The organism is Marinoscillum sp. (assembly GCF_965229915.1).
Classification (GTDB): Bacteria; Bacteroidota; Bacteroidia; order Cytophagales; family Cyclobacteriaceae; genus Marinoscillum.
Genome location: NZ_CBDDJZ010000001.1, coordinates 115,343 through 1,038,088 on the forward strand (window position 1 = coordinate 115,343; position 922,746 = coordinate 1,038,088).

The window sequence follows — 922,746 nt, forward strand, 5'->3', positions numbered from 1 at the left end:
TTCTATCAGGCAGAGTTATTGGAGCGCCAACAATTTCAGTACCCTCCTTTTTACCGAATCATCAACGTTACCTTCAAGGATAATGACAAGCAGACAGCCGGTGATGCTGCCCGATTTTACAGTATGGAAATACGAAAGCACCTGGGTGATGCCCGTGTGAATGGTCCTATAGAGCCACTAATTGGCAAAATAAGGAACCAATACCTTTTTGAAATATTTATTAAAGTAGAAAAACAAGGAATAAACCTCACCGCGTTAAAAGAATTCCTACTTAATTCGCGTAATATATTACTGAGCCAACGTTCCTATAAGAGCGTGCGAGTAATATTTGATGTAGATGCTATTTAATGAATAAGTACTTAGTCATATTAGGAGTTTGGTTATATGTGGCATGGGGATGTGATCCATGTGCAGACTGTGGAGAACCGTTAGTCTATGACCCTACTGTAAAAATGGTTTTCATCAATCAGGACAGCATCAATCAACTATCTGATAGTGTGAATATCAACAAAGACTCCCTTTCTGCTTTGAGCAGCTTAAGGACAGCCGCAAACGACACCATCTCTAACCTTACCGACACTATCTCTGCTCTCCAAGATCTCATTGATGCCGGCAATCAAGAGTATAGTGATGAATTAGCTTATTTTACACAGATTTCGGACTCTATCGAAGATGTAAGAACCCTTCTAAGCAGTAAAACCAAGGCACTGGATAGCCTCAATAAGCTATTAAACGCCGCGATTACCACCATGAACAGTGGCAATGTTCAACTAAAGAATGTAGTACTCCAAAACAATGGAACCGAGCTAGTTTATGAAGATACCATGAGCAGGTTTTCCTTGCCACTCCTACTAGGAACTGTGGGCGAATACATGGAAACGACCTACGACATGACCATAGGCGATGAATCTTATTCTATTAGCATTGGGTATGAAACCTTTGAGACAATAGATGACGCGAGAATAGCCAGAGTGAGAGCTCGTAATACTGACATTGTATTCAGCTCCTTTGACTCACTTAAAGTAAATTGCCCGACAGACTGTATCAGTGATGAAACGACCGTTACTCTATATTTCTAGCTTTTTCATTCTTGGTCTTGCCTGGAGTCAAACGCTTGCTGATATGCCTGCTCAAGACACGATTAGGCAGGATACTCTGGTAGCTAATCCGGTGATCCCCAAAGAGCCAGCACAACCATTCAGTATATCTTTTTTGATTGATTATGGCAAACCGGCAGTATCGCTTATCAGCGATGAACAGCGCTATGAAGGGGGTTTAAATCTGCTGTTCTTTGACCACTACTCCATCATTGCAGAATACGGCTATGGCAGTCTGCATCCACGCAATGCCTTACAGAATGGCAACTACTACTCTGAAGGAAATTACTTTAGAGTTGGTGGTGGTTACCTCAATACGATCGGACCCAAAAGCAAACTTGGATTTAGTGTTCGCTATGGACAAAGTACATTCAAGGATCGTGGTGAAATATTTGTGGAAAGTGCCTCAGGCATTCAGGAAGGTTATGAAACCACTTTTGGCCCAAGAAGCTCAGAAGCAAGATGGATAGAACTAGTGGTTACTTCTGAAAGCCGAATCATTTTCAACAAAGAAAATCAGGATGCGAGAATCAATCACTTATTTTCTCTAGGATTCCACATTCGGCTAAGGTTTATGTCATCCTACGACCGCTACCCTATCTATGATACCTATGCCGTGCCTGGGTATGGACGCACTGTAAACAACCCCAATCCTGCAGTTAATGTCTATTTGAGGTTCACTCCTTTTTAGACATCCCACTCGTCATTGAGTATGCGGATGGCGTGATGTCCTGTGAGATCAAACTGGCAAGGAACCAATGACACATAATTGTTAGCAATGGCCCATTCATCATTATCCTCACCCTTATCATGGTTGACAAAGTTTCCAACCATCCAGAAGTACTTCCGACCGTGAGGGTCTACTCGCTGATCAAAATCTTCTTCCCAACGAGCATTAGCCTGGCGACATATTTTTATTCCCTTAATGGGTTCTTTCTGTTTAGCCGGAATATTCACATTCAGTGCAATCCCTTTTGGGATTCCCTTTTCTAGTGTTTCTTTGGTAATCTGAATAATCTGCTCGTCAAAGTGCTCCAGCTTGGCATCTGTATCATAGTCACACAATGAGAAACCAATGGCGGGTGTCCCCTCAATGGCCGCTTCGATGGCAGCACTCATAGTACCGGAATACAAGACACTAATCGATGTATTACTCCCATGGTTGATGCCACTGACCACCAGATCAGGTTTGCGGTCTTTGAGCAAATGATGCTTGGCTAGCTTTACACAATCGGCCGGAGTGCCACTGCATTCGTAAGCCATGATCTCCTCACCAAACAGCCTGTTTTCCTTCAGACGCAGGGTGTCTCCAACTGTAATGGCATGCCCCATTCCAGATTGTGGACTATCTGGAGCTACCACCACCACTTCTCCTAAAGTAGTCATTAGATCTACGAGTTTTTTAATGCCTTTGGAGGTAATACCGTCATCATTAGAAACAAGGATCAGTGGTTTGGACATAGTTGTTGGTTTATAGTGAATTGTAAAATGCTGTGATTCGTATGAGATCTCTGATCTCGTCGGTTTTCAATTTATTTTTCTTGATATAGTCTTTCACATCGCGCTCATGCTTTGTCATGATCGCAAGTAAATCCGCCTTTTTGCCGGTGTAAGAATCGATGTTTCCTTGCTTATCCAGGAAGTAAAATGTATAATTTACCACATCCCTAACAAAGCTTCCTCCCCAATAGGCCGAGCTATTGGATACTGTCTCCTGGACCACAGCCTCTCTGGAAAGCAGAGATAATGGCCCTTCATACAGCACTTCAAATAAGATCGGAATCTTATAGTTGTAGTTGACATTGTAAGGGATGGAATAGAACTGACGGTAACTGGATACGATCTTGTCATAGATCTCAAAATAAAAGACCTTGTGACTACTGTAGGTCTTGACTATCTGGTTCTGAATCACCTGCACAATATTGGATTCCATATCGTACTTAAGCAATCCCTGAAGGGTATCCTGATCAGAAGTTACCAGAAACCCGTCATGCCAAACTTCACTGGAAAACTCCTGGCAAACTCCCTTGAACGTAAATAACCATAAGAAAATAAGGAAAAATGATTTTCTCATTTAATGTTTCATCTTAAGAATTTCGTGCCCCATCTTGTCGCGCTTGGTTTCAAGATACTTCTTGTTATGGACATTAGGGGTCACCTCAATAGCTACATTTTCCACAATTTCCAGGCCATATCCCATCAGCCCAACTCTTTTTTTCGGGTTATTAGTAATTAATTTCAATTTAGTGATTCCCATCTTTCTCAGGATCTGTGCTCCCACTCCATAGTCTCGCTGATCCATCTTGAATCCAAGCTTTAGGTTGGCTTCCACAGTGTCCAAACCTTCCTCCTGGAGTTTGTAGGCTTTTAGCTTATTGACCAGGCCTATACCTCTTCCTTCCTGATTCATGTATAGTACAACACCCTTGCCTTCTTTCTCCACCATCTGCATGGCGCTGTGGAGCTGATTGCCACAGTCGCAGCGATAAGATCCGAAAATATCCCCTGTAACACAACTGGAGTGAACCCGCACCAAAACGGGTTCGTTTTCTTTCCACTCTCCTTTAAACAGTGCCAAATGCGTTTCCCCGGTGGTGGTTTGTTTGAAAGCCTTGAGTTTGAACAACCCATGTTCGGTTGGCATATCTACCGTGATTTCCTCCGTTACCAAAGACTCTTTTTCCAGTCTGTAGGCAATCAGATCTTTAATAGAAACCAATTTCAGGTTGAACTTATCTGCAATTACACGAAGGTCAGGTAGCCGGGCCATGGTTCCATCTTCCTTGAGTATTTCTACCAGCACACCGCCTGGCTCCAGTCCTGCTAGCCGTGCGAAATCCACTGTGGCTTCAGTATGTCCTGCTCTTCTAAGAACACCACCAGACTTAGCCTTTAATGGAAATATATGTCCCGGGCGACCCAGGTCTTCTGGCTTTGTGTTGGGGTTAACTAAAGCCTGAATGGTCTTGGCTCGATCGGAGGTACTAATACCAGTAGTGGTGCCATGACCCAGCAGATCTACCGAAACAGTGAAAGGAGTCTCATGAGTGGCCGTATTCTTGCCAACCATTAGCTCCAGACCTAGCTCTTCGCATCGCTCTTCCAGTAAGGAAGCACAAATCAAACCTCTTCCTTCCTTGGACATAAAGTTGATAATATCGGGGGTTACCTTTTCTGCTGCACAGATGAAATCTCCTTCATTTTCACGATCCTCATCATCTACCACGATGATGATCTCTCCATTCCGCACTGCCTCTATGGCTTCTTCTATTGGGTCCAGCAAGTGGTCTCTATCCATTGTTGTTTATTTACTATCTATATACAAATTACTTCACTGTCACGTTCCCGAGCATCTTAGCAATGCTCATCTCAATTTTTTTCAATTCATTGATCTCATCCAATATGATATCAATAGCATCTACATCCGCTGATTCTTTGAGTTTCTTCGTTTCCTCTTCTACCAAATGCTGCACAATTCTAAACTTTAACCTCAAAATATTGGAATAAGTTATATCCCGCAGCTTATCAGTCTCTTTGGGCACATAAATCTGAAACTTCTTATTCCAATTTTCACTCACCTCATGTCTTGGAGTCATTAGGTCCACCACCACTCTCTTGACCTCTTCACTACCATGATCCAGCAGGAAGTCCCCATCTATGATGAATCCTTCGTTGAGCTTGGTTTTGAATAATTCCAATATCTCGCGATAGACGGGATTGGTAAACTGGACTTCATCTACCTCGGTGAGAAAGTAAGAGATCAAATCCTGATCAATGGATTCTTGATTGAGGATACTGTGCTTCCCATAGTTGACCAACACCCGAATACTTTCTTTCTCTTGCAGCTCAATGACCTTTAGAATGTCGTTATCACTAAAGGTTTCCTCTTTCCCTTCTAGGAATTCAGTTGAAACCCTCTCCTCTTTAAAGTTTTGCTTGCCATCTTCCTTTCTCTCCTCTTTTGCCCGAATAAGGATCTGTTTGTTGGTTTCTCGCAGAAGAGATTCCATTTGTATTCCAAGAAGGGAACTACATTCTTTAATGAATAATTCTTGTCTGGGGGCACTACGAATTAATGAAAGAGTACGAGCAATTTCAGAAGCTATTTCGGCCTTTTCAAGTGGACCTTTTGCAGTCTCAAGTAATACTTTAGTTTTAAAGGTTATAAAGTCCTCTTTTTGAGACTCTAAATAATGCTTATAGTTAGAAGGGTTGTATTTCTTACTGAGACTGTCTGGATCTTCACCTTCAGGAAGCCTTATTGCTTTTAGATTGAATTCATCTCCCTCAAGTTGCTTTAAAAGAATATCAAATCCTCTAAAAGAGGCTCTAATGCCAGCCGCATCACCATCAAAGATTACAGTAATATTGCTTGTATACCTTCTGATCAGTTTGATCTGCTCCTCGGTAAGAGCGGTTCCAGAAGAAGAGACGACATTTTTGATTCCGGTCTGATGCATGGAAATAACATCAGTATAACCTTCTACCAGAAAGATGTTATCCTCTTTTCTTACTTCTTGCTTGGCTTGATACAAACCATACAGAATCCGACTTTTGTTGTATAGTTCGGTTTCCGGTGAATTGATATACTTCGGCTGCTTCTTGTCTTTGGAGAGCGTACGAGCTCCAAATGCAACTACTTTTCCAGATATGTTATGAATTGGGAAAATGACTCGATTGCGAAAGCGGTCATATACCTTTCCTTCCTCTTTGGAAATGACCAACCCAGCTTCTTCCAGCAATACTTTTTTGTATCCTTTTCCCTCTGCTGTTTTGAGCAAGTCATCCCAGGAATCAATCGTGTACCCAAGTTCAAAGTCTTTTACTGACTCATCGGTGAACCCCCGTTCTTTGAAATAGCTCAGTCCTATGGACTTGCCTTGCTCATGATTCCAAAGCAGATCGACAAAATGGTCCTTGGCGAAGTTGAGTAGGATGAAAAGGCTCTCACGTTTGTTTTGAGCTTCCTGCTGCTCGTCTGTCTGCTCCTCCTCTACGATCTCCACACCATAGCGCTGTGCCAGGTATTTGAGAGCTTCCACATAAGACAGGCCATCTACTTCCATCAAAAAAGTGATGGCATCACCGCCTTTGCCGCTGCTGAAATCCTTGAAAATTCCTTTGGAAGGAACTACGTAAAAGGAAGGTGTCTTCTCGTTGGTAAATGGGCTGAGTGCCTTGTAGCTTGATCCCGAGCGCTTTAGTGTGACAAAATCACCCACCACCTCCACAATATCCATGCGGTTTTTGATTTCTTCTATGGTAGCAGGGCTTATCATTCGCTCGTTAAAAATTGCGGTTTAGGATCGCAAATCTAAGCGATTTCAGAAGAAGGTTTCCTCAAAAAAGATGCTAAGTCTATTCAGACTTGCAAAAGCTGAATTCTACTCCATAATTACATGCTCGCTCGCCTTCACTGACTACTGAATGACCTTGAACAGAACCTTCTCGTCTAATGACCCATTCCAGAAACAGATTGAGATGTTTTAGGTATTTTTCTTCTATTGGTTTGGAGGCCCATTCATGTCCTCCTCCACAATCTGTAAGCAAGTAATAAGGTTTGTCCAATGATTTTAGTTTCATAGCCAAAGGATAGGAGCCGTAAAGCATCATGAAACCCGTTTCATTCGGTTCACAATAATGATGAGGTGCGTTGGAATAAGGAACCAGATTATCACAGGTGCCATGAAAAAAAGCAGATGGAACAGCCGTATCTTCATTGATCCATCGCTCATCCAGCAGTGCACCAGCCATGCTGATCATTCCACCATATCGAAAACCCTCCGGCAATATGCCTTCCCGAGTCTTCTGCCAATACACAGCGTGCAGCACTGCTTCAGCACCCGCACTACTTCCAGCCAGTACTATTTTATTTCTATCTATCCCCAGCTCTTCACTCCGCTCTAGCAGGTAAGCCACTGATTGATTTACATTTTGAGCAGACACTAATAAGGTATTGATCTTGTTTTGAACCGGCTGATCACAACTAAAGGACTGCCCCTTCATGGTCAGGTGATAGGAAATGGTGGCCGTCACCCAACCCTCAGCAGCATACCGTTCACAAAACTCTATGTGCTGTGGTTCATCACGTTTGCCCCCAGAAAAGCCCCCACCATGCACATAAATGAGCACTGGTTTATTCGCATTTTTAGTCATGGGTACGAACAGGTCCATGGATAGCGTATCCTCATAGATGACTGTTTCACGTTTGATTTTTTGGCCAACCAATGATCCTGTAAGAAGCAAGCAGGCCGCAATAATGAAATAACGCATTTAATGTCTGTTAATAAGTCCCTCGATAAATATGATCGAAGCGCTTGCCATAGTCAGGTTTTAAAGGCATGGACTCTCCACCTGTTTCTTCCAGCCAGGTAAAGAGTGCATCTCGCAAGCCTTTAGCCACATCCGCATATGCTTCGTCACGTATCAAGTTACGCATTTCATTGGGATCGTTCTCAATATCATAGAGTTCATTGATATCCCAAATGCCGTGATACCTGATAAACTTGTATTTGGATGTCCTTACTGCATGGACTGTTGGCGTTTGCGGAAAAGGTCTTTCCCAGAAATATTCGTAATAAACCGTATCACGCCAGGCTATAGGCTGATCATACAGCAATGGCTTGAAGGAATTGCCATTCATATGGTCCTTTACTCCTAATCCGGCAAAGTCCATCACCGTAGGTGCTATATCTACATTTTGGACCACTTCACTGAGTTTCGTTCCAGCTGGTAAGTCCCCTCCCATCGCCAGCATTGGCACGCGCATGGACTCCTCATACGCCTGTCGTTTATCAATCAAGCCATGCTCTCCAAAAGAAAAGCCATTGTCACCCATGTAGATCACTATAGTGTTTTCCAATAAACCATTCTGCTCCAGGTAATTAACCACCTTCCCTATGCTTTCATCCACTGAAAGCAGCGTCTCGCAATAGCGCTTGTAAAAATCTTCGAACGATATCTGACCATGATACATATAGTCTACACCATGCCAGCTATTTCTTTGAGCTTTTGCCCAATTTGGCAAATCATCAAAGTTATATTCCTCTTTAGTAACTGTACTACGTTCATGTCCTGGAGGAAACATGGTTGGAGGATAAGCCACCTCCTCGTTTTCATACTTTCCTAAGTGTCTTGGTGCTGGTTTGAAGTCCGCATGTACACCCTTGTGCGAGAGGTAAAGAAAAAACGGCTTGGAGGTATCTCTTTTCTCTATAAAGTCAATGGCATAATCGGTCAAAACATCAGTTACATATGCCGAATCCGTATGAGTCTCCTCCCGTCCATTCACATTCATCACTGGGTTGAAGTACACACCCTGACCTTTAAAACTAGCCCAATAATCAAAGCCAGGACGCTTCCCACTGTGGTGCTCACCCATATGCCATTTACCGATGAAACCCGTCTGATAACCGGCTTCTTCTTTCAAATACTTAGGAAAAAACGTAGTTCCTTCCGGCACCAAAGACTGATTATCAACTACCCGGTGATTGTGCGCATACTGCCCGGTGAGGATACTCGCACGACTGGGAGAGCAAAGTGATGTACTGACAAATGCATTTTCAATATGAACTCCCTCTCTAGCCATCCGATCCATATTGGGTGTTTCCAGAAATGGCACCTTACCGGTAAATCCCATAAAATCATAGCGATGATCGTCACTAAGAATGAAAATAACATTTTTCTGATTTGAGCGATCAATTTTAGGTGAGTTTGGATTAGATGTCTCTGTGCTACAAGCACTTAAAATCGAACAAATAATAATACCTGATAGAGTTAGATAGCGCATTTACGATACTTTTTGGTCAACACTTCTTCACAAATTTGGATAAAAATATGCCGAAGGCAGCAGCATCTGATTCAAGGTGAAATTCGCAATTTTCACCAAGTTGTCTATTTCCTTTACTCACCCTGGATGCTTACAAACCTCCGGCTCGACTGTCGAAAATGATGAAGAAGTATTTAACTAATAAAACGACAATCGTGTAACTACAATTAATGGTAGGCAACCAATTACCTGGACCAGTTGATGGTTGCTATATCAAGGTCTTCAGAATTAGTACCTACCATAATTTCAAAAGCTCCCGGCTCCCATACATAGTTCAACTCATAGTTATAGAACTTGAGATCCTCGGGAGTAATTTCAAATGTTACTTTCTTCGATTCACCAGCCTTAATCAACACTTTTTGAAAGCCTTTTAACTCTTTAACAGGTCTGGTTACTGAACCTACCACATCTCGGATGTATAGCTGGACCACTTCTTTACCGTCTAAGTCACCTTTATTGGTTACTTCCATGGATGCTGTAAGTGTTTGATTACCTGTTAGTTCAGTAGCACTCAAATGGAGCGTTCCATACTCAAAATCGCTGTAGCTTAAACCATAACCGAACGGATACAATGGCTGGTTGGACACATCCAGATAATTGGACTTGAACTTCTGAAACCACTGACCTTCAGGTAATGGACGACCTGTTCGTTTGTGGTTATAATAAATCGGAATTTGCCCAGTATTTTGAGGAATAGAAACACTGAGTTTGCCTGATGGATTCACGTCTCCAAAGAGCACATCAGCAATAGCGTCTCCCGCCTCGCTTCCAGCAAAGAACACATTCAAAATCGACGGAATATTTTCAGACTCCCACTTCATAGCCAGTGGACGGCCAGCTAAAACCACAGCTACAATCGGCTTTCCGGTCTTGAGCAGAGCTTCCATCATTCGGCGCTGGTTTTCAGGGATCTCAATATTGGACATGCTTGAGCTCTCACCAGAAGACTCAGAAGCTTCACCAATGACTGCTACTACGACATCCGACGAACGAGCTACTCTCACTGCCTCACCGATCATCTCAGCTTCTGATCGCTCGTCTCTGTAGGTTGGTTTACCGAAGATGCTGATACGTGACTCCAGGTCGGCATCACCCACCACATTGCAACCACGGGCATACTGAATGGTTGCATTTTTACCAACCGCATTTTTCAATCCCTGCATGATGGAAACTGACTTGGTGAAGTCACCAGCCACACTCCAAGTGCCGGCCATATTCTCCACATTGTTGGCAAGAGGGCCAATCAAAGCAATTTTACTTGATTTGTTCAGAGGCAATATTTTGCCTTCGTTTTTCAAAAGGACAATAGACTCAGCTGCAGTCTCGCGGGCTTTTTGCCTGTTGGCGGTTGTGAATATTTCTGTTTTCGCACGATCCAGGTTGCAGTATTTGTATGGGTCATCAAACAAGCCGAGTTTAAACTTGGCTTCTAAAATTCTTCTACACGCCTGATTTACTTGTGCCTCCGTGACTAAACCTTGCTCAATGGCATTCTTGGTTTGATCTAGCAAAGCATCACTCACCATGTCCATATCGATACCCGCATCAAGCGCTCTTGCAGCTACTGTGAGTGTATCACCAATTCCATGGTCTACCATTTCATTGATGCCCGTGTAGTCTGTCACCACAAAGCCATCAAATCCCCACTGATTTCTAAGCACCTCAGTCATCAGCCATTTATTGGCGGTGGCTGGTACGCCATCTACTTCATTGAATGAAGCCATGACACTGCCTACCCCAGCATCTACTGCAGCCTTATATGGTGGAAAGTATTCGTTATACATGCGAATGCGACTCATATCCACAGTATTGTAATCTCTACCTGCTTCAGGTGCTCCATAAAGCGCGTAGTGTTTCACACAAGAGAGCATGGTGTTATTCGCAGTGAGATCGTCGCCCTGGTAGCCACGCACCATCGCTTTAGCAATCTCGGAACCGAGGTAAGTATCTTCTCCTGATCCTTCGGAAATCCGTCCCCAACGAGGGTCACGGGATACATCCACCATCGGTGAAAAGGTCCAGGCAATACCATCCGCAGTAGCTTCATTGGCAGCAAGTCGTGCTGACTGCTCCACCAAATCCATGTCCCATACGCAAGACATTCCAAGAGGTATCGGGAACAAGGTCTTATAACCATGAATCACGTCCATCCCAAAGATCAAAGGAATACCAAGACGCGTTTCCTCTACAGCCACTTGCTGTGTCTGTCGGATTTTTTCAGCGGTTCGGATATTAAACAATCCTCCTACTTTTCCTTCCTTAATTTTCGCGACTATACCTGTGCTCTGGGCGAGACCCGTATTGATATCTCCGGCGGCCGGTAAGTTGAGCTGACCAATCTTCTCCTCTAGTGTCATCAGTGCCATCACCGAGTCGATTCGAGCGGCATAGGGTGACTCATTCGACAGCTTTTGATTGCCTTCTCTCTGGGAGCAACTCAAAACTGTCAAGGTTATAATCAATAGGACTATATATGTTTTCTTCATCTCAATGAAATAATTCTAATTTTCTCCATTTCAAATCCATCTTGCCACAACAGATTTGTTTCATTCTTTTGATTTAGCAAAAAGCCACTCCATCAAACCCGGCTCTCTAAATGCCGAATCCCAACTATTGTGATTGGCCTCTTTGTACAATGTGTATTTTGCTTCCCCGCCTGCTTTGCGAATAGCAATGACCATATCGGTAGAAAATGAAGGCGGTACCACATTGTCTTGAGCTCCATGAAAGATCCACATGGGCACATTCTCCGCTATTACCTTTGCTCTGTCCAAATGAGCACCACCACAAATGGCAAAAGCTGCTGCAAACATTGAAGGCTTTCTGGAAATCAACTCAAAGGTCCCCATCCCTCCCATGGACAAACCTCCAGCATATACCTGGCTATCTTTGGTGAAAGGCAGACTTTGTATAGAGTCCATAAGAGCCATCACAGCTGAAAGCGCCACGGTCGGTTCTCCGCCTGCATCAAAGTCAAATTTCAATGGCCAGCTACTCCGATCTACTTGCACATTCGCCCAATAACTATCCTCTGGACATTGAGGAAATAAAACGATAGCAGGGTGCTTTATTCTGAAATCAGCATTTAGAAACAGCTCGCTACCATGCGTGAGTTGTTTCTGATTATCACTTCCTCTCTCTCCTGCACCGTGCAGAAACAGTAAAACAGGATAGGATGCTTTTGGACTAAATCCTTCTGGATATAGAATTTGGTAATTCAGTTGAAAGTTGTCTACCTGAAACACATTAGGTTCGAATTCAGGTGGACTGGTCTGAGCTACCGAATACCCAGCAACAAATAAAAGCACCCATGTGATTGGTTTATTCATAGCTAAAACCCAGTTTCTTCAATCCTGCCTGCACTTCTGGTGCGGACATGAACAAGTCCCAAAGTAGTCCACTGCGATAGTTTTCGATCATTACCGGAATCGGTCCCTGGTCTATCGCCAGATATCTTGGCAGATACCACTGACTGGAAATACTAAATGCATCATATGGACCATATTTTCCAATCAAACTATCTCGTTCAGGAGCATAAAGCCACTGGAGCATTTGCATGCTTTCTGTAGGCGTGTATGGAAAAGATGAAAGTGCTGCTGTAGGTGAAATAACACCCAGATCTCTGCCTGGCCGATGACCTGCATAGCCTCGCATACTATAGCTGGAGGTAAGTCCCCAGTTATTTGGTCCGTAACCTTCATAACCCTCTGGGTTCTCTACACAGTAAGCATAATGAGACTTGGCATGACTCTCATTCAATGTCCAGTACTCACCATAGCGATCCGTAAGGTTTTTAGGGTTTAATCCAAGATAAGAATAGTGTGCCCAAAATAGCGGACCAACCTTTGCCTCGTCATGCTCATAATGATTTAAGACAAGGTCATTTCCATAATAGGTCTCATTGGACTCAATGGCTCCATCAAGCGCCCAACCGCTATGATATACCTCCGGAGCAATACCATGTGTGGGTGAGGAAGCAGCTAATACATACATGATCAGACATTCATTATAACCTCCCACTGGGAAGTTCATGTCCCATCCATAGTTTGGTGACCAGTGCCAATAGAGCACATCCTCACCATCCTTGGTATGCCAGTCCCACTCCACATCTTTCCAAATAGCATCTATTCGATCAGCTATTGCTTGCTCACGATCCGTTCCATCCTGAAAATACTGCCGAACAGCCAGAAGCCCCTGCATTAAAAAAGCAGTTTCTACCAGGTCGCCACCATCATCCTTTTTGCTAAAAGGTTTGACTTTGCCTGTATCGCCGTACCACCAGTGGGGATATACCCCATGGAAACGATCTGCATTTTCTAAAAAGGTAAGTATGGTTTCAAAACGCTCCACTGCCTCAGACCTGGTGATAAACCCTCGTTCCACTCCAACCAAGATGGCCATTACTCCAAAACCAGATCCACCTGAAGTAACCACGTTTTTGTCATTACTTGGGTAAATGCCATCCATGTGGACGCGCTCTCTAGCGAGCCCTGAGGTTGGCTCGGCACCATCCCAGAAATACTGAAATGTCTGATATTGCACCTTATCCAGAAGAGAATCCTGGGGTTCACGGGTGACCGCTTCTGATGGTTGCTTTTGCTTGTGACCACAAGCGGATAGCAAAAGAACCAACAGGACCATTCCAAAAAATTGATAAGTATATTTATTCATAGGTAAAACCAAGTTTGTCTAATCCACTTTGTACTTCAGGAGCTGACATGAACAAGTCCCACAGTAAACCTGTGCGGTGATTTTCTATCATCACCACGATGGGTCCCTGATCTATTGCCAGATAAGATGATGCGGTCCATCCTTCGGTAATATTAAATGCATCGTAAAAACCATATTCTCCCCAAAGTCGGTCTCCAAGGATGTAATAAAAATGCCTGATAGCTGCCATGGATTCTTCAGGAGTGTAAGGCAAAGATGAAATGGCCGCCGTTGGAGTAATAACTCCCAGGTCGTTATCCGGTGAATGCGCATTGTAACCTTCGTGGTTATCACTGGCAGTGAGACCCCAACTATAACTAGCGTATCCAACAAAATCCTTCGGATTACTAATGCAATACGCTCGATTAATCAACGTATGATTGACATTCTGATCCCAATAGTTGGCATACTGATCTGTCAGATTACGAGGGTCGAGACCCAAAAAAGAGTAGTGAGCAAAGAAAAGAGGTCCTCCCCGATCACTTCGAAGATCCATCTGATAACCATAGTAACTGCTATTGTTACTATTTACCATGGCTCCATCCCGACTCCAACCTTTGGTATAAACATTCTGATCTATCGAATGAGTAGGCGATGCTGCTGCTAGTACGTAGACGATCAATGCTTCATTCCATCCCTGAATGGCATGGTTTTTCTCCCACTCAAAATTTGGTGACCAGTGCCAGTACAACACATCCTGACCATTTTGAGTGTACCAGTCCCACTCTATTCCTTCCCATAGTTTATTGATCGTTTCGATCATAGCTGCCTCCTGCGTATTGTCCGCATTCAGGTATTGACGCACGGTTAATAACCCCTGTGCCATAAAAGCTGTTTCTACCAGGTCTCCACCATTGTCATTGCTACTAAAAGGCACTACGTCTCCTGTAGTACCATTGAGCCAGTGTGACCAGGCACCATGAAACTTATCCGCATTGACATCTAAAAAATCGATAATGGTCTCTAGTCGATCTATCCCTTCCTGTCTGGTGATGAATCCACGCTCAATGCCCACCAGAATAGCCATGAGTCCAAATCCCGAGCCACCGGAGGTCACAGTTTCACCACTTGTATTGCGCTCACGAGTGAGCCCACTCACCGGATGTCCAAAATCCCAGAAGTATTTGAACGTTTGCTCCTGCACCTTGGTGAGTAACTCCTCATCCGATATCTCTGGAAACTTCAGCGTGGAGTCTAGCTCGGTATAAAACGGTTGCCGATAAGTAGCAAACGAATTACCTGCTTTAGATTTTAGGTTTTGTGAAATGAATAATTCATACCTCTCATATCCATTTAAAGTACTTTGGACGGATACGTCAAAAAGGGTGTCGTTTGTTAATGCGCCAATACTTATCGAGACACTTTCATCCCCACCATTAATCGATAAGTTGTTTTCTAGTTCCTCAACTGCTACAGGAGTGGTAAATGCCAGTTGAATCACTGGAGTACGGCTGACATTCAGAATTCTGTTAGAGGCTTTAGTATCAGTGCCATCAATTGCTACTGATACTATCCCCAAAGGAGTATTTATGGTGGTGAAAGAGACATTGTACCCTGAAAAAGTTTCTTTTTTCGTGCCAGTAAGTGCGTCGCTTATACTGAGTGAATATTCAGTATCTATGTCCAATGGATCAAAACTAAGCGCTACTGTTTTTTGCTCATCCAGATAGCTGTATTGAGTCTGGACTCTGTCAGAACCTTTTCGCAAGACAATCAGGGCAGGCATTTGTGTAGTGTCCAGGGCATGCGAAAAAGTCAATAAAATATTTTTGTCGTTGGGTTGGGGTTTGTTGGGATCTGAAAGCAGATTGGATGTGCCTATGCGCAAACTTACCAGCTGCATTACCTCTGGATCTGGCTCAGTGAGTTCATCTCCACAGCTGACCAAATAGATATTGAGGAAAAGTAGGATTAATAGTATGGTTGATTTGTAAGACATTGAGGAAGATAAATTACAGGGATGACCAGATGGCCATCCCTGAAGTTACGCCTAATAACTAATAAAAACTTAAGGCTTTTCTGCGTTGTAGAGTGTTGACACATTATCTGCAGTGAACGAAGCAGAGAATACTCTTACATCATCCATCAACCCTTTGAAGTGGTTGTTGTCTGGAGTATCAATTGGATTGGCCCAGTCATCTGTAACGATCCTATTCTCACTGCCTTGGATAAAGCCAAATGCAAGCTTGTTACCTGGAGCGTCATTTCCTCTATACCCCATACCAACTGTGTTGTAAAGTGGGTGTGTCTCTCCATAAAGATTGAAATCCTGGCTTTTTCTTAACTCTCCGTTGATGTATATCGCACCAATCTTAGATTCTGCGTCATACGTAACAACAAAGTGTGCCCATTTATCTTTGATGATTCCTGCAAGCCCACCAGAGCCGGATACATCTTGATCAAAGGTCCAACCTTGCCAACCTAAATCACCTTTCGTGGACCACCAAAGATCTTGTCCAGTTACTGTTCCATCCTCTAAAGTGTAGGAAGCTGCCAATTTACAGTTATTATAGTTTGGAGCTATTTCGAATTGCATTCCGTACCAAGCAGCTAGCCCCATAACGAATTGACCTCTTGTTTCATCATTGTCATTGACATCTGATCCATCAGATTTAATCCAGAAACTTAAAGTGAAATCATCGGTATTGAGTAATTCATCGGCTCCTGGAATTTCAATCAAGGTAGCATCTCCGTCAAATGATACGCTACTCTCAGCTTGGCCATGTCTATCAGCGGTGTAACTAACTGCGATGCGATTGTCAGCATTGAAAGCTCCCATCTCATCAGTATCATCACCATCAAACTTCCAATAAGCTACCTGAGCGTCAGCATTTGGAGGAGTGACTTCTGCTACACCACCAGTGCTGAAGGTTCTGCTAACAGCAGTAAACTCACCACCATCAGCTGCCTGGATCTCACCAACAGTCAGTACATAGTCAGTACCTCTTGCCAGCTCCTGAGAAGCAGTCAATGTCACTACAGCGCCATTCACAGTCACGTCAGCAGCAATACCATCTACCGCTACTGTTGTGTTGGTGGCAGTAGCTGCATCTACTTCTCTATCAAAAGTTACGTTGAGTACCAGGTCTACAGGAACACCGCTTGCTGCTGTGGCTCCATTTAAATCCACAGTTGTAGGCTCACCAGTGAGCACATCGGTACCCGTAGCTTCAATACTAACGATGGTCAATGCACTCGGGCCTTCATCCTCTCCACAGCTCATGAGTACACCAATACTGGCAACTGCTACCAGCATTAAAATTGATTTGATTGTTTTCATACTTACTTCATTTTTGGTTTATTGATTCTTACTAATTGATCTATTTTAATTGTTAAAAATTCCAGTTTTAGTATCCAGGATTTTGACCTATTCGGCCTTCCGAGATATCTACTTCCGATTGAGGTATTGGGAACAACTCATTCTTATTGGGAATGAATCCTAAAGGTCCCAGGACTTCCTCAGCTCGATCTGTCCTTACCAGATCCCAAAATCTTAATCCCTCGAAGGCAAGCTCATAGTTTCGTTCGTTAGCGATAGCCTCTCTGACGGTAGCTTTGTCCGTGGCAGTGATGTCAGGCAAGATGGTGTTGTCGCCACCGCGCGCTCTTTGACGTACCTGATTCAGATAAGTCAGTGCCTGAGCTGTTTTGTCATTCTCATTTAGTGCCTCAGCTGCCATCAATAGCACATCAGCATAGCGAATCACACGCATGTTGAAACCGAATGAGCCCTGAGTACCTTCGCCAGAGTGCCATACTTTTTGATTGTAAACTTCTATCTCCACAATCTCTCCATCTGCACGTGTAGTGTCTGGAGTAGATGCATCACCAAGCGTTTCTACTCCGTCGAGCACTTCACCTAAGAAAATGACACTGGCATCCATGCGTGGATCATCATTGGCTTGCATCATCAGAATCCATGAATAAGCTGGGCGGCCGAATCCCCATCCTCGGTTCGGTGTGCCTCTGATCGCCCAGGTGTTGGCATACTGGTTGCCACCCTGACCAAAACCTAATGGCAATGCACCCACCTCAAAGACAGATTCTACACCAAACTCATTGTCCTCACTAAAAGCATCTGCAAAATCATCTTCCAGGTCATATTGATCCGAGTTGATCACTTCCATGGCATAGGTCTCTGCATTGGTGTAGTCTCCCAGGAAGAGGTAAAGTCTAGCTAGTAGCGACTTGGCTGCCCCTTTGGTGGCTCTCCCCATATCTTCAGTATCGTAATCGCTCTTCTCCGGTAGATTATCTACAGCGAATTGCAGATCAGGGAAAATAACCTGATCGTAAATCTCTTCCGTCGCTGTTTTGCCCAGATCAAGAGGTGGGTCAGTTTCCAACACTAGAGGAACATCCCCATAACCCCGAACTAGTTTAGAGTAATAAAACGCTCGCAGAAAACGAGCCTCAGCCTCAAGACGGATTTTAAGGTTATCATCGGTAAACTCAATTTCTGGCACTTTGGTAATCACCAGGTTGGCCCGTCTGATGGCTTTATACAAGGTTTTGTACCATCGCTCGGTGGAACCTTCTGACGCTGTATGAGTGAAGTTTTCATAAGGTGCAATGGCCGTACCATCTCCAGGATTACTTCCTTTAGTCACCTGATCACTCATGATATCCAGCAAAGGAAATCCACCTGTATGAATGTTCCACTCTCGGAGAGAATTGTATATGGCATTAGTTGCCAATACTGCATCAGACTCCGATTCAGGAAAAGTTCCTGCTGTCAGATTACTCAATAGCGGCTTATCCAACGCATCCTCTTCGCAAGAGAAAAGCGTCAATCCAACTAATAATGTGAGGTATTTTAAGTTCTTCATGTCTAATTAAAATGTTAGGTTCAAACCAACGCTGTACACTTTAGTAATGGGGTAGACCCCTCGGTCAATTACCCCATCCAAAGCACTAGAAGCACCTAAATCAGGAGAGTATCCAGAAAAATGGGTAACAGTAAAAAGATTGGTACCACGTGCATAAATCCGGGCCGTTTGAATGCCAGTACCATCCAGTACTCTGTTGGGCATGCTGTAACTCACCGTGAGTGTTCTCAACCTTAAGAATGATCCATCTTCAATGAAGTAATTCGAAGGTTGAAAATTGGTTCCGCCAGCAATAGCTCTAAAATCCTCGTTGGTTGGATTTGATGGCGTCCAGTGATTGGTGTATTTCTCTTCGTAATTGAGCAACCCAAATCGCACGGCCTGCTTACCATTGTAGATATCCACGCCGGTCTGTCCCTGGAAATCTGCGCTTACTCTGACGCCTTTGTATCCCACTTCCATATTGAACCCGTAAACGAAATCCGGGATGGAGTTGCCCAGGTTCACTCGGTCATTAGCATCTATCACACCATCATCGTTTACATCTCTGTAGATCAGATCTCCAACAGATTGTCCAAACAAACTCGGAGTTGTGCTCACCTGCTCAGAAGTTTGGAATATACCAATCGCATCATAACCATAGAAAAACCCGATTGGTAAACCCACGGCAGATCTGGATACCTGCTGACCATTACCAAGATCTCCTGCAACAATCAAAGAATCCACTCCTATGTCCTGACCCAGTTTCAAGACTTCATTCTGCACCGTGGAACCCCGAAAACCTAAGCGATAATTTACATCACCGATATCATCCTGCCAGTCCAAGCTCCACTCGAAACCTCTGTTCTCAACAGATGCTACATTGTACACAATGCTTGAAAATGCCCCCAAACCTGAGTATCCAACTGGTTCCAGACTCACCAAAATATCGTTGGTCGTTTTGATGTAATAATCCAGGTCGGAATTAAGGCGTCCATTAAACATTGTCAGATTCAACCCTACATCAACCTGGGAAGTCTCCTCCCATTTCAGGTTGGGGTTACCACCTGATGAATAGCTTGCTCCAGGAATGTATTGCTCATTACTGCCAAACACCGCACCATAATCTTGGGCTATCTGAGCAAACTGTGCATCATACTGGATTTTATCATTACCAACTATCCCCCAGCTAGCACGTAGCTTCATTACATCCAGAAATGGCATCTGTGGGAAAAAGGATTCATCACTGATGTTCCACCCAAAAGCAAATGAAGGGAATACACCATACCTATTGTTAGGTCCAAATTTGGAAGATCCATCTCTACGATATGTGGCAGTAAAAAGGTATTTATCCATCAGGCTATAGTTGACCCTAAACAGCCAGGACCGAATGGACGAGTGGGCTCCCGAATTACCAATAGTTTGCAATAATGGATCACCATCTCCACTGTTCAAATACCAGAACGTCTCACCATTTCTCAATAAGTTCTGTGCTGATCCGTTTAGAAACTCTGATTTGACCTCTTGAGTGGTATAGCCCCCCACTGCGTTGATACGATGAACTCCAAATTCCTTACTGTAAGACAGAGTGTTTTCCCACAGCACAAAGCTGTTGGTACTCATTCCCTTGCTGATATCACTCGTTTCGTTTTGTTGCAGCGGAGCTACGAAGAATTCTGGAGTAAACGATGTGCTTTTGGATACCCCAAGTGAAAACTGAAAACTACTCTTAAACGTAAAACCATCGAGAAAATCATATGTGGCATACATGTTACCCACACTTTCCAAACTCTTGGTGAAACTGTTGTTGTACTCAATAGCGGCCAAAGCATTACCCCCACCGTTTACTTCTGCAAATACCCGCTCGCCAGTGTTCGGGTCAGTCCTGTACGGCTCATCTATTGGCCATGCACGCAAGGCAGTATTGACTACACCAGGCGCATTCTTTTTATCTTTCAGCGCTACAGACAGGTTTGTACCGATGGTGAGATTATTCACAATCTCATAGTCAGTGTTCAGTTTTACTGTCATTCGTTTCAAACCAGACTTTGGCAGGATACCTTCCTGACTGTAATACCCCAACCCCAGGTAGTAGTTTACTTTTTCTGCACCACCACCGAATGAAAAGGAATAAGACTGAATGGGTGTATAATCTTTGTAAATCAGATCCTGCCAGTTAACACTAGGCAGTTGATCAATGTTGTAAGGGCCAGGTTCGGTGAGGTCTATGTCGTTTACATATTGGCCAAACTCTCGACCGTTCATTACATCAATTTCATTGGCGATTACCTCCCAGCCATAGTCTGCATTGAAGTTAATCCTGGTATTTCCTTTAGAGCCCGTCTTGGTCGTAACAATAATAACCCCGTTGCTACCTCTGGAACCAAAAATAGCAGTAGCCGATGCATCTTTAAGCACCTCCACAGATTCAATATCGTTGGCATTGAGAAAGTCTAGCGGAGTTCCACCGCCGCTGGCTCCGGATACACCTTGCTCGATAATCACTCCATCCACCACGAAAAGTGGATTGTTGTTGTTAAGGGTAGTGACACCTCTTAGGCGCACTACCGGAGCTGCGCCAGGATCACCACTAGGGCTTAACACCTGCATACCTGATACCTTACCTTGCAGTGCCTGCACTGGGCTGGCATTGGGTACTTTCACCAGATCCTCAGATTTCACCGACGATACAGATCCAGTCAGATCGCTTTTACGCACAGACCCATAACCTACCACTACCACTTCGTCCAATTCTTCCAAATTCAAAGTGAGTTTGGCATTGATGGTTGTCCGGTTATTTAAAGGAAACTCCTGCGTTTCATATCCAATGTAGCTGATGACCAGAATAGACCCAGGAGAAACATTCACCTGATAGTTACCGTCATAGTCGGTAACAGTTCCGTTCGTCGTTCCTTTCTCCACAATATTAGCTCCTATGAGTGGCTCACCTGAATCAGCATCTGTCACTGTCCCTGAAACAGTTACTTGCTGGGCCATTGCGGGTGTAGCCAGCATAGCAATGAGAAAGACTTTAGTAAATAGTTTTTTCATTCCACGGGTTAAAAATTGACTTACTTGATAACGATTGCATGATGCAACTTTATCAGTTTCCCAGCTTAATTCAAAAAAAATGCAATTTTAATATCTAGGTATAATACAATATGACAGCATTTTTTTACAATCCTTTTGATCGCTCGTATATCGCTTAAATAACAAGAATAATTTTTATTCATTTCAAATAAAAACATAATTCATCTCATCCGTAACGCTTAAATAACAACAAAAATATAGGTCAAAAATTCTTCTAATAATACAATTAAAATTTTTACCTATTGAGGTAGTTCCTCTAGATTTTTGAAAATTTCGTTAAGATTTACCTTCTCATCATCATTTTTTGAATGGATGCGTTTCTTGAAATCTGATATGGTATTCTTTCTTATTCCAAGTATTTCAGAAAACTCACTAAGAGTATACTGGTCTTTGTTTAGGGTATCATACAGAATGTAAAAGGCTTTCTCCAAAGGAAACCTAATTCCATGAAAGAGTGTGTTGGTAGTTGGAGACTCCTGATAGCCACATTTACTACACCTTCTACTGTGAGGAACACTCCCCTCACTGTAGTGTTGGTTGTCACAGCGCAAACACTGATAACCAGTACCCCACTTTCGTTTACTTAGTGCAACCAGACATGCCTCCTTATCAGGAAAAACCTCTCTGAACTCCTCGTAGGAGAGCTCCTTATTCTGTAGGCGTTCACGCTGTATGGATTTAATATTGTTGCGCAAGCGGTAATTGTCCAAATCCAACAAAGAATTGATCTCAGATATCTCCTGCTTCTGAACTGATAGTAGTTCGTTTTTTTCCTTCAATTCCAATGTACGTTGTTCCACCAGTGATTCTAGACGCGCATTCATGCGATCCTTCAGCTCCGCATTTTCCTCATGCTGAGAGATGATCCGCTTAAGAGCCCGATCCCGATTGGCTTTGAGAATACGCACTCGATCACTGAGTGCGAACGAGAGGAACAGCATCTCAAATACAAAACAGATATGAAGACTATAATAGCTCAAAATATAGAATGGAATAATAGACCACATCAAAAGCGCTTTCAGAATAAATCCCAAAAACAAAAAGCCAAAAGCCACGATGAAGAATCGTGCAGGCATATACCCCCGCTGAAAGACGGAGATACTCCCTGCAAAAATGATTACCAGTGGGATCAATTCAATATTCCTAAACTGAAACAAACTGTTATCAAAAATCAGGGCATACAGGAACAGTGCAATCCGCAAACCAAGCACCCAATTGAGCACCTGATTCATCTTGGGCGAGCGAATCTTCAGGTTGAGAAACTTCTTCGAAAACAGAATCGCCCAGAAAATAATCAAGAACAGGGCTACACCATGCGCTATTTGATTCCAGGCCGGACTATTGTTCCAAATGTACTGATAACCAATACCATCTACACTGATGGCAAACAACCCGACACTCAGTATATAAAAAGTATAGTAAAGGTATTTTACCTCACGCATAGCTGAGTAGATGAGCATGTTATAAAGGGATATGATCAAGATCATTCCATAAAAAATGCCATATAAGTAATACTCGGCCAATGCATACTTCACAAACCAGCCGTAACTCCTTATTGCCACTCGAATATCAGCGTACTCATGACTCACCACCCGAAAATAGACCAGATAGTTGCCCGACTTCTGTAGCTGGATCTCAAAATTTTTATGTGCCATCGGTTTTTCGGTGAATGGCAGCATATCCCCCATTGCATAATGACTAAAAGTACTGTCAGATTCGTGCTTGATGTAGACATGCAACGAATCGATGGTCTGATCAAAAAACTCCAATAAGTACCCATTGTGGGCCTGTTCTACGATCAGCTTCAGCTTCACCCAATAGGCAGAATTGGTATTGTAGTCTTGTGGTACAAAATTGAGGTCTTTGTTGAATCGCGGCTGAAACTCAGGCTTGGAAACTTCGGAAATAGTTAAGGAGCGATCTATGTCTTCTATGAACTCCAGGTTAGTAATCTTTAGCTCTATCTCACTGGTCTCCGGTGTGATCAACACGGGTGCTGAGTAAAGCAATATGTAATAGAAGAGATGAATCATACCTGAGGCCTTTGCTCTTACAAAGATAATGAAGCCAATTTTTGAATAATCAACACCCTATCAAACCATTTTGATTCGAAACTCATTATAAGAGTGCGAGATATACCTTTGACATGGTGCGTAGCTTGATTAACATTGCACCTAAGATTGAACAACTAAATGGAAATTACCAGAGAAAACATCCTTAATGCTTTGAGTGAAGTGCAAGATCCTGATTTAAAAAAGGATTTAGTCACACTCAACATGATCCAGAATGTACAAACATCCAATGATGTCATCAAATTCACCGTAATGCTCACTACTCCTGCCTGCCCGCTCAAGGAGATAATTCGCAAAGACTGTGAAAAGGCGATTGTCAAGCATTTCGGTGAAGATGTTCAAATGGACATAGAGATGTCCAGCAATGTCACCACCATTCGAAACAATACTCCTTTACTTCCGGGAGTAAAGAACATTATTGCTGTCGCATCTGGTAAAGGTGGGGTTGGTAAGTCTACTGTAGCGGCAAACCTGGCCGTGGCACTGGCTAAAACCGGAGCTGAAGTAGGACTAATTGATGCGGATATTTTTGGCCCATCTGTTCCGACCATGTTCAACTGTGAGCATGAGCAGCCAAACGTTACCAGTGTCAATGGTCAAAACAAGATCATGCCCATTCAACAGTATGGGGTCAAATTGATGTCCATTGGATTTCTCGCTCCCCCAGACAATGCGGTAGTGTGGAGAGGACCTATGGCTAGTTCTGCACTCAAGCAGTTTCTAAGTGATGCAGTCTGGGGAGAACTGGACTATTTACTTATTGATCTCCCTCCTGGCACCAGCGATATTCACCTCACATTGGTACAGAGTGTACCCGTCACCGGAGCGGTAATAGTAACCACCCCTCAAAAAGTGGCACTTGCAGATGCTCAAAAAGGTGTCGGTATGTTTAAACAACCTCAGATCAACGTACCAGTGCTAGGTATAGTAGAAAACATGGCGTATTTCACTCCAGAGGAGCTGCCAGACAACAAGTACTATATCTTTGGTGAAAACGGGGGTAAGACGCTTGCTGAAAAACATGATGTACCTTTGCTCGGTCAGGTACCGATTGTGCAGAGTATCAGAGAGAGCGGAGATTCAGGCTACCCGGCAGTCCTCAAAGACGACATTACAGCTGAGGCATTCAATAACCTGGCCGAATCAGTCGCCCAACAAGTGGCTATCAGGAATGCAAGCCAGGCTAAAACCCAAAAAGTTGAAATCAACACCTAACTATGAACACTAAAGAGTTACATCAGCGCATTGAAACCGCCCTTGACAGCATAAGACCCTACTTAGAAGCTGATGGCGGGAATGTGAGGTTTCTAGAAGTGGATAGCAATAATGTGGTGAAATTGGAGTTATTAGGAAGCTGCGGAAGTTGTCCTATGTCTACTATGACTCTGAAGGCAGGTGTTGAAGAAGCCATCAAGCGGGTAGTACCGGAGATAGAAGGTGTAGAGGCTATCAACCTAACCTCCCCCGACGACCCCAATGCCAAGCTTCCTGAAACCATGATGTAACATGAGGGCAATATCAGCTCTGATTTTCTTTTTTTCCACATTAATTGCTGCCTCGCAAGACCGCTGTGCCACAATGCAGCTACCCCAAAATACCAAACGCACAGAGTCACCAGAAGTCTTTGAACAATGGTTAAAAGCTAAAAAACAAGAAAAAGAACTATCAAGAGGAACTGAACTTACACAAGCGGTATACCAAGTTCCTGTTGTTTTTCATGTGATTCATGATGGTAGCTCCATTGGGTTTGGATCCAATATCAGCGAAGCAAAAATCATTGAGCAAGTAGCGATCCTCAATCACGATTTCCGACGAACAAATGAAGATGCTTCGGAAACGCCAGCATCCTTCAGAAACGTAGCTGCCGACACAGAAATAGAGTTTGTATTGGCCCGACAAGACCCAGAAGGGCTTCCTACCAATGGAATCGTAAGGTTACAGGGATCCAAAAAAGTTTACGAACCAGAAGACGACAAAGTACTCATGTCTGAGAGCTTCTGGCCGCATTCGGATTATCTTAACATCTATGTTACTGATATATCAGGTGCAAACCTAGGTTACGCACAGTTTCCATTTTCAAACCTGGAGGGAATCGCAACCGAACTCGAAAATTATGCGAATACGGATGGTGTGGTATTGGACTACAAATGGGTAGGTGTGAATGAAAACACGGGGAGTTTTGATAGTTACGGTCGAACAGCCACTCATGAAATAGGCCATTACCTTGGCTTAAGACACGTCTGGGGAGATGGAGGTTGTGGATTTGATGACTTCTGTGAAGACACTCCTTTTGCTAGCGGATCTTCTACTGGATGTGACACCAACAAATTCTCCTGCGACAGTCGGGATATGATCCAAAACTACATGGACTACACCGACGATGTTTGCATGAATCTATTTACGGTCTGTCAGCGTGACCGAATGCGTTTAGTCCTGGAGCAGAGTCCAAGAAGAAGATCACTGTTGACGTCTCACGGCTTACAAGAAGCAGTGCTCACCGCCAACGATTTAGGTATCAGATCTATAGTATCCCCTATTCAGTCTGATTGCTCGGCTGAAACTACCCCGCGTGTGGAAGTACGGAATTATGGCACCAACGAGATCTCCTCATTTGAAGTAGCCTTTTACCTAAACAGTGAACTACTGGAGCAAAAGGAAAGCGCCGTACCACTAACGACTGGTGAAACCACAATCATCAGCTTTAATTCCATCTCCTTATCAGAATCTCAGGTCAATACAGTCGAGTTTGTGGTAACCGGGGTTAATGGTTTGGTAGATCAAAACAATGCAAATAACCATTTGAAGTTGATTTTAGCACCTTTCCAGGAAATTGGCATTCCTTACCTACAAGATTTTGAAAGCGATCCCGACAATTTCCGCACTACGGAAACTGGAGAACCTAGCTCCTGGATGTACCAGTCCGCGCTATACGGATCAACTGAGAATGTAGCTGCAATGGCTCCATTTTATCAACAAAGTGCCAATTTTGGAGATTGGGATATGTTATTGACCCAGTCATTGGATCTTAGTGGACTTACATCTGCCCAGCTATCCTTTAAATACGCCTATGCACCTCGCCTTCAGGAAGGCACCAACAGTTATTATTTGGATGGCTTACTGATTGCTGTTTCTACAGATTGTGGAAATAACTTTTCACGAAAAGACATAGTGTACGAACGCTATGGCAATTCGCTGCAAACAACCGATCCCGTCAGTACTAGCTTCTATCCTGTCAGCAGATCCTCCTGGGATGAGGTTAATCTGAATATCACTCGCTATGCAGGTAATGATCAGGTGCAAATAGCCATCATAGGAATCAACGGAGGTGGTAACAACCTGTTTGTAGATGATGTGGAAGTGAGTAATCTCAATCTACTTGGCTTTGATATGGGTATCAAGGAAATCAAAGATATACCGGTGGTAAGCTGTGACCTATCTGCCAATCCAATCATGGAGATCAAAAACTACGGCTATGAAGATATCAATGAAATCACCTTGTCACTTTCAGCAAATGGGACGAGTACTGAAATCGTCTACGATAATCTGGACCTGGAATCTGGAGAGACCAAGGATATTTCAGTCAACATCAGCGACTATCTGGTCACCGGTAGCAATGAGTTCTTCTTTGAAATCACCCAACTCAACGGAAGAAATGATCAACGCAGTTCTAATAATTCATACCGCTTTTACTCATTAATCGAGGAGTCGGAAGATGTTTTTCCTGATCAGGAAGATTTCTCCAATCAAGAATGGACTACTTTCTCACCCAATGGTACCAATCAATTCAAATCATTGGCAATCAGAGGAGATACTGTGCTCTACACCGACAACTTCAACAGTACAGCCCTCACGCAGAGTTACCTGGTTTCTCCCACATTGGGTACATCAGGGCTAAGCGAGGCTTCCATGCAGTTTAAATACTCTTATGCCCAGCGATTGGGCAATAATGATAACCTAAAAGTCCTGCTTTCACTCAACTGCGGACGAACGTATGATATCGTACTCCTTAGTCTAAACTCGGAACAGATGGCTGTAACTAACAGCAGTGCTGAGTGGCAACCAACAGAACCAGAACATTGGAAGTCACAGTACATAGATCTTACCGAGTATGTCAACTGGCCAGACTTGCGTTTCGCTTTTGTATTTACCAATGGCAATGGTAACCGACTTTTTCTAGATGACATCAACCTGTACAAAACGAATGACCCAGCAATTCCCGATCTTGATGCTCTGATGACTACTGTTGCCGTCTATCCAAACCCAGCTGTAAATCAGTTCTCCGTTTCGTTCAATTTCTCAGAGAAAAAACAAGTTTACATTCAGCTAGCTGACATAAGTGGTCGTTTAGTCTTCAAGGAACTGTTCTCCAATATACTCAATGACAAAATCTCCTTTCAGGCACCTTCGCAAAGTGGCTTCTATATTTTGAATGTCATAGGAAGTGGAGTGAACCAGTCGAAAAGAATCTATATCAGGTAGGAGAATATTCAAATCCCATTAATTTTACCCACATGAGAATAGGAATTATTTTTGGGGGTCAGTCGCGTGAGCGCGAGATCTCTTTTGCAGGTGGAAGAACGGTTTATGACAACTTGAATAAATCCCTTTTCACTCCAGTTCCTATTTTTATAGACAGTCTTGGCAATTTCATTTTACTGGACTGGCAGTATTTGTATAAAGGTACGATCCGGGATTTTTATCCGTCGGCAGAAACCTTGCCCCCTAGCCCTCATTTCTTCCAAATCTATGCCGAATCGCTTACCAATCAGGATGCCGTAGACAAGAGCATCTCTTCGGTAGGAAAGAAAATACAACCGGAAGAGCTCAAGCAACTCATTGACTTTGCCTTTCTGACCCTACACGGACCATTCGGCGAAGATGGAAATATACAGGGCATACTAGAGTGGTATGGCATACCTTACAGCGGGGCTGGTACGCTTCCGAGTAGCATTGGGATCGATAAGGAAATCCAGAAAAAAGTACTCAGTGATGCTGGTTTTGCTACGCCTGAGTTCCGCTCCGTACATAGGGATACATGGCAACAGACTCCGGATGAGGTGGTTTCCTCCATAGAAGCTCAGTTCAACTACCCTGTCGTGGTAAAAGCGCCTCATCAAGGATCGTCCATCGGAGTGTCCATCGCCTCCAACCAGCAAGAATTAATCGCGGGTCTTAATCGTTCGTTTTTCATTCAAAAAATAGATCCAAAAGAATGGAGTCAGAAAACGGACACAGAGAAGCGACTTTTCCTAATCTCCTTTACAGATATACGCGAGGGCCTTGGCTTTCCGGTACTTACGGAAGATTCCGTCATTTATCATCCTGAGGAACTCTGGTCATTTTTAGATCAGGCTACAGACACGGTGAAACTCCAGTCTCCGGATGGAGAAAACATGGTACTCATTGAGTCCTTCATTTCAGGAAAAGAGTTTTCTTGCATAGTGATACAGGGAGAGGATGGAGAGCCAATTGCCTTACCTCCTACCGAAATTCGCAAGTCTTCCGACCTGTTCGACTATCGATCCAAATACCTTCCTGGAATCAGCAGGAAGATTACGCCTATAAATCTTCCCGATGAGGATATCAAAAAGATAATGGATCAGTGTAAAAAGCTGTTTGGATCGCTACACAGTCAAGTTTATGCGCGCTTAGATGGTTTTTTTACTGATGATGGTAAGGTTTTCCTCAATGATCCAAATACCACATCCGGGATGTTGCCTTCTTCTTTTTTCTTCCATCAGGCAGCAGAAATCGGACTGAATCCGTCGCAGTTTCTGACTTACATTATTTCCCAAAGTATCAACGCAAGAATCACTAGCGGTAAACAGCTCTTCAAACTAAATAACCTGAAGGACACATTAAGAAATCGACTGATAGAAGAATCCAGGCACTCAGGAGAAAAAGTCAATGTAGCCGTGATCATGGGCGGTTTCTCATCTGAGCGACACATTAGTGTGGAAAGTGGTCGAAACATCTATGAAAAGCTGGCATCCTCAGAAAAGTATCATCCAATACCTGTGTTTCTTACAGGTGATGGGTCCAAACACCTTTTATTCCAACTTCCGATCAACATCATGCTAAAGGATAATGCAGATGATATCAAGGAAAAGGTAATTCAACATGGACCTGTTCACCCTATCACAGAGATGGTCAGAGCTCAAGCCAAAGGTATCATTGAGCTATTCAGCTCTAATGAAGCCACTGTTTTAGAGCAGCTGTCCTACACTCAGCTGGCTGATCGCATTGACTTTGCGTTTATCGCACTACATGGTCGACCTGGAGAAGATGGTGCCGTACAGCAAGAGCTTGAAAAATATGGCATTCCTTACAATGGATCAGGAGTGGAAAGCTCTCAGATCTCTATCAACAAGTATGATACCAATGAGCGACTAAAAGCTGCTGGCATAGCTGTAGCAGATCATGAATTGGTCTATCAAGATGCCTATCAACAGGACCCTGACAAGTGCATTGAAAACCTGCTGACCCGTTTTCAACTGCCGTTTATTGCAAAGCCAGCCGATGATGGCTGTTCGTCTGCTGTGAAAAAAATCAAAAGCCGTGAGGAACTGGTCGCTTTCTGCGAAATGATGTTTCGCCCGAATATGGAATTCCTCGAAGGACCAATGCGAACCCTTAACCTCAGACCCAACGAAGAATTTCCACAAAAGAACTTCTTTTTAGTAGAGACTTTGATTGATGCAAACGGTGCAGACCGATTCCTGGAAATTACAGGCGGAATGCTCACTCGCCTAGATAACGATGGCCACATTCAATATGAAGTGTTTGAGCCATCGGAGGCGTTGGCTTCTGGTGAAATTTTATCACTAGAGGAGAAATTTCTGGCAGGTGAAGGCCAGAACATCACGCCCGCAAGATTTGGAAATACCCAGGAAGAATACCAGAGAGTAGCACGCGAGGTGAAGGCCACATTAGAACAAACAGCCCGAGTAATCAATGTGGAAGGATATTGCCGGATCGATGCCTTTGTTCGAATCTATAAAGATCATGTAGAGACGGTCATCATTGAAATCAATTCGCTACCAGGAATGACACCTGCGACAGCTATTTTTCATCAGTCAGCACTCAATAATATGAAGCCTTACGAGTTTATAGATCAGATAATCGATTTTGGATTTAAGAAATCTGGTGTGACCAAAATCTAATCCAACTCATAAGGTGTCTTTTGATTATCTTCGAAACTTTGAGTAACCGGTTAGAACATTCACTATGTCAATATTGAAAATAAACACGTGGAAAGACGCCTTGATTCACTTGACTATCATGGTTGTGATTGCCTGTGTGCTGCTTTTTGGCTTTTTCTACCTATACCTTCCTTACGACACCAATCACGGGGAAACAATTACTGTTCCCGACGTGAGAGGCGTAGCTATGGAGGATTTGGATGATTTTTTAGAAGTTCGCGACCTGCGATATGAAGTGACTCCAGACTCCGGATTTTCATCAACTCAGCCTCCACTTACGGTATTGAAGCAGTTTCCTCTGCCGAACAGTAAGGTGAAGGAAAATAGAAAAATATACGTCACTCTCAATGCCGAAAAACCTCCTTTGGTTCGAATGCCCAAATTGGTAGGTGGATCGGTGAAAAACGCTCAATTAGTGCTAAAAACCTATGATCTAACCCGTGGTGAAATCAAATATGTAGATGATCTGGCGATGAATTACGTGCTGGAGCAGCGGCTGGATGGTCGGCAAGTGCTCGAGGGAGAACGAATTCCAAAGGGCTCTGTAATTGATCTGGTAGCCGGAAATGGATTGGGCAATCAGGCCCTCAATTCTCCAAACTTGTTGGGACTAGACTTAGAAAGCGCACAATTTGCGATTATTGGTTCAGGTCTAAAAATTGGTGAAACAAAATACGAGAAAGAGGGAGAAGCCGTTATCAAGGTAGAGCAGGACAATGGTGACTATGCTTATCGAAAAGAAAAGGTAGCTCCGGGATCCGTATTCAAACAGCAACCAGAACCCGGAGCAGCTATGCGGCTAGGGCAAATGGTCGACTTGTGGATCTACCGTCCCGACTCAATTAATACTAAGCCAACATTGCTTGATCAAGAATAGTGAGAATAGGTTTACTGACCATAGCCATCTTTTCATCTTTAGCGGTCCATGCTCAGCTGAGCATGAAACCTCTCCAGCGTAGCTTCAATCTAACAACTGCTGCTGACACCGTGGTGAATCTTCCATTTTGGGATGATTTCAGTCAGTCAGGGAATGCACCTGATACACTACTGTGGTCTTTTGGGCCCAATGTATACATCAACGCCACTTTAGGTCAGAACCCTCCTACTTACAAGGTAGCCACCTTTGATGGAATCACAGCTACTGGGTTGGCCTACGATATTCAGAATGAAACGAATGGTGCGGGTGATAGCTTGGTGAGTCAGCCTATCGACCTTACCAAAGTCAGTCAGGGAAATAGAAGCACCGTTTATCTCAGTTTTTTCTGGCAAGCAGGAGGTAATGGTGAACTACCTGACGAAAAAGATTCGTTGGTTCTCTATTTTAACAAACCTTTGACTGACAGCACTTTTGTGTGGGATCAGCGGTGGACAGTACGTGGAGGTGTCGCCACAGCACCATTCCAGCAAGTCCTTGTGCCAGTAGACAGTGCTGCCTACTTTCACTCAAAGTTTCGCTTCAAATTTGTTTCCTATAGCAGCCAACAAGGCCCTTTTGATACCTGGCACCTTGATTACGTCTACCTGAATGAGCATCGCAGTGCGAATGACTTCTACGAGTTAGATCAGGCGATTGCAGGTACTCCCTCGCTGCTGTTCGAACCTTACTATGAGCTGCCAGCAGAGGTTTTCTTTGAGAATCCTGATCGCTACTTAAGTAATCAACGCATATTTGTGAGCAATATGGAAAATGATGTAGATCCCACGGTTTACTTCTATTCCTTGCAAAACCTAACGACAGGTGAAGATTTTGGCACTTACCAATCCAATGAAGCCAGTCCCTTAAACCCCTTGGAAGTGCGAGAAGTAGCGGCTCCAGGATTCGGCTCCATCAGTATACCCGTACAGGAAGATCCGCTGGACTCTCAAGTGATTCAGAGCACCTTCAGATTTGCCTCGGAGAACAACCTCTTACAAGAGCAAACAGGTGCTGGAACCACTATCTCCTATCCCATCGATCTTAAACTAAACGATACCCTTCGCCAGCAATATTTGTTGCAAAATTATTATGCTTATGATGATGGGTCTGCTGAATTTGCCATTGCAATCAACGCCAATGGTGGCCAACTGGCTATCCAATACCTACTGGCCAAATCTGACACACTCACACACCTGGATATCTACTTTCCGAATATCGCTCCTGAGAGTGTTGGAAATAGCATTGACCTGGTGGTATGGGACGAATTGACAGACGATGGTATTCTAACTAAACAACCCTACACCATTCAGGAACCAGCTGGGGTGAATCAATTTACCCGAGTAAAACTCTCTGTACCTATCCTAACGCCTGATACGATTTATATCGGTTTTGAACAGCTTACTGAAAACTATATTGGTGTGGGTTTTGATCGTAGCAATGATGCTGCATCCAATAAAATCTACTCCAACACCACAGGTACCTGGGTACAAAACACACAATTTTCAGGTGCGATGATGTTTCGACCTGTCTTTGATTTTGACTCCACATTTTTCTTAAGTTCAAAACCTAAGCTTGTAGAACCCGTAGCTTATCCCAATCCAAGCTCAGGGGAAATCTTCATCAACGAACCTTATGACAAGATAGCGATTTTCGACTTGTCTGGTCATTTGATGAATCAGTTGGGTTACGCTCCATCACATCGACTATTATTGAAGGATGGAATATATTTGCTGAAAATCACCCACAAAAGCAACGTAACAACCCAAAAGCTGATTATTAAAAATGAGTGACATTCAACCCCAGGAACTAAAGCGTCGCATAGAACAAGGAGAAGAGTTAACGATATTGGACGTGAGAGAAACATGGGAATACGAAGAGTTCAATATCGGAGCCAGACTGTTTCCCCTTTACGAATTACCTAAAAAGATAGACCAGCTTGAGTCGATGAAAGACTCAGAAATCATTGTGCATTGCCAGTCAGGTAAGCGCAGTAACCAGGCTAAAAAATTCTTATCACAACACGGATTTTCTAAAGTAAGGTCATTGAATGGTGGATTAAACGCCTATCTTGAGGATTAATGGCATTATTATTGATCCCAAAGTGGTATGAAGCAATTAGTTCTAACCATCACCCTTTCCTTCATTTATCTAAATCTATTTGCCCAGTCTCCATGTGAAAATGGAATGGCCGGTGAGTACCCCTGCAATCAGATCAACTTGCTCGGTCATTTGTCCCCTGAAGATCTGGGTGCCCTACAGCACAATGGCTACTATTTAAATGACCTTTGGGGATGGACCGACCCGGAAACCGGCAAAGAATATGCTTTGGTTGGATTGGTCAATGGTGTAGCATTTGTAGATGTGTCCACTCCTACAGCGCCTTTCTATCTAGGAAAACTTCCAGAGCCTGAGACCGCAAATAACCGAATTTCAGAAGTAGCAGAAATCCAGCATGGCAAATCCACCTGGAGAGACATCAAAACGTATAAGAACCATGCATTCATTGTCAGCGATCTCAATTCAGCTCATGGCATGCAGGTTTTTGACCTGACCAAGCTCAGGGGGCTCGAAGGCACCACGCCTGTTACTTTCCAGCATGACTTTCTCTATGACGCATTCGGTTCCGTACACAACATTGTGATCAACGAAGCAACTGGATATGCCTTTGCCGTTGGGTTTTATGGAGGCAATCCATGTGGTGGAGGCATGCACATCATCAATATTCAAGACCCGAAAAACCCCACCTTTGTGTCGTGCTTTGATGCAGACGGCTATACACATGATGCTCAGTGTGTCATCTATGAAGGGACAGATACAGATTATCAAGGTCAGTCCATTTGCTTCAACTCTAATGAAGATACCTTTACCATTGTGAATGTGGAAGACCCATCTAGCCCAGAAATGATCAGTAGAACCGGCTATGAAAATGCTCAATACTCGCACCAGGGCTGGTTGACTGAAGACCATCGATTCTTCCTGATGAATGATGAACTGGACGAAAATGAATATGGTCACAATGCTAAAACGCTCATCTGGGATATTGCAGATCTGGATACTCCAGTACTCATTGGCAGCTATGTAAACAACGTCACATCCATTGATCATAACCTATACACCCACAACAACCTGGTGTTTGAGTCCAATTACTATAGCGGGTTGAGAGTGTTGAGTACAGATAGCATAGCATCTGGCCAACTACGTGAACGCGCTTTTTTTGATACCTATCCACAGGATGACGCCATTCACTTTGGAGGGTCCTGGAGCAATTATCCCTATTTTCAAAGCGGTACCATCATTGTGTCAGACATGAATAATGGATTATTCCTACTTAGCCTGGACTTACAAGAAGACCCTATTACGACCATGCCTGTAGATCAGGCTGATTGTACTGGAGAGGGATACGAATTTCATGTACAAACTAATGGTGATGTGACTTACCAATGGCAAGTATTTGATGGCCAGGGGTATTCAAACTTAGTTGATGACGAAACCTATTTAGGAACAAATTCAGCCACACTCAAAGCAGAGCAAAACACCTTTAATGAGGATTTGAGCTTTAGATGCCTGGTCACCAATTCAGAGGGTCAACAATTCTACACCTATCTGGTTGATTTTAGTGGAGACGGCACTGCCCCATTGGTAGATTTTGAAATCGGTCCATTTACATTTGGCGGTCCTGAACCAATACAGTTTACTAACCTTACCGAGAATGCCACTTCATACTTATGGGATTTTGGAAATGAAGACACCTCCACTGAAGAGAATCCCAGCTACCTTTTCGCTGGTGAAGGGACTTACGAAGTTACACTAACTGCGTACAATGACTGTGGCAGCAGTTCAATATCCAAAACATTCAACATTCTTACCGAAGCTGATTCGGACATTAAGGATCTCAGACTCTATCCCAATCCGGCTCAACATTATGTAAACATCTATACCGTAGATGCTGGAAGACTTTCAATCTATACGCTATCTGGAGATTTAGTTAAGTCTTTTGAAAAACATGCTGGTATCGACTATTTCAGAATAGACAACCTCGCAAAAGGGTCTTACATCGTACAAATCAAGAGTGATAAAGGAATCACTAGTGCTATGCTCATAAAACGCTAGATCAACTGATCGAAACGATGAAAGGCTGCGGACTAAACGATAGGATGAAAACAACCAGTGCAATCCAGCCGATTAGTTTTCTCCAGGAGTCAAGTGGCCGATTGTCAAACACAGGTGGGTGATTCACACCCAACACCCTTCCGAGAAGAAAGGCAAACAAAAGCCATCCGGAATATCCGCTAATGTGAAAAAGGGCATGCACCATAAACTGAGTAGTAAAAATGATGGCTGCAAACAACCATCTGTCTCGTTTAAGCTCAAACATGGACCTGGCACTCACATACAAAAAGTAGAGATATGCCAGGATCATGAGCAAATACTGAAGAGAGCTCTCAATACCCACATCTGCCAGATCCTCAATTGTAATCAACCCCAGTCCCGCATAGAAGATGAAGACCGTGAAGAGCACTTTAGAAATCATCGAGTGTCTCTTGGCCCCCAACAGCCCAAATAGAATATGCCCCCCGTCCAGCTGGCCAATAGGCAGTAAATTCAATGCAGTGAAAAATAGAGCCAAATAGCCTGCTAGAATATAGGGATAATGGATAATCTCATTAGGATTAGGCAGGCGTTCAGGGTCAGCAACATATTCTTTGAAAAACCAGAAGATCAAGTTGTCACCGAGATGATAAGAAACCATATTTTCTTCTTGATAGACGTGATCGGCATAGTCCAATCCATATTGCTCATACTCAGGATGCACCTCAAAAATATATTCTGGTTCTGGAAGATTGGTGAACCCATACCAGATCACTCCCATCGCCACCACAAATCCTGCTAACGGGCCACTCACACCCACATCAAAGTAGTGTTTGAGAGAGATGATTTGATCTTTGATCCGAATGAATGCCCCCATGGTACCAAAAGAAGGTGCCAATATGAATCCAAGCCACATGGGAATATAAAATGGCAAAGTGACATTGATCTTATGAAAGCGGGCAGTAAAGTAGTGTCCAAATTCATGAACTGTAAGAATCATCAAAAAGGGTATCGAAAACTGGAACCCACTAACGAAGGAATCCCAGGTCAGTTGGGCTTCCTTAGGTACCCAAAGAAGGTATTTGGACAGCATCCACTCGGTACCAGCCAGTGTGGTGGTAATAACAGTAATGATAAAAAGAGCCAGGTGAATGAGAAGCTGCTTCTGCTTTTTAGTCATAGCTTAGGATTTCAAAAATTTGATCAGGATGCATTACCTGTTGAGTTCTTATCCCAACCTCTTTTGCAGCTAATATGTTGTCTTCCCGATCATCCAAGAAGATTGTTTTTTCTGGATTTAATGAATTCTTAGCAAGTACAAACTCATAAATATCATGGTTAGGCTTGCGATAACCAATGTGGTGAGAGTAATAAGCAATATGCGCCAGATCCATCATTTTCATACCTATTCGCTCTTGCATGATGGCTTCAAATTTTTCCTCATGCATGGCGTTGGTATTACTAAGAATTAAGACCTGATGAGTTTCTTTGAGCTTGTTAATGAATTCCAGACGCTGTATTGGTATGTCTTTGATCATGAGGTTCCAGCCAAATTTGAAATCCTCATAGTTAATGCTAGTATTCATCTCCCTGCTCATTTCAGACGCAAAAGTCTGGTCATCAATCTGACCTGTTTCGTATAGAAAAAGATGTGGCGTATTCATCAACACTTCCTTAAGTCCCGCTCCGTCAGTTTTGGTAAGTCTTGAAAACTCCTCTAAAACAGCCCTGGTATTCAGATCTACTATAACTTCTCCAAGGTCAAAAATTATTGTATCTAATTCTGCTAGTCTGTGCTTCACTTCGTTGTATAATTAGCGGCAAATATCTAATATTGCACTCCCAAAACAAAGGCAGTCTGGAAACAGTGCTTTTGTTTACATCACATCGAGCCGAAAGCGAGAAAGTGGTGGTTAGAGCTAGCAACTCTGATGTAAAAAAACTGTAGGGGCTCTGAGGATTTACTGATGTATTTCGGAAAGTAAGGAGACATCCCACACGGACGAAAGTCCACAAAAACACTGTGATAGTTTCGGCTATCACACGGGCCTATAGCTCAGCTGGTTAGAGCACTTGACTCATAATCAAGGGGTCCCTGGTTCGAGCCCAGGTGGGCCCACCCCTTAAAGTCTGAAGAGCCGGTTGTCAGTGATAACCGGCTTTTTTCTTTATATGCATTGGTGTTATATCATTTTCAGCAAAAAACGTAATCGCTACTACATTGGTGAAACATCTGATGTGGCCAAAAGGATTTCTGAGCATAACACCGGCTATTATAAAGGAGCCTATACGAAATCCGCTGATGATTGGACAATTTGCCTCCAACTTGAATGCCTTGATAGATCACATGCACGAAAAGTTGAGACCTTTATCAAACGAATGAAATCAAGGAAGTTCATTGAAAAATGAATTGATAATAAAGAGCTCCAACTTGAAATATTAACCAAGAATCTCTAAGGTTTGAGCCCAGTTCCGAAGCTTCGGGAGGCCCACCCCTTAAAGTCTGAAGAGCCGTTTATCAGTGATAACCGGCTTTTTTCATTATGGAATATTTCGTTTACATATTATCCGCAGGAAACTATAAAAACTTTTACGAAAATCAGTTGCACTAAAAAGAAAAACCCGACCAATGGCCAGGTTCTCCTATCCTCTTCATATATAAAACTTTGATTAGTTAAGTCGCACCAATTCATTGGCCGACTTACCTGATTGTAATCTTCTTATCATCATTGTATGAATATTGATCATGCTATCAAGTTTCCCTAATCTTGATTCCCATAGATCGTTAGTCGTCTCCAGTGTAGCAGACTGCTTGAGTGCATGTCTTTTGATCACCTCCATACAATTGAGGTATTCTCGATGCTCGCTTAAGTTGAGGTTGTTCACTTCTGCAAGGTAGTCCAGGTAAGTATAGTTTTGCTTCATGCAAGTGCTGGTTAATTTGAAACAATAATTAACTTATGGCGGTGGACTTGAGAGAAAAGGTAATCATTTACTTCAAACCAAAAAAGACCTCTCTCGCTTTTTTAGAGCACAAAATATCACAAAATTGAGCTACACCACATTAACTGTCTGAAATACAATTATTTACAACAAAATCCTTTTAGTTAAGAATTAATCTAAATAATGGTTAAATAAACTTTTCTTAACACCAATATTAGATTCCCTCTCTATTTCTGATCAAATCCACGAACTGTCCGATCTCCAGTTTTTTGGCAATGATTCGTTTAGACCCATCCAACAGATAGACCTGTGGCGTGGACCGCACATTGTAGTAAACACGAAAGTAGCTTTTGCCTGACGGATCTATAGCATGGGTCCATTCTGGATTGGCCTGTGAAACAAATTTTTTCCATCGACCTACATCGGTCGTAGTGCACAATGCAAAAATGTTGACACCTAGCTCGTAAAAATCAGCGTCATGCTCTTCAAGTTTAGTGATGGCTTTCTTGCAGTGACCACAATCCGGATCATAAATAAATAACAATGTATAAGGCGACTCAATCTGCTGTAAGTACACGGGCTCCATCAACGTATCAACAATCCCTTCTATTGGTGGCGCCGGCTCACCAATAAGGTTGTGCTGCACGTACGCCACTTCTTCCCTGAGCTGTTTTCTATATTCATCAGATATCCAGTCCGCTCGACCATTCAAATAGTAATTTTTAGCCAGATGAATCATCACCGCATCCATACCCATAATTTTTGATTCCGCATACTTCTTAAATAGAGTTACCAGCCAGTACCTGTACAGCTCATCATTATCCCCTATCCTGGCAAACAACATATCAAGGCCTTTATTGATACTATCGGGAGACTGGATCAATAAATTATCAAAGTACTCCATCACTTTTGAATGAAGCAAAGGGGTACGCAACAGTTCAGAATTGGATAAGTCAATGCCGTCAAAGTAGTGAGCTACCATGTACTGATAGCTCTTTATGCGAGAGACAGAATCTGGTTCACCCTCGTAAGTAGGAGGCTTTATGATTCCCATTAGTCTTAAAAACTCAGCAGTAAAAGTCTCTGGATTGTCCTCTATCAGCTGATTTCTATAGTCAGTCATTTCTTTTGCCAGCGTCTTCAGTTCTGCTTGCGCTTCTGAATCAGCACTTTCCATCAGTCGTCGCTGATCAGCTTGCAAACGAATCATGGTCATTTGAAAGTCTTTGAACAAATCATTTTCTGAACTATTCGTCACCTTCAGTACTTTATAAGGTTCGGATGTAGCTGTTTTCAGAGTGTATGAACCTTCCTCCAGAATAAACTCAAAGTAGAAATTAGGGGAATACAAAAAATACACACCAGTAGTAGCGGAAGTCGTCAGATGAAATCGTTCATTATTCACTTCCAGTGTGTCCAATAGATACTTCTGGTTCCCAAAATGGTAGCCCACATAAATAGTGGAGTCCGAATATCCAGTTACCTCAAAGTCAATTTCCGTCTGAGAGGCGGCCGGATAGACAGCTAAAACACCTGAAATAGCGAATAGAAAGATTATATGTAAATGTTTCATGAGAGGCCAAAGATAAATTGGTAAAACGAACTGTTTATTGAAAGAATTTCAATCAATCATTGTTTCGCAGTATTTTTTACTGATTTTACACCTAAATGATTGTTTTATTAAGTAATTATCAATTTACCCATCCTATTTTTCTTGGATTTTGAAATTATTCAATCAAACAATATCAATATTATTAATATTAAAATAATGTTTGGCGTATTTATCATTTTAATACTTTTTATTTTATCTCTGCCTTCAAATTCAGTATTTTTAGGGTTGGTTTAACGATTAAAGCATAATTATTCATGTCAACTAAAGGACTGTATACCAAAGAGTTAGAGCACGATTCATGTGGAGTTGGGTGCGTGGCAGACATTAGCAATAAGCCATCGCACAAAACAGTGAAGGATGCGTTGACGATGTTAGAAAACATGGAGCACCGAGGTGCTACCGGTAGTGATGAAAATACCGGAGATGGAGCGGGTATCTTAGTGCAGGTTCCTCACCAGTTTTACAAAACCGAATTAGGAAATTTTGGAATTGAACTTCCAGAAAAAGGTTCATATGGTGTAGGGATGATCTTTTTCCCAAAACACTATCAGGTGCGCGAAGAGTGTCGCAAGGTTTTAAATAACTGCCTTCGAGACCTTGGATTGGAGCTAATTGGCTACCGATTAGTGCCTGTAAATGAGCAAGTTCCAGGTCATGAGTCCAAAGCAGCCGAACCTTACATAGAACAAATTTTCATCCAAGTCAACGAAGACCTTACTGAAGAAGAATTAGAGCGAAAACTCTTCGTACTTAATAATTATGCTACTCATGAGATCCGTAATAAAGTCATTAGCCAAAATGGTGACTTTTATATCTGTAGCCTTTCTGCACGAACGGTCATCTACAAGGGACAGCTTAAAACCGAGCAGCTGCAACAGTATTTTCATGACCTGCAGAACAAAGAGTTTAAATCAGCATTTGCGATTGTTCACTCAAGGTTCTCCACCAACACTTTCCCTAACTGGAAATTAGCACAGCCATTCCGATACCTGGCACACAATGGCGAAATCAACACCATTCGTGGTAATGTGAATAAAATGAAATCGAAGGAGGCGAACATGTCCTCTCCTCTTTTCTCGGAAAAGGAGCTTCAGTGGTTAATGCCAGTAACTGATCCAGCCAACTCTGATTCGGCCAACCTAGATGCACTCATAGAATTATTGGTTCTGGGTGGCAGATCTCTACCTCACGTGATGATGATGCTGGTGCCAGAGGCATGGCAAGACAACTCCCACATGGATGCTATGAAAAAAGCATTCTATAAGTATCACGCAGCACTTATGGAGCCATGGGATGGACCTGCAGCACTGTTCTTTACCAATGGAAAGCAACTGGGAGCCACTCTTGATAGAAATGGTCTGCGTCCGGTTAGATACTGCATCACCAAAGACAACCGACTAATCATGGCATCAGAAACTGGAGCCTTGCCTGTGAAACCTGAAAATGTCGTGGAAAATGGTCGTCTTCAGCCTGGTAAAATGCTCTGGTTGGACCTGCCAAACAACAAGCTGTACAAGGACGATGAAATCAAAAAGAAAATAGTAGAAAACAAACCTTACTTTGACTGGATCAAACAAGAGCGCATCAAATTGCGACTACTACCAGATCCTGAAATCAATGAAGAAAAGGTTAGCAAAGAATTACTTAGAAAGCAGCTTAAAGCCTACGGCTATACTCAGGAAGATTTAAAATTAACTGTAGGACCACTTGCTGAACATGCGAAAGAACCCGTTGGTTCGATGGGTGCTGACGCTCCACTAGCTGTACTTTCCAGACAAAGTCAGCATATCTCCAATTATTTCAAGCAGTACTTTGCTCAGGTGAGTAACCCTCCTATCGATCCGATAAGAGAGCGTTTGGTGATGTCACTATTCACTCGTGTAGGTGAGTCATTGAATATTCTGGACGAAACACCAGAACACACCAAGCAGATTCACATTTCTCAGCCAGTACTATCCAAAGAGGACTTCTACAAGTTGACCAATCAGAAGGCACTTGGGTTTGATTATGCAATAGTAGATGCCACTTACAAGCCCAATGAAGTAGATCTCAAGACTGCACTCAAGCAAGTATGTGATGACGCTAAAACTGCCGTTGAGGAAGGTAAGAAAATCATTATCGTTTCTAACCGAAACATTAATGAAGAACGCGTGCCAATCCCAACACTTTTATCAATAGGTGGTGTACACCATCATCTGGTTCAGAATAATATTAGAACCAATGCCGGCTTAATTGCCGAGTCTGGTGATGTCTGGGAAACACATCACTATGCTACGGTGGTCGGGTACGGTGCTAGTGCCATCTATCCATTCAAAGTATATGAAGCGATTCAAGATCTAATAGACGATGAAAAGTTAGACCCCTCAGTCCCACTTCAGACTTATTATGACAACTATGCCAAGGGAATTGGTGGCGGATTGTTAAAAATCCTTTCTAAAATGGGTATCTCTACCCTTCAGTCTTACCAATCAGCACAGATATTTGAATGCGTGGGATTAGGCTCTGAGATCGTGAACACCTGCTTCCGAGGCACTGTCAGCAGAATTGAAGGATTGACATTTGAAGATCTGGAGAAGGAATGTCTGATCAAGCATCATGCTGGGTTCGATTCTGACAACAAGCTATTAGAAATAGGTGGATATTTCCAGTGGAAGCGCAATGGTGAGGCACACCTGCTAAATCCAGAAACCATTCACCTCCTACAGAAATCTACTTCACTGAAAGACTATGGTTTGTGGAAGAAATACTCCGAGGCAGTACATATCCATCAGGAAAACACCATTACACTAAGAAGCCTCTTTGACTTCAAGAAAAGATCTTCAATTCCGATTGAGGAAGTAGAACCAGCAAGCAACATCATGAAGCGATTTGCCACAGGAGCTATGTCTTTTGGCTCAATCTCTCACGAGGCTCACTCTACTCTGGCAATAGCTATGAACCGAATCGGTGGTAAGAGTAATAGTGGTGAAGGTGGTGAAGATGAAATCCGATTTGAGCGCAAACCTAACGGTGACTGGGAACGATCGGCCATTAAGCAGGTAGCCTCAGGTAGATTTGGGGTAACAAGCAACTACCTAAAAGAAGCTGAAGAATTACAGATTAAGATTGCACAGGGAGCTAAGCCTGGAGAAGGCGGTCAGCTACCGGGACATAAGGTAGATGAGTGGATTGCTAAAGTCAGGCATTCAACCCCTGGTGTGGGATTGATCTCTCCACCACCTCACCATGACATCTACTCTATTGAGGATCTGAAACAGCTGATCTATGATTTGAAAAATGCCAACAGACATGCCCGAATCAACGTAAAGCTGGTCTCAGAAGCCGGTGTTGGTACAATAGCTTCTGGTGTCGCTAAGGCAAAAGCAGATGTGATCATGATCTCGGGAGCTGATGGAGGCACCGGAGCTTCTCCTTTGAGCTCCATCAGGCATGCGGGTCTTCCATGGGAAATTGGCCTGGCTGAGGCGCACCAAACACTCCTTAAAAATAACTTAAGAAGCCGCGTAGTAGTCCAAACAGATGGCAAACTCATGACTGGTAGGGACATTGCCATGGCTTGTTTGCTTGGTGCAGAAGAGTTCGGCTTTGCAACCACCGCTCTGATTGTGGAGGGTTGTATCATGATGAGGAAGTGTCATCTAAATACCTGCCCAGTGGGTATCGCCACACAGAAACCTGAGCTTCGCAAACTGTTTACAGGTAATCCAGATCATGTTGTAAATTTCTTCACCTTTCTGGCTGAAGAACTGAGGGAAATCATGGCCGAGCTCGGGTTCCGTACGGTAAACGAAATGGTAGGTCAGTCGAATGTGCTGAAGGTGAAATCTGAGTTGAATCACTGGAAACTTAAAAACATAGACTTCTCTCCTATCCTTCACCAGGTGAGTGTCCCCGGATCGTTTGGTAAGTACAAGCAGATCGATCAGCTCCATGGATTGGAAAAAGTACTCGACCGGAAGTTAATCGAAGATTACATTAAGAAGGGCTACAACAACAAAGAGTACAAGATTGTCAATGTGGACCGATCCGTTGGAGCCATGCTCAGCCACGAAGTGTCCAAATTATATGGAAGCAAGGGTGTCCAGCTCAACCAGTTCAATGTTAAGTTTAGCGGATCCGCTGGTCAAAGCTTTGGAGCGTTTTTAGCGCCAGGCATCAACTTTGAATTGGTGGGTGAAGCCAATGATTACTGTGGTAAAGGACTCTCAGGAGGCACCATTGTGGTAAGTGTACCGGAAGAAGCTTCCTTCCAGCCAGATCAAAACATCATTATCGGAAACGTAGCCTTCTATGGTGCTACATCCGGTAAAGCTTATATCAATGGTACTGCTGGTGAGCGTTTCTGTGTACGTAATTCAGGAGTTCAGGCCGTAGTAGAAGGCGTTGGAGATCATGGCTGTGAATACATGACAGGCGGAAAAGTGATCATCCTGGGTGAAACAGGAAACAACTTTGCTGCTGGTATGAGTGGTGGTGTAGCCTACATATTCGATACTACGGAAACTTTCAGAGACCGAGTCAATCCTGAAATGGTCGGACTGGATCCTCTGGACGAAACAGATATGGAATACTTGAAGACAGAAATAAAAGCACACCACGATTTCACTGGCAGTCAGTTGGCAGGTAGCATTCTGAATGACTGGGATCACATGTCTCAGTATTTTGTCAAGGTGATGCCGAATGACCTAAAACGTGTGTTGGAAGAAAGAAAACTTAAAGAAAAAGTAGCATAATGGGAGCAGTAGACGGATTTTTAAAATACAAAAGGGAGTTACCAAAAAGTAGAAAACCCGAATCAAGAATAGAAGATTATCAGGAAATATATGAGCCATTTTCTGACGAAAAGAAAAATGAGCAAGCTGCCAGATGTATGGATTGTGGTATCCCATTCTGTCACAGTGGCTGCCCATTGGGCAATCAAATACCTGATTTCAATGATGCCGTTTTCCACAAAGACTGGGAAGCAGCTTATGACATATTGACCTCCACGAATAACTTTCCCGAATTCACCGGCCGAATTTGTCCGGCTCCTTGTGAAGGTTCTTGCGTATTGGGGATTAACAAGGACCCAGTTGCCATAGAGCTAATTGAGAAGTCAATCATCGAAAAGGCATTTGAACTAGGGCTCGTAAAGCCTAATCCTCCTAAGCACCGCACTGGTAAATCAGTGGCTGTAGTTGGCTCTGGACCAGCAGGACTAGCAGCTGCTTCTCAGCTCAACAAAGCGGGTCATAACGTGACCGTTTTTGAGCGAGCAGACAAGATTGGTGGACTGTTAAGATATGGTATCCCTGATTTCAAATTAGAAAAATGGACTATCGACCGCCGATTGGAAGTGATGGAGGCTGAAGGTATTGTTTTCAAAACCAATGCCCACGTAGGTGTGAATGTGGATGTAAATGAGTTGAAGAGCAACTTTGATGCAATTCTACTTTGTGGAGGCTCCACAGTACCGAGAGATCTGCCGATCCCAGGTAGAGAGCTAAAAGGAATACACTTTGCGATGGATTTTTTATCTCAACAAAACAAACGCGTTTCTCAGAATCCTGAGATGCTTTTTAATCATAAAGGTGAAGAGTTACCTGAAGAACTGGTCGCCACAGACAAAGATGTGGTGGTTATAGGTGGTGGAGATACCGGTTCAGACTGTGTCGGCACTTCTAACAGACACAAAGCTAAATCCATCACTCAGATTGAACTCTTGTCTAAACCACCAGAATCCAGATCTAAAACCAATCCATGGCCAGAATGGCCTATGACACTGAAGACTTCATCTTCACATGAAGAAGGCTGTGATCGCGACTGGGCGGTATTGACCAAAGAATTTGTGGGCAATAAAGATGGCGAGCTTACCGGACTCAAAATCATAGATATTAAGTGGGGAGAGAATGGCATGGAGGAGATTCGAGGCACCGATCGGATTATCCCATGTAGCCTGGCATTAATTGCTGCTGGTTTTGTTCACCCTGAAAAAATTGGCATGTTGGAGCAGTTTGGTTTGGAAGTAGATGGTAGAGGTAATGTACAGGCCACTAATTATACGACTAACCAGAATGGTATCTTCAGCGCTGGAGATATGCGCAGAGGTCAGTCACTAGTGGTTTGGGCTATATCGGAAGGTAGAGAAGCAGCTAAAGCTGTGGATGAATTTCTACAAGGCACCTCTAGCCTACCATCCAAATCCAAATCATTCTATGAGCTAGCCTAAATCTCGTATTTCAAAATCCTGGCCTCTTCCATACCTGGTAAGGTCAGACATGAGATATGACTCTAGTGTATTTAAATCCTTTAGTTTGAAATCCTCGGGTGGCAACACTTCGAGGATTTCGAATTCATAGCGTTCACCAAAATTCACCAACCAATACTTTTGCCCCGCTCTCAAACTGCTATAACTAATTCCCGCCATTTAAACTTTAGTAGTTTTTTTGGTATAATTGAGTTTAATTTTGACTAACCTTTCAATCGGACTCAAAAAACATTAAAATTGAGAGCAAATAAAAACCTAACCATTGTAAAAATGAACAAGTCATTGCGATTTACACTAACGCTTATTGTTTCAGTTGCCTTTCTTTCAACCATGATCAGTTGTGGTGGAGGATCTTCCAAATCCTCAGCAGATGACGTAGCATTTGAAGAGGCAGAAAAGAAAATTGTGACGGATATGGATCAGGTGATCAAGGATCTACCTTCCCCTACCGAAGTGCCATACCTTTTGCAAGCTACAGGTGCTGACTTTAACAAGGATATAATTAACTCTTTAGACCGACTGCCTAAATACTTGACTAATGAAGATGAATCTGCTCTAAACCTTGGCATCTATGCCACTGACATGGGTTACCTTATTTCATACAAACAGTTAGAAACGGCAACAGATTACCTGGAGTCTTCTCAAAAACTAGCAGAGAGCCTTGGGGTTGCTTCGGTATTCAGCGTAGCTACCGTAGAGAAATTTCAAACTAACCTGGACAATCCAGATTCACTGAACAAGATTTTGAATCAATCCATTTTGGATGTGGAAGATCGTCTTGAAAGTGCAGATCGAGTATCTGTTGCTGCCTTGGTTTTAGCCGGTTCGTTTATTGAAGGGCTTTACCTGGCTATTGAGGTGATCGAAACCTACCCTAAAGATGTATTGGATGCCGACACTAGAAACCTCATTCTTGAGCCGCTAGTAAAGGTAGTACTGGATCAGGAGAAACCTCTTCTTGATGTAATTGGCCTCATGAAAGACTTACCAGATGATGACATCATCAATCACATGATCAATGAATTGGAAATCTTACGTGTGCTTTACGAAACTGACCTTGCTGACGTGCAGGAAAAAATAGCAAGCAACACGGGTGATTTTGTACTAACAGAATCCACTTTAAGTGGAATTAGATCTGAGGTCAAAAGAATCAGAACTGACATTGTTGAGTTTCAATAAACTCTGACCAACCTATCTTAAAAAAAAGCATTGGATGCAATTCCAATGCTTTTTGTATTTTTAGCCTTTCCTAACCTAATAAACACCACCGCTGATGAGCGAAGAAATACTCAATGCCATTATCAATCTCCTGGCTATTGTTGCAAGTGAGGATGATGTTACCTCTGATGAAAGAGCCTCTATTGAAACCTTCCTGAGAAATAACCTGAACGAACAAACCGCACTTGTTTACCTCAATCTTTTTGATGCTATAGCTGCCAATCAGTCAAGTTTGGGTAGTGAAGAAAATAGAATCAAAGACATCTGCCGAAGAATCAACAATGAGCAAACCGCACAACAAAAGGTTGTGATCATATTGAACCTGATCGTGCTGATAGCGGCTGATGGTAGAGTATCAGAAAGAGAAAAGAAACTACTCTACCTGATCTCTGAGGAAATTAATATTTCCAGTAGAATCACTGACTTGATTAAGGCATTCGTTCTGTTTCAGGAAAGGAGTAAAATAAGTTCTCGAAACATCCTGATTATTGATAATGGTAAGAATGAGCTACCAGAAAAGTGTAATCGAATAGTCCGAGAGTCCTTTGGGGATTTCCTGATGATCCTGCGCATACCTGAAGTGGGTGTTTATCTTGCCAAGCACATTGGTGAAGAAGTGGTGACTTTGAATGATGTCCCTATGCGGACCAACCAAATCTATACGCTACCAGTAGGAAGTACATTCAAGTTTAGAAATACCGTACCGATCTATCATAGTGAGATCGTAAACAACTTCAGAGATCTCGCGGAAAACAACCAGCTCACTTTTGTGGCAAGGGATGTGTCTTACAGATTCAAGAATGGAAATATTGGGCTCAGACATATTAACATTGAGGAGGAATCCGGCAGGCTGATTGCTCTCATGGGTGGTAGTGGCGCTGGAAAATCCACCCTACTCAACGTGCTCAATGGAAACGAGAAACCTTCAGAGGGCTCCGTTCGGATCAACGGAGTGGACATTCACCTCAATAAAAGCAAAATAGAAGGGGTACTTGGATACGTACCTCAGGACGATCTGCTGATTGAAGAGCTTACGGTATTTGACAACCTTTTCTATGCGGCTAAGCTTTGCTTTAAAGATCTCAATGATGGTGAATTGCAAAACCTCGCCACCAAAACACTAGAGTCATTAGGTCTGTATGAAACGAGAAATCTTAAAGTTGGCTCACCACTCGAAAAGACCATTTCCGGAGGTCAAAGGAAGCGTCTAAATATTGGTCTGGAACTACTGCGAGAACCCTCTATCCTATTTGTGGATGAGCCTACGAGTGGTCTTTCCTCCCGTGACTCAGAAAACATTATGGACTTGCTGAAGGAGCTTTCGCTAAAAGGTAAAATGGTATTTGTGGTGATTCATCAGCCTTCTGAGGACATTTTTAAGATGTTTGATAAGCTCCTGATACTCGACGTAGGTGGTTTTCAGATATACTATGGCAACCCAGTGGCTGCTGTGTCTTATTTTAAAAACATTGCGAAAATCGTGGATCAGAACTCTGGAGCTAATCCTGAGCAGATTTTCAATATCATAGAAACGAAAGTGGTGAATGAATATGGAAATTTCACCAAAGAGCGTAAAACATCGCCAAAGGAATGGCACGAATACTTCAAAAAACGAATTGAAATCAAACCCATCAAGGAAATTGATGCGGTTCCACCAAAAACGCTTCACATCCCCAATAAAATAAAGCAGCTTGGGGTTTTTACCGTTAGAGATTTCAAAAGTAAACTCAGTAACAAACAGTATCTGCTCATCAACCTCCTGGAGGCACCCGTTCTGGCATTTCTATTGGCATTCATTGTCAGGTACATGCCTGAAGATACCACCACGTACCACTTCAGCGAAAACATGAATATACCAGTTTTCTTCTTCATGAGCGTGATCGTGGCGTTGTTTATGGGATTGACAGTGAGTGCTGAAGAGATCATTAAAGACCGAAAAATACTCAAGAGAGAAGCCTTTTTGAACCTCAGTAGATTTAGTTACATCCTATCTAAAATGATCATATTGTTCGGAATCTCTGGGTTTCAGACCCTTACATTCATTTTGATCGGAAATTCCATTTTAGGAATCGAAGGTATGTTTTTCCCGTTTTGGATGATACTATTCAGTGTATCGTGTTTTGCCAATGTACTGGGACTAAATATTAGTGCCACTTTCAAATCTGCCATCACGGTCTACATCCTCATACCCCTTTTAGTGATTCCACAATTGATATTGAGTGGTGTTGTGGTCAATTTTGATAAGCTCAATCCGGTCATTACAACCGAAGACAAAGTGCCAATGATTGGTGAAATCATGGCCTCTAGATGGGCCTTTGAAGCGATGGCAGTCACACAATTCAAAAATAATGAGTTTGAAAGCGAGTTCTATCCCTATGACAAGATAATGGCTCAGTCAGAATTTAAAACCGGATACCTATTCCCTAGAATGACTGAAGAACTCGAGACCATCCATCATCAGGTGGCAGGAGATAACCAAGAGGAAATGAAAGAGCTCAATTATGTCTTAACAACTATTCGCAATGAACTAAGTAAAGAGTTGCAAAAAGTAGGAGCTGACAAATTTCAATACCTGGATCAGCTCAATACGAAAGATTGGAATGCGAAGGTCTATGAAGAAACACTTCTTTTCATACAGAAGCTGCAAGCCTATTATAACTTAAGATATAAAAAGGCTAATGAGGAAAAGCGTGAAATCATGGCAGATTATATCAAAACTGAAGCTGGACAGGAAGCCTACGAAGAAAAAAAGAAAAAGCATACCAACGAGGCACTGAGTATGTTGGTTAAGAACATGGGAACGGACCATCGAATAATGGAACATAATAATCACTACATTCAGAAGCTCTACCCTATTTATAACGATCCGGAGTTCCCGAATCACTCACTCGATTTCCGAGCCCAGTTTTACCAACCGACCAAACACTTTGCAGGTGTATGGTATGACACGCTCTACTTCAACATTGTAATGATCTGGTTCATGTCACTGATTTTGATGATTACGCTCTATTTTGATGTTTTTAAACGGATCGTCTCAGTGTTTGGATAATGTTTTTCGTAGCATCAAAAATTCTTTCCTTCTTGTATAACCCAATGGTGTGGATCATTGGGTTATTGCTTTTGGGGTTTCTCTCCAAAAAAAGCATTTGGCAAAAGTTGGGTAAAGGGATTGGAATGAGCCTGCTGGTTATTCTAACTAACCCGTTCCTATCTAATCTGGCGCTAAAACAACTAGAGTCACCTCCAAAACCAATAGACCAAATCCCCCTGGTTCAAACAGGAGTAGTCCTAGGTGGAATTGTCGCCTTTCGCGATGATACTGATCAAATACAACTGAATGGAAATGTAGAACGAGTTGAAGAAGCTATCGAACTCTACCATAGAAGCATTGTAAGCAGATTGATTTATTCTGGAGGTTCGGGTTCAGTAATGAATCCAGAAGAGAAAGAGAGTGTAGCTATGGCAGCTTTCATAACGACACGTGGTGTTAGTCCATCTGACTTGTTGCTTGAAAAGGATTCCCGAAATACTTACGAAAATGCGATTAGAACAAGTGAAGTTTTAGATTCTCTTGGCATGAAGAATCAACCCATCCTACTTATTACCTCAGCATTTCATATGAAGCGGGCGTTGCTTTGCTTCGAAAAGCAAGGTATTCAGGCGATTCCATATCCAGTGGATTTCAAAAGTGATTCCTGGAACTGGTCCTTTTCATGGATCATCCCAAGTGCTACCGCGCTTACTACCTGGGAGCTGATCATTCGTGAAGTGCTTGGTCTACTGATGTATCGTATGACTGGCTTTATATAGAAAAAGCCCTGACAACATTGCCAGGGCTTTTGATATCGTAAGTCAAAGGACTGTTACTCCTCAGATTTCTTCTTAGACTCTGCTTTTTTAGCAGGCGCTTTCTTTGCTGGAGCCTTTTTAGGCTTTTCTTCCGCAGGAGCTTCTGCTTTAGCTTCTTTCTTAGCTTCCACCTTTTCAGTTGCCTCTGCCTTAGCTTCAGCAGCTTCCTCCTTTTTAGGTGTAGCTTTCTTCGCAGGAGCTTTTTCGAAACTCTTCTTAATCTCCTCTACGTCCACATTTTTGATAGTAGGAACAGTGTTCAATCTTTTGATTGCATTAACCCTGTTTTTAGCTCTTGACTTATTTCTTCTACCTTTTCTTTCTAATCTTGTAACAGCCATTTTCTGATCATTTCGTTTTAACGAGGTGCAAATTTAGAGTATTAGTTAGTTTTGTCCAAAATTATTCTATGGCAACTTCAAAACCTTCATTACCGAAAGGAACCCGTGATTTCGGACCTGTTCAATCTGCGAAGAGATCGTACATCATCCAGACGATCAAAAGAAACTTTGAAAAGTACGGTTTCAATCAGATCGAGACACCCGCCATGGAGCAGCTATCGGTATTGACTGGTAAGTATGGTGACGAAGGAGATCAGCTATTATTCAAAATCCTCAACTCAGGTGATTATCTTAAGAAAACAACTACCGAAGAGTACACCGCTGGTAGTGCCTCCCTCCTTCCTAAAATAGCTGAAAAGGGCCTACGGTATGATCTGACTGTTCCTTTTGCCCGTTTTGTGGTGATGAATCAGAATGATATTTCGTTTCCATTCAAGCGATTTCAGGTACAACCAGTATGGCGTGCCGACCGACCGCAGAAAGGCCGCTATCGTGAATTTTATCAATGTGATGCAGATATCATCGGCACAGACTCGTTGGTAAATGAGGCAGAACTCACCATGCTCATTCATGATGTTTATGCTGATTTGGGTTACGGTGGGTTTGTTCTCAAAATCAATCATCGGGAAATCCTTATGGAGCTGGCAAGATATGCTGGCCTGGCAGGTAAAGAGATGCCATTCTGCGTGGTGATTGATAAGCTAGACAAAGTTGGTCAAGACAAAGTGGTGGATGAACTACTCGAGCTTGGAGCTAACAATGATCATCTCAAACAGGTCGTGACGGCTTTTGAAGGTCAGCAGGATGCCACTAAACAACTAGCGGATATCATTGCTATTATTGGGGAGAACAAGGGAACCATAGAGCTTCAAGAATATTTCGACTTTTTAAATCGATATGGGCAAAATGATTTAAAAATAGAATTGGACTTTAGCCTGGCGCGAGGGCTCTCCTACTATACTGGTATGATATTCGAAGTGAAGGCGACAGATGTTAAAATTGGCAGTATCACTGGCGGAGGAAGGTATGATAATCTAACTGGAGTGTTTGGAATGGAAGGAATGTCTGGCGTGGGTATTTCATTCGGTTTAGACCGGATCTATGACGTACTGGAAGAGCTTAACCTATTTCCATCATCATTGACCCAGTCATCAGATCTTTTGATTTCTCATTTTGATGAAGCGTGTATGAAACACGGGCTCAAACTCTTACGTCACCTGAGAAATGAAGCCATTCGTGCTGAAATATTTCCTGACACTGCTAAGATGAAAAAGCAATTTAATTACGCAGATAAAAAGGAAATTCCTTATGTACTTGTCATCGGGTCAGAAGAAATGGCTGAAGGCAAATATTCCCTCAAAAACATGAAAGACGGATCTCAAAATATGCTGAGTATTGATGAAATTACTCAACTCCTAAAGAGCAAAATTTAAATGCCGTTTAGTCGTTAAATCATGTAGTTTGATTCGAAGCATTACCCTCATATTGACCATTGTCTCTGCTCTGACGGCACAGGCACAGCACCAAAGTCAACTTGGGAGATTTGCTATTGATTACGACCTTGGATGTGCTCCGCTTACCATCAATGTTACCGCATTGGGCTCTACTGCTGATCTGGAAGGTATCCAGTATGAATATGAAGAAGGTGTAGAATTCAAATCCGACACCTTTCATATCTTCAACAATCCAGGTGATTATCGCATTGTACAAATACAAGGTGATGACGTTACTCCGAAAACGGATACCTTATTCTTTACACTAAGAGCACCTGACGCACCGCAGTATGACCTATTTTATTGTAGCGCAACTGATTTCACCATCAGTTCTTCGGATACCAACTATGATTTTCTAAGATTCAAGTTCGATAACACGGATTCTGTAGATCTGCTAACCAACCAATCAATCACCTACTCTTTTCCATCTGGATCTGGCATGTTGTCTGTAAAGGGATTCTATGATGATGCATTTCCAAACTGTGGTGAAGAAACAAGTTCATTAAATCTCAATGAGGTAGATGCTACTCAACCAGACCAAATGGATTTGATTAATGGCTGTCTCGGTCAGGATTACCTCAGAGTACTTGGAACTGGACTAAATGAAAACCATTTGTATCAATTGGCTTTTGCCATAGACGATGCGTCATTTCAGGTGGTCCATACAGGGATAGTACCCAATGGTGAGTCCCTTTATCCTGTAACAACTAATTCTGGTGACAGTATATGTATCCAACTGCGTACACTCAATGCATGCGATTCTACTACTCTTTTTGTAACGGAACAATGTACAGCGATTGAGTCTTTCACCTCTCTCAATGCGAGTTATGCGAGTTATAGTGGTCGTGATGTGGCGATTACATCTGGAAATGTCCCTGGACTACTCGAACTGTACCAGTCACTCGATGAAAACTACCTGTTTACCAGCACATTCAATGGTTCCACCATCAAACCTCCAATCTCTAATTTCAGACCCACCAGATACAAAATAGTGGAAATTGACACCTGTGGCAATCGGTACGATTCAGCTTTCGTCTCACCTCCCTTTCTCACACTTACGGATAAAGATCTACAGACCAACCAACTCTCATTTTCATTACAAGCTCCAACCAATGATCTTGGCGCTCCTGAAGATTCCATTTTACTTTACAATGAGGACAGCACGACCACACTTACCTTGCCCTACAGCAATAGCGTCAAAATTCCTTCTAACATTGGTGAGTTCATTAATATAAGAAGTCAACACACTTACTCCAATGGCACCCATGTGTATTCTAATGAACTAGAGACAGAAGTGAATATACTGGTTTATGTTCCCGGAGCATTCACACCAAATGGAGATGGGCTCAACGATGAGCTGATCATTTTTGGCCTGCCTACAGCAAACTTTCAAATATTGATATTTGACCGATGGGGAAATGTCGTCCATCAAGCAAATCAAAATCCCGTTTGGAATGGAAAAGACGGCAAGGACAAAGTGAACGAAGGAAATTATTTATACAAACTCAGCTTTGAGTTGGAATCAGGTGAACTTAAATCACAAGTTGGTACTTTTACACTTCTAAGAAACTAAACCTGCAGGATATGTTTGATATGATGAAAATGATGGGCAAACTGAAAGAAGTTCAGGAAAACGTAAAAAAAGCCCAGGAAGGTTTAAAAGACATCACCGCAACTGGCGAATCAGGTGCTGGTATGGTGACAGCTACAGTCAATGGCAACAAAGAAGTCATCGACCTGGAAATAGATGAGTCTCTCATCACCAAAGAAGACTCTGACATGATGAAAGACCTGATCATAGCGGCCATCAACAAAGCAATAAGTGAAGCTGATGTGAAAAGTAAGGAGCACATGAAAAAAGCTACCGAAGGCATGATTCCGAACATCCCAGGCTTTGATCTCAATAACATGGTTTAATGGCGACTGTTGCAGTTGTTATTCTGAATTACAACGGTAGTCACTTCCTGGAGAAGTTTCTCCCCACTCTTATCAACCATTCCTCAGAAGCAACCATCTATGTGGCTGACAATTGCTCTACGGATGATTCTTTAGAAGTATTGCGCAGGTTTCCAACGGTAAAAACCATTGAACTGGCTGAAAATACCGGATATGCCGGCGGGTACAATGCTGCTCTGCGTCAAATCGATGCTGACTATTTTGCTCTGGTCAACTCTGATATAGAAGTAACAAAAAGCTGGCTGCAACCACTGATTCAATTTATGGAGAGAAATCCAGAATATGCCGCTGTGCAGCCTAAAATCAAAGATTACCAAAATCGGGAATATTTTGAATATGCTGGTGCTTCAGGTGGCTATCTTGATTGGATGGGATATCCCTATTGTAGAGGACGTATATTCGATACGATAGAAAAAGACATTGGTCAATATGATACTCGATCTGATGTTTTTTGGACCACTGGCGCATGTTTTATGATCCGTAGGAGCGACTTCCTGCAATTAGATGGTTTCCCCTCGGATTTTTTTGCCCATATGGAAGAAATAGACCTCTGCTGGAGGTTACAAAGTGCCAAAAGAATGTTGGCTTGCATCCCTTCCTCTGTCGTCTATCATGTAGGCGGCGGCACCTTGAATAAGACTAGTCCACGGAAAACCTATCTTAACTTTCGGAATAACCTGCGTCTACTGACCAGAAACCTCCCTAAAAAGCACCTGCTTTGGGTAATCCCGTTGAGAATCTGTCTGGATTGGTTTGCCGGGTTCGTTTTTTGGAAAAAACAATCTTTTGCCCATTTTCAAGCCATACTACAGGCGCATTGGCATGCACTAAAAAGTCTGACTGATGATTTAAAAAAAACCGAGCGAAGCAAACCATCAGGCGTAAAAAGCATCCTGATCCAATATTATTTCAGGAAGAAAAGGGAGTTCAGTAAACTTAGTAGTACCAGATAGAATTATCTCTCCGGCGTAGCATTTTGCGAAAATTCATCACAAACGCAAGTGCCAGATAAATAATGATTGGCGACCCAAAAGTCAGGAAAGAGGTATAAATAAAAAATAATCGTATGCCCGATGTAGGTATTCTGAGCTTTTCGCCAAGACGGGTACAAACCCCAAAAGCATATTTCTCAAAAAACTTTTGCATAATAGACTGGTCATTAATGCCTCAAAGATAACAAAACTGCCTTAGATTTGTTGTAGATGCATTACGAAGTAAGTTATTATTTCCGTATTATTGCATCTTATTACAGGATTCGACCATTATTGTATTTGAAAATCAAAAAAATGATCCACATGCGAAAAATTAACTTTGCTATGGCTTTGGTTGCCGGAGCAATCTTTTTTTCCGGCTGTACGCTGAGTAAAATGATAAAGCTGGCAGCTGACCAAGACTTGCAGGTAACTCCTAACCCACTAGAGGTACACGGCGGTGATGTACCATTCGATGTTTCTGCTGTGCTTCCACCAAAAATGCTCCCAACTGGTAAAGTGTATACAATCAACACTATCTATCAATATGGAGATCAAGAAGTGCAGGTAGGTTCTATTGAATTCAAAGCTGAGGACTTCCCTAATAGTAGTTCTTCAACTTCAAGAAAAACTGAAAGCTTTTCATTCCCATATCAGGATGGCATGAACCCTGGTACACTATACGTAGAAGGTGTGGCAAGCGATCCAAAATCAGGAAAGTCTAAAACTTCTCCTAGAATGGCAGTTGCTCAAGGTCTTATCATGACTAGCGGATTCGTTAAACCAGTTGTATTCAGTTCTTATGCAGATCACGGTTACAACGATAAAGAAGAGTTGGTACCAACCAACGTAAACTTCTTCTTCGAGCAAGGTATTGCTAGACTGAACCCTTCTTTGAAGACAGACGGTACTTCTAACAGAACGAAAAGTAATGATCTAGCAGCATTCATCGCTGAAAAGAACGTTACCAGAACTGTCACGATCACAGGTACTCACTCTCCTGAGGGTCCTGAAAGAATCAACAGTGACTTAGCTGAAAATAGAGCTAAGGCTATAGAGGATTTCTACAGAAAGCAAATGCGTAGATATGACTACAAAGGAATGGCTGACTCTATTAAGTTCATTCTTAAGCCAGTTATTGAAGATTGGAGTGGCTTGAAAAAAGCTCTTGCGGACTATGATGGCATTACTGGTCAGCAAAAAGCTTCTGTAAACGGAATCGTAAACGGTACAGGTTCTTTCGAAGAGAAAGAAGATGAACTGCAGAAACTCGATTTCTATGACAAACTGTTGAAAGAAGTTTATCCAGGTTTGAGAACAGCTAAAACTGAAATTCTTACAGTAAAAGCTAAGAAATCAAACGCGGAGATTGCTGTTCTTTCCAAGCAAGTGGTAAATGGTGAAGCGAAAATGGACACTCTTTCTTTCCAGGAAATGATGTTCTCAGCTACACTCACTCCATCATTGGATGAAAAAGCAGCTATCTACAAAGCAGCTACTAAATCTGGCAATTGGCAAGCACACAACAACCTTGCTGCTGTCTATTTAGATCAAGCTGCTAAGGCAGATGGTTCAGCTAAAACTAAGCTTGTTCAAGATGCGATCACTCAGCTAGAAATCGCAGCTAACAAAAGCCAATCAGCTGTAGTTTCAGCTAACATGGCTGCTGCATATGTTATGCAAGGTGAAAACGCTAAAGCAATGGATGCAATCTCCACTGCTCAAGGTGCTTCTCCTTCTAACACGACTGCAAGCAACCTGTCAGGTATGAAAGGTGCTATTCAAGTAATGAATGCTGATTATGACGGTGCTAGAGCTTCATTTGCAAATTCTGCTAAGTCTGAGACAGTTACTTTTGATAAAGGTCTATCAGAACTACTTGCAGGTAACAATGATGCTGCAAAGAGTGCACTTGGTGAAGTAACCAACAGCGAAAAACTTGGAGCTGAAGCCAATTACCTAATTGCAGTTGCATCTGCTAGAAGCAACAACGCGTCTGACGTAGTAAGCAGTTTGAAAGCAGCTATCAAAAAAGATCCTTCATTGAAGGACAAAGCAATCAACGACTTGGAATTTGCTAATTACACTGATGCCGTTGCTCAAGCGGTTAAGTAATAGTAAATCAAAATAAATAAGGAAAAGCTCTCCATTTTGGAGAGCTTTTTTTATTAATATCAGCCTAATCTTTTAATTTAGCGGGGCAGAAATCAAAGACTAAAACATGCGGGAAATACAATTTAGACAGGCACTGGGTGAAGCGATGAGCGAAGAGATGCGTCGTGATGAAAAAGTGTTCTTAATGGGTGAAGAGGTAGCAGAATACAACGGAGCTTATAAAGTCAGTCAAGGCATGCTAGATGAGTTTGGCCCTAAAAGAGTGATTGACACTCCAATTGCTGAATTAGGTTTTGCGGGACTTGGCGTAGGTGCGGCCGTTAATGGATTAAGACCAATCGTTGAATTCATGACATTCAACTTTTCGTTGGTTGCTATAGACCAAGTGATTAATGGTGCAGCTAAGTTCAAATCAATGTCTGGCGGTCAGTTTAACGTGCCAATCGTTTTCAGAGGACCAACTGGTAATGCTGGTCAGTTGAGTTCACAACACTCACAAAACTTTGAAAATTGGTATGCCAATACACCGGGCTTGAAAGTGGTGGTTCCATCTAACCCGTATGATGCAAAAGGTCTGCTTAAATCATCTATTAGAGATGATGATCCGGTTATTTTCATGGAGTCAGAGCTCATGTATGGAGATAAAGGAGAAGTACCTGAGGAAGAGTATTTGATTCCTATTGGTCAATCTGTCACTGTAAAAGAAGGTTCGGACGTTACCTTGGTATCATTCGGAAAGATGATGAAGGTAGCTAATGAAGCTGCAGAGGAGATGGCCAAAGAAGGAGTACAAGCTGAAGTTATTGATTTACGTACAGTTCGTCCCATTGACTATGCAGCTATTATTGAGTCTGTCAAGAAAACAAATAGGTTGGTAATTGTAGAGGAGGCATGGCCACTGGCATCTATTTCTTCGGAGCTTAGTCACCACGTTCAGAAAAACGCATTTGATTATCTGGATGCCCCTATCCATCGAGTAAACAGTAAGGATTTACCGCTTCCTTATGCACCTACATTGATCGATGAAATTCTTCCTAATGTGAAGCGAACCATTGATGCAATAAATAGCGTTTGCTATAGATAGACGGCTTATTCAAGAATTTTGATATATTCGATAGAGGTACCTTAAAGTACCTCTATTTTTTTGTCCACATATGAGCAAACTACCACTTTTCAATAATACCGAATTGTTTACTGAGCTAAAGCCTCATATGCGATACGATCGGTTTCGTAAAGGTCAGGTAATAGAACAAGCAGGATTCATTTCCAGACGTCTATATATCATAGAAACCGGATTAATTAGAGTCTTTTACAGAGCTGAAGGTAAAGAGGTCTGTTGTCATTTTGCCAAAGAGAGCGAAATCTTAACCGGTATTGACAGTTTTTTCACTGGCAGAGCTTCCATATATACCTCTCAGTGCATCGAAGAGACCACCTGTTACTCTTTGACCAAGGATCAATTACAATGGGCTTTCGATCATGTAGATGGAATGGATCGATTAGGAAGAGAGTTCATCACCTCCGCTTACATAGATCTGGTGGAACGCTATAACTCGCTAGTGACCATGACTGCTCAAGACCGCTATGTAGAGTTCATGAAATCCGAACCTGAGATGCTCAATCGGATTCCTCTAGGCTATTTGTCTTCCTACCTTGGAATGAGTCAGGAGACTTTGAGTCGTATCAGAGCCCAGCGAGTTTGAATACTTGTTTTTTGACTTAAATCAAAAGATCATACACTTTCTCCATCTAATTTCATTTTCTAATTAAACAATTCAGAAATGAAAAAGATTTTAGTCATCTGTGGCCATCCTGACAGGAATAGTCTGAACAGTTCCTTAGCCAACATCTATTTCGAATCAGCTCAGATAAAGTTCAATGTGCGCAAATTGCATCTTCGAGACTTGAAGTTCAATTATAACCTTGAGTTTGGTTACAATCAACGCACTGAATTAGAACCGGACCTTCTCGAGGCACAACAGGACATTAAATGGGCCGATCACCTCGTATGGTTTTTCCCGACCTGGTGGGGAAGCTACCCTGCTGTGTTAAAAGCATTTCTCGATAGAGTATTGCTGCCAGGATTTGCATTTAAGTATAGGGATAACTCCGTGTGGTGGGATAAATTCTTAACCAATAAGACCTCTAGAATCATCTCAACCATGCATACTCCCTACTGGTACTACAGATTGATTTATGGCAATCCATCCATCAAAGCATTTAAGCGGGTAACTCTCGAATTCTGCGGTGTATCAGATGTTAAAACAACCATTTTTGCAGCTACTCAAAACAAAACTCCACCGATCGATCGCTGGAAAAAGAAAGTTGAGCTATTAGGGTATTCAGGACGCTAATAAAAAAGGTCAGAGCCACCTGACCTTTTGTTTTTTCTAATGGTGTTTTATCTCATGAGATTGGAAAGTGCTTTGGCTCCACCCATCTTGTTCATGGTCTTCATCATCTTGCGCATTTGCTCAAATTGCTTCAGAAGTTGGTTGACTTGATTGACACTAGTACCACTTCCCTTAGCAATTCGCTGCCTTCTTGACCCATTGATCAAATCAGGATTTTCTCTCTCCTGTTGGGTCATGGATTTGATGATTGCCTCTATTGGCTTCAATGAATCATCATCAATATCTATATCCTTTATGGCTTTCCCTACTCCTGGAATCATTCCCATGAGGTCTTTTAGGTTACCCATTTTTTTGATCTGCTCCATTTGAGACAAAAAGTCATCAAAACCAAACTGGTTTTTCTTAATCTTTTTATTGATTCTGCGAGCTTCTTCCTGATCAAAATTCTGCTGAGCTTTCTCCACAAGAGACACCACATCTCCCATACCCAGGATCCTATTGGCCATCCTATCTGGGTGAAACAGATCGATAGCATCCATTTTCTCACCAGTACTAATGTATTTGATTGGCTTGGTTACCTCTTTGCGTATTGAAAGCGCCGCACCACCTCTGGTATCACCATCTAGCTTTGTGAGCACCACGCCATTAAAATCTAGTCGTTCATTGAAAGCAGCAGCTGTGTTGACAGCATCCTGACCCGTCATGGAGTCCACCACAAACAATGTCTCCGACGGATCTATTGCTTTTTTAATAGCGGCTATCTCCTCCATCATCTTTTCATCAACCGCCAGACGACCTGCAGTATCTATAATCAATGATTTTTTACCCTGCTCTTTTGCATACTTCACTGCATTCTTAGCAATTTTCACAGGATCTTTTTGATCTGGCTCGGTGTAAACCTCTACTCCTATTTGCTCACCCAGCACTTTGAGCTGATCAATTGCCGCAGGACGGTACACATCACATGCTGCGAGCAATACTGTGCGACCTTGTTTCTTTAACAAATTGGCCAGCTTCCCACTGAATGTGGTCTTACCAGACCCCTGAAGACCTGAGATAAGGATCGTATTCGGATTACCCGTTAAGTCGATTGGTACATTGGTTTCACCCATGAGCAAGGTAAGTTCCTCAGCCACAATTTTAGTAAGCAACTGACCCGGTGATACTGCAATCAGTACATCACGTCCAAGTGCTTTCTCTTTGATGGAATCAGTCACCTCCTTGGCCACCTTATAGTTCACATCGGCATCTATCAGCGCTCGTCTGATTTCCTTTACCGTAGAGGCCACATTGATTTCCGTAATATTACCCTGCCCTTTAAGGGTCTTGAATGCTCTATCTAACTTTACACTAAGATTATCAAACATGAACTATCGTTTTATGAGACTGCAAAACTAATAAACTATGCAATTATCGTAACCTAAATCTGCAAATTCAGTATTATACATAAAGCAGTACCTTGTAATACATAATAACATGAAAAAAATAATTCTCTTTACACTTGTAGCGTTTGTTAGCCTCTCATCCTTTTCTCAGAGTAAGGTAAAATCAAAAGATATTGAAGATAAAACCTGGAAACTGGTGATTAATATCGATGAAGAATTAGATGAAGCTAAGCGAGAGGCTGAGGAAGAAGATTCATTCCTCGGTGAAGTGATTGTCAATTCCGTTTCAGGACTGGTTTCTGGAATTATAGATGAATTGGAGATTTACATGGAGTTTAGAGCCAATGGAGAAGTGAAGGTCACCGTGGAGGCTTTTGGCGAACGGGAAGTGGAGTATTCGGAATGGTCTATAGATAGTAAAGGGAGACTACATATCTCTGATACGGATCGTTTTCAAACGGATGATGACGACTACTGGATGATGGAGGATGGGGTTTTAGTGTCATTTGAAGAAGATGGTGAACTCAATGAGAATGTCTATCTCGTACACATAGAATGAAAAATACCCTTTTCAGGGTATTGACAAATCAACAAATCCTGATTTAATTTGTAAAATCTATTAGTATTTAAGTCAAATATTTATAATTTTACAACGAAATCAGGATTTGATATGAACAACAAAAAAGTCATCAAATTACTTTCGTCACTGACTGCCTATTTTCTACTAATGTTTGGACTTGGCTGTGACCAAAAAATCTTTAGTGAATTGTTCGAACTACAGAACAATTTGGTATCAACCATCTCTTTCGTACTACCTATTTTATAATTGATTTTAGATCTGCTGGCGAGTAGTTAATGGACTTTAATGTCTTGTTATCTCCTTTTCTGTAAACCAGATATTTACCATCTTCCTGGACATAGTACGCCTCTGTGTCTTTATTTTCCTGATAGTGCTTCACAGTTGCTTGGGCCTCTTGTTCCGTGCTACATGCCTTGCTCATATTTGAGCGTTGCACTTCATTAAAAAGCTCCACAAACTTCTCACCAAGACCGAACTCCAGTACAGCTCCTGATAGTACATACTGTATATCACACAATGCATCAGCTACCTCCACTAAATCCCTGTCTTCAATTGCTTGCTGCAGTTCCTTTAACTCCTCAGCGATAAGAGAGACTCTAAGCTCACAGCGATCTGCACCAGGAATCTGAGGATCTTGAAGTACTGGATGCTTAAATGTTCTATGAAATTCAGCTACTTGATTTAACGAATCGATTTTATCCATTTTTATCTTTTTCATTTCTCATTGCCAACACCATGAAATAGACAAATCCACCCACAACAATGGAAACAATAGCAACCATACTGATTATTGAACCTATCGTCATATTAGTTAGTGTTAGCGCAAAACTTATGATACAACCATTTATTTAATAACAAACCTACAACGATTACACTTCCCCATTGAGTGACAATGGAGGCATTGCTGTAGACATCCTTCCAATTCCATGCTCCAGTGTCGGTAAACCATGGGTTAGCACTGTACCCCTGGGACATCCACCAGTAGATTAAGAAAACCGCCATTACTACATTGAAGTAAATGGCGTATTTAAAGTAAGCATTACTTACTTTAAATTCAGAATCAAGATCGATCAAATCAGATTTGAACTTTATCGGGTCATGCAGGGATGTTGCAATGGCGATGAACATTCCACTGACGATCAACCCTAACCCCCATACCCAATCCTGATTGCTGAAAAAATCCAGACTGTAGGCACTTGGCAACCCAAACACTGCGAAAACCACTAGCATCAAGGCAAGAATAGTTCCTCGCTTCAAATCAAGGTTTACAATGTTGGTCTTAAACAATTCCAACATCGGTAAAAAAGAGCTAAATGCCGCCAAAGTGAGCGCTAGAAAGAACACAACGGACATAACAGCCCCACCTGGAATGGTAGCAAATAGCCTGGGAATGATAGTGAAGGTGAGAGCCTGACTTCCTGACTGAAGGTGATTGATGGCTTCTTGCTCAGTACTGGCCAAAGCAAACACTGCTGGCAGAATAGCCACTCCTGCAAGAATTGAAGCAGTATTATTGCCAAAAGCTCCGATGAAGGTATTTAACGTCACATCTTCTTTAGATCTTGAATAAGAGGAGATGGTGATCATTAGTCCCCAACCAGCACCTGTGGACCAGGCAGACTGTGAGAGTGCCTCTAACCAGATAGTAGCATTGCTGAAATCATCCCAATTGATGGCGAACATGTATTCCACCCCCCTCACTCCGTCTTCCATAGAAAGTGCTGCAATTGCCACGACAATTAAAAGGATAAACAAACTTGGAATTAATACCCTGTTGGCTACTTCAAGCCCCTTTTTAACACCCCTACTGACCACAAACACTCCGATGAGTATCACCAAAATGTAAAGTATAACTGTCTGTAGACTTTCGTTGGCAAAGGAATCCCATTGCGCATTGAGATAGTTAGGGTCTTCCACTAGTCGATCGGTCAATGACACGTCATTCACGAGTTTGTCGTACAAATTACCTATCGATACTCCCAAATACTCCAGAGACCAGGCTGTAACAACGGAATAATAAAAGGCAATGCCGAGTGTACAAACGGTAATGAAAAAGCCCATCCAGGTGAGTTTAGGTCCAGCCAATTGGCCGAAGGAACCGATCACCCCGCTACGGTATTTTTTACCTATTGAAAACTCCGCCAGCAACAATGGAATACTCCAAACAAATAGGAACAAAATCCAGAGCACTATGAAACTCCCGCCATACTGACCAGCGAGCCGAGGAAACCTCCACAGGTTACCAGCACCTATGGCCATACCCAATGATGCTAGAATAATGCCCCAACGGTTACTAAACTCTTCTCCTTTGGACATGTACTATTTCTTTGAAACGTTAACTACAGATCTGTAGAGATAGATTAGAATCAACACCAGTATGGCAAGTCCAACTAAGCTACCTCCTATTGGTTCATCCACTAAAGACAGGTTGATTTGGAAGGTGGCCAGTAAGGCAATTAAAATACCCATGAGTGCCTCTCCGGTGATAAGTCCCGATGCGATCAAAAGACCAGAATTTGAAGCGGTATCCTGCTTTTCTTTGGAGATATTATTCTTTCTGAAACTCCTATCAATCAGGTAAGCGATCACTCCTCCTACGAATATGGATGAATCCAGCTCAAAAGGTAAATACAAACCTACTGCAACTGCAAGAACGGGCATTCGGAAACTGCTACCGATCTTTTTGAGGTATTGATCTATAGCAATGATCAATACTCCAATCCCAGCACCAATACTGATAATTACCCATGGCAAATTTCCTCCAAAAATGCCTGTCGCAACGCTCATCATTAATGTGGCTTGTGGTGCAGCGAGCGGGTCGGGATGCTCAACTGTCGGATTGCCAATACCTCTGGATTCTAGCAATAAGTTCAAAACAGGAGCAATTAATAGCGCTCCGGCGATAACCCCAATCATTTGCATAATCTGCTGGTTTCTAGGTGTAGCACCTAACACATGTCCTGCCTTCAGGTCTTGCATGTTATCACCAGCTATGGCTGCCGCACAGCAAACTACCGCGCCAACCAATATTGCACCAGCTGCTCCTCTACTTGGGTCCGAGCTACCCATTAGCAATAGCAGCAACAGAGCGGTACTTAAGATGGTAGCAATGGTCACACCAGAAATCGGATTGTTGGAACTACCAACAAGTCCAGCCATGTAACCAGCCACTGCTGAAAAAAGAAACCCTGCTATAACCATCACAAGTGACATGAAGAGCGTGATGGGTACGTCTTTGATAATGGTGATGTAGATAAAGAACACCGGAACAATCAATACGCCGATCCCAATTAACACCCATGACATTGGGGTATCTAGCTCCGTCCTAAGGGTTTCTGAAACCTTCTGGGCACCTTCTTTAAATGCTTGAACTCCTGATTTGAAAGCTGTGGAAAGTGCCGACCTCAAACTAAGAAGTGCCCAAAGTCCACCAACCACCATAGCTCCAACACCTAAATACCTCATTTTCGCACTCCAAAGTGCTCCGCCCATTGCCTCAGCTGTAACTCCATCAATACTTACAAATTTACCAGCAGCGACCAGCTCAGCGGCTACAGCATCGAACCCATTGGCACCTACATATACAGGTATGGCGATCCACCAGGTAACAACACCGCCCAGAAATACGAGTGTTGATACATTTAAACCAACGATGTAACCTACCGCAACCAATGCCGGGGATAAATTCAGGCTGAAGTAGAGATATAATTTCTGGTTGATAACAGTGGCCTTTTCAAACAATCCATTCCAAAGGCCAAGGGCTTCATAACCCAGTTTGAACAATCCACCGATCAAACCTCCATACACCAGGAACTTGACCGACTTCCCGCCAGTCTGACCCGTTTTTAAAACCTCAGCAGTGGCAACACCCTCAGGGAACATCAGTTTTTCTTTGACAATTAATGCATTTCTTAATGGGATGGTGAATAAAACACCCAATACCCCACCACAAATCGAAATCAAGGTGGTTTCGACGTAATTGAATTCCTGCCAATACCCCATAATAACCAATGCTGGAATGGTGAAAATCACACCAGCTGCCAGGGATTCCCCTGCTGAGGCTGCCGTTTGTACCATGTTGTTTTCCAAAACGTTGGAATTTTTGAAGGCTTTCAAAATAGCCATGGAGATGACAGCAGCGGGGATTGAAGCCGAAACGGTCAAACCAGAAAAAAGGCCAAAATAGGCATTGGCTGCCCCCAGTACTACTGATAGTACGGCTCCTAGAATAATTGACCTAAATGTAAGTTCATTGAGACGGGTTTCGGGACTGATGTAGGGTTTATCCATAGGTTAGTTTTGTTGTATCATTTGAATTTGGAATCTAACAAAAATGTCAATTAATCGAGTAAAAAAAAAGGAGGTACCACAATACATGGCACCTCCTTCGTTTAATTCTTTGCAGATTCTAAATAGTCCGTATTAGCCGCTAGAATCAGTTAGTATATGTCTGATCTCCGCTGGTACTTACGCCAGATATCTCATACTTTCCTCTTCTGATAACTAAGCGATCTTCTCCATCAATACGCCCAGCTTCCAAGTCACCAGATGTAGCTCTTAGATCAAATCCAACATCTTCCAGATCGTTGCGCAACTCCATGTAGATGTTGCCAGAAGTGGACTTGAAGCGACAATCCCCAGAAATGGTAATGTATTCACCTTCTATATTTCCTGAAGTGGATCTGGCGCTGATTGCACCCACTACATCATCCAGTTCAGTATCTCCACTGGTAGTTTCTACATTTAGATCGCCCGTCAACCGTACTACCTCTATATCACCAGATGTAGCTACCGTTCGTAGATTCCCCTTTATCTCAAAATAATTCTGATCTCCGCTAGTCGAACGCATGGATACATCTCCTACGACATTTCTCATCACCACATCACCAGATGTAGATCGAGCACCAACCTCTGCCTTAATCTCCTTTAGGGCCATATCGCCACTGGTAGAGGATACATCAAGAAAGGAACCTTCGTATCCAGTCACCTTGATATCTCCTGAGGAATTATCGATCACCAATTCAACTCCAGTAGGCAACTCCAAATCAAGTCTGGCCAGATCAATGTCATTCCAACCCCAATTTCTATCTCGCTTACGCTCTACTTTGAAAAGCAGGTCATCACCACTCTTCACCATAGCTATGATGTAATCACCTTCATCACCATCTCCTTTGATAATTCCGTCAAAAACCAGTCTACTGCCAGGCACTACCTGTACATCACAAAAGGAGCCAATTATCTTCACTGATTTAACATTGGAGTCTTCGTAGTGCTTTTCAGCAATGATATTTTGGGAAACAGCAATGGTACTAAGGACCATCGCCTGAAACATAATAAGAGCGTTTAGAAGTGTTTTCATAGTAACTGTTTATTAGATTAGATGCCCTCCTTTTCAGAAAGGTTGCATCTTATCCAATTTTAGCCTTAGCCAATTCAGCCAATAAACGCAGCCCTTCTTTTAGATAAGGATCTTCAGACAATTTCTTAGTATGCTCCTCATCCGATAACACTTCACTGTTATTCAAAGAGGTTGATAAATCATCCTGAACATCATTTTGCTCTTCTTGCATTGCTCTGCGATCCTCCAGATTGAGCGAAACTTTGGTCTGACTCCTAATTTCTCTGGCTTTTTCAATATCTGCGACCAGGTCTTTCAGGTCCTGATCTTCATCAAGGTGCTTACCATATAGCTTCTGCAGCTTGTCGATCAATTCACCATCGATTTGATTGGTAGGTTTGAACTTGGCACCAGCGATTTCATCCCATGGCAGTGCGGTCGGTCTACCACTTTCTCCAAAGATTTCATCCTCATAAGGCGATGGAAATTGAATGTCAGGTGCTACTCCAATTCTTTGTGTGCTACTACCAGTAACCCGGTAGAATTTAGCCAAAGTCATTTTTAACTGACCCAATTCCACATCCTCTTGTCGCATATATCGTCCAATGTCAATCAAGTTCTGTACAGTCCCTTTGCCAAAGGTGTTTTCTCCAACGATGATACCTCGCTTATAATCTTGAATGGCACCAGAGAATATTTCTGAAGCTGAAGCACTGTACCTATTAGTCAAAACGGCTAACGGTCCGTCATAGAAGACTTCTCCATGGTCTTCGTCCTTCATCACATCTACAGTATTGTCGGTATTTCTAACTTGTACAACTGGCCCTTGTGGGACGAACAAACCTGTTAGTTCGATTGCTTCTTGCAATGACCCACCTCCGTTATATCTGAGATCAATCATCAGACCGTCTATGCCCTTGTTCTTTAAGCTATCTACCAGTTTTCGGACATCACGTGTGGTGCTTTTGTAATCCTTTACTCCACGATTCATCTCGTCAAAATTGATGTAGAAGCTAGGCACTGTAACTACACCAAGGTTGTAGGTATCATTGCCGTCCATCAATGGAATAATCTCAGCTTTAGCTGCTGATTTCTCCAGCTTGATCTTGTCTCTTACCAAACGCAGGGTATCAGGCAGTGAGTTGATATCTTCATCGTGCTTAATGATTTGTAAGCGTACCACCGATCCCTTTGGTCCACGAATTTTCTGAACCACTTCATCAAGTCTCCAGCCAATGACATCTACAAACTCCCCTTCATCTCCCTGTGCCACACCGATGATCCGGTCATCTTTTTGCAGGTATTTGCTCTTGTATGCAGGTCCTCCAGGTATAATGTCTGCCACTTTGGTGTAGTCCAACTGCTGGGTCAATTGAGCTCCAATTCCCTCAAGAGACAAGCTCATGTCTATTTGAAAGTTTTCTTTAGCTACTGGTGAGAAATAATCCGTATGTGGATCATATGAGCTTGTGTATGCATTGATGAAAGCCTGGTACACATCCTCACTGTTGTACTGGTAAAGTGCCTTTTCTACTCGCTGATATCTCTTGGCTAAGGCATCAGAGATATATTCCCAATCCTTGCCTCCTATCTTGTAACTTAATGACTGATTTTTGATAATCTTTTTCCACACATCGTTCAGTTCCTCACGATTCTTTGCCCAGGGCATCTTATCACGATCAGTTTCAAAATACTCTTCTTCATTGAAGTTGGGCTCTTGATTGAGTAATTCGTGGATGTAGTCCATACGCTCCAATGAACGCTCACGATAGATACTGAACACCTGGTAGGCAAAATCTAAATTCCCTTCTGGAAGGTGGTCATCTATAGTGTACCTATATTTCTCAAAGTAGTCTATATCAGACTGTAAAAAGTAGGATTTATTAGGATCCAACGATTCAAAGTAGTTGTCAAATATCACTGAAGACAAGGAATCATTGAGTGTTACTTTTCTATAATGATATCGGTTGAGTAAATTGACAATGACAAAGGTCTCACTAGCATGCTCTGGTTTTGGTTCGAGTGTCTTGAGCGTGTCCCCATCAAAAACCTGTACAGATTCGACCTGCGCTGAGGAAGTCTCTTGCATGGCCATTTCTCCCACTCCATAGGTCATGATTACTGACCCCAATATCAAAAGCAACTTGTTCATATTTTTCAGATTTTATTCTTGTCCGTTGACAATCTTACCAAACCAACGAAGAAGTACGGAATTAAGTTAGTTAAATTTTACTAACGGCCGGAGGTAATTACGACGAATACCGCCTCATGAGCAACTAACTTAGCTCTCATGATGATTCCATACCAAAGCCGCCGCACCCAGTATTGCTGCATTCTTATCCATCATACCAGAAGGAAGTAATTTCACTTTACCTTGATAGAACGGTAGCAGGTTATCTTCCAAATGCTTTTTCGTTGGTTCAAATATCCATTTGCCAGCTTTAGCTAATCCACCTAGCAAGAAGTATGCCTCAGGATGTGAGAAGGTGGTGAAATTGGCCAGTTGCTCCCCAAGGATACGACCTGTCATTTCAAATGCGGCCTGAGCGATGGGATCACCATTTTCAGCGGCCTGTGTAATGAGTTCTCCATGGAGCTCATGGTATGAATAGTCTCTTAAGACACTTTCATCCATCATATCACACAGCAAAAAGAAAACCGTCCGTTTCAGTCCGGTACTGGAAACGTAAGCTTCAAGTCCTCCTCTTCTACCCAACCCGGTGAGACGCCCGCCTTTTTCAATCATTACATGTCCTAGCTCTCCAGCTTGTGAATCATATCCATAGATCAACTGTCCATTCGCCACAATGCCACTACCAAGGCCAGTACCTAAAGTGATCACCATGAAATCTTTCATGTCGGTTGCATTGCCATAGATCATCTCTCCTATTGCAGCGGCACTGGCATCATTGGTAATGTGAATGGGCAAGTCATACCTCTTCTTCAATTCATCTGTAAACGGCACTACTCCTTTCCACAGCAAATTAGCAGCATGCTCTATCGTTCCTCTATAATAGTTGGCGTTGGGTGCTCCAACACCAATACCAAGCACATCGTAATCGAAATCCAACTGGGACTTCAGTGTTTCTATATGCCCTTTGAGTTCGTCGAGATATAAAGCAAAATCTTTATGATTAGTAGTAGGAAAATCAGTGTGTGCAAAAAGGTTACCTTCTCTATCTACGATTCCCACTTTGGTGAGCGTCCCTCCAATATCTACTCCGATGGCTACTTTTTTAGACATTTGATATGATTTGATTGCATTTATTCAAAAGATGAAATCAAATATATGAAGTTCAGGCCAAGGAACTTATAAATTGACAAAGGGGATTTTCGTGAAAAACAATACAAACGTATGCATTATCGCTCGTAGGCTTCTAACTCATCTACTATTGGTTGTACATCTCTCATATAGCGTCTCATTTTCACTTTGTAAGAAACAAAACTCACAATGATAATATATACCCAGTTGGCATTGGTGACCCAAAACACAAATTCACCAGAGGCGTGATGAAGCAATGAATAGGCATAGGCATTGACTAACAATCCCAGAACTAACCCATAGAGTGGTGAATACTCAATGATCTTTTTGGATCGTCTCAGTTTTTTGAGCCGGTAGGCAGTATAGTCTCTGGCAGATAAGGTGAGTTTCTTGGAAGTATCAAGTGATCGTGACCACAACAGAAAAATGACTCCTACGGCTAGTACCACCACACCAATAATAGACGCATAGAATAACCAGCTTTCTTCTGAGTAAATGAACAATAAGCTTACTAAAAAGATCGCAGTAAGCGACATGTACACAGACGCCATGATATTGGTTCGCCTGACCTTACGCTGATAGGTGGAAATGGATTGATCCATTTGGTGGAGACGATTACTAGTCTGATCACTTACCTGACGACCATTCGATTTCCATATATCCTTCAGTTCATCCAACTCATCCATATTGCATCAGTTTTGTTAACTTTTGTTTGATCCTCCCGATATTTACGCCCACATAGTTGGTGTCCTTACCGATGATTTCTGCTATCTCCTTGTAACTAAGGTCTTCGAGGTACAATCCAATGATTACACGATGTTCAGGTTTTAGCTGCTCAATAGAGTTGAGGAGCTGATTGTATTGTTGTTCTCTTTCTTGCTTATAAATGAGGTCTGAAGTGTCATATTCCAGTGACTCGAGCATGTCATCCGTTCCAGAAGGTCGGCTTTTCTGTTTTCTAAGATGACTGATTGCTGTATTGACTGTCACCCGGTATATCCAGGTAGACAAACTGGAATCTCCCCTAAATTTTGAAATAGCTTTCCAGATATTGATCAGCACTTCCTGATAGACATCATCCAGTTCATCCGAGGCTCCGCAGTAAGCTTTGCACAGACGATAGATGGAAGGCCCTCTTTCTTCTACCAGTTCATCGAATGCTTTTCGGTCCAATCAATTGGTGGTTTTGATCGCCTTGACCATAGATGCTCCTACCTGGCTGGTAAATTCATTGGTGATGGTTTGACCAGCCGACTTCAGACTGTAGGTGAACTTTGGCGCCTGAACATTCGAAAAACTGCTGGTGTAGAATAGCAGAAATGCAATGACTAAACCTAGCAAAATTAAATATGTCCTTAAGTTCTTTCTCATGTGATTAAGATGTCGGATTCAATAACTTAGTTGCGTTGCCTCCAGAATTATTACAGTTTTCTGAAAAAATATTTAGACCGAGTAGAGTGTTTTTGTATTTTAGGACATCACTGAACTAAGATTAACTATGAAAAAAATAATTGTACACGTTGTGTACCTACTGATTATTGGCTTCTTAATCGTTTTATCCAACATCAAATCCTCCGAAGCTCAACAGCAAACTAAACTTGCTGTGGAGAATCAAATAAAGGCCGAAAAATCTGCCGAAGATGCACGAACATCTGCCGCAGAAGCACTCCAGCAGCGGGATATTGCTGAGGAGTTAGCTGCTGAATTAGAAAACTGTAAAGCTGGAAAATGATGAAAAAGATCTTAATGCATGGAGCTTACATATTGTTAATCATATTTCTAATTGTACTCTCTCAAATCAAATCAAATGAAGCTCAAAAGGCCACCATCTTGGCGAAGGAGAATGCTGAAAAAGCCGAGATAGCAGCTGCACAAGCTCGTGATGCAGCTGCACAAGCTTTAATGGAACGAGAGCGAGCGATTGAGGCTCTTAAAGAAGCAGAGGAACAAAGAGTCAGAGCTGAAAAACTAGCAGAAAACTGTAAATGATCAACCCATGAGGAAAGTCTTAACACATGGCATTTATATCCTGGTCATTCTGGGGTTAGCCGTTTATGCACAGATCAAGCGTACCGAAGCAATCAAGCAAACCCAACTTGCTGAAACCAACGCAATGAAAGCAGAGGAAAATGCACAAATGGCACAAATGGCAGCTGCCGAGGCTAGAGCCGCTCAAGACAGAGCCAAGCAACAATTAATGATTGCAGAAGAGCAAGCAGCAATGGCTCAAAAAGCACTCGCCAAATGTCAAGGGAAATAAGCCCATACCTATTCGCATATGGATTTCTAAAAAGGAAATACCACGGAAGCCACAAAACTCAAACCCCCAACTTTGGTCATCGATTTGTGTCTGTGGGAAAAATCCCTGGATCTATCTACAAAGTAGACGTGTTTCCAGGAGTGATCTATGAGGAATCCTCTGATGAAGTAGTGCATGGTGAGGTGTTTGAATTGATCAGTCCTGAGGTGGCACTCAAAATCCTGGACAGATATGAAAACGCCAAACCACTTGTTCACCTAAACCCTGATTACGAGCGCAGGCTGAGGCCAGTACTTACCGAACAGGGTATTGTCGAATGCTGGGTGTATGAATACTTGAGACCAATCAATCCAGCCACTAAAATTCATTCAGGTACATTTTAAGATAAAACAATGAATCAAAAAGAACCCAAGGTAATAGGAATTGGAGGTGTTTTCTTCAAAACCAATGACCCAAAAGAAACTAAAGAATGGTATCAGAAACACCTCGGTTTGGTCACTGATCAATATGGCTCCTTATTTGAGTTTCGAAACACACATAACCCTGAAGAGATCAACTACCTTCAGTGGAGTCCCTTTCAGCACGATACAGACTATTTTGGTGACTCGGGTCAAGACTACATGATCAACTATCGAGTTCAGAACATGGAAAGGTTGGTAGACAAGCTCAAAGCAGAAGGGGTAACTATTTGTGATGACATTGCTGAATATGAGTATGGGAAGTTTGTACATATCCTCGATGCTAATGGGATTAAGATAGAATTATGGGAGCCTGTAGATCAGGTATTTACAGACATGATGGATGGTAAAACCACCAAATAATTCATAGCCTTAAAACGGAAATGACTATTTTAGTCACAAACAGAACCTAACCATGGCTAAAATATTACTCACAAAACTCCAGTGCATCGTAAACGATGAAGTGGATGAAGATGAAGTGTTCTTAAAGTTCAACGGCAACAAAATCTGGCCAGAATCTGGCCTGTACAAAGGCATTGATAATTCTGAAACATTTGAGCTTAACGTTGAACTGACAGTTGACAATCCACACGAGCGCACTGTCATAGAACTCTGGGATTTTGATTATCTCAGTGCCAATGACTTCTTAGGCACTTTTGAAATGACTATCGGCTCGGATACATCGGGGTCCTACTCCACAAGCATGACCTTAAAAGAAAAAGGCTCTACAGCGTCTTACATACTGTTCTGGGAAATTCAGGAATAGACCGCAACTTTTGAGCTTCATTTGGTGTTTGGACTTATTATGTCGCAGTTTCATGAATTAATCAACCGCAATACCCCAACACTTGTGGACTTTTATGCCGACTGGTGCGGACCATGCAAAATGATGCCTCCTATTCTAAAAGAGGTTAAAAACGAGCTAGGTGAATCAGTCAACATACTAAAAGTGGACGTGGATAAAAACCAAAAAGCGGCCAATAAGTATGGAATCAGAAGTATTCCAACACTTATTCTTTTCAAAAATGGTAAGATTATGTGGCGCAAAACCGGAGTTGCACAGGCCAGGGAGATCAAAAATGCGGTGAAACAGATTGCTTAATTCAACCGAACTGGAGGATAAATAGCCTCTGCATTTTTTCGCACTTCATCCAGATCTAAGGTCATCGTTTTGCGCTTCTGATTAACGAACAACAGCATCTGATCGTCATAGTGTGGACTATCTACCTGATTAGAAGCTCCGTAGACATTTACCGTTTCAATAATCGGAAGACCTTGCTCCGGATACCTTACCAGCATAATGTACGATTCCCCCTGGACTGCTCTCACCCGACCGTGCTTGTAAGGTTGGCTATGCATGGCTGTAATCACATCTGGAATCCCATTTACTGGTACTTCCTTATCTCCACGCACCAAAAACTGATAATCACCCAAACGAATAGCAATCCGTTTGAAATGCTTACGCAGATACTTATGAGTATAGCTGATGGCATCTATGATTTCAAACTCAGTAAGTACTCTAGTGCTGTCCAAATAGCTCACCGGATGCTTATTCCTTAGGTACTCATACATAATCACAAATTGGGCTGCACCCAAATTATCAAACCCACTTTGCCCATCCCAGGTTTGTAATATATCGATCAGCTCAGCGTACTTTGGATACTTCTCAAGTGGCAATCGGAACAGCTCTCCAATATCCACTGGATATTGGAGATTGAATGGAAGCTGACCATCATACTTGATAGCTAAAAAATCACTCCAGCTGATTTGATCATAATCGCGTACAAGATCTAAAAAGCGAGTGCTTCGATTGTTCTCAAAAACCTTATACCCCATGGTCTTATCATATTGTTTTGGATCTGGATTTCCCAAAGAATCAGTACACGAAAAAGCACTGTTATTGGTATTGAATACAAAGCCGGATTTTGGGTTCAACTTCTGAGGTAAATCTTCCAACGGATGATAATCGCCGAGCAGTGTTTCTGAAGTGTTTCCCGGGACAGTTTCATTCCAATCAAAGGCAGAATTACGCAATGGGATTTTGGCATTACCGAGATAATAGATGTTTTCTTCCTGATCTGCATACACCATGTTGAAGCCAGGTATGGCTACCATACTCAGCGCCTCTTTAAACTCTGACCAGTTATCAGCCTTGTTCATACGGTACCATTGCTCGGGAGCTCGTAGGTCGTGCAACACGCCAAGATCAAAAGCGAAAAACCCTTTATCATTCTTAATCACTGGACCGTATATGCACGAATATATGCTCTTTTTTACCGTTATTTTAATACCAAATAATATTTTGACACGAAGCTTAACCTCCTTTTTATCAAGCATTTTCCATTCATTGTCAAATCTATACTTTAATTCCTCGTCAGGATGCATCTCCAATTGAAACACGTCGATCTTATCCGGATAATTAACCGTATGTGCCCAACCCAAATGTTCATTAGTGCCATGAAAAATAGTCGCCGCTCCCGGGAACAACCCTCCTAGCGCATTCCATCCTTCATCACTAATCAGATGAGCTTCATACCAGGAGGATGGTCCCTCCAAAGGTTGGTGTGAGTTCACATTTAAGTAGACATAATCATCAGCAGTTCGCTGGCGCGAAAAAGCAAAAGCGTTGCTCCCCAGACCAGTAAGATCAGGAGCTGAACTTACTCTACCATTTACTAAATTAGAGATCACCTGATCGGCACCTGATATGACGGCAAGGGACAAAACATACGCCGATAACACCTCCTCTACTGTCACAGGAAACGAACCATCCACCAACACCTTTTCCGGGTAGCTTTTTGCATAAGCATTGATGCCATCAGTATACCCTCTGATCAGCTGCTGGTACTCCTTCGAAAGACTAGACCACTCCCGCTTCACTATTCCCTTGCAGTCCAGTAATTGTACCACATAATCAATAGCAGCACCTCTCTTCCCCAGGTGAACACCCAACATACCTCTACCAGACAGCATGGTCAGCTGAATGGTCTGAAAGTCATCCTCCGCATGTGCCCAAGCCAGTCCATAAGCCACTTCAGGATCTGTGGGAGCATGCACATGGGGCACACCATACTGATCCCGAATGATCTCAATACGATCAGCATCTATCTGTCCAAATAACTTTATACACCAGAGTAGAGTTAATGTGAGAGTTATGATTCTCATTGATAATTAGAATTACTTTCCTTTGACAAAAGATAAGCAATATAAAATTGGTATTGTTCTGAGTGGTGGTGGAGCAAGAGGTTTCGCACACATTGGAGCACTACAGGCTCTACATGAACAAAAAGTCTATCCGGAAATCATCAGTGGGGTGAGTGCTGGATCAATAGTGGGTGCCTTCTATGCCTACGGCATGGCTCCGGAAGATATTCTAGACCTATTAAAGGAAAAAGGAGTGTTCGATTACTCCACCCTGTCCCTGCCTCTCACTGGCTTACTTTCGTTGGAAGGATTGAAAAAAGAACTAAAAAACAATATTGATTGTGGGGATATTTCTGAACTGAGTAAGCCAGCGTATTTTGCCACAACAAATCTGAATACCGGTAATATAGAATATCTCAACGAAGGCCCAATACCTCTTGTAATAGCTGCTTCGTCTTGCATTCCTATCCTATTCAAACCCATTGAAATGAATGGATCCCTATATATCGATGGAGGCACATATGACAATTTTCCAATTAAGCCAATTAAGGATAAATGTGAAAAAATCATTGGCATCAACATAAGCCCTTTGGAAGATGTGAAGAAGCTCGACTCGATGCTCCAGATAGCAACCCGAGTCTTTCAACTGAGTGTCAACGCCACAGCTCAACCAAGCCTAAGTCAATGTGATGTTCTCATAGAACCCAAGAAGCTCAGTTCATTCAGCATACTGGATAGCAGCGTGGCTGACGAGCTGTTTGAAATAGGATACCATGCGGCTAAAAATCAACTGAAGAATGTGGAATTGTAGCAAAATATTTAGGTCGACGTAACTCAAGCCTTATCTTTGACTAAAAAAAGAGACATGATGAACCCGTGGCACGACGTACGAATTGGAGAGGATGCTCCTGAAGTGGTAAATGGTATCATTGAAATACCGAAAAATACACGTGCCAAATACGAATTGGACAAAGAATCCGGAATGCTCATTCTGGATCGGGTGATCTACTCATCGATGTATTACCCTGCCAATTATGGGTTTATCCCTAAAACATACTGTGACGACCATGACCCACTCGATATTCTAGTATTGACACAGATCGTTGTGGATCCTCTTTGTATTGTTCCTGCCAAAGTCATTGGTGCGATGCAAATGCTAGATCAGGGGGAAAAAGATGACAAAATCATTGCAGTGGCTACTGGTGATATGAGTGTCAATCATCTCAATGATATTACGGATCTTGGCCCTCATTTTGTCAAGGAATTGCAGAATTTCTTCGAAGACTATAAGAAGCTTGAGAATAAAACGGTAGTTATTGAAGACTTCCAAAACAGGCAAACGGCCATTGAGATTGTAGAAAAAGCCATGTCTGACTATGATAAGAAATTTGGAAAGTAAGTCTTAATGTTTCTTATGTATCAGGCGGTGGTCCAGAACCTGTATGACCACTACAGAAATGACAATTATCCCAACCCATCCGATAGATGAAGTAAGTGCATCACGCATTGAGTCGTCCATCATCAGTATTAGCAACACCATAGACACAATAGAAAATCCAGTAATCGCTGCAAAGTGTATCCAACCAAACCGAATTTTCAGGAGTTCTTTGGCCTGGATTTTACGAATCAATCGATCTGTAAAGCTATGTGATAGCTCAAAGCTATCTTCAGATTGCCGCAATGCGCCTTCTATTTTTTTATCCATCGGCTTCATTTTGATCAAATTTCAGTTCCAATATAAGGTTCCATTAGCTCTCTCAGTTTGGCTTTAGCACGGTAAATGTAATTCTTGACTGTGCCTTCCGGCCATTTGGTGATCTCTACTATTTCTGGGTAGGAATACCCATCCAGATAATACAGCAAAAGCACTGATCGATATGCAGCAGGCATTTGATCGACGACACTTCGCACAAAACTAGAGTAATCATTTGCTTCAACTTGCATATCCTCTCTCCCCGGTTCTTTCACAGCTTCCAAGTCACCTGATAGTGCTTTCCTGCCTTTCAACTTCTTCAATCGATTAGCTGCCAAACGAAAGGCAATGGTACCTATCCAGGTGGAAAGCTTGGAGTCAAAATTAAATGAATGAATTTTTTCATAAACCCTCATAAACACATCCTGACACACCTCCTCGCGCTCCATATCATCATCCAACAAGCGGGAGACAATACTAGCCACAAGCCTTTTGTGTTGCTCCACTAGTATAGCAAAGGCTTTCATGTTGCCCTTTAAGACAGCTGCCACCAGATCATGATCGTTCATTCTATCCTTTTGACAACATATCTCCTCACGATGTTGCAGATCAATGGATAAATAATTTCAAAAATTCTTTTGATCAGCTGCAACATTTCGGCTTTTGTGTATTGTCTTACTCATCAAAACACACGAAAATGAAAGAATTAGCACAAGTACTACTGCCAATAGCGATTCTGGGAAGCCTGGGGGTATCATTGTATTTCATCATCAAAGCCATCACTGATTACATCATCAAAAAAAGAATGATAGACAAAGGAATCGTAGGAGCCGATGCATCTGAACTTCTGAAAACCCAAAAATCGGAGAACAAACTCTCTGCTCTGAAATGGGGGTTGATTATTCTTTTTGCTGGTATCGGACTTGTCATCATAGAAGTTCTTCCTGCGGACCCCAGCGATTCGCCATTTCTACCTTTCGGGATATTGGCTATTTGCATAAGCCTGGGATTCTTGCTTTACTTCTTTCTGGTCCAAAAAATGGATCAAGAATAAACCTCTACTCAAACGACTAATAACATGATCAAAAACTACTTGACCATCGCATGGAGGAGTATTAAAAAACACAAATCCTTCACATTCATCAACCTCATCGGGCTTTCTCTCAGTATGAGTGTATGCCTCCTGTTGATCCTGCTCATCTATGACCACTATCAGTACGATGAGTTTCATCCGTATGGAGACAGAACTTACCGGATATTAAGTTTTGAAAAAGGAACGAAAAACCACCTGTTGGGCTCAGCATATGCCACTTCTCCACTTCTATTTGGGGACCGTCTAGCTGATGAGTACTCAGGAATAGCATTACATACTAATTTGAATCATTCATTTCGGGGAGAAATTCGCTCCGAACACAAAGTTCTGAATGTAGAGAGGTCCCTTTTTGCTGATGAAGTATTCTTTCAGGTATTTGGCTTTGAGTTAGCAGAAGGAGATGAAGAGAGTGCCTTGAGAGAGCCATTCAGTGTGGTTCTAAGCCAGGACTTTGCTGAGAAACTATTTCCGAAAGAGAACCCAATGGGCAAATTAGTGGAGCTTGCTGATCACGGATCTTATAAAGTAACCGGTGTAGTTAAAACGCCACCAGGTAAAAGTCATATCAAGTTTGACGCACTGGGTTCGTTCTCTACCATTCCTCAGCTGGTATCGAAAGAGGTTTTGACTTCTTCCTATGATGAGTGGACTAACCTTTGGATGAACTATAATTACATGGTCTTGTCCGAAGGTGTTACCCCTGAGCAAATAGAAGCACAAATCACAGCGATAGCGAATCAAAACATCGAAGTGGAGGAAGGTCATCCCGGGTACGAATTCGAGCTGCAGGGGATTGATGAGATTGTTCCTGGCAGACTTTGCAACAATGAAATCAGCTTCACTCTTCCCAAAATTGCAATCTTCTTTTTTGGTCTGCTGGGTATAATCGTGATTGTAACCGCTAGTATCAACTATGCTAACTTATCGGTGGCTAAATCACTGAGTAGAGCCAAAGAAGTAGGCATAAGAAAGGCCAACGGAGCCAGCAAATGGCAGATTATGGGGCAATTCCTCGTCGAATCCATAGTGCTCTCTTTGCTTTCGCTGGTTCTTGCCATAGGCCTTTATAAATACCTGATCGCTGAGTTTAATTCTATCTGGATTTTTAACCAGATCGGTATTTCGCTGAATGATACTCTGGCAGCTTATGCCATTTTCACTGGATTCACCATATTACTTGGATTGCTGTTGGGAGTTGGTCCATCACTATTCGTAGCTCGGCTGGACACCGTCAGAAGCTTAAAAGGCTCGCTTCTTACCACAATGCACAAAAAAGGAATTGGACGATTTTTCTCCGGTAAAAAAATCATGATGGGTGTGCAATTCAGTCTAGCTACTATTATGCTCGTCACGATTTTCTTACTATCAGATCAGGCAAGGTTTCTATCTAGTTCTGATTATGGTTTTGATCATGAGGGGGTATTTTTTGTGGAGCTACAAGGTCACGACCCTGAGATCATCACATCAGAGTTTAGTAGTATCCCGGGCACCAGTCAGGTAGCACTTACCTCACATCATCCTGCTGTGGGGCGATCACACGCTGATGGTTATCGCTTGAAACCAGAATCAGAAGATCTCACTATCTACCACTTCGGTGTGGACGAAAACTACATTGATGTAATGGGTCTGGAATTACTCGCAGGACGGAATTTTCCAGAAAATGAAGGTGATAATGAAAAGTTCATCATATTAAATGAAACAGCCATCGAAAGACTCGGATTTGAAAGTCCACACGAAGCTGTTGGTCAGACGCTGTTAAAAGAAGACGACTCTCAACTCCAAATCATTGGTGTGGTGGCGGACTACCACTGGGAACCGATGATGAAATCAATTGGCCCACTGGGGCTGCGAGTGATGGTAGATAGCTATGAATATGCCTACTTCAAAATGGAAGTCCAAAACCCCTTGGATTTGAAAACCAACTTCGAATCCCAATGGAAGCGTTTCGATGAGGCCAGGGAGTTTAAAGGTGGGTTTTTAAACGAAGAAATGGATTTATTTTACCAGTTTATGAGCGATCTTGGCAGTATCCTCACCTTTATTGCCATTATTTCTATAGCCATCACCACTTTGGGATTTGTCGGAATGTTAAGTTTTCATCTAAAGACACACACCAAAGAGATTGGAATCCGGAAAGTACTAGGCGCTAGTTTTGGCCAGGTGGCAATTAGCCTGACCAGAGGGTTTATCATTATGCTCTTGATTACAAGTTTGATCTCCATTCCACTAGCCATATTTGCCAATTCTCTCTGGATCAATATTATGGCGGTTCATTCACCTATAGGTATTATCAATGTCGGACCTGCGGTATTGATCATTCTTGTCGTCTGTGTGGGGACCATTCTATGGCAGGTATGGGCCAATACTCAAAACAATCCTGTAGACGCACTGCGCAGTGAATGATCAAACAGCTGACTGATTGGCCAAGCCACATTCAGTGCAGGTAATCACACCCTTAAAGTTGTGGGCACCGCATGCCAGGCACTTGTAGTATTCCACAGTGTCCAATGCGGTGCCTTCATCTGTGTAGTATCTAATGAAAGACTTACAATTGGTACAGGTATAGTTAGCAAGCTTGTCCAGACGTTGATCCCGATGGCATTCAGGGCATCTCACCGTTACACCTTTCTTTATTTTGTTGATCGATTTCACTCGATACCAAAAGAAAAGTGGCACAATGACTATTAGAACACCAATGACCCAGAGATTATCCATTATCAAAGTTTAAAAACTGGAATAAATGGTTTTTACCAATTCACCTATTTGGGAGGGCTCCAACCACCGGGTAACGATGACCAGATCTTGTTCCTGATCCACTACGATGTAATTGCCACCAAAGCCAGCTGCATAGAATAGATGGTCAGGTGTTTCCGACCACTGCTGTTCCCCACGATTGAGCCACCACATGTAACCATAACTCTCCATAGCTGGCGCTGGAGTCTGAATAATCTTGACCCACTCTCTGGAAATAAGCTGGTTGTTGTTCCATTTCCCATCACGACAAAACAATAAACCAAATCGCGCCTGATCATAAGTATTGATGAACATGCCTCCACCATGATGTCCACCACCACTCACACTAGACATCTCTATACCATCAATAACCACCTTGGAGTTTTCATATCCAAACCATCTCCATGTAGTGGACGCTCCTATCGGGTCCATGATTCGCTCTTTCAAAACCATAGGCAATGGCCTCCTCCAGACATTTAGCAACGAGTAGGAAAGTACATTGACACGGACATCATTGTATTTGAAATGGGTACCCGGAGTATGAAGCTCCCGGTATCGCCAGTCGTCCAGTTGACCATCTCTGGTGGGACGATCTGCCCAATCATATAATCCAAACAAAGCTCCCGACCAGTCAGATGTTTGGTGCAGCAGGTGCTCCCAGGTGATTTGACTATTGTGTTTACCAGCAAATGTCCCATCCCATATATACTGATCTACCCGATCATTCACTTCAGAAATCAACCCATTATCAAAGGCCAACCCTACCGTAGTAGACAAATAACTTTTCGTCACACTAAAGGTCATGTCCACTCTCGAAAGATCCCCCCACTCTGCAATGACGTAACCATTCTTGATGATCATTCCTGCAGGTCCTCCCCGCTTCTTTGTTGGTCCAAGAAGCTCATGATTCGGCTCGCGACTAAAGCCTTTCAGAATCGCTAACCGGATGTCCTTCTCGCCCTGATACTCATTAGCCTTAGCAAATGCTACTGCTTCCTGAATCTTCGATTCATTGATCTTAAAAGTGGATGGTGATTTTCTTTCCCATTCAGTGTTGGGGTAGTACTGAGCATATGAGCTCCAGTAGCCAATAACTAAACACGAAATGAGCACTATTTTGATCGTCTTTGACATACTCTGTAAGTATTTAATGATTGGTAACAATTGGAGCTCCGAGGCAAGTATCCGGAATATCAAATCCATCCACAAGCGTAATGGCTTCTTGCCTGATATCTGCACACAATTGATTGACCTGTTGTCTGATGGCTTTGGTTTTGACACCTTCCATGTAATCATGCTCCAGATACCAGCCTTTGTTGGATTCGATGGTGTGCAATGCATAAAGCTGACACAATCTGGTCATGCTATCCTTGAGTGGACCTTCACTGATTTGGTTCACACCCGCTATGAACTGTTCCAACACTACTCGCTCCACATAAGCAAAACCCACGCTTAGCATGTGGTTTTGAGTCTGATTGAAAGCGTCAAATGAGTCCATACCTTCGTCGATATGATGTTTGATCCGCCTCGCAGCTGAATTGAGTATGCTAGACTCGCGATACTTAAATGCACTCAAATGAAAATCAAAATCACGCAAATGCTCTTCATCAGTACTTCGGATGGTTACTGGATTTTTTTCGGTGATGGAAGTTTTCGCCTGGCTGGCCACATAGCTCAAAACTCCAAAAAGGTTAATATCTGAGAATTCTTTTTTGAATTCCGACAATCTACTTTTGGCCACCAGCTGCATCAATACGGTGTTATCCCCTTCAAAAGTGGTGTAAATATCCGTATCATTCTTTAGCCGATCGATGCGATTTTCAGATAGATATCCTTTACCACCACAGGCTTCACGGCATTCTTGCAATCCAGCGGTCACTTTCCATGTGGTATAAGCTTTTAGTCCAGCCGCCAGAGCTTCTATTTCCTGCATGTCTTCATCCGTCCTGTTAAGGAACCTCTCTGTCAGGTATTGAAGTGCAAAATGCAGAGCAAAAGACTGAGCCAGAAGGGGCATTAATCTTCGCTGATGAGTTCTATAGTTGAGAATAGGAACTTCCTGTCCATTCTCTGGCCCAAATTGTTTTCGCTCATCGCCATATTTGATGGCTATGGTCAACCCAGACTTGAACGCACTCAGTCCCGATCTGGGTATTCCTATCCTCCCACCTACCAATGTGCCCAGCATGGTAAAAAAGCGACGATTGTCACTTGAGATCGGACTTTGAAAAGTTCCATTTTCATCTATGGAAGCAAATCTATCCAACATGTCTTCTGCTGGTATGGCCACATGATCAAACCAGATACGACCATTATCCACCCCATTCAGCCCCATTTTAGGTCCGCAATCGGTAATGGTCACGCCTGGGTGTAATACTCCTTTAGCATCTCTTAGTGGAACCACAAATGCATTGACGCCATAGTCCACGCCATCTATAATCAACTTGGCGAATACGGTGGCCTTTTGTCCGTGCAAAGCCGCATTGCCAATGTATTCCTTGCCAGCGTCATGATTTGGAGTATGTATGGTAATTTTTTGCGTATCATGATCGTAAGTGGCTGTGGTTTCCAATCCCTTCACATTAGATCCATGTCCAGTCTCTGTCATCGCAAAACAACCCGGCAACTTTAAGCTGCCTATGTCTTTTAGGTATATCTTGTGATGTCTCTCTGTTCCCAAAAAATAAACACTCATTCCCCACAGCCCGAATTGGACACCAAACTTGATCACCATGCTCAAGTCATGATAAGAAAGGGTCTCCATGATCGTAAAGTAGCCTTTCATATCATCCTGTCCACCAGCATGTTTGGGGAAAGCCATATTGCCAAACCCCTGATCAGCCAGATACTGACACCACTTGAGCACTTGTTCGCGATACTCCGCTTTGGATTCTCCTGTGTAGTAAGTAAACTCTGGATCGGACAGGATCACCTTGACTTTGCGAATGAGCTCTTTACTATCACTATTGAGCAAGTCAGCTACAGCTTCTGCAGTAAGTCCAGATGCGACACTTCCCGACCGATTGGCTGCCGTTTCCTGTTGTTGAAACCTTAGGTGATAGGCCACTTCTCTGGAAAGAACACCCAGAGCCTCTTCCAGATCCGTCAGTGGTGCTCTGGCTGCATCGAGAGACTCACTGGATTGGTTGCGAGCATTCAACCTCGCCAACTCAATACCGATATCCACAAGGCTCTTTTTCATGTCACTAGTCAGGGTACCGGAAACTTTGCTAATCTCCGCTAACCATTTCTTCAGACTTTCTGGTTTTGGAGGGTGCTGAGGGTCCAGATACTTCATAATGAACTGCCGGTCCTCTTTAGTGATCCACACCTGTTGATCCACCAAATCCCTTATCTTCAGTATCTCACTCGGAGTAAGCACTGCATCTGCCCAAACCATGTACATGATGGGCAAAAACGAAAAGAGATGTGGGTTTTCATGGAAGTATTTAGTTTCTATCATCTTGGGATATATAGGTTCTTAGTGATATAACTCACAAGCTATTAATTATTGTTAAAAATAATGCTGCGAATAACTAATCCCGCTGATAATGCGTTTTCTTTGATGAAGTGAAAGCAGGATTATTGGGATGTTTTTTAATTGCCTATCTGGTATCATTTGGTCAGCACCAGATCGAGGGAGTTGTCGTTGACGAAAATGAAGAGCCCATTGGTTTCAGTCATGTCTACAACACCAGTCTTGGATTGGGCAAAGTAAGTGATATCAAAGGCAAATTTGCCGTACTTGCCAATCAAGGTGACACTATCAGATTTTCTTATGTGGGCTACAAAACCCATAAGATTAAAATCAGCGCCTCACATTTGGTCAATTACTTGAAAGTAACCCTCCCTAAAGATTCTGTCTTGCTACCATCCATCACCATCTATGCAGACAAGAATTTTAAAGTCCCAATAAGACGAGAAGGTACTCCTATAATCATACCTGGAGTGTCCATCATTGATCCTCCAGAGCCGATTAAAGCAGGAGACTTCTATGTAGGGTCTAATTCAAATAGCGGGTTTCTAGCCCCATCTATTGGGATTTATGGCCCAATTACCTATTTCAGTAAAGACGAACGCGAAAAAAGAAAAGCGGCAGAAGCCTATGAAGAAACCCGTGAAACGATCAGCTATCAAAAATTCATGGCCCATGATTCTGTTCGTCTCCAACTGTGTGAGCGGTTTAAGCTTGACAGCTTGCAATACAATGAGGTCATTTACCGGTTGCACGAGAGCTTTCCTGGTATCCAGCGTTCGTATCTGAGGAATGAAATCTGGAATTGGCTGCTATCTTATTTCGAACAAACAGCACCAATTGTCAAACGCAACTCCCAAATCAGGCGCTAACGTTTGATTAGATAATAGCCCACTCTAGCTTGAATAGAAGTGTAGGCTCGCATTCCTTCTGCATCTCTTCCATAATAAACACTGTAATTGTCTACAAACTCAGCACCAGCAGTCTCAACCTCGTCACTGATGATACTGGAAAACCCCAATCCCACGTCAGTCTCGATCATCAAATGACTGGATAATCGCTGATGCACACCCAGACGTAAAGTGGCACCATACTGATGGGTTTGTATAGGTTGATCATAATACTCTATGAATGCACATGACTGAGACCATTGATTGGTACAATCATACCCTAAGACAATCTGATCTTGGACCTTCAGGTTTCTGTAAAAAACATTGAGGCCAGTATAGAACTGATCAGATTTTCCTAATGAAAAATAATAGCGAAGCTCTTCCTTCAGCTTGAACCCGTTAAAACTTCCATAGATACGTTCATCCCGAATGGCCGTAATCACCCCTACCTCCTGACTAAAAGACCAAGACGGAGTCAGGAAATACTCAATCCCAAAGAGCAAGGTTTGGTCTTTGGGATTCACCGCATTGGCAAGATCCACCTTCAGCCCTAACCTGGGTGAAGCAAATTCGAGTGAATCTTGTCCAAACAAGTTCAGCACTGAGGTAAATGAAAGAAGGAATAACCAATACCTCATTGGATTGGGCTCAACAGGTAGATTTCATCATTGGCATCACAGCCAAACTGATAAATACCTTCATCCCGAGTAATAATCATCGTATTTTGTAGGGCAATCATGTCATTCGCAGCAATGTCATCATAAAACTCCATTAGCTGAGGTTTGGAAGGATCTGCCAGGCTGAATTTCTTCAATCCGTTATTTCCTTCAGCCACAAACAAATCGTCTTTAAAAAAACACAATCCGCGAGGATTGATCATTTGCTGCTGATCCACCGCTATTGGGTTAGTCAGGTCTGTGATGTCAATAGTAATCAACTGGTTTGCTTCGAAGAGGCCTGTTCCGCAAGTCTCACCAGACCGAATGGTTACGTAAGCAAATTGATCATTGGCAATAACCGGATCACAAGCCGTCTGATGGGTGTAATTGGACAGAAACTCCGGAGTGCCATCCTCATTGATAGAATAGATAAACATGCCTGACTGACTGCCAATGAAGAGGTTTTCTTTGTAGCCGAATATGGTCTCTATGCCCCAACCAATGTCAGTAGTGGTTTGAAAATTCGGGTCACGTACATCCGAGATGTCGAAAACATTCAGGGATGTGTTGTTAACCACATAGAGATGATCACCATGGATGGCAAAACGAGCAGTAGACCCGCCTACACCTACCTGACCGCCATCCAGTGACTGCACATCATCACTGTTCATACCGATATCAGAACAAGCCATGGCACTTAAGGCCATCAATAGAAAATAGAAAAATCGTTTCATGGTCGGAAGCATTTAGGGTTATCAATTTCAGTAAGCTCCCAGCCAATGACAATTCCTTTGGATGAGTCTACGCATTCAAAATAAGAGCGATCCTGAGGCGGTAGTTCGGTGGAGAAAGGCATCACCCCTTCTATTCGCTTCAATACTCTTACCTCTTCAGTGGTAATTTGAATAGCCAACAAATCGGCATAACTGTCCGCATAAAGTATTCCATTCTTAATAGCCACATCATGGTTGCCCGGTATACTCACATACTTCAGCTTAATGGGCTCAGACGGATCAGTGTTGTCATATATATGAACTCCCTTGCCCACCTCATTGACCATCAGTAAGTTTTGATAACTATAAATCTTACCCGCTTTCTCTATTGGTTGAGGGTCCTGGATAGCTATCTGTAGGTCTGAGCTGTCTCCGTACACTGGTCTGTATCCAGAAACCACCCCAATATCTTGTTCCTGCTCTACCCAGGAATCAAAATCGCAACTTGCTACAAGCAGCGTGATTAGAAATAAATAGGTAATTTTTTTCATTAGGCTTATGGATTAAGTGATCTGCTCTATTGACACAGATAAACCAAAAACCGTTGGTTCATAACAATTCCTTAATAATCTGCCTGTCGTCCACCCTGATCAATCATTTGTCTCAGAAACCCGTTAAACCCTTCTTCTTTCAGCAAGTCTTCCAACTTGATATGGAAACGATATTTCCAGTAATGCTGGGAAATAGCCGGCACATTGATGCGCTCTTCCTCCGGATGATCCCTTCGGAGCCTATCATCCATAGCCACCAGATCTTGTATGGGGAAAATGGCCAACATGCTTGGTGAGTGCAAGTGTTGGTTGATCACATCCTTGGCAACCCATGGTTCGCAGTAATAAGGCGCATCGCCCTGTTGTCCCAATATAGAATTGTAAAACCGCTGTGTCTGTGCAGCATCTTCTTGCCACCATTCTCTTAAAGTGGACATATCGTGACTTCCCGTGCTGGTCACACTTAGATATGGGGTATCTGCAGGATGCCAAAATTCCCGATCGTCATTTGGCATTCGTTGTATCGCCAGACTCAGAACCTGAAGTTCATTCATCACTCCCGGAACGCTCGCTGGCACCATACCTAAATCCTCTCCACAGATGAGCATGTCAGTTGCAGCCTTTAGCATTGGGAGCTTCCGCATAGCACTCTCTCGCCAGAAGTCATTATGCCGTCTGTAGAAATAATCGATGTAAAGCTGATCGATACGTTCTTTGGTTCCTGGATCTAATTCACTAAACGAATAGGTGCTATGTAGACCGATGCGTGGATTGAAAGCCTGCCCATTAGTCAATGGTGCTTCCAAAAACAACACTTCACCCAGCAATCGATACAGATTGTTCCTCAACCAGCTATTGAAGTCCTTACTTTCGGGCTCCTCTGCTATTTTGGTATCAAAATGTACTTTGACCTTTCTTTGAGTATCAAAAAGCTCTTTCATCTGAAAGCAACCAGGAGCATACTCATTCAGGTAGATTCTCTTCACGGAATCTGCGTGATTGCCAAAAATATCAAAGATCATGTGCTCTCGGATATAAGGCTTGCAGAACCGATCATAATCAAAATGTACACCACGCTGCGCCAGCTCCTCCAGATAAAAAGGCAAAGCTGGATTGAACCTACCCATCAGACCTTCCACTTGTTCCCAGGGAATCTCCCAAATCCTGAAGAATCCCAGGATATGGTCTATACGGAATACATCGAAGTAATCTGCCATCTTTACCATACGCTCACGCCACCAGCTATATCCGTCTTTGGCCATTTCTTCCCAGTTATATGTTGGGAAGCCCCAGTTCTGTCCAGTGATCGAGAAATCGTCAGGTGGTGCACCCGCCTGCGTATCCATGTTGAACAGATGAGGCAATCTCCATGCATCTACTGAGTTTCTGTAAATTCCAATAGGTATGTCTCCTTTTAGTACTACGCCATTATTCCTAGCATACTCGGTTGCTTCCTTTAGTTGCTTATCCAGGTGAAACTGTATGTAGTAGTGAATAGCCACGTCATCGTAATGCTTCGCCTTGGATGAGACAAATGCTGCCAATTCTTTGTCGGTCATTTTCTCATGCTTGCCCCACTGAGTGAAGTCAGGCGTGTTGTTGCGATCTCGCAAACAACAGAAAGCCGCATAGTCCGGAAGCCAGTTCTCATTGGTTTTGAAAAAAGCCTTGAACTCCTTACTCTCAAGGAATGTCTTCTTATTCTCTTCATAGCTTCGCTTGAAGAAAGAAGACTTAAGCTGCATGACCTGTTCATAATCCACCTCAGGTAAGTCATTGAACGCCTGCGCTTTCTTATCAATATCGGCCTGTGCCTTCTTGTCCTTAAGCTTACCAATGGACTGCATATTGGCATATATCGGGTGAAGTGCGTCTACAGATACCGCTGCATATGGATAAGAGTCCACCCAGGTATGAGTAGCCACAGTATCATTGACAGGAAGGACCTGTATGATTTTCAGACCGGTTTTCACTGCCCAATCGACCAGCATTTTCACATCAGCGAACTCACCAACACCTGCGCTATTACTGGTTCGTAGAGAAAAAACAGGTATTGCCACACCGGCAGCTTTCCAATGACCCACCGGATACCGAAATTCTTCCTCTGATTGAATGATCAGTTTTTGTTCATCAGAAAAATCATGAAGTGGAAAATAACGGTTATCGCCGCTTTCCCAGGTTACGACCTTCTCTTCCTTATCAGAATAGATGACAAACTTGTATTGAAATGGAGTATTTCCTGATTCGATAGGTAAGTCTACTTGCCACACCGGAAAGTGGTCATCATTCATGAGCACTACCTTTTGCTCATCCCAATTTCCAAGTGCTTTGGTACTACCGACTACTCCCATTCGATACCCTGCTCCTATGCGTGGAGCACGTAGTTGTAGTCGTGCGGCATTGGTCTTAACCTTTAGTTGCCTCACTTTAGCTTTTGATTTACCGCGTTTGAAAAAGGCCTTCATAAATGGCGCAGTGAACAGGTTGTTCTCAAAAGCGTGACTGGACCTCCATTGATCCTTGAGGTAGATGGTATCAAAATGATCCGCAGATGTTACCAAACGCGGCACACCAAACTCCCGGTCAATCACATCCCCAACCGAAGATTTAACCAGGTAATAATAGTCAAATTGCTGGTCTGAATGCTCAGCAATGTTCAACTCCCACAGCTCGCCGGAAGCATGCTCCATCTTCACTGCTTTGGACTCATCCATTGCTCCAAGCTCTGACGATGAACCCACCACATACAAATTGTCTCCCCAGTTGGTCCGGTAACCCACCACAAACTTCAACCTCATATATTTTTATTTATACTTTTGTTAAGCGTAAAATCTACAATAATTCTGTTTTCCATCGCATCCGATTCATCTTAAACGGGTAATTAAATAGTGCATCACAAATAACAAACGTTTGAAACCTTTGCAATACCCGATTTTATTGAATTTTCGCTAAAAAACGGACTTTTCAACGTGGTTAAAATAGGAAAATATCAAATATTTACCCCTTGAAATAGAAGAATTTAAATCATAGGGATAGGTATCCGAGTAACGACTTATATTTGTGCGAAATCTAAAACCTAAACATTTTTAAGAATGAAATTCAGACCAGGTGTACTTACGGGAAAAGAAGCGACTGATCTTCTGAACTACGCGAATGAAAATGGATTTGCACTTCCAGCTGTAAATACCATCGGTACCAATTCGATCAACGGTGTATTGGAAGCAGCCAGAGATTTGAATTCACCAGTGATTGTGCAATTTTCAAATGGCGGTGCAGCTTTCATCGCTGGTAAAGGATTGAGTAATGATGGACAAAAAGCTGCCATAGCCGGTGGAGTAGCTGGGGCTAAGCACGTACATCAGCTGGCTGAGATGTATGGTGTTTCAGTTATCCTACACACAGACCATGCAGCACGAAAGCTTCTACCCTGGATTGATGGGTTGTTAGATGCCAATGAAAAACATTTTGAGCAAACTGGCTCACCTCTTTTTAGCTCTCACATGATTGACCTTTCGGAAGAGCCACTAGAGGAGAACATCGCTACTTGCAAGAAGTATTTCGAGCGTATGGCCAAGATGGGAATGACTCTGGAAATAGAACTAGGTGTGACTGGTGGTGAGGAAGATGGAGTTGATAACACAGATATCGACAATAGCAGACTTTATACGCAGCCAGAAGAAGTGTCTTATGCTTACGAGGAACTCATGAAAATCTCACCAAATTTCACTATTGCAGCTGCATTTGGTAACGTACATGGCGTGTACAAACCTGGTAACGTGAAGCTTACTCCTAAGATCCTTAAAAACTCTCAAGACTATATTCAGGAGAAGTTTGGAACAGGACAGAATCCAGTAAACTTTGTGTTCCACGGCGGATCTGGCTCATCTAGAGAAGAGATTCGAGAAGCAATTTCCTACGGAGCTATCAAGATGAACATTGACACTGACTTGCAATGGGCTTATTGGGATGGAATCAAGAATTACTACAAGGCCAAAGAAGGTTACCTACAAGAGCAAATTGGTAACCCAGATGGAGATGATGTTCCTAACAAAAAGTACTACGATCCTAGAGTTTGGTTGCGGGAAGGTGAAAAAACTTTCGTTGAGCGATTAAAAGTTGCATTCGAGGATTTGAACAATATCAATACAAACGCTTAGTTTCAAACGTTTGTAAAAAATGAGAGCCATTCTGACCGCTGTGTCAGGGTGGCTCTCTTTGTTTGCAGTAGTTGGGAAAGGGAGTCCAATCCCTTATTTTTAGCCACACATTAGATGATCCTAACCCCAAAGCTGATGACCAAACAACTCTTATTTCTTTTATTAGTAGCGCTGACTTTTGCATGTAGCAGCCCTTCCAATCAAACCTCAACAGAAGAATCAGAAATGAAACCAACCAAAGAGCGAGTAATCGTCTATCAGATGTTTACCAGACTATTCTCCAACACCAATCAGACCAATAAACCATGGGGAACACTCGAGGAAAATGGAGTTGGAAAATTCAACGAGATTTCTGAAAAGGCTCTGGATGAAATTAAGAATCTGGGGATTACTCATGTATGGTATACTGGAGTAATCGAGCATGCACTACTTACAGACTACACAGCATATGGCATTCCCCTGGATGATGCGGATGTGGTCAAAGGCAGAGCTGGATCACCTTATGCCATCAAAGATTACTATGATGTAAACCCGGATCTTGCAGAATCAGTGGCGAGCAGGATGGCAGAGTTTGAGGAGCTAGTCAAACGTACACATGATGCCGGACTAAAAGTAATAGTTGATTTTGTACCCAATCATGTGGCCAGAGGCTACCAGTCAGATGCCAAACCAAACGGTGTTATAGATTTTGGTGAGGACGATGATACTACGGTGGCTTTTGCTCCAAATAATAATTTCTACTACTTACCAGGCACATCATTCCAGGTACCCGAAGGCTACAATTCACTGGGAGATAACAGCTTCCCAACCAAGGATGGCAAATTTGATGAGACTCCAGCCAAAGCCACTGGAAACGATGTGTTCAATCCATCTCCATCTATCTATGACTGGTTTGAAACCGTCAAACTCAACTATGGCGTGGAATTCCAGCAACAAGGCAGAATCAGGCATTTTGCAGACATTCCAGATACCTGGTATAAGATGCGAGATATACTCCTATTCTGGGCAAGCAAAGACGTAGATGGTTTTCGATGTGATATGGCAGAAATGGTACCAGTGGAGTTTTGGGAGTGGGTGACCAATGAAGTGAAAAACCAATATCCCGAAATCACCTTCACAGCAGAAATTTACAATCCAAACGCTTATCGAAATTACATCAATAAAGGAGGCTTTGACTACCTATATGACAAAGTGGAACTCTATGACACACTGAAAGGAATCATTCAGAACCGGATGAACACCGATGCGATCACCGGCATCTGGCAACGACAAGAAGGAATCGGACCAAACATGCTCAGATTCCTCGAAAACCATGACGAACAGCGCATTGCCTCACCAGACTTTGCCGGAAATATGTGGAAAGGGATCCCAATGATGGCTGTCACATCTTTTATGCACACAGGACCAGTCATGCTGTATTTTGGGCAAGAAGTAGGAGAACCTGGCAAGGGTGAATCCGGTTTTGGAGGAGATGATGGACGTACCACTATTTTTGATTACTGGGGCGTACCAGAGCATATCAAATGGGTAAATGAAGGCGCTTTTGACGGTGGACAGCTTAGCGAGGATCAAAAATCTCTTCGAAAAGCATACCGAGATATCCTTCGCCAATGCAATGAAAGTGAAGCCTTCAGGGAAGGTGATTTCTATGACTTGCACTACTACAACCGAAACAACGATTACACAGGCTATACCGACAAGGTCTATGCATTTGTAAGACATACTGCTAATGAAGTAGTGTTGGTAATAACCAACTTTGACTCTGAACCTCAAACTGCATCCATAAAAGTGCCTGAACCAGCATGGGAAACTTTTGGACTGACCAATAGCGAACTTCAGGCCGATGGAAGATCATTCAGTAAAGAATCAACTCTGAACTACGACACTCCCTCTGAACTCATAGTTGAAATACCAGCAATGAGCTATAAAATCGTGAAACTATCACAATAAGAAACCGCTAACAAAAATGATGAAATACCTACCCCTATTCACTACACTGGCTCTGATTGTAGTCGGGTGTAACCAAAAGAAACCTGAAGCTGATATGGCAGAAGCTCCTGAGAAACTACCGGTAAGGTGGCCGCATGCAGTCACTTATGAAATTTTCGTTCAGTCATTTTATGACAGCAATGGAGATGGAATTGGTGACTTTGAGGGAATGACCACCAAGCTGGACTACCTGCAGGATTTAGGCATAGAAGCTATCTGGCTCATGCCTATCAACCCTTCACCAACCTATCACAAATATGACGTCACCGACTACTACGGAGTGCATCCAGACTATGGCACCATGGATCAATTCAAGGTGTTTGTAGCTGAAGCACACAAGCGAGATATCAAAGTGGTCATGGACATGGTGATCAATCATTGCTCTAGTGAGCACCCATGGTTCAAAGCAGCACAGGACCCCAACAGCAAATACAGAGATTATTTTGTGTGGGCTGATATGGAAGAGATAGAAGCAGAAGGAAAATTAGAAAAAGAGGCTACCGGAGATAGTGACAACACCCATCAGTGGAATGAAGTAGAGGATCAGGAAGAGCTTTATTATGCGTTTTTCTGGAGTGGCATGCCTGACCTTAATTATGACAACCCTGAGGTAAGAGAGGAAGTCTACAATGTCGGCAAGTTCTGGCTGCAGGATGTAGGTGTAGACGGGTTTAGACTAGATGCTGCCAAGCACATTTATCCAGACTATCGGGCGGAAGACAACCACGCCTTCTGGGCGGAGTTCAAACAGAAAATGGAATCTTATAACCCTGACGTGTACCTGGTAGGTGAGGTTTGGGCAGATCTGGACACCCAGCAACCATTCGCCGTTGGATTTACGGGATTATTCAATTTTGATCTGGCATTTACCGTTCTGGAAACAGTAAAAAACGAACAAGTGGTATCTGCCTCCATCCATGAAAGTGCCTGGAAAGTGGATCAGGGCTCTCCTATTGGAATGTACAATGAGAGTATGGAAGCCTTTCATGCGGTAAATCCTGAATTTGTCAATACAACCTTTCTGACAAACCACGACCAAAACAGAACCATGTCTTTTCTGGATAATGATGAGCAAAAAGCCCGACTGGCAGCCTCTATCCTATTGACATTGCCTGGAGCTCCCTATTTGTACTACGGAGAAGAAATCGGCATGCGCGGAATGAAACCCGACGAGCAAATCAGAGAACCTTTCCTTTGGTCAGCCGAAGCTGATTCTGGACAGACTACCTGGATTGAAGCAGAATACTCCACTCCTGAGAGTGTTATTCCTCTCGATGAGCAAATGAAAGATTCTTCATCTATGTATCACCACTATCGAAACCTAATTCATTTCAGAAGAAAATCTGAAATAATGACCTACGGCACTGCTGAGCCCAAAGACCTTTCAGACGATGAATTGATGGGTTTCATACGCCGACACAATGGTAAGGAACTATTGGTGATACATAACTTGTCAGCTGATGTGAAAAGAATGGCAGCTCCGGGTGGTTTCATCAGACCAGTCTTATCCACATTTGATTTGAAGGATGAACCAAAAGATGGGTTAGATTTGCCACCATATCAAAGCGTTATTCTTTCGAAATAACCCAAGAGTAAAACCCAAATAAACCAACAAGAGAACTATGAGTTGTAGCTGATAGTACTCTTAAAACAACAAACAATCAAATGAACAACATTTCAGTAATTGGATCAGGAACGATGGGCAATGGCATAGCTCACGTATTTGCTCAATTTGGACATCAGGTAACTTTGATCGACATATCCGAAAAAGCACTTGAAAAGGGTCTTGCAACCATTGAGAAAAACCTGGACCGACAAGTGGCCAAAGAAAAAATCACAGCAGAAGATAAGAAAGCAGCCCTGGGCAATATCACCACACAAACGGATGTAGCCACTGGTGTTAAAAACGCCGATCTGGTAATAGAAGCAGCGACGGAGAATTTTGAAATTAAAAAACAGATTTTCCACACCATGGATGAGAATGCTCCAGCAAAGGCCATTCTCGCTACCAACACTTCCTCCATCTCCATTACCAAAATAGCCGCAGAAACGAAACGTCCTGGCCAGGTGATTGGCATGCACTTCATGAACCCGGTGCCGGTGATGAAACTGATAGAGGTAATCAGAGGGTATGCCACCACAGATGAGACAACAGCCAAGGTAATGGAGGCTTCTAAAAAGCTGAGCAAAATCCCTGTTGAAGTGAATGACTATCCGGGTTTTGTAGCCAATCGGATCTTGATGCCTATGATCAATGAAGCCATTTACAGCTTGTTTGAAGGAGTGGCTGGTGTGGAAGAAATCGACACAGTGATGAAACTTGGAATGGCTCACCCCATGGGTCCTCTGCAGCTAGCAGACTTTATAGGCCTGGATGTATGCTTATCCATTCTCAATGTGCTACATGAAGGGTTTGGAAACCCTAAATATGCTCCATGCCCATTACTGGTAAACATGGTGACTGCAGGATATAAAGGTGTAAAAACCGGAGAAGGCTTTTACAAGTACACACCAGGGTCTAAAGACCTGGTAGTCAGTGAAATGTTTAAAAAGTAACCAAGAGGCTGTCTTAAAAGAATTGACTGTGTCAGGCTGAGCTTGCTAGATGGTAGCCAGTGCACTTGAAATCTTTTGAGACAGCCTCCTTCTTTGTAACATACATCCGATTGTTCTTATCTTTTGCTCCTAATTGAGTAGCATGCTTTGAAGATCAAACTATTAACACTTCTGACATTATTGAGTTCTCTGGTAGGCTATCTAGAGTGGGGTGCAGATCAGGGTGGACTGCTTATACAACTAGAAATGGAAATATTGGTCAAACTAGCCAATGATCCACTATCAGCAGCACACCCGATGACACTCCTACCACTTTTTGGTCAGGTCCTTTTACTTATCACCCTAGTCAGTTCACGACCAAGGAAATTCCTCGTTTATTCCGGTATCGGATCAATTGGTATTCTAATGTTATTCATCTTCATAATTGGCATTATTGGGCCTCACTGGTTGATTTTAGGTTCTAGTCTTCCTTTTTTATTGATATCCACCCTCACTGTCAAGGAACTGAGGAAAGCCACCGGAAAACAACTTTGACTGTTAAAATTTGTCAAACAACTACCCTTCATCCTTCTGAAACTCCTTTCTTGTAAGCGAGATTGACCTGGATTCTGTGTATTCGTACATTCTACCTGATCAATCAAACTCAAACGAACATGTTCAGGACTTTTCTACTCGTTGCTCTCCGCAACTTTCGTAAAAACACACTGTCTACTACCATCAACACGGTAGGACTTGTACTTGGATTCAGTACATTTATTGTCCTATCCCTATACGTCTACAACGAGCTCTCCTATGATCGTTGGCATGATAAATCAGCACGTACCTATCGGTTTGCAACTATTGATGAAGCGCTGGGTGTGTCTAGCAATATGGTGGCCATCACTAACCCCATGATGCCAGAAGCGGCAGAGGAGAATATTCCAGAAATCGAACTGGCCTCTAGAGTTCTTTATGCTGGGGAGCAGCGAATGGAACGTGGTGATCAGGGATATTATTCAGAACATGCACTCTATGTCGAGAATGACTTTTTTGAGATTTTTGACCTCCCAATCACCAACAGAGAGGAGACCCTTGAAAAATTCAATCAACCCCATAAACTTATCCTCAGCAGAGACTATACAGACAAGGTATTTGGAAAGAACAGCAATCCAATTGGTGAACTTTTAACCATCGATGAGGACTCCTGGGAAGTAGTCGGGTTAATGGACCAAATAGATGGTAATTCTCACCTCGGTTTTGATGTGATGATGTCCCTCTACCCCGCTCAGTCTGACTCTTCCTTGGCGCAGTATCTAAATGGCTGGGGTGGTCTGGGGATGATTGGATATGCCGTGCTGTCTGAAGGAGCCAGCGAAACAGAAGTGGAGAAGAAGCTGAGTGATCTGGCGCTGGCTAATGACGTCAATGACTTTTGGATACCGCAGCTGCAGCCTCTGGAAGAAATTCATCTCGGATCTTCCGGCATTATTTTCGACTATTACCATATCAATAAAGGTGATAAGGTGTATGTCTATGCGCTATCTGGTGTAGCACTTTTTGTACTGCTCATTGCAGCATTCAACTTTATCAATCTCACAACAGCACAGTCCACTACACGAGCAAAAGAAGTAGGGGTAAGAAAGGTAGTTGGAAGCACTAAAGGTCAGCTGATCGCCCAGCACATGACCGAATCAGTCGTGCTATCAGTCATCTCTATGGCTATTTCACTTGTCTTGATTGCTGCTTTGACAAAGCTCTCAGTATTCAACATTGGATTTGACAGTACTGATCTGCTGTTCACTTATCCAGAACTCACATCAGGCTTTATTGTAACAGGTATTCTCATTGGTTTGATTGCCGGTATTTATCCGTCATTTATTTTGTCAAGCATAAAGTCGGTGAATATCCTGCGTGGAAGATTTCAGACAAGCTCAAGGGGTATTTGGCTGAGAAAAAGTCTGGTGGTGATGCAGTTCATCGCTGCTATTGGTATGATCTGCACTACCCTATTTGTAGCACGCCAAATTGATTTTATCAAAAACAAAAGTCTTGGTTTTAACAAAGATCAAGTCATTAACATCAACACCGGTGACCAGGGACTTACCTCCAAACTAGAGAATTTCAAACAGCAGCTCGAGGGAAACCCAAACATCCTTTCGGTCTCCTATTCCAACAATATGCCTGGAAGTACTTTTGGTAGATCCGGTGTGAATCTCGAAGGTAGAGCAGAGGAAGATCCCTGGATAGTGTCAGTAATGTCGATGAATGAAGATTATCTGGAAACCATGGGCATAGAGCTCGCAAATGGCAGAAACTATGACCCAAGCTACGGATCAGATCAACAAGAATCAATCATTATCAATGAAGCCATGATGGAGTCCTTAGGCTGGGATGAGGCCGTCGGAAAGAAACTCGTATTTGGTAACAACACTACCAGAACAGTGATCGGTGTGATCAAAGACTTTCACTTTACCAGTATGCGTCACAAGATTGAACCATTGATGATTTTTTACAACCCAGGACCAAATAGTAATCTCAATATTAAACTGGCAGCAGGAAACACCAGGGAAACAGTCGATTTCATTCAAGACTCATGGGCAAGTACTTATCCGAATTATCCTCTTGATTACCAGTTTTTTGACCAGGAATTTGATCAGATTTTTGCCTCCGACGAACAGTTTGGCAAACTGGTAGGTACGTTTACCTGGCTATCGATTGTGCTTTCGGGTCTTGGTTTGTTTGGGCTTTCCTTTTTCATGGTAGAGCAGCGCAAAAAGGAAATTGGGGTCAGGAAGGTTCTAGGCTCATCTATCTCCCAGATTGTCAAATTGCTCATGCGAGAGTTCGTGCTGTTGATTCTTTTGGCCAATATCATTGCCTGGCCAGTAGCTTACCTGTTTACTGATAGGTGGATCAGTGACTTCCAATACCGCATTGACCTGATGAGCTTTGGTAATTTGAGTATCTATCTATTAGCTGGGGTTGGTGCTTTGGTGATTGCAGTGTTGGCCGTAAGTTATAAGTCAATCTCTGCTGCGATGATGAACCCAGTGAAATCCTTGCGAGACGAATAAGTGTCTCGTTAGGTATGTGTGGCTGCTAGTTGCAGTTTAGATATCGGTACCGGATGGCTGCTCCGGATGTGCCGATTTGTGCAAGGGTACTGCCATTGGCCCCGTACTGATACTGGAACTCTCTGCGTGTGTTATCTATTTGATCTGCCACGATGTTGTTGGGAGAAAAGAACTCCGGTCCAGGTAAACTGAAACTAGAGAAAAATGGCAAAAACAATCCCTGAAGAGGACTTTTGGCCAAGTCATAAAGGAAATAGCGGTCTTCTGATCTGACGAAGGAGTCGGGATTTTCAATCTGACTGAGATAGCTTTCTTGCCTGGTAATATTTCCCGATTCGTCCGTGTAGTAGATACCATAGGCTATGTATGAGTAATCTCCAGTACTTGCCAGGCGGTACATATCTACTCGAAAATGGTCTTCATTGTAAATAAAAAAATGTGTGACCAAAACATCTGAAAGTGGAAAGTGTCGAACAACTTCTTTTAACCGGCCATCTTCATATTTGGCCCTTAGGTAGGGATATTTACCTGGGTTGAGTTGATCAAGTATAACTAACGAATCCTTAAAATACTGAAACTGAAATGACGCTAATGTTTCGGTTCTGTCATTAGTGACATACTCCTGAATCTGACGGTATATCGTACCACCAGAAATGGTTTCAAACCGGTATCGATTATTAGAATCAAACTCAATCTCCTCGAGTATACAAGTAGGTGGCTGGAAACCTTCATCTTCACATCCACTCAGAATGATCAGCAGCAGACAAATAGACAAATACCGAAGTTTCATCATTGTAGCATAAAGATTGTTAAGTGAAAATGTTTCACCTACTCAATATAGCCAAAAATGCCTCCTGAAATCTCAGGAGGCATGTATTACTTAAATTGATTCAGGTAGCGTGCATTCTCGACCTTGATTTTCGGCCTTGAGATATTCCATCAATGGATCAAAGTACTTCAGCATCGCCTTGGCACTAATCCCTTCTCCTGTGGTCTCTTGCAGTAATTGTCTCCAGTCTTTGGTGGCTCCCACCGATAGCAGTTCATGCAAGAATTTCCCTACTTCTTTATTACCATAATAGTCAGTAGCCCGTGGATCAGCATTCAGAATATTGGTGGCAATGTGATCATGCAACTGGAACAGTATAGCATAAGACAAGGCATAATCATAATACTGTGCTGCATCATTATTAATGTGAGTTTTGGAAGCTGCATCGGTAAACTCTTCACCTCGCTCGGATGGAGGAACCATCCCTTGATACTTAGCCGCCAGTTCCCACCAGGTCTTATTATATGCTTCCGGTGAAAGGTCGTTGGCATACAGTTCGTTTTCAAACTGTGTCATCACCCCTGCAGAGAACGGAATAAACACAATGTAATTCAAAGCTTCTTTTAGCAAAGCCTGTGTCTGGTCTGTTTCCGTCCCAGCTGGCACAAGTCCAATTCCTTCCAGAAATGGTTGCTGCATTGCAGCAAGTCCCATCATACTGCCAACTGCTTCATGAAAAGCACGATTGGCCCCTCCACGAAGTAGCGGCGGCACTTCTGGGTTGGTGTACTCCAGATAGTAATAGACATGGCCCAACTCATGATGCGTCGTTTCATACCAGCTGGCATTGGGTTCAACACTCATCAAACATCTGACGTCTTCCTGCAGATTCATGTGCCAAGCAGAAGCGTGGTTGTTTTTCTTATAAGTAACATCCTCAGGCAAGGGATACAAGCTACTCAATTCATAAAAACTATTGGGCAAAGGACTTAGGCCTAAACTGATATAAAAGCGTTCGGCTTGTTCTACCAGCCATTTTGGACCCTTCTGCTCCAAAACGTCATTGAGATCAATACCTTCTACCTCTACCATCTCGGACCAGTCCTGACCCCAACGGTTAGGAAGCCAATGAGCAGGGAGCATTTCAGGTACTTCGGCATTGTATTTTTTTGCTAATTCATAACGTGCATAGGTATGCAGCTCCCGATATAGTGGCCAGATGTCCTTCACGAGTTGATCACAAGTAGCGATCATTTCATCTGTAGTCATACCGTACTCTGATACCTGATAGGCGAAGTAGTTGTCATAGCCTAGTGCTTGTACCGTTTTATTTCTGAGCTGCTGCAGGTTTGCCAAACCATCTTTTAGCTCTTTACCTACTTCCTTACTGGCCTCCCATGCTGTCAACCTTTTATCTATATCAGTCTCTGAATTCAGTATCCCGTCAATCTCGTTAGTGGTAACAGACTCACCATCTATTTGGAAATCAAAACCAAAGAGTTGCTCTGTTTGTGCTGACTCGGCCTTAATTCTGGCCGACACGACTTCTGGAATAATGGCCGGATTGTTGGCCGCAGCATAAAGCATCGTCTCAAGCTGACGTATCTGCAGCGGCTCCAATTCAGCCTGTTTTTTCATTAATGACTTAATACTATTGATATTGGCTTCACTACCTGTGAATGCAGCAAGTGCCTCATTGGCTTGTTGGACCGCAGAAGAATTGGTTGTATCCCCAGGGATGATCCTGGTGTTGGCCATCCACTCTGCTTTGGCTGAAGCGTAATAGAGGTCAATGAACTCCGATGTGTAATCATCAATAAACGTCTGAGCCTCTTCTTTAGGGGTAGGTCCACATCCAATTACTATCAAGGCTATAATTGGGATAAAAATTGATTTGTTCATGAGTTTGTCGTTATCAGTTCAGTTGGTTATTTGCGAAATTTAAGTTTTCTCATTCCATTAAAATATGTTAGCATCATTTTGAGCTTAGATCCGCCTTTTCGAGACATTTCCATGGCGTCCCATAGTTCCTCCGGTACTTGATCCAATTGGTTCATCTCTCCAGCTCCCTTGAGCCATTCACCTCCATCGATGGTAATCACTTCACCATTGACATAAGCCGAAAAATCAGAGACCAGGTAAGCGGCCAGATTGGCCAACTCTTGGTGCTCACCTACCCTACCAACGGGCACCTTGGTAGCTGGATCGAATTTCTTTTTTAAATCCCCAGGCAGCAGACGATCCCAGGCACCCTTGGTTGGAAATGGACCCGGGGCAATAGCATTGGCACGAATCCCATATTTGGCCCATTCCACGGCCAGTGATCGGGTCATAGACAGCACTCCAGCTTTGGCACAGGCTGAAGGCACCACGTAACCTGATCCGGTCCAGGCATAAGTGGTCACGATACTCAGGATGTTTCCAGGATGTTTTTCCTCAATCCAATCTTTACCCACTGCCAGTGTGAAATTATAAGAGCCTTTCAAAACGATATCCACCACGGTATCAAATGCCCTATGCGAAAGTCGTTCGGTTGGGCTGATGAAATTACCAGCTGCATTATTGAGCAAGACATCTATTTTCCCAAATTGAGATTTGGTGTCTTTGATAACTTGCTCAACCTGTTCATAGTCGCGTACGTCACATGCTAGTGGTAAAACGGGACTTCCAGTTTGATTGGAGATTTCTTCGGCCGTTTCTTTCAACACATCGAGTTTCCTACTTGTAATAACCAGATTGGCACCCAATTCGGAAAAATAAGTACCCATGGATCGGCCCAACCCGGTACCACCACCCGTAACAACTATGGTTTTTCCTTTCAGAGCACCTTCGCGGAGCATGCCTTGTGTATATGTCATATCATTTTTGGATTAAGGGTGAAAGATACCAAAAATGAATGAAGCCAGATAGGCGGAATTTACTTCTGAGGAAGCTTGTTCATCACCAGACCATAGAGGAAAGTACCCATAACTGCTGAAAGAAATACGACGGAAAATACCAAAAACCCATTACCAATAATGATGTAGATAGGCCCCGGACATGCCCCGGTGAGAGCCCATCCCAATCCAAAGATGGTTCCACCAATTAACGGCGGCCAAAATCTCTTTTGTTTTGCCGGAATAACTATCGGATTACCGTCCACATCCTTGAGCTTGAAGTACTTGATAATTTGAATAGCAACTACTCCCAACAAAACCGCTGAGCCAATCACGCCATACATGTGGAAGGATTCGAAACGAAACATTTCATAAATCCTGAACCATGAGATCACCTCAGCTTTGGTAAGAATGATGCCAAATACAATTCCCGATATTAAAAACTTCAACTTGTTCATAGGATCACTGGAAGGATAAAATGTGTCACCATAAGACCTCCTATGAAAAACCCAATCACCGCCACCAACGATGGCCATTGCAGATTGCTCAACCCAGTGATGGCATGACCAGATGTGCAGCCATCGGCATAGCGTGTACCAAAGCCAACAAGGATTCCTCCTAAGACCATGAAAACCAAACCTTGCACCGTTAGCAAGTTTTCCCAGTTAAAGATGTTGGTTGGGAGGTATTCTGCTCCGGGGTTTAATATTCCTACTTCCTGAAGCGAGGCAATGGTTTCTGGATTCAGATCGATGGCCTGATCCGGAGACATGTATACTGAGGCTATGTATCCACCAATGATACATCCTGCCACAAAGAACAAGTTCCAAACCGTAGACTTCCAGTCATATCTGAAAAACTCACTGAACTTGCCTGCTCCACCGATAGAGCATACAGTCTTAAGGGTTGATGAGATGCCAAACGTTTTTCCAAAAAAGAACATGGTGACCATCACCAAAGTGATCATCGGTCCAGCTATGTACCACGGCCAGGGCGCTTTTAACCAATCCATTCGCTATCTATTTGATTACTACGGCGAGTATAACACGCAAACAGTCAGTTTTGATCAATAAATCGACGAATAAAATAGAATCTTAGGTCATCTAGCTTACAAAGCACTCATCTTGGTAATCCATTCGCGAATCAGCTCCACTCCTTCTTCATGCTCCATTCTCCGACCTAGCTCTGGCATCATCACTCCTGGATCTAATGACTCAATGCGGTGGACTATAATGGACTGATCTGGTTTACCGGGCACAATGCCATACGTCAAACCTCCTGAACCACGACCGGCGGCTATAGGTGGTTTGTTCACCCCATATCTGTAGGGATCTTTTTCTGAGGCTAGTAAATGTAATCCAGTATTCTTGGCTGGCCCTTCTGCTCTATGGCAGTGCGCACAGTTGATTTCCAGCCATGCTCTAGCGCGCTCATCCAATGTACCGGATTGTGGGTTGTCCCATTGAGCCAGTTTTGGTAGTGAGTTATGAGCAGGTAGAGAGTCAAGTATGGATAGTTGATGCCATTTGATTAATTGATTCGCTGCCCCGTCCTCATAATCAAAGCTTTTATTCAATTGTCTTGCGGACGGGCCTATTGGGCTCATTCTGGCAGAGCGCTCATGACAACTCTTACATTGCACCAGGTTAGGAACCGAGTACTTGACATTTTTCAAGACTCCGTCTTCATTAACCCAGGTTACTGGGACAGTTTTGCCTGCTATTTCTAATGTGGCATCTGTTTGTGAGTCATTCCATACATAAGTCAGCGCATTCCACCCCTGCTTCTCATGAATCAATAAGCGGGTCTCAATCAGTTTTTGATCTTTTTCCTCGTTGGTTTGGTCTAAGTCATAGTAGAAATTCTTGATGAGAATGGTCCCTTCTGCAAATTCCAAAACCTCAGAATGGTTGTAGACGGCTTGCATTCCCTCAGGTACTTTGATAAATCGAGCCTTTAAGGCATAATCTGTGAAAAGCGGAGAATTTAAATCATAAGGTATGACACCAGCAACCGGATTGAGTTGGTTCAAAGGCTCCTCAAATAGCTTCCACTCTGAAAGCGTTTCAGGAACATCCAGCTTAGCAGATCCTTTCAAACTTAACTGTTCAATTTCAACTGGCTTCTTCGGATTCGAGCATCCATAAACCAGATAGGATAAAATCAATATGACGCCAAAACCACTTCTCATAATATTGGATCCAATTGCCGGCCTTCGCAAGTGTAAGGCTCCAGATTCTTGTTCAAATTTTCGAACTCATTAGCCGCATCCAGGTTAGCGAATTTAACAGCTGATTCTTTGATACACATACTGAATGGTACCTCCTTACTGATGATTCCATCCCAAACGATATCCGGAGTGTTTAGTGGAAATTTGTACATAAAAAGCAACCCAAAATCATTGCTAGTGGTAGGAAACCAGTGCTTGTTTTGGAAGCGATTATTGTGAATAAATATGTCCGTGGGATAAGGATCATAGGCGTCATCCACTTTGGACTTTTCGATGTTATCATTCAGTTGTGTTTCTTCACTTGTTGCCATCGCTTCCACCAGTTTATAGCTAGCTATCGCCACACCAGCTGTTCGGTTATCAATCATCTCATTTCCAAAAATCTCAATGGTTCTGGTAGCTAGCAACATCAAGCCGGTACCAGGTGGAACCGTAGCAACTACATTTCCAGCAGGAGCGAAATTTCGGAAATTGTTGCTGATCATTTTGTTGTTGAAAACACGAGTTGTATGTCCTGTCTGAGTGAGACCCGGCATGTCAAAAACCAGGATGCCACCAGTGTTATCATGTGCATAATTATTATACACTTCCACCCATCTGGAGTTCTCACTTTCTATACCTGCTACATTGAAGTACGCTTCGTTGTTTCGGACGATCACACTATCAGACTGACCCACATAAATCCCCGCATCAGATGCCCCAATGGCCACACAGTTTTCAACCAGCACATTTTTACACAATACGGGATAAAAGGCATAAGCACCATTCTCTTCCTTAGGCTCCCCAGTCCATTGAGATTTAATGTTTCGGAAGGTAATACCATCCGTATCAGTCACCTTGATGTTATCACCCTTTGCGTTCTCAATTGTGAAATTTTCAACGGTAATGCTAACTCCATTAGCAATTTTTAACCCTTCAGCACCCTCTTCTTGCATCTCGAAGGAAAGAATTGTCTTATCGATACCTTTCCCTCTAATAATCAGATGTTTATTACCATCCACTAAAAGTGATCGTGTAAACATAAAGTGGCCTTCTGGGAGGTCTATGGTAGTACTATCGCCTGCCGTAATGAGCTGAGCTTGCAAATCACGCTCTATAGATTTCCAATCGGTTCCTTTCTCCTCTATCGTCGGTGAAGAACACGATACCATCACCAATAGAGCTACAAAAAATGGGAATGTTGTTTTCATCCCCATAAGATAATTAAACTTTCAGAAATGGGATTTGGCCGGGACTAATGACTACTGGTTTTTGCCTTTATATATCCCAGAAATCAGTCGACCCTATTCCAGGCATCGGCATAAATCTTCCATAGATCATCAACTTTTTTCCAGACGATCAGGTACTTACCTTTCCATTCAGAAATGCTGCCATCTTTGCGTTTGGTTTTGCCTTCGTAGTACCCAATATCATAGGCAGTCAACCCTACAATCTCGATGGTATCAGGTGTTACTTTATGCAGCAGGACATCCACCCCATCTGGTAATATCCATCGCTGTTTGATGGCTTCTCTACCTTTGATCAGATCAGCTCCTGGTGGGAGAATCATAGCATCCTCCGTGTAGGAAAGAGCCAGACTATCGTATTCCTTATTCATGTAATATTTGGAAAAGGAAGTGATGTTATCCCGAATTTGATTGAGGTCCGTTTTGGTCTGCTGTGCATATAGTCTTGGACACACACAAAATAGTACTATACCAAGAAGTGCTTTTTTCATGATTTTGAGTTTTGATCTGTCTAAAGGTACACATTCCTGGACATTACTCCTCTTCACTTTAACCAGTCGGGTTTGGTAGTTACCACTTTTGCGTTGAGCATATTCAGCAGTTGATACAACCCGAAATAGGTTCTATTGATATACAAACCATGCCTCGAACCTCTGGGGTGTTTAGAGTTTCGAAGCTCCTTCATGTTACCAAGTCGCTCACTCAAATCGTAGATTTGCTGGAAATAGGTGTCGTCAGCAAAGTCGAATTCCTCCACATGGAATGGTTTTCCTAGCAGCATCGTCATCTCTTTGAATATGGAGATATACAGCCTCTTTTCGGCTTCAGTGTCATCTTCATAAATGAAATTAAGGCGATACAATATGGGCAATAGCTCCTCGTCATTCGCAATCAGATCCTTACTCATCAGGCGGAAATAAGCATTGTAAAAATCTTCAGGAATCTCTTTAACACATCCAAAATCTATGATCCCCAAAGTACCATCTGAGCGCATCATGAAATTACCAGGATGCGGGTCTGCATGCACCTCCTTGAGGTTGTGAATTTGATGATGATAAAAGTCCCACATAGCCTGACCTATCTGGTTCTTAACCTCCTGACTTGGATTAGTCGCTAAAAACTCCTTCACATGAGCTCCCTCCAACCAATCCATGGTTATTACTCTTGGAGCAGATAGCTCTTCATAGTACTCTGGAAAAACCAGGTTTTCAATATGTTTACAAGCAAGGCTTATTTTCTTTGATCGATGAACCTCTAGTTCATAGTCAGTTTCTTCTAGAAGCTTCCCCTCTACCTCATCCATGTATTGATCCAGTTCCTTTTCATTCAACCCGAACAAGCGCAGGGCAAATGGTTTTACCAGTTTCAAATCTGACTTTACACTCTCAGCCACTCCAGGGTACTGCACCTTTACAGCAAGTGTTTTACCATCCTTTTCCGCCTTGTGTACTTGTCCAATGGATGCTGCGTTGGCTGCATTCTTAGAAAAACTATCAAAGATATTGGAAGGGTTGTCGCCGAAGTATTTCTGGAAAGTCTTGACCACCAAAGGATATGAAAGCGGCGGAGCACTGTACTGTCCCATCGCAAATCGATCTTGATAAGCCGTAGGAAGTAGGTTTTTATCCATTGCCAGCATTTGAGCTACTTTAAGCGCACTTCCTTTTAGCTCGCTGAGTGAGTCATAAATATCTTCTGCGTTGTCCTGATCTAACTGATCGCGGCTACTATTCCGATCTTTCAGTTTGCGACCATAATGCTTAATATAATTTCCCCCCACTTTTGCCCCTGTTTTGACGAAACGGGCTGCACGTGATACTTTTCCTACCGGGATTCTGCCTTGCTCTTTCATAAATTCTTAATCTTGACCTTGGAACATCCGGTAGAACAAAAAGGTTAAATATTTTTATATAAATATTAAAGATTATAATGAGGTATTTAGTCCTTATAATGACAGTCTTGTTTCCGGGTCTTTCTCATGGTCAACAACCAAACTATCCACCAACCATCGAACGGACAACTGTCACTAACTACTATGGTAAAGAAATCACTGATGAATATCGATGGCTGGAAGATGTAGACCGACCAGAAGTCAAAATATGGGTGGCCAATCAGAGCGAACTGACTAAGAAATTCCTGAAGAAAATAGCCAATAAGCACAACTCAAAAAACCTGATGAACAAATACATGGTGCGGGAGATCAGATGGAATACGCACCACAATATCAACTTTGACAACAACCGAAATGAGAATTACCGGTTTTTTTACCAAAATCAGTTCAGCACCCCATCTATATATTACAAGGAAAATACATTCAATGATTTTAAAGTACTGGTGGATCCACGTGACATTTCCAACAAAGACAGAATAGTTCTTCAATCGTTTTCACCATCCAAAAACAATAAGTACCTGGCTTATTCATTTAACCGAAATGGGTCAGACTGGCGCGAAATACAAATCATCAGCACCTCCAATCAAGGCTCTCCAACTGAATCACTAAAGGATGTCCGTTTCAGCGGCATCAATTGGTGTGGAAACGGGTTTTATTATACAAGGTACCCTCCTTCTTCCATTACTGAAAAGCTTGGAAAACCTGCCATCTATTACCACCAGCTGTTCACTGAGCAAGCTGAAGACTCCCTCATTTTCCAATCTCCCAATCCGGATGATGAGCTCAACCTTTACTCTAATTACGATGAAACGATCTACGTATTAGAAGTTGAAAACCGCATAGATCATCAACACAGCTATTTCTATTATGATCCAAGAGAGGAAATCCGAGCCTTTCGCCCACTCTTTTACAAGGTTAGATTCTCACTCACATTCGTTCACTTCAAGAACGACCGACTAATCATGCGAGCAGCATCGGGCGGCAAAACACAACTGGTATCCATCGATAAAAAAGCTCCGGGAAACCTTAAAACCATCTCACCATCAATCGAGGGTGCCTACCTAACAAATTATGAAATACTTCCTGACCAGATTATCTTAAGCTACCAGGCAATCGATCAACCGTATTTGATAGCCATTGATTATGAAGGAAACATACTAAATAAGGCTAAACTTCCGTCTGGGGTGACTGTGAGCTCAATAAGCTATCAAAAAGCCGATCAGGAGGTTCTTTTTTACCTAGAATCCTATACAATCCCACCAGTGATCTGTCGGTTAAACCGGCAGAATTTTAGCTATAACGTAGTGGAGCGCACTGGTGTTAATTATGATTTTCAGGACTTCAAGTATGAAGTTCGAATGGTCCAATCTGATAGTGTGGAAATTCCGGTGTTTCTCGTCTATAAGGGAGCTCTTAAACCCAATTCTAAAACTCCAGTTCTCCTTAAGTCTTATGGTGGATTTGGAGTGATTAGCACTCCCAGATATGATCCCAACACAATCTATTTTATAGAACAAGGTGGAATATTTGCTTACGCCTATGTGCGTGGAGGTGGAGAAAAAGGTAATCACTGGTGGCATGAAGGCAAATACCTCAACAAGATCAATGGAGTGAATGATCTCATTTCCGTAAGCGAATATCTTATTGATGAAAATCTGACAGCAAAAAAGAAAATAGCTGTAACTGGGGCTTCACATGGTGGACTCCTGGCAGCAAGTGCTCTGATTAAACGCCCTGATCTTTTCGGTGCTGGCGTCTTCCATGCAGGATTGATGGATATGCTTCGTTATGAAAACTATACAGTAGGGCCCAAATGGATTTCCGAATTTGGGACTGTCACTGATTCTGTAGGATTTTATAACCTGATGACTTATTCTCCTTACCACCGGCTAGAACTCCAAACCGACTATCCTCCATCTCTTTTTATCACTGGTCAATCAGACGATCGAGTATCTCCATTTCATAGCTATAAAATGGCTGCACGTATGCAAAATCTGGCTGCTCAGGAAAACCCCATACTTCTTTGGGCAAAACAAGGAACTGGCCACTTCGGGCCAGACAATATGGAAGATCAATTAATAGAAAATGCTTACATCATGGGATTTCTTGACGAGTACATTCTTTCTCAAAATGACTAGCGCTGCTGAAACATAAATTTGGCAAAATCAATCATAGAGTCCAATGGACCTTTTGCAACAAGGTCTAGCCCCAGATTCACCGACTTTTCGATGGCGGCATCAGTACGTTCATAATCTGCACTATCATCATTAGCCCAAAAGCGTGTGATAAATAAGAAATGGATCCAAAATCCTTTTTCATACTGATTGGTAAAAGGTCGCTCAGCAATCTCACTAGTATCTTTTCCCTCGATGATCAGTCCTTTGATGTATTCAGCGAAACCAGACTTTAACTGCTCTAAAAAGTAAGGATTTACCTCATGTTTAGGTATTTCTTCAAAACGCTTCAGTACAAAGCTCCTGTTGTTTTTCAGCACTTCTAACCAGGTAAAATAGAATGCAAGAAGCTTCTCACGAACGGTATACTCCGCATAAGCAGCATCTCCTTCTATGGTGTCTGTTGTTTCCTTTAGCCAATCGCTCCAGATGCTTCGCTCCAACGATCTGAAAGAATTAAAATGCTGATAAAACTCTGCCTCTGTACTCTTCAAGTCTTTGGAAAATGCAAATACAGACGCTGGGTTTTGACCTTTAGTAAGAACTTCTTCAATGAAAGCTTTCTTAAAATCTGTCTTATTCACAGACTTTTTTCGTTTTTTAGTAGCAGTTTGTTCCATATGCGTTGTTAACCTCTTGAATTAGAAAAAAGTTAGTTGCTTAAATCACTTTTTATGAAAATAATCTTCGTAACCACCCTATTTCTTGTGCTCTCTGTTTCATTGGTCTATAGTCAATCACTCACAGCAGAAGACATTATCACCAAATCAATCAATTATCATGACCCAGGTGACAACTGGTCCGGTTTTATCGGAAAACTGGTCATAACAGAAGAACGCGAAGCAGGCGACCGTCTCACCAGATTTTCAATCAACAATCAAATTGGAAGGTTTCTGTTTGAGCGTAATGATGTGTCGCATGGCATGCTCATGGACTCTTGCTTCGTGATCTCAGGTGAAGCTGATTGTGATAGAGTAGCTACTATCCGTAATTACTACCTGTATTTGTGGGGATTGCCAATGAAGCTACAGGATGCTGGCACAAATCTGCAGTCGGAAGTTCAAAGTATTGAAGATTGGCATGGACGATCCGTCTATGTGATTGAAGTCCATTATGAACGGGAGAATTGGAGTTATTTTATTGACCAAAATAACTTTGCCTTGGTTGGCTACCAGTTTATGTTCAACTACAAAGAAGGTGGTGAGTTGATTACTCTAGATGGGGAATTGGAAGCTGATGGAATAAAATTTCCAAAAACCCGGACATGGTATGAGCTGCCGGGAGAAACATATTTGGCAAAGGACATGCTCACAGCCATAGAATAAAAAAAGCCTCCCCTTAAATGAGGGAGGCTCTTAACCAGCGGTGAACAGATACAGAAGTATTCTGTGAAATATGATACTAAGTTAAAGTATGCACTTAGAGACTTCAATACCCTATTTATGGTATTTTTCTACTCACCAATTTTTGCCAATGTTAGGCATTACTTCTTACTCAACTTCACTTGCTGCCTAAATGAACCAGAACTATCACTGAATTCCAGGAAGTATACTCCTGATTCATAAGGAGTTAAATCAAACTCAGCTTGTTGATAGCCCATAGTGGAACGTAATTCTTTTTTGATCAGTACGGAACCTTTCACGTCCCTGACTGTGGCAAACAAATCGTCAATTTTTCGATATACCTGGAATTCCGCTTGCATCAAACCGGCTGTTGGGTTAGGAAAAAGTCGGATATTTTTAAGAAACGGCTTCATGGTCCATAGAACCTTTTTCGTTTCCACTACAATTCCCTCATCAGTTACCAATGCTGATATCTGGAACAGTTGATTCTCCTCATCTCCTCCAACTACAAATTCGATCTCAGAATCTTCATCCATGGGCACCCCAGGATATTCGATATTCAACCGGTATCGACCCTCCTCTATTTCAGTAAACGTGAAGTTACCATCATCATCGGATTCCACATATGCATACAGCTCATAAGTACCATCTTCTTCCTGATTGCCCCTACCTTTAGGAACAAACCTTCTGATGGAACAGGCTGCACGCTTTACTTTTCTTCTTGCATCTATGCGCCCATCTTCTTCATCAGGAGTGTCAGAAATATCAGCTTCCACAGAACCCTGGACATCAGCACCATTCGGATCAGGAGTTGGGTCTGGCTTCAATGCCATGGCTATATCAATATCGGAAGCTGCAGATCTCAGGTACAAGGTATCTGCATTGACCCAATCCGGAGTACTGACATAATAAGTCTGCTGTACATCAGGAAAGGATTCGGGATTATGTCTCACTAGAAGAATAAAATCCCCCAACACCACATCCTTGATTTGATAAAACCCCTGATCATCTAGCTGAGCACTATCTGATAGCTCAAATGGACCATCGTAAATCCGATATATCTCCACCTGCCCATCATCGAGAGCTGTTCCACTCTCATCAGCCAGTACCGTTCCCTGCACGTCAGTAGATGCCCAGATGTTTTGATTCCTTGTTTCCAATATCAAACCAGGCAGGTCCGGATTGGTCGCTCTCAGCCTATACGCTCCCATATTCTCATAGTTGAGATTACTCAAAGGAAGGTTTGTCGTATTAGCTCCGCTAACTTCTACAGCTTCTTCAGGATCAGGAAGGTCATCAAAAATCCATTGGTACAAGTTGCCAGCTCCTGATATCTGAGCCGTGAGCACAAAGCTACTGTCTGCCGGGACTGTATCATTCTTTGTGATCCCAATACGCTTCTGAGGAGCATAGTCAAATTCGCTAATGGACTTGTTCTTAATCAAACTTTCAAATCCAAGTCTATTCTCGCGCACCACCAGTTTGGTGAGGTTTGGTAAAGTGGTCAGATCTGGCAACTTTCTGATATCATTATCAGCCAAATTGATACTGTCCAGTTTCACCAGATTTTTCACAATGTCTGGTAAGTTATTTTGCAGATTATTTGACGGTAAACTCAACCCTACCACTCGCTGGTTATCAAGAGTTACTCCTGTCCAGGACTCAATATCATCTGTTGCCAACCATCCGCCATTATCGGTCCAGTCATCACCACCTAGTGCTTCATAGAGAATTGCCAAAACGGCAGAATCTTTCTCTAAACCAAAGGATAGGACGATGAAATTACCTGGAATAAACCCAGAATAGCTCGAGACTGTATCACTAACTGCGATGTTGTCACTCGCTACTGGATCTCCTATTACCCCAATTGTTGTGAGCGAGCCTCCGGTGGCAATACCTCCACCAATTGACCCTACGTACGCTGTGTTAGCCACTTCCTGCCCAATGGACCAATGCGCCACACCTATACAAAACATGATCGTTAATAATCTTCTCATTTTATGATGAATTTCGATCATTAATTATCTGTCGTCACTTACTCTCCCAGACTGCTCATCTACATTGAGCATAAGCATCTTCTTGATTGATTCAATTTCAGATTTCAATGACTCAATTTCTTCTGAATCAGCGTTTTTGGATACAAGTGCCGCCTTTAACTGGGAGTTCTCACTTTGCAAGCTTGATACTTTGGCATCTAGCTCTTTCACGGCTTCTATCAATACCGCTACCATTTGAGAGTAGTTTACAGACTTGTATCCATCCTCATTGGTGTGCACAAACTCTGGGTAGATTGCTTCTACTTCCTGTGCGATTACTCCGATCTGACGATCTGTTCCTTTAGATGGATCTTTCCAGTAATAGGAAGTACCTCGCAGTTTGCGAGTATTATCTAAAGCTCCAGACAGGGTACTGATTTCTTTTTTATATCGTTTATCAGAGGTCAATGCCACTCCTCCTGCTGTCACCTGTCCAGTCACATCAATATTTCCACTAGAACCATCCAGTGTGATGGTTGTCGAATTACCCGAGTTTCTAAGTTCAAGACCTCCTCCCCCAGTTTCGTTGAGATTTCCATTGACCGAAACAGTGTTAATCTGTACACCATCCTGAATGTCATGTAGGTTTAAGAATCCAAATTCATGAGTACCATCGGATATTCTTGCTACTCCAAAATCAGACCCAGACATGTACCAGCTACCTCCATCCGTTTTCGTACCATATAGGTTGATATTAGCTCTATCATGATCCTCCCATGATTGGGAGCCCATGAAAATATTTGGAGTGGAATCTCCAAACAGATTCAATACACCAGAAGCACCGTCCGCATCAGTACCTGACTGATCTTGGGTGATGGTCATTACGGCTTGTCCGCCACCGTTGGTTCTATTAACCTCCAACATTCCTGTTTGCTCACTGGCATTGTCTCCTAGCTGAGCAACTCTAAACCTTCCAAGACCAAAGTTTTGCTGAGCGGCTCCTTCAATATAAACTTCAGGAGACGTACCGTCAATGAAAGATCCAAGCAACACGGCTCCCATCAATGAGTCCGAATCATCATAACTAACCAACTGAGCAAATCCATCATTATCATAGCCGCCGAACCAGCCTACGTTCACATGACTTTCATTATAGGTATAAAGATTACCTCGCCCATTGTTAGTTACTCTTAATTGAGCACCAATGTTCCTCAGAGAGTCGTACAGTCCAAGAAATCCGCCATATCCTCCTCCAGCACTTCCTAAAATCACTTTAGTAGAATCATTGGCACCATTAAGCACCAGGCTTCCCGCGCTGGTATTGTCAAAAATATTGAGATGCGCCTTTATACTTCCTGCAGAGTCCAGCAATTGAATATCCTTTGTGACAATGCTATCATTTTGTGAAATAGACTGTCCATTGATCAATACATCTCCACCAACATTTAGGTCTCCGGGGAAGGTACCCGAACCGGTACTACCATCTAAATAGAGCATGCTACTGTAGTCACCATTGAATAGTCTCAATACCCCAAAATCATCTGAGCCTCCTGGTAATGTATCTACTCTCAGTTGTACTTTCGACTGATCAAACTGATCATATAAATAAAGCAAACCGCTATTACCACCTGTGATTCCACTGGATCCTAAAATCGCAGTACGTGTAGTGTCACTACCTCCATACAAGACCAGAGAACCCGCATTGTTAGGTTCATAGTAATTTAAGTGCGCTTTGAGGTTTCCTGATGGACTCATCACCTGCACATCGTTTGACTGCAGGCTGTCAATGAACTGATTCATTCCACCCAGAGTTTCTCCATTCACTATTAACTCACCGTTTACATTGACATTACCGTCAAACCAACCAGCCCAGTTTTCATTTGCTCCATTATAAGCCAAGCCATGCACTCCGATGTTTCGAGAGGCGTTTTCACCGGAAGCAATTCCTCTTACTCCGACATGCATTCCAGATCCAGGTCCATAAGCCTCTACATAGGCTCCGACTTGCAGTGTATCTACTGGGGTCACTTGACCTCCGGAGTTAGCTCTACCCCAGACTGCCCAATTGACACCTCCGCCACCAGCATAACCCGATAGACCAACTCCAGGTCCTGGGCCTTCAGCGGTATATTGCGCTTGCATGGCCCGGCCCCCTACGTCCGAATATCCATATAATGAGGACAACTGACCTGTTACATAAGCCTGTGGGTCCGTTAATTCTGATTGGTTATTGATACTTCGGCCATTTTCTGCGTAAGCAAAAACACCCGTGTTTAACCCTTCTCCAGCAGCTTCAATGTAGGCTCCAATTCGCGATCCGGTACCAAAGCTGGTGCCAGTACTGTTGTTATATACATTAAGTCCAATAGTAGTAGTATCAGTTGTTTCTTTAATCACGAACCTGCCCCGTCTGGTGCCTATGGGTGCATAGATGGTTATGGGGGAAAGATCTGTTTCTCCTACAGTGATTCCTAGCTGAACAGCATCCGAATCATCAAACAGCGAATCGGGAATTGGTGTGACACTTCCCAAAACTACACTGTAAAAGCCGTCCAGAACAGAAACACTCTCATGCGTTTCGGTCCAATCGACTGATTGAATACTGAAGGTAAACGACCTGGACCCAGTTACTGGCTCATCGTTTTCGGTAAGCTTACCTTGAAATGGAATCTTCTGAGCAGTAGCCATCACAGCCCAGAAAAGTAATATCATACTAAGTACTCTTCTAATGATCATGTTCACGGATTTTTATGAATAAATATCAACCCGAAAGTTAGACCATGCAGACAGGAGTTGCCATCGCTCGATTTAGGTATTTTACCAATTGCCGACTAAGCTTTGTAGATGCCAATTTAGCTTTTGTGGAAACAAAAAAATGCCCGATCGTTTAATCGGGCATTTTTGCAATCTAAAGACAATAAGTTCTATTGCTTACTTATTTTAATCTGTTGCCTGAAGGTTCCAGAATCATCGGTGAAAGTCAGGAAGTATACTCCCGAACGATAGTCCGTAAGATCCACCTGCACCCTTTGAGTTCCTAGTCTTGGACTCAACTCTTTTTCAAACAAGAACACTCCTCTGGAATCCATCACTTCTAGCTTTAGGTCTTTGAGTTTTCTATACACGAGGAAGTCAGCAGTCATTTTACCCATAGTTGGGTTAGGATATAGCTGCACATCCTTGATGTATGGCTTGAGGGTATACAGGATCTCTTTGGATTCGACTGTAATCCCTTCCTCAGTGATAGTTGCTTTGATTTGGAATTCCTGGTTTTCCTTATCTCCACCTACTTCGAAGAATATATCTGAATCTGGATCCATTGGAACCCCTGGGTATTCAATACTCAGTCGATACTTACCTTCTTCAATATTGGAGAATACAAACTCACCTTCATCATTGGACTCTACATAAGCATACAGTTCATAGGTACCTTCTTCGTCCTGACCGTTTCTTCCTTTAGGCACGAACCTTCGAATAGAACAAGCCGCTCGTTTTACTTTACGTCTGGCGCTAATTCTGCCGTTGCTGTTTTCTTCATCAACCACAGAATCTTCCTTGAAGTCGGACTCAACCAAACCGTTAAATGTCGCACCATTAGTAGCCACATCAGCTACATTGTAGAAGAGCATTTGAATATCTATTCCAGTGACACGTTCACGTACTTCAAGTGTCGTGGCTGCAGTATCGGTTTCCGCTTGCTCATAGTAGGTTTTAATCACATTGGAAGATCCTGGTTCTTCACTTAGCGGATAAACTGTTCGATCAGGAGCAACAAGTACAACGAAATCTCCCAAAATAACATCTTTGAATTGATAAACGCCACCACCGTCGAGATTCACCGTATCCTCTGGAACAAATGGAGCTCCTGGCCTGATTCTGTAGGTAATCACCTCACCATCTGTAAGCAGTGTACCCTGGTCGTCCGCGAAGACGGTTCCGAATACATCTGTTTTCGCCATCAGGTTGCGGTTTCTACTAGTGATCGTCAGGTTTGGCACCAAAGGGTGAGTGATATCCACACGATATGTTCCCATTTTGGCATAATTCACTGCTTCCACTGTGTAAACCCTTGAGTTTGCACCTTGAATAGGTGACACATTATTATTGAATGGCTGCCCAGGAACAAACGGTCCAAACTGCCACTGATACTGGAGTCCTGTACCACTCATATTGATGCTAACAATATAGTTGTTACCTGCAGCAATCGTATCATACTTCGTAATGTCATAGCGTCTCTGTGGAGCATAGTTTATTGGCATTTTCACATTTGGTATAATGTCTTTAAAGGCCAATCTATTATTACTGATGTCAATGGTATCGATCTCCTGCCACTGAGAAACATTCGGGAATGCTCTTAGGTAGTTATCCTTTAAATTAACAGTCACCAATCCACTAAGATCAGCAAATGATAATGGTACTTGCCCGTCAAGTATTCTACTCTGATTTCCATCTGTCAGGTCTGTATCGATTACCGCAGGCAGGATAAGTTCCGTCACACGACCACCAGCTACAGTTACCCCTTCCCAGGTGTCAGTTCCATCAACAAGCTCAGCATCGGCTGACCAACCCGACGGATTGTAAGGAAACTCTCCTCCATTGGTGGCTGCTAAGAATGCCAATAATGCCCTTTTATCTCTTTCCAGGGATTCAATTTTAAGGTTGAAAGGATATGTGGCAATTACGGTTCCCGGGTAGTTGGAGTTGGTAATCGTCAGCACATAGTCACCTTCGTGTTGTGAATCAGGACTATTTATAATAACCTGATTATCAAAAACATCAACCCCTGAAGAAGATTCCAATGTATCGCCATTAAATGTCCACAAATAGGAATTAAATGATCCTCCAACTTCAAAGTAGATCTCCAGAGGAACGGCAGCTGCATGTAAACTATCTACACGTTCAAATAATGAATCCTGAGGAGTAATAAAAAGTCTCTCTGCATCAATCAACGCATTGTTCAGTTCAAAGTCCCCAAAGTCAAGCGAGTTGTTGGTGACTATGATAGAGTCAGCAGTGTTTCCGCTGAAGTCAGTCAGGTCTACAAATCTGTTTCCTGAGGCATTGATGTAGCGCATGGAATCCAGATTGGCAAATGGTGCAAGAGATCCTGTCAGCATGTTGTTGCTGATATCAATAACCTCAATTCCTGTCAGATCGGCTAATTCAGTCGGAAGTTCGCCATTGAATTCGTTGTTGTGAGCTCTTAATTCTAGCAATTCCGATAACTGACTGAGCTCTGCAGGAATACCTTCAGTCAAATGGTTGTCATTGATTGCCAGGATTCTTAAACTACTCATAGCCCCCAGACCAGCAGGAAGAGGTCCTTCAAAATCATTTTGATCAAGACGCAAGATCTGAAGGTTAGAGAGCGTTCCGATTTCTGCCGGTACGAATCCATTAAAACCATTGTTGTAAATCTCAAACTGCTTCAGATTCGTAAGGCCTCCCAGAGTAGCCGGAAGCTCTCCAATAAAAGCGTTATTGTACAAATCAAGATTCTCCAGGCGACTGAGTGATCCGACTGAAGCCGGAATGGTACCCTCCAACTGGTTATCATTCAGCGACAAGTTGATTAACGTACTAATGTTACCAAGTTGCTCTGGTATCTTTCCTGTCAGGTTGTTGTTACTCAGATCGAGAATCTGGAGCGTATCCAGTGTGGCAATTGCCGGAGGTATAACTCCAGTCAGGTTGTTGTCATTCAATACCACAGAGATCAATCGACCATTTGGCGTAAAGAACGTTCCTTCCCACTCCAGTGGAGAACCTTCTCTCCAGCCTTCATTTCGTAACCATCCATCACCATTTGTAGAATCATATAGCGCAACTAGTGCAAGTGAATCTGTAGCATTTACGGTCGGACCGGACGATTGTGGCACTTCCACCATGTTGATCGCCTGGTTGGATGCCTTTGCTGTGTCATAGGTAATCAAACCAGAAGGCCATTGCACCATCACACTATCCGCGGTAATCGCACTGCCTAGTCCAAACTCTGCAGCTAAGCTGTTACCACTACTGATACCATTCTGTGTGGTGATCAGTTGGTACTGCCACTTTCCGTTAGACTTGACCCCAACCTTAGATCCAATACCATAAGAGTTAGATTGAATTCCTTTTAGCCTGACAGTAAGCCAGTTGTTGCTATTGGCATTGTTTCGATAGATGTAATTGCCTCCAGTAAATGACTGATTAGGGAAGAAAATATCCTGGAATCCGTCATTGTCTATATCTGCGATTGATACATGCGAGAAGTTATTGGTGATCGGGAAAGCCTGATCCTTCTCGAAGATAATCTTAAACCTAAGGTTGCCCTGATTCATAGCAGGATATGCGCGATCGTTTACAGTCCAGATCAAATCCACACGACCATCGTTGTTTAGATCACCGCTGGTATATCCTCTTCCAAATCTGATGTCAGTGGAGTTGGCATTATAGACAATTCCCAAGACACTCCAAACAGGTATGAAATCAAATGTTCCATCTCCTCTGTTGACATACAAGCCGAGGGTTTCATCATACTGATCTCCGGTGATCAAATCGATCCAACCGTCATTGTTAAAATCAGACCAGGTATACCCACGACTTCTAACCCCAGGATTAGAAAAGCTGTTTTCCTGGTAAGTGTAGTTACCAGATCCATCATTAATGAATAGCATGTTTTGAACATCAGAGGTGATGTATAGGTCCTGATCATTGTCATTGTCTATATCCACGTTACTAATCGTCCAGAAATAGGCTTCATAGGCTGTGAGTGGAGTATTATCAACGTACAAAGTGTCAGCCAAGACTAACTGTCCAGCTCCATCGTTGTGGTATACCGTACCTATTGACTTAGCCAAATCAAGGAATCCATCATTGTTTACATCCACCCAGACTCCGGCTTCTGATGGACTCCAGAAGTGAAACTCCTCAGAAACTTGTGTATTCGTAATCTCAAAACTTCTACTACCCGTATTTCGATAGACTCTGTCTCCAAAGTCCCTGCTTCCAGGCACATACAAGTCTAAGAAACCGTCGTTATCATAGTCACCCCATGCCGCTGTTCTGTTAAATCCAATTTCAGTGGTGGCAATAGTACCAACGATCTTCTTGAAAGTACCATCACCATTATTTTCGTACATGAAATTGGCCGCTAAATCAAAAGCATTGGATACATAAAGATCATCATCACCGTCTCGATCATAATCACCCCATGCACCTCCATAACTTGTTCTGGTGATATCACTGGTGATTCTATTGTATAGCGGATCAAACAATGGTGATTTATGGATTAGATTAGGTTCGTTAGACGGGAAAGACCGTGAATCAGACTCCATTGCTATTACTCTGTAGTAATACCGCTGACCATCAAGTGTGTTTTCAATGGTATATCTATATGCACCAGATATGGTGTCCAATGTGGTATAGCTCGTCGGGTTACCAACTGATTGCTGAAGAATGAACGACGGGTCTCCAGATCCATAGTACTCCCAGGTCAACATGATACTATCACTGCTAAGTAAACTAGCCGTCAAGTACTCTGGGTTTTGAAGATCAAAATTAATGGTAGAACTTGTTGGCCAGAATTTGGACAAACCTGTAGCTCCATATAACAGCTCTGAGAATTCCACATATAAGGTATCATTGGTGTATTCCATTCCTAATATTTCAGCGTTAAATCCATATTTAGGAATTATAGAATCGCATACCTGCAAGAATTCACGAGGTGCAACAAACTCACCGAATACATCCTGGTAGTATCCTGCTAACACATCAGAGATGTTGAATAAATTATAACTTATTTGGTCCACCTGTACTTCTCTTCCACCAGTCAAACCGGCATCCGGTCCATCTAAAATCTCATATGTACCTGCCCAGCTTTGACCAACAGGAATAGTAGGCTCACAGCTTCCAGTAAATATTATATCAGAATAGTTAGATTCTAATCCTTCTCCAAAAGCAGATAGCAGTGCCTTGGCTCGATAATAGTAATTACCAGGCTCTGTAACTGGATTGGAGTACCAACCCCTGAAGTAAATAGTATCCTGTACTTCAAAGTTTACTCCATCAGTGCTTCGTTCGATGACAAATGAATTAGCGAATCCATCGTATTGAACATCAATCCAAATAGTATTTGGTCCCCCAGCATATGGTGAATTGATAAATGGAGCACCTAACTCATCGCTTCCAGTATCTCCTATTTCGATCGCGTCTACTGAACCATTAGAGACCACAAAGTCCACTTGATCCACAGCAAATGGAGTTTTTGGGAAAGTAATCTGATTCTCATAATTATAGATCTCTCTGTTGACTGGTACAATGATCTCCTCACCTCCAGTACCATGTATGATCATGTTGCCTATATTCAGCTCTGCTCCTGGTGAATGTAACCTTATATAGTTAATCGCTATAGGATCTGTCGCATAAAACATTTTTAACGTATCAAAATCTGGCTCATTGGCATTGTGCCACCATTTATCATAATAGTACCACTCTGCGCCACTGTAACCATATGAACCATCCATTGTCTGTGGTGGGTTATCAGGCATACCCACTGGTCCATTGGGATCAAATCCTAGTGTTCCAGGATCGTCAAATGCGGGAGACTGTTGACTAGTAGCATACCTTTTATCATAGCTATCCACAGCTATTTGCTTCGTTAAGAAAGGTGCTTCTCCATATTGATAATTCGGATTAACGACCATGGCCATGTACTTGGTCACGTCATAATCCTCATTGATGGTGAATGTGTAGCTGGAATCGTTACCCGTGTATCCAATTTCAAAAAAATAAGGCTCAGCATTATTTTTATCTGATCTGTACCAGTAAAACTCATCTGCCGGATCTTGTCTTTCGGCACTGAGTGTCACTTCACCACCTACCGTAGGATCACCACTAAAGGTAATTTCACGAGAAGTTCCCTGGGGATAAAGCGATACATTAAATCCACCGATATTTCCTATTCCATCACTTAGTGCTGCAAAATCGAAGTTATTGTAACTGACATTGACATTGGCATAGTAAACCGCTGAATCCAAATCACTCGCCAAACCTGTTAAGTAGTTTCGATCTACATAGAAGCTTGAGAATTGACCTGTAACAAACCCTGAAGGAATACTACCAGTTAGTCTGTTGGTACTAAGATTTAAATAATAAAGATTGGTCAAATTGGACAATGAAGATGGAATATCTCCTGTCAGAAAGTTGCCACTCAGATCCAAATACCCCAATGAAGTAGCATTGCCAATTTCAGAAGGAATAGGCCCTCCTACATTACTTTGCAAGATGTTGATAGAAAATAAATTGCTTAAAGAGAACAATGAAGCCGGAAGACTAGAACCATTGAAATTGGAATTATAAACATCCAGCATTTCCAGATTTGTCAGGGCTGAAAGGTCAGGGAATGTTTCGGCATAAACCTCATTGACGCTCAGTCCTACCACATTTCCGCCATAAGCAAATACTCCATCCCATGTCTCAACCGGACCTTCAAACCAGTTGAGATCCACACCTGATGGAAGTTGTATTTGAGCGTAGAGGGTCACTAAAGCCGATGAGTCAGCTATATTGACTGGTTCCACCACATTTACACTGAAAATACCAGTCTCAATTTGCAAGCCTGTAAGGTTACTTATTACATCATGATAAGAATAGCCAATATAATCTCCATCATTATCAGGGTTCAATGCATTAGCAATGGTGTATGAATCACCAGAGCCTACATAGCTTCCCCACAAGTACCAATCAATATAGGTCAAGGTATCCGTGTCAATATCCATACTCATGGTGTAATCATCCCCTACTCCGAGAATTACATTCTCTACATCCTGGTTGGTAGGCTTCATGTAGGAGACATCATAGAATCCTGGTCTTTGGCCAAGATTAATTTCTTCAAAATACATTTCGAATGGCAATAAATCCTGAAAGTCAAGTCTATTGCCTTGCAGCGCCAGATCAATAATTGCAGTATCTAGTGCCAACGCTGAGATATCTGTCAACTCATTCTCTTGTAGGTAAATGTATTGCAGATGCTGGTTGAGCTCACTTGGAAGAGCTCCGGTAAGGTCATTGTTTCTCAAATTGAGGTAATAAAGACTGTCCATATTACCGAGTCCGGCCGGCACGGCTCCTGTTAAATTGGCTTCAGGTATTTGCAGTACTTTCAAACTGGTCATGCTCAAAATCTCAGTAGGGAAACCTGATGAGAAGTCAGAAAAACCAGCTACAAAATTTTCTAGATTTGTAAGGTTAGCATAGCTATCAGGTAAGCCACCATCCATTGCTGGCACGCGGATTACAGAAAGCCTTTTCAATCCAGTCAATGAACCTACATGTTCATAGCCACTGGTAAATCTGGAGTTGTCCAGAAAAAGAAATTCCAGATTAGTCAAATTGGAAATGGATGATGGTAATGCTCCAGTTACTCCTGGGTTATTGGCCAGCGATAAGTATGTAAGATTGGTCAAATCCCCAATATTAGAAGGTAATTCACCAACCATATTGGCATTATTTTGTAAATAAAGTAGCTCCAGGTTGGTCAACTCGGTTACTCGCTGTGGCACCTCGAAAAGTTGCAGATTGTATATTCCGAGTAACTTAAGGTTGGTCAGGTTATACAACTCGTCTGGTAATTCAGAAAAACTATTTCCACCTAACCAGAGGGTATCCAGGTTGGTAAGCAGCCCGATAGCTGGGGACAGTTCATCTATACCAATTCCATCCATATCCAGATAGTGCAGGTTGGATAAGCCGTACAACTCACCTGGCAAGTATCTCAATCCGGGATTTCCCCAGATGGCAAGCCACTCCAGAGCATCCAGATCACCAATAGATGGAGGTAAACCACCATCCATATTTTGATCATACAGGTCTAGTCTGGTCACTCTACCAGCTCCATTAAGAATAACACCTTCCCACATTACCAGTGGAGCATTCATCCAATTACCTGCATGATTCCAATATTGACCTCTTGTGGCTTTGTAAATATCTACCAAAGCCAATGAATCCGACTCATCAGCTGGGGCAATTGTCCAAACAGATTTGTCACCACTCTCCAATTCCAAAAAGGTAACGGCATTTACAGAGTCGTTACCAATCAGACACCAGTAGGTTCCTGTTGAGTCCAATTGCAAATTGGCTATGGTAAGTTGCGGATCATTTTTTCCATCCAGATAGTTACCATTGAAATACCACTGGTACGTATTGGCTGCTCCTCCTACTGTAGCGTCGAGTGTGACAGGTTCTCCAAGATTATAAATACCTAACTCGGCATCTGGAGTATACTGTGGATAGAAATCCAAGGTGTATGCCGGTGTTTGAAGTAAAGGCTCTATGTCATCAAACTCAAAGTAGTTATCAAATCCGTAAACTTCACCCAAGGACGACAAGCCACTCAAATCCGGTAGGTTTTCTAACTGGTTACGCTGAATAAATAAAGCTCCAAGTGACGAAAGATTGCTGAAACTGGTAGGGATATCTCCTGGGATCTGGTTTTCATCAACAGCCAGTAGGTACAAATTGGATAGGTTACCAAGTTCTGATGGAAGGGGTTCGTTTAACTCATTGACACTTACATTAATATAGACGAGGGAGGTAACAGAGCCAAGTTCAGCAGGGATGGCTCCAGTAATCTGGTTTTCTTGTAAGTAAAGTTCTATTAGAGAGGTGTCATTTGCCAACTCTACAGGAATTGTTCCAGTAATGTTGTTACCATCCAATCTTAAGACTTGTAGATTCGGAAAGGTGCCAATTGAAGCAGGAATGGATGTAATCCTGTTGAATTCCAACCCTATGTAAAACAAGGATGAAGAGCCTGCAGTAGCAGGGAAAGTTGTGATCAGGTTATCCCTCAAATTGATGTTTTGAATAGTGGTCAATTCAAACAACTCTCCAGACATTCCTGAAAGCTCATTGTTCTCAATTGCCAGATTCCAAAGTTCTGTACAATTGGAAATCTCAGCTGGCACCTCTCCTGTCACGAAGTTTTCACCCATATACAGTTCTCGCAGTTTGGTGAGATTCCCAATACCTGTCAGTGTCCCTGTAATCTGGTTGTTATACAAATCCAGAATCTCAATGGAATCCAAAACCGTAAAGACCGAAAAGTCATTAGCTATGCTATTGCCCCAAAACCTAGCAACCCGTAGGTTGGTCATGGACGACATGTCTGGAAGCGAAATGATATTGTTCTCAGGGGCATTCAACTCATACAATCCGGTGAGTCCGGCAACACCCGTCGGCAATGTAGAAAACAGGTTATTCTGCATGTCCAGAGAATACAAATTGGATAGTCCAGACAACTCATTTGGCAAATCTGACAGCTGGTTCCCCGCTATTAGCAAGAACGACAAATTGGTACAGTTACCAATTGATGCTGGAATAGATGTGAGTTGGTTGTAATCCACATACAGGTCATACATACTAGTCAAGTCACCTATTTCGGTAGGCAGAGTTGTTAGTTGATTACCTCCCAGATAGAGACCAAATAGTGTGCTGAAATTACCAATTGAGGCAGGAAGACTAGTTAGATCATTGCCCCATAGATACAAATATTCCAAATTGACCAAAGCACCAATAGTATCGGGCAAAGTTGTTAGTGCATTTCCACCTAAATCAAGAGACGTAAGGTTGGTTAGAGCACCTATACCTTCGGGAAGGCTAGTTATACCATCGGTCACAAAAATATCACTGTCGTCATATTCGGAGTTCCAAAGAGACAGATTGGTCAAATTGGTTAGAAAACCGATTTCATCGGGAACGAAATCGATAAAGTTTGCTCCTAAGGACAAACTGTTTAGTTTAGTTAGGTTGCCTATTTCAGATGGAATAGAACCAGTGATGTAGTTATCATTGAACTCGATATATTCCAATGAATCAAGATCTCCAATTTCGAAAGGTATTGTTCCATTTAGGTTATTGTTCTGTAGATTAAGACCTACTACAAAGTTTAAAGTATCATAAACAGGAGCACCCATACTGTCAAGGCCTATTTCCACTTCATAGGCACGTGTTTCCACACCTACCCAGTTCTCCACGTCATCTATTTTCCACCCAGAATTATCAAACCAGAAATCACCACCTAAGGCATCATAAATAGCCACCAAAGCCATGGAGTCTGTAGACACTGTAGTAAGATGACTGGACAGACCAGGAATAAATGAAATACCTTCATCTGGAGCCTTGGCCATTTTGGAGGCACTATTAATTGTAAACTTTTTAGTTTTCAAAGGTGATAAACTCAACAGTCTCTGCTCATCAGCTGTAAGCTCTTCCATGGATTGTGAGTTTGCCTTTGACTTCAAACGTTGTATGGCCAAATAGTCAATGGTGGTACGGTCTGCTTCTTCCAGCTGGTAAGATGACTCATGTGTTTTATCCAAAGGTTTCTTTTCAACGTCCGTGTTCAGTCCCTTTTGATCTCCCATTTCAATTGGACGTCTGCTGGCCGCTCTATTCGCAATGGCTCTTTCTTGCATTGCTTTGTTTTGCTCGTGAAGTCGCAATTTTAACTCCTTCACATCATCCACTTCTTCATATGAGTGTTCCTGCTTCTGAGGTTCTTTAATCTCAGGAGCGAACTGAGCCTTAGCGGCTGTCCGCATGGAACTTTGGGATGGCAACCCTCCCTTTTGTCTTGACATGAAAGCGTCCACCATCTGCTGGAAGTTCATCCGGTGCTCTGGTACATGTGCCTTTTCATAATTAGCCGTACCGCTCGTAGCCTCCACCAATTGACCATCCGTTCTTTTGGACAAATCAACCGATGTGCTTTTAATACTCGGTTCAGTTAGAGATGTTTGTTGTGGTGTGCGTCTTTGCTGGATCTCAACTGAGTCCACAGCACTTGACTTTTTCAATTCTTGAGCTTGCACTATAATTCCTGTACAAACAAGAACAAATGCGATGAGGTTGGTTGTAAACTTTTTCATGAATTAAGTTGGCGTGATAACAGGCATACAAGTTATATGTAGCTGCTATCAATTGCAATACCCTAAAATAGGTATTGGACAACCGAAATCAGTCAAAAAACAACCAACTGATAAACAGACACTTATATAAAGTGATGCAGATAAAACAACTAAATTATTCGACGAATGAAGAATTTTGATGAATTGTATCAATTGATAGAAAAGGGGTATTTAATTGATCTTTTCGGCACCCCGAAATACCTGGCCATTTTATCGCATGGAGCGGGAGCAGGAATGGATCACCCATTTATGAATCGCATGGCCGAGCTATTGAGCAAGCAAAGTGCAGCCGTGATTCGCTTTAATTTTAGTTATCTTAAAGAAGGAAGAAAATTTCCTTCTTCCAGCAAACAATCAATTGGTGATATTGACGAGGTATACCATCAGGTAAGAGGCCTGTTTCCTGATCAGCCCATTATCCTGGGAGGTAAATCGTATGGAGGCAGAATGTCCTCGCATTGGCTGGCCCAACAAGAATATCAAAATCAAATAGCAGGGCTTTTCTACTTGGGCTTTCCTCTCCATGCACCCGGAAAACCAGGCACTAAACGGGCAGATCATCTAACCTCCATCAGCATACCACAGCTATTTCTCCAAGGAACCAATGATAAACTGGCGCAACTTGACCTCATAGAAGGCGTAATAGATCAACAAAAAAATGCCACGCTTAAAACCATAGAACATGCTGATCATAGCTTTAAAGCCGCAAAAAAGTATGGAAAAAGTGAAATGCAGATAATGGAAGAGCTGGCCTTGACCATCGATAGATGGGCTTTAGACCAGCTCTAAATCTACTTAAAAGGTTAGGTCAGTAGATTGCTTTAAATAAGATTCGGAACTGGTTCCTACCATGATGTCAAAGAGGCCATCTTCCACAATGAATTCATTGGTATTATCATAAAAGCCCAAGTCTTCTCCGTTCAAAGTGAATGTTACCTCACGAGATTCTCCTGGTTTGAGCGATAGCTGTTTGAAGTCTACCAGTTTTTTGATCGGTTGGGCGAGACTTGCTACTCTGTCGCGAATATAAACCTGCACGGTCTCCTTCCCTGTTATTTCTGACGTATTGGTGACGTTCACGCTCACCTCCACTACACCTCTACTCGTCTTGAGCATTAAATCTGAGTAGCTAAATGATGCGTAGCTAAGCCCATGACCAAATGGGAAGACTCCTTCGTTAGGAACGTCGGTATAATGTGACCAAAAGACCAACCCATTGTCAAATGCATTAGTCACAGGCCTTCCGGTATTTTTCCTATCATAATGGAGTGGTTCTTGTCCTACATTATGAGGGAATGTAACTGGCAATTTACCAGAAGGATTGTACTTGCCAAACAAAACATCAGCTGTAGCATTTCCAGCTTCTGAGCCGGCAAACCATGTTTCCAGGATAGCTGGCGCTTGTTCGGCCAGTTCTGGAATAGCCAGTGGTCGTCCATTCATCAACACCACCACTACATTCGAATTTACTTTTGTGATTTCTTGAAAAAGCTCCAATTGCCTGCCAACCAGCCTGATGTCTGACTGACTTCTACCTTCTCCGGTTTGATAGCAATCTTCTCCTACAGCCATCACTACCACTTCAGCAGATTTGGCCACTTCTATTGCTTCGGCAAATCCCTCTCCTGTATCATTTGCCCATTTCAATTCATGTACAAAATCTCTTCTCCCTTCAGTAATGGTATATCCCTGTGCAAATGTCACCTTGGTTTTTCTAGATACGGCATTGCGGATACCCTCCTCCAGTGATACGGCGCTATTAGGCACTGCTTGGGCTCGCCAGTTGCCCAGAGGTATGTCTTTGCTACCAGCCAGTTGCCCAATCACGGCAATGGATTTAACGTTTGGGTCTAGTGGAAGCAAATCTCCCTGATTTTTCAGCAATACCATGGATTTCCTGGCCACATCTCTTGCAATGGCTTTTGTCTGATCATTGTACACTTCATTCTTCTCGCGAGACGTATCACTGTATCGGTATGGGTCATCAAATAATCCCAATTGATACTTTATGGTCAGTATTCTACGTACAGCGTCATCGAGTAGCGCCTCGTCAATAGCTCCTTTCTCTACCAGTCCCTGCAGGTAATATTCATAAATACGAGCCTCCATATCCATATCACTACCTGCGCTAAAAGCCAATAAACCCGCATGAGCAGAATCCCTGGCGACACCATGAGTCAACAGCTCCCCGATAGACCCCCAATCGGAAACCATAAAGCCGTCAAATCCCCATTTTCCTTTCAAAATATCTCGCTGAAGGTAGCTATCGGCTGTTGCCGGCACTCCACCTACATCATTAAATGCGTTCATAAATGTAGCTGCACCTGCCTCCACCGCTGCTTTGAAAGGAGGCAAAATGACATTGTACAAAGTTTGTCGAGACACATCTGCTGTGTTATAGTCTCTACCCGCTTCCGCAAAAGCATATCCTGCAAAGTGTTTGGCACAGGCTGCTATAGTGGTAGGGTCTGATAGGTCATCTCCCTGATAGCCCTTGATCCATGCTCTAGCCATTACTGAACTAAGGTATGGGTCTTCACCAGCCCCTTCCATGATACGGCCCCAGCGCGCATCATGACTCACATCAATCATCGGTGAGAATGTCCAGTGTACGCCACTTGCAGCAGTTTCTCTTGCCGCCAAGGCGGCACCTTGCCTCACCCCTTCATAATCCCAGGATGATGACTGACCAATTGGTACTGGCAGCATGGTTTTATAGCCATGGATGACATCATATCCAAATATCAGGGGAATACCCAACCGGCTATTCTCAACGGCCATTTTCTGGGCTTCTCTAGTCCCGTCAGCAGTCAATACATTGAGCATGCCTCCTACATAGCCGTTGCTAATGTTGTCTGCTTTCAGTTGATTATTACCGTCCTTGGGCACCGGACCGGTAAACTCCCAGGTCCCATTGTACATGTTCGTTTGTCCTACCTTCTCTGCCAAAGTCATCAACGACAGAAGACTATCTACTTTTTGAGTGATCTGAGCAGTTTTCAGTTGCTGAGAACTAAGTGCTGACGTAATCATCAGCGCACCTACCAAGAGTCTATATTTCATTATTTTGATAAACTTTTACGTAATCAATTTCCATTGTTTGAGGCCAGATAGAGTCATCCACGCCATACTTGCCACCCCAATTGCCGCCTACGGCCAGATTGAGAATGAGGTGGAAAGGTTGGTCAAAAGGCCAGCCTTCATAGTCTTCATTGTTTTTCTCTAGTGCGAGGTACTCTTTACCGTCTACTGACCAAACCATTTTGTTCTGGTCCCAGGCAAGTTCGTACTCGTGAAAGATATCACTGGCATCATCGAGATAGATACTGTCAGACTTTTGAGTTCCAATGACGTGGTTGTATTTCTCTGTATGAATGGTGCCATAAATCATCCCTTGATTATAGCCAACATGCTCCATAATGTCGATCTCACCATCTCTTGGCCATTTCATTTGGCGGTCCAGCGTTGGCAACATCCAAATCGCCGGCCAGGTGCCCTTTCCCTGTGGAAGCTTAGCCCTAACCTCAATTCTTCCATACTGCCAATCACCTTTTGCTTTGGAAATCAATTTGGCACTCGTATAATCTTTCGAGTCAAAACCATCTTTTAATGCAGTGATTTTCAACGAACCATCACTTACTGAAAGGTTCTTATGGTCATCAAGGTAATACTGTAGTTCGTTGTTTCCAAAGCCACAATTTCCAGGACAACCATCACTGACAATTGCGGTCCATTTACTTTGATCTAGCTCGTTTCCGTTGAAGTCATCAGACCAAACCAAAACCTGCTCAACATCGGCGGTGGTACTGGAGCTGGGGGTATCTGCACACTGCACACACAGGCACACCACACCTATCACTACCAGGAGTAATTTCTGCTTCATTATACTATTTTCATTTTGATCTCGAGAGTTAGGAACCTACCCAAATCCCGAGATCCAATCATCAATATATCTATAGAAATAGATGCTGTTTTAAAGTGCGAAACCAAATCAATATCCATCATTTTGCTTCAATACACCATTTGAAAGGTCTATTTCTACTTGGGGAATCGGTAAAAATCCTCTCGTGTCAGCATCGAAAGTCACCTCGTATACTGAAGGATCACCAGTGTAATATGAACCAATATCATTGGTAATGCTTAGTTCTTGTTGTGCAACTGTGACACCTCTTCTCAGAAGGTCGAAATACCTCAGTCCTTCACCTGCCAGCTCTCTTCTTCGCTCTTGAAACAGTGCATTCTCAGAGTAACTACCCAATGCGGATAAGCCAACTCGATTGCGGACCTCATTGAGGTAACTCACACTCTGACTTAGCTCAGCAGCCATCAGCAGCACATCGGCATATCGAATAGCTCTGTAATTGCTCATATTGTGTAGTTCGGGAGTTCCCACAGTCCCTCGATCTACCAAACGTGTCGTGTACTTGTTGTTGTAATAGCCGGTATGCTGATAAGAACCCGTATTCAGCGTTACGCCACTTTCGGCCAGCAACTGTGGCTGAGTGATGATGGTGGCGTCTAGTCTTGGATCCCCTTGCAGGTCTTGATACAGCTTATTTGACACGATAGCAAAAGCCCAACCTCTGTAGAAAGTGCTACCGCCGGTCACTCTTGGTCCCATCATCTGTGCCGCCAGATTGCCTTCCACATATTGCTCTGATCCCCAGTCTCCACCGACTGGCTCTCCAGCGTATGAAATTTCGAAAACACTCTCGATACTAAACTCATTGGCGGCCAGAAATAGCTCATCATAATTTGGTAACAAATCATGTCCACTATTGGCAATCAGATCCTCCAGCTGAGCCAAAACGTAGGCATCATCAATAGTCTGGTTACCTGCCGACATGCCGTTTCCGTATACTCCTTTCTCAAATAAATACACTCTTGCTAGCAGAGCCTGAGCAGCCCATTTAGTCGCTCTACCTGTACCTATTTGTGTAGGCAGGCTTGGTAGTGCATCGACCAGATCAGTAGCTATTTGATTGTACACCTCGGCTGGTGAACTCTGCTTGCGATTGCCATCTTCCAAACCCGATGGAACACTAGTTAATAAAGGTACATTCTCAAAGAAGCGAACCAATTCAAAGTTGAACCAGGCTCTCAAAAACTTAGCTTCGGCAATCAGGCGATCTACTTCGTTGGGATCAGCTCCTTCTAAAGCCGCTGCTTTTTCGATGGTGAAATTGGCCCGGAAGACACCGAAATAATTACGTTTCCAAATGGACCTGACTACATCGTTGGCAGTAGAAATTCTGAATCGATTGAATTCATCTTCCTCCGCACCATCTCCAGCATCCTGGCCTCCGGCATAAGCATCATCAGATAGAATTTCGGACATCACCAGGGTTGGTGACCAGGCCAGCCCGGTTCCCTTTTGGTGTCCCAGCACATCATACGAGGCAATTAACGCTTGCTCCACCTCATCGACGGTACTGAAGTAATTACTAGAAAACAAGGTAGCCTGGGGCTCCAATGTTAAGTAATCTTCAGAGCAAGAAGACAAGATGAGTATTGAAAGGAATAGTGTGAATATCTTTTTCATGATTTTATTCATTAGCATCTTTCAAATATTAAAATGTAATGGAAGTACCTATTCGGAATGTCCGAGCTTGAGGATATATCCCTCTGTCAATTCCCGTATCTCTAATATTGATATTTCCATTGCTTACAGTAGAACCCACCTCTGGATCAGCACCGCTGTATCCCGTGAGCGTCCAAAGATTCTCAGCCGAAATATAAACTCTCCAATTGCTAGCCTTTATTCGATCCAGTAAGTCTCCAGGGATTCTGTAGCCTAACTGAATGTTTTTAAGGCGCAGGTAAGAACCGTTCTCGATATTGATCATATCGGTTGCTCTGGTGTAGTTCTTGTTTGGATCGTTAATCACCAACCTTGGTACTGTCTGGCTAGGATTGTCCTCAGTCCACTGATCCAAAATGTAACTCTGTCTGTTCGACGTAAGTATGTCTGGTCGATTCATGCCGTTGAAGACATCCAGTCCCAGCTGACCGATAAGCAAGACTGACATATCAAACCCCTTATAGTTGGCAGAAAGGTTGGAACCAAGTGTCCAATCAGGCAGTGGGCTTCCGATGATTGTACGGTCTGCATCTGATATCACTCCATCTTCGTTTACATCTACATAGCGGATATCACCTGGTTTAGCATTTGGCTGAAGGACATCTCCCTGTTTACTTATATGAGAGAATACTTCGTTTTGGGACTGGAAGATTCCATCAGTCTTGTAACCGTAAAATGATACAACTGGACTTCCTTCAATGGTTCTGGTTACTTCACCTGAAAGTGCCCATGATGCACCAGAAATAAACCCAGCCTCATTAGCTACTTTGGTCATAGTATTTTGATTGTATGTCGCATTTGCTCCAATGGAATACCCAAAGTCTCCTTTGGATTCTCTCCATTCCAAAGTGATTTCATATCCTTCGTTTTCCATCTCACCCACATTGGCCACACGAAGATCCTGACCTAATGAAGCTACGCTGGTAACCGTTTGCAGCAGATCTTTGGTGGTCTTCTTATAATAATCAAAAGTGGCAGTCAGGCGGTTATCTAAGAAGCCAGTCTCCACTCCTATATCAATCTGCTCTGAAGCTTCCCATTTGATGTCCTGATTCTCCAAAAACGCAGGTATGGCACCTAAGACCGCTCCTGAAGCCATGTTATAAGCTATGTTAAAATCAACCGTAGATTCATACAAGAATGTACCAATTCGGTCATTACCGTTTTGTCCCCACGAGGCACGCAGTTTGAGCAAACTAAGAGCTCTCCATCTTGGAAAGAAAGGTTCTTCGTTGATTACCCAACTGGCACCTACAGACCAGAAGTTGGCGAACTTGTTATTGGCCCCGAAGTTGGATGAGCCATCTCTTCTCTGAGTGACTGATAAGGAAACTCGGTCATTGTAGTCATAAAGCAGTCTGGAGAAAAACGAAGCTCTCGTAGTTCTGGATGCAGTACCTCCAGAGGTCTGTGTGGAATCTACGGTAAGATCCAAATAAATCAGGTTAGGGTTGTCAGTATTGATGCCCTGACCTCCTCCTGCCAGTACCTCCCAGTTGTTGTCGAGAGTGGTAGTACCAGCAAGTAAATTGAAGCGGTGGTTTCCGATCTCCTTTACATAGGAAATGGTGTTTTCCCATTGCAGCACTGAGTTTTTCTGAATCTGATGACTCATACTGGTTGTTGCAGTATTATTGAAGGTACCTGTGAGAAAATAAAGTGGTTGATGTGATCGGATATCCAGGTAGCTCACATCTACTCCCAGTGTCGTTTTCAGCTGCAATCCTTCTATTGGCTCCACCTGAGCAAACACATTACCTAGAATCTGGTCTTTAGTAACCACCTGATTTTGGATTTCGAGTCTTGCTAGTGGGTTAACTACCTCACCTGCCACATACTGTGAAATGCCATAAATATTGCCATTACCATCTGTGACGACAGGCTCTACTGAGTATGGAGCTTGATCAAGAAGCGCCTGGTCGGTTTGAAACACAGGTGTGAGCGGATCAAGATTTAGCGCACTGCTGTAGGCGCCATTAAATGATCCATTACTAGTAACACCTCTTGTTTTCAGGTGAGTGAAAGTCAGGGTATTACCCCAGCTGAATACGTCGTTCACATCCGTTCTGGAGTTGAGTCTGGCAGTATATCTTTCAAATTTAGATTTATCCCCACCGATGATCCCTTCCTGGTTGAAGTAAGAAAGACTAGAGGCAAAAGCTGTTTTGTCATTGCCACCTTCTACCCCGATGTAATGGCTTTCTATCGGAGAGTTGCTGGTAAATAGCTCTTCCTGCCAGTCCGTGTTATGGGTGGGGATTTGGTTGGGGTCAATAGCAGAACCATCCAGCTTTCTCGCACCAGCCTGAGCCATTACCTGCTGGTATTGATCGGCATCTAGTAGGTCTACTTTTTTGGCTGCATTTTGAATTCCATAATATCCGGTGTAAGTGACCGACACCCGACCTTCTTTGTTTCCTGACTTAGTGGTTATTAAAATCACCCCGTTGGCAGCACGTGCTCCATAGATAGAAGTGGATGCTGCATCTTTTAACACCTCCATAGACTTAATGTCAGCAGGGTTAAGATTATCTATACTCGCCACAGCAATACCGTCTACAAGTATGAGTGGATCTGCGTTACCGTCTGTACCGATACCTCTGATACGTATGCTTGGTCGCTCACCTGGCTGTCCAGACTGATTGAGTAGCTGAACACCGGCAGCCCTACCCTGTAGCGCCTGATCAACAGTAACTACAGGCGTAGAGGTGATCTCTTCCGAAGACACACTCTCAATTGATCCGGTTAAAACTTTTTTCTTCTGTACACCATATCCGATGACTACTACTTCATTGAGTTCTGAAATATCCAGAGTCATGGATACATTGATTTCTGATTGGCTGGACACGACTATTTCTTGCGTCTTGTATCCCACGAATGAATAGGTCAGTGTAGCACCTTCTTCGGGTATGGCAAGGGTATAACCTCCATCCATGTCGGTAATCGTACCATTGGAGGTACCTTTCTGCAAGATGGTGACTCCAGGGAGGGTTTCTCCTGTTTCTGAGTCAGTCACCGTGCCTGATACTGTTCGCTGTGCAACAGCCCATATCGAAAAGAGCATGAGCAGCACAGATGTGAATTTCTTTTTCATTTTTACTTGATTTAGTCTCTTTTCAATTTTCCTGGAACACTCTGATATAGTCTACCTTCATCTCTTGAGGAAACTGCGTACTTGAGTTGGGGCTTCCTGGCCAGTTGCCACCTACGGCCACATTCATGATGAGGAAAAAGTCTTGTCTGAACTCGGAGAGTCCGGCGGGAGTAATATCTATGATGTGATACTGCTCATCATTGATCATCCATTTGATGGATGTATTGGTCCAAATAAGACTGTATACATAATACTTGTCGCTGAGATTTCCGGAGGCTACTTTTTTACTACCCGAGTAGGAAGCATATCCGCCATCATCCCAGTGCACTGTGCCATGAGTAACATTATCCCTACCATCTCCACCACCAATCATTTCCATGATATCGATCTCTCCACATGCAGGCCAGCTCACTTGATTGATGTTAGCTCCCAGCATCCAAAGTGCCGGCCATATTCCCTGGCCTTCAGGTAGTTTGGCTCTTATATCTACTCGTCCGTATTGGAATTCAAATTTGTCCTGTGTGGTCAGTCTACTGGAAGTATAGGATTTCCCTGAAAAGGATTGATTCCTAGCCTGAATGGTCAGTTTACCATTACTTACAGATGTGTTTTCTTCTCTATAGAATTGGAGCTCATTATTACCCCAACCACACACATTAGGACATCCATCTCCTATTTCAAAATTCCATTTGCTTTGATCTACACCTTCACCATTGAACTCATCTTGCCAGATCAGATCCATACCATCATAAGAAAGCGGGGTTTCATAACCTTCGTCTCCGTCCACCGGTCCACCATCTCCGATTTCTACAGTGATGCTCTTTTCATAAGCACGATAGCGACCTGATGCTCCATATGCCCGCACTTCTACTGGATACACGCCTGTGGATTCGTACGTATGTGTGAAAGTACCTGACTCATTAGACTGGAGTTCTGATCCATCTCCAGCATCAAAAGTGTACTCCACGGTGTTGTCACTTTGGGCCTCAATGGTGATCAATGCACTGTTTTGCGGATCCACATTGACCATTACATCCAGAAATGTGGGCTCATTAGATGGAGTGGTTTTCTCCTCCTGGCAGCTGATGAAGTATCCTGCGAACAGTATGATGAGATAAATATTTCTCATGGAAAATTTGAGTTTGTAAGGATTGGGAAAAGAAAGAGATGCCCGCAATGGGCAATCTCTTTCCGGTTTTTAAGTTGAGAAGTAATTCCCTTGACTATTGATTATCTCAATAGAAGTAAATGTTGTCTACAAATAGTGTTGGTGAGTCACCAGCACCTGCATCATCAAATTTGAATTGGATAGTCTTAGTTAAGTCCACCACTGAAGTGAACTCACTTAGAGGCACGTCATAACTAACCCACTTGCCTGTTTCAATTGTCAGTGCGTATGGAGTTTCGTTAGGTCCTTCACTAATCAGTGATAGATTCACTGTAGTGGCATCTGCAGTCCACACATCGAGGTGTACATGAGTCTTGCCAGAAACATCCTGCATGTTGCCTGCCCAGTCAATTCCCTGGTAGGTCAAACCTTCCATTTTCAGCGTGTTGTTGTCTCCAATAGTCACTACAGTAGTGTTAGTAGCCTGCCCCCAATCAGGGTCTGTGTTTACGCCATCCACGGCAGTATAAGCATCACTGAAAATAGATACAACATCACCTTCTGCTTGCGTAGGCGCAGGAGCAGCTTCAGCTGGTGACGACTGTGATGTACCACTGAAGAAATAAATGTTATCAAGGAAGATCGTACGCTGACCATCACCTCCATCAAACTTCAACTGGATGACACCTGACAGGTCTACCACTTCAGAGAATTCAGAAAGCGCAATATCGTATCCTTTCCATGCACTAGCAGTAATGGTAAGAGCTACAGGAGTTTCTGCTCCGTCACTAATTAAGAATACATTTACTTCCTCAGCATTGGAAGTCCACATGTCTAGGTGCAGATAATCCATACCTGACAGGTCCTGTGCATTTCCAGAAAAATCAATGCCCTGATAGTTGAATGCAGCAAGTTTTAACATGTTGTTGTCACCGATTGTCTCACCAGTCAAATCTGTAGACTGACCCCAATCTGGATCAAGGTTCACTCCATCGATATCAGTGTAAGCATCACTGTAGATTGAAATGACATCAGCTGCGTCAGCTGTTGGTGTATCAGCGGCCTCTTCCGGTGTGCCACTTTCTGCAACCTGGCATTCACTTACTACTACAGGGCTGGTTTCACCATAGCTCACCAAAGTAGATCTCCAGTAAGCAAGACCAGTTGGTGATCCTTCGTGAGCAAACTCCACCTCCACGATCAGTGTATCCACATCAGCGTCTACTAATTTCACCACATTATAAGTTACGCTTTCTACTGGCGCAGTTACTTCACCATCAGGTGTGGCTTTAGGAATACCAATGAATCCTCCATCAATCTTAAGTGTAGCAGCAGATGCATCATAGGTGAAATCGTGAGTACCAGAGTTCCAGCTGCTCAGATCTTCGCCATTGGCACCTATCCAGTTGTCAGCTACGGAAGCATCAAAACAAGTACCATTGATCTCTTCTTTGAAAGCACCTTCAGCAAATGCGTCACCTTGATTATCAAAAGTGAATGTGCCATCGGTGTTGAATGTCCAGGTATCGTTGAAGATACATGGTCTCTCGCAAAGCTGCACATTCACACCAAGTCCCCACCACCATACAGATCGGTCAGTAGGTCCAACTTCGAAAACGGCATGCATGCCACCTTGTGAATCTGCGAGCAGATGCCACGTCTTGCCATCCTCTCCGATCAAGGTTCTTTGAGCAGCTAGTGGGTCAGTCACCTCTACAGATTCAGATTTAGTTGCAGAAACTCCATCAGCATTAGTGGCAGTCAAAGTCACAGTATATGTTCCTCCCGCATCATAAACATGCACTGGGCTCTCATCTGTAGACAGCTCTGAGTCATCACCAAAATCCCAACTGTAAGTAGTGGCATTCTGTGAAAAATTAGTAAAAGTTACTTCAGCCCAATTCTCTGAACTGACTTCAAATTGAAAGCTTGCTACTGGTTCGCCAACTTCCGGATCATCTTTGTCATCGCCCAATTCACAGGAAGCTGTAAAGACTAAAAGTGCAATTACAGGCAGCCAACGAAAATGCCTCATGTAATCAATCTTCTTCATAATTTTCAATTTTAGATGTTTGTTTTAAGGTCCTTTTTAAGAATTTGAAAACTTGCACACGTTTTCATTATTCAATTCTCAAATCTGACTTATTCACCTGTATTGAATTGAAGAATACACTACATCATTAATACATCAGATACATCAAACCACCTCATCAATACTACATCAAATGGATTCATAATAGCCTTTAACCGTTTATAAAAGGTGTTTCTACATTTTTCTTATTTATCTTTCATTTCTCATTAAACTCATCACCAAGCATCTTATTATTTGCCTCAACCCTAAAATGATGATGTACCGAACAATCTCATTTGTATGCCTTCTTTTGATTAGCATTTCAGTAATGTGCCAGAGGGATCATTATGGATTTTCCAAAATACCGCTGACCAAAACCTTCAACACGAATGACTATGATGGTGGTATCCAGAACTGGAACATCAAGGAGGATAGAAGAGGGTTTATTTATGTGGCCAATAATTTTGGGCTACTGGAATATGATGGAGTAAGCTGGCGAAGGTATGAGGTGCAAAACAATACAAGACTCAGATCAGTATTCATTGACCAGAATGGTCGTATCTATGCCGGCGGACAAAATCAACTAGGATACTTTACTCCTGACTCCACAGGTTTTCTTCACTTTGTGAGTATCAGAGATCAGCTGGACAAGTCTGACAGACCACTGGAAGACGTGTGGAGAATCATCAAATACAACAATTCCATTCTCTTCTCCTCTTATCAAGGCATAATAGAATACGATGGGAAGACCTTGCAATGGATGCCGGAATCCTTCGGTTCGGAAACCGCTTTTGTCATCGGTGAGAGCTTGTATGCTTACCTACCAAAAGAAGGCCTGAGCAAATGGAATGGTAGTGACTTTGACCTTTTAGAAGGGAGTGAAGTATTGCAAAAGAGCACAGTAACAGCGATTCTACCACATAAAAACAACAGTCTGCTGGTATTTCAGGAAGATGGCAACATCTATCTGTACCGACAAGGTCAGTTTGTAAAATGGCGCTTAAAAGCAGATAAGTTCTTGCTGGCATCTCAAATCAATCAGGCCATTCTGCTTTCTAATAACCACATTGCCATTGGCACACAAAACAATGGCTTGCTGATCATGACTAGCGAAGGTGAAGTAGTCAAGCACCTTACGAAAGGAAAGGGTCTAAACAATCGCACGGTCCTATCGCTACATGAAGATAGGTTTTCTAATCTATGGATTGGACTCAATAATGGAATAACGATGGTAGAGCTAGGCTCACCATTCTCCATCGTGGATGAGCAATCGGGTCTGCCGGGTACCGGCTATACGGCTTTACTGCATCATGACCGTATTTACCTCGGCACCAGTAACGGTTTATTCCACCAGGGAATCCAACCAGATCCCATCTCTGAAGAATCTGACCAATACCAACTGGTACAAAACTCAAGCGGGCAAGTCTATAATCTTCAAAACATAGATGAACGATTGTACCTGTCACATCACGATGGCGCCTTTCTGGTGAATGAAGATAGAGCTGAGCAGTTCTATGATGAAAACGGAGTGTGGAAACTGATGAAAATACCGAATAGCAAGCTCCTGCTGATGGGTGGATACGAAGGGTTTAACACCGTACACCCTGAGGAACATTTAGTCTCGGAAAAACTTGGCACCTTCGGAGAGTCTAGTCGAGTATTTGAGTTTTTAAATGACTCTACAGTCTTCATGACCCATGGGTATAAAGGTGTGTATAAACTTACGTTCGACTTCCAATCCAATGAGATACATAACCTGGAGTTTTATGGTGATCAATCCGGATTTCCCTCCAATATTCTAATCAATGTATTCAACCTGAGCAACGAGCTGATTTTTGCAGCGGAGAGTGGCATTTTCACCTATGACCAACAGGCTGACTCCATGAGACACCTCCCTGATCTGGAAGCGTATCTCAGTGCCAGCTCACATATCAGTGAACTGAGTCAAGATGTGGCCGGGAATATCTATTATTTGAGCAATGAAGGCATCGGATATCTTGAAAAAACACCTTTTGGTGGTTATAACACGCATGAGGCAGAATTTAGCAGAATCATCAAATACCTCTCCGATGACCTGGAAAACGTCAGTATCATTGATCACGAAAATGTGTTTTTTGGTGCCAAAGAAGGGTTTATCCATTACAATCCAAGTATCAAAAAGATCCGCGATCAGGAGTTTAAGGCTTTCATTCGCAGTGTGAGTGCTAAAACAGATCAAGAGGAGCGCCTATTCGGTGGAAGCACTTCATTTCACAAGTCTGAGAGCTCAACACCCTCGCTCCCAGCCTATTTTTCTTCCTTACGCTTTCTGTACGCTTCTCCCTATTTTGACGGGCAGGATGACATGGAATTTCAGTTCATGCTGGAAAACTTCGAATCAGACTGGTCAGACTGGAGTGCAGCCACCGAAAAAGAATACACCAACCTCTCACAAGGTGACTACACCTTTAGAGTGAGGGCCAGAAATGTTTTTGGTGATATCAGTGAAGAAGCCACATTTACTTTTCGTGTCTATCCACCATGGTACAGATCCAGAGCTGCTTACATATCTTATGCATTGATATTGGTAGCCATTTTTGGAGTTTCAATGCTTATCCTGGACATCAAGCATAAAAAGGATAAGCAAATGCTCACCATTAATCAAAAACGTGAGTTGATGAAGAAGGACAATGAATTGGTAGAAGTTTCTAAGAAATCAGAAGAGCAAATCACCAAACTTCGAAACGACAAACTACGCTCGGAAATTGATCATAAGAACCGTGAGTTGGCCACCACGACCATGCACCTCATCAATAAAAATGAATTCATGCTCTCCATCAGGGATGCCCTGAAAGAATCCAGCAAGACCAGTAATAAGGATGGTTATAAAAAAATCATTCGAGACATAGACCGAAACCTATCTGAGGATGAAGGATGGGAACAGTTTACCAAGCACTTTGATCAGGTCCATGGTGATTTCCTAACCAATGTCAAAAAAGATCATCCCACACTCACACCACAGGAAATCAAACTGTGTGCGTACCTTAGAATGAACATGACTTCCAAAGAAATAGCCAACTTGCTGAACATATCCGTACGTGGTGTGGAAATCAGCAGATATCGTCTGCGGAAAAAATTGAATATCAGTCGTGATGTAAATCTGGTAGAATACATGATGGAGTATTCTTGACCATTGAATTAACTTTAAACAAAACCCAAAGATCATGAAAGTCCTCTTCTCAATAATTGTCTTCACCTTGGCGCTCATTACATCTGCTCAGACCAGAGATTACTATCAGTTGAAAATCTACCGAATGGTCGATGCAGAGCAAGGCAATGAATTGGAATCCTATTTTGAGTCAGCCTATGTCCCTGCTCTAAAACGTGCAGGAGTGTCTCATGTAGGAGTGTTTAAAAATATTGAATTAGAAGGCATTGATAACCAGGTGGCAGACGGAGCTTACTATGTATTGATCCCTATGGCATCCATGACTGACGTAGAATTACTGGATAAAAAGATCTCCGAAGACCCAAAATACATTCAAAGTGCATCAGACTACCTCAATGCCAATCATGACCAAGCTCCTTATGCCAGACTAGAGATCGTACTGTTAAAGGCATTTGAGGATCACCCAAACTACCGACTACCACAGTTGACTGCTCCAATGGGCGAGCGCATCTACGAGCTTAGGAGCTATGAGAGCCCAACAGAAACGTACTTCCAGAACAAACTAAAAATGTTCAACCAAGGTGATGAAATTGGTCTTTTTAGCCGACTCGGATTCAATGCATCATTTTATGGAGAAGTACTCGCTGGATCGGCTATGCCTAACCTGATGTACATGACTTCTTATAACAATCGTGCAGACAGAGATGACAAGTGGAAGCAGTTTGTCAACGACCCGCAATGGAAAAGCCTCATAGGTGACGAACAGTATGCCAACAACGTATCAAGTGCTGATCTGATCTTTCTCAGACCCCTCTCTTTTTCAGATTTTTAACACCTGGTAAACAACCTGATCAGATTCCCAACGTTCGGAAAGAGAAAAATAACCTAAAGCAACCCTTTTCCCGATTGCTGCATCTGACTTACATGGATCAAAAACTCAATTCACTACTTACTATCTTAATGATCATCTGCACCCAATTCAGTCTGGACGCTCAATCCATCCGTGCAGTCATTTTTGATAAGGAAACCAATGAACCGCTCCCCTTTTGTACTATCGGCATTGCTGGTAAGAGTGCTGGCACGGTGGCTAATGCTGAAGGAAGGTTTATACTAGGAAGCGAAACTTTTCAAGCAAGTGATACGCTGGTTATCAGCCACATCGGATATGAGCCTTACAGGAAAAATGTGCAAACAGTACCCGAAACGATTTACCTCAACCCGGCCTCCATCACCTTAAATGAGGTCTCCATCCTCTCCAGGGAATTAAGTGCCAAAGAAATCATCGCTAAAATTGAGGAGAATTTTAAGGAAAACCACCCTAGTGTCAACGAGAAACGTCGGGTATTTCTCCACGAGTACGAACGCGCAAAGTTTCCCCAAGACAGGGAGTTTACAATCAGAGAGTCTGATTTTGAAGGATTGGAACCAGAGGTCATCCAGGAGCTAATCGATAAACTTCCCAACGAATTTGTAGAATATAGAGATGCATTGGTAGAGCTCTACTTGCACAAACCCAAACCAAAGTTGGTCCCGATTGATGCCATCTCCCTGGAGGAACAATCCATGATGGATCTGGCTAATGAAATGGAAGATAAGTTCAAAGACTTTGGTGAAAGCATCAAAGAAAGCGTGAAAAACGAAGACGAGTATTTCAAATTCCGTACCGGCATTCTATCCTTCAAGGCAGATATCGATACCACCAATGAAGAATCCGCTGACTCGGCAGTATTTCAAAACGATGTAGACTTCTGGACTCATTCCATACTAGGCTACCAACAGCGCTATGCTGATATCAATAGTGAAAACTGGGAGTTCATTACCAAACCCGGCAAATACCGCTACGAAAAAGGTGATGTGACCATCGTCAATGACGAGTTGGTCTATCAGGTAAAATTCAGACCCAAAATGGGTGGCCTCTTCGAAGGCGTTATCTATTGCTCAACAAACACTTTCGGAGTATTGCAGGTGGATTATGCTTACGCTGATGGCAAAAGTGATGAAAACTTTCAGTTGTTTGGAATCGGCCACTCCATGGAAGGGAAACAAGCGCAAGTGATTTACGAACATACCAGGGATGGATATTTGCTGAAATACATCAATGCTTCTGAAAAGGAAACAGCATCAATAGAACGAGGATTCTCCTTTGTGAAGAAAGAAAAGCGTTTTCTATGGGACAAAACAGTCAACAAGCTAAGTATGGACCTGGACCTGTACTTTGACATAGAAGACCGAGTGGAGCTGCTAGTCATGGATCGGGAACCATTGTCTCAGGAAACTTATGACAATATAACTCCTCCTGAAAAAATGAACTTCAGAAAAGAAATCAGCAACTCACCTGACATCTGGAACAATCAGACCATATTAGCTCCCACCTCAGAACTAGCCAAATACAAGCGATCGGAGAAGAACTAATCAATACTAGGCGCCAATACGGCCTTCGTTGCCCATAGTGAAGGGATCATCCAGGTCACACCAGTCTGGATTGGAGATGTGTAAGAGCCTGTAGTGCTGTTTGATACGTTTTTCATCAATCACCAGCTCACCAGAGCTTTTCTGATAGGTCATGTACCATGGAGTGCCATAGTCCGTACACTTCTCTAGCATTTGCATTTCATTTAGGTGCAGATAGTGCTCCCAAATTCCGTCCAGAAAGTGTCGGTCTCGGTCTTTAATCTGCTCCAGAATCGCCACATCTAACGTAGCGTAAATATCCTTTTGCTTGCTGTAAAACTTATGAACGGATTCGATAACGGGCCCATGTCTCCAGGCTTTGACTTTGTCCTTGATCAAAGGTCGTCCGTCAATTGCCAGGTGCCATCCATGGGCGAAATATACAAGGAATTCAGCTTTGTGAGCTGTAATGGGCTGCTGAGTTGATTGGGATTGACTCACGAAATAGTGAGCAACTGTAAGTGCGTTATACATCGTCTGTCTAATTAGCTGGAAAGTCTAAAGTAGACAGGGAAAAACTAATTCGCAAGTTTTTAACTTAAATAATCACTATTTTTTATTGAAATAATATAATTTATTGCTATTTAACCTAATCAACATCTGTAGAGACCTTTCTTCCTTCCGTCCCCTGAAATAAACCACAAAACCGTGTAACCGATAGTTATTAGCTATGTATATTCGGGTCAAACTAAGACTCAAATTGCTTCCCGGACTTTACTACAAATCCGCCATCCTGCTGTTCCTCACGGTACACGGACTAGTACTTACCGTGATTCTACTTAGGTACTATTATAATAATGGCTCGAGACAAGCTCTATGGCTCTCTGCTCTTCTTTTCCTATCAGTTCTAATGCTCTGCCCCTGGATGTTCGGCCATTTTGGTTGGTACAGCAGAGATGGTTTTCGTGAAGCTCTATTTTACATTCCATTCCATCAGTACTACTTTATCGGACCCGTTTTGTACTTGTATGTGTTGAGTCTCACCACAGGCAAATCTCTACCAAAAGCCTGGATACACTTTCTACCAGGACTGATCTACTTGCTTTATTCACTTGTCATTTTCATCACCGATTACCTGATGGGGACTCCTTTTTTCTATGCTGATGGACGAGACAAGGACCTCTCCTTTTCCTATCAGATCTTAGGTATGTTATCCATCACCATCTACCTTGTGTTGGCTATTCGAGATCATCGCAGACATAGAAGATCTATTCTGCATGAAGTAAGCTATGCTGAAGAAGTAAAACTTACCTGGCTCAATCATTTTCTGTCCTCATTTTTACTGATACTAGTATTGAGGATCACTTTTTTTCTACTCTACCCCAATTGGGGTGATTTTGGTGAAAAATGGTGGTTTTATCTGTTTTTTGGACTTATTTTTTATTACATCGGTTGGCAAGGTTGCTTCCAGGTTTTGAGAAATCCAACAGCTATTACCAGACCTCCTATCCCCGAGGAAACTCCAAAGACAAATGCCTTCTCTAAGCAGGAGCTAGAGAATCTCAAAGTGAAAATAGAGTACTCCATGACTAAGGAGCATTTATATAAGAACCCTCATTTATCTCTGGAAATGCTGGCCTCCCATCTTCAGATAAGCCGTCAGGCACTTTCATATGTGATTAATCAGGGGTTCGAAATGAACTTCAACGACTACATCAATAAGCATCGGATACAGGCGTTTCAATTGATGGTTCAGGATAATCGAAACATGCACCTAACCTTGCTTGGTAAAGCTCTTGAGTGTGGCTTTAATTCTAAAAGTACCTTCAATCGTGTGTTTAAAAAACAAACAGGTAATTCCCCTCAGTCTTTTATTCAAGAAATTGAGTCCCAAAAGATCATATGAGACGATGAAATTTGAAATCCACATCATCTTCGGCCTAAAACTCACAAATGAAATCACTGGTAATAACATTCCTGGTATTGGTTATATGCTCTAATATCAGTGCGCAGAGCCTTACTGAAGAGCAAATTTCATCACTTGATAAGCTAATTACTGGCCAGCTATCAGAAGACCTGGCTCCGGGCCTTGGTGTAGGGATCGTGAAAAATGGCTCAGTTGTTTATCAAAAGATCATTGGTTACTCCGACTTGCAGGACTCCATCAAACTGAGCAGCACGACATCTCGATTTAATTATGCCTCCTGTGCTAAGCAGTTCACTGCATTGATGGTCCTTGATCTTGCAGAGAAAGGACTGCTTGATCTTCAGGATGACTTCCGATGGTACCTGCCAGCGTATTTCCCAACCATCAAAGATACGATTACCATTACACAGCTAATCACCCATACTAGTGGGATTCGAGACATCTATGATCTGTGGAGTATTCAGGGGATCACCTGGTGGCAAGAATCATTGAGCAATGAGGATGTACTCGATCTGATCAAAAATCAAAACTCACTGAATTTTCAACCAGGATCAGCCTACAGGTACAGCAACACTAACTATATCCTTCTAACCGAATTAGTGGAGGCAATCTGTAAACAGCCCTTTACCCAATATAGTCAGTCCTTTTTTCATCAGATAGGGATGGCTCAGACCAGCTTTGAGTCCAATCATGAATTCATCATCGATAGAGTCAAACCCTATGGGTTTTGGAAAGGATATACAGAATATCCATGGAACTCTGACATTATTGGTGATGGAGCCCTATTTACCACGTTGCATGATCAGCTCCTTTGGGAGCAAACCCTTCAAATCACTCAGTCCGACCGATTGTCCAGTGGAACTCTGTCCAGATCACAAAGTCCTATTCTATCAGATATTGCCTATGGTTTTGGGGTGGAGTTTGAAGGTGAAAAAACTTATCATCAGGGATCTACTGGTGCTTATGGTTCATTTTTCGTGCGCGTACCCACTGAGAATATCTCTATTGTGGTCATGACGAATTACAGCAATATCAACGTTTCGTCCATTGCTGAAGATATCTACCAGATCGCCTCAAAGGGAAAATTGAAAGAACGCACTATTCAAACAGAACCCACAACTGTAGGTGAGTTTATTTCAAAAGAAGAAGTGGTCGGCACTTACAAAACATCAGGTACCTTCTATTTCAAGTTTTTCATTGAAGAGGATACGCTCTATCTGGACCGAACCTACAGAGATCCGGTGGCGCTGACACATGAACGAGGCAACATCTACCATGAGATTTCGGACCCAGCCTTCAAACAAGAGTTTAAAAGAACGGAATCTGGCCAAATGACTGTTACCGCCTATTATACCAGTCACGATCCTTATACGCTTTTTATGGAAGAGTCTCCCGATGCTTTTCAGCCGGATAGACTGTTGGGAACATATAGCAATGAAGAGTTGAAGCTGTCCTTTACGCTTAGCCTGGATGATGAGAGAAAATTGACGTGCAGTTGGAATGGTGAAACCATTTCATCAGAACTATTTACGCCAGCGTTACTCTTGATTGGGAGTCGGCAGTTCTCCATCCCCAAACATATAAGTGATTTGTTAATCCTAAATACCTCTAGAAATAGCAACATACAATTCAGGCGAAATTAGAAGAAAGAGGACACGACTTCGTGATACACCAATTTCCGAGGAGTATTGAACTGAAGTTTCATTTTGATTATCTTGAAGAATGATCTCAAGGTTACTTTGGATATCCTGTGCCTTAATAGCCAATGTGCATCTTCAGGCTCAACCTGAAAACTACATAAGCTATCACCAGTCCGTCCTGGACATAGAGCAGTTAATTGCCTCCAACCAGTTCAATGAGGCTCTATCCAGATATGACCAACTCTTTCAGCAATACGAATTCGTATTTTTGGAAGACTACAAAATAGCAGCTCAACTAGCAGCACACCTGGGTGATGAATATCGGGCTTTTGACTATCTGGGGCTGGGAGTAGCTAATGGATGGACGCTCAAAGAAATCAAGAAACACCAACTGCTCAAGCCGCTCAAAAAGAATCCTAGATGGTTTGACCTGGAAAAAAGCTATGAAGCACTGAGACAAGATTTTGAAGACCGAATCAATGACTCATTGAGAGCGGTAATCAGAGACCTTTCCAAAGAAGATCAGAAAATGGCCTTCAAGTACTTGCTGAAACCTTCACAAAAGGCACGTGAAAAGTTCATTACACAAGAGGTCATTCCACTTAATGAACGGCAAATGCAACAACTCCAAAACATCCTGGATCAAATTGGATATCCTGGAGAAAAACTCATCGGTAATAGTGTATGGATGAGCACCATCCTTGGTCATCACAACTCCATAAGTCCTGAATATCAACAAGCTGACACCATCTTTCCACGTTTAAAACCACAGTTGCTACAGGCGGTCAATCGCGGAGAAATGGACCCACTAGACCTGGCCATCATTGATGATTGGTACCTGACTGTGAAGTCTGATCACCAGCAATCGTCATATGGCATCATTAAACCGATTACTCCAGACGAAGTTGACCAATGCAATCACTATAGAAGTCAACTAGGGCTGCGTTCTGTTCAGCTAAGAAATGCCCTGGTGGAAATCCAGCAGCAAACAGGTATGGACCTCTATCTGGACATGGGAAGTTGGTTAAAAGGCAAAATACCAACGAATTAGTTCCTTTAGCCCAACCATTACCTTCCATCCTGCGTCTATTACCATGTATGAAAAAACGTAACATTTTTAGCAACTTCCTGATTTTGTTCGTATTCATCTTTGCGGCATGTAGTGAGGATGATGACCTCAACCCCATGTTCTATGGAGAATATGAGGGCTATTATTACAAAAGCACTTCTGCAGAAAGAGCTCTACCCGTACCACTTACACTCCAGTTTGAAAAGCGAAACTATACCGGACTGTCAGAAGACTCACTTAGTCAATCCATTTTTATGGGGCAGTTTGCTATTGAAAAAAACCAGGTAAGACTAACGAACGGCTACAATGCAGTGGCGGATAGTGACTGGGAGCGTATTTTATCTGGTTCCTATACGTTTGAAATCATAGACCATACCATACACATGAGTCGTGACATAGATGGCGGAATGGAAGGTTTTCGTCTCACAAAAAAAGGCGGACTCTAAGCCCGCCTCTTGCAACTGCCAATATGCACCATCTGTCCTGAAACAGGCTGGTGAATTATGGCGATGATATCATTTTAATGCCCAGATTTTTTCGTATCCTTTTCCTTGTTCGTCGGCCTTTAAGTTGACCATAGCCTCCTGAAATAATTCAATCACCCGGTCCACACTCATTACCTGATTGAGTTGATCTACTATATCCTCAGAGTCTGCATATGCTTCGCTTACTCCTTTACCCGGCCCAGTGATGAGCCCATTAGCATAAGTCGTAGGTCCGACTTTCCAGCCATTGGTGGGTCCATCTATCCTGAAGGACATCCTTGGACTCAGCGCACCATCTTCCCAGGCCATAGCACAATCCACAGTCACCGAAATAATTCCATCTACACCCAGTTCCTTCATGAGCTTCACCTCAGGTTTGTCATTTGGGAATGTACTCGTCCTGGATGACCACATTTCGCTTAGAGTAGTTGGTAGTAGTAGCTTACATCCTTTGTATGGTTTGACCACCACCTCTTCGGAGACTGTATCTTCGGTGGCAAAAAGGTTTGCATACTGACTGGCCTTCATGGTCTGCTCAATCGGTACTAGCTCTACATTCATTTCTGCCAGAAATGCCTTTTCAAACTTTGCATAGAATTCATTCACCAGTTGGTCCCAGAACACTTCTGGCACTTCAGGAAATTGCCTGGTTTCAGTAGTTGTAGTGGTCGTTGTGGTTTTGACATTGCCAGAGATGGAAGTGCTAGTAGAAGTCTCCACATGTTGTTGTTTCAGTTCTGTAGCTCTCACTACAAAAGATGCCATAGCGAGTTTCTTCGGCTGACTCAATGGAGGACCCCAGAAAGCATTCGGTTTGTTTGCCTGCACCGTAAACTTATCATCTGTTTTCGTCTCGTATTTGGCGTTGTATTCATCCACTCCTACCCCCAGAAATGTTTTCTGGTCACCTTCCAGTGTAATTGGACTCCAATCCATAGCACCAGTTATCACTTGTGCAGCACCTACATCCGGTAGATTCACCACCTTCTCTTTAGTTCGCTGCACCAGCAGGTAATTGTCACCCTGTTCAAATTTATATGCAGTAGTGGCTGTATGCTTGAAAGCCTCTTTTGGGATGGTGATTTTGTCTACACTTTTAAAGAATCCAATCTCATTGAACCCGCGGATTCCCATTACTTTCCCAAGGATAGCTACATAAAAGTCATCGGTTCCTCCTTGCGGATGCTTGAGTTCCAAAACCAGATCTTCATCCATATTCACAGAAGCCACCTCACCTCTTGGTACTCCGTTGATGCTCACGATCTCGATGGGCTCAATCGGATCAGCCGTTAGCTTAGCCATATCCCCACTCACTGTTTGGATATCTACTGAATGTGAGCCGCTGTTTTTCTCTACAATACCCCCATAAAAGCCATTGGCCACATGCTCAATATCGTTACCATCAATCTTGACACTTCCGTCAATCTTGCTCATGCCAACTCCTTCCTTCTTCAGGAATAACACTCCAGTCATATCCATACCTGCTTCCCAAAAACCGAAGTATTCGGTTTCTACCGTCATGGTTTCGCTTGGGTAGAGGTTTTGCATGTAAAGAACCTGCATGGATAAAGTGTTGAGGTCATCAGTGGTAGAGGTCAGCAGATTCCCAGCTAGCTTTCCGATGGACTTCATCGGATTGAAATTCTTCATTTTGGCTTTGAACTTGCCACCAAAGCCATCTTTCTCATCACCCTCTTCTTCTGAGTCCTTGCTTTCTTCAGTATCGTCCTTTTTTTTGCCAAAAGGCAACTGAGCAGACACCGGATCCACCATCAAAAAAGCGGCGATCGTCAATAAAAATGTAAAAAGTCTTAGTCGGTACATATTCGCGTTGATTAATATCAGAGCACTAAGTTAGGAGGTCGGCTGAGTCAAAAACATACCGTGCATTCGGTATATTATATACGCAATTCCCACCTTTCATCACCTAATAATACTTTCTGACTAACAATCAGCCTGAATTACCAGTTGATACATATACTTTTGAGGCAAATCTCATTATGTGCTATTGACGCAATGAAGTAACAATGAGATCCAATTTTTGAAGCACCCGTACATGAACAAAACATCCAAAAGAATCCTATATACTGTAATCACCCTGGTGATATTAGGAATCATTATTTATCCCAAACTACCAACTGACGGTGAAGACTCAGCTCAGCAAGCTGCTGCGGCAGCTTCAAAATCCTCCAAGCTGACTGTTGATGCCCACGTGGTGTCACGGTCACAGTTAAAAAACACGGTAAATGTAACAGGCTCCATTCTGGCCGATGAATCAGTCATACTGAATAGTGAAGTAGCCGGGAAAGTGGAAAAAATATTCTTTAAAGAAGGCCAAAAGGTAAAGAAAGGTGAGCTGCTGGTACAGCTCAATGATGAAGAAGTGCAGGCCGAAATTGAAAAGCTCCAGTATACACAGCAGCTCAACAAAGACAATGAGTTTCGTCAGAAACAACTGCTTGAAAAGGAAGCCATCAGTCGAGAGGAGTATGAGACTTCTTTGACAACCTTAAACACCACAGTGGCTGAAATCAAAGTGATGCAGGCACGGCTGGATAAGCACCACATTCGATCTCCATTTGATGGTATCATCGGGTTGAGAGACATCTCTGAGGGAAGCTATCTCAACCCAGGTGCCAGAATCGCCGAGCTATATAAAATAGATCCTGTGAAACTAGAGTTCGCAATTCCAAGTAAATACATCGCTCTGGTAAATGAGGGAGATTCGCTGACCTTCACTGTGGATGCTTACGAGGAAGAGTTCAGCGGAAAAATCTATGCCATTGAGCCTCAAATTGATCCGCAAACCAGAAGTCTGAGAGTACGTGCTAAAGCTCCAAATGATCATGCAAAACTCCTTCCCGGACAGTTTACCAGAATTAGCTTAATTCTGGAAACAATCCCTAATGCCATGATGGTGCCTACTATTGCCATTATCCCAGAACTGAACGGTAAAAAACTATACCTCTACAAGAATGGTGTAGTTGAATCTCAGTCGGTAGAAACGGGAATCCGGACCGAAGAGCAACTGCAGGTTCTAAAAGGATTAGCTCCTGGTGATACAGTGATCACTTCAGGTATTCTGCAAATCAATCAAGGATCACAAGTCAATGTAAACCTCAAATAAATGGCTAGTTTATCCAATGTAAGTATAGAGCGGCCGGTGTTGGCTATCGTCATGTCCATTGTGATCATGCTCTTCGGTGTGATAGGCTTTAACTTCTTAGGAGTTAGAGAGTACCCGAGTGTTGATCCCCCAGTCATTACAGTGTCCACAAGCTACACCGGGGCTAGTGCAGATGTGATAGAAACGCAGATCACCGAACCGCTGGAAGAATCAATCAACGGTATCGATGGCATCAAAACACTATCATCTATCAGCTCCGATGGACGTAGCTCTATCACCGTAGAGTTCGGTCTGGAAACAGATCTGGAAACAGCTGCCAATGATGTTCGGGACAAGGTATCACGTGCTATAGGTAATCTGCCTCCGGATGCAGACCCTCCTATTGTCACCAAAGCAGATGCAGACTCACAGCCAATCATTGCGCTGCGCATCTATTCAGAAAAACGAAACCTGCTGGAGATGTCGGAAATCGCCGACAATATCTTCAAAGAGACTTTCCAGACCATACCAGGTGTGAGTGAAGTACGGATCTGGGGAGAGAAAAAATACAGCATGCGGCTTTGGATGGATCCTGACCGACTCGCAGCATATAATCTAACTCCACTAGATGTGCTCAATGCCGTACAAACTCAGAACATCGAACTACCATCGGGTCGTGTAGAGGGTACTACTACTGAACTCACCGTAAGAACTTTTGGTAGGCTTACTTCTCCTGATGAATTCAACAACCTGATCATTCGGGAAACCGACAGGGATATCGTACGATTCAGAGACATTGGCCGAGCCGAACTGTATCCCGAGAACGACCGAACCATGCTCAGAAACAATGGCATACCAATGGTACTCAATGCGATTGTTCCTCAGCCGGGTTCCAATAACCTGGAGATTGCAGAGGAGTTTTACAACCGCCTGGAAAGCCTTCAAAAAAACATACCTGAGGATATCAATACCGAGATTGCTTTTGACAATACGGAATACATTAGCGAATCAATTAGTGAAGTGCAGCAGACCATTTTTGTAGCATTTGGTCTGGTGGTGCTTATTATCTTCTTCTTTTTGAGGGACTGGCGTACCACGTTCATTCCGGTAATAACTGTCCCCATTGCCCTCATTGGATCCTTCTTTGTAATGTATTCTTTAGATTTCTCGATCAATGTGTTGACGCTATTGGGAATTGTTCTTGCAATTGGACTGGTGGTGGATGACGCCATTGTAGTACTGGAAAACATCTATACCAAGATAGAGGACGGCATGGATCCGGAGGAAGCCGGCAAAAAAGGAACAAACGAGATCTTCTTTGCCGTAATTTCAACCACTGTGGCACTTACTTCGGTGTTTTTTCCAATAGTATTTCTACAGGGGTTGACCGGACGTTTGTTTCGCGAGTTTGGGATTACGGTAGCTGTAGCGGTGATCATTTCATCTTTCGTCGCTCTTACGCTCACCCCAATGCTGTCCAGCAAAATGCTGAAAAAACGCGAGAAGAAACAGTGGTTTTATGAGAAAACAGAGCCTTTCTTTATATGGCTCAATCAGTTGTATAACGATGCGCTGGATTCATTCATGGGCAATCGCTGGTTGTCAGGGTTGATTGTAGTCGTAGCGATAGGTCTGATCTACTTACTAGGACAGGTGGTGCCTTCGGAGCTTTCCCCATTGGAAGATAGAGGAGTTTTTAGAATCATTGCTACCGGACCTGAGGGAGCCACGTTTGAATACATGGATGAGTATGTTAAAGAAATTGACAATCTGGTGCAGGAGGAAGTCCCAGAAGCCAACTCGATCATCACCATTACTTCTCCGGGATTCACCTCTGCTGGAGCGGTCAACTCTGCCTTCATCATTGCCAAGTTGGTGGATGCGCAGGACCGAACACGCTCCCAACATGAAATTGTGGAAACCATTAAGCCACAAATTGCAGCCAATACAAAGGCGCGTGCATTCGTGGTAGAACCTGAATCAATTGGTAACCGAAGAGGTGGGCTACCAGTAAGCTTTGTTTTGCAGGCTAGAGAGCTTGATGAACTCAAAGAAGTACTACCAGCATTTTTGGAAAAAGCCAATGCCAGCCCAGCGTTTGACTTTGTGGACCTTGACCTGAAGTTTAATAAACCTGAGCTCGGCGTGAGAATAGACCGGGAAAAAGCACGCAGTATGGGTGTTTCAGTAAGAGATATTGCACAGACGCTTCAGCTAAGCTTGAGCGGCAACCGATTTGGTAACTTCATCATGAACGGTAAGCAATACTATGTGATTGGACAAGTAGAGCGACAGGACCGGAACGAACCTTTGGATTTGAAATCAATCTATGTGAGATCTGGCAATGGTCAGCTTGTTCAAATGGACAATGTCATCTCACTGGAAGAACGCTCCACTCCTCCTCAGCTCTTCCATTATAACCGCTTCACATCTGCCACCATCTCAGCCAGCTTGGCCAATGGATATACACTAGGCATGGGTCTGGAGGAAATGGATAAAATAGCTGCTGATGTATTGGATGACCGGTTCCAAACAGCATTATCTGGATCATCACTAGAGTTCCAGCAGAGCTCAGGTAATTTATACTTTGCATTTGCTCTGGCACTGCTACTGATTTACCTCGTGTTGGCTGCACAGTTCGAAAGTTTTAGAGATCCATTGATCATTATGTTTACCGTGCCGTTAGCGCTTTCCGGAGCATTGATCACCTTGTGGTATTTCAACGAGACACTCAATATCTTTTCCCAAATTGGGATGATCATGTTGATCGGTTTGGTGACTAAGAATGGTATTCTGATAGTGGAGTTTGCCAATCAGCGCAAAGCCCAGGATATGGGAATTATGGAATCCATCAAAGGAGCTGCCAAGATGCGTTTCCGCCCTATTTTAATGACGAGTTTATCGACTATCCTAGGTATTCTTCCTATCGCTTTGGCTTTAGGAGCAGGTGCCGAAAGTAGAGTATCCATGGGGATTGCGGTTATTGGCGGTATGATTATCGCTACTTTCCTGACATTGTTCGTCATCCCAGCTATTTATACATTTTTAACTAGCAAGTCTAAACGAGTTGCCCGAGTATGATCAAGACACTATTTATAGTCCTTTCATTTACCATACATCCTCCACTGCAACAGCCCGATACGGCACTGACTGAAGCAGAAGCAGTGGCAATTGCTTTGGAGAAGAGCTTTGATATCCGGTTGGAGACATACAACATGGAAATTGCCAAAAACAACAATACCATAGGCAATGCAGGATATCTCCCAACAGTAGAAGCAACTGCCAGTACTGGAAGGACCATTCAAAATACAGAATTAGAGTTTGCCTCTGGAGATTCTCAGGCTCGTGATGGTGCCAAGTCCACCTCTACCAATGCCGGTTTAAGTCTAAACTGGACCATATTCGATGGATTGAAAATGTTTGCCACTAAAGAGCGATTGGACCAGATTGAACGATCAAACGAATACATTCTCAAATCGCAAGTGCAAAACACCGTTTCTGATGTGTTGAAAGCCTTTTACAATGCTGGTCTCGAACAAGAGCGCCTACGTCTCCTGAAGAGTAACCTGGAGTTGTCCGAAGAGCGAGTTCAAATCAGTAAAGATAAATACGAGATCGGTAAGGCAAGTAAAATGGAATACCTTCAGGCTCAGGTAGACTTCAACACTGACCAATCTGCATATGTCAAACAACGCGAGGTAATAGCCGTACGGTTGTACGAGCTGCAGCAAATCATGGGACTGTCCGAAACCACTGACTCACTGAAGTTGGCTTTTTCCTATGACTTGAATATGATTTTATCCAGGATCCAGGCAGAAGAACTCGCCTTGTCACAAAACCCAAATCTAAGATCCATGGAAATGGCACGTGAGGTTTCCATTTTGGCTACTAAAGAGCTAGAACGCTCCAGACTACCCGAGCTAGACTTCAATATGGGATATAACTACGCCAAATCAGAAGCGGAGGCGGGTTTTGTTTTGCAAAATCAGTCCACAGGTATCAACTATGGATTGTCTGCGCGTATGACGCTATTTGATGGATTGAATCAAAGTAGACAAATACAAAATGCGCAAATTCAAGCAGAATATGCCCAAACCAGTTTTGAACGATCCAAGACAGTGTTGCTAACATCGGTTCGATCCGCATTCCTTACCTATCAGAATGCAGTGGAGCTGGCTCAGTTGGAAACGCAGAACCTGGAAGTAGCAGAAGAAAATGTGGCGATTGCACTGGAGCGCTATCGTGTGGGCAAGTCAAATCCACTGGAAATTAGAGAAGCCCAAAACAACGCGGTAAACGCCCAGATTAGACATCTGGAGGCTCTGAATACAGCTAAGATTGCGGAAATAGAGTTGCTGCGACTCACTGGAGAGATAGTCAGATAACTACTTTGGCTGGCGTTTTTCCAGGTGGTCTATGATGGCTTTGGATATGTATTCGTTCACGGTCATCCCCACTCTGTCTGCCGCGACAGTCAGTAATTTTAACTGATCGGTTGTCAATTGAATTTTCATGCTTAGTTAAACGTTGTGTAACTATCCAATGTTATGCTTCTAAATTATTTTAAATATTCTGTAGCAACATTTTGGTAATGTCAAAAGCTATACTACTTTTGCAATCCCCTAACGAAGCAAAGGGTTCTGGAAACGTTCAGAAAGGCTTGTTGAAGTTATGAATTAACAAGAAAAAGTAGATTCGTTAGACACATAAATATCGCGGGATGGAGCAGTTGGTAGCTCGTCGGGCTCATAACCCGAAGGTCGGAGGTTCGAGTCCTCCTCCCGCTACTAGAACGAAACCTGATCAATAAAATGGTCAGGTTTTTTTTATGCATTAATTTTTATAGAAGGACGAGAAGTTTATCCGCCGGAAGAATGTAAGTGGAAGTCCTCCTTACTTATCAATCACCCATGATTTATGTTTCAGGCTTTCTTTCTCATCACACCGGACTACTCTTCATCAAATAAGCAAAAACCACAGTAAAAACTCCGTAGACTGCTGCCATGATAATCACTCCAGGATGGCCCACACCTCCCACCACTAGCTTCATCAAGGTGATGGCCACCACTCCAAAGTGCATCAGGTTGGCAACCACCACAGGACGGTTATAGATTCCTCCTATTCTTGATGACTTCATCATCCAGTTGAGCATCGCAAATCCCAGGTAAAGTGCCCCAATAACCTGGAGTATCGTTTGTGAAAATAAATGAGATTCCTGATCAAAGTAATTCAAGAACTCTTGTGGTAAGAAAGACAGCACCAGGCCGGAAACGGTTAAATAGACCGTTGTTGTGATCATCAGTAAGCGAGTAATCATATCTTTTCTTGTTGGACGCAGAGCATCATTATTTATTACGTTTTTTTGTCACGCATCAACTCAAGTATGAACCATTACTTCCATTTTCAAGGCTCATGACACTTGGTTTATACCTAAATTCGTCTCAAATTAAATACACCTAATGAGTCTTAAAGACATCCACGGTCGAGCTATTCGCGACCACTATCAAAACAAGCAGAAATCGCCTTTGCTGTTACATACCTCTTATGGAGAGACTGAAAACATGCCTGTGGAAGTGTTTTTCCGAGAAGAGGAAGACCTGACCGTACTGGAAAACCTGGCATTAATTGAGTGTAAAGGGAAGGTTCTGGATCTGGGTGCAGGAGCAGGTGCGCTTTCACTAATCCTGCAGGCAAGGGGTTTTCAGGTAACTGCATTAGAAAACTCTCCCGGATGTGTAGAGGTCATGCGCCAATCAGGTGTGGAACGCGTAGTAGAACAAGACTACCGGCAGCACCATACAACGTACGATACGATTTTACTACTCATGAATGGATTGGGGCTAGCTGGCAGGTATTCAGGAGTACAGAATATGCTAAAAGACCTGACTAAAATGCTCTTACCCGATGGACAGATTCTTCTAGACTCTTCAGATATTTCCTATTTATTTGATGGTAATGACCTGTCCCCTGACGCTGAGTATTATGGAAACATCTGTTACCAGTATGAATATCAGAAAGTCAAAGGCGATTGGTTTGATTGGGTGTATGTAGACCAACAAACGCTGCAAATTGAAGCTACCAAAGCACAACTAGAGGTAGAAATACTCTATACCGATGAAAACGATCAGTACCTGGCTTGCTTGACCAGAAAGTAACCCCGACAGCATAAGCTGCCGGGAATACTCTTTTCATTCTTGAATGGTATAAGTGGATGTCACATTGATATTCAGGTCAAATCCACCGCCCTGATCAAAAACATTGGTGGATACTGTCAGCTGCAGACCGCAGGTATTAACCAGATCTCCTTCAATATCACTCACCTCCCAGGTGTCACCAAATGCATCGAAAGTCTGAGTCGGTACATCAATGATCAGATTGGTAGGATCAGATGGGTCTACCGTAAACTGGAATGAGAATCCAGGCCCAAAAACAGTTGCTGCATAATCGGTCACCTCATACGTGTTGCCAGATAGTTGCGTAATAGTAGTGGTATATGACCCTCCACCAAATACGTCATCTACTTCTTCTACAGCCACTGTTCCATTATAATCAGCAGCAATAAACGGACAGTCATCATCTATGATTTCCATAGTAAATGCTGACTTTAGAGGAGTACCTGGATACACATCAGCTGGTGTGTCTGTTATTTCAGCGCTAAACGTCAAGTTTCCCACTGTAGACTCATCATAGTTGGGTATGGTCTCTATTTGCACGGCCAACGCAAATGTATCCGCGGGCAAAGTAATGGTAAACGTATTGCCAGAGGTACTCTTAGCATTGACCACATTGAAATGAGTACCAAGCTCTGCAGTTCCCGTCACAGTAAAGGTAATGTCCACATCACTGGAGGAACTGACATCATAAAGCAGTGGTATTTCCACCACGTTACTAGCTCCCGATCCTTCGGTTACGCTAGTAGGTGCCGTTTGTGAGCTTACTCCTACATATTGATATTCCGCACTTGCCAGATCGTCAAACTCCACTCGATCACACGCCACCAGGCATGCTGCAAGAAGGATTATTAAACTATATATGTACTTAATCATAGTATTTGCATTTTAAATTAGTATCCTGGATTTTGCTGTGCTGCCAGCAGCTCGTTGATGGTGACCTCTGAAGCTGGCAATGGCCACAGGAATCGGAAATCACTATAAGGAATGGCCGGGATCACCTTGGTCAGATCCGTATCTCCAATAGAATAGGTACTTCCATCCACACTGGCCGAAACCATTTTTGCTGGAATACCTCCTGTAGAAAAGGTAGGATCTACTGCATTTCTATGAATATCTTTCCAGCGCATACCTTCGGCTAAGTACTCGATCCTTCGCTCCTGCAAGATTCGATTGACCAGATCATTGGCATTGGCAATGTTACCATATGAGTTCATTGTTCCTGCAATCGCACGATCTCTCACAGCATTGAGCAGTGCAGAACCACGTGTCGTATTACCAGTTCGAGCTTCTGCTTCTGCTAAGTTGAGCAGCACCTCAGCATAGCGCAGTATTGGTGAGAAATCCGAGTTGTTCACATAGTCACGGTACTTGGTGGTAAACAGGCGACCATTGGCTCCTCCAGTTACCAGCTGTGATCTTCGCAGATCATCCGGATGCCAGAAAGACTGATTCCATATTATCGGGCTGATAGCTACTTCACCTCGAGCTCCATTTGAAGATGAACCATACATATTGGCCAGAGCCGCATTCACGTTGAGGTTGTCATTGGCACTCATATTCATGGAAAAGATGCTCTCCACACTAGTGTTGTTAGCCCATGGACCATCGGGTGTGGCTGTAAGTGAATAACCACCACCAGTAAATGGAGCTGAAGCAGGCACTATTTTGTTGGCCTCAGTGATGACATCATCCCACTGACCCATGTGCAAATACACCCGCGTCTTCATGGCAATGGCCGCTCCACTGGTGGCTCTTACAACCTGTGAAGAACCGCTCCTTGTAGCCGGCAGATTTAGCTCAGCAAAGTCCATATCTTCTAAAATTTGAGCATAAGTATCCGCCACAGTACCACGTCCCAGCTCTTTGGCTGCTTCCAGCGCTGAAGCACTATTGGCTCCAAAGGTCGGAATGGGTATTCCCATTTCAGCCCCATTGCCATCTAGATAGGGTCTGGAAAAATGAATGACCATTTCGTGAAACGCCAAACCACGCAAGAATCTCGCTTCACCTAGATAAGCATTTGCTGTAGCTTCATCGATCACCCCACTTTCCAAGGCATTGGTCACACCATCTATGAACAAATTGGCCAGATTGACCAACCGATAACCATTCTCCCAGAAATAGCGATTATTCTCAGTTACGGTGGTATAGGTAGCTCTGTAGGTGAAATCGTAAAATGTGTTGATCAACAACATATCTTCACCTCTCATATCAGCCTGCTGTATGTGCGCTGCACCGAATATGTAGCCACGGTTATTGACCTCTGATCCACGATAGAAACCAGACTGGGCAGCATCATACACCCCTACCATCGTACTTTCGATTCGCTCGGGTGTTTCAAATGCGGCCTCCTCGGATATGGAGTCTTCCGGGGATAATTCGATTACTTCCTCCTTACAGCCAAAGCCTATCAGGAGAAGCCCTATTAAATAGATATAATTATACTTTTTCATTGCTTGCAAGAATTAAAATGAAACATTGAGACCTAGTGTCCAGGTGCGCACCAACGGGTTGGTATTTAGATCCACACCAGAGATGATATTCGAAGTAGAGCTCACATTAAGTTCTGGATCTAACCCCTTGTATTTGGTGAAAACGTAAGGGTTTTGGACACTTCCATATACTCTGAGTCGATCCAGCCCGATAGACCGCAAAAGCTGCTTTGGCAGTGTATAACCAAGCGAGATATTCTGCACACGCACATAGTCTCCTTTTTCCACCCAGGTGGATTGCGCATTCCCATTGTTCAAACTTGAACTCAGGTTATAGAAATTGTCATTGTTGAGCGACAAGCGAGGCACGTCCGTATTGGGGTTAGCTGGAGTCCATCTATTTTTAATCTCGGCCAGGTTGTTGTTGAAAAACATCGTTAAACCATTCTGACGAGTTCCATTGAACACATTATGCCCCATAGCATAGGTCAAAACCAGGTTCAGATCAAACCCTTTGAATCTAACCGAGTTAGTCATACCTCCATAGATTTTAGGATTGGTTTGTCCCAGCAGAAACTTATCTGTGGTGGCAGAGAGCGCTGTGGTTGGAGTCAACTCATTTGGGTTCTCAGCATCAAACAGATAGTACGAGTTATCATCTGGATTACCCTGGATCAATCGGCCATCCTGAGTTTCATAGATTGGGTTACCATTAGCTGGGTTCACTCCTTTTCCTCTAAAACCATAAAGCATCCCAATCGGCTCACCTACTCTAACAATGTTGAATACTGAGATGATGTCTGCATCATTGTTGGACAGAGCTGTCACCTCATTTTTAATCATGGTGGCGTTAAAGCTAGTAGTCCAGCTCAGGTCTCCTTTTTGAATATTGGTGGTATTTACTGCAATTTCAATCCCCCGGTTTTCCATCTTACCTACGTTGAGATTGATCGTGTTTCCCGGAATCCCCAAAACCGGTGGTGTTGGTGCGGCAAGAATCAGATCCTTGGTTTCACTTTTGAACACATCTACTGATCCGGAGATTCGGTTACTCAGAATCCCAAAATCAAGGCCGATATTGGTCTTGGTGGTGGTCTCCCACCTTAAGTCGGCATTACCCACATTTTCAAAAGCAATGGCTGTCTGATCTCCATAAAGTTCAGGACCATAAGTACCAAGAGCAGGAAACAAAGAAGCCCCCGTGATTGACGTGTTACCAGTCTCGGCCCATCCAACTCTCAATTTCAAATCATTGACCTGAGCAAAGTTAAAGAAGCTCTCTTGTGCGATATTCCACCCGAGTGAGCCTCCCAGGAAGACATCCTCGCGAGTGTCAACCGGCAGTGAAGAGATGGCATCCTGACGAACACTGGCTGATAGCAAATACCTGTTATCAAAGTCATAGTTTACCCGACCGAATAATGAAGAGAAACCAGTAGCTCCCGTAAATCCGGAAGAGGATTGAGTATTGAAGGAGCCGGTTTGGAGACCTTCTGCAATGAAAAATGGATCTGAAAAATCCGTACCCGCACCAGTGAACTGGTCATAGGAGGTCTTCTGATATTCGGTACCAGCCACCACATAAATAGAATGCATGACAGCAAGCGTTTTTCTCCAGGAAACCGTGTTTTGCCAGTTCCACTGAAGCGTATTGTAATACCCACGATACACACTACCATTCGCACCACGACCATCTCCATGGAGTGGATCCAACGATTGGAAGTCTCGTGTATCTGCATTGTCTACACCTATCTGTGACCGCATATCAATATCAAATGGCAAATGGAACTCCATAAAGGCATTACCTAAAAATCTCATATTGTTGGTGACCTGTTGATTGTGATCCAGCACATACCGAATGTTGGTCAGGTTCAAAGCAATGTTTTGCAGGTTATTTCCAGCACCCAGCAGTGTGTTGTCTGGTGTCAGGTTATAGCCTGTTGGATGATTGTCATCGTATACTGGCACATTTGGGAATGCTTTGAGTGCGTTGCTCACATTACCCGAAAGCGAACTTGACCCAGCGTTGAGACCTTGATTTTTCTGGTGTGATACCTGCAGCTTAATACCTGTAGTCAACCAGTCAGTGGCACTATAGTCCACATTGGCTCGTGTGGAGTACCGTGTGATGGAGTTATTGGTAGTAGAACCCTCCTGATCAGAGTAGCCCAGTGAGAAATAGTAGCGCACATTATCACTACCTCCAGTCACATTCAGACCATGGTTCTGCACAAATCCACGACGGAAAATCTCTTCCTGCCAGTCAGTATCTACATTGCCTGGCCCTGCAAAAGCCTGCGGAGGCAGTCCTGCACTGGCAAACTTTTCATTACTGATTTGAATAAACTCCTCAGCATTCAATAATTCAAACCGATTAGAAGTCTCATTGAAGCCCGCAAAGAAGTTGTAATTGATTTTCACTTCTCCTTTGCTACCTGATTTGGTTGTGATCAGGATAACGCCATTAGCTGCTCTGGAACCATAGATGGCTGTAGCTGCTCCATCCTTTAGTATCTCGTATGATTCGATATCTGCGGGGTTGAGATCAGCAAGAGCGTTGTTTTGGTTGGCAAATGCACTGAGGTTACCATTGGTCATTGGCACTCCATCTATTACATAGAGAGGATCGGTACCCGAACTGATAGAATTCACACCTCGCACACGAACTTTCGGCGCGCTACCGATAAGACCCGATGTGGTCGTCACTTGCACGCCAGCAGCCTTACCCTGCATGGCCTGATCAAAACTCGCCACCGGCATTTGAGCAATCTCACTCCCGTCTACTGAAGATACAGAGCTGATCAGTTTGCGCTTATCCACCTCTCCGTAACCGATGACCACTACCTCTCCCAGCTGAGACACACTGGCCTCCATAGTGACATCCACTACAGAGCGACCGCCCACGCTCACCTCCTGGGTCTCCATACCAATAAAGGAAAAAACCAGTACGGGCTCATCAGTAGGCACTGACAGCTTGTATTGGCCATTTAAGTCCGTGATCGTTCCATTAGTGGAACCTTTGATCACCACATTCACTCCTGGGAGCGTTTCCCCATCACTGTCCAGGACAGTCCCGCTCACCGTTCGTTCCTGAGCATGCACCTCACCTAACAAGAGTAAGGCACACACCATTAGTAGAATTTGTTTCATACTTCTTTGGTTTTTAGTTATTCAAATGATTTAAGCAGGGTAATCTTAGTGGAGACTTATTTCCAATAATTGTAAAAAAGAATAGGCCTGGAGATAGGGGTATTTTGATCGAAAAGAAGGTATCCCCATAAAATGCAAAAACCGGCCAAAGGCTCGGTTTTGCACAACAGTATATTATAAAGAGGAAGGCTAAATAAGGGTTTTGATTCTTGAAGTAATTGTAAAAAAGAACACGTAACCCTGAATTGTAAAAATGCACATGGCTTGATTCGAAGATCGAACCTTAATTTGCTCATATGACAGAGATTCTCATTTTTGGAGTGGTAGCAATGGCGGCAATGTTTTCCTGGCGCAAGATCTTTGGGTCCAAACCCATGAGAACCCCGGACCACAAGACCAGGGCGGAACTGACCGAAATGAAAGAGTACTTCCAAAAGGTCGACGATTGGTTACAAGAAGGTCAGCGATTCAGGGGAAGTCACATCAAATTAGAAACAGTAGCCCGAGCCACACACCTGACCGAAAAGCAAGTATCACAAGCGGTCAACACCGTATCCCAGCAAAACTTCAGTTCCTACATCAACAAACTACGTATCAATGAAGCAAAAAATCTCCTGCTCAATCCAGATTATGGACACTACACCATTGAGGCTTTCGCCGAAATGGTGGGGTTTGCTAACAAAGTTTCTTTCTACAAAGCTTTCAAAAGAGTCTATGGACTCTCGCCTACAGAATGGAAGAAAGCCCAAAACCACCAATCATAACCATACCCTTACGGCCCAAAAGAGAATGATGTAAATATTCCGAAATGTTTACTAAACAATCGTGATAGTTAACTCTTCGACAACCATTTTAATAAGTGTATAAGGAGTTGGAAGCGTCCTGAGACAAAACTCAAGACATGATTACTTCTAATCCAACACCCTTGACCCAGGATTTTTTTCGGGGTTTACAACACATCCGTCATGATCAAGCACTACACGTAAGCATGCCCGACAATCACATACACGCGCTACTGAACCTGGGCCAACCCATCAAAAAAACAGTGGTCGGCCAAATAAGATCTACCAACATTCTCAATGGAGAACTCCACCTATTTGGCTGTCAAAGCAGAAGCATGCTGCTGGAGTGTGACCAGTTGGACTTTATAGAGATTCGGATTGCTCCGGTTTACACCAGGCTACTTTTCCCAAACTGTGACGGATTTCTAATCAACCAAAGTGAGCGTGAGTTAAGTCCAACGCTAACCAACCAAGAGGACCTGATAGATTACCTCCTTACCTCCTATACCTGGGAGACTTTTGAAACAGATTACATCCTGGAGGAAGCTATTGCTCAGATCATTGAATCCAAGGGCGATATTAAAATCAGAAGCATTTATGAACTACTCGGTATCAGTAAGTCCCACCTAGAACAAAAATTCATCCAACAAATAGGCCTAACTGCCAAAGAATTTGCCAAAGTGGAGAAGCTCAACAACTTCATGCGCAACTACGATCAATACAAAGACAGCATGAACCTCACACAGCTCACATTTAGGTCAGGCTACTATGATCAGTCTCACCTGATCAAGGATTTCAGGTATTTTACAGATCAGCGACCGGGTGAATTTCTCAAAACTTACTGCCACTCCTCCTACTCATCGCCTAGTTTGAAATGTCTTAATCTGATGACTACTACATAGAATTAACAAAGATTGGCGAAATTGCGACATGCAAAACGCTGATTTTAAGTCTGGATTTGTTACCATCATGGGCAAACCTAACGTAGGCAAATCCACTCTAATGAACCAACTGACTGGTGAGCGCATCTCGATTGTCTCTAACAGGGCACAAACCACACGTCATCGGATATTTGGCATCATCACCACAGATACCCATCAAATTGTCTACTCAGACACGCCTGGAACCATGGATCCCAGCTACAAACTACAGGAACGAATGATGGGTTTTGTGAAAAAATCGCTGGAAGATGCAGACCTCATCCTGTTTATGGTAGAACTGGGAGAAAAAAATGACCATGCCCAATGGCTACAAATAGCCCGTGAAACTGATGTCCCTGTGCTATTTGTAATGAACAAGATAGATCTTGCCAAGGGATCTCAGGTCTTGGATAAAGTCAACTACTGGAAAGAAGAATACGATTGGGTGGAACCAATAGTGGTTTCTGCCGCAACTGGCGAAGGTGTGCAGGAGCTGGAAAAAACCATCCTATCCCTCCTACCACAGCACCCGCCTTACTTTCCAGAGGACGAAATGACCGACAAGTCCGAGCGGTTCATAGCATCAGAAATCATTCGTGAAAAAATCTTTCTAAACTACAAACAGGAAATCCCCTACAGTAGCGAAGTAGTCGTCACCTCCTTCAAAGAAGATGACACTATTATCCGCATCTCAGCCGAGATCTATGTGGAGCGAGACACTCAAAAAGGGATACTCATCGGTAAGAAGGGCGAAGCGATCAAACGTCTTGGGATAGATTCCCGAAAGGAACTGGAGTCCTTTTTTGGTAAACAAGTGCATCTGGAAACCTTTGTAAAGGTGGAGAAAGATTGGCGCAAAGACGATCAAAAATTGCGTAGATTTGGGTACTAAAAAACTTCTTACCTTTACTAAAGAACCTCCCAGCGAACCAGCAGGTACATATGCAACTGTGTACGGGAATTGAAGACTCATCGCAAGGTGAGTCTTTTTTAGTTACGCTTCTGAAGAAGGTTTGGTTAGGTTATAAACTTTGCAAAATACGTGAATGGCGTTGGACTGGTTTAGGGTATTAGCTATTCTGGTAAGCTCTTCTTCATTGAAGCGATCGAAACCAAAGATTTCATAAAATGATCCATCTATTGTATTGGCTTCTTGTGGGTTTTGGATGAAGTGTTCCCCGTCGAAACAAATTTGATTCTGCATGTAGATTATGTTGGTGTGAAACGACAGATATACGACGTGTTTCATAGCTGTGGATTTAGCGAAATGTTCATCTCAGAGCAATTAGGCAACATACCTATTTTCCCCGCTACGTCTTTCACTCAGGTGGATTACGGGGCTGCTAAGCATAATGCTCTTTTTACCACTTTCGGTATTATGCCATTCATCCTGAAGGGGTATTTCGCGAGTTTTGTCATGGGGTATTTCACTCACCTGACAGGCGAATAGCCTGTAATAAAGAAGCAAAATGTTTTGGTGTAGCTGGAAATATTCAGACAACAAAAATGGTTTAACAATCAATTTTTTATCTTGAGATGGAGATTACCGCATTAACTAAAATGACTGAAATACTACTTGTAGACGACCATAAAATGGTCCGTGACGCTTTCAGTTTCTACTTTGATACAGACTCAGAGCATGTGATCAAAGACCAGGCAGTGAATGGCAAGGAAGCACTGGAGCTAATTAAAAACAATTCATATGATCTGCTGATAACCGATATCAACATGCCTATCATGAACGGCATGGAACTGGTACAAGAGCTTAGGTATGCTAAAATAGACATCAAGATACTGGTGGTCTCTATGCTGGATGACATGAAGCACATCAAGAAAATGCTCAATATGGGTATAGATGGCTACATCCTCAAAGACTCTGGTAAAGACATAGTCATCAACGCAATAGATACCATCATGAGCGATCAGCAGTATTTTGCCAAAGAGGTCACCCAGCGAGTAATGGAAAGTATAGCTGGAACGGCGATTGCTCCCAAAAAGCGTCTCACTGTGGAGATCGAACTCAGTGAGCGAGAAAATGAAGTACTCAAACTGATCATGGAGGAGAAAACCAATCAGGAGATCGCTGACACCTTGTTTATCAGCATTCGTACCGTAGAGGGTCATAAACGAAGTATGCTGGGCAAAACGGGCTGTAAGAATCTAGTGGGGCTAACCATGTATGCGCTAGAGCATAATCTGGTCGAGCTATAAAATAGTGGTGTGTTAAATCAGGTCATGAAGGACCTCCCGCTTGAGGGGCTTGGTTTCATATCCCACTACATTGGGGTATTTAAAGCTACGCTCCACGTCTGTATCAGAAATAGATGAAGTGAGCATGATCACATCACAGTCGATCTGACGCTTGACCAGTGCCTCCAGAAAATCAAAACCACTCATCGACGGCATGTTGATGTCCAAAAGAATCAAATCTGGGCGCACTCCAGAATCAATAACAGGTAGTGCCTGAGTGGCAAGCTCAAAAGACTGGAAGTGGTGCTGATCGAAATGAGGTGTAAGCAGCAACTCCACCATTTTTCGCTGTACGAAATCATCATCTATGTGCCAAATCATTTTTGGTTTGCCAAAAGAGGTCACCTGCGGAGTAGACTGCTCAAAAAAACTAACCATCTCATGAACCTTATGCACGATCTCATCCAGATAGTCTCCGGATTCGATCATCCACTCCACCAACTTTTCCTTACTCAGAAATCCTTCACGCATTAGGTTCACCAGATTATGAATGCGGATCACCCTGGAGCGCAGGTCGTGAGAAGTAATGTTCTTAACCTTTTCCAGACGAGCATCTCTTTCGTTTAGCTGATCTTTCACATCCTGCAGCCGACTGGCCTGGTGATCTAGCTTTTGCTTCTGGCTATTGATGCTTTCCAGCAAATCTTTGATATCAAAAGGTTTGGTCAAATAATCATCTGCACCTAGTGACATACCCTTCCGGACATCCTCTTTTTCGGCACGACCAGTGAGAAATATGAATGGCGTGTAGTCGATCAAATCAGTTTCCCCGAGAAATCGCAGAATATCAAATCCGGTGCCATCCGGCAGCATCACATCACTCACAATCACATCTGCATGATCTGTTGCCAGAAAGGCTAATGCCTTATCACAGTCCTGTGCCACATGCACATCCATCCCTTCCAGTTCCAGCAGATCCTGTATGGTATCTGATATTCCTGGGTCATCTTCAATCAACAGGAGTTTCATGCTGTTCATATTTAGGTAATAACAAAGTGAACGTACTTCCCTCTCCTACTTTACTGGTGACCGTAAATCCACAGTCGTTCAGTTTTAAGAACTCTCTGGCTATGGACATACCCAGACCCGTCCCGGGTATGTTTTTCACATTATCACTTCGGTAAAAATCCTGAAAAATACGCTTCAAATCTTCATCAGGTATGCCCACACCATAGTCTCTCACATGAAGCTTAATGAAGCGATCATCTGAGTAATCAATCGTGAGTTCAGGGTTCCTGCCATCCGGTGAATACTTAGATGCGTTATTGACCACATTGCTCAATGCGTGACGCATCAGATGGTAGTCACCTGTGAACTTCTGAGGATGTCCGACTGTAGATACCTCCAGCTCTCGTCCGTCATTGACTGTCGCTTTTATGTCCAGTTGCACATCCTCTACCAGATCCTCCAAATCAAATAGCTGCCGTTTCGTTTTGAGTTGATTGGACTGTACTTTGCCCAGCACCAGAATATCTTCCATCAATGCAGTAAGGCGATCTACCTCTCTGATGAGTCTCACGGTAACCCTATCTACAATCGGATGTTTGATTTTGGCGGTCTCCAACAGCTGCATGTTGGATTTGATGACTGTCAGAGGTGTACGGAACTGATGAGAAGCCATGGCTACAAAGTTGGAACGCATGCCAGATAGTTCTCTTTCCATCTTTACTGTTTTGGTCAGCTCCTGTTCATAGACCTTTTGAGCGGTGATATCCTCTTTAATTACACATACTTTGATGCTCCCGTCCTTTCCCTGGTATGGGTGAGAAGTAACCAAATGATGGTGCATCGCTCCTTCGGCATCTAGGTAATCGCAGGTAATCGATTCTCCTAGTCCGGATTGTAACGACTCCCTTACCAATTTGGACATTGCTATCCCGTTGGCATCATTCCAGATTTCCTCTACTGCATGTCCCTCAAATTCCGCCGCAGGTATATGTAACTGATGTGGATCACCTATCACGCGTTCAAAATAACCCTCCTGATCAAAAGCGAAAACCAAATTACCAGTGGCTTTGATCAGTGCATTCAATTCACCATTGGCACTGAGTAGTTTTTGTTCATAATGATGATGCTCTGTTATATCCTCAATGACTACACAGAGTTTGGTATCCCCTACCATGCCCTGGTACGGATGGTAAGTCACCCGCAGGTACAACTTCTCACCCAGGTGATTCATATGATCACACTCAAAAACCTCGTAAGTCTGATTGGCAAGGGACTTTCGAACCAGTTTGGACATTTCTATCCCGTTGGGATCATCCCAGATTTTTTCTACGGGATGTCCGATAAAATCAGCAGAAGGAATGTGAAACCGCTCTTCTCTCCCGATGACTCGTTCGAAACGACCATCCTGATCGAAGGCGAACACCAAGTGATCTGTAGAGGTGATCAACGCTTTAAGCTCTTCATTGGCTGTAATTAATTGATTCTCATAGGTGCGCCGTTCGGTTATATCCCGGATAGAAAGACGGACCATTTGCTCTTTGTCTTCGATGTAATTGACTACTGATTCTACCCATACATATGACTGATCCTTATGTTGGAGACGAAAACTTACAGTAGCCGACTTACCCGAATCCAACAAAGATTTGGTCTTCTGAATGTAAGTGATTACGTCCTCAGGATGTAGCATATCTTTAATTGGTCTACCTATCAGCTCCTCCTCATGATAACTCAAGAGGTTATACACTGACTTGGACACATAAGAAATCACTGGTCCACATTGCTCAACACGGAGTAAAACAGTTACATCTCGATTGGTTTCAGAAAGAAGACGATACATCTTCTCGCTTTTATAAAGCGCTTTTTGAGCGTTTCGAACCTCGGTAATGTCTGTGGTGACTCCAAAGACTTTATAGGGCTTTCCGTCCTTGTAAAGTACCTCAGAGCTATTGTTAATGTACCTGACCTGACCATTAGAAATAACAATTCTGTATTCCAGAGTATCCCATTTCCTTGGTAAGGACTTGATATAAAGGTTGATGTCATCCCCAAGAATATCCCGCTCTTTCGGGTGTACTCTATTTAGATACTCTTTGAAATTAGGCTGATGTCCTGGTGTAAAATCGTGCATCTGCAGCCACATGTCCGAAAACTTGCTCTTCTCAGGGTAATGAATATCGTACTCATACCAACCCGTATTGGATATCTGCTGAGCCCAGAGTAATTTTTCCTCTGTTTCTTTGATTTCTGTCACATCTTGAGCTGTGCCGATTACTTTGATCAGCTTGTTGGTCTTATGATCTCGAATAAGTCGTGATTTGCTGAGGACATGTCGTACTCCATCGCCTGTGTTTACCCGATAGGCTATTGAGTACTCAGACTCTGCATTTTGATACTCCTGACGTCCTTTCTCCAGCTTTTCCATATCCTCGGCAAGGATCACGCTGTTGAGTTCTTCCGGAGAAGGAAACCGCCCTAAATGTTCCATGGCATGAATGCGTAGGTAATCCTGGCTGCACTGACTATTTTCTACATTTAGCAGATCATACACAAACCATCCAATACTCGCTACGTGCTGTGCCTGCTCTAATAACTGTTCCTTCGCGGCAAGATCAGAGATATCACTGACCACCAATAAGACCGATTTCACCGAATGGTCATCTCCTCGCTCTACCTCACCCTTACAAAGCAAATACCTGAAAGATCCATCGTCCTTCAATACCCTGTAAACCACATCTTCCCATTGATTCAGGTGATTGTTACGGATATTTTCTGTCAGTTGATTGACTACCTCCCAATCCTCAGGGTGAATAGATCTTAAAAAGGATTGTGGGTGAATGGCTTCTTGTATAGTGTCCAAATGATGCATCTGCAGATAAGTCCCTGAAGTAACCGTTTTTTCTGGATGAAGACTATCTATTTTCATCCATGCCACTTGCGCCATTTCTTGAACATGCTTTAATTGCAGTTGGTGCTGTTCCTCCTCAGTAACATCGAAGACCACTCCTAAGATACTGACCGGTGTTCCGCTGGCATCTCGGTAGATTTCCCCATGACTCTTGAGGTATTTGACCTGACCCTGTGGAGTACGAATCCGGTAGCTCACATCAGTCCATTCTGATTGTTCATTGCCCTCCTGAAAGATCTCCTGAAAAAAGTCGAAAACTGACAAATCTTCCTGAAACACTAACTCCCGATAGGCATTGCCAACATAGACAGGACGATCTTCAATGCCGTGGATTCTGTAAAACTCTTCAGAGCCCTCCAAATGATCATCCACAAAGCTCGCTTCATACCACCCCACTTTAGCTAGGTTCTCAACTTTTGCGTTGCGGTATTTTAGATTGACGCTTTCTGTGATATCCACAATCACTCCAATAGAACGCAGCAGGTTACCTTCAGTGTCCCGTTCCAGATCGCCAAATGCTTTGACATAGCGCATCCGTCCCTGGTCAGTGAAAATCCGAAAGGTATGATCAACCAATTGATTGCTGTCGGCGATCAGACTCTTCACTATTGGCAGGTCTTCCTGATGGACCCTATCAAATACATCTTCTACTTTTAGTTTCTTGCCTTTTGATACGCCAAGGATTTCAAAAAATCTACCTGCCGCATCTATGGTATTATTTTTATAATCCACTTCATACCAACCGAGTCCCGTTATATGCTTGAACTGATTGAGTGTGGACTTTGATTTTTCCAAGTCGGTAATATCACGTATTACGCTGAAGGACTTGACTACTTCACCTTCCCTCCAGATTAATTCTACCTTGATGTTGAACAACCTCAACTGCCCATTCAAAACAAACCGGATATTCTCCTCCACAATAGGGTTAGAAGGATCGGCTTCACTCATACGCTGATTCATCCGATTCCGATCTTCCTGTAGCGCCAGTGACTGAACGTATTCTATTGAAAACTCTTCATCATCACCTACCTGGAATAAATCCCTCATATTCTCAGAATAGGCGACCTCATTGGTCATCTTGTAGTGCTCATACCATGCGATGGCACCAAATTTGGCTACTTTGGCTATAGCGGACCGATCTGCCTGTAGGTCAAAACACCTGTCTTCAGGGTCGTGTTGGCGGATCATCGCCAAACCGTCCTGCAATTGCTTGATATGATGCTGGATGGAATCACTATCATAAAACTGCTGTACCATGTAGGTCTTACCTTCGACATCCGTTCGCTTGCTATGATAAGCAATCAGACATCTGTAGGTGTCTCCATCTTTGACACGAAAACTCAAGGGTATATCAATCATCTCGTCCTGCATGAGCCGATCCCAACTTTCCTGCATTACCTGCTGATCATCAGGATATATACAGGCTAAAATGGATTCCAGAGACACTTCTTCTGTTGGACCAACCAGCTCTATGAGTGATTCAGAGTATTGAGGTCCACTTGCTAAAAAATGAATAGAATAAGGCGAACCAGTTATATCTGTACAAGGCATCTTTATATGAGTGATAGGCGTTCTGCAAGGTTAGCCGATCATCTTCTCACTAAATGACTGTTTACTTCTCAGGTAAAACTTTTACGCCTTTAGTTAACTAATTCTCTGGGAGATAGCCCAAACTGCGCTTTGAATGCTCTCGAGAATGCCGGCAAACTGCTGAATCCTGATGCCGTTGCAGCTTCACTTACGTTGCATTTTCCAGAATCCAACAAGGCTTTTGCTTTGGATAGTTTAAAAATCCTCACATAGTCCTGAAACGTCTGATTGCTGTAGCGTTTGAGCTTCTTTTGCAATCCTGAGGGAGATAGCTGAAGTTGTTCGGCAGCATTTTTCAAACTAATCTGAGATTTTTGATTCTGGATCAGTTGATTGAGTTCCTGCACAAATCGCCACTCAGGCTCAGAGTTGCCCACAGGTGTTACAGCTTCCAGCAGGAGATTTTCCTTGAGATTGATGAGATTTTTGATCAGGTAAGAGAGCTCTCTCAGATCAAAGGGCTTAGTAATGTAGCCATCCGCCCCCATCTTATAACTCTCCAATTTCGTGTCAATGTCCGCCTTTGCGGTGAGCATGATCACGGGTATGGTACATAAATACTGATCAGACTTTAGACGCTCCAGCAGAGTGTTGCCATCCATATGGGGCATCATGATATCTGATACGATGAGATCGGGTCGTTCGGACTCCAGTAACGTAAGAGCTTCCAAACCATTCTTGCTTTCCAGCGCTCTATACTCCAATGATTCTACGATATCTGCTACAGTCTCACGAATCCCTTCGTCATCCTCTACAATAAGTATTCTCTTCATTTACGGCGTTAGTCAATTTCTGACTATTAATTAATCAAGAGAAATATAATCCAATCAGGTCTAAAAATAGCTTAAACGAAGGTTAGAGATAGGATTTTAGGTATTTCACCTAAAGGTGAAAAGAGAGCATTAAGCAAATTACCTATATACAAACGTTCAGGTCATTCCTTTATTTTCAATAGAAAACCAATAGCTAGATTCAAGCCTAATCAATCAGTTTTGCCTAATCAATGTTGGCAGTTTGTAGAGGCGCTATTTTAATACAATTGTATTGGAAGTACCCTCTCCCGGTTTACTCTCAATGTCGAGTTCTCCCCCGATCTTTTCTATCCGCATGAATAGATTTCGCAGGCCACCATTGTTTACTGCCTCCGCCACATCAAATCCCACTCCATTGTCGGTAACAGTAAGTCGTTTGGTACCATCCAATTCTTCAAGCGTCACGGTAATTTGATTAGCTCCCGCATGCTTGACAATGTTGGTCATGAGCTCTGAAATCACTGGTATTAACTCGACACTTTGCTGGAGAGGTGGTTCATCGATCCAATGATAGTAGTCGGCAATTTCTATCTGCGTGTATTGCTGAAAGTTAGCAATCATTCGGTTGAACGTTTCTCTAAATCCTTTGGTCAACAGGTCATGAGAGGCATTGCCATTGATCAGATTTCGGATTTGCAAGAAGGCCACATCCAGACCCTTTTTCAGATAAAGTAGTTCGGTCTTTAGCGCCTGAGGATCGATTTGATCACTATCGATGAGCCGCTCAATACCCATCCGTAAACTCACCACAGTCTGCTGCACATTGTCGTGTATGTCCATACGCATCCGCTCATTCTCAGCTTGCTTGATTAGCTGTATCAGTTCGTCTCTGTGACTCAACCGATAGTGAATACTGGATAATAGATCCTTGTGATCAAATGGTTTCATAATGTAGTCATCAGCACCCAGATTCATCCCAGATCGGATATCGCTTCCTTCCGATTTAGCGCTAAGGATGATGAATGGAGTAAACTTGCTTTTACCATACGACCGAACGGCTTCTAATAGATCAAACCCGGACATCTTTGGCATCATTAAGTCTGAAATGATCAGGTCCGGACTTTCCTTGAGTACTTTGAAGAAACCAGCTTCACCATCGTTGGCTGTAACTACCTTATAGCCGCTGCACTCCAGCAGGTCTTGCAGGGTTTCTCTTATATTTTCCTCATCCTCCACTACAAGGATTTTCTCCATCTTGTTGTTATTCATTTCGCGGTATGGTTATAGTGAATGCAGATCCTTCGTTTAGAGTACTCTTCACATCTACAGTGCACCCATTTACTTTTAAAAACTCACTGGTCACAGATAGCCCCAAACCTGTGCCTGGTATATCTGCCACTCGCTCTGAGCGGAAAAAGTCTTTGAAAATTCGTGAAAGGTTCTCTTGATCAATTCCCATTCCATAGTCTTCAACCTTCAGATAGACAAAGTCGGGCTGGGTATAATCCAATGTCAGTTTAGGAGAAGGTCGCTTCATGGAATACTTGAATGCATTGGTGACCAGATTGAGAATCGCCTGGCGCATCAGACCTTCATCCAACATTAATGAAACTGGCTCTCCAGCTTTGCATATCAAGAGTTCACGACCATCAGTCTGAGCCAAATCTACATCTCGCTTAAGCCTCTTGACCAGAGTGACGAGATTAGTTGGTTTGCTTCTCTTTTGGATAGCACCGCTCTGGACCTTACCCAAAATAAGAATATCTTCCATCAGGCTTACGAGGCGATCCACTTCCTTAGTAAGTCTTCTGGACACTTTTTGGCTCAATGCATCTTGTCTACCGGAGGCTTCCAGCAGTTGCATGTTGGACTTAATCACGGTAAGTGGTGTCCTGAACTGATGTGACGCCATAGAAACAAAACTCGCGCGCATTCTGGACAGCTCTCGTTCCATCTCTACTGTTCTTTTCAGCTCTTCCTCCGCTCGCTTTTCGGTGGTAATGGTTTCAATTACCACACTGACCCGAAGCTGATGATCATATCCCATAAAAGGATGAACTTTTGCTCTGTACCAATTGAACTGACCTTTGATCGTATATGGGTAATCATACTGTTCAGACACGCCCAGTGTAATTGCCCGATAAACCATTTTACAAAGAATCATGCCCGTTTCATCCTCCCAAATTTTGCCTATTTCTTTTCCAATAAACTGATCTATCGGTTGATGCAGCTTTTGCTCATCATTGCAAATAACAGCTTCAAACCGTCGGTCTTTTGTGATGGTAAAGACGATATTATCGGATGCTTTGATCATCGCATTCAGGTCATTATTGGACCGAATGAGCTGCTGTTCGTACTGCTTTCTGTCACTGATATCCCGTACTGATAACTGGAGCTTTACGGGCACTTCCTCCAGTATCACACTAATTGCAGCCTCCACCCACCGATAGGAACCATCTTTACAAAACAGTCTGAATGAAATGGTCATATCTTCTTCACCAAAAACGAGCTTAGGCAAAACGTCTTTGGTAAACCACACGCGATCTTCACGATGCATCAGTTGGGTGGCTTCCATGCCCAGAAGTTCATGCTTGGTATAGCCAGATAATTTCTCTGAGTAGTCAGAAGCAAAACTGATCAACATCTGATCTTTTTTAGACTCTAATAAAAGAATGGCATCCCTACTGTTTTCTGATATCAATCTGTACTTTCTCTCACTCTCTAACAGCGCACGCTCTGTTATTTTGGTTTGAGTGATATCCTTTGTAGTGCCAAAAATCTTTACAGGTTTACCATCCATGTGAATGACTCGTGCATTATTGCTGATGTGTCTTTTGAAGCCATATTGATCCAGTATGGTATATTCCAACCCGTTCCATTCACTTGGCATCCCATGTAAAAAGGTATCCAAACTCGGGATCAGGTTTCGATCAACAGGATGTAACTTATTTAAAAACTCATCGATGTGCTTTGGCTTCTCCTCAAAGCAGTGCATGTCCAACCACTGTTCAGAAAAGCTGCTTAGTTGAGGTTTTAGAATATCAAATTCAAACCAACCGGTATTGCTGACGCTCTGGGCTTCCTGCAGCTTCTCCTCCAGCATTTTAAACTGCGTAATGTCTTGAACCGTACCCACAACTTTGGCAAGCTCACCCGTAGAAGGATCAGACTCATATTGACCTATATTCTGAATGTACCGGTAGTCACCAGACTCCAATACGATGCGGTAAGTAAATGAATAGCCGTTTTGATAATTTCGATATTCCTCGCTGACCTTGTCTAATTCCTTTCGATCGTCTGGATGAATTTTATTCCGCAGTGCATTGTCACTGAATGTTTTCAATTCATGGATATCTAAAAACTCCTGAGAAATCCTGTTTTCGAACGTTCGCATGTCATGCTCATACCAGCCGAGCTTGGCAAGCTGCTGAGCCCGGACCAGCTGGCTCTTCTTCTCCTGAAAATCGGTAATATCACGAATGATTCCCAGTACTTTGAAAGGTCGGTCATCAAAGGGTGATTGAGTGACTTGTCCTGTGCTCTGGAGGTGCCTTATGGCCCCATTGTCGAGAACTACCCGGTACTCAAAAGGTGGCCAGTCTTTGTATTCAGCATACAGCTTATTTCTTGCCTCAACGATTTTTTCGTGATCTTCTGGATGAACCACAGATAGCAGTTCATTGAGAGAAGGCATCCTTCCGAAATACTCTAAACCGTGCATTCGCAGGTACTGTGTGGAAGCAAGCGAATGCCTTTTATCAAACAGGTTAATCTCATACCAACCTACGTGAGTGGTCTCCTGTATGATTCTAAGCTTTTCCTTGGATTGATGCTCGTAGGTAATGTCCTCAAAGCTCCCAATCAATTTGACCATGCGGTCTCCATCCCATATGGAAGTACCTCTACTTAACCCAACAAACAGTTGATCATTGACTATATGACGTGCAGTATATTGAAATTTGGGAGACTCCGGACTCAACCCTGCCACAGTATTCTCAAAGGTTTCGAGATCCTCGGGAAAACAGGACTCGCTGTATGATTCAAAACTAATCGATTGCTCTAGAGATACTCCAAGCATTCTATAGACTTGATCTGACCATACCATATGATCGGCATCAGGCGTATATTCCCAGTAACCAATCCCTGCAAAGAACTCACTCAGAGATTGCTTACGAGTAAGCTGGTCAATAGACAAAGCGTGGGACCTGTAGGAATCAGCAAATTCAAACACTGCAAGTAACCCCTGACCGTTACCAATCTGATCTATCTGGAGCATAGCGGTAACATACTTCACCTTTCCCGAGGAGCACATTGCACGAAATCGGAGAATCGGCTGATTATTATTCGCATCTAAAAGCTGCTGGTACTGCTCGAGTACTCTTTGTCTGTCTTCCTCGTGAATGACGCTGAGCATGAGTTCAAAGTTGGCAGTTATCCCCGGATCTAATTCCAGCATATGATAAAGAGACTCGGACCAATAGTGCACATCAGATCCTGGAGGCAAAAAAGCAAAAGGTCGCGAATGACGACTCTCTTTTCTTCTTTCCTCAAAGGTGTTCTGTGTGTTTGAATTCATGTATGGCAAACTTATGGGTATTAACTACTGCTATTTGCTCAAGTACCTCTGCAGTCAAACATTTACATCTCAGCTAAAATTTTTGAAGGTGAAACCCCATAGAATGATTTGAAGGAATCGGAGAAATGTGCCAAATTCTTAAAGCCGCTTCTGGAGGAGGATTCGCTGACGTTACACACGCCAGATTCCAAAAGTGCCCTGGCTCGGCTAAGTTTGTAGCGCTTCAGGTATTCGCTAAAGGTATGCTCAGTATGATACTTTACCTTTTTTTGAAGGCTTGATTCAGACAGGTTCAACTCCTTGGCCACCTTACCTAGATGTGATTGATGCAGATTGATTTGAATGGCAAAGTTTAGCTTATTTAAAAACACATGCATATCCAGTGGGCTAGTACGATTCAATGATTTGCTGAAAATGTTTTCCCTAAGCGCAATCAGGTACTTTATTCGAAAGGTAAGATCCTTGATCTCAAAAGGCTTTACCAGATAATCATCCGCCCCAATCTCATAGGCTCTCTCTCGATCCTCATATTCAATTTTGGCAGTCAACATCAATACCGGGATGTACCAATAGTTTTCATCAGATTTGACCCGCTTTAAAAACTCCATACCACCCATTACAGGCATCATGATGTCACAAATAATCAAATCCGGTTTACCCGCCATCAGACATTCCAATCCCTCCTGCCCATTAGATGCCGCTTTTACAGAATAAGACATAGTGATCAACAGATCACAGAGTGTCTCACGTATACCAGAATCGTCTTCAATGACTAGAACTTTATAATTCATACAGCAGCAATCAACCAAAATATGCTCATCGTAAGATCCAGTATAAGTCTCTACGACTAAAAAATTGCACTCACACAATTTAAAACTTTGGTGGCTGAACTCCTTTCCTAGGCAATCACCTTTCCAGATACACCAAAATTTATAGGCGTTTTACCTACAACTCCATGATAAAATCCTGTGATTTTGCTGTTGTTATGCAACCAGCCTTACTGGCTGGGAGGTTACTATCCACATATCGCTCCGCCTCCAGCTCCTATTTCAGTTATGATTATTGCCAGAATGCACCTTTTAGCAGATCATTAGGACTAAAAACTCTACCTTTGCGCCCAGCATGGCAAATATCGTAGCAATAGTAGGCAGACCCAATGTAGGTAAATCGACTTTTTTCAACCGATTGGTGGAGAAAAAACAGGCGATTATGGACAATGAAAGCGGGGTCACAAGGGATAGACATTACGGGTACTCTGAGTGGAATGGAAAGTCATTTACCGTTATTGACACAGGTGGATATGTGGAAGGATCTGAGGATATTTTCGAAGGAGCCATTCGTGATCAGGTAAAAGAGGCACTACATGAAGCTAATGTGATCTTATTCATGGTAGACTGCCATACCGGACTTCACGGTTTGGATCAGGACTTTGCCAATGTGGTTAGGGAGATCAAGAAGCCGGTCATCATAGTAGCTAACAAGGCTGACAATGCGGAGCGCTCGTATATGTCCAGTGAGTTTTATCAGTTGGGCCTTACAGAAGATATTTTCCCGATTGCTTCCATCAGTGGATCAGGTACTGGGGACCTGCTAGATGCGGTGGTAGAGCACTTCGATCCAGAACCAGAACCTGATGAGGATGCTCCAGCTTTGCCTCGGGTAGCTATAGTTGGTAGACCTAACGTGGGTAAGTCTTCGTTCCTGAATGCACTACTCGGTAAAGACCGTTCTATTGTCACCAATATTGCTGGAACTACTCGAGACGCGATCGATAGTCGATACAATCTATTTGGAAAAGACTTCATCCTGACAGATACTGCGGGGATTCGTAAGAAAGCAAAGGTTAAAGAGGATATTGAGTTTTACTCCGTACTAAGAGCTATTCAGGCATTGCAAGATTCGGATGTATGCATCGTGATATTAGATGCAATGAACGGATTAGAAGCCCAGGACCTCAACATTATCAACCTCGCACACAAATACAAAAAAGGATGCGTGATCATGGTTAACAAGTGGGACTTGTACACCAAAGACACCAAATCCGCTGATGAGTACAAAAAACACATTGCTGAAAAGCTGGGGCCGCTAGGTTACATCCCGGTGGTATTCACCAGTGTGCTGAACAAGCAGCGTATTTTTAAAGCCATCGAAGTGGCACTGGAAGTAGCTGAAAACAAAAACAAGAAAATCAGCACCTCTCAGCTCAACAATAAGATGCTGAAGGAAATCGAAAACTACCCACCACCTGCAGTCAGAGGTAAGTACATTAAGATCAAATACATTACCCAGCTCCCTACTCCTTCACCAACTTTTGCGTTCTTCTGCAATCACCCGAAAGACATCAAAGAGTCTTATGAACGCTTCCTGGTGAATAAACTTCGAGCACATTTTGGTTTCGAAGGAGTACCCATCAAAACAGTCTTCAGACAGAAGTAGGCTTCAATTAATATTTGGAGTTGTCATAATTCAGTATAATTCTGCTACCAGGATTAGCTTGTTTTCATTTTCTTTGAGTCCGTGACTGCAGAAGATGTGTTTAGGCGATTCGTCCCTGCTCCAGCAGTGGGTTACTGCGCCAAGCTGTATACTTACTTTGGATTTGAGTTTAAAATCAAAAGAAATCGCCAGACCAAGCTCGGTGATTATCGCTACTCGCCACAAACGAAGAAGCATACCATTACCATCAACAATGATCTGAATCCTTACGCCTTCCTGGTGACGTACCTACATGAAGTGGCTCACCTGGTAACATTTGATGAACATGGCCGCAAAGCTGCTCCGCACGGTATGGAGTGGAAAAATAACTTCAAGCGGGTAGCCAAACCAGTCTTAAATGAAGAGGTATTTCCACCTCCGGTCCTACTGGCACTGAATAATTATTTTAAGAATCCAAAAGCTGCCAGCTGTAGTGACCCAGTTCTTTACAACATACTCAGGGGCTTTGATGGACCTACCGATCTGATTCCACTTAGCAAAATCGCCATCGGTGAGCTCTTTGATTTTCAGGGGAAGCACTATGTGAAACTGGAGAAAAAGCGCACTCGCAGCGTCTGTCAGGCTGTGGAGAGTAAACGAAAATACCTGATATCAGAAATTGCAAGAGTGAAAAAACCAGATTCTGAGTAGCACAATCCTATCAATCAAGGTGAGTAAAAGCAAATGCTTGAAGTTCTGATCCCTGGATCATAAATCACAGTGGAAACCGATGAAATGGACGTTTTTAATTAAAATTTACTACAAATTAGGTATGTAGTTCTTTGCCGAGGCTTGACATCCATTGGAATATCACGTGTGGGAGCAGGCAACGCCTGTTTCACAATATAATAATTCCTTTATATTCTATAACTATTCAAACTGTGACGTACATTGATTAAATTGAACTCAAAATAACGCTTTATGGCCAATACTATTTCCATCTATAACTTTAAAGGAGGCGTGGGTAAAACGACAACTGCACTCAACCTTGGAATTAGTTGGTCCAAATCGTTTAAAGTCTTGCTGGTGGATTTCGATCCTCAGTGCAATCTCACCAACTCCATAGCCGGAGATCACCAAAGCACTACGGTATTCACTTATCTCAAAAAAATCATGCACGATCATGATGTGAACCCGCAGCCTGAGGAAATCACTCCATATCTCCATTTGATTCCTGGAGATCTACAAATGACACAAACAGAAAGCAATAATCAGTTCATTTCTTTTGGGCGAAGCATGATCGAAAAATTGCTCATGCATTTTCGTAATGATTACGACTTCATCATCATGGACTGCCCTACTAACTTCGGGGTGCTGGTAAAGTCTATAATCGGTGCCTCCAAAAACATTCTCATTCCGGCCATTGCAGACAACTTTTCGCTTACAGGAGTACAGACCCTTATGACCTATCTGGCCGCTGTGGAAAATCAGTCACTGAACATCCTAGGGGTGTTTTTCAATATGTTTAATGGCAGTATGAATCTGACGGCCAAGAAATTTGAAGAGTCTAAAGCTACTTTTGGTAGCTTGATACTTGACTGCACGGTCAGTAGATCCATTAAAGTAGGTGAGGCCAATGATATCGGCAAATCCATAGGCGACTATTCTCCTGACAATACAGCTGCTCATGATTTTATGAAGCTAAGTGAGGAGCTACTTTCTAAGTTTCATAGTCAAACACTCAATCCAGACTATGTACTGCCTGAACTGCTGGAAAAAATGAGGGATTAGACCCCAAGTCTCCGCTGCATCATGGAATTGACTACTGCATAGAGTGCCCTGGGGGTCATGGTGCGCCAGTTGATGATCTGAAGTTTACCACCAAAGTTGATGTAATTGTCAATCTCATAAATGGACATCTCACTTTCTACAAAATCTCGAAAGCAAATAGCAGCAATCCATCCCTCCTCTACCTCTTCGAACCATTCTTCGTAGTAGCTATCATCACTTCCATGAAAGTTGAGGATGTTTTCACCGATGAGAATAAACTTATTGACGCCCATGCTGAGGATGTGTTCAACAACATTGCGTTTGAGATGCATGATGTCATTGTTGATAGCGTCATTCCACTCACCGATAAACTCCATCACGATGAACCCTTCCTGATAGTCTGCATACAGAACCTTGAGGTAGAGGGTCTCTGATCCAAAAAAGTCCCAACCCGGATCTATGAAGTAGCCATAGATGTTTTCTGAGTAGAGATCGTAGTTGTACTCCTTTCCATAAAAAGGAGAACGCTCATCATGACTGGCGTCATAATGAGCATTCCACCCAAAATATGGTTCTATTTCGTGCATTATTTTTTAATGACTTTAAAGACTTTAGTTTGTGTTCCGTTTACTACTTGAACAAAATACAATCCTGCCTCAAAATCGTTCATGGAAATTGAATTTTTACCCTGACCGAGCACATAATTCTTCATCACCTGCCCATTCACATTATAAATGCTCACCTCTACAGGATCAGTAACCTCCACTGTTAACTCATCAACTGTAGGATTGGGATATGGTGTGAAAACTGACTTGCTGATGGCTAGCACCTCTCCTGTTCCTGCTTCAATGAGATCATCATTGGATCGGGGTGATATCTGATAATCAGACCCGAATTGGCCCACAAAGCCTATGACATCCCAGGTTCCCTCGGGCACCGTGGTACCAACCAGTGGGTGCGCTGATGAACCTATTCTTAAAATCAAGCTTCCTGTACCATCTTCGATAGTGAAGTTACCAGCAGATCCTCCACCTTGAAACAATCCACCCGGACGATCAAATCGGATCCCTTCCAAGCGAATGAGCTGTGACTCCAACTCCTCTCCCACATCTGAGATGGATACCACCTTGGGATCTGGTAAGTTGGCCCCCTGCATTACCAATGTGATCACGATTGGTGATTCTTCTATTTGTAGCAATTCATTATACTCAGATAAGCCTCCACTTACTACGACACTGTCTCCCTTGACTAGTGGCGCTGATTCATTTCCAGCGTCAAAGCTCCTGACCACTATACCGGCCGTTCCGTCATAGATGACTCTGCTATTGCCACTGTTATTACCTTCGTCTATGACTACTCCGGTTACCTGCACTACTGTACCCAGATCCTTAGTTCGAGCATCTGCAATAGAGAGAATCTCCACTGTTCCTTCTGTCCCCATCACATTGAGGCTAACATCATTGGCCCCGGAGGAGCTGTGAGTCACTTCTCTCTGATAAGAAGCACCATCTTCGGTTTCAGGCGCAAACTGTAAATAGACTGTGAACTCTTCACTTGTTTCTCCTGCAGCATGAACAAATGTGGCTTGATCAGCATAAGACTGACCATCTGCCGATACCTGGAATGGTGCGGTTACCGTCACAGTCACATCTGCCGTCAGGTTATTGGCAGCTAGTGTATACTGCTGAGAAAAAGTAGACCCGGCAGCAACCGTTCCAAAATCAGAAGCAAAATTGAGCTGATCTACTACCAGATAAGGATCACTGCTACTACCCCAGACTTCTGCCACCCATTCCGGGTGATCAATGAAGGGGTTTCTGTTGCCTTGATAGCCATAAGCCTTCTCATGTCGATCTATTTCATATTGATCCACAGGATCGTCTTCATGCCACTTAATCAATGTACTCAGCACGCCAAGTTCGGGATCTCCTGTGTAAGTGGCTCTATCTACCAGGTCCAGATCCAATCTAGAGCTTTCATAGCGCATGTCCATATAGAATAAAATTCTGGCCACGTCTCCTTTGATTGCATCTCTGGGCTCGAAAAAATCCTCATCGGTGTAGGTGTCGGGGGCTTCACCCTCCTCATTTTCTGCAATATCTTCTATGTCCTCAAAGTCCTTGTTGCTTTTCGAAACATTCACTGTTGCATCAGACGGACGAAGGTTGTGGACATCAGTGTAGGCCGTATCTGAGTTGTCTGAAAACCCATGAGATGATGGCCAGGTGTGCTCGCGGTTCCAAAAGTCGGGCTCGTTGTTTGAAGCAAAGTTCTGTTTTGGGATGGAGGCGTTTTTGTAGAACAGGATGATATGGTCTTCATTGTCGGGGTCTTCGTCCAGGTCGGGTAGTATTGTGTCCCTGAACTCTCCATAGGCACGAACGGTATGTCCTCTGGAGATTTGATGAAGTTTATTTTTTAGATCCTCGCCGCTTAGCCCCTCGGTGCCGTCATAGTAGCCATCTGGAATTGACTGGGACATCAGACTTCCGCTTAAAAGGACAAATAAGAGTGTAATGATGTTTTTCATAAAATCAATTAAAGCCAAAAAAGGGGAAGCGCTAGCTTCCCCTTTAAGTTTAGAATATTGTGAGATTATTGCTCGAATGGCACGAATTCACCACCCTCGAAAATCACATAAAGTGATCTGGAACCAGCACCTGGCTCCCAGGTAGCGTAGGTTACCAAATATTTCTGACCTTCCTCTGTATCTGGATACACTTCAAGAAGTCTTCCAGTAATAGCATCAAATCGTTGCTGATCTGTCCAAAGAGTTACATCAAAGTTTCTGTATGCTTCTACTGATTCTGCACCTTCAGGGTTTTTGTCTGACCAGTTAGCAGCAATCCACATCCAGTCATCAAAACCAAGATCTAGTTTGATGGTATTGTCTGGCACCCACTCTCCGTCAATCAATCCGAATGACAAAGACTGAGCAGTTACCTGGAATGCCGCTCCATAAATTACCCACTCACCATTAACCAAAGTGTAGTGTGCCAGGTCTTCCTGAACACCACCATCGTAGTACACATAACCTACCAGGATGCTGGTTCCATCCTCAGCAAACTTGAATGTATCTTTTAGGTAATAAGGAATTTTCTCTTCAGCTTCGTCAGTGTTGCTGAAATTAGAGAATGACTCACCAAAGTAGTCTCTGTATGAATCAGATGGCAAAGGCCAAACATACATCCATCCGTAAGGAGCTGTTTTCACTACTCTGCTTTCCACATCATATTCCACAAAGCTTCCATTATAATAGTCGTGAGTTACATCAATGTACGCTCCTGTAGAGGCATCTGGCATTTTATAAGCTGCATAGATTGGCAAGTCACCCTCCAAGTCATCAAAGTTTCCATAGGAGTAACCTAGCTCATCGTACTCAGCGTCTGTTACTGTCGCTTCAGAGCCAGCTGCCAAATAAGGAGAACTACCATTGTATACGTCATAAGTCACTAGTGCAGACGAACCATCAGCCAGGTACGTGTACAACTCAGCCATAATAGTAGGCACTTTCTCTTTGGCTTCATCTTCACCACTAAAGTTAGGGAAAGACTGATCTACGATATCATAGTCATCTTCTGTAAGGGTGTATTCAAAGTCTTTAACAACATTGATTGGATCACCTTCTTCGTTGATCTCTAGCTCGGTGTAGATATCGTCTAGAGACTCCTCACATCCCGTAAAGAGAAAAGTGAGTGCTGCGAGAGAGTATATAAATAAATTTTTCATTGTTCTAATTCTTTAGAAGTTTACTTTAATAGTAGCTGTCCATGTTCTACCAAGACCGTAGTACACTGTAGCTGTTCTGGCAACGCTTCCCTGACCGTCAGTAGCATCTGAGATGTATTCGGTATCAAGAAGGTTATTGATGTTGCCAAGGAACTTCGCATCGAATGGACCAAATTTGAAGTTGTAAACCAATCTCATGTCTACAGTAGAGTAAGCTGGTGCTTCCCAAGGCTGCATTACTGCTCCATTTTCTGGGGCAGTGTTTCTGTTCGTTACGCTATAGTCAGCATACATATTACCAAAGTAGTTGTAAGAGAAACCTAGTTTTAGGTCTTTGATGATGTAGTAGTCTAGATCTGCTGCGAAAGTGGTTTGCGCAGAGTTACCTACTTTCAGGTCTTTGATGAACAATCCATCAACCGTTGCGTCAGGAAGTACATCTCCTGTGTTCTGATCACGAACGATAGTAGAATCCACGTTACTAGCCCAAGTCCAGTCACCAAGTGAAGCCATACCACCGATTTCAAGAGCAGAGAAAGGCTTGTATTTGAAATCAAACTCAATACCCTGGTGAAGTGCATCTACACCCAGGATGTTGGCGTATCCGTTTTCAGTTCTTACACCAGCACCTACAGCCACCTGATTACCATCTGCATCAAGATCGTAAAGCGGCACTGTAGCAGTGTAAGCTTTATCCAACCATGAAGTTCTGTAAGCATTGATATTGGCACTGAAGAATGTAGACTTGTAACCATAACCAAGTTCAAGACTCATTACTTTTTCGTTTTTAGCATCTACGTTGATAGTTGCTTCGGCATTGCTTCTTTCGCTATTGAAAACGGCATCATAGATTGGTGCTTTTTCGAAGTATCCTGCATTTGCAAACACGTTGTGATTCTTAGTCAGGTTGTAGTTTCCACCACCTTTGATCTGATAACCAAGGAAGTTGTACGTATCAGACGTTCTGTTTTCGTACATTCTTTCTTCCATCGCATAACCTGTGTTGGAAACTGACAAGTTAACGAAAGCCGCAAGGTCACCTTGCTCATATTCAGTTTGCAAGAATACACCTTGCCATCCTACAAGACCTCTGTAGTCTTTGCTGTATCGACCACCTTCACCGATTGCGCGATCCACACCGTCTTCATTGTCATCACTGATCACGTATTCTGCACCGAGAAGGTCAGTTACAGAGTAGTAGTGAATACCTGTATATTGTCTTAAATCCAAACCAGCCATGATGTTTAGATTGCTGGTCAGCTCTCTTGAATAAGTACTCAACACTCCAAACCACTTGTGGTCGTTGTTTGATGCAGCAATCCAGCTGATCGCTTCGCCACCATTGGCTACGTTTCTGTCAAATGCAGCAGTGTAGTCATACTGACCATCTACGATAGGCACATCGTCACCACCATCTCTTCTACCTCCACCAGTACCAAAAGATGCGTATAGTGAAGTTGATAATTCTGATTTAGAATCCACAGTCCAGTAGTGGTTCAACGAGAATTGTGGCTTGTGGTAGAAGTTAAATGATCTGTTGTATACCTGACCGTTCAGATAGCCCCAGTCTGGATTGTATCTGATGCCATCAGGGTGACTTTTCCAGTCCTGAATAGATTGTCTAGTACTTCTTTGACCGTGAGTTTGTGGTGCACCAAATCCAGTCAATGAAACTGTGTGGTTTTTACCGATTGCTTTACTCAAATTGAAGAAGTAGTTGTAAGCGTCGAAATTAAGTCCTTCAGTCCAGCCATCACCAGTAGTTCTGGAACCATAGATGGTGAAAGCCCATCCTTCGTCTGTCAATCCAGTAGAAAGTGATAGACCAGTGGTTGTCCAATTATTGTTACCGATACCGTAGGTGATGCTGCCACCTTTTTCCTGATCGGCAGCTTTTGTCACAATGTTGATAGTACCCCCGATAGATGGCACAGCTACCTTAGCTGCTCCAAGACCTCTTTGTACCTGAACACTCTGTGCCACAGCAGTCAAACCAGCCCAGTTAGACCAGTATACAGCTCCGTTTTCCATGTCGTTAACAGGGATACCATTGATCATTACTGCCACGTTTTCAGATCCAAATCCTCTAACGTTTACTCTAGCATCACCAAATCCACCACCTTGTTTGGTAGCATAAACACCTGGTGTACTTTTAAGCAATTCAGGGAATTCCTGGTTACTGGCTCTTTCTACGATCAAATCTCTCTTAATAGAAGAAACTGCAACAGGAGTCTTTCTCTCTACTGCCACAGAAGCGATAATTTCAAGTGGAGACAGCTCATTCCCAGCTGAAAGGGCGATCTTTCCTAATGATTGAGTTTCGCTTAGATTGATTGTCTTTTCTTCCGTTTGGAATCCAACGAAAGAGATTACTACAGTTGCAGTTTGACCTTCAACTGACAAACTGAACTCACCGTTGTAGTCGGTGATTGTTCCAGTGGTTGTTCCTTTAATGAACACACTTGCTCCAGGTAGACCTTCTCCTGTTTCAGCATCGATTACAGTACCTGTAACCTTGCTTTGAGCGAAAGTCACCAATGATGTCAAAGACATCACCGCGAACAGTGCATAATTGCGTAAAGTTTTCCTCATTGCGTTTACTGTTTGATTTAAATTTCTCCTGCAAAAGTAGAACTATTGATTGCTATGGAGTTTTCAGAATAGTTAAGTTTTAATGTAAATTTATAAACTTAGGATAACATTCCTTATCAACCTTCTATAGTTAATCCTTATTTTTTGGTATTCTTAGAAAGTTATACTCATTATTGAAAGAGATACAAAACACCCTATTTCAATACCACAACTAATCAAAATTTTATACTTAACATTCAGGTAACATTAGGAATAATAAGTTCACATTGACTTTTTATAGGCCTCAATAGATCCCCGTACACTCCCATTTTTTGTCAATAAGGCAAATGCCTCTTTCTCTGAAATATCCAATTCATCCATCAGCATCCTGACACCTCTTTTTTCCAGTTTGGTGTTGGTCAGTTGCATGTCCACCATTTTGTTGCCCTGTACTCTTCCCAGCTGGATCATTACGGCTGTGGATATCATATTTAGGACCATTTTCTGTGCAGTTCCGGCTTTCATCCGTGTACTACCTGTAATAAACTCGGGCCCTACCACTACCTCTACCGGAAACTCTACAGCCTCGCCTAATGGTGATCCTGAACTGCAAGCGACACACCCAGTAAGCAATCCATTTTCATGTGCTTTCTGAACACCTCCTATCACGTATGGAGTAGTGCCCGAGGCTGCTATCCCAACAACTGAGTCTTTAGAGGTTGGTTGATAAGCCTGTAAATCCTTCCAAGCTTGCTCCTGATCATCTTCAGCAAACTCCACGGCCTTGCGGATAGCTCCATCTCCCCCAGCTATTATACCAATAACCCAATCATGAGGTACTCCAAAGGTGGGTGGGCACTCGGAAGCATCGACAATCCCTAACCGACCGCTTGTTCCTGACCCTATGTAAAACAATCGACCTCCTTGCTGCATGCGCATGGCTATCTGATCGACGAGGGCTTTTATAGCCGGCAAAACTGCTGACACCGCATGGGCTACCGACTGATCTTCCTCATTGATGTGATTAAGAATCTCCAGCGTATCCATCTTCTCGATGTGATCATATTTGGAGGTTTTTTCGGTATCGGGAAGTTTGCTCATAATCTTTGGTGGTATAATGTTAGACCTGCTATAGGGCTTTGAACAGTTCTCTGAATGCTAATTGCCCTGCTCCTTGCTACCTTTTGAAGAATATTACCCAGCAGAAACCCGACTGAGCCCGAAAACGCAATGGTCTCTGGTGACTTGTTCTCAAAATAAGCCTCAAAGTATCGTTCAAAACAATATGCGACAAGCTGATGAATTTCTGGATGAGACTGGTTGTCTACCAGGAAAGGAACAAACTGACTCAAATAAGTTTTCATGTTTCCATTTTGGTATACCTCATCCAACATCTGTGCTTCACTAATCCCGGGGAAGGTCCTTTCGATCACGTGCTGTAGCTCTTTTGAAAGAAATCCCCTGACATATCTCTGAACTAACTCTTTGCCTAAAGCCACTCCACTGCCTTCATCTCCAAGTAGGTATCCAAGAGAGGGTTTGCGAATGGAAATAGTCTTTCCGTCGTAATAAAAGGCCGCACTGCCAGTACCTAATATTCCAACCCAGCCAGCATCTGCGCCCAACAACCCCCTGGCAACTCCAAGTGTATCTGGATAAACAAACACATTTGATTGTACAGTATGTTTCTGAAGTAATTCTTTCACCGAACTACCAGTGCTATCTGAGATACCAGCTGCATAATAATGCACCTGATTTACTTTACTCCAATTGATTTCCGATGGCAAACTTGCGGTCAACTGTTTGAGTGAATGAGTTTGGGCATTAAAGCCACCTGAAACATATTGCAGCACTCGACCATTATCGATCAATCTCCAATCCGTTTTACTTCCGCCCGCATCCGCTATTACCATCATGTTGCTAAGATGCCTATTTGTTCATATCTGTCAAAAACTTTCTCTGTATGAGGTGCGTCAGGAAGTTCATCCGTCAGGTCCTGACCAGCCCAATGCTCATAGTGCTTACCATCTCTCCAGAGTCGTGAGGCTGTTACATCATAAATCCGACCCTGATAGGCTATCCATATTTCCTCCCGGTCTTGTCCGTTTCTTAAAGCGAGTTGAGATCTGGTGTAGGTTTTCATTATTCCAACTGATCCTGCGCCACAATGATTTTCTCCAATTCGGCTAAAAAAACATCCACTTTTTCCAGAGTTGGCAAGACTACTGACTCATCAAAATCTATGAAATCCCCATAATCACCTTCATTACGCCAATCAAAGAGATCTGCGTAAAGCTGACCAAAGTCCTTTGATATTCTCTGGGTGACTATAAAGTGCTTAAAAAACATCGTATGCACTCCGGAGTGAGTTTTGGTCTGTATTCGCTCTTTGACCAGCAGAGCAAAAACCATGTAAAAACATGCATAGTATAATCTGTTGATACATGAATTCCATCTCTTTTTATCCGCTAGAATCTCAGAATCATTAAAAGTCTCACGGGACCTTTCTATTCGATAGTGAATGTAGGACTTAAGTGAATCTTTTCTCATTTCAAAAAGATTCCCTCATTGGCAACGTTGGAATAATAGGGAGTGACAGAAAGTTGATTTTGCCATTTCTGCTTTGAATGCGCGTAAATCGAAATGGGTTGATCAATTCTCAATTCAAGATCAAATAAGTGGTGTCTGATTTGCTGCTCTTTCTTCAGCGTAACTTCTTCGGAATCCAGAAGCACCAAAATATCCCAATCGGAATGTTCGCCAGCATCTCCTCTGGCACGCGAACCATATAAGATGATCTCTGCATCTGGTTCTAGCTCTTTGATGAGGCGACTGATCTCTTGTTTGATTTCTTCTTGGGAAAGCATGATATTAATCAACTCTTGGACAAAAATAACTACTTAAAGGTAACTAAAGTAATTCCACTTCCACCCATTTCCACATGTTCATCCACAGCACTCCCAACGCTGCTGTGGCCTTTGAGATGTGTCCTGATCACATCCCGGAGGATTCCGTGCCCTTTTCCATGAATGATACGCACCTGATCCGTTCCCAGTAGCAATGCTGAGTCAATGTATTCGTCCACTTTCATCAGTGCCTCATCAGCACGCATCCCTCTCACATCCACTTCGCCGTTAAACTGAGTCATTTTCTCCACCATATTAACTCCTCCTACTCGACGGGAGCGTTTCTCTTGTTGCTGATGAGAGACCTTGGCTTTTCTCAGCTTCTTTAGATCAATGAAAGAGATAATATTTCCAAATCGAACCTGAGCTTGCTTGCCCTTAACATTCATCACCTCCCCAGAAGTATCCTGGCCTTCAATGGTGACGCTATCTCCAACCTTAATTTCTTCCTTCTTCCTTTTGTTTTCGTCCTTTTTAATGGAATTGTCTTGAGCCGACTTATATTGATTCAGTCCTTCCCGCAACTGTTTGGTTTTGACTTTGTCGGCTTTGCTTTCCTGAATGCCACGAATAGTGTTTTCAATACGCTTATTGGCTTCTTCCACGATCCGCTTAGCCTCATGCTTAGCTTCTTTGATTAGACGCTTTTGCTCTTCCTGAAGCATTTCCCTCAGGTTTTCGTAATCCTTCTTGATCGAAAGCACATCACTTTCCTCCTTCTCTAGCTTTTTGGTCAACTTCTCATACTTGCCGCGTTCCTTTTCCAGTGAGTTGAGTAGATGCTCGTAATCAACCTGACTTGTCCCCACCATTCCTTTGGCATCCTCAATGATGTTTTTCGGCAAACCAATCTTCTTGGCAATCTCAAAAGCAAACGAACTTCCGGGCTTCCCAACCTCCAATTCGAACAATGGCTCCAAAGCAGCCACGTCATATTTCATTGCGCCATTAACCACTCCTGGTTTGTTCTCAGCAAACTTCTTCAGATTTTGATAGTGCGTAGTAATTACCCCAAAGGACTTGCGGTCATTGAGTTGCCCCAAAATGGATTCCGCAATAGCCCCACCAAACTGAGGCTCGGTCCCAGTACCAAATTCGTCAATCAGAAAGAGCGTGTTGCGATCAGCCATCTCCTGAAAGTACTTCATGGCCGTGAGATGCGAACTGTATGTACTGAGATCGTTCTCCAATGACTGGGTATCACCAATATCCAAAAAGATGTTTCGGAATACTCCAAAGGTGGATGCTTCACTCACCGGCACCAAAAATCCACACTGAAACATGTACTGTAGCAATCCCACTGATTTCAATGCCACAGACTTACCACCAGCATTAGGTCCGGAGATGACAAGAATTCTGTTTTCCTGGCGGCTAAGTTCCAGCGAAAGTGGTATGGTCGGTTTGCCAGCGGCTTGATGAGCCAACCAAAGCAAAGGATGTTTCGCACTATACCACTTCACCTGGGGGTTCTTGCTAATCTCCGGCTTCACTCCATCTACCTGCAAAGCAAAGGCAGCTTTGGCGTGAATAAAATCCATTAAGCCAATAAAAAAAGAACCTTTCTCCAGGTCCTCCATAGACTCTCTGACCAAATCGGTGAGTCTGGTCAGGATCTTAGCGATCTCTCGCTTTTCCTGGTATTGCAACTCACGAACTTCGTTGTTGAGCTGTAGCGCCTCTGTTGGTTCCAGATAGACCGTCTGCCCGGTTGCTGACTCATCATGAACGAACCCTTGGATTCGTCGCTTGTGTTCAGCTTTCAATGGAATGACCAATCGTCCATCACGTACGGTCACCGCACTGTCTTCATCTGTAAGTTTATCCTGAATGGCTTTTCGTAACACTTTGTTGATAGCCGTACGTACCGCCTTTTCCTTTTGAATCAGTAAAGCTCTAATTGATGCGAGTTCAGGACTAGCAGTATCTCTTACAATACCTCGTTCATCCACTATCTGATCAATCTCATTGATCAGTTCCTTATCAGCGATAAACCCATAGGTCAGTGCACATAATTGTGGACAATCATCCTGATGTTTCTTGACATATTGAGTCCAATCATACAGCAAGGTGAGTAAGGACTTGAGCACGCTAAAATCCTCTCCCTGAAGGAAAGTACCTTTTACTTTGATCTTTTTGAGGTACTGTCTCAGGTCCTGAAAGTCTCTGGAAGGCAAGTTATCTCCTGAGGAAAGAATCCGTACCATTTCATGGGTTTGATCCAGCCACTTGGCAATGTCATCCGCCCGAGATGAAGGTTTCACCTTATCAAGGAACTCCACACCATAATTGGACTTGCACTTGGCTTTGACCAGTTGCAATACCTGATCCATTCCTAACTTCTCCTGAATATCGCTAGGGTATTCCAGCATCAATTAATGTTATTAGATTTTTGTCTAGACAATAAGCTATCCACTACCTGATCATAGATTCCTTTCATGGTTCCGATATCATCCACATAGAAACTCATGGATTCAGTGTATTGCTCTTTGGTAATTCCCATTTCGTCAAAGAGCATTTTTTCGTAGTGGTTGTAAATCAATTTGCTGCTATCTCTCGGCAGATACAACTTTTTGACTTTGGCCTCCAAAATATGGACGTCAATGAGAACCCGAACCATTTGATCTCGTGTAAGTACATTTGGAGGTCTCTCCGGTTCTTTTTTGGAGCAATTAACGAATATTAACAGAACCAGAATCACAAAAAAAGAATTTCTCACGAGCTTAAGTCTATGTGTTCGTATAATTTTGTACAAATGTATCGGATCGATAGAAGCCAAAAATACTTTGCATGAAGGAAATCCTTAAAAAGCTGAGAAAATATGAAATACGGGTGCGTAAAGCCATCAATTCTCAGATGCAAGGTGATTTTCACAGCATCTTCAAAGGCTCAGGTCTTGAATTTGATGACGTCAGAGCCTACCAATACGGTGATGATGTAAGAACCATCGACTGGAATGTAACGGCAAAAGGACACGGAACGTTTGTCAAGACTTTCATTGAGGAAAAAGAGCAAACGGTCATGTTCATACTGGATGTGTCAGCATCCCAGGAAATAGGCTCTTCTAAACGCCAAAAAATAGATACCGGAAAAGAAATTACTGCTCTACTGGCTCTATCTGCTGTGAAAGAAAGCAGTGCTGTCGGGCTGCTTTGCTACTCCGACCAGAAAGAAAAGTACATCAAGCCAGGCAAAGGAATGAAGCACTCCTATGAGTTGCTATCCAGCATATTTAAACTAAAACCCACCTCCAGGAAAACCAACCTGGATGAGGCCATTAAAACCACCCTCGGTATCCTCAAACGCCGGGCAGTTATTTTCCTCATCTCAGACTTTATAGACGAAAACTACATGCACAGCCTGAAGGGAATGGCGCGAAAGCATGACCTGGTCGTAGTGCAGCTCTTCGATAAACGTGAATCTCAGATGCCTAACCTGGGAATCATCCCTCTGCATGAAAAAGAATCTGGCAAAACTCTATGGGTCAACTCCTCTTCCAGCCACTTCCGCAATGTGCTGAATAAAACCTACGGAAAAAACACAAGTGAACTAGAGACCTTTTGTCGCCGCAACGATGTGAGCTACCTCTCGGTTGAAACAGGTGATGATTATGTCCCAAAATTGGTACGATTGTTTAGACACAGGAATAAATCCAATGCGCAACGTTCTAGATAAGTTTTTAATTCTTCTGTTTAGTATCATACTATCAGCTACCGCATATGGCCAGCAGATTGCCGTAAGAGGTGGCTTTCTACAGGACAGTGTGAAGATTGGTGAAAACATTACCTACTGGCTCACAGCCGAGTACCCTCAGTCCATCGACTTGATCTTGCCAGACACGCTATATGATTTTACTCCCTGGGAGTTTTCTGGTAAGCAGTACTTTCCCAGTCAGTTGAAAAATGGTCAGGTGTTTGACTCGGCAGTATACACCCTCCAGAGCTATGAAATTGACGAGGTACAGTACCTGGGCTTACCTGCTTTTGTGGTAAAAAGCAAAAGTGATACCACCACCATCAAAGCAGCACTAGATTCCATTTATTTTCAGACGCTCATTCCTGCAGCATCTGACACCTTGCGTCTCAAAACAAACCTGGATTATCAGGATGTAGATTCCATCGTTAACTATCCTTTGATCTGGATCATAGCAGGCGCTTTTCTGGTAATTGCTCTGATTGTCTTTCTGGTATTTGGAAAACGAATCAGAAAAATGTTAAAACTTCGAAGGTTGAAAAAAGACTATATTCGATTCTCTGAAGAATTGAGTACAAGCATTCAAACGCTGAAGAAAGACCCCAATCAGAAGCTCGCTGAACACACATTGGCGGCATGGAAATTATTCCTTGAAAAAATGGAAAAGAAACCTTTTTCCACGCTCACCACCAGAGAGATCATGGCCATGGAATATACAAGTGAACTCAATGGCACGCTTAAAAGTATCGATCGATGTGTCTATGGAGGAATCAACGACGACAACCTTTACAAGAGCTTTCAAGCCATTGAAGATTTCACGCAGCATAGATATACAGTGATTTCAGACCAAATTAAAAACAGCTAGCAGATGGAGGTATTGGAAAATTGGTTTTCTCTGGACTGGTTTACCTGGACTAAACTTCAGTCTTTTGACTGGGAGCAGCCACTGTGGTTCTATGCCCTGGGCATTATTCCAGTCATACTACTACTCCGTTGGATCATTCTCTCTCAGTTTCGCGACCGCCTGCCGATAGCTCTGACAAAGAATGACATTAAAAATGATCCTGTCAGCCTTGTTCGTTTCCTACCTCCTATTCTATTCTATATGGTGCTAGCACTAGTGATCACTGCACTGGCCAGACCACAATCTACCAATGAACAGGTGGAGCAATGGAGCGAAGGTATTGATATCATGCTGACCATAGACATCTCTGAGTCGATGCAGATAGAAGACTTCAAACCCAACCGACTGGAAGCTGCAAAAGACGTGGCGAGGAACTTTGTAGCTGGTCGCTTTCAGGATCGAATTGGACTGGTGGTATTTTCAGGCGATGCCTTTTCCAGATCGCCTTTAACCACTGACTATGAATTGTTGAATAGTTACATCGATGATATCTCATTTGACCTGATTGAAAACCGTGGCACTGCGATCGGTAGTGCTCTAGCTGTTTCCACCAACCGACTGAGAGAATCAGACAGCATGTCTAAAGTAATGATCCTGCTGAGTGATGGAGATAACACTGCCGGTAACATAGACCCAATCACTGCCGCTAAATTGGCACAGGCCTATGACATTAAGATCTATACAATAGCAATAGGTAAGGAAGGCAAAGTTCCTTTTGGTACGGACTTCTTTGGACGCCCGCGGTATGTAGAAAACACTCTGGACGAGACCAACTTGCGAGAGATCGCCGAGATAGGAAATGGCAACTTCTATCGGGTTTCTGATAAAGAGGCATTGCAGCAGGTTTTTGACGAAATTGACCAGTTAGAAAAGGCTGAGATTAAAGAGACACGCTACAAAGACACCACCGACTACTATGCGATTTACTTGCGATGGGCGTTGGTTGTTTTAGCTTTGTGGTTGCTGACCAAGTCGACCTTTATCAGCAATGCGATGACCGACTAAACCATATGCGTTTCCGACTGTTAAGTGCATATGAACTACCGCAAACTCCCTAAAACCAACTTACGAATCTCCGAAATAAGCTTTGGCTGTATGTCGCTCGACCTGACCCGAGATGACAATGAACACCTACTGCGAACTGCAACGGAACGAGGTATTAATTACTTTGATACCGCTGATCTGTACGATCGTGGGGCTAATGAGGAACTCGTTGGAAGTGCCTTGAAGCCGGTAAGAGATCAGGTAATAATCGCCACCAAAGTAGGAAACCAGTGGTTGCCTGATGGATCAGGATGGCAATGGAACCCTACAAAGCAGTATATCCTGGAAGCTGTCGATCAAAGTCTGAAAAGACTGCAAACAGACTACATTGACATTTATCAACTTCATGGAGGCACCATCGATGACGACCGACAAGAAGTCATGGAAGCTTTTGAGCAGCTGAAGCAGCAAGGGAAAATCCGATACTACGGCATCTCTTCTATTCGACCAAATGTGATCGATGCTTACAAACAGACCGGAATAGTGAGCAACATGCTGCAATACAGTCTACTTGACCGACGACCGGAAGAAGAAGTTCTGGATATACTCCAGCAACATGAAGTGGGCGTGATGGTCAGAGGTGGCTTGGCCAAAGGGTTATTAGGTGGAAAACCAGCAAAGGACTATTTAGAGCATTCTACTGCAGCCGTATCTAGCTTGCAGAATGGCTTGAATGAAATCAAAAACGAGCGGTCTTTGACACAAACAGCCCTAAAGTACGTACTGAGTAATTCAGCGGTCACAACAGCCGTAGTGGGTATTCGCACGATGGAACAACTAATTGATGCGGTAAAAACTTCTGATGCTCCTGACCTTAGCATGGAGGAGCTGGATCGGCTAAAGAATATCCTTCCCGCTCAGCGCTACCAGCAACACCGCATTCAGTAAGCAACCACCTGATACTGATCCATCATGCGCGTAATACTAGCTACCAACTGTTGCTGGTGAGTCCATGGCTTTTCCTGACCAGAGTACCCTTGCCAGATCATGCGATTGGTTTTAGCATCAATGAAGTAGACAGAATAAGACCCTGCAGGTAAGTACACCGTCTTCCTTTCATAGCTTTTCTCACGATTGGATAGATTAGCTACATCCATGCTATTTCTCAGCCAATGATTTAAATGGTATTGACTGAATCCAACAATCCGAGTGGGTTGATAATGAAATTTGTAGGAAACCAGCAAGTCCGGGCTTTCATCATCATGTCGGTACCCCATCGACTCAAACCGCTTTTCAACAATGCTCTTTAGAATCTCCTCCTCTGTAGCTCCTACTGGTGAATTGGAGATATGCATAAATGCAAATGATCGATACTTTCTAAAATCTCCAGAAAAATCAAAATCAGAGTCCAGTATAAAACGTTCGGAACTACAACTGAATCCAACCAAACTAAGGAGAAGTAGAATTTTACATATTTTAATCATAATGGCTATTAATTTCTTAATAGCTAATTTATTGAAGATTAAACATGTTTTTATCTAATATAAATTCTATTTTATTGTAAATATTAAAAATTATAATTTACCTAGTTTCAAGGTTTAAGTCACGTTGCTAACAATCAATTGTGAGTAGAAATCGATTTCATATTGATGATTTAGCACACCGTTGTATTCACTATTAAAAGCCAGTCATTTAGCTTAATCGTGATTGATCAATCAAATTATAATCTTTATTAATTATATTTGTATTTTATAACTTATTTTAATTATATTAAGAAATATCACTTAATTAGGTTGTAATTATGAACTACGCAGTATTGACCGGAGACTTAATGGCATCCAGACAAGTGGAACCCGGCGAGTGGATTCATTTACTCAAGGACGTATTATCCAAGTATGGCCAACCTACCACTGAATGGATGATTTACCGTGGAGACAGCTTTCAACTAGAAACCACTCCAAAAATGGCTTTAACAGCCGCCATTCATATAAAGTCTGCTATCAAAACAATCCAACACCTGGACGTTCGAATGGCCATTGGGATTGGCACCAAAACCTTCAGTGGAAATCAGGTCACCGAATCCAATGGAACAGCTTTCCAGCATTCAGGAGACTGCTATGAGAGTCTGCAAAAAAGAAGCCTGGCAATTAAAACAGGTGTAAGTGAAATAGACGAAGAACTCAACCTATATTTAAGGCTAGCCTGTCTCACCATGGACAGCTGGGCATATAAAACCGCGCTCACCGTGAAAGTAGTCATTGAAAACCCAGATCGAACACAAAAAGAACTCGAAAAACTGCTCCACACCAAACAGAGTGGTATCAGTGCTAGCTTAAAAAGAAGTGGATTTGAAGAAATAGATCTGATGATCAGGCGCTACAAGAAAATCATTACCAACTTATGAATCAGCTCTTACTACAACTACTTCTGGCTCATATCATTGGCGACTTTTTGATCCAGCCCAAAAAGTGGGTAGAAAGTAAGCAAAAACATGCCGTACGCTCCAGATACTTGTACCTTCATTTGTTGGTACACCTATTGGCATTACTGGCTACTCTACAGTTTCAGATTGGTCAGTATTGGCAAGTGATTGTTATTATCATCATCACACACTACGCCATAGATCTGAGCAAAATATATCTCCAACGCCATGTCAACAGGGTTTTACTCTTTGCCCTCGATCAGTTGGCACACTTGGTGGTCATTCTGCTTATATGCCATGCGTACGATCCTTTCGACATAGGTGGGCTTAACATATCACAACCGCAGCTACTTCTGACACTGATTGCCTTGCTCTGCCTCACTTCGGTAGCATCTATCATTATTAAAGTGATCACCAGTCAGTGGAAGTTTAAAGAAAAGAAATCGCTGAAAGGTGCGGGAGCTTACATTGGTATGTTGGAGCGCTTGTTTGTTTTTCTATTCATTATCTATGACCAATGGGAAGCAATTGGCTTTCTGATTACCGCCAAATCTGTGTTTCGTTTCGGTGATCTTTCCAAAGCAAAGGATCGAAAACTCACGGAATATATTCTTATCGGCACACTTCTCAGCTTTGCATTGGCCGTGATCATAGGACTCACTTACTTGTACTTACTGCAACAGATATAATTACCTCAAATTCTCTTGAATATATCTTTCCACCTCTGTGCGCAGCTCATCCAGCGGTATAGATCCATTTGCTAGGATTACTTCATGGAACTGCTGTAAATCAAAATTCGCTCCCAGTTCTTGCTCTGCCTTAGCCCGCAATGATTTGATGGTTAGTTCCCCTATTTTGTAACTGACAGCCTGCCCAGGCCAACCAATGTATCGATCAATCTCAGTTTTCACTTCATGAAGGGAAAGCGCAGTGTTGTTGGCTAAGAAATCGAGAGCTTGCTGACGCGACCATCCCTGGTAGTGCAGCCCTACATCCACCACCAGCCTGCAAGCACGCCACATCTCATAAGTGTACCTGCCAAAAAGCTCATATGGAGTAGTGTACATTCCCATCTCCTCTCCTAAATACTCCGCATACAATCCCCATCCCTCTCCATATGCACTGATGTAGTAATTCTTCCGGAAGTCAGGAATATCAGTGGTCAACTCAGCTGCCACCATGATCCCCAGGTGATGACCGGGGACCGCCTCATGCAAAGTCAATGCAGGCAGCGTATAAAAAGGCCTGCTGGAAAGATCGTAAGTGTTGACCCAATAGGTCCCAGGTCGATTCTGACTTCTACTCCCAGGCACATACCTCCCTCCTGTGTAATTGGGAGCAATGGACATGGGAACAGGAGCCACTGTAAAGGGCAATTCGTACAGCGTCTTGAACAATCTAGGCAGCTGGCCTTCTGCTTTCTTGCTGAGCCAGGCAGCATGATTCAATAGCTCCTGAGCACTTCCAGCATAGAACTGTGGATCTGTACGGAGAAACTCAATGAAGTCTTCAAAACCACCTTCAAATCCAACATCTTCAATGACCTGCTCCATTAGTGAACGAATACGGATCACCTCTGACTGTCCCAAAGCAAATACCGAGTCTGGAGTAAGGTCTTGAGTAGTATAAAACTGAATACGATCTTCATAGTACTTTTTACCATTACTTACACTGCTGATTCCAGGACTAGCTGGTGCTTTTGGTAGGTACTCGGATACCAGGAAATCCTTTAGCTGCTGGTAACGAGGCATCAGTTCCTTCCTGATGATAGATCGGCCATTGTTTTGCAATTTGGTTTGTTGCTCATCGGGTATGGCATTTGAAAAAGTGATATATGGTTGGTAAAAAACCTGATTCTCTACCGCTCCTAACCATGGTTCCAACAAAGAAATAGTATTCTCGACGATGACCTTTGGACGCATCACACCAGCATCAACTCCCTTTTTAAGTAATTCCAGATTGTAATCAAGATACACCCCAAATGAGCGCATCCACTGCTCATAGTTAGTATAGTCATCCGTAGTGCCAAACGATCGATTGCTCAGACTAAATGTAGGATTATTGTAAAAACCGCCTTCGGCATTGAACGGCATCAGGTATGTTTTGAATTTGACTGTACTTAGCTCATCATTCAGTTTCAATAACAACGTGGAGCGGGTTATTTGATCTTGGCGGGAAAGTAAGGCTGGGTCCATCCTATCCAGTGTTTCAAGCTCTTTTTCCTTAGCCTTTGCCTGTGTGATCACCTGCTCCTCTCGTAAGAAATAGTAACGATTAGATGAACGGCTCTCATCATATACCTGATCTATGGAATCCAGGTTGGCAAGTACATTCAGTAGAGTGGAATTGCTCTGAGCTCCAAGCAAGGTAAAAACAAACATCAAGACACAAGAAAGAGTAGACTTCATTGGTATAATTAGTTAGGTTTTATAAATCTAAACATCTTTGAGGCGTCAACTAAAAAATCATGAGTAAAGCCTATTTTGACGAAGAAGTATTTGAAGGAATGGAAAAGGAACTGCAGCCAGGTGAATATACTGACTGTCAATTTGTAAGGTGTTCACTTGCTAACTCAGATCTGTCAGGATACGTTTTCGAAGATTGTGAATTCACAGAATGTGACCTCAGTAACATCAAACTGAAGGATACTGCGCTGAAGAACGTAAAATTTGATCAATGCAAAATGATTGGGTTACAATTTCATGATTGTCATGAATTTCTGTTGGAAATGTCTTTTAACCAGTGTCAGCTAGACTATTCTTCATTCAATGGTCTCAAAATCCCCAATACACAGTTCACTAAATGTGAGTGCAAGGAAGTGGATTTTGAAAACTCCAATTTGAGTAAATCCGTATTCAAAGAAACCGACTTGCAAGGGGCTGTCTTCATCAATTGCGACCTAAGTAGAGCGAACTTTACCACCGCTAACAATTTCTCCATCAATCCAGCAAATAATATTTTAAGAAAAGCAACTTTCTCAAGATTTAATGTAATAGGATTGATCAATCACTTAGATATTAATCTGAAATAAGCCTCACAATTACCGCACACATAAATTCTAACCCGTAGAACCTACAGGACCTACCATTTAAACGATGATCAGACCTTCCGAAGGCTATTAGTCGTTAAACCAAGCAGATCAAAACTAAACTCAAACTAAAATGAAAAAGGCAATTTTATCGATAGCCGTAGTGGCATTGGTATGCTCTACCGCTATCAGCAAAACAGACCCATCAAGCACCAATTCTTCCAGCAAATTATCCCTAAGCACAGTAAAAAACGCCCGGTTCGCACTGAACATGGCAACTGATAGTCCAGGAAAAGTCAGACTAAGAATTAGCGATGATCAGGGCAACTTGATCTTATCCCAGAAAGTGGATTTTGATAAATCCTTTAGCCTCCCAATAGACATGTCATCTATGAAGCAGGGCAATTATATGGTGAAAGCTGAATCAGCAGAAATCTCTTTAGAGCAAGAGGTATTCATCAGCAAACTTCATGAAGATGATGTAGCTGCATTCCTCACTGACAATGGCAACCGAAATTATTCACTTAGGGTATTTAGAGAAGATGTTCCTGTATCCATCAAAGTGCTGGACGATCGAGGAAACCTCTATTACAAAAACACTGAAATGTCCTCTCAAAATTTCACTCAAAAGTTTGACTTCTCCACAGTCGATACAGACGCGAAACTGGAGATTCACATAAGTGGTAAGAAAACCCGTATTGTGAAGGCAATCTAAGAAATTAAGAAATCCTCTTCATATCAAGGTACCTTGTGGGTTATGCCCCCTGGTACCTTTATTTTTTAATTCAACACATAATTGTCTACCAAAAAATAGATCATCTGGCAACCAAATAGAATCAAAATAACACCCACAGATCGATTGAGAATCAAGATCTTCTTAGGGGTAACCGCAGCTCTTAATCGGTAAGCCAAAAATGCTTTGATGATATCCGTCGACAGGATGGTCGTGAGTACTCCGGCGAAGAAATAAACCTGTTGGATAAATGAGTAATCATAATTGGAAGCGACCAACCCGATAATGCTCACCCAAAAAACAATTAAAAATGGGTTCAGCCCATTCAAAACAAAGCCTTTTAATACATACTTCAAGTAGGAAAGGTCTTTTTTGGTCTCTATTTCATTCTTATAAATCCGAGGCTTTTTAAACCAACTGTACACACCATACAAAATCAGAATGATGGTACCGATAATCCCCAGCCACATTCTAGTTTGTTTCTCTTCCAGCAGTGAGGCAACTCCCATCAATGCCAGATATACATAGAGAATATCGCTAAGACTAATACCTACAGCAAGTAACACGGCTTTTTTGAACCCTTTTTGCACACTGGTTTGTAACAGTGCAAAGAAAGCAGGTCCAAGAAGAACTATGAACACAAGACCTGATAGTAATCCTGTAAAGTAAGGATGCATTAGAAGTTCTGTTTTTGGTCTGACAGAAAGCTTTTCCAATTCTCGGATTTCTCTTTCTTCAAAACTCTCGGAAACTTATTCTGACCTCCCTCCTTGCCTTGCTTTTTCATCCAGTCATAAAACACAGCTGATGGCAACACGTTGACTGAGAAGTCTTTGAGTGCGTGACCTCTTTCTACTTTGTAATCGTCATTTAAGGACATTAGCTTTTCGTCTAGTGATTTGGTCAACAATGGCTCGTCTACTTCATCATCAGTGCCAATGTACCAGCGATGAGCAAACAAACTTCCACTCGGCTCACCTATCACTGTAAACTCACGAATGTCAATATTGAGCTCTTCGCTTACCAGCTCTATTGCCTTGTTCATGTTGTCCAGTGACAAATGTTCGCCACACAAGCTGAGGAAATGTTTGGTGCGACCCGTTATTTGAATCTCTGCTTCCTCAACCGAGGCAAATTTAATAACATCTCCAATAAGGTATCTCCAAGTACCAGCATTCGTTGTTAGTAACAAAGCATACTCCTTATTCTCTTCGACCTGTCCTATATGATAAGTCTCAGGGTTACCCCGTATGGACCCATCTTCATCAAAGTTTTTAGAATTAAAAGGAACAAATTCATAGAATATGCCATTATTCAAAACCAATTTCATTGATTTTCGATCTGGAAAAGCCTGAAAAGCAATGAAGCCCTCACTGGCCAGATAGGTCTCCATGTAAATTAGTGGGTGTGCCACCAGCTTCTCAAACCCCTTTTTGTAAGGTTCAAAAGAGACGCCTCCATGAACAAAGATTTTTAAGTTTGGCCAGATATCATGAATAGTCTTCACTCCATAGTAATTGACTATTTTTTCCATCAATATCTGTAACCATGCTGGCACCCCAACTATGATTCCTATATCCCAATCTTTAGCTTTCTTGGTAATATCATCGAGTTTAGAACCCCAATCGCTTGTCTTGGCTATTTTTTTGCCCGGTTTATAAAAGTGTTGGAACCAGAAAGGAATTTGGGCTGCCGTGATCCCACTCAGATCTCCTTCGAAATAAGTTCCATGCTTTCTCAGGTTGGTACTTCCTCCAAGCATAAGGATTCCTTTCGTAAACAGTTCATTGGGCAATTCATATCTGGATAGTGATAAAATCTGCCTGACACTCGTTCTCCGTATGGACTTGATCATGTCTTTCGTGATGGGAATGTACTTGGAAGTAGCCCCGGAAGTACCACTGCTCAGTGCGAAATACTTGATCTTACCAGGATAGCAAACGTCTCGCTTTCCATTCTTAGCCTCTTGCCACCACTCATCAAAAATTTTATCATAATCAAATAGCGGAACATGCTGGCAGTATTCGGTATAAAACTGATCTACCCGACCTTTTTTAAACGACTTGAGAATCGTACCAAACTGATATTTCTCTCCAAACCTTGTTTGCTTAGAGTGAATCAGCAGTTTTCTCAGCTCTTGCTTTTGTAAATCCAGCGGAGATGTATATTGTTGCTCAAGGCTCTCGCCAAGGGTGATCCCTTTTTTCAGCAGCGTACCTAAAATTGCCATAGCCAGTTACTTTTCAAGAGTGTAATTTTACATTAATTTGTTCTACTACCGTCTAAGTTGTTAAAGTAAACCAACAAGTGTACAAACCAAACCAGGAATGAGCAAAATAGCAGACAACTTAAGAAAACTTAACACAGAGCTCGAGCCATATAACGCACGCCTCATTGCCGTGAGCAAAACCAAACCCGTCAATGATATCAAGGAAGCTTACGAAGCGGGTCATCGCGATTTTGGAGAGAATAAAGCTCAAGAAATGACCGAAAAGCATGATAAGTTACCATCAGACATTCGGTGGCATATGATTGGGCACTTACAGCGCAATAAGGTCAAATACATTGCTCCTTATGTATACCTCATCCATTCCGTAGATAGCGAAAAACTTCTACGAATGATCGATAAGGAAGCAGTGAAAAGCGACCGTATGATCAATTGCCTACTTCAGGTACACATAGCTGAAGAGAGTACCAAGTTTGGTTTTGATGAGCAAGAATTGACCACTCTTTTGGAGAACGAATTACTGAAAGAAGTTCCCAATGTGCGAGTGGTTGGTCTTATGGGCATGGCGACCAATACTGATAATGAAGCCCAGGTAATTCGCGAATTTCAGGGATTGAAACTGCTGTATGATGACCTACAGGACAAATACCGCTCAGACCATTTCAACCTAAAGTACCTCTCAATGGGCATGAGTGGTGACTACTCAATCGCCCTGGAATGTGGTAGCAATATGGTCAGAATAGGGAGTTCAATATTTGGAGAACGAAATTATGGGTAAAAGACACTTAATCATCGGAAGTATACTAGGAGCACTTGCAGTAGGACTGGGAGCATTTGGTGCTCACGGATTGGAAGATACACTGGAGGCTAATGGACGGGTGGACACATTCGAAACTGCTGTACAGTACCACATGTTTCATACACTGGCCATTTTAATGGTGGGAATACTGATGCAACAAAAAACTCACCAATTATTAAAACTGGTGAGTTTCCTATTTTTGATGGGCATCCTTATTTTCTCAGGATCCCTGTACGTTTTATCAATCACCAACCTGACAGTACTTGGATCCATCACACCTCTGGGTGGTGTATCCTTTATTGGAGGTTGGATATTGTTGATTGTATATCTTGTGAAGACTTACTGACCATCCTCAGCCTCAGCTTGTTGAGGCTTCACATTGGCAGTGATCTTGATTCTCTCAGTGCTGTTAACCGCATTGGAAAGTACAGTGATTATTTTATTTTGTACACCCATTTTACCTCTACTGTTGAATCTGATAGTCATTTCAGCAGTTTCGCCAGGAGCAAGAGGCTCTCTGTTCCAATCTGGTGCGGTACATCCACATGAAGTCCTTACATTGGAGATCACCAAGGCCTCATTGCCAGTGTTCTCATACTTAAAAATGTGAGTAACCACATCACCTTGCGTGATGTCACCAAATGCATGTGAAGCTTCAGCAAAAGTGATTTTGGGTCCATTTTGGTCCTTTTCTTCGTCGGCACTCTGTGCCACTACACCAAACCCTACGAATAAAATGAATAAACTTGCTAATACTCTCATAGTCTTGATTCTGATTTTTCAGTAAAGGTAACGAAGAGTTGAATAATATGTTGGTAAATCATGAGTGAATCAGTCAGTAAGCAGCTCTACGAGCAAAAAGTCCGGGTCAGAATCTGTGGTATCTTGCAAGAAGGAGATGCCATTTTGCTATTGAAACACGAAGGGATCGGCAGTGCTGGATATATCTGGTCTCCACCAGGAGGTGGATTGGAATTCGACGAAAACGCTCAAGAAACACTTGTCAGAGAGTTTCAAGAAGAGACTGGCCTAATCATTCGCGTCAAAGAGATGCTCTTTGTAAATGAGTTTAAAACTGACACTCACCATGCAATTGAATTGTTTTTTCGGGTTGAACAGGTTTCAGGGGAGCTTAAATTGGGAGAAGATCCTGAAGTACCAAAAGATGAACAGATTCTATCAGAGCTCAAATGGTTGTCATTTGAAGCGCTTCAACACATACCAAATCAGCATCTTCACAATATTTTTCATGAATTAGAACATCCCAGCATGATACTGGAATCATCAGGCTTTTATAAATTTGAAGGTATTTCAAAAAAATAGGGTTTTACTAACAACCTAATTATCCTTATTATTGCAAAAAACCTAAACAGTAAATGAGCAAGACAAAAATCTTCACCATAGTTTTCGGAATCCTTGCATTGTTCTTGGCATGGTATCTTTACAATTCAATTAACTCAAGTATTGTGGAGTCAGAACGAATAGCGCGAATGGAAGCCCGAATCATTGAACAACTGAAAATGATCAGAGAAGCTGAATCTGCTTACCTCGCAGTAAATGGACAATATACCAGCGACTGGGACAAACTGACTTCTTTCGTTGATACAGGTAGATTTTATATCACTTCCAAGAAGGAATTCATCAAAACATTGGACTATGGCGCTGATAGCACCTGGTTTGAGGTGGATACTTTGGGGACAGTTCCTGTGAAGGACTCCGTATTCACTAAGGCAAAATGGCCGAAATTCAACCTTGCTACTTTACCTTACGTGCCAGGCGTAGAGCCTCCAACTAAGTTTAATATATGGGCTGATAAAATTGACAAGAGCGGTGTGAAAGTAAACGCTATCGAAGTTGTCAATCCAAGTCCAATCAACCCAGCTAGAGATGAAGAGAGCGAATATCAAACTAGAAAACCTTTGAGATTCGGATCCAGAACAAGTGTAACAACATCCGGTAACTGGGAGTAATTTGAGTACTGCGACCACATCAAAGAACTATAAATTAGTTAAAAGAATTAAGGCTGGGGGCTTCAGTCAAGAGAAGCTCCCATCCTATTCCCTTTGTCTACAAATAGGCACAAGGGATTTTCAATTTAGTGTGGTCAACAAACAAACAAGCAGTTGCTTGTACGTGGAAGATTATCGTCTGGAAAACATCCGAACGATCAACACGCGCCTTGAAGCTATCCAGGAAATAGTGAAGAAGCACCCGTTTCTTGGTTCAGACCTATGGGACAACATTAAAATCAGCTTCAAATCACATAAGTTCTCCTTAGTTCCGGCTCCCTATTTCCTACCTGAGGCGGCAAGTGATTACCTGGCGCTTAACTCAGAGATCAAAACTAAAATAGAAGAGGTTTACTACTACAAGCACATCGCCAGTAGTGCGGTGAATATATTTGCCTGCGACCGAAAAGTTATCTCCTGGGCAAAATCCAGGTACCAGCAAAAGAGTATCCAAGTGGTACATCAGGGAAGCGCCCTGATCGAAGGCATTCTCAAATACGATGACCATTCGCACGAAAAAACCATGTTTTGCTTTGTAGATCGTGGGATACTTCATATTGCAGTGAGCCAAAAGCAACAACTGCATTACTATAATCAATTCGCCGTGCGTAAAAGCGACGATTATTTGAAGTACATCATGCTGGTCTTTAAGGAGATGAAAATGTCTCCCAAATCCAACAACTTGATAATCTGGGGAGCGATCAAAAACGATGCTCCACACCTAGAATTACTCAAAAAATACATTCGAAATATCTCTCTGGGTACCAAACCCAACTTCCTGAAATTCGGACCTGCCTTTGACGAAGTGCAGGACCATCGGTATTTCGACATCTACAGCATATTCCTTTGTGAATAATGAAGAAGGTAGCCATCTTCCCCGGTTCGTTTGACCCTTTTACCAAAGGTCATGAAGACATTGTATTGAGAAGCCTGAGTCTGTTTGACGAAATCATCATAGGAATAGGCCATAATACGAAAAAGAACCGATATTTCGATCTGGATTACATGGTCAATAAAATTGAAGAAGCCTTCAAGGATTATGACAATGTATCAGTGATGGTTTATGATGAATTGACTGCCATTTTAGCCAAAAAATATGAGGCCAAATTCCTCATAAGAGGTCTTAGAAACACCACTGACTTTGAGTATGAAAACAGCATCTCTCAGATCAACAAATACCTCAATACAAAGCTAGAGACCGTCTTCTTGATCACCTCACCAGAGCTGGCCCCTATCAGCAGCAGCATTATCAGAGAGGTGCATAAATATGGTGGAGATGTGGACCCATTCCTCCCTTACAAGCTTTGATCGTGGATTTTTAAGAGTTTGTGGTATTCTTGAATCACCACTCGAATGGATCGGTAAGAGTTATATAAAGCTGCCCGCAATTCACTCAATGTCATCCACCTCACTTCTTCAATATCCTCCTCTGTCTGTGGTCCTAACCTGGTGTCGTCCTCACATTTCATCACATACCAGTGTGTTTTTTTAAGAATGTATTTCTTCTTGTTCACGTAAGTATGCCAGGTCGTATTGATCTTTTTTTCAATAGACACCTTCACTCCTGTCTCTTCCTCCACTTCTCGTATCGCACATTCGCGTTTCTTCTCCCCCTTTTCCATCTTCCCTTTCGGAATGTCCCATCTTCCTTTTCTGTAGATCAAGAGAATCTTTCCTGCCTTATCCACTACACCACCTGCAGCTTCTATTACTTTAAATTTCTTCTTGATGTACTGGACGATACCCTCCTTGTCTGAGCTGGTGAAGGTAATGGAATCTACACCCTTCAGTTTATTGTCGGTCATTACATGCAATAATTCATCGACTTTCTCCGGGGAAGCATCTTTGATCAACACATCGTCAATCAACTTTTTGGGCTTGATCTTACTAGTGGCACCATCAATGATCAGGTCAAAATCCTTCAGGGAGTTTAACTCTTCATTGCTGATAATACTAACAGGAATATCGTTGATAAAAATTTTCACGAGTAGGTTAGCTTTGCATACAAATAAAACATAAAAATGCTGGGGCTAAAAAGTGAGACCTCAAGAATTTTCCAAAAAATAATATTACATGTCTATTCAACAATTTGACGCTCCTCTAGCAGCGGATATCGCCAATGCCTTAGCGAGCATTGAAGCTATCAAAATACAACCCGAAAAGCCCTTTACCTGGGCTTCAGGCTGGAACTCACCCATCTATTGTGATAATCGACTGAGTCTGTCCTTCCCTGAGATTCGAACAAAAGTAAAAAACGCGCTGGTTCAGTTGATAAAAGACAAGTATCCACAGGTGGATTGCATAGCCGGTGTAGCCACTGCAGGAATCCCCCAGGGAGCTCTGGTAGCAGAAGCGCTGGACCTCCCGTTTATTTACATTCGCTCCAAATCAAAAAGCCATGGTATGGAAAACCAAATCGAAGGTGTGGCTAAGAGAGGTGCAAAGGTGGTTTTAATTGAAGACCTGGTATCTACTGGAGGAAGTTCTCTGCAAGCAGCAGAAGCTGTTAGAGCCGCTGGTATGGACGTTTTGGGTATGGCGGCCATCTTTACATACGGTTTTCCGATCTCCGACGACAACTTCCAGCAACACAATATTGATCTTTGGTATTTGAGTGATTACTCTACCTTGATCAATACCATGATCAGTGATGGACGACTAAAACAAGAGCAGCTAGAAACACTACAAGCGTGGAGAGACAATCCCGCCCAATGGGGAAACTAGAATTTCTCTTCTACACCTAAGCCAAATAGTGCAAAATCATATTTAACTGGATCCTTTGGGTCCAGTTTTTTCAAGTTCTCAGTAAGCTCAATGGCTGTGCGCCAGTCCGTTTGTTTGCGGGAAATCAACCCGAGCTTGCGCCCCACCCGATCCACATGAAGATCACATGGACACACCAACTGATCCATCCTGATACGTTCCCATAGCCCAAAATCAACTCCAAAGTCATCTTTACGAACCATCCACCGCAAGTACATATTCAGTCGTTTGCATGCAGACTTACGCTCAGGCGTAGGTATGTGTTTGTAGGTTCTTCTTGGGTGATCTGGCAATGAAAAGAAGTTATTGAAGAAGGTGATCAGGTGCGATTCTGTGGTGGGTTCGGATATTTTGGCTCCTTCTAAAAAAGCATCTTCTAGCGTATCACTGCGCCGGTAATGGTGCCTAAAAAATTCTATGAAATACAGCGCATCTGTCGGATTGAATGTGCGATGCTTAAATGAAAGAAACCGTCGTAGATCCGATTCTTTGTGATTCAAAATGAAGTCATGGGGAGCATAGTCCATCAAGTTGAAAAACTCTTTGCACTTGTTGATGATCGTTTTTCGCTGCCCCCATGCGAGCACTGCAGCCACGAAACCGGCTATCTCTACATCCTGCTTTCTGGTGAACAAATGAGGAATAGAAACCGGATCATTAGCAATGAAACCAGGCTGATTGTACTCAGTAACTTTGAGATCTAAAAAGACTTTGAGGTTTTGCAGGTCACTCAAATCAGTCTTCGAAGTAGGTGAGCTCAACACGTGTCATGGGGTCAATCACACCTAATCGATCAAAGCAAATCGGTGTGAGTCTAACCAATACATTTTTATTCAAACCAGTTTCGGGAAGTTTGCCCACTACCCTGACGAAAATCTTCTGGTTATTCATGAGGTTTCTAACTTCGATCATCGTGCCGATTGGTAGCGAACGATGCAACGCCAGGTATTTCTGAGTTTCCACCACGTCCTCAATTTTCCTGGCCGAACCTTCTTCTATAATTTTCACTAACCCACTTGGGTCAGTAATTTTTCTTCGAGTACCATAGCCCAGTTTTTCAATGTTTTTACGCTTGTTCATCGTCTCCCGATCCACCTCTCCGCGGATCAGTAGTTTCTGTCCTATGGTTAAGTATGAGTTGGGAAGTTTGTTCCATATGACAATGCTATCTGGACGCACCTTGTATTTGGCGGCTATGGTTTCCAATAAGTCACCCGTTTGCACATAATAGATATTAAATCCATCGGGAATCTCAGTCTCGGGTTCTTTCTTTTTTGGCTTCTTCTCCGTATTCTGGACCTGGGCCTGGGTTTCAGTGGACTTTATCTCTGATGATGCTTTATCAGAGCCACCTCCGATTCGCAGTTCCTGACCGATAGAGATATCTGTTCCAGACAGGGAATTCCATTTTTTGATATCAGGCACCTCTACTCCATAGATTCTACCGATTGAGTAGAGCGTCTCTCCGGGACTAACCGTATGCGTTCGGAATGATGATGGATTAGGATGAGAATCTGACTCCTGAGGTGATGATACTGGAGCTGTACTTGGGATTCTTAATTCTTGCCCAAGGTCGATATTGGTCCCATTAAGGTCATTGGCAGCCTGGATCTTTGGCAACTCTACACCATATCTTCTGGCTAAGCTGTAGAGAGTCTCACTCTGCTCCACTTTATGAATGATGAACCACTCATCTCCTAGTTTCTCTGTGCGCAATGAGTCTAAAGAACCAGCCTTAGTGCCTACTGCGAAAAGACAAACCATACCTAAAAAGCAAACAATTCTATAATTCAACGCCATGTATTTTAATCCTGTTTTCAATAAATACCAATAACCGATCCAACACAAAAAAGCCTCCGGAGGCAAATCCATCCATTTCTCTATCAATACGACTGTGGTAAATCTCGCATTCACTCTTAATCACCATGAGCCATCTATCAAACTTTGTACCTAAACGAACATAATAACAAATTATGATGAAATCACCCTCCTCTAAATACTCACAACCGAGTCCACTGGCAGGTATATCAAGGAACTCTTCCACTAGCTGACAGCTCTCTGATCCAGATGGATAATACACTGGACTCCTCATATGGTAGGTGTTCGACGTATTTAGTGTCCTCAAAGTGTATGCCTTTTCAATCTTAGGATCTTTAGGGTCTACCCCAATCAGCTCTAATCCACTTCTTTCTTGAAACTGAAACTGTGAGATTTCCGCCTCCACTGTCTTATTCAGCACATCATAAATCATCAAATCCTTAGTAGATGGATCGTTTGGATCTTTGAACTGCTCCAGTAACAAATACGGATCACAGTAATGAAGGATACTCGTCCACAAATCCGATTGTTGGATGGTGAAAGATTCTTCTTGATCACAGCCCACTAAGTCAATCAGATGATACTTCGTAGATTGTGTTTCCTCATTCCGAACCTCAGCAATCAGTTTACCCGTTTCCTCAGACAGAACTACCTGCCAGATTTTATCTGTCAATTCCAAAGAAAACCGAAAAGTTGCTGCCTTCACGTCCTAATTCGCGTATTTTTATACAAATTTGATGGTTGTAAAGTTAGACCAGCCGCTATGCTAAAAAAACATCTGCCCGTAATCTTATTGATCTTTTTCGGATACATATCTATGGCACAGGATGCCGTGAAAGTCATGCATCTGAAGATCCAGGATAACATTGACCCAAGAACTAACCGATATTCTGAACTGGGCCTGATAGCTGCCGAAGAACAGGACGTGGATTATGTCATTCTCGAACTAGATACCTACGGAGGTGCCCTCAATGATGCAGACGAAATACGCACACGAATTTTAAATTTTGAAACGCCTATCTATGCTTACATCAACAAGGATGCTGCCTCTGCGGGTGCGCTGATTTCCATCGCTTGTGACAGCATCTACATGGCTCCAGGCTCCAGTATTGGTGCTGCCACTGTGGTAACCCAAGACGGGTCTGCCGCTCCTGACAAGTACCAGTCATACATGAGATCCATTATGCGATCAACTGCTGAAGCAACAGGTCGAAATCCTCAGATTGCTGAAGGGATGGTAGATGAAGATATTGATCTGGATAGTATCGCCACCCAGGGAAAGGTGGTTACATTCTCGGTGACAGAGGCTATCCAATATGGATTTTGTGAGGCCAAAGTAAACAGCATTCAAGAAATTCTAAATCGATCAAATATTGACAACTACGAGGTAATTGAGTATAAACTAGGTACTGCAGACAAAATCATCCAGCTCTTTTTGAATCCATTTGTCAGTGGCATTCTGATTCTGGTAATCATCGGAGGCATCTATTTTGAATTGCAAACACCAGGTGTCGGATTTCCAATACTTGCATCAATCATAGCCACGGTCCTTTACTTCACTCCTTACTACCTCAATGGCTTAGCTGAAAACTGGGAGATTATTGCGTTTTTCGCTGGTGTGGCGCTTATTGCTGCAGAGATCTTTGTTATACCAGGATTTGGCGTTGCTGGTATTTCTGGACTGATTTTAACACTGGGATCCTTGATACTCGTAATGCTGAACAACGACGCCTTTGACTTTTCCTTTGTGAATATGGATGACATCTTCATCGCGGTAGCCACTACACTGGCGGGGCTGCTAGGGTCCATCATCATCATGTTCCTGGGAGGGGTTCGCTTGGCTAACAGCAAAGTATTCCAACGCATAGCACTCAGCGATGTACAAAATCACGATCAAGGATTTACCTCCAGTTTTTATAAGGAAAAATCCCTCGTGGGTAAAAAAGGCAAAGCCTACACCATACTACGCCCCAGTGGCCGTGTGGAAATAGATGGTGAAATGTATGACGCTTTCACAAGAGGCAACTACATCGATGCGGGCACTGAAATAGAAGTGATTTCTGATGAAGGCACTTCGCTCAAAGTGAAGGAGGTTCAATGAAGATTTTGGGAATCATTCCTGCTCGGTTTGCCTCCAGTCGCTTTCCTGGCAAACCTCTTGCCTCCATTGGTGAAAAAACCATGATTCAGTGTGTTTACACACAGGCATGTCAAAGCAGTTTGCTCGATGAAGTGATTGTGGCGACCGACGATCAACGCATATACGATGAGGTTATATCATTCGGTGGACAAGTCATCATGACCAGTAGCTCTCATAAGAACGGAACAGAACGATGTGCTGAGGTAATTAATCAAAGAAAGGATATCGATTACATAGTGAATATTCAGGGTGATGAGCCGTTTATTCATCCAGAACAAATAGATACTGTCTGCAGAATGCTCACTGGTCAAGTGGAAATTGTCACTCTGGTGAAGCCAATTCAAAACTATGACGAACTGGATGATCCTGGTGAGATGAAGGTTGTTTTTAATAACAAGAACCAAGCGCTCTATTTCAGCAGAGCATGCATTCCATTCCAGCGAGATGTTAGACCAGAGCTACGAATGGAACATCACACATACTACAAGCATATTGGTATTTATGCCTACCGATCTGATGTGCTTCCTAAGCTTGTATCCCTTGACTCCAGTTCTTTGGAGACAGCAGAATCACTCGAGCAACTTCGCTGGCTTGAGAACGGTTACTCCATCCAATTGGGATTTACTAATTTAGAAAGCCATATGATTGACACTCCAGCCGATTTGGCCAAACTGCTAAACGAAATCGAATTATGAGAAAAGGTCTTAAAATCATCACCTGGGTACTGATGATTGTCGCCCTTGTGTTTTTTTGGTTGTCGCTAAGATCCACCGAAGGCAACTTCGAATACACCCTTTATGCGCTCGGTTTTATCGTTGGGGCGTGGAGTACCAACTATTTTTTGAGAAAATATGAAAAAGAAGAGAAGGAAAACTGAGGTCTGTCTCAACTGTGGGTACAAACTAGACCCTTCTTTTGAGTACTGCCCGTCCTGTGGCCAGGAAAATACTGACAATCAAATCTCATTTGCCAAACTGGTGAATGATTTCTTTGCCAATTATTTCTCACTGGATTCACGATTTGGACGAAGTATCAAACCGTTTTTCTTCAAACCAGGTGTATTGACCAAGGAGTTTATGGATGGCAAACGTGTTAAATATGCGAACCCCATCAGACTATATCTTGTCGTAAGTCTCATTCACTTTTTTTTCATGAACATGTACCTCAACAGTAGTCCGAAAGAGGGCAAAGTGTTAAGTGGAGGTATTAATACTGATGAAAAGGCTGTCTTGGACAGTTTAAAAAAAGAGGCCCAAACCGACAGTCTCTTATCAAAAAATATGGAATCCGTAGAACCATTAATTGCTAAACTGGATGTGGACACGGTGACCGATGAATCATCAGGTTGGCCTATGTCTGAACGGAACTGGAAGACGATGTATAAAATGTCTAAAGAAGACTTCACAGTACAACAAATTGAAGACTCCATTCACAACGAAGAGCGGGGTTTCATGGCGCAAAAAATCAATCGGCAGGTCATTAAAATCATCAAGTCTGATCAACATACTCTGAATATGTTTATCGTGAAGAACATCCCCATTCTAATGTTCTTTTTACTGCCACTTTACGCGCTAATTCTGAAGGTATTTTTTAGGAAGAAGCTTTACATCAACCATGTGGTCCATGGGTTACACATCCATTCGTTTGTGTTTATACTAATGACCCTTTATTGGATTTTGGCGATGGTCTGGAAACCTGCTACAGACGTGGTGGAACCATGGATATTCCTCACCCTGTTGACTTATATTGTGATATCCTTTAGAAACACCTATCATATCAAGTTCGTCACATCCTTCTTGAAAGTAGCATTCTCAGGTTTTCTATATACTATAGTGCTAACTATAGGGATGTTACTCGAAGTTGCTATTAGTCTGTTTTTCTATTGAATATGCCAGCATACACTGAAAGGATCCAAAGCTTTAGTGCACAATCTCAGAAACATAGTGGAGAAGCATTGACCTACTCATTGCTTCGTGGTTTCTCATTTATAGGGCTGGTGGTATGTGGGATTTTCTACTTTCAGGAAAGCGATCCATACTGGCTAATTGGTGCCGTACTTCTACTAATAGGTTTCATCCTGTTCATTGGTCAGCATAGAAAGCATGAGGCCTTAAAGGAATACTACGAAGCACTAATCGGAATCAATCAAGAAGAACTGCGGCGATCTGATTTAAAACTCACCGAATTTGAATCGGGTGAGGAACACCTGATTGACAACCATCCCAATCAACACGACCTGGACACGTTTGGAAAACACTCCCTTTACCAACTAATCAATCGGTGCGCTACCAGTGATGGTAAGAAGTTGTTGGCGCGGTGGCTGTCAATGCAACCGAGCGATCAAGATATCATTGAAAGGCAAGAGGCCATGAAGGAACTGAGCAATGACCTGGACTGGCTGCAACGAATGCAAGCTAAATCCAGAATCAGTGTAGGAAAGAAGAAGAAAAATGAACCAACGGTTACAGCAGACGATTTGCTAGGATGGTCTGTTCTTAAATCAAATACTGGGAATAGAATGCTGTGGCAAGCGATTGGGAGCATTTTGGTGTTGGGGATTGTCACTACTTCGATCTTTGTCATTCTCGACAAACTCCCCTATCAGGTAATATACCTCAACATTTTCATCAACTTGATTGCTCTAGGTAGCATATTCAAAAAGCTGAACCTGGAAATGAAAGGAATTGGCAAAGCACAGTACCTGATCAATTCCTATTTGGAAGTGCTTCAAGTAATCCAATCAAAGGCGTATTCTGCCTCTTTGTTAAAGAAGCTTACAGCTAAATTAACCCAACCTCGCAAGGCTGAAATTGGCATCAGAGAATTAAATCAAATTGGCCACAGAGTCAGCGCAAGGGACAACATGCTCTATGGAATAGCTGATCTATTGGTGGTGCCTGACATCTTTCTATTGCTTAGAATTTACCGTTGGAAAGCGACCTATGAACGAGACATTTCTAAGTGGCTGGATGCACTGCATCAATTCGAGGTGCTCATGAGCATTGCTAGTTTTGCGCATCAACATCCTAGCTACCAATATCCTCAGTTAAGTGAATCAGATTTCGAACTGAGTGGAATAGCAATCGGGCATCCGCTGATTGCTTCAGACATTCGCGTTAACAATGATTACGAAATCAAAGAAACGGGTGCTGTAGATATAATCACTGGATCTAACATGTCTGGTAAATCCACCTTTCAAAGGACGCTCGGTATCAATATTATCCTAGCCAGATTGGGTGCTCCTGTATGCGCCGAATCCTTCCGATTTAGCAACGTAGAGGTATTTACCAGTATGCGAACCAAAGACAACCTCAGCGAAAACACTAGCTCGTTTTATGCAGAACTCAAACGGATCTCTCAATTACTTGAGACCGTGGAAAAGCAGTCTACATTCTTTTTACTAGATGAAATACTCAAAGGAACCAACTCGGAAGACCGACACCTTGGTGCTGTGGCTTTGGCGGAAAAATTATCTACTAAAAATGCCTTTGGTCTGATCAGCACTCATGACCTGACCTTGGGTGCACTGGAACAGACGAATAATCACATTCGTAACTTTAGTTTCAATAGTGAGATAAAAGGCAACAAGATCATATTTGATTACCGATTGACCCCTGGGCCGTGTAAAAGCTTCAACGCTTCGCAGCTCATGCGCAATATGGGTATAATCGAGTGATGCAGGCATGATCTCCATCATCACACCAGTCAAAAATGTCGACAGATGGATTGATGATTGCTATAGATCCATCCAGCAGCAGAGCTATAGCAACTGGGAGTGGATTGTAGTCAACGATCACTCGTCTGATAACACTGCAACTATCATAAATCAATTTGCCTCAAGTGATCATCGAGTAAGACCTATCGAGAATGATGATAAAGGCATTATCAGCGCTCTACAAAAGGCATTGGTTAATGCTAAGGGCGAATACATCACTAGAATGGATGCAGATGACCTGATGCCACCCAAAAGGTTGGAACAGATGTTTGGTGCAATACAAGATGCTCCTGCAAACACACTTATCACTGGTTTAGTGAAGTATTTTGATCAAGAAATAGTCAGCGAGGGGTATCAGGTGTATGAGGAGTGGCTCAATGAAATCAACCTCCGAGGAAACCAGTGGTCGCAAGTGTATCGGGAGTGTGTTATAGCCTCACCTAACTGGCTAATGAGAAAAATGGAACTTGATTCCATTGGGGGCTTTTCGGGACTATCGTACCCTGAGGATTATGATCTCGTGTTTCAACTTTACAAACACAATTTCCAAATTGAGGTGATTCCAGAAATCACACTTTATTGGAGAGAACATCCAGACCGTACATCTAGAAACTCACCAAACTATCAACAAGAAGCTTTTTTTGAATTAAAGGTCAGGCGATTTATAGCAATCGATTATCATGGTGGACCACTCATCGTTTGGGGAAACAATGTCAAGTCAAGACTGTCAATGGACTTACTCAAACAACACGGTCTTGTCCCGATTCAACAGGATTTGCAGAACTACCGACTAATAGAAAAAATCGATTCTCCACAACTGCTCATCGCTGTATATCCAGAAAGCACAGAAAGGGACATGATCACCTCGTACTTGAAGAGTATCGGCATGATTGAAGGCATAGATTGGTGGTGGTTGTAAATAAAAAAACCATCCTGAAATCGTCAGGATGGTTTTTTTTAATCAGTTAAAACTGAGCTTAATTACCATATCCATCATTTTGTCTTAAATCAGGATTGATATTACGCTCTCTATCAGGAATTGGGAATACCAATTCATTTGCATCATATGCAAACCCATCAGTGGTTCCCTGCAACCTCTTGATATCATGTATACTATGACCTTCAAACGCGAGTTCCAGCTTTCTCTCCATTAGAATATCATTCAGAGTTGGAGTAAGGTTTGGCAGTAATCCCGCTCTGCCTCTGATTCTATTCAAGTCATTGGCAGGAGTATCGCCGATAGCTGTACCTTCTCTGAAGTTAGCCTCTGCTCTAGTTAGGTATAATTCAGCCAATCGGATATAAGTCACATTTGCAAATTGATCAGTCCACTTGGAAGTTCTGGTGTCCCCAGTAGCAGCATCAGTATAGAAGAATGAACCTCTTACGTCACCTGCTTCATACATGTCTAGATGCTTCTGCTGGATTTCAATATCTCCTCTTCCTCCAAATGAAGAAGCTGCAAAGAACAACTGCATGTTATTAACACCATCCTGAGTAGTCACCTGAATAGAAAACACGTCTTCAATACTGTTAGACTGATTGTTGAAAGCGCCTGCAAAGGTGGTTAAATCATACACACCATTTGCAGCAGTCAAAGCTGCATTTGCTGCATCACGAGCTCCAGCATAATCGGCCATTTGCAGGTATACCCTTGATAGGATTGCTCCGGCAGCCACACTGTTGGCATACACGCCATTTTCAGCAGGTAAGTTGGCTATAGCAAATTCCAAGTCATCAATGATGAAATCGTACACAGCTTGTACACTCGCGCGCTCTACTGGATCAACATTGTTGGGTTCTGTTACCAATGGCACACCTGGCAGAGATGAAGGGCTTCCTTCCGCATATGATGGACCGAAGAACAGCACCAACTCGAAGTACATCAAGCCTCTAATGAAACGCGACTCTGCTTCCACCAATGCCTGATCTTCCTCATTGACAACTTCAAGACTGGCAAGTATATTGTTAGCAATATTAATGGTATTGTAACCATCTAGCCAAAGGTCAGCCACATCTCCGTTGATCACAGTCATCTCTTTCCTCCAGATGTCTGATGGATCACCAAATGTACCTGAGAACTGTAGTTCATCGTCTGCCCCTAGTAGTTCAGAATTTCGCTGAGTATTTCCCCCGAAGAGGTCCCCGTCGCTCAGTGCATCATAAGCACCAATTAGAACGGTTTTCACATTGGCATCTGAATTCAACGCAATACTGTTATCAATATCCTGCGGAGGATTCAAATCCAATTGATCTGTACATGATCCAAGCACTAAAAAGCTTAGAAATAGTATGGAGTATATTTTAATATTTTTCATATTTCAGTTCGTTTGTCGATTAAAATCCTAGCTTAACACCGAAAGTAAAAGTCTTCGCCTGCGGCGCAGAGTAGAAGTCATTTCCAAGGAAAATGTTACTCGCCAAATAATCTGTATTTACTTCTGGATCCCATCCGTCGTAATCTGTGATGGTTACAAGATTTTGACCGCTGAAGTACACTCTAGCACTAGAAATGAATGTTCCACTTAGAATACTTCTTGGGAAATTGTATCCAAAAGTCAATGTTTTCAAACGCACATATGATGCATCAGAAAGGTATCTACTAGAAGTCTGTGCTCCGTTATTGGCATACAACCTTGCTTGTGGCACATCAGTGATGTCACCAGGCTCTTGCCATCTATCCAGCTGATCTGTGGTCTGATTGTCCTCATAACGCGCGTTGGCAGTCATGAATGTCCCTCCACCAAGGAATACTTTATTTCCTTGCTGACCCTGGATCAAGATGCTCAAGTCAAATCCTTTAAACTTAAAGTTGTTAGTCCATCCATAGATAAAATCTGGATTAGGGTTACCTAAAACCTTAGATTCTGCAAGGTTGAAGTTATCTGTAACGTATCGATCACCCAGATGATCTACGGTGAAGACGCTTCCGTCATTTAGTTCTTCAGCAGATGGGTCTCTGTTTAGGTAGAAAATCGCATCACCATTGTCAGGATTAGCTCCAGCAAACTCCACCCCATAGTGTACACCAATTGCTTCACCTACTAATAAGGCGTTCATATAACGTGAGCTAGTTGGCCCAATTTGCTCAGTGTCACCATACAGCTTTGTTACTTTGTTCTGATTAGCTGCGTAGTTCAAACTTGTACTCCAAGAGAAATCATTGCCTTTAATGAGGTCATAGTTTAATACCACTTCAATACCGGAGTTTTCTAGCTCTCCAATATTTTGGGTTTGTGTCGCAAAACCAGATGTTCCAAGTACCGGAACAGCCAAAAGAAGGTCAGATGTATTCTTTTTATAGTAATCTAACTCACCAGAAAGCCTATCACCAAATAAACCAAAGTCAACTCCAACATCAATCTGAGCTGTTTTCTCCCACTCAAGATCTGGATTTGGAATCTGTGAAGGTATTAGTGCAGAAGCTCCATTATATCCTGCAGCTATGTAAGTACCAAAGTGATCATAGTTTCCAATACCAGCATTACCTGTAAGTCCATAACTAGCTCTTAATTTCAAAAAGCTAACTATGTTTGAACTAGCCAAGAAACCTTCATTGGTAATGATCCAACCAACCGACGCTGCTGGGAAAAATCCGTATCGATTATTTTCACCAAATCGTGAAGACGCATCAATACGACCGCTAAGTCCTAACAGATACTTATCATTTAACTTGTAGTTAAGTCTTCCGAAATAAGACAAGAATGAATACTCATTTAACGTACCTGACCAGTTAGCAACCTCTGCCGCTGAACTCAGTGTTTTCAACTCGTCCAGTGGATATCCCTGACCTGCTGCTAAGGTTTGATGTCTTGTTGATTTCTGAAACTCAGTACCTACTGTGAAGTCAATAGAGTGAGCATCAAATACTTTGTTGTAGTTCACAAAAGCTCTTGAGGTATAGTTGAAGATACGAACCCATCTATCTTGTCCATAACCTCCGATTGAGTTTCCAGTTTGAGTCAAACTGTTTTGATAGCGTTGCTCCAACTGAGTCAAAAGGTCAAACCCATACTCACCTGTGACGCTCAATCCATCAATGATGTCATAAGTAGCACTAGTGTTTACTAGATTTCTAAATACTGTTGTAGTAAAGTCTGCATGTTCCAATTCCATGGTAGCAGGATAGTAGAACATAGCTGGATTCACATTATTATCATAAAGTACGCCATCTTCATCTCTAACCGGAGTGATTGGAGCTTGAGCAATCAACTGCAGTGGAGTGGAGAACTGATTGTCATCCGTTACACGATTGTTGAGAGATCTACTGATTCCGGCATTCAAACCTACAGTTAGTTTGTCAGAAACATCCTGCTCTAGATTAAGTCTACCAGATATCCTCTGAAAACTATTGCCAATCAAAATACCATCCTGATCGGTAATTGATCCTGAAAAGAAATAACGGGTATTCTCTGTTCCCCCTCTTGCAGAAAGATCATAGCTCTGAATGGTGGCATCCTGAAAAGCTTCTTTCTGCCAGTCTGTTCCCTTCCAATTTGGATCAGCAGCAGACTCGGCTCTCCAGTCTCTGTAGCCTGATAGGTAGTCAAAGGTACCTTCCATGTATTCTAACCATGAACCTGGATAATCTGCTGGATTATTAACAGGATCAAATCCGTCGGCCAGATCGTTGTTGTAAGCTGCTTCTGTAAACAAGTCTATGTACTGACCTGCATTGATGAAGTCACGTTCCCGAGTTGGCTTACTCCATCCATATTGTGCATTGAAGTTGAATGTGGTCTTACCAGCTTTTCCTTTTTTAGTGGTAATCAATACCACACCGTTCGATCCTCTGGAACCGTAGATAGCAGCAGATGATGCATCTTTCAATATTTCAATTGATGCAATGTCATTGAAGTTGATATCAGCTAGTGGATTGGTCGCTGCACTGGTCAAAGACTGGTTGTCTGTAGTGATCGGAATACCATCCACCACATACAAAGGCTCATTACTTGCAGATATAGATGAAGCTCCCCGAACCCGGATATTAATTCCTCCACCTACTTTACCGTTTTGAGAAGTAATTTGAACACCAGCTGTTCTACCTTGAATCGCTTGCTCAAATGTAGGTACCGGAATATTCTCAATATCCTCGCCAGATACTTGAGCAATGTTTCCTGTCAAATCTTGCTTGATCTGTGTACCATAACCAACCACCACCACTTCTGACAGTTCGGTTACGTCCTCACTTAAAGTCACATCAATCACAGCCCTTGATCCGATTTCCACTTCTTGGGTTTCAAAACCAACAAAACGGAAAATCAGCGTCCCGCCATCTTCTGGAACAGAAAGTCTGTATTTGCCATCCAGATCCGAAGTAGTACCATTAGTAGTACCCTTTACAAGCACGTTCACTCCAGGTAGAGTAGAACCTGCTTCATCGCTTATAGTACCACTCACCACTCTTTGTGCATAAGCCCCAAAGGAAGTGAAGAGTACCGCTACGAACATTAGTAGTAAAGCTTTCCTCATAGTTCACATTTTAAGTTTAGAAAATTGTTAATCTTTCAATAATAAAGGAGATTAATTAAATATAATAGTAATAATTAGCGCTATTTCTGCTAATATAATATGTGAAATCCATATTATCACCACATATGTAAATTGAATAACCCTTAATACTTGCTTAACAACACTCAGGGAAATTACCCTAACCATTCATCCGTAAAATCACTTATTTCGTACCTTCGTACTATGAGAGACTCAATTTATGTGAAGGCTCTAAAACTAGAGAAGGGTGGTAACTGGGAGGAAGCTCACAGACTCATACAAGATTTGCCTGACCAAAAAGCAGCATGGATACATGCTTACCTTCATAGAGTAGAAGGAGATCAGTGGAATGCCGAATATTGGTATAGAAAAGCTTCTAAACCGGTATTTGAAGGTAGTCTCGAAGATGAGTGGCAATACCTCTTCGAGACTCTATCGCAATGAACTAACCTAGTAAGGCTCTCAGGCTCTCGTCATTGGCATGAATAATCTGCTCAATATCTTCATCGGTGAGTATGGCAGAAACAAATAAGGTTTCAAACTGAGATGGAGCCAGATAAACTCCTTTTTGAAGCATCAGGTTGAAATATTGCCCAAATAAGGACGTGTCGCACTTCTGAGCTGAAGCAAAATCCATCACCTGTTCATTTGTGAAAAACAAACTATACATACTGCCAATCTGATTCATCGTGTAAGACAGGCCAAGTGCTTCCAGAGTATCCTTGTAGCCCGATACGATCTTCTTCGTATTCGATTCTAATTTACCATAGGTTTCCGGATGGTCTGACAAATATTTGAGCATGGCATAACCTGCCGCCATAGCCACTGGATTACCCGATAGCGTCCCTGCCTGATAGACCGGCCCCTCTGGAGAGACATAATCCATGATTTCCTTTTTACCACCATAGGCACCAACTGGTAAGCCACCACCTATTATCTTACCTAGTGTTGTCATGTCAGGAGTAATACCTAGTCGCTCTTGTGCTCCGCCTTTCGCGAGACGAAAGCCTGTCATGACTTCATCGAAAATCAGCACTATTCCTTCTTGATCACACAGAGACCTAAGCCCTTCCAGGAAACCTTGCTTAGGTAGAACACATCCCATGTTACCAGCAACAGGTTCAAGAATTATAGCCGCTATTTCGTCTTTATTTTCCGCTACTATTCTTTTGACCGCCTCCAAATCATTGAAGGGTGCCAATAAGGTATCTTGAGCAGTTCCTTTAGTTACTCCAGGGCTATTGGGTGTTCCCATAGTCATTGCTCCACTGCCTGCGGCAATGAGGAATGAATCCCCATGACCATGGTAACAACCTTCAAATTTGATGAATTTATCACGTCCAGTATAGCCACGTGCTACACGGATAGCTGACATAGTGGCTTCAGTACCCGAATTGACCATTCGTACACGCTCTACTGAAGGCACCATTTCACAGATCAACTCTGCTATGAGCACCTCACGCTCTCCTGGAGCACCAAATGACGGTGAGTTTTGAATCGCCTGAATGACTGCTTCTTCCACCAACGGATTGGCATGACCAAGGATCATTGGCCCCCACGAATTGATCATGTCGATGTATGAATTACCATCCTCATCGTACATTTTCGAACCTCGTGCTGATTTGAAAAAAATAGGATCTCCTCCTACTGCTTTAAATGCCCGAACTGGAGAATTCACTCCTCCCGGTATAAAATTTTTTGCTCTACTAAAAAGTGATTTACTTTTTTCGATCTTCATACAAATCCCTGTTAACTACTTCTAGTTTGGCGTTTTTAAATCTCACAATAGGAACAATCTGGTTGTCATTAGCCAAACCATACTTATACCCTTCAAATACTTTACCCTCTACGATGTTACCAGAACGCAATCCTCTTTGGAAATATTTTCCGTGTCTGTGCATCATTCTACCAGCAAACCAAACTGCTTCATATCCTCTATAATGATTTATGGATGGATTTGTTTTGTACCGTTCAATGATTCTGTCCTTGAGATTTTGATACGAAAAGCTATTGATATCCATGTATTCAGGATTGTTCAATGCCACCGCCAATCTATCCAACTGATTATAGGACAGCATGGTAAACTCTAACCAATCACCATAACCATATAGCTTGATGCTGTCCCTTCTACTTTCAGTTACACTGATCATATTATTAGCAAACAAGTTGCTGCGAGTTGCTGCGAGTATGTGTCCTACACTATCAGGTGCCATGTAGAAAGGCTCCTCATAATAGACAATTTCGTATTCTTCATTGTCGTCCAGACTGATAGGCAGCACAAAAGAGGTATCTTTCTTCATTCGTTCCTTTTCGTCCGACCTTACCCGACGGCTTCTTACGAACCGACCCTTTATTTGATTAACAGAATCGGCTTCTTCTTCAGTCAGGTAATTATAATAAGTAGCAGCAAGCGTATCCAGTAATGTCTTGGCATTATCTTTATTGATTGACTGGTAAAGCACCACCTCAAACCCCGCCTGTTCTATTTTGCTCTTGTAGATCGCTGCATAAGTAGAATCACGCTCTGATTCTTCATAGAATATCATGGCATATGGATTATCCTTGTTTTCTTCTATGGCTAGTTCCGCGGTTTTGATAGCAAGTGTACTGTAACTGGGCTTCAGAAGAAATGAAAATGGATTTTTGCCAATCACATCAGCATTGGAAGAAATAGGATTCAGAGTATTCACCTGATTTTCAATCGAATAAGCATTAATTGCTTCATTAGGACCAGGGTAAAGTGGACCCAATATCATGTCATTCTGATCAAACCCAGGGCTATTCAAAATGGTGATCGTTTCATCTTTTTTGCGCCTGGTGTCATAGGGAAAAAGTTTTACCGGCCGGTTGATAGCGCCCAGATCTTCTGCAGCAAGCTGCATCCCTTGATACATGTCCATCACCAGACTATTCTGTGATATGAGACTAGTGTTGTCCAGTGATTCAAATAAAAAAGGCAATACCACGGCTATATTGTAGGTATCTTTTCTTATTACTGGTAAGTCAATCGATTCAAAGTCAGCCAGATCAAATCCCCACTTTGAGACTAACTCATTGATACGAACAAAATCTCTATCCTGATAAGGTTGAGCATTGAGTTTCTTAAGCAAAAGAGTCCCAAGCATCTTATTGTCAGGATAACTAGATGCCAGAGTATCAAGCTTGCCCACGGTCATCTCTGAAAAATACTTCTCCATCAGGAGCTGCTCTTGCTCACTATTCAGGGTTGCTTGGTTGTAGTCCTGACCATATTTCAGAGCTTCATCGAACTTTTCTGTCTCATAGGCAGTAAGCATGAGCCAGAATAGAACTTCCCCTTTTTGTTCCCAATTGGGATATTCAGTCATTAACTGTTTCCAGGAATCTCGCGCCACTTTGGTATCCCCCTGTTTGTACGCACTGAGAGCAAAGTAAAACTGCGCATAACTACCGAACGTTTTGCTTTGGCTTAGTGCTGCAAAAGAGGCTTTTGCACTGCTGTATTGACCATTATTAAACAGCCTCTTGGCTTCCAAATATTCAGATTGTTCTGATTGCGCTGAGGCTATCCAGAAACAAAAGATAAGGCTAATTGCTAGTAGGGTTCTTTTCAAAACTGGTATGGATTAGTTCAAAAATGGTTATTCCCACTCAATGGTGGCCGGTGGTTTACTACTAATATCATAAACTACTCGGTTGACACCTTTCACTCGATTGATTATTTTATTGGAAGTGTTGGCCAGGAAGTCATACGGCAAATGTACCCAATCAGCAGTCATACCATCCAAACTAGTCACTGCGCGCAAAGCAACTACCTGCTCATAGGTGCGCTCATCCCCCATCACACCCACAGACTGCACAGGCAGCAACATCGCACCAGCCTGCCATACCTGATCGTAAAGCCCTTCTTCTTTTAGGCCTTTGATGAAAACATCGTCTACCTCTTGCAGGATTCTCACCTTCTCTGCGGTAATATCTCCCAATATACGGATACCCAGACCAGGTCCTGGAAATGGGTGTCTGCCCAAAATATTTTCGGTAATCTCGAGTGCCCTGCCCACATTTCGCACTTCATCCTTAAAAAGTAAGTTTAATGGCTCCACTACTTTCAGGTTCATCTGCTCAGGAAGGCCGCCAACATTGTGATGAGATTTGATGGTTACTGATGGGCCATTAACAGATACGGATTCGATTACATCAGGATAAATCGTCCCTTGCCCCAACCACTTCACATCCTTAATATTATGTGCTTCACGATCAAAAACTTCGATAAAGACTCGCCCGATTGCTTTTCTTTTATCTTCTGGATCAGTAAGTCCCTCCAGCGCCTTGTAAAAGTCCTCCTTCGCATCAACTCCCTTCACATTCAATCCCATTCCCTCATAGGACTCTAAAACCTCTTCAAATTCATTCTTTCTTAGAAGTCCATTATCTACAAAAATACAGTAGAGGTTTTTGCCTATAGCCTGATGAATCAATGTGGCTGCTACCGAGGAATCCACTCCACCAGACAAGCCCATAACCACTTTGTCATCACCCAGCTTATCTTGAAGCTCGCGTACGGTATTTTCCACGAAGATATCTGCTGTCCAATCCTGAGCTGCTTCACAAATATGAACCACAAAGTTTCTCAATAAGGTTTTTCCATCCACACTATGGGTAACTTCAGGATGAAACTGAATACCATAAATAGGTTTGTCTTCTACCTTAAATGCCGCCACAGGTATACTCTCCGTATTGGCAATGATCTGAAAATCCTCAGGAAGTTCTGTGATGGTATCTCCATGTGACATCCACACCTGACTACCAATTTCAATTTCTTTCAGCAGATCATAATGTGCATTGATATGAGCAAGTTTTGCTCTTCCATATTCTCTATGTTGTGACTTGGATACCTTTCCACCGTGTTTTGAAGCAAGTAATTGCGCCCCATAGCAGACACCCAGAATCGGATACTTTTCCAGGGCTTTAATATTGATGTCCGGAGCACCTTCATCCAGCACGCTACAGGGGCTACCTGAAAGGATGATCCCTTTGGTATACTCGTCAGGTTCCGGGAAATGGCTAAACGGGTGAATCTCACAATACACATCCAATTCTCTTACGCGCCGAGCTATCAACTGAGTGTACTGAGAACCAAAGTCCAGAATAAGTATCTTGTCTGTCATCCCGCAAAATTAGCAGAATCGTTTAAACGTCGAATTGATTTTGAGATTGGATTTGAAAGTATGTGGTTTTTTATTTCTTTAGCTCGCTGAAACCACGCAGATGACGCAGGAGGAAAAACGATTAGAAGCATGTAGAGAAGGTACTCCATGGAAGGAATGGGGACCATATCTCTCAGAACGTCAATGGGCCACCGTACGTGAAGATTATACCGAATCCGGCAATGCCTGGGAAAGCATTGTTCATGACCAGGCAAGAAGTAAGTCTTACCGTTGGGGCGAAGATGGAATTGGTGGGTTTTCTAATTCGGATCAGCGCATCTGCTTCTCCTGGGCATTTTGGAATGGCAAGGACAGTATATTAAAAGAACGTCTATTTGGTCTCACAGGACATGAAGGAAACCACGGAGAGGATGTCAAGGAGCAATATTACTACCTGGACAGTACCCCTACCCACTCCTACATGAAGATGCTCTATAAATATCCAATCAATGAATTTCCCTACTCCGATCTTGTCGTTAAAAATCAGAAGCTCAGTAAAAAGGATAAGGAATATGAGCTATTGGACACTGGGGTCTTCGATAAAGATGAATACTTTGACATCTTTCTTGAATATGCCAAATCTTCCTTTGATGACTTCTTACTAAAAGCTGTCATTCACAATCGAAGTGACAAAGAAGCTGAAATTACTATTTTACCTACATTTTGGTATCGAAATACCTGGTCTTCAGGACGAGACAAAAGAATTCCAGAGATCAAAGAGTTCAGTTCTGATCGCATGCTCATCAAGCATCATCATATCGGAGATTTTCATGTCTATTTGGATCAGTCAGGACTTCAAGAACAGGCTTACTGTGACAATGCCACCAACCGGGTCAGACTCTATGGAGTGGCTAACAAGCAATCAGACTTTCCTAAAGATGCCATTAATGATTATGTAGTCAATGGCAAAGCCACTGTAAACCCGGACAAAGTAGGCACCAAAGCATCTGCTATCTACAAACTGAAAATACCTGCGGGTGAGTCACGGTCTGTGAAGGTAAGGATGTCTCAGCTGGAAATGGAGAATCCCTTTGAGCAGTATGATGAAATCTTTGCGAAGCGTATTGCAGAGGCCGATAGCTTTTACCGCAATATTCATGGCAAAGTAGTCGACAAAGATCTGAAAAACATCCAACGACAGGCTTTTGCTGGAATGATGTGGAGCAAGCAATTCTATTACTACAATGTACGCAACTGGCTCTTTGGCGATCCGGGAAGAATGAAACCTTCTGCCACCAGAAGGAAGGGAAGAAACTCAGACTGGCAGCACCTGTACAACTACGATATTTTGTCCATGCCAGATAAGTGGGAATACCCCTGGTATGCCGCTTGGGATCTGGCTTTTCACTGCATTCCGATAGCCAGAATTGATGCAGATTTTGCCAAAAATCAACTGTTGCTCTTACTAAAAGAGCGGTACATGCATCCTAATGGACAGATACCCGCATATGAGTGGAATTTTACAGATGTAAACCCACCTGTGCATGCGTGGGCAGTACTTCGTGTTTTTCAGATCGATCGAAAAGCAACAGGTAAGGCTGATTTGGACTTTTTGCAAAAAGCCTTTCATAAGCTGCTCTTAAATTTTACCTGGTGGGTCAATCGAAAGGATGCTAATGGCAACAACGTATTCGAAGGTGGCTTCTTAGGTCTGGACAACATTGGAGTATTTGACAGAAACCACCAGATCGTAGAAGACGCACGTCTGGAGCAGGCCGATAGTACCAGCTGGATGGCGATGTTCTCGCTAAATATGCTGCGTATAGCACTGGACTTATCCATGGAAAGCCCCGTTTATCAGGACATGGCCATTAAATTCTTCGAGCACTTCTTATATATCTCAGGTGCGATGAATAGCATTGGCGATACGGATGTGGATCTGTGGGATGACGAAGAAAACTTCTACTACGATGTGATGCACACACCATCCAGCCCGAATCAGCGCATGAAGGTACGATCGATGGTGGGATTGATACCACTTTTTGCTATTGAAATCTTAAGAGCTGAGGTGTACAATAAACTCCCGGAGTTCCGAGAGCGACTAGACTTCTTTTTGAAAGAAAGACCCAAGCTAGCGTCCCTTGTTTCGCGATGGGAAGAACCCGGCCAGGGAGAACGCCGACTATTGAGTATACTCAGAGGCTTTAGAATGAAGAAAATTCTGGAACGCATGCTTGATGAAGATGAGTTTCTTTCCAAGTATGGCATACGAGCACTCTCCAAATACCACGAAAAACATCCATACAAAATGGAGATCGCCGGTGAAAAGTTTGAAGTTGCTTACTTGCCAGGCGAGTCAGACAGCTCATTCTTTGGAGGAAACTCCAACTGGCGAGGGCCTATTTGGTTTCCAGTGAACTACCTCATATTGGAGTCTCTTTTGAAATTCTCGTATTACTACGGTGAAGACTACAAGGTGGAATTCCCAATTGGTAGTGGTGAAGAGCACACTCTGCTAGATGTGACTCGCGAAATATGTGATCGATTGATCAGCATTTTCAGAAAAGACAAGGATGGTAACAGACCTGTATACGGAGACTCCAAAAAACTTCAGACTGATCCGCATTTCCGAGACTATATCCTCTTTTATGAGTATTTTCACGGCGATTCAGGATTAGGGCTAGGCGCCTCTCATCAGACGGGATGGACAGGACTGGTTGCCGAACTTATTCACCGATATTACAATTAACTCAAATAACATCGATTTAAAATAACGGTAACATTCGCTGATTACCTTGCAGAAAAAGATCTTTATGAGACTTACTCTTCTATTTATTATCACACTCCATTCAGGATTCTTATTTGCACAAAGCAAATCGCCCAAACTAGTTGTGGGTATAGTGGTAGACCAAATGCGGCAGGATTATTTGCAGAGGTTCGACTACCATTTTAGTGAGGGCGGATTCAAGCGATTAATAAATGACGGCTTCACAGCGAGAAATAACCATTACAACTATATTCCTACATACACTGCTCCTGGGCACGCCTCCATATACACTGGGACCACTCCAAGATATCACGGCATCATAGCCAATGACTGGTACAGCAAAATACTAGACCGGTCGGTTTATTGTGTGGGAGACTCGCTAGCAAGTGCAGTAGGTGGCAGTGCCATGAATGGCAATATATCACCACGTAACCTACAGGTCAATACCATCACGGATGAGCTAAAACTCTCTACCAATTTCAGATCTAAAGTGGTGGGAATTTCGATCAAAGATAGAGGAGCTGTGCTTCCTGCAGGACATACACCAGATGGTGCGTACTGGTATGATTCCCGTACCGGCGAATTCATGACATCAGACTTTTACTCCAAAGTACTACCTAAATGGGCCTCAGATTTCAATAAGAAGAAGCTATCCAATCAATACTCCGATCGGGTTTGGAAGACATTATTGCCCATAGAGGAGTATGTGCAAAGCACAGCAGATGACACGCCATACGAACGTGGCTTTAAAGGTAAGGACACTCCCACCTTCCCCTACAACCTGGCCGAACTCAGAAAACAAAATGGCCCCTACGGACTGATCCGGTCTACTCCTTTTGGAAATACTCTCGTACTGGAAATGGCTAAAGCGGCGATGGATGGAGAAAAGTTGGGACAAGATGATATTACAGATTTTTTAGCAATAAGCTTTTCGTCTACAGATTACGTCGGTCACAACTTTGGACCAAACTCTATAGAACTTGAAGACACCTATCTACGACTGGATAGAGACATAGCTAACTTGCTCAACTACCTGGACCAAAAAGTTGGAGCTGGTGAATACCTGGTATTCCTGACAGCAGATCATGGAGTGGTGGCCAACCCACAATTCCTGGTAGATCATCATCTTCCAGGTGGCTTCCTGAACAATGATCAGGCCAAGGAGCCTATTTTGGAACTAGTGGATCAACTGGGTGGTGATGAATATATTCTGGATGTTTCTAATGATCAGATATTTCTGGATAGAGACTTAATCGCTTCTAAAGGTGAAAACCTGGAAAGTATCCAGCGCCAATTTGCCGAAGCTGCCATGAAAGTGGAAGAAATAGCCGAAACATTTACAGCTACGGATCTATCTAGACTAGACTACACCGATCCACTTCGTATAAGCATTCAGAATGGTTTCAACCGCAAACTATCTGGTGATGTACTTGTACTGAAAAAGGCCGGTTACCTATCCGGTGATTACGGGAATGCAGGTACTAGTCATGGTTCAGGGTACACATATGATACGCATGTCCCGCTCTTGTTTTATGGTGCGGGTGTTAAGAATGGATCTACTGTAGAGAAGACATTCATTACAGACATAGCCCCTACTTTGGCCATGCTACTGAATATATCAATGCCCAATGGTGCGGTGACAGGCCAACCGATCGAAGAACTATTTGAGTAGTTTCCCTGCTCATACTATTCACACAAAAAACAGAATCAATGCAAATTGGATTAATATTTGACATGGATGGTGTCATCGTGGAAAACCATAAGTACCACTATCTGGCATGGCAAAAAACGGCCGCTAAGCATGGAGCCAGTATAGACGAAGACTTCTACCGAGAAAAGATGAATGGCCGCACGCTCAACAAACTGATGAAGGTGGTTTTTGATCGGGAGATGTCAGCAGAAGAAGCAAAAACAATCGGATCAGAAAAAGAGGCGATCTATCGTGAGCTATATCGTGACCATCGCAGACCCACAACTGGTCTGGTTCGGTTCCTGGAAGCAGCTAAAGCCAAAGGAATTCCCATGGCAGTTGGCACCTCAGCTCCAAAGGAAAATGTGGTTTTCACACTAGATGATCTGGATTTGAGGAAATATTTTGTGGGTGTTGTGGATGATAGCATGGTAATACACGGCAAGCCAGACCCTGAAGTTTATCTAAAAGGTGCTGAACTTGTTGGCAGGAAACCGGAGCAATGCATTGTATTCGAAGATGCGGTATCAGGAATTGAGGCCGGCAAGGCAGCTGGTGCCAAAGTGGTAGGTTTGGCCACATCACACTCCAGAGAAGAGTTGGATGCTGATCTAATCATCGATAACTTTTCCCAGCTCAAATGGGAACAATTGGAGGACTTATTGAGTAAATAGAACATATGTTTAGAATTTTCTTGTGTGTCATTTTTACTTGCTCCTATCTATTTGGCGAGGCTCAGTCATTGCGCATAGCCAAGCTAAAATACGATGGCGGAGGTGACTGGTATGCAAACAAAACAGCACTTCCTAACCTAATCAACTACTGCAATAGGTACCTGAACACCAATATTGCCAAAGAAGATGACATTGTGGAAGTGGGAAGCCCCGACTTGTTCTTATACCCCTACGTCTACATGACTGGACATGGCAATGTTGTTTTCAATAACCAACAGGCCAGTAATTTGCGTAATTACCTCACTTCAGGTGGGTTTTTACACATTGATGATAATTACGGCCTGGACACATATGTTAGGTTGGAAATGAAAAAGGTTTTCCCAAATCTTGAATTTGTGGAGTTGCCTTTTGACCACCCCATCTATCATCAGAAATATAACTTTGAAGACGGTGTACCAAAAATCCATGAGCATGATGGTAAACCCGCAGAAGGTCTTGGTCTAATCTATGAAGGAAGGCTGGTTTGTTTTTATTCATATGAGGCCGATCTTGGCAATGGATGGGAAGACCAGATTATCTACAATGATCCCGAGGAGCTGAGGCAAAGAGCCTTGAAAATGGGCGCGAATATAATCAGCTACGTATTTTCATCTGAGCTGTAGGATGCGTTACTATTTAGGATTTCTCATTGTGCTTACTGTCGGTTGCGGTGGACCAGATTCACAAGATTCATTGACTATTCAGGGTACCTGGCGACTACTCTCTGGTACTACGATACAGGGGACGGATACCACTGTGACAGATTACACCAGAGATCAGAAGGTGCTCAAGATTATCAATCAAACCCATTTTGCCTTTATCAGGCATGATTTATCCAAAGGAAAGGACTCCACCAATTCCATTTTTGTTGCTGGCGCTGGTGCTTACTCTCTGCAAGGAAATAAGTATACCGAAAATCTGGAATTTTGCAGTTACAGACCATGGGAAGGAAATAACTTCAGCTTCGAAATGGAGTTCAACCACGACACGCTGGTTCAAACAGGAATAGAGAAAATTGAAGAATTAGGTGTAGATCAGATAATCATAGAGCGCTACGTCCGAAACAAGTAAAGGCCGCACCACTATGGCACGACCTACTACCTGATAATACGTTCAAGGTCTATCCTCTTCTGCGCTTTCTACCGCGAGGTTCTATTTCTCTGACAGTGGTCTCGCCATTGATAGTGATCTCTACAAGGTTATCACAGGTTCCATCACCAAAGTTGATAAGCACTACGTCCTCCCCTGCTCTAATTTCCTTGATTCCTGATACCGGAATCACCACGCGTTCATCTCGGCATCCGTGCTTGTAGATGATTTCCTCTAAAATGGTTACCGTGTAGGCAGTCCCACTTCGCAATACACCCTGTGCTGAGCCAGTGATGGCGGAGTATGCCTCAGATCTGTCTTCTGTAATGTATGAAGTACGCTCATGTTCAGCATCACGGGTAATAGTCGATTCATCTGGAAATGATAGTTTACCACCTTCCAATAATACTTCGAAGGATCGACTTAGTGAATCCGCTTCCTCAGAAATATTGGTGATAGTACGGGTGCCTTCCACACCGACACTATCCACAAAAAAGTCTTCGAAACTGACAATCCTATAAGCTCCAGGTACATTCCTCAACTCATTGTAGGCTATTTTGATAATCCCACTTCTGACAGTTCCCTGAATGTCTTCACATCCCTCTCCAAAATCAATCGTGATTATTTGATTGACGGTGTCCCTGGTTATTTCGGTACAGTCCGTTAACCTTCCAAACCGATAGTTTCCAAACCTCCCATGCCTTCCGTCTGAGTTTTGAGGTTTGTTGTAGCAGTGTTCGATACCATCCTCTACTATTTGATCTACTTCCTCAAAGCTTGCCGACATTCCGGCCTCCGAGGCAACGTCAATTTCACTTGCTATCAGGCTATCTAACGCATCATCACCGGGTTCACAACTGAACAACCCCAGGGCAACGATCAAAGCGGTGAATACTGAAATCTTTTTCATAATTCCTCAATTTAAATTCTCATTGTTTGCCCTTTTGACACTCACAGTTATGGAAGGTTTAATGGTGGTATTAAAAAAATCCTAAAAATTCCTTTTAACTTTGAATTTCTAACAACTCATTCTGTTAGATACCGGCTAAACTCTAACTGAACCTATGCGCTATTTTTTCACCTTCTTAATGCTGCTTTTGGGATTCAAGGTAGTTTCTCAAGGATGCAGCGATGCAGGTTTCTGCACCATGGGTGCCATGAAACCCGATCAGGCTTACAGCAAACAAATCGATTTCAAACTTCGATCACTCGAATTCAACTACTATCACGGAAAAACGCTGCTCAGTCCAATTATTACTGTTTACACGGCTGACATGAACTTTTCCATCAACGACCTGTATTCACTTCAAGTGAAGGTGCCCTACCAAACAGTAAGCGGTAACCTGGGAGAAACATCCGGAGTGGGAGACCTCTCCCTGAGTGTATCGAGAGGATTTTTGTTACAAAACGGATTCACTGCTGGAGCTACATTAGGAGCCAAAATTGCGACGGGAACGTCAGACATTGAGAACAATGACACTCCATTTGGTACCGGTGGAGACCTTCCCATGTACTATCAACTGAGTCTTGGCACTTACGACCTGGTGCTTGGTGGATCTCTAATCAATGAAAAATGGCTCTTCGCCACGGGACTCCAAATGCCTGTCATTCACAACAACAAGAATGATTTCAGATGGGGAGAATGGTCAGAATACCCAAATCAGGAAGGGTATCTTCTCAAACACAACCTGGCCAACAATCTGAAACGAGGTACGGATGTCATGCTAAGAGCTGAGCGCAATTTCCGATTTATTAACTACAATTTTGGCATTGGTGTACTAGGAATCTACCGAATCACCAAAGACGAAATCTACCTGTTTAGAGAAGATCGCAGAGCTAAACTTGATGGTACTACCGGTTTGGCACTAAATGTACTTGCAAATTTTGGATATAACTTTAATATCAACCATAGCGTGAAGCTAATCGGTGGACTAAAACTGACTGATCGTCAGGTAAACCCAGATGGTCTCACTCGAAAGCATGTAATCAGCGCTAGCTACGTATATAGATTCTGATGATGAAGTATTTGATTCCTTTTACTTTGTGTCTCCTTTTGAGTCGTCTGGGGTGGGCTCAAGATTCACTGCTAGTTCAGTCGGCAGAGTTGTTCCAGCAAGGAAAGTATGACCAGGCTATAGTCACCTACCGACAGGCCGGGGAGCTCCTACTCGCCAAAGAAGATCTTCCTGCTTATGCATCTTGTCATCTTAATATTGGCCAGTGCTATTTGGAGACTGGAAATATCCTGCCAGCCGTAGAGCAGACAACCAATACCGTTGAGTTCCTAAAAAGCCAACTTCCTAACAATCAGGATCTTTTATTTGAGGCGCTACTACTGAACGGTGAGGCGCTACTGAAAAGCGGTAGAAATGATCAAAGTCTCGAGGTACTAAAAGAAGCAGAACGAATAGCTGATAGTCAGGAGAAACTTGATGCCGCCAAGTGCTACAATGACCTGGGAGTCGCTTACTGGAATAATGAAAACAAAGAACTGGCTCTGGGATACCATGAAAAAGCACTAAAAATCCGCTCAGAAGTACTTGGCGATACTTCTGTACAAGTAGCCAATTCCTATATCAATCTGGGTTTGGTTTACCTAAAGGAAGATTTTTTGGATGCAGTGATTGCCTTCACAGATGCACTCACTATTTATAAAAAACAACTCGGAGAACAACACCCTCAGGTGGCGCTGAGTTACAGCAACCTGGCTCTGGCCAATAGTGGTCAAAAAAACTACGGAGCGGCTTTGCGCTATTTGGAATTGACCATGGACATCTGGAATCAAACATTCAAAGGTGACCACCCCAATAAAGCCTTTACACTTTCCAATAAAGGAAGAATACTGGAGGCTCAAGGCAAATACGATGAAGCCCTCCTTGCTGAGCAAGAGGCTTTGCATATGTACCTACGATTGTTTGGACCTAAACATCCGGAAGTAGCCAATACTTATGCTCTGATCTCGTCTATTCAGTCCAAAAAAGGAGCGTTTGAACTAGCTCTGGAGAGTATTCAGCAATCGATCTATGCCAACTTATTTGATCAATCGTACCAAGATCTATACGAGCTACCACAGTTGAAAAACTACTTCAATGCAGATATACTCCTGTCATCGCTCTATGGCAAAGCACAAGTGCTTGAATCGCTGCACTTCAACAAATCGCTGAGTCCCAAAGACATTAAATCTACCCTAAAGACTTATCGATTATGTGATGATTTGATATCAGAGATTCGGCAAATTCGGCTGAGTGAGGCTGACAAAATACGCATCGGGGAACTCTCATCGGACATTTATGACAATGGCATACGAATAGCGCTTTATCTGGCGGATAAAACCTTCCATAAAAATGAATACCAGGAAATCGCATTTAACTTTTGTGAGCGATCCAAATCAGCAGTCTTGCAAGCCGCTATCAATGATACCAAAGCCAAAGACTTTGCCGGTATTCCCTCTGAAATGATTTCCCGAGAAGATGAATACCAAACACAGATCAGTCTGCTGGAACAGCAGCTTGAAGATGATGTAACCAACAGCGCCATCAGATCGCAGTTATTCGAGGTAAAACAGAACTATTTCGACTTCATCAAACAACTAGAATCCACATATCCAAACTATTACAACCTCAAGTATCAGAGAGACCTGCTCAGCACTGCCGAACTACAGAAAAACCTCCCCAAGTCAGCAGCGGTTATTTCCTACTTCATAGGCAAGCAATCAATCTACATATTTGTCATCACTCCTGGTAAGGTAGATGTATATGCCAACAGCAAACCAGACAACTTCCTACAAAAGGTCAATGCGCTGAGAAATAGCATCAAGTACCGGATCAATGAAATGTATGAGTCCACTGCGGCATCTCTCTATTCAGACCTCATACCAGATATACCTGCTCAGGTCAATCAGCTGATCATAATACCAGATGGTATAGTAGGCACCGTTCCTTTTGAAGCTCTGAAGCAAGCAGATCAGGACAAATTTCTGGTGGAACGGTACGGTATTTCCTACGATTACTCCTCTTCGCTAATCAATGATCGATTGTCTATGGAGTCCAGCAGCGCTACAGGTATACTATTGGCCGCACCGATTAGTTTTGAAGCCAATGATACACGAATGGCCACTCTACCCGGATCGGAATCAGAGGTGAAAGAGATCCGTTACCTCTTCATGTCCACGGAAAACGAACCCAAAATCTTTTTCAGAGACCAGGCATCAGAATCCATGATCAAATCATCTGAGTTGGGACAGTACAAGTACCTTCATTTTGCTACACACGGCATGGTCCACGAATCAAAACCTGACTTGTCGCGAATCTTCCTATTCCCAGATCAGCAAGAAGACGGCAACCTGTATTCTGGAGAAATCTATGCACTGGATATCAATGCAGATCTGGTCACGCTATCTGCTTGTGAAACTGGCCTTGGCAAGATCGCCAAAGGTGAAGGCATCATCGGCCTGAGCCGCTCTTTGATGTATGCTGGAGCAAAAAACCTGATTGTTTCTTTGTGGCAAGTCTCTGATGCCTCCACTTCACAGTTGATGATCGATTTTTACCAACAGCATCTAGTACACTCAGGAAACATGCAGTTTTCTGATGACTTGCGGAAAGCAAAACTCAAGCTGATCAACTCCGAAATGTATTCGGACCCCTATTACTGGGCACCGTTTATTTTGATAGGTAAGTAAAAGAAGCAACATTTCTCAACCCATGGCACTGTTTAGCACAAGGATTCTTGTTACTTGACGTGTGGGAGCATCCCTTGTGAGGTTTAGAGATTACGACTTCTAAACTCGCGGGGCGTACAGCCATTCAGCCTAAGGAAAGACGCATTGAATCTACTGATGGAATTGAAACCAGATTCATAAGCAATCTTGGTAATACTGTCTTTTGTAGATGCCAATTGTCTTTGCGCATGTGATATTCTCTCCTCGGTCAAATATTCACTCAATGTCCGCCCAAATGCTTTTTTAAAGATTGCATTAGCATAATCTGGATGTAGTCCAACTGCCGTTCCAATATCTTCTACTTTTATCTGTTTAGAATACTTTTGAGCAATGAACAAAGCGATCTTTTCTACTGGCTTAATCTGATCATCAAAGATCACACTACTCCCCTGCTGATCCAAACTATTGGTAAGCGCCAACCTCCTAAGCCGTGCATGTATTTCTAAATCAATCAATTGATGTAAATCCACTTGGTCAATATCCTTCACCCAATTTTTGAACAAGTTCAAATCCACTTCTACAGGTGTTTCAGCCGAATCTATGATCAATTCTCCATTGATGATTCTTTCTACCAAGCTTCCAGGCAGGTTCCATTTCAGAAATTGACCAAAAGGCACAGTGCATACGTAATATGGATTTTGAGTATCATAATCCACTATTTGATGCGGACTCAATCCCCAAAACAAAATCAATTTACCTGGAGGAATGTATATCCGTTGATTTTTGAGTAAATAGGTAATCCCTCCTGCTAAACAATAATTCAATTCGATTTCATTATGTCTATCAGGTCTATTCATGATTGATGGTGTCCATAACTGACAAGAAAGACCATAAGGGCGAAACAACTCTCTAGACTCATCAAACGAACCAGACATCTCGGAATATGACATATTTTGACCTCTATTTAGATATTTTTAATAAATATACGAGACTAATTTTGTCAGATACACGAAAGAGATGAAAAACACGAAATACTTCCAATGATGAAATTGAGCAAAATTGTATGGTATTTTTTTATCATACAACTTGTACCCATTACTTGTATGGCACAATCGGCCAATCAACGCGTCATCGTGTTGACAGACATTGAAGCAGACCCAGATGACACCCAGTCTTTGGTTAGGTTCCTGCTCTATGCCAATGAAATAGACATTCAGGGACTAATAGCGACCACATCATGCTGGATGCAAAACGAGATCCACCCAGAGTCCATTAAAAGGGTCCTAGCTGCCTATGAAAAGGTACAACCCAACCTGACAAAGCACTCAAAAGGATACCCAAAAGCAGGCGAACTTGAAGCTCTCATAAAAAATGGCCAATCATCTTATGGCATGGCTGCTGTAGGAGAAGCCAAAGACTCAGAAGGATCTGAATGGATTATCAAAAAATTAGAAGAAAATGACGAACGACCACTATGGATCTCCATTTGGGGCGGTTCCAATACGCTTGCCCAGGCACTTCACAAAATCCAAAGAACCAGGAACAAAACAGAAGTCAAAAGCCTGGTGTCAAAACTACGAGTGTACACCATTTCAGATCAGGATGACAGTGGTATCTGGATTAGGAATACGTTTCCTGATCTTTTCTATATTGTGAGCCCGGGCGACGACTATGGCAGTGCTACCTGGACTGGCATTCATACGTATTTTGAAGGCATAGACAACACGTCTATTAGCAATAACTGGCTGGCTGAGAACATTCAGCAGGGACATGGCCCACTGGGCGCTGTATACCCCGATGTTGCATGGGGAATGGAAGGAGATACGCCCGCATTTTTATCACTTATTCCAAATGGACTAAATGATCCAGAACATCCCGATTGGGGTGGCTGGGGTGGACGCTATGAGCTATATAAGCCGGACTTCAACGACAAGGATGGTAGCTCCATTGTGAAACCAGCACCAGAAACACGCCCCATCTGGACTAATGCCGTAGATCAGTACATACCATACGTACACAATGCCTATGGCCGGACGATCAAACAAGCCGATCAGTCACAAAAAAATGATAAAGCCACCATTTACCGCTGGAGAGATGAGTTTCAAAATGACTTTGCTGCCAGACTAGATTGGACCATCCAGGATTATGAAGACTGCAATCATGCTCCTATTCCAATTTTATCACATTCGGAAATATTACAAGTGCAATCAGGTGATTGGGTACACCTGGACGCCCTGAATACTACAGATCCGGATGGGGATAGTTTTAGCTTCTTGTGGTTTCACTACCCAGAGGCAAGCACTTATAAGAAACGGATCAACCTGGGTGCAGAAAACATACATAAGGTTGGTTTCAGGGCACCGGAAACGAAACAAAAAGAAATCATCCACATCATCTTGAAAGTTACAGACAGGGGAACACCTAACCTGACCGCTTACAAAAGGGTTGTGTTAGAAGTGAATCCAAAAAGCTGATAGATTAAGGAATAAGTTATCAAAGCTAAGAACACTTTAGGCAATGGAAATTTGATTTGAATAGATCAGACAAACATTCGCTATGAATAGCGGCCAAATCACACGCTGTATTTAATCGTAGGTCGCTAGCTAAACCTTAGAATTGTAAGAACAAACTTCAAGTTCAATCAAAACGCTTTAACTTTGCGCTCCTATGAAGCGAGTGGCCTTTTATACGTTGGGATGTAAGCTAAACTTTTCGGAGACTTCCACCATTTCCCGGATGTTTGAGGATAAGGGATATCAAAAAGTGGACTTCACTGACAAGCCTGATATCTTTATTATCAACACCTGTTCTGTGACTGAAAATGCAGATAAGAAGTGTAAGAAGATCGTAAAAGAAGCTAAGAAAATCTCACCCAACAGCTTCATCACCATTATTGGCTGTTATGCCCAGCTAAAGCCCAAAGAAATAGCTGAGATCAAAGGAGTAGACGCGGTGTTAGGTGCAGCGGAGAAGTTCCGGTTGTTTGAATACCTGGACGACTTCACCTCCAAAAATGAACCTCAAGTCTATGCATCAGAGATTCAGGAAGCAAAGGCATACAATGCCTCCTACTCCTATGGAGACCGCACCAGAACATTCCTGAAAGTCCAGGATGGCTGTAACTATGGCTGTGCGTTTTGTACCATTCCGCTAGCCAGGGGGAAAAGTAGAAGCGCCAGTATTGCAGAGATTGTAGCTCAGGCAGAGGAAATCGCTGCTTCGGAAGTGAAGGAAGTAGTGCTAACCGGAGTAAACATTGGTGACTTTGGGATTCAAAATGGCAAGCGAAAGGAAAAATTTATCGACCTCATCAGAGCACTTGACGGAGTAGCGGGAATCGACCGTATTCGTATCTCCTCCATAGAGCCCAATCTATTGAGCAACGAGGTGATTGAATTTGTCAGCCAATCTGATCGATTTGTGCCACATTTCCATGTACCGCTGCAATCAGGAAGTGACAAGATCCTTCAGCGCATGAACAGACGATACCTGAGTGGCTTATATCGGGAGCGTGTAGCAACCATCAAATCGTTGATGCCACACTGCTGCATTGGAGTGGATGTAATCACCGGCTTCCCGGGTGAGACCGAGGAAGACTTCCTGGAGACCTACCAATTCCTGAATGAGTTAGATGTCTCGTACTTGCATGTATTTACGTATTCAGAACGAGCCAATACCCAGGCACTGGACATGGATGGAGTAGTACCAATGAAAGAACGCCAGCGACGATCCAGCATGCTAAGAACGCTCTCTGAAAAGAAAAAAAGATTTTTCTACGAACAACATACCGGTAATTCCGCCACGGTACTCTTCGAAGATGATGTAGACAATGGCATGATGCATGGATTTACCGAAAACTACATCCGCATCAAAGCCAAATACGATCCGATCCTCATCAATGAAACCAAACAAATACAGATGGTACGAGTTGATGAGAATGGTTTAATGGAAGTAGAAGAACTGGACGAAGTGCTCGTTCATTGATATATGAAAATAATCTGCATCGGAAGAAATTACGCCGAACACATCACTGAGCTTGGAAACGAAAGACCTGAAAACCCGGTCATCTTCATGAAGCCCGACACGGCTATTTTAAGGAATAATGATCCCTTTTATTATCCAGAATTCTCGAAGGACATTCATTATGAATGTGAACTGCTTGTAAAAATCAAAAAGGAAGGCAAGTCTATAGATGCCAAATTCGCTCACAAATACTACGATGAGATTGGACTTGGGATTGATTTCACAGCCAGAGACCTTCAAGCTCATGCCAAAGAGAAAGGACTCCCCTGGGAGCGAGCCAAGGCATTTAATGGATCGGCCCCAATTTCAGATTTCATTTCAAAAGAAGGACATGACGCGACCAATCTCGGCTTTACACTAGAAGTTAACGGATCTACTGTTCAGACAGGAAACACGTCACTGATGCTTTGGCCTATCGATGAACTGATTGCATATGTCTCCAATTATTTCACTTTGAAAACAGGAGACATTATCTTCACGGGAACCCCAAAAGGTGTAGGGCCTGTCAAAATTGGAGATCGCCTCAAGGGCACTTTAGCCGGTCAGGAAATGTTCCAATTTGAGGTCAAGTAGCACCCTCATTCACCAATAGGTAAATAGAAACGCTGTTTATGCGATACACTCTCATTGCTATACTGAGTACTATTCTACTGAGCCACCTAGGAGGACAATCCATCTCTGAAGGTTATTTTCAATTTCCCATCAGGCCTGGACAACAGAGCTATCTGGCTGGCACTATGGGAGAGCTCCGATCTTCTCACTTTCACGCAGGCTTAGATATCAAAACGGGAGGTCAAATAGGATGGCCGGTACATGCCGCTGCGGATGGCTATATCAGCCGAATAAAGATTAGCAATGGCGGATATGGACATGCGCTGTATGTGGCACACCCTAACGGCACTACTTCTGTCTACGCCCACCTAAGTAAGTTTAGTGACGAGGTAGCCGAATATGTTTTAAGTGAGCAGTATGAGCAGCAAAGCTTTGAAATTCAACTATTCCCAGATAAAGACCAGTTTCTGGTTAATAGAGGAGATGTAATAGCCATGTCAGGAAACACCGGCTCGTCTACTGGACCACATTTGCACTTTGAGATTCGTGATCGTAACCAACGAATTTTAGACCCCTTGGAGTTTGATTTTTCAGAAATTGAAGATCAGATCGCACCTCAGGTTAAGAGCATTGCTTTTGTCACATTAACCGGTGATGCCAGAGTCAATGGCATGTATGGTCGCTACGAATTTGACCTACTTAAGACTAACAATACCTACTCCACCAGATCCCCAATTCAACTATCAGGTAAAATAGGCATTGAATTATACGCTTATGATTTGCTCAATGGGGTTTATAATCGAAATGGAATTCCTGAAACGACCATGATCATCAATGGTGATACTGTCTTTCAGGAAGTAAAAAAAAGCCTCTCATTTGCCAATCAACGGAACATTCTGGTTCATATGGACTATGAACGCTACCGTGAGGGTGGTCCTAAGTATAACAAGCTTTTTATTGATGAAGGCAATTCTAATGACATCTACGCAGTACCCTCAGATGGACATGTTTTCGCAGATAGCACTGCCTCCTCTATTACTATTTACCTAAAAGACAGCTATGATAATATCTCTATAGTAGACGTACCAATCAACAACCGAAAAGTGGTCAATAAACCCGATCCATTCATTCGGAATTTTGATTTGATGCGCAATCATCTGCACTTCAAATCCTTTTTGGATTCTGCTGACGGTATAGTGACCGTGTACCATGCTGGCTCAGAAAAGCAACTTACTCCCTACAGAGAAACCTCCAAGGTAGCTTATGCCCTCTATGACTTGCGTGATGGCATCCCCGATTCCATTTACCTGCATGGCAGGATAATGCCCACCGATCTTTACGCTATGTTACCCCCTGCTAATGATATGACTTTTTATAATCATGATTTTGATCTGGCATTGCGTAAACGATCCCTGTTTGACACCTTGTATCTGAGGTTCCGAAAGAGCCATGACAAAATTGCGGACTTGGAACTGTTCGAGTTTCCTATGCGAGAAGTTCCATTCCAGAGTAGCTTCACCCTTACTTTAAAGCCAGAACGCACCTATCCAGATAGTACAGCCAGAGTATATGCGGTATATGGTGGAGATAAACTCAGCTTTGTTGGTGGAGAATGGAACAATGGCATGATTACTTTTGATAGCCGCAGCCTGGATACTTACACCATTGCCGAGGACACCATAGCTCCTACCATCACACCGAGAATTATTAACAGTAAATCCCTCTATTTTAAGATCACGGACGATCTATCGGGTATCAGACACTATCGAGCCACATTAAATGGCGAGTTTCTTCTGATGAGCTATGAATACAAAGATGACCTCATCTGGGCTACTCCAAAAAATCAAAACATCCCATTGATGGGTGAGTTTATATTGGAAGTTACCGACAATACAGGTAACAAATCAGTGTATCACAATAACTTGAATCAATAAACAGACATGCTAAAAGAAGGTGACAAAGCTCCGAATTTTGAAAGCATAGATCAAGATGGTAATCCAATCAAACTATCTGATTATGCTGGGAAGAAAGTGGTCTTATATTTCTACCCGAAAGATAACACTCCGGGGTGTACAGCAGAATCCTGCAATCTGAGAGATAATTATGAAACCCTCCAAAAACAGGGATACGCAGTACTCGGTGTGAGCGGTGATAGCCCCAAATCCCACAAAAAGTTTATCGAAAAGTATGAACTGCCATTTCCGCTAATTGCAGATGAGGACAAATCTGTACATGAAGCGTTTGGAACCTGGGGTGAAAAACAAATGTATGGCAAAACCTACATGGGCACTTTGAGAACTACCTTTGTCATCAATGAAGAAGGAGTAATCGAAGAAGTAATTGCCAAAGTAAAAACCAAAGAACACACCGCACAGATACTCAAGTAAAGAAAAGGGGCTATCTCAAAAGCGGTGCTCTTGTCATCCTGAACTGGTTCCGCATGGAATGTCAGGATCTACAATGCATTGATATTCAACTACATAGATTCTGAAATAAACCTGTCTGCCGACAGGCAGGTTCAGAATGACACCAATTTCAGACTTTTGAGACAGCCCCTTATTTTTTTTGTGGTTTCACTACCACTCAGTCTTCTGAACTAGTAGACTTCACCTTTACTTTTGATGGATTTCCAAACAAGAAGTTGATACCAAACTTCATATTGAGACCTCTCGCTTCGGGTATATTCATAGTCCCAAACAGATGATCCACTGATACATAAGTTTGGAAAAACCCTCCACGAAGCATCAAGCCTAATCCCATGTCCACACCTTGCTGAGAAGCTGCGGAGAACGTTGCTGAAGCAGCCAGCCAATTGCCCAGGTTTTGTGTATAGCCCACACCAAACGCACTTTTCATTTTACCTTGTGTGAAATAGTTGGCCAGGGTGGCATGAGCGTATCCATTTTCTGTGAGTCGGTAGCTACCGCTCAGGTAAAGTTTGGAATTGAGAGTAGTAGTAAAACTTGCAGCCACCGTGTCTATCGCCAAAGACTCAATAGAATCAGCAATGGCATCAGCCAACTGATCCATGTTGTCAAAACTGCTACCTGAAATGGAAAAACTTGTACCATCGAAGCTTGCCGTCTCAGAGTAATCTTTCCACTTGATGAATCCAAGATCAACAGCTGAAATCCCAACTGTGATACGATCTGTCAGGTCCATTTGTCCGCCAAGATCTATTCCAAAGCCCGTATTGCCATTAAACCCAAAATAAGCAAAGTCCTCCTGATCAAGCGCATCCAGACCAGCTGTTCGGCTAAGACCGCTCTGCATGTTTACTTCCACCGAGTAGTCATCTTCATTGGTGTAAATGGACATGTTTAAGTTATCCTTAATCGAGCCATGAAGCATTCCGTTGAGGAGTTTTAAACGTACACCCAGATTAGTGTTGAATCCGAAGAGTTCAAAACTACGGCCATAGCCAACGCCCATTTCGCGGTAATGACTGAAGTCATACGAAACATCATCGATGTTGTAGTTCTTACCTACATAATCCGCATTACCATTCCAGATAAAACTTACCAGCTTCAATGGATAGAAATAAGTAGCGTCTATCCGTTCATTGACAAACAATGTGACAAAACCATTTTCACCGGTTCTGAAGCCAACCATTAAGTCGGTGATATTTGCCATTGCATTGAAGTAGGCTCCTTCTTTCTGATTCAGTAAGAATCTATTGATGTCAATCAGGGTAGAGTCGCCAGTTTCTGTCAACACATCCATCATCCCAAAGCTGTTATTGACTGAAAGATCTATCCCGGATATACCAGGCAAACTCACGAATGACTTGGCCTTGGGGAAAACCGCCGGATTATAGTTCGTATTTTGTGGAGTGGCTCCTTGCATCTGATAGAAGTTCAGATTGAACTGCCCAAAACCCATAGTGGCAACTCCAAGAAAAATTATTGTTAGATACGTTTTCATATTAATTGCCATTTATGTCTACAGATACTGTTCCTGAAACTCCGATTTTAAGCTGCAGATCATAATCCGCAAATACTTCAACAAACTCGCCCTGAGCGGCATTATAAGAGTCCAATCGGATAATAAACTTTAAAGTGCTGGCATGGATCAGATCGTCAATAGCCTGAGCATCCAGACTGATCTCGGTTCTGTTTTCTGAAGGCTCACTCACTTTTCCACTAGCATCAAACTGTGTAGGTGTCGTGAGCAATACAGATCCTTCAATCGAATTCATGACCATACTATCTTCATCGAGCATGTACAAATCAAGAATACCATCAAAAGGAAACTCACTGATTGTATTAACCAACAAGGTCAAATCCTTAGTACCCTCCAGGTCAGATAGATCATCCAACTCAACCTCATTGTCAAACTCAAACCCATCCATGCTGAAGCTCAACGGTATCGACACTTTAGCAGTAATGTCCATGGCAGATTCATCATCAAGCCAGTTGGACTGTGAAGATTGATAGTTGGAAAATCCTCTAAGGTTAAAGACCATCTCATCAGGTGATCCTTTCAGCAAATCCTGAATGTTAGAATTGGTATTGTCGATAATTAGCGATGTATTCACATAATCACCAAAATCTGCTACAGGTGCCGCATCTGCAATCTGCGGAGTCTCAGGAAAAGAGCCCGTGAAGTAAGTTGTATCATCACCTTTGATGGTGTAGACATTGGAGAAATCAATACCTATTGGCAGTCCAAAGCCATTGTTCACATTGAACTGAATGCTTGGCGCTTCAAAAATGATTCCTTCACCACCCAGGTCTTCAAAAAAGCTTAGGTCTACTCGTTGCTGATCTACTCTGAACGTGTCTTCTCCAAAAGATCCAAAAATCACATCAAACTGTGGATTAGTGATGTCAAGGTCGAAGAACAACTCCTCCGAACCGGTAAGAATAGTCCCTGCCTTTAGCTTAACTGTGGCATCTATATTGACCAGAAATCGGTTGGAATCGGATTCAGTGATCAGGTTGGTTTTGTAGCCATCCAGGCTTATCGACTGATAATCACTAGAGCTAAATCCATTGGTATTCACCACTGTTGATTCAATATTGATGGTGTCGCCAGCATCATTTTTAAAAGCCGAGGTGGAAAATGTATACTCAACATCAGCAGAGAATTCAGAAATAACCGTCAACTCAAAAAGTGCCGAATTGTAGTATAAAGAATCCAACTGCTCATCTTTAGTAGCCGGAAAATTAAATGCCACTCTCCTGGATATATTAACATCCACGTCATTGGGAAGTGGTATGCCATTGGTACTACCTAGTGGGTTATCAAAGGATTTTCTGTTCTTGAAGCTCTGAATCTCTACAAAGTCAGATCCCACATTGAAATCTGTATCTATATCGTAGCTGAATATCACACGTTCCTCCGAGGTAATGTCGTAAGTACTAGTATCAGAGATATTGTCTTCTAAAAACTCGCGAATGGAGATGGTATCATTTACCAATAATAAAGCAATACTCCCCTCATACTTAGGTAGATACGCATTATCTAAATTGGGAATCTGATCCAAATTGCAAGAATTGAGCACTAGCATTCCGATGCATCCCGCAAGGAATGGCCTTAACTTGGATAGGCGGTTAGTCAAAATATTTTAATGATTAATTGAAAAAACTATTCGATTGACAAAAATCGACAGGTTTTCTTAACAATCAAATTAATTTCGCCCAATCCGTCAGATTACTATACAAATGGTAGAAAATACTTTGTTAGTCCCGAATTACACCTGATGGATAAGATACTACACTCTCGTATCCATTGGCTCCGACAGCAGTCACTCCAAACAGATAATTGTCAATGACGACTCCTTCCAGGGTGAAGGAATCCACATCACCCACATATCTACTGTACTGCCAAACAGGCGAAGTAGTGTCCCGCCAATAGATTTTATAACCTTTGGCCCCGTCCACCTTGCTCCATGCTAGCTTGGCACTAGGCTGTACTATCCCTCCTACTTTTACTTCAGAAGGACCAGCAGGTCCACTGGCCAAAGCAGCCAGTGTAATCGCGTTTACTGCAGTCATCTTCTTGCAGTAATCAAAGTTGACTCCCTCGATCACATCACCATAAGCAATGCCATCCTCCGTTCGGATATCCTGGTGCTGCCGATTGTAGTTTTCATGGGCTTCCATGATCCGTACACCAGCAAATCCGGCTTCATTGAATGGACGGTGATGACCTCCTCTACCGAACCTGTCCAACCGATAAATCAATATAGGGTTCATTTCTGGCATGTAGGCTTGGGTAGTTTCATAGACAAATCGTGCCAGTTGTCTGGACTCACCATCATTTTCTCCGCCGTAGAAACGTTTGAGCATCAGACTTCTTTCACTACTTAGACTGTTGTATGGCTCTGAGAAAATCCTGAAGCTTCGGTTGTCGATTACACCATCCACTCCTTCTATGTTTCCGATCATGTCGTTATTCAAAATCCCAATAATCTCCCATCCTTCCTCTTTCGCCTTTTCGGCCAGGTGCTTACCTCCATACAAACCTTGCTCTTCTCCAGAGAGGCCGGCATATATGATTGAGTTTCTAAATTGATAGTTGGATAGTACTCTTGCCGCTTCGATGGCTCCTGCCATTCCAGTCGCATTATCATTGGCTCCAGGCGCGTCAATGGTATAGTTTTTTACATCTGAAGCCCGGCTATCAATGTCCCCACTCATGATGGCAAACCGGTTGGGTGACTCTGTTCCTCGCTGTATCGCATACACGTTGACAACATAGGTGTCTTCATAGATTCGTGTCTCAGGATCCGCCTCCACAAGTGTGCGCTGTTCGTATACCTCCAGGCATCCATTGCAGGCCTTCGATATCTTCTCAAACTCGGCCTTGATCCAGCGTCGTGCCGCTCCAATTCCTCTAGTACCGGAAACCGTATCAGACATGGTGTGTCGTGTCCCAAAACCAGCAAGTTTTCGAATGTCTGTTTCTAACCTGTCCGCACTCACTGCATCGACAATCTCGTACATTTGTGGGTCATCCGGCATCTCCTGGGCATTGACCTGATAGAAACTGAAAAGTGTTAAAAAGCTGATAGCGACTGTTGTTTGTCTGATCTTCATTACTTGATAGGGTTTGTTTCTGAACGACTAATTAATCACAAAATCGCCAACTTTGTTTAACCACTCATATAAAACAGATGTAAGTTCAATAGGACAATGACCTAAGCAACTTTAAGCAATCGTCTGTCTCGCTTTATTAACTTTGCGGTATGCTGACAAACCGACAAGTATTTCTTGACCATCTGGCGCAAACGACTGACTTTCCGCTCATGATTGAAATAGAGCGTGCGGAAGGAATCTATATGTACGACCCAAAGGGTAAAGCCTACATCGATCTGATATCAGGAATTGGTGTGAGCAATGTGGGTCATCGTCATCCCAAAGTGGTAGCTGCATGTAAAGAACAGCTAGACCAGTACATGCACCTGATGGTATACGGTGAGTATGTGCAATCTCCACAGACCAAACTAGCTAGCGCACTTGCGCAAACATTGCCAAAAGAACTGCAATCAGTCTATCTGGTCAATTCGGGTAGTGAGGCAGTAGAAGGTGCTTTGAAATTGGCCAAGCGTTTTACCGGACGACCTCACATCCTATCATGTAAAGATGCCTACCATGGTTCATCGCACGGAGCACTCTCCTCTGGAGGCAACGAAATCTTTAAGCAGAACTATCGCCCGCTTCTTCCTGGGCATTTCCATATTCCCTTTGACGATTTATCAGCACTGGATCAGATCAATGATCAAACGGCTGCCATCATAGTGGAGACCGTCCAGGGCGAAGCTGGAGTGCGCTTAGGCAGTTCCGATTACTTCCAACAGCTAAGAAAGCGATGCGATGAAACCGGGACTTTACTCATATTAGATGAGATACAGGCTGGTTTTGGACGTACGGGTAAATTCTGGGCTTTTGAACACTACGGTATAACACCTGATATCCTGGTAACGGCAAAAGGAATGGGTGGAGGAATGCCGATCGGAGCGTTTATTAGCTCTAAGGCTATTATGGATAGTCTGAAAGAAAATCCTATTCTAGGTCATATCACCACTTTTGGCGGTCATCCGGTTAGTGCTGCTGCTTCACTCGCCACTATCAACATAATACAGGAAGAAAACCTGGTGGCAGAAGTCGAACGAAAAGCCAACTTATTCAAATCAGAACTAAACCATCCAGCCATCATTGAAATACGCAACAAGGGTCTCATGATGGCTGTTGCATTCGAATCGTTTGATATACTCAAACCGATCATAGATCGGGCCATCGAACTAGGAGTTGTTACAGACTGGTTCTTATTCTGTGACAATGCCATGCGTGTGGCTCCTCCGTTGATCATTACGGATGAGGAAATAAAAAAAGCCTGCAAGATCATCTTACAGGCTATCAATGAGGTATTAACCAATTAAATACTTTAAATCAAAGGTTTGAGATCAAGCGTCACTTCACTTTCCTTACCTTCTTGTTTGATCTTAAGCTTTACGCTCTTTCCTGAGTCCATTAGCATCTCACGCATTTCAGGAAGCTTCATCTCAGTAACTGATTTGCCATTGATACTTAAAAGCTCTGCATCCACCTGGATACCCGCCATTTCAGCCGGGCTGCCTTCAAATACACGGTGAATCATCACAGCAGTCATTCCTTTGCCGTACTGAAGATTCATTCCACTGGCATTGACTGGATAAGGCTTATCGAAATTGGCATTTGGCTCCAAATAGACCATTTCAGAAGAATAGTCGTAGGTGATATTGAAATGCTTTAATACGCCGTTTCCTATTATTCCGGCAGTCTTCTTATTGTGCTGGATGCCGTGTTGTGCCTGACTAATACCAATTGGTAACTGCTCAATATCAAAAGAACCAATGCTAAGGCTCTGAATTCTCCCTTCATAGTGCATGGTTTCTTCGTCCCCAAGACCCGCTACAGGGTATGAGTAATGCTCACCTGTTTTTGCTATCACATCATGCTTAGACGCAAATGGAGTGTTGAAATCAAGCGTTGTACCTGCACCCGTATTTAGAAAAAATGCATCGGTGTAAGTTTCTCCATTGTTTAAGGTCACAGAAGCCTCAATGGTAGGAATGTAATTGACAAGTTTGAACTTAAACCCTTCTACATATCCTTCATTTTTGTAACCCTGCTGAGCGTACAACTTAATCTTCATATCAGAATAGTCCACTTTTACTACGTAGTTCTTCAGTAAATCATACCCGATAATGCCGTCAATATTTCTACCGATGGTGCGCTCCAGATGACTAAGATCAGTGGTGTAAAGTTCTATTTCCTCCAATTTCACGTTATTGATCTCAATCTTATTGTGTTCTATTAAAGCACCACTTATGGTTCCCTGGGCACTGGTTTTGCTCGATTGGTGATCTGTTTTCAAGTTGAGCTTTTTAGCCACGTCCAAATCCAATACAGCAAGTCCATCACCGGTATCCAAGATGAAATCTACTGGCTCTGAATCATCCACTGATACAGATACAAAAATATGATCGCCATACAGTTCAAATTCTGTCTCCGTGATCAACTCCTGAGCCGACAAATTAAAAGCGGCTGTAATTAGGGCAAACGATAAGATTTTTTTCATTGTAATAGGTCAGAATTTTGATGGTTCAATTTAAAGACAGAATTTATTCTTTGCTACAAAAGTCATTAATTTCCCGTTTCATACTCACTGAAAAAACAAACATCCATGATTGATCAGGTCAAAGAAACTGTCAAATACCTTGAGAACAGAGGTTTTAATCATCCAGATCTAGGGATTATCCTGGGCACCGGATTAAGTGCACTCACTAACCACATTGAGATCCTGGAGGAAATCTCCTATGAAGATATCCCCAATTTTCCCATAGCCACAGTTGAATTCCATAAAGGTAAACTGATCTATGGCAAACTAGAAGGGAAATCAATTGTGGCCATGAGTGGACGTTTTCACTTTTATGAAGGATATACGATGCAAGAAGTGGTATTTCCGGTACGGGTGATGAAATACCTGGGTATCAAAAAGCTGCTGATCAGCAATGCCGCTGGTAATATGAACCTCAACTGGAAGAAAGGGGAACTCATGCTCATTGACGATCACATCAACCTACAACCAGACAATCCTCTGAGGGGGAAGAATACAGGCACCTTTGGACCAATATTCACAGACATGAGTCAGCCATATGACGCGGAAATGAATGCCCTGATGGAACAAGTAGCTGCAAAAGACCAGATACCTCTCAACAAAGGAGTGTATGTGGCAGTAGCGGGACCAAACCTGGAAACAAGAGCAGAATACAGGTATCTCAGAAATATTGGAGCAGATGTAGTAGGTATGTCAACTGTTCCTGAAGTGATTGCTGCCAACCAAATGGGACTACCAGTGAGTGCCGTTTCTGTGCTGACAGACGATTGTGACCCTGACCACTTAGAACCAGTCAACATTGATGATATCATAGCTACTGCAGCATCTGCTGAAAAACACCTGGTAGCTCTATTCAAAGAAGTAGTTCAAAACCTATAACCCCATGCAAACAAAAGAAATAAACGGCTACACCCATATTCGGTACGAAGGACAAACATTCCCTAAAGAGGAGATGCTGACCAGGTCCCGGGAATTCTATGAGTTTATGGACAAGCGCAGGTCCGTGAGAGAAATCAGCTCCAAACCTGTAGATGAACAAATCATCGAAAACATTATTCAAACGGCCTCTACTGCTCCATCTGGCGCACACAAACAACCCTGGACCTTCTGCGCTATATCAAGCTCTTCCATTAAAAGTCAAATCAGAGAAGCCGCAGAAAAAGAAGAGTATGATAGCTATCACGGCAGAATGAGCGATCGGTGGCTCAAAGATCTGGAACCCATCGGAACGGACTGGCACAAACCTTTTTTGGAAAAAGCTCCCTGGTTGATTGTCGTTTTTAAAAAAGTGTACGAGGTGGCAGACGGTGATAAGGCCAACAACTATTATGTGAATGAATCAGTAGGCATAGCCTGTGGCATGCTGATTAGTGCCATCCATCACGCAGGTCTGGTCACCTTGACCCATACCCCTAGCCCAATGAACTTTCTCTCCAAAATACTGGAGCGTCCGGCGAATGAAAGACCCTTTCTACTTCTGCCCGTGGGGCACCCGGAAGTGCCCACCTACGTGCCAGATCTGGAGCGCAAGTCATTAAATGACGTTTCTGTCTTCTTTAAATGAGATCAAAAACCTTCGTTTATCGTGAATAAACGAAGGTTTTTTCATTTTGGCAGTCAGGTAAAGTGATTTGGCAGTCACAATTCATTTTTCTTTTTCAACTTAGCTTCAAGAATTTAAAGAGAAACAACGTCCCGTTATCGGGATTCTTGTCTATAGCTGGTTGGAACCCTGGAAAGATAATTTCCAGGGTTTTTTTATTGGTTAATTCCTATTAATTTCAGGAATCACCAAACGCTACTAACCAAATGAAACTGATCACACCCCTGATCTTTCTACTTGCCACTTCGTCTTTTGCACAAATCGAAGGTAACTCACAGAAAATCAACCAAAACAACAAACCAAAGTATGTGCTGGAAAATGCCACTATCAACTATGTAATATCTGGAGACGGGACAGGAGATGCCGTACTGCATTTTGATCGAAATGGCTGGCGAAGCATAGAGAGCAGAAATCTCACCATATCCAGGTATGGAGTAACCAGCACTGAAAAAACCATTGAGCTGATTGACGGAGATTATATCTATAAAGCAAATATAGACTCCAAAAAAGGCAAGAAATCCATGGATAAGAGCTGGAGCGGCTTATTGAATTACAAGTCAAAAGAAGAAACCCTGGCTGCCATTATGCAAAGCCGAGGTGCGACCAAATCTGGAGAAGAGTCATTACTCGACAAGACTTGCACCGTCTGGCAGTTTGAATCTGGAACCATCACTGAACTATGGGAATGGGAAGGAGTACCCTTGAAAATCGTCAAAAAACTTCCTGGCATCAACTATGAAATAACCGCTCAATCCATCGAAGAACTGGAGGAGATGCCTCAAAACCTCTATCAAGAACTGGAAATGGTGAGTTGGAGTCAGTAATTATACTTCTATTAGATCGGCATACTTACCCTTGCTGTAAGTTTTGCAAGTCATGGCATTGCGCAGTACTGCCGGTTTCAGCATGGACTTACCGAGTAGCATTCGACCGCATTCTTGTATTCCCTCTATAATGGATGGATGTGGATGAATCAATTCCGCAAGTTCCTTAATACCTCGGTCCATTGATATGAGTAAAGCTACCGCCTGGATAGCGCTCGAAGCATGCTCTCCTACCACACGCATGCCCAGAATCTTCTGCTGGTCATCATTGGTAACTAAGATCTTGATGAATCCCTGGGTGTTTCGCATGGCTATGGCTCTGGGGATACAGGAGTAATCGATACTCACCACTTTGTAGTCGAGATCCTGCTGCTTGGCCTGAATTTCATTCATTCCTACTCCCGCCACCTCAGGCGACAGAAACATGATAGTGGAGATGTTTTCATAGATCAATGGTCGCTCTGGTTGGCCGAAGATTCGCTCTACAGCAAACCTTCCTTCCAACTCCCCTACATTCACCAGAGAGATATCTGCAGTGATGTCCCCTACAGCGTAGATGTTCTTAATACTCGTTTGGGTAAGATCATCGATAATGCCTCGGTTATCTACTTTAAGACCCAACGATTCGTCACACAGATTTTGGTAATTAGGCACCCGACCGACTGATACAAGAGCCTTCTCCACTCTAAATACTTCTTTAGAGCCATCCGTATATTCCAGTGTGTAGACCACCATACCATCGTCGATTTTCATATCAATCAACCTGGAATTACGATGAATCAATACATTTTTTGCTTCAAGATTACGTTCTATTACTCTCACTACATCTTCATCTTCAAAAGGCAGAATACGATCTCCTTTATCAATCAGATGGACTTTGGTGTGACCAAAATTGGAAAAGATGGTAGCAAACTCACAACCAATAACTCCAGCACCTACAATCACCATGCTCTTTGGGAAATCTTCCAACTTATCCAGCCCATCGCTAGTAAACACATGCTCCTCATCGATCGGTATCTCTGGTAATTTGCGTGGAGTACTCCCAGTGGCTAGAATGATGTAATCACCTTCTATCGTTGAGGTATCATTCAAACCTGTGATTTGCACTTGATGCTCATTGATCACTTTGGCATTGCCATGAATAAAATCAAAAAGTCCTTCCTCTATACTCACATTGATGTTGTGCATGTGATGTTCCAGCTGCTGCATACGCTCTTGTACTGCTCTCCGCACTTCTGACTGCACCCGCTGATAGTTGAAGGTAATGCCGCCAGTATTTAATGCATCACCATGTTTGCGTAGCATAGAAGCCTCTCTGCTAAGTTCCCACCAGGTTTTACTCCAGAGGGCTCCATGATGAATGCCAGCACCTCCGAGTTGTTTCTTTTCTATTAAGGCTACTTTCTTTTTGAAATCAACGGCACGCATGGCTGCTGCATATCCTGCAGGACCCGCACCGATTACGATAACGTCGTATTTTTTCATGTTTGAGGTCGGTGATAAACACCTTAATCTAGCTAATTGTACAGGTCAAAGCAAATTCCAAGATTTAATTGTGGGATACAACGAGCCACAGATCCGAATAAATGCGGAGCGCCCTCTCAGAGTACTGGCATAAAGGAGTGGATATAAAGTAATTTCAATATAATTTTAACCATTTGGTTAATTTTTTATAAATTGCTTTCAGAATGAGTGAAGAATCCACAGAAAAGAAAATCAAAGAAGCGGCGAGAATCCAGTTTATCAAGAAAGGAATGACTGGCGCACGCATGCAGGAGATTGCCGATCAGGCAGGTATCAACAAAGCGCTTCTTCATTATTACTATAAGAGCAAGGAGCAATTATTCTACTCCATATTTGATGATGTCATCCAGGACATGCTGCCACGACTGGTAGCCATTCTCAACAGTGAGCTACCACTCGAAGTAAAAGTCTACCAGCTTACGGACAAATACATTGAGTTCTTATCCGATCGACCAGAAATGCCTTTATTCGTCCTAAATGAGCTTCAAAGACACCCAGAAGAACTCATTCAGAGACTACACTTGCAGAAAGGGATCGATCTTTCAGTGATCAAAGATCAACTGAAAACAGAAGCAGAAAAAGGAACGATTCGGGAGATCTCCGTGGAAATGTTCTTGTTAAACATGATCAGCTTACTCGTATTCCCTTTTGCTGCCAAGAGTTTATTCCAGGCAGTTGCCCAGGTTAATGAAAATCAGTTCTCACAATTCATGGAGGCAAGAAAAACAGAAGTACCTAAATACATAATGAATGCTTTAAGACCCTAAAAAAATTTGCCATGAAATTAACCAAAAGGTTAAACTATACACTTGTTGTTTCAGTATTGCTTGCATACACGGTAGATAGTGGTGCGCAATCACTGGATTTGCAGGAATGCTACCGAAAGGCAGAAAACCTAAGTCCTATCAAACAACAAGAGGTATACATCCAATCCATTCAGGAGCTGAACGATGAGATCGCGACCAATCGCTACCTACCAGACGTCTCTGTCAAAGGGTCTGCCACTTATCAATCGGATGTATTTCAGCTACCATTTGAACTCCCCAGCACTCCCACTCCTGAAATACCTAAGGATCAATATCAGTTAACACTCAACCTCACGCAGAACATCTACAGTGGTGGAGCAATCAAAGCGGCACAAGAAATCCAACAAGCAGTATCCGCTGTAAAGAGTAGTGAACTGTCGGTATCACTGTACCAAATCAGGTCAGTGATCAATGAACTCTATTTCGGCATTCTATCCTTACAAAATGCAGAAAGCATCTATCGAGAAGTACTAAAAGAGCTCAGTAATCGAGAGCGTTCTATTCAGTCAGCAGTTAACAATGGCGTATTGCTTCCCACAGCTAACCATCAGATCAAAAAGGAACAATTGAAAACCCAACAGGCATTAAATGCTGCGGTATTACGAAAACAAGCCTTACTTAAAGTCTTGAGTGACTGGATTGGCGAACCACTTTCAGTAGCCGATCAACTCTCTTTGCCGGATTTCGCCAAAGCTCCAGAAAATGAAATTCACAGACCAGAACTTGACGTTTTCACCAACAAAAGCAATCAAATAGCTGCTTCAAAAAATCAAGTAAAAAGCCAATTGCGACCTAAAATTATGGCTTTTGCCAATGTAGGATACGGCAGTCCAAATGCCCTCAATTTCTTTGAAACCAGTTGGTCTTCTTATTACATGATTGGTGGTCGAGTGGAATGGAAAGTTTGGGACTGGACATCTTCTAACAAACAGCAACAGGTTCTGCGGCTCAATGAAGAGATCGTCCAGTCTGAAATGGAAAATTTTACCAGAAACGTCAGAAATGAACTGATTAAACAGCAGACTGAAGTAGATATACTACAACAAGCGATCATCACCGATGAGGAACTGCTCACGCTTCAAGAAGAAATAACCTCAACAGCTAGTGCTCAATTGGATCAGGGGACCATCACTGCCATAGAATACCTAACCGAACGCAACAACCTGACCCAAAACCAACTGAAGTTAGCTCAGGATCAAATCAATCTGGCCAAAGCACAAGTAGAACAACTCACCATATCAGGAAATATGCCATGAAAAAAATCATTTACACTACCCTACTCCTTTCGTTGCTGCTCGGTGGCTGTCAAAATGACGATTCTCCCGCAGACGCTTTCGGAAACTTTGAAACTACCGAAGTATTCCTGGCGGCTGAAGTGCCTGGAAAAATCCTTCAAATGACTAAGACTGAAGGCCAATCATTCCTTCAAAATGAGCAACTTGCCAGCATCGACACCAACCAGCTGCATCTGAAAAAACAGCAACTACTAGCCACCATTGATGCGCTCAAGAGTAAACTGCAAAACGTACCGGTTCAGCTAGAAGTGTTCTATGACCAAAAGAGCAACCTGACCCGAGAGTTGAATCGTGTGAGCCAATTACTGGCTGATAGTGCAGCCACACAGAAACAATACGATGACCTCAAAGGTCAGCTGGAGGTAACCAACTCTCAGATAGCCGCTACTGAAAGTCAACTCTCAACAGCCAATAGAGGCTTGTTGGCAGAGATAAAACCCTTGCGCTGGCAAATAGCCCAATTAGAAGATCAAATCCAGCGATCACAGGTGAAAGCACCGATATCAGGTATCATATTGGAGCGTTACAAAGAACCTGGTGAATTGGTCAACCCGGGGCAACCTCTGTACAAAATAGCCAATATGGACCAGCTTGTATTAAGAGCCTATGTTGCCGAGGATCAACTTACTTCATTTCAGACAGGAGATCAGGTGACCGTACGTGCGGACAAAGGTGCTCAGCTGCAAGATTATAAAGGAACAATCCAATGGATCTCCCCGAAAGCGGAATTCACTCCTAAAATCATACAAACCAAAGAAGAGCGAGTCAACCTGGTGTATGCTGTGAAAATAGCAGTGGTGAACGATGGGTCGTTAAAGCTGGGAATGCCTGGAGAAGTGATCTTCACCAAACCATGAGCGCCATCAGCATCCAACATATCGAAAAAAGCTACGGACAGACATTGGCTGTCTCTGATCTTTGTCTTGAAATAGAGGAAGGAGAACTTTTTGGACTAATCGGGCCAGATGGTGCTGGGAAAACCAGCCTGATCCGAATGCTCACTTCACTCCTTCTTCCTGACAAAGGCTCTATGCACGTCATCGGATTAAATCCTGTAAAAGACTACAAACTACTTCGTACCAAAATAGGCTACATGCCTGGCAGGTTTTCACTTTATCAAGACCTGAGCGTGGAAGAAAACCTATCCCTATTTGCCAGCCTGTTTGAAACCACTATCGATGACAACTATGGACTGATAGAAGACATCTACGTGCAATTGGAACCATTCAAAGACAGAAAAGCCGGAGCGCTATCTGGCGGCATGAAACAAAAGTTGGCGCTTTGCTGCGCTATGATCCATCGCCCTGAGATACTCTTCCTGGACGAACCCACCACTGGCGTAGACCCCGTTTCCAGGAAAGAGTTTTGGGAAATGCTCAAAAAACTCAATGCTGATGGCCTGACCATATTCGTATCCACTCCATACATGGATGAAGCTGGTCTTTGTGGTCGGGTAGGTCTGATTCAGACGGGCAAACTACTTGCGGTAGATTCTCCTCAGGCGATCAATCATCAGTTCGGAAATCCACTATTTGCTGTTAAAGGCAACAACAAACACCAACTGCTCCAGCTACTGAAAACACATCCAAAGTGCTTTTCTGCCTATTCGTTTGGCTCTGAGATCCATTTCACAGCCACTGACAGCCTTCAGGTACAGCAGCTATCTGAATGGCTCAATGAGCACACATCGGAGGAAACTAGCATAACAACCATCACTGCCGGTATTGAAGATTCATTCATGAAACTCATGTCCAAATGAAGGAAGAAGCCATCATATCGGTTACCAACCTGGTGAAAGCCTTTGGCAGTTTTCATGCTGTGGATAGCATCTCCTTCGAGACATACAAAGGAGAGATCTTTGGGTTTCTTGGTGCCAATGGAGCGGGCAAAACCACGGCTATGAAGATGCTAACAGGACTGCTAAAACCGACCAGCGGTGAGGCAACCGTTGCAGGGTTTGACGTATTCAGGGAAGCCGAGCAGATCAAAAAACGCATAGGTTATATGAGCCAGCGGTTTTCTTTGTATGCCGACCTTACGGTGAAAGAAAACATCCAGTTATTCGCAGGGATCTACGGGTTGAGCAATCGTGAGATCAAATCCAAAACGGAGCAACTCTTAAATCAACTCGGCTTGCAGTCGTCTGCCAAAACGTTGATCAAGAGTCTTCCACTCGGGTGGCGACAAAAGTTGGCCTTTTCTGTGGCGATGATTCATGATCCGGAGATCATCTTTCTGGACGAACCAACCGGTGGTGTAGATCCCATCACCCGCCGACAGTTTTGGGACATGATCTATGAAGAGTCGGCGAAAGGCACTACTATTTTTGTAACGACCCATTACATGGACGAAGCAGAATACTGTGATCGCATCTCCATGATGGTCTCTGGGAAAATTGCCGCGCTAGGTACACCTGATCAACTAAAAGCAGGCTTCAATGCGGCAAATATGGACGAAGTATTTGTTGGAATAGCCAGGGAGGGGCGCACACTGATATGAAGCGTTTTCTATCCTTCGTGAAAAAAGAATTTTTACACATTCTTCGAGACAAACGAACACTTCTCATATTGTTTGGAATGCCCGTGGCCCAGATATTACTCTTCGGCTATGCCATTACCAATGAAATTAGAAATGCCAATATTGGATTTTTGGACTTCAGTCAGGATGAGCGCACAGTGGAGTTGAAACATAAGATGCTGGCTAACAGCTACTTTCAGGAAGGTGCCGTTATTAGAAACGAATCGGACATTGAGCAGGCTTTTAGGGATGGCAGTGTGAAGTTGGTAGTGGTTTTTGAAAGCGGCTTTGCCAATAAGCTGGAGGGTGAGTCCCAAGCATCAGTACAATTGATTGCAGATGCTTCTGACCCTAATACGGCCAACTCACTGGTCAATTACCTGCAAGCGATCATTGGTGACTACACCATGCAGCTGAATCAATCGAGCACACTTCCTTTCACCATCGAATTGCAGTCCAGGTATTGGTATAACCCCGAGCTCGATGGTGTTTATTATTTCGTTCCGGGTCTGATTGCCATTTTGCTCATGTTGGTTTCGGCCATGATGACTTCCATTTCCATAGCCCGCGAAAAAGAACTGGGAACCATGGAGGTCTTGCTCACCTCTCCCATGCAGCCCGCCCAGGTAGTGCTCGCCAAAGTAGTACCTTATGTGCTCCTGTCCTTGCTCGATGCGTTGATCATTTTAGCATTGGGTAAATACGTCTTCGGAGTACCGATTCATGGTAATTTGGTCCTCCTCTTATCAGAAACCCTGCTGTTCATCATATTGGCTCTAGCTCTGGGTATTTTGATCTCTACGGTTGCCGAGACACAGCAAACCGCCTTGCTCCTATCGCTGATGGGACTGATGCTACCAACCATCTTGCTATCGGGGTTTATTTTCCCGATTGAAAACATGCCACTTCCCTTACGGATTGTGTCCAACATCGTGCCTGCCAGATGGTTTATCGTCATCGTAAAATCCATCATGCTCAAAGGCAGTGGGTTTGGATTGATCTGGAAAGAAACACTTATACTCTGTGGTTTTATTCTGGTTTTTATCACGGTGAGTATTCGGAAATTTAAAGTGAGACTAGAATGAGGACGATTCTGTTTTTAATCCGTAAGGAGTTCCTGCAAATCTTCAGAAACAAAGGTATCCTACCCATTCTGTTTGTGATGCCTGTAATCCAGCTATTGGTGCTGTCATATGCTGCGGATTTTGAAATCAGGAACCTGAAAATCTACTGGATTGATAAGGACCAGTCGGCTGCCAGTAAGCTGCTGTATCAAAAACTAGACGCTTCCGAATATTTCATTTTATCAGGAGCTTCATTCGATTCAGAAGCTGGTGCGGAAGCCATCAATCGGGGCAAAACCGATTTGGTTTTAGAAATCCCTGCGGATTTTGAAAGGCAGCTAATCAGAGAGCAAAAAGCTGATTTACAGCTCATTATCAATGCCATCGACGGTACAAAAGCCGGGTTAGGCACCTACTATGTCAACCGGATTGTCCAGGACTTCAATAACGAACTGCGCAGCAAATACCTCACCAAAGCACAAGTAGTGCCGGTAGAAATTAATCGCATTAACGTGGAGTATTCCTACTGGTTCAATCCTGACCTGAATTACAAAACATTCATGGTGCCAGGCATCATGGTGATGCTAGTGACTATGATTGGAGTATTCATTTCCTCCATGAACATTGTTCGGGAGAAAGAGCTGGGGACCATTGAGCAACTCAATGTCACACCGATCAAAAAATACCAGTTCATCCTGGGAAAACAGTTTCCTCTCTGGATTATAGGTTTGTTTGAGTTGACCGTAGGTTTACTGGTGGGCAAAGTCATCTTCGATGTACCGATGATTGGAAGCTTACCGGCACTCTATGCCTTTGCTGCAGTATATATTGTCATGGTACTAGGCATGGGCTTTCTCATCTCCACGCTCACGGATACGCAACAGCAAGCCATGTTTATCTCCTGGTTCTTTTTGGTGATTTTCCTGCTGATGAGTGGGTTATTTACCGCAATCGAAAATATGCCTGATTGGGCCCAAAAAATTACCCTGATCAACCCCGTTCGCTATTTCATAGAAGTGGTCCGGCTAGTTCTGCTGAAAGGTGCAGGCTTTGCAGATATTGCGGGACACTTTCTGATCATCAGCCTCTATGCGCTGATCATCAATGCGTTAGCCATATTCAATTACCGAAAAGTCAATTAGGAGCTATATTACGGCAGATTTCTTGTTTTATGAAGTACTATTCTGCCATTGTCATACTCACTCTCCTGTTAGCCTGCAGCAAAAAAACAGTGGTCACAACCACCACAGCTACTGCTGATACGGCACGAACCAAAGTAGCAGTGGTTCCCTTGATTCTGATGAATGACACGATTTTTCACGGTAGTCTGGAGGATATCGATCGCCAAACCATCGGCGAAATGGACCTGATCAGAGACACTGTAGAAAGCGTGTCTCGCTATGGTGCAGCGGGCCGCAATGGTGCTGTAATCCTCTATACAAAGGACTATCTGACCTATTTGGATTCGATTGAAAATCATGTAGACTCCCTGAAGCTCCAGTTCGTCGGTGATGTGATGGGTCACAATGGGCAAATCAATTCGGCTTACAACTCCAAAGACGGTAGTTATGACTACAATCCAGTATTTCAACAAATGAAACCCCTTTTCGAGAGAGCCGACTATACGCTGGCCAACCTGGAGGTGACACTGGCCGGAGCACCTTACGCAGGATATCCAGAATTCTCCTCTCCTGATGAGCTGGCCATAGCTCTAAAGGAAAATGGAGTAGACGGACTGGTCACCGCCAACAACCACTCCTGCGATCTGGGAGGCCCTGGATTGGTACGAACGATTCGTGTGTTGGACAGCTTGCAAATGGATCACACAGGGACCTTTCTTGATAGTGCGGATAGAGCGCAAAACAACCTGCTCATTATCGACAAGAACAATATTCGAGTAGGCGTACTAAACTACACCTATGGCACCAACTACCTTCCCAACCCACCACCAACACTGGTCAATCGCATCGATTCGGCACTCATTCTCAATGATCTGAAGGATGCCAAGCTGGCAAAGCTGGATAAACTCATTGCCTTTATGCACTGGGGAAAGGAATACCAACACGAACCGAATACAGAACAGCTAATTCTCACCTCGCTACTATTTGATCAAGGAGTGGACATTATCATTGGGTCGCATCCACATGTCTTGCAAAAAATGCAGTGGATCAAAACAAGCGACACCACCGAGTACCTGGTTTGTTTCAGTCTTGGGAATTTTGTCTCAGATCAGCGGACAGCCCCTCGAGATGGCGGAGCTATTTTTGAGCTGGATCTTCAAAAAAAGCATGGTGAAACGCATATCTCCAACACAGGATATTACCTCACCTGGGTACACAAGTACCGAAAGCATGGTAAAAACAACTATGAAGTGCTCCCTGCCGCTAGTTTTGAAACGAATCCAGATTCTACACTGAGTCCTTACAACCTCCACAAAATGCAATCTTTTCTCAAGGGCTCCAGAGCACTGTTGGACTCTTCCAACATTGGCATTCGTGAATTGAAATACGTCAGCAATGACCCGTTGGAATCGGATAGCCTGAGTCTCCATAAATAATCCCCCGAAAAACAATCCATTGGCAGAGGGGTTTCACTTCTAGTCTATAAATTACATGGACAGCACCCCAAACTTTTTTCAAAAAAGCTCACATTCTCTATGAATCCTACTATCAAAACGATTAACAAACTTCTGGTAGCCAATCGCGGTGAAATTGCTATAAGAGTGCTTCGGGCAGCTTCAGAGCTGAAAATCCGAACCGTGGCGATGTACACCTACGAAGATCGCTACTCGCTACACCGATACAAAGCCGATGAAGCCTACCAAATTGGTGCGGATGCAGACCCTTTGAAACCCTATTTGGATATCGAAGAAATCATCGCATTAGCTAAGAAAGAAGATGTGGACGCCATCCACCCAGGATATGGCTTCCTTTCAGAGAATGTACATTTTGTGAGACGGTGCAAAGAAGAAGGGATCATCTTCATCGGACCAGAGCCAGAAGTAATGGATCAGCTCGGTGATAAAGTGAAGGCCAAGCAGGTGGCACTAAAAGCCAAAGTACCATTAATAGAAGACAGTCAGCGTGAGCTCACCTCCTATGAGATAGCCAAAGAAGAAGCAGACCGTATCGGATTTCCGGTAATGGTCAAAGCGGCCGCCGGGGGTGGCGGACGTGGAATGCGCGTAGTGCGAGAAGCAGACCAACTGGAAGGCTCTTTCCATGAAGCCAGGAACGAAGCGAAAAAAGCATTTGGTGATGACACCGTCTTTATCGAGAAATTCATCGATAGTCCGAAACACATCGAGGTGCAGATCATGGGTGACAACTATGGCAACCTGGTACACCTCTATGAACGAGACTGCTCAGTACAGCGCCGCTACCAAAAAGTGGTAGAAGTAGCCCCATCAATCGGCTTGAAAGATGAAACTCGCGAAAAACTGTATGAGTATGCTCTCCGCATTACCAAAGAAGTAAACTACAACAACGTAGGTACGGTGGAATTCCTGGTGGACGCAGATGAAAACATTTACTTCATTGAGGTCAATCCGCGAGTACAGGTAGAACATACCATCACCGAAGAGATTACCGGCATTGACATAGTTCGCTCTCAAATCGAGATAGCTCGTGGCTATCCGCTGGATGACAAACGCATCTTCATCAAGAGCCAGGAAGACATCCAGAAAAATGGATATGCCATCCAATGCCGTATCACTACGGAAGATCCTGAAAACAATTTCAAACCAGATTACGGTCGAGTGATCGCCTACCGTTCTCCAGGTGGTTTTGGAATAAGACTCGATGCTGGTAACTGCTACGCTGGGGTAACCATCTCCCCTTTCTTCGACTCCATGTTGGTGAAAATCACCGCATCAGGCAGAACACTTGTTGGTGCTAGCCAACGACTGCAGCGGGCACTTTCTGAATTCAGAATCCGTGGAGTGGTGACCAACAAAGGATTTCTGGAAAACGTCCTCAACCACGAAGTTTTCTTTAAAGGAAAAGCCACGGTCAAGTTCATTGAAGATCATCCGGAGCTCTTCCAGATGCGGCGCTTCATGAACCGCGCCACCCGTCTGCTCAATTACCTGGGTGAAGTAGCGGTAAACGGCAATCCAAGTGTCAAGCGAATAGATCCGTCGGTGAAGTTCCGTACACCCAAAGTACCAGAATACGACCGTAGAGCTCCACATCCATCAGGCACCAAGCAGATACTGGATGCCGAAGGACCAGACGGCCTGGTGAAATGGATCAAAGATCAAAAACAAATTCTATTTACCGATACCACATTGCGCGATGCTCATCAGTCGTTGCTAGCTACACGCATGCGCTCGCTAGACATGCTAAATGTGACCCAGGGTTATGCCAAGAACCACCCCAATGTGTTCTCTATGGAAATGTGGGGCGGTGCCACGTTTGACGTGAGTATGCGGTTTCTCCATGAGAATCCATGGGATCGACTGAAAAACATTCGAGAGGCTGCGCCAAATATTTTGTTGCAAATGCTCTTCCGAGGATCAAATGGCGTTGGCTATAAAGCCTACCCGGATAATTTGATTCAAAGGTTCATCGAGAAAAGTGCAGAAAATGGTATGGACATCTTCCGAATCTTCGACTCGCTCAACTGGGTGGAAGCGATGAAGGTGAGCATCAAAACCGTACGAGAACGGACCAACTCGGTAGCAGAAGCCTGCATCTGCTACACCGGAGATGTGATGGACAAAAACTCCAAATACAACCTCCAGTATTACCTGGACATGGCCAAAGCCCTGGAGGATGAAGGCGCCCACATTCTAGCCATCAAAGACATGGCTGGACTATTGAAGCCTTATGGAGCGACTGAGCTCATTGGTGCGCTCAAAGACCATGTGAATATCCCGATTCACTTACACACCCATGACACGTCTTCCATGCAGGCAACTACTTACCTCAAAGCAATTGAAGCAGGAGTCGACATTGTGGATGTGGCCATAGCATCCATGTCAGGCCTAACCTCCCAGCCCAACTTCAATGCGCTGGCCAAAGTGCTGGAAGGACATGAGCGAGATCCGAAAATAGATGTAACTTCTCTCAATAAGTATTCTAACTACTGGGAAGACGTGCGTCAGTACTACTACCCATTTGAGAGTGGATTGAAGGCTGGGACCGCAGAGGTTTACGATCACGAAATACCAGGTGGACAGTACTCCAATTTGCGACCACAAGCCGCTGCACTCGGACTTGAGGATCGATTCGAAGAGGTGAAGAAAAACTACGCCATCGTCAATGACCTATTCGGAGACATTGTGAAAGTAACGCCTTCCAGTAAAGTGGTTGGAGACATGGCGATTTTCATGACCTCTAACAACCTGACAGTGGAAGACCTGTTCGAACGTGGGGATTCGCTATCCTTCCCTGATTCCGTGATCAGTTTGTTTAGAGGAGAGCTAGGTCAGGCACCAGGAGGATTCCCCAAAAAGGTTTCTGATATCGTGCTCAAAGGGGAAAAGCCGTTTACCGACCGGCCAAATGCGCACCTTCCAGAAGTGGAGTTCGAGAAGGAATTCAAAGCCTTCCAGAAAGAGTTTGATGAATATTGTGATGAGTTGGACTTCCTTTCTTACAAGCTCTATCCGAAAGTATTCAAAGATTTTTACAACTACTGGAAGAAATATGGCGCCGTATGGCAACTGCCAACCAAGGCGTTCTTCTTTGGCATAGAGCCAGACGAGGAACTGTATGTGGAAATCGGTAAAGGCAAGCACATCATCATCAAACTGCAGTACATCTCCAAAGCTGATGAAAGTGGCATGCGCAAGGTGTACTTTGAGCTGAATGGACAGGCGCGATTGATCGAGATCAAGGACATCAATGTGCAAGTAACCAAAGCACAGCACATCAAAGCTACTGAGCCAAATCACGTAGGTTCACCATTGCAAGGCAGACTGGCCGAGGTAAAGGTAAAAGCAGGCGATCAGGTCAAAGCCAAGCAACCATTATTCATCATCGAGGCAATGAAGATGGAGTCTACGGTTACTTCCACCAAAGATGGAACGGTCAAAAAGGTACACCTGCTGGGTGGAGACATGGTAGAGCAAGATGATTTGGTGATTGAATTAGACTGATTAATGGTGTAGCTTTAGCCAAAAGCTACTTCGATGATCGTCACTAAAAACATTACACTAGGTAGAGTGATGCAGTTTTCAGCGCATCATTTTACCTGGTTGATTCCATGGATGCTTACACCTGTGCTCCTGCATGAGTATGCTAATTTTGAATGGTTTTATATCCCATGGTTGCCCATCTCCCTGATAGGTACGGCAGTGGCCTTTTATGTAGGTTTTAAAAACAATAGCTCCTATGATCGGATGTGGGAGGCCCGCAAAATCTGGGGAGCCATCATCAACAGCAGTCGATCCTGGGGAATGTATGTGCGGTCTTTCGTGACCAATCAGTTTGCAGATGAGCCCGTGGATGAACATCACCTACGGACCACCTGGAAACGACTCATCTACCGTCATATCGGTTGGTTATATGCCTTGAGGAGTCAACTGCTAATGGCCACCGAGTGGGAACATACCTCCCAAAAAGGCCTGGTAGGCAAGTATGCCAAGCGCTACCAGCGCAAGTTCGGAACGGGACTAATCGATGATGATGTAACGAAAGACGAGCTCAAAAACTTCCTGCCAGCTGAAGAGTACGAACGACTCATCAACTACCAAAACACCGCAACCCAGATCATTGATCAGCAGGCTCAGGATTTGAAAGCACTGCGTGAGCAAGGGCTCATCGAAGATTTTAGACACATGGAGCTGCAAGCGTTGCTCAAAGACTTTTACGATCACCAAGGCAAGTGCGAGCGCATCAAGAAGTTTCCCATGCCACGGCAGTATGCCAACATGAGCTTTATCTTCATTGCCATTTTCATCTTCCTCCTACCCTTCGGCATGGTGTCTGAATTCTCCAAACTCGGTGCCTGGGGCATCTGGTTGTCCATTCCCTTCAACGTGATTGTGGGCTGGATCTTTGTGATGATGGAACTGGTGGGTGATTATTCTGAAAACCCGTTTGAAGGACTGGTCAATGACATTCCCATGCTCTCACTGTGCCGGGTGATCGAAATAGACCTAAAGGAGATGCTGGGAGAAGAAAACATTCCGGAGGCGATCAAATCAAAGAACGGGATTTTGTTGTGAAGTAATGGGGTCAGCTTATTTGAGGACAGAACAATAGATCAGTTAGCTTATGCCAATTCACGCAGTTCGCATATTCATTTTAGTCTTTGTTCGGTGATTTTTTCAAATTAACTTCTCTAAAAAATGTGGAATTATAAGTTTCACTCTCTTTGAAAAAGTTTAGAAGTTCTTGGTTCAGTTCTAAATAGGTCTCAAATTGCCAAGCCCCACTAATTGAATCATCCATAAAAATCTGCTCGCTGTAAACGTTTCTGATAACACCCGTGCTCGTGAATGCTTCATGACTCAAAGGGTCCTTTAATACTAAAAATTCAAAATTCTCAGGATCGATCAAAGTGAAGGGTTCAAATTTGGGTTCAGGTGTAGTCTCGTATTCGCCATTCTCTTTGTAAGTTTTTAATGAGGTTATGACCAATGTCTTAGTTTTAAAATCATCTGAATGGTTGCGAAATATTGAATCTAATTCAGGATAATATCTTCCTACCTGTTCAAGTGTTAGTGTAAGCTTCCCTAAAAATAGGACTGTTTGAAAGGCGACAAAAATTGTACATTTAAACAGTCAAGATGAAAAAGCGAAGAATATCAGAGGCGCAGATAGTCAAAGCGCTCAAGGAACATGAATCAGGCAGAGATCAAGAGAGCATCTGCCGTGAATATGGCATCCATAAGTCTACCCTCTATAACTGGAAAAAGAAATACGGAGGTATGGAAGCCAATGAGTTAAAGAAACTCAAGGAGTTGGAAGAGGAAAACAGACGCTTGAAACAGATGTTTGCCGACTTAAGTTTGGACCATCAAATACTGAAAGACGTACTGTCGGGAAAGATCTAAAGCCCTGCATTAAAAGGGAGAAGGCTGACATCATCAGAGAACGTTTTACTGTTGGTGTTGGCAGGGCTTGTAGGATACTGAGCCTATCCAAATCAATGTATTATTATCAGAGCAGAAAGGATGATCATGAGGTGATTGATGTCCTTAATCGATTAGCTGACAAACACCCTACAGAAGGGTTTTGGCAGCTGTTCGACAGGCTTAGGAAACAAGGTCACCCCTGGAATCACAAACGTGTATATCGAGTCTATAAATCGATCGGAATGAACTTGAAGCGAAAGCGTAAAAGAAGGCTTCCAGCGAGAGTTAAGCAACCATTGGAAGTTCCTGCATCACCTAACCATACATGGTCAGCAGATTTCGTTTCCGATAGCTTGATTACTGGACGGAAGTTTAGAGCTTTTAATCTCATTGATGATTTTAACCGTGAAATACTGGCCATTGAAATCGATACTTCTTTACCTGCTGAAAGGATCATTAGAGTCCTTGAAAAGACTATTTTCTGGAGAGGTAAACCACAACGAATCCGAACAGATAATGGCCCTGAGTTCATTTCCAACACACTGAAGAATTGGTGTCAGGAAAAGCATATTGAATTAGCTTATATCCAGCCTGGAAAACCGATGCAGAACAGCTATATAGAAAGGTTTAATGGAACTTACAGAAGAGATATACTGGATGCTTATTTATTTGATTCACTTGAATCGGTAAGGAAGAAGACCAGTGAATTTGCTGAAGACTATAACCTAGTCAGAGGGCATGATTCCCTGAGCAAACTATCTCCCGTTCAGTATCTGAAATACCAAACTAAGAATGAAAACTACCAGAATGAATTTTGTAAATATTTAGAGAATTAGTCTATTTGATCCCAGTCCTAATAATGGGGAGGTTACATTAGCTTTTCTAATGTGTTATCCAGTAGAATAAAGGATTTGAATGAATGTCTACCTGATTGATTCAGGATCAATCCGATTTGAGCTCCCCAGCTGTGCCCTAGAAAATACATTCTTTCTGAGTCAGTAAAGGATAAACGAGCAGCAAAATCAGTCGCAAACATTAAATCATTTATTAGGTCTTCTAAATTCGTGCTCTGTTTTGGCCAATGATAGTTACTTGAAACGATAACAAATCCATGAGAAGCTAAGTACTCGAATAAAACAGAGTTTTCTTCTTTTGAACCACCCATGCCATGGTGATAAATAATAACGGGGTACTCTTTTAACGGGTGCTCTAATACTTTTTTGGCGTTTACTTTGGTCAAAATGATTTTCTGAAAAAGTTGTTGCTCATTTTGTCCGTATGGTCTGTCTTCCCAAGAATCCAATCTATTTTTTATTCCATAGTCAATAAAAGATTGTTTTCGCATTTGAATTAAAGAGTCTCTTAAAGCAATTCCCAATTGCGTTGCTTCAAAAGCTAAGTATTCAGCATATTCTATTTCGGCACTATTTGTTTCGACCTCTAAGGGAAACCAAAAGCTTACCAAATACGGCTTAGGACCTTCATAATCTAAGTATGAATACTTTTGCTGTTCGTTGTAAATTATAGTATCAGAATACCCTACACCATACGAACCTTGCTCTAAATTACCCCAAAAGGGAAATTCTTGACACCAAACGCTAATGGGCAGGAACGTAAAGAGTAAAGGGATAAATTGAATTTTCATCAGATGTTTACTCATAACATTCGCTATTAACGAACTGATATAGGTAATGTGCACCAGTTGTTGCTCACCTATATCAGCTACACTAGGTTTCAAATTCGCAATCCGCCTGATTTACTGTTTATTTCCTCCAAAATAGAGGAATAAACCAACAATACCTATCCTTCTCCAAATGGAACCGTATGTAACGCCTCGCGGAACCGTATGTAAAGGCCTGCGGAACCGTATGTGTTTTCACTCAAGAAGGATCCAGGATATTTTTCGTTTTCATCATGCAATAGTATCTACTACTGGTCGGGATAAGAACGACCTGTGAACACAAAAAAGCTCCCAGAGAGATCTGAGAGCTTTGATTGAGGAACTAGAAACTGATCTAATTAATCATGATTCGCTCGTTGTAAGATTTTCCCGCTCTTTTGATGCGCAGCAGATAGATTCCTTTGGGTAAATCACCGATGTAGAGTTTATGGTGGCCAATCACCTGATCCTTCACCATCACCGTGCGACCATCAATGGTGAGCAAGGATATGTTGCCGGACTCAGGTGTATCCATCCGAACATTCAGGTAATCCCTGGTCGGGTTGGGGTATATGAATACCCGCGGTTCTGTTACCTCTTCATTGGCATTTTCTGCAGCGAGTCTACTGGAGGGATTGTCTACATAATACTTCCATCTCGGGTGGCTGAATGGATTGGCAATTGGGTTTCCTCCCGGTCCAGAGCCCAGAATCTGGTCATTGAATGCCGCATTAACGACCCACGCCGGTGAGTTGGCTGTCAGTCGGAATCCCGGTCTCATTGGGCGGACCATGCCATAGGTAGCCACCCACACATTTTTGCTTTCAAAAGCATTGTAAAACTGATCAAACCAGTTGTTCTGGTACCAGCCACGGGAGTTCCAAAAGCTTTTCCATTTATTAGGACTGATAGGATTGTTGTTTTCTCTTCTCACCATACAGTCATTGATAAACTGCCAGATCTTCATGCCACTGGAGTACCCGTTGTTGGCGCCCCAGTTACCGAGATTGGTTCCCATCTTGCTACGCACCAATCGGTGAAGTGAGAATTCAGTGCAGATTAGTTTTTTGTTCATTCCCTTGTTTCTGAGAGCTGTCAGATCAGCACTAATCTGGTTATAAGCAGAGACATGAATGTGAATGTCCATACCGTCCACATTGTTATTGGTCTTAGCAATATCAATCGTGGCATTCGCAATTCCATCGTTGGTTTTATTGGAAAAGTCATTTACAGCACCCGTGAAGATTTCATAACTCCAGTTGTTATTGCCACGGAGCAGAGCCATCTGATTGATCATTTTGTCAGTAAACGACGTATAGTTGGGCACCCCAAAGCTGGGAGTCTCATACATTGGCTCGTTGCCCACCGTGAGAATAGCCAGGTTCTTACCTAGCTTTCGGCCACCCGCATTTCTTTTGAGCAATTGGACAATGGCATTTTTGATGTGGGTGAACTCCGGCGTGTTATGTAGCGGTACACGATTCCCCAGCAGGTTCTTAAAATCAAATTTCAAGCTTAAAATCAGGTTGGCGTTGTGTTGTCGGCAGTCCAAAAATGGTCCAATCTTGGTATTATTAACCGCATTTGTGTTCACTCCGGTAATGGTTCCAGCATTATTAATATTAACCAATGTTAACACATTGACAAAAGCCCTCACCCATTTGGTTCCCGACTGGTTAATTAAACCGGGATCAATTTGATCCAGGTTTTCATTGTAATTCGCACCCATCTGCTGTGCCAATGAGACCTGACCAATCAGTAAAATGGAGCATAAGAGAATGATCCGATGCATGCGGTTAACCTTTAGGAATGGTGGCGGAGATTTGTACTTGTTTGTAAGATTCATAGTGAATAGGTTTTGTTAAGGATTATTAAAAAACTTATGATCCTCAATCTCCCTAACCCACCTCAAACCTAAAAGGAGCTTTATTCAGAAATACTGGACTATTGTTTAATTAATACTTAATCCTAGCATTAATTGCATTATTGGTAATTGGGAGATAAATACAACCTTCGAAATGCGATTATTTCAACATACACCTCAAAGGTCAATAGGAAATGATTGTTTTTTTTAAATAACGCTTTAGTAGAGTTTCCACTATATGTTGTAACATGACCTAACTAGAAATTTGCAAAATACTCCATCACCCACTCCATCAGCTCCTCACCATGAAGGTTCTTAGCCACCACCAATCCTTCCCTATCGACAATGAAGTTAGCCGGGATGGTCTGCACGCGGATCTGTCGCAGAAATAGCGCATCATCTCCCTGGAGGTCTGATCCATGCTGCCAGCGGTCAGCACCATCGCGGAGAACGGCCTTTTTCCAGACCTCCACGTCACTCTCCAGTCCATAAGCTACTATCTGTAGTCCTTCCTCATGGTAGTTCTCCCAGAGCGGCACCAATACCTCTCGGTTCTCCTTCCGACAAGGTGCGCACCAGGATGCCCAGAGGTCAACTATAGTCAAGCGCTCTCCTAACAAATCATGCAGCATAGCAGTATCTGACGCAAGCATCGGCAGCTTGAGGTTAGGAAATTGATCACCGATCAATACAGGTAGTTCTTCAGGATTGGCCAGTGCACAGAGTTGCTTTACCCAGGGATGGTTTGGCTGCTGCTCATGCCATGTATTGCACAGCTTCACGAGAAACTCCGGCACGCGTTCGTAATTACCCTCCGGACTTACCAATCGCATCGCTACAAGGGCCAGAATCAGCTCGGTGGTGCGATCAGCAAAGGCCATGAGTTCCTTCTGATAGTCTCGTACGGCATGCTCCTTTTCAAGCAATTGGCTACCATCGCCTGGTTGCCATTGCTTTCCTAGCAAGTGATTTTGATAAGCCTCTTGATGCACATTCCGTAGCTTCAAAAGCTCCTGATTGACGAAAGATGGATTCTTGATTGTAAAGCTCTTTTGAAATGTTTCTTCCCTGGTTTGTATGGTGATCTTCTCTCCTGATTGCAAGACGATCGGCATGAAATTGGACCTGGAGGGATCGGTTGTTTCCAGAAACTTAGCTGACTTTCCTGATTGCCCTAAGACCACTTCCAGCAAAGTTGGCTTTTGGAATGTCGGTGGGTTCGTAAATGCAAATGTTCCATCCGGTTGGACCTGGGCTGAATCAATCACCTCACCAAAGTAAGCAGCACCAACCTCCTGCAAAGTCGTAGGTTGAATCAGGTACACCACCTTATCATTCGGGTGCTTTGCCTCCAAGTGCCCTGAAATAGGCGCTGGGGATTCGCAGGCCAATACTGCGATCAAAAGAAACAACCACAGAACATACCGGTGGAATTTCGAGATCTTCATAGAGCTTTGAAGTGATTGAAGTTCTTAAAGCTAAGCACTTCTTGCTCCATTAAAAACCACTCGTACGATTCCAACCAAAAGAATCAAATAAAGGTCTTAAATACATGAGACTAGTAGGTATGATGCTATTGATCGTCCTTGCTACGGGATGTAGCGAAGATGAAATGGTGAAGTTGGAAAGTGGTGTGTATTCCGGGTCTTTTACGGCCATGTATGACGTAGACAAATCCCCTTTGATACATGATGTTTCCATTACCATAGATGGCAATCGGTTTACCTGTTCTTCCGGTCCCCAATACATTCCAGCTGGAGGAAGTGGCACTTTTCAAGTGGAGGGTAACGAAATCACATTTGTTGATGAAAATGTATGGACAGCTAATTTTGATTGGGGTCTAATCCTCAACGGCACCTATCTCATCCGGGAAAACAATGGTGAGTATCTAATCCAGTGCGTGATCAATGACGTGGTGCGATATGAATATCAAGTCAAAAAGGAATAGTCGTTCATTGTTTGTGATGACTGGTTTGTGAACGAGGTGAATCCTTCGTAGCTTAAATGATCCTAACAAACCTAAACAATCATGAAAAGAATCTTTATTCCGCTGTTTGCAGTAGCCATTTTTAGCTGCCAACAGCAACCTGAGAAAACCCTTCCCTCTCAGCAGTACACCATTGAACAATTTTACCAAAACGTGAATATCAGCGGTGGCAGTTTCTCACCGGACGAATCCAAACTTTTGGTCAACAGCAATGAAACGGGCATTTACAATGTCTTTGAGATCGATATTGCCACTGGTGAAAAAACGCAATTGACAAGCTCTACTAAGGACTCTTATTTTGGTCAGGGCTATTTTCCTAACGATGAACGCTTCATCTTCAGCTATGACGATGGTGGTAATGAAAACTACCAAATCAACGTGATGACTACTGAGGGTCAGGCCAAATCCTTAACCCCAGAAGATAGTGTGCGCAACGGATTCTATGGCTGGAGTCGTGATGAAGAGAGCATGTACCTTGCCTCCAACCAGCGAGATCCTCGCTATATGGACATCTACAAAATGGCCGTGGCCTCTGTGGATGAGGAAATGCCCATCAAAGAAATGATGTACCAAAACAGCGACGGCCTGGATGTAGGTGCCATTTCGCCCAATGAAAAATATTTAGCCTTGACCCAGGCGATCACGAGTGCCAATGGAAAAATGTATCTGTACAATCAGGAAACTGGTGAGAAAATGGACATCTCCGAACACGAAGGTGATGCGACTTATTCGCCACAGTTTTTTAGCTTGGACAATGCTTACCTCTACTACACCACGGATGAAGGTGCCAACTTCAGTTACCTGGCTAGACGTAATCTGGAGAGTGGTGAAGTAGAAAAAGTATTTGAAACGAACTGGGATGTATGGTATGCCTATGACTCCTGGAATGAAAAGTATAGAGTCATTGGCATCAATGAAGATGCTCAAACCGTGGTGAAAATCATCGAACTTGCCACGGGAGAGGAAGTGCAACTCCCAGAAATAGCTGGTGGCAGCATCGCCTCGGTTAATATTTCAAAAAGTGAAAAACTAGCCAGATTAACGGTTAGCACTTCTGCTTCACCAAGCAATATGTATGTCTACAACTTTGAAACAGGGGACCTGAAAAAGCTTACCAACACGCTTAATTCTGAAATTCAATCTGAAGACCTGGTCGAAGGAAAAGTGGTGCGTTACAAGTCCTTTGATGGATTGGAAATCCCGGCCATTTATTACCAACCGCATCAGGCATCAGCTGCCAATCAGGTGCCGGCACTCGTTTGGGTGCACGGAGGTCCTGGTGGACAATCTCGCCTCAACTACTTTGCATTGATCCAGTATTTGGTAAATCATGGTTATGCCATTCTGGCGGTTAACAATCGAGGGAGCGGTGGTTATGGCAAGGAGTTTAACCACCTGGATGACCAAAACCATGGTGACAAAGATCTAAAGGACTGTGTGGCTGGCAAAGACTTTCTTGCCTCAACAGGCGTTATTGACATGGACAAAGTGGGCATCATTGGTGGATCTTATGGTGGATACATGACCATGGCCGCTTTGACTTTTGAGCCAGAAGCCTTTGAAGTAGGTGTGAACATTTTTGGGGTCACCAACTGGTTGCGAACTTTGAAGTCAATTCCTCCTTATTGGGAAAGCTTCCGCAAGGCTTTGTACGATGAAATGGGTGATCCTACCACAGAAGACTCGGTCCGACTTTATGAAATCTCTCCATTATTTCACACAGAAAATGTCACCAAACCACTCATGGTGCTACAAGGTTCCAACGACGTTCGAGTGTTGCAGGTAGAATCTGATGAGATCGTAGAAGGCGTACGGGCCAACGGTGTTCCTGTCGAATATGTAGTATTTGATGACGAAGGGCACGGTTTCCGCAAGAAGGAGAATGAAATAGAAGGGTATGGCCAGATCAAAACCTTCCTCGATGAATACCTGAAAGGTGAAAAACCAATAGAATAACCTTATCGGGACAATTACGGGTCTCTGTATTCGTGATTGTCCCTTTAATAAACAACCTTTTCTTTTGAAAGCACGCTCTCTTTCCTTCCTTTTGACCTTTACACTATTGACTCCATTGAGTTTAGTTGCTCAGGTTTCTGCAAACCATGCATGGAAAAAGGACATCAATGAGTCCACTCCCAATCTAAAGAACCTCTACACGCCTAATGCTGTGAGAATAACTCCAGAGCTGGAGCTGGTTACTGGTGTTTCCGCTATAGCCAAAAGTTGGCTTGCAAAGGACCTCACCATCTCCGAAATACAAACGAAGCAAGTGATACAGGCTAATCCCATATACGATTATGAAATTGGGACGTTTACCACTTCAGATGGTCTTTCATTTAGTCACTTGATCATTTGGAAAAACGTCAATGCTACTAAAAAACGTGAATTCGAACTAGTTTACGAGCGCACTGATCAACAACCAGACATAAAGGTGCTTGACCCAATTCGAGAGCTCTGGATGAAGTACGCCAACCAGCACGAACCGATGAAACTGGTCCAGGCAACTTATCATGAAAATGCCTATTACTACAACCACCGTCCCATGATCATTGGTGTTGCAGCCATTGGTGAAACCTATGCCTACATGAAGCGCGAGAGCTATGAGCTGCACCTATCGCCCATAATCGTGGAGCCTGTGAATGAAAACATCATCTATGAAATTGGGCAGTGCTCCGGGTCCTATGGAGGAAATTACATCCTGGTGTGGAAAAGGGGTGCAGGTGGTGAATGGAAAATCATGTTAGACTCCAATATCTAAAGGCCTTGCCCTCATACTTCAACCGGACTTGAAATTGTGATGCGTATCCTTTTGGATAAAACAGGTAACTATACCGATAAAATTGGACTTTGTCGATCCGCATTCTAAATGCTAAGCTTTAACAGTCCACGTTGCAAACGAGAGCAAGTGGAGCCTCGTCCGTGTTTGCAACGCGGATGCTTAAATCATCAATTTTATAACTTGTATTTGATATGAAACTTAGAATGAAGCTGTACTAAACGAACTCAATATTAACCAACCCTTTAATACCAGCGTAATCACGAGCTGAACTGAATAAATAGTACTCCGGCTCTTCAACAATCATCGCCTTCACTGGATTGTTATGGATATAATCAAGTCTCTTGTCTATCATAGTTCCGGATAGTTCAATTGCATGATTATCATCTTTCCAAAACTTGTAATTGGTTATTCGATTTAGGTTTCTCCCAGCGTACTTGAATTGATTGAGCATCCAATCCTGTCTACTTTCGGGACTATTTTGAATAAGATGAACTATCTTTTTTGAGGTGAATTTTTTAAAATCTCGAATGATATCAGAAATTCTGAACTCATCTCTAGCTCTGATGATTAAATGAACATGATTGCTCATTATACACCAGGAATAAACAATCAAGCCTTTATTCTTAATGCAGTAGTTGAGCGCGTTTACAATTTCTATCTTATATTCCTTTCGTGTAAAAACATCTATCCATCCTACTACGGTAAAGGTCACAAAGTAAAGCGCATTTTGATCCGATATAAGATAACGGTCTCCTGACATAATACAATAATATTCAAAATATTAAATTGAGTGGTAACAGATCATATATGTTTGAAATCATCAAACTGGGATCTTGTCGATCCGCATTGAAAATGCTTTACTCTAAAAGTCCTCGTTGAAGACGAGGACTAATGAGTCTCGTCCGCGTTTGTAACGCGGATGCTTAAATTATCAAGTTTGTAACTTGTAAAAAAAAAGAGTGCATAAAATATCTACTCGGTGTAAACACTGGTGATATAGCCCAATGCGATCTTTACCATCCGCATTCTAAATGCTAAGCTTTAACAGTCCTCGTTGCAAACGAGGACTAGGTTAAGCATTTAAAACGATGAATACTAGAAACGAGGACTAGTTGCTATCGAAGGTAATAGGACTTATTTCATATCCTCGAACCTGTAGTTGATGTATCAATCCACAGTCAAACATTAGGTGACTAAGCCCTACGGCAATAAAACAATCCTTCGTTTCTATTGCCTGGATCAATTCAGGCATCCATTGATTGTTCCTGTCGGTCAGCAATAATGCATTTCCACATGGATTCTCCAGTTGGTAATCCATATTCATGGAACGATACCAATCAGTCTCATCGCAGCGTGAGGATGCTCCCGACTCAAAGGCATCAATAATTGACTTGAGTCGTCTTTTGTGAACTTTCCGAGGCATTCCGGTTACATCCTGATTGATGAGTAGTAATTGCTGCTCACGCGTTTCCAGACCCAGTTGTTGTATTTGATTCTGTTCTGCTAACCACCCGATGTAGCCATCGAGTGAATAATAGGCATCACTGTCTGCTTTGGCCTGACAATAACGTTCTTTAAAGATTCGACCAAGCATTTGATACATTTCTGCAGGTGTGATTTTATGCCAATCGACCTGGGATTTCTGAAATATTTCCTCAATGAAGCTGACGTCATTTTTAGATAAATACCGTTTCCAATCAGTCGTTTTTTCTCTCTTGTTAATGATGGTTTCCGTAGACTCTTCGGGTGTGTTAAGGCTTTCCAAAATGACCAACCTGGAATCCAGTAGTTTTTGCTCTACACCGTTTAGTGAGTGAAAAAATGACTCTCCGAAAGCGTGATGAGTCCCAAATAAATAAGAGGTATGGTCCTCGCTTCTCACCTCAAATAGAATGGTTTGGAATCGGTATTCACTTTGAAGCTTTTCCTGAGCCAAAGAAGAGGAAACCTTCAAACCCAACAGGCAAACAATCAAAAAAACCTTCCTATAATATCGCATGGATGCAATTAGTTGACTTCCTAATTCAACTGACATAAAGGCATCTCGGTTGGAGGATTTACATTAGCGGTCATAGGTGTCGAGACTATCATAATTGATCCCTACAAAATCAGCCCAACTGCTACTCCGAGGTTTGTGGAAAAGGGAAAACAAACTGAGAGTTTGATGATACTATCTAAATACATAAGCAACACTCATCCCTCCTTCCACACCACTGGCTTGTCTCAAAGTGTAGAATTGGGAGTATTCGCCGGACCAGTTGAGGTGCCATCTATCAGACAGATGCAACCGCATCATCAGACCTAAAGAAGCTGAAAGCTCTCCTTGACTATCAAAAGACCTTAGGCGACATAAACTGTAATAAGGAATAAACTCTTGCTTTTCACCCAGACGTATGTGATACCCCATGCTCTCTACTGAAGTTGCTACCGCGAGTAGCATCCCAAAGAACTCACCCAGAGTCTTTTCTTCTCCACCACTCATAGCCCACAATCCAAGAGGAGCAAAAATCGTCCCTAGCCCTATCTCAAAGTAATCCTTCCCGAATGCCAATGGAAAAAAAGCGCTCACCCGATCACCATAGTGAAATTCTCCAAGTAAGCCACCGGAAACGTAAGTTCCTAAAGAACCAGCGCCAATGTAATCAGCAGTTATGTGTAGATCGACACGACTGTTCCTTTCTGAAACGGGCACCTGACCTTGACAGAATACTCCTAACACACTAAACAGCGCAAACAGTGTAATTCTCAATGTCTGACAAAACATAACTATCAGGTGCTTGTGAAGTATTGAAATTAATCGATTTACCTGATTTTATTAAACGGAAACCTATAAAAATAGAACAGACCGAACTAAAAATCCGGCCCGTTCTTACCAACCAGCTATGAATACTATTTGTATTATATATGCCTATTCTTACGGTGAACCGGGTTCATAAACAATTTCACAAGTGCAAACCACTACCTAAGTTGCGATATTATTGTCGTCAAATTTCAACAATTGAATGATTGATTAAAATACCGCATAGCTGGTATTTTGATCCAGTAAAAAGGGGGATTAAATCTTAACTTTCGGAAGTATACATCGGCAATTTGATGGTAAAAGTAGTGCCCTCATTTGGCTTACTTTCCACTTCTACACTGCCATTATTAAGCAGGGTAAATTCATAGACCAATTGCAGCCCAAGACCAAGGCCGGGCTCACCTACCGTACCTGCAGTGGATATTTTTTCGTTGAGCTTGAATAATTTACCTAGTTTGTCAGCAGGCATACCCACTCCATCATCGGTCACCTTTATGATCCATAGCTTCTTCTTCGTATCAGGCTGTGCACTGATCTTCACTGAGCCGGCCAAATCCGTAAATTTGATCGCATTGTTGACCAGATTTCTAAAAATCGTTGAGACAGTATTCTTATCAGCGAGTAGGTATCTTGGCTCATCTGCCTCATATTGAAGCTTAATGTTTTTAGCAGCCGCATTGTCCTGAAACATTTCGATCACTCCAGTTATCACGGTATTCAAATCGAGTTTTTCTGGAACATAAGGAAAATGTCCTCTTTGCTGCAATGCCCAATTGAGCAATGTATCTAACAATCTGGTCATATGATGAATGGAATCCTCCATTCGGTCAACCATATCCACTATTTGTTTGGGATTTCCATCTTTAAGATACATTTGGCAAACATTGATGAGTCCACCGAGTGTATTCACAGGACCTCTCAAATCGTGTGATATAATGGAGAAGAATTTGTCTTTGGTTTGATTGAGCCCAGCCAAATCCACATTTTGCTTTTCCAGCTGAATAGTGAGTTTTTGCTTGGATCGGAATGATGAAAACACCACTATGATCAGCAAAACGAATGCAACCAATAACACTCCGCCGGTGATGAGTAATGTTTGTGTGTTTCGCTGTTTTTCCAACAACAAATCCACTTCTTTTTGCTTAAGCCCTACTTCATATTCGGTCCGCATATCACCCAGTCTCTGAGTGGTCTCCAGGTTTTGTATGCTATCCTTATAAGCGTAGTATTGTGTTTGGTAGTCTATTGCATCCTGTAGATTGCCCCGCTTTAGGGACAGTTTATAAAGTAAATAAGAAGCATCTCTTGCCTGCTCTTTGAGTCCTGCATTCTTGGCAAGCTGGAGTCCTTTCAGCGTATAGTCAAAAGCCTCATTCTCAGCCTTTTCTTCCAGGTAAATATTTCCTAACTGGTTATAATAATCCGCCATCCCATAGTCATCGCCGATAGGCTCCAACATGGATAACGCCTTGAACAAATCTTCTTTAGCCTTTTCTCTATCGCCCTGTTTCCAATAGATTAAGGCCCTGTTTCCTATCACATAAGCAGAGCCCTGCTCAAACCCGACTCGCTCCAGTATGGGCTCAGCCTCGTTGTAATAGGCCATAGCTGAGTCGTAGTTTCCAACAAGATAGTAGTCATACCCGGCATTCAAGAGCGTCAAAGCCAGGTATTGTCTGCGGTTGGTTTGTCTAAGTATATTGATTGATTTGGAGCCGTAATAAAGTGCATTTTCAAAATCCCCGTTTTGGGTGTAGCACGTAGATATTTCGCCATAGATGTCCTCCGCCAGGATATTTCTGAACTGCTCCTTACCGGCTGCCTGATCCGCTGCTTTGAAAAGGTACTCAAGAGCTCTGCTTAGATTACCCATAAAGCGATGGGCAATTCCTATTTTGCAATTGGCTTTGATTTGATATTCTAAACTCTGCGCTTCTTCCGCCAGCTCGAGTAGGTGCTCGCCGTATTTTAGTTTATCGTAAGCGTCACTTGTAAAGGATGACAACCAATAATAAGCTTCTAACTCCTGACTGGGAGATAATATGCCCTTGTCAATTACATCTTTGATACTATCAGCCTTGATCTGGTTTTGGGACCAGGTGTAATGGCTGACCAGAATGCCGAGAAGAAGAACGGTTAGCTTAAGTACTTTCATTTCACTGGGATCAATGTAACATTACTCTCCGTCTGTTTCTGTATCTGTATCGGTGTCTACAGTTGTACTTTTGATTTGTATTTTAGGATCAAGTCTAACCTTTATCCCGGCATTTTCTCTAGACTCATATACAATGTCGTATTTTAGGTGCTCGTGATCTGTATCATAATCCTCGGGTACCTGGATAACCCACATATCAAAATCGTGTAGGTAATCAGGTAGGTCACCTAGAAATGACACATCTTCCTGAGCAAAATCAATACTATCTAGCGATTTGAGTCCTGCACCCGCAAACCAGAATATCAATTCTCCGGGCTCAACATGAGCTGTAACAGTTGTCTCACCAACCACCTCATATCCAGAGATATCATCGGTATTCGTTTTGTAAACCAGGTTTCCTCTATAAAATTTCAGAACTGTAATGGATACATCAATGGCATCAATGTCATCTGTTTTAACTCTTCTACCTTTAGTGGTTCCATAAGAATCAGTCCTTGTGGCGAGGTAATTACCTACCAGTTCGGTAGCCAGTTCCATATCCTTGTCCGTCTCGTCAATTAATTTATCTGTCATATTGTTATCAGAACAAGACAGAATAGTAAGTACAATGAAGAGTATGCAAACTGTGTTTAAAATACTTACACTTCTAAGTTTGGATGGAATCATGGTGGTTTGGTTGACGTATAAAATGGCCATCCAATTTGGATGCTTTGTATTATTCAAACATGAATATAATAACAATTGATAGTATCAAATCACCCCCTTAGACCAATCAAAGAATTGGGTCCATCAACCTGTTAAAATACTAGACAAAACATTTATCAAAGAACCAGAACAAAACTTTGAATGCACCATTTGTCCACTTCTAGCTGTTAGATTTGATTAAGCATAACGGGCAATAAGAGATGCCTTTGCGCACAATTACTATCAAATGATAGCACATATCATGCTTAATTGTTACCCAGATACCGTAGTATAAACTTGAAGAAACCAGTATATTTTGCCTGTATTACTTCCTATGCCTGCCCTCCAGCACCTTCACCACATCATCCAAGGAGTAGCCTTTGTGAGCTAGCAATACCATCAAGTGAAATAGTAAATCCGCAGATTCATTGAGAAAAAGGTCTTCATTGTCATCCTTTGCTTCGATAACGACTTCCACGGCCTCCTCGCCTACTTTCTGCGCTACTTTGTTGATGCCTTTTTTGAAGAGACTGGCTGTATAGGACTCATCGGAAGGATTTGCTTTTCGATCCTCTATAATATCTCGCAAGTGGTTTAAGAATGTGATTGGATTTTCATTCACTTCATTAAAACAGGTATCCGCTCCAGTATGGCAGGTTGGTCCCTGCGGTTCTGCTTTAACTAAAATGGTGTCCTTATCACAGTCCTCTGCGATATCCTTTAGGATCAGGAAGTTGTTAGACGTCTCCCCTTTCACCCAGAGTCGTTCCTTCGAGCGACTGTAGAACGTCACCTTTCCAGTCTCCTGGGTTTGCTTCAATGCCTCCGCATTCATGTAGCCCAACATCAGTACTTTTCCTGTAATGTGATCCTGCACAATGGCTGGTAGCAGCCCTCCTCCTTTTTCGAAATCTGGTGACATTATAATCGTATCGGTAAGTTTTGTTTTGCTAATTCGTTTTTGAGGTGGTTGATTTCCACCTCTTTGTAGTGAAAAATACTCGCCGCTAAAGCCGCGTCAGCTTTTCCATTTTGGAAAATATCGGTAAAGTGCGTTTCATTACCGCCACCGCCGGACGCTATAACGGGAATATTCACAGCTGCTGCAACCCTTCTGGTCAGATCCAGCGCAAAGCCTGCTTTGGTGCCATCGTGATCCATGGAGGTTAACAAGATCTCTCCAGCTCCACGTTCCGCGACTTCCTTCGCCCAGGCGATGGTTTCGAGTGTTGTCGGCTTGGTCCCACCGTGTGTGTGCACCAGATCCACCCCATCCACATGCCTGCTATCGATGGCTACCACTACACACTGTGATCCGAATTCCTTTGATAGTTCATTGATCAAATCAGGATTTTTTACCGCTGCGGAATTGATGGATACCTTGTCAGTTCCAGCTTGGAGTAAAGCTCTTACATCGTCTACCGAACTAATCCCTCCACCAACGGTAAAAGGTATGTGAATAGCAGCTGCTACTTTCTTGACCAGTTCGATCAATGTCTTGCGCTTTTCCAGCGTGGCTGAGATGTCCAAAAACACCAACTCGTCGGCTCCTTCCTGGGTATAACGCTCGGCCAGCTCTACTGGATCACCTGCATCTCGCAGCTCCACAAAGTTGACCCCCTTGACAGTGCGACCGTCTTTGATGTCCAGGCATGGTATGATTCTCTTCGTTAACACAATTTTCAATAGTTTTTATATGAAAACCTTTATTGGTTATTGACACCAACTGGCAAATGATCAGCTCATATGGATACCAACTCTTCCAAAGTTACTCTTCCTTCATAATATGCTTTTCCAACTATCGCGCCGTAGAGACCTTGCTGCTTGAGCTTGACCAGGTCGTCCTTTCCAGAAACTCCTCCACTGGCAATAAGCTTCAGTGTTGGAAAATGCTTCAGGATTTTCTGATATAAGTCAAAAGAAGGTCCTTGCAGCACACCATCTTTGCTGATGTCTGTACAGATGACATATTCGATTCCAAGAGTGATATAATGCTCCAGAAACTCCATTAAATCCAAATCAGAGGATTCCTGCCAGCCTGAGACCATTACTTTCTCGTTCAGTACATCTGCACCGAGAATAATCTTTTCCGCTCCATATTCTTTGATCCAGCTTTCCACCTCCGAACGATTATTTGCGGCAATACTTCCAGCAGTCACCTGTTTAGCTCCGGCAGCCAGAACCTTTTCCAGATCTTCACGGGTCTTCACCCCTCCTCCAAAATCCACATCCAGATCCGTGCTAGATGTGATGGACTTCAACGTATCCAAATTTACCACATGCTTTGCTTTGGCTCCATCCAGGTCCACTACATGTAAGCGCTTGATTCCAGCGTCTTCAAGCCCTTTGGCTATAGCCGCCGGATTATCGGAGTATTCTTTTTTCTGATTGTAATCGCCTTTCGTCAGGCGAACACATTTGCCACCAATAATGTCAATGGCTGGTATGATGTGCATCTTATAGTTTTAAAAAGTTTTCTAACAGTTTCATTCCGGCCTCTGCACTCTTCTCAGGATGTGGCTGGATCGCATAATAATTGTCCTTATTCAGTGCGGCACTAAACGACTGAGGATACTCGGCCACAGCAATGGTCTCCTCACATACAGGCACGTAATAACTGTGAACAAAGTAGAGGTAATCCCCCTCCTGAATGTCCTTCATAATTGGTGACTTCAGCTGATGAATGTCATTCCATCCCATGTGCGGCACTTTTACTTCACTTGAGTCAAACCGAACCACTTTCTGTGGGATGATACCAAGACACTCTGTGTTATTCTCTTCAGAAGATTCGCACATGAGTTGCATCCCCAGACAAACCCCAAGAAAAGGCTGATGGAGACTTCTCAGCACTCGATCCAATCCTTTTTCTTTCAGGCTTCTCATGGCAGAACTTGCCTCTCCCTGTCCAGGAAAAATCACTTTATCGGCGGTCTGTAAAAATTCAGGATCATCTGATAAAACAGGTTCAACACCTAATCGATTCAACGCAAAAGTCAGGGACTGCACATTGCCTGCATTGTATTTTACGATGGCTACTTTCATCTAGGCAACAACAGCTTTGGATTCGTGTTTTTCGACCATTTCGGCAAGGACGGCCTTCACTTCAGGAATGCTCTCATACAATTGCTCATAAGAGTCAATCACGAAGTAGCGATCCTGAAAAACATCTTTTCTATAGGACGTATTGGCAATGGTTTGGACATCAAATGGATGCTTCGGTGGCTTTTCACTCAGACAGAATTTGGTCTCTCCGGCACTGGATAGAATACCTGCTCCGTAAATTCTCAACCCTTGTTCCTCCTGAATAAGCCCAAACTCTACCGTAAACCAATAGACTCTGGAGAGGATTTCAATGGCATAGTCATTGCCAACATACTGCAGGCCGATATTACTTAGCTCTTCCAGAAAGTCTACAAACGACTGGTTGGCCAAAAGCGGCACATGAGCAAACACGTCATGAAACATATCCGGCTCCTCCAGATAATCCAGTTCTTTCATCTTCCGCAACCAGGTAGTAGCTGGAAATCGCTTATTGGACATCAATTCAAAGAAGGTGTAATCCGGAACGATGCCTGGAACCACAGCCAATCGCCATCCAGTCTGAACCTGAAGAATGTCGTTGGTCTCTTCAAACTTCGGAATCGCTTCTTCCACAAAGTTGACATGATCCAATCCCTCCAGATAGGCAGTACTCGCAGCGGTTGGAAGGTTCCCCATCTGTCGCTTGTAGAGGAGCTGCCATACTTCAAAGTCCTCTTTGGTGTAGTTTCCGTAAATCTGTTTCATCTGTTATGCTATTGGCCAATTGGCGTTTTAGTCTAATTCTGTTAATGCTTTCATCTTGCGGATCAGTCGCGCTGACTCTTCAAAGTCAAGGGTTTGCTGACCGTCAGAGAATGCCTTTTCTGGTTTCTCGTGAATCTCAAAAATCACTCCATCAGCACCTGCCACAGTTGCCGCAAGAGCTACCGGTTCAACGTGATCCCGAATCCCAATACCATGTGAAGGATCAGCAATCACTGGTAAATGGGTTTTTTCTTTCAAAATAGGAATGGCATTAATGTCAAAGGTATTTCGGGAAGCCTTTTCGTAGGTTCTAATGCCACGCTCGCACAAGAGCAATCGCTCATTCCCTCCGGCAAAGACATATTCTGCGCTGTACAGCAATTCATCTATCGTTCCAGAGATTCCTCGCTTGATCATCACTGGCTTATCCACTCGACCAAGCTCGTCCAGAAGGTTGAAGTTTTGTGTGTTTCTGGCTCCCACCTGGTAGATGTCCACGTAATCGTACATCTCTTCAATCTGGCTTACCTGCATCACTTCTGTCACGATCTTGATACCCGCTTCTTTTGCCGCCTTGTACCACATCATCAACCCATCGATTCCCATACCTCGGAAAGAATATGGAGAGCTTCTAGGTTTGTAAACCCCGCCACGCATAATCCGCAAGCCATTCTCTTTCAGGTGATTGATCGTCTTCTCAATGTTTTCTTCTCCCTCGATGGAGCACGGACCCGCCATCATGGCAAAGTTGCCATCGCCAATCAGCACGCCATCACCCAGATCGATTACTGTTTGATTGACTTTCCACTTTCGTGAAACCAACTTGAAATCATCAGAAACAATGTGGATGTCCTTGATTCCTGGTAGGTGCCCGATGTTGCGCACATCAAATTTCTCTTTCCCAATACCGATGATGTATTCGCCCATTTGGGTTTTCACATCGTTGGTTTTGTATTTCAATGCAGATACCTGAGACTTCAAAGCTTCTCGCTGTTCTGCTGTTATGGTGGGTTCTAGTTGTATAATCATGATACAGGTGATTTAACTCCGTGGATATAATTCTTAATGTTTTCTGCAGATGAATCTTGTTCTAACAACTTAATGAATGCACTTCCTATAATCGCACCATCCGCATATTGACAGGCCTTGCTAAACGACTCGTTATCCGATATTCCAAAACCTATCATTCGCTTGTTCCTTAGGTTCATCGATTTAATCTTTTGGAAATAGTTAATCTGCTCTGAGGAGATCCCTTTTTTGGCCCCGGTGGTACTGGCAGACGAAACCATGTAGATAAAGCCTTTGCTCAGTTCATCAATTTTTTGAATGCGTTCTTCCGAAGTTTGTGGAGTGATGAGAAATACGTTGTACAATCCATATTTCTCCAAAACTTCCTTGTACATCTCCTCGTATTCGTACATCGGCAAGTCTGGCAGGATCAATCCATCCACACCTACCTCCGCACACTTAGCACAAAACTTCTCAAACCCATACTGCAGTACCGGATTGATATAGCCCATCAGCAATACCGGAACACTCACTTCCTTTCGTAAGTCAGCAAGCTGTTCGAATAACTTATGGAGCGTCATTCCATTTGCCAAAGCCTTCGTGGAGCTGTCCTGAATGGTAGGTCCGTCAGCCACAGGATCGGAAAACGGCAAGCCAATCTCAATCAAGTCCGCGCCACCAGCATCCAATGCCTTAGCAATGTTCAAGGTATCCTCGAGATTAGGAAATCCTGCCGTGAAATACACATTGAGTAAACGCTCTTTTTTATCTATAAATGCCTGATCTATTCGGTTCATGTTTCTTAGTTTTTTAGTTTGATAGTTCAAAGTCCATAGTTCGTTACCAGTAGTCGGAAACTATGGTCTATGGACTTTAGCTATCGACTAACTCAATATTTTCCCCACTTGATGTACGTTTCCAAATCCTTGTCTCCTCGTCCAGATAGGTTGATCACTACCACATCCGACTCCGTCAAACTCACCTTCTCCAAAGCGGCAATGGCATGCGCACTTTCTACTGCAGGGATGATCCCTTCCAGCCTGCTAAGCAATATGCCAGCCTTCATCGCTTCTTCATCAGTCACCCCAACAAACTGTCCGCGTCCACTGTCAAATAAATGTGCGTGAAACGGCCCAATTCCTGGATAATCCAGTCCGGCTGAAATACTGTAGGGTTCAACCACTTGCCCATCATCTGTCTGCATTAACAGCGTGCGACTGCCATGGAGGACACCTTCCCTTCCCAGCGCGGTAGTGGCTGCAGATTTTCCCGTATTGTTTCCCAGTCCTGATGCTTCTACTGCCACCAGATTCACCTCTTCATGATCTAAATAATGGTAATAAGCACCTGCCGCATTGCTACCTCCTCCTACACATGCAAATACATGATCCGGATTTTCTTTTCCTTCTTTCTCTTTGAGCTGCCACTTGATCTCTTCGCTGATGACGGACTGGAAGCGTGCCACCATATCTGGATATGGATGAGGACCTACCACCGATCCGATGATGTAATGTGTATCCTGCGGGTTATTGATCCAATGTCGCATGGCTTCATTGGTAGCGTCTTTTAAAGTCTTACTACCACTTGTAGCGGGTCTTACCTCTGCACCTAAGATCTTCATTCGCTCGACATTCGGTTTCTGACGCGCCATGTCCACTTCTCCCATGTAAACAATACAGTCGATTCCCATCAAAGCACACACCGTAGCAGTAGCTACCCCATGCTGACCGGCGCCTGTTTCGGCAATGATTCGTTTTTTCCCCAAAGCCTGAGCCAGCAATATTTGCCCCACGGTGTTGTTGACTTTATGGGCTCCTGTATGGCACAGATCTTCACGCTTTAGGTAAATCTTTGCTCCAAAGGTCTCTGACAATCTGCCTGCGTAGTAAAGTGGTGTTGGTCGCCCTACATAGTCTTTCAGCAATTGATCAAAATCCTTCCTGAATGCAGGAGACTCAATAATCTCCAGATAGGACCTTCTAAGCTCCTCCACATTGGGGTAGAGCATCTCAGGGATGTAAGCCCCGCCAAACTTGCCAAAGTAGCCTCGCTCGTCTACCAAATACTTTGATTTCACTTCGCTCATAGTTGCTGCTTAAATGCTTTTATCTTCTCAATGTCTTTTACTCCCGGTTCTTTCTCAAACCGACTGTTAATATCCACCGCATACAACTGTGGAATATTTAACTGCTTAATGGTCTCCAAATCCTCCAAATCAATTCCTCCACTCAGGAAAAATGGTGTTTTCAGGTTATAACCTTTCAGAATGGACCAGTCAAACTTTTCTCCACTACCGCCATACTTAGGTGTCTTGGTATCGAAAAGGAAGAAGTCCACTTCATTTTCATAAGCCTTCATCTGCTCCATGGGCAAAGAATCAGTCACACTAAAAACCCTAATCACCCTGAAACCCAGCGACTTCAAGATGCTTGCTTGCCCAATTGGTTCATCCCCGTGGAGTTGTATCATATCAAAACCAAACTGCTCAGCCTTCCGCTGAATCACCGTGATGTCTTCATTAACAAACACGCCTATTTTGGTCGCCGATATATCCGTTTGCGGCACTTCACTCACATAACGTGAGCTTTTCGGATAGAAAATCATCCCCATGAAGTCCGGCTCCAAAGCCATCAACTCCCGGATGTTTTCCGTTTCTCGCATGCCGCATACTTTTAATTTCATGTTTTTAACCACAGAGAATTAGAGAGATCTAAGATCATCTATAATCACTTCTCTCTTTATTCTATATAATACTTATTGAAAACTCTTCTAATACCGTCTTTGACTCTGTATTCATTAAAATTGATCAGCAATCCAATTTTGCAATTTGCCAACTTTAAGTAAGTGAGAATTTGAGCCAAATGGATATCATCCAGTGCCTTTACGCCTTTAATTCGACAATAACTCTATTCTCAACAAACAAATCCACTCTATAACCACATTCAAGTTCCACTCCATGGTATACCACCGGCATTGCCTTCTCTTTTTCTACACTAAACCCTTGTTCTCTCAATTCGTAACAAATACACTCTGAATAGGTGGACTCCAATAATCCAGGGCCCAACTTGCTATGCACCTTGATTGCTGCTCCGATAATTGCATTCGTTATGTCATTGATCTCTACCACGGTTCTCTGTTAACTCAGTGCTCTCAGCGGTTTATCAAACCTTGCACCTTCCTCACAAAATCCCGACACGCCTTCTCGGGACTACCCTTGGTCATGAAATGCTCTCCAATCAAAAAGCCTTCATAGCCATGCTTCATCAAATCCACGACTACAGCCGGATCGCTGATTCCACTTTCTGAAACCTTCACAAATTCATCAGGGATCAACTCCGCTAAATCCTTAGATGTTTGGACCGTAGTTTCAAAAGTGAAGAGGTTGCGATTATTAACTCCCAGCAGATCAATGTGAGGATTAATTGACCGCTCCAATTCCGCCTTGTCGTGCACTTCCAATAATACTTCCAACCCCAGGTTTTGTGCAAATGCACCAAGTGACTTGACCTCTTCAGGACTCAAAGCAGCTGCTATCAACAAGATCACATCGGCACCAATTGACTTGGCTTCTATGATCTGATACTCATCAATGATGAAGTCCTTTCGGAGTATTGGACAGAAATTGAAACTACGTGCGGTGATCAGGTCTTCATTCTTTCCACCAAAATACTTGGTATCAGTAAGTACCGATAATCCAGAGGCTCCTGCCTGCATGTACCCAATGGTGGTCTTTTCCACTTTGGCTGCTGAGTTGATCACTCCTTTCGATGGTGATTGCCGCTTGAATTCGGCAATGACTCCTACTTTATCTTCTCTTCGGATATACTTTTTGAGTGAAACTGGTTTGCCCTTAAAAAAGGTACTTTGCTCCAGCAACTTGACCGGATATAAACTCTTCCGCTGAGCTACCTCTTCCCTCTTATGTGCTATGATCTGATCCAGTATATTCATTAGTTGTTTACTGCTAAAAAGTTCTTAAATGATTCCATGGCTTTGCCGGAGGCCAACGATTCTCTGGCTTGCGCAATTCCTTCCTCAAAGGATATTTGCTTACCTGTGGCTATGGCCAATCCTGCATTAGCTAGTATGGCCTGCTGCTGTGCCTCAGTTCCTTTGTTTTCCAATACATTCTGGAAGATGCTGGCTGCATCATCAATACTCTCTCCTCCATGCAATTGCTCCTGAGTGAGGCGCTTCAAGCCAAGATCCTCAGGCTCATAAACAGCTTCCTGATTATTGGAAATGACCTTAAACCCACCAGTAAGTGATACCTCATCGTATCCATCCAATGAATGCACAATGACAAAGTTTTTGTCCGTATTCTGATAGAGGTATCCATACAGTCTGGCCAACTCCAGGCTAAACACTCCAACTAGTTGATTCTTAGGGAAAGCAGGGTTCACCATTGGACCAAGCATGTTGAAAAAGGTTTTGATTCCCAATTCCTTACGAACTGGACCAACGTTTTTCATCGCTGGATGAAATAAGGGCGCATGTAGGAAGCATATTCCAGATTGGTCCAGGCTCTTTTTGATAGTATCCACATCGTTGGTAAACTTTGCTCCCATGCTTTCGAGCACATTGGATGACCCACTAACAGAGGATACTCCATAGTTTCCATGTTTCACCACATTTTGCCCAGCTCCCGCTACCACAAATGAAGAGATTGTGGAGATATTAAAGGTGTTTTTACCATCTCCACCCGTACCGCATAAATCAATTGCATCGTAATCTTCTCCAGGCACTTTCACACAGAGTTCAAGCATTGCATCACGAAATCCCTCCAATTCCTCTACCGTGATGGATCGCATCAGGTATACAGTCATGAAAGCAGCCATCTGGCTGTTATTATACTGACCGGTAGCCAGGTTAGAGAGGATCGTATAAGCCTCTTCTCTGCTGAGCGACTGGTATTTAAATAGCTTGTTGAGTACTTCTTTCATCTATAGTTGGTGATTATAGTTATTCTTTAATCCAATTGTCCATCATCTGAATCCCATGCTCGGTCATGATCGACTCTGGGTGAAACTGCACGCCTCGAACTTTGTATTCAGCGTGCTTGATGGCCATAATGTTGCCTTCATCATCCACTGCCGTGACTTTCAATGACTCAGGCAGTCCGCCAGGAGTTACTGCCCAGCTGTGATACCTACATACATTGAAGTGATCTGGCAAACCGTTGAAAAGCATATCTTGCTCCCTGGTAAGCTTAGTCTCAGTAGCTACACCATGAAATACGGTTGGTAGATTGAATAACTTCCCTCCAAATGACTCAGCAATGCCTTGATGACCCAGACACACCCCTAAAATACTTTTGGAACTGGCGTATCGTTTGATGACCTCTGGCATGATGCCAGCATCTTTAGGCAAACCAGGTCCAGGAGATAACAAGATCTTTTCAAACCCATCCACGTAATCCACAGAGATCTTATCATTTCTGTGTACTTCCAGTTCATTATCCAAACCCAGTTCTCTAAGGATGTGCACCAGGTTATAAGTGAATGAATCGTAATTATCGATGACTAGTACCTTCTTCATTTAATCGTTGATATTTTCTGCCATTTTCATAGCTGACTCCAATGCTGCCAACTTATTGTACACTTCCTGAACCTCACTTTTCGGATCGGACTTAGATACGATTCCAGCACCCGCCTGGAAAAACAGTTTATTGGCCTTGCTCATGAATGTTCGAATCATGATGGCATGATTAAAGTTGCCCTTGAAATCAAGAAAGCCGATTGCTCCACCATAGAAGCCACGTGCAATGTTCTCATTTTCATCGATCAGTTGCATTGCCCGGTATTTCGGCGCACCCGAGAGTGTACCGGCAGGGAAAGTACTAGCTACTATTTCCAACGGATCCGCATCTTGTCGCAACTGGCCAGTCACTTTGGAAACCAGGTGAATAACATGTGAGTAATACTGAATCTCTTTATAAGTTTCCACCTTCACATTATCTGAACTCTTGCTTAGATCATTCCTGGCCAGATCTACTAGCATGATGTGTTCTGAATTCTCTTTAGGATCTTCCAAAAGCTTCTTGGCCAATTCAGCATCAGCCGCATCGTCACCTGTACGTTTGAAAGTCCCAGCAATTGGGTAAATAACCGCTTCCTGGTCCTTTACGACAATCTGAGCCTCCGGTGAGGACCCGAAGATCTTGTAACTACCATAATCGAAGTAGAATAGATACGGAGATGGATTAATAGACCGCAGGGCTCGATAAACCTGGAATTCATCTCCCTTGAAACCGGTATTGAACTGACGGGAAAAAACCACCTGAAATACATCACCCAAATCACAATGCTTAATTCCCTTTTTGACACGCTCCAGAAATTCTTCGTCAGTAAAATTGGATACAGTCTCGGTGGATTTATGAAAACTGAATGAAGGAATGTTGCGTTGTGAGAGAACATTTAACAGCTCCGAAAAACCAGTCTCATTGGGCTCATCTAAATAGCATTCAATCAAATGACATTCATTCTTGAAATGATCCAATGCAATGATGTATTTGAAAAGGCTGTAATGGATTTGAGGAATCTGAGCGGATTCGGTCTTTTTATTTTTAAACTGAATGTCTTCAAAATGCTGGACAGCATCATAGGCTATGTAGCCAAAAAGGCCTGTTTGTATGTGTTTGACCTCTTCATCCGCTACATTAAACCGACTCAAAAATGACCTCAGTGATGGTAAAACGTCGCTTTCCACCAAATGAGTCTTTTCGTTGGTTCCATCTGGAAACGACAACTCCACCTGACCATCTTCCAACTTAAAAGTGGCCATTGGGTCGCAGCAGATATAGCTAAATGCGTTCTCTCCTCCATGATAATCAGAGCTTTCCAGAAGGAATGATTTGGCAAACTTGTCGCGGATTTTCAGATACAACCCAACTGGCGTAATGGTATCCGCCAGCAGCTTCTTCTTCCGTATTTTCAGTTCAAATTGTGTTTCCATTGTGAATTTTGATCAAAAAAAAACCCGCTGCGAACAGCGGGTTTTCCTATGTGTTATATTTTAACATACCACTACTGTTCACAGTCCGCTAAGAGCTATGTGCCACCAGTAATATGCGTGAATTCTATTCATGTCGCTAAAGTAGTAACCGAATGATTCTAAATCCAAGCGATTCAATAAAATATTCTGAAAAAAAATCATTTCACAGTCGAATAGTTCAAGAATGCCTGGAAACTGACCCAGTGAGCAGGAATATTTTTCGTAGATTTAGACACAATACATTTTCATTCGTTAGTAAGAATTGAATTTGAATTTTTAATTTATCTTCACACCCATGTTACCTGTAGAAGAACAACTAAGTATACTCGTTCATCTTTCAATGGCTGATAAATTTCTGGCTGAAGAAGAAAGCAAGCTTATTCACAAAATAGGCGAAAGATATGGACTCAGCACAGAGGCTGTGGAATTGGTCATGGATAATCCCAAACCCATTCCAAACCTGAAAGATTTGCCGCCTGATGAGAAATTTGAATACCTATTTAATGTGATCCAGCTGATGAAAGTAGATGGGAAAATCTACCAAAGTGAGATCGAGTTTTGTGAACGTCTGGCAATAGCTCTGGGATATAAACCCGGGGTAGTGGCTGACCTCTCCGCTTATATTTATTCAGATCCGGCCATCATGACAAAGAGAAGTTATCTAAGGTCCATTGCTGATCAGCATTTGGTCCCTAAAAAAGGTTGATAAATAAAAAAGGCTCACGATGTGAGCCTTTTGTTTTTAGTGTTTCGATTACCCTGATTACTTCGACTTTACAGCTTTAGTCAGATCATCGATCAATTTCTTAGATACTTTTCGTGGATTGCCCTTTTTGAACTTTTCCAACGCTTTTTGAGCCTCAGCTCCTTTTACAAACAGTCCCTCAGGATTGTGATCGTGCGCGTAACTGCCCAAACACCACTCAATTTCAGAAACTAATTGCTCTTCAATTCCCAACTGAGTGAGCTTGTCCTTTGCTTCAATTAATACTTTTTCCATTTTCTCGTCAGACATTTTAAACGGTAGCTTTTGTGAATATTTACGCAAAGTAAAGTGAATATTTAATAAATATTCAACGTTTTTATAAAATAATTAATAAATACGTAACTAATGTAACGATTTCTTAAAAATGTCAATTTTACCATCCATCACTTTAAACCACAGTGGTGGCACTGTAGCCAACAACATCATACCCGGATACCCTGTAGGCATCTGGGGGCTAGCTTCCATGTGCCGTAGTACCTGGTATTTTCGACTGGCGATGTAGTGGTGATCCGAATGCCTGGACAGTTCGAACAGCATGATTCTGCCAACCACGTGGTCCGAATTCCAGGAGTGTTGCGGCATCACTCGCTCGTATCGTTCTCCCTTTTTATCACGTCTCAATCCGTAGTGTTCGATATAGTTGACCGTTTCTAAAAGTAAAAACCCGATAACAGCGGCTAAAACGAAATAAACAGCAACTATACCACCAAACCACCAGTAGATCAACGCGACAAATGAGACCTGTATGATCTGAAATAATAACATTTCATTATGCCATGATAGTTTCCGCAACCCTTTCTTTTGCAATCTATGAGCCTCCAGGTGCCATGCCGACCGATAGGCATTGATCACGGACCTTATCCAAAACGCATAAAGGGACTCCCCTAGCCTTGCCGACGAAGGATCTTCATCGGTGGATACATTTTTGTGATGTCCGCGATTGTGCTCGATGAAAAAGTGCATGTACAGAGAAGTCATTAGCAGCAGCTTCGCCATAAACTGTTCGTACTTATGCTTTCTATGCCCAAGCTCATGAGCCACATTGATCCCCATCACTCCACACAAAAGCCCCATGGCTGAGATTCGACCAATAATAGATATTGGACCTAATGTTGGGTCAGTCATTGAGTGGAGGAAAACCCAAAGCAAAGCAAACTGTACTGGCACCACCAGATAAACCGATAAGTCGTATAGCTTATTCTGCAACAGTTTTTGTTCCTCTTCTGCAGAATGGTTATCAGGCTTGGGTTGAAAGAATAACTCCAACAAAGGAATCAAAGCAAACGCCTCCAGTATAGGCAAATAAGTCAACCAACCTTCATTGGTAAACGAAACGTAAGCTAACACCGGAAGTGAAAAAACACTCAAGTACTTTAAAAAACCGAGCTGTTTCATAAGATTATGGGGCTAAATGTTGCCCAATAAAATTACTGCGAAAATTCCATTTTCCCGAATGGAATCAGGTAGGATAAGGTAAAGCCCCCCAAGTAGTGATTGGTCAAATCAGGTAGGCGCTCTGAGAAATCTTCTGTACGAATAAAACTACTGGCACTATAAGATAAAAAGGCATCCAGATGAATCGCACCAAAGGAAAAATCTCGATGCACTCCCAGGGAGAAACGAATACCATACCCAAATTTTTTATCTCGGTTAGGTTCGTAGGTGTAGAATTCCTGGCCTCCAATATTTGACGTATTCGGATCTGGATCTTTGTCATAACTCAACAGTTGCTCCAAGAAAACACCAAGTGTGCCAAAGTATTTCGTTTTGCGTTTTCCAGCGTAAATAATGGCTTCTATTGGAAAGTTGAGGTAGTTCATCCGAACATGGTAGGTAGGTTCATCTGTATCAAAAGTCTGACGCCAGCCCTTGGCTTCATAGAGCAAGCCACTCTGCAATCCAGCATTCAAAAAAGAGGTGGGAGATTGATTGGTAAACAACTTCAGCATCACTCCACCGTGATATCCAGGCTCAAAACCGGTATTCATCACAGTATTATATAGTGTATGCTCTATATAAGTTGTGCTAAAATGCCCACCTCCACGTACACCCAGATAACCTTTCACTTGTGCATTGAGGGCACTTGAAGCCAAAACAATCACTAATACAACAACTATTCTCATTCAAATACCCTCAATTACTCCATTATTTTTTGGCTGAATCATCGTTCTTACGGCCTTTTTTGGGTCTTCTGGCTCCATAAGAACTGTTGGCAATTTTACCTCTTTTTGTCTTTCTGTCTCCTTTTCCCATAATGTTTATGAATTTTAAAATGAAACAATAAGCAAGGCACTACCTGTAACGAAAGCAATGGCAAAACCTTGCTTTACACTTCAAAAGTACAACATCTAACTGATACCAATGTTCCAGATTATCCGAAACATTTCCTCAGAACCATCTTGTACACAATGCTGAATTTTTAATGTAGAGGTAACACGCATTTAACTGCGATACCTACTTAGCTAAGGGTGTTCAACATAACTTCGTCTTCGTAAAACCAATTAGTATGGAAAAGCTAGATCACGATTTTCTCTCAGATGATTTCTCCGAACTGGACGATGTGCTTGATCGATCATTTTTTAATGACGCTGAGGAATTAATTGACTGTGAGGAAGATGAAGACAACTACGAAAACAAAAGCGACGAATTCAGACCAATTTCTGAATTATAATTTCTTCTAAGTCGCATTGTTTACTAACTTTGCACCTCGGCAAACGGATGCGACCAGCTCCTGCTGAATCCCCCAGGACCGGAAGGTAGCAAGGGTAGGCGGTTGTAGCGGTGCGACATTTCGTTTGCCTTTTTTATTATCCCTAATTTTACCGCACCTTTACTACTTAAATCCACAGCAATATGAAATTCTTTATAGACACAGCAAATCTAGACGAGATCCAGGAAGCCTATGACATGGGTGTATTGGATGGTGTAACGACTAACCCATCACTAATGGCCAAAGAGGGCATCACCGGAGAAGAGAACATCTTGAAGCATTATAAGGATATCTGCAACATAGTGGATGACAATGTGAGTGCTGAAGTCATCTCCACGGAATTTGATGCGATGCTGGCTGAAGGTAAGAAACTAGCTGCTATTGATGACAAGATTGTGGTGAAAGTGCCAATGATCAAAGATGGCGTGAAAGCAATCAAAGCACTGACAGAAGAAGGAATCAGGACCAACTGCACCTTGATCTTCAATGCAGGTCAGGCAATCCTGGCTGCTAAAGCCGGAGCCTCCTATGTATCTCCATTTATTGGCCGACTAGATGATATTGGATCTGATGGACTAAATCTGATCGAGCAAATCGTTCAGATTTTTGACAACTATGGATTCGAAACAGAAGTACTTGCTGCATCCATTCGCCACAACATGCACCTAATCCAGTGTGCTGAAATTGGAGCAGATGTGGCCACGTGTCCGCTTTCTGTTATCACCGGCTTACTCAAGCATCCACTTACAGATAGTGGACTGGAAAAATTCCTGGCGGATTACAAAAAAGGTAACCAATAAGGTCAATTTCGAGTTGATGGTACAAACTGCGTACTCAGATATGTATATCATCAAGGTAAAGGGAAAAGCAAAGATCCCTGACTACATCCAACTGCGGGATGACAAGTTCGTCTTGATCGCTTACTTTAGAGCAGATAGACCTCTTCAAAAATTGGAGAAATTTGGACTGGAAGGCAAAGAAGATGCACTCGAAAAAGTGATCAATTCATTGCCCTTTGGTAAACTGCAAAAACTAGAACTATAAATGTCATTCTCAGAAGAACCGGTTGTACAAATCACCAATGCCACCATCTTTCAGGACAATGCCACCGTACTGAGTGAGCTAGATGTAGCAATAGGCAAGGGGGAATTTGTGTACCTGGTGGGTAGAACAGGGAGCGGCAAATCGTCTTTGCTGAAGACACTCTATGGAGACCTCCCCTTGAGACTTGGAGATATCAAAGTGGTGGGATATGATATACGAGGAATCAAACCTGCGGATGTGCCTTTTCTGCGGAGAAAAATTGGTATTGTATTTCAGGACTTTGAGCTTTTCTATGACCGTAGCGTTGCAGAGAACTTAAACTTTGTCATGAAAGCTACCGGCTGGAAAGACAAAGCCAAAATGAAGAGCCGACTAGCCGAGGTGCTCATGCGTGTTGGTCTGGGTGCCATCAGCAACAAGATGCCACACCAGCTCAGTGGTGGAGAACAGCAGCGTGTAGTGATCGCACGGGCACTACTCAATGAACCTCAAATCCTTTTTGCTGACGAGCCCACTGGAAATCTGGACCCTGAAGTCTCCGAAGGCATTATGAAATTGTTTTTGGAAATCAACAAGTCAGGTACAGCTGTGATTATGGCTACTCACAACCACCACTTCATCGAGCAGTTTCCAGCCAGAGTGCTGAAATGTGAATCAGGCAAGATTAGGGATTCGGCTAAAGAAGACTTTGAGTTGACTGGTATCTATTGAAATTAAAAAAGGCCTCTCACGAGGCCTTTCGCTTATTTAACTCTCAAGTCGCCATAACTCGATTTAACTATGATTCGTTTGTCGGGACTCCCTTTACCAATTTTGGCTTTGTATTCATTCCTGTTGTCATCCTTCACCTTATAGTAGACATCTACCTGATTGCTGCTTGCGCTCATGTTGGCAAATGAAAACTCTCCCTCCAGGTCTGCGTTGGTTCCATCTTGTAATCGAATGGTATAGGAGCTAAACTTGCCGTAAATCTCCACTTTGCTGAATTCCTTACTCAGCTCATCTATCTGAAAATCAGAAATATAACTCGCCTCCAGGTAGAGACTTTTATTGAGCTTTTCGATAGAAAATCCGGAGAACTGTGCGTCTGACTCTACCACATCTACTTCTCCAAGTTTAACATCTCCGTACTTGCTCTCCAGCTCCAGATCCCGCACTTTATTTAAGCGTACCTGAGAAAACTGCTGCTCCATCTCTAACACATCCGCAGACTCAATATCCAGCTCACTATATTTCACATCCACCTCGGCTTCTGCAAGTGCTCCAAGTGAACCTTTCCCAAAGGACAGCTCCAGATCAAGAAAACCACTAAAGTTCTGCGTCTTCAAATTACCATAACCAATTTCCAACTCCGCTTTGGCTTTCCAGTCAGCTATGTAGGTGTCACCGAACCGGTTTTCTATATCGATAGCGTTCGTAGCAGGGAAATTAATCCAGTAATTGATCTCAAAACTTTCGTCGCTTTTGGTATTCATGTTGCCATTGAGCTCTGTTTCAAAAGTGATGGTACTACCTTCACTAATATCCACACTGATCTTGTCTAATAGCTTTTGGGCCCGGTCATCCGTTTTACCATTTACCAGGATCTCTATCTTCACCTTCAATTCAGACTTATCCCAACTCTCCACATGTACCTCTCCAAACTGATTGGACACCTTCAAAACTGTGGATGAGTTTACTGGGTAAGACTTGTTGATGACCTGCCTTTTTTCTTCCAGAGTACCAGCCAAAACCACTTGTATTCCCAGAAAAAACACGAACAGTAAATTAAATTTCAACACTTGTATTGGTTTCATTTTCCTTGTTTTTAAGTTCTTTAAGTATTTGCACCTGCTTGTTGAGTATTTCTATTCGCAGCTGCAGATTTTTGATCATCATGTCTGAAATGAGATCACTTGAATTCTGTCTTGCATAAGTCTGTTTGAGCTGGGCGTATAGTTGATCTAATCGCTCAATTTCCAGGATAAATTCGCGACTGAGGTTGGTCTGACCATACGTCGATATTTCTGATTTCTTTTGGGAGATCAATTGGGTATAATACTGCTCTACCTGTTTGAACTCCGAATCAATCGCCACATCTCGACTGCTGGTTGAATCCAACTGTCGCTCTACCACCAGATACACCGTAGACATCAACAGCACTACTGCGGCAACTTTCCAAAGCCCCAGCCAGCGGCCTGCTTTAGTTTGGCCTTGATGAATCGACCTCCACACATTTTCCGAAGGCAACTCACTGTCAAACTCCTCTCTGTTAGTTTGTATAAATCGCTCTAATTGGTCACCCATATTTCACCTCTTGTTTCAAAATGATTTTTAATTTGTCCTTAGCTCGCTTGTACTGACTTTTGGAAGTCGATTCGGTGATGCCCAGTATGTCACTGATCTCTTTGTGATCATATCCTTCAAATAGATAGAGCGATAACACGCTACGAAATCCTTTGGGTAAATCCATCAAAGCTGTTTTCACTCGCTCCACACTCAGTCCTGTTACTTCATCACCAATAGACATTGACTCTTCTTCCAGCTCAGCGACTTCTTCCATCATTAATGTTTCCTTTTGATTTTTCCTCAAACTTGTAATGGACTTGTTCACGACTATCCTTTTGAGCCATGCACCGAACGTGGCATCCTCCCGATAAGAATCGATGTGCTTAAAAGCATTTAAAAAAGCCTCTTGCAATACATCCTCAGCCTCCTCCCGATTACCACAGATGCGCAAAGCTGTATTGAACATAGCTCTACTATACAGTCGATAAAGCTCATACTGCGCACCTGGATCACCTTCCTTGCACCTATTGATCAACTCTACATGTATATTTATCGTATTGCTTTCCAAGCCTTATCAGACAAAATTCATCTCAATGACTGAAGTAAATTAATAAGGTTGCATTTGCTGTGAAAAATATCTAATCAACTAAGTTTACCCTATGAAGAAACTCATCCTTGGCGTACTTTGCTCTATGAGTTTTCTGTGGCTTAATGCGCAGCAAACAGCTTCGGATTCCACCCTGACAACCGCGGATACCGTAGTTCAGGAGATTAAAGAACCTTTGATCAATTTTGAATCAGGCATATTCGTAGAAATCGGAGCAGACTTTACTCCCACATTGAATACCTACCGATTGATGAGTTCAATTGGAGCGGGCCTGCAATACAAATTTCTGTATGCTGGATTTGCAGCTGAGGAGTTTGAGGGTGGAGTGACTACCACGCTGGTGTTCCCCAATGATTTTAACCTCAGATCCAAACAAGGTAAAGTCTTTATCGGAACCAGGGTCATGAACACCCGGTTTGTTGAAGTAGATCTAAGGATAAGCTATGGCCTGGGTGATATGGTCTGGGAGCGAGATTCAAACAATGAAAATTTCATTCGGAGTGAGTACTCTTCTTTTCAACCTGAAATCCGAGTTCTAGGAACACCGTTTGATTGGCTTAAAGCTTATGCTTCTTGTGGATATAAAAGAATTAGTCATCTGGATATACCTAAGATAACTAATGATGATTTCAGTGGTTTTATTTTCGGAATTGGATTGAGATGCGGAATCTATCGTTAATCATATGGACCATATGCCTCAGCGCATGCTATGTCTCCGACGACTTGCCTCCAGATCAGAAAGCCTGGCAGTATGACTTACCATCGTCGGTGGGACTGAGCAATCTAGAATTAACTAACCTGGACTTACTCATAGAATCTCGAAACTTCGGTCAGGTTAATGGTATGGTGATCATCAAAGATGATCACCTCATTTTTGAAAACTACTACAATGGCACCAACCGACAAACAATCCATGAAATAGGTAGGGCGACATGTGCTGTAGCTGTGCTCACCCTCGGTAAGCTAATTGAGGATGGTCTTATTGCTAATCTAGACGTACCCATTGCCAATTTCTTGCCAGAATACGAAGATATTTTCAATGCCGAACCTCGCAAACGGAACATTACATTTCGGCACATTCTGGAGAATAAAATGGGCATTCCATGGAATGAATATACCGTAAATACCAGTACCTCCAAGAGTCAGTTTTACCAAATGAAAAGGGAAAGCGACTGGGTGAGGTTCGTGTTGTCACAGACATTAGAAGCAGACCCTGGTCTACGCATTGTATTAAACAGTGGATCTGCAATGGTTCTTTCCAAAGTGTTCGAAAACATCCTACTGAATGAGACTCTTGAAGAATATATAGATCGTAACATCTTCAAACCCATCGGCATTACAAATTATGAATGGGTACGTGATCCCTCAGGCAGCCTGGATTTGGCCACTGGCCTGAGTATCTCCACATTGGATTTCACTCGAATTGGTTACTTGATGCAGCAAGAGGGTCGCTGGAGTGATCGAAAACGAGTCATTGATCGATTCTGGATTTTGGATGCTACCCAACTAGTCACACCATTTCTCGAAAACTTTGGTTTTGGCTATTATTGGTGGGTGTTCACGGATGCTTTTAATGAAGAAGTATTTAATGGTTTGCGCACTTACTCTATCAATGGCTATGCGGGACAGTGTATCTATGTGGCCCCTGATGACAATCTGGTTGTTTGCATCATGGCTGACAACCCCTACAGTGATTCTGTATATAACCCATCTTTGGACATCTATAGAAGGATACTGACCGCAGTGACTACTACCACCGAGGACAATTCATGAAAGAGGTAGAAGATAGTGAGCTATTTGAACGTGTTAAACAAGGCAACCTCGCAGCTTACGAACAAATATTCAAGCAGCACTATGGACCTCTAGCACGGTATGCAACCAGCATCATCCGTGATATCACCATGGGTGAGGAAATAGCCCAGGAAGTGCTCATGTACATTTGGGAAAAACGTAGCCAGATCAACCTGAGCAGTTCGCTAAAAGCATATCTATTCTCATCGGTAAAGAACAAGTGCATTAATTACATCAAGCACGAACTACCCAGACTCCAGTCTACTACCGATTTGAGTCAGGTCAGGGGAATAGAAAACAGCCCCATGACTACTGACGATGCGGAACTGATGAAAAAGAAAATACAGCATGCTATTGATCAACTCCCTGAGAAATGTAAGAATATTTTTGTGCTGAGTAGATATGGGGGATTGACCTATGCAGAAATCGCCGAGGAGCTTGAAATCTCCGTAAAAACTGTAGAAAACCAGATGAGTATAGCACTAAAAAAACTCAAAGAATCTTTGAGTGAAGAGCTAAAAGAATATCGATTGAAATAAAAATTATGATGATATTAGGGGTACCCCAAAAAACGATTGCCTAATAAACGATATGCCCGCTAAATGGTTTGAAAAATATTGCCAAAAACACTATTCGCAAGATAGTGACCCTACGGAAGATTCAGAATTTGAGCTCTTTTACGAGTTAAGTGAATTCGATCAGGAAGTTGATTCGGAAAAAGCCTGGAAAAATGTCTGTAGTAAACTGAATGTTCAAAAGAAATCCTGGACTGCTGTATGGAAAGTAGCTGCTGCTGTCCTACTGGCAGGAAGCTTGTCTTTGGTTACTTATCAGCAACTCTTCACTTCAGATCACCAGTTGACTGAACTAAAAGCACCGAATCGACCTACAAAATTCCGATTAGCAGATGGCTCGGACGTAGTTCTTGCCCGAAATTCCCAATTGTTAGTGGACGAAAAAGAGTTTATGACTTCACGTCAGGTTACACTTAAGGGTAAAGCCTTTTTTGATGTTGCCAAGAACCAGGGAACCTTTACCGTATTGACCACAAATGGAACAATTGAGGTATTGGGTACGCAATTTGATGTGAACTCTGCTCCAGACGAACTAGCAGTGGCTGTGTATGAAGGACTTGTAAAAGTGAGCAATAATCAAAACTCAGCTCAACTCGCTGAGGGTGAAAAAGCCTACCTCACAGCCAGCAAACTCATTAAGGGTAAGATCAATAGTTCAAATGAAGAAGGTTGGAGAACCGGTGATTTTAACTTTGATAATGAACCGCTCAAAAAGGTCATTCCGCTGTTGGAAGAATACTACAACGTTGACATTCAATCTTCTAAAGCACTTTTAGAGTGCAAGGTAACGGCTTCTTTCAGTCAAGAACCACTTACTGATGTGATCAAAACGCTAGCAACTGTACTTAATGCCAAGTCAAAAAAATCTGGCAATAAGATTTCCTTTACTGGAAAAGGTTGTTAAATCCTCTCTATTTTTACATCAAGAACCAGACGAATCCGCCTAAAATTCGTAAAGTGATTGATGTCAATATTCCAACAAGGGACTTTTTTATTGCTCATGCTCATGCTAATAGGCATCAGCGCTTCAGCACAGGACCGAGACATCTCAGTGACCCAGGGAACCTATTCGGTTCATGAATTGCTCCGCAATGTGCGCCAACAAGGCGTTCCTTTAGCTTATAGTCTAGATAGAATTCCAAATTCAACTTGTATCCTACCAGAAGACATCAACAGTCTGTCGGAGCTGTTTACTTTGTTACAAAACCAGGTGGGACTGACCATTTCTGCAAGTAATCAGCAATACCTACTCACCTACACGCCACCGGCTAACCGGCAGTATATCAGAGGAATTATCCGTGATGCTTCATCAGGTGAAGTGCTGATTGGAGCCACGGTTTATATGAAGAGTTCTGAATCTGGGGTGAGTTCCAATACTTATGGATTCTACTCCCTGGAAGTTCTGGAGGGATCACATATTGTAGAAGTCAATTATATAGGATATCACCCTTTGGTGGATACGATAGAAGTGAACGGCTCCAATCAAACACTCGATTTTAATCTGACACCCCAGCCACAGCAGCTAAATGAAGTCGTGGTATCAGCCTACGAACCCAAATTGAACGTTACCAGTCCCATACCAGGTGTCAACACGCTCAACCTGAATACCAAAGGACAGATACCTTACTTCCTGGGAGAGGTAGACGTACTGCAAGGAGCAACACTTCTTCCAGGAATCACCACCCTCGGTGAGGATGCTAACGGACTCAGTGTGAGAGGTGGTAATGTGGACCAAAATCTAATTCTCCTAGATGAGGCCACCGTTTATAACCCCAATCACCTTTACGGGATGATTTCCATATTCAATCCAGAGGCAGTCAATAAAATTGAAATCATAAAAGGATTCATCCCCCCATCCTATGGTGGTCGAGCTTCCTCCGTGATGACTGTACATCAGAAAGAGGGAGATTATAATTCCTTCCATGTCACCGGCGGAATCGGTATTGTATCAGCCAGAATCATTGCTGAAGGTCCTCTCAAAAGAAATAAGAGTTCATTCATCGTATCAGCACGCCAATCGCTCTTCGATCTAACTTTGGACCAAAATACCACCAACTATTTTCAAGACTTCAATGCGAAAACTAACTGGAAGGTAAATGCCAAGAATACGTTCTATCTCTCTGGATATCTGGGAAATGACCGAAGCACCAATGTGTTTGATACGGACAGGGTATGGGGTAACCGCAATCTATCAGCCCGCTGGAATCATTTGTTCGGGCATCGCGTTTTTGCCAATTTCTCAGCTATAGTAAGTCAGTACAACTACAAAATTACTCAGCCCAGGGAGGCTGCCAGTTTCATTGGTCAGTCCCAAATCGTTGATTACACACTGAAGTCAGACTGGGGGTTTATCATTAACAATAATCATGAAATCAACTTTGGAGGAAGCTCGGTGTTTCATAGACTGAAGCCTGGAGAGCGCATTCCTTTTGATGAAGAGTCCTCTTCAGACACACTGATTCTGGATACTGAGACGGGTTTGGAATCTGCCTTTTACCTGTCCCATGAGGCCAACCTCGATCGATTCAAGCTGCTGTATGGATTGCGACTCTCTTCACTAATCAATTATGGACCTGGAGATGTGTATGAGTATACACCAGACCTTCCACTGCTGGATGAGAACATCACTGATACCATGTCCTATCGTTCTTTTGAACCTATAAACACCTATGTAGGCCTGGAACCAAGAGCTTCCATTGTTTACCAATGGAATCAAAACCTCAGCACTAAAATCAGCTATACCAAAACTTATCAATACTTACATCTGATATCCAATACCGTCACCCCTACTCCTACAGATATCTGGAAGCTGAGCGATTCTTATATTAAGCCCACACAGTCTCATCATATTTCACTCGGTTGGTTTTTTAACCTGAAAGACGATAAGTATGAGGCTTTTGTGGATGGATATTATAAACTACTGAATGATCTGCTGGAATACAAAAATGGAGCTGACCTACTATTCAATAACAATCCTGAAACGGAGCTGATCAGTGGAAAAGGCCGAAACTATGGAGTTGAATTCTTTCTAAAGAAAAATGCAGGCAAGGTCACTGGCTGGCTTAGCTACACCCTTTCCAGAAGTGAGGTGCGAATAGACAGTCCATTCGGGTCGGTCAATAATGGAAACTACTTTCCTTCCAACTTTGACCGTAAACATGATGTCACTCTCGTTGGAATCTATGAGATAAGTCCCAGACTATTCGCCTCACTCACCTTCAACTATAACTCTGGCAGGCCATTCACTTTACCACAAGGTAAATACAAATTTGAAGATATTCAGGTACCACATTTTGAATCGAGAAACCAAAGCCGCTTGCCGGCCTATCATCGCCTGGACATTTCCCTCAAATGGCACACGAAAAACACCCATTCAGACGGTTCACCGAAGCGCTTTAATGACTACTGGACCTTAAATGTGTACAATGTCTACGGCCGAAAAAATGTCTATTCGTACGTGTTTGATCAGAATGCCAGCGGACAAACGACCGTGACCCCATACTCGATTATAGACATTGTCGTTCCATCTATAACCTACCATTTTAGATTTTGAGAAGGCTCCTTTACATAGCGATATTTGGTGGTCTACTTACCTCCTGCCAAAGTGATGAGGTGCCGGAGTTATCAGCAGCTAACCTAGTGGTAGTGGAGGGTTGGCTGACCAATATAGATACCATTCAATCGGTCAAATTAAGTACCTCACAGAGTTTTTTATCTGATGAACCAGAGCTAATCCTACAGGATGCCCAAGTCTCCATATCAGGAGACAATGGAGAGACGATCAACTTCCAATATGCCGAAGGTGGGAAATACCTATCTACCCGACGAGTAGCGGGAAAAGCAGGAGTGAATTACACCTTACGTGTCATACTTGCTGATGGCCGAGCCATTACGTCGGGAAGTGAAACAATGAATACGGCGCCTACCATTGATAGTTTGGGCTATGACTCGTATGAAAGACAATCAGAAGATGTACCCAATCTAATCGAAACGGTGTATTACCCAGTTGTCAAGTTTCAAGATCCGGAGGCCGAGACTAATTATTATCGCCTGAGAGTGGCTAAAAATGATACTCTTTTTACTGAAGCGTCAGAAATCGTACTTATAAATGATCGCTTCTTCAACGGAAATGCACCATTCATTGAAAATGAACTCACCATTTTTGAATTTGCTGCTTCTGATTCTATCAGCATAGAGCTACAGGAAATCTCAAGAGCAGGATATGAATTCTTGCGTGTACTAAAGGCTCAAACTACTTCTTTGGGTAGCACTTCTTCCATTACACCGGCTCCAGTTTCAGGCAATTTGCGGTTTGTAGAGTCCGATGAAACAGTCCTTGGCTACTGGGGCACCACTTCGATCCAAAAAGGTGGAATAAAAATTATTCAATAAAAATTCTATTTTCTTTAGGGGTAACCAGCCAATCCCTTGCCATGCATGTGATATGTTCAAAAAATTAGCTGTTTTTATGATCACATTGCTTTTTACCACTTTGGGTATCAAAGCAGTACGAAGAGCCAGAACAGACTCTAACGATCAATTCATCTATTACTGAAAACGACATGTTTGACAGAGAAAATAAAATATCAAAGGGATTGGACAAATTGCTGAACAGCAACCGCAACAATCAATTTCCGACAAATCAAGATGTATTTGTTGGAGATCCTGCTATGCGCAACAACTATTTCGAATCCTTCTATCAGGCCCAGCTGGCTGAGATTGCTTATTCCAAGAATAAGTTCTAATTAAGCTTCGGCCTTTAGAACATCTGCAGGCTTCACGCCAAACTTCTTTTCATACTGCTTGCTGAAAGAAGTGACATTTTTCAAGCCTATGCTTCGTGCAGCCTCTGAGGGGTTTCTCACTTTATTCTTTCTGATGAGATAGTCCACATACTTCATTCGAATTTCTGCCACATATTCAAAAGGAGTCATCCCCGTCAATTTCTTCACTAATCGATAGACTTGTCTTTCACTGGCTGCCATGGCATTGGCCAGGTCAAAAACTGACAGGTTTTCATCGTCTATTCGTTCCATTATCACTTGATCGAGCTTAGACAGTATATCTTTCTCCACTGCGTCCAAACTTGACTTATCGAAGAGTTTGGAGAAGGTTTCATTTTCTGATGATCCGTAACTCTTTCGTGTTTCCAAAAGATTATTGATTCGCAATTTGAGCTCCTTCTTTTGGAATGGTTTCTGGAGATAATCATTGATGCCTTGATAAAGTACCTTCTCCTGATCATTTTCAGAAATCCTGGCAGAGACAACCAGAATTGGGATTTTATTGAATTCCTCATTGGCCTTCAAAGCCTCTATTAATTCAAAACCATCCATCCAGGGCATCATCAAATCGGATACAATTAACGACACTTCATTATGCTTGAGCAGTTCCAAAGCTTCAATCCCGTGAGCTGCTTCAATCACATGGTAATCATCTTCCAAAATCTGCCGAATATGATAGCGTATTTCGGGATGATCGTCCACTATCATTATGGTCATGTTCTCATCTTCCTGTTTTGGTAAACTCACCCCAGCACGCTCTTCACGATTTATTTCATCATACAAATGCTTACGCTCAGAAACATAGGTGAACGTACCGCCCAGTGCTTTCTCTTCCCCGAAGACCGTAGCTTTTGGAAACTCCATCTGAAAACTCGTTCCCAACCCTAAGGCACTTTCTACAGCTATTTTGCCACCGTGCAGTTCTACTAACTCCTTCACCAAAGCCAGACCAATACCCAAGCCTTCCTTGGTCCGGTATTGATTGCTCTTGGACTGATAAAACCGATCAAACACATATTCCAAACTCTCTTCAGGTATACCTTCACCCGTATCAATAATATTGAGCAGGATGTTATCACCATTCTCGCGAGTTTCCACAGTGATCTTATCGCCTTTGGAAGTGTGCCGGATGGCATTGGACACCAGGTTATAGAAGATCTTCTCAAACTGCCTCGGGTCAATGAAAACCGCCTCCTCACGTTTGATATAATTTTTACAGGTAAGCGAAACACCTTTGTATTCAGCCGTACCAATAAACATGTCCGTGAGCATTTCCAAATAGGAACTAATGCGAACTACCTCCTGCTTAAGGCTAATTTTACCTTCTTCCAGTTTAGTCAGGTCATTGATCTCATCCGTGAGATAAAGCAGACGCTTGCAGTTTTTATAACCAGTTTCCAGGTTTTTAATGGCTCCTGGTGTCAATACGACATCTTCATCCTCCTGTAGCATCTCCAGGTTACCCATGATCAGGCTTAATGGAGATCTCAAATCATGTGAAACGTTAGCGAAGAATCGGGATTTAGCTTCATCCAGCTCCTTTAGTTTGTTGGATTGCTTTTCAATCACCTCTTTGTCGGTTTGAATCTTATCCCGCTGACGACTGATCTTATTAGAGAGCTTTTTCTTAACCAGATAAGCTCTGACCGATACCGCAGCAACAATCAAAAACAGCACAATACCTACGACTGTCAATGTGATGATGATCTGTTGTCTGGAGATAATTTCCTGATTCAACTCAGCTTGCTTTCTCAAAAACTCATTCTCAGCTTCCTGCTGCTCCATTTCATATTGCCCCTTGAGCTGCTCAATCCTGCGGATGTTCTCTTCACTGAAAAGCTGCTGATTGAGCTCGCCATAGCGTACGTTTGTTTCATAGGCATTTCGGAAATCTTCACTGTTTGCATAAATTTTACTGAGGTTTTCCAGTACGTTTTTCTCCTCATACCGACTACTCACATCCCGAGTTATATCGATCGCCTTGAACGCGTACTCCTTGGCCTTTTCCAACTCATTTTTGGATAAGTAAATCTTTGAGATGTTATTGTAAACCACTGACAGCATTCGTGGATTGGAGTCCTTCCCTATTCGATCAATCAGACTTAAATGGTATCTTTCCGCTTGTACCATATTACCCTGTAGCATGTAAGTCTCCGCCAGATCTATTTCAGCAGCCAGAGTTCCATATTCATCACCCAGTTTACCTCTAATATCTATGGCTTGTTTGTAGTAGAGTTCTGCTTGTCCATACTCTGCTATTCCTTTGTAGGATCTACCCAAATTCAAAAAACAATAGGCAACCATGCGATTGTCAGCAAGAGCTTGGGCTTGATCCAGGGCCTGAATGAAATACTTAATAGCACCTTGAAAATTGGTTTGGTACAGGTAGAGATTGCCCAGGTTTATCAGAGAATAGCCACGTTGTTCTGGGTTTTTTCGGTCTTCTGCCAGTTTTAAAGCTTCCAAATACTTTTCGAAGGCCTTGGAGAAATTACTGAGATTTCGATAAGCCACACCGATGTAATTGATGGACTGAATTTCCAGATCTGAAAAGTCATTCGCCCGGCTCAGTCTTAAGGCTTGATTAGCAAAGTACAATGCAGAATCAGGTCTGATATCCCGATACTCCCATGCCAATGCATTACTCACTTCTGCAACTGTCTTTACTTCACTGGTAGGTGTTGTACTGAGTTTAGCCCTCAAACTATCAACCTTGATTTCCTGCGAATAACCAAACACAGCAAACAAAGCGACGGTCAATAGCATGCTACTGAATCTCTTGACTATCATATAGGTTGGAATTGTGCAAATTAAAGCTAATCAAAGAGATGTTAATAGCACTGCTGAAAACACAGTATTTCGACTAATTTTTAAGAATTGCATTACGAGTTGAACTGATGCTCAAATGCATAATCCTCAAAGAATTGAAGTGATTCAGGGTTGCGCATAGCGCCTAGATTAGCTGCATTCTGCTTGTTTTTACCCATCAGAATCTTCTTCACCGGTGCTTCCATTTTCTTACCACTAATCGTATAAGGGATATCCTTTACCTCTATCACCTCATCAGGCACATGGCGTCTGGAAAAATCATTGGTCAATTGTCTATTAATTTCTTCTTTGACTTTATCAGTAAGGTGGGTGCCTTCTTTCATCACCACAAACAATGGCATAAAATGCTTACCTCCAGCCAGCTCCAGATTGACGATAAGACTGTCCTTAATGGATTCTAATTTATCCACACTTTGATAAATCTCTGCGGTACCAATGCGGATTCCGTGGCGATTTAACGTAGCATCGGATCGACCTTTAATCACCAAAGTGTTGCGGTCTGTGATCAGCAGCCAATCTCCATGTCGCCATACACCGGGGTATTCCTCAAAATACGATTCTTTGTAACGCTCTTTACGGACATCACCCCAAAAGTAAATAGGCATAGATGGCATAGGTTTAGTCACCACCATTTCACCTACCTCATTCACCAATGCCTTGCCATGATCATCGTAGGCAAACATAGCGCATCCCAGGGCACGTCTTTGTATTTCACCCTCATATAAAGGCTCCAAAGGACATCCTCCAACGAAAGCAGAACAAACATCAGTGCCACCACTCATGGAGCACAGCCAGACATCCGACTTCACCTTTTCATAAATCCAGTCAAAACCCTCAGGAGGCAAAGGAGAACCTGTGCTGCTGATTGACCGAAGGCTCGACAAGTCAAATTTCTTGCCTGGTTCTAACTTCTTATTCATGCAAGCCACAATGAACGGGGCACTGGTACCAAAATGGTTGATACCAACTTCTTCACTAAACTTCCAAAGAGCATCAAGTCCGGGATACCCGGGACTGCCATCATACAAAACGATTGTAGCGCCAGCGAGTAAAGTCGATTGGACAAAATTCCACATCATCCAACCAGTGGTGGTAAACCAAAAGTATTTTTCGCCGGCTTTCACATCATTGTGAAAGGTGACGTACTTTAAATGCTCTAGCAAAACTCCTCCCTGTGAGTGTGTTATGGCTTTGGGCTGGCCAGTGGTACCCGAGGAGTAGAGTACCCAAATAGGATCTGCAAAATCCACCGCTGTAAAGTCAAGAGAGGCATCCTGACTGACTACATCATCCCAGGTTGCCGCATAATCCACAAAAGCAACCTGGTGCAGATATGGAATCTGGAGAACGGATTGAATGGAAGGTAGTTCAGAGAGAATTTGATGAACGGTCTCCACTCTGTCATGACTTTTTCCCTGATACCGATACCCATCAACAGTAATCAGTACTTTGGGCTCTATCTGCTTGAAACGATCCACCACACTGTTAGCACCAAAATCTGGCGAACAGCTGGACCAAACAGCCCCTAGCGAACAGGATGCTAAGAAACCCACCACCGCCTGCGGAATGTTTGGAATATAAGCCACCACACGATCGCCTTTAGTGACACCTTGTGCTTGCAAATAAGCTCTTACCGCCGCGACTTGCTGCCGCAATTCACCCCAGGACATGCTCACAGTCTCATTACCTTCCTGTTTGAAGATTATAGCGTCTTTTCCCGCTTGTTCCTGCCGGAAAATGTGTTCTGCATAATTGATCTTACTTCCTTCAAACCATGTGGTTTCTGGCATTGGAGCATCATCATGTACCGAACGGCACTCTCCATGGTCTATGATTTGAAAATACTCGTAAAGCGACCCCCAAAAGTCCCTGGTATGATCAATGGACCATCTCCACAGTTCGTCATAGTCTCCAAAAGACAATTCTTTTTTGGATCGGAGCCAATCCATGTAGGCTTGTAGATTGGACTCTGATTTGAAGGATTGGGAGGGTTCCCACAGTTTTTTTGGGGTAGTGGACATGCTGCGAATATGAGTTTTTGGGGTTGTTGCTATTCGGATAACAAGTCTCAGTCATTTTGTTCCCATAAAAAAATTGTGTGAAGATTTTCTCTAGAAATTTTCTCAACAGATACGGAAATCTATCTTTGCAGCCCTTAAGTATCAAACCAAAAAACAGCTCAACATGAAAATCTGGTATACCTGTAAGATCAAGCACACGAAAGAATTAGAAGATGGTATGATGAAGCAGGTAACGGACACGTTTTTGCTAGATGCGGTATCCTACACAGATGCTGAGTCCAGGGTGTATGAGATATGCGAGCGTGACATTCATGGAGAGTTTGCTGTCACGCAGATCACCAAAACCAACATAGCGGAAGTGATCAATCATGAAGATGCTGAAAAATGGTTCAAGAGCAAAGTGGTGTATGCCACAGTAGATGGAGATAGCGAAAAAGAAGTCAAGATCAATACCTACATCCTGGTAAGTGCTGAGAACGCTAAGCAGGCTTATGAGCGCATTGAAGAGCATCTAAACAGTATGCTGGTACCATATGACATACCATCAATTGCGCTAACGAATATCCTGGAGGTTTATCCATATGATCCTGAGAGCCAAATTCCTTCGAACCTTAAACCGCTATCCGAAGTAATGAACGAAAGCTCAGAATCGTAGTTTACGCTCCCAATAGAGCGCTTCACGATCATCGGCTATTTTCTTCTGAACAGTTTCTAGCCCGAGTAGTTCGTGCTCAGGTCCTTTGGAGGTAAAATGCCATTGACCACAATCCTCACACTGATACACATTGATAGGGCCGCTTCCCTTTCGATAGTTATTTCGGGCACGTAGATCAATTAGAGCGTCTATTGCCTCGCGTTCCGTGTCGTAGATTCGCTTGCCAGTACTACACTTCATACAGTCTTTAACCATAAAAGTAACGGAACAGTTTACTCTTCCAGGAAGTGATGGCGCTTAAAAATATTTCCAGGAGTAACACGATAATCAACCTCACCACTATTGGTGTAATGGACAATTCGCATATCATCGAATCCAAAGATGTAGATATTCATCTCCACATTCAGCTCCAAATTGTGCGTAAAGAGTTTTTTCATCAATCCCCAGGATTTCATTATTTCCTTCTTTTCACTTTTGTCCATCTCGTGCGTGTTAAGCGAAATAGAATTGGTAGAAATGTAGCTCTCATGAAGTCGCACCTGCACCTCAGCAGCTCTCTGGCCCTGTTCAGCCATTACCTGCTCAAACATGTGAGCGGTGATTAGGTCGTGATTTAAGTCTGCCAGAAGGTCTGATCTCACCGAATCATCAGAGATGTCGTGAAAGTAATACTTCTCCTTTAAGAAATCATTGCTCACTTCCACCACCGAAAACAACAAGGTATCATAGATCATCAACGGATATATATCTACTGGCACGAGTAGCATGGTGAAGTTCTGATGCTCAGTGAAGTGCTTGACGTATACATCAATATCCTTCCCAACACTGATGTCCTTTCTGCGAAGCTTAATTGAGTCGCTTTGGATATTGTGGCCTTTTTCCAGGAGGTACTGCAGAAACACCTTCGACTCAGTAAATTTATGGACAATGTCTTCGATATCTTCCAGGTGATTTTCCTTGATATACGCTTCCATAGACTCACCAACCTCCTGCACATCATTGGATGCACCAAAGCGCTGCTGTGCATAGGTGTTCACAAAAACACATAGAGAAACCATGAGTATAGCGGTGCGATTGATCATATAGGCCAGTCAGGATTAATGACAGACAAAAATAACCGTAATTATATCAACACAAAAAAAGTTGATTTAAAGGTCCTTTACACATCTGAAGCCCGTATGATTGAAACCGGAGTCTTTGGATGAGCTCATTCTTCTGGCCACGCGGTATCCGCTACAGTAGCTGTCATTACAGAGAAATGAACCGCCTCTTATCACATGTTTGGGGGTGTAGGGTTCTCTGGGATCATAATAATTCTGTGAGCCCTGAGGGTTTTTCACCTGTTCCTGATTGGCATATTGCTCATAAGCTGCCAAATCATACTTGTCTTCGCACCACTCCCACACATTTCCAGCCATATCGTATAAGCCATAGCCATTCGCTGGAAAGGATTTGACAGGAGCAGATCCCTCATATCCATCCAATGCATAGTTTTGATACGGGAATTTCCCCTGCCAGAAGTTAGCCTTATCCGACGCCTCTTCAATGCTGGTATTGCCCCATGGGTATTTGACATCATCTCTTCCTCCCATTGCAGCCCACTCCCACTCTGCCTCTGTGGGCAAGCGCTTACCCGCCCACTTGGCATAGGCCTGTGCATCTTCCCAAGCTACATGCACTACGGGATGGTTCATTTTTTCTTCAATAGAACTTTCTGGTCCTTCAGGATGCTTCCAATCTGCTCCGATAGTCCATGCCCACCACTGAGCATAGTTGTTAAGATCTACAGGACCGTCAGTACCTGCAAAAACCAACGATCCGGCTTTTAACAGACTATCAGCCGGTTTAGGAGTGCCTGGAGGTACTTGCTTCTTGATTTCCTCCCAATCAATATCTTGCTCAGCTATGGTCACATAACCAGTTGCTTCCACGAACTCCTTGAATTGCTTATTTGTAACTTCAGTAATATCCATGTAGAATGGTGATAACTTCACTCCATGCCTGGGAAACTCATCTTCATACGCCTGATCCGACTTACCTCCCATGGTGAATTCTCCTCCGGGAATTAACACCATACCATCAGGGCTTTTGCTATTCATTACGCTTGAGGCATCCTGATCCTCTACGTCTTCTATAGAATTTGACGGATTATTTGAGGAGCTACAAGAAGTTAACCAACCACTTAATAAAAGTAGGCCTGCACCTACAACGATACTCGATTTCATCATAGCTCAAACTTAGCCAATAAACGTTTGCGGTATGTTTGCTATAGTCCCAAAATATGGTCTCATTATTCCAAACCTCCATAATAGGTAAGCTTACCAGCAATTAAGTGCGAATTTTCACATAGAATCCCTTCCTGTTTCAAAAGATTCATATTACTTTGCAATGCCAGGATTAACTTATTCTATATCTTCATACTGGTTTTCCAGTTGCGCCTTAGTAGTTAGATAAGTAATCAGGTATAAAACTGAACAACTACTAAATTAATTACAGCAATGAAACTTCTAAAAAATCTAACCTTATTCGCTTTAGTACTATCTATCGGAGCACTTTGGTCTTGTAACCCTGATGACGGTGATGATCCACAAACTCCACAAGAGCTTACTCTGGAGGCATTGCAGGGAACCTGGAACTTAGACGCTTCCACGTCACAGCTGGCCAACACTGGCATTGATGGCTCAGGAATCAGCGTAACGATCACTTCAACTGGTTTTACACTTTCAGGAGATCTGACAAGCTATTTGGACAAAGTTTCTTACTCAGTAAATGAGGACGGAGAGTTAGAAAGCCCATCGGTCAACATTACCTCAAGTGACATTGAGCTAGATGGAAATGTTACGGTTTCCCTAAACGGCGCTATGGATACGCTGACAGTGTCATTTTCAACCAAACTGGCTGAAGGACGTGTGGACGGACTTGGAGACTTTAAACTGGTTTTCGTAAAAGCCAGCTAACCCATACAAACAAAATTAACTATTGAGCCTCGCTTTTAGCGGGGCTTTTTTATTTGGCGCAATGCCATAAATGACGAATATCAATTAAGTAGATTGATTTCAGTCATATTTTTATTGCTTCCTATTCATGATCTTGTACTAGCCACTAAACAACCCCGATCATGAAAACCTCAAACGTACTCCTGGAAATTGCCCCAATAAATGTCTGCTGTGATAGCTGCGGCATTGAGATCGAAACAGGTAAGCAGTTTATTGCTGACCTGAATGAATCCACCATTCACTGCATGATGTGCAGCAGCCAACTCCAACTACTGAGTGTCAACGAATCAAATACCCATGCCGTCAACATCAAGCTACCGATCAATTGAACAAAGAGAAAAGCAATATGAACTTAGACGTGCAAATAAAAAAGCACTTACAATTTTCACATCGTAAGTGCTTTAATTTGATCCGGGCCACGCAGGCAGGACTCGAACCGTAATGACGGCCCGGCTGGAACCTCCCATTCGCGGACTACTGCTTAGAAGTCGTTCGCTGTTGCGACAGTTGCTCCATCCTCCCGATGGCTATCGGGAGAGCTATGGAAGCATTAACTACGATTCACGGATTAATATGTATTTTTAGTGGATTTCACTAGTCAGAGAAACACCTCAGAGCACAAAAAAAGCCCTAACTTTTACAGTCAGAGCTTATCTTCGTGATTCCACCCGGGCCACGCAGGCAGGACTCGAACCGTAACGACGGCCCGGCCGGAACCTACCATTCGCGGACTACTGCTTAGAAGTCGTTCGCTGTTGCGATAGTTGCTCTATCCTCCCGGTGGCTATTGGGAGCGCTATGGAAATATTAACTATGGTTCACTGATTAATCTGTATTTTTAGTGGATTTCACTAGTCAGAGAAACACTACAGAGCACAAAAAAAGCTCTAACTTTTACAGTCAGAGCTTATCTTCGTGATTCCACCAGGACTCGAACCTGGAACCTACTGCTTAGAAGGCAGTTGCTCTATCCAGTTGAGCTATGGAACCTCCTAGCTATCAGAGCTTTTACACTCCTCTAGACATTTTCCTTTTCGCGAACTAAAGACTCAAAAACTAAGCGGAGAGAGGGGGATTCGAACCCCCGGTACGGTTTCCCGCACGCATGTTTAGCAAACATGTGGTTTCAGCCACTCACCCACCTCTCCGTAGGCTTTCCTGAATCATTTAGGCTTCTCATTTGAAGCCCCTCACGCCTGCTACAGCATGAGCTCCTCTGAAAAGGACTGCAAATATAGTAATCCCAATTAAAAATTATAATCCCCAACAATTAAAATTATCCACATACCACTTATCCTTAAATTTCGTTAAAAGGTCCGGTCCCACATTGGGTAGTATAAACGGTATATGTATTTTTGGGCCGCTTATGACTTGGGCATATTCTTTAGACACATTCGAGATCACTATCATTGCCATTTTTGCGGTTCTCTACATCCTGTATGTAGTGAGACTCACACGCATTAAGGCCAAACTAGATGTACCAATTAGTAAATGGTTGATCAAATTCACTGTACGCACACTTTACTTCCTAATGATCCTGGCAGCCTTATTGGGACCTTCTTTTGGTGACACTACGCGTGAAATCAAATCAGTCGGTAAAGACCTATTTATCTGTGTGGACCTGAGTGAATCCATGAATGCCTTTGACATTCAGCCTTCCAGGCTTGAAAAAGTAAAGTTCGAGCTGAAAAATATCGTAGAAGCCTTTAGTTCCGACCGAATCGGTTTGATCATGTTCTCTAATGAGGCATTCATGCAGTGTCCGCTTACCTATGATAACAATGCGCTCAACCTGTTCATACAGGCAATGAACACCAACCTTGTACCTAGCAGTGGCACAGATTTTGGACCTCCATTAGAAATGGCTCTGAATAAACTAACCAATGAAGCCACCTCAGTTACCCAACAAAAATCCAAAATCATCATTTTGATCAGTGATGGTGAAGACTTTGGTGAAGAGACTGATCAAATAGCTGAGGAAGTAGAATCATCAGGAATCAAATTGTTTACTTTAGGTATCGGTACTGAACGTGGTAGCAAAATCATGACAGGACGTGGCTATAAACGCAACAATCAAGGTGAAGAAGTGGTTAGTAAAATCAATACAAAATCTCTTAGAAAACTAGCCTCTGATACCGGTGGAAAATATTTTGAGATAAACGAACGACAGAACGATGTGGAACGTTTAATTAACTCAATCAACGATATAGAAGGTGAACTGCGAGACGCGAAGCAACTGGATGCAAAGGCCAACAAATATTTTTATTTCTTGATTGCCGCATTGGTACTGATGCTGGTTGATGCACTCATAACTGTAAAAGTTATCAAGCTATGAACAAGCTATTGATCTTATTGCTAATTATCAATTCTACGGATCCATCAGAGATCTCAAGATATAACCGACTCAAAAACAAGGCAGAGATTGCCTATGAAAATGGGCAATATGATGTGGCTGCCAATAATTATAGTATGCTCTATGATTCCTTGAGTGCTGATGATCCTGCTATTGCTCTGAATCTGGCTCATAGTTACTACGCACTGGGAGACAGCTCCAATGCCATGCTCAAATACCAGGCTGCAGCTACTTCTAATAACAACACTATTAAGTCAGTTGCTTACCAACAGCTGGGAGTCATGAATGACAAACCAGAGACTCTAAATGAAGCATTGCAGTACTTGAAGTCTTCGTTGAAAGCCAACCCATACAATGAAGAAGCTCGCTTCAACTATGAAGTAGTCAAGAAGAAACTGGAACAACAAAAGCAGAATCAGAAAGATCAACAAAAACAAAACCAGGACGATCAGGACAAGAAAAACGAAGATCAGGAGAAAAATCAGGACCAACAAGATCAGCAACAAAACGATCAGGAAAAACAAGACCAGGAGAATCAAGATCAACAAAACCAGGACCAACAGGATCAGGAACAACAAAACCAAGATCAGAAGGATCAGGAAAAACAGGATGGCGAACAGAAAGATGGTGAGCAGGAAGAACAGCAAAACCAGGAAGGTCAGGAACAGTCCGAACAGGATCAGAAAAACCAGGAGATGAGCACCAAAGAGAAACTGGAGCAAATGAACATCAGTGAGGAAAAAGCTCAGATGATCCTGGAGGCGATGAAAAACAATGAAATCCAGTACATCCAGCAGCAGCGCCGTAAGCCAACCAAAGCTCCGGATAGCGGAAAACCCGACTGGTGATCGTTAAGTTTTAGGTTCTAAGTTTTAGGTTCTAAGTATTAGGTTAGCGTGATACTGTAGCGAATTCCCATAACTTTGGAACTAAAAACTCAGAACTCAAAACTTATAACTTAGAACTCAAAAACTTACAACATTAGCAAACCCAAAAATTAAGAAATGGAAGAAGTATACATCGTATCAGCGGTCCGCACCCCTATCGGCAGCTTTGGAGGAAGTCTTTCAGGATTTACGGCAGTAGAGCTTGGGAGTAAAGCCATCAAAGGAGCATTAGAAAAGTCCGGTGTAGAGGCCGCTCAGGTCAACGAAGTACTAATGGGAAACGTGGTTTCGGCGGGACTTGGACAAGCACCAGCCCGACAAGCTGCTATTGCAGCGGGAATTGGCCACAATGTGCCCTGCACCACAGTCAATAAAGTTTGTTCCTCTGGAATGAAAACTGTCATGTTCGGAGCTCAGTCCATCATGCTCGGTATCAACGATGTGGTAGTAGCTGGCGGAATGGAAAGCATGTCCAACATCCCCTACTATGTACCTAAAGCACGTTTTGGATACAAGTACGGTCATGGACAAATGCTGGATGGCCTCATGCACGATGGTTTGTGGGAAGTCTATAACCAGTTCCCGATGGGAAGCTGCGCGGACAACACAGCCAAAGAAATGAACATCTCACGTGAAGCTCAGGATGAATACGCGATCAACTCATACAAGCGTACTGCTGCATCTACAGAAGGTGGTAAATTCAAGGACGAGATCATTCCTATAGAGATTCCACAGCGCAAAGGTGACCCGGTTGTCATGGACACGGATGAAGAATATAAAAATGTAAATTTTGATAAAATCCCTGGCCTTCGACCGGTTTTCAATAAAGATGGATCAGTCACTGCTGCCAACGCTTCTACGATCAATGATGGAGCTTCTGCTTTAGTTCTGGTAAGTAAAAAGAAAATGAAAGAGCTAGGCCTTACTCCTATTGCTAAGATAAGAGGCTTTGCGGATGCAGCACAGGAGCCTATCTGGTTTACCACTGCTCCTTCAGAAGCCATTCCAAGAGCCATGAAGCATGCAGGCGTAGAGAAATCTGATGTAGATTACTACGAAATCAATGAAGCATTCTCTGTGGTAGCTCTGGCCAACATTGAGAAGCTTGGATTGGACGCTAGCAAAGTCAACGTAAACGGTGGTGCTGTAGCCATGGGACATCCCCTAGGTGCATCTGGAGCCAGAATCATCACCACGCTCAACTCCGTACTGACTCAAAACAGTGGTACTATTGGCGTGGCTGGCATCTGCAACGGTGGTGGCGGTGCTTCGGCCATTGTGATTGAGAAGGTTTAATCAATCCAATGCATTAGACAAGGCAGTCTCAAGTGTTATTTAGAAGTGTCAGGCTGAGGTACTCGAAGCCTTTTCCGGTGGGAACGTCTCATTTCGACGACCTCATGTGGCCAATTCTGATCTACCAACTTTTTGAGACTGCCTCTTTTTATGGCCTTTTGAAATACTTCGGAATGTCACTCAATAGTGAAGGCCACCAGGGCTTAAGTTTCAGATACTTTCTTCTTAAACTAACAAGGACAAAACTCCCTAAAAAGACATAGAACCCAGAAGCATATACGCCCTTTTTCAGCATTGCGTACCCAACTGTAAGTAAAATCCCCATACTGATCAAAAGAACTGTTCGATTCATTCCTTTAAATCCATATCATAAATAACCGCCTAATCCGTTCTTTCAGATGTAGTACCTTTACCTAAGTGTTATAATAAAGTAGTGTTATGCGATTTCTCTTACTCAGCTTTCTAGTGGGTGCATCCTTTTGGCTTTCAGCCCAAACGGTGGTGAAGACCTATCATGAAGCAAACCCATCCAAGATCAAAGAAGTCTACACGATTCTAAATAGCGACTCTTCCATGATCGATGGCGAATATAAAATGTATAGCCTGAACGGAAATGTGGTACTAAAAGGAAACTTTGTAAAAGGACAGAAGCAAGGTGACTTCATACACCTGAGTGAAACAGGTGAGGTGCTACGCCGCACACCGTACATTGACAACCTCAGACAAGGCACTGCGATCGTTTACGATATCGAAGGCAATGTCATTCAGGAAGCTACCTTCTTAAACGACACCCTGACTGGTGAACTCAAAGTTTTTGACGCTGAAGGCAACCTCAAAGGGGTAACCACCTTCGATCAGGGCAAACCGAATGGACTGGTTACTGAGTATTACGCAACAGGTGAAGTGAAAGAGAAAACGGCCTATGATGATGGAAAACCCAACGGGAAAACTATTCATTACTATCAAAACGGCAACAAAGAACTGGAAGCCGAATACACCAATGGGCTGCTCAATGGATACTATAAAACCTACTACCCTTCAGGTCAACTTGAAATGGAAGTGTTTAACGATCGTGGCAGAAGAGCCGGATCAGTGAAGTATTACCATGAGAACGGACAACTGATGTCACTGGGTAAATATGAAGATGGAGCGTTACAGGGAGAATACATCGCCTACTATGACGATGGCAGCATTCACAAAAAACTGGATTACACAGATGGCTATCGTGTTGGTAAAAATGTGGAGTACCACCCTAATGGCAAACTGAAGTATGAAGGAGTCTTCAGTAACAAGGGTATGAATGCCAAAATCACCGAATACAACGAAAAGCAGGAAATCATTGCTAAAAAGGAGTTAATGAACGAGCTTCCTCATGGTCAATGGATCACCTATGATGACAGGGGGCGATTAATCAGTGACCTGACTTATCAGAATGGTAAGCTTCATGGGATTAGCAAACAATATGAGAAAGGTGACCTGATCTCTGAAATAAGATATGCTTTTGGAAGTAAGGAAGGTGACGCAATCACCTATTTTAACAATGGACAAATCGAAACCAAAGCCACTTACAAGTTGGATAGACTTCAAGGACCTTTCGTCCGATTCTTTAAAAATGGTGAGAAAGAATATGAAGGAGAGTATGTTCGTAACAAACGACATGGAGAATGGCTCACATACGACAAAAAGGGAAACCTTATTCAAAAAGACACCTACCAATCCGGTGAATTGATCAAATCAGAAAACATGCAGCCCAATTGATTTGACTAGAATGCTTTGCCTATGATGATTTGATGTAATTTAGTGATCCAATATTTTCAAACTAGATCACTATCTTTGCCCACCATGTCAAAAGGCATCAAATACACTGACTTCAACCTACCCAAGCAAACCAACAAGTATGTTGGAAAAGTGCGGGATGTATACTCTTTTGGAGACACGCTATTAATGGTCGCTACTGACCGGATTTCAGCATTTGACGTGGTGCTTCCTGAACCGATTCCTTTCAAAGGACAAGTGCTCAATCAGATAGCAGCGATCATGCTGGAGAAAACCAAAGACATAGTACCGAACTGGGTGCTGTCGGTTCCTGATCCCAATGTGACTATTGGTAAAAAATGTGAACCTTTTCCCGTGGAAATGGTCATAAGAGGGTACCTGACAGGTCATGCATGGAGAGAGTATCGAGATGGTAAACGAACGCTTTGTGGAGTTCCATTGCCGGAAGGCCTCAAGGAACACGATAAGCTACCTAACCCGATCGTTACGCCTACTACCAAGGCGCATGAAGGACACGATGAAGACATCTCACGAGAAGAAATCATCCGTCAGGGGCTGGTCTCAGAAGCAGACTATGTGAAACTGGAAGAGTATACACACAAGCTGTTTGAGCGTGGAACGAAACTTGCCGCTGAGCAGGGACTGATATTGGTGGATACCAAGTACGAATTTGGAAAATTTAATGGCACCATCACCTTGATTGATGAGGTGCATACGCCTGATTCTTCCCGGTACTTTTATGCCGAAGGCTATGAAGATAGGCAAGCCAAAGGAGAGCAGCAGAAGCAGCTATCCAAGGAGTTTGTGAGACAGTGGTTGATTGCCAATGGGTTTCAAGGTAAAGAGGGCCAGCAGATTCCTGAAATGACGGAAGAATTTGTGGACTCAGTGTCCGAACGATACATTGAATTATTTGAACGCATTACCGGGATGATGTTCATCAAAGACACCGCTGAAAACATCCTGGGAAGAATAAAGAAGAACGTATTAAAGACGATAGAAAAATTATGAAATTTTCAATAGACAGACAGGACGAATACACCATCCTTCAGATCGATGAGGAAAAACTAGACTCCACAGTAGCCCCAGAGGTGAAATCAGAGTTTGTGACGTTGCAAGCTGAGGGTGTGGAGAACGTAATCCTCAACATGGAAGTGGTCAAATACTCTGACTCTTCCGGTCTAAGTGCCATTTTGGTGGGTAACCGATTGTTCAAAGACAATGGATCTTTTATCCTTTGTAATGTGAATGAACACGTGATGAAACTCATCAAAATCAGCATGCTGGACAAAGTGTTGGACATCCTACCAACGGTAGAAGAAGCTGCAGATGCTGTGGCCTTCAATCAAATCGAAAAAGGATTAAGAGAAGAAGGTGGAGAAGAGTAAAGAGCTATTTTGGCAATAGAACTACAAATACTTGGATCCAATTCAGCAGCCTTTGCCCACAATCGCCATCACACCTCTCAGTTGCTAAGAGTACAGGATAAGTATTTCCTGATCGATTGTGGGGAAGGCACTCAATTACTCATCAAAAAGTACAAGATTAAACTATCCAGGATCAATGAGATCCTGATCTCACACCTTCATGGTGACCATTACTATGGCTTGATGGGCTTGATCTCCACACTACACCTTTATGGTCGCCAAAGTGACCTACATATTTATGGGCCTCCGGGGCTTTCAGAGATCATCACCTTACAGCTTAAGTACTCTCAAACCAGGCTTAGCTACGACATCAAATTTCACGAATGGGTACCTGAAATAGCGCAGGTGATCTATGAGGACACCAAACTGACGATCACCACCATTCCTCTGAATCATCGGATTCCATGTTCTGGATTTTTGTTCAGAGAAAAACCGAAAAAACGAGGCATCAACAAATCCAAAATCACCCAAAAGCTAACGCCAGTACAAGCCTCTAAACTGAGAAACGGTGAGGACCTTTATTCGGAAACCGGAGAAATACTTTACATAAATCAAGAGGTAACGTTTAAACCGAAAGAGCCCTACTCATATGCCTACTGCTCAGATACCAAACTGATCCCTGAGCTTGCCAACACACTGAAAGATGTAGATCTGGTATATCATGAATCCACCTTTATGGACGACATGGAAGACCGAGCAGCTAGTACTTTCCATACCACAGCAAGACAAGCGGCACAGTTGGCCAAAGATGCCAACGTTGGTAGACTTCTTCTAGGGCATTTCTCTACCCGATACAAAGATCTGAATCCACTACTGAATGAAGCCAGGTCCGTATTCCCAGAGGCATATCTAGCCGAAGAAGGTAAAAAATTTGTGATCAACCACTAACTGATGAAAGACAAAAAACAAACCCTCTTCATCGTACTGGCTAGTATTTTCCTGACCAACGCCATCCTTGCTGAGATGATCGGCATCAAGATCTTCAGTGCAGAAGCTACATTGGGAATACCACCTGCCAACATTCCACTTTTTGGTGAGTGGGTACTTGATTTTAACCTGACAGCAGGGGTGATCATCTGGCCAGTGGTCTTCATCACCACAGACGTAATCAATGAGTACTTTGGCAAGAAAGGTGTTCGGAAAATCAGTTATCTGGCGGTAGCCTGCATTTCTTATGCATTTCTCGTCATATATTTAATTACATTGCTCCCTCCTGCAGATTTTTGGATGGAGGTTAATTCTACAGATTCTGAGGGAAACCCGTTCAATATCAACTACGCCTTTAAAGTCATTTTCCGTCAGGGTCTGGGTATCATCATTGGTTCTCTTGTTGCCTTCCTTATCGGTCAACTATTAGATGTGTTTGTCTTCCAAAAGCTTCGAAAGCTCACCGGCTCTAAAATGATCTGGCTTAGAGCTACAGGATCTACTCTCATTTCTCAGTTCATAGACAGCTTTGTCGTTTTAGGGATTGCATTTTACATCCTGGCTCCTGAGTCTAGCAGGTGGAGCTTACCTCAACTCATATCTGTAGGTACTATCAATTACATCTACAAGTTTGTGGTGGCGATTGCTCTCACACCGCTCATCTATCTGGCACATAACCTCATCGATAAGTATCTGGGTAAAGAACTCTCGGAACAACTGCAAGAGGAAGCAGCGGCAGGGAGTGAGGGTTTTTTCTAAGGTATGAATTCCTAGCTGAAAAAATCGTAATTTGGTCTGTAAGCAATCATGAATAGTGATAGAGACATACAGATCACCTTTCTGGAATGGGTAAAGTCCAAGAACCCCGATACCAGATTCGCAGATGAACTAGGTAGCCTACTGGACATCAGCAAGGATAGTGCTTATAGGAGAATGCGCGGGGACACCCTTCTCACGTTCAACGAAATCCGAAAAATCAGTCAGCATTTTGGGGCCTCACTGGATACCTTCTTTAACCTTTCAAAAGATACAGTGCTATTCCAAAAAAAGATGCTCAATGTAAACTATGGGTACATTGACTTTCTGAAATCTGTATTGCAATCCGTAAGAATGATCGGTCAGAAGAAATCCTACCACATGACCTACATTGCTAAGGACATCCCACCGTTTCACTACTTTCGATTTCCTGAGCTGAGTCGATTCAAATCCTATTTTTGGATGCAAACCATACTTAAAGAACCCTCACTTTCGTCCAAACCTTACGACCCTCAGGTAATCAGTAAAGAAATGATGGAGGTCTGTTCTGCCATTTGGGCTGCTTACCAGGAAGTCCCCTCTCTTGAAATTTGGAGCGATGAAACGTTCAACATTACCCTGCGGCAAATAGAATACTGTCACGACACAGGAGTTTTGAACCATCAGCAATTCAAAATACTGGTAGATGAAATCCGTCAATTGCTGAATATATTAAAAGTAGAAGCAGAGGAAGGTGTCAAAAAGCACCCCGACCCAAGTCAACGTATCCTTAGCGGAAAGTTTGATCTGTACTACAACGAAATTGAAATTGGTGACAACACCGTTTTCTTTTCAATGGATGATCGACGAATGGTGATGAAAACCTACAACATGCTGAATCTGCTAAGTACCACGGATCCGGTGTTTTGTGAAAACATTGAAAGGTATATCAAAACCATCTTACAGAAATCCATTCCGATCAGTAGCTCATCAGAAAAGGAACGCATTAAGTTCTTCAATGCAATGCATGCCAAAGTCGATGAATTCGAAAGACGTGCAGGCTGACCTTGCGATAATTGCTTGAGATCTTTCCTATCTAACCAGGAGTTGCAATAATTGCAACTTCCTGATCATCTTGTATGAAAAGTCAATTATGATCAAGTCGTAAAGTTGTCTTGGTTTGAGTCATGGAATAATGCTTACTACCATGATACGATATAACCAGATTAAGAATCATGAATTTTTTGTAGTACTACGAGGTAGAGTCCAAAACTATTTTAAAGACAATGGACTATCCATCTATGCGGAGGATCGCGCATATGCCAAAGCATTGATACTCGTCAGTTCATATGTGCTGTGCTATTACGCCATGCTTCACACCAATACTTTTGGACAATACATTGCACTCTGTGTGGTACTGGGCATGCTCAAGATATTTGTGGCGCTGAATGTAGCCCACGACGCAGCACACCATGCCTTCTTCAGAAGTAAAAAACTCAATGATCTGTTACTCTTTGTGTTTGACGCATTGGGAGCCAACGGCTACATGTGGAAGCTCCGACACGTGCATTCACATCATGCTTACACCAATGTACCCAACTATGACGCAGACATCAAACAGTCAGCTCTTGTAAGAATTTTTCCATCCTCTCCATTGAGATACCTACATCGCTTGCAACATGTTTACATGCCAGTGCTTTACGGATTCTATTCGTTGCACTGGCTACTTTTTCGCGACTTCAAGGACTTTTACGATACACCGACCAACAACAGACAAATATCAGCCCACCAAACGGTGGAGCTGATCAGATTGATCATGGGCAAGCTCGTTTACTTCACTATGATGATTGGAGCCCCATACCAGTGGCTTGCTCTGGAGTTTTATCAGGTTATTCTGGGATTTATAGTCATGCAATTTGCCGCGAGTTATACCGTAGCTATTGCTTTGGCGTCAGCACATGTAGGCCATGATGCTGAATTCCCAGAACCTGATGACTCTAACGTTCTCCCTCACTCCTTTCTAATGCACCAGATCATTACCACCACTGATTTTGCAACTAAAAATCCACTGGTCACACATTTATATGGTGCCTTCAATCACCATGTCATTCATCACCTTTTCCCACATGTATGCCATATTCACTATCCAGATCTCACCACTATTTTGAAATTTACCTGTTCTGAATATGGAATTCCCTACAAAGAGAATGACACACTGATGGATGCTATATATGCTCACTATCAACTACTGGAAGAGCGAAGTAAAGCAGAATTGGAGTTGGTATTGCCAGAATTTTAACCCCTACCATTATGACCACCATAGAACTTATAGAAGTCACACAAAAAGAGCACGTCTCACAATTTCTGAACTTACCTAATGCGATTTACGCTACAGATAAGAACTGGATTCGACCTTTGGATAAGGATATCGAGTACGTATTTGACCCAACTAAAAACAGCTTCCATACTCATGGGATCATCACCCGGTGGATTGCCATGTGTGGGTTGACCTGTGTAGGTAGGGTGGCTGCTTTCGTCAACTTTAGAACCTCATCGTCTTTTAAACAACCAACCGGAGGTATGGGATTTTTTGAGTGTATCAATAGTCAGGAAGTAGCATTCAAACTCTTTGATACCTGTAAATCATGGCTTGAACAATACCACATCCAGGCAATGGATGGCCCTATCAATTTTGGTGAGAACAACGCCTGGTGGGGACTAGTCGTGGAAGGCTATGAGCCACCACTCTATCGCAACAATTACAATCCGACATACTATAAGGAGTTTTTTGAAGCATATGGATTCAAGACCTATTTTGAGCAGTATTATTATACCTTCGACTTTAAGAAAGGGCTGGCTCCACGCTACTATGAGTTTGGAAAACGACTGGCACAACGTGAAGAGTTTCACTGCGAAAATGTGGATTTATCCAACATAAGGCGCTATGCAGAGGATTTCAGAACAGTCTATAACCGTGGCTGGCAGACTCATGACAATTTCAAGGAAATGTCTAGCAAGAGGGCCATTTCCCTGTTCAAAACGATGAAACCTGTAATCGACAAAGATCTGATTTGGTTTCTGTATCACCACAATCAACCAGTAGGGTTCATCATTATGATTCCCGAACTCAATCGCCTACTTCGCAATTTCAGAAATGGAAAATTTGGTCTCAAAGAGAAACTTCAACTAAAAGTGGGACTTACCATGAAAATGTGCAAGGTGGCATATGGCTCTGTTATTGGCTTTGTTCCGGAATTCCAGAACAAGGGACTGGAAGCACTTCTCTTTTATCATATTCATGAGAAACTCGTCCCAGAAGGTAAGTATGAGACCTTGAAAATCGGTTGGGCTGGAGATTTTAACCCCAGAGTGGTCAACCTTTATCGAAAACTGGGTTTCAAACGGGTACAGACAGCAGTTACCTATAGATTTCTATTTGACTCATCGATGGCCTTCGAAAGGGCACCAATCATTAATTAGATTCCTCCTCCTAATGAAACCTGGATCAGCAATCCCACTGAAAGTGGATTGCTGATTTCTGGGTTTGTTCCTGGATTGAGCACATATTGGACATCTGGCTGTATGGTCAGCCATCTTCGAATTGGAAATGAATAGGTTAACTCAATGGCCGTTTCGGGAGCGTCTAGATTAGTTTGCTCGGTGAAATGAGTCCCATTAAAAATTGTAGAGAAAGCGAGTCCTAAATAATCAGTAGCATCGCTAGTGGAAGCCGCAAAAACCAGTCCACCTGATAAAGCTGAACCAACTTGATTGTAAAGATCATTGGCCACGCCATATCTTGCAAAGAATGCAATGTAACGATCATCGTATTTGGAGTAAAACCAGTACTTCTGACTGCCGATATATACACCCCAATTCCCTCGACTCATCGTGCTATCTTGTATGGATTGAAACTGTGATGTGTAGTACCATCCACCAATATTAAACTTATCGTTGGTAGGAATCGAGTGCTCTCTCCCAACTTTCTTCCTCCTGGTGACATATCCACGCTGCATGGTGAGCTCCTCAGAAGATTTAGGAAAAAAAGAGCCCTCAAATGCGATCAAAGCACCTTCTTCTTCTGAAAGCTGTATGCGGTTAGACCTGACATTCATTGGATTACCGGGCACTCCGTCCAAAACGGCTAGCTTTAATTTCAGCTGATTCCCAAAGGTAGTGGCCACCCGTGCTCCCAGCGAAGAAACCGGAAAAATGGAAGGCCCGTTGAGCCCTGTTTGTGCGTATTCTGCTCCTATTCCAAAAGAGCTATTGATAAAGATGGTTCCCGGTCGTAGTACATCAAACTCGGAATTGAGATCGTAAAGTCCAGCTAAAACAGATACCCTATCATCGAGAAAATTTTGCTGTATCCAGGCTTCAAACAATCGCCAGGCTTTGGGTGCTTGAATATTGCTAGCCACCTGGAAGTCTCCCATCAGATCTGTGGCTCTTTCACCGTGATTTCCCAGACCATACAAGAAAACCGAAAAATCCTGCTCCCAATCAAACAGTACATCGAAATTGAGCTTTGCGGTCACATCAGCATTGTCCATGTATACAAACCCCTGCTCAAGGCCTCCTCTGGCATTGTACCAGGGCAGCGACGAGTAGACCAATTCATACTCAAGAAAGGGTTGTTGCTCCTGCTGAGCACTGCACACGTGAAAACACAAGATGGATGTAAGAAAGCAGAAAAGCTTTTTCTTCAAGTTAGGCATCCAACAATAAACTAGGAAAGATTACCTCTTGTTAGAAAAAGCTTTTAACATTACTTTTTGACTCCTCCGTCTTCCAATTCAATGATTCGGGTACCATACTCCGCAAACTTCTCGTTGTGAGTTACTTGAATAATGGTCATTCCATCCTTGTTTAATTGCTTCAAGAGGTCCATTACTTCTTCCCCTTGTGATGAATGCAGGTTACCTGTTGGCTCATCGGCCAATAGCAACTTGGGCTTACCTACAATAGCTCTGGCGACTCCAACTAGCTGTTGCTGACCACCGGATAGCTGCTCAGGGAATAAATCTCTCTTGGCTACCATGTTGAACCGATCGAGCATTTCTGCCACCATACTGGCTCGCTCCTTTCGTTTCACACCTCGATAGAGCAAAGGCGTCTCGATGTTTTCATACACATTGAGTTCGTCGATCAGGTGGTATGCTTGAAAGATAAAACCGATGTGTTCTTTGTGGATCTTGGAAGTTTTGCGCTCGCTAAAGAGGTGAACTGGCTCGTCCATGAAGTAGTATTCACCCTGTGATGGTTTGTCCAGCATACCGATGATATTCATCAAAGTAGACTTACCGGAGCCACTGGGACCCATAATACTCACAAACTCTCCCTGCTCTATTTTGAGATCGATGCTTTTCAGAATAAAAACACGCTGATATTTTGATTCAATAAACTTATCAACGTCCTTGAGATGGATCATATAGTTGAATTTGATGTGTTGTTAGCGTATCAAATGAGATACCAAAATTGTAACGCCTTGATTCTGTTGTAGTTAAAAATAGACTGATTTTATCATTGCACCAAAACAAGACAATACTTGTACGAAAACGAACATTAAATGGTTGATACTAAATCAGGAATAACTTCGTGTTTTCCATCAAACCAAATAACCTCAGGCTCCTTTCCAGTCAGAGCATTCAATTTAGCTTTTTGTTCGTCTTCCATGCCTTCTTTATAAAACGGATCTTGTTTCCCGGTAAAGTACTTGAATTGTTCCTGTCCAGCCAGAAAGGTAAAATCATTTGCTTCCAGCTCTGGTGGAATGGTACCTGCCCAGATAATCATCTGATCGAAGCGTCTTTTCGCATGAGCCGCATAACGGCACATGGTAGCTACGCCTTGTGAAAACCCAAAATAAATGAATTCTACCTTCTCTGCATCAAAGGGCTCATTCGCCAAAACTGCATCCAGATAACTATACTGATTCTCGATATCATTCAGCCGATCCTCTTTTGTCATCCAGCTAGCTCCTACTCGGCCATAGAACCCTTCCAAATAGTACTTATGCAACCCTTGAGGTAAGATCACGTAATTCTCATCTCGATCCAGTTTTTCAAACTTGCGTATAAAAAACTTAGCTAGTTGGCCGTAACCATGAAATACCAGCCATATTCTTTTGGTTTTAGCCGTCAGCGTATTCAGCTTGTAATAAGGAGCTGAGTGTTGAAAGGTAATGTGTTGTTCTTCCATAGCTTAAGGGGTTACCAATCCCATAAGGATACCACAAAGCCACGCACCATAGGTTCCTAATACGTATCCGAGTACGGCCAGCAAAACACCTACCGGTGCTAATGCCGGATGAAAAGCGGCAGCTACAACTGGCGCTGACGCAGCACCTCCTACATTAGCGGTACTGCCCACTGCCACAAAGAAATACGGAGCTTTGATCAACTTGGCCACCAAAAGAAGTAAGGCGACATGAATGAGCATCCAGGTTAGCCCCACAAGGAACAGTCCCGGATCATCGAAAACAGCCATCACATCCATGTGCATCCCAATAGTGGCTACCAAAATGTAGATAAACACACTGCCAATCTTTGATGCGCCAGCTCCTTCCAGATCTTTGGCTTTGGTGAAGGACAGGATCACTCCAAAGGTGGTGGCAAAAACGACTATCCAAAAGAAACCAGACGTCAGACTATACTTATCTAAAAACGGATAATTCTCCGCTATAAATGGCGCAATAAAATCGCTAAGAAAATGCGCCATACCAGTGCAAATAAACCCAACCATAAGAATCAACATCAGGTCTGTCAAAGTCGGCATTTTAGCTATGCTCGTCTGATAGGCATCCATTTTGTTTTTCAACGTCTCTATAGCTGAGGCATCTGCTTTGAGCTTTTTATCGATGATTTTGGAATAGCCAATACCTGCCAGCAACAAACCTAACCAGGTATTACCCACAATGATATCTACAGCCACCATCTTTGAGAAAAGTTCGCCATTGACCTCAAACACCTCCTTCATAGCCGCCTGATTGGCTCCTCCTCCTATCCATGATCCAGCAATAGTGGTCATGCCTCGCCATACTTCGTTGGGCGGTGGAGCGCTGACCAGATCAGGTGCTACAAAAGAAAAAATCAAAATGGCAATTGGTCCACCAAGAACAATACCCACTGTGGCGGTAAAAAACATAATCAGGGCCTTCGGACCCAGTTTGATGATTTCTTTAAGGTCTACACTGATCGTGAGCAACACTAGAGATGCTGGCAACAGGTACCTACTTGCTACAAAATACAGCCTGGATTTAGAAGGGTCAATGATTCCGAAAGTGCCTAAAAGCGATGGTAGGAAATAACACATCAATAACGCAGGCACCACACCATAGAACTTTTTCCAGGTGGGGTGATCGCTGGATGAGGTGTAAAATACAAATCCCAAAATCAACATAATGATGCCGAAAATAACCGCATCATTGGTGATTAGTGCTTCAGTCATAATTCTTTGATTAATGTCACAAATTCGCTCAACATCATAGCAGTAGCTCCCCACACCACTCTGCCATTCAGGTCAAAGTAGGGTGAATGAAGGCGGTAGCCATGGGTAGTCACGATTTCTTTTTCTTTGATCCGGTTGATGTCTAGCAGCTCATCGAGAGATGCCTCGATCACCTCATCCACTTCGTATGGATCTGGAACAAACGCTGGCCTACTCTCAGTAAAACTGATCACTGGTAGTACCAAATGATTGCTGGCGCTCACCATAAACTCGCTCAACTGCCCTATCACTTGTACTTGCGAAGGGTCCACTCCTACTTCTTCCTTTGCTTCTCGCAAAGCAGTCTCTACCAGGTCTTTATCTTCTTCCTCATACCTTCCGCCAGGTAGAGCTATCTGTCCGCTGTGCACACCTTCATATTGAGGTCGCTGGATGAGCGGAAAATAGACACTCCCCTGATGCTCATATAACAGGATCAAAACCGCACCACGTCGGGGCTCATCTTCATTGCGGAAACGGACACGATTACCACCTGGGATTCTGGGAAGCATTTTTTCATGAGCTGGAGTGCCAGGCAGTGGGTCTTGAAGTCGTTGCTGTAGTCTACCAATCAGGTCCTTCATCTATTGTCAAAAATATGGATTTATCATAGACTCACATTACAGAATGTCCATTTAAAAAAAGGAATTTACTTTTTTTGAAAGAATTCATATATTGCTGGAAAGACTTGGAACCAATCAGCCACATACCATCCTATGTTAGTCTCACCTTCATTGCATGTGTGCTCACGTGTGTTGGCTTTCTTTACTATGCTACCAATACGCTGAGTGGTGAGAAGAATAATGCACCTGTAATCACCACTACATTCGTAGCGATTTGGCTCTTCATCATTACTATATTATCGTTACAAGGCTTTTTCCTTGATTTTGATTTTCGGCCACCTAAGCTCTTCATCTTTTTAGGGATTTTAATGCTCATCATTATTGGTTTGTTTGCTTTCCCACGGACCAGGGCCATTATTGCTCAAATGCCGATAACCACACTCACCTATCTGCACATCGTGAGAGTGCCAGTGGAGATTGTTCTGTGGTGGCTGTTTATCCATGGAGCTGTAGCCGAATCCATGACTTTTCAAGGTGTTAACTATGATATTCTTTCTGGAATCTCCGCTCCTTTTGCTGGTCTATTTCTGGTAGGAATGAAAAGTAAAAGCAAACTAGCAGCCATTATTTGGAATGTATTGACATTGGGTTTGCTCGTCAATATCGTTTCGAGAGCTATTCAGGCTACACCTTATTTTCACAATCCACTGATGGATGCGCAACCTAATATTGCGGTGTTTTACTTTCCATATGTGCTGCTACCCTTATTTGTAGTGCCAGTGGTTTTTTTCTGTCACATTGCCAGTTTCTACCAACTCATTTTTATCAAAGAGGAAGAGGAATAGTTATTGACAAAATGCTTGTGCCAGATGTTTGGATCGAAGCTCCTGCTTTTCGATTCCGATCTGCCACTGCTCACAAGCTGAGGTCATATCGTTTTTCATTTGATAGGCTTGTCCCAAATAAGAATGCACCTCATCTACAAGGTCTTGCTTAGTAACTGCACGCTCTAGCAACCTAATCGCATCATCAGGATTGCCTTTTAGTAAGTAATAGATTCCTTTGTTCCGATAAGCCCAAAGATTATCAGGATCCTGTAATATACTCTTATTGATATCTTCCAGGCCTTTTTCTAGTTCACCCATCTCCAGGTAAATCTGACCTCTGTTGTTAAGAAAGTAAGGTTCTGCAGGTTGTAAGGATAAGGCTCTATTGATGGTCACCAATGCGTTCTGATAGTCCTCCTCCTTCAGATAAATCTGACTCAAAGTATTCAGGGCATTTAGTTGCTGCGGATTCACCTTCAGAATTTCTCTTAAATAGGATTTGGCGGTATCCAGTTCCCCTTTAAAGTAATACAACGTGGCCACATTGATATCAATCTCTTCATTGGCGGGATCAAGCTTACGTGCCTTGTCAAAACTTGCCAATGACTGATCGTATTGACGCATTTTAGATTGAAGTAATCCCTCATAGAAGTAGACATAGGCTGAGTCGGGATGATAGGTTTTAACCAGAGCCACGTCATCCAGAGCATCTTCTATTCTGCCGACTTCCTCATAAGCATAGGCGCGATTAAATAGTGCTCCTACATAGTCCGGCTCCAATGCAAGGGCCAGGTTATAATCCTGAACAGCCTCATATGGATGCCCACTCTCAATACGAGCGACTCCACGGTTATTATAGGCTCTGGCGAAATCCTTATCAATACTCAATGCCTGAGTGAAAAATTCAATAGCCGTTTTGTATTCTTTGTTGTTAAGCGCTTCATTACCCTGCAAGAAAAACCGATCTCTCCTCACCTCATCACTGGCACACCCTGCCAACAAAACCAAGCCTACTATCCAGATCTTCTTCATGCTGCAAAGAAACTTCACCCAGCCATAACTGTGAAGAAGAATGAATAAAAAAAGCTTCGCAGGATTACGAAGCTTTCAAACAATAAGATAGATCATATAAAATTAGGATCTTCTCACAGACCCTCCGCTTGACGAATCAGCGTCTACATATCGTGGATTTCCTTCATAGCGGATGCTACCACCACTACTCGCGCGGGCATCTAGTTTTTCTTTCACCGTGAGCTTTATTGATGCACCACTGCTTGCTCTCAGGTCGGCCTCATCGCATGAAAGATCGTAGGCGTCTATGTCTCCTGAGCTACTTGCATTGGCATCCACATACTTAGCCGTGCCTTTCACCTCAATATCACCAGCACTGGACACTTCCATATCTAGCTCATTTACGGCAATTGTCAGATCTACATCCCCTGCGCTGGAAACATCGATATCCATCTCATCAGCTTCAATAGAAGCCTCTATGTCTCCGGCACTGCTGCATCGGATATCAAAATCCCCAGAAGTCACCACTTTATCTTTTACTTCAATAGAGCCTGCAGAAGAAGCTTTCAAACCATCAAGAGTCACATAAGTCACGTAAACAGTCACCTCTACATTGCGATGATTATCACCTTCCAATTCCAGGTTCAATGTGCCTCCAGAAACATCTGTGATCACATCTTCTATATCGATTCCATCAGCCTCGATTCGTGCAGACTCTTTGTTTCCTTTCGTAAGAATGGCTTCAATACCTTCCTGAGTTGAAACTTTAGTAAATGAGGACAGTGAACGTGTGGCTCCAGACTGGGAAAACACAGATAAGCTGATAAGAGCAGCCATTGAAAAAAGGAATATCTTCTTCATAGTCTTATTATATTTTTAGTTCAAAGACTCAGCCCAATCTGAGGGGTTGCAAAATCAAAGAGAAGATTTGAAGTTTTTCTGATATTCCTGCCAGGCCACCTTTTGCTTGTACTTGTCATCACCAATGTAAGTAATGATGGGTTCGAGTGCTTTGGCATCCATATACCCAGGGATGGGCTGAATGATACGGAAGTCTTCATCCATAAAAACGGTGGTTGGATAACTAAGCTTGTTGTTAGTCAATGCAGCCGCCAGCTCATGTACACCCCTTCTTCCCTGGTTCACAAATTTGAATGTATGTCCATCAAATTCAATATCTGCCTTTTGTTCGGCATTGAATTTTACTGGATAGTAATTCTTATTGATATATTCAGCAATAACATCATTGGCATAAGCCTCCTTGTCCATCTTTTTGCACCAGCCACACCAGTCCGTGTAGATGTCTATCAAAAGTTTTCGAGGTTCTTTTTTAGACTTGGCCACTGCCTCTTCAAACGATAGCCACTCAATTTCCTGCGCCTGGGATGTAAATGCCACACCTACCAAAAAAATGAAAATAAATAGTCTTATTGCTGCTCTCATAATTCTCAAATCTATTGAATTAAACTCAAACCCGTGAACAAAGGTTCACTCCATACAGCCAAATGAAAAGAGCCTGACATTAATTATCAGGCTCTTGTGGCTTTAGTTATAGTAAAGAGAAACTCAATTACCCAAAAAGTAAGGTTTACCCTTAAATACTTTTTCATGCAAGGCTGGATCCATCCAGTACTCTGCCGAATTGGTGGAAGAACTCACACCACCTCCTACATGTGCGGTGATTTGCTTATCAGCGCCTGATTTGTTTTGAAACACCACATCGTATTGAGCTGGAGCATCTGGATTATCTGCGAAATTTCTGCTAGTAAGGATGCGAACTCCCTGTAGATACTTCGCGACTGCTGCACTATCTGCCGGCTGATCATCCAACATCCAGCCGGACTCTTGTCTGCTCAAAACGAATGCAGAATCAGGATAATTGAATCGAATCGAGCTTACAGAATCTTTGTTCACTTTCAGCAAGTCGTCATTGCGATACGCTTCACTACCTGTACTAATGGACATTTTCATGAAGTCTTTCGCTACGTACACATCTGATTCCTCTTCCAGACGAACATAAGAGTAAAATGACCGCTGACCTTCTACATTGAAGCGGCCCAAGATGATATCCAGTGTCTTATTGCCATTTTCATAAGCTGCGACCCTGGTACCTGATTCATCCACCTGAAAATCCTTCCAGGTATCCTCCGATCTGGAAGCCAATCTGCTAGGCTTGATCCCTTTCAGTGTGTTGAGCAGACTGGAAACTGAATTGGGATCAGCGGTAAACTTTCCATTCACAGTCCAGATATCTCCATTCTTCATGAGGTATGTGGTGTCGGATGGGCTAAAAATTTCGACTTTGGTCACCTGATCATTGTCAATGGTTACCAACTCACTTCGAAATGACTCACTTCTTCCACTGCTATCAGTAAACTTGACCACCAGGTAAATACCAACTAGCAATACAAGTATACCTAGCAACAACATCAATTTATTTCCTCTCATCATCATAACAATCAGTCGTTAGTAATCATAATTTCCTTGCATCCACTTTTGTCGACGTCTGTTACTCTGTTGCTTTCTGACAAACGCATAAATCAAAAGCAAGAGAATTGGCGCCAGCACATTGCCATACTTAATCAGCGTTTTCGTACTGTCCTCCACTTCTTCCAGAGGCCTGGATGTAACGCCTTTTGTACGCAAATTGATCAATCCTGTATCATCAGCTATCCAGTCTATGGAGTTCGATGCAAAATTCACATTATCAGCGTTGAGCTGCTGAGGTCGCTGGCCCTCCCCATTGACTATAAACTGGCCATTAGAAACCGCTACAATTTTCGCAGTGCCTTTGTCAAGCCCCGCAGCTAACATTTGCTGCCCAGCGAGGAAATCAGCCTTTGACCACTTCTTCTGAATGTCCACATAGGAAGGAAGACTCACCACGCCGGAGTTTTCTGAAGAGTACATCAGTGGAACCTGTGACCAGGAAGTGTCTGACTGAGTAAAAGTAAGTGGAGCGGCAAATGGCAGCATCACTGTCTCGATTCCTTCAGTAATTGCACTCTCCGGGAAGTTATTAAGCTGTGGAAAATAGGGGAATTCTTTCTGAGATGTCATGACCATAAATCCATTTCGCTGCTGTACACTGACAGTGGCGCATTGCGCATCGATCACCATTTGATCCTGAAACTGGAGACCTTTCTGAGCCAACCAGCTTTTTATTCCTATATCTCCACTTTTTGACAGCAATCCTTGCTGTAGATCTCCCTGCACATGTTCGTGTGCCAGGAAGAGTCCTCCACCTTGATCAAGGTATTGATCAATTTTGGCAAACTCAAGTTGCTTCACTGTATCCATTGGCGCTACCCAAACCAGTGCTTTATAGTAAGACGGAACACTAGCCGTGTCTTTGATTCTGAATGGCTCCACTTCATAGAGTACCGACAGCTGCTCCATTAACTGAGGCATTGCCTGAATCGTAGGCTCCCCATATCCCTGAATGAAACCAAGCTTTGGTTTGTCCGCAATGGATACTTTTTTTAAGGCAGTGGTAAGAGAATACTCCATCGCAGCCCCTGGCTGAATGACCGGAATGATTTCTGTGCGATCGTCCATTTTCAACACAGCTCCTAGATAAGCACGCATCTGCTGCACTTGATCGCGCTCACGTACGTTGATCATAACCGGACTGATTCCATTCTGCTGGGCGTTTCTTTCCGTTTCCTCACTTTCATTGGGGTTGACAAATTCGAAAACGATACTCCCTTCAGATAAATTCTCGTATTCCACCAACTGATCCATAAAGTCTTGCCTAGTCGTCAAAAGTTGTGGTGGAAGATCTTCTGAGAAATACGCGGTGATTGTGACCACTCCATTGAGTTCATCGATCACCTCTTCTGTCGCTTTACTGAAGGTATATCGATTATCCTCAGTAAAATCCAGTCTGAAGTACAACTCCCTGGACAGTAAATTGGCCACCAAAATAATTGCGATGACGATGACCAATTGAATGATGATATTCTTTTTGTTCATTGTTGCTCTTATTTAGGATTGCCAGTTTCTTTTCGAAAGCATCACCTGTGATGACAAGATGCCAATAGCGATGATGGATATAAAATACACCAGATCTCGGCTATCCACCACACCCCTGCTCATTGACTCAAAATGAGTGCTCATACTCAGGTAATTGAATAGTTCGCCAAAAAAACCACGCACCGATCCTGACAATACACCAAACACAATATGAAAAAACACTCCGATGAAAATAGCTGTCAGAAAGGCCACAATCTGGTTTTGAGTGACACTACTGGCGAACAGTCCAATGCTGATGTATGATGCTGATAATAAAATCAATCCTAGGTATCCTCCAATCACCGCTCCATCGTCAATATTCCCTAACTGAGATATGGTGATGTAATAAGGGAGCGTACACACCAAAGCTATTAATACTAAAATCAGACAAGCCAGAAACTTTCCCCATACAATTTGAGAGTCTGTCACTGCTTTGGTAATCAACAATTCAATTGTTCCAGCTTTGTTTTCCTCCGCAATCATCCGCATGGTTATCGCTGGAATAAAGAAAAATAGCGACCAGAACGCAATGCTAAAGAACACTTGCATATTGGCCTGGTTAATGAAAAAGACATCACTACCAAACAACCAGGTAAATGCTCCACTGAGTCCTAGGAACAAGACAATCATCACATAGGCAATCAGTGAATCGAAAAATGATGCAAGTTCTCGTTTCGTTATTATCCAAACTTTGCTCATAATCTATTTCGTTAATTTTTGGAATACGTCTTCCAGTCGGGTTTCCAGACCAGACATTTCCATCAAATACCACTTATTTTTCACGCAGAGATCAAAAATCTCTTTTCTGGAAGAAGCATCAGGCTTGCTTTGCACATTAAACCAACCTTCTTTCCCGTCGATGGCAGTTACTTTCTCTACCGAGGCAAGACCTCTGACTGCTTTTTCTACGTCTTCGGCTGAAGCTTCAATATTGATCTTTAACAGTTCCTGACCTTCTGACTGGCTTCTCAAAGTAGCTGAAGTGCCATCTGCTACAATCCTTCCTCTGTTGATGATCAAAATACGATCACAGGTAGCTTCTACTTCGGAAAGAATGTGACTACTAAGGATTACGGTCTTCTCCTTTCCCAGGTCTTTGATGAGTTTTCTAATCTCTACAATCTGGTTCGGATCCAATCCAGTGGTAGGTTCATCCAATATGAGGATTTCCGGATCATGGATCATGGCCTGTGCCAAACCTACTCTTTGGCGATACCCCTTGGAGAGTTCGTTGATGTTCTTGTGTTTCTCCCGATCCAAACCACAGCGGTCAATCATTTCCGCGATGCGGGATGGAATGTTGGCCTTAGGAACTCCCTGAATCTCGGCAGTAAATCGCAGGTACTCCACCACTGGCATGTCCAGATACAGCGGATTGTTTTCTGGCAAATAGCCTATCTTCTTTTTGATCGCCTCTGGATCTGTATGAATGCTGTCACTGTCCAGACGCACGTCACCTGAGCTAGGAGCCATGAAGCATGTGATGATCTTCATTGTAGTACTCTTTCCTGCGCCATTTGGCCCAAGGAAACCGACTACCTCCCCGGTTTTAATCTCAAATGATATGTCGTTGACAGCCTTTTGCTCACCATATTTCTTGGTGAGATTCTCTACAACTATTGACATTGTTCAACTTGGATTAATCTGATAATCAACTGTTTAAATGAGAACTCTATTTGAAAAAAAATAGATCGCAATTATAGCATTCATGTAGTACTTTTTCAAGAGGTCAAGTCTGTTAAAAAGTGTTAACAGTTATTAAATCCAACTGGGTTACAACTCCAATCAGCATCCCCGTGTCTACAGTTAAGAATACTTTTTTTTGACTCATTAACCAAATTCATGAAAAAACTACTCATTACCTCCTTGATAGTCATCACCGCTCATTTCACCCTGGCACAGAAGAGTATTGGCATTTCCTATTTAGGGCTGGGATCCAATGACGCCATACACCTCACCAGTCTTGCCGGGGCTGCTTCCTATTCGGGAGAGAGCTACTATGGCGTTCAATTGGATTACCTCGCACCGATCAATCAAGTTCTTTCTTTCGAAACAGGAATAGGTTATCGACATCACGAACTGTTGCAGCACCCGAATGTACCCCCAAATATGGATACTGCGCCAAATGATGTTAATGCAAGTATCCTGACGATTCCTGTAGGTGTAAGAGTGAATTTTCTCAAATATCTATTCATTAACCCTGGATTAATACTGAATGCGGATCTAGGCAGCTCAGGTAATGTATCTGGTCAGACAGGAGTTGGATTCAATTTAGGCGTAGGATTACAGTATGAATTTGCTTCAGGATTAGGAGTATATGTCAATCCCTACACAGCGATGCACTCAACATTAAGCTTATCGAGTGAGAACTATCCAGAAAGAATAACTGAAAGTGGATTGAAGATCGGAGTGACTTTTAAGATCAAATAATGTTCACCTCAGTCTCTAGCTGGATTCCAAACGTTCCCTGAACCGATTTTTGAATGTCTTTGGATAACTGTACCAGCTCTTTACCTTTTCCACCTCCAAGGTTGACCAGGACGAGGGCTTGTTTGTCGTGCACTCCCACATTTCCGAAGCGCTTGCCTTTCCACCCACACTGGTCGATTAGCCAGGCAGCAGGTACTTTGGTAAACTCTTCATCTAGTCGATAGCCCGGTATCTCTTCAAAGGCTGCACGTAAAGAATCAAAGTAGGTGTTCTCCACCACAGGATTTTTGAAAAATGAACCGGCATTGCCAATTTGTGTTGGGTCAGGTAGTTTGGATTGCCTGATATTGATTACCGCCTGACTTACTGCTTTCAATGAAAGCTCCTCCACTCCCATTTCATCCAGTGTCTCCTTGATGGCCCCGTAGGAGATGTTAAATGATGGCTTTTTTGAAAGTCTCAGATAAACCCTGGTGATGATGTATTTATCACGCTGTGGTCCTTTAAATACCGAGTAGCGATACCCAAACTTGCAGTCTTCGTTATAAAACCGAACGATTTTGCCCGTTTTGATCTCGTAGGCTTCCAATGAATGAAATACCTGATTGATTTCTACCCCATATGCCCCAATGTTTTGCATAGGCGCCGCTCCTATAGTGCCTGGAATAAGTGATAGATTCTCTAAACCACCATAGCCCTGCTCTACTGCCCACATGACACATTGATGCCAGTTTTCTCCCGCTCCAAATCCTACCAGGATCGAATCATCTGCTTCCTCTACCACCTCTATTCCTCGCACCTCCATTTTCAGGACCATTCCCAAAAAGTTTCTCGTAAACAGGACATTAGAACCTCCACCTAGGATCATTTTCTTTTCCCTGCGGTAGCGATCAGCCTGAAACAATTCCTTCAGATCTTCCGGGTTTTCAATAGAGGCCTTGAGATTGGCAATAACATCCAGCCCAAAGGTGTTGTGAGGCTTTAAAGAAAAGTTCTCTTCTACTAGCAAACTGCACGTGGTTGATGAGGTGCAAACGTACCGAATTAAATACTAATTGCGATAGACCACTTCACCATCAATAATGGTCATGACCACACGGGTATTGAGAATTTCCTCTTCTGGAATACTCATGATGTCTTTATCCAGAATGGTGAAATCTGCCAGCTTTTCTTCTTCGATGGACCCTGTTTGGTCTTCCATAAAAGCTCCATATGCGGCCCAAAGGGTGTAAGACTTCAATGCCTCTTCCCGAGTCATTTTCTGTGTAGGCTCATAACCACCTTCCGGCTTGCCCTGCAGCGTTTTTCTACTGACAGAGGCATAAAAGCTCGCCAAAGCACTAACCGGTTCCACTGGAGCATCTGTGCCGTTAACAATTTTAGACCCATTATCGATCAACTGACTCCACATGTAAGCTCCGTTTTCAATACGCTCTTTGCCTAAACGATCTATTGCCCAGGGACGATCAGAAGACATGTGAATGGCCTGCATAGCTGGAATCACACCCAACTCTGCAAACCTTGGAATATCTTCTGGATGAATGTGTTGCGCATGTTCAATTCGGAAGCGATGGTCCTCAGAAATGGCAGGTTTCGCATTAATGGCTCGCTCATAGATGTCTAGAACCTCCCGATTTGCTCTGTCTCCAATAGCATGCGTACACATTTGGAAGCCATTTTCTAGCCCAGCTTTGACAATCCCTTCTATTTCTGACATAGGAGTAACATTATGTCCATGTACACCTTCCGCATCACTATATTCTTCCAGCAGCCACGCTCCTCTTGAACCAAGGGCACCATCCGCATACAATTTGATCGACCGGATGTTTAAGTGATAATCATACAAACCAATCTGCGGACCTTTTTCAAAGTACGCATTGAGTAAAGCAGAATCTCTACCATGTAGCATCACATGCAGTCGCAACTTCAACTCGTCATTGGTTGCAAAATCTTCGTAAACCTCTATTTCTTTAAAACCAGAACCCGCTTCATGAAAACCGACAATTCCATTTTTAAGGCATTCATCTATAGCCAATTGCAGTTTTCTAGCCCTTAGCTCCTTGGTCTCTTCCGGGATCACTTTGCCAACTAGTCCGCTTGCCGTTTCATTGAACAAACCTGTTGGCTGACCAGTCACATCTTTAAACACTTCTCCTCCATTTGGATCTGGCGTATTTTTATCCACTCCGGCCAGTTCCATCGCTTTGGCATTGGCCAAACTCGCATGTCCGCTGGCGTGTTTTAAGAAAACCGGATGATTAGGAACCGCTTCACTCAACTGATGATGAGTCGGGAAACCCTTAAATAAACGTTCTGGGGTTTGATTCCATTTGTCCTGATGCCAGCCTCTACCGATGATCCATTCGCCTTCTGGTGTTTCATCGGCACGCTTTCTTACCATCTCGATTACCTCATCATAGCTCTGAGCACCCATCAGATCCACATTTACCAGGTTACTACCGATTCCCATAATATGTGCATGCCCCTCAATGAATCCAGGATAAACATATTGGCCATTTAGATCCATCACCTCCGTGCTGTCACCCTGGTATACTGCAAGATCTTCTGCAGATCCCACCTTCACAATTCGACCATCTCTCACGGCAACCGCTGTGGCCGTTGGCTGAGCATCGTTGGCAGTGTAAATCGTAGCATTGGTCATCAGCAAATCTGCTGGCTGAGGTTTATCCTGACAGCTGAAAATCAATGAGATAAGTAAAATGGGTAGTAATTTTCTGTAGGTCATATTTCTATTGGTTGTTCACTTGAGATAATGAAATCGAAATTACTCTTTTTTGTTTAAAAGCTTTAGCTTTGCGCCTCCATTCGAGTGAATGGCTTCTAAACCTCAGTGTTTGGATGTATTGAAAACCAAAACCTTTTATCTCAATGACTCGGGGGATAAAGGCGTATATTCAGAGTCGTTTTTTATTATGGCAGAAGAAAAAAAAGAAGAGCTACAGGAAGAAAAAGTAGAGAAGACTGAAGCTCAAGCCGAAGAGTCTACAGAAGCTAAAGCTGACGAAGCAAAGGCAGAAGAGACCAAAGAGGAATCAGCAGCTGCAGAGACAGAAGCTGAGCCAGCCAAAGAAGAAGTAAAGGAAGAGAAAAAAGAGGCTAAGACTGAAGAAGTGAAAGCTGAAAAAGAAGTTCCTTTCACAGAAGAAGCAAAAACTCCAGAAGTAGCTGCACCTATCGCAGAGCCTGTAACTGACGTTTGGGATACTGCACAGGATGATGGTTTCGGCGAGGAGTATTCTGAGGCTGACAGAAAGAAAATGGAGGCTCTTTATGAGGCTACATTGAACCAAATCACTGAAAAAGAAGTGATGACCGGTACCGTAGTAGGTATCACTGACAGAGATGTCATTGTAAACATCGGTTTCAAATCAGATGGACTAGTATCTCTTTCAGAGTTTAGAGATATCGATGGTCTTAAAACTGGTGACGAAGTAGACGTTTACGTAGAAGAACAGGAAAATGCCAATGGCCAGCTTGTTCTTTCCAGAAGAAAAGCCAAAATCGTTAAAGCATGGGAAAACATCCAGAAAGCATTGGATGAAGACCTGGTAATCGACGGTATGGTGAAGAGAAGAACAAAAGGTGGTCTTATCGTAGATATTTACGGTGTAGAAGCTTTCCTTCCAGGTTCACAAATCGATGTGAAGCCTATCAGAGACTTTGATGTGTTTGTAGGTAAGAAAATGGAAGTGAAAGTTGTGAAAATCAACTACACTAACGATAACGTAGTAGTATCACACAAAGTACTGATCGAGAAAGATATTGAGAAGCAAAAAGCTCAAATCCTTGAGAACCTTGAGAAAGGTCAGGTACTTGAAGGTGTGATCAAAAACATGACCAACTTCGGTGTATTCATCGACCTTGGTGGTGTAGATGGTCTACTACACATCACAGATATTTCTTGGGGACGTATCAATCATCCAGAAGAAGTGCTTTCACTTGACGAAAAAGTTAACGTGGTGGTACTTGACTTTGATGATGACAAGAAGCGAATTTCTTTGGGTATGAAGCAGCTGACCGCTCACCCTTGGGACTCACTGGATAAAGACCTTGACGTAGGATCGAAAGTAAAAGGTAAGATCGTAAACGTAGCAGATTACGGTGCATTCCTTGAAATCATCCCTGGCGTAGAAGGATTGATCCACGTTTCTGAGATGTCATGGTCTCAGCACTTGAGAAATCCACAAGATTTCATCAGCGTTGGAGACGAGCTAGAGGCAGTTGTATTGACTATCGATAGAGACGAAAGAAAAATGTCTCTAGGCATCAAGCAATTGACTGAAGATCCTTGGACTAAGCAAGATGTATTGACCAAATACGCTGTTGGTACCAAGCATTCAGGTATCGTGAGAAACCTAACCAACTTCGGCTTGTTCATCGAACTAGAAGAAGGTATCGACGGTTTGGTACACGTATCTGATCTTAGCTGGACAAAGAAAATCAAGCATCCATCTGAATTCGTGAAAGTAAATGACGAATTGGAAGTAGTCGTAATGGAGCTTGATGTAGAAAACAGAAGATTGGCTCTTAGCCACAAGCATCTGGAAGAAAACCCTTGGGATACATTCGAAACAGTATTCACCAGAGGATCAGTACACAAGTGTACAGTGATTTCTACCAACGATAGAGGTGCTATCCTTGAGCTTCCTTACGGAATCGAAGGACAGGTTTCTACTAAGAACCTTCAAAAAGAGGAAGGTGGAAACGCTTCTGAAGGCGAAACATTAGACTTTAAAGTGATGGAATTCTCTAAAGATGACAAGAGAATCGTTCTTTCACACACAGCTACATGGAAAGAAGGCGCTGAGCAACCTGCTCCTGCACCAGCTCCATCTGCTAAGAAGAAGTCTAAAGGCAACACCCTGAACAAGATCAACAACGAGTCTGAGAAATCAACTCTAGGTGATCTGGATGCACTATCTGCTCTGAAAGAGAAGATGGAAGCTGGTGAAAAGCCTGCAGCTAAGAAGAAAGCAGCTCCTAAAAAAGCCGAAGAACCAAAAGCAGAAAAAGAAGACAAAGCAGCTGACGCTGATGATTCAGCAGAAGAAGCTAAGGATTCTGAATAATATCTTTAAACCGGAAGCGATTTTGCTTCCGGTTTAATTTCTTATTTGCTTTATTTGCAATCGCAAAAACAAGAGGTCAGCAAACGAGTTGATCTAATACCAAAAAGGTCCTGTGGCCGCCCGCCTGCCGGCGAGGCAGGAGTGGCGATAGCCAAGAGGCCAACAAATTAAAATAAGGTCCTGTGGCCGAGTGGCTAGGCAAAGGTCTGCAAAACCTTGTACAGCGGTTCGAATCCGCTCGGGACCTCTAAACCTCACGAGTTTATCGTGAGGTTTTTTTGTACCTACTCAGATCCACTCGAAATAAATTCATTAATCGGCAAAGGTTCGCGCCGCGCAGACTGCAACCCCTATAGCTATCGGGGTGTACAGCGGTTCTTTCATTAGAATTTCTTCGGTACGGGATCTCACACCAGGAGAAGCTACCGCCTTTCTTTTGCACAACAGAATTCACTCAACACCTTTAATTCAATAAAATTTACCTTATTTTGAGCTAGGATGACTAAGCAGGTAATTGTTGGTGTATGTTTACTGATGCTGGCGGTAACAGGTACAGGTCAGAACTTTCTTTCTGCCACGCTGAATGATAGATATTATTCAGCTTTTGCGGGAGTGGGGTTTGCTTCGTATCGTGGAGAGCTGAAGCACAATGGCAGTATCCAAAACGAAGTTTCCAATCTATCTATAGGTGCTGAAGTGCGTCTTTGGTCTAGAGTGTCAGCACGTGTCGAACTGGGAAGGTACAGCATTCGTGGACATGACAAACATGCCTCGGACAGCTCATTTGCCCGTCAGCGAAATCTTTCATTTGAGAGCACTAACTACGAAGCAACCATTCAAGGCATATTTTTCTTGCGACCATACAAAGGAGTCTATCACCGTCGCTGGCGACTGGATCCATACATTGCTTTGGGAGTTGGCACAACCTTCATCAGCCCGCAAGCAAAACTAGGAGATACGTATTTCAATCTATATGAATTGGATACGGAACAGGACCCTGACTACAGCAGGTTTACCTTGATTCTTCCAGCTGCTATTGGGTTGAAGTGGAAAGTATCCTCCGCACTCAACTTTGTTACGGAGATCGCATACAGGTACACCTTCTCGGATTACCTGGACGATGTGTCTGGCAATTTCCCACAGTCTTACCCGGATGCTACCACGGAAATATTGGCGAATAGAAAAGATGAAGTGGGATTAATCAATGAAACTGCTTACGAACAGCTGTCTGCCGGAAATCCCCGTGGCGACAGCTCCAATAAAGATGCTTATCTGTTCCTAAACCTGAAATTTGAACTCTTTTTATCAAAGGACATGTTCAAACGGAAACCCAAGCCATCAAAGCGATAGCATAACCGAGCAAACCCGGTCTATCTCCCGCTCGGTCATTCCGGCACCACTAGGTAAGCATATTCCGGTATTGAACAGCTTCTCGGACACTCCATTAACCTCCATCAATGCATCTTTATGTAAGGGTTGTAAATGAAGAGGTTTCCAGAATCGTCGTGCTTCAATGTTTTCTTCTGTCATTTTACGAACCAAATCTGATGGAGAAATACCGTCTAGTAGTATAGGATTTACCCAATGATTTAGCGTCTGCTTGTCAGATGAGTCATAGAAAATCACACCAGCAGTAGACAACCGGTTCTTATAAGTATCAGCAATCCTTTTTTTTCGGATTAACACTTCGTTGAATTTAGATAACTGACCTAGTCCCAGTGCGGCTAGTATATTGCTCATACGGTAGTTGAATCCCACTTCCAGATGCTCGTAATGATCTTCATGTTCTTTGGCCTGTGTCGCCAGTTTAAGTCCTCGGTCTCTCTCTTTCTTACCAGATAGCACCAAAGCCCCTCCTCCACTAGTCGTAATGATCTTGTTTCCATTAAAGGACAATCCGGCAAATGCTCCAAAAGTCCCTACATCTCGGCCGGTCCACTTACTCCCAAGTGCCTCTGCAGCATCTTCTATCAGGACGATACCATACTCCTCACAAATCATCAGCAACTCATTCATCAATGCGGGAATCCCAAAAATGTGCGTTACAATAATCGCTTTGGGTTTAATCTTAGCATTTTGAACATATTCTCTCAGCAATTCCGGAGATACATTCCAGTTGTGAGTATCACTGTCGATAAACACTGGAACGGCTCCAAGGTAGCTCACCACATTGGAGGCCGCAATAAAGGTAAAAGTCCCTATCAGCACGCGATCACCGGCGGATACACCGGCAAGCAACAAAGCCAGATGCAGGGCTGAGGTACCAGAGTTTACCGCCAAAACCTCCTGATAGCCAAATCGCTCTTTTAGCGCATTCTCAAACGCGTCTATATGTGGACCTGCCGGTGCAATCCACCCACTATCAATCGCTTTCTGCACTTCCTCCAGATCACCAGCATCAACAAAAGGTGGCGAAAAATGAATTGGTGGCTTACTCTCCCCTTCCATATTCCATATTGTGATAATCTGCGCCACTCGTATCGAACACTCTTCTGGCCGTTTTCATCAAGATCACCAGGTCCAACCAAAAAGATACATGATCAACGTAATAGAGGTCTTTTTGTAATTTCTCTTTCAACATCAAATGATTGCGTCCATTGATTTGGGCAAATCCAGTAATTCCTGGCATTACCTCGTGTCTACGGTGTTCATCGTCAGAGTATTCTTTCAAATATTCTATTAATAGTGGTCTGGGACCCACAAAACTCATCTCACCTTTCAGAATATTGAAGAGCTGTGGCAGTTCATCAATAGAAGACTTTCGAAGAAGGCTGCCAAACCAATCACTCCCACCATTGGTCATAGTAGTAAATTTCAGCAAATGAAACAGTCTACCTTGATAACCAGGCCGCAAGTGATAAAAAAATATAGGTGTACCTGACAAAAATAGGATTAGCGCTATTAGACCCATAACGGGAGCTAATAAAAAGAGAAGCAACAGTGCCACTATTTTATCTGCCAATGGCTTCCAAAAATTAAGATATTTTGACTTTTCCTTCATTGCTCTTGCATCAAATCTATGCAATCTGATCTTTTATTGATATTTTTCCGATATGATTCCTCAATTTGGGGAATGGTTGATTACCCACCGCCTCATCAACCTGGTTTCACAGCATTGATTTAACTCAAAAATGAAAACGTTCCGGTTCGTATTTTTTGTAACCATTACACTGGCTTTTGGCATTGTTCTTAATTCAAAAATGGGTAGTATACCACCTCTGGGCAAGTTTTTAAGTCCATTTCGAGGTTTTTGGACCAATGCAGAAGAGCCCGGTGTTAATTATACCGAAACCCTAAAAATCGACGGTTTAGATAATGAAGTAAAGGTTTATTACGACGAACTCCGAATCCCACACATCTACGCTGATAACGAAACCGACCTCCATACCGTTCAGGGTTACATCACAGCCAGGGATCGTCTTTGGCAAATGGACTTTTTTTCAAGGCTCGTTCTGGGTAGACTATCTGAGGTACTCGATAATCCAGCCGTATTGAACTATGACAAATACAATCGACGGATTGGTTTGAAGCGCATGACTTATGAATTTTATGAAAAAACCAAGAGTTCACCTGAACTCCATGCCGTCATTCAGGCTTATAGCAATGGAGTCAATGCCTACATCGACCAAATGAGTAGCAGTGATCTACCACTGGAGTTCAAACTTTTGAATTACAAACCAGAAAGGTGGTCTCCTGTGAAAACATGCCTAGCTTATGCCATGCTCAGCAATACGCTATCTCGGGGTGAATCAGATCTTGAAAACACCAACGCATTGATGCTGTTTGGTCGTGAATTGTTTGATATTCTATACCCTGAGCAGCTCGGAAATATTGATCCTGTAATAAGGAAAACACGTAAATGGAATTTCTCACCTGTACCTGTAGTGAAACCCGATATTCCATATCCCCAGATATTAACTGAGTCTACAACAGAGAAACCTCACCCGCTGAACGGAAGCAACAACTTTGCCGTGTCTGGCGCAAAAACGAAAAGTGGCAATGTGCTCTTAGCCAATGAACCGGATTTAGAACTCACCTCGCCATCCATCTGGTATGCATATCATCTCAACGATGGACATAAAAACGTAATGGGTGTGACGGTTCCTGGAACGCCAATTATTCTAATTGGGTTTAATGATTCCATTTCCTGGGGAGTAACTAACTCACCTCGGGATCAGGTGGACTGGTATGCGATTGAGTTTAGAGATGATTCTCGAAAAGAGTATTTATTCAATAACAATTGGTTCAAGACTGAGCAGGTAATTGAGGAGTTTCAGCTAGCCGATGGCAGCACCGCCTATGATACCATCATTTATACCCACCATGGACCTGTGGTCTATGATCGAAATTTCAGAGGGGATAACCAGAAATCAAATTATGCGATGAAGTGGATTGCGCACTTTCCAAGCACCACTTTTGATGCCATGTATGAAATCAATCAGGCATCGAACTACGACGAGTTTGAAAACGCCATGAAAAAATTTCAAGGGCCTCCCCAAAACTTTATTTTTGGTTCAGCACAAGGTGATATCGCTCTTTGGTTGCCAGGAAAATTTCCGGTAAAGTGGGAGGAACAAGGGAAGTTTTTAATGGACGGATCGGAGCTAAGTCATGAATGGAAACAGTACATACCATTTGACCACTACATGTATGATCTAAATCCTGAGCAAAATTACCTGACATCCGCTAACCAACATCAGGTCGATTCCCTTTACCCCTATTATGTATACGACCATAACTATGAATACTACAGAGGTCGTCGAATCAATGACCGGTTGAGAGTACTCGATGACATTTTACCTAAAGACATGATGAGGCTTCAAAATGACAACTACAACTACATGGCGTCTGAGAGTCTCCCAATGATGTTATCTGCATTAGACACTGCCAGATTCGACAACAACCAATGGACGATCTATAAAACACTGGCTGAATGGGATTATTTCAATGCTCCAAATTTGAAAGCTCCGACAGTTTACCAATTGTGGTGGGATCTGCTGTATAAAAACACCTGGGATGAATTTGACACCATCAGTGTGGAGGTGAACAAACCTCATAGGTATGTTACGATCGATCGGTTCAAAAATGATTCAACTTTTGCTTTTGCAGACATTTTAGAAACACCTACCAGAGAGTCCACTTCTGAGCTTATGGCTCTTACTTTTGACATGGCGCTTGATTCTTTGGATGCCTGGGTAGATGCAAATGGTGAAGACTACAGTTGGTATCGCTTCAAGAATACGACTATCAAGCATCTGCTGAGATTAGATCCATTTTCTACGTCGGAGGTTCCGGTGGGAGGCTATTCAGGCATCGTCAACGCGGCCAGCAAAGGACATGGACCTTCCTGGCGCATGGTAGTGGAGTTAGATCCAAATGGCACCAAGGCCTGGGGAGTATATCCTGGTAGTCAGACTGGCAATCCAGGCAGTCCTCTGTATGGACAAATGATAGAAAACTGGGCCACCGGTAATTACTATCAGTTACTCTTCGACCGGGAGGTTGATGGTGACGAGAAAGTCATTTTTACCCAGACAATTGAACCTAAATAGCATGAAACTAATCAGTAGAATCATTCTCATTATTGCCATTTCGTATCTACTGTCCCTTTATCTACCCTGGTGGATACTTATAGTGGTAGCTTTTCTGGTCGGATTTAGCATCCCAGGTCATGGTATTAATGTGTTTATTGCTGGTTTTCTAGGTGGAGGATTGCTTTGGATGAGCTATGCATGGTACATAGACCTGAAAACTGAAGCCATTTTGTCCAATAAAATCGTACAGCTATTTCCTTTTCAGGACGCCATATTTCTTCTGATCCTCACGGGAGTAATCGGAGCACTAGCCGGTGCTTTAGGAGCTTTATCTGGCAACAGTTTCAGGCAATTATTTCTGAAGAAAAAGACAAAGAGCTTTTATAGCTGAGCTGGTTTTTTGATCAATACTCCAGATGCCACGATAGACACTTCCTTCAGATCTTTTGCGGCATCAAATTCTCGACCTGCATCATCAGCATAATGTCTTGCGGTCTCCTCGTCCAGCTCACTTAGAGATGCCAGTCCGTCTATAATCACTTCTCTTCCAGCAGCATCTTTAGGTACAAAAAAGCCGTAATCTTTGAAAGTAACGCGAATTCGCTCGCCATTCTCAGATTTTAAGGTCATCCAGCAGCCTTTCATTTGACATACCTCTTCGATTTCCCCTACAAACTTCACATTGGTTGTGTCCTTTATAGAGACCTGCTGTAGCATGCTTGCTGTTTTTGGCACATCTTCTACTGCGATTTCCTCACCAAAAGACTCCCATTCTTCGGTCGGGTTTTGACAACCTGACATAATGGCAATGAATAACACTGTTATCGTAGTGATAACACTCAATTTTGTGGATAATAACCTTGACATAGGATTAAAACTGTTTATAAAACACTGATTTTAAGAGAATTACTTGTTTGTAAATTGTTCAATATTAACGGTATATGACAATTCAATACATTGTAAATTTAAGAATTATCAACAAAAACATTTTAATGCTATGAACAGATTAAAAAGATTCTCAGTACTTGTAATTTTTGCAACAGCTTTTACACTTGGCGCGTGCTCCCAGGACGAAACCATGGATGAAATAATGGATAATACGGAAATTGGCAAACCAATTCATGCCGATGACTCCACCGGTGAGAATAAAGAAGATAAAGACAAACCAGGCGTTGGAACAGGAGGATAATTTCCATAAAACGCTTTTGTTAAATAATTCATCGAAAAAGTCATGATAGTTATCATGACTTTTTTTTATCTTTCGACAATAAATTATTGATTCGGTTTGCGGAAGTATTTCATACTGGTCTTATTGTTCACTACGATTGTTTCCTCTGCGTATTCCTCGGATTTAGCCTCGGAATACACGAGAGTCATGGAAATATTTGGCTCTGATGACTTGGAGCAAACAAGAATTGAAGCCCTGAAGGTTCTTCAAGAGGCCAAACTACAACAAGACTACTACCATTTAACTCAACTTTATTTTGTTTTAGGTTATATAGCCGAAAATACTGATGATTTTGGGAATGCAATCATCTATTATTTAGAAGGTTCTAGAATGGGACTCTTATCTGATGATGTTTCAGTAAAGTCTTCAGTAATATCTATGCATAAGAATCTTGAGTCAATTCTTACTGATTACAAGCATTATGACCTTGCCAAGAAGTTTATTAAAGACGGAATAGAGTTAAGCTATAAATACAATAACGAAAAGCAAATAATCAGTCTTACCAACAACCTTGTATACGTATATCTTCAAGAGGAAAAGTATGATGAGGCCCTTTCGACCATTGATTCGCTAAGAAGCAAATTCAATCTAGACCAGGATAAAATAATTCAACTTAAGAATAAAGAAGGTACTGCATATCTTAACCTAGGTGATCTAGAAAAAGCAGCTTCTTGTTATCAGTATATAATAAGTAACGACCCAGGTACTGATAAAGAAATGTATGCACTTAGTAAGCATAACCTGGCTTTAATCAGCATTAAAAAAGGCAAATTCGAAGAAGCAATTTCATTTTTGGAAGATGTGATAAGATATAGTGAGGAGAAAAAATTGAACTATCGTTTATTTAGAGCTCTTCAGGAATTAGGCCAAACTTATATTAGTTTAAATGAAACACACCTCGCTCTTGAAAAATTCTTAAAAGCTGAAGACATAATCAAAAACTCATTCACTAATAATGCAGAGACTTATTCAGTCTATCAGCTCTTGAGCACAACCTATGAGATGCAGGGCAATATAAAGATGGCACTGCATTATAAAGAAACATACAGTGAAAAGTTAGAAGAGTATATCGCAAAGCAAGAAGAAATTACTGAACTTGACAAAAAATACAATATCCAATTATTGACGGATCGCTATTACGACCTACTTGCTGCTGATCAGGAGAAGAAAAATACGGAGCGAATAGCCAAATTTGGAATCAGCGGGACGGCATTTATCTTCCTTTCGATCGTACTAATGATGATGTATCGTCAGAGGAGAATGAAGCAAAACCTTGCCAGAGAGCTTTACAACATCGAGCTAACCTCAGATGTCTAAGGAAAGCTTATTTCTCAAAAGCTCCAGAATTCTATCCTGCTTGGTGTAAAGGGCCTGAATCTTATTTCGCTGATGCATGTTCTCCTTGAGCAATGTTCTGATCAGCTCAGATAGCTCCTCAAGTGAGGGATTCAGACCGAGTTCAGATCTCAAGCTATCCACCAAACTCACAATCCGGTTCTCAATGCTCTCGTATCCTTCATCCAGGGCAATGCTCTCTTTTTCTTCACGCCAGATATCACCCTCACCCTTTAGCAACCAATTGGCATTGATTGCACTGTAAGTAATAAGAATTTTTTGTAGAAGATCATAGCTGGGCTTGCTTCTACGACCTTTGATGATGTTGTAAATAACCGGACTCTTCACTCCTATTTTGTCGGCGAAGGAATTTGGATTAGTCTCCAGGTTCGTAATTAAATCCGATATACGGTCGTTGATATCCATTTGAAATTTAGCTGTTGGTTAAAAATAAGTAAAATACCCATAAAAAAGAAGGGTTACTGCTTGTAACCCTCCCTCATTAAGAACCAGCTATGGAAAATAGATACTCACTATCTATATGTGGTAAAGATACTATCATTTGATAGTATTTCAAAGCATTGAACGTGATTTGCGAAGATTTTTTATTTCAAATGATAAAAAAAGGCCACACTAGAAGTAGTGTAGCCCTATTTTCCACCGCTGATCAGAATGATCAATTACCTGAAAGATAACGCAATCGATAATTCTTTCAAAAATGTACCTCATAAATATCATGCTCCTGACATGTGATTTATCCCCATATTTTCTATTATTTTGAGTAGATGGCCGCCAGCAATAAAGCAATCAGCAAAATAATTCTAAGGGTCACACTAATATTCTTTAGTGTTGCCACTATCGCGTCTTCCTACTATTTCGTCTACATATATGGACCGGAACTCTCTGGCAGATTGGTTCGTGAACTGGTCAAAAGGCAGTCCGACCAGCAATATGAAGTGGACTTCCTGCTACTGGACATCTCTATTCTAAAGAAGAGACTTGAAATCACCGATCTCGATTTAACGCCAATTGAATCTGGAAATAGTAAAAGAACCTATCAACTCCATATTCCGAAAATTGAAATTTCCTTGAAATCGCTATGGGAAGTTTATTGGAATCGTACGCTTACATTCGAACAAATTGTCATCATAGACCCTCAGATCCTTATCACAAAAACAGAATTGGATCAAACACAAACGACTTTGTCTATAGAGTCTGGAGACCTTTATAAATTGATTGAAGAAAACTTGTACAAGCTAGAGATCGACAGTCTGGGCATAAAGAACGCCTCCCTGACTTACCAAACGCTTACTGACGAAGATTTTAAAATTCTTTTAAAAGAGCTTGATTTTGGTATCAGTAAATTCAGTCTGGATAGCACCACACAAACGGATAAGTTTCTCAACACGGACAATATTACCTTAAGGCTTACTAATCAGCACTTTTTACTCGAAGACAGTATACACCAGCTGGATATAGAGTCACTCGATATCTCCACCCAATCGCAAAATATTCTATTCAAAAATATAGAGTTGTCTCCTAGAGAAGGTGCAGCAGCAATCACATCGAGTAACAACTACCAATTGAGCATTCCAGGATTAAATTTTAGAGGGCTCAACTTCCAAAAAGCATACACGGAGAATCATCTGCAACTAGACTCGGTGCGAATGCTATCTCCAAAAATCCGACTCCTGCATCGTACCTCCACTCAACGAAAGGCAGATGTCGTGCCTTCTATTTTCAAACTGTTCAATATCATCGAAGTAGGAAAACTATTCATTGAGGATGGAACCATTGATTTTTCAGAATCTGCAGATGGCAGTGATTTTGTTTTTCAGTCTCAAGGAATCAATGTGGAAATACATGACTTCTTTGTAGACTCCAGTTACCTCCAAAACCCAACCCAACAGCTCTTCTTTCAAGACTTTCTGGTAAATGCGGAGGAAGTTGGTATAAGAAATCGCGATTCGAGCAAACACATAGCAGTACAGCAGATTTTGGCCTCTTCCATGGACTCATTGCTGGAGGTAAGCCAATTTAAATTTGTTGCATTAAATGAGACGCAAAGTCAAAGTACTATCAATGTGGATGTTCCCAAGTCACGTATTTTGGGTTTTGACTTTCGAAAAGCCTGGCTCGAGCACTCATTTTCTGGGCGAGTGGTATCATTAGATCAACCGGCTATAATCGGACAACTCGACCAACAAGTTGATAAAAATGGTATTTCTCTGCTCCGATCAATTTCCCTGGACCAAATCAGAATCAACGAAGGAAAATTTGATGTAAGCCGAAACGAAGAAAACATTAAAATCAATAGCCTTACTGCAGTAGTTAATAATATTTCAGCCGCTCTTGACTCTAACTCTGTTCTTCGGTTTAGAGATGATTGGAATAATGCGGATATTGAAATAAATGACTTGCAACTGAGCGGAGTAAATGGCGCCCTGGCGGTATCTTCCATCAATGTGACTCCTGATTTTGCTGAAACCAGGATTTATGACCTGGCTCAAATCAAGAATAATAACCGACCCATTGAAATTGATACGTTGATAATCAATGGACTTAAAAAAGACAGCCTCATACATACGGGGTTTATCATATTTGATTCACTTACCGCACATGGACCTCATTTCCTGATAGACCTGGATCAAGAATCAAGTATTTCCAAAGATCGGGTCAATGACATCATTCACAAGGTGTTCTTTCAAAAAGTACGGGTAGATCGTGGAAAAGTCAATGTTGTCAAAAACCAGCGTGTCATTTCTCATATGGACAGTATAAGCACTGTTTTAAGTAGCTTTCATTACGATACTATCATCAACGAATACTTCACGGGCATCGATTTTCATGCAGACACTATTCACATTTCATTTAATGATATACACCATGGACTATCGGGAAACAATATATCCATCTCACAACGAGATTCCACCCTCGACATCAATAACCTAGCCTTACTTCCTTACTCTCTTGATAGTAACTACAATCATTACAAAGTAATATCCAGCGAGCTCAAACTCCGTCAACTCAATTTTCATCGACTGATCAACGATCAAGAAATAGCATTTAGTAGTGGGTTTCTGAAGCATCCAAATGTGGAAATTACCATAGCAACTCCCAAAGACACCTCGTCAAGAAAGGAAGCCAAAGACCTGATCAGCTTTGAATCATTCAATATCGGCAGTGGTAACCTCAGTTTTTCCAATAACCTGACAGGGTTCACGCTTGAGTCGAGAGATTTTGACGTCTTGATCCATGATTTTGATATGCTGAATGATTCGAATCTGTTTTTCGCTAACAACTACTTATTTGATGCTAAGCAAACATCCATAGGCATTCGCAAGCTTGATGACAATATTCGCATAGGTCATTCACTGATAGACACCAAGACGGGCAATTTATCGCTGCAAAATCTCTCCTACAAGCATTCCAACATTCTAGACCTTAGCATTCCCAAAATGCAAATCAAAGGCTTGGTAACCAATCACTTACTAGACCATGGTCAGTTTACAATGGATTCGCTAGCGCTTGATCAGCCCTCTATCAAATTTGGAGTTAAAGCACAGCAGTCTAAAGCATCTAACCCTCCAAACATTGCGATCAAAAACTTTTCTTTGAAAGATGGTAAAATCAATTTGCATAAAGATGAATTGAACCATGGCGATTCATTAGAGTTTCACGGTCTGAATTTGACCATAAATGAATTCATCTACGATTCACTGATCCGTGTGGAGTTTTCTCATCATTTGTTTCAGAGTCTCGATCTAAGCGGGTCTAACCTCAGCTATACACTACCTGACAGTTTGTATCGCGTGAGACTTGGACACTACGCTTATGACCATACCGACAAACATGTGGAACTGAAAGACCTTCGTCTTATCCCGCTTTTCAATCGTGGGGAGTTTCAGACAAAAATAGATTTTCAGAAGGACTGGCTGGATGGATCAATAGCCAGTATCTACCTTCATGATTTTGATATCGATTCGATAATCAACAACCAGCTTTTGCTAATAAGTAAGGTTGAAATTGATCAGTTTAACTTGGATACGCATCGTGACAAGCGACTACCCCGACCTCCAAACCAGGAAAAACCCCTACCTGCATCCTTATTGCAAATGGCTCCTATTCGCCTCAAAGTGGATACACTGCTGGTGCGAAATGGCTTTGTCAATCACTCTGAGTACTCCGAAACAGGTGAGTTACCTGGAACGATCTATTTTCAGAAAATCGATGCAAGCCTTACAAACATTACTAACGATCCAAGTCAGCTGACGATTGATCCGAACATGGTGTTTAAAGCCACTGGGGTACTGATGGAAACAGGAGACTTCAATCTTACCTCTACATTTGATCTGACATCTACTGTAGATGCTTACTCACTATCTGGGCAGGTAGGAGATATGAACCTTACGGAGTTGAGTAAGTTCCTGGAAAACACTGCCTTCGTACAAGTCAGGAGCGGCACCTCACAGATGGTTGATTTCATGTTTGACGCCAATGATCAATATGCCCTGGGAGAGATGACATTCTACTATGACGATCTTAAAATAAATGTACTCAATCAAGAAAGCTATAATACCAAAGGTTTTGGTGCATCTCTAAAAACCTTTTTTGCTAATACGTTTGTCGTAAACACCAAAAACCCACACTTCATTTTTGTGAGAGATGGCAGTATCTTTCACGAAAGAGATCAATCAAAATCAATCTTTAATTATTGGGGCAAAGCACTGCTAAGTGGCGTGGTGAGCAGTATCGGCGCTAAAAACAATAAGAAAGAAATTAAACAACAAAACGAAGAAATACGCCAAAAATATGACGCACTCAAAAAAAATCGCTAGGACTTAATCAGAAAAGCCATTTCGCTTGTGTGTACCATCACAAAAGGGTTTGTTAGAAGAGCCTCCACACCTACACAAGGCCACTTGCTCTCTTACTTCCTCCTCACCGTCTACTTTGCAGACTACCACCTTACCTCTGATGATAAGTGGACCTGCAGGTGTCACCTCCACACGTTGGTACTCTTCACTGTCTCTTTCCGGTTGCTTGATACTCAATGCTCCAGAAGGACATCTCCCTACCTGATTGACTATATCCTCTACAGAGGCACCTTCCATATTGATCCACGGACGTTCCTTTGGATTAAAAACTCCGGGTAACCCTCGAAAACACTTTTCAGAATGAATACAAACATCAGGCTTCCAAACGACCGTCACTCCATCTTTTTCATACTCTTTTACACTCATCACAAAACGTCGTTAAATTCAGGGAATTTGTTGAAAACAGACTTTGCAAAAGGACACAGTGGGATAATCGAAATACCCTTAGCTCTGGCGAACTCCACGGCATTTTTAACCATCTCGAATCCGACACGCTTGCCACGGAATGCATCATTCACCTCTGTGTGGTCTATAATTATCCGGTCATTACCCGCCCAGGTGTAGGTCATTTCTCCGGCAATCTCATCACCTTCTTTGACAAAAAACCGACCTTTAGTTCCATTATCTTCCTGATCAACTTTCATAGGCATTATTTTTCCAGTATTTCCATTGCCACACCTTCTAGAGCCAGTCGCTCACTCAGCGCACGAAGTTTCATCTTGCGTGACTTCCTCACGTCTCTAATGTAAACCTTGCTAATACGATGTGGGTACTCAGCGACTACCGATTCATAGATTGCCGGATCCTTCTGGCCGCTATCTCCTATCAAGATAAATGAAGCGGATGGATATGTAGCAAGCAAGCGATCTATTTTTTTTCGCTTGTGCTGATGGCTACCTCCTCCACTATTCAATAGGTCTCGTAGCCCAGATTTGAGCTCCTGGAGTAGAAAAACACCGTTAGGAAATCCATTGTAGTTCACAAAATCCTTGAGAAAATCGTACAAATTCCACTCACTACTACTCACATAGAATATCTCACCCGTATTACCCATTAAGTCTTCATATAGACTCACAATTCCATCAAAAGCTCTTCTGCGTTGGTAGTTCTTCGTAAGCAGTAAATACATTTTTTTCAATAAACTAGTGGAATGAGAAACCAGCAGGGTATCATCGATATCGGTCACGATAATTTTGTCCGGATTTTTCGCTACATAGCTGACCTGTTGAGTTAAATCAAAATTGGGCAGTCTCACTTGAGCCTCGCATGAGAGTTCGGTGGTTTTGTATGCAAATTCAAAGTAACCATCACGCTCAGTGTAGGTCACCCTCGTTTTCCCACCTACTACTAATTCTACCTCTGTGTTTTTAATACCTTTCACCCGATACCTACGTACCATCTCCAGGGCGTTCTTAAACGGGTTTTTGGTAATGCGATCACGTTTCTTTGCTGGTGAACGTAACACATGCCCCATGATGTAGGTTACCTCATGGCTGGCATATGGTTTGTAGAGTTTTATGAATGGCCTGTTTTCTGACATACTTTCGTATATAAGATGAAAAAATACCTTTTTGTTATCAATCCTGTGTCTGGTGGAACTGACAAAGAGCAACTCATATCAGAATTAAAAAATACATTCTGCAATGACAAAATTGCTTTTATGTACACCACTGGTACTGACGACTCAGAGACACTCGATCAAGAAATCAAATCATTTCAGCCAGATGTGGTGGGAATAGCTGGTGGAGATGGCACCATCAATCAACTGGTTATTACAGTAGCTAAGAATGATAAAACGTTAGCCATCATACCCTCAGGGTCTGCCAATGGATTGGCCACAGATTTGGGTATTAATTTGGAGAATGTATCAGCCATCATGAAGGCAGACCATACCCTGATGATGGATATCATCTTGATCAACGATCTACCAATGATTCATATGGCTGACTTAGGGTTGAATGCTTCACTTATCAAAAGGTACGAACAAGAAGAACGACGTGGATTCCTTGGATATGCGGTAAGCGCAATTCAAGAATTACCAAACATTAACCAGCAGTTTGAGGTATCTATTGAGTCCGGAGATTATCAGGTGAAAACGCATACCAGCTTCCTCGTTATAGCAAACAGCAGAAGGTATGGTACAGGCTATTTGATCAATCCTAAAGGTCAAATCAATGACGGACTCTTCGAACTCTGCATGATGAAAGAGCTTTCGCCAGATTCTATTTTCAGCAGTTTGTTTAACGAAGAGTCCAATGATAACCAGAACTCAATATTTGAAGTGCAATCTGTCAGCTCGGCAACCATCAAACTAAAACAGGCAACGAACTTCCAGATCGATGGAGAGTACATGGGCACGGCCTCCACACTGCACATCAGGAGACATTTAACTCCTGTCAAGGTCTTAACTCCTCCTGAAGATTATTGAATGGATAGCACAAAACTCACATCAACATCCGTCTCACCATCTGAAGCCCCTGAAGTAGTCGATTTGATACCATCAGGCTGATGCTTCAACACTAGGCGAAACGATCCAAACCCGCTAGAGTTACCTACCACCCATGAAGTAATCAATCCCAAAGGCAATCCATTCGCATCCTCATCCAGGTAGTTAACCTGGCCATCGTCTTTTATCAAGTTTCCAGCTCCTGTAGGACTTTCAAAAATGCCTTCAGTAAATCCATAAAAAATCTGATGCTCATCACTCTCATCCTTAACCTCTTCGGTTATATCTTCTTCGTTGATGGTGTTTTCAAAGCTTACGAATAAGTCGTAACTCTCCCCACCCTGAAGCTCAATTTGGCCGGAAGGCTCGAGGTTATTGGGTCCAGCACCATCATTATCTACAGCGGTAACAACAATTGGAGCTCCGCCACTTTTCGGAGAAAATAATAACTCAACCTTGGTGATCATTTCTGGAGCGTCTTCTGCCTCTGGCACATCCTCGTCGCAGGATACCAATATCAATCCAGATAGCAAGAGAAGTGATAATAGTGTCTTTTTCATAGTTTTTTATTCAATGCTTAATTTATATAATGCAATAATATTACACTAATGTCTTATTTGCAACTTTATTGCATTTATTGAAATTGGAATTTGACGCTCACCTTGAAATTACGACCTATTTGATCCGAAAAATACCTTAAACGGTCTGTATTCATGCGATAACTCGTATTCAATACATTGTTGGCACGAAACAGCACCTGTACCTTTCGAAAGGAGCTTTGAACTCCAATATCTACCAAAAAATATCCTGGAGGAGCATCCATTAAGTCAAAATTACCTTCATTGGCTACCTCATCTGTAGATCCCAAACGAAATGCATCTGGAGCGATGGTTCGTGGTTGCTGCCAATACTGACACCTGTAAGTTCCTTTGGCAAAGAACTCAGGAAACCCTATTGCTTTCCAATTGGATTGATAACTCCACTTTGTGCTCATCATCAATGGAGGAATCTCCACAAAGTTGTCACTATTCAGCACGTCTTTAGCAAAAACATAGCTAATCTGATGTTCTCCTTCTACATTCTCATGAATACTATGGCGATATGTCATATCCGCCCCAGCTATAACAGCGTTGGTTTGGTCATAGATGAAGTATGGATAGACGCCGTTCACAGTAGAGGTAACTCCGGCCGGCTTTGCATACAGGTAATTGAAGATATAATTAGCATAGCCTGTGAGCTCCCATGACGTATTTGCTTTGTCTGAAGACAAAGTATGTATCCATTTCAAGCCTGTTTCTGGATTCACTCGCTTCTCAGACTGATTCAGCACATTGGCTGACTCTATACCTTCGTCTGTTTGACGATATCTCCAGAGACCATATTCAATATTCACTCCATGTTTGCCAAAACTGTAGAGTTCCCAAATATTAGGGATTCTCCATCCCATACCCAGGTTGGAATTATAGGTCATGGTACGATTGATCGGAAACATAAACCCGAACGAACCTGTCAACTGAGAAAACTGGAGTTGATCAGCATAGTTATTTTCATATTGATCAATGCCCCTGATATGCTGATATTCAAAGTTGTACCGCAAGCCCAACTCCAGTATACTCTTGTCAATTTCCAGAGACTGTATCGAGAACAACCCAAGACTCACTCCGTTATAATTTGGCAAAAACGGTGTAGTTCGTGTACCTGGCAGGACGTTATTGTCCCTGTAAGTGGTTTGAAGGCCATAAGAACTCTCTACCGCCGAACCTTCCCGATTCCAGACCAAATCCAGGCTGTGTGTACCAAGGCCAAGATTAATGATCGGGAAAGAGGCCAACGAAGATCTACGTACATCAAATTCCTGCCTGTTATTCTTCTGATAAGCGTATTGGATTTCCAAATCCTGATGATCAAACACCCAGGAGGCTTTAAGTTTCAGTAGGTCATGAGTCACCACCTGCTTTGGGTTGTCTATTTGATAAGAGAATGGCTGAGTGTTAGCTGGTATGGTCCGATCCAAAGCCTGCTTAAAATCATCCAAATTGCCACTTACTGAACCTCTCAGAATGCCCAAATCCTGAGAAAAATGACTGTAGTAACCTTCCAAATCAAAATTACGAAAATGATACTTACCGAGAATAGAAAAACTATACTCTTCCTTCCCTGTATTGGTCAATTGATACTGTGGTGCGTGCAAATCACCCTGGCGTTGGTAAGAGCCATTCACCCCAATCGCCAGTTGATCCCAACCTTTCTGCAAAAGCAACTGCCCTCCATAAGCCCTACCGTTAGTCGCAGTATTGGTTTTTAATTCACCATGCAGATGTGAGGAAAGCTCTGGCTTTTGAGGGTCAATCAAGAGCACTCCTCCTAAAGCATCGGGACCATAGCGCACAGTGGCAGCACCCTTCACTACCTTGATAGAATTGGCGGAAGAGGGATCAATCTCTGGAGCATGCTCCACTCCCCAGTTCTGAAATTCGTGACGAACACCGTTGTTAATTATCAATACTCTATTGCTGTGCAACCCATGAATGATTGGCTTCACAATATTCTGTCCCGTAGAGATGGTAGACACCCCCGAGATAGTCCCAACCAATTCCCCAAAATTCGTTGACTGTTGGCTGGAAATGTGGGCCTGATCTATTTGATCTACTGTTATGGTTTTAATGGCGGAGGGATAGTACTCACCTTCTACAACCACACTTTCTAATAGCTGATCATCAGCAGCGAGATATATTACTGGCTCATCATGATAAGCATCATGGTGATGGGTCGTTTTTTTATATCCTAAATGACTGATGATGAGCTCTACTTCACTATCACATAGGTGCTCAATCGTGAATTGACCATGCAGATCAGTAACTGCCCCCTTACCCTTCTCTGAAGACAATACCGTGACAAACGGAATAGGCTCTTTTGTTTCAAAATCCAGCACCACCCCTGAGACCTTTACCTCACAGTCTTGTGCGATCAGCTGTAGTGTCGTCCAGAAGAATAACAATAGCAATATGATTCTCATCGATTATTTGGATTGCATTTTTGGCATAATCCAGATAAGATCAGATTGGCCTCATGTACCTGATAACCAGGAATGCTGAAATGAGGAATGTGCTCATCCACACATTCGATCACACCACACTGGGTACACTTAAAATGCATGTGATTGTGATGGTGTTCGTTATGATCGCAAGTTTGATAGCAAACACCATATGTGGCAAAGCCACTGTCGTCTGGAATTTTATGCAAAACTCCATTGTCAGTGAATGAATTTAAGGTGCGATAAAGAGTCACCCGATCATAATCCTTGAACTTAACCTCCAGATCTTTGAACGAAAGGGCCTTCTCCTCCTTCACAAAATACTCCAACACGTCCATGCGCGTATCAGTAACACGCAACTTATGGTTTTTTAGTACTTGCTTTAAATCGCTGTATTTCATATCTGCTACAAATATAATAATTGCAACAGACTTGCATCTTAGTAATGTTTAATTTATTGGATCATCAAGTAACTGCTCCCATGAGCCCTCAGTAGTCGTATCTCTTTGCGTACGGTTTTTGCACCTTTTTGAGTTTCTTGCCTTTCTTTTTATCTAGTTCTCTGGAATGCTTCAAGTCTGTCCAGGAATAATTCTTGGTGTTAGAAGCAGCGCATGAACTGAACAAGGTCAGTATACTCAATAATAGGATGACTGCCAACAACTTGACTCGTGCTGGTCTTAAATGATATGAATACATAATATAGCTGGTTGTTAAAATGTAAATATATCAATATTTTTTTACACTTTTTTAATAGTCCAGCGAAATAAAAAGTAACCCCCACAAGCATGAAAAAAGAAGTTTTGATTTTTTTTCATCATCTCTTTTTCTGCTTTAAAAAAGTTCTATATTTGCATCCTGATTTGAGGCAGAGGGGTAGAAAGAAGCGGTCAAATCAGCAAATTTTTAAAAGTTCGGGGTGTAGCACAGTCCGGTTAGTGTACCTGGTTTGGGACCAGGGGGTCGCAGGTTCGAATCCTGCCACCCCGACTCATTAGCTTCGAAAGAAGCCTAAAGCCTCTAAATCTTATGATTTAGGGGCTTTTTTGTTTTTATCCTACCAATTAATATCAATCAATTTCAACGAAAATGTGCCCTATTCGGTGCCCCATTTTAAATCTTATATTTGGGGTACAATATGTTTTTAATTATCTGCTTATCAGTTAATTAAGTCATATTCTTTGGTTTCAAATATTACCGTTTGAAGACTGAAAACGAGTTGGGGCACAGCCCGGGTCATCAGATGGACACAAACCAAAAGTTGAAATATGATGGACACCAGTACAAACACTTTCGGAGTAATCTTCTATTTAAGGAAGTACAAAGCCAAAAATGGCAAAGCACCAATCTACGCACGCATTACAGTAGATGGCAGACGTGTTGATCTTTCGATCAAACGTTCTATTGAAGAATCCAGTTGGAACAGCAGCCGAGGCATGGCCAAAGGCAGCCGAGAAGAAATCAGAAGCCTGAATCGATACTTAGAGCAAGTACGAGCCAAGCTGGTAGAGCATTACCAAAGCATGGTACTACAAGGCAAGCTGGCTACAGCTGATGCAATCAAGAACCAGTTTCTGGGCATAGACAAACGAGAACACACATTGTGTAAACTTGTGGAATACCACAATACAAAGATGAAAGATACACTTGCCTGGGGTACGATGAAAAACTACTTCACCACACAGAAATACCTCGAACGCTTCCTTAAAATGAAATGCGGTACCACAGACGTTTTTTTGACTCAGATCAACTACAAGTTCATTACTGACTTTGAATTCTTCTTGAGGGAGTGGAAACCAGTCGACCATCATAAACCATTGGGTAATAATGGTATAATGAAACACATGGAGCGTTTCAGGAAAATGATAAACCTGGCCATTCGTATGGAGTGGATGAACAATGATCCATTTGCCAAGTATCAGCCTAAATTTGATAAAGTAGAAAGAGGCTACCTGAGTGATGAACAATTACAGACAATTGAACAAAAAGAGTTTAACATTACAAGACTACAGCAGGTAAAGGACCTTTTTGTATTTAGCTGCTATACAGGCCTGTCTTATATTGATGTAGTAAATCTTACACCCGATAATATCACTAAGGGAATTGATGGAGGTTTATGGATCTCTACTAGTAGGCAGAAAACCAGCAATGCAGTTCGTGTACCACTTCTTCAGCAAGCATTAGATATTATATATAAATATCAGGATCATCCCAAAGTATTAAATGAAGGCACCTTGCTTCCAAGCATGTCCAACCAAAAACTAAACTCTTATTTGAAAGAAGTAGCAGACTTGTGCGGTATTGAAAAGAACCTAACGTTCCATTTGGCCAGACATACATTTGCTACTACAGTTACATTAAGTAATGGCGTGCCTATAGAATCAGTAAGCAAAATGCTAGGGCACTCCCGAATATCAACTACTCAGATATATGCCAAAGTGGTAGAGACCAAATTAAGCCATGATATGAATATATTAAAAGAAAAGCTTTCAAAAAACATCACCTACTCTAACCAAATGAAAGCAAAGTAAATGCTTATAAACTTTGCAATACCATTGCATTATCTAAATCACTATATTTGTAATCAATGAAAATCACGTGCTACATATTGAGTTTTTACTTTATGTCCCTGGCTGGGCTAGCATGTGCTGACACTTTACCTTTAGACAATACAAAGGATAATGTTTCAGTTATTAGCAGCACTGATGGGAATCATAACCACGAGCACCAAAGCGATTGGGACGGATGCTCCCCGTTATGCGTTTGCCATTGCTGTCATGTACACTTCGTTTCAGCAGCCGGAGTTGATTTCACACACCTCGTGAAATTACCAGCGGTTTACACTTCTTATTTTCAGGATTTCAGCAACGCTGATATCTCTGGTTTTCTTAAACCTCCAATGTCATAATTTCCTGCGTTTAGAAGGATCAGTATGTCTGACCGATAAAGTCTTTTATCAAGATGCAAGGTCTTTAATCATCCTGATAGCTCGCTAAACATCCCTTCATATGCCTTTTTTCAAAGGCATTCCTTTATTCATGTTCAATTCTATTTGTACAGCTTGAAAAAACTGAATAAACACAAAAAGAAAAAAAGGAAAAGGAGAAGGAAGAAAATCACACTGAAACTGGTGCTGAAGTGGCTTTTCATTGCGCTTATTAGTGCAATTCTATTGGTAGCCATCATTCTAAGGTTTCTTCACTTCTTCTCTGTCCATGTGAAATAATTTAATAAATGGTATGATCAATAAAATAATTTCTTTTTCAATAAAGAATAAATTCATTGTGGGCTTGCTTACGCTGGCCCTCATCGGAGTAGGTATCTACTCCATGTACACGGTCAATTTGGGTTCAGTACCTGATATCACCAACAATCAGGTGCAGGTAATGACTGTATCTCAAAACCTGGCCACAGAAGATATAGAACAATTCGTCACTTACCCTGTGGAATTAGCCATGGGAAATCTGCCGGGCGTTACAGAAATCCGTTCAGTATCCCGTTTCGGTCTTTCCGTGGTTACTATCGTATTTGAAGACGATATGGGGATATACAAACCCCGGCAACTGGTGCAGGAAAAGCTTAATGAGGTAAGGGATAAAATCCCTGAGAAATTTGGCAGCCCGTCTATGGGGCCTATAACCACGGGACTCGGTGAAATCTACCAATATACCATCAAGCCTAAGCCAGGATATGATACAGTCTATACCCCTACAGAGTTGCGAACCATTCAAGACTGGATAGTAAAACGGCAAATGACATTAGTAGATGGTGTGGTGGATGTCAATGCCTTTGGTGGAAAGATCAAGCAATATGAAATCGCTATCAATCCAGAAAAACTTAATGCTCTTAATGTATCCATCTCAGAAGTTTTTGAAGCCCTTCAGCGTAATAATGTAAATACTGGAGGGGCTTATATAGAGAAAAACAACATGGCCAACTTCATTCGTGGAGAAGGTCTTGTGCGTTCGCTTGACGACATTCGGGATATTCTGGTACGGAATGAAAACAACATTCCTATCACTATTGGCGATGTAGCTGAAAAGGTGCATTTTGGAAATCAGGTTCGCTATGGAGCATTCACCCAGGATGGCCAAGAAGCTGTAGGTGGAATGGTGTTAATGTTGAAAGGGTCAAACCCTAACTCGGTGATCCAGAATGTGCAGGAGCGCATGGAAAAAGTGCAGAAGTCTTTGCCTGAAGGCTTGGAAATAAAACCATTTCTTGATCGTAGTTCCCTGATTGAAAGAACTACCAGCACAGTAAAAACAAATCTTTTGGAAGGAGCACTCATTGTGATATTCGCCCTTGTAATATTACTGGGGAGTGTTCGTGGGGGTATAATCACTGCTACCACCATTCCTCTTTCCCTGCTATTTGCCTTTATTCTGATGAAGCAATTTAATGTATGGGCCAATCTGATGAGCCTGGGGGCTATTGACTTTGGGATTATCATTGATGGGGCAGTGATCATTATTGAAGGTACGGTATACGAGATACAGAAGCGGATCCGCTCGGGTAAAATCAAATTCAATCAGGGCGTAATGGATGAAGTGGCTTATGATGCCGGAAGTACCATGATGGGATCAGCATTTTTTGGACAGATAATCATTCTGATTGTTTTCGCTCCTATCCTTTTCCTCACCGGGGTTGAGGGTAAAATGTTCCAGCCTATGGCCTATACCTTCGGTTTTGCCATGATAGGTGCCATTATCCTTTGCCTCACTTACGTTCCTATGATGTCAGCTTTATTTATGAAGCCCATCCAGAACAAAAAGAACTGGTTTGGGAAGTTTGAACGCTGGCTGGAAAAAGTCAGTGATAAAATTATTGGGGGAATCCAATGGGCTTATTTGCCATTGCTTAAAGGTGCTTTAAGGTTCAAGACCATTGTCATCATTGTGGCTATTGTGTTACTAGGGCTTTCAGGATTCATTTTTTCACGTATGGGCGGAGAATTTGTACCCCAGCTGGATGAAGGGGATATCGCCATGCAGGCTTTGATACGTCCTGGAAGCGGATTGAGTGAAGCCATTGATGTTTCTACTAAAATTGAAACGCTTCTTCTGGACAACTTTCCTGAAATAAAAACTGCTGTAGCCAGAATCGGTGTAGCCGATATTCCTACCGACCCCATGCCGATGGACATAGCCGATATGTTTATCATCCTGGAAAAGGATATGGACAAATGGACAACAGTAGAAACAAAAGAAGAACTCATTTCAGAGATAAAGGAAATGCTGGATGAAAAACTGACGGGTGTCAACCTTGTTTTCAGCCAGCCTGTAGAGCTTCGTTTTAATGAGTTGTTGACTGGCGTGCGTGAAGATGTAGCTGTCAAACTCTATGGTGAAGATTTAGATGTACTTGCCCAAAAAGCTGAGCAAATGGCGGAAATAATCCAGACTATTCCAGGTGTGGGTGATGTAAATCCGGAACGAACTTCTGGTTTACCTCAAATGACCGTTCGTTACAACCGTAAAAAGATTGCCCAATATGGACTGGACATTCAAAAGCTGAACGAATACGTGAGTGCCGCCTTTGCCGGAGGAGTAGCCGGGGTGATTTTTGAAGGAGAAAAGCGATTTGATATGGTCATCCGCTTTGATGAAAAACACCGAAGGAGCATTGATGACTTACGTACCTTATATATTGACCTGCCCGATGGTACACAAGTACCTATTAAAGAAGTAGCTGACATTAATTATGTGCCAGGCCCCATGCAGATTTCCCGTGATAATACTTTCCGCAGGACCTATGTGGGTGTCAATACCAGAGGGCGTGATGTAGAGTCGGTAGTAACGGATATACAAGAAAAATTAGATGCAGAGCTTGATCTCGCACCCGGTTACTATATCACTTATGGAGGTGAATTTGAAAATCTTCAACGGGCCAAAAGCAGGCTGCAGATCGTTGTGCCTATCGCACTCTTCCTAATCTTTGTGCTGCTATATTTTGCCTTACAGTCATTTTCACAATCTATTATGATTTATATGGCCATTCCCCTGGCTGCCATTGGAGGTGTTTTTGCGCTATGGTTGCGCGGGATGCCATTTAGTATTTCGGCAGGTGTAGGCTTTATCGTTTTATTTGGGGTAGCAGTGTTAAATGGGCTGGTACTGATCAACCGATTCAATTCCCTAAAGGAAGAAGGGGTCACCAGCATCAGAGACCGCATTCTTACCGGTACCAAAGAAAGGATCAGGCCGATCATGCTTACGGCTACTACAGATATATTCGGCTTCTTGCCGATGGCATTTTCAGGTTCTGCCGGAGCTGAGGTACAAAGGCCGTTAGCCACAGTGGTAATTGGTGGAATGCTTACAGCTACACTGCTTACATTGGTGGTGCTTCCGGTACTTTACACTTTTGTGGAAAGCAGAAGTGACAAAAGAAAAAGCCTGAAAGGGCCAAATGCCAACGTGATTATTGTACTGCTGGTTTGTGGAGGTCTATTGGGGCTGCCTGCCTTGGCCAATGCCCAAAACCAACAACAACCACAAGACAGTTTGCCAACGATCACGCTGGAGCAGGCCAGAAAACGTGCGGTAGAAAGCTATCCGAAAATCCAATCGGCAAGACTAGAGATAGAAAACCAGGAAGTGCTTAAGAAAACAGCCTGGGACTTTGGTAATACGCAGGTATTTACCGGAAAGGAAGAAGTGGGCAATGGTTCTGATGGAATCTATACTCAGTTCGGCATCCAGCAACAACAAATTGATGTTTTCGGTATTGCTCCTAAACTTAAGTTGCAAAAAGAACGGATAGCACTTGCTGAGAAGGCACTTGATCTATCAGTTATTGAACTGGAGCGGGAAGTAAGCCAGGCTTGGGCCATGGTATTTGCTACCAAAAACAATTACCAGGTTTATGAACACTTGGATTCGGTATTTGCAGATATTGAAAGAGCGGCCAGGATTCGCTTGGAAACGGAAGCCACATCTAAACTGGAATACCTGGCTACTTCCAACCAGGCCAATCAGGTACAGATACAAAAAGAGCAGGCATATCGGGATTATCTGAGTGCTTTACAGCGCCTGAACCTTTGGTTTGCCAATGACACGCTGTATACCGTACCGGATGTCCCAACCAGTCAATTGGACGAACCGCTCAATTATGTAGCTGATTCATTGATGAACCATCCTTTGCTGAATGTATCAAAGCAACAGGTAGATGTAGCGGATGCCACCATAAAAGAGAGGCGTTCGCAGTTCTTGCCTCAATTACAGGGGCAGTATGGGCGACAGCAGATTGCCGGGCAATCTGGATTTTATCAGTACCAGGTAGGTGTCAGAATCCCTTTGTTTTTCGGACCTGAGCTGGGCAGGACACAGTCGGCCAAAATCCAACGGGATATTGCGGGTCAAAACCTGCGCCAAAACCAGTTGGAACTGAATGCCGCCTATCAGGACATGAGAGAACAATACCTGAAGTGGCTCAATTCATGGAACTACTACCGGGATGAGGCACTTCCGCTGGCCCAGGAGCAACGGGACGGAGCTATTTTGGCTTACCGGGAAGGGGCTATAGATTATGTCACCTTCCTGCAAAATATCCGGGATGCCATTCGCATAGAAGTTGATTCCTGGAATGCCTTTGGTAATTACCTGAATAGCCGCTACCAACTGGAATACTACTTAAGAACATCAAACTAAAAGTAAACTGATCATCAGATATAAAAATAGAAGCACAATGAAAAAGCAAATCATATATATAGTGGCACTGGTACTTATGGTATCGGTATTTACGGGCTGCGGCAGCAAGTCGGCTGAGAACTCCGGTGAAGCATCTCACGAAGAACACAATGAGGGCGAGGCTGGACACGCAGGTGAAGAAGGCGGACATGAAGGCGAAGAAGGAGAACATAGTGAAGAAGGAATGGCCGAGCTTCACCTTTCTGATATGAAATTTGAAAGTTTGGGTATTAAGGTAGATACCCTGCCAACCCGGGCTCTCTCGGGCGTGGTGGAAGCCAACGGCCAGTTGGAGGTACCACCACAGCATGAAGCAACTGTTACGGCCATATTGGGCGCTAATGTTACCTCCATCAAGGTGATTGAGGGCGATCAAGTAAACAAAGGTAAGGTGTTGGCGTATCTCTCACACCCAAACCTAAGCAAACTTCAGACAGATTATGTGCGGGCATACAGTCAACTACAGTTTCTGGAGAAGGAAAACCAACGGCAGAAAAGGTTGTACGAAGAGGAAGTGGGTTCCGGAAAAACCTATCAGCAAATTCAGGCGGACTATCAGGCCATGAAAGGAGAAGTGAAGGGCTACGAAGCACAGTTAAGGCAGCTTAGCCTCAACGTGGAGAAAGTCCAAAGTGGTGATATTTATCAGTATGTGCCTGTAGTAAGCCCTATTGATGGTTACATTGAAAAAGTGGAAGTCCAACTTGGGCAATATGTAGACCCGCAAACCGAGATGTTTATGATTGTCAATACTGACCACATCCATGCTGACCTGATGGTGTTTGAAAAGGATGTCCACAAAGTGAAAAAAGGACAAAAAGTATCCTTTACTGTGGAGTCAGTTCCAGGAAATACCCTAACTGCCAAAATTTATTCTGTCGGGAAGCAGTTTGAGCAAAACCCTAAAGCAGTCCATGTGCATGCGGAAATAGATCAAAAAGAGGATTTTCTTATTCCCGGCATGTACATCAATGGGAAAATTCGCACCGGAAATAACCCTGTAAAGGCTTTACCTGAAAGCGCGCTTATAGAGGAAGAAGGAAAGCCGTACATTTTCATGGCAGAAGCGCATGAAGAAGACGGAAAGACCGAATGGGCGTTTAAAGCCATAGAAGTGCGCACAGGTATCACCGAAGATGGTTGGGTAGAGATCAAATTATTGGAGCCACTTCCTGACGGTGCTCAGGTGGCATGGAATAACGCCTACTATCTGATCTCTGAAATGAAGAAAAGCCAGACTTCTCATAGTCATTGATTTAGTTGATTAGGCAAGGGCAGTTGGTAAATGTCATTTGCTAACTGCCAACTCTCAAATATTAAATTATAAAAAACAAACACATGAAATGAGCATAAACTTAGAGTCCTTAACATACCAACCAAGTATGAATAAGTTTATCGCGAATTCCATGTGACCGTTGGAATTAAACACATACACATGAAAGAAATAAAAGCATTTATAAAACCTAAAAAAGTACAGATAGTAGTTAAATCGCTGCGAGATGCAGGATTTGAAAGTGTAACCCTATCCAAAGGAGAAGGTACCGGAGCTCATAAAGATTCTGGTGCATCTCCATCATTGGATTTTCATTTTACCGATAGCCCGATTGTTAAGCTGGAACTGGTCTGCCAAAATGAGGAAACGGATAAAGCCATTCAACTGATCTGTGGCAAGGCTCAAACACCTGAACCGGGCGATGGCATTATTTACGTTTCAGAAATAGATGATGCTTATCGGATCAAGACTGGAAAATCTTTAAAACAATAAAGACAGGATTATGATCAAACAGCTTGAAAAAAATCTGAAATCTCATAATATCAAACCCACGGCAATGCGGTTGTTGGTATTGGAACTCCTTCTGGACAGGGAGGCTGCGGTCGGTCTTACCGAACTATATAGAGCTTTTGAAAAGTCTGATAGAACTACACTTTATAGAACATTAAAAGTTTTTGAAGAAAGCGGCATGGTACATAGTATTGATGATGGTACCGGTGTACCCAAGTATGCACTTTGCTCAGATGCCTGTGACCCGGGGCACCATGACGATGCCCACATTCACTTTCATTGTGATCTATGTGGAAAGACCTACTGTCTGCCCAAGTGTAGGATACCGCGCTTTGAACTACCTGAAAAATTCAGTAAAAGCGAAGTAAATCTCGTAGTAAAAGGTAAATGTGCGGATTGTGAAGAGTGAACAATGCAATTCCTATGCACTGTTTATTTGCATATCTTCATGAGAGAATCATAAAAAAACATTGAAAGAGACCTTGATAATGAAAAAACTACAAATAAAAATACCACTCATCCTGCCCGAAGTGCCTGATGAAAAAGACCAATGCGTAGATAAACTGATCCACCAGCTTCAGGACAAAGATGGGCTTGAAAAAGTACATGTAGCTGATGAAACCGACAATGGTGTACCACAACTCTGCTTCCATTATGATCCGGAGTTGATCTCTATTGACCGGATCCAAAAACTGGCGGAACAAACCGGTGCTGAGATCACCGAAAAGTTTGGCCATAAACTTATTGAAGTGGAAGGTATCAGACATACACGCCATGCCCGAAACATAGAGCGAAACCTTAGAAACAAAGCGGGCATTCTGGAAGCTTCTGTCTCAGGTTCCGGCATGGTAAGACTGGAATTTGATACCACCAAAATAGATGAAGCGGAGATACTTAAATCATTAAGGAAAGAAGGTCTTGATATACCCGATACGCAGGTAAGTGCTGAGCGATTTCTTCAGCAAGCCAAGAAATCTGAACAACAGGAAACCCAAGAAAAAGAAGATGAGCATTCACATGAGGAAGGTGAAGATCATGACCACTCACACGGTGGTATTTTCGGCAAAAATACAGAGCTGATCTTTTCCATCATCTGCGGGGCATTGCTTGGAATAGGTTTTGGGCTTTCATATGTAGAAGCTATTCCTTCATGGGTAAGCTTGACGCTCTACATCGCAGCGTATTTCTTTGGTGGTTTTTATACCGCGAAAGAAGCTATAGAAACGGTTTCTAAAGGAGGTTTTGAGATTGACTTCCTTATGTTAGTAGCAGCTATTGGCGCAGCTATTTTGGGCGAATGGGCAGAAGGTGCACTGTTGCTGTTCCTGTTCAGTATGGGCCATGCTCTGGAGCATTATGCCATGAACAAGGCCCGTAAATCCATTGCCGCTTTGGCAGAACTGGCTCCTAAAACCGCCTTGCTCAAGAGAAATGGAAAAACAGAAGAAGTAGGTATAGAAGAACTGAGCATTGGAGACATCATCATAGTGAAGCCTAATAGTAAAATTTCTGCTGATGGTGTGGTAGTAGATGGTCGGAGTAGCGTAAATCAAGCACCTATTACCGGGGAAAGTGTGCCCGTAGATAAAGAACCTGTAGATGATCCCGATAAAGACTGGTCACAGGAAAAAGACATTAAGGACGAGAACCGTGCCTTTTCCGGTACGATCAATGGCAATAATACACTGGAAATCAAAGTGATCAAAGTAGCGAAGGACTCTACGCTCTCCCGCCTGGTGAAACTGGTGAATGAAGCCCAGACCCAGAAATCGCCTACCCAGCAACTTACAGACAAATTTGAGAAATACTTTGTGCCTGCTGTATTGGTACTGGTAGTATTGCTCCATTTTGCTTTTCTGGTCATTGACGAGACCTTTAGCGAAAGCTTCTACCGCGCCATGGCCGTACTGGTAGCTGCGAGCCCTTGTGCTTTGGCTATCGCCACCCCGAGTGCGGTGCTCAGTGGAGTAGCCCGGGCAGCCAAAAGTGGGGTACTTATCAAAGGTGGCCGCCCATTGGAAGATTTAGGCGTACTTACTGCCCTGGCTTTTGATAAGACCGGCACACTAACAGAAGGTAAGCCTAAGTTAACGGAGGTGGTAGCCTTGGAGGATGTGAAAGAAGAAGAACTACTGAGAATAGCAGTTGCGGTAGAGGGTCTTAGTGATCACCCACTGGCAAAGGCCGTAGTGCGTGACGGGAAGGAGCGACTGAAGGGTGCTGACATACCTGAGGCGAAAGACCTGGAGGCAGTGCTTGGGAAAGGGATCAAAGCCACATTGGGAAGTGACAAAGTCTACATTGGCAACCTGGACCTGTTTGAGTCGCTGGATGAAAAGAAGCCATCAAAGGAAATAGAAGAAAAAGTAAAATCCTTAGAGTCTGATGGCAATACTACCATGCTCATCCGGCAGAATGACGATTACATAGGCATCATCGCCCTGATGGATACGCCAAGAGAAGAAGCGAAAAATACCTTAGCGCAACTGAAAAAGATCGGCATCAAACGCATGATCATGCTCACCGGTGACAATCAGAAAGTGGCCGATGCGGTAGCCAAAGAAATCGGTCTCACGGATGCCTGGGGCAGTTTGCTGCCGGAAGAAAAAGTAGAAGCCATTAAAGAGCTTAGACAAAAAGAAGACAAAGTAGCCATGGTTGGCGATGGTGTGAATGATGCCCCGGCCATGGCCAACAGTACGGTAGGAATAGCCATGGGAGCAGCAGGAAGTGATGTGGCTCTGGAAACAGCCGACATTGCCCTGATGGCCGACAAGCTGGAAACCTTGCCTTTTGCTATCGGTTTAAGCAGAAAGGCCAAAGGCATTATCAAGCAAAATCTTTGGGTTAGTCTGGGAATAGTGGCTTTGCTCATTCCTTCAACCATTTTTGGTCTGGCCAATATCGGTATTGCAGTGCTTATTCATGAAGGTTCAACCTTGGTGGTAGTCTTTAATGCATTGAGGTTGTTGGCGTACAAGAAACACCTCTAACAACAGATTTAACTATTAATAATAATATGAGCATAGCAGAAGATATACTTCAGGATCATGGCATTCTTTCAACTGATACTCGTTCCAAAGTCATTGAATACATTCTTAGGAAGGAAACAGCTTGTAGTTTGAAAGAACTTCAACATGCTTTGGCTATTACTTCCAGGCAGGAAAAGCCGGTAAATAAAACAACTTTTTATCGCACCATAGACCTTTTTGAAGAAAATGGAATTGTACACAGGGTTGATGATGGTACAGGAATAGCAAAATATGCCTTATCAAAGCATGACTCTGCCGAAGGGAAATGGCATCTCCACTTTCGCTGTGAAGTGTGTAATAGAACCTTCTGTTTACCTGATCCTATACCAAATGAGCTACTTTCAATTGGGGGCAATCATCATGTAAAGAAGGTAAATATGGTGCTCCAGGGTATCTGTGAAAAATGTTGTGAAAATTTACCGAATGAATAAAAGCACATTCAAAATAAACAAAATGGACTGCCCCTCTGAGGAGCAAATGATCCGCATGAAATTGGAATCTCATTTATTAACCAGGATCAAACGCTAATGTAATAATTGTTACAGTGTTTTTGCTTTTAATCCGTTAGGTTATTACAGAACTAAAAACCATATAAAATGAAATACTATAGTGAAAAAACATTGAATGATGTAAGCTTTGAAGAAGCCATACAAATGGTCACTGAAGCATTGAAAGCAGAAGGCTTTGGGATACTCACTGAAATAGATGTGAAGGAAACCATGAAAAAGAAGCTGGATGAAGATTTTCGGCCTTATAAAATCCTGGGAGCATGTAACCCTCCCTTCGCCTTTAAAGCATTACAAGCTGAGAATAAAATCGGAACCATGCTTCCCTGCAATGTTATTGTGCAACAAACTGATGCTGGTGTGGAAGTAGCGGCTGTAAGGCCTAAAGCTTCAATGGCAGCTGTAGATAATGCAGAGTTGGCCGTTATAGCCAATGAAATTGAAGCCCGTCTAAAAAAGGTGATAGCATCATTATAGTATGGAAGTTTTCAAAAACGTCCGATAAATGAAGGCTCTACATTGGTGGTGGTCTTTAATGCACTGAAATTATTGGCTTATGAAGAATAAGAAAAAAGAATAAAAGCACATTCAAAATAACCAAGATGGACTGCCCCTCTGAGGAGCAAATGATCCGAATGAAGCTGGAGGGATTTCATCTTAAAAGTATGGAAATATGGAAAAATATGATATTGTAATTGTTGGTTCGGGTCCGGGCGGCTATGTATGCGCCATACGTGCCGCCCAGCTGGGATTTAAAGTGGGATTAATTGAAAGATACAATACCCTGGGCGGCACCTGCCTCAATGTAGGCTGCATCCCTTCCAAAGCCTGGCTGGAAGCCTCGGAACATTACTATAAGCTCAAACACCAATTCGAGGATTTTGGCATTGGTGTCAAGGAGGCGAATGTAGATATGGTAAAAATGAACCAAAGGGTTCAGGATGTCGTGGGGGAAATCATCAATGGGGTAGCCTACCTGATGAAGAAGAATAAGATTACCGTTTATGAAGGCCACGGGACCATCAAGGATAAGAACACGATTGAAATTAAGGGCGAAGATAAAACACAAATCATAGAAACGGATAAGATGGTCATCGCTACCGGGTCAAAACCCGCGTCCCTGCCGAACATCGAAATAGATAAAAAGAGGATTATTTCCTCTACGGAAGCCCTTGCTCTTACAGAAATTCCCAAACACTTAATGGTCGTTGGAGGTGGTGTTATTGGGGTCGAGATAGGTTCTGTTTTCGCCAGGTTGGGGTCAAAGGTCTCCATAGTGGAATATCTTGATGGGCTTATCGCCACTATGGACAAATCCCTGGGGGATCAATTATATAAATCATTGAAAAAACAGGAGATGGAGTTCTACCTGGAGCATAAGGTCACCAATGCTTCTACCAAAAACGGTACGGTAAGCTTGGAAGCACTGAACAGGAAAGACGAAAAGGAAATGCAGTTGGAAGGTGACTATTGCCTTATGGCCATAGGACGAAAACCCTACACCGTCAATCTGGGACTTGAAAATTTGGGAGTGGAAACCAACGAAAAGGGACAAATAAAAATAGATGATAACATGGAAACCAATATCAAAGGAATTTACGCCATTGGCGATGTGGTAAGGGGCGCAATGCTTGCTCATAAAGCGAGTGAAGAAGGTGTTTTTGTGGCTGAACGCATTGCGGGACAAAAACCGCACATCAATTACCCCTTTATACCGAACATCGTCTATACACAGCCCGAAGTAGCCGGTGTGGGACTTACCGAGGAGGAACTTAAAGAAGCAGGAAGAGCGATAAAGACGGGTAGCTTCCCATTTAAGGCCAACGCCCGGGCAAAGATAAGTATGGATACGGATGGATTTATAAAGGTAATTGCCGATAAGGAAACCGATGAGATATTGGGAGTGCATATGATAGGCCCGCGAATAGCCGATAGTTACACCGAAGCGGTGGTGGCAATGGAATTTAGGGCAGCTGCCGAGGATATCGCACGTATGTCTCACGGGCATCCCACGTTTTCAGAAACTTTCAAGGAAGCCTGCTTAGCCGCTACCGAAGATAGGGCTTTGCATATTTAAGCTTTATAAGTGATGAAGAAAATCTCAGAAGCTAGCCTAGAAATTCAATGAGTTTGACAGAAAGTTATTTCAATGACCAATATAAATAAAAGCACATTCAAAATAACCAAAATGGACTGCCCCTCAGAGGAGCAAATGATCCGCATGAAGCTGGAACCTCTCAGCCAGGTAAAGCACCTGGAGTTTGACATTCCGGCACGCAAGCTGGAAGTCTTCCATCAGGATGAAGTACTGCCTATACAAAATGCTATCAGTGAACTAAACCTCAACGATCAACTCCAAGGTACTTCTGAGGCAGAAATGCCCATTGCCGAAGACGAGACCAAGCACAAGAAAATACTCTGGTGGGTGCTGGGCATCAATTTTGGATTTTTTGTAGCCGAAATGACCACCGGATGGATATCCAGCTCCATGGGCCTGATAGCCGACTCGTTGGATATGCTGGCTGACTCAATTGTTTATGCCCTGAGCCTTTTTGCGGTGGGAGCGGCTATTGCCCGCAAGAAAAAGGTAGCTAAGCTCAGTGGTTACTTTCAGATGGGCCTGGCACTGCTTGGCTTTTCGGAAGTATTACGCAGGTTTTTCACCCAAAGCGAAACGCCCCTTTTCCAGTGGATGATTATCGTTTCCCTGCTGGCTTTAGTGGGTAACCTCGTCTCATTATGGCTGATCAACAAGGCAAAAAGCAAAGAGGCCCACATGCAGGCCAGTGCAATTTTCACTTCTAATGACATCATCGTCAACGGAGGGGTAATACTGGCTGGTGTACTGGTTTATTTTCTGGAAAGTAAGTGGCCCGACCTGGCGATTGGGGGCATTGTTTTCGCCTTTGTAATGCGAGGAGCAGTAAGGATTTTAAAGTTGGCAAAATGATACCCAAACAACTGAATATATGAATGCATGGTTATGGGCAGGCGTGTTAGTACTGGCCGCATGGGCGGCTCATTGGGGGGCAGATCAACTGCTGACCCCTTTAAAATTGCTGCGTAAACAATGGGGGCTTACCGCCTCGGCAGGAGCGGCATTTCTGGCCATTGTCACGGCCAGCCCGGAGGTGGCCATCAATATTACCAGTGCGGCAAGGGAAGTATCCGATATTGGTCTGGGTAACCTGCTGGGGTCTAATATTATTTCTATTCCTTTGATGATTACCATAGCCTATTTCGCCTCACGTAAGCAATTCAAAAACAATCCTAAGCATCAGGAACATTTGGATGCCAATATGCTGGCACTCAATAAGCGCTCTGTACCCGTTCTGTCATTGCCCTATTTAGGGATAATCGCTTTAGTAGCCATTTTGACTATACCCAAAGCGTGGCGCGGGTTACAACCGGTGGATGGCTGGATTATGCTGGGGGCTTATGCCGCTTTTTTGGCGCATGCCATTATCAGGGGGAGAAAAGAAGGAGAAAAAGTAAAGTGGACTCAAAAGAAAATATGGCTTTCCATAGCAGGTGCAATTGCTATAGCAGCCGGGGCTTTTTTCATTGTAAAAGCGACAGAAAACATCGTTTCGGCTTTGGGTATATCCCAGATTGTGGGAGGGCTGTTCATTACAGGTATCATGACCACCGCACCGGAAGTGTTTAAGACCTGGAGTGTGGTCAAAGGGGGAGAGGTGACCGCAGGTACCACAAGTGTTATAGCCGACAATGCCATTACCATGACGGTTGCATTCTTCCCCCTGGCACTGGTCAGCACTCCGGTACAGGATTTTCAATTGTATTGGGTTAACCTGGCCTTTGTTGGCTTGATGCCACTGCTTTACAGCCTGTTTGTTCATCAAAGCAAAGACCTGCATGGTTTCAGTAGATGGCAGGTATTCGTTTTTGATGGAGCTTATTTGGCCTATTTGTTTGTTATGGCATTTTTTGTCTTAAAACTTTTTTAACCGATGAAGGAAGAACTATTCAAAGACTACCAAAAACGCCTCAATGCCCTGGAAGAAGGCATCAGGGATGCAGTCCTGAAATATGCCGAAGAGCTCTACCTGAATCAAAAATGCTCTAAAGATGAAGCCATTGATCGGGCCATTGCTAAGGTTGAAATGGAAAGAAGAAAATTGTAACTAATAATATAAACCAACATGCTAACAATATTAGAATTTACCAAAAACAATGTAATAGCTACGAAAGCTCAGGAAAACCTGACTGAAGCTGACATTCAAAAAATTCACCCGCTGATTCATAACATCGTGAACCGTGGACAGAAAGTACGGTGGTACTTTGAGATGGAAAATTTTTCCGGATGGAAATTCAATGCCTTCTGGAAAGATTTAAAAATGGATATGTCTCACGCTGACGATTATGAAAAGATTGCTATGGTGGGCGACAAAAAATGGCAGGATTGGATCACTCAGTTCATGAAGCCATTCACCAATGCTGAAATCCGATACTTTGATAGTGAACAAAAAGAAGAAGCAAAGGAATGGATCAATCAGTAGATAGGAATAATACCGGGTTAGCATACATCAGAGAGACTGCCCGCAAGTTTCTGGATAGGGAAACCTCAGGTGGTTTGCTTTTAATTGCAGCTACTATTTTCGCTTTGGTTTTGGGCAATTCCCAATGGGCCGATGCATATCACCACTACCTCACTGACGAATTTATTTTTGAGTTTTCAGAGCATTTCAGTTTTGGACTGACCATAGAAGAATGGATCAATGACGGGCTGATGGCCATATTCTTTTTAGTAGCCGGTATGGAGCTGAAGCGGGAAATTATGGTGGGTGAATTGTCTTCCTTCAAAAAAGCTTCAATGCCACTTTTGGCTGCCTTAGGTGGTATGACCATACCGGCTTTGATTTTTGTCAGTCTCAATACTGGAACAGAGAATATTAGCGGTTGGGGAATACCTATGGCTACCGATATTGCCTATTCCTTGGGTATCATCGGTTTATTGGGCAAAAGAGTGCCGTCACAGCTTAAAATCTTTCTGGTTGCTCTCGCTATAGCTGATGACTTGGGAGCCATATTGGTCATAGCCCTGTTTTACAGCAATGAGCTGAGTTGGTTATTCCTTGGTACTGGGGTCGGCATATTTATATTATTAATGCTGTGCAATCGGTTTGGTGTAAAAAGCTTAATCTGGTATATTTTAGGAGGCTTGGCCTTGTGGTACTGCTTTCTCAATTCCGGGGTGCATCCTACAATAGCAGGGGTACTCTTCGCCATCACCATTCCAGTAAAACCCAAACTGGACAGCAAAATCCTGAAAGAGCGTACCGCTAAGAATGTGGCCGCACTTGAAGAAACGGACATTGAGAACCGCGACCCCATGCAGGATATTCGTCAAAGAAAAATACTAAAGGACATAAAAACAGATACTGAAAACTCAAGGCCTCCTTTGCTTAAGCTGGAGAATGCATTGATCAATTTTAACGCCTTTTTTATCATTCCTGTATTTGCCATTGCCAATGCCGGGGTGAAGTTGGATGTTGGGCTTTTAGAAGTGGCTTCCAGTTCTTTAGGCTTGGGTATTGTTTTAGGTTTAGCAATAGGAAAGGTCATGGGAATCAGTCTTTTTGCTTTTATTGGTGAAAAGTTCGGCCTCTCAGAACTTCATGCCACTCTGCGCTGGAAGCATATTATCGGCATGGGCATGATAGCTGGTATAGGTTTTACCATGTCACTTTTTATTACGAATCTGGCGTTTACAGACCCTGCGTTGGTGAAGGTCTCCAAGATCAGTATTTTAATTGCCTCATTGATTGCGGCTGTGGGAGGAGTGACCACCTTATTATTTACAAAACCCAAAACTGAAAATTAATGATACATTTAAGAATATTTCTGCCTGTATTTTTCCTGCTTTACTTTTTGCTCACATTTTTGATGTACGCGCCAAAACGAAAAGATAAACCACCAAAGCTTAAAACAGTTACTTTATTAAATAACCTGATATGGCTTTTGGTGATTGCTCTTACTACAATTTTCTCGCTGTTTCCTGAGATTTACCATCAATATGTTGTGCCTTTTGAAGCCTTAAAAACCCATACGCTAAGTTGGGTAGCTATTGGAATTATGACCGTTGCTTTCATGATTGTATTTTCTGCCAAAAACTATCAGCGACTGTCCAGAGGCAGTGAACGAAGAGGTTGGCTATTGCTTACAAAAGGCATCTATTCTAAAACAAGAAACCCGCTGCATCTGGGGCAATTAATCACGCTGATAGGCTTTTTTCTCTGTATTCCCAGCATCTATTCAGGTATTATATTATTACTTGGAGCCTTTATCGTATTTGTCCGGGTTGGACTGGAAGAAAAGGTGATGGAGAGTGTTTTTGGAGAAGATTACTGAACATACAAGAGCAAAGTAGTGCCACACTACACCGCTTTATGATAAGTACTTGTTTGCTTAATGGAATTATATACCTATAACTCAATAAATAAAAAACGTGAACTATGAATTAGAAATTCTTGATACACTCATATCATATGACATAGAACCTTCAAAGTTTAAAACATATTCTTTCGATAAAAAAAAATTAGGCTATTGGAAAAGCATAGCCCAGAAGGAAACTGAGCGGATAAAAAAAGCTTTTGTGAAAGAAGCATTCAGTTTGAAAAAAGAAAAACATATTGAAATTTACATTCAACAACATCAGAAAGAGTTAATTAGATTAACTGATCACCTTTTGAGTTATATTTCAGAAGAAGAAAAACTGAAAGTATATGAAATCAATGAAAAACAAAATCTTACCAACCTTTACAAGGTAGTATACATCTGTTTGGAAGACCTCATCACCTATGTAGAAAAACATTTTTCCAAGTATTTCAATCAGGAAACTAAAATACCGGATAGCTACAATATCATAGCCATTCGAGATATTAGAGAAAAGATTCATTCAGTGGAGTCATCTTTTAATGCCAAAGAACTTCATAAAAAGTTACTTTTTTTAGTACTCCTACCTCTCAAGAGGTATATCAAGGGGAAATATGTTGATGATATTTCTTTCCGCAGATTAATTTACCTTAAAACCTTATTAAAGGAACTTTCAGAATGGTCAAACTCTGATTTTGAAAAAGATGATCTTAATCAAAAATTAATTTGTGCTATGGTTTATCTGAATTATAACTCATATAAATTTTTTACCCTTTGCACCGAACATATAAAAGCACAATACCAACAGGGAGATACTTTGTGTAGCCAAATTGAAAAGCTCGCATGGTTTTATAAAAACATAAATCAAGCACAGGAAAAACCGGGCTTTGCATACAAACATAAACACAAGTCTCTAAAAGATAGTATTATCGAATGGATAGATGAAGAAATGAGTTTTCTGGAAAAGCGGCAACAACTAACATTAAATATTGCAGTAAAACCAAGTGAAAGTTTGCCTGATGATTTTAAACTGAACACTAAATTATCAGTTCCTCAGTTGGCTTACCTCATTAAAATATTCATTGAAAGTGGTGTTTTACAAAACCGGAACCAAAGGGAAGTCTTAAAATTTCTTGCCCAGTTTGTAAGAACAAAAAAAGCGGAAAGGATATCAGCAGAGAGCCTAAGAACCAAGTATTACAATGTAGAAGAAAACACAAAAGAAGTAATAAAAGATATCTTGATTGAATTGCTAAATCGGATAAGGAAAGGTCTTTAATCTTCTACCAAATCCTCAAGCCCAATATTTGTCAAAAAAGAAATATATTCGGCTAATATTCTGTAATTAAATAGAGGGTGTTTCTGTAATACCTCAACAGGTAATTCAACCATCTGTGATAAGGTGCTAAAATGATTTACTCTGGCCATTTCTTTAAATTCCGTACTAATGTCAAGGAATTGTATAGATACATGCAATTGTTTATTAGCGGTACTCATTCTTTCTCTTCTTTTCGGCCCCACTACCACTAAAAAAGTAGCGTGGGACATCAATCATTGGTCCTAGAGGTACCGCCAAGCACCCACCGTACACAATAAACTGAGCCCACGCATAGCATGAGCGATCAGCTTATTTCCTTTGTACGGCTTGAAAATTGGCGGTTTCCTAGAACGCAGAAAATAGCTTTCGCTATAATATTTTAATTCAATATGTCTTTTTCTATTCCAAAGGTAGCGATTTGCTAGCATCGCGTCCAGAATTATATTTTAAAACTCATGAAGCAAAAGTTTTTAAAACTTTTTTATTACTGAATATCAATGAGTTGAAAAGGGTCCTGCAACCCGAAGGACTGTTTTCTGATTAGTCAAATCACGTGCTTTGTCACCATACTAAACGAAATCAAAAATTATGGCAACAGAGATTATTACTACGGATGATCTAAGAGAATTTAAACTGGAACTCCTCGATGAGTTCAAAAAATATTAAAAGAATATTCTGGTCAACCAACCAAGAAATGGCTCAAATCCCCAGAAGTCAGAAAAATACTTGACATCTCTCCAGGTACGCTTCAAAACCTACGCATCAATGGAACATTACCCTTCACCAAGATTGGAGGAGTGATCTATTACGATTATCAGGACATTCATAAAATGCTTACCGAAAACAGAGTTCATAACAACTACTGAAGAGATGCCGGTCAATGAACTTCATCAAACATTATCTGGAAGTCATGAACAAGATCACTATGGATGACAGGCTTCATGCTACGCATGTTAGCCTGTACATTTCCCTTTTCACTTTGTGGAATTTAAACAGGTTTGAAAACCCAATTTCTATTAACCGGGAGGAAGTAATGAAGATTAGCAAAATAGGGTCTAAACACACCTATCATAAATGCTTGAAAAACCTCAGTGAATACGGGTATTTAAAGTACTACCCATCTCATAATCCGTTACGGGGAAGTAAGGTATACATGTTCAATTTCAGTACAACTGATGAACAGGTAGTGAGCCAGACTAGTGCTAAAATCGGTACAAGTAATGAACAAGCACTGCCCCCTTCATTAAACAGTTTAAACAATACAAACAATAAAAAGAGCTTAAACAGGCATAAGCCAAATTCTAAAAAAAGAACGACTTAAAAATAGAAGACTTTATAGGGGATGATAAAAAAATGATCCCTCCGGAAAATGGAGAAGTGATCAGCTTTTTCAAAGCTGAAAAATACCCGGAAAAGGAGGCTAAAAAATTCTTCAACTACTTCCAGTCCGTGGGCTGGAAAGTCGGAAAGAACAAACCTATGGAAGACTGGCATGCCGCGGCCCACAACTGGATGCTAAACACCACGCAATACAATGAAAAGAAAAACTCAAACAACTTCCACACCAATCCCAACAAAGACTATGGTGAACCACTCTAATAAACCCGTACGAGTAAGGCTTGCAATAATCGGTAGCAAGCAGAGGACTAAATTTTATTTGGCCTTAAATCATGAACGCCCGAAGAAATTGGGTCTGAATAATTAAGATGCAAAAGCACTGTTTGACCGGAGGGAGATTGCTTTTGCTTACGGAATCAACCCAATTTCTTAGTGAAGGATTTACAGCCCTGATCTCTTTGCATACTTTCTGTATCAAGACAGAAATCAACGATTCGCGAGGGCCTGTGCGGCATGCATACGTGTATGAGCAAAGTATGGGCCTGTCCGGCCAGAGGACAATAACTCAAAATCCATATCTATGAGTCAAACCCATCAACTACATAGCAACACTATCCAATTCGACAAATGCCTCGAATTCCTCGATAAGGCGGGCAAAGAATTCTTTCATCCTAAATTTCGAATATGGGAAGAGGATCATTATATCATTTTCAAACTACTGGTCTATTTCTACAAGGACAAAGTCAATGCTGCAAAGCATGATATTGATTTGAATAAAGGTATACTTTTAACAGGGCCAGTGGGATGTGGTAAAACCTCTTTGATGACTATCCTTCGCTTTATACTGGCACCAAAAGAACAATATATCATGAAGTCCACCAGGGACATAACCTTGGAATTTATTCAGGACGGGTTCCCCGTCATTTACAAATACTCCAAATCATCCTTTCAACAAAAAAGTGGAGAGCTGGTACCAAAGACCTACTGCTTTGACGATTTGGGAGTAGAGTCCAATATCAAATACTTTGGGAACGACACCAATGTCATGGCCGAAATCCTCCTGAGCAGGTACGACATGTTCATTAGTCAAAAAATGCGAACGCACGCCACTTCAAACCTTTCCGCCAGTGAAATAGAAGAACAATACGGCAACAGAGTAAGAAGCAGACTGAGGCAAATGCTGAACATTATAGCCTTTGATGCTGATGTGGAGGATAAAAGAACATAGTTCAGCATTCGCTAACACCATTGCAGATATGTATTTGAGAGAAATATTGAGCCGGATAAAGTTTGATGCGAAGGGGTCTTCATAAAATGAATGTATTTTTATATTGTATTGATTGTCAGTGTTTAACCTGACATTGTTTCATTTTAGCTTTGTTGTTAATTAATAAAGTAGACAAAGTGTCTCATTTAAGTAGTTGGTATACTTAATGATAGGAAGAACAAGTCTGAAAATATCGGGTGATGATTAATATAACTTTTACATATTGAGTTAAGTCTAATAGTTGTAATTATGTTGCTTTTTGAGAGGTATTCAGATCGGTGTACGCTCCAAACCGAAATTAAATTGGACAAAAATAACAGCTATGGCTTATCTGTTAAAAGAGAACCTTTATTCAAAGGTAAGAAGTAGGTTTTATTCCGATTTTTCTGTCGAGAATGCAGCGAAAAGAACGCTCAATGAAACGGTGAATGCACAAAAAAGATATTCAACAAAAAAATATGACGTATTCCTATCGCATAGTTCAAAAGATGCATCTCTAATTCTTGGAGTAAAGTATGAACTCGAAGAAAAAGGGTTCAGTGTCTATGTAGACTGGATTGATGATTCTGAAATAGATAGATCAAAAGTAACTGCTGAAAATGCAGCAATGTTAAGAGACAGAATGCGTAATTGTAATTCACTGATTTATGTTTATACAAAAAATGCAACTCAGTCAAAATGGATGCCGTGGGAATTGGGGTACTTCGATGGTTATAAAGGAACCGTAGCTATTCTGCCTGTTCTTGATTCAAAACATGAAACTTTTAAAGGGGTAGAATTTGTTGGTGTCTACCCCGTAATTGAGTTGTCTGAATACTCCAATTATTTCAGAGTCAATGAAGCCTATGGAAGATCACCTTATTTAAGCGACTGGATAAAATAGATATTATGTATAGAGGCTTCAATTTAACACTAGATGATTACAATGAGATTAACTACAATGTAGGAAGAACCATTTTTGATAGTCACCAATCCAAAATAAAGAAAGGTTTAGAGCATTTCATCGATAACGATGGCAGCATTGACGGGCAACAACTTTCAGAGGAATGGTTTCCAAAAATACAAGCCAATTTGTTTATTTCTCATTCTCATAATGACGAGAAAAAAGCTCTCTCTTTATCAGGTTGGTTATATCAAAAATTTGGACTGACTTCATTTATAGACTCAAGTGTCTGGGGGTATTCAAATGATCTCCTAAAAATCATCGATAATGCTTATTGTAAGACAGGGGAATATTATAGCTATGAGAAAAGAAACTATTCAACCAGTCATATTCATATGATGTTGTCGGCTGCTATTACCAGAATGATAGATAGTTGTGAATGTTTGTTCTTTTTAAATACACCAAGCTCTATGAAAGCATCTAGTACTATTTCTGGTAGAACTAATTCACCATGGATTTATTCTGAATTGGTCACATCGAAATTAATAAGGAAAAGACCTCTATTACATTATAGGCCGGATTTGATTAAGGCAGTATTTGAATCAAGAGAATTTAGTGAGGGTTTGGGTTCTATCATGCACAAAGCTCCGTTAGATCATTTGACCGATTTAAATAAATCAGATTTATCTAATTGGGTTAAGGGCTGTGGTGAAATTACACATGATGATCAATACCCTTTGGATGTTTTATATTCAATCAAACCACAAAAAAAATAGATATGTTTTCCCATGATATAGAATCATTCATTTCTTCATATTTGAAAGAATTAGAAGAAAATAATGCAGCAATTTTTGCGGGAGCTGGATTATCAGCCGGTTCAGGACATGCTGATTGGTCGGGATTAGTAAAGGATTTTGCTGATGAGTTAAACTTAGATATTAAAAAAGAAACTGATCTAATAGCCTTAGTACAATATCATTTGAATGCAAACGCACATAATCGTCACCAACTAAATCAAAAAATTGCGAACGAATTTCATCATGGGAAGCAACCCAATGAAAATCATAAAATTCTTGCCAAATTACCTATAAATACATTTTGGACAACCAATTATGATAGGTTAATTGAAACTGCTCTCACGAATGAAAATAAAGTTGTTGATGTGAAGTATGTAGAAAAACATTTAACAACGACCATTCATGGGAGGAAGGCTGTCGTTTACAAAATGCATGGTGATGTAGAGCACCCAGATGATGCAATTCTTTCAAAGGATGATTATGAAAGATACCATAAAACTCACGCAACTTTTTTAAATGCTCTTGCTGGAGATTTAGTTTCAAAAACATTCCTGTTTGTTGGGTTTAGTTTTACAGATCCCAATTTAGAGTTTGTACTAAGCAGGATTCGAGTAACATTTACAAGCAACCAAAGACCCCATTATGCAATTTTTAGAGAAGTAAAGCAGGATAAAGACGAGCCCAAAACAGATTTTGAATACAGAAAAATCAAACAAGAATTGTTTATTCAAGATTTAATGCGCTTCAATATTAAGGTTTTACTGGTCAAAGAGTATTCACAGATAACTTCAATTTTGAATGAGATTGAAAATAGATTCAAGAGAAAAACGATTTATATATCTGGAAGTGCTCATGAATATGGTGGCTGGGATTCATCTACTGCTGAATCATTTATCTCATCGCTTTCTAAGAAACTAATAGAATCCGACTATAAAATAGTATCTGGATTCGGACTGGGAGTAGGTAGTTTTGTGATTAATGGAGTTCTCGAAGAAATATACCTTAACAAGAAAGAGAATCTTGAAGATCAACTTTTATTACGCCCATTTCCACAAGGAAAAAAAGGCAAAGAACTGTGGCCAACTTACAGAAAAGATATGATATCTTATGCAGGTGTATCACTTTTTGTGTTTGGAAACAAGCTTGAAAATAATGAGTTAGTAGTAGCTGATGGTGTCAGAAAGGAGTTTGAAATTGCTAAACAACAAAACGTTTTACTCATACCAGTCGGTGCTACTGGCTCCATGGCAAAGAAACTTTATGATGAAATCTCCACAGACTTTGAAAAATATTTTGAACTAGGGGTTAAGAGTGATTTTGAAAAATTAGGAGATTCTTCTTTAACTCCAGAAGATTTGATTGAGTCAATATTAACTTTTATCGATAAAGTAACTAAATAAATGAGCATTAAAAGGCAAATATTTTACAGCTTCCATTTTGACAACGATGTTTTCAGAGTTCAACAAATTCGAAATATTGGTTTTATAGAAGGCAATCAACCAGTTACTGCCAATAGATGGGAAGAAATCAAAAGGGCTGGTACAAAGGAAATTGAGAAGTGGATTGATGATAATATGAAAGGTAAAACTTGTGTTGTTGTCCTTGTCGGTGAAGGCACAGCAAATCGTCCATGGGTTCGTCATGAAATCACAAAGGCATGGAAAGACGGTAAAGGAGTCTTGGGTATTTACGTCCACAATATTAAATGTGCCAGAACTGTAAGAGAAAACCCTTTTTCATCAGGGAAGTGCTCTAAAGGTCAAAATCCATTTGAAACATTTAAACTGGGAGATGAATCATTGTCATCAATAGTAAAATGCTATAATCCAAGTTCAAGCGATGCTTATAACGATATAAAAAACAATATTGATAAATGGATTGAGGACGCAATTAATACCCGTAAAAGATATGCCTAATGATAAAGGAGTTTAAAAAGGACTACACTAGTGTTTATATCAGTAGTCATAAATCCGCTATTAATTTAGGTTTTAAGATCTTTCAGGAAGATATCAATGAGGGAGTGATCAATTTTAAAGTCCCTATGAGTTGGTGGTCATTTGGAGAAAATTTCAAGATTTTGATTACAAAAAAGGGTGATCAAACTACTATTGTCGAACTCGCCTCAGAAGGTGTCGTTGGGTTACAATTTTATGATTGGGGTAAGAACAACAAGAATGTTACCAACTTCTTTAAAACATTAACCAACCAATTAAAAGGATGAGAATTTACTGTCACTGTAATCATTGTAATAAGAAGATGTATTTAGCTTCACAATCAAAGAGCAGAGTTCAGTTAGCTAATTCGTGGGGTAGAAGCTTTAGAGTCAAATGTAATGTATGTGCTAGTATAAGTTTAATTGATGTTAATCTGGTGTCTGCAGAAATAACTAAACAAAATGCTCCTTTTATGAGAACCTTAGGAGGTGGAGTACTTGGAGTTCTTGCCGGCCCTTTGGGCATCACTATAGGTTTAGCTACGGGAAGGGTATCTGGTGGTATCGTTCGAGAAAACGATATTGAAGACGTAAAAAGGTTTAACAATTATTTTATTTAGAAATCCGGCAGTTTGTGGGGTTGTTGACTTATTTATTCGAGATATATCAACAAAGTCTCTTCTTTACTATGAATTCCAAAATACTCTGAGGGGTAGTTTTTTCATTAAATCAAGGGTTTTTAATTTTTACTAGAGTTAAAAAAGTAATGATTTGCAAAAAGTGTTGAAAAGTGATACTTTTCGCAAAACAAAACTCTAAATGGCTGCTTCAGGCAAATTACCGACTTTAGAACAATGGATCAATAAACTACTTGCATCCGGAAAAGTTGCTTTCTCATTACCAGGAGTAAAAAAAGAGCTGCCTCATTATTCTGATATAGCCATAAAAGAATCCTTAAAGAGGCTTTCAAAAAAGGGAAATATACTTTCCATCCACAAAGGATATTACCTCATTATCACACCGCAATATGCTTCCAGAGGAGTCTTGCCCTCTCAGCTTTTTATTGATGGTTTGATGAAATACCTGGAAAGGCCATACTATGTCGGTTTGCTTAGTGCAGCAGCCATGTACGGGGCAGCCCACCAACAACCTCAGGAATTCTATGTGATCACCACAACGCCAGCATTGCGACCAACCCACAAGAAGACTTTGAAAATCAACTATATTACTAAAAACAGTATTCCTGAAAAGTTTCTCGTTCAGAAAAAGACAGAAGCCGGGTATATCAAAGTCTCTTCACCAGAGCTCACCGCATTAGATTTATTATGGTATGAAAAACGTGCCGGAGGATTAAACAGGGTGGGTACAATATTAAATGAACTTATTGAGGAGTTTAAAGCAGAAAGAATAGATCAAGAATTTGTGAGCTTAAATTCGGCAACATCAGTTCAACGTCTCGGCTATATGCTCGAAAATGTGGTACAAGGAAAAGAGTTTGCAGACAAATTATTTTCGGAGAGTAAAAATGCAAACATTAAATTCTATAGAACACCATTAGACGGAAGTGAAGAAACTCAGGGCTACTCTTCAAAAAATAGATGGAATGTAATTGTAAACACAGAAATTGACATAGACGAATGATTCCTCAGGCATATATCACCGAGTGGAGCAATACAGTTCCATGGCAAACCAATGAACAAATAGAGCAAGACCTTATTATTTGCAGGGCACTAGTAGCACTCTTCTCAGATGAATTCCTGAGTGAAAACCTGGCCTTTCGTGGAGGTACAGCCTTGCACAAACTTTACTTGAACCCAGCTCCTCGGTATTCAGAAGACATCGATCTGGTCCAGATTAAAGAAGGACCGATCAAACCCATTTTAAAACGAATCGATGAAGTGATCACCTTCTTTGAAGAAGACAGGGTAGTCAAGGTCAAAGCCAACAATAACACCTTGCTGTATCGCTTTAACTCGGAATACTCACCAGACATTCGCCTAAGGTTAAAAATTGAGATCAATTGCCGGGAACACTTCAATTTACTGGGATGGAATTCATTTCCTTTCTCTGTAAAAAGCGAATGGTTTACTGGCCAATGCGATATTACTACTTATCATCTGGACGAACTCTTAGGAACCAAACTTCGGGCATTATACCAACGCAAAAAAGGAAGAGATCTATTCGATCTATATTATGCCGATCAACATGCAGAGCTTGATTATGATAGAATCATTCACTGCTATAACGAATACATGAAATTCGTGGTAGGCAAGCCACCCACTCAAAAAGAATTCCGGCTCAACATGGAGCTAAAGAAAAAATCAGCACAATTCTCAGGCGATATGCAAGGGCTTCTAAGCCCTAATTTGGAATACAACCAGGACGAGGCTTTTGAGTGGTTAATAAGTGAAATGATTGATTACATTTAATTTTTATAATCTTTTTTAGTTCAAAAAGGATGTTAATAATGTGAAAAAGAGCTGGTTTTAGATGAAAATATATTCTAATATAGTTAGATAATTATCTATAAATTTTTGAAGTAACCATGTGGAGTGATAATGATACCGTTATAGATCTTTTAGACTATCAATACTTAGTTTCAGCCACAAATGATATTATATTCAACCAATCATTACTTCCGTGTACAATAGGTGTTTATGGAGATTGGGGGAGTGGGAAGTCCAGCTTGATGCGTATGGTTGAAGAATCTCTAAATTCAGATGATGAGGTTCTTACTATAAAGTTTAATGGTTGGTTATTTGAAGGTTATGAAGATGCTAAATCAGTCCTAATGGGAACTATTTTAGAAGAAATAGAAGAGAATAGGACAATACAAGGCAAGGCAAAAGATTTATTTGTTAAGATGCTTAAGCAAGTTGATTACATGAAAATTGCTAAAAGCGTTTTGAAGCATGGGATTAGCTTTGCTACAGCTGGACCTGCCGGATTAGCAATGTCAGGTTTTGGTGATGTTATATCAGCTGCTCAAAATATAGATCCTGAAGACTATATAAAGGACGATAATAAAGAAAAGGAAGATACTCTCCGAATGAGTATCAGAAAGTTTCATAAAGACTTTGCTGATCTATTACAGCATCTAAAAATTAACAAACTTGTTGTGTTTATAGATGATTTAGACCGCTGTAATACTGATACAGTTATTGATACTTTAGAGGCGATAAAGCTATTTTTATACGTGCCTAATTCAGCTTTTGTGATTTGTGCAGATGAGAAAATTATTGAGTATGCTGTAAGAAGAAGGTTTCCAGAAGTTCCAGGGAGAGGTTTAGAAGTAGCCAGTGCGTATCTTGAAAAGTTAATCCAGTTTCCAATTAGGTTACCAAGGTTAAATGAAGTGGAATTAGAAACATACATTAACCTTCTTTTTTCGCAATTGTATTTAGAATCGGACAACTTTACTAAAGTTAGAGAAGGAGTTATAAACAATAAATCTGTCAGTGAACTTCATGTAAAAAAAATTGACAACGACTTTTTTGATGAACTAGGGATTAGTATTTCAAATGATCTTCAAAAAGCTCTCTTGCTTACCAAGCAGATTACCCCAGTTTTAACTATCGGATTAGATGGGAACCCAAGGCAATCAAAAAGATTTATGAATATGCTTATGATGAGAATTGGAATGGCTAAGTCAAGGAATATTGAATTAGAAATTCGTGTTCTAGCCAAACTAATGTTACTCGAGTATTTTAAGAAAGAAACATTCATAAAGCTTCATCAGTATCAAGCTGAACAAGGAGGGAAGCCAAAAGAAATTGGCCTTTTAGAAAAGGAAATTAGTACAGATTCAACATCAGATAATGCGAGTGAAAATGACTTGCTACATACTTCTGAGGTTGAAATCTGGAAAAAGGATGATTGGATAAAGAGTTGGGTAAATACAGAGCCTAAATTGAGTGGTTTAGATTTAGGTTCATATTTTTACTTTTCCCGAGATAGGCTTAATTCTATGACTGGAACTAAGCAACAAATGAGTTCTCAAGCTTTAGCTGCATATCACGACTTGACAAGTGGAAGTGACGGATTTGTAAAGAAGGCCCTACAAGATTCTTCCAGTCTTAGTGCCTCAGACTCATCTGCAATATTTGAGGAATTAAAAGACAAGCTGTTGCAAGAAAGTGGTAGCAGTGAATCATTGAACAATTTTAGATTACTTTTTTCATGGGTGAAGGAGAGATCTGAGTTGATATCACAACTACTCACCTTTTTAAAAGGTATCCCAACTGATAATATTCCATCATTGGCAGTATCAGAACTCCTCAAAGTAATAAAAAGAACAACTTACGAAAAAGATGGTGCTGATTTAATTAAAACGTGGGCTAGTAGTGAGTCAAATAAAGATTTAGCTAAGATTGCTAGTAATAGGATAAAACCAAAAAAATAATATGGGTACTTCAAGTTCTTTCGGAGGGCCAAAGGGTAAATCACCTTTGCTTCCACCTTGGGCACAAGATGTTGATTCAGATAGTGAAGATAATAATGACACAGGAAGTGATCAGCCAATTGAATCAGAAGCTGATTCTCAGGAGAATGAAATTTTTGGAGACTATTCTAGTGCTAAGCGTTCCTTGTCTCGATTTATCAATGACCGACCTGGGTATACAATTAAAAGTGCCTCAAAGTCATATGTGAGATCATTAGGAGGAGCAAAAAATGCATCTCGTTCCTCAAGTAGCGGTAAAAGAGCGGTAGCAAGCTTTGGAGGGTTTCTTGGTAATGTTGCAAAACAGGGGGTTGAGCAAGCATTAACCGATTTAGGATTACAAGATTTAATAGGTGAGACTTCTGAAGTTGTTTTTGCAGGTATTGTTGATGCAATAGCTCCAAATGGTTCTACTAATGAAGAAGCTGATGCAAGACAGGCTATTATTGATACATTAGATAAATTATACGATAAGTTCGAGCTTGAAGATAATATTAATAAGCTTGACTCATTAAGTGAAGCAGATATAAAAGAAGCTGTATTAGATAGTGTTAAGGCTTATATCTATGAAAGATGGTTGCAAGAACTCAGTTTATGTATTGAGAAAAATAGTTTAACTCCTAGTGATGCCATTAGAAAGGAGGCCGATATTAAAGAGCATATCAAATCTAGTGTAGAGTATGATTTTGAGGACTATGATGTATTAAATATGGATTTTACACAAGGAGACGGTAAAAACTTGATAGAAAGTATATTTCAAGAAGCATATCAAACACTGGAGTCATGAATATCTTTAATATTATTTATCATAGCAGTTCGACAGATGAGTATACAGTTGTTGAAACAGACGATGCGAAGAGTATATATGTTCCGTCAGGTAATAATCGAGCCACAGATAAAAGTTTACAACATAATATTCATTCAATTCTGGAAGAAAAGAAACTCTGTCCTAATGATGAGGCAATAGATTTTTTAAGTGCTGCAATTTCCATATATACTGCTGATCAGTTAGTTCCAAGAAGCAGCTATGGTTTTAATAATTGGAGTAGATATTTTAGACTACACTTACCAGTGGTTGATTCCCATAAATGGGAACAGGCAAAAATATACTTTGAAGATGCTCTTAATTTTCTGACCGGTGATCATTGGGAACTATTCTTTAGATCCAGATCTTCAACTTTTACTCCTCCGGAGGAGTGCAACTCAAATACTATATCAAAAGTCTCTTTACTTTCTGGAGGTTTAGACTCATTTATTGGAGTAACAGATTTGCTTGCATCAGGTTGTGATGTTGCGTTAGTAGGTCATCACAAGTCACAAGGATTTGAGAATATGACACAATCGAAGGTCATTGACTTACTAAAGTCAGAATATAAGGACAGGTCTATTGAAGACTTTTTGTTTAATGCTCAGCCTATTCAGCATAACAATAAATATGGGAAGGAGTCTTCGTCAAGATCAAGGTCTATCCTATTTATCGGCCTTGGTATTTCTGTAGCGAATTCTTATGGCGACAATGTGCCACTTTATATTCCGGAAAATGGTTTGATCTCTTTGAATATCCCTTTAACGCATTCAAGAGTTGGTAGCTCAAGTACACGTACTACTCATCCCCATTTTTTGCAGCTTTTAAGAAAGGCTCTTACGGCATTAGGGATAAATAATACGATAATTAATCCGTATCAATTTATGACAAAAGGTGAGATGGTTAGGGGTACTAAAAATCCACAATTCATCAATAGGTATTTTAACGAAACTGTTTCTTGTGCACATCCCAATTCAAAAAATGTTAATGTAAAAAGAACCAATACCAATGAGCAAAAAAACTGCGGGTACTGTACACCATGTATTATCAGGAGAGCAGCCTTAAACTTTGCAGGTTTGGATGATGTAAAACACTATGTTTATAAATTTAATGATTCACAATTGCCATACAAAGACGATATAGGTAGAGATTATAGAGCTTTTAAAATGGCGGTTGCCAGATTAAAGAAAACCAAACCCAAATTCTCTTTAGAGGTACTTCGATCTGGGCCCCTACCAAATAAAAAAGAAGACCTTTATAAATACACAAGAGTTTATGAAAGAGGCATGAAAGAGGTAGAGGAACTTCTAAAATAGAGCTATAAATAAATGTATTTAATCGATACCCACTTTCACCTAGATTTATACCAAAATCCAGCTGATTTATTAGCTAAAATTGAGAGGGAAAAGGTTTATTCCATTGCCGTCACAAATACACCTTCTGTATATCATTTTACCCAAGGAATTTGTGAAAACACAAAATATATAAGGCCTGCTCTTGGGCTTCATCCTGAATTAGCTGAAGAAAGGTTGACAGAACTTAATCAATTTAAGCACCTCATAAAAACGACTAAGTATATAGGCGAAATAGGGCTGGATAATATTAAACGATGTTCAGTTTCATCGAAATTAGCTCAAAGTGAAGTGTTTAAAAAAATAATTGAAATCTGTGCCTTTGAAAAAAATAAGGTTTTAACAATACATTCTAGAGGAAGTGAAGAAGAGGTTCTAAATATTGTAGGACAGAATTTTCCTGGAAAAATTATCCTCCATTGGTACTCAGGAAGCTTACAGAATCTAAAAAGAGGTCTGAATTATGGTTGCTACTTTTCTGTTAATTCCTCGATGTGTAAATCAAAAAGTGGGCAAAAAATTATTCAAAACATCCCATTATCAAGACTTCTCACTGAATCGGATGGTCCATTTATAAAAGGTAAGTCAGAAATAAATTCACCTTTACTAATGAAGAAAACAATAAATCAAATTTCAAGACTGTTAGACCTATCAGAGGAAAATATTTCACAAACAGTCTATGAAAACTTTAAAAAAATACTCGTTAGTTAAGTCATCCAAACTTCCCTCCAGTCGGCTCATTCCGTTCCTCCATTCACCCACTTCCGGTCAACCCACAGCAAGAGTAGCCCGTTACTCCATTTCGCAAAGCTGCATTCCATACCGTGCCACACTTGCTTTTTCCCACCGCACCCCAACACGCAGGAAAAGCGGTGTTCGTCTTCCGCCCTCGGCAAAGCATCATGCCAGGCCATCACAGCACATTTTCTGTAAATGTTATTTATTCAAAGGTCAGAAAATAAGCCATGCTGCCCTTCGGGTGGCTATCGCCAGCCTGTCATGCTGCTTGCAACTCAGTTGTCATCCTCACGGCAGCCTACTCTGTCTGCTTATGTAACCTCTCTCCATTTCGCTGAAGCTCCATTCCGTTCAGCCACAACACATCCACCGGCTGCCAGTGTTTAAGCTCGCCTGCGGGTCGCTGCGGGCTGCGGGCTGTCATGCTTTTTGCAACAACCCTAAGGTATCCAACAGCACAAGCCATCACTTATACCAGGCCGATGCTCAAAGGCAAAAAATCACGCCAGCCCTTGTGTAGTTCCGTTTCATTCCGGGCTTTTTGTAGAATTAAAAAAAATTACAAAAAACCTGCATTCCACTTCACACATAGCCAGTCTTTCACTGTAGAACAGTTCTCAGTCTGGCACCTTTGCTCCACTCGCAGGGCGGCTCGCGATGCTTGTCTGTCGGGCTGCAACCCGCTGCGTTACACTTCGCTCATTGCATCCGCCAGCCAGCCTTTTTTGGTTTTCCTGCGTTCCCACGCTAAATTCAATCAAGCACATAACAATATTTCAACTATGAATTGCAGAACCCGAAAGAAGAAAGAAGTTTTTTGTAAACAGTATTATATTCAGCCAGTCAACTATATCAAACTTTTAAATGGCCAAAATAAAGAGGGGTGCTGTGGGCCACTGGACGATAAATACTACACGTTTTCATATAAACCTAAAGGTGATTATGAAGCTCAGGCGAAGTACTTTTTTGTAGGCACGCATTGTGCCAATGAATTCCTTGATATAATCAGGCAGAACCCTTTACCACTTTTTAATCCACTCACTCATGAGCAAAACTCCAACACAAGTAGTGGTAATTCTTCTGGTTTGGGTAATAAAACGCAGAGAGTACACCCCTTTAATCAGGAATTGTTAACGGCTATCAATATGCTTTGTATTACCTGGGATATTATTCCTGAGTCAGGTCTAGAAAGCATTATTTCGTTCACTCGAAAAAGGTCTGGTCAGCCCAATTACAAGGGGCTTGAATGGTTTAATAAAATGGTTGCAAAGGATAGTCAAGAAAGATCACTCAGAAAAATGATTGATGAGTTAAGAATGACCAACGAACTTAAGCAAATGGACTTTAAGTTATTGAACCAGTACCTTAATGATATTGAAATTAAAAATCATATCGGTTGAATAATCCTAAACAAAAACAAAGAGAGCAGCGAAGTTAGGCAGGCCCCACATACCCATCTCTGATTTGGTCCGTCAAGGTCAGGCCCTTCGGGTTTTTGAAAAAATCTCCTCCGCTAATTGGCGGAAGTATTTTTCCAAAAAACCTTGACACCCCAAGCCCCGCCTGCCTAGTCAAAAAGCTTTCTCTTTTCTTTTTTTCCTTTTTCTTTTCTCTTTTGAAATGTGTGCGAAGCGGAGCGAGCTAAAATTTAAATGCTCGTACTATGCACAATTTCCAGATGAAAACTTATAGGGATGGACTCATTAATGAAAAGCCTCACTTTTTCATGCTCTCCAGAGGAAACAATGCCGGTAAACCTCTAGAAAATCCTTGTCCAAATTGTTTTGTGATAATAACCGAGACGCTGGAAGAAAGGAATTTCTATTTCTGGTTGGCTTATGGATTATGGCAGGCTCAAGGATTTTATCCTCACCTGATCGGTTCGGCCATTTCTTTTTTAAGAATTGGTGATGCTAAAGCAGTCTTGTTGGCAGGAGCTGAGAAAGCCATAAAAGATCGAAGTAAATACTTGAAGTCATTGGCTTTATTGCAGGACTTTGATAAGAAAAGTAAGGTTTTGGAAAAACAAGTGGAACTCGTAAAACAGGTCAAAAGAGCAATAATGTTTCGGATACTTCTGGAATAAAAAAAGGCTCCGTGATTCACGGAACCTTTTTGGACACAGTAACCGGCTTTCGGATCGGTATCAGCCAGGCTTTTCCGGCCGATTTCTTTTGCTCAGAGCCTTGATCAGCCATTTTAATATGATGGACACTGTAAAGCTGACCAAAGCTCCCACAGCGGCCAATACTGATGTGTGAACAAGGTCTCCGGTACTGATATTGGACAATACTGTCAGCAGAGTGCCACCAGCCGTACCGGCTTTCGTACCTGTTCCACTAATCAGATTAGCCATCGTTCTTTGACGTTTTGACCTCCTGATCATCTTCTACCGTTACCTGACTAACTGCGGTCAATACACTGCCGCCTACAGCCAGATAACCTCCCAGACTAACTAATGCAGCTGGTAAGCTGACAGGAGCTGCAAGTAAAGCACCACCTGCAGCAGCTAAACCAAGGCCGATAGTACGTAACACTTTGAAAAATTTAGGAGTTGGGGCTTTTGCCCTTTGAATGATATTCATGTTGCTATTTTCTTTAATCGTGATAAAAACTTTCTCTTGTTGATCAATCGCTCCAAAAACGAACTTCTCGAACATCTTTGTTGCATATCTGGACTCAATGCCTTTACCGGGACCAGTAAGCCTGGAAGCCGGAGCAATGCAGCCCTTCAGTTCCATCAGGGCATTATTGGCAGGATGAAAAAGTATCCATGATCTGCCCGGGACATCCTTCACAAGAATATGCCAGCCTCTAGTTTCGGTATATCGCTTTATAAGCTCATATCGTCCCTCTGATATGCAAGAGACATTTCGTTGATTTTGAAGCCAGGGGAGCTCTATCGTATAGCCAATAGACTGACCGTTGATCCAGAGCTCCCCATTTGTGCCTTTAGGATAATATGTCCTTTTCAGGATAAAATCCATTAGGCACCTCCATCCACTGCCACCAGAGATAAAGCATTGTAAGCCCCATTTTTCAATGGATAGAAATTCCCGTTTACTTCTTGATAGAACTCAATGCCAAATACCAGGAACAAGGGAGAGGCACTCCCGGCAGGTAAAGCATTGGTCAGGTTCACGGCAGCTTCTGTTTGTGGTCCGATCTCGATTTCTCCACTTTCAGCTGTAACCAGATTGAAAGTGTCCTCCTCAAAATTGATTTCTGCACCTGCGGAAACCAGTTTCATATGTGTAGCACCTTGCGGTGCTGCAATGGTGTTTTGAGGTACTAACCCTGGAACGTTAACCACAGCCTCACCAGAAGCCCTGTCTATACTTACATCAAAAGGAGCATACACTGTAGCACCTAAGCGGCCACTGATATTAAACTCAAATCCTTGAAGCATTTCCAGCTCACCATCGAGAACGTTTCGTTCCCCTCTGGCATTGGTACCATCGGCCTTAATAACCTTTACCATCTCTTTAGTCAATCGAGAAGTGACACGGCCGTCTGACGTTCTTAAGAGCAATGGTCGAAAGGCTGTCCTTAGCGTTCTACCGGCAGCACCGGCACGACCAAACTCAGCTCCGTTTTCACGGGTACGCTGAAAGGCCGGATCATTCTGTATCCGCTCTTTATCCACCCCGCCTTTTTCTCTGGCCAGGTAGCCATCTTTGGTTTTGTAGAAAGACATGTCTCCGACTTTGCCCTTCAGTTTGATAATTCCTGCTTGTCTTGCCATAATTATAATTGTTTGATGAAGTCACCAAAGTATGAGGAGCTGAGAGAGGAGGCAAAAAGTAGCTTCCGGCAATGGTCTTCTTGTCTGAACTGTCAGAAAATGTCCATCAGTTTGGTGTGGTTTCCGTATATTAAAGCCATAGATAAAGCATAGATAGAGTATGAGTCATGCGTTTAAACAGAAGTTGCATATACCCTAAAGATGTGCAGCGGATCACAGGCAAAAGCGAACGATCAGGAAGGAGACTCCTTCAGAAGATAAAAGAAGAGCTGGGCAAGCAAGATCACCAGTTCATCACCATTGATGAATTCGCCTCATATACCGGAATCTGTCCTGGTCTGGTCCGTGAATACATTACAGATTAGCTCAAATTTCTAGGGTTCTAATCGAAGATTTTCCTGCTCCAAAACCATAAAATTTGGCTGTTTTTGTGTATATTTATGTAAAGAAAATTAGTTCTTTGCAATCATGTTGACCCGCATTTGAGGCACATATAAAAGCAATGGGAATCAATAAAAATGTACCCCATTCGGTGCCCAAAGTTGAATTGGTTTATGTAACTAATTGGTATATAAGATATTAGAGGTGGCGGTTATAATCCTGCCACCCCGACTTATAAAGCCACGATTTTCGTGGCTTTTTTTTATGATTTATCAGTAACTTTTGAGGGCATATTCGAGCAATTTTGAATATGCATATAGATAGTGTTCGGGGTGTGGCTCAGTCTGCGCGACCCGGTCCAGTTAGAGTACTCGCTTAGGTTGCTCTACAATATAAAAAAATATTCGGGGTGTGGCTCAGTCCGGTTAGAGTACCCGCTTAGGGTGCGGGAGGTCGCTGGTTCGAATCCAGTCACCCCGACAAGTTTACAAAGCTCTGGAAGTTTCCAGAGCTTTTTTTATGAACTGAGATTCAAGCCTGGATGTCAAAAATCATAATCAACCCTAATTAAAATCCAGAATTACTCCAAATTCGATTCGTATCTTGGCTTTACTTACTTGACGTGAAAAGCCATGAAACTAAAATTCCTAGCCAATATTGGAACCCTGCTTTTTTTGATTAGCATATTCTACATCATTCGTTTGTTTGATCACAGCTACGAATCGCAGCACCCAACGCTCAATGAACACACCATGTCTCCCGATATTCACCTAAACAATGTGAGACATTATACCAGAGAGGTAGATCTAAACAGAAGTCTATACCATTTGGATCAGGCCATTCAAAGCATCCAGTATCTGGAGTCGGATGTGGATTTAAACACTAGTGCCATCGTAGATGAGGCGGTTGAAAAGCTCATATTTATCTACGAAGAAATCAAAGAAGACACTCTGGTTTCTGATGACATGAATCATGCTTTTGAATTTGCATTGACCAGCCTATCACTGGCAGAGTTGAGAGTTTCAGAAAGATATGCTGAGTCTAACCAACTGGACTTATCTCGAGTGGCTCTAAAATATTCCAAACTCCATCTAAAGCATGCACTGGAATACGCTAAAAACGATAATGCAACTAGCTACGAAAAGCATGTATATCACGAAATTGATTCACTGCTAGCTCACTATGAAGACGCACCAGTAATCATCACAGAGAAAATAGATGACATGATCAACGAGATGGATTCACTCATCAATCTGGAACGTCAACAAACCACACGCATCACAATGAATTAATGAGGAGAATAGAATGTTTTGTACCAGTTAACAAATGCTTTTACACCTTCCTGTATGGACGTTTTTGGCTGATAACCCACGGCTTCTTTCAGTTCGGACGTGTCTGCATGTGTGCTGACCACATCTCCATCTTGCATCGGCATAAAATTCATTTTCACTTCCTGATCTAACTCTTTACCCAGCACATCTATAAAATCCATCAACTGTACGGGCTGACTGTTCCCAATATTGAAAATACGGTATGGCAGACCATTATGATTGGGTGTAGGCACTGTCTCCGTCACTCGACACACACCGTCTACGATATCATCTACAAAAGTGAAATCTCTGGCCATCTTGCCGTTGTTATAAACATTAATAGGATCCCCATTCATGATCGCCTTGGCGAACAACATGGGTGCCATATCTGGTCGGCCCCACGGACCATAAACCGTGAAAAACCGTAGACCAGTGGTAGGTATCTGGAAAAGATGACTGTAAGTATGTGCCATAAGCTCATTACTTTTTTTGGTGGCAGCATAGAGGCTGGCTGGCTGATCCACCTTATGATTTACGCTAAATGGCTGCTCTTTATTCAGCCCATACACACTTGAGCTACTGGCATAGACCAGATGCTTCACTGGGTAAGTTCTGCATGCCTCCAGTATATGGTTGAATCCAACCACATTTGACTGAATGTAGGCATTAGGGTTGTCAATGCTATACCTTACTCCGGCCTGTGCAGCCAAGTGGATAACATAATCAAATGACGACTGATGAAATAGATCTATGATTGATTTTTCATCCGTCAAATCCATCCTGATAAAATCAAATCGATCGTGCAGCTTGCTGGAAGTCTTTTTACCATATCGGATAAAATCTGGGTGAATCCCCAGAGCCTTGAGACGCTCGAACTTCAGCGTCATAGGATAATAATCGTTGATATTATCAAGACCAACCACCTCGTAATCAGTGGTATCCAAAAGTCTTCTGACTGTATGAAATCCAATAAAACCTGCAGCTCCTGTGACTAATACTTTTGTGCTCATTGACTTTCGGAATTTACTTGTTTAGTGACCACCACTCCTTTTCAAAGTAACGGTACAATGTATTGTTATTTGAATTATCTGAGTTTACCGTACGAGAAAGGCTTACTTTAGTTGACTGCCTCAGCGAAACAAATCTTCCAAACCGAAATGGTGCCGGAACCACATAGACTGGTGAATTGTTTCTGGACAGGTTGCCACTAAGCCATATATCATCTACAAAGAATGCCTCACTGGGTGCATTGTCAAAGTCAAAAACGCGCTCATCGAAGAGTTTGGGCTTCACCGCAAAACTTGCCGCTCCTTGCAAACAATCCACCCGTACAGGGTTAGTAACCGAAGTGTCTGGCCTATATACTCTTACGATAGCACCATATAGTTGCTTTTTATCTCCATGATCAAAAGAATCGGGTACTACCCAGCCAGAGAGCGTCAATGCAGCATCCGGTAGTTGCTCTGAGTTGTTCACATAATTCTCTACCATTCCCTGCGGGTAGATCTGATCATCATCCAGCACAATGATCAACCGCTCAGGCTCGTCTTTATACAATTCGAGTGTTGGCAGAATCTTAGTGGCTGGCCCCATATCCTCCTCTATCCAATTGATGTGAATAAGTGGATGATTCTTGACATAATCGGGAATCTCATAGTTGGTTTTATCTCGCTTGAATGTTCTGGGCAGGTTGATAATGATCTTTTCTGGCAAGACGGTTTGATCAGTAATAGAATTGAGAGTGGGCTCAAAATGCTTGAACCTGGCCGGCAAAACAGAGAGGGATATTACCGCTTTGGAGGAAGGTTTACCAGGTAAATGGTCAATCCACTTTTGAGGCTTTGTAGACCTCATTTTCATCAATCGGATTATCTCTGTAACTATTCGCACGCGTACTTATTCAAATGAGGTTGCAAAAATAGTTTTTATTAACAGATTACAAGCACCAGTACCACATCAATACACATCTAACCATTGACAAAGATTGCATAAGTTTGCAGTCCTTAAACTGTTTTATGCCCTTAAACACTGTAGATAAAGCACATTGGGTGAACCCCGAAATCAGGGTCAATTATTACCTCAACAATCAACAGACATTCGAGCTAAACCTTAATAAACTAAGGCAACTAAAGCAACGCGACTATTGGACAAAAAAAGAAGTTAATTACTTATCATTCAATGACTTAAAAGGAAGTACCAAACATATTTACAGCAGGTACCTCATGCCGCTTCCATTGATTCGTGAGCTTCGAGCTCTACCCTTCTATAAAAATTACCGAGATCTTCATTCGATCATTGACTTCTTATTGCCATTCAACCATCTTCCCAGTGATATTGCTGACGTGAAGTTTCCTTTATACTATGGCGAACATGGTGATACGGACGCACTACCAATCATTAGGAAAGCGAGAAAGCTAACAGACCAGCACAGTATGCTCTATGATTTTAGATCGCTCCGATACAATACTCCATGCCTGGAAGTGAACAAACACGACATTCCCTGGTCAAATAAAAAAAAGGATGTAGTCTGGCGTGGAGCAACCACCGGACAGATAAAAAGGGAAGCATTCGTGACGAATTATCATGACCGCTATAACGTGGGGTTCTCTACTGCTAAGCAAAAACCTCACCTTGCTGAGATGATCAAACCTCGCATTACCATAGCGGATCAGTTAAAATCACAATTCATCGTAAGTCTTCAGGGAAATGACCTGGCCAGCAATATTCGGTGGGTTTTGTTTTCCAATTCAGTACCCATCATGCCAAAACCAGAATGGACCTCCTGGACCATGGAGGAAAAACTAGAACCGTTTGTGCACTACCTGGAGCTGGATGGCGATCTGACCAATCTGGATGAGTTATTAACCTGGGCGGACAATCACCCAAGAGAATGTGAGCAAATCGCACAAAATGGCAAAAGCTATGTTAGTCAGTTCCTCGATAAGAGACATGACACTCAAGTGAGAATGATGTTTTTAGAGGAATATGCCAAACGAGTGAATGTGATCGAATAACGGGTGGGGCTCGTTATTTGAAACCAATCATTACTTCATCTATTTCACTTGCCCAGGTTCTCCTCTGAAAACCATGGAATAATTCGTTTTGGCGCCTCGTGAGTAAACCATTCTTTTGTTGGGTAGATCTCTATCTCCATGTTTTTAGAATCGATGGTAATCTCATGGAGTACAGATACACGATTGGTCGACTGGTCCATGATCTCGTTTTGAGCAAAACACTTCACCATAGCTCCAAAAAACGTCGTGTAAAGACTCCTGGCCATCAGCACGTCCGTATTGAATTTTTTGAATGGCAATACTTTGGCATATTTAACCGAAAAATAGGCATATCTAAACACACGTTTAGCTGCTCTTGGTGTCAATAGATACGCACCTGTGAGTGTCGACCATGGAAATATCAGAGAACACTTCCGCACTTCCTGACTTCCCAGATAGCCTAATACCTTATATGGAGTGGTCTTTCCATCAAATTTCTTGTCAAACAGTTTGTTCTGATTTCTCGTCAGGTGTATTGCCTGGATGTTTTTAGGCAAGCCAGCGAGCATCTCCTCAAAAAGAGACATGAAGGTGGAGGCCTCAAACTCATCTCTAAGCTTGATATCGTCTTCCATGATCAAATACCAACCATCCTCTTGTTGGGAAATATGCTTCCACAGACTCATCTGAGAGGTAAGGTTGCCAATTTTGCCCTTTTGGAAATTATTAGGATTGTGAATGGTAGCACCATGAAGTGCCTTAAATCGGTACACGTTTTCGCGTAACCCGAGCGATTCAAACAGAGCAGTCATATGCTCTTTCCTATCAGCGGATCTATCTAAGTTGTTGCAGTAAATCGCATTAATCATCTACCATTCTTTAGTCACTAAAATAATTTGAATACAAACTTATGCCGATTTAACCTAATTATTTGGGTATTGTGCAATTAGAGACCTGAATGTGCGGGTGCTAAGGTCACTAATTATAAATTTGCAAGAATTTGAAGATAGGCTGTAGTGTCCATTTTATCTGAAAACTGACAACCCATAAAGTGATCAAAAAAGACAATCCTTCCAAGAAACTCAAAGTAGATGTCCTAATGTTGGCAACCAGCCACATTGATATTTACACCCAGTATTCCATCCCTATGTGGAAGAAATATTGTGACCTTCATGATTACCAATTTCACCTCTATCAGGAACAACTACTACCTGATATGGCCTTTACCTGGAGCCGAATACAGATGATGCTGGATCATCAAAAACAAACAGATGCGGATTATCTCATGATGGTAGATGCAGACACCTACATTTATCATAATATGTATGACCTTTCTGTTGACCAGATATTAGATCAGTATCTACCGGAGGGCAAGCAGATCCTATTTCAGAAAGATGGCTCGGATCGATTTGGGATGTATTTTTCTCACAATTTCAAACTAAGCTACGAGCTCAAAAGGTGGACCTTACCGAACGCTGGTTTTAACATTATGGCCAACACACCGGAAGTGAAGCAATTTCTAGAGATGTGGATCGACTTGGGTCAGGGTAGACTCAAACATCTGGCTGACATTCACCCGCGTACGCAAAATGTATTGATCAGAGGGGTGCTTCAGGAACCTGAAATGGATGATCTGGTGGCCTACCTCCCATCAAGACTCGTTAGTAAACGCAACACCAAGTTTGTCCGACATCTATCCGCCTTGAGCAAAGAGAAAATAGCTGCTGCTATCAAAAAAGAATTCGATAAAACCTTCTAGGTAGTTATGAAGCAAATATTTCAGTTGGTCAAAACAAGACTCTCACTGTTTTTAACAGGATGTATTACTGCATTGGTCGCAGGATTGTTCACAGCCAAGGTCATCGACTATATCAATAAAGGACTTAAAAACCAGCAAGATATCGACCTGGAGTTTTTTGGAGGAATCTTGCTGTTCAGCATTCTGGCTGCAGCGATTGGTGTTTCTTCCTCTTACTTCATCTCCAAGATGAACATTATCATCGTTAGAGATTTGACCAAAAAACTGGTCAAGAAAACGCTGATGGCCAAATTTGAATTTATCGAAATGGTATCCGACAAGGTACTCCCGATCATCACCAAGGACATCTCGGACATTTCCAATTTCGTGGATAAGATTCCAACTTTCCTTATTGCCTGTACGACGGTTTTGGTCACACTGGTGCGGCTCTTCATGATTGACGCGGAGCTCACTTCTTATTTCTTCATAGTATTTGCGCTTCAAGCACTGCTAGTTATCATTCTCATCCCGAAACTCAAACGCTATACCCGAATAGCCGTCAAGTACCGAAACTACCATTATCGCAACCTGGGCAACATGATCAGGGGGCTGAAGGAACTAACGCTCAATAGAGAAAAGAGAAATCACTACCTGTCTGAGGTCATTTCGGATGATATGAAGCACATGAACAATGCTTTCCTCAAAGGACGTGTGACCAATGGAACCACTCAACGGATTACGGATCTGCTAATCTTCCTTTTTGTGGGGACTTTCATGTTCATGAGTGTGGATTATCTGGATTTTGACTTTGAACGATTCAAGATCTTTTTACCGATCATCCTTTTTGTGACACCTTATTTCGCAAAAATTAGCGGCTTTTTTCAAGACATGAAAGCTGTGGATATAGCTTTTGAGCAGATCAACTCGATTAGTCAGGAGATCGACCAGTATTCCATTGCCAATCAAAAAACAATCGGCTGGGATGACCATGGTGATCACATCTTGAGTTTTCAGGACATTCAGTATCAATACTTACAATCCAGACACGACCATCAGCTTTCCTTTGGTCCACTTTCACTAGACATCCAGCGTGGAAAAATCACATTCATCATCGGTGGTAATGGCAGTGGAAAAACGACTTTTGCCAAAATCCTCACTGGTCTTTATGAACCACGAGGCGGAAAGATTCTCTACAAAGGAACCCCGATCGATGAGAATACATTGATCGATTATCGCAACAAATTCTCAGCCTATTTTGCTGACTCCTTTACTTTTGAGCAGCTTGGATACATAGATGATGAGCACCTGCAAAAGAACGCTTCATCGGTCATTCAACTACTGGAGATGAATGCTAAAGTGCAGCTAGATAAAAAAAACAACTTCTCCACAACTAGCTTGTCCTTTGGTCAAATCAGCAGGCTATCGCTCATTACCAAGATCCTGGAAGACAAAGAAATCTACCTGTTTGATGAGTGGGCAGCTAATCAGGATCCGTACTTCAAGAACATATTTTACCACGAGATCTTGCCACTTTTAAAGTCGAATGGCAAGACAATCATTGTCATCTCTCATGATGAGAAATACTTTGATGTAGCCGACGAGATCATTGAACTTAAAGAAGGTATGACGCGATAATCATCTGAACGGTTTGGTCAACAGAAAGGCTATTTCTTTCAGAAAAATCTTAAACTCCACCTTTCGTTTGTATGCCCTCAAATGCTTAAGAGCCGTATTTAGATCTGTCAATTTTTCCTTCCCTGGCAAACTCAAAAAACGGGTGGAATCTTGCAGTTTTTCACGAATCAATGCATCCTTTTCCTCTTGAGACATGGACGTATCCTTTTGAAATCGGGCCAGGTGGTGGTTGACACTATGCATGACCCGCTTTTCTAAAAAGATCCGATCCGACTCCAACCTGCCTTGCTCTTTTAAAAAATCCTCAATGATTTGAAATACTACCGGTAGATCCGTTAATAACTTCGCATACTTGGAAGTCAACGAACCCTTTCTGTTGATTCGATAATTGTAAAGAGGCTTTCTGACAAGGGCCACACGATCCACGAAGTACAGCAATCGAGTCATGGTGGCTACATCCTGAGAAGCGATCTTTTCAGGATACAGGATATTATTATCCAGATACAAACGTGTCTTGTACACTTTGTTCCAGGCCAGCACATTGATCGCGTTCATCTCATCTGCCTGATGACGGAATGCTTTCAAACGCTGTACTCTTGTCTTGCCTTCCTGCTGCTGATAAAAATAACACTGAGCGATATCCGCATCTTTTTTGATAGCTGCCCTATAAAGCTCCTCAAACATCGTCGGCTCCAGCCAATCATCACTATCGATAAAGGCTATGTAAGGAGCCTTTGCAGCAAACAAACCTGTATTTCTGGCCCCTCCCAGTCCTTTATTCACTTCATGTTTGATATAGGAGACGTGCTCATTTTTTTCGGCATATTCCTGGCAGATTACGTGATCCTCTGGATCTGGAGATTCATCATTGACCAGAATGATCTCCAAATCTTCCATGGTCTGATTCAGTATGCTATCGATGCACTGTCGGAGAAACTGAGAAACATTGTAAATAGGAACGACTACTGTGAGCTTAGGTGAATTCATTTTTGATCAATTAAGAGCTCTACAAAACTAGGATTCTGAATCAGAACTTTTGACTAATCGCTTATATTCATCAAATAGCTGACTGCTAAGCTTCTCCCAGGTTTGTGAACTGGCATAGTCCAATGCATTCTTCCTTATTTGTTGATACAGCGCTGGATCATCTATCAGTTCCTCTACCTTTTCAAAGAAAGCTCGTTCATTCTTAGGCTCCACCAGAAAACCGGTATGTCCATCCTGAATGATATCGGAAGGCCCTCCGGCATTTGCAGCCACCACTGGCAGCCCCGAGGCGAGGGCTTCCAATACTACATTGCCAAATGTCTCAGTAGTAGAAGGAAACACAAATACATCCCCCGACGCATAAGCTGTGGCCAACTCCATGCCGGTCAGCCGTCCTTTGAAGATGGCGTTCGGCATTTTTTTTTGCAGTTCATTTCTGGTAGGGCCATCGCCTACTATAATCATGTTGAGATCAGACCTTTTTTGATCCATCAATTGATAAAGTCTTACCAGTGTTTCTGGTTCCTTTTCCCTAACCAGACGACTTACGAAGAGCACTTTTTTATTCCCCTTAGGTACTGGATAATAGTTCTCTTCTCTATGTTCAGGACTGAACCGCTCCAGATTCACACCTCTACCCCAGACAGATAAGTTAGACTCTTTGATTCCGATACTCTCCAGATACCTATACATGCTCGGCGTAGGCGCAAAAATGCGATCAGCTTTGAAATACATGGCATAGAGCCATTTGAATATCGGGTTGAAGTACTTTTCAATATTGGGAATGAAACGAATATAATACGAAACGAAACTGGGATAGTGTGTATGATAAATGGATACTACCGGAACGTGATGACGCTTAGCATATTTAGTAGCATAACTTCCCAATGGTGTTGGACTACTGTAATGCAATATATCCGGCCTGAATGCATCCAAAATCCCATGAAGGTTCTTCATCTTCTTGGGTAAGGCAATGAGATACTCCTTATCGCTTTCAGGCAGTTTGAACGAAGGAGTCAAATGAACTGGAAAGCCTATGTCCTCCGAGGGAGGCTGGGGCGTCACAAAAATCGCTTCAAACTGGTCCCTGGGGATTCTACGAATGATCTGATGCATGGTGATAGCCACTCCATCAAAGTCTTCCTGCATGACATCCAGAAAAAAGGCAATTTTGATCTTGCTCATGTATCAGTTTTTGAACGCACAAAAGTAGTATTTCTTCAGTCTCTACTTATTTTCTTCCCAAAAAAACCTTCTTTTGCCACTGAATGGAACTGCTCATCATTTCTCATAAGTACCCTCCTTCCATTGGAGGAATGCAAACACATTGTTTCAAGTTAGTTCAGGAGCTGCGAAAAGAACATACCGTCCATGAGTTGATTTGGAAGTCCAATTATCCGCGGGTCCTGTTCTTTCTCTCGGTAGTGATTCGGGCACTTGTGAAACTTCGCAAGCACTCGGAAACGAAGGTTATCTATATGAACGATGGTCTAATGGCATTGATCTGCACTCCCTTGCTGTTTCTCACCAAAGTACCTTTAGTGGTGACCATTCATGGTCTGGACATCAACTTCCCCTCGCCCTGGTATCAAAAATGGGCTCGCAAATACTTGAATCGTTTTAGTCAGATCATAGCCGTCAGCGAACCAACTCGCGAACTTTGCATCTCCAAAGGAATTCGTCCAGAAAAAGTCACGTTGGTGGAGAATGCAGTAGACATCACTTTTAAAGAGGAGGAACTGGCGCCCGACTTCAGAGATCAACTGAGCAAGGAAGTCGGAGTAGATCTACAAGATAGATTCATTCTCACCTCTTTAGGTCGAGCGATTCCTCGGAAGGGGTTTAATTGGTTTGCCAGGAATGTGGTGCCACAACTCAATGATGATATTATCTACCTGGTATTAGCACGTAAATTTCCTCAAGAAAAACTTTTTAAATGGATTAAACGGTTAACACCTAAAGCAATCTTCGAAAAAATCAGATTGCTCGTTGGGGCAGAAATTGATGGCGCAGCACTGGAACAGACCATTGCAGAGCTCAACCTTCAGGGCAAAGTGCTTCCTCTCAGTCAGTTTACCAATTCGAGATCCAGAATCTTTCAGATCATCAAGAGCAGTGACCTGTTCATTATGCCCAATATCGAAATACCTGGTGACTATGAAGGTTTTGGGTTGGTAGCCCTGGAGGCTGCCTCTCAGGGTACGCTCACCCTGGCAGCTGATGTAGATGGCATTCCCTCCGCCGTGAAAGATCAGGTCAATGGACTTCTAATCCCACCAGGCGACTCCAATGCATGGATAAGCACCATTAAATACTACCAGCAAAACCCTGAATTGCTCATCACCAAAGCGCTCGAATACAAAGAAAACACCTTAACGAAAGGAAAAAGTTGGGAAACAATGGCAGGAAATTATGTGCGTGTGTTTGAACAAATTACCACATAGAGTTTGTTGGTTATTCTGACTTAATCGAGTCATCATGTGATCTTTTGGGTTCATTTATTCTAATGTATTAACCAGATTTCTAATCAATTCGTGATAATTTTACGGGTTATTATAAAATCATCATTTTCTGAAGAAAGATTTTAAATGAGTAGCATTCTAAGCAAGCGATATACCAACTATCAGGAACCACAAAAAGTAAAAGCACAAAACCTCTATCCCTTCTTTCGAAACATTCAGTCCGGACAGGATGCTGAAGTGATTGTAGAGGGAAAGAAGGTGCTCATGTTTGGTTCCAATAGCTATTTAGGGCTGACAGTACACCCGAAGATCAAGGAAGCTGCCATTGAGGCAGTGAAGAAATATGGCTCTAGTCTGAGTGGTTCGCGCTACATGAATGGTACTAGTGATTTACACACCGAGTTGGAAAGCAGACTTGCCAAATTCTTGAACAAAGAGGCAGTCGCTCTTTACAGTACTGGATTTCAAGTGAACATCGGTATTTTACCAACTGTAGCTGGCAAAGGAGATTATTTATTTCTGGATCGACTTAACCATGCTTCCATCTTTGAAGGAGCCAAGTTGTCAGCAGCACAGTCTGTGATTTATCGGCACAACAACATGGAGTCACTGGAAAGCAAGCTGAGTAAAGTTCCTATCGATGCCTTTAAGTTCATTGTGGTGGATGGTATCTTCAGCATGGAAGGCAATATTGTCAAGCTTCCAGAAATCATAGCGCTTGCTAAAAAATACAACGCAGCTGTAATGACAGATTGCGCCCACGCCATTGGTGTCATTGGCGAAAATGGCCGAGGCACTCCAAATCACTTTGGCTTGACTGACGAAGTAGACATCATTGGTGGTACTTTGAGCAAATCTTTTGCATCATTAGGCGGCTTTTGTGCATCTGATGCTGACACCATCAATTACTTAAAGCACCATTCCAAATCGATGATTTTTGCTGCAAGTATTACTCCTGCATCCATAGCTTCCGCTCTGGCTGCTCTCGATATCATGGAAACCGATGACTCTTACAGATTGAGGCTTTGGGATAATACACATTACACCTTGAAGGTGATGAAAGAACTGGGATTTGATACGGGCGCATCTGAAACTCCTATCGTGCCGATCTTTGTCAGAAATGACTTGAAAGCCTACAAACTCACCAGAATGTTGTTTGATCGTGGTGTGTTTGTCAATCCAGTAGTTTCTCCAGGCGTATCTCCCGAAGATTCTCTGATTCGATTTTCCATCATGTCTTCACACACTCATGAGCAAATAGATAGAGCGGCAGAAATCCTTTATAAGGCGGCAAAGGAGATCGATTTATTTGAAACAGCTTAATTATGAGGGTACTGGTTACAGGAGCTAATGGATTCCTGGGCAGTCATATAGTAGAGCGCGCACTCCATCACGGGCACGAAGTGTTTGCCCTGTTGAGAAAAGGTTCGGATACAAGCAACCTTCAACATCTGGATGGTTTTAAAACAGTCATTACGGATTATTCCACCAGCAGTGCTATTGATGATTCACTCCAACAAATTGGGAAAATTGATCTGGTCATACACAATGCAGGCCTTACCAAGAGCTATACACTAGATCGGTACCTCAAAGTAAATACCGAGCTAACTGAGCGTCTGATTGAAGCATTACAGAACTACCCCCAATTGTCTGAAGACTTTAAGTTTGCCTACGTGTCTTCACTTGCAGCGCGTGGACCAGTTGGGAATGGCGGACCTGCATCCAACTATGGCATCAGTAAACTGAGATCAGAAGAAATAGTCAAAAACTCCGGACTTAACTACCTTATTTTTCGTCCGGGTGGTATCTATGGCCCCCGTGACGTTCAGTTTGTGCCATTGATCAAAACAGCCAAACTGGGCATTTACCCAGGCATGACTCCTAAGCACCATAAGATGACCTTCATCTATGCCAGTGATGCCGCTGACAGCATCTTGGCCTGTTCATTTAACCATAGCAATGTGATTGTGCACCTAGAAGACGGACAGATATATGAACATGATGACCTTCAGAAAGTACTAGAAGATACTCTCAGTAAAAAACTTACCAAATTGATAGTAGGTCGGCCAATAGTTAAGAGTATCTTGTTTTTAACCGATATAATAGATCGGAACCTGGGCAGGACACCAACTCTATCCAGGGAACACTACTCGGAAATCTCTCAGGATTGGAACTACGACTTCCGGCAAGAGCGAGAGAGCATTCCACTTGTTATTGAGCACTCCCTGGATAAGGGGTTCCAAAAAACGGTCGACTATTACCGTACTAACAGTTTAATTTAATTCACCTATGAGTGTTGAAATAAGAGAAATTACAGACAAAAAAGGCTTAAAGAAATTCATCACCTGGCACTGGAGTCTATACAAGGGAGTGGAACAATTCGTCCCTCCAATGATGGAGTTCGAAATGAGCACCATGTCGAAAGATAAGAACCCGGCATACAAACACTCAAAGGGCAGATTTTGGATGGCTTACAAAGACGGTCAACCAGTTGGCAGAATAGCTGGTATCATCCATGGAGAAGAATCAAAAGCTACGAAACACATTCGCTTTGGTTGGATTGACTTTATTGATGACATGGAGGTCAGTAAAGCGTTAATTCAGACAGTGGAGGATTGGGGAAATGCTGAAGGACTGAACAAAATCCATGGACCACTGGGGTTCACCGACCTGGATTTTGAAGGCACACTGATAAGCGGTTTCAATCAACTTTCTACTCAAGCCACACTTTATAATTACCCCTATTACCAGCAGCATTTTGAAGAACTTGGTTTTGAAAAAGCCATCGACTGGACTGAAGGAAGAATAAAAGTGCCACTTGAAGACAGGGAGTTCATTGAGGGCATGGATAGGAAGGCTGAAATTATCAGTAAACGCTATGGGTTGAAAATTAAGGAATTCAAATCGGGCAAGGAAACCTTAAAATACGCGGAAGATTTTTTTCAGCTCCTGAACGATACTTACAGCGAACTCTATGGATATTATAAACTCACAGATGAGCAGGTTAAATATTACATCGATTCGTATTTTGGATTTGTACAAAAAGACTTCATCTTGATGGTAGTGGATGAAAACGACCAATTGATTGGAGCAGCAGTGACCTTTCCATCACTCTCCAAGGCCTTTAAAAAAGCAAAAGGTAGAATGTATCCTTTTGGATTTGTCCATGTGCTAAAATCATTCTATTTCAATGATACCATTGACTTTTTCCTGGTCGCCACGAAAGATGCCTATAAAAATAAAGGGGTAAATGCACTCTTGTGGAAGAGATTACTGGCAGCTTGTGCCAAGCATGGTATTGAGTACATCTTTTCCGGTCAAATGCTGGAAGACAACAGCAGTGTAAATAACCTCTGGACAAAATATGAATCAGCTAAAGACGAAGAGATCAGACGGAGATGTTACACCAAATCCATCGTTTGATCATTGTGTGAAATTTCTCCAATTTTCCTAGGGGTGAATACACTTTCTATTGCCCTTTTGGATGATTGGTGAGTTAATTTTGCGAACTCTTTAGCCCAGATGATCGTTTGGGATCATTAATAAATTTAAAAGAAGGTTAGAAATTGTCAAGTAAGCATAGAGTAGTAATCACAGGCTTAGGCGTAGTGGCTCCTAATGGTGTCAATGTTACTGAATTTGAAGCTGCCCTCAGGTCCGGTAAGTCAGGTATTAAACGTTGGGAAAACCTTGGGGACATTAATTTCAAATGTCAGATCGGGGGCAAACCCGAAATCACTCAGGAGTACAAAGAGCAGAAACTACCCGACTTTATCGCCAAAAAGGTGCAGAACAATGCGGTGATCTATGCTTGTCTTTCTGGTCTGGAAGCCTGGACGGATGCGGGCCTGGAAGTTGCTCCTGGTACATATGATCGAAAAACAGGAATGATCATTGGCTCAGGAGCATTGGGTCTTGATAGTTTCATAGAGCATAAGATCTATCCTATAGACAATGGGAATCATCGGCGACTCGGTTCGCGATCTGTACCCGAGTCGATGAGTAGCGGTGCTGGTGCCTACCTCAATAGCATCCTGGGACTAAAGGGAAGAATTTTTTCTAACAGCTCTGCATGTATTACAGGTTCTGAAGCAGTTTTGCAGGCTTTCGAAATGGTCCAATCTGGCCGAATGGAGCGAATGCTCTGTGGTAGCACTGAAGGCGATGGAAGATACATCTGGGGAGGATTTGATGCGATGAGGGTGCTCTGCAGTGACTCCAATGAACAGCCGGAAAAGGGCTCAAGACCAATGAGCGCGTCCAGTAGTGGATTTGTGCCAAGTGGTGGATCCGGTGCTCTGGTGATCGAATCACTGGAAGCTGCACAGGCCAGAGGAGCCAAAATCTATGCTGAAATCCTAGGAGGAGACGTAAATTCTGGAGGCCAACAAGGCGGTGGATCGATGACTGCCCAAAACCCTGAGGCTGTGGTAGACTGTATCCAAACCGCTCTTGCTAATTCAGGAGTTAAAGCATCTGAAATAGACCTGATCTCTGGACATCTTACTTCCACCAAAGGTGATCCATATGAGATACAAAACTGGATGGATGCGCTCGGGCTATCTAAAGAAGACTTCCCCATGGTTAACACACCCAAATCCATGATTGGTCACTGTGTGGCTGGAGCTGGATCCATTGAATTGGTGGCATGTGCTCTGCAGTTATCTCAGGGCTTTGTACACCAAAACATTAACCTGGATGAAGTTCATCCAGAAATTGAAAAACTGATCGGCACCACCAAACTACCAACAGAAACCATAGAACAAGAAATTAATACAGTGATTAAATCCAATTTTGGTTTTGGAGATCTTAACTGCTGTATCGTATTAAACAAATTGAAATAACCGTTTGCAAATGAATAGAGAGGAAATTAAGAAGAGTCTATTGGATATTATGGACCCTTACATTGATGAGAAAGGTGTTACCACCAGCATTTCTGAAAGCTCAGATTTGATCAATGACCTGAACATTAATTCTGCCCACCTGGTGGATATTGTATTGGATATCGAGGAGAAGTTTGACATCATGATCGAAGATGATTTTATCGGTAAAATGGACACTGTAGGTAACGCACTGGATATTATTGAAGAGAAACTTAACGCATAAATGCGCATACGGCAAACAGCCAGCTTATTCTTTGCCCTTTTTGCTAATTTAGTTGCTACAAGTCAGCAGGTAATAACACCAGACTCGTACTCCCAGTATTCCTGGGATTTTGAGCGACTCATGGATCGTGACAGCTCTGAACTAATGCTGCACTATACTATCAAGTCTCATGGAGCAGACCCGATCCAGCTGTTAAATCCACTGGTAAGGCTAAGTTATAATTCTACCCTTCCATATGGGTACGATGATGGTGCCGTTTGGCGAGGTGTGGGATACAACATGGAAGCTCATGCTGGGATAAGTGGTTCCAAAGGAATTTTTTCCTACACTTTTCAGCCTGTATTCTTCTTTGCCCAAAATGCTCCCTATCAGTTAGTTAGACTATCTCAAAGTGCCAATGCATACAACTATCAATTTATCCCAGGTAGAATTGACTGGGTACAACGCTTTGGAGACAAGCCATATGCCCAGATTAACCCTGGTCAGAGTGCGGTAAAATTAGCCAAATGGGGCTTTCAGGTATCTATAGGAACTCAGAATTTTAAAGTAGGCCCAGCCATTCACTTTCCTATATTAATGAGCAACAATGCTGCAGGACTCCCCTACCTGAATATTGGAACAGATGGTGGACAAATGATTCATTTTGGTGAATTTGAAATTGGTGAATTTGAATCCAATTTCATCTATGCCAGGATGAAGGAATCTCCATATTTTGATGCGAATGATAGCAATGATAATCGCTACTACAATTCCATGCACTACGGATTTAGTCCAGCTATATTACCAGAGCTGACCATCGGATTCAATCGAGTGCTTTATAAACAGTCCAGATACTGGGCACTGAAAGACCTTGGGGCCCCTTTCTTTGATCAATTTAAAGAGGTCAAAGTAGTTAATGGGGATACGATCACCTCTCCAAACGATTTCTTTGACCAGATGGCTTCTATTACAATGGAATGGAAGTTTCCCACTGAAAACTTCAGAGTTTACGGTGAGTATGCCGTAAATGATCACACGAACAAAACCATAGAACCAGAGCATTCCAGAGCTTATGTACTTGGACTTCAAAAATTATTCTCCATCAGTACTTTAGACCTGATCATAGCCTATGAGCACGCCAACTTAAGCAGAGGTCACACCTATCGTTATAGACCTGAGCCCACTTTTTACCAACATTACTTCAGTCGGCAAGGTTATACCAATAATGGCCAAATAGTCGGCAGTTCTACAGGGCCGGGAAGTACGGCTGATCATGTTGAGCTAAAGGTTAGATCTAGGACTAAACAGTTTTTGGTCGGTATGTTTTATAGAAGGACAGAATTTGATAAGGATTATTTTTCCACTCATAACCCCGATTCTGACAAACACCATATTGGTTTAGATATTGGCCTAAAAGCATTTATTGAAAGAGATCATCTGATTTTTGGGTTGGAAGGAGTCCATACCTATCAGTTTAACCGTTACTATGTTGAAGGAAACAATAAACGAAACTTCTATGTCGGATTTAGCGCATTGGCGAAGATTAATCAATAAGCTACCCCTATTTTTTTATGTTCTGGCTGTTACCCTCACGCTCATCACGGGTTGTAATTCCAAAACGGGAGATGAGGGAAGTGCAGAAAAGATTGATGATAGTGAATTGTGTTACATTCACTTTTACATCATCAACAACCAGGCTAAAATCTACATTGATGGTGAACTGGTTCATGACACACAGCCCATCAATGGAAAAATAAGCTCCGAACGAGATGTCTCCTTGTCAAAATATCTGACTAAGGGAAATCATACCATTAAAATTGAACTATGGAACGGTGAAGGCATGCCGGGAGACGAGTATGACAAATACTGGGAAATCTATTATGAGATCTTCTTGAAAGGCGTTCCGATAGACTACATTCATGAGCAAACAGACAATGGAAAGCCAGGTCTTGTTTGGTCTGGAGAACATGAAATTACGATTGAATAATGCCAGGAATCGACCTCATTGACTTAAGTGATCCGCTGCTCCGAAAACGAGAAAAAAATGCACTCAGGCTGATTACCCACCCCGATGACAAATGTCCAGATGAGTTGGGGTTTTGGTACCTATGGACAGCCAAAGAAGCTGTTTTTAAACTCAGACGGGAGCTGATCAATTTTGACCCTAAGGAAATACCGATCTCTATCATCTCTACAAACGATGGTATAACCTTTACAAGTGGCAATACTCACGGCTTTTTTAAAGTAGACGAGGAAGTGATCTTAGCAGTAGCTCATACCTCCGAAGAGGAAGTTGGCTATGAGTTCATCCAATGTGAAGATCGGGATCAATCAACTAAACTCCGACAAAAACTAACCGATCACCTCCTGAAAAAATTCGACATTGTCACTGAAATCAGCTCGGATGGCGATGGATTGCCCGTAATAAAAGTGAACAATCAACCCGTTTCGCTCACTCATCATTACCACCATATGGCCTTTGCCTACGATGCAGGTCAGATTAAAAAGTACCTAGCCCATTAGCCATTAGCACAGCGCATAATGGAATCAATAGTAAAATAGCCAGTTCGGCATAGATGAGATTTCTGATTTTGGCAGGTAGTGACACGTATTCGTCTTGTTCTCCTTTCCTATTTTTCATGAAAAACACTGTTGGTATGATCGAAAGAATCCCAACCAGCGTAAACAAGACCAGCTTCAAAATAAATATCCAATTGTAAGAATAGAAATCAGCTGGTTTACCAATAGCAAACCAAAGAGTAAATCCTGCTCCTAAAACAACCATAGTGGCCAAACCATACACCATATCTACCCTTGATAATCGCGCAATCTCACTACGTTTAAGTTCTGGTTTTAAAAGTAGTGCCTCTCCTACCAAAGAGCCTACCACGGCAAAAATGCCGATGAAATGAACGTACTTCACCAGTATGAAATCAATCATGCTTTACAAGTTTTATAAATAATTCTCTTCCTGCTCTTGGTTTTATGGAATTGTATGCAAGTTCCATTTTGTCCACATTAAAATGCACTGAAAACAACGAATCATACTCCACAGCACTTCCACCATATGGAGGCTCATCAGATCCAAACTCGTGATTCCACAGCAATCCGATTACTTTTCCCCCAGGCTTGAGCAAATCATAACACTTTCTGGAATAGGCTCTTCGCAACTTTGGTTCCAACGCACAAAAAAATGTTTGTTCTATAATCACATCATAGCTCCCACGATGATCAAAAAAGTCCTCGTTGTGCAGATGGGCACTTGGAAAATCATCTGTTCTTTCCTGGAATTGCTTGATCACTCGATCAGATATATCTAATACGTGGACCCGTTCAAATCCATTTTGGTGGAGGTATTCGGCCTCATATGCGTTGCCAGCACCCGGAATAAGAATTTCAATCTGCTTATTTCCAAGCTGATCAAAGTATTCCTTAAGTGGTGTAGTGATCTCACCTGCATCCCAGCCTGTTCGGTGTTGATCGTACCTGAAATTCCAATAGGATTTATTCAATTCAACCATATCCAAAATCATTATCGTATCTTTGAAACGAAACTGTTTCAATCAAAGTTAGCCCTAGCACCGTACTTCTAACATAAATCAAATAAGCAAGTGAAAGTTTTTGGATACATAGGTTTTGTCGTTTTGTTTTTTTTAACACTATATGGGGTCCATCATTTCATAGATGGCTCTCAACCAGCAACTATCACCAGTGAGGTAGTCGAACCCGATATTCTTCTTTCCAATACCAAAAAGTATTTCCAACAAGATTCGCACGAGCGCAGTATGGAGCACCTGATGAAAGCCATTCGATCAATAGAACGTATTGAGCAGGATATCGATGACTCAAGTAAATTGAAAGTAGATAAGGCTGTAAATGATCTGAAGCTCATCTATGCCGAAATGAGACATGATACTTTCAACATAAAAAAACTCAATGAAGCCAGTGTAAAGGCCCTAAATGCACTGACCTACGCCGAACTCAAAGTGACCGAACACTTTGTGGAATCACATCATCTGGATAAAGCTCGCGTGGCACTTAACTATGGCATTATGCATATTAAAAACGCCCTGATGTTTTCAGAGGGAAGTAAAAAGGACTATGAAGTGCAACTGTACACTGAGCTTGACTCACTAATAGAGCATGGCCACTACACCGACAAGCAACTGATTCAACAGCTCGAAACAATGATCGATAACCTGGATGACGTGCGCATAACCAACATGGATTAGTACGGTTTCATGTGATTGTAGTAACTTATCATGGTCATGGATAAACAGGAGATACTACATCAAATTAACGCCTCAGAAAACAATCGGGTAAAACTAGCTATCGTAGATATTGATGGCGTAGTGAGAGGTAAAATCGTTCACAAAGACAAGTTCATGTCTAGTATTGACGGCTCTTCCGGTTTCTGTGATGTGGTCTTTGGTTGGGATATGGCGGATCAATCCTACGACAATGCCAAAGTGACCGGCTGGCATACTGGATACCCAGACGCAGAGTACACCCTGGACCTTTCTACTTACAGAAAAATACCCTGGGATGAAGAAATACCATTTTTCCTTGGTGATTTCAGCAAGATCAATCATCCTGCCTGCCCCAGAACTTTATTAAAAAAAGTCATCAAAAAAGCTGAAGCCATGGGAGTACGGCCGCTATTCTCTCAGGAGTTTGAATGGTTCAATTTTGATGAAACACCCGACAGCCTTCACGACAAGCAAGGCATAAACCCCAAACCATTGACCACAGGGATGTTTGGTTATTCATTGCTCAGAGCATCACAAAAATCAGACTACTTCAATGACCTATTCACCCTTCTGGAGGATTTTCGCATACCGATAGAAGGTCTACACACCGAAACTGGACCAGGAGTATATGAAGCTTGCATTCAATACACCGATATATTGGAAGCGGCAGACAGAGCCGTATTATTTAAGTCCTCAGTTAAAGAAATCGCCAGTAAACATGGAATCATGCCAAGCTTTATGGCCAAGTGGAACAGCGAACTTCCAGGATGCAGTGGGCATGTGCACCAGAGTCTCTGGAAAACCGGTAAAAACCTGTTTAGTGACAACAAAGATCCCATGAAAATGTCTGACTTCCTCAAGTCTTACATTGCTGGGCAGTTGCTCTTACTACCAGAGATACTACCTATGTTTGCCCCAACAATCAATAGCTATAAACGACTGGTAGAAGGCGCCTGGGCACCAACCACTATTACCTGGGGAATTGATAACAGAACTACAGCATTACGCGTGCTTAATAGCAGTGAAAAATCCACCAGACTAGAGACTCGAGTGCCAGGATCTGATGTGAACCCTTATCTGGCCATGGCAGCTGCACTGGCCACTGGCTTGTACGGCATAGAGAACCAATTGAAGCTGACCATTTCACCAACCATTGGCAATGGGTATGAAGATAAGTCCAACGGAACTTTGCCCCCTGATCTAAAAACAGCAACCGAAAAAATGAAAAACTCGGATGTTGCCAAATCCCTTTTTGGTGAGGGATTTGTTGACCACTTTTGTAGGACCCGCGAATGGGAACACCGTCAGTTTGCCGCCAGCGTGACCGACTGGGAGCTGAGACGGTATTTCGAAATCATCTAAGAAGAGAACATGTATCAGAATATAAACTTCATCAAGATAATTGAAGATGCCTGGCATGAGTATGACAGCTCTAGAAAAATCAAAGCTGTTGAGGACATCAGTGCCAAGGTATCTACCAATCACGTATATCGCATCCGATTTGAAGATGACGATATCACCATAGCCAAGTTATCATACTTTGGAAAGTTTGAGCACTTCGAAGAAGATCACAGTATCATCAACGCTCTGGCAAATAACCTACCAGCACCTTTTGAAAACTTTCTAGCCAAATCACTAACCAAACACGGTAAGTTATTTATCTACCGACATACCGACAGTGTTATGGATGCGTGGGTGGTATTTTACAATCCTATCAAAATCGACCAGAAACCAGATAGAAAACAGTCAAAAGAACAAATCTCGATCCTGGGAGGCGAACTGGCAAAATTTCACAAGGCGTGCTACAAAGTAGTTAACACACTTCCTCCTACGTTTAAGCAAACAGGTGATGACATCAACCACTTGTTAGAAATACTCAAAACAGAGCGAGGTAAATTTGATCACCGTGGACATGAGGATGTGATCCGACAGCAATGCGACCTCTTCATGGAAAACTGTGAGCAAATTGGTGTGTCCAATATGACCTCCATTCCCGTTTTTGTGGACTGGAATATTGGCAACTTCTCAGTGAAAAATGATTACTCTTTTTTCAGTCGGTGGGACTATGACTGGTTCCGGATGAGTACCCGTATGATGGATTTCTACTTCTTCAGCCGGGTGTGTTCAGAAGTTGGGGATCGCACGGTGTTCAGCTATCTGATAAATCCCTTGATGGAAGACCGATTCATGATCTTCCTTAAATCCTACCACAAGGTGTACCCGTTGACCGAACCAGAAATCAGGATATTAAAAGAAACCTATCGATTCTTTATACTGAACTACGTGATTAAAGATGGTCGATACTTTTTCCATGAGTTTTATGCTAGCAGACTCCAGTTTGAAGCCTATGAGACCTATTTCCCAAACATCGACAAAAGCTTCGATGTGGATAAGATTTTAAAAGCCTTAAACCTCTAACATGGACCTGACTTCTTTCAAATCCATCGTAGATCAGTACGAAACCATATTTTTTGACGCATTTGGGGTACTAAAAAACCACAAAGGACTCATACCCGATATCAAAAAGACTTTTGATTATCTCGAAGAGCGAGGAATCAATTATTTTATCCTCACCAATGATGCATCCAGAGGTCCACGGGAGCTAGCTCAGTCATACCAGGACAAAGGCCTTCACCATATCACCATGGACAAAATAGTCTCCTCGGGTATGCTGGCCAGGGAATACCTCAAGCACAAGGTGAAGTCAGGAACCATCGCTTATTTGGGTACTTTCAGGTCAGCGCACTATATCGAAACATTAGGTCTCGATACGCTTTCTATTGCTCACATGGACCTATCCCAAGCTGACGAAATCAGTGCCATGGTATTTTTGGATGACGAAGGTTTTGACTGGTACCATGATCTTAACAAAGCGGTAAACCTACTTCGGTTTACAAACGTACCGGCTATCGTATCCAATACGGACCTCTCCTATCCCATGGATCAAAAACAAGTCGCCATCGCTGTAGGTGGCATTGCCAATATGGTGGAGTCTGTGGTGGGTAAAAGATTCATCCGGTTCGGTAAGCCAGATGCTCAGATGTTCATCTTTGCTCATGAGCATTCCATTGCTTTGGGTGGCACCTCTGACAAGGATAAGATATTGATGGTTGGAGATACTCTGACTACAGATATCATTGGCGGCAATAAGTTTGGATTGGACACTGTACTGGTGTTGACGGGAAACACCCTACCGAAACATGCCGATATGATGATCGAAACGTCTGGTATTGTGCCAACATACTTATGTGAATCGGCAGTTGTATAGAAAAAAAGGCTTCCAAAATTGGAAGCCTCTACGCTTTTATAGAGCCTTCAACGCTCCTTCATAATCTGGCTCATCCACAATCTCACTGACAAGCTGCGTGTAAGTGACCTTTCCATCTGCATCAAGCACCACTACGGATCTGGCAGTCAATCCCTTCAAAGGACCATCCGTCATCTCAATTCCATAATCTTTGGCGAATGTATCACTTCGAAATGCCGACAATGTTTCGACTTTATCGATTCCTTCTGCCCCACAGAATCGAGCCTGAGCAAATGGCAAATCTTTAGAGATACAAAGAACCACAGTGTTGTCCAGCTCAGAGGCTTTCTTGTTGAACTCTCGTACCGAAGTGGCGCATGTACCTGTATCGATACTTGGAAAAATGTTCAGGACAACCTTTTTCCCCTTGAAATCACTTAGAGAAACCTCGGATAAATCAGTCTTGACCAGTTTGAAATCAGGAGCAGCGGACCCAGAAGATGGTAAATCACCGGATGTGGATACTGCATTGCCTTTTAGTGTTACTTGTGCCATGTTTAATTTTATTTAGGAATATAACTAACCATTTTCATATGTGTTTGAAGAGTATGGATAAATCAAAAGCTCTTCCCAATTATTTACCTCAAGTCCATTTCAAAACCTCCATTTCACTGAAGATCAACCTACCTATTGATCAGGTTGCTCCATATTTGGAAAGCATCGACTTTACCCAGGCACGAATAAGCAATTGGTTGTTTAAGCTAAGAGGTATTCAAGTGCCTGATGGTAGTGGTTTTGACACAGGTTCACACGATCTATTTGTCAAGTTACCAGTCAATGAAAAGGACACCCTGGCACTTGGCGTGGTGGGAAAGTTTTGGAGGCCGGATGGCCAGCTTGTAGCTTTGTCGTCAGATGAATTCCTTTCATTCTCGGATCCTGCCTATGCGAAATCTACTTGGATATTTCAACTAAAAGAAGTAAGCAAAGAGCTGACAATACTGAATTTCGTAAACCAGATTTACTGCCCCAATCAGAAGGTCTATCGGAAATTTCAACGATATTGGACTCTTATAAAACCTTTCAGTTATTTGGTCAAACTAGAAATACTGATGAGCTTTCGAAAACAACTGAACCGCTTGGATCTAGAATAGTGCTTACGTGGAAACTCGAAAAATTATCCATATTGACATGGATGCGTTTTATGCTTCCGTGGAGCAGCGTGATAATCCTGAACTGAAAGGAAGACCAATTGCCGTAGGCGGAAATAAAGAACGAGGTGTAGTTGCAGCAGCTAGTTATGAAGCGCGAAAATTTGGGGTAAAATCTGCTATGCCATCAGCTATTGCCGCCAGAAGATGTCCTGGTTTGATCTTTGTAAAGCCACGATTCGAACGGTACCGGGAAGTATCGAAAATCATACACCAGATATTTCATGAATACACTGATCTGGTGGAGCCATTAAGTCTTGATGAGGCCTATCTTGATGTAACCAGCACAAAAATAGGCAGGCCTTCTGCTACCCTCATCGCTAGAGAAATTCGCCAAAAAATCTACGAACGTACCGAACTTACTGCCTCAGCAGGTATTTCCTATTGCAAGTTTCTGGCTAAGACCGCTTCTGATGTCAACAAACCAAACGGCCTGTTTGTGATTCTTCCACAAGATGCTCAAGAATACCTGAGAAAGATGCCCATACATCAGTTTCATGGCATTGGTAAAGCTACTGCCGAAAAAATGAAGGTAGCAGGGATATTCACCGGAGGTGATCTCAGGAAAAAGAGTTTGGAGGATTTGGTCAGGCGATTCGGCAAATCCGGGTCATACTATTTCAGTATCTGTAGAGGCGTTGACAACCGACCAGTCACTCCTGATCGGGAGCGTAAATCCATCAGTGCCGAACGAACTTTTGATCACAACATCATGAAGCTATCAGAAGTACAATCAGAATTAGATCGAATCGCGGAAATCACATTTTCCAGATATGAAAAAACAGAAGCACAAGGCAAGACCGTGACGGTCAAAGTGAAATATGGAGATTTCAAACAGATTACCAAAAGCCATTCCTTAGAGTCAGCCATTACTGAAATTGGTCAACTAAAATCTCAGCTCAACCAACTTGCAACAGATGAAATTCTCCGACCAGAAGGTATTCGACTACTTGGAGTTGGTATTAGCAACTTCCTGGAGACTCAGCCCAAACCAGCTTTCCACAAGCAGTTAACACTTAAATTTTGAACTTAATATACCAATCGGTATATTTGTACTGTGAGAAATCCAGAACAGACCAAATCACTCATTGTAAGCAAAGCCATATCCATTTTCAATAAGAAAGGATACCGGGCTACTTCACTATCAGATATCACCAAAGCAACAGGCATGACAAAAGGTGCCATCTATGGCAATTTTGACAATAAAGATGCGGTGGCAGTTGCCTCATTTCAGTACGCTACTGAAAAAGTATTAGGTGACCTGAGAACAAAAATCAAAGCTGCATCATCAGCTCCCGATAAGCTAAAAGCAATTCTTGACTATTATGATGGATATGTGGAAAATCCGCCTATAGAAGGAGGATGCCCTGTTATTAACACCTCTGTGGAGGCTGATGATGAGCATCCCTTGCTTCGAATGAAAGTGGTGGCCATGATCACCATGATCAAAGACTCACTTAAGCAGATCATTCATAGAGGAATTCAGGAAGGACAGCTTCGAAAGGAAATCGATGTAGACTTATACGCTAACATGTTTTACTCCACCATCAAAGGTGCCCTTTTGATTTCTCGCGTAGAAGGCAATGCGAGAACATTCGATTCGATCAGAAAGGGTCTGTCCAAACAAATAGACGCTATTGCCTTATAAAAAATTTTTTAACCAATAAAATACCAATCGGTATATTATGACCAGAACAATAACCAAAATCAACGCCGGAATTCAAGACACTAGCCGGCCATCAGAGCGACCACCAAAAACCAACTGGAAAACCGAGCTGGTCAAAAAAGGTCTAGCTACTCTACAGCACATTTCGCCAGGTAAAACAGCCGAAGTGGTGTGGCATTACTTTACTAAACCCGGGACAGTACGGTTTAAAGAATCTCACCTTGAGTTACTGGATCAAGCGCAAACATTTTCATCCAATTACAAAGGATATCGCATCCAGGGGTATCGATGGGGAACCTCCGGACCAAAGGTCTTACTGGTACACGGTTGGAGATCGAAAATATCCGATTTCAGGAGAATGATCTTCACGCTGGTAGAGGCTGGATATATAGTGGAGGGCCTAGATATGAAAGCTCATGGCAAATCTGAAGGCAAGCACACGGCCATTCCTGAAATGCGTGATATCATCAAGGATCATTATGTGAAGGAAGGTCCATACCATGCAGTGATTGGGTACTCCATTGGTGGATTAGCTGCCAGCATGGTATTGACAGAGGTAGGACCAGCATTACAACCCAAACACCTTTTTATTATTGCCTCCCCTCCATATGTGCGGTATTTCTTTAAAGACATCATTGATGATCTAGGCTTTAGTAATGAAGTGTATGAAGCAATGGCTAAACTCGTGAAGTCCAATTATCATGAAGACATTGATTATTTCGACTTACGGGATAAACAGCATTTACTACAGAGCGTGGACATGACTCTGATCTATGATGAAATAGACAAAACAGTACCGTTCGAACGTGGGAAAGAGTTGTTTGAAAGCTATCCAGATGCACACTTCGTGCACACGACAGGTTTGGGCCATTACAAAATCATAGCATACGAGGCTGTCTTCAAAGTCATTCTAAAACAAATGAAGTCAGAAATGATTCCTTCATTTACAGCCTAATTTGTTGCTGGAGTTTATCTTTGAATAAAAAAATAAACCAATAATGACTCTACTGGATATCAATGCATACACATTGTTTTTGCACCTTCACTCTGTAATCAGGTGGGTGGTTTTAATACTGGCCGTAATTGTCACTATAAAATCCATGATGGGGATGTTTGGAAACCCTGTATACGGAAAACTGGATAATATTTTTTCAGCCGCTTATGTGGGGTTGATGGATTTAATGTTTCTCATTGGACTGATCCTTTATGTATTTCTCAGCCCAATCACTCAAAGTGCATTCAATGACTTTGGAGCAGCTATGAGTAATGCTTCTATTCGATTTTGGGCTGTTGAACACATTACTGTAATGATCCTGGCCATCGCACTGGCACACATTGGCAGAAGTAAAGCCAAGAAAACTGCTGATGTGAAAAAAAAATACAAGTTCCAGGCCATTTTCTTCGGAATCTCCTTTCTGCTAATGCTTGTAGGTATTCCCTGGGATAGATTTTAAAAGCTACTGCACCAAATGACACTGAGCCAGAAGAAATTCTGGCTTTTTTTATTCTTTCCAGATTGTCTCCAGAAAGTGACCTCATATTTGTCTCAAGTTCTTTGACATAGTGCAGACACTCTAGTAACAAGTGTTACATGCGGTTTTTGAGGATTGTTTCTTTTTGCAAACCAATACACTATTGAAGTGTATTATATTCACAACATCACTTGAAACAATCAAAACATCTCAATTAACCAACATGCTCAAAACCTTTGTAAAAATGAGTATAACTCTGTGGATAGTTATGGCTCAAACATCAGCTATACATGCCCAGGAAGTACATGGAAACCCCAATGTTTGGTATTTGCTATTGGCCAATCACCACCTCACCGATCAGTGGAATATAGGAACTGAGTTGCACATGAGGTATGACGATTGGATGAGTGACAAAGAGCAGTTCCTTTTCAGACCTTATGTCGATTTTAATACCAGGAAGTCACCAAACGTAGTGTACACATTTGGCTACACTTACATCAAGACTTTTCCATACGGAGACTATCCAGTGGCAATTGATAAGCCGGAGAACAATATCTGGGAACAGGTCACTTTCAAACATCAGTATGGCAAGCTGCAAGTTCAGCACCGGTATCGCCTGGAGCAGCGATGGCAAAGAGATATTGTTTACAATCCAGTGGATGATACCTATAGCCTGGACGGGAACACATTTGGAAATAGATTCCGATATCGACTCACGCTTACCCAACCACTGAGTGACAAGGTATTTATCAATGCTTTCGATGAGTTATGGATCAAAGGTGATAAGGCATTGCGTGCAATTACCTATGATAGAAACTGGTTATATGTGGCTCTAGGTTATCACCTTACCCCAGACATTTCGCTCCAGCTAGCCTATCTGCACCAGTACGCAATGAACAACCCAAACTTGTACGAAAGACATCATGGACTGCAGGTCACTGGATCCATCACATTATGACATTAAAGACTTAGGTTAGGTCAGTAGAGGTCAGCCATAGTGGCTGGCCTTTCTTTTTTACTTTTTCCTAAAAAACTTACTATTCCTTAATCCCAAACCTAAAAACAACACACCTGCTGCAGTCATCCCAAACAGGATAAGTTTTTGAGAGGTAGTGGCCTCTGTAGGCTGTGATGAGGACAAACTATCTGTAACGGAGTCCTGTGACCAGCCTACAGTACCAATTAGCAATGTGATAATGGTAATCGATTTTCTCCAGTTCATACATCAAATATAGTGGAGTCGATCACATTGTCACAATGGTAAACTCTACGCGCCTATTTCTCTGACGACCCTCATCAGTTTCGTTGCTATCAATTGGCTTGGCTTCACCATAGCCCTTGGATACCAGTCTGTCTGCTGCTATCGACTTGCTCACCAGATAATCCAGCACTGCCTGTGCACGAGTCTGTGAGAGAACCTGATTGGCAGCATCTGAACCCACATTGTCCGTATGCCCTGCTATCTCTATCGTCATATCGCTGTATTTATTCAATAGATCTACCAGACGGTTGAGATCTGCATACGATGTTTCTCTTAGGGAGGATTTGCCAAAATCAAAGAAGATATTGTTGATCAAAACCGTCTGTCCCACTTCAATAGGTGCCAGGTATAGATTTCTTTCTATTTCCGTATACCCATTGGCTTCTGGAATAGTCAAGTTGTCACTGACGGTGATGAAGTTGTCTTTACTCGCCAAAAAACTGTAGGACTTTCCTGAAGTAAGAACCAGCTTATAGCTACCATCTGATGCCAGTGAAGTAGCCCTTCCGATCTCTTCGCCAGTATCGAGATCTCCATATTGTATGGCAGCACTAAGAGGCTCTTGTGTCTTTTGGTTCAATACTTTACCATAGACCAGCGTCACTGGTTTTGGCTTTGCTGCATCGGGTATTTTGATGCGGTAGATATCAAGATCTCCTTCATATGGCGAGTTGGAGACCACATAGGCATAAGCGCCAGATGCAGGTATAGTATAGTAAGCATCCCAGTTTGGCGAATTGATTTGAGGGCCCAGATTCTGTGGTTCGGACCAGTTGAGCCAGGTGTTGTCCAGCCGCCGGGTCATGAAAATATCACTACTACCAAACCCAGGATGACCGGAGGTAGAAAAATACAAGGTAACATCATCTGCCGCTAGAAAAGGGCTATCCTCATCAAAGTCTGTATTGATCACTTCGCCAATATTCTGAGGCTCTGACCAGGTACTATCAGCCCCGAGAAAGGACACATACAGGTCTTTAGAACCTCGATGATCATCGCGCTCGACTGATGAGATCAACACTTTTCTGGAACTGGAAAGGCAGCTCTCCGTGTAGTCGTTGTAGTTCTGATAGTTATTGACTATTACTTCCTTGGGCACCTCCCAGCCATTATCGGTTTTTTGGGTGTAAGAGAACCCACTGCCTCTCGAACTACCATCTGAATTGTAAGTGTTTCCAATCATCAAGGCGTTGTTATCTGGCGTGACACTGATGACGAAGTTATGTCCAGCGTTATTTACCGGAGCCCCAAACTGCTCAGCTTGCTGCCATTTACCTCCAACAAATCTCGAATACCAGATGTCCGAATGCTCACGATCCCCCGTATTGTCCGGGTGACCATCTCTATTGAAATAGAGGGTTAATCCATCGGCTGAGATCACCGGTGCTTTCTCTGTATAGGGGGAATTGACCTCAGGTCCTAATGGCTCCCTAACCAACTCCACATCATCTATCCCTGGTACGAGATTGATGTCTTTATAGTCTTGCTTTACTTCTATGAAGTCAAATTCCACACGCATCTCATTATTGAGGATAAAACCAATACGCTGGCCATATATTTTAAGATCATTAGCGGACATGGTTTCCAGCACGTTCTTGTTGACAATGAACCGAAACTGATCTCCTTTTCGCTCCAGCACGATCGAGTTTATTTCATTCATCTCATTGATAGCATCATTTGTTTTCCAATCGGTCAGCGCTTTGTAGGTCCCATTGTCATAGCTCGCAATACGGTAGTAACCATTGGAGCTGATGTAAAAGAAATTGGAGTTATTGACATCCTCGGTGGCAAACACTAAACCGTATCCGTGATTGGTGATCCCGCTTGTTTGCCTGGCCTCTATTTCTATACGAAAATCCTTATCGTATTCGGTATATACTTTCTTGTAGAAATACCACGCCCCACTTTCGGTCTTTTTGGAAATGATGTACTTGCCATTTTGTATGTAAGAGGTGTATTCTTCTTTGGTGGCAATAGTCCAGTCATTTCTATTGTCTCTGAAGTCATCCCTAAACACGGTCTTTTGAGCATGTGTAGCATAAGAGAGCATGGAGGAGAAGAAGAGTAGCCAATAATATTTCATGAGATTGAAGATTTTAGGGTAAAGCTAGAAGCCCTGCTGCGGTGATTCCATACCCTCCTGAGGGTATTTTATATCATTTTATTTGAAATTATTATGTAGTTAACTACGTTAATCCTAACTTTATGTAGACGACTACATAAATATGAAAGACTTTGCTAAAGAACTTGGTTGCTTGGGTTTTACCATGCGCATTAAACGCATTAGCGATGCACTCATGCATGATGGCAAAAAAATGTATAAGCAGCTAGGTCTTGATATAGAACCCAACTGGTATGTGATTTTCAGGCTCCTCAAACAGGAAGGTGAACTTTCTGTCACTGAAGTCTCCGACCGAGTTGGAATGGCGCATCCCTCCATCATTTCTCTTACTAACAAAATGATAAAGGCAGGCTACCTGACTTCTAGCCAATGTACAGACGATAACCGGCGAAGACTGCTCACTTTATCTACCAAAGCAGAGGAAAAACTACCTGAGTTCGAACGTGTCTGGAAAGCGGGAGAAGCTGGGGTAATCGATGCAGTAGCAGATACAGAAATCATGAATGCTCTGACGCTGATTGAAGAACGATTTGGAGAGAAAGGATTCAGAGAACGTACACTTGACAAACTAAACAATAACAAATGAATGCCACTAATCAAGATTTGCGCGTTTCGATTCTAGGCTTTGAGTCAGACCTGGCGCATCATTTTTCTGAGCTAAACTACGAATGGCTCAATCAGTATTTTGAAGTAGAAGATCATGATCGCGAAATGCTGGATCATCCTCAATCCTATATCATTGATAATGGCGGTCACATTTTTTTCGCTAAAGTGAATGATGAAATAGTCGGAACGGTCGCATTGATCAAAGAAGACTCTGACACCTACGAATTAGCCAAAATGGGAGTCACGTCTAAATATCGAGGATTACAGATTGGTAAAAAACTAATGGAACATGCCATCGAATTCAGTAAATCAATCGGTAAAAAAAGGCTGGTACTGGAGTCCAACACCAAACTTACTCCAGCCATCAACCTGTACATCAAAGCAGGGTTCAAAGCAGCTCCGTTAAATGAGTGTTCACCGTATGCACGTTGCAACATACGAATGGAGTTGGTTTTATGAGTATTGAAGTGCTTGGTTATCTAGCCATTGCTGTTGGGTTGATCGCAATGTCTTGCAAGGAGATTATTTGGCTGAGGAGTATCCATTCCATTTCTGCACTTATATACATTGTCTATGGTAGTATGATCGAAGCGTTACCGATTGTCGTTGGGGGATCTGTATTCCTCCTCATTCATATGTATCACTTAGCCAGGCGAATCCTTGTCAAATAAAATGGGTAATAAAACATTACGGTACTTTCTGGCATTTGCCGCCATCTATTTGATTTGGGGCACTACTTATTTGGCCATAGTTATTGGCCTTAGGACGATTCCTCCCTTTCTGATGGCCTCTATGCGTTTTGCCATAGCAGCTATCCTGCTGATAGGATATAGCCTGCTGAAAGGTGAGGGAATTCCTTCACTAGCATCTCTAACCAAAAACGCTATCATAGGTACTACAGTGCTGGCAGGTGGTCAGGGGTTACTCATATGGTCAGAGCAGCACATCGCATCGGGTTATGCATCGGTTTTGGTAGCAACTCTGCCGGTATGGTTTATAGTTTATGACAGATCCAACTGGACATACTACCGACAAAAGCCCTCAATTCTGATAGGAGTAGCATTAGGTTTTACTGGTATTGGTGTATTGTTTTGGGAGCAGCTCAATGAATCTGATGACAATACCTCTCACCTTCAAATACTCGCTTCCATACTGGTGCTAGTCGGAGCGATGTGTTGGGTAGCGGGTACTTTATACAATCGGAGCAAACCAGCTGTGGGTAGTATTTACAAAAATCTGGGCTGGCAATTGGCCTTTGGCTGCATTAGTTGTCTGATTATCAGTCTGGTTCTTGGAGAATCTTTCACTAGCCTCTCCTCAGCTTCGCTGGAGTCACTTTTAGCTGTGGTCTATCTTGCAGTGGCCGGGTCTATCATCGCCTATGTGGCTTATACCTGGCTCCTATCTGAGTTTCCTTCAGCCATTGTAAGCACTTATGCCTACATCAATCCGGTGGTCGCAGTGTTTCTTGGGTGGCTGCTTGCAGAAGAGCGAATTAGTACCCAACAGATAGGTGGAATGATCATCATTTTGACCAGCGCTATTCTGATCAATCGAAACCGATAACTCAGCCTTTTGGTATAGTGATCAAAAATCTGGCTCCCCTACCCGATTCGGAAATCAATTCCAGATCTCCATTCAGTTGATTGATATATTTCTTAACAATAGACAGTCCGAGCCCGGTAGACGTCTCTCCACCGGTAGGTTTAGCGGATAGCTTTTGAAACCGCCCAAACATCAACTCCTTATCTTCGGTGGAGAACCCCGGTCCCTCATCTTGTACGGAAAACACAACTTTGTCTTCATGACAGTCTGCCGCCACGGTTACCACAGAGTTTTGTGGAGAGAACTTGACAGCATTGGACACCAGGTTTTCCAATACCTGCAGTAACAAGAGGTGATCTGTGGTGATAAGGTACTGTTCTTCGCACGGGTGGAGGTCGATACTTATCTGTTTGGGTGCGGCCACACTCCTGTATCGCTTAACAATGTCATTTAACAAATGACTGACATACACTGGCTCCTGGAGGATATGATGTTTCTCAAGCGCATTTTCATCCAGCATCTTATTGATCATTTGATTGAGCCGCTGGGTGCTCTTGCTCATCTGCACCAACATCTCCGCCTGATCCTGGTCCAATTCACTCAGTTGTGCTTCCAAAGCACTTGTGAGCCCAATAATTTGACCCAGAGGTGATCTCATATCATGAGCCAGTATATTGACAAGATTATTCTTCTCCTCGTTGATATTGATCAGTTGACGATTTCTATTAGTCAATTGTTCATTCTTAATAGCAATGGCTTTCTGATGGCTTTCGATCTGGCTTTTTTGCCTACTCAATTCTCGCTGTACGCGTCTGTTGTTTATATACAGGAAGATTAAGACAACAATGAATACCGTGGTAATAATGATCCCAATGATTAGCAACTGGCGATAACCCTGCTCCTCTTGCAACTTCAGGTTGGCATTTTTAATGAGCTCTAGCTGGAGCTCCTTCTCTTTGGTCAGAATAGAGGTACTCAACTGATCCGACTCGTAAACGCGATCAATGAAATCATACAATTCCCGACCCAGGTATTTGGAGATGCTTTCCGAGACCAAATCGGCATATTTAGGGTCTTTAAGAAACTCATTGAATGGCTCATCCCAATCACTGTGGACAGGCATAATAATCCCATATCCATCTCCTTTAATGGTGAAAAAGTTTTGACGAGTGAGGTCTCCTCCTCTCTTGATTAGCATCAAATAAATGGGCAAGTCGATAAAACCAAACCGATTGTCGGCACGAGCTATTTCCTCCAGTATATTCTGTCCACTAGGGATGTACTTGATATCAAAATCTACACCAAGCTGATCTTTGAGCTCAAACAACATTTGTTCATAAGTGGTACTCTTGATGGTAACCGCCTCTTTACCCTCCATGAAGTCATCAATCTCCTCGAATGTGCGAACAATCGGCGTACCCTGACTAGAGACCAAGACAGTAATATCTGGCATGTAGGGGTCGGTAAACTTCATCACTTCTGCTCGCTTTTTGGTAATGGAAAAAGCTGATATCCCAAAAACATTTGGTTGTTCAGAAGCCTTCACTCGCTCCATAATGGCAGGAAAATTGGTGTCTTCAAACCAGTTGAGAGTCAACTCCACTTTATACTTATCCCTGACAAACTCTTTAAACTCCTCGAGCATTTCAGCCTCCATACCTACCATCTTGCCCTCCTTTTTCTCCACAAAAGGTCTGGAGGTATACCAGGCAAGGTTAAGAGTAGCTTCACCAGTTGCTTTCGCTTGCTCCCATGATTGAGCATTGATCAGAGTAATCCCAGTAGCTAATACTATATACAGTGTTAGGCGAAGCATCCCATTAAATTCTCTAATAATAAAGGACTGGACAATTGCATCTAAGTGAATGGGAATAATCCATTCTGAATGAGGTAATTCTACTCGTGAGATGACCAAAGCCTCAGGGATATTCTGACTATTATATTTAGTAATACCTATTTACTGATTTTTATGGAAACTCCATTCGTCCTCAACCAAGCATCTAGATATTGTCATAGAACTGCATTAGCCATTGGGTTTCTTCTTTGTACAGCATATACATTTGCCCTGATGAAAAAGAAAAATAACCGACCTATAGAAATAGACCTGATCAATTATGGTCGCTACAGCGAATGGGATCGGGATAATGAAAGTCTACCGAAGTTCATCGAGCTCACAGATACCATAGAGGCCGCTTTGGGAGTAGAGTTTGGTATGATTGTAGAAATCAGAAAAGCCAGAGGCAGATACCTTCAGTTTGAAATTGATCATCCCCCTTTTAAAGATCAAGACGGCAACACAGAACCACCTTTCACCGGAACCTTCCGCGTGAAGCACAATCCATTTCATTTCTTTCTGGGGGACACTGTATGGGATCCCATTGAAGACAAACGAGGCTATTGGAAACTTTCTATACATTTGGATGGTAAGATGTTACTCTCCAAAACCATCAATATCATATAGCTCATGTTAATTGATCCTGAAATCATTACCATTCCGTCAAAAACCATGGCTGGGATGTCAGTAACCACTACACAGAGCTCAGTGCAGGATACCTTTCGGCTTTGGCAATCATTTATGCCTATAAAGAAGGAGATCAAGCACCTTATAGATGATAATCTTTATTCCATTCAGATATACCCGTCAAATCTAGAGATCGCCGCATTTGCTGCCGACACAGCCTTCCAGAAGTGGGCAGCTGTAGAAGTCTCCCAAGAGGCGCCATTGCCCGATGGAATGAAAACTCTGATAATTCCCAAAGGAGAATATGCTGTCTTTGTCCATCACGGTACTGCGGCAAGTTTCCCTAAAACTGCTCAGTACATTTTTGGACTTTGGCTGCCCAACTCAGTCTATGCCTTCGATTACCGGCCACAGTTTGAGATCATGGGTCCCGACTACCTGGGGCATGATCATGAAGACTCTCAAGAGCAAGTCTGGATTCCAATAAAAAAGAAAAACCCAAATTGAATAACCCCATGTGGACTCAAGAAAAAAATAAGAAGAAAGCAATGGCATTTTATGACCTCATGTTCAACAAATGCCAACCTCAAGCTGCGATCGACAAGTATGTTGGAGATGAATACATCCAACACAATCCACATGTTGCCAATGGCAAAGAAGGCTTCGTTGAGTATTTCGAGCGGATGCAAAAAGAATACCCTGGAAAGAAAGTAGTCTTTAAAAAAGCAATTGCAGAAAAGGATCTGGTGGTGCTTCACTGTCTTCAAACCTGGCCGGGAGATCAGGATTATGCCGGTATTGATATCTTTCGGTTCGATGAACATGGTAAAATCGTAGAACATTGGGATGTGCTACAAACCATACCCTCTAAATCAGCAAATGATAACACCATGTTCTGATTGGTTCAGATATCTTAGAATAAAATTTGACATGAAAAAATCAATAATCATTCTACTCCTTTTGGTATGTTTTGAAGTCAGTGCACAGAACTATCAGCCCAAGGTCAAAACCGACCACATCGCCATCGTGGTGACGGATCTCAGTAAGAGTGCGCAGTTTTATGCTGAAATTCTAGGTCTTGGCGAAATCACCAACCAAACTAAAAAATCAAATATCCGATGGTTTTCCTTTGCAGACGGTGTGGAGCTTCATTTGATCCAAACAAGCAAAGAAGGCATCCAGACCAAAAAAGATCTTCACCTGGCGGTTGCTGTAGATAATTTACCTGAGTTCATGAAAATGCTGCAGGCAAAGCGTATTCCCTTTGAAAGCTGGCAAGGTGAATCCGGTAAGTCTAACTCCAGACCCGATGGTGTCAACCAGGTGTATATTCGAGATCCGGACGGCTACTGGATAGAAGTAAATGATGCCAAAAGGTTCTAAGAGAATGGCATGCTGATGAACCACTGGGTAAAGGACTTCCAGAAATCAAACTGGTAAAAGTTCAATACCGAATAGTGATAGATGAGCAATACGATTAAGACAAATGGAAAAACTTTCGAACTCTTATTGGCTCTCCAGTCCCAGATGATCAACCCTAAAATGAGCACATCTGCCAGTAGAAACCCAAAAAACGGAACAATCGGCGCATTCCCAATTCTAGGAGCAAGTGGTACCAGACCAGGCATAAACTGATAGATCAATCGATCCGTCACTGGGGTGAAAAGAGGAAAGATGGTGGCGAGCATATACTTGCCATGGACCATCCGTTCTTTTCTAAAATACATTCCTAACCCATAAATAATCATAAAAGCAACCAAGGCATTGATGATCAATGCCACCACATACATGTGTAACTGGTTGACCTGCTGGACTCTTGCTAACTGAAAATGGATTAGGTTGACGGTGGAGACAATGATGAATGGGACCAATAGAAATGACAACTTACCCAGCTGTGAGTGGAGTTGAAACCTATTCCTCCTTATAAGTGTAGCCTGTGCGATCAGCAATACACACCAAAGGGTCATTCCGATTCCATGTAAATGAAGTCTATAATTGGGGACATTGGATAATCGACCAAAATATCCCGGCCAGAAGGCGATCAATGCCAGCACAGAAAAGACAATGAATACCCAGCTACTACGTCGATAAAGGAAATGTTGCATGATTAGGATTCAGGTTATTGAGAATAACCTGAATCCCTCATAAACAGTTTTAAAATTGTTTGAACCGCTCAAATGCCTCGCGTGTCAGTGTTTCGCGATGATCTGGATGTGCAATATCAATCAAAGATTTGGCTCTTTGCCGCAAGTTTTTGCCATACAGGTCCGCCACACCATATTCAGTAACGATATAGTGAACGTGAGCACGTGTGGTGACCACTCCGGCTCCTGGCTTTAGGATAGAGCTGATTTTGGAGTCTCCTCGAGCAGTAACTGAAGGCAACGCAATGATTGGCTTACCTCCTGGAGACAAAGATGCTCCACGTATAAAGTCCATCTGCCCTCCTACTCCTGAGTACATTCGGGTACCAATGGAGTCAGCACTTACCTGACCGGTAATATCCACTTCTATGGCACTATTAATACTAATCATCTTAGGCATTTTGCGAATGACTGCTGTGTCGTTTACGTATTGGATGTCGAGCATGCGTACCATGGGATTGTCATCCACAAAGTCATAGAGCTTCCGAGAGCCAAGCAAGAAGCCTGACACAATAACATCCTTATGTCGAGTTTTGTATTTGTTGGTAATTACTCCTTTCTCAACCAAAGGCACCACGCCATCAGAAAACATCTCTGTGTGGATCCCCAGGTCTTTATGATTGCCCAAACAACTCAGCACCGCATCAGGAATAGCCCCTATACCTAACTGTAGGGTAGATCTATCTTCAATCAACTCGGCAATGTGTTCACCGATTTTTTGTTCCTCAGCGGTCAATGGATGAGGTGGTAATTCTGGCAAGTCTTCATCCACTTCAATGTAATCAACAAAGCAGCTCATGTGAATAACCCCGTCACCATGTGTCCTTGGCATCTTAGGGTTAATCTGCGCAATAACCGTCTTAGCTACATCCACAGCTGCTTTAGAAGCGTCTACAGATATCCCCAACGAGCAAAATCCATGACGATCTGGTGGTGATACCTGGATCATCGCCACATCAATTGGCACTACTCCATTGCGAAACATTAAGGGTATCTCACTCAAGAAACTAGGGATAAAATCTGCATACCCCTCTGCTGTTGCCGATCGGCAATTGGCCCCTAGAAAGAAGGAATTGACATGAAAAGCACTTTGATATTCAGGTTTCGTATAAGGTGCCTTTCCCTCGGTATGCATGTGATAAATTTCCACTCCTTTCAGCTCATCGGCTCTTGTTGTCATGGCGTCCACCAGGACGTTGGGAGTGGCTCCTGCTGTATGTATATAAACATGATCCCCTGATTGAATATGTTTAACAGCACTGGTAGGTGTCGTTGCTTTTTTCATGTGGCAAAGTTCTTTTTTTGAGACAACTAGGATGCAATGGATGTCACCATCGCCAATGATTTATATCAACATTCAAATTAAGACTTTCTATCCTCTCTGTAAAAAAAACGCCAATCTAATTAGCTATTATCCGGTGGTCATAAATACGTCTAAAGATTGGTAATTACTTGGCTATTATTGCTTTATGAAACACACAATTACCCTACTTATTAGCTTGTTCGTCTTGCTTGTTGTTAGCTGTCAGCAGTCCACAACACAAGACACCCAAACAAACTTCAATGTACCTTTTGAGAAGATCACCTTAGACAATGGACTAGAAGTCATTTTGCACGTGGACCGATCGGATCCTGTGGTGGCTGTGGCACTCACCGCACACGTGGGCTCTGCAAGAGAGCTGCCCGGACGCACTGGCTTTGCTCACCTTTTTGAGCACTTGCTGTTTCTCGAATCAGAAAACCTGGGAAAAGGCGGCCTGGATAAAATGAGTGCGAGAATTGGTGGATCAGGAGCTAATGGATCTACCTCAAGAGATCGGACGAATTATTTCCAAACCGTACCAAATGACGCTTTAGAGAAGATGATCTGGGCAGAAGCTGACAAGCTCGGTTGGTTTATCAATACGGTAACTGAGCCGGTGCTGGCTAAGGAAAAGCAAGTAGTCAAAAATGAAAAAAGACAAAGTGTGGATAATCGACCATACGGACACACCAGCTATGTCATTGATAAAAATCTATATCCAGAGGATCATCCTTATAACTGGCAGGTAATCGGGTCACTTGAAGATTTGCAAAACGCCACACTTCAAGATGTGAAAGACTTTTTTAACCGATGGTATACTCCGAATAATGTAACTCTAACCATTGCTGGAGATTTTGATGTGGCTCAAGCCAAAGAATGGGTACACAAGTACTTTGATGAGATCCCCAGAGGTGAAGAGGTGAATCCGCTGGCCAAAAATCCTGGTGTGCTTTCTGAAACCATCAAGAAATATCACGAAGATAATTTTGCCAGACTACCGGAATTAACACTCACCTGGCCAACCGTGGAGCAGTATCATCCAGACTCCTATCCTCTAACGGTGCTGGCAACCTACCTATCGGATGGCAAAGCCGCTCCACTCAATAAAGTCCTGGTAGAGGATCAACAACTAACAAACAATGTCAGTATGTTTCAACGCGATTCAGAGCTGGCCGGTCAGCTACAGCTTAGAGTCAGAGCTTACTCAGGTACCGCTCTGGACTCAGTGCATGCTGGAATATTCGAAGGCTTGGAGATCTTTGAACAGGACGGAATCTCTGCCGAAGATCTGAATCGGATTAAAGCTGGTCAGGAAACACGATTTTACAATGGTTTGTCGAGTGTACTGGGTAAAGGGTTTCAATTGGCCCAATACAACATCTTCGCTGGTGACCCAGGATTCATTGAAAAGGACATTGAAAATATCCTCAACGTCACTTCTGAAGATGTCATGCGAGTTTATGAAACCTACATCAAAAATCAACCTTATATCGCCACTAGCTTTGTACCAAAGGGTGAGAAAAGTCTCATCCTGACCGGATCCGATCAAGCTGAAGTGGTAGAGGAAGCAATAGTCCCTGGCGCAGAAGAATCCTTTGATGCTTCAGTGCAGGCCGAATATGAAAAAACACCTTCTTCTTTTGATCGGTCCCAAGAACCTCCCTACGGAAAATCACCAGAGTTAAATGTTCCTGAGGTTTGGCAAAGCAGCTTGACCAACGGGCTCAAGGTATATGGCATATACAGCGATGAAGTTCCTTTGGTTGATTTCAACCTCGTGATAGAAGGTGGTCAACAGCTGGATAAACTGGATTTGCCAGGTGTGGCCAATCTTACCGCAGAGATACTTTCCAAAGGTACTGCCAACAAAACCCCGCAAGAACTGGAGGCGGCTATCGACAAATTGGGAGCTTCCATTCGTATCAATGCCTCAGATCGAAATATTAGCATCTCTGGCAATACACTTGCTAGAAATTATGATGCAACCATGAAACTCGTGACAGAAATGCTCCTGGAGCCGCGGTGGGACCAAAAGGAATTTGAACTGCTGAAACAGAGTGTTTCTAGCCAAATCAGACAACAGGAAGCCAATCCCAATGCCATTGCTCAAAACAACTTCAACATCCTGATGTATGGCGCTGAAGACATTCGCTCCATGAACCAGTTAGGCACCCTAAAATCTGTGGAAGCTATCACCATGGACGATCTGAAGCTATTCTATAGTACTAACCTCAGTCCAAAGGTGAGCACTCTTCATCTAGTAGGCGCAATCGACAAAGACCTGGTGCAGAAGAGCTTACAGACACTTGAGCAAAACTGGGAAGCCCGTGAGGTTCAATTGCCTGAGTTGAAACAACCCACACCTGTCACCCAGTCAAAAGTGTACTTTTACGATGTACCCGATGCAAAACAGTCCGTATTGAGTATCGGATATTTAGCTCTAGCTGAAAATGATCCAGAATTTTATCCCGCCTCCATTCTCAATTATCGACTAGGTGGTGGTGGATTTGCCTCGCAGCTTACACAAGAGCTTAGAGAAGGTAAAGGCTACACCTATGGAGTAAGGTCGAGATTTCAAGGATCAACTGAGCCTGGGCCATTTGTCATTAGCTCAGGTGTGAGAACCAACGTGACGCTGGAGTCAACCCTGCTAATCAAGCAGATATTGGAAAACTATGGACCAGAATACACCGAAGAAGACCTGGCTACCACCAAAAGCTCTATGATTAAAAGTAACGCTCGGGCATTTGAAACGTCTCGGGCTAAACTTGGCCTGCTCCAGGACATGAGCCGGTATGGATGGAGTGCTGACTATGTGAAAGATAGAGAACAAATAGTGGAGAATATCACAGTAGCAGACATTCAAGAATTGGCGGGCAAGTACCTAAACGAAGATCAAATGATCTGGCTGGTGGTAGGTGATGCAAAGACGCAGCTAGACCGAATGGAAGAACTTGGCTTTGGTAAACCAATACTGATCAATGACATGACAGGTCCGGAGCAATAATCACACTATCTCCAAACGAAAAAAGGCCAGCTTCCTCGCGGAAGCTGGCCTTTTTGTATTTCTAATATATGGTCTATTGCCAGAATATCGCATAAAGTGCAACGATAATAACCACTATACCCATTGCTCCCAGGAAGAAGGTCTTATCTGTTTTGAACAATTCTGGTTCAAATGAATAAGCCTTATCATCTTGAGTTTTGGAATCAGCATTGGTATACATGATGATGGACAAAAATACCATCATAAACGTCATCATGAAGATGGAATGGAACCCAATATTGCGTAGGCTCATTCCAAACCATTCAGTACCGAAAAGCAAACCACTTACCAAGGTTACTACTGCTCCAATAGCAAAACCAAGACCAGCAGTTCGTAGTTTCTTGCGGTTTTCTGGAGTTACTTCAGGAGCTTGTGTCTTGTGACTGTCCGTCAATACCAGGATCACCGCCAATGAGATTAAGACCATACACACATAACCCATTCGGATTATGAATGGCAAGTCTGGTAACATCAGCTTGAACGCAATACCCGTTGGTAAAGTGGCGATGGTAGTCCAAAGAGCCGCTCTATTGGTGGCACGTTTCCAGAGAATACCCATTCCGAATACCACAACTACTCCCGGATAGATGAATCCAGTATATTCCTGAATGTACTGGAAAGCCTGATCCAATCCTCCCAGCAAAGGTTTGGCCGCAAAAACGGCTATCACCAAAGCAATGAAAGCCGCAATTCGACCGATACGAACCAACTGTTTCTGACTGGCTTCAGGGTTGATGATGTCTTTATAGATATCCAAAGTAAAAATGGTAGATGTAGAGTTGAGCATCGAAGCTAATGAAGATACAACAGCCGCTATCAAGGCAGCAAAGGCCAATCCTCTAATACCCGTCGGAGCAAAATTCCTCAACAACCATGGATACGCCTGATCGGCCTTGTCAATAGTTCCTGACAACCCCTCAATCGAGTGACTTAAATCCGGATGATTAAACATGACATAAGCTGTGATCCCTGGAATAATCACAATAATTGGAATCAATATTTTCAAGTAACCCGCGAAGATCAATCCTCGTTTGGCTTCTTTTAAGTTTTTCGCTGCAAGGCCTTTTTGGATGATGTACTGATTGAATCCCCAGTAGCCCAGGTTAGTGAGCCACATAGCTCCAAAGATCACCGCCAAACCGGGAAGGTCAATAAATGGGTCTTTGGTCCCTCCACTACCATCAGGAATCTCAGATACTCCTTCTTCCAAAATCATGCTGAAATGAAGATCAGAAGGCACCTCACGTACTTTGTTCAAAACAATCATAAAGCCCTCAAAGGCTCCACCCTCATCTCCAGCCACTGCTGATAGGGCAAAGAATGCAGTGATCAAACCACCACCAACAAGGAATACCACCTGGATAACGTCAGTCCATGCCACGGCTTTCAATCCACCATAGATCGAATAAATACCGGCGAAAATCAACAGTCCGGGCACACAATAGATCATAGGCCAACCAAGTATGCCTTCCATGGCCAGCGCCCCAAGCCATGCCACCGAAGTAAGGTTAACGAAGACGTATACCAACAACCAGAAAAACGAGAAGAAGAAACTCACACCCTTTCCATATCGCTCCTTGGCAAACTGAGGGATGGTGTAAATCTTTTTATCAATCATTTGAGGCAATAGGTATTTGGCCACCAGTATCAGGGTGACAGCTGCCAACCATTCGTAGGCCGCAATACCGATACCTACCGCAAATCCTGATCCGGACATGCCTATGAAGTGCTCAGCTGATATGTTGGCAGCAATAAGAGATGCTCCTATCGCCCACCATGAAAGTGAGTTACCGGCAAGAAAATAGTCATTGGCGGTCTTTTCGTGTCCTTTTTCATCACGGGACAGGTAAAGTCCAATGGCCATAATAATCACGCAGTACAGACCAAATACCACGTAATCGATAATTTCAAATCCCATCGTTTTTCAGTTATATGTTAAAAAAAAGGCACCCACAAACTTTGTAGGTGCCATCTATCTTATTGCATTTATTTGTTGCCCTTAGCGTAATCCGCTAAAAACTTCTCCAATCCACTGTCCGTCAAGGGGTGTTTCAGTAATCCTGTGATTACAGAAAGAGGACATGTTGCCACATCTGCTCCAATTTCAGCACATTTGATCAGGTGCATGTTGTGTCGAACAGAAGCAGCCAGTACCTCAGTCTCATAGCCGTAGTTACTATAAATCTGTACAATCTGCTCGATCAGGTCGAGCCCGTCTGTACAGATATCGTCTAGTCTACCAATGAACGGAGATACGTAGCTCGCACCAGCTTTAGCCGCTAGCAAAGCCTGACCCGCATTGAATATCAACGTACAGTTGGTACGAATACCTTCAGAGGTAAACTGCTTGATTGCTTTCACGCCATCTTTGATCATAGGCACTTTTACCACGATCTTGTCGTCAATAGCAGCAAGTTTTCTACCCTCTTCTACCATCTCGGCATAAGTAGTGGAAATCACCTCAGCGCTCACATTGTCATCCACAATGTTGCAAATGTCTTTGTAATGCTTCAGGATATTCTCCTGACCAGTAATGCCTTCTTTAGCCATAAGTGACGGATTGGTAGTTACTCCATCCAACACACCAAGATCATATGCTTCCTGGATTTCATCTAAATTGGCTGTATCAATAAAAAACTTCATTGTTTGTATTTATGTCTTAGTTGATAAATGCTTTTACTTCTTCGTAAACCTTAGGACCCGTATATCCAAACTTTTCATCCAGCACACCTGCAGGTGCAGAGTAACCAAAATGCTCCAGACCGAGCACTTTGCCATTAGCTCCTACCAGACCTTCAAGCGTAACAGGTAGCCCTGCTGTGAGACCCAATTTTGGTAAATCCCCTAGAATTTCTTTTTGGTAAGTCTCCGGCTGATCTCTGAATAGTCCTTCAGAAATGACCGATACAATATTTACAGCAACGCCATCTTTCTCCAACAGGTCTGCCGCTTCTACTAAAGTCGCCACTTCACTACCATTAGCTATTAGCGTTACCTTGGCTGAGTCATTGGACCGAACACGGTAGGCACCTTTCTTGGCACTCAAGGCATCTTGGTATCGAGAACCTGCACTTGGTAGGTCTTTGATATTCTGACGAGAGAAGATTAGGCCCGTAGGTGTTTTCTTATTTTTCAGTGCCATTTCCCAAGCAATGGTAGTCTCTGCTGCATCCGCCGGTCTGAGAGCCAAAAGAGATCTTGCTCCAGAGTGGTTTTTAAGTTTCTCTAATAGACGAAGTTGTGCCTCTTGTTCGATAGGTTGGTGTGTAGGTCCATCCTCTCCCACTCGGAAAGCATCATGCGTCCACAAGTAAATAACTGGCAGCTCCATCAAAGCTGAAAGTCTATAAGCAGGCTTCTGATAATCTGAGAAGATGAAGAATGTACCAATCACAGGAATCACACCACCATGTAGGGCCATTCCATTGGCCATAGCCGCCATGCTGAACTCAGCAACACCTGCATGTAAGAAATTAGCATCAAATGTATGTGGAGCAAATTGCTTGGATTTTTTAAGGAATCCATCCGTTTTGTCGGAGTTAGCCAAGTCAGCAGAGGAAACAATTAGGTTCTCTACTTTATCTGCCAAATAAGCCAGCACGGTAGAAGAAGAAGCTCTGGATGCCTGATCCGCTTTTTGCTCTATAGCTGAGAAATCAATATCAGGTATATCTCCGCTCAAGAACAAATCAAGCTTAGCTGCTAGAGCCGCATTGTCTGCTCTCCACTTCTGCTCCACTTCTTTCTGAGCAGCTGCCTCTTTACTCTTTCTTTCTAAAATTTGCTTGTAGAAATCGGCTACTTCAGGGAATACAGCAAACGGATCATCTACCTTAGCTCCAAGGTTCTCCAGGGTTTTATTGTAGTCTGCTCCGGTGCCACCGATTGGCTTACCATGCAGCTCTACATATCCTTCATATGGCTTGCCATATGCATCTACACAGCCCTTACCCATAATCGTTTTACCAACGATCAATGTTGGGCGTTGGGTCTCGGCTTTAGCACTATCCAAAGCTTTGCGAATGGCGTCATGGTCATGACCATCAATCTCCATTACATTCCAGCCCCAGGCCTCATATTTCTTCACGGTATCCTCAGCAGTCACCTCACTGGTGCTGGTACTCAACTGTACATCATTAGAGTCGAAGAACATGATCAGGTTATTCAAACCAAGGTACCCAGCAATACGGCCAATTCCCTGTGAAATCTCTTCCTGGATACCTCCATCGGAGATAAACGCATAGATGGTATGGTCAGTCCAATCTCCAAATTTGGCTTGAAGAAACTTACCAGCAAGTGCTGCACCAGCTCCCATCGCATGCCCCTGGCCGAGAGGACCTGAGGTATTCTCTACTCCTCTTTTATGATCTACTTCCGGGTGACCAGGAGTTGCAGAACCCCATTGTCTAAAATTGGATATATCATCTTTACTGTAATTTCCCAACAAATGGAGCTGAGCATAAAGCATGGCTGAAAGGTGTCCTGGATCCAAAAAGAACCGATCTCTCCACATCCACTCTGGATTTTGGGGATCAAATCGGAGGTATTCACTGTACAGGATATGAATGAAATCCGCTCCACCCATAGGCCCACCTGGGTGTCCTGAATTCGCTTTCTCCACCATCGAGATAGCCAAAGCTCTGATATTGTCTGCTGCCTGATTGTCTAATTTCTGATTACTCATGACGAAAATTTTTGTCTAATTTAATACTTATAGTCAATTTAACTATAAGGTTCTTTTCATTTTCTATTTAGTGTAAAACTTCATGAGGGTTGTTGTTTGATACGTTTCCCCCGGACTCAAGATAGTTGTAGGAAAGCTCTCTTGATTAGGCGAATCTGGGAAATGTTGGGTTTCTAAGCAAAAACCAGAGCGATGTTTATAGACATTATTGCTTTTACCAGTAATGGTACCATCCAGGAAATTTCCTGAGTAGAACTGAATCCCTGGCTCAGAGGTGTAAACATCAAAAGCCCTACCGCTTGACGGGTCATAAGCAGTGGCTGCCAAAGATAGTTCTTTTGGGTCTTCATTCAGCACCCAGCAGTGATCATATCCACCACCAAATGCTAATTGCTGATTATCTGCACCAATTTCTTCACCGATTTTCTTCGATGTGGTAAAATCAAAAGGTGTACCAGCAACTGGCCTGATCTCACCGGTAGGAATCAATGTACTATCCACTGGCAGGTAAGCATCCGCATTGATCATCAGCTCAGTACTTAAGACGTCATCTTTCATTGCTGAAAGGTTGAAATAAGAATGCTGAGTCAGGTTGACGACTGTTTTCTTATCAGTAGTCGACTGGTAGTCGAATGTCAGGGTATTGTCATCACCCAGCGTGTAAGTCACTGTCACATCCAGATTACCCGGATAGCCTTCTTCCATATCCACACTTTGGTAGGTGAGTTTCAATGCAACTCCTTTATCAGATGGTACTTCTTTTACCGTCCAGTTCACCTTATCAAATCCCGTAATCCCACCGTGGAGGCTGTTGCCAATATTGTTGATTGGAAGCTGATAGTCTACGTCATCAATGGTAAACTTCCCTTTAGCAATTCGATTCCCATATCTACCAATGATTGCCCCAAAATAAGGGCTTGCATCGAGATACCCCTGTAGATTGTCATAGCCCAGCACAATATCTTCCATCTGACCTTCTCTATCGGGCATGGTGAGCGAAGTAATAATCCCTCCATAAGAAATTACCTTGGCTTCCATGCCATTGGTATTAGTCATGGTGTATTGGGTTACTTCAGCTCCACTCGGTAGTGTGCCAAATGGAGCGCTGGAAACAGTAGCTTTAGCTTCTTTCTCCTCTTTCTTCTGAGGAGCACTGCAGCCAATTACCAGAAAAAATAAACCGGTAAGAAAAAACAATTGAGCAATTGAGTTTTTCATGTTATTCGTTTTTATCGTCTTTATTAAAAAAGGTGGTAATATACCTCATTCCATCGAAGGTTATCCTTGAACGAACGTACTTTGGTATCCTCGTCAATCACTAGCAATTCGATATCTGCCATGTCAGCAAAGTCTTCAAAAAACTGTGTATTGATCGCTCTACTGTAGACCGTATGGTGAGCTCCTCCAGCCAGAATCCAGGTTTGCGCAGCTATTTCCAGGTTGGGTTTTGGGTCCCAGAGTACGCTAGCAACTGGTAGCTTTGGTAGTTCCTGATCAGGCTTTACGGCATCCACTTCATTGACGAGTAGTCTGAATCGGTTGCCCATATCCATCAATGCCGCATTGACGGCCGGACCCGCTCCTGCAGTAAATACCAATCTAGCTGGATCTTCTTTGCCTCCTATTCCTAACGGATGCACCTCGCATCGTACGCTACCTTCTGCGATCGTTGGGCAGATTTCCAGCATGTGTGAGCCCAACACTCTTGATCGATCCTTTCTGAAATCATAGGTATAGTCCTCCATAAAAGAAGTACCGCCTTTGAGGCCTTGCGCCATTACTTTTGAGGCATAGACCAACGCACTGGTTTTCCAGTCGCCCTCTCCGGCAAATCCATACCCATCAGCCATCAATCGCTGAGCTGCGATACCCGGCAACTGTTTCATACCGTGCAAATCTTCAAACGTATCCGTGAAAGCACCGAAACCACCATCTTCTAAAAACGCTCTTAACCCAAGTTCGATTCTTGCAGAATCTCTTAATGACTGGCTCTTCAAAACCTCTGAGGTGATCTCATATTCGTCAGAATAGGTTTTAACCAGTTTCTCCACTTCAGCATCAGACACCTGATTGACAAAAGCCACAACATCGCCTATTCCCCAGGTGTTTACCTGAAACCCAAAGCGCATTTGAGCTTCCACTTTGTCCCCTTCTGTCACAGCCACATTGCGCATGTTGTCTCCAATTCGAGCAACTTTCAGGTTTTGGAAAGCATGCCAACCTGCAGCCACTCTACTCCAGTTGCCCAGCTGCTTTCTGCATTCTTCATTTTTCCAGTGACCAACAATCACTTTTCTGTTTTTTCTCAATCTGCTCACCATAAAGCCGAACTCACGTCCACCGTGTGCTGACTGGTTTTCGTTCATGAAGTCCATGTCAATTTCAGACCATGGAATCTCATCATTGAACTGCGTGTGGAAATGCGCCATTGGCTTTCTCAATACCTGCAGACCAGAAATCCACATTTTGGCTGGTGAGAATGTGTGCATCCAGGCAACCATTCCGATACATTTCGGCTCGTTGTTTACCTGCTCACATACCTTAAAAATTTGATCAGAGGTAGTCACTACACCTTTGTACTTAACCTGCACAGGAATATGCTCTGAAGCATCCAATGCTTTGGCTATTTCTTCTGTATGTCTTGCTACATTTTTGAGGGTTTCTTCACCATATAGGTGCTGGCTACCTGTTACAAACCAGATTTCGAAGTTCTTTAAATCAGTCATTTATGAATCAATTTTGCCCGTAATAGGCGTTTTTACCGTGTTTTCTTTCGTAATGTTTATTGATGAGTGCATCCTTCAAGCGAGGAGCTTCAGGGTTGATCTGCAAGGTGAGGTAAGCCATTCTGGCCAGTTCTTCTAATAACTTACTATTGAATACCGACTTGGCAGCAGTCTTTCCCCACGTGAAAGGGCCATGATTGCCAAGTAATACCATTTCCACCTCTTTATAAGAAATCCCTTTGTCATTGAAACAGTCAATGATCTGCTGACCAGTCATGTGTTCGTAGTTGCCTTTGATGAGTTCGTCACTCATGGGAGGAGCACATGGTATGTCTGTTGTCAAATAGTCTGCGTGTGTTGTTCCAAAAATCGGAATATCGCGCTGAGCCTGCGCCCATGCCACTGAATAAGCCGCATGCGTATGACTAACTCCTCCTATTTCTTCCCATTCACGATACAAGAAGGCGTGGGTTTTCGTATCAGAGGATGGTCGCATCTCTCCTTCGACCACATTGTTATCAAAGTCCACAATAACAATGTCATCTGGCTTTAAAAAATCATAATCTACTCCACTTGGTTTGATGGCGAAGACTCCCTCTTTGCGGTCTACGGCACTTACATTCCCAAAGGTGAAGATGACCAAGCCATAAGCTGGCAGTTGCATGTTCGCCTCATAGCACTCTCTTTTTAGTTCTTTGTACTTTGACATCTCGCTATTTATTATTGATGTTATTTTCTATGAATTCTCCAAGCAGCTCATACTTTTCATAAATCGATTCATACTTGGCTACTTGCTCTGGCTGAGGCTCGTAAGTCTTTTCAAATCCATTACCCATTGCTTTGATGGCTGAGTTGGTATCTGGATGAATCCCAGCGGCAACCGCGGCATAGATGGCGGCACCTAAGGCCGGTGCCTGATCAGACACGGCAATTTTGATCGGCATATTCAACACATCAGCCAAGGTCTGCATGATAAAGCCGGACTTCTTGGCTACACCACCGATACCTACTACTGCGTTGATTTCAACTCCTTCTGATCTGAACCGATCTACTATTTTCTTAGAACCGAAACAAATGGCTTCTACCAATGCCCTGAAAATGTGAGGAGCGGTGGTCCCAAGACTAAGGTTCACAATTGCCGCCTTTAGATTTTGGTTGGCATCTGGCGTCCTACGACCATTGACCCAGTCAAGTGCTATTGGTGCACTTTCGTCAATTGGAGTGGCTTCAGCTTGTTTGGAAAGTTCCGCAATCATGTCATTCTTGATCTCTTCAATCTGTTCTGCTGAAAGATTGAAAGTAAGCAGGTTATCCAGAGGCCATGATAGCAGGTTTTTGAACCAGGCTAGCACATCACCAAATGCAGACTGACCGGCCTCTAAACCGATCAACCCAGGGATTACCGACCCATCTACCTGACCGCAGATTCCAGCCACCGTTTTATCGGCAACTACATCTTTGGAAGATACGATAATGTCACAGGTGGAAGTTCCCATGACTCTTACCAAAGTGTTTTCCTCCACCTCAGCTCCTACCGCTCCAGAGTGCGCATCAAACGTTCCCACAGCCACTACCACGTCAGTCGTGAGACCAAGTTTATCAGCCCATTCCTCACTTAAGTGACCTGCCACTTCATCTGAGGTGTAGGTTTCTGTATATAAGTTCTTCTTTAATTCAGTGAGATATGGATCCAGTTTTGATAGGAACTCATCGGCAGGTAGTCCACCCCAACTCTCATGCCACATGGCTTTGTGACCAGCAGCACATCTGGATCGCTTTAACTCCGTCAGGGCTGGCTCTCCGATCAGAAGGTGTGTCATCAGATCGCAATGCTCTACCCAGGAAAAAGCCGCTTTCTTCACTTCCTCATCTACCCTGGCTATATGTAGGATCTTCGCCCAGAACCATTCAGAAGAATAGATTCCCCCTTCGAATTTCGTAAAATCCTCTCCACCCCAGGATCTGGCCAGCTCATTGATCTCATCAGCTTCCTTAATGGCCGTATGATCCTTCCATAAGACCATCATGGCATTGGGGTTTTCTGCAAACTCAGGTAACAAGCTCAATGCCTTACCCTCTTTGTTTACTGGAATTGGGGAAGATCCAGTGGTATCCACGCAGATTCCTTTTACAGAGGCTGCCGGGATTCCTGCCTCTCGGACTACTTCTTTGATGGTATATTCGATTCCTTCAATGTGATCCAGTGGATGCTGACGAAATTGATTCTCTGTAGGCTGACAGTACTTACCTTCTTTCCACCGTCTGTACCAGTGCACCTTACTCCCCAGTGTCTTGCCATTGCTGGCATCTACCAATACAGAGCGAACGGAGTCTGATCCAAAGTCCAATCCAATAACATACTTATTTTCCATATCGAAACTGCAATATTTTTAGTCAAACACTAAAGTAATAAAATTTTATCAACAAGTGTATTATTGACACTTATAAATTTGAAATAAAAAAAGCCAGCCTTAACAGACTGGCCCGAATCCCCAACCAGGACTCTTCCCTAGATCAGTTTTTATAAGTATCTCGGAGCTTTTTGACACCATAAATCCCACCAGCAGCCAGGAGCAAACTCAACCCACCGTCAATGGGCGTGGCTGGTGGTGCTCCCGGCTGAGCCAGGGCGGGAATTACAAACATTAAAGCGGCGATAAGTAAGGTTGATTTGATATATATATTCTTCATGATTGTCTTCTTTTAGATTCGTTAATCAATTAATAGGAGTTTATTTCAATACCACTTTGACTGACTCTGTACCATTGGAAACAAGGTAGACCCCACTCTTGAGGGTATTCAACTCAAACTGAGATTGACCAGTCGCCACGAGCGTTTTCACTTTTTGCCCTGAAAGATTGAATACATAGTATTCAGCAGGTGTCATATCGGAGGAATTGATATACAGGGTCTTCTCAAAAGCATAGACCAGCCCTACAGAAGACTCTGCCTGAAGTACAGAGGCACGCATCAAAACAAACCGATTGTCAAAAGTACCAGGCTCTGTAATAAACGCATACTCCTCCTGAGAAAGGTCAGTGATTTTGCCGGTAAACTGATCCAGTAACCATACCGGCTCGTTTATCTCAGATTGGTTGATCAAACTGATGGCATGCTGTGTATTTTGAGTAGTAGAGAACCCAAGTGCTACCTCTCCTGCATAAGTAGAAGGCAAACCCTGTATGGCCATCCGTTCTGATTGTCCAGGTAGCATAGTATACCATTGGAGGTCACTCCCTCCCATGTATCTTGCATCATAGGCCTTGTCTTTGGCCAAAGTAGCATCATCTGGATAGCCTATTATGGTTGCTTTAGTTCCTAGCCCATTGCTCAAACCGAGTTTGTAAGAAGTTATGGATGATTTTCTGAAGTACCCCTCATCGGTATTGTTGCCCGCAACTTTCATTTCATCAGTAAACTGTAAGGTCTGACCTGAAGCATTAGCTTTCACAAAAAAGCCTTGTGCACTTCTCACAAATCCATCGAAACGACCCTCTCCATCGCCTCGGCTATTGGTTCCAGTATTTCCAAGACTGTTTACGACCAGGTAATCAGCGTTAGTTCCTCGCTCAGTATCTGATCCGAAATCATCCCAGATGTAAATAACCTGATCCATGTCCAACGAACCATTTGCACTCAGAAATTCGGCAACCGAAATAGCGGCAGGATATGGGTTCGAAACCAAATTGAATCCTTCATATGGTTCCTCATCCACTGATCCTTGATCTGTATAGCTCAAGTCTACTTCTACTGTGCCATGATTTGGAGTTCCAGTAAACCAAACCGTACCATTTTCATCACCAGTGAAGGCACTGAAATACCCAACACCTGGCTCCATGCCAACCAACTCAAGCTGTGCCGGAGTGGCAAATCGATTGAGTCCCTGATTTCCGGAATGATGGTATGGGGCAGATTCATCATAGGCATAAACCACTGCCCCAGCGCCTAGTGAATCGAAACTCCCAAGTTCTACAGGTGAACCAACTATACTATATCTACCTGTACTGCTATTGAACGGGGTATTTCGTTCGATTAACGTGCCAAGCAAAAACGCTTCACCATATATATCCAAAATCTGAAAATCCACGGTGTTCAGATCACCATAGGTAAGCAGTGAAGCACCTGATGACACATAAAGAAGTCCACTATTCTCGAGATCTCCATTTACAATCAATGTATCCTCACTGGCAACCTCAATTTTTCCTGAATAGATCAGACTATCAAAGTAAATATTCAGATTGTTCACTTCCAGTGATCCGTATTCTTCCGTAGAATAAGCAGAGAGAATTAACGCATCGTCTTCAGGCTGGGGCACAGCCCCCGCAGACCATTGTAAACTGAGGCCAGCATATGACCAGGTATTTGGCGCTTCATTGACTCGGATAGAAAAGCTTCCTGCCTCTTCTTCACTAGTAAATACCTGAAGTAACACAGGCACACCCGGACCAATTGGTAAGTAGACTTTTTCGGGTAAATCTGCGACACAAAACAAGGAACTACTCCCACAACTCGTATATACCGCCCCGGACAAGCTTTTCGCTGAACCCAGAATAGAGCTGATCTCCACTGAACCTGTGGAAGGCATGGTAAACTGAAACCAAACATCTCGGTTTGTCCCCTCGCTCGCACAAGAAATATAAGACTCGGGAATGAGAGCAAACTCGGTGGAGCTCGAAATGTAATCCCCCTCACCACTAGCATTCACTGTCAGTGATTCGGCTGAGGTACAGTCGTCATTATCTACACCGTAAAAAGTGACACCTAATCCGCTGGATGCCGGTCCTGTGGAATTATACACATTATCAGCAGACAGGTTGGCGAAGGCTGAATCATCAAAATCAAAAGTAATATCTGCGACTGAATGCTCTCCACTATGATTGGTGGCACTTCCTGAAATCGTAAGAGTGGCAATCGCAGATGAAGGGTTGCTGCCTAATAGCCATTCGCTTGGATCGTTTGTAAGCGCTAGCAGCTTATCACCTATAATGAACCCGTTGATGCTCTTTTCAAAGATCTCAGCAGACTCCCAGGCACTACCATCCATAGATCTCAGGATCACCGATTCATCTGTTTCATATTCCGTACCTCCGATGTAGAAGTGACCGTTTGCATAAACTATGTCGTTCCAATTGCCATAAGGGATAGCATGTTCACTCCAACTGACACCATCTGATGATACATAAGCATATTGACTTCCAATAGCTACGAATAGACCTCCTCCAAATGCAATATGATAAACGCTACTGGTAATGGATGAATTACTGGTCATGACCGCCATTCGAGCATCAAAGTCGCCATCAGAGGCAATTACCCAGTTCTGTCCATCCTCTGAGTACATAGATGCAGTTGAACTGGTTCCTACTGCCACGAAGATGTCATTTCCAAAAGCCACATCCTGCCATGATCCATAGACATCCTTTTCAGTCCAATTGATACCATTGGTCGAATGCATCACTCCGTAGCCTTCTACTGCTACGAACTTACCGTTTCCATAAGCTAAACCATTCCATTCTCCACTTGTGGAGCCATTGCTCCAGTTGATACCGTCACTGGAGGTCATCAGGTATTCTTCTCCAACAGCTACAAATAAGCCATCAGCATAGATAACGTCATTCCAATAACCACTACCTACTGTTCCAAAAGTCCAGGTCTCACCGTTAGTTGAGTAGGCAAACCTGCTATCGTTATAGGAGAGTGCCACGTACGTCCCATTTCCATATGCACCTAGTTTCATACCATAGCTCAAGGTTTCAGAGGCAGTTGAAGAGAGCCAGTCGAGACCAAATCGATTTTGTTCTGTAATCTCCAGGGTAGGCGTAAGTCCATCTGGGATACCTGCAACAGAAACTTCACTACCAAGATCGAGGATTCCATCTTCGTCTTCATCTTGAAAATGTTCTCCGGGCAATGAAACGACGATAGAACCTTCTACACTTCCATCATTACTGGAAGATTCCATAAATCCACCGGAGTAGGAAATCGATGGATTATCATCGAAGTTTATCCCGACAAAGCTACTGGCCGGACCTGTGGCATTGGTTACATATTGGGCCGCTGTGTTTGTGAACGCCAGATCACTAAACTCAAAAGTGATATCTGAAACATCATCAATACTCTGATGATTTTCACTTGTCCCAGTAAGCGTTAGTTTAGCCTTAGCATTTGTTTGACTGATAAAAATATTTGAATCATCTCCTGCCTCGGACTGGTATTTATCTCCCAGCACAACCACTCTACCATTCCCATATGCCAGTGCCGTCACTTCATCTGCACCTAATTGCCGATCGGTCCAGGTCACACCATCCGGTGAGGTAAAAAGAGTCGCATAATCATCCTCATAATTCTCTTCACCTAAGACCAAAAAAAGGCCATTGTCATAAATTACCTCTTCCCATGCAATGGAGGATGACACCGTTTGTATTGTCCAGTTTTCTCCATCACTAGAAGACCATATTTCCCCGCCATAGTTTCCTTCGTCATTGGTACTAGACGAACACGCTACGTATATCCCATCGCCATAAGCTATGCTTTGAAAATTGACAGATGGTAGAACAGACTCATGAAGCATCCAGTTTTTACCGTCTGTAGATATGAGAATGTCTCCATTGTAGTCCACAGCAACAAACTGTCCCGAGCCATAGGTAACCGAACGCCAATCGGCATTCGTATAACTTGTTGGCTCTACCCAACTAACACCATCTTCTGAAATCATGATAGAAGAGTCCTGCCCGCTAGCCACAGCTACAAAAAAACCATTAGCAAAAATGACATCATAATAATAGGCATCACTAATATATGAGGGTTCGGACCAGGACACGCCATCTGTAGAACTACTTGAATACCCATCTCCAGATACAGCTACAAATTGCTCTTTGGCATAGGTAACACCATACCAATTCTGCTGTTGGATATCTCCAGACACCCAATTAACGCCATCATTGGAAGCGATGGCAGAGGCTCCTGAAGAATTTGTTAATGCTACATAAGTTCCATTGCCAAAGGCCATAGTTTGCCAATTGGAACTCTCATAATCACTGTCCAGGGAGTAGTACATGATCGTATCAAAAATCTCATTCCGCTCAGTGATCGCAATGTTGGCACTCAGCCCTGAAGGAAGGTTGACATTTACTTCCGAAGCATCCAACACGTCATCACCCTCAGAAAACAAATCTCCCTCCAGCTCGATGAACAGGTTTCCAAACACGGATCCATCATTCAGATAGGATTCACTGAAATCACTTCCACTGTAAGAGATTGTCGCTTGACTGTTTAAATTAATCGTAACTTCCTCCTCGTAATCTTCGCTATCAGTCACCGTAACCGTATAGATACCTTCATCTAATCCGGATAGGGTTTGGGTGGTGGCTCCTGTGCTCCACAGATAACTATAAGGTGGAAATCCATGTAATCCATAAGCACTCAGCTCTCCGATATTTCTTCCCGCTGATTCGCTGGTGACCACTTGAACTCCGGCCTGTAACAAAAGTGGTTCAGTAATGGTGACACTTTCCTGAGCCGTTGCTCCATTGTCATCGGTAATGGTGACGACATAATCACCAGCAGTCAAACCGGAAATGTTGGCCGTATTAGCTCCATTACTCCATGAATACGCGTACGGCTCTACTCCTCCCGTTGCTGAGGCAGTTAGTTCTCCTTCATTACCTCCAATAGAGGTAGCATTTGAGATAACTTCTATGGATGCAACCAATTCATCAGGTTGTGTAACCTCCGCAGTAGTCTGCACCTGTGCGCCAATAGCATCTGTAACCGTAACGGTATAAGTCCCTGCGGACAAATCGGCGATAGTAGCTGTATTTCCTCCATTGCTCCACAGATAAGCATAGGGTGAGGTGCCTCCTGAAGCACTTGCAGTGAGCTGTCCATCAGATGTACCGTAGATAGTCACATGCTGATCCACAGTAATGGACGTTTCCAAAGTGCTGCTAATTCCTGTAAGATCAAATGTATAGGCATCACTGCACCCAGAAACACTAGCAAAACTGAAAGCGGCATTCTTTTCGCCTTCTGAATCTGGGGAGAAAGTAATTGAAAATGTAGTGGAACCACCAGCAGGAATGCTGCTTACCGTTGAGGTAAGATCCAGATCAAATTGATCCGCATCCGTACCACTTAGCGCACTAATCGGATTGGTGGTTAGATCAACTGCTGTGTTACCATTGTTAGAAATAGTAAACACCTGTGGAGCCGAATTTGAATTGGTTAGCTGAGTTCCAAACTCAAAACTACCTCCCCGAAGGATCATCTCCGAACTACTAATGCTGATTGGAAACTCATCCACCCAGGCGGTACTCGCATCCATGTTTTCCAGCGTTCCAGAAGATCCGCCAGAGACCAGGTTAGCTGCTGAGCTACCTGTACCGTCATCCAACGGCCAATAGGCAATTAATCCTGTCTCGGAACCAGACAAAATATCATCTTTATTGTTGGCTATTTCGGATTCTGACCTGGCCACATTCCAAACTCGCATTTCTGCAATGGAGCCACCCAATAGGACGTAATGCGAGTTAAAAGCGCCTTTACTGATACCGAAAGTTGTGGGTCCATCAAGAACCAGGTTTCCTGCTGTGGTCGTATTGATTAGCGATCCATCCAAATAGATGGCCAAAGTGGTCGTACTGCCATCATTGTGCCATGTAGCTGCAACGTGATGCCACGAGTTAGCTGCCAGTGAACTGGTAGATGCGCTAGACGAATAAGAAGCATTATTACCTACATCCGATCCTCCTCCATATCGGAAATGCAAGCCGACCGCCGGATGAAAGGATACATAGAAGGAATTATTCGAATTGTGGCCAAGACCATTGGAGAACATGGCGTCATCAAAAGGGTCTTGCCAGTTGTCTTTACGCACCCAGGCCTCTACTGTGCCCGAAACATAAGAGAAATCTGGAATGGAAACGGAAACTTCATCGTCTACACCATCAAATTCCAGAATACTGCGACTACAGTCACCAGCGGTAACTGGTGGCTGCGCATAGGATACGACTGGAAAATACATGAGTAACAAAAACAGCCAGCTAAACATCTGATGCTTACCAGCCAAATGGACTTCTAGGGAGTGATTGGTATTCATAGTTCTTTAAAAGTTCAGTTGACCCAAATGGGCCTAATTGACTCTAAAGATGTTTATGAATACTCTTCAGAAAGATGCAACCTTCATGAACCTCTCATCTTTATTCATGAACCATAGGAAAGTCTACATTAAATAATTCAAGCCTCCACGGTTTTATTAACTTTACTCAGTTGGAAGGAAATGGTCGTTCCAGTATCTGCGGTCTCAATAGCCAATTCACCTCCATGCTTACGAACAAACTCCTGACACAATAAAAGACCCAGCCCGGTTCCCTTTTCGTTTTGAGTGCCTTCCGTACTCTTCAGTACCTGATTTTTAACTAACTGATTGAGAGTATCTGCAGGAATGCCACTTCCTGAATCCTTCACTGCTATCTGTACACTTTCCTGAGAGTCTGAGACAATGATGGAGACTTCTCCTCCTACCGGAGTGAACTTGATAGCATTGCTCAGCAGGTTTCTTAACACAGTGCTAATCATATTGTAGTCCGCTTTGACAGCATATCGATCTTCCTGCTCCAGTCGAAATTCGATCTCTTTAGCATTCAATGCCTCGCTAAAAATAACCGAGACTTCCTCGAGCAGATCAGGTAGTTCTACATCGGTCGGTTGGTAATTGAGGCCATCAGTTTGTGAAAGCGCCCATTTGAGTAGGTTGTCCAGCAAATGGTTGACCGATGTGGCCGACGCATCTACCTGTGCTATCAGCTCATGGATCCGACTTTCATTTCCTTTACTGGAATAGTATGCCAGCATCCGTCCGATACCCTGGAGTGAGGTTACAGGGCCTCTCAGGTCATGAGCAATGAGCGCAAAGAACTTGTCTTTGGTCTTATTGGAGTCTATTAAATCATTCTGAGTCTTATTTAATGCTTTGTTGATTTTGGTGATCATAGCATTTCGCTTTTCCACCTGCCCTTTGGATTTTCTTAGTTGCACATAACCAAAAACCAAACCTGAGCTCAGCACCAAAAACAATGCAGAAGCAATAAGAAAAAATGTCTTTTGTGATCGCTCTTTATCCAAAGTGAGCTGATCAAGCTCCCTATCTTTCTGCAAGGACAGTATTTCATTGGCTTTTTTCTCAGACTCATACTTCTCGTTCAGTTCGTTTATGGTGGCCAGATCTTCCGAGTTTCTTATGGAATCACGAGCGGCAACATGCTTCCTATAGCTACTAAACGCTTTACTGGTCTGTCCCATAGCTTCATAAAGCTTCATCATTTCCTGATAGAGATTTCGCTGACTGATCCAATCGGTCTGTAGTTCTGGCATTGATTCTGCCTTCACAAAGTATCTTTCTGCTGCGGTGGTGTTGCCCATTTCATGCTCCAGGGATCCCAAGGATATGTATGATTTGAGCATTCCGGCCTTGTTACCCAACTGTTCTTCTAATTCCAGCGATTTGATCTGGTACTTTTTGGATTCTTCCATATCGCCCAACTTCATATAAGCTTCGCCCAAACCACTGTAGCCCCAGGCCTCATTGGTGATCATTTTTGATGTGATAGCGTACTCCACACAATTTTTAAAGCAATAAATAGCTGAATCATAATTTGGCTCCTCCATGAAAATGGCACCTAAGTACTGGTAGGCGTTAGACAGACCATTCCAGTATTTATTTCGCTCATAGATATCTAGTACCTTGTAGAAAAATGGTTTGGACTTGGCTGTCTCCCCAAGCGTGAGGTAAATGAATGCGATGTTCATCTGAGCATCAGCCTTGTCAGTTTCACTTCCCAGTTTGTCGAATATCTCGGCTGCCTGCACGTAGCATTCCATTGCTTTAGTAAAATCAGACTGATACCAATAGTACCCACCAAAATTGAGGATGTTACTAGCTATCAATACCGAATCCCCGGTTTTTTGCGCTAGCTCTTTTGCGCGATCTCCGTAGTATAAAGCAGAGTCTATGTTAGAAGATATATAGAGTCCGAAAAGTGAATTAACCCAACGTGTTTCCACGGAATCATTGGGTGGGTCTTTGAGCATATACTTCAGACTATCCACTAAGGACCTGCCCTGCCCATTTGTCTTAACAGAAAGGAATACCAGGCAAACAGTAATAAAAAGACCAGCTATTTTTCTCATTTTTTTGTTTGTTACAATAACTTAAATCGATCTAACAAATTGGCTTTATATGAACCGCCAAGAGGTAATGATTTTCCACCCATTTCCACGGTCATTTCAAATTCATCAATCTCATGTATTCGATGAATATTCACTATATGAGATCGGTGTATCCGTACAAAAACGGAGGTGTCGAGTTTCGATTCCAAAAGGTTCATGGACGTGCGGATTGGGTAATTACGCTTCTCTGTGACTATATCACAGTACCGGTCCTGACTCACCTGAATCCACAAGATATCCTCCAGAGGAACTTTGGTCAATTTACTTCCTGCCTTGATCAGAAAACTATCGTTGAGTATCTGCTCCTCATGATCAGAAGCAGGTTGAGGTACCTGTCCTTCTGAGGATTGGTTACTCTTAAACAGCGCAAGTTCAATTGCTGCTTGTAACGAAGGTTTTTCTACAGGTTTTATTAGGTAAGCATGCGGATTAGAGTTCAGTGCTCGGTGTAGCGTTTGCTTATCTTCATGTGAGGTCAGAAAGATGATCGGAGTTGGTCGAACCCCCTGAAGTTCACGAGCTAATCTTATTCCATCTCCCTGACCAGCCAGCGAAATATCCAATACAACCAGATCTGGGCTATGTTTTTGGTACAGTTCCTTGATTTCCTCCTCAGTGCTTCCAACACCTACCAGCTGGTAATCGAGCATATCGATTAGCATCTCCAACTTAGAAGCATGCAAGGGGTTATCTTCGGCCAGAAGAATTCGAACGTTACTCATAAATCAAATTGAAGATAAATCAAAAGTACGTTACCAGCTAAAAAAATGATCAAGTACAAATCATTATCCTTAGAACTTCGTTGAATCTATCAAATTTTAGCTCTTTCTTCTTAAACTTTACACGTTCTTTTTAAATCAAGGTCCAATGAGGGTATTTCGAATCGGTGGTGTGCCAGAGTATTTCAACTTACCAATCAAAGCTGCAATAGCTGATACAGAGCTCAAACACAGAGACATAAACCTGCAATGGCAGGATGTAACGGAAGGCACCGGCGCACTGACTAAGATGCTGCATGAAGGTGAGTTGGATCTGGCTATGATTCTACTAGAAGGGGCTACCAAGTCTATACTCGATGGTCAGCGATGCAAAATCATCAAGGATTTTGTGTCTTCGCCGCTTCAATGGGGCGTTCACACCTCACCTAACGTCCATTCACTTGAGACTTTGTCAAGCCGGAGAATTGCGATTAGTCGGTATGGCTCAGGTTCGCATATGATGGCTTATCTCATGGCAGAAAAGTATGGATGGCTCAAAGAAAGTCTGGAGTTCGTAGTGATCAATAATCTAGATGGAGCCATAGAAGCGTTTAACAGGCAAGAAGTGGACCTCTTTCTTTGGGAAAAATATACCACTAAGCCATACGTTGATGCTGGTCATATGAACTGTCGGGACGTGGTAGAGACGCCATGGCCGTGTTTTGTTTTGGCCGCCAACTCTCGAACGGTTTCTGCCTATTCCAAAGAGCTGAAGCAAATCTGCCAGGTCATTAACATCCAATCTGAAAAATACCAATCACTGAAAGAACTCCCTCTGATCATCTCCTCCAACTATCACCTGGACATGGAAGATGCAAGAGCAATTGTCACAAACACCCGATGGTCCACCGAGTTGACCGTAGATGATCAGTCTATTCAAAAAGTAATGAACACTTACAAACAACTACAGGTGATCAACCAGGTGATGCCAACAGAAGCGCTAATCGGTAGCATATAAAAAAAGTGGCTCCCCCCAGAGCCACTTTCAGATCGACTCACCTAACGGGTGAATCTGCCTTAGTTTATCTTGAATTATTTTTTACTAATCTTCTGGCTGTAGGTTCCTTTTGCATTCTCATAGTTTAGTAAGTACAGACCTTTCGGAAGAGCGGATACATTCATTTTATACAGTGCTCCCTGGAACTCGTCTTCTTTAACCAGCCTACCAGAGCTATCATATAATCTCACCTGAGTGGTCCCTTCCAGATGAGAACCCACATGGATTTTTAACTCATCTTCAACAGGGTTTGGATAAACTCCCAACTGATCATCAATTACTTCACTCACCTCAGCTACTCTGTTAGAGGATGCCGACTCAAAACGGAACTGCTGATTGTAGCTAGACGAATAACAGGTGTACTGCATCACGTTAGCGCCATCAGCTGTCGATACGCCACTAATGTCCATGCATTTGTTACTAGCACGTGATCTAATGGAGTAGTATCCTCCACCACGATCTACGAGTTGCCATTTTTGGCAGTCATTATTCAGCCAGGTCCACAGCTGAATATTGGCTGAGTTACTCCCACTACAGCCGTCTAGATCCAAGGCCATATTCGGTGCGTTGGATGGGGAAATGCGATAGTATCCGCCACCGACATCAGTGAAAATCCACTTCTGACAGTTGTTGTTGAGCCAGCTCCATTGGTTTACATTAGTGCCATTGGATGATCCGCAGTTGACCACATCGATGGCCTTGCCACTGTGACGTGGAGTGATGCGATAAGTACCACCAGACGTTACCGGTCCACCGCTACTTGGAGGACTGCCTACATAAGGCCAACCATTGGCAAACCCAAAGTCAGACCTGTTTCTCAGCTTGGCATTGCCATTATCATTGCCATCGTAGAAGTGGTAAGTCAACCGGCCTTCTCCATAGCCGAAATGGCCTGGTCCTACTACATTTCCATTTTGATTACTGATGAAGGTTCGCTCGCCAGTATATGGACCTGTCACACTAGTAGATCGGGCCACCACAATGTAGTACGAACTGCTCAACCCATTGCAGCAAGATCCACGGTTGGTAAAAAGGTAATAGTAGCTACCATTTTTCATGATAAATGGTGCTTCTCTATCCTGGTGGTTACCACCAGCTACCTGTGTAACTCCCCCTGTCGTTTTACCTGTAGATGGATTGATCTGCACCACTCCGATACCTCCGAACCAGGATCCGTAAGACATCCAAACGGATCCATTGCTGTCTTGAAACAATGCAGGATCAATGGCATTAATGGCGTTACTGCTTCCGTTAGAGGAAACTACCACTCCGAGATCTGTCCAGGGACCATTGAGGTTACTGGCTCTGGTTACCCCAATAGCCGACCTTGAAGATCCGAATGTGGAGCATGAATAATACAGGTAATAGTAGCCATTCATCTGGATCACACCCGGCGCCCAAAAATCACCTTGAAATCCTGGCACATAATTGTTAATCCATGAAGGCCACGTACCAGGTGTAAATGGTGTAGACTCTGCTCGCCAGTTGCTAAAGCTAGAATTGCTAGAAGACATGGCCCAGATGCCATTACCAGTGGTAAAGATCCAGTACCTGCCATCAGTATTCCGAACTACTTTCGTTGGGTCATGACTTGGAGGGTATTGTGCCATGCTAATGTGAGCAAACATTGTCAGCAGTAGCACCACTGACCATTGAATCAATTTGGGGGTTGGGGGTTTGGTAAGGCTTCCAAAAACTAAGGTTCTTGTCTTCGGTTGTAATTTCATCATTGATTAGGTTTAGTACGAACTTATTTTTTTAGTCGTTCATTGATTGGCTGATGTTTTCTTTGGTTTATTGCTTTCTAATTTTCTCGGTGAAAGTTCCAGCAGCATTCTGATAGTTGAGCAGGTATATGCCCTTTGGTAAATCCTGCGTATTCAGCTGGTAAACTTCTCCACTGAACTGGACTTCTTTCATCAGCTTACCAGTGCTGTCAAATAGTTTAACATGGGTATTGCCTTCCAGCTGCTGGCCCAACCTGATATGAAGCATGTCTTCTACTGGATTGGGATAGACCCCAGACTCGTGCTCCACTTCGTCGCTCACCTCAGCTACTCTGCTGGCAGAAGTTGACTGAAAGCTAAACTGCTGATTGTAGCTGGATGAATAGCAGGTGTACTGCATCACATTGGCGCCATCTGCTGTGGACACTCCACTGATATCCATGCACTTATTGCTTGCACGTGAACGGATGGAATAGTACCCTCCTCCTCGGTCAACCAATTGCCACTTTTGGCAGTCATTGTTGAGCCAGGTCCACAGCTGAATGTTAGCCGAGTTACTCCCACTGCAGCCGTCCAGATCCAGTGCCATGTTTGGCGCGTTAGCGGGAGATATGCGATAGTATCCACCTCCAACGTCGGTGAATATCCACTTTTGACAGTTGTTGTTAAGCCAGCTCCACTGATTTACATTGGTACCATTAGATGATCCACAGTTGACCACATCTATGGCTTTGCCACTGTGACGCGGCGTGATGCGATAAGTGCCTCCAGAGGTTACCGGACCACCACTACTCGGTGGACTGCCCACATATGGCCAGCCGTTAGCCACCCCAAAGTCAGAGCGAACCATGAGTTTGGCATTGCCATTGTCATTGCCATCATAGAAATGGTAGGTCAGTCGGCCTTCACCATACCCAAAATGTCCTGGACCGATGATGTTACCACTTTGATTGGGCAAAAAGACGCGCTCCCCAGTGTAAGGCCCAGTAATATTCGTTGATCTGGCCACTACCATGTAATAGGATGAATTGACTCCATTGCAGCACAGTCCTCGTTGGTAAAAGAGGTAATAGTATCCTCCAGACTTATAAAGCCCTGGGCCTTCTACATTTCCAGAAACCAGATGAGTGGTACCTGAGATGGGTTTACCTGAAGAGGTGCTTAACTCAATGATATCAATGCCAGACTGCCAATTGCCCCAGGACATCCACAATCGACCATTGTCATATAGTAATGCCGGATCAATGGCGTTGTTTCCTGATACCACTCTACCGCGATCCGTCCATGGTCCGGCCAGGTTCGTAGCAGTGGCCACACCTATGGCCGCTGGAGCCCCATTGCCTGCACAGGAATAATACAAAAAGTAGGTATTCCCAATTTTGATCACATCTGGAGCCCAGAAAAATCCATTGAAGCCATCCACATAATTGTCTATCCATGAAGGGTAAGTTCCCGGTGCAAATGGTGTTGGCTCAGGGCGCCAGTTAGTAAAGTCACGGTTACTGGAAGACATGGCCCATACGCCATCTCCAGTGGTAAAAATCCAATATCTCCCATCGGTATTTCGAATCATGGTGGATGGGTCATGGCTTGGAGGGTATTGCGCCATGGCGAGATGGGACATCATTGCCAGTAGTATTGCTACTGACCATTTCATCAAATTGGGGGTTGGGGGTTGCTTTCGGTTTCCAAAAACTAAGGCTCTAGCTTTGGAAAAGTGTAACATAAATTAGAATTGTTTTGAGTATAACATATACGGTGGAATGATTTAATACCTCTAAAATTGACTGTTTTACTCACATCCGAATAGATTGAACCTTAATGTTTAAAATTAGGAAAATCGTAGTTTCAATGTCGGATAATGTGAGCGATTTACAACTTTTGAATCTATTCTCTAATATAATTAAAATTTCATTTAAGTGTACTATTAACATTTAATATTTTTTGGCTTATTGCAGATACCTTATCGGCATGCAGATCAACCATTCTATTATGGATTAATACCTTTTGAAGCCGTGGAACTTAAGCCCCTCCTAGAAGCTCTTATTGTCACTTATCAATCTCCATTACTCCCTTTTCAGTTGGGACGATTTCTTTCATTGATCCATCATCGTCGAAGTAGGCATAATCCACACAAACAGATCTTCTAAACTCTCCACCACCCTTCAGTGCGGCGTTGTGATATACAAAGTACCAATCACCCTTATACTCCACCACTGCCTGATGATTAGTAGGTGAGTTGGGTACTTCATCAAAGAGTCGGCCCTTGTACACCCATGGTCCGGCAGGACTATCAGCCATGGCATAGTCAATCACCTCAGGAAACTGGGCTGAAAAGGTCAGGAAATACTGGTCGTTCCGCTTAAAAACATATGGACCTTCAGTGAAGGAAGGAACATCAATCACCTCTATCGGACCATCTAGTTCGGTCATATTCTCCTTTAATGGAGCATACTTCAGCACGGTATTGCCCCAGTACAAATGGGCAGTTCCATCAGCATCAATGAATACAGCAGGATCTATATCATCCCAGAAGATATCCGTTTGGGTAGTCATGTCATTGGTAATGAGTGCACTACCTATAGCATCTTCATATGGACCCAGGATATTATCAGACACAGCTACTCCTATGGCCTTGCCAGGAATGGAGGCATGCTCTACGGTTACAAACCAATAAAATTTTCCATCTTTTTCTACCAAATGCGCTGCCCAGGCATCTGCCTTGGCCCAGTCAAACACATCTACCGATAATCTAGGTCCATGGTTGGTCCAGTTGACCATATCCGTGGTAGAATAAACCATCCAATCATTCATCACGAATCCTTCTGCACCTTCTTCCTGCTCATCATGTCCGGTAAACACGAACAGCGTATCGTTATGCACCCAAGCTGCCGGATCGGCCGTGTACATGTCCTGTATGATTGGATTGCCAGCATAGGTCACTTCGGTTTTTGCCGTAGTAGCCTCAGAATGCTGGCCAGCATTCTGACAGCTAAACAGTCCGCCCAGAAGTAAAATCAAAAAGAGGTTCTTCATTTCGCTTTTGTCTGGTTGATCTCTTCCTTATTCACTACTGGCCATCCCTCTTCATCCCATTTCATATGGAGGATCTTGAGTTTGGAATGACCTTCATCACTCAAATCATAAGCATGGACCACCAGGTAGTCCTTGCCATCAAAAGTATAGGCACTATTGTGTCCGATACCGGCCCAGTTCTTATCGCCCTCTATCACCAGGGATCCTCCTCCCTGATCCATTCGCTTTCCATCTTTGTCCAGATAAGGGCCTTCTACATTTTCAGATCTCCCGACCACTACCTTGTAAGTGCTATTTTCTCCCCGGCAGCAATAATCCCAGGAAACAAACAGGTAATACATGGTATCTTTTTTGAAAATAAAAGGTGCCTCGATTGCGCCATCACCCGGATTATCGTCTAAAAGTGAATCTGTTCTTGCTCTTGAAGCCAGGGTCAGCCATTCTTGAGGTTCAGCAATCTTATCCCTGTTGGGTACCAGTTTGACCATTTTGATTCCACCCCAGAATGAGCCAAAATTCAACCAAGGATATCCCTCCTCATCAACAATCAGATTGGGATCTATGGCATTCCAGTAATCTCTGAAAGGAATGGATCGTACTACTGGACCATGATCTACCCATTTGAAGTCGGGACTTGATGGATCCAGCGTTTTATTAGTGACCAACCCAATAGCTGAAGTGTTCTTAGCAAAAGCCGATACGCTGTAATACAAATAGTACTGACCGTCGTAATAGGATATATCAGGTGCCCACACGTGACCTCTAAATCCAGCCACTACATCATTGGTCCAGGATGGAGGTCTCTTAAAAACAGACTCCTCTTTGGTCCATGAAGTCATGTCCTTTGATGACCACACGGATATACCCCACCCTGTACAGAATAAGTAATAAGTATCTCCAGTTTTGATCATAACAGGATCATGAACACTGATGTCAGTTTCCTGACCGACTGCCATGACCGCCACTAACAGCATACATGCAAAAAATAGTTTTTTCATTGTTTTAGCTTAAGTTAATCTACCTTCTTACCCCAAAAAGCGGTGCCTTCTGCATTGAGTCCTGTGTAGAGGATTGTTTCGTCGACTGATTTTTCCCAGTCTCTTCCTCGTTCCACTTTCAGTTTGAATGGTGCACTTTCACCTTCCAGATCAAAAGTCAACCACGGTGCAGAATAGGTCCACGTACCTGTAGATGCTCCAGACAGTGTTCCGTCAGCATTAATGGTCAAATTCTGAGCAATCTGAAAATCAGGTGATGTTTGTTCATCAGCGTATCCAGGGACTACTTGATACCCCAGTATGATTTGCTCCCAGTTTCCAGCTATCTCGCTTTCTGCCACAGCGGTCTCCTCTTCTGCAGCATATCGCTCAGGACTCACCATCGGCCAGCCATCTTCGGTCCAGTGAATCTGACGAACATGGAGCACCATAAAGAACCGATCTGCCCCAGGTCTACCCTGATGTGCGAGGTAAAAGTCCTTGGACTCCTTATCGATAAAGACCGACGGGTGCGAAACGCCCTGCCAACCTGAGTGACCCTGAAAACGATATGGAGCCAAAATCATCGGCAAGTCATCTACCTCCTCGTTCATGTTTCTGCCCAGGTAGTCAAAAAAAGGACCATCAGGATTATCTGATCTACCGACTCGTACATTGTATTTGGATTCTAACCAGTCATAGGCAATGAACATGTAGTACTTATCAAACTCCTCGTTGTAGATAATCTCCGGACCCTCAATATTTCCATTGATGCTGTTGCCAGTAAATGCACGCTGTGCAACACGTGTACCAATATCACCCGGTTCCTTTGGCAGACCGGTGGAAGGCTCCAACTCAATTTTGTAAATACCATCCCACGCTGAGCCATAATAGAACCAATGCGAGCCGTCATCAGCAACTGTCACAGTCGGATCAATGGCATTGGTTTGTCGGGTGGAATTATTCAAAGAAGTGACTACTAAGCCGCGTTCTTCGAAAGGACCATACGGCTTATCAGAAACCATCAGACCCATGGCACTCAAACGCGGTGTGGCCGATGATATCGAATAATATACTCTGTATTCGTCCTGATACTTCATGGCATATGGAGCCCACAGATTGTCAAACGGTTCACCACCGTTGGAGCGGATGTGCTCTAGTCCTAAGGGTGGGTAAGCTCTATCGGAAATTTCACCCACGGGCAGGTTATTACCGCCCACTACCCAGCCTACAAACTCCCACTCTACCAGGTTTTTGCTCCTACGGATGTTATGACCAGGGCGCACCTGTGCTCCATAGGCTACATCTGTGGTATAACAGTAGAAGAAATCACCATTATCGAATATGGATGGGTCATGCACATTGTAGTGTGCCCAATCGTAAATATTCGCCACAGGAGCTAATTGACCATAGGTATCTGTCAGCTGAGAGAAATCTATGGGGCCGTCACCCAAATTGGAATCCAGAGTGTCTGTAGTCGGGTCCTTTACCTTGATCCCAGTAGGACCTGAATCATCCTCGCAGGAGGACACCCAGATCCCTTGTGACACCATACATACGATTACCAAAAATCTAAGGGTAATTCTTTTCATATAACTGGTTTTCATATTTTGTTTATGTAGTTGCTCAAAAACTACTGACTACAAACTCGCACTTATTTTACGTTCAACACTACCACTGAGTAAGCTGGCAGCTTGACGGTAACTTTGTTTCCCTTTTTCTTAAATTCTTTAAACTCCTTTGGAGTGATCTTAGTCGGATTATCGAAAGAATTGTAATCCTGCAGTTTACCAGAAGATAAAATCTGACCGGTTATTTTTCCATTCAAACCCAATTCCAATGTGACCTCATGACTCTTCTCAGGATGAATATTGACCAATGAAATGTTAGCTTCTCCGGATTCCGTTTGTGAGGCAGAGGCTGAAATAGCAGGAAGCTTATCTTCGCCATTTTCGAAATACAACATGTCTGAAATCTCAACTGGGAGCATCGTAGCACTCTGGTGGACATTGTACATTTTCATCACATGATACGTTGGTGTTAAGAGCATTTTCTCCTCATCTGTTAGAATAACAGCTTGCAGCACATTGACTGTTTGTGCCAAATTGGCCATTCTTACCCGGTCTGCATGGTTATGGAAGATGTTTAGGGTTATGCCAGCAATCATTGCATCACGCATGGTATTTTGCTGATAAAGTGCACTCTGCCCTTTTGGAGTATCGTACCACCCACCCCATTCGTCCACTACAAGTGCAATCTTTTTTTCAGGGTCATACTTGTCCATGATTGCGCTGTGTCGGGTAACCAATTCTTCCATATCGATGGCATCCACCATGGTCTGAAAATACTGATCAGTAGTGAATTCGGTATCTGATCCTTTATCACTCCATTCGATCACTGCATAATTATGCAAAGCCACTCCTTCGATCATGTGGTTTGGAATGTCTCGCATCAATACCTCTGTCCAGTTAAAGTCCCATTCATTAGCACCAGATGCAATTCTGAATAGTCTGCTACTGTTGCTCCAATCGGTCATGAATGTGGCGTATTGACGGTAAAGGTTGGCATAAAACTCAGGTTTCATGTTACCTCCGCAGCCCCACATTTCATTTCCAACACCCCAGTATTTTACATTCCAAGGATCTTTGCGACCGTTTTCTATTCTTAAATCAGACATTGGGCTACCTCCTGGGTGGTTCACATATTGCACCCAATCGGCCAATTCCTTCACTAATCCGCTTCCCACATTACCAGCGAGGTAAGGTTCCGCACCAATCGCCTCACACATGTTTAGAAAATCATGCGTTCCGTAGCTATTGTCTTCGATGTAGCCCCCCCACCATTGGTTAACGATAGATGGTCGCTGATCCTTAGGTCCAATACCATCCATCCAGTGGTAGGTATCCGCAAAACAACCTCCCGGCCACCTCAACACAGGCACTTTTAGGTCTTTCAAAGCCTCGATCACATCTGTGCGGACTCCAGCTACATTAGGAATAACTTGATTGTCTTCACCTACATAAAATCCCCCGTAGATGCATCGACCCAGATGCTCTGCAAAATGACCATAAATATTAGGGTTGATTACGTGCTCTCCTGAGCTGTTTATAGCCACGGTAGTCTGTGCCTGAGTGGATAATATGGCTCCGAATACGCAGAGTGTGAGAAGTATTTTTTTCATGGAAATAATCTTAATGATTGTGTAAAAAGCTATGCCCATCTAGATGGGCATAGCCGAACTATGTATGAAGAAGTAATATACTTGGTTAAGAACCCAGGTCGCTCATTTGCACCCTAAGTACCGACATTGAGTAAGAGGCAGACGGAATACTGAAGGTGGTACCACCCACTTTCACTGATCGTTCTTCTGGTTTGACATTTGCTCCATCGAACGAATTCTCGCTGGATAAATCCCCTTTTAATACCAGAAGCTTTCCAGTATCAGGCAAAGCATCCACGCCATTCACTGTAAAATTCAATTGCTTATCCTGACCCGTTGTGTTCACAAACTTGATAATCAAATCGCCAGATTCTTCGTCCTTTGATGCTGTGGCATACAAACCGTTCTGACCTGAAAGGTCTTTACCGTCTTCTTTGATATTGATCAGGTGTGTTCCTCTATTGGTCGAGAATAGCTTCTGCACATGATAATTTGGTGTAGCATAAGCCTCCAGGTTATTGAACCAGATCAGGTCTGGAGTCCACTGCCATCCTTCTGCATGGGCAAACAAAGGAGCATAGGAAGTCATGGTTACGACTTCTGCATTGCGCTCTAACCCGGTAATGAAGGCTGCCTCTGACATAGCTGTCTCCCAGTTGTTTTTATTTTCAGGGCTTGCAACTCCTACACTTTGTGAGGCATATTCACCCACAAACAGTTTTGGACCATTGCGGTCGTAATCATCGTACCAGTCTGCGCTCTCTCTAAACCAATCCGGGTTGCGATAGAAGTGCTCATCTACAATTTCTGGCTGGAGTTTACGCCATTGTTCCCAGAGATAATCGATCTCTTCTTCACCATTCGGGAAGATGGAACCATCAGATCCTGTAGCAGCAATTATTTGCATCTCAGGATATTTTTGCTTGATTGCCTGAACCATCGGCACATATCTTTCGATGTACTGTGGTCCCCACTGCTCATTACCCACGCCGATCATCTTCATGTTAAACGGCTCAGGATGTCCCATGTCGGCTCGTAATTTGCCCCACTTGGTATCTACTGATCCATTGGCAAATTCTATTAAATCAAGTGCGTCCTGAATGTAGGGCTGAAGCTCATCCAATGGTACCAGCTCACCGGTGTTAAACTGACAAGCCATACCACAGTTGATGATCGGCATTGGCTCTGCCTTAAGATCTTCTGCAAGCAAGAAGTATTCATAAAATCCTACTCCAAAGCTCTGGTAGTAATCCGGTGCTGGTCTGTGGTCAAACTCGAAATTCCATCGGTTGATGGTCACCACTCGCTCATCTATGTCTCCCACAGTGTTTTTCCACTGATAGCGCTGTGACAGGTCAAAACCTTCCACAATACATCCACCAGGGAATCGTAGGAAACCTGGTTCCATATCTGCCAGAAGTTGAACCAGATCCGCTCTGAGTCCTTTTTTACGTCCTTTCCAGGTGTCTGTTGGGAAAAGAGAAACCATGTCGATATCAACCACTCCTTCTCCCTCAAACCAGATATTCATTGTAGCATTGGATTCTGTTTTGGAAGGCGTAAATGATGTTTCCAGTGTTTGCCAGTCATTCGTTATTCCGTTGACACGACCTTCAGCGATGACATTGTCTTGTGAGTCTGTCAATTCGATCCGTATGGCCGACACATTTCCTTCAACTCCCCGCACCTGGATACTGAAGTCGTGCGGTATGTTTTCCTTGATCCCCATACCTCTGAAGCCTTCATTTTTAAGTCCTGCTCCAGAACCAGTTTCATCAATTTGGATTCTCAGGTATCGAGGGTTTCTTGGGTTACCTGTGTTCATAGGCAAAGTCCTTACACCAAGACCCTGATCCTTCAGTACGGTCCATCCACGTAGCGGCTTATCAAACTCAAACGATCTGTTTTTGACTAGCTCTGCGTAAAGCCCTCCATCAATTGCGAAATTGATATCCTCGAAAAAGATACCATACATGGTAGGCTGTATCTCGGCAATCACCTCCGACACGTCCACATCGATATTGGATGTGCCTGGTGTTTCCTCAGTTCCTTTCTTTGCTTCAGCAGCTCTGTTTTCACTGCACGAGATACCTATGGTCAGTATCAGGGCTGTAGCGAACAAAGCACCAAGCGATTTATACAGTTTATTCATTTTTTTATTCTTTTATCAAAATCCAAACACCTACTTTCAGCTATAATCCCCAAATGGGGTAACTAGCGACAAGTAGCTGCTTATGAATCATATTCGTTTACCCCAAACCGAAATTCCGGCTGAGTTCAATCCTGAAAAAACGATGGTCAGCTTTCTGGGAGTTGCTTCCCAGTCCACTTCCCGCTCCACATGCAATTTCAGATCTCCAACAGTGAGCACATCATTCACTGGATCAAAAGACCAGTCGCCACTTACAGCTCCTGTTGCCTGATGGTCAGCCGTCAGTTTTAAGTCAACTGACTGTTGTTGATCACGATACTGGTAGTTTAGTGTGATCGACTCCCAGTCTCCCACCAACTCCTCCTCGCTTATCTCTTGCTCGGGCACGCCGGTGTATCTTTCTGGCATCACCACGGGCCAGCCATCCTCCGTCCATCTGATCTTTCTTACATGGCCCATCATGATGGCATTGCTGTAGGCATTTCCTCCTGTGTTTGCAGGAAGTCTAGCCTGTGAGGAGTAATACCAGTCTCCTGTCTCTTCGTTCTGGAACGTGGCATTGTGTGAAAACCCAACCCATCCGGAGTGATTATTGAAAGCATATGGATGCGTGATAATTGGATAAATATCACCTCCATCTGTGATATTGGAACCATCATAAGAGTGGTATGGTCCGGTAACATTTCTGGATCTACAGACTCTGGTATTATAAGCCACAGAGAGCTCATCATAAGCCATGAACATGTAGTAATAACCAGTTTCAGCATTGTAGATAACTTCCGGTCCTTCGGATGCTTGCCACCTTGATCCATCGGTACGTGTGTAGACATGCGTACCCCAGGTGGACTCATCATTGATATCAAATTCGTTCAAAGGCAGACCTGTGTTTGAGTCGATTTGAAGAGCCGCAATTCCACTATGCCAGGATCCATAAAACAACCAGTGATCTCCTTCTGGAGTGATGACATATGAGGGGTCAATAGCATTGTATTGAAAATAGCCACTCCAATTGTTTCTGGATGGTCGGTACCAGTCTGTTCCTCTATCGGAAACAGAACATATTACCATTCCCTTGTCCTCCCAGGTATTCTGAGAAGGATCTGATGTTTCCATCATGCCAATAAAGGCACGTTCAGTCCATGTGTTATCAAAATTCTCTTCTGTATTTGGTAGACCATTACCGATATAGTTGTCAATAATGATGCAGTAATACATGCGATATACGTTGCCAACTTTATGAACTACAGGAGCCCAATGTCCATATCTGGGATTAGCTATTGGATCCAATCCATATGACGCCCGAATACTGGTAAGCGAGTCTTTCACCCATCCTGGAGTATCAGGCATTGAAGCGCCCATATAAGTCCAATTCACCAGGTCTTTGGATTTACGTCCATGAAAATGGCCGTGTCCATCGTGAGCATTGCCATACGAGGCATTGGTAGTGTACATGTAGTAGTACTCCCCATCAAAAATCACACTCGGGTCATGCACATTTGCAAGGTTCCAGTCACCTCTCCTACTCCAGGCCGCCATTGATGAGTAATCATCAGCATATGTCGGGATAGTGTAAGTGGAGTCTGTAATCTCTACTTCAACAGGTTCCTTGGTTTTGATACCTGTGGGGCCTAAGCCATCATCTTCACAACCCATCAATAACAATGCGATGGCGCTGATAAAATGAATGATGAAGTACTTGGGTCTCACTTGTTTCATATTGGATATAGTCCTTATGGATATGAACATTTTTCTAGTCACACAGCTAACTGTGGTATTCAACTCAGCTGCTGGTGGTAAAGACTTCCCTATCGCCATTTGATGCCATGACGATAGGGAGTCCAACTTTTAGGTTGATGAAAACTAATCTAAGTCTACAACCGGATGTACTTTATACCCTTTTTCAAAGAATGCCGGTCCATTATCTTCGTTATTGTTGGCTGAATTGCCTGAAAGATTAGGATTGGCATTGAGTGTTCCCTGAAATATTGGGAAATACTCATTCCCTGGTGTGTAGGTATTGAATGAGGAGTTGCTAGCAGTAGCTTCAGTAAGCGGACTTGTGTTAGCCGTACCATCAGTCACATAGTAAGCATGCTCCACCATCTGTTGGCGACGACCTGCATCGTAAAAGAATCCCCATCTGATCAAGTCTCTACCACGACCGTTTTCACATCCAAATTCCTTTGGACGCTCCACGTTAGCAATTTGCTCAAACAAGTGGTCCGCTGTAGGGAAGTCTGCCAATTGCAAATCTGGAAGAGCTACTCTTCTACGCACCTGATTGATGTAATCAATAGCAACCTGAGTAGGTCCATTGATTTCATTTTCACATTCTGCTGCACGAAGCAATACGTCGCTATAGCGCATCAATCGAAGATTCACTCCACACTGCAGTCCATTGGTAATAGAAGCGTAAAGGTTATTTCTGGCATTGGTATGTTTAGCGATAGAAATACCACCTTGCGCATTGTTTGAAAGGGGAGTTTGAGTGATTTCTTCCTGATAAACAATGTTGCTTCTAGGATCACCATTAGGATAAGCCGCAGTAGGTATGTCTGTGTAAGCATTGTACTCAGGTTCGTAGGTCACCAAAGTCCAGTACAAACGAGGATCTAAACGTCCGTCTGTAGAGTTTTCTGCTTTGAACAGGTTATATAACCATGCTGAACCTGCCAGGTCACCCCAGCTTCCGAGTTCCTGAGAAGCATAGTTACTTTCAACAGCATGCCCTTGTGTTGCATCCGGACTGATATTAACTGGTGTCCACTCTTCGTCAGTACCTCCAGTTCCAAAGTTCATAAACTGAACCTCGAATAAGCTTTCAGCATTGTTTTCGGTGCTTTCTCTGAAGTTGTCACCATAATCTTCCATCAATCTGTAGCTACCATAGTTGCCAGCAATGATGTCTTGCAGGATTGGATATGCTTCAGAGTACTTCTGACGGAACATTAACGCACGAGCCATGTAACCAGCGGCTGCACCACTAGTAGCACGTCCTTGTGCCCACTCTCCACCAGCATCTCTGGAAGGCAACATCTCCATGGCCATACCGAAATCCTCTTCGATCTGATCAAATACTTCATCCTGCGAATTGTTAGGTGCATATAGCTTTTCCAGATCTGAATAATCCTCGTAACTGGTAATAAGCGGAACATCCTGGTAATAGGTAGCAAGATTGTAGTAAGCAAGAGCTCTTAGGAAACGTGCCTGCCCGGCTATTTCATTGTAAGACTCTTCTGACATCTCCACATCCTCGATGCTTGTCAATACAAAGTTGGCACGGCTAACCACGTGGTAGTTATCTCTCCATGGCCACTCATCTCCAATACCTATAGTACCGGGTGAATTGAAGTTATCATACTCCAAATACCACTGCTGAGAAGAGTTCCAAACTTCATCACCGCGGACTGCATCCAAGGTATAGCCTACCCTCGCAAACGTACCCTCAAGTCGGATACGATTGTAGCAGGCGATTATTACTTCTCTCAGATCGGACTCTGAATTTCCGAAATTAAATGTTGTTGGGTTGTTTGGATTCTCAACTACGAGCTCATCCTCACAGGCCGAAGAACACACGACCAAAACCAACATCGTAAGAATTATCTTTAAATTTTTCATATTGATACTAATTATTTGGATCGTTTATTTAGAATGAGAATTGTGCTCCCACAGTCAATACACGCGGTTGTGGATACGAAGCATAATTGTAACCAGGGGTATACAAACCACCAGAGAAATCAACGTTGTATCCTACGTACTGAGTGAATGTGAATAGGTTTTGACCTGTCACATAAACTCGCGCATTGCTGATGTACTCTCCAAACCATTTATTTGGGAAGTTGTAACCCACCTGAATGTTGGCAAGTCTTAAATAGGAAGCATTCTGAATGAAACGACTACTGAATGCGTCATTAGTAATATCTCCATCAGGTCTGTTAGCAACTCGTGGCACTGTAGTGCTAGGATTCTCAGGAGTCCATGCATCCAATAGTTCTACACTTTTGTTGAGCGCACCATAAGAGCTTCTTAAGGTCACATCCACAAAATCCACTACCTGGAAGCCACCAGCTCCGAATGCGAACACACTCACGTCGATACCTTTCCATTCTGCTCGTAGGTTCAACCCGTAGTTGAAATCTGGCAATCCACTACCTAAATAGGTTTGGTCTGCATTGGTGATTTGTCCATCATTGTTGATGTCAGCATAAGCTACATCACCTGGCTGAGCTCCGTTTTGAACAACGGCAGCTCCTTCTGAATTTACTCGATTGTCAATTTCATCCTGTGACTGGAAAATCCCTTCATAGACATATCCGTAGAATCGACCGATTTCTTGTCCTACTTCAGTGCGTGAGTTTCCGTCTGTACGTGGTAAATCATTTATACCCAACTTAGTCACTTCGTTGTTTAAAGTAGTCAGGTTGGCTGATACATCAAACTTGAAAGGACCATTGTCATAGTGATACGCTGCAGTAAACTCAAGACCTGAGTTGATCATGGTCGATGCGTTGAAGTTTTCACTTGTATTAGTAAATCCGCCCTGTGCAGGAATTGGAATACCATAGTGACCACCGATGGTTTCTGCTCTATACCAATCGAAAGTGAAATCTAAACTTCCCTGGAACATAGCAAGGTCCAGACCCACATCTATTGTTCTTTTCTTTTCCCAAATCAAGAACTCATTGTTGAAGTTAGATATGGCCGATCCATTGACTTTATTGTTGTTAAAGCTATAGGTATAATCCAATCTGGACATGGTAGCCATGTAGTCATAAGGGCCCAATACGTTGATGTTACCCAACTCACCATAACTACCTCTGAATTTCAGCAAGTTGATCAGGTTTTCTGAGACCGGAAAGAAACTTTCCCTGTCTAGTCTCCAACCTACTGACGCAGCTGGGAAGAGATCCTGGTTTTCATCTGGAGTCAATCGACTGGAACCGTCGTAACGTACCGTCGCTGACAGGTAATACTTCTGATCAAAATCATAGTTCAACCGTCCAAAATAAGACCATAGTACGGTTTCTTCCTGATAACTGTCCGAGTTGGTTTGTAAGGAATTATTGACCTGTAGGTAGTAGGGCTCAGTTAAGTTAACACCCTGGGCATTTACTGTTTCATCCGTACTTCGCTGGAAGGATGTACCGCCCACCACATTGATGTGATTTTTAGCGATGCTTGCATCGTAAGTCAGGAAGTTTTCGATAAGTGAAGTACCAATGTGTCGATTGGATTTAACCAGTTGTTCATTACTCTTCGTTAGGTAATTGGTGGTACTCTGAATGAATGCCGGTACGAAGGTAAACGACCTAACGGATGTGGTGTTGTATGAAAGGTTCAGGTTGTAATCCAGCTTGTGGTTCTTACTGTCGACACCAAACATGTCAAAGAAATCTACTGTAGCAGTGGCAGATCCAAGCAAACGATCAACCTTGGCATTTCTCTCCAACAAGTTGTTGGTAAGCAACACGTTAGTGACACGCAAGTCACCGTGGATGTCATCGTAGTAGGTACCATAGCCATAAGAATCATAAGAATACTGCGATGCAGCAGAAATCCTATCATCTAGCACCCATGTGGATGGATCATACGCCTTGATAGTAGGTGGTGTAATCAGCGCAGAAGCCATTACTGGATACTGTGCTCCATACAAACCTTGCACAAACTCGTTGGCATTACTCAATGCCATGTTGTCCTGATCACTTTTGCTGTAGACCAACCCTGTCTTCAAAGTGAGGAATTTCGCGTTCATGGTATTGTTCAGTCGGGCTGTATAACGCTCCAAATTAGGACCAGCTCCCTCAATAGTTCCTTCCTGTTTGAAGTAATCGAGTGAAAGGTTGTAGGTATTGTTTTCTCCACCACCGGATAAGTTCACGTGATGGTTTTGACGGACACCTGTTTTGAAGGCTTCTTCCTGCCAATCGGTATTCACCTCGTTTGGATCGATATAATCTGGGTGATTTGGATCATAACCATTAGGTACGTCCATGCCATTGTTGTTAAACGCCATGGTGATGTATCGTCCATACTCTTCTGAGTTCATCACCTCATACACACCATCTGGCACTCGGTCTACACCATAGTAACCGCTGTAGTCCACTTTCAAAGGTTGGTTTTTATCACCACGCTTGGTGGTAATGATCACTACCCCATTAGCAGCACGCGCACCATAAATAGCGGCTGCAGACGCATCTTTCAGTACTTGTACTGATTCAATATCATTTGGTGAGAAGTCACGAATAGTGTTCCCGATGATCACACCGTCAACAATGTACAGCGGTCTGGAATCTCCAAATGACCCAACACCTCGAATACGAATCTGAGGATCTGCTCCTGGCTGACCATCGCTCGTTACTCGTACACCTGCCACTTTACCTTGAAGGGTAGATGAAATGTTGGAGTTAGAGATTTTCTTCATCTCTTCCGTATCCACGATGGCCACCGAACCAGTCAAGTCGACTTTTTTCTGCGTACCATATCCTACCACTACTACCTCATTTAGTTCGGTCATATCTAGTGACATGGTAATAGAGCCTACGCTCGATCTGCCATTTACAGGAATCTCTACACTCTGGAATCCGATAAAAGAAACGACCAAAGTAGCGTCTTCAGGAACTTTGAGTGAGAAGTTTCCATCAATATCTGTGATGGTACCGTTATTCGCTCCTTTTTGCTGGACTGTGGTTCCTGGCAGTGCTTCACCACTTTCATCTACGATTCTTCCTGTGACAGTGATATCTGCCTCCTGGATCATCAGCTCAGTGCCAGAGCTCTCTGCGTATGCTGCTGGCGTGAGTGCCAGCAATCCCAACAGGATTATATATAAATATTTCATAGTTTAATGTTTTTAGCTTAGTGATTATTCAACGATTACGAGATAGGCTCTTTCCAGTACCAGTGCACAAGTCAAATCGGCACTGTCTACAGTGATGCCTTCATACAACTGGAAGTGTGTCTCCCCAGTAGCATAAGTCACGTCGTATCGAATATCTGCTGTATTGTCACCATTGTTAGTGACTGTGATTTCCACCCTAGATCCACTAATGTTAGCTGCAAACACATCAAAGTTCCAGTCATTAGAAAGTGTGGCTGTACCGTAACCATCGCCCCATCCAAAGTTGTCCATTCGCACTACAGCGTTTTCAGTACCGTCCGCTTTGCGAAGAATAGTACTTGGGCTATGCCAGTTATTCACTCCATTGGAATAAGTGTACATAGTGAACTTTTTACTACCCCCAGAAGCTACAGTGAAATCATCTGAGAACTCCGTCCACCAAGCTGTGGAGAAGTCAGTAGCACCTACCTGACTTAATCCCTGTACCAATGTCAATGGAACAGTGATGGTCACGGTACTGAATGCTCCCTCATATGATACATCAACAGTCTGTGCACCAGCTGCTGCTGGGATGGTTCCGAAATCCAGACTTTCATGAGGTATCACACCGGTGGTACCGTCAGAGTAAGTAGCCGTCACCTCTAATCCCTTTGTATTGAAGATGATCGGATCGGTATCAAAGAAATAGTAGGTAGTGATATCTGGCATGGAAGTGATCTCCAAGCTGGATACCGCATTGGTTACCGTCAGATTGTAATAGCTAGATACTGCCTGTGTGAATGCTCCTTGCTTGGTTTTATTATAAGCCACAATCACGGTTTTCTCTCCAACAGTGGTCATGTCAGGAATCACGTTGAATGATAGTTCTGCAGAATCAATGGCTGTAGAAGATCCATCTGCAAATGTTACGGTAGCAACACCGGCACCCCAGAAGTTCTCATTTCCTAACTCCACGGAAGTCGGTGTGCCAGACAGAGACAATGAAACCGGTTCAACATCTTCTATAGCTGTAACCTCAGAAGGGACCAAGAAAGCGTCTTGCATCACAAAATGACTGGCATCACATATTAAGAATACCGAAATATCTTCAGCACTTGCAACTGGTTGGTTATAGGTCATTACGAGTTCTGTACCTTCAGAACCGACTGCTGTTGCGGTCACAAAAACGTAACCAGTAGCCGAATAGTCGATTTCTATAGTCACATCGGCACCCTGCATGATCTGTCTGAAATCGTTCCAGATATCTCCATCTCCATCCAGGTCTGGATAGTTTTGTGATACCACGCCCAGGTCAAAATCCTCATTACCCCAACCGTATGCATCAGATCTAAGCACAAAATACTCAGCATAATTGTCCGCATCGCGATCAGGCTCGTTGGCTACAGCAAGATTCCAATTGTTCCAGTTGTTAACGCCAGAGCCATAGTTCTCGAATTTCATGATCATCTTCCTGTCAATAGGAATGGTGAAATAGTCCGAAAATGCAGTAAACCAGGCAGCACTGTTGTCTTCAGCTCCTACTATCTTGGTAGAAATATCTAAATACGTAGTATCTCCTGAGTTCTGTGCAGCTTTCGCGGCTGCAATGGAATCAATCCTGGCTTGTCGATCTGCGGGATCATCTATTTTGTAGATATCTACATCCTCACAACCAACTAAGCCAAATACTATTAAAACTGCCCCGAATAGAGCGCGTTTTATCAGTTTAGTTGTCTTCATAAAATTAAATTTGATTGAGTTCATTCTTTTGAAAATCTGTTGGCCAAATAGTTCGCAATTGTTCTTCCTCCTCAGTGGATTTGTGATCACAACTCTAGATCAGATGTCTGTCATTCACAGCTATCTTCACTTCTGGACAACACGTTAATTCGATTTACTTTACTTGGTATCAGTTGGTGAGCTGTGCAGCGTTTCGCACAACCCTCCTTTGCTCAGACTTGCCTGAGCGTGAAGGCTACTCTACTCCGGAACCAAAAGACAGGTCGCGAGAGAGATTTTAAATTTTGTAAAATGTCTCATAGGTTATCATTCAGGGTTATTAAATCGATGATTTAAGACGGCTATTTTTGCCATTTCTCTATCAAAGATGCGAGGAAGCGGATTTTTAGGGGTGGATAAATGTTTATAAAAGGTGGACAAACGTCTACAGCTTAAATTAAGTGTACTTTTTACATTAAATGTTGCAATCGTTTGTAACTTATTCAATGAAAAGGCACAATCGCTAGAGAATCGTTACTCCTCTACAAAGAAAGAATTGACAAACTCCTTGGGAGATTGACCGAATGTCTTACTGAACAGTCGGGAGAAATACTTGGGATCATTGTATCCTACACTGTAGGCTACCTCGGAGATATTGAGTTCGTTTTGCTGAAGCAACTGTTGGGCCTTCCTCATTCGCTGGTGGTTGATGAATTCAGCGGCAGACTGATCGGTCAGGCTAGTTAGTTTTTTGTGTAACAAGCTCCTACTGATGCCCATCTGATCTACAAACTCCTTCACTCCAAACTGAGAGTCTGAGAGATTTTGATTGACCGTTTCCAGGGCATGCTCAATGAACTTTTGGTCCTTGGCATTGGTAGTCACTTCTCGTGGTTTTAGCTCGCCAAACTGGCCAAACTGTTCACGCAACTGTTTGCGAGATGCTATCAGATTGGCCACACGAGCTTCCAGCAGATCAAAATTGAAAGGCTTGGCCAGGTAGTCGTCTGCCCCGATTTGCAAGCCTTCTATTTGATTCTCGATGGCACTTTTGGCCGTAAGGAGGATTATCGGTATGTGGCTGGTGATCAGATTGTTTTTCAGCGTGCCGCATAGCTCCAGTCCATCTACATTGGGCATCATCACATCACTGATAATGAGATCAGGCGTTTCTGACTCAGCCAGTTCGATCCCTGCTGCACCATCAGCAGCCTCTAACACATTGTAGGTTTCCTTTAAGCGCAAGGCTATGAATTTTCTGAGGTCGCTATTGTCTTCAACCACCAAAACGGTCGCTGATTTTTTTTCATTGAAGACACCAGTGGAAACATTTAGATCCTCTTGTTCGTGCTCCTCCTCCACTAAAAACTCACTATTTAGCAAGGCTACCTGTTCGTGGATATCTATACTTTCTGTGGTGTTATTTGAGATTTCAGAAGACTGATAAGCATTCTTCAAACAAGGGAATTGGATTTCGAATGTGGACCCATGGCCGAGCTCACTTTCTACGAATATATCTCCATGATGGGTCTTAATCAGCTCTTCTGTTAGTGCAAGACCAATACCGGAACCGCTAATTTTGAATGCCTCTTCGGACTCTATGCGGTAGAAACGCTTAAAAACCAATGGCAGATTCTCCTGGCTGATACCCATACCTGTATCGATCACTTTCAGACTTACCACAGGCTTATCCGACGAGGCAAACTCCTCATCCAGCTTGAGTCGTGATTGCTGCACAGATATGCCCTCAGCTATCAGTTTCACCACTCCATTTTGCCCGGTATATTTGAAAGCATTGGAAAGTAAGTTGTACAGCACATTTTCCATCTTCTGACTATCAAACCAAACTTCCTCGGGAAGATCCCTGGTCTCGAATGTGAAATCAATGGATTTGGTCTCTGCCAATGGCTTAAAGGCGGTAAAGATGTTGGCACAAAACTCTGCGATACTACCGCCATGAACATTCAACTCCAGCCTGCCCTTCTCAATCTTGCGAAAATCCATGATCTGGTTAATCAAATGAAGCAAACGCTGAGCATTTCGATTCATCACTTCCAGAGTACTCTTTACCTCCTCATTCAAACTTCGCTCTCTTAATAGCTTCTGGATGGGGCCAATGATCAACGTAAGAGGCGTGCGAAACTCGTGTGAAATATTAGTGAAAAAACTGAGTTTCAGCTGACTGACTAGTTTTAGTTTTTCATTCAGACTGATCACTTCATCACGCTGCTCGGCTATTTCCTTATTTTGACTTTCCAGCTTCTGGTTCTGACCTTCGATGAGGAGTTGTTTGGTCTCCAGATCGTCATTGTTCTTTTGAAGCTGTATTGCCTGATAAGATAAGGCCTCATTCTGTTGATTAATGCGTTCGGTTCTTTCTTTTACCTGCTTTTCAAGTAACCTCTTCTGACGCTTGAGGTTGTAGGTACGGAACCGCACATATCCAAAAATCACCGCAATAAAAGCCACCAAACTCAATCCCCTAAACCAGGTGGTATCCCAAAATGGTGGGTCGATATGAATGTCTATTTGCCTTACGGGACCGTTGAACTCACCATTGCTTCCTGAGGATTTGATCTTAAAAGTATAATTGCCTGGTTTTAGGTTGGTATAGGTAGCGTAGCGTCTATTGGAAGAAACGTAGTTCCATTCACTTTCAAAGTTCTCAAGGATATACGCATACCGAATCATTCCTGGTTCCTGGTAGTTAAGTGCAGAAAACTCAATTCCAAGTACCTTCTCATCATAGGATAGACTCAAAGAACTCGCTTCATAAATGCTCTCTTTCAGCACTTCCACTCCATTGTATTTTCTACCTGGCACCACAGACTCATTGAGTAGTCTAATATCCGTGATGGTCACTCCCGATCCTTTAGAGTCTTGCTGAATCCAGTCAGGATAAAAGGCGTCCATTCCATTCATCCCCCCGAAGTAGAGTTTGCCCTGAGTATTTTTGAAGACAGCTGACCAGTAATACTGATTGTTCAGAAAACCATCCGCCTTGAAGTAGTTACGAATGACCTCATTTTCGGGATTTAACCGGGACAAGCCATAGTCCGTAGACAGCCACAGGTTGCCGTGCTTATCCTCCTCTATACCATATACCACCGTGTTACTCAATCCATTGTTGGTACCATAAGCCTGAAAGGTGATGGAATCTCCCTTGGAAACAATCTTGTTGATCCCATGCCCATAGGTACCAAACCATATGGTGCCATCACTGGCTTGAAGCAATGAGATCACATAGTTACCACTAATACTGGATGGGTCATCATCATCATGCTGGTATTTAGACACTTCTATATCCGAATCAAAACCATCAGATGACTGCAGGTGATATAGGCCATTTCTGGTGCCGACCCATAAGCTATTTTCGTGATCAAATAACAAGCAACCAACATTAGTAATGCGGGTTGTGGTCTGATCTGAAAAAACTTCTTCATAAACATCTAGATCTGCCCGATATCTCGATATTCCGTCAAGTGTGCCCACCCAGAGGTTTCCCCGTTTGTCTTCTGTGAGGGATGAGATGAAATCTCCCGCCAGGCCAGGCCTGCCCTGATGCCGAATGAACTTACCAGTAGCCTTATCCATGATGTTTAAACCCGACCCCCACGTGGCTACCAACAACCTACCAGCACGATCCCGCCTAATAGCGGTAATGAAATCACTGGATATACCCTCTGGATCATTGGGATCGAACCGATAATGCTTGTATTTCCTGGTGGTCTTGTTGAACCGGTTGAGTCCTCCGCCGGCAGTACCTATCCAAAGATACTGTTCATCTTCATAGACACTATTTATAGTACTGACGGATAAGCTGTTAGGGTTGTCCGATAGGTGCTCGTAGTGCTCAATTTGGTTTTGTCCAGTGTTATAGTAATCTACTCCACCTCTTTCAGTTCCTATCCACAAATTGCCGGACGTATCCTTCAGCAGGCAATTCACAAAATCGTTACTAAGACTATGGTCAGCATTAGGATCGCTTTGGTAATTGGTAAAAGTGTAGGACTCTGTATTGAATTCGCTCAATCCACCAAGTGTACCTACTAACAAGTTACCATTGCCCAACTCCAGCATATCCATCACGGAATTGTGAATGAGACTATTGGGGTTGTTGGGTTGGTTTATAAATCCCTCAAATGCCTTGTCTGACTTTAAATAACGATAGAAACCGAATTCGGTGCCTATCCAAATATCTTTGTTCATGGTTTCGTAAATGGACAGAATCATATTCGAGCCCAAACCTGTACCATCGGCAACCGTAAAATGTTCCAGTCGATTGGTTTTCGAATCCTGTCGATACAAGCCATTGTCTGTACCAAACCATAGGTTATCCCACGAATCGACTAGCACCGAATTGACGATTTCTCCTTCCAATTCCTCTCCTAATGGTAAATGCTTGTTTACTTCAAAGGATCCATTTGCATCATTTATATGCAAAAAGACCACCCCTTTATCACATCCCACCACCAGCAAGGAGTCTTGATAAACCGCTAAATCACGTACTTCCACACTGCTGCCAAGCTTTGGCATTGCAGCATCTCTAAAGGAGTTTTTGGAATGAATAAACGTATGCAGACCAGTCCGGGTACCAATCCAGATATTGCCAAAAGGGTCTTCCTCTAACGCATATATGAAAGTCTCATCCAGTCCCGGGGTAGTGTGATCAAACACTTCGAAATCGTACCCATCGTATCTTGATAGGCCGTTCCAGGTGCCCATCCACAAAAAACCACGGCTATCCTGAAGCATGCAATCCACCAGATTTTGAGGTAAGCCGTCTTCAACAGTCAGGTGCTGAAACCGAGATCTGGTGGTCTGTGCATTCAAAACACCAAATGCTGTCAAACTCCATAAAATGAGCAAGAATTGGGGGTAGTTCTTCATTTATGTATCTGTACGCGGGTTATGCCAAACTTAATATAACTAATAACTATGGCTTTTCCGAAAGTAACCGCACATCATAAATGCGAGGCATCCATTTATCCGCTGGTGCTGAGATGGTTACTTTCATGTTCTTCAAACCCTGTATAGAAAGATATTGTTCTCCAATTCCCTGATCCAGTTGGTAAACTTCTAACTCCTGATCATTTATCTGAATACTAAGTTCATTTCCCTGATCTGCGTCGTATTGGACCCGCAGGTACTTTGCTTTTCCAGACTTGTTGCTCAATGAATAGCTAAACCATCCATTGCCCGCTCGCCAATAGCGCTCATTGGATCCATAACCCATCCAGGTATCTTTTCCTTTAAATTCATGTTCGGACTCTGGTTGCTGCTCTCCCGGGCTCACCTGATCTACAGTGATCTTACGAAGTGCCAACCGCTCCTTCTCCTTAGCTGCCGTCTCGTCTATCATGCGTTCCAAACCCGCAGAATCAACAAACGGCCAATACAGCATGTAGCGCGCTTCATGAATGGAATAAAACGGCACGAGTTCTAAAGAATTGACCTTTCCATACAAATCGTCTATCTGATAGTTAGTTGGTGTGACTTTCGTCAAGTGCTGTAGCAATTCATTTGGCGCACTCACCACCACAGGCGCTTTATCAATAGAATAAAATTCTCCGTTGGCCACATGTCCCATACGACTGTCATCTGCAAAAAGGCCCTCCAAATCAGTGGTATCTGTCACTGCAGCCAATACCACCGGACCTGCCTTGAATGCCACCCAATTGGAACTATCCGGTAGCTGCTCGTAGGTCAGCTGCATCGGCAAACTGATCTCCACCACATCACCATCCTGCCAGGTGCGATCTATTGTCAGGTATCCGTCGGCTAGTTGATTGAAAGTCTTGTCCGCTACGGTTGCTGACATGGTGCCGTCTATCCAATCCGGCACGCGAATGCTCAATGTGAACTGTTTTGGTGATTCCAATGAGATGATGAGTTGTGATGCTTCTTCTTCTGGAAATTGCGTTTTTTGAGAAACTTTTATTCCATTTTCCGACCAATTCAGAGTAGACGGAATGAACAAATTCACGTAGAGGTTATCCCCTTTGTGTGTATAAATCAGCTCGCCGTATTTGGTGTGATTTTCAATCCCGGAACCCACACAACACCACATGGCCTGATGTGGCTGTGAATACACTCGATAATGTCTTGGTCTGGCAGGAGTAAAGTAGACAAACCCACCATCTGGGTGCTGAGAAGATAGAATGTGATTGTACTGTGCACGTTCGTAGTAGTTCAGGTACTTGGTCTCCTCATCAGCGAGGAACAACTCTTTAGAGAGACGCATCATGTTATAAGTGTTACAGGTCTCTGGACCTTGCTCGGAAGTGATCATCGGTCTGAAATTATCCGCGCTATGGAAATGTTCGCGCACACTGTTGCCGCCAATGGCAATTGACCGGTTATTCACTACCGTATTCCAGAAAAACACCGAAGCATCATGCCATTGCTGATTACTTGACTCAGCGGCAACTCGCTCATAACCAATCACTTTAGGGATTTGGGTATTGGCATGCATTCCGGTAAGTTGATCCTTGTTTTCCAACAATGGATTGAGCAGTACCTGATGCGAAAGCTTGTGTGCCATGTCCAGGTACTTTTGATCACCTGTTGCTGCATAGAGATCTGCAAAAACCTCATTCAGTCCTCCATGTTCACTTTTGAGCATCTGCTGAATTTGCTCGTTTGAAAGGTTGGCGGTCATAGTCATCCACCAATCCGACAAGTCCTTCCACATGTCAAAGGCCAACTCTTTGTCCGCATACCAGTAGGCATCTCTCAGTCCCGCAAAGATCTTGTGAATGTTGTAAAGTGGTACCCATCGATCATTCAGTGAGAAGAAATCGGCTCGGATATCTCCTGCGCTAATCTCCTCCCATATCACCTCACCATCAGGGATCCCAGCAAGATACCCATTCAAATTAGCATCCTGCGCTTGCTTCAACTGAGCAAGCATGTAGTTGATTTCCTGATCCAATGTATCGCTACCAGTAGCGGCATACATCATACTTAGTGCAGACAGGTAATGTCCACCAATATGACCATTAAGTCCACTCCCCTCCCAGTTGCCATAGCCTGGTTTGACTGGATCCAGACCAGCCTCAATCAAGTATGGAGCCAACAATTTGTCCACATCCATTTCCAGGATGTACTGCAGGTCAGTCTGCTGTGCTTTTTTGAAAGGTCCATCTTGTAACCGCACCTGATCCAGTCGGAAGCTTTGCATCGATTGGGGCTCCTCTGACTGCTTTGCACACGAAATCAGGGTAATTGATAAGATTAATACTGTTAAATACTTTATCATTTCACTTTCATTACAAATCCACCATTTGCCTTCAGGCCAATCTCGAAATCACCCGAGATGGCTACTTCTTCTCTAATAAATTCAGGATGAGCTGGTCCGTCAGTGATCATGAAGCCGGAGGCACCATTGAGGAAACTCAAATCGAGAGTAAGCTTTTTATCAACCTCCTCACCATTGATTCCTGACACAAACCAGGTATCTCCAGCTCGTCGGGCAATGACTGCCAGCTTACCTGGATACCCCTCGATGAATCGGGTTTCATCCCATAGAACAGGAATGTCCATCAAGTACTCTTGCACATAATCAGGCACTGATTCCATTCCAGAGGGGATCTCTGCAATGTGCTGAACACCAGACAGGAACAACGTGGGTAATGCCAACTCAAACCCATTGGTAGTCATACGCTCGATATTGGGGATATCCGAAAAACACATCGGTGTGAAATCCATCGGGTCAAAGGCATTTCGAGCGAATGGTAGTATCGCTGAATGATTGGCTTCCAGATTGGCATTTTCCTGAGTGAAGGTGATGAACTCAAAACCTTTGATGGACTCCATTGTCATCAGATTTGGATACGTTCTTTGCCAACCTCTCGGTAGCGTAGCCCCATGGAAATTGACCAGTAACTGATGCTTGGCGGCATCCTTTAATATATCATGATAGTATGCGATCATGCTCTGTCCATCACCACCAAAAAAGTCAATTTTAACTCCGGCTATGCCCCACTCCTTTAGTTTAGCAAATTCTTCCTCGCGCTGTTCGTGGGTCAATAGTTTGCTCCTCGGATGATAAGGTGTGGTGTTCCATTCTCCGGCCGAGTTATACCAAAGGATCAAGCCTACATCTTTGGAACGGGCGTATGCAGAAAGCTCTTGCATGCGTTCTGCACCTATAGTTGTATCCCAGTTCACATCTATCAGGCAATACTTCCAGGTCATCCGGTTGGCATAATCGATGAATAGCTTCGACGTATCATAGTTTACAGAGTTATCCTTGAGAAGTGCCCAGCTCCAACTCGCCAAACCAGGCTCAATGTAGTCGGTCGCTGTATCGATCGCTGGGGCAGCCAGGTCCGTACCCAAGGTGGACTCTACGATAGTAGCTAAACTACCAATGGTGATGATCCGCCATGGGCTTACTTGGGGTTCCAATGGAAGGTGTCCTAGATCTGTAAACACCTCTACCGCAGGTGGAAACCCGATTTTCATTACTCTGGTAACTGTATCCGCAACTAAACGAGATCCGCAGTAATCAGAACCAAGATTAGATTCAGTGATTAATGCCCAGGCATCATCCAACTCAAAGAGTGTGGGAAATATCCATCCGGCACCAAGTGGTGAGGCCGTCCCGACAGGTATAGCTTGCTCATAATGCTCTTCATAAGATGGGTTGGATTGCTGCCAACCGGTTTTAGCCACTGACATGGGCTGTGCAAACATCCTGGTGGTTTTGGGGAAATTAAAGGAAGTCAACTCCTCCTCTACGACCGCTCCCGATTCTACCGGAAACTCATATCGAAAAGCTACACCATCATCGCTCACGCGAAATACAATGCTTAATTGCTGACCAGCGTCATTCTTCAAACTGAATGACTGTTCATTGTATTGATAGTCAATAGCCGCTTGCTTTCCCTGCAGCATGCTATACTGCTCCTTTTTTGGGACGATTGATGAAACGCTGACTAACTCCAGCTGATCCATAAAACTGTAAGAAGAACCTTTTATACCAAGAGAAGAAGAATTCAGAATGATGGATTTACCCTTGTGAACTTGATAAATAGGTTCACCAGACGAGTTAATACTGACTTGAACCTTCAACTGTCCATTGGGGCTTGACAACTCATAGCTCCCTGTTGAACTGGCACAGGCACCCATGATTGCTACAAAAAGAACCGTATGCAGCCAAATGGTTGTAGATTTGATCAATCTTTCCAACATAAAAGGATCTTAAGGATTAGTTTTTATTAAGTGTATTATATACATTTATAAATGTAGAAAATATTATTCGTTAATAAAATTGAAGTTTAATTTTATTTCTGACTGAAATCAGATCAACGAGCCCTACGATTTTGAGAATTTCATAATTTAGCGCGATTTCATAAAGCCTATGGTTAGCAATTATCAAGACCAGACCCAGCTTTTAGTAGCTGTAGACTGCATCATATTCGGATTTGACAAGGAAGAGTTGAAAATTCTATTGATCAAACGAAATTTCGAGCCGGAAAAAGGCAAATGGTCACTGATGGGTGGTTTCCTGCAACCGGATGAAACTTCCGAAGATGCTGCCAATCGCGTACTGGAGACGCTAACTGGTCTTCACAATGTCTATTTGGAACAAGTACATGCGTATACTGACCCTAAGCGAGACCCAGTAGAGCGTACTGTTTCCATCACCTATTACGCGCTGATCAATATTGAAGATCACAATGAAGAACTGACCAAACAGCATTCGGCACAGTGGTTTAGCCTAAAAGAAACTCCAGAACTGATCTTTGATCACCAGCAGATGGTTAATCACGCTATCAATCGCTTGCGATATAAGACTTCTGTACAGCCGATTGGCTTTGAGCTGCTACCGGAGAAGTTCACCATGAGACAGCTACAGCGTCTCTACGAAACCATCCTCAATGAGGAAATCGACAAGCGCAACTTTGCGAAAAAAATCAACCAGCTGGACGTGCTCATCAAGCTGGAAGAAAAAGACATGAGCAGCAGCAAAAAAGGCTCGTTTCTCTTCACTTTTGACAAAGACAAGTACGAATCAAAAGCGAGAAATGGCTTTGCTTTCAAGTTATAAGAATGAATTTCTGGGCCAAGTTTCGCGCACTGCATCGCTTCTGGCGGTACCGACTGAGTTCTGAAAAGGACTCGTTGACTTTCCTTCACTCACTTTCCTTAAAAAACACCCTGACTATGGATATCGGCGCCAACAAAGGAGCTTATTCGTTTTGGCTGTCAAAGGCAGTTGGTACTGGTGGCGAGGTATGGGCCTTTGAACCACAACCCGAACTGGGCATCTACCTGGAGCAAATCAGGCAAGATTTCCACCTTCACAACCTTCGAGTGTTTAATCATGCGCTCTCGAAGAATAGCGGAGCATTGAAGCTCGACCGAAAGCATGCCGGCCATGGAGGCGCCAGGGTATCAGCAGAAGGCCAACTATCCGTTCCATCAATCACGCTGGATAGTCTGTTGCCGGAAGTAGAACGGCCTATTTCCTTCCTCAAATGTGATGTGGAAGGCCATGAACTTGCAGTCGTGGAAGGTGGAAAAATGCTTCTTAACCAACATCAACCAATCCTCCAATTAGAAATCCATCATGAAGCCATGCTGAAGGGCAAAGTCATCCATTTTTTAGAGGAGTTGGGTTATACTGGACATTTTATGCAGCATGGTAAGCTCTACCCGATTAGCCTATTCGATCAATTCGACTATCCCCGCTCAGATACACACCGTAATTATTTATTCTTTCCGAGTGAATCTTAATGGCTAACTTCAGGGAATAATGCAACTGACATGCCTTTAAACAAAGCATTTGGCAATTACCTGTTTGAAATTGTGGTCATTTTCATAGGGATCACGGCTTCTTTCATTTTTGATGAAGTCCGCCAAAATTGGGAGAAAAACAACCAGGCCATTGAGATGATGGAGTCTCTGGTGGTGGAACTGGAGCGTAGTGATGAGTACCTGCTATACATCGATACTACCTATTGGCAAACAGAAGCTCTTCTTCAGAAGTACTTGCAGGAGGATGACATGTCACTGGAAGAATTCAATGACCTGATCTACAACCTGACTGAAGAAGTCTCCAAAGCCAGGCTGAGCAGCATATCTTCCTTTATTTACAGCTTTTCTTCTACAGATGAGATCAATATTTTGAGCAAAAACAAAGAGGTGCTTCGCTATCTAAGTTTTCTGGAAAGCCTCTTAGAGGAGCATGCAGACCTCATCATGGAGGTTAATGACCATTCCAAATTATTCTGGCCATATCTTGAAGAAACAGGCTGGACCAATGTACTGGTCAACAATGAAATCTATAGCTTACAAGATACCACGACCATGTTCTTGCCGATGCACGAAGACCTGGAAATTGCAAATCATGAAGAGCTGAAGAGTCTTATGAAGTGGTCATATCTGAAACTCCTAAGACTACAGCAAGTCAACAACGCGCTGCACTACCAAACAGAAAACTTGATTGCCGAATTAGAGAAAGTTATCCAGCCTGAATGAAAGAACTGCTTGATGAGATCACCTCTTGTAACCTGTGTGCAAAGTATCTGGAACTTGGTCCCAGACCGGTAATGAGTGCTCATCCTGATAGCAAGCTGGTGATTATCGGCCAAGCTCCCGGAACCAGAGTACACGCTACAGGTATCCCTTGGAATGACCCCAGCGGAAAAAATCTGCGTAAATGGATGCAGATCAGCGATGTGGACTTTTACAATCCAGAAAAGGTGGCCATCATACCAATGGGTTTCTGCTACCCGGGCAAAGGCAAATCAGGAGACTTGCCGCCCCGACAAGAATGTGCACCGAAGTGGCACCAACAACTACTAGACCTCATGCCGAATGTTCGATTGACTTTGCTGATTGGACTGTATGCTCAGAGGTATTATCTCGGCGATGAGATGAAAAGCACGCTCACTGAAACTGTAAGTAATTTTCGGGAATACCTACCAGAATATTTGCCATTGCCACACCCATCGCCTCGCAACAACATCTGGATGAAGAAGAATCTATGGTTTGAACAAGAAGTATTGACAGATCTCAGAGAACAGGTGGGAAAGATCCTCGAGGCTGATTAATTTCAGTAATAATCCACCAATTGAAGACATAAGTACACCTGCTTCGCAGTAGTAATGAACACTTTTATACACGCTTTTGAAAGCGAATACTTTTTTGCGAACTTTTTAACATTTTTAAAGTCAACAACATCATAATAATCGACCATGAACAAACTTAAAATAGCCCTGGCTCTCACACCGATTTTACTGTGTACCATATTATCGGCTCAAAAAATCAAACCTAAGGATGTAAGGAAAGACATGAAACGTGTTGCCGACTGGCAAATCGAGCACTATAAGGATCCTTATACCTGGGATGAAGTGCATCATCCGCTGGACTGGACGAATGGCGCCCTTTATGTAGGAATGGTCAAGTGGGCTCAAATGGCCAATGACGACACCTACTTCAACTGGCTGAAAGGAATCGGCGAGGAGCAAGAGTGGAAGCTATGGGAAAGAACCTACCATGCAGATGACCACACGGTGGGCCAAATGTATTGTGAACTGTACCGAAAATATGGTGATGAAAAAATGATCGAGCCTACACAAAAGCAGTTCGATTTTATCATGTACCACCCTTCTCAAAGTAAGCTGAACTGGGGAACGCCATTCCATCAGGATCGATGGAACTGGTGTGACGCCTTGTTCATGTCGCCTCCCGTTTGGGCCAAGCTATACAAAATCACTGGAGAGAAAAAGTACCTCGACTTTATGGTATCAGAATACCAAGCAACGACCAATTTTCTATTCGATACCGAGGAGAACCTGTATTACCGGGACGAGAGTTTCATGGGCAAACTGGACAATGGCACCAAGATATTTTGGGCACGAGGCAATGGGTGGGTCTTTGCCGGACTGGCCAACATTCTGGCGGAACTTGATCCCGAAAGTGATGAATATGCATACTTCCTGGGCATCTATAGAAAAATGGCCAATAAGCTGATTGACATACAAACTCCACAAGGACATTGGGCCATGAGCCTCTTAGGGCAAGATTTCTATCCTACCCCTGAGACCAGTGGCTCTTCGTTTTTCATCTTTGGTTTGGCCTGGGGAATTAACAACGGTATTCTTGATTATGACACCTATGAACCTGCCGTGCGCAAAGGATGGAACGCCATGACCAGCTACATTACGAAAGAAGGAATGCTGGGATATGTACAGCCTATTGGAGCCGGTCCGGGCAAAGCATGGCCGGATAAAACCGAAGTTTACGGTACAGGGGCCTTCTTAAGTGCAGGATCTGAAGTGTACAAGCTCTATAGCAAGTAACCACATTAGAACCATCTCGGAAATCTAATCTCCAGACTTAATGGATTCATGTTTATGATTCAAAAGATTCCTACTTACGTGTTATTCAGCCTGGTGTTCGGGCTTGTGTTCCAACTTAAGGTAACAGCCCAACAGAGCGGCTACCTCACCAACGATGGTACGTGGTGCTGGTTTTCTGATCCTCGTGCGGTGATGATTGATGGAAAAGTCGTCACCGGTTGGGTGAAGGAAAATGGAACAGTGGAGGCTGCACAATTTGACCTGAGCGATCAATCAACCACGACAAGCGAGTTGTATTTTATGCTCGAAAAGGACGACCATAACAACCCTGCTTTTGCTACGACTGCATCAGGTGATGCAATAGTGATGTATACCCGTCATGCTTTCAAAGACCTGTTTATCAATCGACTAACGATTAATGATGACCAGTTTCGTTCTACAGGAGCGCAACTAATTCACCCCATCACAGCAGAGGAACTTGATAAATTCCCCAGAGAGACGATTACGTACGCCAACCCCTACCGATTAGCAAATGAGGATAACAGAATCTATTGCTTTGGTCGGTGGACTGGTTTTAAGCCAAACATCATGTGGTCAGATGATGATGGCATGACCTGGTCAAAAAGTAAAGTGATGATTACGAACTATCCATTTGATGGGAACAACAGACCTTATGTCAAATACTACTCGGATGGTCAATCCAGAATTCACATGGTCTTTACCGATGGTCACCCGAGAGTGGAACCGACTAACTCGGTGTACTATGCCTATTATGAAAATGGCGCTTTTTTCAAAGCCTCAGGTGAGAAGATTTGCACAATAGATGAGTTGCCTTTTGAACCAAAAGATGCCTCTGTAGTCTTTACGTCCAATCCTGAGGATGGAAGAGCTTGGGTGGCAGATATTGGTGAGGACGAAAATAACCATCCCGTCATCCTCTACACCAGGAGTCCCGAAGAATCCAATCACGAATACTGGTATGCAAGCTATTCTAAAAAAGGCTGGCAGGATTATAAAATTTGCGATTCGGGTCCATGGTTTCCACAAACTCCGGAAGGCACTCGTGAAAGAGAACCTCATTACTTTGGAGGGATGACCATACACCCGGACGATGCCTCGGTGGTTTATTTATCCCGACAGGTGAATGGAGTGTTTGAAATCGAGCGCTGGCAAACGAATAACCAGGGCAAATCATGGAAGTCTAAAGCGGTCACCCAGGAATCGGAATACGATAATGTGCGACCGTATGTACCAAGAGGATTAGACAAGGCAGATAAGGAAGTGGTACTGTGGATGGAAAACCAGAAATACATTCACTATACCGATTATAAGACCTCCGTCAAATATGCCATTCAAGAGTGAGGCATAAGAATTTGGGGAAATCGAGAGTGACGATGTAATGGTTTGGACAGAAACAACATCTGGATGAGAAAAATCCATGGTATAAAGAACTGGTTCTTGGTGAACTCAGAATCGCGGTAAAGAAGTGCTTCGTGGGGTAACTCTATACTGATAGTATTCTTTTACTAATGTACAAATATCAAACTCTACTACTCCAATTGAAAGCCAAAACCATCTTCCTCGACCTTATAGTTCACATCAATTTGTGGATTTGCCTCCATGTATGATTGCATCACCAAAGGATCGTAGTGGTTTCCAATCACATTTAAGCTTTTGAGATTGGTCAACGAACCTAGCTTAGGGAGCTCCTTCGTCAAGTCCAGTTTATTCATGGATAGATTTAGCTTATTCAGACTGGTCAAATTAGCAATTGACTCAGGGAGTGTGTGGATATCCAGGTTAGTCAGCGTCAACGATCGCAAGTTTTTGAGTTCGCCAACGGATTCTGGCAAATGACGAAAGGGTTTCTTGAGTTCACGAGTTTCATACCACGAAATTGGTGGATAGGTAGACCAACTGCCCTCAGGTTTATCCAACCTAATCGTCAAATCCTTCACCTGGGTTAGCTCACTTATAGTTGATGGGATATCATAGTAGTCTTGCCTGTCAGTCGGCACTCCAAGTTCGTCTAAGTAAATCACGACGGCTTCTTGGTCTTGGTATTCATCCATTGCAAAGATGTTTTCGGGATTATGACAACCTGCTAAAGTGAATAGAAGGGCCGGAAATAGAACATACTTCATGTCTTTCAAGATAATCAATAACCAATTAAAACGGATTTCAACCTCAAGCCAAGTATGTCAATCCCCTAGGGCCGGCAAAATCACTTTACTGGCAATCATAAACGGTAGCTTGTCCTCTTGAGAGTTGTAGGCTCCTCCGGTAAAAACCAGGACCAAATCCAACTCTGGAAATAGCATCAGGTATTGCCCGCCATTACCTGTGGCAGTCTGGGCAATGTAGGTCTGGTCATCAGCCTCCAATGGAATAGACCACCAGAAGTAGCCATAATCCATACCTGAAATCTGAGTTTTGGTAGTAGTCATCTCTCTAATCCAATCCGATGAAACGAGCTGTTGACCATTCCACTTGCCTTGATTGAGCGTCAGCAAACCGATCTTAGCAAAATCTCGAGAAGTCATGTACAAGCGCTTGCCGGAAGGAATCACTTCTTTATTGGAAGTGTGTCCCCAGTTATAATTGGTAATGTTCATGGGATCAAACAGGTACTTTTTAGCAAATGCATCTATGGACATGCTGCTACTCTGGCTAATGATCTCTGCAACTAGTATCGCACCCATGGAGCAGTAATTGGATACCGTTCCAGGATCATTGATCATGGGTAGGTCCAGCGTGTGTTGGATCCAATCCGACTTTCGGTAAACTTTGTCTTCCTGGCCTTTCGATTTTTTGTTCCAATCGTTGCAGTCCCACCCTGGCGACATGGTCAGTAAATGCCGAATAGTGATTTCCGATTTGCGACTGTCCAGGTTCTTTTGAGGACGCTGGCTGAGGTACTTTTCAATCGGGTCATCTACACTCTCCACAAAACCCTGATCTATGGCAATGCCCATGAGAAGCGCTCGAATGCTTTTGGTAGCAGATCGCAAATCATGGGGTTCATCTGCCGTCTGACCATTTAGATATTCTTCTAAAATGAGCTGATCGTTCTTGACTACCAGTACACTATGCAGTTTATTTCCTCCACTGTGTAGCTGACTGAATAAATGATACAACCGACTGGTGTCCTGCGCATAATCAAGCCAATTGGCAGTAGACCAGCCGTCATCAAGCTTTTCGGGAACAGAATAGGTGTAAGAATTCTGTGCTTGACTGACAATAGAAAGACAAAGTGAGGTAAGCATTAGGAGGTTTTTCATGATGGAGATTTGAACGGGAATGAATGGAGAACGTTTCCAGCTCACATCTCGGGTAGCATCAGACGTGACGAAACGACAGCCGCTCCCACAGCTTTCTCACCCGATACCTAAGCCAGGAAAGAAATTTAAGGAATGACAACAAGAGTAACCGTCATCCCACGGATTTCTAACCCGACACTTCGGGGGAGAAATACCGGGGGATCTGAAACAGGATGTTAAACAATCGGACTAGTGTTATTGACCAAGGTGGAAATTCAAGCCATGAAAACTAAATAGATCGTGAACAGTGCTTCCTTCATGAAGATTCCCTCGTCGGGCGCCCCTAGCCGAGCGACTAGCCGGGCGCCCCGGTTTCTGCTCCGCTACACCGTGGAATGACGAAAGGAGAGTAACCGTCATCCCACGGATTTCTATCCGACACTTCGGGGGAGAAATACCGGGGGATCTGAATGAGAATGTTGCATAGTCCGATTAGCTGTTGTCCAAGGTGGAAATTCAAGCCATGAAAACTAAATAGACCGTGAACAGTGCTTCCTTCATGAAGATTCCCTCGTCGGGCGCGACTAGCCGGGCGCCTCTATGCCAGATTCCCCTAGCCGGGCGCCCCAGTTTCCGCTGCGCTACATCGTGGAATGACGAAAGGTGTATCGTCATAAAATAGGTTGACTCTTTGATCAAGACGGCCAACTCGATTTATCAATCAAGTTATAGCCACCAAATAAACCTAAAACCTTCACCCTAAAACTTTTTCTTCACACCCTTTCACTCAGCTCCAGCCAGCGCATTTCTTTTTCTTCCAGCTCGGCTTTTACGCGCTCCAACTCCTCTCCTAGTTTCTGCAGTTCGTCGTAGGCTGTTTTGGTGTTCATCTCTTCAGCCAGTTGTTCCTTCTTTTGCTCCAGCTTCTCCATCTCCTTCTCCAGTCCATCAAACTCCCGCTGCTCGTTGTAGGAAAGCTTTTTCGTTTCTGGCTTTGGCTCGGGTGCTGTAGTACTCGTCTCTTGCTTTTTAGGGCTGCTGGCTTCCTGTTTTTTGGCACTTGGCATGGCTCCCTGCTCCCGTAGATCGGTGTAGTTGCCTGGGAAGTCTCTGACCTGTCCATTGCCTTCGAATACAAACAAATGGTCCGTCAAGCGATCCATGAAATACCGGTCGTGAGATACCACTAGCAGACATCCATCAAAACTCTCCAGATAATCCTCGAGTACATTGAGCGTCATCAGGTCCAGGTCGTTGGTGGGCTCATCCAGGATCAGGAAATTGGGATTATTCATGAGTACTCGTAGCAGCTGCAGTCTTCTTCGCTCCCCACCGCTGAGCTTGCCCACCACGTTAAACTGCATTTTAGGTGGGAACAAAAACTGATTCAGCAAACCACTGGCAGTCACCTGAGAACCATCCGCCAGTTTGATCACCTCAGCTACTTCTTTGATCACATCAATCACCCGAGCCTCCGGATCAAACTGATGTTCTTCCTGCGTGTAGTAGCCAAACTTGGTCGTTTGGCCCACTTCGCGCTTCCCACTATCCGGTGCGATCTCACCGATCAGGATATTCAGAAAGGTGGACTTCCCTACGCCATTTGGCCCCACAATCCCAACGCGTTCTTTGCGCTGGAAGGTGTGGTTGAAATGATCCAGTATTTTCAAATCACCAAAGCTCTTGGAGATCTGCTCCAGCTCCATGATTTTCTTGCCTTGTCGCTCGCCTTTCAGGTTGACTTCCATCTCCTGACGGTTCACATTTTTGGAAGCCACTTCTTTGGTTTCGTAAAAGGCATCCACCCGGTACTTGGCTTTTGTACCACGTGCTTTGGGCTGCCGACGCATCCAGTCCAGCTCTTTTCGAAGCAAGTTTTTGGCTTTGTCCACTGTAGCTGCTTCGCTTGCCTCTCGCTCTGACTTTTTCTCCAGAAAGTGGGAGTAACTGCCTTTGTATTTAAAGATCTGTCCCTGATCAATTTCCAGGATCTCGTTGGTCACCTTATCCAAAAAATACCGGTCGTGCGTTACCATCAGCAGGGTTAGGTTGGCAGTGGCCAAATAGTTTTCCAACCATTCGATCACCCGCAAGTCCAGGTGGTTGGTAGGCTCATCCAAGATCAAAAAGTCCGGGTTGACAATCAACGCCTTGGCCAGTGCCACGCGTTTACGCTGACCACCAGATAGGTCGCTCATCTTCTGGTCCAGATCATGGAGTCCCAACTCACCGAGCATTTGCTTCACATGACTTTCATAATCCCACGCATTCAAGCGATCCATTTCCTCAATCAGCGGCGTGATGTCCGGAGCATTTTCCGGATCGATGGTTGCCTGATGCAGCGCCAATTCATAGTCACGAACGACATTGAGCTCGGCGATATCTTCTGAAAACACCGCCTGCACGATGTTGTCTTCATCATCAAAATCTGGATTTTGGGGAACCATCGCCACTCGGATACCTTTGCGGAAAGAAACCTCACCCCGATCGGGCGTTTCCAATCCGGCAATGATTTTCATGAGTGTCGACTTGCCACAGCCATTGACACCCACCAAAGCCGCTTTCTGACCCTGATCCAAACCAAACGTCAACCCCTCAAACAACTGCCGCGAGTCGTAACTCTTAGCCAGATTTTCCACTGATAAATGATTCATGCCGCAAAGTTAGTCGGCGCTACTCCAATATCTAGCAGGACTGCAAGTATTTAGTATCTTCGAGGTTTGAAAACCAAACCACATTTTATGCGTCTTTTTGGACTACTCCTTCTTTCACTCTTAGCTACCGGTCAGCTATTCAGTCAGGACATTACCTACACTTTGGACCTCTCCAATAGTCAGCACCACGAGTTGAAAATCAGCATTCTATTTACAGAATTAGAGGGTGAGTCCCTGGAAATCCGGATGCCCAATTCGTCTCCTGGAAGGTACGCCCTGCACAACTTTGCCAAGAACGTGTACGAAGAGCAGGCGTTTGATGGAGCGGGTAATGAAGTGGAGCTGGTGCGATTGACTCCCTTCACCTGGGAGATGCCTGTCACTAACGGAAAGGCACGATTTGACTATACCATCTATGGCAATCACGCCGACGGCACCTACCTGGGCGTAGATGCTAAAAAACTACATATGAACATGCCCGCAACCTTCGCTTATGGCACCGGTCTGGAAGATCGAAAAATCAACCTGGTGATACCGAAGAAAGAAGGCTGGTCGGTTGCTACACAATTGGTTAAAGAAAACGAGACCACTTACTCAGCTCCCAATTATTATTACTTCTACGATAGCCCAACCATGGTAGGAAAAATTGACTGGCGCGAGTGGCAGGTAGACGGCCAAACCATACAGCTGGCCATGATGCACGAGGGTACCAATCAGGAGCTAGATGACTACACCGAATGGGTGAAAAAAGTGGTTGCTGAGCAGCAGTCGATTTATGGAGAACTTCCTTCATTTGATTATGGGCGATACACCTTTCTGGTAGCGTACAATCCATGGGTAGATGGCGATGGCATGGAGCACCGCAACTCCACCGTATGTACGAGTACCGGCTCATTGGAAAAAAATGCGTCCGGTTTGATCGGAACGATCTCACATGAATTCTTCCATGCCTGGAATATCGAACGCATACGTCCCAAGTCTTTGGAGCCGTTTGATTTTGACCAGGCAAATCTATCAGAAGCACTTTGGTTTGGAGAAGGCTTTACTTCCTACTTTGATGACCTGTCGCTGACCCGAGCTGGTATTTACAGCCCTGAGCAATATGTCAATAGCTTAGTCGGTGGGCTCAATTATGTACTCAATAGTCCTAGCCGGGAATTTCGTGGCCCGATCAAAATGAGTTACAACGCCACTTTTGTTGACGCTGGAACGGCCAATGATGCTACCAACTACTCCAATAATTTCGTGAGCTATTACAGCTATGGATCAGTGATCGGCTTGGGGCTGGATCTCACCTTGCGCGTAGAGTTCAACAAAACACTGGATGAATACATGCGCATGGTGTGGGAGCAATATGGCAAGCCAGAGATTCCATACACCATGGAAAACCTGGAAGATGTACTGGCCCAGCTAACCAACAAGAACTTTGCTGAGACATTCTTCAAAGAGCAAATCCAGGGAAGCAAAATACCCGACTTTGATGCATTATTTGAGGAGTTTGGTATCAAGATGTCACTTCAAAATCCAAACTCAGCCTACTTTGCTAATCCTAAAATCAATGACAACAACCAGGTGCAAAGTACCGTCATGCGGGGAACCGCTTTTTACGAAGCGGGTATTGAGCAAGGTGACAAGATTATAAGCGTGAACGGCACCACGATCAACACTACAGCGGATTTGAATAGAGAGATCAACGCCATGGAAATCGGCAAGACTTATGCGATTGAATACGAGCAACTGGGCGAAGTAAAAACCGGTAGCTTCACTGCGAAGCAAGATCCCAGGATCATGCTTTCTTACCTCTCAGATGACAAACTGAGCAAGAAGATTGTGAAGCGACGAAATGAGTGGTTAGAGATTAAGTGATTAATTAACCGCTCGGGTCTTAAAAATCTCTACTGAGCTATCTAGTGGGATGCTTAGAGCTATTATCCAATTGACTCATTGTACAACTCACCCCAGAGTTTAAAAATAGAAAGAATAACAATCTATCAAAGGGGGCTGTCTCAAAAGTCTGAAATTGGTGTCATTCTGAATTTATTTCAGAATCTATGTAGTTGAATATCAATGCATTTTAGATCCTGACATTCCATGCGGAACCAGTTCAGGATGACAAGAGCCCGCTTTTGAGACAGCCCCATGGGAAGAGTTGTTTGATATTGCTTATATAGAGATTTTGGGTCATAAACATCAGAATAAGAAATACATTGCACAACGCGCAGATTTTTCTTGGTCCAGCATATTCTTATGGCATTTCAATCTCTGCGATCACAGCTTTCTCGGTGGTTTGATCAAGCTAAAAAAAGAAGACGCAGCCCCCGGGTGGGAGCCACGTCAATCTATCACCGCCTAACCTAAAAAGGTGTCTTTAATTTCTTTAATTCACAAACAACTAATTCAGGGGGTTTAGTTCCGATTCTGTAAAAGAAATCTAGCTTGTGAATCTTCTTGCATGACTAACACCAATAGGCTTGAATATGTTGTGCATGAATCGACAAAATGCAGTAGCCATGACATTTTTTTACATTAACGGGAAAAATCATGTCTGAACAACTCCTCAGAACGTTTGTTTGTACATTAAACTTTGAACCCATGAAACGTTTCTTTTTCCCAATACTGGTTTTTATTCTATTGAGCTGCACTTCTCAGGGTGGCACCAACTCCGAAAACACTGACACTGAGGTGGTTCGTACTGAGTTTGCTCATGCGGCAGCACTGGACACAGCTACTTTCGCAGGTGGATGCTTCTGGTGTGTGGAGGCCTCCTTTGAGCAAATCAAAGGAGTAGCTGAGGCGGTCTCTGGATATGCCGGAGGAAAAGCATCAGATGCCAACTACAAAATGGTAAGCTATGGACGTACCGAACATGCGGAGACAGTTCAGGTCTATTACGATCCTGATGTCATCGATTACAAAACTCTACTAGATATCTTCTTTACAGCTCACGACCCCACACAACTCAACCGACAAGGTCCGGATGTAGGCAGGCAGTACCGAAGTGCTATTTTCTACCATAATGAGCAACAAAAGCAGTTGGCGGAAGCCAAAATGAAGTCACTAGCTGAAGACTACCCGAAACCGATCGTCACCCAACTCAATGCTTATACGGCTTTTTATCCAGCAGAAGATTACCATCAGGACTATGAAGAGAAGCATCCGTACGATCGCTACATCATGAATGTCTCAAGACCAAAGATTAATCGAGTGAAAAAGCGGTTTGCAGCTATTCTGAAGGAGGAATATAAAGACTAAACTCCTGGATCATAAAACGTCAAGCCAGGTGGCTGATACAGCAGCCACCCGGTGAGGCTGTATCGATCTTTGTTGGTCATAAGCACTTCATGCTCCACCTTATCACTGCGCATGATTACGCAACGTTTGGCTACTGGAGCAATGGTCCGTTCTTCTTCATTTAGAAATACTTTTAGCTCACCACCATCCCCTTCTTGCCAGTTTTTGTTGAGATAGAGGATAAATGAAATGAGTCGGTTGCTGCGATGGTTGAACTGATCCAGATGGCGCTTGTAGAAGGTACCTGCTGGATAGTGTGCCATGTGAAATTCCGAACCGGAAAGGCTCAAGTAGCAATACCTATTCAGCACACCGATGGCCTCATCCACTCGGGCGAAGAAATCTGCCAGCTCTACATCCTTGGATCGATCCAGCCAGCGAATGTAATCCCCACGGATCTCTACTTTTTGCTGAAAACCCGCTCCGGTTCCAATTCCGGCCCGTTTGAAATCCTCTTCCTCAAGCGTTTCCTGAAAATAGCTTAAAAAAACATCCAGATCCTGATCGGTGATAAAATCATCAATCACCAGGTAATTGTCTTCTGACAGCTGATCAACCCAGTTGAGCCAGATGTCCTCATCGAATGTATTCAAATAGGTAGTTAAAATAACGCGCGAATGTAGTACGCTTTCTAAAGATAAACGGTTCCATTAAATTACTTTTTTGAACTCAATTTTTCTGATCTATGAATAAGCGATTATTTATCCGCAAAGCTTTATTATCTCTTGGTGCAGTAGGCTTAGTTTCTCATGTTAAGGCTCAGCCAAAAAAAGTCATCAAAGGCCGATTCATTCATATGGTTTACTTCTGGCTTACTCCTGAGGCGAATGCAGATACCTTTATCCAAAATACGGAAGACTTTCTGAAAAAAGTAGACGTGATCAGAGGCTACCACCTCGGAAAACCAGCTGGAACGCCCAGAGAGGTAGTTGATAATAGCTACTCCGTGAGTTTGGTAGTCACGTTTGATAGTAAAGAAGATCAGGACATCTATCAAAAGCATGAGGCGCATCTCAAGTATATTGAGGACAATAACACCCAGTGGACAGAAGTCAAAATTTACGATTCGTGGGGAGCTCTTTAGTAACGGCTCTTCACCACAGAAAACAATAACTGGATACTTCCTTCGGATAGTTTGAACGTAATGGTGGGCTCCTCAGCGGTATGATTTTTAAGCTCCCTGACAATCTCTCCCAGTACAGCTTCTGACAAGTCCTCACATGCTATAATCAATGCGGCACGTACCTCCTGATCTTCGATAGACATACGAATTTTGTGATGATTGCCGGCTTTCTTGATGCCATTGGCCACCAGTGTGAGTGTCAGTGCTACAATAGAAGACCCAAGTGTACGTGGAGTGGAAATCTGAGGGTCAAACTCCAGTTCTGGCAGCAGTACTCCACCGACTTCTTTGGTCACGTGACGTGCCAGTTCACGTCCTGACTCTGCCACTTCTGATAGCATGGTACTAGTGGTGGGTTGGAAAACGTGACCGAGGGCCTCCAGAGAGTCCTCTGTATCTTCGATACTCGCTTCTATGTCGTAGAGGCCATTTTCACATCGTTCGAGTGAACTTCGTGCATCTTCCAGCATTTTGCGGATCTCATTTTTGGATTTAGGCTCGCCATAGAGTGTCATTTCAATAATCCTCAGAAAGGTAGACAACTCTCTGGTAGCCACCATTCCTTCTGATACGCTGCTTTTGATCGGCTTAATCGACCCCATGGCCTCTTTTAGCGCAGGAGAGGCTGCCTTCCCAATCAAATTGCTGTGATCCTTCCTTTTGGATTTGTTTAATTCTGCCAACCGTTCATTAACGAGATCAGCCAGTTTTTTAAGGTTTTCCTTCTCCTCTTCACTGAATGCATGCGGTTCGGTATCCAAAACACAAAGCGACCCGATGACCGTATTATTGGATTTGATCGGCATACCCAGATAAGCGCGAATGCCATATTCTTCTACTATTTGCTGAGGGATACCTTTCATTCCCTGTGCATCTACCAACTCCAACGGCTGTTCGGTGGTCACCACAAACTGGCAAAAAGAAACATCTTTATCAGTACCTCGGGATTTGGCCAAATCCTCAGGCAGCCCATAATGTGCTTTGAAAAATTGCAGTTGTTCCATCACCACAGTCACCAGAGCAATGGGTGTTTTCAACTTTTTGGCCGCATCGTTGACGATTCGCATTAACTGCTCGTCCTCAGCCTCAGCTAACAATTCCCTGGTGAAGGGCAATTCATCAGAGGAGAATCTGGCATCTAGAGCACTTTCCATATACAGTGTGAGTTGTAGATCAACAAATGATCAAGCTGGTGTGGTAAATATAGCTACTAAGACGTAAAACATGCAATAAACCAACCTAACGGCCACAAATGTCTTGATATGGGCAATAGCTGCATTTCTTCAGATCATCTGTTTGATCGAAGGCTACTTCTGGATCAAACATCTCGGTAAGCAAGTCAGAAATGGCCTGCTCAAACTCTGGCAAGTACTGTCGAAACTCCGTTACACTTGTTTTATGTTGTTTATCAAATATCTGCCATTCAAAATCCTTACTGAACAGGTCCTTTGAGTTGAATAAACCTGGCTCAATGACTTCATAGTCACCTTCGTATTTTTTGTAAAATAGGTAACTGTAGAAAAACACCTGAAAAGCCGCCTTACGTCTGGATTTTTCCTGACGGTCTACCAACGCCGCAATGGTGGTAAAGTCTTTATCATCCCGGCCAGTCTTATAATCAATCACCCGAACCTTACCTTCTTTCTGATCAATTCGGTCAATAATGCCTCGCAAACGCACTTTCTTCTCCTTTCCAGCTACTTGAATTGGAAACTCCATGAAATACCCCTCTTTTGTGCTGGCCTCCAGGCCAATGATCTTGAAAGGCGCATATTTCATATCATAATCGAGAATCTTCTCAATGAACTTCTTCAATACCTCAGAAGCAATCAAACTACGCCCCTCCAACTGAAATTTCTTTTCCTTTTTGATCTTATAGTGCTTCTTGAAAGCTTGATTCATCGCGCCTGATATCCCTTCTCGAATCCAGAAAATGTCTTGTGGATAAATCTCCTTGCGTTTCTCCCGATCTGTAAACTGCTTGTAAAGAATCTCCATGGTATCGTGGAGGATGTTTCCAAAGACCATGGCGTCCATTTCTTCCTGGACTTCATCTGGTTCATACAATCTCTCTACGTATTTGAAATAAAACTTCAGTCGACAGTCCAGATAGGCATTAAGTGCCGATGGTGTGAAAGTGCCCGGATGGATGCCTTTGGTCGATTGATAGCCATCGAGGTAGCGCTCCATTTTGGCTTGAATAAGTGGTGTTTTCTGGATAGTAATTGGAGCAGGAGCTGTCGTTTTGATCGGACTGGCCAGAATGCGTTTATTGATCTGGTAGCTAGACTCCACTTCCAGCTGTTGTACCAGTCTACTAAGCTCTCCATTGACATTGAATTCTGCCACGGTATTGTAAAAGAAATGGATGTTTTTAGCGCGCTGCAGCAATCGATAAAAAAGGTACGAGTAAATCGCGTCCTGATGATCAAATACTGGTAAGCTAAAGGCTTTACGGATATTGAATGGTATAAAAGATCCACGACGAGCTGCTGCTGGCCAACTGTCCTCGTTCATATTCAGAATGAAGACATTCTCGAAATCCAGATTTCTAGTCTCCAAAATACCCATGATCTGCAGTCCATTTAATGGCTCTCCTGTAAATGGTATCTTGAGCGTGCGTGCCAGTCGGCGAAAGAGCTTGATCAGAAAATCATACCCCAAATCATCCGCCCGATCACCCATCATCTCACGGAGGTGCACTACATGCTCGTAAAACCGACTGATGAACTCCAGTTCCAGATCATGCCCTTTATCCTTCCAGGTATCATAAAGACACTTAAGGATATTCATTAGATAGGAAAATGGAGAATCGATCTTTTGGAAGATAATCTGAAACACCTCATGTTTCAGCTCCAGATCATCCAGATACAATGTGATCAGGTTTCTACTCTTGATCTGTTGGATCAAATCTTTGATGCGATCTTCTTCGAGTGCGAAAAGCAACGGATGTTCTAGCAGTTCCACCAATGGCTTGTAGTAAAACGATACGCCATTGACCAGGCTTTCCTTGCGCATGTGTTGCAAAACCAGGACACTCTCCAAAAGACTATAGACGGGAGTATCCTTTAGCGGGTAACCCATGGTAATGTTGACCTTATCTACTCCATCCGGAATGGCGTGCAGTGCCGGAAACAACATATGTTCCATTGGAAGAACCACTACGGTATTCTCAGGGTCAAAGGAACCGTCCTTAACTAACCCTTCGAGATGTTCGGCAAGTGCTTTGGTTTGACCAACTTCTAAGGAAACTCCAGTGGCATTAAATGATTTATCCTGCCCAAACCGACTTGGAGGTTCTTTGGGGAATGTATTTCTAAGTACAGAATCACGAGCATATTCGCGAAGGAAAAACCCTGCCTCCTGCTTTGGGTTATTGAAATAATACTCATCCAAATCCCAGATCATCTCGGCTTTGTACTCATGCACGAAGTGTTTGATGATTTTCTCTTCCGCAAAGGTTAATGCATTGAAACCCGCAAAATAGATTTTACTTCCTTCTGCCGGCGCCACATCATGAAGGTTATCTGAAATTTCTCGATAGATCAATCCCCCATAAGCGATTCCTTTGGCTATTAGTCTCTCGCGATAGTCCGCATAAATAGGCCTAAGGATTTTCCAGGTCTCCAGAAATGCTTCCTGACTGGCAGTTGCCTTGGGAAGAAAACTGGACCAAAACGATTGAATGATGCGCTTGTCCTCCTCATCCAGGAAATAAAACTCTTCATCCAGCTCCTTTTGGGTCTTGATACTGGTGAACAGCTGATCGGTATTGACCAGGTATTGATCAATCTCCTCAAAATCTCGAAGGATCATTTCGCCCCAGAAGAAGAATTGATCAAAGCTCTCGTCTTTCTTTTGATGGGCCTTATATACCTCGTAGAGTGAGAAAATCGCCTCAATTTTTTCCACTTTACGCAGCGAACTAAACGACAAGACAAAATCCTCCATACTGATCACCTCTGGCATCCAGATGGGCTTATCGATGTGTTTGGATAGCTCCTTCCGAAAAAACAGACCTGCTCTACGGTTCGGGAAAACAACGGTGACATTTCTGAGTGCTTGAGCTTCGTTTTTCAACACCCGCTCTACCACTTCTGAGATGAATGACTGATTATCCATTGCTCACCTCCTCTACCGATACGTCATACAAATAAATCAAGTGTCCGGAGACTTTTTCGTATCCCATCTCAGCCAATAGCTTCATGTATTCTTTCACCTGATAATGGTCCTTTTTTCGAGGAGTCCCGGTTTTAAAATCAATCACCACTGTTTGTCCGTTTTTTTGATTAAGTCGATCGATGCGTTTGAAATCTCCACCGGGCAATAGAATGGGCACTTCTGTATGCACCTCCCACGATTCATCAAACCAATCGGCCACTTCCTGATGTTCGATGATTTTGGTCAACTCCACGATGTGCTCGAGATTGGAGAATTGGTCCAGGTCCTTTCGGTATTTGATCTGACTGAGAATGTCGTGCAGCTTGGTTCCACGCCGAGTAGCATCGTGTAGTATCGAATCATTAAGCTCTGCGGATCCTTTGATCTGGATACTCACCTTACCCCGCCAAGGGCTCGACAAATAGGATTTTAGGCCATATTCAATCGTGTCTTGTTTTTCATGTGTTGGCTGGCACAACTGACCCAGCTGAAAGGTACCAGCTTCCTCATTCCATGCATCTTGCTCCTGCACATGCTGGAGTACCAACTCATATGCATAATTGAGCTTTGGAGATGAGGGCATTTTAGCATGACCAATCAGCACCTCCACCGACCGGGTAAACGCCACATAGAGCAAATTCAGGTTATCCAGATAGGCCTTAAGCTTCTCTTCATAATACCGCTCAGCCCAAAAAGTCTGTGCGAGTCCTTTGTTGTATTTCAAAGGCACTACAGGCAGTTGATTGAATGGCTCCACTCCCACCTTGCCATCACACCAGAGAATGGTGTCTTTGGTGGCATCATGATCAAACGTCCAACTCATGAATGGCAAGATCACCACTGGAAACTCCAGGCCTTTCGATTTATGGATGGTCAGAATCTTCACGGCGTTGTTATCATCCGAAATCTGGATAGATCGCTCCTTTCGCACTTCTTCCCACCAGGCCAGAAACGATGGGATATCACCACGTTCATTTTTCGCATAATCCAGCACTGCATCCTGAAAACCTTGCAGATAAGTGAACTCTTCGGTTATCTGATTGAGGTCAAACATGCGGATGATGCTCTCCACTAATTCGTACAATGGGAGTGTTTTGAGGTATTCACGCTGTTTGACGAACTGTTTCGGACAAATCTCCTCCCAATGCTCATACTTTGAGAATATCTCACTTTCGGAAAGATCGTTTTGTAAAATGTATCGGTTGTATTCATACAGCCATTCACTCAGCACAATGGTATTTTTCTCATCATTGAGCCATTTGATCAGAGAAACGATAAACCGTACCAAATGACTAGAGGTGAGGTACAATGCTTCGCTACTGACCACTTCATATTTCAGGTCTGGGTCAGCTTCAGCAGAGTTTCTAAACTCGATAAATGCATCAGCAATTCGCTTACCTTCATTAGCATACCGGGTCAGCACAGCAATATCACGTAGTTCATAGCCATTTCTCTGAAGCTGCTCTACCTGATGAATGGTTTTCCGGATGGACTGCTCGATCCAGCTCTCTTCACTTTCCCTGTCTTCTGTAATGAAGTCAAACCGAACCATGCCGAGCTCATCCGTTTTGTGACCGGGGATCTCCTGACTCACATCAGAAAAGGTCCCAAACACCTGAGAAATTTTACCGTGCACCTGCTCCCGAATCTGATCATCGGGGATTTCTGTAATCAATTCTTCGAAGTGTCCATGTGATACTGACATCATCTGATCGAAAAAGGCATTGTTGAACCGAACGATCAGTGGGTCGGAGCGCCAGTTGGTGCCCAGGTTATGGGTTTCTACATGGTAATCGCCAATATCGTGTTTCACCCGATGCTGGAGCAACTCCCAGTCACCGCCTCGAAAGCGGTAGATAGATTGCTTCACATCTCCAACCACCATACTGAAGTTGCCTTCATCGGTGGTGTTTTTGACCAGTGGCATGAAGTTATCCCATTGGAAGGCAGAGGTATCCTGGAACTCATCGATCAGGTAATGGTTGTAGATTGATCCGACCTTTTCGTAGATGTAAGGGGTATCGCTATCACTGATGATCTGGTGCAGAAAGTCGGGCAGGTCAGCAATGAGCATCACGTCGTTCTCATCCCGGTATTTTTCCAGGTATTTGTTGATCTCAGCCAGAATCCCGAAGGTGTATAGGTATCTCTGGACCTCCAATACAGACTTGTACTTGACAAACTCGCGATCTACATAGCTAATCAAATCGCGATAGTAAATCATCACTTGCTCGGTTAGATTGACCAGGTTAGCATCATTCTGATCTGCTTTTTTCAACCATTTGGAAAGGTCATCCACAGCATTTCGCTTGGCTTCAGTGATGTCAAAATTGAGCTCATCTAGTTTTTCAAACAATCCAGCGGGTCCACCTGCCTTTCGGCTAAATGTTTCTACACTTAATCCATTGTCTTCCCAAAACTTAAAAACCTCCCGACACATTTTCTGCACCTGCTTTTCAAACGGGTACTTCACATTGTTTAACTCTTTTCGGATTCGTTCGAAGTATCCCTTTTGATTGCTCAACTCCAGAATTTGCTTCGAATAGAACTTGAACTCGTCTTTCGTGATCTCTTTGGACAGGGCTGTAATGTCTCTCCGAAAGTCCCAGCTTAAACCCTCCTCTACTTTGTGCTCTGCAAATTCGGTCAGCCACTTACGTAACTGCGTCTGCTTTTCTTCACCTATTTCCAGTAAGAGCTGATCAATAACCAACTGCAGAACCTTGTCCAGGTCCAGATCGATTGTAAACGTACCCTGAAGCCCCATCTCTCGGGCAAATGACCTGATTACCGCGTGAAAAAAGCTGTCAATAGTCACCACACTGAATCTACCGTACTGATGCAATATATCACTAAGGGCATCTGCTGCTCTCTTTGACAGTTGTTCATCAGTCACATCCAGTGAATCACAAAGCTCTGAACGCATCGGATGGTTCTCTCCACGAGCCAGTACTTTCAGAAAGGTAACAATGCGACTCTTCATCTCCTCGGTGGCTTTGTTGGTAAAGGTTACCCCCAGTATGTTACGAAAAGCGTTGGGACGAGAAAGAGCTAAAGTGAGGTATGATTTGGCCAGGGTAAATGTCTTTCCTGAACCTGCACCGGATCGATAGATATGAAAGGGCTTGCCGTCTGGTAGGTCCGTCTGAATAATGGCCATTTAGCTGTATTTCAATAATTGAGTAACAAACACTTCTAATAAAAAGAAGCACAGTTATCAAATATACAAGATGGACATGCAACCTGATAAAAAGCAAGTCGCAATTAATTATCCACAATGGATCAATGGCCATTTGATCTGATATAAATCACCATCGATCGAGATTCATGTTAATTCACCAAAAACTTAACATTACTGAATTGTTAATTTGTTAACATTTACATAATATTGGGTTATCAAATAATTAACGAAAGGTAATCATGAAAAAGTCACTCTTAACTATCGCATTTATACTCACTGCAGCAGTAGTATTTGCAGGGTCAGATCCATTGAAACCAACTATGGCTCGTGCGATCAATCTGGATGAGGTGGCTTCATCAATTGAGTACCCTACAGAAAGCAACCATAATGGTGTGGAAGGAACGGTGATGATGCAACTAAGCATTGATGAAAATGGAAAAATCACTAATAAAAAGGCCGTAACCTATCCGTGCAACAAGCTGAAAGAAGCTGTAGAAACGGCTGTGGAGAACTTGAAGTTTGAACCTGCGAAAAATGGTTTTGGCCAAGCAGTATCCAGTACGGTTAAGATTCCTTTTGCTTTCGAGCTAGCAATTGACTAATTCCTAAAAGAAGTTATAATAGTGTAATGAAGAGGGATGCCCGCAAGGGTGTCCCTTTTTTTATTCTTCTTTTCGAAAACGTAAGGGCAGCATGAATTGACGTTTTACCGGTTTTTCGTTGACCATTGCTGGTTGCCAGTCCGGCATTTGACTCACCACTTTACGAATCAGGGACACAACCGTATCCGACTCGACTCCTGATATTTGGATATCGGAAGGACGACCATCTTCTTCAATGTAAAAATAAATCTCCAGTTGATCCGTATTCAGCTGGTCCTCAGTGACTTTGGTGTCAACACCCTCGTAAAGATAACGGTAAAGACTATCGTAACCCACGCTGGGTTGAGCGTCGATGTAGACTGACAGACCTTTGGATGTATCCTTATGCTGGTCCGGTTCATTCTCCTCGGCAACCAACTCACGGTTTTGAGGAGTAGGGTCTACCTGTGGTAGCTTTTCTAACTGTTCCGGCACCTTTTCTTCATCAACAATTAATGGAATGACTTTCTTTTGCTCCAAATCAGACGTTGATTGGCTTTCTATGGGTTGATGGTCCGATCGGACATCCGATTTAGCCATATCCGGGAGTGGTACTGGCAACTCCCTATACTGCTGTGCCAGCGAGTTGGATAGCTCCTCCATTTGTATGGGTTCACGAATGACCTCTTGCTGTGGACTCACATCTACCACCCAAAAGGCAACAGAAAGAGCGGCCGCAGAACCGATAGCTCCTGCAGTTTTCCAAATTTTTACCCGCAGCTTTGCCTTTTTTGCACGTTCTACAATCTGATCAAAGTTCTTCTGTTGACCAACCATCAGTTCGTCTCGCTCTATCCAGCGAATGTTCTTTTTATAACTCATGACTTACTGATGCGTTTTTTTAGTTTATTCAGAATCCTGTAGGTCTTCATTTTCACCGCTTCCTCTGATTTGTTAAAGACCTGTCCCAGTTCCTTGAACGAGAGGTCTTCATAAAACCTCAACTCAATAATTGACAATTCCTCATCACTCAAGAAGGAAAGATGACGCGCCATTTGTTCCTTATCCATAGGATCATCAGTGGCTCCTGGTTCCATATCCAATGCACCTTGAAGGTCTTCGATTCGAAATAGAAAAGTACCCGTCTTACTCTTTCTAAAATGCATCCGCACTTCATTCAAGGCTATTTTATAAAGCCAAGGGGCAAACGAAAGACGCTCTTGGTCATAGCGATCCAGCTTTACCAATGCCTTGTAAAACACATTGGAAACAAGCTCATTGGATACTGCTGGATCACCTGACACTTTGAGTGAAACATACCTGTATATTGGCTCGAAATAGTGCCGATACACCTCTCCGAATAATTCGGGTTCCTTTTTTGCCTTCTTTATTAGCTCTTTTTCAAGTACTGGAGTCCACTCTTTGATCACTAGCTATTCAAAATATCTCACGGCCATTACTTTGACCTTCTCATTCTTGTTTAATTCCATCACTTCACCACTGACCAGATCAATCGCATAAGCGGTTTGCTCATCTATTTCTGAAGACGTCCAAATGTAGTATTGATTGGCCCAGGTTACCGGAAAGTTTTCATATATAAGCCTTGCCTCCTCGAGGGACGGAAGGACCCAATCCGATTGACCGTTGTTGACATGGCTCAGGGATATGTCATAGGCAAAAACAGCAGATGGGCTCTCTGTACACTTATAATCACCTAATGTTGCACAATTATCAGCTCCTGACCCAATACCGGTCGCACTAGCCCCTATTTCTACTTCTGGGCATCCCCAGGCTACATTGGCCATTCCATCATCCAATGTCCAGGGGTTTATGATGGAGGAAGTAACCTCGATAAATCTCCAATCATCGCTGGACTCTCCTTTGTCGTAAAGGACAATACCTCCCTGACCGTAATCACCAATCTCAGGATCAATGCCAGCATTCCTAACTCTAAAGCTACTACTGCATTCATTACCAAGATGATCATCCGCATAGACGCTTACACGCACTTCCTCAAAACCATCTTCGAACACCACCTTCAAAGTACGTGATGTATCAGACCCTATTATTCGAGCTCCCCTTCCAATATCCCATTGTAGACTATAATTCTCACTATCATTAGTTGGCACATTCTCAGAATAGAAAGCACTAACATAGTTCATGGTATCGAGAGACCCAGCACTATACGAACCACAAAGGTGACAACCGGTACCATTCCAACCATCAGGAATAGTAGCCATCATCTCTTGATAGCATGAAAGCTGGGTAGTCTCCTCGGTGATAGCTGGCTCTGGAGCAAGCTCATCACAAGCAATAAAAAGAATGAACAGGGCGAGTAACGTATTTGCTTTATGGTCAATCATTTTTACTTTTTTACTACTTACTATGCAGCTATGACCAAAAAGTAACGGGTAATTCTATTTTTTTTATGAATTGATTGCGAAGTAAGTTATAAATCTGTGAGCTGGAGGTGCCAAGTGAAGGTATTTTAACCGATAAACCGGGATATTCTCACATTCCCCACAGAAAAATTGCTTGATCCTTGACCGGTGGATGGTATTCGAAGGAATCGATAAGAATGTTAGGTCTATAAAAAGAAAAAGGTCGAGGCACCCCTACCTCGACCAGATTCAAATAAACAACATTAACCCAAAAATAGCTGTAGGGGAAGGATTCGAACCTCCACAGAGCGGTTAGCCCCGATGATTCACGATTAAATGCCGAAACATTTAATCGTGAAACACGCGGGATTTATCCCTTATCTCCACCCCCGAGACAGGAGGGCATGTCTGCCAATTTCATCACCCTACAGTGTGTCAACGCATCGTCTTTGCGTTGTTTTGATGATTCAAAAGTAGTACTAACTGACATTCTTTAAAATTTTATTAACACTTTTTGAAAAGATTTACATATCAGATCAAAATTCGATTTTCAAATTTGAAATTTCACAATTTACCCTCATTTAAAAGCCTGAAATTAGATTTCATTTAATCGTCAAGCATACAATTCCAACCATAATTTGGTGTTTACATCCATTCTTAGAATAAAATTCTTCCTTTTTGATAAAAATATCTCTCAAAACATTGAACGACACCAGTAAAATTGACTGGTTGATCTAAAAATCTCAATAGAGTTACCTCAAAAAAAAATAGATTATCTCCACAAGCACTTCTGTTTTAGGCATCATACTGTAGTCCTCGTTTCCAACGAGGACTTTAGTAGCCTCAGAATTACAATGTGAGATATAAAAGATGAAAACTAGAAGATCTAGGCATCTGCCTCATAAAGGCGAATGAGGTGAAACGATGGTTACTTTATTAGCTCCCCCAAAGCTCTCCTTACCTTTTCGAATCCAAACTCCCCTAATTCTCGATCAATCTTGGCTTGGATGCGGTCATTACCAAGGTTACCCAAACTGCCAAGGTGGGTATGCTTCACATTTCGGTTGGCTTTATACTCTCCTGCTTCTACTTGTCGACCTACTTCTTTATAGGCATCACGGAATGGCATGCCTCCCAGCACCAGCTCATTTACCAGTTCTACAGTAAACAAGTAATCGTATTTTGGATCATCTATAATACCCTCCATCACTTTCATCTCACTGATCGCAAACTCTGCAATATCAAGACATTGCTTGAGCATTTGAATGCCTGGAAATAAATGTTCTTTTAACTGTTGCAAATCGCGGTGGTAACCGCTTGGCAGGTTGCTGAGAATTAAGTTTAGTTCGTTAGGCAGAGCCATAAGCTGGTTGCAGCGCCCTCTCACGAGCTCAAACACATCGGGGTTTTTCTTGTGCGGCATGATGCTGGAGCCGGTGGTCAGTTCATCAGGAAACTTGATGAAATTGAAATTCTGGCCGGCATACAAGCACATGTCCATGGCCAGTTTGCTCATGGTAGCAGCTATTGAGGCAATAGCGTTGGCAACCGCCACTTCTGTTTTTCCACGGGTCATTTGAGCATACACTACATTGAAGTTAGGCTCATCGAACCCCAGTAGGTTGGTGGTCAATTCCCGGTCCAGCGGAAACGAAGAACCATAGCCAGCAGCTGACCCTAGTGGATTTTTGTTAGCTACTTCATATGCTCCACGTAGGGCAATCAAATCATCCGAGAGACTTTCTGCATAGGCACCCAACCACAGTCCAATGCTGGAAGGCATGGCCACCTGCATGTGGGTATATCCAGGGATTAATACATTTTTGTATGCCTCAGATTTCTTTAGCAGTTGATCGGTCAGCACCTTTACCTGGTTCGCAATCACCTCAATCTCACTTCGGAAGAACATCTTTAGGTCGACCAGCACCTGATCATTTCGGGATCTACCACTATGGATCTTTTTACCTACCTCCCCAAGATTTGCTGTTAGCAAATACTCCACCTGAGAGTGTATGTCTTCTATTCCTACATCGATGGTTATCTCTCCCGCTTCAGCCTTTTTATACAGGATTTTCAACTCTTTGGAGAGTGAGGCAAGTTCCTCTTTGGTCAACAAATCAATACTTGCCAACATCGTGATGTGTGCCAGTGAGCCCAGGATGTCGAAGGGAGCCAATAGCAAATCCAGCTCCTGGTCGTTACCGATGGTGAATACTTCTACTTTCTTATTGACGTCTGTGGACTTTTGCCAAAGCTTCATAGTTCTTTTTCTTTTATTTTCTTTCACTCTCTATCAGATCTCTCCTGAATGTGTTCATGACTTAATCATTGGAGGAAAATCGAGCCATACTAAAGGAGTCTTCATCATGTGTTCATGGTCAATTTCCAACCCCTTTTCTTTTTCCCCTAATGAAGGTGAAAGAAGTAATAATTCAAATATTAAAAAGAATCGACCTTGATTAATAAGCGTTAATGAATTGGAAGAAACACGTTTAAAAAAGCTATACTGTTTGAGCACTGATTTTATCAGTGCGAGTTTATGGATTTTCAATGTTTGCGAAGCAATTCTAGCGTATTAATCACAGTCTTGATCTTTTGGTGTTTTTGGACGGTCCGCCGCTGCGATCAAGCCAAAAGCACATTACATATTACTTATCCTTTCACCAACTTATTCAACAGCATCAAATACCCCAATATCCCTTCCCTCAATTCTTCCACATAAATGTACTCGTCCGCGGTATGCGATCGGTTCGAGTCACCCGGGCCAATCTTCACCGTCGCAAAAGGCATCAACGCCTGATCTGACATGGTCGGTGATCCAAACGTATCAATACCTAGTTCTGCTGCGGCTTTCACCAGTTCATGTTCTTTGTCAATTCGAGAAGGCTGCAGACGAGTAGATCGCTCCTTCACGTCACAGGACACATGCTGTCGAATGTGCTCCAAGGTCTCTTCATTAGAATAAGCATCAGTAGTTCGTACGTCTACCACAAAGTGACAGGTATCAGGCACCACGTTGTGCTGAGAGCCCGCCTCGATGACCGTCACCGACATCTTCACTGGTCCCAAAGTCTCCGACTGATTTGGAAATTGATAGGTCCTAAACCATTCAATATCTTTCATGGCATTGTAAATAGCATTTTCTCCCTCATCACGGGCTGCATGACCAGCCTTTCCTTTGGCGTAGCAGTCCAGCACCATCAGGCCCTTTTCATTGATAGCCATTTCCATTTGCGTAGGCTCACCTACTATACCAAAGTCTACCTCTCCCAATTCTCTAAGAATACTGCGCACACCACCTGCTCCAGAGATCTCCTCTTCAGCTGTTGCTGCAAGTATCAGGTTGTATTTCAAATCCTTGTGATTGTGGAAGTACATAAAGGTCATGATGAGGCAGACCAGTGGTCCTCCCGCATCATTGCTCCCTAAACCATACAATTTCTCATCTTCGATGATGGCCTCATGAGGATTCTTCGTATAGCCTTCATTGGGTTTGACCGTATCGTGATGTGAATTAAGAAGTATGGTAGGCTTGTCTGGATCAAAGTTTTGATTACGAACCCAGAGATTGTTTCCTTTTCGTTCTACGGTTATTTCATATTCTTCAAAGAAGGCCTGCAGATGATCAGCTGTTTTCTCTTCGTCTCTGCTAAAGCTTGGAATTTCGATGAGTTCGGAAAGGAGCTTGATCGCTACCTGATGAAGCTGGTCAGTACTAAACCTGAAGGAAGCTGCCATTCTGTGTATGTATTTGGTCGTATTTACAAATGCGCACCGATCCTACTCCACTCTCCAATGCCTTAAATGCGTTCTCTAATTTAGGAATCATCCCGCTATGAATCGCACCAGAAGCCTTCATTTCATTGAAAAAAGACTGCTCAAAATTAGTGATCAGGGATTTTGAATCATTAACATCCTTCATCACTCCATCCAACTCGAAGGTCAGAATTAGATTCACCTCATAATGAGGTGCCATAGCACTCGCCATCGTACCCGCCATTGTATCGGCATTGGTATTAAGAATGTGTCCCTGCCCATCGTGAGTTAGTGGTGCTATTACTGGTATGGATCCTTCTTCGATAAGGCTTTTCGCAAAGGTGTCGTTGACCAATTGTGGATCTCCTACCCAGCCATAATCTACATCGTTCTTGATCGGTCGTTTGCTGCTGGTGATCAGATTAGCATCTGCTCCTGTTAAACCAATGGCATTTTCACCCAGTGACTGAAGCTGCGCCACCAGCTGTTTGTTGACCAGCCCACCATAGACCATGGTGACCAGATCAATAGTAGCATCATCCGTCACACGTCTTCCTTCCACCATATTAGCTACAAGACCTAATTTATTTCCGATCTCTGTTGCGATGCGACCACCTCCGTGAATCAGAATTTTTCGACCTTTGAGTGCCACAAACCCGTTCAGAAATGCTTGTTTCATTTCAGGGTTTTCAATCACCGCACCGCCGATTTTGATGATGTGTAGTGTTTCTTTAGCCATGAGCTTCTAGTATTTCCTGAAAGACTGCCTGAGCACTATACACTCGATTGCCAGCTTGTGGGATCACGATCGAATGTTCACTATCTAGTACATCATCAGCAATTACTACATTCCTCCGCACGGGTAGACAATGCATGACTTTTGCTTCATTAGTATTAGCCAATTTCGCCTGATTGACCAGCCAGTCTCCATTCGTTCCCACTTTTCCATAATCATGAAAAGAGGACCAGTTTTTAACATAAACAAAATCGGCTCCTTTAAGGGCCGCTTCCTGATTGTGCTCGATCTTGGCACCTTTCGTAAACTGCTCACTTAGTTCAAACCCTTCAGGCTGAGCGATGGTGAAATCATAGTCTGTCTGAGTTAACCATTGAGCAAATGAATTGGGCACGGCTTGTGGCAATGATTTGATGTGTGGAGCCCAGGTCAATACCACTTTGGGCTTCTCCACTTTCTTGAATTCGGCAATGGTGATCAAATCTGCCAAAGATTGCAGTGGATGCAGTGTAGCAGACTCCAAACTAACTATAGGACATCCAGCGTGCGCTTTGAAAGCATTCATGATTTTTTCACTGTAGTCAGCATCTCGATCGGATAATGAAGGAAAAGATCGTACTCCAAGAATATCGCAATATTGCCCCATGACAGCTGCTGCTTCACGGATATGCTCTGCCGTACCACCATTCATCACTACACCATCTTCCATCTCAATCTGCCAGGAATCTTGAGTCACATTCATGACAATCACATCCATCCCCAGATTAGAGGCTGCTTTTTGGGAGCTCATCCTTGTCCTTAAGCTGGAATTAAAAAAAAGTAGCCCAAGTGTTTTATTGAGGCCCAACGCCTTGTTGGCAAAGGGATCCTTTTTAATGGCCAGCGCCTTCTTGACCAATACCATAGGATCAGCCACATCCTGCACTGAAGTGAAATGCTGCATTATTTAATGTTTTTGATTTTATCGTATGAGACCATCAGACCTTTGATAAGCGCTGAGCTCAATCCCTGATGTTCCATTTCATTTAACCCCGCAATGGTACATCCCTGCGGAGTAGTTACCTTATCAATCTCTACTTCTGGATGATTGCCATTTTCCAAAATTAAGGAAGCGGCGCCTTTGGCGGTTTGAACGGCAATTAACTGTGCTTCATCTGAATGAAAACCCATTTGAATACCTCCTTGAGTAGCCGCACGCAGAAAGCGCATAAAAAAGGCTATTCCACTAGCTCCAAGGACCGTGGCAGCCTGCATCAATTTCTCGTCGATCACGAGCGTCTGCCCGAGTGAATTAAACACCTTCTGCACTGTTAGTGCCAATTCCTTGCTGTCATTGCAGGCTATGCAGGTCATGGACTCACCAATGGCTATGGCTGTATTAGGCATAGCGCGGACCACAGGAACACTGACCTTCAGTAACCCCTTGATCTCCTCTATGGAGACACCTGTAATCACCGAGACCAACACATGCTTTTCAGTAAGAACAGGATTGATTTCCTCTATGAGCGTAGCAAGCTGCTTGGGCTGAACACAGAGAAACACATAACCTGATTGCTCCACAGCTTTTTTATTATCGTCAACTGTGAGATAGCCCTGCTTTGCCAAATAATCAATGTGCTTGAGATTCCTTCGGGTCAAATAAATCTCGTCAGCCTTTTTTAACTCTTCCTCCACGATACCCTGAGCAATGGCAATGCCTAGATTCCCAGCTCCAAGAATCGCGATATTTTGATCTAATACGTTCATAGCTTAAAAATTACTAGCTTTCAATTTTAGGCCTGCCGATTCCTCCAGACCAAACATCAAATTCATGTTTTGAACAGCCTGACCTGATGCACCTTTGAGTAGGTTATCGATGATGGAAATGACTAGAAGTTTATTTCCCTCCTTTTGAACATAAACCAAAGCCTTATTGGTATTAACCACCATCTTCAAGTCTGGATTCTGATCTACTACATGGGTAAACGAATGGTCTTTATAATAGTCACGATAAATATCATAAGCCTGTTTTTGTGAAATCTCCGATTCGAAATAAGATGTCACTATAATCCCACGGGTAAAATTTCCCCTGAAGGGAACAAAGTTGATTACCTGTTCTTCTCCTGATTCTTGTGTCAGACTCTCTCCTATTTCAGACAGATGTTGGTGCGTAAATGCTTTGTAGACACTCATGTTGCCCTCTCGCCAACTGAAATGTGAAGTTGTAGACAGTGATTGTCCAGCGCCTGTTGACCCTGTGATTCCCGTTGTATGAATTTCTGATTTGATAATTCCTGCCCTTGCTGCAGGCAAAAGCCCCACTTGAATGCATGTGGCAAAACAGCCTGGGTTCGCAACCTTTCGAGCCGATTTGATGGCTTCATGATTGAGCTCTGGCAAGCCATAAATAAAGTCGTTGCCTGGTGCCTTCAGTCGAAAGTCATTGCTCAGATCAATGATTCGAACCTCCGAAGGTACTTTGGTGTCCGCAAGAAAGGTCCTGGATTCTCCATGTCCCTTGCATAAAAACAGCACATCTATCTGATCAAAATCCAGCTCTGCATCAAACAGCAACTCCGTATCTCCGATTAAGTCCGTGTGGGTGGAGCTGATTTTCTGACCTGCCTGGCTGCTACTCTGTGCACAGACCACCTCTGCATTTGGATGGTTCAGTAAGATTCTGATCAACTCACCAGCAGTATAACCAGCCGCTCCGTATACTCCTACTCGCAATTTACTCATCGGTCTGGTGTACTTTGTGATAAATCATGTTCTGGTTGCCAAAAATCTTCGAAAAGCCTTTGACATCTTCTCCAGACCAGGAGTTGTTCATTTCGCCATACTTACCAAAACTTGATTGCATCAAGTCGTGATCAGATTCTATGCCAATGACATGAAATCGATAAGGACTCAGCATTACATTAACATCTCCACTAACGAATTTCTGCGTACTCTTAAAAAATGCTTCTATATCCCGCATCACTGGATCCAAATAATGTCCCTCATGCAGCAGGTTACCATAAGTGAGTGCAAACTGATCCTTCAGCAACAATTGGTTTTTGGTAAGTACATGCTTTTCTAGCGCGTGATGTGCTTTGATAAGAATGAGAGGTGCCGCAGCTTCAAAGCCAACGCGTCCTTTGATCCCTATGATGGTGTCACCCACATGGATATCCCTTCCGATGGCGTATGGATTTGCCAGTTTATTGAGCTCTTCGATGCATTCGACAGCAGAAAGCCTCACTCCATTCAACCCAACAGGTTCGCCTTTTTCGAAGACAATATTTACTTGTTTTGGCTCTTCTTTGGTGAGTTGACTTGGAAAGGCGGTTTCAGGAAGGTAATGATTGGAAGTAAGTGTTTCCTTACCTCCTACGGAAGTGCCCCAAAGTCCCTGGTTAACAGAGTATAAGGCTTTCTCCCAGTTACCATTCACACCATGATCAATGAGGTATTGGATCTCTTCTTCTCTTGAGAGTTTATTATCACGGATCGGCGTAATAATCTCCACTTCCGGACACAGAATATTGAAAATCATATCAAACCGCACCTGATCATTTCCGGCACCTGTACTCCCGTGTGCGATTGCAGTTACTCCCAGCTTATTGGCTTCATTGGCAATCGCTGTTGCCTGAAACACACGCTCGGCGCTAACAGAAAGCGGATAAGTGTTGTTTTTTAACACATTTCCGGCAATCAGGTATTTGATCGATTTCTGATAAAACTCCTCTGTCGCATCTACATTGAGATGACTTACTGCCCCGAGTTTTTTAGACTTTTGCTCCAAAGCTGTCAGCTCCTCATGATCAAAGCCTCCGGTATTGACAGTTATGGTATGTACTTCATACCCCAATTCTTTAAGGTAGATGCAGCAATAGGTGGTATCTAACCCTCCACTGAATGCAAGGACTACCTTCTTTTGATCACTCATTTAATTTTCACTTTTTGTTTCCAAAACAGGATTTTCTCTTGCACCTTCTCACTCTTATTCTTCCACTGTCGTTTCTTTTCTTCAGGGTCATAGAGCATGCCGGTGCAAAGACACATTTGATGATTCTTGCGGGTTAAGATGTCGTAGTTGACACAACTCGAACAACCTTTCCAGAAAGCCTCATCTTCCGTGAGTTCTGAAAACGCAACAGGTCTGTAACCCAGATCAGAGTTGATCTTCATTACAGCCATACTTGTCGTAAGTCCGAATAATTTAGCGTTGGGGTATTTCTCTCTTGAGAGTTTAAATGCACGTTCTTTGATGGCTTGGGCCAAGCCATTATTTCTAAAGTCCTGGTGCACAATCAAACCTGAGTTGGCGAGGTACTTGCCATTGCTCCATACCTCTATGTAACAAAATCCGGCTAACCTTCCCGATTTGGTCAGAGCTATGACCGCCTTGCCCTCGTTCATCTTCATTTCGAGATAATCGGGGGTTCTTCGGGCAATTCCAGTGCCGCGTTTGGCAGCACTGTCAGCCATCAATTCGCAGATTTCCTCTGCATATTTTATATGTGATGCATCAGCAACTGATACAACGAACTTGTCCATCTTGGATATTGGTATTTTAAAGAATCAGTATAAAAATAACGAAAAGTCGAAAGGAGGTCACCGCGTAGGTGTCCTAAGAAACATATCAGGCTTGCCGCCTGGGAAATCTAGGCCTTAGTGAGGGAGACGATATGTTCAAATATGTTTTCAACGGTATATTTAATTCTTCAAAGCAAAACTAATTACTATTTTTTCCCAACTCCAAGAATAAAAGAAGTTATTTCAAATTATTTTCCAAATAATTTATTGTTTACGCTTCAGTTCTCCTGAGACTCCACCCGAAACAATGTATTTCATGATTTCAGTATTTCTACCATCTAGTGGAATCAATTTGGTTTTGTCTACTACGAATACATTACCCGAAAAGTTGTATGAATGTGGTAAATAAACGGTAGCCATTCCAGGAAGCCCTATTTCCTCCAGATCCTTCTGAGTGATGAATCCGGGTTTGAAAATAACTCCCTTGTCATCGAAAGGCACCAACACAGGTGTATCAAACTTCTTCTTGTCACCAGCAAAAGCAGTGACCAAATCATTGATAGAGGTGTAGATGAAGTTGACCAATGGTATTTTCTTGAGCAAATCTCCAAATAGATCAAAAAAAGGCTTGGCAAAAATGGTATTGGCCAAATAGCCAATCAGCGATGTAACGACAAAAACAGTAATAATCCCCAGTCCAGGAATCTGAATAGGCAATAAGTTGTCTGTCCAGCTCACCATGGCGATGATCACATAAACAGTAAGACCAACAGGCACTACCAGCAACAAGCCGCGTAAGAAATACCTCAAGAGTGATTGTAAGTTCATAAGTGAAGTTGTCAAAAAATAAAAAAGGCCCTGTCGATTAAAACAAGGCCTTTCATTGAATGTTTTGTGATGTGCTTAAAGAGCTATACCGATAAACGACTTAAAGGCAAGTCCCATCAGACCTGTTATAAGCATAGTGATACCTAAACCTTTCAGACCATCAGGCACATTAGAGTATTTTAGTTTCTCTCTGATGGCAGCCAATGCTACTATCGCCAGAAACCAACCTACACCTGAACCAAACCCATAAGCTGTAGCCTGAGCAATGGTATAATCTCTCTGTACCATGAACAGGGATGCTCCAAGGATTGCACAGTTTACAGCGATCAATGGAAGGAAAATGCCTAATGATCCGTACAATGCAGGGGAGAATTTTTCAATCACCATTTCTACCAGCTGAACCATAGAAGCGATTACAGCAATAAACATGATGAACTGCAGGAACGTAAGATCCACTGTAGCAAAGTCTGCTCCTAACCAAGCCAGTGCTCCCTCTTTTAGTACATACTCTTGCAACAACCAGTTGACGGGTACAGTAATAGTCAAAACGAAGATTACTGCCATCCCAAGACCGAAAGCTGTAGACACCTTCTTAGATACCGCCAGGAACGAACACATTCCCAGGAAGTATGCAAAGACCATGTTGTCAATGAAAGTGGCTTTGAGTGCTATGTTAAAAATATCCATGTCTTTTCTAATTATCTTATTAGTGTTCTACGTAGCCTGTTTTAGATCGCTGGACCCATATGAGGATTCCCAGCACCATAAATGCCCCAATGGAATCTACCATCAAGCCATTGGTTGGGAAACTTTCCCATCCGATAGCTTCGAAGATTTTGAAGTTCATGATAGAACCGGATCCAAATAACTCCCTAAAGAAAGCAACTACTAAAATGATCCAGGCATAACCGAATCCACTTCCTAAACCATCCAAAATAGAATCGTAAGGTTTATTGGCCATGGCGAAAGCTTCTAGTCGACCCATCACAATACAGTTAGTAATGATCAGACCTACGAATGCTCCTAAAACTTTGTACATATCAAAGTAGTAAGCTTTCAACACTTCACTGACCAGTGTAACCAAGGTTGCAATGACTGCCAACTGAACAATGATCCTCACCCTACCAGGTATCAAACCTCTGATCAAAGATATGATCAGGTTGGAGAACACAATTACTGAGATTACCGCAATAGACATCACCAACGTAGGTTCCATCTTGATGGTAATGGCCAGTGCAGAACAGATACCAAGTACCTGTACCGTAATCGGGTTGTCCTCATTCAATGGATCAGAAACGATTCTTTTTCTTCTCTTTGAGAATAAAGCTTCAGAAGATTTTTTTACTTCTTCTTTTACTTCAGCTGTTTCAGTACTCATAGACAGAGTTTTTATTAGTTTAAGGCAACTTTTCCGTCGCCTGATTTTACTTTATTAATGTATGACTGGTAGTACCCAAGGTACGATTGTAGCATGGAGTTCACTCCTTTTCCAGTAAGTGTCGCTCCAGACATACCATCTACCTGATGGTCCGTCAAACCTGAGTTTCCTTCTCCCTTTACCATAGAAACAGATACCAGCTTGCCGCCTTCATAGATTTTTTTACCCACAAATCGATCTCTCACTTCTTCAGAGGTAATTCGCGCACCGAGACCAGGTGTTTCCTGTTTGTGATCAAAAGCCACACCTTTGATGGTGTTAAGATCGTTCTCAAGAGCTAGGTATCCAGAAATCCAATCCCACAGTCCCGCACCAAACATTGGAAAAATGTAGGCATCCACTTGTTCGGAGTTAGGATCATTTTTGAATTTGAAAACTGGGAACAAACGCTCCTCAGGAGCAAAGCGATAATTCTTCTGGATGTTTACTTTCTCTGCAACCACAGGATTGCCTTTATCGTCGGTAGTCACCTCGTCTCCATTGATATCCACGACGATAGACTCCACTTTTTCATCATATAATGCAAGAATATCATTCGGATTCTCGTAAGATGAAATGTCCATAACCGCACCAAGAATCTTCTTCTTGGTATCCAACTCTATCTGCTTTTGCTGGGCTGGTTTAAGCCCCACAGATGCTAGTGACAATAGGCCGCCAAGGATTACCGTAAGTGCGACCGAAAATAGGATTATATAAGTATTAGACCGTTGCACGTTTTAATCTTCTTTTTTTGTTAGCATCTACTACATAGTAATCAATAAGTGGAGCAAAAACGTTCATGAATAGAATCGCCAGCATAATTCCCTCTGGATAAGCAGGGTTTACCACTCGAATCAAAACTGTTAGGATTCCAATAAGAAATCCATATATCCATTTACCTACTTCTGTTTGTGAAGCAGAAACAGGGTCTGTTGCCATAAAGACTGCTCCGAAGGCTAACCCACCAGCTACCAGGTGATAATGTGCCGGGAAGTCCATGTACGGGTTTCCTCCAACCATGTTGAAGATCAATCCCATGAAATAGGCTCCTCCGAAAACGCTAAAAATGATTTTCCAGCTTCCCACTCCGGTTCCAATAAGGATGGCCGCACCAATCAAACACATCAGCACAGAAGTTTCTCCAATACTGCCAGGGATCGCTCCGATGAACATGTTCATCCATTCGAACATTCCATCATACCAATGACCACCGATTTCAGTCAGCATGTTAGTCCCATTTGCCATGGCCGTCGGGCCGTAAGAAAGAACCGTAGCACCTGAGAACCCGTCTACTGCTTGCTTTCCTCCAAGGTATACCCAAACGGTATCTCCTGAGATTTGACCTGGATAGGCGAAATACAGAAATGCCCTGGCTGTCAAAGCTACGTTGAGGATGTTCATTCCTGTACCTCCAAATGCTTCTTTGCCAATCACAACAGCAAAAATGGTCGCTAAAGCAACTTGCCAAAGAGGAATGGTAGGTGGCATGATCAACGCGATCAACATCCCTGTAACCAGATATCCCTCACTAATCGGGTGATTTCTGATCACACAGAACGTAAATTCAGTCAGTAGTCCCACCGCATAGGAGACAATCACAATTGGAATAACCGGAATTGCTCCAGCGATAATCTTATCTAAAAAGGTAGCCTCTTCTCCAATAGAAATGAAGTGCTGATGTCCCACATTCCAAATTCCAAACAATAGAGCGGGAATCATGGCAATCACCACAGTAATCATTACTCTTTTCAAATCCACTGCGTCTTTGATCTGCGCCCCTTTGTTCTTGGTCAAAAGATCAGGTGCAAAAACGATGGTTCTATGTCCTTCGTAAAGGGTGTAGAATTTCTCCCACTTACCACCCTTCTCAAAGTTTGGTTTTACGCTATCAAATAATTTTTGTAATGCCTTCATTTCAATGAATTAGCTATTTTTTATCAACTCAATTCCTTCTCTCAATATCGACTGGAGATCGTTCTTGGATGGATCGATGAACTCACAAAGAGCCACATCCTCTTCCACTAATTCGAAAATCCCCAACGCTTCCATTTCATCATAGTCCTCTGCAATGATTGCTTTGAACAAATAGGTTGGAAGAATATCCATAGGAAGCACTTTTTCAAAAGCTCCTGTCACCACAAATGGTCTTTCTTCACCATGAGTATTGGTATCTATCGTATATTCTTTGTTTTTATTCAGGAATGACAAAAGACCCAACGCTTTGTGGAAACTCAGTTTGGAAGCGCTTGGTTTTAGCCAACCCAGGAATTCTTCATAGTCACCTTCTGGTATCACAGTCACTTGGTTGTGATAGAATCCCAGGTAACCATTCTTTCCGCAATTCTCACCGGTAAGTGGATTTCCGCTGATGAAGCGTACATTTCCAGAAACATCACCTGTCAAATTGCCAAGCATGGCTCCACTGTATGTCTTCACATAACCAGGAGCTGACACTTCTGATCCGGTAACCGCCACCACCTTAGAGGCATCGTATTTACCCTCAGTGAAAAGCTGACCAATCTGGGCCACACCATACGGTGTTACTGTCCAGGCAATATCTCCTTTGTTGATTGGATCTAAGTGATGAATCTGCACTCCTACATTACCCGCAGGATGCGCTCCAATGAATTTGTTTAGCTCTACACCTTTTGCCTGAGCAAAAACCTGCGCAACTTCTGCATTGCCATCTATGTTCAAATGGATCTTACCATCTGTAAATTTCTTAAGAATGTCCAAACCTGTTTGGAAGAACTGTTCCTTGTCTCCAAGTTGATAGGCCAAATCAGGAGCCAACGGGTTAGAATCAAATGCCGAAATGAAGATCGCTTTAGGCTTATCAGCCGGATCCGCCACGATTCCAAACGGACGTTGCAGGATATTAGGCCATACGCCTCCAGCTTTCATGTGTGTAAGAGCATCCTCTTTAGACAAACTTGCGATATCTGAGGCATTGAAAGTTTTGAACTTTTCAAAGACTACCTCTTTGTCTGCCAATATCTTGATCTCTAGAAGTTTACGCTTCTCCCCTCGCTTGATTTCTGCAACCTCTCCACTCACTGGAGAGCAGAAATATACATCCTCGGCAAATTTGTCATAAAGAATTGGTGTGCCGGCTTTTACCGTATCACCTTCTTTGACCAACAGTTTTGGTCGTGACATGTGAGGAAAGTCTGTTGGTTTTAATGCGAAGGTTTCTGAGAGTGATATTTCTGAGATTTTCTTCTCCGGTTTACCGGCAAGGTTGATATCAAAACCTTTCTTTAGCTTGATCGTTTTGGACATTTTCTATAATTGCGCTCTACTTGAAAATCGTTGCAAAAATAGTAAAAAAATGTTCAAATGAAATGTTTGATGCGATCAATAAATTACTGTTTTTTGAACGGTAATTTTTAGTAAAATCAAGCCTCTACCTGTTCATGTTTGGATAGAAAATTAGACACTCGCTCCATTAACCAACGTGGAGTGGAGGTAGCACCGCAAATTCCGATACGGTCAGATGGATTGATCCAGGACAGGTCAATATCCTCCTCGTTCTCTACGAAGTAGCTTCTAGGGTTGTTTTCAAGGCAAACGTTATACAACGCTCGTCCATTGGAACTCTTCTTGCCAGATACGAACAGAATCACGTCATGCTTACTGGAAAAGTCAACCATCTTGGGTTCACGGTTGGATACTTGCCTGCAAATACTGTCATTTGAATTGAAGTCTTCCACTGTCAGAGTACCCTTATGATCTTTGATCCGCTCTTCTATTTGCTCTTTGATGGTGTAAAAACCTTTCGTGCTTTTAGTAGTCTGACTGTATAAGACTACAGGTTTGTTGAAGTCAATTTTATCCAAATCTTCCTCGGAAGACACGATGATCGCCTCGTCATTGGTTTGTCCAGTGAGACCAATCACTTCCGCGTGTCCAGGCTTGCCGTAGATCACTACCTGACCTCCTACTTCCTGGGCTTTGTCATAGGAGTGTTTGATCCTGTTTTGCAGTTTGAGCACCACTGGACACGATGCATCGATCAGTTCGATATTGTTTTCCAGGGCAATCTGGTAAGTCTCAGGTGGTTCACCATGTGCACGAATTAGCACTTTACAATCGTGCAGTTGTTCTAACTGATTTCTATCGATGGTTCTGAGCCCTTTCTGATAAAGCCGCTCCACCTCCATCGCATTATGCACAATGTCGCCAAGACAATACAATTGCTGTCCATCGCTCATTTCGTCTTCGGCCATCTGAATGGCAAACTCTACACCAAAACAATAACCGGAATGTGGATCAATCTCTATCTGCATGGATAATCTCCTTTGCTAACTCTACAATTTTATGAACTTGCTCATCGAAAGTCAAATCAGAAGTATCTATTTCCACTGCATCGTCTGCTTTGATGAGTGGTGATTCTGCCCGAGATGAGTCAATTTTATCTCTCTCTAGTAAATTGAGTTCAATGGTATTAAGTTCCTCCTCAATCCCCTTTTCTAGAAGTTCTTTTTGGCGTCTCAAAGCCCGAACTCTAGGGTTGGCGGTCATAAATACTTTTAACTCGGCATCAGGAAAAACAACAGTACCAATATCTCTTCCGTCCATCACTATGCCCCGTTCTCTGCCTATCTGTTGCTGCTGCGCCACCATTGCTTCTCGTACCTGCCTGATCGCACTGACCTTGCTCACGTTTTCATTGATGCGCATCGTCCGGATCTCGTTTGAAACATTGGTGCCGTTCAACAGAATTTGCGAACCCAGAAATTGGATATCAACACCCTCTAAAGACGCAGCTACTGCATCATGATCATCCAAGTTCACCTCATTGGCCAGCATGAAATAAGTGGTAGCGCGATACATGGCGCCACTGTCTATATAAATATAATGAAGTGCATCCGCCACTTTTTTGGCCGTAGAACTTTTCCCTGTCCCAGAGAACCCATCAAGGGCAACAACAATCTTTTTCATTTAGCAATCCTTAATTGGACAGGGTATTGGCTTACCCTTTTTAATTTGCTTCTTTTTGTAAGAAGAGGAAGGTCCTTTCCTGCAACCACTAAAAATCAAAAGTGCGGAAAGCAAAAAAAGACCTGCTATATTTCTAATTCGTAACATCAACTATTCTAAAGGCTGCCGGTTTCTACACCACCATCTATTTTTTTGACCAACCCCTGTAGTACTTTACCAGGACCACATTCTATAAATGAGGTTGCCCCATCCATAATCATGGATTGGACACTCTGTGTCCATCTGACAGGTGCTGTTAATTGTGCAACCAAATTAGTCTTGATATCATTCAGATTGGTATGACCTTTAGCATCCACATTCTGGTATACTGGACACTTTGGTTCGCTAAAATTAGTCCCTTCAATCGCCGCAGCTAGTTCTTCTCGTGCTGGCTCCATCAATGGTGAGTGAAATGCACCACCTACTGGCAATATCATGGCTCTTTTAGCTCCAGCCTCTTTCAGCTTTTCGCAAGCTATTTCCACTCCTTTCACACTTCCTGAGATCACTAACTGTCCCGGACAGTTGTAATTTGCAGCCACTACCACTTCATCTATACCCTCGCATACTTCCTCTACTGTCTGGTCTGGAAGTGCCAAAACAGCCGCCATGGTAGACTCCTGCATTTCACAGGCCTTTTGCATGGCCATAGCTCTTTGGGAAACTAGCTTCAAACCATCTTCAAAACTCAAGGTACCATTTGCTACCAGGGCCGAGAACTCTCCCAATGAATGACCTGCTACCATATCCGGATGGAACTGGTCAGAAATCAACGCCGTAGTTACACTATGCAAAAAGATTGCGGGTTGAGTAACTTTGGTTTGTTTCAATTCATCAGCAGTTCCTTCAAACATAATTTTGGACAATGAAAATCCAAGTACGTCGTCTGCCTGGTCAAAAAGTTCTTTTGCTTTGGGGTTATTGTCGTATAAATCTTTGCCCATTCCTGGAAACTGAGCTCCCTGTCCAGGGAATACAAATGCCTTCATAAATTCAGGTTTGATTCGTTGATTGATTTGGCGGCAAATCTAAAGAAACATCCTAAGAATCTAGAAATCGATCTCGTAGTTCTGGTGTTGGCATTCGGCAAGAATCTCTTTTGCCAAACCACTTATACCTATTTTTTGCGATGATATCGTAAAAAAAATCTCTTAGTCCTCTAGGTAGGATAATGAAAACTTTCATGACTGGCCAAAGACCACTCAACTTTCCGGCGATGCGTAGTGCTGCATCACTTTTGTAGTAAACAGCAGACGGCTCTACCAAGACAATGCTTTCTAATTGGTTATCAGACAGATTCCGACGGCTCAACAATGTTTGTGCTTCATCTGATTGAAGTGATGCAAACTTAAAATGCCCTCCATCGCGATCAATGATGAAATTCACAGATCCATTGCAGAGATTACAGACTCCATCAAAAAGGATGACGGATTGCTCTACCTTAGCAGCTGTACCCATCCCTTGATCACTTGATTGGCATCATCTGGGTCCAACACATCAAAAACCACTTCAGCAGAGTAATAGTAGACACCGGCTGGCAAGTCTTCACCTATTTTGTTGGTTCCATCCCAGTTGATAAAAATGCCGTTACTGTTTTCGAACGAGTCATAAACGAAGACCTCTGCACCTGACCGATCGAAGACCTTAAAATCAACTGATCTGACAAAGCGTGGACAATCGGCATTGTTAAAACCGGTAATGCCCAGTCCAATATTATTTAATGGTGCAAAAACATCATTGGTCCCATCATTATTCGGTGTAAACACATTTGGGAGTTTGTAAACCGGACAGTTATCTCTGCAGATCTCTTCTGTAGGAGCGCTTTCATTTCCAGACCGGTCCACCGCCGTAATTCGATAACATCCTTTAATACTAGTCAGATCACTTCTTACTAATCTGGTAACTGGCGTGGTGGCTATTAGTTGGTAGTCCTCTTCTCTACCCGTCTCAGATAAATACACATTGTATTCTACCACATCATCGTCACATTGAGCTGACCGATCCACTCCCCAGTTGATCTCCTGTGAGAACAAGTTGGTACCACATGGTAGATTTGACAAGATACTCTCACAATCCTCAGCATCTACCAGGGTCAGGTTAGGGGGTGTACAGGGAGGTATGGTATCATTTGGTTGACCACATGCAATCTGACTGGTATTGAGCAACGGCTCTGGCAGTAGCTCATTATCATAGGACCCCTGAGTAGTTACGTAATAACAATACTCTATTTCATCGTCTAGTTTGGTATCATTGAAGCGACCATTGTCCCAGTAGGTGAAACCTTCTGTGGTCACATCTACTGAATCTATCAATACAATCTCTGAAAGGTCCGACCCTACCTGATCTCTCCATATATAGTGATAAGGATATTCCTGGATTTGATTGGACCAGGGCACATTGGCTGACCAATTGAGTTCGATGGACTCCAATAGTGGCTTTAACTCAAGCCGTACGGTACTTGCGGTGGCAGAAGAATCCACATAATTTCCATTAGCATCATAAGCCTTGACATAATAGCTGTTTTCTTCATTGAAGGTATTCAGGCCATTTTCGACAAACACCGTATCTGTCAAATCCGTGGTGACCGTTTCGAATGATCCACCTTCAGTAGACCGATGTAGGCTGTAAGTATAAGCAGGCGGATACAGTACCTGATCTATTTGGTAAGGAGGTGTCCAACGCACCAATACAGAGCCATCATCTGTATCTGTAGACTGAACATCTACATTTGTGATTACTGGTGCTGTTACATTGAGGCTGTCACATGCTTCAGCACTTACATAACTTAGTCCTCCTTCAGGCTGTCCAAACTCAGTGACTAATCGGTAACAGTATTTGGCACCAGGTGCTAATCCCTGTCCATTGTTATCATCCAGATAGAATGTCTGATTGATTGGGACTCGGTCAATAAGCTGGTAACCAGTGTTTCCTGGCATACCCACTTCACAGTCGTCCACTTCAATATCGTATTCCCCCACTCTTCGCCACACCTGCATGGCGATAGAGTCTGAAGCGTTCAAGCATGTATAGGGATCCCAGTTTAGTTTCATGGCTCTATTTGGCTGAACTTCCACCTCCAAACCGGTCGGTGCTGGTGCTACTACGGTTATTTCTACCGTTGCAAAATCAACAAGACTTGGACCTTCATCTGGATTATCCGTTACTTTAAACTGAACCTGATAAGGACGGGCTCTCACATGTCCACATTGGGTATCCCAGTTGAAGGTGAGGTATCCCGGAGGTCCTTCAAACTGAGCAGGTCTGGGTGAGTAAGTAGCCGGTGAGAATACCTCAAATGGGCCACCAAATGCTTCCAATTTGACTGGGTCTCCATCGGGATCGTTACCCTCAATGATCAACTCCAGGCTCGTACCCGCCTCTACACAAATGTTCTCAGGCACTTTGATTGTGGGACGATCATTATCTGTATCTTCCACGATGATCTGCATGTCACGTGTAACGAAACCAAGTCGAACCCACTGATCAATTGCTTCAATGTACCGCCATTCTTCCACTACGAACGCAACGTTGTATTCTGCCTTGTCTCCCTGATTGAGAACATCGCCGGGCGCATCCCAAACAAGGTCTCCCGTGATCGGGTCTATTGACAATTCTGGAGAATTATTTTGGGCCTGATTGCCTTGAGAAAAGTTGGTATAAAAATCGGGATTATTTAAAGCTCTGTAACCATTTACCACTGCATTTCTCGCCTGCTTGGGAGTGGTGAATTTGTAAGAAAGACTATCTCCATCTGGATCAAATGCACCAGCGTTGTGAATGAAAAGTGACCCAACTGCTGCATAATCAATTGGGGGAACAGTAAGAACAGGAGTATTGTTCGTACCATAGAATGGATCAATGACAACAAGAGATTCAACATAGAATGTCGTGTTGACGGAATTATCCATATTGATGATTTCAGCGTTTCGATACTCCTCCTTGTAGGAAACGATGTATGAATTGGCAGCTTGATAGGTATGGCGAAGTTTGAACTGCACCATTTCGGTTTCATTACCTACAGCCGTTTTTACGATCTGAAAATCTGCATCCACAGAGTTTCCATCACCAAAATCAAAAGTACCTGCACCGAACTCTATCACTGAACCAGAATCTCTGAAGCCAGTGAAGGTAAACTCGTAAGTTAACGTGAGATTATCCACACGTCTGGCAGTGATCTCACCGGCTCTAATGTGAGTGGCAGAGGTTTTCAGTATCATTCCAAAGGACAATACAGCTGTTGCCAATGTTTTAAACAATAAGGTTTTGTCAATTCGAATCATCGCTGTTTAAACATTCCCCACTAAGGTATCCCCTATTTACCTAGAACCTCAATGGATGGTTAATTATTTTGCTAGTGAGATATTAAGGTCGCTACTCACCATTCATTTATTATATGAAATTTCAAACAATTACTTCACACGTTCTGTTCGTGCTACAAAAATTATTCCCTAAATAAACGATGGGTTTTTCATTAGACTATTTAGAAAGATTCAAAATAAGTGTTCGAATTGTCAGATCGATGACTGGGAACTACCTTTGGGTCCGCACAAAAATGAAATTCACAAAATAATATGAGTTGGTTGTCAAGTACTATCGCCAAAAAGTTTGCAATGGCGCTTTCTGGTTTGCTGCTAGTGTTGTTTTTGCTGTCACATTTGACCACAAACATGCTATCGGTTATAAGCCCCGAAGCATTCAACGAAGCTTCGCATTTCTTAGGAACAAACCCATTTGTTCAGTTTCTAGCCCAGCCCATATTGATGCTGGGAGTTGTTTTTCATTTCCTGCTCGGTTTCGTGCTTGAAGCGAAAAATAGAGCTTCCAGACCTATCAAATATGCCAAGAAAAGCACCGGAAATGCTACCTGGATGTCACAGAATATGATTTTCAGTGGTCTGGTCATTCTGGCATTTCTCGCACTACACTTTGTTGATTTCTGGATCCCTGAGATGAATTATAAATACATTCAAGGATTACCCGAAGTGACCGATAGATATTATGAAGAACTTGTTCATAAATTTCAGGATCCACTCCGAGTTGGATTTTATGTACTGGCATTTGTTCTGCTAGCCTTACACCTTCTGCACGGATTTCAATCATCTCTGCAATCCATGGGGATCAATAACAAGTTCACACCCTCAATTAAAAAATTTACCCAGGCATATGCGGTGATTGTACCTGTAGGTTTCATTTTCATTGCATTGTTTCACTATATCAATCATTAATTCTAAGTCATGAAGATAGGTTCTAATTTTCCTGCAAAGACACCGGATGGTCCAATAGCTGACAAGTGGACTAATCATAAGAATAAGATCAATCTGGTAAACCCTGCCAACAAAAGACTTATAGATGTAATAGTGGTTGGTACTGGTCTGGCCGGAGGTTCCGCAGCTGCTACTCTTGCCGAGTTGGGTTACAATGTAAAAGCATTTTGTTTTCAGGATTCTCCAAGACGGGCACACTCTATTGCCGCACAGGGAGGAATCAATGCTGCCAAGAATTATCAAGGTGACGGTGACTCTACCTACAGACTATTCTATGATACTGTAAAAGGTGGAGATTATCGGTCCAGAGAAGCCAATGTATACCGATTGGCAGAAGTTTCTGCTAACATTATCGACCAATGTGTGGCTCAGGGTGTTCCTTTTGCTCGTGACTATGGTGGGTTACTTGACAACCGATCATTTGGTGGAGTGCTGGTATCTCGTACCTTCTATGCTAAAGGACAAACGGGACAACAGCTTTTACTAGGTGCATACTCTGCCATGAACAGACAGATTGGTCGTGGTAAGATCAAGATGTACAACCGTCATGAGATGTTGGATTTAGTAATGGTAGACGGTAAAGCTCGAGGCATTATTGCCAGAAACCTGGTAACTGGCGAAATCCAAAGACATTCAGCACATGCAGTGGTGATTGCTTCGGGTGGTTATGGAAATGTATTCTTCCTATCTACCAACGCCATGGGAAGTAACGTGACCGCCTCATGGAAAATCCACAAAAAAGGAGCATGGTTTGCCAATCCATGTTACACTCAGATCCACCCTACATGTATTCCGGTGTCCGGTGATCATCAGTCTAAACTGACGCTCATGTCTGAGTCCCTGCGAAATGATGGTAGGATCTGGGTGCCTGCCAAGAAAGAAGATGCAGAAGCGATCCGAGCTGGCAAACTGAAGCCAACGCAAATCGCTGAAGAGGATAGAGATTATTATTTAGAAAGAAGATATCCAGCCTTTGGAAACCTGGTACCTCGTGATGTGGCCTCCAGAGCAGCCAAAGAAAGATGTGATGCTGGATTTGGTGTGAATGCTACTGGTGAGGCTGTTTACCTGGACTTTGCAGCAGCAATCGAACGCTATGGTAAAGAGCAAGCTCACGTAAAAGGCCTGGATGAAAACGACAAAGCCCTGGTGACTAAACTGGGTAAAGAAGTGGTCAAGTCCAAGTATGGCAACTTGTTTCAGATGTACGAAAAAATCGTGGATCAAAACCCATACGAAACACCAATGATGATCTACCCAGCGGTACACTACACGATGGGTGGTGTGTGGGTTGACTATGATTTGATGTCGACAATACCAGGATGCTTTGTAACTGGCGAGGCTAACTTCTCCGATCATGGAGCCAACCGACTTGGGGCATCTGCTTTGATGCAAGGTCTGGCAGATGGATACTTCGTATTACCATACACAATCGGAAATTATCTTTCTGACGACATTCGTACTGGACCGATCTCCACTGACCTTCCAGAGTTTGAAGAAGCCGAGAAAGCTGTAAAAGCACAGATTGATACTTTCCTAAACAATAAAGGCTCCAAGCCGGTAGACTACTTCCACAAGAAACTAGGAAAGATCATGTGGAACAAAGTAGGTATGGCAAGAAACGAACAAGGTCTCAAAGAAGCTCTCAAGGAGATTAAAGAGCTCAGAGCTGAGTTTTGGAAGGACGTATCTGTGCCAGGACGTGCCGATGAATACAATGAAGAGTTGGCTAAGGCATTTCGAGTGGCAGATTTTCTAGAATTGGGAGAACTGTTTGCGAAAGACGCCCTTCACCGGGAGGAATCTTGCGGTGGACACTTCCGAGAAGAATACCAAACCGAAGAAGGTGAAGCCAAGCGTAGACCAGAGTTCCAATATGTGGCCGCCTGGGAATACAAAGGAGAGCCTGCTGATGCAGTATTGCACAAGGAGGAGCTCAAATATGAAAACATTGAAGTAAAAGAAAGAAGTTATAAGTAAAACCAGTTTGGTTTAACGATAAAATACCAAGAGTATGGATCTTAAATTAAAAATATGGCGTCAGCAAAATGCCAATGACAAAGGAAAAATGGTGGATTACGACATCAAAGATGTTTCACCTGATATGTCATTCCTGGAAATGCTGGACGTTCTCAATAACCAGTTGGTGGAGAAAGGCGAAGAGGCTGTATCATTTGACCATGACTGCCGAGAAGGAATATGTGGAAGCTGCTCATTACAGATCAATGGTCGACCACATGGACCTGGAGAAGCAATCACTTCTTGCCAGCTGCACATGAGGAGCTTTAAAGATGGAGACACCATTCACATAGAACCGTTCAGAGCTAAGGCATTCCCAGTAATCAAAGACCTTATTGTGGACAGAAGTTCATTTGATCGCATCCAGCAAGCTGGAGGATACATTTCTGTGAATACTTCTGGTAACACACAAGATGCCAATGCCATTCCGATCAACAAAGTGGATGCAGATCATGCCTTTGATGCAGCGACTTGTATCGGTTGTGGAGCATGTGTGGCTGCTTGTAAGAATGCCTCTGCCATGCTATTTGTGTCAGCGAAGGTCTCTCAATATGCTCTGCTACCTCAAGGACAGGTAGAAGCTAAGCTAAGAGCACAAAACATGGTAGCACAAATGGATGCTGAAGGTTTTGGTGCATGTACCAACACAGGAGCTTGTTCGGCTGAATGTCCAAAGGAAATAAGCCTGACCAACATTGCTCGGCTCAATAGAGAATACCTCAAATCGAGCATTTCATAACATTCACTACCCTGACGGAAACGTCAGGGTTTTTTATTTCTTTTCAAAAAAGCTGATCTAATTACTATCTTGCAAAGAAAATCAGCAACCTGTTGAAAAAATTCCTCCTTTTCTTAGCAATCGTTTTATTAATTGGAACAGGATACTTCACTTATGACAAATGGGTGAAGCACGCTGACATAGGACTTTGGTCATTTGTACCGAACAATTCCATAGTAGTCTATGAAACCAACAGTCCTCTTACCACGCTCAAAGAAATACAGGAGACTGCCATCTGGAAGAATCTCTCCTACATTACTCCCGTCTCAGGTATCACAGCAGATATAAACGTGCTGGACACACTGGCTGGCAAGGGCAACTTCACCTCCTTTTTTGAGAATACGCCTACTCTAATCACCCTCAATGTGACCTCCAGTAGTAGTATCGACTTCTTGTATGTGGTAGAAATCCAAAACCTCTCACAGCAGAGCTTTATCAGCAAAGCTCAGGCCTATTTTACGAGCCAGGGTTTTCAAAAAAGAACACGCGAATATGAAGGGTTTACCATTACAGAGCTAATTGATAAGACACCTGGGGAAACATTTACCTATATTTTTTATAAGAACTACTTCATTGGTAGTTTCTCTGCCTTTTTGGTGGAAGATGCCATTCGCACTGTTGGCGACTCGGAAACACCCAACTTCATCACTCAAAATCAGGAACTTACTTCCCTCACCAAACTCCAGAGGGACCAGGGGAATATTTATCTGAACATGGGTCGAATAGGTGATTTGATCAATATTACGACCAACGAAGGAGCTGTGGCAAACCTTGGTAAATCCGGTTTTCTTGACCTGAAAGTCACAGAAGATGTGATCAACCTCACCGGATTTAGCTTTATTGAAGATCAGGATGAATACCTGAGCATTTTCACTCACCTCAATGGAGCTGCATTTGATATGGCAGAGATCATCCCCAATAATACCTCATGGGTCTATCATTTTTGCACAACAGATCCAGCAATGCTTGGCACTCAGCTCCATGAGTACTTACTAAAAAATCAACCTGAGGTAGTAAAAACACGTGAGCAGCTACTTAAAGAATATGAACTGGATGTACAGCACACGTTCACGCTAATAGATGAAGAGATTGGGTTACTCACCCTGGAGTCTACCGTGACTGGCAATAAAAACCAGCTTTTGATTTTGGAGGCGAAGGACATGGGAGAGTCACTGCGATTTTTCAATTCGGTATCCGAAAGAGAAATGCAAGCCACTGGAGACACGCTTTACAGTGAGCAGTTTGGAGATTATGAGATCAGAAAACTACCCGCGCAGCGATTCCCGTATGCACTCCTGGGCAATATCGCCAAAGACTTCAACGACTGTTTTTACCTCCAATACAGAAACTACCTGATCTTCAGTAATAGTCTCCAGCAGCTCAAGAATCTAACATTCAGCATCCAGGAAGAATCCACCTGGACCAAATCGCTTCGTATTAACCGATTCCTTGAAAAAACAAATCAGGAGTCCAATTTTAGTTTGTACGTAAACATGCCAAGAGCATGGAATCAAGTGTTGAAGGAACTGAAGCCCGTTTGGAAATCTGCATTTGAGGAATACCAGTTTTCTATTAAGAATTTGGAATTCATGGCCTACCAATTTAGCGCTGTGGATGATAAGTTCTACACCAATATCAACCTTTATCAACCGGACTTGCCTCAGCGTAGCATTCCTGATCGTATTGCTGAAGTGCGCAGTTTGACAGTGGCAGACTACATCACCTCCAAACCCTACCTGGTGATCAATCACAATGACCGATCACGGGAAGTATTCATTCAGGATACGGCAAATACCATCTATCTGATTGACAACCAGTTTAACGTAATCTGGGACAAGTCAATTGACGGTCAAATAACCAGTGATGTAAAACAACTGGACTACTATAACAATGGGAAACTGCAATATGCCTTTACCACCCAAAAAGAAGTCCACATCATCGACAGAACTGGGACCTACCTACCGGAGTTTCCTAAAAGTTTGCCTGATCAGCGAGAAATCGCTTCATTTGAAATCATAGATTACGATAACAGCAAGAAGTATCGATTCTCATTTTCTGATAAGAATGGTCATGCCTACCTCACCGATAAAAACCTCAACCCTCTGGAAGGCTGGAATCCTATGAAATTTAAGGAGCCACTCGCTATGGCTCCAACTCATCGCAGAGTGAATGGAAAAGATGCAATCATCGCTCAAGAAATAAGCGGTAAAATCTGGCTACTGACCAGACGTGGAGAAAACTACCGAGGCTTTCCAAAAGACCTGAACGTCGACATCACCAACCCATTATTTATTAAAAATGCTAATAGCTTTAGTGAGGCCACTCTGACGGTGCTTACCGATGATGGTGAGCTGGTAGAAATTGCCTTTAATGGTGAATTGATCCAGCGACAACAGCTGTATAAACCAGATACCAATACAGAGTTTGACCTACTCCGTGATGTTACTGGTGATAGCTATCTGATACTGAGAAAAACAGGCAATCGCTATGAGATCCTCAATGAACAAGGTGAGGCACTGTTTCAGAAGGATTATTTCTCCAAATCCCCTTTAATCACCCAATACTATCAGTTGGGTGGCGGTGTGGAGTTCATCATCATGATCGATACAGGGGGAAGCTTCCTTTACATCTATGATCAGAACGGCAACCTGATTAGTGGGCGACCACTCACGGCCAGCTGTCCCATCTCCATTATGCAATATGAAAATGAGTTCCAAATTTACAAAGCCGTCGACCGCAATCTGGAACTCATTTCTATTGGGTATTGATCATCAGATCAGACATCAACCGTCTTCCATTTACCTCTTTTGAACAGCACAATACAGATAACAGCTTGCAACGAATGGCAAAAGGCGATAGTGAAAAACACGCCTTTTGCCTGCCAATCCAGACTTACTGAAAGCCAATAAGCCAAGGGTATTTGTATCAGCCAAAACACAAAGAAATTCACCACCAAAGGTGTCTTGGTGTCTCCTGCCCCATTGAAAGCCTGACTGATAACCATGCCGTAGGCAAAAAACACGTAACCGAAACAGATGATTCTCAAAGCACTGACCCCAATGCCTTGCACTATTGGTCCTTGCTCAAACAATCCAATAATTGGGTCTGCTGCAAGGAAAAACACAATGGATACCAATCCTAAAAAAATCATGTTGTAAAGCGCCGTGTTCCACACAGACTTTTCAGCTCGATCTGGGAAACCAGCCCCAAGGTTTTGACCTACCAATGTCGCTGCTGCATTGGACATACCCCACGAAGGCAATATGGTGAACACTATCACCCGAAAAGCAATGGTATAACCTGCCAAAGCCTCACTTCCAAAGAGCGCCATCACCTTCACCAGGAAAATCCATGAAGCAGTTTCAATCAAAAACTGCCCCATACCTCCGAGTGAGATCTTGACCAATTCGATCACCGTTTTGAACCGGATGATCACATTGTTCCAGCCGATACGAATGATGCCTCTATTATTTAGTAAGCCGACCACCTGATATAGCACGCCGATAGAGCGACCAATGGTGGTGGCAATAGCTGCACCTTCTATACCAAGAGATGGGATAGGTCCCAATCCAAAAATGAGTAATGGATCCAAAATCAAATTGAGACCATTAGCTATCCACAAAGAACGCATCGCAATTGAGGCATCCCCTGCTCCTCGAAAAATAGCATTATTGAGGAATAGTAAAAAGATACTTAAGTTGCCAGCAAACATGATTTTTGTAAACCCGACTCCTTCTCCTATCAAGTCTTCCTCACCACCCATGAGCCGTAGGATATCTTCAGCAAAGATAAATCCAACTACCCCCAGGAGGATACCAACAATCGTTGCCAGAAAAATAGATTGGAAAGCAGCGTCTGCCGCCCTTTTAAACTTCTTTTCACCAATTCGCCTGGCCACTATAGCTGTAGTAGCCATGCTCAGACCCACAGCCACCGAATAAATAATCATTAAGATGGACTCAGTGAGCCCTACTGTAGCTACAGCGTTTACACTTATTCTCGAGACGAAAAAAACATCTGCCACAGCAAACAATGATTCCATGATCATTTCGCCAATCATCGGAATAGAAAGCAGAAAAATGGCCTTATTGATACTACCGGAGGTAAACTCCTTTTCAGTGCCCTTTAGGGCAATCATAAATAGCTTGACAAAACGCTTGAAAAAGCTGATAATAGTTAACATGATAAAATGCAATTAGGGGATTGAACCGAAAAATAAAAAAGAGGATGTATCGCTAGAGATTAGCGATTTCGGACACAGAATATTTCGGCTATCAGCTTCATAGTGAGGCTAAAATAATGACATTTTCTGAATTGCTAGTGATCCCTTTAGAAATAAATCTTTAAATAATGAAATTTAGAAGTTTATAACACTTTGTAAAATTATTGTTTGGATGATCCAAATAAATTGTACTTTAGCAGTAAAGAATAGTTTTAATTCATGATATGATAGTCTTTTATTGTACTTACTCTCCCAACTGATTCATAAGAGTAAATCACTTTATTAACTTTAAATTCATATTTTCATGGTTAATACTTAATTTGGTAAGAATCACAGCCTTATCCTATGAATAAAGATTATAGTGTTTTATTGGAAAACCTAATGGGCAGAAGGTACGATGAAGCACTTCGTGAATCCATAGTCTCGGATGCTTTTGAAGAATGTGAGTATCCAGATGCTATCAAATACACCCTGGAATCTATGGAGGAAATAGATCCCTCCTATGCCTACAAGACCTTTCATATTACCAAAAGGATTCAGGATAAGCTTGACAAGACGTTTGAGGAAATCAAGTTCAAGGTGGACTTTCGCTATCAGGGACCCATCCAAACGGAAACACACATCGTGCTCTATGGAGGTGTGGAGCTCATCTGCCTCACCAGATCTATGGACAAAAAACCCTGGATGCAAGTAACCAGAATGGCCCAGGAGATCATGGGAGTGCTCACAGGCGATCAGTCTTTTAGAGAAATCGACTACAGTAGTAAACTTCGCATCAAGCTGGCCACTTCCAAACCCAAGTGTGAGATCAAAATATTGCCAGCTATCTGGCTAGATAATCCTGAATACCTGGAAACCAAAAGGGAAATAGACCGGGGAGTGTGCGAGTATAACATGCTGAAAAAGACACGACGCAGGTATCTCCCGTTTTTGAACATTGCCCGAATCAACTCTAAAGACAATCGGTGCAACGGAGGCTTGAAGCGAATCATCAGGCTTCTTCTCACTCTCCAGAGAGATGCCCACGAAGAGATAGATCTGAGCTGGTACGAGATAGCATCAATAGTTTATGCCATTCCCGAAAAACAAATGAAGTTTAACAAGGAGTATTCCCTTGGATTACTTGGAGTGGTAGCTGCACAGCTCAATAGAGTGGTTTCTGATAAAAATTACCGACAAAGACTCCTCTCTCCATCTGAAAAAGAGTTGGTTTTTGGCTCACGGCTCTATCTCACCGATGAGGTCGCCAAGCTCAAGACTGAACTTGACCACCTCATTCAGGATCTAAATGAAGAACTTCGTAAAGACGATGGTAAGACCATCTACAGTGAAGTTCGCTATGAACACCACTAGTTTTTTAAACCTGCACGCTCCAGAAGTGCTTCCGGTGTTGGCTCCTGGCCTCTAAAGCTCTTATAAAGCTCCATTGGATGCTTGGTTCCTCCTTTACTCAAGATGTTATTTTTAAAGGAATCTGCTGTCTTTTTGTCAAAGACTCCATTTTTCTTGAATACTGAAAAGGCATCTGCATCCAATACCTCCGCCCATTTATAAGAATAATAACCAGCAGCATATCCACCGCCAAATATGTGTCCAAACTGAACACTCATGTTGGTATTAGGTACTGCAGGGAAAAGATCAGTTGGGGCAAAAGCGGCATTTTCCACGGCCATCACATCCTCAATAGTCCCAGCTTGTTCGAAGGTGATGTTGTGCCAGTTCATATCCAGTAGACCAAAACTAATCTGGCGTACGGTGGCATAAGCCTCATGATAAATAGCACTGTTTTTCAACCGTTGCACATATTCCTGTGGGATCGCCTCACCCGTTTCATAATGCTTCGCGAACAGGTCCAAACATTCCTTCTCGTAGCACCAGTTTTCCATGATTTGTGATGGAAGCTCTACGAAATCCCAGTACACATGCGTCCCAGACAGACTAGCATAAGTCGTATCTGCCAGCATACCGTGCAGCGCATGGCCAAATTCATGGAAGAGGGTGTTGACTTCATCAAATTTTAGAAGTGATGGCGCTTCCTCGCTACTAGGCGTGAAGTTGCAAACAATGCTCACCAGAGGGATCACTTTTTCACCGGATTTGGTGACTCTTTGATCTCTGTAGGAAGTCATCCAGGCACCACCACGCTTCCCTTCACGTGGAAAAAAATCTGCGAAGAAGATCGCTGTGACCTCTCCGTTGGAGTCTAACACCTCATAAGCTTCCACATCCGGATGATAGATGGGTATTTGATGGTTCCGCTTGAATGAAATATCGAAAAGTTTCTCCGCTGTTTGGAAGACTCCAGAAATCACATTTTCGAGCTTAAAATACGGCTTGGTCAACTCATCATCTACGTCATATTTTTTCTTACGCAGCTTCTCTGAATAGTAAGCCCAATCCCATCGCTGCAACTCATGCTCTACCCCAAGCTCCTTCATAAACTCCCGCAACTCCACCACTTCTTCCTTGGCTTTTGGCAAGGCTCTTTCCAATAAATCGTTTAAGAACTCTTCTACTTTTCCCGGCTTCTCAGCCATGCGCTCCTCCAGCACATATTCGGCATAGGTGTTGAAACCCAATAAACTGGCTTTTTCGGCACGAAGCATCGCCAATTTCTTCACAATCTCCTGATTATCTCGCTCATCACCTTTCAGTGCCTTGCTCATAAAGGCTTTGTACAGTTGTTCACGAAGTGTCCGGTTCTCGGCATATTCCATGAATGGCATATAAGATGGCGCTTGTAGGGTGAAGGCCCACTTACCTTCCTGGCCTTTGTCTTTGGCCGTTTTAGCTGCTCGACTAATCACGTCTTTTGGCAACCCTTTCAAATCCTCTTCCTTGTCCACATACATCACAAAGCCATTGGTCTCCGCCAGCAGGTTTTCGCCAAACTCAAGGGAGAGCCTGGCTAGCTCAATCGCTACTTCCTTGTAGCGCTCCTTCTGCTCACCTTGAAGATCCGCACCACTTCGAATGAAGCTTTTGTAGGTTTTGTCCAACAGCATTTCCTGCTCTTCATTGAGATTGAATGAAGACTTGTTATGGTAGACTTCTTTGATTCTGGACCAAAGCTTTGCATTAGTTTTTATCTCATTGTCAAACTCAGATAGCATCGGAGAGGCATCTCTAGCTACTGCCTGGAGTGCATCATTGGTCTCTGCACTGTTTAGGTTGAAAAGTACCGAAGTGACCTTCTCCATCAACTCTCCAGATGCCTCCATTTCCTCAATGGTATTTTCAAAGGTCGGAGTTTCCGGATTATTGACAATTTGATCTATTTGACCTCTTGCCTGCTCAATAGCCTTCTCCAGTGCAGGCATGTAATGATCAGTGCTGATCTGGTCAAAAGGGGGTACATCAAACGGTGTATTATAAGCTTCTAAAAATGGATTATTCATAAGATTTTGTCACAATTTTGAAGTTCAAAGTTAATTGGAATAAGCCTTACCTTTGCTCCGAAATTAAGATTAAGTATGACTAAGCAACTGCTTTTTATTTCCCTTTGTTTATCTGCATTTTTTTGCCAGAGTCAGGACTCCCTTTACGTGGATTTATCTTCTCCCTACGGATCCATTCGTACCCATTTATTTTACCTACAAGACGAACACTACGACGAGCAGAATGCAGCCCAACCCTTTCTTCATCCGGGTGTATCCATAGAAGAAGCAATTAAAAAGGCTATTGAGCTGAAACAGGCGTGGGATGGAGAAGGCACCTTCATCAATATGGAGGAACTTCCACGAGATGCCAATCACCTGGACTCCACTCGAAACAGGTATCACTACGTCATTGACAAACACCATCCTGCCATATTCCTGGAAAAAAAGAATGGCAAATGGCTTTATGCCAAGTCAGCTTTTCCGGTGATCGAAGAGTTCCACGACAATGTGTTTCCCTTTGGCACAGACAAGCTGCTGGACCTCTTACCTAAGATTGGGACACGCAAAATCATGGGCTTGTACCTGTATCAGTATCTGGGAATATTAATCCTGGCACTGATCAGTGTATTGGTGCACAAAGTCTTTTCCGTCCTTTTTGAGGAGATCATCACTCGCCTGTTATTGAAAGCGGGATATGAACGCCTGGCTGATCACTTCATGCTACCAGTAGCCAGACCAATCAGCCTTTTCGTTGTGATTTTGCTGCTAAGAGTATTCATTCCGGTATTGCAGCTTCCACCTGACACTTCTCACTGGATCATGCTGGCGTTGAAAGCCTTATTACCACTTTTCGGCACCATCGTTTTTTACCGACTGGTTGACGTGTTGGCCATGTATTTGGAAAATCTGGCTAAGCAAACCGAAAGCACACTGGACGATCAGTTGGTGCCGTTGCTGCGCAAGACACTCAAAACCTTTGTGGTGGGGATCGGTACACTGTTTATTCTCCAAAATCTAGACATCCCTATCATTCCATTATTGACAGGACTGTCGATTGGTGGTCTGGCCTTTGCTCTGGCTGCTCAGGACACCATCAAAAACTTCTTCGGTTCCCTGATGATTTTCATTGACCGACCTTTCCAGATAGGAGACTGGATCACCTCGGGAGAAATAGATGGGTCAGTGGAAGAAGTGGGGTTTCGTTCGTCCAGAATCAGGACCTTCCGCAACTCACTCATGTATGTACCTAATGGAAAACTGGCCGATAGTACCATCGACAACCATGGGATGCGCCAATACCGCAGGTTTTACACCCAGATAGCCGTGACCTATGATACTCCTCCAGAGCTGATTAATACCTTTGTAGAAGGATTACGAAAGATTGTTGAAAACCATCCTGATACACGCAAGGATTACTACAACGTCTTTTTAAACGATATGGCCTCCTTCTCTCTGAACATTATGTTTTACATTTTCTTTGAAGTACCAGACTGGACAGCTGAGCTCAAAGCTCGACATGAAGTATTGATAGAAATACTTAAGCTGGGTAAAGAGCTGGGGGTACATTTCGCATTCCCAACTCAGACTCTCCATATGGAAAACTTTCCTGGGCAGCAAAGCTTGTCACCAAGCTATGAATCACCTGAGGAAATGAACAGAAAAATGGCTGCCTATTTTAGCACACAGAATCAAAACACATGAGAACCTACACACTTGTCAAAAACGGAAAAGCAGCAGAGGCTTTTAAACTCGAAGACAAACCCACACCCCAACCTGGCGAAGGAGAGGTACTGATAGCATCAGAAGGTTTTGGGTTGAATTTTGCCGATGTAATGGCACGTCTGGGTATTTACCAGGACTGTCCACCTTTGCCCGCCGTGATTGGCTATGAAAATGTAGGTCGTATTCAAGCATTGGGAAAAGGAGTCACTGGCTATATGGAAGGTGACCGAGTGTTGGCTTTTACTAGATTCGGTGGTTACGCTGATCACATTGTTACTCCGGTCATGGGTGTTACGCCAATACCTGACTCACTGAGCGTTGGTGAAGCTACAGCACTCGCCACTCAGTACATGACAGCCTACTATGCTGTAGAGGAATGTTTGAATTTGTATGAAGGAGATCATGCGCTGGTGCATGCTGCAGCGGGAGGTGTAGGTACTGCTCTCATTCAAATCCTTAAGCACAAAGGCGTGACGGTTTTTGGAACTGCGGGATCTGCTGAAAAACTGGATTATCTGAAAAGTCTGGGTGTAGACTACCCCATCAATTATAGAGAAACAGATTATCTGGAGGAAATCAAAAAACTTGGATTCGATCGTAAAATAGATGCCACATTCAACCCAATTGGTGGCAATTATGTAAAGAAAGACTATGCCCTACTCAATGCAGGTGGTGCTGTGGTGATATTTGGAGCATCCAAACTGACAGAAGCACGTGGCAATCCATTCAAAATAATCAGGCTACTATTTGGTTTTGGCTTTTGGAGTCCCATCAAATTCGTAACTGCCTCCAAATCCCTCATAGGATTAAACATGCTACGAATAGCTGATTATAAACCAGCGGCTTTCCAACGTTCATTGAAAGCTGTTGTGGATTTGGTCAATCAGGGAGTGATCAAACCTACAGTGGGGCAAGAGTTTGACCATAGCGAACTAGCTGATGCCCATACCTTTCTGGAAAGTAGAAAATCCATCGGCAAGGTGGCTATCAAGTGGTAATAAATTCCAGGAGGCCATAAAAAGAAATCGCCGCCCTCCGCTGTAAAAACAGCTTCAAGCGGCGACATAACCACTGCCTAACTTTCAATGGCTTCTTACTCTACTACTAATACTAACTATTCTTGCCAGCCGCCACCGAGTGCCCGGTAGATGTTAACAACTGAATGCATTTGCTTCATTTTGGTCTCAATCAAATCAAATCGGGACTCCAAAGCCTCACGTTGGGTCAACAATACCTCCATGTAATCTGCTCTTGCTGATTTAAACAAGGTATTGGAGATGTCTATTGATTCGGTCAACGTCTGTACCTGCTGTGATTTCAGGTCATAGGCATTGGCCAGGTTATCAATATTTGACACCTGATTGGCTACTTCAATGTAGGCGTTCAATATGGTCTGCTCATAATTGACAACCGTTTGGATCTGCCTGGCATTGGCGTTGAGGTAAATGGCCTTAATTGCGTTCCTGTTGACCAGTGGTGCCATGATTTCACCAGCCATAGAGTATAGCAGTGACTCAGGCGTGCGAATGAGGTGAGAAGGATTAAATGCCTGATAACCTACACCGGCTGTAATGCCCAATGATGGATAGAAATTCGCCTTGGCTGATTTCACGTCCAGCTTAGCAGCTATTAGTTCCAATTCTGCCTGACGAACATCAGGTCTGTTTTGTAACAGCTGCGCCGGAATACCCTGCTTGATGCTTTGAGGCACCAAACTGCTAAACTGCGTGTGATCTCTATCGACCGTTTGGGGATATCTACCAATGAGGAAATTAATCCGGTTTTCCGTTTCGATAATAGCCTGCTTAATTTCATACTGCAAACTACGTGTGTTTAGCACCTGCGCTTGAAAACGTTTCACGGCTAGTTCAGTCACTCTCGCTGATTGCTTTTGGTACTTCACTATGTCCAATGCATCCTGCTGGATTTGTATGTTTTGGCGAACAATCTCCAGTTGGTTATCAAGTGCCAACAACTCGTAATAGGAATTAGCAATCTCTGCGATCAGGTTGGTTACCAGAAAGTTTTTACCTTCTACAGATGCCATGTATCTGTTGAATGCTGAAGCTTTTGCATTTCTGAGCTTTTTCCAGATATCTACTTCCCAGTTAGCATAAGCTCCGAAGGTGAAATCACCCAATGGTTCTGGAAACTCCTTACCCGGCTCAATGTCTGTAGTGGCTTCCAATGCACCATTACGGGTGTACCTACCTACCTTATCAGCACCTACACCAGCTCCCAGCCCAATGGAGGGTAGATACTCTCCTTTTTTGGCCATCACTTCATTCCGACTCATTTCTATCTCTTGCAAAGTGATGTTCAGCTCCTGGTTATTCATCAGCGCCGTGTCAATCAGTGCAGCCAGGTATGGATCAGTAAAAAACTCTCTCCATTTGATATCTGCTGAGTTGGTCGTATCGGCACTTGTCTGATACTCATCTGGCAATCCGGTATTGACCTCACGCTTGGTGAGCTCCGGAGTACACGAGAACACTGCAATGGCCAACAAGGCCATTGCAAAACTTTTGATTATATATCTACTAGTCATTTGTCGCTTACTTTTTGTCATCATTATCCGGATCAGATTTTTTCTTGTGCTGTTCTTCCAGCCACTTGTTTTGTTCTTCCATGGTATGGATGTATTCCTCGGACAATGGTTCGTTTTCCTCATCTTTGATCAGGCTCTTACCCTCTACCATCGACCCGAAGATGTAGTACAATCCAGGTATGACCAGCACTCCTAACAAGGTACCGAGTAGCATTCCTCCCATGGCCGATGATCCGATGGTCTTATTCCCAACTGCCCCTGCTCCATGCGAAATCACCAAAGGAACCAAACCAGCAATGAAGGCAAATGAGGTCATCAAAATAGGCCTGAATCGCACCTTTGCTCCTTCTATGGCTGCTTCCAGTACGGTGGCTCCCTGCTGGTGCTTCTGCACGGCAAACTCCACAATCAATACCGCATTCTTTCCAAGCAGCCCCACCAACATGATCAAACCAACCTGGGCATACACGTCGTTGGCCAGTCCCATCATTTTGAGCATGACAAACGACCCAAATACCCCAACTGGAAGGGATAGGATAACCGCCAGAGGCAGTAAGAAACTCTCGTACTGTCCGGCAAGAACCAGGTAGACGAAGATGATTACAATGATGAAAATATAAAGAGCTTCATTGCCACGTCTGGATTGATCATACGACAAATCCTCAAAGGCAATGTCATAACCTCTCGGCAAGGTCGTAGCAGCCACTTCACGAATCGCCTCAATGGCATCACCCGTAGTATAGCCCTTGGCTGGTAACCCTCGAATAGAGGCCGAGTTGTACAAGTTGAATCGTGTGATCTCGTTTGGTCCCTGACGCTTCACCAATTTCATAAACGATGAGTATGGAACCATCTCGCCTTCCTCGTTTTTCACAAAATACTCGTCCAGGTCAGAAGGATATCTTCTGTACTCTGGTGAAGCCTGAACGTGCACTTTGAAGAACCTACCAAAGCGAATAAATCCCTGCTCATAGGTACTACCAATCAGAATGTTGAGGTTTTCCATGGCCTTATCGATGGAAACTCCCTTCTGCATGGCCACCTTGTTGTCTATGATCATTTCATACTGCGGATAGTTAGCCGCATAGAAGGTAAACAGACCGGTGATCTCAGGTCGTGCGCGAAGTGAGTCCATGAACTGCGTGTTGATTCGGTCAAATTCATGATAGTCCGTGGAGTTAGTCTTATCCAACATTCTCATAGAAAACCCACCGGATGTACCAAATCCCGGGACTGCTGGTGGTTCGAAAAACTCGATGATGGCACCAAGGTTTCTGGTCTCTTCTTCCAGCTCTTCCATGATTTCTGTCACGGTCTTCTCTCGTTCGGACCAGTTTTTCAGGTTGATCAGACAGGTACCGGCATTGGATCCACGTCCCTCTGTCATGATCTCATAACCAGCAAGTGCAGACACACTTTCGATACCTTCTACCTCCTCGGCAATTTTCTGCAGTTGCTGAGCTACCTGATTGGTTCGCTCCAGAGTAGCACCAGGAGGTGTCTGAATGATCGCATAGATCGTACCTTGATCTTCGTTCGGAATAAATCCAGAGGACAAGGCACTATTCTGCAGGTAAATACCAATACCGAATGCTATCAGTACTCCCCACGTCACCGTCTTGCGGTTGACGATCAGTTTTAGAATACCTACGTACTTGCCAGTCACTTTTTCAAAACCACTGTTGAAACTATCGATGAATCGATTGATGATCGTGCGCTTACGTTTCTTACCATGGTTGTTTTTCAACAGCATGGCACATAGCACCGGAGTAAGTGTCAAAGCAACAAGAGCCGAAAGAATAATGGAACTGGCCATGGTGATACCAAACTGTCGGTAAAAGGTCCCTACAGGGCCAGGCATGAAGGTAATCGGCAAGAATACCGATACCATTACCAAAGTAATGGCGATGATCGCACCACTGATTTCACCCATTACCTCTCGCACCGCGTTGTACGGCGATAGGTTCTTCTCTTCCATTTTGGCGTGGACTGCTTCCACCACCACAATGGCATCATCCACCACAATACCGATGGCTAGTACCAGTGCAAACAAAGTGATTAAGTTGATCGATAGACCAAACATCTGTAAGATGAAAAAGGCACCGATCAATGATACCGGCACTGCAATAATCGGGATCAAAGTAGACCGCCAATCGCCAAGGAATATGAAAACCACGAGCGCTACCAGGATAAAGGCATCTCTCAAGGTATGTGTTACCTGCTCGATGGATGCGTCCAGGAAGTTAGACACGTCATAACTGATCTTATAATCCATACCGGGAGGAAAAGAAGCTTTCATTTCCTCTAGCTGAGATTTCACATCTGCGATAACTGCAGATGCGTTACTACCCACAGTTTGTTTCAATACAATAGAGGCAGAAGGATACCCATCCAGGTTGGAATAAATATCAAAAAACTCACTACCCAGCTCTACTTCAGCGATATCTTTCAGGTAAATGATTTCGCCTTCTTCATTAGCCCGTATAATGATATCTCCATATTGCTCAGGCTTGTTATACCGACCCTGATACACCAATACATACTCAAGGGATTGTGCTTCTTTACTGTCTGCCCTACCCAGACGCCCAGGTCTACCGATGATACTTTGATCCAGCATTGCCTCCATCACATCTTCTGCGGAGATTCTATACGCCCGCATTCTGTCAGGTTTTAACCATACCCGCATCGCGTACTGACGGCTACCCAATATCTGGGCTCGTGCAATACCATTGATCCGCTGAATCTCCGGAATCATGTTTACGTTGGCATAGTTGTACAGGAATTTTTCATCATCATCCTTATTCGTACTATACAGGTTGACATACATCAACATACTAGGCTGAATAGGTGTGATGATTACTCCCTCTCGCTGTACCAGCGGAGGGAGGAGCGGCAGTACCTGATCCACCCTCGTTTTTACCCGGACCACAGCCTGGTTAGGATCGGTACCAGGTTCGAAGATTACCCGAATGGTGGCTTCACCGGCACTGGTAGCATCTGATGAAATGTAACGCATCCCCTGCACACCGTTGATGGCCTGCTCCAATGGGATCAGCGTGGAATTAACCAATACCTCTGCACTGGAGCCAGGGAAGGCTATGAAGATATTGACAGTGGTAGGTGCAATCTGTGGAAACTGAGAAATCGGTAAGGTCTTGATCGCCAAAGTTCCCACGAATAGTAAGATGACCGATATGACAATCGCCAATACGGGTCTATGTATGATTCTACTGAAAAACATTTTATCGTGTTTTTAAAGGGTTCGTGTTGATTACTCTGCGTACAGTTCCAGGTGTGTAATCACCTCTTTGGGATCCTGATAATCTACGGCAATCTTATCGCCCTCTTTTACTTTTCTTAATCCTTCCAGAACGATCCTATCGGATTCTTTAAGTCCTGCTTTCACTTCATATAGGTGTGGTAGCTCTGCTCCTACCACGATCTGACGGGAATGAATCACGTCATCATCACCCACCACGAATACATATTTCTTATCGAGAATTTCGAAGGTTGCCTTTTGAGGGATGAGCAAAGCATCCTTTAGTGGAGCATCCACCAGTATATTACCAGTCTCGCCATGTCTCAGCAAACCCTTTGGATTGGGGAATGTGGCTCTAAAGGCTATGTTACCAGTCTCATTGTTAAAATCAGCTTCTATAGTATTAACCTCGCCCTCATAGGAAAAGAGCTTGTTGTTAGCCATCTGAAGCTTCACCTTCAATGCACTGTCTTCACTCACTTTAATTTTATAATCAAGGTATTCGGCCTCCGGCACGTTGAAGTAAACCCACATTTCATGATTATCAGAAAGAGTGGTGAGCAACTCTCCTTCTTCTACTAAACTCCCAAGTCTGACATGGAAGTGGTCCATGATACCATCAAATGGCGCGCGAACTTGCGTAAAGTCCAAATGTACCTGGGCCAGTGCCAGTTCGGCTTTGGCTTTATCAAGCTTGGCCTTTGCCAGTGCCAACTCATTTGGCGCGACTACATTTCGGTCAGCAAGGTTTTTAGTGTTTTGGTACTCAATGTTGGCAAAGTTGGCCTCTGCTTCAGCACGTTGCAGTTCCGCCTGGTACAGACGAGGCATGATCTGAAACATCAACTGTCCTTTCTTGATGAACTGTCCTTCATCAACATATATTTTTTCCAAATAACCTCTTTCCAGAGCTCTCAATTCAATGTGTTGGATAGAATGTATCTGACACACATATTCCTTAGTGGTCACTGTATCCATTTTTACCGGACTGGTGACCTGGTACTTCACTTCATGTTCTACATGTTCTTGATGTGATTCACAGCTTGCAAAAATCAAAATGGCGCACAAGCCTGTGAGCATGACAATTCTGTTCATAATTGTATAAGTAATTTTACAGTTGGTTATTCATTATTAAGTCAACACATTGATCCCTGATAATCTAGGTGTGTCTGTGGCTCTCTAATCAAATTCGAGGCGATGATAAAAGTGAATTCTGGATAGAATCTGGATTATGTATGAGCGGCTCATTTTTTTTGATTGAACCGGAATATGTGTCGTTGAAATGATTAGGAAAAGAAGGGTTAACCAGTTAGATCAGCCTATTTGGGTAATGACTGAAATTTCTAAAAATAGATCCAACAAGAACAAATGAGGGTCTGGAAAGGACAATGATTAGCAGTAGTTTTATCGGCAGGTCAGGGTGACTTTATTTTCAAAATCTGATGACCCACCAAACCATGAAGACGGCACTGATTCACGTACGTCAAATTCAAGTGAGCCGAAAGAGGCACCTGCAGGTATGCAACGCATATAAGCGACATAGGTGAATTCACATTTGTTAGACTGTCCGGATTCTTTGATGCAGTGGTTCTCTCCGTCTTTGGACCAATCACCACAATCTAGAAACAATGAATCTGGAGATTCTGATGGAGCCCAGATGTACAAACTATTTCCTTTGGCTGAACCGGCGATAGTAATCCTGTACAAGGTGCTGTCTTCGCAGCCCAGTGTAGAAGTGATGGTCGCACACGAAGACTCACTGATTTCTACCCGACGAATACGCTCTTCATCACAGGCCATCAACCACAGACAGCTTGTAGACAAGAAGATCAAACAAAGATTCAAAAGTGATTTCATCCACTTATCAGTTTACTATGAAGTTAAAGAATATACAGTAATAATCCGATAACTAACTCATATACAGGACTTAAAATTAGATTCAATGAATATTAACTAAATATTTAGTTATTAAACTTGGTTTTGACAAACTAAGCTTTTAGTTTTGAACTAACGATTTAGTTAAGTAGAAGTAATTAATCTACAAACGGAGAGCAGATCGGTCCACAGTATGGTATTAACTAATGAAGTTTACTACAAGAGCTTCCACCTACTGGACCGATGTGATTCTCTGAAAGATCGATTTGAAAACCCGGGTAAAAACAGAATAGATGAAAGAATTAACCAAAGCAGAAGAAGAAATCATGCAAGTCCTTTGGGACTTGGACTCAGCGTTTGTGAAAGAGATTATACAAAAGCTGCCTGAACCTAAACCTGCTTACAACACAGTTTCCACGATAGTGCGAATTCTACAACAAAAAGGATTTGTGGGACATGAGTCACATGGCAAATCGCACAAATACCATCCATTGATCACCAAAGATTCCTACACCAAATCCTTCATGAAAGGGTTTGTGAAGCGTTACTTCAGTGGATCTTATCAGCAGATGGTCTCCTTTTTCACCAAAGAAGACAACCTAAGCCTAAGCGAACTGGAAGAATTATTGAAAGAACTTAAAGACAAAGACTCATGAGCAACTATATCCTTGAACTTTCGGTGATTCACTTGTCCCTGATCGCAGGATACTGGTTTTTTCTGAGGAATGAATCACAATATGGAAAACTAAGAGCATATCTGGTGGGTAGTACCATACTCGCTCTGGGTATTCCCTTTCTGAAACTACCCAAACTGATTGGTGGATTATTGGAGACGAACACAGCTGAACCAACGCTGGAGAGCATCCCGGTGGAGCCGATGGCTTTCACCCCTACTCCTGAGTCCTTCACCTTCGATTTCAGCTGGCTGTGGTATGCATACGCCCTGGTGAGCGCTTACTTCCTCTATCGATTTGTCTCCAGCATCGCTTACCTCATTCAGCTCAACAGTAAAAGCAATAGACTACATGTGGACCAACTGGATATCCGCAAGTCCGATCACATCAAGGGCAGTTTTACGTTTTTTCACTGGATTTTCATCAGCCAGGATGTGCAGGTAGATCAAGAGGAGTATGCTGCGATCTTAAAACACGAAACCGCCCATGCCAGACTAGGACATACTTATGATCTTATCTTCTTTCAGCTATTCAGAGCCTGCTTCTGGTGGCTGCCCAGTGCATGGTACATCAACAAAGAAATTAAAAAAATACACGAATATCAGGCAGATGCCTATGCTCTGAAGAGCTACAATTTGGATCGATATTCGTCTATACTGATCAGTTCTACTTTGAAATCTAATGGACTGAGCCTGGCCAGCTCGTTTCATGATGGTTTAATCTTAAAACGACTAAAAGCAATGAAACAAAATGCAAAACAAGTGAGCCCGTGGAAATTCGGTGCGCTCCTTTCCCTTTTGGCTGTACTCTTCGTGGTGTTTGCCTGTAGCGAAGAAATAGACCAGGACATCAAAAAAATGGGTGAAGTGAATAACTCGATCACCTTCGACCAGCTACCTATAGAAATGCAAGAGAAACTAGCGGACGTAAAAGACAAACTCATATTTACCAAGCTGGAGATAGAGGACAATGAAATAGCGGATGTCAAAGGATCACTGAAAAACGCTGAGGAACTGCAAAACCTGGACCCTAGCACCATTCACTCGGTCAATGTAGACAAAGAAGCCAGTGCAGTATTTATTGCCATCAAAAAAGACGGTGCCAATTTTGACTACATCGCTGAGAAGTCTAAAATGGAGGGTGAAGTATTCACGATCGTGGAAGAGCAACCGGAATACCCTGGAGGTATGAAGGCATTTTACCAGTATGTAGGTGAGAATTTGAATTATCCTGAACAAGCTCGTAGACTTGGCATAGAAGGTCGCGTGTATGTACAGTTCATAGTGGAAAAAGATGGTTCAGTTTCTGATGTCAAGCCCGTAAAAGGTATTGGTGGAGGTTGTGATTCGGAAGCCGCTCGTGTGATTGCTGGCTTGCAGAACTTTGAACCGGGCACCCAACGAGGTAGAGCTGTGAGGGTTCGCATGGTCCTGCCAATCATATTCAAGCTAGATGGTTCCAATCCCGAAGATGTTAAGAATGTGATCATTGTCGAAGAGGTAGAACAATCATCCAACCAGCTAAAAGTAGGTGCTAGCTATGACCAAGGTATTTGGACGGGTACTGTATACGACCCGGAAACTGGTAATCCGCTACCAGGTGTAAACATTGTGGAAGAGGGTACTAACTCAGGTACAGTATCTGACCTAAATGGTACTTTCAAGCTTAAAGTATCTGACAAAGCAAATGACTTGGTACTAAGTTTTGTTGGCTACCAATCCTCCCGGTTAACTACTTCTAAAAACTGATTGTTAAGTACGTTTGAATATGGTTAACTAAAAGGCGGTCTCCATTGGGGACCGCCTTTGTTTTTACTTCTTGCTGTTGATCATCAATGACATGCCGAAGTAAGCCACGTAAAGGATCACAAAGCTGATCATACCATAGATGGTGGTAATGGAAGACACCTTCAACCCTCCAGCCAGGAGTGCAGGAGATGCTGAGCCAGCCTCCTCGATGGCCTGAAAAGCACTATAAAGCCCCAACATCTGGAATAGCAGACCGGCCACAAGCACAAAAAGCCCAATTGATTTAACAAAACCTAGCAAACCCTGGATGTGCGATCGGTCCGAGCCGTTGAGTATTTTGATCAAGGCAAATACCGCTACTATCAAGCCTGCCGTCAGAATAATCGTGAGAATCCCCATATGCAGTGGACCTCCCATTTTATACAATTCAATCATCGTTTTTAGTACATTTAGTTGAAACAAATTGATGCTTCAAAGCTAGGTGTGTGGTGCACCCTACGGCAAGGTCAAATCCGTCCTGAAATCTGCATTTCGTCGATAAAAGTATTCATATTCATTATAATTAGCGATTTTCGAAGCAAATCTCGAGTATGCGACTGGCACAACACATTCTTTTTTGGATACTGGTTTCTGTTTTTCTAATCATCACATTTGGACAAGCTGATGGGGAGTACATCAAGTCATTTTACTTCGTCACGTTTCTCTTACCAATCGCTATTGCCACATCCTACTTCTTCAACTACTGGTTGGTGCCAAGGTACTTACTGACCAAAAGGTATGTCAAGTTCAGTCTCTACTTTTTCTATACGATTGTCGTTTCACTGTATGGTGAGATGATCGTCATCACCATTGCATTTATTGTATTGGCCAATTACCAATATGCCAACCTGAATCCATATTCTTCTAATATTTTCTTACTCACTTCCACGCTCTATCTGATTGTATTTGTGAATGCCTTTGTGCTCCTGATCAGAAGATATCAAAGAAAGGAACACCTACTTACTGAGATGACTGAGCAATCAGAAAAGAACAAGTTAGAACAAATCATTGTGCGTGTGGATCGGCAAAACAAACCCATCGATCTGCAGGACATCCAAATCATCGAAAGCCTGTCTGATTATGTGAAGATTCATCTGATTGATGAACAGGTAATCACCAAAGAGAAAATCAGCGAACTTCAATCTCGGTTACCAGATTATTTTCTGCGCGTTCACCGGTCATTCTTGATCAACAGAAACCACATAGATTCCTTTGGAAAAGAGGAGATCCTGATTGGTGAAATGATTATTAAAATAAGCCGAACCTACAAAAATGAAGTGCTCTCCACTCTGGAAAGCTAGGCCTTGAGGATCACACTGGGTTTCTTACCAAACCGCTTTTCAAACAAAGATGAAAAATATGCAGGTTGCTTAAACCCTACGGACATTGCTAACTCAGATATACTACCGTAGACCTTCTTTCTTGCTAATTCATTGGCCCTGTTGAGCTTAATCTCCTGGATAAACTGCAAGGGAGTGAGACCCGTTGTAGCCTTCAGGAACCGATAGAGCTGTCGTTCGCTCAGAGCAGCCCCATCTGCCATGCGGAGTACATTGAAGTTAGTGTCCTCGATGTTGTTCAGGACTTCCCGCTTCAATCGCTCGATGACTTTCTCGTCATAGGAGATTTCCTCTGCCACCGATTCACTGTCCAGAGAGACACGTTGCTGGTAGTTCATGTACAAATTCCTTACCCGGATGATCAGTTCTTCTGCATCGAAGGGCTTCATCAAATAATCATCAATCCCGATACGGAGCAGCTCCTTTCTCAGGCTCTCATCGGAGAGAGCCGTCAGGTGGATAAACGGCAAGTGCTTCCAAAGCGGATCTGATTTGACCTTTTTCAAAAAAGTGACACCATCCATCTCAGGCATCATGATATCCGAAATGATGAATTTAACACTGTAAGATCCCAGCATTTCCAAACCCATCAGGCCTGTTTTAGCGACCTTCACATCAAAGTATTCCTGTAGCAATGAGGCTATGTAGCTAGCCATGTCCTCATTATCCTCAAGTAGCAGCAGTAATGGCCTACGCTCTTTGCTGATGATTCCTTCAGCTGATACAGACAGGCTTGACTCAGGGGCATCAGATAGTATCCGTTCGGTTCCAAATGGAGGTCTGGTAGCTTCTATCTCTTCTGGGAGCGTAAGGGTAAATGTGCTACCCATACCCGGGGTACTGGTCACTTTCAATTCACCACCATGCATCTCTGCGATCTCCTTGCTCAAAGCCAGGCCAATTCCTGTTCCTCCCCGAACCTCCTGATCCTTTCCTGACGACTGGAAAAATCTATCGAAAACTCGCGTAAGATCCTGCTTGACTATTCCCCTGCCTGTATCCTTAACGATGATTCTAAATCCCTTATTCACTGGTTTGGCGAGTATAACCTCTACCAGTCCTCCAGCAGATGTGAACTTTAGTGCATTAGAGATCAGATTGACTAAAACCTTGTTGAGCTTCTCCCGATCTGCGAGTACATAAGCCTTCACATTGACCTGGCTCTTGAGCTGTATGCCCAACTGATTGGCTCTGGAGTCAAATGCAGAAACGGTATGATTTACCAGCTCATCCAACTCAAAAACCGATTCGTGAAGGGACACGTCCCCTTCAACCATCTTAGACAGATCCAGAATTTCGTTGACCAGATTGCTGAGGCTCTTGGTATTACGCTCTACCAGCTTCAGATCTGCAGTCATATCAGGACTGAGATCAGTGCTTTTCAATATTCGCTGAATCGGCCCTTTGATCAGTGTGAGTGGTGTTCGCAACTCATGAGCTACATTGACAAACCAGCGATTTTTATTGGAGGTCACATCTTCTATTTCGGCCAGGTGTTTCTCGATTTCAGCATTCTTTGTCCGTAGGATGGTATTGGCCCTTTGCCGAAGTACATAGCCTCTATAGATCAAAAACAAGATGAGCAACAAGATGATGACCACAAAGACCAGTATCATCTGCCAGTTGCGTTGTTTGATCAGACTATTTCCTGCTTCCTGTAATTGCAGGTTTTTCTCCGCCAACTCACGATCGCGTTTCTCATTTTGGTACTTTTCTTTCAGTGCTTGCAGCAGTTGCGTGTTTTGCAACGTGTACAGTGAATCGTCCTGCTCCACCATGTTGCGATAAGTGTCATAGGCCTGTTTGTACCTGCCGGTGGAGTAATACACCTGCTCAAGAGCTTCCTGAGCATTGGATTTGAGTTGATCATTGGATATTTGATTGGCGATCTTCAGCGTCTTGTCCATGTAATACTCTGCGGAATCATACTGTCTTTTATAGAAATAATAGAAACCCAGACCCTGATAGCCAAAACCAATGGCTTTCAAATCGCCTATATCCTGAGCAACCTGTAGGGCAAGCAGATGGTACTTGTATGCTTCATTAAACAATTCAAACCTCCGATAAGCCAATCCCAGGCCATGGTATAGTCGGTGGAGCAAGGCCGAATCACCGCTCTGAATGGCCAATGAAATGGATTGATCGTAATAGCTAATCGCCTTTTCCTGATCCCCATCCTGTGAATAAATTCCACCGATATTCTTGAGACAAGAACCTTCAATATCGAGCCTTCCGAGTTTTTTGGCCAAATCGATGCAGTCCGTATAGTAAATCAACGCCATGCTATGATCACTCATATAATCATAATTGATTCCGATATCCTTCAGTGCCAACAGGTAATTGGTTGAATCTCCACTAGCTCGGAATATCTCTAGTGATTGATTTAACAGTTCGATGGCTTCTACCCGATCATCCTCTTCCATAGCCATGTGCGCTCGCAGCATGTTGGCTTTGGCAAATGGAACCGTATTTTGGTTTTTCAAAAGACTCTCATGAGTCTTCAATAAGGAACGGGCACTTGCGAAATCATGCGTTTCATACGCAGAAAGTGCTTGCTGATAATACGTGTTTAAAAGCGAGTCAAGGGATATTTCACCCCGTTCATAGTATGCCACCTGATCGTTAATCAGTGTGGAGTCTATCTGAGAGGTGGATAAACCAAAACCCATGACGTACGTGATCATCAGTAAATGACCGTAAATTAAACGCCTGAACATAAGTGAGTAGATTGCGGTGTATTAGTAAGTTAAACCACTAATGACCAATAAGCAGGCACCTTTTTCACTTAAATTCAATAAATACCAGATTTTGGGTAGTGAATTCTTAGATAAATACAACCCAGCCTGAGCAGGATTCAAACAGTTTTTGGCTACTTAATCACCCGCTTGATCGCTCGCCCAGACTCCAAAAACTCCAGCAAACCTTGATAATCATCATTCTCCAACATGTTTTTGAATTTCTGTGAGTGATCCAAAAATGTATTGAGTGCCTCCAATACCATCTTCTTATTCTCCATAAAAATCGGTCCCCACATCTCAGGTGAACTCTTGGCCAACCGCACTGTAGAGGCAAAACCTGAACCTGCAAGCTCCAGGATGACATGTCCATCCTTTTCCTTTTGGAGTACTGCATTGCTTAATGCATAGGAGGTGATATGACTCAAATGGGAAATATAGGCAAGGTGACGATCATGCGATTCGGCCTCCATGTATTCGAGTTGCATTTCCAGCTTCTTACAGACCTCTTCAAATTGCCTCAGCGCAACTGGATTGGTTTGCTCTTCTTCGCAGACAATCATGAGCTTATTCGTAAACAGATCAGCAAAAGCAGCATCTGGTCCACTGTACTCTGTTCCTGCTATTGGGTGAGCCGCTATAAACCTGGCTCGGGCTTCATGTGCCCTTACTGATTGGCAGATTTTTCCTTTTGTTGAGCCAAAATCGATGACGACTTGTTCCTCTCTGATACCATCCAGAATCTGCGGGAGCATGGTATCAATCACATCTACAGGGATAGATAGGATAATCCAGTCAGCCCAGTCCAGGCCTTCTTTCAAATTGGAAAACTTCTCGTGGATGATTCCTAGCTCCCTGGATCTGTCCAGATTTACCATCTTACGACTATATCCCCCAGCTTCGGTAAGAAGACCATGTTTTTGCATGGCCAACGAAAAACTACCTCCTATTAAACCCGTACCTACAAAAAGGACTTTCATTTGATTCGATTTAGTACTTCTTTCAACACACTTTCGTCCGCACAAAGCGACATTCTTACATAATTCACACCCATTGCACCAAAGATGAACCCTGGAGCTAAAAAGACATCATGCTTGTTTAAAATTTCTTCGATGAACGCTTCTCCATTACCAGGCGCTTTGGCCCAAATGAACATACCTACCTGATCTGATTGGTACTCACATCCTAGTTGATCAAATATCTGTTCGCCAAGCTGACGTCTGGTGGTATAGGTCTTAGTGAGCTGTTCATACCAGGAGTTGTCCAGTTTAAGTGCGGTGATTGCCGCTTCCTGCACTGGTCTGAACATGCCGGAATCCATGTTGCTCTTGATCTGTAGTACGGGTTGAAGGAATTGTTGGTCTCCAACGATCCATCCCACTCGCCAACCAGCCATATTGAAGGTCTTGGAAAGTGAGCTCAATTCTACTGCTACATCTCCTGCTCCCTCCACATTGAAGATACTGTATGGATGCTCGTTTCCTATGAAGCTGTAGGGATTGTCATGACACAGTAAAACTTCCCGCTCTCTGGCATAGTCAACAAGCTTCTTCAGCAAATTCAAACTGCCGCGAGCTCCTGTAGGCATGTGTGGATAATTTAGCCACATCATCTTTACTTTGCTCGTGTCTAGTTCTTCCAGTTTTGACCAATCCGGCTCCCAGCTATCCTCTTGCAACGGGTAATAAATGGCAGTAGCTCCTACCATCCTGGTAACGGACGTATACGTAGGGTAGCCAAGATCAGGTATCAGCACTTGGTCTCCTGGGTTGAGAAATGCCATGGACACGTGCGTGATTCCTTCTTTAGAACCCATCAACGGCAACACCTCCAGATTCTGAACTGTGGCCTGGTATCTATTGGAATAAAAATCCTTGATGGATTGCCGAAACTCAGGTAATCCCTGATAAGACTGATACCCATGCACATCAGCATTGGACGCTGTGCTGGCAAGCTTTGCCACCACTGCCTCAGCCGGAGCGAGATCCGGACTGCCTATTCCCAAATTGATAATCGATCGGCCTGCTGCTTGCAATTGATGGATTTCGCGCAGTTTTCTGGAGAAATAGTATTCGGAAAATAGTTGAGTTCTATCTGCTGGAACAATCATACTTGTTGGCCAATTTCAGCACTAAGAGAAGTAATCAGTTGGTTTTTTCCCAAACCTTTCCTGATAAAGTTTTGAAAAATAAGAGGTGGATTCAAATCCAATTTCTGATGAAATCTGTGCCAGTTTTTCAAATCGCTTACTCACCAGCAGCTCACGTGCATACTGCAATCGCAGTTCGGTAATTAACTTGGAAGGACTCATGCCCACGGTCTCGGCTGTTTTGCGATAGAGTTGACGTTCGCTCAGTCCCAGGTGATGGGCCAACTGCAGCACATTTAACTTTTTATCAGCAATGTGCTCTTTCACAAAATCACGTATTTGGAGGACCATATCATGCTCTTCTGTCAGGTCCGGCTCCTCCTCTTCATCAAATTCCTTGGCCCATTTGATACGCTCTCGCAAATTGTTAATGACGTTGGTGATTCGGACCAACAGTTCATCCACTTCGAATGGTTTGATGATGTAATCATCCACGCCTAGCCTCAACCCTTTGATCCGATCAGTATTTTCAGCAACGGCAGTCAGTACGATCACCGGAATTTTTGACAAGGCCATATCCTCCCGCAAATGCTCAATGAACTCCCACCCATCCATAACAGGCATCATCACATCCGTCAATATAAGGTTGGGTTTGACCTTTTTGAGCTGGTCCAGGGCATCCTGGCCATTTTCTGCCATGAATAATTCGAAGTGGTCCTTGAGGACATCTTGCAGATACTGTTGTAACAGCTTATTGTCTTCCACAATCAGTACTGAAGTATCTGATGGGATTTTTAACAAATCCATGAGCACCTCAGATTCATCCACTGATTGCACCTCCTTTTTATAGACCAACTCATCTTCAATAGATGGTTCCAGGTTAGATATTGGGAAAGTCACCTCCAGTTGTGCCCCACCTTGCACATGATTTTTAGCCTCCACTTTCCCGTTCATCAACTCAACGAGTTCCTTGGAAATGGCCAACCCCAATCCAGACCCTTTTCTACTTTCATTGGCCCCAGCCTGATAGAAACGATCAAAAATAAACGGAATATCACTTTCTGGTATTCCCGAGCCATTATCAATGACCCTGATACTCACCGTATCCGATTGAGCCAAAGTGGTGACCTGGACTTTACCGCCTATACTGACAAACTTGAATGAATTGTACAGCAGATTGTTCAAGACTTTTTCCAACTGAGCCTCGTCCACATCCACTACTAACTGATCAGAAATATCTGATTCATACGAAAGAGCAATCTGATTACTCTCTGCCAATGACGAAAAAGCAGCTACCACCCTGGCTATGAGATTATTGAGGTATATCGGCCTCAAATTCACCATATCCTTCTTCAGCTCCAACTTAGAGAGATCGAGCAGATCATCTACCAGCAAGGTCATTTGTTTCACATTTCTCTTGATCTTTCGAGCGGGCTCCACCGCCTGAACCGGAATCTTGTCGGATCTCAACACCGCCTCGGCATTCCCCTGGATGAGCGTAAGGGGAGTTCTCAATTCATGACTGATATTGGCAAAAAAATTGGACTTAAGCTCATTGAGCTGTTGCAATTTTTCTGATTGCTCCTGAATCACCAGTTTGTCTGCTCGTAATTGATCATTGGTACGTTGCTTCAACCTATAGAGGTAAATGAGCAAGACTAGTATCAGTAGCATGACAATAGCCAGGCCTATGAGCAAGTAATTGATGCGCCGCTGCTGAGTGCTTTCAGTCCTAAGCAGTTCATTTTCAGCATCCTTCTTGGCGGCTTCATACTTGGCAGCCATTTCATTGATGACCTCAGAAGAAGATTCTTTGTTCAGCACGTCCATCACATCCAGTAGTTCCTCAAAATGATCATTGGTATGCTCCACCGTGCCCAGTTTGATCTCCGAAGTGATCAAATAAAGCAGTGCATTTCGTTTGATAGGCAACAAATTGAGGCTGTCGGCAAGTCTCAAAGCCTCCCTGGAATGCATTCCTGAGTTGATGTAATCACTTGCTCGCTCGTAAGTGGCCGCCAGTGTGTTGTGCGTATTGGCGATTCCCCGGTAATTCTTTAATCGCTTTTTGATCTCCAGACTCTTATATCCATAGTATAGTGCACTATCGTAATAATAGGCATTAACGTGCAACAGTCTTTCGTAGCAATTAGACAGGTTGTTGTAATACCGGCTAAATAGCTGTGGGTGCTCATCCTCTTCTAGAGTGCTCACCGCCTCTTTGAATATAGGTATCGCTTCGGCATGACGATCAAGCTCCAAGACCATTAAACCAATGTTGAAAGTGGCACGACTTGTGCACAAGTGATCATCCTCTGGACAAGCTTCTTGCATTTCCTTCAGCATGACTATAGCCTTCTCCTGCTGGCCCATGGCCCTGTAGACAAAGGCAAGCTCATTGTATGATCCCGCAATCTTTTCCACTAATTTGTTTGCTTGTCGCAATCGCAACGATCGCAGGTGGTAATCCAAAGCTTCAAGATATCTGGAATCGTGTTCAGAAATCACTCCCTGCAGGTGAAAAAGATCGCTTTTCAACACATCACCAAGCACCAGAGTGTCCACCTCCTGTAGTAAAATCATAGCCGCAGACGCATTGCCCATCTTGTTGATAGCATCTGCTTTCAGCAAATAAGCCTCCACTTTCAGGCTATCATTCAGGGCACTACTTACCATCAAGGCACTATCCGCATAAGCCAGAGACAGTTCTAAGTCAACTGAGCCGAAATCCTTTGATTGATTATAAAAATGCTCATACAGTGCTTGCTTGGGCTGCGCTACCAACAAAACGGAGTAGATCAAAAAGAGGCAATAACCAAGGATGGCTTTCATTGCAAATGTTTTAGGCATTTGAAGGTTGGAGAAAGCTAAGATACTTGGTTATTGCAGAAGTATGAAATTTACTTATTCATCTCTCAGCATCTCTGCGGGGTTCGTTCTGGCAGCTTTGAAGGTTTGCCATCCAATGGTTAATGCACCTATCGCAAAGATGATAAAGACACCCGAAAACAGTTCGATCACTCCAAAATTCACTCGGTTGACCACATCCGCCAGAACAATGCTGTCAAATAAATAATAAGTAGCAGGAACCGCTATACCGGCAGATATCAGCAGCAGGATTACAAACCCTCTGGATAGCAACATGATCAGTCCACGCTCTGTAGCTCCCAGGACTTTACGAATGGAAATCTCTTTCATACGTGTCTCGGTGGTAAAAACGGCCATACCGAGTAGTCCCAGACTGGCAATGGAAATAGCCAAAAAGGCGAGGAACCCAATGATCATGAAGTAAATCTGGTATTCTTCATATGCCTGCTGGATCTGATCGTTATAAAACTTCGCTTCAAAAGGATGTACTGGATCCACTTTTTTCCAAATGGATTCCATCTTATCAAGCATACCAATCATGTCACTGGTCTGGACTTGGAGGTTGAGCACATAATACTGCTCTGGATCCTGAATAAGCGCTACTGGTTTGATCTCATCACTAATCTTGGCATAATGAAAGTCCTGAACCACACCCACTATTTTCAGCTTCATTTTACCGCCATCAATGGTCAGCAACTCACCAATAGCCGCCTCAGGTGAGCCCATATTGAAGCGATCCATCAGCTTCTCATTGATGATGGCCAGCTGCATGGTGGAATCTTCACTTTCATATGGAAAGGTGCTTCCTGCTAAAAGTTGATAACCATGAAGCTCCAGGTAGTTTTTGTCGATATAGTTGACATATATACTAGACGAATCCAACGGATCATTGTATTTGGCAGACTCACCCCAGATTTCACCGATTCCGGGCACCATACCAGATCGGGAAATATTCACCACTTCGGGAAGTTCTGATAGCTCATTGTACAAGACATCATTGTATGCTCCATGTGGACTGATATTGATGATGTTTTCTGTTTTGAAGCCCAGATCAAAGTTAAGCGAGTATTCGTACTGACGGTAAGCAATAGTCGCAGCGATAATAAACCCTATCGAAAGTGTAAACTGCATCACCAATAGTACTTTGCGCAAGCTCACTCCACTAAAGAGACGGATTTTGGTGGCGTCTCTCAATACCGAGATTGCTTTCAGTTTGGATAGCACCACAGAGGGAATAAGGCCAGCCAGCACGCCCGTAATCAACGCAAACGCTACAAAGTAGACGATCTGAATCGGCTGAAAATGCAAGTCGGCAATATCTCCTTCACTGAGAAGCTCCAGAAACTCTGGACGGATAACTACATAGAGGCCTACTGCAAAAAGAAGCGCTATGCAGGAAATCATGATGGCTTCAAACAAAAACTGTCCAAACACCTGTCTTCGTCCAGCTCCAACGATCTTCCGAATACCCACTTCTTTAGCTCTTCGCAATGACCTGGCTACCGAGAGGTTGGTGTAGTTGAAACATGCCGAGAGGATGACGACCAGGGTCATTGCCACAAAAATGTAAATGGTCGACCATTCAATGGATGGGCCAATCTGATTGGACAAATCCCGACCCGGCACAATGTCATTTATAGATTCCAACTCATGCTTAATGGTGAATCGATCTCCATCCTTAGTGGCGTCAGCCACTATCTGATTTAAGTGATTCTGTACCTGACTGGTAGCACCTCCCTCAGGTAATAGCAGATAGACATAATTCATCCACACACTATTGAAGCTATTGTAGAAATTGGTTGGTGACTCCAGCGTTGCTGCATACTTTTCCAAAGTGCTGAATGAACCCAGTATCTCAAACTGAATATGCGAATTCTTTGGTGGGTCTGCCACTACTCCTGTAATGGTGGCTGACTTGAGGTAATCTTCCTGACGATGTACCTTCACCGACTTACCTACCGGATTTAGATCAGGAAACAATTTTTTAGCGAGTGACTCGGTGATCACCACGGAATTGGGCTCAGTAAGGCATGAGACCGGACTTCCAGAAAGTAGCTTAAACGAGAAAATTTCGAAAAAATGGTCCGAGCTCCACAATCCTCTTGCACTGATGATGTTTTCACCATGTTCGATATCCACATTGAAATTACGGCGCATGATGACCAGTTTATCGTACCCGGTATATTCGTCTTTGAGCTTGTTGCCCATATAGATGCTACTAGAAGCCAGATCAAAGGCATCTTCATTAGAAACCGACTTGTAGTTGGTCAGGACCCTGTAGATGCGGTCCCTGTTAGTATGAAATGTATCATATGATAGCAGCTCACTGATGTAGCTGATCATTAATATCCCCACTGACATGGATATCGCCAGGCCGATCACATTGATGGCAGAGAAGAGTTTGTTTCTGGCAATACTCCGAACTGAAGTCTTGAAGTAGTTGCCCAGCATGGTAAAAAAAGTCATTTGTCCTATTAGTTTTGGTTTTTGAGTAGTGTATATGCGGAAGAACTTGATCACATCGATCAGGTAGATCAAATCAGCAATCAGCTTACCTCGCGTTAGGTTTCTGCCATAGTATTCGTGTAAATCACCCTGGAGATCCTCCAGCAGTGACGGCTTGCAGTACCACTCCAGTAAGCGATCAAAGAGTTTAGGTGGTTTGGAGTCCCTGTTCATCTTACTCCCTTAAATACCACATCAGGGATAGCACTCCAGAGTTGGTCCCGTTGTTCCTTAGATCTCAAAAGGGCACTTTTACCCGCCTGGGTCAATGAATAGAACCGCTTCCTTCTTCCACCTCGTTCCTTGGTAGGTTCTCCTAGATCTGAAGCAATCATCCCCTTGTCTTCCAACCTGTTAAGCACTGCATGCACCACGCCTAACTTGGTGGACCTGCCTGTCACAGATTTGATCTCATCCACAATATTCACGCTGTAAGCTTCTGTCATCAGGGAGGCAATTGTCAGTAAAACAATTTCTTCAAACTCTCCTATGTTGGTTCCTTTCATAAAAACGACTTAATGATTAATTCATTAAATGTATGTAAAATGAAACGAAAGTGAAGTAGGATGGTTTCATTTATTCATATTTTGTATGAATAAAGCATAAAAAAACATCCCGCTAAAAGCGGGATGTCACCTACAAAATTGTTTAAACCAATGTTAACCTAATTCAAAAAAATTGACTGCACAACTTCATAGATTTTCTTAAATAACTTCCGAGAACTTAATTACCCTACGTAAAAATTCACTTTTTGTTGTGTTGGAGGGCTACTGATAAAAGTATAAATGCAAACCTATAGCAATTGATACAACTCAAGAAGGAATTACTCATGATTCGGGGTTTATTTTTTGTGAATGGTTAAAAAATCCTTTTACCCCAAGGTAACGTGTTGCGAAAATTCCAAAAAAGAGACATTTATTCCTCTAACTTTACAGCTAGAAAATAAATCAAATTAGTCAATGAAATTCGGAACCAAGGCCATCCACGCAGGACAAGAACCTGACCCATCTACAGGAGCAATCATGACTCCTATTTACCAGACATCTACCTTTGCACAAGAATCTCCCGGTAAGCACAAAGGCTACGAATACGCCAGAACACAAAACCCTACCAGACATGCTCTGGAAGCAAATCTGGCAGCACTGGAGAATGCTAACCATGGCAGATGCTTTAGCTCAGGCATGGGTGCGACGGACGCTATCTTGAAGATGTTTTCGCCGGGTGATGAAATAGTCAGCACCAACGACTTGTACGGTGGGACCTACCGCATATTTACCAAAATCTATGAACGTTACGGACTGAAGTTCAAGTTTGTGGACATGAAAGATCTAGGTGCAGTGAAAACTGCCATCACAGACCAAACCAAGCTCGTGTGGGTAGAAACTCCTACCAATCCCATGATGAACATCGTGGACATTGAGGCAATCGTAAAACTGGCTAAAGATGCCGGAGCAAAAACGGTCGTTGACAACACCTTCGCAAGTCCTTACTTGCAAAACCCGATGGATCTGGGAGCGGATATGGTGATGCACTCCGTTACCAAATACATCGCCGGACACTCTGATGTAGTTATGGGCTTTGTAGGGACCAATGATCCTTCTCTGGATGAGCAAATAGGTTTTGTACAGAACTCGTCGGGAGCTATTCCCGGCCCACAGGATTGTTTCCTGGTATTGCGCGGTATCAAGACGCTTCACGTGCGAATGGACCGTCACTGCGACAATGGCGAAAAAGTGGCCAGATATCTAAAAGATCACCCGAAAGTAGCGCATGTCTACTGGCCGGGTTTTGAAGACCACCCGAACCATACGGTGGCTAAAAAACAAATGAAGCGCTTTGGAGGGATGTTGTCCTTCATCTTGAAGGATGACAATCAGCAGGCTGCGTTTAAAGTGTTGGAGCAGTTCAAGGTGTTTACTTTAGCTGAGTCACTTGGAGGAGTAGAATCTCTAGCAGGACATCCAGCCAGCATGACCCATGCCAGCATCCCTAAGGAACAGCGACTGGAGGCTGGATTAACAGACTCATTGATCAGACTTTCTGTCGGCATTGAGGATGCTGAGGACTTAATTGATGATCTAAAAAATGCCATTGGATAAATTAAAAAGCTGCCTCGTGCAGCTTTTTTTATACTTTTAATCTATGAAATCAGAACTGAAAGAACTATTTATTCGTGATCTGAATATCCTGATCAAAGAAATCGAGCAATATCCGAATGAGCATTTCATTTGGTTAGTCCCAACAGGGATCAACAATTCAGCCGGCACACTCGCTCTACACCTAGCCGGAAACCTCAATCACTTTATTGGTGCTATTCTGGGAGATACAGGATATGTAAGAAACCGGGAGGCAGAGTTTAGTGATCGGGATGTACCCCGCGCACAACTCATCGATAGCTTACAAGCTACTCTTGATGTGGTGTCATCTGTTCTGACCAATCTCAATGATTCTTCTCTTGACGAGAAATACCCCATTGATGTATTTGGTGATCCTATGACTACCGCAAAGTTTCTCATTCATCTACACGGCCATCTCACTTATCACCTCGGACAAGTCAATTACCATCGAAGATTGCTGGCTCACCCTTAGATTTTAGTCAGGTTACAATAAATGCTTTATATTTCCGGTAATACCAACCTTGACCAAAAACTTATGAAAAACCGTATCGGTTGCTACTACCCTTCACCGCCCATTACAATTAACTCCCTTTGTAAAGTATGTGAGGATAGTAATTCATAAGGTTTGAAGAATTTAATCTCGAAGCTTTTGAGGCAGGAAGAACTGCCCAAGAGGAGCTCATTTTCAGAAGCTGTCTCCTTTCTAGTTGAGTATGATCGGTTCAGAAAGGAGCCCTACTGGGGTGAAAATCTGGAAAGCAAATTCCAACTGATCATTCAAAAATCAGAGGAAGAGCGGCTCAATTACCTGCCTGGCCTGTATTTGCTTCATGAACGGGCGCTAAGCACCCGCTCAGAAAACCCAGCAAAACTCAAAGAACAACATCGCCGAAACTTTCGCATCAAATACCCTTCACTGGCCAACTCCAGCTTGTTTAGCCTGATATTTGAACCTAACGCTGATCAAGAGAAAGGTATGTGCCACCAACTGGTGGATCGGATGAGTGAGGAATTTGTAGACCTGACTGATCAGAGCCTGGAAGTGTGCGCTATGTATCACAAGAAGGTAGATCAGACATTCGAACTGATTCGTAAAAACCAACTATCCAAAAGCGATCTTCAAACGACCATCAAACACGAGGTATCGGCCATCTATGACCAGCTGCGTTCACTCATAGGTGATAAACAGGCCAAATCACTGTTTCAAGGATCGTATGCGTTACTTGCGGAGAATTTTGGTTTGCTGCCTACATTTTCCTTTATCGTTTCCATTCTTCCTGAGTCGGTACTTACAGAGCAGCAGCTAAGCATCCTCAGTAGAGCTCAGATAGAAACCGTGCTCATAGAGAAGACCAGCAAACTGGAAGAAACGAACGAGCGACTACTCAGCGAGATTGGCGAAAAGGAAAAAGTCCAGAAAGCCAATGAAGAAAACGTAGATCGACTCAACCGAATCATCGAAAATGCGATGGATGCGGTGGTGCTCATGGATAGCAATGGATTAATCACCTTTTGGAACAACCAAGCCGAAACCATCTTTAAATGGAAGGCCGAGGAAGTCATCGGCAAACCGCTGGCTGAATGTATTGTGCCGGAGGATCGACGCAAAGAACATGAGCGAGGCTTGAACTATTACCTAAAAGTCGGCAGGCATAAATACCTCAACAGACGAATAGAAGATAATGGGATTACCAAAGATGGGAAGCTGATCCCTTTGGAACTTTCTATTGTAGCCAACCGTGTGGAAGGTGACGTGATTTTCACTTCATTTATTCGGGACATCTCAGACAGAAAGCGCTACGAAAAGGAGCTCATGAATGCCAAAGAAAAGGCGGAGCAGGCATCTAAAAGTAAGGCAGATTTCCTGTCTACCATGAGTCATGAGATTCGTACGCCGATGAATGGGCTGAGTGGTACCATCGAGTACTTACTCGCTGAAAATCCGCGTGAAGATCAGGTGGATTCACTGAAATTGATGCGCCACTCCTGCGAAAGCCTGTTGGTAATCCTCAATGACATTCTGGATTTTTCCAAAATTGAAGAGGGTCATGTGGAATTTGACAACAAGGAGTTTGCACTCCATGAAGTCTGCCAGCACATCATCTCCACCTACAAGCAGAAAGCCGAACAAAAACTCATCCGGCTTCAGCTCAACATGGATGATAAGGCACCTAATCACCTGATAGGTGATCCTGTAAGACTCAGCCAGATACTCAATAATCTGATTAGCAATGCGATTAAGTTTACACTGCATGGCGAGGTGAGCCTTTCGGTATCTGTGCTGAACGACTCAGCCTCCAAAACCAAGCTGCGCTTTCAAGTGAAGGATACAGGAATAGGTATTGCCAAAGGAAACATTGACAAGATTTTTGACCGGTTCACCCAGGTTCACGACCAGTCTCACAATACCCTATCAGGTACAGGGTTGGGTCTCTCCATTTCTAAGAAACTCTTGCAGCTCGTAGGCAGTGATCTGATAGCAGAAAGCGAGTTAGGTACTGGTTCCACTTTTTACTTTGACATTCTGTTTACCAAGTCAGAAACCAGAGAGCAACATCCAAACATAGAAATCAACCAGACGGGCAGCTTAGAAGGGTTAAACATCCTGCTGGTGGAAGACAATCAAATCAACCAGATTGTGGCAGCCAAGTTTCTGAAGAAGTGGAACTGTGAAGTACAGTTTGCCGATAATGGCGAGCAAGCGCTAGATCAGGTAATGACGAACAACTTTGACCTGATTCTCATGGACATCCAGATGCCGATTATGAATGGTTACCAGGCTGCAGAAGCAATCCGCAACATGCCAGCTCCACATGGTGACATCCCAATTATTGCCCTCACCGCTGATGTACTACCAGAAGTGAGAGAAGAAGCGATTCGGGTGGGCATGAACGACCTGATGACTAAGCCGTTCAATTCAGAGAAACTGCATGCGATTATTCTAAAACATCTTCTTAAGGAGAATAAAGAGATTTGATCAATAGATCCTTCTGGGATCTAAAACAAAAAAACTCCTCAGCAATGCCGAGGAGTCTCTAATATCTTGAGGTCTTACTTGGATTAGGCGCTTTGTACGTTCAGCGTCTTCACTAGATCCACCGGACCATAGTTCTTTCTCTCAACGACCGTCTTCTTTCCTTTGATCAACTGGATCTCAGTGTTGGGAAAGTTAAGTGATCCATGCTTTTTCACCACTTTGTGATAAAACATCGAAGCCTGATCAAACTCTCCTTTGCCAAACTCATGTTTGTGCTCAAATTTCTTAACAGGAGTTCCAGGAATCACGTGGTACATATTCACAACCACAGAGTACTTCGGCTGAAACATTCTAATAAGACCTGCTAACGGATTTTTCATATTCTAAGCTAATTAGATTAATCAAGTATCAAGTTTAATAAAATGGAGAATGAAAAGAAATAAAATCGAGACCATTCTCACTTTTAAACAAAAAAAAGAGCGCCGGTTAATACCGTACGCTCTCCGTCATGTGCAGAGTACTGCTTAATCGTTGTGCACTGGAGACAGTCCTTCCAGCTACCTCAAGAGGTATTTATTGCTGAACAAACTGACCAATTCCTTAACGAATCGGCTGATCAGTCCACATTATCATGTAAATACTTGTTGTTGCCAAGTATCTGGTTTTCATCTGTCAAATTGAATTTGGAAATATTACGTTCCGCGCTGTGAGGTACTTTGGTAAAAGTCACCTTTTTGCGCTCGTATGCCGGCACATCAAATCGCTCTTTGAAGTTTTTAGAAGCCATCTCTTCACGTTGAGTGCCTTCCAGCATCTCTTCACGCTTTCTTCGTTGCTCCATTAACTCCAGTTTCTTCGATGCTGAATGTCCCGCCGTGATGCTTTCAAAAGAAAACGGATCTTTTTCAGGCTCTTCTACGGGTTTGCTTTGCTTTTCCTCTTCCTCTGCATCATCGAATACCTCATAATCACTACCCAGGTCAAATTCGAATTCATTCTCAACTTCATCCTCATCTTCCTCCTCTACCGCCTTACGGATCTCTCTTTTCAGGAAATCGTATTTTGGCTTATCATCCTCTTCTTCTTCGTCTTCTTTCTGATTTCTGAATGAAGTCTTGTACTCTTCCTCGTCTTCTTCATCATCTGATCGTTTGTTGGCATCAAACAAATTGATCTGTCTAGAAGACTCCAGGTCATAGACTCTTTTAGAATCTCCCGATGTAGAGGAAGAACTAGAAACAGTCTCCTTGCGACCAATGGGCTTGATCTCCGCATTGTTATCAAAACCCGTAGCAATCACCGTTACCCGAATGTTTTCACCCAGGTTAGGATCCACACCGTGACCGAAGATCACCTCAGCTTCATCACCGGCAAACTCCTGCATGTAATCCGTGATGTCTGCCAGCTCGTCCATTTGCAGCTCTGCATCCTCACCAGACATGATGGAAAGAAGGATTTTCTCAGCTCCTGTGATGTTCTGGTTGTTGAGTAATGGCGAGTTCAGCGCTTCTTCAGCAGCTCTTCTGGCTCTATTTTCGCCATAGGTCTGTGCTGATCCCATCACTGCTGCTCCGGCATTTTTCATCACCGTCTTCACATCTTCAAAATCGACGTTCACATATCCGGGAACGGTAATGATCTCGGCGATTCCTTTAGCTGCAGTTGTCAATACGTTATCGGCCTGACCAAATGCTTCTCGAATCGGAAGGTTGCCAAAAATCTCTCTGAGCTTATCATTTAAGATCACCAGCACCGTATCACAGTTTGCCTTCAGCTCAGCGATCCCTTCATTGGCTGCAGTCATCTTTTTGCGCCCTTCAAACATGAAAGGAGCAGTGACAATACCGACCGTTAAGATGTCCATCTCCTTCGCTACCTCAGCTAGAACTGGAGCAGCACCGGTACCGGTTCCACCACCCATACCTGCTGTGATGAACACCATCTTGGTATCATCGGAGAGCATCTCTCTAATTTCTTCTTTGGACTCCAGAGCCGCGTGCTTGCCTTTTTCAGGGTTAGCTCCCGCTCCAAGTCCCCCAGTGAGGTTGACCCCCAGCTGAAGTTTATTCGGTACCGGACTGCTTTCCAGTGCCTGAATATCGGTGTTACATACCACGAATTCTACATCCTTGATTCCAAGGTTGTACATGTGGTTGACGGCATTACTGCCTCCTCCCCCAACACCAATCACTTTGATGATTGACTTGTGATGTGAGGGTAAATCGAATTTGTACATATTATCTGCCATGACGTTTGGTTTTTATGTAATTATCCTCGGTTAAACATTTATTTTATTTTGTCATCCTGAATTTATTTCAGGATCTTATTTCAATTCAACAGCTCATCATTGAGGATTCTGAAACAAGTTCAGAATGACTACAATTATGAAAACAGTCGGACTAATAGTCTTTTTCATCGTCCAGGTCATCGATCAAAAGCCCTTTTGTTTTTTCCAGAATATTCTGAAAGAATTTAGCACCCTGCTTCGAACCTCCTTTTCGATGATTTTTGACGTTGGCTCGTTCATTGTATCGCTCTTCGCGGATATCGATTGCTCTGAAACCAGACAGTACCAAACCTACTGATGTAGCGTACATTGGGCTCTTCACAGAGTCTACTTTGCTCTTGCCCAGATGCTCGTTTGGATAGCCAATTCTGGTGTCTAAGCCGGTCATGTACTCAAACAATTGCTGCAAGTTGGTGAGCTGAGCTCCACCACCTGTTACCACGATTCCTGCTGCCAGCTTCTTGTGATAGCCAGAGGTAATGATCTCGGTGTGCACCATCTCAATGATCTCTTCCATTCTCGCCTCGATCACGTGAGCAAGATTTTTCACAGAGATTTCCTTTGGAGGTCTGTTTCTCAATCCTGGAATGGATACGATCTCATTAGGATTGGCCTCTTCGGAAATTGCCCGACCAAACTTGGTCTTCAGCAACTCCGCCTGATGCTCCATCACCATGCAACCTTGCTTGATGTCTGAAGTAATGATGTTGCCACCGAATGGAATGACTGCTGTGTGACGAATGATGTTGTCATAGAATACCGCAATATCCGTAGTACCACCTCCTATATCTACCAGGCAAACTCCGGCTTCTTTTTCCTCATCGCTGAGAACCGCCAAGCTTGAAGCCAATGGCTCTAAAATGAGGTTTTCGATATCCAACCCTGCACGTTTTACGCACTTATTGATGTTGTTGATCGCGTTGGTCTGTGCGGTGATGATGTGGAAGTCCGCTTCCATTTTCACCCCAGACATCCCTACAGGATCTTTGATCCCATCTTCATAGTCGATGATGTAATCCTGCGGCATCACGTGGATGATCTCACTCCCAGGAGGAATGACGATACGGTACATGTCGTTATTCAGTCGGTTTACATCCTCTACAGTGATCTCATCATTGGACTCTCGGGTGATCGATCCATGATGAATGGCACTACGAATGTGCTGACCCGCAATCCCCACATTGACTACACGGATGTCAATACCAGACTGCTCACTTGCTTCGTTGACAGCCTTTTCGATGGCATTGACGGTTTTGTCAATATTGGTTACAATTCCTCTGATCACGCCATCCGAGACTGCCTTACCCATGCCGAGTACTTCCAGTTTCCCGAATTCGTTTTTGCGTCCAACTATGGCGCATATTTTGGTGGTCCCAATGTCGAGACCTACGATGATTTTGTCTTCCATTTTACTAAGCAGTTTTTCTTAGTTCATAATGAATAGTAGTTAGCCGATAGCGATTCCGACACATGACTTTGGAGCTATGGACTAAAAACTTGAGACTATGGACTAAGTATTTATTCACAGACGATTTGATTTTGAAATTTTAAATTGACCGAACTGTAGGTATTCCAGCCTTTGTTCGGTAAGATCTCCTTATAGAAGACCATCAGCTTCTGGAACTTTCCATCCAGATCTTCCGGCATGCCAAACAATACCTCTTGCTTGGTTACCTGCGGCAATAGCTTTAATTGACCATCTTTTTCGATGATGATCTGGGCTATTTGCGCTTTCCAGAATTCATCCTTTTCGATATAGTTAAGGAGATTCAAAATGTCGTTTCCGTAATCTGTCTCGGTGAGGCTCCTTTCCCAGCTAAAACTTCTTTCTGTTTCAATGATAGGTACTCTTGCGGTGTGTTTTGCATTAACTGGCAGCAACCGACCATCTTCATCGATGTACTGATCGGGCCCATGTGGGTTGTAAATGCGGGCAATAGGTCGTGCCTGATCCACTTTCACCAACAGGTTGCCTTTGATATCCCGATAGATCTGAGCTTCCTTCACGAAAGGATTCGATTCTACGCGCTCTTCCAGCAGTTTCAAATCAAGGTTATCAACAGACAAGCCAAGTACATAATCTGTACTTTCAGCATTAAGCAAACTGATCACTTCCATCTGATCAGTGAAGTAATCACCATTCTGATCGCGGATCTCCACCAATACATCATTGACTGGCTTGCTGGTGTTTCTCACACCGGTGAAGCCGATGGTCACCACCATCACGATGGCAGCAACAGCAAAAAACACTATGGTTCTAATATCACGACTCACTTTTCAACTTGTTTAAATAGTATTCTTTAATCTTTGGCACTTCCTTATCAATATCTCCGGCTCCTATGGTGACCAGCAACTCTACATCCAGCTCCTTGAGTTTATCCATCAATTCGTCTTTGTTAATCAAGTGACGATTGGGAATGAATACCTTATCAAAAATGATCTCAGAAGAGACACCCGATATCGGTTCTTCCCTGGCCGGATAAATATCCAATAAGATCAACTCATCTGCCAGCATCAGACTATCCGCAAATCCTGCCTGAAAGTCCTTGGTCCTGCTGTATAAATGTGGCTGGAAAACAGCCGTCAATTTCTTCTTCGGGAATAGCGCTTTCACAGATTTCAAAAAAGCTCGTATTTCCTCTGGATGATGTGCATAATCATCGATGTAAATCAACTTTTCATTCTTGATGACATATTCAAATCTTCTTTTCACGCCTCGGTAGCTCTTCATGGCTTCTTTGATCGTTTCCGAATCGATACCCATGTCAATGGCTACAGTAATGGCAGCCAGTGCATTTTCCACGTTGTGGAATCCCGGAACCAACAAGTTGATGTCCTTGATGATTTTAGAACCTTGATAGTTAAAAATGAAGATGCCATTCACAGCACGCAAAGCATGTGCACGAATATCTCCACCATCCAGTCCGTAGGTATAATACAAATGCTCCAGGTGCGTATTGACCTTCTCTGCTGCTTTGTAATGAATCAGCGTTTTTCCTTCCTCGCCCGACTGCTGCAGGAACTGGCCGAAAGCCTTACGCATTTCAGCCTCACTACCATAAATATCCAGGTGATCCGGATCCACAGAAGTCACCACCGTATAGTTCGGCATCAACCAATGGAATGACCGATCAAACTCATCAGCCTCCACTACCACAGGCGCATCCTCATCCCCGATGATCAGGTTGGACTCATAGTTGGTCATGATTCCTCCAATGAACGCCGAACACCCCTTCGCATGGTGTTTCAGCAAATGCGCTACCATAGAGGAAGTAGTCGTTTTACCATGTGTACCTCCAACTGCTATGGTGTAATGGTCCATGGAGATGATTCCCAACACCTCCGCACGTTTTCGCACATCAAATTTCTTGCTTTGGAAGTATTTTAACTCACCATGCTTAGCAGGAACGGCAGGCGTATAAATGATCAGCGTATTTTCCTTATTCAGAAAATGCGAAGGGATATCCTTACGATTGTCTTCGTAATGAATCCACATGCCTTCCAGCGAGAGCTTGGTGGTCAGATTGGTCTCCACACGATCATACCCTCCTACTTTGGCGCCACGCTTGTTGAACCAACGCGCAATGGCACTCATACCGATACCACCGATCCCGATGAAGTAGACGTTATGTATATCTTCTAATTTCATGCGATCAGTTTGATGATTTCGTTTGCTATATCCTTCGAAGCATCAGGATGCGACATGCTCTTGATGTTCTTACTTAATTGTTCCTTTCTTTTCTCATCCTCAATCAACTCCAGCGTAGTTGGGATGAGTGTATCCATTCCTTCTAAGTCTTTTACTAAAATAGCCGCATCACGCTCCACCAGTGCCATGGCATTGATGGTCTGATGGTCTTCTGCCACATTCGGACTTGGCACCAAAATGGCTGGCTTGCCAGTGAGCATCAGCTCGGCAATCGACAAGGCACCTGCACGCGAAATGACCACATCCGCCAGGTCATAGGCGAAATTCATCTCCCTTACAAAATCCTTGATCACGATATTATTGGACTCATGAGGAACCCTTCGCTTCATTTCTTCATAGTAGAAGCCGCCTGTCTGCCACAGCACCTGATAAGGCGAGTCAGCCAGTTGCTCATACCCGGCCAGGATCATCTCGTTGATGGATCTGGCACCAAGGCTACCGCCAACGATTAAAATCGTTTTCTTCTCAGGGTCCAACCCAAAGAAGCGGTGGGATTCTCCTTTCAAGCTATCTCTAAGAAGGATGGTCTTTCTGACTGGATTGCCTGTGACCACTAATTTCTCTGCTGGAAAATACTTTTCCATTCCTCCATGAGCTACACAGATTTTATCCACTCGCTTAGCCAGCAACTTATTGGTCAGACCAGCATAAGAGTTTTGCTCCTGGATCAAAGTAGGTATGCGTTTGGCAGAAGCGGCGTACAACAAAGGTCCACTGGCGTATCCACCTACACCTACCACGGCATCCGGCTTGAATTGGCGCACCAGCTTGAAAGCATTCCAAAGACTGCTCATCAGCTTGAAAGGGAACATGAGGTTTTGGAGCGATAAGCTTCTCTGAATCCCACTGATCCACAATCCTACAATCTCAAAGCCGGCCTCTGGTACCTTGGTCATTTCCATTTTGCCCTGAGCACCCACAAACAGGATCTCCACCTCCTGCAGCATTTCCTGCAAAGACTGAGCGATGGAAATGGCCGGGTAGATGTGCCCACCGGTACCTCCTCCACTGATCATGATCCGAAATGGACGCTGTTGGCTATATGGTTGCTTTGCTTCGATTATGCTGCTTCTTTAATGCGTTCTTTATTAAATGAGTTGGTCATTGGTGACCCGATATCATCGATCTCTCCTCTGCTGACACTCAAGATAATTCCTAGCGCCAGTCCGGTAAATAACTGCGAGGTTCCCCCCATACTAATTAATGGAAGTGGCAATCCCGTGATTGGTCCAAGTCCTACCGCTACACCCATGTTGACCATGGCCTGCATCACCAGTGCAAAGGATAATCCGGCAGACAGCAGTCCTCCATAAGCCCGGTCACTCTCGGCTGCAGCTTTCATGCCCCTATAAAGCAATGCCAGGTACAGCAGGAGCACCAGTATACCGCCAATCATCCCATATTCTTCCAGGATGATCGCAAACACGAAATCCGAATAGGATGATGGTAAATAATTTCGTTGATCACTTTGACCAGGACCTTTACCAAATAGTCCGCCTGTCGCGATGGCAATATTGGCTTGCTTGGCCTGGAATGGAATTTCTTCCGAGTTGATAAAGCTTTCGATACGGCTCTTAGCTGTACCACCACGCTGACCTATCGCCAGTGCAGCACCTCCAGCTATTACTCCAATCACCATCAGCATGGCCAGGTACTTGACCGGTACACGTCCGATGAACAACATCAGCATACAAGTACCGAAAAGTAGCACTGCAGTGGAAATATTGGTCATGGCGATCAAACCACAAATCAACCCGACCCAGATCAAAACCGGAACAATGGCTTTCTGAAAATCATCAATACTTTTTTGCCTCTTAGAGAGCATACTCGTCACAGTAATCAGCAAGGCCAATTTGGCTAGATCTGACGGCTGGAATGCCTGGTTGATGATGGGAATGGTCAACCATCTGGAAGCACCATTGGTATTCGTACCATAATGCCAGGTGATCAACAACAATGGCACCGATAGCCAAAGCGCAATACGTGAGATTTTGGAATAATATCTGTAATCAATTTTATGTGCCAGCCACATGGCAAACAAGCTCAGCAGCACAAGTGACGAATGCTTGAATAAATAGTATTCCGTATCTCCACCCATCATTTTGTAAGCAAGGCTTCCAGTAGAACTGTATACTACCAGGATGCTTAAGATGGAAAGCAAGAATACGATGAACCAGATCACCGGATCACCTTTTAGATTATTGTAAGCCCATTCTTTTACCGAATTCATACGCTTTCCTTTTTAGTTGCCATTAGTTCCTGTACAGCTCTTCTGAACTGATCCCCTCTATCTTCGTAGTTTTTGAATAAGTCGAAGCTGGCACATGCCGGAGAGAGTAACACCACGTCTCCTTTCTCAGCCATTCTGCTGGCTAGCTGTACTGCTTCTATGGTTGATTTCGTTTCTTTTATCTGGTTGACACTTCCACCGAAGTGTGCTTTCAGCTTGGTATTATCTACTCCAAGGCATACAATACCTTTCACTTTTTCCTTCACCAACTCATCAATTTGCTCGTATTCGTTGCCTTTGTCGATACCTCCTGCTACCCAGATGATATTGGCCTTTACGCCATCCAGTGCATAATAGACCGCATCTACATTGGTCGCTTTGGAGTCGTTCACAAAGCGCACTCCATCCACCTCCCCGCACGGCTCCAATCGGTGTGGCGCGTTGGCGAAGGTTTTGAGCCCTCTCATAATGTCCTGGATGGACACGTCCATGTTTAGCGCGGACAGCACTGCAGACATGGAGTTGATCATGTTGTGTTTTCCGATCAGGGCGATTTCCGAGACCGGAATGGTATGTTTCTTACTTTTTGCCTTGAAGCGGTAGTTGAAAATCAGGTGATCGTCTTCCATGTAGGCCTGCCACCTTGGATCTTTCGTCGTTGAGACAGCAAACAAACACGCATCAATTTTTCTTTTGGTTACTTCCTCTGTTACTGGCTCACTATCTGCACAGTAGACAAAAGCCTCTTCATGTGTCAAATTCTCCGTGATTCTAAACTTAGAGGCGACATACTTTTGAAAATCGTAATCATAGCGATCCAGATGATCCGGAGTAATATTCAGTAGCACGGCCACATCAGGCTTGAACTTCACCACTCCATCCAGCTGGAAGCTGCTGACCTCTACTACATAATAATCATAACCTCCCTCAGCCACTAAACGCGCTAAACTTACTCCCACATTGCCGCCAAGCGCTACTTTCAGTCCGGCTGTTTTCAGTAAATGGTGAGTCAGCAAGGTCGTAGTAGTCTTACCATTAGTTCCTGTGATCGCGATGACTTTGGCACCTTCCGGTATGTACCGATAAGCAAATTCGATTTCCGAGATGACTGGAATGTCTTTTGCTAAAGCGTTTTGAATCAAGCTGATCTTGTCAGGAATGCCCGGACTTTTGATGATCTCGTCTGACAGCAGGATTCGATCGACTGAGTGACCACCCTCTTCAAATTCCACCCCATATGAATCGAGCACAGCTTTCCTGTCTGCCGAGATGCCACCCGCATCGGACAAGAAAACGGTGTATCCTTGCTTCATGCCCAGAATGGCCGCTCCGATACCGCTTTCGCCTGCTCCCAATATGGTGATGGTCTTACTCAAAGTAGGTCGTCTTGTTTTTTCATTTTGCGTTCGATGATCTGATCACAGCAGATGGAGTAAAGGGACAGTAGCTCATAGCCTTTCTTTACAAAATCGGTGATCGTTGGTATTTTTCGTTTGCGGTTTGCGTCATCCAGTTTATCAATCATGTAGATCAACTCATCCATCTCCTCTTCCAACGCATCCATTTGATTGTAAAAACTGATCTGACCCTTCGCACTCAATACCTTATGCAGCACCTTGTCCATTTTCTGAGCACTGCGCATGATCGCAGTAGAAAAGGCCAATAGGTTGCTTCCCGGCAGTAGTTCTGCTAACTGAGAAGCTTTGCTCTGGAATTTTTCGTTGAGTTGTGTGAGTTGTTCAAGTGTCATATTCGGATCATCTAAGTTTAAGCGTCGCTAATGTGATTATGGCCAGCAGGATTCCGGATGTCCAGAACCTGGTGACGATTTTGGCTTCATGCCAACCTTTCTTTTGGTAATGATGGTGCAGTGGCGACATGAGGAAAACCCTTCTGCCCTCACCATACTTTTTCTTGGTGTATTTGAAATAAGACACCTGAATCATTACAGATATCGTCTCCACGAAAAACACTCCGCAGAGCAATGGAATCAATAATTCTTTGCGAATCACGAGTGCAAACACCGCAATGGTTGCTCCAAGCGAGAGACTACCCGTATCGCCCATAAAGACCTGTGCCGGATAGGAATTGAACCAGAGGAAGCCAATGCAGGCACCGACAAAGGCTGCTCCAAAAATCACCAGCTCACCGGAGTTGGGGATGAAGGCGATGTTGAGGTAATCGGCAAACACCGCATTACCAGACAGGTAAGCAAAAACCACCAATGTCAAACCAATGATCGCTGAAGAACCCCCTGCCAAGCCATCCAAACCATCGGTCAAATTAGCCGCGTTGGACACGGAGGTAATGATGAAGATCACTGCCAGTACGTAAATGACCCAGGTATAGTCTTCCAGAAAATACGGCAATAACCAGTCGTACTGGAATTCATTGTTCTTAAAGAAAGGTATAGTCGTCACGATAGCGTTGCTATCAGAAACCCCCACACCGCCAAGCTCAGGAATGGCCACATCAGGATGCATCACCATCACCAGCCCAACAATCAACCCAATCACTACCTGACCCACAATCTTGAAATGACCTGCTAAACCTTCTTTGTTTTTCTTCTTAACCTTCAGATAGTCATCCGTAAAACCAATCAGCCCCATCCAAACAGCTGTCACCAGCAGTAGGATCACGTAGATATTGCCAATCTGAGCAAACAGTAAAGTTGGGATAGCAATGGAAGCAATGATGATAATGCCGCCCATAGTAGGTGTGCCGGCTTTTTCCATCTGTCCTTCGAGCCCTAAATCACGTATGGATTCACCCATCTGGAAGCGACGCAGCATGTTGATCAGCTGCTTCCCAAATACGATGCTAATGACCAAAGAAATCAATGCAGCCATACCTGCCCTGAATGAGATGTAGCGGAACACGCTGGCACCCATCAGGTCAAATTGTTTATCTAAAAAATCAAACAGGTAGTAGAGCATATCTTTTACAGTTGAGAATGGAAAATTGAGAATTGAGAATGCATGACTAACTCATCATTTGTTCTCAAACTCCGTATTTTCCAATTATCCATTTTCAATTATTCATTATCCATTAACTGTTGAGCATTTTGCTCAACACTTCTTTATCGTCAAAGTGATTTCTCACTCCTTTTATCTCTTGATAGGTCTCATGACCTTTGCCAGCCACCAGGATGATATCCATCGGGTTGGCCAGGTTACACGCTGTGCGAATCGCCTCTTTCCGATCTTCGATCACCATCGTTTTCTTCTGATCCACTTTGGGTACGCCCGCCATCATATCTGTTAAGATTTGTTGTGGGTCTTCATCCCTTGGGTTATCAGAAGTCAAGATGATCTTATTGCTGAACTGTGCAGCAATTCGCGCCATTTCTGGTCGTTTGCCCTTGTCTCTATTACCACCACAGCCAATCACCGTAATGACCGTTTCTTGTCTGGTTCTTAGGTTGTCGATGGTTTTCAACACATTTTCCAGAGCATCAGGCGTATGCGCATAATCCACAATCGCCAGGATGTCATTCGGATTTTGAACCTGCTCAAACCGACCTCTGGCACCATCCATCTGAGACAAAGCAGTCAGCACCTCCTCCTTCTCTTCTTCCAACAACACTGCCGTGGCATAGACCGCCAGCAGGTTGTAGGCATTGAAGTCTCCGATCAGCTTGAACCAGGTACTCACGCCATCGATATCCAGCTCCAATCCCTGTAGGGTATTGTGCAGTATCTTCGCTTTGTAGTCCGCCATGGACTTCAGCGAATAAGTATTCTTATCAGCACGCGTATTTTGCATCATCACGTGCCCTCGCTTGTCGTCTACATTGACGAGTGCAAATGCCTCTCTGGACAAACCATCAAAAAGCAACTTCTTTGCACGGATGTACTCGTCGAACGTCTCGTGATAGTCCAGGTGATCATGGGTGATGTTGGTGAACACCCCACCAGCAAAATCCAACCCTTTGGTTCTGTGCTGTACTAAAGCATGCGAACTCACTTCCATGAATGCGTGGGTGCATCCTTCCTTCACCATCTGCGCCAACAACTCATTGATGGCGATGGCATCCGGTGTGGTGTATTTCGACTCTAATACTTTGTCATTGATCTTGTTCTCCACAGTCGAGAGTAAGCCCACTTTGTAGCCCAACTGCTGAAATAGCTGGAAAGACAAGGTAGCCGTAGTTGTTTTCCCATTGGTACCAGTAATTCCTACGAGCCGTAGCTTTTTCGAAGGGTTGTCAAAGAAGTTGGCTGCCACAACTCCCATTGCAGCAGCGCTATTCTCCACCTGTATATACGTCGTGTTTTTCCTTAAATCTTGAGGAATCTCTTCACAAACAATCGCTGATGCGCCTAACTCGATGGCCTTATCGATAAAATCATGACCATCCACAGTCAGTCCAGGTACGGCAAAAAACAATCCACCCTTCTGCACTTTTCTGGAATCCAATGCCAACGAAGTGATCTCCTGATCCCGATCCCCGTGGATCTCGATCAGCGACGCTCCAAACAATATGTCTTTTAACAATGGCATTAGCTCAACTCCAGTTTAATGTTGGTTCCTTTTGAAAATTTTGTTCCAGGAAGTAATGATTGGGTACTGACTCGTCCCCGACCATTTACCTTCACTTTTAAACCCATATTTTCCAATACATAGATCGCATCGCGCAACGTCATGCCTCGTACATCTGGAATGTGATCTGGCTTGGGTTGATTGTCTTCCCAAAAAACTGAATGATTGACCACATCGGTAGTCACCCAGGTGGCTTCCGTTTCTGAATGATTGGAGATGCCCAATTGATTGGAGATCATCTGCAACTCATCCTGCTTTCCTGAGCGAATCACTGGAAATACTCCAGCATACTGATCCCGATCGTCCGGTAGTTCCTGGTGCAGCTGTGTTTCCAGAGCATAGATCTTATCAGCAATTTCCTTGAAGACCGGTGCCGCCACATCGCTACCGTAGATGTGATACCCTTTCGGTTCATCAATCACCACGATGCAGCTGTACTGCGGATTGTCGGCTGGAAAATAGCCAGCAAATGAGGTGTAGTACTGATTGGTGTATCGGCCATTCTCCACCTTTTTGGCAGTGCCTGTCTTACCGGCAATCTTATACTTCTCGTTTTTAATGTTTTCGGCAGTTCCACGATCTACCACGCCCTCTAGCATGATGCGTACTTTGCGCAATGTCTCTTTCGAGCAAATACGATCATTGAGCACTTTGGCCTTGTAAACCTCTATGTCTTTGTTGGCTTTCTTTACCTTCTTCACAATCAGAGGCTGGATCATCTTGCCATTATTCGCCACCGCATTGTACAGAGTAAGGGTCTGAAGAGGCGTCATTTTCAACTCATAGCCATGTGAAATCCAAGGCAGGGATATCCCTGACCAGGTGCTGTCCGTCGGGTCTTTGATGTAAGGAACTCCTTCCCCAACCATCTGAAAACCAAGCGGTTTGTCCAGTCCTATCTGTTTGATATAATCGGTATACCGTGATGGGTTATCCCCAAAATGCTGAGTGATCAACTTGGCCGTGCCAATATTCGAACTCTTCTCAAATACCTCCTGCACGGTGAGTGTACCATATCCACCCGGCTTATGGTCTCGCATGGTCTCGTTGAAAAATTTCATTACGCCATTGCCCGTATTGACCGTATCCGTTAGCTCGATATCCGAGTCTTCCAACAGGGCAATCATGCTCGCCAGTTTGAAAGTAGATCCCGGCTCACGTGCGCCCTGACTACCAACAGCATAGTTGTACTGCTCATAGTAATTACCAGCACTGTTGCGGCTCAGGTTGGAGATGGCTTTGATCTCGCCGGTTTTTACTTCCATGAGCACTGCCACCCCATAATCCGCGCGGTGCTTTTGCAAATGCTTTAACAATGCAGATTCGGTCACATCTTGTAGATTAACATTGATGGTGGTCTGGATGTCATAGCCATCTTTCGGACGGATCTCGGTACCGTCGTACACAGGCTTCCAGCCGCCTCCAGCCATTTTTTGAAACAACGCCTCGCCATTCTTACCTGCCAGCTGTCTGTTGAAGGAATATTCCAATCCTACTATTCCACGGTTGTCTGAATTGACCGTACCGATGGTTCGATAGCCCAAATGCGAAAAAGGCAGAAACCTTTTTTCCACCTTCTCGAAGATAATCCCACCAGTATATTGCCCCTCTCTGAAGATAGGCCAGCGCTCGATGCGCTTTTTGTCCTGGTAGTCGATCTCCTGTCGGTTGACGATCATGTACCGCCGACGTTCCTTCCTCGCTTGCGCGATTTTTCGTTTGTACTGCATCTGGGAGAGATCTCCGTAAAACTCTGCCAGGTAATAACAAAGTGAATCGATGTGCGAATTGAAGAGCTCATCACTTGGTAGGTAGGGATCAAACGCCACCTGGTAGAATGGAAGTGAAGTAGCTAACAAGCTTCCGTCATCCGCGTAGATATTGCCACGGGTCGCATTGACTTTTCGTACATCCAGTCCAATACTTTCGGCATAACCCTTCCACTTCTCACCTTCTACTCGCTGGATGGTGAAAATGCGAAAAAGTATTCCCGCTGAAAACAAGAATACGATTAGGAATGCAATCCTGACTCTGAGCAATATGGAGGTACGGATGCTCATTTTTCCTCTACTACTATTTTATATGGTGATACATCACTTTCTTTCAGTCCTAGTTTAGCAGCCTTTTTGGCTACTTCAGACTGCTTGCTGGCATACATATAGTCAAACTTCAGTGTGATATAATCTGCTCTCAGATCTTCCACAGCTGTTTCCAACTTATCGATGTTTCTGATTTTCTTCTCAGCGTAATGTCTGCTACCGATATAGATCACACACAGCACCGCTACAAACAAAATCTGTGGCAAAAACCGTACGTGGATCACGTCCGCAATGGACTCATCCATCGGCAGTACCTTGTCCAGTAGGGAGAAGAAGCCTCCTCCTCTGCTCGTTTTTCTACCTGGTATTTTGAATGTATTTGTTGCCATTAGTTTTCAATATTCAGTTTGCAATCTTCAATAGGCAACATCCACTCTGTTTGCTATTTGCCTATTGTTTATTCTTCTACCACCTCATCCTAAATCCTTCTCCTAGGAGGAGAAGGACTTTTTTTACTTTTAATTATTTATTTCCTAAGCTTTAAATCCTTGGTTTTTCCCAATCTTAAAAGCCTCCAATTTCTTTTTTTAAAAACTTCGCTCCCTTTAGGGTTGGGGTCAATGAAGTTTTTGTATTATTTCAATTCTTCCCTCGCGCAACCCCTAACCCCTAAAGAGGCACCCAAGGTCAGGTTTTCAATTTTCAATTCGAATTGCGTTCCGCAATTCTCAGCTTCGCGCTTCTTGCTCTTTTGTTTCGTTCCAACTCCTCTTCGCTGGCGGTGATCGGTTTTCGCGTTACTGCGTCGAAAGGTTTGATCACATTGCCATAAAAGTCCTTCTCCTGCTTGCCCCGGATGTTGCCGGAGTTGATGAAGTTCTTCACCGGCCGGTCTTCCAGCGAGTGGTAACTCATCACCACTAGTCGGCCTCCTGGCTTGATGACTTCCGGCGTTTGCTCCAAAAACTCGTGCAAAGCACCCATTTCATCATTCACCTCTATCCGGATGGCCTGGAACAGCTGGGCCAGATACTTCATTTCTCTCCCTCGAGGCGCACAACTCAGCGCCACTTCTCTTAGCTCTTCGTTTCGGGTGATCTTCTTCGCGCCCCTAGCTCGGATAATCGCGGCTGCCAACGTTTTGGCATTTTTGATCTCTCCGTAGGCACTTAGTAGGTGAATGAGGTCTTTTTGCTCGTATTCGTTTACCACGTGTTTTGCCGTGAGATCAGCTGCCTGATCCATTCGCATGTCCAGGGCTCCATCGAATCGAGTGGAAAAACCTCGGCTTCCTTCATCCAGCTGATGCGAGGAAACGCCCAGATCGGCCAGGATACCATCTACTTGCTTCACCCCATGAAAGCGCAATTGCCTCTTGAGGTGTCTGAAGTTGGATTCCACAAATGTGAAAGAACGTCTTTGCTGATCCCGAATAAAGTCGGGATCATCCGCATTGGCCTTTGCATCAGCATCCTGATCAAAAGCATATAGCATTCCGCTATCCAGTTGCTCGAGGATCGCTCGAGTGTGTCCCCCTCCGCCGAAGGTGACGTCTACATAGATTCCTTCTGGTTGGATGTTGAGTGCCTCAATGCACTCAGAAAGCATCACCGGTACATGATAAGCACTCATATGTGGGCCAGTTTACTCATCGAGGTATTTCTGAGCCAGTGCTGAGTACTCTTCGGAATCGTCTATTTGATGTTCCTCAAATAACTGAGGATTCCACATTTCAATGTAGTTGCCCATCCCTATGAGTATGGCCTCCTTTTCGAGACCGGCATGAGCGAGCATTGGCTTAGGTAGCAAGATCCGTCCCGCATTGTCCAGCTCTACCTGTGCGATACTCCTGAAGAAGTTGCGTTTTAATTTTCTCTGCTCGGCGTTGAACTCACTAAGCGCAGCAATCTTGGCATGTATCTTCTTGTATTCAAGCATCGGATACAGGATCAAGTTTGGCTCGAATCCTTTTCGGATTACGAGCTCGTGCGTGGATACTTCGGGTAGATTAGCCTTAATCTTTGCAGGTAAGACTAGCCTACCCTTAGTGTCCAACTTACACTCATACTCGCTTGTGAAAAAAGCCATAGTTGAGCTGCGATACTCTCGCATCGCATTAGAAAAATATAAACCACCATTACAAATGTATGAAAAGATTCCACAAAATCAACCACATCCTCCCACTTTACTCCACTTTTTTAAAAAAGTTTGTTTCAAGGCTATAAAGGGCCCTTTTTAGAGCATTAAGAAGGCTTTTCCGGTTAAGTGACTGATTGTTAGTAGCTAAAATCCGATGACTTGGAGTGGTGATTGGAGAATTTTGGGGTGAAAATCCCAATTGGTGGGGGAAAGTGGAATAAATGGAAATTTTTCTGAAATGAGTGGGTGTAGGTCACAGAATGAATGGTACCCTATCACAAAATGAATTGTGGTTTATCATTTCTGAAGGACAATCGACCAATTAGAAAAAGAATAAAAACAGAAGGTTAGTGGGGAAAGTGGTGGCTGAGGGGTAAAGCAATTCTATTCCAGTCATTAGACTCTAATGTCATGTTTAAGTATGGTATAGCAAATTGGCGGGGGGAGTGTAAGCTCATTTCTGTCTAAACTTTGATTTTTTAATAAATTGTTTAGACTATGAGATGAGATTACAGCCTCGTGGCAACAATGCTCCAATCACTTTGTACTCAATCGGAATCAACAAATTGATATCATTAAGGATGCATGTTGATTTCAGGCCCAAATAACGTCCCCTGTTAAATAATTCCAGATCAACATTCTTACCCTTAGCTCTTGTGGAGTATGTGCGATGGAATAACTAAAATTGTTTTCTTGGACATCTTTCCAATAAGCTCTTGGAACTCCCTCATTGTCTACCATAATTCTTTGAAAGGCCCTACTGCCAATTTCGGGCAGCAGCTCTAATTCCTCATTATCAAAAAAATCATTTGTTTCCTGATCATTCATTAGAATAATAGGCTTGTATGAAATGGCATATGGTTCCTCAAATTGTATCTCGCTATTTTCAAATTTGGCAATTCCCTGAGCTAGTTTTTCTATGACATTCTTTACTCTTTCAGATTCAACCTGAAAGTGAATATGATTGTCTATTGTTCTCTTGCTTGTCTCAATTCGAGCTTTCAATTTCGGCTTCCTCTGTAAAATATTGATGATCTTCTTTCTTGAGAGTGATCTTGGTTCTGTTGTTCCGCAAAGGGTACATTCAAGGATACAAGCTAAGTACTCTTCATCTAAAGAAAAGGCCTGGTTGCATTTTTTACAAGCGGAGACTATTGGCAAGTTTTCAGGATATGGTTTGTCCAAGAGAACCTTTGAGGGAACATGTTCTCTTGAATCGGGTCTTTTACCGCAATAGATACATTGACCCTCTAATCTACTATCGCTGAATGTCCTAATTTGATCCATTTGTTACCTTGCTAACCTGGGAAGTTTTCTGCTTTGGTCAGGGCCTTTATTGCCACCTGAGTATGTCGGTGATCTATCCCATAAATATCCGTGTAAATCTTGATCGCATTCTTAAGATTCTTTATTGCCAATTTAATATCTCCCTTGAAAAAATAAGAGCTGCCGATAATGTAGGATGACCCAGCTTCGTTTTGTCTTGAGTTGATCAGTCTTGCTATTTTCAGAGAATCTAATGATATGGCCAGACATTCATCAAAATCCTTATTATAAAGATGGAGATTTGATAAATTTAGTAATGCCATACATTCTCCTTGACGATCACCAATTAATCTTGTTGTATCAAGGCTTTGATTCACATATTCGAATGCTTTCTTAAGATTGCCTTTTTGTGCATAAGAAATACCCAAACTACAAAGCATACTTCCTTCAGACTGTTTATTACCTACTTGTTTGGCTAGCTTCAACCCTTCATTTAAACACTTAATTGCCTGGTCTGGTTGATCAGTCTGGTTAAACACCGTTGCTAAATTCCCTAAAGAGGTGCATCTGTCATCTAAATCCCCCTTCAGTGCAGCCATGGATGCTGCTTTGGTGTATACATCTATTGCTGAATTAAATTCCCCAAGGTTGCGATAAATGTTTCCCAGCGACTGGAGTTGCGCTATTTCACCTTGAAGATTTCCAAGATCATGACAAGCTCTCACTGACTCTTCCAAGCAACTTCTGGCTTCTTTATACTTACCAAGAGCATTAAAGGCCATTCCTAGGTTTCCCAATTCGCTATAAAAAGTAATTTGGTTACTTAGGTTTTGCGCTATGATCATACCTTGCTCACAGTGCTGGGCTGAATATTGGTATTCTCCAATATCATAATACCATCGGGCGGGCAAATGATGCTTTATCCCAATGGAATTCGTTGCTATTGCCTGACTAACCCAGTTATCTATGTTATGAGTCCAAGAAATAGATGTTGGATTGATGAATTTATATTGCCGCAGGATCAATGCTGTCCAGATTTCTTTTGTGAAGTTATCTGTATCGATACTGATACGTTTGCCAGTAAAGGATTTAAAGGGGTTTTTATGATCAGAGAGAGAAATATCCTCAATTGCTTCTTCAGTATTATTAACATGTTGAATAAAGAAGACTTTACTTGTATTCTCATTCACGATCTCAATTTGAGGAGAAATGTCAAATAGATCTGAGCAACTATATCCTATCACAATGACATTTGGATGTATATCCCTGGTAAAGAATTCTTTAATTATTTGATTTTTATTGATACAAAACGTTTTATTAGCTACAAGATCAAGAGTGATAGCTACCTCGTCTTTCTTAGAAATACAGCCATGAAGCTTGATTATTTTAATGGTCTGATCGGACCAATTCACTGAGCCGAATTCCTCTTCGGAGGAATAAACTTCAAAGTGGGAACCACGATGTAGACCAATATTTTCGAGAGCTTTTTCAATTAACTGATCAAAGTTTGTAGTTACAACTGTATTAATAAAGCCTCCTTTCAGAAGTTCAGCAATCAATTCATGATTCGCATTGGGTTCACCCATTTTGAAAATATCCAATATTTCATCAATGCTTACCTCTTTGAATATGGTCTCCATAAAGAATTCAAAGGGCATGTTTGAATTGAGGATTGGAACAGCATCTTTGCCTTTTATATCAATGGATTCCAATATTTTCTTAACTAAGTCAGTTGCTAGTGGGAGGCCCGAATTATATGAGATTCCTGCTCCACAGAAAATTGCTGAATTGCCTGACCGTATTGATGTTCTAATTTCTGTAATTAGTCGATCTAACATCGTCTAAGATGGTTGACCATAGGAATGTTATTAACTGTCCTTGTCCTGTTTGATTTTCAAATCATATAGAGGATCGGTATTACTCCAGAGAAAATGTCTCGGATTATCGTACTTGTCTTTGTGAAAAGGAAAACTCAGAACGAGTATTAATGTCACGGATAAAATCAGTGTGAGCAATATTCTGAATGAAATTGAACAAATACAGAAGCTGATTAAATAATAAATCAACAGGTTTCCCCATGAAAAAACGATCAAATATGAGAATAGAATGGCAATCTTTGAGGTGCTGAAATTCGCTCCTTTGACTATATTCGAATAGTTATTCTGTTCTTTCTTGTTAGCAAACATTGAATATATCCTTTCATCCTTTTTCCATTTCAAAAGCGTTTTCTCATAATGGTTGACAAGCATGATGAAATTAATATTCCAATAATAATAGCCCTTACTCGACCAGAATAGAAGAAGACCGGCAATAAAGCCGAAGAGCAATATGGGAATCTTAACTAATTCCTTTTGGGGAATTTCATCTGATATTAAAACTTGTATATACCCTACAAAAATGGCAGCATTGGCAACATAGAAATAGGTAAGCCATTTACTGAAATTATCATAGTGAAAATTCCTAGCCGCTACAAGGAGTTTATACTTCTCAAATAAAATCTCTTTCCTCTTTTTTTTCATCTTAAGGTTTTAAGGCGTTTGTGAAACTTCTGAAAAACCCAAACTCAGGATCGATCAATATCCTTCTATCCAATGCCAGATTCCACTCTTCGCAGGCGGTTTCTGATACCAACCCACATGAAAAGCAGGCAGCCAAATTTAGATTTAGAATACCTTGACCCTCGGATTCCCAACAAAGTGGATCGGATGAGCAATCCTCTGCTCGTTCCAAACAATCCTGGATCAATTTTGAGATTCGCTCTGGCTGGGCCTGCCATACTATTCCACCCATAGAACCTTCGGAACCCTCAGCTGTATAAATCAACAACCCTGACATTCTTTCCGAGATATAAAGTCGTTCTTTGAGACTGGCTGTTGGATAACCACACGAGAATTCTAACTCCCTCATCAATAGATGTGAAAATGTATGTATCAACAAATGCTTTGGACCATGATCACCAATTCTTTGGCGAAGAGATGCTCCCTGATCGTTCACCCCACCAGAACCAGTTAATTTTGACAATCTTTGTGAAAGTAGAGTTGATAGAGAGGCTTCCCAAGCCTTGATCTTTTCTTCATTAAACTTAAAGAAGATCCCTTCGCCAAGAGATCTATTTGCTGGCAGCACGTACAATTCATTGGAGTCGATCGAGTATATCTCTTTGCCTTCAGAAGGGACTATGTTACCCGAGGCATCTTTTATGCGTTCATTTGGCCTAACCCGTGAAAAGTTTAATTGTACTTGTGAAATCTGCAAATCCTCAACTTGTTGGATCTTATCAAAATAGCTTTGTAGTTGGGTGGGGATATCAATGTCAGTTGCAATTAGACCTTGCTCATCAATTTTTGGGTTTCTGGTGAAGCAAAAATATTCCTGCCAGCGATAATGTTCGTGAAGATCATCAGGAGCTTGTTCCTGTTGACCTAGAAAAGATGAAATAATACCATCTATAAATTTATAAGGGTTCTCCAAGTCATCAAACCCATTTTCAAAAAGGAATTCTTCGTTGATCTTTTCATTGGCCCATTGTTCTCTTGGTTTTTCAAACTTAGTGCCTTTTGTCCTATTGTATTTTTCTTCACAAATGTCCAAAGCCTCCTGGAGTTCCCTTGGCCTGCCCTCGGCCAAATGTTTTGGGATGTAAAGACTGGAGAAGCCATTTGAAAAGTAAACATTATTTCCGGTCACTAAACTTTGTTGCATCCTTTCTCTATTTCCATTTATTGTTGTGCAACTTTGATCGTAAGGAATGGAACCCTCTGGATCATCATGATTGATTTCCCATGGTTTATGCCCGGGACAATTTGGCTTTAAGTTATTGATACCTTCAAGATTGACTTTCCTATTCCCATCTTTCCCGCTTCCCATGCCACAATTTTTACACTCGATATAAATACTTCCATATCCCTCTGAGCGTGTTACGTTTTCCGACCACTTGAGATCTGGTGAGGTACAACACGGATCAATTTCGAATAAATTGGTACCGTTATCATTACCTATCGGATCTTCAGTTTTCCACCTAAGGAACCTTTCCCATGGAATATCTGAAAGATGCCCATTAGGACATATAAGGATCAAGTTCAGTTGGGATAGTTGTTGAAACAATTTGTATTCTTCGAGTACTCCATCTTCCTTAATCTTTGTTGTCAGAATTACTCCTCCGTATTTTAATGGAAATGTTGCATCCCTTGGCGGGGCAAACATCTTGAGTTTATTTCCTTTTTTCAGCCACAAATTTTTCCATTGAGAGTAGGTCATTAATCTACCTTTCCCGTTTTTAAACCATTTTGGAAAGTGTGTTCCAGGTACAACAAAATCATCGGGCCTTGGCTCTTCACCTTTATCTTTCAGTTTGGCCATTATCGGGTTATTACTGACTTTAATTGAGTTGAATTGCTCATTAATTGATAGGTGAGGTATTGCCACTAAAGTGATCAGGTTGTTAAGATTCTTCTCGATCTTTAGGAATTCAACAAACCTTTCATCGTCAACCACCTCATATCCCATTTCCTTGATACGTTTGTTTGATCTTTCTATCCATTCGAACTTTTCCTCATCAATCCTTATTTGAGAAACTACCGCAAGAATTTTCCTAATGAACTTCCATTTATTTATGTCTGAAATCAGTACATAATAACCAAGCTTTGAAGTAATGATCGATCCAACCCCAGCTGTAGAGGAAAACAATTTGGCTTTGCTTACTCCCTGATTGTATTGTGTTTGGTTAGTTACTCTCATTTTGGAAATATTTTAACTACGGCTTCTGGCTCGATAACTCTAAGTGATTGAGGGATTTGCCATTTGTCACTATCAAAGTTATCCTGGTACTCATCAACATCTATATACAACTGTTCCTGGTTAGTGGATTTTGACCCTTTATTGTTGAAAACAAGTTGTCTCCCTTCATCAAGCACCTCAATCCCCTTTGACCTCCACTCAGAGATCGTGTCGTGAACCCATGCATTGATATTCTCCAGATCTTCAGATCTTAACAAGTTCTTTATTTGATCGCCAATATCAAGTTGTGCCATTGATTCCTCTCTCTTTTGGAAATAGCTTGTAAGGTGGCGGATCATTTCGGTAATACTATTCTCATCGAACTGAGTTATTTCTGATGCAGAGCGTCGATCACTAAACTGAGAGATCGTATGCCTGATGATGGTCGCAACGTACAATCCCAAATATCTTTCCAATGCCTTTTTTGTAAATGGGGTTATTGAGATTGGCTCAACGTAGCTATACATCTTTTCATGGAATTCAATGAACTTTTCGTAATGTGAAACGTCCCTCGCTCGAAAAGGATGGTGCACTGTAAGCACCAAGCCTTCTTTGTCTCGTGCTACTCTACTACTTGCCTGGATATATTCAGCAATGTTGCGAGGCATTGAGTTCATTATGATGCAGTTAAACCTTGAAACATCAATACCTACTGAGATCATATTCGTGGCAACAATAAAATCAGGTGGAGATGCTCCTGGTCTTTCCTTGCCATCGATCCTATTTGCAAAGCGCAGTGTCGGAGAGAATGAGGAGCTAATCCTATCAAGTTCACTTTTTACTTCTTCTCCAGATAAGCGTCCAGTGAGTTCTCCCTCTCTTATGGAATAAGTGTAGATCGGATCCATCATTTGTCCAGGTCGTATTACCCGGTGGAAAACCTTTCTGATTTCCTTGAGAATGTAAGTCTGAATCTGCGATTGTGTTTTGCCAACTTCACGAAGGCTATTGAAGTAGGAAACTATGGAATGATAATAGTCCATAGCTTTTAGAAGGTCTTTATTATAAGTTCCAATGTCCAGGAGATTGTTCCGACCTACATGTTTAAGTTCGAAGATCGCCCGATGAGTTAAAAGAATTGCAGCGAGCCTCATTTGCATCCATATCTGTGTGCGGCCTGTTGGAAAAAAACCCATATACTTCCTTTTGGAGATATACTTTGGCTTATCCACGTTACCTTCTAAGAAAATCCTTTTGTAAAAGGAAAAGAACGAATCATCGCATTCAATGCCAGGCTTGGGAAAGAGATTGACCTTACGATCAAAAAGGGCCATTATTTGGAGATCCGTATTTCTGGTGGTCGCTGTGGAAGAAATGACCTTGGGTCTTATTGTTAGACCATTCTCATTCCGAGTACAAAGTCTTTCTATTGCAGATTCAAATAAAGCAACTGCTGATCCTAATGGCCCTAAAAGTAGATGCAATTCATCTTGTATGATCAGGTCAGGAGTCAAGTAACTAGTTGGCTTTCCTGATTCCAAGTTACCTCGACCGAATATCCTTCTCGAGTCATTTTTTCGTGACTTACTATCATTTGAAACTTTATGAGCCAATTGAGCAAACTTGTCAACTGTACCAAACAATAGAGCCGGTGGATGAAAATATATTTCCTCATCGCTAAGGCTAACTGGAATGGGTCCATGTAGAGATGTTCTAAACCTATGTCTCAGTGGCCAACTAAATGCACACTTCAAATCAGAGCAATTAAGGTGAAGCCTGTTGAAATTGTACAGGTCCTGGGGGTCGGATTCAACCGCAGTTGACGGCTCTAATTTACTACCACACCAGGGGCATTGTTTAAAAGGCACCCTGTTACGTTCATTATCATCCCGCAGTTTTTGATATTCTTCCTGAAGTTCCTCTAATTTATTTGGCAATGTTCCTTTTCCTACCCAGAGTCCAATGTAAATGGGCTCATCTCCAAGATCAAAAATATCCCACCTCCGAACCAGTTCAAGTGCCATGATCAAGAGAGTAGCTCGTTGGAATTGTTGTAGGGTCAGTAATCTCAGCGTGTAGCGCATAAATACAGCAGTACCCCCTCCGGCAGCTCCCTCGGACCTTCTCCGGTGAATGATGGTCAAAGCAATCAATCCAAGGTAAGCTTCTGTCTTCCCTCCACCTGTCGGGAACCAGACAAGATCAACCAAAGAATTCCTGGCATCCCAATTCAGATCATCATCCAGCTTAAAAATTCCATCTAAGTTTAGTAGAATGAAGGCAAGTTGAAAAGGTCTCCATGAAGCCGGATTGGTTCCAAAAAGTTTATCATCACAGTTTCCATAGAAATCTTTATTGAACCCTATGAAGTCCTCTTCTTTAAGCTGGTTTTTCAAATTGTCTTTTTTAGCATTTACCGAGTGCCATAGTTGCATGAACATGGCTGTGTTCATCAGTCTGAACGTCTCCATGTTTTGATCACTATCTGCCAGAATCGATTGAATGTTACGTAACATCCTGTCGGCATCTTTTTGACATTTATCCAATTCCTGATCCCTGATCTCTTTTTCCTTTTGGTCATGTTTCAATGATCTTTTCGTTTGGATCCAATCCTCATACGCCTGCACAAATTTTTCAAGGCCTTCAACAACCTGGGAGTTGGTTGTGTCAGACAATGTCGAAAGCCATTTAAACTGCATATATAGGTTGTCCTCGAATATCTCCCGAGGTTCAAATGAATCTGTCGAATACCGTTTATCTTTTGGTATAGGATCAACATCTGGTGTATCAAATTCAGGAATATATTCTGTGAATACTTTCTTTACCTGGTAATCGACTCTCCAGCCTACTGAACACCCATGACCGATCGCATAGTCGTGAAACTGTCTATAAATGAATTGATTAACCCGATCCTCGTCATATGATTGCTGATCCGATCTAAGATGCAATTCTTTATATGGTACTAAATGGGCACTTTGAACTTCCAAACGAACATCAAAAAACATTCGTTGGTTGACCAATTCATTAAACACCGAATAATACCTATTGTCATCAGCTGATTGTATGTAAGGTGAGGACGTGTTTTGAACCTGCACCTTTATAAACGTGTTTTCGTCCTCCTGCCTGGTGTTCCTGCTAAGCTGAATGTTCACTGACAAGGACGCATGCAAGTCGTTGGCCAGTGGGAAATGGAATATCTTATTGAGGATTTGATGCTCTTTGCTGCTATAGATCTTTTTACCAGTTATCTCTTCTGGAACAGGTTCAGGAAGGCTAATTGTTTTAGATAAAGGAATAGATTTCCATAGGCCGTATCCACGAGAATCATGAATGGTGATAAGGTCTTTGATGTGAGCAATAAAATTTTCGACAGATTCGATCGAAATAATGGTCTGATACAATTCATTTCTCCTGGCTTCCTCGTAAGCCGTATTCTTTAATTGCTTGAAAAGGAATTCTTTATAACCACTTAATGGTTGATCTTTTTTATCAGAGCCAAGATCATTGGCTTTCCTTCGATCGATCTCTCTGAGTTCCTGTCGGACATCACTTATGTCTTCAGTAGTCAATGAGTTCAATGTGAGGATGGTATTTTGTCCGATTTGCTGGATGTTCAAACTGGATCTGAGGGTTCTGCTTTCTTCTAACTCTGCCAAAAGGCGTTCAAACTCTTTCCGATCTTGTTCAAGCAATAACCCGAACCTAGTCCCAATGCCCTTCCTTTCGATCTTTTCGTAATATCTGCCAGACAGTATTATCTTTATATCATTATCTCCTCGAATGCCAGACCCTAGACAACAGGTCAGGCCCATTGTATTGGGATACATTTGGTTGATACTTAGCGAATCCTCCTCATCGATATCAGGATCATCGTTAAACCCTGAATTTTCTTCGTCATCTTCGTCCTCACTGTTTTCCACTTCAGATCGTGCAGTTTCACTCCTATCTTCCGGAAAAAGGATACCGGAACTATAAAAGGCACCAGGAACACTATTGATTAGTTCATTCGTGTATTGACCTGGCTCAGATATCTTCAAATCATTTGCAAGCGTCTCAACATCCTCGGTATCGACATACCTATAGCCTATTGCACCAGGGCCGATTATCTGCTGACGGATGAACTTGATAAGGTCTTTTCTCTTTTCAGCGATCATGAGTATTTTGTTTGGACTGAACTGACTTTTTCTAAATACAAATTAGGCCGGGCAAGATCAACCCAAGCCGAAAGCTCGATATCCCTGTTCACCGAATTGATCCCGATCTCTTCCAAGTCATGTATTGATGCTATCTCCCTCCACAGTTCTGAGGTAGCTTCGACCGGTGGATCATCAAAAAGACCAGAATCGATCATTTGAGTGAATAACTTATTCATCTTAGAATTACTGATCCGGCTAAGCTTCTTTTCCCTTGCACGCTTTTTTAGCATAACACGGAAATATACTACGGGAAGTTCGAGGTAATCACAAATCTCTTTGAACACCTTCTTATCCCTGGGTATAAGGGATTTACTTTGCGGTTCAAGCCATTCATTTTCGAAATAGTTCCTCGAAATCATTTGTGAATTAACCCCATTTATTCGTGATTCAAGATTATCATATACCTGGTCAGGTGTTGAGCTACTGGCCTTTCGTTTTAGGAGTTCTTTCCACAACCTAGTATCACCCTGGCCAGTTGGTATTCTATAATCTGCTTTTAGTTTTTTGATCTCAATCTCCTCATCTTCTGTGACTTTAAACAAGTTAAGATCTTCATAGAGGGATTCCAATGATTGAACCATACAGTCAGATCCGTTACTCATTTCAAGCAAGTCTTCAGCCCTCATAGTCGAAAGATGTTGTCCTATTCCTTTTTTCACAACAAGTAATTGTGTAGGGTAGTAAGTCCTGCAGAAACTACCCTCAAACTCAACAATTACAGAGTTGGTATCTGATGATCCCTCATATTCATTATCCAGATCCCATAAATGATCGAGTGAACCGAATTCCGGTTTAGTAGACTTTATCACTTCCTTGAGTTCTTCCCATTTTAGAAATTCCTTTCGGAATGGGTGGTCAAGTAATCTCTCAGTAAAGTAATGTTGATAGGAATATTCGTTGTACCGATAATTCTTATTGAAGAACATACTCAAAAAGAGACCCATGGGCCTGGTTCCGTTATTTAATTTCGTTTCTATCAAGTTGGGATAGATATTGAAATTATGAAAACCTGAATCACGATACTCCAGAATTATGACCCTTCTTTTCTCAGCTGGATCAATCTTCTTCCACGTTGTGAATTTACCTGTTCCAAGAGCTGCCTTTAGCTCGATAAAAAGATCCTTATGGTCTAGTATTTGAGCAGGAATTACAATACAAAGATCCGCATTCGCATTTTGGATTCGCTCCGCAAGACGCAGGTCAATAACGACTGAAAGAAGATCCTCCAAGGCATTTCGTATTTCATACAGAGCATCTGGACGAAGTAGATCAAGCTCCGAAGCGGTAACAGCAGTAACAATACTACTGTTAGGAGTATCTTCGAACAAATCTCTCAAGATCAATTGTTTGATCTTCTCATTGAAGCACAGAGAATAGATATTGCGAAGTTTGATCGATGTTAACTCCCTAAGACCTTCATTATCTTCAACGGATCCAACAAAATGATCATAGAAATCGCTTTCGGACCCGATCATTTCAACACCTATCGAATCTCCTCCTCTGTTTTTAAATAATTGACCTACTTCATTCTGGGATATTATATAGGAATCAAACCCTTTACTGTCTGGCCTGTGGAAATAATTAGATAAGATCCTTGATAACCGGTTGATTTCCAGGTTAAGTCTGAAGGGCCCACTATCAAAACTGATGATCAATAAATTTCTGAATCTCGTCTCCTGACTTTGGTTCATATACTCGAGATTCTTAAAGTTGAATTTTTTATTTACTGATTTGGAATCACTATTGAACAGAATAACATTCTCGATCTCATCAAGTAGATAGGTGTCTTTTCTGATCTGAATTTCATCTAGTTTATCCAGATCTAAATGGTTATTCAGCACTACGTAAGAAGTTTGAGTTAGCTCCTGCGCATGAAGATCGACATTGACAGTGTCTGCTGGTCTGACGACCCATTGAAGATCATCCCCAGTATCCAGAAACTGTTCTGTTAAGGCTTTGAGTGTATTGATCAGCGTTCTGGGAATTGGTAGATTATGGTCACTGTCATCATTTTGGATCAATCCCTTGTAGATCTTCTTCAATTTCCTTAACTCCTTCCTTTCAGCCTTCTGTTGCGCATACGCTCTATTGTATTTTTCAGGTCCTAATGTGATGTTCTTGCTTAATTTCCTCTCAATAACAGCAAGTTGATGTCTAAAGAAGCAATTGGTACATTCATCACTTTCACCATCTTGACGGAAACTTTTAAGATAGAACTTCACCGAGATAAACTGAAGTATTTTCAGCATCATCGCTGAAGAAAAACAAGGCAAATGGAGATGTGTGAATTTTAAGGTTGACCCAGCAAAGTTGAGTTCAGAATCCAATACCCTGTTGATATAATTGAGTATCTGGCTCTCAGAACTTTCGGAGATACCTAAATACTGAAGTATATCACCAAAATCTGTAGAAGGGTCTTTTAAAAGCTGAGGCAGGTGCTTCTCAATATGATCATCTATTGCTTTCATGATGTCAAAACCAATATTTCCAGGTGAGAAATAGCCCGCGTTATTCCGACATAGATCTCGTATTTGTTCTCCTCTTTCGGTTCAGATATTACGAGAAAGACATTCTCTTTCTCAAGACCCTTATACTTTAGCATGCTTGTGTACCGAAGGATGTTAGCCTTGTCAGATATATTTGATTCGGTGAGTTCTTCTACATCCCTCATTGTAAGCCAGTAGTGCATTCCTGGTTCATCACCATAAGTGTCTTTCAAAAGCTGCGACTCAACAAGGATTATACAATCGCTTCCTCTCAGAGAACTTTTCTTATCTCTAACCGAGGTAAGCACCTTTTTGACAATATGATCCTTGATCAGTTCTAAGGACTTAAAATGGTTTATCTTAACCCCTGGATCTACCCAGTTTGTCAATAGGGATAAGGGATCGTCTACCGATATTAATGAATCAGCAAGTTGCTTTATATCTGGGTTTTGAGCACTTCTCTTTACTTCATTCAGCTTGAAGTGAGCAAAATACTCAGAAAGAAGGTCTGAAATCTCTGTCACCTCACGCCTTTCGAGATAATAGCTTTGATCAATATCATAGAGCAGAAGGCATCTGCCATTAGTGAGGCCATCTCCAGACGGGCCAACTAGCTCATTGATCAAAATGTCAATGCCACGATCGAAAACATCTTGACCTTCATCTACAACTAGATAATCATAATGAGGGATAGTGCCATTTGATGACTTCAACTGATCAAACCCATTTCTGACGTATTTGCTGAATCCCGATTCTGAGGCATTAAGTAAGAGTTGGTGGCTAATTGACGGAATATGTTGTGCTAGAAACCTAGAGTACGTGTTTACTTCGCAGTTTCCAAGTAGACCCCTCTCTCTCAGGACATACTTAGTATAATGCATCAGAAGATTGTTCCAACACAGGTATAAGCCTTTCTTAGTGAGTTGTTCATCAATGAATGCCTTTGCCAAGGTGGTTTTTCCGGTTCCCGGACCACCTTCGATCATAATCCTATCATTCTTTTTCAAGCTATCCAGGATCTCAAGATTAGTAACGTTTAGCCATTCATGTGTGTCCGCATTGAAAAACTGGTTCACGTCTTTAACAAGAGGACTTAAAATACTTCTGATATTCTGAATTTCATGATCTTTTAGCAATGGAAATATCCGGCCGTATTCTTTATGTTTTTCTCGATTGTATTCAAAAACCGACAGGATAAACTTTTCTATAGACTGATCATATTTAGTTGCGGTCGACCTTGTCCATAAAATATTGGGGTCAAGTACAGAAGTATCAAAGGCTATTGAGCTATGAGGAAAGCAAACGGCATGGCATATCAAACTTTTATGACTAACGTTTAGGACGTGATCCTTAATTGTGTATTTGTAACCTTCTGCTTGAATGTATGGGTCCTGAGGGATCTTGGATTCCTCGCCGTTATGGTCATAAAAAAATGTATTGTTATGAAAAGAAATTTTTCCTCCTTTAACTTCCAAAATTATAACCCCTTGTGTGCTGAGAATAAGGAAGTCTATTTGAGCACTAGCTTTTTTTCCAGGGTTAAGTGAGTCGGAGTGAAACGGTAAATGCAGGTCATGCCAGATTAGCCAGTGATGTTTGCTTTTAGAAAGATCTAAAAATAATTTTCTGTAAACTTCAATTTCGCCTTGTAACGGACGACCATCTTCTTTCTGAATAAACCTTTCTAGAAGTTCAATAGGTTTTTGCGGAAAGAAATGTACAGACATAGATCATTTATTTGCTATTGATGATATTTTGTTGATGGCGTACAAAGCCATTACTTGCTTCTTGGGCACAACCGCTTTATGGTTAAAGAAAACTGATCCATTCTGTTTGAAGTCAGGGTCTTTAAACGTGAAACCATCGATTATAGAAGCGACCTCTTCGATGAGGTCTGTGGGTTGCAAAAGCGATTGCTGTGTTCGTCTAGTCTCATACATTTCCTGAAGAGTCTTACCATTCGCAATTCTTTCCGAAAATCCATTGTTGATGGTCTCAATAAACTTGGTGCCTTGTTCAAAATCAGCAATTACATTTTCTAGCTGCTCAAAGAAATTATCAGGGTAATTCTCAGATGGGTAACCATCTCCATTCCCATATTGAACAGAGGTGATCCAGTTGGTTGCCGATCCCTTATTCGTAATGTCATAGTTGGATAAAGTAACCGTTATGTTTCCATACTTAAACGGGTGTCTTCTAAACCGGGAACCCTTGTTCTTCCTTGGAGGGGTCTCAAAGCTCTTTATTAGAGGAGAGTTCAGATTATTCACGCCTTCAAGATTCGCTTCTTTGCAAACATTAGGGTTTATAATCCTTTGTAGTCCTAATTCCTTACGAACAATCTTGGCAAATGCACGACTGACCGAGGGACAAACAGCATTCCCAACTAATCTCAATTTAGATGTTTCAGCACCACAGAACTGGTAAGTGATCGGAAATCCCATTAGAGTGGCAGCTTCCCGTACAGTATGTGTCCGATATTCACCATTGCCTACCCGACTAAACTCGGACTTATAGATTATGGACTCCCGGGATGTTCCGATGTTTGTTGCACAGATCGTCCGGCTCGGACTAGACTCTTTTTCCGGGAATGACATCCGCCCCATATAAGGATGATTGACCTTTAAGAATTGTGAGTTTTTCCATTCGCACTCAAATAAGCCTGTATCATAAAATTGGTCTGACAGCTGAGCGTGAGGGATTGCTATGTCATAAGAAGGGTCTGTCACTAACTTTTTAGGCCGATAACTAAAGGGACTTGGTAATGCGGCTCTAATCTCGCTTAAAGTTCGGTATCCAGGAAGATCACTCTTTTTTTTGGGGGTGCAATGGGTTGGAAAAGGAATAACGATACCCCTTTTACTTATTATTTCACCTGTGATGGCTCTTTTTCTGACCTGAGGGGAACCATAGTCTGCTGAATTGATCACTTTTGAATTACCAGCAATTTTAATAGCAATCTCTTCTGGTTTTTTACCGATAGAAAGTGCCCACTCTGATAAGTCAAGATCTCTGAATGTATATTGCTCTTTTATGTATTTTAGTGAATTAGGAACATTTTCCATAAACCAGGCTTTCAATATAGATTCCGATTTGAATTTTTTGACTGCTACTATTCTTAAGAAGGCTTCTGTAAGTTTAAGTCCCATCGATTTATCAGCTTTCCCAGACTTATTGGAATTAGAAAAGCTAACGCACGGAGGGCTCCCGAGAATGACAGTTGTATCGGGGATAGCATGTATTTCCTCTACAGAGGATTGGAAATCCAAGACATTCTTTGTTTCCAAGTTCAAGTGAAAATTATGATTGTAGGTTTCTATCGCAGGACCAGAGTTATCATAACCTTTGATAATATGAAATCCCTGTTGTCGAAATCCCTCCGAAAATCCGCCAGCTCCACAAAATACATCTACAACGGTTGGATTTGAAATAAACATTATCACTTGAATATTTAAATAAAATGAAAATATAAAACAAATCGCTAAATAACTCACTAATTGTTATCATTTAATCACTGTTATTATTTTTAGCTTGATCCATAAATACGCTCATAGCACTCATTAACTAATTGTTATTGTTTTTACTAGTGTTTAAATTGTAACAATGAAATCCATTATCTACTCCAGGGTGTCGTCCAAAGATCAGTCAACCACTCGACAGGTGAATGATATGAAAAAAGTGCCTGGCTTTGAAATTGTTAAAATTTTCTCGGAGAAATTATCGGGATTTTCCAAACGACTGGATGAAAGACCAATTCTACAACAAGCTCTTTCTTTTACCGAGTCAAATAGTATTAAGTGTATCATGGTTTCCGAAATATCCAGATTGGGTCGAAATACACATGAAGTACTTGGTCTAATCGAAGAACTAAAAAACAAAGGTGTGGCCATCTACATCCATAACATCGGCACTACTATTAATCAGGACGGATCAACCAATGAAATATTCACTAAACTCATTGTCACTATCATGGCAGATCTGGCCAGGCTTGAAAGTGAACAAATGAGTTATAGGATTAAATCAGGGATTCGCTCAAGAAAATCAAAGGGACTTGCTACGGGAAGAAAAGTTGGCACAATAGAAACTAAAGATAGATTCCTTTCCAAACATCAAGACATTCAGAAATATCTACAAAAAGGTTATTCTTCACGAGAAATTCAAAAACTATGTAAATGCTCACCCAACACTGTTAAGAAGGTGAAAGATTATTTATTGTTAAATTAACAATCAACTTAATCCGTCAAATAATTAACAGCGAAACGACAATGAATATTAATGACCTTATCATTCCAGAACAATTTCATGATTCACACTTTCCTCACAAGATAGCCGATGAATGGTTCCTAGTACCAAATGAAGCTAGAACTGAAGAAGACCATATTGTAGAATTTGAATGTTACATGTTCAATAATAATGGAGAAATTGTTCCACACCCCTATAGAATGACCGCTTCCGATTTCGGATTTATATGATAAGAGAAGTTATTTTACGCTATTTATACTTCATCCTCAGAATAAAATCTTCCGGTTCAACTTTGAGTATTTCAGCCAACCTAAAAAGAGTGGTGAGTGTAGGCTGTTTATGTCCATTCTCTAATCTGGAAATATGGGTAAAGTGAGATTCACTTTCATTAGCAAGTCTTTCCTGAGTGAACCCTTTCTCTTCCCGGATCTCTTTCAATACTCTTCCAAAAGACTTTATGATTTCTGACTCTTCCATTCTTGCCTTAAAGGGCAAGCTATTGAGGACATCAGATCGACACCATAGCCTAAAGGCTAAGATGTAATTTAAATTCTATATATTTTCAACCAAAAACATCAAATGAGTGGATTTAAGAACTTTCTTAACGAAACAGATGCCCCTAAAGGGAGAACTCGAACTATTAATATTAAGGTATCGACTCATGACTTTTACAGGAAGACTGCCAGTCATTACGACATTCACCTCACCACCCTAGTTAATAATGTCCTTGAGCATTGGATGGAAGAACATAAATCCGATGTTATTCAAGATATGAAATCCAATCTCTAATGTATGAATCACAAAGATGGCTTAAGACCTGTAGAGATCAACTATAGAGGTGATACTAAGAAAGGCTTCTTTCATCGTTTTGTCTACATGATGTATGGAGGACAGAGTGAAACCAAAGTGTTGATAGAACTCGATAATGGAAAACTCAGGTACTTTGATCCCTATTTTGTTCAGTTTATGGATCGCTCGAATACTACAAATTCGAACAAAAACGACGATCCAAAGGAGGAAGTTATCAGTTCAAAAGAGTAAGATTGAACATGATTTCATTATACCTAACACTACATAAGCATTACGTAAAATCAGCCCTAAAGTCCAAATAGGCATATTTTTATTGTAAATCATCTTAACTATTACCAATATTCAAAAGTTATACTATTTAGTAGTACTTTTCGTAAAATTACTAGTTGAATTTTGTAATATTTTCAATTATCAAGAATAGCAGTTATCTTTAATAGTACAAACTCCTACACATTATGGCTCGCTCAAACAAAGATTCATCGTTAGACTCTATTGCGGTAGCTAAACTCATTCAGGACGCACGCATAGCCAGCAACTTGACTCAAGAACAGGTTTCGGACTTATCCGGAGTTCCCTTAAGAACAATTGTAGAAACCGAAAGCGGAAGGCTAAAGAGATATTCACTGAGTAATTTTATTGCGATCAGCAGTGTACTGAAATATGGCCCTGAGGTACTTATCCAAGAGCTGAAAAAACACCTTCAAAAAAAAGCTTAAAAACTACTGCCCAATTTACCCAATCCAAATTCGTGTTTATAACGCAACTCCAATTCTAATCTGATATCCTCCCTGGTCTTTAAACCATTATCAAAAGATCTAATAATACGTAACCAATAAATTCTATCATCATCACTCCATCCAGAAATAACACTAGCACAAGTCGCTGTTACTTCATCAGAAACAGTTTTAGTCGAGGCTAATTTAAGATCATATATTTCATCCATCGAGAATTTTAATTCTCTAGCTAAAATCGCTAGTTTATCGGAATGGGGTACATTGGAATTTGTCTCATAATTTGATATCATTCCTATTGAAATTCCTGTCTTTTTAGCTAACTCATGCTGCTTTAATCCTCGAAGAACTCTATAGTTCTTCAGCTTTTGTCCGATACAATATTGTTGGATTTTACCCATAATACTGAAGTTAAATTTCAACATAATTGAAATTAAGAAACAACATTCAAGTATTGCTTGATTTTCTCACTAATCCTTCCTAAATCTAACTTACCAATCAAAAAAAAGTGGCCTCATACGCAGTATTCGGCGTATTTCTCAAACCTCCCACTTCACTAGTTAAAATTCACATATTATGAAACCCGATATCATCGAACAGAATGGTGATCAGACAGTAGCTGTCGGATACCTCAAAAAAATTGGTATTTCTGAAGAAGAAATTAATAATGGAATCAAGAAATACCTGGATCAAGAAAGTGAACAATGGAAATGTGAACACCTGACTGCAGGTGAAGAGATTTATATTGAGGCATCATCTCTCCCCGATAACATTCTCAAATTAATCCAGGCATCACAGACCCTCACGCTATCTAAGGGACTTGAAAAAAGAGACATTTTAAGGGGGCAATATAGACTTGACTTAAAATACGCTTATGAAAAAGGATTCGAAGATTTCATCGGAAATTTTACGAAAATCAAAAACGAAAAATCCAGAATCAAACATGCAAAGAAGTATGCCATTTTTCAGGAGTGCCTAAGAATCTATTTTGAAATGAGATGCAAAAAGAATGTAATACTTAAGATTTACAACACCCTTCTTCATATCGGAATCAACTATTATAGAACTCCCAACAGTTTCAGGAGGAAATTTAAAGAAGTGAGACTTTCGGACAATTTTGCTGATTCAATTATACATGGACTGTCTATAGTAAAAAAGCATCCTGCCCAGAAAGTCAATGACTGGATGATATTAAAGATCATCGACCTGATGGGCGAGAAAAAGCTAAAGACAGAAATCCTTGAAGAAATTAACAAGGACCGTCCACTTAAAAAGAAGATCTCCTATTCTACATTACTGAAATACATTACATCTGAAATCAAAAATATCACTGCTGAAAAAAGGTACGGCTATGCCTTCTATAAAAAACACATTGAGCCATATATCAGAAGACAGAAACCAGAATTCAAGTACCAGGTAATTGAAGCTGATGGTAGTAGGTTTCAGTTACCCTATAGAGATGAATCAAATAAAATTCGTTTCTTAAAGATTTATGTGCTGATTGATGTTCATTCATCCCTGATTTTAGGCTTTAGTCTTGAAATGGAAGAAACCACAGAGATGGTTATGATGGCATTTCAGATGGCCTTTGAACATCATGGATACATTCCAGCATGTGTAATCACTGATAAATCATCGGCTCACACATCTGATGATTTTAAAAAATTCAAATCAGATTGCAACTTGTTATATACGACCCTTTGGAGAGAACATCTTCCAGACTTTCCTAATGCTAAAGGTACCGTTGAAAACTTCTTCCGGAACTTTTACATACTAGTAATCCGCAAATACTTTGGTGCATTTGGTATTGGCATGAGTGCCAAATCCGATGACTTTAAACTCAACAAGGATGAGTTAATGAGAATTAAAAAGAATCGTCATCTACTTAAGACGAGAAGTGAGTTAATTCTCTTTGCTGGAACCCTAATTAATGAATGGAACACTCATATAACCAAAGAGATGTCTCCATTGCAAAAGCATAACAATGCTCCAATCATGGATGCAGAGCCGATAAGAGAAGAATTCATTGCCCGACTATGCTGGAATAAAGCTGAAAGGCTAATCAAAAAATGTACTATTCACTTAGGTAATTACGAATATGATGTGGAAAAGAACGACAATAGAATTAAATGGAACGGTGAAATTGTTGATGTCTACTACCACAATACGATGCGTGATTACCTCTATCTTTTCAATGGGGATGAATTCATTGAAAAGATCAACAAAAAGCGATTTTACACAGAGGAAAGTGGATCAAAGTTTAATAAAATCAAGCAGAACAAATCGCTCCGAAAGTATGCATCTGAACTCTATGATGACAACAAGAAAAAGCTAGATGAGATGGAAAAAGATGATCCTGTAATCGGGGTAATTCACGATGCTGATAAAGCTTGCTCTAACGAAAATTATGAGAATTTTCTCATCGACAATTACTTAAGCGACTCTGAGTCGGAAGAAGAAAAGTTTGAAACTCAAGAATTACCTGAACTTAACATCTAGCATCATGATACAAGAACACACATTAGTTCCAACCAAGAACTATGAGAAAATGAAAAGGTATAGTGATTATGCTAGGGAAAAGAAAAAACTGGTAATGTTCATTGCTCAAAATGGATATGGTAAAACTTCATTTCTCACAAATTATCGTGACACAAACCCAGGCAGCTTGTATTTCCGAGTTGGTAAGGGTGAACCAGCGAAGCGTTTTTACTCTCGCTTTCTAAGTGACATTGATCCCAATGAAATACAAGATGTCAACAAATTAATGAAGAAATCATACATCTATTATTTAATGGATAGTGCCTCCTACATCATTAATGAACGATCAGACATTAACTTGATAATGATTGATGAGTTTGGAAACTTTAATAAGAGATATGTCTCCTACATTCGACAGATATGGGATGACATTCGGTATAACTCTGGGATGATATTAGCAGGTCCTCCTTCTGTTCTCAAATCATTAATAAAATGGCAAAAGGAAGGTGAACAAGGCATCAATGAATTGATGTCGCGTGTTGGCCCCAATCGTTTCATTTTCAAAAAATCTAATCGGGCCGATATTAAGTTGATCTGTGAATCAAGAGGTATAAACTCCAGTAAGGAAATCAATTTCTTTTACAAGAATTCTCCAGACCTGAGAATATTACATGCTTTAATAGATAATTACAAAGAAGCTGAACTGGTGATAGCATGAGGGATATTTTCGCTATTCAGTGTCCTAAAACCGAGCAGATTATGGCTCTAAGTAAATGTCCCTATGGAGTATTTCCCTCTTCTGTAAAATCAAACCTATTATTCCAAGAATGGATTAGAAACCTGCATAAGAATGAACTAAAACCACAATTTAAAATTTTTGAAAAAGTAAAAAACAAAGATTGTGATTCTATTTTCGATATGTATTTAGGTCTATTCAAGTCTTGGGGTTTCCGGCTTTACAATGATCAAGTAACGTTAAAAATACCACCTTTCAAGGACGCTGCTGCTTCTGCAATGTATGAAGGTAAATTTCTAATTCAGGACTTTGGGTTCATACACCAGAAACTAGCCTACATAACCAATGAATTAGCTACTCGAAAGTATAGCCTTCTAGAAAAATCTTTCACAACTGAACTCATAATACTTTGTCATCTAAACATTGACCTTTCAATATGTTGGAAAAAGATTATCACAACACCCTGTTCAAAAATTCTCACTCTTTTAGAATACGACTCTTACAAACATAAATATCTCAATCATATCATCGAATATTGGGAGTACAAAGAAGTAGAAGCATTTCCAGAAATCAAGGATATGAATTTATCCGAAATATTAAATTCTATCAACTATTTGTTTGCGTGTTTTAGAGTGAACCTTTTCTTCAATAAGCAAGTATGGGACAATGCTTTTGACTTATATTCATATCTCGATAACGTTAAAGAATATAATAAGAAATATGAGGTTGTTGAGCTTTTTTCTGAATTGCAACGTGACATGAAAAACGTTCTAAAACAGAATGAATTTGATCTTATTCATCAGGAAATTATTTCAAAATATTAGACTAAGTTAGAAATGATATGTCGATTAATCAGCTGCCTACAAAACCATTAGATTGGACTCAAGAATATCAATTACTCTTGTCATCAATGGATAAAGAAATTAATACTCTTGAATCTTTGAATATGCGGATTAAATGGGCAAAGTATCAAACACTTATTGGTATCGCAGGTAACTTTGGATTAGGTGCAAAAGAATTATTAGGCCTGAGATGGAATGATGTGATTAACAAAAACCATAATGACATTTTTCCATATGAATACAATAAAAGAAAAATACACATTTACTTCAATAGGTCGATTGTCTGGTTAATCAATAAAAATCATAAAATCATTGACCCAGTTAATGATCATCATCTAATTCTGCACAAGGTTAATTCGCCAACTACTGCCATTTCCACAAGACAATTTAACTCAACACTGCAAAAAATAACATCAAAACTCAAAATAGGTGGTCCCAACATATCATCTCATACTCTGAGAAAGACCTTCGCATATCATTTATGGAAAGATATTTACGATAGATCTACAGATGGTCTATCAGTAGTAAGTAAAGTACTAAATCATCAAGATGTGAAAGAAACTCAGATGTACCTTTCAATCAATAATAAGCAAATACGTCCAACCATTATTAGGTTTTAAGCAGCACAATAAGGCTAGCGCATTCTTTTGAAAACAGTAGGTTAGACTTCAATTCATTCTGTTACCTAAATTTCTATTCGGGCGCCACTTAAAGGTTGCCTTGAACAAACAATGCTTTGGTCAGCAAGAAGGCCTTTTATTCGTGCATAAGTGGGACAATGGAATAGTTTTACCTTTCAGTGAGCCTCCCATTCATTCTAACATCGCTTATCGATAAACCACCATTCATTTAAAGAAAACATGGAGATAGAAAACATTTTATTCTGTTATCTACATGGGAGAAAGTGGTAAAAGTTTGAGGTTTTTGGGTCAGTCGTCAGGCCACTCGAAGTGGTCCGACGACTAAAAGGTCCTACAACAGCATGCTGTAAGGATTACCATAAGATTTAGACTGGTGGAGGAAAATGGTATAGGTTCGAGGTTTTGGGTTACCCTCTTTAGTCTTCCTGTATGATGTGACCTTCTTCTCATTACCAGTGAGAAAACTTAAGAGTCCGCGTTGCAAACGCGGACTAGGTGGGGAAAACTAGGTGTGGCAGCATACCTGTGCTGGTAGGCGAGATCATTTTTGTTGGTGACCCTTGACGCTTCGGTCAGGACAGGCAACACCAACAAAGGCCAAAAATGATACGTTATCTTGCGTTAGAGAACTTCCAATTCCTTTTTGGTGTTCATCACACTTGCGTTCCGAAGTTTGGGATCAACTTTCAATTTATAGGGGCGATTGAATGCATCCTGGTTCATACTAAAATGATCTGCCAATTTTCGGATTACCTCTTTAGAAAGTCCTTTCTTATAATTCAAAATATCAGAAACCAATCCCTTGCTTACCTTTAGAATATTCACCAAATCCTTCGCCTTCAAGCTGTGTTCTTCCATTAATGAAATCAACAGCTGGATAGGATCTACTTCTTCGAAGGAATTATTTTCCTGATCGTACTTTTCAATGAGCACGGTTAATAATTCTATTTCCTCCTCTACCTCCGAAGTAACCGCACCCTGAGAAACTAATTCCTCCACCAATTGGCAATATTCATCATACTGCTCTCTCGACTTGATCACTTTATATTTTAATACTTCCATTTTTCAATAATCATTCACCGTATACTGCTCATTCTTACCACACAATCTATCATACTCGGCATGTGTCCCAATCCAACAAACAAAAAGATGCGCTGCTTTAGCACCGAACAGGTATTTACAGATTAGTCGATAGTTATTTCCTCCAATATTGAAGACCACTCTGTCACATCCATTACCTAAAAGATCTGCAGAACCAAAGGTCTTCTTGATGTCATCTGATTTATCCCAATCTGCTCCTTTCAAAATCTCTAACCAAATACCAAACGAAACTTTGCTTCTTGCTTGTTCCCTGGTGTAGTCTTCTATTGTTTGCTTCTTTATGAGATGTACTTTCAATGTAAATATACGCGGATATAACAACGTTAGTTCACAAAATGTGAACTTTATTCATTTGGAGTAGATAAGGTTAAGGTACCCAAATTAGCATAATCACCACAACCATTAAGCGATTTGTCTCCTATTCATAATGAACAACAATTTAGGATCATGTAAGTCTGATCGAACACTCCAACCCTTTTCTTTGGCAATAACAGCTCACTTACACAGCTAATTCAGATTTATAATCGAGCATACGGTAGCAAATAACTACAAATGGATTGCAATCCTCATACTCTTAACATCGGGATTGCTCGAAGGAATGCGTGCGGCACAAATCCCGACGAACGGGGTGGTTGATACATTGAATGTACCACTCTACACGACTAAAGTGTTTGAACAAAAATTAGCATATATCCATCAAAACCCAGTAAAGGCCGGTCTGGCTAATACACCCTGGACCTATTACTATTCTTCAGCATCCTTCTATCACCTTAACTCTTCTGACTTTGAATTCCTATCACATCACGACGGATGAAAAAATATGAATTGGAACGAAAATTTGTTGGTGATAACACCAACAAAGGCGACAATCACAATCAATAAATTGAGTAGATGAAAAAAAAAGATTTTAGGAATTCTTATCCTTTTCTTAACTCTATCCCTCCTCTACCTAACTCGAGAGTTTTTCACTGACTTTTTCTACTTATCCATAAACGGAAAATTCTATACAGTAGAAAGTCAGGTAAGCTTCATAGGTCAACGAGTACTTTATTTAACTCTCATGTCAGTGGGGCTTATTTTGTCCATTCAACTGATGTTCAATTGGCTAAGCCAATTGAAGTATACCAAGGCAGTATGCTCTTTTCTTTTCTTAGTTTTCCTAATACTTGAAACTCCGGTGTATAAGTGTGACTTCTACGAACGAAATCACTCATTTTGGGAAAGCATGACTTTTCACTTTCATTGAGACTGCCCCTGTATCTGCTTACCTCTACTAACCAAAACTTCAAATGTCACCAAACAAAGGCAGGGACTTTAGCACTACCATATCCTCACCCTTGATACCTTTGCCAATCGAACAGAAGCAAGCGCAATGAAGAAGCTCAAAAAGCAGGCCCCAGGATTACACAAAAGAAACAAACATCAAGGCACCTATGATTTTGAGGCACTGACTGCTGCTTTTCCAGACCTGGCCAAGCACCTCCAAAAGAACCCCAAAGGTGCCGATACCATTGACTTTGCCAATGCGGAAAGTGTAAAAGCGCTCAATACAGCGCTTCTTAAATCACAATACGGGATCAGCTACTGGGACATTCCTAAAAACTACCTGACCCCTCCTATTCCCGGACGGGCAGACTATATCCATCACATGGCGCAGTGGCTGTCGAGGGACAACTCGGGCAAGCTGGCAGCTGGCTCACACATCAAATGCCTGGATATTGGCACTGGAGCGAGTTTGATCTATCCGATCATTGGGGTTGCTGAGTATGACTGGACCTTTGTAGCCTCCGATATTGATCCTAAATCCATTGCATCTGCTCAGAAAATCATAGACGGAAATCCACACTTGAAAGACCGTGTAGAATTGCGAATGCAGCAAGAGCCTACGGATACACTTTATGGCGTTTTACAACCAAAAGACCGATTCGATGTGGTGATCTGCAACCCTCCTTTTCACAGCTCCGCAGAAGAGGCGCTGGAAGCATCCACCCGCAAAGTCAGAAACCTCACCGGCAAGCACATCAAGCAGCCAAAACTCAACTTTGCAGGAATGCCCAACGAGCTCTGGTGTGAAGGCGGAGAAGTCCAGTTCATTCAGAACTATGTCCGGCAGAGTAGTAAGTTTCCCAAATCCTGTTTGTGGTACTCCACGCTGGTCTCCAGAGACTCCCATGTCAAATCGGTCTACCAGGCGCTGAGCAACTACCAGCCAGAACAGGTACAATCCATCCAAATGGGCCAGGGAAACAAAGTCAGTCGTTTGGTTACCTGGACATTTCAAACTCCAGAGCAGCAGAAGCAATGGCGGCTCAATAGGTGGAAGTAAGCTTCATTACTCGGACTCTTGTTGGTGTTACACATCCGACTACTCATCACCTGTCGATTAAATTCTTTTTGTTAAGCACGTCTTGTTTGTTGGTGATAACAAAGACACGATGAGTTAAATTTGAACGTGAATTTGTTAGCGATTACTCCATCAACAGTAAACAGGGTTTAAAATGAATCGCTAAGACATACCCATAAGAATTAAGACAGTTAAAATGACAATTGAAACACTCTCCATAGGTAGACTTTCCATACTCATCATAATCCTGTTAGGATGCTCAAAACCTCCTGAGAAATATTTTGAAGGTATTTTGACTTACAAGATTTACAATAAAACTGAAGGATACCCAGATGACCAGCCATTCGGAACTGAACTAAAAGTATTCCTAAAAGAAGGACAATTGAAGCGAGTCTACAATACAACCCAGCAAGGAGGAATTAGAGAGGAATTGTATAACAGTGAATTGGGAGTAGTATTTATGAAGATTGTAGGATCTGACACCATATTGAGGGCAGATGTTACGAGGAACCCATACCATTCTTTAATCAATATGGAAACTAGATCTACTCAAAAAACCTTTCTTAATCAAGAATGTAGGGTTTTGGAGATGAATACAATTCATAAGAACGGGGACCTAGAATTCCCATGGGATCTGGAATTCTACTATTCAGATACGCTTCGTGTGAACCCCAACCTCTTTGAAGATTGGAGGTTTGGCTTCTACAATAAAGGCATTAAAGAAATGGGCGCTTACTATCTCAAGCTTATAGAGAAATCTCCCGCAACCTATACGGAATATGAAATCATTGATATTCAACCACAAGCACTTAATGATTCATTATTCGAAGTTGACAGCTCAAAAGTTATTACTGATTTCCAATGGTAACCAGATGATCTGAACAGTGACCCTCGCTGGTAACCCTTAATTGAATCAAGCGTATCTGAACTCCAATAAAGACAAAAGCTTTGCTGATCACCATCAATGGCAATGAACAGATTTTGCTCCAAATACCAATATTTGGTACCTTTATGGAAACGTTTTAGCGTATGAGTAAGAATACATCTGTATCTCTTGGCAATCATTTCGATGAATTTGTCCAACAAAGTGTCTCAGAAGGACGCTATCAAAACGCCAGTGAAGTTATTCGAGCTGGATTGAGGTTGCTTGAAGAGGAAGAAAGTAAAGTAATTGCCCTAAAGAAAGCTATTCAAGAAGGAATCGATAGTGGAATAGCAGAAAATTTCGATCCAAAAAGCCACCTGGCACAATTGCAGTCATCAAAAACGAATGGTTAACTATCGTTTAACCAACCTTGCCGTTCAGGATTTGTCCAATATCTGGAACTACACCTGTGAACCCTGATCGGAGCGGCAGGCCAATCTTTACTACGGTCAACTAATTGACGGTTTCGAGAAAATAGCCGCAGAGCCCCATTCTGGTCGCAATTATACTGGAATCGTTAATGATCTGTTCGGATTCAAGGTGAATAAATAGGTCATCTTTTATCGAATTCTTGCCAGCCATCAGGTAGAGATCATCCGAGTACTCCATGAGCAAATGGATCTTAGAAGCAAATTTCAATAAATCACAGATGCCAGTAGAGCCCCGATCAACCCAGGTGTTACCTTTACTGATAGAAGACGGTGATCACCAACAATACTAAGTAATCAGCACATTACATTTTCTGGAGTGCAATAAAAGGGTTGCTTTCTATTAATCTCAAATGTACCCATGTCCATTTTCGGAAAAGGCTTCAGTATAGTGAGTCCGGGATATCATGAAAAAGGCCAACGAGTATGCTGGCCTTTGATTTTCTAATGGTTGATGATAATCTTTTGTTGATATTGACTGCCACCCGTGTTTAACTCAATTAAATAAATGCCGTTTGGTACATTCCTGATCTCCATTCGATGGTTATCTTGACTTGCTGATTCACTTAGAAGTTCTTTTCCGTTGAGATCTCTGATGATGATTGATAGATCAGCAGGACTGTTTTTAAAGCTGATGAAATCCGTCGCAGGATTTGGGAACAACTGAATGGATTGCAACTTTGGTGTTGAAGCAATTACTGCTATTGGAATGGTTAGCTGTATCGTGTCACTATTGAATTCACCATCATTGACCGTTACTGGAACTGAAATTTCTCCATTGAAGTCAATAGAAGTAGTGATTCCTGGGCTGACAAGTTCATAATGTTCATTTTCTAGAATTTTCAATGTGAAGTCATCAGGATAAACATTGTCTACGTCCTCCGCAGTGAAATCCGTTAACGTCATTTCAATAACTTGTCCTTGTGTTCCGGCAAACTCTGTATTAGAAGTTAAATTAGTAGGAGGGTCATTGACTGGAGTAACCTCCACTGGAAATTCATATACATATCCTTCATGAGATTCATCATCAACTCGTAGTTTGATCATCAATGGCCCATTGTAATTCTCAGCTGGAATTATTTGAGAGTCCTGATAAGTATAATTAGCGTTTTCAAGTACTGTTAACTTCAATTCAGATGGATCACTATCTTCATCAATGATAGTTGCATTATCCAGTGAAATTGAGATTGGCTCATCTTCGACATTAGATTCTATATCCAAGTTCGTAATCGTAGGATATTTGTCTTCGAATTCTAACTTAATGAGTTGATGTTTTATATCTCCAATAGTAAAGTCTCCGGCAAGATAAACGGAGTTAGGGTTGCTAGAATCAAATGAGATGCCCCATAGCTGTTCAAGGTAGAGGTCAGGAATCATTTCAAAATCACCAACAATATCACCATTGGAGTTCCTAAAGCTGTAGCCAGAAGATCCGTCAGAATACATAAACCCATTCCTACAACCTTCTAAACTATATAGTCTATACATATCATTCTCGAATGTGTTAATAAAATTCCCATCACTATCAATTATTACAACTTTTGATAATTCAATATCTTCATAATGGGTAAAATCACCCGTAATTGCTATTTCTCCAAATTGGTTAATATTGATGCGGTGGATGGATCCATAAAATTCTTCAAACCCGTTTTTAAATGAGTCATCCAACTCTCCATTAGATTTTAATTTAAGTAGTGGGCCTTGAGAAACATCATCTATTTTAATATCCCAACCTCCCAATAGTATTTCTCCAGATGGTAGTTCTTTGAAAACAGAAACTCCTGTAATTGTATTTTTTAGAAAATTATGATCGATAGTACCGTCTATATTATAGGCGAAAAGTTTTTGATTGAAACTAATAAGACGCAGGTCGTTGCTCAAAATACAGTAGCTGTCTAGACTGTAAAAAGGAATGCTGAAACCAGGGGTTTCAATAGAAAATAATTTTTCGCCACTTTCATTAACGACATTCAGATTTCTTTCGTAATCAAATATTAAATAGGAGTTCGAACCCCATTTATACATATTCATACGAGAGTGTTTATTCTCCTTAACATTAAAGTCCAGAACATTTCCCTGCAAATCTAGAATTGCTCCATTTTTGACTTTAATGTCATTTATTTGATTGAATTCGCCTACTAGATATATCGTATTGTCCTTATTATGCACCTCATACAAATACCCTTTATCATAGAATTCTGGTTTGAAGGATAGGGTTACCTCACCATTGTGAATTTTTGTAATCCCATAATAATTATGATCTTGATCTAACTCAATACTTGTATAAATTGATCCATCAGATGTTGTGTAGTAATAAGGTAAATTTGAAGAGGGAATTGTTTTTATCATGGAAAAAGTCTCATCAATAGTGCCATTTTCGTTTAAACGGACTAAATAATGATAATGTGGATCTTCAAAAGAGTAAAGATGAACAAGTGCTTTATTGTTTTGCAGTTCAAGTTTGTTAGAACCAAAGTACTTATCCGAGTCATTAAATGAATAAGTTTCATCAATAGCTCCATTTTCGTTTAACCTTATTATATGAGGGTCATTTTTAATTATACATATTATTTTACCATCTGACTGAATTTCCATATCTAGAACCTCAGTTGACTTGTCAATCTCAGGATTAAAACTTGCGCTAACTTCTCCCGTTGAGAGGATTTTAGCAAAACCAGGAACGGTTACGTTATTAACTGCATCAAAATAACCTGATATATATACGATGTTATCTTGACAAAGTAGATTACTTATTCTTCCAGTGGTTTCAACATTAAAGCTTTCATCAATATTGAGGTCTTGATCATACTTAATAAGGTTAGTGCCACTGACCACAACAATCTCATCATTTGAAAGGACCCCTACTCCTCCAATATAACCTTCCAGATACTTGGTTTGAATTATTGAACCACTTGGATCAAGTTCATCGATTTGTCCAAATCTGGCAACGATGATATTTCCATTGTTTTTAACATAAAATTGCCCTTGAAGATCAGTCTTAAAGCTTTCATCTATTTCACCATCTGGTGTAATACGGTAAATCAATGATTTCTCCGGATTCGTTGGATGAATTCCAGATATTAATAATTTACCGTCGGCCAGTTCAGCAAATGACCTCAATACAGAACGACCTTTAACTTGAATATTCGGGAAACTCTCATCTAGAACCTGAGCGTTTATTTGAGAGAATAGTAACAATGCAGCAATAAATGCCGGAAGATTTAGTCTGTTAATCATTATTGGGTAATTTTTTACTAAAATGATAAATAATTAACCAATGATTATCATTTTAGGATTTTAATTACTTGAATTTCGATTGCACTTGTTGGTGTTACCAGTTCAGACCGAAGCTTCGGTGACCACCGGCAAAGACAGGAAACCCTATTTATTCACCTATTTTAGCCAAATACTGAATCACCAAACTTAACTGTATCTCATGAAAAAACTTGAAATCATCCTTGGCGTAGTGGCTTTGATATCTCTGGCTCTGTACCTCTTTTTGGTTCCAGGCAGCGCCATGATTCTGTTACTTTCGCTCACTTCTCTGTCCATCATTTACTTTTACTTCAGTTTCGCTCTTTTTAATGGTGTGAAGGGCAGAAATATATTTAAGAAGAGTTCATATGTTGATTTGAAAACGATGAGGATCGTCGGAAGTATTCCTGCAGGAATAGCCCTAGCAATCACCATTACGGGGATATCATTCATCATTTTCCAATGGCCAGGAGCTAGATTGAATCTACAAATTGGCATCATTGCCCTATCACTGGTGATCATCATTTGCGCAATCAACTATTTGCGAAATAAAGAAGCATTCTACTTCTCTATTCTCAAGCGAACCATCGCTTTTGACATCATTGGACTTATCCTGCTGCTACTCCCTCAGTATGCCCTATTGGAATTTAGATACCGTGATTTTCCAGAGTATGTGGAAGCCTTCAAGCGTGCCAGTGAAGACCCTACCAATCAGGATCTGCAAGAACAGTTGGAGCAAGAGCAATTGAAAGTGGATCAGGAAAAGTGATCTATTTAATGCCTTGCCTTGTAGAGATGATAATTCTTACGACCTAGGAATCTGGGATGGTCGATAGCTAAATGAAAAATTGTCTTTCACAACAATGCCTCTCTAACGGGCATCAATAGGAGTATCGGATTATCGTCATAGCTCACTTCTCTGCCATCACTCAGTGTAATTACTTCCCCATACTCAAGGAGTTCATTTGGATAAAGTAAAGTCGCCAGATTCCCATCATACCACGGACTTAAATAATAATAACCTGAACCCGAATAGGACAAATTGATCCGATCCGGAAAATCGGAGAAATCATTAACTATTTCCGAAGCGTGAAACACCGTATCCTTTAGCATGATGTAATGATTAAATGAAACACCTTGACCACTTGAAGCACGTTTGAAGTAATTGATTAGTGTCAACTTTTGATTGTATACTTCGAAGTTTGGCGCACTCACCTTGCCAATAAATTCATCTGAACGTGCTAGGTATTTCATTTGGTCCATCTTGGACAGCTTGACCATTTCTTCATAATCTATAGAATTCCCATTGATATATTCTACTTCTAGAAATCTGCTAAAATCGCTCCCGTCAAACTGGTAGAGTGAGTTATCATAGTTTACATTACCATAGATAGTTCCTTGCTCATCCCGAATCATTTGGAGTGGAAAGGGTTGATAAGACACGTAAGATTCACTTTGCTCACCTGGATATAGTTTATCAAAAAATTTCTCAAGGGGATTGCCCAAAGAATCAGTCAAAACATACTCGCAATTCGTCAATTGCCCGTCTATAACCTTCGTATTGTGATTCGTTTGCATCAGGTAATTCCCACTTGCCAGCCTGGTGATTTGCTGAAAAGGAAGGGTCAAATCCATTTTCACTTGTTTTGTGAATTCCAGATCAGCATCATAGTCAATTCTTTTGCCTAGCTGGAAATCATAAATTGTCAGAGATCCATTTTCATGAACCTCAAAGTTTCCAATAGAAGAGTATTCATCTGGCCCCTCACCTACTGCATCAAGCTTATGAAGAAGTTTTCCTTCAAGATCAAATACATAAATGATCATTTGCTGCAGATCGTGGTAGTAAATTTTTTCTTGTTTAATGATAACATTTCCAAAGCTAATTGGATCCTCAATATCGAACCAAACAAAGTTTAATTCTTCCACCAATTCTGATAATTGCACTGATCTTGGAGCCGACAAATCAATCAAGACCACACCTTGATTTAAACTTTCAATGGTCTCCTGATTAGACTGATTGCAACTAAAAAGAGTAAGAGTAATTGCGATGATGATCGCAGTTAGTCGATAAATAATATGGCAAGCTTTCATTTACCGCATGTTTACCTCTGATTCCCCAGCCATTGAAGACAGGTGCAACCAGCTAAAAGTGAACAGGATCTTTTAGGTCCATTGAATAAAAGAAGAATAACGATATTTTGTAAAAAACGGAAATTAAAAAATACCTAGAACGTTACTGCTACTCAATTTTTGCTCTTATTGGTGTTATCCATCCTGATCAACACATCAGGGATAGCCAGCAGTGCGAGTCTCAACACCCAACACCTAATTAGCGTAAGGCAGATTCATCAGGGAATTGGGGCGTAAATAGATGCTTCTGCTTTTCAGATCGATAAGGATATTGAACCGTTTCAATAAATCACCGCCCAGCACACTCATTTGTTGCCTGCCGATGGCCCCTTCGAAAAAGCCCACGGGCACCTCGCTGAATTCGAAATCTCCTATTTGGAATACAGGAAGTATAGCTTTTTGTACCTGGATGACGTTCCCGTATGAATCCTTCAATGACTTGGTGTTGGTAATCTTCAAATAGTTTCCGATTCCCGTGGAGGCCACAAACTGATCATCGTATAAGAGTGCTCCACCATACCCGGAGTGAATCAAGTATCTGTTTTGAAAAACGCTATCCCCTACGATACTTGTCCCCTCTATAAACATCATCCCTTTGGTCCATTCCAGACTGAACTGTTGGTAGTGTTTCGTTTTTGCAGGAAGCGAATCATGTAGGAGCACTTGTTGCTCTTCAAAATTGAGTTCCACTATTTGGTCGCCAAAAAGATTCAGTCCAAATTTCCCATCGGTAAGTGGCCCGGAGTGTAGACACTCCCAGATAGTGAGGCTATCCCACTCTAGTGCTTGTATGCTCAGGTCATTGGCGTGACTGCTTCTGGAAATATCCGCCCCACCCCAACTTTGCACCTCAGCTTGCTCACTCCATGTGATCGATTTCAGGTCTTTGGCCACACGCTGAATGATACTCACTGCATCAACTGCCGTATGCAGCATTAAATCGACCGTATCAGATCCATTGATGACCGCTTCTATGGATAGATTGTTGTGCTCGGTCAACCTAAAGGGAATGGTGCTCTTAGTCACATGACTTTGTTGCTGGGTAACCCCAGGTACATTGAGCAAAACGAGTAGGCCGATGGTAAAGCAAATTCTCATAACAGGTAGTGCTTCATCAGAGGCCTGATATTAGACACTACCTCCTTCACTGCACTCGTTAAAACTAACAGAAAAAGTATCGGCTAGCAAGGGAAAGGATTCTCTGCCACTCCTGATCCAGGTGCCACCCTGGCTTCTTTTACTCATCTGAAGGCTTCACCTAATCGAATTCCTTTCTTGACATGATAATTCCCGGCTTCACAAGGTATCCGGTTTGATCCTGTCCTTACTGCGGCTAGTTTCGCTATGAAATGAGGCCAAGTGTCAAAAACCGGTTTGGAGTTCCATAGCCCTTGCTGGTCCTTCTATCGATTGAAAAGCCAACAAAAGCAGGAGAGAGTGTCTCAAAAGCCTGAATAAACTGTAGACCCTGAACAGGTTCAGTATGACCAAACAGCACTTTTGAGACACCTCATTCTTTAAAACCTGAAGAATATTTACTTCTCATCCTTGTTTGCAACTGCCGTTGCAGGTCCTATGTTGGCCTTTATTTCCATGATTTCAGTGCAAGGAAATCCACCTTTTTTAGCGTGTTCTTTAATAAGTGATTTGTTTTCGGCCTCATATACGCAGTACAGCTGATTATCCACTACATAGCTATTGATCCACTTAATGTCCGTGTTCATTTCGTCCAAAACATCTACGGATTTTTTAGAAGCACCTTGCAGATCTTCCTGGGAAAGCTTGCCAGCACCTGGCATATCCCTTTTAATCAAGTAAGTTTTCATTTTGATAGAATTGTCAGGTTGCTTTTTTTGTGCGTAACCCACGTTTACTAAAAACAGGATGACGATAATTGTGCATGTTTTGAGTGTTTTCATGACATTTTTGTTTTTTGATTATGAAGACAAAGCTATGAGCACATGCAGGGAAAGGCTTTCACATTTTAATCAGGAAATAGCAACCTTCAATCATTTTTTCCTTTTTGCTTCACATAGCCCAGAGGCTTTATACCAAACCTCTTTTGAAAGCACCGGGTGAAATAAGAAGGACTACTAAAACCTGCATCAAATGCCACCTGAGAAATATTACCATCCGTCTTGTTTAGCAGCTGCTGCGACTTGAACAATCGGTACTCCCTGAGTAATTCATTTGGGGACTGACCAGTAGCTCCTTTTGTTTTTCGATATAATTGAGAACTGCTGACAAAAAGATGAGAAGCAAGTTGATTCACATCAAATTCAGGGTTATTCCAATGCTCAACCAGCGACTCGAAAAGTTTTTCCAGGAATGACTCTTCTTCTGGCGTGATAATCTTCACCTTTTTGTTTGATAAAATACTTTCATCTTCCCTGTAGAGCTGATTCACCTTATCCGAAATAATCATTTGCCTTTGCCTGCTAAACAAACACAAATGTCTGGCATACCGTATCGCCTCCCCGAACAACTCTTCACTGTTAGTGACTGGAATCCCAGCGTGCAAGCCAGCCCGAAATTCCAGAATATCAGCAGCTATGTGCAGTTGCTTTTGTATGGCCTGGGCACATTGAACGGCTTGTTTTGTGGTAATAAAAGAAGCAACAAAGCCATTGTTTTCCATTTCAATTTCCTGTCCCTCATGACTTTTGATTTGTTCCTGTACTATTTCGTTTTGCAGAGAAAAGAGTTCATACGCTCTGGCATTACCTTCTTTGTAAGCCAATAATTTAAAATCCATACTCACCGTCACCAACAGCACACGAAACGCCGGATCACTGTAGAATGCCTTGATATCGGTTTTACTCATTCCTTCCAGGGATTTAGGATCCTGTATTCTCCCCAGAAAAGCAGCTACAAGGTTGCTGTTTACCTCCATTATTTTGTGTGGTACTAATCCATGAGCTTCGTTGTGCATTTCAATAACTGCTTCCTTATCCGGTGCCTCAATCAGGCAAAAAGCATTACCTCTGAATTGATCATACCAGAAAGTCATACAATTGCACCCATATTGATCCTGTACGGCAACATCCATCTTATGAGCCTCGACTACATCGTCGAGTTCTGCATCAGGCACCATATGAAGATCCATAAAAAGGGGCATTCAATCATAAAGTTTAGTGGAGCTGTAATTAAGTAAAACTATCATGCTGACTATGTAAAAAATAATGCAGGAAATAGCACAAATCATTCAATACTGGTTTATGGTTCATCCCTAAACAGGGCATGACACTTAATCTTTAAGATAATTAAATATTACTTTCTTCTGAAACAGACCATCTTTGAGAGCCTCTGACATCTTTGGTGTTACTTACATATGACCAATATAAAAGCCTCTAGGCGGTCAACAGACCACCTTTTAAGCACTTCACCCAATTTCGTCAAATGATGTGTCACAGATGGAGGTTAAACACGATGGCCAAAAACGGGCCAGTTTCGCTCTGAAACGAGACCATGAGTTAAAATATGTATTGTACCAGGCCTTGCTGGTGCTTCCATCATTGAAAAGCCATTGATTAGAGTTTACAACGGTGTAACTTAATAGAGCTTTGATACAAGAATTTGCTGGCGATAACGAGAAATTGACTATGAAAAAGAAAACAATCAATTATAACTATGCTGACTTTGACCTGGTCAAGAATATTGCTTTGACATTTCCCAATACAGAAGAAAGCATATCACATGAAGGCACACCATCGGTAAAAGTGCGTGGAAAACTAATGTGCCGACTGCACGATAGTGGTGAATTCATTCCAATACGCCTTGACTTTGACCTAAGGGACAAATATCTAGATAGCCACCCTGAAATCTTTCATTTACCCGACCACTTTAAAGCCTATCCGTACATTTGTATGTGGATACATTGCCATGACAAAAAACTATTGACGGAAGTCCTGGAGCAAAGCTGGAAAGGACTTGCGACCAAGAAGCAGGTGAAAGAATATGACGAAAAGAAAACCACAACTGGCTGAGATCAACCGTTTATAGTTTCCCTTTCTCGCATTGGCCAGCCTCTCATAACAAAAACCGGCTTTGAACGCTAACCAAAGCAGAAAAGCAACCCTTTGCACCTAACACTCATCTAGGAATAAAACAAACTTATGAGAAGATCTGGAGTTATGAACGTCTTGTGTGCAATTGCCTGCATCCTACTCCTTGCAGTCGGCATTCTTCACATGAGTGGCATTAACTACATCAATGACATGGTACAACAATCCGATGTATCAGATTTGGTCAAACAGATATTCCCAATCTTGTTCCTTGCCCCATCCATTCAACTCATCGTACTTGCCATCTTTGGCCTGATAGCACTATCCAAACCAAGCAGGATTGTCTATGCTTTGATATCGGTATTCGTCTTGATCGATGCTATTTTTGCTTTTTGGTTAAATGCCCTAATTCCCGGCGTGATCCTACTGCTTCCAGGTGTGATCTTTGTATTCCTGGCTTGGAAGCCAAAAACAAGCTAATCCAATGGCCTAGCTTACTTGCCTATTGCCTATTGCCTATTTGCCTATTGCTTTTACGCAATAGTTCCTTCATGTAAGCTCAGTATCAGTAATCGTAAGATACCTTTCCATCTTCCCGTTCTCAGCAAAATAGTTTTAGAGTAGACATTCGGAGAGTCCGAATCGACTAACAAAACCTATTTTAACCATGAAAAAAATGATGAACTGTCTCCAACAATGGGGACTGGTATGCCTTGCGCTATTGATGGCCATGAGCATACCATCAGAAGTATCAGCACAGTTTGCTAAGGGTGCAGACGTGAGCTGGCTCAGTGAAATGGAAGCTTCCGGCTACCAGTGGTACAACGACAATGGCAATCAAGAGGATCTTTTTGAAATACTCAAAGATCACGGAATGAATTCGATCCGGTTGAGAGCCTGGGTGAACCCATCCGGAGGCTGGTCAGATACCAATGACATGCTTTACCTCGCTGGCCGAGCCTCCAATGCCGGCATGGATATCATGCTGACCATTCATTACAGCGACTCGTGGGCTGACCCTGGCCAGCAAAACAAACCCTCAGCCTGGTCGGGCTATTCTACCCAGCAGCTCTATGATGCGGTGTACAGCTACACACATGACATCATCAGCACCATGCAGTCCAATGGGGTCACACCTAAGTGGGTACAGATTGGCAATGAAACTAACAATGGCATGCTCTGGGAAAATGGACGAGCCACCAACAGCATGCAGACCTATGCCTGGCTCGTCAATTCAGGTCACAATGCGGTCAAAGATGTAAATAGCAGCATTCAGACCATTGTACACCTGGCCAACGGCAATGACAATGGACTGTATCAATGGAACATTGGTGGAATCATCTCTGAAGGTGCCAACTTTGATATCATCGGGATGTCTCTGTATCCAGAACCTAATACCTGGCAAGGATTGGCCAATGATTGTCTTGCCAACATGCAGGACATGAAGTCTCGCTATGGCAAGGAAGTGATGATTTGTGAAATCGGGATGCGACAGGATGAAGCACAAGCAACTCGTGATTTCATCGCTGATATGTTGGCTAAAACCCGATCTGTCAATGGCTTGGGTGTGTTCTACTGGGAACCTCAAGTATATGATGGATGGAAAGGCTATGGGAAAGGTGCCTGGCAAGAAAGTGGTCAACCTTCTATTGCCATGGACGCCTTCCTGGAAGGTGGCTCTGGCGGAGGAAATGGCAATACTGGCGGTAACAATGGAAGTGGTCAGTACGTGCAGTTCCGCAACAGAGGTTCTAACCTCTATCTGGATGGTATGGGAAGAACCACCAATGGAGATGCAGTAGGACAATGGGGAAACACGACACATCCTAATTCTCGCTGGGAGCTTATAAGTCAGGGAGGAAATTATTACCAACTTCAAAATGTAGGCACCGGACTTTTCCTTGATGGCATGGGCAGAACAACCAATGGAGCTGATGTCGGTCAATGGAGCAACACCACCAGCTACAATTCACACTGGGAGCTGATCCAATATAGTGGCAACTATTACCAGCTTAGAAACCGAAGCACCGGACTTTATCTGGATGGAATGGGCCGAACCACCAATGGAGATGCCGCCGGACAGTGGGCCAATACCACTCACGTCAATTCTCAATGGGAAATGATCAGCACTTCCGGTAATCGTCTGGCTGATGAGTCAGAAGTGTTTGCAAAGGAGCAGGTTCAGTTTTACCCAAATCCGATCAACGAAAAGCTGTATATCAATCTGGGTAGTACTACCAACGCAGAGCTCAAGCTGCTAGATACTAGCGGTAAAGTGCTGAGATCACATAAAGTAGGAACAATAGAGACGATCAATGTTGCGCAATTAAAACCAGGAATCTATCTATTAGAAATAAGCACACCTGATCAGACTATTCGATCCAAAGTGATCAAACAGTAAACAAAAAATGAGGGAGTCTCAAAAGTTCGTTTAGGTCATCCTGAACATGTTTCAGGATCTAAAATGAGTTAATTGTTGATCACATAGATTCTGAAATAAATGCGAATGGCTAGTTTCAGAATGACTTTTGGTAGAGCTTTTGAGACTCTCTCATTATCATTTTTTTTCAACCTGTTCTCCAGAGTTCTCACTCCAGCCGAACGCTCTCTATCGCAATTTCAAATGATTGCTTTTGCTCCTTCTCGGTCAAACCTGGACCAATAGAGATTTGGAGCGTCTCCATTTCTTTCAAGTCAAAGTGACTGACTCTACTTCCCTCAAAGTAATACGGCAAAAAAGTTGGATATGGCCGTGGAAGCGTCACCATACGCACAGGCTTCAATTCAGACAACAAGACACAGTAATCATCTTTACTCCCCAACTCAATCGTTTGTCCGTAGGTAGAACCATCCTTCATGACCATTGCTATCTGAATCGGCACATTACCTTCTTTAAGGTTTCGCCCTACCAGTGTTAGTTGCTTGAAATCCTCAAGCGATCTGGTGTCGAGGCGATCCCCAAAATGATAACGCATCGAGTAATCATAGATTGGCTCAGCACTTGGATTCTCACCATCTACAATGAATAATTCGTCAATTTTTAGCACCAACTCTCCTTTTCCTGGCTGTGAAGACGGAGCCACATACGAACTTGGCTTCCATACCCGCGATACTTCTTCATTATCTTGCAATGCATTGTATAAATACAATGGCTCTTTGGGATCAACCACCGATACCGTGTAAGGCTCTGCATCAAAATCCCAGTCGCCTGGTTCAGCAGCTACACCAGAAGGAAAGATTTGACCATCCACCTGTATGTAATAGCGAAGTATACCATCTTTGATCATTTCACCTTTTATGCTTGCCTCGTATGCAAACCCATGTTTCTGTGTCATCTCTATGCGCACAGGTCGCCATCCGTCATAAGTGAGTAGCGTCACCTTCTCAGGTTTCTGCTCAGTCACTACAGTCGCCTTTATGACCAATTCCATACCCGGTTCTACAAACTCCACCAGCTCATGAAGGACGTAGGTTTGATCGATGGTTGACTTTTCAGCCACGAATTCATTTAGTCGGATGTTGTTCCAAACCTCTTCCGGACTGACTTTCAATTTTGCACCCTTTTTCACTAAAAAGTAAGTACCTGGACGGACTTCAAAACTTCCTTTATTTACTTCAGCTTGCCAATTATTTCCTTCATTGATTGGTTTCAACTCAAAATCAGGGCCTAGCTGATCCAGGTTGACTTTCATGGATCTTGTTCGCCAGATAATTTCTGACAGCTTACGGTCCAAGCTATTCTTACCAAACGGATCACTGACCCAAACTGCATCAGGCTGCACTTCCAGACGCCAGACGCCAGGTGCTATCACGTCCAGGAAATAGGCTCCTGTGCCTTCGTACTGCACGATTGGCGAATTCCCCCAGCCAGAGACGTGCTTCAATTGCTTAGGATTCTTCGGCGCTATCTCGTTGTGATTGGTATAGATGAATTGCTCTTCCGAATTTAAAACAGCCAGATCCCTTTCATAGCTCACCGTAAAATCATCGAATGAGGTATTCTGAGGGTATCGACCATAGTCGGCATACAAAGGCACCTGATGAAACACCTCACTGGCTATTTTCAATGCCAGAGCCTTTTGTGGAGTGTACTGCAAATTCATATAATGCGTGTTGTACTCCGTATTGGCATAAGCCAAATAAGTAGGGTCGTAAGCAAAATGGGTCGCCCACTGGATGCCGGATGAGCGAAAGCTCCGAGCCATCGCGGGATAGATATAAGACCTACCAACATCTGCTGCATCAAATTCATACACCACCTTGGCTCCCTTTTTGAAAGCTTCATGTTTGTCGAAAGGAATGGCATAGCGATCCACGTTTGGCAAAAAGTTGCCTTTTAGCTCCTCTCCTGCTCCTAATCCGGTTGGGTACCACTGAAATGTCCCGCCATCAATTCCCGCTTCGAAGTACTCGTCCATGTAATTGATGCCATGACTGATGTTGTAGAAAATGGGCTTAACACATCCGGTACTTTTCATGGCTTGTACCATCCTGGTGACATAACGCTGCACCGAATCAGCTGGTTGGCGGTGGTGCGGTTCATTGCTCACCTCAAATGCAATGACCCTTGGGTCATCTTTGTAAGCTTTACCGGTGTACGGATTGACATGATTTAGAAACTGTGCCAGATAATTCTCCTGAGCTTTGATCGCATCTTCATTAGTCAGGCAGGCTCCTTTGCCATACTTATGTGAAAACCCGGGAGTCCAGGTGTCTCGTTCAGGCCACCCATTCCCCCAGAAAGCAATGGGAGTTAACAGCATTTTCATCCCACGTTTCTGCATTTCAGCAACCATGTAGTCGAAGAGATCCAGGTGTTCATTCTCCAAAAGATTTCCAAGCGTATCGCTGATTTCTGTATCCCATACATGCACCCGGTACGCATCAAATCCTAAGCGAGCAAAATGATATACGTCCTCATCAATTGCTTTTCGAGGATCTACTCCTAGTTTTTCGGCCGAGCGATAGGCATGTGCAAAAGGAACTGTATAATTCACACCGAACCCATGGACCTCTTCTCCCGAGGCACCCCAGCGCATGATTCCAGTCTCATCCACGATGACATTTTCTTGCGAATAGGATATAGCTATCCCTGGCCCCACTAGCAGGAGCATTGCTATGACGATTACTTTTCTCATTACCTAATACCTAAAAGTTTCTTATCTGAATTGGTCAGTTCAATGGTTATTTCGGCTGCTTGAAGTCCCGGCGAAATGGCTCTCACCTTCACAAAACCAGAAGATTCGCCGGCTTGTAAAACCATTTGACATTTACCATTGAACAGAGATCTGTTGGAAGCCTGATCATCTTCATGGGAGCTCGGATCACCGTTACCCACCCCAATGATTTCGCTATCCCCATCCAGCTCAAAATAGATGGGGTTATTTGCGGTAGGGACTTCATTGCCATTTCTATCTAGCACCACTGCATTGACTACTGTCGCATCCTTTCCATCTGCCCGAAGCATTTGTCTGTCTGGTAGGAGTTTTATCTGAACAGGAGCTCCGGTTGTTACCTGTGAGGCCTTAAACGTTCGGCCTCCTCTGGTAGCCACCGCCTTTAATTCTCCAGGCGCATATTTCACCTGCCATTGCAAATGGCTATTCGGTTTCATTTTCTTGGTACCCAGACTCTTGCCATTCAGAAAGAGTTCCACTTTTTCTGCATTGCTGTTCACCCATACGTCGATGGTTTCTCCTTCACGTCCAGCCCAGTTCCAATGTGGCGAAATGTGCAAAACATCTTCATCTGCCCACCACGACTTGTAGTAGTAATACAGGTTTTTCGGAAAGCCACATACGTCCATTACTCCAAAGTGTGAATTCACATTAGGCCAGGTAAATGGCGTAGGTTCCCCCCGATAATCAAATCCAGTCCAGATAAACCCGCCCAAATGCCAATCATTTTCAGCGACAATGGGCCACCACTCTTCTGCCAGAGAAGCCCACCATGGATGGCTCAAATCCTGATCTGGTAAATAGCCTTTCAAGCTATCAACCTGATAAATACCTCGAGTGGTCACAGTACTTCCCATCTCGGTACCAATGACTGGTTGATTCGGATGATCCTTATGGTACGGCACCATTCCATACTCCCGGTAGTTAAAGCCTCTAACCGGAATGACCGTATTGATCCCATTGTACACATTGGCCAGATCTGCCGCATACGTGCTGGTACGTGTCGGATCCAATTCTTTTTGCTTAGCCAGCATGGTCAGAGCAAGCCGTTTCCCAACACTGTTTTGTTGAATCCATCCTTCCTCGTTTCCAATACACCACATGAAGATGGACGGATGGTTTCGGTCCCGCTTGATTAGTTTCTCAAACTGATCCATGTGCTCGGGGCTACTATTGAGCAATCGGGTTTCATCCATCACCAACATACCCAGGCTATCGCAAGCCTCCAGTAGCTCAGGAGTTGGTGGATTGTGGCTGGCTCGGTAAGCATTGGAACCCATTTCCTTTAGGAGCTTGATTCGGTAATACTGCAGGTAATCTGGCATGGCACTGCCCACTCCGGCATGATCCTGATGGTTGTTGGTCCCTTTGATCTTAATGGGCATACCGTTCAATACCACCCCTCTTTTTGGGTCAATTTCGATGGTACGAATTCCAAACTTTTCTACCTGATGATCTATGGGTTTTCCATCCAACAAAAGCACCGTCTTCACCCTGTAGAGATATGGATTGTCCAGATCCCAAATATTTGGATTAGTTAATGTTAGTTGGTGTTTTATGGAGGCTTTTCCATTAAGACCCAAAACAATCGACTGAATTTCAGATCGCTCTAATTCTTTCCCATTGCGATCCATCACTACTGCATAAACCTCGGCATTTGCTGGTGATTGAGTCTCATTGACAACTTCTGTTTCTACCGTTATTATGGCTTCTTCACCAGTTACGTCAGCTTGCACAAATACGCCCCCCCAATTCGCAAAATGAAGGTTATGATACTTCTCCAGCCATATGTGCCGATAGATTCCCGCACCTTCATAGAACCAACCCTCATATTGGGTGGCATCTACCCTCACCACGAGGTTATTGGGTTTATCAAAGTGGATGTAGTCAGTGATATCATAGGTCACTCCCATGTAACCACTTTCATTGTTACCGAGGTAAAAGCCATTGATCCAAACACGCGCATCACGGAAGATTCCGTCAAAGGTCACTGCGAATCTCGCGCCACTATCTGCTGCGTCAAAATGTAGTTGTTTCTTGTACCATCCAACGCTTGTTTCTGGAAAGAGTCCTCCTACTGGTTTATAACCATGAGACTGCACATCGAAGTTGTCCACCTCCACAAACGGCAACTCCACTGCCCAGTCGTGTGGCAGATCCAAATGTCGCCAGGTAGTGTCCACAAAATCTTTACTCATTGGAGTTGCCTCCGTCTTTCCCGACTTAGAAAAGATATTAGCTACACCGTAGTTGAAATCCTTTGCCGGATCGGCGGCATGTCCATAGGCAAAGCGCCAGTCCTTGTCAATGTTGGTTCGCTCCCTCAATGACTGCTGGGCATGAAGCCCAAATACAGTCATTGATAAGAGCATGAAGAAGTATAGTTTATGTCGCTTAATCATTGGAATCATAGTCGTAGGTCATGAAGTCAATATTGCTGAGCGCATTGCCTTCAAAATCAAAAAATGTATTGTTTTCCCATGAGGACCCTGTACCCCACTGATCCTTCATATCTGAGGTAATCCATGCAGGCTCCCAATAAACCAATCCGGAGGCTCCTGCATTCTTGAGCGCTTTGGTCAGGTCTATTAAGTAATTGGTTTGTCCCTCCAGAGTGAAAGCATAACCTGAAATGGGATTTTCTCCACCAAACAGATTATTGTAGTTGTCAGCTCCATCGGTGGTCCATGGATATGCGGTTTCCAGAATGATAATTTCCTTATTGAATCGCTCACGAAATTCTCGGATACGATCCTCCAATTGATGGAACTGGACACCTGTATGCCATAACGGATAGTAGGATATCCCAATGAAATCGAAATCGCTGGTTTGCTGAATTATTTCATCAAACCACCATTCCACATTGACAGGGTCGGCAACATGCAAGGCTATTTTGGTATCTACCTCCGATTCAGCTGAAACTTCATTCACAGCCCTTATGGCTGCTTTTACAACGATACCCATATTGGTCCATCCCGATTCACAGACATCCATCTCAGGGAAATTATCATTACCTCCTGAGCGCATCATACCACAGTTGGTTTCATTGCCTATCTGGACCATCTCAGGCATCAGCCCTTTGCCATTCAGGTAACTTAGCACGTGATGGGTATACTCGTAAACAGAGTCGGCCAATATGTCAATATCAGTAATCTCTTCCCATGCTTCGGGTACAAACTGTTTGCCCGGATCAGCCCAATCATCAGAGTAATGAAAGTCCAGCAATACGTTCATTTCTTGCTCTTTGGATAATCGAATGGCCTTTTCTACATCATAGAGATCGTTGTATTGCTGGGTGCCATTGTCATAGACTTCTTGCGTCCATTCCGGATCGTGCCATAGTCTAAAGCGAGCAAGATTCGTTCCATGGTCAGCGAATATTTGATAGGGAGATGTTTGTTCTCCGCCATCGTAGTAGGCACCACCATGATCTAGTATCTGGTTGACATAGGAAAGATCGGCCCCAAAGTAAAACTTCTCAACAACTAGCGAATCACTCGGCTCCTGAGGTTCCGGGTCTACTCCTCTCCTGCCTGTTTCTTCAGTACAGGAAATCATCAATAGAAAAGATAAAACCAACGAGTACAGCATCAACTTCATTCTCATTTTCTACAGTTAAATTAAGACTCGAATGCCGCACATTCGAGTCTTCACTTAATTCTATTTATTCAATTGTCAGGGTCTTGCTTTCAAAATCGGCAGTCACTTTGAAGGAGCCATCGGTCCCATTAAAGGTGATGTTGTCATCTCCATCTCCAGTGGCTTCAAGCGGTCCTGTAATCCCTCCGGTAAAATAACCTGCACCATAGGCATCAGACCAATTGTCCACCTCCTCAAAGAATCGGAAAGTAGATCCATTGGTGAAGGTGACATCTGTAGCCTCAAACACTCCATTGCCCATATCTGTGAATGCAGGTGAATTGGCAAATGTCCATCCTTGATCATCACCTACCAGGTACAGTGCAGGCGGATAAGCCGAATAGGGCTCTATGGTAACCGAATTATCGCTAAATGATACCGTGATGACATAGGTGCCATCAGTCCCATTGAAGACAAAATTATCATCACCATCACCTACGGACCCCAGGTCGTCATCTACGGTTTCAAAGTAACCATAGCCATAGGCATCAGACCAGTTGTCAACTTCTTCGAAGAAGCGGAATGTAGCTCCGTTAGTGAAATCAGCAGTGGCTTCAAAAACCCCTCCACCCTGATCGGTAAATACTGGTGAATTGGCAAATGTCCATTCCTGATCGTCTCCAACTAAGTATAACGCTGATGGGTAGGCAGATGCAATCTCGGAAGTGATCGTGTAATCATCCAGGTCTACTGTAACCAGGTACTCTGCCGTTTCTCCAGTAAAGATGAAATTATCATCACCATCACCTGCTGCGGTAAATGTCTCCGGCACGGAGCCTTCAGCAAAATATCCCGCGCCATACTGAGAGGCATTCCAGTCTGCTTTTTCGAACAGACGGAAGTAACCATCTTTTTGCAATGTAGCTGTTCCTTCGTATTTACCTCCACCCATATAAGCTAAAGAAGCTGCTCGCTGTAAATCCCATCCTTGTCCATCGCCGATCACGAATAAGGTTGGAAGTTCACTTTCTTCCATCACGATGGTTTTGGTGTTCAGATTAATGGTGATTTTGTATACTCCGGTAGCTCCTTCAAATAAGAAGTTGGAATCCCCATCCGCTCCATCTACTACGATATCCGGAATAGATCCACCTTCAAAGAAACTAAAGCCCCACTGCTCTGCATCCCACGATGGCGTTGCAAACATTCTGAACTTACCTGCTTCCTGAAACATGCCAATAGCCTCATAGGTACCCGGACCAGTACTGCTAACCTCTAACGCTGCACCTAAGTCCCAACCTTGTGCATCCCCAATAATGTAAATTGGAGGGAACACTGCTAAGTATGGAGTGATAGAGGTTGTTACTTCGTTGGTATATACTGGGTCTACCCCAGCCCCAACTGATGACATCACTCGAAATTTGATTCCGGCAGCTACATCGGGATCAAGGCCCATTCCTAACAGGGCATTGTTGACCACCCCAATGGTTGGTGATGCCGTGGTGCTTTGAGTTGTGACCAGATTGACCGGAGATGAGAAATCTCCACTAGCGGTATCCATCTGCAAGGTATAGGTGATGGATGCCTCAAAACCAAAGTCAGGGACATCCCAGGTAAATTCATTGAATACTTCCTGGCGTGTTTCAAACGTAAAGGTGTAATTGTCTGAAGAAGTGCCGGCCAAAGTATTGACTGAGATCTCCTCCTTCAAAGTCACTTTGTCCATGTCCTCTTCACATGACATTCCCACCAGGGCAATCACGATCAAGAAGAGGTAGCTCGTTATATTTTTGAATAGTTTCATATCGATTTCAGGTTAATATCAATAATCAGGATTTTGCTCTAGATTAGGATTAGCTCCAATCTCTGCAGATGGAATCGGGAACAAGTCTCTATGTGATGAAGATGGCGCCCCTTCTTGTACATTTCCCTTCCATGGCCATAGGTATTCACTTCCGGTGAATACGCCGAACCGAATCAAGTCTGTTCGTCTGTGACCTTCCCAAAATAGCTCTCTGCCTCGTTCATCCAGAATAAAATCAAGCGTCAATTGGGCATTGGTAATATTGCCAGAAGCATCGCCGTATGCACGTTCTCTTAATTCATTTACATAGGTCAAAGCCTGTGCTCTGGAGCCGCCAGACCCTCCTCTCAAAACAGCTTCTGCATACATGAGGTAAGCATCAGCCAAGCGGAACATAGGCCAGTCAGTATCTACAAATACTGGTTGATCTGTATCTGAAGGATCTCCATTGAGCTTTCTATTTCTGAACTTGGTAATGGCATAACCATCTGTAAACAAGCCGATATCATTGATTTCTAATGACTGTCCATCAGTCCAGAACAACGCGCGTCCGTCGTTATCCAAATCAAACTTGTTGACCAAAGCGGAAGTGGTTCTTAATCCAGCCCATGCTTCTCCAGTTCCCATCAGATCGTAAGTGGGCATGGATCCGCCAATCTGAGCATGAAGTAAGTAAACCATCCCTCCATAGCTTTGTGTATTGATCCCATCATAGGTGATCGGTAGGATCATCTCGGGACTGGTGTGATTATCAGCTACGAAGTTGTGCATGTAGTCATCAGCGAGCTCATAGGCCGAATTATTAATCTTATCCAATACTGCAATGCATTCGGTATATTTAGGCTCTCCGATATAGACTTCCGCGTTGAGGTAGAGTTTGGCTAGCACCATCCAGGCTGCGGCCCGGTCTGCTCTACCATACTCGAACCTTGGATCACCGAGATCATCCTCTATGGCAATCAGCTCCGATTCGATGTAATCAAATAAGTCTGCTCTGCTGATCTGCTCTGGAAAGAATGCTCCAGGTAAGTCTGCTTCCGTAACAAATGAAGGATTGCCGAACATATCTATCGCATGCGAATAGGCCAACGCTCTTAAGAATCTCGCCTCTGCGTGAAACGTGCTGATATCTGGATCCTCATTACCCTCTGTAACTCTAATGAATTCGTTACACAGAGCTACTGAATACATGATTCGAGAGTACATCGCCCCAATGAATACGTCTGTGGCTGTCCAGGTGTGCCAGTGTAGATCTTTAATGGTGGCATCATTCCAGGAAAGCACCGCCTCATCTGTAGTTAGCTCCTGACAGTTCCAGTACTGACGCAGGTAGTTTCCAAACCCTTCATCGATTCCTTCAATATCCGGAAGTCCTGCAGGTCCCTGCTGTCCGCTCAAAGCGAAGGTAGCATAGAGTTTTGCCAGACCTTTTTTGTAGTCTTCTACAGTTTCGTACACATTGGCCGAAGTGATGAGATTCGGATCAATCGGCTCTACATCCAGGTCATTCAGACACCCCGACATGGAGATAAGTGTGAAGACCATTACTAGTTGTATGATATATTTTTTCATGATTCTTTGCACTTTGATTAAAAGTTGAGGTTTAATCCTAGCAGATAAGTTCTAGGCCGTGGATAGATATTATTATCGATACCTCCGTTGACCTCAGGATCCAAACCAGAGTAGTTGGTCACTATGAAAGCATTCTGCACTGTAGCGCTAACCCGAGCCTCTACCGGACCAATATTTCCAAAAGTGTACCCAAGGCTAATATTGTCCAGCTTGAAGAAAGAAGCATTCTCCACGAACATGTCTGACCAGTATTGAGGATTGCTAAAGCCTCGCTCAGCAGCGGCTGATGGGATGTTGGAGAAGTAGCCAGTACTCACATACAAACCACCCAGAGTTGCTCCAGACTGGATGTTGTTGTAGACGTAGTTGTTGATGCTAAATCTTCCAGAGAATGAAAAGTCAAAGTTCTTGTAGTTCATTCTGGAGTTAACTCCTATCAACATTTCAGGCGCTGGGTTCTTGTAATGGTATTTGTTCAACTCATTACTGATCACCTCTCCTGGCTCTCCAGTCCTGTTCACATAGAGTCCTTCTATTGGAGCTCCATTGCTCCCATAAACTTGTTGGAACACATAGAAGGAATTGGCAGGATAACCTACTGTGTGGATTTGGATATTGTTACCAACCCCACCGCTGATTCCTCCAACCGCTACACCTTGATAATCAGGATCGTCGGTTTTAGTTAGCTTGGTAATTTCGTTGATGTTTCTGGTGATGTTCACACCTGCATTCCAGGTGAAGTTTTTAGTAGAAACTGGCACGCCGGATAGAGTCACTTCAAAACCTTTGTTTTCCATATTACCCACATTGGTAATCAGGTAATTGGAGAAGTTGCTACCTCCAGGAATGGGAATTCTGTTGATCAGATCCTCAGTGTTTCGCTGGTAAAGCTCCACCGATCCATAGATACGGTCTTTCAAGAAACCAAAATCTAAACCGATGTTGTATGTAGTCGTTTCCTCCCACTTAATGTTCGCATCGTATGGGTCGGGTCGAAGGGTATTGACAAACTCATCTCCAAACTGATAAGAGGCTCCTCCAATTGATTCCCGATAGATTGGTAAAGCGGGATACTGGTTATTGGTCACATCTTGCTGACCCGTGATTCCATATCCAGCTCGAAGTTTCAAATCAGAAACAAAGCTGTTGTTAGCCAGGAAAGATTCTTCACTTATTTTCCACCCTAGTGCCAATGAAGGAAATAATCCCCACTGGTTGTCTCCGGTAAATCGTGAGGATCCGTCGTTTCTCAAGGTAGCTGTAATCAGGTATTTATTAGCTAACACATAGTTCAAACGACCAAAGAAGGAGATCAGGTAATTTTCGTTTTTGAATTCCGAATCTTGTCTTACCTGTGTTTCATCGCCATTGCGATCAAATGTGGAGCCTTCTCTGTAAAAGTGTTGCCAGGAATAGCCTGTAGTAAACTGAATGTTGTGAACACCTACTTCCTTTTTATAAGCCAAATAGAAATCTAAGAGCTCAGAAGTATTCTCAGCTGTATAGTCCAGAAGTCTTCCATTACCACCGGCATAGTCTCTGTAAGTCCAGGTAGCTCCTTGCTCCACATCATCTATTCCATCAGTCATGGACTTGTCCAAACCTACGTTCAGGTTGGCTGACAAATCTTCAAAGAAAGGAAGCGTGTAGTCCAGTTGAACGTTTCCAATGAAGCGATTAACATCAGCCACATTGTTTCTCAGCTCGAGTAAGGAAACCGGATTACTCACAAATGTGATCGGTAATCCATCAGCATCCGTAAAGGCAAAAAAACCACCGAACTCATCGTTACCGCTATATATCGGCTGTGTAGGATCGTAACCTACTGCTGCGCCAACTGCCCCCTGATCTCCAAAATTGGTTTTGGCAAAAGTCTGTTTGGCATTCAGGTTCACTTTTAAGTGATCGTCTAGCAATGAGGGACTCAGATTAACTGCGAAAGAGTGCCGTTTGGTGTAAGTAGTCTTGAGTATCCCCTGTTGATCTGTATATCCATAAGAAACTCTAAATGGTATATCTGCCACCGACCCAGAAGCATTGATGTTGTGATCATGTGAGATGGATGTTCTGAACACTTCCTCTTGCCAATTGGTGTTTTCATTACCCAGTAGGTCCACGGCATTTTGATTGATTCCACTAAAACCTTGATCGTTGAGCTGGTTAACTAAGGCTCTATATTCATCCCCGTTAAGTACGTCTACAAACTCTATCGGCTCACTTACAGAGACTTTGGCATTGTAGTTAAACTGAGGAGCTCCATTTTGCCCTTTCTTAGTAGTGATGATGATCACGCCATTGGATGCGCGAGCTCCGTAGATGGCCGTAGCTGAGGCATCTTTCAACACGGTAAAGGTTTCTATATCATTGGGGTTAATAGTGGCTAGTGGATTAGAAATCCCACTCACATTGCTATTGTCCACTGGAAATCCATCGATCACAATTAATGGATCATTGTTGGCACTTAGCGAAGATCCTCCTCTTATTCTAATGGTAGCGCCCGATCCAGGAGCACCACTGTTGGTGGTAACAGAAACCCCCGCTACCCGACCAACCAGTAAATCCTGAGGGGAAGAAAGAACGCCCTTGTTGAAGTCCTTTGAATCAACAGTAGCTACTGCTCCAGTGAGGTCTTCCTTTTGGACCTGACCATAGCCTATCACTACTATTTCATTCAGTTCGGTCAGGTCCAGCTGCAAGGTCACATCCAGTTGAGCCTTACTTCCTACCTGATATTCCTGAGTTTGGTAACCTACAAAAGAGAAGGTAAGCGTGGCTCCATCCTCAGGCACCGTAATCGTATAGTTCCCATCCATATCCGAGATGGTACCATTGGTGGTGCCTTTCTCGAGGATGGTAACACCAGGTAACGACGCTCCATCATCTGATGAAGTCACCTTCCCTGAGACTTGTCGTTGGGCGAAAAGCCACCCACAACTAATTAAAGAAAGTGTAAATAATAAAGTAAACTTTTTCATAAATCATCATTTGGTATCCGTTGCACTTTTTTAGGTTTGATTTGTATCGCTAAAAGTAGACAGGGCCGATTCATGGGATGGAAAACTATCTTACACAGATTAGCACAAATAATACATGCCTAAAGAAAATGTTCAAATCAGCTTCTTCAAACACCTTTTATTTGGAAAATTTATGATCTAATGTGTTTAGATTGAAAATTCAGCGACTAGACAAACGACAAATGCCTACAGTCAACAAATTGACTTTTTTCATGATTTGGCTCGTCTTCACGGGAAGTGCCTTCTCTCAGGAAACGACCACCTTTTTCTCTAATCTGTCCGTCAGGGATGGTTTGCCATCGAATATCATCGCATGCATCGAACAAGATCAGTATGACTTCATTTGGATTGGGACGGGTAGCGGACTTGCTAGATACGATGGCTATCAATTCCAGATTTTCAAAAAAAATCAAAGCCCTAAAAGCCTTCCCTCAAACGAACTGAGTACGCTCCTTGCAGATGGTGACTTTTTGTGGATAGGTACCTGGCATGGTCTGTGCAAACTGAATCTGAAGACATTTGAAGTAACTCGAATAGATCTGGGTGAGGAGTTGGCGATTCGAGCGCTGAGTAAATCAGGTAATAACCTTTGGATCGGGACGGGTTCAGGCTTGTACCTGTATGACATGGATCAAAATACGTACAAGAGATTTTCTAGTGAACAACACCAACTGAGTCACAACACCATCCGATCGCTCTACCAGGACCATACTGGAAGACTTTGGGTCGGTACCTACGATGGGTTAAATGTTTGGGACGCACAGGAAAGTCGATTTGAAACAATTGACCTAAAGCGCACCAGCAAAGCAGGCCCTGATAATCTGTTGGTATTGGATATAAAGCCCGTGGACTCACACCTATGGGTTGGTACTGAAATTGGCTTGTATAAAGTCAGTATCGAAGACTATTCGAGCGTTCAAATACAAGAGAACTTTAGCAATGATGTGGTCAAGTGCATCTATCAGGATGAACGATCCAACCTGTGGCTTGGAACAGATTTTGGTCTAAATATTTATAACCCATCTTCTGGAGAGTTGGATGTGCAGTTTCACAATCCGAAACTGCTATACTCCATAGCCAACAATGTCATCTGGCAAATTTTTGAGGATCGAGCTGGAGTCATCTGGTTGGTAACCTCTAATGGACTTAGCAGGATCAATCGAGGTGGCAGCTTCTATACCTACCATGAAGTTTCTCGTCTATCCGGTCAGCAAGTGATTGGCAATCAGGTGAAGACCATCCTTCCAAATGGCAAGGATGAGCTATGGCTGGGAACACAAGATGGAGTCATCCAGGTAAATACTTCGAGTAAAGAACGCACTATTTTTGATGTCAATTCTGAGGTATCCAGTAGACTGTTGCTGAATAATGTCTTTGCTTTAGAGAAAGACCAACTGAATAGAATTTGGATTGGTACAGCTGGAGGAATCAATATCTGGAACACACAAACTCAAGAAATGAGTTACCTCACGGCTAACCCTTCCAACGGACTTACATCCAATTACATAGCCCAGTTTGCTCAGTCACCTAAAGGTGACATGTGGGTGAGTGCGTGGGAAGGCGGCCTCTATGAAGTGCAAGGAGATCTGCAAAAAACAGAACAACTCAAGTTTCAACCGGTACCGGACATCCTTGGACCTTCTGAAAAGGTAGTGTTTGGCGAGGAGGAATTATGGAAAATTGAATTCGATCAACTCTACAGAATTGACGCAAAAACAAAGGAAAAACAAGCCGTACCCGCTTTTACTGAAGTCTCTGGATCCAGCATGATTTATAGTCTGTATTATTCATCATCTGGTGATGTCTGGGCGGGCACAGTCAATGGGTTAATCCAATACAACACCCTAAGCGACTCTTGCAGCTTTCACCAGATCATCACAGGAGCTGATGTGATCATCAGCAGCATCATAGAAGACAATTCAGGCAATATATGGAGTACTTCCAACACCTCGGTACACCGCCTATCACCAGATGATGAATTAACCATTTTCCCTTTAGACAAAGACTTGCCACTGAAAAGTTTTTACTACGGATGTGCAGCCAAAACACAAGAAGGTCACCTGCTTTTCGGTGGTGACAATGGCTATATTTCGGTGGATCCGGATCAAGCTCAGCCTATCAGGTTTCAACCTGAAGTCTTCATTACAAGCTTGCAAATCAACAATAGCATTATTTCTCCTGGCGATGAGCTTAATGGACGGGTGGTGCTTCAAAACAATATCAGCTTCACAGATAAAATAGAGTTGGAATACGACCAGCGATCTGTCACCCTCGAGTTTTCCGCACTGCATCTCTGGCAACCATCCATGAATTTATACGCCTATCAAATGGAAGGTGTCGACAAAGACTGGAATTACGTTTCAGGACAAAAGAACTTCGCGGTTTATTCCAACCTGGCACCCGGTAGCTACCGATTCAAAGTGAGAGGTAGTAACAACTTTGGAGTCATGTCTACAGATGAAGCCACTCTGGACATTGTCATTGAGCCGCCTCTTCTATTAAGTCCCGTTTTCTTGATTGGTTATATGGTATTAGCCGCATTAATCACGCTATTCGGGTTGAGATTCTATAGTGCTAGGGTCCGTCTTCGCAATGAATTGCAAATCACCAAGCTGCAAAAAGAACACGCCGAAGAGCTGGAACAGACCAAAGAGCAATTCTTCACGAATATATCACATGAACTACGAACGCCAATCAGTTTGATATTACCTCCAATTCATGAAGTGCAGGCAAAAGGTCAACTCGATGAGCAAAGTCGACGATTGATCTCTCTGGCCGAGAAAAACAGTCTGAGGCTACTGAAACTAGTCAACCAAATCCTGGACTTTAACAAACTAGAAACGGAAACGCTGCAGCTTCACTTGTCGCCACTGGATCTTGTTGCCTTTTGCCGGGAGGTATTCGATCTGTTTTCAGATCAAGCCTACAGGCATCAAATCGACTTTTCGTTCTCTAGCGAGCAGGATGAACAAATCGTCTGGGTAGATGCCGAAAAGCTAGAGACCGTCTTATTCAACCTGCTCTCCAATGCGGTGAAATTTACCAGGGATGGCGGAGCTATTCAAGTTAACCTCTGGGTCGATCCGGAAGCCTTTGGAGAAGGTGCCTTTTCCATAGCTGTAAAAGATTCTGGAGTAGGCATATCAGAAGAAGATCAGAAGCGCATTTTCGATCGTTTTTATCAAACCAAAGACGGAAGAAATATCGACGCAAGTAGTGGAATTGGTCTAACACTGGCAGCTGAATATGTAGAACTGCATCACGGTGAAATAGAGGTCAAATCGGTAGTCAATGAGGGCACCACTTTCACTGTTAAACTTCCGCTTGGCAAGAATCATCTTCCGGTTGATACGGTTTCGGAAGAATCCATCAATATCAAAGCAACCCGCTCAGTCTATGCTTATCACGAAGGTCAGAAGGCCTATCAACTCGACCTAGACTCTGACAAGCCAACCATCCTTTTGGTAGAAGACAATCGTGATGTCATTGAGTTTATCCGAACCAGCCTGGCGCATCAATACAACTTCGTAACCGCGGAAAACGGAGAAGAAGGATTGAGTAAGGCTAACAACTTTATGCCGGAATTGATCATTTCAGACATCATGATGCCAATAATGGATGGATTAGAATTTTGCAAACGAATTAAGAGCAATCCCAAAACAAGTCATATCACTTTGATTCTTTTAACAGCCAAAAGTCTGGAAAACAATAAGTTAGAAGGCATCAGACATGGAGCGGACGTTTATTTAACCAAACCTTTTGAGATTCCTATGTTAGAGGCGCATATTACTAATCTCATCCGCCGGAAACAGGAGCTGACCAACTATTTCAGAAGCGAATTCATGACTCTCCAGGAAAAGTCTGATCATAAGGACAACCGAGATGTGAAATTCTTGAAAAAAGTAATGGACCTGATAGAGGCCAATATCAGTGAACCCAACTTCGGAGTAGAAGAGATCAGCAAGGAAATCGGACTGAGTGCCACCCACCTCTACCGAAAAGTAAAGGCACAAACTGGGCACTCCCCTCAAGAAATCATCAAAAAATATCGAATCAAAAAGGCTTCCCTAATGCTGAAAAACAATGAAGGTAACGTAAGTGAGACCATGTACAAGGTAGGGTTCTCCAGTGCCTCCTATTTCTCCAAATGCTTTAAAGCAGAATTCGGCATGACACCTAAAGAGTACCAGAATGGATGAAATGGATTGAGCATGTAATTAGTATCATTATTAATTCAAATGGAAATCAATCTTACGTTCTGATCAACCCATAACGTCATTAGTCCATGAATATCTTGTGAAATCAGGCTACTTTTGATAATATCACTTGAAACTACGAAAAAAGCACAAATGGAAATCAAACAGATATTTGAAAACAATCAGAAGTGGGTAGAAGATCGATTGAGCCTTGATCAGGATTATTTTGCTAATCTTTCCAAAGGACAAAGCCCAGAAATCCTGTACATAGGCTGCTCTGATAGTCGCGTGACGGCTGAAGAGCTCATGGGTGTGTCTCCAGGTGATGCGTTTGTCCATAGAAATATTGCCAACATGGTGCCCAACACCGACCTCAGTGCTATGTCAGTCATTGATTTTGCGGTCTTGCACCTCAAAGTAAATCACATTGTGGTTTGTGGACACTACTACTGCGGTGGGGTCAAAGCCGCCATGCAATCTCAGGATCTGGGGCTGCTCAACCCATGGCTTAGAAACATCCGTGATGTCTACAGATTGCACAAAAAAGAATTAAGCTCCATCACAGATGAAGACGCCCGGTACAAACGACTCGTTGAGCTCAACGTGCAAGAACAATGTATCAATGTCTGTAAAACAGCCAAAGTACAGCGAGCCTACCGCGATCGCGGAATTACCGTCCATGGTTGGGTCTTCGACATTCACTCTGGTAAGCTTATTGACCTGGAAATAGACTATGCGCAGATCATGAGCGACATTATGGAAATCTATCACCTCGATTGATCCGAAAAGTATTGATAAAGGCCAGCACAGCAGCTGGCCTTTTTTTGACCTTATTGTCAAAATCCTTTAGCCGACAATTGGCCTACCAACCGCTCATACGCCCTGGTCGACCCAGAGTCGTTGAGCAATCGTACGGTTTCTTGCAAAACCAATAAATCGTTCCTTGAGGGTGCTGTGCCTAAAGCCAGCTGACGCTTAATCTTGGCTTCCTGATGTGCATGTACTCTTCTTAGCAGTTTCTCTGACTTCTCAGATTGACCAGTAGACTTCAAAAACTGACTCAACTGTATGTCTGCATAGGAAGGTTCCAAATGCTCATAATACAGGTTATCTAAAGCATATTCGCTTAATTCCTTTACTTTCTCTTCTTCTCCCGCAGTGGCATAACTGCGAATCAGCTCATTGAAAGAAAATTTCAACGGATTGATCATTCGCGCAGTATAATCTTCATAGTTGAAGTAAACAGATGGATTGTAGAGATTGGTAAAGTCTGCATGCTCCACCAGGTTTTCATAAGTCTGCTCCTGATCCAGCGGAATCTCTCCCTCATGCCTGTTCGGTGTTAAGCGATAAACTAGCCCCTCCTGCACCACGTAAGGTTTCAAATCAATACTCAGGCTATTGATGGAAGTGAAGTTGAAATAGATGGGTCGCTCCCAATCGTTGGAATAAATCAAATCCAAAATCGCCATCTCACTTTTCGGAAGGTACGAACCACTCAGTTGTACGTGTAGGGTACCCTTGCTGGTGGGTACATTGATGGATCGTGAAGGAATGAAGTAGAGTTCCGACCCTGCGCCTTTGATCAATAGTTTGGGATTTCGTTGTTTCAAGGCAGCCATGTATTTACCCCAGTCAATGGCTGATTTGGTTTGCTCCCGCACATACACGGGATCGTAAGGACCGTATTCATTATCTCCTTCTTTCATGGTTAGTTGGAAAGCCGGCGACTCATAGTACGGTCTACTCAGTTGATCAATGTACCAATCTGCATTGAAATAGCTCAGCACTTTTACTCTTAAGTCGGTACGCACGCCTTCGACATCCTGCAAGTACCAAAGCGGAAAGGTATCGTTATCACCTCCTGTAAACAGAATGGCATTTTCCTCACAGCTCTCCAGAATACTGCGGGTGTACTGTGCCTGAAAGGTGCGGTCACTTCGATCATGATCGTCCCAGTTTTGATAAGCCATCCATGCCGGAATCACTAACAGGAAACCTGCGATATACTGATACTTTCTTTCACCCAACAAGCTACCCAGCCACATAGCTCCCATACCAATCCAAATGCAATAAGCGACATACGACCCTACATAGATGTAATCCCGCTCTCTTGGTTCATTTGGAGTTCCGTTAAGGTAAATGGTAAGCAAAAGCCCCGTAATCAAGAAGAAAGACAGGTTAGCAATGAAGGAGTTACGATCCTTTCTGAATTGAAAAAACAAACCGATCAATCCTAAAAGCAGCGGAATCATGAAGTACTGATTAGCAGCTCGGTTGTAACTAATCGCTGACCGATCGGCCACACCTTCCCATGGCTTCAGCCAACCGGTATGCTGCACATCGCTTACTCGACCCGCAAAATTCCAGAGCAAATACCTCCCATACATGTGTCCCAACTGATAGGTAAGCATAAACTTCAGGTTATCCGAAAAGCGAGGTTGCTCTCCTTCAGACAAGCCGGTCCAATCCTGATAGGTCTGTACGTGATTGGGTTCATTGCTGTAGATCCGAGGTAGGATGGTTTGTCGATCTGCTTCATACACATAACCAGGTACCTCTCCAACGGCTTCATAGCGATCTGCTTGTTTCAGATAAGACCGAGCTTTGTACTCCATGTCCACAATGCTCGCATCGAAATAAGGACCGTACAGCAGCGGTCTACTCGGATACGATTCCCGATTCATATACGGTTTGATCTTGGCCAGATTGCTGGGTGAAAACTCATTGATGGGTGGGAGTTTCGCGGAGCGAACAAACAGCATCAGATAAGGGGAAAAACCTGCAATGATGAGAGCCAATGCCAGCAATGGCACTCGAAAGCGTTCATACCGCTTCCAAATCCATAAACCAACCCCCAAAAGCACCGCCAAGACCAAAAACACTCCAGAATAAAAAGGCAACGACAGGTGATTGACAGCTAATAGATCTGCCTGAAAAACCCATTCAAACAGATCGACAGCTACTACCTTGCTCACAAAGAGGATTACAGCCACTCCCAGCCCAAAAGAAAGTGCCATTTGTTTCCAGTTTTGATTGGGCTCACGGAATCGCCAAATGAGAAAACACACTGGCAAAATCAAAATACTCATGGGATGGATGCAATAGGCCAAGCCTATCAGATAGCTGAGCAGATAAATTCGTCTTGTCTTGTGTTCTCCTTGCAGTGTCCTCCCTTTGATGGTCAACCAAATCAGCCACACCATGAAGAAAACGGAAGGTCCATAGGTCTCTGCCTCTACGGCTGAAAACCAGTAAGAATCCGAAAAAGTGAGCGTCAAGGCAGCGATTACTGCTCCAAGCGATACTACCCAGTTGGATCTTACCAGGTGCTGTCCAAAGTATGCCGTAATCAGATAAACCAATCCGACGGCCAATGCAGAAAAGAAACCAGCCATCAGATTAACAAACCAGGCGACCTCAGTGACCTCTCCAAGGGCCATCATGGAAAACAACCGACCAAGCAGCAAGGTCAGCGGAGTACCTGGCGTATGTGGTACTTGCAGCTTGTAAGCCGCAGCTATCGTTTCCGAACAGTCCCAGAGAGACGCAGTAGGCTCCAGTGTCGTCAGGTAAGTAATAAAAGCCACTAACACCACCAGTACCAGTCCAAGCCAATGCACCAAATTGGTCTTTATGGAGTCCTTCAACTCGCTAATCGAAACTCGATTGCTCAGCTCCCAAACTGGTAAAGCCAAACCAAGAAATAGCATCGGTGGTGCTATCCACAGCGTGAGTACTCCAAAACCATGCGGTTCAGGATCTAAAGACATAAGGATCAATGCCACTAGCTGCAATGTGGCCGCCAGAACAAATGCGCCATTGCGGCGAAGAAATGCTTGTGTTTTCATCTCACAAGCCTAGACGAGAGCGCAACAAAAGAGGGTTAAACAGTGTAAAGAAGTGTTAAACGAATGTTAAAATGAGCACAGACCTTCATTGTGACTTGCATTCCAGTTATTTTTAACCTTAAAAAAGAGCGTGTTGAAACATCGAATCATCCTTGGGAGCTTTGCACTGGTTATCGTTTTGTGCATTCATTCTTATTGGTTTACCAAATCATATGATGCGAATGCGACCACTTTTGACCACACCATATCGGCAGCATTGTATGAGGCTGGTGATACCATTTCCGGACAGGTGGTGGTCGAAAAGAAGTCCGCCAATTACTTCTACGTGACCAGCAAAACAGCCGTGACAAGTAAGACAGTTGACACCCTCATTGAGAAAGCATTCGCAGAGCGCAACATTGACCTGGATTATGAGATTGGCGTGTACAATGCTGCTGATGACTCACTGATCTACGTGACTCAGAAAAAAGCCAGTGAATCTCCAAAAGACATTACACCAGTTATCGAATCAGATGGTGTGCAAAAGAATTTTGCGGTGATGTTTCCTACTCGAAACAACTTCCTGATCGGTCAATCCGATTTGTGGAGCTTCGCAATAGGTCTGGCTATTCTGTTGGTTTGGATTGCGTCTCAATGGATCACTTTTCGGAAATCTGCCAGTACTGAGTTGAACCCATCGATTATCCAACTGGGTCGATGCACTCTTGACTTTCACAACCAACAACTAACCGTGGGTAAAGCCACCTTTGAACTTACTTACAAGGAAAACCAGATGCTCAAGCTCTTTTTCGAAAACCCAAATCAGGTGCTGGAGCGTGATATTTTCTTAAAAGAAGTATGGGAAAAAGACGGCTTCTTTGTCGCCCGAAGCATGGATGTCTTCATTTCCAGAATACGGAAATACCTACAATCAGATGCATCAATGAAAATCGAGAACCTAAGAGCGATCGGTTATCGCCTCAATGTGCGCGAGTAGCTCTTACTTGAGTATCCGCTCTATTTGCCGGCTGACGGATGCTTTGACTCCCGGTGAGAGAGTCTCCACATAGTGATCTTGGGCGATGTACTTTACTTCGTTGACCAATTCGGGATACTTCTGCAGCACCTTCATGATAAATCGAAAGGCCATCATTCTCACTGAGGGGATCTTCTTCACCGATTCCCAGACACCCATGCACTGATCAAACATGGCTCCTTCCTGATCCTCACCCAACTCCATTTTCGAAATCAATTTGATCAATTCACGCTGATGTCCATCCGACTTACCTTCAATAGCCGATATCAACTCATCGACAAAAGGTTTCAATCGGGAGTCATTCGGTTCGCAGTAGTGAAACAGCATCCAGCACGCCCTCCAGCATTGCGGCAAGGTGGTCGTTTGAGCAATTCGCACCACTTCTGACAATTCACTAGGATGCGAAGTAATGAAAGTTACTAAAGCCTGTTTATTGAGTGTTTGTGATAACAACTCCTCAGCAGAAATGGACATAATGACTGATTTACCAGGCTCAAGTTAGTACCAATCCACCTTGGAACGATTCTAAACCAATAAATTGCAGACAAAACTTACCATATCCCATCACATTGTGCCCCTGCCGATTGGAGACTTTTCGCTAATTTGATAAAGCATTTAACCTCCAAACCTGATGAAACGAAGAGAAGCACTTCAAAGCCTGGGACTGGCCTCAACTCACGCTTTATTCCCATCGATTTTGAGTGGCTTTATGGCCAGCTGCTCGGCTCCTACTGAGACTTCCGCCTCCACCTTTTTCTTTACCGAGGAGGAACAAGCGGCTGTGATCAAAGCCATAGATCTGATCTTGCCCGAAACCAACTCCAAAGCGGCAAGCTCCACCAATACCCACCTGTTTTTGGATGAGATCTTCGCCAAATGCTTAACCAGGGACCAGCAGCAGGTCATGAGAGAAGGGTTGTCTCAGTTAGTGTCAGCTATGCAAGCAAAGGAACCAAGAGCAGAACTAACAACCATTGACCAATCAGCCTTCTCTGGAAATGAAGAGGACGCCTGGTTCATGGCCTTCAAAAAATACACGCTCATCGGCTTTTTTACTTCCAAAGAAGGTGAAACTGTCGCTTCCAACTACGTAGCAGTACCCGGTGACTACCAGGGTGACACCAAGCTGGATGAAAACACCCTCAACTACGGAAATACCGCTTTAAGATTTTAACCCAATAACGATGCAGACTTATAACATCCTGGGAAAAGGCACCGAACAAAACACCTATGACGCGATAGTCATTGGATCTGGAATGAGTGGCGGAATTGCCGCCAAAGAGCTCACACATGCGGGTCTGAAAGTACTGGTCCTGGAAAAAGGACGCATGGTAGAGCATATCAAAGACTACCCCACTGAAAACACCGACCCATGGGATGTGCCACTGCGCAACATGGTGCCCGAGAAGGAAAAAGCCGATTATGAAGTCCAAAAAAACCTGTATTTGTTTGGGCAAAACATGAAGCACTTTTTGGTCAAGGACAGTGAGCATCCCTATGAGCAGGTGAAGCCGTTTACCTGGTATCGGGGCTACCACATGGGTGGACGTTCGCTGTTGTGGGCCAAGCATGTGTTCCGCCTCAGTGACTATGATTTCGAAGCACCTTTGAAGGATGGTATAGGTATCGACTGGCCAATACGCTACGCCGATATAGTTCCATGGTATGATTATATAGAGTCTTACATAGGAGTGAGTGGCAATAGAGACGGAATCCCTCAGCTACCAGATGGCCAGTTTATGACCCCTTTCAAGATGAATGTCTTTGAAAAGCACCTTCAGAAACGCATCAAGGAGGAATTTGCCGAGCGTCAACTGATCATCTCGCGTATGGCCATACTCACCGAAAACCATAATGGTCGCACCAAATGCCACAACCGGAACCTCTGCCACCGTGGCTGTGTGTTTGGAGCTTACTACTCCAGCAACTCCGCTTCACTACCTGATGCTGCCCGCACTGGCAACCTGACCATTCGCCCTTACAGCAATGTGGCAAAACTCATCTATGACAAAGACACCAACAAAGTAAAAGGTGTCCATGTCATTGATACAGAAACCGGGGAATCCACTGAGTATTTCTCCAGAATCCTCTTCTTGAATGCTTCTACACTGGCCAGTGCCCAGATCTTGATGCAATCCGCCAATGAGCAGTTTCCTGATGGGTTGGCCAACTCCAGTGGAACGCTGGGACATTACCTCATGGACCACCATGCCGGAATCGGTGCTACTGGCAGTTTTGAAGGACTTCAGGATCAATTTTATTATGGCCAACGACCCGCCAGCGTGTACATTCCACGATTTAGAAATATCCGGAGTCAGGAAAAAGATTTTGTCCGAGGCTTCAGCTTTGAAAATTACACCGGCCGTGAAGACTGGACACGTGGCTTTTATCAACCGGGCATTGGTGCCGAATGGAAGGAAAGCCTCACTAGACCTGGTAACTGGTGGGCATACTTTGAAGCATATGGTGAAACACTACCTGCATACAGCAATCAAGTCACACTGAGTAAAACCAAAAAGGACAAATGGGGCCTGCCTCTGTTAGAAATAGATATGGCTTATGGTCAAAACGAAGAGAAAATGCGCAAAGACATGCAGGCCACCGCTGTGGAAATGCTGCAGGCCAGTGGCCTGACGAACGTAAGCCCATTTGACTATGGCTGGATGCCCGGTTCGGTGATCCATGAAATGGGTACGGCACGAATGGGTCGAGATCCAAAGACCTCCGTATTGAATGGCTGGAATCAATCACATGATATCAGCAACCTGTTCATAACGGATGGTTCCTTCATGGCCTCTTCTCCTCCTCAAAATCCATCACTCACTTACATGGCCATGACTGCCAGAGCCTGTGATTATGCCGTGAAGGAAATGAAAAAAGGAACCATATGAGTTGAAAAAAGAATCTGCGCATACGGGAATCACGCATAGCAATGAGTAATTCCTGCGTTTTTCGAATTCCGAATTTCACGCTAACATCAGACCAATTAGGGAGAGACTTTTGTATGGTAAACCAAACTTACCATGAAAGCTTCCGCCATTACACTCATCATTACGCTCATTTATCTCGTTGAGGCCAATGGTCAACGACCCTTCGCCCGAACGTATGCCGAACGTACAAGCACTCATTTTCAATTTGGAGTAGCCGGAGGACTGGAACTGAAAAAAGGAATGGAGATCGGTGGATTCCTTCACAATGATCCCAGGCAAAATGAAGGTTCTAAAGCCACGGATATGGATGAAGGCAGCCAGACTTTTAATGGATATGGAGCTTACCTTTCTATACCACTGTTGAGACAGGAAGAGGCAGACATCCTCTTCAATCTAAGAGCGGGAAGTATCAACGGTCCAAGAATCACAGCATTACCAAGCGTACTCGCACAATACCATTTGTTTGAATTTGTGGAAATCGAACTGGGAATGAGCCTACAGCAGTGGAAACCGACAATCCTATCAGGTCTTAAAATCAGGTTTTCTGATATGAACTTAAGGACATTAGTCCGGCAACCATTCAAGAAATACATTTGAATTGAAAATAGTTACTTTGTATTTCAAAGTACTACGAATTATTCTTTAGATTTGTTGATTCATAAAGCATATGGAATACTTCGTAAATCATAAATCCATCGTACGAAAGATCTGGGGCAGTGCTGACGTCATCATGCTCATTTTTGCCGGGGCTTCAGCAGAGTTTGCGCTTAACAAAGCCGTGGACTGGCTGTACTTCACAGGTCGCCTTCCTTCTGATCCACTTCAGCGACTTTTTTCTACCGTTTCCTATGCCCAGGCCATCGTGTTTTCTGAAAAAGCAGCAGCACACAGGGCCATAGACTCCATGAGTGCGATTCATGCTGAGGTGGAATCAGCCAGAGGTCGCAAGATTCCAGAATGGGCTTACCGAGATGTGCTATTCATGCTGATCGATTACTCCATGAGAGCTTATGCCATTTTAGAACGAAAGCTCACATACCAAGAAGAAAAAGAAGTTTTTGCAGTGTTTCGTGCTGTCGGTCAGCGTATGGGTATCACTGATTTACCCAATACCTTCAATGAATGGGTCGTCATCAGGCAAACCCATTTGATGCAAAACCTGCTGTATTCAGATTTCACTACCGACCTCTTTGCGCAGTATGAGAAACATCTTGGAACTGTCAGATATCATATTCTCAAACAAGCACACAGTTTAGTGGCTCCGCAGTACGTAAGAAAACTGCTCCAGATTCGAAAGCAATCTCTACTCAAACCACTGATCCCGATCTACAAACTGAGTAGAAATGTCGGTTTGGATCATTTGTTGAAAAAAATATTGCTACCCAAAGCCTATCAAAAACAAATCAATTCTTTGGAAACAGCGGCATCCTAATCAAGCGCTCTTGCGGCGATGTAGATTTATTCGTACCTTTCTCTTAACCAACTATTTAGGTCAGTTTGGTGTCTATAAGTTCGTTACCTTGATTTAGACCAAAAATGAAAAAGCCTCTACTACTCTGCCTCGCCGCTCTTGGTGCGTTCGTCTCTTGCCAGGACATAGTCAAATATGAAGAACACGTTCCTGACCCATCCGAATTAAAAATTCAAGATGAGTTTCAATTAGGCAGGGCACTATTCTATGATACCAAGCTTTCAGCTGACAACTCTATTGCTTGCGCTTCTTGTCATCAACAATCAGCTGGATTTGCCGATAATAGACCATTGAGCGTAGGAGTGCATGGACGCATGACCAAAAGAAACTCCATGCCCATCCAAAACATCACTGCCGAAGGGTCCATTGTGTTTGATTCCACGGGATTTGTAGAGGACTCTATTGGCCCCACTCCGCTGTTTTGGGATGGTCGTGAACCGATCCTGGCTAAAATGGTGCTTATGCCATTCCTGGATCACAATGAACATGGACTGGCAGATGAAAACGAATTAGTTGCCAAAGTAAAGGCACAGGATTACTATCAAGATGCCTTCCAACGAGTGTATGGCTCTGAAGCTGATGCCGATTTAATTGCCAATTCACTTTCCACATTTGTATTGAGTCTGCAATCTCAGAACACGAAACTAGACAGATTTCTTCAAGGAAATGAAACGCTCAATGAGCAGGAATTGAAAGGATTTGAGCTGTTTTTTACTAAATATGACTGCAATTCCTGTCATCAGGTGAATGATCCTTCAGGCTATTTAAAGGTTAACAATGGAGGGTTTGCTGATATTGGATTAGAAACCAACCCAGATGACAAAGGTCGATTCATAAGAACTGGATTGAATGAAGATATTGGTAAATTCAAAATTCCATCCCTCAGAAATGTTGCTTTAACAGCACCATACATGCACGATGGTCGCTTTGCCAATCTGGACAGTGTGATTGAACACTACAGTGATGGCATGCTACTGACCACTAATCTGGACCATGCTTTGAAAGATGAAAATGGACAACCATTAATGCTCAATATTTCACAGGATGAACGGGAGCAACTGGTGGCCTTTCTTAGAACACTGACTGATCAGAGTTTGCCATTTGATCCACAGTTTTCCAATCCATTCGATACTGACTGACAATCAACAGCTTACCTTTCACGTGACGTTTAAATAACCAGACACACGGTATAAATCTGGGTTTGGGAGTTATCTTGCAAGCTGGTTTGATGATAACCCGTCTAAGAAAGAAGCATGAAAAGAGTAGTAGTAACTGGCCTGGGAGCACTATCTCCTCTTGGCAATAATCTAAAGGATACCTGGACCAACGCCATCAATGGTGTGCCTGGCTCCAAGCCCATCACGTATTTCGATACTGAAAAATTCAAAACCAAGTTTGCTTGCGAACTCAAGGGATTTGATCCTACGGGTGTGCTAGATCGCAACGAGATCAAACGCTCCGATACATTCACCCAGTACGCACTTTATGCAAGCACTGAAGCACTAAAAGACAGTGGATTGGACCTGGAAAAAATGGATCCTTTTGATATCGGCGTGATCTGGGGATCTGGGCAAGGTGGTATGGATACTTTCGAGCAGGAAGTAGGTGCCTTCGCCACAGGAGATGGCACACCGCGCTTCAGTCCGTTTTTCATACCCAAGCTCATATCCAACATGGCTTCAGGAATGATTTCCATGAAATTTGGTCTGATGGGCATCAATTACACCACCGTGGCAGCTTGTGCTACGGCCAACTCGTCCATCATGGATGCCTTTAATTACATCAAACTGGGCAAAGCAAAAGCCTTCATCACAGGAGGTTCTGAGTCACCAGTGACGAGTGCATCTATCGGTGGATTCAATGCGCTGAAAGCTATGTCCACACGCAATGAAGAACCAGAAAAGGCTTCCAGACCTTTTGATGTGAATCGCGATGGATTTGTGATGGGTGAAGGCGCAGGAGCGATCATCCTGGAGGAATATGAACATGCGGTACAAAGGGGCGCTCATATCTATGCAGAAATCGTTGGAGCTTCCATGACTGCAGACGCCTACCACATGACTGCTACACATCCCGAGGGCAAAGGTGCTTCTCGTGCCATGGAAAACGCACTAAATGAAGCCGGACTTACCCCAGCTGATGTAGACTATGTCAACGCTCATGCCACCTCTACGCCTGTAGGAGATATCAGTGAGATCAAAGCTCTGACCAATACGTTTGGAGATTCGAAAAAACTGCATATCAGCTCCACCAAGTCGATGACTGGACACTTGCTGGGTGCGGCTGGAGCTATTGAAAGCATCTTCTGCATTAAAGCTATAGAAGATGGGATCATCCCTCCTACCATTAACCTGGAGGAGTTGGATCCAGAGATACCTGCTGGATTGCGCATCGTGGCGAATGAGGCGAAAAAAACCAATGTAGAAGTAGCGATGAATAATAGCTTTGGATTTGGTGGACACAATGCCATCACGCTGTTCAAAAAGTTTAGTTAATCCAAATTATCAATAACAATCTCATTCTGAGGCCGTTGTATAAGTAAATAAACAAAAACTTAACAAACCCTTAGAATTATGGATTTACAACTGAAAGGAAGCTGGAACCAGTTAACTGGCCAGCTGAAAGAAAAATACGGAGAATTGACAGATGATGATTTGAAAAAGGCTGAAGGAAAAGCCGAAGAGTTAATCGGGATTCTCCAGGAAAAGACTGGAAAGACACAAGAGCAACTGGAAGAAGAGTTAATGGAACTGGATTCCAAGCAGCTCTAGAAAACAAATGCCTCCAGGCCAACCCCTTTCGGCCTGGAGGCATTTTTATTTAGTCTTATACTAGAATCCATAAGGCTTGCCTAATCACCTGACAATACATCATTGCTACATCAACACGACCAGTCCCTCCCTCAGCAATACATCAATAACTCAGCAAAGAGCATCTAAATACTCACTCCTCTACTCATCAAACGCGACAATGACTATTCTTGTCGTTACCCAAACTTGATGAATATGAGAATCGCTACTGCTTTACTGATATTGTGCTTGATCGTAAGCTGCAAGGAGGATGTTTCAGGCCCAAAACTTTCGGGCACACTCATTGATACTTACAGCAAAGAGCCCATCCCAAATGTACACATCCAGGTACTGGAAGATGGGCCTGAGACCACTACTGACAGTGATGGCAAATTTGCTTTTAGCAGTGGTGAACTAGCAGACATTGAAGAAGTCACCATTGGCGGGGCTCAACATGGTGCCATTTCCATAGCCCATGAAAATTTTCGACCTTTTGAAACGAACATCGAGTTTGGCAAACCCACCGAAATCCAACTTATCGAAAAAGAGCTTCCTGTCTACTCCTACCACGTGCCTGTTCAGCTCAATGACGGCATCACAACTGCCTCAGTAACAGAAATAGGTATGGACCGACAGGTAATCCAAAACCTAATGGATGGTGCCGTGCAGGACAAGTACCGTCAGTTACACAGCCTATTGGTTTACAAAGACGGTTCATTGGTCTTAGAAGAGTATTTCTTTGGCAATAACGACACCATCAACTTCGAAAATAACGTGACTGTAGACGACCGCCCGGCTCCTATCCAATGGTCGCGCACCACACCTCATTATGTAGCCTCTGTCAACAAGGCCCTAACTTCCACGCTCGTAGGCATCGCTCTGGATCAAAACAATCTGACTACTTCTGAGAAAATAGCCAACCACCTACCCTCCTACAGTGCACATTTCGAAGATGAGCAAAGTGCAGCTGTGGACTTTGAAAGCTACCTGACCATGACCGCTGGCTACCAGTGGGATGAATGGGCATCCAATGACCTGTCCTTACTTTGGAAGTCGGACGATTTTGCAAAGTTTGTGCTAAGTAGAACCAACATGGGCGTAGGAAGTGAATGGCGATACAACAGCGCCTTACCCAATGTGCTCCTCAAAACAATGGACAACATGGTGGAAGGTGATGTCCGCTCATGGGCTCATACAAACTTTTATGCCAAACTAGGGATTACCAATTACCGGTGGGGAGCTCAGCCGGACGGATACCCAGAAGGAGCCGCCAGGATGTTCATCACACCTCGTGACATGCTTAAAATAGGGATCACCTACCTCAACAATGGTCAATGGCAAGGTGAACAAGTAGTACCTGCCAGTTGGGTAGAGGAATGCATGAACGTGAAGCAAACAACTGAATCAGGAGACTACAGCTACTACTTCTGGCTGAGAGAGCTGAATGGGGTCACCTATCTGTCTGCCGATGGAGACGGTGGCAACTACATCAATGTATTTCCAGAGGAGAACATGGTCATCGTAATCACACAAGGTTTGTACCTGAAGTGGCCGAGTTATGTGGTACAAGCGGATCAGATCATGAGAGACTACATCCTACCATCTATCGAGTAAACCCTTTCCTCAGACCAGTGTACCTTTGCCATAAGCTACTACTGAGGTGCCTGATATTTTCACAAAGAAACATTTCTACCTGATCAATGCGCTTGGGCTTATCATCACCGGGCTCAATCTAGCAAACGGAGTTAGTCCAACGGATGTCTTCCTATGGCCTGTAGGGCCGTTTATTGCCGTCTATCTGGTAAGTTCACTTGCCTTCTACACCAGCCAGTTCGTCCATCACTGGAGCAATTTGCTCCTTATGGCCCTGGTTGCTTTAATTTCCTATTGGGTCTTAAGTGGTTTTCTTACTTCTATTTTGGAGCGCTTCTTCCGGTCTGTAGAACACTACAGGCTTGTAGAACTCCCCTTGTATTTCAAAGAAAACCTGCAGATTCTACTGTTGGGTATCTTATGGCTGGGAGTGTATGCTGTTATTTTCCACCTGATCAAAGTCAAAGACCGACTCAGCAGTACCGCTCAAAAAGTACACCTGGTTGAAACCGAGCTGGCAAGCGCTCAACTGACTAGCCTACGCAAAGAGATCAACCCACACTTTCTATTCAATGCCATGAACGGCATTGCCATGAAGGTCCGACTTCAAGAGAACAAAACGGCCGTAGCGATGATAGCAGCACTGAATGACTTATTACGATTAAGCCTTGGCCAAGCCGGTGAAAAGACGATTCCCTTACACCAGGAAATGGAACTACTAGACAAATACTTACTAATCGAAAAATATCGATTTGGTGATGCTACAGAATTGGTAGTGGAAATCCCGAATCATCTACAAACTTACCAGGTACCTGACTTGATTCTTCAACCACTGGTGGAGAACGCTTTCAAGCATGGCACCAAAGAGCCTGGTGGTGCCATGAAAGTAAAAATTACGGCTGCAGTGATTGAAAACAACCTGGAACTCTCCATCTACAATGCGCATATCAGGAGTACTGTCTTTAACTATGCCAACAGTGGTGTCGGTTTGCCCAATGTAGTCCACCGACTGAGACGTCTTTATGGAACTGACTTTAAGTTTCAAAGCTACAATAGCGACTCGGGCATATTATTTAAAATGACCATACCTGCCCAATCATGAAAATCAAGTGTCTGATTGTAGATGATGAACTAGCCGCCAGAGAAGGCTTGAAAGCATTGTGTGAGGAACATGAAGACCTCTCCGTAGTTGGAGTTTGCAAGAATGGTATAGAGGCTATAGACGAAATCCAGGCCCTTAGACCGGATCTGGTGTTGCTGGATGTACAAATGCCAGGTGTGGATGGGTTTGAGGTAGTAGCTAGTATCCCAAAACCCATCCCAAAAATCATCTTCATCACCGCCCACGATCAGTTTGCCATCAAAGCGTTTGAAGTCAATGCTGTCGACTATTTGCTCAAACCCTTTAGTGACGAGCGTTTTGAACAGGCCATTCATAGAGCTCTGGAGCAAATCCGATTGAACAAGACTCAAAACACACAAGAACTGCTATCATCGGCCCGGAAAGCAGGTACTCCAGATACGCTACGGGCGTCAGAAGGTAATCGGCTGGTGCTGAAGGTAGATGGCTCCATACACTTGATTGACAAGGCCATGATAAGCCATGTGGAAGCTTTTGACTACTATGTGAAAATTCATGTGTCCGGACGGTTTTTCCTCATTCGCGAAACCATGAAAAATATGGAAAGATCGCTAACCGATGATCGGTTCAAGCGCATTCACAAATCCTTTATTGTCAACCGACTGTTTGTCAAAACCATGCACCGGATTCAACCAACCGAATATGAGCTGATCCTCAACTCTACTGAGCATCTGAAAGTGAGTCGCTCCAAAATCAACGAGGTGAAGGACTGGTTGGGTAAATAGCCATTCCCTGCAAACATGCAACCATTCCCTGCACAAATGATATATTAGCTTCCAATTGCTCGTATCATTGACATAGGATCTAACTCAAAATGTCATGCTAAAAAACCACATCGTATTTGCTTTAAGGCTATTTCTGAAAGAGCGTATCTACTCCGTTCTCAATATTCTCGGGTTGGCTCTGGGAATATCTGTGGGAATCATCCTCCTGTTGTACTTACAAAGCGAACTAAACTATGATAAGCACTACGCCAAATACGATCAGATCTACCGGTTTACTAACCACCTTAAGGCTCAAGGTGCTGATTTCAACACGGCCCGATCGTCTCAGCGAATAGGTTCGGTAATCAAAGCAGAAATGCCAGAAGTCATTGAATATGTACGATTTTCAAGTGCTGGCAATCCCCTCATCACTTTAGATGAATCTATGGGTGAAGAGCGTTTTTATGAAGAACACGTCTGGAGGACTGATAGTACCTTCTTCAAAGTGTTTGACCATCAATTTATCTCGGGAAATCCGACAACATGTCTGACTGGTCCCGGAAAGGTCGTCCTCACCGAGTCTATAGCTCGTAAATATTTCGGAGAGGAACCAGCTCTGGGCAAAAGACTGACTCTGAACGATAATGACCTGCGACAAGTCACTGCCGTAATCTCTGACCTGCCAGAAAACACCCACCTGAAGTATGACATATTGCTTTCCCACATTCCACCCATCACATGGGATGAAGATGGCAATGCAGAAAGAACCTCTGAAATCTATTGGAATCCTGGCTCCTACACTTACTTGCTAATGCCAAAAAACTATAACGTGGAGCAGTTTTATGACAAATTTCCGGACATCTATGACAAGACATTTGCTGTATTTGGAAAACGTATAGATGGTCAAGTAATCCCAGGATTGCAGCGCATAGATCAAATTCATTTCAACTCTGATAAAGGCGGAGACGAACCAACTGGCAATCTAAACTACGTCTATACCTTCGCTGCGGTGGGTCTGTTCATCATCTTGCTAGCCTGCATCAATTACATGAATATGGCCACTGCCCGCTCCATTACGCGCACCGGCGAAATGGGTATTCGTAAGGTGCTTGGTTACAGCCGGGCTGCTTTGTTCAGAAGTGTAATGTTAGAAGCAGTGGTCATGGCAGTGGTGGCGCTAGTTCTGGCCAATGTTCTGACTTTGATCACCCTTGAGCTTACGTCGTTTAACGATCTCATTCATAAAAACCTTTCACTAAACTACTTATCAAACCCTCAGCTCATCATTGGGATGCTGGTGATCACTTTACTGATTGGTGTGTTTTCAGGGATATATCCGGCATTGTATATTCCTTCTGTACCGGTGGTCACAGCTTTGAAGGGAACATTTACAGGCGATCGCATGGGTGCATTTTTGCGGAAATCCCTAATTACGTTTCAGTTTGCCATTAGCCTGTTTGTCATCATCTGCACCGTGCTCATGGACAAGCAAATCGACTACATGCAAAACAAAGACCTGGGATTCAACAAAGATCAACTGCTGGTCATCGAAGAAAGCAACGCCATCAAAGAGAACCGCGAAGCATTGAAAGCCAAGCTGCTCCAAAACCCAAACATCCTACAGGTAACCAACAGTTATGGCACTCCTGGCATGGGCAACGAGGGCTCTGTGATGATGGTGGAAAAAGACTCTGGGATGGTACAGCAGCACATGAACATGTTTTATGTGGGCAAAGACTACTTAAAAACCCTGGATATCGAAATCGTAGAAGGACGAGCCTTCCGAGAAGATGGTCCATACGATGCTGAGAACGTATTTTTGATCAACGAATCTGGAGCTAAAAAACTCGGATGGGGAGATCAGGCTGTAGGTAAAAAAGTGAGTTATTTTCACAGCGACCACAAACGCACCATCGTGGGTATGTTCAGAGACTTCAACTACCAGTCGTTACACAATCCAATTGACCCGATGATGATTGGACTGCACCATGACATACAGGGTCATCTTTACGTCAAACTGGGCACCAATAACCTCAAAGAAACGCTGGAGTTCATTCGCTCCACCTGGACGGAATTCGAAGCTAAAAGCCCCTACAAAGCAACATTTTTGGACGAGGAGTTTGCCAGACAGTACGAAGCAGATCTCACCCAGCAGCGGTTGATCTCCATTCTCTCCTACATCTGTATTTTTGTTTCACTGCTTGGTCTAATTGGATTGTCAGCATTTACAGCCAGTCGCAAGTCCAAGGAGATCAGCATCCGCAAGGTACTGGGAGCCACGGTACCGTCAATCATCCTGCGGTTTTCAAGAGATTATGTCCAGTTGATAGCCATCGCATTTGTGATAGCTGTGCCTCTCGCAGATTATGTCATCATCGAATGGATGTCAGACTTTGCTTACCGCATGGACCTTAGTTGGATCTATTTTCTGGTTCCTGGCTTGGCTGTGTTGGCACTTGGGCTGGTCACCGTGTCTATTCAGTCGCTGCGCTCAGCCAAAGCCAACCCTGTAAATGGACTAAGAAGTGAATAATCAGGGAACCAGACGCTGACCAGTCCATTCCTGGTTGAGTTTTGAAAACCTTACTCTGAAGTGCTCCAGACCATTGAGCTGGAGCACATCTACTTGCGCTGGTATAATTTTCAACACAGTGAAGTGTTCAGAATCCAATGACTCATCCCAATGGTGCGCCTCTTCCCAGGTACTAATTTGTGTACCCGGAGCTTTGGATCTGGTGTAAGCTTTTTGCGCTTCTCCCTGCACCTTTTGCCAGTAGCGCTCCATTAGACCAGCATGCTGATGCAACTCAACTACGCCATTAATTCTGATCTGCACACGTTTCCGGTCATGGTAAAACAGCAAGGAGCAATTGGGTAGCTTGTTGAGATGATCCACTTTCTGAGTCCTGGTATCGGTGAAAATGTAAAAGTTGAGTGAATCATCAAGGTCTCGCAAGACAACATAGCGCTGGCTGACTTCCCGGCCATCTGTAGTACCCAGTACCACAAACCTAAATGGATGCCTATGGTCCACAATAGCTCGCCGCAACTCTTGCACAACAACTTGCCAAACATCTCCGGTGGTATGTGAAGAATCTATCAGCATCACTGCTCTATTGAGCGGGCTTCAAATAGTACTACCTCTTCCACTTCCAGCTGGTAAGTGATCTCCATGGGGTTACAGCAAACTTCACAGTCCTCTACGTAACTCGCCTTTTGAACACTCTCATCCAGCAGCACGGAGATTTCGGCATTGCAGTACGGACATAAAAATGGATGTTCAATCATTTCTGTTGGGTCTTGAGAGGTAAAGCATGTTCACGTGCTTATTGTTTGGATTGGCACCGATTTTCAACCCTCAGAAAAAACAGAACCACCCCATAGGAGTGGTTCTGTACTGTATATGAAAAGGATTTCTTATTTCATTAATTGAAAGTGATCTTCTCGATCCGGTCAAAAACGAAGTATCTGACATCTCCACCTTCCTTGACGATCACACCCTGATTTTTGTCCGAAACATCCTGTGAATCTCCTAATAGATATTTCTCGCCGTTTTTCAAGATCACGGTACTGTTGTCATAGTTTCTTGGTGAGATCTCTCTGATGTTCTTGAATGGAATCAACATTTCCACATCATCCAGCATACCTTGCAGTACTTCGAACTCAAAAGCTTCGTCTAGATCGTAAATCAACTCACCATCAAAAGTGTCTCCGTTTCTGAGTTCTACCTGACCAGTGAGACGTGGTTGCTTGGAGAAGCTACTGTAGGCTGGGCCAGAGTCCTTTGGCTCCATGAAGGTTACTTTATCAAATTCATCCCATGGCACATCGATCCGACCCATACCAGCCACCGTGACAATAATGCCCCGATTTTCATCATTCACGTCATTGCTACCACGCAGCTCTAGTTCTCTGCCTGAGTTTAGGATCACTATGCTTCTGCTGCTGCCATAGCGCTCTATTGACTTGATATTAGAAAATGAGATCGATACGTCTCCATCTTCTGTATCTCCGTCCAGCTTGTCTGTGGATACTCGCTCGTCATGATCCCACTGCACAAATCCTTCAAATCGGCCCTCGGATGTTTCAACCACACCGTAGAGAGGTTCGCCATATTTATCTTTCAGTTTAGCAGGTGTAGCCCTGAACTCTATCATTTCGATTCGATCCCAGTCTAGCTGGATCACGCCGAGTTCTGGATCATTCACCTGTATGTTGGTGTTAATGTCGTTGTAGCCCTGACCATCCAAATCGAACGTGACGCCACTTTGCATCACTACTTCAGCTCCCTGACGGCTCGTAGGCCTGATGGACTTAAGTTCCCCAAACTGACAGACAAACTGATGTCGGAAATCATTGTCTTCATTCCAGTCCCAGCTCACGTTTACCCAAGTGCTGCGTCTTTCCCAGAAGCCTCTTCGGCGTTCCTCCAGCTCATCTATCTCATCTCGTGAGAGGTAATCCAGGTTCTCATTTTCTTCTTTGGAAGCATTGAAAAAATCCGTCCAGTAGGCCTCCTCTTTGCCCCATCGGAGCGCACCTTCGTATGTCTTGTCATCGATGGTGGTCACCCGACCATAGATAAATCCTTCATCTTGACTGATTGCCTGATGACTACAAACGGTAGCCATCAGGATAGTTGAGTAGGTTAGTAATTTTTGCATCTCCTTTTATTTTGGTTTGTCCTTAGGTTTTTGATAATGCTAAGGTGCACCAATCTTAAAAGCTATGAAATGAGATGCTGACGAGTCGGGAAGTCACCTAACCGAATCGGGATATACCGGACCGAAATGGATAATAAAATGCTCAACCACAGAGAACACAGAGTTCACCGAGCATCAGGCAACGCATTAATTTTTGATTTTTGGGTATTTCTGGACGTTAACATGAGATTTTAATGCTACAGATACAACTCATCCTTGAATTCATTTACACAGGTTAAGGTCGATGGGTCAGATCAGAGGCGAGAATGAACCACAGAGAACGCCGTGTTCACGAAGTATTCAACAGCCAGCATGCCGCTCTGATCAGCGGCTTTCCATTCAATCTATTAACGGCCTTATTTTACTGATCCAGCCAGCCTTTAAAGTCTGGGGTTTTCTCTGCGCTGATCACAATCTCCAGATCTGAAGCAGGTTCCAGTTCAATTTTGAGCCGGCCTTTGAAGTATGGGTGAATCTCAGATATGGACCCAAAACTCACGATAAATTGGCGATTGGCACGCATGAATACATCCGGATCCAGCTGCTCTTCTAACACCTCCAGTGTCTGATCCAGAGGAAATTTCTTCCCGTCCTTTGTCACCAGATAGGTCAGTTTATTTTGACTGTAAAAATAAGCCACCTTCTCAATGGAGACCGCCACGATCTTTACACCTGATTTGATGAGGAATCGGGATTTGAAGGACTTCTTTTGATTTTGAATGAGGTCATACAGACTCTCGAAATCGGCAGGAAACTTATTATTGGCTTTGCGCTCTTTGAATTTCTCTATAGCCGCAACCAGCTTGTCCTTCAATATGGGTTTGAGCAAGTAATCGATGCTATTCACCTCAAAGGCTTTAATCGCATACTGATCATAAGCAGTGGTAAAGATGACAGGCACATCCAGCTCCAGGTTTCTGAATAGATCAAAACTCAACCCATCCAGCAAGCGGATATCACTGATGACCAGATCAGGCAGCTCATTGGAGTCAAACCATTTCTGACCTTCATCTATTGACTTGAGCACACCGACTATTTTTAACTCCTGATCGATATCATGGAGCATACCAACCAACCGGTCGGAAGCCAGCTGCTCGTCTTCCAAGATTAGCAAATTCATAACAATCCTCTTTATATCTCTTCAATCTCAATCAGCGGCAAGCTCGCTCTAAACACCTCTCCTACCCGGTTGATCAGCACTTCTTCGTCGGTGTAGTATTTATAGCGTGCCTGGATATTTTTCAATCCAGTTCCTGATTTTGTCTTTAAGTCTTCGGGCTTTTCGTTGATGTTGTTTTCCACAAAAAGTCTGCATTTCTTTCTGTATATCCTAATAACCAGTGGTTTCTCCGCAGTGATGTTGTTGTGCTTCACAGCATTCTCTATGAGCATTTGTAGCGTGAGTGGTGGCATCATGTACATCAGCGAATCGTCCTGGTCCAGCTCTATCCGAAACTGTATAAAGTCCTGAAACCTCGTTCTGATCAAGTAGATGTAGGTTTCAATAAAATTCATCTCCTCCTCTAGCGTAATCAAGTCTTCTGCTTTGGTGAGCAGCATGGTGCGGTAGACCTGAGCAAATCTGCCCAAAAATTCCTGTGACTGCTCCTTGTCCTTATCGATCAGCGCCGAAAGGATATTCAGGTTATTGAACAGAAAGTGTGGATCGAGGTGATTTTTCAGCGTCTCCAGCTGAGAGCTCATACTCTCTTTTTGGAAACGCTCCATCTCGAGTTCTGACTGCTGCCAATGGTTCAGAAAATGCAAGCTGAAATAAATGGAGAAAACAGGAATGATGACAATAGCTCCATAGACATTAGCAACTACCAGCTGCTCGGTGGTCGGTAGCAGGTCTGTAGCCAGTGCCTTCACAATGTAATAAGCCGCGTTAATCACTCCTATGGAAAAGAGAATTCCAATCAATAAGTGGGAGAAAAAACGCTTCCTACCAAAGGTAATCCATGGAAACCATCGGTCAAGTGTTTTGGTAATGAACCAGTTGCCTACATACAGTAGCAGACCCACCAGCGCGATAGATGCTATGGTGTAATAGACTGTGATTGCTGGTTGGTAATACCAAAATAAAGCAGCAATCACCGCCAATGCGGTGATTGCTGCTATTGCCTTTTTTGATCGAAGTATTGAATTCACCTGTTTCGTCTAATCAAATATGATTTCGACAATATCGTCCCATTTTATGTATTTTCCTTTATCATCTCGGGAAGTAATAACTAGCAGTCCATCGTTGTGGCTGTCCACATCGCGGGCATCCCCAAGCAGCAGCATCTCTCCATTGCGAAGCTCTACCTGACTATACGCATAATTTCGGGGAATGATTCTCTTTACATGACGCAGGGTCACTTCATACTCCACATCATCATCTTTAGCGTCTAGCGTTTCCAGTTCCCACTCTTCGTCCAGATCGTAGATGATCTTTCCTTTGATTTCATCATTTCTCAGGGTAATGACCGTTCCATAGAGTCCTTTTGGCGGAGCGTAGTAGGAATAAGCCTGACCACTTTTTTCTATTTCTTTGAAAGTCACCCGTTCGAAGTACTTCCACGGAATATCCACCCGACCCATGTCTGGCACATCCACGATAATCCCTCTATTTTCAGAATTCACATCATTGGAATTAGTCAAATAAAGTGTTCGTCCTGATTTCAACTCCACATTGCTGCCATTGCGGTATCGCTCAATGCTTCGGATCTGATTGAATGGAAAGGAAACATCCGCATTGTCGGTATCTCCATCGAGCTTGTCATCGCCAAGTCGTTCGTCATGGTCCCACTGGATGTATCCCGTAAAAGTGCCTTTACGAAGCGTTTCCACTCTTCCATAAATGGGGGCTGCTTCTCGTACCTGCAGGTTTTTTGGAGTAGGTAAGAAATCCACACGATCTATCCGGTCCCAATTGATTCCTATTTTTCCAAGTTCGTCATCATACACCTGGACTTCAGCACCTATATCGTTAAAACCTTGTCCGTTCAGATGATAAACCATATTGTTTTTCAAAGTCAGATCCACATAGCCACGCTTCACATTTTCAATAGACTTGATGTCCCCAAACTGACAGGTAAACTGGTGAGTGACATTGATGTGGTCTTCCCAGATGCTACGAAAATCCCAGTTAAAGTTTTCCCAATCGAAACTTTTACCACTGGATTTCTCTTTGTATTCGGCATGTTTGCCTTCGCTGGTTTTGGCCGCATTGAAGTAATTATGCCAAAATGCTTCTTCATTGCCCCAGCGTAAGCGTCCCTGGTAAACCTTGCGGTCTATTGTAGTTACTTTTCCGTACATGTAGCCTTGAGTGTCCTGAGCCTTGAGCTCTTGCAATACAATCAAGAAAGCAACGATATTGCCCACTACCAACAGTATGATCCTCTTATTCTTCATCATCCAACGATATGCATTGTTACCTGACATCATAAACCCAAATCTGGGTAAATGGATGCATAAATATAAGAGAAGGGATACTCACTCGGTAATATAACTTGCCGAATCGGACATAGATCTTACCGAAATGGACGGGAACGATTGTTCAGATTAACACTTGAGGATTGCTCATCAGGCTTCAAACCTATTTTCCCAAAAAACGCACAGCCCCCACCAAAAATCTAAACAGGTTTCCCAGTCATCTAATTCTCAGTAAGCTCCTTTACTGCTCATTATACTTTTGGATCGTGAATTAAATCAAAAGAATAATGAAACAGCAGATCTTACTCATAGACGACAACCCCATGATGGGAGGCTTTTTGACCCACATGTTCAGAAAAGAATACAATGTAATGTGGTGCACTACCGCAGAAGAGGCTCTATCATGGATGCACAAGCGCAATCTTCCGAGCTTGATAGTTTGTGACTATGAATTGACTGGGATGTCTGGACTGGACTTTCTCTATGAGATCAAAAGCACAGGGTTTTACAAAGACATTCCCGTACTGATGCTATCAGGCAAAAGCAACAGCGAAAGCCGAATCAAATGCTTAAAAGCTGGAGCAGAAGACTTTGTATTAAAACCATTCAACCCCGACGAATTGAGCATTAAGGTGGAAAACCTACTCAGCAAAGTAGCAACCAACTAGGCCTTATCAACCAAAAATCCTGATCAAGTCATGAAAGAAATAATCCTAATCAATCAAAGGCATCTGAAATCCTCACTGGAAGAGTTTGGGATGCAGGTCATTACCATAGATACTTTTGAAGAAGTAGCACTGGAAATCCATAAGCGCAAGCACTACCACAAGCCCCAGGCGGCGGCCATTCTTTCAGAAATGGACCCGGAGGGACTTTACAAGAATCTGATCAAATACATTGATTCACAGCGGCTTACACTTCCAGTAATCGTGCTCACCAACAGACACAATGAAGAACTGAAGCAAGAAGCCTTTGCCGCTGGGGCCGCTGATTATTTCTATTATGGCCTGAAGCTAGAAAAGCTCGTCAACCGTCTGAAGAGTCTGGAAAACTGGACCACTCAATCGACCAAGAGCGTCTATCAAATCAACTACCGCATGCCTGTTGGCAAAAGAATCTTTGATCTGTTGGTATCTGGGTTCCTCCTGATGCTCTTGAGCCCGCTTTTTCTGGTGATCGGATTGCTGATTAAGCTCACTTCCAAAGGACCGGTGTTTTACAGTTCACCCCGAGTGGGCACGGGTTACAAGGTGTTCCCATTCTACAAGTTTCGCTCCATGCGTGTAGATGCCGATGACATGCTGAAAGACATGAAACAGCATAACCACTATGCTAACACGGATCAAAGCAAAGCACCTAATTATGAAAAGGATGAAACTCAGCCAATGCTTTTTAGTGATGAGGGATATATCAACGAACTAGAGGTAGAGTACCTCAAACGAAAAGAAGAAGAACAAGCGTTTGTGAAGTTCCAAAATGATCCAAGGATTACTAAAATTGGTCACTTCATTCGCAAAACAAGCATTGACGAACTTCCACAACTGGTCAATGTACTTCTGGGTCATATGTCGATCGTTGGGAACAGGCCACTGCCACTTTATGAGGCTGAGAAACTCACCTCTGATATGTGGGCATTACGATTCATGGCTCCTGCTGGTATCACAGGCTTGTGGCAGGTAACAGAGCGCGGTAAAGCCTCTACATCCGCTGATAGCAGAAAACTGTTAGACATGATCTATGCGCAGAATTATTCGATCTGGATGGATCTGAAAATACTCCTAAAAACTCCTCTAGCCGCTATTCAACAAGAAAAAGTATAAATCGAAAAATGAAAAATTTACTTGTATTCGCAGTGTTGGTGGCAGCCATCAGTAGCTGCATCACCACAAATGAGCCGGGAAATCCTGCTATAGACAATCAATCAGATGCTTATGCAGAGTTGGCTACCGACAATTTCACCTCCTCTTTGGTGAATGTTCATCTCCAAAATGATGCAGGACAGCCAATCGCTGGAGTGAAAGTATCACTCTGGAGTGATTCTCCACTAGCCGATGGGCAGGTCATCTTCAAAGGTATCACCGATAAAAATGGCCAAATAGAAGCAAGGTATAACCTACCCAACCATCTGGAGGCTGTGATACTACAGATAGGATATATCGGGATGCCTGACTTTCTGATTATCCCTGCTGATCAGATCGACGCTATTGTCATCAATGGGTTTGATCATGGTTTTGAAGAACTTGCTGCCAACTTGATACCAGGTCAGAGTAACCCACAAGATGGAACAGAAACGGGCAGATACAATGCGCGAGTTGCCGCAGCACCAATAGTCTACTTGTCTACCTACGACAACAATGGGGTGCCAGATAATCTGGAAGAAGTATCAGACGTAGTTTCCAGTGAATTGCTCTCATTTATCAATGCCTCCTTGCCAGAGGGCAAACCCGTTCCCGAGGCACATCCCAGATACCTCGCTCAAGATGCTGAAAACAACCTGGTGGTGGAAGAACTGGCGGATGTATGGATGACCTTTATCCACGAAGGGGCAGGATATAAAAACGTGCTGGCTTACTATACTTACGAAACGGGTTCTGAACCTCAGTCAGTTAATGACATCTCAGCACTGAATGTAGTATTTCCAAATGCCTCACTGGCCTGGTCTGGTGGAGACCTTCACACAGGTGACAAGGTACACCTCGGCAGGTTTGATGCAGGCACTACCATCGGGTTTGCCTTGCTGGCAAATGGCTGGAATGGGTCAGAATCCACTCATGGATTACATGTAGTCTACTCCAACAATGTGCTAAACCCGGAAGCTACAGAAGCTAACAGGTATCACTCCGTGTTATTATATGATGACATCAATGACTTGTTTCTGGTTGGGTTTGAAGATCAGAACAGAGACAAAGGAAGTGACAATGACTTCAACGACGCAGTATTTTATCTAACCGCAAATCCTATTGAAGCGATCAAAACAGATAAAATCAACCCAATAGACAAACCGGTAGATGCTGATGAGGATGGTGTAAACGACACCTATGACGAATATCCAGATAATCCTGACTATGCTTACAGCTATGCCTATCCGGGAGAGAATAGCTACGGTTCATTTGCTTTTGAGGATCAATGGCCAGGCTATGGAGACTATGACTTCAACGATCTGGTAGCAGATTATAAGTACATACAGTATGCCAATGCTTCTAACAAGATGGTGACGCTGGAGAGCGAATTCATCCTGAAAGCTGCTGGCGCTGGTTTTCACAACGCACTTGGCATCCAGTTGGATATAGCTCCTTCTGCCATCGCATCAGTGGAGGGAATTGACCTTCATCGGGACCTCTTTGCTCTCAATAACAATGGTACAGAATCCGGACAGCGTAAAGCAGTATTTGTGGTGACAGATGATGCGCATGCCAGTCTCGGCTCCAATGGCTTGATCAATACAGATGAATCGATGGAATATGTCTCACCAGACACTATCACGGTGACCATCCAGTTTGCATCTCCTCAGGGACTGAGCGCCATTGGCAGTGCACCTTTCAATCCATTTGTGGTGATCAACCAAACCAGAGGTCGTGAGTTGCATCTGCCAGGATACTTCCCTACTGACCGAGTAGACAGTGACTACTTTGGCCAGGGCAATGATGGTTCTGATCCTGACAATGGCATTTACTACAAATCTAAGAAAGGTCTACCATGGGGTATGAACCTTCCGACCAGCTTTGATTACCCACAGGAGAAAACGGACATTCGCAAGGCCTATAATCACTTCGATCAGTGGGCAATAAGCGGCGGCTTCAGCTTCATGGATTGGTACCTGGAAAAATCCGGCTACAGAAACACCGATATGATTTATAGCAAGTAAGACTTTTGATTAGGTTGGTTTTGGTATGGGAAGGTGCTCAATGAGTGCCTTCCCTTTTTTTATATGGAGTGATCTGTATAATTTCAACAAACTCTTCGAAAATGAACAAAGCCTTCAAGTACTTCCACCGGATCAGCTACTTACAGTACCCATTCATGATCGCGGGCCTATATTATGCCTTTAAACCATACACCTATCTTTTTGACAAGGTACCCGATGGCCTCAGCATGATGCTTGATGATTTTCAAAACACACTCGTGTTCATGGGGGTTGGAATAAGCTTTTCCACCCTGCAGGATACTTCCAAAACACAAAACACCTTCTCTAAAAAAGTCTGGCAGAGCCCTCGGAAAGGAAAATTCTTTTTGGCAATGCTCACCACGAGCATGTTGCTGTTCTTTGTCATGGGTCTTCTTGGCCTTTTTGTGTCAGAAGACAACTTTCTGAGTGAGTTGGCTTATGGACTGATCGTGATGGCTATCGGCATTCTCGGCATGCTCAAAACAGCCATAGAGATGTTCGAAAACCATCGGTTGGATAAGAATGGATAATCACTTATTACAGAAAGTAAAAGGATATCGAAAGGAAGGATTTGATCATGGCCAAATCCGCAGATACCTTGAAAATGAGCATGTAGATAGTATGGAAATCACCTGTCTATTATGAAGCTAGTGGATGACGATGAGATTCATTCATAATATCAAAAACAGAGAATCGAGCAATACGTCCACTACCTTATTGCCAACACTGTTGTTGGTATTGTCGGGGTGGTTTATGAGCTATACTAACCTGAAACTAACATTTCAACGATACTGCTGTTCACGGGTGTCCTTATCGGAAGTCTGGTTACTATTAGAAGTTTGAAAAAGAAGCGGTATACTCTGCATGAAATCCAACGGACAGAAAGAAAAATGAGGAATTAACCAAGCTTCTTCTCTGTGCCTAAATACACAAAAGCCAGACTGATAAAGACCAATACTCCAGTAGGAATTTGCGTCAAGAGTCCATTGGTATAGCTAGAGAGGCACAGGCCAAGAAATCCGCTGTAAAATGCAACAAGCACCTGCCTTAATCGAGTATTTTCCATAAACCACAGTTTCCTTCCCAGGTAAAAGACAATGATTGCCAGCATTAATAAATACAGCCAAAGCCCAATAACACCTGTCTCCATCCAGATCCGAGTATAGTGTCCATCGGTGCCCAACTCTGCCAGGAAGGTACCCGGTGAAAATCGCTTACCCCAGTATCCTGCACTACCGATACCTCCTCCAATTGGCTTATCGGCCATGTAGGCTTTAAGGATGATTTCACGCTGCTTACGTACCATCAAAGATGGATCATCAGACCTCAGCGCAGTTCTGAGCCGGTTTACCTGGTAGTTAGACTGCATGATGGTCGTGTATTTCAAAAACACAAAAACACTTGCGGCCACTACTATTCCTAAAACCACTATTCGAAAATTCTTAGTCATTACAAAATAAGTGAACCCACCCAGCGCCAATACGCCCATAGCACCTCGAGTACCAGATATCAGCATGCCATATAGGCTCAGCGCAGCAATTAACAAGCATAACCATCGATACCTATGTTTACCCGGAAAGAGTGCAATGATTCCAAAAACCACCGCTGTATGTGCTTGACTGGCGCCAAACTGAGCAGCATCACTGAAATAGGAGAATATCCGTAACTTCCCGAATAGTACATGTGTGCTGGCTGCTCCAGCATTTAACCATTGCTGCTCCACATCACTTACTCCAAGAAAAAGCTGTTTCATTCCCCACAATGTACCGAAAAGAGAAAGTCCTGCCCAGATTGCCAAAAACCATTTCAGATGATCTTTAGTCCTGTAGACATACATGGTAAGAATGGATAGAAATACCGGATAAAAAGAAAGGCCTCGGTTGGCATAAAACCAGGCTATCTTGCTTTTCGCCAGTGGATTCGCAATCTGAACAAAGGAATATCCCAGCCAGGTAAGAAGAATTAGGGTGAGTGCGTTGGTGACATATTGTGGCCGATAATATTCCTTTTTGTCAAAAATCAGCACCAACACCATCAATCCCAGTAAACCATCCACACTCAGACCGAAAGGAATGCCCGGGACATACCTACTCAACAGGGAGATCAAAAAACCCATCACCACCACCACATGCATAAGCATGGCTGGTTGATAAAAGGAGATCATCACAAACACGACTATGGGTGGAAGGATAACCAGGACGGCTCCAGTCTTGATCCCACCATTAGCGATGAGCATGCCAGCACATACAGCCAGAAGGATGCCCAGCACCCTTCGAAAGACCGTCCCTACCTGGATAGCTCTATTGTCATAAAGTGTATTTTGCTCCAATTTAGACTGTTTGTGGCTGTAGAATTTTAGAGGATTCATTCGATTTTATCGATCCTTTGTCAGTATTTCTGACCATTCTGAATTTCTTCTTGAGCGATAAGAAGTAGCCTTCCAGGTATTTGAATGATAACATAGAAATACCCATGGTAACAACAAATGAACCTCCATAAAGCGCCAAATTGAACAATACCGGAGCAGACGCTACCAGATTGGTCTGAGTCGTGAGTAGGCTAATGACTATGGCAATGGCAGCCGTATGATAGGCATACATTCCAAAAGACAAATTGCCGAGATAGTTAAAAAACGGACTCTCCAACTGGATCGGAAACCGGTCATTCAAGGAGATATTGAGAATCAAAATCAACGCCAGATTTCCCTGAAGCACAGTGTACCCAACAAAATGGTACTCCTGAAATAATAAGATCAGGAAAATGACACTCGCTAAACCGATAGTAACCGGATGGTAAATCAGATGGAGTACCTTTTGCTTGCCATGAAAAACCACGTATGCACCCAATGCTCCAACAGCCATCTGCTCAAAAAGCAGCAACTGCCACATCTTCAGCGCTTGAGACAGTCTCAAATGAAGCTCCGAACCAAGCATTTGCGCATCAATCGCATTCATCAATACTAACTCACCTATCACTTTGATGCCCACAAAAACAACTAAAAATGGGATCAGCTTCTTAGAGAAAAATCTGACCACCAAAGGCCAGATCCAGTAAAACTGCTCTTGCACACCCACTGACCAAAACTGATAAGCTCCCATAATAGGCGGAAGCAACCTGGCCAGGTTAGGAAACAGCACCATATAGACTGCAAACTCCTTCCAGAAGTTATCAGCAAGCACATCGTTGAAAGCTGGAATATCTATAAGGTGTGGTAATACGAAAAAGGAAACCAATACCATCAGGTAATAAACGGGCCATAAACGCAGAGCCCTTCTGGTCTGAAACTTCCACCAGTTGATCTTACCAGTCTTTTCCTTTTCCTTTAAGAACAAGTAAGTAATCAAAAAGCCACTTAGGACAAAGAAGATAATGCGAGCCTGATGCCCGAGATTGTCTATGATGGGAACTCCCCACCAGTTAGCTAACCCCATCAGAAATTTGTGCTGCTCCACATGATGAAAGAATACAAACAAAGCTGCAAAAAATCTCAGCCCGTTTAACCCTGGAAAGTAGATGCTCTTTTTCATTTTTATGCAATTAATGATGCACCAAAAATGAGAAGTAACCACCGCTCTATTCTTATAAAATCGATTACTGGTAGGAATTGATAGATTTTTGGAAAACCGCCATTAGCTACCCCTCCAGGACACCTCATCCAGCTAAAAGACAGATTCTTACCAAAAATCGAAGCAGTCATACCACCTATCTATTATGAGCTAATCAAGCATGATCTCTCCAATAGTTTTACGCTTGAATCAAAACAATCAATCTATCATGAAGAACCTCATTGGCACAATTATCTGCATGATCCTTATACACTGCAGTTATGCACAAGAAGGCGAATTTACCCTCAGCAGATCCCAGATCGAAAGCGAGATACTGGAAGTGAGTGGTGTGCTTCATAGTGAAGCCATTCTGGATTCGCTAGTCACGCGGGTTTTGGGTAACTCCAATCTGATCAAAGCAATCGATCAGGAGATGGCAATGTACGATGAGGAAATCAAGCAAAACAAACGGTCATGGATATCATCATTCAGACTAGGCGTCAACGTATTTTCAGCTAACACCACGCTCGATGCGAACAATGAGTCCTATACAACATATGGATTATTACCAAACGTGGGACTGAACCTATCGATAGATCCCGCCAAACTGGTCAACCGCAAGAGTTATGTGAGGCAGTCGGAGAGCAAGCGCGAATACTCCAGATACATACAGGAAGACGCTAAAACCAAACTCAAAAAAGACATTCTCAACCTCTACTATGACTATCTAGGCTTATTGGAATCAGTCAACATCCGTCATCAGGCGTACACCACCCGACAGCAACAGCAAGAATTTTTAGACGAGTCTTTTCGCGCTGGGAATGCTTCCTATACTGAAGCACTCATCGCCGAAAACCAGGTACACCTGGCAAAGGAAGCTCTGGTCAAAGCCTCAATAGATGCTATGAAAAGGCGAAGTGAAATCTCTGTACTACTCGGATTAAAATAAAACACTATGAGCTTATTTGATTTACTTCGGCTGATCTACAGAAACTTAAAAATGCTCGTGGCAGTGCCAGTAGTACTAGCTGCAACCGTGTTTTTTCTCACGGCCAATCAAACCAAAGAGTACAAATCCAATGCACTCATTTACACGGGCATCGGATCTGGCTACAACATCGAGTCAGGATCTAGTGACAAAGTAGACTACAAGGCGGTGAATGCAGCCTATGACAACCTCATGTCCATCATTAAGTCTCGATTGACTCTGGAGGAAGTAGGTTTGCGACTGCTAGCACTCAACCTGTCACAGGAACGTCCAGGCTCCATTCTCGGTGTGGAAGCTTACGATAAACTGCTGGAAGCTATACCACTCCACAAAAGAACCGAATATGTCATCACAGGAGACCCTGAAAAGACTTACACCAACATTCATTCATTGTATTTGAACGGTCACCCAACCATCGTTAAAATGATACGTGGCAAAGGATCGTACAGCATCGAGAAGTTACAGTCCATTTCAACCAAACGTGTACACTCCAGTGACATGATCTCTGTAGAGTTTGCTACCTATGATCCCGGACTCTGCAAAAACACCCTGGATATACTATTGGAAGTCTTTGCTGATCGGTATCGTCAGCTGAAGGAAACAGAAACTGGTGATGTAGTGGCCTATTTTGAGGCTGAACTAAACCGCGTCAAATCCAACCTCAACCATGCTGAGGACGAGTTGACGGCATTCCGAGTAAACAGCCGGGTGATCAACTACGGTGAGGAAACCAAAGCACTCGCCATCAAAAAGCAAAACGCACTGGAAGAATATGCCATCAAAATGATGAACCTGAAAGCCACTGAAGCAGCTATTAAAGAGCTGGAAGACAAACTAGAGCTCAGGGAAAAACGCATAGCCAACAACATGGAACTAGCCGAGAAGAAACAAGAGCTAGCAGAGATCACTTCTGATATTTCCAAACTCCAGGCGGCCCAGGCCAAAGACTCCGTCATACAGACCAAGCTGCTGGTACAAACCCAACTCAAACGCGATATACAACGCTTTATTACCACAGCAATTGGACAATCTCAGACCAAGGAAGGCCTTTCTGGTCAGCAAGTAGTCAACCAATGGTTGGACGAAATCATCAAGTATAATCGTGAACTCGTCACTGTGGAAATGTTCAAGCAGCACCTAAAAAGTATTGATGATCAATTTGATCAGTTCACACCCATGGGATCTACCATCGACCGGATGGAACGCCAGATCAGTGTCTATGAACGCGAGTACCTGGAAGTACTCCATGGTCTCAACCTGAGCAAACTAAGGCAGCAAAACATCGCCATGACAAGTCAGCTGGAAATTCTGGATGCTCCTACTTATCCGCTGGAGCCAGAGGCTAGTAAAAGAGCGCTGCTCATTATTGTTGGGTTCATGGTGGGTATGTTTGGCGTATTAGGCAGCATTATTGCCACAGACCTTCTGGACAATTCAATCAGACATCCAGAACGTGCTAAAAAAAGTAGCGGTCTGGAAGTTGCAGGAGCTTTGCCTGTCGTGGATAAATACTTTGAGCAGAAGTATGGCAATCTGTTTGAGCGAGTTACCGGAATCATTGCCAGCAAAGTGAAGTTGGAGAAGTACTCCAATGGTCAGGAAGGTACTTCACTGATTGTGGGACTGAGTACTCAACAGCACGAAGGCAAGAGTTTTGGCATGACCCAACTTTTAGAGGAAATGATCAAATCCGGCGAGAAAGTATGCCTTATCGCTCCCCAGGGCTCACACAAGGAGACCAAACACCTTTACCAATACCAAATCAGCGATAGGCTACCAGGATGGAAAGCCATAAACTCCAAGTTTTATGAGAGGTATCAGTACATACTTCTAGAACTACCAGCCTGGGTGGATGGCAAAATGCCCGTGCACATCATTGAGCAGGCTCAGCAGATCCTGTGGTTTATCAGAGCAGATAAGGTTTGGTCTACTGCTCATGAAAACATGAAATCTGATCTGGAAAAAGTTACAGCCATTCATCCATCACTCATTGTGAATGGAGTAAAACCGTACTATCTGGATCAGGTCGTGGCGGAGGTGCCTGTGCGTCGTAGTGTATTGATCAAGTGGATCAGAAAAGTGGTACGATTTGAATTTGGAAAATCTGGAATCCAAACAGCTAAATCATGAAAAAAGGAAAAGACATTATCTGCCTGACCATGACCACCTGGGAAGGTGACTACATGAAAACCATCGTGCACATGATGAGTCACCTGGCTAAAAATCATCGAGTACTTTTTGTCGATTATCCGTTCACCTGGAAAGACGCCATCACGGCTAGTCTAGGTAGAACCAAGGCACCAGTCAAGCGGATGTTGGGCATTGAAGAGCGTTTGAGAACATTGCCTACTCCCCATGGTGAGGTTTACCATCTGACCTTACCTCCCGGATTGCCGATTAACTGGATCAAGCATACGGGAGCATACCAAACGCTGAATAAATGGCAAACCAGCCTGTTGAAAAAAAGCATCAGACATGCCATGCACCTTCTTGATTTCGAAGCACCCATTGTCATCAATGCTTTCAATCCGCTGATTGGAGTACCACTAGCTGGCAAGCTCAGCGAGTCTCAACTCATCTACTACTGCTATGATGAGATCAGAGCGGCTCACTGGTGTGGCCAACATGGTGGTGAAATGGAAGACAAATTTCTGGAAAAAGTAGATCAGGTGATCGTTACTTCTCAGGGTTTGCTGGAGCGTAAATCTCTACTGCACCCCAATGTAAAACTCATCAAAAATGGTGTGGATTTTGACCTCTTTCACCAGGCCTACCGCCCCAAATTCGAACAAAAAAAGATTGTTGGGTATGTTGGTTCCATAGATTTTCGTCTGGACTATGATTTGCTCGATCGGGTGATTCGGTCCTATCCGCACTATGAGTTTCACTTTGTAGGACGCATCACAGAACCTCAGCAGCACCAACGATTGGACCAACATGCAAATGTCCGCTTTTTCGGAGCACAACAGCCCAATCAGATTCCCAGGTTGATGTCAAAGTTCGACATTGGGATTATTCCCTTTGCAACCAATGAGTTTACAAAGAACATTTACCCTCTGAAAATCAACGAGTACCTGGCTGCCGGACTACCAGTAGTGACTACTGATTTTGCTCCACTTGCTGATTTTGATGGGTACATCTCAGTGGCACGTGACGCTGCGGAGTTCAGTCGTCTGCTCGATGTGGAACTCACCTTTGACACCACAGACAAGGCAGAAGAGCGGCTGGACCTAGCTAAAATGAACGACTGGTCTGCCCGAGCAGCCGAAGTGGAAGCTATATTGTCCCCCAAAGCATATGCATAAGATCAAAAACCTCCTGCGCTCAGAAAATGGCATTGTACTACTAGGCAACCTGACTGCCTCCGGTATCGGACTGCTTACGTTTATGCTTTTGGCAAGATCACTTGGCAAGTCCAATTTTGGGCTATGGGCGCTATTCATTTCAGCGGTAGGCCTCATGGACCTCATGCGCACGGGACTGGTCCGCCAGGGCTTGGTTCGTGCTTTCAATAGTACTCAGAGTCAAGAAAAGCAGTCAGAGATACTCGCCGCATCGGGTGTGCTTGCTGCAGCCATTACGGCCATCACTGCACTAATTGTATTCATCTCCGGGCTGGCTTATGACTGGTCCAACTGGTCATTAGACCTCTTTTTTAGATACTACCCACTGCTCGCAGTAGCCTCACTTCCACTGAGCCTGGACACCTGGATATCCCATGCGAAGGGTCAGTACCGAAGAATGAATAACTTGAGAGTTGCTGTTAATGGTTGCTTCTTTCTAGCAGCTATTGGATCACAGTTTATAACGATAGAATTCCACCTGCTTCTTTGGTGCTATATAGCTGTTCATGGGCTTATTTCGCTGTTCTCTATAAGACAGCTCACCACACTGAATTGGAAGTGGGCAGGATCTCAACTACTCAAAGAACAACTGCACTTTGGTAAACACAGTCTGGCCACACTGGCTGGATCTAACTTGCTTAAAAGCGCTGATAACCTGATCATTGGAGCTGTACTAGGTACCGAAGCAGTCGCCATTTTTGCTATCCCCATGAAAGTACTTGACCTCATGGAAATCCCCCTGCGTGGATTTGTCATGACAGCTTACAGAAAACTCACAATTGCACACCACAATCAGCAAGTGAGTCATTATCAGCAAATACTACGAACCAATATCGTCCGCCTCACACTACTATGCACTCCATTGGCAGCAGCCATATTGCTAGTGCCAGATTTTATCATCAATGTGCTGGGAGGGTCTGGTTATGGTGAGAGTAAAAACATCCTGCTGTTGTTGGTCATTCCACTGATGCTACTGCCTTTAGACAAGTTTCTGGGTGCGTCATTTGATAGTATCGGGAAGCCAGGAGTCAACGCTACCAAAGTTTGGCTCATGGTTGTCATCAATATAGTGGGTGACTGGCTGGTACTGCACTACTTCCAATCACTCATGGGCGTGGCATTAGTGACCATTATCAACATCACCATGGGCATAGTGTTTGGAGTTGTCCAGCATCCACTCATCGACTTAAAATCCATCAAACTGAAACGATTTATCCAAAAATCGATCATTACCCTCCAGTCAGCGAAATCCGGCCAGTAGCCATTCGGTCTATTGATACTTTTGATTCAAATAGTAAAACGATGAGCAAACTTCCAAACTTCATGATCATAGGCGCCGGCAAGTCCGGAACAACCGCCCTTTATGAATACCTCAATGAGCACCCGAATGTCTACATGAGTCCGGTAAAAGAAACGAATTTCTTTGCTTTGGAAGGCACTGAAATGGTGAACCCTGAGGACGATCCAGAACAGATGTTTCATTACCCCTGGTCAGTGACCAACTGGGACGAATACAAAAAGCTTTTTGATGGCGTGAAGGAAGAGACAGCCATTGGTGAAGTATCTCCAATGTATCTGTATTCCGAAGACGCAGCATTGAAAATCAAAGACAGACTTCCCAACACCAAGCTCATAGTCATACTTAGAAATCCCGTAGACCGACTTTACTCCCGGTTCATGCATCTGGCTCGTGAAAATCGTCAGCCTACCAACCGGTTTGAAGATGCACTGGAGCATAACAACATCTGGTGGAAACGAAACGACCTGGTACAAGAGGGTTTCTACAACCATCACTTGATCAAGTACTACAAGCTTTTCCCCAAAGAACAAATCATGACGATTTTATATGATGAGTTCAAAGCTGATCCACTCCGCGTGGTACAGAATATCTATGATTTTATTGGTGTAGACGGCTGGTATGAACCAGATCTCAGAGCGTCATATAACGTATCTGGGCTTATCAAAAACAGGGTTTTAGACAAGCTCATTGGTCAGCGAAGCATTGTCAAAGATCTCGTAGGAAAGCTCAGCCCTGCTTTTAAGAATGCCATCACCAGCAATCAGCAACTAAAGAAATGGATCAATCAACTTAGAAATAAAAACCTGATGAAAGTACCCTTATCATCGGGAATCAGAAAAGCAATGATCGAAAGCGTATACGGAGAGGATATCCGAGCACTGCAAGAGCTGATCAATAGGGATCTGAGTAAATGGCTAAAGGCGTAAGGACATGCAAATCTTCATCATAATCTTACTTGGTTACCTCTTACTGGCAGCAGGTTATTACCTCTTCTTCGCAGTTGGATCTTTACTCAAAAGCCAAGCAAAACGTACCAGTTCACTTGTAGACTTCAATAAAATCGCCGTGATGATACCGGCCTACAAGGAAGATGGCGTCATTGTAGACAGTGCGATCAAGGCATTGGACCAGGTATACCCACCGACTCGCTACTCTGTATACGTCATTGCTGATTCGCTCCAAGAAAAAACACTCCAGCTACTACGTGAATTGCCCATACAGGTGGTAGAAGTATCCTTCGAAAAAAGTACCAAAGCCAAAGCCCTCAACACAGCAATGCAACAACTGGACAGCAGCTATCAAATAGCTGTGGTGCTGGATGCAGACAATGTCATGGAGCTTAATTTCTTGCAACACATCAACCAAGCCTACAATACTGGCTTGTCTGCCATGCAAGGTCATCGGGTAGCGAAAAACCAGGAAAACAACCTCGCAATTCTTGATGCCATTAGTGAAGAAATCAACAATGGCATATTCCGCAAGGGTCATCAGGCATTTGGGCTTTCCTCGGCATTGATCGGCTCTGGGATGGCCTTTGACCTTTCCCTGTTCAAAAATGAAATGGCGAAAATTGATGCGATTGGTGGTTTTGATAAAGAATTGGAATTACGTCTGCTGAAGCGGAAGATCCGCATCGGATATTTGGAAGAGGCTCTGGTATATGATGAGAAGGTCAGCAAAACAGAAGCATTCACTAACCAGCGGACACGTTGGATTGCGGCGCAAATCAGGTATGGACTTAGTTCGTTTGGTGATGCGGTCTACCATCTGATCACACGAGGCAATCTCGATTACTTTGATAAATCCCTGCAGTTCTTGCTGCCACCGCGCCTGATTCTTTTAGGCTTACTAACAGTACTGGCAGTGCTCTTCACTGCTCTTCAGTTTCCATATTGGGAATGGACTCTGGGCGGTTGGGCTGCATTGATAGCCGCACTACTCATCGCCACACCCAGCCATCTTCTCAACAGAAAGGCTGCCAAAGCGTGCTTACACCTTCCAAAAACATTTTGGCTGATGATCAAAGCACTGGCTGGATTTAAAAAAGCAAAAAACAATTTTCTACATACCCCACATCAATCTGTTCACCCATGAAAATAGGCATCGAAGCGCAACGCATATTCAGAAAGAAAAAACACGGCATGGACATCTATGCCCTCGAACTGATCCGTAATCTTCAGATGATTGATCAGATCAACGAATATTACATTTTCGTAAGACCAGGCGAAGATCGCTGCTTGAAAGAAACCAGTAACTTCAAGATCATAGAAATCAAAGCGCTCACCTACGCCGATTGGGAACAAATTCAGTTACCCAGAGTAGCAGCATTATATGACCTTGATCTTTTGCACTGTACCAGCAATACAGCACCCATTTTCAGCCCAGCACCACTGCACCTGACACTTCACGACATCATCTATCTCCATCAGGAGTTTAGTGGAGGTTCGCTTTATCAGCGCCTTGGTCATTACTATCGTAAGTGGATTGTTCCACTTGCATACAGAAAAGCAAAAAAAGTATTTACAGTCTCCAATTTTGAGAAAAAACAGATTGATGCTCATTTTGGTGACTCAGATAAGGTGAGTGTGGTATATAATGGAGTTTCTGACAGATTCCAACCGGCAAGTAAAGAGGTCATAGGTGCTGTAAAAGTGCGCTATGAGCTTCCTCAGCATTTTATTTTCTTCCTGGGCAATACGGCTCCCAAGAAAAACATGGAAGGCCTGCTGCAGGCTTATCACCTCTATCGCACCAAGGAAAAGAAACCCATGAAACTGGTGATCGCAGAGAGCTCTGAGGAAGATTTGGACAAGATGCTTTCTAAACTACACCTGGAAGAGCTGCGGCAAGACATAGTTCTTACAGGCTATGTGCCACAGAAAGATCTACCGGCCTTGTATTCAGCAGCTGACTTATTTGTGTATCCTTCGTTACGTGAGAGTTTCGGTATTCCCATACTTGAGGCTATGGCATGTGGCACAGCGGTGATCACTTCCAACACCTCGTCCATGCCAGAAGTCGCTGGTCTGGCAGCTAAACAAGTAGACCCATTTATACCCGAAAGTATCGCGATGGGAATCTCCGATTACCTATCCTCGTACAAATACTTCAAGCGATTCACGATTTCAGAAGGCCTCGCTAGAGCGGAGAAATTCTCCTGGGAGGTAGCAGCACGAATGGTTACCAACCACTATCAAAATAGAAACGTCCAATACTCCAGGATCAGCGATCTGATGAGTGTATAAGACCATTAACACCGTAACTTCATATTTTTTTTAAGCGAAATGCAACCCTTTTAGATTATTTCCCATCTATTTGTTATACAATAGTTAATTAAACACTTGTATAATGAATGAATCTATAGGGTCTCTAGAAGAAACCATCCTACTATTAGTCCTGGTCATGCAGGAGGAAGCCTACGGGGTATCGGTAGGTGAAGAATACCACCTCCGCACAGGGAAGTCAATATCCATTCCGGCCATCCACACGGTCTTGAAGCGGCTGGAAAAAAAGGGATTTCTCAGTTCCAAGATGGGTGGAGCTACAACTGAGCGCGGTGGGAGAAAGAAAAGGCTCTTCGAAATCACCAAAAGTGGATATAAGATCATCGCTGAACTGCGCGATACACGAAACGAATTGTGGAAAATGGCTCCTCAGGTGAACATGGCATGAGCTCCTCTCGAATCATATCACCTCCACGTTGGGCCAACAGATTTCTGGAATGGTACTGCGATGAAGACCTGTTAGATGAGATTCAGGGCGACCTCATTGAGCAGTTCCATAAAAATCATGATCGCAACGGCCTGAGCACCGCCAGATGGAAATTCACCATTGATGTCATTCGTTTCTTCAGGCCATCCAGTATTAAAAAAACTCAAATCAATATGAACATACACATTATCACCAACTACCTGAAGGTGGCTCTTCGGGTGTTTAAAAAAGAGCGTGGATACACCGCTTCTAACATTCTGGGACTAGCACTTGGCATCACCTGTAGCTTGTTTATCTACCTCTGGGTGCAGGATGAACTTGAGTACAACTCCTGGCCTGAAGAATTGGATAAAATCCATTATGTACTAGTCAAGCAACAGGAGTCTTCTGGAACCATTCACACCTGGACCACCACTCCCTATCCGCTGCAACCTGTACTACAGGAGAAGTACCCGGCAATTGAAAAAGCGGCTATGATTAACTGGGGAACCACACTGGTAACCAAAAAAGGGGAAGAATACCTCACACTTTCCGGCCACTATGGCACACCTGAGATCTTTGAGGTCTTTTCTATACCGTTCGTTCAGGGTAGTCATCAATTACTGTATGATGAACCACAATCAGTAGTGCTGAGTGAATCTGCTGCTGACCGGTATTTCGGGGAAAGCTGGCGAGAACAAAATATCGTTGGCACCAGCATTACCAACAAAGACAACCAGTCCTTCAAACTAGCCGGTATTTTCAAAGACCTGCCAAAGCACTCGACACTCAGGTTTGACCTGATCATTCCTTTTGCATACATGCTCAAGCATCAACAGTGGCAAAAACACTGGGGCAACTACAACCACAGTATGTATGTGAAAATTGCCGATGGATATACCTCCGGCACGGCTCAGGACAATGTGGTGAATGCTATAGCTGAAAACAGACCAGATGCCAGTGATTCTGCTCCGCTCATTCTGCAACCCTTTAGCGAGAGGTACCTGTATACCAAATTCGAAAATGGGATCAAAGCCGGAGGACGAATCGACTATGTGCGCTTATTGTCGATATCGGCTATTCTGATCTTACTACTTGCCTCAGTAAATTTTGTAAACCTCACCACGGCCAGATCTTCTAAAAGATCAAAAGAAACTGGAATTCGCAAAGTAATGGGAGCTCAAAAACGGTCCTTGAGAATTCAGTTTGTGTTGGAAGCTATACTCATTACCATCGCTGCATTTGCTCTCTCAGCAGTTTCCGTGGGTTTATTACTTCCCACATTCAACACGCTGGCCAACAAGTCCATCGGGTTTGAATTCTTTACGCTGCAGTTTGTCATTACCTGTATTGGGTTCATTGTTGGCCTGGGCATCTTGTCTGGTCTCTACCCAGCCGTCTACATGGCTTCTCTAAATCCCATACTCTCGATTAAAGGAATCGTCAAGGCGGATCGATCCAATGCGCTTTTCCGGAAGAGTCTGGTCGTATTTCAGTTTGCAATCACTATTACCATGATCATCGGGTCGGTAACTATATTCAATCAATTGCAATATGTATTGAACAAAAACCTGGGACTTGACAAACAAAATGTAATGAGGATAAGTACCCATGATCTGTCCAGAGAGCAGGTAGCCACGCTGAGTTCCCGACTGATCAACATGCCTGGAATTGCCCAGGTATCCACTGCCAATCAAGACCCTACTAACGTGACCAATAGCACCTCTGACCCATCCTGGGAAGGCAAAGACCCACAAATGGATGCCTATTTTCACGTGTTGGGGATTAACCAAAACTTTCTTTCGATGATGGATATAAAGATCAAGTCCGGGAGAGATTTTGATCCTGATATAGCGAGTGACTCTACTAATTTTCTGATCAATGAAGTGACAGCTGAGCTGATGGGTCTGTCAGACCCAGTTGGCACTAAACTAGAGTTCTGGGGAACTACAGGAAGAGTCATTGGAGTGGTGAAAAATTTCCATATCGCCTCTTTACATGCACCCATCCAACCTTTGATATTGACAATAGACCCTTATCCCAGCATGTTTTTGATTAAAACAAAGCCCGGCGAGACCCAATCAGCCATAGCTTCAGTGGAGCGGCTTCACACAGAGTACATGCCCGAGGAGGCCTTTGAATTTAGTTTTTTGGATGTGGACTATGAAAACAGATACCGCAGTGAGCTCCTGGTAAGTAAACTTACCTTATACTTCACCATAGTAGCCATCATTATCTCCTGCCTGGGCTTACTCAGTCTGATATCATTTAACACGGAGTTGAAAACCAAAGAGATTGGCATCCGAAAAGTACTTGGTGCTTCGGTTGGCTCTATCCTGGGTCTGATTGGGAAAGAATTCCTGCTGCTGATTTTGATTGCCTTTGTATTAGCTGCACCACTTGCAGCATATATCATGAACACGTGGTTGGATCAATTTGCCTACAGCATCCAATTGGATGTTTGGCTGTTTGTTATTGCTGGCGTATCAGCGCTGCTCATTACGCTGCTTACCATCGCCAATCATACCATCCGATCGGCTATCAAAAACCCTGCGGATTCCCTAAGAACTGAGTAAAGTCCATTCAATGGCAATCATAAAAAAAGGCATCCGGAATATAACCGGATGCCTTTTTTATGTCAAATATTTTACGGGTTATTGAATATCCAACCCATCATATGCAGATACGAAATTCAAATCATATCCATCAGGTGTAGTAGATCCACTGTCTACGACCATCACCCACTGAAACTGATGTCCTTCCAGACCATCCACCTGATCTAGCTCAAATAGATTGCCAGCGATACCAGCCGTGCCTACCAGCACCCAGTCGTGACCTGGTGATTTACCTTCTTTGATCACTTCAAGACCTGAAGTGTAGTATCTTGGCAGTTCATCTCTAAGCACATAAACCTTAGCTGACTCAGGATAAGCAGAGAATGCGCTTTCCAATGAAGTGTAAGATGGCTGCTTGTTCCATGATGTTTCTACTACCTGGAGCGTAGTTCTCGGTCCTACTTCGATCGCATTCTGGAATCTGAGAAGAGCATATCCATTCTCTTTTCCAAGTGAGACGAACTTGGAACCGTTTTTATTGTAATCAGCAATATCTACGTTTGCTGCATTAGATCTTGACTCACTTGTTGCGTTATAGTCTTCCTCAGACATGTTATTTGGATCATCATCCATACCGCTACCTGGACGGTAGAGTTTGATCTCGGCATACTGATGGATGATCTCTGAGCTGAAGTCCCAATACTGAGAGTACTGTCCAGGGATTTCTTTAGTGCTTGATCCTGATGGGTTCTGAGAGTTTTTGTCAAAAGACTGAGTAGAAGCCATGTCTCCCCAGTAATGCACTGTCTTACCATCTTTGAATTTATTGTTTTGAGATGGATCATTGATGGTAAACTGTACTTTGGTGATCAGGTCACCGTGTAGGTTCCACAAGTTGATAAAGTCCTTTTTGTGATGTGAAGTGAATACGAAGTTGTCACCAGTAAGTGCAGCTCCGGTTACTTTACCAGTCTTCTGAGTAGCAAAAGGATTGTTTTTATCACCACCGAAGATTTTACTTGCTGTGAATGAGATCTCTTTATTTGTCCAGTCCCAAGTCAGATCCAAAGCAATGGCCGTATTGTTCTTCCACTGGCTAAACGAGATAAGTCGCTGTGCTTCAAACCCGTCGGTTTCTGTACTATTTTGGGTAAAGAGAATGTCTCCACCAAGAAACTTCACTCGTTTCGAATTGAACTCCTCAGCATCTTCGAAGTAGTCTTCTCCATCATCTGTGCTCTCTACATACGCATCTCCGGAAAAAGTAAACGGTACAGCATGTACCCAAACTTCTCCACATGCACCTAAGCCAGAGTTAGCAGAACTGCAAAGTGATGCATCAACATCAGACCAGATATCTGATCCCACATTTACGTTGGATGGGTCTGCTTTTCCATCACCATTATCTGCTACTACCTTGAAGAAACCAGACTTACCAGCTATGAACAAGAAACCTTCTTCATCCACATCTACCTGAGTGATAGCGCCTTCGAATCTTCTGTTTTCGTAGTGCTCGTCATAGTACATTCCATCAGGATTGTAGTTGTAGAGCATTAGGGTTCTTACTTCTCCTGAATTAACATTGACCAAAAAGATCTTTCCTACCTTGGCTACAACTACTGTAAGCCACTCATTGTCAGGAGACATGGTCATGTGACCTCCTGCCGGCACTTTACTTTCGGTCTCAAGCCTGTTCAGAACTGCTTCACTCGCCAGTCCCTGAAAGTCATAATCCAGTTCATAGATTCTGGATTCACCACTCACGGAATTCAAGAGAAACACTCGTTCATTGAACGGCATGCGCTTTAACATTACTTCTTGCTCGCTCTGATAGTCATTGACAGTACAGCTTGCGGCAAGCAATACAACTAAGAATAATAGGGATAATTTTCGCATTAGGCGATGACAGTTTGTTTAGTGAATAAATGTTTAGGCTGATTGCGGGTAGCTGCTAGAAATGGTTAGTTTCTAACAATTACACGAAAATAAGACTTTTTGTGATTAACCAATTGAATATTAATAAAATATAATCCTGAATGCAGTCCAGTCCAGTCGATGATGTATTCGTTGTTTACGCGTACGTAATTTGGATTCACTTTCATTCCATCCGAGTTGTAGAAAGAAAGACTTTCAATACCATCATCCGGGATATAGCTGAATGAATTGGTGGGATTTGGAAAAACCCGGACCTTTGAGTCGTCTTCCTCCCCACTCCAATCAAGAGTGGCTTCACCCTCTATCAGCAAAGCGATTAATGACCGCTCAGAAGCAAGAAGCGGTAAACTAAGCTGCCCTGCCTGTCCTTCTGGGAAGGATAACTGAATCTGAAAACCAGGAGGCAAGTCTACTCCGCTAAACAATTCGATGTAGTTCTCCCGAAAGGACTCTAAATCTTCCAGGAAGATGTTTTGAGTGTATAGTACCTCCTCTGTATCTGACACTAGCTCAATTCTCAGTTCGGAAAATGGCACTAACTCCTCAATCCTGGAAAAACTCAGGTAAATGCCAACCCCAGTTGCTCCGCCAGTCAACTGCACCTTCTGCACATAAGATTGGCTACCAGACACCACATAGTCCTCAGCGTATGCCTCGTATTCATTGTACAGGTTTAGTTTTGAGAAGGTGCCTTGTTTGCCTCCCTTCACATGTAGCTCAGACTGAGGATCTATCCAATGAGCCAACTGCATGTCACTGTCAGAAAAGTAGTCATATGCATAGTCAAAGCGGAAGAAATAATCAATCGTATCTCGCTGGGAAAGCGTACTGCCACTCAACCCTCCCAAAAACCTGAATCGATGATCTATCAAACCTGCACCCGATGAGCCTATATCAGTAGCACCAACACTCCAATCACTGACTTTCCAAAATCCATTCTTTACGTCCGGATACCCGATGAAACTTCCAGGACTGACCACATTCCTACCAAGAGCCGTTTTTTGATAGTCAAATTGCCCATAATGAAACGAGATACCATATGCCGGATTCTGAGCTTTGGAATCCCAACCGAGCTGATATGGGACCAAATGACGCGGTGGAAGTTCATTTAGATAAAAAAGTGCGAAATCCAGCTCCTCATTGTAAGCCAGCACCTCAAACGCTCCGCTTGACACCCACCGACTAGCAGTGTATTGGGTATTTTCATGAAGAAGTGGAAAATCCCCCAGCACAAAACATGCAGTATTAATAGCATCAATATCGGGGATACAATGAGCCGCAGTGATAATAAACAGACCATCCTTTGAAGCATGGTGATTAAGTATTGCCCCAGTGCAGGTACTGGTATTATTAATGATCACCTGACAGGTAGCATGTCTAAGTTCTCGATATTCATTGATTAATAGATCACTGGCATTTTGCCCGGTTACTAACAATGGTTCAAAACTTATTGCTATAAGAAAGACCCAGAACAGGCCATTTTGAAAGGACTTCACTTTTGCTTTCATGATCATAGGCGATCTGGCAAATCTAGTGCCTCCAATCGATCTTCGGATAAACTAAAGAATAAATGAAACCTCACCCTGATCATTTCGTGTGCAGTAACTATATTTCTTCACCAACCGAACTTATGACACAACCTAAAAACTTTCGTTTCATAATCCTTTTTATTGGAGCTCTGTTCATTGCTTCATCTCAAATCGTAAGCCATTATGTAAACGTGCCAGATTTCTGGAATGGACTCATGCTTGGTACTGGTATCGGATTGATGCTCATTGGACTTAAACGAAAAAACAAGTCAGAAGTGGCTCCGAAAAGCTGACCAGCAGCTTGCATAGTGCCTGATTTCGTTAAATTAGGTCAATGAATCAAGTCATATTCATTTTACTGTTCTGGACCCTGCTACAGTTAACATCCTGCAGTTCCACTGAGCAAGAGCCACAAGCCTCCAATTCAGATGGGGTATTTTTAACAGTACTAGGAGTGGCTCAAGATGCAGGATCTCCTCAGATAGGGTGTATGAAAGAATGCTGCAGCAAGCTGTGGGATCAGCCTGAAAAACATCAAAAGGTTACAAGCCTGGGTTTGGTTGATTACGCTACTCAACAAACCTGGATGTTTGAGGCTACACCTGACTTCAAAGTACAAAGCAAGATCCTCTCCGGTCAATTGGATACCCTGGCATTTCATCTTCCGAGTGGCATATTTCTGACTCACGGTCATATGGGACATTATACCGGTTTGGCACACCTGGGAAGAGAAGCGATAAACGCTAGCCGGGTACCAGTCTATGGCCTGCCAAAAATGAGCGCATACCTACAATCAAATGGTCCATGGGATCAATTGGTGGCCCTGAAAAATATTCAGATTCAATCTATAAAACCAGACTCAAGCATCCGACTAAATCGTGCTATTTCGGTAATTCCTATCACCGTTCCGCACCGCGGTGAATACACAGAAACCGTGGGCTTTCAGATCAATGGACCGAACAAGAAGGTGCTATTCATTCCTGACATAGATAAGTGGAATCTATGGGATAGAGACGTCACAGCACTTATCAAAAATGTAGATCTAGCACTATTGGATGCAACCTTTTATGCAAATGGAGAGGTGGGCAATCGGGACATGTCAGAGATTCCTCATCCTTTCGTGGAAGAATCGATGCGACTGTTTGATTCTTTACCAGCAAGTGAACGAGCCAAAATCCACTTCATCCACTTCAATCATACCAATCCACTACTGCGAACGGAATCTGATGCTGTGCGGTTAGTGACTTCCAAAGGGTACGGAATTGCTCGAGAAGGGCTAAAATGGGAACTTTAACGTATTGTTAGATACTATATCGGGCATCTACCAATTCTTGTTTCTCAGGATGATGAATGGCATAGTTAAATCCTTCCTTGAGGGAATAACCAGCGTACTCGCCTTGTTTATTCAGAGCAATAAATCCTACCTGCAGGTAGTCCAGATCATCACGCTTCTTATACAGCTGATAAATGCGATTGGTTACTTCCACACAGGCCTCCTCTGGAGATTTACCCTGACGCATCAGCTCCACCACCATGGCGCTACCAGCAGTACGGATCACTGCCTCACCAAGACCTGTGGCCGCAGCGGCTCCCACTTCATTGTCGAGGAATAAGCCAGCACCGATAATCGGTGAATCCCCCACGCGACCGTTCATCTTATAAGCAGCTCCGCTGGTGGTACAGGCTCCTGCCAGATCACCATTTTGATCCAGGGCGAGCATGCTGATCGTATCGTGATTCTCAATATTTATCACAGGTTGATACTGCGACTCCTTTAGCCAATTTTGATAAGCCTTCTCTGCCTCCGGTGTAAGTAAGTTATCCTCTTTGAAGCCCTGCTCCAAAGCGAACTGCTTGGCTCCTGCACCAACCAACATGATATGTGGGGTCTCCTCCATCACTTTACGAGCAACTGAGATTGGATTCACAATATCCTGAAGATAGGCAACTGACCCACAGTTGCTGTACTTATCCATGATGCAGGCATCCAGGGTCACTTTGCCTTCTCTATCGGGAAAACCTCCAATGCCAACGGTCATTACCTTTGGGTCACTCTCCACCACACGTACGCCACGCTCTACGGCATCTAGGGCAGAACCTCCATCTTTCAAAAACTGCCAGGACTCATTATTGGCCATCATACCGTGTCCCCAGGTAGAAATAGCAACAGGTTTGGCTACACGCTTAGGTTCTTTTGACTGTGAAGCACAAGCTTGCAGTGCGCTCAAGGACATAGCGCCTACAGCAGCTTGTCCTATAAATTTTCTTCGTTTAATCATTGAATGGAGGTTTTAAACTGTTGGAGGACCTGTAAGTGTTGATCACTTAGCGCATTGGCATCAAAAAGAGCCACGCCGCGGGCCCCTTGGTCTCTGGCGTAAGTAATGGCTTTCAGCAATTCTTCCGGAGCAATCGATGGTAGATACAATCCGGTATGTAACTCGGTTTCCTTAGCGGATAAATCGGTAACTCCCTGACGAGTAGCAAAAGCTATCCAGTCCAACTCCTCATTATAGAAGTTGTGATAAATCATTGGTAGGACCTTGTCCACATTCCACTTATCCCATCGCTGACGAACCATATTGGCCGCCATCTCCGGATAAGGAAAAACTGCCGCTGTTAAGACCTTATCGTGGGCATGGGCTATCTCGTAAGCATCGTCCACCACCGCCTTGACTTGATTGAGTCGAAACTGACGCCATTCTATGTCCAGTTCGGGATGTTCCATAGCGAGCGGATTTTTATGATGTATCTTTTCAAACTCACCTAGACAAACGTCGCAGTAGCAAAAATCAAACTCAGGCAACTCTTCATTCTGTATCAGGTCGTACTTTGGCAAAAGTCCTATGGGCAAAAACACATCAGAATAGCGGATATAGTCCAGATGAACGCTAGCGACTCCAGGTACTTTAGCAAGTCCTTCCACCAGGCTCAACACATGTGATCTACTGGCTTCACGTGTAGGGCACATCCACTGGTAATAGTCCACATAAGGTCGTGTATCAAAACATGACTTACCCTCCCGGCTCACGGCGTACCATTCGGGGTGCTTCAGCGCTACGGTATCCCCAGGCCTATTCATTGTAAACATCCAGGCGTGAACTTCCAGGCCGGCTTCAGTCGCTAAAGCTGCTAGACGCTCCAGCTCTTTGGGGTCAGTACCTGTATTGATCAGCACTGCATCTACCCCACTTGCTTCCAACTGTTTGAAACGCGTCTGGTAGGCACTGTCAGGCATATCTCGGCGGGCGGTCATCCAGGTCCACACCGTAAATGGTTCATCTTCCTTTATCTCCGCCGGTTTGGTAGATTGACAACTCGCAATACCCAGAATAAAGACAAAAAATAGTAATGTATGCTTCATATCAATTGGTCAGGATCATCGATTGTCCGTCTTCACGAATGACAATCTCACTACCAGTTTCAGGACTGATCAAATAAAGATTCCAACCAGTTTTATTCCTTTCACAACTTACCGGAATTTCTACGCCCTGAAACTGAATCGCAAAATACGAGCTATCTGTCAAAATAAGTTCCCGCTTATGTAGTTGTCGATAGGTTTCGTAAAGTTTTCTCCTGAGTAACTCGTCATATGGCACTTTAAATCTTTTTTGATTGGCAGAGAAATAGACAAACCCCCAATGCTCAGGCTCGTGCATGTTGATCACACCTTGTGGACTCCAAACCCAATTGTACTCCGGTAGGTACTTACCATTGAGGTCTCTCTTGCGTGAGTAGGCTCCGTTATTCAACTCAAAGTCCCAGTTAACTCTGGAGAAATTGATCCGCCAATAATCGTCCAGGGGCAGTTTACCATCAGATGCTTCCAGCAAAGCACTCCAGGGCATGGCGATTTCTACTGTCCATCCTTTATCCTTATCAGAAGGATCATTCAAACTGCCATCAATCTGAACTGCCGTTTGGATTCCCTTAATGTCCCAATTGTCAATCACTTTTGGACCATTTCGGTAAGGTTTAGTCAAAAACAAATCCCAAACCGTATTGAGTGCATTCATCTCAAACTCCATGTAGTTGTGCGTATCACCATCAGGATCTATGAACACCTCAAAGTCATTGTTGTAAAAAATCACTGCATCTCGTTTGGTAATATCACCCCAGACATGAGGCTCTTCCATCTGTGCAAAAAAGTAGAGATAAGTACTATCCCAAAGCATTTTTACTCTGGTTTGATAGGTTGGAACCTTCTCACCTTCAATATCGATGAAGTCATCCGACCATAACGCTTGATCCCACGCGGGTTCCTGGTAACCATCGATGGTAAGTGGTGTAGAGGTAAACAATGCATTATATACCCTGGGAATTGCCTGACCGTTCGCTTTACAAGTCAAAACGAACAATAGAACCAGTAACAAATGATTCTTCATATCGGTAAAGATAGAGGACCACTCAAATACAAATTCATTCTGGTAACAGGAATTATCATTTAGTTATCTGCCAATCAGAAAATTCTGTTACTTTTACCAGTAATAGCCATATTAACTAAACGATCTATTCGCCATGATGAATCAACTAATCAAATGTCCAGTTTATATCATTGCCCTTCTGACACTGTCGCTTGTAATTAGCTGCTCTGACACTAACCTGGAGCAAGACCATGTCATCCAACCACATGAATATTTTGACATTAAAAGCAAGTATGCAAACGGCTGGATCAAAGAAGCGACACTCCTCCACTTTGACAAATCCACAGCATCTAACTTTAAGTATTTCCCCAATGGCGGATTGGAGTCCATTGATGTATATGAAACTCCTCCAAATCACCATTTGAGTATGATTGTGAGCTGTAATGAAGACTTGACAATAGCATCTTCATCCTTTTTCATAGAGACAGGTAAATATTCAGAATTCTTTTATGACCATGATCAATTGGGCTCCAAGACTGTTTACCATCCCGGTGGAAAGACGACATTTTCATACAGTGAAGGAGACATCAAGGCCATTCAAGAATATCTGGAAAATGGAGATGTAAGAGTAATCACTTATCAAGACAATACCCGAGACGTTAGTTACCTAAGTGATGGGCAAATGGTTTTCAGTGAGGAGACTTCTCTGATCTCAATGCCTGGCATGGGCATATCTCGATACAATGAAATACCACTACTCAATAGGTTTGGTGAGGAGTCAATTGCCGTAGAATCGATCGGGACTACATCGACAGCTAGCCTCACAGGGGATTCCTTTCGTGTACATCCTAACCTTCCTGTTTGGAACCTTTATGAAGATTACAAAAGAAATTCAGATGTAATAGATGTCAAAAGATGCTTGAACGATGATGCATTTAGAAGCATAACAGAAAACTTTTCACATCAGGAAGCTATTTTTAATACTGAGCAAAGCGTCTACTATCATGAACGAAAGATCCTAAAACCTTCATCAGAAATAAAGAACCAAATTCACCAGGAGTTGCAAGAAGATTCGACATTATTTGCCTTAAAATATGGTGATCACTACCTCTCAGAGATTACTACTGGCAGATGGTTCTACCTGGTACAGGTGATTCGAAACATGCCCACCAAGACAGAATCTCAGCTGTTGATTCAAAATATTGCTCTAAAACGCTATGAAGAAATAACAGACGGCAAGGAATATGTGAACTTGGAAGAACAGCAAACACTGGAAAAGGTACATCAACAATTCCACTTCTATTCATCTCTGCCCAAACACCAGAAAGGAATCATCATCAGAAATCACGAAGAATATGAGCAAGCCTTGAAGGAATTGAATGAAGCGGAGGTGACAATTATTCAAAAGCAGTACAAACCCTATAATCAACTGTAAAAGAAGGAGCGATTTACCGGAGTTTGATTATCTTTCATAATTGTAAACTAAATCACGATTATGGCCAACCGATTCCTCTCCGCCTTCAAGACCATCAACTACCTGCAGCTGGTTTTTGACCTGATCATCGTGACGATCGGTGTGTATGTGGCTGTTGTCTTCTCGGAGCAAAAGGCCGAAAATGACAAGCTCAAGCAAGGTCAGCGGATGATCGAATTGTTGGAAGTGGGGATTACGCATTATCAGGAAGCATTTTCGGCATTCACGGAGTACCATAATCGGTACAATGTGGAGTTTCGACAAAAGCTCGACAGTAATGTAATAATGGATTACAGTACCACCATCTATACTGCTCCACAGTATCCGATTGATGTGATTCATTACATCCTCACCAATGAAAGCTATGAAGTGTTTACCGTAGACTTTTACATTCCTCTAGCCGCTTTTGCCAACAACATAGAGCAACTGATGTATGTAGAAGAAAAGCTGGTGGAATGTGCAGAAAAGTATCAACAAATACCGTCCGGAAGCCATCCTGACTATGAAATCATCGTCAATCAGCAACTCGACAATGCCGAACGCTACTACAGATATTTGGAATTACGAAAGAGTAAATCTCAGCGAATGGCAGCAATGGCAGACTCCATACTAAGAGAACTAGAAAAAGTAGGTCAGTAAGTGTTTTGTGCCTCCACCTTTCGAGTGTCTTCTTTCACAAACTTTTTCTTGTAGTCTAGAGGACTCACGCCAACGTATTTGCGAAAAACCTCCCGAAATGATTTGGCATCAGAATACCCCGAGCCAAACATGGCATCAGTCACCGATTTGCTGCTTTGCTCCAGTATCTTCTTCGCTCCCTCTACCCTGACACGCTGCAGATACTGGATGACGGAGTTGCCCGTAGCTGACTTGAATCGGCGCTCCAGAGTCCGTCGATTAGTGGCTCGATCATCGGCCAGTTCGCCTACCGTAATACTGGTTTTGTAGTGTTTCTCAATATGCTCCTGAACTTTCAACACCATATCATCTCCATGATTTTTCTGTCCATTGAAGATCATATAGAGGGATTGATTGTTCTTGTCCACATCAATCATAAAGGCTTTGGCAGTCATCAGCGCCAGCTCCCGTCCACCATACCTTTCGATCAGGTAAATCACCAGGTTGGTGAAGGCATAAGCTCCGCCACTTGTATAGATTCCATCACTAATGGACACGATATTCTCTGCTTCCACGCGAATGTTGGGAAACATGTCTTGAAGCGTTTGAGCGTGGCCCCAGTGGGTAGAACAGGTCTTTCCATCCAAAATCCCCGTTTCGGCGAGTAAAAACGCGCCAATGCAAAAAGCTGCTATCTCTGCACCTTTTTTATACTGATCAGCAATCCAGTGAATCACCTCAGTATTGTTGGCTATGCCTTCCTGAAGATCGCCGTGTACCGCTGGCACGATGATCAAATCGGTCTTGTCGATTTCTGAAATGGTTTTGGGTGGAGTGACGGTATAGAACCCCTCAGCATCCTGGGCTGGCTTTCTGTGCCCGACAAACTCTACCTGAAACAACGGCTGACGGGTTTGCTGTGCATAAACATCGCTCGCCCAGTTCAATATTTGAAATGCCCCGGCTATGTTGACAATACTGTACTGACCCTTAGGAACAAGAATAGAAACGTGCTTCATCATCTTACAATTATGCATCTAAGTTACCGCTTTCGGCTGTCGCAATCAACCCCTCATCTATTCGCATTGGCACTTCGATTTTCTTATTGAAAACTTCAAACTTTGAATTGTTAAACCTCTAATACCATGCAACAGAAAACAAAATCGATAATTGGAAGCATCATGAGTGGACTAGCCATACTATTCATGCTTGCCGATGGGATAATGAAACTCATCCAACCAAAAGAAGTAGTGGAAGCAACTTTGAACCTTGGATACCAGCCACACCACATTTCCACCATCGGCTTGCTAGGTTTGGCAGTCACCATGCTCTACATGATACCGAAGACTTCCTTCATCGGGGCTATTCTCACAACTGGATATTTCGGTGGAGCTATCGCTACCAACTTTCGGATGGACCAACCCCTATTCAGTCATATTTTGTTTCCGGTTTATCTATCGGTATTGCTCTGGGGCGGACTACTGCTTAGATATCCTAAGCTGATACAATCACTAACCAAACCTAATCGCCAAAAATCATGAGTCAAATCCAATCCAACATCAAGCCATGCCTGTGGTATGACAATCAGGCCAAGGAAGCGGCGGAGTTCTACTGCTCCATTTTTCCCAATTCCAAAATCATTTCAGCATCCAACTTGCTCGTGGATTTTGAACTCAATGGAATGCCATTCGCGGGACTCAACGGAGGTCCAAAATTCAAATTCAACGAATCGGTTTCCTTCCAGGTATTCTGTGAAGACCAGGCAGAAGTAGACCATCTATGGGATTCGCTGACGGCAGATGGAGGAGAAGAAAGCATGTGTAGCTGGTGCAAAGACAAGTATGATCTCTCCTGGCAGATTATCCCCAAACGATTTATTGAGATGATGAGCACTGGCACCCCTGAGCAAGTACAACGCGTGACAGAAGCCATGCTCAAAATGCGCAAACTGATTATCGCTGATTTCGAAAAAGTGTTCTATCAAGACTAATATAGCCATGAACCCAGTCGTACATTTTGAACTACCATACAAGAATGCAGACCGTGCCAAAAACTTTTACACCAACGTATTTGGTTGGAAACTACACCAATATGGCTCAGAAATGAATCATTACATTACCTGCACTACTGCTGAAAAAGACGTCAAGCCAGGGGCACCTGCCGGATCTATTGATGGAGGACTCTACCCCATACAACCCGGATCTGCTGAGCATCCAGCATTCGTCATTGGTGTGGAAAACATAGACACGGCCAGTGATCTGATCGTTACTCACGGAGGTCAACTTTTGAGTGAGGCTCACGAAATACCAGGAATCGGCACTTACCGCCAATTCAGCGACTCAGAAGGCAACAAATTGAGTTTATTAAAACCTAATGCTTCATCACATGACTAAGTTCAACATCCCTTTAGACTGTGAGAATTCACCCAAAAAAGCATTTCTTAGAGATCTCAACATCGCTTTCATGACCGGAGATGTCGACACCATACTCAACTCAGTCTCCGCTGATATCCAATGGGAAATGGTTGGTGACAAAGTGATCTCAGGTTTGGAAGACTTCAAATCCGCCATTATGGAAATGGCGGATTTTAAAGCAGAAGTGTTCACCATTCACCAAATAATCACACATGGCAAGGATGCAGCACTCACCGGAGAGTTTGTCGATAGCGACAACACCTACAGCTTTTGTGATGTATATGAATTTGTGAGCGCTGGGAAAAACAGCATCCGCAAAATCAGATCTTACTTAATCAAAATGAAGTAAGTATTACCATCCTTATTTTTTGTACTTTGGTCTAAACAACCAAAACGTATGGAATCACAACCATCTTCAGGACCCTTTCAGGTGATAAGAGTCATCCACTTAGGCCTCATGGCCGGACCTATGCTTCTAGGCATTATTTCTTATTTGTTGATTTTGCAACCCAAGGAGGGCGTGCTTTATGATGATACTAACATCCTGACATTCATACCAATAGTTGCTCTAATGATCTCAGTACCAGGAGCTCTGATCGTCTTCAAATCACAGATTAACGGACAGTTAAAAGAAAATCCACCGACAGAGAGGAAACTCGCCATCTATCAGACAGCACATATCATACGAATGGCTCTGATGGAGTTTGCCGCACTCTTTGGGGTGGTGGTATGCATTGTTACAGTCTCTTACATTAACTATTTCACCACTGGTGTAGCGTTGTTAATCATGCTCTTAATGCTCCCTACTAAGTTCAGAATATCGGAAGACCTTAAGCTCAACAGAGACGAACAAAAACAGCTGTTTGGTTAAATCAACCTTTCAATTGATCGTATTTATATCCTAGCTTGAGACTATCTGTGCTATTGAACAGGTTCCAGATCGCGCCATTCCAAAAGGAATAAAAATGATCCATCTCCCTTTTCATCAGAAAGCCGAGTAAAGACTTGGGAAATGCTAAAAAGGTGAAGAACAAAAGAAAAGCGATTTTTCTGAGGCCTCTCACATTGCGACGCATAAATAGTATTCTATTCCGTGTTTGAAAATAGGTTTTTAAAGGAGACGCTTTGCCAGTAGAAATCGATTCCTTATGAAAAATTCGCACAGATCGATCTACTTTTATTTTGAAACCGGCTTTCGTGATTTTAGCTCCCCAGTCTAGTTCTTCGTAGTAGAGAAAATAATTCTCTGGCATCAACCCGACCTGATCGACTACACTCCTACGCAGCATCATCGCAGCACCATGCGCAAAAGGTGACTCCATCAATAACCTGTCAACAGGAATCTGCTTCATGTAACCTACCGCATGATTTCGCCCGGTAATTGTGTTGATAGGTGTATAACCGGCAAACTGTGTGACTTTCGGGTGATCAAAGTAATTGATTACTGGACAAACAACCCCGGTCTCCTCTTCGCGATGCAACACATCCACCAAAGAAGCAATCGTTCCTTTTGGGACCACAGTATCGTTATTCAAAAAGAAGAGACAATCACCTGTGCTGGCTCTAATTCCCAGGTTATTTCCACCAGCAAAACCAAGGTTTTTCTCACTGCGGATGGTAATTGTCTCGGGATATTCTTCATTGATCCTGGCACTTGCATCCTCCCTGGATCCATTATCCACCACGATCACCTCCAGGTTTTGATAGTCCTGTTCTCGCAGAGATTTCAACAACTCCAACGTTACTTCAGGTTGGTTGTAATTGACTGTGATAATACTAACCTTCTTCATGCTCTTCGTTTAGCTTTATCCCATACCACACTTTGATTGCCAGCGATCAGCTTTAAAAAACCCAGGAACACATTTAAATTCATGAAAGTGAAGTAAAGAGGAATGTAGAGCGCCTTCACACGAAGATTGTTACTTTCCAAATAGTATCCGGTAATTGCTGCCAGGTAGAATCCTATTTGACCGCTGAGCATGCCCCACCAAAACCAGTGACCAGACTGGATCAGTACCAAATTGGTTACAAATAGCAAGACCAGTGAAATCGGCGCCAGTGTCCACCGCAACACGCGATGTGAAATGTATTGGAAGGTAAGTACTCCGTATTTGAAAGGATTAAGGATGAACCCCAGGCGCCAAATGGCCTGCAATCCTCCAGCAGAGATTCTCACCTTGCGCTTCATTTCTTCATGTAAAGAGTCTGAGGAGTGCTCCATGGCTCTGGCATCTGACTCATAGGCCACTCGATAGCCGTCTGCCGCTATACGCATGGTCATGACAAAATCCTCAATCAAAGTATCTTGTTCTGGTTTTTCATAGAGATCCGTTCGTATGGCAAACAGCTCCCCTGCGGCTCCCACCACACTATGTAGTTGGTAATCCCATCGTTTGAGCAATGACTCATAGCGCCAGTAAATTCCCTCTCCGGCACTAGCTGCATCTCCTTCTGCGATGACTGATTTCTCACCAGCCACCGCACCTACTTGTGGATTTTGGAAGTGGCGCACCATCAGCCTGAGAGCCTCTTTGTTGATCATGGCGTTGGCATCCGTGAATATGGTGATGGGCTCCTTGATATGCTTCATCACGCGATCTACGGCCGATAGCTTTCCTCTTCTGGCTGGATGGTGAAAGAATTTTACATTAGGGAACAACCGAACGATTCTGGAAGTGAGGTCATTGGATCCATCCGTCACAAAATATAGATGAAGCTTTTCCTGAGGGTAGTCCATTTTCAGGCAGTTCTCTATCTTGTGAATGATGACATCCTGCTCGTTATAAGCTGCAACTAACATGGCCACCTCTGGCAGTTCTTCATTCGTCTGCTGAGCAAACCTTTGCTCTTTCCCGAAAAGTTTGACGAGTAAACCCAGCAAAACTCCATAGCCGAGATAGCTGTAAAAGACGATCGCAAAAGCAACGATAAAAATCCAGATGAATACTTCCATAACCTTACTTGTTTTTAAGCTAAGGTACCTCTAGATCTTGGCTGGCTCAGATAGCTTTCGTTAACTGAACCTCATTCGTAGATTTTCAGCAAATCTGGTCGTTAAATTGTCTTGATGCGGTTCATCAAAACTGGTCGGTGGGCTCGACTGATCGGGATCACCTTGTCGTGAATGACCATGTTGGTTTCTTCGATATCAACTACTTTAGACAAGTTCACCACAAACGAACGATGCACTTTCAAGAACTTTTTATTCTTGATCTTGTCGTCGATATTCTTCAATGTAGAATGTACAATATACTTGTCAGTCATGGTGCGGAACGAGACATAATCCCCGAGAGATTCTACGTACAACACATCATCCAGATTGAGGCGTACATACCTCCCATCCACTTTGAGGAACAACTCGGACATCTCCTCTGAGGGAGACATGGATAGATTTTCACGGGCGTGATCAATGGCTTTGAGTAAGCGCGCAAGCTCCACGGGTTTAGTGAGAAAATCAGTTACCCGATGTTCAAATGCCTCTACTGCATACTCTGCATGACCGGTGGTAAAAATGATCTGAGGTTTTTTGTCCAGGCTTTTGATCAGGTCCAATCCCGAAAAATCAGGCATTTGGATATCCAATAGGATAAGGTCCACCGGTTCAGACTTGATCAGCTTGAGGGCGTCCAGCCCGTTATCAAAAGATCCAACTACTTCCAGATCATCGATTTTCTTGCACATGGACTCCAATGAAGCACGTGCCATTTGGTCATCCTCAACTATTATGCAATTCATATTATAGCATTGTTCAAAGTAACTAATTGTTAAACTGTGACAGCTTGTCTAGCTCTTGTTCTACTAGTTGATGATGGCTGGCAAATTGATCCAGAAACTGCGGGACCAGATGGCGAATAGTGCTAGCATCTTGCCGTTTGGCAACTTGTTCAATTTCCAGCATTTGATCTGTCTGTTGGCTCAGACCGACCATTACAAAGTTTGGCTTAATCCGATGTGCCAATGTAGCTAACTCTTGCCAGTTTTCCGAATCAAAATGCATTTTGAGTTGCTCAATATCTGCTCCTATGGTCTTTAAGAATATCTCAAACATCAACTGGGCGCGCTCGTAATCTTCTCCGTAAAATGACTCCAGATATGGCCTGTCCAGTTCAGCAGAAAATTGAAATGCTTTCATTGGTTCATTGGTTCCTCCTAAGTCTGCCTCAGTTAACTGATCAAATATGTGCAGCAGCTGCTCTGGAGAAAACGGCTTGGACAGGTGATGGTTCATACCTGCGGCAATGGCTTTTTCCTTTTCATCTACCAGAGCTGATGCTGTGAGCGCTATTATCGGGATATCCTTATTGGGGTTGTGCTCTGCTGTTCTGATTCTAATGGTCGTCTCATACCCATCCATCACTGGCATGCGAATATCCATCAAAACAAGGTCATAACTACTCTTTTTAATCCATTCAAGTGCCTCTCCACCATGGTTGGCCAGATCATAAGTGATCTCCCATTTTTCTAATAGACCGATCAGATACTGCTGATTGATTTTGTTATCCTCCACAATCAGCACATGATTGATCCCCTGTGGTAGTATGTCTTGTTGATGATGCATTTGACCTTCTTGTTTGCGCACTTTGCTTTTTCTAAAAACCATGTTGAAAGAAAACTGAGACCCCTCACCTACTGTACTGGTTACTTCTACCTGCCCCTGATACATACCTACCAGCCTTTGTACAATTGTCAGTCCTAGTCCTGTGCCTCCATATTTAAGTTTGGTTTGTTTATCTCCTTGTTGGAAACTCTCGAATATCGCCTTAAGTTGATTTTCTTCTATACCAATACCTGTATCAGACACGGTACACCTGACGCTCACTGTTTCCTGCAGGTCCTCAATCAACTCCAAACTCGTGGTGATTTCACCAGATTCTGTGAACTTAGAGGCGTTACCTATCAAGTTAAGAAAAATTTGATTCAAAATAGTAGGGTCTACCTCCACATCAAAATCCAACTGAGGGTCCAACATGACCTTATACTGAATATCCTTACTATTCCTAAAATGGTAAGTCTGGACTACTGCACGTACATTTTCCACCAAGTCGACCGGTTGCTCATTGAGTTCCATTTTTCCGGATTCGATTTTGGAGATATCCAACACATCCGATATCAGACCTAGTAGTATATCTGCAGAATACTTAATGTTATTTAGATAATCCAACTGCACGGAGTTCAGCGATGTGTCATACAGCAGATTAATCAATCCGGCAATGGCATTAATCGGATTTCTAATTTCATGGCTCATGTTGGCCAGAAATTCCTTCTCGGCAGCTCGTGCTCCTTCAGCCACTTCTCTGGCTAGCCTTAGTTCATTTTCGAGGTTTTTGCGTGGTGTAATATCGTAGTGGATACCAATAGAACCTACCAGATTGCCACGATCATCCATAAATGGAGCCCCGCTGATCAATACCCAAATGCGTTCGCCATCTTTACGGATCAGCTGCATTTCGTAGATGCTTTGCTTACCCACTGCGCGCTGGTCATCCTGGCCATTCATTAGCTCCTGATACTCAGGTGGCATTAAAAGCTCCACAGCGTTTTTCCCTTCTAGTTCATCCCGTGTATAACCAGTCATGTCACAAAAACGATCATAGGCTTTGATGATTTTGTGATTCGGGTCTACCTCTAGCAGGCCCAATTCCATATTTTCAATAATTCCCCGGTACTTTTCCTCTGATGCAATGATTTTTTGTTCGAAGTAAAATCTATCTGTTACATCTCGATATTTCCAGAGATGCCCCAGGTACTCATCACCCAAAAAAGTGGGTATGAAGTCACGAGCCAGTACTTTACCATTGCGCATCTTGAGGATGTCACCGATTGCTTTTTCGCGGTTTTCGATTAGTTCCTCTACCCGGCTTACGAAAGTGTCTGGATCTTCAAACAAACTTGCCGCAGTGCTTAAGTCATCTTTACAGTTGTTTCCTACCAGATGCTGAGGTGCTGCCGGGATTTCGAACAACTCACAAAATTTCTCATTGGTTAAGACGATTTCCCGGTTCGCATTTTCAAACAGAATACCCGCATGAAGGTGTTGGATAAGAGAAGCCAAAGTGTTCGTACGCTCATTTACCCGACGTTCCAAAGTCTCATTTAACCGCTGCAAATCACGATTGGATCTATATAATTCCAGAGATTTCTTCTCCAGCAAAGACTCCGCTTCATAGCGAGCCTCTCGCTCCCTGACCACACGGCGCTGAAGTAACTCTACTTGCTTTTTAAGCTTTTCTGCGGATAACGAATCTAACTCTAACACCTTTTTCGTCTAGTTTTTTCATTTGTATATCTGCCTCCTCATTAAAATAATGGAGACACCCCTGTATTAACCCATGAGCAAACGCACCCATGCAGCGGACAGATTCATATAAGAGGATTAGTTCATCATCCTGGTATTTTTCAATAACAAATGATGGCAATTCTGCATCTGGATAAAGTTTTCTCACCTCTGGATGTATTTTCTCCTCAATGCCCGATAAGAAAGCAAAAGCGTCCATATCCTCATGAAAAAAGGACTGATAGGATTTGCTGAAGACACCAAATAGATAGGTGCCATAGTCCACCATCAGCTCATCCACTGACTTGCCCAAATGCTGAGACAGTAGAACCAGTATCTGAACCATCTCATGATGGGGATAACTACCCACAGTGGTGTATGTCCCCTTGATCGTTGGCCGCACTTTCTGGAGCACTTCATCCACAAGATCATACCCGTAGGATTGCTCCACCATTTCCAATAGTTCAGTAAATACGATTCCTCTCATGATACAAACTTGCCAATAGCTAGATCAAAATGAAGTCTTATATCGATTTTCAGCGTTGGGATTTCGATATTTGAACATCTTTGTTAGATAACTGGTATTTTGTCTGCTGATTGACCACTAATGGAATATGATTCACATCCGAACCACGCTTCTTTACCTCGTATTAATCGTTGGGACTGTCTTGCTTTCGGCATTGAATAGTAGTGCTCAGGAGCTTCCTTTTACATTCGAAAAAAAGGGTCTGTTCAAACAAAAAACAGCAATAAAGATGTGCGGCTTTGAACTCACTCAACAGCAGCTAGTGGTATTTATGGCAGACGATCCAAACATGGACGAGTATAGCAAGCCATTGGCTGGCATGTTCCTATCCAAATCAATCCTGGGTGCCACAGGGTCTGTCTTATCTACCTGGCCACTGTTACAGCTACAGCTGGATCAGGAACCAAATCTGAATCTCACGTATGCTGGCCTGGCCACCCTGGCAGTCTCCACGGTTATAGACCATGTGTTCTCCAAAAAAGCCGTGAAAGCAGCCACCTTCTATAACAATGGATACCAGGAGCCACAAATCCGGGCTCGCTACCAAATCAAACCAGCTTCATCTGGTGTAGGAATAGCTCTTGCTTTCTAGGGGGAGCTGATCTTCGTATGTTTGTGCCATGAAAATCGGCCTGATCTCAGACACCCATAGCTATCTTGACCCAAAGGTATTTGACTACTTTCAACAAGTAGATGAAATCTGGCATGCCGGAGATATTGGTACGCTGGCACTTCTGGAGCAGTTGGAAGCATTCAAGCCCACAGTTGCTGTTTTTGGCAACATAGATGGACATGAGGTTCGGGAGGCGACACCTGAGGACCAGATATTTGTCCGAGAAGGTGTGAAGGTGTTGATGACACACATTGCTGCCAAGCCACCAAGATACAACCCAAGAGTCCAAAAACTTATTCAGGCTCACCAACCTAACCTCTTGATCTGTGGACACTCACATATTCTCAAGGTGCAACCAGACCCTGCCAATAACCTGCTCTTTATGAATCCTGGAGCAGCTGGAATCCACGGTTTTCATCAGGTAAAAACACTCCTTAGATTCGATTTGGTTTCGGGAAAGCCGAAAAATCTAGAGGTAGTTGAGCTTGGTAAACGTGGTGCCATAGGGCAGCATTAACCCATATCCAAAAGGTCCAGTAGCTCCACCACCTCCTCTTTACTGATCCCATGCTCTGAGGCAAGCAAACTGAGCTTTTGCAGTTCTTGATCGCTGATATTTCCATTTGGAAACTTGTTTACAATCAATCGCTTCAATGCTTGATAATTGGGATAATCAATGTTTTGAATAACCATTGGCTTGTCATGTTAAGGAATCGTTTCATTAACTACCCAGTCAAAAAGTTTGCCAAATGGTTTTTGAACACTGCAAATATCAGAAGTGAATCTTTGAAAATAATAGGCTGTCTAAAAAGTAATTTAAAAATGTCAGGCTGAGGTCCTCGAAGCCTTTTTTCTCTGCGAAAAGTCCCATTTCGAGAACCTCAATGTGACACATTTTCAGTTAACCAAACTTTTAAGACAGCCTCTTCATGATGACTATTTTCTTACTTTTCTCTAATCGACTTGAACTCAGAGCCTTCTTTCCATTTTGGCCACTGGTCGCTATTGGCCAGCTGCTGACCAAGCTCATAATAGAGTGTGGCATCCTGATAGATTCCACCAAACTCCCAGGTGTCAGAGTTGTACTCATCAGCCGGTTGATGATAGGCTGTTGTCTCAAATTCCCGAGTTCGCTCTTCGATATACGCCACGCCTTTGGTCATGTGCTCATATGAACCCATAGAAAACATCGCTGGGATGCCCACTTTGGCAAACTGGAAATGATCTGATCTAAAGAAATATCCTTTGCCAGGAGTTGGGTCTGGAATGATGTACCGACCCTGTTTTTTGGCAATGGCCTCAGACAACTCGTCCAGCTCTGACTGTCCATAGCCAATGATGGTCAGGTCTTTCATAGGTCCATAAAATGCCAGTCCATCCATATTGATATTGGCCACTGTCTGTGCCGGAGGATAAATGGGGTTTTCTCCATAGTATTTAGATCCTAACAAACCCTGCTCCTCAGCAGTCACTGCCAGGAAGATCACACTTCTTTCTGGCTGCTCAGCCTTAGAAAAAGCCGCAGCAATACCCAACAAAGATGCTGTGCCTGATGCATTGTCATGAGCTCCATTGTAAATACTGTCACCCTCTACTGCCGGACCCACGCCCAGGTGATCCCAGTGAGCAGAATACAGCACATATTCTTCAGGTTTAGTTTTTCCTTCTATCACGGCAACCACGTTGTTGGAAGTTGATTTCTTAATTCGGTTTTCGACGGTCACTGATGCTGTGAGGTTGAGAGGAATCGGCTGGAAATCCTCCGCTCGGGAGCGCTCCACGAACCCCTTCATATCCACCTCTGTGGCCTCAAATATCCGGATGGCTGCATCCCGTGTAATCCAACCCTGAACGATGGGTTTATAACTGTCTCCGGTTTGGTCCAGATACAGGCTAGCTCCAGACCAGGAGTTGCGCACTACTCCCCAGCCATAACCCGCTGGTGCTGTGTCATGAATGATCAGACATCCTGCAGCTCCTTGTCGTGCTGCTTCTTCGTACTTGTAAGTCCACCGACCATAGTATGTCATGGTGCGTCCTTTAAACAAAGTGCTGTCTTCGGCTCCAAATCCTGGATCATTTACCAGCACCACCACTGTCTTTCCTTTTACATCCAGCCCCTCATAGTCGTTCCAGTCATATTCAGGAGCCACGATCCCAAATCCGGCAAAAACAAGCTCTGAATCCACTAGCTCATTTAGCTCCTCCACTCGCTCGCTGTAAGCAACAAAGTCATCCCCCACCTGCAGGGAAACTTCTTCATTTCCACCGTTGATTCTCATGGTGGACGAAGGTCGAGCATCTAATTCCACCAATGGCACTTCTTGAAAGTAACTATTGTCATTGCCTGGTGTTAAGCCGAGTGACTTGAACTGGTCAGCCAAATAAGCTATGGTCTTGTCTTCACCTTCTGTGAAAGGCTTCCTTCCGAGAAACTCGTCGGACGCGAGGGTTTTAATGTGATTGGCAATAGCCACAGTATCAATTGCCGAAGCATCACTGGTTTGCTTTTCTGCAGGCTGACAAGCCGCCAGCGATCCAATCAATACTAAATAGGTTAACTTCTTCATAGGTTGTTATTTTTTGGATTCATGAATTTGAGCATTTTTTGTGGTTTCCTAAAATGATAAGGGCTCAAATGCCAAATTCATATGTAAACGGTGATTTTTTTAGTCTTACAACTAACAAATTGATCGTCTATTGATTATCTAGGTGTAAACCAATTAATACCATGATTATGAAAAACTTACTAAAGCTTTCACTGGCGCTGCTAGTGGTTGCTTGCAGCCAGCCAAAATCCAATAACGAATCAGAATCAACCGAAGTAAAAGAGCCTGTTGAGGACAAAATATCACTAGAAGTAATCTGGGAATCTGACACGGTACTCACCACGTCAGAGTCTGTATACTATGACAAGTCCAATGATGTACTCTACGTCTCTTGCATCAATGGAGTACCACCAAACGAACAGGACGAGGATGGATACATCGCTAAGGTCTCACCAAAAGACGGATCTATAATCGAACTGAAATGGATAACGGGACTGGATGCTCCTAAGGGAATGGGCAAGGTCGGTAACAACTTGTATGTTACCAATATAGATGAGTTGGTGATTGTAGACGTCACCACCGGCGAGATTACCGAAAGAGTAGCTGTGCCAGAAGCACAATTTCTCAACGATATAGCTACTGATGACGATGGCAATGTCTATTTCAGCGATTCCAATACCAACAAACTACATAAATACTCAGCTGACGGTACACTCAGCACCTGGCTGGAAGGAGAAAATCTGGGTGGACCCAATGGCCTGTTTCATGATGGCGAACGCATGATGTTGGCCACCTTTGGTGCGGGTGATTTCAGATCCATAGACTATACCACCGAAGAGGTGAAACCAGTGGTGGATTCTATACCAGGAGGAGATGGAGTGGTTAAAGTTGGTGTAGACTATCTAGTGTCTAACTGGAACGGAGAGGTCTACTATGTCACCTCTAACTGGGAAAAACAACTCATTTTAGATACCAAGGAAATTGGCGCCAATGCTGCAGATATAGAATTTGACGAATCTAGTATGACACTGTACGTTCCCACCTTTTTTGGTAATCAGGTAGCAGCTTACAAGCTCAATAAATGAGATTAATTAACCTGAAAATCGAAAGCGCTTTCAATCGAAAGCGCTTTTTTTATGGGTAATTGGTAACTTTCAATCATCAAATCTTAACCCAACAAATTATGAATCAATTATCCAAACTGGTGGCCCTGAGCACCTTGATTATGTTTAGCTGCTCACAGCCAGAAAAGCAAGAATCCACAACAGAAACCGAACCTTCTCCTATGCAGGCAAAACTGGACGATTACAAGGAGGTAAAGCTGACCGCTGACCTGTCCCAATTGAGTGAAGCTGAAAAAGCTATGATTCCAAAATTGATCGAAGCTGCCAAGGTCATGGACAAGCTTTTTTGGTATGAAGCTTATGGGAACAAGGATTCCTTGATGAGCTCCATTACCGATGAGGCAACAAAAAGATATGTTCAGATCAACTACGGCCCATGGGATCGACTGGACGACAACCAGGCATTCCTCGAAGGAGTAGGTCCAAAACCTGCTGGAGCCAACTTCTACCCAGCTGATATGTCTAAAGAAGAGTTTGAAGCAACAGATCTGGAAGGAAAGAAAAGCCTGTATACATTCATCAGGAGAAACGAAGCAGGTGAATTGACGACCGTTCCATACTATGAAATGTTTGCTGAAGACGTACAGCGCGCATCCCAACTTCTGAAAGAATGTGCTCAACTGGCTGAAGATGAGGGGCTCAAAAAGTACCTATCGCTCCGTGCAGAGGCCCTTTTAGATGACAACTACCAACCATCTGATATGGCCTGGATGGACATGAAAACCAATGGTATCGATGTGGTGATCGGTCCAATAGAAAACTATGAGGATGCACTGTATAATTACAAGGCTGCACATGAAGCGTATGTGCTGGTGAAAGACAAATTGTGGAGTGATCGCCTATCCAAATATGCCGCGTATTTACCTGAACTGCAGAAAGGATTGCCTGTTGCTGAAAAGTATAAGGCAGAAAAACCAGGAAGTGATGCAGACCTCAATGCCTACGATGTAGTCTACTATGCCGGAGATTGTAATGCAGGATCTAAAACGATAGCAATCAATTTACCAAATGATGAAGAGGTACAGCTAGCCAAAGGATCACGCAGACTGCAATTGAAGAATGCCATGCGTGCTAAATTTGATGAAATACTCGTACCCATTTCTAAGGTACTGATTACTCCTGAGCAGCAGCAGCACATCACATTCGATGCATTTTTCAGCAACACCATGTTTCATGAAGTAGCTCACGGACTGGGAATCAAAAATACCATCAATGGTAAAGGAACAGTCCGATCGGCACTTCAAGAACACAGCTCTGCCCTGGAAGAAGGTAAAGCAGATATCCTGGGTCTGTACATGATCACCCAGCTGCACGAAAAAGGTGAATTGGAAGGAAATCTAGAAGACTATTACACCACTTTTATGGCTGGAATCTTCCGATCTGTCCGATTTGGAGCAGCCAGTGCACACGGCAAAGCCAACATGATCCGCTTCAATTTCTTCCAGGAAATGGGAGCTTTCAGTAAGAAGGAAGATGGCACTTATGAGGTTGATTTTCAAAAAATGAAAACAGCCATGAATGCTCTATCTGAAATCATTCTCACCATCCAGGGTGACGGAGATTATCATGCGGTGAGCGAGCTAGTGGCTGAGAAAGGGGTGATTGGCGCTGAATTGCAATCCGATCTTGATAGGTTGGAATCTCAGGACATTCCTGTTGATATTGTTTTCGAACAAGGAGTAGAAGTACTCGGCCTGTAAAATCTAGAGGAGCAGCATCCAAAAACGGGTTCTGCTCCTTTGACTTCTGGATCCATTCCTCTACCGATCAATGACTTATAAGCATTTCACCTAAGATAAATACCCAAATTGCGGTAAGCGCGATCAATTGCGCACAAGCCGGTTGGTAACACTGTAAATGTGGCGTAAATTAAGTTGATAATAGTTGCGCCATGAAATTCACTTCTTCATCTATCGACATCCATTCGGATCATTTTCAGGACGAACCATGTTTGTATTTTCGCTTCAAAGGCAAGTTCACTGAAGAAGCCTCCAATCGCTCCACACAGGCGTGGCATCAGATGCTCGAAAGCAACCTATCAGAACGGTATGTCTTTGTGTGGGACTGTGAAGAAATGAATGGTTTTGAGATCTCTGCGAGGAAAATCTGGTACCAATACATGAACATTCACAAAAGACAAATAGCACGAGTCGTTGTGGTCGGAGGTGGCATACTGATCAGAAATGCAGCACGTGTCATGCTGGAGTTTTTTGGACTACCCACCACAATAGCCAAGTCGAGAGAAAAATACGAAGAACTCAAAGAATTGGTACATGTTTGATGGTTTCAGAATGAAAACTTCTTGAAGTAACTGGCGATTGATTAAATTACCTCGGATTGTCAAATGTGACGATCAAGAAATTGACACGAAAGAAGGAAGATTACTTTGAAATTTTCAGAACTGAATTTGAATCCAACCCTGCTCGAAGGAATCGATGCGATTGGGTTCGAAAATGCTACTCCTGTTCAGGAGGCGACTATACCACTCATTTTAGCTAATAAAGACATCATCGCTGCTGCACAGACAGGAACAGGAAAAACAGCTGCTTTTCTGCTCCCTGTGATCCACAAAATACTGGAACAGCCCGAAGATGGCCATATCAAAGCATTGGTGATTGTGCCTACAAGAGAACTTGCCGTCCAGATAGATCAGCAACTGGAAGGCCTCTCCTACTATACCTCTGTGAGCTCTCTGGCTGTATATGGCGGAGGTGATGGACAGTCTTTTGATCGGGAGAAAAAAGCACTCACGGAAGGCGCAGACATCATCATAGGTACTCCCGGCAGGCTTATAGCTCATCTCAACATGAACTACGTGAAGGTTGAAAAACTGGACGTTTTGGTATTGGATGAGGCAGATCGAATGCTGGATATGGGATTCAATGAAGACATCATGAAAATCATTCGGTATTTGCCGAAAGAGCGCCAGACGTTGCTATTCTCTGCTACGATGCCTCCTAAAATCAGGGAACTGGCAAGAAAAATTCTTCAAGAACCTGAAGAAGTCAGTATCGCCATATCCAAACCCAACGAAAAAATCATCCAAGCGGCATTTGTATGCTATGATGGCCAAAAGATCGAACTGGTCAAACATATTCTCAAGGCAGATTTCTTACGTAGTGTTATCGTTTTTTGCTCGACCAAAGACAGTGCGAAACGGCTGACCCGAGAGCTGAAGAAGAATGACCTCTCAGTAGAAGAAATCCACTCAGACCTGGAACAAAAGACGAGAGAAGAAGTGCTCAGCCAATTCAAAAGCAGAAAACTAAAAGTACTGGTGGCCACAGACATACTCGCCAGGGGCATTGATGTGGAGGACATTGATATAGTGATCAACTATGATGTACCAAACGATGGCGAAGACTATATCCACCGTATAGGGCGAACAGCGCGTGCGGCTAGCACCGGAGCAGCCTTTACGTTTGTAAATGAAAAAGAACAATCCAAGTTCCTGGCCATAGAAGAACTGCTTGGCAACCCAGTGCCTAAGGCGAAGATTCCTGCACATATTGGTGAAGGTCCCGAATACAGTCCAAAGCCATATCGCGGCGGAGGCAAGGGAAAACGGCGCTCTGGAGGTAAGGGTAAGCGGAGATAGTCAAATTCCCAACAACAGATGAATCCCAGGGATTACCTATCAGATCAAATCACAGCTGCAGGATTATGGGAAAAAACCATTCAATTGAAGCGTTATGATTTTCTGATCAGCAAAGGAGACCTGGACACCCACCTGTACCTCGTACAGGAAGGTAGCTTTCGTATATTCATCACTGAAGAGACAACAGAACACACCATTCGATTTGGCTATCAGGGCGATCTCATCTCTGCCCTGGATAGCTTCATTACCAACAGGTCCACTTCCTTTTTCTTTCAGGCACTGCGCAAATCCACTATTAAGAGGATCTCTAAAGCAAAATTTGAGGAGTTCATCAACTCTTCCGATGATCTGAAAAATAGATGGTATCAGGGTTGGAAAGGTATGGTCTATGAACACATGGAGCGCGAACAAGACCTGCTGACAACCTCTCCGCTAGAACGATACAAAAGGGTTTTGGCTAGAAGTCCAAGACTGTTTCAGGAAATTCCCAACAAATACATCGCTTCCTACCTGCGCATGACCCCTGAGACACTCTCCCGCATCATGAAATCTTAATTTCGATCAAGATTTAGGGAATACAAATAAGGGATATTTGCCAAAAAAAAATTGATGAATATCGGAAGCCAAGAATTGATCGACGAGTTAACTCAAATGACTCGCAACCACCTAAATGTAGCCCAAGAGCTACTACAACTAGACACTGAAGAACTCAACTCTAAAAGCGATCCAAAAAGCTGGAGTATTCTTGAATGTCTGGAGCATCTCAATAGGTACGGTCATTTCTACATTCCAGAAATTGAAAAGCAAATTAACCAAAGCAGCCATCAACCGACAGCATATTTTCGATCATATCTTCTGGGTGATTACTTCGCCAAAAGCATGCTGCCCAGGGAAAAACTGAACAAGATGAAGACCTTTAAAAGCATGAACCCACTTGGTTCTCAACTAGATCAATCTTCTATTCAGGAGTTCATTGATCAACAACAGCAGCTTCTATCTCTTCTGGAGCAATCCAGGAAAGTCAACCTTCACAAAACCAAGACAAGGATCTCTATTTCTAATTGGATCAAATTGAAATTGGGTGACACGCTCCGTGTGGTAATCTACCACAACTACCGACACCTCATACAAATTGAAAGAATACGTCAGGAGCACGCTGCCGTGAAGTACAATCCTAAACAGGAGAGGTTTCAAAAATAATTATATAACTTTCTGTCATGCAATACTTAATGATGACACTCACTGGCTTGGGACTATTGCTTTGGTTTCTCGCTATTATCAATCTTACCAGAACAAGGTTTGATCAACCTCACTACCGTACCATTTGGCTGGTGATCATATTATTTTTCCCTTTGCTCGGTTCGATCATTTACTTTCAATTGAAAAAAAACTACGCTGGAAACCCTAGAAAATTTCGACCTCAGTTTCAACGGTAGTTAGTTAAAATCTTGCTTCATTTCGTTATCTTCCATAGGTAATTCAATTGGAAGATAATGGTACGTTTCCCTCAACTACTTTTTTGCGTTCTGCTCCTTCTAACTCATGCCGGTTACGCTCAGCATTTAATCCTCGAAAAACGAAACAACCCAGACAAGAAGCGTCTGGTAGTTCCTTCGGATATCCAGGTGACCATGCTCTCCGGAAAAAAATACCAGTTGGAAGATATCCAATTGTCTGAAAATGCTATAGTGAGTGGGAATGATACACTAGCGTTGAACTACATCAAGCGTATCAACTGTAAGACGAAAGTCCAGTTGGCTCAGAATGTAACTGGCTATACTATAAGCGCTGCAGGTGCTTTCTTCACTTTTTCAGGATTAGTCGGGCTCGCCATAGCTTCCAGTTCTGGAGATTCCTACCTTTTTCCTGATGAGCAGCCCACTGGCCCTCCATTGGCCATGATGGCCGGAGGCATCGCATTGGGCATCATCGGTTATCAAGTCACCGGTATGAAAAGGTCCTTTAACCTCGCCACCACCTGGCAACTAAAAGTCGAATCTGATCAGAATTAAACTCCTGCTTCAGGAATTTGGGTCAATTACGACCAAATCAACATTTACCTGAATTAGTGTCATTCACTTTTTTCAATTTCACGTACAATTCCCGAACTTCACCACCCCATTACGAGTTGAAGCATTGATATGGCAAAAGAAAGAATTGTAAACATTGGTCTTGTTCAGAACACATGTAGCGATGATCTGGAAGACAATTTTCAAAAAGCAATAAAAGGAATAGAAGAGGCAGCCGCTCAGGGTGCTCAGATAGTTTGCTTACAAGAACTATTCCGTTCCAAATATTTCTGTGATGTGGAAGACTATGACAATTTTAACCTCGCAGAAGCAATTCCCGGCCCGACTACCGAAAAATTCAGTGAACTGGCTAAAAAACACAACGTGGTGATTGTAGCCTCACTTTTTGAAAAACGAGCTCAGGGTCTATATCACAATACTGCAGCAGTAATCGATGCAGATGGCACTTACATGGGTAAGTATCGAAAAATGCACATTCCGGATGACCCAGGCTATTTTGAGAAATTCTACTTTACTCCCGGTGACCTGGGGTTCAAAACATTTGATACCAAGTATGCTAAAATTGGTGTGCTTGTCTGCTGGGATCAGTGGTATCCTGAAGCAGCTCGCATCACAGCGCTGAAAGGTGCCGAAATGCTCTTCTACCCAACAGCTATTGGCTGGCACAATAGTCAAGATGAGCAAACCAATAAAGAGCAACACAACGCCTGGCAAACCATCCAGCAGTCACATGCTGTAGCCAATGGCATACCTGTTATTGGTGTCAACAGAACTGGTGTAGAAGGTGACATGCAGTTTTGGGGTGGATCTTATGTAACCAACGCTTTTGGCTGGCTGGACTACAAAGCACCCCACCTGGAAGAAATCGTGAAAGTAGTACCGGTCAATCTGGACAAATCAGACAGCTACCGTGTGCATTGGCCGTTTCTTCGTGACCGAAGAATTGATGCTTATGCACCTATTGAAAAACGATTCATCGACGAGGAATGAGTACTCCAAAAGCTGAAGGATTTCGGTTTCCTGCCGAATGGCAACCACACCGGGCTACCTGGTTGAGTTGGCCGCACAATGTCAATTCGTGGCCTGGAAAAATTGAGACCATTTATAAACCTTACTGTGACTTTGTCAAAGAAGTGGCCAAAGGTGAGGAAGTCTGCATCAATGTAGCCACAGACCAAATGCAGCAAAAAGCAATTGAGTACCTAAAGGCTGTGGATGCTGATTTGTCCAGAATAAAGTTTTATCAGCATCCAACCAATGATGCATGGTGCCGTGATCACGGTCCCGCATTTGTTATTAAAGAAGGAGATAAAGCCATCGTCAACTGGGGCTACAATGCCTGGGGTGAGAAATATCCTCCTTATGATCTGGACAATCAGATTCCCACCAAGGTTGCTGAGCAGCTTGGACTTAAAGTCTTCAATCCAGGTATCGTAATGGAAGGTGGATCTGTAGATTTCAATGATCAGGGGATCGTCCTGACTACCACAGCATGCCTCCTCAATAAGAATCGCAACCCACATCTTAACCAAGAGCAAATTGAAGGGTTTCTAAAGGATTACTATGGAGCTTCACAGATTTGGTGGATTGGCGATGGAATCGTTGGAGACGATACGGATGGCCATGTAGATGACATCACTCGATTTGTCAACAATAACACAGTGGTTACAGTAGTTGAACCTAACGAAGCAGACGAGAATCACACTCCGCTGCAGGAAAACCTGCAAATGCTCAAGTCATTCAAACTGCCTGATGGCTCACCACTTCAAGTGATAGAATTGCCCATGCCTAACTCGATTATCTATGATGATCAGCGTCTACCAGCGTCTTATGCCAATTTTTACATTGCTAATGAATGTGTGGTAGTGCCTACCTACCGTGACAAAAAAAATGATCCAGTTGCCCTGGAGATCCTATCAGCACTTTTTACGGATCGAAAAGTAATTGGAATAGACTCTACTGACATAGTTTGGGGACTGGGTAGTTTCCATTGTTTGAGTCAGCAAGAACCGGTTTGAACTCTGGTTGATAATGAACCCTACTACTAAACCTAAACTGATTGATCTCAACTTTGGGGTGCATGCTACCATGATTCCGAAGAAGGCAAATGGAATGAATGTGCATCAACTGGAGAACCTCACCTTTGTAGATAGTGGACTCTCCTGTGACACGTTCAATATCATTCACATCAACAATGGACTAAATATCACTCCCAATGAAATAACGCTAGCTTTGGATCATTTCAAGAGGAAAAGCCTAGACTATTGCCTCTGGATCAACAGTGAAAATCTCACGGAGCAAGTACAAGCTTACCTAGAAGAGCACTCATTGAGCCAGCAGGGATCAGAGATGGGAATGTCCCTTGATTTGGTCACTTACGAGCCTTTAGATTTAAAAAAACACCAAAATATCTTAGAGGTTGTGACTGAAGAACAACTAATTGACTTTGCGAATGTCATTGCCTCGAATTGGACTCCTCCTGATCCTAATGTGCTCGAATACTATCAAAAAACTGCGGCCCACTATTTACACCAGAGCAGTGGTGTTGTTTTACTGGTTTATTACCATGAGGGTACTCCCTTAGCGACGGTGGAGCTATTTCCAACAGATCATGAGACTATTGGTATCTACGGGTTGGCCACTCTGGAAGATGCTCGTGGACAGGGGATCGGTTCTGCACTGATGACTTTTGCATTGAAAAAAGCCAAAGAACTTAATTATAAAAACGTGGTACTTCAGGCTTCAGCAGATGGTCTGAGCATCTATCAAAAAATTGGGTTTGAGGCTCATAATCAGTACTTTGAGTTTGCACCTACATCGCAATAAACTCCACAAAACGTTTTCTGGTACGATTATTGGTTTTCAGGTTACAGGCTTAAACATTCGTAACTATGAAACAAACAACTACACCATTCCATTTTAGAGGACTTATTGCATTGAGTACCCTTTCTATGTTTATTCTCTTTGCTGCCTGTACAGAGGACAATTTGGAAGAAGAGATTGAGACATTAGATGACAATACGGCTTTCATTACCACCATTGAAGGGAAAATCAACGGTCAATCATTTGAGACAAAAGGTGGTAGAGTGGAGATAGCTCCTGATGGCACCAATGATGCCAATACCACTGAGGATTTATTCATCCAGCTCTTTAATAAATATGATCACAACAACATCTGTGATGTGACTTTTCGAAATACCAATAGCGTATCGTTCAGACCTCCGCTTGAAGTGGGTGTGCATGAGTTGTATTTCGACGAGGAAACCAATCACAATAACGGCGTTTATTTTACTGTCATTGGGGATCAAACCAATTACAACGCATACGATGGGTACGTGGAAATTCTTTCAATCGATGAATCAACCGTCAGAGGAACAGTAGACGCCAAAATCGACAACAACTTCTGGATCAAAGGTGATTTTGAAGTATCCTTTTGTGACAACTAATTGATTCTTTTAAAGTACTGATAACCACTGGGTAATTCACTTATCCAGTGGTTGTTAAGTGACAAACGTATTGATCACTTGTTTTATGGCCCACTGATCATTTTCATATTCGAGATAAACCATATATCCGAGATAAGACCATTGACCGACAGCCGCTGAAAATATGGCTTTGTCCATCGTCTCGTTAAAGGAAATTCGCGTAAATGATACACTTAATGAAGACTCTCCATATGTGGACACAAAATTATTCCATCCCTCCTGATAGCCTTCAGAGAAGATCTCAGCAAAATCAGGTCGATTAATGAGAATTATTTCAGCATGTGGGACATTAAATTTATTCTCATACAAAATCGAATCTTGATCAGCCGTTGATAAGTGCATAACCAAGGTTGATTCAATCCCGGGATAGTTGTCAACGAAATTATTTAATGATCTTTCTGTAATTCCAAAACGTGCAAACCCATGGTATGATTCCTCTGCAACTACCAGGACTTCAGCTTCCAAAGTGTTTAGATACAAAGAATATATGTCATATTCCTGATCCCGCTGACTGGGAGTTGGAGTCTCCTCTTCACACCCAAATGATGCCAGTATTGCCACGATTAGCAGGTAATGGAGTCGATATGGTCTCATAGCTGAATAATTTGATCCTATAACCCTATGAAAATAATAATTGTTACTCTAAAAGCCCAATCAACAAGAGAATCATGATTACTTCTACCTGTTTGATCAGGAGGACCAATTTTAATTTTTGAAAAGCCTTTGTTTACTGAAGTCTTTATCAGACACCTTTCAAGACGACCAATTAACCAGAAGTAATCTTTAGACTAAACCTATTCATTGCTCCTAAAGAACAGATTCTCGAAATACTGTAATTTGTAATCAAATTCAGCTCAAATGCAATCGGTAACTGTCGTAGGTTCTGGAATCATCGGATTGACCGCTGCAAGCGCTCTCCGTGAAAAGGGATTCAAGGTTCGGGTCATTTCAAAAGAACCCTTGGAAAAATCACTTTCTTTCAAGGTAGGAGCCATTTGGTTTCCTTTTGAAGTACATCCAATCCATAAAGCCAACGAGTGGGGTGCCAGGGCTTATGAGCGATACAAGCTGGAACTGCCAGTAGCGGAAGGAATATCCTTCATTCCATTCATGGTCGTTTACACTCCAGAAAGTAACTCTAAGTGGGTTCAAAGAATGCCAGAAGGAACTGTATATAAGGCCAATAAGCATGAACTCCCTTCTGGAATCAGGGCTGCTTACATTGCTAATGTTCCTTTGGCAGAACCTCATAAATACCTACCATACCTAAAAAGCAGATGTGAAAAGTCTGGTGTAGTCTTTGAACAAAGGACTATTTCCTCACTGCAGGAAATGAGTGACCTGGATGAATTGGTCATTAACTGTACAGGACTGGGGTCTAAAGAATTGTGCAGCGATGAAGAATTGATCCCTATGAGAGGACAGATTTTAAGATGCCTATCCATGAATATACACTCCTATGTGAACTCCACGAAAGCAGGTCAACTCACCTATGCCATCCAACGAAGTGAAGACCTGATCATAGGAGGTACTGATTATCTGAATGATTGGAATGAAGAAGCGAACAAACGAGATGCTGAGTTGATTTTGGATCGGTTTCGAGCTATTGGGGTCACAGATCAGACACCACATATTCTAGAAGAAAAAGTCGGATTAAGGCCGAGAAGAAGTGAAGTGCGTTTTGAGTTTGACTCACAATACTCCAACGTGTTTCATAACTATGGACATGGTGGAGCGGGATTTACGGTGGGTTGGGGATGTGCTCTGGAACTGGCTGACCGGTATTAGGCCGTCTCTTTTCGGACAATCCAGTGTTCACTAACAGATCAAAAGTATTCTACAGCACAATTGATCGAAAATCCATGGGCCTTCCACTCAGCCTCCTTTTTTTTCCTTTCGACTTTCGAAAATAGGATATCCAATAAATTTCAGATTCCCGGATCTGGAATTGGCATGCCATTTGGCCAAAGCGACCTCTGGCAGTACTCACGCTTTGATTTAGAAGCGAATCAAACAGCCCTTTTGTCCTTTTTTCTGAACTGTTAGAAATGAGAACTTTATTCAACTTAGGTCTAGTCACCATAGTGGTGATCAGCCTCATCTCCTGCGATCAGGATGAAACCAATACACCAACACCTCAACCTAATGAGTCCATGGTCCTGGTGTCGTTATCTAGAGATACGTCCATTTTAGAAAACAGCACCCAAATCAATGTATTTGTGGAGCTGTCCAGACAGGTGGCTAGTGAGGTTAGCCTCTCCATAAGTGTGACTCCCGAATCCGCTACATTCTTTCAAACCAATCCGAATCTGGATGAAGGCCAGATTGATCTTATAATCCCAGCGGGACAAATCAGATTTCCTGTTTCCTTGAAGACTATCGACAATTCGGTTATCAATGGAGATCGAATGGTCACTTTTACCATCACCGATGCCTCCCAAGGGGTAGTCATCGGGACCAAAAAAACCACACACGTCACTATATTAGATGACGAAAGTCCACAGGAAAACATAGACTATGTGACGGCCAATTTTGCTCATAGCAGCGGTGCCATGATGGAAGGAGCGGTAGGGTATCTGGTGGAAATCCAATTCAGCCAACCGGTGAGCACAGCAGGAAATATCCATCTTTCATTTGAGCAAAAAGTAAGAAGCCAGATCATAAGCACATCACCTGCTTTGCAAAATGGTCAATTGACCCTCACTGCTGAATTAGGTGCCACATCTCTGTCGTTTATAGTGATGATGACCGATGATCAATTAGTATTGAAACATGATTCATTGAGCATTTCGATTGGCGCTGTTACGGGTGGGCTGGTAATAGGTAATCAAGATCATTTTTTACTTGACCTCTATGATGATGAGCTGACCGGCAAACCAAAAACGGTGACTACATCAGGTGGTGGGTGGTATAGTTCGCAAACCTATGAATACGATGAGTTAGGTCGATTGTCAAAGATGTTTTGGGAAAGCAGAACGCCATTCACCAGACAAGGAAACTATGCCTATTCTTGGGCTGATAATGGACTCATCTCCCGAGTTAACCATTATCCAGAGATCTATGAGGTCTTTTTACAACAAGACGGACGAATCTATCGATCTGAAGAATACAATCATGGTGAATTGAGATCATATAAGCTCTACGACTATGATATAGCCGGAAATGTAGGAGCTGTGCAAGAGTACCATAAACAGCCTGGTGGAGAATTTACCGAATCTCTAACATGGATTTACCTCTATCATGACGATAATAACCTGTATGCCCAGTTGGGGTATACAAAGAATCAGATCACAGAAGAATACGAGCTATTATCTGAACGTTATTATTCGAGCTATCACCCGAATTATTCAAACTTCTTTGGAATTGAAGTAATACCAGGCATCAAGGCGCAAACCAACTTCCCGGGCATACATACCTACAAAACTAACGGGCATGAATTTGTCTATCATTTCAGTTACACGCTAGATAGTGAAGGCCGAGTTTCCGAAAGAAGAATTCCTTATGCACAGGGGAGTGATTACAGCACCTATTCCTACTATTGATGCTATGACATAACCTGAGTCAGGCTGAAGCAACCTGACTCAGGTTAAATCTTTGAGTGTTATCGTTGTTTTGTGCTGTACATTCAATGAATTGTGTTTCTTGACTGGTAAGTTTAATGACAATTTTGTCATGACATTAAATTCTTCAGGCAATGAGTAAAGGTATTCTCAACATTGGATCGATCCACGAGCTTCACAAGCTATTGAACCTGCCCAAACCCAAACATCCGATGATCTCGCTACTGGATGTAACGCAGCTTGACTTTTCAAACATCCCCGCTGGCCAACGAGTAACCCTGGATATGTATACGATTTGGATGAAGGATTCGAATTGTGGTATGCAGTACGGTCGCCACCATTTTGATTTTGCAGAAGGCGTGCTCGTATTTACAGGACCAGGTCAGGTAATGAGCTCTACGGATGACAATGCAGATCGTAGCAATGACTCTGGTTGGGTGTTACTGTTTCATCCCGATTTGATTCGTAAATCCAACCTCGGGCAAAAAATAGAAGAGTACACCTTTTTCGGATACGAAAACCACGAGGCGCTTCACCTGTCTGAACTCGAAGAAAACACCATAACCGAACTTGTTCAAAAGATCAAACAAGAATACGAACAGCGTATTGACAATCACAGCCACCAGGTGATTAATGTAGCCCTGGAATTACTTCTTAGCTATTGCTCACGCTACTACGAACGCCAGTTCAATACTCGTCAAAACCATCACAAAGACGTGGTAACTATTGTAGAAAAAGAGCTTACAGCTTATTTCAAATCTAGCCAGCCGCTGGAATATGGTCCGCCAAGTATTCATTATCTAGCTGATAAAGTCAACCTGTCTCCTGGCTACCTCAGTGATATGTTAAAAAAAGAAACCGGAAAAAGCGGTAAAGATTTTATCAATCACTACCTGGTGGAGCGGGCAAAAACCGTTCTGTTAGGAACGGAACAAACCATCAATGAAGTAGCTTATTCTCTTGGCTTTAACTACCCGCATTACTTCAGTCGGTTGTTCAAAGCTAAAACCGGTATGACCCCACAGCAATACCGTAGTACCAATTAGGTTCTGGAAAAAGTGTTGATCGTTCGCTGATCTGTGCTGATCAAACGAAACAACTCAGGTCATCTTTGCTTTATCAACTTAAAGGAATTGAATCATGACACAAATTGATAAAAGCAAACCCGTATTAGTCACTGGGGCCACCGGTTATGTAGCTGGATGGCTAGTCAAAAGACTATTGGATGAAGGATTGACCGTGCATGCGGCAGTTCGTGATCCTGAGAACAAGAAAAAAATCGCTCATCTAGATGATTTAGCAGCTAACTCAAAAGGCCAGATCAAATACTTTAAGGCGGATCTTCTGGATCAAGGGTCGTATGCAGAAGCCATGGAGGGCTGCGAACTGGTGTATCATACCGCATCACCTTTCACAACCAATTATAAGAATCCAAAGAAAGAACTGATCGACCCAGCCGTAAAAGGAACTGCCAACGTACTGGAGCAAGCCAACAAAACAAAATCAGTGAAACGGGTGGTGGTCACCAGTAGCTGTGCCGCCATCTATACGGATGCAACAGACACACGGAAAGCACCGGGAGGTATTCTGACTGAGGATGTCTGGAACACAACTGCGTCTCTGGACCATCAGCCCTACTCCTACTCCAAAACGCTTGCTGAGCAAAAAGCCTGGGAAATCAACAAGGCACAAGAGCAATGGGACTTGGTCACCATCAATCCTTCGCTGGTGATGGGACCTGCATTGAATGCGCAGAGTGCTACATCAGAGAGTATGAGCCTGCTAAAACAGCTTGGAGACGGAACGATGAAAGCAGGTGTCCCTAATCTTGGGATGGGCTTAGTAGACGTGAGAGATGTAGCGGATGCCCATCTTGCTGCTGGGTTCACTCCTGCGGCTCAGGGTAGATACATTACTAGCGCTCATAACACCAACTTCCTGGAGTTAGCCAAAGCTTTGCTTCCAAAGTATGGAAGTAAATACCCTATTCCCAAGAAGGCGCTTCCAAAATGGTTATTAACAATCGTTGGGCCATTGATCAATAAGTCAATTACCCGGCAGTTTATCAAAAAGAACGTGAACATCAGCTGGAAGGCAGATAACTCGAAAATCAAAAAGGATTTGGGTATCAAGTTCCGACCCATTCAGGAAACGATGGAAGATGCCTTTGAAGCGATGCTGGAGCAAGGAGTGATAAGGAGGAAGTAAATAAACAGTGGAGTGGCAGTAATCTAACTGCCACTTCAGTTACCTTTTGGAAAATGGATCGTGAACGTACTTCCCTTGCCAGGTTCACTCACCACTTCCAGTTTCGCTCTGTTCATCCTAACAAAATCCTGCACAAGCTGGAGTCCAAGACCAACTCCTTTTTCACCATCTGTTCCAGCACTAGATCTCTTACTTTCTTTGAAAAGCTTATTCACCTGATCCTCTGTCATGCCTACTCCAGAATCAGTTACTTTCAGCATCAACATATCATTCTGCTCCTCGGCAGTAATCGCGACTTTCCCCTGGGCTGGAGTAAACTTAATAGCATTACTAACGAGATTTCGCAGAATCGTAGATAAACTATTCTTGTCTGCCCAGATGGAGAGATGATCCAAAACACCAACGGCAATTGTGACTTCCTTATGAGCTGCCTGACCTTCCAGATAATCCACCACTTCCTGAACGGACTTTCGTAAGTAGATTGATTCTGGGTGATATGGAAATTCACCTTTTTCATTGATTGCCCAGCTGAGTAGGTTATCCAAAAGTGTGGTTAGTTGACCGGCATACTGTTCAATATCTGTGAGCCAGGATCTGACCTGATCGGTTTTACCTTTATCCAGTAGTTTTTTCATCACTAAGGGTGCACCTTGAAACACACTCATTGGTCCCCGTAAATCATGAGAAACGATAGAGAATAACTTCGTCTTCGTTTGATTCAAGTTTTCCAGACGTTCGTTCTGATCGGAAACCTCAGCATTCAAGGTCTTTAATCTTTTATTGGTCTGCACTTTGTTCCGATAAAAAACAAGTACCACGATCACCAATAGACCTGAAAGCATCATACCAATAAGTAGCCTGGAGCGAGCTAGTTCCTGTGTCTCAATCTCTGTCTGGAAGAGGATAGCCTCTCGATCACGGGCAAACTGTATAGAGTCTTTCTCCTTTTTGAACTGATAGGAAGATTCAATCTGGGTGATCTCTTTTACCCGGTCAGCATTGAATAGAGAGTCTTTTAGCTGGTGATAAGCCTGTTGGTATTTGTAGGCTTGCTCATACTGACCATTGGCCGCATAACTTCGGTAAAGCCCAAACAAAGTATTCTTCTCCAGAAATTTAAATCCTGTTTCCTTGGCCAAGCGATGCGCCGAAATGGCATAATCAAGGGCCTGCTTATTTCTTCCCTGTTCCAGGTAAACATCTGCCAATCCATCTATTGCGGCACTTTCATCTTCCTTACTGTTAAGAACTTTGGCTACAGCCAATGCCTGATTGTGATAACTCTCTGCAGAGTCCAGCATACCCAGATCATGGTAGACCAATCCAATATTGTGTAGAGAAGCTGTTAATCCGCTACGGTCATTCATTTTTTCACGTAATCGCAAACTGGCAAAGTGATTTTCCAGTGCCAACTCTGGTTTACGATCATCCATATAGATGTTGGCGATATTGCTAAGTGTACGAGCTGACCCCATTGTATCTCCTAATTGTATTTTCAAAGCCAGTGATTGCTGATAGTACTTTAAGGCTTGTTCATGATCTTGTTGCTCTTTGAAGACAATACCAATGTTGTTCAGGTTATTGGCCATTCCCTGCATATACCCATTCTTTTCATGCACGGCCAGAGCCTCCTGATACATTCTAATGGCTTCTACATAATCACCTCGCTTCCAGGCAATAAGCCCCAGGTTATTGGTAGCCTTAGCTGCTCTGGCATCATCTCCCTGAGCATTAGCCAGCTCTACTACCTTCTCAAAATGATATTTGGCAGAATCAAAGTCTCCCAGAAAAGCGTAATCGGCACCAACAGAATTGTGAGCCACGGTTAGACCAATCGAATCGCTAACCTCCTCAGCAAGTTCTATTGCCGACTTACCGTAAATAAGACCGGAATCAGGTGCGATGTATACATACTTAAAACTGATATTAGCCAGAAGGTGGATTCTGACTGAGTCGTCAGTAACCTGCTCTAGTTGAAGTTTCAGACTATCCACTACCCGCTGCTGTCCATGGCAGACCGAAAGCAATAAAAGACATACTAGAAAGTGTACTGTTTTCAAAGTTGTAGTGTCCAAGTTTGGAATTTAAAGAGAGCCAACTTTAAATCGAAATTGATTTTCGACAAATGAATCAGTCATTCGATGAAACCCAAACTATTCTTACTCGTTAACAGCATCAGAAACCATCGACACCTGTCGGTGCCAAGTGTATGCGGCCATCACCAATCCCAAAGTGAACGTCGCGTTGCAAGCGGTCTAGCCATTCGGTTAGGCTTTTTTTGTATCTTTATTACCTATAAAAGCCTGAACAACATGTTATTTGTTACCATTTTCTTCATTGCCCTATTTCTGATTGGCATTCCGGTATATTGGAAGTATGGGTCTCTAAAAAATCGTGAGTAAGCTATCTGGGATTAAATGGAAAGGCATAATTATCAATTTTCACTCGGAAACTTCTGACATCATTGGGAGTGACGCTCGTGTTTACCAGAGTGTATTCGGCAACTAACGACACCTTGCCTGTTGATTCGTCGGCTTTGGTGATGACCACATTACCTTCCCCTGGATACCAATAATAAATACTACCTATCACGTGTTGGTCATCTGTTTCAATCCAAAAAGAATCAGGTGTATAGTGCTGGGAAACCTGGGTTCCCGACAACTCATATTCATCCCCTGCTTTAAAGAAGGAATCCTCCGAACTATTGATAAATAAATGATGAAAACCCTGCTGCACCGTAATTTCCATAGTGTACGCCGCGGTGTTTGATGCTGAAGGCTTCCAGCCCTTTAGCAATGGCGAAGTACAGAAAGGTTCATTTCCTCCATCAGTGGTTTCATAGCTCTCAAAACCAGACACCCAATCCTGGCACTCTGGCTCTTCTTTGCAGCTAATCAAGATCAGGCCCACTAAGGATAGCATTAGATACTTTTTCATATGATTCAAGTTTAATATCAAAAGTTGTTCTGAAAAAGCACCATTTCAATACCATGCTCAGGGTATTTGTTAAGATCCCTTTTTTGAAGAATCGCGACGGACTCATGAGTTGGCTCCTGGATTGGTTAGATTACGCTCATGATGTTCTTATTAGTTATATTCTTGCCCATATTCTTTGCTATCTACCGGTATAGGAAAAGACAAAGGGAAAGACATAGCTAGCAAAATCTTATAAACCTCTCCCAAAATCCTGTAAAACTTCCTAGCTACACTTTTGCGTTATTTGTAGCATGGAAACGAAAGCATTAATCAAAAAAGACTATAGCATCTCCGGCATGACCTGTAGTGGATGTGTAGAAACGGTTACTGATGTGCTAAAAAATCAGAACAACATCAGTGAACTAAAAGTCCAACTGGATTACCCGCAGGCAGTGATCGAATCTGAGGGAGAATTGGACCTTGCTACAATCAATAAACAGCTAGGAAAGTATACCATCAGCACCGAGAAGCAAGCAAACAAACGAGCGCCAATGCCCGCCATCGGGAAAGCTAAAAAGACGGAAGAACCTTCAAAAAGCTCCTCTCTCCCTCCTATCCAGCTAAGCACTTATAAGCCATTGCTGTTGATTGTTGGATTTATTGCTGGAGTCAGTCTACTCGTGCAGTATCCGTTTGAGCAATTTTCTGGAATGCTCTGGATGAGACATTTCATGGCAGGATTCTTCCTGGTTTTTTCCTTCTTTAAGTTGTTAAACCTTTCAGGGTTTGCCAGCTCTTATCGCATGTACGATATCGTGGCTGCTAAATGGAAGACATGGGGCTTCATTTATCCCTTTGTGGAATTAGGCTTAGGTGTAGCGTATTTAATCAACTTCTCTCCATTCTATACCAATTTGATAACCGTCATCGTACTCGGTGTTAGCAGCATCGGTGTGATCAAGAGCAACCTCAACAAGCGCAAGATCAAATGTGCCTGTCTGGGAGATGTATTCAATTTACCTATGAGTACCGTCACGATCATTGAAGACCTGGCGATGGTTGGCATGGCCGCATGGATGCTTTTTGTTTTGTAAGCTCTTGTCTACTCTTCGAGTGCCTCCCGATGCTTCGAGAGTAACAACTTACTAAGTAAGGCAATGATCATGGGGCGTTCTGTCATCTTGAGCCTGTCTGCCGAATGGAAGGGTACTCGAAAGTTAAGTCAGAACGTCATATGGAATACTCCATAAAAATCAATAAGTCATGAAATTCAATACGTCATTACCCTCAACCCTAAGACCTCATTACCAAAATGAGCTTGTTCAATATCTGGCGGCTTTTGAGCAAAACAAGCTTCAAGAAGCCTGGCGCCATTTGGAACGCGCTCACATCATCGGCCAATCCTATCCTTACGAACACAGCTTTGTACACTGGAAGATGTTGCAGTTCGGATTTCATATTAAAAGCATCAAAGAGGTTTTAGGTCAAATCCTCAGATTACTTGTTGGTGGCGTCAAGTCCTTTGTAGGTAAAGTACCTCTAGGTAATACTGGCGGAGCGAATGTGCCGCCGCTCAGGCCGATGGAGATACCAGAAGATTTACAAGCCATTTTAGGCAAAACCGAAAACGTTTAGTCCGTCCAAAAACTATAAATTTGAATCAGAATCTTGTAAAACATTACCCTAATCATTTTCGTATCTTTGTACTATAAATGCAGGCTCTTAAAAAAATAGCGCACCTTTCCCTCGCCTTATTACTGGTGATAGCCACCATGGGCGTTACCATGCATAAGCATCATTGCCTGGGTAGAGTGAAGGATGTGTCTTTTTTTGAAAAGAGTCAGCATTGTGCGGAGATGATGGGAATGGAGCAGGAAGACTGCCCGATGAGCTGCTGCAAAGATACCAAAGAAGAGTTTAAGGTTGACGAGCTCTCGGTCACAGTTTATTCCTTCGATCTGGATGCAGATTTTCATCTACTAAGTACAATTACTTATGTGCTTCTGGACATTTCTATTCTAGAAGTTCCCACACAAAATTTTGCCTACCGTAATTACAAACCTCCTCTGATTGAGCAAGACATTCCAGTACTTGTTCAGTCATTCTTGATTTAAGTCTCCAATTGAATTAGGGATTAGACAAATGCGTCTATCACTCACATTTATTCAATGGTAATTATGACTTAAACAATGAAATACAATAGCTATTTATTATTCTTTTTATTGTCTCTGAGCACCTTAAGGCTCATGGGACAAACCATCTCTGGAATGGTGGCCGATCAAAATCACGAACCGTTAATTGGAGCAACTGTTCTGGAAGAAAACACCCAAAACGGTATTGTGACCGATGTAAACGGTAAATTCAGTTTCAAGCTAAATGACCCAAAATCGAACATTGTAATTTCTTATACGGGATACGAAACCAAAATACTCAAGCCAGAAGGATCAGGACCTTTTCACATCATGCTCTCAGAGTCCGAAGAATCACTTGATGAGGTCGTGGTAACGGGCTCATCTACTTTCATGGACAAACTTGAACCCAAGCACGTGGAGATTATCACTGCAGGAGAGCTGGCCAAAGCAGCTTGCTGCAACCTGTCAGAGAGTTTTGAAACCAATGCCTCGGTGGACGTATCCTACACCGATGCGATTACTGGTGCTAAAACCATCCAAATGCTTGGTCTTGATGGTCGTTATGTTCAGACCAATCGCGAGAACACACCTTATGTACGCGGATTAATTGGACGCTATGGTTTGGGTTATGTACCGGGCACTTGGATCCAATCCATCGATGTTGGTAAAGGTGCAGGAACCGTAGTAAATGGCTATGAGTCCATGACGGGCCAGCTCAATGTGGAATTAAAAAAACCCGAATCGAGTGAGAAACTATATCTCAATGGATATGTGAACTCATTTGGCAGAGTAGAAATCAATGCCAATCATGCCACCGATCTTTCCGACAAGTGGAGCACGGGGCTGCTGCTTCATACGAATTACCTCGGAACGGAAATCGATGGAAACGATGACGGCTTCATGGACCTGCCCAAGTCGCGCCAGATCAACTTCATAAACCGGTACAAATACGATGGTGAGCGACTCAAGTCTCAAATAGGCCTACAAGTCATCCGCGATGAAAAGGCAGGTGGCCAGCTCGGTTATGACTTTGGAGATGATTTTCAAACGACTCCAGAATATGGGTTCATGAACCAAACCACCCGTGCCGAGGTGTTTGGTAAAGTCGGCGTATTGTTCCCTTCCAAGCCTTATCAAGGATTGGGCTTTATCTACTCAGGATCGTACACCGACATAGAGGCTGGATTTGGTCGAGATGCTTATTCTGGAAAAGAAAAGACGATCTATGGAACCCTCATCTATCAAAACATTATTGGCAATTCCTTTCACCAGTACAAAACAGGCGTGAGCTTGCTATACGATGATTTTGATGAGGCTTATGCCGATTCAGCCTTTGCCAGAACGGAAGTAGTGCCCGGAGCTTATTTTGAATATTCATTCTTACCCGGAGATGATTTCAGCCTGATTTTGGGCAATCGAGTGGATTTTCACAATCTGTATGGAACGTTCTACACACCTAGACTGCACACGCGCTATGCCTTCAACGACAATATGGCCATCCGATTGGCGATCGGACGTGGTTATCGGGTGGGCAACCCTTTGGTAGAAAACATCAATTCGCTGGTTTCCAATAGACAGTTTGTGGTGACAGAGAATTTAGACCCTGAAATCTCGTGGAACATGGGCGGAAGCCTAACATCAACCATTAATATTGGCAACAAGAAAATAGACCTGATTGGGGACTACTTCTATACCACCTTTGAAAACCAGTTGATCTATGACATGGATCAAAATTCCAGTCAGGTGACTATCTACAACCTGGATGGCCAGTCTTATGCACATAGTTTTCAGGTAGAAGCCAAGTACCAACTGAATGAACTCTTTGGTTTTAAGACGGCCTATAAGTACTATGATGTACGCACTACCATCAATGGTGAACTTAGAAAAGCACCCTTCATCTCACGCGATCGGTTGTTCCTGAATGCTTCCTATGCCACCAAGTATGACAAATGGAAGGCAGATGCCACCTTGCAATGGTTTGGCACCAAGCGACTGCCCAATACCAGTGACAAACCAACGGAATTTCAAGTAAGTAATTCCACTCCGGACTTCTTCCTTTTAAATGCCCAGGTAAGCCGGGGATTCCGTTGGGGAAATATCTATCTCGGGTCTGAGAATCTATTGAACTTTAAACAAGAAAATCCGATTGTGGATGCTGAAAATCCCTTTGGCAATGATTTCGATGCTTCACTGGTTTGGGCACCCATTGCTGGTAGGATGATCTATGCGGGAATTAAATATAGAATTGAACGATAACGATAAACTCAAAATATCATGAAAACCAAAATCATTACATCACTATCCTTGTTTTTACTTTCACTAGCTGTATTAGCTCAAAAAGAACCAGTGAAAGTCGATAAAGGCTACAAAGTAGAGATCAAAACCTCCGCAGTATGCGAGATGTGCAAAGAAGCCATTGAGAGCGACCTGGTTTTTGAAAAGGGTGTTAAGGAAGTCAACCTGGATGTGGACTCCAAAATCCTAACGGTGGTTTACAACGAGAAAAAAACCGATCCGCTTACAATCAGAAAGCGAGTGGCCAAAGTAGGATACAATGCAGATAATGTGAAGCGCGATCCGGAATCCTACGAGAACCTCCCCATGTGTTGCAAAGATGGAGCACATGATGACGATGGAAATCACTAACAGAAAGCCAGGTTTGCCTGGCTTTTTTGTCTAAACAACTACCTGCCAGGTCGGTTGCGTAAATAAGAACCAATTAAAGGAGCAACTATGATACGATTTAAAACATCTGTTTTATTAGTCATCATCTCCCTAACCTTCACCCAATGTTCCGTATCTCGCTACTCAGTCATTACCGATTATGATAGAGATGCCGATTTTTCGACTTACGAGACCTACTACTGGTCCGATGAGTTTCAGAGCGAGAACAACAAGGACCCACTTTTCTATAATTCCTTGACCAAAAAACGGTTAAAAACAGCCATCGAGTCTGAAATGCAAGGAAGAGGGTATGTTTTGGATGCATTTGACCCTGATCTTTTAATTAATTCCAGAGTACTTGTGGAACAAAAGAACACCCAACAATCCAACTATAGCTATTCCCCTTACTCGTGGTATTACTATCCGGCTATGCCTTCAAATACCTCTACCCAAAGTAAACAGGGTGGTGTCATTATTGAACTGATCGATAAGGATAGACGACAGCTCGTCTGGCAAGGTTATGCGCCTGAAGTTTTGGAAACCGACACTAGAGAAAAGCAGGAAGAAATTAGAAGTGCTGTAGCGATGATTTTCTCTAAATACGAGCACCGCAACAACTAAATAAAACGTAAATGACCTTTTTAGAAAAATGGGCCGAGGCAGCTTACACCACCACCGGTTTTTTTTGGATGGCCTTATGGGCCTTTATCCTGGGATACGGTATAAGTAGCATCATTCAAGTCTTTGTCACCGAAGATCGCATGAAAAATCTGATGGGCGATTCTTCCCTAAAAAGCATCTCCATTGGCTCATTTTTCGGTTTTATCAGCAGTTCGTGTAGCTTTTCCGCATTGGCAACTTCAAAAACGCTCTTTCAAAAAGGCGCAAGTTTTGTGGCGTCTATTGCCTTTTTACTGGCCTCCACCAATTTGGTCATAGAATTGGGAATCGTTATTTCCATCTTTCTGGGCTGGCAATTCATCCTAGGAGAATATGTAGGGGGCTTGTTGCTCATTGGTTTTAGCTGGCTGCTGATCGCATTGATCAGACCCAATAGCCTCATCAACAATGCCAGAGATAATCTGAAGCAACTCACCAATAGTTCTGCTGGAGGACATCATGATCATGGACAACAGCATCACCAGCATGAACATTCCGAATCCAGTTTGAAACAAAAATGGGCAATGGTCGGCCATAAATACCAGATGGAATGGAACATGGTTTGGAAGGATGTTACCATTGGTTTTACCATCGCCGGACTGGTCGCAGCGTTCGTACCCAGATCATTTTTTGAGACCTTGTTTATCAATACAGCCCAGGGAGGAGACTATTCTTTCTTCACTTTGTTGGAGCACGTAATCATTGGTCCGGTTGCCGCGTTTATGACCTTTATCGGATCCATGGGTAACATCCCTCTGGCCGCTCTTCTGTATGACAATGGTGTCAGCTTTGCCGGCGTAATGGCGTTTATTTTCAGTGACTTAGTAGTGCTTCCAGTGTTGCGCATCAATGCCAAGTACTATGGCTGGAAAATGTCTTTATTCATACTGCTATTACTTTTTAGTTCGCTGATTGCTACATCGCTTATGCTTCACTATGGGTTGGATTTTTTAGAAATGCTGCCCACTAGTGCTACTAATAGCATCACCGAGCAGAATCACTTCCAGTGGGATTACACCACTTTTATGAATTTTGGATTTTTGATCTTGTCAGGGATTTTAATCTACCTAGGTAAAACAGGAGGACATGCCGGCCATCATCACGAAATGGCCCCTAAAAGTCCTTTGACTGAAAAAATCCTCAAAGTACTCGCATTGATATCTTATGGTTGGTTGAGCATCGGACTGATGCTGAAGTATATTATACTTTAATTTGTTTCAGTATCATCGTTTATCATTTAATTCATCAATGAAGAGATTCCTTGTTATTTATATAGTTGTTACAGCGTGTTCTATCCCAAGTAAACAGAAAGAGTTTAACACACCTCTATCCAAACTCATCAACCATGACAATCCGGCTGGACCTAACACTAGCCTTCCCCATCTGGTCAGAGGACCGGAAAACGCGCTCTACTTCTCCTGGGTAGAAAAAGCGGGTGATACTACCGTATTCAACTATTCCACTTTTCGAGACAATACGTGGAGTGCTCCTATCCGCATCGCCTCTGGAGCAAACTGGTTTGTCAACTGGGCAGATTATCCAATGGTCTCAGCTGTCAAGGACGGAAAAATGGCTCATTTTCTTGCTAAAAGTTCGGCTGGCACCTATTCCTATGATGTCAACCTAATTACGGAACAGAAAGGCAAATGGTCTGAGGCATTCATTCCACATACGGATGGCACGCCGACAGAACACGGATTTGTCACCATGCTTCCGCTAACCGATAGTACCTTTCAGGTAGCCTGGCTGGATGGCCGCAATACCGGAGGCGATCATGGGCATGGCGATGGAGCGATGACTTTGAGAACAGCCGTGATTGGCCTTGATGGATCAATAAATGAAGAAACAGAACTGGACAACCGAACCTGCGACTGCTGCCAGACTGGAGGAGCGATCACATCGAATGGACCTGTTTTCGTTTACCGAGATCGGTCTGAATTAGAAATCAGAGACATTTACATCACTCGAAAAGTGGATGGACAATGGACTGAACCTCGACCAATCGCCAAGGACAACTGGAAAATTGCAGGATGTCCGGTGAATGGACCCCGTGCAGATGCTTTGGGGACTAACTTGGGAGTTGCCTGGTACACAGCAGCGAATGGACAACCTAAAGTACAGGTCATATTTTCAACCAATGCAGGTGAAACCTTTGGAGAACCAATCACCATAGATGCTCAGTCGCCGCTTGGACGAGTAGACCTGTCCATGATTGATGAAGAATCTGCCATGGTAAGCTGGTTGACCAAGGAAGGTGACTTATCGCTAATCAAAGCGCGTAGAGTTTTCAGGAATCGCTCCATGGAAGCACCAATAGTTATCTCTCAAACGAGCGATTCTAGAGGTAGCGGATTCCCTCAAATGGCTAAAGTGGGGAATGAATTGTTTTTTGCCTGGACGGTATTGGAGGGTGAAAACACTTCGATTGACATGGCCAAATTGACATTATAAATCAAAAAGCCGGCTATCACCGGCTTTTCATTCAATTATCCTTTTTCTTCTCTTTTGATTTATTCTTATTTTTTGATTTGTTCTTGTCCTTCTGGACAGGTATTTCCTCCAGCCGGTGCTCCTGATCATCGATAAGGATATGGCCTACCTGAACCTCCACAATCTCAGGCAGCTCTCTTTCTACTTCCGCCTCTACTTCAACAGGTACCTCCACTTCAATAGGTGCAGCAGGTTCCTCTTCCCTAATTTCAGCAATCTCCTCTGTGGGAGGTATCTCGATGATTTCAGGAAGCTCTTTAAGGTTTTGGAGCTCCTGCTTGCGTAGCTGTTCAGCCTGAGCTCGGGCTTGCCGTTCTCGTTGCTCCAACTGAGCTTGATTCAGCTTATTTTGCTCTTGAGATTCGATTAAAGCCAATTCCTTCGCACGCATTTGCTCCTCTTTAGCCAGTAGTTGAGCCTGATTGGCTTCAAACTGTTTGCGTTCTGCTTCACTCATTTTAGCAACCACAGCTTGTCTTTCAATAGTTTCTTTTTGCTCTTGTTGAGCTCGGGCTATTGCCTCACTCTTCTTCATCTCTTCACTGAGGCTTGAAAACTTATAATTTTTGATGAATAACTTAGGATCTACATACTTGCCATTCTCAATCACTTCATAATGCAAATGTGGTGCTGTAGACCTACCTGAACTACCCATTTCACCAATGACCTGACCTTTCTTCACCTGATCCCCTACTTTTACTAGTTGTTCAGAAAGCTGTGCGTATTTAGTACGGTAAGTATCATCATGTTTTACCACAATATACTTACCATAACCATTTGGTTGGTTTTCCACCTTTACAACTTCCCCGTCTGCTGAAGCAATAATTTCAGTGCCCGTTTTGCCAGCAAAATCCATCCCATGATGCATTTTTCTTTCTTTGCTAAAAGGATCGGTTCGCATTCCGAAGCTAGAGGAAATTCTAAAAGAACCGTCACTCCTGATGGGCAAAATAGAAGGCTTCTCACCAGCCTGAACAGTCATCACTACTTTTCGAGGTAATTCGATTACATCGCTCATAGATGCCTCCGGTGCTTTCATTTCAAATGAAAACAACACCACCAAACCAAACAAGGTCGGAATTAATAATGCCAAACTTACGAGTGACATTTTATTGGATTTATTTCGATTCATCATCTGTATTCTTCTTTTAATGGTTGAAAAATTGAAGAAGCTCACAGGTCCAGAAAAACCACCTCCAGCCAGACTCACCAAAGACATCTGATAAGCTATTTTGGATTGGGGTGTTACGGCTACAGCCGCATCCACCTGGTATTCATGCACCTCGATCAAACACTTCCTCAGCAAATAGATGAAAGGGTTGAACCAAAGAAGAACAATCATGAAATCGACCAGCATGCGATCATACGAGTGACCAAACTCCACATGCCGTAACTCATGCGACATCACCAAATCCAATTCATGTGCTTTCTCGACCTTAGCCGGGATAAACACTGCTTTGAAAAAGGAAAATGGCTGAGCAAAGGGTGTTCTGAACACTTCCACTGCTCCTATTCGATTGATTAATTCATATCCATATTTAAACTTTCTGATCTTTAGGTAATTCGTCACGTAGCGCTGAAACAAAAGAAAGACCCCAAGCGCATAAAACAGGATAGTCATTGCATACCAGTTGACCTGGAATGAAGACGTCTCTAAAGGAGTTGCCATGACAATCGGTTCTGCTATTAGTCCTGGACCGATCATCTCCACAAACTCCTGGTTGGCCTTTTGAACCGGTTCATTGTGTACCTGTATCACTGGTAACACGAAGCTCATCAGCAACCCACCAACCAAGAACCAGCGATTGAACTGGTAAAAGGTCAACCGCCTGAGAAACAGCAAATAAAACAAGACCAACACGGCATGAAAACTGCTGACCTTCAGTAAGTAAAGCATCCAATCAGCCATTGTCCTGTTGTTTTTTGATTTCCGCTGCTATCATCTCCTGTAGTTCTTTGAGCTCATCCACACTTAGCTCACTTTCCTGAGTAAAGAAAGAAGCAAACTGCTTGGGACTATCATTGAAGAACGTGTGCATCATTCCTTGCAAGGATTCCTTCGCATACGTTTCTTTTGCCACTAAAGGATAGTACTCCTTGGACTTGCCATGGGTTTCAAAACCGATGAATCCTTTTTTCACCAGTACATTCACCACAGTAGACACGGTAGTATATGCAGGAGCCGGATCAGGGTATTGGGCCACAATATCCTTCAGGTAGCCCTTCTCCAGTTCCCACAGATACTTCATTACTTGCTCTTCAGCTTTGGTCAACGCTTTCATACAGCAAGTATATTACTATATTTATAGTTATACAACTATTTTTATAGTAATAACATTTAAGACATAAAAAAAAGGAGCCAAAAGGGCTCCTTCTAGTAGCCAACCTACCACGTTCTATAGTAAATCATACAGTCATTTGCTCTTCATGAATGCCTTCAGCGAATTCCTCTACCATTTTGGCATTGAATGCGTCCAGATCGTCTGGATTTCTAGAGGTTACCAATCCAGCGTCTACTACTACTTCTTTATCCATCCAGCGTGCGCCTGCATTTTTCAGGTCGGTTTTGATAGATGGAAAGGAAGTCATCTCTCTACCTTGAAGCGCTTCTGTTTCGATTAGCACCTGGGGTCCATGACAGATAGAAGCAATAGGTTTTCCCTTCTCAAAGAAATGCTTCACAAAATCCACAACTGGCTCACTTCTTCTCAGTAAGTCAGGATTTGCCACACCACCTGGGATCACCAAACCATGATAGTCGTCAGCATTCGCTTCACTGATATGCACATCTACTGGTAGCTCCATACCCCAGTTTTCATTTTTCCAGCTTCTGATTTTTCCTTCTCGTGGAGAGATTAAAGTCACCTTAGCACCATTCTGTTCTAAAGTATCTCTAGGTGAAGTCAACTCCACCTCTTCGAATCCATCTTCAGCTAGTATTGCAATATGTCTGTTTTCAAGAATATCCATAGTTATCTAAGTTTTTGATTTTCAAATAATTAATCAAACTTCAATAACATTACTAGCTGTGAGGTCAGATCGTTTGGATGAATTCAGATTTAAAAGAATCTTATCTTAAAAACGTATTTACCGAAGACCATTAAGCTCAGTACTCTTGCATAAAATATCATTCGGCAACTATAAATCCATCGTCTGATATTTCAACCGCACCAGATAGTCCACTTCGATGCAGATGGCATCAAACTCTTCGATCACCTTGCCCTGTATCAAGTAAATCCCCTTTCCCGTAAAGGGATACTTCTTAGAAACCGGTGGAAAATGTACCGTATCAATAAATTCCCCCTCTTCATCCAGAAAAGTCCCGAAGTGCATGCGCTCACCTTTGGAAGTGCCGGTGTTCTTGATTGCCACCAGGTAGCCTAATATCCTGATTTGCTCGTTGACTTTCTTAGGTAAATGCCTCGCCAGCACACAGTTCATCGGCTGCTCCTGTAGCAGATAAAACGGACTGTGCAGCGGAAAACCCAGCAGCTCCATCTCATCATACACATCTTCGATCTCCTCATGCTCGATAGCCGGTAGTGAGTATTTCTTCACCTGTGGTTCGAACAGTGACAGTTTGTTTTGGCTCTTACCCGTATTGCCCAGTAAAAAATGCGCATGCCATAGCAGTGCCTTTTTATCTTTACCTGTAAAGCGAAACGCACCGATCCGGATCAGCAAACTCAGCTGCTCCAGCGATACACTCACCCGCCGCACAAAATCATCTACGGACATGAACACTCCATTCTTAGATCGCTCCACCAGTGCTTCATTGATCGTATTTTGCTCTAAATCTTTGATCATCCCCAGTCCGAGGTAGATGGTCTTGCCTTTGATGGTCACCTCCTCGTTGCTCCAATTAATGCACGGTAGCTGAATGTCTGCTCCATGCATGCGTGCTTCGTGGATGTACAGCTCCCGACTGTAAAACCCACCTCCATTATTCAGCACGGCCACCATGAACTCCAGCGGATAATGTGACTTCAGAAACATGCTCTGATAGCTCTCAATGGCATAAGAAGCCGAGTGTCCTTTGGCAAACGCATAGCCTGCAAAACTTTCAATCTGTCGCCAGACGTCTGATGTTAGTTTCTCATCATAGCCCTTCTCCAGACAGTTGGAAAAGAACTTGTCCCGCACCTGCTTAAACTCTGCCCGGGAGCGGTACTTCCCAGACATCCCTCGTCTGAGAACATCAGCTTCCGCCAATGTAAGTCCAGCAAAATAGTGTGCTACTTTGATCACATCCTCCTGGTAAACCATAATCCCATACGTATCTGGCATGATGCTCCACAGCACCGGATGTGCTTCCTGTCGCTTGTCGGGCAGTCGAAACCGAAGGATGTATTCCCGCATCATGCCTGACTTGGCTACTCCAGGGCGTATGATCGAGCTGGCTGCTACCAGTGTCAGGTAATCGTCACACTTCAGTTTGGTGAGCAGCATGCGCATGGCAGGCGACTCCACATAGAAGCAGCCAATGGCTTTGGCTTCACTCAGGTTGATCTTGACTAGTGGGTCTTCTTTGAATAACTTGATATCATGTATGTCTATAGGAATGCGATCCGGTTGGTTTTCTTTGATGATCTCCAGGGCGTCTTTAATCTTGCCCAGCCCGCGCTGCCCTAGCACATCAAACTTGTACAGGCCTACATCCTCCGCCACGATCATATCAAAATGCGTAATCGGAAAGCCCTTGGGTGGCAAGGACGTGGCGGTAAAGTAATGAATGGGTCGCTCCGAAATGATAATTCCACCCGCATGCACACTCAAGTGGCTCGGAAAGCCAGCCAATTTGTAGCCATAAGTGAGGATCAACTTCGCATGGTGGTCCAGGTCTCGTTCGGGTTGTTTTTGTAACTTCCCGATCTCATAGGCAGGCACTCCAAAGACCTTCCCAACCTCACGAATGATCGCCCGATGCTGGAAGGTGCTGTAGGTCGCCAGGAGTACAGCATTTTCATATCGCTCAAAAATGTAGCGTGTCACATCATCCCGATCCCACGAAGAAAAATCCATATCAAAATCCGGCGGACTTTTTCGAAACAGGTTAATGAACCGCTCAAAGTATAAATCCAACTCTATGGGATCTACATCAGTAATCCGTAGCAGATAAGCCACCACGCTATTGGCCCCACTGCCCCGTCCCACGTAGAAGTAGCCTTGATCCCGTGCGTAGCGTACTATATCCCAACTAATGAGGAAATAGGACAAGAACCCCATCTGCCGAATTACGGTCAGCTCGGTCACTACTCGCCGCTTGATGCTCCAGGAAGGGTTTTCTCCGTAGCGATACTTGAGGCCTTTCAAACACATCTCTCGTACTTTGTCATAGTCACCAGATTGCGACCCACTCCATGTCTCCAGGTTCTGCGGCTTGGCAGTCTCACTAAAGTCAAAGTGAATTTCACTCGTGCGTACTATATGTTTCAAGTTCTGAAAAGCGTAAGGCAAGTCTGCATACATCCGTATCAAACGACCCTTCGGCAAGAAAATATCCGTCACATCTGCGGTATCCTCATCGGTAAGTTTGCTTACCAGTGTATTGAGATCAACGGCCCGTAGCACGCTGTGCAGCTCAAAATCATCTCCGCTGGGCAGCGTATAGGTAGGGCAAGCCACCAACTTGTGCTTGGGGACTTTGCTCAGAAATATCGTTCGGGTGATGTCCCGAGGCTTCACACTCACATACTCATAGTGTCGAAGTGGACGCTGGGGGATATTGGTTTGTGGATAGATAATGTAACTATCAGTGATGCAATCCGTCTCGGCAGGAATGGGCTTTTCCGCGTGCAGGTGCTCGGACAAAAAAGCGTTCATTGATTGGTACCCGGCGTTGTTTTGAGCGATGGCCAGAAACTGCTGCTGAGCACCATTTCGGAAATCAATCCCCAGTATGGGGCGAATTCCTTTTTTCTGTGCCTGACGTACAAACTCCAGGTTTCCTGAAGTGCTGTTGATGTCAGTGAGGGCTAGTGCCTTCAGGTCATTCTCCACTGCCCAGTCCATGAGCTTATCAATGGACAATAAGCCATACTTAAAGCTAAAGTACGAGTGAACGTTGAGCATCCGTAAAGCTAATATTTTTAGCTTTACTAATATTATTAGTCTAACTCTTTTTTTACCAACTCACTCCAAGACCGAGCGATAATAGTACCGGAGGAGGATCTTGATCTCCAAAAAGCTGCTCCTGAAAATCAGGATCAATATTGGTGATATAACCCAACCCTACCTGATAATGAAAGCCAAAACCCCCTTTATTCCGGCTGCCGGTTATTCTACCTCCGTACTCCATTGCCACTGTATTGACCAGGCCAAAGCCTCCATCCTTAAAACTTAGATTAAAAAATGGACTATCCTTTTGATCCCCAGTGTGTATTTTCAACCCAAAAGTATATCCACTCAGTCCAGCTCCAATATGAGGACCGAATACATCTGAAACCCTAAACTCATAGTCAAACCCAATCAATGTAAGTCCACCTATTTGATACCCAATTGCACTCACATTGCGATCTTCAATCTCCTCCGCACCTGCAGACAGCTCATAGTCGCTGGTATTACTGGTTTCTCTTACTTTGCGTAACTCTTCATCTGGCTGCCTGGCTTGAAATAGCATGGCCGCCTCCTCTGATTTATCAAACTGCTCAATAACCTTTACTGCCAGGGTGGCAAGATCGCTTTCCGGATCTGAAGATAGTTTTTCATCTGTCTTAGCCTCAAATACGAATTGGTTTTCATAAATAAAATCAACTCTCAAACTGATCACTCGACTTGTTCCCTGATTGACAATCCCAAGATGGCTAATAAATAAGGTGATTCCTTTAGCATCATTTAGACGAGGTATGGATCGGTTGTAAAAATCAACGAAAGCATCTTCCAGGCTTGGTACAACATCGACTGGAGTAATGTCAGCCGTAGCATAGCCTCCACGTTTATCTACAATTTTTTCAACAAAAAAAGCATTTTGAATAGCTACAGATAGCTTGGAAGAGAGATTGACGGACACAGTATCTTGTGACCAGCTAACGCTCGCCCAAATAAGAGCGCTGATTAGCAAATAGAACCTGATTTTCATTTCATTAGAAAAAGTGTGCGCAATGTTAATTGAATTGTAGCGAATTCTTATAACGCCTGATCGGATGACTATCTCATATTCACTATTCTATCCCTCCGAAAACCTCCGATAAATCCAACTTCAATCCCGGCAATACTTTAGATGTCACCACATCCTCTTTCACAAACTTGCCCTGGGAAACGTACTTTCCATTTTGCAGTTCATAGATTTCTAAAACTGCTTCACCAGGATACACGACCCAGTATTCCTTCACTCCATGCTCTTCATAGAGTTGGTGTTTTTCATTCAAGTCTTTAGAAGCGGTAGAAGGTGAAAGGATCTCCACAATCAGATCTGGTGCTCCTTTGCAGCCTGCATCATCCAGCATAGTGTGGTCACAGATCACACAAATATCTGGCTGAACTACCGTAAACGTTTGATCGTCGGGATCGCCGGGTTTGTTTGGGAAACGAACATCAAATGGAGCTTGATATACTCTACATTCTTGCTTCTTTAAATACGTATGAATAGCTACAAAAATATCACCACCAATTTCTTGATGTGACCTTTTTGGTGCTGGCGACATACGAAACAACTTCCCTTTGATCAACTCCACACGTTCCTCAAACGACCAGCGCAAGTAATCGGCATAGGAGTAAGTAGCCTCAGGCTCCAGTACCGAGATATCGTCAATTTTAGGTTCCTTGTGTTGATACTCTGCCATCCGCTTATCCTTTTACGTCTTCAAAAACCTCCGATAAATCCAACTTCAAGCCTGGCAATATTTTAGAAGTCACAACATCCTCTTTCACAAACTTGCCCTGGGAAACGTACTTTCCATTTTGCAGTTCATAGATTTCTAAAACAGCCTCACCTGGGTACACTACCCAATATTCCTTCACATCATGCTCTTCATAGAGTTGATATTTTTCATTGAGATCTTTAGAAGCGGTAGAAGGTGAAAGGATCTCCACGATCAGATCCGGTGCTCCTTTGCATCCTGCATCATCTAGCTTGGAGTGATCACATACCACACAAATATCTGGTTGCACCACGGTATAAGTATGAGCATTAGGGTCTTCAGAATTTTCGGGAAAGCGTACGTCAAATGGTGCATAATATACCTTGCATGACTTCCCCTTCAAAAAGTAAAGCAGCTCTCTTGCGATAGCAGAACTAATGCCCTGATGTGATCTTCTGGGTGCTGACGACATACGAAACAACTTCCCTTTGATCAACTCCACACGTTCCTCAAACGACCAGCGCAAGTAGTCTGCATAGGAGTAAGTAGCCTCAGGCTCCAGTACCGAGATATCGTCAATTTTAGGCTCCTTGTGTTGATACTCTACCATCTGCTTATCCTTTCACGTCTTCAAAAACCTCCGATAAATCCAGCTTCAAGCCCGGCAATACTTTAGATGTCACCACATCCTCTTTCACAAACTTTCCCTTAGAAACGTACTTTCCATTTTGCAGTTCATAGATTTCTAAAACTGCTTCACCAGGATACACCACCCAGTACTCCTTCACGCCATGCTCTTCATAGAGTTGATATTTTTCATTCAGGTCTTTAGAAGCGGTGGATGGAGACAATATCTCTACAATCAGATTCGGTGCTCCTTTGCATCCTGCATCATCCAGCTTGGAGTGGTCACAGATCACACAGATATCTGGCTGAACAACCGTAAACGTTTGATCGTCGGGATCGCCGGGCTTGTTTGGGAAACGAACATCAAAAGGAGCCATATAGGACTTACACTTTTGACCTTTCAGTACATTATAAATTTCATTTCCAATAACCATACTGATTCCCTGATGTGATCTTCTGGGTGCTGGCGACATACGAAACAACTTCCCTTTGATCAACTCCACACGCTCTTCAAAGGACCAGCGCAAGTAGTCTGCATAGGAGTAAGTAGCCTCAGGCTCCAGTACCGAGATGTCGTCAATTTTAGGTTCCTCTTGTTGATAAGAAGCAGGCATAAGTAGTTAAAGTTAACTGTTTTCTAATTGATTTTAAAGCTACTGACGCCTGTTGGCCAGCAGTGGCGGTGGCTCTCCGGTAAATGGATTCCAGCGTCCGATGGTCTTGGCTTGCATACCTGAAGCGCGCATTACTGACCGATCGCCATACTTGTCCCGAATGTGGTCCATTGCATGGTATAAATTGAGCTGTTCTTCGCTATCATCAAACAGGTCTATCTGGTAAAACCCATTGACCAAATCACTCATCCGCACTCCGATGAGCCGCACCAGTAGCCGTTTATTGTAGAGCTTATCAAACAACTCCAACGCCCGGGGAATCAATACATGATCAGCCGCCGTGTAAGGAATTCGGGATTGTAACGTGTAGGTGTTAAAGTCTGAATACCGAACCTTCACAGTAAGGCAAGCCGTCAACTTCTGTCCCCTTCTGAGCTGAAAGGCCAGGTTTTCCGTCATGGCCGTCAGAATGCCTTTCAACTTACTCACATCAATGGTATCCCGATCAAACGTACGCTCCGTGGAAATAGACTTCCGCTCCGAATAGGGAATCACTTTGGAGGGATCAATCCCATTGGCTTTGCGCCAGATCGTCATCCCATTGGCTCCGAATGCACGCCGCATCAAATCAATGGACATCTCCTGAATGGTGTGGATCTTGCGCACACCCAGGCTTACCAGCTTGGCATAGGTCTTATCCCCCACCATCGGTATTTTCTTCACTGAAAGCGGTGCCAGAAATGCTTTTTCATGACCATACTCAATCCGCATCTGGTTGTTGGGCTTGGCTTCATTGGTCGCTACTTTGGAAACGGTCTTGTTTTCTGACAGCCCAAAAGAAATCGGCAACCCAGAGTGCTCGATGATCTTGCTACGAACTTCATTGGCCAGCTTCCAGGTGCCATGAAACCTATCCATGCCCGTGAGGTCCACATAAAACTCATCGATAGAGCTCTTTTCCAAAACGGGAACAGACTCCTGCAGGATATCCGTCACAATTCGTGAATGCTTGGTGTAGTCCGCCGAATTTCCCCTCACGATGATCGCCTCTGGGCAGAGCGATCTGGCCAACTTCATGGGCATGGCGGAGTGAATACCAAACTGCCGGGCTTCATAACTACATGCTGCTACCACTCCCCGATCACTCGTCCCTCCGATCAGCACTGGCTTGCCAATGAGCTTAGAATTCTTCAGTCGCTCCACCGAAACGAAGAAGGTATCCAGATCGAGATGTAGGATCGAGTTCATCCTACAAATCTAATTATTTTAGTATTTAACTAATAATATTAGCATTAAAATAACTGCATTAATTATCGTCGGCAATTGCCAGATTCACACTGCCACCAAAATCATCCAGGGTAAGCTCTAAAGCAGTAGGTCTAAACGCAGGAAAATCGCTCAACACCATGCTGGAGGAAACTTGCTGGCGATACACCTGGGAGGAGTCTTCGTTGTAAATACTCAGCAAAAGAGATCCGTTTGAATAATCAGCTATCACCAGAGACATCACAAAGGAGGCAGAGTCAAAATTCAGTGAAGAATTCATCTGCTGGGAAAATTCATTGGCTCGAATCACATAGGAGAAGGCATTGGGAGTGTTGGCCGTGACGGGAATGTTCTCTACCAACTCCACATCCATATCATCTAGCTCAGTAGGGTCCACACAGCTAAAAACAGCCAGGGATAAACAAAGAATAAGTATATTTTTCATGGCAAGTAATGGAGATCATATTCTTAAGAGCCGGACAACTCGTAATTAGTTGGAAATCAGCAACAAAAAAAGGTCAACCTGGTGGCTGACCTCTTCATTTCTTGTATCGATTTCTCAGTTACGCAATCTCAACCAACTCAATCTCAAAGATCAAATCCTGTCCTGCAAGTGGGTGATTTGCATCAATAGTAATGTTATCATCTGCCACTTCCTGTACGATCACATGTGTTTGCTGACCTGCCTGATTTGTTGCTACCAAAGTCTGACCTGGCTCTGGTTTCATATCAGCTGGGAGGTCCGTTCTTGGCACCTGCTGAATCAGCTCGTCATTTCTGTCGCCATAAGCCTCTGCACACGGTATCGTCACGGTCTTCTTCTCACTCACCTCCATACCATTTACGGCCTCATCAAATCCCTTGATCATCTGACCACCACCTACTGTAAACTGTAGCGGGTCACGCTCTAGAGATGAATCAAATACTTGTCCGTTAGTAAGCTTTCCTGTGTAATGAACCTTTACGGTATCATTCGCTTTTGCTTTACTCATAGTTTGTTTATTGATTAATAAATAATGATTTCTGTTTGCCAGATAGAGTCACTAGGCACTTCGCACTTTGACGAATTCAATAGAGTATAACACCTGACAGGGATTCGATCACCCCCATTTGAAACGCAAAGTTAATAAATACCACTTAAGTACCTGAGTTATTCACATTTGTGTTATCATCAGTAGGGTTTTAGCGATGACAACTTCTACCGCGAGGATCAAAACAAGGCCATCGTCAAATTAAGCGTAAGCGGAAATGGGTATTACAATGAACTCCTAGTTGGATTAGTAGATGGAGCCACTGAAGGTCGTGATGCGCACCTGGATGCCAGAAAGCTAGATACTGACTATCCTCTTTCAGTTCACTCCTACATTGATGGTGAAAAGTATGCCATACAGGGACTGCCAATGATCACAACCGGAGCGATCACAACAGATCTCGATATATCAACCGTTGAAAATACCAAATTGAAAATGAAAGTACAGCAACTTGAAAACATTCCTTCTGGAATAGTGGTCATGTTGACCGACAATCTTACAGGGTCAGCGTATGAGTTAACAGATGGAATGACTATCCCTGTCAGTTCGCACACTACGGATCAAGACAAGAGATTCACATTGACTTTCGCTTACAAGGATGTGTTGGCAGCACAGTTGCCGAGTAGATTAAAGCTTGCTGGAGAAAATGGCGAACTCAAAGTACTATACCCGATCGATGGTCTACATGCAGTTACTATCTACACACTTGATGGTAAGGTGATTTACCAGAGTCAGGAGAACTTTCAGGAAAATCAGGCCATCATATATCCACGTATTCGAGCACACCAGACCTATATTCTGAAAGTCGCTGATGAAAGCTTAAAATTTGTGATGAACTAAATATGTGGTGGTGGACAGAATCCCTGAAAGCAATGTCGGGGATTTTTATTTAGTACGATCTATCGTAAACTGAACAAGTTGTTTCAGCGATGTTCGGTATTCTGTATCGGGTAATTGAGCGAGTAAGTCATTGGCTTTGGAATGATAATTTTCCATCACCTCCGTGGCGTATTGGATACCTCCCGAAGCTTTCACAAAGTCGATCACCTCGTTGACCAGCTTAGGCTCATCTGCACTTCGCTTAATCATCTTAATGATACGCTTCTTTTCGGATCTACTCACCTGATTAAGCGCATAGATCAATGGGAGCGTCATTTTCTTCTCTTTGATATCGATACCAGTAGGCTTACCAATCTCAAAAGTGCCGTAATCAAATAGATCATCTTTGATTTGGAACGCCATCCCTACATTTTCTCCAAACTGAGTCATGAGATCTTTCACTTCCTCGCTCGCACCAGCCGAAGAAGCCCCCACTCGACAACACGCTGTAATCAAACTAGCTGTTTTCTGGCGAATGACTTCATAGTAAATATCCTCAGTAATATCCAGCTTACGTGCCTTTTCCATTTGCAGTAGCTCTCCCTCGCTCATCTCTTTCACTGCATTGGAGACAATTTTGAGAAGGTCAAAGTCGTCATTATCCAAGGAAAGCAATAAGCCTCTAGATAGAAGAAAATCTCCCACCAGTACAGCAATCTTATTTTTCCAGAGAGCATTGACAGAAAAGAAGCCTCGACGATAGTGTGAGTCATCCACCACATCATCATGAACCAGGGTGGCAGTATGTAGCAATTCAATAAGTGATGCACCTCGGTAAGTAGACTCCTGAATCCCTCCAGCTGCCCCAGCGCTTAGAAAAACGAATAACGGACGCATCTGCTTACCTTTCCGGCGTACGATATAGCTCGTGATTTTGTCCAGAAGCATCACATTGCTACGCATGCTTTTGCGAAACTTCTGCTCAAATTCGGACATTTCTGCCGCTACTGGAGCCTGTATATCGTTTAGTTTGAGTGGCATAGAATTAAGGATTGCAATATTAACACCTCCTATTGGCATTACAAATGCTTTTTATCGTTACTAAACTTTTTGTCAGACTGAAACTGTTTTCTAGATTTAAGAAAAAAATCAATATACCAGTAGTAATTAATGAATCAAGCGCCCTATTTCCTGTTGGACGTATTTACAGCAAAAAAGTACGGAGGCAACCAATTGGCTGTCTTTCCGAATGCCAGTAAAATCAACAAATCTCTTTACCAGTCAATAGCAAAAGAACTGAACTTATCTGAAACCGTATTTCTATTCCCTCCCAAGGATTCTGGAAATTACAGCATGCGGATATTTACTCCGGGCAAGGAATTGCCCACTGCCGGTCATCCCACCATTGGGACCGCTTACTATCTCACGCGTGAGCTAAGTCATCAGGCCAGCGGCACTCAAAAGATCACGCTGGAGCAGCAAATCGGGCCAGTAGATGTCTATATTCACTATCAGGACAACCTACCAGACCTAATTACCATGCACCAGCCCCTACCTACCTTCGGGCCACGTCATGACGACAAGCGTGACGCACTCGCAGGACTATTGGGACTGGAGAGCAGCGAGCTTGCCGATGCACCCATACAGGAAGTCTCTTGTGGTAATAACACTTTGTTGGTGCCTTTGAAGTCAGTAGATTCTCTATCAAAAATACGGTTAAAAACGGATCAATGGATCAGTATGAAGCCTAGTTTTGGAGATGCCTTGCTATATGTCTACACACTCACCGATGTGAAAGGTGGAGAGGTACAAGGCCGGATGTTTGCACCAGAAATCGGCATCCTGGAGGACCCAGCCACAGGATCGGCCAATGGTCCACTAGCCGCATACCTTACTGAGCATCAGTTGCTAAACATGCCCGCAACCAGCCTGCAAGGATATGAGATGGGTCGTCCCAGTCAGATTTACTTGGATACTGAAAAGAATAGTGATAATACCTTCGCCAAAGTAACAATTAGTGGTAAATGTGTTTATACTGGTGAGGGCATACACTTCCTGGATTTGTAGTGAATAGTATCGAAACTTGTTTTGGTATTAATCCAGTAAATTGCAACCTGTTATTGACTAGCTTTAGTTAGATACATTCCCATTGAATGAGAAAAAAAGAGAAAGTAAGGTATTCTGAAATCATTCCACGCACCAAGCAATGGCCTATCGTGCAGCTTTCCAAGGATCGGAAAGCCTTCATCGAAGAGGTCAGTCAGGAATCTTTTGAGAACCTGAAGCAAATCACCCGCGGCAGATCACTTCGTGAAGAACTGGAGATGACCGTATACCGTGAAAAACTGCGGATGAAAGCAAACCCATGGAGGGTAGATCCAAAAGACGAAAAACCTTTCTGGAAGAGCATCCAAGATCGCCTGGTAGAAAGCACCAACTTCCCGGCAGCAGATGCCAAAGCTGTGGAAGAGCAGCTCCTCTATGAAATCATCCACCGATACGCAGAGGAGATCTCTGGTAACTTCAAGAAAAACTCTTACCGGTTTGCCAGGGCATTTATCACTTTTGGTTTTGCTCGATTGCTGAATGCTACCCGGGTGAAAGGTTTCACCTCCATGTTTAGTCGACAGCTGGATCTGGATGACAAAATCCACATCGTAGGAGAACCTGATCACATCCGGGCACTCGCCAAAAAAGGAACTGTAGTGATGGTTCCTACACACTTTAGCAACCTGGACTCTATACTCATTGGCTGGGTGATCCAGTTTCTGGGCTTACCTGCCTTTATTTATGGTGCAGGGCTCAACCTGTTTAATCTGAAGATCTTCGCCTACTTCATGAACAGCCTTGGTGCCTATAAGGTAGACCGAAGAAAGAAAAATCCAGTGTACCTGGAAACTCTCAAAACCTACTCCAGCATGGCACTTAGGAGAGGTTGTCACAGCTTGTTTTTCCCGGGAGGTACCCGATCCAGGTCCGGACAAATTGAAAAAGCGTTGAAGCTTGGTCTTTTGAGCACCACTATTGAGGCGCAACGCATCATGTACCAGAAGGAAACGAAAGAGCAGGAAGCTCGAAAGATCTTTATCGTGCCGGTAGTCATCAACTACAACTTTACTTTAGAAGCTCCTGCCCTGATCAACGAACACTTGAAAAGAACTGGTCAGGAGCGGTATTACAAAGAGGCTGATGAGTTCACCACTTCTTATAAGATTGCCACCTTCCTTTTCAAGTTTTTCACCAAGGGATCTAACATCTCTGTGAGCATTGGGAAGGGTATGGACATATTGGGCAACTATGTGGATATGGAAGGTAACAGCCTGGATAGCACTGGCAGCATCATTGACCCTAAGGATTACTTCATCTCCCAGGGAGAGGTCAATGTAGACCACCAACGGGAGCAAGAGTATGTGCGTATCCTTGCCAAGCGTATCGTAGAAGAATATCATAAATACAATCGAGTCTTCGCTAGTCATCTGGTGGCCTACACCGCCTTCAAAATGATGGAGCGAAAAAACCCAAAACTGGATCTCTATAATTTGCTTCGATTACCCGACGAAGACACTTCTATAGATTATAGAGAATTTAAAAAAGCCTGGAAAAAACTCCGCAAGCGAATTTTAAAACTGGAAGGTAAAGGCAAGGTTAGTGTTGCTGAACACATGAAAGTCAGAGCCAATGAGGCTATTGAACAAGGTGTTGAGAACCTGGGCATGTATCATGCACAGCGACCACTGGTCAAGCGAGGAGACAAGATCATCATCCAGGATATGAATACGCTGTATTACTATCATAACAGAATGGAAGGCTATGGTCTCGAAAAGCACATCTAACAAACCCATAGGCGTAATAGGCGCGGGCAGTTTTGGAACAGCGGTAGCAAACATACTGGCTGAGAAAAACCAAAATGTGCTACTCTATGCACGTACTCCTGGCAAGGCGGAAGCAATCAACGAATCTCGAACGAGCAATGGTTATCCGCTGCACGAGCACATACAGGCCACACATGATCTGGAGCTGGTAGGTAGATCCTGTGATGTGATCTTCCCGGTGGTTCCATCGGCCAATTTCAGGGAGATGATGAAAGACCTCTCCCCTTACCTGAAGCCTTACCACATTTTGATCCACGGGACTAAAGGATTTGATCTAAATGTGAATCGCAGTAAGATAGATGAACATAATCCACTTAGCCGGGAGCATGTTCGCACAATGAGTGAAGTCATCAAAGAAGAAAGCTCTGTAGTGCGCGTTGGCTGCCTTGCTGGCCCCAATCTTGCTCGAGAAATCAGTGAGAAAAAACCGGCAGCCACAGTAGTCGCCAGCCATTTCGACGAGGTGATTCGAGTCGGACAAAGCCTTTTGAGAAACGATCGTTTCCTGATCTATGGTAGCAATGATCTCATAGGCATTGAGCTTTGTGGTATTCTGAAAAACATCATCGCCGTAGGTGCTGGAACGATCGCTGGTCTGGGTCTGGGAGAAAACGCCAAGGCACTGTTTATCAGCCGCGGGTTGGTAGAAATGGTGCAGATTGGCAAAGCACTTGGAGGTAATGCCCAGGCATTCCTCAGCCTGGCTGGTGTCGGTGACCTGATGGCTACTAGTTACAGTAGTCTGTCCAGAAACTTCACAGTAGGTAATCGCCTGGCTAAAGGTGAAAGCATTGACGACATTCTGGAAACCATGGAAGAAGTGGCCGAAGGAGTAAAAACGATCAAAATTATCAACGAACTGGCACAGACCTACAGTGTAAGATGCCCAATCACCGAAACACTACACCGCATCATTCAAAAAGAAATGAGTGTAGATGATGCCCATCGCTACTTGATGAAGTTTCCTTTTAGAGCAGAAATTGATTTTGATTAAATCCTAACAAAAGCTTAACATCTTCTAACGGTTTCAGGGCCTTACCCCTCTTTCAAATTCATTAAATTGGTGACGTATTTTTATAACCTAATTCAAAACGTCACAACTCATGAAAAAACTCACACTCACGTTTTGTATGGTTTGCTTTGTCCTGTCCATCCTGGCACAGGCGCCTGCAGGCTATTACAACTCTGCCAATGGTCTTACTGGAAATCAACTGAAGGCCGAACTCAACAACATTATTGACGGTCATACCGAATACAGCTACGGCCAATTGTGGGACATTCTGAAAGTCACAGATCGTGATCCCAGTAACAGCAACAATGTGATTGGTATCTATTCGCGGTTCTCTATGAATGCTGCCGCTGAATACGATGGTGGTGCTGGATGGAACAGAGAGCATGTATGGGCCAAATCTCGAGGAGACTTTGGCACCTCCAATGGCCCAGGAACCGACCTCCACCACGTCAGAGCTGAAGATGTCACTACCAACTCAGCGCGCAGCAATAAAGCATTTGATGATGGTGGATCTACCTATGTGGATACTGGTGGAAACTACTCTGGAAGCACACCAGCCAGCACCGACTCTGACAGCTGGTACCCCGGCAATGGTGTCCGTGGCGATGTAGCCCGGATGATCTTCTACATGGCTGTACGCTATGAAGGAGAAAACGGTGAACCAGACCTGGAACTCACAGAAGCAGTATTGCCCAACACCGACAAACAACCCATTCACGGTGTGCTTTCAGTTTTGTTGGACTGGCACGCACAAGACCCAGTATCCACAGAAGAGATGAACCGAAATGATGCCATCTTCAGCTATCAGGGAAATAGAAACCCATTCATTGATCATCCAGAGTATGTAGCTGAAATCTGGGGCTCAGGCTCCGGCGGAGGTGGTGGAGGTTCTACTTGTTCCGACACTGAAGTAACATTCACTTTGGTCACAGATAACTACCCTGCTGAGACAAGCTGGACTCTGGAAAAGGGTGGAATAGAAATTGCATCTGGAGGCGGGTACTCCAATGCCAACACAACCTTCACTGAAGAACTATGCCTGTCTGATGGGACCTACGACTTTACCATCAATGACACCTATGGCGATGGCATCTGCTGCTCCTATGGTAATGGATCCTTTGACTTTTCAGATGCTTCTGGTTCATTGATCAGTGGTGGTCAGTTCAGCTCATCGGAGACACAGTCATTCACCATTGGGTCTGGTGGTGGCGGTGGCAGCACGACTGGCAATGTCATCATTTCTGAGTATGTAGAAGGCTCTTCTAACAACAAGGCGATCGAAATTGCTAACCTGGGTAGTACATCAGTTGACTTATCAGCTTATTCGTTGAAAAAGCAGATCAATGGAGCTGGCTCGTGGACTTCCGCTCTGAACTTATCCGGGACACTGGCAGCACAGTCCACCTATGTCATCGTCTACTCCAGCGCCGGCAGCACCTTGCTAGCCAAGGCTGATCTCACCACTGGAAGTTCAGTTATGACCTTCAATGGAAACGATCCAGTGGGACTTTTCGAAAATGATGTGTTGACAGATATCGTGGGAACGTTCAATGGTGGTTCGGGTAACTTTGCTCAGAATGTGACACTCAGAAGAAATGCTTCAGTAACAGCTCCGGCCAGCACTTACAGTTCCGCAGAGTGGGCCAGTGCAGCTCAAGACTCTTTTGACAATCTGGGTTTCCTGACAGGTAGTAGCTCTGGTGGTGGAGGCGGTGGTGGTAGTACCATGCCAACAGGCTACTGTGCATCTCAGGGAAATAATTCGTCTTACGAATACATCTCCAACTTTAGCCTCGGATCAATATCCAACAGCAGTGGTAATGATGGTGGCTATGGAGATTACACCAATCTATCTACTATCCTATCAAAAGGTGCAAGCTACAGTTTCACACTTACACCGACCTTCCCCTCTGGAGCATATGACGAGTATGTGCGGATCTGGGTAGACCTCAACAGAGATGGTGACTTTGGCGATTCAGGAGAGCTACTTTATACCAGTGGAGCCATCCAGTCTACTCTGAATGGAAGCATCACCGTTCCGAGTACTGCGGCAACAGGCATCACCAGAATGCGAGTAAGCATGAAGTGGGATGCTACAGCCACATCTTGTGAAAGCTTCGGATATGGAGAAGTTGAAGACTATGCTGTGGAGCTAGTAGGCAGTGGGTCAAGAATTGGTGGAGCGAATGAGTCCCTGGAGGCATTAGGCGCTGAAGTTTACCCTAACCCGGCCTCTGAATATGTACATATCAATCTGGAAGTACCTAGAGACGGAATGTATCAGCTGCAGCTCGTTGATCTGCAAGGGAAATCAGTCTGGAAGACTGCAGTCCATGTAGAAGGTGAATTGCTCAAGACCGACATCAAGCTCAACGATCTGGAGCAAGGAATGTATTTCTTGAAAATCCATGGTCAGGATCAGACCTATCAAAGCAAATTAATCATCAATTAGTGGATATATCCACAGTTGATTCAATCAAATACAATCTGGAAAAGCCCGCATTTGCGGGCTTTTCACATACTAATTACTGGTATTGCCGTTAGGAAATAAACCTAACAGCATGAAACACTACACTCTCCAATTATGCGCACTTCTCGCAATTTCTTGTACCGAAACTGACCGAGAAGAAATTCCTTATCCGATTCTAATTGACTATGATGAAATCAATGATTACCAGACCTCCGAATTCATGAATCTAGAGGTAGGAAATTATTGGGTTTACGACTGGTATGTCGAAAATGAAGCAGGTAAGCTGGAATGGTGGAGAACTGATAGTACCTATGTGGCAAGTACTCGTAAGGTTGGCAATCAAACTATTTACCTTGTAGTGAATGACACTAGATCCGTTTTTGGTTCGCCTGGATCTAACTCGAATTCTTTATTTGATTCGGCAAATGTCATTTATTCTTATCCCGAGAGAGAAGTGATGTTAACGTTCAGTTCCGAAGGAGTAGAAACGTTTTTAAATACTCCAGTCCCTTTACCGATTCACTATGAAGTAGAACGAGGTGAACTTTCACTGAGCGTACCAGCCGGAAGCTTTGAATGTATTAACTATCGTGGTAGCTACATTCACCCAGAACGTGGAGTTGATTTCACTGACAATTACTATTCAAGAGGAGTTGGGTTAATACAGCAGAATACTCAATTCCAGCACAATGGTCAAAAGGTTTTTAGGTATCTGATCCGGTATGGCTCTACCGACTGATCCATTCTTTAAAATCACTGGCCTTTTCCTGACTGACAGTTACCACTTCTTTGGTCGGTGGTGTTAAATCTACCAACAGTTTGCCTTTGCCATCTGATGTAAACTTATCTATTGATCCAACTGAAGCTAATACCGCTCGATTGAGTCGGTAAAACTGATCGGGTGACAGAGATGCTTCTAAGTCAGCCAATGTCTCATCTACAATAAGCCGCAGACCAGCAGCTGTCACCAGAAAGGTCACCTTATGCTCTGAAAAAAAGTATTGCACTTCTGCTAAAGGAATGGAAGAATAGCTAGCTCCTTTGCGAACCAGAACTCTTTGTCGGTAGCTGGTGGTCATTCCCTGGAAAGAATCAATCAATCGGCGGATGTCTTTTTGAAAATGAGCCTGTAACTGATCAAACTTCGCCAGTGCCTGTTCCAGCTCTTTTTGCTTGATTGGTTTTAGCAAATAGTCAATTCCATTCTGTTGGAAAGCCTGTAGGGTATACTGATCAAAAGCAGTGGCGAAAATAACCGGAGCATTCACACTCACATGATTGAAGATGTCCAGGGATAGTCCGTCATTGAGTTGGATGTCGAGAAAAATCAAGTCAAGAGTTGGTTGGTTCCTGAAGTGAGTAACCGCCTCACGAATACTCTGCGCAGTAAAGACTACCTCCAGGTCACTTCGAATCTTGCTCAATAACGAGATCAGTTGCTCTCTTGCCGGGATTTCATCTTCGATGATGGCTACTTTCATACTTCCAAATACGGTAATTTCACTTTAAACTCCTGCTCACTCTGCTCCACCAGCACTTCTTTGCCTACTACCAGTCGGTAGCGCTCCTTTAGATTTCTCAATCCTATTTTCGAGCTATTCTTTACCGCTTTTACCTGCAGGTTATTCGTTACCTCAATCCAACCGTTTTGCAGCACCAATCGAATATCCAGTGGCTTTTCCTCATTGAATTCATTGTGCTTCACAGCATTTTCTAAAAGCAACTGCAAGGAAATGGGTGACAGCAGTTTATTCTCCTCCAGGCCACCGGAAGCCACATGAAACCTGACGCCCAATCCAAATCGGATCTGCATGAGTGTGAAGTAGTTATTGGCAAACTCTAGCTCTTCTTTCAAAGTAACCAGCTCTTTTTGCTTGTTCATCAGGATGTATCGGTAGACATCTGATAGGCTTTCATTGAACAGTAATGCCTTGCTCTGATCATTCTCGATGAGATATGATAAGGTATTCAAGGAATTAAACATGAAATGCGGATCGATTTGACTTTTCAGCGCTTCTAACTCAGACTCCACCTTGGCTCTTTCCAGTTGTTCGAAATGAACCAGGTCTGATTGTCTCTCTTTGATCAGAAACACCGTCTCGTACGCGTGAGTGACGAAAATCACACAAATCACATTAGCCAAAGTCACGAGATTCACCACATCCCAATCTACCGGTCCTACACCTGATAGCACATACCACCCATAGATCAACCCGATGGTGACTGGCGCTGTGTAAAATACGTTAGCAGCCACGAGTATGGTCAGTTTTCTGACCGGATTACTGAACCAGTTCATGTTTTCACGCTGCTTAAAAAGCAACCACCTGTTGCCTTGCCAGATCACCCAGGCAATGAAAATGAAGTACAAATAGCCTCCCCAGTACATCCAGTCGGATGGTCCCAACTCGCCAAAGAGCCCAGTGAAATTGGGGATGGTCATACCAAAACCAGGTATACCAATCAGTCTGATTAAGCGATCATCAATTTTTGATAGATGGGTTGAGTTAGCCATTCTTTCAGTTCAGTAACGGAATCTTTGGTTTGAGTAAAATCCGTTTTCAGCATTAAAAATACAGCTTTAGCTTGGTAATCTAATCAACGACACACTTATGACAGATTTATCTCAACTCAATTATCTCGCTGTATTCGTAGCTGCGGTGAGCACTTTTTTACTCGGCAGCATGTGGTATGCTCCATTTATGTTTGGCAAAGCCTGGATGGCTGCCAACAATTTCACGGAGGACGACCTCAAAGGAGGAATGGCCAAAATCCTTGGCTCCGCTCTGATCCTGGAGGTAGTAATGGCATTTAACCTTGCCGCTTTTATTGGAACTGAAGCTGATGTTTCATTCGGGGCTATTGCTGGATTTGCAGCTGGATTTGGCTGGGTGGCACTAGGAATGGGCGTGACCTATCTTTTTGATCGCAAATCATTCAAACACTGGGCCATCGACGCAGGATACCATACGGTAGCTTTCACGATGATGGGTGCTATTTTGGGTGCGTGGCATTGAGACTTATAGCTGCTCTGTTTTAGGTTTTAGGTTCTATGTTGCTCTCAAATCCGGAGCCTAAAACCCAAAACTTATTTCCTAAAACCTAAAACTTATAACTAAAACCTAAAACCTCTCTCTTAAAGCCCAAAACCTAAAACACAAACCCCAACTACCTCGTCGATCCTCTCACGATGAGGTCGTTTTCTAGTTCCATTGGCTCCACATCCGTCTCGTTAATCAACCCGAGTAGCGTATGAGTGGCCAGAGCTCCCAGACGTTTGGTTGGCTGAACTACGCTAGTCAGTGTCGGGTGAGTGTACCGGCAAAGCGGACGATTATCAAATCCACATACCGAAACTTGCTCAGGTACTTTCAATCCTCTTTCATTGAAATAAGCTAATGTTTCTGCTGCGATCATGTCATTGTAACATAGGATGGTATCGATCGACTCATTCCAGTGAGTATCTAAAATCTGAGCAGTTCGATGCAGATCTTCCACATAAACTGTTCCTTGCAGTTTTAAGCTATTTTCCTTCAACACGGCCTCATATCCACCCAATCGTTGCCTGTTGTTTTCCAGGCTTTCAAACAAGCCAACATATAGAAAATTCTTTCCACCTCGATCGATCAGCTGCTTTCCAGCATTGTAAGTCCCATCAAAATCGTTGGTTTCAATAACAGGGTAGACATTCTGACGAATCACTCGATCAAACATCACCACTTTTTTGCCCATGTTGGCAAAGTCATCCAGAAAAGAGGTTTCTTCCGTCTCCTGAGTAACGGCAATCATCAGACCTTCCACATTACAGGCAATCAGTGACTTAACCAACTGCTGCTCTTTTTCTTTGCTTTCGTTGGACTGACAAATGAGTAGGTTATATCCTTCTGCTTCGGTTACTTCCTCTATTCCTGCAAATACCGAGGCAAAAAAGTCGTCACTGATATCTGGCACAATGATGCCAATCAGCCCGGACTTACTGGTGCGGAGTCCGCGGGCAGTGGTATTCACCTGATAGTTTAGCTTTTTAGCTACGGCATGTACCTTTTCTACCAGCTCCTGGTTACTCTGATTTTTGCCATTTAGAATACGGGAAACCGTAGATGTAGAAACGCCTAATGCAAGTGCTACATCTTTGATAGTTGCAATTTTTGACATGTGGGGCTTAACTCTTTAGGTTCACCACAAATCTAGCTGATTTTTAAGACCTCTGGCAATAACCTGCTCACGGTTAACTTCGTAAGCCACTAAGAATCTATTATGAACTACGTCTAAACCTAACAACATGAAATCACACGAAATAGACTATACGATCCACGGCAATGACATGCAGACAGTAGCTATCGAGCTGGATCCGGACGAGACGGTCATTGCGGAAGCAGGAACCATGAACTGGATGGACGGAGACATCATCTTCGAAACCAAGATGGGTGATGGCTCTCAACCTGACAAAGGCCTATTTGGAAAACTATTGGATGCCGGAAAGCGCGCTTTTACTGGTGAGTCCATCTTTCTCACGCACTTCACCAACCGAGGTGCTGGCAAAAAGGAAGTAGCCTTTGCCGCTCCGTATCCTGGTGCCATTATTCCTTTGGATCTGGCCGAAATCGGGGGCGAAATGCTTTGCCAGAAAGATGCCTTTTTGTGCGCAGCACTTGGCACCAGCGTTTCCATAGCATTCAATAAGCGGTTGGGCTCAGGTTTTTTCGGTGGTGAGGGATTTATTCTCCAGCGACTTAGAGGTGATGGCATGGCCTTCTTGCACGCTGGTGGGACAATCGTCAAAAAGGAACTTCGAAATGAAAAACTCCTGATCGATACCGGATGTATTGTGGGCTTCTCCCCTAGCCTGGATTATGACATCCAAAGAGCAGGCAACCTTAAATCCATGCTATTTGGTGGAGAGGGGTTGTTTCTAGCCACGCTTCAGGGAACTGGAACCGTCTATTTACAAAGCTTACCATTCTCCAGACTGGCCGACCGAATCATCGAAAATGCACCAAACATGGGTGGCCGCCAGCAAGGAGAAGGATCTGTGCTGGGTGGTTTGGGTAGGATGTTGGATGGGGATTAAAGTAGATCATGAAGGGTCCCTCAACTGAAGGACCTTAATTAAGGTGTCTATCTTGTCTTGAATCTGGTAAGGACTTTCCATTTTGAAATGTGTCCCGTTCTCTAATTGATACATTCGCTCCAGAAACAGTAGAAATAAGTTTGAATCCAAATTCCCTTGATTTGCTGCATCTTCAAAAACCGGAAAATAATGGTGCCTTAATGCTTGATCAGTGGAGTGGTGAATGACCAGACAAGGAACATTGGCCGCTTGGGTTCCTACAACCTCAGCTTCCGGGTATCCGAACTTTTCCAGAAGTAACTTTACACGGTATTGATTTTCAAGATCCGTGTATTCAATCAATTTCCATATCTCTGAGTATTCCCTGGAATCCTGCCCAAATTCCGCAACGATACTAGACTCCAGCTTTCTGAACTTCTGATCCAATTCAAATATCTTTTCGAGATAGACTTATAAATCCCCTCTCTCTAGATTTTCAACCTCCTGCCGTATGGTGTCCTCTTCCATACCACCGCTGCGCTGTTGGCAACTGATACAGATGAAAAAAATACAACCACTAAACATCTCAAGTTCATGCCTTTGCTAAATGAAATACCGTAATCTCCGGCCGCACATTGAACCGAACCTGCCACAGATGACCCAGTGCACGATTGATGTATAAGTGTCTCCCGTCCATGAGATCGATCGCTCCTGCATCGTAGCGTTTATTCTGAACTGGCAGCATTGGTGGGTCTAGAAAAGGGGGTCGGCACTGTCCGCCATGGGTATGACCACTCAAGATCCATCCTTGATAGTCAGCCCAAACATCCAGGTCGCAGACGTCTGGATTATGACACAAAACCACGTTTGCTTTTGCTGAATTAACATGAGGCATCACATGCTCTGGATGAAAATTAATTGCCCAATAGTCATCGATTCCTACAAAGTTCAATCCGGCATACATGACCTGATCGTTTCGCAGCAGATGGATGCCAGTCTTGGACAACAACTGCTCCATTCGATTGGCTACATCTGGTTGACGCCAACCATGTCCATAGTCGTGGTTGCCCAGAATCCCAACCGTACCCAACCTGCCCTTTACAGCATGTTGTAACACTTCCTCGAGCTGAGAAAACTGCTCTTCAGTTTCATAGCTTACATAATCACCAGTGTAGGCCACAAAATCAGGCTGAAACTGCTGTGCTTGTTTCAACGATTCAATCAGGTACTGATAGTCAAACCGATTACCTACATGGATGTCACTGACCTGCATCAGTGTCTTCCCCTGCAGTGAGGAAGGTAAATTGGCGATGGACATTGGTCGCTTGACAAACTCCAACCAAAACGGCTCGACCTGCCACGCATAAAGTCCAAGTCCTGTGCCGGCAGCCAGGCCGCCATACAGGCTGTTTCTTAAAAATGCTCTTCTTTTCATAAGATCATCACATGATCATCATCATTGCAAGGTGCAAACGTCACTCCCAGGTGCTTCAAGTTAGCCGAATTGTATGTAAAGGTTTATCATCGGATGGGATATCGCTAAAAGGAAACCAAAAAGAGAAATCACTCAGACCAATCCTTTTCTTCTAATGCAAAAACGGATTCTATGGCCACCTCAAATACCTGTGCAATCTTCAGTGCCAGCAAGGTAGATGGCACAAATTTCCCTTTCTCTATAGAGTTGATCGTCTGACGGGATACACCCACTTTTTCCGCCAGATCGGCCTGAGTGTAATTCTTTTTGGCCCGTTCTACTTTTATGGTATTGGTCATTATTATTCCTTGTAAAGCAGGTATTGGTTCAAACCAAGGGCAACAATGAGCGTAAGGCTCAGGTATTCAAAAGCGCTGATAGAAAACCAACTGTCCGCCTCAATGGAATATCCCTCAAAATTAAAATAATAGTTGATCAGCATGGTTGCAAAAGCTACTAAGGGAACGGCTATTGCTAATGCCTTAAACTTCAGAAAGACGATTCGTTCATCAAACTCCTTTCCCCTGGAAAAGAAAATGAAGGTAAGCCCAACAGCAACTGGAAAGCTCAGACCAGCGAAATCAATAATATCATACTGACTGATTCGATGGAAAAATATGATCAGCCCCCCAACAATAAAGAGCAATCCAAGCACTTTCATCCAGCTTGGATAGAGAAATAATGGTAGTCCAGTTTTAGTCATGTCGTTAGTCATTAGTCGTATATTTTTTACTAAATGTAAAATATACTTTACTTTATAACAAGCAAATTAGACATTTTTTCTAGACTTATATTTTTTTTAGCTAGTCAATTAAAAGAAGCTCTGAATTCCAACGGGGATTGATTGGTTTTGCTTTTGAACAAGCGGCTGAAAGACTGAGAATGCTCAAAGCCCAAAGTGTAAGCTATTTGGCTCACGGACAATTGTGTGGTGGATAGTTGTTCCTTTGCTTTTTCTATTAGTTTTTCATGGATATGTTGCTGGGTATTTTGACCAGTCAGTACTTTGAGCAAAGTACCCAGATAATTGGGAGAAACGTGGAGCTGATCTGCAACGAACTGAACAGAAGGCAGTCCTTTACTGGCCAAATCATCCTGATCGAAGTAATTCCTCAAAACAGTTTCCAGCTGAGTCAGAACTTGATGATTAGCAATCTTGCGAGTGATAAATTGCCGCTGATAAAATCGCTCTGCATAGTTGAGCAGGACCTCAATATGTGAAATGATTATTTTCTGACTAAATGCATCAATATTAGTGTGATACTCCTCCCGAATGCTTTGCATAACTCCAATGATTGCCTGCTCCTCTTTGCCGGATAGGAATAGCGCTTCATTGATCTGATATCCAAAAAACTCGTACTGTTTAATCTCGGCTGCAAGATTGGATCCCCAGAGAAAATCTGGATGGATCAATAACAACCACCCCGTTGGGTGAGGATCTGGTTCCTTGTGCACTTTTACGCGAATAACTTGTCCGGGTGCTATAAAGGACATAAGTCCCTCGCTGAAGTCATAGGATTGCTGACCGTAACGAATCTTTCCATCCAGACCTTTTTTCAGTGCTATGGAATAGTGGCTATTGACAATAGACAACTCATCCATGTGCTGTGGGTAATTGACCTGACTGTAGTCCACAAGGCTAACTAGCGGGTGCTCCGGTTTGGGCAATCCCGCTAGCTCATGGTATTCGGTAATCGTCTTGATGTGACGCATATACTTCTAGATCAACGTTCCGCCAGATGCTTCGATTCGCTGTGCATTCATCCAATGAGCATCTGGTGTACACAAAAATGCAATGATTCCACCAATGTCCTCAGGCTCGCCTACTCGTCCGAGGGCGGTCACACTAGAAATCACCTTTCTTTTCTCTTCATTATCACGATTGGTGCCACCGCCAAAATCAGTTGCCACTGCACCGGGCGCCACTACATTAGCATTGATCCCTCTGCTGCCAAGCTCTTTAGCTAGATACCTCGTGAAAACTTCTATTGCTCCTTTCATGGATGCATACGCCGAAGATCCAGGAAAGCTAAAACGTGCGAGCCCTGAGGAAATATTGATGATCCCTCCTCCATCGTTGAGGAAAGGCAATGCCCTTTGTGTAAAGAAGTACACGCCTTTGAAATGGATATTCATCAAGTCATCAAAGTCTTCCTCCGTAGTTTCCGAAAAAGGTTTGTAAATGCCAGTTCCAGCATTATTTACCAGGTAATCAAAGTGCGTGCTCCCACGCTCTACTTTCAATTGATCTGCTAATTTTTGATAAAATGCGTCGAAGGATTTTGTATCTCTGGTATCCAGCTGCACAGCCAATCCCATGGCACCTTCTTCTCTAATCGCCTCTACCACTTCATCAGCAGCAATTTTGTTTTGATGGAAGGTGATGACTACATCCAATCCCTTTTTGGCAATATTGATGGCCATATCTCGGCCCAGTCCTCTACTTCCTCCAGTAACCAGTGCTATTTTTCTCTGTGTCATCATTCGTTTCATTTTTTTATTAAAGCTATTTCTGCAAATCTGGTGTGGCTCCAAACAACTTCTGTAACCAAATCTCACAGGGTTGTAACCAAATAAAGAATTGGACTAGACTTGCTTCCTACTCACCCACCGCACAACGGCCCCAGTACCGACATGGTACTTGCCTTCATTGAGCACCACCTCTTTTTCTGCCTGATAGAGAACCTCATGATCTTGAAAGCATGACGAAACCTCTTGAAGCGACCAGAGTATCTCTGGATTTTTTGGACCTCCTACATGTGGATACTTCTTCTGAAAGTCCAGGTGGTTTTTGCTAAATGCTTCTAAAATTACCACGCTTCCTGGTTGCAAATATTCATTTAGCCTGCGACAGTGAGCCAGCTTATGCTCCGCCCCAAAATGGGCATAAATAAGTCCCAAAGCACCAAAAGAGGATTGAGGAAAAGTCATTTCCGCAAAATCCCCAACATGGTAATCAATGCTTACCTGGTACTCCAAAGCGAGACTTTCCGCTTTCTTTTTACCTTCCAGACTCAAGTCAAAAGCTGTTACCTCCCAACCTTTTGTGGCAGCATAAACGCCATTTCTTCCTTCCCCATCAGCTGCCATCAATATGTTCACACGGCAAACTTGTTTAGTTGATCTTTGAAGAACACGTTTGGCTCCTTGCCATAAACAAAATCTTCTTCGGCGTACCGCTCATCCCAGTTTGGATTCATAAGTCGTGATGTATGTGTGTTTATACTGAAGACAACAGCAGATACGAGCACATGGTTTTCACAAGCTGGGCTGATTTTTAGTGCGATTGCTGAGGTACATTCCACTCGATTCCAAACCGCTCCTTGAGATAGACAACTAATGGCTCCAGGCCAATTTCGGCTCTTCGCTGATCCACATATTGGGGTTCATGGATCGGTAGTGGCACACGCTCTGCCCTTTCAAAGGTGTATTGGGTTCCATAGAGCTGCTGTTTGCCTTCTTCTATCAACAGTCGATCCTTCATTTTGGCATAGCGCAGCGGCTGGGCCTCCCCTTGGTTAAACGCCTCTTCCAACATCGGAAAGTACTTTACTCGATCTTCATAAGCAGCATGATTGATAATCAACGCGGCACCAGCAGCGGCATATTCTGTCACTTCACTGGCGGTGGGCCATCCGTATTGATCCAACAGCCCAAATAGTCTTTTCTGATTCTCCTGCAGATTTTTCTCTTCCATCGCCAGAACTGGAAAGATCGCTGGCGTACTAAAATAACCGCCATTTTGCATGTACTTACGCCGTTCGATATTGCCAGCATACATAAAGCCCTGGTCCCGGATAATCATTCGAAAAAGCTCCCGAGCAAAAGTTTTGTTTTTAATGGAGCCATTGACTGATTCATATTTACTCATTTGTATGTCTTCTATGGAAGTCCATCTGGGATCTTCTATCAGACTTAAAAAATCAGGATCATGGAGTGGCTCCAGTGAATAGTTATCCTGTAGTGCGTAACGCAGAAAGAAGAAAGCTGTGTCTCGCATTTGTTTTGTCCAGAGCAGTGCACACGTACCTGCCATCTTGTAAGAAATCTCTGGAGACTGCTGCTGACCAAAGGCCATCCCGTATTTCTCCAGGGCTGGCATCAGTAAACCTTGAGCTTTCAGACTATCAGCTTGATCCATCAGTGACTGACTGGTCACTTGAGCGACGGACCACATAGCTAGGCAAAAAAGAAGTGTTCGTTTCATTTTTTTATTCTTTTTGTTTTCTGCCCAATACTAATGGCTTAGATCATACTGACTAGCTAAAGTCGACGACTAACAGGTTTGTCATGGGATTTGACAGAAGGGTCTTTCTTTCAAGTTGGAAACTCAGGAAACAAACCCATCCTGATCACTCTTGCTTTCGTTAGATCCGATCAAGTTTCTTCACAGTCAATTCATTGTCCACATCTCCCGTATTCAAGGTAGCTGCAGGCTCAAATAAAAGCACCTTGACCTCCTCAGTGGCTATAGGTTTATGGTTGGTTCCTTTAGGGATGATGACAAACTCACCAGGCAGTAATTCCAACGTCTGATCCTCCAGCTCTATGAGTAACTTACCTTCCATCACCAGAAACATTTCATCTTCCTTTTCATGCTGATGCATAACAAATTCACCTTTCAGTTTAGCTGCTTTCACGTGCTGGCCGTTTAGTTCGCCAATAATCTTAGGGCTCCAATGTTCAGAGAAGAGGTCAAACTTTTCGTTGAGATTTATTTTCTTGATCATTTGAATCATTCATTTGAATAAACTTGAAAATAAGAGAAAGCCCACGCGTTTCAAACTATCTCTAAAATAATCATTACGCCATCAGCTATCCTGATATCAAAGTGGTTCTCTCACGCTCCAAAAACTCACGCAGAGTAGTTGGTTGTTTTCCTGTAAGCCGGTGATAAACCGATGAAACCTCTGGATCTTGCTGCAGCCGAGGGATGGAATGAAGAAGAGTCATCACGATGGCCAACCCCTTTTCCACACCAGCTTTACGCTTCATAAAATAAAACCGAAAAGGGTTGATACTCCTAAAGCGAAACTCCTTTCCTTTGACTTCTGTAAGGAGCTCAGTTGCTTCCCCAGAGGTCTTGTTTTCGGAACCTGTGATCTCAAAAGCCTGGTTTTTAAACTTTTCAAAATCGGTTAGCAATATAGCCGTGACCTCCGCTATGTTGTGAACGTCTACCCAGTTGAACTTGGCAGCACCGGCAGGTAAGGTTATTGTCTGGTGGTTCACGATTTCACTCAGTAGAGTTGTGGTCAGATTTTGCATGAAGTAGCTCGGTCTCACGAAAATGTAGTCCATTGCCAGGTGCCTGATTAATCGCTCAATCTTGTTGTGCGGAATCACCTTGCTCTTCTCGGCTCCCTGCACAGACAGAAACACCACTTTGTTGACACCAACAGTCCTGGCTGAGTTCAAGAGCGGAACCATGTATTTTTCTACATCGGAGATGTGAGGCGGTCGTAGCAAAAACAGCACATCTATGCCTTCAAATGCGCCCTCAAATGTTGTCTGATTTTCCATATCCAACTGCCTGAAGGAAAGTCTCGGATAATCAACAAACCTCTTCGTCGCAACCTCCACATCTCTGACGGCAGCAATGACAGTGTGATCTTGGTGATCCCTAATGAGGTAACGTATGACTTCTACGCCAATATTTCCTGTTGCGCCGGTTATTAAGATTCGTTTCATGGGATTGGCTAATGATGCATCGCTTATGAGCAATAAACTAGTCAAGCTAAAAGCTCCTGTCAAAAAAGGTTTTCACCACTTCTCCACCATAAGATTCTCTGCATACCTCAGCCCTGAGACCAGTAGATTGTTGCGGTCTTTGGCTTCCTCCACAAACCGTTCAAGCGTTGCTCGTTTAATTTTTCGGCCGTTCATGAAAACGGCTTCAGGTTGACGAAGGGTCACCAAGTCTTCCAATGGGTTCCCAACTGTAAGCAACAGGTTTGCCTGCTTACCTACTTCTATCGTCCCCATATCTGCTAAAAAGTTGTGTACCCTCGATGGATTGACCGTTGCTGTTTGCAACACTTCATAGCTGCTCATACCTGCTTGTCTGTAAAAGTCCAGCTCCTCATGAATGGAAAATCCAGCTGGAGTCACTCCGATTCCTGCATCGGTTCCACAGACAATGGAAGCTCCGGCATCATGCAGCTTACGAATGGCAAAGAGGTGAAAATCATGCTGCGATTTGATGCGATTGACTACCTCCGGATCTTTGGCCCTGGTTCCCGTCCACCGATTGAACTGCGCCTCACTGTCCACCATCCGAATCAAAGGGTTCATGTAATTGAGTTGCTCTTGCGTAAGGATGTCATCTTCGGTCAGCATGCGGTAGATGTTGTGATAAACGACCAAAGTGGGGCAATGAATGGTACCAGGGTTGGTCACATAAAGATCAATTACCTCCTCTAACCTGGCTGTATCCAGTTGATAATTCAGCGGCTGTTGCACAATGTCTTCTGTGTGTTCGATGGTCTTGATTTGAGGATTAAAATGGTAGCCATACGGCACCTTATGGCTGGGGTGCGCTGCGATATCCAGATTCTCCTCCCGGCACTGCTCCAATACCGCGTCAAATATCTCGGGAGTGAGACCATAGTAGGTCTTGATGAGGTCATACCCCCGCTCTTTGTACGACTTGATTTTCGCTTTCGCCTGCTCTGGATCGAAGAGCTGTAAATTATCATCACCGATGAATTCCGGACCTGTCAACTTGGGGCTTGAGGTGAAAAACATCGGGCTTAGCAATTGCTCATTGGCAATGGCCTCCTTCATACGCAAATGCATTGGGTGGCCCCATAGATTGCGAACAGCAGTAACCCCATTGGCCAGGTAAAGCCCCAATTCATAATCATCCCAAACATGCACGTGCATATCTATCAGCCCTGGAGACAAATAGCCTCCTGCTCCGTCATGTTTCTGCAGACCATCTGCGTTCAAATCGGGACCAATTGCTTTGATTCGGCCATCGATCACCTTCACCGAAGTGTTCTCAAAGACCGTATCAGTGGTCATTGGTATCACATTGACATTGGTAATCAGATAGCTATTGGTAGCTGCATCTGGTTGATTCGCTACCTTCAGATAAGACGTATCGATGAAGTCCAAAACGAATGCTCCTGCCACGATCAAGGCAACAAGGGCCAATACAAATCCGAGGACTACAGCCAGTATTTTCAGCACCTTCATCCCACGGTTGGTTTGGTTTTACCTCCTTTGATCAGAAACCAGAGTGCAAAAGCCAATTCCCCAATGGCCATCGGTAGACTTAGCACTGTCTCTACTTCCAAGATTTGTTCTATACTGCCAGGGTATAGCGCCTTTGCTGCATGTACTCCTACGTAGCATACCCCGGCAATCAACAGCAACCAACCGAAGATTTTAGGAATACCAGCCGCCTCTAGTGCCAGCTTGCCCCATCCGAGTAAATGGAAACCAAATACAATCAAGCCAAGAGACCACAGAGATTCGAATGACCCAATAAATTCCATTACCTCCTCACCGGTTGTAGCGGAGCTTGCATTGGCCAGTTGGAAAATCCCAACACCAAGTATCGCACTGTATACCAGGCGAGCACCAGCGGTGATCATGGCCCAAAGCCTATTGACGAGTTCGAAATACTTCCAAACGGCCCAACTCACGATTAGGTCCAGGATGAAGATGGCCACCCAACCAATTACACCACCCATGAAGGTTCCGGTTTGGGATTGGATGTTTTGTAGGGTCTCAGTGCCATCTGCCTGATTGACCAGGCTGCTAAAGACATATCCATAGGCATATCCTGCCGCCACTGCCATTAGCAGTAAAGAAGCTCCGGCCAGGATTGCATAGTTTCTATTGTTCATGTTAAGATCGGTTGACTTGGTATAAAAGTAACAATTCTTGAAAAAGAGGGTATCAATCTACTCCGTCTGGGAGTTTCTCAAGATCTTCAATATGCGGCTATAGGTGAGCTCAAAGATCGACCAGTTGTATCCTTCGAAGTGAGTGGTATTGGCAAACAGTATAACCACCGCGTCCATGTCCGGATGATACCGTGCGATACTCTCATAGCCAGGCATCAGACCTGTATGCTCGTACGCATATATGGAGGAATAAATCTCCTGCTCACCCTCCTTAAAGACTGAGCCATCATTCAAAGCGCGAAGAAATATTCCGACATCTTCTGCAGTAGCCACCATGGAGGTGAGCTTAGTCCCATAGTCAGAAGCTTTGAGGTCCTCCTGTACTCCTACATAGTAGCCACTCATCATGTCATCCAGGTCTACCTGATCCATTGAGCCAAATGTATGGGTCAGACCACGTGGGTTCAGAATTACATCCTGAAAGTAATTAAACTTGGTGCCAGGAACCACTTTTTCAATCAGCATGTCGATGAGCACATAGTTGGTATTTGAGTATTGATAGTCTGTACCGGGCTCAAAACTAGCAGGTAAATCCAGCACGCGCTCCAGAGATTCTTCCCGGCTTGCAGGAGGATACACCCAGAAGTTTGGTGTGTCTGTGATGTTGGGAATACCACTGCGGTGCTGAACCATCATGCGCAAGGTGATTTGGTCCGCATAGTCGATTCGTCCAACTAGCTCAGGGAAATAGTCAGCAAGTGTGCCATCTAGTGACAGTTTTCCGGCATGCACCAACTTGGCAATGGCCACCGCATCATATAGTTTGCTAATGCTGGCAATTTTGAAATAGGCATTCGGTCTGGCAGGTATTTTATTTGCTCGATCGTGCCAGCCTGCTGCGTAGTATTCAGGGGCTTTGCCCGCCTGATCTACATAAGCTATCATGCCATCAAACCCATGCGCTACGGCCTCATCCAGTTGTCCCTGTACAGTATCTGGTAGTGGCCGTATCCAGGCACCAATAATTGGCCATGGGACAAAATAAAGGGAGATCGCAGTACCTACGAACAGTGCAATTCTGATAATGGTGATTCTTTTCATGTGACCGATCTTTTGATTAGTTAAGCCGCTGGATAATCCGCTGTAATATTCGCTGATTAATTTTTAACAAAGGTCTACCAATCCCCTGAAGCACACTAAACAGCCATGTAGCCAAATCTATCAAGTTTGTGGAATGGCTGTAAACTATGACGCAAGCATGTGATTTATGTAGCAAATCACCACTTCTAGGCTGGAAGAGTGCAATCAAGTACCACAACGCGGTAACCTATTCTTCATTGAGGTATTAAGTGACATGTATACCTTTCGTCCTGATGGAGAACGATCCCATAGTGCTGCTTCCAGTCTCAAAACTCAACACCTTAGCAACAAGCATGGTGTGGCACAATTCGGTGGCAAGGCAAAGTCCGTCCACAAAGCCAAAACGATCGATGATCGACCCGGTTTTGTAGGTCCAGTGAATGCGATGAGGGACAGAGCAAAAGCATTACATCCAACTAAAAACATTCACATGGCTCACCGATTATCGTGGGAAGACATAAAAGAAACGGTCAAAAAAGGGAGTAAAAAGGAAATCATCAAACTCGCACAAGACTTGATGATTCCTCAGCGAGACTTTGGGAGTGGATTATTCATGGTGCTGAAAGGGGACCAGCGGCTCTTCCTAGCGGTAGGGAGACTGATGAACCGCTACAAAAAGGACCCAAACCTGCAAAAAATCCAGTTGGTCAAAGCATTGAATTCATCTCCCTTTAACCTCAGGCCAGGTGATGGAATAACCAACTCCTCCATTCAGTCCAATCCTGATGGACACAGAGACGATTCGGGATCCATGACCCCTACTACGTCCAATCTATTCTCGGGACAACAAGTACAGTCGTCAGATTTTATGAATGATAAGCAATATGAAAACTGGGAGCATTACTTTAATATCTGGGTGGATAGCGCGGAAAAGGCCATCGACAAACTATGATGGTGTTTAGAGAAAACATTGTTACTGGCAGGTCAGTTAAAACTTGCCTTTAGTCATCACTTATTCGACTGGCAACATTCCAAACATGGTTTTCTGGATCAATGATTCTGCCTACTCGATCACCCCACATCTGATCCTCAGCCGGCAATAATACGCGTGCTCCTTTGGAGACTGCTCTATCGATGACAGCATCTACTTCATCACCATACAGGTAAATCACTACTGGTGAACTACCATCTGTGGCTGGAGCCTGACTGTCCAGGTGCTCAGACTCATCGTGAACCATAAACATCGCTTCGTTGATCCTTAAGGTAGCATGAAGAACTGTTCCATCCTTGCCTTCTCTTCGTGACAGCTCCACGGCATCAAATGCATCTTTGCAAAATTCAATTTCTGCTCCAGGGTTTTTACAAACCAACATGGGTATGATCATTTTAGGCTTCATGATTTTTCAGGTTACTGATCATAGGACAGGTTATAGTGGTCATGTCCCGATAAAAACACTAAGGTAATCAACTGCCAATACTCCGATCTACTCTATTCCGATTCCGGCCCCACCGAGAATTGAAAGTTCTTGCCCTTTCTCTGGCTGACCGTCCAATAGTGGCATTGCGGTCTTGATGAGTTCTCTTACTCCTGGTACTTTAAGTGAGTTGTCATGATCTTCTTTAGTTTCCCAAATCTCAGTGATCCAAACAGTATTTGGTTGGGTATCATCTAACCCAACTACATATAGCTGGCATCCTTTGGCAGTTGATACCAGCTGGGAAGCTTTAATTAAGATTTTAGCTAATTCTTCCACTTGGCCTTCCTTAGCTTTCAATGATCCATGCAATCCGTATTTGGTCATAGTTGATTTGTTAAGTTCTGTTGAGTCAGTTTGTGCAAAGGCTAAATCACTCCCTAAAGCGATAATGAAAATGCTCATTAATGTTTTCATCCTTCTTACGGTTGTTTGCGCAAAGAAGAACCCTCAGAGTGACAACCCTATGTCACTTGCGGGGAGGAATATGAAGTTTTCTGTCGTTTAAGGACTCCCATGTCCTCAGTGCTAAACCTTTGCTGGAACGTATAGACCAACACGGACCTTTAGGCTTTGACCTTGTGCATTGTCCGATCCAGTACCTAACGGTCACCTTAGGCTATTCCTCCGCATACACACTGGTCGGAGGCCCCAGATAGCTTTCCTTCAGTCCTCCGCTGTTCAGCACAAACTTCTGAAATACTACCCCCGGATCGATCATCCAAACTTTCAGGGTGTGTACCCCAGGCTTGTTCACCCGGTGCGTGGATAGCTTTTTCTTGATGTGATCGGTCACCGAGTTGTTCCACCAGTCAGGGTACTCCCAGTCGGGTTGGGTCTCGCCTTCGTGAATGTTAATCACCTGAGGCTCCTCATCATCGATGGCGATCGCATACTTTAGCCCGTCCTCCTTTTTGTAGTTGAGCGTTGGAGACAGGTAAGTAGCAATCGTCACCTGACCCGAATCCAGGGCAGTAAACGTGTACTGAAGCATCGGGGATTTTTTCCCGGTCTGCTGCACCGGTGCATCTGCTGGCTCCATGGTGATGGATGATCCAGTCCTTCCCATATTCGGCACTACCGACCAGGTTACCTCTTTGGTGGTTACCATCTTATCTGGTTTAGCTGCATCAATTGCGATCACCCCATTATTTTCCACAAATCCTGCTGCTACAGGCATAAATGATCTCAGTGGCACAGTCACCTTAAAATCTCGTCCACCACCACTGATGGTCACTTCCCCTTTTACTGTACCCTCAGGCACTTTGCCCCAATCAATGCTCACATATACTTTTTCTTCGTATTCGATTGTACCACCTGTAGAGGAGAGCTTGATCCAGTCTTCAGAAGTTTGAATGGAGTAGTCCAAAGGCGTTTTGCCCTGGTTGAATACCTCAATGTAATACTCCTGATCATTGACTGGATCGAACGGTTGAAAGGTGGAGCTAAATAGCGTGGATCTAGTCCATGGAGATGGTTCTCCTTGCTCTAGCAAGTAGCCAAGACCAGCATTTGCTCTTGGCTGGATATAGGTTACAGGCGGCATTTTATTCACCGGAGGATTGTTCCAGCTCTCATAGCCAATGTGCGTCTGATCCATAAAGTGATTCCACTTGCCATCATTCAGCTGATGATAATCCTCTGTCAATTCAGCATCTTTCGTGAAGAGCTCTTTGGTTTTGTCTGCATAAAAATTGGCAGAAGCCCTTCCCTGCCGGGCATAGAGCTGATTCTCACCAGCAGCTATGTACATTTCATTCAAATTAGCACAAAGTAAAACGGGTGATAAAACCAGCTGATAAAAGGCATCTCTGTATGGAGCACTGAGCGATTCATAGATCTGCTGGCTTCTGCTAGCAAGGTGCTGCCACTCGGCCAATACTTCATCAGCCTCCCGATAGTTCTCCAGACTATAAGTATCTGGCTTCAGCATTTCTGGCGTTCTCCTCGCATTGTATTTGGTATAGAGTGAAATGATGTCACCAATCTCCTGGGCATATTGCGCGCCAAATTGTTGTTTGGCCCAATTGGTGTAATAAGATGGAAGGTCCGCGGCTTTCATTTCGGCATTCCACGCAAAATCAAGGAAAAAGGAAATCGGAAATTCCATGGGCTTCAAATCGCCCACATTGACAATCCATAGATCATGCACCCCCCACTCATAGGTAAGGTTCATTTGCTCCCACACGCGCTCTATCTGCGTGACATTCTGCCAGCGGTAAGAAACCGGTCCGCCCACAAAATCAAAGTGATAGTACATGCCATATCCACCGGGGTAATCCTGATCAGCCTTCTTGGGCAAGATGCGCACATTGCCCCAGTTGTCATCACAGAAAAGCACCATGATGTCGTTAGGCACCCGCATGCCCTTGTCATAGTAGTCCTGCACTTCTTTGTATATGGCCCAGACCTGAGGGGTTTGATCGGCACTTCTACCCGTGACTTCCTCGATGATGGTTCGCTGATCTCTCACAATCTCCTGCATCAGCTTCACTGCCGTTCGTTCTCCCATCGCTTCGTCTCCATCGCCACGCATACCCACGGTCACCACACTTTCATAGTCTTGCATCCGCTCTACACCTCCACGCCAAAACTCCTGCAACTCTTCCTTGTTGGTTTGATAGTTCCACTCGCCTCCACCGTATCGGCTCCATTCGTCATGAGCGCGCATCATTGGCTCATGATGGCTGGTAGAGACGACAATCCCGTATTCATCGGCTAGTTTCGCATTGAGCGAATCATCATCTGCAAAAGCTGTCGGTCGCCACATCGCTGGCCAGAGGTAGTTGCCTTTGAGTCTCAAGATTAGTTCGAAAACCTTTTCATAAAACTCATGATTAAAACCTCCAAACTGCTCCTCTGCCCAACCACGCAGTGCCGGGGCTTCATCGTTGAGGAAAATACCCCGGTATTTCACCGAAGGTCCTTTGGAAACAAAGCGTTCTTTTTTGATGCTAACATTTTCCTCCTTGATTACAGGAACATCCGCCCAATAATACCAGGGAGATACACCTATAGCTTCCGAAAGTGCCAACGCACCGTAAGCTGCACCGCGCCGATCACTTCCTGCAATGACCAGGGCCTCTTTGATGCCGGGAAATGGATTTTGAACAGTCTCAATGAGGTATCGTTCCCATTGCCCGACTATGGTGGAAGCATCCAGTTTTTTACGATCCAAAAGCTGACGAATGTATTTGGAGTGCTCCACAGTGCCAATGATGATTGCTCGCGAGAGATTGTTGCTGATAGCTGACCGCAAAGGCAATTGCTGATCCGTAACGCGCTCTATATCGTCCACCAACATGCCCGCTACGCGCCCAATCAGAGGGTCTTCTAACGAATCTGTGAGCAGGTAAGTAGGCTGACCACCGACAATTCTAAAAAAATCATTGGTCGGTTTCGAGTCATAAGAAATGGTGACTTGTGCTCCACATAAAACAGGTAATAAGGAGAAGAGAAAAGCAATTCGACAGAACATTGGTACTCATTTATTGGTTGTACCAACAAACATACACAATCGATTGCGTAAAATCACTTGTTGCTTTTCAAAAACCGACCCGTGAACCATTCCTGGTCCTTGTAATCTGGGGTTCGGGAGCGTGCCTCTCTATTGGCAATAATCAGGTGATTCGTATCGTACTGCTTACTTCGATATCCAAAAAGATGAAAAATCTTACGAGCTACGAAGCGGGATCCAGCATGTACTGCAGACTCTTGAGATCATCCAGTAGATGACTGATAAAACTCAGTCGAGCTTCATCTGTGGCTTCTATATCAATGAGGTGGTCGCCCATTTTTGGATCGTATGCCGATACCGAACACATTGGTTCGTCAAATCTGCCTACTACGTTGTTTCCTTAACAATCCTACCAAAAATGGAAGTAGGGATGATTGCCAAGGCTCACCTTCAAACATGAAGTTTGTCAGCCAGAAGCAGTTGCCAACAGTAATTTTTTCAACAACAACTGTAGACATGTGTTGTACTAGTCATGCCAGAAATCACCAGTGTGACATTCTTCAAATGCCGTGGATTCAAGGATCAGTTTTGGCTATTCAAAATGATGAGATTCTCACATGCTTTCTTGCAAGAGGTCAAAGGACAAACTTTTTATAAACTGATGGGGTCCGGCAGGGGTATTGGCTTCAATCCATGGCCAGACTTCAGTACCTATGCCATGATACAGGTATGGGAGGATGAACAGTATGCTCATCGGTTTTTTGAAGATGCCAAGCTAATGGAGCGCTATGAGCGGCACACCACTGATCGATGGACGTTACTCATGAGAAATATAACCAGCAAAGGCCGCTGGTCAGGTAATAGCCCCTTTGCTCCTTCCACCAACCTTGACCCTCACAACCCATACATCGCTGTGATCACCCGAGCAACCATTAGACCTGCCAGACTCTGGCAGTTTTGGAAATATGTACCAACCTCTCAAAAGCCGCTCACCAATCAACCCGGATTGATTTACACCAAAGGAATTGGCGAGGTGCCAGTATTGCAAATGGCTACTTTCAGTCTGTGGGAAAGTGAACAAGCCCTAAAGAATTTTGCCTACCAGCGCTCTGAACATACCGTTGCAATTCAGAAGACTCGTCAACTTGACTGGTACAGTGAAGAGCTTTTTTCCAGGTTTCAACCCTTTGCGTCCTATGGTAGCTGGGAAGACCTCAACCAACTTGATCTTCAACTTCCTAATAACCCACCCAACTAAAATTTATAATTGTACCCCAATCGAACAACCTGTGTTTCATAATAATCTGAGCTGGTGTAAGTAAAGTTATCCCCATTAACTTGCTTACGGATCACCAGCGTATTGAAGAGGTCGTTGGCGTTGACATACAATTCTCCTTTGCCCGCCTGTATGCTTTTCTTGACGCCTAGATCTACAGAAAACCGTGATTCAATCTTGCCTTGCGGAATGATGTCGGGAGCAAGATAAACCATAGTCAGCTGCGCCATCAGCTTATTTCCAAAGGTTAAGTTAGTATTGAGCTTCACATTACCAGAATAGACGTCCTGTTCTTGCGCAGTGAAAGTATTAAGAGTTGGGTAGAGATTATCAACCGAGAATTGCTCAATCCGATTGTAATAACCATTCAGATTGAGGTTCATCTCCAGCACATCGCTGAATTCCTGACTGACCACCACTTCCAAACCGGTATTGTAGCTCTTTCCTGCATTCTGAGAAATGTTGTAAATCAAGTTCGAACCATCCACAGTTGATGCGATTCGTGTGATGGTGCCATCAGAAATCTTGCGGTACAATGCGCTATAGACATACCCTTTTTGCCAGCCACTTTTGTAGCCGATTTCAAAGCTATTGGTAAACTGTGGCTGCAATGCCGGATTCCCCACCTTGATAATTTCGGCATCATCGTATTTTGGAAATATGCGGATATCTACTTCATCTGGTCGGTCCACCCGACGATTGTAAAAAGCCGAAAAGTTATTGAATTCGTTGAGTTTGTAGGTCAACCTGGCACTGGGAAAAGGCTGAAAATACTGGTAACCATCACTTTGGTAAGTGTTGTGATTTGGATCTACATCATACGCCAAATCCACATATTCCACTCTCAGACCTATCTCAGCTTCCAACTTTTGTACTTCATAGGTGAAATTTCCATAGACAGCCGGTATGATTTCCCTGTAGGTAGCCAGCCCGTCAGCTCCAGTATCCAGTACCGAGTTGGAAGCTGAAGGGTTGAATTGCATATCCGTAGGAATGGTTCTATGTCTAAATTTGAGACCAGTTTGCAACAATCCGTATTTCATGGGCCGGGTATAATCCAACGTGAAATCGGCCACCTTTTGATCGGCTATGAGAAAGAATGATTCCTGAGTGGAAAAGGAGGGTCTCGTATTGTCAAAAAAATACTTCTCGTCTTCCCGATCGAAAGTGTAATTGAACCCCATTTTGAGCTGATGGCCCGGCTGCTCAAATTGATGTTCATAAGCCAATGACGTCATGACGGCCGTAAGCACTTCATCTTCCAGAAATTGCCAAAGTCTCAGGTTTTCATCCGTATTGCCATCAAAAAACGGCTGATCTCCATAGTCTTTAATGGATTCCTGACTGAAAAACCCGGAAATGGTAAGTTGATTATGATCATTCATGAACCAGTCCATACCAGCTGTAGAGGTAAATAGATTGGTGTTTCGATTGCGCTTTAGCTGCTGATTGATCACCGTACCATCAGAGTATTTTCGCGTGACAAATTCATTCTTATTCAGTGTCTCAGTGTAAAGGTTATCTGCCTGAAGAAAGACATTGACTTTCTTCTTTCTGTAATTCAGAGCGACAGAAGGATTGATCTTGGGTGTGGCCTGATACTGCGGACGGATACCCGGGAGATTATCTTGTCTGACCCATAAGGCACCAACTCCAGTGGATAGGCCTACCTTTCCGTTGAGTCCCGTCTGCTCTTCTTTTTTCAGTAGGATGTTGATGATTCCGGCATTGCCATTGGCATCATATTTTGCAGAGGGATTATTGATGATCTCTATTTTTTGTATGGCGGAAGCGGGCAGGTTATCCAAGCCATTCTGATTACCAAAACCAGTGATCGCTGTTTGTTTACCATCGATCAACACTACCACCCGGTCGTTGCCTCTAAGCTGAACCTGTCCATCCTGAGTAGTCACGCCGGGTAAATTGTTCATGGCCTGCAATACGCTACCTCCGGTCTGGCTGACATTCGCATCCACCTGGTAAGTCTTTTTGTCCATTTGAGCGGTGACAGCATCCTGTTGACCAGTAATCACCACTTCACTCAGTTGTTCTGTACCCTCATTCAAAAACAAGGTACCCAGATCAATGTAGGCAGAATTGGAACCGATGAATCGCCTGGAGACATATTGCTCATACCCTACAGAGGTCAACTGGATCAAATATTCATCAGGAGGCACGTCAACCAACGTAAAAGAGCCTTTTTCATTGGAAATAGTACCTGCCACGAACATCGAATCTTCCAGTGATTTCAAGACCACATTCACATAAGGCAAGGCCTCCTGTGAGCCCTTGTCCCTGATAGTACCGGATATTTTAACAGCTACTTGCTGGGCCCACACCTCGGAAACCCCGAGGATCATGAGGCCAACTAAAAGCATTTTAATCTTTGTCATCTTCTTCTTCGCTCTCTTTTTGAGTGGATTCGATCTGACCAGCCGCGGTGATAGTGACTTCAAACTCCTCATCGCCCACCTCAAGTTCCAGTTCGTAGGAAGTCCCTTCCTTCGTCTCGGCTAGTTCAGCTTCTTCGATCTCAAAAGCTGCATAATTCTCATTTAAAGCAGTCATTACCGCAGTGGGCAATTCTGAGGATTCGATGGCATATTCCGTTTCCATCCACTCTCCAGCTACAGAGAAATTTGCCGAATAGTCTCTACCATCCATTTTGAACTCAGCTTCCCATTCCTGTTCATCTTCCATTTCCCATTCCACTTTTTTGGCATCAGGAAACTTTGCATTGAAAGCTGAAAGCACCTTTTCGGGTACTTGATCACCAGACTGGGCACAAGACAGCATCGTTACGAATATGGTCAATAGAACAGGGTACTTCAGATTTTTCATGATATGTATATTTTTGGTTATTGATGTATCAAACGTAACACCCGATTTAGAAGAAAATTAGAACGATCAATCCAATTCTGACTTACTAACCTGACCATTCTTAGTGACATAAACTTCATATGAGGTGCCCTGAAATCCAGTTACTTTTTCGTAAATCACACGATCGGCATCAGTTGTCAGTTTTCGGACTTCAGGATGCAGTCTGGGAGGAAGTTCTTCAAAGGAAATGGGATGTTCCAGGTGAATTCCTTCGTCATACTCCAGTTCTATATTGACAATACTCGATCTCCAGGCTATTTGAGTTTCTATCGAGTTACCAATTGGAATTAAATGGATCGATGGATTATCGGTTTTGATGATTGCTGTGGAGGTACTGATCAGTAATGCACATCCAGAAAAAGCCATCGCGCTATATCCTATTCTTCTAAAGAGATTTTCGTTGATCAATGGCAGAATGTATTTGATCGATATAGAAGAGATCATCGCTCCTATGGCAATGACCACACCCACTTGAATAATTTCTGTACTGATCAGACCCATTGTTCCATACAGGATCAATTTAATTACATGAAGCAAAATATCATTTGCGGCTCTGGTAGCCACTATTTCTTCTTTGGTCAATCCATACTTGAGGTAGAACCTGTTAAACAATAGCCCCACTGCTCCCGTGAGTCCGGAGACAAATCCCGCTATAGCACCTATGAGTATCAAAGTGAAACGTGATGATGGACGTTCCTCCTGCCGAATCTTGTTTTTTGGTAGCAGTAGGAACCGAATGTTCACTAACAGAAATATGCCGATGAAAAACTGAAGGTAAATGGGATTGAAATATTTCAAAGCCCAGGCTCCGATCCAGACCGTGGGAATTCCCGCAGGCACGTAATAAAAGACAATTGTCCAGTGAATGGATTTTTTGAAAACAGCCAGGCGAGACAAGGAGCTGCTGAAAGTGCCCAGAGTCAGCGCAGCTGGAACCTGTGAACCGGAAACGCTCAGCCCCAACAAGGGAATTAATACAAGACTGGCCCCTCCACCACAAATAGCACTGATCCAAAATGCGAGAATCGTTGCTAAGAAAATAAGCAGTAAAGACATCATTAATTTGGAAAGTCCACTTTGAAAATATGCTTGTTTTCTAAGAAATCATATCGAATGCTCCATCCATAGCGGTGAACAATCTCCTGAATAATTGATAGCCCCAGCCCACTGCTTACCTGATCATCGGTCACGCTGGTAAACCGCTCGAACAAACGATCACTTTTCAATGGCTCATTGCCCGAATTTCGGATAGTTAATGCACGTGGTTCACTTTCCACCATGAGTTCACCACCGTCTCTTGTATGCTTGATTGCATTGGACAGCAGGTTATGAACCAGTGTTTCCATTAGAAAAGCATTGGCCTGTACAGGAAGCAAATCCTTGCAGTGGTTTGTGATCGTCAGACTTTTGCTCTCGATGTAATCCTCAAACAGTGTCAACGCAGTGTCCAGGTAGTCTTGTACATTTTGTGGCCCTAAGTCTGCGTATTGCTTGTTCTCAACCTTTGCGAGTAACAATAGATTCTTATTGATCCTGGTGAGTCGTGAGAGTGGGGTGGCCAAGTCATTGACAAGAGCAGATAGCTCTGGAGTAAGTTCAGGCTGCTGCATGAGCACATCCAGCTTGGACTTTAATACAGCTATAGGCGTTTGCAGTTCGTGAGAAGCGTTTTCTGTAAAAGCTTTCTGCTGCTGGTAAGTGCGTATAGTTCCCTGGATTAGTTCCCGAAGGCTGGCATTAAGCTCCTCAAACTCGAGAATATCGGTCTGTGGTAACTGCACCTGTTCATCCCTGGAAAGTTCAAACGAACGTAGCGACTGCAAAATAGCTTCAAAAGGCTTCCAGGTACTTTCAGCGATACGTCTGTTGAGCAGGATAAAACCGAAAATCAACACTACAAAAAAAACCAAAGTGACCAGAGCCACCGCAGCAAAGGTTTCATCGGATTCCTCCACATTCGTTTCTACAGTCAGACTGTAAAGCTGCCCATCAATATCAACAGATGATGACAACCCTCTGAACCGATCTTCTCCATCATCTTCATCATACGGATTTGGCCTAACAACCTCATAGACACTATCCTGAACCATCTGAACCTTCCCAGCTTTTTGGATGGATACTCCTGGGATAAGCTCACTCCAGATGTTGCTGATTTGGTCCATCTCTTCAGCATTGAACGCTTTGGACTCAAGCTTTTGACGGGTATGCTGGAGAATGAGCCAGTTGTTCTCGTCCAGCTCACTAATCCAAATAAAGTCTACTACCAGCGCATACACCGGAACACTCACTAGCAATACTACCAGCGCATACCAGGTAAAAGCTTTTAAAGGTTTAGTTAATAATCGCTTCATTGCTCCCACTTGTAACCTGCTCCATACATGGTTTGGATGTAATCGTTGTAACCTTGCTCTTTGAGTTTCCTTTTCAGGTTTTTGACATGTGCATACACAAAGTCATGACTATCAAACATATCGGCCAAATCTCCTGACAGATGCTCCGCTAAGGCACTTTTCGAAAGTACTCGGTTTTTATTGCCGATAAAGAACAAAAGCAGATCATACTCTTTTTTGGTGAGACTCACCAGATGGCCATGTACGGTCACCTGCTTGGCCTGAAGGTCTATGACCAGTTCGTTGAGATGGATCAGGTTATTGCTATCAAAATGCTTTCTTCTGATGAGCGATTCGATGCGCGCGGCAAGTTCTGCCAGATGAAACGGTTTAGGTAAGTAATCATCAGCCCCAAGTTTCAAGCCGGTCACTTTGTCTTCCAGCGAATTTTTAGCCGAAATGATAATGACTCCATCTTGCTTATTCTGCTTTTTGAGTGACTCCAATATGGACAAGCCATCTCCACCAGGGAGCATCAGGTCCAGCAAAATGCAATCATAGTCATAACTATAAATCTTGTCCATTGCCGACTGATGATCACGAGCACGCTCACACAAATAGTCCTGACTGGTCAGATAGTTAAACATATCAAGCGCCAGCTCCTCTTCGTCTTCTATGATTAGGATCTTCACGACCGCAAGTAAACGGATGATTTGGAAGAAATTCTGAAGTGAATACTATTTAAAGGCTGGAGACGCCAAGAAATACTTCTTACCCTCGAAAGTTACTAAACGTTCATCGAGTGCTTGTACTGAAACAATAAATGGTCAAATTGATATTAAGCAAACAATCTATGGTTTAGAAAGGATTTATTTCGTCTAAAGCAAAATAAATTCTTAAAAGAATACAACCATTATCGGCCATCTGGCGTAGGACTATTCTAGAACAACACGCGCCATGAAACTTCACCAGATCAACAGCAGCAACCTCAGCAATAGTCTCGTTTTTTACCGATCGCTGTTCAACAAAATGCCTCAGGTCATCACCCCCTATTACATCCAGTTTCACCTTCCCAACTTCCAACTGGAAATCAACGAAAAGCCCTCTTCAACCGATGAGGATTCCCCGGTATTGCATCTGGAAATAGACGATCAAATGGAACTGGAAGCCATCAGTAAAAGAATGAGTCGCTTCAAATCACTGGCTAGTTTCCAGGGCAATTGTGAAGTGGTGGATAAAAGCATCGGACTGACTGACCCTGATGGCACCAAATGGATCATTGGAGATACCGCTAGCACAACCAGTTTTGATAAGTGCTATGTAAGTCTGAGCATCTAATCTGTGCTGTTCTTCGGGTATCAACTTCGATTACCACTGTTTCAGCAGAATCTACCATCAACTTACTCTTATAAACGACCAGGCATTAAAAAAAAGCGCCTAAAAGCGCTTTTTGAGGTATAAAATAACTTGTATAACCAGCAACACCCAGGGAGTTCCATGCAGGGCCAGGTCAAACCAATCCATGGGCTGCATGCCTACAGCGCCTCCCATTACCCACCGCAGCTTTCCTAAAATGTGTGGCTCAGGTACGAATGGTGCCAATCCCAGGGTGAGGGCGAGCATAGCCGCAAATCGCAAACCTTTAGTAGAGGGTCGAGCGTCAGTCTTCGTATTCATCAGTCCTTCACCGTTGGTTTCCCTGCTGCTTTCCACCCGCGATAGCCATTGGCCAGATCATAGACTTTCGTAAATCCTAACTTTTGCAGTCTTTTACTTGCAGAAGCACTCCGACCGCCCACCGCACAGTAAACAGCTACTGGTTGGTTTTTATCTAACTCGCTAACCTTCTCTACAAACCTGGGATCGTAAATATCTATATGTTGTGCTCCCTCGATATAGCCGGCAGCTACTTCCTCTGGAGTGCGAACATCCACTAACTGCAGGCTTTCATCCTGCATCAGTTCTTCCAACTTGGTATTGTCTATGCGCTCATACTGCTGGGCTTCACTGCTCGTGCTGGTACAAGCTACTGCTACCAAAGCGATCCAGATATATTTCATCAGTTTCATAGGCTGTTGTTTAGTTGTCACGGTTCCACGCCATAATGCCACCATTGAGATTGTAAAGTTTTTCAAACCCCATACTGCCCATCATCGCACAGGCCTTTTTGCTGCGGTTGCCACTTCTACAGTATACCAAATAAGTCTTGGACTTGTCCAGCTTCGCTACCTGATTTTTGAAATTTGGGTTGAAATAATTGATTTGATGAGCTCCAGGTACCGTTCCTTCGGCTTTCTCCTGTGGGGTGCGTACATCCAATACGACCGTACGCGACTTCTTCTTTAGTTCCTTAAACTCCTCCACGTTCACGTTTTGGTAGTTTTTTGGCTTTGTTTTGAATAGACCAAACATGCTTTATTGTATTAATGATTTTGTTCCAAATAATTAATCAAAGTAACGAATTAAAGCATGCTGGCAACGTAACAATAGTTACAAAGGACTCCTATCTCCAGCCAGGAGTTGATTCGAAAAATTAGCAAACCCTCAAGCCCATCTGTCATTATAAAAGGTATCGTTACCATTCAGGTAGATGCAATTGGATCAATGGTGGCAATGTGTTTTAGGACGATACAACAAGCTCAGTTCGCACATGCGTTCCATACACATTGTTAGGTTGCCTTCAGATTTCGATCCGCTTTGCTAGTTCGTTCGTAATTCGTTCGATTGCTTGCCTGTCTGTTCGAAGAGTTACACCGCCTGTTACAGAGTCAGTCGCTTCTATCGAAAATGCAGTATCACCAGCCTCAAAAAGGATAAGTCGATCAAAGTCCACACGTTCATCTTCTTCGTTCCAATCCTGAAAAATGGTAATCTTTGATAGAGTTCTGGTATTAATGAAAAGTTCAGAAAAGGGCCAAAGAAGGCTACTGTCTGCGTCTCGCTGAATTCCAGGAGGAGTTTTATTCTCTTGAATGTTGAATTCAAAATATGTTGTTGACTTGTTACTTAGTTTGTAGTCTGCTTCAATTGTTACAAAAGGTTGAAATTCTGGAGATTGGATTTTTTTGTTGCAATAATCCAAGCTTAGTTCTGTGTTCCAAAAGCCATCCGATTCTATCCGAATTCCGTTGGAAATAATGCTGAAAATCTTCCGATTTAAAAGACTTTTAAGAATTGAGAGTTCTGAGTCTGTGAGGTGAAATTTGCTCATTTGTGATATGCAACCTAACATCAGCATAAGCACTATGTTGCTTATACGCTATCAAATCTACCCGATCTCAGCTAATTTATCCAATGGACTCACCACTTTGTGCAAGTCATTCTGTGCCACATGAGCATCCACTTACCTTCCGGCAACCCATATAAAAAAAAGGCTGGTTCACCACAAACCAGCCTTTCAATCGGAAATGTACCAGGCAGTGCTGGTACAAAAGCTAACCAACCTTTTGGTGTTTACAACATGGTTTCCGGCTCATGATATTCGGTCACCTTGATGCAAGACTTTTTGATCTCTCCAAATCCGCCACGAATGTTGATCACTTCCTGGAATCCATTGGCCATCAGTATGGAAGTGGCAATGACCGAACGGTAACCGCCTTGACAATGCACATAATACTCTTTGTCCTTATCCAGTTGCTCCAGGTTTTCATAGATAAAGTCCAGAGGGAAGTTAACAGCTCCCTGGATATGCTGAGACTGAAATTCACTTTCCTTGCGCACATCCAGTACGTCTAGCACCTCGGTATCATAGATATTGGTAAAGTCATGCGGACCAATTTCCTCTACTCGCTGTACCCGGTTGCCACCAGCTATCCAGCTAGCGATACCTCCCTCCAGAAAACCCAGCGCATGATCATAACCCACTCTACTCAAGCGAGTGACTACTTCCTCTTCCCTGCCAGGCAGTGCTAGAAAGACGATCGGCTGATCCAAATCTGCAATGAGCGCTCCTACCCATGGTGCGAAATTATCATCTATTCCAATCCAGAGCGAGCCCGGAATGAACGCCTTGACAAAGTCTTCTTTTGGACGGGTGTCAAGTATTAGCGCATTGTTCCTCTTCACCACATCCTGAAATTCTTTCAAATTCAAGGCGATCACTCCTCGCTCCAGTATTTCATCAATTGATTCATATCCCTGCTTGTTCATCACCGCATTTTTGGGAAAATACTGCGGTGGTCTGACCAGACCTTTAGTCACCTCTCCGATAAATTCCTCTCGTGTCATATTTGTCCGCAAAGCGTAATTGAAGGCTTTCTGGTTACCCAGCGTGTCAGTTGTTTCTTTGCTCATGTTTTTGCCACATGCTGAGCCAGCTCCATGCCCGGGGTAGACGATGATGTCATCAGGTAATGGCATGATTTTATTTCTGAGAGAATCAAATAAATATCCAGCCAGATCTTCACGGGTAAGGTCCGTCTTTACTGCCAGGTCTGGCCGGCCCACATCTCCGATAAACAAAGTATCTCCGGTGAAAATCGCTGTTTCATCGCCTTCCTCATTGACCAGTAAGTAAGTGGTTGATTCCATGGTATGACCTGGAGTATGCAGTACTTTGATCTTTACTCTACCTAGTTGCAGCACTTCCTGATCATGAGCCACATGTGCTTCAAAGCCTGGCTGAGCCGTTGGTCCATAGACGATGGTGGCTCCTGTCTTATGTGCCAAATCAATATGTCCTGAAACAAAATCAGCATGAAAATGCGTCTCCAATACGTACTTGATTTTGGCCCCATTTGCTTCGGCCATTTGGATGTAAGGTTCCACCTCCCGGAGAGGATCCACAATAGCTACTTCACCATCCGATTCAATATAATAAGCGGCCTCTGCCAGGCATCCAGTGTATAATTGCTCTACCTTCATAGCATTTCTTTTTGGTGTTAAATGACAAGGTAAAGAACGAATGTAAAGACCTGATTTACTGTTACTTATGTTACCTTCAAAGCTGAGAAAGATCAGTCAGACAACTGATGAATGTCAATTCTTAAAAATTATAATTCACCACGAAGTTGATCTGGAACATGTCCACTTTGTTCAGGTAGAAATTAGGATTGTCAGGAATGGTGCCATTACCCATTTTGTAAACCAGTAGCAGCTCAGGTTTGAGTCCTATTAATTTTTGATGGGTGTAAAAAAGGTCCAGGTTGAAGTGGGTGTAATCCGGCTGTGCATACTTATTGGCCGCAGCATCTGCCAGTTCTGGCTTCCAGTGCCTCCCAACTGAGGCAATGCTCCTGAGCTTACCATCTCCAAATGTGAATGACTGATTGTAAGTAAGCAAGACGGCATGGCTATTGGCACTGCCTTCGCTACGTTCCCGCTTTTGGAAACTAAACAAGAACTCACGTCCCCACTCACGCGGAAATAGGAAACGCCCCGCATCAGCGATTCGATCATAGCCAATGGACAGGGTGGAATTTTCAGTCAGCTTTCGGGTAATTTCTAACCCAAAAACATTCGCCTTTTCATCCGTAAAATAACGAAGAGAATCTACGGCATTGCCACCATCACCAACTCTCCTTTGATGCAGCCACTCTCCGGAGATTGTCCAGCCAGCACCTACCTCCCACTCGGGTTTGATATACAGTGCATTGAACACCTTTTCTACATAATAATCCCACACGGAAATACCCACGGTTGGCGTCAGGTTTAGATCCAAATTACCTGTGAGTAAGAAATCAGAATCAGTGTTGCCAGCATAACCACTTGGTTTGCCATCGGGGTTACGGCCTACAGGATAGATACCAATAGTCTCTCCTATGCTATAGAAGCCATCAGAAGACCGTGCGGCTATTTGGTTGAATATTCCAAACTGCACCTTACCTAGCTGCTCATTCGTGTACTTATATGCTATTCCTTGCTCCAAAGTAGGAATCATCCGACCATCCTCTGGATTGAGAAATGGAGAGACAAACTTCATTCGTCCAAAGGTTAACTCATGGCCATGCTCCGCATAATTCACATACAATTCGCCTGGGAAAAGAATCAGTCGGTCCGATGGGTTCTGAACATCATACATCCCCAACTCATATCTACTGACCTTTCCAGTAGCCGCATCTGGAATGGTCAAATCCTGTATGCCCACATTAACTGAGGTGTAGATAGCGCCTCCAACCTTCAAGGGTTTTTCTTTAAAGTCATATTCGTACTTCAGTTTGCCGCCAGTAGCCAGCGTGTGAAAGTCCTTCAGATCATCTTTGTTCCAAGTGGCCATGTAGTAAGTACGCCACTGACCAGATATTTCACCAAAATAGGTATCCTGGGCACTTAGATTACTGGCACTGACTGTAAGTGTGATGATCGTAAGTAAACGCTTCATTTGGTTTTCTTAATGCCGTAAGTCGTTTCATAATAGGACGCTATCGGCTGAAAAGGTCCGTATTTATGCTGTTCTGCCGAAAACTCATCCGCCCAAGGTCCATAAGGAGTCGACATGGGTTTGAGCTTTCGGTCAGGAAAATCTATTTCTGTATTGGATTTCATCGGCCTATCAAAGCTATTGATGTAGGCAGCCACATGGTAGGCCTCTTCGTCAGATAGCTTTGGATTATCAATGGTCGCCACTCCCCATGGCATGTTGGCCTTGATGAATTGCGCTGCAGTCAACACCCGGTGCATTCCGGCTCCATGGTTATAAGAATCGGCACCCCACAATGGCGGATATTGATAGCCAGATGAATCCGCCTTCCAAACTCCGGCACCATTCTCGCCATGACACACCTGACATTCGTTAGCGTAAACTACTGCACCTTTTATCAGATCTGCCATTTCTCCTGGGATTTCCAGTTTGGCAAAACCCTGAAAATACTCCATGGTGTCTTCAGGCATGCCCTTCCCCAGCCAGGTCATGTATGCCACGATCGCCTGCATCTGCTTAGACTCAATAGGGAGTGCCTTTCCATTCATGCTGCGTTCCATGCAGCCGTTTACACGTTCTTCTATTGTACCTATTTTATTCTCTCTGCCTCTGAATTGTGGAAATCGCCCCACCACTCCTAGCCAGGATGCAGAGCCTCTTTTGGTGCCCGCCTCCAGGTGGCAGCTCTGACAGTTGAGGTTATTACCAGCGTATCTTGCCCCTTCAGGCGCCTTTGGCCCCATCCACCTTGACGTCTCTGTGGTCAGCAGGTAACCATATTTGATTTGCTTGCCTCGTTGACCTTCCGGTAAGTCAGTTTGGATGGAGCGGATATGCCAGGCCTCTTTATTTGGCTGAAACAAGTCTGGATCAATCAGATACAAGACCAGCGATCCAAAAATCAATAGGATCGCCACCACCAGCAATAAGGAGGCCTGTACCAGGGAGCCGATAGCTTTCCGTGTATCCATAGCATGTTAGTGCGGCAATTTGCTGCGAAGCAACCCATACACATAGGTACCCAATACAGCTGAGCCGATGACTACTAAGATAACGCCTACACCATTACCCAACAGTATAAACATAGGTCCAGGGCAAGCACCAGTCATGGCCCACCCAAGTCCAAAAATGATTCCTCCAAGTAGATATCTTGGAATGCTGAACTCCTTCGGGTGAATGTGAATCGGCTTGCCGTCGATGGATTTTACCTTATATCTTTTGATCAGCTGCACGGCAATCATTCCCACTATAACGGCCGATCCAATGATCCCGTACATGTGGAACGACTGAAACTTAAACATCTCGTAAATGCGGTACCAGGAAATAACCTCCGCCTTCGCCAGCGTGATACCAAATACAATTCCTATCAATAAATATCTGAAAAACTTCATTTTATCCAATGTTTAGAGGGTGTACAGATGTGGTAAAACCAGGTAAGTAACCAACAGGCCTCCAATAAAAAAGCCAATCACAGCGATCAATGAAGGTAGCTGTAGGTCGCTAAGTCCACTGATAGCATGACCTGAGGTACAGCCACCGGCATATCGGGTACCAAACCCAATGAGGAAACCTCCGCCTACCAAAATAATAAAGCCTCTTAGTGTGAATAGTGACTCCCAGGAAAAAACATCCATAGGTACCAGGTGAGTGCCCGGCTCCTCAATGCCCATGGACTGCAAGTCTGCTACAGTACTAGCAGCCAAATTGACTTCTGTACCGGATGAAAGGAGTGTATGTGCAATCAATCCGCCCAAAACCAATCCGGCGGCAAATACCAGATTCCACAGTTGGTTCTTCCAATTAAAGTCAAAGAACTCGCAGTTCTTACCAGCACCCACTATGGAACACATGGTCCTCAGATTGGACGAAAGTCCAAAGTTATTTCCAAAGAGGATTAGACTTATCATCACCAGTGAGATGATTGGTCCGGCCACATACCATGGCCAGGGTTGGCTTACAAAAGCTACTATTTCATTCATTTTCTACGATAATTTCAAGTGATACAACTTCAAAACTATCTGCTCCCAGGTGCGATTGAGGTAACTTTTGTTACATAGCGTTATATAAAAATCGATTCTGTCCAGGATCTTTCATTTTCGCTTTAACCTCGTGAAAGAATCTCCATGAATTCTGACGATCGGTTAGTAACTTTCCAAAAAAAAATGGATGTCGAAATCCTCTCTCGCGTACAGTTTGCTCTGACTGTTTCCTTTCATTACATCTACCCTCCTTTGAGCATCGGACTTGGACTGATTATGGTGATTTTTGAGGCGAGTTACCTACGCACCGGAAATCCAGAATATGAACGCTTAGCCCGATTTTGGACCAAAATTTTTGCCCTCACCTTTGGTATTGGCGTTGCTACGGGAATTGTGATGGAGTTTGAGTTTGGCACCAACTGGGCCACCTATTCGAGATATGTGGGAGACATCTTTGGAAGTGCGTTGGCTGCTGAGGGGATCTTTGCTTTTGCGCTGGAAAGCGGATTTCTTGGCGTCCTGCTATTCGGGTGGAACCGGGTAAGTCCAAAAGTTCATTTCATTGCTACCCTTGGTGTATGGCTAGGCTCCATGTTTTCGGCCGTATGGATCGTGGTGGCCAACTCCTGGCAGCAGACACCAGCAGGCTATCACATCGTGGGTGAAGGCATGGAAGCGCGTGCAGAGATCACCGACTTTTGGGCCATGGTTTTCAATCCATCCAGTGTAGATCGACTCAGCCATGTATGGATCGGCTCCTTCCTTGCCGGAGCATTTCTGATCATGAGCGTACATGCTTATTATTTACTTAAAAACAGGCATATCGAAGTTTCCAAAAGGGCTTTCAAAATTGCTTTGGTGGTGGCGACGCTCGCCTCACTTTCGCAGCTCTTTACCGGACACCGGTCTGCAGATGGAGTGGCCAAAAATCAACCCGCCAAACTAGCGGCCATGGAAGGCCACTACGATAGCCTGGAGGCTGCCGACATGTATATTTTAGGTTGGGTGGATCATGAAAAACAAAAGGTTAGCGGCATAAAAGTCCCCAATGGGCTTTCATTTCTCATCCATCAGGATTTTGACGAACCAGTGAAGGGTCTCAATCATTTTCCCAAAGACGAAATCCCAGGCCAGGTGAATGCCGTTTTCCAGTTTTACCACTTGATGGTTGGTATTGGAATGACGCTGATTGGGCTTTCTCTCTTTGGAGTCTTCTTATGGTGGCGAGGCAAGCTATTTGAAACCAAGTGGTATTTGCAAGCGATGGTTGTAGCAGTTTTACTCCCACAGATTGCCAACCAGGCAGGGTGGTTTGCTGCCGAGATGGGGCGACAGCCATGGGTGGTCTATGGCCTTCTGCGTACCTCAGATGCACTCTCCAAAGTAGTCACCGCCCATCAGGTGGTGTTCTCGCTAATCCTTTTCACGGTCATCTATTCCTTGCTCTTCACTTTGTTCGTGTATTTATTGAACAAAAAAATCAAACATGGTCCAGATGACGGTGAAATGATCGACGAACGACCGAAGCAAAAAGAAATGGTAGAAGCACTAAACGCACATTCATAATGGCAACATTCATAGGAATCGATTATGCCACCTGGTGGTATTTAGTAGTAGGTGCCGTGTTTTCTGGTTATGCCATTCTAGATGGCTTTGATCTGGGAGCGGGCGCCTGGCACCTCTTCTTCAAAGACGAAAAAAGCAGACGTGTTGCTCTCAATGCCATTGGTCCGGTATGGGATGGAAATGAGGTGTGGCTGGTGATTGGTGGAGGCGCATTGTTTGCCGGCTTCCCCATCGTGTATGCTACCCTGTTTTCGGCGATGTACATTCCGTTCATGTTGTTTCTAACGTTTTTGATTTTTCGGGCCATCTCTATAGAGTTTCGCAGCAAAGAGCCCATGAAGTGGTGGCGCAGGATGTGGGATACTGCCTATAGTTTTTCTAGTATTCTGTTGGCTGTACTGCTGGGTGTGGTTCTAGGCAACGTACTCCAGGGAATGCCTCTAGACAAAGACATGGAGTTTGCCGGACATTGGTTGGAATTCATCAATCCATACGCCATCATGGTAGCAGTCTGTACGCTGGCTATCTTCATGATGCATGGTGCGATTTATTTGATCATGAAAACAGAAGGCAAGCAGTTTGATAAAATGACACGCCATGTGAAGGAAGCGATGATTTTTTTCATTATTAGTTTTGCTATTACCACTGTCTACACACTCATCTACTATCCGCATTTATCGGATCGATTTAAGCAAAACCCAATCCTTTTTGTGGTGCCATTATTAGCGTTTCTAAGCATAGCCAATATTCCAAGATTGATCCATAAGCAGAAGTACACCTTTGCGTTTTTCTTCTCGAGTTTGTCCATCGCTATGCTACTGATGATTGTGGCGATCGAGTTGTATCCAGTAATCATCATATCCAAAGGAAATCCGGAATTCAATATCACGGTCTATAATGCTGCCGCATCAGAAAAAACTCTGGGCATCATGCTGGTTATCGCAGCGATTGGGACGCCGTTGGTAGCTGCCTATACCACGTTTGTTTTCTGGACCTTCCGTGGTAAGGTGAAGATGGATGAGCTGAGTTATTGATGGATATTCTTCTCTATTAATTAATGACCTGAAAGAAAAAGTCTGTTTTAATAGACAATTTGCAACGACTCAAGGAGATCGCTAATTTCGTTTATAACTCATCCAAATGATTATCAAAATGATGCCAACCAAAATTCCGGTTCAACTTTTACTGTTGTTATCTATAATAACTCCTACTCTAGCCCAACAGAAAGTCTATGAGACAGATATTCATCTTAAATCTGGAATCGAAATCACTAAAGACGTATTAGCAATACCTCTTGATGATGGCCGAATGCAAATTCTATTTCTAGATCGCAATTCAATCGAAGGAATATTACTTGATAGTATGTTTCGAGAACAAACCTCTCGTCACATTCCCAGACCAGCAAGTATGAGTGGTTATCTGCATGGTTATACAGTAAGTGATGAGGATATCAATCTATTTATGTCAGATGCGAATCAGAAGCAATTTTTAATTCATTCTGTTAGCATAACTAACACCACGGATAGAGTTAAAAAAGTTGGCAGGATTAAAAAAGAGAAACTTTTAACAGCATTTAATTATCGCAACAAATTCTATTTATTCACCATTAAGAAAAGGAGTTCTATCCTTTTTCTATATGAATTTGATAAAGACAACTTAACATCAATAGTTGAGATTGACCTATCAGAATACAAATTTTCCAATAGTGACTATCCCGATTTATATTCCAATATCATGACTAATGAAAACATGACTGCAGGTTCATCTCCTCTATCGGTCAATTTTATCGACTTAAAAGATCCAGTGGGAATTGAGTCTACTTTTGAGGAAGCTAAGGTGTATCTGAAAGGTGATCAACTTGTGTTTACATTGGATAATGAACTAAGTAATACAAAAGTCATCACTATTGATTTTAAAAACTTTGAATATACCTGTGATATAATCGAACATGAATCATTGAACTGCGAGGCATATGCTGTAAAATCCAATTCATTTTTAACTGGAAATATGTTATTTCAGGTCAAGGCATGTAAGTCCATGTTGAGACTTCAAGTGAAAGATTGGCAATCCAAAGAACTTCTAGGTAGTCATCAAATCAGCCCAGAAGATGCTTCTCTGATTCAAGGGAAGATTACGATAGAAAAGACTTCCAGTTTAGCATTGATCAATCAAGAAAATGAAAAAGTGCAAACTCTGGATACTGGAAAAATAAAATCACTTTTACGAAAACTTAAAAGAGGTAACCTGGGTATATCAGTCAATTCCGTACAAGATCATTACATACTGACAATGGGTGGTAAGCAGGAAAATAATAGCACATCATACCCTGGTTTTCCTAGCGCCACTACAACATTGGTCACTCCATATGGACCGACAGAAGTATTGACCTATAGTTCTACACTAAGTAATTACAGTGACTATAAAAATGAACGAACCACCTATTTTAAGACTATACTGGACAAATCACTTCAAGTTACAAAAAGAAATACCTTATTAACGAGCTTCGATTTAGTCAAGCAGTTTGAGGAGTCACTTAACCACAAACCCCTGATTGAAACGTTGGTAAGAAGAGGAAATACATATCTATATGGGTACTATGATAAGCAAAAAAAGACTTACTCTTTTTACGAATTCCCAGTAATAATGTAACATAATTGAGCCCTAGATGTGTGAACCAAATAGTGATATTGGTATGACAATTCATTCTCGCATTCTTAAAGAATTAAAACGAGTCCCGGGATTAGAAACATGATGAGTCAACTAGCCTTCCTATTCAACCTAAAACAAATACATGTAGTCCTAGTGTAGCCTTCCTCGAAAATGGGAAGGCTACACTAGGACATTTTTATAGAGGCGACTTTTGATAAACCAGTAGCCTAAACCTTCGTATATTTACTCTTATGAATAGCACTGTGATCATTCATATCGAAAGTAAGAAAATGCTCTGCAGATTTTTGTCAAAATGAAGTCTGGACTAAGAACCTGATTCTGAATTAGAAAGACTTCAATGATCTCAATTGAAAGAATACTTATCAAAAATGTAGCTGCTTATGAAAATAACCTTAGACATTAACGACAACAAGGCGACTGCTTTTCTCAATTTTATCAAAAGTCTGGACTTTATCAAAATTCATAGTCAAGAGGATTATGAAGAACCTACTAAACAGGAGATTCTGAACAGCATCAAGCAAGGAATGGAAGAAGCGCAGCTTCATAAAGAAGGCAAAATCGAACTTCAATCTGCTAGAGATTTTCTCAATGAGTTTTGAAGTATTCATCACTTCTGATTTTAAAAGGGAGTCTAAATCCTTAATTAAAAAATACAAGTCTCTCAAAACTGAGATTTTTGACCTAATTACAGCTCTGGAAGAAAATCCTGCACAAGGAACACCACTAGGAAATGACTGCTACAAAATAAGGTTGTCTATCAAGTCCAAAGGAAAAGGCAAATCAGGCGGTGCTAGAGTGATCACCTACGTAAGAATAGTAGAGGAGTTCGTTTATCTACTAACCATTTACAATAAATCTGAAAAAGAAAACATCTCTGATAAAGAACTTAAGAAACTTATCGAAGGGATGGATTAGAATATTACAAATAATACGCTCATGACCATTTTTGAACCTTTTTTTAACGTTCTCTCTGATCCTAATTCTTCCATATTCTAATCTTTCAGCCCAGGCAAGATCAACCAATTGCAAAGGGTACCAAAAGGAGAGGTTTTCTCTGTTGTAACCATGCCTCCCATCTTTGGTCAATGTGATGAACTCAAAAAATGGAATCATGATCAGACGTTCAGCTACTCTTGTTCAGATGCCAATGTTTGGAATTACTTCAGTGAAGAGATTAAACAGAATGTAGATCATCCAGTAAAAATCAGAGCAATTGTTGAAACAAGTGGATGTTTAAGCAATGTCCAGGTCTTTAATGACAATGAGTCACGAACCGGCAAGCAGCTCATTCCAGAAATCCTAAAAATGCCTTTATGGAAACCCGGTGAACAGAATGGTGAAAAAGTAAGAACACAAATCACCATGCTCTATTCCCCCTCAGTTCTCGACCAAGAGTAAAAAAAGCGCTAACCAACCGGCCAGCGCTTTACTCAACTGTGAAAAGTTCCTATTTCGTTTTTCTTATTTCAGTGTGCTTGGACACACATAATCCGTAGTAGGGACTTCTGTTTCAGAAATCGCCTTGTAACCACCTGCGATATCTACCACGTTGTGATACCCTCTGGATTTCAATATAGAGGAAGCTATCATGGAACGATAGCCTCCAGCGCAGTGCACATGGTAGGTTTCATCCTTACTGATCTGATCCATGCTTTCGCTGATATAATCAAGTGGCAAACTCTGTGCATCTTCTACATGTTCAGACTGAAATTCTCCAGGCTTTCGCACGTCCAACACCTTCAGTTTTCCAGACTTAAATTCCTCAGCAAACTCCGTTGCAGGAATCGATTTCACAGAATCCACCTCTTTTCCAGCAGCTTTCCAGGCGTCCAATCCACCTTTTAAGAAACCGAGTGTATTGTCATACCCTACTCTGGATAGTCGAGTCACGACTTCTTCTTCTCTGCCTTCATCCGCAATAAAGACGATTGGCTGTTGTAGGTCAGGAATCAACGCACCTACCCATGGAGCAAAGCTTCCATCTATTCCTATGAAGATAGAATTAGGTATGTGTCCTTCCGCAAACTGAGCGGGCTTTCGGGTATCCACCACCAAAGCACCTTCGTGGTTGGCCATGGCCTCAAACGTCTCCACATCCAGAGCGACGTTGCCCTTTTCCAAAATTTCGTCCAGACCGGCAGCTCCAGATTTGTTCATGGCCACATTCTGAGCAAAGTATTGTGGAGGTGGGAGCAATCCGTCTGTCACCTCTTTAATGAACTCTTCTTTGGTCATATCCGCTCTCAGTGCATAGTTGGTCTTCTTCTGGTTACCCAACAGGTCCGTGGTTTCCTTACTCATGTTCTTCCCACAAGCCGAGCCAGCGCCGTGTGCCGGGTACACGATTACCTCATCAGGCAAAGTCATGATCTTAGTTCTCAGGCTATCGTATAAATATCCTGCCAGGTCGTTTTGCGTAAGAGTACCCTTCTGCGCTAGATCCGGACGACCGACATCTCCTATAAACAGTGTATCACCACTGAATATCGCGTGTTCTTTACCCTCTTCGTCAATCAAAAGATAGGTGGTACTCTCCATCGTATGGCCAGGCGTATGGAGTACTTTGATTTGTACTTTACCTAGCTGAAACACTTCTCCATCTTTTGCTTCATGAATGTCATATTCTGTTTTGGCATTGGGGCCATAAACGATCGTAGCTCCAGTTTTAGAAGCCAGATCGACATGACCTGATACAAAATCAGCATGGAAATGTGTCTCAAAAATATATTTGATATTGGCTCCCTCCTTCTGTGCTTTCTCTAAATATGGGGCCGACTCTCTCAATGGATCTACAATGGCTGCCTCACCATCACTTTCGATGTAATAGGCTCCTTGTGCGAGACACCCTGTGTATATCTGTTCAACTTTCATTTCTTATATTTTTGCTTTCTACTTTTATTTATATCTACTACAAACATACGGCGGTCAACCAGGATGGATTGTAACATTAGTTACCCTGATTCAACTGCTTATACTCGTCAGCATCCTGATAGCCACTCCTTATTTTATACCTGAATATCAGATAGTTACTCACCCCGATAGTCAGTACCACGGCACTTATTATCAACACCGCATAGCCCAGCCAGCTAATCCCCTCCAGTGCCTTTACCTTCATCAGTGCTATACCCGAAATCACTAGATACAGGCTGGTCCGGATGAAAGATAACAAAGTTCTTTGGTTAGCTAGTTTCGTTCTGTCTATTGCCAGATAGTCTCTCAATATCATTCTGTTTCCACGTTAGATTGTAATGCAAATTCCTTGTATTGTCCTTGCTCACGAGTAGTTACAAACCTCACTGCCTCATTGAGGTCAAAAAATACATTTTTCTCATTTAAGACTTCTTTCAATCCAGTACGTCTCAGGGTGTCGCGTACCGGGCCGATGAGGTCACAAATCAAAAATTCAATATGTTTTTCTTTCAGGTAGCTAAATAAATCGCGCAAGCCATTAGCAGCGGTGGCATCCATGTGACTTACCGGTCCGGCATCCAAAATGATGGTTTGCAAATCACCTCCAGCTTCTTCTACCCGATCCTCCACATACTCCTTGAAGTATTGAATATTAATGAATGTCAAAGGTGCGTCCACTCTCAAGATCATCACATGATCCCATACCTCCAGGTCTTTGAACCGTTTGACATTTCTAAACTCATGATGTCCTCTCACTCGCCCTAGTCTGGCTATGTGCGGATAAGCCAGATTGTACAGCAGTATCAGTATGGAGAGTACAATACCACTGACAATACCAGGTACCATGCTAAAATTAAGGGTGACTAAAAAGGTAACCAGCAGCAGGCCGAATTCCACCTTACTATCTCGCCATAGCTGTCGGGCATAGCCCAGATCAATAAGTCCGGCCACTGCCACCATGATCACCGAGGCAAGAATAGCTTTGGGCAGAAAGTAAAACAGTGGTGTCAGGAAGATGAGCGTTAACCCAACCAACACTGCACTAATAATGGATGAAAGCGGTGTATTGGCTCCTGACTGATAGTTGACTGCAGACCTGGAAAAACCACCCGTCACCGGAAAACTTTGAAACAAGGAGCCCACCACATTGGCTGCTCCCAGAGCTACCAGTTCTTGATTGGGCAGCACCTTGTAGTCCCGCTTTTTCGCTTCAATCGCTTTAGAAACGGAGAACGCCTCCATAAAAGCGACTACCGAGATGGTCAAGGCCAGTGGAATCAACTCACCAAGCTGACCCAGGCTGAACTCTGGCATCTTGAATGCTGGCAACCCATCTGGAATGGTCTTTACGATGCTCACGCCACTTTGATCCAGTTGCATGAAGTAGACTAGTGTGGTACCAAAAATCACAGCAAGCAGTGCACCTGGTATTTTGTTATTTACCCTTTTCACTGCTTTGATGATCACAATGCCGGCAATGCCGATAATCAAAGTCACAACGTGAGTCTGATTGATGCTTAGGACGGCACTCCAAAGGATCTCGTAGACACGATTACTCTTTTCCAACTCCACACCCAGCAGATACTTTAGTTGATTCAAACCGATGATCAAAGCGGCGGCCGACGTGAATCCGCTAATGACCGGCTTGGAAAGTAAATTGGTAATAAATCCAAGGCGAGCTACTCCAAGCAGCAACTGAAACAGCCCCATAAAAAAAGCCAACAAGATGGCAAAACCAATATAGGCATCAGTTCCTTCGGTGGCCAGCACACTCACTCCTGCTGCCACCAGCAGTGAATCCATGGCTACTGGGGCAACAGACAGCTGTCTGGAGGTGCCAAAAATGGCATAAATCAACTGAGGAACGATGGAAGCATAGAGACCATATACAGGGGGCATACCTGCAATCAAGGCATAAGCCATTCCCTGCGGGATCAACATGATGCCTACCGTAAGCCCAGCAAATAAATCTCCGCTTAGGTCTTCTTTTTTATAAGCTGGAAGCCAGCTCGTAATGGGTAATATCTTTTGGATAATGCTCATTCAGTTACATCTTCAAATTTACGAGCTCAAAGCTAGAAGCCGATCATTTCGTTCGATGTAACATTTGTAACACACGATTAGAGGATTTCGATCCTGTTTCGGTGCTGTTCGATCTTTTCCTCGCGCTCGAGTTGTTTCAACAGCCTGGAAACCACCACCCTGGAGGTGTTCAGCTCATTGGCAATTTCCTGATGCGTTTTGTTGATCACAAAAGTCCCCGATGCCTGCTTCTTGTCTAGCAGGTATTTGTAGAGTCGTTCGTCCATTTTCAAAAACACCACACTATCGATGGTATTGAGCATTTCATCAAAGCGCGTTTGGTAGGCTTCAAACACAAATTTCCTAAACGAAGGATAACGTGCCACCCAGCTATCTATATGGCCCATAGGCACCATCCAAAGGATGGAGTCCTCTTCAGCTACTACGTGAAAGGCTTTTTTCTTACCCTCAATGCAGCAGGTAATGGACATGGCGCAGGTTTCACCTCCTTCTAAAAAATAGAGAAATACCTCATTGCCATTTTTATCCTGGCGCATCACCTTCAGCAAACCTTCCAGCACGATCGGCATCTCATTGCTGTCACTTTCCGGGCTGATCACCACACCACCAGCTTTCACTTTTTTCAACCGACCGATGGTCATGATCTCTTCAGCTAACTTTGGTTCTATCTGCGAGTTGTTCAGGACATTATTGATAAGCTCTTGCATGTACTCTTACTTAATAGATTAATGTTGAAAAACCCTTCTGCTGATAGTCAACTAAAGTAGTAATAGCAGACAAAGCCAACCTCACATCTGGATTTAGCCACTCGGTTTTAAACCCTCTTTTTATTAGTGCCTGACTGCATACCAACACTTCCACTCCCTGATCTTTCAGCGCCTTGATCAGCGCAATATCCGGATTGGCTGTCCCATACTTTTCCTGGTAACCCTCATGAGTAATAACCGACCTGGTAGCCCCTCCATGAATGATGACCACTATTTCCAGATCACTCACCTGTACCTCCGCAAGTCCATACAGATTGATCAAACGTGCTACCCGATCCAACGATTTGTTGACGCCAGCGTCCGTCACGTCGGCACTAGTCACATCTATGATGACCTTAGCTCCATGAGCTGGATTGATAGTATTTGGCACCCGTACCACACCTCCGAAACCTTTGATGACGGGGTACTCCAGCTCCTGACCGAACCCAAGAGTGCTGTAAAAAAGAAGTAAAAAGAGAATTACTGTGCGCATTCTATAAATGTAGTCGATTTCAAAGAGTTTTTAAGCAGTGTCCTGATTGGCATGCTCTTTTTTAAATCCATGTAAGTTTTGGCCAACAAAACTCTTTGGAAACTTCTCCACACCAGGAAAGCCTAACTTAATGTCGCGACCTTCATAAGGGAGGTAATCCGTTTTGAACAGATAATCCCAAATACTCAGGGTAATCCCAAAATTAACACCGTATTTGTGTTCTTTAGGAATATCATGTGCATGGTGCCATATGTGCATCTGCGGATTGTTAAACAGGTATTTTAATGGTCCTAAATTCACTTTGATATTGGAATGATTGAAGTGACCTACCGCCAAAGTGAAGATATGGATGATGAAAAAATCTCTCAGCCCAATTCCGATAAGTGCTAAAGGAATGTACTCAATAGATCGGTAAACGATCGTTTCCATCCAGTGGTAACGGAGGTGCGCTGCAAATCCCATTTCCTCCACGGAGTGATGCACCTTGTGAAACTCCCAAAGCCTCGGACTGGTGTGCAACAATCGATGCGTCCACCACTGCACAAAATCCCGCACCAGAAAACCAACTAACAAATGCGCCCACAAAGGCCAGCTCATCACTTCAAATGCCACCAGATTGGTGATCCCTATTGCCGCCAGCAAATCATTGAAGAAGTGCACCACCACATTGGAAGCAGCATTGTAAATAACCAATGAGAAAAGGAAGAAGTTGAAAAACATGTAGAAGAAATCCAACCAGAAATCCTTTCGGAATTTGGCCTGATCCTTCCTCCAGGGCTTCACCCACTCCAGCATTAAAAAGAAGGCCGAAACACCGAGCAACCAATAAAAGTAATTGTGCCAGGCGGGATGGGTAATCTCTTGCCACAGGTAGTTGGCATAGCCCACATATCCGTTGACGATCTCATTCAATAACTCTTCCATAGTTGTATTTCCTTTGGTAAAGATACGCAGGCGACAGAAGTGCAGATCGTAACATTTGTTACACTCGATATCAGCATTTTATCTATCTCCAAACAAACAATCTTTACCTCCAATTTGGTTTACTCTTAGATGAGAAATGTTTCACTGAGCAAACTAATCCCTGCTATTGTCACAGTAACGCTGATTGGCTCGTTAGTTTTACTCTATTTCCTCCATCAGGAATTTCAGGATTTTGCTGATAAAGGCTGGACCGTACTCACCAGCGGGGATGAACAACGCATCAAAAACTGGATCAGCAGTTTGTCTTATTGGGGTCCATTGATCATCCTGGCGGGGTTTCTGGTGCAGATGTTTGCTTTTGTGATCCCTTCCTGGTTGTTGATTGTGGTGAGTGTGCTGGCCTATGGTCCCTGGCGTGGAGGTGGCCTGGCTCTGGGTGGAGTGTTGTTAGCCTCAGCGGTAGCCTATGCCATTGGTCAGTACCTAAGTGAATATACCGTTCAAAAACTGATCGGGAAGAAATCGGAAGAAAAGATGAAAACCTATCTAGATCGCTATGGGTTCTGGCTAATCGCTTTGTTTCGGCTAGCCCCTTTCCTATCCAATGATACCATCAGCTTTGTGGCCGGTCTATCCTCTATGCGGTTTCGAAAGTTTATTGCTGCCACGGCTCTAGGTATTACTCCACTTATTGGGTTTGTAGCTTATCTAGGAGAATCAACGGACCGATTGAAGTCTGGACTTATCTGGTCATCGGTGATTGGTCTGATCGGTTTTGCGGCGTATGTTTGGTGGGATCAGCGTCAGCAACACCAACACCATGATTAAATAAAAACCAGAGTCGATTGTAATAAATGACCATAAGTCTCTACTAACCTTGTGATAACCATTTATGTCTTCCCGATGAAGTTCAACGCACTGTCCCTACACATTCAATCTGGTACTTATTCCAAATTTGACAAACAAGTCGATTGTCTTAGAAATATCCTCACCGAATTAGAATTGGTAGATCTCCCTGAGGACCAAATCCAATCAATCAATGAACAAATTGACTACCTGAATAGCCTGACCAGTCATGAAAAGGAACTCACCAAACAAGTGCGGAAGGTCAAAAACGAAATCGTCAAGTCACTGGAAAAATCGGTTAAAATTGTCCCTAAAAACTACTACCGAAACCTGTGGATGGTTATTGGTATGTCCGCTTTTGGGCTACCCATTGGTGTTGTCTTCAGTACGATCATTGACAATTTTGCATTCATCGGGGTGTTTTTGCCAGTGGGAATGACCCTCGGCATGGCAATGGGAGCTCAAATGGACGAGAAGGCCAAAAAAGAAGGCCGTCAATTGAATGTGGAAGTGAGCATGTAAAAAGCTCTTCTTCGCTGTAAGAAACCGACTGATCGAGACACTTAATACAAAAAGCATCATGACTTCAGTTTCAGCGTATCGGTCTCGCTTCCTCACTTTGGCTATTCCTTTGAGCATTGCAGTGATTGCCGTTCTCATCAAGGCATTGAGTCCTGTTCTGACAGATGAGCTGGCATTCGGGATCATTTATGACCTGACTTTAACCAGCCCGCTGCTCTATCTCCTGGTCATTTGGAAAAAGCAAATCCCTAAAATCACAGCTGTGCCCGTTTTTGTGCTAGGTGTAATTGTAGCTTCTTTCCTAATCCCTGAAGACCAACAGTTTCACCTGGACATTATCAAAAATTTTGTCCTCCCAATAGTAGAACTCACCGTGATTACGCTGATTGTGGTGAAGGTTCGGCAAGCCATCCAACTCTACAAAAAGCAAGATGTCACTACCGATTTCTACTCCCAGTTCCAATCCACGGCAAATGACTTACTGGAAAACAAAACGTTGGCCAATGTGCTGACGACAGAGGTTTCTATGATCTATTATGCGCTGATCAACTGGAAACGAGAGAAACCAAAAGCCAATGCATTTACCTACCACAAGGAAAGCGGCACCCTGGCCTTGCTTGGTGCTGTCATTTTGATTTTGCTGGTAGAGACTATAGGTCTGCACTTTTTACTGATCCAATGGAATGCTATTGTTGCCTGGGTGATTTTTGGCTTGAGTCTTTATACAGTGCTGCAGGTATCGGGGCATGCCAAAGCGATGAAACGACGATTCATTGAAATCACTGAAGATCAATTGATTCTGAGATATGGACTGTTTGGTGATGGGATTGTTCCTCTGGATACTATCGAGTCCATAACACTCACCAGCAAGGATCTACCTGAAGACCATCAACAAGAGGTGGTGCGACTGGCTATGCTTGGTGAGTTGGAAGGATACAACACCATCATATACCTCAAAGAACCCGTAACCATTGCTGGAGCTTATGGATTGAAGAAAACGGGGACTATATTGCTACTCCATGTGGATGAAAAAGAACGGTTTTTATTGGAACTCAATCATTGAATGAGCATCTTTCGTTTTGATTAACTAACATCATGGACGAATTTGTCATCAAAGCAAAACACTATCAGATCGTTATCTCCTTTCTGATTCCAACGATTATCGCCGGAGCTATTCCAAGTGCCAATGAAACGATCTACTTGATTAAAAGCATCTTTGTATTCTTACCTTCTGTGGTCTGGATATTTGTTCTTGGCAAATCTCTGAACCGATGTGTGCCCGGTAGATATCGATTAAATGAGACCGGACAAACCGTCAGTATTTTTATCTTCGTCATAGCCTATGTCACACTAGTCATGTTCACTGCGGGCATGATCTATTTTACCGGATTAGCCGCATTTATCCCGTTATTTATCATTGGATGTTACTTGTACCTGTTCTACTTTGCCGCCAAGGCATTGGTCACGGCCGAAAAAGGAAAACCAGCTTCATTTGGTGAGTTTTTCGGAGAAATGATTCTATTTATCTTCTCCATTTTGGGTGTGTGGGTATTCCAACCGAGAGCCAATAAGCTTTGGAAGGCCAATCAAGATAAATATTGATTAACCCAGCTCCTTGCCAGTCTTTTTATCCATCAGCCGAACGAAGAATCCAGCATCTGCCACATGCTCCAGGATCACTTTGATGAGGAAGGTCATCGGTACGGAGAGCAGCATGCCCGCGGTACCCCACATAAATGCCCAAAAAACCAAGCTAAATAGCACCGTCACGGTGTTGATGGATAAGGAATCTCCGGTCATCTTGGGCTCTACGATACTGCCCATCGTCAGCTGGATGGCTTCCAGGCAGATAAACAAAAAGACAAACTCTGAGACACTCTCAGCAGTCAATCCTCCGATGAGCAATGGCGGCACAATGGCTATCAAAGAACCGACATAAGGAATGTAGTTGAGCACAAAGGCTAAAATCCCCCAGAGCAAAGCATATTGAATGCCGAAAAACCAGCTAATCAGACCAATCCCCAACCCGGTGAGCAAACTAACTATGGTTTTCACCTTGATGTAAATACTAATGGAATCCTTCACTCTTCGGAAGGTTTCTGATGCCACAGAATGCTCATCACCGTTTTTACCCATGATGTAATCAATTACTTTTTCGTACTCAGCAATGGCCCCCAACAGGCCAGCGAAGTACAAAATGGTCATGAGCAACTCGGTGGCAAACCCGCTCAACGTGTTGAGGAATGAACCCGACATGGACAAAACCTTATCTGTCGGCACCACACGAGATAAATATTCCTTCAACTCATCCTCTTTGAGTTCTGAGCCTACAAATCGCGTTACTTCATCGATGATCGGTTTCAGCTCAGCTGTCACTCCTGAGAGAATGGTCTCCCGATTGGAGATGAAGCTACTGACCGCATTGTAAAAGATAAAACCAAGTCCGAGGAATACGATGACAGAAACGATGGTTGTGAGAACTACACTTAGATTCAGTGAAAACTTCCTGCGAAACAGATCTACCAGTGGCTGCAAGAGAATAGCGAAAAACAAGGCAAATGCCAGCGGTACAAATAGGTCACTGAGAATCTTCAACAGGTAGAGAATAACAATGCCTAAAAAGACTACCAGAATGTTTTTGATCACCCGCAGTGAGCGGGCCACGTCATCGTTAATTTCACTCATTGATTCTAGAACGGTTCTACAGCCAAAATCTTATCTGATTTGACCTCTGCAATTATCGCTAAAAAGTAATAGAGCTGGCACATCATCAACCATCGAATCTGAATTTATTCAAACAATTGCATTATTTATCAGGTTATGTATTTGATTATCAAATAGTTGAAAATTATGGACCGAGATAAAATCAAACATAAAGCAAAGGAAAAAATTGATGACATATTCAATAATCTGGATGAGTTGGAAGCTTCGGCTACTTACATAACCGCTGATCAGAAAAAGAAATGGCAACAAGAAATGAGCAATCTGGACAAATCCAAAGATACGATCAAGTCACTCTACGACAGTTTATTGGATGCAACAGATGATTCTTTTGACCATCTACAAAAGGCATTTGATCAAATGGCTGGAGTGATGAAAAATCGCTTATCTGCGATCAAAGAAGAATACAAAGAGGCTGTAGAGGCGTAAGAAAAGTATAGGTTGTGGAAAGCCTCTGCAAAGCAGATGACCATTTGGTTATCTGCTTTTTTTGGATCAAGCAATATTTCTGTGGTTTACTGCTTTTTTGAATAAAATTGAGGTTGAACCAATTAGATCATTCGGTTTAGGAATACTGTATATTTCTTTGGCTTTGTCTTCAAGTCTAGCCCAGTGCTCACAAATTCTTTAATCTTACTTTTCCATTGATGAAAAGTAAGCAAAAATCTAGGCTGCGTACATTTCTTAACGCTTTTCCAATCCAAAAATTAGCGAATAAAAGAAACTCGCCATTTCGTTTATTATATAGCGATATAATGAGATTACGGCTCAGACAGTCTTTTATTCGTAAATCCAATTTTTGTCTCGGAAAACCTAAAATGAACGAATGCCCGTCCCCAATAAATACTATCATCCCACAGGTTTCGGATTGATCCCTTTTTTTTGCTCCACATAAAAGCCAGATTACTTCAAAACAAAAAGGGTAGCTACCCATATGATAGGATAGCTACCCTTTCCATTTAATGCAGGACCGTAGCCCGTCATTCAATGCCAAACTACAGTTCAAAAACAGGAAAGAGCCCTCCTCTGGAGTATCCAAATTCTTCTCTTACCACCTCGATATTGCCACGCTATGATCAGCCTTAGCTTCTGATAACTTTTGCGCTACCGACAGAAACTCTCGTTTCGTTTTCTATCTCTTGTTTGGTATCTCTAAGGTAGACTCATTTCTCTTCCATTCCAATAATTTACCTCCCTGGTTTCCCACAAGTTTTGCACCTAATTATACCATAGTTGTGCACCTGGTTATCAACACTTTAAGGTTAAAAAATGCTAAAAAGATAACCGCTGACATAAAAAGCGCAACCTAAGGTGTCTGGATGTAGTGTATTGTCACAATCAAACTAACGGACTAATGATCAAAAACTACCTCAAAATCACCGCGCGGCATTTGCTGAGGCAGCCGGGCTACACGACACTCAATATTTTAGGCCTGACCATCGGCATTGTATCCTCACTGCTCATCGTACTCTATCTGTACCATGAGATTAGCTTCGACAATCAACACTCGAAAGCAGATCGAATATACCGCATCTCATCAGACATAAAGGAACCGGATAATGCTTTTAGGTGGGCAGTGACTCAATTTCCACTCGGCCGTACGGTGAAAAATGAGTTTTCAGAAGTAGCACAATATGTTCGATTTATTGGAAATGGCCGGACGCGTTTTCAACGTGAAGATATGAGCTACTACGAAGAGGATATTTTCATGGTAGACAGCACCGTGTTCAATGTCTTCGACTATCAACTCCTATCTGGCAATCCCCAAACCGCGCTTCAAGGGCCCAATTCCATCGTTATCAGCCAGTCAATGGCTGAAAAGATCTTCAAAGGTGAAAATCCAATTGGTCAGATGTTAAAAACAGACCGCAGCTCCCTTGAAGTAACTGGAGTATACCAGGACATTCCCACCAACTCACATATCCGACCCAATGCAATGATTTCTGCAAGTAACCGTAGATCGCAATAACTCCCAAAGCTGGGGAGGATTTGGGATATACACGTATGTACTGGTTCAAGAAGGAACTGACATATCAACCCTGGAAACCAAGCTAAACGATATCATCATCAAGCAGTATGTCGCCACCATTTTTGATCAATTTGACATCAAAGTCAGGTATGAACTGATCAACATCAAGGACATCCATCTCTATTCTACTTTTGAAGGTGAACCCGAAGCACTCGGCAATATCAAATACATCTACATATTTGGAGCAGTGGCGGTATTTTTAATTTTGATCGCCAGCATCAACTACATGAATCTCTCCACTGCCAGATCGATGAAAAGGGCTTTGGAAGTAGGCATCAGGAAAGTAATGGGAGCGCAACGCCCCATGCTCATTCGTCAATTCATGACCGAGTCTATCCTGCTGACTATTGCCTCACTTCTGATTAGCCTTATACTGATCATCATTCTGGTCCCAATACTCAACTCCAGACTTCAAACCTCCATGTCATTGACTAGCCTGGGCGACCCTTTGGTCATTTTGGCTATTGTCATCATGCTGTTAATCACTGGCGTACTCAGCGGAAGCTACCCTGCCTTTTATCTGTCAGCCTTCAAGCCGGCGGCAGTTTTGAAAGGCAAGGGAAGCAAATCTGGCAACAAAGTACTGCGTAGCACCCTGGTGACCATACAGTTTGCCATTTCCATGTTTATGCTCATTGGCACACTAGTGATCTATGATCAAATGCAGTACCTGCGACAAAAGGATCTGGGGTTTGACAAGGAAAAAGTACTGCGCATAGTGCTGGACAATCAGAATGCCCGTGAAAAGTGGTCCGTTCTCAAAAACCGGTTGCTGCAAGATCCGAATATAAAGGACGCGGCTACAGCTACCACCTCCCCCGGACGTGGGTTTGGTAAAAATGTGATGCTGGTGGAAACCAACGAGGGTGTGATGGAAGACTATGGGGTGGACTCTTACGGCATAGATTACGACTATTTGCCCGTGCTGGGGATAGAGCTTACTGAGGGGAGAAACATTGATCCAAAGTATCCAACAGACACTGCATCAGCCGTACTGGTCAACGAAGCTATGGTGGCCAGAATGGGTTGGGATACCGCCATTGGAAAACGATTCCAATTTGATGGGGACAGCACCAAATATCACCACGTAATCGGAGTGGTGAAAGACTTCCACCAACGATCTCTATATGATCCGATAGAAGCTCTCCTATTCATCCCTAGCCTGAACAACTCCAATGCGCTGATTAAAATTGGTGGCGATGTAGCAGCAGGCATCAGCTTCATAGAGCAAGCCTGGTCAGAAGTCTTCCCCAACAAACCTTTTGAATACAGCTTTCTCGATCAGGACTTCATGGAGCAATATGAAGCAGATCAGCTAAGAGGTAGTCTGTTCTTAGGTTTTTCTATCATGATGATCGTCATATCTTGCCTCGGCTTGCTGGGTCTGGCCTCCTTCATCGCAGAGCAGCGCACCAAAGAGATCAGTATCCGAAAAGTACTCGGAGCTGAAGTTTCGGGTCTGGTCTCTCTCCTGGTGAGAGACTTCCTCCTGCTGGTGATCGTCGGTGCTATACCAGCATTTGGTATTGCCTATTACTTCATGAACGAGTGGCTTTCAACTTTCGAATACCACGTAAATATGAACTACTTCCTTTACTTCCTGGTGCTTCTTGTCATAGGTGGTGTTACCATCCTGACCACTGGTTATCACGCGCTACGAGCCGCCACAAGCAATCCGGCGGACAATTTGAAGTATGAGTGACGAAAAAGAGAATGGTACGAGAAACCGGTCAAACCAAAATTTGGTCGGTTTCTTTTTGACTGAATCCTTTCGTTTGTAAATTCTATTACTACTTTATAGTAATGAAGCAACTTATAGTACTCCTGGCAGTTGCGATCTCACTCAAGGTCACTGCTCAGAAACAAGTGGTTATCACCATAGACGACCTCATCAGTAATGGCCCATTCCGTGACCTGGCCCATATCCAACAGGTCAACCGACAAGTGCTAGATACAGCACTTAAATACGATGTACCCGTTATTGGATTCGTGAACGAAGGCAAGCTTTTCCGAGAAGGTGAAGAACAGGATCGTAAACAAATACTGAAAGACTGGCTGGAAGCTGGAATGGACCTGGGCAATCATACCTACAGCCACCCGTCACTGTACAATACTCCGCTAGATGATTACAAAGAAGAGGTCCTCAAAGGTGGTATTTATACCTCATCTGTACTAGAAGACGCTGGCAGTAAAATGCGGTATTTCAGACACCCTTACCTGAATACCGGACCTGATAGCACCACACGTGCATCTTTTGAGGCTTTTCTCGCAGCGGAGGGCTACACCATAGCTCCTGTCACGGTGGAGAGTAGCGATTATGTATTCAATAAGCTGTATGCTAATGCCGTACTGGAAGGAGATACTGCAGAAATGAAAGTTGTGGGTGAGACTTATGTCAGTCATACACTTAGGATGTTTGACTGGATGGAAGCAGTCGCTGACACAGTGGTAGGACGGGCTATCCCGCACACTTACCTCTGCCATGTCAACCCACTCAATGCCAATTATCTCGGAGCTATCTACCAGGGACTAATAGATAAGGGCTATGAATTCATTACCCTGGAAAAAGCATTGGAGGATGAAGCCTATAGCAAAACGGATTACCACATCGGGCAGTGGGGTGTGAGCTGGCTGTATCGCTGGGACAAAGGAAACGTGCAAAAATGGCTAATGACTGAACCAGCGATTGATCCTGAGATCCTCAGAAAGTACCAGGAATAGGTTTTTAAGTTTGACGTTTTTAAGTTTGACGTTTTAGGTTCTAATTGACCTACACCCCAACACAAAGACCCAAAACCCACTTAGAACTTAAAACCTAAAACCTAAAACTTAAGGCACCTGAACTAAATGACTGCCAAGCGACCTTTCATCCTAAACATCGACTTATTTTTACCGTTAGGTAAGTCTACGCTTAATCGCTATGAAAGAATCATTCATCAAGAAAATATACGACTCCCACCAGGAGTACACCAAAATACCCACGAAAGCCGCTATTATTAGCTTCTTCAATGAACTACTGGGGGTGCTATTTCCTGATTTTTCGAGTCATCGGATGGAATCCGAGAAGCAAGTGGAGCAAATCCTGACTAGTCTCCAGCAGAAAATGCGGGATGTACTGCTTAGAAACATCGCTTTGGAAGGGGAAACACAAGAAGAAGTTATCGAAGCTTTTTTTGACAGCCTGCCCACGCTTTACAATCGATTAGAAAAAGACATAGAGGCCATGTATGCCGGTGACCCGGCTGCCACTGATCACTCGGAAATCATTCGCTCTTATCCCGGGTTTTATGCCATTGCGTCTTATCGTTTGGCCCATGAGCTAGCACTACTAGGCGTTAAAAACATTCCCAGGATCATTACCGAGCACGCCCACAGCAAAACGGGAATCGACATTCACCCCAATGCCATTATTGGAGAATACTTCTGCATTGACCATGGTACGGGCATTGTTATAGGCGAAACGACCATCATTGGCAAACACGTGAAGATCTACCAGGGAGTCACGTTAGGAGCACTGAGTGTGGATAAAAAAGACGCCAAGGTGAAGCGTCACCCGACCATCGAAGACCATGTGGTGATCTACGCCGGAGCGACTATCCTGGGAGGAAAAACCCGCATTGGTAAAAACTCCACGGTAGGTGGTAACGTCTGGCTCACCAAAAGCATACCGGCAAACTCCCGAGTGTATTACAAGGTATCTCTGCACGACGAATCTGAGGATAAGTCCGAAATGATCGTGGTAAAACAAGCTTAGAAAGAGTAAAACATGAAACTATTTGACCTGATAGGCAATACGCCACTCGTTGAAATTACCCGCATCAATAAAAACCCGGAAGTCAAAATCTATGGAAAGCTGGAGGGTCAAAACCCTGGTGGAAGTGTAAAAGATCGTGCGGCTTATGGTATGATCACTGAAGCACTGAAACGCGGAGACATTAAGAAAGGCGATAAACTGGTGGAGGCTACCAGCGGCAACACTGGGATCGCTCTGGCGATGATTGCTCAGTCTGCCAGTTTGCACATGACCTTGTTAATGCCTGAGAATAGTACCAAAGAACGGATTCAGGCGATGAAAGCCTATGGTGCGGAAGTCATCCTCACTCCTGCCGAAAAAACCATCGAGTATTCAAGAGAGCTTGCCGAAGAGATGGCAGCCAATGAAGGTTACTACATGCTGAACCAGTTTGCCAACCCGGATAACTATGGCATGCACTACAAGACCACAGGACCAGAGATCTGGCGAGATACCAAAGGGAAAGTCACACACTTTGTTTCTGCTATGGGTACTACTGGCACCATCATGGGCGTGTCCAAGTACCTGAAGGAACAGAATAAGGGTATTCAGATCGTTGGTACGCAACCCACCGAAGGCTCTTCTATCCCAGGTATCCGACGATGGTCTCCGGAGTTCTTACCCAAGATCTTTGACCCTGCACGAGTGGACCAGGTGATCGATGTAAGTGAGGACAATGCCAGACTCATGGCACGGAGACTGGCTAAAGAAGAAGCGATACTTTCTGGTATGAGTAGCGGTGGAGCGCTGACTGCTGCACTGCAAGTGGCCGCAACCATTGACCAGGGAGTAATTGTATTTATAGTATGTGATACAGGCGAACGCTACCTGAGCTCTGGGCTGTTCGATTAGTCTTCCGACGCTACCAGGCTGATGGCTACATTAAATTTCCCATCATCTATTTCTTTGACTCTTCCGGTACGGGTGCGAATGGTCCCTTTGACTTCACCACTGATCACCTGATCTTCATACTCCAGCACAGTCACTTCCAGGTCCTCAAAAGTGACTCCAATGAAGTTGACATTATCTTCTGGCCCAAACATCATTTCTACAGATTCATTTCGGTCAACCAACTGCAACTCAGCATACCCATCTGATTGTGTACTAGACATAGTTAGCGGAAAAGTCTGTTGGTCCAATCGGGAGTCTAAAATGTGTAATTCACAGTAAAACAGGTTTCCACCAAGCACGATGGACAGTTGATCCTGATTCGGTCCGGTGATATACGAATTGAAAACTCCCATATCTTCATGAAAGAGGTATTCCTCGTCATCTATGGTGAGGTACACATAGTATTCAGGCAGGATGAGCTCTTGCTCTTCCAGACTTACATGATCACAGGCTACCAGTGCTATCAAGGTCAGAGAATAAAGAATGGAAGCTTTCATCGGGTCCAAATTAGGGTTTTCCAGTAGAAGTTAGTCAAATGCTGCTTTTTAGAGGTAACGGCTCCTGAGTTTCAGTGGTTACACTCACTGGAGTGCTCACTGCTGATCATCAGCAGGATCCTAGAGTTATTATGGTTTCAGAATCTTGGTCTCAAACCCATCGATGCTCTGCTGGTTCTTGTTTTTCCAGTACTCTTCTATCCGCTCACGACCCTGCTTGGCTGACCAGTCATTGAGGGTAGTGCGCTCTTCTTTGTAATCCATAAAAGGTACGGCAAAACCACAAGACGTTTGTACCAAATCCACGTTCATTTCGATGATCTGACGTGCCCCTACATTGGGAGGAAATAATCCTATGTATTCATCAAATACGTTATCCCGCTCATGATAGATGTTCGCATGGCCATAAAGCCGTAGGATCATGGGCTTGCCTTCGAACGCACAAAACATGATGGTCATGCGGTCATTTTTCAGTAAATGTGCAGCGGTTTCATTGCCACTTCCAGTCAGGTTGAGCCACACAATCTTATTGGAACCAATCACTCGAAAGGAGTCCGTTCCTTTTGGCGAAACGTTCACACGACCATCGCTGGCTGCCGTGCCTACAAAAAAGATCTTTTGCTGTGCGATGAACTCTCTTTGTTCTTCTGAAATGGAATCGAATTGTTTGCCCATGATGCGCCCTTTTGATACTGAATGGGTAAGTTATCCAATCAAACGGGATTAACATTTGACAACCAGGTAATTCCGCAATAATTAAGGGCTAATCAATGGTAATGGAAGATCATTTTAAGACTCAGCACCTTCCTCTCGCACATGGACTATTGGTGAGGAAGAAACCGACAAAAGCACCCATCAGGATGTTATTGCCCATTTTGTCCGCAATCAATGCTCCGGCTCCCTCAATGAATAAGCTGATCAAAACGGTCAGGGCTGCCCCTGCCACCATATATAGCAACGTTCGGCGAATATGTCTCCACCGCTCCATACGCTTGGCTCGCTTGCCTTCCTGTCCTAATTGCACTTTTTCAAACTCCATGACGCTAAACTAATTGCCCTGGTTGGGAAGGTTGGTAACAAAGGATACACACGATTAGTCCACAGACACGTAGTTGCGCCAACTGTGTTGCTCTTGGAATCCCAGTACTTCGCGAATTTTACGATTGGAGAACAAGGCCTCATGCTCGTCCATTTCTCGGGTAACCGGTACCCCAGGAAAGAACCGCTCCACCAACTCCTTAGTTGGGATGATGGCCCCATTGTGATCGTTACCGGCATTAAATACCTGAAATCCCAGACCATCTTTCTGAATACACAGATCGACGATCTGGCCTAAATCTCGGGCGTCTATGTAGCAAAAAGCATTTCGTCTTCGTACTTCGGGATTTTTGAGATAATAAGGGAAAAGCTCCTCGTACTCATGTGGCTCGATGACATTGCCAATGCGCAGGGCGTAAATGTCAATTCCTGAGCGACGCTGAAAACTGCGGGCAGTCTTTTCATTGACCACTTTGGACAAACCATAGCTATCCATCGGGTCTACATCATAACCTTCTTCCAATGGGAGGGAATGTGGATCTGTTTGACCATCCGAAAAACAGATGCCATAAGTCGTTTCTGAAGAGGCGATCACCACCTTTTTTATACCGAGCTTGACCGCTGCCTCAATCACATTGTAGGTGCCCAGTGCATTCACCCGAAAGGTTTCATTATCAGGCTGGATCAGAATGCGCGGAATGGCCGCAAAGTGTACCACTGCATCAAACTTGGGCACTCCACCTTTTTCATCCAACTCATCCAATCCGGCATAAGAACTCATGGCATTGAACATCTGCCCGGAATCCGTGATGTCTGCAATCAAATTGTCTACGCCTGGCAGGTCCAGTGGCTTCAGGTCCACGTTGAGCACCCGATAGCCCTGATCGAGTAAGTACTGAATGGCGTATTTACCGGCTTTACCAGATCCTCCGGTGAAAAAAATGCGTTTCTTCGACATGAATGTGCTGTTTTGCTTGAGAATTAAACCACCTGAATAAATGGTGTTCAGCCTCTTTTTGTTTATTCAGCACTGGACTTTTTGGCTTCTTAGAGGTAGCTTTTTGGATGTAGCGAAAGATGCCTTTGATAGAACCGATACCGAAACAATTGATTCTCAGCCCTTTGAATCGAGTCGATATGGTAAAACTTCCAAGACACTCATAAATCAATCCTATTGTGTAACCTTTTTTATTACATTAAGTATAACTATCATAGATTAAGGACCAATGAGCAACACCCGATTTGCAACCGCACTACACATCATGACCTTGCTAGCAGACAGTAAGGATGAATGGTTACGGTCTGAATGGATCGCTGGGAGTATCAACATCAATCCGGTGATTGTCCGGAAGGAACTGAGTGTGCTGAATGCTGCAGGGCTCGTGGAGAGTAGGAAAGGCAAAACAGGGGGATTCACACTATCTCGAAATAGTGAGCAAATCACACTCGATGAAATCTATCTGGCAGTGAAAAATTCGGACGTATTGGGCAAAAAAAATCAACAGCCCAACCCGAAATGCCCCATTGGCAAAGACATCAATAACCAGCTAGATGGACTCTTTTCCAGCATAGATCAATCGGTGATAGATCAACTGAAAGGCAAGACACTTAATAGCTTTTTGACACAGTTTCATTGAGCTATTTTTTTGATTGATTATGTAACATATTTTATTACAATAAATAGATGAAACAAATGAAAATAGGTATTACTGGCGCAACAGGACAACTCGGGTCACTCGTAGTGGAACAGTTGAAAAAACGAACAGACGCGGATAATCTGGTAGCACTCGTGCGATCACCAGAAAAAGTGCAGGACATAGAAGCGCGAAAGTTTGACTACAATGAACCAGCTGGACTTGCTGACCAGCTAAAAGGTATCGACACCCTCCTGTTGATCTCCGGGAATGAAATAGGTCAGCGCGCCAGACAACATAGTAACGTCATCAATGCCGCTAAAGAAGCTGATGTGCAATGGATCGTCTACACCAGCATTTTGCAGGCGGATACTTCCACTATCAGTCTGGCAGAAGAGCATCGAGCTACCGAAAAGTTACTGAAGGACTCTGGTATTGACTTTACCTTGTTGAGAAATGGATGGTACACTGAAAACTACACCGCATCCATCCCAGGAGCGCTGCAAGGCGGAGCCTTTATCGGAAGTGCGGGCGATGGCAAAATTGCCTCTGCCAGCCGGATTGACTTTGCGGAAGCCGCAGCAGTAGTGCTCACCAGCTCTGGTCATGTCCACAAAACCTACGAACTGGCAGGTGATGAAGCCTATACTCTATCGGAACTGGCCGCAGAGATTTCCAAGCAGACTGGAAAGGACATTCCGTACAACAACTTGCCTGAGGCGGAGTATAGCAAGATCCTGCAGAGCTTCGATATCCCGAAGGTATTTGCAGATGGCATTGCCAGCTGGGATGTGAGTGCCTCCAAAGGGGATTTGTTTGACGATAGCCACACACTGTCCAAACTGATCGGGCGGCCGACCACCCCACTGGCTGAGGAAGTGACAAAAGCGTTGAAGGCATGAGTTACTCACTAGTCGTCGGACCACTGCTAGTGGTCTGACGACTGATTGGTTGGTAACAAAAGGCACACAAGGATATTGACCAGTTCAATTTACCGTTAACCCGCTCCAATCAATCTCACTTTCCTTGCTGTAATATCCCACTACAATTCCCTGCGGATCGATCAGAATGATCTGCGGATAGCGAACGATACTGTATCTCAGCTGGAAATTCATCGCATCGGAGACTAAGAAGATATTGTTCAACTCACCATCAATTTTACTAGTAATCTCATCAGCAGTTTCTATAAAACAATCAATCATCACAAAGTCTTCTTTGTTACTCATAGATTCGATTTTAGTATCGAGCTGTTTCAGTGCTGCTACATCTAGCATCGGCAAAAAAATCTCAAACTTAAGGACAATCCATTGACCTTTGAGTTCCTGACTTGCCACGGTCTCACCTGTCATGGAAGTAAATACAAACTCCGGGAGCGGTTTGCCTGGCTTAGTCTGGTCTTCTTCTGTACGGGGTGCTACTTCACGAGTAGTGGTATCCAGGAGGTACCTGGCTACTTCTCCATACTTATCTATCTCGTGTTCGAATGATACTCTGGGATTGTCAGTGATGTATTTAGAAAATTCCTCATCGCTCACCCTTTTGCCAGTGTGCTTGTTATAAATCTTACCACTTGGATCAAACGAGACCTTATGTGATACGCTTTGTCCGGTTAAATGACTCCATCCAAATAGAATGATCATGGAAACTATGATTGCTCTCATGTGGTTCTGCTGTGTTTAAAAGGTCGAAAATAACTGATAGCAAACTTTGATCCTAACAGGATCACGAAACAACACCATTGTAAAGTACATGAAGGAGTCATCACTTAGTGATCAAAATACTAATTACGCTGCTTGACCACTTCAAAATGGTCGTCTACATGCCTTAAGCGGATTTCACTAACAAGATCTTCCTGATAGTCATGCATATGGACAAACTCAGCTCCTGAGTAGTCAAAGATCAGTTGATCATCTTCCAACCGGATGGTAAGTTCTTTCTCTGGATAGACGCCGTTGTAAAAACCAAACAAGGGTCCCTCATCGACCTTTTTTAGGACATATAGATGGCCTAAATAGAATACCTCTCCGTGGTAATACTCAAACACGTACTGACCGGCAAGTCCATCCTCAAACCCAAGCACGGCTACCATGATGATGTTAGCTGAATCCACCGGAGAAACATAAGTGTAGGTAAAAAGTAACCGCCCATCCGATTGCTCACTGTAAATCAGATCAAACTTCCCATCATGAAGCAAACCGGCTGCCGGATCATACGGAGGAGCAATCCCCTGAACCCATATATGATCTGCGTCGATCAGGATGCTCTTGGTTATCCGGAAAGTATCTGGTGCCGCTAAATCAACGGAAGGCAGTTCGATCTGCTGGTAGGTATAGGATTGTCCGCTGGTCAAGAATGGAGTCAAGGTGATCAGGAGGATTAGCAGAATGCGTGGATGTGCTTTTGGCATTGGGTATGGAGCTGAGAACGCAAAGCTATGATAAGTAGGGATTAGTCCCGAAGCTTCGTGAACACTAATCTCTCGTCTCGCACACAACCCCGCCTACGCGGCCCGGCCTTGATTTAAATTTAAAACTTCGGGCCGCGCAGGTGTGGCTGACTTTCCAATCCCCACCAAAATATCCTGACCGATGAAACCCCATTCATACATAGCATTTGTTAGCGGCTACCTTTTATTTTTCGGTTCTATTGGCACTTTTTTAATTCGTCCCCACGCAATAAATATGACAGAAGCCAAAATGAAAATATTGAATCCAATTTGATTCCCTTCGCCTCTCATAATGTGAAATATACTTGCAGAGATCATAAGTGCGATTGTTCCATAAGCTGCATATATCGTCATTTTAGGCTGAACGCGAAGTGCGGAAGGTAAGGTCAAACCAAAACCTGCCAATAGGTCAAAAACTCCTGAGATCTTTACCAATTTAGGATTTTCCGTTACCCATAACCACGGTAACTCAGTTGGTTTAAATAGTTTCATTGCACCAGCCCAAATAAATGTTGCCGCTACGAGCGCTTGAAATATCCATAGGATAATATTTAGAACTTTGGTGTTGTTTTGAATTGTCATTGTCTAATGTCTTTTAGATATGGCTTAAAAATACTTACATTCACTATCCCTTTGATATTACTTTCCTATTGGATAGTGCTATCCATTGGGAAAGTAATGCGTTTAAAATCTAAGTTATGTTATCAAAAGGTGGCTGTCCTAAAACAATGCTTTCCATCAAAGATGCACTTGAGGTTCTTGAGGGAAAATGGAAATTGTTGATTTTATTTTCATTGTCTGGTGGCTCAAAACGGTTTAAAGAGATTAGTCGGGAAGTTGCCGGTATAACAGATAAAACTTTGTCTAAAGCATTGAAAGACCTGGAGATGAATCAGTTAGTCGAAAGAGAGGTATTCGATTCCTTTCCTCCAAGGGTTCAGTATTCAATTACAGAACATGGAATGTCGCTTGAAAAAGTTTTAGATGAATTACATTTTTGGGGGTTGCTTCACAGGAAAAAAATAATCGGTTGACATATGGCGGATGAGTGTCTGTTATCTTTTGTTCTCCTTTCCCATCTAGTCTAAACGTCTCAATTGGGCTGATAGATTTAGAACTTATTTATATGATCTCAGCGAGACACAAAGATCAAGAAAGAGGTTACAACACGCACCAATCAGGGTTATTAAATCCCCGCCACATTTATGTCTACGACTGTATTGATGATGTATGCAATGCAGATTAGTCCCGAAAGATAGATGGTGAAAAAGTAGAGTAGCCAGAGAATTTTGAAACCCTTCAACTTATCCGAGTACTTCAATTTGTCATACGAAAACTTTACTCCAAAAAAGATTTGCGAAGTGTAAAAGATAGCTGCCGGTATGTTGATCAAATAGCTGGCAAACGTTCTTTTAGGATTTTTTGATAGCATGATATGTAATCGCTCATCTTCGTAAAGGCTTTTGGAAAGCTTTCGAATAAAGAATGCATTGATTAAACTATAAAAAAGGAAGATGAAGATGGTATTTCTAAAAATCAGGCTTCTATTGTATCCATAATCCCACCAGTTGGCATTTAGCCAGCTAATGAACTCTTTTCCTTCAATGGTATACTTCCAGTTTTTGTACTCCTTGTTCAACTGCTGATAACTATCCGCATATCCTTTTTTCTTAAAATGATCAAGTAATTCCAAATAGGCACGGTTCATATGATCGTCAGTCCAGGACTCATGAGGTTTGTACATTTCATATCCCTGCCATCGAATAGACAGGTTGTCGTAATCCACGTTGTAAATAAAAACCTTTGATTTCTCGCCATTAGACCTGGGTTCTTGCCTTAGATCAATCCTTGGTGCTTTAACGTCAATTAACACAAGGGTATCTGGCATATGATAGATCTCCAGCTTCTTACTGAAATCAGTATTCCTAATGATCATATTCTCCCATTTATTGCCAATTATGTATTCATCGACGTTTGCATACCTCACGATAAGCTGGTTCGATGTATATGGATTATCGGGAAACTCGCTACCGTAGTTATAAATAATCCTGTTTGTCTTATATGGATCATAATCAATGTATAGGTTCTTTGTAGTAGAATATCCATCCAGCCAAAGCCTGTTAATCTTTGTTTTATTGATTTCAAGATTAAACAATCTTTCACCGCCCATTCTATACTTTTCTCCCGGTCTATTATTGTCATTATATACTCGCAAATAATGAATATAACTCTCTGTTATTTCTAGTTTATGGACATCTGATGAATCCTTGACAAAACTATTTCCATAAATTTTTTCAGCGTAATATTTTTTTATGGAGTCTCTTACTAGTCCCTTTTTTTCTTCATCAAGGTATCTCAAAACTTCCATTTGAGAACCCTGCATTTCCCTTCTCCAGTAATTGTTCAGTGGTCTGAAATCATATTCATATAGAATGCTACGATAATATTTTCTTGCGCTTAAATTGGTATGAACAATAGAATTATAAACTGAGACATCAGAAAACCAATTGACAGAAGATGTATCGAGCCAAGTATTTACCAAGCCATAATACAAAGAGTCACGACCATCGTCAAGTAGTCTGTAGCTGTATGGATTTTTTGGATCTGGAACATGTTTGAGGTGGTATGAATATCTGGGGTCAAAAAAATACTCTACATTAAAGTCTAAAAGATCAATCCATTCATAGTCCATCATTTTGGTAAGAGGTAAAGTACTTGAATCCTCTTCATTGTTTTTTTCATCGAAAGAGATATCATCTAGAAAGAAAAGGTCACTTTTTTTCAAGTACTGCTTGTAATCATCCATTGTCTTAATCCCACTTTCCAGATCAACTCTAGGCTTGGCAAAAATGGAATCAAGGTGGACCAGTAAGGAATCCTGCGCTTTACCGACATACTCCTTTAGCGGCTCAAATGAAATGCTGTCTCGGGTTAGTTGACCGTAAGTCGTTGAAGTGATACTTATTGAAATCAATATGTAAAGCCATCTTCTCATTTCTGTTGACTGAATTGAGTCTAAGTGAAGATAATGAAGAAAATAAACAAGCAAGAACAAATCTTACTCGAAGAATAAACACCCCACAGTTCCCTTCCGCTTTCATATCTTTGAAATGCAAAACTGTCAAAACTTTTATAACGCCTTATTCATACTTCGGTCTAAATCGAAGAAAATAGCATCCCATACTTAGAGTAGTTTATGAAAGACAACGATCAACTAAAATGAGTATGCGTCCCAGCTGCTAGAAGCACCGAAGTTGCTTTTTTGCATTATCATAACAGAGTGTACTGTTCGCATATTCATTTTAGTGTTTGTTGGGCTTAGTTCTCTTCAAATATTTGCTCAATTTCTTGAACTAGTTCATTCAATGAGTTGATGCGATGTTGAACTGCCAAATAAATGTTCCCACAGTCCAATGACCGAATAGTTCTGTTTATTGAGTTCTGAGTTTTGGAATATGCTTTGCCAACACTTTGGTAAATATCATGCAGCATTTTCGCAGGTTCGTCAATCAACTCTGTGTTGTACTCTTCCGGGTTAAATCCGAAATTGTCAATTACATGTTGAGTAGTCAGATTGGCATCAATTTGTTCATAATGATTTTCATCCGATAGAAACCAAGCCTCAACTTCCATTATGCTTAGAACAAAGGAGATTGGGATTTCCTTTTGTGGGACTTTAAACTTCAAACCAGTTATTAACTTATGTATGTCCGCTCGATCAATTGGATAAACATCTCTCAATCCAACTATTTTCCTGTAACCAGCATTTATAAGTCCAGTTCTTTGATCAAGTATGTATGATTTTATTGAACCATCTCCATTACAGTTGTAAATCAATACATAATATTTTGCTCCTTCATTCTCATCTGGAGATTCAAGGGTTGTTACTGCCACTGTTGACCTTGAGCCGCCTTTGACTTCTTTTATTTCTATCTGAATGTTTTTCTTTCCAAATACTTCATTAAGCAATTTCTTAACGAATTCTTGCTCAGTGTAACCTTCAACAAAAAATGCTATCTTTTTTAATTCCATCCAGTCTTAAAGAAATCTGTTGTGAAAAAATCAAAGTTGTTCAATCCAGTGAATTTGAATTCATTGAATTTTTCTGCGGAATTATGTTTGTTAAACATTTCAACAATGCCTCCGTTTCGCGAAATAATTTGCCAATACTCTAGATTTGTATTGTTCATGACAAATTTGTCATTTGTGGACATGATCAATTGAATGTCTAATTCATGAGATTTTTCAATCAGTAAGGTGATAAGTCTTGTTGATCTGTCAAAGTCCAATCCCTCACCTATATCATCTATAAGAATGTTAAGAGGCTTTCCCTCAAGAGCATAATAATTGTAATGAATAATTATTGACAATGCTCTGAACATTCCATCAGACATTTCATTTTGATCTGTAATGCCATTTCTGTCATTCTCATGAACTCTAATTCCAACAACTTTATTTCCTACTGGCGAATCAACTTGAATACTTTGCAATACACCTGTATCCACATTAGAAATATTATAACCTATAGAATTAAAATCGTGTATAACTTTATTAACGAATTCTGCTCGATGGCGCCCCTTTGCTTTTCTAAATACTTCAATGACCTGATTTGTTTCCTTTGCATCAACACTATCAGTTGGAGTTTTATTGGAGCTTATTAGAGCAAGAGTTTGTTTTTCTTGTTCTTTAGCGAATCTGAAATGACGAGTACTGTGAGCCCATAAATATAAATCTTCTAAATATGGATATTGGAATTCATCCCTTCTTGTTACGGCAAGTTCATTATGGGGAATTTTGAATTTTGTGTCTTTGCCTATTTCTTCGTTAAATATTCTTCCTTCGCCGTTTTCATTTCTGTCAATTAATTCCTTTTCATTTCGGATGAATTTTTCTTTGGAGATAGAGCCTTGGTTGTACTCAACTATATACTTAATCGAATGACCTGAGTTATTCTCAAAACATGCTGCATATGAGCCAGAATTATACTGAATTTTTGGATTTTGAAGTATTCTGGATAAGGCAGAAATAACGTTCAGAGTCCTTGATTTCCCCGATGCATTGCTTCCAACTATTAGATTAATATTGTTAACATCGAATGCCTTTAGTTCCCAATATCTTGGTGAGTTTTCATATTCTCTGTATGAAAATTTTTTAAGAATCATAGGATTTGAGTTTTTCTTTAAAGTTACGCTTTTAATTGACCTTTCCATTTAGCAAGTCAATTAAGCCCAACGTCCGTATATGTTGCACAAGTGTAACATATCCTACTTATAGCTTTCAGCTGTTTTCATTTTATAAATCATTGACTTTTAGTGTTATAGCCGTCGATAACCGGTTAAAGCCGTTTTCAAACGGTACTAACAGCCATTATCCATTTCCAAAATACCACAATTTCACTTCACCACACAACTCCCACCAGCATCTGGAAAGAAAATACCCTAAAGTGGTGAAGAGGAAAGAGAGAAAAAGTAGGATTATTTTTAGTGATAGGCTTTTTAGTGCGTAGTGATTGATTTTTTAGTGACTAGTCTTAGGTGATTAGTTAGGTAGTGAATAGTGACTGAAGATAGAGCTTCCACAAGGCCAATAAACAGTCAGTGGGCAGGTCACCCACATGCATTCATGTCTGCACTCAAAGGGAAGTTTGTCTGCACTTGCGTACCTACTGGTTGACGTCCGCAGTTCTATTACCAAAACGATACGTATCTTAAGAAAAGAAGATAGGTATCTTAACAAATTATGATAGGTATCATTTGTGGAAAAGATAGGTGGAGTAAACAAAGCTGAGCTGAGGTTGTACTAAGTGAATTGATGTGTTGTTCGCTGCTTTTTCCTGGTAAAGGTGCTGCATAAATCATTCCAAAATCTTAGGTAGTCCCGATAACTATTGGAAGGGGTAGAGAAGCGTGTAGTGACTTGTAATTAGTCTTAGGGTGATTAGTGACTGGTCTTCTAGTGACAGGTGATTAGTTGCGAGTGATCAGTTAGGTAGTGATTAGTGACTAGTCGTAGAGTGATTAGTGATCGGTGAAAGATCGTTCATTCTGCCACTTCCTGCTCAAATACCAGCGTATCACCATCCAGTGGTACGTGCCCGGTCTTGTCCAGAATACCTTCCATCAGCACATTGGCGATGCTCACTTCCTCGTCTACGGTGACCAGCACTACCTGGTCCATGGACCGACCTTCTTCTGGTAACTGCACACCACCCGTGGTGGCCAGGTTGATGTAATCATGTCCGTTCCGCTCGGTATGCTTGTACACATGCGTGTGTCCATGAAAGACCGTGTATTCTCTACCGGCCAACGCCTCCTCGATCTGACCAAACTGTTCATTTCCTTCACGCTCCCAAATGGGCTTGTGCATGAAAAGAAACACATGCCGCACTGCTGCATTTTCCTGAATCACCTGGAGAAAATAGTCAATCTGCGCTGCTCCAAGATTACCGGTAGATCGCTCTGGCAGGCTGTAGTAGTCCGTTTGAGGGAATGCCTCCCAACCTGCGGTATCAATCACACGCATCGCATCATTTCTGATCTGCTCGATCTCTGCCATTCGGTCTGCCGTGTGATCCTCGGTATCCAGCACCAAGAACAAGACATCCTTGTAGATAAAATGATAATAACGCGCTCCAAGACGCTCTTCCCAAATCTCTTGTGCGAGCACTCCGGTGAGGTCATGATTGCCACCCGTATAAAAAACAGGAGCGATGGCCCGCTCAGCACGAGCATCAAACGAATCCCATTGTTCATTCCATTCTGTTTCGTTATTTGCACCTTCGATCAAATCGCCTACATTCATCACAAACTCCGGCCGCAGCAAATTGATTTGAGCTACTGCTACCTCAAAAATGCGATCACGCTCACCGCCAGTCAGATCACTGAAAATGGCAAAAGTGAATTTGTCGGCAGCAGCATCAAAGTTCGTGTGGGTCCACGGTTTGGAGCCGGACGTCACCTCATGGGTGAAATCTGATTTAGTTGTCGGCTGGCATGCACTGATGAAAATGAATACCAATGGGAGTAAGTAGATCAATCGCATATATTCCAGCTTCAACTTGCAGTCCTTAATATTTTCTCCATTTTCTTGCCTTTGGCCAGCTCGTCGACCAGCTTGTCCAGGTAGCGTGTTTGCTTCGTCAGCGGAGTTTCTATTTCCTCAATCCGATAGCCACAGATCACTCCGGTAATCAGCTCTGCATTGGGATTTAACCTGGCCTGCTCAAAAAATTCCTTAAAAGTGACTTTAGCCTCGATCAGCTCCTGCAGCTTTGGCTTATCAAATCCCGTTAGCCATTCAATCACTTCGTACAGTTCTTCTTTGGTTCGGCCTTTTTTCTCCACTTTGGTGACATAGTGAGGAAACACCGAAGAAAAAGTCATTTCGGCTATTCGTTTGTCGTGTTCGGGTGTGGTGGTCATGGTTAGTACGTTTATTGTCGAAAGTTAATGCATTGACTCTACTTGCCAAGTGATGTACTGTTAGGAATGGATCAAATGTTCAGCAGTAGTCCTCATTTTCAATAGCATCGAATAAATCTCCAGGGGTTTTATTAGTTTTCAATCAAAGCTGGATAATCGGGTTGCGGCCTTCAGGTCTCGTGTTACAGGTCGCATGGACTTATTGACAGAACTCTGGTCTGGTTTAACCAAAACATGAATTCATGAAGAACACCTTCACTTTAGCCTTATTCTTGTCACTATGGAATGTGTGCATAGCACAGGACCATCATTTCTTTGACTCCTTTGACGGTACGAAGATTGCCTACCAGGATATGGGCAAAGGCCAACCAGTTATCCTACTCCATGGGTTCATTTCTAATGGCACCTCTTGGAATGGAACGGCGCTTACTAAAAAGCTCCAGGACCATGGCTACCGACTAATCATTCCTGACCTGCGTGGTAATGGAAAATCCGACCGATCTCACGATCCGAGTAAATATGCTGAAGATGCGGAAATCAAGGACATGGTAGCTCTGGCCAATCACCTGAATCTATCTGAATATCGGGCAGTTGGTTATTCTCGCGGTTCGATCGTTCTTGCTAAACTGCTCACTCAAGAAGACCGAATCACTCAAGCTGTCATCGGTGGTATGGGTATTGATTTCTCCAATCCTGAATGGGACCGACGGATCATGTTTGCCGAAGCGTTTGGTGGCAGAGCGCCGCTCAATGAGATCACCGAAGGAGCTGTGAGCTACGCCAAATCCGTTGGTGCCGACCTGGAAATCCTCAGCCTCCTCCAAACTTACCAGCCAGTTACTTCCAAAGCTGAACTTGGTCAAATCGACACCTCAGTGCTGGTCATCGCAGGTGATCAAGACACGGACAATGGGGATCCCGCAGCGCTTCATCAAGCGCTACCCAACAGTCAATTGGTCATAGTGCCCGGTGATCACAACACTACTTACAGAACCGAACCTTTTGCTCAAGAAGTGCTCAAATACTTCAACGAAAACTAGTTCGAGACAAGCGGTCGGCAGTATCACCCGTGTCATTAATTCGGTGAGTGTAGTCCCATTTTGTTCCCCTCAGAATCCAAGAACAAAGCGAAGAAACCACTCTCATCGGCATGTGGGGTTTTGGGCACCATGATGGTCCCTCCATTTGCTTCCACCTTGTCCAGAGCTTTTTGTAAGTCATCGCCCGCATGGAGATAAATGGTAATTCCACTGGCTGAAGGCTCATATCCTTCCCCTTGCATGATCACACCGGTTACCGCCTGGTTCTCGTAGGGAAATAGTCCCATTCGCAGGCCTTCAAACTCCATCTGCTCGATAGCAATGCCGAGGATTTCCTGGTAGAAGGAAACGGCTCGGGTTATATCTGTCGCTGGTATTTCAAAAATTGCTATATGGCTCTTCATCCTTGTGGTCTTTTGGTTAACCTGCGCTTCTAGTTGCATCGGAAGCAGAATCATGATCAGCACCAATACCTTCACGCAGGTTGCTCTGTTTAGTATGTTCATCGTTTTATGTTGAATACCATGCATAGATAAACCAGGATGAATTTCAGAAATTGTAAAAATGCGACAGCTGACTAACTTCTGTAAAAGAGTGAGGAAAGTGCCATCTGCTCATTGCCCAAAAACTCTCCAGGTGTCACTCCTGTAAACTCCTTAAAATCTCTGATAAAATGAGCCTGATCAAAATAATCACTCTCATAGGCCACGTTGGTGAGTTTTTCAGCGTCTTTGAGCATCATATTCAGGGCAGTTTGCAGTCTGATGACTCTTCCAAGCTGTTTGGGACTGATCCCGATCTGATTTTTAAATTGCCGCTCAAGTTTGCGCCTTTTGGATAGATCTTCTTTCAGAATGGTACTGATTGCTGCACTTCCCTTGGTAGCGATCAGCGAATCCACCGTAGACTTAACAATGCTATCAATGGTGGTCCGCTCATGGAGTATGCTGAGCAGGAAAGCTTCAATGATCTTAATCCGCTCCTGAGTATCGGCAGCATGCACCATCTGATGGATCAACTCATTGGAGGGATCTGCTTCGAAGAGGTTTTCAATTGGGATCTCCAGATCCACCAGGTCTGCTAGCGGAGTATTCACAAAGTTGGCAAAACCGTAAGGATAAAAGCAGATAGCGAAGGAGTCAACATCCCCTAGAGGTTCGATGAAGTAGGATTTGGTTCGCTGGCCCATCACCATGGCGCACGGATGCACCACATATTCAGCATCAGACACATAGCGCTTGATGCCATCTGCAAAATTGAACGTCATCTCCACACACCCATCCGGGATGATTTTTTGCTTCTCATTGTTTTTGTCAAACGGCACCTCCAATGTCCAGTAAAACTTGACAATGGCTTCTAAATCTGGATGTGGCTGATAGGTCTGATAATTCATGAATGCAAGTAATAGCTCCAGTAAACGAAAGACGACTGCTACCGAAAATAGTCAATATTGAAATGTAATGAAGTGTCTCCACCAAAAACCTGCTCGCCCAGTAGGTAGCTTTAAATCATGTAGTTCATAGCTGGCTGGGTTTTTCACCCTTTGCGGCAGAGGTCACAATCTCATGGATTCGCTTTTTGCGTGTCTCTTCTTTCTTGGCCATATGAACCCATGTGAGCATCATTTTTTTAACGGACTTTCTTTGTGATTGAAAGAAATCCAGCGCATCCTGATCTTGATTCAAGGCGTCTTGCAAATCCCTGGGGACAATTCCCGCTTCCACTGCATCCATGTAGGTCCACATCCCATTGGTCTTAGCTGTGCCAATACACTTTTGGCCTTCAGCTGTCATTTTACCTTCTCGTATCAATCTTGCCACTTTATCCTTATTGATTTTCGACCAGAGACTGTTAGGCTTGCGCGGAGTGAATAGCTGTCGAAACTGCTTGTCATCAATAGGTTGCCTACGACCGTCCACCCACCCAAAGCAAAGGGCTTCATCTACAGCCTCACTCCAGGAAAGTGATGGCACTCCAGATCCTTTTTTGTTGTAGATCAGCCAGACGGATTGCTCTTGCTTGTGGTTTTCCTGGAGCCATTTCCGCCATTCCTGCGGACTTGCTGGGCAAATGGATTTAGCGTTAGATAAACTCATAAGATGACTACATACATTCGGACAACAAGTTTTCGATTTCAGATCGCTTAGCCATTCTTTCGAAGGAAGCCGTTTTGGAGATCTCGTCGGCTATATCCAGCAGCTCCACCGATCGCTGCAGCCTGAGCACCGTCTCTGGATCACATTCGGCCAGTCCATCTCTACCACTCTCCAGCAGTATGGCTGACAGTGTCTCCAAATGCTCGGAAGTCAGATTCCATTGCTTTAAGTAAGCAGTTAGCTCATCTCCCGACAGCTTAAGTATTTGGTTAATATCAATATCTAGCTGAGTCATAAGCTCTTGCTGCACCACCGAAATCCCTTCATTTACTTTGCCTCGTGACTTCAAACCCAACAACACCTCGAGCATTTTGCCTAGCACCCTACCCAATTGTTCGATTTCGTCTTGTATTAAATCCCTGCGTTCCATACGTGTTTCAATTTAAGTGAATCGTTTCTTGAATGATTATTTTTTCTCGAGTTCTTCTTCTTCCTGACCTTCTACCAGTTCGATATCCGGGAGAAATTCATCTTTTCGATAACTAGATGGAAGAATGGCGCCACCCATGGCCAAACCGACAGATGCCATGGCAAGTACCAGCAATAGCACGATCAAGCGAAGTGCTTTTTGAATGATTTTCATAAACTAATGAGATGTGAACCAATGGTTCATATAAAAGAATAGGACTACCGAATGAGCTTAGGCAATCAATTCTTCACTCCGAGGATAAGTATTGAGCTGAAGTAAGTAATGGTTTCTGTTGATCGACAGCTCACGTTGTAGGTTGGTCAGCTCCCATACTGCTACGTCAGTTGCAGCACATAGGAGATTGACATCAAAATGAGATAGAGCGGGTTTCTTGCTTACAGAATCAAAAAGGGCCACATTGATCTCACTACCAAAGACGTCTGACTTGAATAGCTCGGTTTTGTCGATCCTAACGAGGCTCTCTTGAGTGGTTACACCACCCGAAAAATTCAGGAGCCCAAGCAGCAGCATCGCCACTAGCAAGAAGAAACTGTGCCTTTGCGGATATGTAAGAAACCACCTCACAGATACTCTAAACGTTCAAGGAAAGCAAGAAGTTGTGAATGACTGAATTAGTCAATGGCTACAGGCGCAAATCGTTGATTAACTAATTTCAAGTACACATTCATTGGAGGCAAACTGGCACTGGCACGTCGTGCTTCCAGATGCTGAGGGTCTTCTACCGGTCTGGGCACATAGAGATTGGAGTCAGAGCTAATCATGAACTGGGTACCGTAGATCTGAAGTTTACCATCATTGACACAAACACGATCGGTAAGAAAAGCCAAACAAGTGCTTGAGGCTTTGCCTTGATCAACTGCATGTTTCATCTGGGTCAACACTGCTTTTTGAAAGTCCGGGTATGCATCCTGATGCTGCACCAGCAACCAAAACTGATAGCTCCCCTCTTCCCCTACCAGATCGTAATCCAGAAACCCGTAAGTTTCAAACCATTCCTGCAGTTTCAAATAATGAAGGCTGTCTACTGCTTTCAATGCCACATCCATCTGATGTCTGGATACCGAGTCGAGGTTTTGATAGACACCACCTTCATATACAGCCCGGTACTGCTGATCCACTGACACCATGGAATCTAGTTGGTCCATCACCTGCTGGTTCATTTGGGCATGGGCTGCAGAGGAAATGATCAATAAAACAGAGGAAAAAAGAGTAACTAATTTAGCTGGTTTCATATGCTGGTTTGTTGTGAGAAGATGGGACTTTTTGTGATCCCAATCTTTAACAAACCTACCCATACTATGGTCTATTTACACGGCCATTTTCGTGGAGGAGAAATTACTCTGTCAAACGAGGATTTGATTTGTTCGAATCGGAATAATCGATGGTTACTGTTAGGAAGTTTTCTTTTTGGAAGACTTAGCTCTCGGGTTAAACTCCAGTGCCAAATCCACCCAAAACTTGAAGTCATCTGGTTCCCGAAAACCTTCTTCACTAATGTATCCGTACCCTTTCATGAATCGACCAGCCATTTTCACGGATTGGAATCCTGTTTTATTTTCCATTTCCGATTGAAGCTCCGGATCAAACCGGCACATCAGGTTATCTCCGCTTACATTGACACACATTTTGTCGTTGACCAGGAAGGCTAGCCCACGAAACATCTTCTTTTCGTCTACCCGAATGTCAGGTACCTGAGCCAAATAGACTCTTAGACGATCGGCGAGTTTTTCAGAATAGGCCATGAGTTATATTTAGTAGATGGATAGTGAACTGATAACCGGACAAGCTTTGCTATCCCTTATCGTAACTCGGACCTTATTGGTTGTCACCGGATCACTTAATCGGACGATTCGCTTATAACCAATCGTTGAAGCAGTGGCCACTTGCTTCCATTCTGCATTCAGCAGAACCTCCACGGTAAAAGACTTCACCCGCTGACCGAGCTGGATGTATTCCTGCAAGACAACATATTTAACTGGCTTTAGAGCACCCAGATCGATAGTTATTATCCCATTGTCAATACCATCATCAGTACTCCAATACGTTTCCGGATCACGATTCAGCAGGTTTTCAGGTGCAAAACGCTCCGAATCACCTCTGTAAGATGAAGCTGAAACCTCTGCGTTTTCAGCCAGATCATTAGCAAACTCCTTTTGCAAAAGTGCATTGAAACCACGAAGTGCCGCCACATCGTTTTCATGAAACTGCCCACGTCGGTCTGGTGGTATGTTTAGAAGCAAGGTGGCTCCCCTTCCGACGGAAGTCAGGTAGATATCAAAAAGATCTTCCGGAGTTTTTACCAGCGAGTCTTCATCCGCATGGTAAAACCAACCAGGACGAATGGACGTGTTGGCCTCCAGTGGCACCCAGTTTGCCCCTTTTGGATGGCCTGTATTGAGCAATCCGGTGATGCCATGCTGTCCAGCATAAAGCGTATCCGTACTGATGGTATGCCAGTTAGTTTCGCCAGCTCTTGCCTGCTCATTACCACCCCAACGCAAGTCTGGGCCACCATCGCTGAAGAACAATACACTGGGCTGCAAGGATCGGACATGATCCAGTGTGGTAGGCCAGTCGTAATAGGTTCTACCCTCAATCGAACGCTTTTCGTTGGCACCGCCGTAGTATCCATCACCGCCGTTTGCTCCGTCAAACCACATTTCGAATATCGGACCATAATTGACAAACAATTCAGTTAGTTGATTGCGGTAATACGCTACATAACTCGAATCACCATAATCCGCTCGATTCCTATCCCAGGGAGACAGGTACACTCCAAATTTCAGGCCGTATCGGGCACATGCATCGGCTACTTCCTTTACCACATCACCGTTCCCATTCCGGTAAGGACTGTTTTTGACCGAATGCTCAGAATAAGCTGTAGGCCAAAGGCTGAAACCATCATGATGCTTACAGGTGAGAATCACGCCTTTGAAACCTGTTTCCTTTAACACACGAACCCATAGATCCACTTCCATATTGGTAGGATTGAACAGCTCTGGCGACTCGTCTCCATAGCCCCACTCCTTATCGGTGAAGGTGTTGATGGTGAAATGAATGAAGGCATTGCGCTCCATTTGATGCCAGGCAAGCTGCTCTGGTGTGGGCAACGGCCTAACAGGAATCGGTGGCCTAACAGGATCCTGACATGAGAGCAGGCAGCCGATAAGTATAAGTGACATTAGATTACGCATGTGCTATTACTTAGGAGTATACTGAAAAGACAAAGCCGGGACCCCATCCTCTATTAAACGTCGTGGAACCTGCACGGTGGTAATACCATTTTCACACTTCCAGGATACTTCCGCTCCTAACTGCATCAAGGTCATTTTGCCGCCTTCCTGAGGTTCGTTTCCTCTCCATGTGATCAAGCCCGGAGCTATTTCCTGAATTCTGGCAATAGCGAAAAAGTTACCCTGCTCATCCCTGGTGAAAAATACCTCTCCGTCACGATACTGTTCCACACTTCTGGTCCCGTAGATAGCCGACCCATTGGTCTGCAACCAGCTCCCAATCTCCTCCATCACCACCCTATCAGACTCCAACAATAGACCATCCGGCTTGGGCCCAATACCCAGCAACAAACTACCGCCTTTGGCCACCACCTCTACGAGCGAATGAATGATTTGTCGGGAAGATTTGGCTTGATCTCCAGGCACATAACCCCAGTTATTGTGCAATGGAATACAGCTCTCCCAAGGGTGCTCCAACCTGGTTTCAGGGATGGTTCGCTCGGGTGTTTGGTAATTCTCATAAGGACCATGAACCGTGCGATCTACTATGAGCAATCCAGGTTGATTCTTTCTGGCCATCGCTGCAATTCGTGGAAGGTCAATGTGCTGCTCTCCTCCGTGGACCATTCGGCCAGGACGGACCCAGCCGCCATCCAACCACAGAATATCGAGTGAACCATAATCCGTCATGAGTTCTTCGATTTGATTGTAGGCAAACTGTTGAAACTTCTCCCAACGGTCAGCGTGCCGGTTCAGATTGTAATTCACATTGCGGTCATCGGTGGCGTACTTGTCCCACCAAAAGTACTGCGAGTGCCAATCCGGTTTGGAGAAGTAAGCTCCGATCATCATGTCCCGTTGGCGAAAGGCTTCAAACACATATTGAGCCACATTCGCCTTTGGATGAACTGCGAACGGTCCATTGGTTATTTTGAAATCCGTCTGTTGGGTATCAAACAGATTGAATCCGTCGTGGTGTTTAGTAGTGAATACCACATATTTCATACCAGCTGTTCTGGCTGATTCTGCCCACTGTTCGGGATCAAATTTCTTCGGATTGAATTCATCCTTCAAACCCCAGTACCACTCCTTGTACTCACAGTGGGTCATACTGTCCTTGCGATTGATCCAGTCTTCAGAGGTTAACTCCCAGGATTCCACTATTCCCGCCTGAGCATAAAGCCCCCAATGAATGATCATCCCAAATTTCAAATCCTGCCACTCTTCCAGCTTCTGTCTGACCTGTGGGTCCTCTGGCCAGATGTATTGGGAAGATTGCTCGTGGATGTTGTCCTGTTGAGCATTAGCGATCATCACACTGATGCAGCACATGATGGAAAGGAAGGTTTTCATCTGGATTCGTTTAGCCGATAAGATGTAAGTTTAATCAGAGCGATGACCTGAAACAAATCTTAATTTTTATATGTTCGTACATATATAAAAAGAATGAACTATGACTGCAATTAAAAATATAAAACCGCTGGGTTTTCCATGGGCAACCCAGGACCCGTTCCTTTTTTGTGTATATCACAAAGATGATTACCCACAAGGTAACGGTGAGATGGGTCCAAAAGCTTCACTGGCTGGTAGAAATATTGGACAGGACTTTGATCCTGGAAATGACTGGAGAATGTACCATGGAAGCACGGTACCGGGTTTTCCTCAGCACCCACATCGTGGATTTGAAACAGTCACCATTGGTGAAAGAGGTTTGATCGACCATTCGGATTCACTTGGAGCTGCTGGTCGATTCGGTAATGGTGATGTACAATGGATGACTGCTGGCAAAGGGGTCAACCACTCAGAAATGTTTCCACTGCTCAAGGACGATGAGGACAACCCGCTAATCCTATTTCAGATCTGGCTGAATCTGCCTAAGCGGAGCAAATTCGTAGAGCCTCACTTCAAAATGCTGTGGGCGGAGGACATTCCATATTACACGACGCCTGATGGCAAGACTAAAGTGAAAATCGTCGCTGGTTCTATAGGCGATGTGAAAGCACTGACACCAGCTCCTGATTCCTGGGCAGCGGTTCCCGAAAATGAGGTAGCTATCTGGACATTTACCATGCAGCCAGGTGCAGAATGGAAACTACCCTTAGCAAGCAAAGAAGCGAACCGTTCCCTTTATTTCTACTCAGGGAAATCTGTAACCTTGAATGGTGAGTCTCTTCCATTGGAGCGTGTGGCAGAGCTAGATGCTTCACAGGAAGTAACCATCAAGAATGGTGACGCTGAGAGCAAGTTTTTGATCTTACAAGGAAAGCCCATGAACGAGCCAGTTGCACAATATGGTCCGTTCGTGATGAACACCCAACAAGAAATACAGGAGGCTTTTCAAGAATACCAGCGCACCCAGTTTGGTGGTTGGCCATGGCCTCAAAACGATCATGTGCACCCAAAAGAAAGTGGGCGATTTGCCAAACATGCTGACGGACGAGAAGAATACAAATAAGGCATCGAGGTTGAGGTTTAGTGGTCTTTTCGTTAACTTATAACAAGACAACTAAACCTCACCTGCTTATGAAAATGTTTCAGATCGTGTGGCACTACGAGTGCAACCCCGATCAAAAAGAACAGTTCGAAGAAGCCTACCGAAGAAATGGTACCTGGTTTCATTTCTTTGAGAAAAGTGAAGATTACCTGGGCCAGGAACTGATCAAGAAAACTGATAAAAATGATTACCTGGTAATAGACAGTTGGATCTCCAAAGAATCGTATGAGCAGTTCATGGCAGCCAACAAAGCCGAATACGACAAGCTGGATCAGCAATGCAAATCGTTATACCAAAAGGAAGACTTTTTAGGTTTTTTTGAAACGATCGATCATTGAGATGATTTGTCATCAGACCACTTGGAGTGGTCCGACGACTCCAAATGATAATCTTTCCAGTCTAAGGGGTTCCACAAAGAAATACAGCCAATGAATCAATTCTTACCTCAAACCATCAAATTGTTCAAGTATTACAAATTGTTGGGCGAACGCACTTTTGAGCAATTAAACGAAGACCAGCTCACCTGGACTCCATCTGAAGATTCGAATAGCATCGCCATCCTTGTCAATCACCTGGCTGGTAACATGCTTTCACGCTGGACGAATTTTTTAACCGAAGATGGGGAGAAACCCTGGAGAAATCGAGACCATGAATTTGAGGATGAAATCCACTCAAAAGAGGAACTTGATAAAAGATGGGACCTGGGCTGGAATTGTCTACTAGCCACACTGGAGTCGTTAAGTGAAGAAGACCTGAACAAGACGATTTACATCAGACAAGAAGGTCAGTCGGTTACTGATGCCATACAAAGGCAGCTCGCCCACTACGCTTCGCATATTGGACAGATCATCCTACTAGGCAAGATTCAGAAAGGTCCTAACTGGCAATCCTTATCCATACCCAAAGGTCAATCGGATGCCTACAACCTGAAAAAATCAAAAACAGAAAACCAATCGGGACACTTTACTGAAAATCTCTAGTGGTCCTAAACTTTAACTAACGGCATTTTAGTCGTCAGACCACTCCAAGTGGTCCGACGACTCCCAAAAGAATCGTTAATTTCGTGACTGATACTCGCAAAAGTCAGCCGACTCCCAGATTTGGATAAGATTCAAGAACATACCGTATCCGTTGACAATCAATTAAGACTACCAGACTACCTCATCGGCATTTTCGATGAACTGCCAACTAAAAGCAGCATTAAAAAAGCAATCAAAGCGGGTAAGGTATCCATCAACGATCAAATCGCACGAACGGCGGACATCCCCACAAAGGACCAGGTAATATCCCTCTCCGAGATTGATCAACAAATCAATCCATATCCACTTGCTCTGGAAATCTGCTATGAAGATGAGCACCTCCTAATCGTCAACAAACCAGCCGGATTGCCCACCAGTGGCAATTATTTTCGAACACTAACGGCTGCTTTAGCCCACACTCATCCACAACCTGCGACCAACGGCATGCTGCATTCACCAAAGCCCGTCCATCGTCTGGACAGTCTCACATCCGGACTAGTGATAGCTGCAAAGACCACCAGGGCTCGCTATCTATTGGGACAGCAATTTGAAACAGGGCAGATCCGAAAAACCTACCAGGCACTGGTCATGGGAAAAACTCCCGAATCAGGACAGATTGAAAAGGAAATTGATGGCAAACCAGCCACCACCACTTATGAAAAGTGCGTAGAAATACGCTCTTTGAAGAACGAATACTTAACGTTGATTCGCCTCCAACCAACAACCGGGAGAACGCATCAACTCCGAATTCACTGCGCAGAAGCTGGTTTCCCCATTTATGGGGATCCACTATATGCCAAAAATACCATCCGAAACAAAGGACTTTTCCTGTCAGCGGTAAGGTTACAATTCCAACATCCTGTTACTAATGAAGACATGGACATTCAAATAGACCTTCCATCCAAATATTTAAACCGAATGAGAAACGAACACCAACGCTGGCAAAGAAACTATGGAAATCGTTAAGGCCAACACCAGTCATATCGAGGAGTTACATCAATTCGCTCGGGACAACTTTGTCTTGACCTACGGACATATGAACACCGAGGAAAACATGCGCCATTACCTGGCAAATTCATTTTCCCTTGAAGCCTTCGTTCAGGAATTCAATCATCCAGAGTCTAGCTTTTGGGTGGTCATGAATGTTGGCAAAGTTGTAGGCTATTACAAGGCCAATCTCGGTGCTGCACAAACTGAATCTGACTACCCCAATTCAATAGAAATCGAACGGATCTATGTCACCAGTGAACTCAAGGGCAGGGGTATCGGCCGGATGATGATCCAACACGCAATGGCTCAAGCCAAAAACCTCGAGTTAAAAGAAATATGGTTAGGAGTTTGGGAGAAAAACCCAAAGGCGATCGCTTTCTACAAGAAAATGGGGTTTATTGAAATCAGCACCCACGTATTCCAACTTGGAGATGACGCACAAACCGACATCATCATGACGCTAACTCTTTGATCACTTACCAGATTTGAACAAGTCCAGTTGCGTTTTGTAATGCATCAAATCTTCTCCTTCGATTTCAGCTGCCTGCATAGCCAGCTCACCGTACTTGATAGCCTCTTTTACCGCGCCTAATTTATATTTCAAGGAAGCGTACGTATCATAATAGGTAGCATCTGGATAGTCCCTTAAAACCTCTCTCATCCATGCTGCAGCTGCCTCCAGGTGCTCGGCTTTCTCCACAAATAAGTAGAACTTCCACCCAAACTCATTGAGTTGGTCCGGGTCACGAACGTCCTGCTCGCCTACCACCTGAATGGCGTACTCCGCATATGTGGGCCAGTTCTCCTTTAGATCGTTCACTTTCAGGTTGGCCAGTGACATCAATTGCTCCTTGTCCTTAAAGTCCACTTCAGCCATGAGCTGCCGCAGTGCCTGGGTAGCAAACAGCGTAAGATCCGATCCCTCATAGATAGCAATGAGCTGATCGAGCATGACATTAAAAACCTTCGCATCCACAGTGTCCTTTCCATATTTGAGAGAGAACATGTCATGATAGGCAATTAAGTACTGAAACTGCTCACTGTATGGATCAGTTACATTCAGGTTGATCATGGCCCATGAAGCCTCATTCATCCAATCATGCTGATTCGTTCCAGCAAAATAGTCATTGACAAAATCGGTGTTGTCCATACAGGCATCTTCGAGTGTCAATGAATACTCGATTAAAAAATCCAATGATCGCTCTCCCGCATCAAACTTTTGCTGCATAACCGAGATAGGATTTTCACCAATTGCCTCCTTCCCCATTTGGATGAAATCATTGCTATCGATAGCTCCACATCCACGATGCACCATGTTACCAGATCCGTCCAGGAACAAGAATACCGGATACGATTCTACATCGTAAGTATCTGTGAGAGTCAGACCAAGGTAGTCCTCCATATCCACCTGCAGGTTGATGAAATTGGCATTGTAAAACTCGCCAACCTCCTGATCCGTTAGCGTGTATTCCGCCAGATCAGCGCAGGGTTCACTCCATTCCACATACCCCACCACAAAGACCAACTTCTGCTGCTCAGTTGCCTTTTTCATCGCCTCTTCCCACTGCATTTCATCAAAAACAATGCCCTTGGATTGGTTTTGGGCCAACAAAGACTGGGAAATCATCAGAAGAATAAAGGTGAGATAGGTCAGTTTGCTCATTGGAATATACTTTCTTTGGACAGTTAAATCTAACAGATTTTACAGATCAACACACAACAAACGAATAATTATGATGAGACTATCCATTGCATTGCTACTTGGTATCTCCTACTTGTCAGTACTTGCTCAAACCTCCTATGAAGAGGAGATCAGATCATGGCAAAACGAGCTAAACTCAGAGTATGCTGACCCCAAAGCTTCCCCTTTGGAAAAGAAAGATCTCAAGAAATTTGAAGGGCTCGAATTCTTCCCTATAGCCGAAAAGTACCGGATAGTAGCTGAATTTGAATTTACTCCTTTTGAAAAACCCTTCACCATTCCCACGACTACTGAAAGACTGCCAGTCTACGTGCAATACGGCATAGCACATTTTGAACTGGAGGGACAAAAAGTCAATTTTCCTGTTTACCAAAACCTGGAATTGCGTGAGCAGGAAGAATACAAAGATTACCTCTTCGCGCCATTTACGGATCAAACCAATGGTTTTGAAAGCTATGGTGGTGGACGCTATATAGACCTCCGAATCCCCAAAGGCGATACCATTGTATTGGATTTCAACAAAGCTTACAACCCCTATTGTGCCTACAATGGAAAGTACTCCTGTCCTATTCCGCCTGCTGAGAATGACTTAGCTTTGCGGATCGAAGCGGGCGTGAAAGCCTGGAAAAACGACAAAAAACATTGAAAATACACATCAAAACATTTTTTGGGCTGGAAGAGCTCCTGGCGGACGAGGTGAAGCAACTAGGAGGTCAAAATGTACAGGTTCATAAAAGGTCAGTGGCTTGCGAAGGTGACCTGGAGTTTCTCTACCGAGCCAACTATAACTTGAGGCTGGCTTTGAAAATATTGGTACCAGTATATCAATTCCAGGCCCGAACTGAGCAACAACTTTACGATCAGGTCATGCGGCATGACTGGTCCACCTACCTGAGCCTGAATCAAACTTTTGCTATTGACAACACGGTATTTTCAGAGTTTTTTCGTCACTCGAAGTATGCTGCCCTGAAAACCAAAGATGCAATAGTAGACCAGTTTCGTAAAAAAACCGGTCGACGACCATCAGTGGATATCAAAAATCCAGACATCCAGTTTGATCTATACGCTTATAAAGATCAGTTTACCATATCGATAGACAGTTCAGGCGACACGCTCAACAGGCGAGGCTACCGAGATGTAGGGCATGAAGCACCGCTCAACGAAGTGCTGGCAGCAGGTTTGCTGAAGCTGGCAGGCTGGGAAAAGAATATTCCCCTGATTGACCCAATGTGTGGTACAGGAACGATCCTTATTGAAGCCGCAATGATGGGGCAGAACATCCCTCCTCAGATCAACCGAAGGAACTTTAGCTTTCAAAACTGGACCAACTACCATCCTACCATCTGGAACCGTGTGGTAGCTGAAGGCAGAGCTGGAGTGCGCAAAGCCCAACTCCAAATATCAGGTGGAGATGTGGACGGCAACACCGTGCTGATGGCGAACAAGAGTCTCAGAAAATTCAAACTCTCCGATGCGGTGAACATCCAGCGCATAGCATTTGAAGATCATCGCCCGAAAACACCCAATGGAATGATCGTGAGTAATCCGCCTTATGGCGAGCGAATTGGCCGAACCAACACCAACGAATTCTACAAAACGATCAGTGATATTCTGAAGAACAATTTTCAGGGATTCGATGCGTGGCTTCTTAGCAGCAACATGGAAGCATTCAAACATTTAAAACTGCGGGCTTCAAAAAAGATTGTACTGTTCAATGGATCACTGGAGTGCAAGTTTCAGAAGTATGAAATGTACAAGGGAAGCAGAGAGAACTAGGTAAAAACCTTAAGTTGGTTCGAGTGAATTACTCAAATTCACAAATGGTTAATTCGCGCTTACATATGTACTGAAATCGGTAGAATTTTGGGTTGTAGATTAAAAGCTAACACCCATGAAAACGACCAACACATCTCAACTAGCTAAAAAAATACGAGTAAAGCTGTTTCTAATTACAGTGCTAACCTTTGTGCTTTTGGTCCTAGGCACTAAAGCTTCTGCACAAAGAATTCATCTGACGGGGTTTGTAGAGCAAAATATCATTGCCGTACAAAAAGGGGTGAGTATTACCTCAGCAGTAGGCGACCGAATTCAGGTAGGTTATTTCTTTCAGGCCACTCATCAATTGTCCTTTGAGCAGAAACAAAGCAACTACCCTTTTCACGGGGTAGATCTTCAGTTTAGAGTCAAAAACTGCAATAGCCTCACCTTATGGGGAGGATTGAAAACAGGATTAGTCAATGGTCAGTACCTGGCTGTGGTTCCACAGTTGAATACGCAAGTCAGCCTTACCAGATGGCTTGGACTAGGCATTAATGCTTCGTACCGAGCAGGTCATCCGGCACTAGGCACATCCGTTTCTTTCAAGCTGTAGGCACTATGAAGACGCTGAAATTGCTAGTATTTGTTTGGGTAGCCATTGCCTGTAGCTACTGTGAGCCGGTGGTCGATGATCCTGTTGAACTATATACGATCCCCAAAGGCAAACACTACTCCTCTTACAAGGCCGAGTTTCTCCAATCCGACATACTCCGGTTCGAAGTAGCGTTTGACGAATCAGCCATCTACACTACGGAAACAGAAGAAAACCAGTGGGACACTAACAAATTACTTGGTTTTGCTGACTGTAACAGTCACCATCATGAAAATAGTGTACGCTTTGGGTGGAGATGGTTGGATGGAAAAATAGATATTCTGGCTTACTGTTATGTAAATGGTGAGCGGATCATTGAACAAATTGGCAGCACACAGCCCAATCACACTAACTCCTATGAAATTCGGCTGACCGACACGGAGTATCAACTCACCATGGATGACAAAACCATAAGCATCGCAAGATCAAAGCCCTGTGATACAGGCAGTTACTACATGCTCTTCCCTTACTTTGGAGGTGACGAGACAGCTCCACATGATATCACCATTAGCATTCGCAGGAGGTACTAAACATCCTAACGAGCAAACACTACCAGTCATTTTGGGTTGGGATATTATGATTGATCCGCAAAAAACCTCCCAAGAAATCAAACAAACGGCTGATTCACTAGGCACTGAAATGAAGGCGCCTATTGAAAAAATTACTGGTAAAGTAGAGACCTGGTGGGACACCTTTTTATCCATGTTGCCCAATATGGCTGTGGCTCTGGTACTGTTTATCATCTTTCTGATTTCAGCAAAAGCCATCCAAAAAGTATTCCTTAAACTGTTTCGCAGATCCTCAGAAAACAAAGCCCTAGAGAATCTATTTGGTACAATCGTCTATTACATCGTACTGGGTACCGGACTGTTTATCATCCTGGAAGTGCTCCAGCTCGACAAGGCAGTTACTTCCCTCCTGGCAGGTGTAGGAGTGGTCGGTTTGGCTCTTGGGTTCGCCTTTCAGGACATTGCTGCCAACTTTGTTTCTGGTATTATCCTGGCATTTCGCACACCATTTAATGTCGGGCACATCGTCAAAATCGGAGATTTCATGGGCACCATCGCCAGAACAAACCTACGAGTGACCGTTGTGAAAACGTTTCAGGGACAGGAAGTCTATATTCCTAACAAGGATGTACTCCAAAGTCCGATACAAAACTTCTCCATCCTGGGTCAGCGACGGATCGATCTGGCCGTGGGTATTTCGTATGGTGATGACCTGCAAAAGGTGGAAGATCTGATACTCAAGACCCTCAAAGAGCTCGATGGTGTCATTCGGCATGAAGACATGATCTTTACCTACACGGCGTTTGGGGACAGCTCCATTAACTTCGAAATCAAGTTTTGGATTGAATATCCCGACAATCCCGGATTTCTAAGCATGCGATCCAAAGCCATCAAAGCCATCAAAGCGGCATTTGATGACAATGACATTACCATTCCATTCCCTATACGCACACTGGACTTTGGAATCAAGGGTGGACAAACTCTTAGCGAGATGAAAGTTCATACGGGCAATGCGCCAACTTAAATCTGGACCGACTAGCGCAGAGGTTCCAACGAAATGAGGAGATATGTAGTCTTGTAAGCAATACTGCTTAAAACCCTAACTTGATGAAGAACTACTACCACTCCTCCCTTGCGTTGCTGTTGCTTAGCGCATTGATCCTTGGATCATGTACTGATACTTGTGAAACGATTTCCTCGTATACTTACTACGAACCGGTTTTCATGAATAGAACCGAGCTACGAGATGCAGTCGAACTCCAAGCACCTCGTGAAATCAACCAGTCCGGTAAAATCTACTTCATTAGTGATCACCTCTTTATCAATGAACCAGGTAAGGGTATACACATCATCAACAACTCGAACCCAGAATCACCGAAGAACATTGGTTTTATCAATATCCCTGGCAACTTTGATCTGGCCGCTGTTGATGGGTACCTCTATGCAGATAGCTACATAGACCTTGTAGTATTGGACATAAGTGACCTTTCCAACCCTCATGAAGTTCACCGCGTCAAGGATCTGTTTCCCAATTACAACTCCTGGGGATATTATGCTGCTGAAGATGGTATCGTCACTGATTGGGTAGAAACCAAGGCGTCCGAACGGATAAGTACGGAATGTGATGGATCTGATCTTTACTACTATGATTGGGGTTATCGATATGCTGGAGGGATTGCGATCAATACCGCATTTGCCGAATCCAGTAACTCAGGAGGATCAGCTTCTCCCGGCATAGGCGGGTCCATGGCCCGATTTACAGTGAACAACAACCATCTTTTTATGATTGATGAGTCGGAGATGAAAGTGGCCAATATTGACAATCCTGCCAACCCCATGTTAGGAGCAAGAACCGACATTGGCTGGGGTATTGAAACCATCTTTCCTTATGAGGACATGATCTTTATCGGTGCCAATGATGGGATGTACATCTACGATGTGTCTACCCCGTTCAGCCCAAACCTGCTCTCCAATTACAGCCATGTACGAAGCTGTGATCCAGTGGTTACAGATGGCAAATATGCCTACGTCACCTTAAGATCTGGCACACAGTGTCAGGGTTTTACTAATCAACTGGAAATCATCGACATAGAGAATCCAAGCAACCCACAGCTGCTTGAGACCTATCCTATGTACAATCCTCATGGTCTCAGCATTTCAGATAATCGATTATTCATATGTGATGGAGAAGCCGGATTGAAAATCTATGATGGCACTAACATTCATACTATTGATCAAAACCTGATCAAACACTATGGCAACATACACGCCTATGACGTGATTGTCAATGACTGCCTGGTGATGTTGGTCGGTGAGGATGGGCTGAATCAATACCACTGCAATGATTTCGAGGGAGACATCACCTATCTCAGCACCATCGAGTTTTCCGGGAAACTTTGATACGTATTGTACTTTTAAGTTTATGGTTGGGGTTGGGCTATTGCGCATTGGCGCAGGTAGATAAAGTTTACCTCAGGAAGGGTGGCATCATCTGCGGGCAGGTGAGCACCGATCCAAAAGAGGATACGCTGAGCATAACGGTTGGAGCTGACGTGATTAAAGTACCGATAAGTGCCATAGAAGAGGTTCACCTCCACAAGAAAAACGATCTCTCTATCCCAATTCTCCCAGAGCTGAGCTATCCAAAAGGATGGTCTACCAATCTTTCTTTAGGAACGACTTTTGGCAAACGATCAGCTAGTTCAGCTACCAAAATGCGCCTATACATGACTGTTTCGGAGACCTACAGACTTTACCCTCTCCTCAATATTGGCATTGGCACAGGAGTCTATTCACATCGGGACTTGATGATTTTCCCAGTTTATTTAGAATATTATGCCACAACTGGAAAAAGTAGAAATACCTTCATGATATATGGAAATGTGGGACATGGATTTGCTCGACCAACCAGAGACCTGGAAGACAACATGGAGGTCAAAGGAGGGTTACTCTACTCACTAGGGATAGGCTGGCAAAAAAAAGTGGCGAAGAATCACTTACAGATGAGGCTTGGCTATATCGTCCAGGAAACCAAAGAAGAAGAGCAGTTTGGTGAAACCAATTCCTACATCAGAAAACGAACTTTGAACCGAATAGCTCTCCAAATTCAGTATTCCTTCGGTCACTAACAAAAGTAATAGTCTACTTCTAGACAACTTGTTTTGTGTGAGTTTTTTAGATCTGGATTCTTCAGAAAGAGTATCCCAGGCTGCATTAATGCTTGCTAGCAGACCTATGGCTGTCAACAGACCACATGCTTTGGCAAGTTCTAACAACACGGGGTCTCTGGCTATTGAGGACAGTGCTAGACAGAGGCATAGCGAACTGAACGTTCCGACTAGCAAAAGAGTGGGCTTGTATCGTTTCATGGGTTGTTGGTCTTTTTTAACTACCCAAAGATGGCGCAATCAAATCATATATTTTTATTTATACTTTTTATACTATACATAATATATAATTATACTTTAATCACTTAAACATTTACGGCATTGAATGGAATCATTTGCAGTGTGGTGGATGTTACTATCTTTGCAGACCGTTTCTGCAGATGGCAGAGACGCACACTTATGGGGTCGACCGGAATCGACAGGAAGTGTAAATGATGTACTTGCATGTCAGGTGGCGAGTGTACACCTGTGATCAATTCGCTCGAACTATACTTGGCGAATCTAATTACGCCATGGCAGCCTAATCACTGATTAGATTTAGTGATTAATTAGGGTTGAGGCCAAAGCCTCCCCTGCCACATCCCTCCAGGATTCTGTCCTGTAATCCGGACTTAGGGGTGTCGACCTTCAGGGCTAGTGCAGCTGATGCTATTAAGGCTGTGCGAAACTCCAATAGCTGACTAGTTGGGTAGGGTGTTGTTCTCCGGCTCACTAGCGAGATCAAATGAGCAACTAAACATGTAGATGGTCCATGATTTCCTTTGCTGGACGAGGGTTCGAATCCCTCCGACTCCACAATGGCTAGAAAGCCAAATCAAACTTTCAAATGAGCGATACAGAAATACATTCCTGTATTCGTGATTGAAGAAAGGTTGAAAATGCGTAGCATTGGCTTTCTACACTGACTTAATTGAGTGATGGGATCATGTAAATAATCCCTCCGACTCCACCTCAAACCCTGACGAAGCTAAAGCTTGTCAGGGTTTTTTCTTTTGAATTAAAAGGACCAAATCCTACGAACCCACTCCTCTGGCCAATAACCTCCTCTCTCCACAAACAAAAAACCACCCACCAAATGGTGAGTGGTCGCGACCAGCAAGTGATCACAAAAAAGCATCATTTAGCGCTGATACCTTCAATGGTTTTTTCAATGAACTCCTTTTCCGAATCAGTCAGTCCTCCTTCTTTGGCGCTTTTATAATCTTTGTAGACTCCTGCCAGTATGATTAGGTCACCATCTTCTTTGGCATAGTAATAAAGGGTCTTATCCGCTCCCGCATAATCCCTGGTGACAAAGGGCTTTCCTCCTTTCCCGCCTACTTCATAGCCTTGAAATATATTTTCATATTTCAACACGCTCATACCATTCTCTTCAGTCCAGCTTACAGGACTTTCGATCATAGCAGCATATTTAGCATCCAGTTCTTTGTCTCCACTTTTACCGTATTTCACCAGATAACCCGGATAAAACCAGTTTTTATTGGTCGAAAGATCATACTGCCATTTGTTGGAGGGTGCATCAACGTCGGACTTCCATGCACTGACTTTGTTGGTGGTATACTTAATATCCTGCTCTATATCCGCTTTGATTTTATCCATGGTCCAGTCCCCAAGATTGGACTTTTTCTCAGCGATAATTCGGATCCATAGTGAATTGTAAGTACTCACCTCTTTGTCTCTAAAGACCAATGTCAACTGCTCAGGTCCTTCAAAAGGCTCCCCACCATTGTACTCATAGGTAGTAATATCCGTTTTGTCAGGAAAAGGAAGTCCCGCTGTAAACAAACCCGATTTGGAAGTAGCTCCCGATGATGCTTCACCAAAATCCACCGTGAAGGTGTCATCATTGGCAGCCACTACGGTGTAATCATATGTTTTCACCGTTTCAGATCCTCCAAATGCGGTGCTCACCGTCTCCCAGCCGCTGTGCGTTCCTCCCAGTATCCGCACGCTCACTGTGTACGAATTAGCCTTGCGATTAGGCTCTGTACATGGGGCCAGTAGATTCATCTCCGGATTCCCATAGCCTGCTGATTTAAAATCACTACCGCCACCTGGCTTGAGTACCCAAAAATCCATTTCGCTCTGAAGCGCAGACCCTGGAAACATCTTTTCATAGACATTGTACCCTGTGGAACTCTTCCAGTTTTTAGCATAAATCACCGAAATAGAGACACTTTCATACTGCTTTGCGGCGGCCGGGATCTTCAGGGTCATGCCCAGAGCAGATAGATCACAATCACCTGATGTGATAGGATTTTTGTTCTGATCGTAATAATTTACCTGACCATAAGACAGTAGCGAAATGGCCAGAAATGCAAAATTGAGTAATAGCTTTTTCATGATCTCGATTATTTGTTTGTTTGATGCAGCCAAATTCATGAATCAGCAAAAAGTCCTTGTCGTTCAAAAGGATGATTTTACCAAAAAGGTGTTGCTATGGCTTGTATTCAACCTTTTTGCGCTTTGTATTTCGGCACAAAGTGCATCATCAGACAGTCAAATCACACCAGAGCAATGCGAAGCGCTCTTGTCCACCAACCCGGATTCTGCCCTACTTCTGGTCCAAATAGGCATGAGCCAGTCAACCGACACTATTCAGTTTGCTATCATCAAAGGGCAGGCACTTCGCAGGAAAGGTGAAGCTCTGGAAGCTAAGCTCTATTTTCAAAGTCTGCTGGACGCTCAAATGACCAATCAACAGAGAGCCGAACTAAACAACAACCTAGGTAAAGTCAATGCCAACCTGGCTGAGTATGATCAGGCGATAGCCAGCTTTCTAAGCGCACTTCACATCATGGAGGAGTCTGGTGACGAACAAGGGCAAGCATTTTACCTCAACAATATAGGAATCGTCTACGACCTGCAGTCAGTTTATGATCAGGCCCTGGTATACTACACCCGCTCATTAGAACTAAAGATCAAATTGGGAATGGAGTCTTCGCTTCCTGCTTCTTACACCAATATTGGCATTACCATGTATCACCTTGGGCAGTTGGACTCGTCATTGATCTATCATAAACTGGCGCTAGCTGGTTTTGAAAAACAGGGAAAGGACAACTCCATCGCCAGAAGCAAAAACAACATAGGTTTTGCGTTGATTGATTTAGGGAATTACGATGAAGCTGAGGAATACCTCAAGTCGGCACTTCAGATCAGGTCCCTGCTCAACGATCAGCGGGGAATAGCCCAAACAACCAACAACCTCTCAGTGCTATACAGTCACAAAAATCAATTGGACAAAGCATGGGAAGCAGCCAATAAAGCTGAGGTCATCGCCCGAGATTTGGCTCTGCCTGAGATCCTAAAAAACGCCATCCAACAGAAAGTAACAATCCTTGCACGAAAAGGCAGGTTTCCGCAAGCTTATCATCTTACCATAGCACTGGATAGCCTTAATCAGGAAATAGCTAATACCGATAAAGCGAATAAAGTAGCGGAGCTGGAAGCTCGCTATCAAAACATCAAAAAAGAGAAGGAGATACAACAGCAACGGCTCCTGTTGGCCAACAAGGAAATTGAGCTGAAAGCAGAAGTATCCAAACGCAATTTCTTTCTGGTAATTTCCATCATATTGATGCTTGCTGGGATATCCATGGGGTATGGATACCATCAAAAAAGCCGCGCCGGGCGGTTGTTTCAGGCTCAAAACATGCTACTCCAGAAAGAGTCAACCCGGGTACAACAAAGTAAAATGACCCTGACTCGGGAATTGGATCACATCAAAATGGCACTGGAGGATCGCAACCAGATCTTGCAAAATGTTTATGAAAAACCTAAGGAGGATTTACCTCCGCACCTACTACAGCTGAGCCCTAGAGAGATGGAAGTACTTTCGTACCTCGCCCTCGGGTGGTCAGACAAAGAAATCGCGGAGAAACTGTACGTTTCGGTCTCCACCACAAAGACCCATCTGAGAAGAATTTACAGCAAGCTACTAGTCAAAGGAAGAGCTGAAGCCGTAACCATAGCTCACCGTCATGGCATCATTGGAACGGTATAGTGTTAGTTTTACACCTAACACTGGCCTGTGAAGGATTTTCTAGTTAATTTGAAGCACCAAATCATCAACCATTTTTTAAACCTTGCCATCGATGATCTCTCGGATTGTCAAATTATTTACCAATGAACTGTTGATTGCTACAGCAATCATGCTGAACGCCATTCTACTGTTCATCATGGGCTATGAGAGCCTGCATCAAAACGAATTTCTCATGATTCTGGATCATGGGTTTACCATTTTCTTCGTATTTGAGATGGTGGTAAAAATGGGACTGAGAGGCTGGAAACCTTATTTTGAAAACAATTGGAATAAGTTCGATTTCTTTCTCGTAGTGATTTCTGTGCCATCATTATTCGTATTGCTGATCGAAATACCAGATCTCTCCTACTTGCTGGTTTTCAGGCTATTGCGTGTCATGCGGATCCTGAGGTTCATGCGTTTTATTCCTAACATTCGTAAAATGGTGTCAGGAATCGGCAGGGCCTTTCGGGCCTCAGTCTTTGTATTAGTGGCACTGGTTATTTACAATGTATTGTTGGCTATTCTTAGTAGTTATCTATTTAGGGATGAGGCTCCCGAGATGTTTGGCAATCCAGCCATATCACTCTATTCAATCTTTCAAGTGTTTACCTTGGAAGGATGGAATGACATCCCGGCCACCATCATAGCCAATTCAGATGGCGCCTCCTGGAAACCCGTGCTCACACGAATATTCTTTTTTATCGTGGTGATTTCTGGTGGCATATTCGGTATGTCTATCATGAATGCAATCTTTGTGGACGAAATGGTCATGGATAACAACGCGGGATTGGAGGATAAGGTGGATGAACTCAACAAAAAGGTGGACGAGTTGATGGAAGAACTTCGGAAATCATCCAAATCATAGCCTGATTAACCAATAGAGTTGCTTATAATTGAAACATTAATTAACCGATCCATAATGAGATTATTGTTTCTAATAATCACGTTTGCTTTCGTTCTTGCTGCGAGGGGACAAGTGGACGTAACCAAGTATGCATCAGAGGACTTATTTGATGTCAAACCCCTCATTGACGTTGAAACCATCAATCAGCCTAAAAAAGAGGCAAAAAAATCTCAGTGGGAAGCAGAGATTCAAAAGGGATTGGACTACTGGAATCAACAGGAATACGATGAAGCACAGTTCTATTTCGAACAAATGCAGGAGGAATATCCTCAAACACTTATTTTTCCCTACTATCTGGGAATGATCAATTATGAACGAAACCGCTTTGATGAATCATTAAGACATTTGAACGAGGTTTTAAGAATTGATCCATTATTTCTAGAAGCTAAATATATGACTGGTGTCATTTTCCTAGAACAGAATAATGACAAACAAGCCATCTCAATTTTCAAAGAACTAAAAAAACTCCCAAAATACTCTGCTTATGGTGAGCATGGGTTGGCCCTTTATTCTTTGAAAAGGCTGGATGCTTATCGTACACGATTGCATCTAAAAAAGTGTCTCGAGAAAGACGCCTCTTTCCTAGAGGCTTATATCCCTCTAATCTCAACAGAGATTTATTTTGGCAAAATCAAGTCGGCCCGAAATTACATCGAACAAGCGTTGGTTATTGCTCCAACCTGGGAAGAGGGAATTATGGTTAGAGCGATGATTTCATTACTTCAGGATGAGAATTTAGAACAATTTGAAACTGATATCAATACTCTACTCAAACTTGACCCATCGAATTATCATTACAACTCAATAAAAGCTTTCCTAAAAATGGAACTGGGTCAATACAACGATGCTGTCAAACAATTCAAAGTGGTCTACGATTCATCAGTCGATACGTTGAGAAGAGGAAAGCATTCATTTAGCTCGAAATTTAAAAAAGAAGAATCTGTGCAGCGGTCTCTAACTTACTATTTTGACAACTACTCCATGGATGCTTCCGCTAGAGAACACCTAGATAAAGGCATATGTTTGTTAATTGCCGATGAAAAGGAAGAAGCAATCGCTCAATTTGATAGCGCATTGATTTATGAGCAACATCCTGCGATATACAACTTTATTGGAGCTACTCAGAAAAGTTTGTTTTCAATACACACAAATACCTTAACAGAAACGTATACCAATGCTATCAAACTAGACTCACTGAACTGGATTGCCTATTCTTACAGGGGAGAATCCTACTTATCACAAAATGCATTGAATGAAGCTTATGAAGACTATTCTATGGTTATAGCTCTTAAGCCCAGACAAAAGGAAGGATATAAAAACAGAGGAAATATTCTTACAGCTTCTGGCAAATATCGTCAGGCCTATCAGGATTATTCCCGTGCTATAGCCTTAGACACTACGGACACTGACCTTTTCTTTAATAGAGCCAAAATAGCCTATCTCATGAATTATATTGACCATGCACAATCTGATCTTGACAATATCTTAAAATCGAATCCGAAAGACGGTGAAGCATACTACATTAAGTATCAATGTAAATTGACTTTAGGTGACACTATGCAAGCCATTTATTTACTGGACAGTGCTTCTAAATTTGAAAAACACAATCAAAATTACCATAATGAATTACTGACCAGAGCTTCAGAAGCTGACTTGTACGAGTATGCACTCAATGCTCATAACCGATTAGTGAAATATTATTCATATCAATATAGACATCTCCTCAATAGAGGTGAGTTTTACTACAATAATGCTAAATATGATCTGGCAATTAAAGACTTGGAAAATCTGATAAAAAAAGACAAGACCTCTGGTAAGGGTCACTACTATTTAGGTAAGTGTTATGAATTACAAGGTGATTTGAAACAAAGTTCTAAGCACTTGAAGAAAGCTAAAAAGTTTGGCTATAGCCCACAATAAATCGTAAAAAAACCTGCTTCCTTAGTTAGAAGCAGGTCACGTTATAGCGGTGATAGATTTGATTAATTCCTAATCTTATCTAAAGCTGTGTTTGAATTTCATAAATAATTCTGACATTTACGGGGTTTTTACGACGAAATCCAAGTTTTAGTAGTTCAATAAACTCCAATGCTCTTTTGACATACATTGGCTATCTTTCGATCAGAATCTGATTACTTAACCGACTTGTTCTAAATGAACATACTTCTAGTAGAAGACGAAAAATCTTTGGGGGAAGCTATTATCGGCTACCTGACAGAGTCTGGGTATCACTGCGAATGGGCTAGCAGCTTTACTGCAGCAAATGAAAAAACCTGGGCCTACGAATACGACTGTGTGGTGGTAGACATCACATTGCCGGATGGCAATGGATTGGATGTCATCGAACGTCTAAAATCAATCAAATCCAAGTCTGGTATCATTATTATCTCTGCAAAGAATGCTCTTGAAGACCGGATCAAAGGGTTGGATATAGGGGCAGACGATTATATCACTAAACCGTTCGACCTGGCAGAGTTAAACGCACGCATTCGTGCGCTCATTCGCAGGAGGAGTTTTGATGCGCAGAATGAGATTGTCTTCAATGAAATAACGGTCAATCCGTATGATCGCTCCGTCACAGTAAATGAGCAAGCACTCACCCTTACCAAGAAAGAATTTGACTTGCTGGTCTTTTTCATTGCCAATCAAAACAGAGTAGTCACCAAGGAATCAATAGCTGAGCATCTCTGGGGTGATAATATGGATATGGCTGACTCGTTTGACTTCATCTACTCACACCTCAAAAACTTAAGAAAGAAAATCCAGGAAAAAGGAGGCGAAGATTATGTACAAACGGTCTATGGTGTCGGGTATAAATTCACCAAAAAGTGAAACTCCTAGATATTGCCAATCGCTACTACCTGATTACACTGGTATTGGTCTTTGTCATTGGTAGTCTGGGCGCCTACTATGTGCTCAAATCAATTATCAACCATGAGTTCAATCAAAAGCTGTATGCCGAACGAGCCCAGATAGTCTATGAACTGCGAAACTTTGAAAACCTGCAGCGCACTTACTACCTCAACATTGGGGATGTCATAGAGCTGGAAGAAGTGCCAGAAGATCCTCAGCTAGAACCCTTCCTCAAAGACACGATCATGTATGATCAATACGAGGAAAAAGAACTCCCCTTCAGACAGCTGACCTTCTCAGATCAAATCAACAATCAGTTCTACATCATCACCATTTCCAAATCCCTGTTGTCCAACCTCGACCTCATCCAGGGAGTAAGTGAAATCATGATAGGCATGGCGCTTATCCTCATGCTCTCTCTGGGCTTCCTCAATCGACTCATCTTTCAAAAGCTTTGGTCGCCCTTTCACCACATGATTCAGCAACTTCAAGATTTTAAGATTTCCGAACCTGTTCCTTTAAAAATGGAAGACTCCAACGTAGACGAGTTCAATCAGCTGGGATATGTGCTAGATGAGATGATCACAAAAAACATCAAGGATTATAAAAACCTGAAAGAATACACCGAAAACACCTCACACGAGATCCAAACACCGCTTGCCATCATCAAAAACAAAGCAGAAATGCTCCTGCAAGAACCCCTGAATGAGCAACAGCTGACTGAGGTTAGTAAGATCTATGAAGCTGCTACGCGACTTGCTCGATTAAAAGATGGGCTGTCACTTCTTACCAAGATTGAAAACAATCAATATATCAAGACAGACCGGATTGACCTCAAACCTTATTTGGAAAACAAACTCGCGTCGTTTGAGGAATTGATAGAGCTCAAAAGCCTACAGGTAGATACTGAGTATAGAGCCACTCCTGTCATTTCCATGAATGCAGATCTCGCATATATTCTCATCACCAATCTGATCAGCAATGCTATCAAGCATAATGTACATGGCGGTTGGATCAAGGTGGATCTGGATGAACACCAACTGGTGATTAAAAATACGGGCAATGAGCTACTGGTCCCCACTGAAGAATTGTTTGAGCGGTTCAAACGAAACAGCGATTCCAGAGAATCAACAGGTCTGGGCCTATCCCTAATCCAGCGCATCTGTGATCAGAGTAAGATCAAGATATCCTATGTTCATGAGGGTCGCACTCATGAATTGCGCTTGTCCTGGAATTAAATTCCGGTCTTAAGCCATTCTCCAGAATTTCTACAGATTTCAAAAACATATTTGTGTCATCATTAACTAATATGTTAATAGATACTTTCTACGGCGGCCTAAAACTCATTCTCTTCACCGAGAATGGGTTTTTTAGGCTTTTTTTAGGCAATTAAAATCCACACGAAAGAAGTAGCCAACGAAGCAACAGTCCCCCAGCACAGTATCTGACTTACTAACTGTGGCAGTCTATTCTTCTCGAGTAACATCAGGCAAATAGACGTTTGTGGAGCCATGGATGACTCGAGTAGAGCCACCGCCTCCAAATCCCTCGGCGCCTCTATCCAATACAGCAGAAATAGCGCTACCAAAGGAGCAATTAACAACTTATAGCCTAAACCTGCATAAGCTGCGCGGGGTATCTTGAAATCCACATAGGTAGCGATCAAATATCCAACAATGATCATCGCCACAATGCTTAAACTATCAATAACCCACCCAAACACCTCCATGACTACTCCATGGAAAAGTCCGGCAGGTAAAAAGAAGCAAAGGACTATGGTGATAAAAACTGGGAATGTAAGCACTTTTAAGACTACACTCCTGACACCAGCATCCTGTCCATTGGCAATCATCGCCTGACCTACACTAGCCATCAGCAAAAAAGTCATTTGATCAAACAGCGCTCCATATAGCAACTGATCCTTCCCTAAATAAAAAATGATTAAGGGAAAGCCAACAAAAGACGTATTACCAAGACCAGACGTAAGCGATAGGACCAGTCGCTGATCTTTACTAAAATACTTTCGCAGCACTCCTTGAAATAGAACAATTGCCAATAACAGAATGAGCAGCGGTACAGCTACTAATACCAACAGCTGACCGTCCAGCACCAGCCCGGGAATATTGGCGAGAGCTACCACCGGTAGAGCAATGTAAATAATGTACCGATTGCCCCAACTGATAATTCTGGGCCTTAGCCAGCCAAGTTTGGTGAGTGCAAAGCCTAATGCAATCAACCCTACCAGTAGCACAAATTGCATGTTGAAATGATTGGTTCGCCTTCAATATAGCCAACCATGTTATCTTTCCGTCATGCATGCTCAAAATGATCGGGTCTCAGCCTGGGTTTTACCGGTAATTGTATTTAGCCAGTTTGGTTGTACTTCACTGTGGTTTGCAGTAAATGCCGTGATGCCTGAATTGCAAAGCGTCTATTTACTACCTGCCCATGCCATGGGTCACCTCACTTCTTCGGTTCAGTTTGGCTTTATCATAGGCACACTGCTTTTTGCCATCCTCACATTGGCAGACCGCTTCTCTCCTGTGCGCGTATTTTTCACCTGTGCAGTAATTGGAGCTACATTCAACCTAATACTTCTCTTTCCATTCCAGACTTTTTACTCTCTGCTATCCATTCGATTCTTGATTGGGGTATGTTTGGCAGGTATTTATCCGGTGGGAATGAAAATAGCTGCTGACTACTATCAGCAGGGTCTTGGCAAGTCTTTGGGGTTTCTGGTTGGGGCGTTGGTACTTGGTACTGCCTTTCCTCATGCGCTCAAGGGATTTGGGCTGGCTCTACCCTGGCAAGGGGTCTTGTGGATCACCTCCGGATTAGCCGTAGCTGGCGGAACAATGATCTATATGCTCGGTGACGGACCCTACCGAACACCATCCATGGGATTTAACCCAACTGCTTTACTTACCTTATTCAAAAAAGCCACCTTTCGGAAAGCCGCCTTTGGGTACTTTGGTCATATGTGGGAGTTATATGCCTTTTGGGCATTTGTTCCGGTTATTTTGGCCAATTACGTTCGTTCTGTAAATACTTCCTTTTGGGCCTTTATCATTATCGGTATCGGTAGTCTGTCCTGTGTGGCTGCTGGTTACCTTTCTGTAAAAAAGGACACCAAAAAGGTGGCTAGTTGGGCTCTTTTTATCTCAGCTAGCTGCTGTGCTGGAAGCTTCCTCATCTTACCACTGCATTTAGACTGGCTCAAATTGGTATTTCTGGTCATTTGGGGAATCACAGTGATCATGGATTCACCGATGTTTTCTACACTGGTAGCTCAGAATGCACCAGTTGAAAACAAGGGCACTTCGCTCACCATTGTGAACTCTATTGGGTTTTTGATCACTATTTTCAGTATTCAACTGCTGAACACCCTGGTAAGTTACTCAGGGAGTCCAGCAGTGTATGTGGCCCTTATCATCGGACCAATTCTAGGTCTAATTGGCCTTTTGTGGCGTTAATTACTTTGGTGCTACCACAAAGCTTCCTTGCATCACCCCCCAGTGTCCTGGGAAACTACAGATGTACTTGTAATAACCTGCCTTGGGTGCGTCAAATGTGATGGTCACCTCTTCTCCTCCTCCGATTACTTTGGTATTGGCGATCACCTTATCTTCCATATCAGTGGGGATGTAACCATTGTCAGGTGCAGAGACTGCCGATGTACCAAATACAGCCACGTCTGTTCCGGTTGTTAATAGCACCCAGTTGTGACCCATTGACTCTTTTGGCATCTTACCCACATGCTTCAGCGTGAGTGTAACCACCTGACCTTCTGTGACTTTCAACTCACTCTTATTGTACTGCATCTGGTCGTTGCCCTCAATAGTCAGGGAAATAGAGTCAGCTACTGTGTTCGCTTCGGCTACTGGATCTGTGGAGGTTTTTGGTTCTTCTGTCTTACTTTCAGACTGACCTGAGCCTCCACCACATGCATATAGACCGGCCACTAATAGACTAAAAACTGCTAATCGGAATTTATTCATTTTTGTATGCTTTTAATTTTGATAAAATAAAATTAAAGGGTTTCGTACGTATTCTGATCATACATTTGTTTTAATGAACAAATAAGAAATCAGAACGTTCTCTTTTCCACTGTGAAAACGCTTCTTTGTCACATGATCAAATCAGTCTTAGTCTATGTTCTATGCGCATTTCTCTGGTATGACTCAGTAGGTCAAACTATTGCTGGACGTGTGGTAGACAGGGTAAATAATGAACCGTTGATCGGGGCACTTGTAAGCTCTGGAAAGGACACAACTGTCAGTGACCAAAACGGACGATTTTTACTTGCTGGTCAGCTACCTGTCAATATCCAAATTCAATACCTGGGCTATCAGACAGAGTCGTTTACGTTGAGTAGCAATGAAGCCGTAGTAGGGTTAACGCCTAGCGCCACAGAACTTGGCGCTGTAATCGTCTCAGCAGGAGCTAGGAGCCGTAGTGTCTTCACTTCCCCCACGAGTATTAACATTGTAGACAAAACATTACTCAAAAGAGATGCGCCGTTTACCACCACCGCAGCGATCAATCGGGTACCAGGCGTATATCTTCACTCTGGAACGCTCAATACCAACCGACTGACTATCCGAGGAATCGGATCTAGAAGCCTCTATGGAACCAATAAAATTAAAGCCTACTTTGATGAGATACCCCTCACCGATGGAAGCGGCAATTCCACTATCGAAGACATAGATCAAAACTTCATCGACCGAATAGAAGTCATCAAAGGCCCCAACTCGAGCATCTATGGTGCAGGTCTGGGCGGAGTGATACGCCTGTTCAGCCACCAGCCTGCCAGCCTGCAAACTTCAGCTAACCTCAGCCATACGATTGGATCTTTTGGTACGAGTAGATTCACTGCACTAGTAGATCACAGCGATGGTAAAAATCAACTCTCTGCTGGTTTTAGTGATTTTAGAAGTGACGGATATCGGGAAAACAGTGAGTACTCTAAACAGCAAGCTGGCTTGACTGCCCGGACCACCATAAATGACCGATCGTCCATTTCTTCACTGGTACAGTTTACCAGACTCAAAGCCTACATCCCCAGCTCCATCAGCGAGGATGACTTTAACAATAACCCTCAGTCAGCTGCCTATACCTGGGGACAGAGTAAGGGCTATGAATCCTACGACAAAGGCTTGCTAGGCCTTACATACAGTCAGCAATTTTCTCCCTCTGTTGATGCCAAACTGGCGGTATTCGGAAAATTCAGAGATGCCTATGAACCTCGCCCCTTCAATATCTTACAGGAAAAAACAAACACCGTCGGGACGCGATTTATCATTTCCAAAAACTGGCTATCGACCAGACTGCATGCCGGTGGAGAACTTTTTCATGACCGATACGACTGGCAGACATTTGAAAACAACTATACAGCCGAAACCAACGGAAGCGTGCAGGGAAACATCATCTCTGACAATCGGGAAAAGCGCAATTATCAAAACATCTTTTTAGAACTGGAACAGGACCTAACCGCTGACCTTCAGTTGACGGGAGGAGTTAACGCCAACTTCACTTCTTATGAGCTGATATCAGAATACCAACTAGATGGACCGGATGCCAGTGGAGATTATTCGTTTGACCCCATCTTCTCACCAAAAATCGGGCTCAGCTACCAACTGGATCGCCAGGCAGTATTTGTCAATATAAGTCATGGATTTTCTCCACCGAGTCTGGAAGAAACACTCTACCCAGATGGCCAGATCAACCCCAACATCCAGCCGGAAACTGGCTGGAATTTTGAAACAGGAATCCGCGGAAATGCTGGGCAATTAAGCTATGACGTGAGTGTCTACTACATGCATATACAGAACCTTCTGGTAGCTCAGCGAACGGCTGAGGACGCATATATTGGTGTAAACGCAGGTACTAACAACCATCTTGGCGCTGACATCCTTGCCAACTATTCTATCCCACTTGGCAAAGCATCCTCGCTGAACCTATTCTACAGCGGATCGCTAATGTATTTCCGCTTTGGGGAGTTTACCAATGACGGCCAGGTATATGACGACAACCAGCTAACCGGAGTGCCACAGCATCTGTCCAATGCAGGGATAGAACTTGTCAGTAAACATGGTTTTTATGGCAACCTGAATCTACAATATGTTGGTGAAATCCCGATGAATGACGAGAATAGCCTGTATAGTGACCCTTACCTCCTGCTGCGCTCAAGGCTCGGTTACCAATGGATTTTAGGAGGTTTTACAGTGGATCTGTATGTGGGAGTAGACAACTTAACCAACACTAAATACGCCTCTATGCTACTGATCAATGCTACAGGGTTTGGTGGAGCAGCTCCACGCTACTACTACCCGGGACTGCCACGAAACTACTACAGCGGCCTGAAGGTCTCTTACACTTTTTAGATCGTCCGAATCAGTTTCAAAAACTCCTCTTTGTGGGAAGCACTAATAGGGATCTTGTGCTCTCCGATGTACACCATATTCCCCTCAAACGAGTCAATAGCGGTGAAATTGATAAGGTAAGATCGATGTACTCTCATGAAATGAGGATGATCCAGTTTGGAGATAAAATGCTTCAGATTGATGGTGAGGGTGATTTTCTTGTTGCCGGTATAAATATCACAATAACTACCAACAGCTTCCACAAAATCAATCTGATCGACCATGAGCTTATTGAACCTGGATCCTTCTTTGATGAAGATGCGATCATGCACAAAAAAGGCATCCTCTTCGTTCTCATCAGTATTGGCACTGGCCAGATTGCGAAAAGCCAACTTAATGGCCACTATCAGATTACGCTGCTCAAAGGGCTTGACAATATAAGCGGATGGCTCCACCTCCGAAGCGCGCTCCAGGTATTGTGCATCATCAAAGGCTGTGAGGAAAATGATTCCGAGGTTACCTGTTTTCCTGAGCTCACGGGCTAGTTCAATACCATCTTTGTCTCCATCGATATTGATATCGCATATGACAATGTCGGGCTGCTTTTCTTTTGCAATTTGCAGTGCAGCATCGGCGTTGCGAGCCTTCCCCACTACATCAAATTGGTTTTGGTTCAGAACTGCAATAATCTCCTCAGCGATGATAAACTCATCCTCAACCACCAGGATTTTAACTTTCTCCATGCTCAGCTTTCACTAGTTTTCTTCTATATGAATAAGTGGCGATTGATTTCATGTAAAATAGACACTATCGACCAGTTCTAGAAAGATTTGGCTAAGAACTGATTGCAAAACTCAACTCATAGCGCAAACCCTTTTCCTGACTTACCTTCATAGTGCCATTTAGCTGTTCGGTCAGGATGTTTACCAGCCTTAGCCCAAAAGACTCCTGTTCGGTATTCTTTGTGACCTTGCCAGGTCCATTGTCCGCTATGACCAACTTTCCATTCTGATCATTTGTACGCAACTCCAGTTCTAAGAGCGGTTGATCAATATCCTGGTAGGCATATTTAAATGCATTGCTGACCAGTTCATTGATGATCAATCCGAGCGGCAATGTGGTGTCTACATCCAGATCCACATTATCAAGTTCCAGCTTGACTTGCAGCCGGTCTTTAAAGCCATAGGATTCGGTAAGTTCCTTTACGATCTCTTCTATATACTCCCTGGTATTGATACTGGTAATATTCTCTTGATGGTACAGACGCTGATGGATCAGTGACATGGCTCTGACGCGACTTTTGCCTTCTTCCACCACTTTGCGAGCGCCTTCGTCTTGCAACGACATGCTCTGTAGTCCAAGTAGGCTTGATATGACTTGAAGGTTGTTCTTCACGCGGTGATGTAACTCTCGCATCAGCAAGTCAATTTTTGTGTTTTTGGACCGCAACTGTGTGTTGTAATTTTTTAATTTCATGAAGGCAAAGACCAATCCAATCACTACAATCAAGAAGAGTAAAATGACCGCTATCAACAGGTAGTTGATCTTTTGATTTTGCACAATGATCTGCTCTTGCTGAGCCACCTGATCCTGATAGTTTTGTACCTCGTACTGTACTTCCAGATTGGAAATCTTGTTGAACAGTTCCTGATTTTTCAGGCTATCAGACAGTGCATAGAGCTTATGCCAATAAGCGCTACCCGCCTGATAATTGCCCTGTTTTTCATAATACTTGATCAGGGCGTCATACACTTCAGTTACGTCTCCGGGAGATTTGGCCTGCTCGAACACCTCCAAACAGCGCAGGAGGATCTCCTCAGCAAGCGGATTACCAGTTTCCACATAGAGCTCCGCCAGATTTCGCTCCGCCTGGGCAACTCCCAGCGTATAGCCTATTTCTTTGCGCTGATCGATAGAAAGCTGCGTGTAAATGCGTGCAGAGTCATAGACGCGCTTATCCAAAAAGTAATTACCGATATTCTGGTTGACCAGTGCCTGATAATATTTGTTTTTAGCACGGTTGGCGAACTTCAGGGCCACCCGAAAGTGAATGATCGCTGAGTCCAAATCCTCAATCTGTGCGTAATAAGTCCCGAGATTATTGCTGACCAGGCACAAACCAATACTCTTATCCAGCTTTTCATTCAATACTCTGGACATAGCCAGGGTCTCTTTGAACTTGTCATAGTTTTTGATCTGTTTGTAAAAGACCGCCAGGTTGAGGTACGATTTGGCAAGGGGCTCTTCCAGTCCTTGAGCTTCTTCTAGCGCCACCGATTTTTTAAAACTTTCGAGTGCTTTGTCCTCCACATTGAGTGTGGCATAGATGATGCCTTTATTTTTATGAATGTTAGCCAAATCACTGTACAACTCTTCCTCAGTATACTCCTCAGTCGCCACTGCCTGATCGTATGCTTCCAGCGCCTTATCGTAGTAGATTAGGGAAGAATCCAACTGACCCGAACGTCTGCAGACGATTCCGTAGACATTCAAACTGCGACCTAATGTCCGATACTGTTTGGACTGCTTAGCACTAAAGATGGCACGGCTCAGTGATGTTTTCGCACTATCGTAATTTCCTCCATGGTACAGCGTGCTTCCAGCCCTCCGATAGATTTCTGCATAGGCTTTTTGTAGGTCTGACTCTTCTGCAGTGATTAGGTTTTGCTCGAGCACACCCAATGCAGAATCATATTCATGTTGCTGGTCCAGGTAGGCAGCTACTCCGTTTCGAGCTTCTATCAAGTATTCCAGTTGTTGAGGATTGTCAAGTCTTTCCAGGCTATCAAAGTACGCCATGCCGTAAGACGGATTCGACTTTAAGAGACTGTCTACAGGATGCAGATTTTGCGTAAAAGCATATGTTGCCATAGTCATCCCGACGTATAGCAGGCTAGTGGTAATTACTTTCATTTAGGGCTTTCAAATGAACTTAAACTCCTGGCGGGAATGACTTAGTCAATGTTAGTTAAAACTTCCAAGTTTTTCAAATCAACGCTAACGGGTCCAGGACCTTGGTGCGATGGGGCGAACCATACGTCCTTGTGCTGTTCCCATCCCTGCCACGTAAATTTCAAGCCGCCTATTGGCAGAATTTTTACCCACATTTTCCAATACTTAGGACGTCCATCTTCTCCTATCACCCATAGATAAGAATCTCCGGGAGTAACTCCTCCGCTACTGTAGGTAATGAGCAGTCCAGGGCCGTCTTCAGTCTCCACGTATTTTCTGGAGGTACCAGGATCTCGCACTTTGAATGGTGCTACCAGCCAAAAGGAGTCATTGGCAAAAAGGGCCCATGCTTGCTGCAAGGCATCCTGCTTTGCTTCATCACTCAACTTCACATCATTTTCATATGCCTCACCATCCAGGGTTTTGGTTTTGAATTTGACCCGATAGCCACTCCAGCGCACCTCCACTGAGTCCACTGCTTTGTTCCACACAAAATGATGACCTCTTGGGAATGACCACTTGATCACATCCAGTTGTGCATAGGCATCCGCATTCAGAGCTTCAAGCATTCGATCAGCTAGCTCCTCTGCCCTCTCTCCCGTCTGACCTTCTGGTAAGGGTTCGCTGACAATCTTTACACCAATCACTAAAGCGGTGATAATCACAAAAATCAAGGCGAGTAGAACAATGAGTATTTTTTTCATAGGCTTATTTTCTAAATAGGTTAGCGATTTCATCCGGCACCCTTTGGGGACGTAAACTTGATGCATCGAGCATACACCACTGAGACTGGCAGGTGACCAACAGTTCATCACCCTTATAAAACTCCACATTACGGATGCTCCGCACACCGGTCATTTCACTCACAAAAGTTAAAGCCGTAATCTCGTCACCCAACCTTGCCTGCTTTTTGTAGTGAATGTGGTGCTCCAATACCATCCAAACATACTGCTGCTGGATGGCTGCTGAGGTTTGCTTTCGCCAGTGTTCTTCAGAGATCTGCTGGACCCAATGGAGGTACACCGTATTGTTCACGTGGTGCAATTGGTCCAGATCAGACTCCTTCACTAGTATCTTTTTGTGGTGTTGGATAGGTTCCCTCATTGTGTTTTCCAAAATCTCAGAATAAAAGTGGTACCCTCACCTAACCGTGATTTGACTTTAAGGTTTCCCTTGTGCGCACGCATCACTTGTTTGCTGTAGCTCAACCCAATGCCGGAGCCCTCTTTTTTGGTAGTAAAGAAAGGAATAAAAATCTGATCGAGCGTTTCCTGATCGATCCCCGGACCATTGTCACGAACTAATAACTCTACTTCATGTGCGTGTCTGAGTAATTGCACATCGATTTTTCCATTTATGTGATGTGTCTCCTTCAATGCCTCCTGTGCATTTTTGATGAGGTTGATGACCACTTGCTCGATCATCCCAGGATCTATGCTTAGCTGCCAATTTACCGTACTTGAAGCCTGAAAGGTGATGGTTATCCCTGCTTTTTCTAACTGCTTCTGCTCCAATGCCACCACATCTTTTACCAAAACACTCAGATCTGAAAGTTCAAACTGTGGTTTGGGAACTTTGGCCAGGTCACCGTAACTAGTCACAAATTTGACCAACCCTTTACTGCGCTTTTCTATGGTTTTCATACTCACCAACAAATCCTCCTCATCTTCCTGGTCCAGTACATCCAGTCGTGATTTTCCCTGATCATTGGTCACCATGTCATTCATCACTTCAGCCAGTGTGGATATGGGAATAACAGAATTCTTGATTTCATGAGTCATCACTCGAATCAACTTTTGCCAGGCTTCCACCTCTTTCTGATCCAATTCCGAATTGATATCATGGAAAGCCACCACTTTGTGTTTTTCACCCTGAAGCACCAGTTCTTTAGCCTGAATGGACAGATAAGTAAGTTCCTCTCCGATCATCACCTTGAGTAGCAACCGATCATCTATAGCCATCTCGCGAACAGCCGGGGCCAACTGCTTATCTACCCGGTCGAGGGAATTGAGCAAGGTGAAATGAGGCAGATGAAACAGGTCCTTAAGCGATTGATTGATCAAACTGATTTTCTCAGAGGTTACTTCAAAAGCCAATAATGGCACTCCACTATGCTCCACTACCGTTTTGAGAAAATGAAAGTTGGATTCTTTTTCGTTGCGAATACGGATAAACTCAGAAGTGATCAAGTTGAAAGCCTGGTAGAGTCTTTTGGTATTTTTACCCACTTGAGGGTAAGTATTAGTGAAGTCATTTTGCCGAATGGCCAACAGAAAATTACTTAAATCACGATCTGATCGCTCCACAAAGCGAATAAGACTGATGATCAGCAAAATAAAAAATAAAGCCATCCATCCACTGAGCAACCAAAATGGAGTGTATGCGGCAAAATAAATGGCTGCTGCTCCAAAGCCAAGGCTAAGCAAAATCCGGGCAATGACATGAATTCTAAACCTGTTCATATCCCGTACTTTTTCATTTTACGATAGAGCGTGGTTCTCCCAATACCCAATTCATCTGCCGCCTGAGATAAGTTACCACCGGAGCGTTCTATGGCTTTGATCACGGCGTTTCTTTCTACGTCTTCTACCTTTAAGGATTGAGTGGGGGTGATTTTTTCTTTCCTGCTAGGCAACACATCCTCAGCACCGATCGCTCCACCTTCAGTCATAATCACAGCACGCTCAATGGCATGCTGCAGCTCCCTGATATTGCCCGGCCAGGGGTAGTTCAGCAGTTGCTTTTTGGCACGCTCTTCCAACCGCAAACCGTCTTTCTTATACCGCTCTCTGTACAGCTCTAAAAAATGATTCGTAAGCAACAAGATGTCTTCTTTTCGTTCCCGCAGAGGGGGCAAGTCGATTTCCACGGTATTGATCCGGTAGAGTAAATCCTGCCGAAACTTCCCCTGATCTACCATTTCGTATAAGGGCTGATTGGTGGCACTAATCAAACGCACATCAAAAGGAACCGGCCGGCTGGATCCCACACGAGTGATCACCCTGTTTTGCAATGCCGAGAGCATCTTGGATTGCATTGGGGTAGAGATATTACCAATCTCATCCAGAAACAGCGAACCACCATCAGCAATCTCAAATCGCCCGGGACGATCTTCCTTTGCATCGGTAAAGGAGCCCTTCACATGTCCAAATAATTCCGACTCAAAGAGACTTTCGGGCAAAGCCCCAAGGTCAACCTTGATCAACCCTTCACTGGATCGGTTGGAACGCCGATGTATTTCCCTGGCTATCAACTCCTTACCCGTACCATTCTCCCCTAGTATCAAAACAGAAGCATCAGTTGATGCCACTTTATCTATCATGGAAAGTACTTTCTCCATAGAACTACTCCTGGTGAGCAACGTACCAAATTCCGCGTTGATATCCTGGTTGAGTACCGACTCCCTACCTTCCAGTTTCTTCACCTTTTCATTGGACTTGGCCAACTGATAGACGGTGTTTACGCTAGACAGAAGCTGCTCCTTTTCCCATGGCTTCACCAGGAAATCGACCGCACCAAGTTTCATCGATTCTACCGCCAATTGGATGTCTCCATAAGCTGTATCCATGATGACGTAGATTTCAGGTCGTAGTTCTTTGATCTTCTTTAACCAAAACAACCCCTCATTACCAGAGGTAGCTCCAGTTTTAAAATTCATGTCCAGTAGTACGATATCTACATCCTCTCTCTTGATCAGTGTTTCCAGACGTACCGGAGAACTCTCAGTACTCACTTTTTCGTAATGCCTCTTGAGCACCAGCCGCGCGGTATGCAAGACATCCGGATCATCATCTACCACGAGTATATGGCCTTTATTCATAGAATTAGTCGATTAGATGAATTGAAATATTGGTTGAATTGGTACTTGAGTTAATCAAGCTCCTGACTTTTTCTTCACTATTTACCTCTGTTTCACTGTGAAACAACTAAATGTTTCACAATGAAACAAATCAGTAACCTATTTTTCATCCTATATCATTTATAATCAGTCACTTAGTTTATTGGCACACGTTTAGTCTCCAAATCTATCAGATCAAAAACCAAACTCATGCTAAGGAACTATTTCATCACAGCATTTCGCAATTTCAAAAACAACAAGGTCTATTCACTTCTCAACATCATTGGACTGGGGGTAGGTCTGGCAAGCTGCTTGTTTGTCTTTACGATCATTCGCTATGAGTACTCCTTTGACAACTGGCACGAGAAAAAAGACCGGGTGTACCGCGTAGTACGACATTACTATGGTGACAATGGCGTAGTAAGTCATTCTGGGATCATCCCCTACCCAACTGGTGATGAACTCATTCGCACTGTGCCTGATTTGGAAAAAGTGGTGCAATTTCACGGACCAGAGGATGAAAAGATCGCTCTTACTGATGAGACTGGAAATCTTCAGGTTTTCCGTGAAAACAAGATTCTTTACACGGATGAAAACTTCTTTGACGTACTTGATTTTGAAATACTGGAAGGAGCCGAAGGATCCATATTAGCTGAACCGTACAAGGTTTTTCTCAGCGAGGATATCGCTAAGAAGTATTTTGGCAACAGCAGCCCAATCGGACAGACCCTCACTTTCAACAATACCGACCAGCTAGAAGTAGTCGGCATTGTAGAAAACTGTCCCGACAATACCAACCTACCTTATAACATTATTGCCTCACTTCCCACCATGCGAAGAAGAATGCCTGACGTCTTCAAAGACAACTGGGGAATGACATGGGCATATTCAGCTTACATATTAGCACCCAAATCAGCAGATATCAAACAAATAGAGGACAAAATGGAGCAGGCTCTGGAGGCTCACAGCGATGAAGAAGACAAAGCCAAACAGGATATAAAGCTGCAGCCTCTGGAGGAAATCCACAATGATGAGCGCTACGGTGATGGCAACAACTATGTAACGCCTTCACTTATGATCTGGGCTTTTGTTATTCTTGGGTTGCTCTTACTAGGAACAGCCTGTCTGAACTTCATTAATCTATCTACTGCTCAGGCCATCAAACGCGCCAAAGAAGTGGGAATACGTAAAACGCTTGGTGGTCAAAAAGCGCAATTAATTGGTCAGTTTTTAGCCGAAACGCTGGTTATAGTTCTTTGTGCAATGGTGATTGCACTCACCCTGGGTCAAGTCATGATATCAAAGTTCAACGAGTTCCTGGCGGAAATAGAGTACAATCTTGGCTATAGCGGAGAAATCATCCTATTTGGGATCATTCTGGCCCTGATCGTTACTTTCCTCGCAGGCTTCTATCCGAGCATGATCTTGTCTGGGTACAAACCTGTGGAAGCGCTCTCCAACCAGATCAACATCAAAAAAGGAAGTGGCAATTTCAAGCTCCGCCGCGTATTGGTCATTACACAATTTGCTTTTACTAACCTGATGCTCATCACCACCATCATCATTGCCAGTCAAATGAACTATGTAAAGTCTCGCGATTTGGGCTTCAGCTATGACGATGTGGTACTGGTCAATTTTCCTGATGATCAAGCCGAAAAGATGAAAACCATCTTAGGTGACTATCAAAAACAGAGCTATGTAGACGATGCAACGATTGAATATACTGCGCCGCTCAGTGGCTCCAACTGGAACAACTCCTACTTTGAAGTAGGCCAGGACTATCAGGATGGAAATAACTCAAGTATGAAATTTGGAGACGAGCACTTCCTGGAGTTTTATAACATCCCGATGGTAACAGGCAGAATGTTTAACCCAGGGATAATAACAGACACCACTGGAGAAGCGGTAGTCAACAGGAAGTTAATAGCCACTCTGGGATATGAACCAGAAGAAGCACTGGGCAAGCATGTGGACTATGGCTATCAGACCCTGACGATAGTTGGGGTCATGGAAAACTTCCATGTGCATCCACTCCAGCGAGATCTTAGACCAACCACATTGTCTTACAATCCAGGACAGTTCAACCAGATAGCCTTGAAACTCAAGCGTTCGCCTAACTCAGAAATCCTATCAGGCATTGAAACCATTTTTAGAGACTATTATCCTGAGGACCTGTTTGAATTCAGCATCCTCAATGATGAGATCAATGATCATTACCTGCTGGAAAACCTGCTACACCAGATCATTCAGTTTGTGGCGGTTATTACCATTTTGCTCAGTGCTATGGGACTCTATGGGCTGGTTTCGTTCATGGCCAACAAAAACGCCAAAACCATCGGTATTCGTAAGGTTTTTGGGGCTAGTGTCCCACACATTCTTGGCATTTTTATCAAAGAGTATGTGTTCCTTTTAGTCTTCGCTTTTGCACTGTCAGCCCCTGCTGCCTGGTGGCTTAGTGGTCTCTGGCTGGAAGAGTTTACCTACCGGATAGATGTGACATACATCTATTTCTTCGCTGGATTTTTGCTCTCAGTACTCATCGCATTGGTCACTGTGGGCTATAAGTCCTATCAGGCAGCAACAAGCAACCCGATTAACTCCCTGAGATACGAATAAGATGCTACGAAATTACTTTACTACAGCCTTTCGCAACATTAGGAAGAACAAGCTCTACACGTTGATCAATGTGATCGGTTTGGGGCTCGGAGTTTCTTGTTGTTTCGCGCAATATGCCATTCTAAAGCACGAGCTGTCCTTTGATAATTTTCATCAAAACACTGATCAAATCTACCGCATTGTAGAGCATTACGCTGGTGACTATGGCATGGAGTACAGCGCCTTCTTACCCAATCCAATGGGTCATACACTAAATGATGAATTGACCAGCGTGGCAGCCATTCCCATACAGGGGCCTCTGGATGCTAAAATCAAAGTTCGCACAGGAAACAACCAACAGGTCTTTTCTGAACAGAACAACATTATTTTCTCCAACAGTAACTTTCTCAAATACTTCAATTTTCCGTTGATAGATGGCACGCATACCAATGAGCTGAATGAAATCAATCAGGCCTACATCAGCGAGAAGATCGCGAAAAAGTACTTCAACACTCCGTATGCAACGGGGCGCACCTTGCACTATGGCAATGATATCCACCTCAAAGTGGCCGGAGTCCTGAAGGACATTCCTTACAATACCAACATTCATTTTGACCTACTGGTATCCTACCCCACCATTCGCAAGATCTATCCTGAATGGACTGCTAACTGGGGTGCAACCTGGCAAGGCACCACTTACCTGGTACTCAATAAAAACAGCAGTCCTGAACTGGTGGAGCGGCAAATCTCAGAGGTCACCAAAAAACACCTTTCTGCTGAAGACTTTGAAACAACCAAATACTACCTGCAGCCATTGAAAGAAGTGCATACGGATGATCAATACATGAGTGCTCCTAATTACGTACCACCTACAGTCGCACTGATAGGTTCGGCACTTACTGTGCTCATGATCCTGATTGTCTCGATACTCAATTTCATTAATCTGGCTACAAGCCAATCCATCCGGCGTTCCAAAGAAGTAGGCATTCGTAAAACACTGGGTGGCAGAAAAAGCAACCTGATCACCCAGTTCATGATAGAAACAGGTTCGCTGGTATTGATTGCTGGGATATTAGGATTAACAATTGGTCAGGTGCTACTGGACCTCCTCAATCAAGCCGTTAGCCCATTTCCCTTTCGTGTGACTTATGACTCCAGTATCTTCCTTTTCTTTGTCATTCTGCTGGTGGTGGTTACCATCCTCGCTGGAATTTACCCTTCACTGGTTCTGTCACGTTTGTCTCCATCACAGGCCATTAGAAATCAAACATTACTTCAGAAATCAGGTCACTTCTCGCTCAGGAAGCTGCTGACCGTCATACAGTTTGCTGTGGCCAACATGCTGATCATAGTCACAATCATTGCCACCTCTCAGATGAACTATATCCACTCCAAGGACCTGGGGTTCAATCAGTCTAATGTATTACTACTGCACTTCTCTGATCAGGCCACCAAAGATCTCAGCTATATCAAAACGGATCTTGCCAGTTTGGATTTTGTGGAAAATGCCACCTGGTGTATGGGGCCGCCACAAACGGGATATAGCTGGAACTCCGCCTACAATCTGGTTGGTCAACCGGGTTCAGACGCACTCTACACAAGCCTTAAATTCATTGACGGGGACTACCTGGACACTTACCAAATACCGCTCATCGCCGGTAGAAATATTGAAAGTAAGTTGCTGCCGGATTCCAGCCAGCAAATACTAGTCAATGAGGAATATGTGCGCAGGTTAGAGCTAACCGCTGCAGAGGCAGTGGGCAGACGTGTCAACTACAACGGTCAATACACGGGCACCATCGTCGGTGTGGTGAAAGACTATCATTTAGAAAAGCTGAGTCAAGCCATAAGACCTACCACATTTGCCTTTCAGCCTTATAATATGAACGACATCAACCTCAAGCTGAAGACCAACGACATGATGGGGATTCTCCCGGTACTGGAGGAGAAGTTTAGAACCTATGATCCTGAAGGCGTTTTTGAACCCAAATTACTATCCGAGCAGATAGAACAATCCTATTTGTTTGAGAATGCGCTATACAGCACCTTTCAGGTTTTCGCCTTTCTGGCGATCGTTATTGGATTAATGGGACTATATGGACTGGTCAATTACATGGTCATGAAAAACAGAAAGCCGATTAGCATTCATAAGGTATTTGGCGCAAGTACACGCCAGATATTTGTCAAAATATCCAGGGAATACCTGGCCCTTATTGTGATAGCCTTCATTATATCGGCTCCAATCGCAGCATACATCATGATCCATTGGCTCTCCAACTTTTCCTATCACATTGCTATCAACGGCTGGCATTTTGCCATCAGTATGGTCATAGTGATCGCTATTTCCATGCTCACAGTTGGCTCCAAATCTTATCAGGCAGCCAATTCAAATCCAGCAGATATATTAAGACACGAATAATCAATCAACCATGCTTAAGAACTACTTTAAAACCATCATTCGACAAATCAGAAAAGAACGCGAATTCAGTATTATCAATGTGATTGGACTAGCAGTAGGCATGGCAGCCTGTCTGGTGATTGCCCAGTTTGTCTACTTCCACTCCACATTTGACCAATACCATGAGCGTGCGGATGACATCTATCGGCTGACCGCAGATGCCTACAGGAATGGTGAAGGACTTGGTGAAGCCATTCAGGTCAGCGGTATCCTGGCCAAAACTGCAGCAGAACAGGACCCAACAGTAGATAACTACGCTCGTTTCTGGAGTCTCAATTACATGAATGCCTCCGTCATTCTCCAGGATGAAGAGAAAAAATCCATGGCAGATATTGAACACATTTACTGTACCGATCAATCAACCTTTGCGGTGTTCGACCTTCCGTTTATGGCTGGTTCGGCCGAGCGGTTTGACGAACCTCAAACCGCGATCATGACCGAATCTACCGCTCGGCAGTACTTTGACGATTTCCAGTCAGCGATTGGGCGACCCTTTACCCTGGCAGGTAACAATGGATCACAGGAATTCGAACTGGTAGGCATCATCAGGGACTTGCCAGATCAGACTCACCTCAGGTTCAACCTACTCCTATCCATGGAGTCTATGGACAACTTCAGCGAGTCTCGCATTGCCTGGGCGAGCACCAATTTCTATGCCTACTTACTGGTCAATGACCAATTCAATGAAAAGCAGTTTCTTCAAAGAACTCAGTCATTGCATGAAACAAATGGAGCTGAAAAACTGAAAGAGTATGGATATATTTTTAACCATCGCCTGCAAAAGCTGACTGACATACACCTGCATTCTGAAAACTACGGTGACTTTAGCCGACCGATGAACTTTAAGATCATCAATGCCCTGGCCATCATTGGGATTACGATATTGGTGATTGCCTGGATCAATTACCTGAACCTCGGGCTTGTACGAACGATAGAGCGACTCAAGGAAGTCGGCATCCGCAAATCGCTCGGTTCATCTACCAGGCAGATAACTGCGCTATTTCTGATGGAGGCTACAGTACTCAACCTGGCAGCCTTCTTACTGGCGCTGACTATCGTGCAATTGCTAGCTCCCTATATCGGTGACCTTACAGGCGTAACTTTCAACATCTTTGACAACCCCGAAGTGACGCTCACCCTTGTAGCCATAGTGATGATCGGCACGTTGCTCATAGGTCTCTATCCATCGGCAGTTTCCAATCGATTGAGCATTTCGGGTATATTGGTGGGCCAAGGCCATCAAAAGAAGGTTGGTGGCATGACCTTTAGAAAAATCCTGGTAGGACTGCAATTTACCATCACCTTTCTGTTAGTTTCTGGCACACTGGTAGTGGAGCGCCAGATTCGCTACATGAAAACCGCCGACCTGGGGATTGCCATTAATGATGTAATGGTAATCCAGGCACCTCCCGGAGATATCAACAGCAATGACCGACAGGACATGGTCAGTTTCAATGCGTTTAAAACGGAACTTAAAAAGCACGCTGGTATAGACATGGTGGTCAATGCCGGAGAGATACCGGGTGAGCGGATTTCCTGGAATGCTTCAATCAAAGTACAAGGACAAACCGATGCGATAGCTACTCAGGCATCTCTGGTCTCTATGGGACTTGGTTTTACCGATTTTCTAGGGTTAAAGGTTGTTGCAGGAAGAGGATTGCAAAAAGGAGATGATCCCTGGTCCAGGGGAGATGTGGTGATCAACGAGCGCATGGCACAATCCCTTGGATTTGAAAATCCTGAAGATGCCGTAGGGGCGAAACTGACAGGCTTTTATGCTCCATTGGAAGTACGTGGTGTATTGCAAAACCATCACCATAATTCTTTGCACTATGATTATGACCCGATCATCTACATCCTGAGCTCCTGGACGGAATACTATTTCATCAAACTAAATCTGGATCAGACAGCAAGTTCAGACAAGCGCTATGCTCAGATGCAGGGTCTGGTACAAACGGTTGAGAGTGAGTGGAATCAGTTTTTTGATTTTAACATGGACTACTTCTTTTTAGACAGCTACTTTAATCGGCAGTACAACGATGACGAACGGTTCGGTAATATTTTCAGTGCCTTTTCTGGTCTGGCCATATTTATAGCATGTCTGGGTTTGTTTGGGTTGACGTCTTTTACTATCAAGCAAAAAACCAAGGAAATAGGCATCCGCAAGGTGCTGGGTGCCACCATGGCCGACCTGATCATCCTATTATCCAAAAACTATATCTGGATCATGGGAGCATCCTATCTGCTGGCTATGCCTGTGGTCTGGTACGTACTCAATAAGTGGCTGGAAAACTATTCATTCCGCATAGAACTAGGTCTCTGGTTACTCTTAGTACCGTTGGTAGTGGTAAGCTTCATTGCTGGCATGACTATACTATCTAAAATGCTCAAAGCCTCCAAAATGAACCCAGTGAAATCCCTTAGATACGAGTGATCATGAATGTATCATCGTCTATTAAACTAAGCCTAAGAGCTCTCCGGAGGGATAAAACTTTCTCTATTATCAATATCCTTGGTTTATCGCTGGGGCTGGCCTGTTGTGCATTTGTATTTCTGTATGCCTTTCATTCACTGACCTATGACCATTACCACCAGGACTACAAGAATATCTACCGTATCAATAGTTCGTGGGTGGGCACTGCCGAAAAACGCTCGATGGCCATCACCGCTCCCACGGTTAGTTACACGTTAGCTTCTAATTACAGCTTCATAGAGTCTGCCTGCACCATTTCAGCTATCAATAATCCAGAAACGCTCCAGGCAGCGGGAAACTCCTTTGCCCTGTCAAATTTTAGGGAAGGGAATTCAGAGACACTAAACGTCTTTAATTTCCAGTTGATCAATGGTACCAAACAAGATCAGGGCATTTACCTCAATGAAGAGTGGGCGAAAAAAGTCTTTGGTAGGGTTGACTGCATTGGTGAACGCGTTTCTATCAACGATCAGCACTATCAGGTAAACGGTGTTTATGAGAACTGGCCTCAAAACGTCGATTTAAAAATAGATGTGCTATTAATTCAGGAATACGACCCTAATGACTGGGAGCGATTTGGGTTCATTACTTATGCGAAAATCAATGGTGAAAAAGTAGCACTTCAGCAGGCTCTTCAATCGATATCTGACGACCTCTACAATCAGGAGAAAAATGGAAATGACTATATCCTGCTGGAAGCACAGGCGATGGACGGTCTTCACTTTGATAAGAGCATCGTCATGGACCAACCAAAGGGTAATCAGACATACACCTACCTGGCACTCACCACAGCTGTTATCCTAATCGTTATTGTTCTGATTAATATTTCCAACCTCAGCGTGATCCGTGGAATAGACGCTATCCGTATGAACGGTATTCGCAAAATCCTCGGCGCCTCCAAAACCCAAATCAGGGCCTACCAACTGGTTCAGTTGGTTATACTTATTGGCATATCCCTAATCATTGCCATAACCCTTTTCCAGCTCATCACTCCCTATTTTCAAGAATTAACCGGAGTGCAAATTTTAATGGAAGAGCATGCTTCATTGCTACTACTATTCTCGTTGACGTTCATTTCGCTAATCATTCTGGTCGGTATGGCTTCTGAACGACTTTCTGGAAGAATCAATCCTATCAATGCCTTAAAAAATCAAATCAGCAACAACCTCTCCGGTGGCCAACTGAGAAAATCGTTGGTGATCTTGCAGTTTGTGATTACTGGATTCGTTATGTCCGGCCTGCTCATCTTGATGCTGCAGTGGAATTATATTCAGAGTAAAGACCTTGGGTTCAATCCTGAGAATGTTGCTGTGATTTCGTTAACCGAAGACAGTCCTGACCTAACAGCCGTTAGAGCTAACCTGACCGCCCTGGTAGGTGATCAAAATGTCAGCATGGGCACGTGGGGTACCATTCCTGGGGCTGATGTTCCCTTCACTACGGCCACCATTCCAGAAACGAACATGAATATTCCGGTCAATGTAATCGACTATGATCCCAATTTCCTGAATGTCTTTGAAATTGGTTTAATCAAAGGTACCATTCCTACTACGCGTATTACCGAGGAGGGACAAACACAACCCGTTTTAGTAAACCAAGCCATGAGTCAATTGCTCGCTGATCCCCTGGAAACCAATATTTCAATGGTTTGGTTGAAGGGCAAAATTGCTGGAATCGTTGCTGACTATCACTACCAGTCGCTTCACAATACGATAGAGCCGCTGATTCTGATCCCTCAGCAACAAGAGGCTGTGTACACACACATTTTTATCAAAACTCCGATGAATCGATTGAGTGATATTGCCTCCTTACTGTCCAAAACACTAGAACCTACCCAGTACAACCTGCAGTTGCTGGATCAAAAACTATTAGTGAATTACCAGCAGGAGCAAGAGGCTATTTCTTTGATTTTCTATTTCTCTTTGATCAGCCTTTTTATCTCTATACTGGGTATTGTAGGGGTGGTTTCCTACATCTTGAAAAAACGTGAGTATGAGATTGGAATTCGTAAAATTCTTGGAGCCCAACTCAACCATTTATACCAACTCTTTGGCAGAGAGATGGCCCTTTTGATAGTTATTGCCGGTGTGATTTCCATCCCTTGTGGCTATTATTTAAAAAGCCAAATCCTAGCGTTGTACGCCTTCAAAGTAGACTTTTCCTGGTGGTATTTATTAGTCCCAATGGCCGTAACTATTTTGAGCTCAATGACCATTGTTCTGTATCAAATCAAGCGTGCGAGCACAGTGGATCCAGTAAAATTATTGAGAGACGAATAGTCACTCATCATCCCTCCGAACCAAAAGGATAAACTCCTTCTCCAAAGGCAAATAGCCATATTCGTAACAGAAAAAGTATTGGCGGCCTTCTTTGGTGGTGTAGGTGTTGGTGTGGAAATCAAAATCAAAACCTGCTTTCAGCAATTGATCACGATGTGTTGTGGTTTTACCATCCGGGTTAAGCTTTTGCATGATGGTGCGGTTTTTCTTCAGTACCCGGTTGACTTTACGAATGTACTTCTCTGATCCTCCCGTTAGTTTGTTGTTATAAGCACTTCTGCATCCATCAGAACAAAACTTCTTATCTGATCTACCAAAAAATTCACGGCCACATTCAATACACTCTTTTGATTCCTCCATTACCTGTCATTTGAGCGTTTGAAAATACAAAAAGTCACATTTTTAACAAAATCGACATATATCCTCATTCATCAATAGATTATACCCATTCACCGAAATTTTTTTGACCTTTATATGGAGTATAGCGTAAGTTAGTATAGTAATTGAACCAGTACAAAAGCTAAAAGTCATGAGAAAGCCCAATCATCTCAACAACTTGAAAAACATTCTTCACTATGCATTTGAAGATCTAATCGTTAGCGTTTGGAGATTCATAATGAAACGTCAAAACAGGTTTAAATATTTCGAGCATTAATCATTGCCGAAAACAACGATATTAAAAAACCACCTTTTTTAGGGTGGTTTTTTTTTGTTTAAGCCAATTTGTGAATTGGAATAAGAACGCTTTGCTCTTAGGCAAGCAACTCTAGTTAGCCGCTACTTGCACACCTTGTAGTTCAGTGATTTCCAGGTATTGCAGTTCATCGAGGATCAGCTCCAGGGTTTCCTGTGTATGGACGGGTTCCACGGGATTTTCAAACAACTCTGACATCTGCGAGTAGATCAGTACCTCATGTCCGCGCTCGGCACCATCAGCTATGAGGAGCGCTTTTTTCAATATGTACATGGCATTACCTATACTTTCCTTCATATCATAGTACTGCTCTTCCTTTAGTGATACCGTAGCACTGTGCACCTGCATATAGGTTAGTGCGATGAGCATCTTGGTGCAAGTCTCATTTAATCGTGAATTGGATATTGTCTGGGGGGAGTTGAGCAAAGCCATAATATCAGGAAGACTGACTTCCAGTAACTCGAGTGACTTTTTGTGCGTAATCTCTTCTTTCAGAATCATCGTTTTCCGCACGGCACTTTCCAGCTCATCCAGTGAACGCTCCTGCTCTTTTCCATCATAGTAGTTATAGCTATTGACTAAATGAATGACCGGCTCCATGGCTATGCCATTCAGTGCCAGCGGCTCGTATTGCCATTTCATAGCGTCCACCAGATAAAGCATGGCAGTTATAGAAAGGATAAAAATGAGGTATCTAGTCAGCTTCATTTTGTGCAAGTATTTTGATTTCTCTCAATTGATCCGGATGAATGTGGTGTACGTGCTCATCAATTGACTCGATCTTATTGGTGAGGTGCTTGATGTATTTGGTGAGCCTGGTTTCCAGCATCATCACCTGGCCATCGTAAGAATAGGCTCCTACTTCACCTTTCAATGCCTCCGTATTGGCTTCCAGATCGTTTCTAGTGAGGCAGCTTTCTTTCAAAAAGTCAATAAATGCACGAACGCCATATTCCTCTTCGAATTCGTAAATGTCTTTCAGTGTTTTCTTGAATTCCCGACTGGATACTTCTAATCCCGATGTGGGGTCCAGCATCATGTCCAGCACCAATGAATCCAGATGATGCACAGTGCTCAACACCTCCACGGTCTCCTTTCTGAAGTCTGGGCTAGCGCAGAAGTCTCCGAGCCCCGAATAGGTGATTAGCTCGTCACTAATTGTTTGCCACCGGTAGGTCAGTCTATCAAACTCTTGCTCGATACTCACCACTGGTTGTTGGGCAAATAGTAGCTGAGTAGCAAACAGCATTGATCCGAATAGAAGTGCTTTTTTCATACCTTACAAAATTCTAACAATCGTCGCTTCCGTTGATTCTAAGAATTTTGGTAAATGCTACTCCGTATTTTTTCGGAAGTCCCCACTTAGTAAATTCATCCTCCTCCCAAATCAGAAAAAGGACATTCAACCAAGTCAGCTTCGTTAAGCTGAAGATTTTAGCGATACTTGTGATGTGCTAAACCGTATCTCTGTCGCTACTATTCTGTTGGTTGCACTAGCCAGCCCACTGCTAGTCGGGTTCGTCACTACGAAGATCGAACTGGCTATGGTGCGCAAAGAAGTAAAGCACCAGATGATGGCGGGTATCTCCAAAGAAAAGCTCACACTCATTTCCACCACTCCGGCTACAGCAAACCAGCTAGACTGGGAACACTCCCGAGAGTTTGCGTACCAACAGGAAATGTACGATGTGGTTTACACCGAAGTAATGGGTGATACCACTCACTATTGGTGCTGGAAAGACGACAAAGAATCCAGACTCAATCAGGAACTGGCCAGACTCCTGCACCAGGACAGTAGACAAGAGCGCCAGCACAAGCGCTCTGCACAGCTGTTGGTCTTGTACAAGTCACTTTATTATCAAAAATCAGACAGGTTTAAACTCCATTGTTTCAAACCAAATCATTCGAATACTGCTACTCAAGATCAAAGAGCATACCTCTCTCCCATTAGGCCAATTGACACACCGCCCCCGCAGGTTCAGCACACATAATCCCACACATTTTTTGTATTACTGACCACTACTTATAATCATTCTAATGAAATCAATTGTATTTATAGGAATGCTTTTGGGTGGCTTATCGATGCTGTATGGCCAAACGGTAACGGTTACTGATGAAGTAACCAACGAACCCGTGGAAATGGCCATCCTGATGAGCAATTCACCTAAGGCATACGCCACTACTAACAATAAGGGACAAGCTGCCATAGACGGATTTCGAAACGCCAGTCAAATTGAATGTTATGCATATGGCTACAAGCGTAAGACCATTAGCTACCAGGAAATCTCTGATCAAAACTTTGAGATCATCCTGAGTCAGGTCAATATCAATCTGGATGAAATAGTCATAGCAGCCAGCCGATGGAAACAAAGTTCTGGAAAAGTGCCCTCCAAACTAGCTGACATCACACCAAAAGACATTGCCCTCCAAAACCCACAAACAGCTGCAGACCTACTTGGCCTCAGCGGCAAAGTGTTCATTCAAAAAAGCCAACAGGGAGGCGGTAGCCCGATGATTCGCGGCTTTGCAACAAACAGACTGCTCTATACGGTAGATGGCGTGCGCATGAATACTGCGATCTTTAGAGGTGGCAACCTCCAAAATGTGATCAATCTGGATCCATTCGCAGTAGAAAACACCGAAGTGCTCTTTGGACCTGGCTCGGTTATTTATGGAAGTGACGCTATCGGTGGAGTGATGAGCTTCCAGACCTTGAGGCCGCAGCTATCTCTGGATGATCAGCCATTTGTGTTCGGAAAGGCCGTGGCAAGATACTCCTCGGCCAACCAGGAACAAACAGGTCACTTTGACGTAGGTTACGGTTGGCAAAAATGGGCCTTCGTCACCTCCTTTAGTTCTTGGGATTATGAACATCTGCGGCAAGGTAGTCACGGACCCGATGACTACCTGAAACCCTACTATGTACAGCGAATAGACAGTGTAGATCGTGTAATCACCCAGGATGACCCACTACTGCAGATCCCATCAGCCTACTCACAGAAAAATCTCATGCAGAAGGTGCGTTTCCAGCCCAACAGCGATTGGGATTTCGAATATGGCTTTCACTTCTCGGAAACTTCTTCTTATGGTCGGTATGACCGCCACAATAGGGTCAGGAATGGTACCGCCCGATATGCCGAGTGGAACTATGGCCCACAAAAGTGGCTGATGAACAACCTGAGCATCTCTCACTATCAGACCAATGCGCTCTACGATCAATTGACTATACGTCTGGCTCAGCAACAGTTTGAAGAAAGTAGGATCGACAGGTCTCTGAACAGCAGTACCAGAAGCATACGAGAGGAAGAGGTATGGGCTTATAGTGCGAATGCAGACATGGTCAAAGCAATGAGCAATTCCAACACGCTCTACTACGGTGTAGAGTATGTCAAAAATGATGTGAACTCCGCTGGTGTAGATGAAGATCTGTCTACTGGCACAAGTGCGGAAGGACCGGCCAGATATCCTGAGGCAATCTGGCAATCACTGGCATTCTATCTCAACAACGAGTGGCAGGTTTCTTCGAAAACAACCCTCCAGGCCGGTATTCGCTACAACCAGTTCCTGCTCGATGCTACCTTCGACACGCAGTTCTACCCTTTTCCTTTTGACAAAGCTTCCATTAACGATGGCGCACTCACCGGTAGCGTAGGTGCCGTCCTGCGCCCTTCAGAATCACTCATCGTACGAGTCAACGCGGGTTCAGCATTCCGATCACCCAATATAGATGATGTGGGAAAAGTATTTGATAGTGAGCCGGGTGCCGTAGTAGTTCCCAACCCGGATCTGGAGGCGGAGTATGCCTACAATCTGGACCTGGGAGTGGCCAAAGTATTTTCCGATCGTCTAAAGCTGGATGTAACAGGCTATTACACACTTCTCAATAATGCTCTGGTAAGAAGGGATTTTTCACTCAATGGTCAGGACAGCATACTCTATGATGGCGAACTAAGCCGCGTACAGGCCATCCAAAATGCAGCCAAAGCCAATGCATACGGAGTCCAAATCGGCCTAAATCTCAAACTGTTGAATGGATTTCGGTTCACCAGCGACTACAATTTCCAGCGTGGAGAAGAAGAGCTGGATGACGGGTCTACCAGTAGGTCTCGTCACGCCGCTCCATGGTTTGGGGTAAGTCGACTTACCTATGAGCATGAGCAGCTACAGGTACAGCTCTACGCTCAATACCAGGTCGAACGTGTGCATGAAGAGCTGCCAGTAACTGAGCAGGAGAAGGATGAAATCTATGCACTGGATGACAATGGAGAAACCTACGCACCAGCGTGGTACACGCTCAACCTCAAAGGTCAGTACGACCTTTCGGATCACCTGTCCGTAACAGCTGGGATGGAAAACCTCACCGATCAACGGTACCGACCGTACAGCTCGGGTATATCGGGAGCAGGTAGGAATTTTATACTATCGCTTACTGCCAGGTTTTGAAAGCACACCGGCACTGTCTCTAGCTACTTATTCGTACATAGTTACCTTGAAACTCACAGATTATTCAATGGAAGATATTTTGAGAGTCCAACCTACGAATAACCCCTGGAGACAGTGCCCTTCTTTCATAACGGCTTCCAGATTGATTACCAAATTTTCCCTGATCATCAGTCATATTCCAAACCGTGTTGGCAGGTAACTATAGCTGGTCTAATGTTGCCATGAAACTAATACTATCATCACTCAAAATATGACAGATATCTACAACGTACCGGAGGTAGTTGAGACACTACACGACGGCAAAATCATCCATGTAATCTGGAAGAAACTCTACAAGGCAGAGCACATCTATGGCAGCTGTGAGGCCCAGCTAAAAGAAGTGCAGGCCGGAAATGCAGAGCTAGTCATCATAGACATGCTCAATGCTGCAGGCACACCGCCTACAGAATGTCAAACATGGTTTGGCAATGTGCTCTTTCCAGGATTTAAGAAAAACCCGAACTTCAAGGGACTGATCAATGTACTGCCGGATAGTGCCATCATCAAAATGGGTGCGAACCGATGGAAAAAAACCGCAGCAACAAGCGATATGGGATTTGAAGTGTACGAAACTGGTAGTGCTGAGGCCGCCAAAGAACTAGCCAGTCAACTGGTTTAAGTCCTGACTAAGGTGCGATTTGAGCACCAGCCGGCATCTCGAACAAGTCAGCAGAAGGAGCTTCCTGAGTCAATTCTATATTATTGAAAGAAGCTCCTCCTCTTACTTCCCCAATCGAGTCGTTTTTATAAGCATGCCACTCCAATTGCGTAGGGAGCTTCAATCCTGAAAAGTCTTTCCAGTCAGCGTAGTGGATCAGGCTGTAGTTGTCATTTGGACCTTCTTTTCCATAAGTCACCGTGTACATCAGCCACTTCATTTGATAGGATGATGGATCATACCACAAGATGTAATTGTCATCTGGTGAATCTCCCACATCACTTTTATAAGAAACCTTAATCCCCTCCAGTTGCTCCCCCTGAAAGTCTCTGGAGTCCACCGGCTCATAGGTTATTCCCGGATCTCCCAGTACAAAAGGCATGGCGAAGAAGTAAAAGTACAGGTTGTGATAAAAACGTGCTCGACTCACATCGGCGGTATCGGGGGTCACCCAGACGTTGGTTCCGTCAAATCCAATCGTCCGATCCTTCCCAGTGATCAATACTTTTCGATCCTTCAAAGAAATGACCTGCTTTTCTCCCTCCAATTCATAGGAAAGAGTATTCATTTCGGACCATCGTTGGTAACCACCATGGGCGTCCAGGATAGCTGTCATCGTTTTCGTATGATGATCAGGAGCACTGTATGCACTTTCTTTTTTGGCTGGCTGACAAGCTAAAGTCAACAAAGGTATCCAAAGGAGTTTTTTCATGAACAAGCTATTTTGTCAAACGAAGATATGTCAGTCCATCCCATTAGCAGATGAATACCCTTTCGATTCACTCCATAGGTCGGGTCTGCTACACTTCTATGGGCTAAATCGAGAGTAATCCACTATGTAACTATCCGGATACCTGGTGACCAAGGTTTGCTGATGGGACTCTGCTTCTGACCGGTCTACATATTGGCCCAAAAGGACTCCGACTACTTTCTGCCCGTTGACCATCTTGGATTGAAGAATGATTTGATCCGCAGGGTACTGATCTTGCAGCTGCTCCACAAAAGACACATAGTTATCCGTCTGCGCGAAGCTCATGATTTGCACTCCATATCCACCAGGTTTGAGTCGGTTGATTTCTATTTGAAAAAACGAATTGTTAGAAACGGGTTTAGGAGCAAGATCCTTTTGGATGATCTCCAGTGAAACTTCAATCACACCATCATTGACCATTTCGATCACCTTGGCCGCCCCAAAACTCAAATCCACTATTCGATTGTCAATGAACGGTCCCCTATCGTTTACTTTTACTTCTACTGATTGACCATTGCTCAGATTGGTTACCCGGATCATCGTACCAAAAGGCAAAGTCCGGTGAGCTGCAGTCATCTTTTCCATGTCGTAAATCTCCCCACTTGCCGTTGGTCGTCCATGAAATTGCCCACCATAAAATGAAGCCAGACCAGTATGCTCTTGTGCGATTAACGAGAAACCTACCAGACAAAGAATGACAATTAACCAGTTTTTCATCAGTGATTATTTTGAAGGTCGATAAGAAAAGAATCAATAGCCGTGTACAACTTCTGAAGTTCCTGATTGGTAATCACATAAGGGGGAATGATGTAAATCACATTGCCGAGCGGTCGGAGCAATAGATTTCGCTCCATGAAGTAATCATAGATCCGCTCTTTGATGCTACTGGTATAGCCCGCATCTTCCGCTTTTAGCTCCACTGCCAGAATGGTGCCCCGGTGCCTGATCTCCAGCACCTGATCAGTTGGTTTAAACTGCTCAACATAGGTAGCATGACTCGCTTCTATCCTTTGGATATCTTCCTGACACTTTTTGGTCAGCAGCAACTTCATGGACGCATTGGCAGCCGCACAGGCCATTGGATTGGCCGTATACGAATGTCCATGAAAGAATGCCTTCAACCGATCAGCCACGTCGAAAACCTCCACAATGTGCTGGTTCACAGCCGTGACACCCATGGGCAAATATCCTCCGGTGATCCCTTTGGACAGGCAAAAGATGTCGGGATCATTTTGCAGGTAATCACAAGCAAACATCTTTCCAGTGCGTCCAAAGCCAGTCATCACTTCATCGGCGATGCAAATGGTCTCATTTTCTTTAGCAATGGCGATCAACTCATCCAATACCTCCGGTGCATACATCTGCATCCCAGCTGCTCCTTGCACCAGCGGTTCAAAAATGAATGCTGCAGTATCATCGGAAATGATTTCTTTCATTTTGGTGATTGCCTCTTGTCCATCTCCTTGTGGAAAAGGAATGAATGCTACTTCGAAGAGAAAATCATTAAATGGTGCGCTGAAGATGTTGCGCTCCGCTACGGACATGCTTCCAAACGTATCTCCATGATATGCGCCTTCCAAGGCGATGATCTTTCTGCGTGGCTTGTCCTGATTGTACCAATACTGAATGGCTAACTTGATAGCTACCTCCACTGAGGTACTTCCATTGTCAGAAAAGAAGATCTTGCCAATTGAATCTGGCAGTAGTTTTTTCAAGGTCTTGCTCAGGTCCACTGCCGGTTTATGGGTAAACCCTGCAAAAATGACCTGCTCCATTTTCGCAGCCTGCCTTCCGATGGCTTTGTTGATCCTGGGATGGCTGTGCCCATGAATATTGACCCACCAACTACTAATCGCATCCATGATCTTGCGACCATCCATGGTATGAATGTACACGCCCTTGGCTTTCTTCACAGCAATCGGCTTGTTGCCGGCAAGAGGTGAAAATGGGTGCCAAATATTGGCTTGATCAGTTTGTTCCAGAAGGTTCATGACCAGTTGTCTTTTAGTAATTGAGCATAGTGTTTGACTACTTGCTGATCCACTTTGTTCAGTTTGGGGATGCGCAGCAAAACATTTAAACCGGTATGCAGCTCAATAATGCGCTCACTATCCGGATTGGACTCGCCATTAAAAATGAGGCCTTTGATTTTGAGTCCTCTCGTTTTGAGTAACTCGTAGGTGAGCAAGGTATGGTTGATGTTTCCCAAGTAGAGATTGGAGACCAGAATAACCTCACAAGGAATACGCTGGGCTATGTCAATGACCATATCCTCGTCATTCAGCGGCACCAACACTCCTCCAGCCCCCTCTATCACCAGATCTCGGTTAGATACTGGCGGAATAATCTCTTCCAACTTGATTTCCACTCCATCAATCTTGGCCGATGCATGTGGAGATGCGGGTGTTTTGAGCAGATAAGCTTCTTTGAAAAACTGGCTTTGTTCATTGGATACCAGCCGCATGACCTCCTCTGTATCTCTGGGTTGGCCGGACTGAATGGGTTTCCAGTAGTTAGCCTCCAGCATTTCTGTGAGGATGGCACTCACCAGAGTTTTTCCGCTATCGGTATCAATAGCTGTCACAAAATAATTCATGTAGCGAAGTTATAACAGGAACATTTAAGCCACTCAAATAGTATTCAATTGACTTTGTACATATTTGCAATCGAAGTATCAAAACAACCCGAATCATGAGCAAACCAAACTGGACCACCGTTAAGGAATTTGAAGACATTACCTATAAGAAATGTGGAAGTGTAGCACGTATCGCTTTCAACAGACCAAACGTCCGCAACGCCTTCCGACCTAAAACGGTAGGTGAGCTGTATCAGGCATTTTTGGATGCTCGTGAAGACACCAAAATCGGTGTGGTGCTCTTCTCTGGTGAAGGCCCCTCAACAAAAGACGGCAAGTGGGCATTCTGCTCAGGTGGCGACCAAAATGCTCGCGGACACCAGGGATATGTGGACGATGATGGTATGCCTCGACTCAACATACTGGAAGTGCAGCGTCTGATTCGATTCATGCCCAAAGTGGTGATCGCCGTGGTACCGGGCTGGGCTGTAGGTGGTGGACATTCGCTCCATGTGGTCTGTGACCTGACGCTAGCTAGTAAGGAACATGCGATCTTCAAACAAACGGATGCGGATGTCACCAGCTTCGACGGTGGCTATGGATCAGCCTACCTGGCCAAAATGGTCGGACAGAAACGCGCACGGGAAATCTTCTTTTTAGGAAGAAACTACTCCGCACAGGATGCTTATGAAATGGGCATGGTCAACGCCGTAATCCCTCACGACGAGTTGGAAGACACAGCCTATCAGTGGGCTCTGGAAATCCTCGAAAAGTCCCCTACTTCCATCAAGATGCTCAAGTTTGCCTTTAACCTGACAGACGATGGCATGGTAGGACAACAAGTTTTTGCTGGGGAAGCCACCCGATTGGCCTACATGACCGATGAAGCGAAGGAAGGCCGAAATGCTTTTCTGGAAAAAAGGAAGCCAGACTTTTCGGACATCAAGTGGATTCCGTGATTTGGCTTGCTGAATTTCCTGCGAATATTCATTAAATTGGTGGTATGATACTGAAGAATGGTTACAGTCTGTCCTTCCCCAAAAATCTTCAATTTACGGATGATGAGTTGTTCGATTTTTGCCAACGCAACCCGGACCTGAATATCGAAAGGGATCATAATAACAACATACTTATAATGTCGCCAACCGGAAGTTTATCAGGTAAATTTAGTAGTACGCTAATCATAGAACTTGGGATCTGGAACAAAGAGAACCATTTAGGCCACGTTTTTGACTCTTCTACAGGCTTTTCACTACCTGACGGTTCGATGCGCTCGCCTGATGTATCCTGGGTGTCCAATGAAAAATGGGATCAACTTTCATTAGCAGAAAAAAAGAAATTCGCACCGGTTTGTCCTGAATTTGTAGTGGAAGTCATGTCACCTTCAGACGATTTAAGCGAGTTGAAAGACAAAATGCTCATGTATCTCACCAATGGCGCACAGCTGGGATGGCTTTTTGATATTGAAAATGAAGCTGTTTTTGTCTACACGCCAAACAATCAATCTTCGACAGTAGGCTATGACCATTTATTAAAAGCGGATCAAACCCTCCCGGGATTTGAATTTGACTTAAGTCTGCTAAAGAGTGAATGAATTAGTTGAATAAGTCGCTTAACCAAAAAACAAACGCTACACATCATTGGTACTGAACATGCATACTGAAACGTCAGTATTTACATCACTACTTATGAAAAATGCAAGAAAGACTTCCCGATTAAAGATAACCGGGAAGTACTAAACGGCGGTGAAGAGGTATTAACGCAACTATTTCCTAACATATTCACCGTTAACAAGCTTTTGAACCACTTTCCTGTCCGGTGTCCGGCAATTGGAGGAGTAATTTTGGAAGTAAATGCATTCAGGTATCCCTTCTTTGAAGGTGATCTGTACTTGATCTCGTTGAGTTCCAAGCATCCCTTCGAATCGATAGTTAGCAGTGATTTTTTGAGGTCTGTTTTGTTGATCTCGTGAGGCGACATACACATTGCTTACGCTATTAGGTATGTAACGAAATGCCCACGACCTGGAATTCTCGGATACCAGATCTCTGGTGAGCTGGTCCAGATCCTGCTCAAGCGAGTAATCTACATAGTAACGCTCCACAGAGCCATCCAGCTTCATGGGTGGTTCTCCATTGGCAAAGCGAATTAAATTCTCTTCAAATCTGTCCAAAGCAGGGCCACCACATGGGTTGATATCAATCAAGTCCTTCATATCCAATGAGATATATTTGACCTCAGTAGACAAATCTGTTACCGGCTCCAAACTATTGCCCTGTGTCATTTGCATGAATAGTTTACCGACATTTTTCAGCGCATCACGATCTATGATTTTACTGATCAATTCGTAAGCCTTGTATACTTCTGGATCTGCATAAAGTCCGGTGGGTACGGGAACCCACTCCACGCAGACTCTGCTGATCTCCCACCCATATCCATCCTTAGTCACCTTCTCAGTGGCACACTTGTCCTCATAGATCATGACTCGATTGGCAGGTAAGGCAGACTTGCAATCTCGGGCACGGGCATACATGTAAGTAGTGATCATCTCACCAAAAATTATTTCATCCCTGTTGAATGGGATGTTGAGGAAATCCCCTTTGATGAATGACCGGATTAATGCTTCGTTGCGAAGGCCTTTAGTTACAGCTCCAAGCTTGCTCCATGCCTTCTCTTCTGCCAGGCGCCTCTCCATTTCAATACGTTTCTGCTCACGCTCAATCTCCGCTTTCCTGGATTTCAAATCAGTAACAAGGGACCGAATCTGTGTGGACTCTTCAGTATTTGTAAAATAGACTGAATTGATCTGGTCCAGCTCAGGGATGAAATTAGAATTATTGATCCTTTGCTTTAGCGAATTGCTCATTCCAAGAACCAGCTCCGTTTTACGCTCTTTGATGCTCTCATCAAACGCTACAAGTGCAGGGCTTGACTGATATAGTTGAAATTTTCTTTTGACCTCACCAGACAAGCTATTAAGCGCTTCCACATCATCCAGCGACCTTAATTTTCGAACCTCTGGCTCCACCAGTTCGCTCAGCACCTCGTTTGTTTTCTGCTCAAAAGCGGCACGAATATCTTGTTTGGCCTTCCCGTCAATCTTAGACCAAAGTTCTATATTCCTCCGGTCAAACGAGCTGATTCTCTCCAGTGTAGTAAATCCTTCATTTTGCTGCAACTCATCCTCTTTAAGCTGCATGATGAGCTCATAAGCAGCACTCGTTTCTTCCTCACGAATAGCTGATTCCAGATTAGCGACCTCCTCAGGAAAGAACTGAGCATAATTGTTTTTAGAAATTTTTCTATATCTATCCAGCTCATTCCAATCGATTTGATTGGTTCGAAGTTCAGATATTGCCATTCGGCATTCTTCCTGGTACTGATCAAGCTGACGCTGGACACTCACAGGTACTAGTGTGACAGAAGGAAATGTCTGATCCATGAAACTGTAAGTCGTGGACTGTGACTTATTGTACTTTTTCAACCATTTATCAAAATCCTTGGCTTCCACTGGTTTGTTACCGTCCATTTTACTCTTCAATTTCTTGGATCGGCCTATTGTGCTGAGCACGATCAAAGAGGCTAACCCCAAAGTAGCTGCTCCTGCCAGTTCCTGATTGAACTTTTCTTCTTCATTGGTCTCGGGTATACCAGGATAGACCTCAGGACCCGCTACCCACCCTCCAGCAATGGATCCAAAGAAAATAGTGAGAACTGGTATGGAATAGGCTAATCCTTTCTCATACTGCCAGCGTGGATCCACCTGCTTAATTTCCTTGGTTCGTTCTCGCTCATTAGTGAAAACAGCTCTTTGCGAAAGACAAGATGAAAATAAAAGGGTGGAAGAAAGCAGCAGACAGATAACGCATTTCAGAGTTAATTGCCGTGACATTAACTGACTAAGTTGATTTCTAAGTAAAAGTGTACTTTCAATGATCTTCATATCCCTTTCATTTTGGATTTTATCGTTGACTCTCTAATCCCCCTGGCATTCCTTTCAGTACAGGATATTCCGATGAGCTACCAAAGTCCCAGGAATCTTCATCCCAGGTTAAATAAATGCTGACGTCCGTTGTAATGCCCTGAAGGGTGGCAGTTGGATAACCAGAGCCAGCTGACGAACTGGTGATTCCACTAGTGCTTATGTCCCAATAGTTGGACTTAGGTACTGAACCACTGTTTCTACCAACAAACCCTCCTATAGCACTGCTCCCCGTAGCACCTCCTGTGGAATAGCTGCTCACTACCAACCCAACATTCTCACCTATTAAACCTCCAATGTTATAGGAGTTGGACTCTACCTGCCCTGTGGCATAGCAATTCTTCATTTCACCAGTAAAATATCCGACCAATCCTCCTACTGATCGCCCATTGGCTATGACCCTTCCAGTAGCGTAGCACGAACTAATCGTTGGAAATCCGTTGTATCTACTGCCTAATAATCCTCCGATGTACGACTCACCACGCACTGTGGCTGAGGAGTAGCTATAACTTACCACTGGCAAATCACCACCTGATCCACCTACGGCACCAATCAAACCTCCGCATATATTTCCACTAGCCCTGGCCAATCCATGGCTTTGACTGGATATGATGGAGCCATTTTGATGCCACCCAACTACCAAACCAATAGTCTGAACCCCTTCTACGGACCCGTCAACCGAACATGACTTGATGGTTCCACTGTTGGCACCAACCAGGCCAGCTACGGATCCTTTGCCTTTCACGGATACGGATTGCAACACGACATTTTCGACCGAAGCGGTCTCGGAGATAAAGGCAAACAACCCTATATAATCCGATTCCCTATTGATGTACAGATTGCTAATGGTGAAGCCATTTCCTTCAAACTTCCTGACAAATCGTGTATTGCCTGTGTGTCCAATTGGGACCCAACCTTCGCCACTGGTTAGCTGTGTTTTAAGGCTCGTATTTTTATAGCTGTCATCCGACTGGAAGTCCAGGTCATTGACCAGTTCAAAACCAATGAATGCATTGAAAGTATCGCGTGCGTGCTCCAGACTGAGTCGATAGAGGTCATTGATGTTTCGAATGTCAATTAACCGGTCTCTATCCTCATCCACCCAGTTTAAGTCATCCGGATTCTTGGTTTCGTAGGCCAGGTCAATCGCGTAAGAAGCATTACCTACATCGGCGGTAATGGTAGATCGACGGACACCGTTTGTAAATACCGCCCGATCAACTGCTACAATGACATCCACAAAATCATGTGTGGCGTGGCTGGAACTAATGATTCCAGAGGATGGGTAGACAGAAACATTAGCATCATCTGAGTCCACATCAAATGCTACGTCATACGACGTGTTATTCGCTATTCGTAAAGCTACTTCATGTTCGAACAGTCCCATATTGATCGTGGAAGTGGAAATATCCACAAATCGCAGACGCTCTAAGGCAATGTCTGTGACCACTTTGCTTTCAGGATTGTCACTCCGGAAGGAATTACTCTGAAAATCCTGAGCTCGAACTTCAAATTCGTAGTTGCCAAGCTGGGATTCCAACATGGAAATTGACAATGAATAATTACCTGATGCATCTGCGTATGCATGCTGACCATTGATAAGCACTTCAGCATTGGGTATTCCTACAGCCGTCGATAGCCGCTCTATTACCTGACCGGTAAATTCCACAGTTACCAATTGCTCACCATCTTCTTTCGGTGTAAGATCCCATTCGTCACATGCCTGGAGAAAAAGCATTAGAAGGAGCAGTGGATAGGATGATCTCATGAATCTCATCGCTGGGCATCCACTCCGTTGGGCATTCCTTTGAGGGCAGGGTACTGACTGGAGTTCCCAAAATCCCAGGCATCACTACTCCAGGTAGCGTAAATGCTGGTACTGGAAGTAACGCCCTGTAGATTGGCAGTGGTCTGCCCCGTGGCATCACCGGCTGAGGTTTCAACTCCACTGGTATTAATGTCCCAATAGTTGGTGGAGGAAATGCTACCGCTTCCAGTATTTCTACCGACAAGGCCACCGATATTAGATGAACCCTCCACCGTTCCGGTTGAAAAGCAGGTACTTATAATTCCGTCGCTTGAATTGGTACCTATCAATCCGCCAACATAGTAGCTTGAAGAAGATACTGCTCCCTTAGCATAGCATGACAAAACTTCTCCATTACCAAAACTTCCAATTAAACCCCCGATACTTTGACCGCTACCTTCCACGTCACCAGTGGCATAACAAGATTGAATAACACCTGATCCATAATATCTGTATCCTATTAAACCTCCTACTGCTGTAGTGCCATTAACTAGTGCAGTGGAGTATGAATACTCAACTCTCCAGGTATGTGAAGAGGAATTACCCAAGCGTCCAATTAATCCACCGACAGAACCTTCAACAGAGGTGACGCTACCAGAAGTATAGCACTGACTTACTTTACCTTGACCATGTAATCCGATCAATAATCCCACTCTTGTTCCAGAACTCGAAATATCTCCTGATACTGAACAACCCACCACATCAGCTTGATTGTAGCCAATTAGTCCAGCAACATTATCATTTCCAGTCAAGTATTTTATAGATAAATGAACGTTGCGGATCTCTGCTCTAAAAGTCGTGGTAGCGAACAGAGCTGAATTAGAAGTTGTGCGATTAATTAGCAGATTGGAGATAGTGAATCCATTACCTTCAAACTCTGCGTTGAAATCCCCATTGTTGAAGCCTATGGGGAGCCACCCGCTACCACTGGTGAGTGTCGGCTTCAATGAAGTGTCCTCATAGTCATCTACATTCTCAAAGTCCAGATCATTGGCCAGTTCGTATCCGATAAACCCACCAGTAGGAGCTCCTGCCAGACCAGTTCCATCAGCATCCAGGTCATTTCGCATGTCATTCAAATCATCAATGGTATGTATTTCAATCAGACCATCATTGTCATCATCTGCATCTACAGAGTTAATAACTCCATCGTTATCATCGTCTTCATTACCACCTCCGCCTGAGCCTGATTCATTTACGCTCATATTAATCACTACCTCATCGTCACCACCATTTCCACCAAACTGTAATCTAGCCTGGTAATCGCCATTGGTCAGTCCAGACCGATTGATGAACACTTCGATTTCATCTGATTGTGCGGGCTCAATACTTCCTTCCGTAGGGTTGAGTGATAACCAGTTTTGGCCTGAAGTAATCTCAATATTAACATCCCAGCTTAAAGTGGCAGATCCAGAATTCTGAAGGACTAATCCTAGTGACGTGGACTCCTCTCCGAAGTTCAATGTACCCTGCTCTATCACCAAATTAGCTCCCGATGCGTCCACCTTTTCTGCCAAAACGGTGAGCACGGCAGTACCGGCTTTTTGTGAAGTAAATGAAACAGAGGTCTGATTGTCCCCAATGGACAGAAGCGAGCGATTGACCGTAAAGGTGAAAGATGTCTGACTATTGGCATTTAATGTGCCGCTGGTTTTATTGACACTTAACCAATCCGCCGACAGGTCCAAGGAGTAGTTGATACTTTCTCCATTGGGATTGGAAAGGGTAACTTCTTTGGAACTCTCCCCAGTCCCAAAATCGATTTCATCAGGATTGATAGTCATGGAAGCTAAAGGACTTTTAGTCATTAACACCTGTACAGTGATGGAGCCACTTTCTGGGATGTTAAAGATCAAAGATCCGCTGTAATCACCCACGTCTACCGAGGCACGATCTACAGTCACCACCAGATTGTCCTGGTTGAGGCCATTTACGGTGCCTTCTGTTTTGCTGAGTTTGATCCAGTCGGCAGTTTTGGTTACTTCATAGGTAATGGCAGAATTTACAGTGTTTTTGATGAGCAAGGCTTTTTCATCTTCATCAGAACCAAAGTCCAACTGCGTGGGGGAGATTTCTAAAGGAGACTCAGGGTTGTTGAGAGCTGTTACCACCAGGTCGGCGGATGCTCGTCCTGCAATGTTGATGGTAAGTGTTCCTTCATTCAGTCCGAGCTGCATCTCACTTCGATCCACCGTCACCAGGATATTAGCACTGTTCTGAGATTGCAATGTCCCAGTTGATCTACTGATCTCGATCCACTGGTTGGGAGCAGTGATTTCGTAGCTGATCTGTGTGGAGATCACGTTTTTAAACGAAAGCGATATCTCTGTTCTACTATCTCCAAAATCCAGACTGGACGGGCTAACAGTGATAGCTGGTTTTGGAGTGAGTGCCAGATCGCCTCTCGTTTCTTCCAGACTTCTCACCGTTAATTGCGCAGTTTCTCCTGGCTCATAGTCTGGATGTGAAACGGATACGGTATAGTCTCCGATATTCAGATCATCGAATCGGTAAGAACCATCATTACCTGTTGTAATGCTGTTGGCTTCACCTCCTGACAAAGTGACCACTGCGTTGGGCACTGGTGTACCTGACCCTTCGGACAAAGCATTGGTAATGGTACCAATGAGTGTGCCGGTTAATATTGGATCTTCTTCATCTCCACAGCTTGTAAAGGTTAGAACCGTGATGGCTACTACCAGCAGCAAAATGAGTTTGATGTATTTGATTGGTGACATGTGATTTAGGTTATTTTATAGTCGGTTATCTTTTAAGTTCTATGAGTTGTTGGCGCATAACCTGCCAGTCAGGTTTGATCTTCAGCGCATTCTCTAGATCTGAGATGGCAGCCTGCTCATCCCCTTTGCTCAGATAAGCAAACGCTCGGGCAGCATAGTCTCCGGCTCTTTGATCAGGACGGTTGTCAATGGCTACTGTGTAGTACTTGATGGCATTGTCGTACTCTTCTAATCCGAAGTACGCTCTGGCTTTTTCCGTATAAGCATTCCATTGTTCCTTGTCCAGAGCGATGGCACTATTGGCTTCTGCGATTGCTTTTTTATGCAATCCAAGCTCATTGAGATATTTGGCCCGATTGCGATAAGCGGCCGTATAATCGGGTCGGTACTCGGTGGCTTTTCCATAGTATGCCACTCGGTTGATGTGATCTTCTTCACTGTCCCCTTCAATGGCACGTGCTTTTTCAAACCACATTTTGGCATAAGTGGTATAGTCCAGGTTGCGACTGAGATTAGCGTACTTCGCACTTAGAGCAGCTGAGTGGGTCCAGCCAGTAGCTATGGATGCAAGTCGGTCACTCCGTGCCGGGTGTGTTTTCGAAGCTTTATCGCTACCGGCATTTTGCATGGCTGCCTGGGCTTCCTCCATTGATGCACCGAGTCGATTAAGCGCAAACCCGGAGAATTCATCCGCCTCAAGTTCTTTATCTGGTCTGCTCCCCTGCCCATCCAGAGTGTGACCATTGAGATGATGCCCAATCTCATGAGCAAGGATGCTTATAGCCGCCCAATCGGTCTGAGCTTTCATCCCTATTCTATCAAGAAATCCATCATCATAGATAATGTACCTGATTTGGCCAATGTCTCCATCCAGATTGACTGCAAAGGCATTGTTGATGTTTGCACAGCGCACCAACAGGAAGTTCATCCGTAGACCAAGCTGCTCCATGATATTGGCTACAGGTACTTCCGCTTCCTCATAGCTATCATAACCAAGTTGTGGGCAGAGCTCCTCTCTGGAGAATTTGGCATTGTCACCGTAATACCCACATGCCTCTGTTAATCCTGGCTGGGAAAACAAGGCTGAAGTGGAAATGAAGAGTGCAATATGTAGCAATCCCCATTTCATCAGAAGGTGATTTTTAGACCTACAGAGTTTCTGGCAACTGCCCAATCCAAATGCATCTTTCGCCGCTCAAAGACATAAAGGTTTTTGTCAGAGGCTGTGGCATCTACAATGTTGATGATCCAAACCGCAGCTGCTCCCACACCGAGAATGGTGCCGGTCGCTTTCCAGGTTTTTTCATTTTGATCGTAGGTATTGTACTGGGCCAGGTTTCCCTGACGTAAGGCCATGGCTGCCTGATCACCTTGCTTTCCTGCTTCACTAAAGCTGAAAATGGTTCCACCAATCAATCCCACTGTGCCCAAACTAAACAGCAACCCCTTGGAAGGTTCTTTATTGTAAAACTGACCCCATCCAGGCACTAAAGATGAACGCCAGATGAAATTCCCTTTGGCCATCACCCCACCATCAGTGCGCTCACCTTGCTTGGGTGACCCTATGAGTGTGTAGAAGTACGAGCCATTGTTCCACTTTTTCACTGGGAAAATAACGAGTGTTTTTTCGGCTACTTTGACCTTACCACTTCGCTTAAACTCGCTTGACACCTGCTCATCAATAATCTCTCTTTTCTGCTCTACTGAAAACCCAGCAGTAACCGCACCACGTTGTATCGCCAGCGCCTCCAGTGCATCCAAAAAAGCTTCATCACGAGAGGTGCCCTCTCCTACGAAGTAATCAAATAACTGTGATTCAGATTGTGGTTCATCATTGATCCATTTAGGCTGAGCTTGTAGTGCTAATACCAAAAGTATCAGTGGAAGCGTAATTAAAACTTTCATCAAGGTAGGTGTGGTTAGTACGTAATGTGTAAATAGTATTATTTAGAATTCTCCGATATCTCCATCATCGGCTTCTTCCGCAGCGGTCTCGATGGCTGCCATCACCGCACTGGTTTTATCGGCCAGTTCTAGCTGCTCCATGGCTTTGGCGAGGTTTTCCTGCACTGTTTTGGCATTGATGGAATACAGAAAGTAGACTTGCCAGTAAATCTTATTGGTTTCCTTTTCCAGGATTTTCTCCCAATAGCTGGCCACACGTGTAAAACCTGTGAATTTGGCGGCCGTCTTCATCTTCTCTGTTCGGGTAAACAGACGCTCACGTGCTTCTTCTGAGATGGCCACATCGTTTCTCACGGAGGCATCAATCTCTTGCTTGAGGATGCTGGCAAATTCAAACGACGCATTGAGAGTAGCTACTCTCCGGGTATCATCCAAAGAAAACAGATCAGTGGAGCCATTATTGGCCATTTCTCGGGCATTGGCCACAAACAAGTACACGTCATCGTCCTTGTCCATTTTGATCCGGTTGGCTCTACCTTTTCCCAATCGCTTAAAATCCTTACCTCGCGACCAATTGACCCAGTGAGGTTTATTGCCACTATCCTCCAGTTTTTTTTCTTTTTGAGCTTGCACCTCCAGTGCACTGAGTGTGATCAGTAGGTAGGTGACGGCCATGAGGAGCTTTGCAGTATTTTTCATAACAGTAGACTTTTACATGTACTGTAAAATTCTATCATCCTGCTACAAGCTCATATTTGTGTGGAATTTTTCCGTTTAAGGGGGTGAATCAATCAGAAATATGGTGAAAAAAGACGCCTAAACCAAGTCGTTACTTATCATATTTGATGAAACTGGTCGGTCACCAGTTTTCGATATCTAGATCCCAGGATAATTTCCTTATTGCCTATCAAAACCGCTTTTTTCACGGGGGAGCCGGGTGCTTCCTGATGATCGATCACACGCTGCACCTGTTTGGTATTGATGATGAAATACCGGGATGCTCGTGTCAGATGAGGATAAAAGGACAGCCGTTCTTCAATCTTGGAAAGGTTGAGTGCCACTGTAGGTAGCATCTTATCTTTCAGCTCCAGGCGGTCGGCAGTCATGATGACCGCCGTATCTCCTCCATTGGACTTGATCCATAATATATCATCGAGGAGAATGGCAAACCTGCCACGTCCGTTTTTGACAAAAATTCGGTCATTGAGGATTTCTCTACTGCCCGACTGTATCTCCGGAGTGTGTTCTGAGTTTAGTGCCTTCATCACCGCCATTTTCAATTCGTTGTTGGTAAAGGGTTTATTCAGGAAGGCTTCAGGAGCAGTTTTCAGCGTCATATCAAACGCCTCATCATCCTGGCGGCTGGAGAGATAAATGATCCTCACGGCTCCTTTGGAGAGGAGTTTGGTGGCTAGGTCTACACCTGTCATTTTACCAGAAAGGTTGATGTCCAATAAGGCTACATCAGGCAAGTCGTTCTTGACTTCCTGCCAGGCCTGCTCTGCTGACGCATACGGACCAGAGACATTCTGATATCCGAAGTATTTGAGCCGATCAATGATGTCATGACCCAGTAAGAGCTGATCCTCTACGACTATTATTCTTGCATCAACCATAGTTCTCTTCATCAAAAGGTAATGTGATAGCTAAGTCCCGACTCACTGTCGATAATCACCTCAGCATTCAGCTGTTCGCACAGTATACGGATGAGTCTGATTCCAAAACTACTGCTCTCCGTCCATTGCACCGATTCAGGTAATCCGGGACCTTCATCTCGCATGACCAATGAGTGTTTGTTATTTGTGCCACTGAAATTAACAAAAAAAACACCATTATTTGCCATCCCATACTTCGCAGCGTTTAGGCTGATCTCATTCACTATCAATCCTAAGGTGAAGGCTTTTTGATTGGTAAACTGATCATCTTCCAGATTCAGCTCAAGGCGATCGCTACTGATACCCATGGTATCGAAGGTATTGATAACAATATCTCTGATAAAATCTGCGACTGCCACATACTGACCCTCCTCACTTTTGAACAGTTTGTTGTAGAGGATAGAGATGCTTTCCATTCGAAGTTTTTCTTCCACCAATACGTCATAAGCCTTACTTCCCTTGTATTGAGATAGCTGCCCATTGAGGATGCTGATAATCCCCGCCAACGAGTTGACCGTGAAATGAAAATTTTGGCGATTGAGTGTGTCAATTTGCTGATTGCTCTCTTGCAGGTCCGTATTTAAGGACTGCATTCTTTGGCGCTGCCTGTAAATAATCCATGACAACAAAGCAAAAAACAAAAGGGCGATTACCGCCACGCCTGCTATCCAAAAACTCCTTCTGGCATTAGCCTTGGAGCGTTCTGCCTGGATGTTTGCACGGATGCGCTGTTCTTCTTTCTTGTCTAACTCATAATTACTGATGATTCGCTCCGTCTGGAGTTTGCCAGCCAAAAAGATGGAATCTCTCAGTTCGGACCATTGCTTCAAAAACCCATAAGCCCTATCGTATTCACTTGTTTTTAGGTGTATTTCAGCAAGTATTTCGTAACTCCAAACCATTAGTTCACCTATTTGCTGCCGCTCCGCATAGGAGACTGACTCGAGAATCAAAGACTTGGCCAAATCCAATTGATCTGTGGCAATGGCCAGTTTGGCCCGATGATAGGAGTTATTAGCTCTCAGATAGCCATCGTCCAAAACATTGATAACCTGCGAGGATTGATCAAAATAGTATAATGCACTATCAAAATTCTTCTTCCGTATAAATAATTCCCCCAGCATGTTTAGGGTATATGGTAGTGAAGAGGAGTCCACACGGATCTTCACACCCAATGAGCGGGTTAAGTAACGATGAGCTGAATCCAATTGATTCAATCTTAGATAGGCCATCCCCAGGTTATTGGTCACTGATGCCTGTCGCAGTTCAGACTGTCTTTGGATGTACACTGGTAAAGCCCTGTGGTAATAGTTGATGGCCTCATCGTATTCTCCCTGATCCAAAAAGATATTGCCAATCGCCAGGTGTAGCGGTGCGATCTTCTGCTGATAATTGGGTGTAAGTAGGTCTACCGCCTTAAGATAGAGCGCTATTGCTTCGGTATGCCATCCCTGTGACTCGTAGACATTACCCATATTTCTCCACCTACCAGCCAGAGAGGTGGTATCATTTCGGTTCAGATCGATCTGTTCGGCTATCTGATAATACTTGATGGCACTATCATACATCCCTAGTTTTTTGTAGCAAAGTCCTATGTCGTTGTGGAGATTGGAGAGCAGGTTTAAGCTGTCGGTTTGCTCGGCATAGGTTAGTCCCTGCTGGTATTGTTGGATGGCTAGCCCGTATTTGTATTGGTAATAGGAAGTATCTCCTTGCTGGTACCAATTGACCGCAGAGTCTATTGCCACCTGATTTCTCGGTACTTTTTTTGGGGTGTCCTCACAGGATAAGAACATCAGAATCAAGAAAAGAGCAACCAGGCAGGATTTCATGTTTTCAATGATAATAAGGAGTTGTCAAAAATGACAACTCCTTATTCATAAAACCTCAATCGTCACAATCCGCTTTGCAATCCGGATCTTCCGTACCGTTAGTTGCTTGGTCCACTACCTGCGGAGTTGGCTCATCCGCTTCGAATTCACAAGAAACAAGTGAAACTGCAAATAATAGAAGTACTAATTTTAACGCTTTCATAATTCATTTTTATTTAATGGTTTGAAAAAGCGTCTTGCAAGACTTGATTAATGGTGGGTGCAGTCGCGATATTCCCAGTCACCGGCTGAAAACCTGCGAGCGTCTGATCAACCGTCTGTTCACATCAGATCGCCTGGTCAATTTTCACGGGATGGATGCAGGCCGGCGATGGAGAATTCTTGTGATTCCGATCAAATTCTGATTGAGTTCCGATCAAATTCTGATTTTAACCCAGAATAGCTTATGTTTCAGGGTGTCAACCTAATCACATATGATCTTATCTATTTACCTGTTGTGGCTGTATAATTGGATCCAGCCTGTAGAGTACACTACTGTATCACTGTGGAATGATCAGTACATCAAATTGAAAGATGGCGTAGAACTTACGCTGGATGAAACAAACGGAGAAGATATAAACAGTCCTGTATTTGGTGGTATGAACTATCGCCTCATGGCCAGCAAAGGTCCGCGAGTAAAGCTGCCTACCATTGCTTCCAATTACCTGGAAATTGGAATTGAACTAACCAACGATACCGAAAACCAATTAACCATTGACCGAATAAAGCTACTTCCCCAAAGTCTGATGCCTATTGAGAATGCCGTGGCCTCAAGTGGCCGTTGGGTCGGAATCATGCATACCAACGATTATTTTGGTAAATTGGATCTGGAAGTGAAATCCCTTGATGCACCTACCGTATTGATCCCGACCGATCTTACCGTATTCGGAAGTTCGGATGAGCGAGATAGCCGATTGCAATTGACTGTGAGCATCGATGACCAACTTAAACAGAAAGAAACAAAGCTCTTTTCATTTCAAATCCAAATAGACCTGATCGATTTGCAAACAGCTAAAACAATAAGCACCCAATCTGATAAAACATACCACCTGGCCATCCAATGAGCAAGCTTTCCTTTACCGAAGAAATAGACCAATACGAACTCCAACTGGATCGCTTCATAGGCACTCATACTGAAGAAAGCATCACCAGGGCATTAAGAACACTAGTCATTGCCTATCACCATCATCCCTCCCCATCAGCGCATCCTTTCATTGCAGAGATCAAGTCCGGGAAGGACAAAACGCCAAGACTTACACCGGCATCATTTAAGCGACTTGTGAACCGTGACATTCTGTATCATTTAGATCAAAAGGAGGCCCAGATTCGAGCGGCTGTTGTCTACAAATACCTCTGTGGTGCCTATACTGGCGCCAGGGACTTCAAAAACAAAGATGAAGGATTGCGGTCCATTGAAAAAGGAGAATTTCCGTCCATAACCGGTGTAGATAACAAAGGTGGAGACCTGGACAACTACAAGGTACTGGGGAATATTTTCACTAACACAGAAGCAACACCTTCCAGATTTACGCTCATGCTGTGCCTCGCCATACTCAATCTACCAGAACAACTGCTAGAGGAAATGATGATAGAGCAATCAGATGCAAGTACCATTCATCAGGAGACACCCCAGCCCAAAGCTCAGCATTCCACAAAAGCCAGCAAGAGGTGGATCATTCTTCCTGCGATCAGTGTTAGTTTTCTGGCTTTCCTATCCATTGGTATTTACCTCTATCAGGTGAACAAACCCTCAAGCACTAAAGAGATCAAATCTTCGCAGCTCTTTAGCAACACGCTTCCGCTCCGTAGTGCTCCTTTGGATTCGATGAGTCTTGAAATCCTCAAATTTCATCCGCTGACCAAAAGCATCAAAACATCCAGGGAAGAAATAGCCGTAAACGAGGCACTGGTTCGATTCAAACTAGTGAATAACACCTCAGGTCCTATTTTCCCAGATCATCTGATCATTTCACTTACCCCAGAACCATTGCTCCCTCAACAAAACGCCATCAGCGAATCACTCGTTACTCCAGCGCCTACTATTGCTGTGATCTCCCTCAGTACCACTGACCAGTTTCTTAACTGTGTATTGATCAATGACAATGATTTTCCTAATATCCCATCTAAATCGATTGCTACTGGAGAATTCCTCCTCCGAGCCGAACAGATCTCCGCCGAACAACTCTTTACTATCAAAATGGGTATGCTACTTCATGGAAATCAGGAGTATGACTTAACTTCTAATGAGTTTCGACTTTTTGTAAGTCCATAATTAACTCATCAATTGCTTCAACATCTCAGCCAGGGTTTTGATCTCCTCATCACTATTGTGCACGTGCAAACTGATGCGGAGACGCTCCGTACCTGACTTCACCGTTGGGGAGAGAATTGGGCGAACATCATAGCCAGACTCCTGCAACTGGCTGGAAATCACTCGAGCCTGCTCATTGCTCCCAATCATTACCGGTTGTATAGCGGTATGGCTCATTGCCTTTGGCCAGTGGGTCCTAAACAGCTCGATTTTCTTAAGCAACTGTCCTTGCAACTGCTGGTACTCCGCCAGGTACCGAAAACTTTCTGTAATAGCGATAACGCTGTGCGGTGGCAATGAAGTAGTATAGATAAACGGCCTGCCAAAATTGACCAGGTAATCAATCAAAGTCCTGGAACCAGCCACACAAGCTCCATGGACGCCCATGCCTTTGCCAAAAGTATAAACCCGGGCAAAGATGCTTTCAGCCACACCTTCTTCCATGAGCATTCCGGCACCCTGCTCTCCGTAGCAACCTGTACTATGTGCCTCGTCCACGATCAGATAGGCTCCATGCTTTTCACATAGCTGCACCAGCTCGTGCAGCGGTGCCACATCACCGTCCATGGAAAAAATGGTCTCGGTTAGCACAAAACACCTACCGGTCACTCGCTGCATTCTTTGCTCCAGGTCGTCCAGATCGTTGTGGCGAAAAGCAACCGTCTCTGCTCTGCTTAGCCAAGCCCCTTCCTTGAGACAGACGTGCGACAATTGATCGTATAAAATAGTGTCACCCTTATCGGCAACCGATGATACCAAGGCTTGATTGGCAGCATAGCCAGAGTTAAACAAGAGCACCGATTCGGCCCTAAAAACAGATTGCAGGAGCTCTTCTGCCTCCTCGTACCAGCGATGATTTCCAGACAGCAAGCGACTTCCAGTACCTCCATTGGGTACTGGCTCTTCCAGACATCTGTTGTGAATGCGCTGACTTAACTGTGCATTTCGCGCCAGACTCAGATAGTCATTGCTGACAAAGTCCAGAAGGCCACCATCCGTTTTCAGAGAGCGGATATTTCCCTTTTCGATCCGGTCGTTGAGTTTCTGCTGTAGGAAGTCCAAATTCATCGTTTACAAAAATGCTAAATCTCTATATTTGTCGCCGCATGCGAAGATCACTATTCTTCTTTACATTTCTCGCCCTGTCCATTCATCTGTCCGCACAGGAAAAGCCCAAAAAAGAATACCTCACATTTGACTATCAACTGGTGGTGGACAATGACGTATTCACACTGGACCTGACCATGGATCAATACTACAGCAGTGGCATCTATCCGGAGGTCAGAATGCTGCTAGATAGTAACAAGAAGGCCAAGAAAATCAGAAGCTATAAGCTCAACCATAGGATATATACTCCCTACTGGATTGGGCACTCCAGACTGGAACAAATAGACCGACCCTATGCAGGAATTATCTCAGGGAGCATCACCAATGAGTACTATTTCCATACGAACAAATACCTCAGAGCCGAACTAGAGCTAGGCTGGCTTGGACCCGGAGTGCGAATGGGCCAGCAACAGAGCACCTGGCACCGCTGGTTTGGGATGCCTCAGCCAATGGGCTGGCAGTATCAGATTGAGGACACCCCAGTGGTGAATCTCTACCTCAATTACATTCAGCCGCTGTACTCTTCCTATCGATTTGAGGTTTCCAGTCAGTCCAATCTGAGCATGGGGACGGTTTATAACAATTTCAGGCAGAGTCTGGTCATCCGCACAGGAGAGCTGCGACCAATACATCAATCGTCTTACGTGGCTTCATCGCTTGGCCGCAAGCGAAAGGAACGTCAGCAAAAAACCGAAGAGTTTTATTTTTTCTATTCACCCGGTGTAGAATACGTGCTGTACAATGCCACACTGCAAGGTGGATTGATTGGACCGGAATCTCCAGATACTGTGGATGCGATTCCCTGGGTAATTCAGCATCGTTTTGGGGTCATGTTTAGCTGGCCCAGATTTGACCTCAGCTTTACCCGATTCTGGAGGAGCAAGGAAAACGACTCAGCGATGAAGCACACTTATGTGGCCATTCGCTTGAACCAACGCTTCTAAAAACACTCAACTTTTTACCTCCAAAACCAGCTTACCCATAGCGCGCCTACTCATGATGTCATCCAGTGCTTTGGCAGCATCTACCAGGGGATACGTTTTAGAGATGCGCACCTTCAGCTTGCCCTCAGACATCCATTTTAAGATCATGCGCATGTTGGCTCGGTTCTCTTTGGGATTGGTGCGCCAGAAACTTCCCCAAAACACCCCAACGATGGAAGCGCTTTTGAGCAATGGCAAGTTCCACGGAAGTGCGGGCACTTCGCCCGACGCAAATCCTACTACCAGGTGCCTGCCATTGGGACGTAGCGAACGAAAAGCCTGCTCGGACACCTCCCCTCCTACCGGATCGAAAACAACATCCACGTGGTGCTCCTTCAGTTGGGATTTGAGGTTGTCATAAGGTACGGCTAGATCTGCGCCATTGTCGAGAGCCTCTTTCCGTTTGGCTTCCGACGAACAAACCGCTATGACTTTCGCACCCAGTACCTTACCCAGCTGAACGGCAGCAGTACCTGTACCTCCAGAAGCTCCCAAAACCACCAGTGTCTCCCCCGGATGTAACTGCCCGCGATCCTTGAGAGCATGGATGGCCGTACCGTAGGTTTCCAGTACCACAGCTGCGGATAAGCAGGTAATTTTGGGTGGCAGCTGATAGACATTGTGCCAATGCGCTTTGACGACTTCACCAAATCCACCCCAGGTCATGGATGCCAGCACTGCATCCCCAACCCGTACCTCCTGAGCCTGATCGCCAATCGCCAGCACCGTTCCCGATACTTCCTGTCCAGGACTAAAAGGTAGCTCAGGCTGAAACTGGTATTTCCCCTGGATGATCAGGGTGTCCGGATAATTGACGCCAGCATAGTCCACAGCTATGAGGACCTCATCTGGCTGGAGTACTGGCTCAGGTACTTCCTGAAGGGTAAGTGCTTCCAAACCGTTAAACGAGTTGCAAATAATTGCTTTGGGCATGGGTAATTGGGATTTATGCAAACAATGTTGCGCTACAGCGCCTTAATATAGTGTAGTTAACCAA

At 43.2% G+C, this 922,746-nt stretch carries 796 protein-coding genes, 7 tRNA genes, 2 other RNA genes and 1 pseudogene (1 of these 806 running past the window's edge); 390 read left to right on the forward strand and 416 right to left on the reverse strand.

The features are described 5' to 3' along the window. The 3 genes in view from priA to ACO067_RS00520 are tightly spaced (each overlapping or abutting the next) and all read left to right on the forward strand, a layout consistent with a single transcriptional unit that may run on beyond the window. Positions 1 to 348, forward strand: partial view of a replication restart helicase PriA gene (gene priA, locus ACO067_RS00510; RefSeq protein WP_421869159.1) — the 3' portion only. The gene continues 2,118 nt to the left of window position 1, outside the view; only the last 348 of its 2,466 coding nucleotides appear in the window; its start codon lies off the left edge, out of view; it ends in the stop codon at positions 346 to 348. Beyond that, positions 348 to 1,079: a hypothetical protein gene (locus tag ACO067_RS00515; protein ID WP_421869161.1), complete on the forward strand. Its 732-nt coding sequence runs from the start codon at positions 348 to 350 to the stop codon at positions 1,077 to 1,079. Before priA ends, ACO067_RS00515 begins: the two co-directional genes overlap by 1 nt. Continuing rightward, positions 1,051 to 1,788, forward strand: coding sequence for a DUF6048 family protein (locus tag ACO067_RS00520; RefSeq protein WP_421869163.1), 738 nt, complete (start codon positions 1,051 to 1,053; stop codon positions 1,786 to 1,788). Before ACO067_RS00515 ends, ACO067_RS00520 begins: the two co-directional genes overlap by 29 nt. On the opposite strand, the gene surE is transcribed toward ACO067_RS00520, so the two are convergent. From surE to ACO067_RS00590, 14 genes are all read right to left on the reverse strand, one after another. After that, entirely contained in the window at positions 1,785 to 2,558 is a 774-nt protein-coding gene (gene surE / locus ACO067_RS00525; protein ID WP_421869166.1) for a 5'/3'-nucleotidase SurE, read from the reverse strand. The genes ACO067_RS00520 and surE overlap by 4 nt on opposite strands. 10 nt (positions 2,559 to 2,568) lie before the next feature. Beyond that, complete coding sequence (locus ACO067_RS00530) at positions 2,569 to 3,171, reverse strand: hypothetical protein (protein ID WP_421869169.1); 603 nt, start codon at positions 3,169 to 3,171, stop codon at positions 2,569 to 2,571. After that, positions 3,172 to 4,395 (reverse strand): bifunctional 3,4-dihydroxy-2-butanone-4-phosphate synthase/GTP cyclohydrolase II, encoded by a 1,224-nt coding sequence (locus ACO067_RS00535; protein ID WP_421869172.1) that lies wholly within the window; start codon positions 4,393 to 4,395, stop codon positions 3,172 to 3,174. It abuts the gene before it with no gap. A 28-nt stretch (positions 4,396 to 4,423) separates the two neighbouring features. After that, entirely contained in the window at positions 4,424 to 6,376 is a 1,953-nt protein-coding gene (dnaG, locus tag ACO067_RS00540; protein ID WP_421869174.1) for a DNA primase, read from the reverse strand. Positions 6,377 to 6,455: 79 nt separating this feature from the next. Continuing rightward, the gene (locus ACO067_RS00545; protein ID WP_421869177.1) at positions 6,456 to 7,370 is read right to left on the reverse strand and encodes an alpha/beta hydrolase; all 915 of its coding nucleotides are present in this window, start codon (positions 7,368 to 7,370) and stop codon (positions 6,456 to 6,458) included. A 10-nt stretch (positions 7,371 to 7,380) separates the two neighbouring features. Next, complete coding sequence (locus ACO067_RS00550) at positions 7,381 to 8,886, reverse strand: sulfatase (protein WP_421869180.1); 1,506 nt, start codon at positions 8,884 to 8,886, stop codon at positions 7,381 to 7,383. A 224-nt stretch (positions 8,887 to 9,110) separates the two neighbouring features. After that, positions 9,111 to 11,411, reverse strand: a complete 2,301-nt coding sequence (bglX, locus tag ACO067_RS00555; protein WP_421869183.1) for a beta-glucosidase BglX — start codon at positions 11,409 to 11,411, stop codon at positions 9,111 to 9,113. A gap of 60 nt (positions 11,412 to 11,471) precedes the next feature. Next, complete coding sequence (locus ACO067_RS00560; protein WP_421869185.1) at positions 11,472 to 12,254, reverse strand: dienelactone hydrolase family protein; 783 nt, start codon at positions 12,252 to 12,254, stop codon at positions 11,472 to 11,474. Further along, the gene (locus ACO067_RS00565) at positions 12,247 to 13,596 is read right to left on the reverse strand and encodes a glucoamylase family protein (RefSeq protein WP_421869187.1); all 1,350 of its coding nucleotides are present in this window, start codon (positions 13,594 to 13,596) and stop codon (positions 12,247 to 12,249) included. The genes ACO067_RS00560 and ACO067_RS00565 overlap by 8 nt, the downstream gene beginning before the upstream one ends. After that, the gene (locus ACO067_RS00570; RefSeq protein ID WP_421869190.1) at positions 13,589 to 15,574 is read right to left on the reverse strand and encodes a glucoamylase family protein; all 1,986 of its coding nucleotides are present in this window, start codon (positions 15,572 to 15,574) and stop codon (positions 13,589 to 13,591) included. Before ACO067_RS00570 ends, ACO067_RS00565 begins: the two co-directional genes overlap by 8 nt. A 69-nt stretch (positions 15,575 to 15,643) precedes the next feature. Further along, on the reverse strand, positions 15,644 to 16,915 hold the full coding sequence (locus tag ACO067_RS00575; RefSeq protein ID WP_421869193.1) for a LamG-like jellyroll fold domain-containing protein: 1,272 nt from the start codon (positions 16,913 to 16,915) through the stop codon (positions 15,644 to 15,646). 67 nt (positions 16,916 to 16,982) lie between these two features. Continuing rightward, positions 16,983 to 18,464, reverse strand: coding sequence for a RagB/SusD family nutrient uptake outer membrane protein (locus tag ACO067_RS00580; protein WP_421869196.1), 1,482 nt, complete (start codon positions 18,462 to 18,464; stop codon positions 16,983 to 16,985). A gap of 6 nt (positions 18,465 to 18,470) precedes the next feature. Beyond that, the gene (locus ACO067_RS00585; RefSeq protein ID WP_421869199.1) at positions 18,471 to 21,494 is read right to left on the reverse strand and encodes a SusC/RagA family TonB-linked outer membrane protein; all 3,024 of its coding nucleotides are present in this window, start codon (positions 21,492 to 21,494) and stop codon (positions 18,471 to 18,473) included. 278 nt (positions 21,495 to 21,772) lie between these two features. Then, the gene (locus tag ACO067_RS00590; RefSeq protein ID WP_421869202.1) at positions 21,773 to 23,566 is read right to left on the reverse strand and encodes a 7TM diverse intracellular signaling domain-containing protein; all 1,794 of its coding nucleotides are present in this window, start codon (positions 23,564 to 23,566) and stop codon (positions 21,773 to 21,775) included. Positions 23,567 to 23,725: 159 nt separating this feature from the next. On the opposite strand from ACO067_RS00590, the gene ACO067_RS00595 reads away from it, so the two are divergent. The 8 genes from ACO067_RS00595 to ACO067_RS00630 all read left to right on the forward strand — a co-directional run bounded on the left by ACO067_RS00595 (position 23,726) and on the right by ACO067_RS00630 (position 35,833). After that, a complete protein-coding gene (locus tag ACO067_RS00595) occupies positions 23,726 to 24,820 on the forward strand; it encodes an Mrp/NBP35 family ATP-binding protein (protein WP_421869205.1) in 1,095 nt (364 codons plus the stop codon). Positions 24,821 to 24,822: 2 nt separating this feature from the next. Continuing rightward, positions 24,823 to 25,110 (forward strand): NifU family protein, encoded by a 288-nt coding sequence (locus ACO067_RS00600; protein WP_421869208.1) that lies wholly within the window; start codon positions 24,823 to 24,825, stop codon positions 25,108 to 25,110. Between the two features lies 1 nt (position 25,111). Beyond that, entirely contained in the window at positions 25,112 to 28,084 is a 2,973-nt protein-coding gene (locus ACO067_RS00605) for a M43 family zinc metalloprotease (RefSeq protein WP_421869211.1), read from the forward strand. 32 nt (positions 28,085 to 28,116) lie between these two features. Then, on the forward strand, positions 28,117 to 30,768 hold the full coding sequence (locus tag ACO067_RS00610) for a D-alanine--D-alanine ligase family protein (protein WP_421869214.1): 2,652 nt from the start codon (positions 28,117 to 28,119) through the stop codon (positions 30,766 to 30,768). A 64-nt stretch (positions 30,769 to 30,832) separates the two neighbouring features. After that, on the forward strand, positions 30,833 to 31,684 hold the full coding sequence (locus ACO067_RS00615; protein WP_421869217.1) for a PASTA domain-containing protein: 852 nt from the start codon (positions 30,833 to 30,835) through the stop codon (positions 31,682 to 31,684). Next, positions 31,684 to 33,513, forward strand: coding sequence for a T9SS type A sorting domain-containing protein (locus ACO067_RS00620; RefSeq protein ID WP_421869220.1), 1,830 nt, complete (start codon positions 31,684 to 31,686; stop codon positions 33,511 to 33,513). The genes ACO067_RS00615 and ACO067_RS00620 overlap by 1 nt, the downstream gene beginning before the upstream one ends. Continuing rightward, complete coding sequence (locus tag ACO067_RS00625; RefSeq protein ID WP_421869223.1) at positions 33,506 to 33,802, forward strand: rhodanese-like domain-containing protein; 297 nt, start codon at positions 33,506 to 33,508, stop codon at positions 33,800 to 33,802. Before ACO067_RS00620 ends, ACO067_RS00625 begins: the two co-directional genes overlap by 8 nt. 27 nt (positions 33,803 to 33,829) lie before the next feature. Then, complete coding sequence (locus tag ACO067_RS00630) at positions 33,830 to 35,833, forward strand: choice-of-anchor B family protein (RefSeq protein ID WP_421869226.1); 2,004 nt, start codon at positions 33,830 to 33,832, stop codon at positions 35,831 to 35,833. Between the two features lies 1 nt (position 35,834). Here ACO067_RS00630 and ACO067_RS00635 read toward each other — a convergent pair whose 3' ends face one another. Both ACO067_RS00635 and ACO067_RS00640 read right to left on the reverse strand, forming a co-directional pair. Beyond that, the gene (locus ACO067_RS00635; RefSeq protein WP_421869229.1) at positions 35,835 to 36,992 is read right to left on the reverse strand and encodes a site-2 protease family protein; all 1,158 of its coding nucleotides are present in this window, start codon (positions 36,990 to 36,992) and stop codon (positions 35,835 to 35,837) included. Next, positions 36,985 to 37,614 (reverse strand): HAD-IA family hydrolase, encoded by a 630-nt coding sequence (locus tag ACO067_RS00640; RefSeq protein WP_421869232.1) that lies wholly within the window; start codon positions 37,612 to 37,614, stop codon positions 36,985 to 36,987. Before ACO067_RS00640 ends, ACO067_RS00635 begins: the two co-directional genes overlap by 8 nt. Positions 37,615 to 37,857: 243 nt before the next feature. Between ACO067_RS00640 and ACO067_RS00645 the strand changes: the two genes are divergently transcribed. Further along, positions 37,858 to 37,931, forward strand: a tRNA-Ile gene (locus ACO067_RS00645). Positions 37,932 to 37,984: 53 nt separating this feature from the next. After that, positions 37,985 to 38,221 carry a GIY-YIG nuclease family protein gene (locus ACO067_RS00650; protein ID WP_421869235.1) on the forward strand — a complete coding sequence of 79 codons (237 nt, stop codon included), beginning with the start codon at positions 37,985 to 37,987 and terminating at the stop codon, positions 38,219 to 38,221. A gap of 261 nt (positions 38,222 to 38,482) precedes the next feature. Here ACO067_RS00650 and ACO067_RS00655 read toward each other — a convergent pair whose 3' ends face one another. Further along, the gene (locus tag ACO067_RS00655; protein ID WP_421869237.1) at positions 38,483 to 38,737 is read right to left on the reverse strand and encodes a hypothetical protein; all 255 of its coding nucleotides are present in this window, start codon (positions 38,735 to 38,737) and stop codon (positions 38,483 to 38,485) included. Between the two features lie 232 nt (positions 38,738 to 38,969). Continuing rightward, on the reverse strand, positions 38,970 to 40,328 hold the full coding sequence (locus ACO067_RS00660) for a DUF4369 domain-containing protein (RefSeq protein ID WP_421869239.1): 1,359 nt from the start codon (positions 40,326 to 40,328) through the stop codon (positions 38,970 to 38,972). A 293-nt stretch (positions 40,329 to 40,621) separates the two neighbouring features. Here ACO067_RS00660 and gltB point away from each other — a divergent pair, with 293 nt between their 5' ends. Both gltB and ACO067_RS00670 read left to right on the forward strand, forming a co-directional pair. Next, a complete protein-coding gene (gltB, locus tag ACO067_RS00665) occupies positions 40,622 to 45,100 on the forward strand; it encodes a glutamate synthase large subunit (protein WP_421869243.1) in 4,479 nt (1,492 codons plus the stop codon). After that, positions 45,100 to 46,575, forward strand: coding sequence for a glutamate synthase subunit beta (locus ACO067_RS00670; protein WP_421869246.1), 1,476 nt, complete (start codon positions 45,100 to 45,102; stop codon positions 46,573 to 46,575). Before gltB ends, ACO067_RS00670 begins: the two co-directional genes overlap by 1 nt. Here the strand turns inward: ACO067_RS00670 and ACO067_RS00675 are convergent. Next, the gene (locus ACO067_RS00675; protein WP_421869248.1) at positions 46,567 to 46,773 is read right to left on the reverse strand and encodes a hypothetical protein; all 207 of its coding nucleotides are present in this window, start codon (positions 46,771 to 46,773) and stop codon (positions 46,567 to 46,569) included. The genes ACO067_RS00670 and ACO067_RS00675 overlap by 9 nt on opposite strands. A 111-nt stretch (positions 46,774 to 46,884) precedes the next feature. Here ACO067_RS00675 and ACO067_RS00680 point away from each other — a divergent pair, with 111 nt between their 5' ends. From ACO067_RS00680 to ACO067_RS00690, 3 genes are all read left to right on the forward strand, one after another. After that, the gene (locus ACO067_RS00680; RefSeq protein ID WP_421869251.1) at positions 46,885 to 47,793 is read left to right on the forward strand and encodes a hypothetical protein; all 909 of its coding nucleotides are present in this window, start codon (positions 46,885 to 46,887) and stop codon (positions 47,791 to 47,793) included. Between the two features lie 94 nt (positions 47,794 to 47,887). Continuing rightward, positions 47,888 to 50,881 carry an ATP-binding cassette domain-containing protein gene (locus ACO067_RS00685; RefSeq protein ID WP_421869254.1) on the forward strand — a complete coding sequence of 998 codons (2,994 nt, stop codon included), beginning with the start codon at positions 47,888 to 47,890 and terminating at the stop codon, positions 50,879 to 50,881. Between the two features lie 32 nt (positions 50,882 to 50,913). Beyond that, positions 50,914 to 51,642, forward strand: coding sequence for a YdcF family protein (locus ACO067_RS00690; protein WP_421869257.1), 729 nt, complete (start codon positions 50,914 to 50,916; stop codon positions 51,640 to 51,642). A gap of 53 nt (positions 51,643 to 51,695) precedes the next feature. Here ACO067_RS00690 and ACO067_RS00695 read toward each other — a convergent pair whose 3' ends face one another. Next, the gene (locus tag ACO067_RS00695; protein ID WP_421869260.1) at positions 51,696 to 52,022 is read right to left on the reverse strand and encodes a hypothetical protein; all 327 of its coding nucleotides are present in this window, start codon (positions 52,020 to 52,022) and stop codon (positions 51,696 to 51,698) included. Positions 52,023 to 52,090: 68 nt separating this feature from the next. Between ACO067_RS00695 and hisS the strand changes: the two genes are divergently transcribed. From hisS to ACO067_RS00715, 4 genes are read left to right on the forward strand one after another with little or no spacing between them, the layout of a single operon-like run. After that, positions 52,091 to 53,455, forward strand: a complete 1,365-nt coding sequence (gene hisS, locus ACO067_RS00700; RefSeq protein ID WP_421869263.1) for a histidine--tRNA ligase — start codon at positions 52,091 to 52,093, stop codon at positions 53,453 to 53,455. A 28-nt stretch (positions 53,456 to 53,483) separates the two neighbouring features. Beyond that, the gene (locus ACO067_RS00705; protein ID WP_421869266.1) at positions 53,484 to 55,088 is read left to right on the forward strand and encodes a gliding motility-associated C-terminal domain-containing protein; all 1,605 of its coding nucleotides are present in this window, start codon (positions 53,484 to 53,486) and stop codon (positions 55,086 to 55,088) included. Positions 55,089 to 55,099: 11 nt separating this feature from the next. Continuing rightward, positions 55,100 to 55,432: a YbaB/EbfC family nucleoid-associated protein gene (locus ACO067_RS00710; RefSeq protein WP_421869270.1), complete on the forward strand. Its 333-nt coding sequence runs from the start codon at positions 55,100 to 55,102 to the stop codon at positions 55,430 to 55,432. Further along, positions 55,432 to 56,424 carry a glycosyltransferase family 2 protein gene (locus tag ACO067_RS00715; RefSeq protein ID WP_421869273.1) on the forward strand — a complete coding sequence of 331 codons (993 nt, stop codon included), beginning with the start codon at positions 55,432 to 55,434 and terminating at the stop codon, positions 56,422 to 56,424. The genes ACO067_RS00710 and ACO067_RS00715 overlap by 1 nt, the downstream gene beginning before the upstream one ends. On the opposite strand, the gene ACO067_RS00720 is transcribed toward ACO067_RS00715, so the two are convergent. Beyond that, positions 56,408 to 56,617 carry a PspC domain-containing protein gene (locus tag ACO067_RS00720; protein ID WP_421869276.1) on the reverse strand — a complete coding sequence of 70 codons (210 nt, stop codon included), beginning with the start codon at positions 56,615 to 56,617 and terminating at the stop codon, positions 56,408 to 56,410. The genes ACO067_RS00715 and ACO067_RS00720 overlap by 17 nt on opposite strands. 149 nt (positions 56,618 to 56,766) lie before the next feature. Between ACO067_RS00720 and ACO067_RS00725 the strand changes: the two genes are divergently transcribed. From ACO067_RS00725 to ACO067_RS00740, 4 genes are all read left to right on the forward strand, one after another. After that, entirely contained in the window at positions 56,767 to 58,557 is a 1,791-nt protein-coding gene (locus tag ACO067_RS00725) for a hypothetical protein (RefSeq protein ID WP_421869278.1), read from the forward strand. A 106-nt stretch (positions 58,558 to 58,663) separates the two neighbouring features. Continuing rightward, positions 58,664 to 59,641: a pyruvate dehydrogenase complex E1 component subunit beta gene (locus tag ACO067_RS00730; RefSeq protein ID WP_421869281.1), complete on the forward strand. Its 978-nt coding sequence runs from the start codon at positions 58,664 to 58,666 to the stop codon at positions 59,639 to 59,641. Between the two features lie 70 nt (positions 59,642 to 59,711). Next, entirely contained in the window at positions 59,712 to 60,260 is a 549-nt protein-coding gene (locus ACO067_RS00735) for a Crp/Fnr family transcriptional regulator (protein ID WP_421869283.1), read from the forward strand. A gap of 78 nt (positions 60,261 to 60,338) precedes the next feature. Further along, positions 60,339 to 60,911: an NAD(P)H-dependent oxidoreductase gene (locus ACO067_RS00740; RefSeq protein WP_421869286.1), complete on the forward strand. Its 573-nt coding sequence runs from the start codon at positions 60,339 to 60,341 to the stop codon at positions 60,909 to 60,911. Between the two features lie 47 nt (positions 60,912 to 60,958). Here ACO067_RS00740 and ffh read toward each other — a convergent pair whose 3' ends face one another. Further along, positions 60,959 to 62,278 carry a signal recognition particle protein gene (ffh, locus tag ACO067_RS00745; protein ID WP_421869289.1) on the reverse strand — a complete coding sequence of 440 codons (1,320 nt, stop codon included), beginning with the start codon at positions 62,276 to 62,278 and terminating at the stop codon, positions 60,959 to 60,961. Positions 62,279 to 62,387: 109 nt separating this feature from the next. Here ffh and ACO067_RS00750 point away from each other — a divergent pair, with 109 nt between their 5' ends. Further along, the gene (locus tag ACO067_RS00750; protein ID WP_421869292.1) at positions 62,388 to 62,855 is read left to right on the forward strand and encodes a hypothetical protein; all 468 of its coding nucleotides are present in this window, start codon (positions 62,388 to 62,390) and stop codon (positions 62,853 to 62,855) included. 256 nt (positions 62,856 to 63,111) lie between these two features. On the opposite strand, the gene ACO067_RS00755 is transcribed toward ACO067_RS00750, so the two are convergent. The 9 genes from ACO067_RS00755 to ACO067_RS00795 all read right to left on the reverse strand — a co-directional run bounded on the left by ACO067_RS00755 (position 63,112) and on the right by ACO067_RS00795 (position 72,847). Next, positions 63,112 to 63,579: a hypothetical protein gene (locus ACO067_RS00755; protein WP_421878254.1), complete on the reverse strand. Its 468-nt coding sequence runs from the start codon at positions 63,577 to 63,579 to the stop codon at positions 63,112 to 63,114. A 104-nt stretch (positions 63,580 to 63,683) separates the two neighbouring features. Next, complete coding sequence (locus ACO067_RS00760; protein WP_421869295.1) at positions 63,684 to 65,192, reverse strand: sodium-dependent transporter; 1,509 nt, start codon at positions 65,190 to 65,192, stop codon at positions 63,684 to 63,686. Positions 65,193 to 65,195: 3 nt separating this feature from the next. Continuing rightward, positions 65,196 to 67,166, reverse strand: coding sequence for an OPT family oligopeptide transporter (locus ACO067_RS00765; RefSeq protein WP_421869299.1), 1,971 nt, complete (start codon positions 67,164 to 67,166; stop codon positions 65,196 to 65,198). Between the two features lie 145 nt (positions 67,167 to 67,311). After that, entirely contained in the window at positions 67,312 to 68,235 is a 924-nt protein-coding gene (locus tag ACO067_RS00770) for a DUF4097 family beta strand repeat-containing protein (protein WP_421869302.1), read from the reverse strand. A 49-nt stretch (positions 68,236 to 68,284) separates the two neighbouring features. After that, positions 68,285 to 70,366 carry a carboxy terminal-processing peptidase gene (locus ACO067_RS00775; protein WP_421869305.1) on the reverse strand — a complete coding sequence of 694 codons (2,082 nt, stop codon included), beginning with the start codon at positions 70,364 to 70,366 and terminating at the stop codon, positions 68,285 to 68,287. Positions 70,367 to 70,495: 129 nt separating this feature from the next. Continuing rightward, positions 70,496 to 71,458 carry an ROK family protein gene (locus ACO067_RS00780; RefSeq protein ID WP_421869308.1) on the reverse strand — a complete coding sequence of 321 codons (963 nt, stop codon included), beginning with the start codon at positions 71,456 to 71,458 and terminating at the stop codon, positions 70,496 to 70,498. 116 nt (positions 71,459 to 71,574) lie between these two features. Beyond that, on the reverse strand, positions 71,575 to 72,162 hold the full coding sequence (locus ACO067_RS00785; protein WP_421869310.1) for a hypothetical protein: 588 nt from the start codon (positions 72,160 to 72,162) through the stop codon (positions 71,575 to 71,577). Continuing rightward, the gene (locus ACO067_RS00790; protein WP_421869313.1) at positions 72,155 to 72,649 is read right to left on the reverse strand and encodes an RNA polymerase sigma factor; all 495 of its coding nucleotides are present in this window, start codon (positions 72,647 to 72,649) and stop codon (positions 72,155 to 72,157) included. Before ACO067_RS00790 ends, ACO067_RS00785 begins: the two co-directional genes overlap by 8 nt. After that, positions 72,650 to 72,847, reverse strand: a complete 198-nt coding sequence (locus tag ACO067_RS00795; RefSeq protein WP_421869316.1) for a hypothetical protein — start codon at positions 72,845 to 72,847, stop codon at positions 72,650 to 72,652. Positions 72,848 to 72,974: 127 nt separating this feature from the next. Between ACO067_RS00795 and ACO067_RS00800 the strand changes: the two genes are divergently transcribed. From ACO067_RS00800 to trxA, 7 genes are read left to right on the forward strand one after another with little or no spacing between them, the layout of a single operon-like run. Then, positions 72,975 to 73,208 carry a hypothetical protein gene (locus tag ACO067_RS00800; protein WP_421869318.1) on the forward strand — a complete coding sequence of 78 codons (234 nt, stop codon included), beginning with the start codon at positions 72,975 to 72,977 and terminating at the stop codon, positions 73,206 to 73,208. Then, a complete protein-coding gene (locus ACO067_RS00805; protein ID WP_421869321.1) occupies positions 73,205 to 73,465 on the forward strand; it encodes a hypothetical protein in 261 nt (86 codons plus the stop codon). Before ACO067_RS00800 ends, ACO067_RS00805 begins: the two co-directional genes overlap by 4 nt. Before the next feature lie 7 nt (positions 73,466 to 73,472). After that, a complete protein-coding gene (locus ACO067_RS00810) occupies positions 73,473 to 73,736 on the forward strand; it encodes a hypothetical protein (RefSeq protein ID WP_421869324.1) in 264 nt (87 codons plus the stop codon). After that, positions 73,721 to 74,119: a gamma-glutamylcyclotransferase family protein gene (locus tag ACO067_RS00815; protein ID WP_421869327.1), complete on the forward strand. Its 399-nt coding sequence runs from the start codon at positions 73,721 to 73,723 to the stop codon at positions 74,117 to 74,119. Before ACO067_RS00810 ends, ACO067_RS00815 begins: the two co-directional genes overlap by 16 nt. 9 nt (positions 74,120 to 74,128) lie before the next feature. After that, complete coding sequence (locus ACO067_RS00820) at positions 74,129 to 74,557, forward strand: VOC family protein (RefSeq protein ID WP_421869330.1); 429 nt, start codon at positions 74,129 to 74,131, stop codon at positions 74,555 to 74,557. A gap of 52 nt (positions 74,558 to 74,609) precedes the next feature. After that, the gene (locus tag ACO067_RS00825) at positions 74,610 to 74,960 is read left to right on the forward strand and encodes a hypothetical protein (protein WP_421869334.1); all 351 of its coding nucleotides are present in this window, start codon (positions 74,610 to 74,612) and stop codon (positions 74,958 to 74,960) included. A 39-nt stretch (positions 74,961 to 74,999) separates the two neighbouring features. Then, entirely contained in the window at positions 75,000 to 75,296 is a 297-nt protein-coding gene (gene trxA, locus ACO067_RS00830; RefSeq protein ID WP_421869337.1) for a thioredoxin, read from the forward strand. Here the strand turns inward: trxA and ACO067_RS00835 are convergent. Then, the gene (locus tag ACO067_RS00835; protein ID WP_421869340.1) at positions 75,293 to 77,359 is read right to left on the reverse strand and encodes a penicillin acylase family protein; all 2,067 of its coding nucleotides are present in this window, start codon (positions 77,357 to 77,359) and stop codon (positions 75,293 to 75,295) included. The two genes, trxA and ACO067_RS00835, sit on opposite strands and share 4 nt — an antisense overlap. Positions 77,360 to 77,381: 22 nt before the next feature. On the opposite strand from ACO067_RS00835, the gene ACO067_RS00840 reads away from it, so the two are divergent. Both ACO067_RS00840 and ACO067_RS00845 read left to right on the forward strand, forming a co-directional pair. Next, positions 77,382 to 78,149, forward strand: coding sequence for a patatin-like phospholipase family protein (locus ACO067_RS00840; RefSeq protein WP_421869343.1), 768 nt, complete (start codon positions 77,382 to 77,384; stop codon positions 78,147 to 78,149). Between the two features lie 54 nt (positions 78,150 to 78,203). Next, positions 78,204 to 78,737 (forward strand): inorganic diphosphatase, encoded by a 534-nt coding sequence (locus tag ACO067_RS00845; protein WP_421869347.1) that lies wholly within the window; start codon positions 78,204 to 78,206, stop codon positions 78,735 to 78,737. Positions 78,738 to 78,740: 3 nt separating this feature from the next. Here the strand turns inward: ACO067_RS00845 and ACO067_RS00850 are convergent, their stop codons facing one another. Together ACO067_RS00850 and ACO067_RS00855 are read right to left on the reverse strand one after the other, a co-directional pair. Beyond that, positions 78,741 to 79,043: a hypothetical protein gene (locus ACO067_RS00850; RefSeq protein WP_421869350.1), complete on the reverse strand. Its 303-nt coding sequence runs from the start codon at positions 79,041 to 79,043 to the stop codon at positions 78,741 to 78,743. Positions 79,044 to 79,057: 14 nt separating this feature from the next. Next, entirely contained in the window at positions 79,058 to 79,600 is a 543-nt protein-coding gene (locus ACO067_RS00855) for an RNA polymerase sigma factor (RefSeq protein ID WP_421869353.1), read from the reverse strand. A 128-nt stretch (positions 79,601 to 79,728) separates the two neighbouring features. On the opposite strand from ACO067_RS00855, the gene ACO067_RS00860 reads away from it, so the two are divergent. Together ACO067_RS00860 and ACO067_RS00865 are read left to right on the forward strand one after the other, a co-directional pair. Next, positions 79,729 to 80,085, forward strand: coding sequence for a DUF6249 domain-containing protein (locus ACO067_RS00860; protein ID WP_421869355.1), 357 nt, complete (start codon positions 79,729 to 79,731; stop codon positions 80,083 to 80,085). A gap of 24 nt (positions 80,086 to 80,109) precedes the next feature. Continuing rightward, positions 80,110 to 82,527 (forward strand): ABC transporter permease, encoded by a 2,418-nt coding sequence (locus ACO067_RS00865; RefSeq protein ID WP_421869358.1) that lies wholly within the window; start codon positions 80,110 to 80,112, stop codon positions 82,525 to 82,527. Here ACO067_RS00865 and ACO067_RS00870 read toward each other — a convergent pair whose 3' ends face one another. Genes ACO067_RS00870 through ACO067_RS00880 form a run of 3 tightly spaced genes read right to left on the reverse strand, consistent with a single transcriptional unit; the run spans position 82,528 to position 86,320 of the window. Then, the gene (locus ACO067_RS00870) at positions 82,528 to 82,839 is read right to left on the reverse strand and encodes a hypothetical protein (protein WP_421869361.1); all 312 of its coding nucleotides are present in this window, start codon (positions 82,837 to 82,839) and stop codon (positions 82,528 to 82,530) included. It abuts the gene before it with no gap. Between the two features lie 9 nt (positions 82,840 to 82,848). After that, on the reverse strand, positions 82,849 to 83,991 hold the full coding sequence (locus tag ACO067_RS00875; protein ID WP_421869363.1) for a serine hydrolase domain-containing protein: 1,143 nt from the start codon (positions 83,989 to 83,991) through the stop codon (positions 82,849 to 82,851). A 13-nt stretch (positions 83,992 to 84,004) separates the two neighbouring features. Next, entirely contained in the window at positions 84,005 to 86,320 is a 2,316-nt protein-coding gene (locus ACO067_RS00880) for an acyl-CoA dehydrogenase (RefSeq protein ID WP_421869366.1), read from the reverse strand. A gap of 107 nt (positions 86,321 to 86,427) precedes the next feature. Between ACO067_RS00880 and ACO067_RS00885 the strand changes: the two genes are divergently transcribed. Continuing rightward, positions 86,428 to 87,204 (forward strand): carboxypeptidase-like regulatory domain-containing protein, encoded by a 777-nt coding sequence (locus ACO067_RS00885; protein ID WP_421869368.1) that lies wholly within the window; start codon positions 86,428 to 86,430, stop codon positions 87,202 to 87,204. Here ACO067_RS00885 and ACO067_RS00890 read toward each other — a convergent pair. From ACO067_RS00890 to ACO067_RS00905, 4 genes are all read right to left on the reverse strand, one after another. Further along, a complete protein-coding gene (locus tag ACO067_RS00890; protein WP_421869371.1) occupies positions 87,201 to 87,860 on the reverse strand; it encodes a DUF3575 domain-containing protein in 660 nt (219 codons plus the stop codon). The genes ACO067_RS00885 and ACO067_RS00890 overlap by 4 nt on opposite strands. Then, positions 87,857 to 88,615 carry a hypothetical protein gene (locus ACO067_RS00895; RefSeq protein WP_421869375.1) on the reverse strand — a complete coding sequence of 253 codons (759 nt, stop codon included), beginning with the start codon at positions 88,613 to 88,615 and terminating at the stop codon, positions 87,857 to 87,859. Before ACO067_RS00895 ends, ACO067_RS00890 begins: the two co-directional genes overlap by 4 nt. Continuing rightward, the gene (locus ACO067_RS00900) at positions 88,612 to 89,145 is read right to left on the reverse strand and encodes a hypothetical protein (RefSeq protein WP_421869379.1); all 534 of its coding nucleotides are present in this window, start codon (positions 89,143 to 89,145) and stop codon (positions 88,612 to 88,614) included. Before ACO067_RS00900 ends, ACO067_RS00895 begins: the two co-directional genes overlap by 4 nt. Before the next feature lie 71 nt (positions 89,146 to 89,216). Next, positions 89,217 to 91,943 carry a 4-alpha-glucanotransferase gene (locus ACO067_RS00905; protein WP_421869381.1) on the reverse strand — a complete coding sequence of 909 codons (2,727 nt, stop codon included), beginning with the start codon at positions 91,941 to 91,943 and terminating at the stop codon, positions 89,217 to 89,219. A 294-nt stretch (positions 91,944 to 92,237) separates the two neighbouring features. On the opposite strand from ACO067_RS00905, the gene fbaA reads away from it, so the two are divergent. The 6 genes from fbaA to ACO067_RS00935 all read left to right on the forward strand — a co-directional run bounded on the left by fbaA (position 92,238) and on the right by ACO067_RS00935 (position 100,900). After that, positions 92,238 to 93,302 carry a class II fructose-bisphosphate aldolase gene (gene fbaA / locus ACO067_RS00910; RefSeq protein WP_421869384.1) on the forward strand — a complete coding sequence of 355 codons (1,065 nt, stop codon included), beginning with the start codon at positions 92,238 to 92,240 and terminating at the stop codon, positions 93,300 to 93,302. 135 nt (positions 93,303 to 93,437) lie between these two features. Beyond that, entirely contained in the window at positions 93,438 to 95,252 is a 1,815-nt protein-coding gene (locus tag ACO067_RS00915; RefSeq protein ID WP_421869387.1) for an alpha-amylase family glycosyl hydrolase, read from the forward strand. A gap of 16 nt (positions 95,253 to 95,268) precedes the next feature. After that, positions 95,269 to 96,876: an alpha-amylase family glycosyl hydrolase gene (locus ACO067_RS00920; RefSeq protein ID WP_421869390.1), complete on the forward strand. Its 1,608-nt coding sequence runs from the start codon at positions 95,269 to 95,271 to the stop codon at positions 96,874 to 96,876. A gap of 80 nt (positions 96,877 to 96,956) precedes the next feature. After that, positions 96,957 to 97,847, forward strand: a complete 891-nt coding sequence (locus ACO067_RS00925; protein ID WP_421869392.1) for a 3-hydroxybutyryl-CoA dehydrogenase — start codon at positions 96,957 to 96,959, stop codon at positions 97,845 to 97,847. Positions 97,848 to 97,994: 147 nt separating this feature from the next. Next, the gene (locus ACO067_RS00930; RefSeq protein ID WP_421869395.1) at positions 97,995 to 98,381 is read left to right on the forward strand and encodes a hypothetical protein; all 387 of its coding nucleotides are present in this window, start codon (positions 97,995 to 97,997) and stop codon (positions 98,379 to 98,381) included. A gap of 119 nt (positions 98,382 to 98,500) precedes the next feature. Beyond that, positions 98,501 to 100,900 (forward strand): FtsX-like permease family protein, encoded by a 2,400-nt coding sequence (locus tag ACO067_RS00935; protein WP_421869397.1) that lies wholly within the window; start codon positions 98,501 to 98,503, stop codon positions 100,898 to 100,900. Between the two features lie 25 nt (positions 100,901 to 100,925). On the opposite strand, the gene ACO067_RS00940 is transcribed toward ACO067_RS00935, so the two are convergent. The 9 genes from ACO067_RS00940 to ACO067_RS00980 all read right to left on the reverse strand — a co-directional run bounded on the left by ACO067_RS00940 (position 100,926) and on the right by ACO067_RS00980 (position 109,853). Next, entirely contained in the window at positions 100,926 to 101,693 is a 768-nt protein-coding gene (locus ACO067_RS00940) for a hypothetical protein (protein WP_421869400.1), read from the reverse strand. 87 nt (positions 101,694 to 101,780) lie between these two features. Continuing rightward, positions 101,781 to 103,571 (reverse strand): M2 family metallopeptidase, encoded by a 1,791-nt coding sequence (locus tag ACO067_RS00945; RefSeq protein WP_421869403.1) that lies wholly within the window; start codon positions 103,569 to 103,571, stop codon positions 101,781 to 101,783. Between the two features lie 26 nt (positions 103,572 to 103,597). After that, positions 103,598 to 104,527, reverse strand: coding sequence for an SDR family oxidoreductase (locus ACO067_RS00950; RefSeq protein ID WP_421869406.1), 930 nt, complete (start codon positions 104,525 to 104,527; stop codon positions 103,598 to 103,600). A 59-nt stretch (positions 104,528 to 104,586) separates the two neighbouring features. Beyond that, positions 104,587 to 105,003: a DUF6691 family protein gene (locus tag ACO067_RS00955; RefSeq protein ID WP_421869409.1), complete on the reverse strand. Its 417-nt coding sequence runs from the start codon at positions 105,001 to 105,003 to the stop codon at positions 104,587 to 104,589. After that, positions 105,000 to 105,557, reverse strand: a complete 558-nt coding sequence (locus ACO067_RS00960; protein WP_421869411.1) for a YeeE/YedE family protein — start codon at positions 105,555 to 105,557, stop codon at positions 105,000 to 105,002. Before ACO067_RS00960 ends, ACO067_RS00955 begins: the two co-directional genes overlap by 4 nt. Positions 105,558 to 105,653: 96 nt before the next feature. Then, a complete protein-coding gene (locus ACO067_RS00965) occupies positions 105,654 to 106,736 on the reverse strand; it encodes an SO2930 family diheme c-type cytochrome (protein ID WP_421869414.1) in 1,083 nt (360 codons plus the stop codon). After that, on the reverse strand, positions 106,733 to 107,965 hold the full coding sequence (locus ACO067_RS00970; RefSeq protein ID WP_421869417.1) for a parallel beta-helix domain-containing protein: 1,233 nt from the start codon (positions 107,963 to 107,965) through the stop codon (positions 106,733 to 106,735). Before ACO067_RS00970 ends, ACO067_RS00965 begins: the two co-directional genes overlap by 4 nt. An 83-nt stretch (positions 107,966 to 108,048) precedes the next feature. Beyond that, positions 108,049 to 108,492 (reverse strand): YybH family protein, encoded by a 444-nt coding sequence (locus ACO067_RS00975; protein ID WP_421869419.1) that lies wholly within the window; start codon positions 108,490 to 108,492, stop codon positions 108,049 to 108,051. Positions 108,493 to 108,545: 53 nt separating this feature from the next. Continuing rightward, positions 108,546 to 109,853, reverse strand: a complete 1,308-nt coding sequence (locus ACO067_RS00980; RefSeq protein WP_421869422.1) for an ABC1 kinase family protein — start codon at positions 109,851 to 109,853, stop codon at positions 108,546 to 108,548. Between the two features lie 77 nt (positions 109,854 to 109,930). On the opposite strand from ACO067_RS00980, the gene ACO067_RS00985 reads away from it, so the two are divergent. Continuing rightward, positions 109,931 to 112,030, forward strand: coding sequence for a prolyl oligopeptidase family serine peptidase (locus ACO067_RS00985; RefSeq protein ID WP_421869425.1), 2,100 nt, complete (start codon positions 109,931 to 109,933; stop codon positions 112,028 to 112,030). Here ACO067_RS00985 and ACO067_RS00990 read toward each other — a convergent pair. Beyond that, positions 112,027 to 112,686, reverse strand: a complete 660-nt coding sequence (locus tag ACO067_RS00990; protein WP_421869428.1) for a TetR/AcrR family transcriptional regulator — start codon at positions 112,684 to 112,686, stop codon at positions 112,027 to 112,029. The two genes, ACO067_RS00985 and ACO067_RS00990, sit on opposite strands and share 4 nt — an antisense overlap. A gap of 54 nt (positions 112,687 to 112,740) precedes the next feature. Between ACO067_RS00990 and ACO067_RS00995 the strand changes: the two genes are divergently transcribed. Continuing rightward, the gene (locus tag ACO067_RS00995; protein WP_421869431.1) at positions 112,741 to 113,391 is read left to right on the forward strand and encodes a DUF6503 family protein; all 651 of its coding nucleotides are present in this window, start codon (positions 112,741 to 112,743) and stop codon (positions 113,389 to 113,391) included. Positions 113,392 to 113,549: 158 nt separating this feature from the next. Here ACO067_RS00995 and ACO067_RS01000 read toward each other — a convergent pair whose 3' ends face one another. The 3 genes from ACO067_RS01000 to ACO067_RS01010 form a co-directional block, all read right to left on the reverse strand. Then, positions 113,550 to 115,406 (reverse strand): hypothetical protein, encoded by a 1,857-nt coding sequence (locus ACO067_RS01000; protein WP_421869434.1) that lies wholly within the window; start codon positions 115,404 to 115,406, stop codon positions 113,550 to 113,552. Between the two features lie 24 nt (positions 115,407 to 115,430). Beyond that, positions 115,431 to 118,121 (reverse strand): tail fiber domain-containing protein, encoded by a 2,691-nt coding sequence (locus ACO067_RS01005; protein WP_421869437.1) that lies wholly within the window; start codon positions 118,119 to 118,121, stop codon positions 115,431 to 115,433. A 188-nt stretch (positions 118,122 to 118,309) separates the two neighbouring features. After that, a complete protein-coding gene (locus tag ACO067_RS01010) occupies positions 118,310 to 129,292 on the reverse strand; it encodes a leucine-rich repeat domain-containing protein (protein WP_421869440.1) in 10,983 nt (3,660 codons plus the stop codon). 165 nt (positions 129,293 to 129,457) lie between these two features. Between ACO067_RS01010 and ACO067_RS01015 the strand changes: the two genes are divergently transcribed. After that, on the forward strand, positions 129,458 to 130,120 hold the full coding sequence (locus ACO067_RS01015) for an alpha/beta fold hydrolase (protein WP_421869443.1): 663 nt from the start codon (positions 129,458 to 129,460) through the stop codon (positions 130,118 to 130,120). Between the two features lie 6 nt (positions 130,121 to 130,126). On the opposite strand, the gene bglX (ACO067_RS01020) is transcribed toward ACO067_RS01015, so the two are convergent. The 6 genes from bglX (ACO067_RS01020) to ACO067_RS01045 all read right to left on the reverse strand — a co-directional run bounded on the left by bglX (ACO067_RS01020) (position 130,127) and on the right by ACO067_RS01045 (position 141,167). Next, entirely contained in the window at positions 130,127 to 132,394 is a 2,268-nt protein-coding gene (gene bglX / locus ACO067_RS01020) for a beta-glucosidase BglX (protein ID WP_421869445.1), read from the reverse strand. After that, entirely contained in the window at positions 132,384 to 133,214 is an 831-nt protein-coding gene (locus ACO067_RS01025; RefSeq protein ID WP_421869448.1) for a glycoside hydrolase family 16 protein, read from the reverse strand. Before ACO067_RS01025 ends, bglX (ACO067_RS01020) begins: the two co-directional genes overlap by 11 nt. Positions 133,215 to 133,322: 108 nt before the next feature. Beyond that, entirely contained in the window at positions 133,323 to 134,873 is a 1,551-nt protein-coding gene (locus ACO067_RS01030) for a RagB/SusD family nutrient uptake outer membrane protein (protein ID WP_421869451.1), read from the reverse strand. 28 nt (positions 134,874 to 134,901) lie between these two features. Continuing rightward, positions 134,902 to 138,006 carry a SusC/RagA family TonB-linked outer membrane protein gene (locus ACO067_RS01035; protein WP_421869454.1) on the reverse strand — a complete coding sequence of 1,035 codons (3,105 nt, stop codon included), beginning with the start codon at positions 138,004 to 138,006 and terminating at the stop codon, positions 134,902 to 134,904. A gap of 22 nt (positions 138,007 to 138,028) precedes the next feature. Continuing rightward, entirely contained in the window at positions 138,029 to 139,135 is a 1,107-nt protein-coding gene (locus tag ACO067_RS01040) for a family 16 glycosylhydrolase (protein WP_421869457.1), read from the reverse strand. 106 nt (positions 139,136 to 139,241) lie between these two features. Then, a complete protein-coding gene (locus ACO067_RS01045; protein ID WP_421869460.1) occupies positions 139,242 to 141,167 on the reverse strand; it encodes a PKD domain-containing protein in 1,926 nt (641 codons plus the stop codon). 346 nt (positions 141,168 to 141,513) lie between these two features. On the opposite strand from ACO067_RS01045, the gene ACO067_RS01050 reads away from it, so the two are divergent. From ACO067_RS01050 to ACO067_RS01060, 3 genes are all read left to right on the forward strand, one after another. Continuing rightward, entirely contained in the window at positions 141,514 to 144,354 is a 2,841-nt protein-coding gene (locus ACO067_RS01050) for a triple tyrosine motif-containing protein (RefSeq protein ID WP_421869463.1), read from the forward strand. A gap of 34 nt (positions 144,355 to 144,388) precedes the next feature. Then, positions 144,389 to 145,165 (forward strand): NIPSNAP family protein, encoded by a 777-nt coding sequence (locus ACO067_RS01055; protein ID WP_421869467.1) that lies wholly within the window; start codon positions 144,389 to 144,391, stop codon positions 145,163 to 145,165. A 74-nt stretch (positions 145,166 to 145,239) separates the two neighbouring features. Continuing rightward, positions 145,240 to 146,745, forward strand: coding sequence for a carboxypeptidase-like regulatory domain-containing protein (locus ACO067_RS01060; protein WP_421869470.1), 1,506 nt, complete (start codon positions 145,240 to 145,242; stop codon positions 146,743 to 146,745). 6 nt (positions 146,746 to 146,751) lie between these two features. Here the strand turns inward: ACO067_RS01060 and ACO067_RS01065 are convergent, their stop codons facing one another. Beyond that, a complete protein-coding gene (locus ACO067_RS01065) occupies positions 146,752 to 147,258 on the reverse strand; it encodes a Panacea domain-containing protein (RefSeq protein ID WP_421869473.1) in 507 nt (168 codons plus the stop codon). A 196-nt stretch (positions 147,259 to 147,454) separates the two neighbouring features. Between ACO067_RS01065 and ACO067_RS01070 the strand changes: the two genes are divergently transcribed. The 4 genes from ACO067_RS01070 to ACO067_RS01085 all read left to right on the forward strand — a co-directional run bounded on the left by ACO067_RS01070 (position 147,455) and on the right by ACO067_RS01085 (position 151,806). Continuing rightward, positions 147,455 to 148,630, forward strand: a complete 1,176-nt coding sequence (locus ACO067_RS01070) for a helix-turn-helix domain-containing protein (protein ID WP_421869475.1) — start codon at positions 147,455 to 147,457, stop codon at positions 148,628 to 148,630. A 47-nt stretch (positions 148,631 to 148,677) separates the two neighbouring features. Beyond that, complete coding sequence (locus ACO067_RS01075; protein WP_421869477.1) at positions 148,678 to 150,294, forward strand: serine hydrolase domain-containing protein; 1,617 nt, start codon at positions 148,678 to 148,680, stop codon at positions 150,292 to 150,294. A 79-nt stretch (positions 150,295 to 150,373) separates the two neighbouring features. Next, on the forward strand, positions 150,374 to 151,342 hold the full coding sequence (locus ACO067_RS01080) for a hypothetical protein (protein ID WP_421869480.1): 969 nt from the start codon (positions 150,374 to 150,376) through the stop codon (positions 151,340 to 151,342). Positions 151,343 to 151,389: 47 nt separating this feature from the next. Beyond that, positions 151,390 to 151,806: a hypothetical protein gene (locus ACO067_RS01085; protein ID WP_421869483.1), complete on the forward strand. Its 417-nt coding sequence runs from the start codon at positions 151,390 to 151,392 to the stop codon at positions 151,804 to 151,806. Positions 151,807 to 151,875: 69 nt separating this feature from the next. Here ACO067_RS01085 and ACO067_RS01090 read toward each other — a convergent pair whose 3' ends face one another. Beyond that, positions 151,876 to 153,669 carry a hypothetical protein gene (locus ACO067_RS01090; RefSeq protein WP_421869487.1) on the reverse strand — a complete coding sequence of 598 codons (1,794 nt, stop codon included), beginning with the start codon at positions 153,667 to 153,669 and terminating at the stop codon, positions 151,876 to 151,878. A 232-nt stretch (positions 153,670 to 153,901) separates the two neighbouring features. Between ACO067_RS01090 and ACO067_RS01095 the strand changes: the two genes are divergently transcribed. The 3 genes from ACO067_RS01095 to ACO067_RS01105 are packed head-to-tail and all read left to right on the forward strand — an operon-like array spanning position 153,902 to position 159,336. Further along, entirely contained in the window at positions 153,902 to 154,972 is a 1,071-nt protein-coding gene (locus tag ACO067_RS01095; RefSeq protein ID WP_421869491.1) for an efflux RND transporter periplasmic adaptor subunit, read from the forward strand. Beyond that, complete coding sequence (locus tag ACO067_RS01100; RefSeq protein ID WP_421869494.1) at positions 154,973 to 158,032, forward strand: efflux RND transporter permease subunit; 3,060 nt, start codon at positions 154,973 to 154,975, stop codon at positions 158,030 to 158,032. Further along, on the forward strand, positions 158,029 to 159,336 hold the full coding sequence (locus ACO067_RS01105) for a TolC family protein (protein ID WP_421869497.1): 1,308 nt from the start codon (positions 158,029 to 158,031) through the stop codon (positions 159,334 to 159,336). The genes ACO067_RS01100 and ACO067_RS01105 overlap by 4 nt, the downstream gene beginning before the upstream one ends. On the opposite strand, the gene ACO067_RS01110 is transcribed toward ACO067_RS01105, so the two are convergent. Further along, positions 159,337 to 159,465 (reverse strand): hypothetical protein, encoded by a 129-nt coding sequence (locus ACO067_RS01110; RefSeq protein ID WP_421869500.1) that lies wholly within the window; start codon positions 159,463 to 159,465, stop codon positions 159,337 to 159,339. 200 nt (positions 159,466 to 159,665) lie between these two features. Between ACO067_RS01110 and ACO067_RS01115 the strand changes: the two genes are divergently transcribed. Further along, positions 159,666 to 159,738, forward strand: a tRNA-Met gene (locus tag ACO067_RS01115). Positions 159,739 to 159,890: 152 nt separating this feature from the next. Here ACO067_RS01115 and ACO067_RS01120 read toward each other — a convergent pair. Further along, the gene (locus ACO067_RS01120; protein WP_421869502.1) at positions 159,891 to 160,268 is read right to left on the reverse strand and encodes a hypothetical protein; all 378 of its coding nucleotides are present in this window, start codon (positions 160,266 to 160,268) and stop codon (positions 159,891 to 159,893) included. A 142-nt stretch (positions 160,269 to 160,410) separates the two neighbouring features. On the opposite strand from ACO067_RS01120, the gene ACO067_RS01125 reads away from it, so the two are divergent. Further along, a complete protein-coding gene (locus tag ACO067_RS01125) occupies positions 160,411 to 161,106 on the forward strand; it encodes a class I SAM-dependent methyltransferase (protein ID WP_421869505.1) in 696 nt (231 codons plus the stop codon). Between the two features lie 33 nt (positions 161,107 to 161,139). Here ACO067_RS01125 and ACO067_RS01130 read toward each other — a convergent pair whose 3' ends face one another. Genes ACO067_RS01130 through ACO067_RS01140 form a run of 3 tightly spaced genes read right to left on the reverse strand, consistent with a single transcriptional unit; the run spans position 161,140 to position 166,706 of the window. Further along, positions 161,140 to 161,997, reverse strand: a complete 858-nt coding sequence (locus ACO067_RS01130) for a hypothetical protein (protein WP_421869508.1) — start codon at positions 161,995 to 161,997, stop codon at positions 161,140 to 161,142. A gap of 17 nt (positions 161,998 to 162,014) precedes the next feature. After that, positions 162,015 to 163,577: a RagB/SusD family nutrient uptake outer membrane protein gene (locus ACO067_RS01135; RefSeq protein ID WP_421869511.1), complete on the reverse strand. Its 1,563-nt coding sequence runs from the start codon at positions 163,575 to 163,577 to the stop codon at positions 162,015 to 162,017. 12 nt (positions 163,578 to 163,589) lie between these two features. Continuing rightward, positions 163,590 to 166,706, reverse strand: coding sequence for a SusC/RagA family TonB-linked outer membrane protein (locus ACO067_RS01140; protein ID WP_421869514.1), 3,117 nt, complete (start codon positions 166,704 to 166,706; stop codon positions 163,590 to 163,592). Between the two features lie 296 nt (positions 166,707 to 167,002). On the opposite strand from ACO067_RS01140, the gene ACO067_RS01145 reads away from it, so the two are divergent. The 3 genes from ACO067_RS01145 to era all read left to right on the forward strand — a co-directional run bounded on the left by ACO067_RS01145 (position 167,003) and on the right by era (position 169,300). Then, complete coding sequence (locus ACO067_RS01145) at positions 167,003 to 167,470, forward strand: helix-turn-helix domain-containing protein (RefSeq protein WP_421869518.1); 468 nt, start codon at positions 167,003 to 167,005, stop codon at positions 167,468 to 167,470. A 137-nt stretch (positions 167,471 to 167,607) separates the two neighbouring features. Next, the gene (locus ACO067_RS01150; RefSeq protein ID WP_421869520.1) at positions 167,608 to 168,390 is read left to right on the forward strand and encodes a helix-turn-helix domain-containing protein; all 783 of its coding nucleotides are present in this window, start codon (positions 167,608 to 167,610) and stop codon (positions 168,388 to 168,390) included. Between the two features lie 28 nt (positions 168,391 to 168,418). After that, positions 168,419 to 169,300, forward strand: coding sequence for a GTPase Era (era, locus tag ACO067_RS01155; RefSeq protein ID WP_421869523.1), 882 nt, complete (start codon positions 168,419 to 168,421; stop codon positions 169,298 to 169,300). Positions 169,301 to 169,402: 102 nt separating this feature from the next. On the opposite strand, the gene ACO067_RS01160 is transcribed toward era, so the two are convergent. Then, positions 169,403 to 169,612, reverse strand: a complete 210-nt coding sequence (locus ACO067_RS01160; RefSeq protein ID WP_421869526.1) for a hypothetical protein — start codon at positions 169,610 to 169,612, stop codon at positions 169,403 to 169,405. 15 nt (positions 169,613 to 169,627) lie between these two features. Between ACO067_RS01160 and ACO067_RS01165 the strand changes: the two genes are divergently transcribed. Together ACO067_RS01165 and ACO067_RS01170 are read left to right on the forward strand one after the other, a co-directional pair. Continuing rightward, positions 169,628 to 169,858, forward strand: a complete 231-nt coding sequence (locus ACO067_RS01165) for a hypothetical protein (protein WP_421869529.1) — start codon at positions 169,628 to 169,630, stop codon at positions 169,856 to 169,858. A 110-nt stretch (positions 169,859 to 169,968) separates the two neighbouring features. Then, complete coding sequence (locus ACO067_RS01170; RefSeq protein ID WP_421869532.1) at positions 169,969 to 170,619, forward strand: response regulator; 651 nt, start codon at positions 169,969 to 169,971, stop codon at positions 170,617 to 170,619. Positions 170,620 to 170,631: 12 nt separating this feature from the next. Here the strand turns inward: ACO067_RS01170 and ACO067_RS01175 are convergent, their stop codons facing one another. The 6 genes from ACO067_RS01175 to ACO067_RS01200 all read right to left on the reverse strand — a co-directional run bounded on the left by ACO067_RS01175 (position 170,632) and on the right by ACO067_RS01200 (position 182,220). Further along, positions 170,632 to 171,627 (reverse strand): response regulator, encoded by a 996-nt coding sequence (locus tag ACO067_RS01175; RefSeq protein WP_421869535.1) that lies wholly within the window; start codon positions 171,625 to 171,627, stop codon positions 170,632 to 170,634. Continuing rightward, positions 171,608 to 176,062: a PAS domain-containing protein gene (locus ACO067_RS01180; protein ID WP_421869538.1), complete on the reverse strand. Its 4,455-nt coding sequence runs from the start codon at positions 176,060 to 176,062 to the stop codon at positions 171,608 to 171,610. Before ACO067_RS01180 ends, ACO067_RS01175 begins: the two co-directional genes overlap by 20 nt. A gap of 89 nt (positions 176,063 to 176,151) precedes the next feature. Beyond that, positions 176,152 to 176,874: a response regulator transcription factor gene (locus ACO067_RS01185; RefSeq protein WP_421869541.1), complete on the reverse strand. Its 723-nt coding sequence runs from the start codon at positions 176,872 to 176,874 to the stop codon at positions 176,152 to 176,154. A gap of 252 nt (positions 176,875 to 177,126) precedes the next feature. Then, the gene (locus ACO067_RS01190) at positions 177,127 to 178,122 is read right to left on the reverse strand and encodes a response regulator (RefSeq protein WP_421869543.1); all 996 of its coding nucleotides are present in this window, start codon (positions 178,120 to 178,122) and stop codon (positions 177,127 to 177,129) included. Further along, positions 178,115 to 181,429 (reverse strand): PAS domain-containing protein, encoded by a 3,315-nt coding sequence (locus ACO067_RS01195; protein WP_421869546.1) that lies wholly within the window; start codon positions 181,427 to 181,429, stop codon positions 178,115 to 178,117. The genes ACO067_RS01190 and ACO067_RS01195 overlap by 8 nt, the downstream gene beginning before the upstream one ends. A 62-nt stretch (positions 181,430 to 181,491) precedes the next feature. Further along, on the reverse strand, positions 181,492 to 182,220 hold the full coding sequence (locus ACO067_RS01200) for a response regulator (protein WP_421869549.1): 729 nt from the start codon (positions 182,218 to 182,220) through the stop codon (positions 181,492 to 181,494). A 331-nt stretch (positions 182,221 to 182,551) separates the two neighbouring features. Between ACO067_RS01200 and der the strand changes: the two genes are divergently transcribed. The 3 genes from der (at position 182,552) to ACO067_RS01215 (ending at position 185,635) form a co-directional block, all read left to right on the forward strand. After that, entirely contained in the window at positions 182,552 to 183,865 is a 1,314-nt protein-coding gene (gene der, locus ACO067_RS01205) for a ribosome biogenesis GTPase Der (RefSeq protein ID WP_421869552.1), read from the forward strand. A gap of 81 nt (positions 183,866 to 183,946) precedes the next feature. Beyond that, positions 183,947 to 184,555, forward strand: a complete 609-nt coding sequence (locus ACO067_RS01210) for a SprT-like domain-containing protein (protein WP_421869555.1) — start codon at positions 183,947 to 183,949, stop codon at positions 184,553 to 184,555. Between the two features lie 270 nt (positions 184,556 to 184,825). Beyond that, positions 184,826 to 185,635, forward strand: coding sequence for a ParA family protein (locus ACO067_RS01215; protein WP_421869558.1), 810 nt, complete (start codon positions 184,826 to 184,828; stop codon positions 185,633 to 185,635). Here the strand turns inward: ACO067_RS01215 and ACO067_RS01220 are convergent. The 11 genes from ACO067_RS01220 to ACO067_RS01270 form a co-directional block, all read right to left on the reverse strand. After that, entirely contained in the window at positions 185,632 to 186,201 is a 570-nt protein-coding gene (locus tag ACO067_RS01220; RefSeq protein WP_421869561.1) for a hypothetical protein, read from the reverse strand. The two genes, ACO067_RS01215 and ACO067_RS01220, sit on opposite strands and share 4 nt — an antisense overlap. Next, on the reverse strand, positions 186,201 to 188,144 hold the full coding sequence (locus ACO067_RS01225; RefSeq protein WP_421869564.1) for an endonuclease: 1,944 nt from the start codon (positions 188,142 to 188,144) through the stop codon (positions 186,201 to 186,203). The genes ACO067_RS01220 and ACO067_RS01225 overlap by 1 nt, the downstream gene beginning before the upstream one ends. 65 nt (positions 188,145 to 188,209) lie before the next feature. After that, a complete protein-coding gene (locus tag ACO067_RS01230) occupies positions 188,210 to 189,343 on the reverse strand; it encodes a hypothetical protein (RefSeq protein WP_421869567.1) in 1,134 nt (377 codons plus the stop codon). A 12-nt stretch (positions 189,344 to 189,355) separates the two neighbouring features. Then, the gene (locus ACO067_RS01235; protein WP_421869570.1) at positions 189,356 to 191,935 is read right to left on the reverse strand and encodes a TonB-dependent receptor; all 2,580 of its coding nucleotides are present in this window, start codon (positions 191,933 to 191,935) and stop codon (positions 189,356 to 189,358) included. 261 nt (positions 191,936 to 192,196) lie between these two features. Next, positions 192,197 to 193,015, reverse strand: coding sequence for an N-acetylmuramic acid 6-phosphate etherase (gene murQ / locus ACO067_RS01240; RefSeq protein ID WP_421869574.1), 819 nt, complete (start codon positions 193,013 to 193,015; stop codon positions 192,197 to 192,199). Beyond that, positions 193,012 to 193,830, reverse strand: coding sequence for a hypothetical protein (locus ACO067_RS01245; RefSeq protein ID WP_421869577.1), 819 nt, complete (start codon positions 193,828 to 193,830; stop codon positions 193,012 to 193,014). The genes murQ and ACO067_RS01245 overlap by 4 nt, the downstream gene beginning before the upstream one ends. Beyond that, on the reverse strand, positions 193,827 to 194,057 hold the full coding sequence (locus ACO067_RS01250; protein ID WP_421869580.1) for a cytochrome b5 domain-containing protein: 231 nt from the start codon (positions 194,055 to 194,057) through the stop codon (positions 193,827 to 193,829). The genes ACO067_RS01245 and ACO067_RS01250 overlap by 4 nt, the downstream gene beginning before the upstream one ends. Then, positions 194,057 to 194,464 (reverse strand): HEPN domain-containing protein, encoded by a 408-nt coding sequence (locus tag ACO067_RS01255; RefSeq protein WP_421869583.1) that lies wholly within the window; start codon positions 194,462 to 194,464, stop codon positions 194,057 to 194,059. Before ACO067_RS01255 ends, ACO067_RS01250 begins: the two co-directional genes overlap by 1 nt. Then, positions 194,461 to 194,781 (reverse strand): nucleotidyltransferase domain-containing protein, encoded by a 321-nt coding sequence (locus tag ACO067_RS01260; RefSeq protein WP_421869587.1) that lies wholly within the window; start codon positions 194,779 to 194,781, stop codon positions 194,461 to 194,463. The genes ACO067_RS01255 and ACO067_RS01260 overlap by 4 nt, the downstream gene beginning before the upstream one ends. Positions 194,782 to 194,810: 29 nt before the next feature. Continuing rightward, positions 194,811 to 197,189, reverse strand: a complete 2,379-nt coding sequence (locus ACO067_RS01265; protein ID WP_421869590.1) for an endonuclease MutS2 — start codon at positions 197,187 to 197,189, stop codon at positions 194,811 to 194,813. After that, positions 197,189 to 197,536 carry a DUF4296 domain-containing protein gene (locus tag ACO067_RS01270; protein WP_421869593.1) on the reverse strand — a complete coding sequence of 116 codons (348 nt, stop codon included), beginning with the start codon at positions 197,534 to 197,536 and terminating at the stop codon, positions 197,189 to 197,191. The genes ACO067_RS01265 and ACO067_RS01270 overlap by 1 nt, the downstream gene beginning before the upstream one ends. A gap of 71 nt (positions 197,537 to 197,607) precedes the next feature. Between ACO067_RS01270 and ACO067_RS01275 the strand changes: the two genes are divergently transcribed. Genes ACO067_RS01275 through ACO067_RS01290 form a run of 4 tightly spaced genes read left to right on the forward strand, consistent with a single transcriptional unit; the run spans position 197,608 to position 201,346 of the window. Beyond that, entirely contained in the window at positions 197,608 to 198,492 is an 885-nt protein-coding gene (locus tag ACO067_RS01275) for a DUF58 domain-containing protein (protein ID WP_421869596.1), read from the forward strand. After that, positions 198,473 to 199,375 (forward strand): hypothetical protein, encoded by a 903-nt coding sequence (locus ACO067_RS01280; RefSeq protein ID WP_421869599.1) that lies wholly within the window; start codon positions 198,473 to 198,475, stop codon positions 199,373 to 199,375. Before ACO067_RS01275 ends, ACO067_RS01280 begins: the two co-directional genes overlap by 20 nt. Before the next feature lie 3 nt (positions 199,376 to 199,378). Beyond that, positions 199,379 to 200,419 (forward strand): vWA domain-containing protein, encoded by a 1,041-nt coding sequence (locus ACO067_RS01285; RefSeq protein ID WP_421869602.1) that lies wholly within the window; start codon positions 199,379 to 199,381, stop codon positions 200,417 to 200,419. Positions 200,420 to 200,449: 30 nt separating this feature from the next. Beyond that, positions 200,450 to 201,346, forward strand: a complete 897-nt coding sequence (locus tag ACO067_RS01290; RefSeq protein WP_421869605.1) for an aldo/keto reductase — start codon at positions 200,450 to 200,452, stop codon at positions 201,344 to 201,346. Here ACO067_RS01290 and ACO067_RS01295 read toward each other — a convergent pair. Next, positions 201,340 to 201,882, reverse strand: coding sequence for a DUF4136 domain-containing protein (locus tag ACO067_RS01295; protein WP_421869608.1), 543 nt, complete (start codon positions 201,880 to 201,882; stop codon positions 201,340 to 201,342). The two genes, ACO067_RS01290 and ACO067_RS01295, sit on opposite strands and share 7 nt — an antisense overlap. Positions 201,883 to 202,199: 317 nt before the next feature. Here ACO067_RS01295 and ACO067_RS01300 point away from each other — a divergent pair, with 317 nt between their 5' ends. Next, positions 202,200 to 202,802, forward strand: a complete 603-nt coding sequence (locus ACO067_RS01300; RefSeq protein WP_421869611.1) for a transcriptional regulator — start codon at positions 202,200 to 202,202, stop codon at positions 202,800 to 202,802. Beyond that, positions 202,799 to 203,509, forward strand: a complete 711-nt coding sequence (locus ACO067_RS01305; RefSeq protein ID WP_421869614.1) for a DUF3307 domain-containing protein — start codon at positions 202,799 to 202,801, stop codon at positions 203,507 to 203,509. The genes ACO067_RS01300 and ACO067_RS01305 overlap by 4 nt, the downstream gene beginning before the upstream one ends. Here ACO067_RS01305 and ACO067_RS01310 read toward each other — a convergent pair whose 3' ends face one another. After that, positions 203,510 to 205,228 carry a DUF885 domain-containing protein gene (locus tag ACO067_RS01310; RefSeq protein ID WP_421869619.1) on the reverse strand — a complete coding sequence of 573 codons (1,719 nt, stop codon included), beginning with the start codon at positions 205,226 to 205,228 and terminating at the stop codon, positions 203,510 to 203,512. A 59-nt stretch (positions 205,229 to 205,287) separates the two neighbouring features. Here ACO067_RS01310 and ACO067_RS01315 point away from each other — a divergent pair, with 59 nt between their 5' ends. Together ACO067_RS01315 and ACO067_RS01320 are read left to right on the forward strand one after the other, a co-directional pair. Then, positions 205,288 to 205,851: a pentapeptide repeat-containing protein gene (locus ACO067_RS01315; RefSeq protein WP_421869622.1), complete on the forward strand. Its 564-nt coding sequence runs from the start codon at positions 205,288 to 205,290 to the stop codon at positions 205,849 to 205,851. Between the two features lie 130 nt (positions 205,852 to 205,981). After that, a complete protein-coding gene (locus tag ACO067_RS01320) occupies positions 205,982 to 206,563 on the forward strand; it encodes a hypothetical protein (protein ID WP_421869625.1) in 582 nt (193 codons plus the stop codon). A 65-nt stretch (positions 206,564 to 206,628) separates the two neighbouring features. Here the strand turns inward: ACO067_RS01320 and ACO067_RS01325 are convergent, their stop codons facing one another. Together ACO067_RS01325 and ACO067_RS01330 are read right to left on the reverse strand one after the other, a co-directional pair. Continuing rightward, positions 206,629 to 207,258: a LysE family translocator gene (locus tag ACO067_RS01325; protein ID WP_421869628.1), complete on the reverse strand. Its 630-nt coding sequence runs from the start codon at positions 207,256 to 207,258 to the stop codon at positions 206,629 to 206,631. Next, positions 207,258 to 208,811, reverse strand: a complete 1,554-nt coding sequence (locus ACO067_RS01330) for a GH3 family domain-containing protein (RefSeq protein ID WP_421869644.1) — start codon at positions 208,809 to 208,811, stop codon at positions 207,258 to 207,260. The genes ACO067_RS01325 and ACO067_RS01330 overlap by 1 nt, the downstream gene beginning before the upstream one ends. 97 nt (positions 208,812 to 208,908) lie before the next feature. Here ACO067_RS01330 and ACO067_RS01335 point away from each other — a divergent pair, with 97 nt between their 5' ends. Together ACO067_RS01335 and ACO067_RS01340 are read left to right on the forward strand one after the other, a co-directional pair. Next, positions 208,909 to 209,586 (forward strand): YggS family pyridoxal phosphate-dependent enzyme, encoded by a 678-nt coding sequence (locus tag ACO067_RS01335; RefSeq protein ID WP_421869647.1) that lies wholly within the window; start codon positions 208,909 to 208,911, stop codon positions 209,584 to 209,586. Beyond that, positions 209,579 to 209,953, forward strand: a complete 375-nt coding sequence (locus tag ACO067_RS01340) for a DUF423 domain-containing protein (protein ID WP_421869649.1) — start codon at positions 209,579 to 209,581, stop codon at positions 209,951 to 209,953. Before ACO067_RS01335 ends, ACO067_RS01340 begins: the two co-directional genes overlap by 8 nt. On the opposite strand, the gene ACO067_RS01345 is transcribed toward ACO067_RS01340, so the two are convergent. Beyond that, positions 209,947 to 210,369 carry a DUF1573 domain-containing protein gene (locus tag ACO067_RS01345; protein ID WP_421869651.1) on the reverse strand — a complete coding sequence of 141 codons (423 nt, stop codon included), beginning with the start codon at positions 210,367 to 210,369 and terminating at the stop codon, positions 209,947 to 209,949. The genes ACO067_RS01340 and ACO067_RS01345 overlap by 7 nt on opposite strands. Positions 210,370 to 210,429: 60 nt before the next feature. On the opposite strand from ACO067_RS01345, the gene ACO067_RS01350 reads away from it, so the two are divergent. Genes ACO067_RS01350 through coaD form a run of 4 tightly spaced genes read left to right on the forward strand, consistent with a single transcriptional unit; the run spans position 210,430 to position 212,924 of the window. Further along, on the forward strand, positions 210,430 to 210,930 hold the full coding sequence (locus ACO067_RS01350; RefSeq protein WP_421869654.1) for an NUDIX domain-containing protein: 501 nt from the start codon (positions 210,430 to 210,432) through the stop codon (positions 210,928 to 210,930). Positions 210,931 to 210,983: 53 nt separating this feature from the next. Continuing rightward, positions 210,984 to 211,577: a hypothetical protein gene (locus ACO067_RS01355; protein WP_421869657.1), complete on the forward strand. Its 594-nt coding sequence runs from the start codon at positions 210,984 to 210,986 to the stop codon at positions 211,575 to 211,577. Between the two features lies 1 nt (position 211,578). Next, the gene (locus tag ACO067_RS01360; RefSeq protein WP_421869660.1) at positions 211,579 to 212,472 is read left to right on the forward strand and encodes a DUF3822 family protein; all 894 of its coding nucleotides are present in this window, start codon (positions 211,579 to 211,581) and stop codon (positions 212,470 to 212,472) included. Further along, positions 212,472 to 212,924, forward strand: a complete 453-nt coding sequence (gene coaD, locus ACO067_RS01365; RefSeq protein ID WP_421869664.1) for a pantetheine-phosphate adenylyltransferase — start codon at positions 212,472 to 212,474, stop codon at positions 212,922 to 212,924. The genes ACO067_RS01360 and coaD overlap by 1 nt, the downstream gene beginning before the upstream one ends. On the opposite strand, the gene ACO067_RS01370 is transcribed toward coaD, so the two are convergent. Continuing rightward, positions 212,912 to 213,601: an NUDIX hydrolase gene (locus ACO067_RS01370; protein WP_421869668.1), complete on the reverse strand. Its 690-nt coding sequence runs from the start codon at positions 213,599 to 213,601 to the stop codon at positions 212,912 to 212,914. The genes coaD and ACO067_RS01370 overlap by 13 nt on opposite strands. An 88-nt stretch (positions 213,602 to 213,689) precedes the next feature. On the opposite strand from ACO067_RS01370, the gene pyrE reads away from it, so the two are divergent. Beyond that, a complete protein-coding gene (gene pyrE, locus ACO067_RS01375) occupies positions 213,690 to 214,340 on the forward strand; it encodes an orotate phosphoribosyltransferase (RefSeq protein ID WP_421869671.1) in 651 nt (216 codons plus the stop codon). Here pyrE and ACO067_RS01380 read toward each other — a convergent pair. From ACO067_RS01380 to ACO067_RS01390, 3 genes are read right to left on the reverse strand one after another with little or no spacing between them, the layout of a single operon-like run. Then, positions 214,337 to 215,143 (reverse strand): TIGR02757 family protein, encoded by an 807-nt coding sequence (locus ACO067_RS01380; protein ID WP_421869674.1) that lies wholly within the window; start codon positions 215,141 to 215,143, stop codon positions 214,337 to 214,339. The genes pyrE and ACO067_RS01380 overlap by 4 nt on opposite strands. After that, positions 215,115 to 216,173, reverse strand: coding sequence for a LysM peptidoglycan-binding domain-containing protein (locus ACO067_RS01385; protein ID WP_421869677.1), 1,059 nt, complete (start codon positions 216,171 to 216,173; stop codon positions 215,115 to 215,117). Before ACO067_RS01385 ends, ACO067_RS01380 begins: the two co-directional genes overlap by 29 nt. Beyond that, the gene (locus ACO067_RS01390) at positions 216,163 to 216,903 is read right to left on the reverse strand and encodes a DUF4905 domain-containing protein (protein ID WP_421869680.1); all 741 of its coding nucleotides are present in this window, start codon (positions 216,901 to 216,903) and stop codon (positions 216,163 to 216,165) included. The genes ACO067_RS01385 and ACO067_RS01390 overlap by 11 nt, the downstream gene beginning before the upstream one ends. A gap of 57 nt (positions 216,904 to 216,960) precedes the next feature. Here ACO067_RS01390 and ACO067_RS01395 point away from each other — a divergent pair, with 57 nt between their 5' ends. From ACO067_RS01395 to ACO067_RS01420, 6 genes are read left to right on the forward strand one after another with little or no spacing between them, the layout of a single operon-like run. Further along, positions 216,961 to 218,298, forward strand: coding sequence for an NfeD family protein (locus tag ACO067_RS01395; RefSeq protein WP_421869683.1), 1,338 nt, complete (start codon positions 216,961 to 216,963; stop codon positions 218,296 to 218,298). Then, positions 218,295 to 219,032 carry a 3-deoxy-manno-octulosonate cytidylyltransferase gene (gene kdsB, locus ACO067_RS01400; RefSeq protein WP_421869686.1) on the forward strand — a complete coding sequence of 246 codons (738 nt, stop codon included), beginning with the start codon at positions 218,295 to 218,297 and terminating at the stop codon, positions 219,030 to 219,032. Before ACO067_RS01395 ends, kdsB begins: the two co-directional genes overlap by 4 nt. Beyond that, positions 219,029 to 219,214, forward strand: a complete 186-nt coding sequence (locus ACO067_RS01405; protein WP_421869688.1) for a hypothetical protein — start codon at positions 219,029 to 219,031, stop codon at positions 219,212 to 219,214. Before kdsB ends, ACO067_RS01405 begins: the two co-directional genes overlap by 4 nt. Further along, positions 219,189 to 220,223: a DUF3667 domain-containing protein gene (locus ACO067_RS01410; protein ID WP_421869691.1), complete on the forward strand. Its 1,035-nt coding sequence runs from the start codon at positions 219,189 to 219,191 to the stop codon at positions 220,221 to 220,223. The genes ACO067_RS01405 and ACO067_RS01410 overlap by 26 nt, the downstream gene beginning before the upstream one ends. Positions 220,224 to 220,225: 2 nt before the next feature. Next, the gene (locus ACO067_RS01415; protein WP_421869694.1) at positions 220,226 to 222,013 is read left to right on the forward strand and encodes a MutS-related protein; all 1,788 of its coding nucleotides are present in this window, start codon (positions 220,226 to 220,228) and stop codon (positions 222,011 to 222,013) included. A gap of 7 nt (positions 222,014 to 222,020) precedes the next feature. Beyond that, on the forward strand, positions 222,021 to 222,971 hold the full coding sequence (locus tag ACO067_RS01420) for a glycosyltransferase family 2 protein (RefSeq protein ID WP_421869697.1): 951 nt from the start codon (positions 222,021 to 222,023) through the stop codon (positions 222,969 to 222,971). A gap of 58 nt (positions 222,972 to 223,029) precedes the next feature. On the opposite strand, the gene ACO067_RS01425 is transcribed toward ACO067_RS01420, so the two are convergent. Both ACO067_RS01425 and ACO067_RS01430 read right to left on the reverse strand, forming a co-directional pair. After that, positions 223,030 to 224,370 carry a RagB/SusD family nutrient uptake outer membrane protein gene (locus ACO067_RS01425; RefSeq protein WP_421869700.1) on the reverse strand — a complete coding sequence of 447 codons (1,341 nt, stop codon included), beginning with the start codon at positions 224,368 to 224,370 and terminating at the stop codon, positions 223,030 to 223,032. A gap of 19 nt (positions 224,371 to 224,389) precedes the next feature. After that, positions 224,390 to 227,524, reverse strand: a complete 3,135-nt coding sequence (locus ACO067_RS01430) for a SusC/RagA family TonB-linked outer membrane protein (RefSeq protein WP_421869703.1) — start codon at positions 227,522 to 227,524, stop codon at positions 224,390 to 224,392. A 222-nt stretch (positions 227,525 to 227,746) separates the two neighbouring features. Between ACO067_RS01430 and ACO067_RS01435 the strand changes: the two genes are divergently transcribed. Then, complete coding sequence (locus ACO067_RS01435) at positions 227,747 to 227,986, forward strand: hypothetical protein (RefSeq protein ID WP_421869707.1); 240 nt, start codon at positions 227,747 to 227,749, stop codon at positions 227,984 to 227,986. A gap of 1 nt (position 227,987) precedes the next feature. Here the strand turns inward: ACO067_RS01435 and hemL are convergent, their stop codons facing one another. Genes hemL through guaA form a run of 3 tightly spaced genes read right to left on the reverse strand, consistent with a single transcriptional unit; the run spans position 227,988 to position 232,689 of the window. After that, complete coding sequence (gene hemL, locus ACO067_RS01440; RefSeq protein WP_421869710.1) at positions 227,988 to 229,280, reverse strand: glutamate-1-semialdehyde 2,1-aminomutase; 1,293 nt, start codon at positions 229,278 to 229,280, stop codon at positions 227,988 to 227,990. Then, a complete protein-coding gene (locus tag ACO067_RS01445) occupies positions 229,261 to 231,135 on the reverse strand; it encodes a hypothetical protein (protein WP_421869713.1) in 1,875 nt (624 codons plus the stop codon). The genes hemL and ACO067_RS01445 overlap by 20 nt, the downstream gene beginning before the upstream one ends. Positions 231,136 to 231,162: 27 nt before the next feature. Further along, positions 231,163 to 232,689, reverse strand: a complete 1,527-nt coding sequence (guaA, locus tag ACO067_RS01450; RefSeq protein WP_421869716.1) for a glutamine-hydrolyzing GMP synthase — start codon at positions 232,687 to 232,689, stop codon at positions 231,163 to 231,165. A 100-nt stretch (positions 232,690 to 232,789) separates the two neighbouring features. On the opposite strand from guaA, the gene ACO067_RS01455 reads away from it, so the two are divergent. From ACO067_RS01455 to ACO067_RS01475, 5 genes are all read left to right on the forward strand, one after another. After that, positions 232,790 to 235,417, forward strand: coding sequence for an MGH1-like glycoside hydrolase domain-containing protein (locus ACO067_RS01455; protein ID WP_421869720.1), 2,628 nt, complete (start codon positions 232,790 to 232,792; stop codon positions 235,415 to 235,417). A gap of 64 nt (positions 235,418 to 235,481) precedes the next feature. Next, complete coding sequence (pafA, locus tag ACO067_RS01460; RefSeq protein ID WP_421869723.1) at positions 235,482 to 237,107, forward strand: alkaline phosphatase PafA; 1,626 nt, start codon at positions 235,482 to 235,484, stop codon at positions 237,105 to 237,107. Positions 237,108 to 237,145: 38 nt separating this feature from the next. After that, complete coding sequence (locus ACO067_RS01465; protein ID WP_421869725.1) at positions 237,146 to 237,799, forward strand: HAD family hydrolase; 654 nt, start codon at positions 237,146 to 237,148, stop codon at positions 237,797 to 237,799. Between the two features lie 5 nt (positions 237,800 to 237,804). After that, on the forward strand, positions 237,805 to 238,461 hold the full coding sequence (locus ACO067_RS01470) for a DUF4159 domain-containing protein (RefSeq protein WP_421869727.1): 657 nt from the start codon (positions 237,805 to 237,807) through the stop codon (positions 238,459 to 238,461). A 1-nt stretch (position 238,462) separates the two neighbouring features. Beyond that, positions 238,463 to 238,909: a hypothetical protein gene (locus ACO067_RS01475; protein WP_421869730.1), complete on the forward strand. Its 447-nt coding sequence runs from the start codon at positions 238,463 to 238,465 to the stop codon at positions 238,907 to 238,909. 49 nt (positions 238,910 to 238,958) lie between these two features. Here ACO067_RS01475 and ACO067_RS01480 read toward each other — a convergent pair whose 3' ends face one another. Next, complete coding sequence (locus ACO067_RS01480; RefSeq protein ID WP_421869733.1) at positions 238,959 to 239,837, reverse strand: hypothetical protein; 879 nt, start codon at positions 239,835 to 239,837, stop codon at positions 238,959 to 238,961. A gap of 154 nt (positions 239,838 to 239,991) precedes the next feature. Between ACO067_RS01480 and ACO067_RS01485 the strand changes: the two genes are divergently transcribed. Both ACO067_RS01485 and ACO067_RS01490 read left to right on the forward strand, forming a co-directional pair. Next, positions 239,992 to 240,942: a hypothetical protein gene (locus ACO067_RS01485; RefSeq protein WP_421869736.1), complete on the forward strand. Its 951-nt coding sequence runs from the start codon at positions 239,992 to 239,994 to the stop codon at positions 240,940 to 240,942. After that, positions 240,942 to 243,608 (forward strand): CHAT domain-containing protein, encoded by a 2,667-nt coding sequence (locus tag ACO067_RS01490; protein ID WP_421869739.1) that lies wholly within the window; start codon positions 240,942 to 240,944, stop codon positions 243,606 to 243,608. The genes ACO067_RS01485 and ACO067_RS01490 overlap by 1 nt, the downstream gene beginning before the upstream one ends. A gap of 83 nt (positions 243,609 to 243,691) precedes the next feature. On the opposite strand, the gene ACO067_RS01495 is transcribed toward ACO067_RS01490, so the two are convergent. Further along, positions 243,692 to 244,537 (reverse strand): helix-turn-helix domain-containing protein, encoded by an 846-nt coding sequence (locus ACO067_RS01495; protein WP_421869742.1) that lies wholly within the window; start codon positions 244,535 to 244,537, stop codon positions 243,692 to 243,694. 153 nt (positions 244,538 to 244,690) lie between these two features. Here ACO067_RS01495 and ACO067_RS01500 point away from each other — a divergent pair, with 153 nt between their 5' ends. From ACO067_RS01500 to bcp, 5 genes are all read left to right on the forward strand, one after another. Continuing rightward, positions 244,691 to 246,061 carry a nucleoside hydrolase-like domain-containing protein gene (locus ACO067_RS01500; protein WP_421869745.1) on the forward strand — a complete coding sequence of 457 codons (1,371 nt, stop codon included), beginning with the start codon at positions 244,691 to 244,693 and terminating at the stop codon, positions 246,059 to 246,061. Positions 246,062 to 246,254: 193 nt separating this feature from the next. After that, positions 246,255 to 247,571: a tRNA (N(6)-L-threonylcarbamoyladenosine(37)-C(2))-methylthiotransferase MtaB gene (mtaB, locus tag ACO067_RS01505; RefSeq protein ID WP_421869748.1), complete on the forward strand. Its 1,317-nt coding sequence runs from the start codon at positions 246,255 to 246,257 to the stop codon at positions 247,569 to 247,571. Between the two features lie 3 nt (positions 247,572 to 247,574). Beyond that, positions 247,575 to 248,183, forward strand: a complete 609-nt coding sequence (locus ACO067_RS01510) for a fumarylacetoacetate hydrolase family protein (protein WP_421869751.1) — start codon at positions 247,575 to 247,577, stop codon at positions 248,181 to 248,183. Positions 248,184 to 248,221: 38 nt separating this feature from the next. Then, the gene (locus ACO067_RS01515; RefSeq protein WP_421869754.1) at positions 248,222 to 250,096 is read left to right on the forward strand and encodes a M23 family metallopeptidase; all 1,875 of its coding nucleotides are present in this window, start codon (positions 248,222 to 248,224) and stop codon (positions 250,094 to 250,096) included. 6 nt (positions 250,097 to 250,102) lie between these two features. Next, on the forward strand, positions 250,103 to 250,549 hold the full coding sequence (gene bcp / locus ACO067_RS01520; protein ID WP_421869757.1) for a thioredoxin-dependent thiol peroxidase: 447 nt from the start codon (positions 250,103 to 250,105) through the stop codon (positions 250,547 to 250,549). 196 nt (positions 250,550 to 250,745) lie between these two features. Here the strand turns inward: bcp and ACO067_RS01525 are convergent, their stop codons facing one another. From ACO067_RS01525 to ACO067_RS01535, 3 genes are all read right to left on the reverse strand, one after another. After that, the gene (locus tag ACO067_RS01525) at positions 250,746 to 252,086 is read right to left on the reverse strand and encodes a DUF5723 family protein (RefSeq protein WP_421869760.1); all 1,341 of its coding nucleotides are present in this window, start codon (positions 252,084 to 252,086) and stop codon (positions 250,746 to 250,748) included. Position 252,087: 1 nt separating this feature from the next. Continuing rightward, complete coding sequence (locus tag ACO067_RS01530; RefSeq protein ID WP_421869763.1) at positions 252,088 to 253,725, reverse strand: hypothetical protein; 1,638 nt, start codon at positions 253,723 to 253,725, stop codon at positions 252,088 to 252,090. A 121-nt stretch (positions 253,726 to 253,846) separates the two neighbouring features. Then, the gene (locus tag ACO067_RS01535; RefSeq protein ID WP_421869766.1) at positions 253,847 to 255,205 is read right to left on the reverse strand and encodes a M28 family peptidase; all 1,359 of its coding nucleotides are present in this window, start codon (positions 255,203 to 255,205) and stop codon (positions 253,847 to 253,849) included. 152 nt (positions 255,206 to 255,357) lie between these two features. Between ACO067_RS01535 and ACO067_RS01540 the strand changes: the two genes are divergently transcribed. Beyond that, on the forward strand, positions 255,358 to 256,548 hold the full coding sequence (locus tag ACO067_RS01540; protein WP_421878256.1) for an aspartate aminotransferase family protein: 1,191 nt from the start codon (positions 255,358 to 255,360) through the stop codon (positions 256,546 to 256,548). Positions 256,549 to 256,553: 5 nt separating this feature from the next. Here the strand turns inward: ACO067_RS01540 and ACO067_RS01545 are convergent, their stop codons facing one another. Beyond that, complete coding sequence (locus ACO067_RS01545; RefSeq protein ID WP_421869769.1) at positions 256,554 to 257,729, reverse strand: aspartyl protease family protein; 1,176 nt, start codon at positions 257,727 to 257,729, stop codon at positions 256,554 to 256,556. A 105-nt stretch (positions 257,730 to 257,834) separates the two neighbouring features. On the opposite strand from ACO067_RS01545, the gene ACO067_RS01550 reads away from it, so the two are divergent. The 3 genes from ACO067_RS01550 (at position 257,835) to ACO067_RS01560 (ending at position 260,195) form a co-directional block, all read left to right on the forward strand. Then, the gene (locus ACO067_RS01550) at positions 257,835 to 258,647 is read left to right on the forward strand and encodes a purine-nucleoside phosphorylase (protein WP_421869772.1); all 813 of its coding nucleotides are present in this window, start codon (positions 257,835 to 257,837) and stop codon (positions 258,645 to 258,647) included. A gap of 4 nt (positions 258,648 to 258,651) precedes the next feature. Continuing rightward, the gene (locus ACO067_RS01555; protein WP_421869775.1) at positions 258,652 to 259,332 is read left to right on the forward strand and encodes a nitroreductase family protein; all 681 of its coding nucleotides are present in this window, start codon (positions 258,652 to 258,654) and stop codon (positions 259,330 to 259,332) included. A gap of 245 nt (positions 259,333 to 259,577) precedes the next feature. Then, positions 259,578 to 260,195: a hypothetical protein gene (locus ACO067_RS01560; RefSeq protein WP_421869778.1), complete on the forward strand. Its 618-nt coding sequence runs from the start codon at positions 259,578 to 259,580 to the stop codon at positions 260,193 to 260,195. Here the strand turns inward: ACO067_RS01560 and ACO067_RS01565 are convergent, their stop codons facing one another. Beyond that, on the reverse strand, positions 260,196 to 261,680 hold the full coding sequence (locus ACO067_RS01565) for a dihydrolipoyl dehydrogenase family protein (protein ID WP_421869781.1): 1,485 nt from the start codon (positions 261,678 to 261,680) through the stop codon (positions 260,196 to 260,198). Between the two features lie 203 nt (positions 261,681 to 261,883). Here ACO067_RS01565 and ACO067_RS01570 point away from each other — a divergent pair, with 203 nt between their 5' ends. The 11 genes from ACO067_RS01570 (at position 261,884) to ACO067_RS01620 (ending at position 276,263) form a co-directional block, all read left to right on the forward strand. Beyond that, on the forward strand, positions 261,884 to 262,486 hold the full coding sequence (locus ACO067_RS01570; RefSeq protein ID WP_421869785.1) for a TetR/AcrR family transcriptional regulator: 603 nt from the start codon (positions 261,884 to 261,886) through the stop codon (positions 262,484 to 262,486). Between the two features lie 11 nt (positions 262,487 to 262,497). After that, complete coding sequence (locus ACO067_RS01575) at positions 262,498 to 263,781, forward strand: TolC family protein (protein WP_421869789.1); 1,284 nt, start codon at positions 262,498 to 262,500, stop codon at positions 263,779 to 263,781. Beyond that, a complete protein-coding gene (locus tag ACO067_RS01580; protein ID WP_421869792.1) occupies positions 263,778 to 264,677 on the forward strand; it encodes an HlyD family secretion protein in 900 nt (299 codons plus the stop codon). Before ACO067_RS01575 ends, ACO067_RS01580 begins: the two co-directional genes overlap by 4 nt. Next, positions 264,674 to 265,579 (forward strand): ABC transporter ATP-binding protein, encoded by a 906-nt coding sequence (locus tag ACO067_RS01585; RefSeq protein ID WP_421869794.1) that lies wholly within the window; start codon positions 264,674 to 264,676, stop codon positions 265,577 to 265,579. Before ACO067_RS01580 ends, ACO067_RS01585 begins: the two co-directional genes overlap by 4 nt. After that, positions 265,576 to 266,319 carry an ABC transporter ATP-binding protein gene (locus ACO067_RS01590; RefSeq protein ID WP_421869797.1) on the forward strand — a complete coding sequence of 248 codons (744 nt, stop codon included), beginning with the start codon at positions 265,576 to 265,578 and terminating at the stop codon, positions 266,317 to 266,319. The genes ACO067_RS01585 and ACO067_RS01590 overlap by 4 nt, the downstream gene beginning before the upstream one ends. 17 nt (positions 266,320 to 266,336) lie before the next feature. After that, complete coding sequence (locus ACO067_RS01595) at positions 266,337 to 267,422, forward strand: ABC transporter permease (protein WP_421869800.1); 1,086 nt, start codon at positions 266,337 to 266,339, stop codon at positions 267,420 to 267,422. Then, on the forward strand, positions 267,419 to 268,543 hold the full coding sequence (locus ACO067_RS01600; RefSeq protein ID WP_421869803.1) for an ABC transporter permease: 1,125 nt from the start codon (positions 267,419 to 267,421) through the stop codon (positions 268,541 to 268,543). Before ACO067_RS01595 ends, ACO067_RS01600 begins: the two co-directional genes overlap by 4 nt. A gap of 29 nt (positions 268,544 to 268,572) precedes the next feature. Then, positions 268,573 to 269,958 carry a CapA family protein gene (locus ACO067_RS01605; protein WP_421869806.1) on the forward strand — a complete coding sequence of 462 codons (1,386 nt, stop codon included), beginning with the start codon at positions 268,573 to 268,575 and terminating at the stop codon, positions 269,956 to 269,958. Between the two features lie 99 nt (positions 269,959 to 270,057). Continuing rightward, the gene (locus ACO067_RS01610; protein WP_421869809.1) at positions 270,058 to 273,504 is read left to right on the forward strand and encodes a pyruvate carboxylase; all 3,447 of its coding nucleotides are present in this window, start codon (positions 270,058 to 270,060) and stop codon (positions 273,502 to 273,504) included. 33 nt (positions 273,505 to 273,537) lie between these two features. Next, positions 273,538 to 274,575: a bestrophin family protein gene (locus ACO067_RS01615; RefSeq protein ID WP_421869812.1), complete on the forward strand. Its 1,038-nt coding sequence runs from the start codon at positions 273,538 to 273,540 to the stop codon at positions 274,573 to 274,575. A gap of 564 nt (positions 274,576 to 275,139) precedes the next feature. Continuing rightward, positions 275,140 to 276,263, forward strand: a protein-coding gene (locus ACO067_RS01620; RefSeq protein ID WP_421869815.1) for an IS3 family transposase whose coding sequence is annotated in 2 segments (ribosomal slippage) — positions 275,140 to 275,395 and positions 275,395 to 276,263 — 1,125 coding nt in all. Because the reading frame shifts where the segments join, the coding sequence is not laid out codon by codon here. 32 nt (positions 276,264 to 276,295) lie between these two features. Here ACO067_RS01620 and ACO067_RS01625 read toward each other — a convergent pair. The 3 genes from ACO067_RS01625 to ACO067_RS01635 all read right to left on the reverse strand — a co-directional run bounded on the left by ACO067_RS01625 (position 276,296) and on the right by ACO067_RS01635 (position 280,399). Next, positions 276,296 to 277,087: an alpha/beta hydrolase family protein gene (locus tag ACO067_RS01625; protein WP_421869818.1), complete on the reverse strand. Its 792-nt coding sequence runs from the start codon at positions 277,085 to 277,087 to the stop codon at positions 276,296 to 276,298. A 355-nt stretch (positions 277,088 to 277,442) separates the two neighbouring features. After that, a complete protein-coding gene (locus tag ACO067_RS01630; RefSeq protein WP_421869821.1) occupies positions 277,443 to 278,933 on the reverse strand; it encodes a T9SS type A sorting domain-containing protein in 1,491 nt (496 codons plus the stop codon). A 275-nt stretch (positions 278,934 to 279,208) separates the two neighbouring features. After that, the gene (locus ACO067_RS01635) at positions 279,209 to 280,399 is read right to left on the reverse strand and encodes a TlpA family protein disulfide reductase (RefSeq protein ID WP_421869824.1); all 1,191 of its coding nucleotides are present in this window, start codon (positions 280,397 to 280,399) and stop codon (positions 279,209 to 279,211) included. 104 nt (positions 280,400 to 280,503) lie between these two features. Here ACO067_RS01635 and ACO067_RS01640 point away from each other — a divergent pair, with 104 nt between their 5' ends. The 3 genes from ACO067_RS01640 (at position 280,504) to ACO067_RS01650 (ending at position 283,696) form a co-directional block, all read left to right on the forward strand. Then, entirely contained in the window at positions 280,504 to 280,899 is a 396-nt protein-coding gene (locus ACO067_RS01640) for a hypothetical protein (RefSeq protein WP_421869827.1), read from the forward strand. Positions 280,900 to 280,980: 81 nt separating this feature from the next. Then, positions 280,981 to 282,894 carry a S9 family peptidase gene (locus ACO067_RS01645; protein ID WP_421869830.1) on the forward strand — a complete coding sequence of 638 codons (1,914 nt, stop codon included), beginning with the start codon at positions 280,981 to 280,983 and terminating at the stop codon, positions 282,892 to 282,894. Between the two features lie 64 nt (positions 282,895 to 282,958). Beyond that, the gene (locus tag ACO067_RS01650) at positions 282,959 to 283,696 is read left to right on the forward strand and encodes a hypothetical protein (RefSeq protein ID WP_421869833.1); all 738 of its coding nucleotides are present in this window, start codon (positions 282,959 to 282,961) and stop codon (positions 283,694 to 283,696) included. A 235-nt stretch (positions 283,697 to 283,931) separates the two neighbouring features. Here the strand turns inward: ACO067_RS01650 and ACO067_RS01655 are convergent, their stop codons facing one another. From ACO067_RS01655 to ACO067_RS01745, 19 genes and pseudogenes are all read right to left on the reverse strand, one after another. Continuing rightward, positions 283,932 to 284,477, reverse strand: coding sequence for an REP-associated tyrosine transposase (locus tag ACO067_RS01655; RefSeq protein WP_421869836.1), 546 nt, complete (start codon positions 284,475 to 284,477; stop codon positions 283,932 to 283,934). Between the two features lie 348 nt (positions 284,478 to 284,825). Then, positions 284,826 to 285,752, reverse strand: a complete 927-nt coding sequence (locus tag ACO067_RS01660; RefSeq protein WP_421869839.1) for a TraB/GumN family protein — start codon at positions 285,750 to 285,752, stop codon at positions 284,826 to 284,828. Between the two features lie 135 nt (positions 285,753 to 285,887). Further along, complete coding sequence (locus ACO067_RS01665) at positions 285,888 to 286,481, reverse strand: hypothetical protein (protein ID WP_421869841.1); 594 nt, start codon at positions 286,479 to 286,481, stop codon at positions 285,888 to 285,890. Between the two features lie 298 nt (positions 286,482 to 286,779). Then, positions 286,780 to 288,672, reverse strand: coding sequence for an ATP-binding protein (locus tag ACO067_RS01670; protein ID WP_421869845.1), 1,893 nt, complete (start codon positions 288,670 to 288,672; stop codon positions 286,780 to 286,782). Between the two features lie 21 nt (positions 288,673 to 288,693). Continuing rightward, positions 288,694 to 289,245 (reverse strand): hypothetical protein, encoded by a 552-nt coding sequence (locus ACO067_RS01675; protein ID WP_421869849.1) that lies wholly within the window; start codon positions 289,243 to 289,245, stop codon positions 288,694 to 288,696. 436 nt (positions 289,246 to 289,681) lie between these two features. Further along, positions 289,682 to 290,278, reverse strand: a complete 597-nt coding sequence (hisIE, locus tag ACO067_RS01680) for a bifunctional phosphoribosyl-AMP cyclohydrolase/phosphoribosyl-ATP diphosphatase HisIE (RefSeq protein ID WP_421869852.1) — start codon at positions 290,276 to 290,278, stop codon at positions 289,682 to 289,684. After that, positions 290,278 to 291,033, reverse strand: a complete 756-nt coding sequence (hisF, locus tag ACO067_RS01685; RefSeq protein ID WP_421869856.1) for an imidazole glycerol phosphate synthase subunit HisF — start codon at positions 291,031 to 291,033, stop codon at positions 290,278 to 290,280. Before hisF ends, hisIE begins: the two co-directional genes overlap by 1 nt. Before the next feature lie 65 nt (positions 291,034 to 291,098). Continuing rightward, entirely contained in the window at positions 291,099 to 291,812 is a 714-nt protein-coding gene (gene hisA / locus ACO067_RS01690) for a 1-(5-phosphoribosyl)-5-[(5-phosphoribosylamino)methylideneamino]imidazole-4-carboxamide isomerase (protein WP_421869859.1), read from the reverse strand. A 1-nt stretch (position 291,813) separates the two neighbouring features. Further along, positions 291,814 to 292,398: an imidazole glycerol phosphate synthase subunit HisH gene (hisH, locus tag ACO067_RS01695; RefSeq protein ID WP_421869862.1), complete on the reverse strand. Its 585-nt coding sequence runs from the start codon at positions 292,396 to 292,398 to the stop codon at positions 291,814 to 291,816. Beyond that, a complete protein-coding gene (locus tag ACO067_RS01700; protein WP_421869865.1) occupies positions 292,399 to 293,142 on the reverse strand; it encodes a phenylalanine 4-monooxygenase in 744 nt (247 codons plus the stop codon). Positions 293,143 to 293,169: 27 nt separating this feature from the next. Continuing rightward, positions 293,170 to 294,171, reverse strand: a complete 1,002-nt coding sequence (aroF, locus tag ACO067_RS01705; RefSeq protein ID WP_421869868.1) for a 3-deoxy-7-phosphoheptulonate synthase — start codon at positions 294,169 to 294,171, stop codon at positions 293,170 to 293,172. Beyond that, on the reverse strand, positions 294,168 to 294,947 hold the full coding sequence (gene trpA, locus ACO067_RS01710; RefSeq protein WP_421869871.1) for a tryptophan synthase subunit alpha: 780 nt from the start codon (positions 294,945 to 294,947) through the stop codon (positions 294,168 to 294,170). The genes aroF and trpA overlap by 4 nt, the downstream gene beginning before the upstream one ends. Before the next feature lie 92 nt (positions 294,948 to 295,039). Next, the gene (gene trpB / locus ACO067_RS01715; RefSeq protein ID WP_421869875.1) at positions 295,040 to 296,236 is read right to left on the reverse strand and encodes a tryptophan synthase subunit beta; all 1,197 of its coding nucleotides are present in this window, start codon (positions 296,234 to 296,236) and stop codon (positions 295,040 to 295,042) included. Then, a complete protein-coding gene (locus tag ACO067_RS01720) occupies positions 296,233 to 296,832 on the reverse strand; it encodes a phosphoribosylanthranilate isomerase (RefSeq protein WP_421869877.1) in 600 nt (199 codons plus the stop codon). The genes trpB and ACO067_RS01720 overlap by 4 nt, the downstream gene beginning before the upstream one ends. Before the next feature lie 56 nt (positions 296,833 to 296,888). Further along, positions 296,889 to 297,277 (reverse strand): annotated as a pseudogene (locus tag ACO067_RS01725) (GxxExxY protein). A 23-nt stretch (positions 297,278 to 297,300) separates the two neighbouring features. Continuing rightward, a complete protein-coding gene (gene trpC / locus ACO067_RS01730) occupies positions 297,301 to 298,101 on the reverse strand; it encodes an indole-3-glycerol phosphate synthase TrpC (protein ID WP_421869880.1) in 801 nt (266 codons plus the stop codon). Beyond that, positions 298,101 to 299,093: an anthranilate phosphoribosyltransferase gene (trpD, locus tag ACO067_RS01735; RefSeq protein WP_421869884.1), complete on the reverse strand. Its 993-nt coding sequence runs from the start codon at positions 299,091 to 299,093 to the stop codon at positions 298,101 to 298,103. The genes trpC and trpD overlap by 1 nt, the downstream gene beginning before the upstream one ends. 19 nt (positions 299,094 to 299,112) lie before the next feature. Beyond that, the gene (locus ACO067_RS01740) at positions 299,113 to 299,688 is read right to left on the reverse strand and encodes an anthranilate synthase component II (protein WP_421869887.1); all 576 of its coding nucleotides are present in this window, start codon (positions 299,686 to 299,688) and stop codon (positions 299,113 to 299,115) included. After that, the gene (locus tag ACO067_RS01745; RefSeq protein ID WP_421869890.1) at positions 299,689 to 301,104 is read right to left on the reverse strand and encodes an anthranilate synthase component I family protein; all 1,416 of its coding nucleotides are present in this window, start codon (positions 301,102 to 301,104) and stop codon (positions 299,689 to 299,691) included. A 379-nt stretch (positions 301,105 to 301,483) separates the two neighbouring features. On the opposite strand from ACO067_RS01745, the gene ACO067_RS01750 reads away from it, so the two are divergent. After that, on the forward strand, positions 301,484 to 301,849 hold the full coding sequence (locus ACO067_RS01750) for a TerB family tellurite resistance protein (protein WP_421869893.1): 366 nt from the start codon (positions 301,484 to 301,486) through the stop codon (positions 301,847 to 301,849). A gap of 57 nt (positions 301,850 to 301,906) precedes the next feature. Here ACO067_RS01750 and ACO067_RS01755 read toward each other — a convergent pair whose 3' ends face one another. The 4 genes from ACO067_RS01755 to ACO067_RS01770 form a co-directional block, all read right to left on the reverse strand. After that, on the reverse strand, positions 301,907 to 302,143 hold the full coding sequence (locus tag ACO067_RS01755; RefSeq protein ID WP_421869896.1) for a hypothetical protein: 237 nt from the start codon (positions 302,141 to 302,143) through the stop codon (positions 301,907 to 301,909). A 108-nt stretch (positions 302,144 to 302,251) separates the two neighbouring features. Next, positions 302,252 to 303,304 carry an alkane 1-monooxygenase gene (locus ACO067_RS01760; protein WP_421869899.1) on the reverse strand — a complete coding sequence of 351 codons (1,053 nt, stop codon included), beginning with the start codon at positions 303,302 to 303,304 and terminating at the stop codon, positions 302,252 to 302,254. Positions 303,305 to 303,336: 32 nt separating this feature from the next. Then, positions 303,337 to 304,032: an outer membrane beta-barrel protein gene (locus ACO067_RS01765; RefSeq protein ID WP_421869902.1), complete on the reverse strand. Its 696-nt coding sequence runs from the start codon at positions 304,030 to 304,032 to the stop codon at positions 303,337 to 303,339. A 22-nt stretch (positions 304,033 to 304,054) separates the two neighbouring features. Then, entirely contained in the window at positions 304,055 to 304,162 is a 108-nt protein-coding gene (locus tag ACO067_RS01770) for a 30S ribosomal protein THX (protein WP_421869905.1), read from the reverse strand. 253 nt (positions 304,163 to 304,415) lie between these two features. Here ACO067_RS01770 and ACO067_RS01775 point away from each other — a divergent pair, with 253 nt between their 5' ends. The 5 genes from ACO067_RS01775 (at position 304,416) to ACO067_RS01795 (ending at position 306,374) form a co-directional block, all read left to right on the forward strand. Continuing rightward, positions 304,416 to 304,580, forward strand: coding sequence for a hypothetical protein (locus ACO067_RS01775; RefSeq protein WP_421869909.1), 165 nt, complete (start codon positions 304,416 to 304,418; stop codon positions 304,578 to 304,580). Between the two features lie 38 nt (positions 304,581 to 304,618). Further along, an RNA gene (gene ffs / locus ACO067_RS01780) (signal recognition particle sRNA small type) lies at positions 304,619 to 304,712 on the forward strand. A gap of 50 nt (positions 304,713 to 304,762) precedes the next feature. Beyond that, positions 304,763 to 305,419, forward strand: coding sequence for a fructose-6-phosphate aldolase (gene fsa / locus ACO067_RS01785; RefSeq protein WP_421869912.1), 657 nt, complete (start codon positions 304,763 to 304,765; stop codon positions 305,417 to 305,419). A gap of 40 nt (positions 305,420 to 305,459) precedes the next feature. Next, positions 305,460 to 305,663 (forward strand): fructose-6-phosphate aldolase, encoded by a 204-nt coding sequence (locus ACO067_RS01790; RefSeq protein WP_421878258.1) that lies wholly within the window; start codon positions 305,460 to 305,462, stop codon positions 305,661 to 305,663. Next, the gene (locus ACO067_RS01795; RefSeq protein WP_421869916.1) at positions 305,664 to 306,374 is read left to right on the forward strand and encodes a cell division ATP-binding protein FtsE; all 711 of its coding nucleotides are present in this window, start codon (positions 305,664 to 305,666) and stop codon (positions 306,372 to 306,374) included. Positions 306,375 to 306,406: 32 nt separating this feature from the next. Here the strand turns inward: ACO067_RS01795 and ACO067_RS01800 are convergent, their stop codons facing one another. Genes ACO067_RS01800 through ACO067_RS01810 form a run of 3 tightly spaced genes read right to left on the reverse strand, consistent with a single transcriptional unit; the run spans position 306,407 to position 308,466 of the window. After that, entirely contained in the window at positions 306,407 to 307,459 is a 1,053-nt protein-coding gene (locus tag ACO067_RS01800) for a hypothetical protein (RefSeq protein WP_421869918.1), read from the reverse strand. Next, positions 307,431 to 307,949 carry a hypothetical protein gene (locus ACO067_RS01805; RefSeq protein WP_421869921.1) on the reverse strand — a complete coding sequence of 173 codons (519 nt, stop codon included), beginning with the start codon at positions 307,947 to 307,949 and terminating at the stop codon, positions 307,431 to 307,433. Before ACO067_RS01805 ends, ACO067_RS01800 begins: the two co-directional genes overlap by 29 nt. After that, positions 307,942 to 308,466: an RNA polymerase sigma factor gene (locus tag ACO067_RS01810; protein ID WP_421869924.1), complete on the reverse strand. Its 525-nt coding sequence runs from the start codon at positions 308,464 to 308,466 to the stop codon at positions 307,942 to 307,944. The genes ACO067_RS01805 and ACO067_RS01810 overlap by 8 nt, the downstream gene beginning before the upstream one ends. Positions 308,467 to 308,590: 124 nt before the next feature. Here ACO067_RS01810 and ACO067_RS01815 point away from each other — a divergent pair, with 124 nt between their 5' ends. From ACO067_RS01815 to ACO067_RS01845, 7 genes are all read left to right on the forward strand, one after another. Beyond that, positions 308,591 to 309,217: a hypothetical protein gene (locus ACO067_RS01815; protein ID WP_421869927.1), complete on the forward strand. Its 627-nt coding sequence runs from the start codon at positions 308,591 to 308,593 to the stop codon at positions 309,215 to 309,217. Then, complete coding sequence (locus ACO067_RS01820) at positions 309,199 to 310,311, forward strand: serine hydrolase domain-containing protein (protein ID WP_421869930.1); 1,113 nt, start codon at positions 309,199 to 309,201, stop codon at positions 310,309 to 310,311. Before ACO067_RS01815 ends, ACO067_RS01820 begins: the two co-directional genes overlap by 19 nt. After that, positions 310,308 to 310,868, forward strand: a complete 561-nt coding sequence (locus ACO067_RS01825) for an RNA polymerase sigma-70 factor (RefSeq protein WP_421869934.1) — start codon at positions 310,308 to 310,310, stop codon at positions 310,866 to 310,868. The genes ACO067_RS01820 and ACO067_RS01825 overlap by 4 nt, the downstream gene beginning before the upstream one ends. 52 nt (positions 310,869 to 310,920) lie before the next feature. Continuing rightward, the gene (locus ACO067_RS01830; protein WP_421869937.1) at positions 310,921 to 311,808 is read left to right on the forward strand and encodes a FecR family protein; all 888 of its coding nucleotides are present in this window, start codon (positions 310,921 to 310,923) and stop codon (positions 311,806 to 311,808) included. 60 nt (positions 311,809 to 311,868) lie between these two features. Further along, on the forward strand, positions 311,869 to 314,457 hold the full coding sequence (locus ACO067_RS01835) for a TonB-dependent receptor (RefSeq protein WP_421869941.1): 2,589 nt from the start codon (positions 311,869 to 311,871) through the stop codon (positions 314,455 to 314,457). Continuing rightward, positions 314,454 to 315,296 carry a DUF4249 domain-containing protein gene (locus tag ACO067_RS01840; protein ID WP_421869945.1) on the forward strand — a complete coding sequence of 281 codons (843 nt, stop codon included), beginning with the start codon at positions 314,454 to 314,456 and terminating at the stop codon, positions 315,294 to 315,296. Before ACO067_RS01835 ends, ACO067_RS01840 begins: the two co-directional genes overlap by 4 nt. Positions 315,297 to 315,466: 170 nt before the next feature. Further along, positions 315,467 to 315,649, forward strand: coding sequence for a hypothetical protein (locus tag ACO067_RS01845; RefSeq protein WP_421869948.1), 183 nt, complete (start codon positions 315,467 to 315,469; stop codon positions 315,647 to 315,649). Here the strand turns inward: ACO067_RS01845 and ACO067_RS01850 are convergent, their stop codons facing one another. Beyond that, positions 315,650 to 318,478: an ATP-binding protein gene (locus ACO067_RS01850; RefSeq protein ID WP_421869951.1), complete on the reverse strand. Its 2,829-nt coding sequence runs from the start codon at positions 318,476 to 318,478 to the stop codon at positions 315,650 to 315,652. A 92-nt stretch (positions 318,479 to 318,570) separates the two neighbouring features. Then, positions 318,571 to 320,538 carry an acetoacetate--CoA ligase gene (locus ACO067_RS01855; protein ID WP_421869954.1) on the reverse strand — a complete coding sequence of 656 codons (1,968 nt, stop codon included), beginning with the start codon at positions 320,536 to 320,538 and terminating at the stop codon, positions 318,571 to 318,573. Positions 320,539 to 320,701: 163 nt separating this feature from the next. Between ACO067_RS01855 and ACO067_RS01860 the strand changes: the two genes are divergently transcribed. Beyond that, positions 320,702 to 321,193: a DUF4494 domain-containing protein gene (locus tag ACO067_RS01860; protein WP_421869957.1), complete on the forward strand. Its 492-nt coding sequence runs from the start codon at positions 320,702 to 320,704 to the stop codon at positions 321,191 to 321,193. On the opposite strand, the gene ACO067_RS01865 is transcribed toward ACO067_RS01860, so the two are convergent. The 3 genes from ACO067_RS01865 to ACO067_RS01875 all read right to left on the reverse strand — a co-directional run bounded on the left by ACO067_RS01865 (position 321,182) and on the right by ACO067_RS01875 (position 323,421). Further along, on the reverse strand, positions 321,182 to 321,433 hold the full coding sequence (locus ACO067_RS01865) for a hypothetical protein (protein ID WP_421869960.1): 252 nt from the start codon (positions 321,431 to 321,433) through the stop codon (positions 321,182 to 321,184). The genes ACO067_RS01860 and ACO067_RS01865 overlap by 12 nt on opposite strands. A gap of 32 nt (positions 321,434 to 321,465) precedes the next feature. Further along, a complete protein-coding gene (locus tag ACO067_RS01870; protein WP_421869963.1) occupies positions 321,466 to 322,275 on the reverse strand; it encodes a hypothetical protein in 810 nt (269 codons plus the stop codon). Between the two features lie 66 nt (positions 322,276 to 322,341). Beyond that, positions 322,342 to 323,421 carry a formylglycine-generating enzyme family protein gene (locus tag ACO067_RS01875; protein WP_421869966.1) on the reverse strand — a complete coding sequence of 360 codons (1,080 nt, stop codon included), beginning with the start codon at positions 323,419 to 323,421 and terminating at the stop codon, positions 322,342 to 322,344. Between the two features lie 270 nt (positions 323,422 to 323,691). Between ACO067_RS01875 and ACO067_RS01880 the strand changes: the two genes are divergently transcribed. Together ACO067_RS01880 and ACO067_RS01885 are read left to right on the forward strand one after the other, a co-directional pair. Further along, a complete protein-coding gene (locus tag ACO067_RS01880; RefSeq protein WP_421869969.1) occupies positions 323,692 to 324,150 on the forward strand; it encodes a hypothetical protein in 459 nt (152 codons plus the stop codon). A 161-nt stretch (positions 324,151 to 324,311) separates the two neighbouring features. Further along, positions 324,312 to 324,518 (forward strand): hypothetical protein, encoded by a 207-nt coding sequence (locus ACO067_RS01885; RefSeq protein WP_421869972.1) that lies wholly within the window; start codon positions 324,312 to 324,314, stop codon positions 324,516 to 324,518. Between the two features lie 587 nt (positions 324,519 to 325,105). Here the strand turns inward: ACO067_RS01885 and ACO067_RS01890 are convergent. Both ACO067_RS01890 and ACO067_RS01895 read right to left on the reverse strand, forming a co-directional pair. After that, a tRNA-Arg gene (locus ACO067_RS01890) sits at positions 325,106 to 325,179 on the reverse strand. A gap of 71 nt (positions 325,180 to 325,250) precedes the next feature. Then, positions 325,251 to 325,337: transfer RNA gene (locus ACO067_RS01895), tRNA-Ser, on the reverse strand. A 218-nt stretch (positions 325,338 to 325,555) separates the two neighbouring features. Between ACO067_RS01895 and ACO067_RS01900 the strand changes: the two genes are divergently transcribed. The 11 genes from ACO067_RS01900 (at position 325,556) to ACO067_RS01950 (ending at position 337,070) form a co-directional block, all read left to right on the forward strand. Then, entirely contained in the window at positions 325,556 to 326,524 is a 969-nt protein-coding gene (locus ACO067_RS01900; RefSeq protein WP_421869974.1) for a vWA domain-containing protein, read from the forward strand. After that, entirely contained in the window at positions 326,521 to 327,390 is an 870-nt protein-coding gene (locus tag ACO067_RS01905; RefSeq protein ID WP_421869977.1) for a hypothetical protein, read from the forward strand. Before ACO067_RS01900 ends, ACO067_RS01905 begins: the two co-directional genes overlap by 4 nt. Positions 327,391 to 327,546: 156 nt before the next feature. Next, on the forward strand, positions 327,547 to 328,725 hold the full coding sequence (locus ACO067_RS01910; protein ID WP_421869979.1) for an acetyl-CoA C-acyltransferase: 1,179 nt from the start codon (positions 327,547 to 327,549) through the stop codon (positions 328,723 to 328,725). Between the two features lie 438 nt (positions 328,726 to 329,163). Beyond that, a complete protein-coding gene (locus tag ACO067_RS01915) occupies positions 329,164 to 330,483 on the forward strand; it encodes a toxin-antitoxin system YwqK family antitoxin (RefSeq protein ID WP_421869982.1) in 1,320 nt (439 codons plus the stop codon). Positions 330,484 to 330,567: 84 nt separating this feature from the next. Then, the gene (locus tag ACO067_RS01920; RefSeq protein ID WP_421869985.1) at positions 330,568 to 331,512 is read left to right on the forward strand and encodes a phosphoribosylaminoimidazolesuccinocarboxamide synthase; all 945 of its coding nucleotides are present in this window, start codon (positions 330,568 to 330,570) and stop codon (positions 331,510 to 331,512) included. Further along, positions 331,509 to 331,889, forward strand: coding sequence for an STAS domain-containing protein (locus ACO067_RS01925; protein ID WP_421869988.1), 381 nt, complete (start codon positions 331,509 to 331,511; stop codon positions 331,887 to 331,889). The genes ACO067_RS01920 and ACO067_RS01925 overlap by 4 nt, the downstream gene beginning before the upstream one ends. Before the next feature lie 9 nt (positions 331,890 to 331,898). Further along, entirely contained in the window at positions 331,899 to 332,816 is a 918-nt protein-coding gene (locus tag ACO067_RS01930) for a ribonuclease Z (protein WP_421869990.1), read from the forward strand. A gap of 3 nt (positions 332,817 to 332,819) precedes the next feature. Then, entirely contained in the window at positions 332,820 to 333,614 is a 795-nt protein-coding gene (locus ACO067_RS01935) for a queuosine precursor transporter (protein ID WP_421869992.1), read from the forward strand. Between the two features lie 48 nt (positions 333,615 to 333,662). Further along, entirely contained in the window at positions 333,663 to 334,655 is a 993-nt protein-coding gene (locus ACO067_RS01940; protein ID WP_421869995.1) for a helix-turn-helix domain-containing protein, read from the forward strand. 142 nt (positions 334,656 to 334,797) lie between these two features. After that, a complete protein-coding gene (locus tag ACO067_RS01945) occupies positions 334,798 to 335,889 on the forward strand; it encodes a fatty acid desaturase family protein (RefSeq protein ID WP_421869998.1) in 1,092 nt (363 codons plus the stop codon). An 11-nt stretch (positions 335,890 to 335,900) separates the two neighbouring features. After that, positions 335,901 to 337,070, forward strand: coding sequence for a GNAT family N-acetyltransferase (locus ACO067_RS01950; protein ID WP_421870001.1), 1,170 nt, complete (start codon positions 335,901 to 335,903; stop codon positions 337,068 to 337,070). Here ACO067_RS01950 and ACO067_RS01955 read toward each other — a convergent pair. The 5 genes from ACO067_RS01955 to ACO067_RS01975 all read right to left on the reverse strand — a co-directional run bounded on the left by ACO067_RS01955 (position 337,067) and on the right by ACO067_RS01975 (position 341,662). Beyond that, the gene (locus ACO067_RS01955) at positions 337,067 to 338,308 is read right to left on the reverse strand and encodes a carbohydrate porin (RefSeq protein WP_421870004.1); all 1,242 of its coding nucleotides are present in this window, start codon (positions 338,306 to 338,308) and stop codon (positions 337,067 to 337,069) included. The two genes, ACO067_RS01950 and ACO067_RS01955, sit on opposite strands and share 4 nt — an antisense overlap. A 50-nt stretch (positions 338,309 to 338,358) precedes the next feature. After that, positions 338,359 to 339,021, reverse strand: a complete 663-nt coding sequence (locus tag ACO067_RS01960) for an ABC transporter ATP-binding protein (protein WP_421870007.1) — start codon at positions 339,019 to 339,021, stop codon at positions 338,359 to 338,361. Positions 339,022 to 339,155: 134 nt separating this feature from the next. After that, positions 339,156 to 339,791 carry an alpha/beta hydrolase gene (locus tag ACO067_RS01965; RefSeq protein ID WP_421870010.1) on the reverse strand — a complete coding sequence of 212 codons (636 nt, stop codon included), beginning with the start codon at positions 339,789 to 339,791 and terminating at the stop codon, positions 339,156 to 339,158. A 3-nt stretch (positions 339,792 to 339,794) separates the two neighbouring features. Further along, the gene (locus tag ACO067_RS01970; protein ID WP_421870013.1) at positions 339,795 to 341,039 is read right to left on the reverse strand and encodes a DUF819 domain-containing protein; all 1,245 of its coding nucleotides are present in this window, start codon (positions 341,037 to 341,039) and stop codon (positions 339,795 to 339,797) included. After that, entirely contained in the window at positions 341,036 to 341,662 is a 627-nt protein-coding gene (locus tag ACO067_RS01975; RefSeq protein ID WP_421870016.1) for an NUDIX hydrolase, read from the reverse strand. The genes ACO067_RS01970 and ACO067_RS01975 overlap by 4 nt, the downstream gene beginning before the upstream one ends. A gap of 74 nt (positions 341,663 to 341,736) precedes the next feature. Between ACO067_RS01975 and ACO067_RS01980 the strand changes: the two genes are divergently transcribed. After that, positions 341,737 to 342,486, forward strand: coding sequence for a hypothetical protein (locus ACO067_RS01980; protein WP_421870019.1), 750 nt, complete (start codon positions 341,737 to 341,739; stop codon positions 342,484 to 342,486). On the opposite strand, the gene ACO067_RS01985 is transcribed toward ACO067_RS01980, so the two are convergent. The 7 genes from ACO067_RS01985 to ACO067_RS02015 form a co-directional block, all read right to left on the reverse strand. Continuing rightward, positions 342,487 to 343,500 (reverse strand): tetratricopeptide repeat protein, encoded by a 1,014-nt coding sequence (locus tag ACO067_RS01985; protein ID WP_421870022.1) that lies wholly within the window; start codon positions 343,498 to 343,500, stop codon positions 342,487 to 342,489. 102 nt (positions 343,501 to 343,602) lie between these two features. Beyond that, positions 343,603 to 344,340, reverse strand: coding sequence for a head GIN domain-containing protein (locus ACO067_RS01990; protein ID WP_421870025.1), 738 nt, complete (start codon positions 344,338 to 344,340; stop codon positions 343,603 to 343,605). A 54-nt stretch (positions 344,341 to 344,394) separates the two neighbouring features. After that, the gene (locus ACO067_RS01995) at positions 344,395 to 344,922 is read right to left on the reverse strand and encodes a thioredoxin family protein (protein ID WP_421870028.1); all 528 of its coding nucleotides are present in this window, start codon (positions 344,920 to 344,922) and stop codon (positions 344,395 to 344,397) included. Between the two features lie 123 nt (positions 344,923 to 345,045). Next, a complete protein-coding gene (locus ACO067_RS02000; RefSeq protein WP_421870031.1) occupies positions 345,046 to 345,933 on the reverse strand; it encodes a DUF4340 domain-containing protein in 888 nt (295 codons plus the stop codon). A gap of 12 nt (positions 345,934 to 345,945) precedes the next feature. Then, on the reverse strand, positions 345,946 to 347,454 hold the full coding sequence (locus ACO067_RS02005) for a GldG family protein (RefSeq protein ID WP_421870034.1): 1,509 nt from the start codon (positions 347,452 to 347,454) through the stop codon (positions 345,946 to 345,948). Positions 347,455 to 347,466: 12 nt separating this feature from the next. Then, entirely contained in the window at positions 347,467 to 348,192 is a 726-nt protein-coding gene (locus ACO067_RS02010) for an ABC transporter permease (RefSeq protein WP_421870037.1), read from the reverse strand. Positions 348,193 to 348,195: 3 nt separating this feature from the next. Continuing rightward, positions 348,196 to 349,119 carry an ATP-binding cassette domain-containing protein gene (locus tag ACO067_RS02015; RefSeq protein WP_421870041.1) on the reverse strand — a complete coding sequence of 308 codons (924 nt, stop codon included), beginning with the start codon at positions 349,117 to 349,119 and terminating at the stop codon, positions 348,196 to 348,198. A 216-nt stretch (positions 349,120 to 349,335) separates the two neighbouring features. Between ACO067_RS02015 and ACO067_RS02020 the strand changes: the two genes are divergently transcribed. After that, a complete protein-coding gene (locus tag ACO067_RS02020; RefSeq protein WP_421870044.1) occupies positions 349,336 to 349,923 on the forward strand; it encodes an outer membrane beta-barrel protein in 588 nt (195 codons plus the stop codon). Here the strand turns inward: ACO067_RS02020 and murB are convergent. Then, on the reverse strand, positions 349,916 to 350,932 hold the full coding sequence (murB, locus tag ACO067_RS02025) for a UDP-N-acetylmuramate dehydrogenase (protein WP_421870047.1): 1,017 nt from the start codon (positions 350,930 to 350,932) through the stop codon (positions 349,916 to 349,918). The genes ACO067_RS02020 and murB overlap by 8 nt on opposite strands. Positions 350,933 to 350,974: 42 nt before the next feature. After that, entirely contained in the window at positions 350,975 to 352,669 is a 1,695-nt protein-coding gene (locus tag ACO067_RS02030) for an amidohydrolase (RefSeq protein ID WP_421870049.1), read from the reverse strand. A gap of 187 nt (positions 352,670 to 352,856) precedes the next feature. Between ACO067_RS02030 and rpsA the strand changes: the two genes are divergently transcribed. From rpsA to ACO067_RS02045, 3 genes are all read left to right on the forward strand, one after another. Further along, positions 352,857 to 355,013 (forward strand): 30S ribosomal protein S1, encoded by a 2,157-nt coding sequence (gene rpsA, locus ACO067_RS02035; RefSeq protein WP_421870051.1) that lies wholly within the window; start codon positions 352,857 to 352,859, stop codon positions 355,011 to 355,013. Positions 355,014 to 355,189: 176 nt separating this feature from the next. Then, a tRNA-Cys gene (locus ACO067_RS02040) sits at positions 355,190 to 355,260 on the forward strand. Between the two features lie 251 nt (positions 355,261 to 355,511). After that, positions 355,512 to 356,363: a DUF6089 family protein gene (locus ACO067_RS02045; RefSeq protein ID WP_421870054.1), complete on the forward strand. Its 852-nt coding sequence runs from the start codon at positions 355,512 to 355,514 to the stop codon at positions 356,361 to 356,363. Here ACO067_RS02045 and ACO067_RS02050 read toward each other — a convergent pair. Together ACO067_RS02050 and ACO067_RS02055 are read right to left on the reverse strand one after the other, a co-directional pair. Continuing rightward, entirely contained in the window at positions 356,352 to 357,461 is a 1,110-nt protein-coding gene (locus ACO067_RS02050) for a DegT/DnrJ/EryC1/StrS family aminotransferase (protein WP_421870057.1), read from the reverse strand. The genes ACO067_RS02045 and ACO067_RS02050 overlap by 12 nt on opposite strands. Next, positions 357,445 to 357,975 carry a sugar transferase gene (locus tag ACO067_RS02055; protein WP_421870060.1) on the reverse strand — a complete coding sequence of 177 codons (531 nt, stop codon included), beginning with the start codon at positions 357,973 to 357,975 and terminating at the stop codon, positions 357,445 to 357,447. The genes ACO067_RS02050 and ACO067_RS02055 overlap by 17 nt, the downstream gene beginning before the upstream one ends. Positions 357,976 to 358,144: 169 nt before the next feature. Between ACO067_RS02055 and ACO067_RS02060 the strand changes: the two genes are divergently transcribed. Together ACO067_RS02060 and ACO067_RS02065 are read left to right on the forward strand one after the other, a co-directional pair. Then, on the forward strand, positions 358,145 to 360,565 hold the full coding sequence (locus ACO067_RS02060) for a penicillin acylase family protein (protein ID WP_421870063.1): 2,421 nt from the start codon (positions 358,145 to 358,147) through the stop codon (positions 360,563 to 360,565). Position 360,566: 1 nt separating this feature from the next. Next, positions 360,567 to 360,938 (forward strand): hypothetical protein, encoded by a 372-nt coding sequence (locus ACO067_RS02065; RefSeq protein WP_421870065.1) that lies wholly within the window; start codon positions 360,567 to 360,569, stop codon positions 360,936 to 360,938. Here ACO067_RS02065 and ACO067_RS02070 read toward each other — a convergent pair. Continuing rightward, positions 360,929 to 361,414, reverse strand: coding sequence for a DUF4920 domain-containing protein (locus ACO067_RS02070; protein WP_421870068.1), 486 nt, complete (start codon positions 361,412 to 361,414; stop codon positions 360,929 to 360,931). The two genes, ACO067_RS02065 and ACO067_RS02070, sit on opposite strands and share 10 nt — an antisense overlap. Positions 361,415 to 361,544: 130 nt before the next feature. On the opposite strand from ACO067_RS02070, the gene ACO067_RS02075 reads away from it, so the two are divergent. Both ACO067_RS02075 and ACO067_RS02080 read left to right on the forward strand, forming a co-directional pair. Continuing rightward, positions 361,545 to 361,736 carry a hypothetical protein gene (locus tag ACO067_RS02075; protein WP_421870071.1) on the forward strand — a complete coding sequence of 64 codons (192 nt, stop codon included), beginning with the start codon at positions 361,545 to 361,547 and terminating at the stop codon, positions 361,734 to 361,736. A 186-nt stretch (positions 361,737 to 361,922) separates the two neighbouring features. Then, positions 361,923 to 363,092 carry a tetratricopeptide repeat protein gene (locus ACO067_RS02080; RefSeq protein ID WP_421870074.1) on the forward strand — a complete coding sequence of 390 codons (1,170 nt, stop codon included), beginning with the start codon at positions 361,923 to 361,925 and terminating at the stop codon, positions 363,090 to 363,092. Here the strand turns inward: ACO067_RS02080 and ACO067_RS02085 are convergent. Next, complete coding sequence (locus tag ACO067_RS02085; RefSeq protein ID WP_421870077.1) at positions 363,081 to 363,536, reverse strand: hypothetical protein; 456 nt, start codon at positions 363,534 to 363,536, stop codon at positions 363,081 to 363,083. The genes ACO067_RS02080 and ACO067_RS02085 overlap by 12 nt on opposite strands. A gap of 359 nt (positions 363,537 to 363,895) precedes the next feature. On the opposite strand from ACO067_RS02085, the gene ACO067_RS02090 reads away from it, so the two are divergent. Next, positions 363,896 to 367,948, forward strand: a complete 4,053-nt coding sequence (locus ACO067_RS02090; RefSeq protein ID WP_421870080.1) for a hypothetical protein — start codon at positions 363,896 to 363,898, stop codon at positions 367,946 to 367,948. A gap of 3 nt (positions 367,949 to 367,951) precedes the next feature. Here ACO067_RS02090 and ACO067_RS02095 read toward each other — a convergent pair whose 3' ends face one another. Genes ACO067_RS02095 through ACO067_RS02105 form a run of 3 tightly spaced genes read right to left on the reverse strand, consistent with a single transcriptional unit; the run spans position 367,952 to position 369,527 of the window. Beyond that, on the reverse strand, positions 367,952 to 368,353 hold the full coding sequence (locus tag ACO067_RS02095; protein WP_421870083.1) for a (4Fe-4S)-binding protein: 402 nt from the start codon (positions 368,351 to 368,353) through the stop codon (positions 367,952 to 367,954). Beyond that, positions 368,353 to 368,631: a GNAT family N-acetyltransferase gene (locus ACO067_RS02100; RefSeq protein ID WP_421870086.1), complete on the reverse strand. Its 279-nt coding sequence runs from the start codon at positions 368,629 to 368,631 to the stop codon at positions 368,353 to 368,355. Before ACO067_RS02100 ends, ACO067_RS02095 begins: the two co-directional genes overlap by 1 nt. A 5-nt stretch (positions 368,632 to 368,636) precedes the next feature. Then, positions 368,637 to 369,527, reverse strand: coding sequence for a phosphatase domain-containing protein (locus ACO067_RS02105; protein WP_421870089.1), 891 nt, complete (start codon positions 369,525 to 369,527; stop codon positions 368,637 to 368,639). Between the two features lie 15 nt (positions 369,528 to 369,542). Between ACO067_RS02105 and ACO067_RS02110 the strand changes: the two genes are divergently transcribed. Next, positions 369,543 to 370,415, forward strand: a complete 873-nt coding sequence (locus ACO067_RS02110; protein WP_421870092.1) for a diacylglycerol/lipid kinase family protein — start codon at positions 369,543 to 369,545, stop codon at positions 370,413 to 370,415. Here ACO067_RS02110 and ACO067_RS02115 read toward each other — a convergent pair. The 4 genes from ACO067_RS02115 to ACO067_RS02130 all read right to left on the reverse strand — a co-directional run bounded on the left by ACO067_RS02115 (position 370,409) and on the right by ACO067_RS02130 (position 374,166). Then, a complete protein-coding gene (locus tag ACO067_RS02115; protein WP_421870095.1) occupies positions 370,409 to 370,993 on the reverse strand; it encodes a hypothetical protein in 585 nt (194 codons plus the stop codon). The two genes, ACO067_RS02110 and ACO067_RS02115, sit on opposite strands and share 7 nt — an antisense overlap. A gap of 74 nt (positions 370,994 to 371,067) precedes the next feature. Next, positions 371,068 to 373,449, reverse strand: a complete 2,382-nt coding sequence (locus ACO067_RS02120; protein ID WP_421870098.1) for a TonB-dependent receptor — start codon at positions 373,447 to 373,449, stop codon at positions 371,068 to 371,070. After that, complete coding sequence (locus tag ACO067_RS02125; protein ID WP_421870101.1) at positions 373,446 to 373,868, reverse strand: Fur family transcriptional regulator; 423 nt, start codon at positions 373,866 to 373,868, stop codon at positions 373,446 to 373,448. Before ACO067_RS02125 ends, ACO067_RS02120 begins: the two co-directional genes overlap by 4 nt. An 88-nt stretch (positions 373,869 to 373,956) precedes the next feature. After that, positions 373,957 to 374,166 (reverse strand): hypothetical protein, encoded by a 210-nt coding sequence (locus ACO067_RS02130; RefSeq protein ID WP_421870104.1) that lies wholly within the window; start codon positions 374,164 to 374,166, stop codon positions 373,957 to 373,959. A gap of 216 nt (positions 374,167 to 374,382) precedes the next feature. Between ACO067_RS02130 and ACO067_RS02135 the strand changes: the two genes are divergently transcribed. The 35 genes from ACO067_RS02135 to ACO067_RS02305 all read left to right on the forward strand — a co-directional run bounded on the left by ACO067_RS02135 (position 374,383) and on the right by ACO067_RS02305 (position 409,833). Then, a tRNA-Pro gene (locus ACO067_RS02135) sits at positions 374,383 to 374,457 on the forward strand. Between the two features lie 278 nt (positions 374,458 to 374,735). Then, a complete protein-coding gene (locus tag ACO067_RS02140) occupies positions 374,736 to 375,998 on the forward strand; it encodes a site-specific integrase (protein ID WP_421870106.1) in 1,263 nt (420 codons plus the stop codon). 56 nt (positions 375,999 to 376,054) lie between these two features. After that, positions 376,055 to 376,375: a DUF6660 family protein gene (locus tag ACO067_RS02145; RefSeq protein WP_349676595.1), complete on the forward strand. Its 321-nt coding sequence runs from the start codon at positions 376,055 to 376,057 to the stop codon at positions 376,373 to 376,375. A gap of 331 nt (positions 376,376 to 376,706) precedes the next feature. Continuing rightward, a complete protein-coding gene (locus tag ACO067_RS02150) occupies positions 376,707 to 381,119 on the forward strand; it encodes a CusA/CzcA family heavy metal efflux RND transporter (protein WP_421870109.1) in 4,413 nt (1,470 codons plus the stop codon). 37 nt (positions 381,120 to 381,156) lie between these two features. Beyond that, positions 381,157 to 382,413 carry an efflux RND transporter periplasmic adaptor subunit gene (locus ACO067_RS02155; RefSeq protein WP_155171104.1) on the forward strand — a complete coding sequence of 419 codons (1,257 nt, stop codon included), beginning with the start codon at positions 381,157 to 381,159 and terminating at the stop codon, positions 382,411 to 382,413. Between the two features lie 180 nt (positions 382,414 to 382,593). Continuing rightward, entirely contained in the window at positions 382,594 to 382,923 is a 330-nt protein-coding gene (locus ACO067_RS02160) for a P-II family nitrogen regulator (RefSeq protein ID WP_421870112.1), read from the forward strand. A gap of 10 nt (positions 382,924 to 382,933) precedes the next feature. Next, positions 382,934 to 383,350, forward strand: coding sequence for a Fur family transcriptional regulator (locus ACO067_RS02165; RefSeq protein ID WP_421870115.1), 417 nt, complete (start codon positions 382,934 to 382,936; stop codon positions 383,348 to 383,350). Between the two features lie 79 nt (positions 383,351 to 383,429). Next, a complete protein-coding gene (locus ACO067_RS02170; protein ID WP_421870118.1) occupies positions 383,430 to 385,934 on the forward strand; it encodes a heavy metal translocating P-type ATPase in 2,505 nt (834 codons plus the stop codon). A 26-nt stretch (positions 385,935 to 385,960) separates the two neighbouring features. Then, the gene (locus ACO067_RS02175; RefSeq protein ID WP_155171108.1) at positions 385,961 to 386,404 is read left to right on the forward strand and encodes a Fur family transcriptional regulator; all 444 of its coding nucleotides are present in this window, start codon (positions 385,961 to 385,963) and stop codon (positions 386,402 to 386,404) included. Positions 386,405 to 386,569: 165 nt separating this feature from the next. Then, the gene (locus tag ACO067_RS02180; protein ID WP_155171109.1) at positions 386,570 to 386,956 is read left to right on the forward strand and encodes a DUF302 domain-containing protein; all 387 of its coding nucleotides are present in this window, start codon (positions 386,570 to 386,572) and stop codon (positions 386,954 to 386,956) included. 196 nt (positions 386,957 to 387,152) lie between these two features. Next, positions 387,153 to 388,556, forward strand: coding sequence for a dihydrolipoyl dehydrogenase (gene lpdA / locus ACO067_RS02185; RefSeq protein WP_155174780.1), 1,404 nt, complete (start codon positions 387,153 to 387,155; stop codon positions 388,554 to 388,556). An 81-nt stretch (positions 388,557 to 388,637) separates the two neighbouring features. Continuing rightward, a complete protein-coding gene (locus tag ACO067_RS02190) occupies positions 388,638 to 389,429 on the forward strand; it encodes a cation transporter (RefSeq protein WP_421878260.1) in 792 nt (263 codons plus the stop codon). 19 nt (positions 389,430 to 389,448) lie between these two features. Next, positions 389,449 to 390,447, forward strand: coding sequence for a sodium:calcium antiporter (locus ACO067_RS02195; protein ID WP_421870122.1), 999 nt, complete (start codon positions 389,449 to 389,451; stop codon positions 390,445 to 390,447). A 3-nt stretch (positions 390,448 to 390,450) separates the two neighbouring features. Next, positions 390,451 to 390,624 (forward strand): hypothetical protein, encoded by a 174-nt coding sequence (locus tag ACO067_RS02200; RefSeq protein WP_188463346.1) that lies wholly within the window; start codon positions 390,451 to 390,453, stop codon positions 390,622 to 390,624. Between the two features lie 18 nt (positions 390,625 to 390,642). Beyond that, positions 390,643 to 390,999: an STAS/SEC14 domain-containing protein gene (locus ACO067_RS02205; RefSeq protein WP_188463344.1), complete on the forward strand. Its 357-nt coding sequence runs from the start codon at positions 390,643 to 390,645 to the stop codon at positions 390,997 to 390,999. Then, positions 390,984 to 392,324, forward strand: coding sequence for a Na+/H+ antiporter NhaA (nhaA, locus tag ACO067_RS02210; protein ID WP_155174784.1), 1,341 nt, complete (start codon positions 390,984 to 390,986; stop codon positions 392,322 to 392,324). Before ACO067_RS02205 ends, nhaA begins: the two co-directional genes overlap by 16 nt. Next, entirely contained in the window at positions 392,324 to 392,851 is a 528-nt protein-coding gene (locus tag ACO067_RS02215) for a methyltransferase family protein (protein ID WP_421870125.1), read from the forward strand. The genes nhaA and ACO067_RS02215 overlap by 1 nt, the downstream gene beginning before the upstream one ends. Before the next feature lie 97 nt (positions 392,852 to 392,948). Then, on the forward strand, positions 392,949 to 394,154 hold the full coding sequence (locus ACO067_RS02220; protein WP_421870128.1) for a hypothetical protein: 1,206 nt from the start codon (positions 392,949 to 392,951) through the stop codon (positions 394,152 to 394,154). A gap of 770 nt (positions 394,155 to 394,924) precedes the next feature. Beyond that, positions 394,925 to 395,059 carry a helix-turn-helix domain-containing protein gene (locus ACO067_RS02225; protein WP_421878262.1) on the forward strand — a complete coding sequence of 45 codons (135 nt, stop codon included), beginning with the start codon at positions 394,925 to 394,927 and terminating at the stop codon, positions 395,057 to 395,059. A gap of 487 nt (positions 395,060 to 395,546) precedes the next feature. After that, positions 395,547 to 395,792, forward strand: a complete 246-nt coding sequence (locus ACO067_RS02230; protein ID WP_421870130.1) for a hypothetical protein — start codon at positions 395,547 to 395,549, stop codon at positions 395,790 to 395,792. 319 nt (positions 395,793 to 396,111) lie between these two features. Then, positions 396,112 to 396,759, forward strand: a complete 648-nt coding sequence (locus ACO067_RS02235) for an ATPase (protein ID WP_421870133.1) — start codon at positions 396,112 to 396,114, stop codon at positions 396,757 to 396,759. A gap of 361 nt (positions 396,760 to 397,120) precedes the next feature. Further along, positions 397,121 to 397,681, forward strand: a complete 561-nt coding sequence (locus ACO067_RS02240) for a toll/interleukin-1 receptor domain-containing protein (protein WP_421870140.1) — start codon at positions 397,121 to 397,123, stop codon at positions 397,679 to 397,681. 5 nt (positions 397,682 to 397,686) lie between these two features. Then, entirely contained in the window at positions 397,687 to 398,457 is a 771-nt protein-coding gene (locus ACO067_RS02245; protein WP_421870148.1) for a hypothetical protein, read from the forward strand. A gap of 41 nt (positions 398,458 to 398,498) precedes the next feature. After that, positions 398,499 to 399,878, forward strand: a complete 1,380-nt coding sequence (locus tag ACO067_RS02250; protein WP_421870151.1) for an SIR2 family protein — start codon at positions 398,499 to 398,501, stop codon at positions 399,876 to 399,878. Continuing rightward, positions 399,879 to 400,394 (forward strand): TIR domain-containing protein, encoded by a 516-nt coding sequence (locus ACO067_RS02255; protein WP_421870154.1) that lies wholly within the window; start codon positions 399,879 to 399,881, stop codon positions 400,392 to 400,394. Next, on the forward strand, positions 400,394 to 400,699 hold the full coding sequence (locus ACO067_RS02260; protein ID WP_421870156.1) for a hypothetical protein: 306 nt from the start codon (positions 400,394 to 400,396) through the stop codon (positions 400,697 to 400,699). Before ACO067_RS02255 ends, ACO067_RS02260 begins: the two co-directional genes overlap by 1 nt. 185 nt (positions 400,700 to 400,884) lie before the next feature. Further along, positions 400,885 to 401,031, forward strand: coding sequence for a hypothetical protein (locus ACO067_RS02265; protein WP_421870160.1), 147 nt, complete (start codon positions 400,885 to 400,887; stop codon positions 401,029 to 401,031). 199 nt (positions 401,032 to 401,230) lie between these two features. Then, positions 401,231 to 402,052: a type IV toxin-antitoxin system AbiEi family antitoxin domain-containing protein gene (locus tag ACO067_RS02270; RefSeq protein ID WP_421870163.1), complete on the forward strand. Its 822-nt coding sequence runs from the start codon at positions 401,231 to 401,233 to the stop codon at positions 402,050 to 402,052. Further along, positions 402,049 to 402,840 (forward strand): nucleotidyl transferase AbiEii/AbiGii toxin family protein, encoded by a 792-nt coding sequence (locus ACO067_RS02275; protein WP_421870166.1) that lies wholly within the window; start codon positions 402,049 to 402,051, stop codon positions 402,838 to 402,840. The genes ACO067_RS02270 and ACO067_RS02275 overlap by 4 nt, the downstream gene beginning before the upstream one ends. 116 nt (positions 402,841 to 402,956) lie before the next feature. Further along, positions 402,957 to 404,813: a KAP family P-loop NTPase fold protein gene (locus ACO067_RS02280; protein ID WP_421870169.1), complete on the forward strand. Its 1,857-nt coding sequence runs from the start codon at positions 402,957 to 402,959 to the stop codon at positions 404,811 to 404,813. Between the two features lies 1 nt (position 404,814). After that, positions 404,815 to 405,639 (forward strand): Qat anti-phage system associated protein QatB, encoded by an 825-nt coding sequence (qatB, locus tag ACO067_RS02285; protein WP_421870172.1) that lies wholly within the window; start codon positions 404,815 to 404,817, stop codon positions 405,637 to 405,639. Continuing rightward, complete coding sequence (gene qatC / locus ACO067_RS02290) at positions 405,636 to 406,973, forward strand: Qat anti-phage system QueC-like protein QatC (protein WP_421870175.1); 1,338 nt, start codon at positions 405,636 to 405,638, stop codon at positions 406,971 to 406,973. Before qatB ends, qatC begins: the two co-directional genes overlap by 4 nt. 12 nt (positions 406,974 to 406,985) lie before the next feature. Next, positions 406,986 to 407,720, forward strand: coding sequence for a Qat anti-phage system TatD family nuclease QatD (gene qatD / locus ACO067_RS02295; protein ID WP_421870177.1), 735 nt, complete (start codon positions 406,986 to 406,988; stop codon positions 407,718 to 407,720). Positions 407,721 to 408,169: 449 nt separating this feature from the next. Continuing rightward, positions 408,170 to 409,147, forward strand: coding sequence for a hypothetical protein (locus tag ACO067_RS02300; RefSeq protein WP_421870180.1), 978 nt, complete (start codon positions 408,170 to 408,172; stop codon positions 409,145 to 409,147). A gap of 263 nt (positions 409,148 to 409,410) precedes the next feature. Beyond that, complete coding sequence (locus ACO067_RS02305) at positions 409,411 to 409,833, forward strand: DUF6943 family protein (RefSeq protein ID WP_421870183.1); 423 nt, start codon at positions 409,411 to 409,413, stop codon at positions 409,831 to 409,833. Between the two features lie 60 nt (positions 409,834 to 409,893). Here ACO067_RS02305 and ACO067_RS02310 read toward each other — a convergent pair whose 3' ends face one another. From ACO067_RS02310 to ACO067_RS02320, 3 genes are read right to left on the reverse strand one after another with little or no spacing between them, the layout of a single operon-like run. Further along, a complete protein-coding gene (locus ACO067_RS02310) occupies positions 409,894 to 410,103 on the reverse strand; it encodes a hypothetical protein (RefSeq protein ID WP_421870187.1) in 210 nt (69 codons plus the stop codon). Further along, entirely contained in the window at positions 410,096 to 410,734 is a 639-nt protein-coding gene (locus ACO067_RS02315) for a DUF5675 family protein (protein ID WP_421870190.1), read from the reverse strand. The genes ACO067_RS02310 and ACO067_RS02315 overlap by 8 nt, the downstream gene beginning before the upstream one ends. Next, on the reverse strand, positions 410,734 to 411,492 hold the full coding sequence (locus tag ACO067_RS02320; protein WP_421870193.1) for a hypothetical protein: 759 nt from the start codon (positions 411,490 to 411,492) through the stop codon (positions 410,734 to 410,736). Before ACO067_RS02320 ends, ACO067_RS02315 begins: the two co-directional genes overlap by 1 nt. Before the next feature lie 167 nt (positions 411,493 to 411,659). Between ACO067_RS02320 and ACO067_RS02325 the strand changes: the two genes are divergently transcribed. The 3 genes from ACO067_RS02325 to ACO067_RS02335 all read left to right on the forward strand — a co-directional run bounded on the left by ACO067_RS02325 (position 411,660) and on the right by ACO067_RS02335 (position 413,165). Further along, entirely contained in the window at positions 411,660 to 411,857 is a 198-nt protein-coding gene (locus ACO067_RS02325) for a hypothetical protein (RefSeq protein WP_421870196.1), read from the forward strand. Positions 411,858 to 412,278: 421 nt separating this feature from the next. After that, a tRNA-Pro gene (locus ACO067_RS02330) sits at positions 412,279 to 412,353 on the forward strand. Positions 412,354 to 412,505: 152 nt separating this feature from the next. Beyond that, entirely contained in the window at positions 412,506 to 413,165 is a 660-nt protein-coding gene (locus tag ACO067_RS02335; protein ID WP_421870198.1) for a hypothetical protein, read from the forward strand. On the opposite strand, the gene ACO067_RS02340 is transcribed toward ACO067_RS02335, so the two are convergent. Together ACO067_RS02340 and ACO067_RS02345 are read right to left on the reverse strand one after the other, a co-directional pair. Beyond that, positions 413,162 to 414,193, reverse strand: coding sequence for an NAD-dependent epimerase/dehydratase family protein (locus tag ACO067_RS02340; RefSeq protein WP_421870201.1), 1,032 nt, complete (start codon positions 414,191 to 414,193; stop codon positions 413,162 to 413,164). The two genes, ACO067_RS02335 and ACO067_RS02340, sit on opposite strands and share 4 nt — an antisense overlap. 13 nt (positions 414,194 to 414,206) lie before the next feature. Then, entirely contained in the window at positions 414,207 to 415,037 is an 831-nt protein-coding gene (locus ACO067_RS02345; RefSeq protein WP_421870205.1) for a glycosyltransferase family A protein, read from the reverse strand. Between the two features lie 161 nt (positions 415,038 to 415,198). Here ACO067_RS02345 and ACO067_RS02350 point away from each other — a divergent pair, with 161 nt between their 5' ends. Continuing rightward, complete coding sequence (locus ACO067_RS02350) at positions 415,199 to 416,197, forward strand: glycosyl transferase family 90 (RefSeq protein ID WP_421870209.1); 999 nt, start codon at positions 415,199 to 415,201, stop codon at positions 416,195 to 416,197. Positions 416,198 to 416,241: 44 nt separating this feature from the next. Here the strand turns inward: ACO067_RS02350 and ACO067_RS02355 are convergent, their stop codons facing one another. Next, on the reverse strand, positions 416,242 to 417,045 hold the full coding sequence (locus ACO067_RS02355) for a glycosyltransferase family 25 protein (protein WP_421870212.1): 804 nt from the start codon (positions 417,043 to 417,045) through the stop codon (positions 416,242 to 416,244). A 182-nt stretch (positions 417,046 to 417,227) separates the two neighbouring features. Between ACO067_RS02355 and ACO067_RS02360 the strand changes: the two genes are divergently transcribed. Both ACO067_RS02360 and ACO067_RS02365 read left to right on the forward strand, forming a co-directional pair. Continuing rightward, positions 417,228 to 417,935: a hypothetical protein gene (locus tag ACO067_RS02360; RefSeq protein WP_421870215.1), complete on the forward strand. Its 708-nt coding sequence runs from the start codon at positions 417,228 to 417,230 to the stop codon at positions 417,933 to 417,935. 6 nt (positions 417,936 to 417,941) lie between these two features. Beyond that, positions 417,942 to 419,549 carry a cyclic peptide export ABC transporter gene (locus ACO067_RS02365; protein WP_421870219.1) on the forward strand — a complete coding sequence of 536 codons (1,608 nt, stop codon included), beginning with the start codon at positions 417,942 to 417,944 and terminating at the stop codon, positions 419,547 to 419,549. Here ACO067_RS02365 and ACO067_RS02370 read toward each other — a convergent pair whose 3' ends face one another. Together ACO067_RS02370 and ACO067_RS02375 are read right to left on the reverse strand one after the other, a co-directional pair. Continuing rightward, on the reverse strand, positions 419,550 to 420,536 hold the full coding sequence (locus ACO067_RS02370; RefSeq protein WP_421870222.1) for a glycosyltransferase family 2 protein: 987 nt from the start codon (positions 420,534 to 420,536) through the stop codon (positions 419,550 to 419,552). A 27-nt stretch (positions 420,537 to 420,563) separates the two neighbouring features. Beyond that, positions 420,564 to 421,721 (reverse strand): glycosyltransferase family 4 protein, encoded by a 1,158-nt coding sequence (locus tag ACO067_RS02375; RefSeq protein ID WP_421870225.1) that lies wholly within the window; start codon positions 421,719 to 421,721, stop codon positions 420,564 to 420,566. Between the two features lie 83 nt (positions 421,722 to 421,804). On the opposite strand from ACO067_RS02375, the gene ACO067_RS02380 reads away from it, so the two are divergent. The 9 genes from ACO067_RS02380 to ACO067_RS02420 all read left to right on the forward strand — a co-directional run bounded on the left by ACO067_RS02380 (position 421,805) and on the right by ACO067_RS02420 (position 430,606). Continuing rightward, complete coding sequence (locus ACO067_RS02380) at positions 421,805 to 422,980, forward strand: glycosyltransferase family 4 protein (RefSeq protein WP_421870228.1); 1,176 nt, start codon at positions 421,805 to 421,807, stop codon at positions 422,978 to 422,980. A gap of 144 nt (positions 422,981 to 423,124) precedes the next feature. Beyond that, the gene (locus ACO067_RS02385; protein WP_421870232.1) at positions 423,125 to 424,321 is read left to right on the forward strand and encodes an aminotransferase class I/II-fold pyridoxal phosphate-dependent enzyme; all 1,197 of its coding nucleotides are present in this window, start codon (positions 423,125 to 423,127) and stop codon (positions 424,319 to 424,321) included. A gap of 2 nt (positions 424,322 to 424,323) precedes the next feature. Then, positions 424,324 to 425,280, forward strand: a complete 957-nt coding sequence (locus tag ACO067_RS02390) for an NAD-dependent epimerase/dehydratase family protein (RefSeq protein ID WP_421870235.1) — start codon at positions 424,324 to 424,326, stop codon at positions 425,278 to 425,280. 7 nt (positions 425,281 to 425,287) lie between these two features. Further along, positions 425,288 to 426,421: a hypothetical protein gene (locus tag ACO067_RS02395; protein WP_421870238.1), complete on the forward strand. Its 1,134-nt coding sequence runs from the start codon at positions 425,288 to 425,290 to the stop codon at positions 426,419 to 426,421. Between the two features lie 143 nt (positions 426,422 to 426,564). Then, positions 426,565 to 427,842: a beta-ketoacyl-[acyl-carrier-protein] synthase family protein gene (locus tag ACO067_RS02400; protein ID WP_421870242.1), complete on the forward strand. Its 1,278-nt coding sequence runs from the start codon at positions 426,565 to 426,567 to the stop codon at positions 427,840 to 427,842. A gap of 10 nt (positions 427,843 to 427,852) precedes the next feature. Continuing rightward, complete coding sequence (locus ACO067_RS02405) at positions 427,853 to 428,104, forward strand: acyl carrier protein (RefSeq protein ID WP_421870245.1); 252 nt, start codon at positions 427,853 to 427,855, stop codon at positions 428,102 to 428,104. Continuing rightward, positions 428,105 to 429,637 (forward strand): capsule assembly Wzi family protein, encoded by a 1,533-nt coding sequence (locus ACO067_RS02410; RefSeq protein WP_421870249.1) that lies wholly within the window; start codon positions 428,105 to 428,107, stop codon positions 429,635 to 429,637. It begins immediately after the preceding gene. Next, entirely contained in the window at positions 429,600 to 430,070 is a 471-nt protein-coding gene (locus ACO067_RS02415) for a hypothetical protein (RefSeq protein WP_421870251.1), read from the forward strand. Before ACO067_RS02410 ends, ACO067_RS02415 begins: the two co-directional genes overlap by 38 nt. Then, entirely contained in the window at positions 430,070 to 430,606 is a 537-nt protein-coding gene (locus tag ACO067_RS02420) for a 4'-phosphopantetheinyl transferase family protein (protein ID WP_421870254.1), read from the forward strand. Before ACO067_RS02415 ends, ACO067_RS02420 begins: the two co-directional genes overlap by 1 nt. On the opposite strand, the gene ACO067_RS02425 is transcribed toward ACO067_RS02420, so the two are convergent. After that, a complete protein-coding gene (locus tag ACO067_RS02425; RefSeq protein WP_421870257.1) occupies positions 430,584 to 431,024 on the reverse strand; it encodes a DUF2214 family protein in 441 nt (146 codons plus the stop codon). The two genes, ACO067_RS02420 and ACO067_RS02425, sit on opposite strands and share 23 nt — an antisense overlap. After that, a complete protein-coding gene (locus ACO067_RS02430; RefSeq protein ID WP_421870260.1) occupies positions 431,017 to 431,604 on the reverse strand; it encodes a methyltransferase in 588 nt (195 codons plus the stop codon). Before ACO067_RS02430 ends, ACO067_RS02425 begins: the two co-directional genes overlap by 8 nt. Positions 431,605 to 431,694: 90 nt before the next feature. Here ACO067_RS02430 and ACO067_RS02435 point away from each other — a divergent pair, with 90 nt between their 5' ends. The 4 genes from ACO067_RS02435 to ACO067_RS02450 are packed head-to-tail and all read left to right on the forward strand — an operon-like array spanning position 431,695 to position 435,601. Continuing rightward, on the forward strand, positions 431,695 to 432,315 hold the full coding sequence (locus tag ACO067_RS02435) for a hypothetical protein (protein WP_421870263.1): 621 nt from the start codon (positions 431,695 to 431,697) through the stop codon (positions 432,313 to 432,315). Between the two features lie 36 nt (positions 432,316 to 432,351). Beyond that, on the forward strand, positions 432,352 to 433,695 hold the full coding sequence (locus ACO067_RS02440; RefSeq protein ID WP_421870266.1) for a glutamine synthetase family protein: 1,344 nt from the start codon (positions 432,352 to 432,354) through the stop codon (positions 433,693 to 433,695). Between the two features lie 9 nt (positions 433,696 to 433,704). Further along, the gene (locus tag ACO067_RS02445) at positions 433,705 to 434,751 is read left to right on the forward strand and encodes a hypothetical protein (protein WP_421870269.1); all 1,047 of its coding nucleotides are present in this window, start codon (positions 433,705 to 433,707) and stop codon (positions 434,749 to 434,751) included. Position 434,752: 1 nt separating this feature from the next. After that, complete coding sequence (locus ACO067_RS02450) at positions 434,753 to 435,601, forward strand: HAD-IIA family hydrolase (protein WP_421870273.1); 849 nt, start codon at positions 434,753 to 434,755, stop codon at positions 435,599 to 435,601. 36 nt (positions 435,602 to 435,637) lie between these two features. On the opposite strand, the gene tpx is transcribed toward ACO067_RS02450, so the two are convergent. Further along, positions 435,638 to 436,135, reverse strand: a complete 498-nt coding sequence (gene tpx, locus ACO067_RS02455; protein WP_421870276.1) for a thiol peroxidase — start codon at positions 436,133 to 436,135, stop codon at positions 435,638 to 435,640. A 53-nt stretch (positions 436,136 to 436,188) separates the two neighbouring features. On the opposite strand from tpx, the gene ACO067_RS02460 reads away from it, so the two are divergent. The 6 genes from ACO067_RS02460 (at position 436,189) to ACO067_RS02485 (ending at position 440,887) form a co-directional block, all read left to right on the forward strand. Beyond that, positions 436,189 to 436,734, forward strand: a complete 546-nt coding sequence (locus ACO067_RS02460) for a hypothetical protein (protein ID WP_421870279.1) — start codon at positions 436,189 to 436,191, stop codon at positions 436,732 to 436,734. A gap of 7 nt (positions 436,735 to 436,741) precedes the next feature. Then, positions 436,742 to 437,818 (forward strand): DNA polymerase IV, encoded by a 1,077-nt coding sequence (dinB, locus tag ACO067_RS02465; protein WP_421870282.1) that lies wholly within the window; start codon positions 436,742 to 436,744, stop codon positions 437,816 to 437,818. 30 nt (positions 437,819 to 437,848) lie between these two features. Continuing rightward, positions 437,849 to 438,439 carry a TetR/AcrR family transcriptional regulator gene (locus ACO067_RS02470; protein ID WP_421870285.1) on the forward strand — a complete coding sequence of 197 codons (591 nt, stop codon included), beginning with the start codon at positions 437,849 to 437,851 and terminating at the stop codon, positions 438,437 to 438,439. Positions 438,440 to 438,476: 37 nt separating this feature from the next. After that, a complete protein-coding gene (locus ACO067_RS02475) occupies positions 438,477 to 439,412 on the forward strand; it encodes an alpha/beta fold hydrolase (RefSeq protein WP_421870289.1) in 936 nt (311 codons plus the stop codon). Positions 439,413 to 439,455: 43 nt separating this feature from the next. Then, a complete protein-coding gene (locus ACO067_RS02480; protein WP_421870292.1) occupies positions 439,456 to 439,911 on the forward strand; it encodes a hypothetical protein in 456 nt (151 codons plus the stop codon). Between the two features lie 262 nt (positions 439,912 to 440,173). Beyond that, a complete protein-coding gene (locus ACO067_RS02485) occupies positions 440,174 to 440,887 on the forward strand; it encodes a DUF2490 domain-containing protein (protein WP_421870294.1) in 714 nt (237 codons plus the stop codon). Positions 440,888 to 440,944: 57 nt separating this feature from the next. Here the strand turns inward: ACO067_RS02485 and ACO067_RS02490 are convergent, their stop codons facing one another. Continuing rightward, on the reverse strand, positions 440,945 to 441,151 hold the full coding sequence (locus tag ACO067_RS02490) for a hypothetical protein (protein ID WP_421870297.1): 207 nt from the start codon (positions 441,149 to 441,151) through the stop codon (positions 440,945 to 440,947). Positions 441,152 to 441,173: 22 nt separating this feature from the next. After that, positions 441,174 to 443,273 (reverse strand): OmpA family protein, encoded by a 2,100-nt coding sequence (locus ACO067_RS02495; RefSeq protein ID WP_421870301.1) that lies wholly within the window; start codon positions 443,271 to 443,273, stop codon positions 441,174 to 441,176. A 142-nt stretch (positions 443,274 to 443,415) separates the two neighbouring features. Here ACO067_RS02495 and ACO067_RS02500 point away from each other — a divergent pair, with 142 nt between their 5' ends. The 3 genes from ACO067_RS02500 to ACO067_RS02510 all read left to right on the forward strand — a co-directional run bounded on the left by ACO067_RS02500 (position 443,416) and on the right by ACO067_RS02510 (position 445,484). Beyond that, positions 443,416 to 443,898 carry a MarR family winged helix-turn-helix transcriptional regulator gene (locus ACO067_RS02500; protein WP_421870304.1) on the forward strand — a complete coding sequence of 161 codons (483 nt, stop codon included), beginning with the start codon at positions 443,416 to 443,418 and terminating at the stop codon, positions 443,896 to 443,898. Beyond that, a complete protein-coding gene (locus ACO067_RS02505; protein ID WP_421870307.1) occupies positions 443,895 to 444,377 on the forward strand; it encodes a GNAT family N-acetyltransferase in 483 nt (160 codons plus the stop codon). Before ACO067_RS02500 ends, ACO067_RS02505 begins: the two co-directional genes overlap by 4 nt. A gap of 213 nt (positions 444,378 to 444,590) precedes the next feature. After that, on the forward strand, positions 444,591 to 445,484 hold the full coding sequence (locus ACO067_RS02510) for an EamA family transporter (protein ID WP_421870310.1): 894 nt from the start codon (positions 444,591 to 444,593) through the stop codon (positions 445,482 to 445,484). Position 445,485: 1 nt separating this feature from the next. Here ACO067_RS02510 and ACO067_RS02515 read toward each other — a convergent pair whose 3' ends face one another. Then, positions 445,486 to 447,279, reverse strand: a complete 1,794-nt coding sequence (locus tag ACO067_RS02515) for an ATP-binding protein (protein WP_421870314.1) — start codon at positions 447,277 to 447,279, stop codon at positions 445,486 to 445,488. 252 nt (positions 447,280 to 447,531) lie between these two features. Between ACO067_RS02515 and ACO067_RS02520 the strand changes: the two genes are divergently transcribed. From ACO067_RS02520 to ACO067_RS02535, 4 genes are read left to right on the forward strand one after another with little or no spacing between them, the layout of a single operon-like run. Further along, entirely contained in the window at positions 447,532 to 447,924 is a 393-nt protein-coding gene (locus ACO067_RS02520) for a DUF3859 domain-containing protein (RefSeq protein WP_421870317.1), read from the forward strand. Between the two features lie 3 nt (positions 447,925 to 447,927). Then, positions 447,928 to 448,431, forward strand: coding sequence for a GyrI-like domain-containing protein (locus tag ACO067_RS02525; RefSeq protein ID WP_421870320.1), 504 nt, complete (start codon positions 447,928 to 447,930; stop codon positions 448,429 to 448,431). 8 nt (positions 448,432 to 448,439) lie between these two features. After that, positions 448,440 to 448,823, forward strand: a complete 384-nt coding sequence (locus ACO067_RS02530; protein ID WP_421870323.1) for an ester cyclase — start codon at positions 448,440 to 448,442, stop codon at positions 448,821 to 448,823. Between the two features lie 31 nt (positions 448,824 to 448,854). Further along, positions 448,855 to 449,307, forward strand: coding sequence for a VOC family protein (locus ACO067_RS02535; RefSeq protein WP_421870327.1), 453 nt, complete (start codon positions 448,855 to 448,857; stop codon positions 449,305 to 449,307). Here ACO067_RS02535 and ACO067_RS02540 read toward each other — a convergent pair. Both ACO067_RS02540 and ACO067_RS02545 read right to left on the reverse strand, forming a co-directional pair. Next, positions 449,304 to 450,029 (reverse strand): hypothetical protein, encoded by a 726-nt coding sequence (locus ACO067_RS02540; protein ID WP_421870330.1) that lies wholly within the window; start codon positions 450,027 to 450,029, stop codon positions 449,304 to 449,306. The genes ACO067_RS02535 and ACO067_RS02540 overlap by 4 nt on opposite strands. Before the next feature lie 49 nt (positions 450,030 to 450,078). Next, a complete protein-coding gene (locus ACO067_RS02545) occupies positions 450,079 to 451,353 on the reverse strand; it encodes an acetyl-CoA hydrolase/transferase family protein (RefSeq protein WP_421870332.1) in 1,275 nt (424 codons plus the stop codon). Between the two features lie 184 nt (positions 451,354 to 451,537). Between ACO067_RS02545 and ACO067_RS02550 the strand changes: the two genes are divergently transcribed. After that, positions 451,538 to 454,378 (forward strand): M16 family metallopeptidase, encoded by a 2,841-nt coding sequence (locus tag ACO067_RS02550; protein ID WP_421870335.1) that lies wholly within the window; start codon positions 451,538 to 451,540, stop codon positions 454,376 to 454,378. Positions 454,379 to 454,451: 73 nt separating this feature from the next. Here ACO067_RS02550 and ACO067_RS02555 read toward each other — a convergent pair whose 3' ends face one another. The 11 genes from ACO067_RS02555 to ACO067_RS02605 form a co-directional block, all read right to left on the reverse strand. Further along, positions 454,452 to 456,335 carry a sodium:solute symporter family transporter gene (locus ACO067_RS02555; RefSeq protein WP_421870338.1) on the reverse strand — a complete coding sequence of 628 codons (1,884 nt, stop codon included), beginning with the start codon at positions 456,333 to 456,335 and terminating at the stop codon, positions 454,452 to 454,454. Positions 456,336 to 456,403: 68 nt separating this feature from the next. Further along, on the reverse strand, positions 456,404 to 457,060 hold the full coding sequence (gene fsa, locus ACO067_RS02560; RefSeq protein ID WP_421870341.1) for a fructose-6-phosphate aldolase: 657 nt from the start codon (positions 457,058 to 457,060) through the stop codon (positions 456,404 to 456,406). 16 nt (positions 457,061 to 457,076) lie between these two features. Continuing rightward, on the reverse strand, positions 457,077 to 459,101 hold the full coding sequence (locus ACO067_RS02565; protein ID WP_421870344.1) for a transketolase family protein: 2,025 nt from the start codon (positions 459,099 to 459,101) through the stop codon (positions 457,077 to 457,079). 63 nt (positions 459,102 to 459,164) lie between these two features. Then, complete coding sequence (locus ACO067_RS02570) at positions 459,165 to 460,319, reverse strand: aldose epimerase family protein (protein WP_421870347.1); 1,155 nt, start codon at positions 460,317 to 460,319, stop codon at positions 459,165 to 459,167. 23 nt (positions 460,320 to 460,342) lie between these two features. Next, the gene (gene araA, locus ACO067_RS02575) at positions 460,343 to 461,827 is read right to left on the reverse strand and encodes an L-arabinose isomerase (protein ID WP_421870349.1); all 1,485 of its coding nucleotides are present in this window, start codon (positions 461,825 to 461,827) and stop codon (positions 460,343 to 460,345) included. Positions 461,828 to 461,834: 7 nt separating this feature from the next. After that, on the reverse strand, positions 461,835 to 462,536 hold the full coding sequence (locus ACO067_RS02580) for an L-ribulose-5-phosphate 4-epimerase (protein WP_421870352.1): 702 nt from the start codon (positions 462,534 to 462,536) through the stop codon (positions 461,835 to 461,837). Positions 462,537 to 462,540: 4 nt separating this feature from the next. Further along, a complete protein-coding gene (locus ACO067_RS02585; RefSeq protein WP_421870354.1) occupies positions 462,541 to 464,199 on the reverse strand; it encodes a ribulokinase in 1,659 nt (552 codons plus the stop codon). A gap of 142 nt (positions 464,200 to 464,341) precedes the next feature. Beyond that, the gene (locus ACO067_RS02590) at positions 464,342 to 464,518 is read right to left on the reverse strand and encodes a PID-CTERM protein-sorting domain-containing protein (protein ID WP_421870357.1); all 177 of its coding nucleotides are present in this window, start codon (positions 464,516 to 464,518) and stop codon (positions 464,342 to 464,344) included. A 40-nt stretch (positions 464,519 to 464,558) separates the two neighbouring features. Next, positions 464,559 to 470,921 (reverse strand): LamG-like jellyroll fold domain-containing protein, encoded by a 6,363-nt coding sequence (locus ACO067_RS02595; RefSeq protein ID WP_421870360.1) that lies wholly within the window; start codon positions 470,919 to 470,921, stop codon positions 464,559 to 464,561. 137 nt (positions 470,922 to 471,058) lie between these two features. After that, positions 471,059 to 473,011, reverse strand: coding sequence for a tetratricopeptide repeat-containing sensor histidine kinase (locus ACO067_RS02600; RefSeq protein ID WP_421870363.1), 1,953 nt, complete (start codon positions 473,009 to 473,011; stop codon positions 471,059 to 471,061). An 11-nt stretch (positions 473,012 to 473,022) separates the two neighbouring features. Next, complete coding sequence (locus tag ACO067_RS02605) at positions 473,023 to 473,772, reverse strand: LytR/AlgR family response regulator transcription factor (protein WP_421870367.1); 750 nt, start codon at positions 473,770 to 473,772, stop codon at positions 473,023 to 473,025. A gap of 145 nt (positions 473,773 to 473,917) precedes the next feature. Between ACO067_RS02605 and ACO067_RS02610 the strand changes: the two genes are divergently transcribed. Then, on the forward strand, positions 473,918 to 474,766 hold the full coding sequence (locus tag ACO067_RS02610) for a hypothetical protein (protein ID WP_421870370.1): 849 nt from the start codon (positions 473,918 to 473,920) through the stop codon (positions 474,764 to 474,766). Between the two features lie 74 nt (positions 474,767 to 474,840). On the opposite strand, the gene ACO067_RS02615 is transcribed toward ACO067_RS02610, so the two are convergent. The 14 genes from ACO067_RS02615 to ACO067_RS02680 all read right to left on the reverse strand — a co-directional run bounded on the left by ACO067_RS02615 (position 474,841) and on the right by ACO067_RS02680 (position 503,591). Next, positions 474,841 to 476,535, reverse strand: a complete 1,695-nt coding sequence (locus ACO067_RS02615) for a family 43 glycosylhydrolase (RefSeq protein WP_421870373.1) — start codon at positions 476,533 to 476,535, stop codon at positions 474,841 to 474,843. Between the two features lie 64 nt (positions 476,536 to 476,599). Beyond that, a complete protein-coding gene (locus ACO067_RS02620; RefSeq protein ID WP_421870375.1) occupies positions 476,600 to 478,189 on the reverse strand; it encodes a family 43 glycosylhydrolase in 1,590 nt (529 codons plus the stop codon). Between the two features lie 392 nt (positions 478,190 to 478,581). Beyond that, positions 478,582 to 479,568, reverse strand: a complete 987-nt coding sequence (locus ACO067_RS02625; RefSeq protein WP_421870377.1) for a glycoside hydrolase family 43 protein — start codon at positions 479,566 to 479,568, stop codon at positions 478,582 to 478,584. After that, positions 479,565 to 480,566, reverse strand: a complete 1,002-nt coding sequence (locus ACO067_RS02630; protein WP_421870379.1) for an arabinan endo-1,5-alpha-L-arabinosidase — start codon at positions 480,564 to 480,566, stop codon at positions 479,565 to 479,567. The genes ACO067_RS02625 and ACO067_RS02630 overlap by 4 nt, the downstream gene beginning before the upstream one ends. Before the next feature lie 14 nt (positions 480,567 to 480,580). Next, entirely contained in the window at positions 480,581 to 482,137 is a 1,557-nt protein-coding gene (locus tag ACO067_RS02635; protein WP_421870382.1) for an arabinan endo-1,5-alpha-L-arabinosidase, read from the reverse strand. A gap of 62 nt (positions 482,138 to 482,199) precedes the next feature. Further along, on the reverse strand, positions 482,200 to 483,726 hold the full coding sequence (locus ACO067_RS02640; protein WP_421870385.1) for an alpha-N-arabinofuranosidase: 1,527 nt from the start codon (positions 483,724 to 483,726) through the stop codon (positions 482,200 to 482,202). Between the two features lie 85 nt (positions 483,727 to 483,811). Continuing rightward, on the reverse strand, positions 483,812 to 485,857 hold the full coding sequence (locus ACO067_RS02645) for an alpha-L-arabinofuranosidase C-terminal domain-containing protein (RefSeq protein ID WP_421870388.1): 2,046 nt from the start codon (positions 485,855 to 485,857) through the stop codon (positions 483,812 to 483,814). 87 nt (positions 485,858 to 485,944) lie between these two features. Next, positions 485,945 to 487,573 carry an arabinan endo-1,5-alpha-L-arabinosidase gene (locus ACO067_RS02650; protein WP_421870392.1) on the reverse strand — a complete coding sequence of 543 codons (1,629 nt, stop codon included), beginning with the start codon at positions 487,571 to 487,573 and terminating at the stop codon, positions 485,945 to 485,947. A gap of 144 nt (positions 487,574 to 487,717) precedes the next feature. Then, positions 487,718 to 489,475: a RagB/SusD family nutrient uptake outer membrane protein gene (locus ACO067_RS02655; protein WP_421870395.1), complete on the reverse strand. Its 1,758-nt coding sequence runs from the start codon at positions 489,473 to 489,475 to the stop codon at positions 487,718 to 487,720. 28 nt (positions 489,476 to 489,503) lie between these two features. Further along, positions 489,504 to 492,695, reverse strand: a complete 3,192-nt coding sequence (locus ACO067_RS02660) for a SusC/RagA family TonB-linked outer membrane protein (RefSeq protein ID WP_421870398.1) — start codon at positions 492,693 to 492,695, stop codon at positions 489,504 to 489,506. Between the two features lie 24 nt (positions 492,696 to 492,719). Next, positions 492,720 to 494,414 carry a bacterial Ig-like domain-containing protein gene (locus ACO067_RS02665; RefSeq protein WP_421870401.1) on the reverse strand — a complete coding sequence of 565 codons (1,695 nt, stop codon included), beginning with the start codon at positions 494,412 to 494,414 and terminating at the stop codon, positions 492,720 to 492,722. Positions 494,415 to 494,927: 513 nt separating this feature from the next. Continuing rightward, on the reverse strand, positions 494,928 to 499,283 hold the full coding sequence (locus tag ACO067_RS02670) for a two-component regulator propeller domain-containing protein (RefSeq protein WP_421870403.1): 4,356 nt from the start codon (positions 499,281 to 499,283) through the stop codon (positions 494,928 to 494,930). A 46-nt stretch (positions 499,284 to 499,329) separates the two neighbouring features. Beyond that, positions 499,330 to 501,576: a beta-L-arabinofuranosidase domain-containing protein gene (locus ACO067_RS02675; protein ID WP_421870406.1), complete on the reverse strand. Its 2,247-nt coding sequence runs from the start codon at positions 501,574 to 501,576 to the stop codon at positions 499,330 to 499,332. Positions 501,577 to 501,650: 74 nt separating this feature from the next. Further along, positions 501,651 to 503,591 (reverse strand): glycoside hydrolase family 97 catalytic domain-containing protein, encoded by a 1,941-nt coding sequence (locus ACO067_RS02680; RefSeq protein WP_421870408.1) that lies wholly within the window; start codon positions 503,589 to 503,591, stop codon positions 501,651 to 501,653. Between the two features lie 169 nt (positions 503,592 to 503,760). Between ACO067_RS02680 and ACO067_RS02685 the strand changes: the two genes are divergently transcribed. From ACO067_RS02685 to ACO067_RS02710, 6 genes are all read left to right on the forward strand, one after another. Then, the gene (locus ACO067_RS02685; RefSeq protein ID WP_421870411.1) at positions 503,761 to 504,450 is read left to right on the forward strand and encodes an NUDIX hydrolase; all 690 of its coding nucleotides are present in this window, start codon (positions 503,761 to 503,763) and stop codon (positions 504,448 to 504,450) included. Positions 504,451 to 504,452: 2 nt separating this feature from the next. Then, positions 504,453 to 505,139: an FkbM family methyltransferase gene (locus ACO067_RS02690; RefSeq protein ID WP_421870415.1), complete on the forward strand. Its 687-nt coding sequence runs from the start codon at positions 504,453 to 504,455 to the stop codon at positions 505,137 to 505,139. A gap of 30 nt (positions 505,140 to 505,169) precedes the next feature. Then, positions 505,170 to 505,883: a hypothetical protein gene (locus tag ACO067_RS02695; protein ID WP_421870418.1), complete on the forward strand. Its 714-nt coding sequence runs from the start codon at positions 505,170 to 505,172 to the stop codon at positions 505,881 to 505,883. Then, entirely contained in the window at positions 505,880 to 506,458 is a 579-nt protein-coding gene (locus tag ACO067_RS02700) for a uracil-DNA glycosylase family protein (protein WP_421870421.1), read from the forward strand. Before ACO067_RS02695 ends, ACO067_RS02700 begins: the two co-directional genes overlap by 4 nt. Before the next feature lie 144 nt (positions 506,459 to 506,602). Next, a complete protein-coding gene (locus ACO067_RS02705; RefSeq protein WP_421870424.1) occupies positions 506,603 to 507,709 on the forward strand; it encodes a glycoside hydrolase family 88/105 protein in 1,107 nt (368 codons plus the stop codon). Positions 507,710 to 507,757: 48 nt separating this feature from the next. Continuing rightward, complete coding sequence (locus ACO067_RS02710) at positions 507,758 to 509,071, forward strand: BNR-4 repeat-containing protein (protein ID WP_421870427.1); 1,314 nt, start codon at positions 507,758 to 507,760, stop codon at positions 509,069 to 509,071. A gap of 188 nt (positions 509,072 to 509,259) precedes the next feature. Here the strand turns inward: ACO067_RS02710 and ACO067_RS02715 are convergent, their stop codons facing one another. The 3 genes from ACO067_RS02715 to ACO067_RS02725 form a co-directional block, all read right to left on the reverse strand. Next, on the reverse strand, positions 509,260 to 509,853 hold the full coding sequence (locus ACO067_RS02715) for a hypothetical protein (RefSeq protein ID WP_421870430.1): 594 nt from the start codon (positions 509,851 to 509,853) through the stop codon (positions 509,260 to 509,262). A 57-nt stretch (positions 509,854 to 509,910) separates the two neighbouring features. Further along, positions 509,911 to 510,990: a serine hydrolase domain-containing protein gene (locus ACO067_RS02720; protein ID WP_421870433.1), complete on the reverse strand. Its 1,080-nt coding sequence runs from the start codon at positions 510,988 to 510,990 to the stop codon at positions 509,911 to 509,913. 752 nt (positions 510,991 to 511,742) lie between these two features. Beyond that, on the reverse strand, positions 511,743 to 513,623 hold the full coding sequence (locus ACO067_RS02725) for an ABC-F family ATP-binding cassette domain-containing protein (protein ID WP_421870436.1): 1,881 nt from the start codon (positions 513,621 to 513,623) through the stop codon (positions 511,743 to 511,745). An 87-nt stretch (positions 513,624 to 513,710) separates the two neighbouring features. On the opposite strand from ACO067_RS02725, the gene ACO067_RS02730 reads away from it, so the two are divergent. Continuing rightward, positions 513,711 to 515,489 (forward strand): M61 family metallopeptidase, encoded by a 1,779-nt coding sequence (locus ACO067_RS02730; protein WP_421870439.1) that lies wholly within the window; start codon positions 513,711 to 513,713, stop codon positions 515,487 to 515,489. A gap of 726 nt (positions 515,490 to 516,215) precedes the next feature. Then, positions 516,216 to 516,875: a peptide-methionine (S)-S-oxide reductase MsrA gene (msrA, locus tag ACO067_RS02735; protein ID WP_421870442.1), complete on the forward strand. Its 660-nt coding sequence runs from the start codon at positions 516,216 to 516,218 to the stop codon at positions 516,873 to 516,875. Here the strand turns inward: msrA and ACO067_RS02740 are convergent. Continuing rightward, entirely contained in the window at positions 516,872 to 517,507 is a 636-nt protein-coding gene (locus ACO067_RS02740; RefSeq protein ID WP_421870445.1) for a 2OG-Fe(II) oxygenase, read from the reverse strand. The two genes, msrA and ACO067_RS02740, sit on opposite strands and share 4 nt — an antisense overlap. A 92-nt stretch (positions 517,508 to 517,599) precedes the next feature. Between ACO067_RS02740 and ACO067_RS02745 the strand changes: the two genes are divergently transcribed. Then, positions 517,600 to 517,998, forward strand: coding sequence for a Dabb family protein (locus ACO067_RS02745; protein ID WP_421870448.1), 399 nt, complete (start codon positions 517,600 to 517,602; stop codon positions 517,996 to 517,998). On the opposite strand, the gene ACO067_RS02750 is transcribed toward ACO067_RS02745, so the two are convergent. The 3 genes from ACO067_RS02750 to ACO067_RS02760 all read right to left on the reverse strand — a co-directional run bounded on the left by ACO067_RS02750 (position 517,995) and on the right by ACO067_RS02760 (position 525,358). Next, positions 517,995 to 519,191 carry a GAF domain-containing protein gene (locus tag ACO067_RS02750; protein ID WP_421870452.1) on the reverse strand — a complete coding sequence of 399 codons (1,197 nt, stop codon included), beginning with the start codon at positions 519,189 to 519,191 and terminating at the stop codon, positions 517,995 to 517,997. The genes ACO067_RS02745 and ACO067_RS02750 overlap by 4 nt on opposite strands. A gap of 85 nt (positions 519,192 to 519,276) precedes the next feature. Further along, a complete protein-coding gene (locus ACO067_RS02755; protein ID WP_421870455.1) occupies positions 519,277 to 522,159 on the reverse strand; it encodes a PD-(D/E)XK nuclease family protein in 2,883 nt (960 codons plus the stop codon). Continuing rightward, a complete protein-coding gene (locus ACO067_RS02760) occupies positions 522,152 to 525,358 on the reverse strand; it encodes a UvrD-helicase domain-containing protein (protein ID WP_421870459.1) in 3,207 nt (1,068 codons plus the stop codon). Before ACO067_RS02760 ends, ACO067_RS02755 begins: the two co-directional genes overlap by 8 nt. 260 nt (positions 525,359 to 525,618) lie before the next feature. On the opposite strand from ACO067_RS02760, the gene ACO067_RS02765 reads away from it, so the two are divergent. Next, positions 525,619 to 525,981 carry an energy transducer TonB gene (locus tag ACO067_RS02765; RefSeq protein WP_421870462.1) on the forward strand — a complete coding sequence of 121 codons (363 nt, stop codon included), beginning with the start codon at positions 525,619 to 525,621 and terminating at the stop codon, positions 525,979 to 525,981. A gap of 60 nt (positions 525,982 to 526,041) precedes the next feature. Here the strand turns inward: ACO067_RS02765 and ACO067_RS02770 are convergent, their stop codons facing one another. The 22 genes from ACO067_RS02770 to ACO067_RS02875 all read right to left on the reverse strand — a co-directional run bounded on the left by ACO067_RS02770 (position 526,042) and on the right by ACO067_RS02875 (position 548,841). Further along, positions 526,042 to 526,842 carry a hypothetical protein gene (locus ACO067_RS02770; RefSeq protein WP_421870465.1) on the reverse strand — a complete coding sequence of 267 codons (801 nt, stop codon included), beginning with the start codon at positions 526,840 to 526,842 and terminating at the stop codon, positions 526,042 to 526,044. Then, the gene (locus tag ACO067_RS02775) at positions 526,839 to 527,390 is read right to left on the reverse strand and encodes an RNA polymerase sigma factor (RefSeq protein ID WP_421870467.1); all 552 of its coding nucleotides are present in this window, start codon (positions 527,388 to 527,390) and stop codon (positions 526,839 to 526,841) included. The genes ACO067_RS02770 and ACO067_RS02775 overlap by 4 nt, the downstream gene beginning before the upstream one ends. Before the next feature lie 3 nt (positions 527,391 to 527,393). Beyond that, positions 527,394 to 528,323, reverse strand: a complete 930-nt coding sequence (locus tag ACO067_RS02780; RefSeq protein WP_421870470.1) for a hypothetical protein — start codon at positions 528,321 to 528,323, stop codon at positions 527,394 to 527,396. Between the two features lie 946 nt (positions 528,324 to 529,269). Further along, positions 529,270 to 530,601 carry an argininosuccinate lyase gene (gene argH, locus ACO067_RS02785; RefSeq protein WP_421870473.1) on the reverse strand — a complete coding sequence of 444 codons (1,332 nt, stop codon included), beginning with the start codon at positions 530,599 to 530,601 and terminating at the stop codon, positions 529,270 to 529,272. 392 nt (positions 530,602 to 530,993) lie between these two features. Further along, positions 530,994 to 532,079, reverse strand: coding sequence for a M20 family metallo-hydrolase (locus ACO067_RS02790; RefSeq protein WP_421870476.1), 1,086 nt, complete (start codon positions 532,077 to 532,079; stop codon positions 530,994 to 530,996). Continuing rightward, on the reverse strand, positions 532,057 to 532,836 hold the full coding sequence (argB, locus tag ACO067_RS02795; protein ID WP_421870480.1) for an acetylglutamate kinase: 780 nt from the start codon (positions 532,834 to 532,836) through the stop codon (positions 532,057 to 532,059). Before argB ends, ACO067_RS02790 begins: the two co-directional genes overlap by 23 nt. Continuing rightward, on the reverse strand, positions 532,829 to 533,776 hold the full coding sequence (locus ACO067_RS02800; RefSeq protein ID WP_421870482.1) for an N-acetylornithine carbamoyltransferase: 948 nt from the start codon (positions 533,774 to 533,776) through the stop codon (positions 532,829 to 532,831). Before ACO067_RS02800 ends, argB begins: the two co-directional genes overlap by 8 nt. Next, positions 533,776 to 534,579 carry a pyrroline-5-carboxylate reductase gene (gene proC / locus ACO067_RS02805; protein ID WP_421870485.1) on the reverse strand — a complete coding sequence of 268 codons (804 nt, stop codon included), beginning with the start codon at positions 534,577 to 534,579 and terminating at the stop codon, positions 533,776 to 533,778. The genes ACO067_RS02800 and proC overlap by 1 nt, the downstream gene beginning before the upstream one ends. 3 nt (positions 534,580 to 534,582) lie before the next feature. Continuing rightward, entirely contained in the window at positions 534,583 to 535,554 is a 972-nt protein-coding gene (gene argC / locus ACO067_RS02810; protein ID WP_421870488.1) for an N-acetyl-gamma-glutamyl-phosphate reductase, read from the reverse strand. Further along, positions 535,547 to 536,743 (reverse strand): argininosuccinate synthase, encoded by a 1,197-nt coding sequence (gene argG, locus ACO067_RS02815; protein ID WP_421870491.1) that lies wholly within the window; start codon positions 536,741 to 536,743, stop codon positions 535,547 to 535,549. The genes argC and argG overlap by 8 nt, the downstream gene beginning before the upstream one ends. Beyond that, on the reverse strand, positions 536,740 to 537,354 hold the full coding sequence (locus ACO067_RS02820) for a GNAT family N-acetyltransferase (protein ID WP_421870494.1): 615 nt from the start codon (positions 537,352 to 537,354) through the stop codon (positions 536,740 to 536,742). Before ACO067_RS02820 ends, argG begins: the two co-directional genes overlap by 4 nt. A gap of 243 nt (positions 537,355 to 537,597) precedes the next feature. Further along, entirely contained in the window at positions 537,598 to 538,161 is a 564-nt protein-coding gene (locus tag ACO067_RS02825) for a DUF502 domain-containing protein (RefSeq protein WP_421870497.1), read from the reverse strand. Positions 538,162 to 538,236: 75 nt separating this feature from the next. Further along, positions 538,237 to 538,848, reverse strand: a complete 612-nt coding sequence (nqrE, locus tag ACO067_RS02830) for an NADH:ubiquinone reductase (Na(+)-transporting) subunit E (RefSeq protein ID WP_421870500.1) — start codon at positions 538,846 to 538,848, stop codon at positions 538,237 to 538,239. Positions 538,849 to 538,867: 19 nt separating this feature from the next. Next, a complete protein-coding gene (locus ACO067_RS02835) occupies positions 538,868 to 539,539 on the reverse strand; it encodes an NADH:ubiquinone reductase (Na(+)-transporting) subunit D (protein WP_421870503.1) in 672 nt (223 codons plus the stop codon). Between the two features lie 14 nt (positions 539,540 to 539,553). Then, positions 539,554 to 540,246: an NADH:ubiquinone reductase (Na(+)-transporting) subunit C gene (gene nqrC, locus ACO067_RS02840; RefSeq protein WP_421870506.1), complete on the reverse strand. Its 693-nt coding sequence runs from the start codon at positions 540,244 to 540,246 to the stop codon at positions 539,554 to 539,556. Between the two features lie 52 nt (positions 540,247 to 540,298). Continuing rightward, positions 540,299 to 541,492: an NADH:ubiquinone reductase (Na(+)-transporting) subunit B gene (locus tag ACO067_RS02845; protein WP_421870509.1), complete on the reverse strand. Its 1,194-nt coding sequence runs from the start codon at positions 541,490 to 541,492 to the stop codon at positions 540,299 to 540,301. Positions 541,493 to 541,501: 9 nt separating this feature from the next. Next, positions 541,502 to 542,860, reverse strand: a complete 1,359-nt coding sequence (locus ACO067_RS02850) for a Na(+)-translocating NADH-quinone reductase subunit A (protein ID WP_421870512.1) — start codon at positions 542,858 to 542,860, stop codon at positions 541,502 to 541,504. 116 nt (positions 542,861 to 542,976) lie between these two features. Next, positions 542,977 to 543,867, reverse strand: coding sequence for a 4-hydroxy-3-methylbut-2-enyl diphosphate reductase (locus tag ACO067_RS02855; protein ID WP_421870515.1), 891 nt, complete (start codon positions 543,865 to 543,867; stop codon positions 542,977 to 542,979). Then, positions 543,851 to 544,522 carry a (d)CMP kinase gene (gene cmk, locus ACO067_RS02860; protein ID WP_421870518.1) on the reverse strand — a complete coding sequence of 224 codons (672 nt, stop codon included), beginning with the start codon at positions 544,520 to 544,522 and terminating at the stop codon, positions 543,851 to 543,853. The genes ACO067_RS02855 and cmk overlap by 17 nt, the downstream gene beginning before the upstream one ends. A gap of 155 nt (positions 544,523 to 544,677) precedes the next feature. Beyond that, complete coding sequence (gene fabD, locus ACO067_RS02865; RefSeq protein ID WP_421870520.1) at positions 544,678 to 545,550, reverse strand: ACP S-malonyltransferase; 873 nt, start codon at positions 545,548 to 545,550, stop codon at positions 544,678 to 544,680. A 52-nt stretch (positions 545,551 to 545,602) separates the two neighbouring features. Next, a complete protein-coding gene (locus tag ACO067_RS02870; protein ID WP_421870523.1) occupies positions 545,603 to 546,019 on the reverse strand; it encodes a thiol-disulfide oxidoreductase DCC family protein in 417 nt (138 codons plus the stop codon). Further along, positions 545,998 to 548,841 carry a gliding motility-associated C-terminal domain-containing protein gene (locus ACO067_RS02875; RefSeq protein WP_421870526.1) on the reverse strand — a complete coding sequence of 948 codons (2,844 nt, stop codon included), beginning with the start codon at positions 548,839 to 548,841 and terminating at the stop codon, positions 545,998 to 546,000. The genes ACO067_RS02870 and ACO067_RS02875 overlap by 22 nt, the downstream gene beginning before the upstream one ends. A gap of 291 nt (positions 548,842 to 549,132) precedes the next feature. Here ACO067_RS02875 and ACO067_RS02880 point away from each other — a divergent pair, with 291 nt between their 5' ends. From ACO067_RS02880 to ACO067_RS02895, 4 genes are all read left to right on the forward strand, one after another. Beyond that, positions 549,133 to 549,786: a succinate dehydrogenase cytochrome b subunit gene (locus ACO067_RS02880; protein WP_421870529.1), complete on the forward strand. Its 654-nt coding sequence runs from the start codon at positions 549,133 to 549,135 to the stop codon at positions 549,784 to 549,786. A gap of 9 nt (positions 549,787 to 549,795) precedes the next feature. After that, positions 549,796 to 551,805 carry a fumarate reductase/succinate dehydrogenase flavoprotein subunit gene (locus ACO067_RS02885; protein WP_421870532.1) on the forward strand — a complete coding sequence of 670 codons (2,010 nt, stop codon included), beginning with the start codon at positions 549,796 to 549,798 and terminating at the stop codon, positions 551,803 to 551,805. A gap of 34 nt (positions 551,806 to 551,839) precedes the next feature. After that, positions 551,840 to 552,583, forward strand: a complete 744-nt coding sequence (locus ACO067_RS02890; protein WP_421870534.1) for a succinate dehydrogenase/fumarate reductase iron-sulfur subunit — start codon at positions 551,840 to 551,842, stop codon at positions 552,581 to 552,583. Between the two features lie 92 nt (positions 552,584 to 552,675). Further along, positions 552,676 to 555,390 (forward strand): hypothetical protein, encoded by a 2,715-nt coding sequence (locus ACO067_RS02895; RefSeq protein ID WP_421870536.1) that lies wholly within the window; start codon positions 552,676 to 552,678, stop codon positions 555,388 to 555,390. A gap of 8 nt (positions 555,391 to 555,398) precedes the next feature. On the opposite strand, the gene ACO067_RS02900 is transcribed toward ACO067_RS02895, so the two are convergent. Next, positions 555,399 to 556,805, reverse strand: coding sequence for an MATE family efflux transporter (locus tag ACO067_RS02900; protein ID WP_421870539.1), 1,407 nt, complete (start codon positions 556,803 to 556,805; stop codon positions 555,399 to 555,401). Positions 556,806 to 557,189: 384 nt separating this feature from the next. Here ACO067_RS02900 and ACO067_RS02905 point away from each other — a divergent pair, with 384 nt between their 5' ends. After that, positions 557,190 to 558,197 (forward strand): hypothetical protein, encoded by a 1,008-nt coding sequence (locus tag ACO067_RS02905; RefSeq protein WP_421870542.1) that lies wholly within the window; start codon positions 557,190 to 557,192, stop codon positions 558,195 to 558,197. Here ACO067_RS02905 and ACO067_RS02910 read toward each other — a convergent pair. After that, complete coding sequence (locus tag ACO067_RS02910) at positions 558,194 to 560,242, reverse strand: M3 family metallopeptidase (protein WP_421870545.1); 2,049 nt, start codon at positions 560,240 to 560,242, stop codon at positions 558,194 to 558,196. The two genes, ACO067_RS02905 and ACO067_RS02910, sit on opposite strands and share 4 nt — an antisense overlap. A gap of 75 nt (positions 560,243 to 560,317) precedes the next feature. Here ACO067_RS02910 and ACO067_RS02915 point away from each other — a divergent pair, with 75 nt between their 5' ends. After that, positions 560,318 to 561,925 carry a mechanosensitive ion channel family protein gene (locus ACO067_RS02915; RefSeq protein ID WP_421870548.1) on the forward strand — a complete coding sequence of 536 codons (1,608 nt, stop codon included), beginning with the start codon at positions 560,318 to 560,320 and terminating at the stop codon, positions 561,923 to 561,925. After that, entirely contained in the window at positions 561,922 to 562,944 is a 1,023-nt protein-coding gene (locus ACO067_RS02920) for a quinone oxidoreductase family protein (RefSeq protein WP_421870550.1), read from the forward strand. The genes ACO067_RS02915 and ACO067_RS02920 overlap by 4 nt, the downstream gene beginning before the upstream one ends. 116 nt (positions 562,945 to 563,060) lie before the next feature. Here ACO067_RS02920 and ACO067_RS02925 read toward each other — a convergent pair whose 3' ends face one another. From ACO067_RS02925 to ACO067_RS02940, 4 genes are all read right to left on the reverse strand, one after another. Beyond that, complete coding sequence (locus tag ACO067_RS02925) at positions 563,061 to 564,494, reverse strand: TolC family protein (RefSeq protein ID WP_421870553.1); 1,434 nt, start codon at positions 564,492 to 564,494, stop codon at positions 563,061 to 563,063. Positions 564,495 to 564,501: 7 nt separating this feature from the next. Next, positions 564,502 to 567,735 (reverse strand): efflux RND transporter permease subunit, encoded by a 3,234-nt coding sequence (locus ACO067_RS02930; protein WP_421870555.1) that lies wholly within the window; start codon positions 567,733 to 567,735, stop codon positions 564,502 to 564,504. Between the two features lie 30 nt (positions 567,736 to 567,765). Then, positions 567,766 to 568,848 carry an efflux RND transporter periplasmic adaptor subunit gene (locus ACO067_RS02935; RefSeq protein WP_421870557.1) on the reverse strand — a complete coding sequence of 361 codons (1,083 nt, stop codon included), beginning with the start codon at positions 568,846 to 568,848 and terminating at the stop codon, positions 567,766 to 567,768. Between the two features lie 309 nt (positions 568,849 to 569,157). Beyond that, the gene (locus ACO067_RS02940) at positions 569,158 to 569,610 is read right to left on the reverse strand and encodes a hypothetical protein (RefSeq protein ID WP_421870560.1); all 453 of its coding nucleotides are present in this window, start codon (positions 569,608 to 569,610) and stop codon (positions 569,158 to 569,160) included. Between the two features lie 311 nt (positions 569,611 to 569,921). Here ACO067_RS02940 and ACO067_RS02945 point away from each other — a divergent pair, with 311 nt between their 5' ends. Both ACO067_RS02945 and ACO067_RS02950 read left to right on the forward strand, forming a co-directional pair. After that, a complete protein-coding gene (locus tag ACO067_RS02945; protein ID WP_421870564.1) occupies positions 569,922 to 570,284 on the forward strand; it encodes a BlaI/MecI/CopY family transcriptional regulator in 363 nt (120 codons plus the stop codon). Continuing rightward, entirely contained in the window at positions 570,281 to 572,050 is a 1,770-nt protein-coding gene (locus ACO067_RS02950) for a TonB family protein (RefSeq protein ID WP_421870568.1), read from the forward strand. The genes ACO067_RS02945 and ACO067_RS02950 overlap by 4 nt, the downstream gene beginning before the upstream one ends. 63 nt (positions 572,051 to 572,113) lie before the next feature. On the opposite strand, the gene ACO067_RS02955 is transcribed toward ACO067_RS02950, so the two are convergent. Further along, a complete protein-coding gene (locus ACO067_RS02955; RefSeq protein ID WP_421870571.1) occupies positions 572,114 to 572,485 on the reverse strand; it encodes a MotA/TolQ/ExbB proton channel family protein in 372 nt (123 codons plus the stop codon). A 155-nt stretch (positions 572,486 to 572,640) separates the two neighbouring features. Here ACO067_RS02955 and ACO067_RS02960 point away from each other — a divergent pair, with 155 nt between their 5' ends. Further along, positions 572,641 to 573,390, forward strand: a complete 750-nt coding sequence (locus ACO067_RS02960; protein WP_421870574.1) for a LytR/AlgR family response regulator transcription factor — start codon at positions 572,641 to 572,643, stop codon at positions 573,388 to 573,390. Here the strand turns inward: ACO067_RS02960 and ACO067_RS02965 are convergent. The 6 genes from ACO067_RS02965 to ACO067_RS02990 all read right to left on the reverse strand — a co-directional run bounded on the left by ACO067_RS02965 (position 573,387) and on the right by ACO067_RS02990 (position 584,132). Next, complete coding sequence (locus ACO067_RS02965) at positions 573,387 to 576,113, reverse strand: ATP-binding protein (RefSeq protein WP_421870578.1); 2,727 nt, start codon at positions 576,111 to 576,113, stop codon at positions 573,387 to 573,389. The two genes, ACO067_RS02960 and ACO067_RS02965, sit on opposite strands and share 4 nt — an antisense overlap. Before the next feature lie 185 nt (positions 576,114 to 576,298). Further along, positions 576,299 to 577,144, reverse strand: a complete 846-nt coding sequence (locus ACO067_RS02970; protein ID WP_421870581.1) for a prephenate dehydrogenase — start codon at positions 577,142 to 577,144, stop codon at positions 576,299 to 576,301. Next, entirely contained in the window at positions 577,141 to 578,274 is a 1,134-nt protein-coding gene (locus ACO067_RS02975) for a pyridoxal phosphate-dependent aminotransferase (protein ID WP_421870584.1), read from the reverse strand. The genes ACO067_RS02970 and ACO067_RS02975 overlap by 4 nt, the downstream gene beginning before the upstream one ends. A gap of 21 nt (positions 578,275 to 578,295) precedes the next feature. Then, the gene (locus tag ACO067_RS02980) at positions 578,296 to 581,085 is read right to left on the reverse strand and encodes an ATP-binding protein (protein WP_421870587.1); all 2,790 of its coding nucleotides are present in this window, start codon (positions 581,083 to 581,085) and stop codon (positions 578,296 to 578,298) included. A 72-nt stretch (positions 581,086 to 581,157) separates the two neighbouring features. Continuing rightward, positions 581,158 to 583,800, reverse strand: coding sequence for an ABC transporter permease (locus ACO067_RS02985; protein ID WP_421870590.1), 2,643 nt, complete (start codon positions 583,798 to 583,800; stop codon positions 581,158 to 581,160). Beyond that, complete coding sequence (locus tag ACO067_RS02990; protein WP_421870593.1) at positions 583,797 to 584,132, reverse strand: PadR family transcriptional regulator; 336 nt, start codon at positions 584,130 to 584,132, stop codon at positions 583,797 to 583,799. Before ACO067_RS02990 ends, ACO067_RS02985 begins: the two co-directional genes overlap by 4 nt. 453 nt (positions 584,133 to 584,585) lie before the next feature. Here ACO067_RS02990 and ACO067_RS02995 point away from each other — a divergent pair, with 453 nt between their 5' ends. The 3 genes from ACO067_RS02995 (at position 584,586) to ACO067_RS03005 (ending at position 588,720) form a co-directional block, all read left to right on the forward strand. Next, a complete protein-coding gene (locus ACO067_RS02995) occupies positions 584,586 to 585,725 on the forward strand; it encodes a cystathionine gamma-synthase (RefSeq protein ID WP_421870596.1) in 1,140 nt (379 codons plus the stop codon). A gap of 43 nt (positions 585,726 to 585,768) precedes the next feature. Next, complete coding sequence (locus ACO067_RS03000) at positions 585,769 to 586,215, forward strand: DinB family protein (protein WP_421870599.1); 447 nt, start codon at positions 585,769 to 585,771, stop codon at positions 586,213 to 586,215. Between the two features lie 153 nt (positions 586,216 to 586,368). Continuing rightward, positions 586,369 to 588,720 (forward strand): response regulator, encoded by a 2,352-nt coding sequence (locus tag ACO067_RS03005; RefSeq protein WP_421870602.1) that lies wholly within the window; start codon positions 586,369 to 586,371, stop codon positions 588,718 to 588,720. Positions 588,721 to 588,803: 83 nt separating this feature from the next. On the opposite strand, the gene ACO067_RS03010 is transcribed toward ACO067_RS03005, so the two are convergent. The 23 genes from ACO067_RS03010 to ACO067_RS03120 form a co-directional block, all read right to left on the reverse strand. Continuing rightward, complete coding sequence (locus tag ACO067_RS03010; protein WP_421870604.1) at positions 588,804 to 589,100, reverse strand: hypothetical protein; 297 nt, start codon at positions 589,098 to 589,100, stop codon at positions 588,804 to 588,806. A gap of 236 nt (positions 589,101 to 589,336) precedes the next feature. Then, positions 589,337 to 590,968: a cell division protein FtsZ gene (ftsZ, locus tag ACO067_RS03015; RefSeq protein WP_421870607.1), complete on the reverse strand. Its 1,632-nt coding sequence runs from the start codon at positions 590,966 to 590,968 to the stop codon at positions 589,337 to 589,339. Between the two features lie 151 nt (positions 590,969 to 591,119). Next, positions 591,120 to 592,415, reverse strand: a complete 1,296-nt coding sequence (ftsA, locus tag ACO067_RS03020) for a cell division protein FtsA (RefSeq protein WP_421870610.1) — start codon at positions 592,413 to 592,415, stop codon at positions 591,120 to 591,122. A gap of 110 nt (positions 592,416 to 592,525) precedes the next feature. Beyond that, a complete protein-coding gene (locus ACO067_RS03025; protein ID WP_421870613.1) occupies positions 592,526 to 593,281 on the reverse strand; it encodes a cell division protein FtsQ/DivIB in 756 nt (251 codons plus the stop codon). Further along, entirely contained in the window at positions 593,271 to 594,656 is a 1,386-nt protein-coding gene (murC, locus tag ACO067_RS03030; protein ID WP_421870616.1) for a UDP-N-acetylmuramate--L-alanine ligase, read from the reverse strand. Before murC ends, ACO067_RS03025 begins: the two co-directional genes overlap by 11 nt. Beyond that, positions 594,653 to 595,780, reverse strand: a complete 1,128-nt coding sequence (gene murG / locus ACO067_RS03035; protein ID WP_421878264.1) for an undecaprenyldiphospho-muramoylpentapeptide beta-N-acetylglucosaminyltransferase — start codon at positions 595,778 to 595,780, stop codon at positions 594,653 to 594,655. The genes murC and murG overlap by 4 nt, the downstream gene beginning before the upstream one ends. Further along, positions 595,777 to 596,946: an FtsW/RodA/SpoVE family cell cycle protein gene (locus ACO067_RS03040; RefSeq protein ID WP_421870618.1), complete on the reverse strand. Its 1,170-nt coding sequence runs from the start codon at positions 596,944 to 596,946 to the stop codon at positions 595,777 to 595,779. Before ACO067_RS03040 ends, murG begins: the two co-directional genes overlap by 4 nt. Then, complete coding sequence (gene murD / locus ACO067_RS03045; RefSeq protein WP_421870621.1) at positions 596,943 to 598,322, reverse strand: UDP-N-acetylmuramoyl-L-alanine--D-glutamate ligase; 1,380 nt, start codon at positions 598,320 to 598,322, stop codon at positions 596,943 to 596,945. The genes ACO067_RS03040 and murD overlap by 4 nt, the downstream gene beginning before the upstream one ends. Continuing rightward, positions 598,319 to 598,696, reverse strand: a complete 378-nt coding sequence (locus ACO067_RS03050; protein WP_421870624.1) for a hypothetical protein — start codon at positions 598,694 to 598,696, stop codon at positions 598,319 to 598,321. Before ACO067_RS03050 ends, murD begins: the two co-directional genes overlap by 4 nt. A 7-nt stretch (positions 598,697 to 598,703) precedes the next feature. Beyond that, positions 598,704 to 599,882, reverse strand: a complete 1,179-nt coding sequence (gene mraY / locus ACO067_RS03055; RefSeq protein WP_421870627.1) for a phospho-N-acetylmuramoyl-pentapeptide-transferase — start codon at positions 599,880 to 599,882, stop codon at positions 598,704 to 598,706. Positions 599,883 to 599,994: 112 nt separating this feature from the next. Continuing rightward, complete coding sequence (locus ACO067_RS03060; protein ID WP_421870629.1) at positions 599,995 to 601,449, reverse strand: UDP-N-acetylmuramoyl-L-alanyl-D-glutamate--2,6-diaminopimelate ligase; 1,455 nt, start codon at positions 601,447 to 601,449, stop codon at positions 599,995 to 599,997. Then, positions 601,449 to 603,548: a penicillin-binding protein gene (locus tag ACO067_RS03065; protein ID WP_421870632.1), complete on the reverse strand. Its 2,100-nt coding sequence runs from the start codon at positions 603,546 to 603,548 to the stop codon at positions 601,449 to 601,451. The genes ACO067_RS03060 and ACO067_RS03065 overlap by 1 nt, the downstream gene beginning before the upstream one ends. Beyond that, positions 603,545 to 603,916, reverse strand: coding sequence for an FtsL-like putative cell division protein (locus ACO067_RS03070; protein WP_421870635.1), 372 nt, complete (start codon positions 603,914 to 603,916; stop codon positions 603,545 to 603,547). The genes ACO067_RS03065 and ACO067_RS03070 overlap by 4 nt, the downstream gene beginning before the upstream one ends. Positions 603,917 to 604,229: 313 nt before the next feature. Then, a complete protein-coding gene (rsmH, locus tag ACO067_RS03075) occupies positions 604,230 to 605,159 on the reverse strand; it encodes a 16S rRNA (cytosine(1402)-N(4))-methyltransferase RsmH (RefSeq protein ID WP_421870637.1) in 930 nt (309 codons plus the stop codon). Positions 605,160 to 605,171: 12 nt separating this feature from the next. Beyond that, a complete protein-coding gene (mraZ, locus tag ACO067_RS03080; RefSeq protein WP_421870640.1) occupies positions 605,172 to 605,615 on the reverse strand; it encodes a division/cell wall cluster transcriptional repressor MraZ in 444 nt (147 codons plus the stop codon). 645 nt (positions 605,616 to 606,260) lie between these two features. Beyond that, complete coding sequence (locus ACO067_RS03085; protein WP_421870643.1) at positions 606,261 to 606,953, reverse strand: hypothetical protein; 693 nt, start codon at positions 606,951 to 606,953, stop codon at positions 606,261 to 606,263. Between the two features lie 11 nt (positions 606,954 to 606,964). Then, on the reverse strand, positions 606,965 to 608,770 hold the full coding sequence (locus ACO067_RS03090) for a tetratricopeptide repeat protein (RefSeq protein WP_421870646.1): 1,806 nt from the start codon (positions 608,768 to 608,770) through the stop codon (positions 606,965 to 606,967). A gap of 30 nt (positions 608,771 to 608,800) precedes the next feature. Then, a complete protein-coding gene (locus ACO067_RS03095; protein WP_421870649.1) occupies positions 608,801 to 609,451 on the reverse strand; it encodes a hypothetical protein in 651 nt (216 codons plus the stop codon). Position 609,452: 1 nt separating this feature from the next. Beyond that, a complete protein-coding gene (gene drmB, locus ACO067_RS03100; protein WP_421870652.1) occupies positions 609,453 to 611,669 on the reverse strand; it encodes a DrmB family protein in 2,217 nt (738 codons plus the stop codon). Continuing rightward, a complete protein-coding gene (locus ACO067_RS03105) occupies positions 611,666 to 615,802 on the reverse strand; it encodes a helicase-related protein (protein WP_421870656.1) in 4,137 nt (1,378 codons plus the stop codon). Before ACO067_RS03105 ends, drmB begins: the two co-directional genes overlap by 4 nt. Further along, on the reverse strand, positions 615,799 to 618,312 hold the full coding sequence (locus ACO067_RS03110) for a hypothetical protein (RefSeq protein WP_421870659.1): 2,514 nt from the start codon (positions 618,310 to 618,312) through the stop codon (positions 615,799 to 615,801). The genes ACO067_RS03105 and ACO067_RS03110 overlap by 4 nt, the downstream gene beginning before the upstream one ends. After that, complete coding sequence (locus ACO067_RS03115; RefSeq protein ID WP_421870662.1) at positions 618,309 to 620,057, reverse strand: NERD domain-containing protein; 1,749 nt, start codon at positions 620,055 to 620,057, stop codon at positions 618,309 to 618,311. The genes ACO067_RS03110 and ACO067_RS03115 overlap by 4 nt, the downstream gene beginning before the upstream one ends. Before the next feature lie 3 nt (positions 620,058 to 620,060). Next, on the reverse strand, positions 620,061 to 621,824 hold the full coding sequence (locus ACO067_RS03120; protein ID WP_421870664.1) for a DNA cytosine methyltransferase: 1,764 nt from the start codon (positions 621,822 to 621,824) through the stop codon (positions 620,061 to 620,063). A 109-nt stretch (positions 621,825 to 621,933) separates the two neighbouring features. Between ACO067_RS03120 and ACO067_RS03125 the strand changes: the two genes are divergently transcribed. After that, positions 621,934 to 622,554 (forward strand): recombinase family protein, encoded by a 621-nt coding sequence (locus ACO067_RS03125; protein ID WP_421870666.1) that lies wholly within the window; start codon positions 621,934 to 621,936, stop codon positions 622,552 to 622,554. A 267-nt stretch (positions 622,555 to 622,821) separates the two neighbouring features. Here ACO067_RS03125 and ACO067_RS03130 read toward each other — a convergent pair whose 3' ends face one another. Then, positions 622,822 to 623,049, reverse strand: coding sequence for a helix-turn-helix domain-containing protein (locus tag ACO067_RS03130; protein WP_421870669.1), 228 nt, complete (start codon positions 623,047 to 623,049; stop codon positions 622,822 to 622,824). A 315-nt stretch (positions 623,050 to 623,364) separates the two neighbouring features. On the opposite strand from ACO067_RS03130, the gene ACO067_RS03135 reads away from it, so the two are divergent. Both ACO067_RS03135 and ACO067_RS03140 read left to right on the forward strand, forming a co-directional pair. After that, positions 623,365 to 623,613 (forward strand): hypothetical protein, encoded by a 249-nt coding sequence (locus ACO067_RS03135; RefSeq protein ID WP_421870672.1) that lies wholly within the window; start codon positions 623,365 to 623,367, stop codon positions 623,611 to 623,613. A 224-nt stretch (positions 623,614 to 623,837) separates the two neighbouring features. Beyond that, entirely contained in the window at positions 623,838 to 624,098 is a 261-nt protein-coding gene (locus ACO067_RS03140) for a helix-turn-helix domain-containing protein (protein ID WP_421870675.1), read from the forward strand. Here the strand turns inward: ACO067_RS03140 and ACO067_RS03145 are convergent. Beyond that, positions 624,095 to 624,514 carry a helix-turn-helix domain-containing protein gene (locus ACO067_RS03145; protein ID WP_421870678.1) on the reverse strand — a complete coding sequence of 140 codons (420 nt, stop codon included), beginning with the start codon at positions 624,512 to 624,514 and terminating at the stop codon, positions 624,095 to 624,097. The genes ACO067_RS03140 and ACO067_RS03145 overlap by 4 nt on opposite strands. A gap of 175 nt (positions 624,515 to 624,689) precedes the next feature. On the opposite strand from ACO067_RS03145, the gene ACO067_RS03150 reads away from it, so the two are divergent. From ACO067_RS03150 to ACO067_RS03165, 4 genes are read left to right on the forward strand one after another with little or no spacing between them, the layout of a single operon-like run. Continuing rightward, positions 624,690 to 626,612 carry an integrase catalytic domain-containing protein gene (locus ACO067_RS03150; protein ID WP_421870680.1) on the forward strand — a complete coding sequence of 641 codons (1,923 nt, stop codon included), beginning with the start codon at positions 624,690 to 624,692 and terminating at the stop codon, positions 626,610 to 626,612. Positions 626,613 to 626,616: 4 nt separating this feature from the next. Further along, on the forward strand, positions 626,617 to 627,309 hold the full coding sequence (locus ACO067_RS03155) for an AAA family ATPase (RefSeq protein WP_421870683.1): 693 nt from the start codon (positions 626,617 to 626,619) through the stop codon (positions 627,307 to 627,309). 41 nt (positions 627,310 to 627,350) lie between these two features. Further along, entirely contained in the window at positions 627,351 to 628,151 is an 801-nt protein-coding gene (locus ACO067_RS03160; protein WP_421870686.1) for a hypothetical protein, read from the forward strand. A gap of 17 nt (positions 628,152 to 628,168) precedes the next feature. Further along, positions 628,169 to 628,789 carry a tyrosine-type recombinase/integrase gene (locus ACO067_RS03165; protein WP_421870688.1) on the forward strand — a complete coding sequence of 207 codons (621 nt, stop codon included), beginning with the start codon at positions 628,169 to 628,171 and terminating at the stop codon, positions 628,787 to 628,789. Between the two features lie 642 nt (positions 628,790 to 629,431). On the opposite strand, the gene ACO067_RS03170 is transcribed toward ACO067_RS03165, so the two are convergent. Together ACO067_RS03170 and ACO067_RS03175 are read right to left on the reverse strand one after the other, a co-directional pair. Then, the gene (locus ACO067_RS03170; RefSeq protein WP_421870692.1) at positions 629,432 to 629,872 is read right to left on the reverse strand and encodes a helix-turn-helix domain-containing protein; all 441 of its coding nucleotides are present in this window, start codon (positions 629,870 to 629,872) and stop codon (positions 629,432 to 629,434) included. 3 nt (positions 629,873 to 629,875) lie between these two features. After that, positions 629,876 to 630,208 (reverse strand): type II toxin-antitoxin system HigB family toxin, encoded by a 333-nt coding sequence (locus ACO067_RS03175; protein WP_421870695.1) that lies wholly within the window; start codon positions 630,206 to 630,208, stop codon positions 629,876 to 629,878. 289 nt (positions 630,209 to 630,497) lie between these two features. Here ACO067_RS03175 and ACO067_RS03180 point away from each other — a divergent pair, with 289 nt between their 5' ends. The 4 genes from ACO067_RS03180 to ACO067_RS03195 all read left to right on the forward strand — a co-directional run bounded on the left by ACO067_RS03180 (position 630,498) and on the right by ACO067_RS03195 (position 633,533). Next, positions 630,498 to 630,725: a hypothetical protein gene (locus tag ACO067_RS03180; protein WP_421870698.1), complete on the forward strand. Its 228-nt coding sequence runs from the start codon at positions 630,498 to 630,500 to the stop codon at positions 630,723 to 630,725. Positions 630,726 to 631,283: 558 nt separating this feature from the next. Then, positions 631,284 to 632,237, forward strand: a complete 954-nt coding sequence (gene rlmF / locus ACO067_RS03185; RefSeq protein ID WP_421870702.1) for a 23S rRNA (adenine(1618)-N(6))-methyltransferase RlmF — start codon at positions 631,284 to 631,286, stop codon at positions 632,235 to 632,237. Between the two features lie 214 nt (positions 632,238 to 632,451). Beyond that, entirely contained in the window at positions 632,452 to 633,123 is a 672-nt protein-coding gene (locus ACO067_RS03190; RefSeq protein WP_421870706.1) for a hypothetical protein, read from the forward strand. Between the two features lie 161 nt (positions 633,124 to 633,284). Beyond that, entirely contained in the window at positions 633,285 to 633,533 is a 249-nt protein-coding gene (locus tag ACO067_RS03195; RefSeq protein ID WP_421870709.1) for a type II toxin-antitoxin system ParD family antitoxin, read from the forward strand. A 519-nt stretch (positions 633,534 to 634,052) separates the two neighbouring features. On the opposite strand, the gene ACO067_RS03200 is transcribed toward ACO067_RS03195, so the two are convergent. Further along, positions 634,053 to 636,845, reverse strand: a complete 2,793-nt coding sequence (locus ACO067_RS03200; protein WP_421870712.1) for a T9SS type A sorting domain-containing protein — start codon at positions 636,843 to 636,845, stop codon at positions 634,053 to 634,055. A 199-nt stretch (positions 636,846 to 637,044) separates the two neighbouring features. Between ACO067_RS03200 and ACO067_RS03205 the strand changes: the two genes are divergently transcribed. Continuing rightward, positions 637,045 to 637,632, forward strand: coding sequence for a hypothetical protein (locus ACO067_RS03205; RefSeq protein ID WP_421870715.1), 588 nt, complete (start codon positions 637,045 to 637,047; stop codon positions 637,630 to 637,632). Between the two features lie 86 nt (positions 637,633 to 637,718). Here the strand turns inward: ACO067_RS03205 and ACO067_RS03210 are convergent, their stop codons facing one another. The 4 genes from ACO067_RS03210 to ACO067_RS03225 form a co-directional block, all read right to left on the reverse strand. Next, positions 637,719 to 638,957 carry a 6-bladed beta-propeller gene (locus ACO067_RS03210; protein ID WP_421870718.1) on the reverse strand — a complete coding sequence of 413 codons (1,239 nt, stop codon included), beginning with the start codon at positions 638,955 to 638,957 and terminating at the stop codon, positions 637,719 to 637,721. 234 nt (positions 638,958 to 639,191) lie between these two features. Further along, positions 639,192 to 640,094 (reverse strand): hypothetical protein, encoded by a 903-nt coding sequence (locus tag ACO067_RS03215; protein WP_421870721.1) that lies wholly within the window; start codon positions 640,092 to 640,094, stop codon positions 639,192 to 639,194. A gap of 437 nt (positions 640,095 to 640,531) precedes the next feature. Beyond that, the gene (locus ACO067_RS03220) at positions 640,532 to 640,915 is read right to left on the reverse strand and encodes a DUF4242 domain-containing protein (RefSeq protein WP_421870724.1); all 384 of its coding nucleotides are present in this window, start codon (positions 640,913 to 640,915) and stop codon (positions 640,532 to 640,534) included. A gap of 86 nt (positions 640,916 to 641,001) precedes the next feature. Further along, positions 641,002 to 642,102, reverse strand: a complete 1,101-nt coding sequence (locus ACO067_RS03225) for a nickel-binding protein (RefSeq protein WP_421870727.1) — start codon at positions 642,100 to 642,102, stop codon at positions 641,002 to 641,004. Positions 642,103 to 642,598: 496 nt separating this feature from the next. Between ACO067_RS03225 and ACO067_RS03230 the strand changes: the two genes are divergently transcribed. The 3 genes from ACO067_RS03230 (at position 642,599) to ACO067_RS03240 (ending at position 645,401) form a co-directional block, all read left to right on the forward strand. Beyond that, complete coding sequence (locus ACO067_RS03230) at positions 642,599 to 642,982, forward strand: hypothetical protein (RefSeq protein ID WP_421870730.1); 384 nt, start codon at positions 642,599 to 642,601, stop codon at positions 642,980 to 642,982. A 129-nt stretch (positions 642,983 to 643,111) separates the two neighbouring features. Continuing rightward, positions 643,112 to 643,480: a hypothetical protein gene (locus ACO067_RS03235; RefSeq protein WP_421870733.1), complete on the forward strand. Its 369-nt coding sequence runs from the start codon at positions 643,112 to 643,114 to the stop codon at positions 643,478 to 643,480. A gap of 196 nt (positions 643,481 to 643,676) precedes the next feature. Continuing rightward, entirely contained in the window at positions 643,677 to 645,401 is a 1,725-nt protein-coding gene (locus tag ACO067_RS03240) for a glycosyl hydrolase 53 family protein (RefSeq protein ID WP_421870736.1), read from the forward strand. 187 nt (positions 645,402 to 645,588) lie between these two features. Here the strand turns inward: ACO067_RS03240 and ACO067_RS03245 are convergent, their stop codons facing one another. Genes ACO067_RS03245 through ACO067_RS03270 form a run of 6 tightly spaced genes read right to left on the reverse strand, consistent with a single transcriptional unit; the run spans position 645,589 to position 658,107 of the window. Continuing rightward, positions 645,589 to 648,138: a cellulase family glycosylhydrolase gene (locus ACO067_RS03245; protein WP_421870739.1), complete on the reverse strand. Its 2,550-nt coding sequence runs from the start codon at positions 648,136 to 648,138 to the stop codon at positions 645,589 to 645,591. Next, positions 648,138 to 650,579, reverse strand: a complete 2,442-nt coding sequence (gene galA / locus ACO067_RS03250) for a beta-galactosidase GalA (RefSeq protein WP_421870742.1) — start codon at positions 650,577 to 650,579, stop codon at positions 648,138 to 648,140. The genes ACO067_RS03245 and galA overlap by 1 nt, the downstream gene beginning before the upstream one ends. Beyond that, positions 650,572 to 651,783, reverse strand: a complete 1,212-nt coding sequence (locus tag ACO067_RS03255; protein ID WP_421870745.1) for a glycoside hydrolase family 53 protein — start codon at positions 651,781 to 651,783, stop codon at positions 650,572 to 650,574. Before ACO067_RS03255 ends, galA begins: the two co-directional genes overlap by 8 nt. Positions 651,784 to 651,841: 58 nt before the next feature. Then, a complete protein-coding gene (locus tag ACO067_RS03260) occupies positions 651,842 to 653,560 on the reverse strand; it encodes a SusE domain-containing protein (protein WP_421870748.1) in 1,719 nt (572 codons plus the stop codon). Between the two features lie 18 nt (positions 653,561 to 653,578). Then, entirely contained in the window at positions 653,579 to 655,132 is a 1,554-nt protein-coding gene (locus tag ACO067_RS03265; protein ID WP_421870751.1) for a RagB/SusD family nutrient uptake outer membrane protein, read from the reverse strand. A gap of 17 nt (positions 655,133 to 655,149) precedes the next feature. Continuing rightward, the gene (locus ACO067_RS03270) at positions 655,150 to 658,107 is read right to left on the reverse strand and encodes a SusC/RagA family TonB-linked outer membrane protein (RefSeq protein WP_421870754.1); all 2,958 of its coding nucleotides are present in this window, start codon (positions 658,105 to 658,107) and stop codon (positions 655,150 to 655,152) included. 251 nt (positions 658,108 to 658,358) lie between these two features. On the opposite strand from ACO067_RS03270, the gene ACO067_RS03275 reads away from it, so the two are divergent. Then, on the forward strand, positions 658,359 to 662,345 hold the full coding sequence (locus tag ACO067_RS03275) for a two-component regulator propeller domain-containing protein (protein WP_421870757.1): 3,987 nt from the start codon (positions 658,359 to 658,361) through the stop codon (positions 662,343 to 662,345). Positions 662,346 to 662,495: 150 nt separating this feature from the next. Then, positions 662,496 to 663,122, forward strand: coding sequence for a carbonic anhydrase (locus ACO067_RS03280; RefSeq protein WP_421870760.1), 627 nt, complete (start codon positions 662,496 to 662,498; stop codon positions 663,120 to 663,122). A 56-nt stretch (positions 663,123 to 663,178) separates the two neighbouring features. On the opposite strand, the gene ACO067_RS03285 is transcribed toward ACO067_RS03280, so the two are convergent. After that, entirely contained in the window at positions 663,179 to 666,193 is a 3,015-nt protein-coding gene (locus tag ACO067_RS03285) for a DUF2723 domain-containing protein (protein ID WP_421870763.1), read from the reverse strand. A 133-nt stretch (positions 666,194 to 666,326) separates the two neighbouring features. Here ACO067_RS03285 and ACO067_RS03290 point away from each other — a divergent pair, with 133 nt between their 5' ends. Beyond that, on the forward strand, positions 666,327 to 667,169 hold the full coding sequence (locus tag ACO067_RS03290) for a winged helix-turn-helix domain-containing protein (protein ID WP_421870765.1): 843 nt from the start codon (positions 666,327 to 666,329) through the stop codon (positions 667,167 to 667,169). Positions 667,170 to 667,172: 3 nt separating this feature from the next. Here the strand turns inward: ACO067_RS03290 and ACO067_RS03295 are convergent, their stop codons facing one another. Next, positions 667,173 to 667,682 carry a hypothetical protein gene (locus tag ACO067_RS03295; protein ID WP_421870768.1) on the reverse strand — a complete coding sequence of 170 codons (510 nt, stop codon included), beginning with the start codon at positions 667,680 to 667,682 and terminating at the stop codon, positions 667,173 to 667,175. Between the two features lie 157 nt (positions 667,683 to 667,839). Here ACO067_RS03295 and ACO067_RS03300 point away from each other — a divergent pair, with 157 nt between their 5' ends. From ACO067_RS03300 to ACO067_RS03350, 11 genes are all read left to right on the forward strand, one after another. After that, positions 667,840 to 668,382, forward strand: coding sequence for a gluconate 2-dehydrogenase subunit 3 family protein (locus ACO067_RS03300; protein ID WP_421870772.1), 543 nt, complete (start codon positions 667,840 to 667,842; stop codon positions 668,380 to 668,382). A 10-nt stretch (positions 668,383 to 668,392) separates the two neighbouring features. Next, positions 668,393 to 670,099 (forward strand): GMC oxidoreductase, encoded by a 1,707-nt coding sequence (locus ACO067_RS03305; RefSeq protein WP_421870775.1) that lies wholly within the window; start codon positions 668,393 to 668,395, stop codon positions 670,097 to 670,099. Positions 670,100 to 670,231: 132 nt separating this feature from the next. Continuing rightward, entirely contained in the window at positions 670,232 to 670,735 is a 504-nt protein-coding gene (locus tag ACO067_RS03310) for a hypothetical protein (protein ID WP_421870778.1), read from the forward strand. Positions 670,736 to 670,805: 70 nt separating this feature from the next. Further along, entirely contained in the window at positions 670,806 to 671,570 is a 765-nt protein-coding gene (locus ACO067_RS03315; protein ID WP_421870781.1) for an oxygenase MpaB family protein, read from the forward strand. A gap of 104 nt (positions 671,571 to 671,674) precedes the next feature. Then, a complete protein-coding gene (locus ACO067_RS03320; protein ID WP_421870783.1) occupies positions 671,675 to 672,748 on the forward strand; it encodes a cytochrome-c peroxidase in 1,074 nt (357 codons plus the stop codon). Between the two features lie 114 nt (positions 672,749 to 672,862). Next, the gene (gene fabF, locus ACO067_RS03325) at positions 672,863 to 674,104 is read left to right on the forward strand and encodes a beta-ketoacyl-ACP synthase II (RefSeq protein WP_421870785.1); all 1,242 of its coding nucleotides are present in this window, start codon (positions 672,863 to 672,865) and stop codon (positions 674,102 to 674,104) included. Between the two features lie 78 nt (positions 674,105 to 674,182). Beyond that, positions 674,183 to 674,380 (forward strand): CsbD family protein, encoded by a 198-nt coding sequence (locus ACO067_RS03330; protein WP_421870788.1) that lies wholly within the window; start codon positions 674,183 to 674,185, stop codon positions 674,378 to 674,380. A 228-nt stretch (positions 674,381 to 674,608) separates the two neighbouring features. After that, positions 674,609 to 676,012 (forward strand): serine hydrolase, encoded by a 1,404-nt coding sequence (locus ACO067_RS03335; RefSeq protein ID WP_421870791.1) that lies wholly within the window; start codon positions 674,609 to 674,611, stop codon positions 676,010 to 676,012. Between the two features lie 46 nt (positions 676,013 to 676,058). Beyond that, positions 676,059 to 677,093, forward strand: a complete 1,035-nt coding sequence (locus ACO067_RS03340; RefSeq protein WP_421870795.1) for a sensor histidine kinase — start codon at positions 676,059 to 676,061, stop codon at positions 677,091 to 677,093. Then, the gene (locus ACO067_RS03345) at positions 677,090 to 677,857 is read left to right on the forward strand and encodes a LytR/AlgR family response regulator transcription factor (RefSeq protein WP_421870798.1); all 768 of its coding nucleotides are present in this window, start codon (positions 677,090 to 677,092) and stop codon (positions 677,855 to 677,857) included. The genes ACO067_RS03340 and ACO067_RS03345 overlap by 4 nt, the downstream gene beginning before the upstream one ends. 94 nt (positions 677,858 to 677,951) lie before the next feature. Then, complete coding sequence (locus ACO067_RS03350; RefSeq protein ID WP_421870801.1) at positions 677,952 to 680,369, forward strand: ABC transporter permease; 2,418 nt, start codon at positions 677,952 to 677,954, stop codon at positions 680,367 to 680,369. On the opposite strand, the gene ACO067_RS03355 is transcribed toward ACO067_RS03350, so the two are convergent. The 6 genes from ACO067_RS03355 to ACO067_RS03380 all read right to left on the reverse strand — a co-directional run bounded on the left by ACO067_RS03355 (position 680,370) and on the right by ACO067_RS03380 (position 685,971). Continuing rightward, on the reverse strand, positions 680,370 to 680,942 hold the full coding sequence (locus tag ACO067_RS03355; protein WP_421870805.1) for a pyridoxamine 5'-phosphate oxidase family protein: 573 nt from the start codon (positions 680,940 to 680,942) through the stop codon (positions 680,370 to 680,372). Further along, entirely contained in the window at positions 680,942 to 681,124 is a 183-nt protein-coding gene (locus ACO067_RS03360; protein ID WP_421870808.1) for a CPXCG motif-containing cysteine-rich protein, read from the reverse strand. The genes ACO067_RS03355 and ACO067_RS03360 overlap by 1 nt, the downstream gene beginning before the upstream one ends. Positions 681,125 to 681,261: 137 nt before the next feature. Further along, the gene (locus ACO067_RS03365) at positions 681,262 to 682,500 is read right to left on the reverse strand and encodes a hypothetical protein (protein WP_421870810.1); all 1,239 of its coding nucleotides are present in this window, start codon (positions 682,498 to 682,500) and stop codon (positions 681,262 to 681,264) included. A 400-nt stretch (positions 682,501 to 682,900) separates the two neighbouring features. Next, a complete protein-coding gene (locus ACO067_RS03370) occupies positions 682,901 to 683,659 on the reverse strand; it encodes a LytR/AlgR family response regulator transcription factor (protein ID WP_421870813.1) in 759 nt (252 codons plus the stop codon). 11 nt (positions 683,660 to 683,670) lie between these two features. Then, positions 683,671 to 684,690, reverse strand: a complete 1,020-nt coding sequence (locus ACO067_RS03375; RefSeq protein WP_421870815.1) for a sensor histidine kinase — start codon at positions 684,688 to 684,690, stop codon at positions 683,671 to 683,673. A 9-nt stretch (positions 684,691 to 684,699) separates the two neighbouring features. Then, the gene (locus ACO067_RS03380) at positions 684,700 to 685,971 is read right to left on the reverse strand and encodes a hypothetical protein (protein ID WP_421870819.1); all 1,272 of its coding nucleotides are present in this window, start codon (positions 685,969 to 685,971) and stop codon (positions 684,700 to 684,702) included. A 275-nt stretch (positions 685,972 to 686,246) separates the two neighbouring features. On the opposite strand from ACO067_RS03380, the gene ACO067_RS03385 reads away from it, so the two are divergent. The 4 genes from ACO067_RS03385 (at position 686,247) to ACO067_RS03400 (ending at position 690,375) form a co-directional block, all read left to right on the forward strand. Further along, a complete protein-coding gene (locus ACO067_RS03385) occupies positions 686,247 to 686,627 on the forward strand; it encodes a response regulator transcription factor (protein ID WP_421870822.1) in 381 nt (126 codons plus the stop codon). A gap of 30 nt (positions 686,628 to 686,657) precedes the next feature. Further along, positions 686,658 to 687,779, forward strand: a complete 1,122-nt coding sequence (locus ACO067_RS03390; RefSeq protein WP_421870824.1) for a sugar transferase — start codon at positions 686,658 to 686,660, stop codon at positions 687,777 to 687,779. Positions 687,780 to 687,787: 8 nt separating this feature from the next. After that, on the forward strand, positions 687,788 to 689,824 hold the full coding sequence (locus ACO067_RS03395) for an LruC domain-containing protein (RefSeq protein ID WP_421870826.1): 2,037 nt from the start codon (positions 687,788 to 687,790) through the stop codon (positions 689,822 to 689,824). Between the two features lie 101 nt (positions 689,825 to 689,925). Continuing rightward, entirely contained in the window at positions 689,926 to 690,375 is a 450-nt protein-coding gene (locus tag ACO067_RS03400; RefSeq protein WP_421870828.1) for a hypothetical protein, read from the forward strand. A 368-nt stretch (positions 690,376 to 690,743) separates the two neighbouring features. Here the strand turns inward: ACO067_RS03400 and ACO067_RS03405 are convergent, their stop codons facing one another. Beyond that, complete coding sequence (locus ACO067_RS03405; protein ID WP_421870830.1) at positions 690,744 to 692,213, reverse strand: O-antigen ligase family protein; 1,470 nt, start codon at positions 692,211 to 692,213, stop codon at positions 690,744 to 690,746. Beyond that, on the reverse strand, positions 692,176 to 693,372 hold the full coding sequence (locus ACO067_RS03410) for an acyltransferase family protein (RefSeq protein WP_421870832.1): 1,197 nt from the start codon (positions 693,370 to 693,372) through the stop codon (positions 692,176 to 692,178). Before ACO067_RS03410 ends, ACO067_RS03405 begins: the two co-directional genes overlap by 38 nt. Positions 693,373 to 693,619: 247 nt before the next feature. Between ACO067_RS03410 and ACO067_RS03415 the strand changes: the two genes are divergently transcribed. The 9 genes from ACO067_RS03415 (at position 693,620) to ACO067_RS03455 (ending at position 705,288) form a co-directional block, all read left to right on the forward strand. Further along, positions 693,620 to 694,339, forward strand: coding sequence for a TolC family protein (locus ACO067_RS03415; protein WP_421870834.1), 720 nt, complete (start codon positions 693,620 to 693,622; stop codon positions 694,337 to 694,339). Between the two features lie 6 nt (positions 694,340 to 694,345). Beyond that, positions 694,346 to 696,508 carry a GumC family protein gene (locus ACO067_RS03420; RefSeq protein WP_421870836.1) on the forward strand — a complete coding sequence of 721 codons (2,163 nt, stop codon included), beginning with the start codon at positions 694,346 to 694,348 and terminating at the stop codon, positions 696,506 to 696,508. Further along, a complete protein-coding gene (locus tag ACO067_RS03425) occupies positions 696,505 to 697,683 on the forward strand; it encodes a glycosyltransferase (protein ID WP_421870838.1) in 1,179 nt (392 codons plus the stop codon). The genes ACO067_RS03420 and ACO067_RS03425 overlap by 4 nt, the downstream gene beginning before the upstream one ends. Then, a complete protein-coding gene (locus ACO067_RS03430; RefSeq protein ID WP_421870840.1) occupies positions 697,676 to 698,983 on the forward strand; it encodes a lipopolysaccharide biosynthesis protein in 1,308 nt (435 codons plus the stop codon). The genes ACO067_RS03425 and ACO067_RS03430 overlap by 8 nt, the downstream gene beginning before the upstream one ends. A gap of 41 nt (positions 698,984 to 699,024) precedes the next feature. Beyond that, a complete protein-coding gene (locus ACO067_RS03435) occupies positions 699,025 to 699,948 on the forward strand; it encodes a sulfotransferase family protein (RefSeq protein ID WP_421870842.1) in 924 nt (307 codons plus the stop codon). A 4-nt stretch (positions 699,949 to 699,952) separates the two neighbouring features. After that, positions 699,953 to 701,116, forward strand: coding sequence for a glycosyltransferase (locus tag ACO067_RS03440; RefSeq protein ID WP_421870844.1), 1,164 nt, complete (start codon positions 699,953 to 699,955; stop codon positions 701,114 to 701,116). Then, complete coding sequence (locus ACO067_RS03445; RefSeq protein ID WP_421870846.1) at positions 701,113 to 702,267, forward strand: glycosyltransferase family 4 protein; 1,155 nt, start codon at positions 701,113 to 701,115, stop codon at positions 702,265 to 702,267. The genes ACO067_RS03440 and ACO067_RS03445 overlap by 4 nt, the downstream gene beginning before the upstream one ends. A gap of 103 nt (positions 702,268 to 702,370) precedes the next feature. Then, positions 702,371 to 702,694, forward strand: coding sequence for a PadR family transcriptional regulator (locus ACO067_RS03450; protein ID WP_421870848.1), 324 nt, complete (start codon positions 702,371 to 702,373; stop codon positions 702,692 to 702,694). Continuing rightward, the gene (locus ACO067_RS03455; RefSeq protein WP_421870850.1) at positions 702,691 to 705,288 is read left to right on the forward strand and encodes an ABC transporter permease; all 2,598 of its coding nucleotides are present in this window, start codon (positions 702,691 to 702,693) and stop codon (positions 705,286 to 705,288) included. The genes ACO067_RS03450 and ACO067_RS03455 overlap by 4 nt, the downstream gene beginning before the upstream one ends. Before the next feature lie 78 nt (positions 705,289 to 705,366). Here ACO067_RS03455 and ACO067_RS03460 read toward each other — a convergent pair whose 3' ends face one another. Then, complete coding sequence (locus ACO067_RS03460) at positions 705,367 to 707,163, reverse strand: hypothetical protein (protein ID WP_421870852.1); 1,797 nt, start codon at positions 707,161 to 707,163, stop codon at positions 705,367 to 705,369. 65 nt (positions 707,164 to 707,228) lie between these two features. Further along, positions 707,229 to 708,710 carry a T9SS type A sorting domain-containing protein gene (locus tag ACO067_RS03465; protein ID WP_421870854.1) on the reverse strand — a complete coding sequence of 494 codons (1,482 nt, stop codon included), beginning with the start codon at positions 708,708 to 708,710 and terminating at the stop codon, positions 707,229 to 707,231. 122 nt (positions 708,711 to 708,832) lie between these two features. Between ACO067_RS03465 and ACO067_RS03470 the strand changes: the two genes are divergently transcribed. After that, the gene (locus ACO067_RS03470) at positions 708,833 to 709,024 is read left to right on the forward strand and encodes a hypothetical protein (protein WP_421870856.1); all 192 of its coding nucleotides are present in this window, start codon (positions 708,833 to 708,835) and stop codon (positions 709,022 to 709,024) included. A gap of 41 nt (positions 709,025 to 709,065) precedes the next feature. Beyond that, positions 709,066 to 710,025, forward strand: a complete 960-nt coding sequence (locus ACO067_RS03475) for an MBL fold metallo-hydrolase (protein ID WP_421870858.1) — start codon at positions 709,066 to 709,068, stop codon at positions 710,023 to 710,025. A gap of 7 nt (positions 710,026 to 710,032) precedes the next feature. Here the strand turns inward: ACO067_RS03475 and ACO067_RS03480 are convergent, their stop codons facing one another. The 3 genes from ACO067_RS03480 to ACO067_RS03490 are packed head-to-tail and all read right to left on the reverse strand — an operon-like array spanning position 710,033 to position 713,116. Next, positions 710,033 to 711,010, reverse strand: a complete 978-nt coding sequence (locus ACO067_RS03480) for an isoaspartyl peptidase/L-asparaginase family protein (protein ID WP_421870860.1) — start codon at positions 711,008 to 711,010, stop codon at positions 710,033 to 710,035. Continuing rightward, positions 711,007 to 712,095, reverse strand: a complete 1,089-nt coding sequence (locus ACO067_RS03485) for a hypothetical protein (RefSeq protein ID WP_421870862.1) — start codon at positions 712,093 to 712,095, stop codon at positions 711,007 to 711,009. Before ACO067_RS03485 ends, ACO067_RS03480 begins: the two co-directional genes overlap by 4 nt. A 1-nt stretch (position 712,096) precedes the next feature. Next, positions 712,097 to 713,116, reverse strand: a complete 1,020-nt coding sequence (locus ACO067_RS03490; protein ID WP_421870864.1) for a carbohydrate-binding family 9-like protein — start codon at positions 713,114 to 713,116, stop codon at positions 712,097 to 712,099. A 133-nt stretch (positions 713,117 to 713,249) separates the two neighbouring features. Between ACO067_RS03490 and ACO067_RS03495 the strand changes: the two genes are divergently transcribed. Beyond that, positions 713,250 to 714,530 carry a hypothetical protein gene (locus ACO067_RS03495; protein WP_421870866.1) on the forward strand — a complete coding sequence of 427 codons (1,281 nt, stop codon included), beginning with the start codon at positions 713,250 to 713,252 and terminating at the stop codon, positions 714,528 to 714,530. A gap of 60 nt (positions 714,531 to 714,590) precedes the next feature. Beyond that, positions 714,591 to 715,208, forward strand: coding sequence for a hypothetical protein (locus tag ACO067_RS03500; protein WP_421870868.1), 618 nt, complete (start codon positions 714,591 to 714,593; stop codon positions 715,206 to 715,208). Here ACO067_RS03500 and ACO067_RS03505 read toward each other — a convergent pair. Beyond that, on the reverse strand, positions 715,202 to 716,209 hold the full coding sequence (locus ACO067_RS03505) for a GlxA family transcriptional regulator (protein WP_421870870.1): 1,008 nt from the start codon (positions 716,207 to 716,209) through the stop codon (positions 715,202 to 715,204). The two genes, ACO067_RS03500 and ACO067_RS03505, sit on opposite strands and share 7 nt — an antisense overlap. Positions 716,210 to 716,332: 123 nt before the next feature. Between ACO067_RS03505 and ACO067_RS03510 the strand changes: the two genes are divergently transcribed. Genes ACO067_RS03510 through ACO067_RS03530 form a run of 5 tightly spaced genes read left to right on the forward strand, consistent with a single transcriptional unit; the run spans position 716,333 to position 718,472 of the window. Next, entirely contained in the window at positions 716,333 to 716,728 is a 396-nt protein-coding gene (locus tag ACO067_RS03510) for a DoxX family protein (RefSeq protein ID WP_421870872.1), read from the forward strand. Beyond that, entirely contained in the window at positions 716,725 to 717,177 is a 453-nt protein-coding gene (locus ACO067_RS03515) for a VOC family protein (protein ID WP_421870874.1), read from the forward strand. The genes ACO067_RS03510 and ACO067_RS03515 overlap by 4 nt, the downstream gene beginning before the upstream one ends. 7 nt (positions 717,178 to 717,184) lie before the next feature. Further along, the gene (locus ACO067_RS03520; protein WP_421870876.1) at positions 717,185 to 717,580 is read left to right on the forward strand and encodes a VOC family protein; all 396 of its coding nucleotides are present in this window, start codon (positions 717,185 to 717,187) and stop codon (positions 717,578 to 717,580) included. Continuing rightward, the gene (locus ACO067_RS03525) at positions 717,573 to 717,950 is read left to right on the forward strand and encodes a nuclear transport factor 2 family protein (protein WP_421870878.1); all 378 of its coding nucleotides are present in this window, start codon (positions 717,573 to 717,575) and stop codon (positions 717,948 to 717,950) included. Before ACO067_RS03520 ends, ACO067_RS03525 begins: the two co-directional genes overlap by 8 nt. A 48-nt stretch (positions 717,951 to 717,998) precedes the next feature. After that, complete coding sequence (locus ACO067_RS03530) at positions 717,999 to 718,472, forward strand: hypothetical protein (RefSeq protein WP_421870880.1); 474 nt, start codon at positions 717,999 to 718,001, stop codon at positions 718,470 to 718,472. 1 nt (position 718,473) lies between these two features. On the opposite strand, the gene ACO067_RS03535 is transcribed toward ACO067_RS03530, so the two are convergent. From ACO067_RS03535 to ACO067_RS03555, 5 genes are all read right to left on the reverse strand, one after another. Beyond that, positions 718,474 to 719,391: a glycosyltransferase family 2 protein gene (locus tag ACO067_RS03535; protein WP_421870882.1), complete on the reverse strand. Its 918-nt coding sequence runs from the start codon at positions 719,389 to 719,391 to the stop codon at positions 718,474 to 718,476. Beyond that, positions 719,388 to 720,554 carry a glycosyltransferase family 2 protein gene (locus ACO067_RS03540; RefSeq protein ID WP_421870884.1) on the reverse strand — a complete coding sequence of 389 codons (1,167 nt, stop codon included), beginning with the start codon at positions 720,552 to 720,554 and terminating at the stop codon, positions 719,388 to 719,390. Before ACO067_RS03540 ends, ACO067_RS03535 begins: the two co-directional genes overlap by 4 nt. Before the next feature lie 101 nt (positions 720,555 to 720,655). After that, positions 720,656 to 721,336, reverse strand: coding sequence for a LytR/AlgR family response regulator transcription factor (locus ACO067_RS03545; RefSeq protein ID WP_421870886.1), 681 nt, complete (start codon positions 721,334 to 721,336; stop codon positions 720,656 to 720,658). A gap of 22 nt (positions 721,337 to 721,358) precedes the next feature. Then, complete coding sequence (locus ACO067_RS03550) at positions 721,359 to 723,857, reverse strand: PAS domain S-box protein (protein WP_421870888.1); 2,499 nt, start codon at positions 723,855 to 723,857, stop codon at positions 721,359 to 721,361. Continuing rightward, the gene (locus tag ACO067_RS03555; RefSeq protein ID WP_421870890.1) at positions 723,820 to 724,362 is read right to left on the reverse strand and encodes a heme NO-binding domain-containing protein; all 543 of its coding nucleotides are present in this window, start codon (positions 724,360 to 724,362) and stop codon (positions 723,820 to 723,822) included. The genes ACO067_RS03550 and ACO067_RS03555 overlap by 38 nt, the downstream gene beginning before the upstream one ends. A 127-nt stretch (positions 724,363 to 724,489) precedes the next feature. On the opposite strand from ACO067_RS03555, the gene ACO067_RS03560 reads away from it, so the two are divergent. Both ACO067_RS03560 and ACO067_RS03565 read left to right on the forward strand, forming a co-directional pair. After that, entirely contained in the window at positions 724,490 to 724,993 is a 504-nt protein-coding gene (locus ACO067_RS03560) for a hypothetical protein (RefSeq protein WP_421870892.1), read from the forward strand. A gap of 28 nt (positions 724,994 to 725,021) precedes the next feature. After that, positions 725,022 to 725,531 (forward strand): metallophosphoesterase family protein, encoded by a 510-nt coding sequence (locus tag ACO067_RS03565; RefSeq protein WP_421870894.1) that lies wholly within the window; start codon positions 725,022 to 725,024, stop codon positions 725,529 to 725,531. On the opposite strand, the gene ACO067_RS03570 is transcribed toward ACO067_RS03565, so the two are convergent. Next, positions 725,528 to 725,707 carry a hypothetical protein gene (locus tag ACO067_RS03570; RefSeq protein WP_421870896.1) on the reverse strand — a complete coding sequence of 60 codons (180 nt, stop codon included), beginning with the start codon at positions 725,705 to 725,707 and terminating at the stop codon, positions 725,528 to 725,530. The genes ACO067_RS03565 and ACO067_RS03570 overlap by 4 nt on opposite strands. 251 nt (positions 725,708 to 725,958) lie before the next feature. Then, positions 725,959 to 727,584 (reverse strand): M28 family metallopeptidase, encoded by a 1,626-nt coding sequence (locus ACO067_RS03575; RefSeq protein WP_421870898.1) that lies wholly within the window; start codon positions 727,582 to 727,584, stop codon positions 725,959 to 725,961. A 167-nt stretch (positions 727,585 to 727,751) separates the two neighbouring features. Between ACO067_RS03575 and ACO067_RS03580 the strand changes: the two genes are divergently transcribed. The 12 genes from ACO067_RS03580 (at position 727,752) to ACO067_RS03635 (ending at position 737,761) form a co-directional block, all read left to right on the forward strand. After that, positions 727,752 to 728,648, forward strand: coding sequence for a gluconolaconase (locus ACO067_RS03580; protein ID WP_421870900.1), 897 nt, complete (start codon positions 727,752 to 727,754; stop codon positions 728,646 to 728,648). Between the two features lie 98 nt (positions 728,649 to 728,746). Beyond that, positions 728,747 to 730,387, forward strand: coding sequence for a dipeptidyl-peptidase 3 family protein (locus ACO067_RS03585; RefSeq protein ID WP_421870902.1), 1,641 nt, complete (start codon positions 728,747 to 728,749; stop codon positions 730,385 to 730,387). 191 nt (positions 730,388 to 730,578) lie between these two features. Then, a complete protein-coding gene (locus ACO067_RS03590; RefSeq protein ID WP_421870904.1) occupies positions 730,579 to 730,968 on the forward strand; it encodes a hypothetical protein in 390 nt (129 codons plus the stop codon). Positions 730,969 to 731,073: 105 nt separating this feature from the next. Then, positions 731,074 to 732,285: a DEAD/DEAH box helicase gene (locus ACO067_RS03595; protein WP_421870906.1), complete on the forward strand. Its 1,212-nt coding sequence runs from the start codon at positions 731,074 to 731,076 to the stop codon at positions 732,283 to 732,285. A gap of 18 nt (positions 732,286 to 732,303) precedes the next feature. Beyond that, positions 732,304 to 732,840 (forward strand): Crp/Fnr family transcriptional regulator, encoded by a 537-nt coding sequence (locus ACO067_RS03600; RefSeq protein ID WP_421870908.1) that lies wholly within the window; start codon positions 732,304 to 732,306, stop codon positions 732,838 to 732,840. 54 nt (positions 732,841 to 732,894) lie between these two features. After that, positions 732,895 to 733,485, forward strand: a complete 591-nt coding sequence (locus ACO067_RS03605; RefSeq protein ID WP_421870910.1) for a DinB family protein — start codon at positions 732,895 to 732,897, stop codon at positions 733,483 to 733,485. A gap of 32 nt (positions 733,486 to 733,517) precedes the next feature. After that, positions 733,518 to 733,721: a PLDc N-terminal domain-containing protein gene (locus ACO067_RS03610; protein ID WP_421878266.1), complete on the forward strand. Its 204-nt coding sequence runs from the start codon at positions 733,518 to 733,520 to the stop codon at positions 733,719 to 733,721. Positions 733,722 to 733,778: 57 nt separating this feature from the next. Further along, positions 733,779 to 734,297 carry a hypothetical protein gene (locus ACO067_RS03615; RefSeq protein ID WP_421870912.1) on the forward strand — a complete coding sequence of 173 codons (519 nt, stop codon included), beginning with the start codon at positions 733,779 to 733,781 and terminating at the stop codon, positions 734,295 to 734,297. A 129-nt stretch (positions 734,298 to 734,426) separates the two neighbouring features. Beyond that, positions 734,427 to 735,305 (forward strand): carbon-nitrogen hydrolase, encoded by an 879-nt coding sequence (locus ACO067_RS03620; RefSeq protein ID WP_421870914.1) that lies wholly within the window; start codon positions 734,427 to 734,429, stop codon positions 735,303 to 735,305. Next, positions 735,302 to 736,333: an agmatine deiminase family protein gene (locus ACO067_RS03625; RefSeq protein WP_421870916.1), complete on the forward strand. Its 1,032-nt coding sequence runs from the start codon at positions 735,302 to 735,304 to the stop codon at positions 736,331 to 736,333. Before ACO067_RS03620 ends, ACO067_RS03625 begins: the two co-directional genes overlap by 4 nt. 13 nt (positions 736,334 to 736,346) lie before the next feature. Further along, positions 736,347 to 737,141, forward strand: coding sequence for a GNAT family N-acetyltransferase (locus ACO067_RS03630; RefSeq protein ID WP_421870918.1), 795 nt, complete (start codon positions 736,347 to 736,349; stop codon positions 737,139 to 737,141). A gap of 65 nt (positions 737,142 to 737,206) precedes the next feature. Further along, positions 737,207 to 737,761, forward strand: coding sequence for a hypothetical protein (locus ACO067_RS03635; protein ID WP_421870920.1), 555 nt, complete (start codon positions 737,207 to 737,209; stop codon positions 737,759 to 737,761). 54 nt (positions 737,762 to 737,815) lie between these two features. Here ACO067_RS03635 and ACO067_RS03640 read toward each other — a convergent pair whose 3' ends face one another. Then, a complete protein-coding gene (locus ACO067_RS03640; RefSeq protein WP_421870922.1) occupies positions 737,816 to 738,394 on the reverse strand; it encodes a hypothetical protein in 579 nt (192 codons plus the stop codon). A gap of 264 nt (positions 738,395 to 738,658) precedes the next feature. On the opposite strand from ACO067_RS03640, the gene ACO067_RS03645 reads away from it, so the two are divergent. The 4 genes from ACO067_RS03645 to ACO067_RS03660 all read left to right on the forward strand — a co-directional run bounded on the left by ACO067_RS03645 (position 738,659) and on the right by ACO067_RS03660 (position 743,568). After that, the gene (locus ACO067_RS03645) at positions 738,659 to 739,588 is read left to right on the forward strand and encodes an FAD-dependent oxidoreductase (RefSeq protein ID WP_421870924.1); all 930 of its coding nucleotides are present in this window, start codon (positions 738,659 to 738,661) and stop codon (positions 739,586 to 739,588) included. Between the two features lie 260 nt (positions 739,589 to 739,848). Further along, the gene (locus ACO067_RS03650; RefSeq protein ID WP_421870926.1) at positions 739,849 to 741,342 is read left to right on the forward strand and encodes a hypothetical protein; all 1,494 of its coding nucleotides are present in this window, start codon (positions 739,849 to 739,851) and stop codon (positions 741,340 to 741,342) included. A 152-nt stretch (positions 741,343 to 741,494) separates the two neighbouring features. Beyond that, positions 741,495 to 742,406 carry a helix-turn-helix domain-containing protein gene (locus tag ACO067_RS03655; protein WP_421870928.1) on the forward strand — a complete coding sequence of 304 codons (912 nt, stop codon included), beginning with the start codon at positions 741,495 to 741,497 and terminating at the stop codon, positions 742,404 to 742,406. Positions 742,407 to 742,500: 94 nt separating this feature from the next. After that, a complete protein-coding gene (locus tag ACO067_RS03660) occupies positions 742,501 to 743,568 on the forward strand; it encodes an NAD-dependent epimerase/dehydratase family protein (protein WP_421870930.1) in 1,068 nt (355 codons plus the stop codon). A 35-nt stretch (positions 743,569 to 743,603) separates the two neighbouring features. Here ACO067_RS03660 and ACO067_RS03665 read toward each other — a convergent pair whose 3' ends face one another. Both ACO067_RS03665 and ACO067_RS03670 read right to left on the reverse strand, forming a co-directional pair. Beyond that, on the reverse strand, positions 743,604 to 745,643 hold the full coding sequence (locus ACO067_RS03665; protein ID WP_421870932.1) for a tetratricopeptide repeat-containing sensor histidine kinase: 2,040 nt from the start codon (positions 745,641 to 745,643) through the stop codon (positions 743,604 to 743,606). Between the two features lie 328 nt (positions 745,644 to 745,971). Continuing rightward, positions 745,972 to 746,505 carry a hypothetical protein gene (locus ACO067_RS03670; RefSeq protein ID WP_421870934.1) on the reverse strand — a complete coding sequence of 178 codons (534 nt, stop codon included), beginning with the start codon at positions 746,503 to 746,505 and terminating at the stop codon, positions 745,972 to 745,974. Positions 746,506 to 746,795: 290 nt separating this feature from the next. Between ACO067_RS03670 and ACO067_RS03675 the strand changes: the two genes are divergently transcribed. The 8 genes from ACO067_RS03675 to ACO067_RS03710 all read left to right on the forward strand — a co-directional run bounded on the left by ACO067_RS03675 (position 746,796) and on the right by ACO067_RS03710 (position 754,391). Then, positions 746,796 to 747,578, forward strand: coding sequence for a heavy-metal-associated domain-containing protein (locus ACO067_RS03675; protein WP_421870936.1), 783 nt, complete (start codon positions 746,796 to 746,798; stop codon positions 747,576 to 747,578). Positions 747,579 to 747,747: 169 nt separating this feature from the next. Continuing rightward, positions 747,748 to 748,119, forward strand: a complete 372-nt coding sequence (locus tag ACO067_RS03680; protein ID WP_421870938.1) for a DUF3703 domain-containing protein — start codon at positions 747,748 to 747,750, stop codon at positions 748,117 to 748,119. Between the two features lie 77 nt (positions 748,120 to 748,196). Next, positions 748,197 to 748,598 (forward strand): HYC_CC_PP family protein, encoded by a 402-nt coding sequence (locus ACO067_RS03685; protein WP_421870940.1) that lies wholly within the window; start codon positions 748,197 to 748,199, stop codon positions 748,596 to 748,598. A 75-nt stretch (positions 748,599 to 748,673) separates the two neighbouring features. After that, positions 748,674 to 750,872: a carboxypeptidase-like regulatory domain-containing protein gene (locus ACO067_RS03690; RefSeq protein WP_421870942.1), complete on the forward strand. Its 2,199-nt coding sequence runs from the start codon at positions 748,674 to 748,676 to the stop codon at positions 750,870 to 750,872. An 18-nt stretch (positions 750,873 to 750,890) separates the two neighbouring features. Then, entirely contained in the window at positions 750,891 to 751,262 is a 372-nt protein-coding gene (locus ACO067_RS03695; RefSeq protein ID WP_421870944.1) for a heavy-metal-associated domain-containing protein, read from the forward strand. 87 nt (positions 751,263 to 751,349) lie between these two features. Next, positions 751,350 to 751,901: a DUF4136 domain-containing protein gene (locus ACO067_RS03700; RefSeq protein WP_421870946.1), complete on the forward strand. Its 552-nt coding sequence runs from the start codon at positions 751,350 to 751,352 to the stop codon at positions 751,899 to 751,901. Positions 751,902 to 751,912: 11 nt separating this feature from the next. Next, positions 751,913 to 753,151, forward strand: coding sequence for a permease (locus ACO067_RS03705; RefSeq protein ID WP_421870948.1), 1,239 nt, complete (start codon positions 751,913 to 751,915; stop codon positions 753,149 to 753,151). A gap of 37 nt (positions 753,152 to 753,188) precedes the next feature. Beyond that, the gene (locus ACO067_RS03710; protein WP_421870950.1) at positions 753,189 to 754,391 is read left to right on the forward strand and encodes a hypothetical protein; all 1,203 of its coding nucleotides are present in this window, start codon (positions 753,189 to 753,191) and stop codon (positions 754,389 to 754,391) included. 31 nt (positions 754,392 to 754,422) lie between these two features. Here ACO067_RS03710 and ACO067_RS03715 read toward each other — a convergent pair whose 3' ends face one another. From ACO067_RS03715 to ACO067_RS03765, 11 genes are all read right to left on the reverse strand, one after another. Then, on the reverse strand, positions 754,423 to 756,339 hold the full coding sequence (locus tag ACO067_RS03715; RefSeq protein ID WP_421870952.1) for a peptidoglycan DD-metalloendopeptidase family protein: 1,917 nt from the start codon (positions 756,337 to 756,339) through the stop codon (positions 754,423 to 754,425). Next, complete coding sequence (locus ACO067_RS03720) at positions 756,332 to 756,712, reverse strand: BlaI/MecI/CopY family transcriptional regulator (protein WP_421870954.1); 381 nt, start codon at positions 756,710 to 756,712, stop codon at positions 756,332 to 756,334. The genes ACO067_RS03715 and ACO067_RS03720 overlap by 8 nt, the downstream gene beginning before the upstream one ends. A gap of 124 nt (positions 756,713 to 756,836) precedes the next feature. Beyond that, positions 756,837 to 757,400, reverse strand: a complete 564-nt coding sequence (locus ACO067_RS03725; RefSeq protein ID WP_421870956.1) for a type 1 glutamine amidotransferase domain-containing protein — start codon at positions 757,398 to 757,400, stop codon at positions 756,837 to 756,839. Positions 757,401 to 757,568: 168 nt separating this feature from the next. Continuing rightward, positions 757,569 to 760,502 carry a DNA polymerase III subunit alpha gene (locus ACO067_RS03730; RefSeq protein ID WP_421870958.1) on the reverse strand — a complete coding sequence of 978 codons (2,934 nt, stop codon included), beginning with the start codon at positions 760,500 to 760,502 and terminating at the stop codon, positions 757,569 to 757,571. Between the two features lie 52 nt (positions 760,503 to 760,554). Beyond that, positions 760,555 to 761,508 (reverse strand): hypothetical protein, encoded by a 954-nt coding sequence (locus ACO067_RS03735; protein ID WP_421870959.1) that lies wholly within the window; start codon positions 761,506 to 761,508, stop codon positions 760,555 to 760,557. Positions 761,509 to 761,590: 82 nt separating this feature from the next. Next, positions 761,591 to 762,211 carry a Uma2 family endonuclease gene (locus ACO067_RS03740; RefSeq protein ID WP_421870961.1) on the reverse strand — a complete coding sequence of 207 codons (621 nt, stop codon included), beginning with the start codon at positions 762,209 to 762,211 and terminating at the stop codon, positions 761,591 to 761,593. Positions 762,212 to 762,215: 4 nt separating this feature from the next. Further along, positions 762,216 to 762,839 carry a Uma2 family endonuclease gene (locus ACO067_RS03745; protein WP_421870963.1) on the reverse strand — a complete coding sequence of 208 codons (624 nt, stop codon included), beginning with the start codon at positions 762,837 to 762,839 and terminating at the stop codon, positions 762,216 to 762,218. 4 nt (positions 762,840 to 762,843) lie between these two features. Then, the gene (locus tag ACO067_RS03750) at positions 762,844 to 763,470 is read right to left on the reverse strand and encodes a Uma2 family endonuclease (protein ID WP_421870965.1); all 627 of its coding nucleotides are present in this window, start codon (positions 763,468 to 763,470) and stop codon (positions 762,844 to 762,846) included. 39 nt (positions 763,471 to 763,509) lie between these two features. Further along, positions 763,510 to 764,718, reverse strand: a complete 1,209-nt coding sequence (gene dinB, locus ACO067_RS03755; protein WP_421870967.1) for a DNA polymerase IV — start codon at positions 764,716 to 764,718, stop codon at positions 763,510 to 763,512. Between the two features lie 58 nt (positions 764,719 to 764,776). Next, positions 764,777 to 765,181: a hypothetical protein gene (locus tag ACO067_RS03760; RefSeq protein ID WP_421870969.1), complete on the reverse strand. Its 405-nt coding sequence runs from the start codon at positions 765,179 to 765,181 to the stop codon at positions 764,777 to 764,779. 118 nt (positions 765,182 to 765,299) lie between these two features. Next, entirely contained in the window at positions 765,300 to 765,728 is a 429-nt protein-coding gene (locus ACO067_RS03765; RefSeq protein WP_421870971.1) for an FKBP-type peptidyl-prolyl cis-trans isomerase, read from the reverse strand. 474 nt (positions 765,729 to 766,202) lie between these two features. On the opposite strand from ACO067_RS03765, the gene ACO067_RS03770 reads away from it, so the two are divergent. Further along, positions 766,203 to 766,607 carry a hypothetical protein gene (locus tag ACO067_RS03770; protein WP_421870973.1) on the forward strand — a complete coding sequence of 135 codons (405 nt, stop codon included), beginning with the start codon at positions 766,203 to 766,205 and terminating at the stop codon, positions 766,605 to 766,607. Between the two features lie 45 nt (positions 766,608 to 766,652). Here ACO067_RS03770 and ACO067_RS03775 read toward each other — a convergent pair whose 3' ends face one another. Next, positions 766,653 to 767,627, reverse strand: coding sequence for a polyprenyl synthetase family protein (locus ACO067_RS03775; RefSeq protein ID WP_421870975.1), 975 nt, complete (start codon positions 767,625 to 767,627; stop codon positions 766,653 to 766,655). 129 nt (positions 767,628 to 767,756) lie between these two features. Here ACO067_RS03775 and ACO067_RS03780 point away from each other — a divergent pair, with 129 nt between their 5' ends. The 5 genes from ACO067_RS03780 (at position 767,757) to ACO067_RS03800 (ending at position 774,679) form a co-directional block, all read left to right on the forward strand. Further along, on the forward strand, positions 767,757 to 768,653 hold the full coding sequence (locus ACO067_RS03780) for a PhzF family phenazine biosynthesis protein (RefSeq protein WP_421870977.1): 897 nt from the start codon (positions 767,757 to 767,759) through the stop codon (positions 768,651 to 768,653). 86 nt (positions 768,654 to 768,739) lie between these two features. After that, positions 768,740 to 770,419 (forward strand): 1-acyl-sn-glycerol-3-phosphate acyltransferase, encoded by a 1,680-nt coding sequence (locus ACO067_RS03785; protein WP_421870979.1) that lies wholly within the window; start codon positions 768,740 to 768,742, stop codon positions 770,417 to 770,419. Continuing rightward, positions 770,397 to 771,452 (forward strand): NAD(P)H-dependent glycerol-3-phosphate dehydrogenase, encoded by a 1,056-nt coding sequence (locus tag ACO067_RS03790; protein ID WP_421870981.1) that lies wholly within the window; start codon positions 770,397 to 770,399, stop codon positions 771,450 to 771,452. Before ACO067_RS03785 ends, ACO067_RS03790 begins: the two co-directional genes overlap by 23 nt. Before the next feature lie 109 nt (positions 771,453 to 771,561). Next, a complete protein-coding gene (locus ACO067_RS03795; protein WP_421870983.1) occupies positions 771,562 to 773,922 on the forward strand; it encodes an endonuclease in 2,361 nt (786 codons plus the stop codon). 109 nt (positions 773,923 to 774,031) lie between these two features. After that, positions 774,032 to 774,679 (forward strand): hypothetical protein, encoded by a 648-nt coding sequence (locus tag ACO067_RS03800; protein ID WP_421870985.1) that lies wholly within the window; start codon positions 774,032 to 774,034, stop codon positions 774,677 to 774,679. Here ACO067_RS03800 and ACO067_RS03805 read toward each other — a convergent pair. Together ACO067_RS03805 and ACO067_RS03810 are read right to left on the reverse strand one after the other, a co-directional pair. Continuing rightward, positions 774,669 to 775,421 carry a LytR/AlgR family response regulator transcription factor gene (locus tag ACO067_RS03805; protein WP_421870987.1) on the reverse strand — a complete coding sequence of 251 codons (753 nt, stop codon included), beginning with the start codon at positions 775,419 to 775,421 and terminating at the stop codon, positions 774,669 to 774,671. The two genes, ACO067_RS03800 and ACO067_RS03805, sit on opposite strands and share 11 nt — an antisense overlap. After that, positions 775,418 to 776,452 (reverse strand): sensor histidine kinase, encoded by a 1,035-nt coding sequence (locus tag ACO067_RS03810; protein WP_421870989.1) that lies wholly within the window; start codon positions 776,450 to 776,452, stop codon positions 775,418 to 775,420. The genes ACO067_RS03805 and ACO067_RS03810 overlap by 4 nt, the downstream gene beginning before the upstream one ends. A gap of 97 nt (positions 776,453 to 776,549) precedes the next feature. Here ACO067_RS03810 and ACO067_RS03815 point away from each other — a divergent pair, with 97 nt between their 5' ends. Then, on the forward strand, positions 776,550 to 776,954 hold the full coding sequence (locus tag ACO067_RS03815) for a DUF1761 domain-containing protein (RefSeq protein WP_421870991.1): 405 nt from the start codon (positions 776,550 to 776,552) through the stop codon (positions 776,952 to 776,954). Between the two features lie 151 nt (positions 776,955 to 777,105). Here ACO067_RS03815 and ACO067_RS03820 read toward each other — a convergent pair whose 3' ends face one another. Further along, positions 777,106 to 778,092 carry a LacI family DNA-binding transcriptional regulator gene (locus ACO067_RS03820; RefSeq protein WP_421870993.1) on the reverse strand — a complete coding sequence of 329 codons (987 nt, stop codon included), beginning with the start codon at positions 778,090 to 778,092 and terminating at the stop codon, positions 777,106 to 777,108. Between the two features lie 127 nt (positions 778,093 to 778,219). Between ACO067_RS03820 and ACO067_RS03825 the strand changes: the two genes are divergently transcribed. Continuing rightward, a complete protein-coding gene (locus tag ACO067_RS03825) occupies positions 778,220 to 779,008 on the forward strand; it encodes a TIGR00266 family protein (RefSeq protein ID WP_421870995.1) in 789 nt (262 codons plus the stop codon). A 6-nt stretch (positions 779,009 to 779,014) separates the two neighbouring features. Here ACO067_RS03825 and ACO067_RS03830 read toward each other — a convergent pair whose 3' ends face one another. The 13 genes from ACO067_RS03830 to ACO067_RS03890 all read right to left on the reverse strand — a co-directional run bounded on the left by ACO067_RS03830 (position 779,015) and on the right by ACO067_RS03890 (position 789,418). Further along, the gene (locus ACO067_RS03830; protein WP_421870997.1) at positions 779,015 to 779,434 is read right to left on the reverse strand and encodes a hypothetical protein; all 420 of its coding nucleotides are present in this window, start codon (positions 779,432 to 779,434) and stop codon (positions 779,015 to 779,017) included. Positions 779,435 to 779,579: 145 nt separating this feature from the next. Then, a complete protein-coding gene (locus ACO067_RS03835) occupies positions 779,580 to 780,422 on the reverse strand; it encodes a metallophosphoesterase (RefSeq protein ID WP_421870999.1) in 843 nt (280 codons plus the stop codon). Between the two features lie 128 nt (positions 780,423 to 780,550). Continuing rightward, entirely contained in the window at positions 780,551 to 780,760 is a 210-nt protein-coding gene (locus tag ACO067_RS03840) for a helix-turn-helix transcriptional regulator (protein ID WP_421871001.1), read from the reverse strand. Positions 780,761 to 780,762: 2 nt separating this feature from the next. Then, entirely contained in the window at positions 780,763 to 781,164 is a 402-nt protein-coding gene (locus tag ACO067_RS03845) for a hypothetical protein (protein ID WP_421871003.1), read from the reverse strand. Positions 781,165 to 781,268: 104 nt separating this feature from the next. Beyond that, positions 781,269 to 782,174 carry a helix-turn-helix domain-containing protein gene (locus ACO067_RS03850; protein WP_421871005.1) on the reverse strand — a complete coding sequence of 302 codons (906 nt, stop codon included), beginning with the start codon at positions 782,172 to 782,174 and terminating at the stop codon, positions 781,269 to 781,271. A gap of 6 nt (positions 782,175 to 782,180) precedes the next feature. Continuing rightward, the gene (locus ACO067_RS03855) at positions 782,181 to 782,945 is read right to left on the reverse strand and encodes an SDR family oxidoreductase (protein WP_421871007.1); all 765 of its coding nucleotides are present in this window, start codon (positions 782,943 to 782,945) and stop codon (positions 782,181 to 782,183) included. Between the two features lie 102 nt (positions 782,946 to 783,047). Continuing rightward, complete coding sequence (locus ACO067_RS03860; RefSeq protein WP_421871009.1) at positions 783,048 to 783,563, reverse strand: class I SAM-dependent methyltransferase; 516 nt, start codon at positions 783,561 to 783,563, stop codon at positions 783,048 to 783,050. Between the two features lie 175 nt (positions 783,564 to 783,738). Further along, positions 783,739 to 784,668, reverse strand: a complete 930-nt coding sequence (locus tag ACO067_RS03865) for a DUF6624 domain-containing protein (RefSeq protein WP_421871011.1) — start codon at positions 784,666 to 784,668, stop codon at positions 783,739 to 783,741. A gap of 160 nt (positions 784,669 to 784,828) precedes the next feature. After that, positions 784,829 to 785,191, reverse strand: coding sequence for a cupin domain-containing protein (locus ACO067_RS03870; RefSeq protein WP_421871013.1), 363 nt, complete (start codon positions 785,189 to 785,191; stop codon positions 784,829 to 784,831). A gap of 85 nt (positions 785,192 to 785,276) precedes the next feature. Then, positions 785,277 to 786,152, reverse strand: coding sequence for an NmrA family NAD(P)-binding protein (locus tag ACO067_RS03875; RefSeq protein ID WP_421871015.1), 876 nt, complete (start codon positions 786,150 to 786,152; stop codon positions 785,277 to 785,279). 72 nt (positions 786,153 to 786,224) lie between these two features. Continuing rightward, positions 786,225 to 787,661 (reverse strand): amidohydrolase family protein, encoded by a 1,437-nt coding sequence (locus ACO067_RS03880; protein ID WP_421871017.1) that lies wholly within the window; start codon positions 787,659 to 787,661, stop codon positions 786,225 to 786,227. Further along, positions 787,658 to 788,317: a DUF4386 domain-containing protein gene (locus tag ACO067_RS03885; protein ID WP_421871019.1), complete on the reverse strand. Its 660-nt coding sequence runs from the start codon at positions 788,315 to 788,317 to the stop codon at positions 787,658 to 787,660. The genes ACO067_RS03880 and ACO067_RS03885 overlap by 4 nt, the downstream gene beginning before the upstream one ends. A 57-nt stretch (positions 788,318 to 788,374) precedes the next feature. Then, the gene (locus ACO067_RS03890) at positions 788,375 to 789,418 is read right to left on the reverse strand and encodes a serine hydrolase domain-containing protein (protein WP_421871021.1); all 1,044 of its coding nucleotides are present in this window, start codon (positions 789,416 to 789,418) and stop codon (positions 788,375 to 788,377) included. Positions 789,419 to 789,671: 253 nt separating this feature from the next. Here ACO067_RS03890 and ACO067_RS03895 point away from each other — a divergent pair, with 253 nt between their 5' ends. Further along, positions 789,672 to 790,349, forward strand: a complete 678-nt coding sequence (locus ACO067_RS03895; RefSeq protein WP_421871022.1) for a hypothetical protein — start codon at positions 789,672 to 789,674, stop codon at positions 790,347 to 790,349. Between the two features lie 49 nt (positions 790,350 to 790,398). Here the strand turns inward: ACO067_RS03895 and ACO067_RS03900 are convergent, their stop codons facing one another. The 4 genes from ACO067_RS03900 to ACO067_RS03915 form a co-directional block, all read right to left on the reverse strand. Further along, entirely contained in the window at positions 790,399 to 790,794 is a 396-nt protein-coding gene (locus ACO067_RS03900; RefSeq protein WP_421871024.1) for a VOC family protein, read from the reverse strand. A gap of 87 nt (positions 790,795 to 790,881) precedes the next feature. Next, positions 790,882 to 791,289: a putative quinol monooxygenase gene (locus ACO067_RS03905; protein WP_421871026.1), complete on the reverse strand. Its 408-nt coding sequence runs from the start codon at positions 791,287 to 791,289 to the stop codon at positions 790,882 to 790,884. A 202-nt stretch (positions 791,290 to 791,491) separates the two neighbouring features. Further along, entirely contained in the window at positions 791,492 to 794,350 is a 2,859-nt protein-coding gene (locus ACO067_RS03910; protein WP_421871028.1) for a glycosyl hydrolase 115 family protein, read from the reverse strand. A 202-nt stretch (positions 794,351 to 794,552) separates the two neighbouring features. After that, a complete protein-coding gene (locus tag ACO067_RS03915; protein WP_421871029.1) occupies positions 794,553 to 794,696 on the reverse strand; it encodes a hypothetical protein in 144 nt (47 codons plus the stop codon). Positions 794,697 to 794,861: 165 nt separating this feature from the next. On the opposite strand from ACO067_RS03915, the gene ACO067_RS03920 reads away from it, so the two are divergent. Beyond that, complete coding sequence (locus ACO067_RS03920) at positions 794,862 to 795,587, forward strand: spheroidene monooxygenase (protein WP_421871031.1); 726 nt, start codon at positions 794,862 to 794,864, stop codon at positions 795,585 to 795,587. Here the strand turns inward: ACO067_RS03920 and ACO067_RS03925 are convergent. The 5 genes from ACO067_RS03925 to ACO067_RS03945 form a co-directional block, all read right to left on the reverse strand. After that, the gene (locus tag ACO067_RS03925) at positions 795,584 to 797,998 is read right to left on the reverse strand and encodes a TonB-dependent receptor domain-containing protein (protein ID WP_421871033.1); all 2,415 of its coding nucleotides are present in this window, start codon (positions 797,996 to 797,998) and stop codon (positions 795,584 to 795,586) included. The two genes, ACO067_RS03920 and ACO067_RS03925, sit on opposite strands and share 4 nt — an antisense overlap. Continuing rightward, positions 797,985 to 798,446, reverse strand: coding sequence for a PepSY-like domain-containing protein (locus ACO067_RS03930; RefSeq protein ID WP_421871035.1), 462 nt, complete (start codon positions 798,444 to 798,446; stop codon positions 797,985 to 797,987). The genes ACO067_RS03925 and ACO067_RS03930 overlap by 14 nt, the downstream gene beginning before the upstream one ends. A gap of 66 nt (positions 798,447 to 798,512) precedes the next feature. Then, a complete protein-coding gene (locus ACO067_RS03935; protein ID WP_421871037.1) occupies positions 798,513 to 799,544 on the reverse strand; it encodes a sulfite exporter TauE/SafE family protein in 1,032 nt (343 codons plus the stop codon). Beyond that, positions 799,544 to 800,836, reverse strand: a complete 1,293-nt coding sequence (locus tag ACO067_RS03940) for a sensor histidine kinase (protein WP_421871039.1) — start codon at positions 800,834 to 800,836, stop codon at positions 799,544 to 799,546. Before ACO067_RS03940 ends, ACO067_RS03935 begins: the two co-directional genes overlap by 1 nt. Then, entirely contained in the window at positions 800,833 to 801,507 is a 675-nt protein-coding gene (locus ACO067_RS03945; RefSeq protein ID WP_421871040.1) for a response regulator transcription factor, read from the reverse strand. The genes ACO067_RS03940 and ACO067_RS03945 overlap by 4 nt, the downstream gene beginning before the upstream one ends. Before the next feature lie 265 nt (positions 801,508 to 801,772). On the opposite strand from ACO067_RS03945, the gene ACO067_RS03950 reads away from it, so the two are divergent. Continuing rightward, positions 801,773 to 802,153, forward strand: coding sequence for a hypothetical protein (locus ACO067_RS03950; RefSeq protein ID WP_421871042.1), 381 nt, complete (start codon positions 801,773 to 801,775; stop codon positions 802,151 to 802,153). 99 nt (positions 802,154 to 802,252) lie between these two features. Here ACO067_RS03950 and ACO067_RS03955 read toward each other — a convergent pair whose 3' ends face one another. The 9 genes from ACO067_RS03955 to ACO067_RS03995 all read right to left on the reverse strand — a co-directional run bounded on the left by ACO067_RS03955 (position 802,253) and on the right by ACO067_RS03995 (position 809,152). Next, positions 802,253 to 802,492, reverse strand: a complete 240-nt coding sequence (locus ACO067_RS03955) for a hypothetical protein (protein ID WP_421871044.1) — start codon at positions 802,490 to 802,492, stop codon at positions 802,253 to 802,255. Continuing rightward, entirely contained in the window at positions 802,492 to 802,884 is a 393-nt protein-coding gene (locus ACO067_RS03960; protein WP_421871046.1) for a rhodanese-like domain-containing protein, read from the reverse strand. The genes ACO067_RS03955 and ACO067_RS03960 overlap by 1 nt, the downstream gene beginning before the upstream one ends. Positions 802,885 to 802,894: 10 nt before the next feature. Further along, complete coding sequence (locus ACO067_RS03965; protein WP_421871048.1) at positions 802,895 to 803,227, reverse strand: rhodanese-like domain-containing protein; 333 nt, start codon at positions 803,225 to 803,227, stop codon at positions 802,895 to 802,897. Between the two features lie 268 nt (positions 803,228 to 803,495). Beyond that, positions 803,496 to 804,026 (reverse strand): hypothetical protein, encoded by a 531-nt coding sequence (locus tag ACO067_RS03970; RefSeq protein WP_421871050.1) that lies wholly within the window; start codon positions 804,024 to 804,026, stop codon positions 803,496 to 803,498. Positions 804,027 to 804,268: 242 nt separating this feature from the next. Beyond that, a complete protein-coding gene (locus ACO067_RS03975) occupies positions 804,269 to 805,678 on the reverse strand; it encodes an MBL fold metallo-hydrolase (protein WP_421871051.1) in 1,410 nt (469 codons plus the stop codon). Between the two features lie 121 nt (positions 805,679 to 805,799). Next, positions 805,800 to 807,134 (reverse strand): hypothetical protein, encoded by a 1,335-nt coding sequence (locus ACO067_RS03980; RefSeq protein ID WP_421871052.1) that lies wholly within the window; start codon positions 807,132 to 807,134, stop codon positions 805,800 to 805,802. Continuing rightward, positions 807,131 to 808,144: a c-type cytochrome gene (locus ACO067_RS03985; RefSeq protein WP_421871053.1), complete on the reverse strand. Its 1,014-nt coding sequence runs from the start codon at positions 808,142 to 808,144 to the stop codon at positions 807,131 to 807,133. The genes ACO067_RS03980 and ACO067_RS03985 overlap by 4 nt, the downstream gene beginning before the upstream one ends. Before the next feature lie 6 nt (positions 808,145 to 808,150). Beyond that, the gene (locus ACO067_RS03990) at positions 808,151 to 808,564 is read right to left on the reverse strand and encodes a DUF6691 family protein (protein WP_421871055.1); all 414 of its coding nucleotides are present in this window, start codon (positions 808,562 to 808,564) and stop codon (positions 808,151 to 808,153) included. A 12-nt stretch (positions 808,565 to 808,576) separates the two neighbouring features. Beyond that, positions 808,577 to 809,152, reverse strand: a complete 576-nt coding sequence (locus ACO067_RS03995) for a YeeE/YedE family protein (RefSeq protein WP_421871057.1) — start codon at positions 809,150 to 809,152, stop codon at positions 808,577 to 808,579. Positions 809,153 to 809,335: 183 nt separating this feature from the next. Between ACO067_RS03995 and ACO067_RS04000 the strand changes: the two genes are divergently transcribed. The 6 genes from ACO067_RS04000 (at position 809,336) to ACO067_RS04025 (ending at position 814,786) form a co-directional block, all read left to right on the forward strand. Beyond that, complete coding sequence (locus ACO067_RS04000) at positions 809,336 to 810,718, forward strand: cytochrome ubiquinol oxidase subunit I (protein ID WP_421871059.1); 1,383 nt, start codon at positions 809,336 to 809,338, stop codon at positions 810,716 to 810,718. Further along, positions 810,718 to 811,752, forward strand: coding sequence for a cytochrome d ubiquinol oxidase subunit II (gene cydB / locus ACO067_RS04005; RefSeq protein ID WP_421871061.1), 1,035 nt, complete (start codon positions 810,718 to 810,720; stop codon positions 811,750 to 811,752). The genes ACO067_RS04000 and cydB overlap by 1 nt, the downstream gene beginning before the upstream one ends. Before the next feature lie 118 nt (positions 811,753 to 811,870). After that, positions 811,871 to 813,367, forward strand: a complete 1,497-nt coding sequence (locus tag ACO067_RS04010; RefSeq protein WP_421871063.1) for a hypothetical protein — start codon at positions 811,871 to 811,873, stop codon at positions 813,365 to 813,367. A gap of 401 nt (positions 813,368 to 813,768) precedes the next feature. Then, positions 813,769 to 813,987, forward strand: a complete 219-nt coding sequence (locus ACO067_RS04015) for a hypothetical protein (protein ID WP_421871064.1) — start codon at positions 813,769 to 813,771, stop codon at positions 813,985 to 813,987. Then, positions 813,977 to 814,303, forward strand: a complete 327-nt coding sequence (locus ACO067_RS04020; RefSeq protein ID WP_421871066.1) for a type II toxin-antitoxin system RelE/ParE family toxin — start codon at positions 813,977 to 813,979, stop codon at positions 814,301 to 814,303. Before ACO067_RS04015 ends, ACO067_RS04020 begins: the two co-directional genes overlap by 11 nt. Before the next feature lie 150 nt (positions 814,304 to 814,453). Beyond that, positions 814,454 to 814,786: a hypothetical protein gene (locus ACO067_RS04025; protein ID WP_421871067.1), complete on the forward strand. Its 333-nt coding sequence runs from the start codon at positions 814,454 to 814,456 to the stop codon at positions 814,784 to 814,786. A 63-nt stretch (positions 814,787 to 814,849) separates the two neighbouring features. On the opposite strand, the gene ACO067_RS04030 is transcribed toward ACO067_RS04025, so the two are convergent. The 6 genes from ACO067_RS04030 to ACO067_RS04055 form a co-directional block, all read right to left on the reverse strand. Next, complete coding sequence (locus tag ACO067_RS04030) at positions 814,850 to 816,259, reverse strand: MBL fold metallo-hydrolase (RefSeq protein WP_421871069.1); 1,410 nt, start codon at positions 816,257 to 816,259, stop codon at positions 814,850 to 814,852. 76 nt (positions 816,260 to 816,335) lie between these two features. Further along, positions 816,336 to 816,614, reverse strand: a complete 279-nt coding sequence (locus ACO067_RS04035; RefSeq protein WP_421871071.1) for a DUF202 domain-containing protein — start codon at positions 816,612 to 816,614, stop codon at positions 816,336 to 816,338. Further along, positions 816,611 to 818,341, reverse strand: a complete 1,731-nt coding sequence (locus tag ACO067_RS04040) for a SulP family inorganic anion transporter (RefSeq protein WP_421871073.1) — start codon at positions 818,339 to 818,341, stop codon at positions 816,611 to 816,613. The genes ACO067_RS04035 and ACO067_RS04040 overlap by 4 nt, the downstream gene beginning before the upstream one ends. A gap of 77 nt (positions 818,342 to 818,418) precedes the next feature. Continuing rightward, entirely contained in the window at positions 818,419 to 819,048 is a 630-nt protein-coding gene (locus ACO067_RS04045; protein ID WP_421871075.1) for a Crp/Fnr family transcriptional regulator, read from the reverse strand. A 10-nt stretch (positions 819,049 to 819,058) separates the two neighbouring features. Next, positions 819,059 to 819,580, reverse strand: coding sequence for a DsrE family protein (locus ACO067_RS04050; protein ID WP_421871077.1), 522 nt, complete (start codon positions 819,578 to 819,580; stop codon positions 819,059 to 819,061). A 30-nt stretch (positions 819,581 to 819,610) separates the two neighbouring features. Then, on the reverse strand, positions 819,611 to 820,504 hold the full coding sequence (locus ACO067_RS04055) for a sterol desaturase family protein (RefSeq protein WP_421871079.1): 894 nt from the start codon (positions 820,502 to 820,504) through the stop codon (positions 819,611 to 819,613). 129 nt (positions 820,505 to 820,633) lie between these two features. Between ACO067_RS04055 and ACO067_RS04060 the strand changes: the two genes are divergently transcribed. From ACO067_RS04060 to ACO067_RS04075, 4 genes are read left to right on the forward strand one after another with little or no spacing between them, the layout of a single operon-like run. Beyond that, positions 820,634 to 821,332: a TVP38/TMEM64 family protein gene (locus tag ACO067_RS04060; protein ID WP_421871081.1), complete on the forward strand. Its 699-nt coding sequence runs from the start codon at positions 820,634 to 820,636 to the stop codon at positions 821,330 to 821,332. A 51-nt stretch (positions 821,333 to 821,383) separates the two neighbouring features. Continuing rightward, positions 821,384 to 821,872: a hypothetical protein gene (locus ACO067_RS04065; protein WP_421871083.1), complete on the forward strand. Its 489-nt coding sequence runs from the start codon at positions 821,384 to 821,386 to the stop codon at positions 821,870 to 821,872. A gap of 58 nt (positions 821,873 to 821,930) precedes the next feature. Continuing rightward, positions 821,931 to 822,935 (forward strand): hypothetical protein, encoded by a 1,005-nt coding sequence (locus ACO067_RS04070; RefSeq protein WP_421871085.1) that lies wholly within the window; start codon positions 821,931 to 821,933, stop codon positions 822,933 to 822,935. Positions 822,936 to 822,967: 32 nt separating this feature from the next. After that, positions 822,968 to 823,474, forward strand: coding sequence for a hypothetical protein (locus ACO067_RS04075; protein ID WP_421871087.1), 507 nt, complete (start codon positions 822,968 to 822,970; stop codon positions 823,472 to 823,474). On the opposite strand, the gene ACO067_RS04080 is transcribed toward ACO067_RS04075, so the two are convergent. Continuing rightward, a complete protein-coding gene (locus ACO067_RS04080) occupies positions 823,475 to 824,557 on the reverse strand; it encodes an AI-2E family transporter (RefSeq protein ID WP_421871088.1) in 1,083 nt (360 codons plus the stop codon). It lies immediately after the preceding gene. Positions 824,558 to 824,722: 165 nt separating this feature from the next. Between ACO067_RS04080 and ACO067_RS04085 the strand changes: the two genes are divergently transcribed. The 6 genes from ACO067_RS04085 (at position 824,723) to cysM (ending at position 831,267) form a co-directional block, all read left to right on the forward strand. Further along, entirely contained in the window at positions 824,723 to 825,022 is a 300-nt protein-coding gene (locus tag ACO067_RS04085) for a hypothetical protein (RefSeq protein ID WP_421871090.1), read from the forward strand. Between the two features lie 925 nt (positions 825,023 to 825,947). Then, the gene (locus ACO067_RS04090) at positions 825,948 to 826,562 is read left to right on the forward strand and encodes an ABC transporter permease (RefSeq protein ID WP_421871092.1); all 615 of its coding nucleotides are present in this window, start codon (positions 825,948 to 825,950) and stop codon (positions 826,560 to 826,562) included. Between the two features lie 247 nt (positions 826,563 to 826,809). After that, entirely contained in the window at positions 826,810 to 828,324 is a 1,515-nt protein-coding gene (locus ACO067_RS04095; RefSeq protein ID WP_421871094.1) for an FtsX-like permease family protein, read from the forward strand. A gap of 101 nt (positions 828,325 to 828,425) precedes the next feature. Then, a complete protein-coding gene (locus tag ACO067_RS04100; protein WP_421871096.1) occupies positions 828,426 to 829,343 on the forward strand; it encodes a polysaccharide deacetylase family protein in 918 nt (305 codons plus the stop codon). Positions 829,344 to 829,542: 199 nt separating this feature from the next. Continuing rightward, positions 829,543 to 830,376: a serine O-acetyltransferase gene (locus ACO067_RS04105; protein WP_421871098.1), complete on the forward strand. Its 834-nt coding sequence runs from the start codon at positions 829,543 to 829,545 to the stop codon at positions 830,374 to 830,376. 12 nt (positions 830,377 to 830,388) lie between these two features. Then, a complete protein-coding gene (gene cysM / locus ACO067_RS04110) occupies positions 830,389 to 831,267 on the forward strand; it encodes a cysteine synthase CysM (RefSeq protein WP_421871100.1) in 879 nt (292 codons plus the stop codon). On the opposite strand, the gene ACO067_RS04115 is transcribed toward cysM, so the two are convergent. The 4 genes from ACO067_RS04115 to ACO067_RS04130 form a co-directional block, all read right to left on the reverse strand. After that, the gene (locus ACO067_RS04115) at positions 831,264 to 831,803 is read right to left on the reverse strand and encodes a hypothetical protein (RefSeq protein ID WP_421871102.1); all 540 of its coding nucleotides are present in this window, start codon (positions 831,801 to 831,803) and stop codon (positions 831,264 to 831,266) included. The two genes, cysM and ACO067_RS04115, sit on opposite strands and share 4 nt — an antisense overlap. A gap of 129 nt (positions 831,804 to 831,932) precedes the next feature. After that, positions 831,933 to 832,478: a pyridoxamine 5'-phosphate oxidase family protein gene (locus tag ACO067_RS04120; protein WP_421871104.1), complete on the reverse strand. Its 546-nt coding sequence runs from the start codon at positions 832,476 to 832,478 to the stop codon at positions 831,933 to 831,935. A gap of 121 nt (positions 832,479 to 832,599) precedes the next feature. Further along, positions 832,600 to 832,842, reverse strand: coding sequence for a hypothetical protein (locus tag ACO067_RS04125; protein WP_421871105.1), 243 nt, complete (start codon positions 832,840 to 832,842; stop codon positions 832,600 to 832,602). Between the two features lie 54 nt (positions 832,843 to 832,896). Continuing rightward, the gene (locus ACO067_RS04130; protein WP_421871107.1) at positions 832,897 to 833,799 is read right to left on the reverse strand and encodes an NAD-dependent epimerase/dehydratase family protein; all 903 of its coding nucleotides are present in this window, start codon (positions 833,797 to 833,799) and stop codon (positions 832,897 to 832,899) included. A gap of 268 nt (positions 833,800 to 834,067) precedes the next feature. On the opposite strand from ACO067_RS04130, the gene ACO067_RS04135 reads away from it, so the two are divergent. After that, positions 834,068 to 834,478: an Rrf2 family transcriptional regulator gene (locus ACO067_RS04135; RefSeq protein ID WP_421871109.1), complete on the forward strand. Its 411-nt coding sequence runs from the start codon at positions 834,068 to 834,070 to the stop codon at positions 834,476 to 834,478. A 56-nt stretch (positions 834,479 to 834,534) separates the two neighbouring features. Then, complete coding sequence (locus tag ACO067_RS04140) at positions 834,535 to 835,377, forward strand: SDR family oxidoreductase (RefSeq protein WP_421871111.1); 843 nt, start codon at positions 834,535 to 834,537, stop codon at positions 835,375 to 835,377. An 84-nt stretch (positions 835,378 to 835,461) separates the two neighbouring features. Here ACO067_RS04140 and ACO067_RS04145 read toward each other — a convergent pair whose 3' ends face one another. From ACO067_RS04145 to ACO067_RS04155, 3 genes are all read right to left on the reverse strand, one after another. Then, a complete protein-coding gene (locus ACO067_RS04145; RefSeq protein ID WP_421871113.1) occupies positions 835,462 to 836,136 on the reverse strand; it encodes a TlpA family protein disulfide reductase in 675 nt (224 codons plus the stop codon). 119 nt (positions 836,137 to 836,255) lie between these two features. Then, positions 836,256 to 836,882 carry a hypothetical protein gene (locus ACO067_RS04150; protein ID WP_421871115.1) on the reverse strand — a complete coding sequence of 209 codons (627 nt, stop codon included), beginning with the start codon at positions 836,880 to 836,882 and terminating at the stop codon, positions 836,256 to 836,258. A gap of 216 nt (positions 836,883 to 837,098) precedes the next feature. Continuing rightward, complete coding sequence (locus ACO067_RS04155; RefSeq protein ID WP_421871117.1) at positions 837,099 to 837,503, reverse strand: DoxX family protein; 405 nt, start codon at positions 837,501 to 837,503, stop codon at positions 837,099 to 837,101. Positions 837,504 to 837,619: 116 nt separating this feature from the next. On the opposite strand from ACO067_RS04155, the gene ACO067_RS04160 reads away from it, so the two are divergent. Continuing rightward, the gene (locus ACO067_RS04160; RefSeq protein WP_421871119.1) at positions 837,620 to 837,955 is read left to right on the forward strand and encodes a winged helix-turn-helix transcriptional regulator; all 336 of its coding nucleotides are present in this window, start codon (positions 837,620 to 837,622) and stop codon (positions 837,953 to 837,955) included. 152 nt (positions 837,956 to 838,107) lie between these two features. Here the strand turns inward: ACO067_RS04160 and ACO067_RS04165 are convergent, their stop codons facing one another. From ACO067_RS04165 to ACO067_RS04185, 5 genes are all read right to left on the reverse strand, one after another. Beyond that, entirely contained in the window at positions 838,108 to 839,916 is a 1,809-nt protein-coding gene (locus tag ACO067_RS04165) for a hypothetical protein (RefSeq protein ID WP_421871121.1), read from the reverse strand. A 323-nt stretch (positions 839,917 to 840,239) separates the two neighbouring features. Then, complete coding sequence (locus ACO067_RS04170) at positions 840,240 to 840,953, reverse strand: DUF4276 family protein (protein WP_421871122.1); 714 nt, start codon at positions 840,951 to 840,953, stop codon at positions 840,240 to 840,242. Continuing rightward, the gene (locus ACO067_RS04175) at positions 840,944 to 842,131 is read right to left on the reverse strand and encodes an ATP-binding protein (protein WP_421871124.1); all 1,188 of its coding nucleotides are present in this window, start codon (positions 842,129 to 842,131) and stop codon (positions 840,944 to 840,946) included. Before ACO067_RS04175 ends, ACO067_RS04170 begins: the two co-directional genes overlap by 10 nt. Before the next feature lie 829 nt (positions 842,132 to 842,960). Further along, a complete protein-coding gene (locus ACO067_RS04180) occupies positions 842,961 to 843,962 on the reverse strand; it encodes a metallophosphoesterase family protein (protein WP_421871126.1) in 1,002 nt (333 codons plus the stop codon). 11 nt (positions 843,963 to 843,973) lie between these two features. After that, positions 843,974 to 844,342: a DUF2200 domain-containing protein gene (locus tag ACO067_RS04185; protein WP_421871128.1), complete on the reverse strand. Its 369-nt coding sequence runs from the start codon at positions 844,340 to 844,342 to the stop codon at positions 843,974 to 843,976. Positions 844,343 to 844,584: 242 nt separating this feature from the next. Between ACO067_RS04185 and ACO067_RS04190 the strand changes: the two genes are divergently transcribed. Then, entirely contained in the window at positions 844,585 to 845,382 is a 798-nt protein-coding gene (locus ACO067_RS04190) for an alpha/beta fold hydrolase (protein ID WP_421871130.1), read from the forward strand. 35 nt (positions 845,383 to 845,417) lie between these two features. On the opposite strand, the gene ACO067_RS04195 is transcribed toward ACO067_RS04190, so the two are convergent. From ACO067_RS04195 to ACO067_RS04240, 10 genes are all read right to left on the reverse strand, one after another. Further along, the gene (locus tag ACO067_RS04195; protein ID WP_421871132.1) at positions 845,418 to 845,888 is read right to left on the reverse strand and encodes a VOC family protein; all 471 of its coding nucleotides are present in this window, start codon (positions 845,886 to 845,888) and stop codon (positions 845,418 to 845,420) included. Positions 845,889 to 845,959: 71 nt separating this feature from the next. Beyond that, positions 845,960 to 846,775, reverse strand: a complete 816-nt coding sequence (locus tag ACO067_RS04200) for an AraC family transcriptional regulator (protein ID WP_421871134.1) — start codon at positions 846,773 to 846,775, stop codon at positions 845,960 to 845,962. A gap of 124 nt (positions 846,776 to 846,899) precedes the next feature. Then, positions 846,900 to 847,478 carry a YdeI/OmpD-associated family protein gene (locus ACO067_RS04205; RefSeq protein WP_421871137.1) on the reverse strand — a complete coding sequence of 193 codons (579 nt, stop codon included), beginning with the start codon at positions 847,476 to 847,478 and terminating at the stop codon, positions 846,900 to 846,902. 7 nt (positions 847,479 to 847,485) lie between these two features. Next, on the reverse strand, positions 847,486 to 847,908 hold the full coding sequence (locus ACO067_RS04210; RefSeq protein ID WP_421871139.1) for a hypothetical protein: 423 nt from the start codon (positions 847,906 to 847,908) through the stop codon (positions 847,486 to 847,488). A 36-nt stretch (positions 847,909 to 847,944) separates the two neighbouring features. Continuing rightward, entirely contained in the window at positions 847,945 to 848,121 is a 177-nt protein-coding gene (locus tag ACO067_RS04215) for a hypothetical protein (protein ID WP_421871141.1), read from the reverse strand. Between the two features lie 57 nt (positions 848,122 to 848,178). Beyond that, on the reverse strand, positions 848,179 to 848,532 hold the full coding sequence (locus ACO067_RS04220) for a hypothetical protein (RefSeq protein ID WP_421871144.1): 354 nt from the start codon (positions 848,530 to 848,532) through the stop codon (positions 848,179 to 848,181). Between the two features lie 47 nt (positions 848,533 to 848,579). Continuing rightward, positions 848,580 to 849,200 carry a DUF6624 domain-containing protein gene (locus ACO067_RS04225; protein ID WP_421871146.1) on the reverse strand — a complete coding sequence of 207 codons (621 nt, stop codon included), beginning with the start codon at positions 849,198 to 849,200 and terminating at the stop codon, positions 848,580 to 848,582. 159 nt (positions 849,201 to 849,359) lie between these two features. After that, positions 849,360 to 849,710 carry a TfoX/Sxy family protein gene (locus tag ACO067_RS04230; protein WP_421871148.1) on the reverse strand — a complete coding sequence of 117 codons (351 nt, stop codon included), beginning with the start codon at positions 849,708 to 849,710 and terminating at the stop codon, positions 849,360 to 849,362. A 9-nt stretch (positions 849,711 to 849,719) separates the two neighbouring features. Continuing rightward, a complete protein-coding gene (locus tag ACO067_RS04235; RefSeq protein WP_421871150.1) occupies positions 849,720 to 851,162 on the reverse strand; it encodes an alpha-L-fucosidase in 1,443 nt (480 codons plus the stop codon). A 6-nt stretch (positions 851,163 to 851,168) separates the two neighbouring features. Next, entirely contained in the window at positions 851,169 to 852,554 is a 1,386-nt protein-coding gene (locus ACO067_RS04240) for an alpha-L-fucosidase (protein WP_421871152.1), read from the reverse strand. A gap of 100 nt (positions 852,555 to 852,654) precedes the next feature. Here ACO067_RS04240 and ACO067_RS04245 point away from each other — a divergent pair, with 100 nt between their 5' ends. The 5 genes from ACO067_RS04245 to ACO067_RS04265 all read left to right on the forward strand — a co-directional run bounded on the left by ACO067_RS04245 (position 852,655) and on the right by ACO067_RS04265 (position 856,176). Further along, positions 852,655 to 853,656, forward strand: coding sequence for a pirin family protein (locus ACO067_RS04245; protein WP_421871153.1), 1,002 nt, complete (start codon positions 852,655 to 852,657; stop codon positions 853,654 to 853,656). A gap of 68 nt (positions 853,657 to 853,724) precedes the next feature. Beyond that, positions 853,725 to 854,033, forward strand: a complete 309-nt coding sequence (locus ACO067_RS04250) for a hypothetical protein (protein ID WP_421871155.1) — start codon at positions 853,725 to 853,727, stop codon at positions 854,031 to 854,033. A 90-nt stretch (positions 854,034 to 854,123) separates the two neighbouring features. Beyond that, complete coding sequence (locus tag ACO067_RS04255) at positions 854,124 to 854,675, forward strand: DUF1572 family protein (protein ID WP_421871156.1); 552 nt, start codon at positions 854,124 to 854,126, stop codon at positions 854,673 to 854,675. 120 nt (positions 854,676 to 854,795) lie between these two features. Then, positions 854,796 to 855,680, forward strand: coding sequence for an RluA family pseudouridine synthase (locus ACO067_RS04260; RefSeq protein WP_421871157.1), 885 nt, complete (start codon positions 854,796 to 854,798; stop codon positions 855,678 to 855,680). Then, positions 855,667 to 856,176 (forward strand): GNAT family N-acetyltransferase, encoded by a 510-nt coding sequence (locus tag ACO067_RS04265; RefSeq protein WP_421871159.1) that lies wholly within the window; start codon positions 855,667 to 855,669, stop codon positions 856,174 to 856,176. The genes ACO067_RS04260 and ACO067_RS04265 overlap by 14 nt, the downstream gene beginning before the upstream one ends. Here the strand turns inward: ACO067_RS04265 and ACO067_RS04270 are convergent, their stop codons facing one another. Beyond that, positions 856,177 to 857,367: a thioredoxin family protein gene (locus ACO067_RS04270; RefSeq protein WP_421871161.1), complete on the reverse strand. Its 1,191-nt coding sequence runs from the start codon at positions 857,365 to 857,367 to the stop codon at positions 856,177 to 856,179. A 70-nt stretch (positions 857,368 to 857,437) separates the two neighbouring features. Here ACO067_RS04270 and ACO067_RS04275 point away from each other — a divergent pair, with 70 nt between their 5' ends. The 8 genes from ACO067_RS04275 to ssrA all read left to right on the forward strand — a co-directional run bounded on the left by ACO067_RS04275 (position 857,438) and on the right by ssrA (position 864,290). Next, complete coding sequence (locus ACO067_RS04275) at positions 857,438 to 858,052, forward strand: DUF1684 domain-containing protein (RefSeq protein WP_421871163.1); 615 nt, start codon at positions 857,438 to 857,440, stop codon at positions 858,050 to 858,052. Next, positions 858,049 to 859,182: a THUMP domain-containing class I SAM-dependent RNA methyltransferase gene (locus ACO067_RS04280; RefSeq protein WP_421871165.1), complete on the forward strand. Its 1,134-nt coding sequence runs from the start codon at positions 858,049 to 858,051 to the stop codon at positions 859,180 to 859,182. Before ACO067_RS04275 ends, ACO067_RS04280 begins: the two co-directional genes overlap by 4 nt. A 115-nt stretch (positions 859,183 to 859,297) precedes the next feature. After that, a complete protein-coding gene (locus ACO067_RS04285; protein WP_421871167.1) occupies positions 859,298 to 859,777 on the forward strand; it encodes a hypothetical protein in 480 nt (159 codons plus the stop codon). Between the two features lie 5 nt (positions 859,778 to 859,782). Continuing rightward, on the forward strand, positions 859,783 to 860,346 hold the full coding sequence (locus ACO067_RS04290; protein WP_421871169.1) for a hypothetical protein: 564 nt from the start codon (positions 859,783 to 859,785) through the stop codon (positions 860,344 to 860,346). Then, positions 860,312 to 861,349, forward strand: a complete 1,038-nt coding sequence (locus tag ACO067_RS04295; RefSeq protein ID WP_421871171.1) for a mechanosensitive ion channel family protein — start codon at positions 860,312 to 860,314, stop codon at positions 861,347 to 861,349. Before ACO067_RS04290 ends, ACO067_RS04295 begins: the two co-directional genes overlap by 35 nt. Positions 861,350 to 861,432: 83 nt before the next feature. Next, a complete protein-coding gene (locus ACO067_RS04300) occupies positions 861,433 to 862,725 on the forward strand; it encodes an LVIVD repeat-containing protein (RefSeq protein WP_421871173.1) in 1,293 nt (430 codons plus the stop codon). Continuing rightward, positions 862,722 to 863,453 carry a hypothetical protein gene (locus ACO067_RS04305; protein WP_421871175.1) on the forward strand — a complete coding sequence of 244 codons (732 nt, stop codon included), beginning with the start codon at positions 862,722 to 862,724 and terminating at the stop codon, positions 863,451 to 863,453. Before ACO067_RS04300 ends, ACO067_RS04305 begins: the two co-directional genes overlap by 4 nt. 440 nt (positions 863,454 to 863,893) lie before the next feature. Next, positions 863,894 to 864,290: a transfer-messenger RNA gene (gene ssrA, locus ACO067_RS04310) on the forward strand. 318 nt (positions 864,291 to 864,608) lie between these two features. Here the strand turns inward: ssrA and ACO067_RS04315 are convergent. Next, a complete protein-coding gene (locus tag ACO067_RS04315) occupies positions 864,609 to 865,835 on the reverse strand; it encodes a hypothetical protein (protein WP_421871177.1) in 1,227 nt (408 codons plus the stop codon). Between ACO067_RS04315 and ACO067_RS04320 the strand changes: the two genes are divergently transcribed. The 5 genes from ACO067_RS04320 (at position 865,834) to ACO067_RS04340 (ending at position 872,511) form a co-directional block, all read left to right on the forward strand. Continuing rightward, positions 865,834 to 867,495 (forward strand): tetratricopeptide repeat protein, encoded by a 1,662-nt coding sequence (locus ACO067_RS04320; RefSeq protein ID WP_421871178.1) that lies wholly within the window; start codon positions 865,834 to 865,836, stop codon positions 867,493 to 867,495. The two genes, ACO067_RS04315 and ACO067_RS04320, sit on opposite strands and share 2 nt — an antisense overlap. 91 nt (positions 867,496 to 867,586) lie before the next feature. Further along, positions 867,587 to 868,381, forward strand: a complete 795-nt coding sequence (locus tag ACO067_RS04325) for an ion transporter (RefSeq protein WP_421871180.1) — start codon at positions 867,587 to 867,589, stop codon at positions 868,379 to 868,381. 18 nt (positions 868,382 to 868,399) lie between these two features. After that, positions 868,400 to 870,340: a tetratricopeptide repeat protein gene (locus ACO067_RS04330; protein ID WP_421871182.1), complete on the forward strand. Its 1,941-nt coding sequence runs from the start codon at positions 868,400 to 868,402 to the stop codon at positions 870,338 to 870,340. Positions 870,341 to 870,574: 234 nt separating this feature from the next. Then, positions 870,575 to 871,252 (forward strand): response regulator transcription factor, encoded by a 678-nt coding sequence (locus tag ACO067_RS04335; protein WP_421871184.1) that lies wholly within the window; start codon positions 870,575 to 870,577, stop codon positions 871,250 to 871,252. Then, positions 871,249 to 872,511: a sensor histidine kinase gene (locus tag ACO067_RS04340; protein ID WP_421871186.1), complete on the forward strand. Its 1,263-nt coding sequence runs from the start codon at positions 871,249 to 871,251 to the stop codon at positions 872,509 to 872,511. Before ACO067_RS04335 ends, ACO067_RS04340 begins: the two co-directional genes overlap by 4 nt. Positions 872,512 to 872,654: 143 nt before the next feature. On the opposite strand, the gene ACO067_RS04345 is transcribed toward ACO067_RS04340, so the two are convergent. Continuing rightward, positions 872,655 to 873,533, reverse strand: a complete 879-nt coding sequence (locus tag ACO067_RS04345; RefSeq protein ID WP_421871188.1) for an AEC family transporter — start codon at positions 873,531 to 873,533, stop codon at positions 872,655 to 872,657. 52 nt (positions 873,534 to 873,585) lie between these two features. Here ACO067_RS04345 and ACO067_RS04350 point away from each other — a divergent pair, with 52 nt between their 5' ends. Next, positions 873,586 to 874,746, forward strand: coding sequence for an MFS transporter (locus ACO067_RS04350; protein WP_421871190.1), 1,161 nt, complete (start codon positions 873,586 to 873,588; stop codon positions 874,744 to 874,746). On the opposite strand, the gene azu is transcribed toward ACO067_RS04350, so the two are convergent. Beyond that, positions 874,747 to 875,271: an azurin gene (gene azu / locus ACO067_RS04355; RefSeq protein ID WP_421871192.1), complete on the reverse strand. Its 525-nt coding sequence runs from the start codon at positions 875,269 to 875,271 to the stop codon at positions 874,747 to 874,749. It abuts the gene before it with no gap. A gap of 132 nt (positions 875,272 to 875,403) precedes the next feature. On the opposite strand from azu, the gene ACO067_RS04360 reads away from it, so the two are divergent. Continuing rightward, on the forward strand, positions 875,404 to 877,656 hold the full coding sequence (locus ACO067_RS04360) for a TonB-dependent receptor domain-containing protein (protein WP_421871194.1): 2,253 nt from the start codon (positions 875,404 to 875,406) through the stop codon (positions 877,654 to 877,656). On the opposite strand, the gene ACO067_RS04365 is transcribed toward ACO067_RS04360, so the two are convergent. From ACO067_RS04365 to ACO067_RS04390, 6 genes are all read right to left on the reverse strand, one after another. Next, positions 877,653 to 878,378, reverse strand: a complete 726-nt coding sequence (locus ACO067_RS04365) for a LytR/AlgR family response regulator transcription factor (RefSeq protein WP_421871196.1) — start codon at positions 878,376 to 878,378, stop codon at positions 877,653 to 877,655. The genes ACO067_RS04360 and ACO067_RS04365 overlap by 4 nt on opposite strands. Before the next feature lie 91 nt (positions 878,379 to 878,469). Then, positions 878,470 to 880,548, reverse strand: a complete 2,079-nt coding sequence (locus ACO067_RS04370) for a histidine kinase dimerization/phosphoacceptor domain -containing protein (protein WP_421871198.1) — start codon at positions 880,546 to 880,548, stop codon at positions 878,470 to 878,472. A gap of 41 nt (positions 880,549 to 880,589) precedes the next feature. Continuing rightward, positions 880,590 to 881,291: a hypothetical protein gene (locus tag ACO067_RS04375; protein WP_421871200.1), complete on the reverse strand. Its 702-nt coding sequence runs from the start codon at positions 881,289 to 881,291 to the stop codon at positions 880,590 to 880,592. Positions 881,292 to 881,295: 4 nt separating this feature from the next. Further along, positions 881,296 to 881,691: an acyl-CoA thioesterase gene (locus ACO067_RS04380; protein WP_421871202.1), complete on the reverse strand. Its 396-nt coding sequence runs from the start codon at positions 881,689 to 881,691 to the stop codon at positions 881,296 to 881,298. Then, positions 881,688 to 883,049: a sensor histidine kinase gene (locus tag ACO067_RS04385; RefSeq protein WP_421871203.1), complete on the reverse strand. Its 1,362-nt coding sequence runs from the start codon at positions 883,047 to 883,049 to the stop codon at positions 881,688 to 881,690. Before ACO067_RS04385 ends, ACO067_RS04380 begins: the two co-directional genes overlap by 4 nt. Next, positions 883,046 to 884,407, reverse strand: a complete 1,362-nt coding sequence (locus tag ACO067_RS04390) for a sigma-54-dependent transcriptional regulator (protein ID WP_421871205.1) — start codon at positions 884,405 to 884,407, stop codon at positions 883,046 to 883,048. The genes ACO067_RS04385 and ACO067_RS04390 overlap by 4 nt, the downstream gene beginning before the upstream one ends. A gap of 228 nt (positions 884,408 to 884,635) precedes the next feature. On the opposite strand from ACO067_RS04390, the gene ACO067_RS04395 reads away from it, so the two are divergent. From ACO067_RS04395 to ACO067_RS04410, 4 genes are read left to right on the forward strand one after another with little or no spacing between them, the layout of a single operon-like run. After that, positions 884,636 to 887,041 (forward strand): ABC transporter permease, encoded by a 2,406-nt coding sequence (locus ACO067_RS04395; RefSeq protein ID WP_421871207.1) that lies wholly within the window; start codon positions 884,636 to 884,638, stop codon positions 887,039 to 887,041. Between the two features lies 1 nt (position 887,042). Next, positions 887,043 to 889,439 carry an FtsX-like permease family protein gene (locus tag ACO067_RS04400; protein ID WP_421871208.1) on the forward strand — a complete coding sequence of 799 codons (2,397 nt, stop codon included), beginning with the start codon at positions 887,043 to 887,045 and terminating at the stop codon, positions 889,437 to 889,439. A gap of 10 nt (positions 889,440 to 889,449) precedes the next feature. Continuing rightward, on the forward strand, positions 889,450 to 891,912 hold the full coding sequence (locus tag ACO067_RS04405; protein WP_421871209.1) for an ABC transporter permease: 2,463 nt from the start codon (positions 889,450 to 889,452) through the stop codon (positions 891,910 to 891,912). A 2-nt stretch (positions 891,913 to 891,914) separates the two neighbouring features. Beyond that, positions 891,915 to 894,230 carry an ABC transporter permease gene (locus ACO067_RS04410; protein ID WP_421871211.1) on the forward strand — a complete coding sequence of 772 codons (2,316 nt, stop codon included), beginning with the start codon at positions 891,915 to 891,917 and terminating at the stop codon, positions 894,228 to 894,230. Here ACO067_RS04410 and ACO067_RS04415 read toward each other — a convergent pair whose 3' ends face one another. From ACO067_RS04415 to ACO067_RS04425, 3 genes are all read right to left on the reverse strand, one after another. Further along, positions 894,231 to 894,590, reverse strand: coding sequence for a hypothetical protein (locus tag ACO067_RS04415; RefSeq protein ID WP_421871212.1), 360 nt, complete (start codon positions 894,588 to 894,590; stop codon positions 894,231 to 894,233). It abuts the gene before it with no gap. A 406-nt stretch (positions 894,591 to 894,996) separates the two neighbouring features. Further along, positions 894,997 to 895,632 carry a hypothetical protein gene (locus ACO067_RS04420; protein ID WP_421871214.1) on the reverse strand — a complete coding sequence of 212 codons (636 nt, stop codon included), beginning with the start codon at positions 895,630 to 895,632 and terminating at the stop codon, positions 894,997 to 894,999. Beyond that, positions 895,619 to 896,200 carry a hypothetical protein gene (locus ACO067_RS04425; protein WP_421871216.1) on the reverse strand — a complete coding sequence of 194 codons (582 nt, stop codon included), beginning with the start codon at positions 896,198 to 896,200 and terminating at the stop codon, positions 895,619 to 895,621. Before ACO067_RS04425 ends, ACO067_RS04420 begins: the two co-directional genes overlap by 14 nt. A 175-nt stretch (positions 896,201 to 896,375) precedes the next feature. On the opposite strand from ACO067_RS04425, the gene ACO067_RS04430 reads away from it, so the two are divergent. From ACO067_RS04430 to ACO067_RS04440, 3 genes are all read left to right on the forward strand, one after another. Then, the gene (locus tag ACO067_RS04430) at positions 896,376 to 896,915 is read left to right on the forward strand and encodes a hypothetical protein (RefSeq protein WP_421871218.1); all 540 of its coding nucleotides are present in this window, start codon (positions 896,376 to 896,378) and stop codon (positions 896,913 to 896,915) included. A 46-nt stretch (positions 896,916 to 896,961) separates the two neighbouring features. Continuing rightward, positions 896,962 to 899,367 (forward strand): TonB-dependent receptor plug domain-containing protein, encoded by a 2,406-nt coding sequence (locus ACO067_RS04435; protein ID WP_421871220.1) that lies wholly within the window; start codon positions 896,962 to 896,964, stop codon positions 899,365 to 899,367. A 250-nt stretch (positions 899,368 to 899,617) separates the two neighbouring features. Further along, positions 899,618 to 900,025, forward strand: a complete 408-nt coding sequence (locus ACO067_RS04440; protein WP_421871222.1) for a hypothetical protein — start codon at positions 899,618 to 899,620, stop codon at positions 900,023 to 900,025. Positions 900,026 to 900,032: 7 nt separating this feature from the next. On the opposite strand, the gene ACO067_RS04445 is transcribed toward ACO067_RS04440, so the two are convergent. From ACO067_RS04445 to bioD, 4 genes are all read right to left on the reverse strand, one after another. Beyond that, entirely contained in the window at positions 900,033 to 900,776 is a 744-nt protein-coding gene (locus ACO067_RS04445; protein ID WP_421871224.1) for a DUF6503 family protein, read from the reverse strand. Between the two features lie 96 nt (positions 900,777 to 900,872). Further along, positions 900,873 to 901,532: a septal ring lytic transglycosylase RlpA family protein gene (locus tag ACO067_RS04450; protein WP_421871226.1), complete on the reverse strand. Its 660-nt coding sequence runs from the start codon at positions 901,530 to 901,532 to the stop codon at positions 900,873 to 900,875. Further along, the gene (bioA, locus tag ACO067_RS04455) at positions 901,532 to 902,806 is read right to left on the reverse strand and encodes an adenosylmethionine--8-amino-7-oxononanoate transaminase (RefSeq protein ID WP_421871228.1); all 1,275 of its coding nucleotides are present in this window, start codon (positions 902,804 to 902,806) and stop codon (positions 901,532 to 901,534) included. The genes ACO067_RS04450 and bioA overlap by 1 nt, the downstream gene beginning before the upstream one ends. Further along, positions 902,803 to 903,411, reverse strand: coding sequence for a dethiobiotin synthase (gene bioD / locus ACO067_RS04460; protein ID WP_421871230.1), 609 nt, complete (start codon positions 903,409 to 903,411; stop codon positions 902,803 to 902,805). Before bioD ends, bioA begins: the two co-directional genes overlap by 4 nt. Before the next feature lie 95 nt (positions 903,412 to 903,506). On the opposite strand from bioD, the gene ACO067_RS04465 reads away from it, so the two are divergent. Both ACO067_RS04465 and ACO067_RS04470 read left to right on the forward strand, forming a co-directional pair. Beyond that, positions 903,507 to 904,349: a 1,4-dihydroxy-2-naphthoyl-CoA synthase gene (locus ACO067_RS04465; protein ID WP_421871232.1), complete on the forward strand. Its 843-nt coding sequence runs from the start codon at positions 903,507 to 903,509 to the stop codon at positions 904,347 to 904,349. 44 nt (positions 904,350 to 904,393) lie between these two features. Beyond that, positions 904,394 to 904,984 carry a Uma2 family endonuclease gene (locus ACO067_RS04470; protein WP_421871234.1) on the forward strand — a complete coding sequence of 197 codons (591 nt, stop codon included), beginning with the start codon at positions 904,394 to 904,396 and terminating at the stop codon, positions 904,982 to 904,984. A 171-nt stretch (positions 904,985 to 905,155) separates the two neighbouring features. On the opposite strand, the gene ACO067_RS04475 is transcribed toward ACO067_RS04470, so the two are convergent. The 8 genes from ACO067_RS04475 to ACO067_RS04510 all read right to left on the reverse strand — a co-directional run bounded on the left by ACO067_RS04475 (position 905,156) and on the right by ACO067_RS04510 (position 917,309). Then, the gene (locus ACO067_RS04475) at positions 905,156 to 907,282 is read right to left on the reverse strand and encodes a hypothetical protein (protein ID WP_421871236.1); all 2,127 of its coding nucleotides are present in this window, start codon (positions 907,280 to 907,282) and stop codon (positions 905,156 to 905,158) included. A gap of 70 nt (positions 907,283 to 907,352) precedes the next feature. Next, positions 907,353 to 909,140 (reverse strand): GLUG motif-containing protein, encoded by a 1,788-nt coding sequence (locus ACO067_RS04480; RefSeq protein WP_421871238.1) that lies wholly within the window; start codon positions 909,138 to 909,140, stop codon positions 907,353 to 907,355. A gap of 5 nt (positions 909,141 to 909,145) precedes the next feature. After that, a complete protein-coding gene (locus ACO067_RS04485; RefSeq protein ID WP_421871239.1) occupies positions 909,146 to 911,917 on the reverse strand; it encodes a BACON domain-containing protein in 2,772 nt (923 codons plus the stop codon). Between the two features lie 25 nt (positions 911,918 to 911,942). Continuing rightward, positions 911,943 to 913,046: a hypothetical protein gene (locus ACO067_RS04490; RefSeq protein ID WP_421871241.1), complete on the reverse strand. Its 1,104-nt coding sequence runs from the start codon at positions 913,044 to 913,046 to the stop codon at positions 911,943 to 911,945. After that, entirely contained in the window at positions 913,046 to 913,822 is a 777-nt protein-coding gene (locus ACO067_RS04495) for a DUF5683 domain-containing protein (protein WP_421871243.1), read from the reverse strand. Before ACO067_RS04495 ends, ACO067_RS04490 begins: the two co-directional genes overlap by 1 nt. A 42-nt stretch (positions 913,823 to 913,864) precedes the next feature. Then, positions 913,865 to 914,521 carry a hypothetical protein gene (locus tag ACO067_RS04500; RefSeq protein WP_421871245.1) on the reverse strand — a complete coding sequence of 219 codons (657 nt, stop codon included), beginning with the start codon at positions 914,519 to 914,521 and terminating at the stop codon, positions 913,865 to 913,867. Between the two features lie 137 nt (positions 914,522 to 914,658). Continuing rightward, entirely contained in the window at positions 914,659 to 915,450 is a 792-nt protein-coding gene (locus tag ACO067_RS04505) for a response regulator transcription factor (protein WP_421871247.1), read from the reverse strand. After that, entirely contained in the window at positions 915,450 to 917,309 is a 1,860-nt protein-coding gene (locus ACO067_RS04510; protein ID WP_421871250.1) for a tetratricopeptide repeat-containing sensor histidine kinase, read from the reverse strand. Before ACO067_RS04510 ends, ACO067_RS04505 begins: the two co-directional genes overlap by 1 nt. A gap of 473 nt (positions 917,310 to 917,782) precedes the next feature. Here ACO067_RS04510 and ACO067_RS04515 point away from each other — a divergent pair, with 473 nt between their 5' ends. Both ACO067_RS04515 and ACO067_RS04520 read left to right on the forward strand, forming a co-directional pair. Then, the gene (locus tag ACO067_RS04515) at positions 917,783 to 918,412 is read left to right on the forward strand and encodes a hypothetical protein (protein WP_421871252.1); all 630 of its coding nucleotides are present in this window, start codon (positions 917,783 to 917,785) and stop codon (positions 918,410 to 918,412) included. Further along, positions 918,409 to 919,620, forward strand: coding sequence for a hypothetical protein (locus tag ACO067_RS04520; protein ID WP_421871254.1), 1,212 nt, complete (start codon positions 918,409 to 918,411; stop codon positions 919,618 to 919,620). The genes ACO067_RS04515 and ACO067_RS04520 overlap by 4 nt, the downstream gene beginning before the upstream one ends. Here ACO067_RS04520 and ACO067_RS04525 read toward each other — a convergent pair whose 3' ends face one another. Continuing rightward, positions 919,621 to 920,727, reverse strand: coding sequence for an aminotransferase class I/II-fold pyridoxal phosphate-dependent enzyme (locus tag ACO067_RS04525; protein ID WP_421871256.1), 1,107 nt, complete (start codon positions 920,725 to 920,727; stop codon positions 919,621 to 919,623). 38 nt (positions 920,728 to 920,765) lie between these two features. On the opposite strand from ACO067_RS04525, the gene ACO067_RS04530 reads away from it, so the two are divergent. Further along, entirely contained in the window at positions 920,766 to 921,710 is a 945-nt protein-coding gene (locus ACO067_RS04530; protein WP_421871258.1) for a lipid A deacylase LpxR family protein, read from the forward strand. Positions 921,711 to 921,716: 6 nt separating this feature from the next. Here ACO067_RS04530 and ACO067_RS04535 read toward each other — a convergent pair whose 3' ends face one another. After that, positions 921,717 to 922,682, reverse strand: a complete 966-nt coding sequence (locus ACO067_RS04535) for an NADPH:quinone oxidoreductase family protein (protein WP_421871260.1) — start codon at positions 922,680 to 922,682, stop codon at positions 921,717 to 921,719. Positions 922,683 to 922,746 lie beyond the last annotated feature (64 nt).

Bases quoted from the DNA above. Each gene is read 5' to 3' on its own strand.
- ACO067_RS00515 (WP_421869161.1), top strand. From the start codon at position 348: ATGAATAAGTACTTAGTCATATTAGGAGTTTGGTTATATGTGGCATGG.
- ACO067_RS00520 (WP_421869163.1), top strand. From the start codon at position 1,051: ATGAAACGACCGTTACTCTATATTTCTAGCTTTTTCATTCTTGGTCTT.
- surE (WP_421869166.1), bottom strand. From the start codon at position 2,558: ATGTCCAAACCACTGATCCTTGTTTCTAATGATGACGGTATTACCTCC.
- ACO067_RS00530 (WP_421869169.1), bottom strand. From the start codon at position 3,171: ATGAGAAAATCATTTTTCCTTATTTTCTTATGGTTATTTACGTTCAAG.
- ACO067_RS00535 (WP_421869172.1), bottom strand. From the start codon at position 4,395: ATGGATAGAGACCACTTGCTGGACCCAATAGAAGAAGCCATAGAGGCA.
- dnaG (WP_421869174.1), bottom strand. From the start codon at position 6,376: ATGATAAGCCCTGCTACCATAGAAGAAATCAAAAACCGCATGGATATT.
- ACO067_RS00545 (WP_421869177.1), bottom strand. From the start codon at position 7,370: ATGCGTTATTTCATTATTGCGGCCTGCTTGCTTCTTACAGGATCATTG.
- ACO067_RS00550 (WP_421869180.1), bottom strand. From the start codon at position 8,886: ATGCGCTATCTAACTCTATCAGGTATTATTATTTGTTCGATTTTAAGT.
- bglX (WP_421869183.1), bottom strand. From the start codon at position 11,411: ATGAAGAAAACATATATAGTCCTATTGATTATAACCTTGACAGTTTTG.
- ACO067_RS00560 (WP_421869185.1), bottom strand. From the start codon at position 12,254: ATGAATAAACCAATCACATGGGTGCTTTTATTTGTTGCTGGGTATTCG.
- ACO067_RS00565 (WP_421869187.1), bottom strand. From the start codon at position 13,596: ATGAATAAATATACTTATCAATTTTTTGGAATGGTCCTGTTGGTTCTT.
- ACO067_RS00570 (WP_421869190.1), bottom strand. From the start codon at position 15,574: ATGTCTTACAAATCAACCATACTATTAATCCTACTTTTCCTCAATATC.
- ACO067_RS00575 (WP_421869193.1), bottom strand. From the start codon at position 16,915: ATGAAAACAATCAAATCAATTTTAATGCTGGTAGCAGTTGCCAGTATT.
- ACO067_RS00580 (WP_421869196.1), bottom strand. From the start codon at position 18,464: ATGAAGAACTTAAAATACCTCACATTATTAGTTGGATTGACGCTTTTC.
- ACO067_RS00585 (WP_421869199.1), bottom strand. From the start codon at position 21,494: ATGAAAAAACTATTTACTAAAGTCTTTCTCATTGCTATGCTGGCTACA.
- ACO067_RS00590 (WP_421869202.1), bottom strand. From the start codon at position 23,566: ATGATTCATCTCTTCTATTACATATTGCTTTACTCAGCACCCGTGTTG.
- ACO067_RS00595 (WP_421869205.1), top strand. From the start codon at position 23,726: ATGGAAATTACCAGAGAAAACATCCTTAATGCTTTGAGTGAAGTGCAA.
- ACO067_RS00600 (WP_421869208.1), top strand. From the start codon at position 24,823: ATGAACACTAAAGAGTTACATCAGCGCATTGAAACCGCCCTTGACAGC.
- ACO067_RS00605 (WP_421869211.1), top strand. From the start codon at position 25,112: ATGAGGGCAATATCAGCTCTGATTTTCTTTTTTTCCACATTAATTGCT.
- ACO067_RS00610 (WP_421869214.1), top strand. From the start codon at position 28,117: ATGAGAATAGGAATTATTTTTGGGGGTCAGTCGCGTGAGCGCGAGATC.
- ACO067_RS00615 (WP_421869217.1), top strand. From the start codon at position 30,833: ATGTCAATATTGAAAATAAACACGTGGAAAGACGCCTTGATTCACTTG.
- ACO067_RS00625 (WP_421869223.1), top strand. From the start codon at position 33,506: ATGAGTGACATTCAACCCCAGGAACTAAAGCGTCGCATAGAACAAGGA.
- ACO067_RS00630 (WP_421869226.1), top strand. From the start codon at position 33,830: ATGAAGCAATTAGTTCTAACCATCACCCTTTCCTTCATTTATCTAAAT.
- ACO067_RS00635 (WP_421869229.1), bottom strand. From the start codon at position 36,992: ATGACTAAAAAGCAGAAGCAGCTTCTCATTCACCTGGCTCTTTTTATC.
- ACO067_RS00650 (WP_421869235.1), top strand. From the start codon at position 37,985: ATGCATTGGTGTTATATCATTTTCAGCAAAAAACGTAATCGCTACTAC.
- ACO067_RS00655 (WP_421869237.1), bottom strand. From the start codon at position 38,737: ATGAAGCAAAACTATACTTACCTGGACTACCTTGCAGAAGTGAACAAC.
- ACO067_RS00660 (WP_421869239.1), bottom strand. From the start codon at position 40,328: ATGAAACATTTACATATAATCTTTCTATTCGCTATTTCAGGTGTTTTA.
- gltB (WP_421869243.1), top strand. From the start codon at position 40,622: ATGTCAACTAAAGGACTGTATACCAAAGAGTTAGAGCACGATTCATGT.
- ACO067_RS00670 (WP_421869246.1), top strand. From the start codon at position 45,100: ATGGGAGCAGTAGACGGATTTTTAAAATACAAAAGGGAGTTACCAAAA.
- ACO067_RS00675 (WP_421869248.1), bottom strand. From the start codon at position 46,773: ATGGCGGGAATTAGTTATAGCAGTTTGAGAGCGGGGCAAAAGTATTGG.
- ACO067_RS00680 (WP_421869251.1), top strand. From the start codon at position 46,885: ATGAACAAGTCATTGCGATTTACACTAACGCTTATTGTTTCAGTTGCC.
- ACO067_RS00685 (WP_421869254.1), top strand. From the start codon at position 47,888: ATGAGCGAAGAAATACTCAATGCCATTATCAATCTCCTGGCTATTGTT.
- ACO067_RS00695 (WP_421869260.1), bottom strand. From the start codon at position 52,022: ATGGCTGTTACAAGATTAGAAAGAAAAGGTAGAAGAAATAAGTCAAGA.
- hisS (WP_421869263.1), top strand. From the start codon at position 52,091: ATGGCAACTTCAAAACCTTCATTACCGAAAGGAACCCGTGATTTCGGA.
- ACO067_RS00710 (WP_421869270.1), top strand. From the start codon at position 55,100: ATGTTTGATATGATGAAAATGATGGGCAAACTGAAAGAAGTTCAGGAA.
- ACO067_RS00715 (WP_421869273.1), top strand. From the start codon at position 55,432: ATGGCGACTGTTGCAGTTGTTATTCTGAATTACAACGGTAGTCACTTC.
- ACO067_RS00720 (WP_421869276.1), bottom strand. From the start codon at position 56,617: ATGCAAAAGTTTTTTGAGAAATATGCTTTTGGGGTTTGTACCCGTCTT.
- ACO067_RS00725 (WP_421869278.1), top strand. From the start codon at position 56,767: ATGCGAAAAATTAACTTTGCTATGGCTTTGGTTGCCGGAGCAATCTTT.
- ACO067_RS00730 (WP_421869281.1), top strand. From the start codon at position 58,664: ATGCGGGAAATACAATTTAGACAGGCACTGGGTGAAGCGATGAGCGAA.
- ACO067_RS00735 (WP_421869283.1), top strand. From the start codon at position 59,712: ATGAGCAAACTACCACTTTTCAATAATACCGAATTGTTTACTGAGCTA.
- ACO067_RS00740 (WP_421869286.1), top strand. From the start codon at position 60,339: ATGAAAAAGATTTTAGTCATCTGTGGCCATCCTGACAGGAATAGTCTG.
- ffh (WP_421869289.1), bottom strand. From the start codon at position 62,278: ATGTTTGATAATCTTAGTGTAAAGTTAGATAGAGCATTCAAGACCCTT.
- ACO067_RS00750 (WP_421869292.1), top strand. From the start codon at position 62,388: ATGAAAAAAATAATTCTCTTTACACTTGTAGCGTTTGTTAGCCTCTCA.
- ACO067_RS00755 (WP_421878254.1), bottom strand. From the start codon at position 63,579: ATGGATAAAATCGATTCGTTAAATCAAGTAGCTGAATTTCATAGAACA.
- ACO067_RS00760 (WP_421869295.1), bottom strand. From the start codon at position 65,192: ATGTCCAAAGGAGAAGAGTTTAGTAACCGTTGGGGCATTATTCTAGCA.
- ACO067_RS00765 (WP_421869299.1), bottom strand. From the start codon at position 67,166: ATGGATAAACCCTACATCAGTCCCGAAACCCGTCTCAATGAACTTACA.
- ACO067_RS00770 (WP_421869302.1), bottom strand. From the start codon at position 68,235: ATGAAAACACTTCTAAACGCTCTTATTATGTTTCAGGCGATGGTCCTT.
- ACO067_RS00775 (WP_421869305.1), bottom strand. From the start codon at position 70,366: ATGAACAAGTTGCTTTTGATATTGGGGTCAGTAATCATGACCTATGGA.
- ACO067_RS00780 (WP_421869308.1), bottom strand. From the start codon at position 71,458: ATGTCTAAAAAAGTAGCCATCGGAGTAGATATTGGAGGGACGCTCACC.
- ACO067_RS00785 (WP_421869310.1), bottom strand. From the start codon at position 72,162: ATGGATGAGTTGGATGAACTGAAGGATATATGGAAATCGAATGGTCGT.
- ACO067_RS00795 (WP_421869316.1), bottom strand. From the start codon at position 72,847: ATGAGAAAGAACTTAAGGACATATTTAATTTTGCTAGGTTTAGTCATT.
- ACO067_RS00800 (WP_421869318.1), top strand. From the start codon at position 72,975: ATGAAAAAAATAATTGTACACGTTGTGTACCTACTGATTATTGGCTTC.
- ACO067_RS00805 (WP_421869321.1), top strand. From the start codon at position 73,205: ATGATGAAAAAGATCTTAATGCATGGAGCTTACATATTGTTAATCATA.
- ACO067_RS00810 (WP_421869324.1), top strand. From the start codon at position 73,473: ATGAGGAAAGTCTTAACACATGGCATTTATATCCTGGTCATTCTGGGG.
- ACO067_RS00815 (WP_421869327.1), top strand. From the start codon at position 73,721: ATGTCAAGGGAAATAAGCCCATACCTATTCGCATATGGATTTCTAAAA.
- ACO067_RS00820 (WP_421869330.1), top strand. From the start codon at position 74,129: ATGAATCAAAAAGAACCCAAGGTAATAGGAATTGGAGGTGTTTTCTTC.
- ACO067_RS00825 (WP_421869334.1), top strand. From the start codon at position 74,610: ATGGCTAAAATATTACTCACAAAACTCCAGTGCATCGTAAACGATGAA.
- trxA (WP_421869337.1), top strand. From the start codon at position 75,000: ATGTCGCAGTTTCATGAATTAATCAACCGCAATACCCCAACACTTGTG.
- ACO067_RS00835 (WP_421869340.1), bottom strand. From the start codon at position 77,359: ATGAGAATCATAACTCTCACATTAACTCTACTCTGGTGTATAAAGTTA.
- ACO067_RS00845 (WP_421869347.1), top strand. From the start codon at position 78,204: ATGATGAACCCGTGGCACGACGTACGAATTGGAGAGGATGCTCCTGAA.
- ACO067_RS00850 (WP_421869350.1), bottom strand. From the start codon at position 79,043: ATGGATAAAAAAATAGAAGGCGCATTGCGGCAATCTGAAGATAGCTTT.
- ACO067_RS00855 (WP_421869353.1), bottom strand. From the start codon at position 79,600: ATGAACGATCATGATCTGGTGGCAGCTGTCTTAAAGGGCAACATGAAA.
- ACO067_RS00860 (WP_421869355.1), top strand. From the start codon at position 79,729: ATGAAAGAATTAGCACAAGTACTACTGCCAATAGCGATTCTGGGAAGC.
- ACO067_RS00865 (WP_421869358.1), top strand. From the start codon at position 80,110: ATGATCAAAAACTACTTGACCATCGCATGGAGGAGTATTAAAAAACAC.
- ACO067_RS00870 (WP_421869361.1), bottom strand. From the start codon at position 82,839: ATGGATAATCTCTGGGTCATTGGTGTTCTAATAGTCATTGTGCCACTT.
- ACO067_RS00875 (WP_421869363.1), bottom strand. From the start codon at position 83,991: ATGTCAAAGACGATCAAAATAGTGCTCATTTCGTGTTTAGTTATTGGC.
- ACO067_RS00880 (WP_421869366.1), bottom strand. From the start codon at position 86,320: ATGATAGAAACTAAATACTTCCATGAAAACCCACATCTCTTTTCGTTT.
- ACO067_RS00890 (WP_421869371.1), bottom strand. From the start codon at position 87,860: ATGAGGTATTGGTTATTCCTTCTTTCATTTACCTCAGTGCTGAACTTG.
- ACO067_RS00895 (WP_421869375.1), bottom strand. From the start codon at position 88,615: ATGAAACGATTTTTCTATTTTCTATTGATGGCCTTAAGTGCCATGGCT.
- ACO067_RS00900 (WP_421869379.1), bottom strand. From the start codon at position 89,145: ATGAAAAAAATTACCTATTTATTTCTAATCACGCTGCTTGTAGCAAGT.
- ACO067_RS00905 (WP_421869381.1), bottom strand. From the start codon at position 91,943: ATGAGGTTGAAGTTTGTGGTGGGTTACCGGACCAACTGGGGAGACAAT.
- fbaA (WP_421869384.1), top strand. From the start codon at position 92,238: ATGAAATTCAGACCAGGTGTACTTACGGGAAAAGAAGCGACTGATCTT.
- ACO067_RS00915 (WP_421869387.1), top strand. From the start codon at position 93,438: ATGACCAAACAACTCTTATTTCTTTTATTAGTAGCGCTGACTTTTGCA.
- ACO067_RS00920 (WP_421869390.1), top strand. From the start codon at position 95,269: ATGATGAAATACCTACCCCTATTCACTACACTGGCTCTGATTGTAGTC.
- ACO067_RS00925 (WP_421869392.1), top strand. From the start codon at position 96,957: ATGAACAACATTTCAGTAATTGGATCAGGAACGATGGGCAATGGCATA.
- ACO067_RS00935 (WP_421869397.1), top strand. From the start codon at position 98,501: ATGTTCAGGACTTTTCTACTCGTTGCTCTCCGCAACTTTCGTAAAAAC.
- ACO067_RS00940 (WP_421869400.1), bottom strand. From the start codon at position 101,693: ATGATGAAACTTCGGTATTTGTCTATTTGTCTGCTGCTGATCATTCTG.
- ACO067_RS00945 (WP_421869403.1), bottom strand. From the start codon at position 103,571: ATGAACAAATCAATTTTTATCCCAATTATAGCCTTGATAGTAATTGGA.
- ACO067_RS00950 (WP_421869406.1), bottom strand. From the start codon at position 104,527: ATGACATATACACAAGGCATGCTCCGCGAAGGTGCTCTGAAAGGAAAA.
- ACO067_RS00955 (WP_421869409.1), bottom strand. From the start codon at position 105,003: ATGAACAAGTTGAAGTTTTTAATATCGGGAATTGTATTTGGCATCATT.
- ACO067_RS00960 (WP_421869411.1), bottom strand. From the start codon at position 105,557: ATGGATTGGTTAAAAGCGCCCTGGCCGTGGTACATAGCTGGACCGATG.
- ACO067_RS00965 (WP_421869414.1), bottom strand. From the start codon at position 106,736: ATGAGAAGTGGTTTTGGCGTCATATTGATTTTATCCTATCTGGTTTAT.
- ACO067_RS00970 (WP_421869417.1), bottom strand. From the start codon at position 107,965: ATGAAAACAACATTCCCATTTTTTGTAGCTCTATTGGTGATGGTATCG.
- ACO067_RS00975 (WP_421869419.1), bottom strand. From the start codon at position 108,492: ATGAAAAAAGCACTTCTTGGTATAGTACTATTTTGTGTGTGTCCAAGA.
- ACO067_RS00980 (WP_421869422.1), bottom strand. From the start codon at position 109,853: ATGAAAGAGCAAGGCAGAATCCCGGTAGGAAAAGTATCACGTGCAGCC.
- ACO067_RS00985 (WP_421869425.1), top strand. From the start codon at position 109,931: ATGAGGTATTTAGTCCTTATAATGACAGTCTTGTTTCCGGGTCTTTCT.
- ACO067_RS00990 (WP_421869428.1), bottom strand. From the start codon at position 112,686: ATGGAACAAACTGCTACTAAAAAACGAAAAAAGTCTGTGAATAAGACA.
- ACO067_RS00995 (WP_421869431.1), top strand. From the start codon at position 112,741: ATGAAAATAATCTTCGTAACCACCCTATTTCTTGTGCTCTCTGTTTCA.
- ACO067_RS01000 (WP_421869434.1), bottom strand. From the start codon at position 115,406: ATGAGAAGATTATTAACGATCATGTTTTGTATAGGTGTGGCGCATTGG.
- ACO067_RS01005 (WP_421869437.1), bottom strand. From the start codon at position 118,121: ATGATCATTAGAAGAGTACTTAGTATGATATTACTTTTCTGGGCTGTG.
- ACO067_RS01010 (WP_421869440.1), bottom strand. From the start codon at position 129,292: ATGAAAAAGTTTACAACCAACCTCATCGCATTTGTTCTTGTTTGTACA.
- ACO067_RS01015 (WP_421869443.1), top strand. From the start codon at position 129,458: ATGAAGAATTTTGATGAATTGTATCAATTGATAGAAAAGGGGTATTTA.
- bglX (WP_421869445.1), bottom strand. From the start codon at position 132,394: ATGAAATATAGACTCTTGGTAGGTGCGCTGATGATTACGTCAGCACTT.
- ACO067_RS01025 (WP_421869448.1), bottom strand. From the start codon at position 133,214: ATGAAGCAGAAATTACTCCTGGTAGTGATAGGTGTGGTGTGCCTGTGT.
- ACO067_RS01030 (WP_421869451.1), bottom strand. From the start codon at position 134,873: ATGAAAAAGATATTCACACTATTCCTTTCAATACTCATCTTGTCTTCT.
- ACO067_RS01035 (WP_421869454.1), bottom strand. From the start codon at position 138,006: ATGAAAAAGAAATTCACATCTGTGCTGCTCATGCTCTTTTCGATATGG.
- ACO067_RS01040 (WP_421869457.1), bottom strand. From the start codon at position 139,135: ATGAGAAATATTTATCTCATCATACTGTTCGCAGGATACTTCATCAGC.
- ACO067_RS01045 (WP_421869460.1), bottom strand. From the start codon at position 141,167: ATGAAGAAGATTGATTACATGAGGCATTTTCGTTGGCTGCCTGTAATT.
- ACO067_RS01050 (WP_421869463.1), top strand. From the start codon at position 141,514: ATGTGCCAGAGGGATCATTATGGATTTTCCAAAATACCGCTGACCAAA.
- ACO067_RS01055 (WP_421869467.1), top strand. From the start codon at position 144,389: ATGAAAGTCCTCTTCTCAATAATTGTCTTCACCTTGGCGCTCATTACA.
- ACO067_RS01065 (WP_421869473.1), bottom strand. From the start codon at position 147,258: ATGTATAACGCACTTACAGTTGCTCACTATTTCGTGAGTCAATCCCAA.
- ACO067_RS01070 (WP_421869475.1), top strand. From the start codon at position 147,455: ATGTATATTCGGGTCAAACTAAGACTCAAATTGCTTCCCGGACTTTAC.
- ACO067_RS01075 (WP_421869477.1), top strand. From the start codon at position 148,678: ATGAAATCACTGGTAATAACATTCCTGGTATTGGTTATATGCTCTAAT.
- ACO067_RS01080 (WP_421869480.1), top strand. From the start codon at position 150,374: ATGATCTCAAGGTTACTTTGGATATCCTGTGCCTTAATAGCCAATGTG.
- ACO067_RS01085 (WP_421869483.1), top strand. From the start codon at position 151,390: ATGAAAAAACGTAACATTTTTAGCAACTTCCTGATTTTGTTCGTATTC.
- ACO067_RS01090 (WP_421869487.1), bottom strand. From the start codon at position 153,669: ATGTACCGACTAAGACTTTTTACATTTTTATTGACGATCGCCGCTTTT.
- ACO067_RS01095 (WP_421869491.1), top strand. From the start codon at position 153,902: ATGAACAAAACATCCAAAAGAATCCTATATACTGTAATCACCCTGGTG.
- ACO067_RS01100 (WP_421869494.1), top strand. From the start codon at position 154,973: ATGGCTAGTTTATCCAATGTAAGTATAGAGCGGCCGGTGTTGGCTATC.
- ACO067_RS01105 (WP_421869497.1), top strand. From the start codon at position 158,029: ATGATCAAGACACTATTTATAGTCCTTTCATTTACCATACATCCTCCA.
- ACO067_RS01110 (WP_421869500.1), bottom strand. From the start codon at position 159,465: ATGAAAATTCAATTGACAACCGATCAGTTAAAATTACTGACTGTCGCG.
- ACO067_RS01120 (WP_421869502.1), bottom strand. From the start codon at position 160,268: ATGATTACTCGCTTACTGATGATCACAACAACGGTCTATTTAACCGTT.
- ACO067_RS01125 (WP_421869505.1), top strand. From the start codon at position 160,411: ATGAGTCTTAAAGACATCCACGGTCGAGCTATTCGCGACCACTATCAA.
- ACO067_RS01130 (WP_421869508.1), bottom strand. From the start codon at position 161,997: ATGATTAAGTACATATATAGTTTAATAATCCTTCTTGCAGCATGCCTG.
- ACO067_RS01135 (WP_421869511.1), bottom strand. From the start codon at position 163,577: ATGAAAAAGTATAATTATATCTATTTAATAGGGCTTCTCCTGATAGGC.
- ACO067_RS01140 (WP_421869514.1), bottom strand. From the start codon at position 166,706: ATGAAACAAATTCTACTAATGGTGTGTGCCTTACTCTTGTTAGGTGAG.
- ACO067_RS01145 (WP_421869518.1), top strand. From the start codon at position 167,003: ATGACAGAGATTCTCATTTTTGGAGTGGTAGCAATGGCGGCAATGTTT.
- ACO067_RS01150 (WP_421869520.1), top strand. From the start codon at position 167,608: ATGATTACTTCTAATCCAACACCCTTGACCCAGGATTTTTTTCGGGGT.
- era (WP_421869523.1), top strand. From the start codon at position 168,419: ATGCAAAACGCTGATTTTAAGTCTGGATTTGTTACCATCATGGGCAAA.
- ACO067_RS01160 (WP_421869526.1), bottom strand. From the start codon at position 169,612: ATGCAGAATCAAATTTGTTTCGACGGGGAACACTTCATCCAAAACCCA.
- ACO067_RS01170 (WP_421869532.1), top strand. From the start codon at position 169,969: ATGACTGAAATACTACTTGTAGACGACCATAAAATGGTCCGTGACGCT.
- ACO067_RS01175 (WP_421869535.1), bottom strand. From the start codon at position 171,627: ATGAAACTCCTGTTGATTGAAGATGACCCAGGAATATCAGATACCATA.
- ACO067_RS01180 (WP_421869538.1), bottom strand. From the start codon at position 176,062: ATGCCTTGTACAGATATAACTGGTTCGCCTTATTCTATTCATTTTTTA.
- ACO067_RS01185 (WP_421869541.1), bottom strand. From the start codon at position 176,874: ATGAAGAGAATACTTATTGTAGAGGATGACGAAGGGATTCGTGAGACT.
- ACO067_RS01190 (WP_421869543.1), bottom strand. From the start codon at position 178,122: ATGAATAACAACAAGATGGAGAAAATCCTTGTAGTGGAGGATGAGGAA.
- ACO067_RS01195 (WP_421869546.1), bottom strand. From the start codon at position 181,429: ATGAATTCAAACACACAGAACACCTTTGAGGAAAGAAGAAAAGAGAGT.
- ACO067_RS01200 (WP_421869549.1), bottom strand. From the start codon at position 182,220: ATGAATTATAAAGTTCTAGTCATTGAAGACGATTCTGGTATACGTGAG.
- der (WP_421869552.1), top strand. From the start codon at position 182,552: ATGGCAAATATCGTAGCAATAGTAGGCAGACCCAATGTAGGTAAATCG.
- ACO067_RS01215 (WP_421869558.1), top strand. From the start codon at position 184,826: ATGGCCAATACTATTTCCATCTATAACTTTAAAGGAGGCGTGGGTAAA.
- ACO067_RS01220 (WP_421869561.1), bottom strand. From the start codon at position 186,201: ATGCACGAAATAGAACCATATTTTGGGTGGAATGCTCATTATGACGCC.
- ACO067_RS01225 (WP_421869564.1), bottom strand. From the start codon at position 188,144: ATGAAAAACATCATTACACTCTTATTTGTCCTTTTAAGCGGAAGTCTG.
- ACO067_RS01230 (WP_421869567.1), bottom strand. From the start codon at position 189,343: ATGAAAAATTTATTTATATACTCTCTCGCAGCACTCACTTTTCTCTTT.
- ACO067_RS01235 (WP_421869570.1), bottom strand. From the start codon at position 191,935: ATGAGGAAAACTTTACGCAATTATGCACTGTTCGCGGTGATGTCTTTG.
- murQ (WP_421869574.1), bottom strand. From the start codon at position 193,015: ATGAGCAAACTTCCCGATACCGAAAAAACCTCCAAATATGATCACATC.
- ACO067_RS01245 (WP_421869577.1), bottom strand. From the start codon at position 193,830: ATGATGGTAATAGCGGATGCGGGCGGAAGTAAAACGGATTGGAGATTG.
- ACO067_RS01250 (WP_421869580.1), bottom strand. From the start codon at position 194,057: ATGAAAACCTACACCAGATCTCAACTCGCTTTAAGAAACGGACAAGAC.
- ACO067_RS01255 (WP_421869583.1), bottom strand. From the start codon at position 194,464: ATGAGAAAAGATTCACTTAAGTCCTACATTCACTATCGAATAGAAAGG.
- ACO067_RS01260 (WP_421869587.1), bottom strand. From the start codon at position 194,781: ATGCTTTCCCAAGAAGAAATCAAACAAGAGATCAGTCGCCTCATCAAA.
- ACO067_RS01265 (WP_421869590.1), bottom strand. From the start codon at position 197,189: ATGCTGGAATACCCTAGCGATATTCAGGAGAAGTTAGGAATGGATCAG.
- ACO067_RS01275 (WP_421869596.1), top strand. From the start codon at position 197,608: ATGAAGGAAATCCTTAAAAAGCTGAGAAAATATGAAATACGGGTGCGT.
- ACO067_RS01280 (WP_421869599.1), top strand. From the start codon at position 198,473: ATGCGCAACGTTCTAGATAAGTTTTTAATTCTTCTGTTTAGTATCATA.
- ACO067_RS01285 (WP_421869602.1), top strand. From the start codon at position 199,379: ATGGAGGTATTGGAAAATTGGTTTTCTCTGGACTGGTTTACCTGGACT.
- ACO067_RS01290 (WP_421869605.1), top strand. From the start codon at position 200,450: ATGAACTACCGCAAACTCCCTAAAACCAACTTACGAATCTCCGAAATA.
- ACO067_RS01295 (WP_421869608.1), bottom strand. From the start codon at position 201,882: ATGATTAAAATATGTAAAATTCTACTTCTCCTTAGTTTGGTTGGATTC.
- ACO067_RS01300 (WP_421869611.1), top strand. From the start codon at position 202,200: ATGAACTACGCAGTATTGACCGGAGACTTAATGGCATCCAGACAAGTG.
- ACO067_RS01305 (WP_421869614.1), top strand. From the start codon at position 202,799: ATGAATCAGCTCTTACTACAACTACTTCTGGCTCATATCATTGGCGAC.
- ACO067_RS01310 (WP_421869619.1), bottom strand. From the start codon at position 205,228: ATGAAGTCTACTCTTTCTTGTGTCTTGATGTTTGTTTTTACCTTGCTT.
- ACO067_RS01315 (WP_421869622.1), top strand. From the start codon at position 205,288: ATGAGTAAAGCCTATTTTGACGAAGAAGTATTTGAAGGAATGGAAAAG.
- ACO067_RS01320 (WP_421869625.1), top strand. From the start codon at position 205,982: ATGAAAAAGGCAATTTTATCGATAGCCGTAGTGGCATTGGTATGCTCT.
- ACO067_RS01325 (WP_421869628.1), bottom strand. From the start codon at position 207,258: ATGCATCCTTACTTTACAGGATTACTATCAGGTCTTGTGTTCATAGTT.
- ACO067_RS01330 (WP_421869644.1), bottom strand. From the start codon at position 208,811: ATGGCAATTTTAGGTACGCTGCTGAAAAAAGGGATCACCCTTGGCGAG.
- ACO067_RS01335 (WP_421869647.1), top strand. From the start codon at position 208,909: ATGAGCAAAATAGCAGACAACTTAAGAAAACTTAACACAGAGCTCGAG.
- ACO067_RS01340 (WP_421869649.1), top strand. From the start codon at position 209,579: ATGGGTAAAAGACACTTAATCATCGGAAGTATACTAGGAGCACTTGCA.
- ACO067_RS01345 (WP_421869651.1), bottom strand. From the start codon at position 210,369: ATGAGAGTATTAGCAAGTTTATTCATTTTATTCGTAGGGTTTGGTGTA.
- ACO067_RS01350 (WP_421869654.1), top strand. From the start codon at position 210,430: ATGAGTGAATCAGTCAGTAAGCAGCTCTACGAGCAAAAAGTCCGGGTC.
- ACO067_RS01355 (WP_421869657.1), top strand. From the start codon at position 210,984: ATGAGCAAGACAAAAATCTTCACCATAGTTTTCGGAATCCTTGCATTG.
- coaD (WP_421869664.1), top strand. From the start codon at position 212,472: ATGAAGAAGGTAGCCATCTTCCCCGGTTCGTTTGACCCTTTTACCAAA.
- pyrE (WP_421869671.1), top strand. From the start codon at position 213,690: ATGTCTATTCAACAATTTGACGCTCCTCTAGCAGCGGATATCGCCAAT.
- ACO067_RS01395 (WP_421869683.1), top strand. From the start codon at position 216,961: ATGCTAAAAAAACATCTGCCCGTAATCTTATTGATCTTTTTCGGATAC.
- kdsB (WP_421869686.1), top strand. From the start codon at position 218,295: ATGAAGATTTTGGGAATCATTCCTGCTCGGTTTGCCTCCAGTCGCTTT.
- ACO067_RS01405 (WP_421869688.1), top strand. From the start codon at position 219,029: ATGAGAAAAGGTCTTAAAATCATCACCTGGGTACTGATGATTGTCGCC.
- ACO067_RS01410 (WP_421869691.1), top strand. From the start codon at position 219,189: ATGAAAAAGAAGAGAAGGAAAACTGAGGTCTGTCTCAACTGTGGGTAC.
- ACO067_RS01415 (WP_421869694.1), top strand. From the start codon at position 220,226: ATGCCAGCATACACTGAAAGGATCCAAAGCTTTAGTGCACAATCTCAG.
- ACO067_RS01420 (WP_421869697.1), top strand. From the start codon at position 222,021: ATGATCTCCATCATCACACCAGTCAAAAATGTCGACAGATGGATTGAT.
- ACO067_RS01425 (WP_421869700.1), bottom strand. From the start codon at position 224,370: ATGAAAAATATTAAAATATACTCCATACTATTTCTAAGCTTTTTAGTG.
- ACO067_RS01430 (WP_421869703.1), bottom strand. From the start codon at position 227,524: ATGAGGAAAGCTTTACTACTAATGTTCGTAGCGGTACTCTTCACTTCC.
- ACO067_RS01435 (WP_421869707.1), top strand. From the start codon at position 227,747: ATGAGAGACTCAATTTATGTGAAGGCTCTAAAACTAGAGAAGGGTGGT.
- hemL (WP_421869710.1), bottom strand. From the start codon at position 229,280: ATGAAGATCGAAAAAAGTAAATCACTTTTTAGTAGAGCAAAAAATTTT.
- guaA (WP_421869716.1), bottom strand. From the start codon at position 232,689: ATGACAGACAAGATACTTATTCTGGACTTTGGTTCTCAGTACACTCAG.
- ACO067_RS01455 (WP_421869720.1), top strand. From the start codon at position 232,790: ATGACGCAGGAGGAAAAACGATTAGAAGCATGTAGAGAAGGTACTCCA.
- pafA (WP_421869723.1), top strand. From the start codon at position 235,482: ATGAGACTTACTCTTCTATTTATTATCACACTCCATTCAGGATTCTTA.
- ACO067_RS01465 (WP_421869725.1), top strand. From the start codon at position 237,146: ATGCAAATTGGATTAATATTTGACATGGATGGTGTCATCGTGGAAAAC.
- ACO067_RS01470 (WP_421869727.1), top strand. From the start codon at position 237,805: ATGTTTAGAATTTTCTTGTGTGTCATTTTTACTTGCTCCTATCTATTT.
- ACO067_RS01475 (WP_421869730.1), top strand. From the start codon at position 238,463: ATGCGTTACTATTTAGGATTTCTCATTGTGCTTACTGTCGGTTGCGGT.
- ACO067_RS01480 (WP_421869733.1), bottom strand. From the start codon at position 239,837: ATGAAAAAGATTTCAGTATTCACCGCTTTGATCGTTGCCCTGGGGTTG.
- ACO067_RS01485 (WP_421869736.1), top strand. From the start codon at position 239,992: ATGCGCTATTTTTTCACCTTCTTAATGCTGCTTTTGGGATTCAAGGTA.
- ACO067_RS01490 (WP_421869739.1), top strand. From the start codon at position 240,942: ATGATGAAGTATTTGATTCCTTTTACTTTGTGTCTCCTTTTGAGTCGT.
- ACO067_RS01495 (WP_421869742.1), bottom strand. From the start codon at position 244,537: ATGTCATATTCCGAGATGTCTGGTTCGTTTGATGAGTCTAGAGAGTTG.
- ACO067_RS01500 (WP_421869745.1), top strand. From the start codon at position 244,691: ATGGCACAATCGGCCAATCAACGCGTCATCGTGTTGACAGACATTGAA.
- mtaB (WP_421869748.1), top strand. From the start codon at position 246,255: ATGAAGCGAGTGGCCTTTTATACGTTGGGATGTAAGCTAAACTTTTCG.
- ACO067_RS01510 (WP_421869751.1), top strand. From the start codon at position 247,575: ATGAAAATAATCTGCATCGGAAGAAATTACGCCGAACACATCACTGAG.
- ACO067_RS01515 (WP_421869754.1), top strand. From the start codon at position 248,222: ATGCGATACACTCTCATTGCTATACTGAGTACTATTCTACTGAGCCAC.
- bcp (WP_421869757.1), top strand. From the start codon at position 250,103: ATGCTAAAAGAAGGTGACAAAGCTCCGAATTTTGAAAGCATAGATCAA.
- ACO067_RS01525 (WP_421869760.1), bottom strand. From the start codon at position 252,086: ATGAAAACGTATCTAACAATAATTTTTCTTGGAGTTGCCACTATGGGT.
- ACO067_RS01535 (WP_421869766.1), bottom strand. From the start codon at position 255,205: ATGAAGATCAGACAAACAACAGTCGCTATCAGCTTTTTAACACTTTTC.
- ACO067_RS01545 (WP_421869769.1), bottom strand. From the start codon at position 257,729: ATGAAAAAAATCTTATCGTTTGCCCTAATTACAGCCGCTTTTAATTTG.
- ACO067_RS01550 (WP_421869772.1), top strand. From the start codon at position 257,835: ATGATTGATCAGGTCAAAGAAACTGTCAAATACCTTGAGAACAGAGGT.
- ACO067_RS01555 (WP_421869775.1), top strand. From the start codon at position 258,652: ATGCAAACAAAAGAAATAAACGGCTACACCCATATTCGGTACGAAGGA.
- ACO067_RS01560 (WP_421869778.1), top strand. From the start codon at position 259,578: ATGAAACTGATCACACCCCTGATCTTTCTACTTGCCACTTCGTCTTTT.
- ACO067_RS01565 (WP_421869781.1), bottom strand. From the start codon at position 261,680: ATGAAAAAATACGACGTTATCGTAATCGGTGCGGGTCCTGCAGGATAT.
- ACO067_RS01570 (WP_421869785.1), top strand. From the start codon at position 261,884: ATGAGTGAAGAATCCACAGAAAAGAAAATCAAAGAAGCGGCGAGAATC.
- ACO067_RS01575 (WP_421869789.1), top strand. From the start codon at position 262,498: ATGAAATTAACCAAAAGGTTAAACTATACACTTGTTGTTTCAGTATTG.
- ACO067_RS01580 (WP_421869792.1), top strand. From the start codon at position 263,778: ATGAAAAAAATCATTTACACTACCCTACTCCTTTCGTTGCTGCTCGGT.
- ACO067_RS01585 (WP_421869794.1), top strand. From the start codon at position 264,674: ATGAGCGCCATCAGCATCCAACATATCGAAAAAAGCTACGGACAGACA.
- ACO067_RS01590 (WP_421869797.1), top strand. From the start codon at position 265,576: ATGAAGGAAGAAGCCATCATATCGGTTACCAACCTGGTGAAAGCCTTT.
- ACO067_RS01600 (WP_421869803.1), top strand. From the start codon at position 267,419: ATGAGGACGATTCTGTTTTTAATCCGTAAGGAGTTCCTGCAAATCTTC.
- ACO067_RS01605 (WP_421869806.1), top strand. From the start codon at position 268,573: ATGAAGTACTATTCTGCCATTGTCATACTCACTCTCCTGTTAGCCTGC.
- ACO067_RS01610 (WP_421869809.1), top strand. From the start codon at position 270,058: ATGAATCCTACTATCAAAACGATTAACAAACTTCTGGTAGCCAATCGC.
- ACO067_RS01615 (WP_421869812.1), top strand. From the start codon at position 273,538: ATGATCGTCACTAAAAACATTACACTAGGTAGAGTGATGCAGTTTTCA.
- ACO067_RS01625 (WP_421869818.1), bottom strand. From the start codon at position 277,087: ATGAGTAAACATCTGATGAAAATTCAATTTATCCCTTTACTCTTTACG.
- ACO067_RS01630 (WP_421869821.1), bottom strand. From the start codon at position 278,933: ATGAATCTTACAAACAAGTACAAATCTCCGCCACCATTCCTAAAGGTT.
- ACO067_RS01635 (WP_421869824.1), bottom strand. From the start codon at position 280,399: ATGAAGATCTCGAAATTCCACCGGTATGTTCTGTGGTTGTTTCTTTTG.
- ACO067_RS01640 (WP_421869827.1), top strand. From the start codon at position 280,504: ATGAGACTAGTAGGTATGATGCTATTGATCGTCCTTGCTACGGGATGT.
- ACO067_RS01645 (WP_421869830.1), top strand. From the start codon at position 280,981: ATGAAAAGAATCTTTATTCCGCTGTTTGCAGTAGCCATTTTTAGCTGC.
- ACO067_RS01655 (WP_421869836.1), bottom strand. From the start codon at position 284,477: ATGTCAGGAGACCGTTATCTTATATCGGATCAAAATGCGCTTTACTTT.
- ACO067_RS01660 (WP_421869839.1), bottom strand. From the start codon at position 285,752: ATGTCAGTTGAATTAGGAAGTCAACTAATTGCATCCATGCGATATTAT.
- ACO067_RS01665 (WP_421869841.1), bottom strand. From the start codon at position 286,481: ATGTTTTGTCAGACATTGAGAATTACACTGTTTGCGCTGTTTAGTGTG.
- ACO067_RS01670 (WP_421869845.1), bottom strand. From the start codon at position 288,672: ATGAAAGTACTTAAGCTAACCGTTCTTCTTCTCGGCATTCTGGTCAGC.
- ACO067_RS01675 (WP_421869849.1), bottom strand. From the start codon at position 289,245: ATGACAGATAAATTAATTGACGAGACGGACAAGGATATGGAACTGGCT.
- hisIE (WP_421869852.1), bottom strand. From the start codon at position 290,278: ATGTCACCAGATTTCGAAAAAGGAGGAGGGCTGCTACCAGCCATTGTG.
- hisA (WP_421869859.1), bottom strand. From the start codon at position 291,812: ATGCACATCATACCAGCCATTGACATTATTGGTGGCAAATGTGTTCGC.
- hisH (WP_421869862.1), bottom strand. From the start codon at position 292,398: ATGAAAGTAGCCATCGTAAAATACAATGCAGGCAATGTGCAGTCCCTG.
- ACO067_RS01700 (WP_421869865.1), bottom strand. From the start codon at position 293,142: ATGAAACAGATTTACGGAAACTACACCAAAGAGGACTTTGAAGTATGG.
- aroF (WP_421869868.1), bottom strand. From the start codon at position 294,171: ATGATTATACAACTAGAACCCACCATAACAGCAGAACAGCGAGAAGCT.
- trpA (WP_421869871.1), bottom strand. From the start codon at position 294,947: ATGAACCGAATAGATCAGGCATTTATAGATAAAAAAGAGCGTTTACTC.
- trpB (WP_421869875.1), bottom strand. From the start codon at position 296,236: ATGAGCGAAGTGAAATCAAAGTATTTGGTAGACGAGCGAGGCTACTTT.
- ACO067_RS01720 (WP_421869877.1), bottom strand. From the start codon at position 296,832: ATGAAATTAAAAGTATGCGGCATGCGAGAAACGGAAAACATCCGGGAG.
- trpC (WP_421869880.1), bottom strand. From the start codon at position 298,101: ATGAATATACTGGATCAGATCATAGCACATAAGAGGGAAGAGGTAGCT.
- trpD (WP_421869884.1), bottom strand. From the start codon at position 299,093: ATGAAAGAAGTACTCAACAAGCTATTTAAATACCAGTCGCTCAGCAGA.
- ACO067_RS01740 (WP_421869887.1), bottom strand. From the start codon at position 299,688: ATGAAGAAGGTACTAGTCATCGATAATTACGATTCATTCACTTATAAC.
- ACO067_RS01745 (WP_421869890.1), bottom strand. From the start codon at position 301,104: ATGGAAACACAATTTGAACTGAAAATACGGAAGAAGAAGCTGCTGGCG.
- ACO067_RS01750 (WP_421869893.1), top strand. From the start codon at position 301,484: ATGGCTGATAAATTTCTGGCTGAAGAAGAAAGCAAGCTTATTCACAAA.
- ACO067_RS01755 (WP_421869896.1), bottom strand. From the start codon at position 302,143: ATGGAAAAAGTATTAATTGAAGCAAAGGACAAGCTCACTCAGTTGGGA.
- ACO067_RS01760 (WP_421869899.1), bottom strand. From the start codon at position 303,304: ATGAAACAGCTCGGTTTTTTAAAGTACTTGAGTGTTTTTTCACTTCCG.
- ACO067_RS01765 (WP_421869902.1), bottom strand. From the start codon at position 304,032: ATGAGAATAGTTGTTGTATTAGTGATTGTTTTGGCTTCAAGTGCCCTC.
- ACO067_RS01770 (WP_421869905.1), bottom strand. From the start codon at position 304,162: ATGGGAAAAGGAGACAGAAAGACAAAAAGAGGTAAAATTGCCAACAGT.
- ACO067_RS01775 (WP_421869909.1), top strand. From the start codon at position 304,416: ATGGAAAAGCTAGATCACGATTTTCTCTCAGATGATTTCTCCGAACTG.
- fsa (WP_421869912.1), top strand. From the start codon at position 304,763: ATGAAATTCTTTATAGACACAGCAAATCTAGACGAGATCCAGGAAGCC.
- ACO067_RS01790 (WP_421878258.1), top strand. From the start codon at position 305,460: ATGTATATCATCAAGGTAAAGGGAAAAGCAAAGATCCCTGACTACATC.
- ACO067_RS01795 (WP_421869916.1), top strand. From the start codon at position 305,664: ATGTCATTCTCAGAAGAACCGGTTGTACAAATCACCAATGCCACCATC.
- ACO067_RS01800 (WP_421869918.1), bottom strand. From the start codon at position 307,459: ATGAAACCAATACAAGTGTTGAAATTTAATTTACTGTTCGTGTTTTTT.
- ACO067_RS01805 (WP_421869921.1), bottom strand. From the start codon at position 307,949: ATGGGTGACCAATTAGAGCGATTTATACAAACTAACAGAGAGGAGTTT.
- ACO067_RS01815 (WP_421869927.1), top strand. From the start codon at position 308,591: ATGAAGAAACTCATCCTTGGCGTACTTTGCTCTATGAGTTTTCTGTGG.
- ACO067_RS01820 (WP_421869930.1), top strand. From the start codon at position 309,199: ATGCGGAATCTATCGTTAATCATATGGACCATATGCCTCAGCGCATGC.
- ACO067_RS01825 (WP_421869934.1), top strand. From the start codon at position 310,308: ATGAAAGAGGTAGAAGATAGTGAGCTATTTGAACGTGTTAAACAAGGC.
- ACO067_RS01830 (WP_421869937.1), top strand. From the start codon at position 310,921: ATGCCCGCTAAATGGTTTGAAAAATATTGCCAAAAACACTATTCGCAA.
- ACO067_RS01835 (WP_421869941.1), top strand. From the start codon at position 311,869: ATGTCAATATTCCAACAAGGGACTTTTTTATTGCTCATGCTCATGCTA.
- ACO067_RS01845 (WP_421869948.1), top strand. From the start codon at position 315,467: ATGTTTGACAGAGAAAATAAAATATCAAAGGGATTGGACAAATTGCTG.
- ACO067_RS01850 (WP_421869951.1), bottom strand. From the start codon at position 318,478: ATGATAGTCAAGAGATTCAGTAGCATGCTATTGACCGTCGCTTTGTTT.
- ACO067_RS01855 (WP_421869954.1), bottom strand. From the start codon at position 320,538: ATGTCCACTACCCCAAAAAAACTGTGGGAACCCTCCCAATCCTTCAAA.
- ACO067_RS01860 (WP_421869957.1), top strand. From the start codon at position 320,702: ATGAAAATCTGGTATACCTGTAAGATCAAGCACACGAAAGAATTAGAA.
- ACO067_RS01865 (WP_421869960.1), bottom strand. From the start codon at position 321,433: ATGAAGTGTAGTACTGGCAAGCGAATCTACGACACGGAACGCGAGGCA.
- ACO067_RS01870 (WP_421869963.1), bottom strand. From the start codon at position 322,275: ATGATCAATCGCACCGCTATACTCATGGTTTCTCTATGTGTTTTTGTG.
- ACO067_RS01875 (WP_421869966.1), bottom strand. From the start codon at position 323,421: ATGATGAAATCGAGTATCGTTGTAGGTGCAGGCCTACTTTTATTAAGT.
- ACO067_RS01880 (WP_421869969.1), top strand. From the start codon at position 323,692: ATGAAACTTCTAAAAAATCTAACCTTATTCGCTTTAGTACTATCTATC.
- ACO067_RS01885 (WP_421869972.1), top strand. From the start codon at position 324,312: ATGAAAACCTCAAACGTACTCCTGGAAATTGCCCCAATAAATGTCTGC.
- ACO067_RS01900 (WP_421869974.1), top strand. From the start codon at position 325,556: ATGACTTGGGCATATTCTTTAGACACATTCGAGATCACTATCATTGCC.
- ACO067_RS01905 (WP_421869977.1), top strand. From the start codon at position 326,521: ATGAACAAGCTATTGATCTTATTGCTAATTATCAATTCTACGGATCCA.
- ACO067_RS01910 (WP_421869979.1), top strand. From the start codon at position 327,547: ATGGAAGAAGTATACATCGTATCAGCGGTCCGCACCCCTATCGGCAGC.
- ACO067_RS01915 (WP_421869982.1), top strand. From the start codon at position 329,164: ATGCGATTTCTCTTACTCAGCTTTCTAGTGGGTGCATCCTTTTGGCTT.
- ACO067_RS01920 (WP_421869985.1), top strand. From the start codon at position 330,568: ATGTCAAAAGGCATCAAATACACTGACTTCAACCTACCCAAGCAAACC.
- ACO067_RS01925 (WP_421869988.1), top strand. From the start codon at position 331,509: ATGAAATTTTCAATAGACAGACAGGACGAATACACCATCCTTCAGATC.
- ACO067_RS01935 (WP_421869992.1), top strand. From the start codon at position 332,820: ATGAAAGACAAAAAACAAACCCTCTTCATCGTACTGGCTAGTATTTTC.
- ACO067_RS01940 (WP_421869995.1), top strand. From the start codon at position 333,663: ATGAATAGTGATAGAGACATACAGATCACCTTTCTGGAATGGGTAAAG.
- ACO067_RS01945 (WP_421869998.1), top strand. From the start codon at position 334,798: ATGATACGATATAACCAGATTAAGAATCATGAATTTTTTGTAGTACTA.
- ACO067_RS01950 (WP_421870001.1), top strand. From the start codon at position 335,901: ATGACCACCATAGAACTTATAGAAGTCACACAAAAAGAGCACGTCTCA.
- ACO067_RS01955 (WP_421870004.1), bottom strand. From the start codon at position 338,308: ATGCCTAACTTGAAGAAAAAGCTTTTCTGCTTTCTTACATCCATCTTG.
- ACO067_RS01960 (WP_421870007.1), bottom strand. From the start codon at position 339,021: ATGATCCATCTCAAGGACGTTGATAAGTTTATTGAATCAAAATATCAG.
- ACO067_RS01965 (WP_421870010.1), bottom strand. From the start codon at position 339,791: ATGGAAGAACAACACATTACCTTTCAACACTCAGCTCCTTATTACAAG.
- ACO067_RS01970 (WP_421870013.1), bottom strand. From the start codon at position 341,039: ATGACTGAAGCACTAATCACCAATGATGCGGTTATTTTCGGCATCATT.
- ACO067_RS01975 (WP_421870016.1), bottom strand. From the start codon at position 341,662: ATGAAGGACCTGATTGGTAGACTACAGCAACGACTTCAAGACCCACTG.
- ACO067_RS01985 (WP_421870022.1), bottom strand. From the start codon at position 343,500: ATGAAGAAGATCTGGATAGTAGGCTTGGTTTTGTTGGCAGGGTGTGCC.
- ACO067_RS01990 (WP_421870025.1), bottom strand. From the start codon at position 344,340: ATGAAGAAGATATTCCTTTTTTCAATGGCTGCTCTTATCAGCTTATCT.
- ACO067_RS01995 (WP_421870028.1), bottom strand. From the start codon at position 344,922: ATGAGAGCAGCAATAAGACTATTTATTTTCATTTTTTTGGTAGGTGTG.
- ACO067_RS02000 (WP_421870031.1), bottom strand. From the start codon at position 345,933: ATGATGATGAGAGGAAATAAATTGATGTTGTTGCTAGGTATACTTGTA.
- ACO067_RS02005 (WP_421870034.1), bottom strand. From the start codon at position 347,454: ATGAACAAAAAGAATATCATCATTCAATTGGTCATCGTCATCGCAATT.
- ACO067_RS02010 (WP_421870037.1), bottom strand. From the start codon at position 348,192: ATGAGCAAAGTTTGGATAATAACGAAACGAGAACTTGCATCATTTTTC.
- ACO067_RS02015 (WP_421870041.1), bottom strand. From the start codon at position 349,119: ATGTCAATAGTTGTAGAGAATCTCACCAAGAAATATGGTGAGCAAAAG.
- ACO067_RS02020 (WP_421870044.1), top strand. From the start codon at position 349,336: ATGAAAAAACTACTCATTACCTCCTTGATAGTCATCACCGCTCATTTC.
- ACO067_RS02030 (WP_421870049.1), bottom strand. From the start codon at position 352,669: ATGACCTACAGAAAATTACTACCCATTTTACTTATCTCATTGATTTTC.
- rpsA (WP_421870051.1), top strand. From the start codon at position 352,857: ATGGCAGAAGAAAAAAAAGAAGAGCTACAGGAAGAAAAAGTAGAGAAG.
- ACO067_RS02045 (WP_421870054.1), top strand. From the start codon at position 355,512: ATGACTAAGCAGGTAATTGTTGGTGTATGTTTACTGATGCTGGCGGTA.
- ACO067_RS02050 (WP_421870057.1), bottom strand. From the start codon at position 357,461: ATGGAAGGGGAGAGTAAGCCACCAATTCATTTTTCGCCACCTTTTGTT.
- ACO067_RS02060 (WP_421870063.1), top strand. From the start codon at position 358,145: ATGAAAACGTTCCGGTTCGTATTTTTTGTAACCATTACACTGGCTTTT.
- ACO067_RS02065 (WP_421870065.1), top strand. From the start codon at position 360,567: ATGAAACTAATCAGTAGAATCATTCTCATTATTGCCATTTCGTATCTA.
- ACO067_RS02070 (WP_421870068.1), bottom strand. From the start codon at position 361,414: ATGTCAAGGTTATTATCCACAAAATTGAGTGTTATCACTACGATAACA.
- ACO067_RS02075 (WP_421870071.1), top strand. From the start codon at position 361,545: ATGAACAGATTAAAAAGATTCTCAGTACTTGTAATTTTTGCAACAGCT.
- ACO067_RS02080 (WP_421870074.1), top strand. From the start codon at position 361,923: ATGGAAATATTTGGCTCTGATGACTTGGAGCAAACAAGAATTGAAGCC.
- ACO067_RS02085 (WP_421870077.1), bottom strand. From the start codon at position 363,536: ATGGATATCAACGACCGTATATCGGATTTAATTACGAACCTGGAGACT.
- ACO067_RS02090 (WP_421870080.1), top strand. From the start codon at position 363,896: ATGGCCGCCAGCAATAAAGCAATCAGCAAAATAATTCTAAGGGTCACA.
- ACO067_RS02095 (WP_421870083.1), bottom strand. From the start codon at position 368,353: ATGAGTGTAAAAGAGTATGAAAAAGATGGAGTGACGGTCGTTTGGAAG.
- ACO067_RS02100 (WP_421870086.1), bottom strand. From the start codon at position 368,631: ATGAAAGTTGATCAGGAAGATAATGGAACTAAAGGTCGGTTTTTTGTC.
- ACO067_RS02105 (WP_421870089.1), bottom strand. From the start codon at position 369,527: ATGTCAGAAAACAGGCCATTCATAAAACTCTACAAACCATATGCCAGC.
- ACO067_RS02110 (WP_421870092.1), top strand. From the start codon at position 369,543: ATGAAAAAATACCTTTTTGTTATCAATCCTGTGTCTGGTGGAACTGAC.
- ACO067_RS02115 (WP_421870095.1), bottom strand. From the start codon at position 370,993: ATGAAAAAGACACTATTATCACTTCTCTTGCTATCTGGATTGATATTG.
- ACO067_RS02120 (WP_421870098.1), bottom strand. From the start codon at position 373,449: ATGAGAATCATATTGCTATTGTTATTCTTCTGGACGACACTACAGCTG.
- ACO067_RS02125 (WP_421870101.1), bottom strand. From the start codon at position 373,868: ATGAAATACAGCGATTTAAAGCAAGTACTAAAAAACCATAAGTTGCGT.
- ACO067_RS02130 (WP_421870104.1), bottom strand. From the start codon at position 374,166: ATGTATTCATATCATTTAAGACCAGCACGAGTCAAGTTGTTGGCAGTC.
- ACO067_RS02140 (WP_421870106.1), top strand. From the start codon at position 374,736: ATGATGGACACCAGTACAAACACTTTCGGAGTAATCTTCTATTTAAGG.
- ACO067_RS02145 (WP_349676595.1), top strand. From the start codon at position 376,055: ATGAAAATCACGTGCTACATATTGAGTTTTTACTTTATGTCCCTGGCT.
- ACO067_RS02150 (WP_421870109.1), top strand. From the start codon at position 376,707: ATGATCAATAAAATAATTTCTTTTTCAATAAAGAATAAATTCATTGTG.
- ACO067_RS02155 (WP_155171104.1), top strand. From the start codon at position 381,157: ATGAAAAAGCAAATCATATATATAGTGGCACTGGTACTTATGGTATCG.
- ACO067_RS02160 (WP_421870112.1), top strand. From the start codon at position 382,594: ATGAAAGAAATAAAAGCATTTATAAAACCTAAAAAAGTACAGATAGTA.
- ACO067_RS02165 (WP_421870115.1), top strand. From the start codon at position 382,934: ATGATCAAACAGCTTGAAAAAAATCTGAAATCTCATAATATCAAACCC.
- ACO067_RS02170 (WP_421870118.1), top strand. From the start codon at position 383,430: ATGAAAAAACTACAAATAAAAATACCACTCATCCTGCCCGAAGTGCCT.
- ACO067_RS02175 (WP_155171108.1), top strand. From the start codon at position 385,961: ATGAGCATAGCAGAAGATATACTTCAGGATCATGGCATTCTTTCAACT.
- ACO067_RS02180 (WP_155171109.1), top strand. From the start codon at position 386,570: ATGAAATACTATAGTGAAAAAACATTGAATGATGTAAGCTTTGAAGAA.
- lpdA (WP_155174780.1), top strand. From the start codon at position 387,153: ATGGAAAAATATGATATTGTAATTGTTGGTTCGGGTCCGGGCGGCTAT.
- ACO067_RS02195 (WP_421870122.1), top strand. From the start codon at position 389,449: ATGAATGCATGGTTATGGGCAGGCGTGTTAGTACTGGCCGCATGGGCG.
- ACO067_RS02200 (WP_188463346.1), top strand. From the start codon at position 390,451: ATGAAGGAAGAACTATTCAAAGACTACCAAAAACGCCTCAATGCCCTG.
- ACO067_RS02205 (WP_188463344.1), top strand. From the start codon at position 390,643: ATGCTAACAATATTAGAATTTACCAAAAACAATGTAATAGCTACGAAA.
- nhaA (WP_155174784.1), top strand. From the start codon at position 390,984: ATGGATCAATCAGTAGATAGGAATAATACCGGGTTAGCATACATCAGA.
- ACO067_RS02215 (WP_421870125.1), top strand. From the start codon at position 392,324: ATGATACATTTAAGAATATTTCTGCCTGTATTTTTCCTGCTTTACTTT.
- ACO067_RS02230 (WP_421870130.1), top strand. From the start codon at position 395,547: ATGATCCCTCCGGAAAATGGAGAAGTGATCAGCTTTTTCAAAGCTGAA.
- ACO067_RS02235 (WP_421870133.1), top strand. From the start codon at position 396,112: ATGAGTCAAACCCATCAACTACATAGCAACACTATCCAATTCGACAAA.
- ACO067_RS02240 (WP_421870140.1), top strand. From the start codon at position 397,121: ATGGCTTATCTGTTAAAAGAGAACCTTTATTCAAAGGTAAGAAGTAGG.
- ACO067_RS02245 (WP_421870148.1), top strand. From the start codon at position 397,687: ATGTATAGAGGCTTCAATTTAACACTAGATGATTACAATGAGATTAAC.
- ACO067_RS02255 (WP_421870154.1), top strand. From the start codon at position 399,879: ATGAGCATTAAAAGGCAAATATTTTACAGCTTCCATTTTGACAACGAT.
- ACO067_RS02260 (WP_421870156.1), top strand. From the start codon at position 400,394: ATGATAAAGGAGTTTAAAAAGGACTACACTAGTGTTTATATCAGTAGT.
- ACO067_RS02265 (WP_421870160.1), top strand. From the start codon at position 400,885: ATGAGAACCTTAGGAGGTGGAGTACTTGGAGTTCTTGCCGGCCCTTTG.
- ACO067_RS02270 (WP_421870163.1), top strand. From the start codon at position 401,231: ATGGCTGCTTCAGGCAAATTACCGACTTTAGAACAATGGATCAATAAA.
- ACO067_RS02275 (WP_421870166.1), top strand. From the start codon at position 402,049: ATGATTCCTCAGGCATATATCACCGAGTGGAGCAATACAGTTCCATGG.
- ACO067_RS02280 (WP_421870169.1), top strand. From the start codon at position 402,957: ATGTGGAGTGATAATGATACCGTTATAGATCTTTTAGACTATCAATAC.
- qatB (WP_421870172.1), top strand. From the start codon at position 404,815: ATGGGTACTTCAAGTTCTTTCGGAGGGCCAAAGGGTAAATCACCTTTG.
- qatC (WP_421870175.1), top strand. From the start codon at position 405,636: ATGAATATCTTTAATATTATTTATCATAGCAGTTCGACAGATGAGTAT.
- qatD (WP_421870177.1), top strand. From the start codon at position 406,986: ATGTATTTAATCGATACCCACTTTCACCTAGATTTATACCAAAATCCA.
- ACO067_RS02300 (WP_421870180.1), top strand. From the start codon at position 408,170: ATGCTTTTTGCAACAACCCTAAGGTATCCAACAGCACAAGCCATCACT.
- ACO067_RS02305 (WP_421870183.1), top strand. From the start codon at position 409,411: ATGCACAATTTCCAGATGAAAACTTATAGGGATGGACTCATTAATGAA.
- ACO067_RS02310 (WP_421870187.1), bottom strand. From the start codon at position 410,103: ATGGCTAATCTGATTAGTGGAACAGGTACGAAAGCCGGTACGGCTGGT.
- ACO067_RS02315 (WP_421870190.1), bottom strand. From the start codon at position 410,734: ATGGATTTTATCCTGAAAAGGACATATTATCCTAAAGGCACAAATGGG.
- ACO067_RS02320 (WP_421870193.1), bottom strand. From the start codon at position 411,492: ATGGCAAGACAAGCAGGAATTATCAAACTGAAGGGCAAAGTCGGAGAC.
- ACO067_RS02325 (WP_421870196.1), top strand. From the start codon at position 411,660: ATGCGTTTAAACAGAAGTTGCATATACCCTAAAGATGTGCAGCGGATC.
- ACO067_RS02335 (WP_421870198.1), top strand. From the start codon at position 412,506: ATGAAACTAAAATTCCTAGCCAATATTGGAACCCTGCTTTTTTTGATT.
- ACO067_RS02340 (WP_421870201.1), bottom strand. From the start codon at position 414,193: ATGAGCACAAAAGTATTAGTCACAGGAGCTGCAGGTTTTATTGGATTT.
- ACO067_RS02345 (WP_421870205.1), bottom strand. From the start codon at position 415,037: ATGAGGTCTACAAAGCCTCAAAAGTGGATTGACCATTTACCTGGTAAA.
- ACO067_RS02350 (WP_421870209.1), top strand. From the start codon at position 415,199: ATGCCCTTAAACACTGTAGATAAAGCACATTGGGTGAACCCCGAAATC.
- ACO067_RS02355 (WP_421870212.1), bottom strand. From the start codon at position 417,045: ATGATTAATGCGATTTACTGCAACAACTTAGATAGATCCGCTGATAGG.
- ACO067_RS02365 (WP_421870219.1), top strand. From the start codon at position 417,942: ATGAAGCAAATATTTCAGTTGGTCAAAACAAGACTCTCACTGTTTTTA.
- ACO067_RS02370 (WP_421870222.1), bottom strand. From the start codon at position 420,536: ATGAATTCACCTAAGCTCACAGTAGTCGTTCCTATTTACAATGTTTCT.
- ACO067_RS02375 (WP_421870225.1), bottom strand. From the start codon at position 421,721: ATGAGCAAGATCAAAATTGCCTTTTTTCTGGATGTCATGCAGGAAGAC.
- ACO067_RS02380 (WP_421870228.1), top strand. From the start codon at position 421,805: ATGGAACTGCTCATCATTTCTCATAAGTACCCTCCTTCCATTGGAGGA.
- ACO067_RS02385 (WP_421870232.1), top strand. From the start codon at position 423,125: ATGAGTAGCATTCTAAGCAAGCGATATACCAACTATCAGGAACCACAA.
- ACO067_RS02390 (WP_421870235.1), top strand. From the start codon at position 424,324: ATGAGGGTACTGGTTACAGGAGCTAATGGATTCCTGGGCAGTCATATA.
- ACO067_RS02395 (WP_421870238.1), top strand. From the start codon at position 425,288: ATGAGTGTTGAAATAAGAGAAATTACAGACAAAAAAGGCTTAAAGAAA.
- ACO067_RS02405 (WP_421870245.1), top strand. From the start codon at position 427,853: ATGAATAGAGAGGAAATTAAGAAGAGTCTATTGGATATTATGGACCCT.
- ACO067_RS02410 (WP_421870249.1), top strand. From the start codon at position 428,105: ATGCGCATACGGCAAACAGCCAGCTTATTCTTTGCCCTTTTTGCTAAT.
- ACO067_RS02415 (WP_421870251.1), top strand. From the start codon at position 429,600: ATGTCGGATTTAGCGCATTGGCGAAGATTAATCAATAAGCTACCCCTA.
- ACO067_RS02420 (WP_421870254.1), top strand. From the start codon at position 430,070: ATGCCAGGAATCGACCTCATTGACTTAAGTGATCCGCTGCTCCGAAAA.
- ACO067_RS02425 (WP_421870257.1), bottom strand. From the start codon at position 431,024: ATGATTGATTTCATACTGGTGAAGTACGTTCATTTCATCGGCATTTTT.
- ACO067_RS02430 (WP_421870260.1), bottom strand. From the start codon at position 431,604: ATGGTTGAATTGAATAAATCCTATTGGAATTTCAGGTACGATCAACAC.
- ACO067_RS02440 (WP_421870266.1), top strand. From the start codon at position 432,352: ATGGATAAACAGGAGATACTACATCAAATTAACGCCTCAGAAAACAAT.
- ACO067_RS02445 (WP_421870269.1), top strand. From the start codon at position 433,705: ATGTATCAGAATATAAACTTCATCAAGATAATTGAAGATGCCTGGCAT.
- ACO067_RS02450 (WP_421870273.1), top strand. From the start codon at position 434,753: ATGGACCTGACTTCTTTCAAATCCATCGTAGATCAGTACGAAACCATA.
- tpx (WP_421870276.1), bottom strand. From the start codon at position 436,135: ATGGCACAAGTAACACTAAAAGGCAATGCAGTATCCACATCCGGTGAT.
- ACO067_RS02460 (WP_421870279.1), top strand. From the start codon at position 436,189: ATGGATAAATCAAAAGCTCTTCCCAATTATTTACCTCAAGTCCATTTC.
- ACO067_RS02475 (WP_421870289.1), top strand. From the start codon at position 438,477: ATGACCAGAACAATAACCAAAATCAACGCCGGAATTCAAGACACTAGC.
- ACO067_RS02480 (WP_421870292.1), top strand. From the start codon at position 439,456: ATGACTCTACTGGATATCAATGCATACACATTGTTTTTGCACCTTCAC.
- ACO067_RS02485 (WP_421870294.1), top strand. From the start codon at position 440,174: ATGAGTATAACTCTGTGGATAGTTATGGCTCAAACATCAGCTATACAT.
- ACO067_RS02490 (WP_421870297.1), bottom strand. From the start codon at position 441,151: ATGAACTGGAGAAAATCGATTACCATTATCACATTGCTAATTGGTACT.
- ACO067_RS02495 (WP_421870301.1), bottom strand. From the start codon at position 443,273: ATGAAATATTATTGGCTACTCTTCTTCTCCTCCATGCTCTCTTATGCT.
- ACO067_RS02500 (WP_421870304.1), top strand. From the start codon at position 443,416: ATGAAAGACTTTGCTAAAGAACTTGGTTGCTTGGGTTTTACCATGCGC.
- ACO067_RS02505 (WP_421870307.1), top strand. From the start codon at position 443,895: ATGAATGCCACTAATCAAGATTTGCGCGTTTCGATTCTAGGCTTTGAG.
- ACO067_RS02510 (WP_421870310.1), top strand. From the start codon at position 444,591: ATGGGTAATAAAACATTACGGTACTTTCTGGCATTTGCCGCCATCTAT.
- ACO067_RS02515 (WP_421870314.1), bottom strand. From the start codon at position 447,279: ATGCTTCGCCTAACACTGTATATAGTATTAGCTACTGGGATTACTCTG.
- ACO067_RS02520 (WP_421870317.1), top strand. From the start codon at position 447,532: ATGAAAAAGAAAAATAACCGACCTATAGAAATAGACCTGATCAATTAT.
- ACO067_RS02525 (WP_421870320.1), top strand. From the start codon at position 447,928: ATGTTAATTGATCCTGAAATCATTACCATTCCGTCAAAAACCATGGCT.
- ACO067_RS02530 (WP_421870323.1), top strand. From the start codon at position 448,440: ATGTGGACTCAAGAAAAAAATAAGAAGAAAGCAATGGCATTTTATGAC.
- ACO067_RS02535 (WP_421870327.1), top strand. From the start codon at position 448,855: ATGAAAAAATCAATAATCATTCTACTCCTTTTGGTATGTTTTGAAGTC.
- ACO067_RS02540 (WP_421870330.1), bottom strand. From the start codon at position 450,029: ATGCAACATTTCCTTTATCGACGTAGTAGCTGGGTATTCATTGTCTTT.
- ACO067_RS02545 (WP_421870332.1), bottom strand. From the start codon at position 451,353: ATGAAAAAAGCAACGACACCTACCAGTGCTGTTAAACATATTCAATCA.
- ACO067_RS02550 (WP_421870335.1), top strand. From the start codon at position 451,538: ATGAAACACACAATTACCCTACTTATTAGCTTGTTCGTCTTGCTTGTT.
- ACO067_RS02555 (WP_421870338.1), bottom strand. From the start codon at position 456,335: ATGGGATTTGAAATTATCGATTACGTGGTATTTGGTCTGTACTGCGTG.
- fsa (WP_421870341.1), bottom strand. From the start codon at position 457,060: ATGAAGTTTTTTATTGATACAGCCAATTTAGATGAAATCCAGGAAGCA.
- ACO067_RS02565 (WP_421870344.1), bottom strand. From the start codon at position 459,101: ATGAGTAATCAGAAATTAGACAATCAGGCAGCAGACAATATCAGAGCT.
- ACO067_RS02570 (WP_421870347.1), bottom strand. From the start codon at position 460,319: ATGAAAAACTCAATTGCTCAATTGTTTTTTCTTACCGGTTTATTTTTT.
- araA (WP_421870349.1), bottom strand. From the start codon at position 461,827: ATGACTGATTTAAAGAACTTCGAAATCTGGTTTGTAACAGGTAGCCAG.
- ACO067_RS02580 (WP_421870352.1), bottom strand. From the start codon at position 462,536: ATGTCAAAGTACAAAGAACTAAAAAGAGAGTGCTATGAGGCGAACATG.
- ACO067_RS02585 (WP_421870354.1), bottom strand. From the start codon at position 464,199: ATGGAAAATAAGTATGTTATTGGATTGGACTTTGGATCAGACTCCGTT.
- ACO067_RS02590 (WP_421870357.1), bottom strand. From the start codon at position 464,518: ATGAAGAATATATATATCAAATCAACCTTACTTATCGCCGCTTTAATG.
- ACO067_RS02595 (WP_421870360.1), bottom strand. From the start codon at position 470,921: ATGAATACCAATCACTCCCTAGAAGTCCATTTGGCTGGTAAGCATCAG.
- ACO067_RS02600 (WP_421870363.1), bottom strand. From the start codon at position 473,011: ATGAGAAAAATAGCTGGTCTTTTTATTACTGTTTGCCTGGTATTCCTT.
- ACO067_RS02605 (WP_421870367.1), bottom strand. From the start codon at position 473,772: ATGAGTAACGTTCGAATTCTTCTGGCCGAAGATAACCCCTTGCATGCT.
- ACO067_RS02610 (WP_421870370.1), top strand. From the start codon at position 473,918: ATGAGGGTATTTCGAATCGGTGGTGTGCCAGAGTATTTCAACTTACCA.
- ACO067_RS02615 (WP_421870373.1), bottom strand. From the start codon at position 476,535: ATGATGAAATTACAACCGAAGACAAGAACCTTAGTTTTTGGAAGCCTT.
- ACO067_RS02620 (WP_421870375.1), bottom strand. From the start codon at position 478,189: ATGAAATGGTCAGTAGCAATACTACTGGCAATGATGTCCCATCTCGCC.
- ACO067_RS02625 (WP_421870377.1), bottom strand. From the start codon at position 479,568: ATGAAGAACCTCTTTTTGATTTTACTTCTGGGCGGACTGTTTAGCTGT.
- ACO067_RS02630 (WP_421870379.1), bottom strand. From the start codon at position 480,566: ATGAAAAAACTATTTTTTGCATGTATGCTGTTAGTGGCGGTCATGGCA.
- ACO067_RS02635 (WP_421870382.1), bottom strand. From the start codon at position 482,137: ATGAAAAGAATTACCCTTAGATTTTTGGTAATCGTATGTATGGTGTCA.
- ACO067_RS02640 (WP_421870385.1), bottom strand. From the start codon at position 483,726: ATGAAAAAAATACTTCTCACACTCTGCGTATTCGGAGCCATATTATCC.
- ACO067_RS02645 (WP_421870388.1), bottom strand. From the start codon at position 485,857: ATGAATAAACTGTATAAATCGCTTGGTGCTTTGTTCGCTACAGCCCTG.
- ACO067_RS02650 (WP_421870392.1), bottom strand. From the start codon at position 487,573: ATGAAACAAGTGAGACCCAAGTACTTCATCATTCATTTTATCAGCGCC.
- ACO067_RS02655 (WP_421870395.1), bottom strand. From the start codon at position 489,475: ATGAAAAATTTAAAGATAATTCTTACGATGTTGGTTTTGGTCGTGTGT.
- ACO067_RS02660 (WP_421870398.1), bottom strand. From the start codon at position 492,695: ATGAAATATTTATATATAATCCTGTTGGGATTGCTGGCACTCACGCCA.
- ACO067_RS02665 (WP_421870401.1), bottom strand. From the start codon at position 494,414: ATGAAGACAACTAAACTGATAAAACGCGCTCTATTCGGGGCAGTTTTA.
- ACO067_RS02670 (WP_421870403.1), bottom strand. From the start codon at position 499,283: ATGAAGAACTACCCCCAATTCTTGCTCATTTTATGGAGTTTGACAGCA.
- ACO067_RS02675 (WP_421870406.1), bottom strand. From the start codon at position 501,576: ATGCAAAGCTTCCGACTGGATCAGGTGCGGTTACAAGATGGACCTTTC.
- ACO067_RS02680 (WP_421870408.1), bottom strand. From the start codon at position 503,591: ATGTTGGAAAGATTGATCAAATCTACAACCATTTGGCTGCATACGGTT.
- ACO067_RS02685 (WP_421870411.1), top strand. From the start codon at position 503,761: ATGGTTAGCAATTATCAAGACCAGACCCAGCTTTTAGTAGCTGTAGAC.
- ACO067_RS02690 (WP_421870415.1), top strand. From the start codon at position 504,453: ATGAATTTCTGGGCCAAGTTTCGCGCACTGCATCGCTTCTGGCGGTAC.
- ACO067_RS02695 (WP_421870418.1), top strand. From the start codon at position 505,170: ATGCCTTTAAACAAAGCATTTGGCAATTACCTGTTTGAAATTGTGGTC.
- ACO067_RS02700 (WP_421870421.1), top strand. From the start codon at position 505,880: ATGAAAGAACTGCTTGATGAGATCACCTCTTGTAACCTGTGTGCAAAG.
- ACO067_RS02705 (WP_421870424.1), top strand. From the start codon at position 506,603: ATGAACAAACTTAAAATAGCCCTGGCTCTCACACCGATTTTACTGTGT.
- ACO067_RS02710 (WP_421870427.1), top strand. From the start codon at position 507,758: ATGTTTATGATTCAAAAGATTCCTACTTACGTGTTATTCAGCCTGGTG.
- ACO067_RS02715 (WP_421870430.1), bottom strand. From the start codon at position 509,853: ATGAAGTATGTTCTATTTCCGGCCCTTCTATTCACTTTAGCAGGTTGT.
- ACO067_RS02720 (WP_421870433.1), bottom strand. From the start codon at position 510,990: ATGAAAAACCTCCTAATGCTTACCTCACTTTGTCTTTCTATTGTCAGT.
- ACO067_RS02725 (WP_421870436.1), bottom strand. From the start codon at position 513,623: ATGAATCATTTATCAGTGGAAAATCTGGCTAAGAGTTACGACTCGCGG.
- ACO067_RS02730 (WP_421870439.1), top strand. From the start codon at position 513,711: ATGCGTCTTTTTGGACTACTCCTTCTTTCACTCTTAGCTACCGGTCAG.
- msrA (WP_421870442.1), top strand. From the start codon at position 516,216: ATGAAACGTTTCTTTTTCCCAATACTGGTTTTTATTCTATTGAGCTGC.
- ACO067_RS02745 (WP_421870448.1), top strand. From the start codon at position 517,600: ATGAATAAGCGATTATTTATCCGCAAAGCTTTATTATCTCTTGGTGCA.
- ACO067_RS02750 (WP_421870452.1), bottom strand. From the start codon at position 519,191: ATGGAAAGTGCTCTAGATGCCAGATTCTCCTCTGATGAATTGCCCTTC.
- ACO067_RS02755 (WP_421870455.1), bottom strand. From the start codon at position 522,159: ATGGATAATCAGTCATTCATCTCAGAAGTGGTAGAGCGGGTGTTGAAA.
- ACO067_RS02760 (WP_421870459.1), bottom strand. From the start codon at position 525,358: ATGGCCATTATTCAGACGGACCTACCAGACGGCAAGCCCTTTCATATC.
- ACO067_RS02765 (WP_421870462.1), top strand. From the start codon at position 525,619: ATGAAAAAGTCACTCTTAACTATCGCATTTATACTCACTGCAGCAGTA.
- ACO067_RS02770 (WP_421870465.1), bottom strand. From the start codon at position 526,842: ATGAGTTATAAAAAGAACATTCGCTGGATAGAGCGAGACGAACTGATG.
- ACO067_RS02780 (WP_421870470.1), bottom strand. From the start codon at position 528,323: ATGATTGACCATAAAGCAAATACGTTACTCGCCCTGTTCATTCTTTTT.
- argH (WP_421870473.1), bottom strand. From the start codon at position 530,601: ATGAAGCTTTGGCAAAAGTCCACAGACGTCAATAAGAAAGTAGAAGTA.
- ACO067_RS02790 (WP_421870476.1), bottom strand. From the start codon at position 532,079: ATGGCAGCTTCCTTCAGGTTTAGTACTGACCAGCTTCATCAGGTAGCG.
- argB (WP_421870480.1), bottom strand. From the start codon at position 532,836: ATGGCTAAAGAAACACTACACATCATCAAAATCGGCGGTGCGGTGATT.
- ACO067_RS02800 (WP_421870482.1), bottom strand. From the start codon at position 533,776: ATGCAGCATTTCACTTCAGTGCAGGATGTGGCTGATCCTATGGTATTG.
- proC (WP_421870485.1), bottom strand. From the start codon at position 534,579: ATGAACGTATTAGATCAAAATATCGCGATTCTTGGAGCTGGGAATCTA.
- argC (WP_421870488.1), bottom strand. From the start codon at position 535,554: ATGAGTAAATTGCGAGTAGGAGTATACGGAGCGGCTGGTTATACTGCT.
- argG (WP_421870491.1), bottom strand. From the start codon at position 536,743: ATGAGTGATCAAAAGAAGGTAGTCCTTGCATTCAGTGGAGGGTTAGAT.
- ACO067_RS02820 (WP_421870494.1), bottom strand. From the start codon at position 537,354: ATGGACAAGTTCGTTGTATCAGTTGCTGATGCATCACATATAAAATAT.
- ACO067_RS02825 (WP_421870497.1), bottom strand. From the start codon at position 538,161: ATGAACTTACAATCACTCTTGAGGTATTTCTTACGCGGCTTGTTGCTG.
- nqrE (WP_421870500.1), bottom strand. From the start codon at position 538,848: ATGGATATTTTTAACATAGCACTCAAAGCCACTTTCATTGACAACATG.
- ACO067_RS02835 (WP_421870503.1), bottom strand. From the start codon at position 539,539: ATGAGTACTGAAACAGCTGAAGTAAAAGAAGAAGTAAAAAAATCTTCT.
- ACO067_RS02845 (WP_421870509.1), bottom strand. From the start codon at position 541,492: ATGAAGGCATTACAAAAATTATTTGATAGCGTAAAACCAAACTTTGAG.
- ACO067_RS02850 (WP_421870512.1), bottom strand. From the start codon at position 542,860: ATGTCCAAAACGATCAAGCTAAAGAAAGGTTTTGATATCAACCTTGCC.
- ACO067_RS02855 (WP_421870515.1), bottom strand. From the start codon at position 543,867: ATGCAGATAGAGATTGATCCACATTCCGGTTATTGTTTTGGTGTAGAG.
- cmk (WP_421870518.1), bottom strand. From the start codon at position 544,522: ATGAAAAAGATTGTTGTTGCCCTTGATGGGTTCTCTGGGACAGGGAAA.
- fabD (WP_421870520.1), bottom strand. From the start codon at position 545,550: ATGAAGGCATTTGTATTCCCTGGACAGGGAGCTCAGTTTCCAGGAATG.
- ACO067_RS02870 (WP_421870523.1), bottom strand. From the start codon at position 546,019: ATGGGTACAGCTGCTAAGGTAGAGCAATCCGTCATCCTTTTTGATGGA.
- ACO067_RS02875 (WP_421870526.1), bottom strand. From the start codon at position 548,841: ATGATTCGAATTGACAAAACCTTATTGTTTAAAACATTGGCAACAGCT.
- ACO067_RS02880 (WP_421870529.1), top strand. From the start codon at position 549,133: ATGAGTTGGTTGTCAAGTACTATCGCCAAAAAGTTTGCAATGGCGCTT.
- ACO067_RS02885 (WP_421870532.1), top strand. From the start codon at position 549,796: ATGAAGATAGGTTCTAATTTTCCTGCAAAGACACCGGATGGTCCAATA.
- ACO067_RS02890 (WP_421870534.1), top strand. From the start codon at position 551,840: ATGGATCTTAAATTAAAAATATGGCGTCAGCAAAATGCCAATGACAAA.
- ACO067_RS02900 (WP_421870539.1), bottom strand. From the start codon at position 556,805: ATGTTAACTATTATCAGCTTTTTCAAGCGTTTTGTCAAGCTATTTATG.
- ACO067_RS02905 (WP_421870542.1), top strand. From the start codon at position 557,190: ATGAATAAAGATTATAGTGTTTTATTGGAAAACCTAATGGGCAGAAGG.
- ACO067_RS02910 (WP_421870545.1), bottom strand. From the start codon at position 560,242: ATGAATAATCCATTTTTAGAAGCTTATAATACACCGTTTGATGTACCC.
- ACO067_RS02915 (WP_421870548.1), top strand. From the start codon at position 560,318: ATGACTAAGCAACTGCTTTTTATTTCCCTTTGTTTATCTGCATTTTTT.
- ACO067_RS02920 (WP_421870550.1), top strand. From the start codon at position 561,922: ATGAGAACCTACACACTTGTCAAAAACGGAAAAGCAGCAGAGGCTTTT.
- ACO067_RS02925 (WP_421870553.1), bottom strand. From the start codon at position 564,494: ATGACTAGTAGATATATAATCAAAAGTTTTGCAATGGCCTTGTTGGCC.
- ACO067_RS02930 (WP_421870555.1), bottom strand. From the start codon at position 567,735: ATGTTTTTCAGTAGAATCATACATAGACCCGTATTGGCGATTGTCATA.
- ACO067_RS02935 (WP_421870557.1), bottom strand. From the start codon at position 568,848: ATGAACAGAATTGTCATGCTCACAGGCTTGTGCGCCATTTTGATTTTT.
- ACO067_RS02940 (WP_421870560.1), bottom strand. From the start codon at position 569,610: ATGAAATCACTTTTGAATCTTTGTTTGATCTTCTTGTCTACAAGCTGT.
- ACO067_RS02945 (WP_421870564.1), top strand. From the start codon at position 569,922: ATGAAAGAATTAACCAAAGCAGAAGAAGAAATCATGCAAGTCCTTTGG.
- ACO067_RS02950 (WP_421870568.1), top strand. From the start codon at position 570,281: ATGAGCAACTATATCCTTGAACTTTCGGTGATTCACTTGTCCCTGATC.
- ACO067_RS02955 (WP_421870571.1), bottom strand. From the start codon at position 572,485: ATGATTGAATTGTATAAAATGGGAGGTCCACTGCATATGGGGATTCTC.
- ACO067_RS02960 (WP_421870574.1), top strand. From the start codon at position 572,641: ATGCGACTGGCACAACACATTCTTTTTTGGATACTGGTTTCTGTTTTT.
- ACO067_RS02965 (WP_421870578.1), bottom strand. From the start codon at position 576,113: ATGATCACGTACGTCATGGGTTTTGGTTTATCCACCTCTCAGATAGAC.
- ACO067_RS02970 (WP_421870581.1), bottom strand. From the start codon at position 577,144: ATGAAAGTCCTTTTTGTAGGTACGGGTTTAATAGGAGGTAGTTTTTCG.
- ACO067_RS02975 (WP_421870584.1), bottom strand. From the start codon at position 578,274: ATGATTGTTCCAGCAGATAGAACTCAACTATTTTCCGAATACTATTTC.
- ACO067_RS02980 (WP_421870587.1), bottom strand. From the start codon at position 581,085: ATGAAAGCCATCCTTGGTTATTGCCTCTTTTTGATCTACTCCGTTTTG.
- ACO067_RS02985 (WP_421870590.1), bottom strand. From the start codon at position 583,800: ATGAACAGGGACTCCAAACCACCTAAACTCTTTGATCGCTTACTGGAG.
- ACO067_RS02990 (WP_421870593.1), bottom strand. From the start codon at position 584,132: ATGAAAGGAACCAACATAGGAGAGTTTGAAGAAATTGTTTTACTGACA.
- ACO067_RS02995 (WP_421870596.1), top strand. From the start codon at position 584,586: ATGAAATTCGGAACCAAGGCCATCCACGCAGGACAAGAACCTGACCCA.
- ACO067_RS03000 (WP_421870599.1), top strand. From the start codon at position 585,769: ATGAAATCAGAACTGAAAGAACTATTTATTCGTGATCTGAATATCCTG.
- ACO067_RS03010 (WP_421870604.1), bottom strand. From the start codon at position 589,100: ATGAAAAATCCGTTAGCAGGTCTTATTAGAATGTTTCAGCCGAAGTAC.
- ftsZ (WP_421870607.1), bottom strand. From the start codon at position 590,968: ATGGCAGATAATATGTACAAATTCGATTTACCCTCACATCACAAGTCA.
- ftsA (WP_421870610.1), bottom strand. From the start codon at position 592,415: ATGGAAGACAAAATCATCGTAGGTCTCGACATTGGGACCACCAAAATA.
- murC (WP_421870616.1), bottom strand. From the start codon at position 594,656: ATGAAATTAGAAGATATACATAACGTCTACTTCATCGGGATCGGTGGT.
- ACO067_RS03040 (WP_421870618.1), bottom strand. From the start codon at position 596,946: ATGAATTCGGTAAAAGAATGGGCTTACAATAATCTAAAAGGTGATCCG.
- ACO067_RS03050 (WP_421870624.1), bottom strand. From the start codon at position 598,696: ATGACACTTGAACAACTCACACAACTCAACGAAAAATTCCAGAGCAAA.
- mraY (WP_421870627.1), bottom strand. From the start codon at position 599,882: ATGCTCTACTACCTGTTTGATTTTTTAGATAAACAATTTGACCTGATG.
- ACO067_RS03060 (WP_421870629.1), bottom strand. From the start codon at position 601,449: ATGCCATTGTTAAAAGACATATTGTTTGGAGCGTCGCTGATCGAGATC.
- ACO067_RS03065 (WP_421870632.1), bottom strand. From the start codon at position 603,548: ATGAGCATCCGTACCTCCATATTGCTCAGAGTCAGGATTGCATTCCTA.
- ACO067_RS03070 (WP_421870635.1), bottom strand. From the start codon at position 603,916: ATGGCAACAAATACATTCAAAATACCAGGTAGAAAAACGAGCAGAGGA.
- rsmH (WP_421870637.1), bottom strand. From the start codon at position 605,159: ATGAGTGCTTATCATGTACCGGTGATGCTTTCTGAGTGCATTGAGGCA.
- mraZ (WP_421870640.1), bottom strand. From the start codon at position 605,615: ATGGCTTTTTTCACAAGCGAGTATGAGTGTAAGTTGGACACTAAGGGT.
- ACO067_RS03085 (WP_421870643.1), bottom strand. From the start codon at position 606,953: ATGGATCAAATTAGGACATTCAGCGATAGTAGATTAGAGGGTCAATGT.
- ACO067_RS03090 (WP_421870646.1), bottom strand. From the start codon at position 608,770: ATGTTAGATCGACTAATTACAGAAATTAGAACATCAATACGGTCAGGC.
- ACO067_RS03095 (WP_421870649.1), bottom strand. From the start codon at position 609,451: ATGAAAAAAAAGAGGAAAGAGATTTTATTTGAGAAGTATAAACTCCTT.
- drmB (WP_421870652.1), bottom strand. From the start codon at position 611,669: ATGAGAGTAACTAACCAAACACAATACAATCAGGGAGTAAGCAAAGCC.
- ACO067_RS03105 (WP_421870656.1), bottom strand. From the start codon at position 615,802: ATGATCGCTGAAAAGAGAAAAGACCTTATCAAGTTCATCCGTCAGCAG.
- ACO067_RS03110 (WP_421870659.1), bottom strand. From the start codon at position 618,312: ATGAAAGCAATAGATGATCATATTGAGAAGCACCTGCCTCAGCTTTTA.
- ACO067_RS03115 (WP_421870662.1), bottom strand. From the start codon at position 620,057: ATGTCTGTACATTTCTTTCCGCAAAAACCTATTGAACTTCTAGAAAGG.
- ACO067_RS03125 (WP_421870666.1), top strand. From the start codon at position 621,934: ATGAAATCCATTATCTACTCCAGGGTGTCGTCCAAAGATCAGTCAACC.
- ACO067_RS03130 (WP_421870669.1), bottom strand. From the start codon at position 623,049: ATGGAAGAGTCAGAAATCATAAAGTCTTTTGGAAGAGTATTGAAAGAG.
- ACO067_RS03135 (WP_421870672.1), top strand. From the start codon at position 623,365: ATGAATCACAAAGATGGCTTAAGACCTGTAGAGATCAACTATAGAGGT.
- ACO067_RS03140 (WP_421870675.1), top strand. From the start codon at position 623,838: ATGGCTCGCTCAAACAAAGATTCATCGTTAGACTCTATTGCGGTAGCT.
- ACO067_RS03145 (WP_421870678.1), bottom strand. From the start codon at position 624,514: ATGGGTAAAATCCAACAATATTGTATCGGACAAAAGCTGAAGAACTAT.
- ACO067_RS03150 (WP_421870680.1), top strand. From the start codon at position 624,690: ATGAAACCCGATATCATCGAACAGAATGGTGATCAGACAGTAGCTGTC.
- ACO067_RS03155 (WP_421870683.1), top strand. From the start codon at position 626,617: ATGATACAAGAACACACATTAGTTCCAACCAAGAACTATGAGAAAATG.
- ACO067_RS03160 (WP_421870686.1), top strand. From the start codon at position 627,351: ATGGCTCTAAGTAAATGTCCCTATGGAGTATTTCCCTCTTCTGTAAAA.
- ACO067_RS03165 (WP_421870688.1), top strand. From the start codon at position 628,169: ATGTCGATTAATCAGCTGCCTACAAAACCATTAGATTGGACTCAAGAA.
- ACO067_RS03170 (WP_421870692.1), bottom strand. From the start codon at position 629,872: ATGGAAGTATTAAAATATAAAGTGATCAAGTCGAGAGAGCAGTATGAT.
- rlmF (WP_421870702.1), top strand. From the start codon at position 631,284: ATGAAGAAGCTCAAAAAGCAGGCCCCAGGATTACACAAAAGAAACAAA.
- ACO067_RS03190 (WP_421870706.1), top strand. From the start codon at position 632,452: ATGACAATTGAAACACTCTCCATAGGTAGACTTTCCATACTCATCATA.
- ACO067_RS03195 (WP_421870709.1), top strand. From the start codon at position 633,285: ATGAGTAAGAATACATCTGTATCTCTTGGCAATCATTTCGATGAATTT.
- ACO067_RS03200 (WP_421870712.1), bottom strand. From the start codon at position 636,845: ATGATTAACAGACTAAATCTTCCGGCATTTATTGCTGCATTGTTACTA.
- ACO067_RS03205 (WP_421870715.1), top strand. From the start codon at position 637,045: ATGAAAAAACTTGAAATCATCCTTGGCGTAGTGGCTTTGATATCTCTG.
- ACO067_RS03210 (WP_421870718.1), bottom strand. From the start codon at position 638,957: ATGAAAGCTTGCCATATTATTTATCGACTAACTGCGATCATCATCGCA.
- ACO067_RS03215 (WP_421870721.1), bottom strand. From the start codon at position 640,094: ATGAGAATTTGCTTTACCATCGGCCTACTCGTTTTGCTCAATGTACCT.
- ACO067_RS03220 (WP_421870724.1), bottom strand. From the start codon at position 640,915: ATGAAAACACTCAAAACATGCACAATTATCGTCATCCTGTTTTTAGTA.
- ACO067_RS03225 (WP_421870727.1), bottom strand. From the start codon at position 642,102: ATGGATCTTCATATGGTGCCTGATGCAGAACTCGACGATGTAGTCGAG.
- ACO067_RS03230 (WP_421870730.1), top strand. From the start codon at position 642,599: ATGAAAAAGAAAACAATCAATTATAACTATGCTGACTTTGACCTGGTC.
- ACO067_RS03235 (WP_421870733.1), top strand. From the start codon at position 643,112: ATGAGAAGATCTGGAGTTATGAACGTCTTGTGTGCAATTGCCTGCATC.
- ACO067_RS03240 (WP_421870736.1), top strand. From the start codon at position 643,677: ATGATGAACTGTCTCCAACAATGGGGACTGGTATGCCTTGCGCTATTG.
- ACO067_RS03245 (WP_421870739.1), bottom strand. From the start codon at position 648,138: ATGAGAAAAGTAATCGTCATAGCAATGCTCCTGCTAGTGGGGCCAGGG.
- galA (WP_421870742.1), bottom strand. From the start codon at position 650,579: ATGATTAAGCGACATAAACTATACTTCTTCATGCTCTTATCAATGACT.
- ACO067_RS03255 (WP_421870745.1), bottom strand. From the start codon at position 651,783: ATGAGAATGAAGTTGATGCTGTACTCGTTGGTTTTATCTTTTCTATTG.
- ACO067_RS03260 (WP_421870748.1), bottom strand. From the start codon at position 653,560: ATGAAACTATTCAAAAATATAACGAGCTACCTCTTCTTGATCGTGATT.
- ACO067_RS03265 (WP_421870751.1), bottom strand. From the start codon at position 655,132: ATGAAAAAATATATCATACAACTAGTAATGGTCTTCACACTTATCTCC.
- ACO067_RS03270 (WP_421870754.1), bottom strand. From the start codon at position 658,107: ATGAAAAAGTTTACTTTATTATTTACACTTTCTTTAATTAGTTGTGGG.
- ACO067_RS03275 (WP_421870757.1), top strand. From the start codon at position 658,359: ATGATTTGGCTCGTCTTCACGGGAAGTGCCTTCTCTCAGGAAACGACC.
- ACO067_RS03280 (WP_421870760.1), top strand. From the start codon at position 662,496: ATGGAAATCAAACAGATATTTGAAAACAATCAGAAGTGGGTAGAAGAT.
- ACO067_RS03285 (WP_421870763.1), bottom strand. From the start codon at position 666,193: ATGAAAACACAAGCATTTCTTCGCCGCAATGGCGCATTTGTTCTGGCG.
- ACO067_RS03295 (WP_421870768.1), bottom strand. From the start codon at position 667,682: ATGTCCATTTCTGCTGAGGAGTTGTTATCACAAACACTCAATAAACAG.
- ACO067_RS03300 (WP_421870772.1), top strand. From the start codon at position 667,840: ATGAAACGAAGAGAAGCACTTCAAAGCCTGGGACTGGCCTCAACTCAC.
- ACO067_RS03305 (WP_421870775.1), top strand. From the start codon at position 668,393: ATGCAGACTTATAACATCCTGGGAAAAGGCACCGAACAAAACACCTAT.
- ACO067_RS03310 (WP_421870778.1), top strand. From the start codon at position 670,232: ATGAAAGCTTCCGCCATTACACTCATCATTACGCTCATTTATCTCGTT.
- ACO067_RS03315 (WP_421870781.1), top strand. From the start codon at position 670,806: ATGGAATACTTCGTAAATCATAAATCCATCGTACGAAAGATCTGGGGC.
- ACO067_RS03320 (WP_421870783.1), top strand. From the start codon at position 671,675: ATGAAAAAGCCTCTACTACTCTGCCTCGCCGCTCTTGGTGCGTTCGTC.
- fabF (WP_421870785.1), top strand. From the start codon at position 672,863: ATGAAAAGAGTAGTAGTAACTGGCCTGGGAGCACTATCTCCTCTTGGC.
- ACO067_RS03330 (WP_421870788.1), top strand. From the start codon at position 674,183: ATGGATTTACAACTGAAAGGAAGCTGGAACCAGTTAACTGGCCAGCTG.
- ACO067_RS03335 (WP_421870791.1), top strand. From the start codon at position 674,609: ATGAATATGAGAATCGCTACTGCTTTACTGATATTGTGCTTGATCGTA.
- ACO067_RS03345 (WP_421870798.1), top strand. From the start codon at position 677,090: ATGAAAATCAAGTGTCTGATTGTAGATGATGAACTAGCCGCCAGAGAA.
- ACO067_RS03350 (WP_421870801.1), top strand. From the start codon at position 677,952: ATGCTAAAAAACCACATCGTATTTGCTTTAAGGCTATTTCTGAAAGAG.
- ACO067_RS03355 (WP_421870805.1), bottom strand. From the start codon at position 680,942: ATGCTGATAGATTCTTCACATACCACCGGAGATGTTTGGCAAGTTGTT.
- ACO067_RS03360 (WP_421870808.1), bottom strand. From the start codon at position 681,124: ATGATTGAACATCCATTTTTATGTCCGTACTGCAATGCCGAAATCTCC.
- ACO067_RS03365 (WP_421870810.1), bottom strand. From the start codon at position 682,500: ATGCAAAAATTACTAACCTACTCAACTATCCTGATGGCTACCGTTTGT.
- ACO067_RS03370 (WP_421870813.1), bottom strand. From the start codon at position 683,659: ATGAATTTGCTAATCTTGGAAGACGAGCAGCTGGCTTCCGACCGGTTG.
- ACO067_RS03380 (WP_421870819.1), bottom strand. From the start codon at position 685,971: ATGATGTCAGGTAACAATGCATATCGTTGGATGATGAAGAATAAGAGG.
- ACO067_RS03385 (WP_421870822.1), top strand. From the start codon at position 686,247: ATGAAACAGCAGATCTTACTCATAGACGACAACCCCATGATGGGAGGC.
- ACO067_RS03390 (WP_421870824.1), top strand. From the start codon at position 686,658: ATGAAAGAAATAATCCTAATCAATCAAAGGCATCTGAAATCCTCACTG.
- ACO067_RS03395 (WP_421870826.1), top strand. From the start codon at position 687,788: ATGAAAAATTTACTTGTATTCGCAGTGTTGGTGGCAGCCATCAGTAGC.
- ACO067_RS03400 (WP_421870828.1), top strand. From the start codon at position 689,926: ATGAACAAAGCCTTCAAGTACTTCCACCGGATCAGCTACTTACAGTAC.
- ACO067_RS03405 (WP_421870830.1), bottom strand. From the start codon at position 692,213: ATGAATCCTCTAAAATTCTACAGCCACAAACAGTCTAAATTGGAGCAA.
- ACO067_RS03410 (WP_421870832.1), bottom strand. From the start codon at position 693,372: ATGAAAAAGAGCATCTACTTTCCAGGGTTAAACGGGCTGAGATTTTTT.
- ACO067_RS03415 (WP_421870834.1), top strand. From the start codon at position 693,620: ATGAAGAACCTCATTGGCACAATTATCTGCATGATCCTTATACACTGC.
- ACO067_RS03420 (WP_421870836.1), top strand. From the start codon at position 694,346: ATGAGCTTATTTGATTTACTTCGGCTGATCTACAGAAACTTAAAAATG.
- ACO067_RS03425 (WP_421870838.1), top strand. From the start codon at position 696,505: ATGAAAAAAGGAAAAGACATTATCTGCCTGACCATGACCACCTGGGAA.
- ACO067_RS03430 (WP_421870840.1), top strand. From the start codon at position 697,676: ATGCATAAGATCAAAAACCTCCTGCGCTCAGAAAATGGCATTGTACTA.
- ACO067_RS03435 (WP_421870842.1), top strand. From the start codon at position 699,025: ATGAGCAAACTTCCAAACTTCATGATCATAGGCGCCGGCAAGTCCGGA.
- ACO067_RS03440 (WP_421870844.1), top strand. From the start codon at position 699,953: ATGCAAATCTTCATCATAATCTTACTTGGTTACCTCTTACTGGCAGCA.
- ACO067_RS03445 (WP_421870846.1), top strand. From the start codon at position 701,113: ATGAAAATAGGCATCGAAGCGCAACGCATATTCAGAAAGAAAAAACAC.
- ACO067_RS03450 (WP_421870848.1), top strand. From the start codon at position 702,371: ATGAATGAATCTATAGGGTCTCTAGAAGAAACCATCCTACTATTAGTC.
- ACO067_RS03455 (WP_421870850.1), top strand. From the start codon at position 702,691: ATGAGCTCCTCTCGAATCATATCACCTCCACGTTGGGCCAACAGATTT.
- ACO067_RS03460 (WP_421870852.1), bottom strand. From the start codon at position 707,163: ATGCGAAAATTATCCCTATTATTCTTAGTTGTATTGCTTGCCGCAAGC.
- ACO067_RS03465 (WP_421870854.1), bottom strand. From the start codon at position 708,710: ATGAAAGCAAAAGTGAAGTCCTTTCAAAATGGCCTGTTCTGGGTCTTT.
- ACO067_RS03470 (WP_421870856.1), top strand. From the start codon at position 708,833: ATGACACAACCTAAAAACTTTCGTTTCATAATCCTTTTTATTGGAGCT.
- ACO067_RS03475 (WP_421870858.1), top strand. From the start codon at position 709,066: ATGAATCAAGTCATATTCATTTTACTGTTCTGGACCCTGCTACAGTTA.
- ACO067_RS03480 (WP_421870860.1), bottom strand. From the start codon at position 711,010: ATGATTAAACGAAGAAAATTTATAGGACAAGCTGCTGTAGGCGCTATG.
- ACO067_RS03485 (WP_421870862.1), bottom strand. From the start codon at position 712,095: ATGAAGCATACATTACTATTTTTTGTCTTTATTCTGGGTATTGCGAGT.
- ACO067_RS03490 (WP_421870864.1), bottom strand. From the start codon at position 713,116: ATGAAGAATCATTTGTTACTGGTTCTATTGTTCGTTTTGACTTGTAAA.
- ACO067_RS03495 (WP_421870866.1), top strand. From the start codon at position 713,250: ATGATGAATCAACTAATCAAATGTCCAGTTTATATCATTGCCCTTCTG.
- ACO067_RS03500 (WP_421870868.1), top strand. From the start codon at position 714,591: ATGGCCAACCGATTCCTCTCCGCCTTCAAGACCATCAACTACCTGCAG.
- ACO067_RS03505 (WP_421870870.1), bottom strand. From the start codon at position 716,209: ATGATGAAGCACGTTTCTATTCTTGTTCCTAAGGGTCAGTACAGTATT.
- ACO067_RS03510 (WP_421870872.1), top strand. From the start codon at position 716,333: ATGCAACAGAAAACAAAATCGATAATTGGAAGCATCATGAGTGGACTA.
- ACO067_RS03515 (WP_421870874.1), top strand. From the start codon at position 716,725: ATGAGTCAAATCCAATCCAACATCAAGCCATGCCTGTGGTATGACAAT.
- ACO067_RS03520 (WP_421870876.1), top strand. From the start codon at position 717,185: ATGAACCCAGTCGTACATTTTGAACTACCATACAAGAATGCAGACCGT.
- ACO067_RS03525 (WP_421870878.1), top strand. From the start codon at position 717,573: ATGACTAAGTTCAACATCCCTTTAGACTGTGAGAATTCACCCAAAAAA.
- ACO067_RS03530 (WP_421870880.1), top strand. From the start codon at position 717,999: ATGGAATCACAACCATCTTCAGGACCCTTTCAGGTGATAAGAGTCATC.
- ACO067_RS03535 (WP_421870882.1), bottom strand. From the start codon at position 719,391: ATGAAGAAGGTTAGTATTATCACAGTCAATTACAACCAACCTGAAGTA.
- ACO067_RS03540 (WP_421870884.1), bottom strand. From the start codon at position 720,554: ATGGAAGTATTCATCTGGATTTTTATCGTTGCTTTTGCGATCGTCTTT.
- ACO067_RS03545 (WP_421870886.1), bottom strand. From the start codon at position 721,336: ATGAATTGCATAATAGTTGAGGATGACCAAATGGCACGTGCTTCATTG.
- ACO067_RS03555 (WP_421870890.1), bottom strand. From the start codon at position 724,362: ATGAGAGGAATCGTATTTACTGAACTATTGGAAATGGTGGAGCAATCC.
- ACO067_RS03560 (WP_421870892.1), top strand. From the start codon at position 724,490: ATGATTCACATCCGAACCACGCTTCTTTACCTCGTATTAATCGTTGGG.
- ACO067_RS03565 (WP_421870894.1), top strand. From the start codon at position 725,022: ATGAAAATCGGCCTGATCTCAGACACCCATAGCTATCTTGACCCAAAG.
- ACO067_RS03570 (WP_421870896.1), bottom strand. From the start codon at position 725,707: ATGGTTATTCAAAACATTGATTATCCCAATTATCAAGCATTGAAGCGA.
- ACO067_RS03575 (WP_421870898.1), bottom strand. From the start codon at position 727,584: ATGAAGAAGTTAACCTATTTAGTATTGATTGGATCGCTGGCGGCTTGT.
- ACO067_RS03580 (WP_421870900.1), top strand. From the start codon at position 727,752: ATGAAAAACTTACTAAAGCTTTCACTGGCGCTGCTAGTGGTTGCTTGC.
- ACO067_RS03585 (WP_421870902.1), top strand. From the start codon at position 728,747: ATGAATCAATTATCCAAACTGGTGGCCCTGAGCACCTTGATTATGTTT.
- ACO067_RS03590 (WP_421870904.1), top strand. From the start codon at position 730,579: ATGAAATTCACTTCTTCATCTATCGACATCCATTCGGATCATTTTCAG.
- ACO067_RS03600 (WP_421870908.1), top strand. From the start codon at position 732,304: ATGAATCCCAGGGATTACCTATCAGATCAAATCACAGCTGCAGGATTA.
- ACO067_RS03605 (WP_421870910.1), top strand. From the start codon at position 732,895: ATGAATATCGGAAGCCAAGAATTGATCGACGAGTTAACTCAAATGACT.
- ACO067_RS03610 (WP_421878266.1), top strand. From the start codon at position 733,518: ATGACACTCACTGGCTTGGGACTATTGCTTTGGTTTCTCGCTATTATC.
- ACO067_RS03615 (WP_421870912.1), top strand. From the start codon at position 733,779: ATGGTACGTTTCCCTCAACTACTTTTTTGCGTTCTGCTCCTTCTAACT.
- ACO067_RS03620 (WP_421870914.1), top strand. From the start codon at position 734,427: ATGGCAAAAGAAAGAATTGTAAACATTGGTCTTGTTCAGAACACATGT.
- ACO067_RS03625 (WP_421870916.1), top strand. From the start codon at position 735,302: ATGAGTACTCCAAAAGCTGAAGGATTTCGGTTTCCTGCCGAATGGCAA.
- ACO067_RS03630 (WP_421870918.1), top strand. From the start codon at position 736,347: ATGAACCCTACTACTAAACCTAAACTGATTGATCTCAACTTTGGGGTG.
- ACO067_RS03635 (WP_421870920.1), top strand. From the start codon at position 737,207: ATGAAACAAACAACTACACCATTCCATTTTAGAGGACTTATTGCATTG.
- ACO067_RS03640 (WP_421870922.1), bottom strand. From the start codon at position 738,394: ATGAGACCATATCGACTCCATTACCTGCTAATCGTGGCAATACTGGCA.
- ACO067_RS03645 (WP_421870924.1), top strand. From the start codon at position 738,659: ATGCAATCGGTAACTGTCGTAGGTTCTGGAATCATCGGATTGACCGCT.
- ACO067_RS03650 (WP_421870926.1), top strand. From the start codon at position 739,849: ATGAGAACTTTATTCAACTTAGGTCTAGTCACCATAGTGGTGATCAGC.
- ACO067_RS03655 (WP_421870928.1), top strand. From the start codon at position 741,495: ATGAGTAAAGGTATTCTCAACATTGGATCGATCCACGAGCTTCACAAG.
- ACO067_RS03660 (WP_421870930.1), top strand. From the start codon at position 742,501: ATGACACAAATTGATAAAAGCAAACCCGTATTAGTCACTGGGGCCACC.
- ACO067_RS03670 (WP_421870934.1), bottom strand. From the start codon at position 746,505: ATGAAAAAGTATCTAATGCTATCCTTAGTGGGCCTGATCTTGATTAGC.
- ACO067_RS03675 (WP_421870936.1), top strand. From the start codon at position 746,796: ATGGAAACGAAAGCATTAATCAAAAAAGACTATAGCATCTCCGGCATG.
- ACO067_RS03680 (WP_421870938.1), top strand. From the start codon at position 747,748: ATGAAATTCAATACGTCATTACCCTCAACCCTAAGACCTCATTACCAA.
- ACO067_RS03685 (WP_421870940.1), top strand. From the start codon at position 748,197: ATGCAGGCTCTTAAAAAAATAGCGCACCTTTCCCTCGCCTTATTACTG.
- ACO067_RS03690 (WP_421870942.1), top strand. From the start codon at position 748,674: ATGAAATACAATAGCTATTTATTATTCTTTTTATTGTCTCTGAGCACC.
- ACO067_RS03695 (WP_421870944.1), top strand. From the start codon at position 750,891: ATGAAAACCAAAATCATTACATCACTATCCTTGTTTTTACTTTCACTA.
- ACO067_RS03700 (WP_421870946.1), top strand. From the start codon at position 751,350: ATGATACGATTTAAAACATCTGTTTTATTAGTCATCATCTCCCTAACC.
- ACO067_RS03705 (WP_421870948.1), top strand. From the start codon at position 751,913: ATGACCTTTTTAGAAAAATGGGCCGAGGCAGCTTACACCACCACCGGT.
- ACO067_RS03710 (WP_421870950.1), top strand. From the start codon at position 753,189: ATGAAGAGATTCCTTGTTATTTATATAGTTGTTACAGCGTGTTCTATC.
- ACO067_RS03715 (WP_421870952.1), bottom strand. From the start codon at position 756,339: ATGGCTGATTGGATGCTTTACTTACTGAAGGTCAGCAGTTTTCATGCC.
- ACO067_RS03720 (WP_421870954.1), bottom strand. From the start codon at position 756,712: ATGAAAGCGTTGACCAAAGCTGAAGAGCAAGTAATGAAGTATCTGTGG.
- ACO067_RS03725 (WP_421870956.1), bottom strand. From the start codon at position 757,400: ATGGATATTCTTGAAAACAGACATATTGCAATACTAGCTGAAGATGGA.
- ACO067_RS03730 (WP_421870958.1), bottom strand. From the start codon at position 760,502: ATGCTCAACGTTCACTCGTACTTTAGCTTTAAGTATGGCTTATTGTCC.
- ACO067_RS03735 (WP_421870959.1), bottom strand. From the start codon at position 761,508: ATGAAAATCAGGTTCTATTTGCTAATCAGCGCTCTTATTTGGGCGAGC.
- ACO067_RS03740 (WP_421870961.1), bottom strand. From the start codon at position 762,211: ATGGCAGAGTATCAACACAAGGAACCTAAAATTGACGATATCTCGGTA.
- ACO067_RS03745 (WP_421870963.1), bottom strand. From the start codon at position 762,839: ATGGTAGAGTATCAACACAAGGAGCCTAAAATTGACGATATCTCGGTA.
- ACO067_RS03750 (WP_421870965.1), bottom strand. From the start codon at position 763,470: ATGCCTGCTTCTTATCAACAAGAGGAACCTAAAATTGACGACATCTCG.
- dinB (WP_421870967.1), bottom strand. From the start codon at position 764,718: ATGAACTCGATCCTACATCTCGATCTGGATACCTTCTTCGTTTCGGTG.
- ACO067_RS03760 (WP_421870969.1), bottom strand. From the start codon at position 765,181: ATGAAAAATATACTTATTCTTTGTTTATCCCTGGCTGTTTTTAGCTGT.
- ACO067_RS03765 (WP_421870971.1), bottom strand. From the start codon at position 765,728: ATGAGTAAAGCAAAAGCGAATGATACCGTAAAGGTTCATTACACAGGA.
- ACO067_RS03770 (WP_421870973.1), top strand. From the start codon at position 766,203: ATGAAAGTACAGCAACTTGAAAACATTCCTTCTGGAATAGTGGTCATG.
- ACO067_RS03775 (WP_421870975.1), bottom strand. From the start codon at position 767,627: ATGCCACTCAAACTAAACGATATACAGGCTCCAGTAGCGGCAGAAATG.
- ACO067_RS03780 (WP_421870977.1), top strand. From the start codon at position 767,757: ATGAATCAAGCGCCCTATTTCCTGTTGGACGTATTTACAGCAAAAAAG.
- ACO067_RS03785 (WP_421870979.1), top strand. From the start codon at position 768,740: ATGAGAAAAAAAGAGAAAGTAAGGTATTCTGAAATCATTCCACGCACC.
- ACO067_RS03790 (WP_421870981.1), top strand. From the start codon at position 770,397: ATGGTCTCGAAAAGCACATCTAACAAACCCATAGGCGTAATAGGCGCG.
- ACO067_RS03795 (WP_421870983.1), top strand. From the start codon at position 771,562: ATGAAAAAACTCACACTCACGTTTTGTATGGTTTGCTTTGTCCTGTCC.
- ACO067_RS03800 (WP_421870985.1), top strand. From the start codon at position 774,032: ATGAAACACTACACTCTCCAATTATGCGCACTTCTCGCAATTTCTTGT.
- ACO067_RS03805 (WP_421870987.1), bottom strand. From the start codon at position 775,421: ATGAAAGTAGCCATCATCGAAGATGAAATCCCGGCAAGAGAGCAACTG.
- ACO067_RS03810 (WP_421870989.1), bottom strand. From the start codon at position 776,452: ATGGCTAACTCAACCCATCTATCAAAAATTGATGATCGCTTAATCAGA.
- ACO067_RS03815 (WP_421870991.1), top strand. From the start codon at position 776,550: ATGACAGATTTATCTCAACTCAATTATCTCGCTGTATTCGTAGCTGCG.
- ACO067_RS03820 (WP_421870993.1), bottom strand. From the start codon at position 778,092: ATGTCAAAAATTGCAACTATCAAAGATGTAGCACTTGCATTAGGCGTT.
- ACO067_RS03825 (WP_421870995.1), top strand. From the start codon at position 778,220: ATGAAATCACACGAAATAGACTATACGATCCACGGCAATGACATGCAG.
- ACO067_RS03835 (WP_421870999.1), bottom strand. From the start codon at position 780,422: ATGAAAAGAAGAGCATTTTTAAGAAACAGCCTGTATGGCGGCCTGGCT.
- ACO067_RS03840 (WP_421871001.1), bottom strand. From the start codon at position 780,760: ATGACCAATACCATAAAAGTAGAACGGGCCAAAAAGAATTACACTCAG.
- ACO067_RS03845 (WP_421871003.1), bottom strand. From the start codon at position 781,164: ATGACTAAAACTGGACTACCATTATTTCTCTATCCAAGCTGGATGAAA.
- ACO067_RS03850 (WP_421871005.1), bottom strand. From the start codon at position 782,174: ATGCGTCACATCAAGACGATTACCGAATACCATGAGCTAGCGGGATTG.
- ACO067_RS03855 (WP_421871007.1), bottom strand. From the start codon at position 782,945: ATGATGACACAGAGAAAAATAGCACTGGTTACTGGAGGAAGTAGAGGA.
- ACO067_RS03865 (WP_421871011.1), bottom strand. From the start codon at position 784,668: ATGAAACGAACACTTCTTTTTTGCCTAGCTATGTGGTCCGTCGCTCAA.
- ACO067_RS03870 (WP_421871013.1), bottom strand. From the start codon at position 785,191: ATGATCAAGAAAATAAATCTCAACGAAAAGTTTGACCTCTTCTCTGAA.
- ACO067_RS03875 (WP_421871015.1), bottom strand. From the start codon at position 786,152: ATGAAACGAATCTTAATAACCGGCGCAACAGGAAATATTGGCGTAGAA.
- ACO067_RS03880 (WP_421871017.1), bottom strand. From the start codon at position 787,661: ATGAAGGTGCTGAAAATACTGGCTGTAGTCCTCGGATTTGTATTGGCC.
- ACO067_RS03885 (WP_421871019.1), bottom strand. From the start codon at position 788,317: ATGAACAATAGAAACTATGCAATCCTGGCCGGAGCTTCTTTACTGCTA.
- ACO067_RS03890 (WP_421871021.1), bottom strand. From the start codon at position 789,418: ATGAAAAGAATCACCATTATCAGAATTGCACTGTTCGTAGGTACTGCG.
- ACO067_RS03895 (WP_421871022.1), top strand. From the start codon at position 789,672: ATGTATACCTTTCGTCCTGATGGAGAACGATCCCATAGTGCTGCTTCC.
- ACO067_RS03900 (WP_421871024.1), bottom strand. From the start codon at position 790,794: ATGAAGCCTAAAATGATCATACCCATGTTGGTTTGTAAAAACCCTGGA.
- ACO067_RS03905 (WP_421871026.1), bottom strand. From the start codon at position 791,289: ATGAAAACATTAATGAGCATTTTCATTATCGCTTTAGGGAGTGATTTA.
- ACO067_RS03910 (WP_421871028.1), bottom strand. From the start codon at position 794,350: ATGTTCTGTCGAATTGCTTTTCTCTTCTCCTTATTACCTGTTTTATGT.
- ACO067_RS03915 (WP_421871029.1), bottom strand. From the start codon at position 794,696: ATGTGTTCGGTATCGGCATACGATCCAAAAATGGGCGACCACCTCATT.
- ACO067_RS03920 (WP_421871031.1), top strand. From the start codon at position 794,862: ATGCCAGAAATCACCAGTGTGACATTCTTCAAATGCCGTGGATTCAAG.
- ACO067_RS03925 (WP_421871033.1), bottom strand. From the start codon at position 797,998: ATGACAAAGATTAAAATGCTTTTAGTTGGCCTCATGATCCTCGGGGTT.
- ACO067_RS03930 (WP_421871035.1), bottom strand. From the start codon at position 798,446: ATGAAAAATCTGAAGTACCCTGTTCTATTGACCATATTCGTAACGATG.
- ACO067_RS03935 (WP_421871037.1), bottom strand. From the start codon at position 799,544: ATGATGTCTTTACTGCTTATTTTCTTAGCAACGATTCTCGCATTTTGG.
- ACO067_RS03940 (WP_421871039.1), bottom strand. From the start codon at position 800,836: ATGAAGCGATTATTAACTAAACCTTTAAAAGCTTTTACCTGGTATGCG.
- ACO067_RS03950 (WP_421871042.1), top strand. From the start codon at position 801,773: ATGAAACTTCACCAGATCAACAGCAGCAACCTCAGCAATAGTCTCGTT.
- ACO067_RS03955 (WP_421871044.1), bottom strand. From the start codon at position 802,492: ATGAATACGAAGACTGACGCTCGACCCTCTACTAAAGGTTTGCGATTT.
- ACO067_RS03960 (WP_421871046.1), bottom strand. From the start codon at position 802,884: ATGAAACTGATGAAATATATCTGGATCGCTTTGGTAGCAGTAGCTTGT.
- ACO067_RS03965 (WP_421871048.1), bottom strand. From the start codon at position 803,227: ATGTTTGGTCTATTCAAAACAAAGCCAAAAAACTACCAAAACGTGAAC.
- ACO067_RS03970 (WP_421871050.1), bottom strand. From the start codon at position 804,026: ATGAGCAAATTTCACCTCACAGACTCAGAACTCTCAATTCTTAAAAGT.
- ACO067_RS03975 (WP_421871051.1), bottom strand. From the start codon at position 805,678: ATGAAGGTAGAGCAATTATACACTGGATGCCTGGCAGAGGCCGCTTAT.
- ACO067_RS03980 (WP_421871052.1), bottom strand. From the start codon at position 807,134: ATGAAGCGTTTACTTACGATCATCACACTTACAGTCAGTGCCAGTAAT.
- ACO067_RS03985 (WP_421871053.1), bottom strand. From the start codon at position 808,144: ATGGATACACGGAAAGCTATCGGCTCCCTGGTACAGGCCTCCTTATTG.
- ACO067_RS03990 (WP_421871055.1), bottom strand. From the start codon at position 808,564: ATGAAGTTTTTCAGATATTTATTGATAGGAATTGTATTTGGTATCACG.
- ACO067_RS03995 (WP_421871057.1), bottom strand. From the start codon at position 809,152: ATGAATGAAATAGTAGCTTTTGTAAGCCAACCCTGGCCATGGTATGTG.
- ACO067_RS04000 (WP_421871059.1), top strand. From the start codon at position 809,336: ATGGATGTCGAAATCCTCTCTCGCGTACAGTTTGCTCTGACTGTTTCC.
- cydB (WP_421871061.1), top strand. From the start codon at position 810,718: ATGGCAACATTCATAGGAATCGATTATGCCACCTGGTGGTATTTAGTA.
- ACO067_RS04010 (WP_421871063.1), top strand. From the start codon at position 811,871: ATGATGCCAACCAAAATTCCGGTTCAACTTTTACTGTTGTTATCTATA.
- ACO067_RS04015 (WP_421871064.1), top strand. From the start codon at position 813,769: ATGAAAATAACCTTAGACATTAACGACAACAAGGCGACTGCTTTTCTC.
- ACO067_RS04020 (WP_421871066.1), top strand. From the start codon at position 813,977: ATGAGTTTTGAAGTATTCATCACTTCTGATTTTAAAAGGGAGTCTAAA.
- ACO067_RS04025 (WP_421871067.1), top strand. From the start codon at position 814,454: ATGCCTCCCATCTTTGGTCAATGTGATGAACTCAAAAAATGGAATCAT.
- ACO067_RS04030 (WP_421871069.1), bottom strand. From the start codon at position 816,259: ATGAAAGTTGAACAGATATACACAGGGTGTCTCGCACAAGGAGCCTAT.
- ACO067_RS04035 (WP_421871071.1), bottom strand. From the start codon at position 816,614: ATGATATTGAGAGACTATCTGGCAATAGACAGAACGAAACTAGCTAAC.
- ACO067_RS04040 (WP_421871073.1), bottom strand. From the start codon at position 818,341: ATGAGCATTATCCAAAAGATATTACCCATTACGAGCTGGCTTCCAGCT.
- ACO067_RS04045 (WP_421871075.1), bottom strand. From the start codon at position 819,048: ATGCAAGAGCTTATCAATAATGTCCTGAACAACTCGCAGATAGAACCA.
- ACO067_RS04050 (WP_421871077.1), bottom strand. From the start codon at position 819,580: ATGCGCACAGTAATTCTCTTTTTACTTCTTTTTTACAGCACTCTTGGG.
- ACO067_RS04055 (WP_421871079.1), bottom strand. From the start codon at position 820,504: ATGGAAGAGTTATTGAATGAGATCGTCAACGGATATGTGGGCTATGCC.
- ACO067_RS04060 (WP_421871081.1), top strand. From the start codon at position 820,634: ATGAGAAATGTTTCACTGAGCAAACTAATCCCTGCTATTGTCACAGTA.
- ACO067_RS04070 (WP_421871085.1), top strand. From the start codon at position 821,931: ATGACTTCAGTTTCAGCGTATCGGTCTCGCTTCCTCACTTTGGCTATT.
- ACO067_RS04075 (WP_421871087.1), top strand. From the start codon at position 822,968: ATGGACGAATTTGTCATCAAAGCAAAACACTATCAGATCGTTATCTCC.
- ACO067_RS04080 (WP_421871088.1), bottom strand. From the start codon at position 824,557: ATGAGTGAAATTAACGATGACGTGGCCCGCTCACTGCGGGTGATCAAA.
- ACO067_RS04085 (WP_421871090.1), top strand. From the start codon at position 824,723: ATGGACCGAGATAAAATCAAACATAAAGCAAAGGAAAAAATTGATGAC.
- ACO067_RS04090 (WP_421871092.1), top strand. From the start codon at position 825,948: ATGATCAAAAACTACCTCAAAATCACCGCGCGGCATTTGCTGAGGCAG.
- ACO067_RS04100 (WP_421871096.1), top strand. From the start codon at position 828,426: ATGAAGCAACTTATAGTACTCCTGGCAGTTGCGATCTCACTCAAGGTC.
- ACO067_RS04105 (WP_421871098.1), top strand. From the start codon at position 829,543: ATGAAAGAATCATTCATCAAGAAAATATACGACTCCCACCAGGAGTAC.
- cysM (WP_421871100.1), top strand. From the start codon at position 830,389: ATGAAACTATTTGACCTGATAGGCAATACGCCACTCGTTGAAATTACC.
- ACO067_RS04115 (WP_421871102.1), bottom strand. From the start codon at position 831,803: ATGAAAGCTTCCATTCTTTATTCTCTGACCTTGATAGCACTGGTAGCC.
- ACO067_RS04120 (WP_421871104.1), bottom strand. From the start codon at position 832,478: ATGGGCAAACAATTCGATTCCATTTCAGAAGAACAAAGAGAGTTCATC.
- ACO067_RS04125 (WP_421871105.1), bottom strand. From the start codon at position 832,842: ATGGAGTTTGAAAAAGTGCAATTAGGACAGGAAGGCAAGCGAGCCAAG.
- ACO067_RS04130 (WP_421871107.1), bottom strand. From the start codon at position 833,799: ATGTCGAAGAAACGCATTTTTTTCACCGGAGGATCTGGTAAAGCCGGT.
- ACO067_RS04135 (WP_421871109.1), top strand. From the start codon at position 834,068: ATGAGCAACACCCGATTTGCAACCGCACTACACATCATGACCTTGCTA.
- ACO067_RS04140 (WP_421871111.1), top strand. From the start codon at position 834,535: ATGAAAATAGGTATTACTGGCGCAACAGGACAACTCGGGTCACTCGTA.
- ACO067_RS04145 (WP_421871113.1), bottom strand. From the start codon at position 836,136: ATGAGAGCAATCATAGTTTCCATGATCATTCTATTTGGATGGAGTCAT.
- ACO067_RS04150 (WP_421871115.1), bottom strand. From the start codon at position 836,882: ATGCCAAAAGCACATCCACGCATTCTGCTAATCCTCCTGATCACCTTG.
- ACO067_RS04155 (WP_421871117.1), bottom strand. From the start codon at position 837,503: ATGACAATTCAAAACAACACCAAAGTTCTAAATATTATCCTATGGATA.
- ACO067_RS04160 (WP_421871119.1), top strand. From the start codon at position 837,620: ATGTTATCAAAAGGTGGCTGTCCTAAAACAATGCTTTCCATCAAAGAT.
- ACO067_RS04165 (WP_421871121.1), bottom strand. From the start codon at position 839,916: ATGAGAAGATGGCTTTACATATTGATTTCAATAAGTATCACTTCAACG.
- ACO067_RS04170 (WP_421871122.1), bottom strand. From the start codon at position 840,953: ATGGAATTAAAAAAGATAGCATTTTTTGTTGAAGGTTACACTGAGCAA.
- ACO067_RS04175 (WP_421871124.1), bottom strand. From the start codon at position 842,131: ATGGAAAGGTCAATTAAAAGCGTAACTTTAAAGAAAAACTCAAATCCT.
- ACO067_RS04180 (WP_421871126.1), bottom strand. From the start codon at position 843,962: ATGCGATTGATCTACTTACTCCCATTGGTATTCATTTTCATCAGTGCA.
- ACO067_RS04185 (WP_421871128.1), bottom strand. From the start codon at position 844,342: ATGACCACCACACCCGAACACGACAAACGAATAGCCGAAATGACTTTT.
- ACO067_RS04190 (WP_421871130.1), top strand. From the start codon at position 844,585: ATGAAGAACACCTTCACTTTAGCCTTATTCTTGTCACTATGGAATGTG.
- ACO067_RS04195 (WP_421871132.1), bottom strand. From the start codon at position 845,888: ATGAACATACTAAACAGAGCAACCTGCGTGAAGGTATTGGTGCTGATC.
- ACO067_RS04200 (WP_421871134.1), bottom strand. From the start codon at position 846,775: ATGAATTATCAGACCTATCAGCCACATCCAGATTTAGAAGCCATTGTC.
- ACO067_RS04205 (WP_421871137.1), bottom strand. From the start codon at position 847,478: ATGAGTTTATCTAACGCTAAATCCATTTGCCCAGCAAGTCCGCAGGAA.
- ACO067_RS04210 (WP_421871139.1), bottom strand. From the start codon at position 847,908: ATGGAACGCAGGGATTTAATACAAGACGAAATCGAACAATTGGGTAGG.
- ACO067_RS04215 (WP_421871141.1), bottom strand. From the start codon at position 848,121: ATGAAAATCATTCAAAAAGCACTTCGCTTGATCGTGCTATTGCTGGTA.
- ACO067_RS04225 (WP_421871146.1), bottom strand. From the start codon at position 849,200: ATGAAACCAGCTAAATTAGTTACTCTTTTTTCCTCTGTTTTATTGATC.
- ACO067_RS04230 (WP_421871148.1), bottom strand. From the start codon at position 849,710: ATGGCCTATTCTGAAAAACTCGCCGATCGTCTAAGAGTCTATTTGGCT.
- ACO067_RS04235 (WP_421871150.1), bottom strand. From the start codon at position 851,162: ATGCGTAATCTAATGTCACTTATACTTATCGGCTGCCTGCTCTCATGT.
- ACO067_RS04240 (WP_421871152.1), bottom strand. From the start codon at position 852,554: ATGAAAACCTTCCTTTCCATCATGTGCTGCATCAGTGTGATGATCGCT.
- ACO067_RS04245 (WP_421871153.1), top strand. From the start codon at position 852,655: ATGACTGCAATTAAAAATATAAAACCGCTGGGTTTTCCATGGGCAACC.
- ACO067_RS04250 (WP_421871155.1), top strand. From the start codon at position 853,725: ATGAAAATGTTTCAGATCGTGTGGCACTACGAGTGCAACCCCGATCAA.
- ACO067_RS04255 (WP_421871156.1), top strand. From the start codon at position 854,124: ATGAATCAATTCTTACCTCAAACCATCAAATTGTTCAAGTATTACAAA.
- ACO067_RS04265 (WP_421871159.1), top strand. From the start codon at position 855,667: ATGGAAATCGTTAAGGCCAACACCAGTCATATCGAGGAGTTACATCAA.
- ACO067_RS04270 (WP_421871161.1), bottom strand. From the start codon at position 857,367: ATGAGCAAACTGACCTATCTCACCTTTATTCTTCTGATGATTTCCCAG.
- ACO067_RS04275 (WP_421871163.1), top strand. From the start codon at position 857,438: ATGATGAGACTATCCATTGCATTGCTACTTGGTATCTCCTACTTGTCA.
- ACO067_RS04285 (WP_421871167.1), top strand. From the start codon at position 859,298: ATGAAAACGACCAACACATCTCAACTAGCTAAAAAAATACGAGTAAAG.
- ACO067_RS04290 (WP_421871169.1), top strand. From the start codon at position 859,783: ATGAAGACGCTGAAATTGCTAGTATTTGTTTGGGTAGCCATTGCCTGT.
- ACO067_RS04295 (WP_421871171.1), top strand. From the start codon at position 860,312: ATGATATCACCATTAGCATTCGCAGGAGGTACTAAACATCCTAACGAG.
- ACO067_RS04300 (WP_421871173.1), top strand. From the start codon at position 861,433: ATGAAGAACTACTACCACTCCTCCCTTGCGTTGCTGTTGCTTAGCGCA.
- ACO067_RS04320 (WP_421871178.1), top strand. From the start codon at position 865,834: ATGATCTCGATTATTTGTTTGTTTGATGCAGCCAAATTCATGAATCAG.
- ACO067_RS04315 (WP_421871177.1), bottom strand. From the start codon at position 865,835: ATGAAAAAGCTATTACTCAATTTTGCATTTCTGGCCATTTCGCTACTG.
- ACO067_RS04325 (WP_421871180.1), top strand. From the start codon at position 867,587: ATGATCTCTCGGATTGTCAAATTATTTACCAATGAACTGTTGATTGCT.
- ACO067_RS04335 (WP_421871184.1), top strand. From the start codon at position 870,575: ATGAACATACTTCTAGTAGAAGACGAAAAATCTTTGGGGGAAGCTATT.
- ACO067_RS04345 (WP_421871188.1), bottom strand. From the start codon at position 873,533: ATGCAATTTGTGCTACTGGTAGGGTTGATTGCATTAGGCTTTGCACTC.
- ACO067_RS04350 (WP_421871190.1), top strand. From the start codon at position 873,586: ATGCATGCTCAAAATGATCGGGTCTCAGCCTGGGTTTTACCGGTAATT.
- azu (WP_421871192.1), bottom strand. From the start codon at position 875,271: ATGAATAAATTCCGATTAGCAGTTTTTAGTCTATTAGTGGCCGGTCTA.
- ACO067_RS04360 (WP_421871194.1), top strand. From the start codon at position 875,404: ATGATCAAATCAGTCTTAGTCTATGTTCTATGCGCATTTCTCTGGTAT.
- ACO067_RS04365 (WP_421871196.1), bottom strand. From the start codon at position 878,378: ATGGAGAAAGTTAAAATCCTGGTGGTTGAGGATGAGTTTATCATCGCT.
- ACO067_RS04370 (WP_421871198.1), bottom strand. From the start codon at position 880,548: ATGAAAGTAATTACCACTAGCCTGCTATACGTCGGGATGACTATGGCA.
- ACO067_RS04375 (WP_421871200.1), bottom strand. From the start codon at position 881,291: ATGAAAAAAATACTCATTGTTCTACTCGCCTTGATTTTTGTGATTATC.
- ACO067_RS04380 (WP_421871202.1), bottom strand. From the start codon at position 881,691: ATGAGGGAACCTATCCAACACCACAAAAAGATACTAGTGAAGGAGTCT.
- ACO067_RS04385 (WP_421871203.1), bottom strand. From the start codon at position 883,049: ATGAACAGGTTTAGAATTCATGTCATTGCCCGGATTTTGCTTAGCCTT.
- ACO067_RS04390 (WP_421871205.1), bottom strand. From the start codon at position 884,407: ATGAATAAAGGCCATATACTCGTGGTAGATGATGATCCGGATGTCTTG.
- ACO067_RS04395 (WP_421871207.1), top strand. From the start codon at position 884,636: ATGCTAAGGAACTATTTCATCACAGCATTTCGCAATTTCAAAAACAAC.
- ACO067_RS04400 (WP_421871208.1), top strand. From the start codon at position 887,043: ATGCTACGAAATTACTTTACTACAGCCTTTCGCAACATTAGGAAGAAC.
- ACO067_RS04405 (WP_421871209.1), top strand. From the start codon at position 889,450: ATGCTTAAGAACTACTTTAAAACCATCATTCGACAAATCAGAAAAGAA.
- ACO067_RS04410 (WP_421871211.1), top strand. From the start codon at position 891,915: ATGAATGTATCATCGTCTATTAAACTAAGCCTAAGAGCTCTCCGGAGG.
- ACO067_RS04415 (WP_421871212.1), bottom strand. From the start codon at position 894,590: ATGGAGGAATCAAAAGAGTGTATTGAATGTGGCCGTGAATTTTTTGGT.
- ACO067_RS04420 (WP_421871214.1), bottom strand. From the start codon at position 895,632: ATGAAGCTGACTAGATACCTCATTTTTATCCTTTCTATAACTGCCATG.
- ACO067_RS04425 (WP_421871216.1), bottom strand. From the start codon at position 896,200: ATGAAAAAAGCACTTCTATTCGGATCAATGCTGTTTGCTACTCAGCTA.
- ACO067_RS04435 (WP_421871220.1), top strand. From the start codon at position 896,962: ATGAAATCAATTGTATTTATAGGAATGCTTTTGGGTGGCTTATCGATG.
- ACO067_RS04440 (WP_421871222.1), top strand. From the start codon at position 899,618: ATGACAGATATCTACAACGTACCGGAGGTAGTTGAGACACTACACGAC.
- ACO067_RS04445 (WP_421871224.1), bottom strand. From the start codon at position 900,776: ATGAAAAAACTCCTTTGGATACCTTTGTTGACTTTAGCTTGTCAGCCA.
- ACO067_RS04450 (WP_421871226.1), bottom strand. From the start codon at position 901,532: ATGAAAAACTGGTTAATTGTCATTCTTTGTCTGGTAGGTTTCTCGTTA.
- bioA (WP_421871228.1), bottom strand. From the start codon at position 902,806: ATGAACCTTCTGGAACAAACTGATCAAGCCAATATTTGGCACCCATTT.
- bioD (WP_421871230.1), bottom strand. From the start codon at position 903,411: ATGAATTATTTTGTGACAGCTATTGATACCGATAGCGGAAAAACTCTG.
- ACO067_RS04465 (WP_421871232.1), top strand. From the start codon at position 903,507: ATGAGCAAACCAAACTGGACCACCGTTAAGGAATTTGAAGACATTACC.
- ACO067_RS04470 (WP_421871234.1), top strand. From the start codon at position 904,394: ATGATACTGAAGAATGGTTACAGTCTGTCCTTCCCCAAAAATCTTCAA.
- ACO067_RS04475 (WP_421871236.1), bottom strand. From the start codon at position 907,282: ATGTCACGGCAATTAACTCTGAAATGCGTTATCTGTCTGCTGCTTTCT.
- ACO067_RS04480 (WP_421871238.1), bottom strand. From the start codon at position 909,140: ATGAGATCATCCTATCCACTGCTCCTTCTAATGCTTTTTCTCCAGGCA.
- ACO067_RS04485 (WP_421871239.1), bottom strand. From the start codon at position 911,917: ATGTCACCAATCAAATACATCAAACTCATTTTGCTGCTGGTAGTAGCC.
- ACO067_RS04490 (WP_421871241.1), bottom strand. From the start codon at position 913,046: ATGAAATGGGGATTGCTACATATTGCACTCTTCATTTCCACTTCAGCC.
- ACO067_RS04495 (WP_421871243.1), bottom strand. From the start codon at position 913,822: ATGAAAGTTTTAATTACGCTTCCACTGATACTTTTGGTATTAGCACTA.
- ACO067_RS04500 (WP_421871245.1), bottom strand. From the start codon at position 914,521: ATGAAAAATACTGCAAAGCTCCTCATGGCCGTCACCTACCTACTGATC.
- ACO067_RS04505 (WP_421871247.1), bottom strand. From the start codon at position 915,450: ATGAAGAGAACTATGGTTGATGCAAGAATAATAGTCGTAGAGGATCAG.
- ACO067_RS04510 (WP_421871250.1), bottom strand. From the start codon at position 917,309: ATGAAATCCTGCCTGGTTGCTCTTTTCTTGATTCTGATGTTCTTATCC.
- ACO067_RS04515 (WP_421871252.1), top strand. From the start codon at position 917,783: ATGATCTTATCTATTTACCTGTTGTGGCTGTATAATTGGATCCAGCCT.
- ACO067_RS04520 (WP_421871254.1), top strand. From the start codon at position 918,409: ATGAGCAAGCTTTCCTTTACCGAAGAAATAGACCAATACGAACTCCAA.
- ACO067_RS04525 (WP_421871256.1), bottom strand. From the start codon at position 920,727: ATGAATTTGGACTTCCTACAGCAGAAACTCAACGACCGGATCGAAAAG.
- ACO067_RS04530 (WP_421871258.1), top strand. From the start codon at position 920,766: ATGCGAAGATCACTATTCTTCTTTACATTTCTCGCCCTGTCCATTCAT.
- ACO067_RS04535 (WP_421871260.1), bottom strand. From the start codon at position 922,682: ATGCCCAAAGCAATTATTTGCAACTCGTTTAACGGTTTGGAAGCACTT.